The sequence below is a fragment of the Terriglobus sp. RCC_193 genome, from assembly GCF_041355105.1.
Classification (GTDB): domain Bacteria; phylum Acidobacteriota; class Terriglobia; order Terriglobales; family Acidobacteriaceae; genus Terriglobus.
In genome coordinates this window covers 1,151,291-2,052,489 of record NZ_JBFUPK010000001.1, presented here as the reverse complement: position 1 = coordinate 2,052,489, position 901,199 = coordinate 1,151,291, and the positions used below count along the sequence as shown (strand labels likewise).

737 protein-coding genes, 12 tRNA genes and 9 pseudogenes (1 of these 758 cut by a window edge) are annotated in these 901,199 nt (G+C 56.6%); 388 read left to right on the top strand and 370 right to left on the bottom strand.

Annotated features, from left to right (window positions below; all coding sequences use genetic code 11):
* On the top strand, positions 1–207 hold a 207-nt coding region (locus AB6729_RS08600; protein WP_371081163.1), incomplete at its 5' end, for a hypothetical protein.
* Positions 204–413: a hypothetical protein gene (locus AB6729_RS08595; RefSeq protein WP_371081162.1), complete on the top strand. Its 210-nt coding sequence runs from the start codon at positions 204–206 to the stop codon at positions 411–413. The genes AB6729_RS08600 and AB6729_RS08595, both read left to right, overlap by 4 nt.
* Positions 414–415: 2 nt before the next feature.
* Here AB6729_RS08595 and AB6729_RS08590 read toward each other — a convergent pair whose 3' ends face one another.
* Both AB6729_RS08590 and ychF read right to left on the bottom strand, forming a co-directional pair.
* Positions 416–676, bottom strand: a complete 261-nt coding sequence (locus tag AB6729_RS08590) for a hypothetical protein (protein WP_371081161.1) — start codon at positions 674–676, stop codon at positions 416–418.
* Positions 677–1,470: 794 nt separating this feature from the next.
* Positions 1,471–2,568, bottom strand: coding sequence for a redox-regulated ATPase YchF (gene ychF, locus AB6729_RS08585; RefSeq protein ID WP_371081160.1), 1,098 nt, complete (start codon positions 2,566–2,568; stop codon positions 1,471–1,473).
* 208 nt (positions 2,569–2,776) lie between these two features.
* On the opposite strand from ychF, the gene AB6729_RS08580 reads away from it, so the two are divergent.
* The 7 genes from AB6729_RS08580 (at position 2,777) to AB6729_RS08550 (ending at position 7,989) form a co-directional block, all read left to right on the top strand.
* Positions 2,777–4,039, top strand: coding sequence for an FAD-dependent oxidoreductase (locus AB6729_RS08580; RefSeq protein WP_371081159.1), 1,263 nt, complete (start codon positions 2,777–2,779; stop codon positions 4,037–4,039).
* Between the two features lie 59 nt (positions 4,040–4,098).
* The gene (locus tag AB6729_RS08575; protein WP_371081158.1) at positions 4,099–4,581 is read left to right on the top strand and encodes a hypothetical protein; all 483 of its coding nucleotides are present in this window, start codon (positions 4,099–4,101) and stop codon (positions 4,579–4,581) included.
* Positions 4,582–4,626: 45 nt separating this feature from the next.
* Positions 4,627–5,493 (top strand): subclass B3 metallo-beta-lactamase, encoded by an 867-nt coding sequence (bla, locus tag AB6729_RS08570; RefSeq protein WP_371081157.1) that lies wholly within the window; start codon positions 4,627–4,629, stop codon positions 5,491–5,493.
* 67 nt (positions 5,494–5,560) lie between these two features.
* Positions 5,561–6,124: a DUF2911 domain-containing protein gene (locus AB6729_RS08565; RefSeq protein ID WP_371081156.1), complete on the top strand. Its 564-nt coding sequence runs from the start codon at positions 5,561–5,563 to the stop codon at positions 6,122–6,124.
* A gap of 79 nt (positions 6,125–6,203) precedes the next feature.
* Positions 6,204–7,385 carry a M24 family metallopeptidase gene (locus AB6729_RS08560; protein ID WP_371081209.1) on the top strand — a complete coding sequence of 394 codons (1,182 nt, stop codon included), beginning with the start codon at positions 6,204–6,206 and terminating at the stop codon, positions 7,383–7,385.
* Positions 7,386–7,450: 65 nt separating this feature from the next.
* A complete protein-coding gene (locus AB6729_RS08555; RefSeq protein ID WP_371081155.1) occupies positions 7,451–7,819 on the top strand; it encodes a DUF6677 family protein in 369 nt (122 codons plus the stop codon).
* Positions 7,819–7,989, top strand: a complete 171-nt coding sequence (locus AB6729_RS08550) for a hypothetical protein (protein ID WP_371081154.1) — start codon at positions 7,819–7,821, stop codon at positions 7,987–7,989. The genes AB6729_RS08555 and AB6729_RS08550 overlap by 1 nt, the downstream gene beginning before the upstream one ends.
* Before the next feature lie 386 nt (positions 7,990–8,375).
* Here the strand turns inward: AB6729_RS08550 and AB6729_RS08545 are convergent, their stop codons facing one another.
* The 7 genes from AB6729_RS08545 to AB6729_RS08515 form a co-directional block, all read right to left on the bottom strand.
* Complete coding sequence (locus tag AB6729_RS08545) at positions 8,376–9,158, bottom strand: hypothetical protein (protein ID WP_371081153.1); 783 nt, start codon at positions 9,156–9,158, stop codon at positions 8,376–8,378.
* Positions 9,159–9,293: 135 nt separating this feature from the next.
* Positions 9,294–11,306, bottom strand: a complete 2,013-nt coding sequence (locus AB6729_RS08540) for a M56 family metallopeptidase (RefSeq protein ID WP_371081152.1) — start codon at positions 11,304–11,306, stop codon at positions 9,294–9,296.
* Positions 11,307–11,318: 12 nt separating this feature from the next.
* A complete protein-coding gene (locus AB6729_RS08535) occupies positions 11,319–11,702 on the bottom strand; it encodes a BlaI/MecI/CopY family transcriptional regulator (protein WP_371081151.1) in 384 nt (127 codons plus the stop codon).
* Between the two features lie 260 nt (positions 11,703–11,962).
* Complete coding sequence (locus AB6729_RS08530; RefSeq protein WP_371081150.1) at positions 11,963–12,811, bottom strand: formylglycine-generating enzyme family protein; 849 nt, start codon at positions 12,809–12,811, stop codon at positions 11,963–11,965.
* Positions 12,812–12,924: 113 nt separating this feature from the next.
* The gene (locus AB6729_RS08525) at positions 12,925–13,797 is read right to left on the bottom strand and encodes a peptidylprolyl isomerase (RefSeq protein ID WP_371081149.1); all 873 of its coding nucleotides are present in this window, start codon (positions 13,795–13,797) and stop codon (positions 12,925–12,927) included.
* Between the two features lie 95 nt (positions 13,798–13,892).
* The gene (locus AB6729_RS08520) at positions 13,893–17,174 is read right to left on the bottom strand and encodes a carboxypeptidase regulatory-like domain-containing protein (RefSeq protein ID WP_371081148.1); all 3,282 of its coding nucleotides are present in this window, start codon (positions 17,172–17,174) and stop codon (positions 13,893–13,895) included.
* 71 nt (positions 17,175–17,245) lie between these two features.
* Positions 17,246–18,751 (bottom strand): sulfatase-like hydrolase/transferase, encoded by a 1,506-nt coding sequence (locus AB6729_RS08515; protein WP_371081147.1) that lies wholly within the window; start codon positions 18,749–18,751, stop codon positions 17,246–17,248.
* A 293-nt stretch (positions 18,752–19,044) separates the two neighbouring features.
* Here AB6729_RS08515 and AB6729_RS08510 point away from each other — a divergent pair, with 293 nt between their 5' ends.
* The 4 genes from AB6729_RS08510 to AB6729_RS08495 all read left to right on the top strand — a co-directional run bounded on the left by AB6729_RS08510 (position 19,045) and on the right by AB6729_RS08495 (position 26,201).
* Complete coding sequence (locus tag AB6729_RS08510; protein ID WP_371081146.1) at positions 19,045–20,370, top strand: hypothetical protein; 1,326 nt, start codon at positions 19,045–19,047, stop codon at positions 20,368–20,370.
* Positions 20,371–20,537: 167 nt separating this feature from the next.
* A complete protein-coding gene (locus tag AB6729_RS08505; RefSeq protein WP_371081145.1) occupies positions 20,538–21,812 on the top strand; it encodes a TolC family protein in 1,275 nt (424 codons plus the stop codon).
* 4 nt (positions 21,813–21,816) lie between these two features.
* The gene (locus tag AB6729_RS08500) at positions 21,817–23,097 is read left to right on the top strand and encodes an efflux RND transporter periplasmic adaptor subunit (RefSeq protein ID WP_371081144.1); all 1,281 of its coding nucleotides are present in this window, start codon (positions 21,817–21,819) and stop codon (positions 23,095–23,097) included.
* The gene (locus AB6729_RS08495) at positions 23,097–26,201 is read left to right on the top strand and encodes an efflux RND transporter permease subunit (RefSeq protein WP_371081143.1); all 3,105 of its coding nucleotides are present in this window, start codon (positions 23,097–23,099) and stop codon (positions 26,199–26,201) included. The genes AB6729_RS08500 and AB6729_RS08495 overlap by 1 nt, the downstream gene beginning before the upstream one ends.
* A gap of 54 nt (positions 26,202–26,255) precedes the next feature.
* Here the strand turns inward: AB6729_RS08495 and AB6729_RS08490 are convergent, their stop codons facing one another.
* The 5 genes from AB6729_RS08490 to AB6729_RS08470 all read right to left on the bottom strand — a co-directional run bounded on the left by AB6729_RS08490 (position 26,256) and on the right by AB6729_RS08470 (position 31,799).
* A complete protein-coding gene (locus AB6729_RS08490) occupies positions 26,256–27,269 on the bottom strand; it encodes a YncE family protein (RefSeq protein ID WP_371081142.1) in 1,014 nt (337 codons plus the stop codon).
* A 78-nt stretch (positions 27,270–27,347) separates the two neighbouring features.
* Positions 27,348–28,343 (bottom strand): sensor histidine kinase, encoded by a 996-nt coding sequence (locus tag AB6729_RS08485; protein ID WP_371081141.1) that lies wholly within the window; start codon positions 28,341–28,343, stop codon positions 27,348–27,350.
* Between the two features lie 404 nt (positions 28,344–28,747).
* A complete protein-coding gene (locus tag AB6729_RS08480) occupies positions 28,748–29,428 on the bottom strand; it encodes a response regulator transcription factor (protein ID WP_371081140.1) in 681 nt (226 codons plus the stop codon).
* Between the two features lie 90 nt (positions 29,429–29,518).
* Positions 29,519–30,046: a cytochrome c gene (locus AB6729_RS08475; RefSeq protein ID WP_371081139.1), complete on the bottom strand. Its 528-nt coding sequence runs from the start codon at positions 30,044–30,046 to the stop codon at positions 29,519–29,521.
* Positions 30,047–30,326: 280 nt separating this feature from the next.
* Positions 30,327–31,799 carry a sulfatase gene (locus tag AB6729_RS08470; protein ID WP_371081138.1) on the bottom strand — a complete coding sequence of 491 codons (1,473 nt, stop codon included), beginning with the start codon at positions 31,797–31,799 and terminating at the stop codon, positions 30,327–30,329.
* Positions 31,800–32,279: 480 nt separating this feature from the next.
* Here AB6729_RS08470 and AB6729_RS08465 point away from each other — a divergent pair, with 480 nt between their 5' ends.
* Both AB6729_RS08465 and AB6729_RS08460 read left to right on the top strand, forming a co-directional pair.
* Complete coding sequence (locus AB6729_RS08465; RefSeq protein WP_371081137.1) at positions 32,280–32,453, top strand: hypothetical protein; 174 nt, start codon at positions 32,280–32,282, stop codon at positions 32,451–32,453.
* Between the two features lie 40 nt (positions 32,454–32,493).
* Positions 32,494–33,150, top strand: a complete 657-nt coding sequence (locus AB6729_RS08460) for a UdgX family uracil-DNA binding protein (RefSeq protein ID WP_371081136.1) — start codon at positions 32,494–32,496, stop codon at positions 33,148–33,150.
* Between the two features lie 179 nt (positions 33,151–33,329).
* On the opposite strand, the gene AB6729_RS08455 is transcribed toward AB6729_RS08460, so the two are convergent.
* A tRNA-Glu gene (locus tag AB6729_RS08455) sits at positions 33,330–33,405 on the bottom strand.
* Between the two features lie 123 nt (positions 33,406–33,528).
* Between AB6729_RS08455 and AB6729_RS08450 the strand changes: the two genes are divergently transcribed.
* From AB6729_RS08450 to AB6729_RS08435, 4 genes are read left to right on the top strand one after another with little or no spacing between them, the layout of a single operon-like run.
* Positions 33,529–34,245, top strand: a complete 717-nt coding sequence (locus AB6729_RS08450) for a queuosine precursor transporter (protein ID WP_371081135.1) — start codon at positions 33,529–33,531, stop codon at positions 34,243–34,245.
* Positions 34,246–34,271: 26 nt separating this feature from the next.
* Positions 34,272–35,204 (top strand): magnesium transporter CorA family protein, encoded by a 933-nt coding sequence (locus tag AB6729_RS08445; protein WP_371081134.1) that lies wholly within the window; start codon positions 34,272–34,274, stop codon positions 35,202–35,204.
* Positions 35,205–35,253: 49 nt separating this feature from the next.
* Positions 35,254–35,697, top strand: coding sequence for a MarR family transcriptional regulator (locus AB6729_RS08440; RefSeq protein ID WP_371081133.1), 444 nt, complete (start codon positions 35,254–35,256; stop codon positions 35,695–35,697).
* Positions 35,698–35,723: 26 nt separating this feature from the next.
* Positions 35,724–37,034, top strand: coding sequence for a chloride channel protein (locus tag AB6729_RS08435; RefSeq protein WP_371081132.1), 1,311 nt, complete (start codon positions 35,724–35,726; stop codon positions 37,032–37,034).
* A 418-nt stretch (positions 37,035–37,452) separates the two neighbouring features.
* Here AB6729_RS08435 and AB6729_RS08430 read toward each other — a convergent pair whose 3' ends face one another.
* Positions 37,453–38,646: a Fic family protein gene (locus AB6729_RS08430; RefSeq protein ID WP_371081131.1), complete on the bottom strand. Its 1,194-nt coding sequence runs from the start codon at positions 38,644–38,646 to the stop codon at positions 37,453–37,455.
* Between the two features lie 213 nt (positions 38,647–38,859).
* On the opposite strand from AB6729_RS08430, the gene AB6729_RS08425 reads away from it, so the two are divergent.
* A complete protein-coding gene (locus AB6729_RS08425; protein WP_371081130.1) occupies positions 38,860–40,368 on the top strand; it encodes a hypothetical protein in 1,509 nt (502 codons plus the stop codon).
* Positions 40,358–42,901 carry a phospholipase D-like domain-containing protein gene (locus AB6729_RS08420; RefSeq protein ID WP_371081129.1) on the top strand — a complete coding sequence of 848 codons (2,544 nt, stop codon included), beginning with the start codon at positions 40,358–40,360 and terminating at the stop codon, positions 42,899–42,901. The genes AB6729_RS08425 and AB6729_RS08420 overlap by 11 nt, the downstream gene beginning before the upstream one ends.
* 197 nt (positions 42,902–43,098) lie before the next feature.
* On the opposite strand, the gene AB6729_RS08415 is transcribed toward AB6729_RS08420, so the two are convergent.
* From AB6729_RS08415 to AB6729_RS08370, 10 genes are all read right to left on the bottom strand, one after another.
* The gene (locus AB6729_RS08415) at positions 43,099–44,316 is read right to left on the bottom strand and encodes a chromosome partitioning protein ParB (protein ID WP_371081128.1); all 1,218 of its coding nucleotides are present in this window, start codon (positions 44,314–44,316) and stop codon (positions 43,099–43,101) included.
* Positions 44,240–44,773, bottom strand: a complete 534-nt coding sequence (locus AB6729_RS08410; protein WP_371081127.1) for a ParB/RepB/Spo0J family partition protein — start codon at positions 44,771–44,773, stop codon at positions 44,240–44,242. Before AB6729_RS08410 ends, AB6729_RS08415 begins: the two co-directional genes overlap by 77 nt.
* A gap of 79 nt (positions 44,774–44,852) precedes the next feature.
* The gene (locus AB6729_RS08405) at positions 44,853–45,266 is read right to left on the bottom strand and encodes a hypothetical protein (protein ID WP_371081126.1); all 414 of its coding nucleotides are present in this window, start codon (positions 45,264–45,266) and stop codon (positions 44,853–44,855) included.
* Positions 45,263–46,171 carry an ArdC family protein gene (locus AB6729_RS08400; protein WP_371081125.1) on the bottom strand — a complete coding sequence of 303 codons (909 nt, stop codon included), beginning with the start codon at positions 46,169–46,171 and terminating at the stop codon, positions 45,263–45,265. The genes AB6729_RS08405 and AB6729_RS08400 overlap by 4 nt, the downstream gene beginning before the upstream one ends.
* 395 nt (positions 46,172–46,566) lie before the next feature.
* On the bottom strand, positions 46,567–47,613 hold the full coding sequence (locus AB6729_RS08395) for a hypothetical protein (protein WP_371081124.1): 1,047 nt from the start codon (positions 47,611–47,613) through the stop codon (positions 46,567–46,569).
* Positions 47,614–47,673: 60 nt separating this feature from the next.
* Positions 47,674–48,207, bottom strand: coding sequence for a 3'-5' exoribonuclease domain-containing protein (locus tag AB6729_RS08390; RefSeq protein ID WP_371081123.1), 534 nt, complete (start codon positions 48,205–48,207; stop codon positions 47,674–47,676).
* A complete protein-coding gene (locus AB6729_RS08385; RefSeq protein WP_371081122.1) occupies positions 48,207–49,373 on the bottom strand; it encodes a hypothetical protein in 1,167 nt (388 codons plus the stop codon). The genes AB6729_RS08390 and AB6729_RS08385 overlap by 1 nt, the downstream gene beginning before the upstream one ends.
* Positions 49,370–50,266: an AAA family ATPase gene (locus tag AB6729_RS08380; RefSeq protein WP_371081121.1), complete on the bottom strand. Its 897-nt coding sequence runs from the start codon at positions 50,264–50,266 to the stop codon at positions 49,370–49,372. The genes AB6729_RS08385 and AB6729_RS08380 overlap by 4 nt, the downstream gene beginning before the upstream one ends.
* A complete protein-coding gene (locus AB6729_RS08375) occupies positions 50,263–50,769 on the bottom strand; it encodes a hypothetical protein (protein ID WP_371081120.1) in 507 nt (168 codons plus the stop codon). The genes AB6729_RS08380 and AB6729_RS08375 overlap by 4 nt, the downstream gene beginning before the upstream one ends.
* Complete coding sequence (locus tag AB6729_RS08370) at positions 50,769–51,719, bottom strand: CBASS oligonucleotide cyclase (protein WP_371081119.1); 951 nt, start codon at positions 51,717–51,719, stop codon at positions 50,769–50,771. The genes AB6729_RS08375 and AB6729_RS08370 overlap by 1 nt, the downstream gene beginning before the upstream one ends.
* Positions 51,720–51,836: 117 nt before the next feature.
* Here AB6729_RS08370 and AB6729_RS08365 point away from each other — a divergent pair, with 117 nt between their 5' ends.
* From AB6729_RS08365 to AB6729_RS08345, 5 genes are all read left to right on the top strand, one after another.
* Positions 51,837–52,715, top strand: coding sequence for a WYL domain-containing protein (locus AB6729_RS08365; protein WP_371081118.1), 879 nt, complete (start codon positions 51,837–51,839; stop codon positions 52,713–52,715).
* A 110-nt stretch (positions 52,716–52,825) separates the two neighbouring features.
* Positions 52,826–55,897 carry a BPTD_3080 family restriction endonuclease gene (locus tag AB6729_RS08360; RefSeq protein ID WP_371081117.1) on the top strand — a complete coding sequence of 1,024 codons (3,072 nt, stop codon included), beginning with the start codon at positions 52,826–52,828 and terminating at the stop codon, positions 55,895–55,897.
* 5 nt (positions 55,898–55,902) lie between these two features.
* Positions 55,903–58,770, top strand: coding sequence for a site-specific DNA-methyltransferase (locus tag AB6729_RS08355; protein WP_371081116.1), 2,868 nt, complete (start codon positions 55,903–55,905; stop codon positions 58,768–58,770).
* Between the two features lie 31 nt (positions 58,771–58,801).
* A complete protein-coding gene (locus AB6729_RS08350) occupies positions 58,802–59,257 on the top strand; it encodes a hypothetical protein (RefSeq protein WP_371081115.1) in 456 nt (151 codons plus the stop codon).
* Positions 59,257–61,371 carry a 3'-5' exonuclease gene (locus AB6729_RS08345; protein WP_371081114.1) on the top strand — a complete coding sequence of 705 codons (2,115 nt, stop codon included), beginning with the start codon at positions 59,257–59,259 and terminating at the stop codon, positions 61,369–61,371. Before AB6729_RS08350 ends, AB6729_RS08345 begins: the two co-directional genes overlap by 1 nt.
* 6 nt (positions 61,372–61,377) lie before the next feature.
* On the opposite strand, the gene AB6729_RS08340 is transcribed toward AB6729_RS08345, so the two are convergent.
* Positions 61,378–62,202: an SOS response-associated peptidase family protein gene (locus AB6729_RS08340; RefSeq protein WP_371081113.1), complete on the bottom strand. Its 825-nt coding sequence runs from the start codon at positions 62,200–62,202 to the stop codon at positions 61,378–61,380.
* Between the two features lie 295 nt (positions 62,203–62,497).
* On the opposite strand from AB6729_RS08340, the pseudogene AB6729_RS08335 reads away from it, so the two are divergent.
* The 9 genes and pseudogenes from AB6729_RS08335 to AB6729_RS08295 form a co-directional block, all read left to right on the top strand.
* Positions 62,498–62,833, top strand: a pseudogene (locus AB6729_RS08335) (recombinase RecA); the annotation flags it as partial.
* Positions 62,834–63,073: 240 nt separating this feature from the next.
* On the top strand, positions 63,074–63,529 hold the full coding sequence (locus tag AB6729_RS08330; RefSeq protein ID WP_371081212.1) for a hypothetical protein: 456 nt from the start codon (positions 63,074–63,076) through the stop codon (positions 63,527–63,529).
* Complete coding sequence (locus AB6729_RS08325; RefSeq protein WP_371081112.1) at positions 63,526–65,037, top strand: DNA polymerase Y family protein; 1,512 nt, start codon at positions 63,526–63,528, stop codon at positions 65,035–65,037. The genes AB6729_RS08330 and AB6729_RS08325 overlap by 4 nt, the downstream gene beginning before the upstream one ends.
* Positions 65,030–68,257 (top strand): DNA polymerase III subunit alpha, encoded by a 3,228-nt coding sequence (locus tag AB6729_RS08320; RefSeq protein ID WP_371081111.1) that lies wholly within the window; start codon positions 65,030–65,032, stop codon positions 68,255–68,257. Before AB6729_RS08325 ends, AB6729_RS08320 begins: the two co-directional genes overlap by 8 nt.
* Positions 68,244–68,537 carry a hypothetical protein gene (locus tag AB6729_RS08315; RefSeq protein WP_371081110.1) on the top strand — a complete coding sequence of 98 codons (294 nt, stop codon included), beginning with the start codon at positions 68,244–68,246 and terminating at the stop codon, positions 68,535–68,537. Before AB6729_RS08320 ends, AB6729_RS08315 begins: the two co-directional genes overlap by 14 nt.
* Positions 68,506–68,838: a hypothetical protein gene (locus AB6729_RS08310; RefSeq protein WP_371081109.1), complete on the top strand. Its 333-nt coding sequence runs from the start codon at positions 68,506–68,508 to the stop codon at positions 68,836–68,838. The genes AB6729_RS08315 and AB6729_RS08310 overlap by 32 nt, the downstream gene beginning before the upstream one ends.
* Positions 68,831–69,973, top strand: coding sequence for a DNA polymerase IV (dinB, locus tag AB6729_RS08305; protein ID WP_371081108.1), 1,143 nt, complete (start codon positions 68,831–68,833; stop codon positions 69,971–69,973). The genes AB6729_RS08310 and dinB overlap by 8 nt, the downstream gene beginning before the upstream one ends.
* 225 nt (positions 69,974–70,198) lie before the next feature.
* Positions 70,199–71,146: a restriction endonuclease gene (locus AB6729_RS08300; RefSeq protein WP_371081107.1), complete on the top strand. Its 948-nt coding sequence runs from the start codon at positions 70,199–70,201 to the stop codon at positions 71,144–71,146.
* A 44-nt stretch (positions 71,147–71,190) separates the two neighbouring features.
* Positions 71,191–72,297 (top strand): hypothetical protein, encoded by a 1,107-nt coding sequence (locus tag AB6729_RS08295; protein WP_371081106.1) that lies wholly within the window; start codon positions 71,191–71,193, stop codon positions 72,295–72,297.
* Positions 72,298–72,319: 22 nt separating this feature from the next.
* Here AB6729_RS08295 and mobF (AB6729_RS08290) read toward each other — a convergent pair whose 3' ends face one another.
* From mobF (AB6729_RS08290) to AB6729_RS08215, 16 genes are all read right to left on the bottom strand, one after another.
* Complete coding sequence (mobF, locus tag AB6729_RS08290; RefSeq protein ID WP_371081105.1) at positions 72,320–75,649, bottom strand: MobF family relaxase; 3,330 nt, start codon at positions 75,647–75,649, stop codon at positions 72,320–72,322.
* 3 nt (positions 75,650–75,652) lie between these two features.
* Complete coding sequence (locus AB6729_RS08285) at positions 75,653–77,611, bottom strand: type IV secretion system DNA-binding domain-containing protein (RefSeq protein ID WP_371081104.1); 1,959 nt, start codon at positions 77,609–77,611, stop codon at positions 75,653–75,655.
* Positions 77,611–77,988: a ribbon-helix-helix protein, CopG family gene (locus AB6729_RS08280; RefSeq protein ID WP_371081103.1), complete on the bottom strand. Its 378-nt coding sequence runs from the start codon at positions 77,986–77,988 to the stop codon at positions 77,611–77,613. Before AB6729_RS08280 ends, AB6729_RS08285 begins: the two co-directional genes overlap by 1 nt.
* 177 nt (positions 77,989–78,165) lie before the next feature.
* Entirely contained in the window at positions 78,166–78,480 is a 315-nt protein-coding gene (locus tag AB6729_RS08275) for a hypothetical protein (protein WP_371081102.1), read from the bottom strand.
* Between the two features lie 24 nt (positions 78,481–78,504).
* The gene (locus tag AB6729_RS08270; protein WP_371081101.1) at positions 78,505–79,455 is read right to left on the bottom strand and encodes a CpaF family protein; all 951 of its coding nucleotides are present in this window, start codon (positions 79,453–79,455) and stop codon (positions 78,505–78,507) included.
* Between the two features lie 65 nt (positions 79,456–79,520).
* Positions 79,521–79,916, bottom strand: a complete 396-nt coding sequence (locus tag AB6729_RS08265; protein ID WP_371081100.1) for a single-stranded DNA-binding protein — start codon at positions 79,914–79,916, stop codon at positions 79,521–79,523.
* Positions 79,917–80,428: 512 nt separating this feature from the next.
* Complete coding sequence (locus tag AB6729_RS08260; RefSeq protein WP_371081099.1) at positions 80,429–81,115, bottom strand: VirB8/TrbF family protein; 687 nt, start codon at positions 81,113–81,115, stop codon at positions 80,429–80,431.
* Positions 81,116–81,124: 9 nt separating this feature from the next.
* Positions 81,125–81,874: a type IV secretion system protein gene (locus AB6729_RS08255; RefSeq protein ID WP_371081208.1), complete on the bottom strand. Its 750-nt coding sequence runs from the start codon at positions 81,872–81,874 to the stop codon at positions 81,125–81,127.
* A 132-nt stretch (positions 81,875–82,006) separates the two neighbouring features.
* A complete protein-coding gene (locus AB6729_RS08250) occupies positions 82,007–82,810 on the bottom strand; it encodes a hypothetical protein (protein WP_371081098.1) in 804 nt (267 codons plus the stop codon).
* Positions 82,811–82,856: 46 nt separating this feature from the next.
* Positions 82,857–83,147, bottom strand: coding sequence for a hypothetical protein (locus AB6729_RS08245; RefSeq protein WP_371081097.1), 291 nt, complete (start codon positions 83,145–83,147; stop codon positions 82,857–82,859).
* A gap of 7 nt (positions 83,148–83,154) precedes the next feature.
* On the bottom strand, positions 83,155–84,423 hold the full coding sequence (locus AB6729_RS08240; RefSeq protein ID WP_371081096.1) for a TrbI/VirB10 family protein: 1,269 nt from the start codon (positions 84,421–84,423) through the stop codon (positions 83,155–83,157).
* 34 nt (positions 84,424–84,457) lie between these two features.
* On the bottom strand, positions 84,458–85,219 hold the full coding sequence (locus AB6729_RS08235; protein WP_371081095.1) for a TrbG/VirB9 family P-type conjugative transfer protein: 762 nt from the start codon (positions 85,217–85,219) through the stop codon (positions 84,458–84,460).
* Between the two features lie 14 nt (positions 85,220–85,233).
* Positions 85,234–87,219: a VirB4 family type IV secretion system protein gene (locus AB6729_RS08230; RefSeq protein WP_371081207.1), complete on the bottom strand. Its 1,986-nt coding sequence runs from the start codon at positions 87,217–87,219 to the stop codon at positions 85,234–85,236.
* A 503-nt stretch (positions 87,220–87,722) separates the two neighbouring features.
* The gene (locus AB6729_RS08225; RefSeq protein WP_371081094.1) at positions 87,723–88,025 is read right to left on the bottom strand and encodes a VirB3 family type IV secretion system protein; all 303 of its coding nucleotides are present in this window, start codon (positions 88,023–88,025) and stop codon (positions 87,723–87,725) included.
* 57 nt (positions 88,026–88,082) lie between these two features.
* A complete protein-coding gene (locus AB6729_RS08220; RefSeq protein ID WP_371081093.1) occupies positions 88,083–88,418 on the bottom strand; it encodes a TrbC/VirB2 family protein in 336 nt (111 codons plus the stop codon).
* A gap of 121 nt (positions 88,419–88,539) precedes the next feature.
* Positions 88,540–89,556, bottom strand: coding sequence for a LysR family transcriptional regulator (locus AB6729_RS08215; RefSeq protein WP_371081092.1), 1,017 nt, complete (start codon positions 89,554–89,556; stop codon positions 88,540–88,542).
* A gap of 743 nt (positions 89,557–90,299) precedes the next feature.
* Here AB6729_RS08215 and AB6729_RS08210 point away from each other — a divergent pair.
* Positions 90,300–91,091, top strand: a complete 792-nt coding sequence (locus AB6729_RS08210; protein ID WP_371081091.1) for a tyrosine-type recombinase/integrase — start codon at positions 90,300–90,302, stop codon at positions 91,089–91,091.
* 7 nt (positions 91,092–91,098) lie between these two features.
* Here the strand turns inward: AB6729_RS08210 and AB6729_RS08205 are convergent, their stop codons facing one another.
* The 5 genes from AB6729_RS08205 to AB6729_RS08185 form a co-directional block, all read right to left on the bottom strand.
* Positions 91,099–91,560, bottom strand: coding sequence for a hypothetical protein (locus AB6729_RS08205; protein WP_371081090.1), 462 nt, complete (start codon positions 91,558–91,560; stop codon positions 91,099–91,101).
* A 67-nt stretch (positions 91,561–91,627) separates the two neighbouring features.
* Positions 91,628–92,581, bottom strand: coding sequence for a hypothetical protein (locus tag AB6729_RS08200; RefSeq protein ID WP_371081089.1), 954 nt, complete (start codon positions 92,579–92,581; stop codon positions 91,628–91,630).
* 136 nt (positions 92,582–92,717) lie between these two features.
* A tRNA-Leu gene (locus AB6729_RS08195) sits at positions 92,718–92,804 on the bottom strand.
* Positions 92,805–92,963: 159 nt separating this feature from the next.
* A complete protein-coding gene (locus AB6729_RS08190) occupies positions 92,964–93,647 on the bottom strand; it encodes a lipid-binding SYLF domain-containing protein (protein WP_371081088.1) in 684 nt (227 codons plus the stop codon).
* 233 nt (positions 93,648–93,880) lie between these two features.
* A complete protein-coding gene (locus tag AB6729_RS08185; protein WP_371081087.1) occupies positions 93,881–94,531 on the bottom strand; it encodes a response regulator in 651 nt (216 codons plus the stop codon).
* 321 nt (positions 94,532–94,852) lie between these two features.
* Here AB6729_RS08185 and AB6729_RS08180 point away from each other — a divergent pair, with 321 nt between their 5' ends.
* The 4 genes from AB6729_RS08180 (at position 94,853) to AB6729_RS08165 (ending at position 99,991) form a co-directional block, all read left to right on the top strand.
* A complete protein-coding gene (locus tag AB6729_RS08180) occupies positions 94,853–95,971 on the top strand; it encodes a DUF481 domain-containing protein (protein ID WP_371081086.1) in 1,119 nt (372 codons plus the stop codon).
* A gap of 151 nt (positions 95,972–96,122) precedes the next feature.
* Positions 96,123–97,346 carry a BamA/TamA family outer membrane protein gene (locus tag AB6729_RS08175; RefSeq protein WP_371081085.1) on the top strand — a complete coding sequence of 408 codons (1,224 nt, stop codon included), beginning with the start codon at positions 96,123–96,125 and terminating at the stop codon, positions 97,344–97,346.
* Between the two features lie 355 nt (positions 97,347–97,701).
* Entirely contained in the window at positions 97,702–98,094 is a 393-nt protein-coding gene (locus AB6729_RS08170; RefSeq protein WP_371081084.1) for a response regulator transcription factor, read from the top strand.
* A 148-nt stretch (positions 98,095–98,242) separates the two neighbouring features.
* A complete protein-coding gene (locus AB6729_RS08165; RefSeq protein ID WP_371081083.1) occupies positions 98,243–99,991 on the top strand; it encodes an ATP-binding protein in 1,749 nt (582 codons plus the stop codon).
* Positions 99,992–100,218: 227 nt separating this feature from the next.
* Here AB6729_RS08165 and AB6729_RS08160 read toward each other — a convergent pair whose 3' ends face one another.
* The 4 genes from AB6729_RS08160 to AB6729_RS08145 form a co-directional block, all read right to left on the bottom strand.
* Positions 100,219–100,728 carry a DUF4136 domain-containing protein gene (locus tag AB6729_RS08160; protein ID WP_371081082.1) on the bottom strand — a complete coding sequence of 170 codons (510 nt, stop codon included), beginning with the start codon at positions 100,726–100,728 and terminating at the stop codon, positions 100,219–100,221.
* Positions 100,729–100,757: 29 nt separating this feature from the next.
* Positions 100,758–101,705 carry a DUF2950 domain-containing protein gene (locus AB6729_RS08155; protein ID WP_371081081.1) on the bottom strand — a complete coding sequence of 316 codons (948 nt, stop codon included), beginning with the start codon at positions 101,703–101,705 and terminating at the stop codon, positions 100,758–100,760.
* Positions 101,702–102,808: a DUF3300 domain-containing protein gene (locus AB6729_RS08150; protein ID WP_371081080.1), complete on the bottom strand. Its 1,107-nt coding sequence runs from the start codon at positions 102,806–102,808 to the stop codon at positions 101,702–101,704. Before AB6729_RS08150 ends, AB6729_RS08155 begins: the two co-directional genes overlap by 4 nt.
* Positions 102,809–103,162: 354 nt before the next feature.
* Positions 103,163–105,361, bottom strand: a complete 2,199-nt coding sequence (locus tag AB6729_RS08145; RefSeq protein WP_371081079.1) for a TIM-barrel domain-containing protein — start codon at positions 105,359–105,361, stop codon at positions 103,163–103,165.
* A gap of 138 nt (positions 105,362–105,499) precedes the next feature.
* Between AB6729_RS08145 and AB6729_RS08140 the strand changes: the two genes are divergently transcribed.
* Together AB6729_RS08140 and AB6729_RS08135 are read left to right on the top strand one after the other, a co-directional pair.
* Positions 105,500–107,803: an FAD-dependent oxidoreductase gene (locus AB6729_RS08140; RefSeq protein WP_371081078.1), complete on the top strand. Its 2,304-nt coding sequence runs from the start codon at positions 105,500–105,502 to the stop codon at positions 107,801–107,803.
* Positions 107,804–107,823: 20 nt separating this feature from the next.
* Positions 107,824–109,074, top strand: a complete 1,251-nt coding sequence (locus tag AB6729_RS08135) for an MFS transporter (RefSeq protein WP_371081077.1) — start codon at positions 107,824–107,826, stop codon at positions 109,072–109,074.
* Here the strand turns inward: AB6729_RS08135 and AB6729_RS08130 are convergent.
* The 7 genes from AB6729_RS08130 to katG all read right to left on the bottom strand — a co-directional run bounded on the left by AB6729_RS08130 (position 109,055) and on the right by katG (position 123,134).
* On the bottom strand, positions 109,055–110,761 hold the full coding sequence (locus AB6729_RS08130) for a glycoside hydrolase family 2 protein (RefSeq protein WP_371081076.1): 1,707 nt from the start codon (positions 110,759–110,761) through the stop codon (positions 109,055–109,057). The two genes, AB6729_RS08135 and AB6729_RS08130, sit on opposite strands and share 20 nt — an antisense overlap.
* Positions 110,762–110,852: 91 nt before the next feature.
* Complete coding sequence (locus tag AB6729_RS08125) at positions 110,853–114,383, bottom strand: carboxypeptidase regulatory-like domain-containing protein (RefSeq protein WP_371081075.1); 3,531 nt, start codon at positions 114,381–114,383, stop codon at positions 110,853–110,855.
* A gap of 40 nt (positions 114,384–114,423) precedes the next feature.
* The gene (locus AB6729_RS08120; RefSeq protein ID WP_371081074.1) at positions 114,424–115,881 is read right to left on the bottom strand and encodes a hypothetical protein; all 1,458 of its coding nucleotides are present in this window, start codon (positions 115,879–115,881) and stop codon (positions 114,424–114,426) included.
* 156 nt (positions 115,882–116,037) lie between these two features.
* Complete coding sequence (locus AB6729_RS08115; RefSeq protein WP_371081073.1) at positions 116,038–118,332, bottom strand: FAD-dependent oxidoreductase; 2,295 nt, start codon at positions 118,330–118,332, stop codon at positions 116,038–116,040.
* A complete protein-coding gene (locus AB6729_RS08110; RefSeq protein ID WP_371081072.1) occupies positions 118,329–119,627 on the bottom strand; it encodes an MFS transporter in 1,299 nt (432 codons plus the stop codon). The genes AB6729_RS08115 and AB6729_RS08110 overlap by 4 nt, the downstream gene beginning before the upstream one ends.
* 79 nt (positions 119,628–119,706) lie before the next feature.
* Complete coding sequence (locus tag AB6729_RS08105) at positions 119,707–120,735, bottom strand: LacI family DNA-binding transcriptional regulator (RefSeq protein ID WP_371081071.1); 1,029 nt, start codon at positions 120,733–120,735, stop codon at positions 119,707–119,709.
* Between the two features lie 113 nt (positions 120,736–120,848).
* Positions 120,849–123,134 carry a catalase/peroxidase HPI gene (katG, locus tag AB6729_RS08100; protein WP_371081070.1) on the bottom strand — a complete coding sequence of 762 codons (2,286 nt, stop codon included), beginning with the start codon at positions 123,132–123,134 and terminating at the stop codon, positions 120,849–120,851.
* A 182-nt stretch (positions 123,135–123,316) separates the two neighbouring features.
* Here katG and AB6729_RS08095 point away from each other — a divergent pair, with 182 nt between their 5' ends.
* Positions 123,317–124,243: a LysR family transcriptional regulator gene (locus tag AB6729_RS08095; protein ID WP_371081069.1), complete on the top strand. Its 927-nt coding sequence runs from the start codon at positions 123,317–123,319 to the stop codon at positions 124,241–124,243.
* On the opposite strand, the gene AB6729_RS08090 is transcribed toward AB6729_RS08095, so the two are convergent.
* The 5 genes from AB6729_RS08090 to AB6729_RS08070 all read right to left on the bottom strand — a co-directional run bounded on the left by AB6729_RS08090 (position 124,237) and on the right by AB6729_RS08070 (position 129,463).
* Entirely contained in the window at positions 124,237–125,037 is an 801-nt protein-coding gene (locus AB6729_RS08090) for an SDR family oxidoreductase (RefSeq protein ID WP_371081068.1), read from the bottom strand. The genes AB6729_RS08095 and AB6729_RS08090 overlap by 7 nt on opposite strands.
* Before the next feature lie 27 nt (positions 125,038–125,064).
* Positions 125,065–125,826 (bottom strand): SDR family NAD(P)-dependent oxidoreductase, encoded by a 762-nt coding sequence (locus tag AB6729_RS08085; RefSeq protein ID WP_371081067.1) that lies wholly within the window; start codon positions 125,824–125,826, stop codon positions 125,065–125,067.
* A gap of 19 nt (positions 125,827–125,845) precedes the next feature.
* Positions 125,846–127,159, bottom strand: coding sequence for an enolase C-terminal domain-like protein (locus AB6729_RS08080; RefSeq protein WP_371081066.1), 1,314 nt, complete (start codon positions 127,157–127,159; stop codon positions 125,846–125,848).
* Positions 127,160–127,222: 63 nt separating this feature from the next.
* Complete coding sequence (gene fucP / locus AB6729_RS08075) at positions 127,223–128,554, bottom strand: L-fucose:H+ symporter permease (protein WP_371081065.1); 1,332 nt, start codon at positions 128,552–128,554, stop codon at positions 127,223–127,225.
* A 54-nt stretch (positions 128,555–128,608) separates the two neighbouring features.
* On the bottom strand, positions 128,609–129,463 hold the full coding sequence (locus tag AB6729_RS08070; protein ID WP_371081064.1) for an amidohydrolase: 855 nt from the start codon (positions 129,461–129,463) through the stop codon (positions 128,609–128,611).
* A gap of 93 nt (positions 129,464–129,556) precedes the next feature.
* On the opposite strand from AB6729_RS08070, the gene AB6729_RS08065 reads away from it, so the two are divergent.
* From AB6729_RS08065 to AB6729_RS08055, 3 genes are all read left to right on the top strand, one after another.
* A complete protein-coding gene (locus tag AB6729_RS08065; protein ID WP_371081063.1) occupies positions 129,557–129,895 on the top strand; it encodes an L-rhamnose mutarotase in 339 nt (112 codons plus the stop codon).
* Between the two features lie 63 nt (positions 129,896–129,958).
* A complete protein-coding gene (locus tag AB6729_RS08060; RefSeq protein WP_371081062.1) occupies positions 129,959–131,248 on the top strand; it encodes an ectonucleotide pyrophosphatase/phosphodiesterase in 1,290 nt (429 codons plus the stop codon).
* 99 nt (positions 131,249–131,347) lie between these two features.
* Positions 131,348–131,773 (top strand): DNA-binding protein, encoded by a 426-nt coding sequence (locus AB6729_RS08055; protein ID WP_371081061.1) that lies wholly within the window; start codon positions 131,348–131,350, stop codon positions 131,771–131,773.
* Between the two features lie 66 nt (positions 131,774–131,839).
* On the opposite strand, the gene AB6729_RS08050 is transcribed toward AB6729_RS08055, so the two are convergent.
* Positions 131,840–132,289 (bottom strand): sulfur reduction protein DsrE, encoded by a 450-nt coding sequence (locus AB6729_RS08050; protein WP_371081060.1) that lies wholly within the window; start codon positions 132,287–132,289, stop codon positions 131,840–131,842.
* A 378-nt stretch (positions 132,290–132,667) separates the two neighbouring features.
* Here AB6729_RS08050 and AB6729_RS08045 point away from each other — a divergent pair, with 378 nt between their 5' ends.
* Both AB6729_RS08045 and AB6729_RS08040 read left to right on the top strand, forming a co-directional pair.
* Positions 132,668–133,108, top strand: coding sequence for a nuclear transport factor 2 family protein (locus AB6729_RS08045; RefSeq protein WP_371081059.1), 441 nt, complete (start codon positions 132,668–132,670; stop codon positions 133,106–133,108).
* 4 nt (positions 133,109–133,112) lie between these two features.
* Entirely contained in the window at positions 133,113–133,508 is a 396-nt protein-coding gene (locus tag AB6729_RS08040) for a nuclear transport factor 2 family protein (protein WP_371081058.1), read from the top strand.
* Positions 133,509–133,565: 57 nt separating this feature from the next.
* Here AB6729_RS08040 and moeB read toward each other — a convergent pair whose 3' ends face one another.
* The 3 genes from moeB to AB6729_RS08025 form a co-directional block, all read right to left on the bottom strand.
* The gene (gene moeB, locus AB6729_RS08035; protein WP_371081057.1) at positions 133,566–135,059 is read right to left on the bottom strand and encodes a molybdopterin-synthase adenylyltransferase MoeB; all 1,494 of its coding nucleotides are present in this window, start codon (positions 135,057–135,059) and stop codon (positions 133,566–133,568) included.
* 62 nt (positions 135,060–135,121) lie between these two features.
* Positions 135,122–135,550, bottom strand: a complete 429-nt coding sequence (locus tag AB6729_RS08030) for a Mov34/MPN/PAD-1 family protein (protein WP_371081056.1) — start codon at positions 135,548–135,550, stop codon at positions 135,122–135,124.
* A 237-nt stretch (positions 135,551–135,787) separates the two neighbouring features.
* Entirely contained in the window at positions 135,788–137,440 is a 1,653-nt protein-coding gene (locus AB6729_RS08025; RefSeq protein WP_371081055.1) for a CTP synthase, read from the bottom strand.
* 171 nt (positions 137,441–137,611) lie between these two features.
* Between AB6729_RS08025 and AB6729_RS08020 the strand changes: the two genes are divergently transcribed.
* Both AB6729_RS08020 and AB6729_RS08015 read left to right on the top strand, forming a co-directional pair.
* On the top strand, positions 137,612–137,956 hold the full coding sequence (locus AB6729_RS08020) for a PadR family transcriptional regulator (RefSeq protein WP_371081054.1): 345 nt from the start codon (positions 137,612–137,614) through the stop codon (positions 137,954–137,956).
* A 9-nt stretch (positions 137,957–137,965) separates the two neighbouring features.
* Positions 137,966–140,590, top strand: coding sequence for an ADOP family duplicated permease (locus AB6729_RS08015; RefSeq protein ID WP_371081053.1), 2,625 nt, complete (start codon positions 137,966–137,968; stop codon positions 140,588–140,590).
* A 9-nt stretch (positions 140,591–140,599) separates the two neighbouring features.
* On the opposite strand, the gene AB6729_RS08010 is transcribed toward AB6729_RS08015, so the two are convergent.
* Positions 140,600–140,827, bottom strand: a complete 228-nt coding sequence (locus AB6729_RS08010) for a hypothetical protein (protein ID WP_371081052.1) — start codon at positions 140,825–140,827, stop codon at positions 140,600–140,602.
* A 48-nt stretch (positions 140,828–140,875) separates the two neighbouring features.
* On the opposite strand from AB6729_RS08010, the gene AB6729_RS08005 reads away from it, so the two are divergent.
* On the top strand, positions 140,876–141,772 hold the full coding sequence (locus AB6729_RS08005) for a helix-turn-helix domain-containing protein (protein WP_371081051.1): 897 nt from the start codon (positions 140,876–140,878) through the stop codon (positions 141,770–141,772).
* Positions 141,773–141,823: 51 nt separating this feature from the next.
* Here the strand turns inward: AB6729_RS08005 and AB6729_RS08000 are convergent, their stop codons facing one another.
* Together AB6729_RS08000 and AB6729_RS07995 are read right to left on the bottom strand one after the other, a co-directional pair.
* Positions 141,824–142,672: an aldo/keto reductase gene (locus tag AB6729_RS08000; RefSeq protein WP_371081050.1), complete on the bottom strand. Its 849-nt coding sequence runs from the start codon at positions 142,670–142,672 to the stop codon at positions 141,824–141,826.
* 139 nt (positions 142,673–142,811) lie between these two features.
* Positions 142,812–143,762, bottom strand: coding sequence for a pseudouridine synthase (locus AB6729_RS07995; protein WP_371081049.1), 951 nt, complete (start codon positions 143,760–143,762; stop codon positions 142,812–142,814).
* 101 nt (positions 143,763–143,863) lie between these two features.
* Between AB6729_RS07995 and adhP the strand changes: the two genes are divergently transcribed.
* The gene (gene adhP / locus AB6729_RS07990; RefSeq protein WP_371081048.1) at positions 143,864–144,898 is read left to right on the top strand and encodes an alcohol dehydrogenase AdhP; all 1,035 of its coding nucleotides are present in this window, start codon (positions 143,864–143,866) and stop codon (positions 144,896–144,898) included.
* A 9-nt stretch (positions 144,899–144,907) separates the two neighbouring features.
* Here adhP and scpB read toward each other — a convergent pair whose 3' ends face one another.
* Positions 144,908–146,098 (bottom strand): SMC-Scp complex subunit ScpB, encoded by a 1,191-nt coding sequence (scpB, locus tag AB6729_RS07985; RefSeq protein WP_371081047.1) that lies wholly within the window; start codon positions 146,096–146,098, stop codon positions 144,908–144,910.
* 95 nt (positions 146,099–146,193) lie between these two features.
* Between scpB and AB6729_RS07980 the strand changes: the two genes are divergently transcribed.
* Both AB6729_RS07980 and AB6729_RS07975 read left to right on the top strand, forming a co-directional pair.
* Positions 146,194–146,715: an O-acetyl-ADP-ribose deacetylase gene (locus AB6729_RS07980; protein WP_371081046.1), complete on the top strand. Its 522-nt coding sequence runs from the start codon at positions 146,194–146,196 to the stop codon at positions 146,713–146,715.
* Positions 146,716–146,780: 65 nt separating this feature from the next.
* Positions 146,781–147,284, top strand: a complete 504-nt coding sequence (locus AB6729_RS07975; RefSeq protein ID WP_371081045.1) for a cytochrome P460 family protein — start codon at positions 146,781–146,783, stop codon at positions 147,282–147,284.
* An 18-nt stretch (positions 147,285–147,302) separates the two neighbouring features.
* Here AB6729_RS07975 and AB6729_RS07970 read toward each other — a convergent pair whose 3' ends face one another.
* Both AB6729_RS07970 and AB6729_RS07965 read right to left on the bottom strand, forming a co-directional pair.
* Positions 147,303–148,238 (bottom strand): ScpA family protein, encoded by a 936-nt coding sequence (locus tag AB6729_RS07970; protein WP_371081044.1) that lies wholly within the window; start codon positions 148,236–148,238, stop codon positions 147,303–147,305.
* A gap of 178 nt (positions 148,239–148,416) precedes the next feature.
* Complete coding sequence (locus tag AB6729_RS07965; RefSeq protein ID WP_371081043.1) at positions 148,417–148,881, bottom strand: MarR family winged helix-turn-helix transcriptional regulator; 465 nt, start codon at positions 148,879–148,881, stop codon at positions 148,417–148,419.
* Positions 148,882–149,089: 208 nt separating this feature from the next.
* On the opposite strand from AB6729_RS07965, the gene AB6729_RS07960 reads away from it, so the two are divergent.
* Positions 149,090–149,560 carry a flavin reductase family protein gene (locus AB6729_RS07960; protein ID WP_371081042.1) on the top strand — a complete coding sequence of 157 codons (471 nt, stop codon included), beginning with the start codon at positions 149,090–149,092 and terminating at the stop codon, positions 149,558–149,560.
* 1 nt (position 149,561) lies between these two features.
* On the opposite strand, the gene AB6729_RS07955 is transcribed toward AB6729_RS07960, so the two are convergent.
* From AB6729_RS07955 to AB6729_RS07940, 4 genes are all read right to left on the bottom strand, one after another.
* Complete coding sequence (locus tag AB6729_RS07955; protein ID WP_371081041.1) at positions 149,562–150,854, bottom strand: TlpA disulfide reductase family protein; 1,293 nt, start codon at positions 150,852–150,854, stop codon at positions 149,562–149,564.
* 249 nt (positions 150,855–151,103) lie between these two features.
* Positions 151,104–151,910: a DUF3106 domain-containing protein gene (locus tag AB6729_RS07950; protein WP_371081040.1), complete on the bottom strand. Its 807-nt coding sequence runs from the start codon at positions 151,908–151,910 to the stop codon at positions 151,104–151,106.
* Between the two features lie 54 nt (positions 151,911–151,964).
* Positions 151,965–152,345 (bottom strand): hypothetical protein, encoded by a 381-nt coding sequence (locus AB6729_RS07945; RefSeq protein ID WP_371081039.1) that lies wholly within the window; start codon positions 152,343–152,345, stop codon positions 151,965–151,967.
* A 51-nt stretch (positions 152,346–152,396) separates the two neighbouring features.
* Complete coding sequence (locus AB6729_RS07940; protein ID WP_371081038.1) at positions 152,397–153,251, bottom strand: RNA polymerase sigma factor; 855 nt, start codon at positions 153,249–153,251, stop codon at positions 152,397–152,399.
* A 230-nt stretch (positions 153,252–153,481) separates the two neighbouring features.
* Here AB6729_RS07940 and rfbF point away from each other — a divergent pair, with 230 nt between their 5' ends.
* The 3 genes from rfbF to AB6729_RS07925 all read left to right on the top strand — a co-directional run bounded on the left by rfbF (position 153,482) and on the right by AB6729_RS07925 (position 156,781).
* Complete coding sequence (gene rfbF, locus AB6729_RS07935; RefSeq protein WP_371081037.1) at positions 153,482–154,252, top strand: glucose-1-phosphate cytidylyltransferase; 771 nt, start codon at positions 153,482–153,484, stop codon at positions 154,250–154,252.
* 28 nt (positions 154,253–154,280) lie between these two features.
* Complete coding sequence (rfbG, locus tag AB6729_RS07930) at positions 154,281–155,369, top strand: CDP-glucose 4,6-dehydratase (protein WP_371081036.1); 1,089 nt, start codon at positions 154,281–154,283, stop codon at positions 155,367–155,369.
* Between the two features lie 230 nt (positions 155,370–155,599).
* The gene (locus AB6729_RS07925) at positions 155,600–156,781 is read left to right on the top strand and encodes a diphosphate--fructose-6-phosphate 1-phosphotransferase (protein ID WP_371081035.1); all 1,182 of its coding nucleotides are present in this window, start codon (positions 155,600–155,602) and stop codon (positions 156,779–156,781) included.
* Here the strand turns inward: AB6729_RS07925 and AB6729_RS07920 are convergent, their stop codons facing one another.
* Entirely contained in the window at positions 156,782–157,831 is a 1,050-nt protein-coding gene (locus AB6729_RS07920; protein ID WP_371081034.1) for an amidohydrolase family protein, read from the bottom strand.
* A gap of 141 nt (positions 157,832–157,972) precedes the next feature.
* On the opposite strand from AB6729_RS07920, the gene AB6729_RS07915 reads away from it, so the two are divergent.
* Together AB6729_RS07915 and AB6729_RS07910 are read left to right on the top strand one after the other, a co-directional pair.
* Positions 157,973–159,178 carry an SIS domain-containing protein gene (locus tag AB6729_RS07915; RefSeq protein ID WP_371081033.1) on the top strand — a complete coding sequence of 402 codons (1,206 nt, stop codon included), beginning with the start codon at positions 157,973–157,975 and terminating at the stop codon, positions 159,176–159,178.
* Entirely contained in the window at positions 159,178–160,128 is a 951-nt protein-coding gene (locus tag AB6729_RS07910; protein WP_371081032.1) for a carbohydrate kinase family protein, read from the top strand. The genes AB6729_RS07915 and AB6729_RS07910 overlap by 1 nt, the downstream gene beginning before the upstream one ends.
* Here the strand turns inward: AB6729_RS07910 and AB6729_RS07905 are convergent.
* Genes AB6729_RS07905 through AB6729_RS07890 form a run of 4 tightly spaced genes read right to left on the bottom strand, consistent with a single transcriptional unit; the run spans position 160,125 to position 164,758 of the window.
* Entirely contained in the window at positions 160,125–161,888 is a 1,764-nt protein-coding gene (locus AB6729_RS07905; protein WP_371081031.1) for an FUSC family protein, read from the bottom strand. The genes AB6729_RS07910 and AB6729_RS07905 overlap by 4 nt on opposite strands.
* Before the next feature lie 7 nt (positions 161,889–161,895).
* Positions 161,896–163,077: a biotin/lipoyl-binding protein gene (locus AB6729_RS07900; protein ID WP_371081030.1), complete on the bottom strand. Its 1,182-nt coding sequence runs from the start codon at positions 163,075–163,077 to the stop codon at positions 161,896–161,898.
* Between the two features lie 11 nt (positions 163,078–163,088).
* Positions 163,089–163,337 (bottom strand): YtcA family lipoprotein, encoded by a 249-nt coding sequence (locus tag AB6729_RS07895; protein WP_371081029.1) that lies wholly within the window; start codon positions 163,335–163,337, stop codon positions 163,089–163,091.
* Positions 163,334–164,758, bottom strand: coding sequence for a TolC family protein (locus AB6729_RS07890; protein ID WP_371081028.1), 1,425 nt, complete (start codon positions 164,756–164,758; stop codon positions 163,334–163,336). Before AB6729_RS07890 ends, AB6729_RS07895 begins: the two co-directional genes overlap by 4 nt.
* A gap of 71 nt (positions 164,759–164,829) precedes the next feature.
* Between AB6729_RS07890 and AB6729_RS07885 the strand changes: the two genes are divergently transcribed.
* Positions 164,830–165,432: a TetR/AcrR family transcriptional regulator gene (locus AB6729_RS07885; protein WP_371081027.1), complete on the top strand. Its 603-nt coding sequence runs from the start codon at positions 164,830–164,832 to the stop codon at positions 165,430–165,432.
* Positions 165,433–165,439: 7 nt separating this feature from the next.
* On the opposite strand, the gene AB6729_RS07880 is transcribed toward AB6729_RS07885, so the two are convergent.
* Both AB6729_RS07880 and AB6729_RS07875 read right to left on the bottom strand, forming a co-directional pair.
* Complete coding sequence (locus tag AB6729_RS07880) at positions 165,440–166,612, bottom strand: PLP-dependent aspartate aminotransferase family protein (protein WP_371081026.1); 1,173 nt, start codon at positions 166,610–166,612, stop codon at positions 165,440–165,442.
* A 134-nt stretch (positions 166,613–166,746) separates the two neighbouring features.
* Positions 166,747–167,529, bottom strand: a complete 783-nt coding sequence (locus AB6729_RS07875; protein WP_371081025.1) for a trans-aconitate 2-methyltransferase — start codon at positions 167,527–167,529, stop codon at positions 166,747–166,749.
* 69 nt (positions 167,530–167,598) lie between these two features.
* On the opposite strand from AB6729_RS07875, the gene AB6729_RS07870 reads away from it, so the two are divergent.
* The 6 genes from AB6729_RS07870 to pcaD all read left to right on the top strand — a co-directional run bounded on the left by AB6729_RS07870 (position 167,599) and on the right by pcaD (position 174,590).
* Positions 167,599–168,966 (top strand): dipeptidase, encoded by a 1,368-nt coding sequence (locus AB6729_RS07870; RefSeq protein WP_371081024.1) that lies wholly within the window; start codon positions 167,599–167,601, stop codon positions 168,964–168,966.
* The gene (locus AB6729_RS07865) at positions 168,963–169,622 is read left to right on the top strand and encodes a molybdenum cofactor guanylyltransferase (protein WP_371081023.1); all 660 of its coding nucleotides are present in this window, start codon (positions 168,963–168,965) and stop codon (positions 169,620–169,622) included. The genes AB6729_RS07870 and AB6729_RS07865 overlap by 4 nt, the downstream gene beginning before the upstream one ends.
* 3 nt (positions 169,623–169,625) lie before the next feature.
* On the top strand, positions 169,626–170,597 hold the full coding sequence (locus AB6729_RS07860) for an ABC transporter ATP-binding protein (protein ID WP_371081022.1): 972 nt from the start codon (positions 169,626–169,628) through the stop codon (positions 170,595–170,597).
* Positions 170,598–170,840: 243 nt separating this feature from the next.
* Positions 170,841–172,886: a CocE/NonD family hydrolase gene (locus tag AB6729_RS07855; protein ID WP_371081021.1), complete on the top strand. Its 2,046-nt coding sequence runs from the start codon at positions 170,841–170,843 to the stop codon at positions 172,884–172,886.
* 245 nt (positions 172,887–173,131) lie between these two features.
* The gene (locus tag AB6729_RS07850) at positions 173,132–173,548 is read left to right on the top strand and encodes an energy transducer TonB (RefSeq protein ID WP_371081020.1); all 417 of its coding nucleotides are present in this window, start codon (positions 173,132–173,134) and stop codon (positions 173,546–173,548) included.
* 289 nt (positions 173,549–173,837) lie between these two features.
* Positions 173,838–174,590: a 3-oxoadipate enol-lactonase gene (pcaD, locus tag AB6729_RS07845; RefSeq protein WP_371081019.1), complete on the top strand. Its 753-nt coding sequence runs from the start codon at positions 173,838–173,840 to the stop codon at positions 174,588–174,590.
* Positions 174,591–175,341: 751 nt separating this feature from the next.
* On the opposite strand, the gene AB6729_RS07840 is transcribed toward pcaD, so the two are convergent.
* Together AB6729_RS07840 and AB6729_RS07835 are read right to left on the bottom strand one after the other, a co-directional pair.
* Entirely contained in the window at positions 175,342–176,163 is an 822-nt protein-coding gene (locus tag AB6729_RS07840) for a fumarylacetoacetate hydrolase family protein (RefSeq protein WP_371081018.1), read from the bottom strand.
* Between the two features lie 4 nt (positions 176,164–176,167).
* Positions 176,168–178,135, bottom strand: a complete 1,968-nt coding sequence (locus AB6729_RS07835; RefSeq protein WP_371081017.1) for a YjhG/YagF family D-xylonate dehydratase — start codon at positions 178,133–178,135, stop codon at positions 176,168–176,170.
* Positions 178,136–178,401: 266 nt separating this feature from the next.
* Between AB6729_RS07835 and AB6729_RS07830 the strand changes: the two are divergent.
* Positions 178,402–178,611: pseudogene (locus tag AB6729_RS07830) on the top strand (GntR family transcriptional regulator); the annotation flags it as partial.
* A 51-nt stretch (positions 178,612–178,662) separates the two neighbouring features.
* The gene (locus AB6729_RS07825; protein WP_371081206.1) at positions 178,663–179,052 is read left to right on the top strand and encodes an FCD domain-containing protein; all 390 of its coding nucleotides are present in this window, start codon (positions 178,663–178,665) and stop codon (positions 179,050–179,052) included.
* Here AB6729_RS07825 and trpS read toward each other — a convergent pair whose 3' ends face one another.
* From trpS to AB6729_RS07810, 3 genes are read right to left on the bottom strand one after another with little or no spacing between them, the layout of a single operon-like run.
* Positions 179,053–180,132, bottom strand: a complete 1,080-nt coding sequence (gene trpS, locus AB6729_RS07820) for a tryptophan--tRNA ligase (protein ID WP_371081016.1) — start codon at positions 180,130–180,132, stop codon at positions 179,053–179,055. It lies immediately after the preceding gene.
* Between the two features lie 44 nt (positions 180,133–180,176).
* Positions 180,177–180,881: a site-2 protease family protein gene (locus tag AB6729_RS07815; protein ID WP_371081015.1), complete on the bottom strand. Its 705-nt coding sequence runs from the start codon at positions 180,879–180,881 to the stop codon at positions 180,177–180,179.
* Positions 180,882–180,934: 53 nt separating this feature from the next.
* Positions 180,935–181,567, bottom strand: coding sequence for a lysophospholipid acyltransferase family protein (locus AB6729_RS07810; protein WP_371081014.1), 633 nt, complete (start codon positions 181,565–181,567; stop codon positions 180,935–180,937).
* A 111-nt stretch (positions 181,568–181,678) separates the two neighbouring features.
* Between AB6729_RS07810 and AB6729_RS07805 the strand changes: the two genes are divergently transcribed.
* Together AB6729_RS07805 and AB6729_RS07800 are read left to right on the top strand one after the other, a co-directional pair.
* Entirely contained in the window at positions 181,679–183,571 is a 1,893-nt protein-coding gene (locus tag AB6729_RS07805; protein ID WP_371081013.1) for a PAS domain-containing protein, read from the top strand.
* 48 nt (positions 183,572–183,619) lie between these two features.
* Positions 183,620–184,384 (top strand): glycosyltransferase, encoded by a 765-nt coding sequence (locus AB6729_RS07800; protein WP_371081012.1) that lies wholly within the window; start codon positions 183,620–183,622, stop codon positions 184,382–184,384.
* Here AB6729_RS07800 and AB6729_RS07795 read toward each other — a convergent pair.
* Together AB6729_RS07795 and AB6729_RS07790 are read right to left on the bottom strand one after the other, a co-directional pair.
* On the bottom strand, positions 184,381–185,130 hold the full coding sequence (locus tag AB6729_RS07795) for an ABC transporter ATP-binding protein (RefSeq protein ID WP_371081011.1): 750 nt from the start codon (positions 185,128–185,130) through the stop codon (positions 184,381–184,383). The genes AB6729_RS07800 and AB6729_RS07795 overlap by 4 nt on opposite strands.
* 20 nt (positions 185,131–185,150) lie before the next feature.
* Positions 185,151–186,557, bottom strand: coding sequence for an efflux RND transporter periplasmic adaptor subunit (locus AB6729_RS07790; RefSeq protein ID WP_371081010.1), 1,407 nt, complete (start codon positions 186,555–186,557; stop codon positions 185,151–185,153).
* A 263-nt stretch (positions 186,558–186,820) separates the two neighbouring features.
* Between AB6729_RS07790 and AB6729_RS07785 the strand changes: the two genes are divergently transcribed.
* From AB6729_RS07785 to AB6729_RS07775, 3 genes are all read left to right on the top strand, one after another.
* Positions 186,821–188,587, top strand: a complete 1,767-nt coding sequence (locus AB6729_RS07785; RefSeq protein WP_371081009.1) for a GWxTD domain-containing protein — start codon at positions 186,821–186,823, stop codon at positions 188,585–188,587.
* A 203-nt stretch (positions 188,588–188,790) separates the two neighbouring features.
* Positions 188,791–190,551, top strand: coding sequence for a carboxypeptidase-like regulatory domain-containing protein (locus tag AB6729_RS07780; protein ID WP_371081008.1), 1,761 nt, complete (start codon positions 188,791–188,793; stop codon positions 190,549–190,551).
* Positions 190,552–190,693: 142 nt separating this feature from the next.
* Positions 190,694–190,769 (top strand) — tRNA-Lys (locus AB6729_RS07775).
* A 350-nt stretch (positions 190,770–191,119) separates the two neighbouring features.
* On the opposite strand, the gene AB6729_RS07770 is transcribed toward AB6729_RS07775, so the two are convergent.
* Positions 191,120–191,758 carry a TetR/AcrR family transcriptional regulator gene (locus tag AB6729_RS07770; RefSeq protein ID WP_371081007.1) on the bottom strand — a complete coding sequence of 213 codons (639 nt, stop codon included), beginning with the start codon at positions 191,756–191,758 and terminating at the stop codon, positions 191,120–191,122.
* A 313-nt stretch (positions 191,759–192,071) separates the two neighbouring features.
* Between AB6729_RS07770 and AB6729_RS07765 the strand changes: the two genes are divergently transcribed.
* The 3 genes from AB6729_RS07765 (at position 192,072) to AB6729_RS07755 (ending at position 194,217) form a co-directional block, all read left to right on the top strand.
* Positions 192,072–192,815, top strand: coding sequence for a glucose 1-dehydrogenase (locus AB6729_RS07765; protein ID WP_371081006.1), 744 nt, complete (start codon positions 192,072–192,074; stop codon positions 192,813–192,815).
* A gap of 113 nt (positions 192,816–192,928) precedes the next feature.
* Entirely contained in the window at positions 192,929–193,300 is a 372-nt protein-coding gene (locus AB6729_RS07760) for a DoxX family protein (RefSeq protein WP_371081005.1), read from the top strand.
* Positions 193,285–194,217, top strand: coding sequence for an alpha/beta fold hydrolase (locus AB6729_RS07755; RefSeq protein ID WP_371081004.1), 933 nt, complete (start codon positions 193,285–193,287; stop codon positions 194,215–194,217). Before AB6729_RS07760 ends, AB6729_RS07755 begins: the two co-directional genes overlap by 16 nt.
* A 64-nt stretch (positions 194,218–194,281) precedes the next feature.
* On the opposite strand, the gene AB6729_RS07750 is transcribed toward AB6729_RS07755, so the two are convergent.
* Positions 194,282–194,707, bottom strand: a complete 426-nt coding sequence (locus AB6729_RS07750) for a recombinase family protein (RefSeq protein ID WP_371081003.1) — start codon at positions 194,705–194,707, stop codon at positions 194,282–194,284.
* 732 nt (positions 194,708–195,439) lie between these two features.
* On the opposite strand from AB6729_RS07750, the gene AB6729_RS07745 reads away from it, so the two are divergent.
* From AB6729_RS07745 to AB6729_RS07720, 6 genes are all read left to right on the top strand, one after another.
* Positions 195,440–197,491 (top strand): right-handed parallel beta-helix repeat-containing protein, encoded by a 2,052-nt coding sequence (locus tag AB6729_RS07745; RefSeq protein WP_371081002.1) that lies wholly within the window; start codon positions 195,440–195,442, stop codon positions 197,489–197,491.
* 12 nt (positions 197,492–197,503) lie between these two features.
* Positions 197,504–199,714 (top strand): PQQ-binding-like beta-propeller repeat protein, encoded by a 2,211-nt coding sequence (locus AB6729_RS07740; RefSeq protein ID WP_371081001.1) that lies wholly within the window; start codon positions 197,504–197,506, stop codon positions 199,712–199,714.
* Between the two features lie 63 nt (positions 199,715–199,777).
* On the top strand, positions 199,778–200,203 hold the full coding sequence (locus AB6729_RS07735) for a hypothetical protein (protein WP_371081000.1): 426 nt from the start codon (positions 199,778–199,780) through the stop codon (positions 200,201–200,203).
* Positions 200,204–200,249: 46 nt separating this feature from the next.
* Positions 200,250–201,257: an SMP-30/gluconolactonase/LRE family protein gene (locus AB6729_RS07730; protein ID WP_371080999.1), complete on the top strand. Its 1,008-nt coding sequence runs from the start codon at positions 200,250–200,252 to the stop codon at positions 201,255–201,257.
* A 20-nt stretch (positions 201,258–201,277) separates the two neighbouring features.
* Positions 201,278–202,603 carry an MFS transporter gene (locus AB6729_RS07725; RefSeq protein WP_371080998.1) on the top strand — a complete coding sequence of 442 codons (1,326 nt, stop codon included), beginning with the start codon at positions 201,278–201,280 and terminating at the stop codon, positions 202,601–202,603.
* Between the two features lie 23 nt (positions 202,604–202,626).
* Positions 202,627–203,538: a cupin domain-containing protein gene (locus AB6729_RS07720; protein ID WP_371080997.1), complete on the top strand. Its 912-nt coding sequence runs from the start codon at positions 202,627–202,629 to the stop codon at positions 203,536–203,538.
* A gap of 21 nt (positions 203,539–203,559) precedes the next feature.
* On the opposite strand, the gene AB6729_RS07715 is transcribed toward AB6729_RS07720, so the two are convergent.
* The 6 genes from AB6729_RS07715 to AB6729_RS07690 all read right to left on the bottom strand — a co-directional run bounded on the left by AB6729_RS07715 (position 203,560) and on the right by AB6729_RS07690 (position 213,821).
* On the bottom strand, positions 203,560–206,472 hold the full coding sequence (locus AB6729_RS07715; RefSeq protein ID WP_371080996.1) for a glycosyl hydrolase family 28-related protein: 2,913 nt from the start codon (positions 206,470–206,472) through the stop codon (positions 203,560–203,562).
* Between the two features lie 113 nt (positions 206,473–206,585).
* Positions 206,586–207,671: a LacI family DNA-binding transcriptional regulator gene (locus tag AB6729_RS07710; RefSeq protein ID WP_371080995.1), complete on the bottom strand. Its 1,086-nt coding sequence runs from the start codon at positions 207,669–207,671 to the stop codon at positions 206,586–206,588.
* A 225-nt stretch (positions 207,672–207,896) separates the two neighbouring features.
* Positions 207,897–208,721, bottom strand: coding sequence for a fumarylacetoacetate hydrolase family protein (locus AB6729_RS07705; protein WP_371080994.1), 825 nt, complete (start codon positions 208,719–208,721; stop codon positions 207,897–207,899).
* Between the two features lie 48 nt (positions 208,722–208,769).
* Complete coding sequence (locus tag AB6729_RS07700; RefSeq protein ID WP_371080993.1) at positions 208,770–210,056, bottom strand: MFS transporter; 1,287 nt, start codon at positions 210,054–210,056, stop codon at positions 208,770–208,772.
* Between the two features lie 134 nt (positions 210,057–210,190).
* Entirely contained in the window at positions 210,191–211,882 is a 1,692-nt protein-coding gene (locus tag AB6729_RS07695; protein ID WP_371080992.1) for a carboxylesterase/lipase family protein, read from the bottom strand.
* Positions 211,883–211,925: 43 nt separating this feature from the next.
* Positions 211,926–213,821, bottom strand: coding sequence for an alpha-L-arabinofuranosidase C-terminal domain-containing protein (locus AB6729_RS07690; protein ID WP_371080991.1), 1,896 nt, complete (start codon positions 213,819–213,821; stop codon positions 211,926–211,928).
* A gap of 321 nt (positions 213,822–214,142) precedes the next feature.
* On the opposite strand from AB6729_RS07690, the gene AB6729_RS07685 reads away from it, so the two are divergent.
* Genes AB6729_RS07685 through AB6729_RS07675 form a run of 3 tightly spaced genes read left to right on the top strand, consistent with a single transcriptional unit; the run spans position 214,143 to position 218,343 of the window.
* Positions 214,143–215,657: a family 43 glycosylhydrolase gene (locus AB6729_RS07685; protein WP_371080990.1), complete on the top strand. Its 1,515-nt coding sequence runs from the start codon at positions 214,143–214,145 to the stop codon at positions 215,655–215,657.
* Between the two features lie 40 nt (positions 215,658–215,697).
* Positions 215,698–216,423 (top strand): hypothetical protein, encoded by a 726-nt coding sequence (locus AB6729_RS07680; RefSeq protein WP_371080989.1) that lies wholly within the window; start codon positions 215,698–215,700, stop codon positions 216,421–216,423.
* 60 nt (positions 216,424–216,483) lie between these two features.
* Positions 216,484–218,343 carry a beta-L-arabinofuranosidase domain-containing protein gene (locus AB6729_RS07675; protein ID WP_371080988.1) on the top strand — a complete coding sequence of 620 codons (1,860 nt, stop codon included), beginning with the start codon at positions 216,484–216,486 and terminating at the stop codon, positions 218,341–218,343.
* Positions 218,344–218,440: 97 nt separating this feature from the next.
* Here AB6729_RS07675 and AB6729_RS07670 read toward each other — a convergent pair whose 3' ends face one another.
* Both AB6729_RS07670 and AB6729_RS07665 read right to left on the bottom strand, forming a co-directional pair.
* Positions 218,441–219,649 (bottom strand): alpha/beta hydrolase-fold protein, encoded by a 1,209-nt coding sequence (locus tag AB6729_RS07670; protein WP_371080987.1) that lies wholly within the window; start codon positions 219,647–219,649, stop codon positions 218,441–218,443.
* Positions 219,650–219,733: 84 nt separating this feature from the next.
* Positions 219,734–223,363: a carboxypeptidase regulatory-like domain-containing protein gene (locus AB6729_RS07665; RefSeq protein ID WP_371080986.1), complete on the bottom strand. Its 3,630-nt coding sequence runs from the start codon at positions 223,361–223,363 to the stop codon at positions 219,734–219,736.
* A 403-nt stretch (positions 223,364–223,766) separates the two neighbouring features.
* Here AB6729_RS07665 and AB6729_RS07660 point away from each other — a divergent pair, with 403 nt between their 5' ends.
* The 3 genes from AB6729_RS07660 (at position 223,767) to AB6729_RS07650 (ending at position 230,736) form a co-directional block, all read left to right on the top strand.
* The gene (locus AB6729_RS07660; RefSeq protein WP_371080985.1) at positions 223,767–224,345 is read left to right on the top strand and encodes a hypothetical protein; all 579 of its coding nucleotides are present in this window, start codon (positions 223,767–223,769) and stop codon (positions 224,343–224,345) included.
* Positions 224,346–224,553: 208 nt separating this feature from the next.
* Complete coding sequence (locus tag AB6729_RS07655; RefSeq protein WP_371080984.1) at positions 224,554–227,526, top strand: carboxypeptidase regulatory-like domain-containing protein; 2,973 nt, start codon at positions 224,554–224,556, stop codon at positions 227,524–227,526.
* Positions 227,527–227,613: 87 nt separating this feature from the next.
* Positions 227,614–230,736: an amidohydrolase family protein gene (locus tag AB6729_RS07650; protein WP_371080983.1), complete on the top strand. Its 3,123-nt coding sequence runs from the start codon at positions 227,614–227,616 to the stop codon at positions 230,734–230,736.
* 183 nt (positions 230,737–230,919) lie between these two features.
* Here the strand turns inward: AB6729_RS07650 and AB6729_RS07645 are convergent, their stop codons facing one another.
* Positions 230,920–231,255 carry a hypothetical protein gene (locus tag AB6729_RS07645; protein WP_371080982.1) on the bottom strand — a complete coding sequence of 112 codons (336 nt, stop codon included), beginning with the start codon at positions 231,253–231,255 and terminating at the stop codon, positions 230,920–230,922.
* Positions 231,256–231,326: 71 nt separating this feature from the next.
* Between AB6729_RS07645 and AB6729_RS07640 the strand changes: the two genes are divergently transcribed.
* Positions 231,327–231,791 carry a recombinase family protein gene (locus AB6729_RS07640; protein WP_371080981.1) on the top strand — a complete coding sequence of 155 codons (465 nt, stop codon included), beginning with the start codon at positions 231,327–231,329 and terminating at the stop codon, positions 231,789–231,791.
* A gap of 165 nt (positions 231,792–231,956) precedes the next feature.
* On the opposite strand, the gene AB6729_RS07635 is transcribed toward AB6729_RS07640, so the two are convergent.
* Positions 231,957–232,406, bottom strand: coding sequence for a hypothetical protein (locus AB6729_RS07635; RefSeq protein ID WP_371080980.1), 450 nt, complete (start codon positions 232,404–232,406; stop codon positions 231,957–231,959).
* An 898-nt stretch (positions 232,407–233,304) separates the two neighbouring features.
* Between AB6729_RS07635 and AB6729_RS07630 the strand changes: the two genes are divergently transcribed.
* Positions 233,305–233,673: a hypothetical protein gene (locus tag AB6729_RS07630; protein ID WP_371080979.1), complete on the top strand. Its 369-nt coding sequence runs from the start codon at positions 233,305–233,307 to the stop codon at positions 233,671–233,673.
* Positions 233,674–233,692: 19 nt separating this feature from the next.
* Here the strand turns inward: AB6729_RS07630 and AB6729_RS07625 are convergent, their stop codons facing one another.
* The 3 genes from AB6729_RS07625 to AB6729_RS07615 form a co-directional block, all read right to left on the bottom strand.
* On the bottom strand, positions 233,693–234,607 hold the full coding sequence (locus AB6729_RS07625) for a hypothetical protein (protein ID WP_371080978.1): 915 nt from the start codon (positions 234,605–234,607) through the stop codon (positions 233,693–233,695).
* Between the two features lie 1,316 nt (positions 234,608–235,923).
* Positions 235,924–236,670: a CoA transferase gene (locus AB6729_RS07620; protein ID WP_371080977.1), complete on the bottom strand. Its 747-nt coding sequence runs from the start codon at positions 236,668–236,670 to the stop codon at positions 235,924–235,926.
* 39 nt (positions 236,671–236,709) lie between these two features.
* Positions 236,710–236,937 carry a hypothetical protein gene (locus AB6729_RS07615; RefSeq protein ID WP_371080976.1) on the bottom strand — a complete coding sequence of 76 codons (228 nt, stop codon included), beginning with the start codon at positions 236,935–236,937 and terminating at the stop codon, positions 236,710–236,712.
* Positions 236,938–237,043: 106 nt separating this feature from the next.
* Here AB6729_RS07615 and AB6729_RS07610 point away from each other — a divergent pair, with 106 nt between their 5' ends.
* A complete protein-coding gene (locus tag AB6729_RS07610; protein WP_371080975.1) occupies positions 237,044–237,529 on the top strand; it encodes a hypothetical protein in 486 nt (161 codons plus the stop codon).
* 76 nt (positions 237,530–237,605) lie between these two features.
* Here the strand turns inward: AB6729_RS07610 and AB6729_RS07605 are convergent, their stop codons facing one another.
* Complete coding sequence (locus AB6729_RS07605; RefSeq protein WP_371080974.1) at positions 237,606–238,325, bottom strand: hypothetical protein; 720 nt, start codon at positions 238,323–238,325, stop codon at positions 237,606–237,608.
* A gap of 64 nt (positions 238,326–238,389) precedes the next feature.
* Between AB6729_RS07605 and AB6729_RS07600 the strand changes: the two genes are divergently transcribed.
* Positions 238,390–238,617 (top strand): helix-turn-helix domain-containing protein, encoded by a 228-nt coding sequence (locus AB6729_RS07600; protein WP_371080973.1) that lies wholly within the window; start codon positions 238,390–238,392, stop codon positions 238,615–238,617.
* Between the two features lie 52 nt (positions 238,618–238,669).
* On the opposite strand, the gene AB6729_RS07595 is transcribed toward AB6729_RS07600, so the two are convergent.
* The 7 genes from AB6729_RS07595 to AB6729_RS07565 form a co-directional block, all read right to left on the bottom strand.
* Complete coding sequence (locus AB6729_RS07595; RefSeq protein WP_371081205.1) at positions 238,670–238,834, bottom strand: HGGxSTG domain-containing protein; 165 nt, start codon at positions 238,832–238,834, stop codon at positions 238,670–238,672.
* Positions 238,835–239,190: 356 nt separating this feature from the next.
* A complete protein-coding gene (locus AB6729_RS07590; protein ID WP_371080972.1) occupies positions 239,191–241,410 on the bottom strand; it encodes a phage/plasmid primase, P4 family in 2,220 nt (739 codons plus the stop codon).
* A 231-nt stretch (positions 241,411–241,641) separates the two neighbouring features.
* Positions 241,642–241,854: a helix-turn-helix transcriptional regulator gene (locus AB6729_RS07585; protein ID WP_371080971.1), complete on the bottom strand. Its 213-nt coding sequence runs from the start codon at positions 241,852–241,854 to the stop codon at positions 241,642–241,644.
* Between the two features lie 75 nt (positions 241,855–241,929).
* Positions 241,930–242,565 (bottom strand): hypothetical protein, encoded by a 636-nt coding sequence (locus tag AB6729_RS07580; RefSeq protein WP_371080970.1) that lies wholly within the window; start codon positions 242,563–242,565, stop codon positions 241,930–241,932.
* 105 nt (positions 242,566–242,670) lie between these two features.
* On the bottom strand, positions 242,671–243,075 hold the full coding sequence (locus tag AB6729_RS07575) for a tyrosine-type recombinase/integrase (protein WP_371080969.1): 405 nt from the start codon (positions 243,073–243,075) through the stop codon (positions 242,671–242,673).
* Positions 243,076–243,085: 10 nt separating this feature from the next.
* The gene (locus tag AB6729_RS07570; protein ID WP_371080968.1) at positions 243,086–243,973 is read right to left on the bottom strand and encodes a tyrosine-type recombinase/integrase; all 888 of its coding nucleotides are present in this window, start codon (positions 243,971–243,973) and stop codon (positions 243,086–243,088) included.
* Positions 243,974–244,072: 99 nt separating this feature from the next.
* Positions 244,073–244,162: transfer RNA gene (locus tag AB6729_RS07565), tRNA-Ser, on the bottom strand.
* A 97-nt stretch (positions 244,163–244,259) separates the two neighbouring features.
* Between AB6729_RS07565 and AB6729_RS07560 the strand changes: the two genes are divergently transcribed.
* Positions 244,260–245,528 (top strand): ABC transporter permease, encoded by a 1,269-nt coding sequence (locus AB6729_RS07560; protein ID WP_371080967.1) that lies wholly within the window; start codon positions 244,260–244,262, stop codon positions 245,526–245,528.
* 28 nt (positions 245,529–245,556) lie between these two features.
* Here AB6729_RS07560 and AB6729_RS07555 read toward each other — a convergent pair whose 3' ends face one another.
* Entirely contained in the window at positions 245,557–245,799 is a 243-nt protein-coding gene (locus AB6729_RS07555; protein ID WP_371080966.1) for a hypothetical protein, read from the bottom strand.
* 165 nt (positions 245,800–245,964) lie between these two features.
* On the opposite strand from AB6729_RS07555, the gene AB6729_RS07550 reads away from it, so the two are divergent.
* The 3 genes from AB6729_RS07550 to AB6729_RS07540 are packed head-to-tail and all read left to right on the top strand — an operon-like array spanning position 245,965 to position 248,804.
* Positions 245,965–246,876, top strand: coding sequence for a bifunctional 5,10-methylenetetrahydrofolate dehydrogenase/5,10-methenyltetrahydrofolate cyclohydrolase (locus AB6729_RS07550; RefSeq protein WP_371080965.1), 912 nt, complete (start codon positions 245,965–245,967; stop codon positions 246,874–246,876).
* Positions 246,877–246,881: 5 nt separating this feature from the next.
* The gene (coaE, locus tag AB6729_RS07545; protein WP_371080964.1) at positions 246,882–247,550 is read left to right on the top strand and encodes a dephospho-CoA kinase; all 669 of its coding nucleotides are present in this window, start codon (positions 246,882–246,884) and stop codon (positions 247,548–247,550) included.
* Positions 247,551–247,604: 54 nt separating this feature from the next.
* Positions 247,605–248,804 carry a S1C family serine protease gene (locus tag AB6729_RS07540; RefSeq protein ID WP_371080963.1) on the top strand — a complete coding sequence of 400 codons (1,200 nt, stop codon included), beginning with the start codon at positions 247,605–247,607 and terminating at the stop codon, positions 248,802–248,804.
* Positions 248,805–249,075: 271 nt separating this feature from the next.
* Here the strand turns inward: AB6729_RS07540 and purN are convergent, their stop codons facing one another.
* Together purN and purM are read right to left on the bottom strand one after the other, a co-directional pair.
* Positions 249,076–249,693 carry a phosphoribosylglycinamide formyltransferase gene (gene purN, locus AB6729_RS07535; RefSeq protein ID WP_371080962.1) on the bottom strand — a complete coding sequence of 206 codons (618 nt, stop codon included), beginning with the start codon at positions 249,691–249,693 and terminating at the stop codon, positions 249,076–249,078.
* On the bottom strand, positions 249,690–250,772 hold the full coding sequence (gene purM / locus AB6729_RS07530) for a phosphoribosylformylglycinamidine cyclo-ligase (RefSeq protein ID WP_371080961.1): 1,083 nt from the start codon (positions 250,770–250,772) through the stop codon (positions 249,690–249,692). The genes purN and purM overlap by 4 nt, the downstream gene beginning before the upstream one ends.
* Before the next feature lie 150 nt (positions 250,773–250,922).
* On the opposite strand from purM, the gene hemL reads away from it, so the two are divergent.
* Complete coding sequence (gene hemL, locus AB6729_RS07525; RefSeq protein WP_371080960.1) at positions 250,923–252,218, top strand: glutamate-1-semialdehyde 2,1-aminomutase; 1,296 nt, start codon at positions 250,923–250,925, stop codon at positions 252,216–252,218.
* Here the strand turns inward: hemL and AB6729_RS07520 are convergent.
* Complete coding sequence (locus tag AB6729_RS07520; protein ID WP_371080959.1) at positions 252,215–252,907, bottom strand: GNAT family N-acetyltransferase; 693 nt, start codon at positions 252,905–252,907, stop codon at positions 252,215–252,217. The two genes, hemL and AB6729_RS07520, sit on opposite strands and share 4 nt — an antisense overlap.
* A gap of 174 nt (positions 252,908–253,081) precedes the next feature.
* On the bottom strand, positions 253,082–253,696 hold the full coding sequence (locus AB6729_RS07515; protein WP_371080958.1) for a superoxide dismutase: 615 nt from the start codon (positions 253,694–253,696) through the stop codon (positions 253,082–253,084).
* 243 nt (positions 253,697–253,939) lie between these two features.
* Between AB6729_RS07515 and AB6729_RS07510 the strand changes: the two genes are divergently transcribed.
* The 6 genes from AB6729_RS07510 to glk all read left to right on the top strand — a co-directional run bounded on the left by AB6729_RS07510 (position 253,940) and on the right by glk (position 263,185).
* Positions 253,940–256,369 carry a glycoside hydrolase family 15 protein gene (locus AB6729_RS07510; protein WP_371080957.1) on the top strand — a complete coding sequence of 810 codons (2,430 nt, stop codon included), beginning with the start codon at positions 253,940–253,942 and terminating at the stop codon, positions 256,367–256,369.
* A gap of 160 nt (positions 256,370–256,529) precedes the next feature.
* A complete protein-coding gene (tkt, locus tag AB6729_RS07505; protein WP_371080956.1) occupies positions 256,530–258,515 on the top strand; it encodes a transketolase in 1,986 nt (661 codons plus the stop codon).
* 84 nt (positions 258,516–258,599) lie between these two features.
* Positions 258,600–259,505, top strand: coding sequence for a phosphogluconate dehydrogenase (NAD(+)-dependent, decarboxylating) (gene gnd / locus AB6729_RS07500; protein ID WP_371080955.1), 906 nt, complete (start codon positions 258,600–258,602; stop codon positions 259,503–259,505).
* A gap of 128 nt (positions 259,506–259,633) precedes the next feature.
* Positions 259,634–261,166: a glucose-6-phosphate dehydrogenase gene (zwf, locus tag AB6729_RS07495; RefSeq protein WP_371080954.1), complete on the top strand. Its 1,533-nt coding sequence runs from the start codon at positions 259,634–259,636 to the stop codon at positions 261,164–261,166.
* Between the two features lie 175 nt (positions 261,167–261,341).
* Positions 261,342–262,142, top strand: a complete 801-nt coding sequence (gene pgl / locus AB6729_RS07490) for a 6-phosphogluconolactonase (protein ID WP_371080953.1) — start codon at positions 261,342–261,344, stop codon at positions 262,140–262,142.
* The gene (glk, locus tag AB6729_RS07485; RefSeq protein ID WP_371080952.1) at positions 262,139–263,185 is read left to right on the top strand and encodes a glucokinase; all 1,047 of its coding nucleotides are present in this window, start codon (positions 262,139–262,141) and stop codon (positions 263,183–263,185) included. The genes pgl and glk overlap by 4 nt, the downstream gene beginning before the upstream one ends.
* 99 nt (positions 263,186–263,284) lie before the next feature.
* On the opposite strand, the gene AB6729_RS07480 is transcribed toward glk, so the two are convergent.
* The 4 genes from AB6729_RS07480 to AB6729_RS07465 all read right to left on the bottom strand — a co-directional run bounded on the left by AB6729_RS07480 (position 263,285) and on the right by AB6729_RS07465 (position 266,046).
* Positions 263,285–263,635, bottom strand: a complete 351-nt coding sequence (locus tag AB6729_RS07480) for a hypothetical protein (RefSeq protein ID WP_371080951.1) — start codon at positions 263,633–263,635, stop codon at positions 263,285–263,287.
* A gap of 138 nt (positions 263,636–263,773) precedes the next feature.
* Positions 263,774–265,219 carry an Asp-tRNA(Asn)/Glu-tRNA(Gln) amidotransferase subunit GatA gene (gatA, locus tag AB6729_RS07475; RefSeq protein WP_371080950.1) on the bottom strand — a complete coding sequence of 482 codons (1,446 nt, stop codon included), beginning with the start codon at positions 265,217–265,219 and terminating at the stop codon, positions 263,774–263,776.
* A 126-nt stretch (positions 265,220–265,345) separates the two neighbouring features.
* Positions 265,346–265,717: an Asp-tRNA(Asn)/Glu-tRNA(Gln) amidotransferase subunit GatC gene (gatC, locus tag AB6729_RS07470; RefSeq protein ID WP_371080949.1), complete on the bottom strand. Its 372-nt coding sequence runs from the start codon at positions 265,715–265,717 to the stop codon at positions 265,346–265,348.
* The gene (locus tag AB6729_RS07465; RefSeq protein WP_371080948.1) at positions 265,714–266,046 is read right to left on the bottom strand and encodes a DciA family protein; all 333 of its coding nucleotides are present in this window, start codon (positions 266,044–266,046) and stop codon (positions 265,714–265,716) included. The genes gatC and AB6729_RS07465 overlap by 4 nt, the downstream gene beginning before the upstream one ends.
* A gap of 42 nt (positions 266,047–266,088) precedes the next feature.
* Between AB6729_RS07465 and tilS the strand changes: the two genes are divergently transcribed.
* Positions 266,089–267,171, top strand: a complete 1,083-nt coding sequence (tilS, locus tag AB6729_RS07460) for a tRNA lysidine(34) synthetase TilS (RefSeq protein WP_371080947.1) — start codon at positions 266,089–266,091, stop codon at positions 267,169–267,171.
* Positions 267,172–267,392: 221 nt separating this feature from the next.
* On the top strand, positions 267,393–269,312 hold the full coding sequence (gene ftsH / locus AB6729_RS07455) for an ATP-dependent zinc metalloprotease FtsH (RefSeq protein WP_371080946.1): 1,920 nt from the start codon (positions 267,393–267,395) through the stop codon (positions 269,310–269,312).
* A gap of 280 nt (positions 269,313–269,592) precedes the next feature.
* Here the strand turns inward: ftsH and AB6729_RS07450 are convergent, their stop codons facing one another.
* Together AB6729_RS07450 and AB6729_RS07445 are read right to left on the bottom strand one after the other, a co-directional pair.
* A complete protein-coding gene (locus AB6729_RS07450; RefSeq protein ID WP_371080945.1) occupies positions 269,593–270,825 on the bottom strand; it encodes an acyltransferase family protein in 1,233 nt (410 codons plus the stop codon).
* Positions 270,826–270,847: 22 nt separating this feature from the next.
* Positions 270,848–272,140: an MFS transporter gene (locus AB6729_RS07445; protein WP_371080944.1), complete on the bottom strand. Its 1,293-nt coding sequence runs from the start codon at positions 272,138–272,140 to the stop codon at positions 270,848–270,850.
* Positions 272,141–272,271: 131 nt separating this feature from the next.
* Between AB6729_RS07445 and AB6729_RS07440 the strand changes: the two genes are divergently transcribed.
* Positions 272,272–273,159 (top strand): alpha/beta hydrolase family protein, encoded by an 888-nt coding sequence (locus AB6729_RS07440; protein ID WP_371080943.1) that lies wholly within the window; start codon positions 272,272–272,274, stop codon positions 273,157–273,159.
* A 1-nt stretch (position 273,160) separates the two neighbouring features.
* Here AB6729_RS07440 and AB6729_RS07435 read toward each other — a convergent pair whose 3' ends face one another.
* Together AB6729_RS07435 and AB6729_RS07430 are read right to left on the bottom strand one after the other, a co-directional pair.
* Entirely contained in the window at positions 273,161–273,682 is a 522-nt protein-coding gene (locus AB6729_RS07435; RefSeq protein WP_371081204.1) for a protein-disulfide reductase DsbD N-terminal domain-containing protein, read from the bottom strand.
* 10 nt (positions 273,683–273,692) lie between these two features.
* Positions 273,693–274,310: a TlpA family protein disulfide reductase gene (locus AB6729_RS07430; RefSeq protein WP_371080942.1), complete on the bottom strand. Its 618-nt coding sequence runs from the start codon at positions 274,308–274,310 to the stop codon at positions 273,693–273,695.
* A gap of 152 nt (positions 274,311–274,462) precedes the next feature.
* On the opposite strand from AB6729_RS07430, the gene AB6729_RS07425 reads away from it, so the two are divergent.
* Positions 274,463–276,259 carry a proline--tRNA ligase gene (locus AB6729_RS07425; protein WP_371080941.1) on the top strand — a complete coding sequence of 599 codons (1,797 nt, stop codon included), beginning with the start codon at positions 274,463–274,465 and terminating at the stop codon, positions 276,257–276,259.
* A 47-nt stretch (positions 276,260–276,306) separates the two neighbouring features.
* Positions 276,307–278,910, top strand: coding sequence for a transglycosylase domain-containing protein (locus tag AB6729_RS07420; protein ID WP_371080940.1), 2,604 nt, complete (start codon positions 276,307–276,309; stop codon positions 278,908–278,910).
* A gap of 32 nt (positions 278,911–278,942) precedes the next feature.
* Here AB6729_RS07420 and AB6729_RS07415 read toward each other — a convergent pair whose 3' ends face one another.
* The 10 genes and pseudogenes from AB6729_RS07415 to AB6729_RS07370 all read right to left on the bottom strand — a co-directional run bounded on the left by AB6729_RS07415 (position 278,943) and on the right by AB6729_RS07370 (position 288,600).
* Positions 278,943–280,061: an acyltransferase family protein gene (locus AB6729_RS07415; protein ID WP_371080939.1), complete on the bottom strand. Its 1,119-nt coding sequence runs from the start codon at positions 280,059–280,061 to the stop codon at positions 278,943–278,945.
* 73 nt (positions 280,062–280,134) lie between these two features.
* Positions 280,135–281,118 (bottom strand): 3'-5' exoribonuclease YhaM family protein, encoded by a 984-nt coding sequence (locus AB6729_RS07410; RefSeq protein WP_371080938.1) that lies wholly within the window; start codon positions 281,116–281,118, stop codon positions 280,135–280,137.
* Positions 281,119–281,202: 84 nt separating this feature from the next.
* The gene (locus tag AB6729_RS07405; protein ID WP_371080937.1) at positions 281,203–281,661 is read right to left on the bottom strand and encodes a hypothetical protein; all 459 of its coding nucleotides are present in this window, start codon (positions 281,659–281,661) and stop codon (positions 281,203–281,205) included.
* 2 nt (positions 281,662–281,663) lie between these two features.
* Positions 281,664–282,029 carry a response regulator gene (locus AB6729_RS07400; RefSeq protein WP_371080936.1) on the bottom strand — a complete coding sequence of 122 codons (366 nt, stop codon included), beginning with the start codon at positions 282,027–282,029 and terminating at the stop codon, positions 281,664–281,666.
* A 57-nt stretch (positions 282,030–282,086) separates the two neighbouring features.
* Positions 282,087–282,932 (bottom strand): protein-glutamate O-methyltransferase CheR, encoded by an 846-nt coding sequence (locus AB6729_RS07395; RefSeq protein ID WP_371080935.1) that lies wholly within the window; start codon positions 282,930–282,932, stop codon positions 282,087–282,089.
* Positions 282,932–284,025, bottom strand: a pseudogene (cheB, locus tag AB6729_RS07390) (chemotaxis-specific protein-glutamate methyltransferase CheB). The gene AB6729_RS07395 and the pseudogene cheB overlap by 1 nt, the downstream one beginning before the upstream one ends.
* A 76-nt stretch (positions 284,026–284,101) precedes the next feature.
* Positions 284,102–285,343, bottom strand: coding sequence for a PAS domain-containing methyl-accepting chemotaxis protein (locus tag AB6729_RS07385; protein ID WP_371081203.1), 1,242 nt, complete (start codon positions 285,341–285,343; stop codon positions 284,102–284,104).
* A 140-nt stretch (positions 285,344–285,483) separates the two neighbouring features.
* Positions 285,484–285,915 (bottom strand): annotated as a pseudogene (locus AB6729_RS07380) (PAS domain-containing protein); the annotation flags it as partial.
* 16 nt (positions 285,916–285,931) lie between these two features.
* The gene (locus AB6729_RS07375) at positions 285,932–286,405 is read right to left on the bottom strand and encodes a chemotaxis protein CheW (protein WP_371080934.1); all 474 of its coding nucleotides are present in this window, start codon (positions 286,403–286,405) and stop codon (positions 285,932–285,934) included.
* Positions 286,405–288,600, bottom strand: coding sequence for a chemotaxis protein CheW (locus tag AB6729_RS07370; RefSeq protein WP_371080933.1), 2,196 nt, complete (start codon positions 288,598–288,600; stop codon positions 286,405–286,407). The genes AB6729_RS07375 and AB6729_RS07370 overlap by 1 nt, the downstream gene beginning before the upstream one ends.
* 408 nt (positions 288,601–289,008) lie before the next feature.
* Between AB6729_RS07370 and AB6729_RS07365 the strand changes: the two genes are divergently transcribed.
* Together AB6729_RS07365 and AB6729_RS07360 are read left to right on the top strand one after the other, a co-directional pair.
* The gene (locus AB6729_RS07365; protein ID WP_371080932.1) at positions 289,009–292,596 is read left to right on the top strand and encodes a carboxypeptidase regulatory-like domain-containing protein; all 3,588 of its coding nucleotides are present in this window, start codon (positions 289,009–289,011) and stop codon (positions 292,594–292,596) included.
* A 131-nt stretch (positions 292,597–292,727) separates the two neighbouring features.
* Positions 292,728–294,731 (top strand): glycoside hydrolase family 97 protein, encoded by a 2,004-nt coding sequence (locus AB6729_RS07360; protein ID WP_371080931.1) that lies wholly within the window; start codon positions 292,728–292,730, stop codon positions 294,729–294,731.
* On the opposite strand, the gene AB6729_RS07355 is transcribed toward AB6729_RS07360, so the two are convergent.
* The 6 genes from AB6729_RS07355 to AB6729_RS07330 form a co-directional block, all read right to left on the bottom strand.
* Positions 294,666–297,131, bottom strand: a complete 2,466-nt coding sequence (locus tag AB6729_RS07355; protein WP_371080930.1) for a glycoside hydrolase N-terminal domain-containing protein — start codon at positions 297,129–297,131, stop codon at positions 294,666–294,668. The two genes, AB6729_RS07360 and AB6729_RS07355, sit on opposite strands and share 66 nt — an antisense overlap.
* Entirely contained in the window at positions 297,128–299,356 is a 2,229-nt protein-coding gene (locus tag AB6729_RS07350; protein ID WP_371080929.1) for an alpha-galactosidase, read from the bottom strand. Before AB6729_RS07350 ends, AB6729_RS07355 begins: the two co-directional genes overlap by 4 nt.
* Positions 299,357–299,946: 590 nt before the next feature.
* On the bottom strand, positions 299,947–300,897 hold the full coding sequence (locus AB6729_RS07345; protein WP_371080928.1) for an aldose epimerase: 951 nt from the start codon (positions 300,895–300,897) through the stop codon (positions 299,947–299,949).
* A gap of 73 nt (positions 300,898–300,970) precedes the next feature.
* Positions 300,971–302,059: a LacI family DNA-binding transcriptional regulator gene (locus AB6729_RS07340; RefSeq protein WP_371080927.1), complete on the bottom strand. Its 1,089-nt coding sequence runs from the start codon at positions 302,057–302,059 to the stop codon at positions 300,971–300,973.
* A 150-nt stretch (positions 302,060–302,209) separates the two neighbouring features.
* Positions 302,210–303,643, bottom strand: a complete 1,434-nt coding sequence (locus AB6729_RS07335; RefSeq protein ID WP_371080926.1) for a sugar porter family MFS transporter — start codon at positions 303,641–303,643, stop codon at positions 302,210–302,212.
* Between the two features lie 2 nt (positions 303,644–303,645).
* A complete protein-coding gene (locus tag AB6729_RS07330) occupies positions 303,646–307,059 on the bottom strand; it encodes a DUF5107 domain-containing protein (protein WP_371080925.1) in 3,414 nt (1,137 codons plus the stop codon).
* Positions 307,060–307,298: 239 nt separating this feature from the next.
* Between AB6729_RS07330 and AB6729_RS07325 the strand changes: the two genes are divergently transcribed.
* Together AB6729_RS07325 and AB6729_RS07320 are read left to right on the top strand one after the other, a co-directional pair.
* Positions 307,299–307,373: transfer RNA gene (locus AB6729_RS07325), tRNA-Gly, on the top strand.
* A 51-nt stretch (positions 307,374–307,424) separates the two neighbouring features.
* The gene (locus AB6729_RS07320) at positions 307,425–308,570 is read left to right on the top strand and encodes a peptidylprolyl isomerase (protein WP_371080923.1); all 1,146 of its coding nucleotides are present in this window, start codon (positions 307,425–307,427) and stop codon (positions 308,568–308,570) included.
* Between the two features lie 59 nt (positions 308,571–308,629).
* On the opposite strand, the gene AB6729_RS07315 is transcribed toward AB6729_RS07320, so the two are convergent.
* Complete coding sequence (locus AB6729_RS07315) at positions 308,630–310,249, bottom strand: S41 family peptidase (protein WP_371080922.1); 1,620 nt, start codon at positions 310,247–310,249, stop codon at positions 308,630–308,632.
* Between the two features lie 271 nt (positions 310,250–310,520).
* Between AB6729_RS07315 and AB6729_RS07310 the strand changes: the two genes are divergently transcribed.
* Positions 310,521–312,404, top strand: a complete 1,884-nt coding sequence (locus AB6729_RS07310) for a peptidyl-prolyl cis-trans isomerase (protein ID WP_371080921.1) — start codon at positions 310,521–310,523, stop codon at positions 312,402–312,404.
* Positions 312,405–312,478: 74 nt separating this feature from the next.
* Here the strand turns inward: AB6729_RS07310 and AB6729_RS07305 are convergent, their stop codons facing one another.
* The 9 genes from AB6729_RS07305 to AB6729_RS07265 form a co-directional block, all read right to left on the bottom strand.
* Positions 312,479–312,628 (bottom strand): hypothetical protein, encoded by a 150-nt coding sequence (locus AB6729_RS07305; protein WP_371080920.1) that lies wholly within the window; start codon positions 312,626–312,628, stop codon positions 312,479–312,481.
* A gap of 88 nt (positions 312,629–312,716) precedes the next feature.
* Complete coding sequence (locus AB6729_RS07300; RefSeq protein ID WP_371080919.1) at positions 312,717–313,727, bottom strand: HEAT repeat domain-containing protein; 1,011 nt, start codon at positions 313,725–313,727, stop codon at positions 312,717–312,719.
* 71 nt (positions 313,728–313,798) lie between these two features.
* A complete protein-coding gene (locus AB6729_RS07295; protein ID WP_371080918.1) occupies positions 313,799–314,665 on the bottom strand; it encodes a HEAT repeat domain-containing protein in 867 nt (288 codons plus the stop codon).
* Positions 314,662–315,393 carry a hypothetical protein gene (locus AB6729_RS07290; RefSeq protein ID WP_371080917.1) on the bottom strand — a complete coding sequence of 244 codons (732 nt, stop codon included), beginning with the start codon at positions 315,391–315,393 and terminating at the stop codon, positions 314,662–314,664. The genes AB6729_RS07295 and AB6729_RS07290 overlap by 4 nt, the downstream gene beginning before the upstream one ends.
* Entirely contained in the window at positions 315,390–315,974 is a 585-nt protein-coding gene (locus AB6729_RS07285) for an RNA polymerase sigma factor (RefSeq protein ID WP_371080916.1), read from the bottom strand. Before AB6729_RS07285 ends, AB6729_RS07290 begins: the two co-directional genes overlap by 4 nt.
* A 127-nt stretch (positions 315,975–316,101) precedes the next feature.
* Positions 316,102–316,177, bottom strand: a tRNA-Ala gene (locus tag AB6729_RS07280).
* Between the two features lie 150 nt (positions 316,178–316,327).
* A complete protein-coding gene (locus tag AB6729_RS07275) occupies positions 316,328–317,575 on the bottom strand; it encodes a DHHA1 domain-containing protein (RefSeq protein ID WP_371080915.1) in 1,248 nt (415 codons plus the stop codon).
* 1 nt (position 317,576) lies between these two features.
* A complete protein-coding gene (fbp, locus tag AB6729_RS07270; protein WP_371080914.1) occupies positions 317,577–318,545 on the bottom strand; it encodes a class 1 fructose-bisphosphatase in 969 nt (322 codons plus the stop codon).
* A gap of 71 nt (positions 318,546–318,616) precedes the next feature.
* Positions 318,617–319,900 carry a diguanylate cyclase domain-containing protein gene (locus tag AB6729_RS07265; RefSeq protein WP_371080913.1) on the bottom strand — a complete coding sequence of 428 codons (1,284 nt, stop codon included), beginning with the start codon at positions 319,898–319,900 and terminating at the stop codon, positions 318,617–318,619.
* A 197-nt stretch (positions 319,901–320,097) separates the two neighbouring features.
* Here AB6729_RS07265 and aroC point away from each other — a divergent pair, with 197 nt between their 5' ends.
* The 5 genes from aroC (at position 320,098) to AB6729_RS07240 (ending at position 325,676) form a co-directional block, all read left to right on the top strand.
* Complete coding sequence (gene aroC / locus AB6729_RS07260) at positions 320,098–321,282, top strand: chorismate synthase (RefSeq protein WP_371080912.1); 1,185 nt, start codon at positions 320,098–320,100, stop codon at positions 321,280–321,282.
* Positions 321,283–321,286: 4 nt separating this feature from the next.
* Positions 321,287–321,796, top strand: a complete 510-nt coding sequence (gene def, locus AB6729_RS07255; RefSeq protein WP_371080911.1) for a peptide deformylase — start codon at positions 321,287–321,289, stop codon at positions 321,794–321,796.
* 4 nt (positions 321,797–321,800) lie between these two features.
* Complete coding sequence (gene fmt / locus AB6729_RS07250; RefSeq protein WP_371080910.1) at positions 321,801–322,748, top strand: methionyl-tRNA formyltransferase; 948 nt, start codon at positions 321,801–321,803, stop codon at positions 322,746–322,748.
* Between the two features lie 1,158 nt (positions 322,749–323,906).
* Positions 323,907–324,890, top strand: a complete 984-nt coding sequence (locus tag AB6729_RS07245; RefSeq protein WP_371080909.1) for a hypothetical protein — start codon at positions 323,907–323,909, stop codon at positions 324,888–324,890.
* 162 nt (positions 324,891–325,052) lie between these two features.
* The gene (locus tag AB6729_RS07240) at positions 325,053–325,676 is read left to right on the top strand and encodes a TetR family transcriptional regulator (protein ID WP_371080908.1); all 624 of its coding nucleotides are present in this window, start codon (positions 325,053–325,055) and stop codon (positions 325,674–325,676) included.
* A 51-nt stretch (positions 325,677–325,727) separates the two neighbouring features.
* Here the strand turns inward: AB6729_RS07240 and AB6729_RS07235 are convergent, their stop codons facing one another.
* The 3 genes from AB6729_RS07235 to AB6729_RS07225 form a co-directional block, all read right to left on the bottom strand.
* Positions 325,728–326,519, bottom strand: a complete 792-nt coding sequence (locus AB6729_RS07235) for a DoxX family protein (RefSeq protein WP_371080907.1) — start codon at positions 326,517–326,519, stop codon at positions 325,728–325,730.
* A gap of 261 nt (positions 326,520–326,780) precedes the next feature.
* Positions 326,781–327,710: a TIGR03435 family protein gene (locus tag AB6729_RS07230; RefSeq protein ID WP_371080906.1), complete on the bottom strand. Its 930-nt coding sequence runs from the start codon at positions 327,708–327,710 to the stop codon at positions 326,781–326,783.
* Positions 327,711–327,998: 288 nt separating this feature from the next.
* On the bottom strand, positions 327,999–330,458 hold the full coding sequence (locus AB6729_RS07225) for an ADOP family duplicated permease (RefSeq protein ID WP_371080905.1): 2,460 nt from the start codon (positions 330,456–330,458) through the stop codon (positions 327,999–328,001).
* 282 nt (positions 330,459–330,740) lie between these two features.
* Here AB6729_RS07225 and AB6729_RS07220 point away from each other — a divergent pair, with 282 nt between their 5' ends.
* Positions 330,741–332,900: a right-handed parallel beta-helix repeat-containing protein gene (locus AB6729_RS07220; protein WP_371080904.1), complete on the top strand. Its 2,160-nt coding sequence runs from the start codon at positions 330,741–330,743 to the stop codon at positions 332,898–332,900.
* A 247-nt stretch (positions 332,901–333,147) separates the two neighbouring features.
* Here AB6729_RS07220 and AB6729_RS07215 read toward each other — a convergent pair whose 3' ends face one another.
* A complete protein-coding gene (locus tag AB6729_RS07215; RefSeq protein ID WP_371080903.1) occupies positions 333,148–334,377 on the bottom strand; it encodes an RsmB/NOP family class I SAM-dependent RNA methyltransferase in 1,230 nt (409 codons plus the stop codon).
* Between the two features lie 378 nt (positions 334,378–334,755).
* Complete coding sequence (locus AB6729_RS07210; RefSeq protein ID WP_371080902.1) at positions 334,756–335,613, bottom strand: PASTA domain-containing protein; 858 nt, start codon at positions 335,611–335,613, stop codon at positions 334,756–334,758.
* Between the two features lie 181 nt (positions 335,614–335,794).
* On the opposite strand from AB6729_RS07210, the gene AB6729_RS07205 reads away from it, so the two are divergent.
* Positions 335,795–337,696 carry a heavy metal translocating P-type ATPase gene (locus AB6729_RS07205; RefSeq protein WP_371080901.1) on the top strand — a complete coding sequence of 634 codons (1,902 nt, stop codon included), beginning with the start codon at positions 335,795–335,797 and terminating at the stop codon, positions 337,694–337,696.
* A gap of 13 nt (positions 337,697–337,709) precedes the next feature.
* On the opposite strand, the gene AB6729_RS07200 is transcribed toward AB6729_RS07205, so the two are convergent.
* A complete protein-coding gene (locus AB6729_RS07200) occupies positions 337,710–339,164 on the bottom strand; it encodes a cation-efflux pump (protein WP_371080900.1) in 1,455 nt (484 codons plus the stop codon).
* Positions 339,165–339,476: 312 nt separating this feature from the next.
* Positions 339,477–340,943, bottom strand: coding sequence for a D-alanyl-D-alanine-carboxypeptidase/endopeptidase AmpH (ampH, locus tag AB6729_RS07195; protein ID WP_371080899.1), 1,467 nt, complete (start codon positions 340,941–340,943; stop codon positions 339,477–339,479).
* Between the two features lie 187 nt (positions 340,944–341,130).
* Between ampH and AB6729_RS07190 the strand changes: the two genes are divergently transcribed.
* Positions 341,131–341,424, top strand: a complete 294-nt coding sequence (locus tag AB6729_RS07190; RefSeq protein WP_371080898.1) for a hypothetical protein — start codon at positions 341,131–341,133, stop codon at positions 341,422–341,424.
* A gap of 2 nt (positions 341,425–341,426) precedes the next feature.
* Positions 341,427–341,756 carry a BrnA antitoxin family protein gene (locus AB6729_RS07185; RefSeq protein ID WP_371080897.1) on the top strand — a complete coding sequence of 110 codons (330 nt, stop codon included), beginning with the start codon at positions 341,427–341,429 and terminating at the stop codon, positions 341,754–341,756.
* A gap of 88 nt (positions 341,757–341,844) precedes the next feature.
* On the opposite strand, the gene AB6729_RS07180 is transcribed toward AB6729_RS07185, so the two are convergent.
* From AB6729_RS07180 to aroE, 6 genes are all read right to left on the bottom strand, one after another.
* A complete protein-coding gene (locus AB6729_RS07180) occupies positions 341,845–342,825 on the bottom strand; it encodes a hypothetical protein (protein ID WP_371080896.1) in 981 nt (326 codons plus the stop codon).
* A 282-nt stretch (positions 342,826–343,107) separates the two neighbouring features.
* A complete protein-coding gene (gene mqnC / locus AB6729_RS07175) occupies positions 343,108–344,154 on the bottom strand; it encodes a cyclic dehypoxanthinyl futalosine synthase (RefSeq protein WP_371080895.1) in 1,047 nt (348 codons plus the stop codon).
* Between the two features lie 9 nt (positions 344,155–344,163).
* A complete protein-coding gene (locus tag AB6729_RS07170) occupies positions 344,164–344,358 on the bottom strand; it encodes a DUF3565 domain-containing protein (RefSeq protein ID WP_371080894.1) in 195 nt (64 codons plus the stop codon).
* On the bottom strand, positions 344,355–344,753 hold the full coding sequence (locus AB6729_RS07165; protein ID WP_371080893.1) for a hypothetical protein: 399 nt from the start codon (positions 344,751–344,753) through the stop codon (positions 344,355–344,357). Before AB6729_RS07165 ends, AB6729_RS07170 begins: the two co-directional genes overlap by 4 nt.
* A 19-nt stretch (positions 344,754–344,772) precedes the next feature.
* Positions 344,773–345,252: a vitamin K epoxide reductase family protein gene (locus AB6729_RS07160; RefSeq protein WP_371080892.1), complete on the bottom strand. Its 480-nt coding sequence runs from the start codon at positions 345,250–345,252 to the stop codon at positions 344,773–344,775.
* 368 nt (positions 345,253–345,620) lie between these two features.
* Positions 345,621–347,138 (bottom strand): shikimate dehydrogenase, encoded by a 1,518-nt coding sequence (aroE, locus tag AB6729_RS07155; RefSeq protein ID WP_371080891.1) that lies wholly within the window; start codon positions 347,136–347,138, stop codon positions 345,621–345,623.
* A gap of 81 nt (positions 347,139–347,219) precedes the next feature.
* Between aroE and AB6729_RS07150 the strand changes: the two genes are divergently transcribed.
* Together AB6729_RS07150 and cyaY are read left to right on the top strand one after the other, a co-directional pair.
* Positions 347,220–347,693 carry a single-stranded DNA-binding protein gene (locus AB6729_RS07150; protein WP_371080890.1) on the top strand — a complete coding sequence of 158 codons (474 nt, stop codon included), beginning with the start codon at positions 347,220–347,222 and terminating at the stop codon, positions 347,691–347,693.
* Positions 347,694–347,778: 85 nt separating this feature from the next.
* The gene (gene cyaY, locus AB6729_RS07145; RefSeq protein ID WP_371080889.1) at positions 347,779–348,105 is read left to right on the top strand and encodes an iron donor protein CyaY; all 327 of its coding nucleotides are present in this window, start codon (positions 347,779–347,781) and stop codon (positions 348,103–348,105) included.
* A gap of 165 nt (positions 348,106–348,270) precedes the next feature.
* On the opposite strand, the gene pgeF is transcribed toward cyaY, so the two are convergent.
* From pgeF to AB6729_RS07100, 9 genes are all read right to left on the bottom strand, one after another.
* A complete protein-coding gene (gene pgeF, locus AB6729_RS07140) occupies positions 348,271–349,374 on the bottom strand; it encodes a peptidoglycan editing factor PgeF (RefSeq protein ID WP_371080888.1) in 1,104 nt (367 codons plus the stop codon).
* A 212-nt stretch (positions 349,375–349,586) separates the two neighbouring features.
* Positions 349,587–349,841, bottom strand: coding sequence for a hypothetical protein (locus tag AB6729_RS07135; protein WP_371080887.1), 255 nt, complete (start codon positions 349,839–349,841; stop codon positions 349,587–349,589).
* On the bottom strand, positions 349,838–350,410 hold the full coding sequence (locus AB6729_RS07130) for a DUF420 domain-containing protein (RefSeq protein WP_371080886.1): 573 nt from the start codon (positions 350,408–350,410) through the stop codon (positions 349,838–349,840). The genes AB6729_RS07135 and AB6729_RS07130 overlap by 4 nt, the downstream gene beginning before the upstream one ends.
* Before the next feature lie 9 nt (positions 350,411–350,419).
* Positions 350,420–351,364 carry a heme o synthase gene (gene cyoE / locus AB6729_RS07125; protein ID WP_371080885.1) on the bottom strand — a complete coding sequence of 315 codons (945 nt, stop codon included), beginning with the start codon at positions 351,362–351,364 and terminating at the stop codon, positions 350,420–350,422.
* A gap of 455 nt (positions 351,365–351,819) precedes the next feature.
* Positions 351,820–352,806, bottom strand: coding sequence for an AI-2E family transporter (locus tag AB6729_RS07120; RefSeq protein ID WP_371080884.1), 987 nt, complete (start codon positions 352,804–352,806; stop codon positions 351,820–351,822).
* Between the two features lie 204 nt (positions 352,807–353,010).
* Positions 353,011–353,574, bottom strand: a complete 564-nt coding sequence (locus tag AB6729_RS07115) for a shikimate kinase (protein WP_371080883.1) — start codon at positions 353,572–353,574, stop codon at positions 353,011–353,013.
* A gap of 509 nt (positions 353,575–354,083) precedes the next feature.
* Positions 354,084–354,356: a hypothetical protein gene (locus AB6729_RS07110; RefSeq protein ID WP_371080882.1), complete on the bottom strand. Its 273-nt coding sequence runs from the start codon at positions 354,354–354,356 to the stop codon at positions 354,084–354,086.
* Positions 354,356–355,012 (bottom strand): RNA polymerase sigma factor, encoded by a 657-nt coding sequence (locus AB6729_RS07105; protein ID WP_371080881.1) that lies wholly within the window; start codon positions 355,010–355,012, stop codon positions 354,356–354,358. Before AB6729_RS07105 ends, AB6729_RS07110 begins: the two co-directional genes overlap by 1 nt.
* Positions 355,013–355,207: 195 nt before the next feature.
* The gene (locus AB6729_RS07100; protein ID WP_371080880.1) at positions 355,208–356,257 is read right to left on the bottom strand and encodes a ThiF family adenylyltransferase; all 1,050 of its coding nucleotides are present in this window, start codon (positions 356,255–356,257) and stop codon (positions 355,208–355,210) included.
* Positions 356,258–356,469: 212 nt separating this feature from the next.
* Here AB6729_RS07100 and AB6729_RS07095 point away from each other — a divergent pair, with 212 nt between their 5' ends.
* From AB6729_RS07095 to AB6729_RS07070, 6 genes are all read left to right on the top strand, one after another.
* Complete coding sequence (locus AB6729_RS07095; RefSeq protein ID WP_371080879.1) at positions 356,470–359,883, top strand: POTRA domain-containing protein; 3,414 nt, start codon at positions 356,470–356,472, stop codon at positions 359,881–359,883.
* A complete protein-coding gene (locus AB6729_RS07090) occupies positions 359,883–360,677 on the top strand; it encodes a peptidylprolyl isomerase (protein ID WP_371080878.1) in 795 nt (264 codons plus the stop codon). The genes AB6729_RS07095 and AB6729_RS07090 overlap by 1 nt, the downstream gene beginning before the upstream one ends.
* Positions 360,677–365,050, top strand: coding sequence for a translocation/assembly module TamB domain-containing protein (locus AB6729_RS07085; RefSeq protein WP_371080876.1), 4,374 nt, complete (start codon positions 360,677–360,679; stop codon positions 365,048–365,050). The genes AB6729_RS07090 and AB6729_RS07085 overlap by 1 nt, the downstream gene beginning before the upstream one ends.
* Before the next feature lie 46 nt (positions 365,051–365,096).
* Positions 365,097–365,867 (top strand): BON domain-containing protein, encoded by a 771-nt coding sequence (locus tag AB6729_RS07080; protein ID WP_371080874.1) that lies wholly within the window; start codon positions 365,097–365,099, stop codon positions 365,865–365,867.
* A 44-nt stretch (positions 365,868–365,911) separates the two neighbouring features.
* Positions 365,912–366,802, top strand: a complete 891-nt coding sequence (locus tag AB6729_RS07075; protein ID WP_371080873.1) for a UbiA-like polyprenyltransferase — start codon at positions 365,912–365,914, stop codon at positions 366,800–366,802.
* 67 nt (positions 366,803–366,869) lie between these two features.
* Positions 366,870–367,547 carry a GDSL-type esterase/lipase family protein gene (locus AB6729_RS07070; protein ID WP_371080872.1) on the top strand — a complete coding sequence of 226 codons (678 nt, stop codon included), beginning with the start codon at positions 366,870–366,872 and terminating at the stop codon, positions 367,545–367,547.
* Positions 367,548–367,614: 67 nt separating this feature from the next.
* On the opposite strand, the gene AB6729_RS07065 is transcribed toward AB6729_RS07070, so the two are convergent.
* On the bottom strand, positions 367,615–367,953 hold the full coding sequence (locus AB6729_RS07065) for a CsbD family protein (protein WP_371080871.1): 339 nt from the start codon (positions 367,951–367,953) through the stop codon (positions 367,615–367,617).
* Positions 367,954–368,091: 138 nt separating this feature from the next.
* A complete protein-coding gene (locus AB6729_RS07060; RefSeq protein WP_156784997.1) occupies positions 368,092–368,241 on the bottom strand; it encodes a lmo0937 family membrane protein in 150 nt (49 codons plus the stop codon).
* A gap of 185 nt (positions 368,242–368,426) precedes the next feature.
* Here AB6729_RS07060 and AB6729_RS07055 point away from each other — a divergent pair, with 185 nt between their 5' ends.
* The 8 genes from AB6729_RS07055 (at position 368,427) to AB6729_RS07020 (ending at position 377,352) form a co-directional block, all read left to right on the top strand.
* Positions 368,427–369,272, top strand: a complete 846-nt coding sequence (locus AB6729_RS07055) for a prephenate dehydratase (protein WP_371080870.1) — start codon at positions 368,427–368,429, stop codon at positions 369,270–369,272.
* 225 nt (positions 369,273–369,497) lie between these two features.
* On the top strand, positions 369,498–372,098 hold the full coding sequence (lon, locus tag AB6729_RS07050) for an endopeptidase La (protein WP_371080869.1): 2,601 nt from the start codon (positions 369,498–369,500) through the stop codon (positions 372,096–372,098).
* 305 nt (positions 372,099–372,403) lie between these two features.
* Positions 372,404–373,084, top strand: coding sequence for a molybdenum cofactor biosynthesis protein MoaE (locus AB6729_RS07045; protein ID WP_371080868.1), 681 nt, complete (start codon positions 372,404–372,406; stop codon positions 373,082–373,084).
* Positions 373,085–373,513: 429 nt separating this feature from the next.
* Positions 373,514–374,440 carry a VWA domain-containing protein gene (locus tag AB6729_RS07040; protein WP_371080867.1) on the top strand — a complete coding sequence of 309 codons (927 nt, stop codon included), beginning with the start codon at positions 373,514–373,516 and terminating at the stop codon, positions 374,438–374,440.
* 17 nt (positions 374,441–374,457) lie between these two features.
* Complete coding sequence (locus tag AB6729_RS07035; protein WP_371080866.1) at positions 374,458–375,357, top strand: inositol monophosphatase family protein; 900 nt, start codon at positions 374,458–374,460, stop codon at positions 375,355–375,357.
* A gap of 128 nt (positions 375,358–375,485) precedes the next feature.
* Positions 375,486–375,746, top strand: a complete 261-nt coding sequence (locus AB6729_RS07030; protein ID WP_371080865.1) for a ferredoxin family protein — start codon at positions 375,486–375,488, stop codon at positions 375,744–375,746.
* Positions 375,747–375,816: 70 nt separating this feature from the next.
* Complete coding sequence (recO, locus tag AB6729_RS07025; protein WP_371080864.1) at positions 375,817–376,560, top strand: DNA repair protein RecO; 744 nt, start codon at positions 375,817–375,819, stop codon at positions 376,558–376,560.
* 114 nt (positions 376,561–376,674) lie between these two features.
* Complete coding sequence (locus AB6729_RS07020) at positions 376,675–377,352, top strand: MarC family protein (RefSeq protein WP_371080863.1); 678 nt, start codon at positions 376,675–376,677, stop codon at positions 377,350–377,352.
* A gap of 74 nt (positions 377,353–377,426) precedes the next feature.
* Here AB6729_RS07020 and AB6729_RS07015 read toward each other — a convergent pair whose 3' ends face one another.
* The 3 genes from AB6729_RS07015 to AB6729_RS07005 all read right to left on the bottom strand — a co-directional run bounded on the left by AB6729_RS07015 (position 377,427) and on the right by AB6729_RS07005 (position 380,018).
* Positions 377,427–379,229 (bottom strand): DUF885 family protein, encoded by a 1,803-nt coding sequence (locus AB6729_RS07015; RefSeq protein ID WP_371080862.1) that lies wholly within the window; start codon positions 379,227–379,229, stop codon positions 377,427–377,429.
* A gap of 51 nt (positions 379,230–379,280) precedes the next feature.
* The gene (locus AB6729_RS07010) at positions 379,281–379,484 is read right to left on the bottom strand and encodes a helix-turn-helix domain-containing protein (RefSeq protein WP_371080861.1); all 204 of its coding nucleotides are present in this window, start codon (positions 379,482–379,484) and stop codon (positions 379,281–379,283) included.
* Positions 379,485–379,592: 108 nt separating this feature from the next.
* Positions 379,593–380,018, bottom strand: coding sequence for a BrxA/BrxB family bacilliredoxin (locus AB6729_RS07005; protein ID WP_371080860.1), 426 nt, complete (start codon positions 380,016–380,018; stop codon positions 379,593–379,595).
* 41 nt (positions 380,019–380,059) lie between these two features.
* Between AB6729_RS07005 and AB6729_RS07000 the strand changes: the two genes are divergently transcribed.
* Positions 380,060–381,157, top strand: a complete 1,098-nt coding sequence (locus AB6729_RS07000) for a UDP-N-acetylmuramate dehydrogenase (RefSeq protein WP_371080859.1) — start codon at positions 380,060–380,062, stop codon at positions 381,155–381,157.
* Here AB6729_RS07000 and AB6729_RS06995 read toward each other — a convergent pair.
* Together AB6729_RS06995 and modB are read right to left on the bottom strand one after the other, a co-directional pair.
* Entirely contained in the window at positions 381,144–381,806 is a 663-nt protein-coding gene (locus AB6729_RS06995) for an ATP-binding cassette domain-containing protein (protein WP_371081202.1), read from the bottom strand. The two genes, AB6729_RS07000 and AB6729_RS06995, sit on opposite strands and share 14 nt — an antisense overlap.
* Before the next feature lie 16 nt (positions 381,807–381,822).
* Complete coding sequence (gene modB / locus AB6729_RS06990; RefSeq protein ID WP_371080858.1) at positions 381,823–382,488, bottom strand: molybdate ABC transporter permease subunit; 666 nt, start codon at positions 382,486–382,488, stop codon at positions 381,823–381,825.
* A 59-nt stretch (positions 382,489–382,547) separates the two neighbouring features.
* Here modB and AB6729_RS06985 point away from each other — a divergent pair, with 59 nt between their 5' ends.
* Positions 382,548–383,276, top strand: coding sequence for a TIGR03435 family protein (locus AB6729_RS06985; RefSeq protein ID WP_371080857.1), 729 nt, complete (start codon positions 382,548–382,550; stop codon positions 383,274–383,276).
* A gap of 93 nt (positions 383,277–383,369) precedes the next feature.
* On the opposite strand, the gene modA is transcribed toward AB6729_RS06985, so the two are convergent.
* On the bottom strand, positions 383,370–384,155 hold the full coding sequence (modA, locus tag AB6729_RS06980) for a molybdate ABC transporter substrate-binding protein (RefSeq protein ID WP_371080856.1): 786 nt from the start codon (positions 384,153–384,155) through the stop codon (positions 383,370–383,372).
* A gap of 23 nt (positions 384,156–384,178) precedes the next feature.
* On the opposite strand from modA, the gene thrC reads away from it, so the two are divergent.
* On the top strand, positions 384,179–385,528 hold the full coding sequence (gene thrC, locus AB6729_RS06975; RefSeq protein ID WP_371080855.1) for a threonine synthase: 1,350 nt from the start codon (positions 384,179–384,181) through the stop codon (positions 385,526–385,528).
* Between the two features lie 2 nt (positions 385,529–385,530).
* A complete protein-coding gene (gene thrB, locus AB6729_RS06970) occupies positions 385,531–386,421 on the top strand; it encodes a homoserine kinase (RefSeq protein ID WP_371080854.1) in 891 nt (296 codons plus the stop codon).
* 171 nt (positions 386,422–386,592) lie between these two features.
* Here thrB and AB6729_RS06965 read toward each other — a convergent pair whose 3' ends face one another.
* The gene (locus tag AB6729_RS06965) at positions 386,593–387,399 is read right to left on the bottom strand and encodes an ABC transporter permease (protein ID WP_371080853.1); all 807 of its coding nucleotides are present in this window, start codon (positions 387,397–387,399) and stop codon (positions 386,593–386,595) included.
* Positions 387,400–387,573: 174 nt separating this feature from the next.
* On the opposite strand from AB6729_RS06965, the gene AB6729_RS06960 reads away from it, so the two are divergent.
* The 7 genes from AB6729_RS06960 (at position 387,574) to AB6729_RS06930 (ending at position 394,625) form a co-directional block, all read left to right on the top strand.
* Complete coding sequence (locus tag AB6729_RS06960; protein WP_371081201.1) at positions 387,574–388,977, top strand: glycosyltransferase WbuB; 1,404 nt, start codon at positions 387,574–387,576, stop codon at positions 388,975–388,977.
* A 62-nt stretch (positions 388,978–389,039) separates the two neighbouring features.
* A complete protein-coding gene (gene gmd / locus AB6729_RS06955; RefSeq protein WP_371081200.1) occupies positions 389,040–390,128 on the top strand; it encodes a GDP-mannose 4,6-dehydratase in 1,089 nt (362 codons plus the stop codon).
* Between the two features lie 11 nt (positions 390,129–390,139).
* On the top strand, positions 390,140–391,102 hold the full coding sequence (locus tag AB6729_RS06950) for a GDP-L-fucose synthase family protein (protein WP_371081199.1): 963 nt from the start codon (positions 390,140–390,142) through the stop codon (positions 391,100–391,102).
* 25 nt (positions 391,103–391,127) lie between these two features.
* Entirely contained in the window at positions 391,128–391,835 is a 708-nt protein-coding gene (locus AB6729_RS06945) for a CAP domain-containing protein (RefSeq protein ID WP_371080852.1), read from the top strand.
* A gap of 106 nt (positions 391,836–391,941) precedes the next feature.
* A tRNA-Asn gene (locus AB6729_RS06940) sits at positions 391,942–392,016 on the top strand.
* A 249-nt stretch (positions 392,017–392,265) separates the two neighbouring features.
* A complete protein-coding gene (locus AB6729_RS06935) occupies positions 392,266–393,423 on the top strand; it encodes a hypothetical protein (protein ID WP_371080851.1) in 1,158 nt (385 codons plus the stop codon).
* Positions 393,420–394,625 (top strand): hypothetical protein, encoded by a 1,206-nt coding sequence (locus AB6729_RS06930; RefSeq protein ID WP_371080850.1) that lies wholly within the window; start codon positions 393,420–393,422, stop codon positions 394,623–394,625. The genes AB6729_RS06935 and AB6729_RS06930 overlap by 4 nt, the downstream gene beginning before the upstream one ends.
* Positions 394,626–394,658: 33 nt before the next feature.
* Here the strand turns inward: AB6729_RS06930 and AB6729_RS06925 are convergent, their stop codons facing one another.
* The 6 genes from AB6729_RS06925 to AB6729_RS06900 all read right to left on the bottom strand — a co-directional run bounded on the left by AB6729_RS06925 (position 394,659) and on the right by AB6729_RS06900 (position 406,204).
* A complete protein-coding gene (locus tag AB6729_RS06925) occupies positions 394,659–396,287 on the bottom strand; it encodes a DUF5597 domain-containing protein (RefSeq protein WP_371080848.1) in 1,629 nt (542 codons plus the stop codon).
* A gap of 24 nt (positions 396,288–396,311) precedes the next feature.
* Positions 396,312–397,766: a tetratricopeptide repeat protein gene (locus tag AB6729_RS06920; RefSeq protein ID WP_371080847.1), complete on the bottom strand. Its 1,455-nt coding sequence runs from the start codon at positions 397,764–397,766 to the stop codon at positions 396,312–396,314.
* Between the two features lie 88 nt (positions 397,767–397,854).
* Positions 397,855–401,403 carry a carboxypeptidase regulatory-like domain-containing protein gene (locus AB6729_RS06915; protein WP_371080845.1) on the bottom strand — a complete coding sequence of 1,183 codons (3,549 nt, stop codon included), beginning with the start codon at positions 401,401–401,403 and terminating at the stop codon, positions 397,855–397,857.
* Between the two features lie 247 nt (positions 401,404–401,650).
* Positions 401,651–403,510, bottom strand: a complete 1,860-nt coding sequence (locus AB6729_RS06910; RefSeq protein WP_371080844.1) for a beta-galactosidase family protein — start codon at positions 403,508–403,510, stop codon at positions 401,651–401,653.
* Between the two features lie 97 nt (positions 403,511–403,607).
* Positions 403,608–405,179, bottom strand: coding sequence for a sodium/solute symporter (locus AB6729_RS06905; protein WP_371080843.1), 1,572 nt, complete (start codon positions 405,177–405,179; stop codon positions 403,608–403,610).
* The gene (locus AB6729_RS06900) at positions 405,176–406,204 is read right to left on the bottom strand and encodes a LacI family DNA-binding transcriptional regulator (protein WP_371080842.1); all 1,029 of its coding nucleotides are present in this window, start codon (positions 406,202–406,204) and stop codon (positions 405,176–405,178) included. Before AB6729_RS06900 ends, AB6729_RS06905 begins: the two co-directional genes overlap by 4 nt.
* A 164-nt stretch (positions 406,205–406,368) precedes the next feature.
* On the opposite strand from AB6729_RS06900, the gene AB6729_RS06895 reads away from it, so the two are divergent.
* The 3 genes from AB6729_RS06895 (at position 406,369) to AB6729_RS06885 (ending at position 411,083) form a co-directional block, all read left to right on the top strand.
* Entirely contained in the window at positions 406,369–408,171 is a 1,803-nt protein-coding gene (locus tag AB6729_RS06895) for a CRTAC1 family protein (protein ID WP_371080841.1), read from the top strand.
* 249 nt (positions 408,172–408,420) lie between these two features.
* Entirely contained in the window at positions 408,421–410,535 is a 2,115-nt protein-coding gene (locus tag AB6729_RS06890; protein WP_371080840.1) for a tetratricopeptide repeat protein, read from the top strand.
* The gene (locus tag AB6729_RS06885) at positions 410,535–411,083 is read left to right on the top strand and encodes a hypothetical protein (protein ID WP_371080839.1); all 549 of its coding nucleotides are present in this window, start codon (positions 410,535–410,537) and stop codon (positions 411,081–411,083) included. Before AB6729_RS06890 ends, AB6729_RS06885 begins: the two co-directional genes overlap by 1 nt.
* A gap of 31 nt (positions 411,084–411,114) precedes the next feature.
* Here AB6729_RS06885 and panD read toward each other — a convergent pair whose 3' ends face one another.
* Positions 411,115–411,459 (bottom strand): aspartate 1-decarboxylase, encoded by a 345-nt coding sequence (panD, locus tag AB6729_RS06880; protein ID WP_371080838.1) that lies wholly within the window; start codon positions 411,457–411,459, stop codon positions 411,115–411,117.
* 190 nt (positions 411,460–411,649) lie between these two features.
* On the opposite strand from panD, the gene panB reads away from it, so the two are divergent.
* From panB to AB6729_RS06835, 9 genes are all read left to right on the top strand, one after another.
* On the top strand, positions 411,650–412,564 hold the full coding sequence (gene panB / locus AB6729_RS06875) for a 3-methyl-2-oxobutanoate hydroxymethyltransferase (RefSeq protein ID WP_371080837.1): 915 nt from the start codon (positions 411,650–411,652) through the stop codon (positions 412,562–412,564).
* Entirely contained in the window at positions 412,555–413,427 is an 873-nt protein-coding gene (gene panC / locus AB6729_RS06870; RefSeq protein WP_371080836.1) for a pantoate--beta-alanine ligase, read from the top strand. Before panB ends, panC begins: the two co-directional genes overlap by 10 nt.
* Positions 413,424–414,635, top strand: a complete 1,212-nt coding sequence (gene coaBC, locus AB6729_RS06865; RefSeq protein ID WP_371080835.1) for a bifunctional phosphopantothenoylcysteine decarboxylase/phosphopantothenate--cysteine ligase CoaBC — start codon at positions 413,424–413,426, stop codon at positions 414,633–414,635. Before panC ends, coaBC begins: the two co-directional genes overlap by 4 nt.
* 221 nt (positions 414,636–414,856) lie before the next feature.
* Positions 414,857–415,762, top strand: a complete 906-nt coding sequence (locus AB6729_RS06860) for a sugar phosphate isomerase/epimerase family protein (protein WP_371080834.1) — start codon at positions 414,857–414,859, stop codon at positions 415,760–415,762.
* Positions 415,759–416,943, top strand: a complete 1,185-nt coding sequence (locus tag AB6729_RS06855) for a Gfo/Idh/MocA family protein (protein ID WP_371080833.1) — start codon at positions 415,759–415,761, stop codon at positions 416,941–416,943. The genes AB6729_RS06860 and AB6729_RS06855 overlap by 4 nt, the downstream gene beginning before the upstream one ends.
* Entirely contained in the window at positions 416,930–418,081 is a 1,152-nt protein-coding gene (gene ssuD / locus AB6729_RS06850; RefSeq protein ID WP_371080832.1) for an FMNH2-dependent alkanesulfonate monooxygenase, read from the top strand. Before AB6729_RS06855 ends, ssuD begins: the two co-directional genes overlap by 14 nt.
* A complete protein-coding gene (locus tag AB6729_RS06845; protein WP_371080831.1) occupies positions 418,078–419,328 on the top strand; it encodes an MFS transporter in 1,251 nt (416 codons plus the stop codon). Before ssuD ends, AB6729_RS06845 begins: the two co-directional genes overlap by 4 nt.
* A 408-nt stretch (positions 419,329–419,736) precedes the next feature.
* A complete protein-coding gene (locus AB6729_RS06840) occupies positions 419,737–422,994 on the top strand; it encodes a carboxypeptidase regulatory-like domain-containing protein (RefSeq protein ID WP_371080830.1) in 3,258 nt (1,085 codons plus the stop codon).
* A gap of 52 nt (positions 422,995–423,046) precedes the next feature.
* A complete protein-coding gene (locus AB6729_RS06835; RefSeq protein ID WP_371080829.1) occupies positions 423,047–425,377 on the top strand; it encodes a glycoside hydrolase family 2 TIM barrel-domain containing protein in 2,331 nt (776 codons plus the stop codon).
* A 93-nt stretch (positions 425,378–425,470) separates the two neighbouring features.
* Here the strand turns inward: AB6729_RS06835 and AB6729_RS06830 are convergent, their stop codons facing one another.
* Positions 425,471–426,304 (bottom strand): glycerophosphodiester phosphodiesterase family protein, encoded by an 834-nt coding sequence (locus tag AB6729_RS06830; protein WP_371080828.1) that lies wholly within the window; start codon positions 426,302–426,304, stop codon positions 425,471–425,473.
* Positions 426,305–426,516: 212 nt separating this feature from the next.
* Between AB6729_RS06830 and AB6729_RS06825 the strand changes: the two genes are divergently transcribed.
* Positions 426,517–427,710, top strand: coding sequence for an exo-alpha-sialidase (locus AB6729_RS06825; RefSeq protein WP_371080827.1), 1,194 nt, complete (start codon positions 426,517–426,519; stop codon positions 427,708–427,710).
* Between the two features lie 32 nt (positions 427,711–427,742).
* Entirely contained in the window at positions 427,743–428,195 is a 453-nt protein-coding gene (locus AB6729_RS06820) for a carboxymuconolactone decarboxylase family protein (RefSeq protein ID WP_371080826.1), read from the top strand.
* Between the two features lie 90 nt (positions 428,196–428,285).
* On the opposite strand, the gene AB6729_RS06815 is transcribed toward AB6729_RS06820, so the two are convergent.
* A complete protein-coding gene (locus AB6729_RS06815; RefSeq protein ID WP_371080825.1) occupies positions 428,286–429,599 on the bottom strand; it encodes a TlpA disulfide reductase family protein in 1,314 nt (437 codons plus the stop codon).
* A gap of 535 nt (positions 429,600–430,134) precedes the next feature.
* Between AB6729_RS06815 and AB6729_RS06810 the strand changes: the two genes are divergently transcribed.
* The 6 genes from AB6729_RS06810 (at position 430,135) to AB6729_RS06785 (ending at position 435,060) form a co-directional block, all read left to right on the top strand.
* Positions 430,135–430,626, top strand: a complete 492-nt coding sequence (locus AB6729_RS06810) for a CHRD domain-containing protein (protein ID WP_371080824.1) — start codon at positions 430,135–430,137, stop codon at positions 430,624–430,626.
* A gap of 14 nt (positions 430,627–430,640) precedes the next feature.
* Entirely contained in the window at positions 430,641–431,069 is a 429-nt protein-coding gene (locus tag AB6729_RS06805; RefSeq protein WP_371080823.1) for a CHRD domain-containing protein, read from the top strand.
* Positions 431,066–431,503 (top strand): c-type cytochrome, encoded by a 438-nt coding sequence (locus tag AB6729_RS06800; protein WP_371080822.1) that lies wholly within the window; start codon positions 431,066–431,068, stop codon positions 431,501–431,503. Before AB6729_RS06805 ends, AB6729_RS06800 begins: the two co-directional genes overlap by 4 nt.
* 5 nt (positions 431,504–431,508) lie before the next feature.
* Entirely contained in the window at positions 431,509–431,970 is a 462-nt protein-coding gene (locus AB6729_RS06795; RefSeq protein WP_371080821.1) for a protein-disulfide reductase DsbD N-terminal domain-containing protein, read from the top strand.
* A 269-nt stretch (positions 431,971–432,239) separates the two neighbouring features.
* A complete protein-coding gene (locus AB6729_RS06790; RefSeq protein WP_371080820.1) occupies positions 432,240–433,643 on the top strand; it encodes a hypothetical protein in 1,404 nt (467 codons plus the stop codon).
* A complete protein-coding gene (locus AB6729_RS06785) occupies positions 433,636–435,060 on the top strand; it encodes a TlpA family protein disulfide reductase (RefSeq protein WP_371080819.1) in 1,425 nt (474 codons plus the stop codon). Before AB6729_RS06790 ends, AB6729_RS06785 begins: the two co-directional genes overlap by 8 nt.
* A gap of 480 nt (positions 435,061–435,540) precedes the next feature.
* Here AB6729_RS06785 and AB6729_RS06780 read toward each other — a convergent pair whose 3' ends face one another.
* The 3 genes from AB6729_RS06780 to AB6729_RS06770 are packed head-to-tail and all read right to left on the bottom strand — an operon-like array spanning position 435,541 to position 438,762.
* Positions 435,541–436,893 (bottom strand): gluconate:H+ symporter, encoded by a 1,353-nt coding sequence (locus AB6729_RS06780; RefSeq protein WP_371080818.1) that lies wholly within the window; start codon positions 436,891–436,893, stop codon positions 435,541–435,543.
* Positions 436,894–436,895: 2 nt separating this feature from the next.
* Positions 436,896–437,288 carry a RidA family protein gene (locus tag AB6729_RS06775; RefSeq protein ID WP_371080817.1) on the bottom strand — a complete coding sequence of 131 codons (393 nt, stop codon included), beginning with the start codon at positions 437,286–437,288 and terminating at the stop codon, positions 436,896–436,898.
* A gap of 22 nt (positions 437,289–437,310) precedes the next feature.
* Complete coding sequence (locus tag AB6729_RS06770) at positions 437,311–438,762, bottom strand: amidohydrolase family protein (RefSeq protein WP_371080816.1); 1,452 nt, start codon at positions 438,760–438,762, stop codon at positions 437,311–437,313.
* 84 nt (positions 438,763–438,846) lie between these two features.
* Between AB6729_RS06770 and AB6729_RS06765 the strand changes: the two genes are divergently transcribed.
* Positions 438,847–440,103: an amino acid deaminase gene (locus tag AB6729_RS06765; protein ID WP_371080815.1), complete on the top strand. Its 1,257-nt coding sequence runs from the start codon at positions 438,847–438,849 to the stop codon at positions 440,101–440,103.
* A 47-nt stretch (positions 440,104–440,150) separates the two neighbouring features.
* On the opposite strand, the gene kdpC is transcribed toward AB6729_RS06765, so the two are convergent.
* The 6 genes from kdpC to AB6729_RS06735 form a co-directional block, all read right to left on the bottom strand.
* Entirely contained in the window at positions 440,151–440,717 is a 567-nt protein-coding gene (kdpC, locus tag AB6729_RS06760) for a potassium-transporting ATPase subunit KdpC (RefSeq protein WP_371080814.1), read from the bottom strand.
* Positions 440,718–440,738: 21 nt separating this feature from the next.
* Entirely contained in the window at positions 440,739–442,781 is a 2,043-nt protein-coding gene (gene kdpB, locus AB6729_RS06755) for a potassium-transporting ATPase subunit KdpB (protein ID WP_371080813.1), read from the bottom strand.
* A gap of 20 nt (positions 442,782–442,801) precedes the next feature.
* Positions 442,802–444,565 (bottom strand): potassium-transporting ATPase subunit KdpA, encoded by a 1,764-nt coding sequence (kdpA, locus tag AB6729_RS06750; RefSeq protein ID WP_371080812.1) that lies wholly within the window; start codon positions 444,563–444,565, stop codon positions 442,802–442,804.
* Positions 444,566–444,567: 2 nt separating this feature from the next.
* A complete protein-coding gene (kdpF, locus tag AB6729_RS06745) occupies positions 444,568–444,654 on the bottom strand; it encodes a K(+)-transporting ATPase subunit F (RefSeq protein ID WP_371081198.1) in 87 nt (28 codons plus the stop codon).
* 484 nt (positions 444,655–445,138) lie between these two features.
* Complete coding sequence (locus tag AB6729_RS06740; protein WP_371080811.1) at positions 445,139–445,834, bottom strand: response regulator transcription factor; 696 nt, start codon at positions 445,832–445,834, stop codon at positions 445,139–445,141.
* Entirely contained in the window at positions 445,831–446,973 is a 1,143-nt protein-coding gene (locus tag AB6729_RS06735) for a histidine kinase (protein WP_371080810.1), read from the bottom strand. Before AB6729_RS06735 ends, AB6729_RS06740 begins: the two co-directional genes overlap by 4 nt.
* Before the next feature lie 17 nt (positions 446,974–446,990).
* Between AB6729_RS06735 and AB6729_RS06730 the strand changes: the two genes are divergently transcribed.
* Positions 446,991–448,433: a DUF4118 domain-containing protein gene (locus tag AB6729_RS06730; protein WP_371080809.1), complete on the top strand. Its 1,443-nt coding sequence runs from the start codon at positions 446,991–446,993 to the stop codon at positions 448,431–448,433.
* Between the two features lie 153 nt (positions 448,434–448,586).
* Positions 448,587–448,661 (top strand) — tRNA-Val (locus AB6729_RS06725).
* On the opposite strand, the gene AB6729_RS06720 is transcribed toward AB6729_RS06725, so the two are convergent.
* A complete protein-coding gene (locus AB6729_RS06720) occupies positions 448,618–449,250 on the bottom strand; it encodes a tyrosine-type recombinase/integrase (RefSeq protein ID WP_371081197.1) in 633 nt (210 codons plus the stop codon). The genes AB6729_RS06725 and AB6729_RS06720 overlap by 44 nt on opposite strands.
* A gap of 48 nt (positions 449,251–449,298) precedes the next feature.
* Between AB6729_RS06720 and AB6729_RS06715 the strand changes: the two genes are divergently transcribed.
* A complete protein-coding gene (locus AB6729_RS06715) occupies positions 449,299–449,655 on the top strand; it encodes a hypothetical protein (RefSeq protein ID WP_371080808.1) in 357 nt (118 codons plus the stop codon).
* Positions 449,656–449,925: 270 nt separating this feature from the next.
* Here AB6729_RS06715 and AB6729_RS06710 read toward each other — a convergent pair whose 3' ends face one another.
* From AB6729_RS06710 to AB6729_RS06690, 5 genes are all read right to left on the bottom strand, one after another.
* The gene (locus tag AB6729_RS06710; protein ID WP_371080807.1) at positions 449,926–450,270 is read right to left on the bottom strand and encodes a helix-turn-helix transcriptional regulator; all 345 of its coding nucleotides are present in this window, start codon (positions 450,268–450,270) and stop codon (positions 449,926–449,928) included.
* Between the two features lie 140 nt (positions 450,271–450,410).
* Positions 450,411–451,352, bottom strand: a complete 942-nt coding sequence (locus AB6729_RS06705) for a LysR family transcriptional regulator (protein ID WP_371080806.1) — start codon at positions 451,350–451,352, stop codon at positions 450,411–450,413.
* Between the two features lie 239 nt (positions 451,353–451,591).
* Entirely contained in the window at positions 451,592–452,638 is a 1,047-nt protein-coding gene (locus AB6729_RS06700) for an aldo/keto reductase (RefSeq protein WP_371080805.1), read from the bottom strand.
* Between the two features lie 99 nt (positions 452,639–452,737).
* The gene (locus AB6729_RS06695; RefSeq protein ID WP_371080804.1) at positions 452,738–453,487 is read right to left on the bottom strand and encodes a glucose 1-dehydrogenase; all 750 of its coding nucleotides are present in this window, start codon (positions 453,485–453,487) and stop codon (positions 452,738–452,740) included.
* 79 nt (positions 453,488–453,566) lie between these two features.
* The gene (locus AB6729_RS06690; RefSeq protein WP_371080803.1) at positions 453,567–454,313 is read right to left on the bottom strand and encodes an SDR family NAD(P)-dependent oxidoreductase; all 747 of its coding nucleotides are present in this window, start codon (positions 454,311–454,313) and stop codon (positions 453,567–453,569) included.
* Positions 454,314–454,545: 232 nt separating this feature from the next.
* Between AB6729_RS06690 and AB6729_RS06685 the strand changes: the two genes are divergently transcribed.
* Complete coding sequence (locus AB6729_RS06685) at positions 454,546–455,223, top strand: TetR/AcrR family transcriptional regulator (protein WP_371080802.1); 678 nt, start codon at positions 454,546–454,548, stop codon at positions 455,221–455,223.
* A gap of 55 nt (positions 455,224–455,278) precedes the next feature.
* Entirely contained in the window at positions 455,279–456,070 is a 792-nt protein-coding gene (locus AB6729_RS06680; RefSeq protein ID WP_371080801.1) for a VOC family protein, read from the top strand.
* Between the two features lie 332 nt (positions 456,071–456,402).
* Here the strand turns inward: AB6729_RS06680 and AB6729_RS06675 are convergent, their stop codons facing one another.
* A complete protein-coding gene (locus AB6729_RS06675; protein WP_371080800.1) occupies positions 456,403–456,618 on the bottom strand; it encodes a hypothetical protein in 216 nt (71 codons plus the stop codon).
* 71 nt (positions 456,619–456,689) lie between these two features.
* Between AB6729_RS06675 and AB6729_RS06670 the strand changes: the two genes are divergently transcribed.
* A complete protein-coding gene (locus tag AB6729_RS06670; RefSeq protein WP_371080798.1) occupies positions 456,690–456,956 on the top strand; it encodes a helix-turn-helix domain-containing protein in 267 nt (88 codons plus the stop codon).
* Here the strand turns inward: AB6729_RS06670 and AB6729_RS06665 are convergent.
* Positions 456,953–458,155 carry an ATP-binding protein gene (locus AB6729_RS06665; RefSeq protein ID WP_371080797.1) on the bottom strand — a complete coding sequence of 401 codons (1,203 nt, stop codon included), beginning with the start codon at positions 458,153–458,155 and terminating at the stop codon, positions 456,953–456,955. The two genes, AB6729_RS06670 and AB6729_RS06665, sit on opposite strands and share 4 nt — an antisense overlap.
* An 885-nt stretch (positions 458,156–459,040) precedes the next feature.
* Between AB6729_RS06665 and AB6729_RS06660 the strand changes: the two genes are divergently transcribed.
* On the top strand, positions 459,041–459,547 hold the full coding sequence (locus tag AB6729_RS06660; protein ID WP_371080796.1) for a hypothetical protein: 507 nt from the start codon (positions 459,041–459,043) through the stop codon (positions 459,545–459,547).
* Positions 459,548–459,935: 388 nt separating this feature from the next.
* Here the strand turns inward: AB6729_RS06660 and AB6729_RS06655 are convergent, their stop codons facing one another.
* From AB6729_RS06655 to AB6729_RS06630, 6 genes are all read right to left on the bottom strand, one after another.
* Complete coding sequence (locus AB6729_RS06655; protein WP_371080795.1) at positions 459,936–460,217, bottom strand: hypothetical protein; 282 nt, start codon at positions 460,215–460,217, stop codon at positions 459,936–459,938.
* Positions 460,218–460,481: 264 nt separating this feature from the next.
* Complete coding sequence (locus tag AB6729_RS06650; protein WP_371080794.1) at positions 460,482–461,708, bottom strand: hypothetical protein; 1,227 nt, start codon at positions 461,706–461,708, stop codon at positions 460,482–460,484.
* Positions 461,709–461,733: 25 nt separating this feature from the next.
* A complete protein-coding gene (locus AB6729_RS06645; RefSeq protein WP_371080793.1) occupies positions 461,734–463,203 on the bottom strand; it encodes a DUF2252 domain-containing protein in 1,470 nt (489 codons plus the stop codon).
* A 501-nt stretch (positions 463,204–463,704) separates the two neighbouring features.
* Positions 463,705–466,875 carry an efflux RND transporter permease subunit gene (locus tag AB6729_RS06640; protein ID WP_371080792.1) on the bottom strand — a complete coding sequence of 1,057 codons (3,171 nt, stop codon included), beginning with the start codon at positions 466,873–466,875 and terminating at the stop codon, positions 463,705–463,707.
* Positions 466,876–466,896: 21 nt separating this feature from the next.
* A complete protein-coding gene (locus AB6729_RS06635) occupies positions 466,897–468,075 on the bottom strand; it encodes an efflux RND transporter periplasmic adaptor subunit (RefSeq protein ID WP_371080791.1) in 1,179 nt (392 codons plus the stop codon).
* A gap of 37 nt (positions 468,076–468,112) precedes the next feature.
* On the bottom strand, positions 468,113–469,324 hold the full coding sequence (locus tag AB6729_RS06630) for a TolC family protein (protein ID WP_371080790.1): 1,212 nt from the start codon (positions 469,322–469,324) through the stop codon (positions 468,113–468,115).
* A 330-nt stretch (positions 469,325–469,654) separates the two neighbouring features.
* On the opposite strand from AB6729_RS06630, the gene AB6729_RS06625 reads away from it, so the two are divergent.
* From AB6729_RS06625 to AB6729_RS06615, 3 genes are read left to right on the top strand one after another with little or no spacing between them, the layout of a single operon-like run.
* The gene (locus AB6729_RS06625; protein ID WP_371080789.1) at positions 469,655–470,356 is read left to right on the top strand and encodes a response regulator transcription factor; all 702 of its coding nucleotides are present in this window, start codon (positions 469,655–469,657) and stop codon (positions 470,354–470,356) included.
* Positions 470,356–471,780, top strand: a complete 1,425-nt coding sequence (locus AB6729_RS06620; protein WP_371080788.1) for a sensor histidine kinase — start codon at positions 470,356–470,358, stop codon at positions 471,778–471,780. The genes AB6729_RS06625 and AB6729_RS06620 overlap by 1 nt, the downstream gene beginning before the upstream one ends.
* 48 nt (positions 471,781–471,828) lie before the next feature.
* Positions 471,829–472,128, top strand: a complete 300-nt coding sequence (locus AB6729_RS06615) for a PqqD family protein (protein ID WP_371080787.1) — start codon at positions 471,829–471,831, stop codon at positions 472,126–472,128.
* Between the two features lie 55 nt (positions 472,129–472,183).
* Here AB6729_RS06615 and AB6729_RS06610 read toward each other — a convergent pair whose 3' ends face one another.
* The 3 genes from AB6729_RS06610 to AB6729_RS06600 form a co-directional block, all read right to left on the bottom strand.
* Positions 472,184–475,066 (bottom strand): TonB-dependent receptor domain-containing protein, encoded by a 2,883-nt coding sequence (locus AB6729_RS06610; RefSeq protein WP_371080786.1) that lies wholly within the window; start codon positions 475,064–475,066, stop codon positions 472,184–472,186.
* A gap of 520 nt (positions 475,067–475,586) precedes the next feature.
* A complete protein-coding gene (locus AB6729_RS06605; RefSeq protein ID WP_371080785.1) occupies positions 475,587–476,984 on the bottom strand; it encodes a sigma-54-dependent transcriptional regulator in 1,398 nt (465 codons plus the stop codon).
* Positions 476,984–478,087 carry a nitrogen regulation protein NR(II) gene (locus tag AB6729_RS06600; protein ID WP_371080784.1) on the bottom strand — a complete coding sequence of 368 codons (1,104 nt, stop codon included), beginning with the start codon at positions 478,085–478,087 and terminating at the stop codon, positions 476,984–476,986. The genes AB6729_RS06605 and AB6729_RS06600 overlap by 1 nt, the downstream gene beginning before the upstream one ends.
* Before the next feature lie 408 nt (positions 478,088–478,495).
* Here AB6729_RS06600 and AB6729_RS06595 point away from each other — a divergent pair, with 408 nt between their 5' ends.
* The 4 genes from AB6729_RS06595 to AB6729_RS06580 all read left to right on the top strand — a co-directional run bounded on the left by AB6729_RS06595 (position 478,496) and on the right by AB6729_RS06580 (position 485,575).
* Complete coding sequence (locus AB6729_RS06595; protein WP_371080783.1) at positions 478,496–479,701, top strand: TolC family protein; 1,206 nt, start codon at positions 478,496–478,498, stop codon at positions 479,699–479,701.
* 119 nt (positions 479,702–479,820) lie between these two features.
* Entirely contained in the window at positions 479,821–480,855 is a 1,035-nt protein-coding gene (locus tag AB6729_RS06590) for an efflux RND transporter periplasmic adaptor subunit (protein WP_371080782.1), read from the top strand.
* Positions 480,856–480,857: 2 nt separating this feature from the next.
* The gene (locus AB6729_RS06585) at positions 480,858–484,028 is read left to right on the top strand and encodes an efflux RND transporter permease subunit (RefSeq protein WP_371080781.1); all 3,171 of its coding nucleotides are present in this window, start codon (positions 480,858–480,860) and stop codon (positions 484,026–484,028) included.
* An 80-nt stretch (positions 484,029–484,108) separates the two neighbouring features.
* Positions 484,109–485,575 (top strand): NAD-dependent succinate-semialdehyde dehydrogenase, encoded by a 1,467-nt coding sequence (locus tag AB6729_RS06580; RefSeq protein ID WP_371080780.1) that lies wholly within the window; start codon positions 484,109–484,111, stop codon positions 485,573–485,575.
* A 62-nt stretch (positions 485,576–485,637) separates the two neighbouring features.
* On the opposite strand, the gene xylA is transcribed toward AB6729_RS06580, so the two are convergent.
* From xylA to AB6729_RS06535, 9 genes are all read right to left on the bottom strand, one after another.
* Positions 485,638–486,960, bottom strand: a complete 1,323-nt coding sequence (xylA, locus tag AB6729_RS06575) for a xylose isomerase (RefSeq protein ID WP_371080779.1) — start codon at positions 486,958–486,960, stop codon at positions 485,638–485,640.
* A 23-nt stretch (positions 486,961–486,983) separates the two neighbouring features.
* Positions 486,984–488,483 (bottom strand): xylulokinase, encoded by a 1,500-nt coding sequence (gene xylB / locus AB6729_RS06570; protein WP_371080778.1) that lies wholly within the window; start codon positions 488,481–488,483, stop codon positions 486,984–486,986.
* A 199-nt stretch (positions 488,484–488,682) separates the two neighbouring features.
* Positions 488,683–489,930 (bottom strand): ROK family protein, encoded by a 1,248-nt coding sequence (locus tag AB6729_RS06565; RefSeq protein ID WP_371080777.1) that lies wholly within the window; start codon positions 489,928–489,930, stop codon positions 488,683–488,685.
* Between the two features lie 49 nt (positions 489,931–489,979).
* On the bottom strand, positions 489,980–491,131 hold the full coding sequence (locus AB6729_RS06560; RefSeq protein ID WP_371080776.1) for a Gfo/Idh/MocA family protein: 1,152 nt from the start codon (positions 491,129–491,131) through the stop codon (positions 489,980–489,982).
* An 18-nt stretch (positions 491,132–491,149) separates the two neighbouring features.
* Positions 491,150–492,202 carry a sugar phosphate isomerase/epimerase family protein gene (locus AB6729_RS06555; protein WP_371080775.1) on the bottom strand — a complete coding sequence of 351 codons (1,053 nt, stop codon included), beginning with the start codon at positions 492,200–492,202 and terminating at the stop codon, positions 491,150–491,152.
* Positions 492,203–492,230: 28 nt separating this feature from the next.
* Positions 492,231–493,256: a ThuA domain-containing protein gene (locus tag AB6729_RS06550; protein ID WP_371080774.1), complete on the bottom strand. Its 1,026-nt coding sequence runs from the start codon at positions 493,254–493,256 to the stop codon at positions 492,231–492,233.
* 16 nt (positions 493,257–493,272) lie between these two features.
* Complete coding sequence (locus AB6729_RS06545) at positions 493,273–494,856, bottom strand: acido-empty-quinoprotein group A (protein WP_371080773.1); 1,584 nt, start codon at positions 494,854–494,856, stop codon at positions 493,273–493,275.
* Between the two features lie 13 nt (positions 494,857–494,869).
* Positions 494,870–495,718: a cytochrome c gene (locus AB6729_RS06540; protein ID WP_371080772.1), complete on the bottom strand. Its 849-nt coding sequence runs from the start codon at positions 495,716–495,718 to the stop codon at positions 494,870–494,872.
* A gap of 260 nt (positions 495,719–495,978) precedes the next feature.
* Positions 495,979–499,272, bottom strand: a complete 3,294-nt coding sequence (locus tag AB6729_RS06535; RefSeq protein WP_371080771.1) for a carboxypeptidase regulatory-like domain-containing protein — start codon at positions 499,270–499,272, stop codon at positions 495,979–495,981.
* 487 nt (positions 499,273–499,759) lie between these two features.
* Between AB6729_RS06535 and AB6729_RS06530 the strand changes: the two genes are divergently transcribed.
* From AB6729_RS06530 to AB6729_RS06515, 4 genes are all read left to right on the top strand, one after another.
* Complete coding sequence (locus AB6729_RS06530; RefSeq protein ID WP_371080770.1) at positions 499,760–501,496, top strand: sodium:solute symporter family protein; 1,737 nt, start codon at positions 499,760–499,762, stop codon at positions 501,494–501,496.
* A gap of 15 nt (positions 501,497–501,511) precedes the next feature.
* The gene (locus tag AB6729_RS06525) at positions 501,512–501,781 is read left to right on the top strand and encodes a hypothetical protein (protein ID WP_371080768.1); all 270 of its coding nucleotides are present in this window, start codon (positions 501,512–501,514) and stop codon (positions 501,779–501,781) included.
* Between the two features lie 753 nt (positions 501,782–502,534).
* A complete protein-coding gene (locus AB6729_RS06520; RefSeq protein ID WP_371080767.1) occupies positions 502,535–503,134 on the top strand; it encodes a TonB family protein in 600 nt (199 codons plus the stop codon).
* Positions 503,135–503,200: 66 nt separating this feature from the next.
* A complete protein-coding gene (locus tag AB6729_RS06515) occupies positions 503,201–503,710 on the top strand; it encodes an ExbD/TolR family protein (RefSeq protein WP_371080765.1) in 510 nt (169 codons plus the stop codon).
* A 101-nt stretch (positions 503,711–503,811) separates the two neighbouring features.
* On the opposite strand, the gene tnpA is transcribed toward AB6729_RS06515, so the two are convergent.
* The 6 genes from tnpA to queA form a co-directional block, all read right to left on the bottom strand.
* A complete protein-coding gene (gene tnpA / locus AB6729_RS06510) occupies positions 503,812–504,252 on the bottom strand; it encodes an IS200/IS605 family transposase (protein WP_371080764.1) in 441 nt (146 codons plus the stop codon).
* Positions 504,253–504,682: 430 nt separating this feature from the next.
* Positions 504,683–507,733 carry a DNA polymerase I gene (gene polA / locus AB6729_RS06505; RefSeq protein ID WP_371080763.1) on the bottom strand — a complete coding sequence of 1,017 codons (3,051 nt, stop codon included), beginning with the start codon at positions 507,731–507,733 and terminating at the stop codon, positions 504,683–504,685.
* 112 nt (positions 507,734–507,845) lie between these two features.
* Entirely contained in the window at positions 507,846–509,762 is a 1,917-nt protein-coding gene (locus AB6729_RS06500) for an LVIVD repeat-containing protein (RefSeq protein ID WP_371080762.1), read from the bottom strand.
* Positions 509,763–510,395, bottom strand: a complete 633-nt coding sequence (locus tag AB6729_RS06495; RefSeq protein ID WP_371080761.1) for a DUF305 domain-containing protein — start codon at positions 510,393–510,395, stop codon at positions 509,763–509,765.
* A gap of 283 nt (positions 510,396–510,678) precedes the next feature.
* Positions 510,679–512,250, bottom strand: a complete 1,572-nt coding sequence (locus AB6729_RS06490; RefSeq protein ID WP_371080760.1) for a protease pro-enzyme activation domain-containing protein — start codon at positions 512,248–512,250, stop codon at positions 510,679–510,681.
* Between the two features lie 328 nt (positions 512,251–512,578).
* Positions 512,579–513,751, bottom strand: coding sequence for a tRNA preQ1(34) S-adenosylmethionine ribosyltransferase-isomerase QueA (gene queA, locus AB6729_RS06485; protein WP_371080759.1), 1,173 nt, complete (start codon positions 513,749–513,751; stop codon positions 512,579–512,581).
* 71 nt (positions 513,752–513,822) lie between these two features.
* On the opposite strand from queA, the gene AB6729_RS06480 reads away from it, so the two are divergent.
* The gene (locus AB6729_RS06480) at positions 513,823–514,641 is read left to right on the top strand and encodes a TIGR03435 family protein (RefSeq protein WP_371080758.1); all 819 of its coding nucleotides are present in this window, start codon (positions 513,823–513,825) and stop codon (positions 514,639–514,641) included.
* Between the two features lie 44 nt (positions 514,642–514,685).
* On the opposite strand, the gene AB6729_RS06475 is transcribed toward AB6729_RS06480, so the two are convergent.
* On the bottom strand, positions 514,686–515,333 hold the full coding sequence (locus tag AB6729_RS06475) for a response regulator transcription factor (RefSeq protein ID WP_371080757.1): 648 nt from the start codon (positions 515,331–515,333) through the stop codon (positions 514,686–514,688).
* A gap of 196 nt (positions 515,334–515,529) precedes the next feature.
* On the opposite strand from AB6729_RS06475, the gene AB6729_RS06470 reads away from it, so the two are divergent.
* The 5 genes from AB6729_RS06470 (at position 515,530) to AB6729_RS06450 (ending at position 520,856) form a co-directional block, all read left to right on the top strand.
* Positions 515,530–517,173, top strand: a complete 1,644-nt coding sequence (locus AB6729_RS06470; protein ID WP_371080756.1) for an FAD-dependent oxidoreductase — start codon at positions 515,530–515,532, stop codon at positions 517,171–517,173.
* 5 nt (positions 517,174–517,178) lie between these two features.
* Complete coding sequence (locus AB6729_RS06465) at positions 517,179–518,624, top strand: ATP-binding protein (RefSeq protein WP_371080755.1); 1,446 nt, start codon at positions 517,179–517,181, stop codon at positions 518,622–518,624.
* Positions 518,625–518,678: 54 nt separating this feature from the next.
* Positions 518,679–519,344, top strand: a complete 666-nt coding sequence (locus tag AB6729_RS06460; RefSeq protein WP_371080754.1) for an HAD family hydrolase — start codon at positions 518,679–518,681, stop codon at positions 519,342–519,344.
* A 62-nt stretch (positions 519,345–519,406) separates the two neighbouring features.
* The gene (locus tag AB6729_RS06455) at positions 519,407–519,892 is read left to right on the top strand and encodes a lasso peptide biosynthesis B2 protein (RefSeq protein WP_371080753.1); all 486 of its coding nucleotides are present in this window, start codon (positions 519,407–519,409) and stop codon (positions 519,890–519,892) included.
* Entirely contained in the window at positions 519,858–520,856 is a 999-nt protein-coding gene (locus tag AB6729_RS06450) for an HPr kinase/phosphorylase (RefSeq protein ID WP_371080752.1), read from the top strand. Before AB6729_RS06455 ends, AB6729_RS06450 begins: the two co-directional genes overlap by 35 nt.
* A gap of 43 nt (positions 520,857–520,899) precedes the next feature.
* Here the strand turns inward: AB6729_RS06450 and AB6729_RS06445 are convergent, their stop codons facing one another.
* The 6 genes from AB6729_RS06445 to AB6729_RS06420 form a co-directional block, all read right to left on the bottom strand.
* The gene (locus tag AB6729_RS06445) at positions 520,900–521,139 is read right to left on the bottom strand and encodes a type II toxin-antitoxin system HicA family toxin (RefSeq protein ID WP_371080751.1); all 240 of its coding nucleotides are present in this window, start codon (positions 521,137–521,139) and stop codon (positions 520,900–520,902) included.
* Positions 521,136–521,348 carry a type II toxin-antitoxin system HicB family antitoxin gene (locus AB6729_RS06440; RefSeq protein ID WP_371080750.1) on the bottom strand — a complete coding sequence of 71 codons (213 nt, stop codon included), beginning with the start codon at positions 521,346–521,348 and terminating at the stop codon, positions 521,136–521,138. Before AB6729_RS06440 ends, AB6729_RS06445 begins: the two co-directional genes overlap by 4 nt.
* Positions 521,349–521,404: 56 nt before the next feature.
* A complete protein-coding gene (gene sdhB, locus AB6729_RS06435) occupies positions 521,405–522,208 on the bottom strand; it encodes a succinate dehydrogenase iron-sulfur subunit (RefSeq protein ID WP_371080749.1) in 804 nt (267 codons plus the stop codon).
* 145 nt (positions 522,209–522,353) lie between these two features.
* Positions 522,354–524,132 carry a succinate dehydrogenase flavoprotein subunit gene (gene sdhA, locus AB6729_RS06430; protein WP_371080748.1) on the bottom strand — a complete coding sequence of 593 codons (1,779 nt, stop codon included), beginning with the start codon at positions 524,130–524,132 and terminating at the stop codon, positions 522,354–522,356.
* Between the two features lie 87 nt (positions 524,133–524,219).
* Positions 524,220–525,062, bottom strand: a complete 843-nt coding sequence (locus AB6729_RS06425) for a succinate dehydrogenase (RefSeq protein ID WP_371080747.1) — start codon at positions 525,060–525,062, stop codon at positions 524,220–524,222.
* A 205-nt stretch (positions 525,063–525,267) separates the two neighbouring features.
* Positions 525,268–525,876 carry a non-canonical purine NTP pyrophosphatase gene (locus AB6729_RS06420; RefSeq protein WP_371080746.1) on the bottom strand — a complete coding sequence of 203 codons (609 nt, stop codon included), beginning with the start codon at positions 525,874–525,876 and terminating at the stop codon, positions 525,268–525,270.
* Positions 525,877–526,118: 242 nt separating this feature from the next.
* Between AB6729_RS06420 and AB6729_RS06415 the strand changes: the two genes are divergently transcribed.
* A complete protein-coding gene (locus tag AB6729_RS06415) occupies positions 526,119–527,456 on the top strand; it encodes an inositol-3-phosphate synthase (protein ID WP_371081196.1) in 1,338 nt (445 codons plus the stop codon).
* Between the two features lie 296 nt (positions 527,457–527,752).
* Here the strand turns inward: AB6729_RS06415 and AB6729_RS06410 are convergent, their stop codons facing one another.
* A complete protein-coding gene (locus AB6729_RS06410; RefSeq protein ID WP_371080745.1) occupies positions 527,753–528,553 on the bottom strand; it encodes a DUF1080 domain-containing protein in 801 nt (266 codons plus the stop codon).
* A 146-nt stretch (positions 528,554–528,699) separates the two neighbouring features.
* Between AB6729_RS06410 and glgX the strand changes: the two genes are divergently transcribed.
* Together glgX and AB6729_RS06400 are read left to right on the top strand one after the other, a co-directional pair.
* Positions 528,700–530,829, top strand: coding sequence for a glycogen debranching protein GlgX (glgX, locus tag AB6729_RS06405; protein WP_371080744.1), 2,130 nt, complete (start codon positions 528,700–528,702; stop codon positions 530,827–530,829).
* A gap of 91 nt (positions 530,830–530,920) precedes the next feature.
* Entirely contained in the window at positions 530,921–531,922 is a 1,002-nt protein-coding gene (locus AB6729_RS06400) for a ThuA domain-containing protein (protein WP_371080743.1), read from the top strand.
* Between the two features lie 61 nt (positions 531,923–531,983).
* Here the strand turns inward: AB6729_RS06400 and AB6729_RS06395 are convergent, their stop codons facing one another.
* Complete coding sequence (locus AB6729_RS06395; RefSeq protein WP_371080742.1) at positions 531,984–532,487, bottom strand: TlpA family protein disulfide reductase; 504 nt, start codon at positions 532,485–532,487, stop codon at positions 531,984–531,986.
* Positions 532,488–532,509: 22 nt separating this feature from the next.
* On the opposite strand from AB6729_RS06395, the gene AB6729_RS06390 reads away from it, so the two are divergent.
* The 5 genes from AB6729_RS06390 to folE are packed head-to-tail and all read left to right on the top strand — an operon-like array spanning position 532,510 to position 535,824.
* A complete protein-coding gene (locus AB6729_RS06390) occupies positions 532,510–533,691 on the top strand; it encodes a glycosyltransferase family 2 protein (RefSeq protein WP_371080741.1) in 1,182 nt (393 codons plus the stop codon).
* Positions 533,688–534,311 carry a hypothetical protein gene (locus AB6729_RS06385; RefSeq protein ID WP_371080740.1) on the top strand — a complete coding sequence of 208 codons (624 nt, stop codon included), beginning with the start codon at positions 533,688–533,690 and terminating at the stop codon, positions 534,309–534,311. The genes AB6729_RS06390 and AB6729_RS06385 overlap by 4 nt, the downstream gene beginning before the upstream one ends.
* Positions 534,308–534,721 carry a 6-pyruvoyl tetrahydropterin synthase family protein gene (locus AB6729_RS06380; protein ID WP_371080739.1) on the top strand — a complete coding sequence of 138 codons (414 nt, stop codon included), beginning with the start codon at positions 534,308–534,310 and terminating at the stop codon, positions 534,719–534,721. The genes AB6729_RS06385 and AB6729_RS06380 overlap by 4 nt, the downstream gene beginning before the upstream one ends.
* The gene (locus tag AB6729_RS06375; protein WP_371080738.1) at positions 534,721–535,179 is read left to right on the top strand and encodes a 6-carboxytetrahydropterin synthase; all 459 of its coding nucleotides are present in this window, start codon (positions 534,721–534,723) and stop codon (positions 535,177–535,179) included. Before AB6729_RS06380 ends, AB6729_RS06375 begins: the two co-directional genes overlap by 1 nt.
* Positions 535,180–535,203: 24 nt before the next feature.
* On the top strand, positions 535,204–535,824 hold the full coding sequence (gene folE, locus AB6729_RS06370) for a GTP cyclohydrolase I FolE (protein ID WP_371080737.1): 621 nt from the start codon (positions 535,204–535,206) through the stop codon (positions 535,822–535,824).
* A 73-nt stretch (positions 535,825–535,897) separates the two neighbouring features.
* Here folE and AB6729_RS06365 read toward each other — a convergent pair whose 3' ends face one another.
* Positions 535,898–539,320, bottom strand: a complete 3,423-nt coding sequence (locus AB6729_RS06365) for a carboxypeptidase regulatory-like domain-containing protein (RefSeq protein WP_371080736.1) — start codon at positions 539,318–539,320, stop codon at positions 535,898–535,900.
* Positions 539,321–539,405: 85 nt separating this feature from the next.
* Between AB6729_RS06365 and AB6729_RS06360 the strand changes: the two genes are divergently transcribed.
* On the top strand, positions 539,406–539,546 hold the full coding sequence (locus tag AB6729_RS06360; protein WP_371080735.1) for a hypothetical protein: 141 nt from the start codon (positions 539,406–539,408) through the stop codon (positions 539,544–539,546).
* Positions 539,547–539,708: 162 nt separating this feature from the next.
* Here AB6729_RS06360 and AB6729_RS06355 read toward each other — a convergent pair whose 3' ends face one another.
* Positions 539,709–540,383, bottom strand: coding sequence for a PadR family transcriptional regulator (locus AB6729_RS06355; protein ID WP_371080734.1), 675 nt, complete (start codon positions 540,381–540,383; stop codon positions 539,709–539,711).
* Positions 540,384–540,528: 145 nt separating this feature from the next.
* Here AB6729_RS06355 and AB6729_RS06350 point away from each other — a divergent pair, with 145 nt between their 5' ends.
* Genes AB6729_RS06350 through AB6729_RS06335 form a run of 4 tightly spaced genes read left to right on the top strand, consistent with a single transcriptional unit; the run spans position 540,529 to position 542,992 of the window.
* Positions 540,529–541,521, top strand: coding sequence for an intradiol ring-cleavage dioxygenase (locus AB6729_RS06350; RefSeq protein WP_371080733.1), 993 nt, complete (start codon positions 540,529–540,531; stop codon positions 541,519–541,521).
* Between the two features lie 38 nt (positions 541,522–541,559).
* Positions 541,560–542,435: a tRNA pseudouridine(55) synthase TruB gene (gene truB / locus AB6729_RS06345; RefSeq protein WP_371080732.1), complete on the top strand. Its 876-nt coding sequence runs from the start codon at positions 541,560–541,562 to the stop codon at positions 542,433–542,435.
* 27 nt (positions 542,436–542,462) lie between these two features.
* Entirely contained in the window at positions 542,463–542,705 is a 243-nt protein-coding gene (locus tag AB6729_RS06340; RefSeq protein ID WP_371080731.1) for a CopG family ribbon-helix-helix protein, read from the top strand.
* Positions 542,702–542,992: a type II toxin-antitoxin system RelE/ParE family toxin gene (locus tag AB6729_RS06335; RefSeq protein WP_371080730.1), complete on the top strand. Its 291-nt coding sequence runs from the start codon at positions 542,702–542,704 to the stop codon at positions 542,990–542,992. The genes AB6729_RS06340 and AB6729_RS06335 overlap by 4 nt, the downstream gene beginning before the upstream one ends.
* A gap of 5 nt (positions 542,993–542,997) precedes the next feature.
* Here AB6729_RS06335 and AB6729_RS06330 read toward each other — a convergent pair whose 3' ends face one another.
* Positions 542,998–543,735 carry an arylesterase gene (locus AB6729_RS06330; protein ID WP_371080729.1) on the bottom strand — a complete coding sequence of 246 codons (738 nt, stop codon included), beginning with the start codon at positions 543,733–543,735 and terminating at the stop codon, positions 542,998–543,000.
* A 99-nt stretch (positions 543,736–543,834) separates the two neighbouring features.
* Here AB6729_RS06330 and AB6729_RS06325 point away from each other — a divergent pair, with 99 nt between their 5' ends.
* Together AB6729_RS06325 and AB6729_RS06320 are read left to right on the top strand one after the other, a co-directional pair.
* The gene (locus tag AB6729_RS06325; protein WP_371080728.1) at positions 543,835–544,524 is read left to right on the top strand and encodes an ABC transporter ATP-binding protein; all 690 of its coding nucleotides are present in this window, start codon (positions 543,835–543,837) and stop codon (positions 544,522–544,524) included.
* 3 nt (positions 544,525–544,527) lie between these two features.
* Positions 544,528–547,104 (top strand): ABC transporter permease, encoded by a 2,577-nt coding sequence (locus AB6729_RS06320; RefSeq protein WP_371080727.1) that lies wholly within the window; start codon positions 544,528–544,530, stop codon positions 547,102–547,104.
* A gap of 3 nt (positions 547,105–547,107) precedes the next feature.
* Here AB6729_RS06320 and AB6729_RS06315 read toward each other — a convergent pair whose 3' ends face one another.
* The 12 genes from AB6729_RS06315 to AB6729_RS06260 all read right to left on the bottom strand — a co-directional run bounded on the left by AB6729_RS06315 (position 547,108) and on the right by AB6729_RS06260 (position 560,403).
* Positions 547,108–548,130, bottom strand: a complete 1,023-nt coding sequence (locus AB6729_RS06315) for an LLM class flavin-dependent oxidoreductase (protein WP_371080726.1) — start codon at positions 548,128–548,130, stop codon at positions 547,108–547,110.
* Positions 548,131–548,413: 283 nt separating this feature from the next.
* Positions 548,414–549,010 carry a cysteine hydrolase family protein gene (locus AB6729_RS06310; RefSeq protein WP_371080725.1) on the bottom strand — a complete coding sequence of 199 codons (597 nt, stop codon included), beginning with the start codon at positions 549,008–549,010 and terminating at the stop codon, positions 548,414–548,416.
* A gap of 34 nt (positions 549,011–549,044) precedes the next feature.
* On the bottom strand, positions 549,045–549,446 hold the full coding sequence (locus tag AB6729_RS06305; protein WP_371080724.1) for a heme-binding protein: 402 nt from the start codon (positions 549,444–549,446) through the stop codon (positions 549,045–549,047).
* Between the two features lie 17 nt (positions 549,447–549,463).
* Entirely contained in the window at positions 549,464–549,814 is a 351-nt protein-coding gene (locus tag AB6729_RS06300) for a cytochrome c family protein (protein ID WP_371080723.1), read from the bottom strand.
* Positions 549,811–550,731: a cytochrome c oxidase assembly protein gene (locus AB6729_RS06295; protein WP_371080722.1), complete on the bottom strand. Its 921-nt coding sequence runs from the start codon at positions 550,729–550,731 to the stop codon at positions 549,811–549,813. The genes AB6729_RS06300 and AB6729_RS06295 overlap by 4 nt, the downstream gene beginning before the upstream one ends.
* Positions 550,728–551,066 carry a hypothetical protein gene (locus AB6729_RS06290; RefSeq protein ID WP_371080721.1) on the bottom strand — a complete coding sequence of 113 codons (339 nt, stop codon included), beginning with the start codon at positions 551,064–551,066 and terminating at the stop codon, positions 550,728–550,730. The genes AB6729_RS06295 and AB6729_RS06290 overlap by 4 nt, the downstream gene beginning before the upstream one ends.
* Before the next feature lie 47 nt (positions 551,067–551,113).
* Positions 551,114–551,737, bottom strand: coding sequence for a cytochrome c oxidase subunit 3 (locus tag AB6729_RS06285; RefSeq protein ID WP_371080720.1), 624 nt, complete (start codon positions 551,735–551,737; stop codon positions 551,114–551,116).
* Positions 551,722–553,668 carry a cytochrome c oxidase subunit I gene (gene ctaD, locus AB6729_RS06280; protein ID WP_371080719.1) on the bottom strand — a complete coding sequence of 649 codons (1,947 nt, stop codon included), beginning with the start codon at positions 553,666–553,668 and terminating at the stop codon, positions 551,722–551,724. The genes AB6729_RS06285 and ctaD overlap by 16 nt, the downstream gene beginning before the upstream one ends.
* Positions 553,665–554,663: a cytochrome c oxidase subunit II gene (coxB, locus tag AB6729_RS06275; RefSeq protein WP_371080718.1), complete on the bottom strand. Its 999-nt coding sequence runs from the start codon at positions 554,661–554,663 to the stop codon at positions 553,665–553,667. Before coxB ends, ctaD begins: the two co-directional genes overlap by 4 nt.
* The gene (locus AB6729_RS06270; RefSeq protein ID WP_371080717.1) at positions 554,660–555,220 is read right to left on the bottom strand and encodes a cytochrome c; all 561 of its coding nucleotides are present in this window, start codon (positions 555,218–555,220) and stop codon (positions 554,660–554,662) included. The genes coxB and AB6729_RS06270 overlap by 4 nt, the downstream gene beginning before the upstream one ends.
* On the bottom strand, positions 555,201–557,030 hold the full coding sequence (locus tag AB6729_RS06265) for a PQQ-dependent dehydrogenase, methanol/ethanol family (RefSeq protein WP_371081195.1): 1,830 nt from the start codon (positions 557,028–557,030) through the stop codon (positions 555,201–555,203). The genes AB6729_RS06270 and AB6729_RS06265 overlap by 20 nt, the downstream gene beginning before the upstream one ends.
* Positions 557,031–557,259: 229 nt before the next feature.
* Positions 557,260–560,403: a carboxypeptidase regulatory-like domain-containing protein gene (locus AB6729_RS06260; RefSeq protein ID WP_371080716.1), complete on the bottom strand. Its 3,144-nt coding sequence runs from the start codon at positions 560,401–560,403 to the stop codon at positions 557,260–557,262.
* A gap of 399 nt (positions 560,404–560,802) precedes the next feature.
* On the opposite strand from AB6729_RS06260, the gene AB6729_RS06255 reads away from it, so the two are divergent.
* The 5 genes from AB6729_RS06255 to AB6729_RS06235 all read left to right on the top strand — a co-directional run bounded on the left by AB6729_RS06255 (position 560,803) and on the right by AB6729_RS06235 (position 566,072).
* The gene (locus tag AB6729_RS06255) at positions 560,803–561,705 is read left to right on the top strand and encodes a sugar phosphate isomerase/epimerase family protein (RefSeq protein WP_371080715.1); all 903 of its coding nucleotides are present in this window, start codon (positions 560,803–560,805) and stop codon (positions 561,703–561,705) included.
* A gap of 45 nt (positions 561,706–561,750) precedes the next feature.
* Positions 561,751–562,920 carry a c-type cytochrome gene (locus tag AB6729_RS06250; RefSeq protein WP_371080714.1) on the top strand — a complete coding sequence of 390 codons (1,170 nt, stop codon included), beginning with the start codon at positions 561,751–561,753 and terminating at the stop codon, positions 562,918–562,920.
* The gene (locus tag AB6729_RS06245; protein ID WP_371080713.1) at positions 562,917–564,515 is read left to right on the top strand and encodes an acido-empty-quinoprotein group A; all 1,599 of its coding nucleotides are present in this window, start codon (positions 562,917–562,919) and stop codon (positions 564,513–564,515) included. Before AB6729_RS06250 ends, AB6729_RS06245 begins: the two co-directional genes overlap by 4 nt.
* A 570-nt stretch (positions 564,516–565,085) precedes the next feature.
* A complete protein-coding gene (locus tag AB6729_RS06240; protein ID WP_371080712.1) occupies positions 565,086–565,340 on the top strand; it encodes a hypothetical protein in 255 nt (84 codons plus the stop codon).
* A 546-nt stretch (positions 565,341–565,886) separates the two neighbouring features.
* Positions 565,887–566,072 (top strand): hypothetical protein, encoded by a 186-nt coding sequence (locus AB6729_RS06235; protein WP_371080711.1) that lies wholly within the window; start codon positions 565,887–565,889, stop codon positions 566,070–566,072.
* 442 nt (positions 566,073–566,514) lie between these two features.
* On the opposite strand, the gene AB6729_RS06230 is transcribed toward AB6729_RS06235, so the two are convergent.
* Together AB6729_RS06230 and AB6729_RS06225 are read right to left on the bottom strand one after the other, a co-directional pair.
* A complete protein-coding gene (locus tag AB6729_RS06230) occupies positions 566,515–566,748 on the bottom strand; it encodes a hypothetical protein (RefSeq protein WP_371080710.1) in 234 nt (77 codons plus the stop codon).
* Positions 566,745–567,416, bottom strand: coding sequence for a recombinase family protein (locus tag AB6729_RS06225; protein ID WP_371080709.1), 672 nt, complete (start codon positions 567,414–567,416; stop codon positions 566,745–566,747). The genes AB6729_RS06230 and AB6729_RS06225 overlap by 4 nt, the downstream gene beginning before the upstream one ends.
* A gap of 450 nt (positions 567,417–567,866) precedes the next feature.
* On the opposite strand from AB6729_RS06225, the gene AB6729_RS06220 reads away from it, so the two are divergent.
* From AB6729_RS06220 to AB6729_RS06190, 7 genes and pseudogenes are all read left to right on the top strand, one after another.
* Entirely contained in the window at positions 567,867–568,064 is a 198-nt protein-coding gene (locus AB6729_RS06220) for a helix-turn-helix domain-containing protein (RefSeq protein WP_371080707.1), read from the top strand.
* Complete coding sequence (locus AB6729_RS06215) at positions 568,054–568,245, top strand: hypothetical protein (RefSeq protein WP_371080706.1); 192 nt, start codon at positions 568,054–568,056, stop codon at positions 568,243–568,245. Before AB6729_RS06220 ends, AB6729_RS06215 begins: the two co-directional genes overlap by 11 nt.
* 127 nt (positions 568,246–568,372) lie before the next feature.
* Positions 568,373–568,915 carry a hypothetical protein gene (locus AB6729_RS06210; protein ID WP_371080705.1) on the top strand — a complete coding sequence of 181 codons (543 nt, stop codon included), beginning with the start codon at positions 568,373–568,375 and terminating at the stop codon, positions 568,913–568,915.
* Positions 568,916–569,280: 365 nt separating this feature from the next.
* A complete protein-coding gene (locus tag AB6729_RS06205; RefSeq protein ID WP_371080704.1) occupies positions 569,281–569,541 on the top strand; it encodes a hypothetical protein in 261 nt (86 codons plus the stop codon).
* 119 nt (positions 569,542–569,660) lie between these two features.
* Positions 569,661–570,266: a DUF1376 domain-containing protein gene (locus AB6729_RS06200; protein ID WP_371080703.1), complete on the top strand. Its 606-nt coding sequence runs from the start codon at positions 569,661–569,663 to the stop codon at positions 570,264–570,266.
* 470 nt (positions 570,267–570,736) lie between these two features.
* Positions 570,737–571,342, top strand: coding sequence for a hypothetical protein (locus AB6729_RS06195; protein ID WP_371080702.1), 606 nt, complete (start codon positions 570,737–570,739; stop codon positions 571,340–571,342).
* 381 nt (positions 571,343–571,723) lie between these two features.
* Positions 571,724–572,506, top strand: a pseudogene (locus AB6729_RS06190) (recombinase family protein); the annotation flags it as partial.
* 369 nt (positions 572,507–572,875) lie between these two features.
* Here the strand turns inward: AB6729_RS06190 and AB6729_RS06185 are convergent.
* The 5 genes from AB6729_RS06185 to mutS form a co-directional block, all read right to left on the bottom strand.
* Positions 572,876–572,998, bottom strand: a complete 123-nt coding sequence (locus tag AB6729_RS06185) for a hypothetical protein (RefSeq protein ID WP_371080701.1) — start codon at positions 572,996–572,998, stop codon at positions 572,876–572,878.
* Between the two features lie 223 nt (positions 572,999–573,221).
* Positions 573,222–573,295 (bottom strand) — tRNA-Gln (locus tag AB6729_RS06180).
* A 108-nt stretch (positions 573,296–573,403) separates the two neighbouring features.
* Positions 573,404–574,933 (bottom strand): ABC transporter substrate-binding protein, encoded by a 1,530-nt coding sequence (locus tag AB6729_RS06175; protein WP_371080700.1) that lies wholly within the window; start codon positions 574,931–574,933, stop codon positions 573,404–573,406.
* Positions 574,930–576,117: an anhydro-N-acetylmuramic acid kinase gene (locus AB6729_RS06170; protein WP_371080699.1), complete on the bottom strand. Its 1,188-nt coding sequence runs from the start codon at positions 576,115–576,117 to the stop codon at positions 574,930–574,932. The genes AB6729_RS06175 and AB6729_RS06170 overlap by 4 nt, the downstream gene beginning before the upstream one ends.
* On the bottom strand, positions 576,114–578,789 hold the full coding sequence (mutS, locus tag AB6729_RS06165) for a DNA mismatch repair protein MutS (protein WP_371080698.1): 2,676 nt from the start codon (positions 578,787–578,789) through the stop codon (positions 576,114–576,116). Before mutS ends, AB6729_RS06170 begins: the two co-directional genes overlap by 4 nt.
* Before the next feature lie 101 nt (positions 578,790–578,890).
* On the opposite strand from mutS, the gene AB6729_RS06160 reads away from it, so the two are divergent.
* The 3 genes from AB6729_RS06160 (at position 578,891) to AB6729_RS06150 (ending at position 581,301) form a co-directional block, all read left to right on the top strand.
* Positions 578,891–579,709 carry an inner membrane protein YpjD gene (locus tag AB6729_RS06160; RefSeq protein WP_371080697.1) on the top strand — a complete coding sequence of 273 codons (819 nt, stop codon included), beginning with the start codon at positions 578,891–578,893 and terminating at the stop codon, positions 579,707–579,709.
* Entirely contained in the window at positions 579,706–580,956 is a 1,251-nt protein-coding gene (gene hemA, locus AB6729_RS06155) for a glutamyl-tRNA reductase (RefSeq protein WP_371080696.1), read from the top strand. Before AB6729_RS06160 ends, hemA begins: the two co-directional genes overlap by 4 nt.
* A gap of 87 nt (positions 580,957–581,043) precedes the next feature.
* Positions 581,044–581,301 carry a hypothetical protein gene (locus tag AB6729_RS06150; RefSeq protein ID WP_371080695.1) on the top strand — a complete coding sequence of 86 codons (258 nt, stop codon included), beginning with the start codon at positions 581,044–581,046 and terminating at the stop codon, positions 581,299–581,301.
* A 302-nt stretch (positions 581,302–581,603) separates the two neighbouring features.
* On the opposite strand, the gene AB6729_RS06145 is transcribed toward AB6729_RS06150, so the two are convergent.
* The gene (locus tag AB6729_RS06145) at positions 581,604–583,250 is read right to left on the bottom strand and encodes a hypothetical protein (RefSeq protein ID WP_371080694.1); all 1,647 of its coding nucleotides are present in this window, start codon (positions 583,248–583,250) and stop codon (positions 581,604–581,606) included.
* Between the two features lie 137 nt (positions 583,251–583,387).
* Here AB6729_RS06145 and hemC point away from each other — a divergent pair, with 137 nt between their 5' ends.
* The 3 genes from hemC to AB6729_RS06130 all read left to right on the top strand — a co-directional run bounded on the left by hemC (position 583,388) and on the right by AB6729_RS06130 (position 585,977).
* On the top strand, positions 583,388–584,485 hold the full coding sequence (gene hemC / locus AB6729_RS06140) for a hydroxymethylbilane synthase (RefSeq protein WP_371080693.1): 1,098 nt from the start codon (positions 583,388–583,390) through the stop codon (positions 584,483–584,485).
* Between the two features lie 3 nt (positions 584,486–584,488).
* Positions 584,489–585,238: a uroporphyrinogen-III synthase gene (locus AB6729_RS06135; RefSeq protein WP_371080691.1), complete on the top strand. Its 750-nt coding sequence runs from the start codon at positions 584,489–584,491 to the stop codon at positions 585,236–585,238.
* Between the two features lie 148 nt (positions 585,239–585,386).
* Positions 585,387–585,977 (top strand): sigma-70 family RNA polymerase sigma factor, encoded by a 591-nt coding sequence (locus AB6729_RS06130; RefSeq protein WP_371080690.1) that lies wholly within the window; start codon positions 585,387–585,389, stop codon positions 585,975–585,977.
* A gap of 52 nt (positions 585,978–586,029) precedes the next feature.
* Here the strand turns inward: AB6729_RS06130 and AB6729_RS06125 are convergent, their stop codons facing one another.
* Genes AB6729_RS06125 through AB6729_RS06115 form a run of 3 tightly spaced genes read right to left on the bottom strand, consistent with a single transcriptional unit; the run spans position 586,030 to position 587,960 of the window.
* Positions 586,030–586,887, bottom strand: a complete 858-nt coding sequence (locus tag AB6729_RS06125) for a menaquinone biosynthesis family protein (RefSeq protein WP_371080689.1) — start codon at positions 586,885–586,887, stop codon at positions 586,030–586,032.
* A 54-nt stretch (positions 586,888–586,941) separates the two neighbouring features.
* Positions 586,942–587,520 carry a biotin transporter BioY gene (locus tag AB6729_RS06120; protein WP_371080688.1) on the bottom strand — a complete coding sequence of 193 codons (579 nt, stop codon included), beginning with the start codon at positions 587,518–587,520 and terminating at the stop codon, positions 586,942–586,944.
* A 53-nt stretch (positions 587,521–587,573) separates the two neighbouring features.
* Positions 587,574–587,960: a hypothetical protein gene (locus AB6729_RS06115; protein WP_371080687.1), complete on the bottom strand. Its 387-nt coding sequence runs from the start codon at positions 587,958–587,960 to the stop codon at positions 587,574–587,576.
* A gap of 163 nt (positions 587,961–588,123) precedes the next feature.
* Here AB6729_RS06115 and AB6729_RS06110 point away from each other — a divergent pair, with 163 nt between their 5' ends.
* The gene (locus AB6729_RS06110; protein ID WP_371080686.1) at positions 588,124–588,495 is read left to right on the top strand and encodes a septum formation initiator family protein; all 372 of its coding nucleotides are present in this window, start codon (positions 588,124–588,126) and stop codon (positions 588,493–588,495) included.
* A gap of 6 nt (positions 588,496–588,501) precedes the next feature.
* Here AB6729_RS06110 and AB6729_RS06105 read toward each other — a convergent pair whose 3' ends face one another.
* The 4 genes from AB6729_RS06105 to AB6729_RS06090 all read right to left on the bottom strand — a co-directional run bounded on the left by AB6729_RS06105 (position 588,502) and on the right by AB6729_RS06090 (position 590,672).
* Positions 588,502–589,092, bottom strand: a complete 591-nt coding sequence (locus AB6729_RS06105; protein WP_371080685.1) for a hypothetical protein — start codon at positions 589,090–589,092, stop codon at positions 588,502–588,504.
* Positions 589,093–589,165: 73 nt separating this feature from the next.
* Positions 589,166–589,579 (bottom strand): peptidoglycan-binding protein, encoded by a 414-nt coding sequence (locus AB6729_RS06100; protein ID WP_371080684.1) that lies wholly within the window; start codon positions 589,577–589,579, stop codon positions 589,166–589,168.
* Between the two features lie 233 nt (positions 589,580–589,812).
* Entirely contained in the window at positions 589,813–590,160 is a 348-nt protein-coding gene (locus AB6729_RS06095; protein ID WP_047486594.1) for an STAS domain-containing protein, read from the bottom strand.
* Positions 590,161–590,231: 71 nt separating this feature from the next.
* Positions 590,232–590,672: an ATP-binding protein gene (locus AB6729_RS06090; RefSeq protein ID WP_371080683.1), complete on the bottom strand. Its 441-nt coding sequence runs from the start codon at positions 590,670–590,672 to the stop codon at positions 590,232–590,234.
* A 181-nt stretch (positions 590,673–590,853) separates the two neighbouring features.
* Between AB6729_RS06090 and AB6729_RS06085 the strand changes: the two genes are divergently transcribed.
* Genes AB6729_RS06085 through AB6729_RS06065 form a run of 5 tightly spaced genes read left to right on the top strand, consistent with a single transcriptional unit; the run spans position 590,854 to position 597,008 of the window.
* Complete coding sequence (locus AB6729_RS06085; protein WP_371080682.1) at positions 590,854–592,125, top strand: magnesium transporter MgtE N-terminal domain-containing protein; 1,272 nt, start codon at positions 590,854–590,856, stop codon at positions 592,123–592,125.
* A 3-nt stretch (positions 592,126–592,128) separates the two neighbouring features.
* Positions 592,129–593,181: a glycosyltransferase gene (locus tag AB6729_RS06080; RefSeq protein ID WP_371080681.1), complete on the top strand. Its 1,053-nt coding sequence runs from the start codon at positions 592,129–592,131 to the stop codon at positions 593,179–593,181.
* Positions 593,178–594,740 (top strand): GMC oxidoreductase, encoded by a 1,563-nt coding sequence (locus tag AB6729_RS06075; protein ID WP_371080680.1) that lies wholly within the window; start codon positions 593,178–593,180, stop codon positions 594,738–594,740. The genes AB6729_RS06080 and AB6729_RS06075 overlap by 4 nt, the downstream gene beginning before the upstream one ends.
* Positions 594,741–594,777: 37 nt before the next feature.
* Entirely contained in the window at positions 594,778–595,761 is a 984-nt protein-coding gene (locus tag AB6729_RS06070; protein WP_371080679.1) for an aldo/keto reductase, read from the top strand.
* Positions 595,758–597,008, top strand: a complete 1,251-nt coding sequence (locus tag AB6729_RS06065; protein WP_371080678.1) for an Nramp family divalent metal transporter — start codon at positions 595,758–595,760, stop codon at positions 597,006–597,008. The genes AB6729_RS06070 and AB6729_RS06065 overlap by 4 nt, the downstream gene beginning before the upstream one ends.
* A 242-nt stretch (positions 597,009–597,250) precedes the next feature.
* On the opposite strand, the gene AB6729_RS06060 is transcribed toward AB6729_RS06065, so the two are convergent.
* Positions 597,251–598,579 carry a M48 family metallopeptidase gene (locus AB6729_RS06060; RefSeq protein ID WP_371080677.1) on the bottom strand — a complete coding sequence of 443 codons (1,329 nt, stop codon included), beginning with the start codon at positions 598,577–598,579 and terminating at the stop codon, positions 597,251–597,253.
* A gap of 157 nt (positions 598,580–598,736) precedes the next feature.
* Here AB6729_RS06060 and AB6729_RS06055 point away from each other — a divergent pair, with 157 nt between their 5' ends.
* Positions 598,737–599,282: a type 1 glutamine amidotransferase domain-containing protein gene (locus tag AB6729_RS06055; RefSeq protein ID WP_371080676.1), complete on the top strand. Its 546-nt coding sequence runs from the start codon at positions 598,737–598,739 to the stop codon at positions 599,280–599,282.
* A 64-nt stretch (positions 599,283–599,346) separates the two neighbouring features.
* On the opposite strand, the gene AB6729_RS06050 is transcribed toward AB6729_RS06055, so the two are convergent.
* Entirely contained in the window at positions 599,347–599,826 is a 480-nt protein-coding gene (locus tag AB6729_RS06050) for a (deoxy)nucleoside triphosphate pyrophosphohydrolase (RefSeq protein WP_371080675.1), read from the bottom strand.
* Between the two features lie 69 nt (positions 599,827–599,895).
* On the bottom strand, positions 599,896–600,558 hold the full coding sequence (locus AB6729_RS06045) for an HAD family hydrolase (RefSeq protein WP_371080674.1): 663 nt from the start codon (positions 600,556–600,558) through the stop codon (positions 599,896–599,898).
* 225 nt (positions 600,559–600,783) lie between these two features.
* Here AB6729_RS06045 and trxA point away from each other — a divergent pair, with 225 nt between their 5' ends.
* On the top strand, positions 600,784–601,116 hold the full coding sequence (gene trxA, locus AB6729_RS06040) for a thioredoxin (protein ID WP_047486616.1): 333 nt from the start codon (positions 600,784–600,786) through the stop codon (positions 601,114–601,116).
* A gap of 78 nt (positions 601,117–601,194) precedes the next feature.
* Here the strand turns inward: trxA and AB6729_RS06035 are convergent, their stop codons facing one another.
* Positions 601,195–601,809 carry a nitroreductase family protein gene (locus tag AB6729_RS06035; RefSeq protein WP_371080673.1) on the bottom strand — a complete coding sequence of 205 codons (615 nt, stop codon included), beginning with the start codon at positions 601,807–601,809 and terminating at the stop codon, positions 601,195–601,197.
* Between the two features lie 139 nt (positions 601,810–601,948).
* Between AB6729_RS06035 and AB6729_RS06030 the strand changes: the two genes are divergently transcribed.
* Both AB6729_RS06030 and AB6729_RS06025 read left to right on the top strand, forming a co-directional pair.
* Complete coding sequence (locus AB6729_RS06030) at positions 601,949–602,947, top strand: YpdA family putative bacillithiol disulfide reductase (RefSeq protein ID WP_371080672.1); 999 nt, start codon at positions 601,949–601,951, stop codon at positions 602,945–602,947.
* Between the two features lie 21 nt (positions 602,948–602,968).
* A complete protein-coding gene (locus AB6729_RS06025) occupies positions 602,969–604,876 on the top strand; it encodes a PAS domain-containing sensor histidine kinase (RefSeq protein WP_371080671.1) in 1,908 nt (635 codons plus the stop codon).
* A 68-nt stretch (positions 604,877–604,944) separates the two neighbouring features.
* Here AB6729_RS06025 and AB6729_RS06020 read toward each other — a convergent pair whose 3' ends face one another.
* Positions 604,945–606,192 (bottom strand): efflux RND transporter periplasmic adaptor subunit, encoded by a 1,248-nt coding sequence (locus AB6729_RS06020; protein ID WP_371080670.1) that lies wholly within the window; start codon positions 606,190–606,192, stop codon positions 604,945–604,947.
* 63 nt (positions 606,193–606,255) lie between these two features.
* A complete protein-coding gene (locus tag AB6729_RS06015; RefSeq protein ID WP_371080669.1) occupies positions 606,256–609,561 on the bottom strand; it encodes an efflux RND transporter permease subunit in 3,306 nt (1,101 codons plus the stop codon).
* 180 nt (positions 609,562–609,741) lie between these two features.
* Between AB6729_RS06015 and AB6729_RS06010 the strand changes: the two genes are divergently transcribed.
* The 3 genes from AB6729_RS06010 to glyS all read left to right on the top strand — a co-directional run bounded on the left by AB6729_RS06010 (position 609,742) and on the right by glyS (position 613,167).
* Complete coding sequence (locus AB6729_RS06010; RefSeq protein ID WP_371080668.1) at positions 609,742–609,990, top strand: hypothetical protein; 249 nt, start codon at positions 609,742–609,744, stop codon at positions 609,988–609,990.
* Positions 609,991–610,054: 64 nt separating this feature from the next.
* Entirely contained in the window at positions 610,055–611,041 is a 987-nt protein-coding gene (locus AB6729_RS06005; RefSeq protein ID WP_371080667.1) for a glycine--tRNA ligase subunit alpha, read from the top strand.
* Entirely contained in the window at positions 611,041–613,167 is a 2,127-nt protein-coding gene (glyS, locus tag AB6729_RS06000) for a glycine--tRNA ligase subunit beta (RefSeq protein ID WP_371080666.1), read from the top strand. The genes AB6729_RS06005 and glyS overlap by 1 nt, the downstream gene beginning before the upstream one ends.
* 198 nt (positions 613,168–613,365) lie before the next feature.
* On the opposite strand, the gene AB6729_RS05995 is transcribed toward glyS, so the two are convergent.
* Positions 613,366–613,998 (bottom strand): hypothetical protein, encoded by a 633-nt coding sequence (locus tag AB6729_RS05995; protein ID WP_371080665.1) that lies wholly within the window; start codon positions 613,996–613,998, stop codon positions 613,366–613,368.
* A 93-nt stretch (positions 613,999–614,091) separates the two neighbouring features.
* Between AB6729_RS05995 and lptC the strand changes: the two genes are divergently transcribed.
* From lptC to AB6729_RS05945, 10 genes are all read left to right on the top strand, one after another.
* Complete coding sequence (gene lptC / locus AB6729_RS05990; protein WP_371080664.1) at positions 614,092–616,386, top strand: LPS export ABC transporter periplasmic protein LptC; 2,295 nt, start codon at positions 614,092–614,094, stop codon at positions 616,384–616,386.
* A 53-nt stretch (positions 616,387–616,439) separates the two neighbouring features.
* A complete protein-coding gene (lptB, locus tag AB6729_RS05985) occupies positions 616,440–617,258 on the top strand; it encodes an LPS export ABC transporter ATP-binding protein (RefSeq protein WP_371080663.1) in 819 nt (272 codons plus the stop codon).
* A gap of 293 nt (positions 617,259–617,551) precedes the next feature.
* Positions 617,552–619,060, top strand: coding sequence for an RNA polymerase factor sigma-54 (gene rpoN, locus AB6729_RS05980; RefSeq protein WP_371080662.1), 1,509 nt, complete (start codon positions 617,552–617,554; stop codon positions 619,058–619,060).
* A 162-nt stretch (positions 619,061–619,222) separates the two neighbouring features.
* Entirely contained in the window at positions 619,223–619,678 is a 456-nt protein-coding gene (hpf, locus tag AB6729_RS05975) for a ribosome hibernation-promoting factor, HPF/YfiA family (RefSeq protein WP_371080661.1), read from the top strand.
* A gap of 103 nt (positions 619,679–619,781) precedes the next feature.
* Positions 619,782–620,681 carry an RNase adapter RapZ gene (rapZ, locus tag AB6729_RS05970; RefSeq protein ID WP_371080660.1) on the top strand — a complete coding sequence of 300 codons (900 nt, stop codon included), beginning with the start codon at positions 619,782–619,784 and terminating at the stop codon, positions 620,679–620,681.
* Positions 620,682–620,976: 295 nt separating this feature from the next.
* Positions 620,977–622,839, top strand: coding sequence for an ABC transporter ATP-binding protein (locus tag AB6729_RS05965; RefSeq protein WP_371080659.1), 1,863 nt, complete (start codon positions 620,977–620,979; stop codon positions 622,837–622,839).
* Positions 622,840–622,866: 27 nt separating this feature from the next.
* Positions 622,867–623,550: a guanylate kinase gene (gene gmk / locus AB6729_RS05960; RefSeq protein WP_371080658.1), complete on the top strand. Its 684-nt coding sequence runs from the start codon at positions 622,867–622,869 to the stop codon at positions 623,548–623,550.
* Positions 623,551–623,638: 88 nt separating this feature from the next.
* Positions 623,639–623,869, top strand: coding sequence for a DNA-directed RNA polymerase subunit omega (rpoZ, locus tag AB6729_RS05955; RefSeq protein WP_371080657.1), 231 nt, complete (start codon positions 623,639–623,641; stop codon positions 623,867–623,869).
* Positions 623,870–623,964: 95 nt separating this feature from the next.
* The gene (locus AB6729_RS05950) at positions 623,965–624,957 is read left to right on the top strand and encodes a uracil-DNA glycosylase (RefSeq protein ID WP_371080656.1); all 993 of its coding nucleotides are present in this window, start codon (positions 623,965–623,967) and stop codon (positions 624,955–624,957) included.
* A gap of 114 nt (positions 624,958–625,071) precedes the next feature.
* Positions 625,072–627,636: a TonB-dependent receptor gene (locus AB6729_RS05945; protein WP_371080655.1), complete on the top strand. Its 2,565-nt coding sequence runs from the start codon at positions 625,072–625,074 to the stop codon at positions 627,634–627,636.
* On the opposite strand, the gene AB6729_RS05940 is transcribed toward AB6729_RS05945, so the two are convergent.
* Positions 627,633–628,535 carry a LysR substrate-binding domain-containing protein gene (locus tag AB6729_RS05940; RefSeq protein WP_371080653.1) on the bottom strand — a complete coding sequence of 301 codons (903 nt, stop codon included), beginning with the start codon at positions 628,533–628,535 and terminating at the stop codon, positions 627,633–627,635. The genes AB6729_RS05945 and AB6729_RS05940 overlap by 4 nt on opposite strands.
* Positions 628,536–628,574: 39 nt before the next feature.
* Here AB6729_RS05940 and AB6729_RS05935 point away from each other — a divergent pair, with 39 nt between their 5' ends.
* Positions 628,575–629,111, top strand: coding sequence for a GNAT family N-acetyltransferase (locus AB6729_RS05935; protein WP_371080652.1), 537 nt, complete (start codon positions 628,575–628,577; stop codon positions 629,109–629,111).
* On the opposite strand, the gene AB6729_RS05930 is transcribed toward AB6729_RS05935, so the two are convergent.
* Complete coding sequence (locus AB6729_RS05930) at positions 629,074–629,355, bottom strand: hypothetical protein (RefSeq protein ID WP_371080651.1); 282 nt, start codon at positions 629,353–629,355, stop codon at positions 629,074–629,076. The genes AB6729_RS05935 and AB6729_RS05930 overlap by 38 nt on opposite strands.
* 66 nt (positions 629,356–629,421) lie before the next feature.
* Between AB6729_RS05930 and priA the strand changes: the two genes are divergently transcribed.
* A complete protein-coding gene (gene priA / locus AB6729_RS05925; protein WP_371080650.1) occupies positions 629,422–631,902 on the top strand; it encodes a primosomal protein N' in 2,481 nt (826 codons plus the stop codon).
* 7 nt (positions 631,903–631,909) lie between these two features.
* Here priA and AB6729_RS05920 read toward each other — a convergent pair whose 3' ends face one another.
* Entirely contained in the window at positions 631,910–632,203 is a 294-nt protein-coding gene (locus tag AB6729_RS05920) for an HU family DNA-binding protein (RefSeq protein WP_334238885.1), read from the bottom strand.
* A 191-nt stretch (positions 632,204–632,394) separates the two neighbouring features.
* On the opposite strand from AB6729_RS05920, the gene dcd reads away from it, so the two are divergent.
* The 5 genes from dcd to AB6729_RS05895 all read left to right on the top strand — a co-directional run bounded on the left by dcd (position 632,395) and on the right by AB6729_RS05895 (position 638,255).
* Positions 632,395–632,949, top strand: a complete 555-nt coding sequence (dcd, locus tag AB6729_RS05915; protein WP_371080649.1) for a dCTP deaminase — start codon at positions 632,395–632,397, stop codon at positions 632,947–632,949.
* Positions 632,946–633,587 (top strand): DNA-binding response regulator, encoded by a 642-nt coding sequence (locus AB6729_RS05910; RefSeq protein ID WP_371080648.1) that lies wholly within the window; start codon positions 632,946–632,948, stop codon positions 633,585–633,587. The genes dcd and AB6729_RS05910 overlap by 4 nt, the downstream gene beginning before the upstream one ends.
* A gap of 354 nt (positions 633,588–633,941) precedes the next feature.
* Positions 633,942–634,601: a lipid-binding SYLF domain-containing protein gene (locus tag AB6729_RS05905; protein WP_371081194.1), complete on the top strand. Its 660-nt coding sequence runs from the start codon at positions 633,942–633,944 to the stop codon at positions 634,599–634,601.
* Positions 634,602–634,713: 112 nt separating this feature from the next.
* A complete protein-coding gene (locus tag AB6729_RS05900; RefSeq protein WP_371080647.1) occupies positions 634,714–635,718 on the top strand; it encodes a VTT domain-containing protein in 1,005 nt (334 codons plus the stop codon).
* Between the two features lie 494 nt (positions 635,719–636,212).
* Positions 636,213–638,255 (top strand): M1 family metallopeptidase, encoded by a 2,043-nt coding sequence (locus AB6729_RS05895; RefSeq protein WP_371080646.1) that lies wholly within the window; start codon positions 636,213–636,215, stop codon positions 638,253–638,255.
* 453 nt (positions 638,256–638,708) lie between these two features.
* On the opposite strand, the gene AB6729_RS05890 is transcribed toward AB6729_RS05895, so the two are convergent.
* A complete protein-coding gene (locus AB6729_RS05890) occupies positions 638,709–639,488 on the bottom strand; it encodes a TIGR03435 family protein (protein ID WP_371080645.1) in 780 nt (259 codons plus the stop codon).
* Between the two features lie 132 nt (positions 639,489–639,620).
* Here AB6729_RS05890 and AB6729_RS05885 point away from each other — a divergent pair, with 132 nt between their 5' ends.
* The 6 genes from AB6729_RS05885 to AB6729_RS05860 all read left to right on the top strand — a co-directional run bounded on the left by AB6729_RS05885 (position 639,621) and on the right by AB6729_RS05860 (position 648,267).
* Positions 639,621–640,910 (top strand): anthrax toxin-like adenylyl cyclase domain-containing protein, encoded by a 1,290-nt coding sequence (locus AB6729_RS05885; RefSeq protein WP_371080644.1) that lies wholly within the window; start codon positions 639,621–639,623, stop codon positions 640,908–640,910.
* Between the two features lie 44 nt (positions 640,911–640,954).
* Positions 640,955–642,349 carry a trypsin-like peptidase domain-containing protein gene (locus AB6729_RS05880; protein ID WP_371080643.1) on the top strand — a complete coding sequence of 465 codons (1,395 nt, stop codon included), beginning with the start codon at positions 640,955–640,957 and terminating at the stop codon, positions 642,347–642,349.
* A 127-nt stretch (positions 642,350–642,476) separates the two neighbouring features.
* Positions 642,477–643,490, top strand: coding sequence for a metallophosphoesterase (locus AB6729_RS05875; protein WP_371080642.1), 1,014 nt, complete (start codon positions 642,477–642,479; stop codon positions 643,488–643,490).
* Between the two features lie 533 nt (positions 643,491–644,023).
* Positions 644,024–645,058 carry an ankyrin repeat domain-containing protein gene (locus AB6729_RS05870; protein WP_371080641.1) on the top strand — a complete coding sequence of 345 codons (1,035 nt, stop codon included), beginning with the start codon at positions 644,024–644,026 and terminating at the stop codon, positions 645,056–645,058.
* 330 nt (positions 645,059–645,388) lie between these two features.
* On the top strand, positions 645,389–647,629 hold the full coding sequence (locus tag AB6729_RS05865) for a transferrin receptor-like dimerization domain-containing protein (RefSeq protein WP_371080640.1): 2,241 nt from the start codon (positions 645,389–645,391) through the stop codon (positions 647,627–647,629).
* Between the two features lie 131 nt (positions 647,630–647,760).
* The gene (locus AB6729_RS05860; protein WP_371080639.1) at positions 647,761–648,267 is read left to right on the top strand and encodes a superoxide dismutase family protein; all 507 of its coding nucleotides are present in this window, start codon (positions 647,761–647,763) and stop codon (positions 648,265–648,267) included.
* Positions 648,268–648,322: 55 nt separating this feature from the next.
* Here the strand turns inward: AB6729_RS05860 and AB6729_RS05855 are convergent, their stop codons facing one another.
* Positions 648,323–649,762: a phytoene desaturase family protein gene (locus AB6729_RS05855; protein WP_371080638.1), complete on the bottom strand. Its 1,440-nt coding sequence runs from the start codon at positions 649,760–649,762 to the stop codon at positions 648,323–648,325.
* Between the two features lie 42 nt (positions 649,763–649,804).
* On the opposite strand from AB6729_RS05855, the gene AB6729_RS05850 reads away from it, so the two are divergent.
* Entirely contained in the window at positions 649,805–650,611 is an 807-nt protein-coding gene (locus AB6729_RS05850) for an ABC transporter ATP-binding protein (protein WP_371080637.1), read from the top strand.
* 48 nt (positions 650,612–650,659) lie between these two features.
* Here the strand turns inward: AB6729_RS05850 and AB6729_RS05845 are convergent, their stop codons facing one another.
* The 8 genes from AB6729_RS05845 to AB6729_RS05810 form a co-directional block, all read right to left on the bottom strand.
* Complete coding sequence (locus AB6729_RS05845) at positions 650,660–651,214, bottom strand: GNAT family N-acetyltransferase (RefSeq protein ID WP_371080636.1); 555 nt, start codon at positions 651,212–651,214, stop codon at positions 650,660–650,662.
* Entirely contained in the window at positions 651,201–652,628 is a 1,428-nt protein-coding gene (gene argH, locus AB6729_RS05840; RefSeq protein ID WP_371080635.1) for an argininosuccinate lyase, read from the bottom strand. Before argH ends, AB6729_RS05845 begins: the two co-directional genes overlap by 14 nt.
* Positions 652,628–653,965, bottom strand: a complete 1,338-nt coding sequence (gene argG, locus AB6729_RS05835; RefSeq protein ID WP_371080634.1) for an argininosuccinate synthase — start codon at positions 653,963–653,965, stop codon at positions 652,628–652,630. The genes argH and argG overlap by 1 nt, the downstream gene beginning before the upstream one ends.
* Before the next feature lie 135 nt (positions 653,966–654,100).
* Positions 654,101–655,201, bottom strand: coding sequence for an ornithine carbamoyltransferase (argF, locus tag AB6729_RS05830; RefSeq protein WP_371080633.1), 1,101 nt, complete (start codon positions 655,199–655,201; stop codon positions 654,101–654,103).
* Positions 655,194–656,498 (bottom strand): aspartate aminotransferase family protein, encoded by a 1,305-nt coding sequence (locus AB6729_RS05825; protein WP_371080632.1) that lies wholly within the window; start codon positions 656,496–656,498, stop codon positions 655,194–655,196. Before AB6729_RS05825 ends, argF begins: the two co-directional genes overlap by 8 nt.
* Positions 656,495–657,277: an acetylglutamate kinase gene (gene argB, locus AB6729_RS05820; RefSeq protein ID WP_371080631.1), complete on the bottom strand. Its 783-nt coding sequence runs from the start codon at positions 657,275–657,277 to the stop codon at positions 656,495–656,497. Before argB ends, AB6729_RS05825 begins: the two co-directional genes overlap by 4 nt.
* The gene (gene argC, locus AB6729_RS05815; protein WP_371080630.1) at positions 657,274–658,383 is read right to left on the bottom strand and encodes an N-acetyl-gamma-glutamyl-phosphate reductase; all 1,110 of its coding nucleotides are present in this window, start codon (positions 658,381–658,383) and stop codon (positions 657,274–657,276) included. The genes argB and argC overlap by 4 nt, the downstream gene beginning before the upstream one ends.
* Complete coding sequence (locus AB6729_RS05810) at positions 658,380–658,817, bottom strand: arginine repressor (RefSeq protein WP_371080628.1); 438 nt, start codon at positions 658,815–658,817, stop codon at positions 658,380–658,382. Before AB6729_RS05810 ends, argC begins: the two co-directional genes overlap by 4 nt.
* A 273-nt stretch (positions 658,818–659,090) precedes the next feature.
* Between AB6729_RS05810 and AB6729_RS05805 the strand changes: the two genes are divergently transcribed.
* The 3 genes from AB6729_RS05805 (at position 659,091) to AB6729_RS05795 (ending at position 665,979) form a co-directional block, all read left to right on the top strand.
* Positions 659,091–663,620, top strand: coding sequence for a glutamate synthase-related protein (locus AB6729_RS05805; protein WP_371080627.1), 4,530 nt, complete (start codon positions 659,091–659,093; stop codon positions 663,618–663,620).
* 192 nt (positions 663,621–663,812) lie between these two features.
* Positions 663,813–665,573, top strand: a complete 1,761-nt coding sequence (locus AB6729_RS05800; protein ID WP_371080626.1) for a long-chain fatty acid--CoA ligase — start codon at positions 663,813–663,815, stop codon at positions 665,571–665,573.
* 151 nt (positions 665,574–665,724) lie between these two features.
* Positions 665,725–665,979, top strand: a complete 255-nt coding sequence (locus tag AB6729_RS05795; RefSeq protein WP_371080625.1) for a helix-turn-helix domain-containing protein — start codon at positions 665,725–665,727, stop codon at positions 665,977–665,979.
* 2 nt (positions 665,980–665,981) lie between these two features.
* On the opposite strand, the gene AB6729_RS05790 is transcribed toward AB6729_RS05795, so the two are convergent.
* The gene (locus AB6729_RS05790) at positions 665,982–666,743 is read right to left on the bottom strand and encodes a metallophosphoesterase (RefSeq protein WP_371080624.1); all 762 of its coding nucleotides are present in this window, start codon (positions 666,741–666,743) and stop codon (positions 665,982–665,984) included.
* Positions 666,744–666,915: 172 nt separating this feature from the next.
* Here AB6729_RS05790 and AB6729_RS05785 point away from each other — a divergent pair, with 172 nt between their 5' ends.
* From AB6729_RS05785 to thiE, 6 genes are all read left to right on the top strand, one after another.
* Complete coding sequence (locus AB6729_RS05785) at positions 666,916–668,031, top strand: M24 family metallopeptidase (RefSeq protein WP_371080623.1); 1,116 nt, start codon at positions 666,916–666,918, stop codon at positions 668,029–668,031.
* A gap of 42 nt (positions 668,032–668,073) precedes the next feature.
* Positions 668,074–668,568 (top strand): acetyl-CoA carboxylase biotin carboxyl carrier protein, encoded by a 495-nt coding sequence (gene accB, locus AB6729_RS05780; protein WP_371080622.1) that lies wholly within the window; start codon positions 668,074–668,076, stop codon positions 668,566–668,568.
* 10 nt (positions 668,569–668,578) lie between these two features.
* Positions 668,579–669,970, top strand: coding sequence for an acetyl-CoA carboxylase biotin carboxylase subunit (gene accC, locus AB6729_RS05775; protein WP_371080621.1), 1,392 nt, complete (start codon positions 668,579–668,581; stop codon positions 669,968–669,970).
* A 415-nt stretch (positions 669,971–670,385) separates the two neighbouring features.
* Positions 670,386–671,315 carry a GNAT family N-acetyltransferase gene (locus AB6729_RS05770; protein WP_371080620.1) on the top strand — a complete coding sequence of 310 codons (930 nt, stop codon included), beginning with the start codon at positions 670,386–670,388 and terminating at the stop codon, positions 671,313–671,315.
* Positions 671,316–671,513: 198 nt separating this feature from the next.
* Entirely contained in the window at positions 671,514–672,998 is a 1,485-nt protein-coding gene (locus AB6729_RS05765; RefSeq protein ID WP_371080619.1) for an outer membrane beta-barrel protein, read from the top strand.
* A 50-nt stretch (positions 672,999–673,048) separates the two neighbouring features.
* Positions 673,049–673,654: a thiamine phosphate synthase gene (gene thiE, locus AB6729_RS05760; RefSeq protein WP_371080618.1), complete on the top strand. Its 606-nt coding sequence runs from the start codon at positions 673,049–673,051 to the stop codon at positions 673,652–673,654.
* Positions 673,655–673,885: 231 nt separating this feature from the next.
* Here thiE and AB6729_RS05755 read toward each other — a convergent pair whose 3' ends face one another.
* Positions 673,886–675,244 (bottom strand): acetamidase/formamidase family protein, encoded by a 1,359-nt coding sequence (locus AB6729_RS05755; protein WP_371080617.1) that lies wholly within the window; start codon positions 675,242–675,244, stop codon positions 673,886–673,888.
* 22 nt (positions 675,245–675,266) lie between these two features.
* On the opposite strand from AB6729_RS05755, the gene AB6729_RS05750 reads away from it, so the two are divergent.
* Together AB6729_RS05750 and AB6729_RS05745 are read left to right on the top strand one after the other, a co-directional pair.
* Positions 675,267–675,449 (top strand): hypothetical protein, encoded by a 183-nt coding sequence (locus AB6729_RS05750; RefSeq protein ID WP_371080616.1) that lies wholly within the window; start codon positions 675,267–675,269, stop codon positions 675,447–675,449.
* A 54-nt stretch (positions 675,450–675,503) separates the two neighbouring features.
* A tRNA-Met gene (locus AB6729_RS05745) sits at positions 675,504–675,580 on the top strand.
* Positions 675,581–675,654: 74 nt separating this feature from the next.
* Here the strand turns inward: AB6729_RS05745 and AB6729_RS05740 are convergent.
* Positions 675,655–676,908: a tyrosine-type recombinase/integrase gene (locus AB6729_RS05740; RefSeq protein ID WP_371080615.1), complete on the bottom strand. Its 1,254-nt coding sequence runs from the start codon at positions 676,906–676,908 to the stop codon at positions 675,655–675,657.
* A gap of 106 nt (positions 676,909–677,014) precedes the next feature.
* On the bottom strand, positions 677,015–677,242 hold the full coding sequence (locus tag AB6729_RS05735) for a helix-turn-helix domain-containing protein (protein WP_371080614.1): 228 nt from the start codon (positions 677,240–677,242) through the stop codon (positions 677,015–677,017).
* 248 nt (positions 677,243–677,490) lie between these two features.
* On the opposite strand from AB6729_RS05735, the gene AB6729_RS05730 reads away from it, so the two are divergent.
* Both AB6729_RS05730 and AB6729_RS05725 read left to right on the top strand, forming a co-directional pair.
* Entirely contained in the window at positions 677,491–678,426 is a 936-nt protein-coding gene (locus AB6729_RS05730; RefSeq protein ID WP_371080613.1) for a LysR family transcriptional regulator, read from the top strand.
* 723 nt (positions 678,427–679,149) lie between these two features.
* Positions 679,150–679,689, top strand: coding sequence for a carboxypeptidase-like regulatory domain-containing protein (locus AB6729_RS05725; RefSeq protein WP_371080612.1), 540 nt, complete (start codon positions 679,150–679,152; stop codon positions 679,687–679,689).
* Between the two features lie 51 nt (positions 679,690–679,740).
* On the opposite strand, the gene AB6729_RS05720 is transcribed toward AB6729_RS05725, so the two are convergent.
* A complete protein-coding gene (locus tag AB6729_RS05720; protein ID WP_371080611.1) occupies positions 679,741–681,144 on the bottom strand; it encodes a sensor histidine kinase in 1,404 nt (467 codons plus the stop codon).
* Between the two features lie 8 nt (positions 681,145–681,152).
* Entirely contained in the window at positions 681,153–681,890 is a 738-nt protein-coding gene (locus AB6729_RS05715) for a response regulator transcription factor (protein WP_371080610.1), read from the bottom strand.
* Between the two features lie 299 nt (positions 681,891–682,189).
* On the opposite strand from AB6729_RS05715, the gene AB6729_RS05710 reads away from it, so the two are divergent.
* From AB6729_RS05710 to AB6729_RS05685, 6 genes are all read left to right on the top strand, one after another.
* Complete coding sequence (locus AB6729_RS05710) at positions 682,190–683,347, top strand: efflux RND transporter periplasmic adaptor subunit (protein ID WP_371080609.1); 1,158 nt, start codon at positions 682,190–682,192, stop codon at positions 683,345–683,347.
* The gene (locus AB6729_RS05705) at positions 683,347–686,838 is read left to right on the top strand and encodes an efflux RND transporter permease subunit (RefSeq protein WP_371080608.1); all 3,492 of its coding nucleotides are present in this window, start codon (positions 683,347–683,349) and stop codon (positions 686,836–686,838) included. Before AB6729_RS05710 ends, AB6729_RS05705 begins: the two co-directional genes overlap by 1 nt.
* On the top strand, positions 686,835–689,945 hold the full coding sequence (locus AB6729_RS05700; protein ID WP_371080607.1) for an efflux RND transporter permease subunit: 3,111 nt from the start codon (positions 686,835–686,837) through the stop codon (positions 689,943–689,945). The genes AB6729_RS05705 and AB6729_RS05700 overlap by 4 nt, the downstream gene beginning before the upstream one ends.
* Positions 689,942–691,471, top strand: a complete 1,530-nt coding sequence (locus AB6729_RS05695) for an efflux transporter outer membrane subunit (protein WP_371080606.1) — start codon at positions 689,942–689,944, stop codon at positions 691,469–691,471. Before AB6729_RS05700 ends, AB6729_RS05695 begins: the two co-directional genes overlap by 4 nt.
* Before the next feature lie 97 nt (positions 691,472–691,568).
* Positions 691,569–692,588, top strand: coding sequence for a hypothetical protein (locus AB6729_RS05690; RefSeq protein WP_371080605.1), 1,020 nt, complete (start codon positions 691,569–691,571; stop codon positions 692,586–692,588).
* Between the two features lie 434 nt (positions 692,589–693,022).
* The gene (locus AB6729_RS05685; RefSeq protein ID WP_371080604.1) at positions 693,023–694,357 is read left to right on the top strand and encodes a TolC family protein; all 1,335 of its coding nucleotides are present in this window, start codon (positions 693,023–693,025) and stop codon (positions 694,355–694,357) included.
* A gap of 94 nt (positions 694,358–694,451) precedes the next feature.
* On the opposite strand, the gene AB6729_RS05680 is transcribed toward AB6729_RS05685, so the two are convergent.
* A complete protein-coding gene (locus AB6729_RS05680; protein WP_371080603.1) occupies positions 694,452–694,853 on the bottom strand; it encodes a glyoxalase superfamily protein in 402 nt (133 codons plus the stop codon).
* Between the two features lie 49 nt (positions 694,854–694,902).
* Positions 694,903–697,947: a protease pro-enzyme activation domain-containing protein gene (locus tag AB6729_RS05675; protein WP_371080602.1), complete on the bottom strand. Its 3,045-nt coding sequence runs from the start codon at positions 697,945–697,947 to the stop codon at positions 694,903–694,905.
* A gap of 127 nt (positions 697,948–698,074) precedes the next feature.
* Here AB6729_RS05675 and AB6729_RS05670 point away from each other — a divergent pair, with 127 nt between their 5' ends.
* Positions 698,075–698,842: a response regulator transcription factor gene (locus AB6729_RS05670; RefSeq protein WP_371081193.1), complete on the top strand. Its 768-nt coding sequence runs from the start codon at positions 698,075–698,077 to the stop codon at positions 698,840–698,842.
* A 179-nt stretch (positions 698,843–699,021) separates the two neighbouring features.
* The gene (locus tag AB6729_RS05665) at positions 699,022–699,462 is read left to right on the top strand and encodes a hypothetical protein (protein ID WP_371080601.1); all 441 of its coding nucleotides are present in this window, start codon (positions 699,022–699,024) and stop codon (positions 699,460–699,462) included.
* Positions 699,463–700,456: 994 nt separating this feature from the next.
* Here AB6729_RS05665 and AB6729_RS05660 read toward each other — a convergent pair.
* Positions 700,457–702,370: a type II secretory protein PulD gene (locus AB6729_RS05660; protein WP_371080600.1), complete on the bottom strand. Its 1,914-nt coding sequence runs from the start codon at positions 702,368–702,370 to the stop codon at positions 700,457–700,459.
* Positions 702,371–702,386: 16 nt separating this feature from the next.
* The gene (locus AB6729_RS05655; RefSeq protein WP_371080599.1) at positions 702,387–704,756 is read right to left on the bottom strand and encodes a cohesin domain-containing protein; all 2,370 of its coding nucleotides are present in this window, start codon (positions 704,754–704,756) and stop codon (positions 702,387–702,389) included.
* Positions 704,757–705,439: 683 nt separating this feature from the next.
* Here AB6729_RS05655 and AB6729_RS05650 point away from each other — a divergent pair.
* The 14 genes and pseudogenes from AB6729_RS05650 to AB6729_RS05585 all read left to right on the top strand — a co-directional run bounded on the left by AB6729_RS05650 (position 705,440) and on the right by AB6729_RS05585 (position 722,402).
* Positions 705,440–705,544, top strand: coding sequence for a class III lanthipeptide (locus tag AB6729_RS05650; RefSeq protein ID WP_371080598.1), 105 nt, complete (start codon positions 705,440–705,442; stop codon positions 705,542–705,544).
* 621 nt (positions 705,545–706,165) lie between these two features.
* On the top strand, positions 706,166–708,826 hold the full coding sequence (gene lanKC / locus AB6729_RS05645; protein WP_371080597.1) for a class III lanthionine synthetase LanKC: 2,661 nt from the start codon (positions 706,166–706,168) through the stop codon (positions 708,824–708,826).
* Positions 708,827–709,057: 231 nt separating this feature from the next.
* Positions 709,058–710,203: a TIGR03435 family protein gene (locus tag AB6729_RS05640; protein ID WP_371080596.1), complete on the top strand. Its 1,146-nt coding sequence runs from the start codon at positions 709,058–709,060 to the stop codon at positions 710,201–710,203.
* A 235-nt stretch (positions 710,204–710,438) separates the two neighbouring features.
* Positions 710,439–710,612: pseudogene (locus AB6729_RS05635) on the top strand (DUF5694 domain-containing protein); the annotation flags it as partial.
* Positions 710,613–710,984: 372 nt separating this feature from the next.
* On the top strand, positions 710,985–711,680 hold the full coding sequence (locus AB6729_RS05630) for an HD-GYP domain-containing protein (protein ID WP_371080595.1): 696 nt from the start codon (positions 710,985–710,987) through the stop codon (positions 711,678–711,680).
* A gap of 121 nt (positions 711,681–711,801) precedes the next feature.
* Complete coding sequence (locus AB6729_RS05625) at positions 711,802–712,818, top strand: ketopantoate reductase family protein (RefSeq protein ID WP_371080594.1); 1,017 nt, start codon at positions 711,802–711,804, stop codon at positions 712,816–712,818.
* Between the two features lie 420 nt (positions 712,819–713,238).
* On the top strand, positions 713,239–713,850 hold the full coding sequence (locus AB6729_RS05620; protein ID WP_371080593.1) for a carboxypeptidase-like regulatory domain-containing protein: 612 nt from the start codon (positions 713,239–713,241) through the stop codon (positions 713,848–713,850).
* Positions 713,851–714,004: 154 nt separating this feature from the next.
* Positions 714,005–714,235: a TIGR02391 family protein gene (locus AB6729_RS05615; RefSeq protein WP_371080592.1), complete on the top strand. Its 231-nt coding sequence runs from the start codon at positions 714,005–714,007 to the stop codon at positions 714,233–714,235.
* Positions 714,236–714,310: 75 nt separating this feature from the next.
* Positions 714,311–715,162 (top strand): hypothetical protein, encoded by an 852-nt coding sequence (locus AB6729_RS05610; RefSeq protein WP_371080591.1) that lies wholly within the window; start codon positions 714,311–714,313, stop codon positions 715,160–715,162.
* A 353-nt stretch (positions 715,163–715,515) separates the two neighbouring features.
* Positions 715,516–716,589 carry a serine hydrolase domain-containing protein gene (locus AB6729_RS05605; RefSeq protein WP_371080590.1) on the top strand — a complete coding sequence of 358 codons (1,074 nt, stop codon included), beginning with the start codon at positions 715,516–715,518 and terminating at the stop codon, positions 716,587–716,589.
* 171 nt (positions 716,590–716,760) lie between these two features.
* Complete coding sequence (locus AB6729_RS05600) at positions 716,761–717,495, top strand: metallophosphoesterase (RefSeq protein ID WP_371080589.1); 735 nt, start codon at positions 716,761–716,763, stop codon at positions 717,493–717,495.
* A 221-nt stretch (positions 717,496–717,716) separates the two neighbouring features.
* The gene (locus AB6729_RS05595; RefSeq protein ID WP_371080588.1) at positions 717,717–720,458 is read left to right on the top strand and encodes a carboxypeptidase regulatory-like domain-containing protein; all 2,742 of its coding nucleotides are present in this window, start codon (positions 717,717–717,719) and stop codon (positions 720,456–720,458) included.
* 13 nt (positions 720,459–720,471) lie between these two features.
* The gene (locus AB6729_RS05590) at positions 720,472–721,632 is read left to right on the top strand and encodes a sensor histidine kinase (RefSeq protein WP_371080587.1); all 1,161 of its coding nucleotides are present in this window, start codon (positions 720,472–720,474) and stop codon (positions 721,630–721,632) included.
* Positions 721,629–722,402, top strand: a complete 774-nt coding sequence (locus AB6729_RS05585; protein ID WP_371080586.1) for a LytR/AlgR family response regulator transcription factor — start codon at positions 721,629–721,631, stop codon at positions 722,400–722,402. The genes AB6729_RS05590 and AB6729_RS05585 overlap by 4 nt, the downstream gene beginning before the upstream one ends.
* Positions 722,403–722,834: 432 nt before the next feature.
* Here AB6729_RS05585 and AB6729_RS05580 read toward each other — a convergent pair whose 3' ends face one another.
* Both AB6729_RS05580 and AB6729_RS05575 read right to left on the bottom strand, forming a co-directional pair.
* Positions 722,835–723,605, bottom strand: a complete 771-nt coding sequence (locus tag AB6729_RS05580) for a LytR/AlgR family response regulator transcription factor (RefSeq protein WP_371080585.1) — start codon at positions 723,603–723,605, stop codon at positions 722,835–722,837.
* Complete coding sequence (locus AB6729_RS05575; protein ID WP_371080584.1) at positions 723,602–724,753, bottom strand: sensor histidine kinase; 1,152 nt, start codon at positions 724,751–724,753, stop codon at positions 723,602–723,604. Before AB6729_RS05575 ends, AB6729_RS05580 begins: the two co-directional genes overlap by 4 nt.
* A 165-nt stretch (positions 724,754–724,918) precedes the next feature.
* Between AB6729_RS05575 and AB6729_RS05570 the strand changes: the two genes are divergently transcribed.
* Positions 724,919–726,451 carry a carboxypeptidase regulatory-like domain-containing protein gene (locus AB6729_RS05570; RefSeq protein ID WP_371080583.1) on the top strand — a complete coding sequence of 511 codons (1,533 nt, stop codon included), beginning with the start codon at positions 724,919–724,921 and terminating at the stop codon, positions 726,449–726,451.
* Positions 726,451–727,689, top strand: a complete 1,239-nt coding sequence (locus AB6729_RS05565) for a TonB-dependent receptor domain-containing protein (RefSeq protein ID WP_371080582.1) — start codon at positions 726,451–726,453, stop codon at positions 727,687–727,689. The genes AB6729_RS05570 and AB6729_RS05565 overlap by 1 nt, the downstream gene beginning before the upstream one ends.
* Before the next feature lie 306 nt (positions 727,690–727,995).
* Here the strand turns inward: AB6729_RS05565 and AB6729_RS05560 are convergent, their stop codons facing one another.
* The 3 genes from AB6729_RS05560 to AB6729_RS05550 form a co-directional block, all read right to left on the bottom strand.
* Positions 727,996–729,672 carry a ParB/RepB/Spo0J family partition protein gene (locus tag AB6729_RS05560; RefSeq protein ID WP_371080580.1) on the bottom strand — a complete coding sequence of 559 codons (1,677 nt, stop codon included), beginning with the start codon at positions 729,670–729,672 and terminating at the stop codon, positions 727,996–727,998.
* A gap of 86 nt (positions 729,673–729,758) precedes the next feature.
* Positions 729,759–730,175: a hypothetical protein gene (locus tag AB6729_RS05555; protein WP_371080579.1), complete on the bottom strand. Its 417-nt coding sequence runs from the start codon at positions 730,173–730,175 to the stop codon at positions 729,759–729,761.
* Complete coding sequence (locus tag AB6729_RS05550; protein ID WP_371080577.1) at positions 730,172–731,077, bottom strand: ArdC family protein; 906 nt, start codon at positions 731,075–731,077, stop codon at positions 730,172–730,174. The genes AB6729_RS05555 and AB6729_RS05550 overlap by 4 nt, the downstream gene beginning before the upstream one ends.
* Before the next feature lie 386 nt (positions 731,078–731,463).
* On the opposite strand from AB6729_RS05550, the gene AB6729_RS05545 reads away from it, so the two are divergent.
* The 9 genes and pseudogenes from AB6729_RS05545 to AB6729_RS05505 form a co-directional block, all read left to right on the top strand.
* Positions 731,464–732,543 carry an IS110 family transposase gene (locus AB6729_RS05545; RefSeq protein WP_371080575.1) on the top strand — a complete coding sequence of 360 codons (1,080 nt, stop codon included), beginning with the start codon at positions 731,464–731,466 and terminating at the stop codon, positions 732,541–732,543.
* Positions 732,544–732,877: 334 nt separating this feature from the next.
* Positions 732,878–733,258: a glyoxalase superfamily protein gene (locus AB6729_RS05540; RefSeq protein ID WP_371080573.1), complete on the top strand. Its 381-nt coding sequence runs from the start codon at positions 732,878–732,880 to the stop codon at positions 733,256–733,258.
* 1,039 nt (positions 733,259–734,297) lie between these two features.
* Entirely contained in the window at positions 734,298–739,553 is a 5,256-nt protein-coding gene (locus tag AB6729_RS05535; RefSeq protein WP_371080572.1) for an RHS repeat-associated core domain-containing protein, read from the top strand.
* On the top strand, positions 739,550–740,071 hold the full coding sequence (locus tag AB6729_RS05530; protein WP_371080571.1) for a hypothetical protein: 522 nt from the start codon (positions 739,550–739,552) through the stop codon (positions 740,069–740,071). The genes AB6729_RS05535 and AB6729_RS05530 overlap by 4 nt, the downstream gene beginning before the upstream one ends.
* A 189-nt stretch (positions 740,072–740,260) precedes the next feature.
* Positions 740,261–740,926: a hypothetical protein gene (locus AB6729_RS05525; protein ID WP_371080570.1), complete on the top strand. Its 666-nt coding sequence runs from the start codon at positions 740,261–740,263 to the stop codon at positions 740,924–740,926.
* Positions 740,923–741,369 (top strand): hypothetical protein, encoded by a 447-nt coding sequence (locus tag AB6729_RS05520; RefSeq protein WP_371080569.1) that lies wholly within the window; start codon positions 740,923–740,925, stop codon positions 741,367–741,369. Before AB6729_RS05525 ends, AB6729_RS05520 begins: the two co-directional genes overlap by 4 nt.
* The gene (locus AB6729_RS05515; protein ID WP_371080567.1) at positions 741,308–742,306 is read left to right on the top strand and encodes an RHS repeat-associated core domain-containing protein; all 999 of its coding nucleotides are present in this window, start codon (positions 741,308–741,310) and stop codon (positions 742,304–742,306) included. The genes AB6729_RS05520 and AB6729_RS05515 overlap by 62 nt, the downstream gene beginning before the upstream one ends.
* Before the next feature lie 11 nt (positions 742,307–742,317).
* Positions 742,318–742,737: a DUF6334 family protein gene (locus tag AB6729_RS05510; RefSeq protein ID WP_371080566.1), complete on the top strand. Its 420-nt coding sequence runs from the start codon at positions 742,318–742,320 to the stop codon at positions 742,735–742,737.
* A gap of 95 nt (positions 742,738–742,832) precedes the next feature.
* Positions 742,833–743,021: pseudogene (locus tag AB6729_RS05505) on the top strand (RHS repeat-associated core domain-containing protein); the annotation flags it as partial.
* A 12-nt stretch (positions 743,022–743,033) separates the two neighbouring features.
* Here AB6729_RS05505 and AB6729_RS05500 read toward each other — a convergent pair.
* Positions 743,034–743,312 carry a hypothetical protein gene (locus AB6729_RS05500; protein WP_371081211.1) on the bottom strand — a complete coding sequence of 93 codons (279 nt, stop codon included), beginning with the start codon at positions 743,310–743,312 and terminating at the stop codon, positions 743,034–743,036.
* Positions 743,313–743,388: 76 nt separating this feature from the next.
* Between AB6729_RS05500 and AB6729_RS05495 the strand changes: the two genes are divergently transcribed.
* Both AB6729_RS05495 and AB6729_RS05490 read left to right on the top strand, forming a co-directional pair.
* Complete coding sequence (locus AB6729_RS05495) at positions 743,389–744,744, top strand: hypothetical protein (protein ID WP_371080565.1); 1,356 nt, start codon at positions 743,389–743,391, stop codon at positions 744,742–744,744.
* Positions 744,735–745,667, top strand: a complete 933-nt coding sequence (locus AB6729_RS05490; protein WP_371080564.1) for a DNA adenine methylase — start codon at positions 744,735–744,737, stop codon at positions 745,665–745,667. The genes AB6729_RS05495 and AB6729_RS05490 overlap by 10 nt, the downstream gene beginning before the upstream one ends.
* A 49-nt stretch (positions 745,668–745,716) precedes the next feature.
* Here the strand turns inward: AB6729_RS05490 and mobF (AB6729_RS05485) are convergent, their stop codons facing one another.
* The 16 genes and pseudogenes from mobF (AB6729_RS05485) to AB6729_RS05410 all read right to left on the bottom strand — a co-directional run.
* A complete protein-coding gene (gene mobF, locus AB6729_RS05485; protein ID WP_371080563.1) occupies positions 745,717–748,464 on the bottom strand; it encodes a MobF family relaxase in 2,748 nt (915 codons plus the stop codon).
* Between the two features lie 8 nt (positions 748,465–748,472).
* Entirely contained in the window at positions 748,473–750,479 is a 2,007-nt protein-coding gene (locus AB6729_RS05480) for a type IV secretion system DNA-binding domain-containing protein (protein WP_371080561.1), read from the bottom strand.
* A gap of 4 nt (positions 750,480–750,483) precedes the next feature.
* A complete protein-coding gene (locus AB6729_RS05475) occupies positions 750,484–750,849 on the bottom strand; it encodes a hypothetical protein (RefSeq protein WP_371080560.1) in 366 nt (121 codons plus the stop codon).
* A 167-nt stretch (positions 750,850–751,016) separates the two neighbouring features.
* Complete coding sequence (locus AB6729_RS05470) at positions 751,017–751,343, bottom strand: hypothetical protein (RefSeq protein WP_371080559.1); 327 nt, start codon at positions 751,341–751,343, stop codon at positions 751,017–751,019.
* A gap of 24 nt (positions 751,344–751,367) precedes the next feature.
* Complete coding sequence (locus AB6729_RS05465; protein WP_371080558.1) at positions 751,368–752,315, bottom strand: RepB family DNA primase; 948 nt, start codon at positions 752,313–752,315, stop codon at positions 751,368–751,370.
* A 104-nt stretch (positions 752,316–752,419) separates the two neighbouring features.
* Positions 752,420–752,794 carry a single-stranded DNA-binding protein gene (locus tag AB6729_RS05460; protein ID WP_371080557.1) on the bottom strand — a complete coding sequence of 125 codons (375 nt, stop codon included), beginning with the start codon at positions 752,792–752,794 and terminating at the stop codon, positions 752,420–752,422.
* A 544-nt stretch (positions 752,795–753,338) separates the two neighbouring features.
* On the bottom strand, positions 753,339–754,307 hold the full coding sequence (locus tag AB6729_RS05455) for a CpaF family protein (protein WP_371080556.1): 969 nt from the start codon (positions 754,305–754,307) through the stop codon (positions 753,339–753,341).
* Positions 754,304–755,110 carry a VirB8/TrbF family protein gene (locus AB6729_RS05450; RefSeq protein WP_371080555.1) on the bottom strand — a complete coding sequence of 269 codons (807 nt, stop codon included), beginning with the start codon at positions 755,108–755,110 and terminating at the stop codon, positions 754,304–754,306. Before AB6729_RS05450 ends, AB6729_RS05455 begins: the two co-directional genes overlap by 4 nt.
* Positions 755,111–755,284: 174 nt before the next feature.
* Positions 755,285–756,202 (bottom strand): type IV secretion system protein, encoded by a 918-nt coding sequence (locus AB6729_RS05445; RefSeq protein ID WP_371080554.1) that lies wholly within the window; start codon positions 756,200–756,202, stop codon positions 755,285–755,287.
* A gap of 17 nt (positions 756,203–756,219) precedes the next feature.
* Complete coding sequence (locus tag AB6729_RS05440) at positions 756,220–756,468, bottom strand: hypothetical protein (protein ID WP_371080553.1); 249 nt, start codon at positions 756,466–756,468, stop codon at positions 756,220–756,222.
* A gap of 9 nt (positions 756,469–756,477) precedes the next feature.
* The gene (locus AB6729_RS05435) at positions 756,478–757,263 is read right to left on the bottom strand and encodes a hypothetical protein (RefSeq protein WP_371080552.1); all 786 of its coding nucleotides are present in this window, start codon (positions 757,261–757,263) and stop codon (positions 756,478–756,480) included.
* A gap of 243 nt (positions 757,264–757,506) precedes the next feature.
* A pseudogene (locus AB6729_RS05430) lies at positions 757,507–758,738 on the bottom strand (TrbI/VirB10 family protein).
* 2 nt (positions 758,739–758,740) lie between these two features.
* Positions 758,741–759,574 carry a TrbG/VirB9 family P-type conjugative transfer protein gene (locus AB6729_RS05425; RefSeq protein ID WP_371080551.1) on the bottom strand — a complete coding sequence of 278 codons (834 nt, stop codon included), beginning with the start codon at positions 759,572–759,574 and terminating at the stop codon, positions 758,741–758,743.
* 20 nt (positions 759,575–759,594) lie between these two features.
* Positions 759,595–761,964, bottom strand: coding sequence for a VirB4 family type IV secretion system protein (locus AB6729_RS05420; RefSeq protein WP_371080550.1), 2,370 nt, complete (start codon positions 761,962–761,964; stop codon positions 759,595–759,597).
* On the bottom strand, positions 761,945–762,208 hold the full coding sequence (locus AB6729_RS05415) for a VirB3 family type IV secretion system protein (protein ID WP_371080549.1): 264 nt from the start codon (positions 762,206–762,208) through the stop codon (positions 761,945–761,947). Before AB6729_RS05415 ends, AB6729_RS05420 begins: the two co-directional genes overlap by 20 nt.
* 14 nt (positions 762,209–762,222) lie before the next feature.
* Positions 762,223–762,402: pseudogene (locus AB6729_RS05410) on the bottom strand (hypothetical protein); the annotation flags it as partial.
* On the opposite strand from AB6729_RS05410, the gene AB6729_RS05405 reads away from it, so the two are divergent.
* Entirely contained in the window at positions 762,338–765,733 is a 3,396-nt protein-coding gene (locus AB6729_RS05405) for an Ig-like domain repeat protein (protein WP_371081192.1), read from the top strand. The pseudogene AB6729_RS05410 and the gene AB6729_RS05405 sit on opposite strands and share 65 nt — an antisense overlap.
* A gap of 39 nt (positions 765,734–765,772) precedes the next feature.
* Positions 765,773–766,342 (top strand): hypothetical protein, encoded by a 570-nt coding sequence (locus AB6729_RS05400; protein WP_371080548.1) that lies wholly within the window; start codon positions 765,773–765,775, stop codon positions 766,340–766,342.
* A gap of 798 nt (positions 766,343–767,140) precedes the next feature.
* Here the strand turns inward: AB6729_RS05400 and AB6729_RS05395 are convergent.
* A tRNA-Glu gene (locus tag AB6729_RS05395) sits at positions 767,141–767,206 on the bottom strand.
* A 210-nt stretch (positions 767,207–767,416) separates the two neighbouring features.
* On the opposite strand from AB6729_RS05395, the gene AB6729_RS05390 reads away from it, so the two are divergent.
* From AB6729_RS05390 to AB6729_RS05365, 6 genes are all read left to right on the top strand, one after another.
* The gene (locus AB6729_RS05390) at positions 767,417–767,611 is read left to right on the top strand and encodes a hypothetical protein (RefSeq protein WP_371080547.1); all 195 of its coding nucleotides are present in this window, start codon (positions 767,417–767,419) and stop codon (positions 767,609–767,611) included.
* Positions 767,612–767,625: 14 nt separating this feature from the next.
* Positions 767,626–768,234, top strand: coding sequence for a hypothetical protein (locus AB6729_RS05385; protein ID WP_371080546.1), 609 nt, complete (start codon positions 767,626–767,628; stop codon positions 768,232–768,234).
* Positions 768,235–768,715: 481 nt separating this feature from the next.
* A complete protein-coding gene (locus AB6729_RS05380; RefSeq protein WP_371080545.1) occupies positions 768,716–768,922 on the top strand; it encodes a hypothetical protein in 207 nt (68 codons plus the stop codon).
* 1 nt (position 768,923) lies between these two features.
* Positions 768,924–769,745 (top strand): IS110 family transposase, encoded by an 822-nt coding sequence (locus tag AB6729_RS05375; protein ID WP_371080544.1) that lies wholly within the window; start codon positions 768,924–768,926, stop codon positions 769,743–769,745.
* A 475-nt stretch (positions 769,746–770,220) separates the two neighbouring features.
* Entirely contained in the window at positions 770,221–771,744 is a 1,524-nt protein-coding gene (locus AB6729_RS05370) for an alpha/beta fold hydrolase (protein ID WP_371080543.1), read from the top strand.
* Positions 771,741–773,138, top strand: a complete 1,398-nt coding sequence (locus tag AB6729_RS05365; RefSeq protein WP_371080542.1) for an amidohydrolase family protein — start codon at positions 771,741–771,743, stop codon at positions 773,136–773,138. The genes AB6729_RS05370 and AB6729_RS05365 overlap by 4 nt, the downstream gene beginning before the upstream one ends.
* Before the next feature lie 695 nt (positions 773,139–773,833).
* Here AB6729_RS05365 and AB6729_RS05360 read toward each other — a convergent pair.
* Positions 773,834–775,150, bottom strand: a complete 1,317-nt coding sequence (locus tag AB6729_RS05360) for a tyrosine-type recombinase/integrase (RefSeq protein ID WP_371080541.1) — start codon at positions 775,148–775,150, stop codon at positions 773,834–773,836.
* Positions 775,147–775,407 carry a helix-turn-helix domain-containing protein gene (locus AB6729_RS05355; protein WP_371080540.1) on the bottom strand — a complete coding sequence of 87 codons (261 nt, stop codon included), beginning with the start codon at positions 775,405–775,407 and terminating at the stop codon, positions 775,147–775,149. The genes AB6729_RS05360 and AB6729_RS05355 overlap by 4 nt, the downstream gene beginning before the upstream one ends.
* Positions 775,408–775,670: 263 nt before the next feature.
* Here AB6729_RS05355 and AB6729_RS05350 point away from each other — a divergent pair, with 263 nt between their 5' ends.
* On the top strand, positions 775,671–776,606 hold the full coding sequence (locus AB6729_RS05350; RefSeq protein WP_371080539.1) for a LysR substrate-binding domain-containing protein: 936 nt from the start codon (positions 775,671–775,673) through the stop codon (positions 776,604–776,606).
* A 406-nt stretch (positions 776,607–777,012) separates the two neighbouring features.
* Here AB6729_RS05350 and AB6729_RS05345 read toward each other — a convergent pair whose 3' ends face one another.
* From AB6729_RS05345 to AB6729_RS05335, 3 genes are all read right to left on the bottom strand, one after another.
* The gene (locus tag AB6729_RS05345) at positions 777,013–778,839 is read right to left on the bottom strand and encodes a CocE/NonD family hydrolase (protein WP_371080538.1); all 1,827 of its coding nucleotides are present in this window, start codon (positions 778,837–778,839) and stop codon (positions 777,013–777,015) included.
* Between the two features lie 115 nt (positions 778,840–778,954).
* Positions 778,955–780,487, bottom strand: a complete 1,533-nt coding sequence (locus tag AB6729_RS05340) for an FAD-dependent monooxygenase (RefSeq protein ID WP_371080536.1) — start codon at positions 780,485–780,487, stop codon at positions 778,955–778,957.
* On the bottom strand, positions 780,487–781,173 hold the full coding sequence (locus AB6729_RS05335; protein ID WP_371080535.1) for a TetR/AcrR family transcriptional regulator: 687 nt from the start codon (positions 781,171–781,173) through the stop codon (positions 780,487–780,489). The genes AB6729_RS05340 and AB6729_RS05335 overlap by 1 nt, the downstream gene beginning before the upstream one ends.
* Before the next feature lie 134 nt (positions 781,174–781,307).
* Between AB6729_RS05335 and AB6729_RS05330 the strand changes: the two genes are divergently transcribed.
* The 6 genes from AB6729_RS05330 to AB6729_RS05305 all read left to right on the top strand — a co-directional run bounded on the left by AB6729_RS05330 (position 781,308) and on the right by AB6729_RS05305 (position 788,613).
* On the top strand, positions 781,308–782,828 hold the full coding sequence (locus tag AB6729_RS05330) for an alpha/beta hydrolase-fold protein (RefSeq protein WP_371080534.1): 1,521 nt from the start codon (positions 781,308–781,310) through the stop codon (positions 782,826–782,828).
* A gap of 108 nt (positions 782,829–782,936) precedes the next feature.
* Complete coding sequence (locus tag AB6729_RS05325; protein ID WP_371080533.1) at positions 782,937–784,634, top strand: FAD-dependent oxidoreductase; 1,698 nt, start codon at positions 782,937–782,939, stop codon at positions 784,632–784,634.
* Between the two features lie 104 nt (positions 784,635–784,738).
* Positions 784,739–785,350 carry an outer membrane protein gene (locus AB6729_RS05320; protein WP_371080532.1) on the top strand — a complete coding sequence of 204 codons (612 nt, stop codon included), beginning with the start codon at positions 784,739–784,741 and terminating at the stop codon, positions 785,348–785,350.
* A 271-nt stretch (positions 785,351–785,621) separates the two neighbouring features.
* Complete coding sequence (locus AB6729_RS05315) at positions 785,622–786,500, top strand: hypothetical protein (RefSeq protein ID WP_371080531.1); 879 nt, start codon at positions 785,622–785,624, stop codon at positions 786,498–786,500.
* Between the two features lie 43 nt (positions 786,501–786,543).
* A complete protein-coding gene (locus AB6729_RS05310) occupies positions 786,544–787,263 on the top strand; it encodes a TetR/AcrR family transcriptional regulator (RefSeq protein WP_371080530.1) in 720 nt (239 codons plus the stop codon).
* Positions 787,264–787,773: 510 nt separating this feature from the next.
* The gene (locus AB6729_RS05305) at positions 787,774–788,613 is read left to right on the top strand and encodes a hypothetical protein (RefSeq protein WP_371080529.1); all 840 of its coding nucleotides are present in this window, start codon (positions 787,774–787,776) and stop codon (positions 788,611–788,613) included.
* 251 nt (positions 788,614–788,864) lie between these two features.
* Here AB6729_RS05305 and AB6729_RS05300 read toward each other — a convergent pair whose 3' ends face one another.
* The gene (locus tag AB6729_RS05300; RefSeq protein ID WP_371080528.1) at positions 788,865–789,362 is read right to left on the bottom strand and encodes a hypothetical protein; all 498 of its coding nucleotides are present in this window, start codon (positions 789,360–789,362) and stop codon (positions 788,865–788,867) included.
* Positions 789,363–789,959: 597 nt separating this feature from the next.
* Between AB6729_RS05300 and AB6729_RS05295 the strand changes: the two genes are divergently transcribed.
* Complete coding sequence (locus AB6729_RS05295) at positions 789,960–790,313, top strand: hypothetical protein (RefSeq protein WP_371080526.1); 354 nt, start codon at positions 789,960–789,962, stop codon at positions 790,311–790,313.
* A 103-nt stretch (positions 790,314–790,416) separates the two neighbouring features.
* Positions 790,417–790,719, top strand: a complete 303-nt coding sequence (locus AB6729_RS05290; RefSeq protein ID WP_371080525.1) for a low molecular weight phosphatase family protein — start codon at positions 790,417–790,419, stop codon at positions 790,717–790,719.
* A 204-nt stretch (positions 790,720–790,923) separates the two neighbouring features.
* Here the strand turns inward: AB6729_RS05290 and AB6729_RS05285 are convergent, their stop codons facing one another.
* The 4 genes from AB6729_RS05285 to AB6729_RS05270 are packed head-to-tail and all read right to left on the bottom strand — an operon-like array spanning position 790,924 to position 792,934.
* A complete protein-coding gene (locus AB6729_RS05285; protein ID WP_371080524.1) occupies positions 790,924–791,430 on the bottom strand; it encodes a TlpA disulfide reductase family protein in 507 nt (168 codons plus the stop codon).
* A complete protein-coding gene (locus AB6729_RS05280) occupies positions 791,430–791,846 on the bottom strand; it encodes a hypothetical protein (protein ID WP_371080523.1) in 417 nt (138 codons plus the stop codon). Before AB6729_RS05280 ends, AB6729_RS05285 begins: the two co-directional genes overlap by 1 nt.
* Positions 791,847–791,888: 42 nt before the next feature.
* Entirely contained in the window at positions 791,889–792,344 is a 456-nt protein-coding gene (locus AB6729_RS05275; RefSeq protein ID WP_371080522.1) for a TlpA family protein disulfide reductase, read from the bottom strand.
* A gap of 2 nt (positions 792,345–792,346) precedes the next feature.
* On the bottom strand, positions 792,347–792,934 hold the full coding sequence (locus tag AB6729_RS05270; RefSeq protein WP_371080521.1) for a redoxin domain-containing protein: 588 nt from the start codon (positions 792,932–792,934) through the stop codon (positions 792,347–792,349).
* A gap of 93 nt (positions 792,935–793,027) precedes the next feature.
* Between AB6729_RS05270 and AB6729_RS05265 the strand changes: the two genes are divergently transcribed.
* The 3 genes from AB6729_RS05265 (at position 793,028) to avs2 (ending at position 798,646) form a co-directional block, all read left to right on the top strand.
* A complete protein-coding gene (locus AB6729_RS05265) occupies positions 793,028–793,477 on the top strand; it encodes a MerR family transcriptional regulator (protein ID WP_371080519.1) in 450 nt (149 codons plus the stop codon).
* 1 nt (position 793,478) lies between these two features.
* On the top strand, positions 793,479–793,811 hold the full coding sequence (locus tag AB6729_RS05260) for a YnfA family protein (RefSeq protein WP_371080518.1): 333 nt from the start codon (positions 793,479–793,481) through the stop codon (positions 793,809–793,811).
* A gap of 281 nt (positions 793,812–794,092) precedes the next feature.
* Positions 794,093–798,646: an AVAST type 2 anti-phage system protein Avs2 gene (avs2, locus tag AB6729_RS05255; protein WP_371080517.1), complete on the top strand. Its 4,554-nt coding sequence runs from the start codon at positions 794,093–794,095 to the stop codon at positions 798,644–798,646.
* Between the two features lie 90 nt (positions 798,647–798,736).
* On the opposite strand, the gene AB6729_RS05250 is transcribed toward avs2, so the two are convergent.
* The 4 genes from AB6729_RS05250 to AB6729_RS05235 all read right to left on the bottom strand — a co-directional run bounded on the left by AB6729_RS05250 (position 798,737) and on the right by AB6729_RS05235 (position 806,102).
* Entirely contained in the window at positions 798,737–802,960 is a 4,224-nt protein-coding gene (locus AB6729_RS05250) for an ATP-binding protein (protein WP_371080516.1), read from the bottom strand.
* Between the two features lie 22 nt (positions 802,961–802,982).
* On the bottom strand, positions 802,983–803,600 hold the full coding sequence (locus tag AB6729_RS05245) for an RES family NAD+ phosphorylase (RefSeq protein WP_371080515.1): 618 nt from the start codon (positions 803,598–803,600) through the stop codon (positions 802,983–802,985).
* Positions 803,601–803,611: 11 nt separating this feature from the next.
* Positions 803,612–803,965: a hypothetical protein gene (locus AB6729_RS05240; RefSeq protein WP_371080514.1), complete on the bottom strand. Its 354-nt coding sequence runs from the start codon at positions 803,963–803,965 to the stop codon at positions 803,612–803,614.
* Between the two features lie 493 nt (positions 803,966–804,458).
* The gene (locus AB6729_RS05235; protein WP_371080513.1) at positions 804,459–806,102 is read right to left on the bottom strand and encodes a uroporphyrinogen-III synthase; all 1,644 of its coding nucleotides are present in this window, start codon (positions 806,100–806,102) and stop codon (positions 804,459–804,461) included.
* Positions 806,103–806,500: 398 nt separating this feature from the next.
* Here AB6729_RS05235 and AB6729_RS05230 point away from each other — a divergent pair, with 398 nt between their 5' ends.
* The 7 genes from AB6729_RS05230 (at position 806,501) to AB6729_RS05200 (ending at position 817,052) form a co-directional block, all read left to right on the top strand.
* Positions 806,501–808,288 (top strand): NirA family protein, encoded by a 1,788-nt coding sequence (locus AB6729_RS05230; RefSeq protein ID WP_371080512.1) that lies wholly within the window; start codon positions 806,501–806,503, stop codon positions 808,286–808,288.
* On the top strand, positions 808,285–810,027 hold the full coding sequence (locus AB6729_RS05225) for a sulfite reductase flavoprotein subunit alpha (RefSeq protein ID WP_371080511.1): 1,743 nt from the start codon (positions 808,285–808,287) through the stop codon (positions 810,025–810,027). Before AB6729_RS05230 ends, AB6729_RS05225 begins: the two co-directional genes overlap by 4 nt.
* The gene (locus AB6729_RS05220; RefSeq protein WP_371080510.1) at positions 809,909–811,546 is read left to right on the top strand and encodes a DmsC/YnfH family molybdoenzyme membrane anchor subunit; all 1,638 of its coding nucleotides are present in this window, start codon (positions 809,909–809,911) and stop codon (positions 811,544–811,546) included. The genes AB6729_RS05225 and AB6729_RS05220 overlap by 119 nt, the downstream gene beginning before the upstream one ends.
* On the top strand, positions 811,543–813,711 hold the full coding sequence (locus AB6729_RS05215; RefSeq protein WP_371080509.1) for a molybdopterin oxidoreductase family protein: 2,169 nt from the start codon (positions 811,543–811,545) through the stop codon (positions 813,709–813,711). The genes AB6729_RS05220 and AB6729_RS05215 overlap by 4 nt, the downstream gene beginning before the upstream one ends.
* 126 nt (positions 813,712–813,837) lie before the next feature.
* A complete protein-coding gene (locus tag AB6729_RS05210) occupies positions 813,838–815,097 on the top strand; it encodes an MFS transporter (RefSeq protein WP_371080508.1) in 1,260 nt (419 codons plus the stop codon).
* A 100-nt stretch (positions 815,098–815,197) separates the two neighbouring features.
* The gene (locus AB6729_RS05205; RefSeq protein WP_371080507.1) at positions 815,198–816,649 is read left to right on the top strand and encodes an alginate export family protein; all 1,452 of its coding nucleotides are present in this window, start codon (positions 815,198–815,200) and stop codon (positions 816,647–816,649) included.
* Between the two features lie 16 nt (positions 816,650–816,665).
* Positions 816,666–817,052, top strand: coding sequence for a hypothetical protein (locus AB6729_RS05200; protein ID WP_371080506.1), 387 nt, complete (start codon positions 816,666–816,668; stop codon positions 817,050–817,052).
* Between the two features lie 95 nt (positions 817,053–817,147).
* On the opposite strand, the gene AB6729_RS05195 is transcribed toward AB6729_RS05200, so the two are convergent.
* Positions 817,148–819,649, bottom strand: coding sequence for a glycoside hydrolase family 38 C-terminal domain-containing protein (locus tag AB6729_RS05195; RefSeq protein WP_371080505.1), 2,502 nt, complete (start codon positions 819,647–819,649; stop codon positions 817,148–817,150).
* Positions 819,650–820,208: 559 nt separating this feature from the next.
* Here AB6729_RS05195 and AB6729_RS05190 point away from each other — a divergent pair.
* Positions 820,209–820,454: a glycosyl hydrolase-related protein gene (locus AB6729_RS05190; protein ID WP_371081191.1), complete on the top strand. Its 246-nt coding sequence runs from the start codon at positions 820,209–820,211 to the stop codon at positions 820,452–820,454.
* 65 nt (positions 820,455–820,519) lie between these two features.
* On the opposite strand, the gene AB6729_RS05185 is transcribed toward AB6729_RS05190, so the two are convergent.
* The 3 genes from AB6729_RS05185 to AB6729_RS05175 all read right to left on the bottom strand — a co-directional run bounded on the left by AB6729_RS05185 (position 820,520) and on the right by AB6729_RS05175 (position 824,097).
* Entirely contained in the window at positions 820,520–821,113 is a 594-nt protein-coding gene (locus AB6729_RS05185) for a Dps family protein (RefSeq protein WP_371080504.1), read from the bottom strand.
* Positions 821,114–821,242: 129 nt separating this feature from the next.
* Entirely contained in the window at positions 821,243–822,481 is a 1,239-nt protein-coding gene (locus AB6729_RS05180) for an HlyD family secretion protein (RefSeq protein ID WP_371080503.1), read from the bottom strand.
* A 2-nt stretch (positions 822,482–822,483) separates the two neighbouring features.
* On the bottom strand, positions 822,484–824,097 hold the full coding sequence (locus AB6729_RS05175) for a TolC family protein (protein ID WP_371080502.1): 1,614 nt from the start codon (positions 824,095–824,097) through the stop codon (positions 822,484–822,486).
* 166 nt (positions 824,098–824,263) lie between these two features.
* Here AB6729_RS05175 and AB6729_RS05170 point away from each other — a divergent pair, with 166 nt between their 5' ends.
* The 4 genes from AB6729_RS05170 to AB6729_RS05155 all read left to right on the top strand — a co-directional run bounded on the left by AB6729_RS05170 (position 824,264) and on the right by AB6729_RS05155 (position 829,716).
* Positions 824,264–825,361 carry a Gfo/Idh/MocA family oxidoreductase gene (locus AB6729_RS05170; protein ID WP_371080501.1) on the top strand — a complete coding sequence of 366 codons (1,098 nt, stop codon included), beginning with the start codon at positions 824,264–824,266 and terminating at the stop codon, positions 825,359–825,361.
* Positions 825,362–825,398: 37 nt separating this feature from the next.
* The gene (gene argJ, locus AB6729_RS05165) at positions 825,399–826,622 is read left to right on the top strand and encodes a bifunctional glutamate N-acetyltransferase/amino-acid acetyltransferase ArgJ (protein ID WP_371080499.1); all 1,224 of its coding nucleotides are present in this window, start codon (positions 825,399–825,401) and stop codon (positions 826,620–826,622) included.
* Positions 826,623–826,750: 128 nt separating this feature from the next.
* Positions 826,751–829,450, top strand: coding sequence for a pyruvate dehydrogenase (acetyl-transferring), homodimeric type (gene aceE / locus AB6729_RS05160; protein ID WP_371080498.1), 2,700 nt, complete (start codon positions 826,751–826,753; stop codon positions 829,448–829,450).
* An 8-nt stretch (positions 829,451–829,458) separates the two neighbouring features.
* On the top strand, positions 829,459–829,716 hold the full coding sequence (locus AB6729_RS05155; RefSeq protein ID WP_371080497.1) for a hypothetical protein: 258 nt from the start codon (positions 829,459–829,461) through the stop codon (positions 829,714–829,716).
* A 3-nt stretch (positions 829,717–829,719) separates the two neighbouring features.
* Here the strand turns inward: AB6729_RS05155 and AB6729_RS05150 are convergent, their stop codons facing one another.
* From AB6729_RS05150 to metG, 4 genes are all read right to left on the bottom strand, one after another.
* Complete coding sequence (locus tag AB6729_RS05150) at positions 829,720–830,724, bottom strand: polyprenyl synthetase family protein (RefSeq protein ID WP_371080496.1); 1,005 nt, start codon at positions 830,722–830,724, stop codon at positions 829,720–829,722.
* 112 nt (positions 830,725–830,836) lie between these two features.
* Complete coding sequence (locus AB6729_RS05145) at positions 830,837–831,337, bottom strand: YajQ family cyclic di-GMP-binding protein (RefSeq protein WP_371080495.1); 501 nt, start codon at positions 831,335–831,337, stop codon at positions 830,837–830,839.
* An 80-nt stretch (positions 831,338–831,417) separates the two neighbouring features.
* A complete protein-coding gene (locus AB6729_RS05140; RefSeq protein ID WP_371080494.1) occupies positions 831,418–832,317 on the bottom strand; it encodes a TatD family hydrolase in 900 nt (299 codons plus the stop codon).
* 12 nt (positions 832,318–832,329) lie between these two features.
* Complete coding sequence (gene metG / locus AB6729_RS05135) at positions 832,330–834,465, bottom strand: methionine--tRNA ligase (protein ID WP_371080493.1); 2,136 nt, start codon at positions 834,463–834,465, stop codon at positions 832,330–832,332.
* A 92-nt stretch (positions 834,466–834,557) separates the two neighbouring features.
* On the opposite strand from metG, the gene rfaD reads away from it, so the two are divergent.
* Genes rfaD through AB6729_RS05120 form a run of 3 tightly spaced genes read left to right on the top strand, consistent with a single transcriptional unit; the run spans position 834,558 to position 837,130 of the window.
* Positions 834,558–835,613 carry an ADP-glyceromanno-heptose 6-epimerase gene (gene rfaD, locus AB6729_RS05130; protein WP_371080492.1) on the top strand — a complete coding sequence of 352 codons (1,056 nt, stop codon included), beginning with the start codon at positions 834,558–834,560 and terminating at the stop codon, positions 835,611–835,613.
* Complete coding sequence (locus AB6729_RS05125) at positions 835,610–836,212, top strand: SIS domain-containing protein (protein WP_371080491.1); 603 nt, start codon at positions 835,610–835,612, stop codon at positions 836,210–836,212. The genes rfaD and AB6729_RS05125 overlap by 4 nt, the downstream gene beginning before the upstream one ends.
* Positions 836,213–836,224: 12 nt before the next feature.
* Positions 836,225–837,130, top strand: coding sequence for an ROK family protein (locus AB6729_RS05120; RefSeq protein ID WP_371080490.1), 906 nt, complete (start codon positions 836,225–836,227; stop codon positions 837,128–837,130).
* Between the two features lie 92 nt (positions 837,131–837,222).
* Here the strand turns inward: AB6729_RS05120 and AB6729_RS05115 are convergent, their stop codons facing one another.
* From AB6729_RS05115 to AB6729_RS05095, 5 genes are all read right to left on the bottom strand, one after another.
* Positions 837,223–837,660: a CYCXC family (seleno)protein gene (locus AB6729_RS05115; RefSeq protein WP_371080489.1), complete on the bottom strand. Its 438-nt coding sequence runs from the start codon at positions 837,658–837,660 to the stop codon at positions 837,223–837,225.
* Positions 837,661–837,941: 281 nt separating this feature from the next.
* Positions 837,942–838,394 (bottom strand): large conductance mechanosensitive channel protein MscL, encoded by a 453-nt coding sequence (gene mscL / locus AB6729_RS05110; RefSeq protein WP_371080488.1) that lies wholly within the window; start codon positions 838,392–838,394, stop codon positions 837,942–837,944.
* Between the two features lie 96 nt (positions 838,395–838,490).
* Positions 838,491–838,799 (bottom strand): permease, encoded by a 309-nt coding sequence (locus tag AB6729_RS05105; protein ID WP_371080487.1) that lies wholly within the window; start codon positions 838,797–838,799, stop codon positions 838,491–838,493.
* Positions 838,783–839,877, bottom strand: coding sequence for an S-methyl-5-thioribose-1-phosphate isomerase (gene mtnA, locus AB6729_RS05100; protein ID WP_371080486.1), 1,095 nt, complete (start codon positions 839,875–839,877; stop codon positions 838,783–838,785). The genes AB6729_RS05105 and mtnA overlap by 17 nt, the downstream gene beginning before the upstream one ends.
* The gene (locus AB6729_RS05095; RefSeq protein WP_371080485.1) at positions 839,861–840,775 is read right to left on the bottom strand and encodes a hypothetical protein; all 915 of its coding nucleotides are present in this window, start codon (positions 840,773–840,775) and stop codon (positions 839,861–839,863) included. The genes mtnA and AB6729_RS05095 overlap by 17 nt, the downstream gene beginning before the upstream one ends.
* Before the next feature lie 76 nt (positions 840,776–840,851).
* Between AB6729_RS05095 and AB6729_RS05090 the strand changes: the two genes are divergently transcribed.
* The 4 genes from AB6729_RS05090 (at position 840,852) to AB6729_RS05075 (ending at position 843,350) form a co-directional block, all read left to right on the top strand.
* Positions 840,852–841,226, top strand: a complete 375-nt coding sequence (locus tag AB6729_RS05090) for a Fur family transcriptional regulator (RefSeq protein WP_371080484.1) — start codon at positions 840,852–840,854, stop codon at positions 841,224–841,226.
* Positions 841,227–841,346: 120 nt separating this feature from the next.
* Positions 841,347–842,549 carry a GTP-binding protein gene (locus AB6729_RS05085; RefSeq protein WP_371080482.1) on the top strand — a complete coding sequence of 401 codons (1,203 nt, stop codon included), beginning with the start codon at positions 841,347–841,349 and terminating at the stop codon, positions 842,547–842,549.
* A 50-nt stretch (positions 842,550–842,599) separates the two neighbouring features.
* Entirely contained in the window at positions 842,600–843,115 is a 516-nt protein-coding gene (locus AB6729_RS05080) for a hypothetical protein (RefSeq protein WP_371080481.1), read from the top strand.
* A 28-nt stretch (positions 843,116–843,143) separates the two neighbouring features.
* Positions 843,144–843,350: a hypothetical protein gene (locus tag AB6729_RS05075; RefSeq protein ID WP_371080480.1), complete on the top strand. Its 207-nt coding sequence runs from the start codon at positions 843,144–843,146 to the stop codon at positions 843,348–843,350.
* Here AB6729_RS05075 and pyrE read toward each other — a convergent pair.
* Positions 843,347–843,955 (bottom strand): orotate phosphoribosyltransferase, encoded by a 609-nt coding sequence (pyrE, locus tag AB6729_RS05070; protein WP_371080479.1) that lies wholly within the window; start codon positions 843,953–843,955, stop codon positions 843,347–843,349. The genes AB6729_RS05075 and pyrE overlap by 4 nt on opposite strands.
* Before the next feature lie 117 nt (positions 843,956–844,072).
* Between pyrE and AB6729_RS05065 the strand changes: the two genes are divergently transcribed.
* A complete protein-coding gene (locus AB6729_RS05065; RefSeq protein ID WP_371080478.1) occupies positions 844,073–844,588 on the top strand; it encodes a DinB family protein in 516 nt (171 codons plus the stop codon).
* Between the two features lie 356 nt (positions 844,589–844,944).
* Here AB6729_RS05065 and gap read toward each other — a convergent pair whose 3' ends face one another.
* Complete coding sequence (gene gap / locus AB6729_RS05060) at positions 844,945–845,955, bottom strand: type I glyceraldehyde-3-phosphate dehydrogenase (RefSeq protein ID WP_371080477.1); 1,011 nt, start codon at positions 845,953–845,955, stop codon at positions 844,945–844,947.
* A 196-nt stretch (positions 845,956–846,151) separates the two neighbouring features.
* On the opposite strand from gap, the gene AB6729_RS05055 reads away from it, so the two are divergent.
* From AB6729_RS05055 to AB6729_RS05005, 11 genes are all read left to right on the top strand, one after another.
* Complete coding sequence (locus tag AB6729_RS05055; RefSeq protein ID WP_371080476.1) at positions 846,152–846,988, top strand: AAA family ATPase; 837 nt, start codon at positions 846,152–846,154, stop codon at positions 846,986–846,988.
* A 6-nt stretch (positions 846,989–846,994) separates the two neighbouring features.
* The gene (locus AB6729_RS05050) at positions 846,995–847,771 is read left to right on the top strand and encodes an ATP-binding cassette domain-containing protein (protein WP_371080475.1); all 777 of its coding nucleotides are present in this window, start codon (positions 846,995–846,997) and stop codon (positions 847,769–847,771) included.
* Entirely contained in the window at positions 847,768–848,400 is a 633-nt protein-coding gene (locus tag AB6729_RS05045) for an ABC transporter permease (RefSeq protein ID WP_371080474.1), read from the top strand. The genes AB6729_RS05050 and AB6729_RS05045 overlap by 4 nt, the downstream gene beginning before the upstream one ends.
* Positions 848,397–849,275, top strand: coding sequence for a glycine betaine ABC transporter substrate-binding protein (locus tag AB6729_RS05040; RefSeq protein WP_371080473.1), 879 nt, complete (start codon positions 848,397–848,399; stop codon positions 849,273–849,275). Before AB6729_RS05045 ends, AB6729_RS05040 begins: the two co-directional genes overlap by 4 nt.
* A gap of 58 nt (positions 849,276–849,333) precedes the next feature.
* The gene (locus AB6729_RS05035) at positions 849,334–849,702 is read left to right on the top strand and encodes a hypothetical protein (RefSeq protein WP_371080472.1); all 369 of its coding nucleotides are present in this window, start codon (positions 849,334–849,336) and stop codon (positions 849,700–849,702) included.
* Positions 849,703–849,715: 13 nt separating this feature from the next.
* On the top strand, positions 849,716–850,114 hold the full coding sequence (locus AB6729_RS05030; protein ID WP_371080471.1) for a DUF3224 domain-containing protein: 399 nt from the start codon (positions 849,716–849,718) through the stop codon (positions 850,112–850,114).
* Positions 850,115–850,231: 117 nt separating this feature from the next.
* Entirely contained in the window at positions 850,232–850,744 is a 513-nt protein-coding gene (locus tag AB6729_RS05025) for a type IV pilin protein (protein WP_371080470.1), read from the top strand.
* 92 nt (positions 850,745–850,836) lie between these two features.
* On the top strand, positions 850,837–851,484 hold the full coding sequence (locus tag AB6729_RS05020; RefSeq protein ID WP_371080469.1) for an outer membrane lipoprotein carrier protein LolA: 648 nt from the start codon (positions 850,837–850,839) through the stop codon (positions 851,482–851,484).
* 137 nt (positions 851,485–851,621) lie between these two features.
* A complete protein-coding gene (locus tag AB6729_RS05015) occupies positions 851,622–852,464 on the top strand; it encodes a hypothetical protein (protein WP_371080468.1) in 843 nt (280 codons plus the stop codon).
* A 130-nt stretch (positions 852,465–852,594) separates the two neighbouring features.
* The gene (locus tag AB6729_RS05010) at positions 852,595–854,121 is read left to right on the top strand and encodes a DUF2271 domain-containing protein (protein ID WP_371080467.1); all 1,527 of its coding nucleotides are present in this window, start codon (positions 852,595–852,597) and stop codon (positions 854,119–854,121) included.
* Between the two features lie 61 nt (positions 854,122–854,182).
* Positions 854,183–854,776: a PepSY-associated TM helix domain-containing protein gene (locus AB6729_RS05005; RefSeq protein WP_371080466.1), complete on the top strand. Its 594-nt coding sequence runs from the start codon at positions 854,183–854,185 to the stop codon at positions 854,774–854,776.
* Positions 854,777–854,839: 63 nt separating this feature from the next.
* Here the strand turns inward: AB6729_RS05005 and AB6729_RS05000 are convergent, their stop codons facing one another.
* From AB6729_RS05000 to AB6729_RS04975, 6 genes are all read right to left on the bottom strand, one after another.
* The gene (locus AB6729_RS05000; protein ID WP_371080465.1) at positions 854,840–856,162 is read right to left on the bottom strand and encodes a M16 family metallopeptidase; all 1,323 of its coding nucleotides are present in this window, start codon (positions 856,160–856,162) and stop codon (positions 854,840–854,842) included.
* Positions 856,163–856,190: 28 nt separating this feature from the next.
* Positions 856,191–856,787, bottom strand: a complete 597-nt coding sequence (locus tag AB6729_RS04995) for a GNAT family N-acetyltransferase (RefSeq protein WP_371080464.1) — start codon at positions 856,785–856,787, stop codon at positions 856,191–856,193.
* A complete protein-coding gene (gene yvcK, locus AB6729_RS04990) occupies positions 856,787–857,833 on the bottom strand; it encodes a uridine diphosphate-N-acetylglucosamine-binding protein YvcK (RefSeq protein WP_371080463.1) in 1,047 nt (348 codons plus the stop codon). The genes AB6729_RS04995 and yvcK overlap by 1 nt, the downstream gene beginning before the upstream one ends.
* Positions 857,834–857,881: 48 nt before the next feature.
* Positions 857,882–858,841 (bottom strand): 2-hydroxyacid dehydrogenase, encoded by a 960-nt coding sequence (locus AB6729_RS04985; RefSeq protein WP_371080462.1) that lies wholly within the window; start codon positions 858,839–858,841, stop codon positions 857,882–857,884.
* A gap of 86 nt (positions 858,842–858,927) precedes the next feature.
* Positions 858,928–859,518: a tetratricopeptide repeat protein gene (locus AB6729_RS04980; RefSeq protein ID WP_371080461.1), complete on the bottom strand. Its 591-nt coding sequence runs from the start codon at positions 859,516–859,518 to the stop codon at positions 858,928–858,930.
* A 102-nt stretch (positions 859,519–859,620) separates the two neighbouring features.
* The gene (locus AB6729_RS04975; protein ID WP_371080460.1) at positions 859,621–860,271 is read right to left on the bottom strand and encodes a DUF4254 domain-containing protein; all 651 of its coding nucleotides are present in this window, start codon (positions 860,269–860,271) and stop codon (positions 859,621–859,623) included.
* An 80-nt stretch (positions 860,272–860,351) separates the two neighbouring features.
* On the opposite strand from AB6729_RS04975, the gene AB6729_RS04970 reads away from it, so the two are divergent.
* The 7 genes from AB6729_RS04970 to AB6729_RS04940 all read left to right on the top strand — a co-directional run bounded on the left by AB6729_RS04970 (position 860,352) and on the right by AB6729_RS04940 (position 877,288).
* Complete coding sequence (locus AB6729_RS04970) at positions 860,352–861,407, top strand: glycosyltransferase family 9 protein (RefSeq protein ID WP_371080459.1); 1,056 nt, start codon at positions 860,352–860,354, stop codon at positions 861,405–861,407.
* 9 nt (positions 861,408–861,416) lie between these two features.
* Positions 861,417–862,901 (top strand): D-glycero-beta-D-manno-heptose-7-phosphate kinase, encoded by a 1,485-nt coding sequence (rfaE1, locus tag AB6729_RS04965; RefSeq protein ID WP_371080458.1) that lies wholly within the window; start codon positions 861,417–861,419, stop codon positions 862,899–862,901.
* A gap of 134 nt (positions 862,902–863,035) precedes the next feature.
* Positions 863,036–863,111 (top strand) — tRNA-Lys (locus tag AB6729_RS04960).
* Between the two features lie 268 nt (positions 863,112–863,379).
* Positions 863,380–866,013 (top strand): cellulose synthase operon protein YhjQ/BcsQ, encoded by a 2,634-nt coding sequence (locus tag AB6729_RS04955; protein ID WP_371080457.1) that lies wholly within the window; start codon positions 863,380–863,382, stop codon positions 866,011–866,013.
* Positions 866,010–870,581, top strand: coding sequence for a UDP-forming cellulose synthase catalytic subunit (gene bcsA, locus AB6729_RS04950; RefSeq protein WP_371080456.1), 4,572 nt, complete (start codon positions 866,010–866,012; stop codon positions 870,579–870,581). The genes AB6729_RS04955 and bcsA overlap by 4 nt, the downstream gene beginning before the upstream one ends.
* Positions 870,582–871,769 carry a cellulose synthase complex periplasmic endoglucanase BcsZ gene (gene bcsZ / locus AB6729_RS04945; RefSeq protein WP_371080455.1) on the top strand — a complete coding sequence of 396 codons (1,188 nt, stop codon included), beginning with the start codon at positions 870,582–870,584 and terminating at the stop codon, positions 871,767–871,769.
* 158 nt (positions 871,770–871,927) lie between these two features.
* Positions 871,928–877,288, top strand: a complete 5,361-nt coding sequence (locus AB6729_RS04940) for a cellulose synthase subunit BcsC-related outer membrane protein (protein WP_371080454.1) — start codon at positions 871,928–871,930, stop codon at positions 877,286–877,288.
* 63 nt (positions 877,289–877,351) lie between these two features.
* Here AB6729_RS04940 and AB6729_RS04935 read toward each other — a convergent pair whose 3' ends face one another.
* A complete protein-coding gene (locus AB6729_RS04935; RefSeq protein ID WP_371080453.1) occupies positions 877,352–878,893 on the bottom strand; it encodes a hypothetical protein in 1,542 nt (513 codons plus the stop codon).
* A gap of 137 nt (positions 878,894–879,030) precedes the next feature.
* Between AB6729_RS04935 and AB6729_RS04930 the strand changes: the two genes are divergently transcribed.
* Both AB6729_RS04930 and AB6729_RS04925 read left to right on the top strand, forming a co-directional pair.
* A complete protein-coding gene (locus AB6729_RS04930) occupies positions 879,031–880,071 on the top strand; it encodes a lysylphosphatidylglycerol synthase transmembrane domain-containing protein (protein WP_371080452.1) in 1,041 nt (346 codons plus the stop codon).
* Positions 880,072–880,123: 52 nt separating this feature from the next.
* Positions 880,124–882,109: an arginine--tRNA ligase gene (locus AB6729_RS04925; protein ID WP_371080451.1), complete on the top strand. Its 1,986-nt coding sequence runs from the start codon at positions 880,124–880,126 to the stop codon at positions 882,107–882,109.
* A 91-nt stretch (positions 882,110–882,200) separates the two neighbouring features.
* Here the strand turns inward: AB6729_RS04925 and AB6729_RS04920 are convergent, their stop codons facing one another.
* The 3 genes from AB6729_RS04920 to smpB are packed head-to-tail and all read right to left on the bottom strand — an operon-like array spanning position 882,201 to position 884,668.
* Positions 882,201–882,587 (bottom strand): response regulator, encoded by a 387-nt coding sequence (locus AB6729_RS04920; protein WP_371080449.1) that lies wholly within the window; start codon positions 882,585–882,587, stop codon positions 882,201–882,203.
* Entirely contained in the window at positions 882,584–884,089 is a 1,506-nt protein-coding gene (locus AB6729_RS04915) for a leucyl aminopeptidase (protein ID WP_371080448.1), read from the bottom strand. Before AB6729_RS04915 ends, AB6729_RS04920 begins: the two co-directional genes overlap by 4 nt.
* A 51-nt stretch (positions 884,090–884,140) precedes the next feature.
* A complete protein-coding gene (gene smpB / locus AB6729_RS04910; RefSeq protein ID WP_371080447.1) occupies positions 884,141–884,668 on the bottom strand; it encodes an SsrA-binding protein SmpB in 528 nt (175 codons plus the stop codon).
* 179 nt (positions 884,669–884,847) lie between these two features.
* Here smpB and AB6729_RS04905 point away from each other — a divergent pair, with 179 nt between their 5' ends.
* From AB6729_RS04905 to AB6729_RS04890, 4 genes are read left to right on the top strand one after another with little or no spacing between them, the layout of a single operon-like run.
* Positions 884,848–887,289: a cohesin domain-containing protein gene (locus AB6729_RS04905; protein WP_371080446.1), complete on the top strand. Its 2,442-nt coding sequence runs from the start codon at positions 884,848–884,850 to the stop codon at positions 887,287–887,289.
* Positions 887,290–887,304: 15 nt separating this feature from the next.
* Complete coding sequence (locus AB6729_RS04900; protein WP_371080445.1) at positions 887,305–887,769, top strand: type II secretion system protein; 465 nt, start codon at positions 887,305–887,307, stop codon at positions 887,767–887,769.
* A gap of 2 nt (positions 887,770–887,771) precedes the next feature.
* The gene (locus tag AB6729_RS04895; RefSeq protein WP_371080444.1) at positions 887,772–888,173 is read left to right on the top strand and encodes a type II secretion system protein; all 402 of its coding nucleotides are present in this window, start codon (positions 887,772–887,774) and stop codon (positions 888,171–888,173) included.
* 10 nt (positions 888,174–888,183) lie between these two features.
* Positions 888,184–888,816, top strand: coding sequence for a hypothetical protein (locus tag AB6729_RS04890; RefSeq protein ID WP_371080443.1), 633 nt, complete (start codon positions 888,184–888,186; stop codon positions 888,814–888,816).
* On the opposite strand, the gene yihA is transcribed toward AB6729_RS04890, so the two are convergent.
* Positions 888,813–889,439 carry a ribosome biogenesis GTP-binding protein YihA/YsxC gene (yihA, locus tag AB6729_RS04885; RefSeq protein WP_371080442.1) on the bottom strand — a complete coding sequence of 209 codons (627 nt, stop codon included), beginning with the start codon at positions 889,437–889,439 and terminating at the stop codon, positions 888,813–888,815. The genes AB6729_RS04890 and yihA overlap by 4 nt on opposite strands.
* A 201-nt stretch (positions 889,440–889,640) precedes the next feature.
* On the opposite strand from yihA, the gene AB6729_RS04880 reads away from it, so the two are divergent.
* The 7 genes from AB6729_RS04880 (at position 889,641) to cobA (ending at position 896,399) form a co-directional block, all read left to right on the top strand.
* A complete protein-coding gene (locus AB6729_RS04880) occupies positions 889,641–889,943 on the top strand; it encodes a PilZ domain-containing protein (RefSeq protein WP_371080441.1) in 303 nt (100 codons plus the stop codon).
* Positions 889,940–890,662, top strand: coding sequence for a response regulator transcription factor (locus AB6729_RS04875; RefSeq protein WP_371080440.1), 723 nt, complete (start codon positions 889,940–889,942; stop codon positions 890,660–890,662). Before AB6729_RS04880 ends, AB6729_RS04875 begins: the two co-directional genes overlap by 4 nt.
* A 48-nt stretch (positions 890,663–890,710) precedes the next feature.
* Positions 890,711–891,979: an MFS transporter gene (locus AB6729_RS04870; RefSeq protein ID WP_371080439.1), complete on the top strand. Its 1,269-nt coding sequence runs from the start codon at positions 890,711–890,713 to the stop codon at positions 891,977–891,979.
* A gap of 150 nt (positions 891,980–892,129) precedes the next feature.
* A complete protein-coding gene (gene phoU, locus AB6729_RS04865; protein WP_371080438.1) occupies positions 892,130–892,819 on the top strand; it encodes a phosphate signaling complex protein PhoU in 690 nt (229 codons plus the stop codon).
* Positions 892,820–892,828: 9 nt separating this feature from the next.
* A complete protein-coding gene (locus AB6729_RS04860) occupies positions 892,829–894,580 on the top strand; it encodes a nitrite/sulfite reductase (RefSeq protein ID WP_371080437.1) in 1,752 nt (583 codons plus the stop codon).
* Positions 894,581–894,960: 380 nt separating this feature from the next.
* A complete protein-coding gene (locus AB6729_RS04855) occupies positions 894,961–895,602 on the top strand; it encodes a bifunctional precorrin-2 dehydrogenase/sirohydrochlorin ferrochelatase (RefSeq protein ID WP_371080436.1) in 642 nt (213 codons plus the stop codon).
* Positions 895,599–896,399: a uroporphyrinogen-III C-methyltransferase gene (gene cobA, locus AB6729_RS04850; RefSeq protein ID WP_371080435.1), complete on the top strand. Its 801-nt coding sequence runs from the start codon at positions 895,599–895,601 to the stop codon at positions 896,397–896,399. The genes AB6729_RS04855 and cobA overlap by 4 nt, the downstream gene beginning before the upstream one ends.
* A 133-nt stretch (positions 896,400–896,532) precedes the next feature.
* Here the strand turns inward: cobA and AB6729_RS04845 are convergent, their stop codons facing one another.
* On the bottom strand, positions 896,533–898,515 hold the full coding sequence (locus tag AB6729_RS04845) for a lysine--tRNA ligase (protein ID WP_371081190.1): 1,983 nt from the start codon (positions 898,513–898,515) through the stop codon (positions 896,533–896,535).
* 186 nt (positions 898,516–898,701) lie between these two features.
* Positions 898,702–898,905 carry a hypothetical protein gene (locus AB6729_RS04840; protein WP_371080434.1) on the bottom strand — a complete coding sequence of 68 codons (204 nt, stop codon included), beginning with the start codon at positions 898,903–898,905 and terminating at the stop codon, positions 898,702–898,704.
* A 144-nt stretch (positions 898,906–899,049) separates the two neighbouring features.
* On the opposite strand from AB6729_RS04840, the gene AB6729_RS04835 reads away from it, so the two are divergent.
* The 4 genes from AB6729_RS04835 (at position 899,050) to AB6729_RS04820 (ending at position 901,004) form a co-directional block, all read left to right on the top strand.
* Complete coding sequence (locus tag AB6729_RS04835) at positions 899,050–899,298, top strand: ATPase (protein WP_371080433.1); 249 nt, start codon at positions 899,050–899,052, stop codon at positions 899,296–899,298.
* Positions 899,299–899,739 carry a hypothetical protein gene (locus AB6729_RS04830; protein WP_371080432.1) on the top strand — a complete coding sequence of 147 codons (441 nt, stop codon included), beginning with the start codon at positions 899,299–899,301 and terminating at the stop codon, positions 899,737–899,739.
* Between the two features lie 49 nt (positions 899,740–899,788).
* The gene (atpB, locus tag AB6729_RS04825) at positions 899,789–900,520 is read left to right on the top strand and encodes a F0F1 ATP synthase subunit A (RefSeq protein ID WP_047487841.1); all 732 of its coding nucleotides are present in this window, start codon (positions 899,789–899,791) and stop codon (positions 900,518–900,520) included.
* Positions 900,521–900,698: 178 nt separating this feature from the next.
* Positions 900,699–901,004, top strand: a complete 306-nt coding sequence (locus AB6729_RS04820) for an ATP synthase F0 subunit C (RefSeq protein WP_371080431.1) — start codon at positions 900,699–900,701, stop codon at positions 901,002–901,004.
* 70 nt (positions 901,005–901,074) lie between these two features.
* On the opposite strand, the gene AB6729_RS04815 is transcribed toward AB6729_RS04820, so the two are convergent.
* A protein-coding gene (locus tag AB6729_RS04815) for a phosphatase PAP2 family protein (protein ID WP_371080430.1) crosses the window boundary here: on the bottom strand, positions 901,075–901,199 show its 3' end. It continues 508 nt past the right edge of the window; the window shows 125 of its 633 coding nt (coding positions 509–633); the start codon falls outside the window, past its right edge — the gene reads right to left on this strand; it ends in the stop codon at positions 901,075–901,077.

The following is a 901,199-nucleotide window of genomic DNA, read 5'->3' as shown; positions in this document are numbered from 1 at the left end:
CTGCCACGCTACGTCGCGGCAGTCAGCAAGGCGTTAGAACGCGGCCAGCTTACAGCACAGGACGCCAGAGCCATGCTTTACGGAGCACAGATGCTGCTGGCCGCGTGGAATGCGTTGGGTGATGCACTGCCAGACGACGATCCAAAAACCCGCATCGGCTTCATACAGGCTGCTGCGGAAGCGGTCATGCGGGTGTCCATCCGATGACGAAGCGCCGCAAGCCACACGTCCACCGCAACCCGGAACCTCCACCAGCAGCGCGCAGCGAAGCAGAACAGCAGTGGACGGCACAGGCCCGGAACGTCTGCCGCAATCTCGAATCCAGCGGCCTTGCCGATGAGTGGACACGCGAGAGCATCCGCCTGCTGATGGATTGCTGGCACGTGATGCGACGCGCCGAACTACAACCCTAAAGTCATGACCGGAACCACGCGTACGGCTCCGCAACCTCACCGCTCCGTGGCTCGCACCGCCAGCCTGTGCCGTGCCGTTCCGGCGACGGCACCGGACTGCCGCTGCGTTCCCCTCCACTGCATCCCTGTTGCCCGTGGAAATGTGCATGGCGACGCCACGTCACATTCCCACCGACAACGACGACGGCGGCGGCGGCAGCGCCGAAGAGCACAGCCCTCCATCCCGGCGTGTCTTGGTCGTGCGAAGCAACGCCCTGCGCCACACCTGCTCTTTCCCATCTTGCGCCGCCTGTAGTCCGTCGGCATGGTTGGTTCGACTGCGGCGCGCTGCCGCTCGCTTCGCGTCGCGGACATGCAAAAGCACTCTGAGTGTGCTCCATCCGTTGCGCGTGCTTCTGCCCGCTCCACTCCTTCCGCACAGGCTGCGGGGCGTCGCATCTCCGGGCTACGGGCCTTGCCCTTCGCACCGCGCATGTTGCCGCGCGGTCTGCGCTCTGCTTGCCTGCGTGCGCTCCTGCGCGTTGCTCCGTCGTGCCAGTTGGCACCGCCCCGGCCCTCGCCCTTCGGGTGCTGCGAGGTGACTCGCACCCTTCAGGCCCTTGCCGCTGAGGCGTCCCGGGCAGCCACGCTGGTTGCGCTCCGGGCGTCCGATGCGCTCCTCGCCGTGCTTCCGCACGGCTCCGGTGCTCCTCCCGTCCGGTGCTCATACGCGTGTCTGGCTCCCGCTTTCGCGGGTGCTTCGCTCCCTCCCGCTGCGGCGCTCTGCTTGCCTTGCTCCCCTCGCTCGGTGCTGGCGCACGCTTTCCGCGCCTGCGGCGCTCCTGTGCCACCCGCGTTCTTTCTCTCTCACGTGTGTGCTGCTGCGGTTGGTTCGGCCTTGCCTTCGGCCCTGTCCCACAAACCTCATCACATTCCGCGCGGGCCTGCATCCTTACCCTCGTAGCACCCGCGGCCGCGCGGGAAAACAACAGGTGTCAGAGAGAGGTGTCGGAGAGGTGTCAAGAAATCTTTTGACACCTCTGCTGACACCTGTAAAAATGCGGGTGCGGACGAAGATTCAGACGTTGAACTTGAAGAAGAGAATATCGCCGTCTTTAACGATGTATTCCTTGCCTTCACTGCGCAGCAGTCCCTTTTCCTTCACAGCCTGTTCGCTGCCAAGTTTGAAAAGGTCTTCGCAGTTATAAGCGTCGGCGCGGATAAAACCACGTTCAAAATCAGAGTGAATAACGCCAGCTGCTCCGGGTGCTTTCGTACCCTTACGGATGGTCCATGCGCGTACTTCCTGCACACCTGCGGTGAAGTATGTGATCAGGCCGAGCAGGCGATAGGCAGCGTGAATGAGGCGGTCCAGTCCGGGTTCTTCCATCCCCATGCTGGCAAGAAATTCGTTGCGTTCTTCGGGGTCGAGCTGCGAGATTTCCGCTTCCATCGAGCCACAGATGCGGACAACGTCGCTGCCTTCACTGGCTGCGCGTGCTTCCACGGCCCGTGTATGTTCGTTGCCCACTGCGAGAGATGCTTCGTCCACGTTGGCTACGTAGAGTGTCGGCTTCATCGTGATGAGGAAGAGATCACGAACCAGTGGCTTTTCTTCGTCGGTCAATTCCACGGCACGCGCGGGCGTGCCTGCGTTCATAGCCTCGCGTAGTTTGCCCAGTGCGCTGAACTCGTTTTTGATCTTGCTGTCCTGCGAGGTGCGTGCCAGCTTTTGCGCCTTCTCGTAACGGCGTTCCACGGTGTCCAGGTCGGCAAGGAGCAGTTCCGTATTGATGACGTCGATGTCGGCCAGCGGATCAACCTTGCCTGCGACGTGAATCACTTCGGGATCTTCAAAGCAGCGCACGATGTGCAGGGTGGCATCGGTGGAGCGAATGTTCGCCAGAAACTGGTTACCCAGGCCTTCGCCTTTGCTGGCGCCTGCTACCAGGCCGGCAATGTCCACGAACTCAATGGTTGTGGGCACGATGCTCTTCGGCTTCACCAGTTCCACGATGCGGTTCTGCCGTGTATCCGGGACCGTGACGATGCCTACGTTGGGGTCGATGGTGCAGAAGGGATAATTCGCAGCGACGGCCTCAATTGCTGTGAGTGCGCTGAAGATGGTGCTCTTGCCCACGTTGGGAAGACCGACGATGCCTACGTTCAATGCCATGACTGCTTCTATTGTCTCGCGATGCGGGGAATATGCGCTACTCTGACCGGAGATTCCGGACAAAATGAGGATTTCCACCTATGAAAACGGTGCATGTCGGTTATAAGTGAGGAAGTACGCCTCATTCATCCGCAGACATTTCATGGTTGTGCGTCCGCACGGCTTTTTGCATGGTTTTCTTTCAACCACGAGGGGGAGAGAGATTTCGATGGACCGTCGTTCATTTCTTCATGGATCGGCAGCGCTTACAGGATTGAGCCTGTTGCAAGGCTGCGCGAAACATGTCGCAGCGCCTGCTATGGCAACCGCTCCCGCACTTCCTTTTTATGATGTGCCAGGAAACATCCTTCCCATTCGTGCGGATGTGGATCGCATCTTCCGCATCACGGTATGTCTGCGGCCGTTTCGCGCGGTAGGGCCGCGCATGGACGTGCTGAAGGTAGGCGATAAGACCGTGGTGACCAATTACGGTCATGGTGGCAGCGGATGGTCGCTCTCATGGGGTTCGGCCGATGTGGTCGTGCGCAAGGCGATGGAAGCTGCACCCGGCGTGAAGGAATGCGCTGTGATCGGTGCGGGCGCGCTCGGTCTGACGACTGCGTTGACAGCACAACGCATGGGCTACAAGGTAACCATCTATGCGAAGCAGACCGCGCCCTACATCCGTAGCGTGCGCGCCACCGGCTCGTGGACACCGGATTCCCGAGTGGCGCTCAGCACGGATGCGCCAGCGGATTTCGCAGCGTTGTGGGAACGCATGGCGCGCACTTCGTGGATCATGTACAACAGCTATCTTGGTGCGTCCGGTTCGCCCATCGAATGGACCGATCGCTATCAGCTTTCTGATGCGCCGCCGCGCGATCGAAACCGTCCCGTCGATCCGAATACGGCAGGGGATCCTGCCGCAAAGAGTCAAGAAGTGCATCACTTCGCACGCTATAGCCAAAGCATTGCGGACATTACACCAACGTCTAAAGATATGCCGCCTGGCTCAACACCATTCCCCACGAAATATGTGCGCCGTAACTCGTCCTTGACGTTTAACGTTGCGGGTTACGCGAAGCTGCTAATGCAGGAGTTTTATCTTGCTGGCGGACGCATTGAAATGCGCGAGTTTCATACACCGAATGAGTTTGCATCACTAAAGGAAAACGTTGTGTTCTGCTGCACGGGCTATGACTCGAAGGCATTGTGGAGCGATCAAAGCATCGTTCCGGTGCGCGGACAGATTGCGTGGCTCATTCCGCAAGAGGGTGTGAACTATGGCATCGGATATAAGGGCCTGAACCTGCTTGCGCGGCGTGATGGCATTGTGATCCAGCCGAATGTAGGTGGCGAAGAAGAGGGCTGGAATGACTCCAATGAAACGCCGGATCATGCCGCGGCCGAAGCAGGCGTGAAGATATTGCAGGAGCTGTACAGCCGCATGGAACCCATCATTGCAAAACGTGGCACGCGGGTGACGGCGTAAGGTAACGGGTTTCCATTTAACGACGCCAGCGCGTCTAATGCTGTTGAGTGAGGACAAGGATGCGCTGGAGTCGATTACTTATCGCTATGCTGTTTGCTTCTGCTATGTCGCCTTTGTGTGCGCAGAAGGCGCCACAACCTGGATGCACGCAACAGAAGACGGACTACTACCAGTGCAATGGTGATGCGTTTCAACACCTGCTTGCCGTGTCAAAGAATGTTCGCGTGGATACGGGCCGCATGGATTCTTTCGGACGCAGGCAGATGGTGAAGCTGGTGGGGGATCTCGGCAAGAAACTTGTGACGCCGGAACAGCGGCCTGACCTTGTCTTTGAACTGACGTGGATTGATCGCAGCGGGCGCATCGATTTTGGGCCGGGAGATGTAGCCGTGGCTCGCTTGAATATCTACGATCCGTCGCGTGGTCGAGGCGAACAGAGCCTTGTGTGGGTGGAGACGCTTACTGGCCAACAAGATATTCCATGGCCGTCCATGGTTACGCAGCTTCGTCAGCAATTCCAGCATCATGTTGCCGGAGCGTAAACGTTTTTGTTTTGCGGATGTATCGGTGGCCATTAAGCTTGGCGCATGACTCTTCGTGTTCTCTATTCCGCGCTGGTGATAGCCGCGCTGCAACTACCTGCAGTAGCTCAGAACAAAGCAGATTGGATTGCGCCCACTGCGCCGTTTCGTATCTCGGGCAATCTGTATTATGTCGGATCGCGCGATCTTGCGGCTTACCTGATCACAACGCCGAAAGGCAACATCCTGATCAACGCGAACCTGGCTATGTCGCCTCCGCAGATACACGCCAGTATTGAAAAGCTGGGCTTCAAGTGGAGTGATACCAGGATTCTTCTCAGCAGCCAGTCACACTATGATCATGCCGCGGGTTCCGCCGAGGTGGTGAAGGAGACAGGCGCAAAGCTGATGGTGATGGATGGCGATGTGAAGGTCATGGAAGACGGTGGCGCATCTGACTATGATCACTCGCTGGATCATTTTCCGCCGGTTCACGTGGATCGTGTTCTGCATGACATGGACAAGGTGCAGTTGGGCGGCACGACCATCGTTGCGCATAAGACGGCGGGCCATACGCAGGGATGCACCACGTGGACCATGGAGACACACGAGAGTGGACGCACGCTGCGAGTGGTGATTGTGGGCGGCATGTCGTGGAACCCGGCAGTGCGGCTGGTTTCCACGCCGGGCAGACCTGCTTCGTATCCGGGAATTGAGCAGGATTTTCAAAAGACATTTGCCACCTTGAACGCGCTTCCCGTGGATATCTTTCTTGGCGCGCATGGTGTGTATTTTGACCTTCTGGGGAAGATGGCACGCTGGCCACAGCAAGGTGATGCAGTATGGATTGATCCTGCTGGATACCACCAGGCTGTGAATGAGAAGAAGACTGCCTTTGAGGCAGAGGTGGCAAAGGAAAAGTCTGAAAAATAGCGCGACGGTTGCTGTCTTCCCATGCTTCGTTTCGTATAACGTGAGAGGCGCGAAAAGGAGTTTGTTTATGAAGATCAAGAAGCTGGTAGTAGCCGCTGCACTGCTGTGTTGTGGCTTGAGTCTTTCGGCGATGGCGCAGGGTGGAATGGAGATGGCTCCGCACAAGCCGGGTGCTCCTCTGGCCAGTCCGCGGAAGCAGGCAGAGGCCAGCATCAATGGCCACACGGTAAAGGTGGACTATGGCGCACCCAGCATGCGCGGGCGAAAGATTATGGGCGATCTGGTGCCGTACACCACCTGGTGGCGCACCGGCGCAAATGAAGCCACGCTCTTTGAGACCAATACCGATCTGATGGTGGGTTCGCTGCATGTTCCCGCAGGCAAGTACACGTTGGTCACGCTGCCTTCTGCGGGTGAATGGCAGTTGGTGTTCTGCAAGCATCTTGGACAGTGGGGAACGGAGCGCTTTGAGGCTGATGATCTTGGCAAGGCACCGATGAAGAAGGCATCGTTGACCGCACCGCAGGAGATGATGTCCATCGAGTTCCGCAATACCACCGCGAAGGGCACAGAGATGCACGTGAAGTGGGAGACCACGGATGTGTGGGTTCCCGTTACCTTTATGAAGTAATCCGTACGAGCGAGCGCAGCACCCGGCGTGGGTGCTGCGTTTTTGTTTTTACGCGTAGCATAAAAATGCGAGGTGGATGATGGACGTTCCGAAGGTGCAGGAGGCTCTTAAGCAGGCGGGAGTGGATGGATGGTTGTTCTATGACCACCACGTGCGCGATCCGCTGGCGTATCGCATCCTGGGGCTTGATCCGTCCATGCACGTTACACGTCGGTGGTTTTACTTCATCCCCGCGAAAGGGGAGCCTCGTAAGCTGAACCACCGCATTGAGGCGGGTAAGCTGGATACGTTGCCGGGCGAGCGTGTGCTGTATTCCACGTGGCAGGAGATGGAATCGGCGCTGGAACAGATGCTCCAGGGCTCGACGCGCATCGCCATGCAGTATTCGCCGCGGAACGCTGTGATGTATGTGGCGATGGTGGATGCCGGCACCATTGAAGTGCTGAACGGTATGGGCAAGGAGATTGTTTCTTCCGCGAACCTGGTCAGCCGGTTTGAGGCAGTGCTGACAGAGCACCAGGTGGAGACACACTACATCGCACAGAGGAAGATCGATCGCATCCTGGAAGATGCGTGGCGCGAGATGGGGTCGCGTGTGCGCGGTGTAGGCACGGATGAGTTCGCCATGGTGGAGTATCTGCAGGCCGAGTTGGCGAAGGAGGGTCTGGTCTGGGAGCATGGGCCAAACGTCAGTGTGGGGCCAAATGCGGCCGACTCGCACTACGAGCCGGTGGCAGGGAAGTCGTCACGCATTGAACGTGGCTCATTCGTCCTGATCGACATATGGGGCAAGCTGAAGGACGATCCTTCGGCGGTCTGGTATGACATTACGTGGACCGGGGTTGTGGACCGCGATCCTACGGAGCATGAGGGGCGCGTCTTCCGCACGGTTGTGGAGGCTCGCGATGCGGGCATTCGCCTGGTAGAGCAGCGGTTTGCCAAGGGAAAGCCGATTGCGGGGTGGGAGCCGGATGCTGCAGCTCGCGAGGTGATTGTCAACGCTGGTTTTGGCCAGTGGTTTACGCATCGCACAGGCCACAACATCGGCACGGAGTTGCATGGCGCGGGTGCGCACCTGGACAACTTCGAGACGCATGACGAGCGCTTGATCCTGCCGATGACCTGCTTTTCCGTGGAGCCGGGTATCTATCTCCCACCCGGGCCGGAGTGTTTCGGGGTGCGGAGCGAGATTGACATGATGACCAAGCCGGGAAGCGCGGTTGTTACTGGGAAGATTCAGCGCGAACTGGTGCGAATCTAGCTGATATGATCGACAACGGAATGGCAGTGATACAAACAACGAAGGTTCCGGTAAGACAGAGTGCAATGTCTCCTACGCTGGTGCTGGTGGCCGGCTGGCTGGTGCCGGGGCTTGGGCACGTGTTGGTGAAGAAGCCTATTCGCGCAGCGTTGCTGTTTGTGTCCATCGTCAGCATGTTTTTCCTGGGCATGATGATGCACGGCAAAGTTTATTCCGCCACGAATGGCGACGTGCTGGATCTGCTGGGTTTTGTGGGACAGATGGGTTCGCCGCTGCTGTATGTGATTGCCCATGCGGCCAGCCTTGGTGGCCAGGTTCTGACGGATACGGTTTCCGATTACGGAAGCAAGTTTGCCGTGGTTGCTGGGCTGCTGAATGTAATGGCCGCGGTGGATGCGCAGTCGTTGGCCAATGGCCGCAAGGAGGGTCTGTAATGTCTCACTTCGCAGCCCTTGTGGTGTATGCCTTCTTTGCTTCGATTGTGTTCGGAATCACCCAGCGTACGGAACCCAAAAACATGATCCGGTTCGGAGCGTTTTGCTTCGGTGGATTTGTGCTGGCTGCAATCGTAGTGAGCTGGGGCATGTTTCTTCTGAAGCACTAATGTCCGCTTGAAACCATAGCTGACTGCAGTGGTGATCTCGGACGCTCCAGGCATTCTGTCGAGCATGTCAGACTGACAGACAAGTCAATGTATTCCGGCTGTTGCGCATGATGTGATGCGTGAATATGGTGGAACTCGCAGTGAGCGTCTCTGCACACAAATTGGAAGGCCCATTGTGCCGTTCCACCGCGAATCATCAGGTGCAATCCCTGGATATTCTGAATGGTCTTTTGCCCTGATCTGGTAGTAAGGTCTGAGGGCCTTACATTGTGCGCCACGGAATCCATCGGCGCTGCTATAGCCAGCAAGCAAGCTCCCTGACTTAGAAGTATCGCAAACAGCATCTTGTGTGTCATCGGTGTGCTCCTTCCAGATGGTTCTTAGGTTTAGTTATCCAGCTTGAAAATTTTGATCTGAATCAGTTTCTTTAGCGTGAGGTCTGTCAGGCCGCGAGCACGCATGCGTTCCACGAAGGGCCGATCAATTTTGAAGATGGCCATCTGAATCAGGTCTTGTTCTGAAGGTTGAAAGCCGAGTGACTTCGCTTCCTGAACCTTTTCCGGAGTGACGCCGACTGCCTTCATTTCTGTCAGCTTGCCCGCACGTAATTCGGGATAACCTGCCGCAGCCATCGCATGAACGTAGTCTGCATCGACATGCAGGGCGCGCAACCCTTGCAGCCGGTTTGTGGTGAGTTCTGTAATGCCGAGCGATTGCATCTGTTTTGCCCAGGCTGGAGTGATGTCCAACATGAGCATGCCCAACTGCTTGCGCGGCTGGATGCCGTCAAAGCCGAGCGCGGCCATGTTCGTGACGAATGTTGGATTGGCATCAAATTGAAAGCGTCCGGAAAGAACGCCATCATGCACGATGCCATTGCATACGAGCGAACCTGCATCGCCGACGAGCTTCGCATCTGTCGCAGAACTATCGTGGTGCAATACCTCTGGGGAAATGCCGCTCCATTGCCGCCATTCCGTGGATGTATTCGACATCTCCATGCAGTTGCGGCCATTGGTCGCGCAGTCGTTTTCCGACAGCATGACTCGGGCTACCGGCGTTCCATCTTTATGTTGACCTTCTGAGATCATGCAGACTCCCGAGATGGTTTGCGCAACGCACGGCGCTGCGGCAACGATCAGCACGAGTGCAATCCATGTACGTTTCATTAGGTTGTCTCCTTCGTTTTCAGCGCGTGTTCTGTCATGCACGCCGACAAGGGCGTGGCTCTGTCGTTGCGGCGGATGCGCCGCAACGACACTGTTTGCAATGTGTAAGGAGTTTGTTCGGTGCTGCTGAACTTTTTAGTTCAACAAGCCCGACATCTTCAGCTTGGTCAGCTTATCCAGATCGGTTCCGTTGAAGCCGTGCGCCTTGGCGTCGGCAATGAACTTGTCGTCAATGTGGAAGTTAATTGCCTGTCGCATCGCATGCATATCCGCATTGGGGAAGTTTGCCTTCAACCACTTCGCATACTCCGGCGTCATGCCTTGTGCCTTCATGCTGACCAGGTCATGTGCAGAGTTTGCGGAGAAGCCTGCAGCGGCCATAGCACGGGCGTATTCCGGTGTAACACCCACAGCGCGCATGCTTACCAGTTCGTGCAGGTCCTTTGGTGTGAAGCCCGCGCTCTTCAATTCGGTCGCGTATTCCGGCGTAACGCCAACAGCCTTCATGCTGGTGAGATCATGCATGGTGGGCTTGCCGAGTCCTAACGACTCAATCTGCTGCGCATATTCCGGCGTGACACCCAACGTTTTAAACGAGATCACATCGTGAAAGTTTGTTGGCGCGGAAGAGGAAGACTTCAGTGACTTCACATACTCCGGCGTTACACCTACGGCCTTCAGTGTACCCAGTTCTTTCAGCGTGGGTTTGCCCATGCCAGCTTGTGTCATGGCATTTGCATACTCCGGCGTTACACCCACAGATCGCAGCCGGATGATTTCGTTGAGATCGTTGTTGAGATCCAGCGGATAGCCTGCAACCTTCATGGCATCCAGATACTGCATGCCATCTTGCTTCACTTCCTGCGAAGCACCGTCATGGATAACACGTGGAGCGGGTGCGGGATTTGGCATGGGGGCCGTATCCGCGATGTTCACATCCGCTTGCTGGACAGTTGCGATGTCGATCTTTGGTTTTACCGCGACAGAAACTGCCGGTGTTGTTTGCGCAGCCACGCGCGGAGCGACTTCTGCTATCGGGGCAACTGCAGCTTTTGGTTTTGTTTCCATCTTCATGCTGTGCGCTACGTGCGGAACCGCATACAGTCCAACCAGCGCCAGCCCTGCCGTCATCATTCGAATTCCGCTCATCTGTTTCTGCTCCATTGCTTTCTCTCCCATGACTCGCCGTACTCGTTGCAAAAGCGTTCCACCATTACCGTTCAGCGCCATCGCCAGTTGTGGCTGTCGAAAACGTTGTTCCTCCATCTGCAGCAGGGCGGCCGCATAGATCGCTGGATCCGCGCAGGTTTGCGCTGCGGTTTCGTCACAACATATTTCACGAAAATCTCTGACACGATGGCTGATCCACCATACTGCCGGATGGAAGAAGAACAGACATTCAGTTACCGTCTGCATCAGGTTGACCAGGTAATCCCACCGGCGCACGTGAGCCAGTTCATGCGCGAGTACTGCCTCCATCTGCTCGGGCGTTAACTGTGCGACGGCGCTCAGAGGCACCAATACGACCGTGCGCCACACGCCAAACACCATAGGCGATATCACTTCGTCCGACATGCGCAGCATAACGCCGCGACTTAACTCATACCTGCGTCTCAGCCGCTCAAACGCAACACGGACTTCCGGGGGCACAGCGGCGCTCGCTCGCAACTTCAACCCGCGCAACTGCCACCATCCGCCAGCGGCACGTACCGCCAGCAACAGCACACCGAAGAGCCATACAGCATCCATACATGGCAACAACAATCCGGCGTGTTCAGCGATCCAAAGTTCGCCTCCGCTGACTGCGGGTGCGGCAGCGGGTAGCTCCTCCAGAATTGCGGTGTGCATGCTGCCCAGGCGAGACGCGATCAGTAATGGCTGCTGTTCGTCTTGCAGGTTCGGCATTGCGGTACTTTGCATTGGAACGACGAGCCGCTCCTGCTCCACAAAGGTTGCGATGGCGGAAAGCGGCATCAGCGCCAGCGTAACTATCGCAATGCCGTATCGGATTGATGCAGACGCGCCGCGCGTGCAGCGATCCACCAACACATACAGCATCGCTATTATCGCGCTCTGCCAACAGAAGTGCAGAAGCGTCCAACCCAGTGCAACTACTTCGCCCGTATGTACCCCAAGGTAAGCGCTCATCCCCTGCTCCTTTCAGGACAGCTTCTTTGCAATGAGTGTGCGGATCTCTCGAAGATCCTCTTCGCTGGCAGGTTCCATCTCCAACGCACGCAGCGCCAACTGCGCCGCTGAACCTGCGAAGAAGCGGTCGCTCAATTCACGCATGAAGCGGCGCTCCGTATCTTCCTTTGCAACGGCGGCGCGATAGACGTGTGCGCGTTCCGTGGCATCGCGTTCCACCAGACCTTTGTCCAGCATGATCTGCATGAGTTTTTGCACACCTGTGTAGACCACCGCGCGTCTTTCATTCACGGCTTCAAACACGTCGCGAACGGTAGCTTCGCCGCGCTCCCATAGGATTGTCAGCAGTTCGAGCTCACCTTCTGTCGGCTTTGGAATTTGCCTGGTCATCTTCATAAGCAGGACAATATCCGAAGGTCTTCGTAGATGTCAACGAAAATCTTCGTACGATGTTCGTCGGAACCATAAGTGTCTGATTTTATAGGGGAAAATGGCGAGAGGTTCTGCGGGCTGTCGGTGAGATTGTGCGGTAAGAAGAGATTCAATACTAAGATTCAGACAACACAGCAACGTCGAAATCCAAGTGCGCACGGAGATGCTTTATGTTTCCCCCGGCGCCTTTGTTTTTGCAGACAATGATGCGGGGAACGTTCGCGTTAAGCTATGTCGCGGACGCAGCGGAAGCCGATGTTTGTTGTCGCACTATCCGGTGTGTTGGAACTGCGAGCTGCGACACGATAGCGGTTGCAATACGAGCGATGGCAGAGATAGGAACCGCCCTTCAACATGCGTGCTGTCCCCTGCGGTGGTCCAATCGGATTGTGGCGAGTTGCAAGCTGGTGGTAGGTGGGGTGAAACCAGTCTGCGATCCATTCCCATGTATTGCCTGTGATGCCGAATAGGCCGTATCCATTGGGAGGGAATGTGTCTACGGGGCAGGTCGAAGCGTAACCGTCTTCTGCTGTGTTTGAGACAGGGAAGACTCCCTGCCAGATGTTGCAGAGATGTTTTCCGTCCGGTGTAAGTTCGTTACCCCAGGGATAAGCCTGTTGTTCCAGGCCGCCGCGCGCAGCGAACTCCCATTCGGCTTCGGTCGGCAGGCGTTTGCCTGCCCAGGCGGCATATGCTGCGGCATCGTTCCATGAGACCTGGACGACCGGATGATCTGTACGGCTGGCCAGGTTCGATCCCGGGCCATCGGGATGCAGCCAGGTGGCTCCTTCGATGACGCGCCACCATTCCGTGCCGTGGACCGCTTTCGTATCAGCAGAAGATGACTCTTCCGGTAAATCACCTGCGAAGACAAACGACCATCCGATGCGTTCTGCCTCGGTCACGTACTGCGTCTCCTGCACAAACTTCATGAAGTCGCGATTGCGGACGGCGTACTGATCCATCCAGAAAGAATCCACCGTGACCTGTCGCACCGGCCCTTCTCCATCATCTGGAAACGAATCTGCGGATTCAGAGCCCATCAGGAATGCGCCGCCAGGGAGGAGAATCATTTCCTCAGTGCTACCACTGATGGCGCGGACACGCGTGGATGAATTCTGCTGCGATGCTTGCCATACATCAGCGTGTTGTTTGCTGGGAACGCAGCAGGGAGACGGGTTCTTCTTCATTGCACTTTCTCACCGGCAGCAACGCTGCGTTCGGGGTCCGGCAGCATTGCAATTTCTGCGCGGCGCATCAAGTCTTCCGTGATCTGGTTTAGCAGTACCTGTTTGCGTTCTTCGAAAATGTGTCGGGCGAGATCGGCTCTGACTTCGTCCAACGGCTGCAGGCCGGCGGGTTTCCAATCATGCAGTATCGCCAGATGCAGACCGAATGTTGTTTCAAAGATGTCGCTGAGTTTGCGTCGTTCCAGTGTGAAGACTTTCGCTTCAAATTCGGGAACCATCGTGCCGCGGTTGATCCAGCCGAGCGAACCTCCATTGCCTTTGCAATCGGAGTAGCGGTCAGCAACCGCAGCGAATGACTTGCTGCGCTTGAGTTCGCTCTGCGCTTGTTTCAAAACATTGATAGCCTTCGCGTGCTCTGCTTCTGTCTCGGCAATCTGAACGATATGGGATACCAGCCAGCGCTCTTGAATCGTGAACGCAGCAGAGTTATTGCGATAGATGGCTTCCACTTCACGTCGATCCGGGCGTTGCACATGCCGCGTCAGATGTTGCTGCACTTTCTTCACCATCAGGCGCGAAATCATATCGCTGGTAATCCCAATGCCACAGGATTGATTTGCAGCGCTGCCCCATGTGGAGCGGCGTTCTTCCTCAGCTTCTTCCGCTGTAGCAGTGATGCCTTCTGCAACTGCAACCTGATGGAGCAGGACGGAGCGTAGTGTGTTGCGTTCCGCTGTCTGCAGCAGCCGGTGGTACTCCATGGGAGCTTGTTCCTGCACCTGTTGCGGTGTGCGGCCACCAGAGAGCTCAACGAATTCGCGATGAAATCGTTCGTCGTGGATGACCTCTCCATTTACGCGAACTGCCATGCGACCAGTGTACTTTCTAGCGTTGTGCTTCGTTGTAAGTCGTGTGGAAAGGAAAGGGCACAGCACGAGGCTGTGCCCTTTCGAGGTAAATGGATTTAGAAGGTGAGGCGTGCCGCCACCTGAACCTGCCGCATGGTCTGCGCAGAACTGATGGTGCCGAAGGCTGTGTTGCCCACCGTTACGTTCGGGTTGCCATACTGTACATGATTCAGTACGTTGAAACCTTCAATGCGGAAGTTCAGGTTGGCAGCTTCCCAACGCGGGACTCCGAAGTTACGTTGCAGACTCAGATCGAGACGGTTCTGTCCCGGTCCACGAATGGAACCCTTGGAGGCGTTGCCATAGGTGTACTGCGTCTGCGCTGCGAAGCAGGATGTATTGAACCAACGGGAGATGGTGTGCGGAGCACCCTGGCCTGAGGGGCAAAGCTGGTTAGGACGATTGGTGGCTCCGGAGTTTGCCAGATCCGTGCTTGTTGCTGGCGTGAGTGGCTGACCCATCTGCCAGACATAGACCGGCGAAACTGCCCATCCACCCAGCACCGCAGATGCGATGCGATTGTTGAAGACCGCGTGGCTTCCCGTGGGCGCGGAGAAGATGCCGTTGAGCACGTAGCGGAAGGGGATGTCGAAGTCGGCCGGCCCCCAGTTCGCGGCATGGTCATACGGGTTCTGCAACGTATCGCCGTTGGTGGCGCTATCGCTTACGTCCAGTGCCTGGCTCAGCAGGCTGAAGGTACGACCGTACGTGATGGAGTTGCGAAACTGGATGCCCTTGGAGAACCGCTTCTCTACGCGTGCAGAGAGACCCTGATATTGCGATGCGTTCCAGTCTCCAATCTGGTTGACCGCACCCTGCGTGACGCTGAACAGAGGACGGCGTGATTGAACTGTTGTGCCGTTCAACACTTTGGGCTGGTTCACGTTTGAGCGGCCCAGGAGGTGCACGCCGTGGTTGCCCACGTAGTTCAGTTCCGTCAGGATGCCCCAGGGCATCTGCTTCTGGGCAGACAGGCTCCACTGCTCCACGTACCCATACTGCATGTGTTCCACCCAGCTGGTGACGCCGCCCGTGTAGGTGGGTGCCAGCGTGAATGTTGCGGGGTCCACCGGAGCTGGCCGCGGGACGGACTGGTTCGCGCTCAACTGGAATGATGTGCTGGTGTTGATCTGATCGCTGGACTGCGAAATGGCGCCGTAATTGTTGTACGGCGGGTTGGTGGAGAGACGACTGGTGATGCCAAGGCCCTGGTCCTGCGAGTAGAACATGCCGAACGAACCGCGGATCGTCATGTCTTTCACGTTGGGGACACGATAGGCAAAGCCGACGCGTGGTGCGATGTTGTTTTTGTCTGTGTACACAAGAGCGCGAGGCAGTCGCGTGTCGATACCGGCCTTGATGTACTGCAGATAGAGCGGGCTGTCGGGATCGGTGATGAAGTTGGCTTCCCGATTGTCCACATCGTAGAAGGGTGTGAAGATTTCGTAGCGAGCACCATAATTGATGGTCAGGTTCGGTGTGATATTCCATTGGTCGTTCGCGTATCCGCCGTAGTACCAGCCGCGTTCTTCGCTGCTCAGAATGGTGCCCGTGGTGACGGAGTTTGCATAGCCCAGCAGAAGGTCTCCCACAGCGTTGCCACTGTTGGAGCGCGAGGACGGGAGCTGCGTGAAGGCACCGGTAAAGCCAAGACTGCCGCGCCCGTTGGACGCCGACTGCGTGTTCGGGCGGATCCACATCATTTCACCGCCGAACTTGCTGAGGTGTTTGCCATGCGACCAGGAAACGTTGTCCGCCCAGTCCCATACGCCGGAGGTCTTGTGCAGCGGCGTGTTCCCGACTGCTTCCGATCCGAGGGTTCCGAAGCTTGTAACGGCGAAGGTTGGCCATCCTTCGCTCAGGTTTGGATCCAGCAGTCCGGGGATGTACTCGTTGCGGGCGAACGTACCCAGGCCATCGTCGGCAATGGATGTCCAGGAGAAGCGCAGTTCGTTCAACAGCGATTGCGTGATGATGCGCGTATACCCAGCGCCAATGCCCTTGGAATCGACGCGGCTGTTACCGGGATCCTGTGCCCCGGGCAGACCCACGCCAGTGTATGCGTTGCTTAATGTTTCGCCATAACGGGCAAAGATACTGTCTTTGCTGCTGATGGTGTAATCCACGCGCCCAATGCCATTCTTCACATCTGTTTTGCTGGGGATGAACGAGGTGTAGTAGTGCGTGTACGGGTCTGTGGGGCTAACCGCGTTGGGCAGTGGGTAAAGGTTGGCAAGCTGCTGGCCCAGCGTGTTGATGCGACCGCTTGGAATCTTATTTCCTGAGAACGCAGTGCGTGTGGCGGTGCTGCCGCTGCCGGCGGTGGTGGCAGGATCATAGACCGTGTACTTCGATTGCGAGAAGTCACCCGAACGTTCCAGCGCGGTTGGTACAGCACCCTGGTTGAACGAGGATGATTTGGTGTGACGGCCTTCGTAGGCTCCGAAGAAGAACAGCTTGTCTTTAAGGATGTGGCCGCCGAGGCTGCCGCCATACTGGTTCTGCACCAGTTGTTGCTTCGCCGCAGTCGAACTGGAGAAGTATGGCTTTGCATCCAGCACCTTGTTGCGGATGAAGTCATACGCGGAACCGTGCCACTTGTTCGTGCCGCTTCGGGTGATAGCGTTCAGAATGGCACCCGCGCCCGCACCAAACTCCGCAGAATAATTCGACGTCTGGACAGTGAACTCCTGCAGCGCATCCAGCGGTGGCCGCACCATGTCGCGCTGGCCGTTGTCCAGGCCGCGCAGGTAATTCACGTTGCGCGCGCCATCCAACAAGAAACTGTTCTGTAGACCGTCGTTGCCGTATGCAACGAATGAGTTATCGCGGCCTGCGTTCTGCGGCACCACACCGGGGATGAAATTCGCGGCCTGGATGTAATTGCGGCCGTTCAGCGGGATGTCTGTGAGCTCTTTGTTTTCGATGACCTGCTGGATGGTTTGTGACTTGTCTTCAATCAGCGGAGCCTGGCTGGTGACTGTGACGGCATCGCTGGCCGAACCAAGTTCCAGTGCAGGACGCAGGGTGACAGTGGCGCCCACCTGCACGTTAATTGATTGCTGCTGATACGTCCTGAAGCCAGATGCAGTGATGCTGACGTTGTAGTTGCCGGGCGGCACCAGCGGCACTTCTGCAATGCCGTGGTCGTTGGTGGTGAGTGAACGTAGCTGCACGCCCGTGTCCGTCCCGATAACGACAACCTGTGCGTTCGGTACAGCAGCGCCGCCCGCGTCGAAGACGGTGATGCTGATAGCGCCGGTCGAGTTCTGCGCGTGCAGCATCGTGGCAGAGAGGAAGAGGGCTGGGAGTGGCGCATAGGCAAGTAGGTGTCTCAATCGGTGTGTCATTTTTTATTCACGGTGAGGGCCGTGCCTCCTGAAATGGTGTTGCTGTCGTTCGTTCCTATTCAGTACGAGTTGCCGGCTTTCACGGCTGGTGGTGCATCAATGTCCAGGGGATCGCCCAGGCGTTGCTGTTCAGCCTTGAGCTTTGCGATCATGTCCGACTTCACCGACGCGTACTGCGGGTTATCGATGAGGTCGTGCATCTCCCAGGGATCGTTCTCAAGGTCGAAGAGTTGATAGCGCTTAATGGGCACATAGAAAATCAACTTGTGCTTCTTCGTGCGGATGGAGCGCTGGATGACGTTCAGCCACCCGAACATCGCATCGTGGAGCGGCGCGGTGGATTGGCCCAGCACCATCGGCTTCAGGCTGGGGAACTCCACATGCTTCGGAACTGGGACGCCCGCCAGTTCGCAAGTGGTGGCGTACATGCTGTGCTGGTAGACCATCTCGTCTACGTGGGTTCCGGCCTTGATGCCGGGGCCGCGCATGATCAAGGGCATACGCATGGAGCACTCGTACTGATTCTGCTTGCCCATCAGTCCGTGCTCGCCCACGGCGAGACCGTGATCCGCAGTGAGGATGACATAGGTGTTCTTCGCCTGTCCGCTCCTGTCCAGTGCATCCAGCACGCGGCCAATCTGCGCATCCATGTGCGTGATGATGGCGTAGTACTCCTTGCGATGCGTCTTCACGTCGAGTTCGGTCCGCGGGAAGGGAGCAAGCTGCTCGTCGCGTGTGTGGAAGTCGCCCTGATCGAAAGGGTGCTCTGGCAGATAGTTCGGCGGAAGCGCGATCTTATCCACCGGATACATCGCCTGATATTCCTCGGGTGCCTGCCGGGGATCATGCGGCGCGTTGAAGCCCACGTACATAAAGAACGGCTTGTCCTGCTTTCCACGCTGACCATTGAGGAAGCCGATGGCAGAGTCGGCGTACACCTCGGACGAATGTTTGGTCTGCCCTTCGGGCCCGTCCAGCCAAAGGTGCTCGTCCAGCCAGTGACCCTTCAGGGTGCGATCGGTCGGGCTCCAGACATTGCCGGGCGCCGGACGCAGATACATGTTGTGCGCCGGGTCTTTCGGATCATGCGTGGAATCCAGATAACCGGGACCGGTTGTCTTCAGGTCAGAGAACGACCGCTGCAGCGACACCGCATCCAGGTGCCACTTGCCGGTCTGAAAGGTACGATAGCCCGCATTGCGCAGTGTCTGTCCCCACACAGGCACCATGCCGGACTGGTTATCCACCAGGGCCTTCTGCGCTTTGAAAGGGGACAGTCCGGTGTTCAACATGGTCCGGCTGGCAATACAGACCGCGCCCGTCCACGAACCGGAGTGGAAGCAGTGGGTGAAGTGGACGCCATCGCGAACCAGGCGGTCAATGTTCGGGGTTTTGACCTCAGGGTTATTGATGGAGTTGATGGTGCGGAACATGAGGTCGTCCGCAATGAAGAAGAGGAAGTTGGGCCGGTTGTCGGCAGGTTGCGGAACGGATGCCTTTGCGGCCTGCACCTGTGTGGCGGCAAGAGCGGCAGAGGAGAGACCAACAAATTCACGTCTGTTCATAGTCATTCTCGAAAAGGGAAGGCCTTCGCCATGAATGGGAAGGCAGTTAAAGGGACATGGAGGTATAGAACAGGTGCAACCCTGAAGGGCAGCACGTAGCGCTGGCAAGGGTTAGCAGGAGATTCACGGTGTCTCACGTGTGAAACCACACGTTAAAACCGCGTTATTCCTTGTTTTTTAGAGGATTATCGACAACAACAACAGGGCGGAATGCGCTTCGAAATTGCGCTCACGGCCCTACAAGGCGGGGGCTGCACTTGTGAATGGAAAGAGGAAGGTGATAGAAGCATGACGTGTCTATAACGCCTGAGACTGTGGCAAATACCGAAAGTTCGGCAGAACATCTGGAACTGGAACGTGTCCTCACCAGTCATTCTTTCGCCAAGTCTCCGCGCCTCTGTTCCCTCCTTGGGTTCATAGTAACGCACTCACTCCGGGGCTCTCATGTGGACCTGACGGAGCAGCAGATCGGTATCCAGGTTTTCGGACGCACTCCCGGTTACAACTCGTCAGAGGACACCATCGTCCGCGTGACGGTGCGGCAACTGCGTCAGCGACTGGATATTTACTACTCGTCGGAGGGGGCAGGGAATAAGTTTCGGATCGATATTCCGAAGGGCGGCTACATTGCCACGGTGGAAAGGCGGATTGGGCCCAACGCTTCCGCGGCGTCGGCAGCAGCGATGCCTCCCATAGCATCTCCGGATTCGTTTTCTGTTCCGCTTGTGCCTCCAGTCGTGCCCCGGGAACGCTTGCGCTATCGTGTTGCGACGGTCCTTTTGAGCATTGTCGTTCTGGTGCTCGCCGTAGTGTGCATCCAGCAGCGCCGCGCGTCGGTGGTGCCGCCTGTGCAGAAAGGACCGCTTCCGCTCTGGAAAGCGCTGTTTACTCCTGATCGAAAAACGCTGATTGTTCCAGGCGACGCAGCGCTGGACATGTTTACAGTCTGGGAGCAAAGGTCGCTCAGCCTGGAACAATATGCCACGCATAACTATGACCGCGACTCTAAAGCGAGCGTCCCGCCGACACATACGGATGTACCGCTTTCCATCCGTTCGGTGACCCCAATGGCTGACCTGGTTCTGGTCGCCAATCTGGTGAAGGTGCCAGAGCATATGGGAATGCCCGAACTAGACCGGAATATCGAAGTCCGATACGCCAGGGATGTTGCCGTGGCAGACACGCACGACAATAACCTTATTTTGATTGGCTCGGAGACATTCAACCCGTGGGTGATGCTGTACCAGCCTGAGATGGATTTTGTTGCGCATTACGACTATGTTGCCGATGTCTACTCCGTGCAAAACAAATCGCCGAAACAGGGCGAAGAGGTCAGCTATATCTATCGGCGCACCAGGCCTGTTCTGAAGGCCATCACGCATATCGCCCTACTGAATAACTCGCAGGGGCAGGGACGCGTGTTGATTGTGGAAGGCACTTCCATGGGAACGACCTATGGTGCACTGAACTTCCTCACCAGTGACTGGCTTTATGGTCCTGTTCTTCGTCAGGCAACGGATAGTTCCGGTCGTCTTCATGACTTTGAGGTGCTGTTAAGCGGCGACTTCATCCACGGAGGCGTGGGTAACACCAAGGTGATTGCTCTCCACGTGCACTGATCTTTGCGGAGCACATTCGGCTATTTTCAAGGCGATGTGATTTTCGAATTGCGTTCAGTGTTGCTTAATGTTGACCCCATAAGCTGAAGGCCATGGATTTTCGGTCCCGGCTGTGCCAAACAATCTGTTTCGCCGTTCTGCTTCCTATGGGATGGCAGTCCTTGAGCATGGCTCAACAAGTGCAGCCAGACTCATCGCGTCATCTTACGTTGAACGAGGCCATCCATCAGGCGCAGGCGAATGAGCCAGCCTTCGCTGCGGCTGCAGCAGCGGAAAAATCCGCAAGGATCGATGGGTATTTGGCAAAGACAGCGATGCTGCCGTCTGTCGTTTATCACAATCAGATGCTCTATACGCAACCCAACGGTCAGTCGAACCAGGGGGGGCAGGTAGGGGCGCAGGCCTCGCCAGTCTTCATTGCGAATAATGCCGTGCACGAATACACCAGCCAGGGTGTTGTGAATGAAACGATTGGCCTGAAGCAGTTTGCCGATGCCCAGGTTGCCACAGCGAATGCTGCAAGAGCTACAGCGGAACTCGAAATTGCTCGTCGCGGTCTGGTTGCTACGGTGGTTGCGCTGTATTACACCGTTACGGCAGCAAGAGACAAAGCAAAGGCACAGGCCGATGCATTTGCGGAAGCGAAGGCATTCACTGTTGTGACGCAGCAACGAGAGGCCGCGCGTGAAGTGGCCCATGCCGATGTGGTGAAGGCGCAACTTCAAATGCAGCAGAAGCAGCGCGATCTAACCGATGCGAACGTGGCTGCGGACAAGGTTCGATTAGAGCTTGGCGTTCTGCTGTTTCCTGATCCGCGGACCCCTTACAGTACCGATGCATCGACATCGCAACGCAATCTTCCAACGCGGGAAGAAGTGAATCTACTGGCTACGAAGAATAATCCGGAGATGCGTAGCGCGCTCGCCGCCATGAATGCTGCAAACGCCAGTGTGAAATCAGCAAAGGCCGCATATCTGCCGGATCTTGGCCTGAACTTCACCTACGGTATTGACGCACCGCAATTTGCGAAACGTGGCCCTGACGATGTTCGCAATCTGGGTTATTCCATCAGTGGCACCGTCGATATTCCTGTGTGGGACTGGTTCTCCACGCAAAAGCGGGTTAAACAAAGTGAGATTCAACGTGACGCCGCAAAGGTGGGCCTGACGGCAGCACAGCGGCGTTTGATCGCCACGCTGGAAGAGAGCTATGCAGAAGCCGCTGCCGCGAGAGACCAGCTTGATCTGCTGGATCAAAGCGTACACACCGCTGAAGAAAGCCTGCGTCTCACCAAGCTTCGCTATGCGGCCGGAGAATCTACCGCACTTGAAGTGGTGGATGCGCAGAACTCTTATCTTGCAGCCGTAACCGCACAGTCCGACGGATCGGTTCGCTTTGAATCGGCACTTGCTGCACTTCAAGTACTTACAGGAAACCTCTAAATCCATGACGAAAAAATTGGTTTCACATATGACACCGCTGAAGGCTTCGTTACTTACACTTTCGCTTCTATGCGTTACGACTATAGCTGGCTGCAAAAAAGCAGAAGAGGGTACAGCGCAATCGCTTGTGACGGTGGAAGCAGAACATGTCGAACGCGGCGATGTCTCTGAACGCATCATGGCGGACGCAACACTTTCTCCGTTGGCTCAGGCTGCAATCTCACCGAAGATCACCGCCCCTGTCCGCACCTTCTATGTGCAACGTGGATCGCAGGTGAAAGCGGGCCAACTGTTGGCGGTGTTGGAAAATCGCGACCTCTCGGCGCAAGCGCTGGACAACAAAGGTCAGTACACAGCTGCTCAGGCGTCGTACAACATGCAAACGAAGGCACAGGTTCCGGAGGACTATGCGAAGGCAGAATTGGATGTGGCGCAGGCTCAGGCGCAACTTCATCTGCAAGGCGAAATCGTTGCTGCGCGGAAGAAGTTATTAGAGCAAGGTGCCATTGCAGGCCGTGATTACGATACGGCGGTAGCGGCTCTGGCCCAGGCGCAGGCTGCATACGATGTGGCGCGCAACCATCTCACATCTCTCAGGAACGTCAGTAAAGAAGCATCGCTGCAGCAGGCCCAGGGGCAGTTATCTTCAGCAAAAGGCAAGCTCGAGACTTCTGAAGCCCAGGTGTCGTATTCGCAAATTCATAGTCCGATCTCCGGCGTGGTGACAGATCGTCCACTCTTTCAGGGTGAAACAGCGAATGTTGGAACAACGCTGATTACTGTCATGGATACATCATCGCTGTTAGCGAAGGTCCATCTGTCGCAGATCGTTGCGCAGCGGTTGAGTCTCGGTGATGAAGCTTCAGTCACCATTCCCGGCGTGGATGAAGCGATTAAAGGAAAGGTAACGCTGATCAGTCCTGCGCTTGATCCTGGCAGTACAACGGTTGAAGTCTGGCTGAAGATTCGGAACGACGCAAACAAGTTCAAAGCGGGCACACCGGTTCGCGTATCCATCATGGGAAGAACAGCGCCAAACGCCGTTAAAGTCCCGTTAGAAGCGGTAATCACTGCGGAAGATGCCGGAAAGTCTGTCTTTACGGTGGGCTCCGATGGAACCGCTCATAAGGTGGCCGTTCAGCTTGGCATCAACGATGGTGAAGATGTGCAGGTTACACAAGGACTAAGCGGCTCAGAGACAGTTATTACGAAAGGTGCTTACGGGCTCAGTGATGGAGCGAAAGTAAAGGTTGGTAAGCCGGGAACAGAGGGAGACGATAAGTAATGGAGCAGCCTCTTATGCCGCGCCAGGATCGTTATTGGCTCGTTCGCTTTCGCGGACCTATATTTTTCTTTCTGACTGTTCTTTCTCTTGCTGGTATTTATGCCGCGCAGAAAGTTCCCATCTCGGTCTTCCCGGAAACGAACTTTCCCCGTGTGGTGATTGGCATTGATAACGGGGTGATGCCTGTAGATCAAATGCAGGTCACTGTTACAAAACCCATTGAAGACGCGGTGAATTCGGTTCCTGGATTGACCACGGTTCGTTCCACTACCAGCCGTGGCTCCGCAGAAGTTAGTCTGTTTTTCGATTGGAACATCAATATGTTCCAAACGCTGCAGCTCGTGGATGCGGCACTTAGTAAAGCGCGTCAAAACCTTCCACAAACAGCCACCATTACCACGAATCGGCTGACTTTTGCGACATTCCCGATTCTTGGCTATAGCCTTACCTCAGACAAGCTTTCGCAGACACAACTATGGGAACTGGCGACCTATCAACTGAAGCCGCCGATCAATCGCGTGGAGGGTGTAAGCACCGTAACCGTGCAAGGCGGTAAGGTTCCGGAGTTTCATATCGTTCCCAACATGGCGCGCATGCAGACGGCGGGCGCAACCATCATGGACCTTGTCAATGCTGTGCAGGCATCGAACATCATCGATTCGCCCGGTCTTTACGAGGCGAATCATCAGTTGGTGCTTGGTCTTGTGGGTGCTCAGGCACACGATGCGTCTGAGCTTGGACGTCTTGTTGTTAAGACAACAGCCGGTGGTGCTGCCATCCGTGTCTCCGATGTAGCAACCGTTCAGAATGGAGTGCTTCCTGTTTACACGGCGGTAACGGCTGAAGGAAAACCTGCGGTTCTCCTGAATATCACACGACAGCCGGCTAGCAATACAGTAGCTGTTGCGGATGCAGTCGCTGCGAAGGTTGAGCAACTACGGAAAACTCTGCCAGCGGGTGTCGAGTTAAAGCCTTACTACGATCAGTCAGAGTTGGTGCGGGAAAGCATACGCAGTGTGCGTGACGCCATTCTTATTGGTTTGTTGCTTGCGTGTGTCATCCTCTTCCTCTTCCTCGGCGACTGGAGCTCGTCTCTGGTAGCGGCACTTGTCATCCCTGTCACAGTGGCACTTACTGTACTTGTACTTTGGGCCCTGGGTGAGAGCTTTAACCTGATGACGCTTGGAGGTCTGGCGGCTGCGGTTGGACTTGTAATTGACGATGCCATCGTTGTTGTGGAGAACATTGTTCTGCATCGTGATCATGGTGAATCACGCGCAGAAGCCGCACGGCTCGCACTGAAAGAAATCGCGGTCCCTCTGGTGGGCTCCACGATTACGCCTGTGGTGGTCTTCCTTCCTCTTGTTATGGTGACGGGCGTTACGGGCAGCTTCTTTCGCGCGCTTGCCATTACGATGACGGTCGCGTTGTTAACGTCACTGCTTCTCGCGGTTACCTGGACACCTGCGCTCAGCCTGGTCCTATTGAAAGAAACACGAAGCACGCCAAACGAACACGAGAAGCACGGGCGTGTCATGCAAAAGATTCTGTCCTGGCATGAACATGGGCTTACCTGGGCACTTTCTCGCCCTTTCCTGTTGCTCGGACTCTGCGGCCTTCTAGTGGTGGGAACATTCTTTGGATATCGTTCGCTTGGTTCTGATCTTTTACCGGGGATGGATGAAGGCGGCTTCATCCTTGACTACATCATGCCCGCAGGAAGTTCACTCACGGAGACGAACCGCGTCATGGAACATCTTGACCGCATTCTTCATGCGATTCCTGAAGTGGAAAGTACCTCGCGCAGAACGGGGCTTCAGATGGGCCTTGCCGCAGTTACCGAGGCGAACTATGGTGACTTCACCATCAAGTTAAAGAACAAGCGCAGTCGTGGCATTGATGAGGTTATTGCAGACGCACGAGCGGAGATTAAGAAGACAGAGCCGCAACTCGATGTGGAGTTCACGCAGGTTCTGCAGGACATGATCAACGATCTTTCGAATGCGCCAGAGCCGATCCAGATCAAGCTCTTCGCCAGCGATCCGGCACTCCTGTCCGTTGTAGCACCGCGTGTAGCTGACGCCATTGAAAAGATCCCGGGCGTTGTGAGTGTGGAGAATGGAATCGAAAACACACTCAGCAGCCCTGCAACAAATTTTCAGATTGATCCCACTGTTGCAGGGAAGATGGGATTCACGCCACAGGAGATTGCTGAGGATGCCACCTCGATTCTTGATGGCGTTACGACGACCGATCCTTTGATTGCGAACGGTCGTCCTTACACCGTCCGTGTCCGACTGGGAGAAGAGACAAGGCAGTCTCTCGATACCATCGAAAATACCGTATTCAATAGTGCAAGCGGCAAACTGGCGACGCTTGGATCGCTTGCACAGATCACACAGCTCCCACCGCAGAATGAGATCCGGCGAGAAAATCTGCAGCGCCTTGTTGTTGTCACGGCGCAGTTACAGGGATCCGATCTTGGCACTGCTATCGCAAAAGTGCAGGGGACAGTTCATGCGCTGCACCTGCCACCGACAGTCTCAGTTGTTTACGGTGGAACCTATCAGGAACAGCAGAAATCCTTCGGCGAACTCTTGAAGGTGCTGATGATTTCCCTGGCGTTGGTCTTTGGAGTGTTGTTGGTGGAGTTCCGCAATTTCTCCGCACCCATTGCGATTCTTACTTCTTCGGTGTTGTCTGTCGCGGGTGTTGTGCTCGCATTGTTTCTGACGGGAACCACTTTTAATGTGGCTTCATTCATGGGAATCATCATGGTGATCGGCATCGTGGCTAAGAACGGCATTCTGTTGCTGGATGCGGACGAACGCTATCGTGGTGATGGGACATCAGCCAAAGACGCGATGTTGCATGCAGCGCAACGACGTCTTCGTCCTATTCTGATGACGGCGACGGCTGCCATCTGCGGCATGTTACCGCTGGCGTTTGCCCTTGGAGCTGGGTCACAAATGCTACAACCACTTGCTATCGCTGTCATTGGTGGTTTGGTGATCTCTATGCTCCTTAGTCTCATCGTTACGCCCGTTGTGTATTACCTGCTAACAGTTCGAAGACATGATCCATTGCCAGAAGCTGCTGTCTGATGTGCAAATAGAGATGGCCCGCTAAGCGGGCCATTTCTATTTATCTCCACCTCGTTAGCGTGAGACGACAATAATCTCAAAGCTATCCTGAAGTACAGTTGGGCGTGGACGTGGCGTTGCAGCAGTGGGGGTAGGAGTTGGCCCATACTGAGCCGCTGAAAGAAATACCTTGCCCGTATTCGCATCGTAGGCCATAGTACGTGCGCCCTTTACCGTGGTTACTGTTTGTACAGTCGGAAAGCCTGGCTTGCTTGTATCCACAACGGAAAGTGTGCCTTCTCCATTAGAGGAGAAGGCGAGGCGTGTTTTAGGATCATAGCCGGCCGCATCGGGAGAATCTCCGATCGACGCTAATCCAACCAGCTTGCCTGCGGCGAAGTCTGAGACGGCCATCTTCTTCCCATCACATACAGAGAAAAGACGATGTCCTGCGTGGTCGATTGCCATGCCCGACGGAGAATCGCAGCCGGTCAGTGTCCAGCTTGTTACAGCCTTATTGGTTTTGGCATCGAGTTTTACGATGACATTTTTGTCTTCAATGTTGACGAAGACATTGCCCTTTCCATCGGCCTGAGGGAATTCCGGTTTACCTGGCAAGGGAATGGTTGCCACGATGCGATGGCTCGCTGCATCCATCACGGACACATCCTTGCTCCGTCCATTGAAAGCCCATACTGTTCGAGTAACTGGTTCGTAGGTGATGCCGTCAGGGTTTGTTCCAGCGGGTACGGTGGCCGTTATGGCAAGAGTTGCACGATCGAAAACGATGATCGCATTCCCGGCACCGTCGCTGATGTATCCCGTCTTCCCATCGGGGTCTAGCGCCACGCCATGCGTACTCTTCATGCCCGTGACTGCGCCAATAGGTTTCCCGGTTGTTGTATCCACCACTTCCACGCGGGGTCCGTGCGTGATGTAGAGGCGATGCGCGGCATCATCACTCAGGAGATAGTCCCAGCCGCCTGCGCCTCCAATCTTCCAGTGGTCGGAAACATGGTAGGTTTGCGCCTGTGATACCACCGCAAACGAGAGAAAGAGCAATTTCACGCCCTGATTGAATGAACGCACGACCACACTCCAGCGTTGAATTCGGCGCAGAAAATGCACCGTTGACGATGAGTGTCATCCCGCTGCCTTAAGTAGGGCTTAATTTATCTCTGACTTTGTAACAAGAATCGGTAAAAGAATTACGACTTCTGCTCCACCCGAGGGGTGATTGGCAATGGAGATGTTTCCACCTGCCCGACTGCAGATCGCTTTGCAGATGGAAAGTCCCAGGCCCGTGCCGCCCGTGTTGCGGCTCCGAGACGCATCGCCCCGGTAAAATGCGTCGAACAGATGCGGCTGATTTTTATCTGCAATGCCATTGCCATGATCTCGAATTTTCAACTCGGTCCATCCGTTACGCATGGTCAGCGATATTGCAATCGGCGCCTGTTCCGGAGAATGCTGAATTGCATTGACCAGGACATTCGAGCAAAGAAGAAGAGCGTCTTCCGCGTTGAGCTTGACCTTTGTGCTCGGTGGGAAATCCAGAAGATCGAAGGTGAGTCCATGAAGATTGGCATACGATTGGCATTGCGTAATCGCATCTTGTAATGCTTGCGCGAAATCGCTTTCGTGTGAGGGATCTTTCGGGCTTTGTTCCAGACGGGCCAGTGCCAGCATCTTCTGTACTGTGGCTTCCAGGCGGCCGATATCTTCCATTCCCACGTCCAGTCCGCGTTCGTATTCTTCGACGGTTCTGCGTTTCATCGCGAGTAGTTGCAGGGACGATTTCGCAATGGCAAGATCGGTTTTCAGTTCATGTGCGGCATCGCTTGTGAATTGGCGCTGTTGTTCAAATGACCGCTGCAGACGTGCGAGCGTTTTCTCAATCGCAGCTGCAAGAGGGCGCAGTTCGCGGAACTGTTCGCTGCTTGCAGGGGCTTGAAAGGCCCATCGTTCGGCATCTACTTTTTCTGCTTCCTGTGCCAGTTCGCGTATGGGATGAAGAGAGCGGCGAATGAGCCACGACAAAATGGCTGCGGTTATGCCAAGAAGAATGACTGTTGCATATGCGAAGAAGCGCGTCGCTTCGAAAATCGAATGCCATGTGCGCCCTTCCGGAAGGCCGTAGACTACGGTGACCTTGTGATCCACCGCGTGTGGACTGTTGGGATCAATGATGCGATCACCCTTCAAGACGTAGAAGCGGAAACGGTGATTCTGCACGCGAGTTTGGGATACTGTGCCGGAATCAAGCGGCAGGGAAGGCACTTGTCCATGTTCCGCCAGCACCTGTCCGTTATCGGCAGTTACATGATAGACCGCACGCGGAGGCAGACTCACGCCTTGTGCATCTAACGCAATACTTCCATCCTTGCTGTCCGCTTCCTGTACTGCGCCAAGAAGTGCGTTGGAAGTGGCACGAAGATTCGCATCGAAGGCTTCGAATTGCACGCGTCGCTCGTGAATCGTAACGGTTGCAATCAGTACAAGTGCTGCCAGAAACTCCAGCAGCAGCACAGCAAGTGTGAGCCTGCGCGTAATGGATATACCCGATTTCACGTTAGGTCACCCGACCGTAGCCGGTAGCCGCGATGACGCAATGTCTCGATAATCGGTTCGCCGTCTGGAAGAGAAATCTTCCGTCTTAGATTTGAGATATGCGCTTCAATTACGTTCGAATGATGTTCCCAGTTGTAATCGTAAAGATGTTCCAGAAGCTCTTTCTTTGAAACGACAGCACGGGGGCGGTAAGCCAGATACTCCAGAATGCGGTACTCAGTGGGCGACACATCGATGGTTTCGCTTCCACGATTGACTGTTTGCAACACCGTATCAATCTGAAGGTCCGCCACCTGCAATTTGGGTGATGCCGCTCCATTGGAGCGACGAATCAATGCCTTGATCCGCGCAATAAGTTCTCCCAGATCAAATGGCTTCGCCAGGTAGTCATCGGCGCCACTGTTCAGCATGTCGATGATAGTGGTCTTGCCCTCCTGCGCGGTCAGGATCAAAACCGGTGTCAGGTTCTTTCTCTTACGGAGAATGCGCAGAACTTCCTGCCCGGAGAGGGCCGGCAACATGAGATCCAGAACAATCAGGTCAAAGAGATTTTGCTCCGCATAGTCGAGACCTTCCTTGCCATCCGCAGCATGGTCCACAGCGAAACCCGCTTCTCGCATACCGTTGACAATGTTTGTGGCCAACCGGATTTCGTCTTCCACCAGGAGGATTCTCATGGCCCTCTATTATCTGCTAACCAAACTTAAGTTTCACTGAATACGGAGCGATGGCGGGAACCGAAACAAGTACGAGAAACACAGCCTCTGCTATGGCTGCGACAGGGCAGCCTGAACAGAAGGAGAAAGAGGCTTGTCTGCTGATGCGAGCAGCAGGCTTACCTGCCACATCTGCGTCGGCGAAAGTATTTTCTGATATGAGGGCATACCAGTAAGCCGGATACCGTTCTTGATGCGCCAGTAAGTTTCTCCTGCCGGATCATCGCTTACACCGACGACGCCATTTTTGTGCTTCTGCCATAGCTGAGGCACGCTGGGATACATGTTCTGACCCACTTCAGCCGGTTGGCTCGGTATCCCGTGGCAAAACGAACACTCTCTCTTATAAATCTGCGCGCCTGCCAGGAGATTGTTCTCATCCGGCTGAATGGGAGCCTGTTCGATTTCACTCTCCATCCGGCGATGTAAAGGAACGCGAACGATCTGCTTTTCGAATGGAAAGGCGGAATCGGTAACCGCAACGGGTGGTCTGCCATAGCTAAGATAGCTCCACGCAAATAGCGGAACAATCAGCACTCCAACAACGAAACAAATTACTCCTGCGATTCCTGTTTTCATGCTCTCCCATCCTTATTCCAAAATGAACCTGAAGGACTTATATAGAAAACAGAGAAATTATCCAATGATGAAATTCAGATCACTGTGATTCAAGAACGATTCATTGCTGAGTTACAAGGGCTCATCTTCTCCATGGATGGGAGTCTCTGATTAAGTGCACGCCATGCAGAGAACAGCGTACGGCTCAGTTGAATACGCCGGTGAACGCTTCGATTGCGGAATTGTTCATGATTGTGCAAGAGAAACAGCCCTCTTCTGGAGAGGGCTGTTTCTAGTATTGCTAGGCTTGTCGTTCCGGGATGGCTACCAGCAGGTCTGCAAGACGTTTCTCCAGATTATTTTGGATGGTCGCATATTTCGGATTGCCGTACAGGTTGTGTGCTTCGTTGGGATCGAGCTGAAGATCGTATAACTCGAACTCCTCTGGCGATTGCGTGTACCAATGGATGAACTTGTGTGTGTCAGTACGTACACCGCGGTGCGGCGCTACGTTTTCAGCGCCGGGGAATTCGTAGTAGTCATACAGCCATTCCTTGCGCCATGCCGTCCCTTTGTTATCGACAAGCTCCAGCATGGAGCGACCCTGGAACTGCTTGGGAATGGGCAGGCCTACTAAATCCATCACGGTGGGGGCAATGTCTACGTCCAGCACCATTTCTTTCTTTACTCCACCGGCTTTCACGCGGTTGGGGTAACGGATGGCCATGGGAACACGGATGGATGGCTCGTGCATCAGGCGCTTGTCGAAGAGGCGCCATTCGCCCAGGAGATATCCATGATCAGAGCTGTGGATGATGGCAGTGTCATCCATGGTCTTGGTGTCATCGAGGTGTTTGAAGATGCGGCCCACGTTTTCGTCGATTGCGACAAGCCCTGAGTAGTAGTCCTTGCAGAGCTCTTCAATGGAACGGACGGCATCGCCAGTGTCGGTGGTGCCTATCTTGTTGTCCGCAGTCTTGAACGGTGTCGGCTTGCCGGGGTATCCCTTGAGGTCGTCGTCGAAGGACGCAGGCTTGGGGATCTTCACACCGTTGTACAGATCAAGATGGCGCCGAGGGCGGAAATAAGGCGCGTGCGGTGTCATGTACCAGAGCAACAGGGCAAAGGGTTTCTCACGCGGCTGCTTGAGCCAATCCAATACGCGGTCGGTGACGAAGTCGTCACAGTAGCCTTCGTCCCATGTTTGAACTTCACCGATCTTGCCGTTCTTTCCTTCGGCCATCTTCGGCTTGTAGTAGTTGGTGGCCGGCGCATTGACGCCAAGGTAATAATCCCAGTGCTTTTCCTTCAGACCGTTACGCACATGCACTTTGCCAACGATGCAGGTTTCATAGCCTTCCTGCAACAGGTAGTCCGTGAAGACAGGGATGTCGGAGGGAAACGGTGTGTGCACCGTCTTGTTGTCCAGCGCGCCGGTGGAACGGGACCACATGCCGGTCATGGCGGATGCGCGTGCAGGAGCGCAAAGTGCATTCGTGCAGAAGGCATTTTCAAACTTCACACCTTCGTGCGCAATACGATCCATATTCGGCGTCTTCAGCAGGGGATGACCCGCACTACTGAGGCAGTCCCAGCGCTGCCCTTCGGTGTAAAGGAAGATCAGGTTTGGCTTCTTGCCTGCGGCGGCGGCATTCTCCTCCGCAGGGACAGGCAGCGCGTGTGCCATGTTTGAGTTCACCGCAGCGCCCAATGCTGTTGCCGCACCTGCCTGTAGAAATTGCCGCCGGTCGAGCTGTTTCCCAAATGATTCCATGTGTGTTCCTTCCAAAGCCAATGTTTCGCCAGAATAGTTTCGCGGCGAATTCCATGTGTGTTGCTGCAGAGATAGCGTTATCGCATATGGCTCTAAATCAATGCAATGGACATCGTAAGGAGTGGGGAATCATAAGTCCTTTGGAATAATTATTTCGCACGGTGCTGTCACCGTATTGTGGCGCATGTCACGATGAAAACCAAACTGTATCGGTACTTTTATCTTTGCGCGAAGAGAAGAACAGCGACCTTTGCATCCGGCCTTACTTTGGATCGACTAAACCGACGCCTAATGCACGTGGTATGCGATGACGTGTGTGTTGCTGACTTCGTCTTTCACGAAATCGCTTTTTAATACGACCTCAAAATTGTGTGTGGGCTTCTCGCTGTTCAAAGAATTTCACCCTCAAGAACGATCTAAAACTGCAGATTCGTGGCGAGGCATTCAATGCCCTGAACCAGGTGGGTTTTCGGGTCACCCGTGACGAACTTCTCCAACGCCCAGTTTGGCCAGATCAGTTCGCTGAACAATACTCCACGGCAGTTGCAGTTTGCAGCCAAGCTGCTGACCGAAGCTGGTGTCCTGGCGGAGCCGTCCCGGTTCCTTGAAAAGATTGTCCACAAAATTTTGGATGATCAGGAAATTCTGAAATAGCTCTTTCAAGCATCCAAGCGCAGCAGAAGGAGTTCCTCCCATGCCTGTAGGTGCGGAACAAAGCGCAGCCCCATTTGTACCCGATGATCGAACACTGCCTGTTTTGCAGGAGGCCGTTCAGCATTGTCAGGGTTGCGACCTCTATAAAAATGCAACGCAGGCTGTGTTTGGAGAGCTGGAGACGGGAGCCAAGGCAAAGAAGCCGAAGGTGTCGATCATGATGATCGGCGAACAACCAGGCGACCAGGAAGATAAGCAGGGGAGGCCATTCGTTGGTCCCGCGGGGAAGTTCCTCGATAAGTGTCTCGAAGCAGCTGATATCAATCGACGAAAAGTCTATGTCACCAACACGGTGAAGCACTTCGGTTGGCAGCCGCGTGGCAAACTCCGCATCCACAAGAAACCGAGTATGAAAGAGATTCATGCCTGTAGGCCGTGGCTGGAAGCGGAACTTGAGGCCGTTCATCCAGAGATAATTGTTTGCCTCGGAGCCACGGCAGCGCAATCCTTGCTCGGCTCAGGCTTCAAGATCACCCAGTCGCATGGGAAAATCCATGAGGTTGAAGGTTTCCCCCCAATCATTGCCACCCTGCATCCGTCCGCTATTCTCCGGGCCAGGACAGACGAAGACCGCCAGCGGGACACCAAAATTTTCATGGATGACTTGCGGAGGGTCACAGAATTTCTGAAGAAATAACCTCTTCCGCGGGACGCGCAGAACTACAGCGCAAACGGCCCATAAAGGAAAGCATCTGTAAGCAAGATGGATGGATCATGAAAGGGATGCTGTCGCTGGAAGCATAGAGCACTTAGTCACCACTGAGTCACCGGGCTTCAGGATCAGTGTGAGGTTCGCTCTAAGTTATTGATTGGAAATGGCGTCCCCGACGGGATTCGAACCCGTGTTACCGCCGTGAAAGGGCGGTGTCCTGGGCCACTGGACGACGGGGACGCACCTGCACTCAAGCGTGGGATCACGCTGTGCCATTTCCAAGATTAGTCGTATCTGCACTCGATGTCAAAATTTGAAAAACGTTCTTCTGGAGAACGGTGCTAGTCTCCAGTGGAACGCAAAATGACCAACACGCATCGTCAGCCCGCTCGCCGTTTATTGGATGTATTGCAGGTGGCATTCGTCGTCATTCTGCTGGTGTCGAATCTGTTAGCGCAGAAGATATGCCGGATCGGCGGCTTGCCGGTTTCCGGTGCGATCTTGCTTTTCCCCATCACATATATTTTTGGAGACGTCTTCACGGAAGTGTATGGATACGCTGCGTCGCGGCGTGCCATCTGGCTTGGCTTCTTTGCTACGGCGTTGCTTTATGTTGCAGCAGCGCTGACGATCAAACTACCAGCCGATCCCAGTTGGCATAATCAGGAAGCCTTCTCAACGGTCTTCGGATTCATCCCACGCATTCTTGCCGCAAGCCTTGCGGCGTTCTGGTTCGGGGAGTTCGCTAACAGCTATGTCATGGCCAGACTGAAGCTGCTTACAAATGGGCGTTGGCTGTGGACGCGCACCGTTGGGTCCACCATCGTTGGTCAGGCGATTGATACAAGCCTGGTGGTCGTGCTGACGTTTGGTGGCATCGTTCCCGCAAGAACAATGTTCTTCATGATTCTTAGCAGCTATGTGTTGAAGGTCAGCTATGAAGTGTTGGCAACACCGCTGACCTATGCCGTCATCTATGCTTTGAAGCGAATCGAAGGCGGAGAAAGTTTCGATCACCATACTTCCTTCAATCCGTTTCGATTTTCAGAAAGAAAGGCTGCTTCCTCCACAGAATGTTAACGACATACTATGATCGCGCTGGTCAGTTGGAAATTGGTGCAGAAGGTGATCTGAAGGATGCAGCATGGATTGATCTCTATGCGCCGTCCGCGGAAGAAGAGCAGCGTGTAGAAGCGGAATTAAAGATCACCATTCCGACGCGGGAAGAGATGCGTGAGGTAGAGAGCAGCAGCGCGCTCTATCATGAGGGAGACGCTACTTATATCACCGTACGCGCGGTGGAACGGGGAAGTAGGGGAGAACCAGGGCTGACAAGCTTCACGCTCGTCCTGGTGCGGCAGCAATTCATCACGCTGCGTTATGCAGAGCCAAGGTCGTTTGCCCAGTTCCTCGCGCGGACACGTAAACCGGAACAGGCATTTCCATCATCGCTGTCCTTACTGCTCTGTCTATTGGAGACCATCGTAGACCGTGACGCTGACATCCTGGAAGAGATTGGTGATGCACTGGATCCCATCTCACTTGAGATCTTCTCGCGCGATACGTCGAGTTCCATGGAAAGCATTGCGGCAAAGGACCTGAGCCAGCTCTTGAAACGCATTGGCAATGCAGGAGAGCTTGCAGCACGCGTGCGTCAGAGCCTGCATAGTATTGGTCGCGCACTTCCTTTTCTGAAGCTTCAGATAGAGAACGACTCGGGGCTGGACGTTAGGTTGAAGACGCTCACGCTGGATGTGCAGTCGCTGTTGGAGCACGACAACTTTTTGCAGACGCAGATTCAATTCCTGCTTGATTCGAATATTGGCCTCATCTCCATTCAGCAGAATGCAATTATGAAGACGCTCAGCGTGGCAGCCGTAATCTTCTTACCTCCCACGCTGATCGGCTCCATCTATGGAATGAATTTTGAGCATATGCCGGAATTGCAGTGGGCGCACGGCTACCCTTATGCCTTGGGTTTAATGCTCTTGTCCGTTGTTCTACCACTCGCATTTTTTCGGACGCGCCGCTGGTTTTAGCAGAAGCAGCGGTACGGCTTTCACGAATACATCGTGATACGATATATGTGTGAAGCCGACTTCCGGAGATAAGCAACTGACGGTAGCACTGGCAGCCTTTCGGGCGGATCTCCGCCGTTTTCTGCATTACAGTGAACTGGCCGCTGAAAAAGCAGGGCTTCTTCCGCAACAGCATCAGCTTTTGCTGCAGATTGCCGGAGCGCCACCCGATACGCTTGTTACCGTTGCCTATATCGCTGATCGACTGCAGTTACACCACAACAGTGCAGTGGAACTCTGTAAGCGATGCGAAGTTGCCGGCTTTCTTGTGCGCGACAAGCTGAAAGTGAATCGGCGCTATGTGATCCTGCAGCTGACGCCCGCCGGTAAAAAAATGTTGGCTCGACTCTCCAGAGATCATGCTCGCGAACTGCGCCTCTGGGCGCCTGAACTGATCGCCTCGCTGAACAAGATTGTCTTGCTCGATGGCGAAGCTGAAGGAGCTACCGAGTGACTATCGAGAAACCCAGAAGAGGCTGGTTGAGTCGTTCTCTTCCGTTAGTGCGTGAAGATCTTTCCAGCACTTACGAACGGAATCTCCATCGTTGGTTAATCGTAGCTCCCATCGTTGGCATTACTGCAGGCCTGGGAATTACTGTGGTCGCAACCGTCTTGTTGCGCTACATCTGGCCTGGCGTGCTTGCTCTATATCTTGCGCATCATTGGATCATCATCCCGGGACTGACTATCGGCGGTATCGTTACTGGACTTCTGATGCAGTTTGGTACGCCCGATCCCAATCTGCATTCCACAGAAGAAGTGATCGAGATGTATCACGAGAATGACGGGAAGATCGATCTGCGTTCGACACCTGTGAAGTTGATCGCTGCAATTACTACCGTCGGTTCTGGTGGAAGCGCCGCACTCGAAGGCCCTGCAATTTATGGCGGAGCGGCCATCGGAACATGGGTTTGGTCGCGACTCTCCAAAATTTCGGCGTTGGGACTTACCCCGCGCCATCGCCGCATCCTGTTGCTTTGTGGCGCAGCAGCGGGCATGTCCGCTGTTTTTCGCGCACCTCTTACGGGTATCGTGTTTGCGCTGGAGATGCCATACAAAGACGACATGGCACACGAAGCACTTGTGCCCTCTCTGATCGCCTCTGTTGTTTCTTACATGACACTCGGCGTTTTTTTCGGTAGCGAACCCCTGTTCGCATTCGCGGCTTCATCTTCGTATACGCCGAAAGATCTTGTCTGGTGCGCGCTGTTGGGCATGGTGATTGGCCTTATCGCTATGACCTTTGTCATCACATTCCGTAGACTTCGTCGTTCCATCATTCAATGCCCGGTCCCACATTGGATCAAGATGGGAATCGGTGGACTGGGTACAGCACTATGCGGCCTGGCATTCCTGCATTTCTATCCTGGACTTCTTATCCCGCTTGGCCCAAATTACGAAGCGGTACGACTGATTATTGGCCAGAATCACTCGACGCCGGAACTGTTGTTCTTCACTTTAATGAAGCTCGCAGCAACTGCCTGCACACTGGGCGTGGGCGGTGTCAGCGCAATGTTTGTTCCGTTGTTTCTGAGTGGTGGAAGCCTCGGTGCCGCATTTGGCCAAAGCGTTGTTCATACGCAGGCTTTAGGGCTGTATGAGGCTGTGGGGATGACATCCTTCATCTCTGCCGCGTACAAGGCTCCGCTGGCAGCTGTCGTGTTCATGGCCGAGACTACGGGAGGTCACGGATTCCTGATTCCGGCCCTTGTAGGTGCAGCGATTGCATATGTAATCTCTGGCGATGCATCTGTATCACCAGCACAACATGTGCACTCCCGCGTCGAATAGCGATCTACCAGATGTCACTCCCTGGTTCGCGCCCCAAAGGCCTCTGATCGGCTCCCGTTTCCTCGGCATGGCGACCTCCAAAACAATGTAGCAAAGTATCACCAGAAGTTTCCCCGGCACTTTTGAGCACGAAAAAGCCTCTCGGGAGTGAGAGACTCTGGTCTTTGCAACCTATTCATTTTGTATATCTTATCTTGGTGCCGGGAGGGGGGGTCGAACCCCCACGAGGTTGCCCTCGGCGGATTTTGAGTCCCATTGGCGCTCTTACGCACAGTATCGCACGGGCACGCACATTTGCGTAACACGCCTTTGTTTATAGGGTTTTCGTTGCGATAGGTCTAGCGCAACGTTGCGCATAGCTACGCACAGAACTCGACAAGCAACAGCCACCAAAACAGCCACCAAAACAGCCACCAAACTACTCGCTTTCTGAAGCCGTTTTCGCCTCTTCGGAGATGGCGTGATACACCCTCCCCGCTTCGTCGATTGTGATCGCCGGGATGTTGGACTGGGGGATGTTGAGCACGTATCGGGTGTGCTTCAGTTCGCCCGAGCGAACGAGGGCTCCCGCCTCAACCAGACCGGCGAGGTCGCGGGTCGTAGTCGCTGGAGGCGTCTCCGCGATCGTGCTGTACTTCTTTGCGCTCATCCCTCCTTCGAAACCTTCTGGGCCTTCGCGGAACATCCTCAAGAGGACTTTCTCCTGTCGAGCGTTGATCCGACCTTTCAGACTGTCCAGCATCTTCGTCTTGTGAATGACGAAGTCAATTTGAGCGAAGGTTCGGTATTGAGCTTCGAGCGCGATGGCCGAGAACCAGCGAAGCCATCGGGTCACATCATTGGTCTTGTTCGCCTCTTCGAGGGAACGATAGTAGTCGCCGTGATGAGCCAAAATCGAACGCGCTAGCGCAACGATGACCGGTTGCCCGAAACCCTGGACTAGTGCCTTTTCTGCTATCGCTCTGCCTATGCGTCCATTGCCGTCTTCAAATGGATGAATGGATTCGAAATAGAGATGCGCGACACCAGCCCGTGTCAGAGCCGGTAGTGCCGAATCCGTACCAGGAGCGGTCCGGTTGAACCATTCGACGAATCCAGCCATCTCCTTACGAACACGATTCGAAGGCGGAGCTTCGAAGTGGACCTTCGGTGCGTAGCTTGCGCCGGAGACAACCTGCATCGGCTCGTCGCTTGTTCGATAACGTCCAACATCCCTCAAGTCGCCTCGACCGGCAACGATCATCCGATGCCATGAAAATAGATGGTCTTCCGTCAAGACCTCGTCAACGCCTCGATAGAGTGTGACCATCAGTTCCGAAATGCCCTGCTCCGCAGGCTGGACCTTTCTGCGGTCAGAGAGTAAGCCCAACTGTCGCTGAATCGAAGATTGGACGCTGGCTCGATTGAGCATCTCCCCTTCAATCTCTGAAGTAGTCAAGGCTTCTACGCTCATAGCGTCAACGAGGAGTTGTTGTCGGGTGTCATCATCAAGATGCTTCGCCGATCCGACCAAGACACCGACACCTCGCAGGAAAGCCGCCTCGGCCTTCGCCAAAGTTCTGTCGTTCCACCGGAATTCCGGCCAATCAGGTTGTTGCCAATTCCAACGCATGATCTATAGGAGCGCTCCCTATCACTCATAATATAGTCTTATATTGATTGATAGGAGTTGACCTGCTCCCCCCGGTAAGATTGTCGAAAGCCTGAAATCTTCGTCGAACGTAGGGACGGGCCTCTATGGGCCGGATTGGCGTTCCGCACTTTCATAGAGAGCTGCGGGCAAGACTTGATATCGCATTTGAAGCCGGACCGTAGAGATGAACTCATGGAAATCTTCTGGGGAAACCCGCTCACAATCGAGATCAAAGGCTTAGACATTCTTGGCGTGCGAGGGATCGACCAGGCCATTGAAGAAAAGTTAGTCAATGGGATCACCACCATATCCCTGCGCGCCCGGTATTACTCGATTTTGACTTGGGCAATCGGTTCGTTTTTACAAGCAGGTATCACACCAACTGGTACCGGAACATTCACCGATTCTGCGTTTCGCGCGTTTCTTCGAAGAGTCGAGTTCCTCTGTTTAGCCTGCACCGCGCTTGATGATTTGAATTCGGGCCGCCTCAATGGAGTGCTGGGTCGCGATCTCTTTGACGCAGAACTGAAGGAACTCTGGGCGAATGAAGTTGTCGAGTTTCCGGACAATGCTCGAACCGCAATGTTTCTCACCTATTACGGCCCATGTCGTGCGGTAGGCCTACTGAAAGATGCGCCAGGATCTGTTGTACCAGGCCAACTGACTCCATTAGGGCGTGAACTCATGGAATTGAGGGAACGTGCAATGCCCGCCGGGATTCTGGTACTCCTATCGGGTAAAGCATCCCTTGATCTCAAATCTGTGAAAGATGCCAAGGCTTCGTTCTCGCTCCACTCTTCTTCCATTCCTTCAGATGAGCGAGAGCTCTTACTCAAAGCATTAGGGACGCCCCGCTCCGGGCGGACGGCGGACGATCATAGAAGGTTTGTCTCATCGGTCGAATGGATCATCGCTGAACTAAAACGAGAACCGACGAGTGCCGAGTGGCTTCTGTCGAGGAACTACGCGGCCAGAGTGAGCCAAGGGGCAACTGACGATGTCGCCGACTCTTGGGCAGAATATGAATGGCAACGCCGCTGTCATTTTGCCTTCGAATGGCTGTTGGCAAGCTTCTGCGATGCGTTGAATCGTCAAGGCGATCTCAGCTTGGCGGAAGCCGTCGAATGGCTCATCCGAAGCGCAAGCGACTCACTTGACCAAATGGCGGAGATTGTCGGGCTGAGCGAGCTCGCTCCAGCAACTCCTTCAACGACGCTGCTTCGGGCCATTCCCGATGACTACCAGCTAGCCGCCCCCTTACCGACACGAAGCATGTCCTCGCAGCGAGGCGGAGTTGGCGCCCTCGGAGCCGTGTGTCTGCTTGCTGCGCTTTACCGTCAGAGCAAGGAATTGCGGAGACGCAAGATTTTCAAGTCACCCGATCCTGTCGCTCATCGAGCGATGGCAGCGTTCGAACGGTGCGCTGATCTTTCTTCAGCGCAACTCCTCGAAGCCTTGGTTCTGCAATGCGCGATCGTGCCTCATCTGACGACTACCTTAAGAAAGATGGGAGGGGGTCAACAATGTTCGCTAAGATTTTTTCCGGATGGTGAACTCTTTCGTTCTACAGCGGTCCAGGTCGCTGCAGGACGGAGCGGCACTCGATTGGCAAATGTCTTAGGGGTTCTTTCCGATCTTTCAGTGTTGGAATTAACCGAAGACGCATACCTCCCCGGCAAGGTGACCTTCCATGAGGCATAACATCCTCGCTTGGTTGGAATCGACTGGTCCGTCGGCAGACCAGGTAATCGTGTTGACCCACAACATCGACTTCCTTTTTTTAGAAGCCGTCCTTCTCCCGAAGCTTCGAGCTATCGGTGACCCCTCCCTGACAATCTTTGCCGACTCCGCAAGCGCCGCCGCGACATTCAAGACGCAAGCCCCGCTGATCTGGGAACTCGGAAAACGCTATCGTGTGATCCCCGTCGATCTCGGCCCTTGGCGTCGATTCCATCCGAAAGCAATTCTTGTGAGTTCAAGAGATGGAGCGCAACTCGCGATTGGAAGTGGCAATCTCACGGCCGGAGGATGGAGCGGTAACTTTGAGGCTTGGGCAACCTACTCTTCCGACGCTGAGGGCTTACCTGTCCTCGCAAGTTTCGCGGATGTATTGAATGGGCTCCCTCAACTCGTCGCAATGCCAGAGAGGACAGACGCGAGCCTAACGTCTGTCACATCCTCGTCTTGGTTTTCGGGCCTACCCGCACCTGATGGCTTGCTGTATTCCCTTCGTCGTCCCTTACTCGATCAAATTGCCGAAGTTCTACCTGAACCTGCATCAGAGGTTTGGGTAATCAGCCCGTATTTTGACCCAACGCTTACTGCACTTAGAGAGTTCGCCGATAGGGTCGGCGCTGCAATCAAAGTCTTAGCGCAACCTCTACGCGCAGGCATAACGAGCGACATGGCAGACTCTCTGCCCAGCACCATACGAGTCGTATCCGCTACGCCCCGCGCCGAGCAAGATCGTACTCGTTTCATGCACGCGAAGGTGTACTTGATCCGCACGGCCAACCATCGTGTGATTTTTATCGGTAGCGCGAACTGTTCCCAAGCGGCTCTTACGAAAGGTGTCACGAGCGCGAATGCCGAATTGTTGGCTTTCAAGTCAATCAGTGAGAAAGATTGGAACGACTTCATCGAAGAGCTGGAGATTCTCGAAGAGCAACCCCTTCTACCCGAGGCTGTCTCTATTGACGACGATCCAAGAGATGCCCCCTCGCTCCGAATCAATGGGGCACGATTGGAAGACGGCTTACTTCAAATTACATTCTCGTGCTCACTCCCTTTGGCCGACTGGCGACTCAGCAATGGCGAGCGACCGCGTAACAATCCTGGCTCAGTCATTGGAGATGGCTCTCTCAGCTTCGCCCAAACGGGCGAAGTCCGTTTCGTCGCATTGATCGGATCGTCTGCTGACGGCTACGAGGTGCGTTCTCCTGAGATGTGGGTGGACGATGAAGGCTTGTTGAGCCTCCCAACTCCGGCTCGACGAATGCAAAGAAAATTACGCGACGCTGCGAGCAAGGCGGTGTGGAGCGCCACCGAGTATTCCGAGATATTCGAAATTTTCAGCGACAACCTTACTGATACAACTCCGTATTCCGGTTCGTCGGGCCGAGAGCAAACAACTGACGAACAGTCCACCGAGTACACACTTGATGACATCTTCGCCGAAGGTTTTGCCTCGTCGGTTTCTCAAAGCGCTGCCAACCAACAGAGCGGATTCGGCGATGATGACTTCCTGAAAACCTTGTTTTCGTTGTTTGGCTGGGACATTGGCAGCGATGGAGAGGACGGTTCGACAAGCGATGTGACTGACCGAGAAGAGGCATCCGATGCCGACCTCAGGGACGAAGAGTTGCCGACAAATCCTTCCCCGGTCCTTGAACAAACAACCGCCAAAGCGATGGAACGCCATCGCAAACGTTTACTGAAGGTCGTCACTTCGATCACAAGTGTTCTGGATGATGACGGGTTCATCGCGCAGCGACCAGTAAAGCGTCTGTCGTGCGATATCGGCGCTCTAGGTTTGCTCCTGCGGAAAGCTCACCTCGATCACGCATTGACCGACGAAGACCTTGCAAACACGACGGCCAACATCTGGCGTGCCCTCTTTGCGGGTAACGGTGGTGCAGATGGGTCACTCCTTCGCTATTGGAGCAGTCTGAATGGAGAACAGAAAGAGCGTTTCCAGACGGACATGCAAGACCCCCGCCTTGTAGCAGCGTTAACCGTTTGGTTCTATCCAGACTGGACGCGCGGAGAAGAACGTCGATGGTTCAACCTCTCTATTGCACTGATTGCCGCCAAACTACCGTGGCTGCTCCGAGGCATGGCGCTCGCTGACACCGTGCGAGAGCTTACGAGGCTGTCTCGCAGGCTGCTCCCGACGGTGAAGATTGAGAAGCCGATAGATATCTGGATTCAATGGTTACGCGATGGTGCTGCCTTGATGCACATCGCTGACCTGTTCAAGGACGTAAGCCAGCGCGAGTTGGCACAAAATCGAGCAGGCGGTCGGGTGAGTCCCGGAGATCTTCTTTGGCAAGGTGGCCTGTGTGTGGCCCTGAACATTGCTGAGTTGCAGAAAGGAAATTATGGCCGCGTTCGGTTCCTTGCCAGCGGTGAAGAAAAGACGATAAGTGGCGACTACCTGTATCCAGTGATGGACTTATTGGCTGACGAGAATAGAGCCCTCGCAAATCAAATCAAGACCCTGACTTCGATCTGAAGCTGGGAGACTCTCTCGAATACGAAGGGGCAGGTGCAGGAGGAGGAACTAGACTCCTGCCGCGCAGCCGGCGAGCGGAGGCCGGAGCCAAAGCGGGATGAGGGTGCAGGGAGAAACCGAAGCGGGTTCTCCCTGCCGCTTTTTGGAGATGTAAGAGAAAAGCCCCGGACGAGCCGGGGCTGAATGACGCAATCGAACTAAGCGGCTTTTTTGATCGTTGCCGTTTTCTTCGTCGTAGCTTTTGCGGCTGTGTGTTTGGCTTTCCTGTCATCCTTCGGCTTCACGACTTTGGGTTTCTTCGGGGCGAAGACGTTTTCTGCTTCGGCCAGCAAGTCGGGTTGATTGTCTTGCGGGATGCCGATGTGATCAGCGAGGACGAGGCGCAGGGCGAAGCCGGTTAGCTTTTCATCTGCGGTGTTGCTGAGACCGGCCAACACAACCTCATCATCGGAACGCTGTTCGTTCTCGTCGGTGCTGAAGTATGCGGCTGGTTCCTCAAGGAAGTCGTAGGCGTTGATGTTGACGAGCAAGCGAAGGAAGACACGCATCTGTTCTGGATTGAAGGACGCCGGAGCCTGTTCGATGACGCGCTCGAAGGTGGAGACACGCGCCTTGCGCTGTTTCTCGCGTCGGGTTTGCTCTGCCTCGTACTCTTTCTGCTGCCGCTCAAACTCGGCCTTGCGTTCATCGTCTTTCCGCTGCTGTTCGGCCTGGTACTCGGCCAACCGCTGCTCGTGCTCGGCCTCACGTTGTGCGGCTTGCTCCTCTGTCTCTTCGTCTGCGGGTTCGGGCATTACGGGCGGCGGTTCGACTGCCTCCTCTGCCTCATGTTGGGCGTGGTTGGTATGGACGGAACACTTTGGTTCCAAGCAGACCGTGACAGTTCGGCCAACGTGCTTACCGAAGACGATGATTGCAGCCTTCGCACTTGGGCAAGGCGGCTCGGCATCGGGATTGTCCGGCTCCGCAAGTTCACGGTACTGGTTCCTGTTGAGAACGCCGGGACGCTCTTCGGTGGCGGGGCGCCACGCTGTTTGGATTTGTACGAGCTCTGGCCGCGCGGCAAGTTCGCGGTCAATGTGCGCTTCGATCTTGGCTTGGTAGCAAGCCGAGTCTAGGCATTGGTCGCCTTGCACGTCGTCAAACAAGCTCGTGTTGTAGCCGCTGCGACGCGGACAGTTGGTGCAAGCTCCCGCCTCGGGTTTGAGGGCGGTGTCCTCCCGATCGAACGGCGCTTCGGCAAGATTCAGGTAGAGATTGGCCTGAATCCACGCGCTTAGGTGCTTAGCCGGAAGCAGGTGCGCTTCCTTGTCCTGCCAATCCTTCCGCCAGCAATTCTCAAACGCATCGGCTTGGTGCTGTTGCGGTAGGCGGGCGATGAGGTTGGCATGGCTGGCCGTAATGCGCTCCTGCACGAACGCCTCGGCCACGGTCGGGATGAGTTGTAAGGCTGAGTCGAGCGTAGATGTGGCTGGTGCTCTTGCCTGACTTCTCGACCAATGCCGCCACGTCGTAGCCGGGAACGTCGAGTAAGCGTTGGAAACCCTGCGCCTCCTCATATGGATGAACGTCCACACGCTGCGAGTTCTCAACAAGCTGCCATTCGATGGCCTCGGCATCGTTCAGTTCCTTGATGTGCGCAGGAATGGAAAACTCCTCTGCCAGTTGCGAGGCGCGGAACCGACGCGCTCCGGCGACGATCTCGAAACCGTTATCCTTTGGCCTCACAACGACAGGCTGAATCAGGCCATGATGCCGGATGGAGTTCGCAAGCTCGTCTAGCTTGGCTTGGTCGAAGGTCTGACGGGGGTTGGTCTTGGACTCAAAAAGCTGGTCGATAGCGATGTATTGAAATGGGCTGCTGTCTTGCATGATGCCCTCCTTTGGGCTGTTGAGAGTGGCGGTTACAGAGCGGCACACGTCGAGCATTGTTCCGCTCCAACGGAGCGGACTAGCCGAGAATGCACTTGTCCGTGAAGGCCTCTTCGTACTGCTGCAAGCGCAGGTTGTTATCCCACGTCTCGGCGAACTTCTCGTGCTGCTTCTGCAAGGCTGTTAGCGCGACGTAGTGGTCGCGGATGATGGCACGTGAAACCTGCTCGACGGCAACGTAATCGTTCCGCCAGTAGTACGGAATCAGGTGTGCGCCCCCAGCGTAGCCAAGCTCGAAACACATCTCTGGGTCGCGCATGGCATCGCCGTTCTGTTCCCCGTAGTGGCAAACAGAGATGGCAGGAAGTCCCAACGGCCCGGATTCATCCGTCGCTTCGATCACAAGCGAAAGATAGGGCGGATTCTCGATCTTGACATAGAGGCTTGGCCTCCATCCCCCGGCCTTTTTGAGAATGGCAAGTATGGTTTTCATGCCGCCACCCCCGCAAGCTCTGGTTCGGCGTCTGCTTCCTCGGAAGCCTCTTGCGCGGGCGGCTCCAAGGCCGCAAGGATGACACTTGCGGTTTGCTGAATGACTTCCAAACTCTCGGCCAAGAGCGAAGCGTTGCCGTGGTACAGGTGGATGTAGTCCGCCGATGCCGTACCCGTCACTAAGCCAACCGCTTTGCCGACAACAAAGGCGACGGCTTCGGCTTCGGTTTCTCGAACGGTCTTGGTGGTTGCGGTGCGACGTTCTGCCTTGTGGAGGAGTTCGTGCGCCGTCTCATGAACGAGGGTTGAGAACTCTTCCGCTTTGGACTGTCCGGGGAGGATGGCAATGCGTCCGCCATAGCTCATCCCAAGGGCTGGCGCGATGTTCTGGTTATAGACAAGCTGGATTCCCTTGTTCTTCACGAATGAAGCCAACCGCTCTACGTTCTCGCCTGGGTCACCGCTCACCTGATGGAGTTCGGGGAGTTCCACGCCGTCCGTCTGCGTGATGTCGAAGACGTAGGCATTACGAAAGCCGAGAAGCATTCGTTCGTTCTGCTTGGTGATGTCTTTTTGTGCTTCCGGTTCCTTCTTGCGGCGAACGCCGACGATGGGGGCAAGAATGCGGATGCCTTTCTGTCCGGCTTTCACACTTCGCCCCAAGTTTTTCCACGTCCAGAATCCGGCGACACGCGTTGCGGTGGGCATCTGTCGCGCGATCTCCAGCACGTTCCCAAAGGAATAGTTGTGAAAACGGCTCATGGCGGTGAGGTAGTCGGTAAGGGCTTCGGAATGTCCGGCCTCCAACTGCTCAATCAAGAGCTTCACGTTGGCGGCGATTAGCTCCTGCTTTGTGGTGGGTTTCTTGCTGTCGATGGCGGTTACGTTGGTGGCTTGGCTGCTCATGGTGTTGGCTCCTTGGTCGGCTTTTGCTTTTGCACTTCCGCGTTGAAACGCGGCATGTACATGCCGAACGCCACCTGGCGAAGGCGGGGGTAGCAAGGTGCAGGGGGAGGGGTCTCCCCACCCTTGGAGAGGAGCCGAAGGCGGAACGGAAAGGGCGTAGCAAAGCGTAGGTCTGCACAAGCCCGCAGGGCGCGGAAGATTGGGGAAACCCCTTGCGCCGCGCGATCGGGGCAGAGCCCCTTAGCGAGGTTTGGCTTCCTTATTTGTGCGCGTCAGCGCACATGATTCTTGAGGGTGGGCGTTGCGGGCAGGAAAGGCCTGCTGAGGTGGGTAGCGGAAGACGCGGAGCGGCTGCAGCAAGGGAGGAGCTTTGCGCCTCCCTTCTCGACAAGCTCCTAAATGAACAGAGGAATGAAGACAGCGTCCTGAGGGTTCGTAGGAGCGAATGTCACAGTGCCACGTTCTATTTCACCGTTCGCTCCCGGACGCAGGAAGGTGCAAATCTTTTTGAGCGCTATGCCATCTCGCGTGAGCCACAGAAGAATGTCACCAACTGCATCTTTGACGAGAATGTCTTCCGGTTTGAGAATGTCTCGTTTTGTTAGATAGTCCCCAAGTACCCCGGCTACGAGATCTGGCAGACTCAGGCGATCATTCATTTCGACACTTCGTTCAGTGAACGGAATTGCCCCACCCATAACGCCGAACTTCGTCTCGGGCTTCAGGTAAAACGGCAATACGCGCCCGAAGCACAACTCCATCAGCAGTTGATGTTGCTCCAGTGAAGGCCCAATTTCGTCATGATCGGTCATCCAAAATACGTTCTGTCCGCCATGCCCGAGCAGAGCAATGAAGTACGCGACGAGGTGCGCTACGCGCATCATCTTTTCCGCAGTTTTTGGCGGTCGTGTCCCCAGCCCTATCGACTCAAGAATGCCGGCGATCTTGCGGGTTGTGTCAGGCTCTCGCCCGAAGACGCTCTTGATTCCTTTCTCGACTGCAACTGTATACAGCAACCCCGGAAGATGGTCCGCAGCCTCTAAAAAACCGGGCATCGAACGTCTGATCTGGCCCATGTTCAGATCTTTGTACGCTATCTCCTTATCGCCCAAGTGGAAGTCTGTTCTGACTTTGGCAACTCGGTCGTGGAAACCCGAGGCCATGTTCATTCCACAAATCAAAATCGAATAGACGTTGTATCGGCCTGAGCCTTCGCCAGAGTAATCGGTGAATACCCCTATCGATTTGTTATTGAAGGCCGAAAGCTCGGGCAAGACAAGTGTCTCTTGCCGAAAACTTTCGGTCAACAGATGATCGATCGAGTCAATGAGAACGGAAAACTTATCGTCGGGTTTCGGCGGCCTGAGAGACGGCAATACGACATCCTTCTTGACCACTTGGTTCGCAAACCAAGTTAACTTCCGCTTGTACTCTTCTTCCATAAACCGACCGACTCACGAAAGTGCGAAGATTGCTTCCGGAAACTGTGAATTAACTACGACTCAGCGTTGGAGCATCGCCGAAAAGAGCCTCGCTTGATATTGAGCATCGTGTAACGGATTGTGATCTCCCGCCTCCGAGATGTTCAGCGTTGAGGCGATTTTGCTAGATTTCGTTTCAGACCATGTGGACCCAAATTTACCCATGTAGAAGGACTTGATATCGAGGCCTGCAAAGCCAAAGGGATTGTCATGCGAAAAACGATGGAAGTAGTAGTTGACGAATGACCAATCGAACGGCGCGTTGAACCCCACGAATATAGGAGTTTCATCCTGCTCGATAGTCTCTTCAATCCAATTCCGAAATGCGTTCATAGCTTCATGAGGATCAAGACCACGCCTAGCGAGATCATCCAACGTATTGCCTGTAACTTTCATGGCGTCGGGATCAGCGTTTTGGTTTATGGGCTTGAACTCAAGAAGCAAACCGCTCTCGACGTCTTGAAGAGAGCACGCACCAAGTGACAGCATGCTGAACTCGCCGGGGATCGGGCCAGCAGCTTCAATGTCAACCGAAATGAAATGTTCTTTCTTCATCACCACACCAACGGGTCCGCGGAAACCAGAGGAGGCCGGTCTTTGATTGCCTTCCAATGAACGCGGAATGCGTCCTTTCGTTCTTCAACAGTACCTGTTGTCTTCCAGTGCAAACCAGCTAGTGAGACGATGTCGAACGGATGAGTTGCCCCCTCCTTGACCGTCAGCATAGTCGGCAGGCAACGGCCGAGCGCATAACCAAGTTCGATGAAGCAGTTGGGACGAGCTCCGGTGATGTCTGCGAGAATCATGGAACTGCGATGGAGCTTGTCGAAAATCTCCTGATCCATCCGCGCACGATCGAACGGTTGAGCTCCATCAACCACTAACAATTTGTATCCAAACTCCCCTTCCATCACCGGTTGCGCAACTTCGGTGAAGAAGCTCTCCACATCGGAAAAATCCGGATGACTCGGATTTAGCAAGCGCACGGCGAAAGCGTGCGGAGGTTCGAGCGCTCGAAGCAGGTCCAGCATCGTAGATGCACGCTGGCTCGCCGTTTTCGATTTGGACCAGTTGATGCGATTGATCCAGGTGTGAGGGCTAGAATCGGTCACGCCGAAAAAGCGCCCGGACTGAGGACTTGCAAGGGCCATGTTAAAGAGGCGCAGCGATCCTTCTTTCGGTTCCGAAAGCTCGAAGTTCAGGGGAATAACCGGTTTTCCCGCTTCGTGATACAGATTTGCTAGGAAGAGAACACCCTCGGACCCACCCAGAGTTATCAAGATGTCGCCATGACGGGCCTGAACTTCCATTCTCTTACTGTTCATATTCCAGTGTGAGACGTTCTCTATCGCGATGGCATCGGAATCTCTCATCTCGTCCCAGAGACTTGCGAATTCGGCAGGTATTTGCTGTTCTGTCTTGTGATGAAGGATCGCGATTGCGAGCGGACTCGCAGCCCCACTGGGACGCTTCGGGAGGTTATCGCTCAAGGTTTGCCATACCAGCCAGTCAAAGCAGATCGGCTTGCCATCACAGGGACGTAGCTTTTCAGCGTCAACGGGGACAACGAACGTTGCGCCCAAGGCAATCAGTTGCGGCACAAGTGCGGCGACGAAGTCTCTTGCAAGCTCAACTTCGGTAGTTGAAGCCACTTGAGAGTTCGTGGCGATACTGCCGGCAATTTGAATGCGGCGCCCTGCCAAGTTAGAGATGGACATCATTTGTCCTCCAGTACTGGAGAGGCTGGCACATCTTGTGCTGCTTTTTGAAGATCTGCAAACTGCAGCTCACGATCGGGAAATGCCCGGGAGAGTGCTTCCGGATATAAACGAGTGCGAATGTCTGAATAAGTAAAGCCGGGATGTTTCCCATGAGCTCCCGTCAACTGAACCAATTCCTCAAGTTGACTATCGGTCATCTTGAGGCCCTTCAAATCCATCTTGAGGAGGGCCTTCCTCTTATGGGCGTCAGGCCTCGTAAACTCTTCCACCAGCGCTGCACGCCTATAAAGCGCCGGGTCTAACGTGCTTAACCGATTTGTGCAAAGGATCGTGACAATACGCCCTCCGTGTCTACGCAACCCGTCGATGCTTTGGATTAGTGTGTTGACCGCGACTTTGTCTTCGTGATGGCTGTGTTCTTGAGAGCGAGCCGCACCAAGGGAGTCGCCTTCATCAATGATCAATACAGCTCTGCGCGTTTTTCCTGCCGACGCAGTGATCTTCTGAAAGGCTTCAGCAATCAGGGAGCTCATCTCGCCGACTTTGCCGGTTCCGCGTACGCTGTTGCTCAACTTGAAAAGCACTGAATCTTCAGTCTTAGCCTCAGTAACGATCCGATTTGCGATGCATTCCGCAGTCTCGGTTTTCCCCGTGCCAACGTCGCCGTAGAAAATGACCAACGGGTATTGCTCTTTGATCAGGTTAGCGAGCTGGAGATCTCCCGCATGAAACTTCTTATTCCAAGACGCGATCTCCGACTCACTAAGCAGCAAGCGAATACGGTCTCGCACTTTGGTGTATCGCTCTTCGAACCCCAGGAGGGTCTTCTCCTTGATAGCCAGTGCGGAATTAGGCAGAGCCAGTTGAAGCTCGAAAATGTTGTGATCGCTCATGCTCCGAAGTCCTTTCTCTGCATACCCCAGCCGTTGCTCGCGTAGTCTCGGCCACCCGATTGCGGAAGGCCAACATGGCTTGTGCTAACGGAAGTCGGTTGCCAGGCGACATTCAAACGGGAGCTCATAGTGTTACGCGCAGCCGAGTCATAGGACGATGTGTACGTCAGAATGATCCGCAGGTAAGGATTCGCGACGCGGGGCCACAAGACGCCTCCAGGGCGGCTGGATGTCAAATCCCCCGCGGCGGTGTTTACGATGTACTTGGTCGCTTTGACTTCTGTACCATTTTCACCGCCGGTGAGCAACGTCAGGTCAACTGATTCGAGGTAGCCATTCTTGGCAAGCAACTCGATGTCCTCTCCGTATGTTTGCGCCAAGGTTTCGGTAATCGCGCTTGTGCTCTGCGCGATCATCTTGAGATCGGTGGTCACCTTCCGGACGACCTTCTCGATATCGACGGTGCTGTAGGTAAGGCTGCCAGTGGTCGATGCGGTTCCCATTATTCTTCCTCCGTCTTAAAGCCAGGCCCGAAGACTTCCTTCCAGATGTCTTCATCGTCTTCGGTCGAAGCGAAGTGTGCAGCCTCCCATGCGCTTTGAGCGCCAGCAACGATAGTCTTCCGTTCCTCCTCGGTGATTCGAGCTGCGACATTGTTGAGGCTGTAAACGGGATCAATGATCACGACCGGATCGCTAAATGTGCCCAGCGGCGTTTGGTTTTCGGGAAAACTAATAACTTCTTTGAGTTGAGACTGAGCGATGTACACGAGAAAGCGCCGAAACTTTTGTTCAATCGACCCTTCGGAACCGTTCTTATCGAGGACATACGCCATGATCAGTTCAATCGTGAACGATTTGAGAGGCTTCAGCTCGGCGTAGTTCCGCCAGCGCTTTGCGAGGCGAACAAGAGTCCGAAAATCCTTATCTTTTGCTTTTCGTGCGCGGACAAATTGAATCTGACAAGGGGCGCAAGTTTCGAGATGAGTACCGGGGCTCTCGAGATCAAACTGCCAGCCATAGCCCGGGCGAGATGGATCTTCAATGACGGGCACCACGTCTACGTTCAGCCCACTAGCAACGAACTCGACAGTGAGAGCCTTTCGCTGAATCTCAAAGTCTCCAACTGCCTTGTTCGGATAAACCTTGAGCAGCAGATCGTAGATGGTGTCGTTAAGACCCTTGAGTGTTTCGTGATCGATGTTCCGCCCAGAGATGTAGAAGACGACATCTACATCCACTGGATTCAGGTTTGTCTTTCGGAGAATCGTAAACTTCGCAAACGAGCCAGCCTTCACAACTTTCGTGATCTTGATCTCGGCCTTATCCTTCAGGCTCTTCGAGAGTTCGGCGATCAGCCGGTCAACTTGAGCGTGGTACTCGGTTCGTTTGTCCGCAGGCAGCCGCAAGACGTTCGAATCGTAGTAGCAGAGTTTGGTGTTCGATAGCGGCATAAAGCCTCCTGTGAGATTCAGCTTGGATCGTACGGTAAAGAAACCTTATGAGTCAAGTTTCTTTACGAGTTGCTAAACTTTACGTGTTATCTTGGTCATACGGAAGGTTTTCGACCAATGGACATCGGTCAGCGCAAAATCCGCTGGGGCGTCGAGCAAAGGCTCGAATTCATAGAATTTCGGCTCTTCTGGGTTGGCTCTATCAATCGCTCGGATTTAACCGAGCAGTTCGGAGTCTCCACTCCCCAGGCGTCAGCCGATCTGGGTAGGTATGAAGAAAAATTTCCCGGAAGTCTGATCTACGACAAGAGCGCCAAACGCTACGTCCCGTCGGCCTCATTTGCTCCACAGCTCACCAAACCAGATGGGGACGATTATCTGAATCGCCTCAAAGCCGTTACGGACCATTCCGTCGAGGCAGCCGATCTTTGGCTCTCGGGAATGCCGCCCGCAGAGTCTATGCCTCTTCCGCAAAGACGGGTCGATGTGATTGTCTTACGAAAAGTCTTGGACGCTGTACGCTCCCAGCGAGCAGTTCGCGTTCTCTATCAGTCGATGAACATAGAACGTACCGAGCCGGTTTGGAGATGGATCAGTCCTCATGCATTTGCTAACGACGGCCTCAGATGGCATGTCAGGGCCTTCTGCCACTTGGACAAAAGGTTCAAGGATTTTCTTCTTTCTCGATGTCTGGGTATCGACGGGGACGACGTTCAGCTTAAACCGGGTTCTCTCGATTTGAGCTGGCACCAGTATTTCGATGTGGTTCTGGTCCCCAATCCCCTATTGAGTGAAAGTCAGAGAGACGTCGTCGCTCAGGACTACTGCATGAGCGATCAGAAGATCGTCATTCCTATTCGAAAGTCATTCCTCTACTACTTTCGCAAACGGCTTCGTCTCGACGTAGCGCATGTTCTCGACAACGTCCGTGAAACTCCGGTCATTGTGCAAAACAAAGAGGCGTTCGAAAAAGTGCTTCTCGAAGTCGACAAATAGCTAATTTGTCGATACTTAGCGTTTTGCTACGGATACGCGTCTATGGATTGATTCATAGTCTGATGTGGCAAAATTGGTGCATCTGAAATATGCGATTGTGAAGGATTTCCGTGGCCGCTGAGCACCCTTTTTTCGAGCATCCGATTCTCAACAGTCCCTATCAGGAGCCTCGGAAGCATTGGGAGCTCGACAAGGACGGTCAGCCGACCCAACTGATTGCCGACTCCCGCCGTCGCGCTGAATTCATCTCGCCTATACCCAAACCACGAATGCGGAAGGGCCAAGCGACTCAGACATCCCTTCAGTTGCAATCCGATGACGGCCTCTCCACAAAACAGCAGCAATACGCCTCCGCGATCATCAACGATCTCCGCGCGGAAGTGGACGCTTGGCGAAAACTACCCAGTTCCTCAGACTGGAATGTTTCACCAGAGACCGCACGCCTCTTGGAACATTGGCGCAACTATGAGTTCACTGGTGTTCGTCCGTTTTTCTGTCAGGTAGAGGCGGTAGAGACTGCGATCTGGCTGACTGAGGTCGCTCCGAAACGTGACACCTGGAAGCGGAAATACCTGCAGCATCTAGTTGACGCGAACAAAGAAGCCAATCCTGAACTCCTTCGGCTGGCGCTCAAACTTGCGACGGGAGCCGGCAAGACGACTGTCATGGCGATGTTGATCGCTTGGCAGACGGTCAATGCAGTTCGCCGACCAAACAGTCATTTCACCAAAGGGTTTCTTGTTGTGGCTCCGGGCTTAACGATCCGAGACCGCCTCAATGTCATCAAGCCTAACGACCCCTACAACTATTACTCGACTCGGGAACTTGTGCCTCAAGACATGCTTCAAGATATTCAGCGTGCTGTTGTGGTCGTTGAAAACTACCACAAGTTCAAGCCACGCGAACGCATGGAGTTGTCCAAAGGCACACGAGGGTTATTGCAAGGTCGTGGTGAAGAATTGAACACGCTTGAGACAGAGGGACAGATGTTACAACGCGTCATGCCCGAGCTTCTTGGCATGAAGAACATCCTGGTCATCAATGATGAAGCGCATCACTGCTATCGCCACAAGGACGGCGAATCGGACGAAACAGACATTGCGTCTGACGAAAAGCAGGAAGCGAAGGAAAACGAAGAAGCGGCGCGAATGTGGATCACGGGTTTAGAGGCGGTGAAGCGGAAGATAGGTGTTTCCCGCGTCATTGATCTCTCGGCAACACCATTTTTCCTCCGCGGTTCGGGCTATGCCGAGGGGACTCTCTTCCCCTGGACTATGAGCGACTTTTCGCTGATGGATGCGATCGAGTGCGGCATCGTCAAACTACCGCGCGTTCCAGTAGCGGACAACATACCCGGCGCCGATATGCCAAAGTTCCGCAACTTGTGGGAGAACATCCGGCAGAAGATGCCCAAGAAGGGCAAAGGCAAGGGAGATAAACTCGACCCCCTTTCGCTACCCGTTGAGCTTCAGACGGCACTTGAGGCCCTGTACGGCCATTATGAGAAGACTTACGAAAGTTGGAAGGACGCTGGAATTTCCATCCCCCCTTGCTTCATCGTGGTCTGCAACAACACCTCCACATCGAAGCTGGTCTATGACTACATCTCTGGGTTCGTCCGCGACACTCCCGAAGGCGAACAGACGATCCCCGGTCGGCTAAAGCTATTCAGCAATTTCGATGAAAGCGGAAACACTACCTCTCGCCCTCGGACGCTCTTGATCGACAGCGCCCAGCTTGAATCTGGCGGGGATTTAGACGACAGCTTTCGCAAAGCCGCAGGGCCTGAGATCGAGCAATTCCGGCGCGAACTTGTCGCTCGAAGCGGGCAGCAGCAAAGCGCCGAAGAGATCGACGATGTTCAGATTCTTCGTGAGGTGATGAACACCGTAGGCAAGAAGGATCGTCTTGGAGAGTCGATTCGCTGTGTCGTTTCGGTGTCTATGCTCACCGAAGGTTGGGACGCCAATACGGTCACGCACGTTCTGGGCGTTCGTGCCTTTGGAACGCAACTTCTTTGCGAGCAAGTCATCGGTCGCGCATTGCGTCGCCAGTCCTACGAACTGCTCACTGAAGGAGAGGACGCAGGCCTGTTCCCCGTTGAGTATGCGGATATCCTCGGCATACCATTCGACTTCACGGCCAAACCAGTGATTGCTCCGCCACAAGCTCCGCGCGAGGTTATTCACGTAAAGGCACTTTCGGAACGCGAGCGTTTGGAGATTCGTTTCCCACGGGTCCAAGGCTATCGGGTGGAGCTTCCTGCTGAGCGATTGGAGGCCGAGTTCAATGACGATTCGACCCTCGTGCTGAATCCAGATGTTGTAGGCCCTTCCGTAACGCACAATCAAGGCATCATCGGCGAAGGCGTCGACTTAAATCTCCGACATCTCGGAGACCTCCGACACTCGACGCTTGTGATGAACCTCACCAAAAGGTTGCTTTATACCAAGTGGCGTGACGAGGGAGAGGAGCCAAAACTTTACTTGTTCCCGCAACTGAGCCGCATCGTCAAGCAATGGCTCGATAAGCACCTGATCTGCGTTGGAGGGACATTCCCAGCACAGCTCATGTACCAAGAACTTCAAGACATCGCATGTGACCGCATCACGACAGCAATTACTCGGAAGATGGAAAAAGAGACGCCCATTAGGGCAATTCTCGATCCGTACACACCCGAAGGTTCAAGCCGCAATATCAACTTCACGACCACTAAGACTGAGCGATATCAAACAGCCCCTGACAAGTCGCACGTGAACTGGGTGATCCTCGATAGCGACTGGGAAGGCGAGTTCTGTCGTGTGGCTGAAGCGCATCCCCGTGTTCGGAGCTACGTCAAGAATCATTCGATGGGCTTCGAGGTTCCTTACCGAGTAGGTGCCGTAAACAGAATCTACCGTCCAGACTTTATCGTTCGGATTGACGACGGAAGCGGTGAGGAAGATCTTCTGAACCTCATTGTCGAGATCAAGGGCTACCGTGGAGAAGACGCGAAAGACAAGAAATCAACGATGAACACGTACTGGGTCCCGGCAATTAATCACAGCGGAACACACGGTCGCTGGGCCTTTGCGGAGTTCACCTCGGTCTACGCGATCGAGACTGAGTTCGCGAAAGAAGTCGAAGCGAAATTCAATCAGATGATCGCCGAGATTCCGGCAGCATACGAGACAAAGGGTTAACTGTCATGGCGAAAAAAGCACAGACCACCGCGACCAAGAAGATCGAAACCCTCGTCCATGACGAAGCCTCGCGTAAGAACATACCGACTGCTGAATTTCAATCAGTGATGCGCGAGGAGGACCAGAGGCCCGTTCGAGTGGCATATCAACGACGGAATCCCGACCTTGATCCACAGTTGATTTGGCGTGGGAAATACCCGGAGACAGGCGAAGCAGTCGATGAGCTACTCAAGGTACCTGCCCCTCCTCTCTACATTCAGGAGAAAGTTCACCCGAAGGTTCTAATCGACGACCTCAAGCATGAAACAGAAAAGGCTCGTGCAGGCAGTGTCACAGATAAAACTCAAATAGATCTGTTCGCAGACTTCAACGGTTTGCCCAACGACGACGCTAGGACTGAATTTTACCAACACGAGCAGCATTGGTCGAATCGCATGATTCTTGGTGACAGCCTGCAAGTGATGGCTTCGCTTGCAGAGAGAGAAGGTCTTCGAGGTAAGGTGCAATGCGTCTACTTCGATCCTCCATACGGAATTAAGTTCAACTCCAATTTTCAGTGGTCCACGACCGATAGAAACGACAAGAACGACAAGGCTCAGTTCATCACACGCGAACCTGAACAGGTAAAGGCCTTTCGGGATACGTGGCGTGATGGCGTTCATTCGTACCTGAACTATGTCCGAGACAGGCTGATACTGGCACGAGATTTGCTCTCTCCTTCGGGTGCAGTCTTTGTGCAGATTGGCGATGAAAACGTCCACCGAGTGCGATGTGTTCTTGATGAAGTCTTCGGTGATGAAAACTTCATCACCGAAATCGTCGTGAAAAAGAAAGGCAGTCAAATTAGCGGGACGATGGACCCCGTGAATGACTTCATTCTTTGCTACGGACGTTCGCCTAAAGAGTCCGGCGCTTTGAAATTTCGCCCGCTCTACGAGACCAGAAGTGATGCCGAAGTCGTCGAAGATTTTAGCTCAGTCGAACTCTCTACCGGTGAACGGCTCACAATGGCTGCACTCGAACAGCGAGACGACGTCCCCTACAGAGAAGATCTTCCCGCCTTTCGGAGCAGATACAGAGACGCCCGCTCATTCGCACCTAACCCTCTCAAGAGTGGTGGCTTCCGAAAGAATCAGTCACGCGATTTTGAGTTTCAGGGGCGAACGTTTCCGATAGGCGAGGGCCAGTGCTGGAAGCACACCGTGATCGAAGAAGATGGGACGACTCCAGGTATGGAACGGCTCGCTCGAGCTGACCGACTTCTGCCGCTCAATCGAGATGTCCGTTTTATCAAATATGCTTCTCAGCCATCTGCTAAGCAGATTTCGAACTGGTGGGACGGGCTAGGAGGCGCGTCATCTCCCATCTACGTTGTCCAAACCAACGCCGAGATTGTAAAGCGGTGCATTCTGATGGTTACCGATCCCGGCGACCTAGTGATCGATCCGACTTGTGGCTCGGGTACAACCGCGTATGTGGCTGAGCAATGGGGGCGACGCTGGATCACAATCGACACGTCACGGGTGGCACTCGCCCTCGCCCGAGCACGCATCATGGGGGCACGATACCCTTTCTACCTTCTCTCTGATTCCCGTGAAGGCCAAGTCAAAGAAGCGGAGTTGCAAGGGCGCGTGCCGGCCGACGCACCAATCAGAGCGGACGTTCGTCATGGTTTTGTGTATCGCAAGATAAAAGACAGTACTTCCGGCTCCATTGCTAACAACGCTGAAATCGACATCATTTGGGAGAACTACAAGAGATCTCTTGAACCGCTCCTTCAGCAGCTGAATTCTTCGGTCAAAACGAACTTCCAAGAGTGGGAAGTTCCTCGCGAACCAACTGCTTCTTGGAGCGGGATTGCGAAGAATCTTCATACTGAATGGTGGAACCAGCGGAACGCCAGACAGAGCGCGATTGATGCTTCTATCTCAGGCAAAGCTGAATTCGTTAACCTCTACGACAGGCCCTATGAGGACAGTGCTAAGGTCCGCGTCGCCGGGCCTTTTACGGTAGAAAGCCTCTCGCCTCATCGCGTACTGGAGATGATGGATGACGAATTAGCGCCATCTGCTCGAACCAATTATGACGATCCTCGCGATGCTGGCAATTTCGTGCAAGTAATCCTGAACACCTTGAAGGAAAGCGGAGTTCAACAGGCTGATAAACACGCGAAGATCACTTTTAGTTCGGTGACCGCGTGGCCCGGCGAAATGGTCTGCGCAGAAGGTCGATACCAGGAGCTTGATGGCAAGGAACGTCGCGCAGCCATAATGGTCGGACCAGAATTTGGAACAGTTTCTAGACCTGACTTGGTTTCAGCGGCGCGCGAAGCAGGAGACGCCGCTTTTGACGTATTGATCGCGTGCGCATTCAACTTCGACGCCCAGTCTTCTGAGTTTTCAAAACTGGGCCGGATCCCTGTTCTGAAGGCGCGAATGAATGCTGACCTTCACATGGCGCAAGACTTTAAAGACACAGGCAAGGGCAATCTCTTTGTGATCTTCGGTGAACCCGAGATCGACATCATCCCAGTCGATGAGACAGGTGTCCAAGTAAAGTTGAAAGGTATAGACATCTTCCATCCGGGAACAGGAGAGGTGACGAGCTCAGAGCCGGATGAGATCGCTTGCTGGTTTGTCGATACGGACTACAACGCCGAAAGTTTCTTTGTCCGCCAAGCTTACTTCTTAGGCGCCAATGATCCGTATAAAGCTCTCAAGACCACGTTGAAAGCCGATATCGACGAAGACGCGTGGAAATCTCTACACAGTGACACTTCGCGAACATTCCCGAAACCCAGTACGGGACGGATTGCAGTTAAGGTCATCAATCATCTTGGTGACGAGGTGATGAAGGTGTTTTCAGTTAGCTAAGGAACGCGAGATGGTCTTAGAAGTGCGAGGAATGGCATCAGCTAGCCAGACGTTCGTTCAACTCTGGGGCGTCTACGTGTCTGGATTCAAGCCAGACAAGCATTGCATCTACTGCCTGAAGGGCAAGAAGGAACTCCAGCTCCATCGGGAGATGCAAGACGGAAACTACACGCTTAAGACGGACTCGCCGTATTTCTACCTGTTCGCAATGGGACGGGTGCCCAAGCATGAGACAAATGTCCACCTCGCGGTTCGTCCCCAGGCAGGCTCGGTTGCCAGTATCGGTTCCGTCTACGGAGTGACGTTTACCATCCGCGATGCTTTCGCTCTCCGTGTCGATCGGCTTCCCGACGGATGGATGGGGCTTGGGACGGATTACACACGTTGCCGCAATTTTCAGTTCGGAGTTCAGCAGTTTGGTTATCGCCCTATGGGAAGCCCTCAACATCCTGGCGACCACTCCCTCATCCCGGAGAAGCTCGGCTAATGCAATTCGTGATCGCCAACACGTTTCAAGAGAGCCTTACGAAACTTCAAGGTTCAGAGCAGAATGCTGCGAAGTTGGCGGCGATGGAACTGCAGATGAACCCCTCCCACCCGAGTCTGAAGATGCACAGACTAGAGAAGGTCAAGGACAAGAATTTCTGGTCTGCACGAGCGAATGACGATGTACGGCTGATCGTCCATCGGACTGAGAATAGCTGCCTTCTCTGCTATGTCGATCATCACGACGCGGCCTACGCCTGGGCTGAACGTCGCAAGCTCTCTGTCCATCCAGCCACCGGCGCTGCTCAGATGGTGGTTCTCAAAGAGACAATACAAGAGGTGGTCGTCCGCAAATACGTGGAGGACGCGACCCCACAACAACCCAAGCCGCTCCCATTATTGGCGACTGCGAGCGACTCTGATTTGCTCGGGTATGGCGTTCCCCAAGAATGGATTGATGTCGTTCGCAACGCTAACGAAGACAGCATCCTTGATATCGCGGGGAGTCTTCCAGAGGAAGCCCGTGAGGCCGTCCTTACATTAGCAACGGGACTCCGGCCCTCCAAGTCCGAAGAAACAACTCTTGTACCGAATGCTTCGGCTGCGGTTGTTGAGCAAGCTGCTTTCTCACACCCTGACGCACAACGTCGCTTCCGTACGGTTAGCAATCGTGAAGAGCTTGAACGAGCCCTCGATGCTCCGTGGGAGAAATGGGCGGTCTTTCTCCATCCAGCACAACGGGTTTTGGTTGAGCGGGACTTCAATGGCCCCGCCAGAGTCACTGGGCCTGCTGGAACGGGAAAGACAGTGGTTGCGCTGCATCGCGCAGCTTATCTTGCCGAAAACAATCCTTCCTCGCGAGTCTTGCTGACGACGTTCTCCGACGTTCTTGCAAACGCGCTTCAATCCAAACTTCGCTTGCTGCTTGGAAATCGTCCGCGTCTCGCAGAGCAGATTGAAGTTTTACCTATTTCCGCGATGGCACGACGCCTCTATGAAAGCAACCTCGCTGCTACTTATGGCCCAGCAACGATAGCTTCGGAAGAGTCGATACGCGAACTGCTGAAAGAGGCCGCCGACGTTGAGGGACTCTCACAATTCACTTCTGGATTCCTGTTTGCAGAGTGGGACCAGATTGTCGACGCGTGGCAGCTCAAGACTTGGAGTGAGTATAGAGACGTTCCTCGGCTCGGCCGCCGAACCCGTCTCCGCGAGCCCCAACGGGAGGCACTATGGCGACTGTTCGCACGAGTGATTGAACGTCTCTCATCAGCTCAACTCATGACTGAAGCGGAGATGTTCGTGCGGCTTTCACGTCACTATGATGAGGGCGGCGCCCCACCTTTCGATTTCGCAGTTGTTGACGAGGCACAAGACATTAGCCAAGCAGAATTGCGCTGCTTGGCCGCATTGGGAGGAAGTCGTCCCAATGCACTTTTCTTCGCGGGTGATAGCGGTCAACGCATCTTCCAAGCCCCCTTCTCTTGGAAGTCGGTAGGCGTGGATGTCAGAGGGCGTTCCACAAATCTAAAAGTGAACTATCGTACTTCTCACCAGATTCGGGAGCATGCTGATCGGCTTTTGGATCGCGAGGTGACAGATTCAGATGGCAATGTTGAAGACCGCCGCGGAACAGTATCGGTATTCAATGGTCCAAACCCAGATGTCCAAGTGGCCGCAACTCGGGAAGCGGAGGAGCAGCTCGTTGCTCAGTGGCTTAAAAAGCTTTCCAGTGAAGGTTTCCGCCAAGAAGACATCGCGATTTTCGTACGATCTGCCGCTCAACTTAGCCGTGCAGAAAATGCCGCGAAGATGGCTGGTATGCATTGCAAAAGACTTGAGAAGCGAATGGAAATCACTCCAGGAATTTTGCCGATCGCGACGATGCATCTTGCCAAAGGGCTGGAATTCCGCGCAGTGGCAGTGATGGCCTGTGATGAATCGGTATTGCCAGATGCACAACGTCTCGAAACGGCTAGCGACCCATCGGAACTCGAAGATATCTACAATTCCGAGAGGCAAATTCTTTACGTCGCATGCACTAGGGCGCGTGACAGGTTGCTCATTTCGAGCGGCGGAGAAGCGTCAGAGTTCCTAGATGATTTCTATCGTTAGCAGCGATTAGGCCGCAATTTGGTGGACGTAGTAAGGAGTTTCTTTGTCCGAGAGGATGTATTCAAGTCGTTCCTTTGATGTCGCTCCCGGCGTTAGCCACTCCGTTAGATATTGTTCCTGAATCGTAATGATCGTCCGTTGGTGGCCCGTGGCCGCGACTTCCGGTAGAGGCTCATCCGTTATCGCGGCGAATGAGCAGAGTCCTGATTCATTGGGTTTGGTCCAACGATCCCATACGCAGGCGACAAGCATGTCGCTAGATGGCTGAGGATCAAACTCAAGAACGAGGTTTTTAGGTTTCTCGTCTGGCGCTAGCTCACGATGCTCATACAAGTGGAGAGGCACGTTCTCGTAAAAGCCTGAGATGACCAGCACGGCATGATGCTGGCCGTAGACCTTGCTCCAATAGTCATCGAGACTGTCGTGTCGCGCGTTGTAGGTGCCTGGAAAACGCTTGTCGTAATCGGCAGGCTTTCCGGCCAGACGGCAGGCATAGCGCATGGGACGAATGAGGGTCTTATCGTTCTCTCGAATGAGTACCGGCGCGTACATCATTGGGAAGATGCGTGCGTCTTCGTTGTTGGGTTCGGCTCTTCTGAGGTCTGCCAACCGTTCTAGTAGCGTCTGAGACTTGGCTGTTCCGATGCGAACGTCTTCCCGAGCCTTCTTCGTTTCCTTCTTTGCGAGGGATTCTTCAGCAGCCGCGATACGGCGCTTCTGAACGAAGACTTCGCTCTCCCACTCCGTTCGCTTCTCTTTGAGATATTGAGCGATGTAGCCAGCAGTGCGCTTCTGAACCTCCGTCTCCGGGTTCACGAAGTTGCGCTGCAAATCTCGCGACATCTTGATGTCTTCGCCTTCGGCTCGGCGGCGGTACGCATCTTCGAACGCCTCCCAATCAACTTCCGCGTCGTAGCGGCGCGAGAGGTGTTTGAGGTTCTGTCGAACTCGTGCGGAGTAACACATGGGCTTCCATTATAAGATTTTGCGGCCCGATTCACAGCTCGAAGCAACGTAAGCCATTCCCTATGAGTTAGATAGGAAGACATGCACCTGTTCTTATGCAAGTTGGTGACTTGACCTTCCTCCCCACCGATAGGCGAATATAAGGCGAAGGTGTTTCGCCATGGCCACTGCCGCAACAATCCGGGTCCAAGTCGAGTCGGCGCTGGCACGTAAGTACCCTTCTGCACTGACGCCCCCTCCACGAATGGTGCGCCCTGTCGTTTCGTCGGGCATAGGCGCTCTTGATGAACTGATACAGGGAGGCTTGCCTGTCGGGGCACTTACGGAGCTTGTAGGAGAGGAATGCTCTGGGCGCATGTCACTAGCCCTATCGTTCCTGTCGCAGGTTACGGCCATGGGCAAGGTGTGTGCCTGGATCGACGCCTCCAATACCTTTGACCCCTCATCGGCGGCTTCGGTCGGCGTAGACCTCAAGCGGCTCTTGTGGGTGCGTTGCGGTGTCAGCGAGGCAACCGTCGAACGCGAGACTCGGAAGTTTGCTCTTCCCGCCGCGTGCTTCGCTCCCAAGCCTGGATTGAAGGGACTTCATGGGGGCGGACATGGAACGCACCCACGTTCAGAGGTGAAAGGGCTTTCAGCCGCTGTCGACAGGTTCTTGAGCAACGAGACTGTGGCTGCCAGATGCGCGGAACCCATCTCAAAACCTCGGCCTGCTCCACAGCACTTTGAGTCCAGCTTGAAATCATCCACTGCGCCTGTGCGCGCACCTCGACGCGCGAAGGTCTACAGCGCGGTCGAACAAGCATTGAGGACGACCGACCTGTTGATTCAGACCGGCGGCTTCAGCGCGATCGTACTTGACTTCGGAGAGATCGCCAGCGAAGTTGTCTCCAAAATCGAATTGTCCACTTGGCATCGGTATCGGGTCGCGTCTGAACAGACCCAATCAAGCATCGTGCTTCTCTCGCAATACGCCTGTGCCAAGAGCGGCTCCGAATTGCAGTTGCGGCTCTCCGCGCTGGAGAACTTGAGAGAAGAGCGCACGGTATTCACCGGCCTCAAAGCCCGCGCTGAAGTGCTTCGACAGCGTTTCGCGCAAGCGCCCTCGAACGTCGTGCCAATGCGAAAGCCACCTCAACGAGTCTGTGAAGCTCGCTGGGATCATCGTGCGAATTGGGCAGGTCCGCGATGAAGCATATGCCTGAACTGTATGCCTGTATCTATGTGCGCGAACTTCCCGCTCAAGCATTGCTGCGCTTGCGGCCTGAGTTGATTGACAAGCCGTGCATCGTTCTGGAGGGCGAGGCTCCTGGTCAGATCGTGTGTTCCTTGAACACGCGTGCGCGTCTTCTCGGACTCCGGCAAGGCATGACGAAGGTTGAAGTCGAGACCTTCGAAGAAGTGATCGTGTTGCAGCGGAGCGTGAAAACCGAGAGTGCCGTCCGCTCCGTTTTGCTGGAATGCGCGGGAGCCTTCTCACCACGGCTTGAAGATCGAAGTGTCAATGGGATTTTCATCTGCGCCGTGGACGTGGCAGGCACGGAAGGTTTGTTTGGGCCTCCACAACTCCTATCGAAACTCGTTCGCCAACGCATTCGCTCTGTCGGCGTCGTTGCCTCGGTGACTGTGAGTTCAAACCTGAACGCGGCCATATGTCTCGCGCGAGGGCTCAAACATGGAGTGGCGATTCAAGTTGTAACTCGTGGAGACGAGGCGAAAGCGTTAGCCGCGCTACCTGTCTTGGTGCTGGGTATCACTCCGTCGCAGGTGGAGACCTTCAGCGTATGGGGTATTCGTAACGTCGCTGCGCTCGCCGCACTGCCTGAGAAGTCCTTGATTGCTCGCTTGGGGCAAGATGCCAAGCGATTGCTGCAGCTCGCGAATGGTACGCGACCACACCTGTTCCAGCCGATTGATATTCCCTTCGTGTTGGAAGAGCAGATTGAACTCGACTTTCCGTTGGACGATCTTGAATCCCTGCTCTTCGGCGTTTCAACGATGCTGGAACAACTCATCGTTCGCGCCAAGTCCCGTGTGCTCGCCTTGGCTTCGGTGACGATTACGCTACGTTTGGACGGTGGAGGCTTGCACGAACGCAAGGTGAATCCGCGCGTGCCGACGAACGAAAAACAGCTATGGGTCAAGCTGCTGCACCTCGACCTCGAAGGTCATCCTCCACCAGCGTCCATCCTCGGCGTCCATCTCTTCGCGGAGCCAGGAGCAACAAGCAAAGTTCAACTTGGGTTGTTCTCTCCACAACTGCCTGAACCCGGAAAGCTCGATGTGACCTTGGCCCGTATTACGGCCATCGTCGGCGAGAACAACGTCGGACAAGCGGTGCTTGACGACACACTGCGAGCGAGCGATTTCCATGTGGAGCCGTTCTCGATCGCCACTGCGGAGCCCACGCCTATTCAGAAGTCTTCAACATTGTGTTTACGTGTACTCCGTCCTGCTGAACGGACAAGGGTTGATATTCAGCGCGGGCTTCCGCAACAAGTTCACTTTCGTTCGCGTTGCTACTTGATTCAGGAAGCCTACGGGCCTTGGCTGAGCGGCGGCGATTGGTGGAACGAAGCGGTCTGGGGGAACGAGCAATGGGATTTCGTCGGCAAGGCCAGCGATAACGCCATGCTTGTTTGCAGGCTGGCACGAGACTTCATCGCGAACGAGTGGCGAGTGGCGGGTCTATATGACTAACCGCTACGTCGAACTCCACGCAAACAGTGCCTTCTCGTTTTTGGAAGGCGGTTCCCAACCCGAAGCCCTGGCGGAGCGGGCGTTCGCCCTAGAGATGCCGGCGATGGCGCTTATGGATCGCAACGGTTTCTATGGGTCTGCGCGCTTTCACAAGATCGCCGAAGAAAACGGCATCAAGGCACACGTCGGCGCTGAAGTCTCCGTCTCAGGTTTCGGCAACCGGTTAGCGCCTCCCATTTGGACGCCGCATCAACACCTCGCCGAACCCTCACGCCTTGCTCTGTTGTGCGAGACCAGAGAGGGATACCAAAACCTTTGCCAACTCATCACGCGCTTCAAGATGCGTGAGAGCACCAAGCAGGAAGGAGCGGCAAATCTGGCTGACGTAGAGGAGTACTGCAAAGGTGTCATTTGTTTGACCGGAGGCGATGAAGGGCCGCTGGCTGCGGCGCTCATGGCTGGAGGCGAAGCTGCTGGCCGCGAGGTAGTGGAGAAACTGGTTCGTATATTCGGACGAAGCAACGTCTACGTCGAAGTACAGCGGCACCGCGAACGAACGCAGGAATGGAGAAACCAAGCTGCATTGCGGATTGCCGAATCCCTTCGCTTGCCCGTGCTGGCGACGAATGGTGTGCGCTATGCCACCAAGTACGACCGTGAGATAGCGGATCTCTTTACGGCAATACGGCACCATACACCTCTTGACCATGCCGGGCGATTGTTGGCACTCAACAATCAAAGACACCTTCGACCTGCAGAGCGAATGGTCTCGCTCTTCCGAGACATTCCGGGCGCCGTCGAGAACACCGTTGAACTCTCGTCGCGCTTGGACTTTCACCTTTCAAAGCTTGGCTATGAATTCCCGCGCTATCCAGTTCCGGATGGTGAGTCGATGGATAGTTTTCTTGCGAAACGCGTGGCTGAGGGTGTAGCCCGGCGCTACGGTCCAAAGCGCGATGCCGGTCTTCTCGAACGCGCGAAGAAGCAAGTGGCACACGAACTGGCGCTGATCGAAAAGCTTGGTTTCGCCGGTTACTTCCTGATTGTTTGGGACATCGTTGAATACTGCAAGAAACACGGAATCCTGATTCAAGGCAGAGGCAGTGCGGCAAACTCGGCCGTTTGCTATGCGCTGGAGATCACGGCGATTGATCCGGTCGGCATGGAACTGCTCTTTGAGCGTTTCCTATCCGAAAGCCGCGGCGAGTGGCCCGACATCGACCTCGATCTCCCTTCGGAAGAAAGGCGCGAGCAAGCAATCCAGTATGTCTACGAGCGTTACGGTCGGCTCGGTGCGGCTTTGACTGCAAACGTCATCACGTATCGCGGCAAATCGGCTGCACGCGAAGTCGGCAAAGCGCTGGGTTTCGATCCTGAATCACTGCAACGCTTGTCTGGGCTAGTGGCAAATTACGAGTGGAAGGGGCCGAACGACACGATGGCGCGTTCGTTTCAGAACGCGGGCTTCGACGTGGAACATCCACGTATCGCGAAGTACCTCGAACTCTGTATGCGGGTGCAAGACTTTCCACGTCATCTCGGTCAGCACTCCGGCGGTATGGTTATCTGCCAAGGCCAGCTCGATAAGGTTGTCCCGCTCGAAAGAGCTTCCATGCCTGGAAGAACTGTCGTGCAGTGGGACAAGGAAGACTGCGCCAACCTAGGAATCATCAAAGTTGATTTGCTGGGCCTCGGGATGATGGCCGTATTGAAGGATTGCCTGTCGCTTGTGCCCGAGCATCACGGTGAACAACTCGATCTCGCACAACTGCCGGAAGACGAGGGAGTCTATCGAACTCTCCAGCGTGCAGACACGATTGGGATGTTCCAAGTGGAGAGTCGGGCGCAGATGTCGTCGCTGCCTCGCAACCGGCCTGAGAAATTTTACGATCTCGTCGTTCAGGTCGCCATCATCCGCCCCGGCCCTATCGTCGGCAAGATGATGCACCCTTACATGCGGCGTCGGCAGAAGCAAGAGGAAGTGACGTATCCGCACCCTTCCCTCGAATCGACACTCAAACGGACGCTTGGCGTTCCGCTGTTTCAAGAACAGCTCTTGCGCATGGCTATGGTCGTTGCCAATTTCACCGGTTCGGAAGCTGAAGAGCTCCGCCGCGCTGTCGGGATGCGCCGTTCGTGGGAGCGGATGAAGAATCTTGAAGGTCGTCTGCGGGATGGCATGACCGCCAACGGGCTCGATATTGAAACGCAAGAGACCATCATTCAGAACATCAGTTCGTTCGCCCTCTACGGCTTTCCAGAGAGTCATGCTGCCAGTTTCGCGCTCATCGCGTACGCCTCTGCTTACATCAAAGTGAAGTACCTTGCTGCCTTCACCTGCGCGATGATGAACAACCAACCAATGGGCTTTTACAGCCCATCCGTCATCATCGAAGATGCACGACGGCACGGGTTACGAGTAAAGCCCATAGACATCCAAGTTTCGGATTGGCCCTGCACTATTGAGCACGAAGACGACGAATCTTTGTCATTGCGGCTTGGACTTGGTTACGTGCGAGGCCTGAGAAGCCAATGCGCAGAGACGGTTGTTAGAGCACGGTCTATGGGCCGCTTCAAGTCTGTCGATGATCTGGTGATTCGGGCTCCTCAGCTGAACCGAAAAGAACTGTCACTCTTGGCTAACGTGGGAGCTTTGAATAGTCTCGACGGTGTCGAGCATCGGCGGGATGCGCTTTGGCAGATAGAACGCGCTGGAAAGCCGGAAGGCCCGCTGCTGATGCAGCAGAGCGAATTGCTCCGTGAAGAGGCTTCAGAGATACCGCTTCAACCGATGTCAGCCGAAGAGAGACTTGTGGCGGATTACGCGGTGAGCAGCGTCACAACGGGGCCTCATCCTATGTCTTTCCGTCGTGCGGAGCTAAGTCGTCGCGGTTATCTGCGGGCTGTTGACCTTACGCGGCGGCCTCACGGCTTCTACGTCAAAACTGCCGGACTCGCGATAGTCAAGCAACGTCCCGGCACCGCCTCCGGTGTTGTCTTCCTCTCAGTGGCGGATGAAACGGGCGTCTTCAATGTCTTCGTGGCTCCGAATTTCTTCGAAAAGAACAGACGGCTCATCACGACTGCGAAGTTCTTGGCGGTAGAAGGGCCGTTGCAAAAAGAAGGCCCAATCATTCATGTGATGGCGAAGTCATTCAAGGAACTTTCCGTAGAGAGCCAAGCTGGCCGCTTACAGGTGACATCGCATGACTTCCACTAATAAAGGCTCTCAGGTAGGCGGGCATCGCAATGAAGTCGATCAGCAGAAGCTCGGACCAGCGATGGTCATCACGGCAGGCCTCATCCTAGGGATGCGGACGATCAGTTGGGACGCCACCCACAGCGACGGTCTTTCGAGCATCGAATGGGAAAAAGAAGTGGAGCATAGCGTGCGAGTCGCGAAGCGTGTCCTGACCTTCTTGACCACTCGATATCCAGATCTGTTTCAGTCGAAGAAAGTGCCTTGGTATGTCGCAAATGACGATGATTCGCCGCGCTGAAGTGGTCCATATGGAATTTCAGGAAACAAGGCGCGATATGCCAGACTTAACGGCGAAGGAGACACGAATGCAGGGTCGCCTTTCGGACGCGTCTATCGGCTATCTCTTCCCGAAGGGTAAAGGCGCTCCTTGCGCTTATGGCATCGAATTGCTGTTCTCGTTCATGCTTGAACGTCCAACTGATTTCACGTTCTTAGAGCCAAGTGACTTCGCACATCTGGACTCATCGGGCTTTATCGGGATTCCTGAGTGGGATGAGTTCGTTCGACACTACACCACCTGCAGGCTTTGTCATGGATGATCTGACGGACGCAATCCTGGCGATAGGCACTCGCAAGATCGTTCATGTCGATATGGACGCCTTCTATGCGTCCGTCGAGCAACGCGATGACCCATCTCTCAAGGGTCGGCCTGTTGTCGTGGCTTGGAAGGGTAAGCGTTCGGTAGTCTGTGCAGCGTCCTACGAGGCTCGGCGGTTCGGCGTACGCTCCGCTATGCCGGCGATCACGGCAGAGCGCATGTGTCCCGATGCAGTGTTTCTCCCACCTGATTTCGTACGTTACAAAGCCGTATCAAAAGCTGTTCGTGAAATCTTCGAACGGCACACGGACGACATTGAGCCGCTATCGCTTGATGAAGCCTACCTCGATGTCACGGTGAACAAGACTGGCTTGAAGACCGCAACGCTAGTCGCGAAGACCATCCGACTACAGATTTGGGATGAACTGAACCTTACTGCGTCTGCCGGGATCGCACCGAACAAATTCATTGCGAAGATTGCTTCTGACTGGAGGAAACCGAACGGCCAGTTCGTTGTCCAACCGCACGAGGTTCAATCGTTCCTGATGCCGCTACCTGTCGGGAAGATTCCTGGTGTCGGCAAAGTCACCGAAGCGCGGATGTCGGACGTTGGTATAAAAACCGTTAGCGACATCTACGCAATGGATCTCCCGACGCTCGAAGGCCACTTTGGAAGTTGGGGCACACGGTTGTTCCAACTGGCGCGTGGCATTGACAACAATCCAGTGATCTCAAATCGGGTTCGCAAGCAAATTTCCGCTGAAGACACATTCCTTGACGACATCCCACTATCCGAGTGCGAACAACACATTCGGCGGCTAGCAGAGAAAGTCTGGAATGCCTCGCAAGCAAACGCGCGTCGGGGCCGGACGGTAGTGCTCAAACTGAAGACAAAAGAGTTCAATTCGCTCACTCGCAGCTTGACGCCGCCCACTGTCCCGATGACGTGTGAGGATTTCACAAATTTAGGTCTGCATCTCTGTACTCGTGTCGATTTCGACGCGCGGCAACTTTACCGATTGGTTGGGATTGGCTTAAGCAACTTTGAAGTCGAGGGAGGTGTCATACCCGAGGCAGACCTGATTGACCGATCAAGTGCTGCTCCGATCACGTCGGGAACGAGGGTTCTGGACTGAAGAGAAGGGCGCTTATGAGGACAATTCTGGCTCGATGAGTGCATCAGCCTGTTCTCGTCAGTTGAAAACTCCTGAAGGATTGCTCCTGCTCGGCATCCGAACCGAACGCTGCGCAAATGCAGGCAATCTAGTACTCAGCGCAGCCTCAACAGCTTGCGCGCCAAGAACATGCGCTTACGAGCTTCGCTCTTGCCCAAGCAACACACATCTTGAGACGATGACGACATGGCAGAAGCGAAGTGGAAGCGGTTCGAAAAAGTCATCCATGAGATCCATTCCCAGTTGGCGCCGCAGGGCGCTGTCGTTGCCCACAACGAAAAGATCGTAGGCCATGAATCTGGCGTTGAGCGCCAGCTCGACATCACGATACGTATCACTGTCGCAAATTATCCTCTTTTGATCGTTGTCGAATGCAAGGATGAAGCGCGCCCGATTGATGTCAGCGTCATTGGTGAGTTCGCCAGCTCACTCACAGATGTCAAAGCAAATAAGGGCGTACTAATCTCCAGCGCTGGATTCACGCCCGGCGCAATAAACATGGCCCGCAATCGCGGCATAGAGACACGCACATATCTCGACACAGAAAGCATCGATTGGAGTTCCGAGGTCGCCATCCCGGTCTTGGTACGTTCGACCATCCTTGAAGCATGGAACGTAACTTTTGAATCTCTGCCTGGACATCACTGTCCGGGTCTGCCCGGTGAAGACCTCCACTTCCTGGAGGTCTTCGATACCAAAGACGAACATCTCGGATGGGTCATCACCCTTTTCGGTCAGAAATGGATGCATGACATCTCTCTACAGGAATCCGGGATTCATTCTGTCGTGGTCGCGGAACACGCAATTGTGCATTTCAGAGATGCTCAGAGTCATGTTCGCATCACCGCAAGATTGAGAGTTGCTCATCGAGCACACCTCGGTCCGCTGCCGATTAGCGTCAAGGGGTTGCTCAACGACCAGGATGGAAGTTTCACGACCAACCAGTTCAAAACAGCACCGATCGACACCGGAGCAATCTCTCGCGGCAAGGTGGCGGGCTGGCGTGAGGTAACAGACCCAGCGGTCGAGGCAATTATCACGATGGATGTAATGGATGCACTACCCGAGACTGCCGAGGAGTTTCATCGCTATCGGCTTGAACCATTGACTCTGGTGGACGACGCGCTACTCTGAACTAGTTCGTAAACTAACCAGTCAGCAGATCCTGCAGGCGGAGAATGGAAGATGCAATGGAGAGTCCCAACACCCATTTTTCCTTGTATGCCATCGAGCGAATCTCCTCCGGATTGCTTCGAGGTGGCGGAGATGATGAGGATTTCGATCCAGCCATTCTTCCTTTTGAAGTTTTGCCTGGATTGACGATAGAGGATGTTTCACCGCTCATCCGAGATGATGAGTTTGATGTTTTCGAAAATTTCATCGGTCAGCATACATACGAGAGTTTGTCGCGCCTGAAATATGCCATCATCCACCGCTTTCCTGAGTTGGAGTTTGACGAGTCAGGGAAAATCACAGCGTTCAGCACTGACCTTATATTCCGTTCCCGCACGCTCGTTCGGGAAGCGGCTGCATGTCTTCGATTACTACGCCCGACCACGCAACATCTTCATTTTTTCGAGGGTCGCATAGACCATGAGGGCTTCCTCACGCGGATTGCTTTCGATACGCCATTGGACAATGTCATAAATCCGATCAGCCATCGAACTTTGGCATTTCGCTCCGCCGATGCGCATTCGCTGCGGATTTACCTTCCGAGATTTCGGGAAGCGATGGCCGGAGAATTTTGGAAATATCGCATGTGCATTGCCATGCACGAATCAGGTCATTTCCAAAATGACGACTGGCGAGCGAAATTTTTCTTGTGGACAACAGCCGTTGAGTCACTGTTCACAACGCAATCGCGGGATGCGCAACATTCTGGGAGTTTAGTGGCGCGCGAGCGTATTAAGTCATTCTTGGGAGGCGCGACCCCGATTTACCCGCCAGAGGAGCTGTCGTCTGTCTACACGAATCCCAATCTTACTGTGGCGGACATCATTGGCGACCTCTATTGCTTGCGGAATCACATCGCCCATGGAGATCGAATCCCGGCGTACTACTTCGAAACGGGACGCTCCAATATCTACGGCGACGATATAAGCCGGTATGACATGCTTTTGGAAGCGATCAGTTTCATCATCCGGCACAGCCTGCTCAAGATTCTCCGTGACGGATTGCTGAACGATTTTGCAGATGCCCGGTCATCGCAAGCCTACTTCGGTGCATTGGGACTCACTAAGAACCTTCTAAAGAAGAGCGCGGCGCATTATCCCTGCGCGACATAGCCAGGAGGGTGTGAAGTGATTTTTAGAGTGACATCCCTACTCCGGCCTGTTTGCCGATGTCCTGCGCTTGGCCGCGTTCCTGCGCGAGAGTTCCCGCAGCCGTCAATCCAAAGGGAGTCAAGGCCTGGTCGCTCGTGATTGCTTGCGCGCTCCGGTTGAAGAATTGTCCTGCACTATCGATATGGAGCCAGCCTCGGGGCTCTGCGGCCTGCTGATAGCTCTGGATGTCCCCGTGTTCTCTCCTCCACAAGAGTGAATCGGATTGAGCAGCTCCGAGAGCATTGAGTGCAGGTTCCCAGTGGACAACGTCATTCAGCGACGGTTGAAGGAATTCCAAGACCTTTTCGGCCGGCTGCTCAGGAAGATGGCGCACCAAGTCCGTGATGTGAGTTGTATAGCGCTCGGCCAAGGATAGTGCCGATGGCTCCGCCTCTGTTCGGCGGACGTGGTCACTAGTCAGGTTCCTCACTGATTCAGGTCGCGAGAGCCCTTGCTCTAGCTGCCGCTCCGCGAAGCGAATGTCCTCTTTAACGACTTCCGGAGTCAGCGAAGACGCATAGATTTCGATGGGCATTCTTTGGGGTTCTTTGCTCGGCTCCCTCTTGTCAGCGTGCTCATTTTGGAAGTTCATCGTATTCTCCTTTTGGGGTCTTGTTTCAATGGCTGCCGACTTGCTCACATCCCGCGCGAGATCCTTTTCGAGCCGGTTTCCGTCGTCGGTGAAGAGCCGCACATCGTAAGCTGCGCGGGACACCGCAACGTAAGCGAATCGCTGATTGATAAGGTCGCGATGCGCCGAAACCTCTACATTGATGAGGACACGGTCGGCGGTGAGTCCTTGTGAGCTGTGCGACGTGACGGCATAGCCGTGATCGAAGTGACGCATCTGCTCCGGTCGGAGGTTGATCGTTCGTCCTTCCTCACCATCAAGGCGAACACTCATTTCGGACGGTGACGATTTCTCGACTGTGGCGAGCTGGCGATTGGAGATGCCAAGTTCACGGTCGTTCGTGGTGAACTGTAGCCGGTCCCCCTGAGCGAACGGTCGCGTTACTTCTCTGTAGGCCGTAATCCCGCTGAGCCGTTTCGGGTCGTAACTGACTTGCTGGCCGTCCTGTCTCTCTACCGTGAGACGATTGGCTTGCTCGTCAATCGCTCGAACAGTGGCATATCCCAAAGGCCCAATACCTATCTCTTTGCTGCCACGGGTGTACTGCAGCACATCTGCGACCTGGTACTGCGCAGCCCACTTGCGGTCTTCGCTGTTTAGCTCCGAACGGGCAACAAGCACCGTAAATTCCATATCCGGCCCTCTGACGTCACCACGCTCCCGAAGCTCCGCGCGGATGGCTTGGTTCAGCTCCACTCGGCTTGCGTTGTCCGGAGAAATGACCAGTGTTCCGTTTGGCTTCGCTGCGTACTCCTTGGCTATGCTCACGATTCGCTCGGCACGCTCGGGCGCTTCCGACACACGGCCTTGCTCCCGCAAGAGGCGTACTCCGTCTGCCGTCTGACCCTGCGAAAGATGTTCTACGGCACGATGGAGTCCTTCGTCTTTTTGTCGGATAATCTCGTCGAGTTTGGACGTTCTCATACCGGCATCCTGCAACTGCTCGAACGGCTTTCCTGCGTCTACGCCTTGGTGCTGTCGGACATCGCCGATCAGCAAAACTCTGTCATTTGATCCGATCTTCTCGAAGAAGCTTTGCATCTGCTTAGTGCTGGTGAGGCTCGACTCGTCCACCATGTAAAGCCGCCTTGCGGCTGGATCCGACGCAGCTTCGGCAGACCCGCCACGCGCGAGAAATCTCTGAAGAGTTTCAGCGCTCACGCCGGCCTCTTTGAGCTGGTTAGCAGCTCGATTGGTTGGCGCGAACCCCTCCACGGCGTACCCTCGACTCTCGGCTGCCTCGCGGATACTTCTAAGCGTTGTGGTTTTCCCACTGCCTGCGTATCCCTGAAGGCCGTGAACCCGGTCAGTAGTGGATAGCACTTCCTCGGTCGTCCGCCGCTGCGCGGGGTTCAACATCTCTACAGAACCGGCGAACTTCGAAGCGGCCTCCGCCGACATGATTGGTGCGACCGTATTCTTTGCGGCCAGAATGTAGTCAATATTCGAGCGCTCGGCGTGGAGCATGTCTCGGGTGGTGAACCGGCTGGCAGAATGCTGGCCCGGTACTTCGACTTTGAGGAATTCGCCTGCCGCTTCGCGCTTCTGAAAGTTGGCTAGGACCTCGCTATAGGTGACTTCGCCCATCCCTCGACGTAACGCGTCGCGCATGATGGTTCGCTCGTCGATCACAGCATCTCTTTCGAAGTTTCTCGCCTTGGAGAAGCTCACACTCTCCCGCGCCTTCTGGTGCGGGTCGTTCTCTTTCTGGCCGTTGGAGTGATGCCGACCTTGTGCCCGATCCTGGGCCTCTTTGACGACTCGGTCGGCCTGATTCCCAAACTCATCTGCAATCTGCCTGTGCGCGGCCAGCACCTTTTCCGGCGTCATGATCTGCTTGCGATCTCGGGTCGTATGGGCCGCAATCTGAGCGGCTTCGGGACTGGAAAAACCGCTTCGCGCCAAAGCTTCTTCGATCTGCTGGCGGCGCGGGCTGGAAGCGGCCAAGTATTCGGGCGAATAGCCCTTGATCTCTGGCGCACCGCTCCTACCTGGCTGGATCTCGTAGCCGAGCTTCTTCAGCCGGAACATTAACTCGGATTGGTAAACAGCGGTCGCGAACTGCTGGGATGCAAAGAGGCTTTGCGGCTGAAGGGCACGGAAGGAACCATCCTGCCGTTCGGTCATGTTGAAGACGACGGCGTGAGTATGGAGTTGAGGGGCGGCGTAGCCATTCACTGGACGGGCGGTGTCATGTTCAAACTTTCCCGCGATAAATCTGCCCGTCGATTCGGGCGGATGATTGCCGCCAATTCGAGCCTGAGTGTAACGCTCCAACTGTTCCAGAGCGAAAGTGACAGCCTCTCGATGTGCCACTCTTACGCGGTCATCGCCACCTACCAACGCGGTCAGGGAGACTGATTTCGGCGCTGAAAAGGTGGCGTCCCACCCCGCACGATGTTCAACGGGTTTGACCGTTTCGCCTTGGGCGTTTGAATACTCTTGCGCTTTACGATGCTGGACGAGTTGCTTCTCAGTTTGTGGATGCTGGCCGCTGCTGAGACGAGCAAAGTCTTCGGCTGCTACGCCGCCTGAGAGACCAAAGCCTGCCGCCATCCGGCCTTGCCACTCCCCGATGATTTCATTGCCTTGCTTCCAATAATTCTGCTCCGCAGCCGTGAACTCCTTGGCGTGATAGGTCTGAGCCTGACCTGCGCTCAACGGTTTCGAAATCGTCAGCATGACCTAGGCTCCCGCCTCGAATTGACTTTCAAGGTCGTAGGGTTCAGCTTGGGAGGTTGAAGCGTCGGTTGGTTCAACGTCATCCGCCTCAAGATCCTCTGGAGTCGGTGTACCGCTTAGACTCCGAGGGTCATAATCGAGCGCGTCGTCCTCGACCGCACGAGGAATGAAGTCGGTCGCGATGATCGGCATCTCCATGTACTCGAAGGCGAAGCGCGAGACATTGTTTCCGAGCTTGAGGAACGCCCTGCGCTCCTCAAGTCCGCTCACCTCGGAATCCAGTACAAGAGGTTCAACCTGGCGGTCCACGGTGAAGTTCCTGCCAGCCCGACTCCCGTCAAAATGTGTTTCCTTTACTCGTTCCACTTCGACCTTACCGATGGCGTTCGACACCCACTCGGCTGCTTTTGGCTCCGTGGTTTTCAGGAAGATTTTGGTAGCAGGCTGAGAGAGCATCACCTCGGCGATATGCCCGTAGATGTTCTCCAACTGGGCCTTGCCTTGAAAGCCAAGAACGAGAGGATTCTTGCTCTTTCGGTTCTCTGTAATGGCCGTGTGAAGCTGAGGAAGCCGCTGTAAGCTTGCGAGTTCGTCGAGCACAAACCACACAGGTGTCTGGTGCTCCTTGGGCGCACTGAGGAGCCGCAAGACGAGCCAGTCGATCCATAGGCTGTGAAGCGGTTGGAGAGCGTCCCGCTCCGTCGGACGGGAGGTGATGAAGATCCAGCCCCGACGAGTTTCTGCCCATTCTGTCGCGCACCAACGGTGCCCCTTGGCATCCTCCAAGGTTGGAAGCATACGGAGGCTGTCAGCCACTAGACCGAGCGAAGAAAGAACGCCGTTACGCTGCGGCGGAGAGTCCTTGGCGATCATCGTCGCCATCTCTGTGCCGCGAACCTGCTTGTCTATCTCGGCAGGATTCGCCATCCAGTCGGCGAGCTGGCGCGGTGTCGGGCCTGTACGAAGGAGATGAGCAAAGATCTTCTGCGGAGTCTTGGTAAAGAACTCATCGCGCTGCGTATCGGTTGGTTGATACAGGGACTTCGCCAGAGTTTTTGCCTCGGCCTTGCTCCGCAACTCCTCCGCCGGTCCCCAGTATGGGCAGCGGTCATCCAGCGGATTCAGAACAATGTCGCAACGATCCGGGCGGTAAAAGCGCTGGATGAACTCGCAGGCCGGGTCGTAGACGATAGCTGTGTGCCCGCGTTCCTCGATCTGCCGAAGCACCTGCATGATGAGCGTGGTTTTTCCGGCTCCTGTATCGCCCATTAGCTCGATATGCTGCGCCTCCGAGCGAGCCGGAATACGCATCAGATCCTTCGATTCTGTGGTCCTGAAACCGATGCCGTCGCCGCCGATCTCTTGGTTGAACTGAGTCGGCGTCAGCATGACTGGACCTTTCAGCAGCCGTCCGTACTTCATCTGCCGGCGACGTTTGATGTCTTTGCGGATGGAGAACGGGAGCTGGATCGCCAGGGCGAGGAAACCGAATAAGAGCTGTTCGCTGTAGATGGAACTCAAGGCATCGCCGCTAAAGACTGAGCGCTTCAGATAGTCACGCAATGCCGCATCGGAAAAGCTAGTTTCCGGCCCGCGAAAGAGAACATCAAAGCCACTACGAAGAGCTGTCTGGCTCGGTATTAAAGGGATGGGCTTCTCCGCGTGCGCCGTCGTCAAACCGTCCTGAACATCCGCTTCGACGGGCATCTTCGGCGTTACTTCTACGCCGGTCAAGAAGAGGAGCCGATACTTATCTTGCCTCTTCGCTCCAAATTCTGACGCTACACTCGCCCGCAGATAAATCGGCGTGTAGAAACGCTGCAGTGGCGTGTTCCCGAGAGCAAAGCGCATGTAGAGAAATAGCCCGGTCAGAACCAGAGCGATAAAGGCCGCACCGTAAGTGTAGATCGGTGAGTGCGGCGGCCAGATGACTGTCTCTTTGCGTCCCCATTGTGTCGGCATCAGCGACCTCCATTCGGTATCAAGAGTTCGATTGCGGCTTGTACTTTTTCGCGCCTGACGTGTTGCGCGAGCGCGTCAAATGTCTCGGGCGTCATCTTCTGACCGCTGATGAGAGGCTTCAGCACGTTATGCAAAAGCATCCTTAGACCAACGATCTCGGACAGCTCTGGAGTTGGAGTTGCGGAGGCGTGAGCCCGAGCAATCTCAGCTCTGAGAATTTGCCGGATGCAATCCCCGCGCTGAAGGCCGCGCGACCGAGCGAGAGCGTCTAGGTTTTCCGTCTCAGTTTTAGTGAGGCGGGCGGAGACATTGCAGGCTCGAAGCGTTGCTTGTTTCTCCGCTGCTTTCATGACTGCTTCATCGCTCAGAATCGCCATTATTGAGCTCCAGACCTTGAATCCATCTGGATTCAAGGATCGGCTATGTAGTTGATTCTTTGCCTTGGCCTGAGGGAATCCATTTGGATTCACTGCACGACCCTCGGAGGGGTGGAGTGTCAACTTTTACCCGGTGCGCAGCACCGCTCACGTACCGGGCAAGATTCCGATGGAGGTTCATGCCTGCCGAACCGCCGCGGACTCTGTTGGCTTCGCTACGGAAACAGGCTTCTTCGGAGCGGTCGAAGGCTCAGGTACAACCGGAGACTTACGAACACGCAGAAGAGACGGAACTGAGCGAGCAGCATCCGTGCGAAGAAAGTCCTGGAAGTCGCGGTCTTTCGAGAAGACATAGCCAAGGGCTTTGTCAACGACATCATCAGGCGAAGCCTTGATGAAAGCAGCGTATTGATCGACCTGGGTTGCAGTGACTTCTTCCAGCCGGATAGAAGCGCTGATCTGACGGTTGGTGGAAACTTCGATAAGTGGCATTGGTGTTCTCCTTTGATTGGTGATTCAAGCTGCGAAAACGGATTCGATCTGGAAGCGTTTGGCGTCACGGTCATAGCCGGATAGCGCGAGAGCCTCGCGCACAACCCGGCGTCCTGGTTCACGCTCGATGTGGACGACAAAGTCGACCGCATCGGCGATCTCTGCTTCAATGTCGGCAAAGGTCGATTGGGCATGGCTTCGCATGACGAGATTGGCGAAGCGATGCAGAGCTTTCTCGGCAGTGTTCGCGTGGATTGTAGCGAGCGAACCGGAATGCCCAGTGTTCAAAGAATCGAGTAGCGTTCGCGCTTCTACGCCACGCACCTCGCCCAGAATGATCCGGTCTGGACGCCACCGCAGAGCAGACTTCAAAAGGTCGTCAAACGTGACGGCCGATTTGAAGGTGTCGGTCTGACATTCAACAGCCAGAATGTTCGGCTTCTGGATGGCGAGTTCGGCAGTGTCTTCAATCACAACGATCCGCTGGTGCTCTGGGATCGCATCCGCAAGGATGCGGAGCAGGGTTGTCTTCCCGGTTCCTGTTCCGCCGCTGATGAGGAGGGTCTTACCCTCAACGATCCGTGCGGATAGAAAGTCCGCAAGCGGGCGCGATAGCGTTCCGCGAGCGATAAGGTCTTCTACGGTGAAGCGTCGACTCGTGAACTTACGAATGGTGATGGCCGGAGCTGGTCGCGACACCGGAGGGAGAACCGCCGCAAGGCGGCTCCCGTCTGGAAGTTGAACGTGAAGCAGAGGCGAATCGGCATCGAGCCGCTTCTCCATCTTGTTTGCGATCACTTCCAAGCCGACGCGGAGGCTGTTCGCATCCATCTGGATGCTCGCCTCCCGCTGCAATATGCCTGCACGTTCGGACCACCACGAACCATCGGGATTCCCCATGATTTCGCTCACGCTCTCGTCTAGGAGTAGCGGCTCAATGGGGCGAAGGAATGGAAGGATCAATTCGAAACTCATAGCGGGTGCCTCAGTAAAGATGGAAGGCCGGCGTCAGCCGACCTTCCCGGTTGTAAGGAAGCGGCCTAAGCGGCCACTTCCTCGGCGGGGACGTCCTCCGCGACATCCCCGGTCTCGTTGTCTTCTGCGCTGGCCTTGGCTGCCCGATCAAGCTTCAGAATCGAGTCCACCCGAATCTCGGTGACGGACTCTTTCTGGCCGGTCTTGGTGCTGTCATACTCCCGGCTGCGGATCTCGCCCTCTACGAGGATGTGAGCGCCTTTCTTGAGGGCTCCGGCGAACTCTCCGAGCTTCCCGAAGACGACGCATTTGTGCCATTCGGTGTGCTCAATCCACTTGCCATGCTTTTTGTAGGAGGACTTGGTTGCGAGGGACAAACGAGTAAGGCTGCGGTTGTCGTTGGTGCGAACCTCTGCGTCGTTGCCGAGGAAGCCGATGAGCTGAACGTTGTTCTTGTACATGGTGGTGATCTCCGTTTCGTTGATTTCCCGTATCCTGCTCGGGTCACACTAGGCGAAGCCAAGCGAGTGGGCCCGGCTCCCAAGTGCCAAGGAGTGCTTTCTTGGTGGGGCCCGAAAGAAGTTTGAGCAGCGTTCATTGCTGCGGTCTTCAAACTTCTTTTGGGAGGAACCGAGACCCCGCAGGGGCGACGCAGTCGAAGCAGAACGACGCCGAGCCGCAGGGCGCCGGTTTGGCCCCGAAGCGTGATCCCGAGTAGAGGACGGGAAACGGGACGGCAGAGTGCAATATGGACTACGTATAACCATCTCTCCTCGGCTGCAGAGGTCCGCACCTTTCGCAGCCCATTCACCCCGCCTGTTGAGGCACCGATGGGATGGCTTTGAGCAAGGGAATGCGTGCGTCTGGAAGCTCGTTGCCGCCCGGTTTGGCGCGTCTGAAGACGAGTTGGGCTTTGCAGCCGGATTGGCAGCGTGGAAGGACATAAAGTGACCTCAGGTTTGGCTTCGGTTCTTTAGCTGAATGCCTGGTCGGCGCGGAAGCGAACGATGGTCAGTCCGAGAGGATCAACCGCGAGTTCGTTGTTCTTCACCAGATCGCGGAATACATAGGTGACGCTGGCCGTCCATCGCTCCCGCTTGAGCTCGGTGTGATCCGCCGGGTTCGTATACACCTTCTCGAACTCAATCCTTGCCGAATAGGGCGACTGTCGAAGGTCGTCGAGCACGACGTTCTTTACTTCGACATCCACGTACGGGAGTGTGCTGTCCCCCCGGTAGTTCACGATAATGTTGTCTTTGCGTTCCTGCTCAATTACGGCACGCTGTACATCGCTATTCAGGAAGTAGAGTGCGCTAGTTTGGTCGCGCTCGATGGTGTAGCGGTTACGGCTGAAGTAAAGCTCCGCCCAGCGCGTCAAATAATACTTGTTCTCGGCCTCCTGAGGCCGGTAGGCGAAGTTCCGATAGTCCACCGCTTCCGCATGTCCAACGTCGTTGATTCGGACAATCATCGGTTTCGCAGACGCAAGAGCTTTCTGGCTCTTGAAGACGGCGGCGGCCAGCGCCATGCAGACCACCACCAGGCAGAGAATCGTGATCTTCAGGTAGGTGTTGAGGACCAACGGCTCCGCGTTCGATTCGAGATAGCGTTCGGCGGCCCGTGTGAGTTCGGAAGACGGCGACATCGTTGTGCTGGACATGATCCCTCCTTAGCCCATCATTGCGGTGGTTGCGAGACTGGTGAGGATGCCGGTGCCGGCGTCGTGTCCGCCAGTGCTACCGGAGAAGAGAGATGCTGTCATTGCCGGGACTTTGAGCAGGATGAAGCCGCAAACAACCACCAACAGAATCAGCACTGGAAACTGTTTGATCATCGTGCCTGGATCGACGAAGCCACCCATCATTGCGTAGTAGTGGGTAAGCAGCTGAGAAAGGATGCTGAGCGCGGCGGCGGCAACGACCTTGTAGAACGAGAAGCCCAAGAAAGCTCGTAGCCAGCCCCAGAAGAGAAACTCCAGCTTGTCGAACACAAGGAATGGGATGAAGATGGGGCCAAGCAATCCGACTATGGAACTCGCCACTGCGCCGTAGGCGACGATCACGCTCACGAGAGCTGCCAGCACAGAGATAAGAACCTGAATGATGGCGAAGATGATCGCGTTGTAGGGATTCATCGCAGCGGACATCATCCCCGGCCCTGAACTTGCTTCGGCCTGCTGAAGCTGATTCAGAATGTTCGCCGCACTGTCGGTTCCAATCTGGCTTACAAGGTACTGCGCGCCGCCGTTAATGAAGCCCTTGAGGGAGTTTCCAATCCCAGGAATGCTGGAATCGTAGAACTTCACCATCACGTAGGCGAACGTGATGAGCATGAAAAAGTTTAAGAACTTCCCAACACTGAATCCCGGCCCCCCTTGGGCGGAGGCCAATGCTTCTTGGACTCCGAACCATACCAGCATGATGGTTGCGAGAGCGATGCAGATATGCACCCCCATCGAATCGATCGAAGGGCTGATCGTATTCGTCAGCGTAGTGCAGGCTTGCGTAATCCATGCAAAGAGATCCATATACCACCTCGCTCTCAGGTTGAATTAGTAGCGCATAGCCGCTGCGGCTCCGGACGAAGACGGAGCAACGGCGGTGTAGCCGGTTTGAAACTGTGAAGCCTGCTGAAACCCGATCTTCATCACGTCCTGCTGCTGCTTCTGCACGACGATCTGTTGAAGGGTGTAGGCCTGCGCGATTTGGTTAGCTTCCTGCTGTTGTTGCAGTTGGAGAATCAACGCCTGATTGATGCGCTGAAGGGTTGCCAACTCCGTGTGCTGCGCAGGGTCACTCGACTGTGTCTGCGACTGCAAAGCGGTGATTGCCGTCTGCCGTTGCTGCGCGTTTGCCCGGATTGTGCCAAGAGTTTGCAGGTTGCTGGCGCTAACCGAATCGTTTAGATCCACTGTTGCGCCGTGCGCAGCAATTTGCTGCTGTCCTGCAAGGCTCAAGTTCCCGTAACCAGCGACCTGTCCAGTACGGGGCACGGAAGCCTGTTGATAGGCAGCCGAGGCGTTTGAACCCGTGTTTGCGGAGTTCATCCATGACTGTGAGTTCCCATAAGTGTTGGCAGCCTGGTTGAGCTTTGCCCAATACGACCACGGGGAGAGGTATGGCTGATAGAGACTGCTTGGAGCCATCGACATCTGATGGACCACGTTGTACGTTGCGATGGCGTTATCGGCCAGCTTGACGGAGTTTGTAAAGATGTTCTGCCCTTGCTCAATCTGTTGAAGAGCGTGGGCTGCTTGAGTAGGGTCGTAGACGATGCCAGAGCCGAACTGTGCCTTTGCGGCAACAGGTACGGTAACTGACAGTAGAAGGATCGTTATAAGAAAACGAGTTCTCATGCTCTGCCTCCTGAGGCTGAGTTGGTGGACATCGGTTGCGTTGGAGTTACTTCTGCTGCAGCGCCGAGATTTGTTGCTCTAGGGCTGTGACGTTCTTCGACTCCTCAGCGCACTTCTTGTTGTGTGCCGCTTCGGCTTCTGGAGTCGGAGGTTTGGACGGAGCACCACCCATCATGGCAGTCGCTCCCGATCCGTTGATTGCTAAGCAATCATTCGAGTACTGCTTGTAAGCAGGACCGTACTGAGCCTTCAATGCGTCAAGCTTGGCTTGGTTGTTGTTGCAGCCGACGCAGAATGCAACAGACAGCAGCACGGGTATCAAGATAATTCTCTTCATATGCACCTCAGAACGACTGCGGAATCGTGTGATTCTCCACCGCAGGCAAAAGCATGTCCTGGGTGATGTAGAGCTTCACGCGATGCCCCTCGCGGATCGTGATGGTCGGGGGAATCTGCATGAAGCGATCAAGGATCGTCGTGGCAGACTGAGAGACGGAACCAGAGGCTCCACTAGCGAAGACTGCCGGACCGTTTGCTGTCAGTACAGCGCCGCCTTGGCTTATCTCCGAAGCGCCGGCAATTACTCCAAGCGCGATGGACGCACCGAAGATCTGAAGGTAATGGTTATTGACCTTGTCTTTCAGACCCTCTTCTCCAATTTGATCCAGACCGTGGAACTGGTCAAGGTCGACCGAATACCCGTCCGGCATGATGAGCCGGTGAAAGACAACGGCCAGGCGCCGTTGTTGGCCGAATCCGCTTGAACCAATCTTTTTGGCCTCACCAAGCGCGATGGCCCCTTCAGGGATAAGAACGTGCTGGTGGTCGTGCGAGTAGATGGGATTCGACACCAGTACCTTCACTGGCCCAGCCGCGTCCCCATCAAGCCTGTTCATGAGCACGGTGTCTACCGTTGTGCCTTCATAGATCACGTAGGGCTGCCCAGAAGCCGAGTCGATATTCACTTCAGGTGCTCGCTTAGGAGTTGCGCCCTCCGAACCTACAGTCCTCGCGGAAACCGCAGACTCGGGTCCAGCCTGAGGATTTGCTGCCGGAGGGACAGGAACCTGCGACCGCACGGTTTCCTGCGTAGCAGGCTGGACGTAGGCGAGGTTGGAAGAGAATCTCCCATCAAACGCCTTGTCGCTCTCCTTGGCCGCAAGCAGCAATCGTTCTTGCTGTGCTGGCGATGGTTGACCGCCGCCTTGCGAGGCATAGGGACACAGCTGACCGGGCGCGCAAGAGGAGCCTTGGCCGTTTGCGCCATAACCTGCTGCGACTGTCCTTTGGGCGGCAGTGGCGTTAGCTAGCGTGGGGTCGAGCGCGGCTTGCGCTGCGGCCTCTTGCGCTTGCTTCTGTCGCGCGGCGTCTACCTGGTCTTTCAGGTCTTGAACGTTGTTCTCCGTGTTGTCCTGCACTAGGGGCTGCGGCGCAGCATTCTTCGACGCTGCTGAGGTAGTGGTCTTTTTACCGTAGGAGCTGAAGATCGCTGCCATGATGACGAGGGCGGCTGCCCCAAGATAGAGAAGCGGTTTCGTGTTCTTTCGGAAAACGCCCTTCGGATCGAACACCTTGGACTGAAGAGACGGTTGCGACTTAATTGGGTCAGACATGGCTCACTCCTTCCTGCGGGTTGTTGATGAATGGTTAGCTTTTGCGAGTGAAGCTCATCTTCTTCTTGCCGAGTTGCACGTAACCGTTGTCCATCACGATGGGAATCACATACGTCCCGTTGCGAAGGTCATAACTGACCAGATTGGGCTTGCCATCTTTCATGTCGTAGACAGCAAACTTCTCGGAGGCCTTCGTGGTTATGTAGGTGAACTTGTCGTCGTGATAGATCGACTCGATATCAAACGGCGCTTTCATGGCGTTGAACTTGTAATCGAACCGCAGCTTGGTTTGGTAGTCGCTCTTGAACTCATCCACGGCTTGCGTGACGTGCGACTGCAGAGCGGCGTACTGAGCCTTCGACTGCTCAAGCTGCGCAGCCGGGACGAACTCTGCCGGGCCACTCGAAGCGACGAGCGAAGAGTGATCGGCTGGCTCTACCAGAACTTTCAAGTCTGGAAGAACAGAAGAGCCGGAGATGTCCTGGAGTGTGAAGGTGTAGTCGTTGCCTTTGTCCGTCTTCAGATGAAGGTCGGTGCTGATGCCGGCCTTTGCAGGATGGATGAAGCAATCGTTGTTCACCACGTCTACAGCCCAGAATTCTTTGTCGCCCGTAGCTGCGAGGATGATCTTCTCGCTGGAAGGCACCTCGATCAGGGTGCTGTACTTCATCTTGGCCCGGATAGGAATGATGTCCTGGGAGTGGTAGGAGACCCTACGGGCTCCTGTGTTCTCCTGCGCAAACACGGAGACGCTGGCTGTGAGAGCGAGGACGAAAGAGATGAGGACGCGCTTCATAGGACACTCCTTGACTACCGGGTTGAGGTTGAGGTGACGGCCAGCGAACGCGGCCGGAACGGATGGTCTTTGGCAAGTTGACGCAAGCCTTCGGCAATGCCGAAGCGAGCGAAGTAATCGCGCTTCACAAGGTTGTCGCGGGCGTTATTGGTCGCAGTCCAATGGCTGACTGAATCGACATTGAGGTGAACCTTCTTGGAGCTCTGGGCCTTGCGGACGAGCATCTGTCCGGGCGGGACCAGACCGGCGATCAACTCAAGCTCGGTATCGTTCAAGTGGAAGGCTTCTCGATACAGGTCACGATTCATTTCAGGGTTGGCGAGGAATATCTTTGTGGGGCAGCTCTCCGATACGATCTGCAGCATCCCGGACTCCTCCAGTTCCTTGAGTGACTGGGTAGCCAGCACCATAGCGGCGTTGTGTTTCCGCCACGTCTTCTGCGCTTGAACGATGTAATTGCGAATGGTTTCGTTCTTGACGAAAAGCCAAGCCTCATCAAGCAGGAAGATTTTGAAGGTCGCGAGCTTCTCGGGGTTCGCGATCTCGTTCGAAGCCCGATGGAGGATGTAGAAGAGCAGCGGCTCCAGGACTTCCGGCGCATCTCCCCAACCACCAAAGTTGAAGGTCTGGAACTGATTGAAGGTGAGAGTGTCTTCGACGTTGTCGAAGACAAACCCGTATTGGCCCTTGGCTGTCCAGCGGTGCAACCGCTCCTTCAACTCGCCAACTATGTTGGCGAAGTTGGAGAAAGTCCGCTGTTCGGGTTCAAGAACGTAGGTGCGTTCGATTGCGTCCCACAGCTTCCGCTCTTCCTTGAAGTCCAGCCTATAGCGGCCCTCTGAGCCCTCGATCAATACACGAAACAGGCTGAAGAGAAACTGGAGGTTCTCTTTCGTCGGCTTTAGGGAGAAAGGGTTGATCGTGAAGTCCCTCGACTCACGCCCTACGTTCAGATAGCTGCCACCGAAGATCGTCGTCAAGGACTGGAAGCTGCCACCGATGTCGAAGATGTAGGTCTGCGGCTGATACTTCTGCGCGTTCTGCAATAGGAAGTTGGCGAAGTATGATTTCCCGGAACCGGTCATGCCAAGGACGAGGGAGTGCGCGACCTCTCCGTTATGAAGGTTCAAGAAATAGGGCGTGCTGTTGTCGGTTTCCAAGACAGCCAGGTATTCGGCCCCGAGATGGGCATTGTGCTTCTCTCCCGGCAGAATCGAAAACAAGAAAGATAGGTCAGCATAGTTACTGTTGAGCAGGTACATGCGGCGCATGTTCAGCGCGTAGTTGCCCGGAACAATGGCAAAGTAAGCATTGAGCTGGTTGTAGGTCTCGGCGTAGAGATTGCCGTCAGCCGTGGTGAAGATACCGGCGAACTCGCCCGCAAGCCCATCAAGTTCCTGCTGTGTCTTCCCGTAAAGCAGGATGGTCAGGGAGAAGTCACCCAGCGACTGTCCCTCGCCCAGCACGCGAAGGCAATCTCCTAGATTCTCGATGTCAGCCTGCTTCGATTCATCCACCAACACATCACGGGGATTGGTCTGCGTCGCGTCGTTGCCCATTTGAGACACGAATCCAGTTTTGGAGACATTGAAGTGGCGACGCCTCTTCGTCACTTCTTTGCGAGCCTTGTCGGCAGACAAGGGAGCCCATTCGGTGCAGACGATGAAGCTGGTTGGAATCTTGAGCAGAGCGTCGAGCACCAGCGGCTTCGTCTCCGTGATGGCTTCTTTCATCGTAAGGAGGCGTACGAAGTGGTCGGCGACTCGCAGATGATCCCGTTCCGCTTCGATGGAAGAATTGACGACCTGATAGTCGAGAAACTGGCTGCTTTGCGGTGCACCCGCGATGCGCCAGTCATCGAAGTTGAGCAAACGGCGGAAAAAAGTGAATTGGTCCTGCTGTCCGAGGGCAGCGATCTGGACGAAGTCCTGGAGCTGACGAACGAAAACTTGAACACGCTGTTCGAGACGAGCGACGGAAGATGCAACCTGCGAACGCATCAAGGTCTTCATGCTTCCGCTGCTGAACTGACTTCTCAGTTCTGCGACGCCGGCTGCGGGATCGCGGAACAGCATCGCGAGTCCGGCCCCAATGCCACGCTTCGCTCTCTGGCCTTCGAATAGGACGACGTAGAAAATCTCCACTTGAAAGAGCTGGTCGCGCTTGCCGTCGAAGAATGTCCTACGCTGGTCGATCGCTGCATCCACAACAGCATCGTCATAATGGGCGAACGGGATATCCGGGCGGTTGGTCTTGAAGAGGTATTGATAGATGCGGATGCCGGGCCCAAATGCCTTCATCGCCGCTTCCAGACGTTTGACGGCATATTCCTGTTCGGATTGGTCCAGGCTCTCGTAGTCCACACCCTCGACCTTCAGCACCATTCCAACGTCACCGGCCTTGGTGACGAACACGCTTTCGTTCCAAAAGCCGTACAGGCTGATGTGGTCGTTTAGTTCGGCTGTCTCTCGCCACGGCTTGATTGCTTTGTTTATGTTGAACATCAGCGCACCTCCACCATCGGTACACGCTGCTTGGCAGCGTCGTAGCGGGTCTTGAACTTCTCGGACTTCGCGAGGATCCGCAGGTAGGCCGGGTCGGTGTTTGTAACCCAATGGCCGAAGGCAAAGCCTCCGATAAAGACTCCGAGACCTGCGAGGAGAGAGTTGAAGAGATTGAACGCGCCGACTGCGGAGACGCAGACGAAGAAAAACAAGGTGCGTTCGACCCCGAGATAAGTGAGGGGCTTGTGCAGGCTCTTGAACACCCGATTTCGGCGACGTGTGTTTCGGGATTGGTCTGACATAAGCCCCTCGATTTGTAGTGGCGTGAACGGTTGAATGCAGGCTGGGAGAGTTCTGGCTTAGGAGCCCCAGAGCCACGACAGAACGTTGGTCGCCATGACAGCGATCCCCGTGCCGGCGGCCACGCCAGCAAGTGCCTTCTTCGCACCGGGCTCGCCGTGTGCGAATTGGTAGCCACCGATCACGATTGCAATCAGCGAGGCGACCTTCGCCACGGTTCCCGTGAAGAGGGTTTGCATATTGGAGAATCCGGTATCGAAGGGCGATCCGGACTGAGCTTGTGCTGTGAGAGGGACGAGGATTACCAGAAGCAACAAACCACCCATGGAGCGAATCCATTGGTGTACCTGTGCAACTGTTCTGGCAGGAATGCGGACACGAATACGGCTGGACATTGGCACCTCCTTCGACTGGAACCAGTCGGGTATGCCGAGACCTTAGGCCGGAGTTATCTCGTCGTCCAATTCTTCTTTTTGATACCGCCATCTCTGTTAGAGATGGCGTCCTTGTCGGTCCTCAACTAGCCTCAAACAGCGGCAGGACCCCAGTGCCTTTAGCGCGCACCGACTTCGGACCTTTCCGCTTGGTAACAGCGTCTGCGGATTCAGGTTTCTTGGGTGCCCAGAGAGAGCCGATTTCCCGCGCTCTCTTTCGCAGTTCGCGAAGGAGCAACGCGAGAGCGGGATGTTGCGATGAAGGCTTCAGAACTAGCGCCGTGTCCATCGTCCAATCCGCACCGTGAACGGGCTTCAGAATTAGACCTGGCAACAGGCGAGTTCCGCTTCTGAAGAAAGCTAGACATTGGCCTTGCTGAACCATCCATTGAATGTGCTCAACATTTGTCGTTGGCTTGTTGTCTTTGGGAGTGATGCCCACAGCACTCAATAACTCAAGCATCTTGCGGTACGCGGGACGATGAACCATTGGGAACTGAAAGATGCTGACGCGATTGTTCAGGAGATGTGTGGGGATTGCTTCATGCTCCGCCAATGGGTCGTCCGAACGCATACAGACGAGGAGCTTTTCTCTGGCAACTATGCAAGTCGTTAGGTCGGAATTGTGCTCTATCGGAAGCGTGACTAGAGCGCCGTCGAGCTCATCGGAACCGACTCTCTGCTCAAGGTTTTGAATCTCATCGCCCTCTGAGAATATCTCGCAGTGCGGGAAGAGATTGTGTGTAGTTTCGATCAGCGTGTGCAGGGTTTCTTTCCCTACAAGAGATGAGTAGCCGAGCTTGAGAGGAGTGATCTCGCCCGTGCGCAGGGCCCTCAACATGTCGATGACATCTTGACGAACCTGCAGCAGGTCTCGCGCGCAAGCGACGAGAACTTCGCCGTAGGGAGTAGGCGTCGCGCCATCGCGATGTCGAGTAAAAATCTCGATGTCGAAGAGGCCTTCGAGATGGGCTATTTGTGTGCTGATGTTCGATTGGGTCGTGTTGGCGACCGTAGCTGCCGCGCTGAACGACCGCGTTTCCGCGACTGCCTGGATGTACTTCAGATGGCGAAACTCAAGCTGATCGTAATCACTCATGGGGCCCTCCTCGATGCTCACTAGGGTGCGAGGCGAAACTGAGAGACAAATCGGACAAGCTGTCAAGACTGCGTTAACAATTTTCCACGAAGGGGACATAAGTCGTCAACCTTTAGTCATCTCTCCCAGCGATGGCGGTATTCCCAAAATGAATTGGACTTGGTCAGTTCCTTGCCGCAAGATTTGTCTGAGGTGCAACCCTATGCGTGATGAGTTTCAGCCTGGAAAAAAGCCACCTGCCCGTGCAGAAGCCCGTAAAGTCGATCCGCTTCTTGTGGGAAAACGAGAAGCTGCTGGCCTTCTCTCGATCAGTCCCCGCGCTCTCGATTACCTTGTCTCCACCAAGCAGCTGTTGACGCGAAGGATCGGTGCGCGGGTACTGATACCGATGATTGAACTTCAGAAGTTTTCCCGCTCGGATCACCCGCAGCGCCTAGCTGGTTAGGGCTCTACTTCGACTTTGGCTGTAAAATAGGACTAGCAAATTTGTGCTATCCGCACAAACAGCCATCGGAGGGCTTATGCCGAGAGGTGTTTACGAACATCCCGTAGGAAGTGGGATTTGGTGGATCAATTACTACGTTGAGGGGAAGCGGCATCGTGAAAAGGTAGGACGGAAGTCCGATGCGAACAAGCTGTACGTTAGTCGCAAGGCCGACGCGATTGCGGGCAGAAAGCTACCTGAACTCCGAGACAGCAAGGTTCTCCACTTCTCTGAATTGATCGATGATGCTCTTGAGTATGTGGCCGATCACAAGGACCGCCGCAGCTACATCAGCAAAGCCAAGATTGTTCGCAAGGATCTCGGCTCGCGCCCAGCAGCCGAGATCACTCCACAAGAGTTGGAGCGGTGGCTGCGGTCGCACTGTAAGACGGCTGCAACGACCAACCGCTACAAAGCATTCATCTCGCTCTGTTATCGGGAGGGGCTTCACAACGGCAAGGTAACGGTCAATCCCGCTCGCCAAGTCCGTCACCGTCGCGAGAGCGCTGGTCGCCTCAGATTCCTCAGTCGCGACGAGTACGAGACGCTTCATGAAGTAATCAAGAAGCGGTTTCCTGAACATGTGGCGGAGTTCGAAGTTTCCGTGAACACGGGTATGAGGTTGTCGGAGCAGTATTCGCTGACATGGGGTCAGGTCCATCTCGAACGCCGGACCATTGATCTAACGAAGACAAAGAACGGTTCCGCCCGCACCGTTCATCTGAATGCGGATGCGGTCGCCGCTTTGAAGACAATGCAGAAAAAGCAGTCGAAGCCCTCGGACATGGTCTTCCCTAGGCAAGGACCAAGGTTTGATACGAGATCTTGGTTCGTGCCATGCCTGGAAGACGCAAAGATTTCTGGCTACGTGTGGCATTCCAACCGTCACACATTCTGCTCTTGGCTAGCAATGGCTGGGGCATCCATCAAAGAAATTCAGGAATTAGCCGGACACAAGACGATCACGATGTCTGCGCGCTACAGCCATCTCTCTCCCGAGCATCGGCTGTCAGTCATCGATCGGATCTCGTCTGCATCAACGGGACCATGATGTCCGATCAGACAAAATCGCGACTGATCATGATCGGAGCGCCATTGACTAAACGAACCGCTATGCTAACGGTCTGATCTTGTATATCTGGTGGGCACTGCTCGCGGTGGTCAACCTCTGAATCGAGATTTATAAAGATCGTTAGAGGGTAGGCCAGTTTGCGAGCCAACAAACGCAGACTCTCGTAATCTGCCACCGCGTCGGCGGTGGAAGCTCTTCTCTTGAGTTCGAAGGCCACGAAGTTGCCTTGAGTTCGATGTTCCGGGTGACCAGGGACTACGGGAACGTGAATGATGACATCTGGCCGGATCGTGATCCCGTGCTTAGGTAGTGTCTTTTGATATTCCTGCTCCACAATTGGAGTGCCGCTGAACTGAGCCCAATCGAGGTGGGCCGTGAGCTGCGCGACTAGGGCTCCTTGGTAACCTCGCTCGGTTTCATAAAAGCGTGGATCGACGATTTTCATCATCGACTTTCTCAGTGCATCGATTACTAGTTCTCGCATCTCTGAATTGTCGCAGCGTAGTGGTGCCTTGTCAGATACCGACCGTCGGAACGAAGCCGACACTCATCTGATCTGCATGCCTTTTGATCCCAACTCCAGTGGAGACAAAGATGAATCTGCAGATCTTCTCCAGCAGCGGGTTCAACGCTTCGAACCCGGGCCATTCACCATACGCTGCCCAGAGGGCATCAAGTTCATTGGCGATGTTTTGAAGCGCTGTGGAGCAGTTGGGATTTGCCTGAAGCAACACGAAGTTCTCGGGAAGGCTTTCGTTCAGAGATATGCCCAAACCTCTGCAGTGACCCAGCGCGTACGAAAAGGCCTGCAGAAAAGCGACGCTACTATCCAGGGCTATAGACAGCGCTGCTTGGCGGCCTTCCTGCGTCGGGGCGAACGACTGAGCAGCAACTTTAGAGACCCCTCTAAGGCCTTGAACTGCTTGGCGTAATCCCTCTTTCATAGTTTCGACCATTGTCGGCATCTTGAATGCCGAAAGACGGCAGGCCGCATACTCATTCCAACTGACTTGTAGACAAATCGAAAGCGGATTTGCTATCGGGTATTTCCGGACATCTGCTGGCATGACTTCCAGTCGTTTCAAAAGATCATGGCAATGGGCATTTTCATGTGCGAGTACGTACTGAGCCGTCTGTCTAGACCCAGAATCGCCACTGCAAAGATCAGTGGCCGATGACAGAGGGAAGAAGACATGAGCTCCAAGTTGTCCGTTCCTCATCGTCGTCACCATCTTCGCGTTGACGGTATCTCTCATGCCTGAGTTGTGCTCGTCACCAAGTCCAGAGTTGAAGGCAAGCAAACCTTGTCTGAGGTCGGTCGGTACAGAAACTCCTTCAAGTAGAGAGAGATCGAATCCCGCCACGGAGATCAGTTCGGAGAGTTGCTCTCGAATCGCTGTACCAACTTCGTCGGCCAAGTCTTTCGAAAGTGAGTCTGGAAGATTGATTGGTAGGGTCTCGATGTCCACGTCTCGGCTCCTGGCTCTTAGTTCTATGATGTTCGGAACCGCGTGCTTTACACAACAGCCACCAAAACAGCCACCAAACAATTTTGGCCTCCCGATTTTCGAGGGGCCAAAGTCGCGTAAGTCCTTTGTTGTCAGTTGGTGCCGGGAGGGGGGGTCGAACCCCCACGACCTTGCGGTCGGCGGATTTTGAGTCCGCTGCGTCTGCCAGTTCCGCCATCCCGGCGCTCGCTCTTTGGGTTGTGGGCGAGAACACAAGTATCGCATCAAAGGGAGCGGTGCTGCAAACATGGCTTAAGCCCAAGTTTCGTATTCGTCGGGCGATAAGAAAAGCGCGAGTAGGCCGGGTATCGACTCGGCCTACTCGCGCTCCAATGCGTTGTGGTTAACGGCCGCGGGGGGAAGCGGTTGTCAGGACTTTGATGATGGGCTTGCCAGCTGGGGTGACTGTCACGCCGCCTTCGCGGACGATTTCCGTTGCTGTGATGTCCTTGCCATACACTGCCTTATTCGCGTCGTCGTCGGTGGCCATCGATGCGCTACCGAGAGAAGCGCCGGCGAAGAGACCACCCTTTGCGCGAGAGTATGTCAGCACATCAAAGTTTGTGTCGTTGGCACCCACGGCCTTAGCACCGCTCGGGCCGGCAACTGCGGTCGCATCGGCACCCAATTTCAGTTTGCCGGTAAGCAGTTTGAGAGCACTCTTCTTGTTTTCAAGAAGGATGACGTAGTCCGTCTCCGTGCGGCCAAGCTGTAGGCCCAAGCTGCCCACGTCGATCTTGTACATGGCAGGAGCAGACCAAGGGCCGTTCATCTCCGTTCCTGTCCGGCAGACGAGTACGCCACGACCGTAAGTAACGCCAAGACCCACACCTACTTTCTTAACGGCCGGGAAGACAAGTACACACACGGAACGATCCAGATACGTCTTCGGGATGGCATTCTCGCGGGAAAGCATCTGGCGCAGTACTTCGGCTGAGTTACCGAGACGATCATCCATTTTGTTTTGGGCAAGCGCGGGAAGCGCCGTGCCAAGAATAAGTAGCAGAAGTGCGCGATATGTTTTCATGTACAGGCCTCTCTCCATTTGCTTCCTCAGAAGCGAACTCTTCATTTGCACACACTATCGGGATAGTTCTTGCCAGCAATACTGGCAAAACATGCAGGATAACGTTTGAAACGTATCAATGAACTAAACGAAAACTCTAATAGCTATTGATAGGTCCAGCCTCGAAATCAAAGGGAGACAAGGCAGGCAACAGCAGGCTGCGACCACGTTCGCCACCCCATTTCTTAAGTGATTCAGGAGAACCGTGGATCTTCTGCGACCAGGCGTTCGCTAAGAGCAAAGCGCACCAGTTCCGCGTTACTCTTCAGGCCAAATTCTTCCATGATTTTGTATTTGTGAAATGCAATCGTGCGTACCGCAACATCAAGAATGGCTGCGGCTTCTTTCATGGAGCGTCCTTCAGCCAGAAGTTGTAGCACCTCGCGCTGGCGTGGTGTCAGCTCCTTATTCTTGATTGGTTTCGGATTGCGAATAAATTCATCCATGAGGGGCTGTGCGATGGAAGGTGTGACGTACGTTCTTCCGCGCAGGATAGAGTCGAGTGCGAGCTTTAATTCTGTGCCAGCGGATTTCTTCAGAAGATAGCCCGAGGCCCAGTTGTGGAGCGCGACGGAAGCTACATCCGGATCTTCATTCATGGTGACGACAACGAACTTTGTCCGTGGCAGCATTTTTTTCAATTGTTGACCAGCATCAATACCATTCAGCAGTGGCATGCCAAGGTCAAGAATCACAATTTCCGGCTTCAGCTCTACGGCACGTGACAGTAGTTTTTTGCCGTCATGGACAAGGTCCAGAACTTGGAAATCCGGTTCGAGAAGCGCTCGCAACGCTTCTGCGATGAGGATATGGTCGTCCGCAATCAGAACACCAGGCCGATTCACGGTGTACCCCTTTCTCCCACCTCGAAATCATTCCGCATTCGCTCTTGCCTGCATGACCGCGTCAGGGGAAACCGGGCGGACTGTTAATCCCATACAGTCGACATGAATAGGTGAAAGAAACGAAAACGCCCACGCGAGCCACGTTCACGTTCATCATCCATCTTTGAACTGCCTGTTACTTGACCACTGAGCATAGCACTCATGGAGCGAGTTGCACCTGTAAGAACTGGCAGTAGTGACTGAAGCAGAATTGCAATGTGATATTGCTGCACCCGCATGGCATGTGCACTCCATAGTCGCCGTATCCAGCAGGAGGGAGCAGTGGTTATCAATGTTCTCGGGAACGGCAGACTGATGCGTTGTGCTGCACTGAGCGGTGATAAGCGATTGCACGCGGTCTGTCGTTCGTTTCGCATTTGGTCAGTCATCTTCATCATCGTGGTGTTCGCAACGCCCGCCTTTGCTTCGAACAGGCAGAAAAACGACACCATTACGCTGAAGAATGGCGACATGATCACCTGTGAGATCCGCTCTCTTGAAAAGGGGGAGCTTACCATCAAGCAGCCTAACGCAACTTCGACGGTGGTCCTTGATTGGAAGAGCATTGCGACGCTTCAATCAAAGCAATCGTTCGTTGTGATTGATAACCACGGCAGAACGTTCAGCGGGACGATACATCAAGACTCAATCGATTCCATGCTCGTGGTGGAAGGGGTTGCATCTGCATCTGTTCCTCATGGCCTGGTGGTAAGCATTCAAGAAACCGATGCGAGATTTTTTCGCAGTTGGCGTGGCGATATTGATTTAGGCATGAACTTTGCCCAATCGAACTCTCAGAAGCAGGCAACACTGCAGGGAAACCTGTTTTCACAAACAGTGAAACGGGTCATCGGCGTGACTGTGAGCACACAGTTTACGAGTCAGTTGGAAACCAGCAATACACGCCAAACGGATATCAAAACGGAATACTTCGCGCAGCTTCGACGAACGCGATGGGCAGCAGGTGGAATCGCCAACTTCCTTTCCAGTTCAGCGCAGAAGATCAATCTGCGGACATCTCTTGGAGCGGCGCTTGCGATGCGTCCAATTATCAGCAACAAAACGGACCTTACCTTTATTGGCGGTGTCGCCTACACCATTGAAAATGATTCCTCAGCCGCGGCGTCACCGCGATCCAACAGTTTGGATTCAGCATGGGCTATGCAGTATTCCACTTTTCGTTTCGATTCGACAGATTTTGATACCACGGTGTGGGTATACCCCAGTCTTACGCAGGGGGGGCGAGTGAGAATGACGCTGAACCAGGACGTCTACGTGAAGTTCTACAAAGACTTCTATGTTCGCGGCAGCTTTTATGACAACTATGACAACCGCCCTACGGTGTCGGCGCCCACGAACAATCTGGGAACTTCGCTGACAGTGGGTTGGTCGTTCCGCTAAAGGCGGAAGGCGGTGGATACATATCTGGCAAATCTGCCAGTGGTACGCGAAGGTGTGCGCCGATAGCTTGATAGGGCGCAGTGGCAGAAGCGGCCCTGTCTTATCGCTCGTGTAACAACTTCCGCGATTCATGAGAAGGGGGACGATTGCTATGACAGGAATTCGTTGCGGCCTGATCCTGGCAGTGGTTCTACTTTCGCGCTTGTTGAGTGCCCAGAAAGCCACGCCTGCAAACTCTCCGCGATCCGAGAGTGATAGTGCCCCGATTCTGTTTGGAACGAATGTGGATGTCGATCAGGGTGGCAAGAGCAAAGGGACGAATCTCGGGTTGGGTGCCTACGAATCCAAGAAGAAGGATCAGAAGAAGAAAAAGCATCGCGGTGAATTCGCGATTGCCCCAATTCCTATGGTGAACCCTTCTATTGGGAACGGCGGCGGACTGGGGATCATCTACGCGGTCCGTCTTGATGGAGGCCCGGAGTCAGAACCGTCTGCATTAGGTGCGGCTGGTTTCATTACTGCAAAGGGAAGTTGGTCAGCAGGCTTGGGTGGGCAGATTCACCTGCGCGACGAGAAATACCGAATCACGGTTGCTGTCGGTGGTGGCAAATTTAACTATAACTACTTTGGCGTCGGGACTGGCAGCGGGGGTAAAAGCATTCCGCTCTCCCAGACCTCAAAGGCTTTCCTCATAGAACCGAAGATTCGTGTCTATCGTGATTGGTATCTGGGACCGCGTTATCACATCATCGGCAGTACCGCCGGCTTGAACTCGACTACTCTGGATCCCAGCAAGCTTCTCATACCGCTGCCGTCCACGGTAGATCTTCGTACGGCGGCGTTGGGAATCCGGCTGCAGCGAGACACCAGTGATAGCTCATTTTATCCCACCAGCGGATCGCTCTTCGATGCACTTGCAGATTTCTATGCACCGCAATTTGGCGGCAAGCGAACCTATCAGAATCTGACGCTCACGTATAACAAGTATCTTCCGCTGGGTAAGAAGAACATCCTCGCAATTCATGCCTCCTCCTGCATGGTGACGGATGGCGCACCTTTCTATGACGTATGTGAACTCGGCTTGTCCAAAGACCTTCGCGGCTACCAGGTGGGACAGTTTCGTGATGATCGCATGCTGGTCGGGCAGATGGAATTCCGCAGGGAGTTGTTCTGGAGAATTGGCGCCACAGCGTTTGCGGGAGCAGGAGCGGTCGCACATGACTGGGGCGGGTTCAGCAATTCACAAGCAGAACCGGGCGGAGGGCTGGGCCTTCGGTTCATTCTCGCCAAGCGGAATCACATCAACCTCCGCATGGATTACGCATGGGGTGACAGCAGTCACGCCGCCTATGTCAGTCTGGGCGAAGCGTTTTGATGGCGGTCACGCCCTCTTCGTTATCCATCTTCCTGATTTTTCAGGCTTCCGGTACTTCGTAACGCGCAGCCGGGCGTGCCTGCTGTTGGAGCTCTGCTGGCCTGAATTCTCAAGGTTTCTCAACAGCACGAAGGCAGGAAGGGTTCAACCAGCGCCCCAGGCTTCTTGTGCCGGTCGAGAACGGCGAGTAGAAATCGCTTTCCCATCGAAGACGAAGTGCAGTATGCTTTATTTCATCCAGAAAATTCCTGTGTCAGCAATGTGCTGTGCGATTCGCAGTCCGCAGACTGTCTTTGTGCACAGTTGTGCATGGAAGTTCGTCTAAGCAGGATGGGATGTGGAGGCAGGGGACAGCGTGCAAGAAATTTTGCATCGAGCGACGTTGCTGTGTGCGGATGATGACGCAAGCGTGATCATCCGCCTGCGCGCCATGCTGTCGGACACATACAACATCGTGGCAACGGCCAGTGACGGAGAAGACGCGTTGAAACAGGCGCTTCAGCTTCGTCCCGACGTTGCCATCCTGGATATCTCCATGCCTCGGATGGACGGCATGACAGTAGCGCGATATATGCGAAAAGCAGAATGTCCTACAAAAATTATCTTTCTGACGCTCATTCAGGATGAGGACTACGTAGCCATCGCCAGGACGATCGGCAATGGATATGTTCTGAAGAAAAAACTGGCCAGCGATTTAGTTCCAGCGCTACAGTCGGCTGTCCGTGGTGAATTTTATTGTTCTCTATAAAACAATAAAAACCCCCTCTTAGATTTCACGGATTCCTGTAGACATTCTGATATATCAAAGCGGCCTGTCAGAACTTGACAGCCGTGTCACTCTAATTTCATGCACAACGAGAAGTGCTTTCATGTAGGCTATTCGCGAACGCATATGCATGGAAGAAGTGGCACGACCGCAAGCGTCCTACTCCAGCAATGCTATCCGACAGCCCCACATTCCTGTCGGATACGGACCTTTTGATGAACTGATGCCCTCTAACTATCCCCTGGGTTATATGCCCGCATTGACTTGTGCTCGAATCGAGGATTGTATGGGGTCTGCAAAGGTATATTCCAGTCATCAATCGTTTGTTCCATGGTCACTGAAGCAAACAAGCCCTGGATTTCATAAGTTAGCTAACCGCTCATCGATTTACAGTCAGAATGCGCATGACCCGGTTCGAAAAGGCGTCGACGCATTCGCTCGTCTTCACAACTGCGAGCACGTAGCGTGGTTGTATCTTCTGGATGGCGGTCGCCTTGCACCGGTGTACCCGTCCTCGCCGAAGTCTGTTTTATTACGTTTTTTGAATGACAGCTTCGACGATCTGCGTGGCCTTCTGGAAAAGGCCAGCTTGAGAATTCCAGCGTTTTGGCAGCGTAAGGAGGCAGCATCATCCGTTGCCACTTCTAAGACTGCGGCTATCAACTCGCTGATGATGTTCCCACACAGCCAGGACGGCTTTGGTCAGACAGTTCTGATCCTCGCCAGTCGTCGCCATGAGATCGCGCGGTCGGCTGACTGTGTTGCGCAGGCCAACCTATTGCTTGACCTTATGGTTCATGCGGAACAGGAGCGCCGATCGGCGGAGATGGTGCGTTCCTCGACCTATGTCGCGGAATTGCTACTCTCGTCTGTTCCATTTCCAATGGCGATGCTGGAGTCCTCCGGACGATTTCTTTCTGTAAATGCGCATTTTCAAAATGCCCTGGGGTATTCGCAGCAGGAATTCGATGCCATGCAGTACAACGACCTCACCGCATGGCATCCAGGGGCTGCCTTGCATAAGAAGGGAAGCTATCGTTCCGCAGGTGGTCCTCAGGACCAGATGCTGACTCGGAAAGATGGCTCTACCCTGTTAGCAAATGTCGTTGTTACGACTATGGAAGGACTTGGAAGCCGACAGCTTATTGCGCTGAAAACAATGTCCGGGCCAGAGCGTGGGGAAAGGGAATTGGAGCAGCGTAAGCGTGAGATACGTGTCCTTACGGCCCAGTTGCTTCGTTCGCAGGAAGATGAGCGGAAACGTCTGTCGCGTGAACTGCATGATGATATCGGGCAGCGGCTTTCATTGGTGACCAGCCAGATCGCCCTGCTGTCAGACGATCCGTTGCAGCCGCTTCCAGGTACGTACTCAGGACAGTTAAAGCATATTCGCGACGAACTGGATACTCTCTGCACGGACCTGCATGAGATGTCGCATAATCTTCATTCCTGTAAATTGCAGCATCTTGGCTTAGGGCCAGCGATAAAGGCAATGTGCAGAGATTTTGAGCGCCCTGCCTTTCATGTAGATCTGCATATTGATGAGTTCGCCGATCCGGTAGCAGAGGATATTGCTCTCTGCATCTACCGCGTAGCGCAGGAGGCACTGAATAATGCACTCCATCACGCCAACGCGGAAAAAGTCTGTGTCATTGTCACCAGGCTGGGGGCAACGTATTACATGTCCATCCAGGATACGGGGAGCGGATTTGACACGGGAGTCGCTAAGACCGGACTCGGATTGATCAGTATGACGGAAAGGGTCAAGCTGCTGAACGGAGAGTTTCGAATCCATTCCTTAAAAGGACGTGGCACCGAAATATGGGCCTCCATTCCCGACGGATCTCATACGAAAACCGATTTCGGACGGATGGTGTAGATGCAGCAGAGAACTTTTCTTCAAGCGTTCCCAGTGCTTCCCGTGTGGGGAGGACTGCAGCGCAGTAGTTGCCGGATCGTGCAGTAAATACTGCGCTCACTAAGGCGGCAGGGCCCTGGCGTCTCAGGGCCTATGCCAGGAGCGGCTTTCCGGTACTCGCTTCTTCAGAGGCTGCCAAAGCTCTGCCATGCTGCACGCGAATGCAGGTAACGAGTGAATAGGAATATCTACTTAGCTGGTGGAAACGTCTTGAAGAACTTCGCCACTGATTTATTCATCTTGTCGATGTTTTTCTCGGGTTTTCCTGAAAGATCTCCGTCGCTTACACCGCGCCAGATGAGTTTCTTCGTCTTCGTATCAAACATTGCGACAACAAGCGTACCTTGCCGAGTGTTGTAGGTGGATGTAGTGGCAATGCCCGAGCCCCAACGCCATCCGCCGCCAGAATAAAACGTCTGCTCTTCCTGTTGATTGCGCACCTGGCCTAGTGCTGCAACGGCAATGTCGCCACCGTCAGCAACCTTTGTCCACCCCTTTGCCTGGAGCTGTTGATCGACGGAGGTCTTGATCCGATCGGCCCAGATAGAGTCAACCGTTTTGACCTGTCCCCAGCTATAGGTGTGGTAGCCACTGAAGTTTGCTGAGTGGTCGTAGTCCACGCTGGTTTTCTGAGCAGAAATCGCAATAGTGGATGTGAGGGCGAAAAGCAGCATGGCAGATGTGCGCAGGGGTTTCATGGAATAGTCCTTGAAATTGACGGTTCAGTTTACGGTTCCACCAGGTTCCACGATGGATCTGGATCGAAGCTTGTTATGTTGGGAGCAATCTTAGAGGTATCTGCGCCAAGATCCTTCTCGTAGGTACGACCGTGAGAGTCGGTCATGAATGTCATCACACCGCTGGACTTATATCCTGCCGGATAAGCCAGAATGGCAAACCCTTTCGTAAGTGCGCCATTGGTGAAGTAATTGCGCGCACCTCCCGGAGCATGGGGCCCTTGGGCGGTGAGAATTTTGTAGTAGTAGCCTCCATAGGGCACCAGTTTGGAGCCCTTTGGGTGAACAATGCCGTAACCTTGATCGGAAGCAGCAGCCAGTAGTGGCCCTGCCGGGCTTTCGGCATCATTGCCCTGCGCGTCCCAGTAGAGGCCGTCATGGAAGCCCGGGCGACTCCAGAAGTGGGCTGCATAGGCGCCGGCCGGTACTCCATCATGCGCCGTCAAGGCGTAGGAACGCTGCAGTTTTACCAGTTGCAGAGAAGCCTGCATCGCGTCGAACTCATTGCGCCCCACGCGGCGGTATAGCAGGTTCTGCTTTCCGGCCGCGGAATCGAAATACCACCCCGAAGCGGCTTTTCGAAGAGGGATGGGAGCGGGCCAGCGGGTAGGGCCAACTGTGAGAATCCGAATACCTCCCGGCCCCTCCATCAGTTCATGATGGTTGTCATAGGCCTCCAAAAAGGCTTGTAAGTCAGCCTTGTCCGATCCGGCATCGCCCGAGTTCAGTAGGTCACGCCCTTCGGGGCCCAGCACTTCCGTGAGCGCTTTCGTGTCGTTTGCCCTGAGAGCGAGCACGACCGCATCGGTTGCAGCCTGCGGTGATGGGAACGTCTTTTCATGATCCTGCGCCATCATGGAGAAGGGGATAGCCAAAGCAGCCGTGATGGCAACTTTGGCGGCTCGTGAGGCCAGGGAAGTGTTGTGATACATGTTCATCTGCGACCTCCGCCGCGCCGTCCGCCGCCACCACTGAATCCTCCGAAACTGCGGGTTCCACGTGACTGGGCCTGACGTGTTGATGCGCCGTTGCCGGGGTGGAATGCCCCACCCATATTGTTGTGAGGCTGCTGATAGCCAGAATGTGACATCCCCTGAGGGGTGTTGCCGCCCCCGCGCTGGGGACTCTGCACGCCACCGTAGCGATTCTGTGCCCCACCACCGTTCGGGGGACGACCACCGCCGCCATTCGGTGGATACCTACCGCCACCACCGTTGGGAGGGCCATATGGACGGGGCCCTGGACCAGGTCCCGGAGGCCCCCAGTGCGGAGGGGGCATCGGCCGAGGCGGTGGAGGGTGTCCCCACGACCAGCCCCATCCGCCCCATCCCCAGGGATAGCTATTGTTCATCCATGCGCCGAGGGCGATGCCTGCTCCGAAGCTAATGACCGCTGTAGCGACCACCGCTCCCGTGCTGGGTCCCGGAGGAGGTGCCGCGTAAACAACGGTCGGATTGTATTGCGGCACATACACAACCTGAGGATTGGCCGGTTCGATGACGATCGTCTGCTGTCCAGAGGTGCTTTCCACCACCACTTTCTGCTGCGCATTCGTCTTCAGGTTGCCGGCCTTCTGTGCCTGTTTGCGGAGGGACTGGATGGTGTCCTGCACCATCTTCTGATTTGCCTGGTAGGCGTACCCAATCTGCGCATAGTCATTGACATGCTGCGCCATTTGATCGAGCACCTGCGGAAAATTCACCAGGGCAATGAATGCGGGATCGAAGTTCTGCTGCTGCGCCGCGTTGCTCAGCGCTTCCCCTGTCAAACCCTTCTGTTGATGGATCCAATTGTCCACGTTGACGATCTGCTGCGGATCGCTGGCGGCATTGCAGATCTGCGAAAGCAACTGATCCGGATACAGCGCTATCGGCGACAGCAGTGTACGCAGTTGATCCTGCGTCGGCATTGTTGTTGTCTGCGTTTGTGCCGGGGCGGTTGCTGTCTGCGCATAAGAAAGAGTCGGCGCGAGGGCGCTCATCGTCTGAAGCGTGCAAAGGGACACGATCAGTGGCGGGACCACGAAGGCGGGGTGTCGCATGACTCATCCTCCACGCGGATTTATCCGAACATCCGCGCCCTGTAGAAGGTGACAATAAAGCCGTAACGCGGGAGCAAACACTGTCATAACGTACAGGTCTTGTGACTTTCTTCGAGTTCAGTCTTTGTCTTGAGAAATTCCAGCCGAGAGGATCAATGCGTGGGGATGAAATTGGTTTGGAAAGTATCTACGGATTAGTTCGACCCAGGGCATCGCCACGTTTGCGCCGGTGAGAAACATCGGACTGTCATTGAGATGAAGTCCGATTGGAAGACAATCTTCCGCGGAAAATTATGGGGGGCGAACGACTAAATAGATGGGGAATCTACTTACTCATTCCGCGCTTTGTTCTCATCAGTGAAGAGTAACCGTGTAGGACTCGCCCGCAGCAGGGTGGAATCGATACGCGAATCCTACTTTTCTCACCGGAGTTTCTTTTCCTGTGTGATCCTTCACCACAACGTTGCGCGCTCCCTTAAGCGAGGCAGCGATCGTTACGTGAATCGGACGACGGTCATCTGGTAATGACAGCGTGACCGAGCCTTTGGGGGCGACAGGATAGATACATGCGACGACGTTCTGGTTCTCTTTTTCCAGCGTGATTCCGGTGCCTCCGACGAATAGGGGGATCTTCTCTACCGGCAGTGCGAAGCCGCGCAATACCTGATTGCCTTGATAGATGGTTCCCGTTTCAAAATCCATCCACTCACCGACCGGCAGGTAAATATCCCGTGTGGTTGCGGTTGCGTAGTCGTTGCCATACAGCGGTGCTGCCAGAAGTGCTTCGCCAATCAACCACTCGTAGCGTCGATCAGTCGCATTCTCGTGTCCGTACACAGCGCTGTCCTTCGGATAGGCAATGGGCAAAGGAGTCATCGTCCACGGATAGCCATCGATTGCAAACTGCCGTCCGTACTGGAATAAATATGGCGAGATACGATCATGCAGTTGTGCAGCCTTGCGCATCACATTGGCCACTTCGGGGCGAAAGCTCCACGGTGGTTCGCCCATGCCCATGCTGCTGTGCAGGGCGGCCCACATGGCATTGCGCATCATGTAGGTTTCCATCTGTGGCGTTCGTTGCGTATTGAAGTGGCTTTCCCCAAATGTTCCGCCAACGATATCCGGATAGACCAGCGGAAAGCCTGCGTAGGCAAGCGCAAGTGCATTGACCGGACCACGATCCTGATCCTGGTTGTAATTGAAGTCATTGATACGGTGTAGATCACCGTTCGAAGAAAGATAACCATTGCGTTCAATGATGAGCTGGCCCTGAGCCATCAGGCGATCGTTTGTCGGATCCACCTTGTCATCACGCAGGGGATATTTTCCGTAACCGTAAAAATCTTCTTTCCACCCGCTCACGCCATAGTTTTGCCACTTCTTTACCAGAGCCATGTACCAGTCCAGCGCAGCGGGATTGTGCGCATCCAGAAGGTAGTAAGGCATCTTAGGCCACCCGCCAGTAAAGGACTCAACCTTGCCGCCGGCATCTTTCAGGAAGTAGCCGTGCTTTACGCCTTCTTCTGCGTAGGGACCGGTCGTGATGAAGGTAATACGAAGGCCAAGCATAGAGACAAGGCCCTCGTCTTTGAAGTGCTGAAACATGCCGCGCGGGTCGGGATACTTTTCCTTGTCCCAGTAACCGAAGGATGTTGTTTCATGCATCGATTCAGGCTGTGCTGGCCAGAAGCCGGAACCCACCACAATCCAGCGAAGAGGAAATCCATCCTTTAAGTAGCGGTCGATGCTCTCCGTGTCGGTCTTCTGGTTCGTATCCCAGCCAAGTGCGCCAAACGCTTCCCATCCCACGCCGAACGCTGCATACTTTGGAGTCACTACACGGTATCCGGCAGCATTCCGGGAAGCCAGATACTCCGCATAAATTGCATGCGGATCGCCGAAGAAATAATGCATGCGAACATCGCCATGGGAGTGTTCCACGCCCTGCACAATTTCGTTGCTATTAGTGTGAACAATCTTCCGATACGGATCGATCAATACTTCCGCAAATCCCTGCTTCGGATAGATGATGAAGTTACTGACGAGCCGCGTAAGGCCCTGACCAGACAGGAAGATATCGTCCTTAAATCCCGTCACATCGGTATTGAACTGCTTGTTTTCCAGCGTGGAGAACTGTTTCTGCTCCACGGCATGATCCGCCAAACCGTATGCGGGAGATGCGCCAAACGTAACAAATCGTACTTCCGCTCCATCATGTGCAGGATGCAGGGTAAGTGCAATGTGATGTGGCTCAACGCGGATGGTGAGAGCCGCTTCTTCGCCTGCAGCAGTCTTGCCATGCAGGATGCATGGCGATGCTTTGCACGTGTCCGTCAGTGTCAACGGACTCCCGTTGATCAAAATACCTGCGGTGGGCGAAGCAAGGATTGTTGTGCTGCCATTGCTGTCTATAGAAAAGCGAGCGCCGGGTCTCTCTGCATGAAAAACAATGCCGGATGAAGAAAGCTGAATACTGTTCTGGCCAACGGCGCCGAATGGGAGCAGAGCGGTGACAGTCATGATGACAGTCGAGAGGCGAAGAGAAAGCAAGATCATCCTCCAGCAAATGGTGTGAATCGGCGTTCAAATTTGCCTGGTTCTTTACAGGTTTAACGTTTAACATGTACTCTCTTCGACGTTAGCTTGACAAGTTCTTTTTCCTCCTCGAACGGACTGGATCACAACAGTATGCATGAACTGAAAGACACGATTGGCTCGACTGGAGCCAGCACGATGGCTGGACCGAGGACATTGCGCCAGCAGAGCATGGACGCTGATTTCGTCGTGGTTGGCGGGGGACTCTCCGGCGTCTGCGCTGCCATTACCGCAGCGCGGCAGGGTGTGCGGACGATCCTGGTACAGGATCGCCCGGTGCTTGGCGGGAACGCATCCAGCGAAGTTCGGCTGTGGGTTCTGGGAGCAACTTCCCACATGGGCAATAACAATCGCTGGGCACGCGAAGGCGGCGTGATTGATGAGTTGTTGGTGGAAAACATGTGGCGCAACCCGGAAGGGAATGCCATTGTGCTTGACTCCATTCTGCTGGAATGGACGCTGCGCGAATCCAACATCACACTGCTGCTCAATACGGCAGTGGATTCCGCAGAGACCAGGCACGAAGACGGTCGCATTCTTGGTGTGAGCGCATTCTGTAGTCAGAATCAGATTCGTTACAACATCACAGCGCCGCTGTTCTGCGATGCATCAGGTGATGGCATCCTTGGATTTCTTGCAGGTGCAGCGTTCCGCGTGGGTGCGGAATCACGCGCGGAGTTTGGTGAATTGCTGGCTCCTGAAACAGAGGATCACTCTCTGCTTGGGCATTCGCTTTATTTCTACACACGTGACACTGGTAGGCCAGTGAAGTACGTGCCCCCGGCCTTCGCGTTGAAAGACATCACAGCGATACCGCGTTTCCGTGAGCTGCGCGTGACGGATTCCGGATGCCGTCTGTGGTGGCTGGAATATGGTGGCGCTCGCGACACCGTGTATGAAACGGAAGAGATTAAGTACGAGCTATGGAAGGTGGCCTATGGCGTCTGGAATTACATCAAGAATTCCGGTGAATTTCCGGAAGCAGAGACGCTAACGCTGGAGTGGATGGGAACGATTCCCGGTAAGCGTGAAAGCCGCCGCTTTGAAGGCGATTACATGCTGACGCAGCAGGATGTGATTGAACAGCGTCATCATGACGATGCTGTCAGTTTCGGCGGATGGGCCGTTGATCTGCATCCTCCGGATGGTGTCTATAGTTCGCAACCCGGTTGCACGCAGTGGCACAGCAAAGGCGTCTACACGATTCCGTATCGCACAATGTATAGCCGCAATGTGCCAAATCTATTTCTCACAGGCAGAATCCTTTCGGCATCGCACATCGCGTTCGGTTCCACACGGGTGATGGCCACGTGCGCTCACAATGCGCAAGCAGTGGGCATGGCGGCGGCATTGTGCAAGAAAGAACAACTTCTGCCGCGCGATCTGATAGAACCAGCGCATATGCAATGCCTGCAGCAGGCTCTGCTTGCGCATGGGCAACACATTCCCGGCCTGCGATTGCAGGACCCAAACGATAAAGTGCGAAGCGCAAACATCACCGCCAGTTCCACACTGCGGCTTGCCGAATTGGCGCCTTCTGGAGAATGGGAGATACTTTCGCAATCGGTGGCTCTACTGATGCCATTGACTGTTGGGGTGGTGCCACGATTTACGTTATCTGTGCGCGCAAAGGTGACGACACAGTTGCATTGTGAGTTGTGGATCGGCAGCCGCGAAGGCAACACGACTCCTGATGTGAAGCTGGATGCAATGATCCTCGCATTAAACCAGGGCGAGCAGGATGGAGTGATTGCATTCTCCGCAACCATGCCGCAAGCGGCTCATGTGTTTGTTGTGCTGCATGGCAATGAAGATGTATCTGTTGCTTTGAGCACCGAACAGGTGACGGGCATTCTGACACTTGCGCAGAAGATGAACAAGGCCGTTGCGAAGAGCACGGTGCAGTCACCACCGGAAGGCGTCGGGGTCGATACTTTTGCGTTCTGGCTTCCCACACGCAGACCGCACGCACGCAATCTGGCAATGCGATTTGAACCAGCGCTTAACCTCTTTGACCCGGAGAATGTGCGCAACGGAATTGCGCGTCCATGGAGCAGCGTGAATGCGTGGCTGCCCGCGAAGAACGACAGCAAGTCCACGTTGAAACTAACCTGGGATAAACCTCAAAGCATCTGTGAAATTGTGATCGGGTTCGATACGGACTTTGATCATCCCATGGAGTCAGTTCTGATGGGGCATCCGGAACGTGTGATGCCAGCATGTGTCACCGCATTTGAAGTTCGTGCGGGAGATATCGTGCTGACACATGTGGAAGAGAATCATCAAACACGCTACACGTTGAACCTTGCAGAGCTAATCACAACCGACGAACTTACGTTAACGATTCTTGGCCATGGCGATGCAATACCAGCGATCTTTGAAATACGTTGCTACTGATCGAAAAACAGGAGAGCGCCGTGGACAAGCAGAATAGCCGGATGAGCGCGCGGCAGTGGCAGTTGGTAGTATGGCTTTTTCTGATTGCCCTGGTGAACTACTTTGATCGTCAGAGCCTCTCGGTGGTGGCGCCACGCATGCAGGCGCTGTTGCATCTAAATGACCAGGGCTACGCTCACATCGTCAGCCTTTTCCTCTTCGCCTCTGCCATAGCCTATGGCATCTCTGGATTTATCTCTGATCGTCTTGGCACTCGCCGTTCCATGGCGCTCTTCGTTGGGTGGTGGTCGCTGGCGGAAGCTGCGACTGCGTTTGTGAGCACAGCATGGCTGCTCGGTCTCACTCGCTTCTGTCTGGGGCTCGGCGAACCCGGATTATGGGTTGCCGCGCCAAAAGCCGTGGGCGAAACCTTCGACGAGAAACGCCGCCCACTGGTAATTTCCATTTACACCATGGGCGCAACGGTGGGTGCAATCGTGGCACTGCCCATCATCACAGCGGTCACAACGCATCTGCCGTGGCGCTCCATCTTCCTTCTGGATGGCGTTGCAGGTTTACTTCTCGTTCCGGTGTGGTTCTGGATCTATCGCAGTAGCGACAGCGCTGCATCGCAACAGCCCGCAAAGGCCAACACCATGGCCGTGCTGCGACGTTCGGCAACATGGAAGCTGCTGGTCGCGCGCAGCATCACTGATCCTGTGTGGTACTTCCTGCTGTTCTGGTTTCCAAAGTATCTGCTCAGTGCGCGCCATCTACCGTTGGATTCCGTGGCAAAGGTGGGATGGATTGTCTACGCGGGTGGTGGACTTGGCACGCTGATGGGCGGTTTGATTTCCGGATATATGATCCGCTCTGGACTGCGCCCCGGCCTGGCGTATCGCCGCATCATGCTTGTTGCAGCCTGCATTGTCCCCTTGAGCCCACTTGCAGCATTCATCCCCGGAACGCTTTCCTCCATTTTCGTCGCCGCGCTCATCGCATTCGCGCACATGGGATGGCTTGCAACACTTACTGCTGTGCTGGTTGATCTGTATTCACAGCAACAACTGGGTAAAGCTGCGGGGTTGATCGCTATGGGCAGTGGCTTTGGCGGCATGCTTTCCAGTGAAGCAGTTGGTTATCTCGTCATGCATGGTGGCTACACGCCTGTGTTTTGTTTAATGGCTGTGTTGCATCCCATTGCCATTACGCTGCTGTGGCCGGTGTATACCAGCAGGGAAGAAGGCCACCCGCCACAGCAGCTTGAAGTGGCTACGGAAGTTCCGTCTTAAACAACTGCTGCACCACGGGGTAGCTGTCGCGCTTCTGACGAAGGAAGTCCACCACACCCCAACTGCGGATACCGTTGTCTGGCGTGCCATTGATGAATGAGCGATAATCCGCCCATGTCCACAGCGAACCGCCAATCACCCACGGACGTCCCTTCATCGCGGTTACGGCATCTGTAATGTCCGCGATGCGTTTGGGATCGTGCAACCCGGGCTCTCCCATCTTGCCAAATTCTGTTACGAAGATGGGCTTATCCGGATAAAGCTGGTGTGCGTAGTCAAGGCGCTTTGCATAATCGCCATAGATGTTGATGGAGACGAAGTCGCAATACTGACCGGCATCATCGGATCCCTTCTTTACTATAGGATCGCCCGTGTAACGGTCGGCAAAGGTGATCAGGCGCGTGGGATCCAGCTTCAACGAGAACGCGCGCATGTCCCGTGTCCAGTCCTTGCCTTCCTGCGTATAAGACTCGTACTCGTTGCCCACACTCCATGCAATGACGGATGGATGATTCCATTCCTGCTCGATCATCTCCTGCTGCTGCTTCTGAAAGCGCTGGCGAATGTCGGGGTCAGCCATCTGCCATGAACTCATGTTCCAGTTGCCAGCTTCGGGAATGATCAACATGCCGTGCTTATCTGCATAGTCCAATAGCGCAGGAGGCTGTGGATAGTGCGCAATACGCATCATGCGCATGTTCAGCGCAAGCATGTCACTCATGTCGCGCTCGATGGTGGCGTCAGATTCAATCAGGCCTTCGATCGGATCTTCGCCGACGCGATTCGCACCATACAAATGCACTGTTTTGCCGTTGAGTTGCAGTTCCGTTCCAACTACACGAATGTCGCGCACGCCAACTTTTGCGTCGAGCGCATCGCCGGCTGTCTGAAGATGTGCGTCATAGAGGAAAGGATCGGCAACACTCCACAGATGTGCGTGCGACAGCTTGCCTGTCCAGGTAAGTTCCTCATCGCTGTTGGCAGCAATTCGTTTGTGAGGGAACGATACTGCAAGTCCAGCGACGGTGCCTGTAATGTCCGATGTGCGATCCGTATTGCTGCCGTTGTGGGCCCATGCATGTACGGTGATCGTGGCATCGCCGGTCTTCAGGTCAGGCTTCGCATCCACTTTCATGTTGCGCAGATACACTGCATCCGTGACCAGCAGGCTCACCGGCCGCACAATGCCGCCGTAAGGAAGCCAGCCCACAATCGTGATGCGGCCATTGTTATTTGCAGAGGAAGGATTACCCGTTGCCAATGCGGGAATCGAACTGATTGTGGGTGTGTTGTTTACTTCCACCAGGATACGGTTCTTGCCCGTCTTCAATAGCGAAGTTACGTCGTATTCAAATGCTGTATAGCCGCCTTCGTGCGTGCCCAGACGCTTGCCATTCACCCACACGGTCGCCACGTCATATACCGCATCAAAGTGAAGACGAACCACCTGCCCCGGCTTGAGTGTGGGCGCATCGAAATCATGCTGATAGAGTGCCGAACCAATGTAATGGCGCCAGCGTTCGGTGCCCGTCCAGCAATGAGGAACTTCTACCGGTACCGGATTATCCAGTGTTGTTTTGAAGGTCCATCCGCTGCCATTCAGTGAGATGCGTTCTGCGGCAAAGGCCGTGCTGGTAAGTGTCATCAGGGCAAATGCGGCAGCAGCGGTGGTGCGAAGGAAGTTCATTTGTTGTGTCTCCAGTTCATTTCTACTGAAATAAAGCAGGACGGAGAAGGGAATCTCCATCCTGCAAAGTGAGGAGGCGACGTTCCGATCCTTAGAAGATGATCTTGCCTGCAAGCTGCAGTGAACGTCCATCTGCGGCACTGCTGATCACGCCGAAGGAAGAGCTGGTATTGCAGCCGCCCGCTCCTGCCGTAGCGCAACCTGGGCTGACGCCATTGCCATTCACCACAGGATTCGTCGAAGCGCCAAATGCAGTTCCGGGCATACCGAAGTTCGGATGATTCAGGAAGTTAAATGCTTCTGCTCGCAGTTGCAGTTTGAAGCGACCATAGAGTTCCGTCGTTTTAAAGATGGAGAGATCGAAGTTTTGTGTTCCCGGTCCACGTACGTGAGGCAGTGTGCGCGGAACGTTGCCGAAGGTATAGTCATTCGGATTCTGGAAGGCCAGCGTGTTGAACCATGCATTAATGTTCTGGTTCTTGTTCACCACATCTACACCTGGGACGTAGTTCGGACGGGTTGCGGTGCTCTGTGAATTTGCACCTGTAATAGTGAGCGGTGTGCCCGTCTGGAAGACACCGATCAGGTTGAGTTGGAAGCCGCCCACCACGCGGTTCAGGAAGCCGCTGTGCAGGTCAAAGCGCTGCCCTTTTCCAATGGGAAGGTTATACAGCGCGCTGATCGTGGCACGCTGCGATACGTCCGACGGATCCAATGAGTATTCCGCCGCGCGGTTGTATGGGTTCTGATAGCCATTGTTCGATGCGAGGCCATTCAGATATGCCAGCGGTGAGTTGACACTGTCGGTAAGCAGCTTGCCCATGGTGTATCCGAAGAGAACGGTGAGACCGTTCTTTGCCTGCCGCTGTGCAGACAGTTCCAGATAATCTGCGTGCAGGTTGCCCACATGTGCGTTGTACGTGGAGATCGTGGAGTAGTACGGGTATGGGTTAAGCAGCGTCTGTCGCGATACCGTTGCTGCGCCGAGTGAACCGGCAAACTTACCGGCATAGGGGTTAGCAACCTGCGTTTGTAGATACGTCTTGCCAAGAGAAAAGTAGCTCGGGTTTAGCGCATTGATATTCCATCCGCCTGCGGGAAGATGGACGCCGTGGTTGCCCACATAGGTAATCTGCAACACCGTATCGTAAGGGATCTGACGTTGAATGCTGAGTGTATATTGCTGCGATTGAGGCGACTTCCAGGCGCCGGGAGTCTGATAGCCCACGGACTGACCCAGGAAGCCGAGTGGGCCATACGATGCGCCGCCAGGCTGCAACGGATCATACGGGAAACCGTTTTTAAACTGGAAGGCAGGCTGATTGGTGGTCGCGCTGTAGTTGGTACTGGTGGATGAGAAGCCATTCGTCTGGCCGGTATAAATGGAGTTGAAAAACAGCGGATAGTAGATACCGAAACCACCGCGCAGGACAGTCTTGCCATCGCCGGTTAATTGGTATGCGAAGCCTAGCCGCGGGCCGAAATCGCGATAGCTTTCCGGAACGAAGTTACGACCTACACCCGGCGTATTCGCATACTGCATGATGCCGGTGTAACCGCCGGAGCTAAGTGCCGGGTTGAAGTTGCTATAGCCGTTGTTCTGCTCGAAGGGCTGTTGCTGAAAGTCATAACGCAGGCCAAGGTTTAGTGTCAGTCGATCCGATACGGACCAATCATCCTGAATGAAACCAGACACGCTGAACGCGCGATCCAATTCCCCCTGGTTTGTGGTGATGCCTGCCGAGCTGACGGCACCCGAAAGGAAAGTAGCGTAAGTGTTTCCGCTATTCGTCGTATTAGGAGCCGCGGCACCGCCGGATGGATCCTGGGTAAGACTTGCAGCAAAGCTGAAAGTGCCAGACGGCGCATTGCGTTGCAGGTTCGCACCGGCGTTGTAACGCCAGTCAAAGCCGAAACTGAGCGCGTGACGCTGGATGACCTTGCTGACGGTGTCTGTAACTTCCGGTAGCGTGTAGGCGCGATAGCCGATGGTCTGATTGGAACTCGGCAGCCCGTTGCTCACCGTGGGAATTGCAAAGCTGGGAACGTTTGAGGGAAGCCCAAGCTTCTGCGGCCAGTTCTGCCCTGCACTTGCTGCCTGGAAGGGGAACTCCTGACGCTCAATCGAAAGCCGAAGGTCATTGATCAAAGAGGACGAGAAGACGTGTGTGTCACCGATGAGTAGTTCTTCCGCCGTGTAAGTGTCATAGCGGTTGGCCACGACTGGATTTGGATAATAAGTGCCACCACCCGTGCCACCATTGGTGTAGTTCTGATAGTAGGCAAAGCGTGCAAAGAGCGTGTCCTTCTCGCCCAGGTGATAGTCCACACGTCCCAGTGCGTTGTACATATGGGACAGGCCCTGCGCATTGAACAAGTAGTTGTTCGTGTTGGTGCGCTGCTGTGCAACGGTTGCAGGCGTGTTATTCGGCAGCGGGTAGAAATTATTTTGGTAAGCAACAGCAACCGGATCAAGATTGGTTATCTGGTTGTTTGCATAACGCTGACGGGTATAGACCGTATTGCCGCCTGTGGTTGTAGCAGTAGTGGTGTACGGGTTGTAAAGCGGAATGAAGTTTCCATTGGCGTCGATTAGCTGGCTGAAGTCGCCCGTACGCTGCGCAGCCGTAGGTACGCTGAGAAACTGTGGCGATGCTTGCTTGAACTGGTAGGTTTCAAAGTTCCCGAAAACGTATGCCTTGTTTTTTATAATCGGCGCGCCCATGGCCCCGCCGAACTGGTTGTAACGCAGCACCGGCTTTGCGACAACGCCGGTACGGGCGAAGTAGTTTCGCGCATTGAATACATCGTTCCGCAAGAATTCATAGGCCGAGCCATGAATGCTATTGGTACCGCTGCGACTAACCAGGTTCACCACGCCGCCCAGCGTGAAACCATACTGTGCAGAGAAAACACCGCTCTGCACTTTGAATTCCTGAATGGCATCCACGGTCGGATTCACAGCGATTTCGCCGGTCGTGGTGGAGAGGTTGCTCTGGCCATCGAGGATGTACGAGTTCGATCCTGTAGGCGAGCCGTTGATCGAAATGGCTGAAAGATTTGTGCCGCGGTTTGCGAAGCCAGACTGTGCCACCGTCGTGTTGATCCGAACACCTGGTGTCAGCGTGGTTAGTGCAATGACGTTGCGGCCATTCAGCGGCAGTTCTTCAATCGACTTCTCGCCGATGACCGCACCCAGCGTTGCAGAAGTGGTATCAAGTGCCGTGGCTTGCGTTGCTTCTACCACTACCGTGTCATTAACACCACCAACGGTCAGCGTGGCGTCTTCACCGACTCGTTGACCAACAGTTACGATAATGTTGCTGATGACCGACTTGCCGAAGCCCTGCCGCGTAATGGTCACGCGATAGTTGCTGCCGGGAGTCAATGGCGGCGAGTTATAGAAACCCGCGTCGTTTGTTGTCAGATGGATGGCATCGTTACGGTCGATATTTTCAATATCGACGGTCGCGTTGGGAACCACCGCACCGCTGGAATCGTGCACCGTTCCAGAGATATTGCCCGTCCCCTGCTGCGCGTACATCGGAAGCGCACACAGGAAAATGGGCGTTGCCAGCACGGCTGTTCGTGCCAGTTGCGTTTGCCTCAAGGACTTCAACATACCTTCACCCCAGGATAGGTCTGCGTTCTTTTATGTAGTGCTACTTACCAATCCAGAACTCGAAGCTCTGCGGCGGCACCGTAATCACGAGGTCCGCGGTTGCTTTCTTGCTGGAAAGAGAAACGTCACGTGACTGCACGGTGTAACGATGCCCGATAAGCTGGTCGGAACGAACTCCATGCAGATGGAACTGGAACGGCGTCGTGCCGCGATTGGAAAGAGCAACACCCAGGCGACCGTCCTTCGAACGCCAGACGAGAATGCGCTGGTCATTTCGGACCTCACTCTCATCAACGGCAAGACGCGTGGAATCCCACGGCAGGTATTTCAAAAAGCCCGCGACTGCGTTGTAGTTGCGCGGGTTGTAATCCCAGTGCCCGGGCTGGATGGCCGGTGCGAGGTTATCTTTCAATTCGCCCTGTGGACGCCAGAAGCCAAGTGCATATCCCGTCGCCTCCATATTGGTGACTGGCTTCAACGCATGAATCCAGTACCAGACGGGAGAATCTTCAAAGGCCATCCAGTTCATCAGTGCCTGCCCGGTGTTCATGAAGTAGCCGTCAACGGGCATATTCTTGTCCCAGGGCTGATACTCGTACTCGTTTTGGTAAACCGCTTTACCTCCAGCACCTGCGAGGTATTTCTCGCGCAGCGCGATCTGGTCGTTTGAGTTGTGTCCGATCTGGTGCCACGTCCAGGAGTCAACTTCCTTCAGCAAAGCGGGGTCTTTGCGAATCTCCGCGGCATAAAGGCCTGCGGGACCATCCCAGCTATTTGCATGAATTTCGACCGATGGCATCAATGCGCGAACCTTTGGCACGGTAACCTTCAACACCGCTGCGTAGTCCTCCGGTGAGTAGTAGCAATGTGCATAGGACTGCTTTGCGTCCAGCGTTTGTGACGTCTCTTTCTTCGGCTTGCCCAACGCTGGTTCATTCTGCAGACCCCACTGCGCGATACGGAGACCATGCTGCTGCAGGTAGCGCACATCTTGTACCAGGGCATCGCTGAAGCTGTTCAAAAAAACCTTGTCGTTCGACGCGATGCTGCCGCTGTAATAGGTCTTTCCCTCTTTCCAATACGGTGCGGGAGACCAGTACTCCACATCGAAACCCTGGATACCGGAGAGGTCCTGCATCTGCTTCAAGTCGGCCATTTGCCCCGGATAGCGCTCCACAATGTGCTTCTGGTCAGCGTCCAGGCCGCGCAGATACAGGCCCATGGCCAACCGCGCGTAACGAAAGCCATGCAGCATCTCTTTCGCGAACCGCACTTTCTCTGCAGGTGTTAGATCGTGTGGAACAGCAATCACATCGTCGGGCATGCCTGCATTTCCTGAACCAATGGAATCGCTCTGAATTTCAAACCCGAGTCCGCGGATCACCTGGTGTGGCTGGTCATAGCGGATCGTGTAATCGCCTTTAGTTTGTGCGACAGAACAGCCGGGCACCGCCGCAAACAGTAGGAGTATTGCGATAGATCGGCGTTGCCGCTGCACGATTCGAGATGTAATCCAGGAAATTTGAAGTGACATGGTTAACCGATTAACTTAACGGCGGCGAGATTAGAAAAACTGTGAATGCATTGTCAAGAGCTTTTCTCGGGCTAAATTCGTTTTCCCGGAAAAGACCCATGTACAGGGTCTAAAGAGCTGTCAGTACAGGCGAACTTCGTAGATGGCTGCAGACGGATCGCCATGTGTAGCCCGCACCACAACGCGTATCCGATCCGTGTGAACCGGTTCTGCGAATGGAACGACATTCCGTCGTTGATAGTTACCGCGCACTTGAGCTACGGTGCGCCACTCTGTGTCGTCGTGAATCTGTATGTCATAGTCGCGAACGCACTGCGGGTCACGATACATCGGCGCATAGGCGTGGTATTCGCGGAGCAGATGGCCGGGGAAAATCAGGATGATTTCCGAAACGTCTTGCGGTGCTGCCCAGGTCAGTTCCAGCCACTGTGGCAGCGATTGTTGTGGATCAGACCGCCACAAGTTCGTGGTGGCATGAGGACGCGTCACACCGCTCAAAACATTCGCAGCAGCGTACGACGTCTGTGGCGGCTCCACCTGCATCGATAGCGTGACACCGCTTGAATAACGGCGCATCTTGCCTGGCGACATCTCAAATGCAGACACATGGCCGGGTTCCACGGCACCGGCAACATGCCATTGCACTTGGGGATTCGGCAACAGATCGACACGGATGTAACCGGCTTTCGGAAGCTCGACAGTAGCTGGAATCTGCCACGCAATCCATTGCTTGGCCCCTGGGGGTACGCTGATTTCACCAGCACTAATCTCCATGGCATCGTCCACGCGATAGTCCCAGATGTGCTGCACCTGCATGAGCCTTATTAAAAGTGACTGCGGCTGGTCGCTCACATTGGAGAGACAGAAACGAAGTGTTTCCAACCTGTCTCCCCCCAGTGCCAGCCACTGTCCACGTCGTTGCAGCAGCTCTTCCCGCAGCGGTACAGCCTGATCGCGCCAGAAGGCGAGCCCTTCGTGTGCACCGACGCTCTCCGGGCCAACGCCCATGAAGCTTGCTTCACTGGACGCAGACACGTTGGCGCTTTGAGCCAAGTCGTTCGCATCTTCATTGCGGATATTTGGCAGGAAGCAGCCATCGCGCAGCAGTTGTTGTTGCACGCGCTTGTATTCAACCGTAGCGATATGTGCTGGTGAGGTCTTCTGCCGCGTTGCCAACGCAGCTGTTACACCTGCTGCCTGTCCCGTCAACGCTGTTGTGGCCATCACGCGCACAGTTGCCAGCGCACAATGCGTAGCGCTGACGTTGCGGCCCGCCATCATCAGGTTGTCAACATCTTTCGATACAAGGCAGCGCAAGGGAATGCCGTAAGGACCTGCATAAGAGCGTGCGGCATACTCGCTTGTCTCGGAATAGCCTTCCGCGCTGGCTGGTTCGCTGGTGGGCGCCAGTAATCCACCTGGCGTATGGATATCAATGAACCACCCACCGAAGGCGATCTCATCATCGTGAACGGTACAGCGGATCGCGTCCCATTCGTTCATCAGATAGAGGCCCATGATGCGGCGGCTTTCACGTTTGCCAGGTACCTGCCCAATCCAGTCCAGTGCCCAGTTCTCCGCCAGTTTCATCGTCTTCGGATCGCGGTTCTTGATCCAGTCCCACACACCCAGCGTGTGGCGCGTCAGTTCATGACGAATTTCTTCCGCCTGGTGGATCGTGTCATATGGCACTCCGATCTCAATCCACCAATAGCCGCCGCGAATCTCTTTGGGAAGACGTCCCTGGTCGTAGAAGAAGCGTGCGTCGTCATAATGCATCGCCCATTCGGGACACTTGAATGGAACAGGTCGCCCCATATTGCGTGCGCGAAAGTGGATGGAGTTACCCATGATGTCGCCATTGGCCACGGCAGGCGCGTGCGGTTCGTTAAACTCCGCTTTCCCTTCGCTGCCCATGCGCCACTCGCAACCCGCCTCTGCCGCGACCATGCCATCGCCTGTGCAATCGATGAAGACCTTTGCGTGAAGCGTGAGGTCTACCTCCGCATTGCCAATGCGGCATCGCACGGCCTTTAGCGTGCGACCGTCCATCTCAACACTCAGAACCGCGGTGTTCAAGTGCAGCGTCAGATTGTCTGTGCGCTGCACCAGGTCGTACTGCACCATGTCCCATACGGAGTTGGTCCAGCCATTCTCGAAAATCTCTTCGTGATTCTGTGCTCGTTCTTCAATCAGGAGTTCCGAGAGAATACCCGTTTCACGGGCATAGGCATGAAATGCAGCCGCGCCATGCGGTGTAACGCGGACCTCAGACGAACTGTTGCCGCCGAGCACCGGTCTGTCCTGCACCAGACACGTTGCTGCGCCTCCACGTGCTGCAGCAATGGCCGCACACACGCCCGCCAGGCCGCCACCACACACCACCACATCGTATTGTTCCGTCTGCTGCTTCATCCCTGTCCTCCTGCAACTGCACGCGATCCAATGCGCCACCACAACAGCAACGCAGCAAGAGGATGCAGCATGCACAACCCATAAAAAACAGGCGCGTATCCATGCGCCTGAATGCTGGAACCAATGGCCGCCGCTGTGATCAATCCACCGGCCGCACTTGCGGAGCCAATCATGCCTTGCACGGTCGTTGCCATGGAACGCGGGAATAAATCCAGCGTCATCACGGTGGCATTGGTCATCCACGCCATGTGGCACAGCGCCAGCGCACTTAGGACTGCGATCGCGGAGGTCGTGCTACGCAGATGCGGCACCGTGCAAAGCGCGAACATGCCTGCTGCCACCGGCAGCATGACCGCGAAGCGAGCACGCAATACACCCAAACGCGGCACGAGTCTTCCTGATAGAAATCCGCCAAGTAACGAGCCTGCGTCGGCTGCCACGTAAAGAACCCACAGAGTGGTGCCAACGGTTTTCAGCGTGAGGCCATGCGCATCCTGCATGTACTTCACGGACCAGAACAGGAAGAAGTACCAGACGCTGTCCGTCATCGTACGTGTGATCAAAAGCACCGCGATATGGGGCTGACGCAATACCATGCGCCATGGCACAGATGCGGCGCGTTCGTGCTGCACTCCGGGATCGCGATACAGCAGCACCCACACCACTGCCAGCAACGTGCCAATGGCGCCAGTGAAGAAGAATGCGGAGCGCCATCCGAAGACCGTTGCGAGGCCTGCCGCGATTGGCACAGCAATGGCTGCCCCTAATGTTCCGCCCATGCTGTAAATACCGACTGCAATGGAGCGTTCACGTTCGTTGAACCAGTCGCCGGAGGCGCGCAGAGAAGCGGTGTAATTGCCCGGCTCCGCCGCGCCCAGCGCGAAGCGGCTTGTGGCCAGCGAAAAAAGACCCCGCGCCAATCCGGTACACGCGTCGGCAATGGACCAGACCAGCAGAAACGCCCCTTGTGTCCAGCGCGCACCAAAGCGGTCCACCAGTCGTCCGGAAAGCGTATACATCACCATGTAGGCCAGCAGAAACGCCTGCACCACATGGCTGTAATCCACGTCAGTCAGATGCAGATCGCGTTGCATCGTCACCGCAAGCACAGACAGCGTTTGCCGGTCGATGTAATTCACCACAGAAGCCAGCAGCAGCAGTCCGGCATAAAGCCATCGCCGTGGGCTGGCGTGTGCAGCGTGCAACGTCGTCTCATCGGCGTTTCCATCTGGTTCCGCGCCTGTGTCAGGCGGTGGGATGGATACAACCGGATCGGCCGAGGTTTGCGAGTTCATATTAAGTTAATCGTTTAACGTAAATTAACCTAACAAGCCGTTTCCTCTTGTGTCAAACACTTTTCTCGCGAGTTTTTGGCTAGGTGGTGTTTCCGGCGGAAAAGGTGAAGGGCAGCAGGACACGCTGCGACGGACGCTCGGGCTTTTCAATGGCGTCAATGACCATATCTGCTGCAAGCTGACCCATTTCGAAGACGGGAATGAAAAACGCGGTGGGACGTGGTCGTAAGCCACCCGCATTTGCGGAGTTGGCACGAGCGAGAATGGCTACATCGCCGGGTGCGGACAGACGGCGAGCCTCTATGTAGTCGTACACGTGTACCAGTAGCGTATCGTCTGCGGCAAAGATGGCAGTCGGGCGGTCCTTCTTGCGGGCGAACCAACTGTCCATAATGCTGAACGCCTGTGTCTGGTCATAATGCGTGCAGCCAATGTGTTCCGGCTTTAGCTCCAAACCGAAATCCATCATGGCCCTGCGCAATCCCTGCAGCAGATGGATGTGCGTCGGCAGCGTGCTTTCGCCGCTCAGGAATGCGATGCGTTTGTGACCCCGCTGTACCAGGTAGCGAATAGCAGCTTCACCAATCGCAGCATCGTCCACACCCACGTAGTTGACTGGTGCGCGGCCATAATAACTGTTCATCATGGCAAAGCGAATCTTCGCTTCGTTCAGTTCATGGATGGTTTCGTTGATATCGCGCGCAGAGCAGGAACGTGTGTTGATGAACAGCAAGCCATCGGTAAAACGGCTTTCCAGTATCTGGTCACGCGTGGTACGACCGGGCCGCCCTGAGGGCGAAAAGATCAGCAGGTTATAGCCGCGCCGCATCAGCGTGGATTGAATCCCGGAAAGTGCCTGCGCAATGAATTGATTAAAGAAGATGGGGTCGCGCATGGGAACCACAAGCCCCAGCAGGCGGCTGCGTTTTTCAGCCAGGGCCTTTGCCAATTCATTTGGAGAATAGGAAAGTTCCTCTGCAATTTTGTAAATCAGGTCTCGTTTGGCGGCACTTACACGCGTGGTATTGCGGTCGTTCAGCGCAATGGAGACTGCTGCGATGGATACACCAGCGCGTTTGGCGATATCACTTAGCCGGGAAGCTGCCATTGAGGCAATCCTATCGTACTCACAGACGCAATGAACAAGACAAACGCCCGATCCTCAACCTAAGCAACTGGCGGAGTATCGGGCGTTCGCGTTGTTACGTTGTCAGACTTGTTTTATGCAAGGTCGAAGCGGTCCAGGTTCATCACTTTGGTCCAGGCCGCGACGAAGTCCTTCACGAACTTCTCCTGCGCGTCGGAGGAACCGTATAGCTCTGCCAACGCGCGAAGCTGCGAGTTGGAACCGAAGATTAGATCTGCGCGTGTCGCAGTCCACTTTGGCTGGCCGGTCTTACGATCACGAATCTCAAACAATTCGCCATCGTTCGATGCTGATTTCCACTCGTTGTTCATATCCAACAGATTTACAAAGAAGTCGTTTGTCAACGATTCGGTTCGTGATGTGAACACACCATGCTTTGTGCCGCCATAGTTCGCATTCAACGCACGCATGCCTCCAACAAGCACCGTCATCTCTGGAGCCGTCAGAGTCAGCAACTGCGTCTTATCCAGGAACAGAGCCTCAGAAGGAATGCTGTACTTGCCCTTCACGTAGTTGCGGAAACCATCGGCAACAGGCTCCAGCACGCGGAAAGCCTCTACATCCGTCTTTTCCTGCGTGGTATCCATGCGGCCAGGAGCAAAGGGAACGGTGATGTCGAAACCTGCGTTCTTCGCACCTTTTTCCACGCCCACGCTTCCGGCAAGAATGATCAGGTCGGCAAGCGAAATCTTTTTGCCGTCTGTCAGTTTGCCGTTGAAGTCTTTCTGGATACCTTCCAGCACACCAAGCACCTTGGCGAGTTGTGCAGGTTGATTTACTTCCCAGTTCTTCTGCGGTTCCAGGCGAATGCGTGCGCCGTTTGCGCCGCCTCGCTTATCGGAACCACGGAAGGACGAAGCGGATGACCACGCGGTGTATACCAGTTCTGGAATTGTGAGACCCGAAGCGGCAATCGCCTTCTTAATCTCGGCAATGTCGTTCTCGTCCACGGTTTTGTGATCCAGAGCGGGAATCGGATCTTGCCAAAGCAATTCTTCTGCAGGCACTTCCGGTCCAAGGTAGCGCGACTTCGGACCCATGTCGCGATGCGTCAGCTTGAACCATGCACGTGCAAACGCATCCGCAAACTTGTCAGGGTTCGCGTAGTAATCGCGCGAAATTTTCTCGTAGATGGGGTCCAAACGCAGTGCCAGGTCTGACGTCAGCATCCGCGGCTCAATCTTCTTCGATGCATCATGCGCATGTGGCACCGTACCTGCGCCGCCATTGTTCTTGGGCTTCCACTGGTGTGCGCCTGCGGGACTCTTTGTAAGCTCCCACTCATACTCAAACAGGTGCGTGAAGAAGTCATTGCTCCACTGCGTCGGTTTGGTGGTCCAGGTCACTTCCAGTCCACTGGTGATAGCGTCTGCACCCTTGCCGGAGCCAAACTTGTTGTGCCAGCCAAGGCCCTGCATTTCCAGCGGAGCAGCCTCTGGTTCCGGGCCAACGTTGTCTGCCGGTCCTGCGCCATGCGTTTTGCCGAAGGTGTGTCCACCGGCAATCAGAGCAACGGTTTCCTCATCGTTCATGTGCATACGGCCAAAGGTTTCGCGGATGTCATGTGCAGAGGCGATCGGGTCCGGGTTTCCATCCGGGCCTTCCGGGTTCACGTAGATCAGGCCCATCTGCACGGCCGCTAGCGGATTTTCCAGCAGGCGCTGGTTCGTTCCCTCGGCCGTGCGGCCTGTCTCAGTCTCGTGAATGGGTGCATCCGCAGGCAGCGTCGCGGTGCCGCCCTTGGCATAGCGATGATCGCCACCCAACCACGTGGTTTCGGTGCCCCAGTAAACATCCTGCGCAGGCTCCCAAACATCTTCACGTCCGCCGGCAAAGCCAAAGGTCTTAAAGCCCATCGACTCCAATGCAACGTTGCCGGTAAGAATGAGCAGGTCTGCCCACGAAAGTTTGTTGCCATACTTCTGCTTCACCGGCCAAAGAAGGCGGCGTGCCTTGTCCAGGCTCACGTTGTCCGGCCAGCTGTTCAGCGGAGCAAAACGCTGCAGACCCTGTCCGGCTCCGCCACGCCCATCGCCCATGCGATAGGTTCCAGCACTGTGCCAAGCCATGCGGATAAACAGCGGGCCATAGTGGCCGAAATCGGCAGGCCACCAGTCCTGCGATGTGGTCATGACCGCGCGCAGGTCTTGCTTTACGGCTTCCAGGTCGAGGCTGTTGAAAGCATCTTTGTAATTGAAATCCGTGCCCATGGGGTTGGACAGGTCCGAGTGTTGATAGAGGATGCCGAGCTTCAGCGCGTTGGGCCACCAATCCTGATTGGATGTGCCTTCACCTGCGGCATGATGGCTGGGGGCGCCTGCGCCTGGCTGATGAAACGGGCACTTCGATTCGCTGGACATATGTTTCTCCTCTTCTTACCTTTGAAAATTGCATGCCTTGCAAGGGGCTGGCTGCACCATCGCACGGCATCGTGAATTGTCTGTAACGGCGGAGACTCACACCGCTTGGCGAACTTGAATGTAGCACCGTGCCGATAGATAGGGGAAATATATAATTGCCATGCGAGGCATAGAATAAAACTATGGAAATTCAGCAGCTTCGATACGCCTGTGCGGTTGCCGAAACAGGCAGTTTCAGCCGCGCTGCGGAGACGTGCCATATTGCGCAACCATCCCTCTCGCAGCAGATTCAGAAGTTGGAAGAAGACCTGGGGGCCAGACTATTCGATCGACTTGGCCGTCGCGTGCGGCTGACCGAAGCGGGGCAAGCATTTCTACCGCATGCACGGACAATCCTGTCGCAATTGGACGCAGCACGTAATAGTGTTGCGGAGACGTCCGCAGATACGCAGGGCAGGATTACGGTCGGCGTTATTCCCACCATTGCTCCGTATCGAATGCCGGGATACACGGCAAACTTCACGCGAAAGTTTCCTGCAGCAAAGCTGCGTATCGTAGAAGAAACGACACCCGTATTGATTGATGGATTGCGTGATCTCTCGATTGATATTGCGATCCTCGCGCTACCGCTGCGCCATAAGGACCTGGAGACATTCACGCTCCATACCGAGCCGCTCTTTGCTGCGCTGCCGAAGACACATCCCCTTGCGCGGAAAAAGGGGCTCATCATGAAAGAACTTCGCGGTGAGTCGTTTGTCATGCTGCGTGACGGACACTGTTTCCGCGATCTGACTATCGCCGCCTGCACACATGCACGAATCACGCCAAACATTGCATTTGAAAGTGGCCAGTTCAGCAGCCTGCTGGGCATGGTTGCAGCAGGCATAGGCGTATCCATCGTGCCGGAGATGGCTGTCGATACAGGTGCTGCGTGTCACTACGCCAGGATCATGGATCCGCGAGCCTCTCGCACCATCGTGGCTGCGGTGTTGCGTGGGCGCAGCTTCAGCCATGTGCAGCGGGCATTTCTCTCCGGCATGGCAAGACAATCATCGCAAGGGAAGAAGGCCGCAAAAACCGACTTGCTACCAGCTGTTATTTCTCAGTGAAGCGCCTTCACCGTGAGCATTCTGTCCAGATGCACATAGCCGCCATCCACGTGAATATGTTGTCCCGTGGTGTGGCTGGACTGCGTTGGTGATAGCAGAAAAACCGCAGTCGATGCGATCTCTTCCACGCGTGTCATGCGGTGTTCCAGCGGAACCTGTGCTGCAATGTGCGCTATGGTTCCATCGGGATCGGCAAGTGTGCGCAACCACTTCGTATATTGCGGCGTCATGACTTCCGCCGGAATGATGCAGTTCACACGCACGCTGAAGGGAAGCAGTTCCGCTGCCCACTCACGTGTCAACGCCAGCAACGCGCCCTTCGATGCGGCGTAGCCTGAAGTACCACCTTGTCCAGTCAAAGCCACTTTGCTTGCGACATTCAGAATGGAACCACGGCTTGCCTTCAACAGCGGTACAGCATGGTGAGCAAGCGCATAACAGTGCAGCAGGTTCAACGACAAACTGCGTTGGAAACCGTCAATCGAGCCGTGCTCTAATCCCACGCCATCATTGAAACCTGCATTGTTTACCAACGCATCCAAACGCCCATAGCGTTCTCGCAAATAGTTCACCGCGCCGCGACAGTGTTCTGGATCATCCAGCTCGGTCATGCGAAGTTCGCAGGGAAGATGGCGTTCCTTCATCTCCTGCATGAACTCTTCCACGCCTTCAGAGATGCGGCTGAGTACAAGCACGCGCGCACCTTCAGCAAGGCACGTGCGTGTAATGGCCTGGCCAATGCCGCTGGCGCCGCCCGTGACAAGAATGACGTGATCTTTCAGTCCAAGGTCCATTGCGTGTACTCGTAGTACTTCCGTTATCTATCGCAGGTTCGTGAAACCGCCGTCAATCAGAACATCGGTTCCGGTGATGAAGCTGGATGCATCCGAGCAGAGAAACAGAGCGAGTTGCGCAATCTCTGCTGGCGTTCCCATGCGGCCAATAGGTTGTGCCGCGGAGAGTGTCTTCATCATCTCCTCTTCGCGGCCGGGATAGTTCTTTGCCACAAAGCCATCGACAAACGGTGTGTGCACACGTGCCGGTGAAATGCAGTTGATGCGCAATCCAAGTGACAGGCAATCCTTCGCGGCAGAAAGCGTCATGGAAAGCACAGCACCCTTCGTCATGGAATACGCAAAGCGATCCTTGATGCCGGAAGTTGCGGCAATAGATGCCATGTTCAGTATGACGCCTGTGCGGCGCGGTTCCATGTTGCGAACAGCAGCCTGTATGCACAGATAAGTGCCGCGCACATTCACACGAAACAGACGATCAAAATCGTCTGATGATGTATCGACAACCGTACCAATGTGGGCAATGCCTGCACTGTTCACCACGATATCCAGCGCGCCTGCCTGTGCGAACGCAGCGGTGACGCTCGCATCATCGGAAACATCACATGCAATTGCGTGGCATGTTGCCTTTGTCTCTTTCGTAATGCTGTCGGAGGTCGCTGTGACTGCATCGTGATTCAAGTCCAGCAGGATGACCTCTGCACCTGCCGATGCAAGTGTCTCCGCAATTGCCCTGCCGATGCCGCTTGCTGCGCCTGTAACCAGCGCACGCTTTCCCTGCAATGTCATGTATCTCTCTCCTTGCGTCTTAGGCGGTGGTGGAGGCAGAAGCCCAATACGTTCCCTGAGGGAAGGCATATTCCTGCAGCGATTCCTTGCGAATCTCGATGCTGTATCCCGCCTCTTCCGGAAGCATGTAGCGGCCACGTTCGATGCGTGTCGGAACAACGAAGTGCTCATGCAGATGGTCGACAAATTCCACCACCCGATCCTGCAGCGACGCAGATGCGCAGATGTAGTCAAACGCGGCCAGATGCTGCACGTATTCGCAAAGGCCAACGCCACCGGCATGCGGACACACCGGGATGTCAAACTTCGCTGCCATCAGGATGATCGCCAGGTTCTCATTCACACCCGCCACACGACAGCTATCAATCTGGCACACATCAATAGACCCAGCCTGCATCAGTTGCTTGAACATCACCTTGCTGTGGCAGTGTTCGCCGGTGGCAATGCGGACGCCTGTCTCGCGGCGAATGCGAGCATGGCCCAGGATGTCATCGGGACTGGTCGGCTCTTCCATCCACCACGGCTGCAGCGGCTTTAGCGCAGTGGTGCGGTCAATGGCTTCCGGCACGCCCCACTTCTGGTTGGCGTCTACCATCAGCTTGTTGTCCCAGCCAATTTCTTCACGCACCAGCAGGCCGCGGCGAAGATCATCCGCAGGGTCGCCACCCACCTTCAGCTTGAAGTGTGTCCATCCTTCGGCAAGCGCTTCCTTGCATAGCCTGCGAATCTTCTCATCGCTAAAGCCAAACCAGCCGACACTGGTCGTGTAAGCAGGCAGGCCCTTTTCGCGAAGGAAAGCGATACGTTCCGCACGTGTCGATTCGTTGCGATGAAGAATGGCGAGCGCTTCCTCGGGCGACAGCGCATCGTCGATGTAGCGGAAGTCAATGCACTGCACAATCTGTTCCGGCGTCATCTCCGCCAGCAGAAGCCACACCGGCTTGTTCTCCACGCGAGCCCACAGGTCCCACACCGCATTCACCAGCGCGGCAGCAGCCAGATGGATAACGCCTTTTTCGGGCCCCAGCCAGCGGAACTGTGTGTCGCCAGTCAGTTCGCGCGCGAAGGCTCCCATGTTGCTTGTGATTTCTTCCAACGTGCGTCCTACGACAAAGCGCGAAAGAAACTCAATCGCCATCACACAGAGTTCAGTTCCACGTCCCAGCGTGAAGGTAAGGCCATGGCCTTCCACGCCACTGTCTGTCTCCAAAACGCAGTAGGCGGCGGAGTAATCGGGGTCTTTGTTGACGGCATCGGACCCGATGCTGAAACGTGACGTGGGGAATCGCAGATCCACTGTGCGACAACGTGTAATCCTGGGTGATGCGGCCATTGCTGAGTTCTCTCCGGCGGAAGCTTTGATTGAAAGTATATGCAACACGCACCGTGAAGCAGCTCACACCTCAAAGGTGGAGAGGGCTTCACGGTGGCGATGGTAACGAGTCATAAAAAGTGCAAAGGCAAGCACGACAACGTAGCCCGCAAGTGGAACCAGGTAGCTGAGCGCCGTGGAATGCAGATGTTCTGCAAGTAAACCCATGATGGGCGGCATCACGGCACCGCCCACAATCATCATCACCAACAGCGATGCGGCAACGTTCGTGTTGGGGCCAAGGTCCTTTAATCCAAGACTGAAGATGGTGGGGAACATCAGCGACATGAAGAAACTGGTAGCCAGCACGGCAGCCAAACCTGCCCAACCCGGAACGAAAATTGCGGTAATCAAAAGTGCGATGTTGCAACCGGCATAGATCGCCATCAAGCGGCTGGGAAGAATACTGCGCATCAGGTACGACGACAGAACGCGTCCCAGCGCGAAAGCAATTAAGGTTCCCGTCAGCATCCATCCTGCGGTGCGTTCGGCAGCGTGAACATAGTCATGCGCATATTGGATGACATAGCTCCACGATCCAACCTGCGCGCCGACATACATAAACTGCGCCAGCAGCGAAAACAGGAAATGTTTTTCCCGCAGCAGCTCAGAAGGCTTTCCGGCTACCTCCGCGGTGTGTTCGCGCTGCGTAATGAACGCGGGAAATTTGTTGATCGCGATTAACACTGCCCACACCAGTGCAAATATGCCGAGCACAACATAAGGCGCGGCAATGCGCAGCGTTTCCTTGTGCAGATACTCCGCATACGTACCCGCCGCCTGCATGGCGGCGCGTTGTTGTGGAGTCAGCTCCACGCCTGAAAAGATGAACAGATTGCCTGCGACCACACCAAGAATAGAGCCAAGCGAATTGCACGTCTGTGCAATGTTCAATCGCCGTTCCGATGTTGCTGTTGGCCCCAGTTGCACCATGAACGGATTCGCTGCTGTTTCCAGGAACGAAAGCCCCATCGCAATCACGAACAACGCAGCAAGAAAATAACTGTATTGCCCGGAGTTTGCGGCGAAAGGAAAGCTGAGACATCCAGCAGCGAATAGACAAAGTCCCGTTAGAAAACCAGCCTTGTAACCCTTGCGGCGCATGAGCATCCCGGCAGGCAGTGCAAGCAGGAAGTAACCCAGATAGAACGCAAACTGCACCAGCCCAGCCTGAAACCGATTCAGTTCAAAACTCTTCATGAACTGGCGAATCAGAACATCATTCAGGTTGTTGGGAATGCCCCACAGCAGAAAGACAAACGCTACCAGCAGGAACGTACGCAAAACACCCGCCGGCAGCAGCGGTGCGCCGGAGTTATCCTGCCGGGATTCGGGAAGCTGACTTGCAAATGCCATGGTTTCTCCCTGGAAATGATCAAAGGTGCAACATATTTGTTCTTACGAGGGCGTTCAAGATCGTAATTCGTAAACGCGTGTAGCAGTTCCGCCCAGAATCATGTTGCGCTCCTGCGAACTCAGAGCAGCGATCCAATCTTCTACCGTCTTCCACCAACCGGAATAGGTGCAGCCAACGGTAAGCACAGGCCAGTCCGTACCCATCATGAGTCGATTCGGGCTGAATGCTTCCACCGCAGTTTCGAAATAAGGATGCAGTTCCGCAGACGACCAATGGTTCCAGTCGGTTTCTGTAACCATGCCGGAGAGTTTGCAGGAAACGTTGTCACGTCGCGCAAGTTCGCGAAAAGCCTTTGCCCATGCGGCAAAACCATGATTGCGGATATCCGGCTTGGCGATATGATCCAGCACAAACGACTGCGCCGGATGACGGTCTACGAAACGCGTGGCTTCTTCCAGTTGGCGTGCGTAGATGAGGATGTCATAGACCAGCCCCGTGTCCCGCAGATGAGCGATGCCCTGGTTGAAGGCATCGCCATCCAGAAATCCCGGACGTTCCGCCTGCACAATGTGTCGCAATCCGCATAAGTGTTTAGAGTCACGAAAGGACTCCAGGACAGCGGGGAAGCGAGTGCTCGCAATGGGAAGCCATCCCACAACACCGCGAACAGGCGAGTTATCACCCTCTGCAAGTTCCAGCAGCCACTGTGTCTCTTCCAAGGTCTGTCGTGCCTGCACAGCAACGGTGCCATCCACGCCCGTATCAGCCAGCTCTCGTCGCAGATCATCCAACAGAAAATCGCGGCGCAGTGGCGCCATGTCATCGCCAATCCAGCCGTATTCCTCTGGCGTGTAGTGCCAGAGGTGGTGGTGGCTATCAATTCGCTGCGAGTAGTCGGTCTCCGTCATGCGGAGGATGAGGATAGCAATTCAGTAGGCCGATTGTCCCGCAGGCCCGCAGAATGTTAAACACTGAGACGTACAAGAAAGACGAGGGTACAGATGCAGCGCTTTTGTCTGACGTTGAAGATGCGGCCCGATCCCGTGTTGATGGAAGAGTATGTGCAGCGTCATGCGGCCGTGTGGCCAGAGATTCTGGAGTCCATCCGTGCTGCCGGAGTGACCGGTATGCAGATCTTCCGTGATGGCTACCGCATGGTCATGATCATGGAGACCACCGATGATTTCACCATGGAGCGCAAGGCAGAGATGGACCGCGCCAACCCTGTGGTTATGCGGTGGGAGTCGGAGATGGCGAAGTATCAGCAGAGCGATCCCGGAGCCGACGCCAGCGCAAAGTGGCTTCCCATGGAAAAGATTTTCGATCTGCAAACGAGCTAGCCCCGTCAAAGACGTCACAGAGAACGGCTGAACCCGACACTGTCGCTACACTGCTAATAACCCATGTTTTCCGTCTTTCGCACACTTGTCGCAGCTTCCGCTTTTATTCTGGCCACCGCGAATCTTGCCGCGCAGGCAAAGCACCCGGCGTACGGTTCGGCCCATCCCATGCCGAATCTTATCGTGGACACGGGCGGTGCACCGAACAATGCCCATGCCATGAAGCAGCATTATGTGGTGCTGGTGTCGCTCGATGGTTTCCGTTACGACTACCCGAAGCTGCACGGCGCACCGCATCTGGATGATCTTGTGAAGGCGGGAGCCACCGCTCCCAATGGCATGTTGCCCTCCTATCCATCGCTGACGTTTCCCAACCACTGGACGCTTGTGACAGGATTGCTGCCGGAGCACCACGGCATTGTGCGTAACAGCTTTTACGATCCCGTGCGCGATGAGACCTATCAGTACAAGGACCCGAAGACGAGCTCGGACGGTACATGGTACGGTGGGGTGCCGCTATGGTCGCTGGCGCGGCAACAGGGCATGCGTGCGGCAACATTCATGTGGCCGGGGTCTGAGGCGGAGGTCGCAGGTCACCGCCCGAACAACTATGCGAAATTTGAAGATCAGTTGGACGGCCACGTCGGTATCGAGCAGGTCCTGGTATGGTTGAAATTACCCGCTGCGCAACGACCGCACCTGATCACGTTTTATATGCCCACTACCGATCACGCTGGCCATTGGTACGGTCCGGACTCCATGCAGGAACATGAAGCCGTTCATATTGTGGACGCCCTCATGGGCGAACTGCGTGCGCGTCTGAACGCCACAGGCTTGCCAATTGACCTCATCATCGTGTCGGACCACGGCATGATCCTGAACGATAACAACTGGATTCAGTGGGACCAGTACGTCGATCTGAAAGATACAAAGGTCGTCGAGTGGTCCTTCTATCCGAAGACGGATGCAGAAGCACAATCGCTGTACGAGCAGTTCCGCGCACATCCTGATCCACGTTTCACGGTCTACCGCCGCAAAGATACTCCTGCCTATTTGCACCTGCGCGACAACCCGCGCAACGGCGATCCCGTAGTGATTCCCAACGGGCCCTACATTGCGCATCCCCATGCCACAAGCCCGCGTGAAGACCTGGCGGATCACGGTTACGACGTGACGCGTATGCCGCAGATGAAAGCCTTCTTCCTGGCCACCGGGCCGGACATTCGTAAGGGCGTAAAGCTGCCTTCTTTCAGTAACCTGGATATATACGACTTCGTGGCAAAGCTGCTGGATCTGAAACCTGCGCCGAATGACGGAACGCTGAAGCCGCTGTTGCCCGCATTGAAAAAGTAGCTGTGTGACGCACTTCGTCGCATGGCTGCCATCCTTCTTCAGCGCACGCGATAGCTTCTATGCCGCATCCCAATGTATGCGAGGAGAGGAGGTATCGTAATGCCGGAAAAAGCCACAATGCAAGCCGCAAACGAGGATTTGAAGGAAGGGAAGTCGCCTTCCACCGCTGCGGGTGAATTTGTTCATGAGGAAGTGGATCACATCCGCGAAGGCAAGCACGGAGCGCGCAACACCAAGCAGGCCATTGCCATTGGTCTCAGCAAGGCTCGGCGCGCAGGGATTCCGTTAAGTCCGCCTTCTGCGGGAACCACTTCAGCCGAGACACGCCACAAGGCGGAACAGGATACGGAAAAGGGTCAAACGCATCCGCAGACAGGCGAGGAAGGCCACACGAAGCGCGGGCGCGCAAGATTGACCGCACTGAAGAAAGAGTCGAAGTCAGCCGCCAGCCACGCATCCTTGTCAAAACAGGCCAAGAGTTCCGCAAGGAAACGCGGCCTGCATGTTCACAAATCAGCGGCATAATTCTTTCGTGTTTTAAATGAAAAATGCCCGGCGAACAGCCGGGCATTTCTCCATTCATAGGGAAATTTACTTGGCTTCCGTTTCGTCCAGCACGGTCCAGCCTTCTGCCTTCTTCATGACCTTCTCGCGGCCACCGGAGGGTACTGTGCCAACGCCGGAGTGAAGCTGGCTGATCTCCATGTGGTTGGCCTTCATGGATGCATGGCAGGCCACGAAGCTGACATCTTTATCGAGCGAACCCGTGACAATGCTCTGGCCCTGCAAGTCCTTGTTCACAAGCTTCAAACCGTCACCCGTGGCCAGAATCTCCACCACGGCGGTGCCTTTCGGTGCGGTGGACATGATGCTGTTCGCCTTATCCAGCGAAGCCTGCCACACCTTGGGATCGTTGGAGTGAACGTGGATCAGCACCTTTTCCGTAGGCGGCACAGGAGCGGCGGCAGGCGCCTGCTGAGCGAGAACGGCAGCGGGCATCAGGAGCATGGAAGCGGTAAGTGCTGCGAGTCTGCGTGTCATGCTGATATTTCCCTTCACATTGAGAATCCACTGCCAGCATATCGGAAGCCAGAACCAACGGCGATTCTGAAGTTCACGTACGGAGCATCCTTAGCAGGATTCATACGCCAGGATCATCCCTGTACGCAGGCGGAGTTCGTACGTGAATAGACCGTCGTCGGTTGTATCCACAAGAAGTTCATATGCGCATAGAGCGTTTCCTTGCGTTGAAGCAAAGCTCGTACGGCCGAAGGCCGTCATCCTGAGCGAAACGAAGTGAAAGTCGAAGGACCTGCATTTCTTTGTGCCATTGGGAATGCTCCGGGAAGCCGATCTTTGCAACGATAAGGAATCCGAGCCACCACCGGCGCTACAATCGTCCGCATGATGCGGAATAGAATGCAAATCTCCTCGGCGGCAGCGCTGTTCTGCCTGACGGCCTCTCCCTCACACGCGCAGTCTGCTGAGCAGGCGGTATTGGCGCCCATCCAGGCGATGTTTGACGGCATGGCGAAGCGCGATGCCGCCGCCATTGCGGCCCCGACACTACCCGGTGGAACCATGGTCCTGATGCGCGATGGCAAAGCCGCGCAGATGACCTTTACGGACTTTGCAACGCGTGTTGGCAAACCCGGCACAACGAAGATCGAAGAACGGATTCATGACCCGCTGGTTCGCATCGACAACGATCTCGCAGTCGTCTGGGCCCCGTTTGATTTCCTTGTGGATGGCAAAGTGGATCACTGCGGCACGGATCTCTTCAACATGGTGCGAGTCGACGGCACATGGAAGATCGCCAGCGTGGCCGACACGGGTACAAAGACGTGCGGCGGAAAGTGAATTCATGACGGAGACGGATGCAGTTCTGCGGCAGGCATATGCCGCATTCAACCGCCGCGACGTTGATAGCGCGTTGGATCTGATGACGGAGGACGTGCGCTGGCCCAAGGCTTCCGAGGGTGGCAGTGTCGTCGGCAAGGATGAGATTCGTGCCTATTGGACGCGGCAGTGGCAGGAGTTTGATCCCTGCGTGGAACCGCTCGCGATAACGGAACAGGAGGATGGCAGCTTCCGTGTTTGCGTGCATCAGGTTGTTAAGAGCCTGCAAGGCGATCTGCTATCGGAGAGTCAGGTAGTCCACATCTTTGCCATGCGCGATGGGCAGATTGCCTCTATGGAATTAGGGGAACGGGATGGTGTGTCCTCCGGACCATCCACTGCCTTCGTGCATTCATCGTGAACAGCAAAAGAGAAGGGCATCCGTGAGGACGCCCTTCTTGCTTGAAATGGAAGCGGATTAGTACTTCGGCAGACTCGGGTCAATGCGATCCGCCCATGCCAGAATGCCGCCCGCAACGTTCTTCACGTTGGTGAAACCGGCGTTCTTCAGGATGAGCGAAGCCTTCTGCGAACGCGCACCGCTCTTGCAATGCACGAGCACTTCATCGTTCTTGTGCGAAGCAATCTCGCCAATGCGCTGCTCCAGCTCTCCCACAGGAATCAGTTGAGCGCCAATGGAGACAATCTGCACCTCATGCGGCTCGCGTACGTCCAGGATGAACGCCTTGCCTTCCTCGCGCTTTGCCTTCAGCTCTTCCACGCTGATCTGCGGAATGCCGTCCTTGTCTTCCAGTCCGGTCACCACGCCATGCGAAGCCACTTCCAGCGGCCCGACTTCGGTGGGAGCAGTGATGCCGCAGAACTGGTTGTAATCAATCAATTCCTTGATCTCATGCGTGCCGCAGGCGGGGCAGTTCGGGTTCTTACGCAGCTTCAGCGTGCGGAAAGTCATGCCCAGCGAGTCCACCAGCAGCAGACGACCGATCAGTGGTTCACCAATGCCAAGGATCAGCTTGATCACTTCCGTTGCCTGAATCACACCCACAAGACCCGGCAGAATGCCAAGTACGCCACCCTCCGCGCACGAGGGAACCAGCCCCGGCGGCGGCGGTTCGGGGTACAGGCAGCGGTAGCAGGGACCTTCTTCCGTGGCAAAGACAGAAGCCTGTCCTTCAAAGCGGAAGATGGAGCCGTAGGCATTCGGCTTGCCCGTCAGAACGCAGGCATCGTTCACCAGGTAGCGCGTCTGGAAGTTGTCCGTGCCGTCTGCAATGACGTCGTAATCCTTGAAGATTTCCAGGGCATTCGCAGAGGTCAGCATCGTGTTGTGTTTCACGACGTTGACGTTCTTGTTCAGCCCCTTCAGCATCTGCTCGGCGCTGTCCACCTTCAGCATGCCCACAGTGGACTGCGAGTGGATGATCTGGCGCTGCAGATTGCTCTCATCGACCACGTCAAAATCAACAAGTCCGATGGTGCCCACGCCTGCTGCTGCAAGATAGAGAGCCAGCGGCGCGCCCAGTCCACCCGTGCCAACGCAGAGCACCTTCGCTGCTTTCAGCTTGCGCTGGCCGTCCATGCCCACTTCCGGCAGGATCAGGTGGCGCGAGTAGCGGGCAATTTCTTCGTTCGTCAGCGTCGGCAGTTCTTCGGCGATGGCCTCTTCCGCAATGGCGGGTGCGCCACCGGCAATCGACGGAATGATCGAGATTTCGTCGCCAGCGTTCAGCGCCGTCTCGTCCTTGCCGGGCAGATCGCGGATATCGTCGTCGTTTACATAAACGTTCACGAACGAGCGCAGCTTGCCTTCGGCGGTGAACAGGTGGCCCTTAATGGCGGGATGCGCTTCTGTCAGCGCAGCAAGAGCTTCTTTGACGTTTGCTGCGGTTACATCAACGGTGGACTTGTTGTCCGTAAAACCACGCAGCGGGGTTGGAATCAGAATCGTCATAACTTCCTTTGGATGACTGCTGCACATTGTGAGATGCAGCGGGGTGTTCCGGGTGAAGTGAACTAGCCGACGACAACTTCCTCGTCTTCAAACCGCTTGTCCTCTTCGCTGGTGCCGCGCAGAAGAAATGCATTCGTCACCTCGGCCTTGCCCTGCGCTACGGCCGTGATGACGTAGCTACAACCGAACCAGTGGGCTTCGGCAAAGTCCGTAACGGACCACTGTGCCGGATGATCGGGATGCGAATGATAGAAACCGACAATGTCCAGCCCCTTCTTCCGTCCCTCACGCTGCGCCTTGATCAGTTCCTGCGGCGCAATGTGGTAGCGGTTGTGGGCGGAGTCGGTGCGGGTGTTGCCTGCACGCATAATCTCGACCACCTGGTTCACCTCGCCCGCGTGGCCCAGGAGAATGCCGCAACACTCATGCGGATACGTCTCCTCGCCATGCATGCGCAGTGCTTCGTAGTCGGATTGGCTCAGCTTCAACATCTGTATCTCTCTTTTGATCGTACAACGTGCCCGGAGGATGCGGCTTTTTGGGCCTTGTCATTCTGAGCGCAGCGAAGAATCCCGACAATGCATCGGCCACCGGAGAAGCGGGTGGCTTTCTCGTAAAAAGCGGGGTGTGTCCCGCTGCGTGAGAATGCCTCGGGATTCTTCGCTACGCTCAGAATGACGGCAGCTTTGGACTTGTCTTAAACCGAGTCCAAAGCTGGCTTGTCCTGGCTATTGCGCGATGCCGGTCAGCGATTCCTGCGACAAAGCGCGTCCGCGACCCATGCGGTTCTTGTAGCTTGCGGCAACAAATTCGCGGAACAGCGGATGCGGCTCCAGCGGCTTCGACTTGAATTCCGGATGGAACTGGCAGGCCACAAAGTACGGATGCGAAGGGATTTCCACGATCTCAACATACGTGGCATCCGGCGTCGTTCCGGTCAGCCGCAAACCCGCTCCGGTCAGGATGGGTTCATACTCGCGGTTGAACTCGTAACGATGGCGATGACGCTCGTTGATCTCCGTGGTGCCATAGGCCAGTGCAGCCTTGGAATCCGGCTCCATCACGCACGTCCATGCGCCCAGACGCATGGTGCCGCCCATCTCTTCCACGCCGGTCAATTCACGCAGTTTGTAGATGACACGGTGCGGCGTTGCAGGATCGAACTCGGAGGAGTTTGCGTCCTTCAGCCCGGCCACATTGCGCGCGTACTCAATGCAAGCCGTCTGCATGCCAAGGCAGATGCCGAAGTACGGTGTTTCGCTCTCACGCGCATAGCGGATGGCATTCAACATGCCTTCAATGCCGCGCTTGCCGAAGCCGCCGGGAACCAGGATGCCGTCGAACGTATCAAGCTGCTGCTCGTAGCTCTTGTCTTCGGTCTCCAGCCCTTCGGCTTCAAGCCACGTCACCTTCAGCTTCAGGTTGGCATCCAGCGCGCCGTGAACCAGCGCCTCCTTCAACGACTTGTAGCTGTCCTCGTACTCTACATACTTGCCGACAATGCCAATGTGGACTTCGTCCTTCGGGTTGTAGGCTTTGTGAACCAGCTCGCGCCATTTCGTCAGGTCTGCTTCGCCAGCATCGATGCGCAGATAGCTCAGCACAAGCTGATCCACATGCTCTGCTTCAAAAGCCAGCGGCAGTTCATAAATGCTGGCCACATCGCGAGCAGCAATGACGGCGCGCTCTTCCACGTTGCAGAAAGCAGCAATCTTGCCACGCATTTCGCGGGGCAGGTTGCGTTCCGAACGGCACAGCAGAATGTCCGGCTGGATACCGATGGACAGCATCTCCTTCACGGAGTGCTGCGTCGGCTTGGTCTTCAGCTCCTGTGCAGCGGCAATCCATGGCACCAGCGTCACGTGGACGAAGAGCGTGTTGTCGCGGCCCAGGTCCTGGCGCATCTGGCGAATGGCCTCCAGGAAGGGAAGCGATTCGATATCGCCAACCGTGCCGCCGATTTCGACGATGGTCACGTCGCAGTCGGTGGCCACCTTGCGCATGGCGTTTTTGATTTCGTTGGTGACGTGCGGAATCACCTGCACGGTCTTGCCCAGGTAGTCGCCTCGGCGCTCCTTGGTGATGACCTGTTCGTAGATGCGTCCGCTGGTCAGATTGTTATCGCGCGATAGTTTCGCGTGGGTAAAGCGCTCGTAGTGACCCATGTCCAGGTCGGTTTCCGCGCCGTCGTCGGTCACAAAGACCTCGCCGTGCTGGAAGGGAGACATCGTACCCGGATCCACATTCAGATACGGGTCAAACTTCATCAGGTTTACGCGTAGACCGCGCGCTTCCAGCAGGCACCCGATAGAAGCTGCTGCCAGCCCCTTGCCGAGTGAAGACACAACGCCGCCGGTTACAAAGATGTATTTCGCAGACATCTCCGCCTCGTTCTTTTTGAATTGTCGTGATTGGCCGTGCGTGGGGTGCACGATCAAGTATAGCAATCTTTCGGGCGACGTAACAGCCTCACCCTTCACGAAGATGCAGAAACAATTTCTCCGTGTATACCTATTTTCAAAATAGGTATACGCGGTATAGACTTCCGGCCAATGGGGAAAGCCGCACAACATCGTGATCTCTTCGCCGGTGCGTTGGAGCTGATGGTCCTGCATTCGCTGCGCATCAAGCCGATGCATGGCTACGCACTGGTCAAACACATTCAGCAGGTTTCCGATGACCTTCTTCAGATCGAAGAAGGTTCGCTGTACCCCGCATTACAGCGGATGCTTCGCGAAGGCTGGCTGGAAGCAGAAGAAGGCGTCTCCGCGAAGGGCCGACCCACGCGCATTTATCGACTGACAAAATCGGGTGTAAAGCGGCTGGAGCAGGAGAAGTCCAGCTTCGAAAAGATGTTTGCAGGCATCACTCGCGTACTTGCGGTCGCAAAGGCTTAGGAGTTCACCATGCGTTGGCTCAGGCAGCTCTTTTCGCGTCGTCGCCGTTATGACGATCTCTCCTTCTCCGTGCAGGAACATCTGGAAGAGAAGGTCGACGAACTGATGGAAGACGGCATGTCGCGCAAAGATGCGGAGCACGCTGCGCGCAAACAATTCGGCAACGTATTGCTGACGGAGCAGCGCGGCCGCGAAGCATGGCAATGGCAAACGGTGGAATCGCTCTGGGCGGATGTTGCGTTCGCTCTGCGGCAACTCTGGAAGTCACGTGGCGTCACGGCCATCGTCGTACTTACGCTTGCGTTGGGTGTCGGAGCAGCCACGGCAGTATTCAGCGTTGCCTATGGCGTACTGGTGGACCCGTTTCCGTATAAGGATGTCCACACGCTGGCCACTCCGAAGTTATGCTCTCCACGCCTTGGCCGTTGCTACTGGGATTCCTATACGCCTTCGCAATTTCTGGAACTGGAACAGAAGACCAGCATCTTCAGTGGAGTCACAGCATCCACAGTCGGCAGCGTCACCCTGACGGGCGCTGGAGAAGCGCAGCAGATACGTGGGAATTACCTCACTACCAACACGTTTGATGTTCTCGGCGTGCAACCTATGCTGGGCCGTGCCTCCACGCAGCAGGATGTTTCCCCGGGGCATGAAGAGGTAGCCATCCTCAGCAACCGCTATTGGAAATCGCACTTCGGCGCAAGCGAATCGGTGCTGGGCCAGGTCATCAATGTCGACGGTCATGCACGCACCATCATCGGTGTCATGCCGCAACGATTTCTGTGGCGCGGGGCAGACGTGTACCTTCCTGTGGCGATCATTCCGCAGCCCATGATTGCAGGCCACTCCCACTTCACACTGGTCGGCCGACTGAAGCCCGGTGTTACGGAGGCGCAGGCCTCGTCGCAATTCACACCCGTTTTCCAGGACTTCATTCAGTCCGATCCGCGGCGTTATGACAAGGGGATTCGGTTCGGCATCATGCGCTTCAATGAGATGTTCCAGTCCGGTCTTGCCGGGACACTCTATCTGCTGCTGGGTGCGGTGTTTGTTCTGCTGCTGATTGCCTGCGTGAATGTGTCCAGTCTGTTGCTCGCACGCGCTGTCAAACGGGAACATGAATTTGTTCTTCGTGCGGCCATTGGTGCATCACGCCTCCGTCTGGTGCGACAGGTCATGGTGGAGTCGCTATTGCTGGCATTGTTCTCTGTGCCGGTGGCTCTGCTCTTTGCATACGGTGGTCTGCAGGCCATGTTGCGGCTTGTCCCGCCCGATACCATTCCCGACGAAGCGCTTATCTCGTTGAACGTGCCTGTGCTGCTGACTTCCATTGGCATAGCTGTCTTTGCGGTCATTCTCTTTGGCGCATCGCCGGCGTGGCACAGTGCAAACCCGCGTCTTTCCGGCGTTCTCACCAGCATGCGCAGTACCGGCAGTCGCGGTCATCGTCGTCTTCTCAGCGGCTTTGTCGTTGCGGAGATTGCGTTGTCGCTTGCGCTGCTCACGGTTGCCGGACTGATGATGCGTTCCATGATCGCTGTCGAAAAAGTGCCTGTCGTCTTTCCTCCCGAACATACCCTCATGATGCGTGTGCCGCTTGTGAGCCATCGCTATTCCAAACCGGAAGACAAACTTCGCTTCTTTCGTGAGGCGTTGGAGCGGGTGAACCATGTTCCCGGCGTGCGCGCTGTCACGCTCGATTCTGAACTACCCTTTCTCTCGGGCTACGGAAGCCAGATTCAAACGGGTAACTTGCCGGTGGATTCAAGCCACGTCAGCAACCTGCATCTGGTTACACCAAGCTATCTTTCCATCTCCGGCCTGCCGTTATTGCAGGGGCATTTTATTGACGAGCGCGAAATCTCCGTGGGTGCGCATGACGCTGTGGTGACGGACGATTTTGCAAAGAAGTATCTCCCCGGCAAAGACCCGCTCGGACAGACAGTACGACTGGTACGGTCTGAGCTATTCGAAAATGAAGACGCGGAGACCACAACGTTCACCATTGTCGGAGTCGTAGGCAATCTGCCAGCGTATCCCGGCTACCAGCAAACATTCCCGCATCTCTTCATGCCGTACACCGTATCTCCGGTCATGGACACGTTCGTGATCTCCACCGCGGTTCCTGCGGAAAGCCTTGTGCAAACGGTGCGGCAGATCATCACCTCCATGGACAAGGATCAGCCCATCAGCGACATTCTCTCGCTGCGCCAGTTGCTGGATCGTTATGGCTATGCAGGACCGCGATTCGCATTGACGCTGTTCGGCACGTTTGCAGCCGCGGCGCTGCTTCTTTGCGTCATCGGCATCTATGGCGTGTTCTCGTTCGCAACGTCCCGCAGGACGCAGGAGATCGGCGTTCGTATGGCGCTGGGCGCAGACCGCGGCGATGTCATCTGGATGGTGTTGCGGCAGGCATGTGCGTTGGCGGCGCTGGGCATCGGTGTGGGACTGCCATTGGCCTTTGGAGCAGCAAGACTCGCCAGGAGCCAGTTGTTCTACACGTCCCAGTACGACCCCATCACGTTCGCGCTGGTCTTGTGTACGCTGCCGTTGCTGGCAGTGGCTGGAACCTGGATACCCGCACGTCGTGCTGCTGCTGTGGACCCGATGGTGGCCCTGCGTACAGAGTAGGAACGCGATCTACAACACACGCGACAGGATAAACGCGAACATCGCGGCAGCACTCGCTACCGTAAGCGCCAGCATACCGGTGATGTAGCGTGCCGCGGTGCGTTCGCGGTTCTTTTTCGGCGGCGTAATGCCAACGGGTGAGAATGAAGCCTTCGCTGAATTGTTTCGTAATGTCTGCCATGGTGAATTCACCTCGCTGTATCCGGTATAGCTGTGCGGCAGCTTGGCAATATGCAAATCTTGCGGCGAACTGCATCCGCTGCACGTTTGGCGCATAGTAGAAGCATGGCTGCATCCGCCACAGAACGCGTGATTGTGGTGCGCAACAGCAGAGAAGAACCTCTGCTGGCAGGACGACCACGTCTTACGTCTTCTGACTCGCCGTGGAAGGGCATCGTACTGGAGCGGCACACGGTAGGTTCCGTAGAAGTGCCCGAGCACGACCACGGCAGCCTGTGCATGCATCTGCAATTGCGCGGCGACGTCGAGATGGAGTGGTGGTGCGAGGGCCGCAATGCAGTCGAGCAGCCACACGCTGGTTCGCTGATCCTTCTGCCGGAGGGCACGCGGGATCGTCTGCGTTGGGAAGGCACGTCGGAGCGATTGATTGTTTCTGTAACACCCGCAGTTATGCAACGCGCCGCGGAAGAGGCCTGCCTCAGCCGTTCACCGCACATCGCCATGCAATGGCATCTGCATGACGAAGGCCTGCGAGCCTTATTGACGGAGATGGGCAGGGAAGCAGAGGCAGGCTGGCCTGCGGGATCGCTCTACGGAGAACTGCTCGGCATGTCGCTGGCGCAAACGTTGCTGCGCCGTCATGCTGCTTCGCCTGTCCCGCTGAAAGATATGCGTGGAGGCATCCCACTGGCGCGGCTACGTCGCGTCCTAGAGTTCATTGAGACGCATCTGCATACAGACGTGCGGCTGGAACAACTCGCCGCAGAAGCAGAACTGAGTCCGTTTCACTTTGCACGGCTCTTCCGCGAAACCACCGGCATCACGCCGCACCAGTACCTTCTGGAGCGGCGTATGGAACGAGCAAAAGCTTTGCTGCAGTTAGGAAAATTAACCATTGCGGAAATCGCCCGTGAAACGGGATTCACTTCCGCAACAAACTTTATACGCGCCTTTCGCCAACGTGTAGGCGCTACCCCCGGCGAATGGATGCGACGACACTAAAAGCAAGTCCTGCCTCCGGGTAAGCAGGACTTGTTTTGTATGCGAATGAGGTTACTTCGCGGCGGCTTCCAACTCTTTCCATTCCGCGTCACTCAGCTCCACATCCTGTGCCTTCACATTTTCTTCCAGGTGTTGGATCGACGTTGTTCCCGGAATCGGCAGGATCACCGGGCTGCGATGCAGCAGCCACGCCAGTGAAAGCTGCGATACGGTCGCATTGTGCTTCTTGGCCGCGGTCTCCAGTGGGCCGCCTTCTTTTGCCAGTTTGCCGGATGCCACAGGGAACCACGGGATAAAGGCGATGTTGTTCTTCTCGCAATAATTCAGAGAGTCTTCGCTCTTGCGTTCGCTCAGGTTGTATTCGTTCTGCACGGAGACAATGTTGGCCACCTTGCGCGCCTGATCAATCTCCTTCGGCTTCACTTCTGACAGGCCAATGTGTTTGATCTTGCCCTGCTTCTGCAACTCCACAATGGGCGCCAGCGATTCTTCTACCGGCACCTTCGGATCAATGCGGTGAAGCTGCCACAGGTCAATCACATCGGTCTTCAGGCGGCGCAGGCTCATCAGCACTTCCTGCTCAAGATATTCGGGGCGTCCCAGGGGCAGCCACTTGTTCGGGCCGGTGCGTGCCAGCCCGCCTTTGGTGGCAATGACCAAACCCTTCTTGTACGGCGCCAGCGCTTCGCCGATCAGGTCTTCACTCACATACGGGCCATAGCTGTCGGCCGTATCAATGAAGTTCACGCCCAGTTCCACGGCCTTCTTCAGCACCTTGATGGCGCCGTCGTGATCCTTGGGTGGCCCCCAGATGCCCTCGCCGGTGATTCGCATTGCGCCATAACCAAGGCGATTGATTTCAAGATCGCCACCGAGGAGGAATGTCTTCTGGATGCTCATGCGCGTTTGGATGGTGGTTCTCAGGAAGAGGGTGCAGCGTTGCGCTTTGTGGCACGACTTTTTGCAGAGTAGAAATCAAAACCCACCCTCATAGACTGCTGTGGGTGGGTTTGATACATACCGTTAAGCGGGGCAGTGTTTAGAAACGCGGACGCGCGCCGCGACTGCCGGTCTTCTGTCCCGGCTGTTTCAGGCGGGCAGCTTCCGGCAGCTTGTGTTTCCGTTCTACCTTCTTGCCAGCGGCAGCACGACCCAGCGCCTGCACTTCGCCCGGCGTCAGTTCGCGGAACTCGCCGGTAGGAATATCCAGCACCAGGGCGCCGTAACCGATGCGGCGAATCTTCTCCACATGGTGCCCAATCTCTTCAAACATCTTGCGAAGCTGGCGATTGCGGCCTTCCGTCAGGGTCACTTCGTACCACGGATTTTCGCCACCGCGCGCCAGCGTCACCTTTGCCGGTGCCGTCAGAACACGGTCACGGCGATTGCCACGCGTCTCTGCCAGGCGTCCGCGATCAATCATCACGCCGCTGCGAAGCTGCTCTAACGCCTCTCCTGTGGGACGTCCGGCAACCTTCACCAGGTACGTCTTTTCGACGGAGTTCGCAGCTTTGGAGAGCGAATTGGCAAGGTCTCCATCGTTCGTCATCAGCAGCAGACCTTCGGAGTTGTAATCCAGCCTGCCCACCGGATACAGACGCGTATCCAGCTTCTTACCGGAAAGTCGGGCAGACTCTTTCAGCAGATCGACAACCGTCTCGCGGCGTTCCGGATCGCTCATGGTGGTCACATAGCCGCGCGGCTTGTTCACCATGAAATAGCGGTGTTCCTGCGGCCCTTGCAGCAGCTTCCCATCCACGCGGATGTGGTCTTTGGCGGCGTCGGCGCGGGTGCCAAGTTCGGTGATGGTCTCGCCATTCACCTGAACGCGGCCTTCCAGGATCAGTTCTTCGGCTTTGCGGCGCGATGCTATGCCGGCATCGGCAAGGATCTTTTGCAGTCGAGTCCCTACCGGTTCCTCTTTTGCGGGAACGGTGGACTTCTTGGCGGGTCTGGCTGCCTTCACGGCGGTCTTACGTACGTTATTCATCACGTTCTATTATCGCCCGTTTTTCTGACAGTTTCGTGCTTCCCGTCACAGTCTTATCGTTCATGTGGGCGTAAGTTGGGTCGTAAGGAGGGAAATGGGCAATGGCAAAGACGATGAAAGCGGCAGTGGTGCGGCAGTTCGGCAGTCCGCTCAGCGTGGAGGAGGTTCCCGTACCGGAGGTCGGTCCCGGACAGGCTTTGTTGAAGGTCATGTCCACCGGCGTTTGCCATACTGACCTGCACGCCGCACATGGCGACTGGCCGGTGAAGCCTGCCGTCCCCTTCATTCCCGGTCATGAGGGCGCGGGATACGTGGCTGCTGTGGGCGCAGGCGTGAAAGGCCTCCGCGAAGGCGACCGCGTCGGCGTTCCCTGGCTGCATAGCGCCTGCGGTGTCTGCGAATACTGCCTCAAAGGCTGGGAGACGCTCTGCCCGTACCAGAAAAACAGCGGCTACTCCGTCAACGGCAGCTTTGCGGAATACGTTCTGGTGAACCCGAATTATGTAGCGCATCTGCCGCAGAGCATCGGTTTTTCACCCATCGCTCCCGTTCTGTGCGCGGGCGTCACGGTTTACAAGGGGTTGAAGGAAGCCGATGTTCAACCCGGCCAGTGGGTCGCCATCTCCGGTATTGGCGGGCTGGGACATCTGGCGGTGCAATATGCCAGGGCGATGGGAATGCATGTCGTAGCCGTGGATGTGGCGCAGGACAAGCTCGATTTGGCGAAGCGGCTGGGAGCGGAGATTGTCGTGGATGCCAACGAACCCGAAGTTGCCGGAAAGGTGATCGCCGCAACCGGCGGCGGAGTCCACGGCGCGCTGGTCACGGCGGTTTCTCCTGCGGCATTCACACTTGGCGTTAACCTGCTGCGTCGCATGGGAACCATGTCATTGGTGGGCCTGCCGCCGGGAGAATTCCCCGTCTCCATCTTTGACCTCGTGCTGCAACGCAAGACGCTGCGCGGCTCCATCGTCGGCACGCGCATGGACATGGCGGAATGCCTCGACTTTGCCGCTCGGGGGCTGGTGAAATCCACCTATTCCACGGAGAAGCTGGAAGACATCAACAGCATCTTCGACCGCATGATTGCAGGCAAAATCGACGGCCGCATCGTCATGGAAATTGCAGCCGAATAAACCGGTGGATCAGGACGGCTGTGTTTCGCCGTCCTGATCTACTTCGGCCGCTTCTGCTTCTTCAACCACGACTACTGTTTCTTCCACTGCGATTTCTACTGAGGCAGCTACAGGAACTTCCGATTCCTCTGGCGAAGCAGCATCCTCTTCAACCGAAACTTCTTCTACCTGCGCTTCGTCTGGTTCGGCGGCAGAAGTTTCCTCTTCACCCGTAGCAACATCGGTATCAGCTTCCGCAGCTTCACGCAGCATCTCCGCATCGCCGCGTGCATTGGCCTCTTCGATGATGGCGTCTGGCGATTCCATCGGCAGGTCTTCCTGCTCAACCAGTTCGCCTGCCATGCGCTCGAACTCTTCCATGGACGGCAGTTCGTTCACATCCTTCAGGCCAAAGCGCAGCAGGAAGTCGCGCGTGGTCTTGTACAGCATCGGTCGACCGATGACCTGCTTGCGGCCCGCAGTGGCAATCAGCTTGCGTGTCATCAATCCGCCCAGCACGCCGGCAGAATCCACACCACGAATCTCTGAGATTTCCGCTGCCGTTACCGGCTGCTTGTACGCCACAACAGCAAGTGTTTCCAGCGCGGGCAGCGTCAGCTTCAACGGCGGTTTCAGGCTCTTCACAAAGCCGCGCACCGCATCGTGATATTCCGGCTTGGTGCCCATGCGGAAACCGCTGGCCACTTCGCGAATCTCAATGCCGCGATCACTCTCGGCATACTCGCGGATCAGCGCGTCCACCACGCGACGAATGTGCTCGCGCACGGCCTTTTCGCGGTCACGCTGAATCCGCTTGTCTTCCTCGGGATCGACGTCGCTCGGTTCCGCTGCCTGATCTTCTGAGGACGCGGCTTCTTCCGTCGCTTCTGACGCCTGCTCGTCTGCGGGAGCAGCTTCGGTTGATTCTTCCGCTTGCAAGGCCGGGGCTTCTTCTGCAACGACGTTTTCGTCGCCTGGGGCAGCTTCGCTCTCAGCGGCGCTTTCTACCGCTTCTGCAACCTCTGGCGCGGCGTCCTCACCCGTCTCTTCGGATGGCGTGAACTCAGCGTAGCCCTCGTCCAGCGGCAGCATTGCCTGGTCAGCGGCAAGTGTGTCCAGTTCGTCCTGTGCTTCACCGGCCAGCAGGCCAACAAGCTGGGCAAGAGTAACAGGCTCTTCCGAGGCGTAAATGACGGCTTCGATCTTCGACTTAAGACTCATTCGTTCTCAGGGCTTAAAGGGTTCGGCGGCTGCGCACAGCGGCCTCAGAGCAGTGTACCTGTATTGCCGCATCCAAGGGGGAGGGAGGGCGACCCGTGGGCAGGTTAGACAGCATTCTGGCGGACATTACCACCCTGCAGGTGGACGCGATCGTGAACGCCGCCAACCAGCAATTGAAGGGTGGCGGAGGCGTCGACGGAGCCATCCACCGCGCTGCTGGCGAACAGCAACTGCTGGCCGCAACGGCAAAATTTGGCGGTTGCGCCACCGGCGACGCCGTCCCCACACCCGGCTTCCGCCTGCCCGCCAAGTGGATCTTTCACACCGTCGGCCCGGTCTGGAGCGTCGCTCGCGGTGGAACAGCCGCAGAGGAACGCGCCGATGCTCTGCTGGCAAGCTGCTATCGCCGCTGCATGGAGCTCGCCCGCGAATACGACGTCCGCTCCATCGCCTTTCCCGCCATCAGCACCGGCATCTATCACTTCCCACCCGATCGCGCCGCACGCATCGCCGTGGCAACGGTAAACCAAGCGCTCCAGGGCAGCGGTGTGGAACAGGTCATCTTCTGCGCTTACAACGAAGAGACGCACGCCCTGTACTGCAATCTCCTTCGCTGAACCCGAACCTGCAAAATAAGAGCAGCACATAGAAAGGCGGATCGATGAAGGAAATCAACACACGTATGACTGCAGTCGTATCCGGCTTGATCTTGATAGGTGGCGCCTGTTTCTCATCTGCTGTCTACGCGCGAAACGCAGACATACCTGCCATCAGCCTTCCCGGCGACTACCGCGACTGGAAACTAATCTCCGTTGCGCATGAAGCAGGCGCGCTGAACGACATCCGTGCCATCCTGGGCAACGATGTGGCAGTAGCTGCGTATCGCAACGGTGCGCAAACATTTCCCGATGGCGCCATGATCGTGCGCGTGGCCTGGGCCTATACGCCTTCTGAGGAAAACAACCGCACCTTCGGTCGCGAGCAGTCTTTCATCGCAGGAGAGCCAACCAACATCCAGTTAATGATCAAAGACGCGGAGAAGTTCAAGGCAACCGGCGGCTGGGGCTATGCACAGTTTGCCAGCGCGAACACACCGAACTCCGTCAAGGACCCGGCGAACCAGTGCTTCCACTGCCATCAGGCGGTGCAGTCGCGCGATTACCTCTTCACACGTTACGCGCGATAAAGGCCAGCAGGAACCGCGTTAGCGCCAGTCGTCGCGCATGCGTTCCTGGTGCGCAAGCACCTCGTCAAACTCATCTGTCTTCTTGATCAGGATGTCGCCGAACTTATCGCTCTGCCGCAGCATGATCGCCTGCAGGCGCACCAGCTCCAGCATTGCCAGGAACATGCAGATCAGCGCCTGTTGCGAATGTGTGTTCGCCAGCAGTCGACGCAGGCTGGTGGGCTTGTCTTCCAGCATCAGGCGACGCTTCGTGTATTCAATCATCTGCGCCACCGTGACCGTCTCTTCGTTCACGTTCAGCACAGGACGCGTGCGCAGCCGCTCCAGAATCTCCTGGAACACACGTGCCAGATCGTCGGTATCCGCGGCAATCTCGCGTTCCGCGCTGGCCTGTTCCTTGAACTCGCGGATACCGGGCTGCGTCCACGTGGCATCTTCAATCTGCTGCTTCTGCATCAGCATCTGCGCAGCGGCCTTGAAGCGTTCGTGCTCCAGCAGGCGTTCCACCAGCTCGCGACGTGGATCTTCAATTTCGCCAGCCGCAATGCCGGAAGCCTCGCGCGGCAGCAGCATCTTGCTCTTGATATGGATCAGCAGCGCGGCGGTGTAGATGAAGTCGCCCGCGGAGTCCACATCCGTCTGCTTGATCTGTTCCGTGTACATCAGAAACTGCGCGGTGATCTTTGCAATCGGAATGTCGTAGATGTCAATGGACTGCTTGCGGATCAGGTCCAGCAACAGATCCAGAGGACCTTCATACACCTTGCCTACGGTCAGCAGAAAAGGGGACTGCGAAACCTCTTCTTTCGAGGGCGCGGGCTCTTTCTTCTTCACCGGTTTAGGCGGCTCGGGCACGGGCGGCGATTGCAGAACCAGCGGCTCTGCTGCGGGTGCAGCCTGTTCCTCAGCCGTCACGGACTGTTCCTGTTCCAGTTCTGCGGTCGTGTCGCTCACGACATCAGTATCGCCCACCGGGCCTTGTGCGATCTTTCAGGGGCTGAGGAAAGTGCGGTACGAAATTCAGAGAAATTCGCTACGAGGGGGGAAACCAGGGGCCTTGCCATGCCGCTGCGCCGGGATGCAGTTTTGCTGCAAGAATGCAAAGTGCATCCTCGGCGGCGGCAGGTACTTCTTAAACGGGTTCGCCCGCGGATTCCAGGATCAGCCGCAGCGACTTTGTGGCCCGATCCAGCGCGCTGCGTTCCTCAGCCCCCAGTTCAGAGAGGCGTTCTGCCAACCAGTCTGCGCGGCGTTCACTCACCGCGCGAAGATATTGTGTTCCGGTTCGGGTGATGGAAAGCCCCACACGGCGGCGGTCCACCTCTCCCTTTGCTATTTCCCGCTGAACATAACCCAACTGCATCAGTCGCTTGATATGGGCGCTCATGGCCGGACGGCTCATCTGCTCCATGTCTGCCAGTTCTGATACACCCAGGCCGGGTTCTTCTCGAAGTGTGCCCAGCAGTTGCATATCCACGGAGGAGCTTCCACCGCGGAGAGCCTCCCGGCGAAGATGACGGCTAAGGCGAAGAATGGAGGGGCGAAGTTCGGCGGCCAGTTTGACCGTCTTTTGTACCGAAGGCGTGATGTTACGCATGTGCTGCAAAACTCCCTACAGGTTCGAGGAAAAGGGAACTACACTCGAACCCACAACACACTACATCGCTTCTCGTTACAATGGCAATCGTTAGGCGGTAAATACGTGCAATTGCCGGTTCCCACCCTTTGAAATGACTGAGATTGACGCAAACCGAAGCTCCGACCTCCCCGCATCCCCAGAGCTGATCGAAGGCTTTCGGCAGGCAATGCGCCGTCTGGTGGCCACTGTCACCATTGTGGCTGCGGGTGACCACGAGAGCCGCGCAGGCATGGTGGCAACCGCCGTCATGAGCGTCGCTGCCAACCCGCCATCACTCGCCGTCGGTGTCAATCGTGAGGCGGGCGTCTGGCAGGCCATCCAGCGCAGCGGTCGCTTCAGCGTCAACCTGCTCTCCAACACCCATACCAGTCTGGTGCTGCCCTTCAGCGGCCAGCTTCAGGGTGAGGAGCGCTTCAGCCTCGGCGAATGGGAGACGCACCACACCTGCGTGCCCTACCTGGCCGACGCCGTGGTCACCCTCTTCTGCAAATCAGAAGCTTCCGTGGACTACGGCACCCACACCGTCTTCATCGGCGCCGTGGAGGACATCCGCTTCTCCCCAAACGCTGACGAGCCGCTGCTGTGGCGCAACGGCTCGTTCGCAAATGCGGTTTCTCTGGAAGACCTGATCGACTGAATCAGCGGGCCGCAGGCTCTGCCAGCAGCTTCTCCACCAGCGCAAACGTTTCTTTGCGCAGATCGACATAGGCCTGTCCCGTCGCGGGTCCGCTGAATCCGGCATGAATCTGTTTCACCAGGCCATCGCGGCCAATGAAGAACGATGTCGGCCACGCGTTCAGATTTTTACCCTGCGGCAGTCTGTCGTTCAGATCATCCGGCGTGCCCATCAGCAGCACCGTGTAGGGAATCTTGTACTTAGTCACGAACGCGCGCAGCCGTTCCGGGTTCTTCAGTTGGTCGCCTTCTTCAAACGAAAGTTCCACAACTTCCAATCCGCGCTGGTGGTACTTGTTGTACAACTCCACCAGCATGGGCGCTTCGTCGTGGCAGTTCGGGCACCAGCTACCGCCAATGGCCACGATCACCACCTTGCCCTTGAACTCCGCATCGGTGCTGCTGATGGTTTGCCCGGTCAGATTCGGTCCCTGAAAACGCAGCGGCTCCGCGGGGTTCACCAGCGTGGTCTGTTCCGTCGCTTCCGTTGGAGGCGCCAGCTTTTCCTTGCGTGCGTCCTCCGGTCGACGAGCTACGTTGTTCTCTTTCGGATCACGCTGATTCGTCACCTGCAGCGTGCCATCCGCATTTGGACGAATGGTGTAACCCGTAGCGCCAAAATCGCCAAAACGGCTCACGTGGTATTCACCCGCGGCCTCATCAAACCGGCCGAACAGCGCGCCACTATCGCCGTCAATACGCTGGATCACCACGCGGATCTCGCCATCGCCGCGGAAAGGCGCCACGGTCATCGTCCATGCATCTTCGCCCTTTTCGCTCTTGTTGGGCAGCGCAATCTCCCATGTGCCATTAATGGCAGCACCCTTGCGCGATCCAGTGGCCTTCGACGCTGCGGCAAACACCGTCGCGGGCCTTCCGTTCGCATCACGATGCAGGGTCACAGCATAGGGCTTCTTGATGCGTGCGCCGCCAAACGTACCGGTAAACGTGTCGCCATGAATATCTCCCTCCAGCGTGCGTGCAAAGGAGTGGAACTGCAGCTTCAGGTGCGATCCGGTAAGGGTGCCCCGGCTGGAAGGCGAGCGCAGGTCGCCATTCAGAAACGTGCCGGTGATCGAGCCATTTTTCGCAGGCGCGGACAGGTCCAGTTCCACCGGGATCTTCGTCGTAATGTCGTCGCCGTTATTGGTTACTACGGCGGTACCGGCCCAGTGTCGTGCAGGACGCTGCGCCGTGGCAATGGAGGCCGTGAGGGCTACGGCGATCAGGGCGGTCGTGAATGTCTTGGTGGTCATGGTTGTCGTGCTCTCCAGAAGCGTGTGGATGCGCGAGAAGCGTGTCCCGATGCAACGGAGGGAATGAGCGACCAGCGCGCATACTCCGCATGTGCGGGGCGTAGCGTCGGCGCAGAGAAATGAAAGAAGGGAAAGGGTGACCCGGCGCGCTCGGCTACGAACAGCGGCAGCAACAACAGGTCTGGACAGGAATTGTCACGTTTCCCATTCTACCTGTCAAAAAGCGTCATGGTCAACCGCTGGCAGACCCTACTGGTTCTGCGGCAACATGGGGCTCACCGACAGCAGATTACCCAGCGTGCCACGCTCCTGATCGCTGAACTGCTGGCGATACTGGGGTGAATTCAACATCTGGTTCTGCTGCTCCGGCGGCATCGAGCGCAGTTCGCGGAAGCTGCGAGCCACCGCCCGGCGACGGTCCTCCGGCAGAGCGCCCAACTGTCCCATGGCGCCACGTACCTGCACGCGCTGCTGCGGCGACAGTCGTTCGATGGCTTCGCCACGCTGGATGACCTTCTCCCGCTGCTGTGCCGGCATACTGTTCAACCGGTTCAGGCGCTCCTGCATCCTCTGCTGCGTCTGCTGAGGAAGCTGGTTAAATCCCGGCTCCTTCTGCAGGGCCCGCTGCTGCTGCTGCGGGCTCATGTTCTGGTGCTGCTGCATCCACTGGTCCAGATGTTCACCACGCGGCCGCTGCGGTCCAATCGTCGCTCCCTGACCAGGCTGCCCACCCTGTTGAGGCATTCCGCCCGGGCGTCCACCGTACATGCCGTTCGAGCCGCCGCCATTGTTCGGAGAGCGAGGAGCGCCACCGTAATTGGGCGCATGAGGAACATTGCCGCCGCCGTAACTCTGTGGATGAGGAACTCCGCCACCGCCATAATTCGGCGCATGAGGAGCTCCTCCCCCATAACTTTGTGGATGAGGTGCACCACCGCCAGAAGATGCCTGACCCCGCTTTCCCTGGGCTACGCAGGTCATCCCCAACGCCACAAACAGGGCCGCGACAGCAGTCTGCCGCAGCTTGGAAGTAGCAATGGAGTAAAGCGGTATCATTTCTTGCAACACCCGTTATTACAGCTATATACAGAGAATAGTGAAAATAGTGGTTTATCCCTGTGGCGAGTCATCATCCAGCAGTTGGCTCATCCCCTGGATCGCCTGATCGTTGTTATCCAGTATTTGCAGATCCTGTACAGTCGCTGAAATGGAAGCGGGATATGCGGGTGCGGAGAGGTGTGTCATCTCAAGATATCCGCCGCCTACGCCCACCAGCAGCAGGGCAAGCGACCCCACCATCACTGGCTTCATGAAGTTGCTGTTACCAAAGAGCCAGCGATCGCGCAGCCGCGCAAACAGGCTCTCCGGCGGTCGCTGCGTCTCCTCTCGGAACCGCGCCATCATCTTGCCGTCAAACCACGGCGACGGCTCCGGAGCCTTCCAGTCGTCCAGCAGGGCCATCATCTCCTTCATGGCCTGCTCATCGCTCACCGAATTTTTCTTGGCAGAAAACATCGCAATATCCCTCAAATCTTACTTACGTTACACAAACTCTTTAAGTCGCTCGCGCAGCGTCTGGTAGGCGCGAAACAGCAGTGACTTCGTCGCAGACTCGCTCAACTTCAGTACGGCGCCAATCTGCTTGTAATCCATCTCCTGGTACTTGTGCATCAGCACGGCCATGCGCTGGCGTTCCGGCAAGGCCATCACATGGGCCTTGATCGCCTTCATCCGTTCCTCACGCAGCAGGTCGGCTTCCACGTTGGGCGTTCCATCCGCCACGTCATGCATGCTGCCGGTTTCCGGATCCGGCTCATCCAGATGGATGGTCGGAGCGGTCCGCTCGTTCTTCGTGTCGCGGGCGTAGTTCACCGCCAGGTTCGTGGCAATGCGATACAGCCACGTCGTGAACCGAGCCTCAGCGCGATAGGTCTCGCGGGCACGATACACCCGCAGAAACACCTCCTGTGCCATCTCCTCCGCCACCGCTTGGTTATGCACCATGCGGAACATGAAGTGAACAATCGGGCGGCGATACTTGTTCATCAGGTACTCAAAGCAGTCCAGTTCGCCTGCCTTCAGCCGGAGCATCACATCCGCATCGCCCGTCTCCGCAGCTTTGCCGGCCGTGGCCACTGCATTCAGATCAGCCGCCAGTCCCTTACCGCGAACGTCCTGATCGACGATCGCACCGCCCAGCATCCCCGGATTCAGTGCCAGCGTACCCATATCCTCTCCGACACCGTCGGGGTCAGATTGTTGCGCTTCCGGGGAATTTTCTATCTCTTCCGCAGCCTCTTCCATGTCTGTTGAGCCCAGTTCGTCCTCCGACCCACTGACATCGTGATCGTGGGGCGGCTCGTCTTCTTCGGGATGGTGGCTCGGTCGGCGATTCATGCGGTGCTGCAGCTCCCCGCGGGGAGCATTCATCTCCTGTGTTTGTACCTGTTTGCGGCTCTCTGCGAAAGTGCAAAACCCAGGCACGGGCCAATTCCAGAGGTAAGATGCGCCGGAAACGCGAAACTATCCTCTTCTAAAGCTTAACCGTGATTGTTTGTGTAGATTCCGCCTGGTCTTAGGGGCAAAGCTCCGGGCGTACAATCAGATTTCGAGGGAATCGAGACCACATGAAGGCAGTCATTCTTGCGGGTGGATTAGGCACCCGTCTCGCAGAGGAAACTTCCGTGCGGCCCAAGCCCATGGTGGAGATCGGCGGTCGCCCCATCCTCTGGCACATCATGAAGATGTATTCGCAGCACGGCATCCACGACTTCATCATCTGCTGTGGCTACAAGGGTTACGTCATCAAGGAGTACTTCGCCAACTACTACCTGCATACCTCTGATGTCACCTTCGACCTGCCGCAGAACAAGACGACGGTCCACGCCTCCGTCGCAGAACCCTGGACGGTCACGCTGGTCGATACCGGCGACGACACCGGCACCGGCGGCCGCCTGAAACGCATCCGCAAATACCTGAACCCCGATGAGCCGTTCTGCATGACCTACGGCGACGGTGTCTCCAACGTCGACATCACGGCTGAGATAGTGTTTCACCGGCAACATGGCAAATTGGCAACGCTCACCAGCGTGCAGCCCGTGGCGCGGTTCGGCGCACTTCAGTTGAACGGAACGCAGGTCACCGGCTTCCATGAAAAGCCTTCGGGCGAAGGTGGGTGGATCAACGGCGGCTTCTTCGTGCTGGAACCATCCGCGCTGGATACCGTGACCGACGACGCGCAGATGTTTGAACGCGAGCCGATTGAAACGCTCGTCTCACAGGGCGACCTGCACACCTACCAGCATCACGGTTTCTGGTACGCCGTGGATACGCTGCGCGACAAGCAGCATCTGGAAGAGCTCTGGCAATCAGGCAAGGCTCCCTGGAAGACCTGGTAAGCAAGCCCCCGAACGCGAAAGGGAATCTGTGACAGCAAGCAGCAAATGGGCAGGACGCCGCGTTTTCTTAACCGGCCACACCGGATTCAAGGGCGGATGGCTTGTGCTCTGGCTCACATCGCTTGGTGCAGAGGTGCGCGGTTATGCGCTTGATCCCTGGACGAATCCCAGCCTGATGGAAGCGGCGCGCATTCCTTCACGAGTAGAAGACGTGCGCGGCGACCTTCGCAACGGCGCACAACTCGAAAAAGCCATCACGGAATTTCAGCCAGAAGTCGTCTTCCATCTCGCGGCACAGCCGCTGGTGCGGGCTTCGTACATTGATCCCATTGGCACCTATGAAACCAATGTGATTGGCACCGCCCGTCTATTGGATTCCGTGCGCCGCACGCCTTCCGTACGCGCCGTCGTCTCCGTGACCACGGACAAGTGCTACGAAAACAAGGAGTGGCTCTGGGGCTATCGCGAAACCGACCCGCTCGGTGGTTACGACCCCTACTCCAGTTCCAAGGCATGCGCAGAACTCGTGTCTGCCGCTTATCGCCAGTCGTACTTTCCAGTTGAAAAATGGAATGAACATCATGTCGCAATCGCAACCGCACGTGCAGGGAATGTGATTGGTGGCGGAGACTGGTCCGACGATCGTTTGATCCCCGATTTAGTTCGAGGTTTTCTCAAAGGCGAGCCCGTTCTCATCCGCCGTCCCCATGCCATTCGCCCGTGGCAACATGTGATGGAACCACTGGCCGGATACATCCGCCTAGCCGAACATCTTCTGCAATCAGACGCCACGCGCTACGCCACCGCGTATAACTTCGGCCCCAGCGACGACGACGCGCGTCCGGTGTCATGGATCGCCGATCATCTCGCAAAGACTTGGTCCACCGGAGCAACGTGGGTGTTGGACAAAGACGCTGGCGTGCACGAAGCCGGTTATCTCAAACTCGATTCCAGCCGCGCGCGCGCCGAACTCGGTTGGCGTCCGCGTCTGCATCTTGCCGATGCTCTGGACTGGACGCTGGATTGGTTCCGTGCCCACGCATCCGGCGAAGACATGCAGCGCTACACGCTGCAGCAGATCGAAGCGTATGAAGCTCTCGCCGTGAACGAATCGTAAGCCGTGGCCGACGGAAGATGCGCATCAGCGCTTTCTGAAGCCCTGGCTGTGATGTACGACTCGTAAGGGCACGGCTTCAGCCGTGCCGATAAAGGTGCTTTGATAAGCGGCTTTAGCCGCTGAGGTGAGTCAGATCGAGTCCACTTCTATCGTGATAAGTAGATACATCGAGTCCGCGTTTCCATGTGTAGCCCTGTTCGCTTCGCATTCCGCGTCGTAGCATGGAAGCCATGCATTCCGATGGCCTGATGATCGTGCAGGGCGGCGGCCCCACTGCCGTATTCAACGCCAGCCTTGCAGGCATTGTGCGCGAAGCGCAGCAGCTTCGCTTCAGCAGCATCTACGGCGCACGCTTCGGCATGAAAGGGCTGTCCTCCGGCGATGTGATCAGCCTCACTTCTCTTACACCCGATGCATTGGAAGGCATCCGTCTCAGCCCCGGCGCAGCACTCGGCACATCGCGCTTCAAACCAACCGAGGAAGATCTCGACCACTGCATCCACGTGCTGCAATCGCATGGCATTAGCCGCATGATCTTTCTCGGCGGCAACGGCACCATGGGCGGCGCGCATCGCTTCCTTGAGTTCTGCGCCTCACGCGGCTTCTCTCTGCAGGTGATGGGCGCGCCAAAAACCATAGACAATGACATCCGTGCAACGGATCGTTGCCCGGGCTTTGGCAGCGCCGCGCGTTATGTAGCTCAGTCGCTGCTGGACCTTTCCATGGACCTGCAATCCCTGCCGCAGCCTGTCTCCATCATGGAAACGCTGGGTCGCGATGTGGGCTGGCTGGCCGCTGCGTCCATGCTTGCCAAACAACATCCTGACGAAGCGCCACACGTCGTCTGCATCCCGGAAATCCCCTTCGTGCTGGACAACTTCCTGCAACGCATCGATGCAACAGTGAAGCGCATCGGCTGGGCCGTTGCCGTCGTCTCCGAGGGAACATCGTATGCGGACGGCACACCGGTCTTTGAACAAGTGCCATCCTCCGGCGGCAAGATACCGATGCGCCCACTGATCGGCGGAGTCGCCCAACACCTGTCAGGTCTGGTGGCAGAGCATCTCGGCCTTCGCTGCCGCAGTGAAAAGCCCGGCCTCATCGCTCGGTCTGCCTCGCCGTATGTCTCCGCGCAGGATCGTGCCGATGCGGAACTCACAGGTCGCGAATGTGTTCGCGCTCTGGCCGCAGGCACCAGCGGATTCATGGTGTCTCTGCGCGCCATCGGCAGTAATCCCGCTTTTGAATTGCTCCCACTCACAGAAGCCGCAGGCCCACGCCGAGCCATACCGCAGGAGTGGCTGCGTCACGATGGCCTCGCGGTCAACGATGCATTCCTGCAGTACGCGCGTCCCATCGTCGGGCCGCTGCAGCGACATCCCGCATCGCTCAGCGGCCATCCCGTGCAGTAACTACCGCAGCTTCGGCAACAGCTTCAGCGCATTCTCGCGATACACCTTGCGCAGAACATCATCCGGCAGCGAAAGCCCATAGATATTCCATCGTCCCTGTCGCGAAGCGTGCGAAGGATACGGGAAATACTCATCCGCTGTTTCCAACATGCGGTAATACAGCCGATACATCTCTGTCTCCGGCAGCAGATCGCTGCCAAACAGAATGCGGTCCGCATACTTCAGGAAGAACTCACGCGCACGGAATGGCTGTCGTCCCAACTCAGAAGCACGCGCGCTGATGTCCACCATCAGGTTCGGCAGCGCATCCATCTGTTCGTACAGATACGCTAAGTCTTCACTACTCTCCGCACAGTGCGCGCCCACAAACGTAATGCCAGGGTGCCGTGCAATCACACGATTGCGCTGTTCCAGCAACGCGCGCTTCGATACTGGCGAATCGCTGAATCCCCAGTCCGGGTGCGCCGCCAGTTCTTCATACCGTTCGTTGAAACGATCAATCGGATCAAAGAATGCCGTCGGGTCAGCCGTATGAAACATCACCGGTAATTGCAGCTTTTCGCATTCTTCAAAGATCGGAATCCACCGCTCGTCATCAATGCGCAGCAGCTTGCCATCCGTGCCACGAATCGTAAGCCCCATGTCCTTCCAGAACTTGATGCCGACAATGCCATGATCCACAAGCCGCCGCAGACGATCCTTCGTGACCTTCACAAAGTCATCACGTTCCACACCAGACCAGTCCATCCATCCAATGCTGGAGAAGCGCGGCGACGCCGCATGGTAACGATCAAGAATGGCAATGGCCTCATCGCCCACCTTCATCGTGATGTTGATCACGTGTTCCACGCCGCAGCTATCCATAATGCGCAACACATCCTCGGGCTGCATGGAGTCCAGGTGGTTGTGATAATCAATCACGGGAAAGCGCGGCATCAACGGCGTATTGTCCGGTGTCACCAGTGCCGACTTCGGCTGAAACTCGCCCAACGGAAGCGAAACCTCTGCAGTAGCACTCACCAATGCAACAAACTTATCCTGCTCCGTCATGGATGCGCTCGTCCTCCAGCCTGCTGTCGCGGCAAGAGTAAGTAAACCAGATACATCAACACATGCGCTACGCTGCGTTATCCTTGCTCCTGAGCGGCTCATTGGTTTCAACGAGTCCATCCCGCACTTGGAGTCACTGCATTGTCTTTCGGCAGCAACGCATCTTCGTGGTCGCAGTCAACCGCCATCACAGAGCTACTTCAGCAGGCAGAACAGAAAGACGGCCTGCGCGACACGTTGCGAGAGATACTGCAACAGCCCGATACATGGCGTGAAACTGCAAGCAGAGTGAAGGCAGCACTACCGCAATACACCGCTATGCTCGACGGATTGCAGGCTGTCATCCTCACCGGCTCCGGCAGTTCAGAGTACGCAGCAGAATGCGCTCGCACAGCCTTTCAGCGATTGTTTCCGGTAACCGCACAATCCATCGGTTCGGGCGCGCTGTTGACGGATGGTACATCCTTGTTGCCGCAGTCGCGGCCCGCGTTGATGATTCACTTCGCGCGTTCCGGTGACAGCCCGGAGAGCGTCGGTGCGCTACAGGCAATGCTGCACGATGATGCACGGATCCGCCAGCTCGCCATCACCTGCAATGCGGAAGGAAAACTCGCGAAGGCCGCCGCACACGATGGACGCCTGAAAGCTCTCACGCTGGATGCGCGCACCAACGACCGCAGCCTGGTCATGACCAGCAGCTTTACCAACATGGTGCTCGCAGCCATCGGCATGGCGTCGCACGCAGACACGGAAGCCTACGTGTCCTCAGCGGAAAGACTCGCTATTGCGGCAGAGGCCATCCTCACCACAGCCTTTGAACAATTCCGTGCCCCATTGTTGCAAACGTGTTCACGCGTCTTTTATCTCGCAGACCTCGCCACCTTCGGCGCCGCACGCGAAGCTGCATTGAAGATGACAGAGATGACCGCAGGCCGTGTCATGACCGTAGCGGAAACATACCTCGGTCTGCGCCACGGCCCCATGAGCGCCATTCACAAAGATGCATTGATCGTGTGCTTCCTCTCAGCAGACCCGCTCGTTCGCGCTTATGAAGAAGACCTGATTCGTGAACTGAATGCGAAGGAACTCGGCGCTGCGAAAATCTTCATTGGCTCCACTGTGCCGCATGATTTGGTTCACAAGGAAGACATCGTGATTGAGAGCGAAGTCTTCTCCCAAACATCCGTTGCGTTTCACTCGTTGCTCCATGTCGTCGCAGGACAGGTACTCGCGTTCTATCGCTGCCTGCACGAAGGGTTGAAACCAGATGCACCGTCTGAAAGCGGAGTCATCAATCGCGTAGTACAGAAATTTCAGCTTCACGGCGCAGCAGCGGAGCAGGCCTGATGAGCACCAAACGTTTCGATGTAGCCATCGCCGGTGAAATCAATCTCGACCTCGTGCTCTACGGCTTGCCAAAAGAGATGCCGTGCGAAAGGGAACTGCTTGCGGACAACTTCGCCATGACACTCGGCAGTTCGTCCGCCATCCTCGCGCACAATCTCTCCACGCTCGGCGTCTCCGTCACCATGACCACGCTCGTTGGCCCGGACGCACTTGGCGAAATCGCTCTGCAACGCCTGCGCGAAGCACATGTCGATCTTGGTGGTACTCGCCACACCGATGCATGCAGTACCGGCGTGACGCTGATGCTGCCGCATGGCAAAGAGCGCCACACGCTCACTTATCCCGGCACCATGGCGAAGATGTCGCTGGCCGATCTCGATCTGGACTACCTCTCCAACGCGCGCCACTTCCATCTCTCATCGCTCTATCTGCAAACCGCGCTGCGTCCTGATGTACCGGAACTCTTTCGCCGCATGAAGTCCGCGGGACTGACCATCTCTCTCGACACGAACGATGATCCCGATGGCCGCTGGGAAGGCCTTCTGGATACCGTGCTTCCTCTCGTGGATATCTTCATGCCCAACGAAGATGAAGCCTGCCGCATGACACGCACCACATCAGCAGAAGCAGCCATTGAAGTGCTTGGAAACATCGTGCCACTCGTCGCGGTGAAGTGCGGCAGTCGCGGAGCACTCATACGTTCGGCTGGCGTTGTGCAGGAAATCGCTCCAGTGCCAGTCACGCCGGTTGATACGGTGGGCGCGGGCGACAGCTTCAACACAGGATTCCTCTTCGGCTATCTTCGTGGCATGTCACCCGCTGCCGCCGCTCGTTGCGGCAACATCTGCGGTGCTTTATCAACGCAGCGTTCCGGTGGCACAGAAGCCTTCCGCGACAAAGCATTGCTCGATGCTTTCCTCGCAGCCCATGGAGGCCTCACGCAGGCTTAACGCGGGTGACTTTCCAGCGCCTGCTGCATGTTGCTGTAGAAGCGTGCAGCGGCCGCCTCCGTCTCGCGTCCCAACCGGCTACTGCGCAACAGTTCCTCGCGATAGTCTTTTCCAAAATCAAACCATGCAGACTGCAACAGCGTCTGCATGGTCGCAAGATCAGCAGATACCTCAGCACGCATCGCTGCCATTGCAGAAGCTTTTGCCGAAGCGGTTATCGCATCCGCATTGTGAACCACACGATTACGTATCGCCTCCAGCGCGTGTGACGTGCGCACAGGCCATATCTGGTCAAACACAAACCACATCACCAGGATGCCCAGCGCAATGCCGAAAACACGATCGCGCGCCGGTGCAATCTGGCTTGCAGCGCCAAAGCCTGCAAGATCGGTAATGAAAAACGCAAACGCAATCTGCACGCCAGTGTAGCCAATGCGAGGACTACGCGACACCCATGCCGACAGAAGACAAACGGAACCCGTAACCAACACCATCGACGTGATCGAATCCATGTTCGGAAACAGCAACGACTCCACAACAATCGCCAGCGCTCCACCGATGGCCGCGCCAGCCAGCCGATACAGTTGCTTCTGCTTCATCGCGCCTGTCGAAGTCAGGCCCGTAAAAAGCACAGTCACAACGCACGTCAAAATGCCCGGCCATGCAACCGCGTTGTACAGCACATAGCAGATACTCGCGCTCAAAGTCAGCTTCAATGCATACAGCGCCGCATCGGGTGAAGTGAAGGCATCGGAATGAAAGAATCGAAAACTTCTCGCAGGAGCCGGAGCATCATGGCGAATGGTCACGCCCTCCTGGGCCACATCACAGTAGAGGTTCAGTTCGGTAAAGATGCGGCGCAATCGTTCCGGCGCATCGGCAGAAGGTGAATGTGGTTTGTTGAGACTTTGGTCAAGAATGAAGTCGCACTGTTCCGCAATGCGTAGATGCGCTTCGGCGGCGTTGGCATCCGTGTCAAAGCCCGCAAGATTGCTCTCCTCCATCACACGGGCCAGCACACCAATGCGGAAGTGAACACCCGGCGGCATCCGCCTTGGAAATCTGCTGCGAACTTCCTCATACAGTTGGTTTAGCTTCAGGTCACCCGCATGGCTGTATTGCACCAGTTGATGATGCAGCGCAGACATACCAGCCTTTCGCGGCATCTCTGCCTGTTCACGATGGAAACGCGCCAGCAACTGAATTCTCTTCGTTAATTCCTCGGCAAGCGCATCCACCGGATGCCGTGTACGTAACAGGAAATTGATCAGGCTTGCAGCCCCCAGCGCTAGCGCGAGTGATGCAAGGTTGTAGAGCGTCGCGGTCACAATCGCATTCGCTGGCCGATGCGTATCCCACGCAGACAGAGCTACAAATCCATAGAAGCCAAAGATGGTGAAGAACAGCGGAATACGTGTCGCTGTCATGCAAAAGCCAGAGAAAGATACCAGCAGCAGGAAGCCAAGAAAACGGAAAACCTCCGTTCCATCCGTCATCTGAACCCACACAAAGCACGCCAGCGACGAAGCAGCCGCGCCGCCCCAGATCTGGAGCGTATTGCGCAAGGTCACGCCGGGGCTTTCGCGCTGCAACATCAGAATCAGAGCCAGCGCAAGCCCAATGCCCGGAACACGCAAAGTATCGGCGAGTACCAGCGCCGACACCATGCAAAGTGTGTCCTGCAACGACCCCGACATGCGGCCCGGATAAGACTGCAGTTCCGATCGGATGGTGCTGAAGATTCGCTCGAAGCGGCTCATAGTTTTCTTAACGAACTACCGTGATAGCGGTTGCGCCAATGCGGAATGTCTCAGGATCGGGATTCAGCACGCGAATGCGAACAGGGAAGCGCGCCGACAGATGCACCCAGTTCAACGTGCGATCCACATTCGGTAGCCCATTGATCGTGCCACCATCTTCCGGAAACACGCCGCGCCCCACGCTATCCACCACACCGTCATAACGGCGACTCGGCTGGTCCATCAGATACACGTCCACATGTTGTCCCTGGCGAATATGTTTCAGTTTCGATTCGCGATAGTTCGCCAACACCCACCAGTGACCCGTGTCGATAAGTGTGAAGATCGGCGTTCCCACATGGGCATACGCACCCTGCGAGATATTCATGTTCGTCACATAACCATCGAACGGCGCGCGAACACTGGTCCATGTCAGGTTCAATTCCGCCTGATGCACCTTTGCCTCGCGCGCTGGCCGTTGCGCAATCAACGTATCCAGCGTGTCCACCGCGTGCTGCGCCTCACCCACCTTTGATTGCGCTGCCTGCAGATTGGCACCTGCGGCCTGCTTCGCCGCCACAGCCATCTTTTCCTGCGCCTGTGCCTGCAACAGTTGCGACGCGGCCTGATGACTCGCTTCCTGCGCCACGCGAACCGCGGTCTGCGCCTGGTCCACCTGCTGCGTGGTGACGTAGTGCTTCTCCAGCAGCGGAGCAATGCGGTTCAGGTCATTCTGCGCATACTTCAACTGCGCGTCTGCAGACAACTGCGCCGCGCGTGCGTGTTCCACCGCAGCCTTTGCGGCCAGCACGGAACCTTCTGCTGCGGAGATGTTGCTCTGCGAACCAGCCACACCCGCCTGCGCCGTGCCCACAGCAGATTTCTCCGTGGCAATGCGTCTGCGCTCATCGTCAATCTGGCCTTCCAGCGAAGCCTGTTCCGAGCGGGCCTGCTGCAGCGCGTATTCATACGGGCGCGGATCAATCTGAAACAGCAGGTCGCCTTTGCGAACGGCCTGGTTGTCCTGAACATTCAGAGCCACAAGTCGCCCCTCCACTTCAGGAGCAAAGGCAATGGCGTTAGCACGCACCGTAGCGTCATCGGTGCGTGGATTGCGGTCCACAGACCAGATGGCAACCAGCAGCACAACAACAGCAGCAGCGGCAATGAAGTATCCAATGCGTCGAACGGGAAACGTTGATTCCGGCATGGCGTGTGTCCTTATGCGAAGAGCAAGAGCCAGAGAAGGCATGTGAAAAGTGTCAGCAGCGCGGGATACAGCAGGGCAGGATGTCCAAAGTCCTGCGAGGGATAGCGTCTGCGAATCAACAGATGTGTCAGCATGGTCAGCACCACGCCAATCACCAGCGAAATCATCCAGCCGGGAAAGTACGAACCCACAATTTCTACATTCGGGTTGCGGTTGCAGCCGGTGAGAAAAATGGCTGCAAAGAAAGTAAGTCGCTTCATGGCCGGGCCCCCACGGCAAAGTTAAGTGCAGCAGCGCTCAGCGCCACCTGTGCATTCGCATCCACAACGGCCAGTCGCGCCTGTGCCAGTTGTTTTTCCGCCTGCACCACATCCACCAGCGAACGCACGCCATAACGAAATGCATCCAGAGAAGAGTCATATGAGATTTGCGAGGAAGCAAGAAAACTCTGCGCGGCCTTCTGTTGCTCTTCCGCTGTCTGATAGTCCACGTAAGACTGCCATACCTCGCGCGTCACACGATCCTTCGTCGCGCGCTGTTCTTCAGCAGCGGCGCGTTGTTCTGCCAGCGTCGCAGCAACCTCATGTTTGCGCGCGCCGTTGAATATCTCCCACTTCAACGACAGTGCAGCAGACCACGTCGTCACGTTGGCATAACCAAGCTGGCCAAAGTCCGCGGTGGGCCACGTTGCAGTCTGTCCACCCGTACCCGCAAGCCGCGCAGAAGGAAGATAAGCCGCATGGGCCACGCGAGTATTCTGTTGCGCACGCTTCAACGCCTGCGCACGCGCCAGCAGATCGGGGCGCGAACTCCACGCGGCCTGAATCAATTCCTCTACCTTTGAATCCACAACGTCGGAAGAGACATCATCCGCTTGCACTGGCAATTCAATTTCGACAGACGGCTCCACCCCCACAGCTTCCGTAAGCGCAATCTTCGCCTTCTTCACAGCACCCTCAGCCGCGGCAAGTGAGAATCGAGCTTCCGCCACGCCCGCCTGCGCATTTTGAAGATCAGGAAGCGTGGTGCGTCCATTGTCAAACTGCGACTGCGCGTTATCGCGCAGCGTCTCCGCGTCCTGCAGAATCGTCTTGGCTGCGGCCAGCCGTCCTGCTTCCAGTTGTTCGCGGTAATACAGCGCGGCCACGTTATAAGCAATCTGTTGCTGCGTGCGACTCAGCGTTAAAGCACCCGCCAACTCCGTGGCCTTTGCCGCCTCCAGCTTCGGGCCTCTCGCAAAATTCAGCAGCGTATATTCCAGCTCCATCTGCGCTGCTGCAACGGGCTGTTCCACCGTCACATAACCGCGTGGCGCCAGTGGCTTGGGGAAGGGAACAATCGCACGCACATCGCTGCCCTGCGCAGCAAACGCAAGCACCGGAAGATATGATGCGCGCGCAATCCCCGCCTGCTCCAGGCTCATCTTGGCCCGCGTCCACGCAATTCTTCCCTCAGGACTATTGCTCTCGGCCAGGTCGATCAGTTCGGGAAGCGTGTAGATATGGTCATGTTTCAGCTCCTGTACCGGCAGTGCGGGCGTGCTACCAATGCACTGTGCCGCATCGCGCACATTCGTCACCGCTGCGCAGGAGACACGTTGCGCCGCAGCAGCAGGCCCCGGACACCACAGCAGCGCCCCCACTGTAATCAGAAGGCATGTAATGGAAACATCAGGCTTCATTGTGTACACCGTAAACTTAATTTGAGTATACGCCGTATACAATGATTGTGTACAGCGTATACTGGATCAGCATGAAAAAAGCATCCGACCAGGACTACTCCACCGACACGCTAAAGCAGAAGATCGTTCAGGCTGCGTCTCATCTCTTTACCTCGGGTGGTTACGATGCGCTTTCCATGCGCCGCGTGGCGCAGGAGGCAGGATGTTCCCAGATGGCAATGTATCGTCATTTCGAGAACAAGGAAGCGCTGGTGCAACACATTTGTGCGGACCTATATACAAAATTCGCAACACGCATCAACGCCGAAATCGCCGCGGAGCCGGACGCCACTCGAAAGCTGCGACGTTTTATTGCGGCAGTCCTGCAGTTCGCGGAACAGTATCCTGACCACTACTCACTGATTTTTCTTGTGCGGCATGCTGACCCGGAGGTGGTAGCCACGCGCGAACGCCTGGGCCAGCAGTTCCTGGAGGGCATTGCGGGAATTGTACGGGAGGCGCTGCCGCCGGATACTCCGCTTGCGCACGTCAGGACCATACTGCGTCGCATGATGGAGTCTCTTCACGGCGCAGCCGCGCTATGGATTGCGCACCCCACGGTCTACAGGTTGACGCGTCAGCGCGCCATCGAAGACGTGGAGGCCATCTGGCACTGCCTTCTACAGGATCAGTAATACGGTATTAGCCAAAAATAACCTGAAACGCCTGCTCAAGATCGGCAATCAGGTCCTTCGGTGATTCCAGTCCAACGGAAAGACGGATCAGGCGGTCGGTAACACCAAGCCGGTCGCGTTCTTCCAGTGGCATATCGCAGTGCGACGCAGTAGCAGGATGCGTCACCAGCGTCTCCACGCTGCCCAGACTCTCAGCGCATGTGCATAGCTTCAGCGCTTCAATAAAGTGCAGCGTCTGTTCGGTTGTGGCCTGAAGTTCGAACGACATCATTCCGCCAAAGTCCTTTTGCTGCTTTGCCGCCAGTGCATGTTGTGGGAACGATTCCAGCCCGGGATAATTCACCTTTGCCACGTGAGCATGTTTCTCCAGCCACTGTGCAATCTGCATGGCATGGCTGCAATGCATGGCAAGCCGCGCGGGCAATGTCTTGATGCCCTGCAGCGCCAGCCACGAATCAAACGGTGCCTGGATGCTGCCAATGATCTTGCGCACAAAGCGCAGCCGCTCCGTGTTGGCTTCATCATGCGTCGCCAGCGATCCACCCAGCGTCGCGTTATGCCCGTCAATGTACTTCGTCGTGGACATCATGGAGATGTCAGCGCCCAGGTCCAGGCAGTTCTGCAGCAGCGGTGTCAGGAACGTGTTGTCCACGGCGACGAGTATGTTTTCGTGCCGGTGCGCCATGTCAGAAAGCACGCGCACATCGCTGATCTTCAACGTGGGATTCGCGGGTGTTTCCAGAAACAACAGGCGCGTCTCCGGCCGAATCGCCTGTTCCGTTGCCTCCACTGAGGAGGTGTCCACAAAGTCATACGCCACGCCAAAGTGGCCCAGCACCTGGTGAAACAGTCGCGCGGTGCCGCCATAGATCACGTCGGACAGCAGCACATGGTCGCCCGACTTCAACAATCCAAAACACAGCGTTGTAATGGCTGACATACCCGAGCGGAAGCAAAGCGCGGAAGCGGTACCTTCCACGGCGGCAATGGCCTGCTCCAGCGCATTCACGGTCGGGTTTGCGCCACGCGTGTAGCCATAGCCTTTCGTTACACCCACACTCTCGTGGATATACGTCGCCGTCTGGTGAATCGGAAACAGGATCGAGTTCGATTGTTTCTCGTAACTACGATTCGAGTGGATGACGAGTGTGGATGGATCGAAATCTGGCCGGTCGGACACGATGAGGCTCTCCTTGAAGGAACGAAGGGCACAGATTCAGCGCGTGTGCAATTCGCCTGAGCCAGCCGTTTCATGCAAGATGCGGAAAGTTGTTAAGAAGATTCCGCTTTCTTTGTTATTCAATCACATGGCAGCTATCCGCGAACGGCATAGAAGCGCAAACGAACATAGTCGCCCCACCAGACGCCATCCGCATCACACAGCGCAGGACGAAGCAGTGCAACGGCCTGGTCCACCGCAGACTGCCTGTCCGTCTCCGACAGCTTGCACAGAATGCCATTGCGGAAGGTCTTCAGCCACTCTTCCATGCCGCTTTTGAGCAGCGTGGGGCGGGGAATCAGTTCGATGCTCGTGACGCTGAATCCAGCCTCTTTCAGGATGCCGCGCATCTCATCGCGCGACGGATAGCGCGAGGCCGCATCCCTCTCCGCATCAATAGCGAAGTTGGCCATCACGGCTTGCAGTGCCACACGAATGGCCGCAATGTTGCCCAGCCCACCCATCTCCGCAACGAAACGTCCGCCCGGCTTTAGCGCCCGATGCACACTCTGCGCTACGGCTGGCAGATCGGTCACCCAGTGCAGAGCTGCGTTAGAAAATACCGCGTCAAACTCACCCTGAAACGGCAGCGAACGCATATCCGCGGCCACCGTGTTCAGCCCGCGTTCCTTCGCCGATTCCAGCATCGACACCGAAGCATCACAGCCGATAACGACCGCTCCCATGGCCGCAATCTGCTCGGTCAGTGCGCCGTCACCGCAGCCCAGATCCAGGATGTGTTCCCCGGATCGCGGTGCCAGCAATGCGACTACATCCTTTGCAAGATCAGCCACAAAACGGCCATTGGCGGCGTACTGGTTGGCATTCCAAGTCTGTCCTGTTTGCGTTTGTTGCTCGGTCTGTGATGTGCTTTCCATGCATCTGATTGTTCGCCTGCACACCGTTTCTCTGCAACGAACATAAGAAATTTGGAAGGACGTAGAAGCATGTTGGATACCGCGCTGCAATTTACCGAAGCAAATAAGGCCAACGCGCTGGACGAGTTGAAGCAGTTTCTGCGCATCCCCTCCATCAGCACATTGCCGGAAAACGCAGGCGATGTGCGCCGCGCGGCACAGTTCCTCGCTGCAGAATTAAAGCGCATCGGCATGGAAAACGTGCGGCTGATTGAAACCGCTGGTCACCCGCTGGTCTACGCGGATCACATGCACGCCGCAGGCAAACCAACCGTGCTTTGCTACGGCCATTACGATGTGCAGCCGCCGGACCCGCTCGATGAATGGCTGTCGCCTCCGTTTGAGCCTGTGGAGCGCAACGGCAACATCTATGCTCGCGGCGCAGTCGATGACAAAGGTCAGCTCTGGATGCAGGTGAAGGCGCTCGAAGCCCTCTTGAAGAGTGGTTCGTTGCCGGTGAATGTCCGCGTACTCGCTGAAGGTGAAGAAGAAGTTGGAGGCGAAGGCATCGCCGAATATCTGCGTGTACACCCGGAAGAAGTAAAGTGCGACGTTGCGCTCGTATGCGATACGGAACTGTTCGCACCCGACTTGCCAACATTGTGCGTCGGCCTTCGCGGCATGATCTACACCGAGATTGAAGTGCGTGGCGCAAAGACTGACCTGCACAGCGGCATGTACGGCGGCGCTGCCCCCAATCCGTTCGTGGCGCTCTCGCAGATCATCGCAAAGCTGAAGGATGCAGACGGACGCATCCTCATCCCCGGCATCTACGACGGCCTTCAGAAGCCAACGGAAGCGGAACTCGCCGCATGGAAGTCGTTGCCGTTCGATGAGGAGCACTATCGCGAAACCGAAGTGGGCAGCAGCGAACTCACCGGCGAACCCGGCTACTCGGTGCTGGAGCGTACCTGGGCGCGTCCCACACTGGACGTGCACGGTATGCCCGGCGGCTTCACCGGCGCAGGCGCAAAGACAGTGATCCCCGCAAAGGCATTGGCTAAAGTTTCACTGCGTCTCGTCCCCGGCATGACCCCTGCCGACACCTTTCGCAAGCTGCACGATTACGTGGCCACCATCGTCCCACGCGGCGTATCTGCAGAAGTGCGTCTGATTCATTCCGGCGATCCCATCGTCGTCGGCACAGATAACCCCTTTATTCATGCGGCCACGGAAGCCATGCGCGAAGTCTTTGGCAAGGAGACAGTCTTCGTGCGTGGCGGCGGTTCTATCCCCGTCGTGGGCGACTTCGCACGACAGCTACGCGTGCCCACGGTGATGATGGGCTTCGGCCTGCCCGACGATAATCTGCACGCGCCCAATGAGAAGTTCAACATCAGCAACTTCTATCGCGGTACCGAATCCATCGTGCGCTTCCTGGTCCACGCAGGCCAATGAAATCCAACGTCAGCGGCTACGTGCTGTCCGGTGGCCAAAGCTCGCGCATGGGCCGCGATAAATCGCTCCTGCGTGTCAACGACTACACGTTACTGGAGATCACGCTGCGCAAACTGGAACAGGTGTGCAGCGATGTTTCCATCCTCTGCGGCAGCGAAGCACACGGCGAATATCTCGCTCCCTATGGCCGCGTGGTCGTCGATCGCATCGCGGACAGCGGCCCCCTCAGCGGTCTGGATGCGGCACTGCACGATGCGCGTGAAGAGTGGCTGCTGATCGCGCCCGTTGATGTCCCTCTTCTGCCGGCATTCGCCATGCAGGAACTGGTGGATCAGGCCACCGGCAATGGCAAACCGAACGTCGCCTGTTTCGACGGGCCGGGAAAGCGGCAACCTCTTCCTGTGGTGCTGCACCGCTCCACGCGCCAGGTCATGGCACAAGCGCTGCATCAGGGCCGACGTACACTGTTGCCAGTGCTACGCGATGCTGCGGACGCAATCTGTCCGTTAGGCATGTATGTTCTTCCCGCAGAAGAAATCACAGATGAGATAACGGCATCCATCTGGTTCACCAACGTCAATACGCCGGACGATTTTCAATCTGCGAAGGAGTTGCTGCGCGCGGAGAACACTTTCCCGCAACGCGCATCTGAATAAGGAATGGCAGACGGCAAACAGGCAAATGGCTCGCAGACAGGGCCCGCGGAACACATCGAGCAGTTGCAGCCGAATCACGAAAGCATGCATGCAACTGCTGAGAACACCAGCGAAGAAGAGTTGAACAAACCGCTGGTCGATACCGTCTCGCAGGATGTTGCCGAAGAAGTCAGCGAGTTCTTTGAGCAGGCCGCCGAGCAGAACGAAACCAACATCGAAGAGGGCGACAAGCCTTACATCTCCTTCGAGCACGTCTACAAATCCTTCGGCAGCTTCAAGGTGCTGGAGGATGTCAGCTTCTTCGTTCGCCCTGGTGAAACGCTCTGCATCCTTGGCCGCTCCGGCGTGGGCAAATCCGTTTCTTTGCAGATGTTGATGGGCTTTCTGAAGCCGGACAAAGGAACCATTCGCGTTGCAGGAGAAAACATCTGCGGCTTCAACGAGCGTGAAATGCTCGAGGTTCGCCGCAAGGTAACCATGGTCTTTCAGAACGGCGCGCTGTTTGACTCGTTCTCCGTGGGCGAAAACGTAGCCTTCCCCCTGCGCGAAAAAAACGAACTCGACGAAGAGCAGATCCGCCAGATCGTGAAAGGCCTGCTGGAGATGGTTGGCGTGGCCGGTATGGATGACCTGCTGCCCAGCGACCTCTCCACCGGCATGAAACGTTCCGTCGCCATCGCACGCGCACTCGCATCGCAGCCGGAAGCCATCCTCTACGACGAGCCCACCACCATGGTCGATCCATTGATCGCCCACCTCCTCGGCGACCTCATCGAACGCCTCAAGCGCCAGCTTCACCTCACCAGCATCGTCGTCACGCATGACATGCGCTTCGCAAAGAAACTGGCGGACCGTCTGCTGTTTCTGCATGAAGGCAAAGCCCGTTTCTTCGGCACGCTGGAAGAACTGGAGCATAGTCAGGACCCGGTATTACAGGAATTTATGGCGATGGATGAACTCGTATTGCCGCAGTAACGTAGTGCAGCAAGTTGTTTCACCCGGTCGCAAAAGCAGCTGTCATTCTGAGCAAAGCGAAGAATCCCGGCGAACTTTCGGCGACCAGGGCAGTGTCCGGCTTTCGTGCAGAAAATTTTCAAGTGCATTGCCACACTGCGATTCAAGAATTGCCATCACGCAAACGTATAAAGACGCTATCGCCAGGTCTATTCACCTGCGATAATTCCGGCATATTTAAAACATTCGCAGAGGACGTCTCCAATGCATGTAACACGCCGTCTTGCCATGGCGACACTGGCCGTTCTGGTCAGTGCTTCAGCCGCTACGCTTCATGCCCAGGAGCCGCTCGGTACGCGGCCCACAGACAAGAACATGATCCCGCCTACGTTCACGCCGCCCAGGCATGAAGCGCCCCTGCAGCAGCCGCCCCTGCCGCTGGATTATGAAAAGCGCGTGGTCATGATCCCCATGCGCGACGGCACCAAACTCTACACCGTCATCGTGATTCCCAAAGGCGTGAAGAATGCGCCCATGCTGATGACGCGTACCTGTTACAATGCCGCAGCCCGCGCCCATGCCGCTCGCACACCGGAGCCAGCCGCACCGGCAGGCCCTGTACGTCGTCCCGGCGCAGGTGCTCCCGCCGGTCCACCAGCAGTGAAGCCGCCCGCCTCGCACATGGTGGATGAACTCAACCTCAGCGATGAGGTCTTCGTGCGCGACGGCTACATCCGCATCTATCAGGACGTCCGCGGCAAGTACGGCTCAGAGGGCGTGTACCTCATGACGCCGCCGCCCGTCGGCCCCTGGAACCCCACCGGTGCAGACGACACCACGGACGCTTACGACACCATCGACTGGCTCGTGAAGAACGTTCCCGAATCCAACGGACGCGTCGGCATGATCGGTTCGTCCTATGAAGGATTCACCGTCGTCATGGCGCTGCTCCATCCGCATCCCGCGCTGAAGGCGGCCATCCCGGAAAGCCCCATGGTCGACGGCTGGATGGGCGACGACTGGTTCCAGTACGGCGCCTTCCGTCAGCGCATGCTCGATTACTTCATCGGGCAAACGTCCGCGCGCGGAGCCGGTGCACGCACCGCACACGAGGGCAGTGACGACTACGAAAACTTCCGCAAGCTCGGCTCCGCCGGCGACTTCGCTCGCTGGCAGGGGCAGGAGCAGTTGCCCTTCTGGAAGATGGTCGAAAACCATCCCGCATACGACGCCTACTGGCAGTCGCAGGCGTTGGACAAGCTCATCGCCAAGGCTGACCTGACCGTCCCCACCATGTGGCTGCAGGGCCTCTGGGACCAGGAAGACATGTACGGCGCCAACCACTCCTACGCCGCATGGGAGCCCAAAGACAAAACCAACACCATGAACATCCTCGCAATGGGTCCCTGGTTCCACTCGCAGATCAATCGCGAAGGCAAGCAGACCGGCCCGCTCACCTGGGATGGCGATACCACCGCGTGGTTCCGCGACAACGTGCAGCTTCCGTTCTTCAACACCTATCTGCGCGAGAACGCCACCAAGGCCGACATCAAACCGGTGTACATCTACAACACAGGCGAGAACCGCTGGGATACACCCACCAAGTGGCCGCTCTCCTGCGAATCCGGCTGCGACTGGAAGCCCAAACCGCTCTACCTGGGCGCCAACGGCAAACTGAGCTTTGACGCGCCCACCGGCACAGGCAAGGCCGACGAGTACGTCTCCGACCCAGCAAACCCCGTCCCGTTCCTTCCGCGCCCCATTGAAAACAGCGGATGGCAGACCTGGCTGATGCACGATCAGCGCTTCATTGACGGTCGCCCGGACGTGCTCGTCTACACCAGCGATGTACTGAAGGAACCCCTCCGCGTCAGCGGCGTTCCCAAGGTCAACCTCGTCGCCAGCACCAGCGGCACCGACAGCGACTGGGTCGTAAAACTCATCGACGTCTTCCCGGACGGCCACACCAGCGAGATGAACGGCTATGAGCTGCCTATCTCCATGGACATCTTCCGCGGACGCTATCGCACCAGCTTTGAAAAGCCGGAACCGCTCAAGTCCGGCGAAGCGCTCACCTACAAGTGGGACATGCCCAACGTGAACCATGTCTTCCAGCCGGGCCACCGCATCATGGTGCAGATCCAGAGCTCCCTCTTCCCGCTCTACGATCGCAACCCGCAGAAGTACGTGCCCAACATCTTCAACGCAAAACCCTCCGATTATGAGAAGGCCACGCAGAAGGTCTATCGCGAAGCAGGGAAGGCCACCTTCATCAGCCTGCCCGTCGTCCCGGTCGATCTGAAGAACTAGTCAGCAATACCGAAGCAACCCCATCACAGAGGCCGCCTTTTCGCAAGGCGGCCTCTCTGTTTGCATATCGGTAACCGAACCGCTACAGATAAATCAAAGAAAAATAAGGCATTAACAAAACTTATAAAATAAATTCAGAAATCATTTGACAGCGATTATTCGCTCGGTTTATTTTGGTGTTGAGAACACCGAGGGACGCCTCGATCAACAGTATCCGTACGACGACCCAATAAGGAGATCACCCAATGCGCTCAGTCCTCGCCGCCGCTCTTCTCGCAGTTGCCCCCGTTGCCGTTCCCGCCCAGGCCCTGCACTCTGGTATCTCGCACCTGGTCGCTTCTGTTGACGCTCCGGCCTTCGCATTCCAGGCCAGTGCTATCAACGCTGCCAAGCCGCGCATCTTCAGCGGCATCGTGGCTCCCATCCGTCTCACGGAAGTAAAGCTGGCTGGCTCGCTGGCTCCCACTCATGCCTCTGACGTCACCGTGCAGTACACCGTGAACGAAGCAGGCGTACCGGAGAATGTGAAGGTTGTTTCCCCGATCGATGCGTTGACCGCTTCTAAGGTAACTGACGCAGTCAGCAAGGTTCGTTACAAGGCAGGTACGCTCGACGGTCAGCCGGTTGCTGTTCCGGTCACCCTGCACGTTGCACTCCGCTAAATTGCACTTTCTTTAGGGGCGGGCCTCAAAACCTGCCACACAATTTCAGGTCACCCATCCGTGGGTGGCCTTGTTGCTTTTGCACGCTCCCAGCCGTGCCAATTGCATTCGGCTCAGGGCGGGATATAGTGGCATTCATCATGCCCGGAATGTTCTCTCGTGCAAGGACCGCCATCTTTTTCAGTGCAGGTTGTGTGGCTTCTCTCACCGCGCGCCCAGACACATCTGCAGCGCCGTCGCCTTCCGGCGAAACCATTCAGTCGTTAGCCGGACAGGTTATGCAATCCAGATGATCCTTCACCACGAACTCACGGGACAGCACGATGCCCCATGCGTCGTACTCTCCACATCGCTTGGCGCAACCATGCAGATGTGGCAACCGCAGATGCAGGCGCTCACGCAGTGCTTCCGCGTCCTCCGATACGACATGCGAGGACACGGCAACAGCCCATCCCCCGCAGGCTCCTACTCCGTCGCTGATCTCGGCAACGACGTGCTGCGGCTGCTCGATCACCACGGCATCCGCAGTGCACACTTCTGCGGCATCTCTCTCGGCGGCGTCATCGGCCAGTGGCTTGGCATCCACGCACCGGAACGCATCCAGAAGCTGATCCTCTGCAACACTGCAGCAAAAGTCGGCACAGACGAAGGCTGGCAGAAGCGCATCGCAGAGGTCCGCGCCAACGGCATGGCCTCCATCGCTGACGCAGTCATCGCCCGCTGGTTCACCGCACCCTTCGCTGCGTCACATCCGGAAGTCATCGCCTCCATCCGTGAAGGCATGCTGGCCAGCAACGTGGAAGGCTACGCCGCCTGCTGCGAAGCCCTCCGCACCTGCAATCTGCGCAGTGAAATCGCCACCATCACCGCACCCACCCTCGTCATCGCAGGCGATCAGGATATGGTCTGCACCATCGCAGACGCACAGTTTCTGCAAAGCCAAATCCCCGGCAGCCAGATGCTGAATCTACCAGCCGCCCACCTCTCCAACGTGGAAGCAGCAGAACTCTTCAACACATCCCTGCTCGACTTCCTGCCATAACCGGCATCACTCGCAGCAACAATTCAGGTGCCCACACGATAAGAAGCGGAAGCAGCCAAAACCGGGTGCCCAGGTTCGCGAAGCTAACCTGCTCCATCGCGCTAAAGCGCGACCAGCGAAGCTCAAACGGTCAAAGACCTCCCCCCTGAACCCAGCGAAGCTCCCACGCCCCAAAGACCGTCATCCTGAACGAAGCGAAGCGTAGCTGAAGGACCTGCATTCCTCCACACCATCTACAACGCACCAGGAAACCCAAAACAAACCAGCATCAAAAAGCCGGGTGCCCCAGGTTCGCGAAGCTAACCTGGGCAGAGCGGCAAAGACCGCTCTCCAACGCGCAAAGCGCGTCTTCTTTGAAGGGCACGGCTTCAGCCGTGCCATAAGAAACCCAAACCAAAGAAAACCGCGCGGCCAAAAAGACAAACAGGAGCATGAATCAAACCCCGCGCGCCCTCAGAAGACCATGGCTGGCACCGCGCCGAAGGCGTCGAGAACCGCACGAAGTGCCGAAGTGCTGTCAAGCCCCCAACCCACCCAACCCCAACAAACCAAAAGAAATAGAGTTGGCATGGTATTTCCACCAAACCACTAAAATAGAAACAGGACAGAAAAGGGCCGCGCCAAGCGCGGCCCTAACCCTTTTAGAAAGACGATTTTGCCCCTAACTCCAATAACAAGACGATTTTACAGCCACTAAACCCCTAACCCCAATCAAAAGAGGATTTTAGAAAAACAGGGGGGAGGGGAACCCCTACCGTCTTGCCACTCTGTTTTCCAAAGTCCCAATCCCATCGATCGACACGCGGATCACATCTCCATGCGACAGGGTGAACTCCGTAGGAGGCACAATTCCTGTGCCCGTCAACAGAAATGCTCCGGTCGGAAAATCCAGTTCGCGATAAAGGTATTGCAGCAACTCTTCCGGATCGCGCTTCAGCTCCGCCAGCGTTGTGCTGCCGCTGACAACCGTCTCATTGCCACGCAGAATCTGCAGAGCAATCTTCGTTGCGCGATCAATCGGTCCATTCCACAGCAGGATGCAGGGCCCAATCGCACAACTGCCGTTGTAAACCTTTGCCTGTGGCAGATACAGCGGATTCTCGCCCTCAATATCACGCGAGCTCATATCGTTGCCAATGGTCAGGCCAATGAGCTTGCCCTTATTGTTCGCCACCAGCGTCAACTCCGGCTCAGGAATCGACCATGTAGCATCGCGGCGGATACGCACTTCGCCGCCCGGATGAATCACGCGCCACGGCGACGACTTGTAGAACAGCTCGGGCCGTTCCGCAATGTAGACACGGTCATAGAAGTCGCCGCCGCCCGCAGCCTGACTCTCTTCCATGCGCGCATTACGGCTGCGATAGTACGTCACGCCGGAAGCCCACACTTCCTGCGACGTCACTGGCGTAAGCACGTCACCAGAGATAGCCTCAGCGTTCCCTTTGGCCGCGTTTACCTGCGCAGGTAGATCGTCACTGTTCAGCAGAGCATCCCAATCGGTCGTGTTCAGGCGGTACGTGCTTCCATTGTCGTCCACGAAGATGCCTGTGGTGGTTCGGTAGAGCTTCACGGTGTTACTCCTTCAGTGCGACGTTCGCGCCGCGTGCAAGCTGGGTTATGACGGCATCCGCATCATAGACGCATCCACCCCACACGCCGCCACTGGCCTGCACCAGCGCGGCCCAAAGCCGTGTGTCATTGGTCATGGCCGGATGCGGATGCAGGTCGTCACGCAGACTGCGCATCGCCAGTCGACGCGCACCTTCTTCGACGGAGAACGTCTCATCGCCTTCGCCCATCAGATCGACGGACGCGCTCAAAGTGGTGCGATTCACGGTAATGGAGATGGTGTCTCCCTCACGCACCTTGCCGATAGGTCCGCCGGCAAGCGCCTCCGGTGAGATATGCCCAATGCACGCTCCTGTCGAGACACCGGAGAAGCGAGCATCCGTCAGCACGGCAACGTGCTTGCAGAAGGGCAGGCTCTTCAGGGCAGACGTCACCTGATACACCTCCTGCATCCCCGCGCCCATCGGCCCGCCGCAGATCATCACCATCACATCGCCATGGGACACTTCGCCAGCCTTGATAGCGCGGATCGCATCCTCTTCGGTCAGGAAGACACGCGCCGGTCCAGTGTGGCGATAGACTCCATCGCCGTCGATCAGGCTCGGATCGATGGAAGTACTCTTGATCACCGATCCTTCCGGTGCAAGGTTGCCGACGGGAAAGCTGACAGTGGACGTAAGTCCGCGTACGCGTGCTTCGTCTGGGGAGAAGATGACGTCATCCGCATCAATGCCATCCAGGTTACGTAGTCGCTGCCGCATCCCGCGTCGACGTTCGCTCTGCTCCCACCAATCCAGGTTAGTCTCCAGCGTCTCACCCGTAACAGTGCGGACGGAAGTATCCAGCAATCCGGCACGGCGCAGATGCAGCATCACCTCAGGAACAGCCCCGGCAAGGAAGACCTGCACCGTCGCATAACCCATCGGCCCATTCGGCAGAGCATCCACCAGCCGCGGAACCGCCCGGTTCACGGCGATCCAGTCCTGGCTGGACGGACGCTTAAGGCCCGCTGCATGGGCAACAGCCGGAATGTGCAGCAGCAGGTTGGTCGATCCACCAAATGCCGCATGCACCACCATGGCATTGCGGATAGCAGCATCGGTAAGTACGTCGCGTGTGCCGATACCAAGCTGTGTCATGCGCAGGATAGCTTCCGCCGACTGCGCCGCAGCGCGCAGCCACACCTGCTGACCGGAAGGAGCAAGCGCGCTATGCGGCAGTGATAGTCCCAACGCCTCGCCGACGACCTGTGACGTAGCCGCAGTACCCAGGAACTGGCACCCGCCGCCCGGCGACGCGCACGCACGACAACCCATCTCCGCGGCATCCTCCAGGCTGATCTGTCCCTGTGCATACCGGGCACCAATGGTCTGCACCTTGCCTGCATCCTCACCACTCTCCGGCAGCAGCGTAACGCCGCCGGGAACAAGCACGCTGGGATAGTCACCGGACGAGGCCAACGCCATCATCATGGCAGGCAGACCCTTGTCACAGGTAGCAATGCCAATCACACCACGCCGCGTAGGCAGAGACCGCATCAGGCGGCGCAGCACCATCGCAGCGTCGTTCCGGTAGGGCAGGGAGTCGAGCATCCCAGCGGTGCCTTGAGTCCGTCCGTCACACGGGTCGGTACACGCTCCGGCAAATGGGATAGCATGGCGATCACGCAGAGTGCGTGCGGCCTCCGCCACCAGCAGCCCCACCTCCCAATGCCCGGTATGGAAGCCAAGCGCAATGGGCGTACCATCCGCCGCACGGAGGCCACCATGGGTACTCAGGATGAGATACTCCGGATCCCGCAGACGGGCGGGGTCCCACCCCATACCGGCATTTTGCGAAAGCCCAAACAAATTCCCCGAAGGCTGCTGGAGCAGCATCTCCGGAGTGATGGGAAGTGTGCCCTGCGGCCCGGCGTCGTGGGTGCGAAGAGTTTCCCAATAGCTTTCGCCGTCCAGCAACTGCTGCAACGTCATTGCGTCTCCCTGTGTAAATTCAGACGGGATTATGGTACCTGCGGAGAAGTGTCATTGGCGAAATTCAGGACAGTTGCTTCGTGGGTACGGGGCATAAAGTACCGGGGGAAATGCGAGCGATCGGCTGTAGTTATGTGGATGTGTGGAGTGTACTGCCCAAATCGGGAATGGGATGTAGGATTCGGCAATTGACACGGATAGAAGGCATGATCTGCGTGTAAGCTTTTTGGCACTACACGACTTAGAAGGGTGGAAACGAAGGTTCCATGACAGCCCCCAAGCCAAAGACCGCATCCAGCCTTACGGAACACGCACATCAGAGCATTAAGCGCCACATCCTGAGCAGCGATATAACGCGAGGAGAAAGGCTTACAGAGGAATTCTTTGCGCGTGAACTCGGGATTAGTAAGAGCCCGGTACGAGAAGCAATGAATTCTCTCGAACGCGAGGGTTTACTCAGGATTGAACCGCGGCGAGGAGCATATGTCAGAACTTTTTCTGAGCGAGAGATTGCAGACTTGTACGCCGTGCGCGAAATTCTTGAGGTTTATGCTGCGACGCATGCCGAGCTAACGGAAGAGTTTATTGTGGGGCTGCGTGCCAGCGTGGAGCGGACAAAGGAAATTCTGCTGCGTGATGACAAAGCAGCACACATCGAGGAAGATATTGGATTTCATGCGCAGATTGTGCAGTCAGCAGGGAATGCAGAATTGACCCGTGTCCATGCCAACATTCAGGACAAGCTGTGGCTGTGCCGCTGCCAGACGTATCAGATCACATCGACGGATACACCCAAGGCGCATAGTGAAATCGCGGAACACTTTGCCGCAGGTGACCGAGCAGGAGCCGTGGAGGCTGTGCGCGGTCACATACGGTTTGTGTCGCAGGCCCTGCGGCGGGCGCAGTCGCAGTTGTAACTAGAGGCCGATGGCTTTGCGGACTTCCACCATGGTGGATTCCGCGAAGTTACGTGCTTTCTGCGCGCCTGCTGCGAGGATTTCCGTCACGAGTTGTGGCTGCGCTTCGTAGTGCGCGCGACGTTCGCGGATGGGTTCAATCTCGCGCAGGACGCTGTCAGCGACCCAGCCTTTGCACTCAATACAACCGATGGAGGCGCTGCGGCAACCCTCGTACACCTTCGCCATTGTCTCGGGTGTTGAGAAGACTTTGTGCAGATCGCCCACAGGGCAGACATCGGGATCGCCAGGGTCTGTGCGGCGAACGCGTGCTGGATCGGTGACCATGGTGCGGAGCTTCTTACGCACATCATCCGCGGGTTCCGTCAGGCCAAGCGTGTTGCCATAGCTCTTGCTCATCTTGCGGCCATCAAGACCGGGGAGCTTGGGCGAAGGCGTGAGCAAAACTTTCGGCTCGGGAAGTATCTGGCGTTCGAGCACGTTTTCGCTGATCTCTGCCTTCATCAGCTCTTTGTCGGATTCTGCTGCTGCGACTTCTGGCGTGACTGCTGAGCCATAGAGCTGGTTGAAGCGGCGTGCGACTTCGCGCGTGAGTTCGACGTGCGAAACCTGATCCTGGCCAACGGGAACAAAATCCGGCTTGTAAAGCAGAATGTCTGCTGATTGCAGCAGAGGATAGCCGAGGAAGCCAAATGTTGCGAGATCCTTTTCGCGAAGCTGCTCCTGCTGGTCCTTGTACGTGGGCACACGCTCAAGCCAGCCAAGCGGTGTGAACATACCGAAGAGCGTGTTCAGTTCGCTGTGCTGCGGAACGTCGCTCTGTTTGAAGATGGTGCAACGCTCAGGATCAAGGCCCGCTCCGAGGAAGTCGAGCGCGACTTCACGTGACTTGGCCCCGACGTTGCCGGGGTTGGCGTAGTCGGTGGTCAGCGCGTGGATATCTGCAATGAAGAAGTAGCAGTCGTACTGCTCCTGCAGGCGCACCCAGTTATACAGGGCACCCATGTAGTTGCCCAGATGAAGACGCCCGGTGGGGCGCATGCCGCTAAGGACGCGACGCTTGCTCAGTTGTTCGGTCATTCCTCTTTGAGAATAGCTGAAACTGCGCCGTTTTCAGAGAAGCATCAGGCAAGCACGATCAGATGATCAAAGATGGCGAGCACCGGCATGTAGAACCAGCCGAGAATGGGCGTACGGATGAGCACCAGGAAAACGACCAGGCTGATGAAGCCGGTCATGTTGTCGTATTTCTGCTGGATGTTGTACGGCAGAAAGTGACGCAGGATGCGTGATCCGTCCAGCGGAGGAATGGGAACCAGGTTGAAGATGGCCAACACCACGTTGATCACGATGGAGCAATAAAGCAGCAGCGCCAGCGGGTAAATCACCGAGGTTCCGGAGAGCGAAGCATCCACCAGCCCATGACGGAAATCGACTGCGTTGAATACGGCGTCGGTGCCGCTCCGGAAGATGTGCTTGATCGCCAACAGCAGGATGAGCGAGAGGATAGCCAGCAGCAGGTTGGAAGCAGGGCCAGCGAGGGTGACGAGCATGTCGTCGCGCTTGATGTTGCGGAGATTGCGCGTGGTGACGGGCGTCGGCTTGGCCCACCCCAGCAGGGGCATGTGGGTAAAGGCAGCGAGCAGTGGAAGCACCACGGAGCCCAGCGGATCAAGATGCTTGACCGGGTTGAGCGTGACGCGACCCATCATGCGCGCTGTCTGGTCGCCAAAGTAGGAGGCCGTCCATGCATGTGCAAATTCATGGAAGGTGAAGGCGAAGATCAGCGCCACAAATTCAAAGAGGACGAGTGCGGTTTCCTGGCTCATGCTGCTTTGGCGAGTGTAGCAAGTTACAAGCAGTTGGGTTGAGGGTGTGGCTCTTAAATGGGCATTTCGGCTTTGTTTACCGCGTCATCCAGCAACTCCTGGAGCTGCAGAGTCGTGGGGGAGGCAACCGGCGCTTCCCAGACGATACAGACGCGGCTGAAGGGCTTGGGAATGAGGAAGCGGTCCCAGCTTTTTAGCGTCCAGGCATTTACCGGGTGCAGATAAAAGCAGGAGGCGGTGCTGCCGCTGCGATTGGCAATGGCGGCGGCGCCTTCCTTGGCGACGTAGTTAGGACCACGTGGGCCATCGGCAGTGATGGCAACCTTGTGGCCTTCTGTGCGGGCGCGCGTGGCCGCCAGAAGTGCCGCTGCGCCTCCGCGTGAGGATGATCCGCGAACAGGCACGAAGCCAAGTCGTTGGACCAGCCGCGCGATCAACTCGCCGTCAAAGGAGTCTGAGATCAGAATGCGGATGCCAAGGTTGCGATACCGCCACGCTGCCAACAGAAGACAACGGTGCCAGAAGACGTAGACTTCGGGTTCGGTGGGATACACATCGGCAGGCCGCGCCAGTGGCGCATAAGCGGGCTGCCAGCGCAACGTTGCACCCAGCAGGTGCAACAGGCCACTGGCCACGCGAGGAATGACGGCCAGGAGGATTCGTTGTTTTGGGGTGAAGTCCGCCACCACGATTCATTGTATGTTGCCGTGGCATTGTCTATTTTTTGTTTGACAGGTGACTTCGTTCTGCAGCAGGTGTGACATAGACTGTGTGCAGTTATCCCCCGGAAACCATTCATGAAACCTGGCGTTGAGGACAAACAGAAGTCTGAGGCGAGACCGTCTGCGTTGGAGCTGGCGGTGATGGCTGCGGATGTGACTGCAGACCTTCGCTGGGTGTTGGATAAGTTGCCAGATGGTGTGCTGTTCATGGACCGCGAATGGCGGATTACCTACGCCAATGAAACGGGAAGGGCGATCAGCCGTCTGAAGCCGGAAGAACTGAACGGTCCCACACACTGGGAGCTGTTTCCAGCAGCGATTGGGACCGAGCAGGAGCAGAGATACCGGCGCGTGATGGAGCAGCGCGTGATGGAGGAGCTGGAGTTCTTCTATCCGCCATTCCAGATATGGGTTCATCTGCGGGCTGTGCCCATCTCCAGCGGTATAGCTGTGATCTTCAGCGATGTAACGGAGCTGCACCAGGCGCAGGATGAAGCTGTAAAGCTGACCACGGAGCTGCAGCAGGTATTTGAAGCGACCTCCGATGGGGTTGCCGTGCTGAACCGGGAATGGCGCTACACGTATCTGAATCGCCGCGCGAAGGAGATCCTGGAAGGGGATGGTAGGAAACTGCTGGACCAGAGCCTGTGGAACATGTTTCCAGAGACGATCTATGATGGGTCACCTTTCGTCGAAAACTTCTATCGCACGATGAATGATCGCGTTGCCACAACGTTCGAGGCGTATTACCCAGAACCGTTCTGTAGGTGGTTCCGGTTGGAGGCGCAGCCTTCGCTGGATGGTCTGGTGTTGTTCTTCCGCGATATCACACGTTCGAAACAGTACGAAGCGGAACTACTGGCGGAGAAAGCGGAGACGGAACGGCAGAAGGCGGAACTGGAAGCGGTGTATCGTACTGCGCCCGTCGGTCTGGCGCTTTTTGATGCAAAGGAGTTCCGCTATCTGCGGGTGAATGATCGACAGAGCGAGGTCGTAGGGATACGTCCGGAAGAGCTGCTGGGTATGCGGATTGAAGACGTTGTAATGGCACCCGCAGTCCCCAATCTGTTTCGAGAGCGAGTGGCTAAAGGCGAGGCGATTCGCGACATGCTTTACGAGACGGAGTTGCGGACCAGACCCGGCGAGGTTCGATCTTTCAACGTGAACTACTCGCCGATTCTGGACGAAGCAGGGGAAGTGCGCGCGATCAGTGCAGCCGTCCTTGAAGTGACACAGTTGCGCAAGGCAGAGAGGGCACTGGTGCAGAGTGAGAAGCTGGCAGCCGTAGGACGGCTGGCCTCGTCCATCTCGCATGAAATTAATAACCCTCTGGAGGCGATAACGAATTTGTTGTACCTCGCGCAGGGAGTGGACCGACTGCCAGAAGAGGCACGCTCATACCTATCCCTGGCGCAGGACGAGTTGGCAAGGGTTTCGCAGATTGCCACGCAGACACTGCGATTTCATCGGCAGGCGAATAAACCATCGCGTGTGACGGCAGCGCAGCTGGTAGATGCTGTACTGAACCTGTTCGCCGGACGGCTGCTGAATAGTGGCATTCATGTGGAAGCCGGATATGGTACGGCGGTATCCATCCTGTGCTTTGAAAACGATATCCGGCAGGTATTGAACAACCTGATTTCGAATGCAATGGATGCGATGCGAACCGGCGGGCGCCTGTTCGTACGTGCTCATGATGCAGTGAATTCTGAGACAGGAGAGGCCGGGGTGAAAATCATCGTGGCTGATACAGGAACAGGTATGTCGTCGTGTACGCAGCGGCGATTGTTCGAACCGTTCTTCACCACGAAGGAGCTGAATGGCAACGGACTGGGGCTCTGGATCTCGCGACAGATCGTGGAGCGCCACTGCGGAAGGCTGACATTTCGATCCGCGCAGGGCACCCTGTTGCACGGTACGGTATTTGCGTTGTTCCTGCCCTGCGAATCGTCTGAGCTTCAAGCCTAGTGCTGCGTTAGCATGATGCTTGTGCTGCATGAGGAGGCGGCGGCCACTATGGATCTGACGCCGGTTCCATGCTGCACACTGGTAGTGCCCTGTTATAACGAAGAGCTCCGTTTTCATGCGGATGCATTCACTGCGTTTCTTGCGGCGCAGCCGGATGTGCATCTGTTGTTTGTGAATGATGGCAGTCGCGATGGTACATTGACGCGTCTGCGAGCCTTCTGCGAAGCGCATCCGGGGCAGACATCTTTACTGGATATTCAGCCGAATGGTGGTAAGGCCGAAGCCGTTCGCAAAGGCATGCTGCAGGCTATGGCGACTTTGCCGGGAAGCACTGTGGGCTTCTGGGATGCGGATCTGGCAACACCGCTGGATGCATATCCTGAGTTTCGCGAGGTGCTGGAAGCGCGTCCCGAAGTGGAGATGGTGTTCGGCGCGCGCATTCGACTGTTGGGCCGGCATGTGTCACGCAATCCCATGCGGCATTATGCAGGGCGCGTCTTCGCCACGACCGTGTCGCTCATGTTGAAACTGGCTATCTACGATTCGCAGTGCGGGGCGAAGGTGTTTCGCGTCACACCGCGATTGGAACAGGTGCTGCGTCAACCTTTTGTGTCGCGATGGATCTTCGATGTAGAGATTCTTGCGCGCTTTTTGAGTTCGTGGCGTGCGGAAGGGTTAAACCCGGACGGACCTATCTACGAACTGCCGCTGCAGACGTGGATCGATGTACCGGGCTCGAAGATAAAGTTGGGTGACTTCGTTCGTTCCTTTACCGACCTGCTCCGTATTCGTCAGAACTTTCCTGGCCGTTAGAGATCAGCTGTAACAGACATGAGTTTTTGGGATAGCTTGTCACTTGCAATGACGCCGTCTCGAATGGTGACGACGCGGTTCGCGTGATCAGCGATCTCCGGTTCATGCGTAACCAGCACGATGGTGTTGCCCTGGCGATGCAATTCTTCAAAGAGATTCATGATCTCAATGGAGGTCTTTGAATCCAGGTTGCCGGTCGGTTCGTCGGCAAGAATGATGGAGGGACTGTTGACCAGAGCGCGTGCAATCGCCACACGTTGACGTTGACCGCCCGACATTTCATTGGGCTTATGGTCCATGCGGGAACCAAGGCCGACAGATTCCAGAACAAACTTCGCGCGTTCGATGCGCTCGGCAGCGGGTGTGCCGTTATAGATCAGCGGCAGTTCCACATTATGCAGAGCGGATGCGCGTGCCAACAGGTTGAACGTCTGAAAGACGAAGCCGATCTCCTTGTTACGAATGCGGGCCAGTTCGTCGTCCGTAAGACGCGAGACATCGTGGCCGTTCAGGCAATAGGAGCCTTTGCTTGGCGAATCAAGGCAACCGATGAGATTCATCAGAGTGCTCTTGCCTGAGCCGGACGGACCCATGATGGCGGTATATTCGTTGCGCTGGATTCGCAGGTTGACGCCGCGAAGTGCGTGCACCTCCTGCTCTCCCATGATGTAAGTCTTCCAAAGGTCGTTGGTGACGATCACATCGTTGGGATCGCACGATACGCTGGAATTTGCTGCTGAACCCATAGTGTCCTTCAGTGTAATGCTCAGGAGCTCTTGCTATCGCCCTTGTCGGAGTTGTTATCACGCTTGACGGCAGTACCGCTGGTAAGTTCGCGAAGAACCTTGTAGCGGCCGGTGATGACTTCATCGCCCGGCTTGAGACCGCTCAGCACTTCAATGTCTGTCAGAGCGGTAATGCCGGTCTTGATAGGGGTGAAGTAAGCGCGAAGCTTGCCATCCTGATTGCGCAGAACGTAGACACCCTGCACCTTTGGCGCGGACTTGGAGCTTCCTGCCGGTGCGGCATCGGCAGCGCTTTCCACAGGCTTCCCGTTATTCCTGGCCAGCACGGCTTCTGCAGCCGTATCGCGTGACACGAGCGCCTGCAGTGGCAGAACGACAGCCTGCGTAACTGTAGCGGTGCTGATCTTTGCCGTGGCAGAGAGGCCGGGGCGGAGTGACTCGTTGTTCTGGCCGTCAATGTTGTCCAGGGTGACAACGATCTTGAAGTCCTTGGCCTCTTCCGTGCCGGTGGTCGATTGCGAAGTGGCAATACCAGTGGTTCGCAGCAACGCCTGATCGCCCACTTCTGTGACATGGCCTTTAAAGACCTTGCCGGGCAGGGCATCGACGGTGACATCCACGGCCTGACCGTTCTTTACGAAGACGACGTCGGTTTCATCGACCTTAACCTCGGCCGTGACGACGGACATATCGGCGACGGTCATCAGCGTAGAGCCGAGTGCGTTCTGGATACCGGTGACCATGGTTTCGCCCTCGCGGACAGGGACGTTGGTGACCAGGCCGTCAAAGGGTGCGCGGGAGATGGTGCGGTCTAACTGGTCGTAGTTCACGCGCTGCGATGCGACCTGTTGCGAAACGTGACTGACGGCAGAGGTGGTTTGTGCCTTGGCCTGAGCCAGAGCCGCCCGACGCTGTTGCTCGGTCGCGGCGCTGACGTCGTAAGCAGCCTTCTTGGCGTCGTAGTCCTGCTTGGCAATCAGTTTTGCGTCATAGAGCTGTTGGGCGCGCTCTATGTCGAACTTCTTCTGCACGAGATCTGCCTGCGCCTGGACAAGGTTGGCTTCGGCAGTCTTTTCCGCGGCAACGTAACTGTTGACGTCCGTCTTCATCGACGCGATGTTCGCCTCTTGAGCAGCCACTGTGGCGGCCGGCTGGACGCTTTCAATGGTCGCGAGCGTCTGGCCTTTCTTAATATGATCGCCCTCCTGCACATAGAGGTGGGTGATGCGGCCAAAAGCGGTGGCGCCAATGTTCACGTAATTCTTCGGCTTGATCTGGCCAGTGCCGGTGACTACGGACGTTAGATCCTGCCGTGTGATCTTTGCAGTGGTGACGGCAGTAACGCCGGATCGGCTGTGGTAGATGGTTCCTCCGACTATGGCAGCGAGGAGGATGACGCCAAGAACAATCAACAGGACTTTTTTCATAGAGATTCGTCTATCCGTCAGCAAACGGTTTCAGCACGGATACGGATGGATTCGCGGGAAGGTTCCCTGAATTACACCCTGGAATTGCGCTGGGATGCGGTTCGAACCGGTCGCGGAACCATCATAGCAGTCGTAAATTGACGTGACAGCACCGATTTCGAGAGCGGCGCCGGGCGCATCCAAGGCATCGCTTGCCCGGCTGGTGTGAGGTCTTTACAATACAGTTACCCGAAATATGGTTGGGTTGGCGGAGCAGCAACAGCATGAGCAAGGCAGTCTGGCAGGGAAAGATCGGTGCAGTGGCGCTGATCTGTGGATGGATGGTAATGACCGGGAGCGCTCACGCGCAGACCTCGCCCCAGCCTGATTCGCAGCAACAGCAGCAGGAAGCTGTTCCCTCCGTGAACAAGAGCACGCCGCCGGAAGAGCGGCCGGATCCAATGAAGCGTCGCCTGTCTGATCGCGAGCGCGTGCAGCAGCAGAAATATCTAAAGAACGAGTTGAAGCCGGACGGCACCTGGAAGAAGTGGCTGGAGCAGGACGTGGTGTGGATCATCACGGACCAGGAGATGCAGGCGTTCAAGCAGTTGAAGAACGACGAAGAACGCGAAAACTTTGTCGAAAATTTCTGGCTGCGCCGTAACCCGAATCCGGATTCGCCGGAAAACGAGTACAAGGACGAGCACTATCGCCGTATCGCCTACGCGAATGAACACTTCGCTGCGGGTAAACCAGGATGGAAGACCGACCGCGGCCATATCTACATTGCGTTTGGCAAGGCAGATTCAATTGATTCGCATCCGTCCGGCGGAACCTACCAGCGCCCGATTGAAGAAGGTGGCGGCACCACATCGACCTTCCCGTTTGAAACGTGGCACTACCGCTACCTGGAAGGTATCGGTGACAACATCGACCTGGAATTTGTCGATACCTGCCAGTGCAACGATTACCACCTGACCATCGACCGTTCTGAAAAGGACGCGCTGAAGTACGTGGCTGGCGCAGGCGCCACGCTGTATGAGCAGATGGGTATCGCCAAGCGCGAAGACCGTATGAACAATGGTCTGGAGCAGCTTGGCAACGGCCCGATGTCGACCTCGCAGCAGTCCAAGCAGTTTGATCGCATCAACCTGTACGCGAAGATCATGGCGGCGCCGCCCATCAAGTTCAAGGACATGGAGCATTACCTGACCTCGTCAGAAATTCTGAAGGGGCCGCCGTTCCTGTTCGACGTCCGCACGGATTATGTGAAGGTGACGAACGATACCGTTCTGGTGCCGGTGACGCTGCAAATCCGCAATCAGGACATCACATTCAATACCAAGGAAGGTATTTCTACCGGTACCGTGAACATCCTGGGGCAGATATCGAACATCAACCACCGCGTGGTGCAGACGTTTGAAGACACTGTAAATGTTACGGTTCCCAGTGAGTTTCTGGCACGCACGCAGGCTCAGCGCAACCTGTATTGGAAGGCGTTACCGCTGCGTCCTGGCATGTACAAGGTCGACATCGTCATCAAGGACGTAAATAACCCGGACCACGTGGGTACGTGGAAGCGGTCGGTGAACGTTCCGAAGTACGACGATGACCATCTCTCGGCATCGTCCCTGATTCTGGCTTCCAGCATGACGCGCGTGCCGTCAAAGGAAATTGGTGCAGGCTCCTTTGTGATCGGCAATACCAAGGTGATGCCGAGCGTGACCACGGGTCCCGGTGTTCCGGCTACATTCAAGAAGGCTGGCAACCTGAACTTCTGGATGCAGGTTTACAACCTGGGCATTGACGATAAGAGCAAGCAGAACAACGCGGAAATTCAGTACCAGGTGACCAATCTGGATACGAACAAGCAGGTGCTGGACACAACGGAGTCCACCACAAAGACAAATCCGAACGCCGATCAGGTGACCCTGGAAAAGAGCCTCCCGCTGGGAAGCCTGGCACCTGGAAAGTATCAATTGGCCATCAAGGTGAACGATGGCATTTCCAAGCAGCAGATTTCGCAGACAGCGAACTTTGTTGTGGAGTAAACTGCTGGGCAGGCTGGTTCGTCAGGGCAGGGCTTCGGCTGGTACGTGCATCAGGCGGATTCCGTAGATCGGAATCCCGTTCTTAGGGACGAGAAAAGGCAAGATACGACATCGCCGCTCGCCCGCAAGTATTTCGTTTTCCCGGGTTCGCAAGATGAGAACTTCCGGGTGAGGCTGATACGCAGAGAAGGCACACCTACGCAGTGAAGCAGTCGACGTTGCAATCCGGAATGCTCCTTACGCTGGCAGCGCTAGCCTGTTCGCCCTGGGCGGATGCGCAGTCGAGGCGCGTGGTGGACGCAGCGGGAAGCGGCCTGCTCACTGGCGTGATCCGCGACGCGGAGGGTGTTCCACAGATGGGCGCGCTCGTGGAAGCAATCCTCCCTGACACGGGCTTGGTGGCCTCTGCCGTGACCGATGCGCGTGGGCGTTACCGGTTGAACCTGCGTCCCGGACAATACAACATCAAAGCGACCGCTGCCTTGCTGATGCCCAGTGTTCGTCAGCACCTGGTGCTGGCACGTGGCGGACGTACCGTTGTGGACATGACATTGTCCACTTTGCTGGCCCCCAGCGGATGGATTCCCGCGTCTCGCCGCACGGTGAATGAGCCGAGCGATGACTGGATGTGGACGCTGCGTTCGTCTGCCAGCCGTCCCATGCTGCGGTATGCAGACCAGAAAACCTACACCGTCGACACCGATAATGATGGTCAGTTAAGCATCTCTTCGAGTCGCCAGGAAAGCCGCCGTGGCGCAACGGGTGGCAGTCTCTCTTTGAAGAGCAGCGACGGCGGATTTGGGCGTGGTGGCACGCACCAGGTGCTGGTGCTGACGCGGGTGGACGAACATGGCAGTGGTTCCGTGCTGCGTGCGGACCTGGCTGGGCCCAGGACGCCCTATCCTGTTGCACCCTCTGCCGATGTGAGTGTCGGGTTCCAGCGACGCACCATGCTGAACGGATATGCACGCACGGTCCTGAGTTACAGCGGTCATCCGGAACTGACTTCCGGCCTGGGACAGACAGGGCTGCAGGGAGCCGTCCTTCGTTCCGCAGAACGGATGGAGCTGGGAGACATGATTCGCGTGGACGTGGGCTCTGTTCTGCGTGAAGTGAATTTTAGTGGGAATGCGGTGGCTATGGAACCGTTCCTGCGCGTGCAGGCGCATGGTCCCGGCGGTCTCATACTGGCCTATGGAGTGACCCGATCGCGCGGCACCGAATCCATTGAAGACCTGGATCGCGTACAGGCACCACTTCCGGCCGCAGTAATGCGCAAAGGGCATCTCCGCATGGAGACAGGAAGCCACCATGCGCTGTCTGCCGCGAAGAAGATTCGAGGCGAGGGTGTTATTGAAGTTGCGCTGTATCAGGATTCACTGCAGACGCCCTTGATCAGCGGCACAGGCACGCTGGCAGTGGCGGAAATCCCTGCAGAGGGTTTTATCGCAGACCCGACGACGGGAACCTATCGTGTGGCGGGCAGGGACTACTCCAGCGGTGGCATACGTGTTTCGTTCCGTCAGCCGGTGACGCACAGCATGAGTTTCGGTGCGGAGATGGCTACGGGGCGCGCTTTGCGTGCGGCCTTCGTGCAGCAGGGAAGTCTGAGTGAAGTGCTCGCAGGGCTATCGCCGGATCGTGTGTACGCTGGAACGGCATTTGTTGATGGCAAAATTCTGCGCACAGGAACCACCTTGCGCGCGTCGTACCGCTGGCAGCCAGGACGCACGCTGACGGCGGTGGATGCCTTCCGCGTCAGTGATGATGGAGCGTATCTTTCGTGCTCTGTGCGCCAGTCACTGGGACGCCTGCCGGGTGTGCCACAGGGATTGGAAGCAGTAGTCGATCTGCAGAATCTATTGGCGGAAGGGTATCAGCCGTATCTTTCGACCGATGGGCAGACGCTGTATCTGGCGCAGACGCCGCGTGCATTGCAGGCAGGGCTGACGTTCACCTTCTAAGAGGGTTTTCCTCATATGCACATCCTTTGAGGCATGCCCCTATGTGTGCTATAGTTACGAAGTAACGCAGCTGTGACGGAGCTCCCGCTCCCTGCCGTGTTGGCCTCTGGTCTTCGGTACGATCTCAGCGTGTTCCCAACCTGGACGCGTAGCTCAACTGGCAGAGCATTCGACTCTTAATCGACAGGTTGTAGGTTCGATTCCTACCGCGTCCACCATTCAAAATAACAGCTTAGAAAGTAATCACGAAGCCCTCAAAAAGGTGACTGTGACGCAGCTTTTTCGTCGCTCCTCTCCGTCTGCATCGGGCGCGCTACGTTGCGTGCTTCGATTCGACTTGAGATGGTCCTCGCCTCGCCGCCATTTAGAGCGCACTAAGTGCCACTGCGAGGTTCAGCTCAAGCTTAGAACCAATTCCTGCTGCACGAAATTATCCAGCGAGTTCCCGAAGGCTCGTTGAGGGAACCGATGAAATGTCATGGCGGCTGAATAGCTCGGTACCGCGCTGCAGAGATGGATCACTCTGCTACGACCTCCTCTGACCTTCGGGGCCTCGTGAGTTTTGAAATCAACGCTTCTTTCTCTTATGAACAGCCTGTTCTGCCGTCGGCCAGGCTTGCATTGCTTCGTCTACAACTAATTTCAGTTCACCACGGGAACTTCCCATGACGCCTCGGATCGTGATGCCGAGTGCAACGGTCGTTACGAAGCGTGCGAGAGCGGCGCAATCGACGTGTTGTGGAAGCTCTCCATTTTGCTGTGCTTTGCGAAAGCGCGCTTCAAGCATTCGTTCTCCTTTGCGGGTGTTTGCTGCTGCTGCATCCCGGATCTCGCCATCGTGCGCCATGGTCGCCTGCGTGTACAGGCACCCTCGCGGGCCGGTTGCACAGGTCGAAACGTTGACCGTTCCATCGAGGAGCGCTTTCACTACTTCACGAGCGGTTGGTAATGAGTGTGCACGGACCGCGAAGGAGTATGGACCATCTGCATACCGCGTTAGCGCTGCTTCGAAAAGCGTTTGTTTGTCAGTAAATGCAGCGTAAAGACTGGGCTTCGTGATACCCATCGTTGCCGCAAGCTCTGCGAGCGACGTCCCGTCGTAGCCCTTCTCCCAAAAAAGAACCATGGCTTTGTCGAGCGCCTCGTCGATGTCAAACTCCCGAGGCCGCCCAAGCGTTCTTGCTTCTGTTGTCTTTGTTCTGCTCATTTTTATCCCGCCCGGAATATATTGTGAAACTTTTCCAGCCGCCCGCGTATCCTATGCGTAATTGTATTCCATGCCGAACAGAATAGAAAGAGATGGCCATGCGATAGGAAACGACTACGCTCATTCTTCTCCGCTCCGCCTATTGCCGACTATTGGGCTTCCAACAACCAATCTTCTTCAGGCAAAGCCAGACGAATTCTCGGCTGGTTACCAGTACATCTCGACATGCTTCACGAAGTCGAAATCAATCCAACACCCGCGAAGACCTGGTTAGGGAGGCGCGGATAACCAAGTACCAATCAGGAGAAACGCAGTGAGCAAACTCGCCGGAAAAGTAGCAGTCGTCACAGGCGCATCGCAGGGCATCGGAGCTGGAATTGCAATTTCGTTGGCCGCAGAGGGTGCGGCTGTCGTCGTCAACTATTTCAAAAACAAGGAAGCCGCAGATTCAGTCGTCGCTTCGATCACGAACGCAGGCGGGAGAGCCGTTGCTGTTGCAGCAGATGTTTCGGGCGCGGCCGGCGCGGAGGCCATTATTGACGCGGCTATACAGACTTACGGAAGACTCGACATTCTGGTGAACAATTCGGGAATTTATGAATTCTCGCCGCTCGAAGCGATTACTGCGGAATCGTTCGAGAAGACATTCCACCTCAATGTGCTCGGAGTTCTCCTCACGACGCAGGCCGCAGTCAAGCACTTCAGCGATGGTGGCAGCGTGATCAATATCGGCTCGAACATCACCACCATGACGATGCCAACATCAGCCGTGTATGCAGGAAGCAAGGCTGCTGTGGAGACCATCACCCGTGTGCTTAGTAAAGAACTCGGGCCGAAGAAGATTCGTGTCAATTGTGTGATCCCGGGACCGGTAGATACCGAGAACTCTCGATCGAAGCTGGTCGGATTCGAGGAACAGATGAAGATGATCATCGGCATGACCCCGCTTGGACGAATTGGCCAGCCCAGCGACGTCGCATCCGTCGTGACATTCCTTGCGTCGGACGATGCAGCCTGGGTCACAGGAGCATTGATTCTCAACAGTGGCGGGTTGTAATTCCAAAACCTTCAATTAGGCAAATCGAGTTTGCGGGGCACTCCCGATTGGTCGGGGTGCCCTATTTGAGATTCGCACCTAACAAATCCATTCAAGGAATCGAGGCTATAAAGATGACAACAAAATCGCGGAATATCACAGGGTGGGTCCTCGCTGGTTTCACCTTTCTTATGCTCGCTGCTTCAGCTGCAGACAAGATCATTGGTAGCCAGCACGCTCTAACAATGGGTGCTTCGTTCGGCTTGACGGCTTCCACCTACCGCCTGCTCGGCATCATTGAAGTGGTGTCGGTGTTCTTGTTCCTGCTTCCGAGAACAGGCGTGTTGGGAACATTGTTATTAGCTTCCTACATGGGTGGCGCAATCGCTACTCATCTTCAGCATCAAGAACCGATTGGCTTTCCAGTCGGAATCGAGATCCTGATCTGGATCACTGCTATCGTTCGGCTGCCGGAATTGACGGACCGTCTATGGAGCAACAAGTAAAGAGGCCCGTTGCTGAATATACGGGTCGGGTGCGGCTTACTTCCGCTAACAGCGTTTATGAAGAGTTATCTTCCGATGACTTCGGGCTCCGTTTACCCAGGATCAATGCCAGATTCATCCAGATGTCTCGTCTGGAGGCCACTCGTATCGAAACTAGGGCGCGTCGGGTTCTTGATAGTATGCTCCTGATCATGTCCACAACCTATCTGCTGATTCATGGCGCCTGGCACGGAGGTTGGTGCTGGCGAAAGGTCGTACCCCTGCTCGAAGCAGCAGGACACAGGGTCTTCGCGCCGGACCTGCCGGGGCATGGAGACGACAAGACGGCTACGGCGACGGTCACGCTTGAGAGTTATACCGGCCGCATTTGCGAAATCGTGTGCGCGCAGACCGGGCCGGTGATTTTGGTGGGCCACAGTATGGGCGGCATCGCCATTACGCAGGCCGCTGAAAACTGCTACGGACGAATTGCAGCGCTTGTATATTTGTCCGCGTTCCTGCCGTGTAACGGCGAATCGCTGCTGACCTGGGCCTCGCAGGACCAGGACAGCATGGTCAATCCCTCAACCATTGATCCGCGGGCTGACGGGGCCATCGGGTTCAAGCCGGAATATAGCCGCGAGGCGTTCTACGGAAATTGTGCGGATGAAGACGTAGCGTTTGCCCAGTCGCGCCTCGTCGCCCAGTCTGGCGCGCCTTTTGGAACGCCGGTCCAAACATCGGCAGAGCGCTGGGGTAGCACTCCGCGGTATTACATTGAGTGCGACCGCGACCGCGCTGTAACGCTCAGGCTGCAGCGGGAGATGCAAAAGCATTTGCCATGCCGGCAAACGTTTTCCATCGACACCGACCATTCGCCATTCTTTTCCGCGCCAACGCAGCTGGCGGACATACTTTCGCGGATTGCAAGCCCGTAATCGTCGGTCCCGCGAAGTCCGCTTATCGTCAGTGACGCACGTGAACTAGTGCCAAATCGTCTACTCATCGAGAGAGCGAGCGCTTCCTCTTGTCTCCCGCAAAAAGCCTGGGACCGACCTCTATGAGCCTTGGCATCATTTTATGTAAGCTCACACGATCCCACGGAGAATTGGTCCGGGTTCGCAGTCCTTTCTCGTTGAGGTCACTGACAATCTGGGAATAGGAAAAATCCTGGCTCAGCAGATCCATCATCTGTATCAAGACCGAATTCTCATAGGGGTCGATCTCCAGACGCAGGCAGTCGTCGGAAAGCCGAAGACCGTAAGGAATCTCTTCAGCGTGTTCTGGTTCATGAGGTGTTTCCGATTCCGGAAGTTCTCGACGCCACTCGATCGAAACCAACTGCCATCCAGCCTTCTGGCGTTCGGTGATTAGAGTCGGGCTGAAGGGGCCGGAGAACCTGTCCTTCACTCGTTCAAAGTAAGGCATGTGTTCCCTCCTGCCTTTGGACGTGCACTCGCCATGCCAAAGTATTTTTCTTCATAATCAAGCGGTTGACCCGCAATGTCTTTCGCAAGGTGTACATCTTCGGACGGAGCTGTTCGCATCCGGACAAATTTCCGAAAATTCCGCAAGCCCGAAGGTTGGCGTCCCAACTTCCATCTCCACATCGATCACCCACTACTGAGGAACGGCTGGAGTTAGAGGCAGGCGTGCCTGCATTCTTCACACGCAACACAACTGAGTGGGACATAAGCTTCCTCTTCACTTCGCCGTAACGATCGTCAATGGCGATAGATATCAAAATTCCTCATGACAAAGTGCACTCGAGCGACAGTAGGGATGTCCTGAGGTGGATTCCGTTGATTGCGAGGGAATCGACATAGAAGCCGGGTTTAGCTCTCCTATCTGGTGTCCAGCACATTCTTCGCGGCGTCTTCTCGCCTGAAGCTGGCAGCGGGGATGAGCTTGTTGGGGCATGTTGAGTACATGCAGTAACGGGTTGTGGTGCGTTTGCTCAGACGAACGTTTTCCCAGAAGATGCATCCGGCGCTTGCCCAACTTGAGGCTCTGGACGTATGATTCGCTCGCGTTCAAATGCTCTCTTACAGTAAACGTTTACCCAAATAGCGCGCGCGACCGATTTCATCGGGGGCATGCTCGTTGTAAACGGAGGTCTGCGCGCTAAAAGGAGTTGTCTCGGACATGAAGCATGGGAAGATGAGTCCGTTTTCTCCGCCAATCAATCGGCGGCGGTTCCTGCAGTTTGCGGCATGCACGGGGACGGCGCTGAGTCTCGGCAAAGGCATGTTCGCGCAGACCGCGTCCGCTGCTGCGGACAACAGGCTTCCAGATGGCACGGAGCATGTGTCGTGGGAGCAGCCGCTGAAGTTTACGAAGACTTACTTTGTCGACAACAAGTCTGCGAAGGCGAGCGACACAGGACCAGGGACGGCCGCGAGACCGTTCCGCACTATCGGCCGGGCAGCACAGATACTGCAGCCTGGCGAGCGTGTTGTTATTGCGTCCGGGACCTACCGCGAGTGTGTTCGTCCGGCGCGCGGCGGGTCCGGACCAACGCAGATGATCAGCTACGAGGCCGCGCCGGGGGCAAAAGTCATCGTCAAGGGGTCGGAAATCCTGAAGGAAGGTTGGCAGGCGGAGACGCTGCCGGTTTTTCGCCGTCCTGGCGACAGCACACCGCCGCCTGCGCTGATTCAGTTATGGCAGCATGACCTATCGGGCAGCCTCTTCCCGGATGCCTACAACCCGTTCGCCCTGGCCAGCGCGCCGGGGGATCGCTCGTGGCTCGATACGAAGAGTGTGGATATGGGACCGTATTTCCGTCGTCGCGGTCTGGTGTTTGTGGACGGCAAGCCGCTGGAGCCGGTGGAACAGACGCGTGAACTGGTGCAACCAAACCTGCCCGGACCGCCGCCGCCCAGCGCTCCGAAGATGCTGAACGGCCTGCCAGCGCGTATCCGTACCGCGCCCATGATGCAGGAGGTGGGCGGTACAAAGAACGGCCGCTTCTCCGTGGACAATTCGGGACAGGGCATCCACATCCGGCTGGAATCCGGCACACCCGCTGACCACGTCATTGAAGTCACCACGCGCGAACAGGTCTTCGCGCCCGCCGTGAAAGGCCTGGCATTCATCCGTGTGAGGGGCATCACGTTCCAGCACGCGGGCAACGTGATCCCGGTGCCACAGCGCGGCCTGGTGTCCACAGGCGGCGGCAATCACTGGATCATCGAGGACAACACTATCGAGTGGGCGAACGGGACGGGACTCGACATTGGCAACGGAGACTGGGGTGGCCCCGGCGCACCGCAGGCAGGGCTGAACCAGATCATCCGTCGCAACACGATTCGCTACTGCGGCGTGGAAGCCATCGGTGGCATGGGAACGAAGGGCACCGTCATTGAAGACAATTTAATCGAGTGGTGTGGCTGGGCCGACGCGGAGCGTGCGTGGGAGGCAGGGGCGGTGAAATTCCATCGCGCCCAGAACATGCTTTTCCGCCGCAACGTGGTGCGGCACATCCGTCATGCCAACGCGGTTTGGTTTGACAGTGGCAACGTGAACAATCGCATCACCGGCAACATCATGGCGGATGTTGTGACCGTGGCGGCCGCACTGCATATTGAAGTGAACATGGGCGAGAACCAGATTGACAACAACATCATCTGGGACGTCCACAACGCAGAGCCTGGCACGCCGGGGCAGCGCGGATGCGCGGGTTCCGGCATCTTCATCAACGCCAGCGAGAAGACGATCATCGCGCAGAACCTCATAGGGCGTTGCGACAACTCCGGCGTCTTCATGATTGTTCGCGACGACCGCGCAGGTACCGGCAGGGCCATCGACAACAAGATTTACAACAACATCTTTGCGCGCTGCGACAAGTCAGCCATCGTCTTCCTGAACGCGAAGAACGAAGCGGACGGAAATGTCTACGCGGCCATGCCGAAGGGCTTCCTGGGCTTCACCACGCCGGACCAGAAGGAGTGGCTTGATCTGCCGGAATGGCGTGAGAAGCACGGCTGGGACAAGAACGGAAGCATCGCCGATCTGCAGATGGACTTCAACCCCGACACGCTCGAGCTATCGCTTAAGAGCACGAAGCCGTTGCCGAAGGTCGCCGCCTTCCGGCAGATTGACACTGACCTTTTTGCAAAACCTGCTGGCTCCACGCGCTGCGCCGGGCCGCTTGCCGATCCGGAATCCAGGCCGCTTTGGAAAATCGACCCGCGCGTGGCCGTGGCGTAGCAGGCTGAACTGATGATGCAGAAGAGACATATCGCAAGTGTTGCCGCACTGGGTCTGACAACGGCCTGTGTCGTGTTAGCAGCAGTCCAGAAGACGGTCGCTCTCAAGACGTCGCCGATTGATGCGGGACACACACGCTATTCGCCGCTGACGGAGATCAACCCCGCGAACGTGAACAACCTCAAGCCGGTCTGGGTCTACGACACGGGCACCAAGGGGCGCGGATGGGAAGAGACACCCATCGTTGTGGACGGCGTCATGTACCTGTCCATTCCCGGCGGTGCGTCCGCCATTGATCCAGAGACAGGCAAAGAGTTGTGGAGGTTCGCTCCCAAGGACCTGGCGCGTCCAGGGCGAGACCGCGGTGTGGCGTACTGGCCGGGTGACGGAATGCTGAAGCCACGCATCATCTACGCCATCTCTGACAGGCTGTACGCGCTGGATGCGGCGACGGGAGTGCCGGTGCCCAGCTTCGGCAATGGTGGCATGGTGAACCTGCGAGACAGTGTCGCGGACAAGTATCCGAACGCGCTGTACAGCATCGTTTCGCCTGCGGTCATCTACAAGAACCTTGCCATCATCTCACCAGCCACGCAGGAGTTTGGCAGCCACGGTCCCAGCGGTGATCCGCGTGCGTTCGACATCGTAACGGGCAAGCAGGTGTGGCGCTTCCACACGGTGCCTCAGCCCGGTGAACCCGGAGATGGATCATGGGGGCCAGACGGCTGGAAGGAGCGCGCGGGGCCCAGCGCGTGGGCGGGAGCGACGCTTGATCCCACGACGGGTCTTGTTTACATCCCGATCGGCAATCCAGATGACAGCTACAACGGCGTGGACCGGCCCGGTAACAACCTTTACGCGAACTGCATCATTGCGCTTGATGCGGCAACAGGCAAGTTGAAGTGGTTCTATCAATTCACCCACCATGACATCAATGACCTGGACGCGCCCGCAGCGCCCAGTCTGATCGACATCCATCGCAACGATAAGGTGATTCCCGCCCTGGTTGAGATTCCGAAGTCAGGGCTGGTCTTCATTCTTGATCGCCGCACGGGTAAGCCTGTGTTCGGTGATGAGGAGCGTCCCATCCCGCAGAGTGACGTTCCGGGAGAGCATAGCTCACCCACACAGCCTTTCCCGCTAAAGCCGCAGCCGCTGGTGAAAATGAGCGTCACGAAAGACGACATCACCACCTTGTCGCCGGAAGCGCATGCGTACTGTCTTGCCCAGTGGGACAAGCTGCAGATTCAGAACCACGGACCATACACGCCTGTCAGTATCAAAGGCACGACGCTCTTTGCGCCGGGCACATCTGGCGGCGGCAACTGGGGTGGGGTTTCCACGGACCCGAAGCAAGGCTACTTTTTTGCGAATGTGTCGAATAACCTGACCACCAGCCGCGTGGTGCCGGATGGCAATGGCGGTTACAAGCTGGAGGGTGCATACGGACGCTTCGTCGATGCAAAGGGCTGGTCCTGCATTAACCCTCCGTGGGGTGAACTGATCGCCGTGAATGCGAACACGGGCGACATTGCATGGCGCTCGCCGCTTGGCTCCGCGGACGCGTTTGGGGAAGCGGGCAAGAAGACGGGTGTGGTCAACATTGGCGGCTCGGTTGCCACGGCTGGTGGACTGGTCTTCATTGGCGCCACCGTGGATTCACGCTTTCGTGCGTTTGACACGCATACCGGCAGGGAAGTGTGGACGGTCACGCTGCCAGCTCCTGCGTCGTCCACGCCAATCACTTATCGAGGCAAAAGCGGGCGGCAATATGTTGTGGTGCCGGACGGCGGCCCGGGCACGCTGGGTGTTCCTGGCAAGTTCGCCAGCTATCGCGGCATCCTGATCGCATACGCGCTGCCCCGGTCGGGTGAAGCCGCGGTAGACCTAGCGCAGTTCGCTCCCATACCCATGCAGATACCAGTGCGTCCAACGGGGGCTGGCGGACCAGGTGTGGCTGCGGCACAGGGGCCTCCAGCGCCGGGTGCGCCCACCGTGTTGCCGGATGGCCCGGGCAAGGACGACTTTACCTCCATGTGCGGGCAGTGCCACGGCGTGAGCACCGCCATCTCCGTGCGGCGATCTCCAGACGCATGGCACGACCTGATCCAGGACATGCGCGCACGTGGAGCGCAGGGTGACAACGCTAAGGCGGCACGCGTGCAGGACTACCTGTCGCGTTTCTTTGGAGTGCTGCCGATGCCGGCTGATCCGAGCAAGTAAGGGGTATCACCAGTACGGCAGTTTTGATCGTAACCGCAAACTTACGCAAGGGAAGAGGGAATCATGAATCGGCGTTCGTTACTGAAGTTCTCCGCACTACTGGGTGTCACAGGTACACTGCCTGCACTTGCCGCAGCAGCAGAACAGAAGTCGGCTGCGTCAGGCGGCAAAGGCATCGTGCTGTATTGCGATCTGGCCATCGACCCGGCCCGTGAGCAGGAGATGCTGCGGCACTTCCACAATGAGTTTCGTCCGGCGGCAGAAAAATTTGAAGGTTACATTGACGTCAAGATTCTGAAGCTCCGCAAGGTCATTCAGGGCAAGCCGGAACCCACGCCCAACATCAACTACCGCTTTCAGTTGACGTACAAGAGCGAGGAACTGCGGCAGAAGTGGATTGCGTCTGACGTGCACAAACGCGTGTGGCCACTCATTGAAAACACCGTGACCAACAAGGACTATCTTGTGCTGCTTACGGACAATGCCTAACTCTCTCTCAGGAAGGAACGCGCGGATGAATCTCGGATCGACGCTAATGGCAACTGTTGTGATGACCGTGGCTCTTGTGACGAGCGCCGTGGCGCAAGGCCCTCCGCCCTCGGCACCGCCTCCCGCGAAGGTCACTACACCGGAGATCGTCCGCATGGATCCTTCCCTGGACGCCATCATCGCGCCCGGCACACAGCTTGAACGGGTGGCGGACGGTTTCGCCTTCACTGAAGGTCCCATGTGGCGCGAAGGCCACCTTTGGTTTTCAGATGTGGTGGGCAACAAGATGTACAGCGTGACGCCGGACGGTAAGTACACCGTGTTGATTGACCATGCGGGTGGACTGGAAAGTTATCCGGCTGGCATGTCCAAGGGGTCGAACGGTATGGTCACTGCAAAGGATGGCAGCGTGCTGATGACGCAGCACGGTATCCGGCGAATCGCCCATCTTGACGCGACCCTGAAGCAGACAACGTTTCTGGACAACTTCGAAGGCAAAAAGTTCAACAGCCCCAATGACCTGGTCTTTGCGCCCGATGGTTCGCTGTGGTTCACGGACCCGCCGTACGGACTGACGATGCAGGATCGCGATCCGGCAAAAGAGGCGCCGTTCAACGGCGTCTATCGCTTCGCGAACGGTAAGCTTACAGCCGTCATCAAGGACCTGCGTCGCCCCAACGGCATTGGCTTCACACGCGACGGTAAGACGCTGTACGTCTCCAACTCCGGGCCGGAGATGTACGTGGAGAAATACTCCGTCAACGCGGACGGTACGGTGTCGCAGGGCACTATCTTCATCGACTATCCCGGCCGTGCGCCGGATGTTCCGGACGGCCTCAAGCTGGACTCCGCGGACAATCTCTGGAGCACTGGCCCTGGTGGCATACGCATCATTTCTCCGGCCGGAAAGGTGTTGGGGCAGATCAAACTACCAGAAACTGCAGCCAATCTTGCATGGGCAGACGGTGGCAGGACGCTCTACATCACCGCTTCCACCAGCATCTACCGCCTGAAGGTGGCGACACCGGGCAAGATGCCACTGTACGTGAAGTAAGTGATGAAGGAGCAGGCAGCATGAGTGCAAGAGGCGGTATGAAGATGCGTTGGGCGCTTGCGTCATGGCTGTTCGTGCTGAGCGCTGTCGCGTTCCTTGACCGCACCAACGTATCCATCGCCGGGCTGCAGATGAGCAAGGAATACGCACTTGGCAACCAGCGGCTCGGCTGGATGGCGAGCGCATTTCTCATTGCCTATGCGGCCTTCCAGGTGCCGGCGGGATGGGTCTCTGCGAAGTTCGGCCCTCGTCGCGTGCTGGCTCTCGGCGTGGTGTGGTGGGGCGTGGCAACTGCGCTGACGGCATTGCTTCCGCCATCCGTGTCGCATGCTGCTGCCATCCTGGTTGCACTTCGCTTCGGCCTGGGCATCGGCGAATCTGTCATGTACCCTGCGGCGAACCAGTTTGTCATGCGATGGTTTCCTGCTCAGGAACGAGGCTTCGTAAACGGGCTCATCTTCGCTGGCGTGGGGGCGGGCAGCGGACTTACGCCGCCGTTGTTGACGTGGTTCATCCTTCACCATGGCTGGCGCTCCGCGTTCTGGTTGAGTGCAATCGTTGGTATGGTGGCCGGGGCTATCTGGTGGTGGATTGCACGTGACCGGCCGGATCAGCATCCGTGGGTGGCGGTGGCTGAGGTTGATGAGATTGTCGGCAGTAGTACCGATGCGCACGAGGAGAAGATTCCGTGGCGATTGATGCTGAGGCGCTTCGATCTTCTGGCCATGATGGGCGCTTACTTCGGTTTTCTGTACGTGGCGTGGATCTACTTCAGTTGGTTCTTCATTTACATGGCGCAGGTGCGCGGGTTCGACATGAAGGCCAGCGCCCGCTACACCATGTTGCCGTTCCTCTCCATGACGCTCTTCTGCCTGCTCGGTGGCAAGTGCAGTGACGTGCTTGCACGCAGCTTCGGTGTGCGCGTGGGGCGTTGCTTTATCGCGGCTGGAGCATCTCTGCTGACGGCGGTGTTCTTGTTGCTTGGATCGCAAATCCACAACCCGCAGTTGGCAGGATTGACCCTGGCGTTGGGCGCGGGCTCTCTTTACTTCTCACAAAGCTCGTACTGGGCTGCGTCTATCGATATTGCGGGTATCAGCTCCGGCGTGTTCTCCAGTGCGGTGAATATGGGTGGCCAGATTGGCGGCGCGGTGACAGCTTCGTTGACGCCCTGGATCGCTCATCGTTTTGGCTGGACAACGTCGTTCGGCGTTGCAGCCGCCTTTGCTGTTCTGTCCGCATTGTTGTGGCTCACTGTTCATCCAGAGCATCCGCTTGGTGTCGAAAGGTCAACCCAGCCACGGAACCATCTCGCAGAGCAAACCCTGGCAACGCAAGAGTTGTAACAACGGTTTTGAAGGAGAAGAACATGCACGCACTGGTGAAGGCCGCACTGCTAATACCGATGAGTTCTATGGCATTTGCGCAGATGGGGCCGCCATCAACTGGTCCCCAGACGCTTGCCCAGCGCATCGGTCATACGGATCCTGCGAAGGCCATGCATCAGACCGCGGTGCATGATGGTGCCGGTGCTGTGGACTTTCGCCCACTGCTTGGGTTTAACTCTGTCGACACGAACCTCATCTTCTTCCACCGCGGCGTCATTGAGCCGAAGAGCGGGATCGGGCAGCACTTCCATAACAAGTGTGAAGAGATGTTTGTCATTCTGGATGGCGAGGCGCAGTTCACCGTCGACGGGCACACATCACTGCTGAAGGGGCCGGTTGCCGTGCCTGATGTGATGGGCCACGCCCACGCCATCTACAACGCGACCGACAAGCCTGTACAGTGGCTGAACATCAACGTGGGCATGAGCAAGGCATACGATGCCTTCAATCTCGGTGACTCACGTGTGGGAGCAACACTGGATCCCATTCCGCAGTTTATGTCGGTTCACTTTGATCGCGCGTTGCTGAGGCCGGTGGAGAAGATGGGCGGAGGGACGGGCACGGTGCAGTATCGTCGTGCGCTGGCACCAAGCGTCTTCACCACTACATGGTCGTACGTGGACCACCTGCTGCTGCCCCCGGGTAGTTCTGTTGGGCCAGCCACAAAGGCTACGATCAGCGAAGTCTATTACGTCATGAGCGGCAGCGGCGAGGCACACATTGGTGCGGAGACTGCGGCGATTCACACCGGCGATGCGATCCCGGTACACACCAATGAAGCGCAAGGCTTCACGAACAACGGCACAGAGCCGCTGGAGCTTCTGGTGGTTGGCGTGGCGAAAGACTTCGCCGCAAAGGATGCGTTGTTGAATGCTCCACGCGGACGCCAGTAACCGGCGACCGCATTCATTGAATTACTTCGCGGCTGAAGACTTCAGCGTGATGCTGTAGAGCGAAGATCGCGCCCCAATGTAAAGCGTGTTGCCGCTGATGGCCAGCGAGGAAGGACGCTCCGGCACTTCCACCGTGCCCAGCGGCTTGCCTGCGCGGTCATAGACGAAGAGTTGCGCGCCCGCCACGTACACGTTTCCATCCGCGTCCTGCACCACAGATGTGCCACTGCGCGGGATGAACGTCGTTGCGGTGAGATGCGTCAATGCATCCAGTGAAACGCGGTATACCTTGTCATCTTCTTCGCTGACTGCAAGCGCGCTGTCGCCCACACGGAATGCTTTCAGTTGCACTGACTGTTGCAGGCCCTTCCAGCTTCCGCCAGCAATTACGGCCGTGTCTGTGCCCGGCGCGTAGAAGTAGCTGCGTGGCTCGTTTTCCGTTGCGCTGACCAACGCCATGTTGCTGCGCCCGGCGTACACAAAGCCCTGGTGCGCCACCAGGCGCTGGATGCTGCTTATGTCGTTGTGGAAGCCGACCGGAATCAGCAACTGAACGTCTTGCTTCAGGCCACCGTCCGTCAGCTTTTCTGCTGCTCCGGTCTTTGTGTTCACGCTATAGACAGCCTTGTCGCGATCCACTGCAAGCAGCGTGTCACCACTGCCGGGCCATGCCAGTGCCATAGGTTCCGGCACAGTCTTGGTCAGCACCTTTGCGGTCCCGGTGGGTTCATCCCACTGTGCGACAGTCGCCAGCGTTGCATCCGCAAAGTAGAGCGTGCCATGACCATCGACGGTGAGACCCGATACGTCGCGATACCCCGAGATGAGCTTCTTCAACTCGGACGCGAAGACCGGCAAACGCATCTCTTTCACAGGAGGGTGAGTGCCGAGATGAAGCAGGAAGCTGGTGAAATCATGTGTTCGAATCTTTGTATCGTTGTCCTCGTCGATCAGGCTATTGTCAAAAGCCAGACGCGTCATGCTGAACACGTGGACATTGGCAAAGTGGATGTTGTCTGAGCCTTTTGCCGTGGTGGCTGCAAGCTTCGGGATGACATTGCGCGAGACGCGGTAGTTGAACAGGTTCGCGAAGGTAATATTCTTTGCATTCACCAGCTCTAAAGCGGTAGCGTCTGCCCCATTGGGTTTTTCTTCCTCTGTCTGCAGGGCGTATACCGTCCAGTTCGCCGCGTCATGAAACTGCACCTCGTTCTGCATGTGGTGCTCGCATGAAATCTGGTAAGCAACGGAAGGTGTTTGCGTGTGTTCCACCAGCAGACCGGAACGAGCTGTCGTGTCCGCCGTCCACACATCACGGAATAGTCCACCTCCACCATCGCGTACCCACAAGCTGGGGTATTGCGAGGCCCGCATATCTGGCCGCTGCGCGAAGGGTACGGTCGAACGCACAAGCTTTGGAGCGATGGCCGGACGCACTCGCATTCCGGCGGGGAAGTTCACGTCATGCATCAATGAGTGAGATCCGCTCCGCCACACCACGCCCGCGGCACGGGGCGCAATATCTCCGGTGAACACACCAATACCGCTGACGATCTCGTGCCCGTTCGGTGCGGTCTCCAGCAATGGCACCGCTGCGCCAGTGCCTGTGAAGTTGGCATCGTTATCCTGCACCATCAGCACAGCCGTTGCGGGATTCAGTCCCACCAGCACTGTGTCAGGCTTGGTGTGCAGCGTGCCGCGCAAACGGTACATGCCTGTTGGGAAATACAACACGCGATGCGAGTCGATGGCGCGCTGCAGTGCTGCGGTATCGTCTGTGCCGCCATCGCCCGTTGCCCCCAGTGTGCGCACATTCGTCCATTTGCTTACTGGTGGCATGTCTCGGATGTCACTCGGTGGAAGCGTTGGCGCAGACGGCAGACGCTTCTTGCCAGACAGGATCAACCTTAGTGCACCTTCGCGACCGTCTGGCAGAATCTGCTGTCCCGCAGTCATGTTCGCAACGGTGTAGTACCGATCCGTGCTGCGCGGCATAGCCGCAGACTTCAATCCTCCAACCGGATCGTCGACGAAGGCTGCGACGTGGTCGCAAAGAATGTTATCGAGCGTGACCTGGTTGTGCTGGCTTGTGGTGTCACCCAGAACGAACGCAGTTTTACTGATGTTCTTCAGCAGCAGGTCCTTTGCATAGAATTGCTCTGGCATGTTCTGCGGCGTCTCGATAGCAACGGGCACGTCGGTGATCTCATCGCGCACCAGCGTCATTCCCACTTCCTGGGTGTGGATAGCGGCACGACGCTGGCCGTGGATGCGCGAGTCCATCAGCAGAAACTGCCAGGCCGGCGCGGTGCGAACACTCACAATGCCATATTCGCCACCATCGATGTCCAGATTTTCCGCCTGATTGCCGACGTCTTCCAACGCCGCGCGGCCCTCACCTACGCTGAAGTGCATGTGGTCCAGAAACGAGTGCTGTGCCACATGAAACCGCACTACAATCGCAGCGGGATTGCCTGCGCCAATTTCGAAGTCAATGTTGCTCAGTCCGCTGTAGAACGTGAACTCGTTCGCGTCCATGATGGCTGCACCTGCGACGGGTTTGTTTGCAGCAAACTGCAGCATATACCGTCCGGTTCCCAGAAAGTCATGGCCGCTTTGAAAGCCCGGCGTGTTCGGCGCCAGCACCAGCACCGGCCGCTGCGCACCATACCCGAAGATGCGAATGCCCGACCACAGGTATACCGTCTTCGTAACGCGATAACGCCCCTGTGGCAGGAAGACGACGCCGCTGCCTGTGGTATCCGCAACCTTGTCGATGGCCGCCTGCAGCGCCGCAGTGTCATCGGCAACGCCGTCGCCGCGCAGTCCACTCGCCGTCACGGCCAGGGCATCGTCTGGCTTTGTAAGGTAAATGGATTGTGCCTGGGACATCGCAGTGACGATCAACAGAAGAAGCAGAAATAAAACGCGCATGTACGCTCTCAGAACCCGAAGTTCGCAACAGCATACGGGTGCGATGAGAGAAGGGTAAAGTTTTATTTTCGGTGCGAAGTAAATACGCTGTCACACCAGTGCGGCATGGAACATCAGCGATGACGTTTGGGTGATGATGAGCGAGAAGAAGACGTCTTAGCCAAGGCAGCCTTGGGGGGAACACCGGTCGTCTGCCGAACGATCAGGCTCGTCTCCACCTGCTTTGGAGCAGTGCCCGGGTTCAGCAACGCATACACGGCACTTGCTGCAATGTCCCGGCCTGACATGCGGATGGTGGTCAGCGGCGGCAGGACGTACTCCGTCAGCTTGATATCGTCGAAGCCAATGAGGGAGATGTCGTCCGGAATGGACAGTCCCGCTCGCGAGATGGCGTGCATGGCACCCAGAGCGCTCACGTCGTTCGAACACATAATGGCGGTCGGCGGCTGCTTGATACTTAGCAGGTGCTCCACGCCGCGAGAACCGCCTTCTGATGTGTGATCGCCGTGGAAGATGCAACTCTCCGGCACACGGATGCCGACACGCTCGGCTGCGGATAGAAAGGCATCCAGCCGAGCATTTGCAGAGTGCAACAGATGTGGCCCGGTGATGTACCCAATGCGCCTGTGGCCCAGCGCAGCCAGGTGCTGCACCGCCTCGCGAATGCCCTGGTCATAATTCACATGGATGATGGAGATGTTCTTCTTCCGTGGCGCCACATCAATGAAGACCATCGGGATGCCTTCCGAGGAAAGCCGCTCCAGGATGGGCTGCTCAATGCCAAAGGTCATCACGGCAACACCTTCGACCTGGCGCTCCAGCATTCTCTGGACGCATTGCTCCATGCGCTGCAGATCGTAATTGGTAGACCCAATGAGGGCCTCGTAGCCCACATCAATTGCTTTGTCCTCGAAGCCTTGAATCAGCTCCGGGAAGAAGGGGTTGGTGATGTCGGAGATGATGACGCCCAGCAGTCTGCTGCGGCCGGATACCAGTGCGCGCGCCTGCGTGTTGGGTACGTAGCCCAGCCGCTGCACCGCTTCCCAAACCTTCTTGCTCAGCTGCGCATCGACGGTCGGGACCTTGTTCATTACGCGGGAAACAGTAGCCACGGAAACGCCGGCCGCCGTGGCTACCGTGCGAATGTCCAGTTTTGCCTTCGACTTCTTCGCCGTGGCTGCGCGTTTCCGTATGGCCAAAGTGTGCCTCGCTCAACTCAGGATGATAGCAGCCTGAGTTGACCCAAAGGGGATGCACTTAGGGAGTACAGAAGCTGCTGGCGCAGCGCGCGCAGATCCGCAGGCGCGGCAACTGGTCAACCAACAGTCTTTCATGTCGCGCTGGACGTCTTTGCTGTAGATCCTTCGCTGCGCGCGCCATCTACCGCTTCGCCCGGCCGGTCTGCTACCAATCTGAATGGCAGCTTACGCGATGACGTTTTCCAGTGTCCCGATGCCGTCAATGGTAATCAGTACCTTATCGCCCTGGTCCAGAGTGAAGTCGTCGCCCGGCACAATGCCGGTGCCCGTAAACAACATGGCGCCCTCTGCGAACGTCATCTCGCGATACAGGTAGCTGACCAGTTCCTTCGGATCGCGCTTCAGTTCCCGCAGCGTGGTGCTGCCTTCAAAGGCCGCGACACCGTTGCGCTGAATCTCCAGCCATATGGCTGAGTTCTTGTCGATCGGCCCTTCCAGGATGAGGATGCACGGGCCGATGGCGCAGCTACCGTCGTACACCTTTGCCTGCGGCAGGTAGAGCGGGTTCTCGCCTTCGATGTCTCGCGAACTCATGTCGTTGCCCACGGTCAGCCCCACAATTTCGCCGTCGCTGTTGATCACCAGCACCAGCTCCGGCTCCGGCACATTCCACTTGGAATCCTTGCGAATGCGAACGGAGCCACCGGGTCTAACCACGCGTGAACCGACCGACTTGAAGAACAGTTCCGGACGCTCTGCCGTGTAGACACGATCGTAGAAATCACCGCCGCCGGAATCCTTTGACTCCTCAATGCGCGCGTTGCGGCTGCGATAGTAGGTGACGCCGGAGGCCCAGACTTCCTGGTTCTGTACCGGTGCCAGTAGTTCCTCGGAGGAAGGCGTATCCACCGGTGATCCCTTCACCGCCTCTCGTGCGATGGCGAGGATGTCCCCGCCACCCAGGATTTCATCCAGCCTGGCTGTAGCGGCGTTGTAGAACTTACCTTCTGACTCGATCAAAAGACCACGCTTTGTGTTGTAGAGCTTCATCCGTTTCTATCCTTAAGTGTTGGAGTGCAGGTGAGAGAAGTCATTGTCTTACGCTGAGAGAGTTCGTTGACGAGGTAGCAGCAAGATCAAGAGCGACGACACGATGACAGCAATCGACATGAGCAGAAAACCCGCCTTGGGGCCGCCTGTGGCTGCTTGCAGCCAGCCTACAAAGTAGCTGCCCACAAAGCCGCCCAGCGCGCCGGCAGAGTTGATCATGGCCATAACTTCGCCGGTGATGTTCTTCGGAACACGCTCAGGAATAATGGCGAAATATGGCCCGTACGGCGCATACATGCCCGCTCCCGCCAGCACCAGGCAGACAAACGCAACTGGAAAGCTCTTGCCGGATGCAAAGTAGGACCCAAGCATGGCGAAGCCAGCCATCATCAGGAATGGCCACACCACTGGCGCCCGCTTCATCGTCTTGTCGGAGATGGAGGAGGCAACCAGCATGAAGACGGCAGCGACGGCATAGGGGATCGCCGTCAACAGGCCTGTGGTGCCCATGTCAGCGCCCGAACCCTGCCGAACGATCGTCGGCAGCCACAGCACGAAACCATAAATGCCCAGGCTCCAGCAGAAATACTGCACCGCCAGCAGTAGTACATCGGGCCGGAACAGCGCCTCACGCACTGCCTTTACCTCGGCAACCTCCGCCTGCTCGGCCAGCAGAACAGCGTCCAGTGTGGCCACGGATTCACGCTTAAGCCATCCTGTTTGCGAGGGGAAATCCTTAATGAAGATGATCCATACGAAGGCCCAGATGATGGAGGGTAGCCCTTCCACAATGAACGTCTTCTGCCAGCCAAGCGAGTCAATCAGCTTGCCGGTCAGGGCAGACATCCAGAGGACGGTCACCGGATTGCCCAGGATCAGGAAGGTGTTAGCACGCGACCGTTCGCCCTTGGTGAACCACCGCGTCAACAGCAGAAGGATAACCGGAAAGATAATGCTTTCCGCGACGCCGATGAAGAAGCGGTCGACGACCAGCAGCCAGAAGTTCCGTATCACGCCGGTTAACGAGGCGAGCACGCCCCAGGTGAGCAGCGCCGTGAAGACCAGCTTCGCGGCGCCATGTTTGCGCGCAAAGGCCGCACCCGGAATTTGAAACAAAAAGTATCCCAGGAAGAACGACGCACTGATCAGCGATGTCTGCGCGCCCGTGATGTGTAGCGTCTCCGACAGGCCCGCGGCTGCCCCCAGGCCAAAGTTCGCGCGGTCAAGATAGGCAAGGCTGTATGTCACGAACACCGCAGGCAGCATGAACAGAAAGCGCCGGCGTAGATCACTGTGTTGCATCAAGGAGAGATCGGCTGTTTGGGTCTTCGTCACTCCATGGGCTCCAGCGTTCGTTGCGCTTACTATGTTGTCCCCGCGCCAACCCTTTGACGAGGCTGGTGCTGGTGATTGTCGAAACTACTGCAAGAAGGAAGGTGAGCCGGCCACGATATGGGCGCGGCCAGTTTTTATGCCAGGATGATCTTTCGCGCTGCGCCGTCAGGATCGTTGACCATGTGGCACTGATTGTCGAAGATCATGGTTTGATTGTTTGTGGGGTCGCTGGGTGACCACTTCAGCGTGGCAGTACTCGGCTTGCCTGTCGCGGCAAACGTGGCCCAACATGATGCCATCTTCTTTGCTAACGCCTGCGCTTCCGGCGTGTTGCCCGTGCCTTGCTCGCAGCGCTTTGCGTTGTCGAAGCAGAACTGCAGTTCTGCCGTGTGCCACGCTCCCGGCAGACCATCCAGGATGGGCGTCTGCCATGTGAAGTAGTAGGCGTATGCGGGCGCAGCGTTCAGGTCATGCTTCTGCTTTGCCATCTTCACCACGTTGTTGCGCATGGCGAGGCCATTCAAACCAGGTGCTCCGCTGCACATGTATGACAGTGTCTGGATCGCCTTATGCGGGTATGCCTGCTTCAGTGTCGACACCAGTGCTGTTGCTTTTTCCTCGCCGTAGGCCTTTGCCAGGTTGGCGTGCCACTGTTCCTCGGTGGGATGTTGCGACATGCGGTTGCCCTCTTCGCTGACCGAACCCACCAGCATGGGTACGTTTTTTGAGATATCGGGCGCGCCGTCATAGAACGAACGCATGGTGATGTTTTTGCCGTCAATGCTGGGCGACCAACCGGCGCGCGGCGGACTGCCCATCGGACCACTCATCGGAGCTCCGGCCGGATTCACCTTCATGACAGCGGCATTGCCAGCCGCATTCAGCCTGGCCCATTCCATCTTCTGCAGTGCGCCGATGTCGTTCTTATGGAGCCCCAGGTCTTTCATCAACTGCCGGCTCACCTCACGCTGCTGCTCCCGCGTGGGGATGTTGCCGCCGCCACCGGACTGCGCGGCTGCGCGGCTGAACAGGCCATTCGCGTTGGGCATGCCCATCAGCGTCGTGACCTTTGATCCGCCGCCTGACTGGCCATAGATCATCACCCGATCCGGGTCGCCGCCAAAGTTTGCGATATTCTCGTGCACCCATTTCAGCGCGACGACAAGATCGGTCATGCCCACATTGACTGAGTCTTCATAGGCCGATCCACCAATCTCCGCAACATCCAGGAAGCCCAGGATATTAAGCCGGTGGTTCACGGAGACCTGCACCACATCGTGGAAGCGAGCCATGTTCGCGCCCTCGTGCGAAGGCAGTTCGTACGACGATCCAAACGAGAAGCCGCCACCGTGAATGTAGAACATTACCGGGCGCTTCCCCGTCAGGCTCGGTGTCCAGATGTTCAGCTTCAGCATGTCTTCGCTGATCCAGCCGTCGTCCCAGTCCTGGATGAAGGTTTGCGCGCCGGTCCAGCTATGCAGATTCTGTGGACAGTTGCCGCCATAGGTCAGCGTCAACATTTCATCGGTCCATGCCGCAGGGGCCTTCGCAGGCAGCCAGCGATTCTCGCCCGCCGTCGTCGCGCCGTAGGGCACTCCTTTGAAGGTGAAGACACCTCCATCCAGGAAGCCACGCACCTTGCCGTACTGCGTCTTCGCAATGGCGGATCGCGGCGTGGAAAGCGTTCCCGGGCCGCTGTGTGCCGCGGTCTTTACGCTGTCCGATGCCACGACTGCCAGCGGCATGGACAACCCCAGCCCAGCTGTTGCTGACAGCTTCAGCGCATCACGTCGGCTGATGGTTCCGTTTCCTGTGATTCTGCCCATGTTCCTCATCTCCGAAGTGCGTGATTGTTAACCGCAGGAGGTCCTACTTCAACGGGATATCAATGACCTGAATTGTGTTTCCTGGAACGGAGTAGGGAAGGCTTGCCTTCCAGTCCGCAGACGACACCACCGTCTTCACCGCCTCTGGCCGCTCGATCGTGTTGGTTTCCCAACGGCTGGCTGCGTGCAGTGTGGAGGTGGTTGCCTTTCTTGCTGAGGCTGTGGGAATGTTCAGAGTTAGTTGCTGCGTCTCGCTGGATCCGTTGACCAGCTTCAGGTGCAGCACTTTGTCTGCGGTCGACACTGTGGCAGACCAGAAGAAGCGGCTGTTCAGGCCTGTCGCATCGGTCTTCACCGTGTGATCGCCAAGATGGTTTGCAAACAGCGCCTGCGCGTAGTACGAAGGCGATCCGTATGCGCGCGCAGCGTCATAGCCGATGAGATCAGAAGGCCACTGCATGCCTCCGGGGTTCACGTTCACGAACAGCGGCGCATAGCAGGACATGATGATGATGTCACTGTTGCGCTCCATGCCTGTCATCCAGGCCGCGTCGCCCAGTGCGGCGCCGAAGTCAGGCGTGGGGGAACCGGTGCGCGTCGCCCACTCACCTACAAAGATCTTTGGTCCTTTGCGGTCGGTCTTGTCGTACATGTGCGCCATGGCAAACATCTCTTCGGGTGAACGATAGTAGTGATCGTCCTGCACATCTGGGTTGCCACGCGTGATGGGCATGGTGGTGATCAACTGCAGCTTGGGATACTTCGCTCGGATGGCCTTGGCAAAGTCATCGAAGCGGTCTTCGTAGGTCTTCGCCTTGTCGAAGAAATCCTCATTGCCAATTTCCACATAGTGAAGCGGGAAGGGCGCCGGATGCCCATTCTTCGCGCGCTCCGCACCCCACTTCGTCGTGATGTCGCCGGTCACGTATTCAATCTCGTCCAGGGCTTCCTGAATGAAGGGTTTCAGCTCCGCTCCGGTCACGTGTTCGCCCTTCAACGAATATCCCGCATACACCGCCAGTACCGGTTCGATCTTCAGATCTTCTGTCCATTCCAGGAACTCGAGCAATCCCATGCCGTCAGACGACGTGTAGTTCCACGGGCTGCGATGAGTGGGACGGTCCACCAGCGGGCCGATGGTTTCCTTCCAGTTGAAGCGCTCCTTAATGGTGTCGCCTTCGAGATAGTTGCCGCCGGGAAGACGCAGGAAGTGCGGCTTCATGTCGGCCATCATTCCCATTAGGTCGGCGCGGTTGCCGTTTGCGCGGTCCTTGTACGTCGGGCCCATCAGCGACACAAGCTGCAACCCCACCGTTCCCGGCTGGTCGAACAAGATTTCAAGATGAAACGTGCTGGATGCAACCGTTTTTGCACTCGATTTCATCGTGAACGTGTATTGCTTCCAGGCGGTTCCCTCAAGCGCTACATCTGCCGTTGCCACCGCTTCGCCACTCGTATCTGCAATCAGCAGGATGTGCGCATTTCGAGCACCGTCCGGCCTGGCATACAGCGATCCGGTATACGTGGTGGAAGGCTTTACGCCCATGCCCCAATACCCGGTGTTGGCGACGCCTGCCTGCTCGCCAGCGGCGGCCTTGATGGTCAACTTCATGGATGTGGGCAGTGCGGTGCTTGGCCCGTCCGTACCGCCTTCGATCTCCACTGAGCCATTCCCGCGCGAGGCCGGAAGCCATGAAGCGAAGTTCTTGCCGCGGTGCTGGAACGAGCGATTGCGGACCATCTCCGCGTACAGGCCACCGTCGTAGGAGTAGTTAATCTCCTCTGTCATCAGGCCATAGAGCATGGGACTCACGGGCGCAATGGATGCGGACGTATCCACCGTCAGGCTCGCTCGCTGTGCCGGAAGTACGGCCGCACACAGGACCAGCGAGGACAGCGCGATGCTCCTCTTCAAAGTTGCACCAGAGACATGTTTCATGGACTACCCTTTCGTGGCGCGCGGAACGCGTTGAGCAATTGCAGCTCGACCATCCATACGCCGATCGCAGAATTTATGAGAAAACGTTTACGTCGAAACGATAAGGAGCAGGCGTAGGTGTGTCAAGGATGGAACGTATGCAGCATGAGAAGACACCTCAAGGCCAACCGAGGGATGTTCCCGGGATTCCTGGAGAACGCCAGGCCCGAAGAGTTCAGTTGACGCCTGGGCTGGCCATCGCTAGGATTCTTGCGACCGAGAAATCGTTTACTGAAGCGTCGTCCGCCTGCTTGTTACACCGCAGCAAAGGATAGATCCGTCATGTCAAATCGCCTCCAATCTCTCCCGCTGGTGCTGTTTGCCGCAGCTGTCGCCGCCGCACCCATCGCATTCGCGCTGGACGGTCTGGTCAACATTCATGACCCATCCACGGTCGTGCAGTGCAATGGCAGGTTCTACGTCTATGGCACCGGCGGAACATCACTGGTTTCAGACGATGGATGGACTTGGCGCGCCGACACGCGGCCCACACGCACAGGGCTTGCGCCGGATGTCATCCATATCGGCGATCGCTATTACATGTACGTCGCGCGGAACACCGGCGTTACAAAGGGCGACGTCAACATGATCTGGAGCAAGACACTCGACCCCGCCTCGCCCGATTACAAATGGGAAGAGGGCGGAGTCGTGGCAAGTTCAGACGGCGTGGAAGACTCCAATGCCATTGACCCCGGCGTTTTTCTTGACCCGACGACGGGCCGACTCTGGCTCGTCTACGGATCGTACTTCGGTTACATCCGCCAGGTGGAGCTTGATCCAAAAAACGGCAAGCGTCTTCATCCCGGCGACAAGCCGCGCGACCTGGCCGTCAACTGCGAAGCCTCTGACATGATCTTCCATGACGGCTGGTACTACCTGCTGGCAACGCACGGAAGCTGCTGCCGTGGCGCGGACTCCGGTTACAACATTCGCGTTGGTCGGTCGCGCAAAGTCACCGGACCGTTTGTGGACAACATGGGGATTGACATGATGGAGGGCGGGGGCAAGCTTTTGCTTGGCTCCGAGGCGCGCGTCATCGGCCCTGGCCACTTCGGTTTGCTGGACCTGGGTGACGGTGTGCAGAAGTTCTCGCTCCACTATGAAGCTGATCTGGAACGCGGTGGTGCCAGCGTCCTGGATATTCGTCCGCTCCTGTGGAGTGATGGCTGGCCCGTCGCCGGCAACAACCTGAAGGAAGGCACCTTCGAGATTGAGTCTGCACGCGCTGGCACCGCGTTGGAACTGGCCGTGGAAGGCATGCCGGTCGGCGGACGTCCGGTTCGACGTCCACCACCGCCGCGCCCTGCAGGGGCAACGCCCTCAGGGCCACCCGCGGGCGGTGGTCCGGGCATGGGGGGCGGCATGTTTGCCGGTGTGGGCCACGTGATTGAGCCGCAACTGGCATCGCAGGTCTCGTCCAACTGGCCTTCTGGGAATGTCGATGTTCGCCTTTCCGGCTTCATGTCGCAGGCGCAGCAGAAGTGGGCCATAACCCCGGCAAAGGGTGCCGGCGGGTATCTCGGCTCACCGTATTTCCGCATCACCATCGCTGGAACGGAGCGTGCTCTGACCGCAACAGAGAACGGGGAATTGACCGTTGCCCCATCCTTCACCTCTGCCCCGGAACAACTCTGGCGCATTGATCAGCTCGCCGACGGCACGTGGCGCATCATGCGAAAGTCGGTACCGAACTCTGCGCAGCCCATGGTGCTCTCGTCCATCGGCAGCGGCGGCGTCAGCCTTGCAAAGTTTGATCCGAGCAGCGACAAGCAGCACTGGCAGCTTCATCTGCAGTAGCCGTAAACAGGAAAGCATCACGGGAAGAGGCCTGGATTCGATGAAAACGTATCGTGCACACACACCGGCAGGGTTGGCGATCCTTGCGCTTCTCGGTTGTCTCCCCGGCGCGGCCGCCCTCGCTGTTGCGCAGGCCACCGGCGGTTCGCCTGCAGCCGGTCCGCCTCAGATCGTCCCTGCCGCAACGCTGACGGCTCCCACTACCCCCTCAGCCATGCCTGACGCCGAAGGCTTTATCCGGCGTTGGCTGATCCTGGAGCCCGTTACCGTGGAGGGGCAGACGCAGAACATTGTGCGCGACGCGGTGAAGAAGTACGCTTTTCCCGGTTCCGAAACAGCCATTCCACGCAATGGCGAATCGGTCTCACTGGGTGGCAAGGACCTGGCCTGGCACGCGCTGGACACAAAGTATTACAACATCAACCTCTTCCACTTTGCACGTTCATTAGGTAAGCCGACATCAAACGTTCTCTTCTGGGCGGAGGTCGTCGTGAATTCTCCGGTGGAGAGGAAGGATGTTCGCCTGGCCGTCGGGTCGAACGCAGCCTCTGTATGGTTCGTGAACGGCGAAGAACTCGTGGGGATTTACGGAGATCGCCAGACGGTCATTGACGATGGTGTGTCGAAGCGCGTCACGTTGAAGAAGGGGCAGAACATTCTTCGTGCCGCCGTGGTGAACGGCAGCGGTGCCACCGACTTTTGCGCACGCTTTCTTGACGAAAATGACAAGCCGTTGAAGGGCTATACTCTCACCGTCAGCAAATAAACCCCAACATCACGCTTTCCCTGAGACGTCATCATGTGTGGTTCCCTATCCAGAAGACAGATGTTGAGGCTGGGCGCTATGGCCGTGGCCGCACATGCGCTCCCAGACCTGCGTGCGCAGAGGCGTCCTGTGGAGACAACGCGGAGCGGCCATCTTTCGGCCTTTCCTCTCAGCGCCGTGCGGCTCCTGGATGGGCCCTTCAAGCAGTCGGCAGACGTGAATGAGAAATACCTGGACAGCCTCCAGACCGACCGTCTCCTGCACAGCTTCCGCCTGACATCCGGCATCACCTCCACTGCCACGCCGTATGGCGGTTGGGAGATACCCACCGGCGAACTTCGTGGTCATTTCTCCGGCGGCCACTTCCTCTCGGCGGTAGCGTTTGCCTCGTCCGGTTCCGGCAACACAGACCTGCGACGCAAGGGCGAGGCAATGGTCGCGGGTCTGGTTGCATGTCAGAAGGCCAACGGCAACGGGTATCTTAGCGCATACTCGACGGACCTCTTCGAGCGGCTTGCTATTGGCAAACCAGTCTGGGCGCCGTTTTACACGTACCACAAGATCATGGCCGGCCTGGTCGACATGTACGTGCAGACGGGCAATGAAGACGCATTGAAAGCTGCGGAAGGCATGTCCGACTGGGTTGTAACCTACTTTGCTGACATGGGTGACGAGCAGCGTCAGCGCATCCTTCGGACGGAGTACGGCGGCATGAATGAAGTGCTGGTGAACCTCTATAGCTTGACGGGCAAGGAGCGACACCTGCGTTTCGCTTGCAAGTTTGAGCAGCCAACATTTCTTGACCCGCTGGCCGCCCGGCGCGACGAACTGCAGGGCCTGCACGCAAACACAAGCATCCCGAAAATCATCGGCGCGGCGCGCATGTATGAGGTGACAGGCGACCGCCGTTATCGCGACATTGCTGAGTACTTCCTGGACGACGTGTTGACCGCCAGGACGTACGTCATTGGCAACACCAGCGACGACGAACACTGGAAGACACCAGCTGGCTCATTGAAGGGTTCGCTTTCTCTCAAGAATGCCGAATGTTGCGTGGCCTACAACCTTATGAAGCTGGAACGTCACCTGTACCAGTGGACGGGCGAAGCCCGCTGGATGGACGCGTACGAACGCACCCTCTTCAACGCGCGCCTCGGTACGCAGAATGCCCAGGGTCTAAAGCAATACTTCTTTCCGCTGGCCGCAGGCTATTGGCGCAGCTACGGCTCTGCGGAGGATTCCTTCTGGTGCTGCACCGGCACTGGAGCGGAGGACTTTGCGAAGTTCGGTGACAGCATCTACTTCCACTCTGCGGACACCGTGTATGTGAATCAGTTCATCGCGTCCGAACTAACCTGGCAGGAAAAGGGCCTTAGCCTCCGACAGGACACACGCTTCCCAGAGTCACCAGAGGTCCGCCTCACAGTCGGCGTGAAAGTGCCGCAGGAGCACTCCATTGCCATCCGCATACCGTCCTGGGCGGGTGCCGACGGCTCCGTTGCCGTGAACGGCAAGCGCCTGGAGGCGTTTGCGGAGCCGGGCTCCTATCTGGTGCTGCGTCGCACCTGGCACCCGGATGACACCATCACGCTGCAACTGCCCATGACCCTGCGTGAAGAGACGCTGCCCGGCACCACCGACACGGTCGCTGCGCTGTATGGTCCGCTGGTTCTTGCAGCCACTATGGGCGATGGCCCCGTCGCCGGTCCCACAAAGATCATCACTGGCCGGGCTACCGCTCCGGAAGGTCTTGCAGCACCCGCGGCTTTGCCTGCGGTGAAGGGCGGCCCTCCGGGGGACTGGCTGCGTCCCGTGCAGGGAAGCGCCGCACACTTTCAGTCCGCTGCAGATGGCGCGGCGGTTATGCCTCTTTACCAGATTCGTGATCAGAAATACTCCGTCTACTGGCAGCACACCTAACGGTCCGTACCGCAGATCGAAGTAGCAATGCAGCCTGCAAAGAAACGAGCCCGGCTTGTCCGGGCTCATTTCTGGATTGCAGGTGAAGGGCCTTCTCTTAGCGGAAGAGCCGAGGTGCAAAGTCGTTGAACGATCGACGCCACGTCAGCCATTCATGCGCCGTACCGGGCGATTCAAAGTACACGACATTGACACCCGCAGCCCGCAGCGTGTCACTGAACTGCTTCACACGCGGTCCTTCCACCGATCCAGTCGACAGGTACAGCAGCTTCACCTTTTTGTTGAAGTCCGCAGCATTGGTGAAGGCACCGCTGCAACTTGTCTTCGGATCAAATGTGCCGATGCTGCCGCAGTTGCCGCTGAACCCAGCCAGGTAGGCGAACTTATCCAGGTTGGTCAGGCCCGTGTTGAAGGTTTGAAAGCCGCCCATCGACAAACCTGCCATGGCGCGATTGTCGCGGCCCGGCAGTGTGCGATAGTTCTTCTCCACCGTAGGCACCAGGTCGGCGAACATCATCTCGGTGAACGTGTTGCTCATCCGCGGCATGCCTCCGCGCGGCGGCGCCGGTGCCGCGCCCGGTGCAGGCGGAGGCGTAGGCACCGCCTGTGTCAGCACAGAGCGCGCGTTGTAAATGGACGCATCCTCACCCGGCTTCGCAGCGTTCAGGTTGTCCATGACGATGATCATGGGCTTCGCCTTCTTCTCGGCGATCAGGTTGTCCATGATCAGGTTCACGTGGCCCTGGTCTGTCCATCCCACTTCGTTCTCGCCCCAGCCGTGCAGCAGGTACAACACGGGATATTGCATCTTCCCGCTCGTGTCGTAGCCGGGCGGCGTGTAGATCAGTGCACGTCGCCACTGCTGTGTCACCGTGGAGTAGTACGTCTGCTGCCGCACCACGCCATGCGGCACATCCTTCCGCGCATAGAAGTCAGCATCAGCCGCAGGGACTTCTATGGCGCTGCTCCACAGCCCGCCGCCGAAGTACGTTCGCGTCGCAGGATCAGAAACAGACGAACCATCGATGTTGATGGTGTAGTAGTGGAAGCCTTCCACCAGCGGCGGCGTGGTGGCGTACCACAGCCCGTCATCCTTCTTCGTCATCTCCACACGGCCACCTGCACTTACTGTGACCTTCTGTGCGTTTGGTGCGTTGACCCGAAACATCGCTGTGCGGTCCGGCATGATGCAGGGATACGGAGCGCCAGGAATGTTCAAGGTATTGGGCTTGCAAGTGGCCAGTGGCTGTGACCAGACATTGGTTGCGGTGAGCAAAGCAGTCGCAATCATCAAGGTGCGTTTCATGGTGTCCTCATTTCGGAACGTGGTGTTGCCAAAACACCCGGGACACTTTGAACGGTGTCCGGGGGATTGCCGTAAACAGGGCGGTTAGAAGTTGTATTTTGCGGCAAGCTGGAGCTGGCGCATGTTGCCGGCGGTCACCTGCCCGAAGGTCGATGAGTTGATGGTCAGGTTCGGGTTTGACCAGTTGGGATGGTTCAGCGCGTTGAATGCTTCAAAGCGGATCGATAGCAGGTGATGCTCGCTGTAGGGCATTGCAAAGTCTTTATGAATGGAAGCGTCCAGGTTCGTCATGCCCGGCCCGGTAAAGCTTCCGCGGCTTACATTACCGAAGGTTCCGGCAGGCGACTTGACGTAAGCAGCGAGGTTAGCCCAGTGATCGACCGACCGTGTCGCCCCGGTAAGGTACATGCTCGCGCCAGTGGCGTTGGGACGATCGAAGTTGCCAAACGGGCTGGCAATACCGGCATTGTCTGACCCCACCAAAGGCGTGCCAGGCTGGCCCGTCTGGTGCGTAAAGATCCCACCCACCTGCCAACCGCCCAGGATGGAGATCAGCGCCCTGTTGTTCAGGGCGATCAGTTTGCCTCGTCCAATCGGCAGTTCGTACAAGCCTGCTACCACAATGCGGTTACGGGTATCAAAGGCGGAAGGGCCATACTCGCACGCCAGGCAGTAGCTGTTCTGCGGATACAACTGATCGTTGCCCTGGTTACGAATACCGCTCGTGTTGTCCAGCGATTTGGAATAGGTGTAGGAGCTGGTAAGGCTTATGCCGTTGCTGAAACGTCGGTTCACCTTGAAGGTTGCCGAGTTGTAGTTTGCGCTGCCGCCGTCATGTACGTACTGCAGTCCACCCGCAACGTTCGGGAAGGGTTGGCGCGACGCAACGGGAGTCGCAGACGTGGATCCGTAATAGCCCCACGGAGTTGCGGCATTCGCGTTTATGAAGCCATACAGATGGCGGCTCAGGGCACCCTGGTAGCCAGCTTCAACTGACCAGCTCTTACCAAGTTGCCGCTGCACATTCAGCAGGAATTGCTGCGTGTAACTGGTTTTGTGACTGACGGCGTTCGAATATGCCACGGTGGTCGCCGGCAGATTCACAATGCTGCTCCCGCTGGCTCCTGGTGCTGCGTTTGCCCATGTCAGGTTGGAGGGCGCACCGATCTGGCTGGCATTCTGGTTGGTTACTGTGACGCGTCCTGCGATATTGCGGGAGATGTCAAAGACTGCGTTCGCTACATCCTGTGTATAGAAGATGCCGTACCCCACACGGAGCACCATCTTATCCGTGGGCGCCCATGAGAGGCCGAGGCGCGGCGCGATGTCGGTATATCGCGTGTTCATCAACTGGTCATTCGGAACCTGACCGTTGCTGCACTCCGCCCGGCTCGCTGTCCAGCGAACAGACACACCGTTGTACACATCGCCTGGGGCGCAGTTACCCTGCCGCACATAGTAGGGCAGCTGGGCCGTGCTGTACGTTGTGTTGGTATCGCCCTGCTTCGGCATCTGCGGCAAACGCACGTTGAAGTTGTTGCCATACGTGTCCGTCCACGGTGGCGTCACTTCGTAGCGCAGACCAATGGACGCAGTGAACGTCGGGCTCACCTTGTACGTGTCATCTACGAAGCCGGCCTGCACGTTGCGCACGTCATTTGCGTTTGCAACAGCCACGGCGACTACTGACTGCTGCAGATTGCCCAGCAGCAGATCTGCCAGCGCATCTCCACCAGTCAGTGCTGTGCCGGTGTAGAACGAGGTGTTCAGCGGCTGCACGAAGAACTGGCCGCGGGAGAACTGGTTGCCAAGCTGGTTGAAGGTCTGGCGGTTGAACTCATAGCCAAGGCGAAGGGAATGTTTGCCATGGATCAGCGTCACGTTGTCCACGATCTGCCAGGAGGGATCGCGCAACACATAGGGCCCGTCGCCGCCCTGGTCGCCAAAGCCGGTCCAAATGGCCGGTGCCGTGCCGAAGGCGCCTGAACTCGTGACACCTGAGACGGAGTAATTCGAAAAGCTCATGGAGGGGATACCCCATGTCGATGGGTCGCCACCCGAGAGGCCAGGAATGCCAAGTCCACTCACAACGTCGGTGGTGTAGGCGGAGAGCAGTCCCAGCGAGTTGAAGAAGTTGCTGTAGCCAAAGCGTGTTTCATTCACCACAATGGGCGAGAAGGTGTGCGTTACCGAACCCATGTACTGCTGGTATTGCGTAATGGTTTTGCTGCCGGCTCCCAGAAGGCCCGTGGAGATTGAGTCGCCATCGCCCAGGCCGTAGCGGAAGGTTAGCTGCGTCCGCTCCGACACGTTGTAATCACCGCGGATATAAAGACTCTGACGGTTGGAAGGACTTCTGGTGGAATACCTGTAATTGGGAATGGCGGCACAGGTCGTGTAAGTGGTGACTTTGGTCGGGCAGTTATATGCAGGCAGTGTTGACGCCGTGCCCAGGTATTTCAGCAGTGCCGTTGTTTGCGGCGCAATGCGGGATGAGGGGATGGTGTTGTTCGCAAACGGCTGTCTGCCTGTGCCGTTGGCTGTACCCGTAGCCGGATCGTAAATTGTCACAGGCTGTGTGTGAACGCCGCCTCCTGGATCCACGTACTGATAGGCGTAGCCGCTGAAGTTACCGGCGGCCATGGCTGCAATTGGGACCGTCGCAGTTGCATTGTTATTGCTCGACCGGCTTCGATACCACTCTTTCGAAACCATGAAGAAGAACTTGTCTTTGCCGTTGTACAGCTTTGGGACGCGGACAGGACCGTCCAGCTCGAAACCAAAGTCGTTGTACTTGAACGGGGTAATCGACTGAACAGCTCCCGCAGGCTGACGTGTTGGGAACCAGTACGGTCGTGCGTCCACGTAATTGTTGCGGATGAATTCGTAGGCTGTCCCGTGATATTTGTTGGTGCCGCCCTTCGTCACCACGTTCACCTGGGACGCTTCGTGACCGAACTCCGCCGAGTACACACCGGTCTGGACCTTCATCTCCTGGATGGAGTCTGGAGAGGGCAGGCCAATGTACGTATTGAAGTCCGGATCCGTGTTGTTAACGCCGTCCAGCGTGTAGTAGTTGAACATGATGCGCTGGCCGCCAACTGCGATGGACTGGTTGGCACGGTCGCCACCTAAACGGCTGCCCGCCTGGCCAGATGCAGGCGAAAGGGTGTTGACGTTTGACGAGAGTGCGACAAGACCTAAGTAGTTCCGGTTGTTCAGCGGCAGTTGCTCAATCTCGTCGTTGCCGATCACTGTGCCGGTCGCCGCGTTCTCTGACTGCAGGAGCGCACCCGCGGTGGAGACCTCCACCGTATCACTGATAGCACCTATTTCCAGGTGAAGATCCTGACGGACCGCCTGTCCAATCTGCACCTCAATCTCGCTCGTGGAACTGGTCTTAAAGCCATCGTGCGTTGCGGACACCACGTACTTGCCAATTGGCACTTCCGTAAAGGAGTAGACGCCGGAAGACGTTGTGACGGTGGTGCGTTCACCACCCGTAGCAACGTTCTTTAACGTAACGGTCGTGGCCGGGACCGATGCTCCTGTAGGATCGCCAACTTGTCCAGAGATGCTGCCCGAAGTCTGAGCGTATGCGCCTGCCGACAGAACAAGGGCGAATCCGGCAGCAAGTGCCTGGTGAAGATGCCGTCCCTCCCAATGAGTAAACGTTTTCTTACAGTACGCTACGCAGACCAGGGAAAGTTTCATTGCAGCTCCTTCAGGAAGGTCGTGGGAAAATCGAACGAAACTATACATTCGACCTTGGCTGGAAAGTCAAGGACAATTTCATCCGAAATTCACTCCAGAGAGGGAAAACGTTTTCCATCTTGCACCGACACATGTATGCGTTTGCAGCCGGGAAGGGTAAGTTCCGAACGCCGTTTGCAATGCATGACCAACAGCGGCTCTATTGCTTCTTTGAGCCAGCGGCATCTTCGGCTGAGGCACGTATGGAACTCGACTACGGCGAATACTTCGGCGTGAAGCCGCAAGACGCACTCGCATTTGGTATAGCCGTCGTGGAGGGCGGGAAATCGTTTACTTACAATCGACTGCGAATAAAAACAACGTCAGCAGTGTTGATCGTTTCCCTCCTTCATGGAGCGTTTACATGCATCCACGCACGATTGCGGTTGCCGTCGGCCTGTTCTTCTCAACAGCGATAATTTTTGCTCAAGCACCGCAGGCGTCAACACCCGTCGCTTCCACGCGACCACCGGCACGCCCCGCTCCGCTTGTGTCACCGCAACTGGGCAGTGACGGACGGGTAACGTTTCGCATCTTCGCACCCCAGGCCACAGCAGTGGCGCTGGCAGGAGACATCGGTCAGGGCATTACGCGCGACTCCGCAACTCCACTCAGAGGCGCGCAGGCAAACGCCGCCGGAATTCCCATGACGAAAGATGTTTCCGGCGTCTGGACTGGAACGTCACTCCTGCCATTGAAACCCGGTGCATGGCGTTATCACTTTCAAGTAGATGGCATGTCTGTCGTGGACACCCGGAATGTGAACGTTTCACCTTACCAGTCGCAGATGGAAAGCCTGCTGATCAGTTCCGCGTGTCCGAGAAATCGCCGGAACGCGATGCGTTCACTTGTTCGCCCACATGAAGCCCGCCTCTCGTGTATTCCGATGGAGTATAGCCAGCCTGGCTTTTGCTTGCATTTTTGTCCATTTGCATGTAGTTAATTAAGAAACCTATCTACAAGTCTGAAAAGTGGATGCATGAAAACCATGCAGCGCCACCAAAGCACAGTTGCGGCTGTTGTGATCTGCCGCGCCAGATAACGACAGGTCATCGCGTTCGCACCCCAGCGTTGCCAAAGACAAGTTCTCCCGTCGCACCGCAGTTCCACCCAAGCATTGCACTGAGCTGTTTGAGGAGGTTCACCGCACGATGAAGTTGTATCCTCGCTATGTTCCCGCCGCCCTGCTTTTAATCGCTGGTCCTGCTATGGCCCAGCAAACCGGCCTGTCTGGAAAGGTGACGGACTCCTCTGGTGCAGTCGTCGCCGGTGCCTCCGTGAACGTTAAGCAAGTGGGCGCATCTGCGTTCCAGACGAAAAGTAACCGTGAAGGTATATGGGTGCTCCCTTCGCTGCCTGCCGGCGACTACGTCGTCTCGGTGACTGCACCCGGCTTCTCCACGATGGAGACCAGGATCAGTATGCTGGTCGGCCAAACACCAACGGTCGACAGTGTGCTACCTGCATCTGCCGGGAACACCGAGGTGGTCGTGACGGCTGAAGCGGTTGCGGTGGATACGACGACTTCCGCAGTCGCTGGTAACGTGACACCGTCCGAAGTTCAGGGCACGCCAATCAACGGCCGTAACTACATGTCGCTGGCAACGCTGGTCCCCGGTGTGAAGATCAACGCAGTCACTTCGGATGTGCCGGTGGGCTCTGCATCCGAGTCGGGGAAGTTTCAGATCACGATGGACGGTCTGCAGGTTTCGCAGGATACGGCGGGCTCTTCGTTTGGTCAGCCGCGGTTCTCGCAGGATGCGATCTCGCAGTTCCAAATCATTACCAATCGTTTCGACGCAACACTTGGACGGTCTGCGGGTGTATACGTCAACGCGCAGTCGAAATCGGGCACCGACATGTTCCACGGCGGCGTGTTTGGATTCTTCCGGAATTCTTCGCTGAACGCTCCGGATCCTGTTACGAAGACGGTGCTTCCGTTCAGCGATCAGCAGTATGGCGGCACGCTTGGCGGCCCGATCCTCAAGCAGAAGCTGTGGTTCTTCGGGGCCTACGAAGGTGAACGCAAACCCGATACGGCAACGACTCAGTCTCCCGCCGCCAACTACGCCAACTACACCCATGCGGTGAACTTCAAGGTAAACGAGTACCTTGGCCGCGCCGACTATCAATTGAATGCGAACAATCACATCCTCTTGCGTGGTGATGGATTTACCTACAACAACGACTACAACGGCGTCAGCGGCAACACGGATCCGTCGCGTGCCTACCAAGCCACACGTACGAGCTACGGCTTTGTGGCGGACTGGAATTCCGCCCCGAGTACGCATCTGGTAAACGACGTTCGCGCGGGCTATCACCACTTTGGCTGGCAGAATGTGCCGTACACATCGTCCATTCAGATCACGCTGCCCACGGTGACGGTTGGAGGCCCGTACAACTATCCACAGATCTTCTCTCAGGATACGCAGCAGTATCGCGATGACCTGTTTTGGTTGAAGGGAAAGCACACGATCCGCGCTGGCGGAGAGTATCTCTACACAAAGCATGGTGGCTTCTTTCAGCAGAACGTGCGCGGAGCGTCCACCTGTACAGTCGGCAGTGGTTTCAACTTCGCAACTGCATTTCCGAATGGCACGCTTGATCCAACGACATGGAACCTGGCCTATATCTCTTCGCAGTGCACTTCGAACACATTCGTGCAGGGCTTTGGTGACTTCACGGTGAACGTGCCCCGCTCGATCCTTGGTCTATGGGCGCAGGACGATTGGAAGCTCTTCTCGCACTTCACTCTGAATCTCGGCATTCGTTGGGACGATGATTTGGGCGCGTTCACGGGTGGGCCGAAGCTGACGAATGGGCTCATGGTTCCCAGCGGCAACGACAATAACAACTTCTCACCTCGGCTCGGATTCGCCTGGGACATCATGGGTGACGGCAAGACGAGCCTTCGCGGAGGCACAGGACTTTATTTCGCTGACATCTCTGCCAATCAGATCATCGATCAGCAGATCTTCAACGGAGTATCGACCATTCAGGCATCGGTCTCTGGAACTGGGGGCAGTGTGAATCTGGCGAACCCCTTCAATGGCGGGAATCCTGCTGCAAATCCAGGTGCCTACCTGCAGGCTGTGCAGCCGCTGGCCAAAGATTCCAAGGTGCCGTACGCATTGCAGGCCTCATTTGGTTTGCAGCGGCAATTGCCCTGGAACACATTGCTTACTGCGGACTTCGTCCACACACGTGCTTATCACGACTGGATTCGGTTGCAAGGAAATTACCTGGTCGATCCCACGAACCCGCAGCGCAACCTGAATTCAACTGCAGCGCTGAGTGCGTCAACTGCCATCAGTTGTGGCAATGGATCAGTGGCAGTATCAACGCCCGCAAACTATGCGTCTGCAAAACAGGTATGCAACCAGAGCTTTACGACGGTAAACCAGTTCTTTACACCACCGGGGTCGGGCTCCATCTTCGACGCGCTGCAGGTAGGCATGCGCCACACATCGCAGCGCTTCACAGCTGCCCTGGCATACACGTGGGGACGCACGAAGAACTCCACCGAAGGTCCGTTCTACTATCCGAACAAACCTTTCGCTTACAACATCAAGGATGAATGGGCGAACGGCACGGATGATCAGCGTCACTCGCTGACAGTGAATGGCGAGTACAAGTTTAAGTACGGCTTGTCTTTGTCATCGCTGTATCGCTTTGGCTCCGGCCAGGCATATGCGGTCACCACGGGAACATCAGGGCCAAACGGCTACTCCCCAAGCTACAACCGCACGCTGGGTGCGGGAGTGATACCCGTTGCGCCCGGCACCACACCGTGTCCTGCAGCGAGTTGCCTGGTCGTGTATGCACCACTGAATCACTTTCACTACGATTCAGGGTTCGGTTACTACGTGATGGATCGCAATAGTTTCCGCGGACGTGCCTACGAGCGCCTGGACGCGCGACTGCAGGAGACGTTCCCGATCCACGAGCGCTTCAAGGCAAGTGTCGGTGTTGAGGTGTTCAACATGATGAACCATTTCAACCCTGCGGCCTACAGCTTGAATGCGAATGCCGCGACCTTCGGCAGGCCCTCCTCTGCACAAGGTTCGGGCTATCTGGAATATGCTGCACGACAGCTGCAGTTTCTGGCGCGGTTCTCCTTTTAGCAGGCAGTTCGGCATGCAGCATCATGGTGTGCCGAACTGCTTTCCGTGATTCTTCCTTATCCGATTCCCAGCAGGAGCGTGTCTCTAATGTTCGCCGTCTCTGTTCGCAAAGCTCTGCCGCTCATCATTTCCAGCCTCGCCGCCTCTGCAATCTCCGCCCCTGCCATTGCTGCTCCGATGACACCAGCGAAGCCCGCGGTCAAGAAGGCTGCTTCAGTAATTACCGTGGATGAGGTCACCAATGGGCAGGTTGCCGTGTCGCCTGACGGTAAGCGTCTGTTGCTTGATCTGCAAGGTTTGATCTACGTCATGCCGATGGCTGGTGGTAAGGCGAAACGTGTGACACAGCCGTTTCAAGAGGCGTCGCACCCGGATTGGTCGAAGTCCGGCGAGACGATTGCGCTGCAATGCTACGCCGGAGGTACCTTTCACATCTGGACGATGAAGCCGGACGGCACTGGCCTGAAGCAGGTTACGTTTGGCCACGGGGATGATCGCGAACCGCGTATCAGCCCGGATGGTAAGACGATTGTGTTTGCCAGTGATCGCGCATTCAAAACTGCTGCGAACGGAGCGTCTGTTGGATCGTATGACATCTGGACGGTGCCGATTACGGGTGGTGAGCCGAAACAGCTAACGAATGGTGACGAAGATGAGTTCGGACCATCGTGGTCTCCTGACGGCGCAAAGGTTGCATTCGTTGCAGGTACGGGCATCAGCGCAACTTCCATCAAGTCGCTGGATCTCGCCACGGGTAAGGAGATGGTGCTGCGCAAGGCGACCGGTAACAATCGCTTTGAGGCTCCATCGTGGTCGCCGGATGGAAAGCACCTTGCCTTTGTGGAGTTTGAAGCTGCAGATGCTCGTACGGTAAATACGGGGGTGATGAAGGTCGTCGCTGCGGACGGTAATGGCGACGCAATCGTGACACGTTCGACGGATGCATTTCCATTTCCTGCGATCTGGCTGTCGAACACAGATTTCCTATACACGGGGAGTGGCCACATCCTCCACGCCGGTCTTGCGGGCGGAGCTGAAACATCGGTTGCATTTACTGCTGACATCCCGTATCAGCCGCATGGCTTTCGTCACAAGGTTCGTGATTTTGATTCCACTGCGTCGAAGCCAGTGAAAGGCATCTACGCGCCTGCGATTTCACCTGATGGTAAGTCCGTTGCGTTTGTCGCGCTCAACGAGCTTTATGTCATGCCGATCGGCGGAGAACCAAAGGCCATCACGCACGACACGTTTTACAAGCAGGGACCAGCATGGTCGCCCGATGGCTCAAAGCTTGCATACATTAGCGACAAAGATGGAATCGAGAACATATACGTTCACTCATTGAGCGACGCAAGCGACGAGCAGGATAAGCGCATCGCTCCGCAGCAGACAGCGCAGATCATGCCCGCGTGGTCGCCCGATGGAAAATGGATGGCATTCCAGGACCAGACCGGCGCTACCTTGCTTGCGGATGTGTCTTCCGGCAAGGTGAAGCCACTGGCGCCTTCGACGTTCTTTCCCGGTCGGGCAGCTTTCTCGCCGAACGGAAAAACAATTGCCATCGCAACGATTCGTCCGTACACGAAACGCTTCCGCGAGGGCACCAGCGCCATCCTCACGGTAGATATTGCTTCTGGTAAACAGCAGTGGTTTGAGCCTGCGCCGTTCGAGTCCGTAACCACGCGTACAGAGGATGGTCCGGTCTACACTGCCGATGGCAAGAACATGCTTTTTGTCATGCATGATCTGCTGTACCGCATGCCGGTCGATGCGAATGGGCATCCCAGTGGCGCTGCCCAGAAGTTGAATGACGAAACGACTGACGCACCCTCCATTGCCGCGGATTCCTTGCATGTGCTGTATCTGAACAATGGCAAATTGCGCATGATGGATACTGCAACAAAAGCTATCCAACCCGTTGCGATGAACCTGACCTGGACGCTGGCCAAACCGAAGCAGAAACTGCTGATCCATGCAGGTGCTGTGTGGCAGGGCATCGGTCCCGCCGTGCTGCATGACGCGGACATTATCATCACAGACAATCGCATCACCAGCGTTGGACCTCACTCAGCAATTGCACCTGCGGGCGTCACGCGTACCATCGAAGCGCCAAACTCGACGGTGTTGCCAGGACTGTGGGAAAACCATGCGCATCCCGATAGTGACAATGGTATTTACTACGGTGCGCGCATGGGGCGGCTGTGGCTGTCTTATGGCGTGACCACAATGCGAGGCATCGCCGATAACGCCTACCGTAGCGTAGAGCACAACGAGAGCTATCGGTCCGGTGCCGCCGTGGGTCCACGCACCTTCTCTACGGGTGAGGCCGTAGACGGAGAGCGTGTGTACTATCCCATGATGATTGCGACGACCAGCGAGGCGCAGCTTCAACGTGAGCTTGAGCGCCTGAAAGCACTCGACTTCGACATGGTCAAGCTTTACGTGCGTTTGCCGTTTGCGTGGGCTGCCAAAGGCATCGACTTCGCCCATAACCAAATGGGCGTGGATACGGCGAGCCACTACCTGATGCCCGCAGTTTCGCTTGGCGAAGATGGCATGTCGCACATATCAGCGACCTCGAGATTCGGCTGGGCCTACTCCCGTTCGTTGACGTATCACTCGTACGGAGACGTGCAGAAGCTGATGTCGAAGAGCGGTATGTGGACGATCTCTACCACATTCGCGCAGGCACAGTATGCCGAGGATTCAGGAGTAATGAATGATCCGCGTCAGGGTGTGGCTCCGCCGTGGGAGCATGGACGCGTGGTCACTGCGACACAAACAGCCCAGAAGGCAAATCAGAAGGACGCGTACACACACCTGAAAGACGAGGAGGCGGTGGTTGCGAATACGATCCATAACGGCGGCATAATCCTGGCAGGAACGGATTCGCCACTCGACATACCTGCAACAAGTCTCCACCTTAACCTGCGTGCGCAAGTAAAGTATGGCGGTCTGGAGCCGTGGCAGGCGCTGACCACCGCGACATCCATGGCAGCAAAGGCTTACGGATACGACAGGGATCTGGGTACGCTGACGCCAGGTAAGCTGGCCGATCTGATCATCGTGGGCGGTACGCCACTAACGAACATCGATGATGTCGTGAAGGTGCAGTGCGTTGCCGTCAACGGCAAGCTGCGGAGTGTCGATGAAATTGCTGAGCCGTTTACAAAAGCGGTGCCGAAGAACAATGTGTGCTCAGCACCCTGAGCACATCGAGATGACTACGAGCACATAACCGTGATGCCAATACGAAACTGCGCACTATCGGGTATGCTGCGTGAATCTTCACCAAAGGACTAGACGGTACCGATTCACTGGTCTCCTCCTGCCGAAGCCTTCGCCAAGGCTTGTGTATTCACAGGCTCTCTGAAAAAGGGAAGTAGTCGTGGATTACTGCGTCTTCTTGAACAAATCCTGAAAGATAAGAGGACCCCAGGTCTGGCCGCGTGCGTGCACCAGCACGCCTCCCTCGTTTAGCTTTCCCAGCTTGACGGGTGCGAATCCGAGTTGTTTCGCCAGATCCACTACGGGAGCGAACGCGTCCTCGTCGTCGCTCGAAAGAAAGACGACGCGGTGCCCGCCCTCTACGATCGGGTCGGTAGCCAGCTTGGCCGCACCCAGGTGGTTAAAGCCCTTCACCAACTTGGCGCCGGTGAACGACTTCGCGACGAAGGCGGAAGAAGGCAGGCCGTCCAACTCTTCCGGTGGGGCAGGAAACGAGTTCATCGCATCGATGATCGTCTTGCCATTCCAACTCGGCAGGACTTTCGCAATCTCGCGATGTTCCCCGAACGCTAGTGATCGCCAAACTAGACCGCCTAGCCCGCAATGTGGCCTTTATTGCTGGCCTCATGGAATCTGGTGTGGAGTTCGTGGCCGCCGATATGCCGCAAGCGAACAAGTTCACCATTCACATCATGGCAGCTGTCGCAGAGCAAGAGGCAGAGGCCATCAGCAAACGTACAAAGGCTGCCCTACAGGCCGCTAAGAGCCGAGGAACGGCACTAGGTGGCCGTAGGGTATCAGCCCGTAAGTGGGCAGGCATTGCAGCAACGGGACGTGAAGCTGCTGCCCAGGTACGCTCTGCGAATGCTGAAGATTTTCGGAACGAGATTTTGCCAGTCATCCGAGAGATAGAAGCAGATGGGGTCACATCGCTGCATGGAATCGCTGCCGAACTTAATAGCCGTGGGGAAACGACACGCAGGGGTGGTGAATGGTCTGCCGTACAGGTTCAACGCGTACTCTCTGCCGAAGAATGAATCTGGTACGACTCGTACCCCATTTTCATCCCAAAACGGTACGGATAAGTACGACCTCTATCAACGAAAATGCCTGTAAACACTGATGAAGAGTGAAATACGGGCCTGAAATCGACAGGTTTAGGATGTGCAGAACTTTTGCGGGATATTGGCCCCTCAACCCATTCAATACGCTGGCCGTCGAATTACAGGCGTCCCTTCTCGCTCTTGATTGAAGTAGCCACAGACCGCGCACTTTCGACTGACATACCCGTTTCCGCTTACGGGCTTTTCGAGGTAGACGGCTTTGGAATCCCGCTGGTAGCAAACCGGACAAAGCGGATCGGTCTCGTCGCCTTGAAAGAAGTAACCGAATTCTCCGCGCCTACCGATATTGCTTTTTAGTTCCAAAGCCTTACGCAGGGATTCGTTTTCCGTTTGTAGATCATGCAGGGCCTCCCTCAATTCCAAGACGCTGTTGTACACATCGCTTAGCTGGTCTTTCAGGCCAGTATCTTTGGACTCCTTCGTCATCTCCCTCACGGTCTTCAGGGAGGAAAGCGTGGAACTCACGATACCGGGGATTTTCGCAGCTGTACCCAGGACTGTCATGGCGGTTATAGGGTCGGCGCTCATGCTCGTCATCGTGGCACAGCCATGAGTGCAAAGTCACCGCTTCTTTGCAAGGAACAACGCATGGGCAGACCAACCCGAAGTCGGCAAAGGCGCATCCTCTGATAAAGGCTCCCCACCTAAACTTGCAGACCAAGGATGGCTTTAATGAGCCGGAAACGTGTATCGCCAAGTGAAGCAAAAGAGACCTGTGGCAGGCAAAGAAGTTCTATCGCAATGCCACGTCAAATCTCGAAGATCGTGCTTTACGCCTTGTCCCGCCTGAGTCGCCCTCAGTACCAGTGATACGTCCGCTGTCTTCGAGAACCGAGGTTATTGCTATCCGTGCAGGGAGAAGCAAGCGCCGATTGACACCTGCCGAAGTGGAAAGCCTACCGCGGAAGGTCGCTGTTAAGTCATCCACTCCATCTACACGTAAGAAGAAATCGACCGAGCCAAAGAGGATCGCCTTAGACGGCCCCCTTCGCTTCATGGGGAACATTCGCGTGATGCAGGGTGGTCTACCTGAGTTGGGGAAACGACGATAGGTAAAAACAGAATGGCCGGGGCTGCTATGTGCAGTGTCCCGGCCTTGTGGTTGCAGAGTATGCAGAGCGGTCTATGCTGCTGCGGTTTCTGCGGCCCGCAATGATTCAACGGTGGGAATGCGTCTGATAGCGGCAGCTCTGTGTTCGGCCACTCTGCCGGGAATATCCACTCTGAGCGCGTCATGTGGCATACGCTGTCTCGCTGACCTTACCGATGCTATTGCCGCCTCGCTGCCAAGACTTCCACATAAGGGCGACATCCTCCGGGAAAAGCATCCTCGCAAGTTCCAGACAAGCACAACCGTTGCGAAAATAGTGTAGGTAAGGGCCAGGGTTGCTAAAGACTGCGCAATTGGAATTAGCGTTGTATACCAGTGCGTTGTCTGACCCGAGACAAACTGAACTTCGACGGAAGTGCCCAACAATCAATTGCCTCAACGAAAGAGCGGATCCGGATCGGTCAACGCTCGCCGGATCCCTTCTTCTATGGTCTTATGATGCACCGGTTTCACGTCAAACGTGAACGTTCTGCGGAATTCATCTTCGCCGTGCTTCCGCACACTTGGGCCAAAAAGGCCAAGGAAGAACGAAAGATTCACGGCAAGCGCATCTTCTGGAACGCGCACTGTGAAATGCTCTCCCTGTTTTTCCAGACGATCCAATTGAAACCGTCCACGCGCAGCTTCACCCGCATCGCGGCCGGAAAAAACCCGTGCTTCGCGCGAGGAGCGGACTTCCTCTAAATCCAATATTGACATAGTGTTACACCTTTTGTGGCTGCGGTCCAATGAAAATCTGCTCTAGGAAAACTGCATCCAACACCAATCTGATGCTTACTATCGTCCCTGGGAACCGTTTCTTTAGCGTTCTGACGTACTTAACGTCTGGACGCTTCACCAGGCTGTTGCTGCTATTGAAAGCAATCTTCTGCAAACCTTTGTCGGCAGTCTGGAGGCTGTACGTTCCATCTAGAAGAATATACGCACCGCCGGACACAATACACATTTTCTTCCGATCTTTAGCCGCCAAACCGTTGAAGAAATCGATCATCTTGATCGTGCCATTCCCGCGGTTAGTCCCTCTCGGTGAGCCTGTGTAACGGGAGACCTGATCCTGCAAAGCGTACAAGGTCCAGCACGTCTCCTCATCCCAAAGCCCGTTTGACGCCGCATACGCCCGTTCGTGGATCCGCGAGAGCGTCTTCAGGCGGATGTTCATCTCTGATGACAGGTCTTTGTGCTGCAGCGCCTCGTATATTGTCCGTCCATCGTTGTAGATGAGGAGATGCACTTCGCCAGCGAAGCCGCGCTCAGTCTGCATCTTCGCACCGTTCCAGAAGCCCGTCGCATGCCAGGGACCACCATGCTCTTCGGCATTTCCAATCACCTCGGTTAACAGACAAGCCACTTGATACTTCCCGTCATCGGAAAGGTTGAAGCCTTGCTTCTGGAGGCACTCATCGATGTATTCAGTCAGTTCTGTGCCGCATCGGTCACGCTGCTTCGCTGATTCAGGATGACTCCCTGTTCCATTCCGCATCTCGAATGTTGTGTAAGTCTCCCGCAATTCCTCTGGCACTTCCGTTGACTGTACCCCGAGTCGATGCGGTAGGCCCGCGGCGCACAGCATGACGTTAACATCCATACTTTTGCGAGATAGGGTGCCTGCTAAATTCATGGGGCGGCCGTTCCGTCTCGCACGCTTTCTGGCATCCATTAAGTGTTCATCGAGGATCGCGGAAGCGCACAAATCCATATGGCCACATCGCCGGTGATCGATCCGAAAAAAAGTCTTTCTGGTATCCCTCAGCTGCGCACTCAGTTCCTCCAGAAGCTCTATGGCGGCCTCAGGGTCTTCGATGAAAGAGAAGGTTCGCGGGACTGTGATTACGGCGGTGTTTCCCGTCGTTTGCCCACCGATCGTCTCGTCAGACGGGCGTCGTCTCGTTGATTTCTTCTGCGGAAGTGCGCGGCTGGAGCGTCTCGCTCGTATTTCCGCTCTTGCAGCACGCTTTTCACGCTTCGCCTGTCGAATAGCGAAGGCGTTTCGATCTGAATTCATAAGGACGTCTGCCAGTTTAGGACACCCGCGGCCCTAGCGTGCAGGAATTCAGAAGTATTTTGTGGCGGGAGCCAAAAAGGGAAAGAGCCAAGCGACATGATAACCGTGAGTTCGCCGCGATATGGCCTAGAGTACTCGTTGAACATACATAGCGGACCGTTGTCCGCCGTGTGATGCATTGATGTTACGCATATTCAGTTCAGCGGCGTTTCTTGCGACGTGGTATCCCCATGCTGCTAAGTTTCATGTCGTAGCAGTGAGAGCAAAGGTCGTCATCGTCAGTCATGCGTTTGTGTGATCCGCACATGTCGTTCCCACAGCGCTCACACTTTTCAGTTGAAGGTAAATTGCAGTTTGGTATCCAACACATTCGATAGGATGGCGGTTCGTTCATGCCGTCTATGCTATCGCGATTTTGTGCCTCCGCTCGGAGTGAAGCGCTTCGAAGCTTATGCGGTATTCCAGGTAAGCCATGTCTCTCCTCCGCTCAGACGAACTGAAGTTTGAGAGGACTACGACTATGCACTCTTTAGTGGAGTCCCATTTATCCGATAGAAGAGGGCAATATGCTAATCAACCCCTACACCACCCGCGTAAACAATCTGAGCATCCAGTTCGATAGGGCTCGCTGTGAACGGCTTCGCCAGCACATCATCAACAAACTAGAAAAGGCTCTCATCGAGGAGGCGATTTGGGATGCAAGGCACAAGCCGTAACAGTGACCGTTAACCCCGTAAATGACAGCATGAAGGTCGCCCCTTTGGAGCGCGAAGGGAGTGATCAGACTGCACAGGGAGAAATACGCTTTCGCAGTTCGGTCAATGGGCCATGTGAACTGGAGAAGAGCCCACTCTGCTCCTGAGAGTCCGTCACCATGGGATCGTTCGATCAACTCGATTAGCGCAGTATGCAGTTCTGAAGTCATTTACCGCCTACCATTTCCAATTGACTACAACTGAGGGGACTTGTTTCCCACGTCTATTAGTGTTGGTCCAAACGATTCGATTAAGGTGCCTCATTGCTGGAGGCCCGAACCATGCCTCCTCCGCATCGGTCGAACGGAGATCGAGCAGAAACCTCATCCCGCAGAACAGAAAATGTGCGGCCGCTATATTGTCCTCATTGTGTGTGTCGTGGAGGCGAACGAAACGCAGGCGTTCCTCTATCATCACGTTTTCGCCTGCCTCGGCCACCACGTATAGACCACCCACGCCTTCTAAACGGGTTTCGCCAAAAGCCACACGTACTAGGTGATCAGTGGGCCAGCCGGTCCGATCACCTCCGGGGCCGATCCCAGCTGAACCTTTGAAGCACAAATTGATGAGGGTCTTGACGAACCAACGTTCTAACAGAAGACCATCGAATGTGCGACGTATCGGGAAATAGTGGCGCCTGCGGAACTCTTCACGATCTTGTGCAAGCGAAAGACTCTCAGCAAGCATGTTCAGCATGCCGCTCGCGATTTCATCTACGTCTTCACCTAAGCGATTGTTATGCCTCTCACAGAGCATGGCTCTACTTAGGCCTTCGAGTGGCATCTCGACGGGCTTGTCCATGCATTGAGGCAAACCTTGCACCATAACGGTCTTCGTGCCAAAGAAGTTCTTGGAGACATAGTGCTCCTTGGTGATCTTGTCGTCACAATCGCCAAGGCATCTTGCCCAACATTCTTTAGCCATTTCAATAACCTGACGTCCGCTTTGGTCGATTGTTCTTGCTTAACGCTTTTGGGGCTTTTGTGGATACATGCGTCGGAACTCATCCGGCACCCCTTCGGCCGTATGCTTTACGCGCTGGGCGATGATGGCTGCGTCGGGTTTCTTGATGTGAGCTTTCCAACCCGCCTCATTCTGAGTGTCACCCGTAGCAACGCCACGGCCGTTCTGTGTCGCCTTAAAGGTTCCATCCTTCTGCCTTGCCACAATCACGTCTACAGTGCTCGCCATTTGTTTTCTCCTGAGCAGGGTTTACCAGTATGCCGGATGCGTTTCAAGCACTATCAAATGCAGAATCTGGTTCATGCGCTAACACGCGCTTCGTATATCGTTTGGTATGGCTTTTGAGGCGAAGGACGGCATTACTTTGGCGCTTGGAACTCTCGGTGCCGTGCTGGGAGTAATCAATACATGGAACGCGATCAATCAGCGCCGTGTGAAGCTCCGTGTCGTACCAAAGACGGCTTACTTTGCGAGAGACCGCAACGCCTACCTCGTTCATCGTGATGGCATGGATAGCGGTGAGATGGGATGCATCGAGGTCATCAATCTGAGCAGCTTTCCAGTTCCCATTCAAGAGATCGGATTCACCATCAACGGCAAGATCGGGAAGAATCCAAGACAAGCTGTCCTCCAGCCAATTACCATCGATCACCAGCCGTTTGCTCGCATTCTGCAACCGCATCAGAGCGTAACGGGCTATTTTGACTGCGCGAGGCTCAGTGCCGACATCGGTAGGGCCTATGCACGCACCGACAGCGATGAGGTAGCTTACGGCAGCAGTCCCGCTCTCCGCTATCTACGTCAGAGGGCAAGAGGTTGATCCACCAGAAGAGTTTAGACTTCGTGGGCCTTTCTGTGCTCGCTTTATCACTACAGTCGTGGTGGTGAACTCAAAGCTACTGGGAAGAGGGGGTTCCTATCGCGTCGGGAGTTGCGCCGAGCTTCTCTTGAAGCGCCGAACACTCCTCCACTGTGGGAGACGTCCATCCCGACGGCTTTTCTTTCCACGGATTCACTCCGATGCACTCCATCAGGCGAACTTTATCGGGGTCTTGTAAGGCTGTTGATACCTGTTTCTCGGCATCCTGCAACTGCTTCATCTTGGTTTCGTCTTCGCTAGCATTCCGCAGATCGCACGAAAAAATGTATCCGCGTGCGAAGTTAACCATTCCGCACAGCTTCTGATTCTCAAAGTCAACAGCCTGTGTGCGTCCCTCATCGCTCAAAGCTATTGGCAGGCCTTCACGCCATTCCGCACAACCTACCTTCTCAACGGCTTCTTGGCGACCGAAAAGCGAGAGATGTGCGTCGATCGCTCCCTTTAAGCCGTAACCTTCGCGGGCGTCGAGACTGACTACCAAGGGACAAACAAGTGCGGCATTTTTTGTGTAGAGCGGCGCTGCAAAGTTCACTGGGGTTTCTGCGGGAGCGGGGTGAGTGCCACTCTCAGCGGAGTGTGGCTCACCGTGGCTCGCTGAATTGTTTTTTGGACTGAAGATGATGAGTGCCACGATGAGGAGGAGTGCGATAACTACTAGTTTTGCCAATCGTTTCAGCCCTGACGCCATCTCACGCTCCGAATGATTTAGCAGTGAACGCAACTGCATAGAATCCATGCTGCATTAGGTTCAGTGTCGCATAAGACACTGTGTCTCCGAACTATTTCTTCAAACTTGGGGCATGGAAGTCCCAAACGCCGAGCCGAGTACTATTTGCGTTCGCGTGGGAAATCGCATCCGAGAATTGAGACAGGCTAAGGGATGGTCTCAACAGCTTCTTGCTGACCATGCTCAGATTGAACGGTCACATTTGGCCCGCTTGGAACTGGGCGAGCGGGAGGCCGGACTGTTTATGCTGGAGAAAATTGCCAATGCGCTCAGTGTTAAAGTCGGCGCGTTGATCCCATAATTTTGCGGTGAGCGCCTCACAGATGCTCTTCGAGGTCAGCATTTATCAGGCCCTATGACTTCGGGCCGCGCATGAGATTGCTAAGGCTCCGAGCTCTTCCTTCCGCAGTCTTCGGACCTGTTGATAGGCCGCCGTGCCATTTACAGCGCCCGTTAAAGTACAGCACGCTGCTTTGGCATGGTCGCCCTGATCTCCTGCCTAGTCCTCCACAGATCATTCCGTGACACGCTGGAGGATATTTGGGGCACGCCGGAAATATCAGCTTCTGAGATGGCAGGAAGCATCCTCCTCCATAACGCTGTGAGTTCGATTGGGCTTGCATCTCAGCTTCTCGCAAAATCTGACGATGTATTGCATCCACACGCCAGTATTCGGCCCAGAAGGCTTTGAGCAGTCGCCGCAACTCTGGTGTGCTCATCTTAATTTCCACCGATCATTCAAATGGGCTGGAACCCTTGGAACGCTTCAACAGTCTTCATATGAAATGTCGCTTCATCTAGCGATAGTTGAAATCGTGTTCCAAAGGTTCCAGAGGGGTTAGTTCGTGGATGTGCTGTCGAAACTTGCTGGGGCCTATGAGAACGGTTGCCCAACAATGAAAGACGCTTTCAAAGCCAGACCGCGATAGCGAAAACCGTCACTTCGCTCTTTCTTAAATTCACGTTGCAAGAACTCTGAGAACCTTTGCTGAGACACTGGGCTCTCCCCTCGCGCTCGTTTCCAGGCAGAGTAATCAGCATAGAGATCGCTCGCTTTTGGAAGTGTATTGGCGGCACGTGTGTCTCTTTCAATGCGTTGTGCTCGATCTTCCAACCACATATCCGGTGTTGATTGGGATGCAAAGTAGTCTGCGCTTTCATCTTCCACTGCACGGCATTGCGGTAGTCGCTTACCTGACACGAGCCATTTCCTGTGGCCGTCAATAAGCCATGACAGAACATATGCCATGCTGTCCCTTAGTTGCCGGGGAAGGTTAGCGTTTTTTCGTCCGATGAAGGATGCACGGAACGGAACGATCCTTATGCGGCTTCTGACTCCATCTCCAACGCTGCGCAGTTGCGGACGGTGATTGCCATAGATGAGGTGCTTATGAGTGCGGTTAAATTCAAAGAGGTCTCCACGCATAAAACGGGCAGACAGACGTGCGTCACCTGTTATTTCGTTGATGCGAGCCTCATCCCAATGCTCTCCATCGTTGATCTCTGAGGAAACAGCGAGCCGGACGCCGCAGAGGTTGGCAATATCAGTCGGATGGCTTTCTCCGCGCTTCGCCATCAGAGTAGCCGTGGGTACTTTACGTGCGTAGTCGCCCATTACATCCATCACGAGATCGCCAAGCGTATTCTTCCCATTACGCCCTGCGCCGATCCAGAACAGCATCCAGTGAGATTCCACCGCGCCGGAGAGACAAGAGCCTAATGCGACCTGTAGGAATTCGATCAGTTCGGCATCATTCAATGTGATCTCAGATAGAAAATTGTGGAAGATTGAACCACCTCCTGATGCCGGAGCCACGGCCGTACACATTGTCAGAAGTTCGCTGGAATCGTGCTTGTGGATATCGCCCGTTCGAAGGTCGATTGTTCCGGTTGGAGTGTTTAATGTGTAATTGTCGCGGTCAAAGTCAGTCGACTTTTGCGCGAATGTTCTGCTGGTGCGAGCGAGTTTCTCTACACCTGAACAGAACGACTCTGAGCCCATTGCAGCTTTACCATCTCGATTCGTTTCTCTGGACAGGAGCCGTGCGAAGTCAAAGGCTTTGCCGGTCTGTTCTATCTGCCAGCGCGTTCCGATCCATTCAAGCCACTTCGACCGTGTGTGGTCGAACACCAGACTGCCTTCATATTTGCGAGCGAAGATCTCAGCTACGCTGTCCTGTGTTTTCACTTGAAGCATCACTTGGTCTACCGCGTCCAGAGACTGTAAGGGAGCCTTGTGATAAACCTCCATTGTGCGCTCGACGGCACGTAAGATCGTCTGGGGTAGGTAGTCCTTGCGCTCCCACTTTTCTCGGAGTAAGCGGCTCTGCCGCATCAAGCGTTCGATTCGTTCACAATTGCCACCTGTCCAGAACGACAGGTGCTGAGCTAGCGCAGCATCTGCCGCGGAAGCGTCATAGCCATTTTGATTTGGCTTCGGATATGCAACTTCCAAAGCTCCCGCGTTTGCTGTCCATAGATCGGAGAAGCTCGCTTTGCTTCCAAACGTGCTCCCCAGGCTCTGAGAGCGTGAAGCACGCCGGATCAGTTCAGAATCATCACTCGGCCCTCTCCACTCCGGTGATGCTTCGGTCGTCCAGTCATGCCGCTCTTCCGCAGTAGATGCCGGAAAATACTTGGCGATTAACGCGGGAAGTAATGCACTCGCGTCATACGCAGCGTCTCCCACAGAGTTTGTTCCGGTCAATGCTACGTACCGGCCACTGCTATAAAACTCCATGCCAAAGACCGCATTCCGACAGCTATGCGCGGAAGGGCGCCCAGAGCCAATGATGTGCAGCCCACCACCGGATTGACTTACTTCGATGTAGCAACCAGAAAAAAAGCGACATAGCTCTTGTGCAAGAGGCGACCATGCTCCATCAACGAGACAAGAATCTATATCGAGCAACCAGAAGGGATCATTCTCAGTGAGGACGAATCCTAGATCATGCCCGGATGCACGAATAGTCTCATGCGAAGCCCACGCGATGGGATCGAGAGGGTTTGCCACCACACCAGTTAAGTAGTTGCAGGGGAGTTTCCCTTTGCGTGCGATGAATTGATTCCATTTTTCGAGTGCAGAAAAACTCATGCGCTAGCCTCCGATATGGTAAGCATCGCCATTCGCATGCAAGCCATGCACACTGCGTGAAAGGCATAGCTGCCTTTCGCCGCGCCCGGTAAAGGTAAACCTACGATGACTTTGGGTGCTCTATGGCCTTCGGCGATTTTCTTGCAGTTACCGCATGGGGAAGATTCGCAGAGGTGGACGGACAGCCATTCGAGTAGTTCAGGGGAAAGCTCGTGTCTCATCTTCAGACCCTTATCTCCCAACCGATTCGATAAGAGCGCGGACAGACTCCACTGTCCAGGCGGTAGTGCGAGGTCCGAGATGAACGCCTTTCGGGTACCGCCCGTCCTTGATGCCTGCCCACCAAGCGGATTTGCTAACGGGAATTAGCGCGGGAATCCCCTTCTTTGGATTGCCGATAATCTGTGGGAGACGCAATAAACCGGTCTCAGGAAGTTGGATCATTTGGACTGCTCCTGTGTTGAAAAGATCAACGCAAGCCCATAATCTCCAAAGCCGTCCGGCAGTTATATCTGGTTTTTAGCCGCTCGAATCTTTGCGCCTTCGCCCAGTGTTTCTTAATTCATTCCTCAAGCCCTTTGCTACTCGCCGCTCAATAAAAGATTGGCCGCTTGGGCTTTCATCAGACATGGAGCAGTAGAGGAGTGGTTTGGTTTTTGTTGCATCATCTCTATGCAGGTAGCAACGGAGCCAACTCCGATAGTCACACTGGCCTCTGCTGGTCTCTTGTTGCTGCTGCGCTTCAGCAAGGATCAAATCGAGTTCGTTCGGTCTGACAAACAGAGTGTCTTCAGTCACCTCAACAAAAATCAACCTGCTATCCACAGCTCTCTCACGATATTCGAGCAGGTTCAGGCTTCTCTTTTCAATGCACGCCGCGTGGTAGAGCCACCACTTCTTTTCACGTGCGGTCGCCCAGTCGTGATATTGCCGCATACCGTCCGGCGCATCTCGCTGCTTTTGAGCATTTCTGACGTGATATTCGACAGTATGCTCAGAAAGGTTCAGTTCCTTCCCCACGGTTCGGTACCCACCGCCCTCAGCTTTATGTTGTGGTAGAAAATCATCGTATTCATCCACCATGCACACAAGTTCATAACACAACCACATCGTGTAGGGATTAGGTTTGCGGCCGCGCTTCTTCGGGGGATTCATACTATCTTCCATGCAACTTCAGAGGAATATCATTGAGACCCCGACAAGTTGGTAGTACTTATCGGGCAATTGCGTTTTTTATAGAGATCAGCCCGCAGGGATCGTTCAGGCAACTTCTGTTCGCATCTTCAGCACTTTGCCGCGCTGTTGTGTTTCGAGGTAGTTGCTCCACCACTGCATCATCTTGGTGCGTGGTGAAAGGTAGAGCGCATGGTTGTACGCGGCACTGACAGCATTCCGCGGCGAGTGCGCAAGCTGAAGTTCAATGTGAGCATGCTCAAAGCCCTGCTCGTGAAGCACTGTAGATGCTAGCCCCCGGAACCCGTGCCCGGTCATGATGCCTTGATAGCCCATTCTTCTCAGAGCGACTAGGATCGTGCCGTTCGACATAGACTTCTTTGGACTGCGATCCCCAGGGAAGAGAAGCGAGCCTTTTCCCGTTAAGGTCTTCAGCAATTCCAGAATTTCGATGGACTGCGTGGACAGCGGAATGATGTGAGGTGTTCGCATCTTCATGCGTTCAGCCGGGGATATTCCACCGCTTCTCTTCGAAGTCGATTTCACTCCAGCGAGCGCCAATTAACTCGCCCGTACGCACAAAGGTGTGTGCCAGCAGTTTGATTGCAAGACGAGTGATGGGCGTGCCTTGGTAAAGTTCCACGGCTCGCAGCAGGGCAGGAAGATCCTTTGCGTCAATTCGGGCGTAATTTGTCTTCTGAACCGATTTGAGGACATCGGCTGGTTTGAAATCAGCAGTAGGGTTACGAGTGACGTAACCATGTGCGATGGCATATCGGAAGACCTGGCCTGTTGTCTCCAACGCACGCTTGGCGATATCGTGGGCGCCGCGCTCTTCGATTGCTTTAACCATCGCGACAATGGCCGGAGCTTCGATCTCTGCAATGACCTTGGCCCCGATGGCAGGGAAAACGTCAGCTTTCAAGCGGCGAGACACTGCGTCAGCGTGTCTTTCACTCTTACCAACCTTCCAGTGCCTATGCCATTGCTCAGCGATCTTCTGGAACGAATGTAGATCTGCGGCGATCTCTGCCATACGAGCCGCCTTGCGTTGGGCCATGGGATCAATCCCATCGTGCAACAACTTTCGGGCAGCGCTGTGCTTCTCCCGTGCAGCAGCGAGAGACATCTCCGGGTAGCTACCGAAGCTCATCAGCTTTTCTTTGCCATCGAAGCGGTATTTCCAGCGCCACAGCTTCCCGCCAGCAACAGTCACCAGCAGATAGAGGCCACCACCATCGGCAAGACGAGTGTTCTTCGAGGTAGCCTTTGCATTCTTGATCCGCGTGTCTGTGAGCTTCACCAATACCCCAAAGTTGACGAGTACCCCCGTCTTCAAATTTGATACCCCCACATGTACACCCATCTGACACAGGACGTCAACGGACATGCAGAGACGCCTTGGGACTGTTTGAGCTTGATTTTATCGGGTAATTTGAGTTGAGCGCGGACTGTATGGGACTTGCGCGGACAATCCTGGACGGGTGGATGGCGGAGAGGGAGGGATTCGAACCCCCGTTCGGCTTTCACCGAAAGCTGTTTTCAAGACAGCCTGTTTCAACCACTCACACACCTCTCCGCGGGCGGGGTTGTTCCTGCTTCAATCGTAGCAGGAACATGGGTTTGCATCGTGTTTTGTGGCGCATGCGTCCAATGTTAGGGGGTAGCATGGAAGTATGCCGGTGACTACCAGCAAGACTTCGTTTGAGAGTACGCTTCGTTCCGCGAAGACTTCGCTGGTATTTCGCGAGACGATGCATCTTGCCTTGGACAGTTTCCGCGCCAGCAAGGTGCGTTTCCTGCTGACCATGCTGGGCATGATTATTGGATCCGCTTCGATTGTGCTGGTGGTGACGGTGGGGATGACGGGGCGGCAGTATGCCCTGGAGACGTTGTCGAGCATTGGCCCCAACATGGTGGAGATGCAGTACAACGGTGGCGCTACGGTGGGCGCGGATGGCGCCTCCACGCCGGATTACATGACCAAGGAAGATGAGGCGGCGGTGCTGGCGCAGGTGCCGGGCATTGCGCAGAGCTCGCCCATGCTGGAAGTGCATGCGCCGATTTCGATTGGCGAAGGTAAGACACGCGATGTGATGCTGCTGGGCGTGTCGCCGCGGTACAAGGACGTGCGCAACCTGGGCGTGTTGAGTGGACGCTTCTTCGACGATCAGGACACCATCGTGCATGAGAAGGTCGGCATGATTGTGGAGCCGCTGGCGAAGGTCCTCTTCGGTTCAGACGATGCGGCCGTCGGCAAGGTGCTGAACCTGAGCGGCATCCCCATCACCATTGTGGGCGTTTTCAAGCAGCGTGTGGACACTTTTGGCCAGTCCGAGATCAGCGATGATACGGTGCTGCTGCCGTATCCGGTGGCGCGCTACATGACGGGAACGGATACGGTGAAGGAAATCTTCTTCACCATGAAGGACCCGGCGGATGTGCCGCGTGGTGCGGAGAGGATCCTGGAGCTGATTCAGTCGCGGCATCGCAAAGGCAGCAAGTACACGGCGTTTACGATGGTGGCGATTCTGGACACCATGAAGAAGGTTGCCGACTCCCTGACGTATGTGTTGACGGCGGCTGCATTCATTACGCTGGTGGTTTCGGGCGTGGGCATCATGAACAGCATGCTGGCGAATGTGACGGCGCGTTATCGCGAGATTGGTATTCGCAAGGCGTTGGGCGCGACGCGACGCGAGATCCGTCTGCAGTTTCTGACGGAGGCGGTTTTTCTGTCATTAAGCGGCGGCGTGGTGGGTACGCTGCTGGGGCTTGCGCTGCCGATTACGGTGAACCTGCTGACGCCGGTGCATATTCCGATGTCGGGATTATCGGCCGTGGTGGCACTGTTGACCAGCGTGCTGGTGGGTGTGGTTTTTGGTACGGTGCCGGCGAACCGGGCAGCGGCACTGGATCCGGTGGACATGCTCAAATACGAGTAGCGGCCTCTACTACATTTCGGACCCAAAATTACATGTGTCGTGCGAGCTGTTCCAGTTCGCGTTGCATGTTTTCAAGGGAAAGATTCGTCGCGTCTAAATGGCTGGCGATGTGGCGTGCCCCTTCGGTAGAGACGCCATAGCCGCGTGCGGCGAGAAAGCTGGCGATCAGCTCCGCGGCCTGCCAGTTATCCAGACCGGAGCTGAGTAGTTCATTGCGCAGATCGGCAACGTCGTCCTGCGAGAACTTGCCATCGTTGGGGGATATTTCCATCCAGATGCTCCTTCCGCGTTGGTTCTCCCGAGAATTTGAAGGTTTAGACGTGATGTGCGCGTCGGGGTTGCGCCTACCTGCGGATTCTTATAGGTTTTGCGCCTGTCGGTTTGCGAAGTTGCGGAAGAGCATGGCGAGGCGTGTTCACGATATCCTCAAAGAGACATGAGTACACGCATTCTGGACGGAACCGCCATTGCTGCGGAGATTAAGACCGAGTTGAAGTCGCAGGTGGAAGCGTTGGGATACACGCCGGGATTGACGGTGATTCTGATTGGCGAAGATCCCGCCTCTGCCATTTATGTTCGTAACAAGGTAAAAGCCTGTGAGGAGCTGGGCATTCGGAGCGTGGAACTGCGCCCGGAACCGACCATCACCACGGAAGAGCTGCTGGCCATGATTGGCGAGCTGAACGAGGATGACAGCGTGGACGGCATCTTGGTGCAGTTGCCGCTGCCGAAACACGTGGATACCAAGAAGGTGCTGGACGCCGTTACTCCTGAAAAGGATGTGGATGGTTTTCATCCCGTCAATGTGGGCCGTCTGAGCACGGGGCAGGATTGCCTGACGCCCTGCACGCCGACGGGCGTGATTGAGATCCTGAAACGCAGTGGCATCTCCGCGGAAGGCGCGGAAGCGGTTGTCATTGGCCGTAGCGACATTGTGGGTAAGCCAGTGGCGATGATGTTGACGGCGGCAAATGCCACCGTGACTATCTGCCACGGACGGACGAAGAATCTGGCGGAGCATACGCGGCGCGCGGACATTCTGGTGGTTGCCATTGGCAAGGCGGGGTTTGTCACCGCGGATATGGTGAAGCCGGGCGCTGTTCTGATCGACGTAGGTATCAACCGGGTCAGCGATGCGGCTGAGGTAACCCGTTTCTTTGGCGATGATGCGAAGCGCATGGAGACCTTTGGGAAGCGCGGCTCGGTGGTGATGGGCGATATTGCGCCGCAGGCATTTGCAGTTTCATCCGCGTACACGCCGGTCCCGGGGGGTGTGGGTGCGCTGACAATTGCCATGCTGATGCACAACACGGTGAAGGCTGCGAAGCTGCGGCGGGTTGTGAAGTAAACGCGATGCTGCGCGTCGCGCTGACGGGTGGAGTGGGCAGCGGTAAGAGTACCGCTGCGGTCATGCTGCGCGAGTGCGGTGCGTATCTTTCTCAGTCGGATGAGGTGGGCCGCGCGCTGATGCAGCCGGGCGGCGCCGCATTTACGGCGATTGTGCAGCAGTTTGGTGCAGGCGTGGTGCGGGCGGATGGAGCGCTGGATCGTGCGGCGCTGGCGCGGATTGCATTTGATGAAGGCCGTGTTGAGGAACTGAACAGCATCGTGCATCCGCTGGTGATTGCAGAGCAGGCACGGTGGGCCGCGGAGATCGCAGCGAAGGATCCGCTGGCGGTGGCGGTGGTGGAATCGGCGCTGGTGTTTGAGACAAAACATGCGGCCAGTGCGGAGGAGACTGCTCCGTGGCGCACGCGCTTTGATCGCATTGTGGTGGTGACTGCGCCGGAGGAAGTGCGGCGGTGGCGCTATATTCAGCGTGTTTCCGGTGCGGAGGAAGCAGCGGCTGCGGCGGATTTCGATCGTCGTAACGCAGCGCAGTGGAGCGATGAACGCAAGGCTGCAATGGCGGACTTCGTGATTGAGAACGACGATTCCCTGCAAGAGCTTCGCGAGGAAGTGCAAACGCTTTGGGAAGAGTTGCAGAAGGAATCGGCCGAGCGCGCCGAGAAAGCGATGTAGCGGCGCGGATACACTGGAAGGGCCTGTCTTTGGTGCGCTCTGGAGGGCGCCTGGATGAAGTTGCGTAGAATTCTGCTGGTTGTTTTGTTGTTGGTGGGTTTTTATCTCCTGACGCAGCATTTGTGGCCCACGGGCACGGTCGCTGCGCTGATGCAGCGTTATGTGCCATCGATGAGCGATAGCCGGATGGAACATGTGAGCGGGCCGCTAGGGGCGTTTGATCTGAACGTGGCCAATGCGCAGCCTGCGTATGACACGGAAGAGCAGAACAACATTGCCGTGTACAAGCGCGTGACGCCGAGCGTGGTGAACATTACCAGCACCACCATTGCAATTGATTTTTTCTATGGCGCGGTGCCGCAGCAGGGGCAGGGCTCGGGCTTCATCCTGGATAAGCAGGGCCACATCCTGACGAACAACCATGTGATTGGTGAGAACTATCAGCGTGTGGAAGTACAGCTTGCGGACAAGCACAAGTACAAGGCGCAGGTGGTGACGGTGGACAAAGCGCATGACCTTGCGCTGCTGCAGATCAACGCGCCGAACCTGCAGCCTGTGGAGCTTGCGGATTCACGCAATCTGCAGGTGGGGCAGAAGGTGTTTGCCATTGGCAATCCGTTTGGTCTGTCCGGCACCATGACACGCGGCATCATCTCTGCCATTCGCAGTGTGCGTGGCCCCAACGGCAATGCGATTGATAACGCCATCCAGACCGATGCGGCCATTAATCCCGGCAACAGCGGCGGTCCGCTGATGAATTCGCATGGGCAAGTCATCGGTATCAACACGATGATCGCCAGCAACAACGGGGCGGATCAGAGCGCGGGGATTGGTTTTGCCATCCCGATCAACACGGCGCGCGCGGTGCTGGATGATTTCTCAAAGTACGGGCACGTACGTCGACCGTCCCTGGCGATTACACCGTTGGAGATTGGGCCGGATCTCGCCGACCAGATCGGATTGCCCGCGGATTACGGTGTGCTGATTCAGCGTGTGCTGCCGGGTGGCGCTGCAGAGCGCGCAGGCCTGAAGGGCGGAACACAGCGTGCCGCGCTGGGCAATACTCCGGTGATGCTGGGTGGCGATTTTATCGTGGCGATTGATGGGGAAGAGATCACAAATGTGCAGGACATTTCGAGCGTGATGAACTCGCATAAGACCGGCGATGTGGTCACTGTGACAGCTTTCCGCGGACGTCGCAGGATGGATGTGAAGGTGACGCTGGGCGAAGCGGGGAATGATCGGCAGATTTGAGCCGGATGATTCGGTAACAGGGAACGTTCCGAAGCGATGATGACAACCCACATCTCAAAGCCGAGATGTGGGGCACCCGTTTTCCCCCGGCATCGTAGTGTGTGAAAGGAATGCAGGTCCCCTTCGCTTCACTCGAGGGCATGCTTCAGCTCCGCTTCGCTTCGTTCAGGATGACGGTCTTCGACCGTACGAGCTTCGCTGGTAGACGAACTTCGTCATAGGAGCTTCGCTGGTGGCGAGCTTTGCTTCCGATACAGGGATGACGGCGTGACTACCGTTTGAGAAAACGTCGTTCCCGAGTTGCATACTTTCCGCTGAGCACGCGGGCGATGGCCTCTGGGTAGGCCTGATGTTCCTGCTCGAGGATGCGCGCGGAGAGCACGGCTTCATCATCGGTGTCTTCCACCGGCACAACGCGCTGCAGGATGATCACGCCGTGGTCCACGGCTTCGTCCACAAAGTGGACGGTGCAGCCTGCGACCTTTGCGCCGTAGTCCAGCGCCTGTTGCTGCGCGTGCAGGCCGGGGAAGGACGGCAGCAGCGACGGATGGATGTTGAGGATGCGATTCGGGAAGGCGCGGATGAACTCCGGTGAAAGCACACGCATGTAACCGGCGAGGATAACCAGGTCAATCTCATGCGAGTTCAGCGCGGCGATCATCTTTGCGTCGTGTTCAGCGCGTGGCACGCCTTTGGAGACATGGACCTCAGTGGCCAGGCCGCGTTGCTGCGCTGCGGAGAGGCCGGGTGCATCTGCAATGTTCGATAGCACCACGGCAATTTCGCAGCCGGTCAGGGAGCCGTTGGAGATGGCGTCGGCGATGGCGATGAAGTTCGATCCGCGGCCGCTGAGCAGAACTCCGAGCCGCGCCTTGCGAGCCTCACTCATACGTAGTTCACGCGGCGTTCGCCACGTGCAATGCGACCGATGACGTGGAAGCGTTCGTTGGCGCGGTTCAGGATGGCTTTGGCCTTCTTCGCTGCTTCCGCAGGGACAACGACGATCATGCCGATACCCATGTTGAAGGTGCGCATCATCTCATCCTGATCCACCTGGCCGAGTGTCTGCAGGTGCTGGAAGAGAGGCGGAACCTCCCACGAACTGAGTTCCACCTGCGCCGCAAGGCCCTTGGGCAGGATGCGCGGCAGATTTTCCGTGATGCCGCCGCCGGTGATGTGAGCCATGCCGGTGACGACGCCTGCGGAGGTGAGTTTCTTCAGGATGCTGAGGTAGCTGCGGTGCTGGCGCATCAGGGCCGCGCCGGTCTTGTCCTTCAGCTCATTGACGTAATGGTCTGCACTGTACTTTGCTACTTCGAAGAGCAGCTTGCGGGCCAGGGAATAGCCGTTGGTGTGCAGGCCGTTGGAGGGCAGACCAAAGAGCACGTCGCCCGCCTGAATCTTGTCACCGGTGATGATCTGGTCGCGATTGACCACGCCCACGATGAAACCAGCGAGGTCGTATTCGCCTTCAGAGTAGAAGCCGGGCATCTGCGCGGTTTCGCCGCCGATCAGCGCGCAACCGTTGGCGCGGCAGGCTTCGCTGAGGCCCTCGACGACCTTCTCCAGAACGCCGCCTTCGAGCTTGCCGGTGGCGAGGTAATCCAGGAAAAAGAGGGGGGTGGCGCCCTGCACGGCGATGTCGTTGACGCAGTGGTTGACCAGGTCGCAGCCCACGGTGTGGTGAATGCCGAGCTCGAAGGCAACCTTCAGCTTGGTGCCCACACCGTCCGCGCTGGAGACCAGAACGGGGTCGGGATACTTGGCTATATCGAGGCCAAAGAGGCCGCCGAAGCCGCCAATTTCGCTGAGGACGTTCTTGTTGAACGTCTTGCGCGCAAGCATCTTGATGCGCTGCTTGGTGCGGTCGCCTTCAGAGATGTCTACGCCGGCGTCAGCATACGTGACGGGCTTCGTTTTGATGGCGGTTTTAGTTGCGGCCTTGGTTGTCTTGGTGCCTGCGTTCACGTTCGATCCCTTGCGTCTTTGTCGCGGAGTGGTTGGCTGCGGTGTAAGGCGGTCGGCGGCGCTCTTTGCTGCGTGAGCTTTGAGGATATCAGGCGCGGCGTGTGGTACAGGGCCTGGGACTGTTCTCAGGGGAACTTTATACTTTTTCTGATGCCACTTTCTCTGAATCGCTCCCGTGAACTGCAGCAGCGCGCTGAGGCGCTCATCCCCGGAGGCGTGGATTCGCCGGTGCGGGCTTTTCGTTCCGTTGGCGGTGATCCGCCGTTTGTGGAACGCGCAGAGGGCGCGTACCTGTTCGACGCGGACGGCAACCGCTACATCGACTACTTCGGCTCGTGGGGTCCGATGATCCTGGGCCATGCCGAAACCACGGTGACCGCTGCGGTGCAGGCCGCTGCGACGAAAGGCACGAGCTTTGGCGCATCGACCGCGGCGGAAGCGGAACTGGCTGCGATGGTGATGCAGTGCGTGCCGTCCATTGAGAAGCTGCGCTTTGTTTCCAGCGGCACGGAGGCGGTGATGAGCGCCATCCGCGTGGCGCGTGCGTTTACGCATCGCAATCGGATACTGAAGTTTGAGGGCTGCTATCACGGCCATTCCGACGCTCTGCTGGTGAAGGCCGGCAGCGGCGTGGCGACGCTTGGCATTCCGGGTTCCGCCGGCATTCCCATGGAGACGACGCAGTTCACCACGGCGATTCGTTACAACGATCTGGCTGAGGTGAAGGCGGTGTTTGCGAAGCATCCCGGCGAGATTGCATGCGTGATCCTGGAGCCGGTGGTGGGCAACGCGGGAACGATTCTGCCGCAGCCGGAGTTTCTGGAAGGTCTGCGCGAGATATGCACACGCGAAGGCACGCTGCTGATCTTTGACGAGGTGATGACGGGCTTCCGAGTGTCATTGGGCGGCGCGCAATCGCTTTATGGCATTACGCCGGACCTGACGACGCTGGGCAAGATTATTGGTGGTGGGTTGCCGGTGGGCGCGTTCGGTGGTCGTGCGGAGATTATGAATCTGCTTGCGCCGCTGGGGCCGGTGTATCAGGCGGGAACGCTCAGCGGCAATCCGTTGGCTATGGCTGCGGGCATTGCGACACTGCGGCAGTTACTGGATGGTGGCGATGCGCTGTATGACCAACTCGCGGAGACGACCAGCCTGATTGCGCATGGGGTGGCGCGGGAAGCGAAGAAGGCTGGCGTCGATCTTTGGGTTGCGGGAACAGGTTCGATGTTTACGTGGTTCTTCCAGCAGGGGCCGGTGCGGAACTTTGAGGATGCTTTGAAGAGTGATACGGAGCGCTTTGGAAAATTTCACCGTGGCATGCTGGAGCGCGGTGTGTGGCTACCGCCCTCGCAGTTTGAGGCTGCGTTCGTATCGCTGCAGCATGGCGAAGCGGAAGTCGAAGCGACCATTGCCGCTGCGCGTGACGTGTTTGCTTCGTTTTAAGACTGCTGCGAGAGTTTGAGGAAATCGACCTCGCCCGTTGTGACGAAGCCGAGTGCTTTGTAGATTGCGATGGCGCGTGCGTTGGTGCTGACACTGTGCAGGTAAGGGATATCGCTCGAACCATCTGCTAACAAGCGCTGGATGAGATGCTGCGCGTAGCCCTTGCCGGTGTGGCCTGGGCGTGTGCAGACGCCGCTGATCTCACGCAGCCCCGGCATACGTGTGCGATGGCCTGCCATAGCGACTAGCTGCCCGCTTTCACGTATGCCAATGTAACGGCCCAGACGATAGGTCTCTGCGCGGAAATAGCCGGGGAAGGCTGCCTGTGTCAGCTCCACCATCTCATGCGCTTCCGCAGCGCTTAATTCGCATTCATTTGGTAGTGGGGCGGGTGGGGTGAAGTGCGTGCGCGGCTGCCATGCCATTTGCACGCAGGTGGCGTGTATTGCATCCGGCATTTCTGCCGCTATGTGTGGGATTACGCCGATGAAGTTGGTATCGGTGTCGCGGCGCAGTCGCACGGGATCGATGTTCGTTTCCGGTGTTGCGACTGCTGTGAAGGGAAGTATTTCGGGACGATAGCGCAACGCTCCGCCAACGTGCTCTCCGAAGGCGCTTTGGGCTGTGGTGAGCGCGCTGTAAAACGGGTTTGCGAGGAATGCCTTTTGCGCTTCGTTGAGAAGGGGCATGGAATTATTTTGCGCCTTATTTGATGGTTTTGATTCCCTTCGACATCTTTGGCCAGGCGAGGAAACCAGGTCCTTCGGCTTCGCTCAGGATGACGACCTGCGGTCGTATGAGCTTCGCCGTGATTGAAAAGGCCGCGATTGCTCGCGGCCTTTCATGTTTGTTAAGTAAATGAACTAATAGTTCTTTGCCTTTTCGAAGCGCTTGTTGATTTCTTCCCAGTTCACGGTGTTCCACCATGCGGCCAGGTAGTCAGGGCGACGGTTCTGGTAGTTCAGGTAGTAGGCGTGCTCCCAAACGTCGTTGCCCAGGATGGGATAGCTGCCGGTGGAGATGGGGCTGTCCTGGTTGGGCGTGGTGACGATGGTGAGCTTGCCGCCCTTGAAGATGAGCCATCCCCAGCCGCTGCCGAACTGCTTTGCGGTGGTTTCGTTGAAGGTCTTCTTGAAGGCTTCGAAGTCGCCGAAATCGGCCTTGATCTGGTCAGCGATCGCGCCCGTGGGAGCGCCTCCGCCGTTGGGCGTCATGATCTCCCAGAACATGGTGTGGTTGGAGTGGCCGCCGCCGTTGTTGCGGACGACGCCGCGCACATCTTCCGGGATGGCATTCAGGTCCTTCAGCAGATCGTCGACGGACTTGGTTCCGAGTTCGGGATGCTTCTCCACCGCGCCGTTCAGATTGTTCACATAGGTGGCGTGGTGCTTGTCGTGGTGAAGCTTCATGGTCGCTTCGTCAATGTGCGGCTCCAGGCCGTTATACGCGTAGGGAAGTGGCGGAAGTTCGAAAGGCACGGTGTTCTTCTCCTTGGGTGTTGCTCTGTCTCGGGGAAACTTGTTGGTGCGTCCATTATGAAACACCCGGGTTCATAATGGGCAACACACGGCTTGCGCGCTAAGGTTGGATGCCGGTGTGCTCGGAGTGGATGCGCGGTTGTGTTGTGGATTACGGAAAGCGGCGCAACTGTCGATATTTCCCATGTCAGAGCGGGTTCAGCCGTGTACATGCCGCGCCGGGTAGGGTGTAATGGGAGCAGCATGAACGCATTGACCGCTGCATACCGGTGGCTGAACGATCAAGGCCCTGCTTTTGGCGCACCCGGGCTGGAGGCGCGCTGGACTTCCAGTAAGAAAGATGCCGTGTGTACCGCGTACGCTGCATCCAGTCGTGTCTGGTACACCATCTCGCACGGCATTCTGAACGAAATTTACTATCCGACTATTGATCGCCCGCAGACACGGGACATGGAGCTGATCTTCACGGACGGCGAGACGTTCGTGCATGAAGAAAAGCGCGATTTCGAGTTTGATTTTCATTACATTGACCCGGATGCGCTGGCGGTACGCGTGGTGGCCAGCGACCTGGGCGGACGCTACACGGTGACGAAGGAATTCGTCTGCGATCCGCATCATCCCGTGGTGCTGATGCACGTGAAGATTGAAGGTGAAGAGAGCGTTCTGTCACGCCTGAAGTGCTATGCGCTGCTGGCTCCGCATTTGAACGGTGGCGGCGCAGGGAACAGCGCACGATCCATTGAAGTGGCAGGACGGCGCGCGATCCTGGCGTGGAAAGAAAGCACGTCGCTGGCGATGGGGGTGGATTGCGGATTCACACGCACCTCCTGCGGTTATGTGGGTGCGAGCGACGGCTATCAGGACCTGTCCGGCAACATGCGGATGGACTGGGAGTTTGGGCAGGCGCTGGATGGCAACATTGCCGTGACAGGCGAAATTGATGTAGCTCGTAACCGCGAATTCACACTGGCGATCGCGTTTGGCGATGGCTATCACGCGGCGCTGGCAGGCATGATGCAGTCGCTTTCGGTGCCATATGAACTGCATGTGAAGCGATTTGTGGAACAGTGGCATCGCGCGGCTTCGCCGGAACGGTTGGCTGCGGCATCGCATGACAACGGTCGCCTGATGCGCATCAGCCACAACACGATCCTGGCGCATGAGGACAAGACGTACTCCGGCGCGTTCATCGCATCGGCCTCGATTCCGTGGGGCAATGCGAAGGGCGATGACGATCTGGGCGGCTACCACCTGGTGTGGACACGTGACATGATCCAGTCCGCCACGGCTCTGCTGGCGTGTGGACGCATTGATACGGCGCGTCGTGCGCTGGTGTATCTGGCCTGTACACAGCGGCCGGATGGGTCGTTTGCGCAGAATTTCTGGATTGACGGAACACCGTACTGGACTGGCATTCAGCTGGATGAAGTGGCGTTTCCCATCATGCTGGCGTGGCGTTTGTGGAAGCTGGATGGGCTGGGAAATTTTGATGTGTTCCCGTTCATCGAACATGCCGCGGCGTTTCTTGTGCGCTATGCGCCCATTACGCAGCAGGAGCGATGGGAAGAGGCGTCGGGTTATTCGCCTTCGACGCTGGCTACGGTCATTTCCGCGCTGGTGTGTGCAGCGGACGTGGCGCGTGCGCATCATTCGCCGGAACTGGCAAACTTTCTGGAAAGCTATGCCGACTGGATTGAAGACCATCTGGATGAATGGACCGTTACAAATGACGGTGTACTTCATCCCGATATAAAGCGGCACTATGTGCGTATTCAGCCGCCAAAGCCGGGCGAGAGTTTTTACAATCCCGACTTCGGCGAAGGCCGCTACAACATTGCCAACCGCGCGCCGGGCGAGCGCTACAACTTTGCGGCGAACGAGATCGTGGATGGGGGCTTCCTGGAGCTGGTTCGTTATGGCGTGCGGCGCGCGGATGACCCGCTGATCGTCGATTCGCTGAAGGTCATCGACAAGATGTTGAAGATCGACACGCCCTATGGTGCGTGCTGGCGGCGATACAACCACGATGGCTATGGCCAGCAGAAGGATGGCGAGCCGTTCATCCACTATGGGCAGGGGCGTGCGTGGCCCATTCTGACCGGCGAGCGAGCGCACTATGAACTGGCTGGTGGCGGCGATTACGCACAGTACGTGAAGGCGATTGAGCGGTTCAGCTCCTTTGGCGGCATGTTGCCGGAGCAGGTGTGGGACTACGCGGACATGCCGGAACAGGGACTGTACTTCGGCCGCAGCGCTGGTTCGGCGCAACCACTGGTATGGGCACATGCGGAGTACATCAAGCTATTGCGTTCGGTGGTGGATGGGCGCGTGTTTGACCGCATCAGCGTGGTGGAAGAGCGCTACGGCGTGCGGCGTGAGGAGCGTACCTTCCGCAGCGAAGTGGAATTTTTCCAGATCACACGACCCATTACTGAGTTACCCGCGGGGAAGCGTTTGCAGGTGCTGGACCCGGCGCGTTTTCGCGTGGTGTGGACGGTGGATGGATGGGCGAACACCCACAATACCGATGCAAAGCTGATCGGCTATCCGGGGTTTGCGGCAGAACTGCCTATTCCTGCGGAAACAAATGGAACACTGGAGATGACGCTGTTCTGGCCGCTGGAAAACCGGTGGCTGGGCCATAACTTCTCAGTGAATCTGGAAGGGGCGTGAGGCGGTTTCTTCACGTCGCCTGTACACTGAAAGCTAAGCCCTGTTTACGTAAATGCACGGTTACGCGGGGCAGAAGCGTTTTGAAACATAAGGATGCGGTGTGCTGCCGCAAACGTTGATCCGGCGCCTGTGAGAGGCGACCACCAACCCAGAGGAACGAATGACCGATCTCGAAAAGCTGTCAATTGACACACTCCGCCTGCTCGCCGTAGATGCGATTGAAAAGGCGGCCAATGGGCACCCCGGAGCGCCGATTGCGCTGTCGCCGCTGACGTACCTGCTCTTTGCGCGCAATATGAAGCACAATCCCACGGACCCGTTGTGGATTGACCGCGACCGCTTTGTGCTGTCGAACGGCCACGCGTCGATGCTGCAGTATGGCGCACTGCACCTGTCCGGCTACGACCTTTCGCTGGACGATCTGAAGCTGTTTCGCCAGTGGCATTCAAAAGCTCCGGGACATCCGGAGTATGGCTTTACGCCCGGCGTGGAAGTAACCACCGGACCTCTCGGTCAGGGCCTTGCAATGGCCGTTGGCCTGGCGATTGCAGAGAAGCACCAGGCTGCTGTGTATAACCAGCCGGGCATGAAGATCGTCGATCACTACACCTACTGCATTGTGGGCGATGGCTGCCTGATGGAAGGCATCTCACACGAGTCCTCCTCGCTGGCCGGGACGCTGAAGCTGGGCAAGCTGATCGTGTTCTATGACGACAACCTGATCTCGCTGGATGGTCCTACGGAACTGAGCTACACGGAGAATGTGGACGAGCGCTTCAATGCGTACCACTGGCACGTGCAGTATGTTGACGACGGCAATGATCTCGCGAAGATTCAGCAGGCCATCAACATCGCCAAGCTGGAGACCGAGAAGCCCTCGCTCATTCGCATCCGCACCATCATTGGTTACGGTTCGCCGAAGGCTGGCACCAAGCATGTGCATGGTGAGGCTCTGGGCAAAGAAGCCACGCGCAAGACGAAGGAATTCTTCGGATTCGATCCTGATGTGGACTTTGCTGAGCCGCAGGCTGCACTGGATGACTGGCGCTCGGCTGTTCCCAAGGGACAGAAAGAGCAGTCGGAGTGGAACGAACTGTTTGCCAAGTACAAGGCTGCTCACCCGGAACTGGCGTCGCAGTTTACGCGCACGGCGAAGGCAGAACTGCCCGCCGACTACAACAAGAACATCAAGCCTTTCCCCACGGAAAAGGCGATTGCTACCCGTACTGCTGGACAGGTGGTTCTGCAGGCGTTGGGCGACGCTCTGCCGGAACTGATTGGCGGCGCGGCCGACCTTACCTCGTCGACGAAGACCATCTTCAACAACTCGCCTTCGTTCCACGACGACCCGAAGGGCCGCAACATTTTCTTCGGCGTGCGCGAGTTCGGCATGTGCGCAGCGGTGAACGGTATGGCGGCTCATGGTGGCCTGATTCCGTTTGGCTCCACTTTCTTCGTGTTCAGCGACTATGCGCGTAACGCCATGCGCCTCGCCGCTCTGATGAGCACGCACTCGCTGTTCGTATTCACGCACGATTCGATCGCGCTGGGTGCAGATGGTCCGACGCATCAGCCGGTAGAGCACCTGATGAGCCTCCGCGCGATTCCGCAGCTCACGGACTTCCGTCCGGCGGACGCGAACGAGACCGCGGTCTGCTACCAGTTGATGGTGGAGCGCAAGTCGGCTTCGTTCATGGCGCTGTCGCGTCAGGATCTGCCGGTGCTGGACGTTGCGAAGTACCCCACGCTGTGGGACGGAGTTCGCAAGGGCGCTTATGTGCTGGTCGACGTGGCGAACCCGGATGTCATCATTGCAGCCACTGGTTCGGAAGTATCGCTGGTGCTGAAGACTCTGCCGGAACTGGAGAAGGCTGGCATCAAGGCTCGCGTGGTCTCCATGCCCAGCTTCCACCTCTTCGAAGAGCAGACGGAAGAGTACAAGGCAAGCATCTTCCCGCACGGTGTGGCGAAGGTGGCTGTGGAAGCCGGCGCAACGCAGGGCTGGTGGAAGTACGTGGGCCGCGACGGTTCCGTTGTCGGACTGGACCACTTCGGCGGTTCGGCACCTGGACCGGAAGTGCTGGCGCACTTCGGATTCACGCCGGAAAACATCGTCAAGGCTGCGCAGGCAGCCATCGCGAAGTAACGTTTCGCGGAGAGCTACAGGAAGGGCCGGAGCAATCCGGCTCTTCCGCTTACCAAGCAGGATCTGTACGAGAGGAAAAGTCACATGGAAATTGGTCTGATTGGCCTGGGAAAAATGGGCGGCAACATGGCGGAGCGTCTTCGCCAGGGTGGCCACAAAGTGGTGGGCTTTGACTTCAACAAGGAAGCCACGGCAAAGCTGACCGCAGCCGGTTCGGTGGGCGTGGATTCGCTGGAAGACCTGGTTAAGAATCTGCAGACGCCCCGCGCCATCTGGATCATGGTGCCGGAAGGCAAGCCCGTCGACACCACCGTTGAGAGGCTGAAGCCCCTCATGCAGAAGGGCGACATCTTCATTGACGGCGGCAATTCGAACTACAAGGACTCCATTCGTCGTCACGGTGAGTTGAAGGCGGAAGGTTTTGAGTTTGTCGACGTGGGTACGTCCGGCGGCGTCTGGGGCCTGAAGGAAGGCTATTCGATGATGATTGGCGGCGACGAGGAAATCGTTGAGAAGCTTCGCCCCATCTTCGAGACGCTTGCTCCCGCACCCGACAAGGGCTGGGGACGCACCGGACCGAGCGGCGCAGGCCACTTCGTCAAGATGGTGCACAACGGCATTGAGTACGGCATGATGCAGGCATTCGCAGAAGGCTTTGCCATCTTCGAAGCGAAGAAGGAACTGAACCTGGACAATGCGCAGATCGCAGAGATCTGGCAGCACGGTTCGGTGGTTCGTTCGTGGCTGCTGGACCTGACTGCTGAAGCGTTGAAGGCCAACCCTGAACTGAAGGGCATTGCGCCGTTCGTTCCGGATTCCGGTGAAGGCCGCTGGACGGTGTTTGAGGCAATCGACCTGAACGTTTCCGCGCCGATTATCACGGAGTCGCTGATTCGCCGCATCCGTTCGCGTGAAACGGACAATCTGACGGACAAGATGCTGTCCGTGATGCGCAATGCCTTTGGCGGTCACGCCATGAAGAAGGAGTAGTTTTTCTTCCTCCGGAGCAGTGTTCCGGGCGCATTCCCATGAATCCTGCGGGGCCGCCGTGCGCTCTAACAATGAAGTTAAGACTGCGGCGGCCTTTCGCAGCAAGAATTGAAGAAGGATTGAAACCCATGGCAACAACCGGTATCAATGTTTCCCCGGAGCAGGTGGAAGCGAACAAGTGCAAGGAAAGCATTCCGGAGCCTTGCATCGTTGTGATTTTTGGCGCTTCGGGCGACCTGACGAAGCGTAAGCTGCTGCCCGCTCTCTATCACCTGGAGCAGGCGAATCTGCTGCCTGAAAATTTCGCGGTTGTCGGCGTTGCCCGCCGCGACCTTTCTGCCACCTTTGCGCCGGACATGAAGGACGGCATCCTGAAGGGCGGCGGCGTCGATGAGAAGGAAGAGAAGCTCGGCAAGTTCATTGACCGTGTGAAGTACTTTGCCACCGAGTTCGACAACGATGAAGGTTTTGAGAAGCTGAAGGCGTATCTCGCCGACCTCGACAAACAGTTCGGCACCAAGGGCAACCGCCTCTTCTATCTGGCTGTTGCTCCTGAGTTCTTTGCGGACATCACGCATCGCCTGGGCGATCATGGCATGACCGGCGAAGACGGCGACCACTGGGTCCGCGTCATCATCGAGAAGCCCTTTGGCACCGATCTGGAGAGCGCGAAGAAGCTCAACTCTGAGATCAACGAAGTGCTCAAGGAAGACCAGATCTTCCGCATTGACCATTACCTGGGCAAGGAGACGGTACAGAACATCCTCGTCTTCCGCTTCGGCAATGGCATTTTTGAGCCCATCTGGAACCGCAATTACATTGACAGCGTGCAGATCACCGCTGCGGAATCCATCGGCATTGAAGGCCGCGGACCGTTCTACGAGGCCGCTGGCGCTCTGCGTGACGTTCTGCAGAACCATGTGATGGAAGTGCTCAGCTTCGTCGCTATGGAACCGCCAGACGTCTTTGAGTCGGCTCCTGTGCGCATCGAGAAGCTGAAGGTCTGGAAGGCGATCAGCCCCATCCCTGTAGAGAACACGGCGCGTGGTCAGTATGGCCCGGGCACAGTCGATGGCCAGGAAGTGAAGGGTTATCGCCAGGAAGACCGCGTGAATCCGGAATCGCAGACCGAGACATTTGCCGCGATGAAGCTGGAGATCGACAACTGGCGCTGGGCCGGTGTGCCCTTCTACATTCGCGCTGGCAAGCGCCTGAAGACGCGTGTGACGGAAGTGGTCATCACCTTCAAGCGTCCTCCGCTGCACATCTTCCAGGGTTCTGGCGCTGGCGCGGAACAGCTTGAGCCGAACGTGCTGACGCTGCGCATTCAGCCGGATGACGGCATCAAGCTGAAGTTTGGTGCCAAGATCCCGGGACCGACGACGAACATCGCACAGGTGAACATGAATTTCTCCTATGCCGATGCTTTCGGTAAGTCGTCCGCCAACGGCTATGAGCGTCTGCTGCTGGATGCCATGCTGGGTGATGGAACGCTCTTTGCTGAGCGTGAAGGTGTGGAAACCACCTGGGCCCTGATGACGCCGATCCTCGAAGCGTGGAAGGCGCAGAAGAAGAACTTCCCGAACTACGATGCTGGTTCGTGGGGACCGAAGGAAGCGGATGAACTGCTGGAGCGCGATGGCCGCGCCTGGCAGGCTTAAGCCGGAACGAAGTAAGAAAGGGCGCCGATTCATTCGGCGCCCTTTCGTTTGTACCGTTGCACCGCTATAGAGCATCGTAGAGAAGACAAACAGGGGGAGCAGTAGCGTTCAGCTCCTGAAATCCTGCAACATCACGACGGGCTTTCGCCCGGGCATCGCAGAAGAAGGAAACACCATGCCACGAAAAACCATCGCCGACTATCTCGTCTACGACTCCCCAGAACGCCTGGCCCAGGCCGCAGCGGAGGTTTTCACAAAATACGCTGCGGACGGCGTTGCTGCGCGTGGGATTGCACGCATCGCTATCAGCGGTGGCAGCACGCCGAAGCGCATGTTTTCGATGCTGGCAGAGGAACCGTTTCGATCACAGATTGACTGGGGAAAGCTGCGTCTTTACTGGGTGGATGAGCGCTGTGTGCCGGCAGATCACGCGGATTCCAACTATCGCATGACGCGCGAACAGTTGCTGAGCAAGGTGCCGTTGGCCGAAGAGAATGTCTTCCGCATGGAAGGCGAACTGAATCCTGAAGATGCTGCTTCGCGTTACGAAGCGACGTTGCGCAACACCTTCCGGCTGGAAGGCGCAGAGGCTCCTGCATTTGATCTTGTGCTGCTGGGGATGGGCGACGATGGGCATACCGCGTCAATCTTCCCGCATACCTCGGCCATTGATGCCATGGGGACTTTAGTCGCTGCGAACCATGTGCCGCAGAAGGATTCCTGGCGCATCACGCTGACATGGCCGGTGATCAATCATGGCCGCCGCGTGGTGTTTCTGATCGAGGGCGCGGCGAAGGCGGAGGTGCTGCGCGAGGTTCTTCTGGGCAGTTATGATCCGGATCGACTTCCCGCGCAACTGATTCGGCCTGAGAATGGACAGATTGGACTCTTGCTGGATGCCGAGGCCGCAAGGCGGCTGCCGAAGTCAGGCACACACGGCGATGCGGAGACAGGAACTCTGGAGTTGACACGATGATTCTTGCAGGCGATGTAGGTGGCACTAAGGTTGATCTTGCCTTGTATAACTTCACGGGCGGTAAGTTGCAGATGGTCTGCAATAAGAAATATCCTGCCGCGGGTTATGCCGGTCTGCAGGATGTGGTGAAGGAGTTTCTTGACGATCCGGCAATTGCTCCGGATGTGGAGAAGCAGGTGGTGGCCGCGTGCTTCGGCGTTCCTGGACCGGTGAAGGATGGTCACCTGAAACTGACCAATCTGCCGTGGGAATTGGATGCTCGTGAGTTGGCCAAGGGGCTGGGCATTGAGCACATCTTTCTGATCAACGATCTGGAAGCCAATGGCTATGGTGTTGCGGAGCTTGGACCGGATCAGATTTTTGAATTGGAAGAAGGCGATAAATCCGCGCTTGGACATCGTGCTCTGGTTTCTCCTGGCACTGGTCTTGGAGAAGCTCTGCTTATCTGGAACCCCCTTGCACGGCGGCATGTTCCGTTGCCATCGGAGGGTGGTCATGTGGATTGGGCGCCTCGCAATGCGCTGGAGATTGAACTGCTGCAATACCTGCTGGAGACGATGCAAGGGCGTATCTCCACGGAGCGTGTGGTCAGCGGTCTGGGGCTGAAGAACATCTACGGATTTTTGCGCGACGCGAAAAAGATGGAAGAGCCGAAGTGGTTGCGCGAGCGCATGGAGACGGAAGATCCGAACTTCGTCATTGGCACCACGGGCGAGGATGGTTCGTGCGAATTGACCGCGAAGGTGCTGGAGATGTTCAGTGCATCGCTGGGCGCGGAGTGCGGCAACATGGGTTTGAAGCTGCTGGCGGCGGGAGGTATCTATCTGGGCGGCGGTATTCCGCCGAAGATCCTGAAGACGCTGCAATCCGGGCCGTTCCGCAATGCGTTGCTGGATAAGGGACGTCTGTCACCGCTGCTGCACACCATGCCGGTGCGGGTCATCCTGGAAGACAAGTGCGCGTTGATTGGCGCTGCGGCGTTTGCGGAAGCTCGCGCTGCGGAGATCAGCGGACACAGCGAGCGTGCGGCTTCACAGCCGTAGCTTTGCAGGAATTAAATCTATTTCGCTGCAATAACAAGGCCGGTGCGTTTCCGCACCGGCCTGAACATTTCTCTCAGTTGAGATAGTTAATTTAGCGAATTACCGGCGATAGCCACCGCGTCCGCCGCCATAGTATCCGCGTCCACCGCCATAGTAGCCACGGCGACCACCATAGTACCCACCGCGATAGTACGGATACGGACGTGGGCCGTAGTATCCGCGACCATAATAAGCCGGACCGTAGTATCCAGCGTAGTAGGGATAGCCATAGGCGTAAGGATAGGGACGCACATAGCCTGGGCCATAATAGCCGCCACCGTACACCGGTCCGCCGATGCTGATGCCAAAGCCGACACGCTGCGCCTCAGCCTTTTGCGGTGCCGCAAACAACAGCGCACCGGCAAGGGCCGCGCCTGTAATCATTTTCGCAATCGTCGTCTTCAAGCTCATCACATCACCTCTCTCGCGTCATCGTCACGCTGTTCGCGTGTTCTCTGCGCACGTTGGTAGGAACACGGGTGCTGCAAAAGTGTTGCGCCCGCGATGTGGAAATCGCGAGCGCAGGATGTTGATGAGGTTGTAAATGTTTTATTTGCGGTTCTTCTGCGTATCTTCCACGGCCTGGGCAACCCGCAGGAGTTTTCCTTCCTGGAAGTGTCCTGCAAGTAGTTGCACGCCGATAGGCAACCCATCCTTCGTTTCACCGCAGGGAACACTGATGCCGCAGATGCCCGCCAGCGATGCAGCCACCGTGTAGATGTCCGCAAGATACATGCTGATGGGATCGTCTGCCATTTCGCCCAGCTTCCATGCGGGTGTGGGCGTCATGGGAGCAACGATGGCGTCCACATCGGCGAATGCTTTTACAAAATCCTGCGCGATGAGCGTGCGTACCTGCTGCGCTTTGCGGTAGTACGCATCGTAATAACCCGCCGAAAGCGAATACGTGCCGAGCAGGATGCGGCGCTTGACCTCTGCGCCGAAGCCTTCTTCGCGGCTCTCGCGGTACAGCGTGGAGAGGTTCCTGGGGTTGTCCGTGCGATGCCCGTAACGCACACCGTCAAAGCGCGAAAGATTGCTGCTGGCTTCCGCTGTGGCCAACACGTAGTACGTGGGCACGGCGTATTCCGTATGCGGCAGGCTGATTGGTTTGATGGTGCAGCCCTGTGACTTCAGGTCTTCGATGACCTTTTCCACCGCGGCGCGGATCTCTGCATCCAGACCCTCTGCGAAGTATTCCTTCGGAACACCAATAGTCATACCTGCGACAGGCTTCTTCGATTCCGCAACGTAGTCGCTCAGCGGTTCCTGCGAACTGGTGGAGTCCATGGTGTCCGGGCCTGCAAGAATGCCCAGCACGGTGGCGATGTCCTGCACGGAATGCGCCATGGGGCCAACGCGATCCAGTGAACTGGCGAAGGCGATCAGACCATAGCGTGAGATGCGTCCGTAGGTCGGCAGCAGGCCAACGACTCCACAGAAAGCTGCTGGCTGACGCACCGAGCCGCCCGTGTCCGTACCGAGCGAGATGGAACAGAAATCCGCAGCCACTGCCGCCGCGGAACCGCCTGATGAGCCGCCGGGAACGCGATCCAGAGCACGCGGATTGCGTACAGGACCATAGGCGCTGTTCTCATTGCTGCCGCCCATGGCGAACTCGTCGCAGTTCAGTTTGCCCAGCAGCAGCGCGCCTGCAGTGTCGAGTTTGGCAACAGCGGTGGCGTCGTACGGCGGGTGATAGTTCTTCAGGATGGCAGAACCAGCGGTAGCCGGTGCGCCCACCATCGTCAGCACGTCCTTGATGCCGATAGGAATGCCGGCGAGTGGTGGCAGTTTCGCGCCCGTCTTCACCAGTTCGTCAATGTGTTCGGCCTGGCGCAGTGCGCGTTCTTCCGCCAGCGAAAGGAAACTGTTGATTTCCTGCCCGGCTATCTGGTCGCCGGTACGAATGCGCGAGAGGTAGTCCGCTGCAATGGCGGAGGCCGTGGTGTCGCCGTTGAGAATGGCGGCGCGAATCTCTGGGATGGTCTTCATGTAGCTTTTAGCCTCTAGCTTTTAGCTCTTAGCTTGTTGGTCGCAAGGCGACCTCGATTTGGATCGTGTATTGCAAGCGGCGACAGGGAACCAGCTAAAAGCCAAAGCTGATAGCCGAGGGCTGCTTTACCGTTCAATTACCTTGGGCACTTTGAAGAAGCGGCCATCGGTGTCCGGTGCTTCTTCCATCACCACGGTGCGGTCCACGGAGGGTTTCACTGCATCCGGGCGCAGCGAACTGCCGCCCAGCGCCGGGGCCTTCTGCAGCAGTTGTCCTACCTGCGCCATGGGTTCCACGCCGTCTGTGTTCAGCTTCTGCAACTGGGCTACGTGCTCCAGGATGGCATTCAGGTCGTGCTGCATGCGTGGCTCTTCTTCGGCGGTGAGTTGCAGGTTGGCCAGCGCGGCCACGTGGCGCACGTCGTCCAGCGTAACGGCTGCGGTTTCAGGGTGTGGCACGGCTGCGGGCGCTTCGTTCGGATCGAATGTCTCGGTCATCGTTTCTTTCTGGCGGGCCTTGGTACTGCCGGACGCGGTGGCGCGACGGCGTTTTCAGGCAACACAAAAAGTATATCGGTCACAGGGATGCGGCTGATGCTGGCCAGGTCGCCGCGCAGTTGTCCGTGGATCATTTCAAGCTGACGTTGCCATACTGTATCGGGCACGGTGACGGTGACGGTGCCCTCATGAAAGGCGGTGACGGTGGTGCGGCTGGCTGTGCCGTGGCCTGCAGCGACAGCCCATGCGGCTCCCAGACGATCAAGAGGTGTCAGGGCATCCAGCGACTTTGCCAGGGAAGTTCGCAGAATGTCGCGCATGGCCTGCATGGTGTGTCTCCTCTCTGCAGCTTACCCCTTAGGATGAAGAGGATGGCTGCTTCCTCTCGCGTTGCTCTTCCACTCAACCGTTCGCTGCTGAAGATGGGCGAGCGCATTGCCGTTGCCGTCAGCGGTGGCGCCGACTCCACCGCGCTGTTGTTGGCATTGCAGGAAGAGGCGGCAGAATTGGGCATTGGGGTGTCCGCGGCGCATCTGCATCATGGCATTCGCAGTGAAGAAGCGGATGCTGACCTGGAATTTCTGCGCGGTCTTTGCGCGCGGCTGGATATTCCGCTGCATGTGGATCACATTGACGTTCCGGCGCGTGCTGCGGCGGAGGGGGAGACGGTCGAAGAGGCAGCACGCCATGCGCGTCTGGCATTTTTCGACCAATTGATGCAGCAGGGAACCGTTCATTCCGTTGCCACGGCGCACACGCAGGACGATCAGGCCGAAACCGTGATGATGAAACTGATTCGCGGTGCATGGACAGAGGGGCTGGGTGGAATTTCGCCGATGATGGAGCGCGCTTCCGGCAGGCTTATTCGGCCCTTGCTGCCTGCGTCGAGACAGGATGTGCTGGCGTTTCTGAAAAACCGCGACCAGAAGTGGTGCGAGGATTCCACCAATGCCTCTACGGTGTATACGCGGAACCGTGTTCGCGGGGTGCTGATGCCTTTGTTGCGAGAGTTTAACCCGTCCATCGGTGCGACACTTTCGGCCATAGCCGAACTGGCTCGCGAGGAGCACGCGCGCTGGCAGCCGGAGATTGCGCGGTTACTCCAGCAGCTTGCAATGCCTGGGAAACCAGTACGTGGTGGTGGGCGTGCCGTGGCGACATTGCCGGAGGAGCAGGGTGTGGCCTTTGAACTGGAACGGCTGCGGGTTCTGGATTTGCCGACGCGGCGGCGGTTGATTCGAGCAGCCGTTGAGCGAATGGGCGTACGTTTAGGGGCTGCGGAGACTCTGCGCATCCTTTTGCTGGCGGGGCTGGCACCGCCGGAGACGCCGCCGGACCCCACGGTTCCGACGAAGCCGAACAGCCGGTTGCAACTGGCGCATGGACTGCGTGCCGAGCGGTCAGTCCGGGAGCTTCGGCTGGTCCGGGTGAGCGATGGCAGCCCAAAGCGGTAAAGGCTGTCCCGAGTTGTCACAAAATCTATGCTTTCCTTCCACGTACGTTACGGGGCGGGAGTAGAATCGTAGCCATTACGGTGTTATCGTCGCCGAAGCTATCCGAACCCTGGCGGCACTCCATGCGTCTAATCCATGGGCCACGTTTCAGGGCGAGGAAGCCGACCGCGACCGAGATTTGAACCCGATCGCGCCGTGGCCGAAAAGAAGGGAACCTAACGTTGAATTCCACTGTAAAGACCGTCCTGATCTGGGTGCTGATGATTGCTTGTGTCATCTCCGTCTGGCAGTTCGTCATGCACAGCGCCACCGGCGGTCACGATTCGGCCATTAGCCTCACGCAGTTGCAGGACTACGCCGATAAAGGCCGCGTCGCCGAGGTTACGGTCAACGGAACTGACGTCACCGGCAAGTTCAAGGACTCGAAGGAGTCCTTCCACACGACCATCCCGGCAAACTACCCGGACCTCTACACCAACCTGCACGACAAGGGCGTGAATGTCACCATCAAGGACCAGTCGAACTCATTCTGGTTTGCGGCGCTGGTGCAGTTCCTGCCCATGATGCTGATTCTTGGTGTTTTCCTGTTCTTCCTGCGGCAGATGCAGTCGGGCGGAAACAAGGCTCTCAGCTTTGGCAAAAGCCGCGCACGCCTGCTTTCGTTGCAGCAGAAGAAGGTCACGTTCAAGGACGTGGCTGGCGTGGATGAAGCCAAGGAAGAGCTGAAGGAAATCATTGAATTCCTGCGTGAAGCGCAGAAGTTCCAGAAGCTGGGCGGCCGCATCCCCAAGGGCGTGCTGCTCGTCGGACCTCCCGGAACCGGTAAAACCCTGCTGGCTCGCGCGGTTGCAGGCGAGGCGAACGTGCCGTTCTTCTCCATCTCCGGTTCGGACTTTGTGGAGATGTTCGTCGGCGTGGGTGCATCGCGTGTGCGCGACCTGTTTGAGCAGGGCAAGAAGAACGCTCCGTGCATCATCTTCATCGATGAAATCGACGCAGTCGGTCGTCACCGTGGCGCTGGCCTCGGCGGCGGACACGACGAGCGCGAGCAGACGTTGAACCAACTCCTTGTTGAGATGGATGGCTTCGAATCGAACGAAGGCGTCATCCTGATTGCCGCGACGAACCGTCCTGATGTTCTGGATCCTGCGCTGCTGCGTCCCGGTCGTTTCGACCGCCGCGTCATCGTGGATCGCCCGGACATCCGTGGCCGCGAGGAAGTCCTCAAGGTCCACGCGAAGAAGGTTCCCATGGCCGACGACGTGAACCTGAACATCCTCGCTCGTGGCACACCAGGCTTCAGCGGTGCTGACCTGGCGAACATGGTGAATGAGGCTGCTCTTACGGCGGCGCGTCACAATCGCAAGGCCGTGCACATGTTCGACTTTGAAGTCGCCAAGGACAAGGTCCTGATGGGTGCGGAGCGCAAGAGCATGTTGCTTTCCGACCAGGAGAAGAAGGTGACGGCGTACCACGAAGCCGGCCATACCCTCGTCTCTGCGCTGACGGAGAACAGTGATCCGCTGCACAAGGTCACCATCATTCCGCGCGGTATGGCGCTGGGTGTCACGGTGTACCTGCCGGAAGAGGATCAGCACACTGTCACCAAGGGCTATCTGCAGGCTCGCCTGGCCATGATGATGGGCGGGCGCTGCGCCGAGGAAATCTTCCTGAAGGAGATGACCACGGGGGCGGGCAACGACATTGAGCGCGCCACGGAACTGGCACGCAAGATGGTCTGCGAGTACGGCATGTCCAAGATGGGCCCCATGACCTACGGCAAGAAGGAAGGCGGCGAAATTTTCCTGGGTCGCGAGATCCAGCAGCACCGCGACTTCTCCGATTCGACGGCGCAGGCCATCGACGCCGAGGTGAGGCGGTTCATGGATGAGGCTTACAGCCACGCCTATAACGTGCTGGATACCAACCACGACATCATGCATCGCATGAGCCAGCTTCTGCTGGAGCGTGAGACGCTGGATGCCGAGGAGATCAAGCTGATCATCGCGGGCAAAGATCTGCCGCCGATGAAGTCTGCTCTTGCCTATGCCGAACCCGGTGGTGGCGATACGCAGAAGGTCATCAAACCGGAATCAGGCCGCGCGCCGGGCTTCGGTGAAGGCCGTCCTTCTCCGGCGTAATCTGCAAGTATCACGAACACGAAAGCCCACTCCTCGGAGTGGGCTTTCTACTTCTATTCGACATATTGGCTTGGGAAGGATGGACTGCGTTGTCATTCTGAGCGTAGCGAAGAATCCCCACGATGCCTCGCTTCAGCAGGCAAGGCTCAAAGATTTCTAGCAAGAAACTCTGATGCTGCTGTGCGGGATGAAACAGCATCGGGATTCTTCGCTTCGCTCAGAATGACCGTGGACGAGTGTTTTGCATTTCTCTGCAGATCAGATACATAGGAAGAATGTGTCAGATTCGCAGGAAAAGTTTTCGCTGGAACATCCAGTAGAGAATCAGCCAGTACACCACCATTACAGCAATGCCCATCATCAGTGGTTCGAGCACGGCGCCAAAGATCAGAAACGGCCGCAGGCCAAGGTGGATCTGGAAGCTGCTGCTGATGAACTTCTCCCACAGGTGTGCCATCAGGTAAGCGGCGATGGAGTTCATGCCGACCACCGTAAGTGGGAAGGCCCATCGGCGAAACTGTTTCACTTCAATGAGCCATGTGAGTGCAGCGAGGAAGAGGAAGCAGACGCCTCCGCTGAACAGCGTCCATGCCGGTGTCCAGATGCGTTTGACGATGGGGCAGATGTGGCTGAAGTGAAGCAGTAGTCCAGCGGCAATGAGAATGGCTGCTGCCTGCAACATGCGTCGCATGGGGACACCCGGTTCAGCAGCCTTAATCCAGCGCCCGCAGGCAAGACCCAGCAGCATGGTTCCGAGTGTGGGAATGAAGCTGAGGGTCAAGTAACCGCCGCTGTTAAAGAGGAACGGATGTTCTCGTGGGAATAGGTTCAGGAACCAGACATCGAAGGCTTGCCCCAGGTTGCTGTTCTTATTCCAGTGAGCAAGGAAGCCTGTGAAGTTGTGATGCCAGTCTGCGGGGATGCCGACGGATGCGTAATTGAAGTCTGCGCCCGGAAGCGGATACAGCGCCCATGCCGCCCAATAGCCGAGAAGAATCACACCCAGTGCTGTCCATTGCCAACGGGGGCGTGCGAAGGCAAGCAGGAAGGCGATTGGATATCCCAGGCCGATCTGTGTGAGCGTGTCCTCAAAGGTAAAGTTCGTCATCGCGCTGTGCGTGGAGCGAAGAAAGATGCCAAGCGCTATGAGAAGAATTGCGCGCCACAGTGTGTGCAGCATCATGCGCGGAAAGCTTTCGCTTCTACGGACACGACTAGCAATCGAATAGGGAAGTGCGACACCGACAAGGAATGTGAAGCCCGGCTGGATGGTGTCGTGCAGCGACATGCCTGCCCACTCCACGTGGCTCTGGTTGTAAGCGAGGATCTGCCAGAATCGGCTGCCGGGATAGGCTCGGGAGACGGCGTTGAAGCGCAACACTTCACCCATCATCAACAGCATTACAAGGCCACGGTAGGCATCCACGGCAATGTTTCGTCGCGGTGGGTTGACCTTTGCAGGTTCTGCGTTCGTTGGCTGTTGCTGTGTCGTTTCCAATGTCAGAGAAGCCATCGGGTTCCTTCGTACTATGTATTTATGAAAGCGTTGATGCATTGGTGTTTTTGCGAAACGCCAGCAAAACCAGCACGGTGCCAATGAACAATGCTGCTGCGGTGCAGGTAAGTCCCACGGCATAGCTGTGTGTGCGGTCGAGAAGCCAGCCAGTGGCATACGGGCCAAGGAAGCCGCCGATATTGCCGATGGAATTGATCAGGGCAATCGCAAAGGCCACGACGGCAGGTGATACACGCTGGCTGACTCCCGCCCAGAAGACGGGCATGGAGACGTACACGCCGAACGCTGCGATGGAGATGGCGACCAGCAGGACTGGCAGCGATGGTGCAAGTGCAGTCAACACAAAGCCTGCACAGCCGGAGAGAAACGACGCTGCGAGTATCCACTGGCGACCACCACCGCGCGAGGCGATGCGGTCAGACCAACGGCACCACGGCAGCAGTGTGACCGCTCCCACGGCATAGGGCAGTGCGTTCAGCCAGCCCAGCCACCGCAGGCTGACACCGTGGCTTGCAATCAATCGCGGTGTCCAGAAGCCGAGTTCGTAGAGGCCGATCATCAGCATGAAGTAGGTGGCGGCCAGCAACGCCAGCAGGCCCATCGGCGCTCGTTCCGAACCTGTCGCGTGAAGGGTGACAGAGGCCTCTTCTTCTATGCTCTGACGGAGCATCTGCTTATCTTCGTCACTGAGCCATGTGGCCGTATGCGGCCCGTCATCGAGCAGCCAGGGCACCGCACATCCCAGAACGATGGCGGGTATTGCTTCCAGCAGAAAGAGCCACTGCCATCCATGCAGGCCACCCATGCCGTTCATGCGCAGCAGCGCCGCAGAGATCGGCGAACCGATGACACTGGACAGCGGAATGGCCAGATACAGCAGGGCAAGTATCCCGGCGCGAGCCTTCCCGGGGAGCCATCGCGTCAGGTAATAGACCAGGCCGGGCAGGAAGCCGGATTCTGCTGCGCCAAGCAGGAAACGCAGTGTGATGTATGCCGGTGCGCCATGAACAAAGGCGGTGGCGCAGCCGACAATGCCCCACGTGATCATCAGTAGCGCGACCCAGCGCGGTGCTCCGACTTTTACGATCATGTAGTTGCTGGGGATGGCCAGCACCATGTAGCCCAGGAAGAAGACGCCCGCAGCAAGACCGTAGGTGGTCTCGGAGATGCCGAGGTCGTGGTTCATGGTGAGCGCGGCGAAGCTGACGTTTACGCGATCAAGAAATGCGACCAGGTACAGCAGCAGCGCCAGCGGCGCCACGCGCAAAGAGATGCGGCGATAGAGCGCAAGTTGTTCGGTGGAATAGGCCACGGCGGAAGCCTACAGGAACAAACATACGAAAAGCACATGGCAACCGGGCCCGTGCTTACAGGATTTTCTTGACCGGAAGACCGCGGGGCGAGAGGCTGGTGGAAGTGCATATTCCACCCAGGAAAACGACTATGAGCATGTTTCTTTCGCGCAGCGCTGCTGTCGCTATGATGTTTTGCGGTGTATCCCTTGTGGCGTTGTCTCAATCGGCGGCACCGCATCAGAATCGCGCCGCGATGGAAACCATTCAGATTCCCAGCCACGGCTCCCTGATGAATGGACTCGTGTATGTTGCGGAGGGCGCTGGCCCGCATCCGGTGGTCGTGCTGTTGCACGGCTTTCCGGGCAACGAACAGAATCTTGATCTGGCCCAGGATATGCGCCGCGCCGGATGGGATGTGGTGTTCTTCCACTACCGCGGTGCGTGGGGCTCACCGGGAGATTATTCGTTTACGCATGTGGTGGAAGACGTTGCTTCTGCTGTGACCTATGTGCGCGACCCTGCCAATGCTCGAAAGCTGCGTGCGGACAGCAAACATATCGTGTTACTCGGACACAGTGCGGGAGGCTTTGCCGCGGTGCAGGCTGGTGCAGCGGACCCCAACATCATTGCAGTGGGCCTGATTTCGGCAGCGGATCTTGGAGGGAGAGTCCCGGAACATCTTCCGAAGCAGGCAGAAGCCGTCGCGCATAAGCGGATCAGCGAAAGCCTTGCTGCGGAGGGGATGGCGCCGCTGAGTGGCACATCGCCGGATGCGCTGGCGCAGGAGACGCTGGATCACGCGGCGCAGTGGCGCTTTCTTGCCAATGCCAAGGCACTCTCCACGCGGCCCCTGCTGAATGTCACATCAGACGATGGTCTGGCCGGAATGGATGATGCGCTGGCTGAGGCCGCGCGCAAGGATGGCGATGCGGCGGTGACCTCAGTGCATTTTGCGACGGATCATGCCTACTCTGACAAGCGTATCGAGTTATCCGCAGCCGTGCTTCAGTGGTTGAAAGGCCTGCCGCTAAAGTAGATTACTTCGCGGTGTACGGCTGTTCGATGGACAACTTCTTCGGCGGATAGCAGGCGGCATGATCGCAGGCCTGGTAGTACAGCTCGGCTTTGAGCGTGTGCGGACCGGGCTTTGCCTTCAGGTGCGCCGTCAGAACGACGTCGCCCTGATACACGTCCAGCTTCTGCTTGGGTTCAAAGGCGAAGGAGAATGGCTCGCCAGCAGGGAAGTCGACGTTGGTGACTTCTGGATCACCGGGCAGCATGGCAACGGTGAGCCGCGTGGGGATCAGGACATCGCTCTTTGGGCTATGCGAGTTGATGTGAAACCCAGGGTCCACGCGAAAGTGCAGCTTCACGGTTGCAGGCTGATTCGCTGCGATGGATTGGCCGTCTGCGATGAAATCGACATGGCCTTTCTTTACTGCGGTGGGCTGGCCCACGTTCATTCTCTGTGCATACGAGGTTTTCAGACCAACAAGCAAAAGCCCGATCAGCGCTGCTGCCAAGCGGAGTGCATTCAATCCGGTTGTGATGGAACGCATCTTCACGGTCTTAGCTCCCTCCCAGAATCTTCTGGATATTGGCTTCGGCCTCTTCCTTGGGAGCGAGACCGATGGCTTGCGCGACGATCTTGCCGTTGCGGTCGATGAAGAAGGTTGCGGGCAGAACATCCAGGCCGCCGTAGGCCTCGCCCACCTTGCTGTCGCTCATCAGGATGGTGTAGTCGACGCCGGTGTTTTCCAGCACCTTCTTGATCTGCGCCTGAATCTCGGGGCTCTTGGCGTCTTCATCTTCGTTGATGCCGACCACCTGCAGACCCTGCGCGGCGTACTTCTTCTGGAATTCCTCAAACCACGGCATCTCCACCTTGCAGGGGGTGCACCAGGTGGCCCAGAAGTTCAACAGAACGGGCTTGCCCTTGTAGTCATTCAGAGAAATGCGCTTGCCGGTGTTGCTGGTCAGGGTGAAAATGGCTGCGGGCTTGCCGCGGAGGTCCGCGATGGGCGAATCCATCGACGCCGAAGCACCGGGCTTGTCCACGGTGATGTTCATTTGGTGATTCTTTGCGTCGGCTTCCGCAGCGTGGCGCGCCTTTACGTTGTGAATGCCGGCCCAGACCAGCACAACGACGACCACGACAATGATTCCACCCACCAGGGCATTTCGCATTTCGACAGAGACCTCAGCAAATACAGATGATCTGTACCAGTGTACCGATGCAGAGGATTCTTGGGGTGGCGCGAATCGGGCAGGGTGAGCCGGTAGAATGGAAGGACACTTTGCCGCGCTCTTTTTGCGGCGCAGAAAGCACACAAAACGCAATGCAACGCTGGTCCAGACTGTTTATTCCCACACTCCGCGAAGCTCCCGCGGACGCCGAGGTGGCAAGCCACCAGATTCTGCTTCGTGCAGGTTACGTTCGCCAGCTTGGCGCTGGCATCTACAGCTACCTGCCGCTGGCTACGCGCTCCATCAACAAGATCAACGCCATTGTGCGCGAAGAAATGGACAAGATTGCGCAGGAGTTCTTCCTGCCGGCGCTGAACCCGCGTGAAATCTGGGAAGAGAGCGGTCGCTGGACGGGCATGGGCGACAATATGTTCCGCCTGAAAGATCGCAAGGGTGCGGATCTGTGCCTAGGCATGACGCACGAGGAGATTATGACCTCCATCGCGCGCAACGAGATCCGCAGCTACAAGCAGTTGCCGCAGATCTGGTATCAGATTCAGACGAAGTTCCGCGACGAGCCGCGCCCGAAATCGGGCCTTCTGCGCGTGCGTCAGTTCACCATGAAGGACGCGTATTCGTTCGACATTGATCAGGCTGGGCTGGATCACAGCTATGACCTGCACGACGCAGCGTATCGCCGCATCTTTACGCGCTGCGGTCTGGAGTTCGTCGGAGTTGAGGCGGATTCGGGCGCGATGGGAGGATCGCAGTCGCAGGAGTTCATGGTCTACACCGAGGCCGGTGAAGACTGGATTGCTTCGGCTCGTAACAAAGCTGGCGAAGTTGTTTACGCCGCGAACATTGAAAAGGCAACGTCGAAGCTGGAAGCTGTTGCCGATCTGGAAGCTACGGCAGGCGCGCCCGAGCTGGTGCATACGCCGGGCCAGCGCACCATCGATGAAGTGGGCGCGTTCCTGAAGGTGGAGAAGATTCACCAGATCAAGACCATGGCCTATATGGCCACATGGCCTGCGGACGCCAGGGGCAACGTGAAGACGCGTTCGCTTGTGGTCTTCCTGCGTGGCGATCATCAGTTGAACGAGGCCAAGCTGGGCGCATTGGTGGCTGGCGCCGAGTTGCGTCCCATGGTTCCTGAGGAGATTGAGGCTACCTTTAACGCTCCTGCGGGCTACCTTGGACCGATCGGCGTGGTTGCGGCAAAGGCAGGCGACGACAAGGGCATCATGGTGGTGCTGGACGTCGCCCTGGAAGGCCGTGCGAATCTGATCGCGGGTGCGAACAAGGAGGAATACCACCTCCGCAACGTGACGCCGGGGCGAGACTTCACTGCAACGGTCATCGCCGACGTGCGCAACATCAACGAGGGTGAAGCTGATCCGGTTGCAGGCATTGCGCTGCGTCTGGGCAAGGCTGTGGAGATTGGCCACATCTTCAAGCTGGGTTACAGGTACAGCGAGAGCATGGGCGCGCGCGTTCTGGATCGCAACGGCAAGGAAACCACACCCATCATGGGCTCATATGGCATTGGCATTGAGCGCATTCTGACCGCTGCGATTGAGCAGTCTGCCGCGAAGCTGGGTAAGAATGACAAGGGCGAATGGAGCTACGTTCTGCCTGCGTCGATTGCGCCGTTTGAAGTGGTGGTGACGGTGACGAAGCAGACGGATGCGGCGCTGGCAGAGGCGGGCGAGAAGATTGCTTCTGATCTGGAAGCTGCGGGATTTGATGTTCTGCTGGATGATCGTGACGGTTCCGCGGGTGTGAAGTTCAAGGATGCGGACCTGATCGGTGTGCCGTATCGCGTGACCATCGGCAAGCGTCTTGCAGAGGGTTTTGTGGAGCTGGTGGACCGCCTTCAGGGACGGACCGAAGATGTCGCGGTTGCCGATGTCGTTACTGCGTTGAAGGCAGCGCGCAAGCAAGCCTAAGCGGGACGAAATACGTCCAAAAGCAAGGAAGTAGCAGGGGAGGACGATTGGCGGTCAAGCTTAAGCTCGGTGGCAAGCGCTACGATCACGAGGGCATTCCTGTGCATCATGGCACGAATCATCCTTTGTGGAAGCGCGCCGTAATGGCGCTTCTGATCGTGGCGCTGGCGTGCCTTCTGCTTGGCGCCATGATTTTCGGCTATTACTACAACCACTATCAGAAGGTTGTGGACGACCGGCTGAACAATGGGCCGCTCTTCTCTTCCACGGCGCAGATTTATGCTGCGCCGCGTGAGATTCGACCGGGCCAGGGTATGACCGCGACATCCATTGCGCAGGACCTGCATCGCGCCGGTTATAACTCGAATACACAACTGGGCACCTTCAAGGTTTTCGGCGACAGCATCTCCATCAAGCCGGGGCCAGCTTCGTTCCACAACACGGACGGCGCCACCATCAACACCAGCGGCGGCACGGTGCAGAGCATTACCGCTGAGAATGGTGTGGCGCTGCGTGCGTATGAATTGGAGCCGCAACTCATCACCGGCCTGAGCGAAGATAAGAACCGCATCAAGCGCAGGCTGGTGACGTACAACCAGATTCCGAAACAGCTGGTGCAGGCTGTTACTGCGATTGAAGACCGCAAGTTTTTCGAGCACAACGGCCTGAACTTTGGACGTCTCATAAAATGCGGTGTGCAGGATGCTCTGAGTCAGCATTTTTCCTGTGGTGGTTCCACACTGACACAGCAGTTGGCGCGTGGCTTCTTCCTGTCGCCTGAGAAACACCTGAAGCGCAAGCTGATCGAAATCATGATCACGTTGCAGTTGGAGTCGCGCTTTAACAAGCAGCAGATTTTTGAGATGTATGCGAACCAGATCAACCTGGGCCAGCGCGGATCGTTTGCGGTCAACGGATTTGGTGAGGCTTCGCAGGCATACTTCGGCAAGGACCTGCGGCAGTTGGATGTGGCTGAATGCGCGCTGCTGGCTGGCATTATTCAGCGGCCCAATTACTTCAATCCGTTCCGTCATCCGGAACGCGCGCTGGAACGCCGCAACATTGTGTTGCGTTCGATGATTGAAACAGGAGCGCTAACCCCTTCACAGGAAGAGCGCGCCGAAGCAGAACCGATTCGTCTTGCGACACAGAATGTGGATGCCAGCGAAGCGCCATACTTTGTCGATCTGGTGCATGACCAGTTGCAGCAGCGTCTTGGCGATCAGACGAACAGTGGAACACTTCGCATCTACACATCGCTCGATCCTGAGTTGCAGAAGGCCGCAGCGGAAGCCGTGGCGGAGATGATGCCACGCATTGACGAGATGATCCGCAAGCGCCACAAAGGCGATGCACCGATCAAGTATCCGCAGGTGTCTCTTGTTGCACTGGATCCGCACACAGGCCAGGTGTTGGCGTTGGTGGGCGGACGCAACTATGGTCTCTCGCAGCTGAACCATGCGCAGTCAAGCCGACCGACCGGATCCATCTTCAAGCCGCTGGTCTATGCAACAGCGTTTTCGCAGAGCGTAAGTGGGCAGCCGCTGGGTGATAGTGGAACCTTTACGGCACTTACGCCGCTGAATGATGATCCGCAGGATTTTGGCATGGGCGGGCGCTCCTATACACCCGGCAACTTTGAGCGCGGCGAATATCCCGGCATGGTGACCGCTGCGACTGCGTTGGAGCACTCGCTAAACATTGCAACGATCTCCCTGGCGCAGCGCGCGGGCTATGAGAATGTTGCTGCGATGGCGCGCTCCGCCGGTATCGCTTCTGCGCGACCTACGCCTTCGGTGGCGATCGGAACGTATAGTGCCACGCCGATGGATATGGCGGGTGTTTATACAGTGTTTGCCAATGGTGGCGTGCATCTGAATCCGTGGCTGCTGGCCAGCGTGCGTAATGACAAGGGCGATATTGTGGCCGACTTCACACCGGAAGCGCGGCAGGTGCTGGATCCGAAGGCTGCCTACCTTACGCAATCACTCATGGAAGGTGTGATGACACGCGGCACTGCAGCAGGCGTTCGCGGATTGGGCTTTACGGCACCGGCTGCTGGAAAGACAGGTACATCGCACGATGTGTGGTTCGCTGGTTATTCATCAAACCTGCTTTGCATCGTGTGGATTGGCAATGATGACTACACCGATATCTCAGACAACCTGACCAAGAAGGTGCAGGGTGCGGATACGGCTGCGCCCATCTGGGCGGAGTTTATGAAGCGCGCGATCAAGCTGCCGCAGTACAGCGATATGAAACCCTTCGCTGCACCGCCCGCGGGCGTAACCAATTACCCCATTGATCTCAGCACGAATCAGATTGCGGACGGAACCTGCTCCGGAAAGACTGCGACGATGGCCTTTCTCGACGGTACGCAGCCGCACAACTCCTGCAGTCACATGGGCGATGGTTCGGGTCTGATGGACAGCCTCTTTGGCACAAACAGCGATACCGCGGGAACCAGTGTGAATGGCGGTGGCATCAACAACGGATCGCAACCCGCGAATGGATCGCAGCCTGCGGTGGGGCCGGACGGACAGCCACAGCACCGCAACTTCTTCCAGAAGATGTTCGGTCTCGGCAAACACAACGACGACAACACGCCGCAGCAACCTGCGACGCAGCCTTCGCCAGCAAATCCTCACTGAGGTGTGATGTGACCGGCAAGGGCTAGAGCGACTTATATGGAAGGTTCAGCGTGTTTCCATGTATCCGCGATGCGTCGTACTTGTTGTCGCCACCAGTATTTCCTGTGCTCGCTGATGTAAGAGAGCGCCCAGCATCCGATCAGCGTTGCGGACAGCGCGCCCGCCTGTGCTGTCACGGAGCTGCGATTGTAGTGCGTCAGTACATAGACGGCGACGAGCAGAGGAAAGTGAAACAGGTAGAGAGAAAATGTAAGGTCCGCACACCAGCGGATAGCCTTCTCTGCCGGAGTAAGTATGCGAGCAAGCAGTGGTTCCAGTGCGGCAGCTGCATAAATAGCCAGTGCTGTCATGATGCCCCAGTAATAAAACAGGTAAGCCATTTGAGCCCGGTCCTTGCCATGCATGACCGCGTCAACCCAATATCCATGCGGCTGCTGTTCCCACAAGAAGACCCAGTGCCAGCAGACTATCGAAATCGCTAGTAGAACCAGGCATGCTATGCCTGCATTTTGGTCCCGTTTCGTGGAACGCATTCGGTTAACCAGGTAAAAGAGGCCCACGCCAAGCAGCCATACTGGCAGCAGACGGATAATTCCATCTCCCATCAACAGGCACCAGGCAACGATCAGTCCAATGCGTTTCCACCCGCGGCTGAACAGGGCAATTCCAAACACGGCATAGTAGGCCGCTTCATAACCAAGGGACCACACCGGGCTGTTCATCGCCGGAAATGCCTCGTGATTGTGGATGCTGTTCAGAAATAAAAGTGACAGCAAACTTTGCGCTGCGAATCGCAGCAGCGGGTGGGGTGCTAAAAAACCAAGACTTGCCCCGGCCCCAGTCCACGTAGCCATATAGCCAGGATCAAGACGCACACCTATCAGCAACACCAGCCCGCTCAGTACAATCGCCGGCACCAGAACCGAGTAGAGGCGTGAGATACGAGCAATGGCATAATCACGCGGACGGCGTTCTTTGGTCTTCACCACAAAGGCGATGACAAATCCAGACAGAACAAAAAAGACTGAGACTGCGCATAGCGCATAGACCGTAAGGTCAGGCCATCCCTGGCTGAAGTAATACTGCGTGAAGTGTCCCAGCACGACGATAAGTGCCGCGGAGAACCGCAGGACATCCAGGAAGATTGACAAGCCTCGCTGCAACGGTCTGTTCCTCGAATCTTCGGAATCGATCTATCCTACCAACGATATTGCAGGAGACAGATTAAGTCCGTTCCAGGTATGCCTTTGAGTTAAGCAGAGGGCGTTCCATGGAGCGCGAGAAGTCGGTGACTTCGTCGGGCTGCTTGCCGCTTTCCACCGCTCTGGAAAATTCGGCGCGCATGTTTTGCATTTTCGCTTCCAGATCGTCGATGGCACTGAAGACAAGAGCTTCTGGTGTCATGGGAAGCTTCGGCGAACCGAACTCAAACTTGCCATGATGCGACAGGATCATGTGCTCCACCAGAATGCGCAGACGGTCCGGGAAGCCAGGAATGGCAGCGATCTTTTCCTGCAACATGCGGATGGCGATGGTGATGTGACCCAGCAGCTGGCCTTCTGTGGTGTATGAAAAGCTGGACTTCCATGCCAGTTCACGGACCTTGCCAAAGTCATGCAGGATGGCGCCCGTCATCAGCAGATCCGGGTCGACTTCATCGGCATATTGCGGCGCTACACGTGCGCAGAGGCGCAGCAGAAAGACCACGTGTTCCAGCAGACCACCGATCCAGGCATGATGCAGCACCTTTGCGGCAGGTGCGGAGCGGAAGGCCGGGCCAAGTTCAGGGTCATCCAGAAAGCTGCGCACCAGTTGCTGCAGCCACGGATTGCGGAAGGCCTCCACATAGCCATTTAACTCTGTCCACAACGCATCTACGTCGTATTGCGTGGCGGGCTGAAAGTCGGTGATGTCGATCTCTTCTTCGGTGGCCAGACGCATTTTTTGAAGGTTGATCTGGAACCGGCTGTTGTAGCGTTCGATGCGGCCCTGGGCCTTCACATAGCAGCCTGCGGTGCAGGTGGCGAGCGCTTCTGCGAACTCCTCCCACATGCGCGCGTCGAAGCTGCCGGTTCGATCGCTCAGCGTTAGCGCAAGATATTGGCCGCCACCTTTCTTATCGCGCGCAGACATCTGCGACAGCAGGAAGTAAGAGGTCACCACGGCATTTTCATGCGATGCCGCGTCGGCAATATAGAAGTCCTTCATGCATTCAGAATACTTGTGCCTGGCAATAACGCCAGCATCTCTGCCGAGGAAACCGGCTAGTCGAGGGAAAGCTGCGAATGCGCTCTAGCCGAAGGCGTACAGGGCGATGCTGCCGCCGGGATAGCCGCTGATCGTTGCGCTGTAATAGACGCGTGTGTGCGAACGGCCGAAAGCTTCGCGCGAGGCAGCGTCCACCTGTGGTTTTTCGGTCATCATGCTCTTCAGCACGGCACGGCCCTCCGTCGTGAGCGCCGAGGAGGTGACGTTGAGGATCTCATGCATCGCATCGCGCAGCATCTCGTCAATGCCACTCGACACCTGCTGTTTGACGAGCGCTTCCGGTAGCCCGGCGAGCGCACCTCCGAGAGAGCCCAGCAGAAGGGTGTCGATCTTCATCACGATGGTCGACCCTTCCGGCTGCACGGCGTACGTACCAACGCTGGATGCCTTGGTGTCGCCTTCGAAATCGGCCTCGACGACCTGGACCTTACGTCCGACGAGATCCGAAAGCAGGTGTGAAAGAGCAAAGGCAGAAACATCCATGGTCAGGCTCCTACGAATGGGCTAAGCGAGGCCTGGACATCGTCTGACGTGAAGGGTTTGGTGATGAGGAAGTTCGCGCCGGCAGCCGTGGCCGTGTCGAGGATCTCTTTGGAGCCTTCTGAGGTGATGAATCCGAAGGGGATATTGATGCCGGAGGCGCGTACATTCTGGAGGAACTGGATGCCGGTCATCTCCGGCATGTTCCAGTCGGAAAGGATGAGGCTGGGCTTGCTGGAGGAAAGCGCCTCCAGCGCGCGCGCTCCATTTTCGGCTTCGATGAAGGTGAGGCCACTGAACCCTGCCTGGCGGATGGCGCGCTGCACGAGCATGCGCATGGTCTTGCTGTCGTCGACGACGAGGACTTCCATGAGGAAGATCTCCTTGGTATCTGATTGTTTTATCGGCAAGTGGTGATGTGCCTTGAGTTACTTGCTGACATAGGCGATCGCATCATCCATGTGCACCCGTTGAAAGCCTTCGACGGATCCTATGGTCTCTGCAGCGCCGAGCAGCAGGAAGCTGCCGCGGGACATCACGCTGCGCATTTCGCGCAGGATATCTTCCTTGGTTTTTGTGTCGAAGTAGATGAGCACATTGCGGCAGAAGATGATGTCGAATGGCCCGCGTCCTCGAAAATTAGCACGGAGGTCGAGCGGCTCAAAGCGGACCATTTGTCGGATGATGTCGCGCAGTTGATATTCGGGGAGTCCGTTGGCATCGTGATGAAGCTGGAAGTAGCGTGCGAGATAGTCGGCGGGAAGGCCGCGGCTTACTTCGAATTTCCCATAGGTCGCAAGCCGAGCACGTTCCAGAACCTTTTCGCTGAGGTCTGTGCCGAGGATGGAGACTTCGCCAGGCGCGACGCCACATTCGATCAGGATCATGGCCAGCGAATAGGCTTCCTGCCCGGAGGAGGCAGCGGCCGACCAGATATTGATTTTGTGTCCGCGGGGTCGGGTGACAAGAAGCTGCGGCACGATTGTCTTACGCAGAATCTCAAACGGTGTTGTGTCGCGAAAGAAGAGCGTCTCATGCGTTGTCATGGCTTCGACCACTTTGCGCGAGAGACCGGGTGTGCCTTGGCGTAGATGCATGCAGAGATCGTCGATAGAACGCATGCCTTCACGCTCGATGACGGGTGCGAGGCGCGATTCCAACAGGTAACTCTTGTGCGCATCGAGCACGATACCTGAGGAGATATGGATCCAGCGCTGCAGAAAGGCATAGCTGTCGGGCGAGATGGAGGATGGCATGGTACTGGCCTGTGGCATTAGCGGTTTCTCACCTGTTGTGCGATAGCGGCAGCGATGTTGTCGAGCGGGAGGACTTCGCTGGTGATGCCGGCGTTGGCGACAGCGCCAGGCATACCCCATACGACGGAGGTGGCTTCATCCTGGGCAATGAGGTGCGCGCCCAGGCGTGTTAGTTCGGTGGCGCCGCGCAGACCGTCCTGTCCCATGCCGGTAAGGATGGTAGCGATGACATTGCCTCCGTAGAGTTCGGCAACGGAGCGAAAAGAACGTCTACTGCGGGGCGGCAGGAACATTCCTGCGGTCCCTGATCGAGCTTGATGCGCGTGCTACCGTCGGCTGTACGCGCCACGCGCATGTGGAAGTCGCCGGGAGCGAGGATGGCTTTGCCCGGTTCCAGCATCATGCCATCAACGCCTTCGACGATGTTGAATCCCGTGGTGGCACGGATGCGATCTGCAAGCAGCCTGGTGAAAACGGGCGGCATGTGTTGCACGATGACGATAGGCAACGCGAAGTTGGGAGGAAGCGTTTCGATGACGCGAGCGAGTGCAGTTGGCCCACCTGTTGAGACGCCGATGGCAAGAATGTCGCGGCGTTGGCTGGCTGTGTTTCGGACGAGTTCCGGGCGAGGGGGTTTCGGTACTGGAGGGGAAGAACGCATTGGTGTGCGCCGAAAGAGCTGCTTGATGTTGGCACTCAGTTCTTCTTGCAGTCGATCCACGGAGTCATCGAGTGATGTGTCTCCGAACGGCTTGAGCAGGAAGCCGGTGGCACCGCGAAATAGGGCGTCCATGGTGACTGCGGCACTGCCTTCGCTGGAGCTGGAGAGGATAAGCACATGCAATCGAGGAAAACGCTCGCGGAGAATGGGAAGAAGTTCGAGGCCGGTCATGCCGGCCATGTGTATGTCGAGCGTGATGACATCCGGTTGCAGATGGGGAAGGCGCTCCAGTGCGGATTCTGCGCTGGATGCCGTACCAACAACCTCGAACTCCTCATCCAGGGCCAGAGCCTTTGCGACCAGGCGGCGCACCACTACGGAGTCATCGATTACGAGGACGCGGATTTTATTACGTGCGTATGAAGTGGTTGCATGCGCGTGTGCAGACACTGAACATTTCCTTTCCGGGAAGCAACAGCTGGGTGCGTGTCCTTGTCGAATGAAGACAGGGACACGCACCCAGCGATTACACGGTGAAGCGGGAGACGAGTCCCTGAAGCTCGCTGGCCATGCCGTGGAGCTGGCGCGCGGCACCTTGTGTTCCCGAAGCGCCGGTGGTTGTGGATTGTGCCGCTGCTGCCACGCCAGCGATGTTGACGGCAATCTCACTCACGCCGCGTGAGGCGTCCGATACGTTGCGGCCAATCTCATTGGTGGTTGCAGTCTGCTCTTCAACAGCCGAGGCGATCGTGTTGGAGACATCGTTGATCTGATTGATGATCTGTGTGATCTCTTCAATCGCCTGCACCGCGCTTGAAGTATCTCCCTGGATCGCCTCGATCTTCTGGCCGATTTCTTCGGTTGCCTTCGCAGTTTCTTTTGCCAGCTCTTTCACTTCGTTGGCCACAACGGCAAAGCCCTTGCCAGCTTCACCGGCACGCGCTGCTTCAATCGTTGCGTTGAGAGCCAGCAGGTTGGTCTGCTGGGCGATGGACGTGATGACCTTTACGACTTTGCCGATTTCAAGCGAAGATTGCCCAAGTTTGGCGATGGTCTGGTTGGTTGCGTTGGCAGCCGTTACGGCGTTGTGTGCAACGCGGGCGCTTTCATTGGCGGACTTCGAGATTTCGCGGATGGAGGCCTGCATCTCTTCGGAGCCTGCGGCAACTACCGTGACATTGCGCGATACTTCATCTGAAGCCGTGGAGACGACCGAAGCCTGTGTTGCAGTTTCTTCCGCATTGGAGGCCATCTGTTCACTGATAACGGAGAGCTCCTGCGACGATGAACTGAGCGAATCCGCAGCACGGGTGATGGCAGTGATGCGCTGGCGAAGGTCACCGAAGAAGTCGCGCAACGCAATGCCCATCTGGCTGATCGTGTCGTCACCTTCAACATCGATGGTGCGTGTCAGGTCGCCATCGCGGGCAGAGCGAACGACTTCGAGAATGCCTTCGACCTTCTGCCGAAGTTCGACGGCGCGCTGGCGCTCTGTCTCCTGGTGAGCTTCATGCGCGAGTCGCGCCTGTACGGTTGCCGTAATCTCAGTAGCGAACTTGATGACTTTGACGGGCTTCCCATTGGCATCGAAGATGGGGTTGTACGAGCCATAGATCCAGACTTCGCGGTTGCCCTTGCCGAAGCGCTTGTATTCGCCGCTCTGATATTCACCGCGAGCCAGCGCCGCCCAGAACTCACGATAGGCAGGCAACTGCACTTCGTCCTTATCCATGAACGTGCGGTGATGCTTGCCTTTGAGCTCGGCCAGCGTGTACCCATTGCTCCCAGGAAGTTGTCGTTAGCGGTCACGATCGTGCCGTCCAGTTCGAACTCGATGACGGCCTGTGTGCGGCTGACCGCTTCCACCTGGGATCGATAGCTTGTGTTCCGGAGTGCTGCTTCGGTCACATCGAGTGCGACCTTGATGACTTTGAATGGATTTCCATTGGTGTCGAAAATGGGCATGTAGCAGCCCTGCATCCAGAACTCCTGCCCATGTTTGCCGAAACGGCGAAAGACAGAGGTTTGTGTTTCGCCACGATTCAAGCCGGCCCACAGACTCGTGTACTCGGCGCTCTTGACCTCGCTGGGATCGACAAACATGCTGTGATGCTTGCCAACAATTTCATCAAGACGATAGCCGGTCCACAGCAGGAAGTTCGCGTTGGCATGTGTGATGGTGCCGTCCATCTCGAACTCCACAACAGCCTGCGAGCGGCCGATGGCATCAAAAGCGGCTTGCAGCTCGCCGTTCTTTGTGGAGGGCTCTTTGACGGTACGCGTTGTAACGACCACAGGCGTCCGGCCGTTGAGATTGGGAATGCGGGTTGTAGAAGCCATGATCGTTTCTCCGTGATTAATTGGTCTCGTGACAGGCGGTTTCGAGAATCTTGTCGATGTTGAGCAACAGCATCAGCCGATCAGCCAGTTTGTAGATGCCAGCGATCTTGTCGCGCTGCCGGGGTGGAACGTTGTCGGGAATGGGCGCGTAGCTAGCCAGCGGTACTTCAAGGACATCGCCGATCGCATCCACCAGAAGACTGATGGCGCCGTCTTCGGCGCTGATGATGATGTTCATCTGCGGTTCGGCAGAGCTTGCTGCGGGCAGGCCCAGCGTTGAGCGCGTGTCGATGGCCGTTACAATTTGGCCGCGCAGATTGATAAGGCCACGAATGGCTGGGGGAGCCAGCGGAATAGGAGTCATTTCCTGCCGGCGAATCACCTCCTGTACCCGAATGGCCTCAATGCCAAAGAAGAGATCGCCTACGTGAAATGTTGCGTACTGCAGGGAGTCGCCGCGAGTAACGCGGCATTCTTGCATCAGTTTCATCAGGCGATCCTCTTCAGCGTGGTGTCGTCGTTTTCATTGGCCGCATCCATACAAAGTGGCTGGTTTGCCTGCGCGAGGAGGCCTTCCGCATCGAGTAGATCGGTGACGGTGGTGCCAAGAATCACGGAGCCGCGAAGACCTTTACGGATCGTGGATGTGCGGAAGGTGATCGCTTCTTCCACGATGTCGACGATCTGGTCGACGAGGATGCCAAGGCGTTTCTCGCCCTGTCCGAGCACAATCACTTGCGTGGTGACGGATGGAGGACGCTCGACGCGGAATGCCGTGGGGTCAAGCAGGGAACTGAGCTCGACCAGCGTAAGGATCTGTCCGCGATAGTGCAGCACGGGATGACCAGCAGCGTGCTCGATGCTGCGCGCTTCGATTTGCTCCAGGCGCGAGACCATCGTGAGCGGAACGGCAACACGGCTGAAGGTGCCAGCGCGGAAGATGAGGAAGCTTTCCCGTGTCTCCGCGGATGTCTGGCTGGTTGTGTCGAGCTTGCGTACTTCGCGTGCTTGCGAAGCCATGCCAGCAAGGTGCGCGAGACCAGGGATATCGAGGATCAGCGCAACGTGACCGTCACCCATGATGGTGGCGCCTAAATAGGAACTGAGGCCTTTCAGACGTTTGCCCAACGGCTTTACCACGATCTCCTGCGTGTCAAAAATGCCATCGACGATCAGCCCGAAGGGACGACCTTCCGCCTGCAACACGACAATGTTGATCACCGGATCGCGAGGGAAGGTGCGATCCTCCATGCCAAGTACGCGATTGAGATACGTGAGTGGCAGAAGGTGTCCGCGACGGCGGTATACAGGCGTTCCATTGACGTACTCAATGGCAGCGCATTCGCCTTCACGGGTTTCGTTCAGATCAAGCCGCACGAGTTCCAGAAGATTCGCCTGCGGGATGATGAAACGGTGCTGGATGTCCTGTGCGCTTGCCCGGATAACAAGGCCGGGAATGATGGCGAGCGTAAGAGGGATGGTGATTTTTACGCGCGATCCCGGAGAGCCGGGACGATTGCCGATGTCGACAATGCCGCCAATCTTCTGGATATTGGTCTTGACGACGTCCATGCCGACACCGCGTCCGGAGATGTTGGTGATCTGTTCAGCAGTAGAGAAGCCGGGAGCAAAGACAAGGTTGATGGCTTCGCGTTCGCTCATGGGGGCGGCTTGTTCCGCCGTGAGCAGACCCTTGGCGATAGCGCGGGACTTGATCTTTTCGGGATCGAGGCCTTTGCCATCGTCTGAGATTTCGATGTTGACGTGACCGCCCTCATGGTAGGCACGAAGTGTTACTAGCCCTTCTTCAGGTTTGCCGGAGGTGGCGCGTTGCGTGGGCTGTTCGATGCCGTGGTCGCAGGCGTTGCGCACGATGTGTGTGAGTGGGTCCTTGATGGCCTCGATGATGGTTTTGTCGAGTTCGGTTTCGGCACCTTCCATCTCGATGCGGATGCGCTTGGAGCACTCTGCTGAGAGGTCGCGTACCAGGCGGGGCAGCTTGTTCCAGATGACGCCGATGGGCTGCATGCGAGTCTTTAGTACGCCCTCTTGCAACTCGCTGGTGATCGCATTCAGGCGCTGCACGGTACGCAGCAGGGTCACGTCGTGACGCGTGGCGCTTTGCAGAAGTTGGTTGCGCGCCAATACAAGCTCGCCAACAAGATTCATCAACTTGTCGAGCAGGCCGACATCGACGCGAATGGTGGAATCCTGCACGACCGCTGTCTTGCCAGGCAAGGGTTCGCTTGCAGCCTGTGGCGGTACAGGCTCGGCAGTCTCCTGCCGGGCGGGTGGAAGCATCTTGTTTTCGAGTGCCGCGATGAGACGGGTACGCAGCGCTTCGTGCGCCTCGGCACCTTCTTCGCCCGTGGTTTCGATCAGAGCAATGATTTTCTTGATGGCGTCGACGGATTCCAGCAGCAGCGCCGCAAGCTCCGGCGTCAGGATGCGTTGGCCAGCGCGCATCTGGTCGATGAGGTTTTCAGCCACATGGGTCAGGCCTCCCAGGGTTGTGAACCCAAAGAAACCGCATGTTCCTTTAATGGTGTGGAAAGTGCGAAAGACGCTGTCGATCAATTTCGTTTCGGTGGGGTTCTGCTCGAGAAGCACGATCTCCTGATCCAGATTGACCAGGTTTTCGTTGCATTCGATAAGAAATTCGCGGACTTCATCATCCAGTTGCACAGGCTCTCCGGGTGCGGTTCTTGCGCCGTACAAACGGGCTTATCGGCATCGGTCTGCGGGGCATGAGAGCTTTTGCGACAAGGCAGGGATAATTGCCTTCACTGAGCGGGAGGAGTTAGGCGACGGAACGTCCGCATCTATCGCCCAAGGGAATCGTCCAGCGTGGTGCCGGGTGCGAGCACGCACACCTGTGAGTTGTATGCTGCAGGGCCGTGCGGGACATGGATGCCCGGAGAGATTTTAAGAAATAGCTACAAAATCGTGTTCGTACACGTTAGCGGAATAGTCTATTTCCTAGGAATTTAAAGATAGATGGATTTTTATTGACATAAAAGTTCGTTAACGTATACGGTTTGCCACTGTGAATGGTTGTCCAGACGCGGCAGGCGTTCACTTTGAGAGGCCACCATGCAGACACTGACAACTCAGAGGTGCGGTGCGGCGCATAGCAAGTATTGGGGATTGCTGCTTGCGTTCATTGTTCTTCTCTTTCCTGCGGGAAGGCTCCTGGCGCAGGTAGACCAGGGAGCCGTTACGGGAATCGTGTTCGACTCTTCGGGGAAAGTCATCCCGGGGGCGACGGTTACTCTGACCGCAGTTGATACCGGACTTGCACTTACGCAAACAACCAATTCGTCAGGGCTTTACACGTTCCAGCCGGTGAAGATCGGCAGCTATACGGTCAGCGCGACTGCTGCCGGATTTGCGACGACCACGCAACAAAACATCAAGGTAGACATCCAGGCTCGTGTGGGAGTCAACCTGTCGCTGAAGGTGGGCGGAGCGTCGGAAACGGTGACCGTCTCGACGGCTCCTCCTCTTCTTGAGACGCAAACCGGTGCCGTCGGCCAGGTTGTGGAAGCGAAGACGATCAATGAAACTCCGCTCAACGGCCGCAACTGGGTGTTCATTGCACAGCTAACCAATGGCGTTACTCCTTCCCTTGGCAACACACGCGGATCGGGTAAGGGAGATTTCATTGCCAACGGTCAGCGCGCTACGCAGAACAACTTCATCCTTGACGGTGTTGATAACAACACGAACCTGGTGGACTTTCTGAATGGCTCCACGTTCGTGCAGCGTCCACCACCGGATGCGCTGGCGGAGTTCAACATCCAGACGAGCAATTACTCCGCAGAGTTTGGTCACTCTGCCGGCGCTGTGATGAATGCCAGCATCAAGTCCGGAACGAACCAGATTCACGGCAATTTCTGGGAATACTTTCGTAGCGACAAGATGAATGCGAAGGACTGGAATGCCCTTACCGTTCCACGCTTTCATCAGAACCAGTTCGGTGCAACCATCGGGTTCCCGCTGATCAAAAACAAGCTGTTCTACTTCGGTGACGTTGAGGCAAACCGTATTACCAACGCACAGGTGAACCGCCTGAACGTGCCATCTGCGTTGGAGCGGCAGGGTAACTTTACGGAGTTGCTGAATCCAACCGTCAGCGGCTTCAACCAGCCAATCCACCTGAAGCAGCCGAATACCAATGGGACAGTGGCTTTGGGTGCTCCGTGCGGAAACGCAGAAAATGTAATGTGCACCGCAGATATCGATCAGAACGCGCTGCGCATTTTGAATATGTATCCGACTCCGAATAACGGAACGGGGCTACAGCAGAACTACGTTCAGAATGTGCCGCGCCTGGACAGTACCACGCAGTTCGATCAGCGTGTGGACTGGAACGCTAGTCCCAAGGACCTGGTGTACGGGCGCTTCAGCTATGTCCATCAGATCGTGAAGAGCGCACTTCCTCTTGGACCTGTTCTTGACGGTAGCGGCTATGGTGGATACATCCAGAGTAACCTTGCTGAGAACGGTATGGGCTCTTACACACATACCTTTACGCCATCGTTGATTAACGAATTCCGCTTTGGCTATAACTGGGGTGTCTTTAACTTCGACACACCGAATGGTTTCAATGGAACCATTGCCAGCTCGCTCGGGTTTGGAAATGTTCCGTGCGTTCCTGGATTCTGCGGTCTCCCGCTGGTGCAGATCGGGGGTGCTGTCGGCCTGTCGCAATTCGGTTCCACGGGCACATCGCGCGAGTCGCAGAATGTGTATCAGATTCTGGATAACCTGACGTACATCAAAGGAAAGCACTCCATGAAGTTTGGTGTGGCGTTCCAGAATGTTCGTTTCTATTACACCTATGCGGACAGTCCGCGTGGAAACTTCACTTTCAACGGCCACTACACGAAAATTCCAGGAACTTCGCTGAGTTCCGGCGTCGCGGATTTCCTCTCAGGACGTGTAGCAAGTGCTTACATCACGAATGCCCCAGGCATTCATGATCAGCAGTGGTACAACTCAGGCTATGCGCAGGACGACTGGCGCCTTACACCAAACCTAACGCTTAACATTGGCTTGCGCTGGGACTTTTACCAGCCACTGGCAGAGTCGCGTGACCGTCAGGCGAATTTCATTCCCACGGCAGTTGGAGCGGGAACTGGAGCTGGTGTATTCCAGTTGCCAACGTCGCAGCAGAGCGTGGCGCTTGCGCCGGAATTCATCAACACGCTGGCTGCAAACAATGTCCAGATTCAGTATGTAGGAAACAACCGCCTGGTCACTTCGCAGAAGACGAACTTCGCTCCTCGTTTTGGATTCTCATACAAAGCAAATGAGAGAACTGTCCTTCGCGGCGGTGTCGGTATCTTCTACGGTGGCCTGGAGAGCAACGGCAACGGAAACCTGGGAGCGAACTATCCATATAGCCTTTCCCAGAGCTTCCCTGAGCAAAGCTGTACTGTAGGAAACTGCTCGACACCATTCCCCTACACATTGGAATCAGGACTGCCGACACTGACACCTGTTACTGCTGCAACAGGGTTTCCGGGGTTCCATTCGACATCTGCAAACCTGCAGACGCCATATACCCAGAACTACAGCCTGTCAGTGCAGTATGCACTGTCCAATAACCTGGTCAGCTCGATTGCTTATGTTGGCAACGAATCGCGGCATCTTACAACCTACTTTGCGCAAAATTCGAACGTTGCGCTTTATCAGGCGGGATTGAATACTCAACCGTATCAGCCCTTCCCGACGTTAGGTGGTATTGGCGCGACGGTGTACACGGGCTACAGCAGTTACAACTCGCTGCAGGCCAAACTGGAAAAGCGCTTTTCCAATGGGTTGAACTTCCTGGCTACCTATACCTGGGGCCATGCGATGGACAACACCAGTTCTTCGGGCGGTTTATCCACTGCTGTTGGCACCCGTACGTATTACCTGCTTGGTGGGCCTAAGTTCGAATACACCAACTCGTCGTACGACGTGCGCAATCGCGTCACACTGAATGGTTACTATGAGCTGCCATTTGGACGTGGACGGAAGTACATGAAGGGCAATCGCGCAATGGATCTTGTGCTGGGAGGATGGGAGATCAGCGACACCTTTACTGCACAGGGAGGAACACCCTTCGGTATGGGAACAACCACATCGAATGTCGCTGGTGCTGGTTCTCGTCCGGTACTCGTGACCGATCCCTTCCGCACAGGAGATACAGGGATTCCGGGAACACTGGGGAGCAGCACTACACCTTGTCCCACACAGGTGAAGACCAAGGCGCACTGGTATAACCCGTGTTCGCTGGCGGAGCCGATGGGAATGGTGAACGCGGGCAACCTGATCTGCGCTCCGGGATCGCCTGTTGGTACGGTGCAGAACGGCGTGGCCTGTCGTTATGCATCGGGTGTGACTGATCCGAACCTGGTGGCACAGTTCCTTGGCGGTAAGCAGAACATCGTTTATGGCCCTGGCTACTGGCGCAACGACGTATCGCTGTTCAAGAACTTCACCATCTGGCGGGAGCAGAGTCTCCAGTTGCGCGCCGATATCTTCAACGTATTCAACCACCCGACCTGGGGTAATCCAGGCGTCCAGAATGATGATCCGGTATCAGGCGGACGTATCGACGGGCCGAAGAACTTCGGCGCAAACACACCGGATGCTCGCTTTATTCAGCTTGCGGCGAAGTATTACTTCTAAGCAGGAGTACCTCCAACTTGGGACAAGACGTATCGGGTCTGCGTCCTGCCGTTCTTTATGGTGGGATGCAGTCCGTTTCTGTAACTGCACTTACTTCACATATGCGATAACTGCACGTGAGAGGACATGTAATGAGGAAACACTGGATTCTGATTGGATTGATTGCCTTGAGTGCATTGCAGCAAACACGTGCCCAGGACAAGCGTTTGCAGTCACCCGATGGGCGATTGGTTATGACGTTTTCTGTGAACACATCGAAGCCACTCGCAACGCAGGGAAGCGGACAATTGCAGTATGCAGTTACGTTTAAGGGAAAGCCGATCATTGATGCTTCCGCAATGGGACTTGCATTGGATGATCAGCTTCCATTGGGAGAGAACGTAACGATCGCGGATACAAAATCGTCGAGCGCGATCGATGACTATCCGCTGATGTTTTCGAAGGTAAGCCATGTTCACGATGCCTATAACGCGCTTTCGCTGACGGTACGAGAACATGATGGGAACGGGCGCAGTCTGGTTGTGGAAGCGCGGGCATATAACAGTGGTATCGCTTTTCGTTATGTGTTGCCTGCTCCGCCACGTGGCAATACCGAACTTCGTTTGCGGAATGAAGAGACGGAGTTTCGCTTCAGCCAGGACGATACAGCATGGGTGCTGGCGCTGCCGAATTATCGTTCCAGTTATGAGAGCGAATATGTGCGCTATAACCTTTCTGCATTGAGTAATCAGGGTGGCGTTGCCAGCCATTTCCTTATCGGCATGCCTACATTGCTGCACCAACCGGGCGATGCATGGATTTCCTTAATGGAAGCTGACCTGGAAGGGAATAGCTCGGCCTACGTCACGAATCCAACCGGCAGCTGGGCAGGACATATGCTTCGCGTAAAACTGTCGCCGCGGTGGGATGATCCATCCTTTGCGGTTACCGGAACGCTACCGCATCATTCAGCGTGGCGCGTGCTGGGCATTGCCGATACGCCGGGAGAACTGCTGGAGAGCAATCTGCAAACAGACCTGAATCCACCCAGCCGGGTGAAGGATACAAGCTGGATCCAACCGGGAAAGGCTTCGTGGAACTGGTGGGTTGATAACGTGAACGCAAAGGGCGAATCTGGCAATGCGCAATTCACTACAGAGACGATGAAGTATTACGTGGACTTTGCGGCTAAGTCAGGCTTCCCCTATTTCTTCCTCGACGCTGGCTGGTCCGGTGGCGACATCACAAAGATGAATGGGAAAGTCGACATTCCGGAACTGGTGAAGTATGCCGCCACGAAGCATGTAAAGGTATGGATCTGGCTTTATTCCGCTGCAGTAATGGAACAGATGAAGGAAGCCTTTCCGCTGTATGAGAAGTGGGGCGTGGCGGGTATGAAAATTGACTTTGTAAACCGTGACGATCAAGAAGGCATTCAGTTCTTTTACGATGTGGCACGCGAAGCTGCTGCTCATCATCTGATGGTGGATTTTCATGGATGCCATACGCCGTGGGGCATCATGCGCACTTATCCCAATGTGATGAGCTATGAGGCTGTGCTGGGGCTTGAGAACAACAAGGTGGGCCGTCGCGACAGCCCAGTGGATCGATCTGTCTTCGCATGGACACGCGCTCTTGCAGGCCCGATGGACTACACCGCGGGCGCATTCGACAGTCAGACAGAAGATAGCTTCGTTGCCCGTAATGCCTCGCCACAGGTGATGGGGACCCGAGCGCAACAGCTTGCTCTGTATGTTGTGTATGAAAACCCAGTCCCGATGGTGTCCGACAGCCCGCAGAACTATGAGGGAGAAGCCGCTGCCGCTTTCCAGTTTCTGAAGGATGTTCCCACGGCATGGGATGAAACACATGTCGTGGGGGGAGACGTTAGTGAGTACTCCATCGTTGCGCGTCGTCACGGCAATGAGTGGTACCTGGGCAGCATGACGAACTGGACACCCCGAGAACTGAAGGTACCGCTGAAGTTTTTAGGCACCGGCAACTATATCGCTGAGGTGTATGAGGATGGGACGGACGCGGCAACGCAACCGAAGCAAGTCAACATTCGCAAGGTTTCCGTCACGTCTGCTTCAATACTCAACCTGAACCTTGCGCCTGGTGGCGGAGCCGCAATCCGTTTCCTTCCTGCAAAGTAAGAGGGCGGCTTTAGCCGTGCTCTTCTCTTTATCGAACATTGCTGGGCGGATCCGCAGTGTGGAGCCAGCGGTCATACGGAACGTTTTCACTGATTCACGATAGCGAATGGGAATCGCTCCAGAAAAGCGGCTACGAATGCTTGCGCTGACAAGCACACTGTTACGCCATGCAATGTCGACGATATAACCTCCTCGTCCGCAGAGACCGCGTACTTCGCCGCTGGGCCATGCTGCTGGCAGTGCAGGTAGCAATTCAATCTCACCTCGTTGCGATTGAAGCAGCATCTCTGCAATCGCTGCTGTTCCGGCAGTATTACCATCGATCGCAAAGATGTTCTGCTCGGCTCCGGCGACGCCTCCTTGAGAAAATGTGAGCAAATTATCGGCGGTGGCGTGGGAGAGCAAATCGTTAAGATAGTGAACCGATTCGTCACCCTTCAACAGGCGCGCATAGAAGGCCATGAAATTGGCGCGGCCCCATTCCGTCTGCTCCCAATCCGGTGCTGCGACACGGCGCTGAATTGTTACCTCCGCGGCATGCGCTAACGAGGGGGTTGCTCGTACATCCACTTGCGACTCCGGGTAGAGAGACGTCAGATGCGATGTGTGGCGATGATTCGGATAGGCGTCCTCAAAGTCGTGCAGCCATTCCTGTAATTGTCCGTGGCTTCCTATCTGGAGTGGAGGCAACTTAGCTTTTGCCACCTTGACTCGTTCGACGAGTGACATGTCGGAATTGAGAACCTTGCAAGCCTGCTCGCAGATATCGAAGAGCGCAAAGGTCATCACACGATCCATTGTGGGCATCATGCTCTCGCTGGCGTTACCGCCATGCGGATCTTTGAACGCATTTTCTGGTGATTCAGATGGTCCTGTCACCAGCCATCCATGCGCAGGTTCTGTAGTCATGTATGCCAGGAAGAATTCGGCTGCATCACGAAGGATAGGAAAAGCTGTCTGTCGTAGGAATACTGTGTCGTTGGTGAAACGGTAGTGCTCCCACAGTTGTAGCGAAAGCCAGACACCTGCAACTGGAACGTTACCCCATCCCACATCCCCCGGCGCGGTGTAGCCCCACGGGTTGGTGACAGTGTGTGCAATCCAGCCGGGAGCGTCGTACATCTCCCTGGCCGGCTTTTGACCTGCAATTCGCAGGAACTCAAGAAAGCGAAACAGCGGCATCTGGCATTCGGATAAGTTGCAGACTTCCGCGGCCCAGTAATTCTGCTGTGTATTGATGTCCAAATGGAAGTCATCAGTCCATCCCATGGCTGCAGCAAGCCCGTCATTCCAAATGCCCTGCAGTGCCAGTGGAAGCTGCGAGTCAGCACGTGATCCGGCGATTGTAAGATAGCGCCCAAACTGAAAAAAGAGCGTATGCAATGCGGGATCGCTGGCACCTTTCTTCACTGCGTTCCTGCGCAAGTCAGTCGGACTGTCTGCGTTTGTATCGTCACCGAGATGGAAGGACATCCTTCGGAAGAGCGGCGCGTAATCTGCGATGTGTGCTTCTTTCAGCTTGTCGTATGACACATCGCGCGCGGCTGCCAACGTTTGTTGACAGACAGCATTCGGATCGTTGCCGTGGAAGGATGTCGCGATTGCGATGAGGACTGTGGCAGTGTGTACTTCCTTTATCTCAATACCATTGGGGTTTGGCTCGACATGCCCACCTTGCGGGATGACTTCAACATGAATTTCGAAATTGACACCAGACTTGCCATCGCTGTGCTTCGTTTCCACGGCACGGCTGCGCAACACCATTCGATTGTCTTCGGTGTGTACCGTGGTGGGAAGTTGTGATGCGGCAAAGTGAATGTGGAACGATGCAGGATGCGCAATGCGATAAACGATAAGTCGATGTGCATGTGATGCGAAAGCTTCGCGAGCGTATTGCTGTCCTGTGGATTGGAAGGATACTCCTGCCACTGCATCGTCCAGAGTGAGAGCGCGGCGGTATTCCGTAATGGGATGAGATGGCGTTTCGAAGTCGATGAGTAAATCGGGCAGGGGCAGGTTCGTTCCGAAATTCGTAGCGTTGCCTGCGATGTATTTGCGGCTAAGTTGCGTCGCTTCAATGTATTTGCCATCAAACAGTAGCTGACGAATCTCAGCAACATGCGCCTTTGCTTCTGGATTAACAGAGTGTTCGTTCGGCGCACCGGACCAGGCGGTGGAGTCCGATAGCGCAAGTCGCTCTGTTGTTACGCCACCGAAAATCATGACGCCTTGATTGCCATTGCCTAGTGGAAGTGCCTCCAGCCAATTCTTCGCTTCCTGGCGATACCAGAGCGTAGTCGTCGGGTTTGCGGTAGAAGATACCGATGCATGGAGAGGCCTTCCGGCTGTTACGGCTGCTACTGCAGCTGCCCCTGCGAGGAATTCACGACGGGTACTCAATGGCTTGCTCCTTGCAATACAAATGCGGTGGCTTGAAAGTCGCCCCGCAGATCGACATCGATTCCGCGATGCATCCAATATGATCCGGTTGCTGATGTGGGCGTGTCACTATTGGCTTTGCCCTCGATTGCGCGGAGGGTATAAACGCGGTCTGGATCGAGGCCACGGAGGAAGATGCGCGGATAGGAATACAGTTCCGTGCTCGAATGCAGAAACGCAAAGAGGACCGCCTGCTGTCTATCGCGCGAAACGGATTCTGTTACGGACGCTTCGCTGCCATCGGTTGGAGATATAAGACGATACAGGTCACCTCGCTGCACAGTTTCGCGGAGGTTCTTATACTCTGCAATCATCTTGCGCGATGTCTCGAGTTCTTCCGAAGTAAACTTCGTCAGGTTCGCTCCAACGCCAAGTGAACCCTGCATCGAAGATAGGAAGCGATAGGGAAGCGACAGTGTGCGCTGGTTTACCCATGTGGGTGAATCCGTAACCCAGGCCATCATGATGCCCGGAGCATAGGCCTGCGTAAACCCGTACTGAATCCGCAGGCGGTCGAAGGCGTCCGTGTTATCGGAGGGCCAAACTTCGTCGGTCAAGTGGATTACTCCAAGATCAACGCGACTACCACCACCGGAGCAGGATTCAATCTCGATATTAGGATGCTTCTTCCGCAATTCCTCGAGGATGCTGTAGAAGTTGCGGATGAAGTCCACATAGACATTCTTCTGTTCGTCTGGAGCGACTGCGGGCCAGCCGGGCTCGGACCAATTGCGGTTGTAGTCCCACTTAAAGAAGGCAATGTCATTCTCTGTAAGTAGCTTGTCGAGGGACGAGTAGACGTACTGCCGCACGTCTTCGCGCGCAAGATTCAACACAAGCTGATTGCGGCCTTCCGTACGTGGACGTCCGGCAAAGTTCAACACCCAGTCTGGGTGTTTGCGATACAAATCGCTGTCCGGATTCACCATCTCCGGTTCAACCCATAGGCCAAAGTCCATGTGCAGAGAATGAACCTTGTCGATCAATGGCTTCAGTCCGTTTGGAAATTTCTGCGGGTTCACTGTCCAATCGCCCAGCCCGGCGTGATCGTTGTTACGCATGCCGAACCAGCCATCATCCATGACAAAGCGTTCTGCTCCAATGGCGGCAGCCTTCTCCGCCAATGCTTCCTGCCCGGCTTCGTTCACCTTGAACTCGGTTGCCTCCCACGAGTTGTACAACACCGGCCTCGGCCTCTCGTGTGGAGCACGGGGGACCAATGTGTCCATCTCAAGGTGGTGCATCCTGCGTGACGCGTCGCCCAAGCCATGTGAGGTATGGCCTGCATAAAACCAGGGTGTTTCCAGCATTCCGCCTGCCTTCAGGTGATAGCCGAAGTCGAAGGGGTTGTAACCGCCGGTGATGCGCACCTGTTGCACGGCATCCTGTTCAATGGCGATCTGCCATGAACCGCTCCATGCCAATCCACCGAACCATACGTCGCCGTTCTCTTCCGTCGTATCGTTTTTGCGGATGGAAAACCACGGGTTGTTCTGCGATCCTGTGGTTCCACGGCGACTCTCCAGAATCGTCTTCCCCGGCTTCACAGTTTGATCGTTCACTGTCCATTCGCCAGCCCAGCGACCGGAAAGGTATCGCAGGATGTAGTTTGTTCCGCGTGGCAGGTTCCACGTGGCGGAGCTTGCTGATTCAGCGACGAAGGGTTTGGCAGTCTCATTTTTAATAAGAGCGCGGCGGCCTACGATACCCGTTGCTTCATCGACCTTGTACTGCAGCGTGACGGCAACCGGGAGAGAGATGTCTTTCATCTGCACGGACAACACGCCATCGCGCGTACTGTAGCCGATATACCGCAGGTCAAGATCGCGATTCCCGTCCGGGAAGGTGACCTTCAAATTCGGTTCCACGTAGAGTCCACCACCCCAGGCGTCAAATTCCAGAGGCGTGGTGTTCCGTGTTGAATCGAAGGACGCCACGCCGGGTGCGGCTTTCGGAGGCTGCGGATGATCCTTCTCCGAAAGGCGTTCTCCCCAGTAGATCGTCTGCAGTCGCTTATCTTCGTTCACGCCGAATTCATACGTGGTATCAGCCGCGTCAATACGGAAGATATGACTCACATCGTCTACATGAATGGCTTCTGTCGAGTGCTGCGCCAATGCAGTTGCTGCGGAAAGAATGGCAAGGCAGGCCGAATAGCGAAACGAGGCGGTGAGTCTACAGTGCATGAATGCTCCTGGACGATAGCCCTTCATGTTGCGCGAGAGACTTTCGGTAACGTACACAATAATACGGTCGCATAACAGTTGACAATCGTTTCGACTAAAGGCAGCCTGGTCGTTCCGTGAAGACATGCATGTTTCGGGAAATTCACCAATTCTAAGGATAAATAAAAGGGAAGATGGTTGCGGATTTCAGATCACTTGGACTTGTGAGCAACGATGTACCATCCTTTGCTGGCATGTCGTGTTCGTACACGATATGCGGAAACCGCTTCTGATCGCAGAGTTTATGCGAACCGAAAGAATTGATTCCAGACCTATCTAATCCTGGGGACGCCGTATCACATGCAGGATATCGTGGTGCGCACCCTTGGCCAAGGGCAATGCCTTTGCGGGCAACCTACCCTCCTCGTATCACGACAAGGTCGATTTCTCGAAGCCCGGCGCGCAGGAGCACATCGATTCGGTTGTCGCTCTGTTCTCGTCTGCGGCGTCGATTTCATCAAGCTGGATGCAGTTACTCCGGGCTCGTACTCACGGAGACGCACTAATCTTCACTCTGAAGAAGCAAGAGAAGTCACCCGAAGGGAGGCTTCTTAGTCCGTGGCCAGGAGTGCAGAGGGAGCTTGGCGCACACGAAAGGCGATAGCAAAACGGAATACTTTTCCTGGCTGGAGGGACATCGCTGCTTGTGCCTGCTGCGCGGTATTCAGGCTGTTGTGAGGCGACGTGGTGGGTTCCAGGGCGACAGCGTATTGGAGCTGCTCTGTTGCATCATCCGGCCATCCACCATAGCAAAGCCAGATTCCAAGATAGGGAAGCCTGGCTGGATCGAAGAGAACTTCAAGTATTTGCCCCGTGGAGTAGCGAAGGATACCGCATACTCCTCTGTTTACGCGTTCCGTGTAGAACATATCGGCGTGTCCGACGTCTGCGCGGCCAGCCTGGTCCAGCTTGATTCCCGATGCCGTAACGGGCCATGAAATCACATCGCCGCGCTTTCCTAATCTATTGCCGCGCGAATAATCAAGCCGCAACGAACGGATGTCGCTTGGCAGCATGATGAGATCCCCTTCGTCCACAGCAAACAGTGGATGGCACGCGTAGAGAAACGATTGCGAAGTGGTGCGGATGTTCGTCACAGAATATTCCACGCGGAGCGTATCGCCGGTGACTAGCAGATGCTTTGTGAAACGCAGCGTGCGGCTGAAGCCGTCTGCGGAAAGAATGGCACTGCAGTCGTCCATGTGTTCCACATGCCATGGCAACTGCCAGAAATCGCCATGATCGGGTGCGGGCCCTCCCTCGGTAGAAGCATCGCAACGGGCTACGGTGGGGAGGCACTCCTCAATGCCCGCGCACGGGCCATTGCGAAAATCCGCATTCAGGTTGGGAGTTGGTATCGTTTCGTTTCGTGGCGATTGCATGAGAAATTCCAGCCCGGAGTCGAGGCTGCGTAACGACGCAATGCGGCCACCTTCGCGAGGCCGCACTTCGATTACGAGTTGATCCGATTGCAGGATGCAGCGATGGACCTGAGATGGCATGGAGAGCTTTCACCTACGCATGGCTTGCAGAATGCTAGACACAACGAGAGCTCGGCAGGACGCAAGCTGAACGTTATGGCAATTCGCTTTCGATCTCTTCATCGGTATCGACGATGTGACTGGAGAACAGCGGAAGATTGCTGCGAAAGATGACGTGCGGTGCGAGTCGCACGTAGGGGTGCGATTTATCATCACCGCGCAGATAGCGGAGCAGTGCTTCGAACGCCACCTTACCCTGGGTATAGGGTCGCTGGTAGAGGGTGGCCATCACCTTGCCGAACTCGATAAGAGGGATCAGCTCCTGAAAAAGATCCGTTGTGACGATCTGCACCTTGCCAAGCAATTTCAATTCGTCAAGCGCCTTGAGTACGGGCATGCTGTTTGCTGTGCTTAGGTAGATCCCCTGCGGATGGTCTTTGCTGCGCATCAGCGTAAGCGCCTGCTGGTACGCCTGCCTGGGTTGTTCATGACTTTCCAATGCTGGCAGCAGCATCAGGTGCGGAGCCTGTACCGCAAGCGTAGCTGCAAAACCACGTAGTTTTTCCGCGTGGTCCATGGTGTATAGATCGCCACTGAAGACGGCCACGTTCGACCGCTGTGGCAGCTTCATTGCCAACAACTCTGCTGCGATGGAGCCGCTGACGTAGGCGTGCGCTGCCACGGATCCCATGCGGTCGGTGTTTGGCGCATCGCTTCCCACGCACATCATGGCAGTGCCATTGCGTGAGAGCGTACGGATCAGCGAGTCAAACTTGCGCGTGTCGCCTGGCAGAAAGATGATGCCGTCATAGTGTCGCTTCAGGGCCCGTTCAAACGCTTCCACATCTCCCACGCCCAGCCGCGGATATTCGTGAAACTCCAGGGAAACCTGAACGCCAACCGTTGCGGCTGCTGCGGCACGAATGCCGGCACGTACAGGATCGAAGAAATGTGAGATGTGCTTCGGGAGAATTGCTGCAATGGAAAGTTTGCGATTCAGTTTCAGAGCTTGTGCCGCAAGGTTGGGTGTGTATCCCATCCGCTCTGCCATCTGCAGCACGCGCGTCTTCGTCTTTTCGCTAACGCCGGTTCTGCCATGCAATGCGCGGTCCACCGTGCCGATGGACACATTCAGTGCTCGCGCAATCTCTTTGATTCCGGCTGTTCCCTTTGATTCAGACATGCTCTTCCTTGCTTCACCCTGGCGATTGACGGGATGGGACACATTGTCTCACTCCGTTAGAGGAGATATCCCGAAATTTCTGCAGAGCGATAGGGACGTGTAGAAATCCGTTTTCTTTCAGATGTGGTCTGGTTCGCCACAGGATAGTTCTCACTGTCGTGCCAGTGCCCGCTCGATCTGTTCCAGGCTGCGTCCCTTGGTTTCAGGTACAAAGAAGAACACCAGTGCCCAACCCAAGAGGCAGATCACGCCATAGGTACGGAAGATTCCGCCCGTTCCCAATGCCTTGTTCAACAATGGAAAGGTATACGTCAGGGCGAATGAAGCAAGCCACAGAGCGCTGACTGCTATCGAGACAGCTTGGGAACGAACGCGATTCGGGAAAATTTCTGCGATCAAGACCCACGTTACCGGTGCAAGTGTCAGAGCATAACAACCGATAGCACTCAGCGTCAGAATCAGGATTGTTAGGGCGGGCCAGTGGTTTGCATAGGCAAATGAACATGCCAGGTGTGAGGTGCTGATACCGATACACCCCAGCAGCATCAACCCTCGGCGTCCTACGCGATCCACCAGAAGCATCGCAATGATAGTGAATACCAAATTGATTGTGCCTGTGATGACGATGTTCAGCAGGATGTCATTCGCACCATAGCCTGCGCTCCGGTAAACGTCTGCTGCGTAGTTGAAGAGGACGTTGATACCCGTCCACTGTTGCAATACGGCCAACGCAATACCAATGAGGACGATGCGGCGCACAGGTCTTCGCAGAAGTTCGCCCCAGGTGGAACGTCCCGCGGCACTCTCTGCGTTGATGACTGTCTGGATATTGAAACATTCGGCATCTGCATAGGAGTTGCCACCGATTTTCGTCAGCGTTTCCAGTGCTTCTTTGCTTCGTCCGCGAGTCAACAGCCAACGCGGACTCTCCGGTATGACGAGCGATGCCACAGTGAAGACCAGTGATGGGATTACCACTGCTGTAAACATCCATCGCCAGCCATACTGAACATTCCATGAGGCCATCAGCTGAGCTGCACTCAAGCCCGAAGGAACAGGACGAGCGATGCGCCAGTTCACAATCTGTGCCAGCAGAATGCCGATGACAATTGCAAACTGGTTGAGACTTACCAACCTGCCGCGAAGGTCCGCCGGGCTGATCTCCGCGATGTAAAGCGGCGAAACATTGGAGGCGAGGCCGATAGCAATACCGCCAACGATGCGCCATGCGATGAAAGCGGATAGAACGTAAGACCATCCGGTGAGTGCAGAAGAAATTGCGAACAGCACGGCCGCAACAAGTAGAACGGGCTTGCGTCCGAGTCGTTCCGCAAGGGAACCAGCGGCAAGCGAGCCTGCGAGGCACCCGACAAGAGCGCAACTGTTCACCCAGCCGATCAGCGAGGGGGACACGAGATGGAAGTACATCTCATAGAACTCTCGCGCGCCTCCGATGACAACCCAGTCATAACCGAAAAGAAGTCCACCAAGCGCCGCCACTACCGCAATGATCCACACGTAGAAGCTGCGTTCCGCCGGCACAAGGATCGAAGATTCTGTCGTGTGGATGGCCGGTCCTTGCATGCTCAACCTTCTTTCGCTGAAAGTGTCGTGAGAAGATCAATCGCGCCAGTGTGGCTGCGATCCTTTGCGATCACTTCTTCCAGAAGATGCTTTGCCTGCTGCTTGTTGCGCAATCCAAGCTGTGCCTGCGCGTGTAGAAAGCGTGCCGTGATGTTCTGGCGTTCCGTCAGGTCTTCCTCAAAGAGCAGCATTGCCGGAAGCGATGTCGCGAAGTAATCGATCTTCGGTGTTTCCGACTCGAGCTTCGATGCATAAGCGTCTATCGCGCGGAAAAGATTGCTCGCCTCTTGTTCGCGTCCCAGTGTGCGCAAAGCCATGGCGGTCCAGTATGTGGTTTCAGAGATGGATTGCACCTGCATCTGCTGAAAGTCACCCTTCTGATTGGCCGCTCGTTCGAGAGCGCTTATGGAGCGTGCCGTATTTCCTGCAGCAGCCAGTGCAACGCCCATCCAGTAATCAATCATGCTCAGATTCATTAACAGGTGCTTGGCTTCACTCAGGTTCTGCGGTGGGTTTGCCGCCAGTTCCAGTAGAGCAACTGCAGCGGAAGCATTCCCGTCATGGAGGGCTCGTTGTGCCAGCAGCAGGTTGGAACGGACATACTGCGTCAGCACCTGGCCTTCGCCGCCTTCCCAGGGACCGAAGCTGCGACTGAGTAACAGGTCGTGCGCACGCGCAGGTTGACCAGTGCTGTTCAACAAGGTGGCTAACTCGTTGGAAAGGTCATCGCGCTGCTCTACCAGATATGTGTGATCGAGAAGATTCTTCAGGCGCTCTTCCAGAGGGAAACCAATGCGCTTCCACAACTGATCCTGCTCATATGCGATACGTGCATCGTGCGGCGCAAGCGCACGGGCGCGTGCAAATGCGGCGGCGGCCCCTTCTGCATCGTGTTTCACATTGAAGCGTGCGAAGCCAAGATTGCGCCACGGAGTTGGGAACTCGGGAGCCAGTTCTGTGGCGCGGTCCCAGTGTGCCATCGCTTCGTTGTAACGGCGGCGGTCATACAGAAGATTGCCAAGATAGTAGTGTGCATGTGCGTCCGCAGGATTTTCTGCGATGGCACGTTCCAATAGCAGCAGCTCTTCCAGACGACTGGGAAAGACATAAGAAGGATCGGCTGCAGCAGCCTGCTGTCGCATCGCTGCGGACTCGTCTATGCGACCAAGCTGACGGAGAATCTCAGCACGCAGATAGAGGCGAAGCGTGGCGCCGCCATCAAAGTGATCCGGAACATCTTCGTTGATTGCCTGAAGAGCTTCTTCCAGCAGACCTGCGCGCATCCAGTCGAACGCCATATCAATCTGGTTTTGTGCGTTGGCTGGTCCATGTCCGGATTCCAGAAAACGGCTCATCCCATCCAATGGATCCAGCGAGCGCACCTGCGCAATGAGCGCCGCAGCCTCGCCGGAACGGTTCAACCGCTGCAGCACAACAGCCTTCAGATTAAGCGCATTCAAATTGTCGCCGTCGGCAAGCAACGAACGGTCAAGGTGATCCAGCGCCTTTGTCCATTCCTTGTGTGTACAGTCAGTTTCGGCAAGCCGATGATAGCCAGCTCCGCGCCACGCCGCATTCCATGTGCTCTTGTAAAAGGCGTCATAGGCTTCGTCGAATCGGCCCTGGTATCGCAGCGTAAGCCCGAGATTGTAGTAAGGCTCACCATCACTCGGGTTTGGATTGCGCCTGGTTAAACGGGCAATAGTGGTGCGCAAATACCTCTCTGCGATGTCGAATTCGCCTCGTCGCATGTAGGAGCGACCAAGCGCATGGTTTGAACGGCTGTCACCGGGATCGCGACGAATGGCTTCAAGCCAATATGGTTCCGCAGTACGCGTGGGATGACGATATTGCTCCAGATGGAGGCCATTCAGAAAAAGTTCGTCACTGCTGGTTACGTCCTGCGGCAGCGGTGGTTCCGTGGCCTCATCAGGCTGCTCGACAGGACCGATTTCTGTGGGGGCATACCGCATGAACACGTGGCCTGCCTGCGAGACACGAATCTCAAGTGCATCGATGGCACAGTCGATGGCAGTGTGGAAATGATGAGGTTCCTGTGTCAAAAGGTCAGCATCCCAGGTTGCCAGTTCTATCCCTTCACGCAGCAGAGAAATTCTGCTTGAAGGACGATCTGATGTGACCTGCAGGTGAACAGTAACGTCGTGTGCATTGGTTTCCAGACGCAGTGCTCCATCCAGATTCGCGAGATCCGGTGTGCCGATGGCACTGACCGGATACCAGAACTGGCTGAAGGTTTTCGTTTCCCCTGGAGCAAGAAAGCTGAAGTCCGGCTGGTTGTCGGTGTAGACGCCCGACATGAGTTCGATGTACGGACCATCGCTATCTGTCAGGCTGCGATCCCACGCATACCCGAATTCGTGATTGCCCCATGTCCACTGCTTTTTCCCAGGAGAAATATGATGGTCCGCATAGGCTACGGTACCGGCGTCTGCGGCATGATCGTAGCCCCCGAAGAAGTCTTCGCGCGAACCGACGATCATGTAACTGGTGGGAACCGGGATGTTCGCATACCAGCCAAGGTCGTTCGGCGGATACGAACCATCGGGGACAAAGTGTGAAGGGCGTTCGTCCGTGGGGACGCCCGTGCGAGCGCGTTCGCCGTAATCCACGCCATAGTAATGGCCTTTGCTCAGCGGATATTCCGTGACGGCGCGCTTGGCATGGTCCGCTGCAAATCGCACGTCATGCGGAAAGAATGATTGGTATTTCTCGTGCACATGCGTGGCTACGTTTGCCCACCACAAGAACGTTTGGGTGTCCTGCGTGCGGTTATAAAGACGGACCTTCACCTCAACATAGGCCTTGCCCGGATGAAGGCAGATACCATGCATGCCCTTCATGCGAGCCATGGGATCGTGGTCGCTGCACCAGATGGTGATCGAACCATCGTCAGATCGTTCGATAGAGACTTCCACCGGCATAAAGGTGGCAGGACGATGGTGCTGCGGCCAGTTGAACTCGACGCCGCCGGAAATCCACGGTCCTGCAAGCCCTACGAGCGCAGGCTTAATCACGTTCTGGCGATAGAAGAAATCGTAGCCTGTGCGCTTATCCAGACCAATGTGGATACGTCCGCCAATCTCCGGCATGACCATCAGGCGGAGAAACTCGTTCTCTATGTGAACGGCTTGCCAAGGGCGCATCTCTGGCTTCGTTGAGATAGAGTCAATGACCGGCAGGGGATACACGCGGCCGCTGCTGCCCTGATACACGCGCTTTTCCAGGAACAGTGGGTTCTTGTCTGGCGGAGCTGGCAGATAGGTGAGCATGTCCACCGGCTCGCTCCATGCCTTCACCTCGCCTTGCTCCGATGATGGCGCAGTGGGCAATTGAAGCTTTCCCGGAGTGACAGAGACGGGCGACGTCTCTTGAGTGGAGGAGATCCGATACGTCATGAATTCAGAGACCTTCCCAAGAGACAAAATCGATTGAGCCAATTCGACAGAATCTATTGGAACGTACATTATTCTATGACCGTGTACGTTACCGTTAGCTGACTATAGGGGGTGCCCGCTGAACGTGTCAAGAAAAAAGCAGGATCGCTACTATCAATGGCAAATGGCTTTGGGCCCCGCGACGAGTCCGTTTCCCAAAGACGCTTACGGATCAGTCGCGCTATAATCGCCTTCACTGAGCGGGAGTAGTTCAGTGGCAGAACGTCAGCTTCCCAAGCTGAATGTCGCCGGTTCGATCCCGGTCTCCCGCTCCAGTTCCTTCTTTGTCCAGGTCATTTAGAGCCCGCTTGCGATATACCTGCTTCATGCGTATTCCGCTTGCTCTTATTGCCGTTGTGGCAGTAGCCGTGTCTCCCTGTCTTTCAGCGCAGCTCGCTGTCATGGATACCTCGATGGGACGCGTGACCTGTCATCTGTTCGCGGACCGGAAGCCTGCAACTACCGCTATGTTTGTCGGATTGGCCAAAGGCAACGTCGCATGGAGCAGTGATGCGGGAAAACCCTTCTATGACGGCACGGTGCTTCGTGGCAGCTCGGGAGCAATCTCCGGAGGGCTGCGGACTGGCGTTACGGTGAAAGCGCTTGCAGATTCTCCCCTGGAAGACCCGGGTGATCGCAACTTCGATGCACCGGGACTGCTGGCGATGGTTGGTGAGAAGGGGAAGATGACGCCCCGATTCACGATTCTGGATCACGCCAATGCGGAATCCGATTCGCCGAATCGATCTATCTTTGGGCTGTGTGATGCTGCTTCTGTGAAAGTGGTGCAGGAGATTTCGCATCGTCTTACTTCTGCAGATAATGATCCCTCTGCAGCCGTGAAGTTGCTTCGTGTGGCGATCGTGGACGATGATTCATCCGCACCGCCACCATTGAGTTCGACACCTCTGTCTCCTGTTGCACAAGCGAAGTTGCAGGGGCCGGAACCAACAGGTCGCGTGGCGGTCTTTCATACCTCGATGGGTAATCTGAGCTGCCGTTTATTTGAAAAGGAATCGCCTATTGCGGTGCAGACCTTTCTTGGATTGGCGGATGGAACGAAGGACTGGACGAATCCTAAAACGCATGCCGTGGAGCATGGTGTGCGCTTTTACGATGGGATGATTTTCGACCGTGTTCTACCGGATTTCGTTATCCAGACAGGCGACATCACCAACGACCCCAGCGGCGCAACGGACATTGGATTTCGCTTTAAGAATGAAGACACGCCGGGGCTTACTTACGATCGTCCGGGACGCCTTGCCTTTGGCAACAACGGTAAAGACACGAACAACAGCGAACTCTTTTTCTCAGAGCATCCAATGCATCGCCTGGATGGCGGGTTCACCATTATCGGGCAGTGTGATGAGGCATCTGTGAAACGCATCGAGGCAATCGCATGTGTGCCGCGTGATGAACACAACCGCCCTCTAACACCGGTTGTCATTCGCAGCGTGACGATTCATAACTAAGCGCACAACAGAAAAGCCGCCAGTCGTGGCGGCCTTTCTGTTCATGGCGTTGCAGTGAATTACTGGATGCTTGCTGTCTTGGTCTCGCGAGACTTGTCGCTGCGCTCTTCCAGTGCCAGGGCTTCCGGCATGAAGGTGAGAGCTTTGGCAAGAGCCGGGTCTTCGTCACGAGCGACCTTGAAACCGGCGTTTGCACCGAACTGCGAGATGAAAAGCTGGCTGCGGATGTTGGTCTTCAGCCACGTCTGATTCGTGTTGAAGTCCGCATCTGTGTAGTCGATCTTTTCGGCCTTCAGATAGCTCTTGAAGTCGGCCAACGCCGCATCATCCACGACGAAGTCCTTCGATACGGTGTGATGTCCAAGGTAGCGCTTCATGTAATCGAAGAAGACACCGTGCGAAAGCATCGTGCCCTGGAAGGAATTTGCACGAGGCGATTGAATCGCCTCGTCGGGCGTAATGCCGCCACCACCGTAGACCGTACGACCACTGTCTGTCTGCTTTACCTCAAGGTTGGACTTGTCGGCCGGCTTGGCGTCGTTGCGGACGTAATAGTAGTCGTACAGTGAAACACCGTTGTAATCACGCTGGATGAGGCGTCCGCTTGGCGTGTAGTAGTGATAGGTCGTCAGGGCGAGGCCGGTGTTTTCGGCGATCTGGAAGACGGTCTGCACCAGTCCCTTGCCGAAGGTGGTTTCGCCCACAATCAGCGCACGATCATGATCCTGCAACGCACCAGAGACGATCTCTGCCGCAGATGCCGTGTTGCGGTTCACCAGAACGATGATGGGATAACGCTTGCCCTGCTCGCCGTGGTTGGCGCGATAGACGACATCCTGGAAGCTGCGTCCCTTTTGGCTGACGACGATGTCGCCCTTGGTCAGGAACTTGTCGCTCATGGCTACGGCTTCATTCAGCAGACCGCCGGGGTTGCCGCGCAGATCGATAATCAGACCCTGAAGATCGGGGCCAAACTTAGCCAGTGCATCGCCCACTTCATGCGAGGTGGTTTCCATGAATTGCGTGACGTGAATATAACCAATGCCGGGACGGACGAAATCGGCCAGATCGACTGAGGGACGGGGAATCTCGTCGCGCACCAGATCAAAGCTGATGGGCTTGTCCTGTCCTTCGCGCAGCATCTGCACGGTAACGTGGGTTCCCTTGGCGCCTTTCAGCAGGTTGCTGACTGCGAGGGAATCCATGCCGTCGGCATTCTTGCCGTCGATGGTCAAGATGGCGTCACCGGGGCGGATGCCGGATTTGAAGGCGGGCGAGCCGTCAAAGGTGTCCATGACGATCACGCGCTGCACGCCGTCCTTATTAAGCTGCGGCTGGATGTGCATACCCACGCCATAGTAGCGGCCGTGCTGGTCCTCGCGCATCTGCGCGTAAGCCTTTGGATCGTAGAAGTTGGAGTGGGGGTCCAGCACGTGCAGCATGCTCGGGATTGCGCCGTCATAGATGATCTTGTCGACATGGTCCTTGTCCAGCTTATCCGCGTAATTCTGCTCCACCAGGGAATATACGTCCGTAAACTGATGCAGGCTGTCGCGAACGGCACTCTCGTCCGTGGTGGACTGGGCGTTCACGCTGTTGTTCACCAGCGAGCCGCCGACCGCGCACGTGGCGAAGAACAGCGAGAGAGAAACTACGGCGCGGCGGGTGCGTGTGGACATGCGGTATCGGAACCTCAGCTTGCTGCTTCGACCACTCCTCCAGATCGCGAGGAGCGCTCCAGAGTATGACGGAGTATAGCACCGGTATGTCACCCGGTGCGGGGAGGGAGCCACGTCGATTTCTATCCTGCGAAACACGGCAGCGTCCCCTTTATCCGCTCCGGGACTTGTAGAATGGGAAGATGGTTTGGACGATGACGATGGTTTGCCTTCGCTCGTCTAACACCGTGCGGGTCAGTGTGCCCGTTTCCAAGTCTCTCCGCAGGTACGCATGACCGAATTGAACAGGCTGTTCCGCGCCGGCATCTATGCCGGAGTTCTTCTCTCCACCGCTGCCGTGGCCGTAGCTCAGACCGCGCCGCAGAACATGCCGCGTCCGCGTTACCAGTCGCCGGGCGTGCCGCAGGCGCAGCAGATTGCAGAGCCGACGCCGCAGTTCTCACTGCCGGTTACGCCCTCCATCACGCCGAATGCGACAGTGGTGGAAGACATTGTGGTCCGCGTAAATGACCAGATCATTTCGCGCTCGGACGTCCAACGCGCCGAGGACCAGTTGCAGCAGGAATTGGCATCCAGCCGCGGCAACGGTGGCGACCCTGCTGAGCGGCAAAAGAATCTGCTGCGTGATCTCATCGATCAGCAGCTTCTGTTGTCGAAGGGCAAGGAACTCGGCCTGAATCCGGATACCGAAGTTGTCCGCCGCATGGACGAAATCCGCAAGCAGAACAACTTCCCGTCCATGGAAGCTCTGGAAGCCGCGGTTCGCCAGCAGGGCCTGTCGGTGGAAGATTTCAAGGCGAATATCCGCAACAACATCATCACCAGCGAAGTGATTCGCGATGAAGTGGGTCGCAGCCTGAGCGGCAAGATCTCTGGCCCGGCTCTGCGCGAATATTACGAGCAGCACAAGGCGGACTTTGCTCAGCCGGAGCAGGTGCGACTGTCGGAAATCCTGGTACCGACCGCAGCAAATGCAGACGATACGCAGATTGAAGCAGCGCAGAAGTCGTCGCAGGGTATTTACGACAAGCTGAAGGGTGGCGCGGATTTTGCGGCTACCGCCAAGTCTTCGTCGGGCGGTCCCACGGCGGCGCAGGGCGGCGATCTGGGCCAGTTCAAGCATGGAGCATTGGCGCAGGTACTGGAAGATAAGACATTTCCACTGCCGGTTGGCGGTTTTACGGAACCCATCCGTACCCGTCAGGGTTACGTCATCCTAAAGGTGACGGAGCATCAGCAGGCAGGCTCGCCGCCGCTGGAGCAGATTGAAGGCGACGTGCAGAACGCAATGTATCAGGAAGCAATTCAGCCTGCTCTGCGCGCCTATCTGACAAAACTTCGTGAAGAAGCGTACCTGGACGTTCGCCCGGGATTCGTGGACAGCGGCGCCAGCGCAAAGGAGACGAAGCCCGTCTTCTCCGCGTACGTGCCGCCAGCTCCGAAGAAGAAGCAGGTTGAAAAGCAGCGCATGGATGAGCGTAAGCGTGTGCAAGCCGTCGCGGCCGCGACACCAGCCACACAGGAGTTGGACAAGAACGGTAAGGCGAAGAAGATTAAGCGCGAGAAGATTCGTTATGGTCAGGCTCCGCGCACAGCGTTGCCGGAAGGCGCCGCCGATGGTGATGCCGCAAACGCTGCCACCAGCGCGGCCGCTCCGGGACAGGCCATCAGCCCCCTGCAGGAATCGACGAACACTGTCGCTGCAAATGCTCCGGATGAGACCGATCCAATGGCTCCCAAGCAGGAAAAGCATGCGAAGTCGCGTTATGCCAGCCGCGCAGTGGAAGTAAAGCAGAAGAAGGCAAACGTACAGAAGGCCAAGGTCATCGAAAAGGCCAAGGCGACGCCGATTGCTGCGACCTCTGTTGAGAAGCAGGATAAGTCTGTGCAGTCTGGCGCGCTTGGTTTGAATGGCAGCACGGCCGACAAGAAGAAAAAGCCGAAGCGTCAGAAGGGCGAAACCAAGGAACGCCTGCAGGAGAAGACAGTTGAGAAGCCGGCGCCGCTGGATGACAACGGCCTTCCTGATCGTTTGCACCAGGTTGACGGTCCGAGCCAGCCTGCGACTGGCGGCGGCGCCGCCGCGGGGACTTCCACCAAGCCTGCAGGCGATACGACACCGCCACCAGCTCCAACGGACAAGCCACAGCAGTAGTCTTGGCAGAAGAACAAAAGGGACAGACGAATCGTCTGTCCCTTTTGCTTTGCCTGACGAACCAGTCAGTTGTATTACGGTTCGTTGCGTGTCATGCTGGCCGCCGGTTGGTAACTGTTGAGGTGAAAAGATTTTAGGGAAAGGATGCGCGATGCAACGACAGCATTCGCTGTCGCCTCACCCGCCAGTTTGCTGGTACGGAGCAGCACCTCAAAGTGAGGCATGCGATTGCTCTTTGCGTAGGGCTGACCGAGCAGGCGCGACCTTATCCGTATTCCTACCCAGTTATTGATTCGTATGAGGACCACGCACTTATTGTTTTACGAGTTGCGTCAGATACTCCAGTGCGCGTGGATCGTTGGACTGTCCCAGCCAGAAGACCGCCTGTTTGCGAACGGCAGCATCTTTATTGTTCTGTGCCAGTTCAATAAGGCGTGGAGTACCTTCTTCATTCGGCAGTCTCGACAGAGCGAACACAGCGGATTTACGCACGCTTTCATCAGGATCGTTTTTCGCCGAATCGCTCAGACTGCCGGCAACACGCTTGCCAGCAATGTTTGCCATCCAGAACTGGGCTTGTTTGCGCACCTTCGACGATGTGTCCTGATGCGCCGTGCGGATCAGGATATCTGCCGCGGAGGGCTCGCGAGTCAACGTAAGATCGAAGGTCAGCTTCTCACGAAAACGATCATCCTTATCGTCGCGCAGCCAGTTATCGAGGGTCGGAAGTGCCGCTTTGCCATGCTGTGTGCTGAGCCAGAAAGCAGCCTTCTCACGAACCTGCAAATCATGATTTGCAGAACCGAGCGCTACCAGCGCAGGTACAGTTGCGTTTGCATTGTGAAGGCTGATGGCAAAGATGGAACTGTCGCGCAGTTTATTTGATGCGGCTTCTTCTGCCAGAGACTGAAGCAATGCAATGCTTTGAGTAGGATCAACCGTTGGCAGAAACTCGACCTTGGTTCCACCTGCATCCAGTTTGCGTTCCGGGTCTTCCACGCGGATGGCCTGCACTGCATGGTCAGCGACGCGCAGTAGAAGGAGTGCACGATACGACTCATGCGTATTGTCGTTCTGATCGTTTCTATCGCGATCATGATCGCTCTCAAGGTATGCCACGCTGTCGGGGTTCCAGCCGTTCTGGATTTTGCGTGAAGTAGGAATGGTGTAGGTCAACCACGAAACGGTGTTGGCGGATTTGAGTGCGTTGATTTCACTCGTCAGATTTGACGTGGATGCGACGCTGAACTGCCCATTCTGAATCTTCGGCTGCTGTGCCGCGAGCGGAAGAGCGAGTAACGAAAGCAGGATTATTTTGCGCATGGCGCCTCCTTCAAAGCATGGAATGTCCAGGACATGTCGAGACATGTTTGGAGTGTTATCGCTGTGGTGACTTACTTCAGAAGTTCCATCATGTAATCGGTTGCCGCTTTGTCCTGCATCAGGGCAAGCTGGGAAACGATATCGTGTTTCAGGCTCAGGTCTTTTTCATTACGTGCAAGCTCGACCATTCGCGGAGCATCGCCAGCAATGAACAGCGACGAGATTACCGTTCGCTTGATGGCATGATCGTTCGAGGTGCGATAGATCTCTGCAAGTGTGTCATCGGCACGTTTGCCTTGAAAGACACCCATCATGCGTATGGCATGTTTCTGTTCTTCCGGCGCAATCTTTCCTGCCGCTACATCGCGTACCAATGCCTGAGCGTCCGGTGAAGCATTCTGCGCCAGCATGGTGAGCGCTCGCTGCTTCAATTCCACGGGATTGCTTCCGGTGAGAATGTTGCGAATGAGCGGCAACGCCTGTGCAGGATCACGGTTCAGCAGCGAGTTCAAAGCGAGAGCTTTCAAGTCTGCGTCAGATCCAGCGCTACTGTGTCGGGGACCGTGGTCCGACGAAACATTGCCATCTGAAGAAGCGCCTGCAACGGTAAGTGCAGCGCAGTCCTTGTTCCAGGTGCTGCTGGCGAAGCTTGTATGTAATTGTGCGCAGGTGCTGCTTACTAACTCATTGCGACCAAGCTTGTTCAATGCATACGCCTTCCAATACAGTGCGGCGTCTGCCTTCTTACCCTTGGTTTCCACCACACGATCGAAGCTGGCAATGGCGTCCTGCCACCGCTGTTGATCCAGCGCCTGTGTGCCGCGCGCGTAATCATCTTCGGCAGAGACTGCTGCAGGTAGTTCGAATGTGGCGGCATGCATCAGCGGGGAAGTGCAGCACGCAGCAAAAAGACATGCTGTGCGAAGTGTCAGTTTCATTGGGGTTCTCCAGTCAGATGGCTGTGGTTCTGGCGCAGGATGCGCAGGTCAAACAAAAGGCCGTCGGTATTCATCTCCACCCGCAGATGCATTCCACCTTCATCCGGATTGTGTGCTGACGTCAGCACACGCCCCAGTCGCTCCAGTGCAAATGCATCCGGCAGATCGCCACGGTTACGCGCCTCACGTAAATACACCGCATTGCTGGTAAGCAATCGCTCACCTTCTGCCTGTGTCTGCTCGTCCAAGGGTGCGGTTGCATGATTCACGACGGTGAGCCACCGTTCAGCGCGGTCCAGATGATCCGAGACGCCCCGGGGTCCAATGCTCGCGGCAGGTACCCGAAGCTGGATCACTCCTGCTTCATTTGTCTCTGCGTGTTTGCGCAGAAGATGTGGCACGAAAAAAGCTGCGATCAGCAACAGTAAGGCGATGGCGCCAGCAGGTACGAGGGCGAATCGTTGCCAGAAGTACGTCTGCTTTTTAGGTTCAAGGACGGGAAGACTGTTTCGCAGATGTAGCCATGCAGCCTGGGTATCCGGTGCAGGTACGGGCTCTGCAGAAAAGATGCGAAGTGTGCGTTGTATGGATTCTGAAAGCGCAGCGTATGCCTCATCCGTTTGCAGGCGTGCGCGGATAGCCTTTTCATCGCATGTTTCGCCCAGGTGGAAAGCGATCAGTTCCTGTTCATCGTTTTGCAAGTTGTCGGGCCAATGTTGATGGCTCATCGCATTCCTCCTGCAAGCGAAGCTAATGAAACTCGTAATTTGCTTACGGCGCGAAAGACCGCTTGCTTTGCGGAATTGTTTGGAACGCGCAGAGCTTCTGCAATCTCGGCAATGGAGAGATCTTCCATGTGTCGCATGGTGAATGCCGTACGCTCCATCGGCGTGAGCGCTTCCATCGCTTTGAGGCGCAACCGCGCCGACTCCGCATTCAGAAGCTGCCTCTCCGGTCCCGCGTGGCCATCAGCCACCTGCAGTGGGAGCGTTCCGGGAGATGCGGGTTCGTCCAGCTTCTGCGCTCCATGGCTTATGTCCCGCATCCGGCGTTCCACGAGATTGAGTGCAGAATTCATTGCGATGCGGTTCACCCAGGTTGAGAAGTTGCTGTCATGCCGAAAGCTTTCCAGCTTGCGGTAGGCGCGAAGGAATGCGTCCTGTGTGGCTTCTTCCGCATCTTCGGCATTGCCGGTGATACGAAAAGCCATGCGATACGCAACCGGGTAATGCCGCTCCATGAGCAGGCGATAGCTATCGCGATCACCGCGAAGCACACGCTGGATGGCTGCTGACTCGTCCCGTTCCATTCGCTCGATTAGACAATGAGTTTGGAAAGCGGTTAGGAAAGAATTTTTCTGCGTGCGATGGGGACCGCACCACAGCGATCAGAATGTCTGCAAGTATGGCTGTGGATAGAAGACTTTGGGGAAGGATTGGTGGACCTGAGCGGGATCGAACCGCTGACCTCCTCGTTGCGAACGAGGCGCTCTCCCAGCTGAGCTACAGGCCCTTGAGGGGTTGGCAGGCGTTTCCGCTGCCCATTTGTTGCTCCAGCGTCACATCCTGCGGCGCGAACAACATCCTGAGTGTAACAGGAAGCCTCTCTGTGCTCAAAGTCTTAGGGAGACGTTTCCACGGTGTGTTGAAACCACGGAGGGGCTTAGGGAAGAGAGGTGCGCAGTGCATTGAGCAGTGATTTGGCTTGTTCTGCCGGGACCGCTCCCTGCGCCATTTCCGCACTGCCACCGCCGCGTGCTTCCAGCGTATTCAGAGCGGTTCGCAGCACTGTTCCGCAGTCGAGTACGCCCGGCTTTGCGGCGAGCACTGCGCTGGCTCGTTCTCCGTCAGTGGCGACGATGTATGCGACCGGCGTGGTGGTTTCGCGGACTAGCTTGGACGCCAGCAATTTTGCATACGCAGCATCGCGATCCGGTGGGAGGGAATGGATGACACTTCCATGTGCAGCCGAGGCCAGTTTGCCTGCTTCCAACGATGCGATTTCGTCCAGAAGATTGGCGCGTTCCTTTTGCAGTGAGCGGTTTTCTGTGCGGATGCGTTCGATGCTGGCGACGATTTCAGATGGCGCTGTCGTAAGTATGGATGCCGCCTCCCGCAATCGACAGAAGTCTGCATTGACCGTGGCAAGCGCGCGATTCCCGCAGACAAAAGAGAGTCTCAGATTGCCACGTACTTTTTCTGTCCCACGCAGCATGAGCGGACCAATCTCTGCCGTCGTGGTAACGTGCGTTCCGCCGCAGGCATTCGTGTCGATGCCTGGAATTTCGATGATGCGGATATTGCCGGAGCGAGGAGGCAGCTTGCGCAGCAGGCCCTGTTCTTTCATCACAGCGGCTTCTGCGCTGGTGACATAGCGGATACCAAGCGGCAGCGCTGCAGCGACGATGCGATTCGCTTCGTCTGCGGCGGATTGCAGTTGCGCGTCGGTGAGTGTCGGGCCTTCCAGATCAATGGTGGAGACATCGTCTCCCAGGTGGAAGGAGACAGTGCGTGCAGCGAAGTCGCGGTCGAGAATTGCGGAAAGCAGATGCTGGCCGCTGTGCTGCTGCATGTGGTCGTGACGGCGCGCCGCTTCAATACGACCGAAGACGGTTGTGCCTTCCTGTAACGGCTTGGCGGTGGTGTGCCACACCTCACCGGCTTCATCTTCTTCGACGTTCGTAATGGGTACTTCCAGCGAAGCGCCGGAGCGTGCTGTTGCTACAAGCACACCCGTGTCATAGGGCTGGCCTCCGCTGGTGGGATAAAAGGCGGTACGGTCCAGCGCAATCTGCCACACCTGCTGGCCATCCACTCTTGCCAGTTCACGGATAGCAGTGACTTCGGCTGTAAACTCCAGCGTTGCAGGCTCGTCGTAATAGATGCGATTGGCTGACTGAACTTCCGTCACACTACTCCCTTGGTGAGATGGAAATCAGTCCGCCGATCGCAGCCACTTCCGACTGGCTGCCGATAATCAGGGGCGTGCGTACGTGCGGTTCCGTAGGCACGATCTCCAGGATGCGATAGCGTCCATTGCTGGCGGCGCCTCCAGCCTGCTCTGCAATAAAGCTCAATGGATTGGCCTCATACAGCAGGCGCAGTTTGCCATTGGGAGCTTTCTTGGTCGCCGGATAGAGGAACACGCCGCCCTTCAGCAGGGTGCGATGAAAGTCTGCAATGAACGATCCCACATAGCGCGAACTGTACTTCTTGCCACCGACCAGGGTGCCATCACGAAAGCGCGAAATGGCTTTGCTGTACACCTGCTGCGATTCGCCGATGTTGCCCTCGTTCATCGAGTAATACGGTCCCTGCTCGGGCATCTTCATGCCTTCGCTGCTTAGCAGAAACTCACCCTCGGCGAGTGTGAAGGCATGCACGCCATCACCTGCTGTGTAGACCAGAATCGTGGATGGGCCGTAATTCACATACAGCGCGGCAATCTGCTCTGAACCGGGCTGCAGAATGGCTTCCTTCACGGAGACGCCGGGCTTCAATGCCTGGATGGAAACAATGGTTCCCACGTTGACATTGACGTCGATGTTGGAGGAACCATCGAGCGGATCAAAGATAGCAATGAACTTCGCGTCGGGCCGGTTCTCAAAGATCACAGGCTCTTCATCTTCTTCACTGACTACGGCAGCCACGGATGGCAACGCCTTCATGACTTCGATGAGCGTGTTGTCTGCAAGAACGTCCAGCTTCTGTTGCGCTTCGCCCTGCACGTTTTCGCTGCCAGCCGCGCCCAGAATATCGTCCAGACCAGCGGTACGGATCCTGCGTTCAATGGTTGTCGCGCCATCGGCAATCGCGGTAATCAGCGCCGCCAGTTCAGGCGTGTGGCGCTGGCGCAGGTGTTGAAAAAGGGTCATCGCCATGGCATTAAGCGTAGCACTCGCGAAAGATTTTCGCGTGGCGGAACCGTTTTATACGCAGCAAAGCACAGGCGCTAAGCGCGTTGTGCACCACCCGGGAAGATGGTCAGTCGTGCGGGCGACGGCGGGATAGGCGCGCAGCACACGCGGTTTCTTCCTTCCTGTTTTGCCCGGTACATGGCCGCGTCCGCATCCGCAATCAGTTGCGCCGGATCACTGCCTGCATGGGAGGGCAACTGAGTGGCTACGCCACAACTGACTGTGGTCCAGACCTCATGATGTAGTGTTGTATCTCGCTGCAGTGCGGGTGAACCGGCTACCTGCACCAGGGTACGGATACGTTCCGCCACTTTGACTGCGGAAATGGAGTCGGTATGGGGCAGCAGCACCACGAATTCCTCGCCTCCTATGCGCGCCACAAAGTCGTCCTCCTCACGCAGCGCCTGCTGCAGCAGCGACGCGACACGTTGCAGAACGCGGTCGCCATAGGGATGGCCATAGGTGTCGTTCACAAGCTTGAAATGGTCGACATCCACCATCACTACGCTGAGCGGCGTACGGCTTTCCCTGGTCATATTCCATATGAGTGTCAGTCGTGAGTCATAGGCCAGCCGGTTTGGCAATCCAGTGAGGCGGTCCGTGGAGGAAAGCGCCACGAGTTCTGCATTTGCATCGGCCAGCATGCCTCTCTGCAGTCTTCCATGTAGTTGCAGAAGATAGGAGAAACGGCGATCACGCGAGATGGCATAGTTGGCAGCAAGCGTCAGCAGCACAGACCACACCATCATGCCGCCAACCACTAACTTATGCGTCACAGGGAGAAAGTCATCGTTCTTTAGCCACAGCACGTCTGCCACTGCCATCAGTAACGTTGTCGCAGTGGCATAAACCAGCTCAAGGCGGATCAGGCAATTCATGCCTAACAGCATCAGGATCAGTCCCAGCTGCGCCTCGATGGAGACCGTGCTATTGATCCCGTGATGCAGATAAAGGATGCCCAGGGTTCCCGTCAGGCAGGCGATCGCTACGCTGATTTCGCGTAACGCTACATTCTGCTGGTATCGAACAATGGTTGCGGCCAGGAGCATGATGGGCGTGAAGATTAAGAGGCGTACAAATGCGGCGCGGAGGATATGGTCTGGCGCCATGAAGTAGTCACTGAGAAGGAAGAAGTCGTACACAATGCCCGCGAACAGGCCGTGGGTCAGCAGCGTGTTCGCACGCGATGCTGCGGTATCGCGCAGGTATCGGTTCTCCACTTCGGGTGTGAAATGCAGCCACGCCACACGACCCGTCTCAAAGCGACGGATCTCCTCATTCAGCAGGGGCGTGATATCACTTTGATTCTGAATTTCCATAGGTTTACAAAAGACAGCCTAGTCCTCACCCTTCGGGTCAGCTATGCCACAGCGGAGCCAAACCGACCCACCTTTCGGGTGAGACGTTGCCCTGTTTTCGTACAGATTTTGCACTCGTTGTCAGCGGACGCCTCCATGATCCGCACTGAAAACCCCTCTCGCTACTTGTTACAATCGAGTTTTGATCAGGGTGGAAGATGCTTCAATTCTCTACAGCCGGTGAAAGCCACGGAGAGGCTCTTGTGGCCATGCTCAGCGGCCTCCCCGCCGGGGTTCCGGTGGACAGCGCATTCCTTGCACGTGAACTGTGGCGGCGCCAGCAGGGCTTCGGCCGCGGCGGTCGCATGCGTATCGAGACGGATACCGCGCATATCCTCTCCGGTGTTCGTCACGGTAAGACCATTGGTTCGCCCATTGCGATGACCATTGCCAACCGCGACTGGAAGAACTGGGAAGAGATTCTCCCAGTGGAAGAAGGCGATCCCTCGCGGCATAAGGCTGTGGCATCGCCGCGCCCGGGCCATGCAGATCTGGCAGGCGCTCTGAAGTACAACTTCGCGGATGCCCGTTACATCCTGGAACGCGCGTCCGCACGCGAATCCACGGCACGCGTGGCCGCTGGCGCCATTGCCAAGATGCTCCTGCGCTCATTGGGGATTGAGGTGCTTTCGCACGTGGTTCGTGTCGGCGCTGTGGAACTGCAGCGGCCTTACCAGTGGGACGAGATTGTTGCCAGCACCGCGCGTGAGGCCGTCCTGCTGAACTGCATTGATCCTGAAGTCGAGCAGCAGATGAAGGGCGAAGTGGATAAGGCGCTGCGTACCGGGGATACCGTGGGTGGGGTCTTTGAGGTGGTAGCGCATGGCGTGCCTGCCGGCATCGGAAGCCACGTGACCTGGGAAGGCCGCCTGGATGGATTGCTGGCGCAGGCGGTGATGAGTCTGCAGGCGGTCAAGGCGGTTGAGATTGGCCGCGGTGTGACGGCTGCGGAGTCCATGGGATCGACCGTGCACGACGCCATTCACTACGCCACGGAAGAGGAAGCTGCCGCAGCGCACACGCGCTTCACCCGTGAGAGCAATAATGCGGGTGGCATTGAAGGTGGCATCTCCAACGGTCAGGACGTGACCGTGCGCGGCTATCTGAAGCCCATCAGCACGCTGCGCCGTCCGCTGGCGTCGGTGAACTTCGACACCCGCGAACCGGTTAAGGCGGCGTATGAACGCAGCGATGTCTGCGTGGTCCCTGCTGCTGGTGTGGCGGCTGAGGCGATGGTCGCCATTACGCTGGCACGGTTGGCGCTGGAGAAGTTCGGTGGCGACAGCCTGGTGGAAACGCAGCGCAACCTCAATGGTTATCTTGAGCAGATCCGGAAGTTCTAAGGCAATGATCTATCCCATCGTGAAGTATCCGGAGCCGGTGCTGCAGAAGAAGGCAGAGCCTGTTACCGAGTTCAACGCCGACCTGAAGAAGCTGGCGGACGACATGTTCGAGAGCATGTACGCCGCTGAAGGCATCGGTCTGGCTGCGCCGCAGATCGGTATCAGCAAGCGCATGTATATCGTCGATCTCTCCGTGGGTAAGAACCCGGAAGATCGCCTTGTCCTGATCAATCCGGAGATCATTGAGAAGGAAGGGAAGCAGACCGAGGAAGAGGGCTGTCTCTCGCTGCCGGATATCCGTGACAAGGTGAGCCGCCACTTCCGCGTGCGTATGCGTGCACAGGATGTGAACGGCAAGTGGTTTGAGATTGATGGTGAGGAACTGCTGTCGCGCGCCTTCCAGCATGAGCTGGACCACCTCGACGGCATCCTGTTCATCGACCGGCTTTCACGGCTGAAGAAGGACCTGATTCTGCGGCGCATCCGCAAGCTCATCAAGAACGGCGAGTGGTAATCGCATGAAGCTGGTCTTCTGCGGCACACCAAATTTCGCTGTTCCTACTCTGGAGGCACTCCTTACCGCCGGGCATGGGGTGGCGCTGGTGGTGTCGCAGCCGGACAAGCCGGTGGGCCGCAGTGGCGAGGTGAATCCTACGCCCGTTAAGGTGGCTGCAACGGCGCACGGTATCCCCGTGCTGCAGCCGGAGAAGCTCAAGACCAACCAGGAGCTTCGCTCCACGCTGGAAGCCATTGCGCCCGATGCCATCATCGTGGTCGCGTATGGCCGCATCATTCCGCAATGGATGCTGGACCTGCCGAAGCATGGCTGCATCAATGGGCATGGTTCGCTGTTGCCTCGCTGGCGTGGCGCTGCACCCATTCAGTGGGCGATTGCGGCGGGCGATGCGGAAACGGGCGTGACCACGATGCGGTTGAATGCCGGGCTCGATACCGGGCCGATGCTGTTGAAGCGGTCTGTTCCCATTACAGATACGACCACTTCGCCGGAGCTGTTTGTGTCCCTCGCGCAGATTGGTGCGGAGTTGATGGTAGAGACGCTTGCGGGGCTTGAAGCTGGAAGCATCGTGCCGGAAGAGCAGGATGATTCGCTGGCGACCCTTGCGCCGATCCTGACTCGTGATGATGCACGCATCGACTTCACGCAGCCTGCTCGCGTGATTGACCAGCGTTTCCGGGGGTTTCAGCCCTGGCCCGGAGCCTTCACTTCGTTGCGAGGAAAGAAGCTGATCGTGCATGCGATGCATGTTGCTCCTGCAAACGAGGGAACAGGGAACGGCCAGCAGTCTGGAACGCTCACCGTACGCGATAGAGCGATGGAAGTGGGTTGCGGGTTCGGCTCGGCCATCGTCTTCGATGAGGTGCAGCTTGAGGGTAAGAAGCGGATGCCCGCTGCGGATTTTCTGCGGGGCTTTCAGTTGAAGAGCGGCGAACTTCTCGGTTCCTGACCAGGGGGCCCCCCTCCCCCTCTGTTTTCTAAAATCGTCTTTTCATTGGGGTTATGGTTTTGGTGTCTGTAAAATCGTCTTCCTGTTGGGGTTAGGGGCAAAATCGTCTTTCTCAAAGGGTTAGGGCCGCGCTTTGTGCGGCCCTTTTCTGTCCTGTTTCTATTTTAGTGGTTTGGGGGAAATACCATGCCAACTCTATTTGGTTTGATTTGTTGGGGTTGGGTGGTTTAGGGGCTTGACAGCACTTCTCGATGCCCTTCGGCGGTACTTCGTGCGGTTCTTGAAGAAGCGGCCAGCCATGATCGTCCCTTGGGCCGTCATTCTGAGCAAAGCGAAGAATCCCGACGAACCTCATCCTGCCAAGGCCCTGGAAGCTTCCAGCCACAAACCCAAACCAGCTTCGCAAGGCGAAGCTCGTACGGTCGCAGACCGTCATCCTGAGCGAAGCGCAGCGGAGTCGAAGGACCTGCATTCCTCTCAACCCACTACAACGCACTAGGAAACCCAAAACAAACCAGCAGCCCAAAACTGGGTGCCCAGGTTCGCGAAACTAACCTCGGCAGAGCGGTAAAGGAGCGATCCAATGCGCAAAGCGCGTCTTCTTTCGAAGGGCAGGCTTCAGCCCTGCCGTAAAAATCCGCAATCAAGAACCGCGCGGCCCAAAAAACAAACAGGAGTATGAATCAAAACCCGCGCGGCCTTTCGACATTGGAGCTTTGTTGGGGCACTTCGTGTGTTTTGAGCTTCGCTGGTTCGTGCTTCGCACGAATACCCAGGTTAGCTTCGCGAACCTGGGGCACCCGGTCTTGTGGCTGGTGGTTGGTATGGGGGGCCTGGTGCGTTGTAGAGGGTGTGTAGGAATGCAGGTCCTTCAGCTCCGCTTCGCTTCGTTCAGGATGACGGTCTACGACCGTATGAGTTTTGCTGGGTGACGGTCTTTTGGACCGTTGGAGCTTCGCTGATACGAAGCTGGTTTGGGTTTTGGTTGGAAAGGTTGCAAGGATCCTGGCAGGACTAGAGTTCCTCGGGATTCTTCGCTGTGCTCAGAATGACGGGCACTCGAGGAGGTCAGCTTGTCAAATAGATACTTATTGGTATATACCTATTAGTACGCATTGAGGGCGACTTATGACTTGGGAATTGAGAAATGGCACAGCTTTGAAAGTTCTTCTGTTAGCGGTGATTCACCTGGGCTTTATGCCCGTCACGCAGGGGCAGGCAACGACGGATGCAAGCAGTGCAGTTGCTACATGGTCAACAGTAGACGCCAAACACGTGTACGGATTTCCCGATACCAAGGCAAACAAGAAAGGGAAGCTCGTGCTGAGCGCCGATTCTCTGGTCTTTACCGCCAAGTCATCGAACACGAGTATCCCGCGCAGTTCCATTGTTGCGGTGAGCAATGGTTCTGATCGGGTGGAGATATGGGGAATGACCGGACAGATCGTCCGGATGGTCATCCCTGACGGTGGAGGCCTGGCAGCCGCTGCGGTGATGCACCATCGTGTTGGGATGCTGACGGTTGATTTTGTGGACGGTCGAGGAGGGAAGCATTCGGCTGTCTTCAACATGTCGCCCGTCCAGGCCGAGGCAGGTTTGGCGACATTCCAGAAAGTACCTGTAGCTATACAGCGGTCGGCAGTTCCAAAGAACTGTGCCGGTGTCAGCGCCAATCCCGGCAGCGTATCGGTCATGGCTCCAAACTGGGAAGGATCACAGGTTCCAGCAGCTTACCGGGCTTTGGTTTATGAGCATGTGATCTCCCGTCTCCAGGGCGTTAAGACCGTTAGCCACGTTTACCGTGACGGCGAAGTGCCACCCGATGGATCCTGCCCGGCCTACACGATCAAGATCCGCGTTCAGGCATTCAAGCAGGGAAACCAGGTCTACCGCGCCGCGCTTGGACCGGTGGGCATGTTCGTTGGTACGACACAGGTAACCTTCGACGTGAATTTGACCGATGCGACCGGACATCTGGATCAGAGGGAGCAGGTCAAGGCCTCAATCCGTATGCAATCCGAGAGCACGGAAGTGGCAGACAAGTTCGCGAAGGCGCTGGCAAAGCACTATGTGGCCTCTCTGAAACGTGAGGAATCTACCGTGCGCCCTGTTGCGGCGGTGGGTCAGAACGCATTTCGGTAAGGTCAACGTCTGCTGCAACTGATGCTAAGAAGAACTGCTGTACAGGAAGGGCCCACAATGTCACACAAAGCGATCATTCCAACTCCGGGTGTTCCCATTGCAGACACGTCTACCGCAGCGTGGGTTCCCTTCACTGTGACGATCCGCACTAAAGTAGAAGACATGCCTGCTTCCACACTCAACAAACACGAACAGAAGACCCAGGAGACTCGAAGACTTCTTTTAGCAGCAGCTGAGAAAATTTTCATTCGAGACGGGTATGAAAAGGCCGATCTCGGTGTCATTGCCAGTGAAGCCGGGCGTACCAAGGGCGCGATCTATGGGCAATTCAAGAGCAAAGAAGAAGTCTTTCTGGCTCTCTATGAGGCACAGGCGCTTCGGTACAGGGCGAAGATGCAGGAGTTGCTGTCCTTTTCGAAAAGCATCGAAGGCAATCTCACTGCCATGCGGAAGTATGTTCTGGAGTTCGCTACGAATGACACCTGGGGGCTGTTGCTTTTAGAGTACCGGCTGTTTGTCGTCCGTCATCCCGAAGCGAAAGAGCGGTTGAATCAAACCTACACTTCCGTTGTTTCAGCGGACGAGGAGAAGAGGTATGTGGAATTGCTGGGGCCGGCGCCAAAGGGTAAGGGATCGATCAGTCGCTCCGCAGCCGTTCATGCGATGTTCGCAACGCTTTCCGCACTGCAGCTCGAATCCAAGTTTGCTCCGAAGGCGATTGGAGCAACCGAGATCCGAGACATCGCGGCTAAGGTTTTCGATGCGCTCTTTGGCTATTCGAAGTGAAACATGGAAGCCCGCTGGCGATGCCAATCCAGGGTCATGAAGAGGGGAACGTCACTTTTTCGTAGCGACATCGGGTGTGCGCAGGTCAGAAGATATGCCGCGCGACACGACCCAGGCGCTGGAAGCGAAGAACCAAGTGATGAAGAACGCTGTCCAGGGAAGCCTGGCCTTGGGTGAGGCGAGGATTGCAGGAAGCCAAACGAGGATGGCAAACAGGCTGACCATTGCGGCCTCGACCGCTGCGGCAATGCGCGGAAAGATTGACAACAAAACGGCCACGCCACAGATGATCTGTCCGGCACCGGTGAGGTAGGCCAACGCGGTTCTGAAGGGGAGCCACGTTGGAATGAGAGCAACGGTCTGGCTGGTATAGACGATGTGTGAGAGACCGATGGGGATCAAGGCGATACCGAAAAGCATGGTCGCCAGGCGGATGCCCCATTGACCCGAGACGAGTGTGAGGATCGGGGCTGAACTGGGTTCGGCGAGCGTGGCGAAGACGACCCATCCTGCTGCGAAGAGGACGGCGATCTCACCGAAGCCCAGCCAGACGGCTTCCATTTTGGGAGCCACGACGAGTGCGGGTACTTTGAGCAGCAGCCAAACGAAAAGATAGGGGAAGAGGAGGCGGGCCGACCACGCAGCGGAGGCGCGGAAGAGCAGGCCGATACCGCCAAAGAACATCAGCAAACCGGAAGCGTAAGCGAGGACGGACCGGCCCGGGAGCGAAACCGGTACAGGCTGCCAGACGAGCGCAAAGTCGCCGTGAATGAGGGCGAGAACACCAAGGCCAATCAGTCCGACGGCAAAGGCGGTAAGGGCAGGCTGCAACTGTCGATTCATCGCATTCCTCTATGTGGGAGCCATTGAAGACTCTGCAGAAGAGAAACGCAAGATATCTTCTCCTGGAAGTTTTCTACTCTTCAAAAAACTCATCCACGTTGGGGATGTAGGACTACTTAGGAAGATGAGTGTCGCCAGGTTTTGCCTTCTCACAGGAGTGTTTCCCGGTAGTAATTCTTGCGCTGCCACGGCAACCAGCGCAGCCTCGTGTGATTAAAGACCACCTGGTTTCCGCAGGAAGAAAGAGACGGATGCCAAGGATCAGTCTGGAGTCGGCTCAGAGATGTGATCGATGATTACGATCCTGACTGGTCCCGTTCCACTTTCCAACCGCATCCCGAGTTGCTGCGCCAGCGCCTGAATCAGTGTTGGTGCGTCACCGTCGTCCGCTCCTGGATTGATGCGAGGGCTGCCGCTGTCGGGGCGAAACTCCAGCGTTAGATCGTACTTCCCGGTCAGCCCTGTCCCGTCCAGGAGCGGCTTGGTCTCTATGCCTCCGACACCGATGCTGGTCAAAGCCCGCCCCGCGTCGGCAATCGTCGTGTCGGTTAAGGCAACATGTAGTACTCCTCCGGGCAGGTAGTAGTAACTAAAGCCACAGTTCGTCACGGGAGGTGTGGAAGCGTCAGGCGCTTTGCCCACTGACGCATCCTCTTGGGTCGAGCAGTTCGCCCCTGCCGGATGTGGCTTAATCTTTGATCCCAGCACGCCGGGTTTGCTCATCACAAGCCTGTTCACCACTCCTTCCTTGGTGAATTCATGAATCTGCAGGCTGAATCGATCGGCCAGCATAGTCCGGAGCATTTCACGCACCTGGTCGTGTGTTGCCTCGCCCTCAATCCGAAAGGTCTGTGTGTAGATCCGGTGCTTCACCCAACTGGGCTGTTTGTCGAATGTGGCTTTGGCCTCGCTCATCTGCATGTGATAGGCATAGGCAATTGTCATCTGCACCGGAACCACCATCGTTTGCAGACCGTAAATCGGTGCTGTCTTGTTTCGAACGAATGCCGACACGAATGGGAACGAGCCAGGAGGAGAGGGCTTCACCGACACGGTCTCAAAGGCCAGCGGAGTTGCGGTTGCAGCCGTTGGGTCTTGTTTCGGCTGAGCGGATTGAGGCACCTGTCCCTTCAGGCTGCCTATGGCACATGCTGCGATCAGCAGCGTTCCCACCGCTTCTTTTCCTGTCATAGCATTCGTCCCGTTTGCAGATCGATTTACTCAAGTGCCGGTACTACAAGACTGACGAGCGAAGTCAGGGTTTGTAAACACAAGGAAATGAATCACACTCCATTGGTTTCCTGTCAGATCGTTCGTCACGGAAGAGCTCGTTTCAAAGGAGCGAAACGCTAAGCCGGCTTCCTCAAACTCGTAGAAGGTGTCGAGGAAAGCAGGTCCTTCGACTTCACTTCGTTTCGCTCAGGATGACGGTCTTCGACCGTTGGAACTGCGCTGGATGACGCGCCTGGCGTGCACGGGTTATTCGGAACGTAGTGCTTCCACCGCGTCTACTCTTGCGGCACGCACCGCGGGAACGGCTGCAGCAATGACGGCCGCACCGAGGATGGCCACGGCGGAGGCGACAAACGCAAGCGTTCCCGGCTGATGGATCTCCGTGACGTAGCTGGCGACGATGCGTGAGATCGCAAAACCTATTGCTACACCTGCGCCCACTCCGATGCCGGCCATCGCCACGCCTTCTACCAGAACGATGGCGAGAATGTTGCGCGGCAGAGCGCCCATCGCCATGCGGATGCCGAACTCGCGTGTGCGCGCGCTGACAGAGAAAGCGAGAACGCCCGCCACACCGACCACGGAGATTAAGAGGGCCACGGTGGCGAATCCGCCGAAGACAATCGCGTTGAGGCGGTCTGGGGTGAGCACCTCCGCGCGGACGTCGCCGAGCGTGCTGGCCTTTTCGACGGGCTGGTCCGCGGATAGGTCGTGAACGATTTTTGTGATGGCCGGGACGAGCGAGTAGGCGTCCTGATTGGAGCGGACGAAGAGGCGGCCGGTCCATCCCTGTTCCTGTTCGACGGGCTCGTAGATCGTCATGGCGGGTGCGGGGATGATGTTTTCGTCGTCGAAGTCGGGGACCACGGCGATGATGCGTCTTGGCTCGGGGCTGATACCGACAAACTTGATGACGCCGTCTGTCCACTGCACTTTACGGTTGAGCGCATCCTGTCCTGGGTACAGAAGCTTCGCAAGACTTTGACTGATGATGACGACTCGTTCGGAACCGTCGCGGTCGCTGTCTTTAAAGTCGCGACCCTCCTGAAGCGGGACACCGAAGGTATCGAAGAATCCGGGCGATACGACCCGGAACTTTGCGCGGAAATCCTGGCCGTTTTCGCGTTTGGCGCCTTCCGCGGCAAATTGAAAGCTGATACCCAGGCCACGATCATCGCGCCAGGGAGTACCGAACCCTGAGGACACGCGTTCTACTCCGGGCAGCGCGCTGACACGACGTTGCACTTCGCGATAGAACTCATCCACCTGCAGGGGTGTTTTGCCGTAGGACATGAGTGGAAGATTCACTGCCAGAACGTTGGCTGAGGCGAATGGCGGCCGCGTCTGCTCCAGCACAAAGAGAGTCTTCATGAGCACGCATGCTCCGGCGAGCAGCACGAACGAAGCTGCGATCTGCGTGACCGCAAAGATGCGAAGACGCCGGCTGCTGCCGCCGGCTACGCGCGCTCCACGGCCGGTGAGGCCACCCTGGGGTGAGTCTGCCGAGGGGAGCCGCGGAATGAATGCCAGAAAGACGGACGCCACCAACGCCAGCCCAATCCCAAACCACACCATGCTGAAATCGAGCGTGAGGTCGTTGGCGCGCACGGAAAAGCGTGATGCATAACGCCCGAGCACGGCCACCATCGGTATGGCGAGGGCTATTGCGGCGACTGCTCCGCTGCCGCACAGGACGAGACTCTCAGCCAACAGAGAACGGCGCAGGACAGCATTGCTTGCGCCCAGTGCCGAGCGTATGGCCAGCTCCGATTCGCGGCGCACGGTTCGCGCCAACACCAGATTGGCAACGTTCGAACTGGCAATGACGAAGAGCAGGCCCGAAGCCGCGAACAGGATCCACAAGATGGTATTGGCTCGTGAGTTGATCTGTTCGTGCATGCGCGTTACGTCGATTCGGAAGTGGTTCTCCGGCTTGTAGACCTCTGGATGCGCGGCCACCATCGCGCCGTACACGGTTCGCAGTTCCGCACGCGCATTGTCCACGGTGGCGTTGGGAGACAGCCGTGCGAAGACTTCTGTCATGCGATGCTCGCGCCCCGTCACCATGGTGGCGGAGAGGTGATGCGGGCTGGTGACGAGGTTCGCGATGATCTCAGTCGCCACGGGATAAGGAACGGATGGCTCCAGAACACCGACCACCGTCGCCGAGCGTGCACCGGTGGGACCCTCAAGCCGCACCGTCTTTCCGATCACGGCTGGATCGGAGTGCAGCGATGTCCTCCAGAAGTGATAGGTCAGCACGACAGCTCCGGCGGCATTCTGACCGTCATCGGCTGGAGTCAGCAGGCGTCCGAGCACGGGGTGCAGGCCCATGACCTCGAAGTAGTTTCCGTCCACCACGCCCGCTGGAATTTCGCGTGGCGTGCCCAGGCCGACTACCGTGAAATCGACCTCGGAAAATGTGCCGAGTTTCGTAATGGATTTGAGTCTGGTGCCAATGTCCTTAATCTCAGGGACAGAGAACGTTGCGTTCTCCTGACCGATACCCGGGGCGCTCTGGCGCAGATAAAGCAGCCGATTCTCGTCGGCATTTGCCAACGGACGAAGCAGCACGGCACGCACTACGCTGAAGATGGCGGCGTTGGCACCGATACCCAAGGCCAACGTAAGAGCGACGGTAATCCACAGCGCGGGAACTCGCGCCAGGGAACGCACGGCAATTCTCAAATCGCGGAAAAACAACATCTGGCACCTTGTTCAGGCGGGTCGGAGTTGGCCGCCTTCACTCTGTCGACGAACGGACGGACTCTGATTCGACAAATCGTCGAAGAAATTCTTGCATAAACCGCTTTTGAGTGTCCGTCATAAAAGCGGGTTTCAGAAATTGGAACGATTTTGCCGTGGTGTTTGTCGGTACTGACTGGGATATGGACAGCGTGACAGAATTGCTGGGTCATTCGCGACTGTTTGCACGCGGGCAGGAATGTTGCGTGGCGACGGCAGGGGATGCGTATCCGGGGGCTTCCTTTGATCTTGACGTATGTGCGGCGTTTTGCGGTTGTTGTTCTTTTGGCGCTTTGTTCTGCGGTGCAGGTTTGTGGTGAGGAGTTTTATGTTTCGCCGAAAGGGGCGGACACAAATCCTGGTACGAAGGCTCGGCCGTTTGCGTCACTGGAACGGGCACGGGATGCAGCGCGTGCGGCGAAGCATGATGTGTCCATCACGATCTGGCTGCGGGGTGGTGACTACCGCAGAACCACGACGTTTGCGCTTACGGCAGCGGATAGCGGGACTGCGGCAGCGCCGGTGGTCTATCGCGCTGTGGCGGAAGAGAAGGTGCGGATGGTTGGTGGCGCGCCGATAAGCAGGTTCAAGAAGTGGCGGGGAGAGATTTTGCGCGCCGACCTGCGCGCGCAGGGGATCACCAACTACGGAGAGATGGTTTCGCGTGGCATGGGGCGACCGCACATTGCCGCGCTGGAGTTGTTTTTCAATGGCCAGCCGATGACGCTGGCGCGCTGGCCGAACGTTGGCTGGGCTTACACGGATGCAGCCACGAAAGATAAAGCGCAGAACCAGTTTGTGTATGAGGGCGAACGTGCGGCGCGCTGGACGAAGGCCGCTGATGCGTGGGTACACGGCTATTGGTATTACGACTGGGCCGATCATTACGAGCGCATCGCCTCCATTGATGCGACACATCATGTCATCGAAACCGCAGCACCCAATCCGAATTACAACTACCGGGCCGGGCAACGCTGGCAGGTGGTGAATGTGCTGGAGGAACTGGACGAACCGGGTGAGTGGTATCTGGATCGCGCGGCGGGTGTGTTGTACTTCTGGCCGCCGTCTGCGATTGCTGCCGGAACGGCGGAGGTTTCACTGCTGGATACGCCGCTGGTGAGTATGGAAGGCGCGTCGTATGTGGAGTTCCGCGATATTGCATTTGAGCTGACGCGCGCGGATGGAATTGTGATACATGACGGCAGTCATGACCGCATGGAACATTGCAGCATTGCCAACGTCGGCAACACAGGCGTGGTGATTCGCGGTGGAGTTGAAGATGCAGTGGAAGACTCGGAGATTCGTACAACGGGCGATGGCGGCATTGTTCTGGATGGCGGTGATCGCAAGACCCTTACGGCTGCCGGGCATGTTGCGGCACGCAATCATATTCACGACTATGCTCGCTGGTCGCGGACGTATACGCCGGGAGTCAATGTGTGGGGCGTGGGGAACCGCGTGATCGGCAACACGATTGACCATGCGCCGCACTTCGCCATCTGGGTACATGGCAATGAACATTTGATTGAGGGGAACGAGCTGCATACGGTGGCGATGGAGACGGCCGATGCGAGCGCCTACTACATTGGTGCGGATACGACGGAGCGCGGCAACACGGTGCGCGGCAATTACTTTCACAACCTGGGGCTGGGGGATATCAACGCGATTTATCTGGACGACGAATCCAGTGGGTCGTTTGTGGTTGGAAATGTGATTCGGGGAGCTGCTCGCGGTGTGAAGATTGGCGGCGGCAACGACAACATTCTGGAGAAGAACAGGTTTGTGGACGACGACATTGGCGTCCACTTTGACGCGCGTGGCATGGGGTGGCAAAAGGCCTATTTTGATGGCACCAATCCGGCACTGTTGAACCGGTTGAAGGCCATGCCGTACAAGGAAGAACCGTGGCGCAGCCGTTATCCGCAACTGGTGGGATTTCTGAACCAGACGCCGGGACTGCCCACGGGCAATGCGATTCACGATAACGAATGCTGGTGCAGAGTGTGGGTTGCGTACTACGACAAGTTAACGGAGAAGGACAACATGGATTCATCCGGTAACCAGGTTCACCCGGAGAAGGCGGTGTGGAATCCGGAATGGGTGAAGGGCATGGGGCTGGACATCGATACGCCGTTGGTGGCGCGTCGGCTGACGGCGGTGAGTCCGACGCAGGCGACACTGACCATTGAAAACCAGGGGCGGAGCGCGCAGGCCGGAGTGTTTGAGGTGTGGATGGAGCCGGGAGTGGATGGCAGGATGGTGACGCCACCGGAGATTCCGTTTTCCCTCAAGCCGGGGGAAAGGATGGAACGGACGATCACGATTGAGCACGGCAGCCCGGTTCGCCTGGGGGCGTATCTGAAGGGGGAGAGCTTTATTCCGGCGGGGATCAAGATGAAGTAACGGGTGGGGCGGCACGGTGTGGGTTGCCGCGAAGCTTCGTAGAGAGGTGAGGGAATGCAGGTCCTTCAGCTCCGCTTCGCTTCGTTCAGGATGACGGTCTTTCGACCGTAGGAGCTTCGCTTTGCGCGAAGCTGGTTTGGGTTGTGGCTGGAAACTTCCAGAGGCCTTGGCAGGATGAGAGTTCGTCGGGATTCTTCGCTTCGCTCAGAATGACACGGGCCTTAGGTGCTTTTTCTCCGGGAGAGCCTTAGGTGCTTTTCTTCAGCAGGGCTGCGAAGAAGCCATCGCAGGGGTGGGTGCCGGGGAGCGTTCGGAGCGTGCCGTCGACTGCTGCGGATGAAGCGGACTCTGGAAGCAGGGGAGCGACGTCGATTGTGCGAAAGGTTCCGGCAGAGGTTACGGCCTGTACGACTGCCAGATTTTCCTCTGGCTCCAATGAGCAGGTGGAGTAGACCAGACGTCCGGTGGGTGCGAGAAGCTGCAGGGCTTGTGTCAGGATCGCTTTTTGCCGGTCGGCCTGGCGGGGTAGATCGCTTGCTCGTAACCTATGGCGAATCTCGGGGTTGCGGGAAAGAGTTCCAGTTCCACTGCAGGGTGCATCGCACAGGATGAGGTCGAAGTTTCCGGTTTGCAGTTCGGCTGGCGGGTCGGTCATGTCGGCCAGAAGCGTCTTGACGTGCTTTGTAGATTCGGAGCGGTCCATCCGTTTCCGCATGGCTTCCAGGCGCTTCGGGTTGATGTCGCAGGCGATGATCTCTGCCTGGGGGTGACGCATGGCCAGCACCGCCGTTTTGCCGCCGGGAGCGGCGCAGCAGTCGAGAATTCGTTTCGGGCTGGAGACGGCAGCGGCTGTGATTTCAGCAATGAGGCGTGAGCCGTCGTCGATCTGGGGAAGGCCTTCTTCCGGCGGGAAGAGCATGCCGGAGGGCGGCTCCTGCTGGTCGTAGGCGGCGATGCGGCGGGTGGCGGCGGCGCCAAAGTTCTTGCGCCAGCGTGCCAGCAGCCACTCGGGGTGCGCCTGCTCTTCGGGTGTCATGGTGACGATCAGCGGTGTGCGTTTGGGCGCATCCTTTTCTCGCTGGACGCGGCGAAGGATGGCGTTGACCATGTCGGCGGCGTGAGCGGCTCCGTTGGCGCGCGCCATCTCGACGCTTTCGTTGATGGCGGCGTGGGGCGGGATGCGGTCCATGTGCAGCAACTGAAAGATACCGAGGCGGAGGGCGAGCAGCGCGGCTTCGTGCAGTTCCGCGTCCGGGCGCTGGAGCATGGGGCGCATCACGGTGTCGAGCTGCAACTGCCAGCGGAGGACTCCGAGGACGAGGGCGGTGGTCAGGTTGCGGTCTTCAGGGGATAGGCGACTGACGGCGGGGGAGTGCAACTGATCGTCGGAATGTGCTGCGCTGGACATGACGCGGTAGAGGATCTGGATCGCGGCGTCGCGCGCGGGGGAGATGGCGGGTTGGGTCTTTGAGTTCACGCTGGTTTCAGGATACGGCTACGAGCATAATTTCCACTAAACCAGATAGGGCGGGCCTTTGGCCCTTTGCTCTTCGATGGCGGCCTACCTGGGCCTTCGGCCCAGGCTAATATCTCGGCGCGCCTTTGGCGCTTGTTGCTGTGGTTGTGGAATGGTCCGGCTTCTTTTTGACAGCATCGAGAACAGAGTCTGTACCTCGGATTGGTCCGGCTTCCTTTTGACAGCATCGAGAACACAGTCTTTACCGTTGAGCTTCGCTGGGTACACACTCTGCGCGGGATCACTCTGTGCGCTGGATCGCTTCGCGATAACCCAGGTTAGCTTCGCGAACCTGGGGCACCCGACTTCGTGCCTGGTCCAGGTTTGTTGGTGGTCGGGTTAATGCGCGGGAGTTGGCGTGATCAGGGTTGTCGGGTCGGAGAGGGCGGCTGCGGCACTCATCTTGACCTTGGCTATCTCTGCGGCGGTGACGCGGGCGCCTGCGGCTGGAGTTTGTGAGAGGACATAGCCTGCCGGGACCATGGGAACGGGCGGTGGTGCCGGGATGCCGGGGTCTGTGGTGGGGGTGGCGGGCTGCGGCACGATGGCGTAGACGCGGAGGTCCATGTCGCGCATGCGGGCGGAGGTGGCGGAGTAGCTGAGGCCGACGAGGTTGGGCATGACCCATGCCTTGGGTTGTGCCGTGTAGGGTTCGGTGAGCAGGAGGCTGACTTCGGGCTTATCGACACCCTCGGCGTTGGCGGGTGGCGTCTGCGCCAGCACGATGTCCGACGGGCCGGGTGAGGGCAGGTGGGCCGTGGTTCCGGGGTCCAGTGAGGCACGGCGGATGGCCATGCCTGCGTCACGCTCATACATGCCCACGGTGTCAGGGATGGTGGCGCGCTGGGGACCGAGGCTTTCCGTGATGCGCATGTGCCAGCCCTTGCGGACGGTGGCCCCTGCGGCGGGCGATTGCGAGAGGACACGTCCGGCGGGGACGGTGGTGGAGTAGAAGCGGTTCTCCACGGTGAGATTGAGTTTGCGATTGTTGGAGGCATTCGCGGCCTCTTCAAGCGTCATGCCGGTGAGGCTTGGCGTTTCCACTTCGCCCGTGTGGATTGCGAGGCGCATGGTGATGAGCGCAGAGAACAGGGCCACGGTGGACATGGCGAGGACCGTGGTGCCGATGCGAAAGGCGCGAGCGGCTCCGGCGGAGAGTTCGCCTGAGTTGTCGTGGTAACGGATGCGGATCTTCACTGTGGGTATCTTATCGGGCCGTGAGGAAGTTAGAGCGGGCCCTTGGTCCTCTGGTTGTTCTTCCCGGGAGCGCCGTTTTCTCACGGGCTTGATCTGAACTCTGAGAGGCTGCACGTGGGTTGTAGATGGCTGGGTGTGAATCCGTGCCGGGCCAGGTCGCTGCAAGGTTATGATTTCCGTCATGAAATGGTTAGAGGACGTGGCGACCCGTATCTCTTCGGTGGCGGTTGCCATCCTCATCGGCAGTGTCATGGCACTTGCCGCATTGCTGATCTGGCCTCTTCACCAGGCGACGGCAGGGCGAGCCGCGCTTTTGGCTGGCGTTGTGGCAACTGGAGTGCCGATTGTCCTTCGCCCCCTGCTGGCGATTCTGCGGGGCAATTTCAGTGTGGACGTGTTGGCGGTGCTATCGATCACGGTAGCGGCTGCGCTGGGGCAGTACTGGGTTGCGGCGATTGTGATCCTGATGCTGTCAGGTGGCGAGGCTCTGGAGGACTACGCGACGCGGCGGGCATCGTCCGTACTGTCGGCGTTGGCCAGACGCATGCCGCAAGTGGCTCATAAGCTGCAGGACGATGGCGTGATGGTCGATGTCGAAATCGACACCATTGTGCCTGGGCAGCGGCTGCGCATCTTTCCACATGAGATCTGCCCGGTGGACGGCACGGTGGTCGAGGGCGATGGCAGCATGGACGAGTCGTACCTGACGGGGGAGCCGTACCAGATCGAGAAGACAGTGGGTGCGTCTGTGCTTTCAGGCGCGATTAATGGCAATGCTGTGCTGACGATTCGGTCAGACAGGCCGGCTGCGGACTCGCGCTATGCGCGGATTGTGGCGGTGCTACGTGATTCGGAGCAGCAGCGGCCGAAGATTCGTCGGCTGGGTGACCGGCTGGGGAGCTGGTATACGCCACTGGCGGTTGGGATTGCGCTGGTGAGCGGGTTGGTGTCGCATTCGGTGGAGCGGTTTCTTGCAGTGCTGGTGATTGCAACGCCATGCCCGCTGCTGCTGGCGATTCCGGTGGCGGTGATTGGGGCGATCTCGGTGGCGGCGAGTCGTGGGATATTGGTGAAAGATCCGTCGATCCTGGAGAAGCTGGATGGCTGCCGCATTCTGGTCGTCGACAAGACCGGGACGCTGACGTATGGCAAGCCTCTGCTGCACGAGATCGTTGCGCTTGGCGGGTGGAGCCGCGAACGGCTGCTGGGAATGACGGCGGCGGTGGAGCGCTACTCGAAGCATCCACTGGCCGATGCCGTCCGCGAACGGGCGGCGGACGACGGCGTTGTTCTGCCCGCGGTGAGCGAGGTGTCGGAGCTGCCGGGTAGAGGGCTATCGGGCGTGATCGCGGGACATCGGTTGACGGTGACAGGGCGCGGGAAGTTGCCGCCCGCGATGCGCGAGCAGCTGCCGCCGATTGTGCCAGGGTTGGAGTGCATTGTGCTTGTGGATGAGTTGCTGGCTGGAGTGTTTCGCTTTCACGACCAGCCGCGGCCCGACTCGAAGTCGTTTCTGCGCCACGTGGGAATGCGGCATGGGATTGAGCGGATTGTGCTGCTGTCGGGTGATCGTCCGCAGGAGGTCGTGGCCTTTGCAGAGGCGATGGGCATTACCGAGGTGTACGGCGGCATGAGCCCGGAGCAAAAGGTGGAGGTTGTTCGAAAACTGACGGCGGAGGCGCCGACGCTGTATCTGGGGGACGGCATCAACGATGCGCCTGCGATGATGACAGCGACGGTGGGCGTGGCGCTGGGGGTGAACAGCGATATCACGGCGGAGGCGGCAGGGGCGGTGATTCTGCAGTCTTCGCTCGAAGCCGTGGATGAGTTGATTCATATCGGGCATCGCATGCGGCGGATTGCGCTGGAGAGCGCTGTGGGCGGCATGGCGCTCAGTCTTGGCGGCATGATCGCGGCAGCCTTTGGCTTGTTGCCGCCTCTGCAGGGTGCGCTGGCGCAGGAGGGGATCGATCTGCTGTCGATTATGAATTCGCTGCGCATGATTCTTCCGCTGGGCCCATTGGCGGACTTCAAGCCCCAGAATGTGCAGCCAGCGAACATTGCCGGCGAGGTTGCACCTTAGCGGCAATCGTCTTTCAGCGGTCGTTGTCGGTGGCTGGTTCGGGGTGGATGAGGAGGCGGTCGACCTCGGGGCGTTCGCGGAGGAAGGCGGCTTCCATCTGGGTGATGACGCGGTGGACGACGCCCATCGACAGGTCGTCGTGCATGGTGCAGTGGCAGCTCATCTGCAGGTGATCGCCGCTGCGTGTGGTGACGATGTTGTGGACGTCCAATACTTCCGGAAAGCCTGCGGCGGCGCGGCGTACGGCGTCTTCCAGGTCGCGGTCGTGCTGCAGTAGGACCGCCGCCTCGATCGTGCTTTCTTCCGACTCGATGTGCGTGATGATGGAGCGGATTTCCGGGACTTCCTGCTTCATCTCCGACTCGATGCGGGTGACGGTGTCGTGGGCTTCGCGGAGCTGCATGTGCTCGGGGAGTTCGAGGTGGAGTTCCACGGCCAGGCCACCTTCGACGTCCTGCACGGAGACGTCGTGGATGGAGAGGTTGTTGCGCAGGGCGACGGCGCGGACACGGTCGAAGACACTTTCACTGCGGCCCGCGTAGGGGATGGTGCGGATGACGACGTCGGTGCCGGGCATGGTCTGCTGCACGGCTTCAGTGGCGGCGGCGACGATCTGCTGCGAGCGCTGGAGGGTGGTGTTGCGGCGGATGCCGATGGCGACATCAGCGAAGTAACGCGTGCCAGCGCGGCGCATGCGGAGGTCGTTGACAGAGGCGACACCTTCGACGGCGCGGATGGCGTCGACGAGTTGCTTGCGCATCTCCGGGGTGGTGGCGTCGAGCAGGGCGTCGACGGTTTCGCGCGCGAGTGTGTAGGTGACCTTCAGGATGATGAGCGAGACGATCAGGGCGGCGATGGGATCGGCGAGTTCGAGCGCGGCGATGCCGAGGCGTTTGCCGAGAAAGGCTGCGAGGAGGCCGGTGAGAACCGCTGCGCTGGACCAGATGTCCGTGCCGAAGTGGAGGGCTTCGGCTTCGAGCGCCTGCGAGTGGGATTCGCGTGCGACTTTGGCGAGGACACGAGAGCGTGTGTAATCCACGGCGATGGAGAGCAGGAGGACCAACACGGGCCAGATGGAGGTCTGCAGGTCGAGGCTCTGGCCGTGGGCGTAGCGCAGGATGCGGTGGACCGCCTCATAAATGATCCAGATGGACGAGGCCAGCATGAATCCGGTTTCGATGAAAGCCGAGAGGCTTTCCACGCGGCCGTGGCCGTAGGTGTGGTCTTCGTCGGCGGGAAGGTCGGAGAGGCGAAGGCTGAACAGCGTGAGGCAGGAGGCGATGAGATCGATGCCGGAGTGCGCCGCCTCGCTGAGCATGCCGAGGGAACCGGTGGAGAGCCCCGTGATGATTTTGAGCAGCGTGATGCCGCTGGCCGCGAGGACGCTGCGGAGGGCCGTGTTGCGCTTCAGCTCGGAGGCTTCGGCCAGGCTTGGTTCCACTTCGGGGTTGGGCTGGCCGGTGCGCATGGAGTATCAGTATCGCTTATGGGGTTTCCACAGTACTTCGTACCGTTCTCGACGCTACGCGTGGACGAACTTCGTTCGTATGAGCTTCGCGTTGCGAAGCTGGTTTGGTTTTGTACAGCGGAAGGAATGGGCGGTTGTGCTGCGGGACGGGTCGTCGGGATTCTTCGCTCTGCTCAGAATGACGGTCTTTCGACCGTAAGATCGCGCTGAAGCGCGATGGCCCAGGTGAGCTTCGCGCACCTGGGCCACCCGGTTTGGCCTTCCAATTACCTGGGGTTGCCCGGTTTTGGTTTTCCATACCTGGGGATTTGGTTATCGCTGTTTGCGGCGGACGGTGTGTGGCTTCGGTTTGGCTGTGCGCTGGCGGGCCGTGGTGGTTCGCCTTGCCTGTTTTGCGGGAGCTGCGGACGGCTTCGCTGCTGTTGTGGCATGGGCTGGTTTCGCAGCCTTGGTTTTTGCTGCGGCCTTGCCATGACGGATGCCGCGGAGTTTGGCGTTGGCGGCGCGGAGTTCCTCGGCGGTGAGTTCGCGCTCGGGGTCGTTCATGTCCTCGGGGACAGGCGGCAGGCCGACCAGGGCGAGGAGCATGTCGTTGGCTTCGCGGAACATGTTGCCGCCGGGGCGTCGACCGTCGGTGCGGGCGAAGAAGATGCCAGTGTGGCGGGCGGGATTGAGGGCGATGTAGGTCTGGAAGCCAGCGCCGCCGCCGGTTTTCTGCACGATGCGCGAAGGGCCGTAGTCCTTGTTGATTTCGATCCAGCCGAGGCCGAGGCCGTCGGGCAGGCCGGCGTGGCCCAGGCCCTGGATGCTGCGGAGGCTGGTAGGGTCGATGACGGTCTGGGTGGCGAGTTCGTTCGCGTGGACGGGGACGCCGGGAAGGTTGAGGAAGTAGCGCAGCACCTTTGCCATGTCGTTGGCGGTGGAGTACATGCCTCCGGAGCCAGCGGCGGCCTGGGTGTCGGTGCATTCGATGGGTTCATGCATGCCACCCATCAGGCGGCTGCACTCGTCCGGTGTGGGCGTGAGGGTGGTGTCTTTCAGGCCGAGCGGCTGCGCCGTCTGCTGCTGGAAGAACTGGTGGTAGCTCATGCCGCTGGCGGAGGCGATGGCGTCGCCGAGGAGGTCAAAGCCGATGTTGGAATAATGCGCTGCCGTGCCGGGTTGTGAGCGGAGCCGGAAGGCTGGCAGCCACTGCCAGCGGTAGTCGGAGTCCGGGAAGGTAAAGTGCGCTGCGCCTTGCGGCGGGTAGGCGATTTCACGCGGCATCCCTGCGGTGTGTGTGGCCAGGTCAATCAATTCGACCGGGCGATCCGCAGGGCCGCGCACCGTCATGGTGGGGACTGTCATGTTTTGCGGCGCGTATTTCTGCAGCGGGTCGTCGAGTGAAACCTTCTTCATGGCGACGAGCTTCGAGAGCAGGTCGGTGGCGAGAATTTTGGAGATGGAGCAGAGACGGAAGAGAGTGTCAGCCTGCGGCGTGTCGTGGTTTGCGGGGGAGACGTGGCCGTAACCGGCCATCCATGTTTCATTGCCACGGACGACGACGGCGATCATGCCGGTGGAGGCGGTGCGCTGAAAGATGCGGTAGGCGTAGTCGTTTGCCGTGTCGATGGGAGGGCCGAGCGGTTCGGGGGCTGGCTTTTTCTGTGCTTTGGCTACGGCAGCGGTCTGCGCTTTTTTCTGCGCTTCTTCCTGGCGGCGAAAATGCTTGCAGCCCTGAAGGCTGACGGTGACGGCGGCAAGGGCAAGGCAAAGGGATGCAGAACGGCGCAGCGACAACAGAGCTCCAGAAAAGTTGAACTGATTTCAGGCTAACGGATGGATGCGGTGGAAAGCGGATGTTGGATGCGATGAGGAATCTGGCGGGGAACATCCTGGGACGAATGTTTGAATATTCCTTTCACGAAAATCGCTAAGTCATCGCCGTCTCTTTTCTAGCTGCATTTATTGGGTGTACATTTAATCTATGCACACGGTCGTGGAAACTGCGGAGTTTCAAAAGCAGGCCAAGGCTGTGTGGAACGATTCCGAGCGGGAGGCATTCATCGATTGGATTGCCGAAAACCCGGACGCCGGTGATGTAATCTCTGGTGCGGATGGTGCTCGCAAGGTCCGCTGGGCTCGCAGGGGGACCGGTAAGCGGGGCGGTGTGCGGGTGATTTACTTCCATCTTGCAGACAATGAAATTGTGCTCCTGGTGATGGTGTATTCCAAGACGGTTCGCTCGAGCGTAAAAGCCCAAGAGATCAAGCGGAGTTGAATATGAAGACACTGAAGAAGATGAATGTGAGCAAGGTTGCCCGCGCGATCGAAAAGGACGCCGGCCAGTCTTTGCCCGGATTGCGTGAATCCTTAGCCGAAGCCAAGGCAGTCAGATTCGCCCAGGTCCATACACCGGAGCGTATTGTTGCTCGGCGTCGTCCAGGTAGACCGGTGGGAAGCGTACAAGAGGATACGAAAGAGGCCATTAAGATTCGACTGGATGCTGATGTGCTGGCCGCACTGCGTGCCAGTGGTGATGGTTGGCAGACGCGCATCAACGATGCTTTGCGAGCTTCACTTGCTTTGAGCGGTAAGCTGGCTTCCGCATAGGCCAAGATATGAATTGCAGACATAAGAAACCCTGCCCGGTGGATTCCGGGCAGGGTTTTCTCATGTAGCGGTTTAGAAATGTAGTGGTTTAGAAGCGGATGCCGAAGGTGACCGGGATGTAGCCCGTGTGGCGACGGTTGAAAGGGAAGAACGGGTCCTGGCTGAAACCGTCATCCTTGATGGGCACCCAGTGGTAGCGGGCGTCTACGAAGAGGCGTTCGCTGGAGAACTCACTGAGCTTATAGGTGAGACCGAAGCCTACGTTCCACCCGAAGGCATTGGCACTGTACGAGTCCAGGTTGTAGGTGGTGTAGAAGGTCTGGCAGTAGTAGTAATTGCAGCCTGTCTGTGCTGCGGGCAGGGTGAAGTTGGTGCTCTTGCGATACCAGCCGCCGCCGCCGGTGACGTATGCGCCCATCTTGCTGCGCGGGTCAGAGAAGTTGATGATCGGGTTCACCGTCAGCGAGAGAACGTGTGCATTGGCATCGAAACCGGCAAGGTCAGCCGCGGTGTAGCCGTACTGCTGAAGGTAGTTGAGTACGTTGTTGTACTCGTAATTGATGGCTCCGCCGGTGACGCCCATACGGTCGTAGTGGAACTCGCCGAGGATGCCGAACATGCGGTTGAAGTTCCAACCGCCGCCGAATGCGACTGTCCAGCTTGGCGTGTAGAACTTGGCCGTGTTGCCGGTGGGGATGGTCATGCCGGCACCCGCCATGAAGGCGATCTTGGTGGAGCCGTCGGCGTTGTGCAGGTGGTCCTGGTAGCGCGAACGGCCATAGGAACGGCGCCCCGGAGGCGGCTGCGTGCCGGTGTCGTAATGCAACGACGCTGCGGGATCGGCTGCGGCAATCGCGTCATCCGCGCTGCTGCTGATACCTGAGGGCTGATAACGGAAGTCGTTGGAGGAGACGCTGACCGCGCTGGGATTGAAGAGCGGTGCCGTTGCGATGGGCCTGGGGGTGTCCGTCGTGGATGAGCCCGCAGCCAAGGCGGTTGGAGCAAGCGAAATTGCTGACAGAACCACTGCTGCAGCACAGAGGCCATGAAGATGGAAAGACCGTTTCATAGGGATCACTGAACTCCTGTAAGTAAAGCCGTGCGTATGTCAGAGACACGCTTCATCTGTTTTAGTTGTGGGACGCTTCGTGCGTCATTTTGGCTTACTGGAAACTTGGATGCGTTTGAGGGGGATCGTGGAAGTGGCTGCTTTCCCGATACATGTTTCGTAAGAAAGAAATGCAGGTTTCTTCTGCTTCGTTCTGTTCAGGATGACGACCTTCCGGTCGTGTGATCACGCTAACGCGCGATGCCCAGGTGAGCTTTGCGCATCTGGGGCACCCATTTGCGCTTAGTTGAGGAAGCAGGTGGTGTAGAGGGTGTCGCGCTGCACGGGCTTGAAGCCTGCTCCGCGGATGATGCGGCGCAGCTCTTCTTCCGTGGTGCAGTTGGCCGTGCCTGCTGCCTTGACCACGTTCTCTTCCAGCATGACGGAACCCACATCGTTGCCGCCGAAACGGAGGCCCATCTGCAGCACCTTCAGGCCCTGTGTGACCCACGAGCTTTGCACGTTATGGATGTTGTCCAGGTACATGCGCGAAATGGCGAGGGTCTTCAGGTATTCGACACTGGTGGCTTCGTCCCATCCGCGACCACCGAGTGCGGTGTTGTGCGGTTGGAAGCTCCAGGGGATGAATGCGGTGAAGCCGCCGGTTTCTTCCTGAAGCTGGCGCACCACTTCAAAGTGGTTCACGCGCTGCTCCATGGTTTCGCCTACGCCGAACATCATGGTTGCGGTGGTGCGCATGCCGAGCGAATGCGCAGTGCGATGGACGCTGACCCAGTCTTCCGTGCGGCACTTGAGGCGAGCGATGCGCTTGCGGACGTCGTCGTCAAGAATCTCAGCGCCGCCGCCGGGGATGGACTGCAGCCCGGCATCGCGCAGACGCATGATGGTATCGCGCAGGCTGAGTTCGCTGTACTCCGCAATCGCGAGGATCTCGCTGGCGGAGAGGCAGTGCAGCCAGATGTTGGGGAAGCGCTGCTTGATGCCGGTGAAGAGTTTCTCAAACCAGTCGATCTTCAGGTCCGGGTGAATGCCACCCTGCATCAGCACGCCGGTGCCGCCCATCTCTTCGGTTTCGCGAATCTTGTCGTAGATCGTTTCGAAATCGAGGATGTAGCCTTCGCTGGCCAGCTTGCCCTTCAGGGGGCGATAGAAGGCGCAGAAGGTGCAGTATTCGGTGCAGAAGTTGGTGTAGTTGATGTTGCGGTCGATGATGTAGCTGACCACACCTTCGGGATGCAGGCGGCGGCGCACCGCGTCGGCTTCCATGCCGATGCCGATGAGGTCGTCTGAAGCGAAGCAGTCGAGGGCCTGTTGCCGCGTAATTCCCATACAACGATTTTACGCTGACTGTTCACAGAGGGAACAGCGGAGGGTATGACCCAGCATGGTGGCGCGGCCTTCTTCGGTCTGTGTCCAGGGGCGGGATTGCCACGGCGGATCGTGGCGGACATGTTGCGTATGGCCGCAGGCGAGTTCGGCGATCCAGTGACCTGCTTCGTCCTGATGAAAGCCCGTGATGGGTTGCTGGATCATGCGCGATGTGTGACGAGCAGCACCAGAAGCACGATGCAGATGAGAAGAAGCACGCCGGTGAGGATGAGCAGTGTGCGTAGCGAGCCTGCCATCGCGGCGATCTTCTGTTCTGAAGCGGCGATGCGTGCGGATTGCTCTTCTGTGACGGAGCGCAGGCGTGCCACGTCCGATGAGAGATGGCCGAGGCGTTCGGTGTTGGCAGCGAGAGCATCGGATAGCGCGGCGTGATGCGATGTGAGTTCGCCTTGTACCTGCGTGCTGAACTGGTCGAAGGTGGCGCGCATCTCTTCGCGTGCGTTGCCGCGGGAGCTGACGAAGACCTCAAGCATGGGCACGCCGCGTGCCAGCAATGGCACGACTTTTTGCAGCAGCGGAATGATGTCGAACCAGCCCATGTTCTCTTTCGATGCGCGTTTAGACGGCGCGGATGTGGAGGCCCTGGCGGGCCTTGTCACGATTGGCAATCCACCAGTTGATGGCCGAGAGGACGACGATGGCGGCGATGATGCTCTGCGACCAGACGCAGTAGATGCACCACTTCTCAATGACGAATTTTTCAAGATAGGTGAGGATCAGCGCGCAGAAGCAGCCGAGCTGTGCGGCTTCAAAGGTGAGGAAGTCGCGACCGAGGAGCGCGAGGACGGCGATCAGAAGATAGCCGATGATACCGATGGTGGCGACGGGGATGTGGCCTTTGCTGTTGGGGTCTTCATCAAAGCCGCGCGCGGGGAAGACGGCGAAACGGGAGTGGTTGACGGTGCCGCAGTCCCACTGCTCTGTGATGGCGCATGGTGGTGCGGCGTTGGGGTCCATGTTGTGGACGCGCAGGGCGAGGATGGAGACGACCGTTCCGGCAACGGCGAGCAGGGCAATCAACACGCGAAGAAGACGCATACGCGTTTGACTCTAGTTGTTGGAGAGCGGTGGGGCAAGAGGTGGGATTCCTTCAGGGCCTAAAGCTCCTTTGCCCGGCGTGAGCTTTACGGCAGGCTGAAGCCCTTCCCTTCCGAAAAGAAGACGCACTTTGTGGGTTTGAGCGGCTTTGCCGCTGGCCCACATCTCAGAATCGAGATGTGGGGCACCCGGGTCTTGGCAGGAAGCTCCCAGAGGTCTTGGCAGGATGCGAGTTCGTCGGGATTCTTCACTCGCTCAGAATGACGGTCTTTCGACCGTAAGATCGCGCTGAAGCGCGATGCCCAGGTGAGCTTCGCGCACCTGGGGCACCCGATTTACTGGATGCTAGAGATGGTGGCCGGCCGTACTTATGCGAGGGCTTCGAGGACGGATTGTTGCATGGCTTCGCGTGGGGCGGATTGGCCGGTCCAGTGTATGAACTGGCGGACGCCCTGTTCTACGAACATCTCCACGCCTGGGATGACGTGCAGGCCGTTCTGTCGCGCGAGTTGGAGCAGCGGCGTTTCGACGGGGTTGTAGACGAGGTCGAAGAAGACTTTGGCGCGCATCTCTTCTGCGGCGATGGGGGCTTCCATCGTTTGATTGCGCATGCCGTAGGGGGTGCTGTTGATGATGGCGTCGAAGGTGTGTGCGCTGAGGTCTTCGCGGCGAATGGCGTGCACACCGGCCTCGGCTGCGAGTGCTTCTGCGCGTGCGTATGTGCGGTTGAGCAGGTAGATGTGTGCGCCTGCATCGCGCAGGCCGAAGACGGCGGCACGTGCTGCTCCACCTGCGCCGAGGATGAGGATCTTTGTGTTGGCGAGGGGCAGTGCGCGTTGCAATGGGCCGACGATGCCGGGGACGTCGGTGTTGTATCCGGCGAAGCCTTCGGCAGTCTTTACGAGGGTGTTGCAGGTCTGCATCTGTTGCACTGCGGCGTCGCTGACGGCGAGGTGCGGCAGGATGGTTTCCTTGAGCGGCATGGTGATGCTCAGGCCGCGCACGTTGAGGCGAGCGACTACTGCGAGGAGTTCCGCGAGTGCGTCGGTCTCGAGCGGTAGATAGACGGCGTCGAGTTTTGCCGCACGGAAGGCGGTGTTGTGCATACGCGGCGAGAGCGAGCCGGTGATGGGCAGGCCTGCTACGGCGTAGATGGAGGTTTCTGCTGTGATGGCTTCGGCGCGGTAGAGATGTTGCAGCGTGGAGAGGCTGACCTGGCCGGGCGCGGTGCCTGCGTTGCCCTCGGGTGAGGCGAAGGTGAAGAGCGAGCCGAAGCGCGGGCCGAGGACGCGGGTGAGGGTGCCGCGGAAGCCCATGCTCATGGCGATGAGTCGACCGTTGCCGCCGTGGGTTTTGAGCATGTCGATGAGTTGCAACGCTTCAGTGAGCGTGGTGGCCGTGGGGACGATCTTGCGGAAGTCTGGCGCGAACGGGGTCATGCGATCAAGTTCGGGTTCGAGCGCGGGCGTGCCCTGGAAGTCGTGCCATGAGAGGATGACGGCGGCGCCGTTGGCTCGGAGCTGCTCAAGCGCGGCGGTGCCTAGTTCTTCGGCGGTTTCTGTCTCGATGTCGACGAGCTGGCAGCCTGCGCTGGCGGCTTCTGCGAGGATTTCGATCTCTTGCTGCGCAGTGCCGTGGAAGCCTCCGCCGTAAGGCTGGCGGCGGCAGGTGGCCACGGCGGTCGCTTCCGGATGTTCTGCAAGAAACTGGCGCAGATGCGGGAGTTGCGAGGCGGGATCAGGTACGGAATCGAGACGGAATTCAATGAAACGGCAGTCTGGGAGGGTTGCCGCGGCGAGCGAAAACATTTCCGGGCCGGAGACGGCGACGCAGATGCGTCCGGCGCGCTGATGCAGGGATTCCGGTGTGATGAGAGGCGCAGGCATTCCTCTGACATGGTACCGGCAGCGGCGGGGCGCGAGTTTCCTTTATACTCGGTCGATAGCAAAAGGGAACGGAGCGGTGCAATGGCTAAGGGCGTAAATAAAGTAATTCTGCTGGGCAATGTGGGTAAGGACCCCGAAATCCGGGCGACTCCCAGCGGCATGGTGATTGCGCAACTTACGTTGGCCACTGCCGATCGCCAGAAGGACCAGGCCGGCAACTGGGTGGACAAGACAGAGTGGCACAACCTGGTGGCGTTTGGCCGTACGGCGGAGATTGTCCGCGACTACGTGAAGAAGGGCAAGCAGCTCTACATTGAAGGCAAGCTGCAGACACGTTCGTGGGATGACAAGGAAACGAATCAGAAGAAGTACCGCACGGAGATCATTGTGAACGACCTGTCGCTGCTGGGCGGCGGCGAAGGTGGTGGCGGCGGTCGCAGCAGCGGTGGCGGTTACAGCCAGAGCAGTGGCAGCAATACGGCCAGCTTCGATCAGCGCACGCCACAGAATGACTATGCCAATGAAGGCATCACGGACGACGATATTCCGTTCTAAACGCAGTGAGTCAGTTTGTCAGAAACGGGGCCTTCGGGCTCCGTTTACTGTTTGTGGAAAGTGTTCGTCGTAGACTGATTGCACCATGGTGGATGAACAGACTTTTCGACGTGATTCCGATGCAGCTCTCGAACAGCTCAAGCAGCGCCTGATTGATGGCGAAGACCTGGGCGGCTATGAGACGGAAGAAAACAACGGCGTGCTGAACGTGGTGTTCGATGCACCGAAGGCGAAGTTTGTCTTTACGCCGAACACACCGGTGCGGCAGATCTGGATTTCCGCGTTGTCGACCAGTTTCAAGCTGGATTGGGTGGATGGGAAGTTTGTGTTGCCCAAGACAGGCGAGGACCTGGATGTGCTGACGGAACGGTTGATCCGCGAGCATACGGACGACGATACGTTTGAACTGTAATTCCCTCAGGGGCTAAAGCCCCTTCTTCCTATCGGTTTTACGGCAGGGCTGAAGCCCTGCCCTTCCGAAAGAAGACGACCTATGGTCGTTTGATCACGCTGGAGCGTGATGCCCAGGTGAGCTTCGCGCACCTGGGGCACCCGGTTCCTACCACTTGGGTCTTTCCTACTTCGTCATGCCGATGGAGGCCATCATGCGACCGGTGAAGCCGTCTTCTGCGCGATGGGAGAAGAAGCGGCTGGTGTCTGCTGCAGTGTCTTCTTCCAGTACGCTGATGTTCTTTTCCTGCAGGCCTGCGTCCATGAGTTGACGGCGGTTGGCTTCCCACAGGTTCAGGTGAAGCAGGGGGCCCAGCGGCGAGTGGCCGGGGGCGCGTGCCGTGAGGAAGAGGTTGGGGTACTTCTCGCGGATGGGGCCGAGGTCGTAAACGTCTTTGAAGAGCGTGTCGGAGTAGGCGAACTGCGATGAGAATTCGTAACGGATGTCTTCGCTGACGGAATAGCTTGCAGGGCCGATGGATGGGCCGATGGCCGCGATGAGGTCGGCGGGGTCGCTGCCGTACTGGCGACGCATGGTGCCGATGCCGCGTTCGACGATGCGTGCGAGGGTGCCTCGCCAGCCTGCGTGGAAGGCGCCGATGGCGCGGCGCTTCGGGTCGAAGATGAGGACGGGGACGCAGTCGGCGATCTGCACGGTGAGCAGGACGCCGGGGACGTCGGTGAGCAGAGCGTCGGCCTTGTGGTGCGCGGGGGCGAGGAAGTCGTTCGTTGCTTCCGTCGATGTTGCAATGGTGCGCACGATGGGCGAATGAATCTGGTGCAGCATGCCGAAGCTGTGGAAGCGGTCGGCCTTGATGCTCTTGAGGAAGCGCGTGCGATTGGTGCGGACGTCTTCGGGCTCATCGTGCTTGGTGAAGCCGAGGTTGAGGTCACCGAGGTTCTTGGGGAGGTGTGGACGGTAGACACGGGTCACGCCGCCGGTGCGCGTGGAGAAGCCGTGCACGAGAGCTTCGGCACTCTTCAGGTTGTCGGCGAAGAGGGGCTTGGGATTTTCCTTCGAGGTGACGGCGGCTTTCTTCGCAGCGTCTGCCTTTTTGCCCACAGGGCGGCGTGCGCCTTCGGCCCAGGTGTTGCGGCGCGTGGCGCGGGTGCCGTGTGTGAGGCCGATGGCGCCGAGGATGTCATCGACTGCGGCGATGGCTTCGGGAGATTCGAGGTACTCGGCGGTGGGCTTCTTCGTTGCTGCGGGTTTCTTGCGTGCTGCGGTCACGGTTTGATTTTACCGGGCTAACGTGTGATTCCGGACGAATCGGGTAATTAGACGGTTCTCGAAAGGTCTCGAGATAGAGTTCGTTTCGGAGACTGGTTTGTGACTGGCCGGACGATAGGGCGGGCCTTTGGCCCTCGGCTTTGAAGGTTAGCCTACCCAAGCCTTCGGCCTAGGCTAATATCTCGTCGCGCCTTTGGCGCTTATGACGTGCATCAGTCGGTGCGGTTGCGGTCGCCGAACCATTTGGCGATGCCCAGCAGCAGGAAGAAGGTGCCGGTGGGGATGCAGCCGAGGGCGATGATCAGCATCAGCCAGCCGAAGTTGTTCCTTGGGCCGTGGGCTGACATGCCGCCACTGAGCCATACGCCGAGTGCGCAAAGGATGCCGACGCTTTCAATGATGGTGGAGACGCGGAGGATGGCGCGGGTGTCGGGACGTGTGCGGCCTTTGGTTGCAGGGGTACTCATCCGTGAACGACCGCCTGAATGACAGCGACCAGAACTCCGGTGACCGAAACATAGAGCCAGATCGGGAAGGTCCAGCGCGCCAGTTTACGGTGCTGCGGAAAGCGCTGCGTGAGCGACAGGAAAAACGTGATCAGGATCATGGGCAGTGCTACGACGCTGAGCACGATATGCGACAGCAGCATGGGCCAGTAGGTGTTCCAGAGCAGGCCGGTGTGTGCGATGGGCAGGCGGTATTCGCCGTGCAGCGCGTGGTTCAGGATGTAGCTGACCAGGAACAGCGTGGAGAAAATGAACGCCGTGAACATGGCTGCGCGGTGCTGCCTGATCTTGCGCTGCTTGACGTACACAAAGCCGATGACCAGGGCGATGGCGCTCAGGCCGTTGAAGACGGCGTTCAGTGATGGCAGGAAGAGCAGCTTCGTGTGGTCGGTGTCGGCGGGGGCGTGATAGTAGACCAGCCAGAAGAGGAAGAGGCTTGCCGCGGCGGAGACGCCAAGGATGGCCGCGATGATGGAGGGCGGCGTCTTGAGGCGTTCGGGCTCGGGGATGGTCTGGGAGTTTGCGGTCATGGAGCCTCGTTAAAAGAAGATGCGACCGTGCGCATTGAGCATCATGGCGGCCAGCAGGAGCGGCAGGTAGATGACGCTGATCTTGAGCAGGTCGCGGGCGATCTTGCGGGATTCCGCTGGTGGCAGATCGCGCGTGATGCGAACGAACTTCAGCGTGTACCAGAGATAGGCAAGGCCGAGCACGATGGCCACGATGCCGTAGATCCAGCCAGCAGTGCCGAGATAGACGGGCCACAGGCTTACCGGGATCATTACGACCGCATAGAACAGTGCCTGCGCGGCAGTGGCTACACCACCGGGCTTGGCGACGGCGGTGACGCGGATGCCTGCCTTGGCGTAGTCGACGCGGTAGAGCCAGCCGATGGCTTCAAAGTGGGGGAACTGCCAGACGAAGAGGATGGCGAAGAGCGCGACGGCGGGCCACTCAATGAATCCGCGCGCGGCGGTCCAGCCGATGAGTGGCGGCAATGCACCGGGAAATGCGCCGACGAAGGTGGCGATCATGCTGATGCGCTTCAACGGCGTATAGATGGCAACGTAGCCGATGGCCGTGAGCAGCGTGAGCATGCTGGTGATGAGGTTGGTGGTGACGGCCAGAAATGCCGAGCCGACCACGATGCACAGCATCCCCAGGATGAGGCCGTGCATGTACGAGATACGCTGTGCAGCGAGGGGGCGGCTGGCGGTGCGCGGCATCAGGGCGTCGGTGCGGCGTTCGATGACCTGGTTCAGCGTACCGGAACCTGCGGTGACGACGGCCATACCGATCATGGCTTCGAGGAATTGCAGGTTGAAAGGGCTGATGCCGGAACGCAGGGAGCCGAGGTAGAAGCCTGCCGCCGCTGTGATCATCACCATCAGGGTGACGCGCGGTTTTACCAGTTCCGCGTAGTCGGCGAAGAGGGTGCTGCGACGAGCACTCTGCGTGGCCGATATGGATGCTGCGGTGACCATCTGGGTTCCACTGTTAAGGATATCGCAGTGGTGGCCGCGGATCGTCGCTAATCGGGCAGGATGCGTTTGCGGCGCTTTCGTGCCACATCGTAGTGGCGCGAGGAGAATGCAGGTCCCCTTCGCTTCGCTCGAGGGCATGCTTCGGCTTCACTTCGTTTCGCTCAGGATGACGGTCTTTGACCGTATGAGCTTCGCTGGAGATGAACTTCGACCGTTTGAGTTTCGCTGCTTCGCGCCTTCAGCGCGAATGGAGCGGCTTGGCCGCTCGGCCCAGGTTAGCTTCGCGAACCTGGGGCACCCGGATTTTGGAGCTGGAAAGTTGGAGCGGTTGTGGCGCTGAGGATGTGTTGGGATTCTTCCCCTTCGACAAGCTCAGGGTCAGAATGACGGTCTTCGACCGTTTGAGCTTCACTGGAGGAACTTCGTTCGTATGAAGCTTTGCTGGGTTGGATTCCTTAATCGAGCACGGAGAGGCGATTGGGGTCCTGGTGCTGGACGAGGTATTCGTTGGAGAAGACCACGATGATGGCGGCGGTTGGTACGGCGACCAGAGCGCCGGGGATGCCGCTGATCGCGGTGCCCATGAGCAGGGCAATGAGGACCGTGACCCCCATGAGGTCAACGCTGGACCGCATAATGCGCGGTATCAGGAAGGCATTTTCAAGCTGGATATAGATGAGGTAGGCAAGGATGACGAGTCCGGCCTTGGTGAAGGAGTCGGCCGCGGCAATAAGGGCTATCAGGATGATGGTGACGAGATTGCCCGCGACGGGAATGATGTTGGTCAATCCCATGAGGACGCCCAGCAGGAGAAAGTAGCGGACGTTAAGAATACGGAAGGCGATGATGCTGTAGATCGCCACCAGAAGCATGAGCATGAGCTGGCCGATCAGCCAGCGGGAGACGCGCTCCTCTGCGACGAGCAGTGTGTTGGCCAGCCGCGCACGCGATTTGGGGACGACGAGCGAGAGGAAATAGTCGTAGACCTCCTGCCCTTCGAGGATGAAGTACACGCACAGGATGGTTGTGGTGAGGATGTCGAGCAGATGTTCGGCCCATTGCGGCAAGGAATTGAAGATGTAACCCGCAAAGGTCTCCATGGTGGAGGCAAGGCGATCATTTACGTGGGTGAGGCCGATCTTGTCGGCCATGGGGATGCTCTGCAGGCGCGCCAGCAGAGCGGGCAGGCGTCCGGGTGCGTCGGTCAGGAAATTGCGGAAGTCATTGAGAATCGGCGGCAGACCAAACCAGCAGAGAAGAAACAGGCCGAGCACGATCCCCACCACCAGAGTCACCACGGCGAAGGGTTTGGGCATACTGCGCCCCCGGATCCGAACGCGACCGATCCTCATCACAACCGGATTCAGGACGACGGCCAGCAGGCCTGAAACATACACAATGCCCAGGACGTGGCGGATCTTCCAGAACAGGCCCAACAGCACCAGCAGACCGACGGTGAAGACGATGTGGCGACGCGTTTCGCGGAAATCGCGGGAGGGGAAGCCGGTGTCTGCATTGGCCCTTTGGACGTCGGCGGGTTGTTGCGAGGGCTGAAACTGAGCGCTCAGAGGGGAATCTCCCGGGTGAACAACAAATGTACTGCTTGCAGTGAGATGCAGGGTATCCCTCTGGCGTTGGTGGAAGTTTTACAGTAGCTGTGCGCGGATGGCGGCTACTGTCTGCTCGATGGACAAATTCTCAGTGATGATGCGGTGCGATGAGCAACGGATGTAGTGAGGGATGCGCCGCTGAAAGCGGGCCGCGGCTGCATCCGGGTCCTGCAGATTCGGGCGGACTGCTGCGCCTTCCTGCAATACACAGCGGTCAAAGAGGATGGCGAAGGGCGCATCGAGAAATACGACGGTGGTGTTCGGTGTCTGTTCCAGCAGCAGGCGGTTGGTGATCTCTTCCGGGGCTCCTCCACCGAGGGCGATGACGGTGTTGCGGGTTCCAAGGCTGCGGGCGATGGCGGCGGATTCGCGGCGTCGGAACTCCGCTTCGCCATGCGCTGCGAAGATTTCCTCGATGGTGGTGCCCCCGAGGCGCTCGATCTCGGTGTCGACATCAAGGAAATCCCAGCGGAGATCTGCGGCGAGGAGGCGGCCAACGGTGCTTTTGCCCGCTCCCATGAAGCCGGTGAGGACGATGCGTTCGGTGAGCAGGGTGGCGGGCGGTGGGGTCACGGCGGATTCGACGACGAGCGTTGTCATGATGGTCTCAGGTTTGTGTCTGGTTGTGTTCCGGAAAAGCGAAAGCCGCGACCTTTTGGGTCGCGGCTCAGGAGGATCGAGATTGGTCTTTGGGTGTTCCTAGTGTTTCAAGACCGCAGAATCCGCCGGGGCCGCGCCTGTAAAGCAGTAGCGGTACCAAAAGGAAACGGGCTGGGTAAACTGCGTCATCTCTGGTGAGGAGCATACACCCGGGGCGGAGGATGGGCAAGCGGAAATGAAAGTTGAAAGATCAGTTTCGAGTTATAGAGCGACAGTGGAATGTAACAAGCGGGAGCTTTACGATTTGTGGCTTACCCGAAGCATTTTAGTGCGGGATAGGAATGCAGGTCCCCTTCGCTTCGCTCGAGGGCATGCTTCGGCTTCACTTCGTTTCGCTCAGGATGACGACCTTCCGGTCGTATGAGCTTCGCTGACATACCCGATTCGTTGGCTGAAAGAAAAACGGCGTCCCGGTTGGGCCGCCGCTCTTGTTCGTTTGTGAGATGGATTTACTGAATGCTGTCTTTGGATGTGATCTCCCGCTCAATCTTGCCCCAGAGGTCGGATGATGGACCTTCGCCTTCCGGTTCCAACAGCATTCGTGCGGTTTCTGCGATGTACTCCAAATCGCGGACCAGTTCGGCAGCCTGGGGACAGTCCCGCAGGATTGCCGCGAAACGCGGATCTGCGCTCAGCTTTCCGCCTTCTGCGCGCTCGAACAGATCGGGAAGAGCCTTTTCAAACTCTTCGCAGGTCCAGCGCTTTTCATCATTCTCCGGCATTATTTTGACTCCTGCACCAAGGCGGCTTGTTCGTTCTGCCGCAGAATTTCCCGCAGTTTCAGCCGCGCTTTGTGAAGCTGCGACTTGCTGTTGCCGGTGGAGCATTCGAGCATCCCGGCAATCTCGTTATGTTCATATCCCTCGACGTCGTGCAGCACAAAGACCAGGCGATATCCCGGCGGCAGTGTGGCTACGGCGCGCTCCAGAGCAACCCGGTCGACGGACCCGGAAAGACGCGGGTCGCGCGATCCGAAGTCGCGCTTGGGCGCGTCCTCTTCTGAGGGGTTGATGGTCTCTTCCAGAGAGACGAGTTGAAGACCTTTCTTGCGGAGGTGCATCAGCACCAGGTTCACCGTGAGACGGTGCAGCCAGGTGGAGAATGCGCTTTCGCCGCGGAAAGAGCCGAGTTTGCGGTAGAGGTGCAGGAAAGCCTCCTGCGTCATATCCTCTGCTTCAGAAACATTGCCCAACATGCGCAGGCACAGGGTGTACACACGCCGCTTGTGCATGGCATACAACTTCGAGAAAGCATCCGGGTCACCGTTTTTTGCGCGCTCCAGAGCGTCTGCCTCACCAGCGATGGGGGGATTCCGCTTGAAGTGCCCGGTGACCGGGGTCGTATTGTTTTGTGTCATTCCGTAGCCTTGAACTTCCATTGCAACCCCGGTCTGGCCCACCGATATGGTGAGCCGTCGATCCTTGAGAGACCCGCAGGTTTGTACTCCACCATACAGGAGGGACCACTGCCAAAATATGCATTGATTCCGATGCGCACCCTGTAAGGACTGTGTTTCAGGGGAGGAAGGTTGTATGCGCGACCAGGCAAAGTATTGTCGGGTTGCAAACAAAAATTAACTGCCGATGAAGCGTGCGTAGAGCGCGCGTGCCCTTGGTACTTCGCTGGTGCCCTGGATCACGGTGCGTCCGTCTGCAAAGACACTCAGGGTGTATTCGCCGTGTTGAAAACGCAGCATCATGCTGTTGAACCGTACGCTGCCGAGCGGGCCAAGGCGCTGCGCGAGCAAGGCGAAGTCCACGGGGCGGTGATGTTCGTGAATCTGCACGGAATTACGGCCGCAGAGGGTGATGTGGGGGCGACCCTCCCCTGCGAGGTGGCGGAAGTTGTGCTGGCCGCAGACATCGCATGTGGGGCGCGGCTTGCCTGCCTGTACCTCAGACCGCTCGCCGGTCCAAAGATCGAATGAGAGCAGTGTGCGGCGCAATGCGGCAGGCTGGCGGGTGAGGAGCTTGAGCGTTTCTGTTACCTGCAACGATGCGGTGAAGTTGACCGCTGTGTTGAGGATGCCTGCGGTATCGCAGGTTTCCACGGTGCCTCCGGGAGGCTCCGGGAAGATGCAGGCGAGGCAGGCGGTGCGGAAATCGCCTGTGGGGACGATGTTCATCGTTGCAGCGTATGAGCCGATGGCGGCAGCGTAAATCCACGGTGTGCCGGTCTGGATGGCGAAGTCGTTGATCAGGTAACGCGTTTCGAAGTTGTCCGTGGCATCGAGGATGACATGCGCATCTGCCAGCAAGGTGGCAGCGTTGGCGGGGGTCAGGTCGGCGATGTGGGCGCGGACCGTTACGTCTGCGTTGATGTCGGCGATGCGGCGGCGCGCGGCTTCGGCTTTGGGAAGGGCGTCGGCTGCGTCGGCTTCTGTGAAGAGCATCTGCCGTTGCAGGTTGGAGGGTTCCACGAAGTCGCGGTCGATGATGGTGAGTGTGCCGACACCGGCACGAGCCAGCAATCCGGCAGAGGCTGCGCCGGTGGCTCCGCAACCGACCAGGACGACATGCGATGCGGCGAGTTTTCTCTGGCCGTCGGCGCCAATCGCAGGGAAGAGGCGCTGGCGCGAATAGCGATCATCTGCCGAGAATATCTCGCTGGAAACCACGGTCACGCTAACGTAACTCCTTGCTGTTTCAGTGTACGAGGTATGAGGTGAGGATGCAGCGAACCCGGTACCGTGAACCTGCATCCAACCGCTCCATATCCGGGCTTTTGGGTGTAAAGCATTTGTTTACGCCTTCATGCCAAGCGCTGCCGCCTGAAAACAGGCATCATGGGAATAGGGCTAAGAGTCTTCTTGGGGGAGCAGGAACGCTGGTGCTGGTGAAGCTGTGGACAGGTGGGATTGCGTTGCGACGGAAGGCATTGTGTACGGCGGGCTTGATGATCCTGTCGGGCACTGCCCTGACAATGTACGCGCAGGCGCCAAGCGGCCAGCCATCCAGCGCCGCCACACCGGGTAATGCACAACAGCAGCCAGCGCCGGCAGCGCCGCAGCCTGTTCCCGGCGGTGGCAAGACGGTGCAGGTAATTCCCGGAAAGAATGCTGGGGGAGATGTAACCAGCGGCGCCAGTACGGCTGCTACTACCGCAGGCGCTGCGGCGCAGGATGCGGCCCAGGATCAAAGTGCACAGGCAGGCAGGGTAGCTGATAATGCCGTTGCGGGTGTGTGGGCGCTGCGTGGCAGGACGCTGCGTTCCATTGCGTTTGAAGGCGTTGAGTTTGGCGAGAATGATCCACTGCCGCAGAAAGACCTGGGGCTGAAGCCGGGGGACATCATTGTTCCCGATAAGATTCGTACGGCGACTCGCAGATTATTTCTTACCGGCTTGTATCGCAACATTGAAGTGCGCAGCGTGGTGAACAGCGACGGCAGCGTGACGCTGCTGTATGTGGGCACGCCGCGCTACTTTGTGGGGCGCGTTCATATCCAGGGCGTGCGTTCCGAACGAGTAACTTCGATGCTGGAATCGGCCTCAGAATTGCAGCCCGGGCTGCCATTTACAAATTCACAGGTGCGCGCAGGCGAAGAAGCGATTCGAAGGACATTGGCGCAGAACGGCTATTACGCTCCGGTGGTCCACTCTGCAACAGAACATCTGCCAGATGGCAAGCAGGTGGATGTCTTTTATCTGATTGATCTGGGTAAGCAGGCGTTGGTTGGGAACGTGATCGTGAATGGCGATCCCGGGCTGACTGTTGACGAGTTCCGCAAACGTAGCAAGTTGCGAGAAAAGAACAAAACCCTATTCGTCTTCAAAACGAAGAACAAAGTGGGGCGCGATACGGTGGGCAATGGATTGTCGCGTTTGCGCAAGTACTACCAGAAGAACGATCGGTTAGAGGCTGCGATTGCCCTGGAAAAAAGTCAGTATGCATCCGATCGTCAGCAGGTGGATTACAGTTTCCGCGCCTACCAGGGGCCACAGGTCAAGGTGACCGTTGACGGGGCGAAGGTGTCGAAGTCGCGACAGAAGAAGCTGTTGCCGATTTATGAAGAGAGCGCAGTCGATAATGATCTGCTGAACGAAGGCGCGCACAACATTCGCGAGTTCCTGCAACGGCAGGGCTATTTCGACGCGGAGGTGACGCCGGATGTACGCGGTGTGCCGGACATGCCGACCTATGCGGACGACGGCACGCCGCTGCCGCCGCCCAGCAACTTGACGGAAACCGTTATGTTCCATGCTGTTCCTGGAAAGAAATACAAGGTAGTTGCCGTGAATGTGAGTGGCAACAAGTATTTCGAGACGGACAACATCAAGGAACGTATGCAGGTGATTAAGGCGGATGCCTATGTGCGCTCCGGACGCTTTTCGCCTGTGTTGCTTTCCAACGACATTGATTCCATTACATCGTTGTACATGGCGAACGGCTTCACGCAGGTGAAGATCACGACGGATGAAAAGAAGGGTGACGAAGATAAGAAGATCGGCACGATCACTGTGAATCTTCATATCGACGAAGGTTTGCAGCAGAAATTCGGCAATGTCACGCTAACCGGCGTGGATGGTGAACGTGCGGAACAGATGAAGGCTCTCATTACCGCGGAGACAAATCAGCCATTAGCACTTGCCAACGTTTCCAATGACCGCGACAACATCCTGCAGGCGTATCTCTCGAAGGGCTTTGACCAGGCGAGGGTGGAGGTGCGGCAGGCAGTACGTAAAGATGATCCAACACGCACAGACGTCACCTATCTGGTTACAGAAGGCGAGCAGGTGAATGTGGATCGCGTGCTGATCTCCGGCGTGCACCATGTGCGGCAGAAGCTGGTGAGTGATCAGTTGCGGTTGAAGCCCGGCGATCCATTGAACGAAAGCGCCATCGTGGAGATGCAGCGTCGTTATTACGATCTTGCAGTGTTTAACGAGGCGAATGTTGCGGTACAGAATCCGGAAGGTCTCGCCGACCGCAAGAATGTGCTGGTGCAGTTGACCGAAGCAAAGCGTTGGGATGTGACATATGGCGCGGGCTTTGAAGCGCAGCTTTCCACGCCGCAACCGAACTGCCGCGCGCAGCAGTCAATTGGCAATACGACATGCTCACCGGAAGGCAAGGCTGGCGCATCATTCCGTGTTTCCGCGGATGTGACACGGATCAATCTATTTGGTACGGATCAGTCGCTGGCATTCCACGTGACGTATGGTTTGCTGGAACGCGTTGCTACTGCCACATGGAACACGCCGAAGTTTCTTGGTCGTCCGAATTTCTCCACGCAGGTGAGCGGTGGTTACTCCAACGTGCAGAATATCTCCACGTTTAAAGCCAGCACGCTGCAGGGGCTGTTCCGCCTGACGCAAAAGGTCCCCAAGGCAGACACATTCATCTATGACTTCACCTATCGTCGTGTGTCTGTGGATCAGAACAGCCTGCAGGTCACGGCAAACCTGATCCCGTTGTTGTCGCAGCCTGTGCGCGTTGGCGGCCCTGCATTTACGTGGTACCACGACACACGTGCGCCTCTGCAACTGGATGCGCAGAAGGGCATGTATCTTTCCTTTACGGACTTCCTGGCAAGCGGTATCTTCGGCTCGCAGACGGACTTTAACAAGGTAGATGTGACTTACTCCACGTATTACACGTGGGGTAAAAAGCGGAAATATACGTTTGCGCGGAATACACGCTTTGGCGTGGAGACCACATCGGGCGCGAATCCCAATGCAGGCATTGAAGGTTGCGAAGGTAATTTGCTGAATACGAATGCGTCGTGCAATTCCGTGCCGCTGCCGGAACGGCTCTATGCAGGTGGCGCGACATCGCATCGTGGCTTTGGTATTAATCAGGCCGGACCGCGCGATTTGACGACGGGCTATCCGGTTGGTGGATCGGCCGTGCTCATTAATACGTTGGAGTTGCGGCTTCCACCGCCGGTGTTGCCGCTGGTGGGGGAGAGTGTTTCGTTTGTGCTCTTCCATGACATGGGCAATGCGTTTCTGCATGTGGGCGATGTGTTTCCGTCCATTGCGCGCTTCCACCAGCCGAATCGCGATACCTGCCGCCAGGTATCGGGCTTTGTGACGGTGGGTACCTGCGACTTTGCTTATTTCTCTCATGCGGTGGGGCTGGGGGCGCGTTACAACACGCCCATAGGACCTATTCGTCTGGATGCGGCTTATAACCTGAATCCACCGATTTATCCCGTGATTGATGACTACACGCAGTCTGTGCCCACGCATCATGTGGGGCAGTCAAGCCACTTCCAGTTCTTCTTCTCGATCGGCCAAAGCTTCTGATGATGCGCGTTTCTCCATTCCGTTTCGAAATCGCGACCTGCCTGCTGGCCGTCGGAATCGCGTCTTCTTCTGCTTTGCTGACAGCTCAAAAGCCTGCGCCGAAATCAGTGGAGGAAGGCAAGCCGCAGACAAAAGAACAGGCACGCGCGGATGAGCATAAGCTGCCAGCTGAACGTGGCAATGTGATTGACCGCATTGTTGCCATCGTGAATGGCGATCTTGTGCTGGAAAGCGATGTAGAGGAAGAAGAGCGCTTTTCGAAACTGTATCCGTACGAGGAAGATGAAACGAAGCCGGCGCGTGAGCAAGCCATTACACGTTTGATTGATCGCACACTTGTCCTGCAGCAGTTGGGAGGGTTTCCTCCGGTTGCCATTTCCGATGACGAAGTGGACAAGGAAGAGGCGGATCTGCGTAAGGATCTTCCCGCATGTGCTCATGCGGATTGCACGAGCGATGCGGGATGGAAGAAGTTTCTGGAGAAGTCCGGATTCACGGAAGAGGAGCTGCATGATCGCCTGAAACTGCGGGCGCAGGTGGTGCACTTTATTGAACAACGCTTCCGTAGCGGTATCCGCATTGGAGATCAGCAGATTGAGGACTACTACAACAACACACTGTTGCCACAGTATGCGAAGCAGAAGGCAACAGCGCCTCCGCTGGATTCCATTCGTGATCGGATTAAAGAGATTCTTTTGCAGGAGCAGGTAAGTGCGCTGCTGGATGCGTGGTTGAAGACATTGCGCGACTCCGGACACGTTCGCATGATGCAACCAAACGAGGAGGCGCCCTGATGACATTGCTGGACGCAAACACTCCTCCGCCCGACGAGAACGCAGCCACGCCGAAGAAATCGCGCGGCTGGCGTATCACCGCATGGATTGTGGGTTCGTTGATGCTGTTCCTGATCCTGCTGGTTGCAGGACTCAGTATCTACACTACGACGGATGACTTTCAGAATCGTGTTCGCGCGCAACTGATCGCCACACTGGAAGATGCCACGGGCGGCAAGGTGGACCTGGCAAAGGTGCAGTTCAGCCTGATGCATCTGGCGGTGGAAGCCGATGGGCTGGTGATTCATGGGCTTGAGGGGCCGGGTGAGGCTCCGTATCTTTCTGCAGATCGCATCCTTGTTCGCATTACATTGAAGAGTCTGTTTTCCCATGCGACGGACTCCAAGGGCGCGATGAAATACATCACGCTTTCACTGTTGCATGTGGATAAGCCGCAGATTCACCTGATCGTGAATAAGGACGGCACCACAAACCAGCCCGTTCCCAAGACGAAGAGCACCAGCAATGAGCCGGTGATGGATACGCTGCTGGACCTGCAGGCCTCGAAGGTGGAACTGGCGAACGGTGTTGCGTTGCTGAATGATCGTGCGATTCCGTTTGATCTGGCAGCGCGCGATCTTGGTGTGAACGTGCGTTACATCAGGCGCACCGATCGCTATGGCATTGATATCAATGTGAGCGACATTCGCACGCGGATGGATCAGATGCCGGAGGCGCAATCACGGCTGAAAGTAAAGGCGGAGATCGGGCGCAAGCTCATCAGCATTCAGCAGCTGAGTTTTGACACGGGTAAAACATCGCATCTGGATGCGACGGCGCGCGTCGAGAACTTTGACAATCCTGTGTGGAATGTCACGGTGAAGGGCAATGTGGAGGTTTCGCAGGTCTCCGTGTTGAGCGGTTTCCCGGGACTTGTGGCGGGTACGGTTGACCTGAATCTCGCGGGACATTCCTGCGCTGTTGCACCGCAGGAGGCGCAGAAGAGGGCACGCTTCTGGCAGCGTCGCAACCCGAATACGAACCCCTCGAATACAAAAACATTGCCACCCGCACCCGAATGCGAAAAGGGATACCTGCTGGTGGGTGATGCGAAGCTGCACTCTGTTGGGTATCGCGATGAGCATGTGATTGTGACCGGCGTGAATGGCAGCGCGTCGCTGAAGGTAACGCCTGCGGAGCTTTTGTTTAACGCAATTGTGCTGAATCTTCCCGGCGGCGGAACGATTGCTGGTGATATGCGCATTCATAACTGGCTGGGAGAGGTGCCGCCGGAGACGCCGGCGCAATCCCCTACGGTTGTGGCAGGGCAGAAGACGGCGAATGCAACCGCGAAGGTAGCGAACGCCAAACCACCTGCGACTGGTCCCCTTGCGATTACGCCGGTGGAACATGCACATGCTTACATTGATGTGAAGCTGGCGGGAATTTCTCTGCGAACGATCAATGAAATTACCGAACCCCGTCACTATTCCGACCTGGGCATTGATACTGCGGTGAATGGTCCTGTGCATGTGGAATGGGGAGGCACGACGAAGGATCTGCCGAGCTCTGTGATTGTGAGCGCTGATTTGAAACTGGCGCCGCAGAATCTTCACCGTCGCGGTGCAACGCAGAACATTCCCTTGAGTGGCATTGTGAAGGCCACCTACCGTGGTTCCAATGAAACCGTTGCGATTCAGCAAGTGGATGCGCACACCCCCGCATCTACCATCCAGGCGACGGGAACGCTGGGTGTGGCGAACGGCGATCCACTCACGAGCCTGAATCTCATCGCCGATTTCCGCGATCTTTCCGAGTTTGATTCTGTGCTGAACACCGTTGGCTTTGAGAGCAATGGCAAGAAGGGAAGCGCTGCGCTCCCTGTGGCATTGCATGGTGACGCGCATTTCCAGGGTGTCGCGTCCGGTCCCATTACCGGATTGGATATCAAGGGACACCTGCAGGCCAATGAACTCACGGCACATCTGGGCAGTGCGGGTGATGTTGCGATTGATTCGCTGATTGCGGACGCGGAATATGCGCCGTCTGGTCTGACCGTAGTGAGTTCGACGATTCATCGCGGCACGGCGGTATTGAATGCTTCGGGAGTGGTGAAGCCGCATCGTGTGGTGAAGCGTCGCGTGGTGTCGTATGAGTTTGACGATGATACGCAGGTGCAGGCGAAGGTGCAGCTTGCTGATGCTCAGATTCATGACGTGCTGGAGATTGCAGGGCAGGGCGCGCTTCCGATTACTGGTGTTGTTGCTGTGAATGCCAATGTGGACGGTACGTTTGGCAATCTCGTAGGCGATGGAACGTTGTCGCTGCGCAATGGCGTGGCGTATGACCAGCCTTACGATTCGGTGACTACAAAGGTTGCGGTGCGTGGGCAGGAGATATCCGCTTCGACGCTGGATGTGAAGGCGCAGGGAGCTGAGGCGACCGGCAACGGCAGCTATAACCTGACGTCGAAGCATGTTCGTGCGCATCTGCAGGCGAACGATGTCCGGTTGTCGAATCTGCTGGGTGTACGCAAAGCGGGAACGCCGGTGGATGGTGTGTTGACCTTTCGCGCTGATGCGGATGGGACGCTGGAAGCGCCTGGATTAAACGCGCATCTGCAACTGGCAAATGCGACGTATCAGAAACAGGCGCTGGGGCAGTTGACCGCGGATGTCAACAGCAGCGGCAACATGATCTATCTGAAGGCACACAGCGATGTGTTGACCGCGAAGCTGGATGCGAATGGTCAGTTGCAGTTGGTGGGTGACTATCCCATGCAGGCACATGCCACCTTCAGCAACCTGGATGTGGCGCCGGTGCTGAAGCTGACAGGGACGTCGTTTGAAGCGAGTTCTTTGATTAACGGCGAGCTGAATGTGAGTGGTCCGGCAAAGAAGCCAGAGTTGTTGAGCGGAACGCTGACCGTGAATCCACTGCAGGTCACTACGCAGGGACTTACGTTTGCTTCAGCGGCTCCGATGCACGCTTCGTTGACGAATGGAACTGTGCGGCTCGACGAGCTTCACGTCACCGGTCCTGAGACGGATGTGCATGCTTCCGGCAGTGTGCAGCTGTTTTCTGCGGATGGTAAGCCGTTGCCTGCTCAGGGAGGTGCGATCAATGCGCAGGCGAATGGCAGCCTGAATGTTGCACTGGCGCATCGTTTGAAGCCGCAGGTGATTGCCTCTGGCATGATCAGCTTTAATGTGACGGCCAGCGGAACCACATCGAAACCGAATCTTGGCGGCAAGATGACGTTCAGCAATACGAACATTGCGTACGACACGATTCCGAATGGGTTGTCGAACATCACTGGAACCGCGACGTTTACGGATGATCGGCTGGTGATGGACAACGTGACTGCGACGAGCGGTGGCGGTCGTATCAAGCTGACAGGCTTCCTGCAATTCCGTGGTGGTTTGTTCGCAGACATGACCGCCACGGCAACGGCTGTCCGTGTGCGTTACTACGGCGTGTCTGCAACGATGAATGCGTCGTTGCGGTTGCAGGGATCGGGCGATGGGGCTTCGCTTTCGGGCAACATTCTCATCACGCGCTTCGGACTTGCGGAGACATTTGACTTTGCTTCTGTCGCAGGTGGCACGGGCGATGTGTCCGCGCCTCCTGATCCGGATTCGCTGCTAAACAAGATCGTTCTGAATGTTCATGTGCAGTCGTCACCGGCGCTGGATTTCCAGAACAGCTATGCGCGTATTGCCGGTACGGTGGACCTGTCGCTGCGCGGTACGGCGGCGGTTCCTGCCGTGCTGGGTAAGGTGATCATCAACGACGGTTCGGCGACATTCTCAGGAACGAAGTATCAGTTGCAGCGTGGTCAGATCTACTTCAATAATCCGATCCGTATCGATCCTTTGATTGACCTGGATGCGACGGCACGCGTGGAGAACTATGACGTAACCATTGGCGTACATGGCACGTCAAAGAACTTCAAGCTGACGTACCGGTCGGAACCACCGTTGTCGCAGGCGGATATCTTCAACCTGCTGGCGCTGGGACGCACGCAGGAAGAAGCGGCCATCAATACACAGCAACTGCAGCAGCAGGGCCAGGACCCGACGACGAATGCGCTGCTGGGCGGTGCATTGAATGCGACGGTTTCCAATCGCGTGAACAAGCTTTTCGGCGGCAGCGGCAAGGTGAAGATTGATCCGGCGTATGTGGGAACGATTGGTGCATCTTCCGCGCGCATTACGGTGGAGCAGCAGGTAACGCGGCAGATCACGGTGACCTTTGCGACCAGCATCAACACGTCCGCACAGCAGTTGATTCAGTTGCAGTACCAACTGAGCGATAACAAAGCCATCGTGGTCACACGTGACGAAAACGGCGTATTCTCCATGGTCTACAAGATTCGCAAGCGGTATCGTTAGAGCAACTTTGCAGGGGAATCCGGGTTTGTTGTCTTTGGTGAACAACATGAAGATCAGAACGAATGCAGGAATGATATTGGCGTTGGCGGTGATGATGACGCCGACGCTGTCGCTGCGTGCCCAGGCGAAGGTGCCGGATGCGCAGATTCAGACTGATGTGCAGAAGTCCCTGGATAACAAGCGTTTCAGCGATGTGCATAGCAGCGTAAAGAATGGCATGGTGACGTTGACCGGCCATGTGGACTTGTACGCCACCAAAGAAGATGCGGAACACAAGATCCATCACAAGAAGGGTGTGGTTGCTGTACAGAACCTGATCCAGGTGCAGGGCGACAGCGAATTGTCTGATGTGCAATTGCGAGACAAGCTGGCAGAAAAGCTGGCATATGACCGTGTAGGGTATGGCACGACAGCGTTCAATAGCTTCACCATTGGTGTGCAGGGTGGCGTGGTGACACTGGGCGGAGTTGCGTATGGTCCTTCGGATAAGGATTCGGCGATTTCGCTGGTGTCGCACTATCCCGGTGTGAAGGATGTGGTGGACGACATTGAGGTGGCGCCGCTTTCGCCGAACGACGATCGTATCCGACTGGCTGCGGCCAGGGCGATCTACGGATTTCCGTCGTTGCAGCGCTATGCCATGGACCCGGCCAAGCCGATCCGCATTACGGTGGTGAATGGTGATATCACGCTGACGGGCGTGGTGGATCGGCAGTCGGATAAGGACGCCGCGGGCATTCGTGCCAACGGTGTGCCGGGAGCCTTCAAGGTGACGAATAACCTGCAGGTGGCGGGTGAACCCATCGGCGAAAAGTAACCCAGTAGATTGCAGCAGGCATGCGGCCATACACTAAGAGGTGTATGGCCGTTTCGCTTGCACACACATGGCGCAGTACGCGCATTACGCTGGAGATGATCAAGTGGGAACACTCGATCTTCGCGCTTCCTTTTGCCCTGACCGGCGCGGTGCTTGCCGCAGGCGGATGGCCACATGCGGTGACACTGCTTTGGATTGTGGTGTGCATGGTGTCGCTGCGTACTGCGGCGATGGCGTTCAATCGCTGGGCCGATGCAGAGATTGACAGTCTGAATCCACGCACCAAGATGCGCGCTATCCCGGCAGGCCTGTTATCCAGGGGATTCGTGGCGATGTTCACCCTCGTTTCGCTGGCAATCTTTTTGTTTGCCGCGGCGATGTTGAACCACCTGACGCTGCTGCTAAGCCCCATTGCGATTGTGGTGGTGCTTTCGTACAGCTACATGAAACGGCTCACGCGCTGGTCGCATCTGGTGCTGGGGCTGGCGCTGGGTATCGCGCCTTCGGCTGCATGGATTGCGGTGCGTGGCACGCTTGATCCCCGCATCATTGTGCTTACGGCGGCGGTGCTGCTGTGGGTTGCCGGTTTTGATGTGCTGTATGCGTGCCAGGACTTTGAGCATGATCGTGCGCATGGGTTGAACAGCGTGCCGCAGGCGTTTGGCATGCAGGGCGCATTCCTGCTGGCTCGGGTGATGCACATTCTCATGTTGGGATTACTGGCGTGGCTGGTGGTGCTGTTTCACCTGGGGGCGATTGCAATTGTTGGCGTCGTCCTGGTGGCGGGATTGCTGCTGTATGAGCACAGCCTGGTTTCACCCAGGGACATCAGCCGCATGAATGCCGCGTTTTTCACGCTGAACGGGATTATCTCCGTGGTGTTCTTCCTCTCTGTGGCTGCGGATATCGCCGTGCGGAATCTAAAGGGTCGATAACAGATATCGCTTTTGGGAAGGTAAATCGTTTAACCTGCCTGTGTAATGAAGGCCAGGAGGAGACGCGATGCGTGCAGCCGTGTGGGTGATGATGTTTCTGCTGTCTGCCAGTGGATTCGCGCAGACGGCGCTTCCTGCCAACTCTGCTGAAGCGGACTTCTCTCAAAGCCGCCGCTATCACGATGCCAATGCAAGCGTGAAGGCACGCGTGGTCTTTCTGGGTGATTCAATCACCGACTACTGGGGCAGCCATAATGGCAAGTGGTTCGCTTATGCAGGTTGGATCAACCGCGGTATTGGCGGACAGACTACGCAGCAGCTTCTACTGCGTGAACGACAGGATGTGTTGAATCTGCATCCGGAGGCCGTGGTGCTGGAAGGTGGCAGCAACGATATGCGGCTGGGATTTTCGCCAGAAGAGATCCGCGACAACATCCTCTCCATGGGCGAGCTTGCGCAGGCGAATGGATTGAAGGTGTATGTGGCTGAGATGACGCCTGTGTGCGATTGTGTGCGTCCGTTGACGGGGCTGCGCACGGTGGAACACATCCATCATCTGAATGAACTCCTGTTGGCAATGGCGCAGAGGAAACACTGGCAGATTCTGGATTTCTACTCGCCGCTGGCCGATGCGGAAGGGAAGATGCGTGCAGAACTGACCGTGGATGGCGTGCATCCGAACGATCATGGGTATGAGTTGCTTGCTCCTGTTGTGGAGCATGCGCTAAGTCGTTACACGAAATAATTCGCAGGAACGAATAGGAAACGGCGGGAAGATACCTTCCCGCCGTTTCTGTTGTCTGCATGTTGGTTTATGCCGTGCGGCGAAGCTGTTCACGCTTGCCCTGTTCGTAGGTCTTAATCTCTTCCATCCTGGTATTGGATGAGTCCTTGATGTGCTCGGCACCAGCGGCAAACTTGTCGCGTGCTGTGATGGGTTGGCCAGTGGTTACGTCTGCGCGGGTGCGTGCCGTTTCGTTCATTTCATGCACCGCTTCCTTGGCATTGCCCCATGTTTCCTTTGCGGCTCCCTTCACGCGGTCTTCCGCGCCTGCGTTGGACAGGTTCCTGCTGCCCACAGCTTCGCCCACGGCTTCTTCCGTCTTGCCGAATGCATTCTGCATCTTGCCTTTGATCTGATCGCTGTTCATCGTTTTGTTCTCCTTCGCAGCCAGGCTGCGTTCTTACGCGAACGAGAGATAGGATGCAGGGTGCAACGGAAAAGGCCAGCGCAGAGATGCGATGGCCTTTCATGAGTTTTCAAAATATCGCGTTGATTGTGTGAGTCTCTAAAGTGATCGGCGTCCCGCCAGAAGATTGAAGATGAGCGAGATGATCGCGAGCACGATCAGAATGTGGATCCAGCCACCGACGGTATAGCCGCTGACCAGGCCCAATAGCCACAGCACAAGCAGGATAACGGTAATTGTCCAAAGCATCGTCGACTCTCCAGATGCCCTGCCCTGCGGGGCCGGGGCGGGAATTTGGTGCGTGCTGCCGTCGCCATGCCAGGCATGACGTTTGCAGCCACACCCAACATAGTTGCCGGGTAAACTTGGCGAGTTGTCCCTTGCGCGAAAACAATGTCAGTTTCGTGCGGGGCATGCGTCAGGAGAAGAGTGAGTTGAAAAAGATTGCTATTCAGGGAGAGCCGGGATCGAACAGCCACCTGGCCACACGCCAACTGCTGGGTGAAGTGGAATTAGTGCCGTGTGCGCTGTCTGTGGAAGTGCTTGAAAAGCTGGCGCGTTCCCGCGAAGCCGATGCCGCCGTGCTGCCGGTGGAAAACAGCCTGCATGGCGCCGTGGCGGATCATTCGGACCTGTTATTGCGTTACGGCGTGCAGATTGTCGCGGAGTGCTCGCTGCGTATCCGGCACACGCTGATGGCCATACCTGGCGTAGCCGAGGGGCAGGTGAAGCGTGTGTTGTCGCATCCGGTGGCACTGTCGCAATGCCGGAAATTCTTCATGGAGCATCCGGCGCTGGAGGCGGTGCCGTTTTATGACACGGCGGGCGCGGTGAAACACCTGATGGCAAACCACGTAACGGATGCAGCGGCGATTGCCGCCCCGTTTGCGGCAAAGGTGTACGGCGCTGCGACCCTGCGTAGTGGACTTGAAGACGATCCGAAGAACTTTACGCGCTTTTTCCTGCTGGCGCGGGCGGAGGATGCGGAGAGGCTTCGGCCCGAGGCGGCGGTCATCAACAAGATTTCGCTGGCGTTTGACCTGCCGCATCGTCCGGGGTCGCTGCTGGAGGCGCTGAAGGAGCTGGTAACGGCTGGCGCGGACTTGACCCGGATTGATTCGCGGCCAGTCCCGGGACGGCCGTGGGAGTACACGTTTTTTGTGGACCTAAGGATTCCGTCGGCGGACGCGGCGGATGCGCTTGTGGCCGGATTGCGCCAATCGTGCCGGGAGGTGGTGGAATTGGGCCGTTATGAGGCAGCGGGGCTTCCCCTGGAGTAGACTTCCGCTGCGCTCGATGCGGCCCGTAGTTTGCGACGAAATGTGGGGTATCGAGCGGCGAAGAATTGTGCTGCGGCATCCATTCTGAAGATGGTGATTCTGCCGATAGGCAGTTGAGACCCTTACAGACGTTCCGGCAGTTTTCTCGATTTGTGAGACCGGGATGAATCCGTGCGTGACTTGATGCATCAGATGTGTGAATATCTGATGGAAGGACACTCAACTATGTCAAATGATTTTGTCAGCGTGATCCAGCCGACGGCCTCGGACCCGGACCGCAAGCGCAATGCGCGCGCTCTCCCCGTCCTTCCCGTTCGCGATACCGTGTTGTTCCCACATGCGGTGCTGCCTTTGACCGTGGGGCGTGACAGCTCCATCCAGCTCATCCAGTCCCTGGGTGACGAAAAGACCATCCTGGTGGTGGCGCAGCGCGACGCCCGGCAGGACACACCAGATGCCAGTGAACTGCACCAGACGGGCACCCTGGCGACCATTCATAAGGTAGTGAAGATGCCGAACCAGAGCCTTTTTGTGTTTACAGAAGGCACGGAACGCATCCGGCTGGGTGAATTTGAGCAGCGTACGCCGTTCCTGACGGCGAGCTACGAGATGATTCCCGACAATGATGCGGAAAAGACGCCGGAACTGGAGGCGCTGCAGCGCAATGTGGTTTCGCAGTTTCAGCAGATTGTGGCGGCATCGCCCACGCTGTCAGACGACCTGCAGACGATTGCGTTGAATATCGAGGAGCCGGGCCGGCTGGCGGACTTCATCGGTTCGTCGTTGCCGTTTCTGACTACGGCGGATAAGCAGGAGTTGCTGGAAACCACGGATGTGGAAGCGCGCATGGAGCGCCTGAACAAGCACCTGGTGAAGGAGCTTGAGGTGCAGCAGCTTCGTTCAAAGATTCAGAACGAGGTTCAGGATGCCGTGCAGCAGTCGCAGCGCGAGTATTACCTGCGCGAGCAGCAGAAGGCCATCAGCAAAGAGCTGGGCGAGACGGACGAGACCAACAAGGCCATTGAAGAACTGCGCGCGAAGATTGAAGGCGCAGGCATGCCGGAGGATACGAAGAAGGAGGCTCTGAAGGAGCTGAATCGTCTTCAGCGGATGAATCCCGCGCAGCCGGATTACAGCATGACGCGCAGCTACATTGAGTGGCTGGCGGTGCTGCCGTGGGCGAAGTCCAGCGGTAAGCGAGTGGATATTTCCCAGGCTGCGGCGTTCCTGGATGAAGATCACTATGGTCTGCAGAAGGTGAAGGATCGCATTCTGGATTACCTGAGTGTGCGGCGCTTGAAGCCGGACATGAAGGGACCAATCCTGTGCTTTGTTGGACCTCCGGGCGTGGGTAAGACTTCGCTGGGCAAGAGTATTGCACGTGCGCTGGGACGCAAGTTTGCACGCATCTCGCTGGGTGGTATGCACGACGAGGCGGAGATCCGTGGACATCGGCGTACGTACATTGGCGCGATGCCGGGGCAGATCATCCAGAACCTGAAGCGTGTGGAGACGAACGATCCGGTCTTCATGCTGGACGAAATTGACAAGCTGGGCCGCGATTTCCGTGGCGATCCCGCGAGTGCGCTGCTGGAAACGCTGGACCCCGCGCAGAATGGCACGTTCCGCGATAACTACCTGGATCAGCCGTTCGATCTGAGCAAGGTGTTGTTCATCTGCACGGCGAACCAGCTTGATCCGATTCCGGCGCCGTTGCTGGATCGCATGGAGATCATTGAACTCACGGGTTATACCGAGGAAGAGAAGATCAGCATTGCGGAACGGTATCTGGCTCCGCGGCAGATCAAGGAAAACGGCATCGACGGCAGCGAGCCTGAAGCAAAGGGACACGAAGTGGGGAACGGCACGCCAATAGCTGCAGTTTCCGATGATCGTGGCGACCTGTTGAGTGGCGATGCGGCGGTTGCGCATTCCACTGCGGAGAGCAGCCCGGAGGTTCCTGAATCGCAGTTACCGAAGCAGGCGAGCGAGCCGAAGATCATCTTCCCGCGTGAGTCGCTGGGTATCATTGCGCGGCACTACACGCGTGAGGCTGGCGTGCGCCGGTTGGAGCAGTTGATTGGCACGGTCTGCCGCAAGCAGGCGCGCCGCATTGCCGAGGGCAAGACGGAGACGTTGACCGTGACGCCAGAGGTGATTCGCGAGTTCCTTGGTGGTTACAAGGTGCGCGTGGATACGGAGATTGCGGAGCGGACGAAGCGTGCAGGTGTCGCGGTGGGGCTTGCGTGGACTCCAGTGGGCGGCGATGTATTGTTCATCGAAGCCAACAAGATGAAGGGCAAGGGCAGCTTCCAGATCACGGGCCAGATTGGCGATGTGATGAAGGAGAGTATGCAGGCGGCGCTGACGTGGGTGCGTTCCAATGCAACTACGCTGGGGCTGGATGAGGATGTGTTGAAGGACATTGATCTTCATCTGCATGTGCCTGCGGGAGCGATCCCGAAGGACGGCCCAAGCGCAGGTGTGACGATGGCGACGGCAATCGTTAGCTTGCTTACCGATATGCCGGTGCGTCCTCTGCTGGCCATGACCGGCGAGATTACGCTTAGCGGCAATGTGCTGCCGGTGGGTGGCATCAAGGAGAAGTTCCTGGCGGCGAAGCGTGCGGGTGTGAAGGACGTGATTCTTCCCATCGACGTGAAGCCAAATGTGGAAGAGGATCTGTCAGACGATCAGATTGACGGCATCACGATCCACTACGCGTCGCGCATTGAAGATGTGCTGGCAGTCGCTCTGCCGCACACCATGACCGAGCTGAAGAAGGACAAAGAGGTGCGCGAGGAGCTGGTGCACCAGGCAGCGTAACACTGCATTGAACTGCAAAATGGATAACGCGCGATCTCAAGGGATTGCGCGTTTTTCTTTTGTGGCAATGTGTTCTTCCTGGAATTAACCCAAATGCGTCATGGAAATCCTGCGTGTGAGTTTTTGCTTTCGCAGAATGAGGAGCGTTCTCGAAACATCGCAGTGGCACAGAAGAAAGCAGGTCCCCTTCGCTTTGCTCGAGGGCATGACTTCGTTTCGCTCAGGATGACGGGCTTTGCGTGTGAACAGAAAACTCCATAGCGGTGATACAGCACGTTCCATTCGTGAAGCACTATGCTGAAAACATGCAGTTGCGTGTTTTGTTTTTCGGCGTGCTTCGCGATCACTTCGGGCCGGAGGAAGTGCTGGAGCAGTTTCCCGGCGCGAATGTTGGTGACCTGGTGCGTTACTATCGCGTGCTGTCGCCGGAGTTTGGCGGGCTGTGGGAGAAGATTGCGGTTGCGGTGAATCAGCAGTATGCGTCGGCTTCGCAGGAATTATCGGAACATGATGAAGTGGCGCTGTTGCCACCGGTGAGTGGTGGTTCTCCTTCGCGGATTGAACTGACGTATGACGTGATTGATGCGAAGAAGATCACCGATGCGCTGAAGACCGATGAGGATGGCGCAGTCACGGTCTTCGATGGCATTGTGCGGAACAACTCGCGCGGACGGAAGACGTTGTTTCTGGAGTATTCCGCGTACGATGCGATGGCGCTGACTCAGATGCAGCAGCTTGCAGCAGAGGCGATTGCGAAGTTTGGTGTGCGCAATGTGGCTGTGGTGCATCGGCTGGGGCGGCTTGAAGTGGGTGAGACGAGCATCCTGATTGCTGTGGCTTCTGCGCATCGTGGTGCTACGTTTGAGGCTTGCCGATGGCTGATTGACACCATCAAGAAACAGGTGCCCATCTGGAAGAAAGAGCATTTTGTGGATGGGGCGGTGTGGGTGGATGGTGAGCCGTTTCCTGCGGGGTTGGGTACATAGTTCGCCCGGGTATAAGTGTGGTTTCCCGAAGCGTTGTAGAGGACAGAGAAGAATGCAGGTCCTTCAGCTCCGCTTCGCTTCGTTCAGGATGACGGCCTTCGACCGTAGGAGGCTTCGCTGGGGACGCGCTTTGCGCGTAGGAGCTTCGCTTTCGCGAAGCTGGTTCGGGTTCTTTGGCTGGAAGGGGTTTGACTGTGTCGTTGGGTGTGGATGCGTCGGGATTCCCGTTCGCTCCGCTAGGGCATGCTTCGCTTCGCTCAGAATGATGGTCTTCAACCGTGCCAGTTTCGCTCGGGATGACGGTCTTTGGCCTACGAGCTTTGCCGAGATGCAAGGATGATCTGCAGGACGTGTTATCGCTCACTGTGTAAAGCTCGTCTCAGTCCAAATAGGGGCAGGGTGTATGGTTGCCCTTGGAGTTTGCCTGTCGTGAAGTGTCTTCGCTATTGCCTGCCTGCTTTGTTTCTGCTGGGATTGCCTGTGTTTGCGCAGGATGCTGCGCCGGTGATCCGTGTGGAGACGCGGCTGGTGAATGTGCCTGTGAATGTGGCGGATGCGCATGGCGCGCCTGTCTCCGGGCTGACACAGGATGATTTCACCGTGAAGGAAGACGGGCGCACGCAGAAGATTGCCATCTTTGAGCGCGAGGCGAGTACGCCGCTTTCGATTGTGATGGCGGTGGATACGTCTGGTTCTGTCATCTCGCAGTTTCGTACGGAGCGTGATGCGGCGAAGAAGTTTGCGCAGCAACTGCTTCGCCCGGAAGACGAGATGGACCTGATCTCGTTCGCGTATGAGGCGACGGAAGTGGTGTCGTATACGAACGACTGGCGACGCATTGACGATGGCCTGAAGCGGCTCAACAAGGGCGAGGATACAGCGCTTTACGACGCCATCTATGTTGCAAGTGAGCGACTGACCGAGGCGAAGCCGGATGCGACGCGCCGTCGCGTGTTGGTGCTGATTACGGATGGCGGTGACAACTCCATTCGCAAGGAGATCGGTTATCAGAAGGCTGTTGCGGAGGCGCAGCGGGCAGGTGCGGCGATTTATCCCATCATCATCATGCCCATTCTGTCGGATGCAGGCCGGAATGTGGCCGGGGAACATGCGCTGATCCAGATGGCCGAAGATACCGGCGGCAAGTACTTCTACGTGACAGAGAAAGAAGACCTGAAGACGGCCTTCGCTCATCTGTCGGACGATCTGCGAAATCAATACCTGATTGGCTATTACTCGCCGAAGCGCGGTAATGATTCCAGTCTTCGCAAGATCAGTGTGATGCTGAATGACCCGACCGCCGCGCAGACGCTGAGCGTGCGGAGCAAGACCGGCTACTACGCAGACGCTCGCTGACGCGTAGACTGGTGGCGATGCCAGAACTAGATGCCAGCCAGTTTCCATTTGCCGTTCCCGCTGCCGCCATTGCCCGCGAAGCCGGAGCATTGCTGAAGAGCTATTACGAACGCGGTGTTACCGCTGAGTTCAAGGGCGATGTGGACATTGTCACAGAGGCGGATCGTGCCAGTGAAAAGCTGATTGGCGAGCGGCTGCGTGAGGTCTTCCCGCAGCATGGTGTGTTTGGCGAAGAGGGCACGCGGCAGCAGTTGGACAGCGAGTATCGCTGGTACATTGACCCGCTGGATGGCACCACGAATTTCGCGCATGGCTTCCCGTACTTCTGTGTGTCGATGGGGTTGGAGCATCGGCCTGCGGGAACGCCCGCGGATGCAGATGGCGTGATGGTGGCAGGCGTGATCTACGAGCCGCTGCGCGATGAGTTGTTTGTTGCCGAGAAGGGCAAGGGCGCGTATCTGAATGGCCGCAGGATTCATGTGGCGCGGACGGCGCTGTTGCAGGAATCGCTGATTGCGACCGGCTTTCCCTCAGTCAAGCGGCACGAGAGTCCGAATGTTCATTTCTATCAGGAGTTCACGCTACGGTCGCATGGTGTGCGGCGTGCTGGCGCCGCGGCGGTGGACCTGGCCTATGTGGCGTGCGGACGGCTGGAAGGCTTCTGGGAGTTCAACCTGAATCCCTGGGATACGGCGGCGGGGTCGTTGCTGGTGACAGAGGCGGGCGGCGAGATTACGCGGTTTGATGGATCGCCCTTTCTGCTGGATTCGCACGAGGTGCTGGCGACGAATGGCCGCATTGCCGGGGAGATACGTACGTTATTTGCGGACATGTTCGCGGGGCGGAATGTGTCGCCAATTCCTACACCGGGAGAATTCAAGGAACGCAGGGAAGCGGCTGAGGCAGCGGAGCGGTAGTGGTCGGATATCCGTCCGCAAAAGTCCGATTTCCACAACTGATATTATCGTTTCGAAGCCTAAAAATACTGTTTGAGGGAACAGTTGCAGGGCCACATTTTTAGTTGTTTGGAAAGGATTCACCCACCATGGCATATGTCATCGCAGAACCCTGTATCGGCACGAAGGACACGGCCTGCGCCGATGCCTGCCCGGTTGATTGCATTCACCCCAAGAAGGGCGAGGATGGCTACGACAGCAATGAGCAGCTTTTCATCGATCCGGTTGAGTGCATCGATTGCGGCGCGTGCGTTCCGGTTTGCCCGGTGAGCGCGATTTATGCAGCGGACGATCTGCCGGACAAGTGGGTGGACTTCGCGCAGAAGGCCTCTGACCACTTCGGTCGCTAAACTTTTCGGAATGGTTTCAAGACGCGCAGCTTCGGCTGCGCGTCTTTGCATTTGCGGCACAATGAGATAGGTGCCTACCGCACATCAATCCGAGGCGATTGTTCTTCGCACATGGCCGTTTGCAGAGGCGGACCTGATGGTTGCGTTCTTTACGCGCGAGCAGGGTGTGGTGCGTGGCGTGGCGCGTCATGCGATGAAGTCACGGCGTCGGTTTGGCGGAGCGCTGGAGCCTATGACGCAGGTGCAGGCCGCGTGGGTGGACCGGCCAAAGCAGGACGTGGTGCGGCTGGAACGGCTGGAGATTGTGTGGTCGCCCCTGAGGGAGCCGGTGGATTACACGCGTGCGGCGGGGCTGGCATTTCTGGCAGAGATTCTGGAGGGCGCGTTGCCGGACCATGCGCCGGAGGATGATGTGTTTCGCCTGGCGACATCGGTCGCGCCGATGTTGCGGCGAGGGACGACGGCAGTATCCGCGACGTATTTTGCGCTTTGGATCACACGGCTGCTGGGGTGGATGCCGGACCTGGGACGCTGCTCTGTCAGTGAGGAAGTGCTGCGAAATCGTGTGGTGTATTATTCGCCGCTGCGGGATGGTGTGTTCAGCGAAGGCAAGCGACCGCAGGGTTCTATGGTGTTGCCTGCTGAGGCGATTGCGGCGGCGGCGCGTATTTTTCGCGAACCCTTGCCGCAGTTGATAGAGGAAGGCGGGTTGTCACGCGCTGCGTTACAGCAGTTGCGCCGGTTCGCTGTGAGCACCCTGGAGCGGCATTTGGAAGAGCGGTTGAAGAGCGCCCGGGTGCTGGCGACGCTGTGAAGTACACTCATTCCGCGAAGTGATTGCGGATCGTGGCGTGACACGCAATGGATGGACAACCGGCCAGAGCGGTATCGGTACGATTCGAAAACGGAAGACTTTTGAGGGGGCTGCTTGATCGTTTGGGACTCGTTTCTGATTGCGTTCAGCGCGTTGTTGCCGCTCGTCAATCCGCTTAGCTCCGCCCTTGTCTTTCTTGGACTTGTCGGAGATGCACCACCGTCTGTCTACCGTTCGCTCGCCCGTAGGATCGCAATCAATACCGTCGTGTTCCTCGGTATCTTCGAACTGCTCGGTTCAGCCATTCTCAACTTCTTTGGTATCTCTCTGCCAATCGTTCAGGTAGCAGGCGGCATTGTCATTGCTGCCATTGGATGGTCGGTTCTGAATGCCAAGGATTCTGAAGCGGCGGCGAATGACAAGCGGGAAGAAGCGCAGTTGAGTGCAGATCGCGGGTTCAACAACCTCCAGGACAAGGCCTTCTATCCCTTCACATTTCCCGTCACGGCTGGTCCTGGCACGCTTGTTGTTTTGCTGACCTTGAGCGCCCGTTTCTCTGATGGAGCGCGGAGCGCCATCGTGTTCGGACATTTAGGGCTTTTCATCGCGATCGTGGTGCTGAGCGCGGCTGTCTATTACTGCTATGCCCATGCTCCTATCATTACCAAGGCGATTTCTCCATCCACGGCGCATGGCATTCTGCGAGTGGTCGCATTTATTCTGCTTTGCATCGGTGTGCAGATTCTTTGGAATGGACTCGCGACACTTCTTCAGACTTTGTGGAAGCACTGACACGCACGCGATACAGATTTGAATCGAACAGGCAAGATCGTAACGTCAGCCTCTGAAGATTTGCAGTAACAGCACTACGACTTGGGCTGCGGTGGGCCGCCTGCTGCAATCCATGCATCTACGCGCTTTTCCAGGATGTCGAGCGGTAGCGCGCCGGAGTCGAGGACTTCGTCGTGGAAGTTGCGGATGTCGAACTTTGCTCCCAGCTTCTGCTTGGCGCGTTCGCGGAGTTCGAGAATCTTCAACTGGCCGCTCTTGTAGGCGAGTGCCTGTGCGGGCCATGCGATGTAGCGATCCACTTCGGCCTGTACGGAGGGTTCATCTACAGCGGAGTGCTCGTGGAAGTAATCGACCATCTGCTGGCGCGTCCAGCCTTTGCTGTGTACACCGGTGTCCACGACGAGACGGATGGCGCGCCATATATCGGCTTGCAGGCGTCCGTAGTCGCTGAGCGGGTCCTGGTAGAAGCCTGCGTCCTTGCCGAGATGTTCGGCGTAAAGGCCCCATCCTTCCACGTATGCGGTGTAGCCACCTTCTTTACGGAATTCGGGGATGCCGGTCAGTTCCTGTGCGATGGAAATCTGCAGGTGATGGCCGGGGATGCCTTCGTGATACGCGATGGCTTCCGTGGTGAAGAAGGTCCGGTTGGCGAAGTTGTAGGTGTTGGCGTTGAAGACGCCGGGACGTTTGCCGTCGGGGGTTCCCTGTTCGTAGTCGGCTGGGGCGGAGTTGGCAGCGCGGAAGTCGGGAGTGGGCTTTACTTCGAGCGGCGCTTTGGGAAGACGGCCGAAGAGTTCGGGCAGCTTCGCCTGCATGGCGGCAAGTGGCTTCTTGTAGGCATCGAGCAACTGCTGTGCGGAAGTGGGATGCTGCTTGGGATCGTTCTTCAGGTGGTCGTTGAAGCTCTTTAGATCGTTGAAGCCGAACTTCTTCGCAATGGTGAGCATTTCGGTTTCATCGCGCTTGACCTCGTCGAGTCCGAGCTGGTGAATCTGGTCGGCGGTGCGGCTGGTGGTGGTGAGGGTGCGGATCTGGAATTCGTAATAGGCCTTGCCGTCAGGCAGTGCGGATGCGCCCAGTGTGGTGCGCGCCCTGGGGATGTACTGTGCCTTCAGATAGCGGCCGAAGCGGTCGTAGCTGGGCAGCACCTTCTGCGTGATTGCGTCTATCGCGTCCTTGCGGATGCGCTTTTGTTCCGCGGCAGAGATGGAGGCTGGCAGTTTGGCCAGAGGGCCGGCGAAGGGACTCTCTTCCGGCTTGGCTGCGGCAATCTTCTGGATCTGGGCCTGTGCCTTTTCCATCAGCATCTGCGGCACGGTGCGGCTGTCCTGCACGCCGGCGTCCATGGATTGCTGCACCTGCATAAAGACGCCGGGGATGGCGTTTAGCCGGGCGATGTAGTCGTCGTAGTCCTTCACGGTGGTGAAGGGCATCATGTTGATGATCTGCAGGAAAGTGAGCTGCGGGCCGCCGAACTGGTTTACAGGCGTCTCCCAGGGCTTGAAGCGCGCGCCTTCCTGGTCGTCGACGAACTGCTTCATCAGCAGAGTGGCGGAGAGCTGGTCCTGTTCGGGAAGGCCAGTGGTGTCGATGGCGCCAAGCTGTGCGATGAGTTCCGCTTCGTGCTGCAGATTGGAATTGAAGACGGCGGCGCTGTAGTCGCTCCACCGGTCGTTGTAGCGGGCGTCGCCGACGGAGGTGGCGGTCTCCGGCGACTGCTTCAGTGTCCACTGCCAGTAGTCATCAAACAGTCGGTTCAACGCGCGGGAACGGTCCGCCACGCTGGTGGTGGCTGCGGTGCGCGGAGCCTGTGCGGGGGACTGCATCGGCAGGGTTACGGAGAGGGCCACGACTGTGAGGGGAAGAAGAAAGCGCATGAGCCGCAGTGTAGCGGATTCTGCGCTGTCACTGCGGCCCTGATTTTACCCTCAGGTGGACATCATTACGGAGAATGAGTCCAACATGCGGTAAAGCGTGGAGCGGCTGATGCCGAGGACCTCGGCCGCTCGCAGCTTGTTTCCGTCGCAGCGTTGCAGCACGGCAAGCACGTGCCCGCGTACGACCTGGTCGAGCCGCCAGGAACGCAGGTCGATGCGGTCCGCGACGGCAGATGTGGGCACGGGGTGAAACATCGGCGGGCTCACACTTGCCTTATCGTCCGCTGCGGCAGAAAGGTGAGGCAAAAGAAAAAGGGGAAGACCGGAGCCTTCCCCTTTTCGAACTTCTTGCTGTTGTGGAACTTACGCGGTGGCCTTGGCGCAGTGCACGTCAAACGCGCGTGCCAGCTCCTGGGCAATGGCAGGTGCGTTGGCCGATTCAATCGCGGAACGCTGCATCAGGTACACCAGCTGACCGTCGCGCAGGATGGCGATGGCAGGTGAGGTGGGCGGGTGGCCGCCGAAATAGCCGCGTGCCTTATCCGTGGCGTCGCGGTCCTGTCCGGCGAATACGGTGATGCTTTGGTCGGGGGTGTTGGCGTGCTGCATGGCCATGCGAACGCCGGGGCGCATCTTGCCTGCGGCGCATCCGCAGATGCTGTTGACCACAACCATGGTGGTTCCGGGCTGTGCCAGCGCCTGATCGACTTCCGCGCTGGTACGCGCTTCCTGAATACCGGCGCGGGTCAGTTCCTCGCGCATCGGGATCACCATAATCTCTGGGTACATGTGTATTCCTCCGGGCCAAGGCGGGGTGAAGGTCCGCGGCCGTGTCTGTATTGATTCTAACTGGATGCGCGGGAGTGTTGCAGGATTCGCAGGCTGGTAGCCTCAAAGGCATGTTGCTGGAAGAAAAGGTTGGTCTGGCGGGGTATACCACGCTTGGCGTGGGCGGCGCGGCTCGATGGTTTGCCGAGGCTGCGACGGAGGCGGAAGTGGTGGAGGCAGTGGCCTTTGCCCGTGAACTTGAAGTTCCGTTGTTTGTGTTGGGTGGCGGCAGCAACCTGCTGGTTTCTGACGACGGTTTTTGGGGGGTTGTGCTGCACATGGCGATCCGCGGTGTGGAGCACAAAGGCGATCTGCTGCGTGTGGGCGCGGGCGAGTTTTGGGACGGTTTCGTGCAGCAGACGGTGGATGCGGGACTGCAGGGGTTGGAGTGTCTGGCGGGTATCCCTGGTACCGTTGGCGGCACGCCGGTGCAGAATGTGGGCGCGTACGGACAGGAAGTCAGCGAGACGATCATGTCCGTTCGCTGCTTCGATACCGCTACGGAGCAGTTTGTTGAGTTAAGCAATGAAGCGTGTGGGTTTGCGTATCGCACCAGCCTGTTCAATACAACGGAGCGTGGCCGCTACATTGTGACGCGAGTGGATTTTCGGTTGCGTGAGGGTGGCGCGCCTTGTCTGAAGTATGCCGATCTTCGCAGGCACTTTGAGGACAAGCCGCAGCCGTCGCTGGCAGAGATCGCAGATGCTGTGCGGACCATTCGACGTGGCAAGGGCATGGTGGTGGATGCGGGTGATCCGAACTCGCGTTCAGCGGGGTCATTTTTTCGCAATCCGATTGTGGGAAAAGAAATCCTCCTGAAGGTTTCGGAGGCTGCGGGCGTTGGTGTGGATGCGGTGCCGCACTGGCCTGCGGGTGAGGAGCTGATCAAGCTGCCTGCGGCATGGCTACTGGAGCAGGCTGGCTTTGTGCGTGGGTATGCGATGGGGCGTGTGGGCATTTCATCGCGGCACACGCTGGCGGTGATTAACCGTGGTGGAGCGACGGCTGCGGACATCATCGCTTTGCGCGAGCAGATTATAGCGACAGTGCAGTTGAAGTTTGGGATTGCGCTGGAGCAGGAACCGGTCAGTGTTGGTTAAGGTTGGCGAGCATCGCAGCTTTCTCTTCTGAGAGCACGATGCTCGGAGGACCTTGTGCAACGATGCGGCCATAGTCGATGCGGAGGACTTCATCGGCTTCCAGAGCTTCGGGAAGATCGTGGGTTACGGCAAGTACGGCGATGTTGCGTGCAGCGCAGAGTGTGCGTACCTGCTGCATCAGCGTGTCGCGTTGCGTGCGATGCATCCCTGTGAAGACTTCATCCAGCAGTAAAAGACGCGGCGTGGAAGCCAATGCGCGTGCGATGGCGACTCGTTGGCGTTCGCCTCCTGAGAGGGTTGCGGGTTTTGCATCCGCAAGAGGGTTGAGCGCGAACAGGGCGAGCGTTTGTGCGATGGATTCTGCGCTGCCGTTGTCGTTTCCGAAGGCGATGTTCTGGCGCACGGTCCTGTGCGGGAACAGCGCCGGTTGTTGTGCCACGAGCGCGATCTTTCGCTTGTACGCGGGTGTTGCAGTGATGTCGTTTGCATCAAGCAGGACGCGACTTTCCTGCGGCTGCCACAGGCCTGCAACCAGGCGTAACAGGGACGATTTACCAGAACCGGATGGGCCGAAGAGAACGGTCCATGGATGCGTTGTGGCGAAGTCGGCATCGATGCGCAGCGACCCGATGGCGGCATTGCATTGCACCTGGAGTTGTAGTGTGTCAGGCACGCTGCCTCCTGAATAAAGGCAATGCGTAGAGCAGCAGCAGCGCCAGCGTGGAGAAGCTGAGCAACAAAAGCGCAAGTGTATTGGCGGTGTGGAAGTCGCCGTTTTCTACGAGGTTGTAGAGCGCGATGGAGAGCGTGCGTGTGCGTCCGGGGATGCTGCCGCCCAGCATCAGCACTACGCCGAATTCGCCGACGGTATGGGTGAAGGTGAGGACTGCGGCAGTCAGCAGCGAACTCTTTGCCAGCGGCAGTGCAATGCGTGTGAAGGCACGTTGTGGCGATGCGCCGAGTGTTGCGGCGGCTTCAAGATAGGCGGGGTCGACCGAGCGCAAACCGGCAACGATGGGTTGCACCGCGAAGGGAAGGCTATACAGGATGGAACCCACGACAAGGCCGCTGAACGAAAACGCGAGTGTGTGGCCGAGGATGCTGGTGATGGTGCGTCCTATGGAAGTTGTTGGGCCGAGACCCACGAGCAGATAGAAGCCGATTACGGTGGGCGGGAGCACCAGAGGAAGTGCAACCAGGGCTTCTGTGAAGTAACGCAGGCGGGTGTGGGCGAAGGCGATCCAGCCAGCCAGCGGAATGGCGAGAAGCAGTAGCACCGCCGTTGTTACGGCTGCCAGTTCCAGCGTCAGGAGCAGGTCGGCGGTATCCACGCGTTTGAGTGTACCGTTCTCACGGAACCGGACTGCGGCGGCGTGCGTATGAGGATAGTATGCGCCGAATCCTTCTAGCAGCGGTCTTCCTCTACAGTTCCTGCGCGGTGGCGCAGGAGAGCTTTGATGTGGCCACGGTCCGGCCCAGCAACCAGAGTGTGAAGTTTGAGCGGGACGGGGAAACCGAAATCTCGCACGGCACACTGCGCATGCATGACGTCACGCTGATCACCTGCATTAAGTGGGCGTATCACGTGCAGCGGCCGCAGATTGTCGAGATGGACGGCATGGACAAGCAGCACTACGACATCACCGCTAAAACGGATCCTTCCGCAAACGATGAGCGGATGCGGCAGTTGATGCAGGAGCTGCTTGTAGAACGCTTCGGGCTGAAGTTTCATCCGGGAACGAAGGAGGCTTCGGCATACGTCGTTACAGTAGATCCTCAGGGATTGAAGAAGATGAAGCCTGCCGCACAGGATGGCGATGCGTGGCATCAGAACTCCGCGATGGGCATGGTGGTAAAGGATTGGACGATGCAGGATTTTGTGACGTATGTTTCCGATCCGCTGGGTGCACCGATGGTGGATGAAACGCATCTGCCCGGAAAGTACGATTTTTCGCTCGACTTCCATCCGTATGTGGATCAGGCAGCGGATATTCATGCCGATCCGCAAGCTGTGCTGCGCATGACCTTTGAGGGTGAACTGGGATTGAAATTGACGCGTCGGCACGTCACGATCCAGACGATGGTGATTGATTCTGTGACAGCGCCAACGGAGAATTGACGGTGATGTGGTTGTCTGTTTCTTAGTGATGTGTTTCGCGGCCCGGCTGAAGCCGAGCCCCTTCAAATCTCTATCGCCGGATAGCGGAATGCCTTACTTCACGCGCTGCAGCCCTTTGGCTTCCAAGTCCGATTGCACTTTGTCGCTGAGAATGAAGTTCAGCAGCAGGTGAGCGCCTTCATGGTTGGCGCCGTTCTTCAGGATGACGGCGGTCTGGATGATTTCGGGATACTGACCCTGTGGCATAAGTACGAATTGCCCGGCATCTTTGTACTTTGGCGATACGGCCATGGTGCGGGAGATGAGGGCCACTTCCGCATTGCCGCTGAGAGCGAACTGTCCGGCCTGCGCCACGCTGTCTGCCTGCACGATGTGCGGGGCTACGTTCGCATACAGGTTCATGTGTTTCAACGCAGCCACGGCGGCGCGTCCATAGGGTGCCCGGTCGGGGTTGGCGATGGCCACGGGACCAAGGTCCTGGCGTGAGAGAACGTCGATGGTAAGTGGTTTGAAGCGCGAATCATTGCGCGTCCACAGGCCCAGTATGCCTTTGGCATAGGGAGACGGGGTCTTTTGCAGTGTCAGGCCCGAGGCCACAGCTTGTTCCGCGAAATAAAAATCGGCGGAGAAGAATATGTCCGCCGGGGAACCGTTCTGAATCTGCTGCAACAACGCGGCTGACGCGGCGTAGCTGATTTTGAGCTTTAGTCCTGTCTGATTTTCAAATAGCGGTGCATACGCAGTAAGAACAGGTTCCATGTCGGCTGCGGCCGCCACAATAATTTCCTTTGGCGGAGCGGCGTTTTGCGCTGGCAGGGAGGCGGCGCAGCAGAGCGTGACAGCGAAGATGCCTACGGCAAAAAGGCGAAGTCGATGCATGGTGCGATACCCTAGAGTCATCCATGTCATTTGTCTCACATCAGCTTCGATGCATTGGAAGTGGCGAGCGGATTGCTCCCGATGCGGTTAGCAGCGATTTCCGCGACCCGGCTACCGGTGAACTCTACGAGGTGGAGTATCCGTGGAGCGAAACGCGTGGCGATGCCGCTTCACCTCGGCCGAACGCGCAGGCGCTGCGCCACCTGTGGGCAGAGCGGCGTGATTCCACGTTGCCCATTGATGCCAGCGGCGTATGGCGCTATCGCGATCTGTTGCCCATTTTGCAGGACGAAAACAATGCGGTGACGCTGCGTGAAGGCAATACGCCCCTGTATGACCTGCCGCGCACGGCAAAGTTGCTGGGATTGGATTTTCTGCTGGCCAAACACCAGGGTATGAATCCGACAGGTTCGTTCAAAGACACAGGCATGACCACCGCGCTGTCGGTTGCGGCGGAACGCGGCTACAAGTGGGTGGCGTGCGCTTCCACGGGCAACACATCGGCTGCGATGGCTGCGTATGCTGCCCGTGCCGGACTGCGTGCGATTGTGTTCATTCCCGAAGGCAAGATTGCGTGGGGCAAGCTGTCGCAGTCTATGGATTACGGCGCGTTGACCGTGCAGTTGAAGACCGATTTCGACGGCTGCGTAAAACTGCTGACAGAGATTGTCCGCAAGAACCCCATCTACCTGCTGAACTCCGTGAATCCGTATCGCCTGGAAGGGCAGAAGACGCCCGCGATTGAGATTTGCGAACAGTTGGATTGGCAGGTGCCGGACCATGTGATCGTTCCGGGTGGCAACCTGGCGAATGGTTCGGCGTTGGGCAAGGGCTTTGCGGAGTTGAAACAGCTTGGCTTCATTGACCGCGTTCCGAAGATCAGCGTGATTCAGGCGGCTGGTGCGAATCCGCTGTTCCAGTGGTTCACGAATGAAGAGAAGCAACTGCATCCTGTGACGGCTGATACGCGCGCTACGGCGATTCGCATTGGTAATCCCGCCAGCTGGCGTAAGGCGGCTCGCGTGATCGAGGCGACCGGCGGATGGTGCGAACAGGCTGACGAGAACGAGATTGCCATTGCCAAGGCGCAGATCGGGGCCGAAGGCATTGGCTGCGAGCCCGCTTCGGCGGTCACGCTGGCTGGTTTGAAGAAGTTGCTGAAGTCGGGTCATGTGCAGACGGGCGAACGCGTGGTGCTGTTGTTGACCGGTCATACGCTGAAGGACCCGGAGTACACCATCGACTTCCACAAGGACCTGCTGGCTACGGATGTAGCGGAAGCAGCGCCGTATCGCAGGCCGCCTTTGGCGCTGGATGCGGATGAGTCGTCCGTAATGCGCGCGCTGGAAACTGAGATGGCAGGTTCTCTGTAGTCATGGCCGATGGGTTGAAACTGCGGCTGCCTGCGACCTCAGCCAACCTGGGGCCGGGGTTCGATGCACTGGGTCTGGCGATGGATTTTGCGCTCGAAATTGAGGCGCGGGAATCCGACCTTTTTTCCATCACATCAACAGGCCGTAACGTCGCACAGACCGGCGATGTGGATGATTCGTTGGTGCTGGAGACCTACCGGAGCGTCCTGGATGGGCAGGGAATCGATCCTGTTCCGCTGCATCTGGACCTGCATAACGAGATACCGCTCGGGATGGGTTGCGGGTCGTCGGCAGCGGCGCTGGTGGCGGGAGTGATGCTTGCCTCGCACTTTGGAAATCTCGGCTGGTCGAAGCACAAAGTGCTGACCGAAGCTTCTCTCCGCGAGGGGCATCCAGACAATGTTGCTGCCTGTGTGTTGGGCGGTCTTACGGTGTCGCTGATGACGGCTGAGGGCGAGGTGGATGCATTATCCATCCATCCCCCGGTGGATTGGCCATTGCTGGTGGTGATGCCGGATAGCTCACTTTCCACGAAAAAAGCCCGTGCGATGCTGCCCGAGAGCTATTCCAAGGCAGATACGATCGCGAATGTGCAACGAGTGGCCATGCTGACTGCAGCGTTTGCGCAAGGACGCGGAGATTTGCTGTCGCGTGCTATGGAAGACAGGATGCACCAGCCTTACCGTGCGCCGGTATGCCCTCTGCTCCCGTTTTTACTGCCTTTAGCCGGCAGCCGTGGAGTGCTGGGTGTTGCGCTTTCTGGTGCCGGGCCATCGGTCCTGTTGATTCTCGAATCGGGGCATCAGGAAGCCGCAAAAGACGCTGTCGGCATGATTCTCCGTGAAAGCGGAATAAATGCCGAAGTCATCGTGACAACTATTTTCGCGGTTTGATGTAACCAAAAATATCAGGTTACTTTTTTGTTACTTTAGTTTGCCGCATAAGCCGGGTTCAAGTGCTACTTTTGATTTCGTGGACAACCCTGGGGGAGGGTTAGTCTGCGGACGCCCGTTGATCTCGCATGAGGTCCGGGCGTTCTTCATTGTGTGGAAACTGTGATGAGATCAACGCGTACGGGGATCGGACCAGTCGCGCAAAGCGTCCCCCAGAAATGAAAAAGCCAGCACACATAGCATCACGGTCACGGCCGGGGCAATGACCATGTGTGGCGCATCAAAAAGGTGCGCTCGGGCGTCGTTGAGCATGGAACCCCAGCTTGCGGCTGGAGGTGGCACGCCGAGGCCCAGAAAGCTGAGTGTGGCTTCCGCCAGCACTGCCCCAGCCATACCAATAGCGGCCTGCACGATGACCGGCTGCACGATATTGGGCAGGATATGCCGGAGCAGGATACGGAGATCGCCTGCGCCAAGGGAACGCGCTGCTTCTACAAACTCTCGTTCGCGCGCGGACATGACCTGTGCACGCACAAGTCGGGCGTAGTTCACCCAACCGGAAAGGGTGAGGGCAAGAATTACATTGCGCAGGCCCGGCCCCAGGAAAGCGACGAAGGCGATGGCCAGAAGAATGCCAGGCATGGCCATGAAGGCATTCATCACGTAGACATTCAAAATGGTGTCGCGCCAACCGCCGTAATAGCCCGCGATGGAACCGATGACAAGGCCCAGCAGAAGCGACAGGCTGACCACGGTGACGGCGACTGCGAGAGACAGGCGTGCACCAAAAAGAATGCGGGAGAAGATGTCGCGCCCCAGTTCATCCGTGCCCAGCAGAAAGTGGTGGTCTGGGGATAACAGGCGCTGCTGTAGATGCAATCCGGCAGGATCGTAGGGGGCGGCCCATGGCGCCAGCAGTGCTGCGATCGCGAAGAGAAGCAGCAACGCGAGAGCTGTCAGGGCGATGGGAGAACGCATGTCGTTATCGTACGTGCGCGAAGCTGTCCCGGTCATCCTGAGGTTGAAATGCCTTGATGGAAAACGGCTTAGCGTAAATTTTCCTGAAGGTGTGAGGAAGATTTTTCCCGATACTGTGACGAAGAAAGGCGTGCCCGGACGCTATGATGGGAGGCGACATCTCCATCTGACAGGCTGCGAAGGAGCCCCTATCTGGACATCCTGATTTACGGGCTGAACTATGCCCCGGAACTGACAGGCATCGGAAAATACACTGGCGAAATGGCGGCCTGGCTTGCTGCGCGTGGCCACAGGGTGCGTGTGGTAACAGCGCCTCCGTACTATCCTGCCTGGAAAATTGCAGATGACTATCGCGGACGTGGCTATGTCCGTGAGGGGGGCGGACCGGCTGGTGATGGCCGAGGTGAGCCACTGGTGTTTCGCTGCCCGCTGTATGTTCCTGAGAAAGTTACGGGCCTCAAACGGGTGCGTCACCTGTTTTCCTTTGCTGTGAGTTCTCTGCCAGTGCTGATGCGCGAGGTGATGGGATCGCGTGCAGGGGCGCCAGACATCATCTGGACTGTGGAGCCGACATTTTTCTGCGCCCCTTTTGCATTACTGGCGGCACGGTTGTCGCATACACCCGGATGGCTGCATGTACAGGACTTCGAAGTAGACGCGGCGTTCGATCTTGGTATGCTGCCGCGTAAGGGGCCGATTCACACCTTCGCCATGCTGCTGGAGGAGACGTTTTCACAGGCATTTCAGCGTGTGTCCAGCATCTCTGTGCGTATGGTGGAACGCTCTCTTACGAAAGGTGTGCGGCCCGAACGGATTGTTTTGTTTCCTAACTGGGTGGATGTCGATCTGGTGAAGCCGCAGGCTCCGGATGCACCGAATCGTTTTCGCTCTGAGCTGGGCCTTGAAGGGAAGACGGTGTTTCTCTACAGCGGCAACATGGGCAACAAGCAAGGGCTTGAGTTGTTGCCGAAGGCTGCTGCGGCTCTGCGCGATGACGGGACGATTCACTTCCTTCTGTGCGGTGAAGGGGCATTTCGCGCGCAGTTGGAGGAGATGGTGCAAGGGTTGCCAAATGTGACGCTTTTGCCCCTGCAGCCGTTGGAATCATTAAATGAACTGTTGAACTGCGCAGACGTGCATTTGCTGCCGCAGCGCGCGGGCGCAGCGGACCTGGTAATGCCGTCGAAGCTGACGGGAATGCTGTCCAGCGGGCGCGCGACGATCGCGTCTTCTCCGGCGGATACGCAGCTTGGAACCGTGATCGCGGGCGGAGTGGACGGCAGCTCGCCTTGTGGTGCGGTGATTCCGCCAGAAGACGTGGATGCGATGGTGGATGCGGTGAGGATGCTGGCCGCGAACCCGACGCAGCGGATGCGTATGGGGTTGAATGCGCGTGAGTATGCCATACGCAATCTGGGCCGCGAACAGGTTCTGGAACAGTTTGAACGCGACCTGCGTTCTACCGTTGCGGAATATCGTGGACTCCCGTTTGAACGACCGCAGACACCGTTCCGCTTTGCACTGGTGAACCGTCGTCGTCGCAGGCGGCCACCGGCTCCTCCCGTTCCGACAGAGTAGACTGAACAACAAATGGTCCATGCAGAGACCACAAAAAACTATTGCAACCTTAAGGGATGACGTTGAAAAAAGCTCTTATCACTGGTGTAACTGGACAGGATGGCGCCTATCTTGCAGAGTTTCTGCTGAAGAAGGGCTATGAAGTGCACGGCATCAAGCGGCGCACATCACTTTTCAACACGGCGCGTATCGATCACATTTACGAGGATCCGCACCAGCAGCATCGTAACTTCATCCTGCACTACGGCGATATGACGGATTCGTCGTCGCTGATCCACATTGTGCAGAAGGTACAGCCGGATGAGATTTATAACCTGGCTGCGCAGTCGCACGTAGCGGTTTCGTTTGAGGAGCCGGAGTACACGGCAAACTCCGACGCGCTGGGCGTGCTGCGTCTGCTGGAAGCTATCCGCATCCTGGGACTCGAGAAGAAGACGAAGTTCTACCAGGCCAGTACCAGCGAGCTGTACGGCCTGGTGCAGGAGATTCCGCAGAAGGAAACAACGCCGTTTTATCCGCGTTCGCCCTACGCGGTGGCCAAGATGTATGGCTACTGGATTGTGGTGAATTATCGCGAAGCCTACGGCATTTATGCGTGCAACGGCATCCTGTTCAATCACGAATCACCGATGCGTGGTGAGACTTTCGTGACCCGCAAAATCACGCGCGGCATGGCCCGTATCAAGGTGGGTCTGCAGGATGAGTTGTACATGGGCAACCTGGACGCGAAACGCGACTGGGGCCACGCACGCGACTACATCGAGATGCAGTGGCTGATGCTGCAGCAGGAGAAGCCGCAGGATTTTGTGATCGCCACAGGTATCCAGTACAGCGTGCGCGACTTCATCAAGCGTTGCGCTGAACTGCTGGAGATGGACCTGGAATGGTCTGGCACGGGGGTGGATGAGAAGGCTGTCGATAAGGCCACCGGCAAGACGATTGTGGCTGTCGATCCTCGCTACTTCCGCCCGACCGAAGTGGAGACGCTTCTCGGTGATCCGTCCAAGGCAAAGAATGAACTTGGATGGGTGCCGCGCACCAGTTTCGACGAACTGGTACGCGAGATGATCGAGTCTGACTACTCTGCGGCCAAACGTGATGCGCTGGTGATGGAGCACGGCTACAAGCCCTTCAACGTACGGGAGACCTAGTCATGTCCTACATGCCGAAGGATGCGCCCATCTTTGTTGCCGGGCATGGTGGCCTGGTGGGTTCGGCGATTGTGCGCGAACTGAAGCGGCTTGGCTATACGCAGGTTCTAACGCGTTCGCGTACGGAACTGGATCTGCAGGATGCGGAAGCAGTGCTGCATTTCTTTCAGGAGACGAAGCCGCAATTTGTGGTGCTGGCGGCGGCGAAGGTGGGTGGCATTCTGGCCAACAACACCTATCCCGCCGACTTTATTCACGACAACCTGAAGATTCAGAACAGCGTGATTGAAGCTTGTTATGCGACGGATGTGGACCGTCTGCTGTTCCTGGGATCGAGCTGCATTTATCCCAAGATGGCGCCGCAGCCCATGCCGGAAAGCTGCCTGCTGACGGGACCGCTGGAACCGACGAATCGTCCGTATGCGTTGGCGAAGATCGCTGGCATTGAGATGTGCTGGTCGTACAACCGGCAGTTTGGCACAAAGTATCTGGCGGCCATGCCGACGAATCTCTACGGACCGAATGACAACTTCGATCTGAAGAACTCGCATGTGCTGCCGGCATTGATTCGCAAGACGGCGCAGGCCATCCGGGACGGCGCGGAAGCAGTGGAAGTGTGGGGCAGCGGTACGCCGAAGCGCGAACTGCTGTATTCCGACGATCTGGCCGAAGCGTGCGTGTATCTGCTGAATCTGCCCGCAGAGGAATATGCAAAGCTGCTGCGCGAAGACACGCCGCCGTTGATCAATATCGGCACGGGCGAGGATGTGACAATCCGCGAACTGGCCGAAACTGTTGCGCGTGTTTTGGGGTTCAAGGGAGTGTTGCGCTTCGACCTTACGAAGCCAGACGGCACACCGCGCAAGTTGATGGATGTTTCACTGATTCACAGCCTGGGATGGAAACACCGTGTCGAACTGGAAGAGGGGATTCGACGCACGTGGGAGGCTGTACGGGGTGAATTGGCGGGTTAGAACGGTTCTTCTGGGGATGTTTGTGATGTTGTGCCGTTTGACTGTGGCACAACATACGGTCGCAGAACAGTACTTGTTTCAGGCTATCAACGCAGAACGTGCCGCTGCGGGTCTGCATGCGGTTGCGTGGAATCCAACACTGACGCATGCAGCACAGGAGCACGCGTTGCGTATGCGGTCTGCACAGTCGATCTCGCACCAGTTTCAGGGGGAATCGGGACTGGCAGAGCGTGCGGCTGCCAGTGGATCGCGATTCTCGCGTGTTGCAGAAAATGTGGCTACAAGCACCTCGATTCTGGAGATGCATACGGCGCTGATGAACTCACCACGTCATCGTGACAACATTCTTGATCCGGCAGTGAATTCCATTGGTATTTCCGTTGTAGTTTCCGGGCGGCAGATGTGGGGTGTGGAAGACTTTGCGCGCGATGTGCAGCCACTGTCCTATCGTCAGCAGGAGACGCAGGTGGCACAACTTATATCGGCTGCAGGAGTTTCCAGTGTGGCTGCCAGTGAAGCTGCACGTGCCACATGCAGGCAGTCTTCCGGCTATCAGGGTGACAGGCCAGCATTTGTCATGCGCTTCAGTTCGACCGATCTGAATCGCTTACCGGCTCAGTTGACCACGCGCATTGCACAGGGTGGATTTTCCAGCGCAGCAGTCGGCGCATGTGACATGCAAAGTAAGTCCAGCTTTGCCACGTACAACATTGCTGTTGTGTTGTATCCCTGAACAGGCTGGAAGAGAGAGGCGAGCCTTTGACCTCAGCGCGCTTGTTTGTTATAAAGGGAATGCGAGTTGAGCCGGAGCCCGCCCTCCGGCACCTCGTTCATCCTGATCCGCAGTAGCTCAATGGCAGAGCATTCGGCTGTTAACCGAAGGGTTGTAGGTTCGAGTCCTACCTGCGGAGCCAATCTTCTTCAATCGCTAATGAGAATGACTGGTTGCACCTTGAGGCCGCCTTGGGCCTTTTGTGTCCTTACTTTCCATAAGCTTACCGAATAATTTCTGCACCTCATTGAAGCTGTCCCGGGAGCCAAAGTTCATCAGCTTCCATTTTGGCCTCATGTGCTTGTAAGCCTGTCGTTAGGTCCGCGTGCATATTGAAACTCAGCGGGAAAGGGCTTCGCAAAGCTGCTGTCCGCGGAGCATACTATCTGCGATGTTTCAGCGACCAATTCTGCCACAGCAAATTGCTGCTTCTCGAAGAGAGTTTCTGCGCGGCGCCATCGGTGCGCTTTCTGCGAGTACGGTGCGCAGTGGTTTTGCCGCTCCGTTGTCAGCCGCAGTGCAGCCGTCGCAGAAGACCATCGTAGTGACCTTTGGCGGTGGTGCACGCGATGAAGAAACATTTGCGGAAGAGGGGCAGGAGAATATCCCTAACCTTCTACACACGCTGCTTCCGCAGGGCACATTCTTTACGCAGGTGCGTAACGGTGGCATCCTTGGCCACTATGTTGCCACGGCGAGCATTGTCACGGGTGTGTACGAACGCTTCAATAACTTCATCGCACAGCCGCCTCCGAATCCCACTTTGTTTGAGTATTACCGCCGCGCGTTGAAGCGACCGGTGACGGATACATGGGTGATTGCGCCCAGCAATGGCTTTCAGAAGATTGGCGGCAGCAGCCATGCACGCTTTGGTCCGCAGTATGGTGCGGGAGTGATCCTTCCCAAGCGGCTTCTTAGCACGGCCATGCAGAAGGCGTCGTCAGGAGCGGACCTGCAGCATCTGCTGCAGGATAACTACGAGATGCCGGAGTACCAGGTGTTGTCGACATCGCAGGACCGTGAACTGCACCTGGAAGCGCTGGAGTCTACGCTGCGACTCTCGGTGGCAGATTTTGTGAAGCATGCGCAGACACTGGATAGCGCTGATGAACTTTCGTTGTTCATTACACGGCGGCTGATGGACCAGCAGGCTCCGTCGTTGATGATGCTGACCCTGCATGACATGGACGTGGCGCACTCCGGGGCGTATTCGCTTTATATCGACGCCATTCGCCGCGCGGATCGGCTGTGCGCGGAGTTGTGGCAGTCGGTGCAGGCGCACCCTGAATATCGTGACCGCACGACGGTGTACATCATGCCAGATTTCGGGCGCGATGCCGATGACGATCCATCCGGCAACGGATTTCAGCATCACCGCACAGGCAGCGACATGGCGCGGACCACATGGCTATTGGCAATGGGGCCTCATGTTCGGCAGAACGTAGTCGTGGAGCGGCCCATTGAGTCGATTGACCTGGTGCCAACGGTGGGTTGCCGCCTTGGATTCAGCACAGATACACCGGGCCGTTGCATTGAGGAACTGCGATGACGCCTGCGGATCTACAGACTGCAAGCTTTGCAACGTATCCTCCTCTTGCGCGGGCGTTCGCCATTCGGCATCTGGGGTTATTGCGTGAGTTGCCGATGAGTGTGTGCCCGTCGTTCCTGGTGCAGATCATCGCGCTGGATATTCGCTTTCCTGTGGAACGGGAGACGCTGGAGTGGCAGTGTACGGTGCTTGAATCGATGGAGGCGCAGCGTCGCACTTCTTTGCTGGCCCCACTGCGTGTCATTACTTTGCCGTCGGAACTTGAGCGGACGAACTGGGTCCAATCTCCGGGAGCGTATGTGGAGCAGCTCACGGCATCGCTTTGGTCCACGGGGCAGATCAACACTTTTCATGCTGCATCGAAGGCTCTCTTTGAAGCCATTCCAGAACAGGCCGACACGACGGACAGGTTGTTGTTGATTGTGCTGGGGCATGGAGCAGACGTCTCGCGGCCATCGCTGATGCGCAAGCTTGCTCGGCAGGGCATTCGGCTGGAGGGAATCGACGCGGCCAGCGCGAAGGCGCAAATGCTGGCGGAAGTGGCCGAACGAGCGAAACGAATGCCTGCACCATACACACACTGGTATGTGGATGGCGGTACTGCGTGGGATGTTCCCGCTTCGTTTGATCCTGTTGTGAGCACGAGTTATACGCAGCTTGCACCGCTGCGCAGCCACGTGCTGACACAGATGAAGTCGATCCTGCAGAGCGGCCAGTCTGGCGCAGAGCAGATGCGCACGCAACTGTCTAAGATGTCAGCGCAAAGCTCCGGTAGTTCACGCGTTACACCTGATCCAGTTCTGCAGCGCTTCTATACGGAGCTGTTCACAGAGGGCTCAGGGACGCAGATATTCAGCACGTCGTTCGTTCAGTGGGCTGGCAGAGAGCTGGCCCGCCGTGCGCAACCAGCCACGCTGCTGTTACGTTATGGCCCACGTCAGCGCCACCGTGGACTGAACGAGATGGTAGAAGAACCGGATTCGATAACGCCCGATCCGGAAGGTGCGCTGGTGGATGCGGAGATGAATGCGTTTTATAACTGGATCGCGATGAAGCGGATCGCTGCACCGGGACGACTCACCACGCTGGCGTGGGCAGAGGGGAGTTCGCGTGCGGTGTTGATCAGTCCGGACACGAAACCGAACACGATCTCCAACCGCCCGCTTACCATCTCGCAGGCGCTTCGTGCAAAGTACGTCTGACACCAGCACGTACTTCGCACAAGCGGAATCACGCTAGAAGGTCCCGAGCCGGATCTTCACAACGGTGTCGGCTCCACGATGAAAGTTCAAACCACGGTCGGTCTGATCGCCATTCCACAGGCGCGTCGGTTTCCATGTGCCGTTTTCATAACGGCCTTCTTCAGCAGAAAGAATCTGCATGCGGATGCCCGGCAACTTACCCTCCGTATGAAAAGCGACGCTGCTTTCAATCCCGGTAACGAGGAATTCGTCAGGCCCAAGCTGCGCAACAAGCGCGCGTCCTTCATGGTTCGGCGTACCGGGAACACGCTGCCCATCGCGCTGCGGGAAACCAAAGCGGACAGAGGCTTTCCACTTGCCGAAGTCAAGTTCCTGTTCCGGCTGTCCCGGCAGTTCCATCGCTGTCTTCAGGGCGCCCTGAAAGTTCAACAACGCAAGCTCGCGTGCCATGGGATTCAGCAGCGCATAGTTCCGCGTATGTGCCACTGGGCCTTCGCCGTCTTTGAAGGTCCATCCCGTGTCGTCCACGCCAAAGGGTGAGAAGCCAATGGTGCCGTGACCAAGTGCGAGGAAGAGGTACGGTGCATAGTCGTCGCCGTTGCCGGTTTCCGGAATCCACAGCGCATTGTCCGGTCTTGCATAAGTCTCAAGCACCTTTGTGTAGAACGCGGGATCAGAGGAGTAGATGTCCGGACCAATTGCATCGATGGATGGTGCAAGAGCCTTCCACAACGGAAGCATCCACTGGGTTGGTCCACCCGATGGATATTGAATGCCAGGATTGCGGACCTGCCGTTCGGGAAGCTCAGCAATGGGATACGAGAGCCACACGTTGCAATACATGGGGATGTTGAACTTCGCCTTACCTGCCGCGGCGATTTCATTGAGGTACTTCGCCTGATGATAGGCCTGGAAGGTTTCATCGGCGTCTCCACCGAAGACTTCGCTCCAACTACCAGACTTCGTATGAAGCGCATGCGTAAGATCGGCTGGCACAGCGCCGGCGAATTCGCGGTTCGACGCGGTGGAGAAATCGCGTGGCGATCCAATGTTGCCGGATTCATTTTCTACTTGCACAAGGATGACGGTGTGATCCTGTGCGTCGATCTCGGCGAGATGGCTCATCAGGGCTTCGAAAGCATGCTTGTCCGCATCGAGATTTGTCTGCGACTGCGCGGAGAGCACGTCGATGGGATCGCCATCGCGGTTGAGCACGCGCGGATACTTCTGCGGATTCGTTTTCACCCACTCCGGAACGTAGTGCATGTTGCCGTTTTTCCATGTTCCAAACCAAAGCACGACGAGACGGAGGTTGTGTTCGCGGCTGCCCTTTACAAGCTGGTCGACAGAGGAGAAGTCGAACTGGCCGGGATGTGGTTCCAACTGCTCCCAATAGATAGGCGCTTCGATGGTATTGGCATGCATGCGTTGCAGAGCTGGCCACACTTTGGGAAGCGTGGAAGGCCACGTGCTGGAGTTGTTGATCTGAGCTCCCAGGACAAGGTATGGAGCGCCGTCAACGAATAATGCATGATGACCGTCGTGTTCCACCATGCGCGGTGACTGCGATGTCTGAGCGTGGCTTGCTGAAGTGATTGCGCAACCTATGGCCGCGACCATGAACCGCAGAGTCAAGCGTTGCAGGGCAGAGAACGGAATCATCGAAAGTTATCCTTCCATCGGCGGTTACGGCTGTTTATCCACGGTAAGAATGCGGACGATCTTCTGCATCCTCAGGCTGTTTGCGTCCTTGTTTTCCTGGCGAAACTTCATCTCAAGCTGTACTTCCGCTATAGCTTCTTCGCGGCGCCCCATGCGGCTATACGCGCGCGACAGCCGATAGTGCGCATCGGCAAAATCCGGCTGCAGAGCGATGGCATGTTCCAGCGATGCTGCGCTCTCATTCCACTGATTGCGCGATTGCTGCAGGATGCCCATCTGATACCAGGTGTCTGCAAGCTTCGGGTCTGCGCGCAGTGCGTTTTGCAGCAGATGCTCGGCCGTCTGTGAATCGCGCGCTTCCGTCGGGCGCTGAAGGATGGCCGTGGCTGCGTATGTTGCCGCGACAGCGTTTTCGGGATGCTCCTTTGCGAAGCCTTCCAGTGCAGTGCACTCCTGCAACGACGCAGCCGTTGCATCGGCACAACTGCGGCCCAACATGTCCGCAGCCAATGTGTCGTTGGGCGAACGTAGCAGCATGGTGTAGAACTCCGGAGCGGCCAACGGATACATCGCGTTGTTGAAGTACGCCGCGCCCAGGGCCAGATGCATGCGTTGGCTCTCAGGGAATTTTTCCGTGCCGTACTTGAGGATTTCGATTGCAGGACCAAAGGTGCGATGCTGCAGCAACTCGTTCCCATACGCGACAATCATCGGTTCGGAGGGATCAAGACGCGCGGCACTTTCAAAGGAGCGTGCGGCTTCTTCGTAATCGCCAGTTGCTTCAGCCGTTTCAGCGAGCAATGCCAGAGCAGGGGCGGATTGTTGCAGACCGTCTGCAGAGCGCAGCACGTCACGGGCCTCGGATGGACGATGACTTTGCAGAAGCGCCGATGCCCAGTCCATGCGCAGTTCCAGAGGCACGGCCTGTCCACCGGCAGTGAGATCCATGCTCGCTTTTTTGAAGGCGGCGGCTGCGTCCGAGGGACGTTTGCTCTGCATGAATGCTGCAGCAAGGGCCAACTGCGTATCGGCCCTGTTTGGATTTCGGGATGCGACCTTTTGAAGCAGCGGTAACGCGGAATCCACGTTCCCCGTTTTCAATTCCGCCAGTGCAAGATTGAACGCGATGGCATCATCGGTGGGACGACGTGCGTGAGCCTGGCGAAGAAACGGAACGGCTGCGTTGACGTTTTCAGCTTCAGCAAGGGCCATGCCTGCGGCTGCCTGAAGTTCGAATCGACAAGGGTATTTCTTTGCAAGAGCGACGAGATCGGGTTGTGCGGATGCAACGTCATTGGCATCCAGGCTGGCAAGCGCCTTGCGTTCTTTTGCTGCATCTTCCGGTGTCATGGTCCTGGCTGCGCATGACGCTGTGCTGGAATGAGCGACGTTGTTCTTTGGGGAGGAACTCTGCGCAGTAGTAGCCTGCACGCCGATGAGCGTGAGTGCAACCGAAGGAATGAGTAGGATGCGACGCACGAACCTTCCGAGCAAAAATGGAGTATTTCCTAAGCAGGAAATGCAGCCGGTCTCCCGGCTGCATTCCAGTGTAAGCAGAGCAGACGCGTTAGAAGTTGACCTTCGCGGCGAACTGCCAGAATCGCGAGTCGGGATAGAACTGTCCCAGACTGCGGGCTGAGGTGATCTGTCCACCACCGGTTCCAATGTTGGCATTGGGGTTGCCGTAAGCGGGCGTATTCAGCAGGTTGAAGTAGTCGGCACGCAGTTGCAGAGAAGCTTCACGCCAGATGGTGAAGTTCTTGAACAGCGAGCCATTGATGCGCTCGTAGCCGGGACCGTAGATCGAGTTGCGAGGCGACCCGAGATAGCGCAGGGCAGCAAGTCCACTGATCTGTGCCCCTGAAGGGACGGCCGGAGGATTGACGAAGGCACAGGGGTTGTACCAGTGAGTTGGGGTTCGTGTCTGCGTCGGGCAGGAATATCCCGCCAGATCGGTACGGCTCGCGTCAGGTGATCCGCCTCCCTTGAACGGATCGCTAATGAGGTACGGGTGCGTGGTAGCACCGGATTGCGTGGTGACGCTGCTGTTCATGCTGAAGGGATTTCCCGTCTGCGCGATGAACGTCAGGCTGTTGGTCCAGCCGCCGAACACCAGGTTCATGAAGCCGGGATGGTTACCGAACTGGCGTCCAACACCATACGGAAGAGCATAAGAACCATTGATGGTGAAGCGGTGACGAACGTCGATCGGCGAGTTGCTGTAATCGGAGCCGATGCCGATCAGGTTTGGATTGCGATACCCCGCATCGCCCGTGCTGCCTAGCGGTGTCGGAGAATTATCGAGTGCATGTGCATAGGTGTAGCTGGCCAGGAAGCTGAGGCCGTTGTTCATGCGCTTATCCAGCTTTGCCTGGAGCGAGTTGTAATTGGATGCTCCTGCATACGAACTGTATGCCGTGCCACCGATCGTCGGGAACGGACGGTAAGGCGTGACGTCCACACCCGGCGCCAGGAGGGAGACAGGGCCGTTCTTGTCAGGGAACACGATGAGGTGACGTGAGTTCGATCCAACGTACGCCACGCTGGCAGCAAGCGTACGCGACAGCGAGTATTCGAACGCCAGATTGAACTGCTGGCTGTATGGCGTCTTCACCTGTGCATCCGATCCGCGAAGACTTGGATTGGATACAGAGTTCTGCAATCCGGCTGCAATTGCAGTTGAGAAGCCATTTTCCAGCGTGATGCCATTGTTCTGGCAGTTTGTGGTGGTGCAGGCTCCATGCAGGGTTGTGGAGTTATATCCAGACTCGAATTGGAACGGATAGTTCAAGCCCAGGTTTGGGTAGTAGCCAGCGCTTTCCAGTCCGCCAAAGAAGATGCCGTAACCGGCGCGCATCACGAGGCGGTCCGTAACTTTGTAGGCGAAACCGACGCGTGGTGCAAAGTTTGTCTTCTGTGGCTGCACCAGGAAGCGGTTGCTGGTGTATTGGATGTTGATACGGTTCGCCGTCATCGTATTCGTGAAGCTGGGCGCTAACGTCACTCCGGCTTGTGAAGTGGGTAAGAGATAAGTGCCCGTACCGGAGCTGGCTCCGATGCTGTTCACAATGAAGGCTGCCTGGTGATCGTGGCGTTCCTTATAGGGTTGCGCATATTCGTAACGCAGACCCACGTTGAGTGTGAATTTGGGTGTGATCTTCCAATCGTCCTGGAAGTACCCGGCGCGAATCCAGCGCACATCGTCCGTGGTGGAGATGTTGGTGACGTACGCGGTGTCCATGTTGTTGGTGAGGAAGTCAGCAACGCCAGAGCCGCTGTATGCGACACCACCCACGGTGGGAGAACCTTGTGCTGCCGTGAACTTGCCGGTGAAGTTGTAAGCACCGCGAGGTTCAATCGGCTGCAGAGTGGAGAAACGGATGCGCTGAAAGCTGACGCCCATACGGATGCTGTGGCTCCGAACGATCTTGGTCACGTTGTCCAGAATCTGGTAGACGTTCTGATACTCGTTCGTGGGAGCCCATGTGGGAGAGCCGAAGGAGGAGATACCCGTAACGGCGACGTTTGGCAGGCCGCCGTTGTTTGCTCCGCCAGGGATGCCGCCAAGGCCAATGCTGGCTGCAACGCCGCTCTTATCGGTGTTCGGAGGATTGAAACCGAAGTTGCCATAGTTGTAGCCGAACCGGATTTCGTTTACGAAGTTCGGATTGAAGACGTGCGTTTCACTTGCTGCCAGAGCTTCTGACAGATTGACGATCGTGCCCGTGTCGCCGAAGCCGCCGCCATCAAGCACATTGCCGAACACCGGGGTGCGCGTGCCTGGCGTGTTGGAGTAGCTTGCGCGAACGAACGCCTGATCCTTCTGCGTGGCGTTGTAGTCCACGCGCACGTCGAACTGCGTGGTGTTATCCACGGCATTTCGGTTGCTGAAGTAGTTGTTGGTGATCAGGCCATTCACGCTCTGGTTGGGGGCCGGATACATCTTGAGGATGTTCAGAGCGGTCTGGTTGATCTGGCTGGGGCAGAGGACGTTCAGCTTGCCATTGCATGAGAGCGGGGTGGCCTGATTGCCGGAGTTGGGTTGCACGAGCTGCACCGGTGTGGCGCCGGTCAAGTTCGTGTTCAGCAGTTCAGAGAAATCGCCCTGCCGCATCAGCGCCGTGGGTACGCTGTAGTTTCCGCTCTCGCCAAAGATAATGCGGTTTGCTTCTGCATCGCCGAAGAAGAAGAGCTTGTCCTTGATGATGGGGAAACCAATCGTTCCGCCGAACTGGTTCTGACGATACTTCGGCACAACGCGATTGCCGAACGATGCCCATTCGTGAATATCAAACGCATCGTTACGGATGTATTCCCATGCAGAACCGTGAATGCTGTTGGTGCCGGACTTCACAGACACGTTCACGACTGCGCCAGCGGAGTGGCCGTATTCTGCGCTGTAGGAGCCGGTCTGGACCTTGAACTCTGCCAGTGCCTCCGGTGGTGGCTTCACGTTGTAGGACGCACCGTTGAAGAAGTCCACCACGTTGACGTTGTTGTCGACACCGTCCAGCAGGAAGTTGTTTTGCTCGGAACGCATGCCGTTGGCAGAGAAGTCGCCCTTGCCGGCACCACGTGAACCATTGCCCGGTGCGATGCCAGCGGAAAGTTGCGCGATGAAGACGTAGTTGCGGCCATTCAGCGGCGTGTCCACGATGGTCTGCGCATCCACCACCTGCCCGGTCGAACCGTCTTCGGTCTGTAGCAGCGGCGGTTCGGTGGTTACCTGGACGGTTTCCTCTGAACCGATGGCAAGGCCAATGTTGATGCCGGTGCGTTCACCCACGTGAAGCTGCACGTTGTCCTGCTGCTTGGTAGCGAAGCCGGGGGCGGCCACCTTCACGCTGTAACGTCCGATCTTCAGCGGCGAGAAAGTGTAGAGGCCTCTTGAGTCAGTCTTATCGGACTGTGTGAATCCGGTGTCCACGTTCGTTACCGTAACCGAGGCATTGGGCACCACGGCGCCCGACGGGTCGGTCACTGTTCCAGTGATTGTGCCCTGATCTACCTGGGCGTGAAGGGGGGAAAGCGTGAGGAGGAGTGCCGCCAGGAGTGCGGCCCATATCCATTGCCTGCTTCTGCGTCGTGTTTCTGAGTAATCCCTGATTGCTTTCATGCGAAATAGGCCTCAAAGGGTAAAGTGGAACGGGAAGTGATTCAGCGCTCGTGAATCCGTATACATTCACGTGGCCACAGAAGCTACTGAGTCGAAAGATTAGGTGTCAAGCATATTTTTTTGAGTCGTTTCAAAGCCCGCGTGCAGAGAGGCAGTGCCGGGAGGGTGCGTAGGTTTTCCAGGGAGCGATAAGTCTCGAGCACGCCGAAAAGAACGGGCGTGTGCTGCAGTCGCATGGCGGTGAGCGCTACTGCGACTCGCGACTGTGCGTTACGGCTCCGTAGACGGGATCGTGCACTGCGGTGAGGTTTTCGTGTCGGCTATTGCCCTCAAGGTCGAACCATGTGATGCGATTCGCTCCGGCGTGGAGCCATGGTGCCGGCGTATACAGCGTGAATTGCGGCCCAATTGACCAGAAACGGCCCAGGTTGTGCGCACCCAGCCAGAGCTGTCCTTTGTGAAGTCCGCGCGTGTCGAGGAACGTATCGGCGGGACGGTCGACGGTCATGGTGGTTCGGAAGAAGCAGGGACCAGTGCAGGCGCCAGAACGGAACCGTAGGCGGGAGAGGTCCTGCATGGGAAGCGAAAACATCTCCCATCCGCTTACTTCCGCATCGCCCAGCATGACCTTTTCCGTGATTCCGGTGCGTTCTGTCAGGATGGCGTGGGAGTAATTGACGCGGCCGGTGTTCTCCACCAGAATGTCGAGCACTGCGCCGTCACGAAGACCCGAAGGCAGTGTCACAGTGGATTGATCCAGTCGGCGGTCGAGTGTGCCGATCTGCTTTCGATCCACATACACCACTGCGTAGTCATGCAGACCGTTGACGGTGAGCGTGTTTCCTGCGTGTGCAGGCAAGGTGGTGCGGTAGAGTACGTAGCCGAAGTTCTGATCCAGGTCTTCGAAGGTGAGCGGTGTTTCAGAATGGACTGGCCTGGGCAGATTGTCCCAGAGTGAGGCCGATTCCTTAACTGCGCCAACAGGGAAAACGCGACGTTCCGAGGCCTTTGGCACTGGCATTGGGCTGGTGTGCGTTGCGGTGGCAATAGCCTGTTGCAACAACGCATATTTGTAGCGCGGCGAGCCGGATTCATCCAGTGGAGCGTCGTAATCGTAGCTGGTGGTGTCTGGATGGTAGTCCTTGCCTGTGTGAGAGTCAGCGCCGTTCATCCATCCAAAACTACTGCCGCCATGGAACATGTACATGGAGACTGAGTAGCCGTGCTCCAGCATCCATTGAAACTCCTGCGCTTCTTTACGGCCGTCGGTTTCGTGATGTTCTTCGCCCCATTTGTCGAACCATCCGGCCCAGTATTCACCCACTATGCGCGGACCGCTGGGCCGAAACTTCTCGAGCATGGCAGTGGAGGTGGCGGCATTGCCCGCGCCGAAGTTCACTGCAGCCGGAAGATCCGGAAGCGAGCCTTTGGCCAGGTCCGAGGCCTGGTTGGACGTGAACATCAGATCGTCGCCGAGTCCCGCGTGCACCATGTCATCCTTCACCTGCTGCAGATAGTTCAGATCGTCGCCGAAGGCCCCATATTCGTTCTCGACCTGGACGGCGATGATGGGGCCACCGTTCTTCAGCAGCAGTGGTTTCACCTCGACGGCCAGCCTCTGAAACCAACGCTGGACGGCCGCATGGTATGCGGGATTGGTTGATCGCAAGGTAAGCGTGCGATCTTTCAGCAGCCAGGAAGGATAGCCTCCAAGCTCCCACTCCGCACAGACGTACGGGCCGGGACGCAGGATCACATTCAACCCCTGGGCCTGCGCATCATGGAGAAACGCAGCAAGGTCATTCTGTCCGCTGAAATCGTAGACTCCTGGGCGTGGTTCATGCAGGTTCCAGAAGGCGTAAGTGGTGATGGTATTCAGTCCCATTGCTTTTGCTTTTCGTAGCCGGTCACGCCAGTATTCACGCGGGATACGCGGATAATGCATTTCGCCGGAGATGACCTGGTAGGGCTTGCCATCCATGAGGAAGTCTCGCCCTGAGACGGTGAAGCTATGAACCGGCGCGCTCTGCGCCTGAGCGTGTTGTGAACCAACTGGAAAGAAGGCGAGTACGCATGTAGCGAAGGCAGAAGCACGGAGAACAGGCAAAGTCATAGGAATCCCGGAATTGGGGAGAATTGTATACGGATTCATGATTTGTGGTTGAACCAGAACCTTTTTAGGCACGCCCGGCATAGTCAGATCGTTAGAACCACCAGATGTTGAACCAGACGCACGCAATGAGCATCAACAGTGCCAGCAGTAGAAGGTAAGCGTTTGTGCTGGAAACTGCGACGAGGCTCCATTGCAGACGGCCTGCCGCAGCAACATTTCCCCGCGGGCTGAGGAGCCACGCTGCAATTGCCGCGATGGTGAAGGCATAGATTGCGGAATGGAAATTGGCCGTCATGGTGCTGCCGTAGTGCAACCATTCGCGTGACACGGCCACGGAATGTGCAAATGAAAAGCTGGAACCCAGGAGAAAGCCAAGGATGGCTCCCCGCTCATTTGTCCTTCGTGTCAACATTCCCAGCAGAAACACTGCCCAGAACGGCGCTGCGAACACGGAGAAGATTAACTGGATATGTTCCATGAGATCGCGGAAAAGGAAATTCAGATAGGAGGCAGACAGGCTCAATAGCATTGCGGCAAGTACCGCAAAGTGCCCCATGCGGAGATAGTGGCGATCGTCACGGTCTTTGCAGATGGTGGTGCGATAGATATCTTCCGTCCAGAGTGCAGCGAAGGCAGAGACGTTGGAGGCAAGGCTGGACATGAGACTTGCCGCAAGCGCGGTTAAGCCTAAGCCTTGCAGCCAGGGTGAATACAAGATCGTCATCATCCGTGGCAGAGTGCGGTCGTAGTGCTCGGAGGTCTGTGGCAAAACATGTATTGCTGCAAGCCCAGGAACAACGACCAGCAGAGAAAACAGCAGTTTGCCGAACCCAGCCCACAGTGGAACCTGTCGTGCGTCATTCTCTTTGCGAGCGGCAAAGGCGCGCTGCATCATGACAAAGTCCGTGCACCAGTATCCAAAACCCAGGACGAAACCCAGACCTGCCACCACACCGAAACCGTCCATGCGTGCCTGGGGTGCAAAGCTGTGCATGCCGTGCCACAGATGCAGATTCTGTGACATGTCTGATCGCCCATGAAGTTGCAGCAACCGGAAGCTGCGCAGTGCTAACGGCAGCAATCCTGCCACAATCACAAAGAACTGGAAGAGTTCGTTGTAGATGGTGGCGCGAATGCCCCCGAGGAAAACATAGACGATCACGATGAATGCGCAGCAGAGAATCCCCCACTCGAACGTCATGCCGATGGTGACGGTAAGCACCTGGGCCATGGCGTACAGGCTGATGCCAGACAGCAGGAGCATGATGCATGCGGTAACACATGCGTTTAACAGCCGCATGCGTGGACCGTAGCGCACCATCAGGTATTCCGGGACACTGGTAATGCCGTTGTGCAGATAGACCGGCATCATCCACAACGCAAGAAAGATCATGCCGGGGATGGCGCCAATCAGGTAGAAGTGAAACGCGAGTGCGCCGTAATGCGCTGCCATGGCACTGAGGCCGACAATTTCCAGTGCGCCGCAGTTGGAAGCAAGATACGCAATGATGACAATCGGCAAGGGCAGAGTGTGTGAGGCGTTCAGGTAATCGCCAGCCGTGGCGAATCGTCTGCGCGATTTCCAGCCGATCAGCATGGTGATGAGGCCGTATGCAGGAAAAAACCAGACGCCGAAACCGAAGCGGGAAACTCCGGTGGTCATGATTTCCGGCGCGATGTTTTGCTGGTCCGTTCTCTGCGCCGCGGCGGGGCCGTTGTCTCGCGCACGATCAGTTCTGTCGGCACGGAAAGCTGTATGCCCAGGCTTTCGATATTCGCTTTTGAAAAATCGAGCGCCTCAAGGCAGACTTTCGCAAGCCGTTTGCGTGGTGTACGGATGGTCGACAACGGAGGCTGGCAAACCTCGCTGAGAAGAATGTCATCCAGGCCGATGATGGAGAGATCGTGTGGTGCTGACAGGCCGAGCCGGTGCAATCCCTGTGCGGCTCCCAGTGCTGTCAGATCGTTTGCCGTAAGTATCGCGGTGGGAGGCTCTGCTGCTTTCATCAACGCGGTCACCTCACGTTCTCCGCCAGAGACGCGATAGTTTCCATGACGCATCAACTCAGGATGCAGAGTCACTCCGGCGCCGCGAATGGCCAGCTTGAAAGCGTTCGCACGAACCTCTGTTGTGTGCGGTCCTTTCATACCACCGATATAGCCGATGCGAGTGTGACCCAGCGACACGAGGTGGCGCACCGCTTCCGCGAAGCCGCGTTCGTAGTCGATGGAGACATCGCTGCAGCCCACATGAACTGTTCTGCGATCCACGGTGGTTAGGGGAACACGCCGGCGCAACAGGGGTTCGACAGACTTCGTATCGAACTCCGATGCCATCAGCACTGCGCCATCCACCTGCCGCATCAGCATCCGTCGGATGGACTTCAGCAGTTTCTCCGCCGTCTGCGCGCTGGTCAGAAGAACTTCATGATCGATCTCAACCAGCAGATCCTCAAATGCTCCAAAGAACTCCGCGAAAAAAGGGTTCAGCATATCGGGGACGATGAGGCCGTAGGTTTTGCTGCGTCCGTATTTCAGTGTGGTGGCGCTGGGGTTAGGGATGAACTGAACTTCTTCCAGGACTTTGCGGACGCGCTGCGCTGTGTCTTCACGGACGATCGTCGACCCGTTGATGACGCGCGAAACCGTGGCACTGGAAACTCCTGCCCGCCGTGCGATCTCACGCATGTTCATATCGCATCCACTATACCCGGACACATTTTGAATTGCTGTTCCGGTTGTGGCCATGATAGGTTCTATGCTCGTCTGCATGTCGCCGCTGCAATTCTTGATCGGCAGGCATTTTCAGGACCGGGTGTGTTCCTTTGAGACTGCGCTTTTTGTGTTGCCTGATGTTGTCGACCCTGCTCGTGGCCAGGTGTTACGCGCAGGGAGGATCGTCGAGCGGACCACCCGCTGCGCCTGTCTATGGCGAAGATCACAAACCCATTACCGAAAGCGGCTTCGTTAAGTCTGGTCTCATTGTTTTTAAAGAAGATGCAGCGGCTGCGGGGCTAACGAGCTGGCACCACACCATGGGAACGCCAGAGAAGTCGCTGATCCTGGAAACAACCGGTTCCGGTGTGGCGATGATCGATTACGACCGCGACGGTTGGATGGACCTTTATTTCGTAAACGGTTCCACGTGGGATGCGGAGAAGGGTAAGACACGCGCGCCGCATGCTGCGCTGTTCCATAACAATCATGACGGGACCTTCACGGATGTGACGACAAAAGCTGGCGTTGTCAATGATCGTTGGGGCTTCGGTGTGGCCGTCGGAGACTACGACAATGACGGCTGGCCCGACCTTTACGTTTCGAACTACGGCAAGAATCGGCTATTCCACAACAACCATGACGGCACCTTCACGGATGTTGCAGAGAAGGCGGGTGTGACGCTTGGCAACTGGTCCACCGGCGCCACTTTCGGCGATTACGATGGCGACGGGCGCCTGGATCTTTTTGTGCCCGGTTATGTTCATTTCGATATCAACCATCTGCCGCTGTCGGGCTCTGCGGAAGTGGGATATCTGAACTGCTCGTTCCGTGGGACGCATACCATGTGCGGCCCCAAAGGGCTTCGCGGTGAGCCGGACCATCTGTTTCATAACAATGGTGATGGAAGGTTTACCGACGTTAGTGAAAAAGCCGGCGTCGCGGATAAGAAAGGAAATTACGGCTTCAGTTCCACCTTTGTGGACATGGATGGCGACGGTAAACAGGACTTACTTGTTACGGATGACTCTTCGCCGAACTACCTGTATCGCAATCAAGGGGACGGCACATTTGAGGATGTCAGCCTTATCTCCGGCTTCGCGTTGAATCAACAGGGACGCGACCAGGCAAACATGGGACTTGCGATTGGCGACTACCGCAATAACGGGTTGCTTGACCTGTACACGGGCACCTTCTCTGACGACTACAAACCGCTCTTCCGCAATGAAGGCGATTTGAACTTCTCCGAAATCACACCGGAGATGGGCATTGCTGCGCCTACCTATCCGTTCCTGACGTGGGCCACCGGGTTTATCGATTTCGATAACGATGGATGGAAGGACATTTTCCTGGTGAATGGACACGTGTATCCGCAGGCTGATCATTCTGATTGGGGAACATCGTTTCGGCAAAGGCCACTGCTGTTCCACAACATGAATCAGGGGGCGAAGTTCATTATGATGCCGCCGGTTGTGGGATCAGGGCTTGCCGAAGTGATTCCAGGGCGTGGTGCTGCGTTTGGCGATCTGTTCAACGACGGCAGGATCGATGTGGTGATTAACAATCTGGATCAGTCGCCGTCGCTGTTGCGGAATGTGGATGCCAATACGAATCACTGGGTGGGGCTGCAGCTTGTGGGTGCAGGGAAAACGCCGAAAGACGCTACGGGAACGACGGTCTACCTGACGGCCGGAGGCTTGCGGCAGCGTGGCGATGTGCTCAGCGGCGGAAGCTACGAATCGAATAATGATCCACGCGTTCACTTTGGACTTGGCAGCGCGAACAGCATCGATGGCGTGGAGATTCACTGGACTGACGGCAGCGTCGAAAAACTGAAACTGCCCGCAACAGATCGCTTTTACACCATTGAACAAGGACGCGGAGTAATTGCAGGGGTGTACCATGCTCCTGCGCCGGTGCATGCCGTTTCGAAAAAGTAAGCGGAAGTACAAACAACTATGTCTATGAGACTTCGTCTCCATCCGCAAATCGCAGGCCGACTCCTTATAGGATTCGGAATACCTGCTCTGCTTGTGTTCGCACTTTTGCCTTCCGGAAAAACGTATGCGGGGCAACAGAGCGGGGGCGGAAACTCAGCGGCGACGCCACAGTACACGGCTCCAATTTATGCTCCCGCTACGATTCCTGCTCATGCGGAACTTGATCCAGAGCGGAAGAAGTGGGCGGATATGATCCGCCACAGTTATGACTTCGGCGTGATGTTGGACAACATCTCGCTACCAGGCAACGCGCAGGTGGAAGGCGGCGATTTTATTCAGCCCGGCGCTTTTCCCACTGCGCAGTATTGCGGATATTGCCACAAGGAAGCTTTTGCGGAGTGGCGTCAGTCTTTACATTCAAATTCTTTCCGCACGCCGTTCTATCGCACCAGCGTCAACATCGTGATCAACACGAAAGGCATTCAGTTTTCACGCCATTGCGATAGCTGCCACAATCCCATTGCCGTGCTTTCCGGTGCGTTGACGAAGAACTCGATGGTGGATCGTCGCTTTGATCAGGATGGCGTCACCTGCATGACATGCCACTCCATTGGGAAGGTGCAGTCCACCCTGGGCAATGGTGGTTATGTGATGAATGTGCCCTCAGTTATGACAGATGCCCAGGGCGCTCGCATACCCGGCCAGGTGCCATACAAGGAGATTCTGGCGTATCCTGATCGTCACGCTGCTGCTGTGATGCGTTCGCTGATGAAGCAACCGGAGTTCTGCGCCGCATGTCATAAAGCAAATTTGCCTGACTCGTTGAATGAGTACAAATGGATTCGTGCTTTCACGACATACGACGAGTGGCAGAACTCCAAGTTCTCAGAGCAGAATCCGCTTACGTTTTACAAAGGGAGCTACCTGCCCTGTCAGGGCTGCCACATGGAGCGCTTCGATGCTTCTCTTCCTGAGCCGGGAGCCAAGCATGGAAGCTTTGCATCGCACCGCTGGGCTGCGGGAAACACGGCTGTGCCAATGTATTACGGCTTTGATGAACAGATCGACAAAACAATTGCGTTTCTGAAACGTGGCACCTTCCTCAATGTCGATCTATTTGGTGTGAAGATTAACGGCAGCAAGAACCTTGTGGCGCCGTTAGGTGAACAAAGCTTCAACATAAAACCGAATGATGTTGTGGAAGCTTACGTTGTTGTACAGAACAAGAACATTGGCCACTCGCTTATCCCCGAGGTGCGTGATCTTTTTGAAGCATGGATGGAGTTTGAAGCCAAAGATGTCACAACTGGTAAGGTGATCTATCACAGCGGCTATCTCAAAGCCGATGGGTCGCTGGACGAATCAGCGCACAGCTTTACGAATCGTCCTGTGAACACAGGCGGGACCTTTGTCGACAACCATAAAGTGTGGACGATTCATTCTGTTGCCTATGACAACACCGTGTCTGCTGGCCGTTCTGTTCTTGTGCGTTACGAGTTCCGTGTGCCTGGCGATGTGAAGCAGGGCGTTTCCATCACAGCACGTGTCAACTATCGGCATCTCCGGCATAGCTATACGGACAACATCTTTGGCAAGGGGACCGGCTACAAAGAATTGCCTGTCGTGGAAATCGCTTCGCGCACACGCCTTCTCGCGATGGGAGCCAATCCTCCGGAGCGTGCTGTTGCAGGCGATAATCCCACGTGGATGCGGTGGAACAATCTCGGCATCGCGTTGCTGGATCAACTGCAGTACGGTGATTCGCTTAACGCCTTCCGTGAAGCGTTGAAGCTGCACCCGAACGATGCAGACGGCTATACCAACATGGCGCTCACAAACATTCAATGGGAGAAGTTTGCACCGGCGCGTACTGCGCTGGAAAAAGCGTTGACACTGAGTCCCGGCAATGCGCGTGCACTCTATTACCTTGCGCTTGTGGAGCGGCGTGACGGCAATACCTCGCAGGAGGTTGCCGATCTCAAGCAGGTAGTCGCTCAGTATCCGCGGTCGATCGACGCGAGAAGGGAGCTGGGTGTTTCGTACTATCAGTCCGGCGACCAGAAGGCCGCCATGGAACAGTTCCAGGCTCTACAGAACATCGATCCTGACGATGTGGCAGCACACTACAACCTGTCGTTGCTATATCGCCGCAACGGAATGAAAGACAGTGCGAAACAACAGGGAGCACTGTTCGCCCTTAAGAAGACCGATCCCGGCGCCCCAACGTACTCACAGGATTTTCTTCGGATGCATCCGGAGATTTCTACCGAGAGCATCCCGTGGCACGTCCACTCCAGCCTGCACCATGCTCATCTTGCAGATGGTAGTGCTGTAACGGAAACACCATTGGGGAGTTCGCACTGATGCGTGCTTCATTGCGTTGGTTCACACTGATGATCTTTACGCTGCTTCCGCATGTTGCGGGTGCGCAATCCTTGTGTCCCTGGCTGAACCAGGCAACCGCCAGCGGTGCTCTGGGAGTGGATGTGACCATGCACGTTACGTTATTGCCTCAGTCGCCACATCTGGCAAGGTTGCCACAGTCGTCCTATCCGGTAAGCGATCCACGACCGAACGGCATGTGCGAGTTCACAACGCATGACCAGCGGTCGACTCTGCGAATCAAGGTCGCGACGATGACCCATCCGAAGAAGGAGTACGCCGCTGCCATTCGATCGTCCTGCCCAGGTACATCACGTTCACTGATCGGAGTAGGGAATCAGGCGATCGCATGTTCTTCACCGAGTAATGGCGGAACCGAAGACCGAGTTGTGGCGTACGTTCGCAACCGACTCATGGTGCTACGATGCAGCCATCCGCCGATGGAAAGTGTTCATTGGCAAGGAAGCGACGTCACCTCAGATGCCGTGGTGCAGGCTATTGCTGAGCAAATTGCCGGTTCCATGTATTGAACAAAGACCGCATGCGAATGAATGCCGGTTCTTATGCGCCAGGGAGAGGCTTGTTGCTCTCATCCAAAAGAACGACACGAGGAGTGTGTTCCCTGGCAGCACTTTCTGTCATCCATGAGAATGCTGCAATGATGATGACATCGCCTACCTGTGCGAGCCTTGCGGCAGCACCGTTCACCTGAATTTCCCCCGTGCCTGCTGGCTGAGGGATGGCATATGTTTCCCAACGTTGGCCGGTGTTTACGTTCCACACATGTACCGCTTCGTTTACCAGAATGCCTGATTGACCCAGAAGATCCGTATCGATGCCGATGCTGCCTTCGTAATGAAGATCCGATTGTGTCACCGTTGCACGGTGCAGCTTGGACTTCATCATCTTCACACTTGCTTCCATAACCCTCCGGCTTGTCGCCGCATGGTGAGCGGTCGCCTGCCAAGGTTAAGTGTAAGGCGCGCAGGCAAAAGACTCTAGCCGCAAGGGAGCTTTTGAGCCTTCCTGGTGCCAGCGACTATACTTGCTGTACGGGCTGCATCCGCACATGGGACGGAGTGGCACTGGAGTAGAGATGAGTCAGACAGAGACCAAGGACGCTCTGCGTCCTGCGGCAGCGACAAAAGTCACGCCGCAAACGCTGCTGCAAAGCAAACGCGCTTTCACACCCCTTACAGCACTTACCGCTTACGACTATCCGACCGCTCGACTTGCGGATGAAGCAGGAATCGACATGCTTCTTGTGGGCGATTCCCTGGGCACAGCTGTTCTCGGATACGACAATACGCTCCGCGTCACGATGGACGACATGTTGCATCATGCACGTGCTGTGCGGCGGGGAACGAAGCGCGCGCTGCTGGTGGTGGACATGCCTTACGGCAGTTATCAAGTCTCAATTGAAGATGCAGTGCGAAACGGATTGCGCTTCTTCAAAGAGTGCGGGAGTGAAGCAGTCAAACTGGAAGGTGGAATTGCTTACGCACCGCACGTGAAAGCGTTAACGCAGGCGGAAATGCCAGTAGTAGGACATATTGGCTTGACTCCGCAATCAGTCCATCGCATGGGTGGCTATCGCGTGCAAGGACTTTCAGAGATGGATGCAATGCGTCTGCGCGATGATGCGCTGGCGCTCGAAGAGGCTGGCGCAATTGCGATAGTGCTTGAGGGCATACCCAGGGAGCTTGCTGCGGAAATTACAGCTTTTCTTTCCATTCCAACAATCGGAATTGGAGCCGGTCCTGATTGTGACGGCCAAATTCTGGTGTTCCATGACTTGTTCTCTCTGTCGTTCACACGGAAGCCGAAGTTCGTGCGTTCGTTTGGAGATGGACGGTTGTTAATGGAGCGGGGGATCAGGGACTTTCGTGATGCCGTTATGGCAAAAACCTTCCCCGACGATCATGAGAGCTATCACATGCCTAAGGCTGAGATAGTCGCAGAACGTGATGTTGCTTCCACGAAACAAAGGGAAGTATCCGTATGCAAATAATCTCATCCCCACTGGCAATGCGTGCCGCCTGCAAAGCTTACCAGCGTGGTTCTGCACAGCAGACGATTGGCCTGGTGCCTACTATGGGCGCGTTGCACGAGGGGCATCTTTCATTGGTTCGAGCCTCACGGAAAAGCTGTGACCGCACCGTAGTCAGTATCTTCGTCAACCCGTTGCAATTTGGTCCTGCGGAAGATCTGGCACGCTATCCACGCACCTTCCAGCAGGATTGTCTGTTGTTGGAACAGGAAGGCGTTGATCTGCTCTTTGCGCCTTCCCCGGAGGAGATGTATCCGCCGGGGACGGAGACCATTGTGGATGTTCCTGTGATTGGCGCGCGGTTGGATGGCGCATCTCGACCGGGGCATTTCCGTGGCGTTGCCACAGTAGTCGCGAAGCTTTTCAACATTGTGCAGCCAGGCTGTGCTTTCTTTGGAGAGAAGGATGCGGCGCAGGTTGCGGTGCTTCGCAAGATGGTGCGCGATCTGAATTTTGATCTGAATCTGGTAGTGTGTCCAACGGTCCGTGAATCAAGCGAGTTGGCGATGAGTTCCAGAAATCGCTATCTCAGCGAAACAGAACGCATTGAAGCCGAGACTCTCTCGCGGTCACTCCGTGCCGTGATGGATATTGTGAGGCAAGGGGAGCGTCGTACATCGGTAATACGTGAGACTCTGAGCAAAGAGCTTATGCATTCGAATGTATTGAAAATCGACTACGCAGATTTAGTCGACCCAGACACGCTTGAAACTCTCGACGAAGATACATTGCCTGCTGAAACTCTCGTTGCTGTAGCAGCATGGATCGGCACGACGCGATTGATCGACAACTGTACGTTGCGGATCGATGGAGCAAACGCATGAAGGTTATTCTTGGTGTGTGTGGGGGAATTGCGGCTTACAAAGCGGCTGAACTTCTCCGTGAACTTCAGCGTCGCGGAGCGACAGTCCAGGTCGTGATGACTGCAAATGCGGAGCGGTTCGTCACGCCACTGACCTTCGCGGCACTGAGCGGTTCGCAGGTAATGACATCTCTGTGGCAGACCACACACAGCGAAGCTTCTATAGCCGACGGGGAAGATTTCGATATTGAGCACATCCAGATAACTCAGAATGCTGATGTGTTGGTTGTGGCTCCGGCTACAGCAAACATGCTCGCCAAGATGGCTCATGGGTTTGCGGATGACTTCTTATCCGCAACCGTTTTGGCCGCTACGATCCCGATTATCGTCGCACCTGCGATGAACCTTCATATGTGGGAGCACCCGGCAACGCAGGCAAATCTGAAGACGTTGCAACAGCGCGGCGTCCAAATTGTTTCACCAGAAAGTGGTGAACTCGCTTGCGGAATGGTGGGTGCGGGGCGGCTCGCAGAACCCGGCGCGATCGCGGATCGCGTCTTCGCCACGTCAGGGCGAACGAAGGACCTGGTTGGCGAAACAATCCTCATTACTGCTGGAGGAACCCGTGAACTCATTGATCCGGTTCGATTCATCGGAAACCGTTCCAGCGGAAAGATGGGAGTAGCGCTGGCCCATGCCGCGTTGGAACGTGGTGCAAGAGTCATACTTGTGGGTGCGTCCCTGGCTGTGCCAACACCTCCGGGATGTGAATCGATCCGAGTGACGACAGCGGAAGAGATGGAGTCCATTGTGCTCGGACGTTTGACCGAAGCATCGATGGTTATCATGGCTGCTGCGGTTTCGGACTACCGGGTTGCATGTCCTGCACCGGAGAAACTCAAGAAGAAAAACTCACTGACGCTGGAACTGTTACCAACTCGAGATATTCTTCGTCAGGTTGTAGAGCAGCGGCATGCAGGCACAATCGTGATTGGGTTTGCGGCTGAGACAGAGAATGTTCTTGAAGAAGGAAGGCGGAAGCTTCGTGCAAAAGGCGCGGATCTGATTGTCGCGAACGATGTTTCCTATGCAGACAGTGGGTTTGAAGCTGATGTAAACGAAGGCATTCTCATCTCCCAGGATGTTGAGTTACCGCTGCCGCGTGGTTCGAAACGAGAGATGGCAGACCGCATCCTGGATTGGACTCGCCTTCGTCAATCTCGAACGTGAAAAGGATGTAAGCCCATTTGACAGTTGGAGCAATGCTCCATAGCATGAGTTCATGCTCACGGTTGAACAAATCGGCCTCCCGTGTTGTCCAGTTGCCCCCAGCAGCTGTTGTTGCCGCTAACCCCTGCGCGCAATTTTTTAGTTTCCAATTTTCATCCCTACATTTTATCGACACGAGGCGTGAGCTCTTCCCCGAGGCTCTGTTCTTTGGTGAGGTTTTCATGGCATCTTCCTTTACACGGAGACACGTCATCGGCTCAGCTCTTGCGAGTGTTGCCGGACTATCTCTGCAACGTACTTTTGGTCAAGGCATTGCACGTGCACTGGATCCCGCGTCTTCGTCGACGCGGACCTTCTACGGTGCGCAGACCAATGCGTTTGCAATCCAGCCTGCGCGTTTCGAGACGTTTGTGGATGCCCTCACGCAGATTCGCAGTCTTGGATACGACGGATTTGAGACAGGCTTCATTAACCTCCGTGGTCAGTCAAAGGATTTGCCGTCGGCGCGAAAGCAGATCGAGACGACAGGACTTACCTTTCTAGGCATCCACATCTTTTTGCCGGAATACGATTCACTGACGAACGTACCGCCTAAGGCTTTCTACGAAACAGTTGCGCACCAAGGTGCTGAGACCGGGGCGCAGCGCTTGATTTTCAGCGGTGCTCCCGCAGCGACAGCTGATGAGTTAAAGCGAAAAGCAGAAGCGCTGAATACAGCAGGTGAGTTTGCCTCCACGCTGGGTCTGAAGCTGGCGTATCACAATCATTGGTGGGAGGCGAAGTATGGAGCGCTCGAGTTGGAAACGCTCTATGCGGAGACTGATCCCGCGAAGGTCAGTTTCCTTATGGATATTGGCCACGCCTCGCGCACGAATTTAGATCTTCCAGCGTTTGTGCAGAAACATGCGGCGCGACTAACGGGATTGCACTTCCGCGATTTTGTAGATGGCAAACAGGTCGCTCTCGGCCAAGGAAAGTTCCCACTGAGGCAGGTTGCGAATGCTCTGAAGCAGGCGAACTGGCACGGCTGGGTGATCAATGAAGAAGAACGCGAAGATGGCACGAAACTAGGGCGCGCCGTTCTGGAAACTTCGCTGCAATCGTTGAAGGGAGCGTTCTCTGCATGAATCGCCGCGAATTTATTGGCGTAACGGCTGCAACTGCAGTCTCCATGAGCGCGAAGTCGTATGCGCACGTGATTGGTGCGAACAACCGTGTTGGGCTGGGCATCATCGGTGTTGGACGCCGGGGACGCATCGTGGGAGCGGGCTTCCTTCAGGATGGCCGCACACAACTGGTGGCCATCGCGGACACGTATGAGGCAACGCGTAAGCGCGTCCTTGCACAACTTGCACCGGAACTACCGGAGCCTGCGTCGTTCAATGCGCACGAAGATCTGCTGGCGCACAAGGACGTGGATGCTGTCTTGATTGCAACACCGGATCATCTTCACGTCACTGTAGCGAAGGCTGCGCTGGGGGCAGGAAAGCATGTCTACCTGGAGAAGCCGACGCTGCATCGCTGGCACGAACGGCAAACACTTGTCGATGCGGCTCAGCAGAGCAAGCACGTTCTGCAATGCGGCACACAGCAGCGTAGTGGTGCGACCTATCTGCGTGCGAAACAGGAATACATCGACAGCGGAAAGTTGGGCCAGATTGTGTTGGTGCGTGCCGTTTGGCATGACTTTGCCTGGCAGCGCCGCAAGATTGTGGATGCGCCGAAGCCTGCTGGTCTGGACTGGGAACGCTTCCTTGGGCCGGCGCCACATGTTCCGTATCAGACAGCGCGTTACGATTCGTGGCGTTACTTCCACGATTACGGCAACGGTCTGCTTGCGGATATCCTGACGCATTGGGTTGATGTGGCGCAGTGGTTTCTGAATGACGCAGCACCGCAGTCAGCATTTGCAACTGGCGGGATTTATAAGCTGCACGATGGCCGTGACAACCCCGACACGGTAAGTGCGGTTGTCCGTTACAAGGACTGGAATCTGAACTTCGAGAGTTCCGTGTTGTCGTTGCGAAATGAACGTCCTTCCGTTTTGTTTGAAGGAACGGAAGGGTTGCTCGAAGTTGCTCGCGATGGGTATGTGTATACACCGTTGCAAGGAACGCCAGTGCGTGTCGATACCAAGGAGAATCTGGAACGTTCGCACACCAGGAATTTTCTGGATGCAATTACCAATGGGGCTGTGCCGAATGCTCCATTGGATGCAGGTCTTGCCGCTTCCGTGCCGGTACTGCTCGCGTTGAAGTCTTACTGGAGCCAGGGTGTTCCGCAATCAAAGCTTGATGAAAGGGACTAAGAACGTGGAGATCTCATGGTTCATTCCCACTACTGGTGACGGCCGGTATCTTGGCAGCGAAGTTGGTTCACGTGTCACAGACCTTGCGTATCTCACGCAGATTGCCCAAGCTGTCGATAACCTCGGTTATCATTCTGTTCTTCTACCGACAGGAAATTCGTGCGAAGACTCATGGGTGATCGCTTCTGCTTTGTTACCAGCTACGAAGCGGCTGCGCTTTCTGGTTGCGATTCGTCCCGGGATCATGTCGCCAACCGTAGCGGCGCGCATGGCTTCCACGTTTGATCGCCTCTCCGGCGGGAGGCTGCTGATTAATGTGGTTACCGGTGGTGATCCGCATGAAGCTGCTGCGGATGGTGTGTTTCTGCCGCATGATGAACGATATGCCGTGACAGACGAATTCCTCTCAATCTGGCGCAGCATCATGGCAGGTGAGACATCGAGCTTTGAAGGCAAGTACCTGCATGTGAAGGATGCGCGGGTATATTACCCGGCACTGCAGCAACCGCATCCGACGCTATATTTTGGAGGCTCTTCCAATGCGGGTATCGAGCTTGCAGCACGCCAGGTAGATGTGTATTTGACATGGGGTGAACCGCCAGCACTTGTAGCGGAGAAAATTGCGCGAGTTCGTGAAGCTGCTGCGAAGCAGGGTCGTACGCTGCGCTTTGGCATTCGCCTACATGTGATTGTGCGCGAGACAAACGAGGCTGCATGGCGCGATGCAAACGACCTCATCCGTTACGTCAACAAGGACGTCGTTGAGCGCGCGCGGCAAGGTCTGGCAAAGTTTGACTCGGAAGGGCAGCGTCGCATGGCGGAATTGGTGCGGGGAAGCGCGGAGAATCTTGAAGTGAGTCCGAATCTCTGGTCAGGTATTGGACTGGTTCGGAGTGGTGCAGGCACTGCGCTTGTGGGCGACGCAGAGACAGTAGCGCAACGCATGCTGGAATACGCAGACCTGGGCATCGACAGTTTCATTCTGTCTGGCTACCCGCATCTTGAAGAGGCGTATCGCGTGAAGGAACTGCTGTTCCCGCTGCTGCCTATTCATCACAGCGATCCTGCTGCGTCGATTCATGATCGTCATCCAGCAGATTTTGTCGGCAATGAGTTCCGGCCGGTTCGAAACGGATGAGTGCAGTGTTGGGCACCGTGCCACAAAGACACGGCTATAGCGAGCGCAGACGCTGGCTGATTCTTGCACTGCTGTTTGCGATTACGGTGGTGAACTTCGTCGACCGCCAGACACTATCGGTTCTGGCGCCGGTGGTGCGACAGAACTTGCATCTGAGCAACGAAGCGTATGGCCGCATTGTGTCTGCGTTTCAGTTCGGCATGATGACAGGCGAATTGCCGATGGGTGCGCTGATGGACCGGTTTGGTGCGCGCATTGTGCTGGCTGGTGCCGTGCTGTGGTGGTCTGGGGCGACCAGCGCGCAGGCATTTACAAAGAGCGGATTTCAACTTGGTTTGGCGCGCCTCTGGATGGGCACAGGGGAGTGCGGCAATTACTCTGGTGGCATCAAGGTGCTAACTCAACTGTTCCGCAAGGAGAACCGAACACTCGCGATTGGAATATTCAATAGCGGCAGCATGATTGGTTCGACAATTGCACCACCGATCATTGTGTGGCTACTGCAACGTCATGGATACCGTTCGGCGTTCCTGGTGGCTGCTTCGTTGGGACTGTTGTGGGTACCGTTGTGGTTGTTGCTGTATCGGAATCCCCCGGCGAAGGAAGAACACCGCGATACGAAGCCGGAGCGCAGCGTGTGGGAGTTGTTTGCGCAGCGGTCGGTGTGGGCCGTCATGATGTGCCGCTTCTTCATTGGGCCAGTCATGCAGTTCTATTGGTACTGGATTCCGAACTACCTGTTCCATGAGCGTCATGTTTCGATGAGTGGAATCGGCTATGTGGCATGGATCCCTTTTGTGTTGGGAGATATTGGCGGAGTTGCCGGCGGGTGGAGTGCCGGTGCGCTTGAGAAGCGCGGGCTACGGGTCTATTCCGTGCGCAGGATCACGATGTACCTTAGCGCTTTGCTCTGCATTGTGAGTCTGTTTGTGCCGTTTGCCAAGGGGCTGCTGCTCGCCTACTTGTTGATTGGTGTGTCGATGTTGGCAGACAACTTTTTATCCGCAAACATGTTTGGAGCGATCACCGATCTGTTTCCGGAGAGTGAGGTCGGTCGTGTGACCGGCTTTACCGGCCTGGCTGCAGGGCTGAGTGGGTTGCTGTTTCCTCTGCTTACCGGTTACCTGGTCGATCACGTTTCGTACACGCCGGTCTTCTTTCTGATTGGCATTATGCCCATGATGGGTGCGGCAGCACTGTTCTTACTCGGTTCACCCGCATATCGCCAGCTACAGGAGACCCGATGACACTCTCTCGACGCAAAATGATATCGCTACTGGGTGCAATGACTATGGCTCCTTCTGCAGCCTGGATACAGGTTCAGCGGAGTCTGCGTTTTAGCGCACAGACGAATGCATGGCCTACTGGTGCGAAGATTGAGGGCTCATTGGTGGATGTGCCTGTGTACCGAAGCTTGTATAAGGCGGTAGCCTCGTGATGCTGCACTCTGTTCTTTCGCTCTCCGAAAATCCATACGTACATTTTTGCGGCGCCTGCCTCGATGGCGCGGCGGCTCTATGCCGCTATCGCTGTTGTTGTTGTCTCTAGTTTTCCACTCTTCCTACACAACTGATATCGCAGGAGCGCCGCATTGACGGCGTCTTCGCACATCTGTCTTGACGCAAGACAGGCTTATGAACCAATTGGAGGTTCCAATGATGACACGTCGTATTCCCTTGTCTGTTCTCGCTGTTCTTTCACTTGCTCCCGCTGCACACATGTATGCGCAGGCGGTTGGTGTTCTTCGTGGCACGGTGCTGGATAGCACTGGAGCGTTAGTCCCGGATGCGGGCGTGGTTGTTACGAACACAGGCACAGGTGTTTCCCGTTCGGTGAAGTCAAATTCGTTAGGTATCTTTGTCTTTCCAGATCTGCCGATCGGTTCCTACTCTGTGCAGATCACCAAGGAAGGATTCCGTACACAGCAACGTACCGGCGTCGTATTGCTGACGGGACAGGTAATCGATGCGCCGTTCACCTTACTTAACGGCGAAGCATCACAGACGGTTGAAGTAACGGCTGAAGCAGCTCAATTGCAGACTGCGAACTCTGCGGTGCAGACAACGATTGATGCAAAACAGATATCGGAGTTGCCATTAAATGGTCGCAACGCCCTTCAGTTGACGACGCTAACGCCAGGAACCACGCTCACCAGCGTTGGTACGGAAGCAGGACAGCAGGACAATGTTGGCCTGGCGGTGAATGGTTTGCGTCCCACGCAGAGCACTTATCTGCTCGATAATGCCATCTATAACAATCGTTTTTTCGATTCTGTTCCGACCTTGCCCAATCCTGACGCACTCCAGGAATTTACGATTCAGTCATCAAACTATAGCGCGGAGTTTCCCGGTGCAGGTGCGTTGGTGCAGCTCTCGACACGGTCGGGTACCAATCAGATTCACGGCACGGCATATGAGTATCTGCGCAACACTGTGTTGAATGCGTATAACCGTTTTCCGGCACGCGATTCCGCAGGGCGTCCAATCAAGCCACCCTTCAAGCTGAACCAGTTTGGTGGAACGGTGGGTGGCCCGATCATTCATGACAAGACGTTCTTCTTCTTTGCCGCAGAAGATCAGGAGCAGCGTGCTTCTGTAAATCCCGTTTCGTTTGTTATTCCCACTGTCGCGCAGATGAATGGTAACTTCAGCGCGCTTACATCCGCAGGCACGCAACTCTATAACCCGACGACCGGCCAACCGTATGCTGGCAATATCATCACCACCGGTGCTAGCGCTCTTTCGCAGGCCGTATATAAAAACTATCTCGCTGGCCTGAATCCTGATTCCACCGGTCGTGTCACGCTGAGTCCGAATCAGAACATCAGCAACACGCAGTACACGGTTAAGGTGGATCACCAGCTTTTGGCGAATAACCATCTGAGCGGTCGCTATTTTTATAACCAGAACAATTTCCAACGGTCCTTCACCGCGCCGACTGGATTTTTTGCGGCGAACGCATTTCGAAATCAGTCGCTGGTCATTAGCGACACGCATGTCTTCAGCCCGAGTTTTACGGGAACATTTTCCGCTGCAGCAGGACGCTTCGCACGCACCCAGGTGCCGCAGGCTCCCGGGTTGAAATCGCTGCAAGACCTTGGACAGCAGGTTCCATTAGGTACGCCGCTCGCACTCTTCCCTGGTATCCGTGCCAACATCTCCGGCTTCGTCAACATCTTTTCTGGCGGAACGTTGCAGCAGGCAGCAACGACGTTTGAGTACAAGGCTACGTTTGTAAAGATTGTGGGTTCGCACACCATTAACTTTGGTGGAGGCTGGGAACGTTCGCGCATCAACGCAAACGACTATTCCTATGTTCCAGGTGACAACGCATTCAGTGGTGCGCGGACAGCGGCACCCAGCGGAGTAACATTGCCAACCGGATTCCGCAGCAGTGGCAACGCCGTAGCCGATTTTTATCTGGGATATGAGTCATCGTTCTCGCAGGACAATGGACGAACCATGTACCTGAGGGAGAACCGGCCCGATCTGTATGTGCAAGATGATTGGAAAGTTAATCGTGACCTGACGATCAACGCAGGGCTTCGTTGGGACCCGTGGCTTCCTCCTACCGATCTGAACACTGCATTGGTAGGTTTTCAGGCAGGTGCGCAGTCGATCATTGCGCCCAATGCGCCACTTGGACTGTTGTTTCTCGGCGATAAGGGAGTACAGGATTCGATCTTTCGGAAGAACTGGAAGGACTTTGGACCACGCGTGGGCTTTGCATACAACGTGGGCGGAAAAGGGAAGTTAATTTTCCGCGGAGCCTATGGCCTCTTCTATGGCTTCCCAGAAGGTTTGCTGTACCAACGAACTAATCAGACGCAGCCTCGCAGCTTTGGGGTGACCACACCGAACCCTGCCAATGCATGGGACAACATCTGGGGCAGCAGCAGCCCGTTCCCGCGTGCGAAGACTCCGTTAAGTAACTTCGGATCGTATGTGTTTACGTTGCCGGTATCAGGCGGTGTGCTTGACCCGAACTCAAAGGTGGCGACTATCCAGGATCGTAACTTCACAGTGGAAACTCAGCTGACAAATTCACTTGCGCTATCGATTGCGTATGTTGGAAACCACGTGCAACATGTGATGGGATCGCGGCAATTGAATCCTGCTGTGTACGGTCCGGGAGCCACGCTGGCGAATACACAATCGCGCCGAATCTATCAGGGGGTGGGCGCGATGGAAGTCGCCAGTTCCTATGAATACTCCGATTACAACGGCCTGCAAGTGAATGTGACACGACGTGTTTCAAATGGTCTGCATGTGCTGACGAATCTGACGTGGGCGAAGATCATCGACAACACATCGAGCGCGATTGAAGGCAATGCCGGACCAGCCAATCCTTTCGACCTTAACAGTTCACGCGGACCTGCTGATTACGATGTAACGGTTCGTTACAACCTGGCGCTGGTCTATGACATTCCGAAGGTACATGTTGCTCCTTGGGCTGGCCAGATTATCAACGGATGGCAAGTGAACACGATTCTGAATGCAGCGACGGGTACTCCGTTCACCGTGCTGAGTGGAACGGACCGTTCGTTGTCAGGAGTCGGTGGCGACTACGCCGATCGCGTCGGCGATCCTGCCCGGCCAGCGGGTGTGAGCAGCATCACGCAGTACTTCAATACGGCTGCTTATCAGGCCGCAGCGACGGGAACCTTTGGCAACAGTGGACGTAACAGTCTGCGTGGACCGGGGTCGTTGAATCTGGATGCGTCTGCGGCCAAGACGTTTCATCTGACGGATCGTTTGGGGTTGCAATTCCACGCGCAGGCTTTCAACGCGTTGAACCGCGCAAACCTGAACAATCCAAACGCGACCGTATCTGCTGGAACGGCAAGCTTCGGTAAGATCACGGGTGCTGGATCACCACGAGTCCTGCAGTTCGCTTTGCGACTAAGCTTCTAACAGCCATAGGGTGCTGCCGATGGCAGTACCCTGCGTTTCAGAAGGAGGCTGGATGATTCTTAGCCGGAGAAAATTTGCTGCAAGTGGCATCGCGGTGTTCGCCGCTACTGCATTGCCGAAAGCATTTCCTTTGCCGCTGAGTGCTAAGACGCACACGGAAGTTGTGTTGATAGATGCGTGGGAAGTTTCGGTGGATGGCAAGGTCATTGAGCATGATGCGACGCTGCCCCACACGCCTGTACCCTTGTCATGGCACCAGTGGGAGCCTGCATCGTGGGAGAAAGTGTGGACCTATCGGCGCGAATTGCGAGTGCCCTCCACATCGCCCGATGTAAGACATTTCCTGCATGTGGAGCGTGCTCTGGCCAACACGGTCGTAAAGATAAATGGGCAAACCATTGCATCGCATCAGGGAGGTTTCACACCATTCGCGTGTGAGATCACGGATGCTGTCCACGCAGGATCGAATGAACTGGTGCTCGAGGTGGATTCCCGCTGGGTAAATGTGCCGCCTTCCGGTTCCCCTAAAGGGTTCGCATCGGTAGACTACTTTCTTCCTGGAGGACTGAATGGGCTGGTTACTTTGCACACCGTTCCAGCCACAACCATCGTTGATTTCTGGAGTACGACACGCAACGTCCTGAGTGGTCACCCTTCCGTGGATGTGGTTGTGGAACTGGACGCAAAGCAAGTCGGCAAGGGAATAATCACGGCGCAACTGATACACGGTACGTCTGTTCTTGCGAAAGAAACCCACGAGGCGGAGTTGAAGCCTGGCAAGAACAAAGCGTCGTTGACATTGGATTCGTTATCTGAAATTGAGCTGTGGAGCCCGGAAAATCCACATCTCTATCAGCTCCAGGTATCGTTTCGTTCCAGTAACCGCGAGAGCGAAACACAATCGAAGACCATCGGCTTTCGCGAAGCAAAGTTTGAACTCGATGGCTTCTACCTGAATGGTAAGAAGACACGGCTCTTTGGGCTGAATCGCCACGAACTGTTTCCGTATGTTGGCTTTGGAGCATCACCGAGAGCGATGCGGCGCGACGCGGAGTATCTTCGTCACACGCTGAACTGCAACGTGGTGCGCTGCTCACACTATCCTCAGTCCACCGCATTTCTGGATGCGTGCGATGAACTTGGCCTGCTGGTGTGGGAGGAGATTCCCGGCTGGCAATACCTGGGAGACTCTTCCTGGAAAGAAGTCGCGGTGCAGAATGTCGAAGAAATGATCCGCCGCGACCGTCATCACCCCTCAATCATCGTTTGGGGAACAAGGATTAATGAATCTGCAAATGATCCAGCGCTGTATCAGCGTACGCGTACTTTGGCGCAGCAGCTTGATCCAACGAGGCCTACTTCGGGGAGCATGACTCCTTCCTCGCGCAAGGACTGGAAAGAGAATTGGCATGAAGACATTTTTGCATTCGATGACTATCACGCGGCGCCTGACGGAAGCGTTGGTATTGATCCCGCGCAGCCCGGTGTGCCGTATATGAACGCAGAAGCCGTTGGGCAGTTCTCTTACGGCACGGCCAAAAACTTTCTACGACGCTATCGGAGAGCAGGTATACCGCAAGAGCAAAACGTACAGGCGGTTCTCCATGCGCAAGCACATGATCGAGCCGCGCGAGATCCACGGAACGCAGGTGTTATTGCCTGGTGCGGTTTTGATTATGCCAGTCCCATGAACGCCTACGAAGGTGTTAAGTGCCCCGGTGTAGTTGATACATTCCGTATTCCCAAGTTGGGGGCGTCGTTCTACCGGTCGCAAGTCTCGCCATCAATCCGAGTGGTGATTGAACCAAGCTTCTATTGGGACGCAGAGTTGCATGCATCCAGTGGCGGCGCCGCGATCTTTTCGAACTGCGAAGAGTTGCGCGTGTACCTCGATGATGTCTTGCTCCAAACGCTTCATCCTGATCGAGAGAGTTATGCGATGCTCGCTTACGCTCCGTTCTTCTGCAACCTTCCCTGGGAAAAAGTAGATCACTCTGTTCTGCGCATCGATGGCTATGTGAACGGAAAACTCTTGCTCTCACGCTCCTTTGAAGGGAGCCATGAGCAGGACCGCCTGTGGCTGGAGGGGGATGATGCGGCCATCGCCGCAGACGGCGTGGACAGCACGCGAATCTCCTTTGGAGTGGCTGATCGCTTTGGGAATAGCAGGCCTTCCGCGAAAGGAAGTCTCCGCGTCCAGCACACTGGAACCGGAAAACTGGTTGGCGATACTGAGTTCAACCTTGCCGATTCAGGTGCGGTCGGTGCTGTATGGTTGCGCTCTGTCTCAAATCAGCAGGGCAAAGCACAGGTAACCATTTCTCATGCTGACTTAGGATCAAGAACGATCTCAGTTTCGATTCAACGCAGGAAAGAAGCTTAGCGATGGAGATGAATCTTGCCAGCCAAGATTGCCATTGTTACAGGTGCCAATAGCGGTCTAGGTCGTGCCGTGGCAGCGGTGTTTGCAAAGACATTAATGTGTTGCCAGACCGTGTTGGCGAAGGTAGTTGGCCAGCGCCTCTGGACGGTTTGTCTGGATGCCATCGGCTCCTTCGTCGATGGCTTTTTGCCAGAACTCGGGTGTGTCGGCTTCATTCAGACGGTCAACAAATACCTGTGCATGCGCTTCCTTTGCAACCTGAATAATCGGTTTTTGAAAATCGGATGCGTCGAATGCGAGGACGGAAAGCGGCATGGAATGCAAAAGGAAACGGGCGACATCGGCATTCTGAGCCTCGGGCATCAAACGTAAGGCGGGCAGAATTTTATGGACCTCAAACAGCAGGAATGGATTGCCATAGATGATCACGTGATCCTGCATGCTGTGTCGAACGATCGTGTCCACAACCTGTTGCGGGTCGGCATCTTTCGTGTCGACATAGACGTTGATTCTGTTGCGTGCGAGATCAAGAGCTTCGTCGAAAGTGGGCACTTTGGTCCCAGTAAATGCTGGCGAAAACTTAGCGCCAGCGTCCAATGAGCGAATTTCATTGAAGGTATGGTTCCTTACGTCGCCTGTGCCATTGGTTGTTCTGTCGACCGTTTTGTCGTGCATGAGAATCAGTTTGCCGTCAGAGGTGGTGCGCACGTCCAGCTCAATGTAGTCTGCGCCAGCGTCAGCAGCGGCAAGAAATGCGACGAGTGTATTTTCAGGATGGTGGAGGTGTTCCCCGCGATGGGAAATAATCACGATCTTGCCCGGAACTGTGGCTAAGGCAGGAGCTGGCTGATACGCAGCTTGAGGCGATTGGGAAAAGAGCCTGCCGGTGGTCAGGGCCAGAAGACAAATGACACTTGCTTTCAACACGAAGACAAACCCTCAGAAATTCGATTGAACCTGCCGAATGACATGCTAATGGCGCGCTACATTACGGATGCTTTCACGCAGCGGCGAGTTTATCTACTGCTTCATTCTCAAGAGCGGAGATTACAGGTTAATGAGTCTCCATGTTTTCGTGAGCTAGATCGGATGGATACGATGTTCCGGTCTAAAGAATGATGAATCGAGGAGTGCTGAAAATGAGGATGCATCGGGTTGCTACAGGCATGCTGCTGGCTTCATTGAGTGTTGCAGGGAACAGTCAGAAAAAATACGTATCGCCGACAGCGAATATCGAAGCTCCTGACGGTCTTTCGGCGAAACTGTCTCCTGATAAGAATTTACCGGGGGCCAAATCGGCTTTCCTTCCGAAACTGTTTGCGTCTTCGCACGCGTCGAATCTGCTGCAACTGAAGAACGGCGATCTTCTCTGTGTATGGTTTTCAGGAACCGCCGAAGGGCAATCGGATGTGGCCATTGTTGCGTCGATTCTTCCCAAAGGGTCAATGACTTGGGGTAAGCCTGTCCGTGTCGACCATGATCTGGCCAAGTCTTATCAGAACCCTGTTGCGTATCAGGCTTCCAACGGAGAGATCTGGATCCTGCACACAGCACAAACTGCAGGCAAAGGACAGGCAGATGCACAGGTGCTTAAGTCTGTTTCTAAAGACGGTGGAAAAACATGGAGTGCGCCGGTGGTTCTTTTTCCAGAAGCTGGGGCATTCACGCGTCAACCATTTGTTCAGGGCGAGCACAACGAGCTTCTGCTTCCTATCTACTACTCAACCAGCGCAGGCATTACGAAGGGTGCGGAAACAAACTATTCCGTCGTCAAATTAAGTGCGGATGGAGGGCAGACATGGAAGGAGTGCAGGGTTCCAAAGTCTGAGGGCATGGTGCAGATGAGTATTGTGAAGCAGGCACCCGGACGTTATGTAGCGTTCTACCGCAGCCGCTTTGCGGACTTCATTCATCGTTCAACATCCACCGATGGCTGCAACTGGACGGCTCCGGAGCCGACGCCATTACCGAATAACAATGCCTCCATCCAGGCAGCGAAGCTCCGCGATGGGAACATCGCCATGGTATTTAACAATACCTCTGGACATAAACCCGGCCATGTTACCCAGTCCGGCGAACGTGTTCCTGTGTCGATTGCGCTCTCCAGCGATGGCGGTGTTACATGGAAATATGTCCGCGATATGGAGACGCGCGATAGTTATGGGCCACTGCCCAAAGGGGAACGTATGGAATATAGCTACCCAGCAGTTCTGCAACTTGCGAATGGAAAGATCATGGCAAGCTATACGTATCGTCGTCTCGGGATAAAAACCGTTTTGATAGAGGAGAGCTGGATCAAGCAAGGCACGACAACGGGTGAGTACAAGCCATAAACCTGCCAAGTCTTTCTTGGGGGTAATACAAGATGCGATGGAGATGTGGCATCCTGCATACGCAGATTGGAGACTGGAAGATGGCTACGGTACGACTATGGACAGACGATGATGTGGCAGCGGACGCTAGGTGCAACGCTGTATTTGATGACATCCGGGCGACCCGCAAATCAGATTTTGTAAATAATTTCTGGCGAGCGCTTGCCAATCAACCGGATCTGTTGGAACAGACATGGGCGCGAGTGAAGAAGGTAATGATTGAGCCTGGGGCGCTCGATCCGCTCACGAAAGAACTGATCTACATTGCAGTCTCTACCGTGAATAGCTGCATCTATTGCACGCATTCACACACCGCTGCAGCGCGTGCCAAGGGACTTACTGAGGAACAGTACGGTGAGTTTCTTGCAGTTGTCAGTACGGCGGCCCATACCAATTCGCTTGCCAATGCGCTTCAGATTCCAGTGGATCCGGAATTCCTTTCCTGAGCAGAGCGTAAACATCTCGTGGATCCGGGTTCACATGCAGTAAGACGGCGATCAGGAAATCCTGATCGCCGTCTTTACGTTTCATTCGTCTTAGTTCAGCTTTGCGCTTTGGCTGGGAGCAGGTTGTGCAAGCAGCTTCTCTACCAGGGCTGTAACTTCGTGTTCGAGTGCAATGTGGCCGGCGGTGTTGCCGGGGCCTGCAAAGCCTGCATGGGTTTCTTTCACCAGACCATCGCGGCCAACGAAGAACGAAGTAGGCCAGCAGTTAAGATTGACACCCTGTGGGATTTTCTCGTTGAGTTGATCGGTTGTTCCAGCAAGAAGCACGGGATAGGTGATGCCATAGTGCTGGACGAAGGCCTTCAGACGAGACGTATCGGTTTCCGGATCGCCCTGTTCGAAGTCAAGGTTCACGATCTCAAGCCCTTTGGAATGGAAGCGCTTATACAGGCTCACGAGAAGGCCAGCTTCGTCGTGGCAGTTGGGGCACCATGAGCCGCCTATCGCAACGATGACCACTTTGCCACGGAACTGCGCATCGGTATTAGAAAGCACCTTGCCATTCAGATCAGGAAAGCTGAAGGTGAGTGGCGCATTGGGGTCTTTGATGGAGGTTTGTTGCGTTGTGTCGGTAGGGGTGGGTAGATTGAGCTTCCGCGCTTCGTCTGGCCGATGTGCGGTGAATTCAGGCGATGAGCCATGAACTCCGCCAAGAAGGCTCTTCACTATGAGCGTTCCGTCTGCCTGAGGCGTTATGGAATAGGCTGCGCCACCCGCTGCGGTGAAATGTCCCAGCGTATAGCTGTTTCCATTCCATGTGCCCCATAGGCCGCCAGTATCGCCGTCAATACGCTGAATGGCTGCTTTGATTACAGGAGATTTCCCAGTAGGCGGATCAATTCGTAATTCCCATGCGCCTTCACCCTTGTTGCTCTTCGTGGCAATCTCCCAGGAGCCGGAGATGTTAGGAGCATTCGGCGATGAAGTTGGATCCGACAGTTTCGCGACGCGCTTTGCGGTGAATGGCGTGGGAGGCGCGGGGCGCTTGCCCGGATGCGTTGCGCCATAGGTTCCTGTCAGCGAATCACCGTCTACAGTAGCGTCAAGCGTGCGCGCGAAGTAATCGAATGACGCTACGAGATGATTGCCATCGAGCGTTACTGAACTGGCAGGAGAGATATCAGGATTGGTCGCAGGGCCATTGAGAAACGCTGCTTCTAACTTAGATCCATTACGCGAAATACGGATGGTAATGGGAATTTCGGTATCACGCACCTTTGCCACGCCTTGCCATACACCTGTTGTCAGTTTCGCGGATGAGGTTTGTGCAAATAGCGCAGGCGTGAACTGCAGAAGAGACACAGCAGCCAAGGAGGATGCGAGTACGCGTCCAGAAAGCTTCATGACGAAGACTCCGTTCAAATCAGGTTGTGGGTGTGATCAGAAAATTTGGTCGGAAGACGAACCCGTTCTGTCCGGGCTGCACAAACGACTGTGTGGTGCCTGCGTTAGCGGCAACAACAACACAGTCTGGATGCAATGTGCATAAGGTTAAAAGTAAACACCCGCTTGCGGGGCGTCAAGTAGATGTTTTCTTGAAAGAGACGTTTGCTATTGGATGACCGCTTCGCTGAGGCTTTATTTTTCTTTCAGTTACGATCTGAAATAGAACAACAAAAACTTAATCCTTGCCTCTTCAGGAGGCTTTGCGATAATCCGTAGACTTGACATCTGTGACGCATGTGTTAACGTTTCTCTCATGCGTACTCTGTCGCAGCTTTGTTGTTGCTCCCGATAGGTCTTCACCTATAGGTAGAGCGCCGTGCGCCTACGAGTTTCGCTTCCTTTACATCCATGAATGCCAACTGCTTCCGTATTTGAGCGGCTGCAGGCTTCATCGCAATTCACCGCTTTGGCATTGCAATGCGCAGGTGATTTCATGTCATCGACTCAGCGATTTCCCATATTCACCGTGGCCCTGGCACTTGTGCTGGCTGCGAATCCGATATCGGCAAGTGGAAGAAAGAGTGGCCTTGCCTCGTCTTCCACGCCACTCGTAAAAGTGTATGCATTGAAGGCTGATCTTGATGGCGCGATCGCGTTGCCAAGCAACAGCGAACCCGCCAGTGGAGATGTAACTGGAACGTACGATTCTGAAACCCATGTATTGCGATTTAACGCACGCTTTCTCAATCTTTCCGGACCGGCCACGAATGCGAAGTTCTTTTCTGCGGCTGCGATTGATCGGGCTGGCTGGGCCACAGTGGCAGCGCCGCGGCCAGATGCAAGGCTAGTCACGGGAACAGCGTGGCTCGACCAAGAGGAAGAGCAGGAGTTGTTGGCGGGCCGCTGGTATTTCAATGTGACAACCGAGAAACACCCAGAAGGCGAAATCCGCGGTGTCGTGCGGTTAGTAAGCAAAACAAACTAGTAAGGAGAGAAAGAATGAGAAAAATTCAGGTACTGGCAGCAACGGTTGCACTCGGTTTTGCGTCACTTTCACTGCACGCAGAATCCATCAAGCTGAGGGCTGCCCTTACCGGTGGCGAAGAAGTTCCTGCGAAACAGGTTTCGGGGACGGGAACGTTGACGGCAACGTTGGATACGGATACGAATACATTGAAGTATCACGTGGAGTACCAGGGATTAACGGGACCTGTCGTCGCCGCACATTTTCATGGCCCTGCGGCACCCGGCACGAATGCAAAGCCTCAGGTCCCAGTGAAGGCGCCGTTCGATAGTCCTGTTGACGGGACTGCCAGTGTGACCGCGGATCAGGCAAAGGATCTGCTGGATGGCAAGTGGTACTTCAACCTGCATACGTCAGCGAACCCAGGTGGTGAGATCCGCGGTCAGGTTGTGAAGGCGCAATGATGCAATTGCGCAGCGGGCCGTGGTTTGCGGCAGGCGTGCTCGGTATTTTGTTTTTGGCGAAGGGGGCGGTTGGCTATCTCCATGCAGAAGGTGGACCGTACGCTCAAACTGCGGCGCTCCCAAAGCCAACAAACCTGAAAGTATTGCCAAAGGGCTCATCACTGCCGGATGTCTATACACGTATGGCGCAGATGCAGAAGGATCTCGGTGTGGATTGCAGCTTTTGCCATGACCAGGATCCGGATTCGAAACAGGTGAACTATGCGTCGGATGAGAATCCAAGGAAAGAGACAGCCCGCGCGATGATGCGTATGACCCAGGACATTAATGAAAAATATCTGGGCACCCTGGGGGATCGGCAGTATTCGCCGCCTATTACATGCGGAAATTGCCATCTTGGACAAATGCATCCCCCACAATTTGAAGGGAAGTAATTGAGATGAACAAAGTACTTTCAGCACTGACACTACTTCTGATCTCTGCGGTTGGCGCTGCTGCGCAGAGGCCGGGGAATGTGCAGTGGAGCGCTTCTGCGAAACCGGCGGCGCACGCAGGAGACTATGTCGTCGTTTTGCATGCAGAGGTGGAGAATGGATGGCACGTGTATTCAGCGAAGCAGTCACCCGGTGGACCGTTGCCGTTGGTGATTCGCGTGGAGCAAGGAACACCTTTCTCACTGGACGGAGCGATTACAGGCAGCAACCCGGTCCAGCATCACGACGCAAGTTTCAATCTTGATACGGAATACTTCATGGGAACTTTCCTGTTGAACGTTCCGGTGAAATCCACGACGCAGGGATCGGGCGAGATTCCGTTGGCGGTTCGGTTTCAGATGTGCAGCGATACAACGTGCATGCCACCGCGAACCATTCATTTAGTGGCAAAGGTAAACGCTTCTTAAGTTGCTTTCAGTTGGTAATACAGGGATCGCTATGAGCAAAGGTTGTTGTTCTATCTACAACACGTATGACGAGAGAGTGAAGCGTATGCGCGCGCCATAAGGTTGCGTACAGATAACGCCGCCGCCCGCTCGTCAGCTCATGCTGGAGCGGGCTTTCTGCTGGCTGCAATTCATTGCACCTTGCAGTCTAAAATCCACCCGGCATTGGCCAGGGGTGGATTTTCTTTTGCTGGATAAGAGTCTGCGAGATGAAAGGCAGGAACGGGGACATGAAGAACAAACGATCAGTTGGTAAGCGCCTGCAGAGCATTGTGATGCCACTTGTGATTGCGGGCGCAGCATTGTTGTTATCGAAAGCGCAGATCGCAGTGAAGAACCAGGGGTACGTTCCTTTCAGCGATGCGCCCATCAACTATCGTTCCGACAATGTTAACGATCCCGTCGCAAAGCTGCAGCAGCGTCTGGACAGCGGCGAAGCGAAATTGAGCTATGAGCCTGAACATGGCTATCTTCGTTCCGTTTTGAAGGAGTTGAGCATCCCCCTCGACTCGCAGACGCTGGTGTTTTCCAAGACGAGTTTTCAATATAAGAAAATTTCTCCGGAAAATCCGCGAGCGCTGTATTTCAACGACGATGTCTACATTGGTCAGGTGCATGAAGGAAAGGCGATTGAAGTTGTTTCTTTTGATCCAATGCAGGGAGCGATCTTCTACCTTCTGGATGAACACCAGGTGGAGAAGCCGAAATTTGAACGCGCAGAACTTGATTGCACGCAATGCCACATTGCCGCTGGAACACGCGGCGTGCCGGGTGTGCTGCTGCGGTCCATCTATCCAACGTCGACAGGGACCCAGGCGACCAGTACAAGGTCCTTCATCACAGATCAGGAAAGCGAGATCAAGAACCGCTGGGGCGGATGGTATGTGACAGGAAAGTTCAGTTCCGCGCCTGATCTGTCGATTGGCAATGCTGTTGTGCCAGATGGTGACAATGCCGGTGACGAAAGGCTGACACCGATCGCAGCGAAGTTCGACAAGAAGAGTTATCTCACCGCGGACAGCGATGTTGTTGCACATCTGGTCCTGGCGCATCAGACGCAGGCGCATAACTTGATCACGCTTACGAACTACCGCGTGCGTATTGCAGAGTTTCAGGCTGCGAAAACAAACGGCGGTAAGTCCGTAGATGCGGCTTCTCTCACAGAAAGTACTCGCCAACAGTATGAGCGTCCTGCGGAGCAATTGGTGCGCTATCTCGTATTCGCAAACGAGGCATCGCTTGCAGGTTTTGGCTTTGATGCAGATGCAAAGTCTGACTTCGCGCGTGATTTTGCAGCGCACGGGCCGCGAGATTCGAAAGGGCGTTCGCTGCGCGACTTTGACTTGAAGGTGCATACCTTCCGCTATCCGTGCAGCTATCTCATCTACACGGAATCATTTGACAACATTCCGGAGCCGGCAAAGGGATATGTGTATCACCGGCTATTTCAAGTGTTAACCGGCGAAGACCAGAGCCAGGACTTTGCGGGCATAAGCCCGGAAGCAAAGCGTGCGGCCTTGGAAATTCTGCTGGCTACAAAGCGTGGGCTGCCAGAGGAATGGCGGAGCTACGCACAATCCAGGCGCCTGCGAATTGCGACTCAGCCAGTTGGCTCGAGTCATATTCATGGCTAAGACACACCACGTTGTATCAACCACTCGCGAGGTCACTATGAAGACGATGCTGAAATACACAGGTGTTGCGATTGCCTTGGCAGGACTGGGCACAACCGCAGCGTTGGCACAAAGCGCACCAAAATCCATTGACGGCCGATGGGACGCTGCACTGGTCCGGCCGAATGGAGAAACAGTTCCATTCCGGCTGGATATCTCCGGAGACGGAAACGGTGTGAAAGGTACGTTTTATAACGGATTTGAACCGTTCGACAGCACGACTGGCGGATCCTTTGCAAACAATGAATTGACACTTAATATCGATCACTACCTCACGGCCATTCACGCTAAGTTGAACGGTGATCAGCTTGCGGGCGATGTCTCCACACAGAATCGCGCATCGACTGCGGCTTATCAGTTCAAGGCCACACGTCATGTGGATGCGAAGGTGAATGTCTCGAACGTGCCGCAGGTTGGTGGCTCCTATATTCTGCCGCTGGAGACACCTTCTTCAAAGGGTGAAAAGGCTTTTCACTTCATCGTGGAGCAGCGAGGTGCTGAGATTGCAGCAACGATCCTTCGTGTCGACGGAGATACAGGCGCGTATACCGGTACATTTCATGATGGTAAGTGGCGCTTAAGCCATTTTGACGGTTCGCGTCCGGGCGTCATTGAAGTTACGCCGCAGGCCGACGGCACGCTTGTTGTGGAGCAGAACCCTGGTTCGAAGCTCTCAGCGCAAAAGCCTGCTGCTCTAAAGACCACGAGCGCCAAAGCGTATGGCGAAGAAGCACCTGTTGATAGCCGTTACACGCCGCAGCTTGTGGCCTATCGGGAGGACGTTGCACGAGCAAAGGGCCTGCCGCAGCCCGAGAATTACAGCACGCATACAACTGTTCGCGATCCAAACGAAAAATTTGTATTTAACTTTCCAGACGTGAATGGAAAGCTGATTTCCGAAGACGATCCGCGCTTTAAGGACAAGGTAGTTGTTGCGGTTGTTACTGGTACGTGGTGCCCGAACTGCCATGATGAGGCGCAGTATCTTGTTCAGCTGGACAAGAAGTACAGGGACAAGGGACTGGCGATTGTCGCATTGGATTTCGAAGAGCCGGAGCAGCAGGGCGGTCTGGAACGTGAGAAGGCTTTCGTAAAACAGTACGGTGTGGATTACACGTATCTCATCGCTGGAGCGCCCGCTGAGATGTGGGAAAAGGTGCCGCAGGCGGTCAATCTGAACACATGGCCCGCAACGCTGTTCATTGGGCGTGATGGCCGCGTGAAGTCGGTGCACTCAGGCTTCGCATCGCCTGCGAGTGGGCGTTTCAACGATGAGTTGAAAGCGGAATTCACTTCTACGATCGAAAAGCTGCTGGCCGAAAAGCCCACGCAGCAAACTGCCTCTGTTGGGATTCAGGTAACACACGAAGGCGAGTAACGCGCGTGAAACACTACAAGCATAAAGGCCGCCGGATCACAATGATCTGGCGGCCCAACTTTTCTAAAGCTGGTGTTTCGAGGAAATCCGCTTGAGATTCAAGAGTTGTTGAAGAGGCAGCGTTATCGCATGGAACTCATGGAACGCAATCAACGTCGAATCGACGGAAGGATCATGGACTTCTCTAGAGCCAGTTATGTCTTTTGTGAGTGCTTCCGCTGGGATTCGGCGTTTTCGAGGCCAAGGAGCGAGTCGCGCGGGATACCGGGTGTATCTTAGCGAGGAGTAACGCCGGCATCGGAAACGCAGGACCCAGCCCGGAGGGTTGCGTGTGGAGCGCGCTCCGGCTTTGTTGTCGTCCTTGCCTTGGAATTACCAATGTCTGCGTCCTCCGTCGCGCCGGAACACGCTCCACCCGCAACGGAAGCTCTCACAAAAGGCATAACTGGCTCTGGCATCTCGCGTGCAATGATGCGTTGGCTAAAGTACCCATTGCAGCAGGCAGACCGCGCCAAAGGCGACCAGTGACAGGATCGTTTCTACGACTGTCCATGACTTCAACGTATCTGCAACGGACATGCCGCTATATTCCTTGACCAGCCAGAAGCCTCCGTCGTTTACATGCGAGAACCCTGTGGCTCCTGCACCGGTTGCAATGGCCAGGAACTCAGGGCGAACGCCTGTTATGGCAAGCGCCATGGGAGCCACTATGCTGCTGGCAGTGGCCATGGCAACCGTCGTCGATCCAGTTGCAAGGCGGATGAAGGTTGCGAGTAACCACGCCAGGAGGAGCAAAGGGACATGTGTTTTCAATGCATAACCAAGCAGCACGCTGCTGACGCCACTATCGATGAGAACGCGCCCAAAGCCGCCGCCCGCGCCGACCAGCAATGTCACTGTGGCTGTAGGCGCGAGACACTCATTCGTAAAGCAAAGTAACTGGTCGCGTGCGAATCCGCGGCGGAGACCAAGCTGATACAGGCTTAAGAGTGTTGCGATCAGAAGGGCTACATCGGCGTTGCCGAGGAAATGCAAAATGAGATTTGGGCGGCTTCCAGTAGCCGTGAATTTATCTGCCCAACTGCCAACCAGCATCAGCGCTACGGGCAGAAGGATCATCGAGACACTGGTGAGAAATGATGGAAGCTCGCGTTCCTGGTTGGAATGTACAAATGCATCGCTCAGTGCTGTGTGTTGCGGTGCGGCGATGTGTTTCGAGATGAAGCTGGACCAGACGGGGCCTGCAAGAATTGCAGCCGGGATGCCTGCGAGCAGGGCCCATCCGATAGTCTTGCCGAGGTCTGCATGAAATGCGGTTGCTGCCATCAATGCCGCAGGATGGGGCGGCAGGAGACCGTGCACCATCGCAACGCCTGCGGCCATGGGAAGCAACGTGGTGACAAGCGAGCGGCCCGTCTTTTGCGCCACGTTGTAAGCGAGCGGCATCAGCAGGACGAGTGCGACCTCAAAGAATACGGGGATACCAACAAGAATACCGGCGCACAGCATGGCCCACGGAACGTGGCGTGGCCCGAATGCATCCACCAAACTCTGAGCAATGCGTTCTGCAGCACCCGACTCTGCAAGCATCTTTCCGAGCATGGTGCCAAGCGCCACCACAATGGCAACGTGACCGAGTGTGTTGCCCAGGCCAGTTTCAAAAGAAGAGACGACTTTAGGCAGGGGCATGCCTGAGGCGATAGCAAGCCCAATAGAACATAGGACAAGCGTAAGAAACGGATTTAACCGCACCCACACGATGAGCACGATCAACACAACGACCGAAATAGCTGCGGCGCTGAGCAGGAGAATCGAGTGGGTGTCGGTCATCATCCTTACTTGGCAGGAGCCTTATAAGCGACGCAGTCGATCTCGACCTTGCAATCCACTACCATCTTTGTTTCCACGCATGCGCGTGCCGGAGGATTTTCGCCGAAGTACTGGCGGAAGACGCCGTTGAATGCGGCGAAGTCGCGCGCATCGTCAAGCCATACACCGCAGCGGACAATGTGCTCCGGGCCGTAGCCTGCTTCTTCCACAATGGCCATCATGTTCTTGATAGCCTGATGCGACTGTGCAACGATGTTGCCCACAATCACTTCTCCGTTCACCATGGGGACCTGGCCACTGACGAACAGCCAGCCGTTTGCCTCTACTGCTCGTGCAAAGGGCATGTGCGAACCGCCCTGTCCTTTGCCGCCTTCCACTCCGTAACGCTTGATGCTCATACCTTCTCCTGTTGCAAATGGTTCATGCTGTATGCGATTGTCGCGGCAGGAACTTGCCGCCGCGTTGTGTTGTCACTGTAGCGTTTGTGATGGAAGGTATCCCGTTGACCCACACATGATGAATGCCGATGCTGGGCTGCGTAGAATCCGTCCATGTTGCCGCATCGCGCACAATTGCAGGATCGAAGAGAACAAGATCCGCAGCAAAACCTTTACGAATCATTCCTCGATCACGCAGCCCGAGCGTCTGCGCTGAGAGCCCTGTCATCTTATGAACGGCGGTGGGAAGGTCAAAGAGTTGTTCCTCGCGACTATAGTATCCAAGAACTCGCGGAAACGTTCCCCACAAACGTGGATGCGGCCGCGGATCATGCGGAAGCCCATCACTTCCGACCATGACCGCGGGATGCCGAAGAACGCGCTTTACATCCTCCGGCGACATGTTGTGGTAAATAGCACCTGCGGGCATCAATGCTTTCGCCGTTTCCAGTTGCGTTTTGTTCCATTCTGCTGCAATCTCTGCAAGAGATTTACCGGAAACCTGCGGGTGTGGCTCGCTCCACGTAATGCGAATCTCAATGCGCTCATCCACCTGGCGAAGATCAAGCATACTGCTGCTGGCGGTGTAGGGATAACAATCACAATGGACTATCTGTCTTGCGCGTGCCTTGTCCAGCAGTGCGAGAACATCACTTGTGCGACCCCAATTGTCAGGACCTGCGCACTTCAGATGCGAGATCAATACAGGCACGGACTGTGAAGCGCGTCCAACGGCAAAGCTTTCTTCCATTGCATCCAGAATGGCAGCGGTCTCGCTACGCATGTGTGTTGCGTACATAGCGCCTGCATTGCCCAGTGGTTCGGCTACGCCAAGCACTTCGTCCAACGTGGCAGAATATGCAGAAAGATACGCAAGGCCTGTACTTAGCCCGAGCGCGCCGTGTTCAAGAGCGTCCTGCAACTGTGCGCGCATTGCGTTGACTTCGTTCTCTGTAGCCGCTCGATCCAGTCGGTCAAGATGATTTGCGCGCAATGTGGTGTGGCCTACCAATGCCATGACATTAACGGACGGGTTGGCTGCGTTGACCGCATGAACATAGTCCGCGAAGCTGCGATACTGCATCATCGCCGGCTTACCCAGTAATTCCATCGGGTCAGGCAGGGGATTTGCTGGTAGCACGGGCGACGCGCTGATGCCACAATTGCCGACGACAACCGTGGTGACTCCCTGTGTCAGCTTTGGTAGCATGGCGGGCGTCTCAATGACGCTGGTGTCGTCGTGAGTGTGCGTATCGATGAAGCCGGGCGACAACACGAGTCCTTTCGCATCGACCGTGTTTTCGGAGCGCCATGTACTATCTGCGTCGATGCACGCGATGCGTCCTGCGTGTACTGCAATGTCGCTTTCGCGGGCAGCGTCGCAGCTGCCGTCGATCAGAAGTGCGCCACGAATCAACAGATCACATTCTGGCATGGTGGCCTCTGCTGGTCTGGATCTGGTCGTCGACGATATGCTCAAAGTTAGTCACAGATAAAGCATCGCAAATGTGGAGGCAGCTTGGCCAGCGAACAGATTTTCCCTAAAGGGTTTGGTGGTCTAAGGACCACGGAAGAGATTGAAGCGGTGGGGGCGCGCGGATGGAACGTTCTGCGCGAGGATCTGAGCCTGCCTGCCGCGGTTTTGGTGAAGCCTCGGATGGAGCACAACCTCCGCTGGATGGTGGAATTTGTGCAGAAATACGGCGTATCTCTGGCGCCGCATGGCAAAACGACCATGGCTGCCAAGCTGTTCGGCCGCCAGATGGATGCCGGCGCATGGGGCATTACGCTGGCCACGGCGCAGCAGTGTGTGGTTGCTCATGCTCATGGCGTGCGGCGCATTCTGATGGCGAATGAGCTGGTGGGGCGCGCCAATTTCGAATTTGTAAGCGACATCATAGCCGAGGGGGCGATCTTCTATACGTTGGTGGATTCACCGGATCTGGTCCATCAACTCGGCTTGTTTTTTCAGGGCAAAGGGCAGCAGCTTCGTGTGCTAGTGGAACTGGGTGTCAATGGTGGCCGAACCGGTACTCGAACGGACGAACAGACGCAGGCTGTGGTGGATGCTATTGCGCAATGGCAGGGGAGCCTGCTGCTTTGCGGTGTTGAGGTCTACGAAGGTGTGTTGAAGGACGAAGCTGGTATCCGGGAATATCTTGGCCGGGCTGTGGACACTGTGAAGCAATTGCAGAAGCAGGAAGCCTTTGCGCAGGGGGAACGAGTAATCCTGAGCGGCGCAGGGTCTGCCTGGTATGACGTGGTTGCGGATGTCTTTGCACCTGTGCGAGACGAGGTCGATGTCGTTCTGCGGCCCGGATGTTATCTGACCTCAGACGCGGGTATTTATCGCGTTGCGCAGCAGGAGATCGGGCAGCGAAATAGCATTGCGAGAGAGGTGGATGCTGAGCGCGGTGCGACGCTGCAATCCGCACTTGAAGTATGGGCCTATGTGCAGTCGGTGCCGGAGCCGGGGCTTGCCATTGTAGGGATGGGGAAACGCGATGTTGCGTTTGACGCGGGATTACCTGTAGCCGTTTGGCATTTCCGTCCTGGTACGCATCAGGATCCGGTACGCGCTTCTTCCGCATGGGAGACCATCAAGCTAATGGATCAGCATGCGTATCTTCAAATACCGGAGGATGCCGATATCAAGGTAGGAGACATGCTTGGGTTTGAGATATCGCATCCCTGTCTTACTTTTGATAAGTGGCGCTATGTCGCGATGGTGGACGAAAGTTATAACGTCCTGGAAGCCGTGCCTACTTACTTCTAATCTTCTGTGCGTGGCCCTGGAAACAGGGCCACGCACCTGTAACACGATTACCGAGCGGCATTTCCAGGGATCTGCGAAAGAGCCAAATTCAATGCAAGAACATTGACTCGTGGTTCTCCCAGAATGCCAAGCTGCCGTGGCTGAATCTGTCGCGCGATCAGGGCGCTGATCATGTCCTGTGAGATGTGACGTTGTTGCGCAATACGCGGAGCCTGATAATACGCGGCGGCGGGAGTGATATCGGGATCCAGGCCCGACGCCGAAGCTGTCACCAGATCCACTGGTATGGGATAGCCCGCGGACTCAGTCTTGACACTTGCTGCGACTCGATCCGTTAATGACTTATTGGTAGGGCCATAGTTTGATCCGGAGGAAGCAGTCGCATCATAGCCGGTACCCGCTGCAGAAGGGCGGCTGTGAAAGTAGTTATCGCCAGTGAAGGGTTGTCCAATGATTGCCGAGCCGATGGTTTCACCATTCCGTGTCACCATCTGCCCGTTCGCTTTTCCCTTCATTATGAGTTGAGCGATGGCGGTGATGGCAAGGGGGTATGCAATGCCAAGAAGAAATGCCGTAACCACGGTGTAGATACATGCGATGCGTACGAGTTTCATGAGCGATTCCAGTCTCTGGCACTACGCCAGGTGCAGTGCAACGATGACCATATCCAGCAGCTTGATTCCGATGAACGGAACGATGATTCCGCCCAGGCCATAGACGATGAGATTGCGCTGAAGAAGAGCCGCTGCCGACATGGGACGATACTTCACACCACGCAAGGCGAGCGGGATCAATCCGACAATGACCAGCGCATTGAAAATCACGGCAGATAGAACAGCCGATTCCGCATTGTGCAGATGCATAATGTTGAGTGCATTCAATACAGGGAACACGCCAGCAAACATCGCCGGAATAATCGCGAAGTATTTTGCCACATCGTTCGAGATAGAGAAGGTGGTAAGTGCGCCACGCGTCATGAGTAACTGCTTTCCGATACCGACGATTTCGATGAGCTTCGTTGGGTTGGAATCCAGATCGACCATGTTGCCAGCTTCTTTTGCAGCCTGCGTTCCGGTGTTCATGGCAACACCTACGTCTGCCTGAGCGAGTGCAGGTGCGTCGTTTGTCCCATCACCAGTCATTGCAACGAGCTTGCCTTCAGATTGCTCGCGCTTGATCAGGTCCATTTTGTCTTTTGGCTTTGCCTCGGCAAGAAAGTCATCGACACCAGCTTCCCGCGCAATCGCGGCTGCTGTTAGAGGATTGTCACCGGTAATCATGATGGTGCGAATACCCATGGCTCGCAGGTGATCAAAGCGCTCCTTCATGCCGCCTTTGACCACATCCTTCAGATGAATGACGCCAAGTGCGCGGCCGTTTTCAGCCACGACAAGTGGAGTTCCACCCTTTCGCGCGATCTCTTCCACCGCAACACGAACGGGCTCCGGCATGGAGGAATTGTGTTCGGAGAGATAGCGGGTAATCGCATCCACAGCACCCTTGCGAATGGAGCGGCCTTCCACTTCGATGCCGCTCATACGCGTCATTGCGGAGAAGGGAACGAACTCTGCGTGCAGTTCACTTAGTTCACGGCCGCGAAGGTTGTACTGCTCTTTCGCAAGTACAATGATAGAACGTCCTTCCGGAGTTTCGTCGGAGAGAGAAGAAAGCTGGGACGCATCTGCAAGTTGTTCCGCAGTAACGCCGGGTGCCGGTACAAATTCGGACGCCTGCCGGTTGCCTATGGTGATCGTGCCGGTCTTATCCAACAGCAGGGTGTTCACGTCGCCAGCCGCTTCCACCGCCCGGCCTGATGTTGCCAGTACGTTGTGTTGTACCAGACGATCCATACCGGCAATGCCAATCGCGGAAAGCAGGCCGCCAATCGTGGTGGGAATAAGGCAGACCAGAAGTGAAATAAGCACGAAAGCCGTCTGCGGCGCACTGGAATAGATCGCGAATGGTTGCAGAGTAACGACCGCAAGCAGGAAGGTGATGGTGAGTCCTGCAAGTAGAATGTTCAATGCGATTTCATTCGGTGTCTTCTGACGTTCCGCACCTTCTACGAGCGCAATCATGCGATCGATAAACGTCTCGCCTGGGTTGGATGTAATGCGGACGGTGAGGATGTCTGACAGTACACGGGTGCCTCCGGTTACGGCGGATCGGTCTCCGCCAGCTTCTCGAATCACCGGTGCGGATTCGCCCGTGATAGCAGATTCGTCGACGGAGGCTGCACCTTCTGTGACTTCGCCATCGCCAGGAATCATCTGTCCCGCTTTAACTCGGACGACATCACCTGACCGTAGATGAGAGCTGGGAACTTCTTCGAGAACGCCTGATTTTGAAATTCGATGAGCCGTTGTCTCTGACTTAGCCTGACGCAAAGCGTCTGCTTGTGCTTTGCCGCGACCTTCCGCCATAGCTTCTGCAAAATTCGCGAATAGCACGGTGAACCACAGCCAAAGCGTGATTTGTAAGTTGAAACGAAAGTGGCCATCATGTGTGGACATACTGACGAAGAGCAGTACGGTGGTGAGGATGCTACCCAGTTCCACAACGAACATGACCGGGTTTTTCATCATAACGCGCGGATGGAGCTTCGCAAGCGCATCCCGTACCGCACGACGCATGATATGTGGGTCGAACAAGGAGCGACGTTTTGCTTGACTAGGCATACTTCGTATCTCTTTCTCAGCTAGAAGAGTTGGCCGGCACGCATCAACAAATGTTCAAGGATGGGGCCAAGCGAAAGGACAGGGAAGAAGGTGAGTGCGCCCACGATCAGGATCACGCCAATAAGAAGAATGGTGAACAGCGGTGTGGTCACTGGAAACGTTCCTGAAGATGCAGGGACGATCTTCTTATTCGCAAGATTCCCGGCAAGGGCCAACATCGGAATGATCATCATGAAGCGGCCGAAGAACATCGCGATGCCGAGCGTGTAGTTGTACCAGTGGGTATTGGCGCTCAAGCCCGCAAAGGCAGATCCGTTATTGCCGGTTGCGGATGCGTAGGCATAGAGGATTTCGCTCAGGCCATGCGGCCCGTGATTTGCCAGGCTGCTCAGGCCCAGATTGGGCGTCAGGACGGAGACTGCGGCAAATCCCAGAATGATCAGCGGAAAGATCAGCAGATAGAGCATGGCCATCTGCACATCGAAGGCTGCGATTTTTTTCCCGAGATACTCCGGCGTTCTGCCCACCATGAGTCCTGCTATGAAGACCGCTAGAACGACAAACACCAACATGCCATATAGGCCCGCTCCCACACCTCCGAAGACAACTTCACCTAACAGGATGTTTGTCATCGGTACCAAACCACCAAGCGGTGTGAAGCTGTCATGCATGCTGTTCACGGCGCCGCAGCTTGCATCGGTTGTGACAGCAGCAAACAGAGCGGAATTTGTGATGCCGAAACGTACTTCTTTGCCCTCCATGTTGCCACCGGATTGCAGTTGCGAGACTTTGGCATCGACATTGTGAATAAGCGGATTGCCGTGGGACTCGGCCCAATAGGTAGTAAATGTTCCGGCAAACCATAGCACTGTCATCGCGCCCAGGATCGCCCATCCATGCTTCGGAGCTTTGACCATCTGGCCCAGCGTGACACAAAGCCCGGCAGGCAATAAGAAGATTGCCAACATCTCTAAGAAGTTTGAGAGAGGGGTTGGGTTTTCAAATGGATGGGCGCTGTTGGCATTGAAGAAGCCGCCGCCATTTGTGCCAAGCATCTTAATGGCTTCCTGCGAAGCAACTGGTCCCTGCGCGATATTCTGTGTCGTGACCGTGAATGTTTTGCCATCGCTGCCGGTGATTGTTTGCGATTCCACAAGTTTCACCGTGTCATACGGCTTCAGGTTCTGGACGACGCCCTGAGAGACGAGCAGAAGTGAAAGAACAAGGGAAAGAGGAAGCAGAATCCACAACGTGCCGCGTGTGAGATCAAACCAGAAGTTGCCAATGGTCTTGCTTTCCTTACGTGCGATGCTGCGAACGAATGCCAGGGCAAGTGCGAGACCCACAGCAGCAGACCAGAAGTTATGAGTCGCCAGTGCGAGCATCTGCGTGAGGTAGCTCATGGTCGTTTCTGGTGTATAGGACTGCCAGTTGGTATTGGTTGTGAACGAGATTGCGGTGTTCCAGGCGAGTGATGATTCGACACCATGCAGATGTTGCGGGTTCCATGGAAGGAACGCTTGCACTCTCTGGATAACGTAAGTAAGAAGCAGGGTCGCGGCGCTGAAGATCAGCATGGCCAGACCATACCTTGTCCAGTGCATCTCTTCTTCCGGATTGATCCCTGAAACCCGGTAAAGAATGCGTTCGCACGGTGCCAGTATGGGGTCAAGAAAAGTTTTGCGACGTTCAAAAACTGCTGTCATATAACTGCCCACTGGCTTTGCCAGCAACAGTACTGCTGCGATGAAGATCACGATTTGTAGCCAGCCGTTCAGAGTCATGACTAGAACTTCTCCGGGCGAAGTAAAGCGTAGACAAGGTAAACCATCAGCAATGCTGACAGGGCAAGCAGAATCACATTGAGAATCATGAGCGCACTCCTTTGAGGCGGTTACAGCCGTGGATATAGGCCACAGCAAGACTGAAGACGAATGTGAGTGAAACTATTGCAACGAGATCGAGCATCAGTGTCTCCTTACCAACTTCCTTGCTTTGTGCCCCAGCAGCATATCCGCCACCGATGAGGCGGTTACCAGTGCATGGGGCACAGAGTCTGCGGTATCACCGAGAAGGTGGAGTTGATTGAACCAGGTGTGGCGAGATTCTGCGCATGTGATGAAGCAGAGGGCGCAGGTGTGATTCAGTAAGCGAGTCCGCTTTTTTGAATGCGTGCATAGCGGCGCGGGACGGGCGTCCACGATCGTCGTCTGTGCTGAAAGCACGGTAGTCGATGCCAGCACCATCGGACGTATCGACTCTTTCATGCGGAACTTCATACCTGCCTCCCTGACTATTGAAGGCGACAGGTGCGTAGAAAGTCCGTAGGGAAGTCGTAAAGAAGTTGTAAAGCCGGTTTAATCGGAGGCAGTAGTGCCTTCGGCTACCAGTCGATAGCCAATCCAGGGCTCACTTTGGATATAGCGTATTCCCAAACCTCGGTCCAGCTTCTTTCTTAACTGGCCAATCAGGACACGAATGTATTCCGGTTGCGACTCTCCGGCTGGGCCCCAGATATGCCGGAGCAGGGCTTTATGTGTCATCACGCGGCCGGCATTTTGAAGGAGGACAACGAGCAGTTCAAACTCTTTGGGCGTGAGATGAAGCTCGACTCCCTTCAGCATGACTCGGTGTGCCGCAAGATCGACTTCAAAATCACCTTCGTGTAGAGCGTTTTCCGCAGGCGAGGGAGGAGTATTACGCCTAAGTAAAGCCCGAACGCGAGCAAGCAGTTCGTTCATGCTGAAAGGCTTGGTGAGATAGTCATCCGCTCCTTCATCCAGTGCCTTCACTTTCATGCTGTCGCTGTCGCGCACACTCAGCACCAGAATAGGTGTTGTGGCTAAACGACGAACAGCCTGAGTTAATTCCAGACCGCTCATCTCTGGCATGGAAAGGTCCGTGATGATAAGGTCTGGCGCGTGTGCCTCGAATTTTTCAAAAGCTTCTAATCCGTTGCTTGCAGTTTCAACGAGGTATCCGCTGCTTTGTAGCGAGGTGCGAAGGATCAGAGTGATTTGCCGTTCGTCGTCCACTACGAGAATTCGTTTCATTGTGCCTCTCGCGTGATGATGTGGAGATCAACATTAGGAGCTTCTGCCATAAATTTCTGCAATGCGTAATAGTAGAGATAAGAACGTAAACCATGTGTTGCCGAACGGCCGACGATGACTTGGGTTATTCGCTGATCTCGAATGTATGCCCCTGTGACTTTCGCTGTATCCCCGGCTGGAAGACTGACGATTTGCGCCCCGAGATGACGCGCGAAAGAAAGGCTGCTTTCGAGCATCCGTTGCCGCTCCTCTTCTGCGTCTCCATCATTGCCGACATGAAGCACATAAAACTCCGCATCGAGAGCATCTGCCAATCGCGCTCCGCGAGCAATGAGATCACGAGCCTGTGGTCCAGCACTGATGCAGACGGCAACCTTTTCCGCCACCAGCCAATGCGATCCCAGTTTTTTCCGTTTGACGTACTCGTCGAGTGTGCGATCCACTGCGCGCGTAACGCGTTGCAGCGCCATCTCTCGAAGTGCAATCAGATTTCCCCGCCGAAAGAAATTCGCAAGCGATCGTTCAATGCGGTCCTGCGGATAGATGTCGCCTCGCTGCATACGCGTAACGAGAGCCTCTGGTGTAACGTCGCTGATGACAATCTCGTCGGCTCGATCCAAAACCCAATCCGGCACCTGTTCACGAACGGTGACGCCCGTAAGAGCCTGCACGCGAGGCGTCAAACTTTCTACATGCTGGATATTTACGGTCGATAGGACATCGATTTTGTTTTCCAGTAGGAAGAGAACATCTTCATATCGTTTGGCAAAACGGCTGCCTTCAATGTTCGTATGCGCCAGCTCATCAACCAGAACAACCTGGGGAAGTCTGGCGAGAATGGCATCGACATCCATTTCGCCAAATATGGTGCCTTTATATTCCATCAGGCGGCGAGGAATTTGCTCAAGCTTGTCTGTCAGTTCGGCAGTACCGACACGACCGTGTGTTTCTACAATGCCTATGACAACATCTTCGCCGCGGCTGCGCCGCCGGATTCCTTCGCTCAACATGCTGAACGTTTTGCCGACACCGGGCGCATAGCCCAGGAAGATTTTGAGTCGGCCACGCTCCTTTTCTGTCTCGCTGGAGTGGAGCCAGTCTTCAGGAGACTTCCTTCCGGGTTCATCCGTCTCAGGCACGCTGTACAATTCCCCGCATGAACTCACGACGCTTGGTGACGATAACATACTGGCTATCGACGTTTGGCGCTCTGGCCGTCATTCTACTCATATACGGCTTATGGCTTCACGTAAATCCGACTACCGTGGCTCTCACGCTGGTGCTGTATGTGCTGATTGTGGCAGCCCAGTTGAGGTTGCGATATGCCGTCGTCGCGTCTGTGGTTGCAACCGCTTGTTATAACTTTTTCTTTCTCCCACCGGTTGGAACGTTTACCATTGCGGATCCCCAAAACTGGCTGACTCTGCTTACATTTCTTTCCACCAGCGTGATTGGGAGCCGTCTCTCGCAGACAGCGCGAGACGAAGCGGATCAGGCAAAGGCAAGTCAGCGAGAACTGGAAGTGTTGTTCTCACTCAGTCGCGAATTCCTGAGGACGGACAAACTGGCTGACATTACGGAAGCTCTTCCGTCGCTCATTAACATCGCTGCCCACGCACAAGGTTCAACGCTCTACCTGCTGGATGGAGATCGGGTATTTCAAGCAGGAGAGCAGCAAATATCAGGAATTGAGATTCCACATTTCAGGCAACTCGCGTTGAGTCTGTCCGAGCCAGAAGTGTTATCTGACGGAACGGTTCATGTTCCGATACGAGCCGGCGTTCGGCCACGGGGTCTGCTGGAAATGGTGGGCCTGAAACTTTCACAAGAGACTTTACGAGCGATTGGAGGACTTGCCGCGATCGCATTGGATCGCGTTCAGGCACTGGAAGAGATTGCTCGAAGCGAAGCTAATAAGGAAAGCGAACGCCTACGCAATCTAATTCTTGATTCGATTACCCACGAATTGAGGACACCGTTAACTTCGATCAAAGGGGCAGCGGGAACGTTGCTGATGGGGCAAGTGAGTGCAGAGGATCAGGGATCGCTACTCAAAATCATTGATGAAGAAGCTGACAGAATCAATCAGTTGATAGGCCAGGCTGTGGAGATGGCTCAGCTTGAAGCGAAAGAAGTGCACATGGACTTTCAGCCTGTCGATTTCAAAGATATTGTGGCTGAAGCAAAGGAAAATAGTGCCTGGGTTTGGATGAGCCATCCTGTGGAGATATCCATTCCTCCATTGCCGAAAGTGGATGCAGATCCGAACATGATTGCAAAAGTGTTGTGCAATCTCCTGGAGAATGCGGCGAAGTATTCAGAGCTTCAATCGCCCATACGTATTTCAGCGGAGCAGAAGGGGGGAATGATTGTGGCAACGGTTGCGGATCGTGGTATCGGTATCGATCCGTTGGAACAGGGGCTTGTCTTCGACCGCCTGTACCGCTCACGTGAACACAGCCAGAAAAAGCCAGGTACCGGGATGGGGCTCCCTATCAGTCGTGCCATCATCGAATCGCATCAAGGGAACCTCACCGTCACGAGCCAAAGAGGTTATGGATCAGTGTTCAGCTTCACGTTGCCGATTCATAAAAACTGATTTCGAGACAGATCGACCGCTCATCTGGTCTGTACACCACAAGAGTAAGACTGTGGTATAAAGTTAATATCCCAATTCGGGTTGGCGATGGAACAAATCCAACCCATGTATCTGCAATCAAAGCAGTTGCGGATTTATAGGGATCCCGAAATGGGGCGCATAACTCAGCGGTAGAGTGCCACCTTCACACGGTGGAAGTCGTAGGTTCGAATCCTGCTGTGCCCACCAATCCTTTCAACAACTTAGCGTTGCTCCGGCGGACGGGCTTTGTTGCGTTTTGTTGCATTTCGTCAGGACTACGTTTTTGCCGCGTTCCCTTATCTAGCATGAGGTAGACGGAACCAACCATCGCCTGCACGCTCTCTGGTAATTCCTGCATGTACTCGTTGGCGGTGGTGTCTGCCTTCGCGTGCCGCAGGTGCGCCTGAATGTCCTTGACCGACCCCATGTTCTGAGCCTGCGTGGCCATCGTCCGGCGCAGGATCTGGAAGTTCAGTCGCGGGATACCAAGCCGCAGAGCGAGGGGCTTCATAACCCTCTCCCGGTAGTTATCGACGCGCATCACGCCTCCGTCTGAGTTCTGGAAGATGAAAGCGTCGGGCGATGAATCTGGGCATTCTGTCTTCCAAAGGAGGAGCTCGTGAGCCAGCCCGTCTGGAAGGTGCATCTTCCCCAAACTCTTCTTGGTCTTGCCAAAGGGACGGATGACCCCTCGGTAGACGGTTTCGGTGATCGACAGCGTATTGCGGCTGTCGAAGGACTTCCAGCGTAGCGCGAAGAGCTCGCTTGGCCGGAGAGCGGCGGTCATATCCAACATCAACAGGAGTCGATCACGCCTGTTCGTGCTGGCAAGGATGAGCCAGAGTTGATCCCAGTTCAGAACCTGCTTGTCCTTGGGCCGGAGATTCTTGGGAATCTTCAGCTTCCGGCTCGGGTCCTTCATCAGGAACTCTTGCTCGATGGCCTCATCGAAGATCGATCTCAAGTAAGAGCGGGCCTGTTTTACCCGGTCCTGGTTGTAGCGATCCGCGAGCTGATTGACATGCGTTTGCAGCATGAATCTGTCGATGGATTCGAGAGAGAAAATCCCGAACTTGTCGATCAGATCGATCTCAATCTGAGCCATCTTTTCCTTGGCTGTCTCGGGTCGCCAGTCTCCCTGTCGAAGCGGAAAATAACGGTTCCGAACGAACCACTCGAAGGTGGTGGCACTGTCTTTTAGGAGCCGGCCGCCTGCGAGATTTTGACCTGTCTGTTTGGCTACTTCCATTCGCAACGCTTCACGCGCGGCGGACTTCGTAACCTGGGTTTTGAGGCCAAGAGGGACACAAACAATGTCCACCTTGGGCTGTTCGGTTGTTGGGTCTAGGACCGTCCGGCGGAAGTATCCGTACCACTTTTTTCCGCGCAGGCCGACCCAGCCTGCCTGATTTGTTTTACCCATCGAGCGCTCGTTTTCTGTGAGGGAAAAGAGTGGTGGGCAGCCTCAATTTTACGCTTTGCGTCGGCCACCTGTATGCATTGCTGAGAGTCGTTCGCGCTCGTTGATGAATGCTTCGATTGCGCTGGCGCGGAATCGCAATGCTCCGTCTCCCATCCGAATGAATGGCAGTCTTGGTTTCTTGCGGGAGCAGTGATCCCAAACCCAATCCCTACTGACATTCAACCGCCGTCCTACATCCTCGACGGTCAGCAACGGATCGGACATGGCGGGGTTCGGAGTGAGCGCGCGGTGTGGCCCCTTGCGGCGAGTTGGGGGCACGATGCTGAGCTGTGCTTTCGGCAGCTCAGAGATGACATCTGGGTCTTGCTCTGGAATCGATCCAATGGCTGACATGTCCTCTCCTGCGGCGGCACACCGTTTTTAGTACCGCTGTGCGGAAGAGGATTGACTAGCTCGATGCCCCGAGTCCAATTCCAATTGGTATGTGAGTTATTCCTGCGAGGAATGACCCACCAATTGCGCGGAGTGTCGATTCAGAGTTTCAGCAGAAGCTGCCCTGAGATTTCTGCCTGCTGGCCTTGGGGAATGACCCGCTTTAGGAAGGCCCGACCGAACTCGTTGACGAGGCGCGAGGATTGGTCGGCACGAAGCACAAGGCGGATGTTCACTTGAAGCCCTGCCGCTGTAAGCGGACGCGCCACCAAATCGTTCCGCTCAAGCTGTTGGGCAATTCCCTTGAACATGATTGCGACGCCGAAGTTTTCGGAGATGAGTTGAATGACTTCATGCGGCGTCACATAGTGATGCACTTCGACTGGCACGGCACCGGCCCGCTTGCCCGCCTCCATCACCTTTTCATAGAGGGTTGGGTTCGCACGTTTCGGAAACATCATCCATCCAACCTTGCCAAAATCTTCGAACGAAACGGATGCAAGATGAGCCGCAGAATGATCGGTGGATAGAAGCACGTACAAGGGCTCCGTCACCAATGGAACGAGTGTGAGAAGTGGACTGTCCGCGGGCTCTTCGATGATCGCCATATCGACCTCTGCGGAGAGCACACTGTGTACGAGATCCTGCGCGAACATACTCTCAACTCGAAGGCGAAGGTTGGCATAGAGAGGCAGATGAACCCCCAACAAAGCGGATACGAGGACCGGGTCCACATAAGGGCTGTGCCCGATGGTGACAAGTGGCTGAATCTCCTCCTGCGTGGCACGGCCCGTGCGGACCGCCTTCTCCAGCAAAGCAAGCGCATCCTTGCAGCCGCGTACAAAGACATGGCCTGCTTCGGTTAGTTCGACCCTCTTCTGGTCACGCACGAATACGGCGAATCCTATGCGGCTCTCAAGCTCCGCAATTTGTTTGCTGAGGCCGGGTTGCGTGATGTTCAACCTTTCGGCAGCCCTGGTGAAGCTCAATTCTTCCGCGAGGGTAACGGCAGCGATTTGTAATCGAACCTCTGGCAGAGACAAATTCAGTGGCCCCCTGAGACATGTATTGGTGCTCCACTTTGAATGACCGGGGAATGCTAGATTGGTTCAGCTCGGCTCGATTTTGAAGGCCAGAGCTTGATTCGAAAAACTACATTTTGCGACTGCCACGATTTGGCTCCTAATCGATGTGCATGGAACATATACCCACTAGGATCAATGTCGTGGCAGTCTTGTGTTTGGTGTGATAGGTGATCGATGTCCGAGAGTGCCCTCAGAGGTTAGCGAGCCAATTCCGATGGCTGAATGAACGAATCGAGCTTGCCGCCCGTCATACGATTTCGCATCGATGGAGTGGACAGCAGATCGTGAGGAAAGCCCAAGGTGATGGCGCTGGCTTCATCGAGCTTCTGGATGTGCTCAGGTGAAAGCGTCAGCTCCAATGCACCGAGGTTGTCATCCAGTTGTTCACGTGTGCGGGGCCCGATGATTGGCCAGACTCCCTTGGTGTTGACCCAAGCGATCGCAATGCGGCCGGGATTGGAACCGATCTCCGCCGCGATAGCTTCCAAGGCGTCGATGATGGCGGTACGCTGCGGAGTGTTTTCCGGCTGGAACACGCGGCCGCCCATACCTTCGTTGCGGCCCTTCTCGCCCTTCCGATACTTGCCAGTTAGCACACCGCCGCCGAGTGGCGACCAGCCAACGGTAGCGAGGCCGTGTGCCGCAGCCATCGGGAGTAGATCGCGCTCCGGGGTGCGCTCGATGAGGCTGTACTCGATCTGTTGAGCGGCGACGGGCGTCCAGCCGCGCAACTCGGCCAAGACGGACGCTGCGGAGACGCGCCATGCTGGGAAATCCGAAAGACCGATATAGAGAATCTTTCCCGCACGGACGAGGTCGTCGAGCCCGCGCATGATTTCATCGATGGGCGTCAGCGCGTCTGGGAAGTGAACCCAGTAGAGGTCGAGCCGATCCGTCTTGAGACGCTTGAGGCTTTGTTCGAGCGAGTGAACCATCGCCTTACGGCTGTTGCCGGTGGCGAGAATGCCGCCCTTCGGGTCAACGCTCATCGTGAACTTGGTCGTTACGAAGAGCTCTTCGCGGCGGGGCTTGATGAACTCGCCAAGAAACTCTTCTGACTCGCCGAACTGATAGGTGTCGGACGTGTCAATGAAGTTTCCGCCCGCTTCGACATATCCGTCGAAGATCTTCCGTGATTCCTCGATGTCAGCACCGTGGCCCCACTTCAGGCCAAACATGCCCGCGCCGAGAATGATTTCCGAAAGCCGTATGCCAGTGTGTTGGCCTAACAGTTTGTAGCGCATTGCTGCTCCTTGGATTTACCGGTTAGGACTTCCGCGGCTGCGGATGAGCCACAGTCCGGAAGGCAAATTGAGAGTTGGAGCGGGGAGAAAACGTTGAAATCAACGCACTCCGCCGCTGGCTATCAGGACTTCGCCGGTCAGCCAGCCGGACTCATCAGAGGCCAGAAAGACCGCGAGTGGGGCTATGTCGCTAACCTTGCCAGTACGGCCAAGAGGAGCCTGATTAGCGATGAATGTCTCGTGCTCTGAACCAATGAAGCCACCCGCATGTGTGCCCTCCGTCTCGACGAGGCCGGGATTGATGGAATTGACGCGAATCTGACGTGGGCCCAGCTCGCGCGCCCAGACTCCGGTATGGGCATCAATCGCGGCTTTGGTGCCGGTGTACACCGTCGAATGCGGCGGCGTGATGCGGCTCACGCCGGAGCCGATGTTGATGATGCTTCCGCCTGCGGGCAAGTGCTTGATCGCAGCTTGCGTCACAAGGATCGGTCCCAGGACGTTGATATCGTAGTGGCGGTGGAAGTGCTCTTCGCTGATGGAACCCAGTGGAGCGAAGGCATAGACACCGGAGTTGTTGACGAGAATGTCCAGCCTGCCGAACTGCACGATTGCCGTATTGACCAGAGTCTGTGCCTCGGCCGCTTTGGAGATGTCTGCGCGGGCGGCGACAGCGTTCCCTCCAGCAGCTTTGATCTCGGTGACCAAGGCTTCGGCCTTTTCCTTGTCTGAGGCGTAGTTGACGACGACAGATGCACCTGCAAGCGCGAGCGCACGCGCGATGCCAGCGCCGATTCCTTTCGAAGCCCCGGTAACAATCGCTACTCTTCCATCTAGTCTGTTTCCCACGCCGGTCGCCCTCCAAGCAGGCCCATGAACTGCAACAAAAGAAATCTCCCGTGGCGCACGAACGCCACGGGAGAGATGGTTAGACCAGGTTCGCTCCACCATCAACGACGATGTCCACGCCGTTGACGTATTCAGCATCATCGGAACCGAGGAAGAGAGCGACGGATGCGATGTCATTCGGGCTCGCAATGCGGCCAAGGGGGTTCAGAGAACCCACGTGGGCCTTCATGCCAGCCGCCTGCTCACCAGCAAGGCCGTCGATGGCGGGGGTATCGACCATGCCGGGGCTCACGACGTTGACACGGATCTTCTGTTCCTTCAGTTCAAGGAGCCATACACGAGCCAACTGAGCTACCGCAGCCTTGGTCGCGCTGTAGATACCGAATGCTGCCATCGGCTTGAAAGCTGCAGTTGAGGAGTTGATGATGATCGAGGCTCCGGGAGCGAGGACGGAAAGCGCCTGCTTCACGGTGAACACAACACCCTTGAGGTTGGTGTTGACGATGCTGTCGAAATGCTCGTCAGTCACGCCGGGAAGCGGAGCGAAAGCCGCGATTCCGGCGTTGACAAAGAGAACGTCCAGATGGCCGCTCTTGTTCTTGATCGTCGAGTACACGCGATCCAGGTCAGCAACATTGCTGGAATCTGCCTTCACTGCGGTGATGTTGCCGCCAATCGAGCGAACCGCCGCGTCCAAAGCTTCCTGCTTGCGACCCGTGATGTAGACGGTTGCGCCTTCCGCGATAAAGCGCTTCGCGGTTGCCAAGCCAATACCCGAGCTTCCGCCCGTTACCAGCGCTACCTTGCCATTAAGTCTTCCTGCCATGTTTCCTCCATTGCCTTTCTCTTGCGTACGGGATTTATTGCGCCCGAACAGACCGAACAAGCTGAAGCGCATTTCATCTCCTTGGTTTGAAATATCGAATTTCCGAGGACATGAAACACCTCTTCCATTCCCGTTGTTGACCGATCGGTAAACTACCCCGCTAGCCAATTATGTGGGGTAGACTCTCTGGTGTCAATGGCGTACTATACCGATAGGTCAACTATTCATCTGATTGGAAGGGATTACGGCGATCGGCAGGCCAAGAGAATTCGATACAGAGAAGGCTTTGGACCAAGCGCTTAACCTTTTCTGGAGCAAGGGCTATGAAGGCACAACATTGATGGACTTGATTGAGTCCATCGGAGTGTTGAAGCCGAGCCTCTATGCTGCCTTTGGCAGCAAGGAAGAATTGTTTCTAAAAGCCCTTGATCGCTACAAGGAACGCTTGGGCGCAGCGGTGTCTCCTGCGTTCGCTTTGCCTTCGGCACGGGGAAGCCTGGAGCATTATCTTCGTGGACTGGCCACGTTCCAGAGCGCTGCTGGGACACCACAAGGTTGTCTCCTTGTGCAAGGCGCGCTTGTCGGCAGTGAAGAATCGAACCGCGTGTCGAAAGCCCTCTGCGATAGCCGCGAGCAAGGGTTCGGAATCATCCGTAGTTTGCTGGAACGCGCGATCAAGCAACGTGAACTGCCCCGCAACACAGACATCGATCAGCTTGCGCTCTACTTCAACGCCGTGTCTCACGGCATCTCTGTACAAGCTGTCAGCGGGATCTCCACGGAACAGCTCCACAACTCCATCACAATCGCTATGCGTAGCTGGCCAGAGGTTCGCTCTTCCAGTACCGCAAAAAAGCTCGCTCGACGTCGAATCGGTTCCATACGGAAGCCGATCAAACGGAAAAAATGAACCTGACGCCCTGGCCTTCGCCTCGCGGAGGCCAGAGCTTTTTGGAGATTGCTTCATGTCTACTGCTACTCACTCTTATGTCGCTGCTGCCACGGTTGGCATTCAACCTCCGTCGTACCGTCTGCCGGACGAGATTCATGTTGGACGTGTGACCCTTGCTGTATCCGATCTCGAACGTTCCTTGAGTTTTTATCAGGATGTGATCGGCCTGGCACCGATCAACGCTGGAAGCGAAGTGGCGGAGTTGGGTGTAGACGGGAAGGTTCTGCTCGAACTGCGACAACTTCCCGGCATCCTTCCTTTGGTTCCTCGCAGTCGTCTCGGTCTCTATCACGCGGCATTCCTTCTGCCAGATCGTGGAGCGTTAGGTAGTTTCGTGAACCATCTGCATTCCATGAAGATCCGCTACGGATCGAGCGACCACTTTTTCAGTGAAGCTCTCTATCTGGTCGACCCAGATGGTTTGAACATCGAGGTCTATGCAGATCGACCGCGCAACACTTGGCGGGTCGAAGGCAATGAGTTGATCGGCGGCGGAGTCCAGCTCGATCTCGCGGGGTTGTCGGCAGCGAGTTCCGGGCCGTGGTCGGGGGCGCCTACAGGTACCACCGTTGGACACGTGCATCTCTACATTGGTGATCTGCGTGAGGCCGCTCGCTTCTACCACGAAGTGCTGGGCTTCACGATCATGACGTGGAGCCTGCAGAGCGCTTTGTTCATCGCGGCTGGCGGATATCACCATTACGTTGGGCTCAACGTGTGGGCAGCAGGTTCCCCTATTGCCTCGGCACAAGACGCCCGACTCCTTCACTGGGAGCTTGTCTTGAACGTCCCCATCAGGGTCTGAGCCCCGGAGAAGTCCATCGTCCCTTGCGCGTGCGCTACGGCGGTGAGAGAGAGAGCGAAAAGGCTGGGGAAGAGGATTCGAACGACACGGAGAATCCGCTCCTTGACGATCGCACGATTGGCAGTACGCACCGCGCGAACACGCTGGGGGGAACCGAGACGAACAGGCAGCCGAAGCGAGCCTTCATCTGATCGGAGTATGGGGTAGGGACGAGTCACGTTTGCACCTCCGCCGACTTGAGCAAGTCAGCATGGCGCAAAAACTAAGTCCGTCAGCGAGCGAAGTCCAATAACTTCGGGTATGAGAGCTATTTCTGACAGGAATAACGGCAGTTATTCGGCGTACGTCTTTAGGACTTCCGGCTCTCCAACGCCGGTCTGAATCAGGGCCGCTTTGACGGCCTGACGGCTCTCACAAGAAGCCGAGAAGGTGGTGCCATCGGCGAATTCAAGCTGGATTTCGCTAGAGACCGACCCGGTCATAAAGAGCTTGAGAGACTTCACTGTCTTACCGACGACTTCAGGGCAGTCCAAGATTTCCGTCGACATGTCGCGTCTCCTTCAGTCTCTATCTTGTTTCCTATTAGGAAACAGCGCAAGGGCCTCCCCACACTAGTTTGATGGCCCAGCCTGCGGATGGTGAAACTCGGAGATCACGCAAGGCGAGAACGGTCCCGTATCAGCCACGTTACGACAAATTCCTCTCAAAACTGATTAAAGCTCGTGAAGAAGCTGGCCTCACGCAGAGGGATGTGGCCGAACAACTGGGCATGTTTCATTCATGGATATCCAAGACGGAGTCTGGAGACAGGCGGCTCGATGTGATGGAGCTGATGCTGTTGGCGGAACTCTACGGGAAACCTCCCAGCTATCTTTTGGAAGACTAAGCTTGAATCAGCCCGGCAGCTCTCGCCGGAAATGCGCGAATCCATTGTGAGAAGAACGGGTCTTCAAAGCGAAGTCTCGTGGCACCCTCGTGTTCTTCTTCGCGCAAGATGTCCTTCTCGATCAGCGACCCCACCGACCTTTGGACAGTGGATGCCCCTCGCCCGACGAATTGGGAGACTTTGCGGGACTGTAGACCCGCCCCGGCCTCGCTGATGACGGCGAGCAAAGTCTTCTGCTGGATGGCCGTCAGAGCCGACCAGATCTGGGTGTAAAAGGGGTCATATTGTCGGGCGATGAGGAGCATCGCAGCATCGACAATTTCGGGTGTCAGAGAGGCTGGATTCGTGGCCGATTGGTTCCGTAATTCGTACCAGCAAGTGTGTGCCAAAAGCTGCACGTTGTAGGGGACATCTTCAGCCAATTGCAGGATGCGGGTGATCGCGTCTGGATCGTCGACTCGGAAGCCCCCGGCGCGAAACTTTCCCTTGAGAAAGACCTCGAAGTCTTCGCTGGGAACCGGGCCGATGAAACGGATTTGGCCGAGCCGGTAGAAGGGCCTCGTCGCGTCCATTGTCATGTCGGTAAGCATCCGAGTCTTGGAGCCGGCAAAGACATAACCCACGCGCTTATGTCTTTGGATTGCAGCGCGAATCTGCGATTCGGCTTGCAAGCCACCAATCTCAATGACCTTCTGGAATTCGTCGATGATCAGGCCCACAGTGCGACCTTCGGGCTGGTCGGCGGCGAGTGCTTCTAGGCCGTTGAGAGCCTCGACCAAAAGGCCGACATGAGCCTCCTGGCTTGAGGCGACATTCACGCCCAACTTCGCGTTCCATGCGTCCTGGGTGATGCTGAAGCTCAGCTCCGGTCGGAGCTTGGAAAAGAATTTCGTGATCTGGTCTCCGACCCGCTCGACCTTCCCCTTGAGGCTCTTCGCCGCTGCTGCAATGAGAGCGGAGACCAGAAGATCGAGCGAGGGAAAGCTCTCCGCATCGAAGCGGAGGACGACGGAATTCTTGCCCACAAGACGGTCTTCAGCCGTCTTAAGAATCGATGTCTTGCCGAAGCGGCGGGGGCCGATGAGGAAGAGCTTGGTTCCTTGGCGGAGAGTTTCGATGACGGCGGTCACCTCGGCCTGGCGGTCCACCAGCTCGTCGGTGCCAAGCTCTCTGCCGAACTCAAAAGGATTATCCATCACGCAAAGTTGTATCACGCAAAACTGTGTGACGCAATCCTGTGTGAGCAGCGGTACAGGAGAAAAAGAGATGGGGCTGATCCCTCACGGTCAGCCCTTGCCCACATCGGATTCTTGTTGCATTCTTGTTGCAATGGGGGCCTTTTAGGCCGGTTTTTGACCACTCCACCGGCTTATGAAGCCTTTAGAATGAACGTCCGGCCATATTTCGGACACCTTCACACGGTGGAAGTCGTAGGTTCGAATCCTGCTGTGCCCACCAAATAAATCAATAAAATCAGCAATTTAGCAATCGCGCATTGCGTGACATGCGCATGACGTGACACTGGCGTGACATAGAGCTTGTCTGACACGTGTGAATCAACCGGCGTAGGTAGCACGTGGCGCTATCCTTATGCACGTGGAAACGTATGTCGGTCGAGCCATCAAGAAGGTCGCACTCGGCTTCTCAAGCGCCGTTCTTGGAGTAGTTGTCATAGCGTGCGCACAGGACTTCCACTCATGGCGGAGTAAGCCCTGGGAACCGCTCGTCGCGGTCGCCGCAGCCTTGCTTTGTCTGCTCGCATTTCGAGCGCTAATCTACTATCGCTCTCCTGCATTGGAGTCTGAGGCGGCGCGGGCTTGTAGAGCGCCACTTCTCCTGAGATTGGATTGAGTCAGACCCGGGTTTCTGCTGGGATTGCCAGAGTCGAGCGGGAAATCAAGCTCTTTTTAAGTCCGACACAAGCCCGGTTTGAATGGATTTCCGCAAAGACAATATCTCCTCTACTCCTCTGTTACACGTTGCCTTCGGTCGTCTTGTCGTCACAATCCCGACCATAGACTCCCATAGATATCCAAAGGCAACACATATATGTAATGGTGTCTTTAGAGGCGTGAGGAAACCACATGATTTTCGACGCAGCTGCGAATCCCAGCAATTTCGTCTTGACTTATGTCACACCATTCGCAAGCCCGCTCGTCGCCTTGGCGGTTGGCGTAGTGGCTTACCAGCAGTGGAAGACCGCGCGCGACAAGCTAAGACTTGACCTCTACGATAGGCGGTTTGCCATCTTCAAAACTGCCCTCGACTTCTACATGAAGGTCGTTTTGGGTGATTGGAAGAATGATCCTGAAACTGAGGCGTCGAGCCAGCGCTTCACCGTGGCATTGCAGGAATCGCAATTTCTCTTCGATGAGAAGTCCGGCATCTATGCCTTCCTCAGAGAGTTCAGCGATAAAGCGTTTCACATCATTCAGATGAAGAAGGGCAATCTCAGCAGCGACAAGATCGGGCCGGAGCTTTATATGCGGGAGTTCGACAAGTTCAGCAACGGGCTAGCTTGGATCAATGAGAACCTTCCTTTGTTGACGAACAAGATGGCTCCCTATCTGAACTTCCATCGGGCTAATTGATTGCTCGTTCGCCTGGGAGACGGGACTGATTAGGTAGCTCCATACCCACGCGCCTTGAAAGCCCGTCTTCGTTGCTTCGATTCCCAGCCGCTCGCGTGCTCGTTGCAAGCTCCGTTCATTGACGCCTAAATCACGCTTGGCACGTTCTATCAATTCACGCGCTGGCACTGGCCCGTTGGCCAGCTCCGCGGGTAGGAATTGGGCTGCTTCCTCTACGCGGTTGAGCGGCTTTCTACCTTCGGCGTCGCCTTCGATGCTTGATAGGATCTCACGTGCATTGCCACGGATCGAATCTCCCACACAACGCGGGTTGTTTGCATCTCACCCTTCCCGGTTGGAATGTTCAGTGGCTCGATTGTGTAGTGCAAGCCGCCTTCACCCGCCGCAATCAGGCGCGGCTTCCTACCATTTGCTGCACGCTCTCCGGCAGCTCCTGCATGTACTCGTTGGCCGTCGTGTCGGCCCGCGAGTGCCCCAGGTGTGACTGAATATCCTTCACTGATCCCAGCTTCTGTGCTCGCGTGGCGATGGTCCGCCGGAGGATCTGGAAGTTAAGCTTGGGAATCTTCAAGTCGTCCGCAATCGGTTGGAGGACGCGGGTGCGGTAGTTCGCCGTGTCCATGAATCCACCATCGGCGTTCGGGAAGATAAAGTCATCGGGAGAAGACATCTTGTGTGCCGGTTTCTGGCACGAAGGGGTCTTGCGCGATGCCTTTATAAGACTGCGGCAGTCGGCGTTGGCGCTGAAGGGTTGGAAAGCATTTAGCGCCACTGACAAATTGATCTCTCGCTAACCTAACCTCAGTTACCGAAGCCAAATGTTCCAGCTCATCCGCGGACGATAGCCTGATGACAAACTGACGATTGTCGCCTGTCGCGTTACCAACCGTTGACAACGGGATATGCGCAGTAAGACAAGACTATGCAAGCGAAATCACACCATGACCTTCATGAGTAGTTGAATAATCTCCTTGGGTGACATGATGGAAAGAAGAAGAGATGCCATGGGGAGTAGAGCCATGAGGATTAGCTTGATGAGATCCTTAGGGGCAATCGGCAGTGGCTTCATGTTCTCGATAAAGTTGAAACTGTTGCCTAAGTCTGCGAGGGATTGGATGTCGGAGCTGCCAAGTAATACTTCTTTTCCCGGGTTAATACCCTGAATCCACCGCCGATGAAAGGAGCCCGTGTAGAGGGTGGCGAGTGCGCCATATTGATGAAGGCTCTGTCGTTTCGTCACGAGCAGCTTGGGAGTAAAAACGATAAGCGGGAGAGCAGCGAATAGAAGACAGAAGATCGCATAGGCGGCGATGGCAGGTCCATAGTGTTGGAGCTTTATGCCGCCGTAAAGGATCTCGTTGGCCACTACCCCGGTGACTGCGCAGGAATAGGTGAAGAAGAGTAGTCCAAAGAAGCGTTGGGCTTCACCCACGAAGCCAAGTCCTCCAGCGGCATCCGGATGGGGGCCGAAAAGTTGAAGATCAAATTTGCTGACATGTCCCAGGAAGCGAAACCAAAGAAAGATTCGCCATAACCAACGCAAAAGTAGGAACTGTAGCAGGGGAACGCAGACTATGAGTTCCCACCATCCAGCTCCTGTAAGTCCGTAACTCCCATCCGGTTTTGCTGTGGAGTACCAGGTGGAAGTGTGGACAGCCAATGTGCGGTAGGTCGTGAAAGTGAAACCGTAGGCGAGGATAGCGATTACGATTTCGGCGAGGACAGAGTCGCGCAGTCGAAGACCATCTTCGACTGCTGTGTCGAACCGTTTGTAATCTTTGGGTGTGACGATTCCGGAGAGGAGGAACTGCTCGGCAGCCTCGGCAATTCGGGGTGCCAGGATGAGTTCAACGATCAGTAGCAATGGAATACTGAGGAGAAAGCGGCCGTAGGCGCTGAAGTCCTGCAGGAAAGGAATTCGTACCCCACTGAATGCCGTGCCTCGCAAAAGGGTAAAGATGAGTAACGGCAGCCAGGTCAGGCAGATCGCCACAAAAGCGCGACGTATTGTCAGTGGAGCATTGGCACGCACTAACCCGACACGGGTCTCGATTCGATAGAGTGGACCGCCTTCCATCAAAAGGAAAGGGCGTGACCTGGGCATCTGATTCGGGTCGGGTATGGTGTTCAGGTCTGGAATCATGTTGGTCTGTGGTTCCACGGCTTCCCCCTATTTGTTCTGTGCTTTATTTGCCCATCATCTGCTGTACTGCCCGATCGTTTTTGACTGCCTGGACGAGGGCAGCATGATCGCGCACCGTCTGATCGCCATAGGATTCGGCGAAAGTGGCAAGCGCATCATCGAGAACGCCAGAATTACCGCAATAGCCAGCAAGTAAAGCAGAGTCCGTGGTACGTGCGTGTGCACGGGCAAGGATTGCACCGCAGGCCCATACATAGAAGTAAAAGGCATCCCCAGAAAGCCACTCGATGGGGATAGAGCCCTTCATGTTCTTCATTTGACGAACAAAGAACGGGCGACCGTTAATTTGGGTCCAGCCGAGCATCACGTCAGTCGATGCTTGCAGAGCCCGCTGCCCGGTGACGATGCGTTTTCCTTCGTGAGAAAATTGCCCGTCTGCGCGGCGTTCGATAAAAGGCGCAAGGGCTGGAACAATGGCTTCCTTTACCTGCAAGAAGAGCGGATCATTATCCCCATTTCCGAAGAGTAGAGCCAGATAAGCTCTGGTTCCAACGCTGCCGACTCCTACTATCCGATGCGCGACGTCGGCAATTCTGTAGCGTGAGAGCATAAACTTTCGTTCGCGGTGCAACGTGTCAGCGTATTCGACAAGTGCCTTCTCAACGGCGTTGCGGGTGGATGAGTCGACCCGGGTCAATATGGGGGGATCCTCTCGGAATCGCCAGTGTCCATTAACCTTTTCAGCAACTTTGCCGAGCAACGTTTGATTCGTCTGACGTTCCGCTTTGCCTACGGCCTTGGCCCAGATCGCTTTTGATTTCGGATCGACCTTACCCAGAGGATTCTCGCGGCCCGGATAAGCGTGAAGGTACCAGGTCTCCAAAACACCAAGTTTCTCCAGGCGATTGAGATTGGCGCGATAGCCTCGCACGGTGCGGCGGACGGCCGTGGCGCGTTCCCGGGCGTTGAGACCGTTTTCACGCCCGGCCAGGTTGACACTGGCGACAAGGCGTTTCAGATCCCATTCCCACGGGCCGATCACGGCCTCATCGAAATCGTTGAGATCGAAGATGATGTCCCGTTGCGGTGTGCCATAAAGGCCAAAGTTATTGATGTGTGCATCGCCATCAATAACGGCCATGACTCCCGTGATCTGCGTTGATGCGAGATCAGTGGCCATTACAGCCGCCGCCCCGCGATAGAACGAGAAAGGGGATGCGGCCATCCGAGCCAGACGCAAGGGAACATACTTCTCAAGGCGCCCCTTGTTGCCCTCCATTACGATTTCAACTGCACCGGGGAAGTCCGATTGGCGAACCCAGTTGGCGTGCGTCTCACGCGGCAGTTTGATACGGAAAGCCTTGCCGGTGGATCGGCGTTCGTTAAGGGGGCGGTCTCCTGCAAAGGGGATAAGAGGTTCAGGGACAGTTACTTTGGTCTTCCTTGGTGAACCTGCCGACTTCGGGAGAGGCCGTGAGGATTTCTTCGCGGGAACTTCCTTCGATTTTGCCATTCCTACCTCAGCATGACGTGAATTACCCATCCAATACGTATTGAGCCAATCACTCTACTCGGTTCTTATCAGAGCGTCTACGCAGATTTCTAACAGTATGTGCGTATGTCAGGGGGACGTGACGACTTGTACCGGACATCAAGCTCCAGCATGATTCGATCAATACGTTATGCATCGATTTGTGGGTGTAGACAGAGGGGCGACAGGATTGGCATCAGTGATCTTGTGTCGGTGAACGATCACGTGGATGGCTCCATCGAACATCGTTTACAGCTCAGCACAAAGTGCGACGCACTTAAATGGAACAGCGTGGGTGGTAGCTTCACATACGCGCCTGGAACTGGTTCAGTAAATAGCCACTGATAGCGACGGCGAAGGCGGGTGCTTTGCAGCACGGCCATCTTCGCATTGCAAAACGCTGATGCAAGGGCTGGCTTCTGCTTTTATGCGAAGCCAGCCCGGCTATGTCTGCGTGCGACAACATTAAGCGCGCCAGAGAATTTATGCGTGCTTCGTTGAGTCCTGTCGTCCATAGGCAAGATAAAAACCAGCAGGCACCAGGAAGATCGTTAGCAGTACGGACAGCGTTAATCCTCCGATGAGTGCCTGGGCCAGCGGTGCATACGACTCACTGCCTTCACCCAATTTCAGCGCCATGGGAAGAAGTCCAATGAGTGTGGCAAGGGAAGTCATCAAAATGGGGCGAAGACGCACGCGGCAGGAGAGTGTAATCGCTTCTTTCACCTGCATCCCCTGTGCACGCAGATGATGTGCAAATTCCACAATCAGAATGCTGTTGGAGAGTGCAATGCCGGCAAGCATGACGACACCCATCAGGGACATGACATTGAGCGTGGTGCCCCATAGCAACAGGGCAAGAATGACGCCCGTAATTCCCGGAGGCAATGCCAGCAGGATGATGAACGGATCCAGGAATGAACGGAACTGCGCAACGAGAATCAGATAAAGAAGAACCACGGAAAGCGTTAGGCCGATGGCAAAGCTGTGAAAGGAAGCGTTCATAGAAGTCACACTGCCTGCAAGCGTCACGTTGATGCCGCGCGGGGGATTGGCTCCGTCCACGATCTTCTGAATTGCTGCCGTGATCTTGCCCAAATCTTCTTCCTGTGGCCGCACGTAGATATCCAGATTGCGACGAATCTGTGTGTGATCCATCTCCGTGGGAGCATTGAACTGTTCGATCTTCGCCACCATGTCGAGTCGCGTGGGTTGCGAGATGTTTGTGCCATGAAGGGGAATCGCTTTCAGATCTTCAAGTGATCTGATCTGACCTTCCTTGTACATGACGGTAAGGAAATAATTATTCCCGCTGTTGGGATCGATCCAGATGGAAGGGGCAATCATCTGGTTCGATGTCAGCGCGGTGATGATGTTGGAGACAACCTCCTTTTCTGTTAAACCAAGCTGGCTGGCGCGTGTGCGATCTACGGAGATGCGGAGCGAAGGATAGTCGATGTCTTGTGGGATATATACGTCAGCAATGCCATGGATCTGACGGATCTGTGATGCGAGTTTCTGCGCCAATCCAAAGTCAGCAGTTACATCGTTACCAGTAATGCGGACATCAATGGGCGCAGGAGACCCCATATTTAGAACGCCGTCCACCAGGCTTCCGGAAGAGTAGAACGTTTGAACTTCAGGAATTTCCTTTGCAATAGCCGCCTTTACTTCATCGATATAGCGGAAACTGCTGATCGTGTGATTGTCCGCAAGAGCGACCTGTGTGAATCCCGTATGCATTGCCGCGTTGGGAGAGAAGAGGGCAGAGAAGCCAGGGTCAACACCAATGTTTGTGACGACCATTCCGAGGTCATGCTTGGAAACAATGCGACGAACAATCGCTTCAATGCGTTCTGCTTCACCTTCAGTTGCTTCCAGTTTTGTTCCGGAAGGAGCCTTGAAGCTGATGACAAACTGGCCTGCATCTATGCGTGGGAAGAAGGAAAGTCCAAGGAGCGGAAAGAGGCAGAGCGAGACAACCAGCAGTAGTCCGGCCGCCGCCAGCGTCCGCCATGGACGCCCAAGGACTCGTTCGACAAGCCGATCATAACGATGCAGGAGTGCGTTAAATCCGTGTGCAAAAGCCATATTGAAGCGCGCCCAGGGACCATGATGCGTGCTCTTGGCATAGGCATTAATTTCCGCTTCGAACTCTGATGATTCATGGACAACCTCACCATGCGGACTCTTGATGAATCGTGCGCAGAAGAGAGGAACTACGGTCAACGCTACAAAGTATGAAGCAAAGAGTGAGATGACAACCGCAAGAGCCAGAGCGGAGAAGAGGAACTTGCTGACACCGTACAGCATGGTGACGGGGAAGAAGACCACCACTGTGGTGAGCGTTCCGGCCAATACGGGGAGGGCGACTTCTTTGCCACCGTTTTCTGCGGCGACTTCGGGTGATTCCCCCTCTTCAAGATGCCGGAAGATATTTTCAAGAACGACGACCGAGTTATCAATCAGGCGCGAGAGCGCAAGCGCTAATCCTCCGAGGACCATGCTGTTGATAGAACTTCCAGTCATCTTCAAAACAAAGAAGGTTGTCAGCAACGACAACGGAATAGAGAAAAATACAGCCACCGTTGCACGGAGGCTTCCCAGGAAGATGAGAATCATCAAGCAGGTGAGGAATAGACCAACACCACCTTCGTGAACAAGTGTTTCAATCGCGGTTTTTACAAAACGGGATTGGTCGAACTCGACATCTGTTTTGAGAGAAGCCGGAACATCCACGAGCTTCTTCAGAGTGTCAGTTACGCCGTTGACGATGGCGATGGTGTTGGAATCACCACCTTGCTTGAAGATGGGGAGATAAACACCACGTTGGCCATTCACGCGCACGATGTTGTATTGCAGACCGAAGGAGTCTTGTGGTGTTGCCACATCACCTACGCGGACAGGGGCCTGGCCTACCATCTTCAGCGGCACCTGAGCGATGTCTTCGGCGCCCTTCAGCATGGAGTTGGTATAGATGTTGTAGTCATATCGGCCAATCTGAACATCACCCGCAGGAAGGATGACATTGGCTTCGTTCACAGACCGAACCATATCCATGGGGCTGAGTTGATTGGCCTCTAGCTTGTACGGATCGGCATAGAGCATGATCTGCCGCCACCGTCCGCCAAACGGCTGCGTTACCGACGCACCCGCGACGCTTGCCAATTGGTTACGTACGAAGTTCTGGCCTATGTCTTTAAGTTTGCTTTCGTTTAACCCGGAGCCACTGAGTGTAACCAGTGCAACCGGTGTGCTGGCAGCATCCTGTTTCAGAACGATGGGAGGATATGTGCCTGGCGGCATGTCGCGAAGATCGCTGCTTGCAAGCGAGGAGATGCTGGCGGCATCCGCGTCCGGGTCCGTACCCGCACGGAAGTACACCTTTATGAGAGACACGCCGGGAAGCGAACGCGACTCCATGTGATCAATACCAGACGCGAGTGTGAACTGGCGTTCCAGATGATAGGTGATGTTGGCCTCAATCTGCTGCGGTGGCATGCCGGAATAAAACGTTGCAACAGCCACAACAGGAAGATTCACCGCGGGAAACATGTCCACGGGCATGTCGCCAATGCTGACGGCACCAAGGAGCATCATCACAAGGCACAGCACTACGATGAGGTAAGGATTGCGGATGGAAAAGGATGACATCGGCTTTCGCTCGCCTCTCTGTTAGTTGCCTTTGGTTTCGTAAGCAGCAGGTTGTGCATCCACGCGCTGACCATCTGAAATTCCCGTATGTCGTCCTACGATGACCTTGTCACCTTTATCGAGTCCGGAAAGAATCTCTACGCGATTCGCTGTCTGCAATCCAACCTGCACTGTGACAAGATGCACAATGCCATCGCGTACTACATAAGCCTGCTGCACGCTTGTTCCTAATCCATCTACTGCATCAAGTGGCACGCTCAATGCAGCGGGATGGTTCGCGAGATGAAGATGGACTTCTGCATACATACCCGGAACCAAGGCGCCATCAGGGTTGGGCACATCGACTTCGGTATCCATGGTTCGTGTGGCTGTTTGTACAGAGTCGGCATAGCGAGTGACTTTTCCCTGCAGCTTACGGCCCGTGCTGGTGACTTCTACATCTACCGTTTGCCCATTCCGAATCTCTGCGACTGCATTGACTGGAACAGGAAGAACAAGTCGTAATAGATTGTTCTGCGCAAGTCGCACAACAGGCATCGCCTGCGTTTGCGATGAGATGCCTGCCTGGATCATTGAGCCGGTGTTGGCATAACGCTTGGTCACAACGCCGGTAAACGGAGCGCGAATGGTTGCGTACTGCAACATAGCTTGTGCACGTGAATATTCTGACTGCGCTTGTGCCTTACCCTGTTTTGCTGCTTGCAGGGACGAGTTTGCGCTGGCCAGCTGCGCTACTGCTTCCAGCTGTTTCGCTTGGGCGACATCAATTTCCTGCCGTGGCACCAGGCCCTGATCGCGCTTGGCAACGTCGCTGATGCGTTTGAAAGATAGCGTTGCGATGTTGGAGTTTGCCTCAGCCCGTTGTACGGCGGCCTGGGCCGTAGCGATGTTTGCATCCGCAGCAGATACGCCTGCTTTTGCCTTCGCGACGTCATCCTGAATTTCAGGTACGTCAAGCATCGCGAGGACGGCATTCTGTCCGACGTGACTTCCTATGTCGACGTTGATAGATCGCACATAGCCTGCGATCTTTGCCATCACGTCCACTTCCTGAAACGGACGAAACTCCGCGGAGAGTACGAGGTTGTTTTCCAGGCTGGCTGGCGCAGCGATGGCTACGGGAACCGTCGGTGTTACTGCTGTAGGTGCAGTTGTCGATTTGCAGCCCTGTGTCGTTGCCAGTGTGGCCAAGGCGGCCATAATCAAGCCACTTTTGTTTCTCACGATAGTCGCCCTCTTAGTTCAGGAGTCCTGCTGCGAAATCAAGCTCGGCGTGCCGCGACAAATACGTGTAGGTCGCATCGGCAGCACTGATTTCAGCCGAAGTTTCGTTCAGTTGTGCTTCGTTTAGTTCAACAATGCTGCCCAGACCTGCGTCATAGCGGTTCTGTGCCAATCTCAGCGCTTCCTTGCTTTGTTGCACAAGGCGCGCCGTCACGTCGAGGCTGCGATAGGCTTCATCGGCGCGATACCATGCATTGCGTACCTGTTCGTTCACCTGTAGTTGCACTACTTCTGTGTCGTGCGCGCGCGCTGTGGCTTCCAGTTGTGCTTCTGCACGCCGCGCTGCAAACAGGCCACCATTGAAGACAGGGATGTTGAGGTTGAAGCCCGCTGCGGCATAGCTGTCGTGCAGTGTGTGATCGTGATAGGGAACCTGCCCCGCTGCCGCCAAAACATTCAGTGTGGGATAGCTGAGTCGCTTTTCCGATTGTGCGAACTGCTCTGCTGCCAATTGCTGTGCGTGCATGGCACTAAGGTCCGCGCGTTGAGTGTCCGCTTGTTGCAGCAGGTCTTCCGGTGTTGTGGGGAGCGCATCTGGAGTTGTCGGTTCAGCCAGCGAGGCGTGAATCGTTTGTGACTCTCCCATGGCTGTCGCGAGGCGGGAACGTTGTTGTGAAACGGTGCTCTGTGCGCGAACGACAGCTAGTTCCGCTTCACTCTCCAATACTTTCGCAAAGTTCACGTCCAGCGTGGAGCGAAGTTCGCTCTGTGCCAATGCTTCTAACTGATGAGAAATAAGCTGCCGGTTCTGTTGTGCCGCCTGCGCGGCTCGAAGGACAGCCTCTGCACCAAGCACGCCAAAATAAGCTTCTCGAACATTGAGCCGAACTTGTGCACGCGTTAGAGTCGCCAGGTCACTTTGGGCCGCGGATTGATAACGTGTCGAACGTATTAATGCGCTGGTGCGGCCAAAATCTGTAACCAACTGTGAAAGATTTCCGCCGTACGCAAAGCGATCAGATACTGCCGATGTGGTGATATTGCCGGCGGCGGTGGAACTGCCGGTATCGGCGACGACCGCTCCGGTTGCATTGAATGCAATGATGGGTAGAAGTCCAGAGCGAGTCTCACGTATGCGCTGTGCGGAAGCCCGTGCGCGAAGTTGCGCGGCAAGCAGGCGAGGTTGATTCGCTACGGCAATGCTTTCCGCCTGAGATAAGCTCAACGGACCCTGTGGCGATGGCGCTGCTGTAATTTGAGTCCATATGGGAGCGGGTAAAAAGAGGAGGCAGCTTGCTGCAAGTAAATTTCGGAAGAACATCTGTCGTTACCAGCCTCCGCGGAATGCAAATAGGGTGGCGGTGGCAACTCCAGGCGGCTGGACGACCAAAGTCGTGGAGATTTGGCGCATGGACGCGTACGCTCCGGAGCAGATGTGCTCAACCGGAGTGGACCACTATCTTCCCTTACAAAGCCTGACAACTTTCTGACATTTCTAAATGGGCACTTGTGTCCCTGTTCCACGTTGCGAAATGATGTGAACTGAGGGTAGGGAATGGCGCAGCCATCTTCGAAAATTCTGATTATTGAAGACGATCGAAAGATGTCAGATGCCCTTGTATCGGGTATTCAGGCGGCTGGCTATGAGGTGATTGCCGCAGGTTCCGCAGAGGAAGGCTTTTTCCTGGTCCACAGCGAACACCCGGATTTGCTTCTGTTAGACCTGACGCTTCCACAGCGTAACGGTCTGGATATTCTGCGCCAACTACGCAAAGACGGAATAGACCTGCGGGTACTAATCCTTACCTCGCACAATTCTGTCGAAGATCGCGTGGCGGGTTTGAATACCGGGGCGGACGATTATCTTGGCAAGCCGTTTTCATTTCCTGAATTGCTTGCCCGTATCGATGCCTTACTGCGACGCTTTCTTCCATCGAAAGAGATTTCTGCTCTATCCATCGGTGATCTTTGCGTGGATCGAAAAGCAAGAACCGCATCCCGTGGCGGAGATATCCTTGATCTTACGGCACGCGAGTTCGATCTCCTGCTGTACCTTGCAGAGAATCGAGGACGCACAGTGTCGCGAGAAATGCTGGCTCGGGATGTGTGGAGAGAAATGTCGCGGTTTACGCCAATTGACAATGTGATCGACGTGCAGATTGCACGTTTGCGCCGCAAGGTGGACGATCCCTTTTCGGTGAAGCTGCTACAAACCATTCGCGGATTAGGCTTTAGTCTTCGGGAGCCTCTGCCCTGATGCGATGGCTTCCATCCAACCTCCGAACCAGGCTGACGTTCTGGTATGTCGGTGTTTTGGCAGTGCTTCTCGTTGTATACGCGGCGCTTGTCTTTGCGTTTCAATATGCAGTCCTGACCAAGCAGATTGTCCATGATGAAATCCAGGATGTTGTAACTGCCGAAGGGCTTCTTTACTTCGATCATGCTGGAGTATTGCAGCTTCGTCAGGATTACTATTCGCGCCCTCAATCGCGGCTATTAGTCGACAGATTGATGGAGGTGCGCGATAGCAATGGAAAGGTGCTGTATCGCAGTCCCACACTTGGAAATATGAGCCTGGGAGGGCCTACTCGTCCGGGTGAGGGCGATGCCGATTTCAATGAACGTCTGATCCGTCTTGAAAACGGAACACATGTGCTTTTGATTAGCCATATTCACGGTATGAATGGTCAGCAGGTTCTTATCCGCCTTGCTTACAGTCTGGCACCCCTCCGAGCGCGCATGATCCAGTTCCTTGTGGTGTTGGTGATTGCGATTCCGATTGCTTTATTAATCGCGGGAGCAGCGGGGCAGGCTATCGCAAGGCGTGCTCTGCGACCAGTGGAAGAAATGGCGGCGCGTGCAGAGGGAATTACGGCGAAGAACCTGCATGATCGACTGGAGGTCGCGAATCCAGAGGATGAATTGGGACAGCTCGCCCTTGTTTTTAATCATCTGCTGGATCGATTAGAGCAATCGTTTGAACAGTTGCAGCGCTTTACCGCAGATGCAGCCCACGAATTGCGGACTCCTATCGCGGCACTGAGAACAATTGGTGAAGTAGCGCTTGAAGATGAGACAGGAGACGCAGATTGCAAGGAGGCACTCAGCAGCATTCTGGAAGAGACCTCCAGGCTAAGTGAGACTATCGATGCCCTGCTTCTTCTTGCGCGAGCCGAGACTACACAGAGAGGACAAGAGTCTGAAGCGTGGCCATTGAAAGCTTTAGTGGATGAAGTTCTGAACCTGCTTGAAGTTCTAGTAGAAGAAAAAGGGCTTCTCGTTCATCAGGACGGTGAATCAATTGGTAACAAGAGAGTGAGAGCCGATCGAGGTTTGCTTCGGATTGCTCTGATGAATGTGATTCACAATGCAGTTAAGTTTTCTCCACGCGATGGAACTCTGAGCATTTGCTATTCCCTATGCGATGCCAACGCTCAAACCATTCAAGTTTCCGTAGAGGATGCGGGACCAGGGATTGCAAATGGAGAACACGAACGTGTATTTGATCGCTTCTTCACCAGTAGTGCACGGGATAGTGTTGCGCACACAGGAACCGGGTTGGGGCTCTCGGTTTCGAAGCTGGTGATTGAACGCATGGGGGGAACAATTCACTTTGACGACCACGTAGAGGCTGGCGCCAGATGTGTGATCCGGCTCCCAAAAGCGCCATCAGCGGTATGAAGTCGCCAGATTGCGTCGTGCTGACGGCGCTGCGTTATGCTGAAGGCTATGGCGACGGAAATTCGCGGTGACAGTGTGATTGGTCGTGCTGAGGGATGGCTCAGTGCGTGGGTAGGAGAAGAGCTTGTGATGATGAGTGCGGATACAGGAACGTGTATCAGCCTTTCACCTACTGGCGGTCGCACATGGGAGTTGTTGGAAGAGCCGCGAAAGCTGGATGCTCTAGTCAATGAGTTGGCAGAGGAATATGGTGCCTCAGATGATGAGGTTCGGGCCGATGTCCTGACGTTTCTCGAGCGGCTACTAAAAGAGGGTGGCGTTACCGTTCAGGCATCAACCACAGCTTAGTCGTAATTAGAGAAGGCCGATGGCGAGTAGTGCGCCATCGGCCTTCTCGTTTCTGTTAAAAGCTGATGCGCAGCGCAAGCTGCACACTGCGTGGATCGCCTACGGCCGTTGCTTGCCCGAAGGAAGCGTTTGCAGTTGTAGGATAGGGATTTGTTCCCCAGGTTGCGTTGGGGATCATGTCATTGCGATGGTTCAGTGCATTAAAAGCTTCGGCGATTGTCTCTAACCGCCACCGGTCTGTCAGTGCAAAGGTGCGGCTAAGCCGTGTATTCAGGTTAAAGAAATCAAAGCCAACACCCGCATTGCGCCCAATCATGGCTCCCTTAAGGGCCTCGGTACAAGGATTAGTGCCAGCATTGGCCGTTAGGCTGTACCCCAATGCGCAAGGGCGCTGCGTTGTTTGTTGTTTTGTCTGCCCTCCGGTCACAATGTTGAACGGCAAACGTGAGTAGTACTGCAGGATGCCACCTAACTTCCAGCCATGCGTCACATGATCCCATGTGCCGTGTGCAGGGGAGGTTGGCGAATTTAGCGTTGCGTCGAAAACAACTCGATGGCGCTGATCATCGTCTGAGCGACCGCGATCTACGTTGAAGTCGAAGTTGTTGCTGGGAGAACTGAAGAAGAACTCGCCGACATTGTTCGTCGCTTTCGACCATGTATACGAAACGCGTAAGCTGCCCCACGCAACGGGACGCTCGACAAACGATACGGCAAGTCCGTCGTAAGTGGAGTCGAAGCGTCCATCATAGGGTTTGATATTGCCGCGCGTGCTGTCAGGGCGGCTTCCATCGAGGTTAATGTTCGTGTTGTACGACGATAGAAGATGCAATCCCCGCACATGTTGATAGCTGATACCAAACGATCCTGTGCGTGATAGTTGTTGCTCAACTCCGAGGCTTTCCTGTTCGGAATAAGCGTTGGAAATACTACGGTTCATCAGGGCATAGCTGATTTTCGAACCCGGGTTAGGCGTGGTGGAAACATTGGGAAATGCCGGCGCACCCGTGTCAGTGGGAACGTAGCTATATTGCAGAAGCCGTCCTTGCGAGGGGTCGGTCGTATTATTTGCAGAGAGCAGTGCATTCGCAAGTGCGCGCAGTGGAACGCGGTCGTAAAACAAGCCGTAGCTTCCGCGGATCACTGTAGTGCGGCTGCGAAAGGGAGACCATGCAAAACCCACTCGAGGAGATACGTTGTTTGTGTCCGTCTGAATGGTTCTCAGAAACTGTAGATCATAGCGAATGCCTAGATTCACTGTGAGCGCCGGCGTTGCCTTCCATTCATCCTGCGCATAAAAGCCGGTATTGGGATTGTTCTGCCGTACGAAGGGCGTTCCGAAATTCTGTGCGTACGACGAATATGTGGTGACGCCAGATTGAAATGCGCTCAGAGATGCGAAGGTATAAGAGCCCGCGATCGACATGGGAAATGTAATCGTGTCATCGTTAAACAGAAAATCAATTCCTGTCTTGAAGGTATGTTCTCCTCGTTGCAGTACAAGGTTGTCCACTACTTCGTAAAGAAGATTCTTCCTCGCTGTTGGTGAAGAAGAGAAGCGGCCAAATGTTGCCACACCACTGATGACAACCGCAGGGCTGTTCTGAGTATTTGATGGAGCATTCAAACTATCCCATGTGAACTGGCCACGCGTCTCGTTGAACGTACGCGGCGAAAGCATAGCCACATTGCTGATGGCGACAGTATGGTTGGTATCCATTACGGCCGTGCCGTAACTCACATCGGCAAGCGCACCCACCCCGCGAGCATTGATTGCATTCAAACGATAGTAGCTATAGCGTGCGATGAACTGGTCTGCATCGCTAAATCGATGATCAAACCGAACAAACGCGTTATCAGTGTGGCCTGTTGTTGGGTACAGCGTTGTTGGCCCGGTGCCCACGGTAAGCCGCGGGCCAGTGAAGCCAATGGCATCCAAACGAGCATTCACGGCTGCAGCCTGTGCCGGGTTAATCGTAACTACTCCATTGGTATTCAGTCGTCGCCCCTCATAGTTGCCAAAGAAAAAGCTATGATCTTTTTTGAGCGGACCCGAAAGGCTTGCACCGTATTGGCCTTGTGTCAGCGGAAGCTTGCTTCGTGAGAGTGCATTGGAAGCGTTGAGGCGCTGATTGCGGAGGAAGCCGTATACCGTTCCATGCAGGTCATTGTCTCCGCTGCGAGTGACAATGTTGAAATAGCCGCCCATAGCACGGCCAAACTCGGCTTGTCCGCCAGATGTAACCACCTGGAACTCGTGCACAACGTCCATGCTGTAGGAATTGCCTGCAAGGCCAGCAGCGTCGTCGTTCGCAGATAGACCATCAACAACAAAGCTGTTGGAAAAATTCCGTTGACTATTGATGGAATAGCCTTGTCCGATCACTGGGGATGTTTCGGCGAAGGTTTGCACGCTGGCCGTGTTTGTGGGACTTACGCCCGGTGTCAGTAACGCAAGGTCCAGATAATTTCGTCCACTAAAGGGAAGTTGTGTTATTTCGGCCTGGCTTACGGTCTCTGAAATCTGGCTGCGATTCTGTTCGAGAATCGGAGATTCCGCGATGACGGACAAGGTCGTGGTTTCGGTTCCTACCGTCATTTGCAAGGTGACGTCGAAGGAGCCACCAATGGTCAATTGTGTTGAAGTAGATGCCGTATTGAATCCCGAAGCTTGCGAGGTGATGACGTAGTTTCCGGGGGCGAGATAAGGGATTCGAAAACGACCACGGTTATCTGTAGTTGCGTTAAATCGAAGTCGTGTTGAGGAAGCGACAACAGACACTTGGGCCGACGGAATAAGTGCGCCGGTACTATCGACGACGCGGCCAGTGAGGGAGCTGCTGGTAAGACTCTCCTGGCAAAATACAGGATATGAGATAGCCACTGCGGCTAAAGGAAGAAGCGCAGCGAGCACGGATGTGCGTGCGGACTGAAGCATGAAAATCTCCATGGAAAAGGAAACGTGTCTTACACACGCCCCTTCTGATGAAGTCAAAACGTGTGTGAATCAGGCCTGGAGATGGGAAGGGGGACCACGTTTACCATGGCTATAGACCGGATCTGCGAGAGAGTAGATCGAGATCTGCGGGAATAAACCCGAGCGCGTAGAGCGCGGCGTGACGTTGCCGGAAAATGTAGTGGAAGCAAAGGCATCCACATGGACAGCGGTTGACCCCAGCACACCGCAGCATGGGCAATGATCCATGCGTGAACGTAACTCTGTATGTGAAGCATGTGCCGTGGGATCGGAATCATCCTGCATTGCCATGCAATGATGCTTCGCAGTTTTGCGGCAGCAGGCAGGCAACGTCGATTCGCTACCGGTCGCAGCCAGGAGCGGCGGAACAAAGCTGAATCCAAAAATGATCAGCAACGCCAATGCAAGAAGCTTACGCAATGGCCACAGTAGAGCATGATCCAGAACGAGATGCAATTATCCAGTTTTGCTTACATGGCGCTCAGGCACGAATATCGCGCACAGCATCCGCATCCTGTCCCGAAGTCAAACCATGCTTCTCCATGCGATAAATCAGTGTGCGACGGCTGATATCGAGGTATCGTGCAGCGTGTGTCTGGTTCCCATGAAATTTCTCGAGGGCACGGCTGATTAGGTCTTTCTCCACCGCTTCCAGGCTGATCCCTTCTTCTGGCAGATCGGGCCACAGTGGTGGCGCATGTTGCGATGGCCGCGCAATCTCTTCTGGTAAATCACCTTCTGTGATCAGACTATGGGTTGCCAGCACGATCAAACGCTCCAGAACATTTTCCATCTCACGTACATTTCCTGGCCACCGATACGCAACGAGCCGTTTGAGTGTCCCTTGCGAAAGGCTGATGTCGTAAAGTCCGTGGCGTTGGCGAGAACGTTCAAACAGTTCCGCCAGCAATAACGGGATATCCTCGCGACGCTCTCGAAGGGGCGGAATGAAAAGCGGCACGACAGCGAGGCGATAGTAAAGATCTTCGCGAAAGGCCCCATCCTCCACCATGGCCTGCAGATTTCGATGTGTGGCAGCAATCACGCGCACATTCACGTGCGTGGGTTTATTTGCGCCGATTTTAGAGATTTCACCTTCCTGTAGTAAGCGCAAAAGCTTTACCTGTGCATCCAGTGGAAGTTCCCCGATTTCATCCAGGAACAGCGTTCCACCATCGGCTGCTTCCACGCGTCCAAGGCGATCACTGACGGCGCCTGTAAAGGCGCCACGACGGTAGCCAAAGAGTTCTGACTCCACAAGATCGCGGGGAATCGCCCCGCAGTTGATGGCGACAAACGGACGGCTATGTCTACGACTGTTGTGATGAATCGCGCGCGCAATCAGCTCTTTGCCTGTTCCTGTCTCACCCTGAATCAGGACCGTGGCATCTCGTTCTGCGACACGTGCTGCCTGATCAAGTACGCGGAGAAAGCTCTTTGACTGGGCGATGATACCGCTGAACTCGTAACGCTGGTCTAATGCAGAGCGCAGCGTTCGAACCTCTTCCAGAAGGTTCTGCCGTTCCATAGCGCGATGTACGACCAGCAGTAGTGCATCAAAATCCAGAGGCTTGGTCACATAGTCGTACGCACCACTTCGCATTGCCTCGACAGCGCTTTCCACAGTTCCAAAGGCGGTTACGACAATGACCGTGGTCATCAGATTTTCGCGTTGAATGAAACTGAGAAGCTCCATTCCACTTGTAGGCATTCGGAGATCAGTGATGACGAGCGGAGGTTTTTCTGACGCCAATAACTTGCAGGCTTCGCCACCATCACTTGCCAGTGTGACTTCATAGCCAGCTTCTTCAAGCTGTATCTGCATGACACGACGAAGACTGCTGTCATCATCTACCACGAGAATATGATTCGGCTTCATTATGCGGCTCCCACAAGATTGGACGGGATATGCGTCGCGGTCAACGGAAGTTGAAGAAGAAAGCAGGCGCCTTGTGGCAGATTAGATTTGTACGTGAGAGCTCCAGCATGCTGCGATGCGATTGTCGCTGCAATCGCCAGACCTAGACCCGTACCATTTGCCTTTGTTGTGAAGAATGGATCGAAGATCCGTTCCGCAACCTGTCCAGTGATTCCTTCACCTTCGTCGCTTACTTCAATCACAAGATCGGTTGCGGTGAGAGATGTTGTCATGTTCACGATGCCATCCTCTGGTGATGCCTGGATCGCATTCAAAAGTAGATTCAGCAACAATTGCCGAATCTGCTCTGGATCACAGGTAATCTTCTGCGGGATCGCAATCAAATTCAGTTGTAGCTTGATATTACGTTCCGCAGTCGCATGTTGCGCAAGGGTAGCCACAGATCGCAACAGGTCATTCGCTTCCACCTGTTGAAGCCGTGGAAGCCGCGGTCTTGCAAAGATAAGAAAATTTGTCAGTAACTTATTCAGCCTCTGAGACTCTTTCGTAAGAATTTCCAGACACTCTCTCTGGCTGCTTTCGGAGGCATGTCCGCGGGACAGAATTCCGGCGGCACCACTTATGCTCGCCAGCGGGTTGCGAATCTCGTGGGCCAGACTTGCCGAAAGCTGCCCAGCGGCGGTTAATCTCTCAGTCTTTCGAAGATGCTCAATATTCTGCTGCAATTCGGAGTGCACTGTTTCCAACTCGCGCTTAGTCGCTTCCACACGCATGCGGAGTGTTCGTTCACGATCTGACAAAACACCAGCGATGATACCTGCGGCTCCGAATGTACTCAGTTCGACAATCTGGTCCTGCGCATCGGTCGGTGCGGCGCGCCAGTGGCGGTAAATGGAAGGTGTTTGTAGGACGATTGCAAACAGGATTGTCTTCAGTGTTCCACGCCAGCCGAAGAACAATCCAGCAAGCATAAAAGGAAGAATATTCAGGTGATGGAGAATGTTATGAAGCCACTCTGCACGGGGCGGGATAAACCATGTGAAAACGGCCAGCAAGATAACGAGGCAGACGATCAGTGCTGCTTTCATCTTGCTGGTGCGCATACTCTCCATGGGCTTCATAGGCCTATTGTCCCACGCATTGTCCAGGCGCCCCGCTCCTATCCCAGCGAGCCGTGCCGATGGCAGAGATGCGTGATATGCGAAGTGGTTTGAGTAAAACACCGGCCTGGTAAGTGCAATTCAATAGCCAAGGCTGCAACGCTTAATTTCCCAAGGTTTGAGTGATGTGACCGTGATCAGCCGCTGCGCTTTACGGGACACTGCTGTCCCAAATGGAACAGCCGGCGTATTCGGAATGGGTTTAAACGTTGCTGTTTCCGGCGATATCGATTTGGCAATGGAATTGCCATCACTTCAAATGTGAAGCGTTTTTGCATAGCTATAACTGGAACATTGTTCTCCGTCTGTTCTCTGCTGTCAGCACAATCTCTATCGTCTGGCGGAGGCACTGTGAGTTCGGATTCCAAGGCTAGTCTCTCACTTACTCTGGATCAGGCTCTTGCCATGTCACATGCGAACAGTCCTCACCTCAAGGAGGCAGAGGCAGATGTGGCGGCAGCAAAGGCTGGAATCAAGACGGCGCGCGCTTACAGTAATCCCAGCGTAGAGATATTTGCAGGACGACAGTATGCGCGACCCATTGCAACGCCAGGCGTCCCGGGGCTGCTGCAGCACTATGCCGGATCACAGACTATTGAAATTCCATCGGAACGTAGTGCGCGCAAACGTGTTGCGGAGCATGCAAGTGAGGCGAGCCATTGGGCTGGACAGGGTGTCCTTCGGTCCGTGGATGCAGATACACGGCATGCGTTTTATGAAGCCCTCCATCGAAGAGAGGGGGCCGCCAATGCCATGGAGAGCCTTCAGTTGGTGAATGATCTGCATCGGCGCGTCACGGTCGAGGTAAACGCAGGGGAAAAGGGCAAGCTGGAGTTGACGCGTGCAACTGCGGAACTGGCACGCGCGCAGTTTGCGGTAACCAGTGCGCAGTTGGAATACGCGCAGGCAATCGCGAATCTCAGGGCGGTAATTGCTGCGCCCGCGGAAGTGAATCTGAATCCGCAGGGGAGCCTGGAACCGAGACTGGCATTGCCATCGTTTGCTGATCTTCGGCGCGACATTTTCCGGAGTCATCCTGCACTTTTGCAATCTGCAGAGGAGCGACAGGCAGCAAAGGCTTCGTTGGAGCGGGAGCGCGCGCTTCGTATCCCGCAGCCTACGGCATTTGCGGAGTTCGAAAATCAACCAGACCTTCGTTATTGGCGAGCCGGCATCACCGTGCCGCTGCCACTTTTTGACCGTAGAAGAGGCACGATTGAAGAAGCGAAGGCGACCATTGCGCGGACGGATGCGGTTCAGGAGCAACGTCAGATTGAAATTACGGCGGCATTGGAACGTTCCTATGAGCAATATCAATTGGCCGATGAGCAGGTCTCAAGCCTTGAAGCGGGCCCACTGCATGCTGCAGAAAGTGCCGTGCAGGCTGCGCAATCGGCGTATCGATTTGGCGAGCGAGGCATCGTGGAGGTGCTGGACGCACAGCGCGTTCTCCAGAGTGTTCGAGGTGATTTGTTGGACGCCCGATACGCACGCCAATCAGCGCTGGTCGACTTAGAAGAACTCGGTGCGGTAGCGCCGTCTGGAGTTACGCCGTGAAAGTAAGCTTTTCAAAATTTCAGTTGATGTGTCTGTGTTCTCTTGCGTTCATCGCGGGATGCAAACAAAAGATCCAAGAAAAAAATGTAGCGCAGCCACAGGACCCTAACATCGTCACGGTGAGCGCGGAACTGGCAAACAACCTGAAGGTGGGTACGGCGCAAATCACAGACTCAACTGGAACACTTCAAGTGGCAGCGCATGTGGAAACAGATGCGCGGCGCATTGCGCGTGTTGGGTCGCCGGTTGCCGGAAGAATTCTTCGGCTGATTGTCTTTGAGGGGCAGAAGGTCAATGCCGGCGCAGTTCTAGCCACACTTCACAGCACAGACCTTTCCGATGCACAGATGCAACTGATCAAGGCGGAATCGCAGCAAGGACTGGCAGCAGCCGGAGTTTTGCGTGCGGAACAACTTGTTGCAGCGGATGTCATCGGTCGTGCAGAACTGGAACGTAGGCGTGCAGAACAGTTGCAGGCTGCGACCGAAGTTGCTGCATATCGAACACAGTTGCGTGGTTTTGGAATGACCGAGGCACAAATTCATCAAGTGGAGACGAATCGCAGACTGAGTGCTGATTATCCGATCGTGTCTCCGCGTTCAGGCACGGTGTTGAAACGCGACGTGACGGTAGGACAGGTAGTGCAGCCTGCTGACCCAGCCTTTACGATTGCCGATCTTTCCAGTGTCTGGATCGTAGCCAATGTTCCTGAAGAAGAGGGTGCTGTGCTGCAGCAGGGGATGGAAGTGGTCGTTCGTATCCCTGCGCTGCAGACGGAAGATATCCACGGCCAGCTTAGTTTCGTATCGCCGATTGTGGATCCCAATACCAGGACCATTGCCGTGCGGATGGACGTTGCAAATACTGCGGGAATCCTGAAGCCCGATCAGCTTGCCAGCATGGCTTTTACTGGCAAGAGTCAAAAGCAATTGACAATACCCAACACTGCGGTGGTGCGTGAAGAAGACAAAGATCATGTCTTCGTGCGCATCGGGAAGGGACGCTACATCCTTCGCGAAGTGGTGCTTGGTGCGGAGGAAAATGACCGTCGCGCTGTTGTCAGTGGCATTACCGCAGCAGATTCTCTGGTTCTGGATGGAGCCTTCCATCTCAACAATCAGCGCAAGCAGGCGGCCATTAAAGGGGGCGAATAAGTATGCTGCAACGCCTTATCGCAGGCGCTCTGCGGCAGCGTCTCATCCTGGTTGTCGTCACATGCGTTCTGCTTGGCTTTGGCCTGAATGCGGCAAAGCATCTTTCTGTGGATGCTTTTCCGGATGTTGCAAATGTACAGGTTCAGATTGCGACTGAGGCTACTGGGAAAAGTCCTGAGGAAGTAGAACGCTTTGTTACGGTACCTATCGAAATCGCCATGACTGGGTTGCCAGGTATGACGGACATGCGTTCGCTGAATAAGCCGGGACTCTCGCTGATTACGCTGGTCTTCAGTGATGAGAGTGATCTCTTTCGTGAACGCCAGATGATCTCTGAGCGCCTCGCGGAATTGCGAGATCGTATGCCGGAGGGTGTAACTCCGGTGCTCGGCCCCATTACAAATGCATTGGGTGAGGTGTATCAATACACGTTGGAAGTTCCAGGTGAAGCGGAAGCCAAGCATGTGCTGACACAAGAGGAACTCATCCAGCGGCGTACTCTCCAGGATTGGATTGTTCGACCGTTGCTGCGCTCCATATCCGGTGTTGCAGAAATTAACTCCACCGGAGGATTCGTCAAGCAGTATGAAACTCTTGTCGATCCTCAGAAATTGCATTATTACAACCTGACGATTCATGATGTGAGTTCCGCTCTATCGCACAACAATGCGAATGAAGGCGGGGGCGTTCTGCCGCAACACGCAGAACAATATCTGATCCGTAGTGTGGGACTAATTCGCGATCTCGATGACATCCGCAATATCGTTCTGAAAGAGACAGGCGGAACGCCGGTTTATATCCGTGATGTGGCAGATGTCCGTATCGGAACAGAAGTTCGATATGGCGCCATGATGAAAAACGGATATTCAGAGGCGGTAGGTGGCGTCGTTCTGATGACCAGTGGTGGTAACGCAAAGGAAATTGTCAGTCGAGTCAAAGAGCGTGTGGCAGAAATCAATACGCGGCATATGATTCCTGACGGCCTCCAGATTGTTCCGTACTACGACCGTTCGCAACTTGTGGATGCGGCGATACATACCGTGACTGAAGTGCTGGGAGAGGGAATTGTTCTGGTCGTTGTTATTCTCTTCCTCTTCCTTGGCGATTTACGTTCCAGTCTCATCGTCAGTGCCAATCTTGTGTTGACGCCACTGCTGACGTTTATGGCTATGAACTATCTCCATATCTCAGCGAATCTGATGTCGCTTGGTGGTCTGGCAATTGCCATTGGTCTTATGGTGGATGGTTCTGTCGTGGTGGTGGAGAATGTGTTTGCAACATTGAGCCATGCATCACATGGTGGTCGTCCAATGAGCCGTCGCGGGAAGTGCGACATAGTTCTGCAGGCGGTTGGAGATGTTGCGACTCCCACAGTATTCGGCGTTACCATCATCATCCTCGTCTTTCTCCCACTGATGACTCTGGAGGGGATGGAAGGAAAAATGTTTGCGCCATTGGCGTATACCATCGCCATCGCGCTTGCCATTTCTCTGGTGCTTTCGCTTACACTTTCGCCCGTACTGTGTTCCTATCTGTTGAAAGGCGGAACAGAAAACGACACATGGCTAGTGCGCATCCTGCGTCGCCCCTACCAGTCTTTACTTCATTGGGCCACTCGCCACCGCAGGTGGATGATCGCCGGTGTCGTTGCGTTGTTCGTGGCGTCATTGTGCCTGTTCCCATTCCTGGGCACATCGTTCATCCCGGAGATGCAGGAAGGGACACTCTCACCCAACGCGGATCGTGTTCCCAATATCTCGTTGGATGAATCGCTGCGAATGGAAAAGCAGATGCAGGCCCTCATGCTCAAGGTTCCGGGGGTGGAGAATGTTGTCAGCCGTGTGGGACGTGGTGAATCTCCGGCCGATCCTGCAGGCCCCAATGAAGCAGACGTACTTGCATCCCTGACGCCGTTTGATGAAAGACCACGCGGGATGACGCAGGATCGGATTGCAGAGCAGATACGGGAAAAGCTTGCCACACTCCCCGGCATTAACTTGGTAATGTCGCAACCCATTAGTGATCGTGTGGATGAAATGGTTTCCGGTGTCCGTGCAGATGTAGCGGTAATGTTGTATGGCGACGATCTCAATTTGTTGGTGAAAAAAGCCGGCGATATCGCGCGTGTGGCGAGCAGCATTACGGGCACGCAGGATACGCGTGTGGATCGTGTCGGTGGCCAGCAGTACTTAACGATCCAGATCAATCGTGGTGCGATCGCACGTTACGGCCTTAACGCATCGGACGTAAATGAAGTGATTGAAACAGCAATTGCAGGAAAGTCCGCTACGCAGATCTACGAAGGTGAGCGGCGATTTTCTGGAGTGGTACGACTTCCTGCGCGGCTGCGCGACAGCGTGGAAGACGTACGAGAGCTACTTATCAGTTCGCCGGATGGGCCTCACCTCCCCTTGAAGGAACTCGCAGATGTAAAGGTGATGGAAGGCCCTGCTCTGATTAACCGCAGCATGGGCAAACGCCGCATCGTCGTGGGTGTGAACGTACAGGGACGTGACCTTGGCGGATATGTGAAGGAGTTGCAGCAGAAGGTGGATCAGCAGGTGCCGCTGCCTTCCGGTTATTTCATTGAGTGGGGAGGACAGTTCCATAACATGGAACGTGCCCTGCATCACTTGATGATTATTGTCCCCATCACGATTGCAGCCATTTTCTTTCTACTCTTCGTGCTCTTTAAGTCCGTGCGATACGCGGCGCTGATCATTACCGTCCTGCCTCTGGCGTCCATCGGTGGCATTATCGGTCTGTTCGTCACGGGTGAATACCTTTCCGTTCCGGCATCCGTAGGCTTCATTGCGCTTTGGGGCATCGCAGTATTGAACGGAGTCGTTCTTGTTAGCTACATCAAGAAGCTCCGTTACGAAGGGCGATCCCAGGCTGAGGCAATTCGCGAAGGCACTGCTTTGCGTTTTCGCCCCGTCATGATGACGGCCACTGTGGCGGCGCTGGGACTTGTGCCATTCCTGTTTGCGACAGGCCCGGGATCGGAGATTCAGCGGCCCCTCGCAATCGTTGTTATCGGTGGACTGGTTACTTCTACAGCTCTAACGCTTCTGCTGGTGCCCGTTGTGTACCCCCTGTTCGAGGGAAAGGACGTGCCTTTGTCATCAGAAGATGAGGATCACGTGCAGGGAGCAGCACCCTGCGTTTCATAAGCTGACCTCATCTTGTGCAGACTCACGCGTCGCGTCTTGCATCACAATGGTGAAGCGGACCATTGGAGGCGCGGGTACATATGGTGATCGGCACTGGTGGGCTGAAGGAAGCTTCACTCTTTCGGACGAAGGCATTTATCGCCGGCGTATGGGCAGATGCTGACAGCGGTGAAACGTTTGATGTGCACAATCCCGCAGACGGCACACTGCTGGCCAGCGTGCCGAAGATGGCTGAAGCGGAGACACGTCGTGCCATTGATGCTGCTCGCGCTGCATGGCCAATGTGGCGAAACAAAACTGCGAAAGAACGCGGGCTGATTCTTCGTCGCTGGTACGATCTGATGCTTGTGCACGCAGATGATCTTGCGTGGATTCTCACCGCGGAACAAGGCAAGCCGCTTGCCGAAGCAAAGGGCGAGATTCAATACGCCGCTTCTTTTCTGGATTGGTTTGCCGAAGAAGGAAAACGTGTCTACGGTGAGGTGGTTCCCAGTCCATGGCCACGAAGCCGCGTGGTGGTGTTGAAGGAATCGGTAGGTGTATGTGCGGCCATCACACCCTGGAACTTTCCTGCGGCCATGATCACGCGCAAAGTGGCTCCTGCCTTGGCGGCCGGCTGTCCCATCATCGTGAAGCCTGCGGAAGCGACACCACTCACGGCTCTGGCGATGGCAGAACTGGCTGCTCGCGCAGGCGTTCCCGTAGGTGTCCTTTCCGTCATTACTGGCGATCCTGTTGCCATCGGTAAAGAACTTACCAGCAACACAACGGTACGCAAGTTGTCGTTTACTGGGTCAACTGCTACAGGCCGATTGCTGATGGCCCAGTGTGCTCCGTCCATCAAGAAACTATCGCTCGAATTAGGAGGAAATGCCCCGTTTCTGGTGTTTGAAGATGCGGATCTTGATGCCGCTGTGGAAGGCGCAATGCAATCGAAGTATCGAAATTCCGGCCAGACCTGCGTTTGCGCGAATCGCCTCTATGTTCAGGAATCTATCTATAAGCAGTTTGCAGAGAAGCTTTGCGACGCGGTCCGGAAGCTCAAAGTAGGCGTTGGAACAGAAGCTGATGTGATGCAGGGTCCGCTCATTAACGAGTCTGCAGTTCGCAAGGTGGAATCGCATATCGCAGATGCAGTTGCGAAAGGAGCTTCAGTCCTTGTCGGTGGTGATCGTCATGAACTTGGCGGGCGGTTCTTTCAGCCAACTGTTATTGGGGATGTGCGATTCGATATGAAGATTGCAAAAGAAGAAGTGTTCGGTCCGGTCGCGCCGCTTTTCCGCTTCAGCAATGAAGAAGATGCCATCCACCAGGCCAATGACACGGAGTTCGGGCTGGCTGCGTATATCTATACGCGAGATATCGGACGCGTATGGCGCGTGTCAGAAGCCTTGGAGTACGGCATGGTCGCAGTGAATTCCGGCATCCTATCCACTGAAGCTGCACCATTTGGCGGCATGAAACAGTCGGGCCTGGGGAGGGAAGGATCGCACCTCGGTATCGACGAATATCTGGAGGTGAAATACGTTCTCCACTCCGGTCTTTGAGTGGTGGAAATAGAAAGAGGCACAGCTTCCGCTATGCCTCTTTCTGTTAGCTCCGAAAGGGATTATGAGTAGATACGCCGTGCCAGCAGGTTTTCAACCTGCTCCTGGCGTCCGGAACGCGGCTGCGGTTGGATGCTGTTCTTCAAGGCATCCTCTGCAATCTCATCCAGTGTCTTCTTACCGGTAAGCATGGCCTGAGCTTCCGGTGTCTGCCAGCCTGCGTAACGATCGGTAATCACCTTATCGTACGTGCCTTCTTCAATGATGCTGGCTGCCTTCAGGAAAGCGCGTGCGCACAGATCCACCCCGCCAACATGCGCATAGACCAGGTCTTCCGGCGTAAAGCTCTGGCGGCGCACCTTTGCATCAAAATTCATGCCACCCACGCCCAGACCGCCGGCCTTGATGACCTGATACATGGCCATCGTCATGGTCCACAGGTCGTTGGGGAACTGGTCGGTGTCCCAGCCCAGCAGGGCATCGCCGCGGTTGATGTCGAGTGAGCCTAGAATGCCGAGCGCACCCGCCGTCGCAATCTCATGCTCAAAGGTGTGGCCAGCCAACGTGGCATGGTTTGCTTCCAGGTTTACGCGAACTTCGTTTTCCAGACCGAACTTCTTCAGGAAGCCGTATACCGTTGCCGCATCGAAGTCGTACTGGTGCGAGGTTGGTTCCTTCGGCTTTGGTTCAATGAGAATCTGTCCTTTGAAACCGATCTTGTGCTTGTAATCCACCACCAGCGACAGAAAGCGGCCCATCTGTTCCAGTTCCTGCTTCATGTCGGTGTTCAGCAGCGTTTCATAACCTTCGCGGCCACCCCACAGAACATAGTTGGAGCCACCCAGCTGCTGCGTAACATCCATGCAGTTCTTCACCGTGGCTGCGCACCATGCAAAGACGTCCGGATCAGGATTGGTGGAAGCGCCGGCCATGAAGCGCGGATGCGAGAAAAGGTTCGCTGTGCCCCACAACAACTTCGTGTTCGACTTGCTGATCTTTTCGCCCAGATAGTCCGCAATGGTGTGCAGATTCTTCAGCGTTCCCGCAAGCGTCTCTTCTGCTGGCGCAATGTCTGCATCATGGAAGCAGAAAAAGGGGAGATCCAGCACGCGGAAGAGCTCGAATGCGGCATCAGCCTTAACTTTTGCCTGCGCAATTGGATCGCCTGCTTCCATCCAGGGCCGATGAATGGTTGAACCGCCGAACGGATCAGTGCCGGTCATGGCAAAGGAGTGCCAGTAAGCGACCGCAAAGCGCAGATGATCCTTCAGTGGCTTGCCCAGAACGACGCGCTCTGCGTCATAGAACTGATAAGCAAGCTCGTTAGTGCTGGTGGGACCTTCATACTTCACGGTGGGCAGATCATGAAACAACGTGTCAGACAAGGAATTCTCCAATCGTGAAGGGGTTAATGGGATGCGCCGGATTGCAATTCAGGATAGGCCGCAAAAAGGCACATGTTGTAGCGATATCTTGCGGCACGGTACAGAGAAAGATGTCTTTCGCGGGCTTCCGCGGTCTTGGACTCATCAACTTTGACCATGCGCTCGCACAGTTCAACGAACGAAACAGGCGTGCCGTTCTGAATAGATTTTGCGAACACAGCCTGGATCGCAGCACCAAGGCATCCTGCTTCATCTTCCAGCGGAACCTGAATTGTGGCACCTGTGGCATCGGCCAGCATCTGGCGCCATTGCCTGGATCGTGCGCCGCCGCCAATCACCAGAATCTTCGTTGCAGGCTTACCGTCCAGGATCAGATCAAGACCGTTAAGAATGCCAAAGGTAACGCCTTCAATCGCGCTGCGCAGCAGGTTGGCAGGTGAGTAGTTCACCGCGGAGATGCCATGCAAACTGCCTTGCGCGTTGGGAAGATCGGGTGTGCGTTCGCCATTAAGAAAGGGAAGGAACGTTAGTCCACCTGCGCCGGGTTGCGTGTCCGCAAGGATGGGGTCAATGTCTTCTACGGTGAGACCCAGCAGGTGCAAGGTTTGCGTGACCACGTTCGTGGCGTTCATGGTGCAAACCAGTGGCAACCAGCCACCAGAAGACGAACAGAACGGAGCTACGCTGCCGTTGGTGGCAGCCAGTGGAGTATCGCGATAGGAATATACCGTGGATGAGGTGCCCAGGCTTAACGTAACCACGCCTTCACGCACATTACCCGTGCCAATGGCGCCCATCATGTTGTCGCCGCCACCACTTGCCACAACACACTGAGGAGAAATTCCAAGTTCCGCGGCAACATCAGGACGAACTATTCCGACAATAGCGTCCGCTCCTACCAAGGGGGGCAGTGCTGCACGCAGCAGGCCCGAGCCATCGTCGATCGCGTCGAGAATTTCCCCGATCCATGTGCGTGTTCGCACGTCGAAGAATGCTGTGCCGGAAGCGTCACCGTATTCTGCGACGATGTTTCCTGTCAGCCAGAAGTTTAAGTATTCATGCGGCAGAAGAATATGACGAATCCGCGCGAAGTTCCCCGGCTCGTTTTCTTTGATCCAAAGTAGTTTGGATACGGTGTAACCGGTGAGTGGAAGAATGCCGTAGCGTTCCAGAACAGCCGATGCACCGCCGAGCTTCTCAATCAACGCAGCATTCTGAGCGGCAGTTTCCGTGTCGTTCCAAAGCTTCGCAGGACGAATTACATTCTTCTGTTCGTCCAGGATAACGAGCCCATGCTGCTGGCCAGAAACGGAGAGCGCAACAACGTCTTTGCCGTTGGCCGAAACTGCCTGCTGTACCGAGGCGATAAGAGCATCCACCCACCAGCGCGGTTCCTGTTCGCGTGCCCCGTTGTCGCGCTCGATCAACGCGTGTTTTGCATAGCCGCGGCCATGCGCTTTGCCGTGTAGGTCGATGAGGAGAGCTTTTGTGCCCTGGGTACCGCAATCAATTCCAAGGTACATTTGTGTGCTTCCTCTCATGCGTCGTGCTGGCTGTTCGCGGATTTCCCGTCAAGTTGGAACTTCAGCGAAAGCCGATTTTGTTTATACCAGAAAATATATGTTCCGGCCTAGGCCATGTCAACGCGCAACGCCGCATTCTGCCGCGAGAGAGATTACTCCCGGAGAAGAAGTAATGCCAGCGTTTATTGTTCCAGTTGGATCATGCAGGTATGGTCTGGGCGCGTTCGTGTGTAGAACGGTGATAACCCGCGTGACGCTGCATCAGCATGGCTGCGCCTCCGCTCAGGCGTGCCAGTTCTGCATCACCCGCTGCACGGAGTTGTGGTGCATCTCCGGCAAGCATGGACGAGGAAAGTTCATGTTCAATGATGGGCCCGCAGAGATCCCATGCCGCGGTAATGTCACCGACAACAAGAATCAGCTCTGGCGAGAGAGTGGCTGTGACCATGCGAAGGCCACGCCCAAGAGCGCGGGCCTGTTCTGTGATGGCTTCTCTTGCCAGTGCATCGCCATCTTCCATCAGGCGCAGCAACTCATAAATGTTCTGTACCTTCTTGCGGCTGCCTGCGTTGTAATAGCGGATCGCCGCACGAGAAGACGACACCATCTCCCAGCATCCGTTTTGTCCGCATTGGCACTGCGGGCCGGCGGGATCAACCGATACGTGGCCAAATTCACCGGCAAGTCCGTTGTATCCGGATTGCATGTGACCGCCGGCGAGAATCGCGGCTCCCACGCCTTCCGCAACGGCAACCAGTACCACGTTCGTGACGCCTTCCAGCCGCCCGTACCAGAGCTCGGAGATCAGGCAGACATTCGCATCGTTGTCGATTTCCACCTGCAGGCCGGATTCTTTTTCGAGTGCGGATTTCAGATCGAAGTCGTGCCACTTCATGTTCGGTGCCAGCAACACGCGTTGCGTAACGGGATGCATACGGCCGGGCAGGCTCACACCGACCCCCTCGAACGACTTGGTGGAATGTTCTTCGCGCAGGGCACGCATGCGTTTGCCTATCTGTGCAACTGTGCGAGCCAGATCGGAATATATGGGAATCGTTTCGCGTGAAAGAAAACGCCCGCTGAGATCCACCACTGCAAGAATGGCGCGATCTGGTCGCAGGTCCAGTGCGAATGTAACCATGGCGCTGTTGACGGCGAGCATGGTGGATGGGCGCCCGCGCGCTGCCTTGATGACGGCGCCTTCCTGTACCCAGTTTTCCTGCACAAGCTGTTCCACGATCTTGGAGACCGTGCTGGGACGTAACCCGGACAGACGCGACAGGTCTGCCCGGGCCAGGGGTTGTTTGAAGCGGATCAGTTCCAGGATGATGTCGCGATTAATATCGCGTGCTATCTCGCTCGAAGCTGGCTGTACCGAGGCAAGGTCGATCCTGCGAACACCGCGCATGGGACGAGTACCGTTTTGCCTGGGTGCAGATGGCTTCATGAGTGTATTTCCAACATGCTACGCCATTTCGCCGGTTTTCTCGGTGTCATCACGATAGCTTTGTCCATACTGAACCGTTTTCCGCGGAGGCAAGCACGGCATCGATGAAACGCATGCCACGAACACCGTCCTGCACGTCTGGCAATAGCTTCGATATCAGATTCGGTTCACGGTTCTCCAGTTTGGCTTCCAGCAGTTCTGCCAGGTCCTTGTAGAGCTGACCGAATGCCTCCAGATAGCCTTCCGGATGGCCAGAGGGAACACGTGTGCTGTACGCCGCCCAGGGACCCGCTGCCGGGCCGCCGCGCGTAATGGTGCGGGGTGCTTCGTTCAGGGGCGAGTGGATAAGATAGTTCGGGTTTTCCTGATGCCACTCAAAGCTGCCGAGCTCGCCGTGGATATGAAGCGTGAGGTCATTCTCAATGCCTGCGGCGATCTGCGAGGCGACCAGAGAAGCCTTGGCTCCCCCTTCAAAACGGATCATGGCTTGTACGTTGTCGTCGAGGCGGCGGCCCGGGACGAAGGTGGTCACATCAGCAGCGATGGATTCCGCCTTCAGGCCGGTGGTGAAAAGAGCGAGGTGATAAGCATGTGTGGCAATATCGCCCAGCGCTCCGCCCTTACCGCTCTTCGTTGGGTCTGTGCGCCATGCGGCTTGCTTTGCGCCAGTCTGTTCCACCGGAGTGGAGAGCCAGCCCTGCACGTAGGCCACGTTGATCATGCGGATCTTACCCAGCGCACCGTCCAGAATCATCTCGCGCATCTGGCGCACCATGGGATAGCCGGAGTACGTATGCGTCAGACCGAAGGTGAGACCGGTCTTCTGTATGATCGCCGCCAGATCCTCCGCTTCTTCCACGGTCATCGTCATGGGCTTGTCGCACATAACGGGAATACCCGCGTTGAGAAATGCTTTTGCAACGGGGTAATGCGTGCTGTTCGGCGTAACGATGGCGACTACGTCGATGGGCTCCGGATGCTTCGCTTCGGCCTCTGCCATCTCCTGATAGCTTCCGTAAGCACGCGGAACGTGGATTTCTTTTGCGAAACTCTTTGACTTTTCCGGATCGGAGGAGAGGGCCGCAGCCACCAGTTCAAAGCGGTCGTCCAGGCGTGCGGCCATGCGGTGCACCGCGCCGATGAAGGCTCCCGGGCCACCGCCCACCATACCCAGACGAAGACGTCGTTGCAGCTTTGCCATGATTCTTTCGATCTCCTCTTACAGACCCAGCAGTTTGCGCAGCATGGCGGGGTCCGTTTCCGCTCCTGCAAAATCGTCGAACGCTCTATCGACCGCCTGGATGATGTGCTTCGCAATGAACGGAGCGCCTTCGCGAGCACCCTGCGCGGAATCCTTGATGCAGCATTCCCATTCCAGCACAGCCCAACCATCGAAGCCGTACTGTGTCAGCTTGGAGAAGATGGCGCCGAAATCCACCTGACCATCACCGAGCGAACGGAAGCGTCCTGCGCGGTTCGCCCACGACTGGAATCCACCGTAAACGCCCTGTCGTCCTGATGGACGGAACTCCGCATCCTTTACATGGAACATGCGGATGCGCTCGTGATACAGGTCGATGTATTCCAGATAATCCAATTGCTGCAGAACGAAGTGGCTTGGATCAAAGAGCAGGTTGCAGCGCGGATGATTTTTGACTGCTTCCAGGAACATCTCGAACGAAGCGCCATCATGCAGGTCTTCGCCGGGATGAATCTCGTAGCAGAGGTCGATACCGTTTTCATCGAAGGTGTTCAGGATCGGCGTCCAGCGCTTGGCCAGTTCGCCAAAAGCAGTTTCTACCAGTCCCGCAGGGCGCTGCGGCCAGGGATAGAGATACGGCCATGCCAGTGCACCGGAGAAAGTCGCGTGTGCCTTTAATCCCAGGTTTGCCGAGGCCTTTGCTGCGTACGTGAGCTGCTGCACGGCCCATTCCGCGCGTGCTTTCGGATTGTTATGAACTTCCTCAGGGGCGAAGCTGTCAAAGAGGGCATCGTACGCAGGATGCACGGCAACAAGCTGGCCCTGCAGGTGCGTGGAAAGCTCGGTTAGCGCAACTCCGTGTGATGCAAGTGTTCCAAGCACCTCATCGCAGTAGGTCTTGCTCTCCGCCGCCTTCTTCAGGTCAAACAGGCGTCCATCCCAACTGGGAATCTGGACGCCCTTATAGCCGAGTGATGCGGCCCACTGTGCAATCTCGTTCAGGTTGTTGAAGGGCGCTTCATCGCCCGCAAACTGAGCCAGAAAGATGGCCGGCCCCTTGATCGTCTTCATGAAATCTCCTGCGGCGTTCCCGACAATATTACCGTTGCGGAGGTGCCTGTGTCGGCGTACCGGGCGCTGCAGCACCGGGAGCACCTACCGGACGAGGTCCCATGGGACGCGCAGGCAGGGTCATATCCAGCGGATTGGCACCTTTTGCCGCGTTCGGATCCATCGCAGCCAGATCGGCACGGAAGCTCACGGTGTTCGCCGTGGGGAAGCTGGCTGGCACAGCCTGTGTGACTTTGCCGGTAGCCGCCCACTCCACACCGCGCTGAAACAACACGACGGAGTCGGTGGAGCTTTGTGCATAGACATCATGTCCCCATGCCGTGTGGAAGGTGCGTCCCTTGCCAAAGGTCGAGGTCATCACCATTGGTTCGTCGTAGCCGGTGCCGTGATTCTTGGGATCGGAATAGGCTGTGGCTAGAACCGTCATACCGCCGGGACCGCGGAGGTTCGCATACAGTTCATCGCCAATGTGCATCCACGTTTTCGGAAGACCACGCATAACCGGATTCGATGTGTCTCGTACGGTCACCACAAAGGGGATGCGCTGGCCGTGAGTTGCATAATGGCCGGGGTCTTCGAGAGGAGTCATCTTGCCATCCTTCCAGACCCAATGCGGACCAGCATCTTCTTTGCGTCCACGCCAGCCCCCTACGCCGATCATCTGGTTGAAAGCCTTCCACTGCGGAAACGCGTTATCCGCTGCGTGAATGGTGACGAGGCCACCACCATTTTTCATGTACTGTTCGAAGCTGGTCTTGACGTCATCTGGCCAGCGCTCGTCCGGTGCGTCATAGTTCAGCACAATGACGCCATACTTGCTCCAGTCCGGATGGAAGCTGCTGAAGTCAGCACCCTTTGGCGGGGCCGTGAGCACTTCCGTATCGAAGATGCCGACCTCATCCAGCTCCTTCTTCAGAACAGGCGTAATGGCGGCCCAGTTGTGATACGGAGCGGCGCTTTCACCATCCACAATCAGAACGCGGATGTGCTGTGCTGCCCATGCCTGTCCAGCGCACAATACGCTGGCCATGATTGCCATTCCGAACTTCTTCATGGAACTGCTCCCGCGGCTATTTCGCCGCTTTCTTCGTGCCCGTACCTTTGGCTGCTGCCGGAGAACCGGGCAGTGTCCATGCATACATCACGCTGCCGCTGCTCATCAGCACCACCTGCTTGCCATCCAGCTCGTAGGTGATGGGTGTGGACGAGATGTTGCCGCCAGTGCCTGCATGCCACAGTGTTTTGCCGGTGGCTGTATCCAGGCCAAGGAAATTGCCGTCCGCATCGCCGCTGAAGGTCAGGCCACCCTCGGTCGTGAGTACGCCAGAACCAGCGCGGCGGCCAAGCTCATGCGACCAGCGAATCTTGCCGGTGCGATAGTCGATGGCTTCGAGGACGCCCTTGCTCCACACGCTGTAATCCGCGCCTGCCCAACCGTAGGCTCCGTCTGCCGGTTTGCTGAAATACACGCTGTAGCTGGGTGACGCGCTCACAATGAACAGTCCAGTTTTTGGATCGAAGCTGGGAGAACGGAAGTTCGTTAAACCGCCCTCGTCCGGTGCGATCAGACGTCCATCCGGAGCCGGCTCCTTCTCGGGATCAGGAATCGGTTCGCCGCGTTCATCCACACCCTTGGACCAGTTCACCGGGCCAAACGGAGCAGTCACCAGGGACTTGCCATTTGTGCGATCAATCACAAAGAAGTAGCCATTGCGCGATGCCTGCATCAGCACTTTGCGCTTTTGTCCTTTGAAGTCCACATCGGCCAGAACCGGAATTTCAACTGCATCCCAGTCATGCGTGTCATGCGGCGAAGGCTGGAAAGCCCACTTCAGCGTCCCCGTATCTGGGTCAAGCGCCACGATGCTGCATGTGTACAGGTTGTCGCCGGGACGCGGCTTGCCATTGAGTACCGGCGTCGGATTACCGGTCCCCCAATACATCAAATGCAGATCAGGATCGTACGTGCCCGTCATCCAAACGTTGCCGCCGGTCGTCTTGCCCTTGGTGCCAACCGGATCGGTGGCCACCCAGTTCCACTGCGTTGCGCCCGTGTCTGGATCAAGCGAACGAATGAAACCCTGCAGGTTATCGAAGTCACCCGAAGCCCCCACGATGACATGGTTGCCGATAATCAGTGGTGACATGGTGGACCACTGTCCTTTATTCGAGTCGGCTACCACGACATCCCACAGCACTTTTCCGGTCTTCGCATCAAGCGCCATCGCATGCGCGTCGCTGGACATGTAGTAGAGCTTGTCCTTCAGGATGCTGACGCCACGCTGGCCAATGTGGAATGCTTTGTTTGGCGGTGCAGAGAAGTGCCAGATGGTATGGCCGGTGCGCGCATCAATCGCCCAGATGTTGTCCGGCAGTGTGAAATACAGGATGCCGTCCACAAGAATGGGGGTGGCCTTGAGGGGCTGTGTCTGGCCTGTCTGAAAGGTCCACGCCAGCGTCATGTTCTGCACGTTGCTGGTGTGAATCTGCGTCAGCGGGCTGTGACGGCGACCGCTGTAATCGCCGTGAAAGCCGGGCCAGCTATCCTTCGGCGGATTCTTCAGCATGTTGAAATCAACGGACTGTGCGGATGCTCCCAATGCACACACCGCAACCAGCGATAGGACTCGAACGCTCTTAAACCAATGCTTCACGGGAACCCCTGAATTACTTCAATGTCTGGATGTAGGCGAGGACGTCATGCATGTCCTTATCGGTGTACTTGCTCATGATCTCCACATGCTGCTCTGCGGGATTGCTGATCTTGAGCGTCACCGCGGAGACAGGCCAGGAGTGATACACGCCGAAGCTGTCCTTCATGCCGATATGAAATTCATCCTTGTACTCCAGCGGACCATCGTAGGTCTGGCCACTGGCTGTCTTCACGGATACGGTGGCCTTCGCCTGCCGCGGATACAGCATCTGCTGCAGCAATTGCAGGCCGCTGTAGCGCGATGCCACCTTGGCGAGATCGCCGGTGGTGGAGTGACACTTCACGCAGCCGCCAGTCGTTTCGAAATACTTCTTGCCAGCGCCAGCGTTGCCCGTGTGCAGATCGCTCTCTTCCACACCTTTGCGGTTACCGGTCTCCGACATGGCTTTATCCTGCTGCGAGTGGATGAAGGCAACAAGGCTCAGAATCTCGGAGTCGCCAAGGTTGAAGCGCGGCATACCCTTGTCGAGCCGCCCATTGCGCACCACCTGGCCAATGCCTTCGCCTTCTTTGTCGCCTGAGACGACTTTCGATCGCGTCAGATCAGGTCCGCTCTCGCCGCCACTGGCATCCTTGCCGTGGCAGAAAGCGCAGTTCTGCAGGAACAGCGTTCCACCGTTTTCAATCTGCTGCTCGGTGAATTTCGCATGTACCGGCAGTGGCCCCTGCGATCCGACGGAGACCTGTGGCCGTGCCCCCTGTGGGCGTAGAGCATTGGCGTTTTGCGCGGTGAGGTTTGGAAGGGAAGCAAATGCCATCGTCAGCAGTCCGGCTGAAACAGCACATTTCGTCAACAGATTCATCACAAGGTTTCCGTTCTTGCGTATCCCGTACAGCAGTGACAGTGATCGCCGGCATGTCTCCAGACAATCGCAGATGGAAAGAGGATAGAAAAGATTTATTTCTCGTCTGAGAATATAGGTTCGTATTGTTGCACGTGTCAAGCGGAATCGATGTCTGAATTGCCTGTAAACAGAGGGTAATAGCAAGCCTTCGGTTTATTGCGTTCGAAGAAAAGAAAAGGCCCCGAGATGTCCCGGGGCCTCCTGGAGAAATAAGCGTTTTAGAAGTTGATGCGAAGGACAAACTCAACCGTACGTGGATCAGCCGCGCCTGTGATCTGTCCAAAGGAGTTCTGGAAGGCACCGGTCGATGGACTGTAGTTCGGCTGGTACGTGCCACCGGCGAAGGTGCCCAATGTTCCACCCACACTGAAGGGCGAGAGGTGGTTTGGTGCATTGAACATTTCAGCACGGAATTCCGCACCAATGGATTCATGAATCGGAATGTTCTTTTGCAGAGCTACGTCCCAATTGTTAAATAACGGTCCTTTGATTGCTGCATAACCAAGGTTCCCATAGGTCCCGGGTGCTGGCTGTGTGAAGGCTGCGTAGTTGAGATATTGCTTACCATTGTGTGCATACGGACTAACTCCAGGAACGAGATTAGGACGCTGTGCGACGTTGGATGTCGTGACGAGGTTACCCGCCACGGAAATGCCTGAGGGTTGGACTATGTTGATGGGTAGCCCGTTCGCAATACGAGTAATGCCGGATACCTGCCAACCACCCAAAGCCGCTTTGTACCATTCGTGTTCATGCTGCCAGAAAGGCAGTGGATACACGTAGCTCGCCACAAAGATCTTCGGTTGATTGAAGGTGCACGGACCATAGTCTGCTGCAAGGCTGTTACTGTCTTGTGGCTGATAGTCAAAGCTGGAACCCATTGCTAAGCACTTCGACCACGTAAAGGCCAAACTGACCAGGCCTCCATGAGTAAAGCGGGTCTGTAGGCGAGTCTGGAACGAGTTGTAGTTGGAATGAGAACCGTTTGTATATTGGTAAATTTCTCCGTAACCCGTGTAGGGACGGCATACGTTGCGTTGCGAGGCGCAGGTAGGGTTCGCTTGTTCAGTTCCCGGCGCTCCTTGGTTCAGGTTTTTGCGATAGGTCAAGTTGGTAGAACGAGATCCCACGTAGTTCATTTCTAGGGAGGTATTGTTGAATAGTTTGTGTTGCACTCCCAAGCTGTAGTTGCTGATGCGAGGAGGGTTGAGGTTTCGAGCGCCTGAATTACCGATGTTCTGGGGGGCCGTTAGTGTCCCATTGGAACCGAGCGAGTCGGCATTGCCTGCGCTGAGGCTGGCGACCGCAACAAAGGGAAGCTGGGAAGAAGCACCATAGATGTAATTTCCTTCGACGCGCTCGTAGGACATTCCGTAGCCACCGCGGATAACCGTGTCCTGCTTCCCGGTAAGGTCATAGGCAAAGCCAACACGTGGTGCGAAAGTGTTGTAGACGGTGTTGATAAGCCCAGCGGGCAGGCCGTGGAATAGAGCGGTCACCTGCGGATTGTTGTAGACGCTGGGAGCGACCACTTGCTTTGCTTTATCCGAGAAGCCCGAACCGGGAAGGATAAGTCCGTTATAAGGGGCTGGGTTCGAGGTGATAAAGCCAGTGGTTGGGCTAACTGTGGCCGCCTTTGTAGGATCAAAAAAGTTGGGATCGAAGAAGGCGGTGTTATTTGGCCAGCTGCTGATAGGTGGCATGTATTGCCACCGCAGCCCCATATTCAGCGTTAAACGCCGACTAAGGGTCCAGTCATCCTGGAAATAGGTTTCAAATTGTGTAAAACGTGCCTGAATCTGAGGGATGCTGCTACCTTCGCTGTAAGCGGTGTAGTTACCCGCCACAAGTCCTGCTAGGTTCGCAAAGGTGAATGCACCATTCAATTGTGGCGGAGCGGTCTGATTTTTACGTGCACGCCAGAAGTAAGCACCTGTCTTCATCGAGTGATTCCCAACGACGATCGATAGGTCATCCTTCAGTGCGTAAATGCGCTGATAGTTGTCAAACTGGCGCGGTGTCGTTCCCGGGTTGCCATATCCGGTGATGCTGGTCTGAGGCATGTAAGTGGATGCGTTATAGAGCGTCGCGTATGTCATTCCGTAAGCGGCGCGCGTGACAGCTTTCCCTAGTTGCGGATTGGGGCGGATATTAACACCTTCGTTAATGACGTTCCCAGAAAAAGATCCCACTGCAGTGTTTACTGCCTTCGAACTGATCGTATGAATCCAGCGCGCATTCGAGGTCAAACCTGGAATGAGGCGATCATAAATAACAAAGTTTGTGGGATTACCGACGACCTTCACATTGTCATGAACGTAGGAACCACTGAACTGATTTTTTTCGTTCATGTGGTAGTCAACCTTGATCAGCCATTCCGATTGATCGTTGTTCCCAAGACTCAGGTAACGGAAGTTGCCACTTGGGTCCTGCAGAACGCTTGCTGCAATTGCGCGTCCCGTTGCGGTGCTTGGCCCGGTAGCGATTGCCGCAGCAATTGCTGCAGGTGTTGGGACTGTTGCGTTCTGGACCGAAGAGGTGCGCAACCGCTTGTACTCTTGTCCGGCGAAGAAGAACAGCTTTTCCTTGCTGGCGTTGAAGTGCCCAGGGATATAAATGGGTCCGCCCAGGGTCCATCCGAAATCGTTATAGCGAAGCGGCGCTTTTACCGGAGCAACACTGTACGAACTCAGAGCCCGGAAGGGATAGGCTTGAATGGCATCGTTACGGATGTACTCGTAGACGTTGCCATGAAAGCTCTGACCGCCACTCTTAATGGCCACCGAGACAGTCGCACCTGACGAGCCGCCATAACTGGCATCGTATGCGGATGCCACGTTACGGAACTGCTGCAACGAATCCGGCGAGATGTTGACGAAGTTGTTGCCGCCGCCGCCGTTGTCCTTGTTGTCCACGCCGTCGATGAAGAAGTTCATCGAGTCTGTACGGATACCGTTTACGGATTGCGAGTTGCCGTTGACGCCATACGTGCCGGAGATGGCAAAGCCGCTGGCCACCGTCTGCGAAACGCCAGGCTGCAGGGTGATCAACTGGATGTAGTTACGTCCGTTGAGCTGAATCTGCGTAGCTTCCGTGCTGGTGACGACGCCGCCGATTTCCGCGGTGGTCGTCTGGATCATTACGCTTTCGGCCTTTACCTCGACGGATTCGCCCACGCCGCCGACTTGAAGTTGCACTGGCACTGCAGGCTTCCCACCCACGTCCAGAGCCACACCGGTAACAACAGACTTCTTGAATCCGTCCATCGTGGTGGAAATGGTGTATGTGCCCACGGGAAGGTTCAGGGCGTTATACAAGCCGTCCCCGTTCGTCTTCACCGTGACAGAGATTTTTGTTGCTTCGTTCGTGACTGTGACGGACGCGCCAGGAACGGACGCGCCGGTTGCATCCGTCACGGTTCCGGAGATGGATTGGCTATCGGTTACCTGGCCTCTTGCCACGCCTGCAGAAACGCAGGCGAGAACAATTGGAATGATGATTCCACGCTTCATGTGACCCCCTCGAAATCTTTCCGCGTATTGCATGCGCACCGCGAAAAGTGAAACTAGCGTTGCTAATAGAGCTCCAGCTTTCTGGAGCAAGACAATCACTGGTTTTGTACGCGGCGCAAACTATATAGGAACCATGAATGCGACTGTCAAGACGAAAATGAGGAATTTACTATTTCCACAGTGGGAAAATCGGGTGGAATGACGGTAAATGCGACTGATTGGTCAGCGATGGCACCCATCTCGGGCTGGGATAAATGGGCTCCGGGGAGCGAAGAATAGTCCCGTGGTATGACCTTCAAAAGTATTTTTTGCAGCGAAGCGAATTATTGCCGGGGATGCGTCTGAAACGACTTTTGAAGGCGATTCAAGCACAGAGAAGCGGAAAACCTGACGGTCCAGGGACAAATCGGAGGGGTGGCTTGCTCTCTGTCTCTGGCGCAGAGAGTCGTTTATGGGGCACACTGTCTGTCTCAAGGAGAAACAGGGAATGCCCTTCGCTCACCCTGTGACGGCGGCACTGCTGGCGTCACAGCTTACGAACCTTTCCGGGATCGACATTGTGATCCTCGCGCTGTACTTCGTCATGGTGCTGTTCATCGGCTTCTATGTGAAGGGCGGCACCAACACGAGCGAAGAGTTCTTCCTCGCCGGCCGTGAGATGACCGCCTGGATTGCCGGTCTCAGTTTTGTTTCGGCGAATCTGGGGTCGCTGGAGCTGATGGGGTGGGCGGGGTCCGCTTACCAGTACGGCATCCTGGCGACGCACTGGTACTGGATCGGCGCCATCCCTGCCATGCTGTTCCTGGGCATTGTGATGATGCCGTTCTACTACATCTCCAAGACGCACTCGGTGCCGGGCTACCTGCAGTTGCGGTTCGGTGAGGGCGCGCGTGGACTGGCCGCTATCAGCTTCGGCTTCATGACCATCCTGATGAGTGGCGTGAACATGTATGCCATGGCCGTGGTCATGCAGACCGTGCTGGGATGGAACATCACCTTTTCCATCTGGATTGGCGCGATCACTGTGGCGATCTACGTCATGTTAGGCGGACTGCGGTCGGCCATCATCAATGAGGTGCTGCAGTTCGTCCTGATCTGGGCCGGTGCGGCGCTGATCCCGATCCTTGGCCTGATCGAGGCTGGTGGCTGGACCAACCTGAAGGCACAGATTGCTCATAACGTGGGTAGCAACGACTACACGCATCTGTGGTCCACGCTGGGCACCTTCAAGGGCAACCCGATGGGGATTCACTGGACCGGTATCGTCTTCGGTCTGGGCGCGATCATCTCCTTCGGTTACTGGACGACTGACTTCCTCGTCGTGCAACGTGTGCTGAGCGCCAAGGACCTGCGCGCGGCCAAGATGGCGCCCGTGATTGGTGCGGCGTTCAAGATGGCGGTGCCACTGATCGTCATCGTGCCGGGACTGCTGGCGTTGGCGGTACTCAAGAACCCGGATGGATCGCTGATGCACCTTGTTCCGGGTGATATTGCCCGCGCTACCGGTCAGCACTCGTATGACGAGGTGTTGCCGCTGATGCTGATCCGCTACTGTGGGCCGGGTTTGCTGGGGTTGGGCATTACGGCGTTGGTTGCGGGGTTCATGAGTGGTATGGCGGGCAACGTGTCGGCGTTCTCCACGGTCTGGACGTATGACATCTACGGCGCATACATCAAGCGGAATGCACCGGACAAGCACTATGTGTCGATGGGTCGCTGGTCGACGGTTGTGGGTATGCTGGTGTCGATTGGCACGGCGTACCTTGTGGCGCGTGCGGGTTCCATCATGGATTACGTGCAGGCGCTGTTCTCCTTCTTCATTGCCCCGCTGTTCGGCACGGTGATTCTGGGCATGCTGTGGAAGCGGGCTACGAAGCAGGGCGGTTTCTGGGGCCTGCTGGCGGGAACGCTCAGTTCCATTGCCATGTTCACGTATGTGCAGCTTGGCGGCGCGAAGGCGCTGGCGCGCATCGCGCTCTCTGCCGATGCGCAGCCGATGGCGGAGAACATGTACCGCGCGATGTGGAGCTGGATCATCTGCGTGATTGTGACCGTTGCGGTGAGCCTGATGACCAAGCCCAAATCGGACGAGGAGTTGAATGGCCTTGTCTATGGTGCGACGGTGATTCCGCATGATGGTGCGCGGACGCTGTGGCAGAAGCCGATCTTCTGGGCGGGCGTTGTATCGCTCGTGTTTATTGGCCTGAACATTCTCTTCTGGTAAAGGAGCGGGGAAACGATGGAACACAATACTGCTGAGATTCATCAAGTACACGCTTCGATCGGTGATCGGGTTGTGAAGCCGAAGGAACCACTGTCGCTTTGGCTTTTTGTCGGCGTGCTTTGCCTGGGGTATGGGTTGGTGCTGACGCCGGTGGGGATCTATGAGTTCTCCCATCCGCCTGCGGTGGTGCTGGCGAACCTGCATGCGACATTCTGGTGGGGACTGCTGATGACGATCTTCGGAGCGTTCTATACCATCCGGTTTCGACCGGGAAGCGGACGGTGAAGGAGGGGGGTACCCCCTTCCCCCTTGTTTTCCTAAAGTACTCTTTTTATGTGGGTTACGGTTTTGGTGGTCGCTAAAATCGTCTGCCCATTGGGGTTAGGGGCAAAATCTTCTTTCTAAATGGGTTAGGGCCGCGCTTTGCGCGGCCCTTTTTCTCTCTGTTTCTATTTTAGTGGTTTGGGGGAAATAGCCCGCCAAGTGTATTTCCTTTGGTTTGTTGTGGTTGGGTGGCTTGGGGGCTTGACAGTGTTCTCGATGCCTTCGGCTTGGTGCCAGCCATGATCTTCTGTGGACGCGCGGGGTTGAAGATGATGCTCCTGTTTGTCTTTTTGGCTGCGCGGTTTTCTTGGTTTGGGTTTCTTATGGCACGGCTGAAGCCGTGCCCTTTCAAAGAAGACGCGCTCTTGCGCGTTGGATCGCTCCTTTGGAGCGATACCCAGGTTAGCTTCGCGAACCTGGGGCACCCGGTTCTTTGGCTGGTGGTTTGTTTTGGGTTTCCTGGTGCGTTGTAGAGGGGGTGGAGGAAAGCAGGTCCTTCAGCTACGCTTCGCTTCGTTCAGGATGACGGTCTTTGACCGTAGGAGCTTCGCTGGGGGATGGTCTTTGACCGTAGGAGCTTCGCTCGGGGTGGTCTTTGCCGTACGAGCTTCGCTGCGGATGACGGTCTTTGACCGGTGGAGCTTTGCGGTGTTTTTGGGGACGTTAGAGGCACTTTTCGCACGTTTTGGACGGGTTCGGCATACACTTGCAGCCATGCATCGAAATCGGCGTGACCTTTGGGGTGTGTGGCTTTCGGCGGGGACGCATGCGCTGGTGATTGTGGCGGTGGTGCTGCTGGCGGTGAAGGCTCCGCACGCAGTGCGCGTGAAGTTGCCGGGCAGTGCGAATGGCAAGCATACGCTGTTGACGTACAGCATTGGCGGGCAGAAGAGTGCGGCGGCGAGTGCTGCTCCGAAGAAGGCCGCTGAGGCGAAGGTGAAGATACCAACGATTGCCAAGGTGGCTCCTGCGCCGGTGCCAGAGGCGAAGCCGGAGACGGAAAAGGGAAGCGGCTCGTCCGGCGTGAGTGCGCTGGGCAGCGGCAATGTGCGGATTGCGATTGTGAAGGTGTTTCCGCGTCCTGCGCCGGACCTGAGCAGCCTGCCGAAGGGTAAGGGCGGTAACGTGATCATGGACGCCGTGATTGATGCGCATGGCGTGATTACGAAGCTGACACTGGAGCAGGGACTGGGTGATCCGATTGACCAGCAGGTGATGGCGACAGTGCGGGGATGGAGTTTTGATCCGGCTACTCGGGATGGTCAGCCCATCGCGAGTGAGCAGGAGATCGTGCTGCATTATGAGCGTGGTTAAAGTAGCGCCTTATGCGGAGAGCATTATTTAGGGAACAGAAGTGCTGGTTGAGGTGTCTGTTTTTCCATGCAGGTTTTACCGTTGATTGCTGCGTTCGCATGTGTTGTCGGATTGGTCGCATCTGACCGGGAATCGATGCAGTCTTTCCCTGCGAAAGGGCTGTACGTAGCTCTTGCGACCGATTGTCCAGCAAACATGAGAGGCGAGCGTAGGATCGAAGTTGTTGCGCTGGGAAGCGATGGCCGTACCTATCTCAACGATGAGCCTATGAGTAAGCCGGCGTTGCGTGCAGAAATTGCGGGTCGCATGGCGACGAGACTCGAACCGATTATTTTTGTGCGGGGAGATGAACAGAGCACCTATGGACAAGTGCTTTCATTTGCGTCTGAGTTTGTCTTCGATACGCCAACGTTAACGGTTGCTTTTGCTACCAGAACTCAGGCAGGGCCAGTGAATCCGGAAGTGCGAAAGACGCTTCGGTTTCCGTATCGCATTGGCGATGAAGAGATGATGTTTGGGTACTGCCTATCGCAGAATTCCGGAACCCTGACGGCAAGAGGAATTCGAACAAGATAGCGGACAGTGGCGATTGAGCGCCAACGGTGCGACGCGATATTAGCCTAGGCCGCAGGCCTAGGTTTTGTTGTGTTGTGAGTGATGAGGGCCAACGGCCCGGTCTAATCCCACAGGTATTGTTCATCGTGTTCGACGCCGTAGCGTTTTAGGATGGCGCGGAGCTCGTCGCGGAAGTCGATCTTGCGGTGATGTTCTTCCTGGTTGTCGATGTATCTCACGAGCGCGTCGAGGTCGGACTTGCCGAGCGTGAATGCGCCGTAGCCTCGTTGCCATGCGAAGTTAATCGCACCCTGTGTTTTCATCCATTGCGATGAGGATGTTTTCAATTCAGAGATGAGGTCGGCGATGGTGATGGTGCGTGAGAGACCGATGGCGAGATGTACGTGGTCTGCTGTGCCGCCGACACGGAAGCATTCGCAGCCGAGGTTACGGGCTACTGTGGCGAGATAGGCGTGGAGATCGCGTGGGTTGCGGATCGTTGGCATGCGGTCTTTGGTGCTGAAGATGATGTGGATCAGCAGGAAGGTCAGAGATTGTGGCACGTGAGGATTATAGAGCGGGCCTTTGGCCCTTCCGAATTTTATGTGCGGTCTTACCTAGGCCTTCGGCCTAGGCTAATATATCGGCGCGCCTTTGGCGCTTGTTTCTGTGCGCGAGGCTTGCCTAGGCCTTTGGCCTAGGCTAAGAAATCGGCGCGCCTTTGGCGCTTGTTTCTGTGCGCGAGGCTTGCCTAGGCCTTTGGCCTAGGCTAAGAAATCGGCGCGCCCTTGGTGCTTGTTCGGTGGCTATGTTTGCATTGTGAGTCATTGACACGTCGTCGTTATGTTGACAACTTTGTGTTGTTCCAGTGACGCTTTGAACGTGCGATCAAGAGTTGTTTACATCGCTCGGTGTATCGAGCGATGTAAACCCTTGTGTATTGACGTAGTAGTGTTGTATGGCATTTGCCGTAACTATGGCAGAAGTTGATTGTTATTTCGCATCGCGCCAGTTGGGGCCTTGGCCTACTTCGGCGACTATGGGGATGGAGAGTTGGATGACGCTCTCCATTTCTTTTTTGACTAAGGCGGCGACTGCTTCTGCTTCTTCCTTTGGGGCGTCGAAGAGGAGTTCGTCGTGGACTTGGAGGGTCATGCGGGTGCGGTAGTTGCCTGCGGTGAGTGCCTTATCGATGTGGAGCATGGCTACCTTGATCATGTCGGCGGCGGTGCCTTGCAGCGGGGTGTTGACGGCGGTGCGTTCGGCGAAGCCTCGCATGTTGGGGTTGCGCGACTGGATATCAGGGATGGGGCGGGTGCGGCCGAAGAGGGTGGTGACTTTGCCCGTTTCGCGCGTCTTTTCCAGCGTTTCCGTGATGAAGTTCTGCACGCCCTTGTAGCGGTCGAAGTAGGTTTCGATGTAGGTGCGTGCTTCTTTTTGATCGATGCCTAACTGCGCTGCGAGGCCGAAGGGGCTGATGCCGTAGACGATGCCGAAGTTGACTGCTTTGGCGCGGTTGCGGGTTTCCTTGCTCATGGTGGCGGGGTCGACGCCGAAGACTTCGGATGCGGTGAGCGTGTGGATGTCGATGTTGGTGCGGTAGGCGTTGAGCAGGAGCGGGTCCTGCGAGAAGTGGGCCATGAGGCGGAGTTCAATCTGCGAGTAATCGGCGGAGAGGATGACGTTGCCGGGCGCGGCGGTGAAGGCTGCGCGGATCTCTCGGCCTAACTCGGTTCTTACGGGAATGTTTTGTAAGTTGGGGTTAGTGGAACTTAGTCGGCCTGTGGCTGTGCCTACCTGATTGAAGGTGGTGTGGACACGCGAGCTGGCGTCGACTAACAAGGGAAGCTGCTCGGTGTAGTTACTGCGTAACTTGGCTAACTGGCGGTACTCGAGGACGAGGCGCGGAGCTTCGTGGTGTTCGGCGAGTTCTTCGAGAACGTCCTGCGCGGTGGAGACAACTTTTCCCTTCCCGTACTTGAGCGGCCTGGGCAGGTTCATCTCGTTGAAGAGGACTTCTCCTAATTGTTTAGGAGAGTTGATGTTGAAGGTGCGGCCTGCGAGGGTGTGGATGCGGGCGGCGAGGTCGTCCATGGCTACGGCGAGGCGCGTGTTCTGCGCGCGGAGGAGATCGGTGTCGATGCGGCAGCCGGCTTGCTCCATGTGCAGAAGGACCGGGACCAGCGGCAGGTCGATTGCTTCGTAGGTCTTGTTTAGCTCTGCCTCTTCGATTTGCGGGCGCAGTAGTTGCGCCAGCTGGAAGACGGCGCTGGCGGCTTCGGGCAGGATGTGTGCCGGTGGCTGCTGCTTCTTTTCGACCTGCGTCAGAGCGCGGTCGTTGAAGCGTGCGGCTACGTCGCTGAGCTTGTGGCTGCCGTGCGTGGGGTTGATGAGATAGCTGTAGAGCATGACGTCGTCGCGGACGTTTTGGATTTCGAGCCTGGCGCGTTCGCAGGTGCGGAGGACGGCTTTCAGGTCGTGGACGGCTTTGGGGATTTTGTTGTTCTTTAGCGCTGCGCGGATGGGTTCGGCCAGGTCGCTGTTGAGGTCGAGGAGGATGGCTTTGTTGGCGGTGGTGGCGAGGCCTACCGGGAGCGTTGTAGAAGGCAGAGAGGAAAGCAGGTCCCCTTCGCTTCGCTCGAGGGCATGCTTCAGCTCCGCTGCGCTGCGCTCAGGATGACGAACCTCGTTCGTATGAGCTTCGCTGGTTTTCTCGCTTGAATTGGCTGCGATGTTTTCGCTTGAATTTGCTGCGATGTTTTCGCTTGCTGCGAATGCTCCGAAGAAGGAGAGATTTTCTGCTACTGGTTCGGGTTCTTCTGCGGCGGCATCGGGGTTGGTTTCGGCTTCTGCGCCTGATTCTTCGGCGATGGCTTGTGCGTCTTCGGGGAAGAAGATAGCTAGGACGTTTGTGGAATCCCACATCTCAGAATCGAGATGTGGGGCACCCGCACCCTTCGGGGCATCCGCACTCTCCGGGGATGAAGCTCCTGTCTTAACGGATGGGCTGAAGCCCGTCCCCTTCAAAGCTTCGAGTGGTGCGAGGAGGTCGGTGATGTCCTGCGGGGTGGGGTTGAGGATGTACTCGACCTTTTGTGCTTCGGGGGAGGGGAGGTCCTTGAGCAGCGTGGTGAATTCGAGTTCGGTGTAGAGGCTGCGGAGTTCGGCGAGGTTGGGCTCGGTGCCGGTGCTCATGGCTTCGAGCGAGTAGTCGACCGGCAGATTGCAGTGGATGGTGACGAGCTCCTTGGAGAGCATGACGGTGTCGCGATTGTTTTGCAGGGATTCGCGGTACGTCTTCTTTTTGATTTCGTCTGCGTGGTCGAGCGCGTTTTCGACGGAGCCCCACTGTTGGATGAGTTCTACGGAGCCCTTGTCGCCGATGCCGGGTGCTCCGGGGACGTTGTCGACGGAATCGCCGCGGAGGGCCATGACGTCGATCACGCGCTGCGGGGGGACGCCGAGGACTTCTTCGACTTTCGCGGGGTCGAGGATGAGGTTGTCTTTCGTGGGGTTGAGGATGTGCACGTGCTCGGTGACGAGCTGCATCATGTCCTTGTCGGAGGAGACGATGTAGACGGGGTGGCCCTGTTCGCTGAGGCGGTGGGAGAGGGTGCCGATGACGTCGTCGGCTTCGAATCCTTCGTGCGCGAGGATGGGGATGCCGAAGGCCTCGAGAGCGCGGCGGATGTAGGGTTGCTGCTGGGTGAGGTCGGGTGGGGTTTCGGTGCGGGTGGCCTTGTAGCCGCCGTAGTCGATCTCGTCGAACTGCTGGGTTTTGATGTTGAACTTGCGGATGGTCTTCATGGCCGCTGCTGCTTCGTTGCGGTGGACGGGCGCGCCGCCCTCGTAGATGGCTGCGAGGTAATGCGGATGGAAGTCCTGGCGCAGCTTGTTGATCATGTTGATGAAGACATACGTGGCCGCGGTGGGGACGCCGGTGCGCGTGGACATGGGCCGCGACCGCTGCATGGCGTGGTAGGCGCGGAAGATGAAGGCCATGGTGTCGAGCAGGTAGACGGGCGGCTTGGTTTCGTTCGGCATCGTCTATCAGTATCGCGCTTCTGGCCAGAGAGCGTTTGGGGGCCTTGCAGATTGCAGAAATGAAAAGGGGCGCGGCTGATTGGCCGCGCCCCTCTTGTTGTTGATGGTGCGTTTACTGAGCGAGGATCTCCGCCAGCGCTGTCATGCGTGTTGCATCGCCTGGCGATGCCTTGGCGGAGTTCTTCTTGAAGGTGGCTGCGTATGTCCTCAGCACCCTGGTGTTCTTCTTGTCCATTGCTGCGTCGAGCGCGGTGGCCTTGTCCTGCGTGAGCGCATTGCTGCGCACAAGCTGGTCAACGTATGCCTTGGCGGTGATGAAGGTCCTGGGATAGATGGTCTTCGATGCCAACTGAGCGTTGTAGAGGCTCAGGTGGATCTGCTCGGCTGCGGCGATTTCGTTGGCCGTGACGAACTTCGTGGGAGTCAGCTTGTACACGTCAAGACCACGGGCGATTTCGGCACCGTAGACATAGCCGTTGTACCAGTAGGACGACCATGTGCCGCCGTCGATGAACTTCTCGCCGTCGAGCGGCCCACGGTCGAAGTAGGCAATTTCAAACGGGTGGGTTGCATCGGTGAAGTCCATGATGGAGATGCCACCCTGGTACCAGCTCTTCACTTCGATATCGCGGCCCGGGATGGGAACGAGGTTGCCGTTGTGGGCGGTGCAGTTCTCCAACTCGGTCTGCGGTGCAGGCATCTTGTAGTAGCTGCCGAGGGTAAGTTCCGCGTCCTTGCGGGTGAAGATGGAATCCGCGCCCCAGGTCATGGGATCGGTTGCGCGGCAACGCGGCTGCGAACCGCCGCCCCACTCGTCATCGAAGATGAGCTTGGAACCGTCGTTGTTCCAGAGTGCGGAGTGCCAGAACGAGAAGTTGGGATCAGAGATGGCGGCGATGCGCGTGGGGTGAGCCGGGTTCTTGATGTCGAGCAGGATGCCCACACGGGTGCATGCGCCGGCAGCGAGACCGATTTCCGGGAAGGCGGTGATGTCATGGCAACCGCTGACAGGCTGTGCCGCAGCGCCTTCGCCATGCAGGTTACCGACCGCCAGGCCGTTCATGGCGCCGGTGTTGGGATCGGAGAAGATGCGCGGGCTTTCGATGACCTTTGCCGTATCAGGATGTGCGAGCGGTACCTGGATGACGACGATAGTGTAAAGCGCGGTGTTGGGATCGTCGACGCCGCCAGCGGAGCAGCCGGGCAGTTCTTCCGACGAGCGGATGGGAGCGTAGCCAGCGACGTAGATGTAGACGTTGTCCTTGTCGTTGGGGTCCGTTACGAGGGTGTTGGTGTGCGAGCCGCGGCAGGTCTGCACGCCGGGAAGCTGTTTGGGGTTGGCGATGTCGCTGATGTCAAAGATGCGGACACCGCGGAAGCGGTCCTGGCTGGGCGGCTCAGGAGCGCGGGGCGAACGACCACCGCCGGGAGCGCCTGCGGGACGCGGCGCTGGTGTGGGAGCGACGTAGCCAGCGGGTAGAGGAATGCCCTGCGTGCCGCAGTCAACGCGGGCGCTGGTGGATTCCACAGAGATGAAGAGCAGGTTGCCGTAGATGGTCGGGTCGCCCTGAGAACCAGGGCACATCACGGAAGTCTTCAGCGTGGTTTTGGTGGGATCGGCAATGTCATAGATGTTGAAGCCGTTGTAATTGCCGACGACGACGTAGTGATCCTTGAACGCAAGGTCAGAGTTGGTGGAGCCAAGCTGGAGCGCGCGTTGGCGTGGCTTGCCGTCCGGGCCAAGGGGCGCCGGAGCTGCCGGTACCGGCGCGGGAGCCTTTTCCTGCGGTGTGGTGCCAGCGGCAAAGCCCGGAGGCTTGGGCAGGTTGAGAACCAGTTCCATACCCTGGGCGGCGACGCCCGCGTCCGTAACACCGCCCTTGAGGCCGACGCGGGGATCGTTGGGAAGCTGCGGGTTGTTGTAGACCGTGGGCTTTGCGGGCATGGCTACCTGAGCGATGGCCGCAGCCGTACCGGTGAGCAGTGCCAGCGTCAGTGCGGCGGTGTTCCAGAGGATGCGTGTCTTCACTTACTTACTCTCCTTGGCCAACATACTTTTCATCGTTTCAATTTCGGCGCGCTGGGTTACATCTACATCTGCGGTGAAATCAAACAGCTGCGGTTCGCGCCCCGCGTCCCTGGTGTCATACAGGTCCTTCACCATGTCCAGAGCGCCAGTGTGGTGCTGGATCATGCCGGTGAGGAAGAGGCGATCAAACTCGGGGCCACTGGCGTTGTGCAGAGCCTGCATCTGGCGCGGGGTAAGCATGCCGGGCATCACAGCGGTATCCATGTCCTGCTTGCCGTGGTCCATGTGAGACATGTCCATACCGGGCATATCCATGTCCATGCCAGCCATGCTGTTGGGTTCCTGCACAGGCTTGCCGTAGAAGGCAAGCCAGCGCTTCATGAAAGCGATTTCATCGCCCTGCGAGATGCTGATGCGCTTGCCGAGTTCGAGCATCTGCGGGTTAGTGGTGCGGCCGTTCATGAGGCCCACCATCTCCACCGCCTGGCTGTGATGGATGACCATGCCCTGCATAAAGCCGAAGTCGGCGGACGTGGGGTCGTGCACCGCAGTTCCTACGGGGTTGGTGATCACCTTATTGGGCTGGCCGGGGGCACCGGGCTGCACCAGAGGAACCTGTTGTGCTGCTGCCATGCCCACGCATGCGGACAGTACGAAGGCGCAGGCACACGAACATTGAAACGCCATGACGGCTACTCCCTACGCGTTGGCCTTCGGATGTGGCCGGGGCAAACGAGTGTATTGCGCTGACAACGCCACGATGAGCGCTGTCAGCCGAATGTGTCCAGTGAAAGGAATTGTATGGGGTGACGGTGGGGCGCACGCGATTGTTTCAGGAGAAATACAATCGCGCGAAAATGTCACGGCAGGAACGGTTTGAGATTCATGGAGAGGCAAAGGCTATCAGGCTAAAAACTCATGCTGCTTTCTTTGTTTTCTTCTTTGCTGGTTGTGTGGCGAGCGAGGCGATGATGGATGCGCCTATGGGAGAGCCGAGGCCGGTGCATGCGTCCCATCCGATGGCCGCTTTGTAGGCTCCGTTGTTGCCCGTGGTGATATCGCGGAAGGCCTTTTGGCCGGTTGCGCTGTAGAGCTTTGGTTGCGGTAGTCCGGCTGCGTTCTTGTTCTGAGCATTGCTGAGCGCGATGAGGCCCGCCCAGAGTGGCGCGACTGCGCTGGTGCCGCCGATGACCATGTTCTGGCCATCGACACGGATCTGGTAACCGGTGCTGGGGTCCGCGTCGCCCGCGACATCGGGAACGCCTCGGCCGGATTTGGTGGCGGCGATAGCAGACTGCCATGACGGCTGAGGGAAGGCGGTGCTGATGCCGCCGCCGGTAGCGCCCTCGTTGTTTGTGGTTTCGTTCCAGACCACTTCGTTGGCGATGGCTCCATTTGCGGCGGTGAGTTTGGTGCCTCCACAGGCGAGTACGTTGGGGCTGCTGGCAGGGAAGTCGACGTGATTGCCGCCGTCGCCTACGCCGTCGTCGGAACCGTTGTCGCCTGCGGCTACGGTCACGGTGATGCCGATGGCTGCTGCGGCTTTGCAGGCTGTATCGAGCGCGGTGAGAGCCTGCGTCGTCCAACTGCTCTCAGGGCCGCCCCAACTGATGGAGATCACGGTTGGCTTGTTCTTCGTGTCATGCACGGCAGTGGTGATGGCGTCGACGAAACCCTGATCGGTATTGGGTGCGAAGTACACTGCGATCTTCGCGCCGGGTGCAACGGCGGCGGCGACTTCGATATCGAGCATGACTTCGCCGTCCGCTCCATTGGCATCGCCGGGGGAGTTTTTGCCGCCGTCCACGGAGACGGCAGTGACGGTAGGTGTGGTCATATTGAGCGATTGGAAGTAGGTCTTGATGTCGGCGGTGCGGAAGCCGCCCCCGAGTTCAATGAGGGCGATGGTCTGGCCTTTGGCCTGAGCGTTGGCGGGGAAGCCGTAGAGTTGCGCAAGTTGAGGCGGCGTGTACGAGGTGCTTACCGCGCGTGCGTGGGCGATGCGAAATTTCGGCGTGGCCTGCGGACGGTCGTCAAGGCCAAGTACCGCCTGCACGTGCGGCAGAAGCGATTTAGGCAGGAGGATGGCGCCTTCGCGCGCGCGATAGGTGGTGTCGCCGTCGGTGTGCTGATGCAGCTTGACACCGAAGGCTTGCTGGATGTCATTCACTGTACCGGTGAGCTGGATGGTGCGACGTGCTGCGTCTGATTTAGTGGTCAGGTTGAATGCTTTGGCGAAGGCGGTGACGGCCTTTATGGCGGTTGGGTCAGCTCCGTGTGCAGACTTGAACTGTGCTCGGGTGAGGTGTTTGCCCACGACGGCCGCAGTCGGAATGGGCCGTGCGCAATGGACGATGACAGAGACTGTGATGCGCTTGCGGCTGGGGATCGCAGTGTGTGCGGTGATGGCGCCGATTGCGGGTTTTTCGCTGCCGGGGAGTGGGCCGCGCGGTTCGTTGCGGAAGTCGGATTTTGCGGTTCGGGGCATGGAAAGGCCTCCTGCTCAGGTGAGATGCAGGAGGGCTGATCGCGCTTTGCGCGATAACCCAGGTTAGCTTCGCGAACCTGGGGCACCCGGTTTTGTGGCTGCTGGTTTTTTGGGGGTTCCTGGTGCGTTGTAGAGGGTGTGGAGGAATGCGGGTCCTTCAGCTTCGCTTCGTTCAGGATGACGGTCTTCGACCTATGAGCTTCGCTTTTGCGAAGCTGGTTTGGTTCGTGGCTGGAAGGGGTTGAAGGCATTTATCACGGTTGGAATCGTCGGGATTCTTCGCTGCGCTCAGAATGACGGCCCTTGAACTTTTCTGATTCTGAATTGCTTAGCTTAGGAACATGCAGTCGCCGTAGGAGAAGAAGCGGTAGTGCTGCTCGATGGCGTGGGTATAGGCGCGGAGGATTTTTTCGCGACCTGTCGTGGTTTGATTTTCTGTTTCGGCTAAGGCGCTGACCAGCATCAGAAGCGTGGATTTGGGCAGGTGGAAGTTGGTCAGCAGCGCGTTGACTAACTGGAAGCGGTGGCCCGGTTGCAGGAAGATGCTGGTCGTGCCGCTGTGGGGTTCGATGCGATTGATCGCGGCGATGTGTTCGAGCGTGCGTGTGGTGGTGGTGCCCACGGCGATGATGCGTTGGCCTTCGGATTTTGCTTTGTGAATGGCTTCCGCGGTGGTTGCGGGGAGGGTGTAGGGCTCTTCGTGGAGGCGGATGTCGGCGAGGTCTTCCACGCGGACGGGCTGGAAGGTGCCGAGGCCTACGTGCAGGGTGAGGTATTCGATCTGCACGCCTCTTGCTTTGATTTGTTCGAGGACTTGTGGTGTGAAGTGCAGGCCTGCCGTTGGGGCTGCGGCGGAGCCGTGGGTGTTGGCTCCAGCGTAGACGGTCTGGTAGCGGGTGCGGTCTTCCTCTTCGTCTTCTTCGCTGCGGTGGATGTAGGGCGGCAGCGGCATGTGGCCTAACTGCTCTAATGCGCCGAAGAAATCCTGTGTTGGGGAGAACTGGAGGGTGCGTTCGCCGAAGTCGCCGGATTCGATGACTTTGGCTTCGAGGAGGGTTCGCGCTTGCGCGCGAATACCCAGGTTAGCTTCGCGAACCTGGGGCACCCGGTTCACTGGCGCTTCCACCCGGTTCTCCGGTGCTTCGAAGATCAGATGTTCGCCTGTGGGGACTTTGCGGCCGGGTTTGACGAGGGCTCGCCAGCGGTCGTTGCCGAGAGGTTGGGTGAGGAGGACTTCGACCTGGCCGGTGGGCGCGGGGCTGTTGTGCTGTGTGCGGAGGCCGGCGCGGCGGGCGAAGAGGCGCGCGGGGATGACGCGGCTGTTGTTGAGGATGAGCAGGTCGCCGGGGCGGAGTTGCGCGGGGAAGTCGCGGAAGTGGGCGTCGGTGGAGTTGCCGGTGTGTCGGTCGACGAGGAGCATGCGGCTGTCGCCGCGTTCGGCTGGCGGATGCTGCGCGATGAGATCAGAGGGAAGAAAAAAGTCGAAATCGGAGACGCGCACGGCTTTGATTGTACGTATTTAGAAGGTGAGCATGATGATGGTGCGGGGAGCTATGGATGCGTAAGTTGGGGATGCTTAAGTTGGCAGCGGCTGTATTGTTTTGTTTGCTTGCGGAGGGATTTGCAATTGGCCAGACACAGGCTTCTCCTTCATTCGACGTGACGGTGATCAAGCCTGCGAAGCCGGACGAGAATGGCAAGGGCTGGGATTCCGATGAGAACCTGACTTCGATCTCCAATTACACGCTGGACGACCTGATCCTGCACGCCTATAACCTGAAGTCCCTGACACAGTTGCTGGATGCTCCGGAGTGGGCGAACAAGGAGCATTATGACGTGACGGCGAAGATCTCGCCGGAGGAGTACCGGCGGCTGGACGCACTTCCGCGAGACGAGAACCGTGCCGAATGGTCCTCGCTTCTGCGGTCGATGCTTGCAGAGCGATTCGGACTGATCGTGGAAGAGTCGACTCGGCGTATGCCGCGGTTTGCGCTGGAATGTGTGTCTGCCGCCACGCTGGGACCTGCGTTGAAGGTGACGCCGGCAGGGCCGAAGGGCGATCCGGTGGGTGGCAGCAACAGTTCGCGCAACGGCGGCCACACGAAGGTGGACTTTTCGGTTTCGGGCCTGACGATGGATGACATTGCCGACCGGATCTCCGGCAGCAACGAGACCGGACGGCGCGTCGTCGTCAACAGGACTGGCCTGCCCGGCTATTACAACTTCAAGATGGAGTATGCGCCGGACAATGGCATGGGCGTGTCTGCCGATGCAACGCTGCCGGGATTGATCGACGCTCTGCGGCAGGAGTTGGGGTTGAAGCTGGTTAAGGACGAGGGCGAAGTGCCAGTGGTGATTGTGAAAGCAGCAAAGAAGCCGGAACTGGATTGAAGATGCACTTTCCTGCTGCCGGCTGAAAGCGGATGCAACCTGTTTCAGAGGGGGAGCGCGGGGACGGGGGCGGCTGCTTTTGCGGCTGCCTCTGCCAGCGGTCGATGGTGCAGGGTGAAGAGCGCCAGTTCCAGGCGGTCGCTTGCTCCCGTTTTGTCGTAGATGGAACGGAGATAGTTCTTTACGACCTGCTCCTTGGTTCCGATCTCATCGGCAATCTGGCGATTCTTCCAGCCCTGCACAATGTAGCCGACGATCTGCAGCTCGCGCGTGGTGAGAGCGTCGCGGATGCGCCGTCCGGCGCTGTCGTCCAGCTCGGCGGTGGGCGCTTTGACGGCACGCTCGCCGTTGAAGACGCGGCGTACGGAATGCAGCAGGTCATCTGTGGAGACGTGGCGTGAGAGCAGGCCGTCCATTTTCCGGACGATGGCTGCTTCGGGTTCGTTGCCGTTGTCATGCAGCAGGATGATGCGGACGCCGTTGGCGGAAGCGGCTGCGAACGTCCTGTCAAAGTCGGCTTCGAGCGAAGCCGCAAGCAGCAGGATGGCGTTGCGCGCGGGAGCGATGAGGGGCAGGAGTTCGTCCGGGGCGCCACATTGGCCCAGGACGGTCATGTCGTTCTGAGAGGAGAGGACACGTGCCATTCCCGAGCGGAAGATGGCTTGATTATCGGCGAGCAGAAGGCGAATCATGGCGTAGGCGCGGTGTTTCGAACAGCAGAACAGCGTGGGGGAATTTTTCGTGTCCAGAGAGCTAAAAACTGTGTTGCCATGAGTATGCAACACGTTGTGCCATTCAGCGCGAAATAATTGCATCAGGGCACAGTATTCGGGAATCTAAAGCACGGCAGGCGGGGGAGAGTCCGCAGGCCGTGGAACAGGAAGGCACATGGCACGACCGATTTTGTTTGCGGTGGATGACGACGTCAGCGTTCTGGAAGCCGTCGTCGGCGATCTGCGCCGCAAGTATGCGCAGGAATATCGCATTGTGCGCGCCGCTTCCGGGCAGGCTGCGCTGGATACATGCGATCAGTTGAAGAATCGCGGTGACGCGGTGGCGCTGTTCCTGAGCGATCAGCGTATGCCGGGGATGACCGGCGTGGACTTTCTGAGCCAGGCGATGGGTCTTTATCCCGACGCGAAGCGTGTTCTGCTGACCGCGTATGCCGATACGGAGGCTGCGATTCGCGCGATCAATACCGCTCGGATCCACTACTACCTGAACAAGCCGTGGGACCCGCCGGAGGACAAGCTGTACCCGGTGCTGGATGACCTGCTGTTCAGTTGGCACCAGGGGTACAAGCCGCCTTACGAAGGATTGCAGGTGGTGGGGACGCGCTGGGGATCAAAGGACCATGCGGTGCGCGATTTTCTTTCACGCAATCATGTTTCTTTTCGCTGGCTGAATCCGGATTCGCAGCCGGAGGCGCTGGAGTTGCTGAAGTCGCGCGGTCTGGATGATGCGAAGCTGCCGGTGGTGGTGTTCTCCGACGGCACTTCGACCGTGCAGCCGACGCAGATGGAGCTGGCGGAGAAGATTGGCCTGCGCGTGCAGGCGGAGAAAGAGCACTACGACCTGGTGGTGGTGGGCGCTGGGCCTGCAGGGTTGGCTGGCGCGGTGTATGGCGCTTCAGAAGGTTTGCGCACGCTGGTGGTGGAGCCGGATGCGGTAGGCGGGCAGGCTGGATCGAGTTCGCGGATTGAGAATTACCTGGGCTTCCCGGATGGCGTGAGCGGCGATGAGCTGGCGCGTCGTGGATTTGTGCAGGCGCAGCGGCTGGGTGCGGAGTTTCTGACGCAACGTGTGACCAGCATTCGCGTGGACGACCAGTACCGCTTTGTGACGATGGGTGACGGGCGTGATGTGAGTTGCTCGGCCGTGTTGCTGGCGACCGGTGTGAGCTGGTGCAAGCTGGATGTGCCGGGTGCCGATGAGCTGGTGGGCGCGGGGGTGTACTACGGCGCCGCGCAGAGTGAAGCACAGTCGTGCAAGGACGAAGAGGTCTTTGTGGTGGGCGGTGCGAACTCGGCCGGGCAGGCAGCGATGAACTTTGCCCGTTACGCGCGGAAGGTGACGATGCTGGTGCGGGGCAAGGGATTGGCGCAGAGCATGTCGCAGTACCTGATAGACCAGATTGCGGGGACTCCGAACATTACGGTCGAGACGGGAACTGAGATCACCCGCTTCTGCGGGACGGACCATCTGCAGGGCATTGAACTGCGCACGCCCAATGGTACGGAGGATCGTGCGGCGACTTCCGTGTTTATCTTCATTGGTGCTGCGCCGAAGACGGAGTGGCTGCCGACGGAAGTGGCGCGTGACGATCATGGCTTTGTATTGGCTGGACCCGATTTGAAGCGTGTGGGGGTAGATCGCATGGGAGATCGCAATCCTTATCTGCTGGAGACGAGTGTCCCCGGCATATTTGTGGCGGGTGATGTGCGGCATGGTTCGGTAAAACGTGCGGCCTCCGCGGTTGGCGAAGGCTCCATTGCAATTCAGTTTGTGCATCAGTATCTGGCGGGGTTCTAAGGGTTATGGCAACGACAACGGATTGCCTTGCAAACAATGTCGAGTGGCAGCGCAAAGCTTTGGATGAGCTGCAGCGCGTGAAGCCATTTGGCGACGACATACCGGAAGAAGAGCTGGCCTGCCTGGTGGCGGTGGCGCAGGAGATGTTTGTCTCTGCGGGCACCAAAATCGTTGACCAGGAAGATGATCTTCACTACTTCACGATCTTTACGGAAGGCAAGGCCCACGTCTCCCGCAAGGATGTACAGGGCAATTACTTCTTCAGCAAGATCATGGAAGCGCCTGCCTTCATGGGCGAGGTTCCGCTGCTGAGCGGTATGCATTCCAACGTTACCGTCATTGCGCAGACAGATATCCGTGGACTGCGTCTGGATGAGGAATCGTTCTGGTCCGGTATGTCGCATTGCCCCCGTCTGCGCGCGGTCATTCTTGGCGAAATGCGTATGCGGCTGATGGGCATGCAGACACAGCAGACGCAGCAGGCAAAGCTGGCCATGCTGGGCACCATGACTGCGGGCCTGATGCATGAGTTGAATAATCCGGGTGCTGCCGCGCGCCGTGCCGCAGCGCAACTGCGGGATAACCTTCGCCACATGCATGAGATTGCACGCGCATTCTCAGAACATGGACACACTGATGAGCAACGCGCCTGCCTGACCACGTTGCAGGAGCGTGCGCTTTCCGTGAAGACGGATCGCTGCCTGAGTTCGCTGGAACAGACGGATGCGGAAGAAGAGATGGGCGAATGGCTGGAGTCGCACAACATTGCAAAGGCATGGGATATTGCGCCGGTGATGGTGGCCAGCGACATTGGCACACGGGAACTGGATTGCCTGGCGGATGTGTTCCAGAGCAGCGATCTTGCCGCTCCGCTGGAGTGGCTGGAAGCCACTGCGTCGTCCATGCAGATGGTCACGCTGGTGGAGGAATCGGTAGCGCGCGTCACGGAGCTGGCGCAGTCCGTGAAGAGCTACGCGCATGAAGGCCAGACAGGCGAACAGGATGTGGATGTGAACGAAAGCATCCATGCCACCGCTGTGATGATGAAGCACAAGCTGCGCGAGAAGAACATCAGCATGCACAAGGAGTTCGGCGCGAAGATGCCGAAGGTGCACTGTGTTTGCAGTGGCCTGAACCAGGTGTGGACCAACCTTCTGGATAACGCGATTGATGCTGTGCCAGAAGTGGGTGGATTGATTACGATCCGCACGCAGCGTGTGGACGACGAGATCCAGGTGACGATTGGCGATAACGGCTCCGGAATTTCCGCGGAAGACCGTGATCGTATCTTCGATCCATTCTTCACCACGAAGGCAGCGGGTGTTGGTACGGGACTTGGCCTGGGGATTGTGCGTCGCGTGCTGGAAGGCTATGGCGGCCGTCTGACACTGGAATCGGTGCCCGGGAAAACAGAGTTCACCGTACATCTGCCTGCGGAGCAGCAGAAGTAAACCTCAGGCAATCCGGCTTGTCCGCAGCGCATCCCAAGGTTCAGGGAGGCGGGTATGGCACTCAGGGCCGTTCTGCTGGACATGGATGGGACGCTGCTGGACAGCAATAGCTTCCATGCTGAGTCGTGGGTGCGCACGCTGAACCACTTCGGCTTTGCTGCATCGTTTGAAGCGGTGGTGAAGCAGATTGGCAAAGGCGGCGAATACCTGCCGCCAGTGTTTGTTCCCGAAGATAAGTTGAAGACGATGGAGAAAGAGATCAACGCGTATCGCAAGCGTCTCTTTCATCGCGAATATATCGATCGCATTGTGCCGTTTGCCGATGCCCGACGACTGCTGGAGCAGATGCATGCGCAGGGATTACGTATCGTCGTAGCCACGTCCGGCGAGAAGGACGATCTGGAAGCCTTCAAGACTCTCTTGAAAATTCATGACCTGGTGGAAGAGGACGTGACTGCAGACGATGCGGAGCATCCGAAGCCTGAGCCCGATATTTTTCAGGCTGCGCTGAAGACGCTGCAGATGGATGGCTCCGAAGCCTTGGCGCTGGGCGATACACCATGGGATGTGGAAGCTGCGAAGAAGGCCGGTGTCCGCACCGTTGCAGTCCAGTCCGGCGGATGGCGCAAAGAGGAACTGGAAGAGGCCGGGGCGATTGCGGTGTATGTCGATGTTGCCGATCTGGTGCGGAACTTTGATGCTTCGCCGTTCGCGCGTTGACGCTGCATGTTGTCAACATCCGCTTTGTGTTGGGAAGATAGGGATGAACGCTTTTCCTGCTGATGAATCCTGTTGTTCTTTTTCGTAAGGTTGCCGCCGTGCCGTTTCACAGCCAGTTATTGCTGGTTGAGGCCATGTTCTGGCTTACGGTGGCACGGATTGCGCTGAAGGCAGTTCCATTTCCCAGGATTGGGCGGTATCTGGGGACGCTGGAGTCGCCCTCGTCAGAGATGCCGTTTGCTTCTGAAGACATTCAGCAACGGGCTCGCACGATTGGATGGGCCGTGAATACCGCGGGGGCGCATCTGCCGGTGGAGATGGTTTGCCTGCCGCGGGCGCTGGCGGGGTGGCAGATGCTGTATCGCAGGGGGATTGCTTCGCGGCTGCACTTTGGCGCAATGCGAGAGCGTCATCCGAAGACCGGTGAGTTGCAGACGCATGCATGGCTGACCGCGCCGGGCGCGCGCGTGACGGGATATCCGGTGGCTCATGAATGTGTGGAGCTGGGATATTTTGCGCGATCAACGCAGCCGCATGACGAACGCTGACCCGGTAAGCGATACTGACTCCGTGCCGGAATCACAGAATTTAATTGAATACCATTACGTTATTTCCGGATTGCAAGTCCGGTCGACGATTGAACTGCCTTCTGCCATTCGCTCGGAAGCGCCTCCGCAAACCCCGGAGGTGGTGATTGTGGAGGGTGATGTTCCCGACAAGCTGGAACAACCAGAGCGCTCCGACAAGTTGTGGGCAATTGAGGGGCAGCGTTTCCTGTTTCGCATTCCGCAGGTGATGCATGTGCTGGTGGAAGATGGGCAGCGGATTACGCTGCAGCGTTTTCCGGAGGCGCAGCAGGGCGATGTGGTGCTGTTCCTGCTGGGAACGTCGTTCGCTGTCCTGCTGCAACAGCGTGGGCGCGTGGTGTTGCATGCCAGCGCGGTGGCCGTGGGTGATGTGGCGATGCTGTTCTGCGGGCCTTCCGGGGCAGGGAAGTCAACATTGGCGGCGATGCTGAGTCGCAGGGGATTTCCGCTGCTCAACGACGATGTGTGCAACCTGAGCCGGACAGGCGATGGACAGTACGAGGTGTATCCCGATGGCCGCATGCTGAAGCTGTGGGCTGAGTCGATGGAGCATCTGCAGGTGGAGGCGACGGAAGAACATCGCATCCGCGAGAGCATGGAGAAGTTTTACCTGACGCCGGAGACGGTGGACCTGACGCCGCGGCGCGTAGGCGGTGTGTACATGATCTATCCGCTGGATGACGGCGGGGCACCGCAGTTGGAGCCGCTCTCCGCAGTGGAAGGTATGGTGGAGCTGATGCGGAATGCGTATCGACCCATGCTGGTGCATGCCATGGAGATGCAGCCTTCGTACTTTGAAGCGTGCGTGAGTCTGATCCGGAATGGCGGACTGTATCGATTGAAACGCGCGAAGGATTTCAGCCGTGCGGATGAGGTGCTGACATTGCTGGAAGAGAATTGGAATCTGAAGGCGATTGAGATTTGACTTCGGAGTGAGAAAGCTTCAGGAATACGGGACTGCGAATAGCTCAAAGTCCGAGCAATATCTCTCCTCGCGTAACCTGCTTCTGGTCCGCAGCGATGGTCAGAATCGCGGAAAGCGTACCCACTTTCAATGGTTTGTGCGCCGGGATAGGGATCGCACCGTGCATTGGGCTGTCTGTGGCCACTAGAATATGGCTGCCACTTTGCCGGGATTCACGATAACCCCAATGTCTTATCAGGTGATCTGCCAGGTGGCGACCATTGATATTTCTTGGAAGTTTCACGCAGTTGCCAGCACTTGTTCCAGATGGAGGTGCAGGCGAATGCGCTGGGGTGCCACGGAGTCCTCAAAATAGAGTTTCGTCGCGTCCATCACCATATCGCGGAGCTCGTCCCAGGTATCGCCCTGCGTCACGATGCTCTCACCAACGGCGACTGCAACGAAACCGCCGTCGAATTCATCCGGAGTGACATTGAAGACTAGCTCTTCCATGAGAAAAGAGTATGCCGCCACACCCCACGGAAGCAAGTATGTGGCGGCAATAAGGCCTAGCGGGTGAAGAAGTCCTTCACCTCTTGCAGCATCACGTCGCGGCCAATGTCGCTGATGGCTTCGGTGAGCGGTAGCTGCTTGGGGCAGGCCTGCACGCAGTTCTGTGCGTAGCCACATTCCTGTACGCCGCCGTCGCCTGCGAGCGCGCGGAGACGTTCTTCCTTCAGAACTGAACCTGATGGATCGAGGTTGAAGAGACGCGCCTGCGCGATGGTGGCTGCGCCGACGAAGTTTGTGGAGTCATTGAACTGCGGGCAGACCTCCATGCAGATGGTGCAGGAGATGCAGTTGGAGAGCGGGTAACGCTCTTCCTGGATCTGCGGGAACTGCTTGGGGCCAGCGCCGAGGTCGTAGGTGCCGTCGATGGGCACCCATGCCTTGACGGCCTTCAGGTTCTCAAAGAGAACGCTGCGGTCAACGGCGAGATCGCGCACGACGGGGAACTTGCTCAACGGTGCGAGAGTGATTTCGCCCTTGCCGTTTTCATGCAGCAGTGCATCGACCAGTGCGGAGCAGGCCATGCGCGCCTTGCCGTTGATGAGCATGGCGCACGAGCCGCAGATCTCTTCCAGGCAGTTGCTGTCGTAGGCGATGGCGGTGGTCGTTGCGCCGGTGGCGTTGATGGGGTTCGCCGCGATATCGACCAAGATGCTGGTGATGTTCAGGCCCGAGCGATAGGGAAGCGTGAACTCTTCCGTGTGGGCCGGAGCGTTTGGCGACGCCTGCCGCTTGATGGACACCTTGAAGGTCGAGCCCGTGTAGGGCTTTGGCTTTTCGACATGTGCTGACTTCTTTGCCATGTTTCCTCTCGCTTCGAGTGGATCGCCGTTGCGTTCCCTCAGGGGCTAAAGCCCCGTCAATTCTTGCGATTCTTACGGCACGGCTAAAGCCGTGCCCTTCCGAAAGCTCGCTCAAAGTGAATTTGTCTTTGAGCATAAGACGGTTCTAGGAACTTGTGTAGACGCGTGGTCTTGGTTTGATCCACTGCGTGTCGACTTCTTCGTAGGTGATGACCGGTGTGTCTGCCTTTGCGTCGTAGGCGGCCATGGTGGTCTTCAGGAACTGTTCGTCGTTGCGATCCGGGAAGTCCGGCTTGTAGTGTGCGCCGCGGCTTTCGTCGCGCTTCTCTGCGCCCTGCACGATGACTCGTGCAAGCTGCAACATGTTGAACAACTGGCGCGCGAAGGCGAAGCTGGTGTTGGCCCACTGGCTCTTGTCCGTCAGGTTGATGTTGCGATAACGGTCGAGCAATTCCACGATCTTGGCGTCGGCTTCTTTCAAGCCTGCGTTGTAACGGACGATGGTAGCGTGCCGCGTCATAGTGTCGCCGAGTTCGCGCCATAACTTGAACGGGTTTTCCGTGCCCTGGTTGCTCAGAAGGATGTTGTTGTACTCCATCTGGCGAACCTTCTCGGCAGCGTGGCCGCCGTCGCCGGTTTGCGCGGGCAGGTTCTTCGCGTAGGTCATGGCCTGTGGGCCTGCGACGAAGCCACCGTAGATGCAGGAGAGCAGCGAGTTTGCACCGAGACGATTCGCACCGTGGATGGAGTAGTCCGCTTCACCCGCGGCATAGACGCCGGGAATGTTGGTCTGCTGGTTGAAGTCCACCCAGAGGCCGCCCATGGTGTAGTGGACGCCGGGGAAGATCTTCATGGGAACTTCGTGCGGGTCTTCGCCGACGAACTTCTCGTAGATTTCGAGGATGCCTTCGATCTTCTTCTCGAGGACTTCGCGCGGGATGTGCGAGACGTCGAGGTAGACCATTGGCTGGCCGTCAATGCCCAGGTCCTGCTCGTAGACAATCTTGTGAATCTCACGCGTTGCAATGTCGCGCGGCACAAGGTTGCCGTACTTGGGATACTTCTCTTCGAGGAAGTAGAAGCGGTCGGCCTCGGGGATGGTCTTCGCCGGGCGCGGATCGCCCTTCTTGCGCGGCACCCAGACGCGGCCGCCTTCGCCGCGAGCGGACTCGGACATGAGGCGCAGCTTGTCTTCACCGGGGATGGCGGTGGGGTGCACCTGGATGAATTCGCCGTTGGAGTAGTAGGCGCCCTGCTGATACAGCGCGGACTGCGCGGAGCCGGTGCAGACGACGGAGTTGGTGGACTTGCCGAAGATGGCGCCGTTGCCGCCGGTGGCAATGATGATGGCGTCGGCAGGGAAGGTGCGGACTTCCATCGAACGCAGATCCATGGCACAGATTCCACGGCATACGCCAGTGCTGTCGATGACGGCGGAGAGGAACTCCCAGCCTTCGTACTTGGTGACCTTGCCTTCGGACTCGTAACGCCGCACCTGTTCGTCCAGCGCGTAGAGAAGCTGCTGGCCGGTGGTGGCTCCGGCGAAGGCGGTGCGGTGATACAGCGTGCCACCGAAGCGACGGAAGTCCAGCAGGCCTTCGGGCGTGCGGTTGAACGGCACGCCCATGCGGTCGAGCAGGTCGATGATGGCCGGGCCCTGCGCCGTCATGTTCTTGACGGGTGTCTGGTTGGCGAGGAAGTCGCCACCGTAGACGGTGTCGTCAAAGTGCTTGTCGACGTTGTCGCCTTCGCCCTTGAGGTTCTTGGCAGCGTTGATGCCGCCCTGCGCGCAGACGGAGTGCGAGCGCTTGACCGGAACGATGGAGAAGAGGTCGACCTTGCCGCCGGCTTCGGCGATCTTCATGACCGCGGAGAGTCCGGCGAGACCGCCGCCTACGACGATGATGCGTGGTGTTGTTGCCATTGCGAACTTTCCCTCAGGGGCTAAAGCCCCATGGTCTCGCGTGATGTGACGGCAGGGCTGAAGTCCTGCCCTTCCGAAAACATTGCTTTACTGTTGTGGCGCGTACTGCTGCGGTGCCGCGTTCTGCGGGATTGGCTGGCCGTTGCTGTCGTACTGCTGCACGGTCGGCAACTGATAGGTGGGGACTGCTGGTACCACTCCGTCTTCCGCAGGTGCAGGGATCGCTTCGACTGCCGGAACCATGGGCGCGGCGACGATGGCAGCGATGCTCCACAGACCCAGGCCGCATAGGACGATGCCGAAGGCGGTGGTGGCATAGCCAAGCTTGCGGCGTGCGTCGTCGCCGGGGGTGATGCCCCACTTGGCGCAGAAGAGCCAGATGCCGTATGCGAAGTGGGAGCAGGTGGCGATCATGCCGATGACGTAGACCGCGACCATCCACGGATTAGAAAGTTCGTACTGCACCTTCCAGTAGGCGAGGCCCGGATGCTCCGGCAGACTGACGCCTGCGAAGCGCTGGAAGTACACGTGCTGCGCGATGTACAGCAGGGCAATGATGCCCGTGACGCGCTGCATCAGGTACATCCAGTTGCCAGCCCACGGATAGACATTCACGTTGGAGCGGCCGCGGATAGCGATGAAGACGCCGTATCCCGCATGGAAGAGCAATGGGATAAAGATGAAGGCCCACTCCAGCACGCGGACCAGCGGCAGGCTGTTCAGGAAGAGCACCTGCTTGGCATAGGCCACGGGGCCATGCACGATCTCAAGGTTCGAGATGATGTGCTCGATCAGGAATGCGCCGATGGGAATGATGCCGGTGAGCGAATGCAACCGGCGCAGCAGGAACGTGTGTCCCTGACCGGCGCGCAGCGGCTGCACGCCCTTGCGGTGTGCGTTATCGGGTGGTGCTCCTGCGATTGCGCCCATGTACTTGCGCTCCCTGCTCGTATACGAATATTGCTTTCCACAGTGCCCAGAAACCGGAGCATTGCGGAAAGCAAGGCACGCACAGTATCCGGCGTGGCGAAAAGGCGCGTCAATGATTCGTTCCGAGCGTGTTCGGTTATCGAATCAGACGGGCGGTAAACGAAATTGGACTCATTTAGTCGCTATTGGTGCGGATACGAGAAATTCAGCAGGCTCGCCACTGACGCAGAAGGGCACGCAGGGCGCGACCGCGATGACTGACGCGGAGGCGGTCTTCGTCGCTGGCTTCGGCCATTGTGCCGTTGAGTTCCGGTGCGAAGAAGAGGGGGTCGTAGCCGAAGCCGCGTTCGCCCTGCGGTGCGGTGAGGATGTTGCCTTCAAGTTTGCCGAAGGCGACGGTCTCTACTGCGCCATCCATCGCAAGTGCGAGTGCGCAACGGTAGCAGCCGGAGCGGTTCTGCGCATCTTGCAGGTTGTGCATTAAGGCAGCGTTGTTGTCTGCGTCGATGCCGAGGCCGGTGGATGGGAAGTTGAGGTCGGCTGCGTAACGAGCGGAGCGGACGCCGGGGAGGCCGTTGAGCGCATCGACTTCAAGGCCGGAGTCGTCGGCGATGACCCAGTGGCCCGGTGCGAACTTCGAATAGTACGCAGCCTTGATGCGGGCGTTGCCTTCGAAGGTGGGTTCATCTTCGGGCGGCGCTGGGATGTCCGCGAGGCCGGGCAGGGGCTGAATGTCGAAGCCCGGTGTGTCGGTTGCGGCGGTGCGGAAGTCGCGAAGCTTGCCTGCGTTGGATGTGGCTACGTACAGAATCATGGGTTGTGCTGCCGTCCAGTTAGGAAACTTACATGATCTTCTCATGCGAGTTTTGCGGGCTGGCTCAAAAGAAATTTCAACAAAATGAGACACCGATAACTTAACGGGACGTTAACGATAACCCTTGTGTTTATTGGGCGAAATCGGGATGGGGAGATGTTGCGGAATGCGGAAAGATGCTTCAGGTTGGTGTTGAAGGCACGCGGTTTGCGCGTTGCCCAAAGAGCATTGAGGAGAAGCAGATGGAGCAGGCAGCGACGCAGCCGATGGCGAAGGATATTGCACCCGCGAAGGGAAAACTGGGCGTAATGATGCCGGGTATGGGCGCGGTAGCCACCACGATGATTGCTGGTGTGGAAGCTGTGCGGCGCGGTATGGCGAAGCCCGTGGGATCGATGGCGGAGATGGGCACCATCCGGCTGGGCAAACGCACGGAAGATCACTCGCCGCTGATCAAGGATTTTGTGCCACTGGCCAAGCTGGATGATCTGGTGTTTACGGGATGGGACATCTTCGGCGGCAACCTGTTCGATGCGGCGAAGACTGCGTCGGTGCTGGATCGCGAGCAGTTGGAAGAGATGCGTCCGTTTCTGGAAGGTATTGAACCGATGCCCGCAGCGTTTGATCAGCGTTATGTGAAGCGACTGGACCCGAAGAAGATCAAGACAGGTAAGAACAAGTGCGATCTGGCGAATCAGATTCGCAACGACATTGCGGAGTTCAAGAGCAAGACCGATCGTCAGGTGATGATCTGGACTGGGTCGACCGAAATCTTTCTCAAGGAGAAGGCGGTGCATCAGACGCTTGCCGCGTTTGAGAAGGGACTGGTGGAAGATGACGAGGACATTGCACCGTCGATGCTGTATGCATGGGCGTGTTTGAAGGAGGGTGTGCCGTTTATCAATGGTGCGCCGAACCTGACGTGCGATATTCCTGCGTTGCGTGACCTGTCGAAGCAGGCGGGAGCGCCGATTGCGGGTAAGGATTTCAAGACAGGGCAGACCTTCATCAAAACCGTGCTGGCGCCTGCGTTAAAGGTTCGTTACCTGGGATTGAATGGATGGTATTCGACGAACATCCTGGGCAATCGCGATGGTGAAGTGCTGGATGACCCGGATAACTTCAAGACGAAGGAAGAATCGAAGCTGGGCGTGCTGGAATATATTCTGCAGCCGGACAAACACCCTGACTTATACGGCGATATCTTCCACAAGGTAAGGATTAATTACTATCCTCCGCGCGGCGATAACAAGGAAGGCTGGGATAACATCGACCTCTTTGGATGGATGGGATATCCCATGCAGTTGAAGGTGGATTTCCTTTGCCGCGATTCCATTCTTGCAGCTCCGCTGGCGCTGGATCTGTGCCTGTTCATGGATCTGGCCGCGCGCACGCCGAGTTTGAAGCACCTTGGTATTCAGGAGTGGTTGAGCTTTTACTTCAAGGCTCCAGATGCTGCTCCGGGGATTCATCCTGAACATGATCTGTTCATTCAGAGCATGAAGCTGAAGAATACGCTGCGCCACATTATGGGCGAGGACCTGATTACGCATCTTGGGCTGGAGTATTACTCGGAGTAAGTCGTCCAGCGAACCATATGTTGATATTCCTCGGACGAGGAGCATAACATCTGACCGAAGTGGGGAGCGAGCGATGTTGAGGCTTCTGGACTCTGTGATTTTAATCGCGTGGTATAGCTTCATTCTGGGTGGATCGGTCATCGCGCTAGTCCGGCTGTGCCGGGGGCAGGTTCATAACGGTGGGCAAGCGGCTGGACTCCCTGAAGGGTGGAGACGCTGGATGCTTGGTGAACGGCCGGAGAAGAAGTAAGTTCCAAGTTGAGCGAAGAGGCTGCCGGCCCGGCAGCCTCTTTTTTTTATTGCAACTCTTTCAGCCACAGGTTGCGGAAGGAAATTTTGACGGTCCCGGAGCCTGCAGTTTGCAATGCGATGAGGCCTTTCTCGCGAAGTTTTGTGGTGTCATCGTCGATGAAGACTGCCATGACGTGACCATTGAGAATGTGTGTGAGGACGTGGCCGCGTGCGACGATCTCCATCTGGTTCCACTCGTTCGGATGCCAGTAGCCACCGAGTTCTTCCTTGGTGCCGACAACGGCGATGCGTTCCATCGGTTTGCCTGTTTCTGCATGAATGACTTCGCTGCGTGATGCGACGATGATGCGACCGTGGCCATCGACCACCTGGCCGGTGTAGTTGCCGATGAAGTTTGCATCGCATTGATAACCGCCGACGCTGTAACGCGGATCGGCCTGCGGCATGGCGGGTGCGCCGGGACGCGGTGGTGTTGGTGGTGCGATGTAGCTGCGGTACTGAATGCCACTGTCGGCGGTGACACCCTGCAATCGGATTTCAAGACGAAGGTCGAAGTCCGCAGGTTCTTTGCCCTGCAGGATGAGGAATGTTTCCGGATTGCGTGCACCTTCGGGTGACCGGTATTGGCCGATGATGGCGTTGTCTTCGACGCTCCATACTTTTGCATCGCCTGCCCAGCCGTTGAGTGTGGCGCTGTCGAAGAGTGACGTGTAGCCGTCGTGATTGTTCCAGTCGGTTGGAATGGCCTGCGGTTTTGGCCCTCCTGCGGGACGAGTTGTCGCGGGCGATTGCGCCAGGAGAGATATCGAAGAAAGCACGAGGAGAGACGCGTAAATACAACGCATTGCCAGAGATTCCTTGCAGTGAAGGTTCAGGAAACGAACACCACTGTACGCGCGGCCGGTGTGTTGTGGAAAGCGTGTGCCCATCCCCTCAGCGCAAAGATGCATCCCATAGGGAATTCGCAGACACAAAGGAATTGGAACGCTAGATGAGCCGAACAGTATTACCCGGTGCCCCTTATCCGCTGGGGGCAACACCATCGTTACGGGGCACAAATTTTGCGTTGTATTCAGAGAATGCAACAGCCGTATCCGTTTGTTTTTTTGACGAGGAAGGCAATCAGACTGACTGTGTTGCGCTGAAGGAACGCACAGCGTTTGTGTGGCATGGGCTGGTGAAAGGCATCAAGCCGGGGCAGCGGTATGGCTATCGTGTGGAAGGCCCGTGGGAGCCGGAGAAGGGCCTGCGCTTCAACTCCGCAAAGCTGTTATGCGATCCATATGCCAAGGCACTTACGGGTGAGGTGGATTGGAAGGCGCCCATCTTTCCGTATGACGTAATAAGCGGAGACGATCTTAAAAAGGATGAGCAGGATTCCGCGGCAGGTGTGCCGAAGTCAGTAGTGGTTGATCCGAAGTTCGATTGGGGCGATGATTGTCCGCCGCAGACATTGCTTGCAGATTCTGTGATCTATGAAGTGAATGTCCGCGGATTTTCCAAGCAGAATCCGATGGTGGAAGAGAAGCTTCGCGGAACGTATGCGGCGCTGGCGACAGAGGCGAGCATTCGCTACTTCCAGATGCTGGGTATCACCGCGGTGGAACTGCTGCCGGTGCATCACTTCATTGACGAAGGCGAGTTAATCGATCGTGGGTTGCGCGATTACTGGGGATACAACACGTTAAGTTACTTCGCGCCGATGAGTCGTTATAGCTCGTCTGGCAATGCAGGGCAGCAGGTAACTGAATTCAAGCAGATGGTGAAGGCGCTTCATGCTGCGGGCATTGAAGTGATTCTGGATGTGGTCTACAACCACACATGCGAGGGCAATGAGAAAGGTCCGTTGCTAAGCATGAAGGGCATTGATAACACCACGTATTACCGGCAGGTGGCGGATAATCCGCGGTACTACATGGACTACACCGGTACGGGTAACACGCTGAATGTGATGCATCCGCAGGTGTTGATGCTGGTAATGGATTCGCTGCGTTATTGGGTGACGGAGATGCATGTAGATGGTTTCCGTTTTGATCTTGCGGCGACACTGGCACGTGAGTTGGACAGCGTTTCAAAGCTGTCGAGTTTCTTCAACGTGATTCATCAGGACCCGGTGTTGCAAAGTGTGAAGCTGATTGCGGAACCGTGGGACGTTGGCGAAGGCGGCTACCAGGTTGGCAACTTCCCCGTGCTGTGGGCCGAGTGGAATGGTCGCTATCGCGATACGGTGCGCAGGTTCTGGAAGGGTGATGAGGGGTTGCTGTCAGACTTTGCCTACCGCATTACCGGGTCGAGCGATTTGTATCAACAGGACGGTCGTCGACCGTATGCGTCGATCAACTTTATAACGGCGCATGACGGCTTCACAATGACGGACCTTGTCAGTTTCAACAGCAAACATAACGAAGCGAATGGCGATAATAACGCCGACGGGGCAGACAACAACGATAGCTGGAACATGGGCGCGGAAGGGCCAACGGACGATGCAGGCATCAACGAACTGCGTGAACGGCAGGTGCGCAATTTTCTGACGACGCTGGTGCTGTCGCAGGGCGTGCCGATGCTCTGTGGCGGCGACGAGGTGGGACGCTCGCAGCGCGGCAATAACAACGGCTATTGCCAGGATAACGAGATTACCTGGTACGACTGGAAGCTGGATGTTCCACGGAAACGACTGATGGAGTTCACTGCGAAGCTGATTCAGTTGCGCAAGAACCATCCGAATCTTCGGCGCAGAAAGTTCTTTCAGGACCGCACGATTCGCGGCTCCGTTATCCGTGACATCGCGTGGTTTAACTCGAACGGCGAGGAGTTTCACGAAGAAGACTGGGGCGCTGGGTGGCAGCGTTCGCTGGCCTTCATGCTGAATGGCAAGACGCTCGGTGTTACCGATGAAGATGGTGTTCCTATCATGGACAACAGCTTCTTGTTCATGGTGAATGCAGCGGCGGATGGTGTGGAGTTTACGTTGCCGCCTCCTCCCGGAGATACGCCGTGGCACCAGGTGCTGGACACGCAGAATGTGGATGATCCGTTTGCGGAGTCGGATATGAGTGACAAGGTGATCCTGGGAGGGCGTTCGTTCCGTGTATTCTGCGATGGTCGACCGAAGCTGCAATAGCGCCATCTTGCGGTGAAATAGAGAAGCGGCGTTGACGCGCCGCTTTTCACATTGATACGGTTCAGAACGTTACCGAATCTTTGGAGGAACCGTGATCCGTCCGCTTGCTGCTGTCGCCTGCCTGTTGTTTGCCACCTGTGCCGTTGCACAGGATTCCACCGCGCTGTTGAAAGAGAAGACGGTGCCCAGCCCGGGGCGTCCGCAATCGATCAAGGATGGCGTGCAGATTCAGAAGGCGCAGTTGGAAGACTATGTGGCCATGCTGGATAACCTGCCGCTGACGGCTCCCGCAAAGCCGAAACAGCCGCGCAAGTTGCTGATCCTGTGCAAGGCTGCAGGATTTTTCCATTCCTCGATTCCGCTGGCTGCGGAGACGGTGAAGGCGATGGGCGAGAAGACGGGCGCGTATGCCGCGACCATTACGTATGACTCCGCTGATATCAACGCCGCAAACCTGGCCAAGTATGACGGCATTTTTCTGGATAGCACCACGCTGGAATTCCTGGGTGATCCCAAGGACCCGGCGACGGATGCGCGGAAGAAAGCGCTGATGGATTTTGTGCGCAGTGGTCATGGCATTGCCGGGATTCATGCTGCGGGTGACACCTATCACACCGTTCCGGCGCGTAATTCCGGTGAAAAACCGCAGGGAACATGGCCAGAGTTCAACAAGATGATCGGCGGTTTCTTCAAATTTCACTGGGTGTATCCGCAACCGGTGTGGGTGAAGATCGACGATCCCAAGAGCCCGCTGACGGCGATGTTCCATGGCCGCGAGTTTGAGGTGCATGACGAGATCTACACCTTCCTGCAGGAGTCGTTCAGCAGGAAGAATGTGCACGTGCTGACGAGCGTGGATTATTCAAAGATGTCCGCGGAGGACAAGGCGAAGGAGCCCGCCGCGACGAAGCGTACGGATGGCGACTATGCGTTGAGCTGGATTCATCGCGAGGGCAAGGGGCGCGTCTTTTATGAGGCGCTGGGGCATAGCGAACACATCTATGCCATGACGCCGATCATGACGCATGTGCTGGCGGGGATTCAGTACACGCTGGGCGATTTGCCTGCGAACGATGCGCCGAGCGTGAAGTAGAAGTGGTAGTGGAGTCCCACGTCTCAAAAGCGAGACGTGGGGCACCCACCTTCTCGGGACGTTAGATTTTGTCGAGATAGCTCATGATCTCGGAGTTCGTCCACTCCTGCGGGCCGATGAATTTGCGGCGGATGTTGCCCTGGCGGTCGATCAGGAAGGTTTCCGGTACGCGGACGGAGCCGTACTTCAGGTTCGCGCCCTGTGTGCCGTCGCGGACGCTCAGCAGGTTGATGCTGTATTGCGCGAGGAATTTGCTGTAGGCGTCGGGATCGTCGTCGATGGAGACGGCGACTACCTGGATGTCCGGTCGCAGGGCTTGCAGACGCTGCAGGCTGGGCAGCTCGTCAATGCAGGGAGCGCACCACGTGGCCCAGAAGTTGAGCAGGACGACCTTACCCCGGAACTTGCTCAGTTGGATGGTCTGTGCGCCGTTGTGGACGGTGAAATCGGGCGCCACTTCTGCGATTTGCTGCGGGTGATCGCCGCGGTTGCAGCCCGCGAAAAGGGCAGGGGCCAGCAGACTGGCGGACAGAAGCAGGGAGCGGGAGGCGACGCGGAATCTCACGCTTCCTATAATACGAAGGCACATGAGTGACGATCAGAACAACACGCCGGATTTGACCAAACCGGCCCCGGATTTTGAGTTTCACTTTGACGGTACCCCCTCCGCCGCTTCGGTGCGTCGGGAGGCTGCAGTGTCTTCAAAGATTGTGGAAGAGGAGCCTTCCACCCACGCCCTGACGGTGTTGATTCCGGCGCGGAATGAGGCGCACAACATCGGTGGATGCCTGGAATCGCTGCTGCGGCAGAGCGAACCGGGGTTTGAGCTGGGGCGGCATTGGCACCTGCTGGTGATCGACGACAGTTCCACGGATGAGACGTTTGCCATTGCGTCGAAGCTGGCTGAGGGACGCGACGGTGTGCAGGTGCTCCGCGCCGAACCGCTGAAGTCGCAGAGAAAAGGGTTTACCGGCAAGAATGCGGCGTTGTGGTTCGGAGCGCAGCAGCCGGTGGCGCAGACGGCGAAGTGGCTGCTGTTTACGGATGCGGACACGCTGCATGAGCCGAACTCGCTGCATCGGGCCATTGTGGAGGCGGAGCGGCATGATGTGGCCCTGCTGAGCTATTCGCCGAAGCAGATCAACGCGAACCTGGCGCAGCGGGCGGTGATGCCACTGATCTTTTCGGAGCTTGCCAGCACGTATCCGCCGAAGAAGGTGAGCGATCCTTCCAGCCCGATTGCGGCGGCGAATGGGCAGTTTCTGCTGGTGCGGCGGCAGGTTTATTTCGATGTGGGCGGACATAAGGCTGTTGCTGCCGAAGTGCTGGAGGACGTCGCGCTGGCGCAGAAGGTGAAGCGGCGGTACGCGATTCGTTTCCGCTATGCGCCGGAGGCTGTATCGGCAAGGATGTATCGCACGACGGCGGAGATGGTGGAGGGCTGGACGAAGAACCTGGCACTGCTATTTCGCAATCCACTGTTCATGGCGCTGATTGCGCTGCTGAATTTTGTGCAGTTGCTGGGACTGCCGCTGCTGCCGTTTGTGTGGCCGAACCTGGTGTACTGGCAGGTACTGGCTATTGCGATTTTGTGGCTGCGGGTGCTGGTGCGGTACTTCGGGCGGGTAGGGCGGTCGAATGCGCCGTTTGTGGATCGCGTGTTGAGTATTGTGGCGCTGCCGCTGTTTGCATTATTGCTGTTCCGGTCGTGGCAGAAGGTGAAGATTGCCCGGGCTGTGGTTTGGAAGGGGCGGGAGTACACAACGTGAGTGCTAAGCAATTGCGTATTCGAGCGACACCAAATCACGTCATGGTTGAGAGACGTTCGCCATGGACTCCAGTGATAACTTTCATAGGCACGTTCGTCTTCAGCGGTGCCTTCATGCTCATCATGCCTGGCAAGCATAATAATCCTAGTCTGCTTCAGATCATGCTGCGATCCGGGCATATAGCAGATTTATCCATTTTCGTATTTATTGCGATATTTTCAGCTTTTATGTCCTATGGATCGCTGAAACTATCGCGGGCTGAATTTGTTCATTGTGACGACACGAAGTTTCATCATGCGCGCAAAGGGATCGGACGTGCGTGGATTCGAACGTCTTACCCGCGAGAGGCAATCAAGCGTTTGCGTTGGGATATATTCGCCTTCGACAGAAACACAAAGGTGAGCAGTCTGATGTTCGAAGCGAATGGTGTAACAGGGCACGCTCTGGAAGGGCTGACTCTGATCGAGGCAGATCGTATCCTCGCATCGTGCCAGGGATTTGGATACGACGTATTTCGGGATGAGACTGTACCGATGCTGCTGGATATTGAGAAGCGGGGTTGGTTTGTAAATCCGTGGCGACCAGATGAGGTCGAAACTCATCCAAAGGAACAGCAATGATTTACTTGACGCGCAAAGCCGACTTTTCTTCCGCGCACTTCTATCGCAACCCGGATTGGAGCGAGGAGAAGAACCGCGCTGTTTTTGGCAAGTGTGCCAACGCGAATGGGCATGGCCATAACTACACGCTGGAAGTGACAGTTGGTGGTGAGGTGGATCCGGTGACCGGGTTTGTGGTGGACCTGAAGCTGCTGAAGGACATCCTGGAAGAGCAGGTGGTCAGCGTGTATGACCATCGGCATCTGAATCATGAAGTGCCGGAGTTTGCTTCGACGGTGCCCACTACCGAGAACATTGCGGTGGCTATCTGGCGTCGGCTGGATGGGAAGATTCCCAATGCGAAGCTGCATCGCGTGCGTGTGTATGAGATGGACGACCTGTTTGCCGATTACTACGGCGAGGAGGCCTGATGGCTCCGCTGGCCTATTTCTCGCGGCGATATCGGTTTTCGGCGATGCATCGTCTGCATGCGCCCTCGCTTTCGGTGGAAGAGAATCGCGAGACGTATGGGAAGTGCAACAATCCGTTTGGGCATGGCCACAACTACTTTGTGGAAGTGACCGTCGCGGGGCCGATTGATCCGGTGACGGGCTTTGTGGTGGATATGTCGAAGCTGGATGCGCTGGCGAAACGAGAGTTGATCGACAGGTTCGATCAGGTTTCGATGAATGCTGATCCGGTATTTGCCGGGGAGATTGTGCCTTCCACGGAGAACCTGACGATTGAGGTGGAACGCATCTTCCGCAGCGAAGTGCCGAAGCTGGATGCAGCGGGGAAGCTGCGGCTTCATGCGATACGGATTGAGGAGACGGCGAATAACAGTTTCGATCTGCCGTCAGATAACAGGACGCAGCCGGTGCTTTCGTAGCTGCGCGTGAAAGAGTTTTGAACGATGGAAGATAGCCGTTTGGAGACACATACTGCCCTTGCTGATCCCACGCTGGAATTGCATGCGGCGAGCACCGAAGATATTCACCGCGAGTTGCTGCGTCGGCTTGGGGAAGACCCTGCACGCGATGGATTGCTGAAGACACCGGAGCGCATCACGAAGGCGATGACGTATCTGACACAGGGATACGAGCAGAGCGCAACGGAGATTTTGCGTGGTGCGTTGTTCGATGTGGACTATGACGAGATGGTCATTGTCCGCAACATTGAATTTTATTCGTTGTGCGAGCACCATGTGCTGCCGTTCTTCGGTAAGGCGCATGTTGCGTACATTCCAAAGGGCAAGGTGATTGGCCTGAGCAAAGTGGCTCGGCTGGTGGATGTGTATGCGCGACGTTTGCAGGTGCAGGAACGCATGACGCGCGAGATTGCGGATGCGATTGTGGATGCCATCAATCCGCAGGGTGTGGCTGTGATCCTGGAAGCGCAGCACCTGTGCATGATGATGCGCGGCGTGGAGAAACAGGGGAGTATGACGTCGACCTCGACGATGCTGGGATGCTTCCGTGAAAGCGCGCAGACGCGGAATGAGTTTCTTTCGCTGATCCGGCGGTCGGCGGTCTAAGCTGAGTTTCGCCGGATTATCTGAAAATAAATGCCCCGATCCTGTGAAGGACCGGGGCATAGTCTTTTGTGGCTTAGAACTCGATCTTCGCCTTCAACTGAAGAATACGAGGTGAGTCATCACCGCCTACACCGCTGAAGATGCCCGATGGATTCACTGTGGTGGTGACGGTTGCGAACGAGGCCGAAGAGAAGGAGCCGGTGGGGCGCGAGAAGTTAAGGTGATTCAGGACGTTGAACGCCTGAGCTGAGACTGAGAACACGCCGCCTTCCCAGTGCAACGGGAAAGACTTTGTGACCGCAAGATCTGTGCTGATGTACTTGGGCCCGCGGAACGCATTGCGTACATAAGCTGCATTGACGGAAGCCACGTTACTCTGTCCCGGAAGAGAACTGGAGAACTGCGACTTCTGCAAGCAGATCTGTTTGCCGTAGTTGCACGTGGCCTGGCCGCCGCCGAGATAGGTGGGCAGAATGCTTCCGCCATAGGCACCGTTTGAATAGGTGGAGATGGTGGAAGACAGCGCCGTATCTACGGGAGTAAAGGGAAGGCCGGAGTATGCGAACGCCGCACCGGAGATCTGCCACCCACCGTAGAAGAAGTTCTTAAACGGTAGACGGTAGACATAGTTCACGACAAAGTTATGACGCTCGTCTGTTGAGGATGGTCCATAGCTCAGGTTCGGATGGTAGGGATCGACGGGTGAGCCAATGTCCGTTGTGCCTGTTGCTGTGGAGGTAGAGAAGCCATTCGCGCCGGTATCAAGCTGTTTGCCCAGCGTGTATCCAGCGGTGATGAGGCTGCCGCTCAAACCAAACTTATGCGTCGCCGTAATGATGACGCCGTTGTAGTTTGAGGAGCCACCGGAAGAGTAGTAGTACACCGTACCAAAGCGTGAGTCAGGCTGCGCGGTGGGCAGACCGACAATGTACGGTTTGGCTGAAGTGGCTTTGTCTGCACTCGCTGCCGGAGAGTATGCATTCAAACCCGCATTGGTGTATGGCTGATGAAGTGCGTGGTTCCCGAGGTAGTTGACGGAAACCACATCCCACCGTCCGAACTGCTTCTGTACTTCAAGGTTCCACTTTTCGATATACGTCATGCGGAAATTCGGCTGCGACGTATACACCGAAGGTGGTGTGAAGAACTTCTGCAGGCTGGTCGGAAGACTTGCCTTGATGCTGGCAACTGTGCCGCCGCTGGTGATTCCAGAGGTGAAGGCTGAGTTCAACGCCTGGGCATCATTGAACAGATTGCTGGTTTCGGTGTTGGCAAGGTTGTCGCCGCTGATGGATGAGAAGGTATTCTTCGTTGGCGGGTTCTTGGCTAAGCCTTCGAGAATGCTTCCGGCCAGGCCGTCGTAGAAGAGCCCGAAACCGCCACGGATAACCATGGTGTCATGCATGATGGGTGGGTTGAAGGCGAAGCCGACGCGTGGTTGCCATTCCAGCTTCTGCAGTCCATACAGTGTTTCCTTGTTGTTGAAGCTGTATGCCTGGTTGTATGGGATCGAGGTATCGTGAGTCAGTTGGAACCACGGCGAGGCCAGGCGGGTGATGCAACCGCTTAAGCAACTGATGTTGCCCTGGTGCTCCAATCGCAGCGCGAAGGAGAGGCTCAAGGTGCGGTGTGCCTTCCAGTTGTCTTCTGCATAGGCAGCCCATTGGTTATAGCCAACGGGGTAGTTGGGACGCAGTGGAAAGGCCTGTGTGAAGGTCGTGACTTTGCCTCCGGGTGTGTCCACACCACCGTTGATGAAGGCTCCCATAGTTTGCGCCGAGATGTTCGGTACGGTGTTCGCGGTGAAGTAGTGGTCGTTCTCCTTGATGTAATAGAACTTGCCGCCAAACTTCAGCGTGTGGGCTCCGGCATCCAGAGCAAAGTCGTCCTGCACCTGAACCGTGGTGATGTTACGGCCGGTGGGGAAGCTGGCATTGCTGCCACCCAGGCCCGTCAATGAACTGTCTGCAAAGCCCAACTGTGCAGGGAAGACTGCAAGCGAGGCGTTCAGGTCTGCCGGACCAAACAAGGCTCCGTACCAAAGGCCGGCGAGGATAACGCTGTTGGTGGCCTTCGTTCCGAAGATGTGTGTTTCATTCAACTGGCCGCTGTGCTGGGGCTGAATGCTGATGGCGTTAAAGGCGGCGCTGACAGGGTCTGTGGTGGTGGGCTGCGTGCCGGAATCGTGCTCGTAACGAACGAACATCTTGTCGTGCGGACTGAGTACAGCATCCGTGCGGAAGATCATCAGGGCTTCATTCGCGTAGGTGGTGGCGGTGGATGAGTAGTAGTTGGTGCAGGCACCGGCTGTGGTTCCAAGTGCTGCCATGTCCGTGGCGTTCAACGTGCCGCAGCCCGTCGATAGCGCGTAGGCAGAGCTCGCATTGGGATTACCGGTGGATGTGCCGGGGCCGGTCACGGGCACACCATGCGCAGCGCCAGCAGCGTTATAGATGTTGAACATGTTCTGGTAGAACGGGATCGATTTAGACAATCCGTTTGCCGCCAGCTTTTTCAGCGTGTATGTCTGCAGGTTTTGCGATGGCAGAAGTACAGTAACCGGCGTCGCGGGAATGATGGCACGCAAACCTTCCGCATCGGCCAGGAAGAAAAGCTTGTCATGGCCATCGAACACATGGGGAATCACGACCGGACCACTGATCAACGCGGACCACTGATTTGCATTCACAAATGAACGCGGCGTGATGTTGCCAGGCCCAGCCTGCTTATGCGCATAGGTGTTCGCAACCAGCGAGCGTCCAGTCCAGTACCAACTTGCATTGCCATGCAGACGGTTGGAGCCGCTCTTGGTCACAAAGCTGGCTGTCGCGCCTGCAAGACCGCCGTACTGGCCGGAGTAGCCGTTGGCAATGATCGACGCTTCCTGTACATCGTTCAGGCCCAGCGTAAGGTTCGATGCGCCGGAGTTGTTGGCATTGTTGTAGGGGTCGTTGAAGTTCTGTCCGTCAATCTGGTAAAGGGTACGGGAACTGGTGCCGAAGCCTGTATTGAAGCCGGGTGTGATCCTGGTTTCAAAGAGAAGGTTGTTGCCAGAGTTTGGTACCTCTTCCACCTGGATCTGGCTGACGGTTGTGGCAACGTTGCCGTTCTCCGCGTTGATCAGTCCGGCAACAGCCTGCACTTCGATCGTTTGTGATTCGCTGCCAACAGCGAGCTTCAAGTCCGCAGAAGCAACCTGAGACGAGTTCACGTTGATGGAGGAATCCAACTGGGCGAATCCCGACTGTTCAACATGAATGTCATACAGCCCTGGAGCGAGCAGATCGAAGCGATAAGAACCGGACGACGAGCTTTTTACTGTCCGAGACGTATGCGTCTTCTGGTCGGTAAGACGGATTGTGGCACCGGAAATCACTGCTCCCGATTGATCGCTGACCAGACCGCCGATCGCACCTGTTGTTGTAGTTTGCGCAAACGCCAGGTTTGCGCCCAAGGATAACGCCGTAACGGCAAAAAGTGCCGGGATACGACTCATTGCACTACCTCCTTCAATACGTTCAAAGTGAAGCGTGTCCGAGTGTCAGGAACTGCTCAGGTAATGACCTGAACGGCGATTTTTGATGAAGCAACAGCATGAAAAAACCTTCCCGCAGATACGCGGCAAGGAAGCACATCGCAGCATGGCCGATGTACATAAACAATCACGGCCATCCAGAACGGCGGCGCATGATGTGGCACTGAGTTTTGGGATTGCTGATTAGTTACTTATCACGAATGTTGGGTGAAATTCCCAAAAATGATTTCAGTATTCGAAATATCTGTGAGGACAGGCCGGTAAGAATTCGTTACACGGATGCGTGCATGGCGGAAGAGGTGTCAGGGCTCCCATCCTGATGATGGGAACCCTGTGTATGGGAAAGCGTTCAGATTTCGCGGATGGCTTTGGCTGCGTTTTGCAGCACTTCCGCTACCTTGCGGATCTGTTCCGGTGTGCTGTCTTCGTGGCGGATGCGGTCGCCGATGGCTTCGCGCAGCGCGCCCATGGCTTCCATTATTTCCGGCGAGCGGTCGCGGGCAAATCCGCGTCCGGCAGCCTTCATCAGGTGTTCCAACTCATTCAGGCGCTCCTGATTTTCAACCAGGAATGCCTTACCTTCGTCGGTGACGGAGTAGACTTTTTTGCCTGCTTCGTTGACGGTGGCGACGGTGAAGCCCTGCTCCTCCAACATGGTGAGCGTGGGATAGATCACGCCAGCGCTGGGGCGATAACCACCGGCCATACGTTCTTCCAGCCGCTTGATGAGCTGGTAGCCGTAAGCCGGTTCCTGGGCCAGTTCGCGCAGGATGACCAGACGCATTACGCCACTGTCAAACAGGCGTTCGCGTCCGCCGCCAAAACCTCCGCGGCCTTTGCCGAAGGGGCCAAAGCCTTCTCCGAAAGGGCCTCGCGGTCCACCGAAGCGTCCGTGGTGGCCTCCGGGGAAGCATCCTTCGCGACCTTCTGCGTACTCTCCGGCAAAGCGGTCATCGCGCCGTCCACGACGATCTCCACGATGGAATCCCCGAGGATCGGGGCAGTGCATGGAAAACTTAAACATTTCGTACCTCCTTCTCGCGATATATCGTGAGATATATCTTAGATACTCCTTTCAGTGTCAAGATGCAAGATATATCTTGTCCATTTCTTCTGTGCTCCTTTTGGCTTCGACTCCGTCTTACACAGGCACAGGGGTTCATGGAGTAATGGCTTTGAATTCAGTGTCATTAAGGTTTCTTACACGAAGGAAAGTGTTGCTGGGCGGCGCTGCCGCCAGTGGTGCCTTGTTACTGGCGAAGGGCGCTGCGGTTGCGGAATCATTGACCGCTCCATTGCCTTGTTCCCTGACGCGCGAGTTGGAAGAGGGGCCGTACTACGTTGATAGCGAACTACTGCGCCGCGATATCCGCGATGGCAAACCGGGTCTGCCGCTGCATCTGCGCATTACGATTCTGGACAAAAACACCTGCAAGCCGCTGCCGCATGCGGCGGTAGACATCTGGCATTGCGATGCCATGGGAATTTATTCCGGCTATGAGAAGCAGAGCCTGATGCCAATGGGGCCTCCGGGAGAGGCAGGGCCAAACGGCGGTCCTCCACGTGGTTCGGGTGGCCGTCCAGCGGGACCGCCGTTGGACAAGAATGGGCGGCCTTTTCCGCCTCCGGGAGATTTCGGTGGACCGGGTAGCCCCGGTGGTCCGCCGCATAGTGAGATCACGGACAACGATCGATTCTTCCGCGGTGTGCAGATTACGGGTGGGGATGGTATTGCGGATTTTCTGACGGTGTATCCGGGCTGGTATCAGGGGCGCGACACGCACATCCATGTGAAGGTGCATGTCGGGGGCAAGGATGTGCTCGGCCATGACAAGACGTTGAAGCAAGCTGCAAGCGATCCAGAGCGGCATGTGTACAGCGGCGGCCATGTTTGTTTTACCGGGCAGATGGCGTTTGCCGATGCCTTTAGCGATCGCGTCGCCAAGCTAGAGCCATATCGCTCGCACAACCTGCAACGCACGCGGCTGAATGAGGATGGTGTGTTTGAAAGCCACGCAGGCGATGTGTTTGTGCAACTGACGCAGATGGACATGCGACGGCTGGAGGCTGGTGTAAGCGGTAGCATGGTCTGTGTGATTGATCCTGCCGAGATATGGAAGGAACAACATGGGCCAGGTAGTGGACCACCGCAACGACGTTAGGTTTCCTGGCGGAAGGATGATCTAATTGGAGGGTTGCAATGAACGGCCTTCTGATTTTCGATAAACCCTCCGGACTTACCTCTCACGATGTTGTTTCGCTGGTGCGGCGCGCCAGCGGCGAACGCTCTGTTGGCCATCTGGGCACGCTGGATCCCATGGCGACCGGCGTATTGCCGTTGCTGCTGGGCAAATGGACGCGGCTGGCTCAGTTTTTTAATGCCGCGGACAAGCAGTACACCGGCACAATTCGTTTTGGCTTTGCCACGGACACGTACGACGCCGAAGGCCAACCCGCAGGCGAGGCGCAATCCTTGCGCTGTTCGCTGGAGGAACTGCGTGCTTTAAGCGCACGTTTTCATGGAACCATCGACCAGGTGCCACCAGTGTTTTCCGCGAAGAAGATTGGCGGTGTGCCGGCGCATAAGCTGGCTCGGCAGGGTAAGGAAGTTGCCGTAAAACCCGCACGCATTACGATTCATGATTTTTCGTTGACGGGTTTAGAAGGTGATACCGCGAGCTTTGCCATGCATGTTTCCTCAGGCGGCTATGTGCGGTCGGTGGCGCATGAACTGGGGCAGCTTGCCGGTTGCGGCGCGCATTTATCTTCGCTGCGCAGGACGCAGGCGGGCGTGTTTACGCTGGCGGATGCGGTGACGCGCGAACAGTTAATTGAAGCGGCAAATGCAGGCACGGTGCAGCAACTGATGCGGCATCCTCGTACGGTATTGCCGGAAATGCCTGCAGTAACTGCGGACGAAGGTTCACAGACGAAGCTGCGCAATGGCATGGCGGTGAATCTGCCGGAGTTTTCGGATGCGCCGCTGGTGCGGATTTTCAACGGCAGCAAAGAGTTGCTGGGCATTGGAAAACGCGTGGCCGGGACGCTGATCCAGCCCTACGTAAACATTGCATAGTTTGCCCATTGGTGCTGGAATATTGCCATGAGCACTGCAGGCGTTTTTGTGGAACTCGACTCTTCTTTAATTGCGCGGCTGGATCAGTTGGCGATGGATGAAGAACGCAATCGTAGTTCACTGATTTCAGATGCTCTTACGCAGTTCCTAAACGTCAGGGAATATCACCTGGCGTGTGTGCAGGAGGGGATTCGTCAGGCTGACGCAGGCATGCTGACGCCTATGGACGATGCACTGGAACAGGTAAGAAAGCGTATTGCGCAACGGTGAGTGTCACTTTAACGGAGTTTGCGCAAGACACACTTGTTGCCGCCTACAATTTTGTTTATGACAGCAATCCGCAAAATGCGGAACTGGTTCTTGATCGTATCTATGGGATCCTGAGACTTTTGAGAGACAGGAAGTTCATGGGCGAGAGAGGCCCCATTCCCGGGACAAGAAGATACCTCGTCCCTAAGACTTCAATCTTTGTGGTTTACAGGGATGTGGGCGACGACGTACAGATACTCGCGTTTCTCCATAAGTCTCAGCGCTGGCCGCATATTCCTGTGCCGTAAGTTGCTCATTTCTTCAGCATCGGATGGATCAAGTTGAAGATGTTCTTTGCCACCTGCTTGCAGCCCTGTGCTGTGGGGTGGATACCGTCTGCCTGAATACTGCCGGGAACGCCGTAGACATCCTGCAGAACGAACGGTAACAGCGGCACAGAATACTTCTTTGCGAGGACTGTGTAGGTCTCGTTGAAATCCTTGATGTACGGCGCGCTGTACTGTGGCGGCAGTGTGATGCCGGCAAGTGCAATCTGCGTGCCCGTGTGGGTGAGGCGGCCAAGAATATCGTCGAGGTTCTGACGTGAATTGGTTACGGGAATGCCACGAAGGCCGTCGTTGCCTCCAAACTCCACCACCGTGATTGCGGGCTTCATCGCGAGAACACGGTCGATCCGCGCCAGTGCGTCTTTGGTGGTGTCGCCGCTGATGCCCATGTTGACCACACGATAGCGATAGCCGGCCTTATCCAGCTCACGCTGAAGGTCTGCGGGATAGCTGCTATCCACGTCAACGCCCAGGCCTGCTGTGAGGCTGTCGCCAAAGCAGGCGATCACAGGGCGGCCATCGTCCACATCGTTCGAGGAATCTACAACCGCGTCAGATTTCAATTCCATGGAAGCTGTTGGTGTCGCGCCGCCGTCTTTGCTGCCGCTGGCCAGATCGTGATGTTTGGGTTCGCAACCTGCCAGCAGGAACATTGCAGCTACGGCAAACGTACACATTAGTGTGAAGGGGGAACGCTGTATCATCGACCTCAACTCCGGCTCTCCGTTGTTGCAAACCATAGCAGATTACGCCCGAAAGCGAGTAACCACCTGACTCCGACGACTGTAGCCTCCAGTATCCGCGTGGACGATCTTCGCAAATCCATTCGCAACGGATCTCGTACGGTTGAGATTCTTCGCGGCATTTCGTTCGATGTTGCCGCAGGCGAGTTCGTCGCCATTGTGGGTTCGTCCGGTTCGGGAAAAAGCACATTGCTCGGGTTGCTCGCTGGGTTGGACACGCCAACCTCAGGCAACGTGATCCTGAATGGCACGGCGATCAGTTATCTGCCGGAAGACAAACTTGCAGAGGTGCGCGGGAAGTTGATTGGTTTCGTCTTTCAGAGCTATCAACTGATTCCTACGCTTACGGCTCTTGAGAACGTGTTGCTGCCGCACGAGTTGAATGCACCGGCGAACGAGCAGAAGGCTGGCCGTGAACGTGCGATGGAATTACTGCGTGCCGTTGGACTTGGTGAGCGTGCGGAGCATTATCCTGTTCAGCTTTCCGGTGGAGAGCAGCAACGTGTGGCGTTGGCGCGTGCGTTTATCCTGCGACCACCCATTGTGCTGGCCGACGAACCAACGGGGAACCTCGATTCAAAGAATGGAGCCCATGTGATGGACCTGCTGCTGGATCTGAACCAGCGCGAAGGGACAACGCTGGTGCTGGTGACGCATGATCCTGCCGTGGCTGCACATGCCACGCGTGTGTTGACGGTGCGCGATGGGGAAGTGATTGCGGATGAACGCAAGTCCGCGGAGCAGGTGTAACCGGTGGCCGCGCTCTCCTGGACGACGGCAGCACGCATTGCATCGCGCGAACTGCGTGCTTCACGCGGCAAATTTCTGTTTGTCATTTTGTCGGTAGCGATTGGTGTTGCGGCGTTGACGGGCGTTCGTGGATTCTCCACGGCGTTTCGCCAGACGCTGATGGTGCGTGCGCGTTCCATCCTGGCGGGCGATCTTGCAGCACGCACATTTCAGCAGCCGAGCGATACGCAACAGAAGCAACTGGATGCGTTGACCGCAAGCGGCACACAGATGACATCGGTCACGGAGATGGCCGCCATGGCCACTGCCGAACATTCGCTGGATCCATTGCTGGTGGCGCTGAAGGCCATTGATCCTGCGAAGTATCCGTTCTATGGCACTGTCGATCTGCAGCCAGCCATGCCGTTGCGGCAGGCGATTGGTGGGGAGAACGTTGCAGTCGGCGATGACCTGTTGATTCGTTTGAAGCTGCATGTGGGCGACCGCATTCAGCTTGGCGATGCCACGTTGCGCATTGCTGCAGTTGTTCTCGGTGAGCCGGACAGACTCTCCGGATCGTTTGCCGCGGGGCCGCGCATCCTGTTATCGCAGAATCAACTGGAACAGACACATCTGCTGGCGGCGGGATCGCGTGCGGGCCAGCGCTATCTTTTTATGTTGCCGAAGCGTGATGACCGCGCTGTAGCAAAGTTAAAGACGACATTGGAAGGCATTCTGCCCGAGGCTCAGATTACGGATTATCGTGAGACGAATCCGGCCATCACGATGGCGCTGGATCGTGCAACGGGTGTGTTGTCGCTGGTTTCGCTGGTGGCGCTGGTGCTGGGCGCTGTCGGAGTCGCCATGGCCATGCGCACGCATCTGCTGGAGCGTATGGACTCCATCGCCATCATGAAGTCGCTCGGTGCGCGGTCTGCGCATGTGCTTCGCATTTACCTGGTGCAGACGGTGCTGCTGGGGTTGATTGGTGGCGCGGTTGGTGTGGCGTTGGGTGTTGGCGTGCAACTTGTGTTGCCGTTGCTACTGGCGAAGCTGCTGGGGATCACACCGGAACTACACATCGCGGCTTCCGCAATCGTCGCAGGACTGGCCACAGGTCTGCTCACTACACTGCTATTTACGATGCCGCCGTTGCTGGATATTCGCGGCGTTCGGCCCATTCTGATTTTGCGGCGCAACGTGGACGATGTGCAGGAGAAGGGAACAGCGGCAAACCTTTTCGCCAAAATCAAAGCGTCTTTTGCGCAGGTGGTTGCGGGTGCTTTGATTCTGCTTGGCATTACGCTCATTGCGACGACGTTGTCAGATTCAAAAGTGGTGGGGCAGGTCTTTACGATAGGGCTGGCCGGTGTGCTCGTGGTGCTGCTGATCGCATCGTCGGTAGTGCTGGCATTGCTGCGGCGATTCCTGAAGAGCACGCGTGCTTCTTTGCAGCCTGTGGTGCGACATGGTTTGGCGAACCTCTATCGTCCGGGCAATCCTTCCGCGGCTTTGCTGGCAGCTGTGGGACTGGGAGTGATGCAGATTGCCAGCGTGTTTTTTCTTTCGCAGGCACTGGTGAAGGAACTGAAGCTATCCACGCGGCCCACGTTGCCGAATGTCTTTCTCATTGATGTTGCGCCGACCGAAGTGCAAGGTGTGACGGCGCTGCTGAAGTCACAGCCCGGTGTTCATGGCGAGCCGGAGATGTTACCCGTGGTGGCCTCGCGCATTATTGCAGTGGATGGAGTGAAGGCTTCGGAGTTGAAGCTGGAGAACTTTCCCAAGCGGATGTTGCAATCCATCTCGTTGACGTGGGTGGACGAAATGCCGCCGGGGACGAAGGTGGTACGCGGAACCTTCTGGCATAGTGGCGACCCGCATTCGCAGGTGGCGATTGGACAACGGATGTCAGAGCGTTTGCATGTGCAGCTTGGGTCGCACATCCTCTTTGGTGCACCGGGCGATCCCGATCATCCCATCAACGCGGAGGTCACGGCCATCATCAAGTCCGATGGTCAACATGCATGGTCGCGCTCGGAGTTTCTGCTGCCAAAGTCTGCGCTGGCTGGGCTGCCGGTGGTGTATTACGGCGGTGCACATGCCGATCCCGATCGTGTTGGCGAACTCCAACGCGCGTTGTTTGCGAAGTATCCCACGGTTACAGTGATCAACGTAGCGCAGGCAATGGAGACGCTGCGAGGCGTGCTGTTGCAGGTGTCGCTGGTGGTGCAGTTTCTTGCAGGATTTTCCATCTTCGCAGGGCTCGTCATTCTTGCGAGCGCCATTGCGGGAACGCGCTATCGGCGCATCCGTGAAGTGGTGGTGTTGAAGACGCTTGGCGCAACGCGGTCGCGCATTGCCGCAATCTTCTCCATTGAATTTGCAACGCTTGGCCTGATCGCCGGGTTGGTGGGACTGGTGTTCGCAAACCTCACCGTTCGCGTGGTGCTGTCACGGCTTGATCTGGACTATCACTTCCTGGGATGGATCAACGCGCTTGCGCTCATCGCCGTGATGGCGCTGACCGTACTGACGGGATGGCTCGCAAGTTATCGTGTCCTTGGCCAGAAACCGCTTGAGGTTCTTCGCGAGGAGTAGCGTCTATCTCCAGCCGAGTGCGGGTGCCACGTGGGTCAGAATCGATTCCATAACGTGTACGTTGTACTCCACGCCAAGTTGGTTTGGCACGGTGAGCAGCAACGTATCTGCTTCCGCAATCGCTTCATCCTGACGCAGTTGCTCTACTAATTTTTGTGGCTCGGCGGCGTAGCTGCGGCCAAATACTGCGCGGGTGGATGCGTCCAGAAAGCCGATTTTGTCCTGCGAGTTGCTGTCGTGCCCGAAGTAGGCGCGATCCAGATCGTTGGTCAAGGCAAAGATGCTACGGCTGACGGAGACGCGCGGCGTGCGAGTATGCCCGGCCTGCTTCCATGCCTCGCGATAAGCACGAATCTGCTTTGCCTGTTGGATGTGAAATGGCTCGCCTGTCTCATCGAACTTGAGGGTTGAGCTTTGCAGATTCATTCCCAGCTTCGCGGCCCATATGGCGGTGGCGTTGGTCGCAGCGCCCCACCAGATGCGTTCACCCAAGGTTTCCGAGAAGGGCTCCAGCCGCAGCAGTCCTGGCGGGTTGGGGAACATGGGCCGAGGGTTGGGCTGGGCAAAACCTTCTCCGCGCAAAAGCTCCAGAAGGACTTCGGTGTGGCGACGTCCCATGGCTGCGTCGTCTTCGCCTTCCTTCGGCTGATAACCGAAGTGGCGCCATCCGTCGATGACCTGTTCCGGCGATCCACGGCTGATGCCTAGCTGTAATCGCGAACCGGAAATGAGATCGGCTGCGCTTGCATCCTCCAGCATGTAGTGCGGATTTTCATAGCGCATGTCGATAACGGCGGTGCCGATTTCGATGTTGCGCGTGCGTGCTCCAACCGCAGCCAGAAGAGGGAAGGGCGACGAGAGCTGCCGCGCAAAATGATGCACGCGGAAGTAAGCGCCATCCATGCCGATGCGTTCGGCTTCCACCGCCAGATCGATGGATTGCAACAGAACATCCGCAGCAGAGCGCGTTTGGGATTGAGGCGAAGGCGTCCAGTGGCCAAAGGAAAGAAAGCCAATCTTTTTCATGCTGACTCCGCATGTGAGTCTACTAGGAAGAAGAGATGTTTGATTGCCCCAGAGATTCATGAACCCGAAAAAAGCAGATTTTATAAGAGACTTGCAAGCAGTACCAAAGGCTCTTGCGATCAATGATGGTGCACTATCGACGTCAGCAGCACGGAGAGGCCGTTCCAGACAATGTGGACTCAACACAACAATGGTGGTGAACAGACCAGGGTGTCTTAACACGGTGGCTGTCCTGTCGCCGCCTGAGAATCGGGCACTGAGGTCAACAGGACGACGAGGGTGATTATTTTTGTATAGAGATCAACTTCTGCAACCTAAGCGACTTCGATGAGGTAAGACGTGCATCGGCCATTGCTCCCAATAACTCGAGGGCAGCGGTGTGCTCCTCCGAGCTTCGACTGCAGGAGCAGTCGGAAGGAATGTAAATATCGAAACCGCGCATGTTTGCATCATGAGCCGTGGCACTAATGCAACTGCTCGACGTGAGGCCGGTGAGTATCAGCGTCTCCACCTGCAGGTGTTGCAGGAGGACCTCCAGCGGCGTCATGTAGAACGCAGAATGCATGGGCTTAAGGACGAAGTAATCTTCGCTGTCCGGCAATAGAGGACGAACGAAGTCTTTACCCTTGCCTTCCAGGCATCTCCCCATCAACACTTCTTTCTCGCTGCGCCAATCACCGAAGTTGTCGTTGACGTACAACACGGGAATGCCAAGTGATCGGGCACGTCCTTTGAGTCTCACCAAAGCGTCACGGATGGTAAGAGCATTCTGCAGGGTTGCATCTCCATCCGGAAAATTGAATGTCGTGAGCACATCAATGATGAGGAGCGCCACAGGCACGGGCGAAGGGCGTGTCTGAGCGTGCTTTCGAGATTTCATGCCAGTCCTTCTTCAAACTCCTGAGCGATAGCCACTAAGAGAATGATTTCGCGCCTTCTTCGGCTACTGCCTGATCCTGCTTGCCCATGCCGCCACTGACGCCGATGGCACCCACGATTTTCTCATCCCTCTTCAGAGGAATACCGCCTGCAAAGATCATGACTCGACCGTGATTTGACGTGTGAATCCCGAAGAACTGATCGTCTGGCTGAGAGAGTTCGCTGAGTGCTTTGGTTTCGATGTCAAATGCACGAGCAGTCCAGGCTTTGTTGATCGCGATGTCGATGGACCCCAACCACGCGTTTTCCATTCGTTGAAAGAGGAGAAGGTTTCCACCAGCATCGACGATGGCGATGTTCATCGGCATGCCAATCTCATGGGCTTTGCTCTCAGCAGCGGCAACAACGGTTTTAGCTTCAGCGAGTGTGATGCTCATCGTGTGTCTCTCCTTATTCAATGCAGCGTTTCGAGGTAGAGGGCAATCGTTCTTGCATCGTCGGATGTCACATGCATCTCCGGCATGGCGCTCCTGGGATGTATCTGCTGTGGATGTTGAATCCAGAGCATGAGGTTTTCCGGTGTGTTCGAAGTGACTCCGGCTATGGTGGTTCTGTTCCCCATGCGGTTTAGCGGTGGGCTTACCGCTGCCGCCGCCCCTGCAACACCGGGAATCACGTGGCAGGAGGTGCATCCGTAGTCGCGCATTTTCGGAGCCGCCACTGCGCGTTCTATAGGCGAAGTTGTATAGGCTTCACATCCCATAAGCAATGTGAGGATCGGAAGCGCGAAGAGGGAATTTCTCATTGCGTCCCTCCTATCGTGATCTCACTCATACTCGTATGTTTGTGCCGCTCTTCGGCGCTCTCAATCCAACGAGCAAACAATGCGACTCCGATCACAATGAATACGATGCCGGACGGGACCCACATGAGCAGCCCGCCGAGCTGCTGATCCTGCAATGGCGTCAGATGCCACGCGGTGGTCCGGTCGGCATAGATGGGATACCAGATCACGGTGGAGAACGTTAATAGCGATCCGAGGGCACTGCAGTGAATCGCAGTCCCGAAGGTGTAAAGCGTGGCCGCACCATAGCTCATTGATGAACGCCCAGCGCCGAAGAGAGCGGACCAGAAGATCAGTCCTGTAAAGAAAAAGCAGAGGTGCTGCAGCGCGTGCACAACGTCCGAGGTGACACTTGCCTGGTAGAGAAATGGAATGTGCCATCCCCAAAGTGCAACAGCATGGAGCAACCATGAGGCTAATGGTCCAGTGGCTAACGCCAAAATTGGATGCCGTTCCATGCCAGACACAAGGCCACCTATTGTTCGTCGAGCCGCGGAAGGCAGCGCATAGAGGAGAGTCACCGAAGGGTGCGATGCTGCGATGAGTGGTGCGGCGACAAGGATGAGAATCTCATGTTGCAGCATGTGTGCACTGAAGAGAGAGTCTCCAAGCTGATGCAGCGGAGATACCAGCGCCGCGATAAGCGAAAGCCATCCTGCCCAGAAGGCTGCATGACGCCACCGGAGCATAGTATGGCGCCCTCTTCGCACACTTCCTGCCAGGTACCATGCCGCGCATAGGACCAACGGAATTGTGATGTTAAGCTCCCAGGTCCAATGCCTGAGAGTCCACAGATCGCTTGGACTGGGCAGCGCTTCTCCACCTTCTACGGGATGAAAGAAGAATGCAGCAACATGGATGTGGTGAGGCAGGATCATAGATCACACGCCCCCATCAGCATCGTTGCGAAGGAACCTGCGACCACCAGCAGGGCGAATCCCGCAGCGAACCAGAGTGAAAGTTTACGAAGGAAGAGTCGCGTGATGCGGAGGTCTTTGGATGAATCGTCAAACTCCGTTTCAATCCGTTGTTTCAATTTCAAAACCAGAAGCGCACTGATGCCACAGAGCATCAGGCAGAAGAGATTCACCAGAAGGACAAGGTGACGATTGTGCACGTTGCAGTCGTAGTTACTGACCATGTAGCCGACAACCGTATTGATGCCTCCAGCAAACGGCGGTAGAAGCAAGGCCGCCCACAAGCGAAGGTTCAAACCTTCATCTTTGTTGGATGGGAGTATTCCCAATAGGCCGGGCATGGTTAGCTCCTCAACCATCGGGGCGCCCAGTAGAGCACCAGGTAGATGGGTATCCACGTGAGTATGACGAAGTACCAGTAACTTGCATTTTCTTCGGCGTCGACAAAGCGCTTTCCTTCAATGTGTGGCGAGAAAAAGAGTGTCGTGAGCACAATCGTCTCGACCCAATCTGTAAGCAGATGCGCGATATGCAGGCCCATCAATAGCCACACCACAGAGCCGTATGCGCTCTGCGACCAGTCGCAGTTAAGATGCCGCAGCTCAAAGTAACGAATGATAAGGTTAAGCGCTCCAAATCCAATCGCTAGACCGAGACCGATTCTCACTGCCCGCAGATCACCTTGATGGGCGTGACGGCGATACCACTCCGTTGGCAATGCGCTCAACAGAAACACACCTGTGTTCAGGCTTCCCCACAACAGATCCGGAGGAGGAACGCCCGGTGGCCAGTTCTGCGACCTGGAGTGCAGATAGAAGTAGCTGGCAATGACAAGAGCAAACACGCCCCCCTCAATTGCCATCATCCCAATCGTTCCCCACCACGTCATGCTCCTGGCTGCAAACGTGACATCAGGGAGCGAGGCAACATTGAGAGAGCGCCGGTGTTGCATTAGCTCTGTTCCCATATATTCCTCCTCGCGCGTCGTTGCGATTCTTCACGCGTGGGCCAGAACCAGCCAATGAGGGCAATCGCCAGCGGGATCGCACCAATGGAAACAGCGATCGGCCTGAAGATACTGCCGATGAAGAGTGCCGTCGTAACGACTGCAGCTATGAATGGCCAAGCTGTCGGGCCGGGCATCTCATCACGGCCCTCTGGTTCGGCATCCAGTATGCGTGTGGTGACAATTTCGCGAACATCTTCGTGCATGCCACTGACCACAGGTTGATCCGGCAGCGCGTCCCACAGTGGCTCGCTTCCATTGACTGTCGGCATGTTCAGGAAGTTGTAGGTTGCAGGCGGAGATGCGGTGGCCCACTCCAATCCGCCTGCCTGCCACGGGTTTGCGGGCGCCATCTCACCGCGTCGTAACGAATGCCATACGTTGTACAGGAACACGGCGACACCGAGAAACAGGAAGATGTATCCCACGGATTCAATCTGATTCAACGCAGTCCAACCGGCGTCAGCAGGGTAGGTATAGACGCGACGCGGCATGCCGCGAAGGCCCAGGATATGCATGGGAAAGAACGTGATGTTGAAACCGATGGTGAAGAGCCAGAAGCTCCAAAGCCCGAGCATTTCACTGAGCATGCGGCCCGTCAACTTGGGGAACCAATACGCGAATGCGCCAAACATAGGGAATACGGCGCCGCCAATCAGCACGTAGTGGAAGTGCGCGACAACGAAGTAGGTGTCATGCACCTGCAGATCTACGGGAACGGAGGCGACGAAGATTCCCGTCATGCCACCAATGATGAAAACGAAGAAAAAGCCGAGTACCCACCACATGGGTGTTTTCAAAACAACTTTTCCCGTAAGGATGGTGGCAAGCCAACAGAATATCTGTGTTCCCGCCGGAATGGCGATCATCATGCTGGCTGCGGTGAAGAAACCTTCACTCATCTGCGGGATGCCCGTGGCAAACATGTGATGAACCCACAGGCCAAAAGCGATGAATCCAGTGGCAATGAGCGAAAGAACGAGCGCCATGTAACCGAAGACGTGTCGGCGTGAGAATGTTGCGGCAATCGTAGAGACAATGGCCGTGCCGGGGATGAAGATGATGTAGACCTCTGGATGGCCAAACCACCAAAAGAGATGTTGGAACAGAAGCACGTCTCCACCCACGGCAGGATTGAAGAATTGTGTCGAGGCTGTCCTATCCAGCAAAAGCATGGTGCTTGCTACGACTACTCCTGGCATAGCGAAGATGACCATGAATGATGTCACAACCTCTCCCCACACGAATATGGGTATCCGGTTAAGAGACATGCCCGGAGCGCGCAGTTTGAAAACGGTAACGATGACCTCTACGGCAACACAAAGGCCGGAAATTTCTGTAAAGGTGATGAGTTGTGCCCATATGTCGGCTCGCTTACCGGGAGCATAGTCAGGGCCAGAGAGTGGAACGTATGAGAACCATCCGCGGTCTGGTCCGGAGTTAACAAAGAAAAATGCGAACAGCATCAACCCCGCGAAGAGGAAAAGGTAGTAGCTGAAGGCGTTGAGGCGCGGGAAGGCGATGTTTCGCGTGCCGACCATCAGTGGCACAAAATATACGGAAAGGGCTTCGAACATCATAGGCACGGCAAACAGGAACATCATCACGCTGCCATGCATGGTGAAGACCTGGTTGTAGAGATCGGGGCTCATGATGTGTGCTTCTGGAAACGCAAGCTGGAGCCTCATAGCGCCAGCAAGCAAACCTGCGGCCAGAAAGAAACCAAAGGCCGTGACCATGTAGCGCTTCCCGATTGTGGTGTGATGTACGGCTTTGAACCACCCTAAAAATCCGGATGGCTCTGCCCAGACCTTCGCTAACTGCGCTGCGCGTTCCGCATCACTTGTGGTGGTGTAGGACTCTTCTGCGATAACCACATGCTGTTCGTTCATCGCAGTGTCTCCAGATACGCAAGCAAATCGTTGAGGTCCTGGCCGGGCATGGGATTCGGAGGCATGCGAACTCCAGGCTTAATGCTTTGCGCGTTCAGTATCCATCCGGCCATGTTGCCGGGCGTGTTCTTCAATGTTCCTGCCGCGATCATGGAGCGGCTGGCAACGTGCGTAAGATCGGGCCCGACCGTTGAGCCTGCAGTAGTCCCTCGGATGGTGTGACACATCATGCAAGGATGATTGAGAAACACATCACGTCCATGTATGGTTTGCGGAGTTGTGGGTTCGGGTGCAGCGCTAAGTTGTTGCACGTACCAACGATCGAAATCCGCTCGGCTTTGGGCAACGATATCGAAAGCCATATGCGCATGTTGCAGGCCACAAAACTCCGCGCATTGGCCTCGCCACGTGCCCGGCTGATCCACTTCGAGCGTCAAGTCGTTCTCATAGCCAGGGATCAGATCCTTTTTGCCGTGAATGTTGGGGGCCCAAAAACTATGGATCACATCCCGCGAGGTTGCGTGGATTGTGACAACTGAACCAACCGGTACGTGAATTTCATTTGCTGTGCGGACCATACGGAAAGGCTGCTCATCCATGGGGTATTCCACTTCCCACCACCATTGATGGCCGTAAACGTCAATCTTCAGCGATTGAGCATTCGCCAGCACGGCAGTGCGATGACTTGTGATGAAGCTGGAAATCATCATCACAAAAAGAAGAACGACCGTTGCGCCGATTGCGCCGCCAACAATATACGTAGCCTTGCGATCTACATCCGGATCTTCAACCAGCGTATGCGGAACGAAGCCTTCTCGAGCGTGGTTGCGAAGGACCCCAAAGAAGAGAACAGCGATGACGATCAGGTACACGGCTGACGTGATGCCAAAGATCAGTACAAGATTGTGCTCAATGTGGCGTGCTTGTATCCCGGCGGGATTCAGTGGAGATTGATGGCTCGAAAAGAAGAGGAGCGCTGTTGCCCGAAGGTTCATCGCTGCGGCTCCGTGATAACGGGCTGTGGATGCTCTGCTCCGGGGTGCTCCTTTGGACGAGATTGTTCAGGAACCACCATTGGCATGTGATCTGAGCGTGAAGGTGCAACGTCGGACGGAAGCTGCCCGCTCATGGAACGCACATAGGCGGCAATTTCCCACACTTGATAGTCGGGTATCTTGCCCGCGAAACTCGGCATTCCGTTGGGTCTGCCTTGCACAATGGTGGAGTGGATCTGTTCCAGGGAGCTGCCGTAGATCCATTCCGAATCCATCAGAGCGGGACCGATTGCGCCTCCGCCGTTTGCGTGGCAACCCACGCAGTTATAAGCCTGGTACAGGCGCTTGCCTTCGCCAACGGCATACGCACTTTCTGCAATTGCATTGGGACGATTACCCGGAGGCGGTGAAGTACCGGCGCCTACCTCTGTCAGCGGTGTCGCCCCTGCTGGCTGCGATGCAGCGCTGCCCGGATCGAAGATACGCTGCTCACGTTTGCAGGCACACAACGAAACCAGTAGAGCAAAGGCAAAGAACTCACGGGAGCGAAAAGACATATAACGTCCCTCCCGCTGTGACTTCATTGCGGATGTTCGGCAATGCCTTACCCCATCCATTGCCTGCTGTGCCGTCACGGGTATCGAGCTTCGCCGCTACGATGGACCCTGGCCATCCGCCAATCCCGGAGAGCACGGCAATGTATTGTTTTCCATCCGGCCCACGATAGGTGATGGGCTGTCCGATGACGCCTGAGTCCGTTTTGAATTGCCACAGGATAGTGCCGGTCTTTGCGTCTGCGGCCTTGAACCACCCATCCATGGTCCCAAAGAAGACAAGGCCTCCTGCGGTGGAAACAGTACCGCTCCAGATGGGATATTTATCCTTGATAACCCATGCCGGTTTTCCTGCAATGGGGTCCCACGCCGTCAATTCGCCCATGTGCCCACCTGGTCCGGAGTAATACTGTACTGACGCTCCGATGTAGGGTGTCCCCGGAATGTAGTTCGCTGCCATAAGCTCCTCATCCATGCACATGTTCTGGTGTGGGATGTAAAGCAGTCCGGTTTGGGGTGAAAAGGACGAGGGTTGCCAATCCTTTGCGCCCGGCGCTACCGGGCAGATGTTACGCACTACCTGTCCAACTCTTGGAGCCTTGTCAGGAATATGTTGCAGAGCGCCCGTTTTTAGATCCACTCCACTTGTGGTGTTGATGAACGCATATGGGTTCGCGGACAGCACCTGTCCTGAGGCGCGATCAATCGTGTAGAGATACCCATTGCGGTCCGGTCGCAGTAAGACCTTTCTCGTGGTGCCATTCAATGGGAGATCCACCAGGACGTCTTCATTCACGCCATCCCAGTCGTAAAGATCATGAGGAGACATCTGGTAAAACCACACTGCTTCGCCGGTGTCGGCATCGCGAGCAAACATACCAGCAGTCCACTTGTTGTCGCCGGGACGCTGCACATAGTTCCAGGGTCCAGGATTCGCCGTACCGTAATAGATGAGATTCAGAGTGGGATCATAGGAAAGGAATCCCCATACCGTACCTCCGCCTGTCTTCCATGCATCGGGCGGCCATGTCTTAACTCCCAGGTCGGAACCTTTGTCGTTTGCGTAGAAAGGCTTGAACCGCGGCCCGATGCGGACCTCGCTATCAGGCCCGGTACTGTAGGCCTTCCACAAGAGCTTGCCATCTTTCGCATCCAGCGATGCAAGCCATCCACGCACACCAAACTCGCCGCCTGAGTTGCCGATATAAACGTGGTCATGGACGACCATAGGAGCCATGGTGATGGTCTCGCCCTTCGTGAAGTCAGCGAGTCGGGTCTTCCATAGCTCCTTCCCGGATTCTGCGTCGAGGGCAATGGTGTACCCATCCAGCGTGCTGAAAATGATCTTGCCGTTATCAAACACAGCGCCGCGTGTTACGGAATCACAACACGCCTCGCCCTTGGAAGAAGGGGATGGATGTGGTTCGTATTTCCATTTGATAGGCGCACCCGGCTTTGTTAGATCCAGGGCATACAGGATGTTTGGCCAAGGTGTCGCGAGATACATCGTTTTGTTCGCAACAATAGGCGCGGCTTCCTGTCCGTGCGCTACCCCGGTAGAAAACGTGAATGCTACACGTAGCCGCGAGACGTTATTGGAATTGATCTGATCGAGCTGGCTATAGCGGCGATTGGCAAAGTCCTTCGTCGCGCGGTGCCACTCGCCATCGTCGGAATCATTGATTTGTGCGATGGGCCTTACCTGTCCAGCCGCTAGATTTTGAACAGGGGAAGGTTTCGTATGGCAGCCACACGAGAGAAGACATACCCCAGTCAGGTATGTCGCACAGCGAATACGAAAAGACAACGTCATCATTCCAGTAACGCCCCGCGCTGTAGAAGCACCTGCGAACTGCATAGACGGAGCGATAAAACAAAAACGTTGTGTTGAAAGTAGTAAGAACGCGAATTGACGCTTTTGTTTGCTGCACCTGCACCTGCACCTGCGAGGCACATGGCAACCACATCAACAGTAAGGGCCTCACAATGGAATGCGAGGCCCTGTCGAGCTTTCAAACTACTGCTGAAGTTTTGCTTCTGGATTAAAAGACGAAGGCCCCCTGGAAGGTGATGTTTCGCGGTGTGGCCACTTCATACCCGCCGAAGGTTCCAATTTGGCTGGTGAATTGATTGCCGGTGGCAGAACTGATGCTTCCGGTGGGGTTGACGAACTGCGCGTGGTTAAACAAGTTGGAGATCTGCGTGACGAAGTTAAACTTCACACGCTCGGTGATCAGAGTGCTCTTGATGATCGAGACGTGTGTCTGATACAGGTTCTGGCCTGCCAGGCTGAACGGTAATGCATTGCCGAAGGTTCCAGGCTTCGGAATAGCAAAGGCGGCCTGGTTGAACCAATTCGTCTTCGACTTGCCTCCGGGGATATTGTTCGGATCGCCCACCAGGTCTGGCAGGCCACTCAGTGTGTTGGTGCCTGAGGGGTCGGAACCAGTGAACCCTGGCGAAAACCACGTGCCGGACGCTAAATATGTCATCACATTGGTCGACCAGCCGCCCACGACACGGTCCGTCATTCCTCCGGCTCCGTTCAGATACCGTTTCCCGTGACCGAACGGAAGTGCATAGGTAAGCGTGCTTGCGCTGTAATGCCGACGTGTCAGACCATCGTTCGCATAACGCCCCAGCACGTTATAGGGGTTCTCCGTGTCCAGAAAGTTTGCCTGGCTGCTCGACAGGGAATAGTTGGCGGTGAAGGTGAACGAGCCAACACGTCGGCGCACATCGAATTGCAGGCCGTTATAGTTGGCGTTGCCGTCGTAGCGGACCATCGTTGCCGATACGAACTGAGGATAAGGATTGCGCGCTGACGTCCAGGTTGTTGTGCTCGGCGCGGGTTTGTTGATGTTTACCGAATAGTTCAGTCCTGTGCTTCTGGAGCCGACATACGAAACACGGAAGCCGGTGTTGTGCAGTTCGATCTCGTAGGTTGCGCTGAACTGATGGATATGACCATGCTCAGTCTGGCGTGGATAGCCCAGAATGCTCTGGCTTGGCGGTGTCGCGCCGGCACAGGAGGGATAGGGGTTCGGGAAAGAAAACAAGCAGCCATTTGTGTTGTTGTTGTAGACCTCGCTGATCGAGAATGGGCCGGTCGATCCGAGCTGAGGATTGATTGGAAGGAAGTTGTTGAATGCATTGGCAGCACCCAGACGCGAGATGTAGAGACCGTAGCCTCCACGTAGGACGGAATGGCTCGTTACCTGGTAGGCCACCCCAACTCGCGGAGTGATGTTGCTCTTATCAACCAGAGCGCGCACATCGCCAGGCTTGATCGTGATGGTAGAGGGATAGAACGGGCTTACTTTTGCGATTCCGCCTGGATCAACGATGACGTTACCGGTCGTTGGGTCGAAGTTATACATCAGGTGGTCAGCTGCTGACGGCGTGCCATAGATGTCCCAGCGCACGCCGTAGTCGATGTTCAGCTTCGGCGAAATTTTGAACGAGTCCTGCGCGAACAGGCCGTACTCGTTCAGAGTCTGTGTACGACCGCCGAGTGGATTCGTTCGCTGGCTTTGTTGCGGAAGTCCAAGCAGAAAGTCAGCGTAGACCGATGCGGGGGTGGCTGCAGTGCCTGATTTTGTAATAGAGCCGTTGAAGCTGAACGTGCCATAGTCATTGACGAAGCCGTAGTAATTGCTGAAGTGGACTGCCGAGCCTCCAAACTTCAGTACATGGCGTCCCCTCTGCCAGGTGAGTGTGTCCGCGAATGTTGTTATATGGTTGTTCGCTTTGATGCCTCCGGCTACGTTTGTCAAAGCGGTGAAACCTGAACCGCCAAAGGAGATGCTGGGAAATCCCTGTCCCTTGCTATTACTGGGATTCGATCCTTGCAGTCCGGTGGTTGCCAACACCTGAGCGCCGTCGGGAGGTGTTTTCCCAGCGTTGGTCTGGCCGTCGACCATGTAGTCAGTCGAATAGCCGAAGCGGAACTCATTGACCATCTGTGGCGTGAACAGGTGGGTGTCGCCAGCTGCCCACTGCTGATGCCGTCGGTTGCGGGTCCACACCAGGATGGGAAGGCCGTTGTTCAGCACGTACGGCGTTTGACGCATGAGCCAGCGCACAAAGAAGGAATTCTTCTTGGTCAACTGATGATCGATGCGGGCCATCGGCCAGTCGCCGCGATAGAGGTCGGTGTTGAAGGGAAACTGGAAGACATAATTATTGGCCTGGCTTGTTGCCGGACCGTTGTTCGGGGCTGGAATGTAATTGTCTTGAAAGGCCTTGGCTACCGAGTTGATGCGCGATGCCGGAATGGTGTTATTGGGAAAGGGCTGACCGGTCTGCGGATCGATGATGGGCGTTGAAAAGACACCAGAGCGCATCGCCATCGTGGGAACGTTCGCCAGGGCCTGGTAACCCAGTGGAATCTTCTGGGCGAACCACTGGCCGTAGAAGAAGGTGCGGTCACGCCAGATGTAGCCTCCACCCTCAAGGTTCCATTCGTGCTGCAGGTACGGGGATTTAGCGGTGGTGAAGTAGCCGCGCGCGTTGAAGACCGAATCGTAAATGCGATAGCTGGCGCTGCCGTGAAACTTGTTGGTGCCGCGCTTGGTCACCATGTTGATCTGTACGGGAACGGGGCTTTCGGCCGGAGCATTGAAGAGCGATGCCGAGACTTGCTCAAAGAAATTAGCGTTGTTGCTCTGGTTGCCCTGCAGGTCGTTGGCGATGCCGTCGAACGTCTGCGACTGCTGCTGCTGTGTCTGACCATTTGCAATGGGAGAACCCGTGCCGCCCTGCACGCCAGAGAGCGTCGTCAACATCGAGTAGGTCGATGGATAGATTGTGACCTGCGGAGACTCATCGTGCTGCTTCGCCGAAAATAGACCGCCGAGCGTTGATGATTCGGTATTGATGACCGCTGCACCTGCTGAGACGGTGACCTCTTCGCTGGCTTCACCAAGGGCAAGCGTCGGATTGATGCGGCGTATCTGGCCGCTATCGAGGATGATGTTCTGTGCGACAAACTGCTTGAAACCAGACGAACTGCAACGAAGCTGATAGGTGCCTGGCTTCAATTCGTTGACCTCGAAGTCACCTGTGTCAGCTGAGATGGTTTCGCGAACCTTCTGACCGGTCAACGGCTCGTAGAGCTCTACCTTGGCTTTAGCCACCACGCTACCGCTGGAGTCCATGACGGTGCCGCGCAACGTCGCATTCACAGTCTGGGCGCTTCCTGATACATCCCATGCAAAGAAAAATAGGGCTAAAAGTAAAAATCGGAAAGCAGACCATCTGCCCGAGCAGCAAAAGGAGCTGGAACGATGAGAACGATTGAGAAAGAACATGCGTGACCTCTCTAAAGCAAAAGTTCCTGGTGAAATGCTGCGATGTGATGAGGAACATCTAATACGGGTCGGCCATAAATATCAATGTATTTTTTTGGTTTGTTAAATAAATCGCTATGCCAAATAAAAAAGTGCACCGTTTTTAGTGCAATAAATCCTTCTATAAGCATTTTGAGGGGCAGAAACGCCATATCTGCAGGCGGGGAGTTTTTAAAGTATCTAAAGAATTGTGTTTACCGGAAGTGCCTGTAAATGCGAATATCGTAGCCACTCATGATGACTCGCCGAAATTTTCTGCAGACCGCCGCCGCAGTGACCGTGATGTCTTCCGTGCCCGCCCGGGCGAATACTCGGCTGCCCATTCACATGGCAGTGGAGTACAACATGCTGCCCGAAAATCTATCGATTCTGCAGCGCTTTCAGCTTGCGAAGGACTGCGGCTTCGAGCAGATCGAATGCCCCACATCGAACGATGCGGATGCACGGGCAATGAAGGACGCCTCAGAGAAGGTCGGCTTGCCGATTCATTCGGTGATGAATATCGACCACTGGAAGTATCCTTTCTCTTCCGCTGATCCGGCCGTGGTGGAGAAGAGCCTTGAAGGAGCGCGCACTTCGATGCGCAACGCGCACCTCTGGGGAGCAACAACGGTACTGCTTGTGCCAGGCGTGGTGAATTCACAGACTTCATACAAGGATGCATACACGCGTTCACAGATCGCGCTTCGCAAGCTGATTCCGCTGGCAGAGCAGTTGAACGTGACGATTGCAGTGGAAGAAGTGTGGAACAAGTTCCTGCTGAGTCCACTGGAGTTTGCTCGTTATGTGGACGAATTCAATTCGCCGCATGTACGCGCCTACTTTGACGTGGGCAATGTCGTGCTCTACGGCTATCCGCAGGATTGGATTCGCACGCTGGGCAAACGCATTGCCAAGCTGCACATTAAGGACTTTACGTTTCATCACGATAAGGCTGCGGGTGGCAACGTGGCTCGCTGGGTATCTCCAGGAGAGGGCGATATTGACTGGACGGCGATTTATTCCGCGCTGCAGGACGTTGGCTATCAGGGAACGGCAACACTCGAACTTGCCTCAGGCGATGGGGATTACCTGAAAGATATGCGCCGGCGTTTCGGCCTTATTCTTTCCGGAGATATGCCTGCAAAGGCCAAGTGAGCCACTGATTTCATCACACTATTTATGTTCTACAGTTGGGGTCGTATGTCGTCACGTACAACACACGCATTGGGCCAGTTTGATTGCTTGAGGGACGCATATAGGATTGCGGCCAGGCAATCAATCCGTCTTGCACTTCTGCTGGCATCTGGCCTGCTGCCGATGGCGGCGAAGGGGCAGGCAGCAAACTCACCATTGCCGAATGGACCGCATCGCGATACGGTGCAACGCATCTGCTCAAGCTGCCATGCAGTTCAGATGTTTACCGGTCGGAAGATGAGCAAAGAGGCATGGGGAACAACCGTATCGAACATGATCGCGCGTGGAGCAAAGATCAATGATGATGAGTTTGATCAGATTGTTACCTATCTCTCGGCGACGTTTCCTGCAGATGGGGCCGAAGTCGTTACAGGCATCACGCGATCTGTGCCAACGGGGCAGGCTAAACCACCACGTAGACGCAGCTTGATCGATCAGGCTGGGTCTGACGATAAGCAGGTTGTGGATGAAGATCTCGCTGCGTTGGGCAAGAAGGTTTACATTGCGCAATGCATTACCTGCCACGGGACCAATGCACGCGGCAGCGAACGCGGACCGGATCTGGTGCGCTCGGTGTTGGTGCTGCACGATCGCTATGGCAGTACCATTGCGCCGTTTCTTGATCAGGGACACTCAAAGGTGAAACCGGTGCAGTTGACCAGGGAAGAAGTCGTTAACTTGTCTCACTATTTACATCAGCAGATTGGCGATACGTTGCGCACAGGGCCTTACAACCACACATTGAATATTCTTGTGGGCGATCCGAAGGCAGGTAAGACCTACTTTGAAGGCGCTGGAGGCTGCACGAAGTGTCACTCCGTTACGGGCGACCTGGCACACATTGCTTCAAAGTATGCACCGTTTGCCCTGCAGCAAAAGGTGGTGTTCCCGGATAATCGGGCGATCACCAGGCAGGGATCGGTTTCGCGGCAGGCCAAGACGCTTACAGTTACCGTGACAACTCCCAAGGGAACGAAGGTGACCGGCGTGCCAACAAACATGGATGATTACAACGTTTCATTGCGCGACGCCGCAGGGCAGTACTACAGCTTTACACGCAGTCCAGATCTCAAGGTAGAGAAGAATGATCCGTACGCCGCGCATGTGGCGCTTCTCGATGTCTACACCGACAAGGATATTCATGACGTGGTGTCGTACCTGGAGACCTTGCAATGAAGTTTTTTACGACACTCTTGCTTACCCTGTTTGCTTTGACCTCTCTTCATGCCACCGCGCAGGAAGGGAAGGTGGGAGCTGGGCTTGATCCGGCATCGATCGTTCATCCAGCACCGGATTCATGGCCCACGTACAACGGAGATTACTCCGGCCGCCGCTTCAGCACGCTGACACAGATCAACGATAAGAATGTGAAGTCGTTGAGTCTTGCATGGCTGTACCAGATGCCGAACCTTGGCGAAGGTATGGTTCGGCGACTTGCCGGTACCCCCATCGTGGTGAATGGCGTGATCTACATCACCACAGCCGACCATGTCTGGGCGCTGGATGCGCGCACCGCCAAGGAGTTGTGGCATTTCATGTGGACAACCAAGGGTGGCATTCACCTTGGCAATCGCGGGGCTGCAATCTCCGGGAACACGCTGTATTTTGAAACGCCGGATTGCAACCTTGTTGCTTTGAATATTGCCGATGGCACGAAGCGGTGGAGCCAGTCGATCTGCGATCTTGATCAGATGTATTATGCGTCGGTGGCTCCCGTGGTGGTGAAGAACCATGTCATCACTGGCGTGAGCGGTGACGATCTGGATCGGCCTGGATATCTGGAAGCGCACGATCCTGAGACGGGCGCGCTGCAATGGCACTGGTCTGTGGTGCCGAAACCGGGCGAGCCGGGATCAGAGACATGGCCGAGTGCGGACGCAATGGCGCATGGCGGCGGTATGACATGGATTCCTCCAACCTATGACCCTGAGTTGAATCTTCTTTACATCGGTACAGGGAATCCGCAACCGGTGTTGAATGCAAGCTCACGCGCAGGCGCCAACCTTTTCACGGAATCGATTGTGGCCCTGCATGCCGATACAGGCAAGATGGCCTGGTACTTTCAACCTTCACCGCACGACACGCATGATTGGGATGCGATTCAAACGCCTGTTTTGTTTGATGGAGTGATGGATGGCAAACATCACAAACTGCTGGCGCAGGCGAGCCGAAACGGATGGTTCTTTGTATTGGACCGCGAGACCGGCAAGAACTTTGTGAGCACAGAGTTTGTGAAGACGAACTGGGTGAAGGGGCTGGATGCAAAGGGGCAACCGATTCCTGATACCGCAAAAGAACCGCAGATTCCGGGTGTTCTGGTTGCACCGGACGCTTCGGGCGGTGTGAACTGGGAGCCGCCATCATTCAGCCCTGCAACGGGATTGTTTTATGTGAACGCAACACACTCGTATTCGATGTTCTACATCTATGACGACACCAACAGACCTGAAGGCTGGGGCGGTCAACAGAATGGACATTGGTCAGAGGCGATTCTTGAAGCGCTGGACTACCGCACGGGCAAGATCAAGTGGAGTCACACGTGGGAGACTCCGGGAAGTAAAGGCGGCTTGCTGAGCACTGCGGGCAACTTGCTGTTTACGGGCGATCCGAACAATAACTTTATTGCGATGGATGCCACAACAGGCAAATCGCTATGGCATGTGAACCTGGGTACGGGCGTGTCGAACGGCGCGATCACCTATATGTTGGATGGCCATCAATATGTGCTCGTTGGCGCAGGCGATAAGCTGTTTGCCTTCGTCATGAACTAAAAACATAGAACAAAGCTACAAAACGCCAGCAACATACTAAAAGCAGTGAGGTGCAATCCCTGCAAATTGCGCGCCCGCGGCCGTGACCATGATCCAAGTAGAAGGTCCCACCTTCAACCGGTGTGATCTTTCCCTTGTGCATCACATGAGATGGATCCGGTTTGCCCTTCGATAAGGGTACGGGTGCAAGGACCCACTTCCCCTCGATCTTCACCTTCCGCATAACGCGTAGTGCATGCTCGCTCATCGTTCCTCGATACTTGGTGTCACCTACATAGCTTGGTGTCACAAATCCGCTTGTTTCAGTGGTATTCAGTTGGTTCCGTTGACTGCATTGAAAATATCCCACAAACAATAAAACCCGCGCTGGGCGCGGGTGAAACACGAAACCCGCACGAATCGCGGGTCGAAGGTAAAGTTGTTGGTTGCCCTTTTCCGGCATTATTGGAACGAACTTGCCCACGATATTCGTTCAGGAATCTGAAAACAGTCTATTGTTTGCATGGTCTGCAACGATGCTCCCGGCTCGCTGTCCACCGGGAATTTACGGAACCCTGAACCAAGGATGATTTGATTTATATGGCGCAATGCTTGTTTTGCTCTAGCCTTACACCCTCTGCTACCTCAAATGAACTTGACGAAGCCGTGTCACATGCCCAATTTGATTTGATATCAGATTTCGACAATGCTGTTATCGACCTGATAGACGCCCTCGACAAGATCGCCAACCACTCCGGGCTGTTGGAACACGCTTTGAAATTCTCCACCGAATCTCGCAAGGAAGCTCTAGGTCTGCTGCGGAGTATGGAAGCCGTAGCCGTCTAGCTGCATACTCTGCAAACGATCCAAGGCCGGGACCTGCCCACACAGCAGCCCCGGCCATTCTCGTATTAGCTATCGGCGTTTACCCAGTTCTGGCAGACCGCCTTGCAGGACGCGCACGTTGCCCTCGAAGCGAATCGTTCCCTCATACTGTGTCCTCTTCGGCTTAGTCGTTTTCCTCTTGCGTGCAGGCAGTACGGGCAACTTCGCGGCCTTCTTTTTCGGTAAGCTCTCCACTTCATCAGGCGTCAGTGGTGCTCGCTTGCCTCTGCCTGCACCGATAGCAACAACTCCAGTTCGAGAGGACAATGGGCGTGTTGCTCGCCTCGAAGGCTCGTCAGGTGGAACGAGGTGCAATGCCCGGCTCTTAAGATTTGATGTGGCGTTCCGATAAGACTTCTTCGCACGTCGCATAGCATTAGCTTCCGCTGGTGTCAGAGATTTCCGTTTACGGCCCATAATGAGAGCCATACTACTGCCAAACGATGGCAGCTTTTCGCCGGTTCTCCACAGGCCCATTCGTTTTATGCTTCCGGTGGAGAAAGAAACATGACGATCGATATTCAAATAAGCGATAGGCAGCGCAAGGCTGTTGAGAAGATTGCACGGCTCCGAAAGTACTTTGGTAAAGAACGTCCGGAAATCTACGAATGGACAACTGCCGACGAGAGCATAGACTTCGCCGGCATGACCGACGAACAAGTAGCAAGTTATCTCGAAGCGAACAGGGACTAACTCTGGTGGCGATCTACTGTGTTTCTCTTGCGTCCGCTAAACCGACGTTCGAGGATGATCCAGTGAGTCCATTCTTCACTCTTCATTTCACATTGAAGTTGGAGTCTGCTGACCGTGGTTCAACATTTTCAGCCGTCAGCCAAGGCGCGATTGTGAACCAAACAATCGAGTATTTCCGAACCAATGAGTCCGTAGCTGTCGAAATCCCCGATTATTGGCTCACGAGTTTCACCGTCTATTGGCAAGAGGAAGTTGTCCGCAAAGCAATAGAGTACATAGTGGCTACTCCCAACATCCCACAAAAGTCCTGCACATCCTAAACCCAGTCAATTTTAGCCCGTTATTCGCTTTTGTCTAGCAATGACGGGCCTTTTCGTTGATAGAGGTCGTAGTTATCCGTACCGTTTTGGGGTGAAAATGAGGTACGAGTCGTACCAAGTGACTACTCACTGGCATTGAACCGAAGATCTACCGATGCGGCCTGCTTATAAGCGGTGAGGAACTTCTTTCCCGGTTCTGCCGCAAGGATCGCAGCACGCACAATCAGGCTTTCACTGACTCTCTCCCCCTGCAAGGCGATATCGGCCATGAGCTGCCGAACCTTCTCCCTGTCCTCATCGCGCAGATACATGGTGACTCGCTTGCCCCTTTGGGGACTGGCTTTCTTTGCTGTCATGCCGCCACCGCCTTCCCTTGCTCACGCAGCAGGACATTCCGAACGGAGCTTCCATACCACCGTCCACCGTTCTTTGAGGGCAGACCTTCTGAGTTGATCGTCTCTGCAATCTTATCGACGGCCATCCCCGCGTCCCTAAGGCTCAAAATGCGGTCGATGGTGACACGATGATGGCCAGATGTGCCGAAAGCTTTTGCGCCTTCACAGCGACCCGTTTTCGCCTTCATACGCTGCCTTGCACCACGTAGTTTGAGGACGATCATCGCCTTGTCATACTCTGCGATGGCACCGAATATCTGCCTCATCAACTTCCGTGAAGGATCATCGCTGCACAAGTCCGGCTCTGCGACTGAGATGACCGTGATTCCCCTCTTACGCAGATCGCCAAGAATCGTTTCCTGAATCATCAAGTCTCTCGCGAGCCTGTCCAGTCGCTCAATGAGAACGACCTGGGCATCGCCTTCATTGATTGCCAGTAACAGATTTTGCAGAGCAGGCCGGTTTTCAAGGTCTTTGGTTCCTGAAACACCTTCTTCTCTAAAGACCTCGATGACATTCAAGCCGTGCGCACTCGCATAACGCTCAATCGCCTCCTGTTGTCTTATGAAGCCGTCACGGTCTACCTGTCCAGCTCCGCTCACTCTCAGATACGCAACTGCCTCTGTCATATCTATACTGTACGTATACTACCGTTAATACGTCAACAACATTCTGTAGAAATTTGTAAGTTGTTGATTCTGCGTACTGGCTGCATAGTATGCCTAGCACCGTCGGGAACGGTTCCATCTACACATCTGCTCCCGGCTATGGCCTACGCCACGGCGCTAGGCTAGTGCTTCATGGTAGGGGTAAGAAACGGCGAAAGTACGCGGTGGTATCACGCAATTTTTCAGCGACTTCGAAACCTTGGCCAAATTTATTTTCTCCCTTGGAATGAGTAGCTTAGGTACTCCCTTTTATGGAGAGGGCTTGACAAACTGCATAAATGTGATATCCTATAAGCATAGGTAGAGGTCAGGCGTCAAGCACGCTGAGGCTTCCCTAGAAAGCATAGAAGGCCCACACCATAGCCGGTGTTGGGCCTTTTTCTTTCCCCGATAAAGGACAACACATACACAATGGACAAACCATTTCTCACCGTTGCGGAAGCGGCGGAACACCTAAGCGTGTCTCCGTTTACGATCCGCGACTGGCTTCGCGCTGGCACCCTACGCAGCGTCCGACTTGGCACAAAGCGATGCATCCGAATCCAGCGAGGCGACCTCAGTCGCTTCATCAGTTGCCGCAGTCGCGGAGGCGAAGACGATGCCCTCTAACACCGCCGAATATCCGCAACCTCGCCTCTCTGCCGCAGAAGCCGCCGCCATTCTCGCGGTCAAATCTGAAGCTCTTCAGGCTGCCGTTGATGCAGGCACGCTTCGCCAGTTCCGAGATGGACAAGGAACGGTGGAGTACACGATCCAGGACTTGCGAGATCACGCGGAGCGTTTGCAGTGACTCGACGTTTGAAGCATCCCGGTAGGTCATGCGATCAGACGAACGTGTTCGCGCAACAAATCCAAAGCTGGACCAATAGGCAGCCCACCACCACCACCGCAGACAAAACAAAGGAAGAAGACAAGAAGTGACAGAACAAGAAGCCAAGGAAATCAATGCCGTGCGCGAATTTGCTCGCGCCCCTGAACGAGTGGAACCCAACGGTATCCCCTCTGCCGTGGATAGTATCCGTGACGAAAACCTTAAGCCGGATTGGGACGACTTCATGCGCCGCCGTGAGTCGAACCCAGAACAGTTCGCGAGTGCAGAACAGGGTGTTGTCGACTACGCGGCCCTCTTAGATGATGCGAAGGCTGAAAATCATCGCCTTCGCGGTTTGCTTGATGCCGTGCAGGCAGGGCAGTCTCGCCCTACGTCACAGCAGGGCAGTGGCACCGCCGCCAAGCTGACCGCAGAACAACTTTCAAGAAAGATGAAGCCCTATCAACTGGACCGGCTCTCCGATAACGAACTCGCTGTTTCCTTGGGTATGACCGCCGTACCAACGCGAGAAGACGTCGCCCGATTCTTCGGGCCGGGTACCCACGTGGAAGCAAATCGACTGATGAACACGGATCGCCAAAAGTATTACCAGCTTCGCGGCTTCGGCCAGCTACGCCGCTGGATTTAATGGTCGGCAAACCGCCGCCCACAACGGGCGGCACACTTTTTGCTCGTCTGCCTGATTGGGCAGACTGCGCTGCGAAGTAGGACGCGCAGCAGAGCGACGGACGAGTGCGTAGCCATGCGCGTCCTTCCTCGTCTGTCGCTTCAAATTTCGCTCCGCGTAGCACCGGCTACCCCTACGTGTTGAGCGGCCCCGCGCCTAACCGGCATGGGGAAACGGGCCGTCCTTGCGTTCACTTCCTTCTCGCATCGACGGCCCTTAGTTTCGTCCCGGCAAATGTACCCCCGACGTGGTGCGTAGTGAAAACAGCCGGAACGACCAATGGCGACGGGAGAACCTGCCCGTCGCTGTTTCTATTCAGGAGATACATGGACAGCTACCAATGGGCGCACGCCATCGGCGTGGAGTTGTGGCAATTCCTCACTAACGAGGAACGCGAAGCTGCATTGAGCACCGACATTGAACAACTGAATCGCGCGACCTTTCGAGACGCGAAAAACCTCGTCAGGAAAGGCAATCCCGCAGCCGCCGTCTATGTTGAGCGAAGACTCCTCGCTGAGCGGCTGAATATGGGCGATGTTCGCCGCGTCGTGAACCGTATCGCCGCCACGCAACGCACTGGCTATTAGCTCTGCACACAATTTCAAAAGTTCACGTACCCCAAGTGCGTGCATGGGCCATCTTCGGCGCTGGGGATGGCCCACTTTGCCTACTTGGAGGGAATAACTAAAACCACTTGGGAAAGTACATGCCAGAAAAACTATTTCTGCCTTGGGTCAAATTCTGGGCAGCCGACTTCTTAAACCAAACCGATCACCTCGATGACGCAGCATTCAGGGCGTATACGCGGCTCTACATCGCGTACTGGTACAGGCAGGGCCTTCCGTCAGACATGAAACAACTTCAGCGTCTCGCGCAACTCGGCAAGGACTCCGAAGGGATCACCGAATCAGTCATCGGCGAGTTCTTCGAAATGTCGAACGGCAGTCTGCGCCACGATCAACTTGATGCTTCTCTCGCAGAAGTCTCGAAGACTGTGGAAGCAAACCAACGACGCGGCCTGAAGGCAAGACAGGGAAAAGCAAAGTCTCAGCTTGTCACAGACCCTGTGACAGCGTCTTTGACAGACCCCTATGAAGATGACAGAGGAAAGATGACAGATGAAAGAAGAGAGAGGGAGAAGAAAGAAGATCAGATGACAGAAGCAGATGGAGAAGAAACCATCGCTGCGTCTATCGGATGCACTCCCAAACAACTCTTTGAGAAATCACCCTTGACTCTCTCGCCTGACGAGAGGAAAGCCAGATCACAGATTGCTCGCTTACGTGCGCAGAAGATCCAGAAGGCAGCATGACACTCCACCCATCCGCAGACTTTGCAGCCCCGGCCACACGCCGGGGTTTCTCTCTTGTCGCAGAACCCATGAAGGAAGGTAAATGCCTTTTGAACAAGATTGGCTCGATTACACAGCCAACCGCCTTGCCACTCTCGCCCATACGCGCGTAGCGCGTCCCCGTAAACCACCGCTCGATCTACCTTCAGTTGGCTTGTTGGAGTTGTACCCAGACCTACCAGCAGACGCCACCGAAATGTTACGTGGTCACTTGGCATCTGTCAAAGGGCCGCATATTGCTTAGATGCCCACGAGCTTTTCGCAGACTTGCAACAGAACCTTCCAGCAGGGTTTCCGAGGCTTATCGGGATCGGTTCCACGAGGATCGTCTGGGAGTTGCCGTTAGGTCTTGTGGCTAAGGTCGAGCGCGATAACCCTGACGTTGATCCTTGCCAGACTGGGAGTTGGAAGAACGTGGTGGGCAAGGATATTTGCCTCACCTCTGGAAACGCAGACGGCTCGCGAATTATTCAGAGTTAACGACGGCGACGATCTTTCCTCGCGTCGTTGTACCCATCTATGGTGCCGCACTCAGCTTCGGCCCCAAGCGCGTAAATCCCGGTGTGCTCGTTGCTCTGAAGCTCACGACATTAGACCAACTCACCAGTCCAGACGACAAGGTGGACGTGTTCTATAGGGATCTTGCCGTGGATGATATTACAGGTCATCTTCATGTCCACGACTCAAGGTTCTCTAGCAAGCCACGGCCTGTATCGGGAGTTACATGGCTTTGTGACACACGCCTATGTGAAGGTGGAGACCCCGATTCTCCTATCTGGCGAGGCAATCTCGGCAAGGACGACACGGGCCGCTTCTACCTGGCTGACCGGGGAAACTCCGCAGTCTTCGGACTCATGCCGGACTCCATCCACTTCACACCAAAAGCATTTGAGCACATGCACCCCGGTTCGGCAGAGCACCGTGACCTAACGGTAAGAGTTAGCCGGATGATGATGAACGCATGTCGAGAAGAGACCTTTGCCCGGTCGACCAAAGAATTTCTCACGCAGAAGAGAGAGGAGGTGAACGAAGCATGAAAGGCGGAATGATTAGTGGCCATTCGAGTGGTGGCTCCATTTTGAACTATGCCAACAACAACGGCAGCAGTTCAGGCGGCACCAGTTTCACGATCTAGTTAAACTCACCTGCCCCTCGTGTCGCAAAATCACGAGTCCACCCCAACGCAACATCAACCCGCTATACCCCGACTCGGGTTTTATGTTTTGGGAACCCCTCGTCCTTCACCGGGCGAGGGGCTTTTTTGTTTTAGGAGTGACTTTGGAAGACCCCACAGAAGATATGCAAGATCCCTACATCGAGCTTGCCCATGTAATCTACGATCTATTCACAGCACACGCGCAGCGAGATTCCGAATCTCTGAGATGGGCGCTGTATGCACACGAGACGGGGGAATGTGAATGAGTGGTAAAGCCGTTTTGTACATCCGCGTGTCGTCGAGCAGACAGGTTGACAACACCAGCTTGGACGCTCAGGAGAAAGTCTGCCGGGATTGGTGTGCAGCTAATGGCATAGCGGTCGATACCTGCTACATCGAGCGCGGTGAATCTGCAAAGTCCGCAGACCGTACACAGTTCCAAGCCATGTTCCGGCATCTCGAAGCCAATGCACGCAAGAAGGGCATCACGCACGTTGTCGTTTACAAGTTTGATCGTTTCTCACGGTCTGTTGACGATGGGGCGGTGTATCGCCTTGCGCTGAAGAAGTTGTGCATCGCCCTGGTGAGTGCCACGGAGCGAACCGATAACTCTCCGTCGGGTAAGTTTCTCACCACACTTTTGTCTGCTGTCTCTGAGTTAGACAACGACGTAAGAGCAGAACGTACAGTATCGGGGATGCGTACTCGCTTGGCTAGTGGCAGATGGCAGTGGCCCGCGCCTCTTGGATACCTCAACGGCTCATCAGGCGGGCCATCGCTGGTAATTGATCCAGAACGTGGCCCTTTAGTTCGCCAGATATTTGAACTGGTAGCGAAGGGGCATCAGAAAGCGGTTGCCTTGAAGACGGTCACGGAGCGCGGCCTTCGTTCAAAGCGAGGTCTGCGAATCAATCAGGAAACCCTCGCTGGCCTTCTAGTGAACCCCATGTACACCGGGCAGATCGTGAATGCGAAGTGGGGTATGTCAGTACAAGGGGATTTTGAACCACTTGTGTCTGAGCAACTATTCAATCAGGTGCAGGTAATCCTGTCAGGAAAGTCGCCCGTAGCCGTGCCTCACGCTCGTGACCGCGAGGACTTTCCTCTCCGAGGTCTGATCCTCTGTGGTCAGTGTATGAAGCCCGTGACGGCTTCAATAAGCACTGGCAAACTGGGAAACAAATTCGGCTATTACAGGTGCCACCGTGCAGCTGGACACCTGAACGTAAAGCGCGAAGTAGTTGAGGCCAGCTTTACATCGCTGCTGGATAGCATGATCCCTTCGCACGAAGCAATGTCGCGAATGCGTGAAGCCTTCCGTTCCGTCTGGCAAGAGCGCAATGAGAACGCTGGCGAAGAGGCGGAGGCATTGCGTAGGGAGCTAGGAAGACTCAAGGCACGCAAAGAACGCCTACTATCTCAACTCGCCGATGGCGTGATTGAGGCAGAGGATTACAAGGCCGCCAGCAAGTCCATCAGCAACGCCATCGCAGTCGCACAGAACCACCTCTACACCGTAGAGGCCAACAGCTTCCATTCGGACGATGCTTTCCGCTATCTCGAACACACGCTTTGGAACACCAGAAGCACATGGGAGGCCGCGGATTTACAGGGAAAACAAAGGATTCAGCAGAAACTTTTCCCCAAGGGGTTGCCACTCACAATTCAGGGCTTTGGAACACCACCGAACCCTTCAATTTATTCGGAATTAGCAGGCTTTGCGCTCCGCAATGAGGCCTCGAATAGCCAAGAGCTTGCTTTGGTTGCCCCCCAGGGATTCGAACCCCGATTAGACGAGTCAGAGTCGTCGGTCCTACCATTGAACGAGAGGGCAACACAGACGCGGAAGAGCTTCCGCTTGGTTGTGTAAGCGAGTCGCCTGCGCGTCTCAACTGACTTTTTAAGTGTACGAAACACTCGCGATAGAGTCAAACGCCGGGCACTAGTTCAGCGTGGCCGTGCGAAGCCAGCCGAAGCTGCCTGCCGATGCGGGGACCACACCCTGCAAACGCCTGGTGTGGACCACAATGTTATCCGGCGACCACAGCACCAGTGTTGGCTCATCCTCCGACAGAATGCGCTGCAACTCCAGGTAAATCGCATGGCGTTTTGCGATGTCTATCTCTGCCGCGCCCTGTGCAATCAATGCATCCACGCGCGGATTGCTGTAGTGGCCACGGTTGGAACCTTTAGGCGGCATCATGGCGGAACTGTAGGCGTAGCGGAAGATATCCGGATCTTCATTGGAGCCAACCCAGCGCAACACGTACATCTGGAAGGCGCCTTTGGTCACGTCAGAGTAGAACGTGCCAAACTCGTTTTGTCGCAGCGATAGGTCAATGCCTGCATCGCGCACCTGTTGCTGCACCACGGCAGCCAGCAATCGCATGGTGTCGTCAGTGGAACTTTTCAGTGTCAGATGAATGCGCGTGCCGTTCTTGTCCGCGTGATAGCCGGCTTCTTCCAGAAGCTGTTTCGCCTTTGCAATGTTGTGCGAGTAGCGGGTAATGGAATCGTTCGTTGTGGGTGCGGCCCAGTGGCCGTTGGGCAGCAGAGTGTCCTGCAACTCTGCCTGTCCGTGATACAGCGCCTGGATGATCGCAGGACGATCGACTGCATAGGCAAACGCCTGCCGCACACGCGGATCGCGTAGCTGCGGATCGGTTGCGTTGAAAGTGATGTAGAGAACGATGGAGCCAGGTTTCGCTTCTACGACGAGTCGAGGGTCCTTCTGCATCACGGCAACCATGTCGCCTGTGAGCGCGTTGGAAGCCGCGTCGGCAGAGCCTTTCTGCAACTCCAGCGCGCGTGTGATGGCATCGGGAACAATCGCGAAACGCACACGCGGAATCGTTGGGGCGCCGCCCCAGTAGTTTGGATTGCGTTCCAGAACAACTTCCTTGTCCTGCTCTTCACTGACAAAGCGAAACGGCCCGGTCCCAATAGGATGGTCGCCCATGTTTTGGCCTGCGCCCTTCTCCACCACGGCGCTGAGTTCATCGCTCATGTTGAAGAGCAGGCTGGCGTCCGGTTTTTTCAGATGGACGATGCAGGTGTGCGCATCAGGGACTTCTACATGATCGACGCTGGCATAGTTGCCGCTCTTGGCCGTGGTGATGGCACCGTTGTGCATCGAGTCGATGGACCATGCGACATCACTCGCATCCAGTAGTTTGCCATCGTGAAAGCGCACGCCATCGCGGATGTGCAGCACCAGTGTCAGTGGATCGCGCCACTCCCACGCGGTGGCAATCGCGGGTTGCAAATTGTAGTGCTGATCCTTGCGAACGATGGAATCGAAGAGAAGTGCTCCGATGTGTTCCGCCTGCGCGTCAGAACCAATTCGAATGTCAAGGTTAGTGGGTGAGCTTTCAATGTCGATGACGACGGTGTCGCGGTCAGGACGTTCGTGGCACGCAGCCAGCGGGAGAAGGCAAAGCAGAAGCGCCGTGGAACAGACACGCTTCCTCATGGCAGCGTAATCCTTCCCAGAATTGCGGGCCTCGTGGCTCCGGTGGCGGAAGGGACATTGCCAGGAAGTTCATGCCAGCGCAGCCATGCCAGCAGTGCAAAGGCCATGGCTTCCTTTGCCTGTGAGGGCACTCCGAAGTCGTCTGTTGTGCTGACGGCGACGCCGAGCGATTCCAGCCCGTTGCGCAGCAGCTTCATCAGCGTTAAGTTTTTTGCACCACCGCCCGCAACGATGTAATCCGTGGATTGTGCCAACGGTGCGTTTTGCCCCAGAAAAGGCCACACGATAGTGCGATACGCCGCGAGGATGCTTTCCGCTGTGAGTGCCGTTGCGGTCGCGATGATGTCTTCGTTTTTGGCATCGTGTTGACGGCACGCAGCAAGGAAGCGTTCCACGTAAGCTTTGCCAAACTCTTCGCGTCCACAGCTCTTCGGTGCCGGCAGATGGAAGTAGGGAAGTCTCAATGCGTCGGCAATTACTTCGTTGATGACGCTGCCGCGTTTTGCTGTTGCTCCATTGCGGTCATAACTTTTGCCAAAGAGTTGCTGCATGCAGGCGTCGATGATCATGGAGGCGGGGCCGCTGTCGAAGGCGAGCAGTTTGTCTGTGCCAGCGGGCATGGCCGTCATGTTTGCGATACCGCCAAGGTTCTGCAAAACACGATTGCGTTTCGTATGTGCAAAGAAGACGCGATCAAACATGGGTACCAGCGGTGCTGCCTGTCCACCTGCGACCATGTCTGCCGGGCGGAAGTCGCTGACCACCGGAAGTCCGGTGCGCGCGGTGACTTCGCTGGCTTCACCAATCTGCAACGTGCAGCGCAGCGGCTCTCCTAAGAATTTTGTGGGCGCGCCCTGATGGTAGATTGTTTGTCCGTGAAGACCGGCAAGCTTTGCACGGATGCCACTTTGCTCCTGTGCCTGCGCAATGCAATCACCATAGAACTCGCCAAGTCGCCAGTGCACGCGTGCAAAGTCCGCGGTGCTCATTGCAGGTGCATCCATCGAGGCGAGTACGGCATCACGAAGTTTTTTCGGATAAGCGAATGCTGTGTGCGAAAGCATTTTCAGTCGTGGCTTTACAGCATCTTTTGTCGGCGTAATGCGGACCAGTGCAACGTCCACGCCATCGGCAGAAGTGCCACTCATGACACCAGCCACAATCATCGCTTTCTGTGTCTTCATTCGGCAATCTCCCGCTTCAGTTCGGCCAGCAGCTGTAGTGCTTCCATGGGCGTCATACGGTCTACATCGAGTTCGCGCACACGATCCACAACGCGCTGTGAGAGTGGGGTAAAGATGGTCATCTGCATGGACGGCGCTGCTGGCTGCACCGCTTGTCCGGCTGCTGCAATGGATGCAGATTCTGCCTTCTCATGCATCTTCAACACGGCACGTGCACGTGCAATGACTTCGCGCGGCAGACCAGCAAGTTTAGCAACTTCAATGCCGTAGCTGCGGTCGGCAGCACCGCTCTCCACATGATGCAGGAAGACGATGCCCTGCGGAGTTTCGCGGCAGGCCACGCGCAGATTCTTCAGCCGCACCAGTTTCTCTTCCAGCAGTGTGAGCTCGTGGTAATGCGTGGCGAACAGCGTGCGTGCGCCAATGCGTTCGTGCAGATGTTCGACTGTGGCCCACGCCAGCGATAAGCCGTCATACGTGGCCGTTCCTCGTCCCATCTCATCCAGAAGAACAAGGCTGCGGCGCGTTGCGGAATTCAGGATTGCGGCGGTCTCCGTCATCTCCACCATGAAGGTGGAGCGGCCACGCGCCACGTTGTCGCTGGCTCCAATGCGTGTGAAGATGCGGTCGACAAGGCCCAGCTTCATGGACGCGGCAGGAACGAAGGAGCCGCTCTGCGCAAGAATGACCAGCAGCGCGGCCATGCGCAGATAGGTTGATTTACCACCCATGTTGGGGCCGGTGATAAGCGCGAGCGATGGGCCGTTGTCGCTGTCGAGATAACCGGAGTTGGGAATGAAGCGACCCGTGCCATTTTCTTCCAGTCGAAGTTCGACGACAGGATGGCGAGCTTCAGCAAACTCAAGTACGGTGCTGTCCGCGATCACTTCTGGCTGCGTCCACCCGCGCAATGCGGCGACATGTGCGAAGTTTGCCAGTAGATCAATCTCCGCAAGCCGACGGGCTGTGTCGCGCATGCGTGGTGCAGTGTCGAGCACTTCACGACGCAGTGCGGCGAAGATGCGACGCTCAATTTCTCCCAGGCGTTCCTGCGCCGTCAGAATTTTGCGTTCGTAATCCTTCAGCTCCGGTGTGGTGAATCGCTCTGCATTTACCAGTGTCTGCTTGCGTTCGTAATCCGCAGGCACGTTGCTGAGGTTCGCCTTGGTGATCTCAAGGTAATAGCCGAAGACGTTGTTGAAACGAACCTTCAGGCTGCCGATGCCGGTACGTGCACGTTCGCGTTCTTCAATAGCGGCGATGGCTTCGCGTCCACTGCGAGACAGGCCGCGCAGTTCGTCCAGCTCTGCATCTACGCCAGGTTGGATCGCATCGCCTTCGCCCAATCGCAAAGGCGGCTCTTCCACAATCACCTGTGCAATGCGAGAGCAGACGTCGATGAGCGTATCGAAGTTGGTTTTAAGTGCAGACCAGCGGCCGTTGTTCAAGTCCTGCAGAGCTTCGTGAATAGCAGGGAGTGTGGCAAGCGTTCGACCCAGCGCAACGACCTCGCGCGGGCCTGCGGAATCCAGCGCAAGACGCGCCAGCAGGCGCTCCAGATCGAGCACGCCTTCCAATGCACGACGTAAACGTTCGCGTGCTGCAAGATCATTCTTCGCTTGTGCCACAGCGCTGTGTCTTGCTTCAATCTCTTCCGCATGGATAGATGGTCGCAAGATAACCGAACGCAACAGGCGCTTGCCCATCGGCGTGCGACAGGCGTCGAGCGCATAGCAGAGCGTGGTCTGCTGGTTCTCTCCACTGAACAAAGGTTCGACGAGTTCAAGATTGCGCACGCTGACCGCATCCAGCTCAAGGCATGTAGTGCGTTCGTAGAAGCGTGGCACATCAAGGTGTTCCAGCTCATCATGCTTCGTTGAGCGCAGGTAATGCAGCAACGCACCGGCTGCAATAGCAGCAAAGGTTTTACCTGCGAGCCCGAAGCCTTCCAGCGAGTGTGCGCGATAGTGGTTCTGCAGCAGCGGCAGCGCGTATTCGCTGGTGAAGACCCAGTCCTCAACTGGCGTGCGCGTACGAACGCCGGAAAGCAGGTCGGCGTCGGTATCGACTTCGCCGTTCAGGTCGGTTTGTCCATTGCCCAGGTGCAGGCCAGCAGGCAAAAGAATTTCCCGAGGGCGATTGCGTGCCACTTCTTCCAACGCAAGGTTGACTGCGTTCGTACCGCGAAACTCCGTGGTGCGGAATTCGCCGGTGGAAAGATCCAGCATGGCAATGCCAGAGGACTTGCGATCTGCGCTTACCGTGAGGGCGGCAAGGAAAGTGTTCTCACTGGCGGATGCTGTCGGGTCCAACGCTGTGCCGGGCGTGACGACACGCGTAACTTCGCGTTTGACAATGCCCTTGGCCAGCTTGGGGTCTTCCATCTGCTCGCAGATGGCAATGCGATAGCCCTTGCGAAGCAGGCGTTGCAGGTAAGCTTCGGCCGCGTGGTAGGGAACGCCGCACATGGGCTGTTGCCGTTCGCGGTCGCGTGCGGTGAGGGTCAGTTGCAGCTCGCGCGAGGCCACAATGGCATCGTCGTAGAAGAGCTCGTAGAAGTCGCCCATGCGGAAGAACAGCAACGCATCGGGGTGCGCAGCCTTGGCGGCGGCAAACTGCTGCATCATGGGCGAAAGCTTGTTGCCTTCGACGGTGGTCTTTTCCGGGGGCATCGCTTCCGTCAGGATACCGTTTTATGGCGATGCAGCCTGTGGAGGACTAGGCCCAAATCCGGCACCCGCTATACTGGATAGTGGTTGCAAGCCCTTCTGCCGTGTCTATTTTCTGGCTCAAAGTCGCTGTTGTACTGTATGGCGTTGCCTCGCTGGCGGTGCTGCCTGCCGTGCTGTATGACCGTCCCCGATGGAGGGTAGTGGCCATTCCGGCCACCGTGGCGGCGCTGCTGTTCCATTTCGTCTCCGTGGCGGAGATGCTGCGCTCGGCCCATCACCTGGTTCCGGTCAACGCAAGCGAGATCCAGGCGGCCCTCGGCTTACTGCTGGCTGCGGCATTTCTGCTGGTTTATGCGGCCTATCGGACGCTGACCGTGGGCGTGGTTCTGTTGCCTGCGGTGTTCCTGCTGGGGCTGATGCCGGCGTTTGCGCCCGGAACGCACGACATCACCGTACCGTTCATGAATTCGGCGTGGCTGTGGCTGCACATCGGGCTATTACTGACGGCGTATGCGGCGTTGTTTGTCAGCGTGCTGGCATCGGTGCTCTATCTCATTCAGGAACGCAGGCTGAAATCGCGTTCGTCGCGCGGCATTCTCAGCAAGCTGCCGCCGTTGGAGACGACGGATCAGATTGCGCTGAAGTCGCTGCTGGTGGGCCTGCCCTGCATGACGGCGGGGCTGCTGATTGGTACGGCGCTGGCTCAGATGACCTATGGCGCGTCCTATTTCCGCGACCCGAAGGTGTTGCTCAGCTTTGCCATGTGGATTGCCTACGTGGCGATGATTGCCATTCGTAGATCCAGTGGCCTGCGTGGACGCCGCGCCGTGTGGCTGTCGTCGTTTGTGTTCTTCATCATGCTGGCCGTGTGGTCAGCAGACCAGGTCAGCAGTGTGCATCAGTTTGCGGGGCGCCCGTGAGCCTGAGCCTGCTGGGAGTGAACCACAAGAGCGCGCCGATTGATATACGGGAACGTCTTGCCATTGCGCCGGACCAGCTTGCTGATGCGATTCGTTCGCTGGTGCAGCATCCGGGCGTGCATGAAGGGTTGATTCTCTCCACCTGTAACCGCGTGGAACTGCTCACGGAGCATGAATCGGCCAGCGATGTGCGGGCCTTCCTCTCAGATTACTTTGCCGTGCCGGAATCCACGCTGGCGCCGCATCTGTATGAGTTCCGCGAGGATGAGGCGGTGCGCCACCTGTTCCGTGTGGCGTCGTCGCTGGACAGCCTCGTCGTGGGCGAGCCGCAGATTCTTGGGCAGGTGAAGGAAAGCTATTCCGTGGCGCGTGAAGTAGGGGCTGTCTCCTCCACGCTGGAGCGCTTGCTGCAATCGGCCTTTACGGTGGCGAAGAAAGTTCGTACAGAGACAGAGATTGGTTCTTCATCGGTATCCATTGCGTCGGTTGCTGCGGACCTTGCGAAACAGATTTTTGGCTCCCTGAAAGGGAAGCAGGTGTTGCTGGTGGGCGCGGGCAAGATGAGCGAACTTGCTGCGCGCCATCTCATTGCGCAGGGAGCCACCGGCATCCTCGTTGCCAATCGCACGCCGGAGCGCGCGCAAAAGCTTGCCGAACAGTTTCACGGGCTTGCCGTGCCCTTTGCCGATCTGCAACAGCACGCGCCAAAGGCTGACATTATTGTGACCGGTACCGGTTCACACGAACACCTGTTCAACGTGCGCGACGCGCAGGAGATTCTGCACAAGCGTCGCGGACGGCCTGTGTTTTTCATCGACATTGCTGTACCGCGCGATGTGGAACCTGCGGTGAACGGCGTGGATGGAGCGTTCGTTTATTCCGTGGACGATCTGCAGCAGGTGGCCGCAGAGAATCTGACAGCGCGATCCGAAGAAGCAGCGGCTGCGGAACGCATTGTCTCAGACGAAGTTAGTCGCTATCAGCAGCGGTTGCAGACACTGGACGCTGTCCCCGGCATCCTCGCTTTGCAGCAACATGCGGAACAGTTGCGCCTCGCGGAATTGGATCGCGCACGCACAAAACTTGCCGGTTTGACCGCGGAGCAACAGGACGCCGTGGAGGCCATGACGCGTTCCATGATGAGTAAATTTCTGCACGCTCCCATGACTGGTCTGCGCAAGAGTGCGAATGACGGCGACGCTGTCGCAGTGGACGTTATCCGCCGCATGTTTTCGCGCGACCGCTAGTTTCCCCGCCACTGGCGCATTTTGCGCTTCTCTTCAGGGCTACCTTGCCACTCCATCGTCCATCCCACATGTTGGTGAGGTGATGAGATGAACGCTTCGCAGCATCGTGAACCAAGGGGCTTTGGCGAACACGCACGAGGTCCTGCAGCCGAGAAAGCGCATGCCCTGGGATGGGACCTGGACCAGGAACAACGTACCGCTCTACGACCAGGAAAACAGAATACCTACGGCGGCGCCGACTACGATTATGGCGCGCAGGACTTTGGCGATGAACCGCTCAGCATGGGCGCCACCCGTACGGAAGAGGTCAGGAAGGCGCTGGACACGCTCACGAAGGAGGACTGATACATGGCATTTCTGAACGAACCAACGAAGATGCGCACAGGTCGGCGAGATGCGGTGCCGGGGAGTGACAAAGGTCATGCTCATTCCCACGCAGCACACCTTGGAACAGAGGGTAACGTGAGACCGTCGTCAGTGAATATCGGCAAGCAGGGCCGTGAGGCAGGTTCCATTCAACAGCCTCCACAGGACCCCGCGCGAAATGGTAAATCGCATCACCGCCAATAGGTGCGGATAGCCAGTAGATCAACAGAAAGAGCGGCCCATGCGACCGCTCTTCTGTCGTATGGAATGCTGCCGGGAGATTATTTCACCACGCCGCTGTCCTTCATTACTTCCTGCTTTTGTTTCTTCTGTTCTTCGGGCGATTTGTGATGCAGGTCCAGGCCGAAGTGCGGTTCGTCTTCTGTGCCTGTGATCTTCACCGGGATTTCCGCGCCCGCGCCGTTGTGATGGAAGAACGGATCGACAGGCTTCAGCAGAAGGCTCTTCCACTTTGATGCAATCATCTCTGACACCTTCGCTTCAGTGCGGACCTTGCCGAAGAAATCAAACTGCTTGCCGTCCATGCTGTATGTGCCTTCCAGATTTACTTCACCACCGGGAAGTGTGTAGTGCAACATGGGGAAATTCAGTCTGCCATTGCGACTCACAAGCCTGCCCTGCATGTTGGAAGACACGTCGGGCGCACCGGGCTTTGCCTCTTTTGGATTACCCTGTGCACGCAGACTCAGCATATCCACCTTGTCCTGTACCTTTGGGTTGGTGAAATGGATATTGCGCAGGGTAAATGCGCCGTTCATTTCCAGCTTCTTCGTCACGCTTTCCTTGCCATAGGGAATGCGCAGATGCATCTTCATCCCAATGTTGCTCTGCATGATGGGCGGTTTCGTTTTCACAGCCAGCATCAGGAAGTCGCGCAGATGGCCGTTGGGGATATTCACATCCAGTTCGGTGATGTGGCCTTTGCCCTTTACGTTGACCACGGCGCCGGAGCAGGTGAACTCTGAATCGCCAAGCTTTGCCTGTACAGGTTGCAGATAGGTATCGCCACTGGTGCCGTCAATAATGGCGTGAAATGTGGTCTCCAGCGGCATGGGATGGTTTGCGGTATCCAGCGTGAAATCCGGTGTATGAGTCTTGCCGTCCGCAACGATGCGGTCGAGCTGTCCATCGAAGCTTCCGGTGGAAGAGAGCGTTCCACCAATGCCTTTGATTGTCCCCAGGTCAGCGTGGTCGAAGGTGTAATTGCCATTCACCAGCGAATCGCCGGGCTCTTCGTTGTTCCACGGACCGAAGTCTCCCGTGGCGTGAATATCGCCTTTCGGAATGGCGTTCACCAGCACAGCCTCATATTTCCACGGTCGTTCCGGCCCCACATCGCGCAGGCGGATATGTTGCAGATCAAAGTGTTTCGGGTCCTTATCCGGTTTGAAGGTGCCAATGATCAGGTGTGAGTTCTCCACCTCAATCTGGTCGACGAGAATTTCAATCTTGCCCTTTTTCTTATGCGGATTCGGGGGAGCAGCCGCGCGCGCTTCCCTTGGCGGAATATGAATTTCCATGCCGCTAACGTAGACCGTGTCAACATGCGTGGGCTTCACAAATAAACCGCGTAAAGGAGTGTGGAAACGGAAGTGTTGCATGGCAAGCAGAGGTTCCGTTGCGCCAGCAGCAACGACATCGTCTGGTGCGTAAATGCGCAGTCCTGTACCGGAAACTTCCAGCCCTTTGATGAGAGAGACATCCAGCGTATCCAGTTCCACGCGACTGTTGAATCGCGTGCTCAACGTATCAATCACGCGGCCCTTCAGGATGGGGCCAGCGCGATGTACCATTACGTTGCCAATGACGATCAAGACAGCGAGGACGATCAGTGCGCCAATTGCGATCCACCGCCACACCCCGCGACGTTTTGCAGGCGGCTGCGGTGCAGTTTGCTCTGTAACCACGAACTTCCCTCCAACCGCGTGTTTGCCATGATCGACAAAAGGCGCAGCTTGTTTGCTTGTGATGCAAAGGATGGCTCTGGGGTATAGCCGCCGCCGGGGGAGTGGGCAGGCGTTCCGGGCCGCAGTATGATCACTCCATGCATCTGCGAATTGGTTCCCGCGGCTCGCGGCTCGCGTTATGGCAAAGCAATCACATCGCAGCGCATCTGCGTGCGCTGGGACATACAACAGAGATTCTCATCATCCGCACCACGGGCGACCGTATGCAGGACCCTGCCATCGCTGCGAAGATGATTGGTCCCGATGGCAAGACGCCAGCCAACGTGGACGGCAAAGGCATCTTCATCAAGGAAATTGAAGAGGCGCTTGCGGCTGGGACGATTGACCTTGCGGTGCATTCACTGAAGGACCTTCCCACGGAACTGGATGCGCAGTTCACACTGGCTGCTATCCCGGAACGCGCTGATCCGCGCGATGTTCTGCTGGTGCCGGACTGGCTGCAGATCCACACGCTGCCTGCGAATGCACGTATTGGCACCACATCGCCGCGCCGCATGGCGCAGTTACGCGCGCTCAATCCGGAGTTTCAGTTTGTTGCCATCCGCGGCAACATCGACACGCGTATTCGCAAGCTGGGCCGCGGTGATTGCGATGCCCTGGTGCTGGCTGCCGCGGGGATTGATCGCCTTGGAACGAAGCTGCTGAAGCCGGTGGAGCTTGATCCGCAGCACCCGGAGTTTGGCCGTCCGCCGCACATCGAATGCATCACGCATCCGGACCACGATCATCTTGCCGATCACGATCATGGTGAGGAGCTTCCCGGGCAGGCCGACTGGATTCGTCAGCGTTTCGATCCGGAGATGTTATGTCCTTCGCCGGGACAGGGCGCGCTGGCCATTGAAACGCGCGCTGGCGATGTAAAGACGATTGCCGCTATCAAAGTGCTGGACGACGCAACGACTCGTTATGCCGTGGAAAGCGAACGCTGGCTGCTACACGCTCTCGGCGGAGGATGCGCGCTGCCCGTTGGAGCGCTGTGTATCCAGGAACACGGCCGCGTGAAATTGCATGCGGTGGTTGCAGCACCGGATGGCGAGTGTGTGGTCACCGCGATGCTGTTTGCCGAGGAAGGCGAATCCGCACAGAGCTTCGGTTCGCGTGGTGCGCAGTTGCTCGTCGATCAGGGCGCGCGTGAGTTGCTGGTGGAAGGCTTTGCCGGGGTGGAGGCCGAGTAGCGCTTGGCTCCTCGTGTTCTGGTTACACGTGCCCCGCACCAGGCTTCGGCTCTGGGCGATGCGCTGGCGGCTCATGGCCTGCGTGTTGCTTCTGTCCCCACCATTGCGCTTGCACCGCCCGGCGATGACTACGCCACGCTGGACCGTGTGCTGATGCGGCTGGATGAGTTCGATTGGATCCTGTTTACTTCGGCAAATGCAGTCGCTGTCTTCGCTGAGAGGCTTGAGGATGAGGCTGTGCCGCTGACCTGCGGCATTGCCAGCATTGGCGCGGCTACCAGCAAGGCGCTGCGCGATGCGGGCTTCCCCGTGCGTCTGCAGGCGCAGACGGCTGTTGCGGAGTCTCTTGCGAAGTCATTGTTGCCGCACGCACGTGGCGCATCCATGCTGCTGGTGCGCGCAGAACAGGGAAGAGATGTCCTGATTGAAATACTGGAGGAAGCAGGTGCCGAAGTGACTCTGGCTCCTGCTTATCGCACGGTGATTCCCACAGAATCCGTGGAGCGCCTGAAACGTGAACTGCCTACGGTGGACGCCATCACCTTCACCAGTTCGTCGTCGGTGCAGAATTTGTTTGCGCTGTTGGATGCTGCTGGACTGACCCTCCCGAAGGAGATGGTGCTGGCATCCATCGGACCCATCACCACGGCATCGTTGAAGGAGCAGGGACGCATGCCGACGGTCGAAGCTCGAGAAGCCACCGTAATATCGCTGGCTTCTGCCGTGGCAACGGCGCTTCGGCATCGTGGCTGAAAAGTTTTGGCGGCCGGTGTAATGTTTCCCCACCCGCTGCGTGTTTCCCAGTGAGCCTCAATACGGCTCAGAGGGAGAACGTCAATGAAGTGCAATTCATGTGAGTGTGGTGAAGTCTGCGTCTGCGTTGTGTGTGGATGCAAACGGAATGCTTAGTTCCTCAGGCGGCTACGGAACATCTCATTCTGTAGCCGCTATGCCTGTTACGACAAAACTCGACACGCTTCTGGAGCACCGCGGGCAGTTTCTCGCATTCCTGGAGCGTCGCGTTCATGACCGCAACAAGGCAGAAGATATCCTGCAGGCGGCTTACATCCGCGCGCTGGAACACGAAGGGAATGTGCAGGAGCACGAGTCCGTTGTGGGCTGGTTTTATCGCGTTCTGCGCAATGCGGTGATCGATTCCTATCGCAGACACAGCGTGGAGAACGAAGGCTTGGCCTTGCTGGCGCGTGAGATGGAAGATGCCGTTACGTCGCCGGTCGACCTGCGCGATGAAGTGTGCCTCTGCCTGCAGTCAGCAGTAGATTCTCTTTCGCCGGACTACGCGGAGCTGTTGCGCGAGGTAGACCTGGCGGACGAACCGCTTACTGCCTATGCGCAGAAGCGAAGCCTGACCAGCAACAACGCTGCGGTGCGAGCGCATCGTGCGCGTGCGGCTCTGCGCAAGGAGCTTCTTCGTTCCTGCGGAGCCTGTGCGGAACATCATTGTGAAGTCTGCACCTGCAAACGGTGCTAAAGCAAAAGGCATGGCTTGCGCCATGCCTTTTCTTATTGCTTAAGAACTGCGATTAGTCGATGAAATCGACCTTTGCCTTGTGCGGAATCACGCCGCGTTCATAGCCCATGTCCAGCAGCTTCTTGATGGCTTCGCGGCCATCGTCGCCGTAGTTCAGGGTGCGCTCGTTCACGTACATGCCCACAAACTTGTTAGCCAGGTTCGGGTCCAGGTCACGGGCAAACTGCATGGCGTATTCCAGTGCCTGCGGACGATGATCCAGTGCGTGCTGAATGGAGTCGCGCAGCGCCTGCGTGGCAATGCGCATGGAGTCCGGCCCCAGCGAGCGGCGGATAGCATTGCCACCCAGCGGCAGCGGCAGTCCGTCGGTCTGTTCGCGCCACCACTGACCCATGTCCAGCACCTTGTGCAGGCCGTTGTCGCCGTAGGTGAGCTGGCCTTCGTGGATGATCAGGCCGGCTTCGAACTCGCCCGCAACCACCCGCGGAATGATCTGGTCGAATGGAACAACCTCATATGCCACTTCGGGATGGAAGAGACGCAGCGTCAGGAACGCCGTGGTCAGTTCGCCCGGAACGGCAATCTTCAGCTTCTTTACTTCGTCCGTGGTGTACTTGCGCGGAGCGACGATCATGGGACCGTAACCCTCGCCCACAGAGCCGCCGCACGCCATCAGGGCATACTCGTCCTGCAGGTAGGGATAGGCGTGGAAGCTGATGGCGGTCACGTCGTAGTACGGATCGTGAATCGCACGCTGGTTCAGCGTTTCAATGTCCGTGAGGACGTGCGTGAATTTGTAGCCGGGGACGCGGACCTTGTTCGTTGCAAGACCGTAAAACATGAATGCGTCGTCGGAGTCGGGGCTGTGGGCCACCTTGATCTCCTGTACGCCTGTCGGGGTGGTGCTCATGAAATTTGTTTGCCCTTCGGGTTATTCAGGTAATTGGGGGAAAGAAGTTACGGCTTAGCGACGAGCCACGGCTGTGGCCATGCCTGCCGCAGCAAGGACCTTGACGGTATCTGCAAGAGCAAACGGAGCCACAGCGCCACTGAGCGCCATGGAGAACGGAACATGCAGCGACACGCTAAACCATGCAGAGCCGCTGGCGTATACCAGCAGCATGGCTGCAGCGCCTGCCGCAGCAAAGCTGACGTAATGGCGCGACCGCAGCGCGGCAGGAATACCGGCAATCGCTGCTGCCAGCGGATAGGCGAAGAGATAGCCGCCCGTGGGTCCCAGCAGGCGCGCCACGCCGGGCAGTCCGGCGGTGGTGAATACCGGCATGCCTGCCGCGCCTTCCGCCAGATACAGTGCCAGTGCGGCGAATCCCGCAGTCGGGCCCATCAGCATGCCCACCAGGATCACCGCAAAGGGCTGCAGCGTGAAGGGAACCGGCGTGAACGGCAGTGGCACGGAGATGTGTGCGCACAGCGCGATGAACAGGCTCGCAGCCACAACAGCCGCTGCCTGCAGCACAAACGAAACTGAACGCGACTCGCCCGCGATGGCGGGACGCAGAGAAGACAGAGAGATACGTGACATGGGCCAGGTGCCTTTCATGTTTGATTGTACCGGCTGTTAAGGATGATGCGAGATCAACGGTATTCGGGTTTTGACAGAGTTCCCGTGGGACGAAGCACGCCACCCGCAGGCGCTCTGCTCATATCCGGGTCCCGCAGGTCGCCCATGTCCTCGTTGAAATAGGCGCGATCCGGTCTCTTGCGTAATGGAGAATCCTGCGCGTTGGAGGCAGACGCGTCTTTCTGCAACCCTTGTCCGCGACTGCGCACGCGTACCGACTGTGAAGAAGATACAACGCCGGCCGCCAGATCCATGCGCGGATGCTGCCGTCTCTCACGCATGGTGGGCTTGCGTTGCGGTGAGGCAGCCGGTCGTGTCTTGCGCATGCTGCGCCACAGCGCAACAACGCTCAGCAACAAAACGATGCAACACACGGCAGCGATCTGGGCAAGCATTTGCATGGAAAGATGAACCCGAGAATACAACCACCGGACCCGTTCTGAAAGGAGAATCACGTTTACACCGGTTTTCGTGCCGTGGATAGATTTTCACCGCAAAAAAGGAGGTATCGAACAGGGTGCCACCTCTTGCATCGTGTTGCATCCACGCATCTACTGAAAGGAAGTGGAAACGCAGCAAAAGACGACGCAACTCCGCGGATTCGCCGCCACCATCGGCCGCATCTGTGAGGCGTTTTACGGCAACCGGCGCCGCCTGGCGACGGGAGCAGCGGCATTGCTGGCGATCATGGTTGGTTACCACGTGGTCTTTGGAAAGAATGGGCTGACGGCGTATCAGAACAAGCGCCACGACCTGCGCGATCTGCAGACGCAAGGTCAGCAACTGGAGCAGGAAAACGAACGGCTGCGCAGCCATGTGGAACGCCTGACGAACAACCCGGATGCCATTGAGCATGAAGCGCGTGAGGCCCTGCACTATGCGCGTCCCGGTGAGGTCATCTACACGCTGCCTTCGGACCAAAAGGCTGCAAAGTAATCTTCTTTAGTCGACGTGCAGCGAGCCGTCCAGATCGACCGTAAGGCGATCCTTCGTCACCAGCATGGAATGCACCTTCAGCGAATCCAGCGCCACGTCGTAGCCGGTGCTGTCCTTTGACTTTGCCAGCGCCGCGCGTAGCAGTTCTGCCGCATTCAGCTTCATGCTGGCGGGCAGTTTGCGTTGGAGAAAGGGAACCAGCAGGAAGTCCAGTTCCTTGTTGCCGGTAAAGCGGTCGACGCGTGCATCGCGGAAGCCGATGGATTCACCCTCTGCCACGGGAATCACGGAAACGTCGGCCATGGTGTTGAATCCCACACCGACGCATTTGCCAAAGACACCCGCGCCCATCCGCGAATGGGTGCTCACATGCACCACCACGCGGTCATCCTGAAAGGTGACTGTGGCCTGATCGATGTAGACATAACAGGCAGAATTACGGTCGCCGCGCAGGTAATAACGGGCATCGGGAGCGCTCAGGAGTTGTTCTTTGAGGGTGCGTTCCAGTGCCGCGGCGGAGACCTTCAATTCAATCGCGCGCGCATTCAGGGTAAGCAGAGACATGAGCAGCAGAACCGGGAGCAGGAGGCGCTTCACGCTTCTTAGCATAGCGCCTTCGCGGGCCGCTGCTGACCGTGAAGATTGTCCAGCAGGGGAGCCAGAATGCGGCTTACTTGCCGCCGAAGGTGTCAACGTCCGTTTGTGCTGCTGCGGAACCGCCTTTTGACAGTGCAACCGGAACACTGGTCGGCGTAGCCTGCGAGTTCGGGCCAAGGCCCAGCTTGATCAAAGCGCGGGAATCCGGTACCAGCTTGGTCTGCCAGCCATTATCTCCCTGCAGTTTCTGCATGGCGGCCTGGCTTTCCGAATCCCAGTGACCACTGGCTTCCTTCAGGTAGCCGGCCTTCACCAGCGCCGTCTGAATCTGCGTGGCGCGGCTGTTATCGATCGCACGCTGATGCGGTGCGGCGGTCTGGGTCTTTTTATGTTTCGCCGTAGGTCCGCGCTTCACGCGGGATGCCTGCAACGGGAGGATGGAGGAGAAGAGGAGCAGAGTCGCAGCGGACGCCATGTAAAAGCGCATGAAAACCTCAAACAGCCGAATTTCTTATCCCGCAAATGTGGACTGATTCACCCACACTACACACTGAAAGAACACCGATGCAAGCCGAATGTGACGGGAAAGTGAACGTTTCCCCGAGACGGATTGCGCCATCTGCGTAAATCGGCGGAAGTTGGCGTTTGGATAGAAAACTACGAGAAAAAGGCCGCTCCTGGTCGGGGGCGGCCTTTTCAGGATGAAGATTTCTGCGGAAATTAGCGGGTGAACGAACCCACGGCGTGCGTTTCGTCGTCGCGGACGTCGAATACGGTGTATAGCTTGGTGATCTGGAGCAGGTCCTGCACCTTCTTGGTCAGGTTCAGCAGCTTCAGCTCGCCGCCTGCGTTCTTCACGGAGGTGTAAGCGGAAACCAGTTCACCAATACCCGAGGAGTCGATGTAGGAGACATCGCCCAGGTTGAGGAGGATATTCTTGTCGCCCTTGGCGACGAGATCGCGGATGGTGTCACGCAGGGTGACAGAGCCTTCGCCCAGGGTGATCCGGCCGCTCAAGTCGAGAATCGTAACGCCGTCCACTTGGCGCGTGCTTACCTTGATACTCATCGTCTGTGTGCTCTCCTGCCGAAGGAATCGGCGAAATTAAAACTTGGAAAATCTGCGGTCGTTAAAGTGGTTCAGGCTGCGTCCTGCGCGGGAATGCGATGCTTGATGAGAGTCAGCTCAGTTCCCGGGGACAGTTGGCGAAAGTGTACCTCATCCATGAAGGCGCGCATAAGGAACACCCCGCGTCCCGAGCCGCGGAGGATATTCTCCGGCGAAAGGGGATCGGGAATGACTTCCTCATTGAAGCCTGGCCCCTCGTCGCTGATGCGGATGACAAGGTCATCGTCATTCGCTTCAAAGCTGGCGGTCACTTCCTTGTCGCGGCTGTAGCTATTGCCGTGGATGACGGCATTCACGGCAGCCTCGCGGACGGCCATGGCGATGTTGGAGATGTCGTCTTCGTGGAACCCGGCGCGGTTGGCGAAGGATTCCGCCTCCTGCTCCACACGGTCCACGGTATCCAGCGTGGACGGCAGGGTGAAGGTTGTCCGTGTTGTGGGTGTATTGGGCAACGTGTCTCGGTCCCTGGCCGCTTGGTCTTGCTGGCAGTGTGCTTTCCCAGCGCGGGAATGTCAAGGAGCATTGCGAATGCAATTGTGACGAACCGGTGATTTCGCCGGAAGGCAGTAGCTTCGGTAGACTGCCGGAAGGGCAGTAAAAACACCCAGATTCGGACAGAGGGGGCGGTGACGCATGAACGAACAGCCGGTTCGCCGCACGAGTCTCTCCTCACTGCTGGGCTATCCTGTGCGGGCGCACGACGGCGTCCTGATGGGACGCATTGCGGAGCTTGTTGTGGCCACGGAAGATGGCGGAACACACATCAGCAGCCTGCTCCTGACGGCTTCCGGCCAGCTGCGCGGGGGACAAGTGCAATCCGTTCCGCTGCACGCGTTGCATTTCAGTCATACCGGTGAACTGCATCTGAAGCAGGAAGCGGAGTGGCCACAGCCCGTCGACATCCCGCATGCCTCCGTGCTGCTGGAGCGTGACCTTCTCGACCAGCAGATCATCGACGTACACGGCCACAAGGTGGTGCGTGTAAACGACGTCGACCTGGTCTGGGAGACGCACGAGGAACTCCACCGTTTGCGCATTGCAGAAGTGGAAGTGGGCATGCGTGGCGCGGTCCGGCGACTGCTTCGTGGCCTGCCTGTAAATGCAGTGGATGCCATGGCGCACCGCTTTCAGCCCCGCGTCATCCCCTGGGAATTTGTTGATCTCATCGATCGCGATCCAGCGCGCCGCGTGCGTTTGAAGATTGAAGGCGACCGCCTCTCCACCATGCATCCCTCGGACATTGCGGACATCCTGGAGGAGCTTGCGCCTGCGGAGCGCGAGGCCGTGTTTGGCTCGCTGAATGAAGAAATCGCAGCAGAAGCGTTGGAAGAAGTTGATCCGAAGCTGCAGCGTTCCCTGCTGGAAGGCATGGAATCCAGCCGTGTTGCGGACATTGTGGAAGAGATGGATCCCGGCGCCGCTGCGGATCTTCTGGCAGAGCTTCCCGAGGAGCGCTCCGAGGAAATCCTTCTTGAGATGGAACCGGAAGAACGTGCCGAGGTGAAAGAGCTGCTGGAGTTTCCGGAAGATTGGGCCGCAGGTCGCATGACCACGGAATATGTTGCCGTTCCCGAAGACGCAGATGTGTACCAGGCTATTGAGGCGTTGCGTAATTTTGAAGGCGATCTGGATACGGTGAATGAGGTCTTTCTTCTGGACACGGAGGGTCGCTTGAAAGGCGCTGTGACCTTGGCAAAACTTGCACTTTCGAACGGTGAAACGAAGTTGGTGGACGTGAAGGACGCGCACCTGCACATATGTTCCATTGACGCCGGAAGCCGCGCCATTGCGGAACAATTCGATAAGTACAACCTGCGTTCATTGGCCGTCCTGGACCATGATCGTCAGCTTGCAGGGGTCATCTACCCTGAACACGTCATTGCTCTGTTAAGGGCGGGTCACTGACGCATGAGGATTCTTTACGCCGGGCAGATCACTTCCTATGACTCCGCGTGGTATCGCATTCTTGCGTTGCGCCGGGAAGGGCATGAAGTCTTTGAACTGAACACGCTGGACTACCGCCAGCAAAATCCTCTGCTGCAGAAGGTTGAATTTCGTCTGGTCCTGGGGCCTCAGGTCGAACGGCTGAATCGCGACATCCTGTCGATGGCGGAAACTCTGCGAGCAGATGTGGTGTGGGCGGACAAGGTCCTCTTCATGAAGCCCTCCACGCTGAAGCGCCTGCGGAAGAAGGGCATCGTCACTGTCTCGTACATGATCGACAACTTCTTCGGCCCGCGCCGCGATCCGGGCTGGAGGCTGTATGCCAGGACTATTCCGTTCTATGACCTGCACTGCACCCAGCGCGATGTGAATGTAACCGACTACAGGAATGCCGGTGCACGTGACGTCATCAAAATTCAGACGGCGTTTGAGCCCACCATCCACTTTGCTCCTCCGGAAGGCTGGACCGATCGTGACCGTGATCGTGATGTTTCGTTTGTGGGCACACCGTACGATCAGCGTCCGGAGTTTCTTACACGTCTGGCAAAGGAAGGGGGCTTTTCCGTCGCAGTGAATGGCGGGTTGGTATGGAAGCCTGCTCTGGAGCGCGTGGGAGGTGCTGCGCTGTATCGCGGTAACGGCGAACTGCGGAACGATGACTATCGCGAGGCCATCTGGCGTTCGCGTATCAACCTGTCTTTCCTGACGCATTCCAACCAGGACGAGTTCGTTCACAAGAGCTTTGAAATTACAGCGTGCGGCGGCTTTCTGCTGGCCGAACGTTCTGCCGGGCACGCGGCGCGATTTGTGGAAGACGAAGAAGCTGTGTTTTTCACCGGGCTGGAAGAGTGCATTGCAAAGGTGCGGAAGTATCTGCATGACGAACCGGCGCGTACACGCATTGCGTATGCGGGATGGCAGCGCGCTCTAAGTTCCGGTTATGACAACGACACGCAGGTGCGTCACATTGTGGAGCGGTTGGAACCACTGGTGAGAAAGAGGCTCGGTACGGCATGACGTTTGATCTGGAGAAGCAGCCATTCACAAACGAAGCTGCCTATGACGTCTGCGTCGTTGGGGCAGGTGCCGTCGGCATCGTGCTTACGGTGCGCCTGCTGCGCGCCGGGAAACGCGTTCTGCTGGTGGAAAGCGGTGGCGCTGTATTGGAAGAAGCTTCGCAGCAGCTTTACCGCACGGATGTGACGGAGCAGCCACACACCGGCGTTCACACCGGTCGCTTTCGTACATGGGGCGGCACCACCACGCGATGGGGTGGCCAGATACTGCCGCTGGAGCCTATTGACTTTGCGCATCGCGAATGGGTTCCGCACAGCGGATGGGATGTGTCACGCGAAGAACTGATGCCGTTTTATGCAGAAGCGATTCAATACGAAAGCCTGGGCGCTATCGGCGAAGATGCCGCGGTGTGGAAGGCTCTGGGTATGTCCGCGCCGCAGCTTGGGCCGGATCTGCAACCGTATTTCACACGCTGGCTTAAGCAGCCAAACTTTGCGAAAGTCCACGGCGCGGAGATGGCGTCGTCGCCACACCTTACGGTGCTGGTACACGCGAACCTGGTGGACTTGGAGCGTGCAGACGATGACGCACACATCCGCGCGGCAATCCTTCGCAGCCTGAATGGCAACACCGCGCGTGTGACCGCAAACGAGTTTGTGCTGGCCACCGGAGCCATTGAAACGTCGCGGCTGTTGCTGCACCTGGAAGAGAAGCATGGAGTCGCATGGAATCCCAATGGCCTGGTAGGACGAGGCTTTCAGGACCACGTGGATTGCGATGTGATGGATGTGGAACCGCTGGACCGCGGTCGATTCTTTGCTGCATTCACTAACGTGCTTCTGAACGGCTACAAATTCCACCCGAAGTTTCGATTGAGTGCACGGCAGCAGGAGCAACGCAGGATTCTGAACGTGGCGGCGACTATGGCGTTCCACGACGATACGGAAGAGCGTGGCGCGGCGGTGAAAGCAATCGGCAAGCGCCTGCTTTATCGCCAATGGAAAGACGTGGATAGTACACAGATTTCCGCGCTGATGCAGAACCTGCCTCTATTGCTGAAACAGACGTGGGCTTATGCAGCACGTCATCGCGTGTACGTGGCGCCGAGTGCGCGCATCACCATGCGTGTGCACTGTGAACAGCAGCCTGATTCAGAGAGCCGCATCACACTTACAGACGATCGAGACGCACTGGGTATGCGTCGCTCCAGTCTGCGCTGGGTTATTTCGAAGTTGGAACTGGCCACCATCCGCACCTTTCTGCAATTGACCGGTGACGAGCTGATACAGCAGGGCATTGCGCGTTTGAAGCCGCGCATTGATCTCGCGTCGGATGATGCGATCCGTGCGCACTGTGACGATGGCCTGCATCACATTGGCGGTACGCGCATGTCTGCCGATCCTGCAAAGGGCGTGGTGGATACCAACCTGCTCCTATGGGGAACGAAGAACCTGCACCTATGCAGTGCCGGAGTCTTCCCGACCGGCGGCTATTCCAACCCCACACATACCGCGCTGGCACTGGCATTGCGCCTGGGCGCAACACTGGCGCAATCCTGAACGGCACACGTAACGCTTAGGTGATACTGCAATAAACATGGTGGATACAGTTCAACTCGCGGACACGGCAAGACGCACAACGCGGCTTGGCTTCGGCGGCTCCAGCCTGATGGGCAGCATGGATCGCCGACAGTCGTTGCGGACGCTGGAGTGGGCATTTGAAGCGGGCATTCGCCACTTTGATGTCGCGCCGATGTACGGTTATGGCGAAGCAGAGGCCTGCCTCGGCGAGTTCCTCTCCCGGCATCCGGGCGAGGTAACCGTCGCAACAAAGTTCGGCATCCCGCCTGCAAAACATCCCGGCATGATCGCCACGGCACGTCGTTTTGTCGCGCCGCTGGTGAAGGCTGTTCCTGGCTTGAAGCAACGTGCGCAACGCGTGGCAAAGAGTGTTGCAGGGCCGCGCGCACCACGTGATCTGTCGCCGGAAAAGGCTTCCGCATCATTGGAAAAGAGCCTGCGCGATCTGCGTGTGGAACGCATTGACCTGTTCCTGCTGCATGACGCAACGGCTGAAGAAGTACGCAACGCGGCTCTGTTGGAGTTCCTGCAAGCAGCGAAGTCCGCAGGCAAGATTGGCGCATTCGGGATTGGTACCGATCCCGCGCATGTTGAGGCCATTCAGCAGGAAAGCCCCGCCTATGCGCAGGTCATTCAGTGTGAGTGGTCCGTCTTTGATGCGGCTCGTTCGGACGCTGCGTTTCGCATCCATCACCGTTCGCTTGGCGATAACTTCCGACGTTTGCGGCAGTGGTTGTCTGCATCGCCGCCTCGGATGAGGGAGTGGTCCGCGGCAGTGAATCAGGATCTTGCCGATGGCGGAGTCCTGAGTGAATTGATGATGCGCGCCGCCTTGCAGATGAATCCTTCTGGCGTACTGTTGTTCTCGTCGAAGAACCGGAAACATATTGCGGAGAATGCCGCGTTTGCTGTGCCCTCCGCAAGAGACGAGGCCGCGCGCAAACTTTACGAAAAGGTGCAGGAATCAGCCGCCTCCATCCATGCGGAGTGTGACGCGTGAAGTGGCTGAAGGTCTGGCGTTACCGCATCCTCTTCTTTCTTGCAGCACTTGGCCCTGGCTTCATCACGGCCAACGTGGACAACGATGCGGGCGGCATCTTCACGTATTCGCAGGCGGGCGCGCAGTATGGCTACGCGCTGCTGTGGACGATGATTCCCATCACCATCGCGCTCATCGTGGTGCAGGAGATGTGCGCGCGCATGGGCGCGGTTACCGGCAAAGGGCTTAGCGATCTCATCCGCGAAGAGTTTGGCCTGCGCCTGACCTTCATCATCATGTTGTTGCTGGTGGTGGTGAATTTTGGCAATGTTATTGCGGAGTTCACCGGTATTGCTGGCGCACTCGGTCTCTTTCATGTCAGCAAATACATCGCCGTGCCTATCTGTGCGTTCCTGGTGTGGGCACTCGTTGTGAAAGGCGATTACAAAAGCGTCGAGAAGATTTTTCTCTTCGCCAGCGTGGTCTATCTCGCTTACATCGCAGCAGGCGTGCTCGGCAGACCCGACTGGCATACGGCGTTGGTCGAAACCGTAAAACTGCCCGACCGTTCTCTATGGCACGACCGCAATTACGTCTACATGACCATCGGTGTTATCGGTACGACGATCACGCCGTGGATGCAGTTTTACCTGCAGTCTTCCATCGTGGAGAAGGGTGTGACGGTGAAGCATTACCGTGCCACCCGCCTTGATGTGACTATCGGTTCCATCTTCACAGACGTGGTGGCGTGGTTCATCGTGGTGGTCTGCGCAGCCACGTTGTGGATTCACGGCGTGCGCAACATCAACGTTGCAGCCGATGCGGCAGAGGCCATGCGACCCATCGCGGGCGATTACGCCTTCCTGTTGTTCGCCGCAGGGTTGTTTAACGCATCGTTATTTGCGGCATCCATCCTTCCGCTTTCCACGGCATACACGGTCTGCGAAGGCCTTGGTTTTGAAAGCGGTCTGGATCGCACGTGGAAACAGGCGCCAGTCTTCTACTGGCTGTACACGATCCTGATTGCAGCGGGCGCGGCTGTTGTACTCATTCCTAACTTCCCGCTGGTGAAGATGGCCGTGTTGTCGCAGGTGTTGAACGGCCTGCTGCTGCCCGTGGTGATGTATTTCATGTTGAAGCTGATCAACAAACCAGAGTTGATGGGCGAGTACCGCAATCGCACATGGTTTAACGCAATCGCGTGGATCACCGCCGTTCTGGTCACGGGGCTATCGCTGGTTCTGGTGTGGCAATCAATTCGCGGATAACCGCAGTTCATCCATTTACCAAATGCGTTCTTCGAAGTCCGTCATCCTGAGCGAAGTGCAGAGTGCGAAGCCGAAGGGACCTGCATCCTTCTGTGCTCTCTACATGCTTCATGGAAAGCACAGAAGCAGCAGGCTTCTGTGAAACATTCCCGTGGTGCGAGAAGAAAGCGGGTCTTTCGACTTCGCTCAGGATGACGAACCTAGTTCGTACGAGCTTCGCTCAAATGATGAATGGTAGCGCCTTACTGCTTCGGGAAATACTTCGGAGCGTAGCCACCGGCCCACGGATCGTAATGCGTGGAGAAAGCCGCACGGCGTCCAATGCTGGGATGTCCATACGTCCAGAACTCCAGGAACTGGTTTGGATTCGGCACGTCGTAGCTTGTCTCTCCCAACACCTGAAACGCTCCGCGTGCAGTCTCCTGTGGGTTGGCTACGATGCCGTGAATCGCCTCCATGCCGTAGACATCCGCAGCATGTTCCTGCTGGCGTGACAGTGTGGAAGTAACCGGCTCCAGAAAGAAGCTGAACAGAGAAAACGCCAGCAACAACACGGCAAGCGCGCCCCAGTCATCCTGCGAAGGGATACCCCACGCAATGCCGAAGCGACGGATGGCCCACTGCACAAACAGGTATCCCAGGTAGAGCGTGATGAACGTGATCACAGTGCTGACCAGGATGCCGCGCACAATGTGATGCAGCACGTAATGCCCGCTCTCATGCCCGAAGATGAACAGGATCTCGTCGGGTGTGCCCTTGGCAATCGACGTATCCCAAACCACCACGCGCTTCGATGCGCCAAAGCCGGTGACGTATGCGTTCAGCGTGGTCACCTTTGCCGACGCCTTCATCAGGAACATGCGATCCGGCGGAATGTTCATGTGTCCGCGGTTCGCCACCTCTTCCAGTCGCTGCACCAGTTCCGGATGCGATTGCTGTAGCGGCTCAAACTTGTTGAACAGTGGATCGATCACATAGGGCGTAACGAAGATGGCGGCCAGCGTGATGGGGATGGAGACAATCCAGAACCCAAACCACCAGCGTCGTGGGAATTTGCGGATGAACCAGAACAGCAGCATCACCAGCAGCGTTCCAATCACCCAGCCAATACCCGCACTCTTCGCCTGATCTCCCAGCCAGCTTCCCCAGCCCTGCACGCTCAACCCGTACTTCAAACGTAGCCAATGGCCATAGATGCCAAAGGGCGCGTCCAACAAACCTGTAATGACAAGAAACAGAAGTAGAAAGGTGGCACCCTGCAGCCAGCGATTCTTGAAGCGCGAGGTCGCCGTCCGTTGCATCCATCCCACAGACCCCAGCGCCAGCAGGGCTATGGTGTACACCAGCGACCAGATGGACGTGGCGAAGTGCAGCACCGTATCCACCTTGTCCAAATGCTGTGCCTTGGCCAGATCCGCCGGCTTCAGCGAATACGACGGGATGTTGCCACCTTCGGGCGAAGTATCCAGTTCATGTTGGGCCGCATCGTTGGCCAGCTTTTCAGCGGGCGTGGCGGCGGCGTGGATCGGAACCGCCACAAGAAATAACAGGAACAGCAGCAATCGGCGCATTGACGGTTTATAGCAGACTTGCGCCACGGGCAAACCGCTGATTTTCATAACAAGACATGGACCCCGCGCCAGAAAGGCATCTGCAGGCCTCGCGCGGCACTATCCGGCCATCTCAGAACCTGTCGGCGGCAAGGTGTCCGACGGAAGGAGATTCACGATGAACGGTAAGCTGACAGGAAAAAAGATTGCAATTCTGGCGACCGATGGCTTTGAGCAGGCGGAACTGATGGAGCCAAAGAAGAACCTGGAGAGGGAAGGCGCCACCATCACCGTGCTGAGCGTGAAAACCACACCGAAGGAAATCAAGGGTTGGGATAAGACCGACTGGGGCAACAAGGTCAAAGTCGATGCTCTCGTGGGAAGCGCAAAGGCAGACGAGTTCGATGCGCTGGTACTGCCCGGCGGCCAGATCAACCCCGATAGGTTGCGCATAGACAAGGATGCGGTGCACTTCATAAAGGAGTTTGTGGAAACCGGCAAGCCGACAGCAGCCATTTGTCATGGCCCGTGGACGTTGATTGAAGCGGGCGTGGTGAAGGGAAAGACCATGACTTCATGGCCCAGTGTCCACACCGATCTGCTGAACGCCGGGGCAAAGTGGGTAGACAAGGACGTGGTGGTCGACGGTCAGTTCATCACAAGCCGGAACCCGGGAGACATTCCAGCCTTCTCGCGAGAAATTGTGAACGCGCTCGCGGCCTAGGACGGGATGCTGAAGTCCCGCCTTCGATAGTTTCTTTAAGTATCAGAAAGTATGCCACTTGCTGTTATACGCGCAGCTTGCCTTCGGCCAGATCATGGATCATGCCCAGGTCTGCCGCCAGAAAGTCATATTCCGGCAGCGCCTCAAAACCAGACCAGCAAATCTGCTGAAAGATCCGATTCTGTAGCTCGCCGGTGAAACTGCGTACACGGAAAAACTGAATATCTACCGCGCCGCCATTGCGATAGTTGTGGCGGACGCGTGTCAGCAACGGCCCAATCTCCGCATGGATGCCCAGCTCTTCATCCAGTTCGCGACGCAGGGCCTCTTCCGGGCCTTCACCGGCTTCAATCTTGCCGCCGGGAAACTCCCATTTCAGGCTCATGGGTTGATCCGGCTTTCGCTGGCAGATCAGCACTTCCTCCGCGCCATCGGGGCCGGGGCGAAGAATCAGGGCGGCCACCACCAGGCGAACGGTGCGGGGCAATCGCGCAGCGTTGTCTCGCTTTCCGTCGAGCTTTCGAATGGCCGCTTTCTTCTTCAAAGCTCCCGCATCCTCTGGCGGTAATTGCACCACCGTCACAGCAGTGTAGATGCTGAAGGGCCACTGGCCCTAGCCTTCGGTCGCCGGATAGTAAACGTTCCAGCCGAGTTCCGCCGCTTTTTCCGCCAGTGCCACGGTTGGATTCACCGGATAGGGATGTTTTGCCATCTCCAGCATGTGCAGGTCGTGCACGCTGTTGCCAAAGACGGCATCAGGATGCGTCAGCCCCACGCGGCGCAGCGCCTCGGCCTTGCCTTCGTCCGAGGGGACATCCAGGATCGTTTCGCCTGCAATGCCGTCTTCTACAGCTACGCAGGCCGCCAGCACGTGATCCGGCGCAATGCCCAGGTCGCGTACACCCTCTTCGATCATCCAGTTATTCGTGGACGACACGGCCCAGATGTCCGTTCCGCTGGCCTGCAGTTCGCGCAGCAGGACGATCATTTCCGGGAAGAAATGCGGCTGCACATGGTCCACGAAATACTTCGCGGCAGAGTCACGCAGGGCTTTCTCAGGGATGCCGGCATAGATGGAGGTCATCTCGCCGCAGATGGCAATTTCGCCCACTTCGCCACGGTGGTAGAGGGCATGGCGATCCAGAATGTGGCGTGTTGCGTCGCTGGGCAACAGGCGTGTGGCGATGGTCCAGTGCATAAATCCGGAACCGGCATCGCCGGGCCAGAGCGTGCCGTCGAAGTCGAAAACGGCGGTGCGTGGACGTGCATCACGCACATTCTGCAGGAATTCGGAACGGGAGAAACGACGTGGACTAGCGCTTGTAGCCTGATTCATGCTTCTATTGTCGCAAGGCTGGATGAACCCCGCATGGACCTACATGGACCCTCCTGAAACATTTTCGGGCACGGAGCATCTATTCTTAAGCAGGAACGATCGCGAGACCCCCGCCAAGGCGGGCAATCCGGTCGAGCGAACATTCCCGGGAGAAGAGGCAAATCGATGGCAGGACAGTTTGTAACCGAAGTGAACGACGTGGACTTTGAACAGCAGGTGCTGAAGAGTGAGACGCCCGTCCTGGTGGACTTTTGGGCCACCTGGTGCGGACCATGTCGAGCGCTCGCCCCTGTCGTGGATCAGGTTGCCGGTGAGTACGAGGGCAAGATCAAGGTCATGAAGATGGACGTGGACCGCAACGCCGCCACGCCGGGCCGTTATGGCATCCGCGGTATCCCCGCGCTGCTGCTTTTCAAGGACGGCAAGGTCGCAGAGCAGATCGTTGGCTACGTGCCCAAGGACACCATCGACAAGACCATCGGTAAGGTACTGGCATAAGCTGATCGCCTGAGAGGTTGCAGGAAAAAGGCCCGGAGCAGATGCGCCGGGCCTTTCTGCGTTTGCGGTGGCGAAGGGTTAGAACGAAGCGGGCTTCTCCCATTCGCTGAACACGTATTCCGGCAGGCCTTTGCGCGAACGCGGCGCTGTTTCCATGGCGCGGAAATTTTCGGGGGCATCTTCTGGCTGACCCAGATAGCCGATAGCCCAGCATGCGCCTGCCTCAAATTCGCTGGGCACGCCGAACGATGCGCGGAGCGTTTCCTTATCGAACCCGCCCATGCCGTGCGTGTGGATCCCGAGAGAAATGGCCTGAAGCGCGATCAACGTGGAAGCGGCGCCGGTGTCGTGCAGGCAATAGGGATTGGGCTGCCCATTTGCGGAGAAGGTTTTCTTCCCAAAGCTGCAGTAGAGAACCGGCGCGGACTTTGCCCAGGATTGGTTCGGCGCTACCAGTGCGTTGAAAATCTTGGTGTAGGTTTCATCGCCTTTTCGACCCACCAGGAAACGCCAAGGCTGTTCGTTGTAGCTGTTGGGAGCCCACGCGGCTGCGGCAAAGATGCTTTTCAGGTCGGCATCGGACACGGGCTTATCGGAGAACGAGCGCGGGCTCCAGCGATGCAGCAGCAGTTCATGGACAGCGGCTTCCGGGGTTCCGTGTTTTAGCTTTTCCAGTGCGGCGAGGTCGGACATGGGCATTCCTTTTTGAGCGTGAAGTGATTCTGGTTTGATGTTGCGGACGGTCGTTACGATGTGCGTCCGCTTATGGCGTGTGCGATGACCGGTGAATGTTGCTTGCCTTCTGCGCACAGCATGATTCAATGGTCAATATATGTCCAACATGTTGTTCGATGTGCTGGTGATAGGGGCTGGACCCACCGGGCTGGCGTGCGCTATTGATGCGCAGAAGGAAGGCCTGCGCGTGGTCCTGGTGGATAAAGGATGCGTGTGCAACAGCCTCTTCCATTACCCGGCGCATATGACGTTTTTTACCACGCCGGAACTGCTGGAGATTGGCAACATGCCGTTCAGCAGCCCCAACCAGAAGCCCACACGCAGTGAGGCGCTGGAGTATTACCGCAAAGTGGCGGAGCACTACGCGTTGGACGTGCGGCAATATCATCACGTGGACCGGGTCAGCGGCTCGGACGGCGATTTCACCGTACACACCACGGATCGCTTTGGCCGTGCGCAGGATTTCCGCGCGAAGAAGCTCATCGTCTCCACGGGCTATTACGATCTGCCGAACTATCTCGGCATCCCGGGCGAAGACCTCAACAAGGTTCATCACTACTACGACGAGCCGCACCCATACTTCGGGCTGAACGTGCTGGTGATCGGCGGCAAGAATTCCGCAGCGATTGCGGCGCTGGATCTGTGGCGTCATGGTGCGAAGGTGACATTGGTGCATCGTGGTGAAACCATGCATCGGCACGTAAAGTACTGGATTCTGCCGGACATTAACAATCGCATTGCAAATGGCGAAATTGCGGCGTATTTTGCGTCAACTGTGAAACAGATTGCGGAGGACACCGTTACGCTGAACACACCGCAGGGTGAAATCACCCTGGCGAATGATTTCGTGTTTGCGTTGACGGGATATCATCCTGACTTCGACTTCCTGGAACGTATGGGTGTTGCGCTTGATTCGGACAACAGTCGTTGCCCGGTCTGCACCCCGGAGACCCTGGAGTCGAACGTGAAGGGTATCTACATGGCAGGTGTGGTGGTGGCGGGCGAACGCACCAACGAAATCTTTATCGAAAATGGCCGCTTTCATGGCGCTCTCATCGCGCGTGACCTGGCCGTCAAACTGCTTGGCAAGTCTTAACAGGAAAGGGAACTGAGAACGATGATGCGCTGGGGGCCGAAGACGATCATGGGGCAGTTGATCGCTGGTACGCTGCTGGTGCAGATCATCGTGTTCGCTGCTTTCCTGAGCTTCAGTGTGCGCGACCAGTTCCGCGAAAGCCGTGAACGCGACCGTATCCGTTTGCAGCGGCAGAGTTCCATCATCGCAGCATCGCTGGCGCAGCCAATGGAGCAGCACAACGACGAGATGATCGACGATGTGATGCATGAGCTTCCCATCGCTGCTTCGTTGAAGGGGGCGCGTGTCACAGATGTGCATGGCACGGTTCTGCGGAACACCAGCGACGAACTGCCCATGCAGCTTTCGGACCGCGAACAGAAGCTGTTGCCCAAACTGGTTTCCGGGCGCAAGTATCTTCGTGTACTTTCCGACGAAGGCAACGAGGAAGGCGCGCAGCCGATCATCTCTGATGGATTGATACGCGGCATCTTGTGGGTGACCCAGGACTCCGCGCTGACCATGAACACGCCCAAGCGCGTGCTGAAAAATCTGCTGATTTACTTCCCGTTTGCTTTGCTGGGTAATGTGTTGCTGGTATGGGCGTTGAGCGCCACGCTGGCACAGCCTCTGCGTCAGCTACGGCGCGCAACACTGCAGGTAGGCAAGGACCCCAACGATCTGTCAGCATTCCCGTTGACGGTTCCAGTGGTTGCCGCGCAAAACGAGGCGGGCGCCTTGTTGAGCAGCTTCAACGGCATGGTGAGCGAAATTGCGCGCCAGCGTCGCGGCACGCAGGAGACGTTGAATCTGCTCGACGCCATGCTGCGCACCGCTCCGATTGGCTTTGCGTTTTACGACCGCGACTATCGCTACATCCGTATCAATGACCGCCTGGCGAAGATGCACGGTGTGCCGCTGGAACACCACCTGGGTCGCCGTTTGCGTGATCTGGCTCCTACCACTGATGGTGATGTGAACTCATTGGCGCTGGAGTCGGAACGCCTGCTGGAGCAGGTCTTCCGTACGGGTGAAGGCATTGCCGAACACGAACTCAGCGGCGAGATGGTCGGTGACATTCATCCGCGTATCTGGCTCGCCAGTTACTTCCCCGTGTTCATCGGTGACGAAGTGCGTTGGGTGGGTGTCATTGTCACGGAGGTGACAGAGCGTCGTCACGCGGAAGAAGCCATGCGCCGCAGTGAAAAGCTTGCAATTGCAGGGCGTCTTGCGTCTTCCATTGCGCATGAAATCAATACGCCGCTGGAAGCTGTTACCAATGCCCTGTATCTGCTGCGCAATAACCCATCGCTGGATATACAGGCGCAGGACTGGGTGGCATTGGCGCAGACAGAACTGGGACGCGTGGGTGAGATCACGCAACAGACGCTGCGCTTTCATCGTCAGTCCTCAACCGCCACGGATGTGGAGGTGACCGAGATGCTGCGCAGTGTGCTGCTGCTGCACAATGCCAAGCTGCGGTCCGCAAAAGTGGAGGTGGAGTTGCGTCTGGAGGATCCAGCGCTGCTCTTTGGCTACGCGGGAGAACTGCGCCAGCTTTTTGCAAACCTTGTGGGTAATGCGATTGATGCGATGCCTCAGGGAGGACGCCTCTTCATTCGCGCACGCACCATGCGGCACAACGACAGAAGGGGAGTGCGCGTTACTGTTGCGGATGAAGGCATGGGGATGTCGAATGCTGTGCGACGCCGCATCTTTGAACCGTTCTTTACCACCAAGGATGCCAGCGGCACCGGCCTTGGCTTGTGGGTGAGCGCGGAGATTCTGGAGAAGCATCACGGCGCCATGCTGGTGCGCAGCCGCCAGGCAAAGTATCGCGGCGATTGTTCCGGTACCGTGTTCTCACTGTTCTTCCCGTGGGAGGGCGTACCACGGGGGCCGCGCATTGTGCATAGCTCGGCAGAGGTGCTTGCAGATCATCTGGTCTGAACACTTACAACGCAGCACTTATGGAAAAAGCCCGCCAATGGCGGGCTTTTCTATGTGCCTGGAAGAGACTACGGCTTCTGCGCCTTCTCTAATTCCGGAGCCACTTTCGTTCCTTCCTGTACCGCATCGGATGGTGACAGGATCACATGATCGCCCTGCTGCAACCCGCTGAGGATCTCAACGCTGGTGCCATAGTCGCGTCCCAGGACGACGCTGTGCAGATGCACAATGTTGTTGGCGTCCACGGTATAGGCCTGTGGCCCTGCGGTGCGTACCACCAGGGCATTTCCCGGTAGCAGCACCGGCGGACGCGAATTCTTCACCGCGAAGGTCACCGTCGCAAACATGCCGGGAAGGATCTTGCCATCGGCGTTTGGCAGGTCGATTTCGGTCAGCAGCGTGCGCGATGCCGGATCAATTGACGTGGAAGAGCGTGTGATGGAACCAGAGTAGATGTGCCCCGGGAGTTCGCGGAAGGTCACCTGCGCTGTGGATGCGCTCAGTGCATCCGGTGCGTTGCTCTGTGGCACATTGGCAAAGACTCGAACCACGCCGGACTGCGCAATCGTGAAGAGCTGCGTCACGCTGTTGGCCGAGCCGGACGTGATCAGCGATCCATTATCGATGGAACGCGACAGGATCACACCGGTGAAAGGTGCCAGCACGCGTGAGAAGGACGCCTGTTCTTCCAGCGACCTCACGTTCGCTTCGCCGGCAGCAATGTTGGCCTTGGCCGCTTCCACGGTTGCATCGTTCGCGCCAGACTGCGCGGTGTAATTGTCCGCCGCCTCCTGCGAAATAACGCCTTGCTTATAAAGCTGCTGACCACGCGTATTGTTCAGCGTGGATAGCTTCGCATTGGCCTGTGCCTGCAGTAGCTGCGCTTTCAACTGCAACAGGTTTGCGCGCGCCTGCCGCAGTGATTGCTCCGTCTGCGGATCTTCAATGATGGCGAGCAACTGTCCGGCCTTTACGTGGTCGCCAATGTCCACGTAACGCTTTGAGATGTAGCCCGAAGTACGCGCATAGATGGGAGTCTGTGCAAATGCCTGCACGGTGCCGGGCAGTTCCAGTCTGCTGCTGGGTTGCCCCAGGCCGACGGCCACAACCGCAACCGGCGGGGGACCGGAAACATCGTGTGCGCGGTCTTCCAGGTCGTTTTGGTGATGCAGTTTCGGAATCAGAAAGGCGACACCGACAATTGCAAGCAGAAGAAAGCCACCTGCTGCGGCAACGAATGGACCTTTGCCTGCGGGCTGTTGAGTGGTTGCGGAATGGCCGGTCGTTGCCGGATCCTGTGCGACGTTCTGGGCCATGCTCAGCAAGCTCCTTCAGACGTGTTGCGGTGGCAGTTCAAAAAAGTGGAAAGCTGTTCAGCATTACGCATGGGAGAACTCCTCCTCGGGTTCCGGAAGCTCTTCTGTTTGAAGATGGCTCGGAACCTTCTTGCGTAGCAGTGAATAGAAGATGGGAACAATTACGAGGGTTGTTGCGGTGGCCACCAGCAGGCCACCGATAACAGCGCGTCCCAGCGGTGCATTCTGTTCGCCGCCTTCACCCATGCCCAGCGACATGGGAAGCATGCCCAGGATCATGGCCAGCGCCGTCATCATGACAGGACGTAAACGCGTAAAGCCCGCGGCCGACGCGGCCTGAATACTGTTCAGGCCCAGCGAGCGCTGATCGTTGGCGAAGGTCACCATCAGGATGGAGTTTGCCGTGGCCACACCAATGGTCATGATGGTGCCCATCAGTGAGGGGACTGAGAAGGTGGTGCCGCTCAGGAACAGCATCCACAGAATGCCGCAGGCCGCGCCCGGCAGCGCCATCAGGATAATGAACGGATCAAGCCAGCTCTGGAAGTTCACCACCATCAGCAGGTACACCAGCAGAACCGCGAAGATCATGCCCAGCCCAAGTCCTGTGAAGCTGTCCTGCATACTCTTCACCTGGCCACGCACCGTGATGGTCGCGCCCTTGGACAGCTTGCCGCTCTGCACGGTGTAGTTCTTCAGCACCTTCTGGATGTCGCGGTTCACGCCACCCAGATCGCGGCTCTGCACGCTGGCATAGACGTCATACACCGGCTGCACGTTGTAGTGGTTCGTGATGGCGGGGCTTGACCCGTGCTGTACCTGCGCCAGGTTAGAAAGGAACTGCGATGCACCCACCGGTGGTGCGCCAGCATTGGTCGCTCCTGCTGTTGTGGTCGTGCCGTTGGAGATCGGCAGGTTGTTCAATTGATCCACAGAATCCAGCGTCGTGGGCGGCACCTGCACCACCACGGAATAGTTCACGCCGGTCTTGGGGCTGAGCCAGTAGTTCGGCGAAGCGATACCCGATCCCGAGAGCGCCGTCAGCATACTGCCCGCCACGTTCTGCTCGGTCATGTTGAGTAACTGTGCGCGTGAGCGGTCCACGTTTACCCGCAACTCCGGCGCATACAGCACCTGGTGTACATGTGCATCCACCACGCCCGGAATCTTTGCAATGTCTGCGCGAATGGCCTGTGCCGTCGCATAGTTGGCATCGGCCAGACGCCCGCTCACCTGAATGTCAATCGGAGCAGGCAAACCAAAGTTCAGGATCTGGTTCACAATGTCCGAAGCCTGGAAATAAAACGTGGTCTGCGGGAATTGTTTGCGCAGTGTTTCGCGCAACTTCTCGCGATAGATCGCGGTGGGCTTGTGCTTTTCCTGATTCAGCGAGACAAGAATTTCGCCGTCCTGCACGTCGGTAAGTGCACCGTCACCAAAGGCAAGATTGAAGGCGCCATTCGGCGTTCCGATGTTGTCCAGAATGCCGTCCAGTTCGTTTGCTGGAATGGTCTGGCGGATGACATTCTCCACCTGCGCAAAGACGGCTTCCGTGGCTTCCAAACGAGTGCCGGGAGCGGTGCGAACGTGCAGCCGGAAGCTGCCCGCATCCACGTCTGGAAAGAAGTCCTGACCGATGAACGGCAACAGGCAAGCGGACATGGCAATGAAAAGACCGAAGCAGCCAAGCGCAAATGCAGGATGGCCCAATGCCCAATCCAGCACACGCTGATACCGCGAGCGCAACGCCTCAAAAACACGGTTAAAGGCGAAATGCGTGCGCCAGATCGCTCCCAGACCGCGCATCTTCTGGTCCACCTCTGCCTGCTCTTCTGCGGACAAGGGATGGTCACCGTGGGACGCTTCGGCCAGCGAGTACACATCCACTTCCTTCGCCAGCAGGAACTTCACCATGGTGGGCACCAGCGTTCGCGACAGGAAGTACGAAGCCATCATGGCGAAGACCACCGCCAGGCCCAGCGGCACAAACAGGCTCTTTGCTGCACCGGTCAGGAACACCACCGGGACGAACACAATGCAGATGGCCAGCGTGGAGACGAATGCCGGAACAGCAATCTGCGCAGCGCCATCCAGGATGGCGGGTTCAATCTCCTTGCCCAGCCCCAGGTTGCGGTGAATGTTTTCAATCTCCACCGTGGCATCGTCGACGAGAATACCCACCGCAAGGCCGAGTCCGCCCAGCGTCATCGTATTCAGCGTCTGCCCCAGGAACTTCATGCAGATGACAGACACCAGGATTGACAGCGGAATGGACACGGCAATGATCACCGTCGAGCGCCATGACCCAAGGAAGAGCAGGATCATGATGGCGGTCAGACCGGCAGCAATAGCGGCTTCTTTCACCACTCCCTGCAGCGCCGCACGCACAAAGATCGACTGGTCAAACAGGATGCGGATGTCAGGAGCAGGTGGCGGCACATTGGCCAGAATGTGCGGCAGCACATCCTTCACACGCTTCACAATGTCCAGTGTGGACGAAGAGGAGGCCTTCAGAATCGTCATCAGCACGGCGCGCTGGCCGTTATAGCGGACGATGGATTGCTGCGGCGCGGAGCCCTCGTGAACGGTGGCCACATCGCGCATGTACACCGTGGCGCCATTCACCTGCTTGATGGGAATGTCGTTCAGTTGCGCTGCAATCAGTGGTGAAGCATTGGTGCGCACCACGTAGTCGCGGTCCTGTACCTTCAGGTCACCAGCAGGCAGGATAAGGTTCTGCGCCGTTAATGCATTCACCACGTCCTGCGGCGAGAGTCCTTTCGCATACAGCGCGGCGGGATCAAGATCGACAGCAACCTGGCGAATACGTCCGCCATACGGCTGCGGCACCTGTGCGCCCTGCACCGTAGCCAACTGCGTACGGATGAACTGCGAACCTACATCAAACAGTTCGCTCTCAGACAACTTGTTCGAAGAAGCCACCGCCTGCAGGATCGGCACATTCGACGCAGAGAACTGCAGAATGAACGGCGGTGTGGTGCCCGGCGGCAGAATACGCAGAATGGTCTGGTTGACGGCCGTTACCTGCGCAACTGCGGCTTCTATTTTCACGCCCGGCTGAAAGAAGATTTTGATGATGGAGATGCCGTTGACTGACTGCGACTCAAGGTGCTCAATGTCGTTTACGGTCGTCGTCATGGCGCGCTCACTGATAGTGGTGAAGCGCTTTTCCATCTCATCCGGGCTGGTGCCGTTGTAGCTCCACACCACCGTGACTACGGGAATGTCGATGGTGGGGAAGATGTCCGTGGACATGGTCTCAATCGAGACAATGCCAAGCACAAGGATCAGCACACTCATCACCACGAAGGTGTAAGGGCGCCGAAGGGCAAGGCGGACAATCCACATCTGGACAGCTCCGAAAAGGAAAAAGGTGCGTTAGCAGTTTGCGGAGAAGTCCGCAGACTTTCATTGTGCCAAATTGCAGCGACAAAGGGATACTTTCCGTGTGACCTGTTGACGTTTTAGAAGGCATGGATGATTCAAGTCGTTTTACGACATTGGCAATAAGGGGCATAGAATACTTCTATGGCTCGTGGATGGGGGAAAGAAGACGTGGACGCACCAGAACCAACGCCAGCGGCAAAGCTGGTGACTGCAGCAGAACAGCAGCGCACAGACCGCGAGAAGAAGCGTCGTTTGCAGGAGCTTGAGCTACAGCGCGAACGCGTCCTGAGCGAGCGCACCTCCAGCCCGCATCGCCGTTCCGCCCTGGAAGCCGCCCTGCTTGAGATTGAGCGCGAACTCGCGGAACTCGGCTGGGCCATTCATATCTGATCGGGGCTTCCTGCGCTTCTCGCGATAAACTTACGGGAACGCATCAAGGAGTACGCACCCACACATGTCTGCCGTAGCAGAAACAGCCGCGTCCGCGCCGCGCCGTAGCGTGATGACTTTTCAGGAAACATTGTTTGCCCTGCAGCGCTTCTGGGCAGAGCAGGGCTGTGTCCTCCAGCAGCCGTATGACACGGAGATGGGCGCTGGCACCATGTCGCCGGATACCTTCCTGCGCGTTCTGGGGCCAACACCTGTCCGCATCGCCTACGCGCAGCCCTCGCGTCGCCCGGCAGACGGTCGTTACGGCGACAACCCCAATCGCCTGTACAAGCACACGCAGTTTCAGGTCATCCTGAAACCGCCACCGGCAAACATCCAGGAGCTGTACCTCAAGAGCCTGGAAGCCATCGGCATTGTGCTGGCCGAGCACGACATCAAGTTCGAAGAAGATAACTGGGAATGGCCCGTGGGCGGCGCCTGGGGCGTTGGCTGGCAGGTCATGATGGACGGCCAGGAGATCACACAGTTCACCTACTTCCAGCAGTGCGGCGGCATGGACCTGGACCCCATCAGTGGTGAGATCACCTACGGCATGGAGCGCCTGACGCAGTTCCTGCAGGACAAGGAATCCATTTACGACATTGAGTGGGCGAAGGAGCCGGACACCGGCAAGATCACCACTTATGGCGACATCCGCCTCTACGAAGAACAACAGCTTTCTGCATTCGCCTTCGATCACGCAGATGTGGCAAAGCTGTGGCTGCACCTTGAAAACTACGAGGCGGAATGCCTTGGCCTTCTTGCAGCCGCAAAAGCGCTGCCGGAAGATGCGGATGAGGTAACGGTCAAGCGTTTCCCCGTGCTGGGCGCGTATGAACTGGCATTGAAGTGTTCGCAGTTGTTCAACCTGCTGGACGCGCGCGGAGCCATCTCCGTAACGGAGCGCGTGGGTGTAATGGCGCGCATCCGCACGCTGATCGTGGGGGTGGCGAAGATCTACGCGGAGCAGGTGGAACGCCTTGCTGCCTTGAAAGAAAAGGCTGGTGCATAGTGGCAGAGTTTCTGTTTGAAATTGGATTGGAAGAAGTTCCCGCACGCATGTTGCCGGGAGCTGAAGCGGAACTGACCAAGCGTGTCAGCGACCTGCTCACGCGTGAGCGTCTGGTAGAAGAAGGCTTTTCCGTGGAAAGCTACTCCACGCCGCGTCGTCTGGCCGTGTGGGTAAAGGGTGTCATCGCGCAGCAGAGCGATGCCGAGGAAGAACTTGTTGGACCACCCGTGAAGGCTGCCTACAAAGACGGTAAGCCTACCAAGGCTGCCGAAGCCTTCGCGGAGAAGGCGGGCATTCCCGTCGATCAGCTTCGCACCATCACCAACGCCAGGGGCGAGTACCTTGCTGCCACCGCAAAGCGCGAAGGCAAGTCGTTCTCTGAGGTTGTTCTAGCGGAACTGCCAAAGGAAATCGCCGCCATGTACTGGGCCAAGAACATGCGCTGGCGACCGTTCCTGCCAGAGCGTTTCGTACGTCCCATCAAGTGGATGCTCGCTCTCCTCGACAGCGAAGTCCTTCCCGTCGAATGGGCGGGTGTCACGGCATCGAATGTCACCTACGGCCACCGCGTTCTGCACGGCTACGAGCCCATCACCATCGCCGCACCCGCGGAATATGCAGACAAGCTGTACCAGGCGAAGGTCATGGTCAACGTGGAGCATCGCCGTGAACGCATCCGCAAAGACCTGGACAAAGCCACGCGCACCGTCGAAGGCGCACGCTGGCGCGAAGACCATCCGCTGGTCGACAAGGTAACGCATCTCACCGAATGGCCAAGTGTCCTCCTCGGCAAGTTTGAGGATGAGTTCCTTCCTCTGCCGGAAGAAGTCCTCGTGACCGTTATGCGCGATCACCAGAACTACTTCGCGCTGGAAAACGGCGAGCACAAACTGCAGCCATACTTCCTCGCCGTACTCAACACAGAGCCTGCGGGTGCTGGCGTTGAGATCATCCGTCACGGTAACGAGCGCGTTCTGCGCGCCCGCTTCAACGACGCGCGTTTCTTCTACGAGTTCGATCAGCGCGTCTCACTGCTGGAGCGCGTGGAACTGCTGAAGAACGTCACCTTCCAGAAGGAACTTGGCTCGTACTACGCAAAAATGGAGCGCACCGGCGCACTTGTTCTCGCGCTGGGCCAGTTCGTGCGCGAACGCATGTACACGCAGCCCGGCACACGCGGTCAGGGAGTCAGCCTGAAGCTGGATGCGCTCACCGCAGCCGCAACGCTCGCCAAGGCCGACCTCACCACCGAACTGGTGAAGGAATTCACCGAACTGCAGGGCATCATCGGTGGTCTTTACGCCAGGGCGCAGGGCGTGGATGAAGCCGCAGCCATCGCCATCTACGAGCACTACCAGCCCGCAGGCATGGAAGACGCCATCCCATCCACCATCGAAGGCCAGTTGCTTTCGATCGCGGATAAGGTGGACACCATCGCCGGTATGTTTGGTCTGGGGATGCAGCCCACTGGATCGAAGGATCCCTTCGGTCTGCGCCGCGCGGCCAACGGTATCGTGAAGATCCTAGCCGAAAGCGATTTGCCGCTGACACTCAGTGAAATCGCAGATGCTGCCACGGATAACAACGAAGCACTCAACGCAAACGTGAAGGGCTTCCTCAGCGAGCGTCTGGAATGGTATCTGCGCGATATTCGCGGCGGAGCCTACGACGTGGTGAAGGCCGTTATGACCACGGATCCGGACGATGTGCGCGATGCCATGAAGCGCGTCGATGCCGTCTCCGCCGCACGCACCGGGGCGGATTTCGCGGCCATTGCTGCGGCCTTCAAACGCATGAAGAACCTCGTTGAACAGGCGAAGGCCAAGGGCGAAGTCTTCTCACCCGGTTCAAAGCATGAGTTCCTTACCGAACCCGTGGAACGCAGTCTGTCAGAAGAGGCCGGACGCCGCGCCGCATGGGTAGAAGGTCTGCGCAAGGACGGCGACTACACGCTCGCCCTGGCAACCATCGCAGAGCTTCGTCCCTTCGTGGACGCGTTCTTTGACAAGGTGATGGTCATGGCACCCGAACCGCAACAGCGCGCCGCACGCCTGGGCCTGCTGCTGCGTATTCTTCTGGACTACAGCAAGGTCGCTGACTTCTCGGAAATCGTAATCGCGGGATAGCTTTACAGGGAACAGGGAACAGGGAACAGGGAACAGCGTCCGTCATTCTGAGCGCAGCGAAGAATCCCGACGAGTTCTGTGCCACCTAAGAAGCTAAACGCCTTCCAGCCGAAGATGTACAGGCTGGAAGGCGTTTAGCTTTGTGGTGAGTCAGTATGCGGGGATTCTTCGCGGTGCTCAGAATGACAGCGAGAGACTTCAGTTCACACGCTGCAACCGGGCGATCAGCTTTTCCGCCAGCGGTTCACCGCTCTCCGTCCAAAGCAGCCGCGATGAAATCCCACAGTGTTTCTCAACCGACAAGACAAACGCCAGCAGCTTCTCCACATTCTGCTGCAGGCGCTTCTGCCCGTCTTCATCCAGATCGTTTTCGTCCTGCACCCACGGCGTGTCGAGTCCGAAGTCCACGCGGATGTGGCCATTCTGCTCGTAGCTGGCGTCGTCAAACTCCGGCCCAAAGCCGATGACTTTTACGGTCGCCGGTTCCAGTCGCCAGGTGCTGTCGAAACCTTCGGCGCCTTCTTCCGGCTGCCATAGCTGCCACTTCGCTTCGAACTCATAGGACATGTCGTCATGAAGCTGTTCGGTGGCTTCGGCGACGGCATTTTTTGCGAGCGAGTCGTCCGAATCTTCGGAGCGGTCATCGTTCACAAAGATGCGCTGAAACACGGGCGACTCATTCCATCCCAGCGGGATGGCGGACGCCACGGCAATGCGTCCCTGGTTGTTCGCCACTTTCGCGAACTGGTCCAGGACAGCGGTGAGCTTCTCCGGCAGGGAAGCGAGGCGGAAGTTGGGAAACCAGAGGCTGAGATAAAGCTGATCGGCCATAACCAATATTGGATGCTACCGCACGGAATGCGTTTCATAACGTAGAAAACGGACACGCACCCCCGTTCCCTGAGAAGATAGTCAGCAATGGCAATGGGCAGCAGACGGGGCAGGGCAGGCGGCATTTCGGTGACGCGTCTTCGCCGTTGGCTTCTTGTCGGCGTCATCGTCCTGTTGACCGCCCTTGTGGGACTGCTCGGCATTGCCCGCTGGAAGGCGCGCAGGTTCCTGCATGACCTGCCTGCGAAACTCGGCATCGACATCAAATCGCAGGCCAACGGCTTCACCTATTCGCAATCGGTAAAGGGCCACACACTGTTCACGCTGCACGCAGCGAAGGCCATTCAGCGGCAGAACGGCAAGACCACGCTTCACGACGTTGCCATTACCCTCTACGGCCCGGAAGGTTCGCACGAAACAGACAGCATCCGCGGCGCGGAGTTTGAATATGACCAGAACAACGGCATTGTGAAAGCGATGGGCGAAGTGCATCTCGACCTGGCGTCACCTTCCAGTGCGCAGCAAAACCCCAGTGCCAAACGCATCGCCGTAACCACCAGCGGTCTGGTTTTCATGCAAAAACAGGGCATCGCCACAACAGACCAGCCGCTGCACATTGAGTATGGCGATCTGCACGGCACAGCCACGGGCGCCGATTACACCACAGCCACGGGCCTTCTGAATCTGCATTCCGCCGTGATCATGGATGGCACACAGGACCGCCAGCCAGTGCATCTGACGGCGGCCTCCGCGCAACTGGATCGTAACCAGCGTCTTGCCACGCTGCACACGGCTTTCGTGCGTACTGGTGAGATGAAGGCGCAGGGAGACACGGTGGTTCTGGATGCCGGCCCATCCGGTGGGATCGACGAGATTCGCGCTGACGGCCACACGTCACTGCAGAGCGGCGACGGCATTCGCGCCCAGGCTCCGAAGCTTGTCGCCAAAATCTCTGAGCAAAACAAGCCCACGCTGGCCACCATGTCCGGTGGCGTCATCTTGTCTCATCCCGACGGCAGTGGTTCCGGGCAGACTGCGGTGGTGCACTTCGACGGGCTAGGCAACGCAACAACGGCGGAACTCACCGGTGGCGTCACGTTCGACCACCACTCGGCCACCTCGCTGGATCACCTGACGGCAGCTAATCTCGTAGCAGCACTCGCGCAGGACGCCACCCGCCACACCATCCTGAAGGACGCCACCGCCACCGGCCGCGCGCAGCTTCGTTCCGTCACCACAGGCAAGCCAGCCAAGACGACCGTGATTTCTGGCGATACGCTCCACGCCATCATGGCCGCCTCTGGCAGGAAGCATTACGTATCCCTGCTGACCGGCAATGGCTCCACGCGGCTGGATGAGGATGACGGCGCAGGCACCACGCGCACCAGTACGGGCGACACCCTGCAGATCAAACTGCTGCCACCCGGCGCAACCAAAGCTGCCTCGACCGTGCAATCGGCCATGCAGGATGGACACGTCACCGTCATGGCGAAATCGCCTGCGAAAAGCGGCAAGACCGCGTCTGAGACACATGCCACGGCCTCGCACGCCGACTTTGAAGGCTCCACCGGCAAGCTGCTGCTCACCGGCGCGCCCAGCGTCACCGGCGACGGCATGCAGATTGCCGCGGACCGCATCACGCTCACACAGGGAAACGGCGATGCGGACGCCACCGGCAGCGTCCGCGGTGTCTATCAGTCGCAGAAGGACTCCGACCCCGTACATGTGACGGCGGAACATGCCACCGTCGCCGGTTCCGTGGCGAAGTTCTTCGCCGGAGCTAACGCCGCGCGCATGTGGACGTCCTCTTCGCAGATGGAAGCGCCGGTGATCGAAGTGGATCGCAACACAAACCGCCTGATGGCCCATGCCCCCTCCGGTTCTGCCGCCACAGGCACGGTCCATCTGTTGCTGCCTGCTTCCGCCACCGGCAAGCAAAAAAACAGCGGTGTGGTGCGCATCGTCGGAACTACGCTGCTCTACGTGCCCGTGGAAGGCACGCGTCCCGCTCATGCCGATGTGACTGGCGGCGTGCGCATGGATACTTCAGGTGCCTCGCTTACCGCGCGTCAGGCCGTGGCCACGTTGTCTGGCAGCACTCCGGGCGTTCTCTCGGGCAGCGTGCAGCAGATCGTGGCCAGCGGCGCGGTCAACATCGCGCAGCCGGGCCGCACTGGCCAGGGCGAACGCCTTGTCTACACCTCTGCGGATGAGCGCTACGTTCTCACCGGAACGCCGCAAAGCCAGCCGAAGGTCATCGACACTCAAAAGGGAACCATCACGGGCGCAACGCTCATCCTGCATGGCGCGGACAACAACGTGGAGGTCGAGGGCACAGGTACACATCGCGTCCATACGGAAGTGGAAGCCAACCCGCAGAAGCGATAGTTTGTACTCAAATACTGAGTCCTCAGTCTTTTAGATAGCGTCTAACAGGTTGCATGACAACGGCTGCGGGTACATTGGAGATGGAGGGACGGGGCGAGTCTTCGTCATCTGGCTTGGAACTTTTTGAATCCAGCGCGGCGCAGACGCGGCACACGCTTTCCACGGACGGCATTGCCAAGAGCTATGGCGGTCGTGAAGTCGTTCGCGGCGTCAGCATCAGCATCACTCAGGGCGAAGTCGTCGGCCTCCTCGGCCCCAATGGCGCTGGCAAGACCACCAGCTTTTACATGATCGTGGGCCTTGTGCGCCCGGACTCCGGTCGCGTCACCGTTGCGGAAGAAGACATCACCCGCACACCCATGTATCTTCGCGCGCGTAACTTTGGCATCAGCTATCTGCCGCAGGAGCCCAGCGTCTTCCGCAAGCTCACAGTGGAAGAGAACATCCTCGCCATCCTGGAAACGCAGCGCCTCAGTTGGGAACAGCGTCGCAACCGCACCGCGCAGCTCATCGAACAGTTGAATCTGGGCCATGTGCGCCGCACACAGGGCTATGCGCTCTCCGGTGGCGAACGCCGCCGTGTTGAGATTGCACGTTGTCTCTGCATTGATCCCAGCTTCATCCTGCTGGACGAACCTTTCAGCGGCATCGACCCCATCGCCGTGCTCGACCTCCAGCAGATCATCTTCAACTTGAAGAAGAGCGGCATCGGTGTACTCATCACCGACCATAACGTCCGCGAAACACTCAGCGTCACAGATCGTGCCTACATCATTGCGGAAGGCCGCATCTTCCGCCACGGAACGCCCGGCGAACTGGGCCGCGACGCGGAAGTGAAGCGTGTCTACCTGGGCGAAAGCTTCCGTCTCTAAGTTCCGCTACAAAGGAACCCTGGCCAGTTAAAGGCTTTCGTCAAAGCGGGCTGCTGTTGGAAGAAGCGATCCCCGGCCCTATAACGGCCTCCGTGACCGGAAATCCCAACAAACTGATCATCCGAATCTGACTTTTTCGCCTCAGAAGACGACCCGAAGAAGCTTTGTAAGCACGTTGCTTGCCATTTGGCCGTTCGTGGCGCATCGTATCGGAGTAGACTGCGAAAAGAAGCGGTTGCCCCGACCTCCTTCGGCCCAGGGCTGCCGACTTTTTTGCTACGGGAGAATTGTCTTTGCTGCTTCAGCCCAAGTTGAACCTTCGAGTCGCCCAGCGCCAGGTGCTGACACCGGGACTGGTCCAGATGGTGAGCGTACTCGCGCTCAACAAGCTGGAACTGAAGGAGATGATCAATGCCGAAGTGGTGGAGAACCCGGTGTTGGAGGAGATTGACGATTCCTCCGCCAGTTTTGAGGAGCTTGCCGGACGCGAGGGCGACCGCGAGCTTTCCGCGGAACAGCAGAAGGCAGAAGCGGATCGCCAAGAGAAAGACCCGTTCGATGAAATCGACATGGGCGAATACTTTCAGGAGTATCTTGACCCCGGCTTCCGCGCCTCTGGCCCATCGTTTGAAGAACTCGATTCGCCTTCCTTTGAAAATTTCCTGTCCAAGCCTTCGACGCTGTCCGACCACCTGCAGTGGCAACTGGGCGCCATGACACTGCGGCCGGAGTTGCGCGCTGCCTGCGAAGTGATCATCGGCAATCTGGAAGACAACGGCTATCTCACCGTGGACGACGCAGAGCTTGCCTCGCTGGACGAGACGGGCCAGGCCACGCCAGCCCTCATGGCAGAGGCAAGGGCAACCGTGCATACGCTTGATCCCATTGGCGTGGGAGCAGCGGATCTGCGAGAGTGCCTCCTGCTGCAGATCCACGCCGCCCTTCGCGATACAGATGACGCCATTCTGGATGAAGACGACTACGCGGCCCGGCACAGCGAACTGACACTCGCCTGCAGGATCATCAGCGACCATCTGCCGTTGTTGCAGAAACGCGATCTGCGCGAACTCACCCGCCTTCTTGCAGCCACGCCGGAGCAGGTGCAGGCTGCCCTCGACGCCATCCGTTCCCTCGATCCGCGCCCCGGCCAGCGTTACAACCAGCAGGAGACGCGGCTGATTGAGCCGGATGTGGCCTTCGTCAAACGCAATGACGAGTGGCAGGTCATTATGAATGAGGATGACCTGCCCACCCTGCGTCTCAACGCCGGCTATCGCAGGATGCTGCGCCAGAAGGACACCGAGCGCGAGGTGAAGGAGTACGTCAAGGAGCGCTATCGCTCCGCCATCCAGCTCCTGCGCAACATCGAGCAGCGTAAGAACACCATCGTCCGCACCTGCGAATCCATCGTCCGCCGTCAGCCGGAGTTTCTGGAGCACGGCGTGGATTCTCTTCGCCCCATGATGATCAAAGAGGTGGCGGAAGAGATTGGCGTGCATCCTTCCACCGTGTCACGAGCGGTCGCGAATAAATATGTGCACACCCCGCAGGGCGTGTTCGAGCTGCGTTTCTTCTTCAGCGAGGCCGTCAATGGCCCAGAAGGCGGCGATCTTCCGCTCATGCTGTTGAAGAAAAAGGTTCGCAGGCTGATTGAGGAAGAAGATCCGAAGAAACCTTTGACGGACGACGCGCTGGCCAGTGAGCTTCAGCGGCAGGGAATTCAGGTCACACGGCGCACAGTGGCGAAGTACCGTGAGGACATGAATATCCCCAGTACACATCAGCGCCGCAAGCGCGACTAGCCGAATCTGTGCGATCCACAGGTGTGTCCACATTGCATGTTGACGCGACGCCTTTCAGGGACTACAAAGACACTTCAAGGCGCCGGGATTCACGTGGCGTTCACAGGCTTCGTGACCTAACCAGCCCGGCATCTTACCCAAGAGGTGAAGGAGGTAAGCAGCATGGATCTTGAGATCACCGGCAGAGGCACACAGGTAACAGCAAAGTTGCGTGCGCAGGCAGAAGAGGGCCTGGCGCGTATTCAAAAAATCCTTGGACCCAAATGCATGGCCAAGGTGGTGCTCAGCTGCGAGAAAAACCGCTGCGAGGTTGAAGTTACGGTACGCAATACCATCAGTAATTTCTCCTCACATACCTCGGCAAAGGATGTCGAGATTGCCTTGAAAGATGCTTTGGACAAGGTGGAGCTGCAGGCCGTAAAGGCGCGCAAGAGGGTTGTTACAACGCGCCATCATCCGGATCACGATGCCACGGGAACCATTCGCCGCCAGACTACGGAAGCGGGCGAAGTCACCTCAGTCAGAAAATCCCCGGGCAAGAACAAAACCGGTGTAGGAAAGGCCATTGCGGCCATTGATGACGGCGAAGTCGAGATGGAGGAAGTCGAAGCCGCCTGACAGGTTTGAGAGCATTCCAGAAAAAAAGAGGCATCCCATTCGCGGATGCCTCTTTTTCATTCCGGGCCACTCGAATGTTGCCGGGCGATGCTAGCATTTCCGCATGGTCGAACCTCCGTCAGTCAGGAACCAGGAGGGAGCGCCGCGCACCCCCGGATGCGAACTGGTCGTACTGACCGGTCTTTCCGGCGCAGGCAAACTCTCCGCGCTGAAAGCATTTGAAGACCTTGGCTACTATGCCGTTGATAATCTGCCCCTGGAATTGATTCCGCAGTTCGCTGAACTTCTGCGTGGCTCCAGCGAGTTCAGTCGCGCGGTTCTTGGCGTGGATGTGCGCGAGGGTTCCATTGAGAACTTTCCCGGCATCCTGCATAACGTGCGTGGCCTGTTGCCCACCACGGTCGTTTACCTTGAGGCGTCGGACGACGTTCTGGTGCGTCGCTACTCCGAGACGCGCCGCCCGCATCCCTTGCGCCGCGATGAGCTGGTGTCGGAGAGCATTGCCTCCGAACGCAAGCGCATGGAGCCCATCCGCAACGTTGCGGATGTCCTGCTGGACACCTCGCATTTCAACGTGCACCAGTTGCGCGCGCACATCATCACGCAGTTCAGCCGTCGTGAAGGCGAACAAAGACTCCTTGTCTCCACCATGAGCTTTGGCTTTAAGAACGGCGTACCTGCGGAGGCAGACCTCGTCTTTGACGTGCGCTTTCTGCCGAACCCTCACTTTGTGCCGGAGTTCCGTCCGCTCACCGGCCGCGACGAGCGTGTGGCGAAGTATGTGATGGACTTTCCGCAGACAAAGGAGTTCCTGGACCGTACCGCGGACATGTTGATGTTTCTTCTGCCGTATTACGTTACGGAAGGGAAGAGCTATCTGACCATTGCCTTCGGCTGCACGGGCGGACAGCATCGCTCCGTGGCCATTGCAGAAGAGATGAAAAAGCGTCTCAGCGATGCGGGTTATCAGGTAAGGGTCTCGCACCGCGACATGCCCCGATAGCTCCGTAAGGCGACATGCCGCGATGGCTCTGTAAGCAGGAAGGCCGTCATCCTGAGCGAAACGAAGTGAAGCCGAAGGACCTGCATTCTTTTCTGCCCACTCCAATGCTTAGGAAAGCCACGTTTGTATCCGAACATACGTACGAAGACGGTCGCTGAGGGAAGCGCAGCGAAGTCGAAGGACCTGCTTCTTACCTGTGCCCTCGGCGATGTTTCGGGCCAGCCTGAATACTTGGGCGAACGAGTAAGATAAAACCCGTGCTGTACAAGACACTTCTGATGACCCGGCCCACGCAATGAAACGCATCCTGCGCCTGCTGTGGTATCTGCGTCCATATCTGCCCTTCGCCCTGATGTCGGTGGTACTCATGGCCATTGTCGGCGCCATGGCCGCTCTCCGCATCCTGCTGGTCAAGCCCATTCTCGACAATGTGCTCAGCGCAGAGTCTCAGCCTGCGAACATCCTCGTCTTCACCATTCCGCACACGCACTGGGTCATCAACCTGCAGCGGTTTGTGCCGCATCATTTCCACAACGCATGGACGGTGGTGGCCTACGCGTTGTTCGTCTCCGCGGTACTGAAGTCCATCTGCGATTACATTGGAACGTATCTGGTCAACTACGCCGGCTTTGGCATGATCACGGACCTGCGCAATGACCTGTATGGCGCGGTGCTCAAGCGGTCCAGCACCTTCTTCCAGCGTTACACCACCGGCGCGTTGCTCTCCACGCTCATCAATGACATTGAGCGCGTGCAGATCGCCATGTCCACGGTGCTCAGCGATTTCCTGCAGCAGTTCTTCACGCTCCTCTTCACCGCGTTCGTCGTGGTTATCGCGGGCGGCAAACTCGCGTGGATTCTGCTTGGCTTCGTCGTGGTCATCTTTTATTCCGCAAAGAAGATTGGCCGTGGCGTTCGCCGCACCACGCGCGGCGGCCAGGACCGCCTCTCGGACATTCAGAATCTCCTGCATGAAACGCTCACCGGCAACCGCATCGTCAAGGCTTTCGGCATGGAGATGTGGGAGATGGCCCGCTTCCGTCGTGCTGCACGTAAGCTGCTTCGTGCCAACATGCGCGCCATCGGCTTTAGCGCCATCTCCTCACCGCTCATGGATGCGCTTGGCTCCATCGCTATCGCGCTGCTGCTCTTGATCGGTCGTAACCGCATCGTGCATCACCAGATGACGGCGGGTTCGTTCATCACCTTCCTCATAGCGGTCTTTGCGCTGTACGATCCCGTCCGCAAATTCGCCGTGTATTACAACAGCTTTCAGCAGGCGCTGGGAGCCAGCGATAAGATATTCCAGTTCCTTGACGAGCGTGACGAACTTCCCGAAAAACGTGACGCCATCCGTCTGGACGGATTCCAGGAAGGCGTCCGCTTCAACGACGTGCGCTTCGGTTATCGCGATGAAGAAGACGAAGAGAACTTCCACGAAGTCCTCCGTGGCATCAACCTGTACGTGCAGCGTGGCGAAGTAATTGCGCTCGTTGGCCCCAGTGGCGGCGGCAAATCCACGCTGGTGAATCTCATCCCTCGTTTCTTTGACCCCACGGACGGCAGCATCACCATCGACGGTAACGACCTGCGCGACGTGCAACTCAGCAGCCTGCGCAAGCTCGTGGGCACGGTCACGCAGGAGACAGTGCTGTTCAACGATACCGTGCGCAACAACATCGCCTATGGCCAGCCTGACGTGCCCGTGGAGCGCGTTCTCGCCGCAGCGAAAGCAGCATTGGCACACGACTTCATCGAACGCATGCCCGACGGCTACAACACCGTCATTGGCGAAAAGGGTTTCCGGCTCTCCGGTGGCGAACGTCAGCGTCTCGCCATCGCCCGCGCCATCCTGAAGGACGCTCCCATCCTCATCCTCGACGAAGCCACCTCCGCACTCGACGCGGAGAGTGAGTCGCTGGTGCAGGCGGCGCTTTCCAACCTCATGGTCGATCGCACCGTGCTGGTCATTGCGCATCGGCTGTCCACTGTGCGCCGGGCGGATCGCATCCTGGTGGTGGAACGCGGGCAGATCGTGGAAACCGGCACGCATGCCGAACTACTGGTGCATGGCGGCACGTACAACAAGCTCTACAGGATGCAGTTTGCCGGAGACGATGCAGCACCAGATGCTCCGCCGCAACCGCAGGACGTATAAACTCACTTCAAAAACGGACGAACGACAATGGCAGGTATTCTCTTCATCATCTCTGCGCCCAGCGGCTCCGGTAAGAGCACACTCGTCGGCGAACTGCGAAAGTATGTGGAGGGGCTGGAATTCTCCGTCTCATACACCACCCGCGCACCTCGCGGCAGTGAAGAGGATGGGCGCGAATACCACTTCACCACGCGCGAAAATTTTGAACGCATGATTCAGGAAGACGCGTTCCTTGAGTGGGCAGACGTCTTCGGCAATTACTACGGAACCGCGCGTGCCGCACTGGCCCACGCCGCAGAGAATAACCACGATCTTCTTCTGGATATCGATGTGCAGGGTGCGCTGCAGGTGATAGAACGCATGCCGGACGCCATCTCCATCTTCATCCTTCCGCCCAGTCCCGGTGTGCTGGAAACACGCCTTCGCAATCGCAGCGCCGCCGAACGCATGACGGACGAAGCAGTAATTGAACTTCGTCTCCGCCAGGCACACGGCGAACTGGAACATGTGTCGAAGTATCGCTTCGCCATCGTGAACAACGTGCTGGATACCGCAGCTGCGGAACTTCGCGCTATCGTGTTGCAAGCACGCGGTGTAGCTTCGCCGGCAGATATTGCATTGGCCGACGGATGCCGCACACAGATATCACCAGAAGGTGTCCATCAGGTGCTGGAACAGTTTGCCGCTGCACCGCTACCACCGGCGAAGTAACCGTTTCATCTACTTCTGATAAAAATCTTCGCGCCGTTTCTTGCCAGTCTGGGTTACAGTTGCCTCATGCGGTACGGAGGCAAAGGGAATGAATGAATCATCGCAAGCCCTGAACGGTATCGACGACGCTCTGCTCAATAAGTACAGCCTGGTCAAGGGAGCCGCACGCCGCGCGCGTCAGCTTCAGTCCGGTGCTGCTCCGCTGGTCCACACCAACAGTATGAAAGCCTGCCGCGTGGCGCAGGACGAAATCCGCGACGGATACGTGCGGTATTTCGTAAAGCCTTCACCGAAGGCCATTCTGCCGTCTGCACTGTAAGTTCCCGTGTGGCGCTGGTCCGTTGTACGGGCGTCCACAGGGCGATAACTCTTGCTGCGCTCTAAAATGGACACATGGACGGAAGCGCGGAATCATTGCGTGGGTACCTTGAGTACCTTCGCGACCTGGGAATTTACGACGTGTATCGCACCAGCGATCCGTCAGACGATCCTGCGCTTGCCGCATGGTGGAAGTCGGTTGCCTCGCCCGTAGCGGCTTCTGCACCTGCAAATCCTCAGCGTCCCGCAACCTCCAGCGCGTCCGCTCCACCGCGACCCGCCGCGCCGGTACAGCGTCCCTCTCCATCCTCTGCACCACCGCGTCCGCCCATGCCATCGAGCAATCGCGCACCGGACATTGTCATCACACCGCCCACAGCCGCGGCTGTACCGCCTCTCGCATATGACTTCGACCAGGCGCCAGCGCCCACAGGACAGTACGCACCCCCTGCCATGCCACTTGTCAGCTTTAACAAACTCGCACCCCTGCCCACGGAGCGCGTCGCGCCTGCGGACAAAGCCGTCGCGCTGCAGCGCGTCCGCAACATCATCGGCGATTGCACGCGTTGCCCCCTGGCCTACGCCGGACGTCGCAACATTGTCTTCGCCGACGGCGACCCCAACGCCGAACTTATGTTCGTCGGCGAAGGCCCCGGAGCCGACGAGGACGCCAGCGGTATCCCCTTCGTAGGCAAGGCAGGGCAGTTGCTCAACAACATGATTACCGCTATGGGCCTCAAGCGCGAACAGGTCTACATTGCCAACGTGGTCAAGTGCCGTCCACCGCAGAACCGCACACCAGAACCGAAAGAAGCCAACACCTGCTCACCCTTCCTTCTGCAACAGGTGGACATCGTGCAGCCAAAGGTCATCGTGGCACTCGGTGCCACGGCGGCAACCTACCTGCTCGGTGTAAAGCAATCCCTCGCCAATCTGCGGGGCCAGTGGCATGACGTGCGCGGAGCCAAATGCGCTGTCACCTACCATCCTGCCTTCCTTCTGCGCGACCCACGCCAGAAAGGCGAGGCATGGAAGGATCTCCAACGCGTCATGGTGGAACTCGGCCTGAAGCCACCAGCCCGCAGCTAACCCCCGGAAAACATGCTTTAGCTGCGAACTTTTGCTTCCTCGGAAGCAAAAGCAGTGGCGCTCACCCCGTCTATGATTTAGGCTAACCTAAATATCTTTAGGTGAACCTAAATCATGCGACGCCCTCGAAGTCTTCTTGCTATTGTTTCTGTTGCTTTTTCGCTGACTGCTGTTGCGCAGAATGCCACGGTGGTCCATGTGCAGGACCTCGCAGGCGCAGCTTTGCCCCACGCTACCGTGCTGCTCCACTGCAATGGAAGCGCGGATCGAACATTGCCAGTGGATGCGGAGGGAATCGCTCGTTTCACCGCCACGGAAGCAACCTGTACGCTGCGCATCACGGCAAACGGTTTTGCCTCCCGGCGCTACGCCTTGCAGCGAGGCGAAAGCGAGATTGCGCTGCGGCTGCAACCTGTTACGCAGGCAGAGGTGACAGTTTCCGCAGACGAGTCGCTGCCACTTGCCAACAGCCCGACAGCGCAACACACTCTGAACGCGAAGCAGCTTGCGGCTGTGCCTGTCTTCAACGCCTCCACGGGATTTACAGACATCCTGACGCGCACCACACCGGGTGTGGCTGCAGATGCCAATGGCTTTGCCCATCCTCTCGGCGAGCACGCCGACACTTCCATCTCGCTCGACGGCCAGCCCATCACGGACCAGCAGGCCAAGGTCTTCTCCAACCAGATCGACCCGAATATCATTCACACGCTCACCGCTACGACCGGTGCGCCTCCCGCAGAATTTGGCGACAAGACCAGCCTCGTCATCACCGTGAACACAAAGTCGGGTCTTGCCCACAAGCCCTTCGGTACGTTCTCCAGCAGCTATGGCAGTTTCGGTACCTGGTCACAGAATCTGGCTCTCGGCACAGGCGGCCAACGCTGGGGCGAGTTTCTGGCAATCGGCGCCAACGGCTCCGAGCGTTTTCTCGACACGCCGGAATTCGTCCCCATGCACGCAAACGGCAATGGTCAGGGTGCATTCAATCGGCTGGATTTCCAACCAAACGCAGCGAACCAGCTTCATCTGAATCTGGGGGCAGGACGCTCCTGGTTTCAAACACCCAACAGCTACGACACCGCTGCGACAGGGCAGGACCAGCGCAGCCAGATCCGCAATGCAAACATCGCCCTGGGCTGGACGCACATCTTTACGCCTCACCTTCTGACCAGCTTCACACCCTTCTACCGTCATGATGAAGCGCAATACTTTCCCACGGAAAATCATCTCGCCGACGCCACTGCAACACTCGCGCAGAATCGAACACTCACCAACACCGGCTTTCGTCTGGAAGGCGAATACATCCACGGCCCGCACACAGCCAAGATCGGCGGCACCTATTGGCACACACTGCTGCATGAGCGCTTTGCCGTCGCTCTTACCGATCCGCTTTACAACGCGCTCTGCGTCGATGCCGCGGGCGATCCTGTGGCCGCACAGGGTGTTACTTCCACCAGCGGATGCGCAACCGCCGGATACAGCATCAACCCAGACTTCCTGCCCAACCTCCTGCCCTACGACCTCACGCGGGGCGGCTCGCTCTTCCGTTTCAACCAGTCAGTCGATGTGGTGCAATCCGCGTTCTACGCGCAGGACGAAATCAAACTGGGCAACTGGGTGCTGAGCCCCGGTCTTCGCTACGACATCTACAACGGTCTGAGCCGTGGCCGCCAGGTGCAGCCACGCTTCGCAATGAGTTGGCGCGCGCCGTGGACGCATACGGTATTGCGCGGCTCGTATGCGCGACTCTATGAAACGCCGTACAACGAGAACCTCATCTTCGCCAACGAAAGCTCTGCAAACGGCACCGGCACCAATCCATTCGCCAGCTACCGTTCTGAGCCGGTCCGTCCCGCAACACGCAACCAGTTCAACACCGGCTTCGAGCAGGCATTCGGCAATCATCTCAGCGTCAACGCCGACTACTACTGGAAGTTCACGCGTAACGACTTCGACTTTGACACGCTCTTCAATACGCCCATCACGTTCAGCGTAGCGTGGCGCAAATCGAAGATCGACGGACTTGCCCTCAGCGTCAATCTGCACGACTGGCACGGCCTCACCGTATTCAGCGTCATGGGCCATGTCCGCTCACGGTTCTTCACACCGCAGACGGGCGGTCTTATCTTCAACAGCGTGCCGTCAGCTCCGGTCTTTCGCATCGACCACGGCGAAGAGTTCGAACAAACCACGGACATACGCTATGAGCTTCCCACTCGCCTGATCGGATCGCACAAACCTTACGTCTCTGGCACATGGCGTTACAACAGTGGTCTCGCGCTGCCGAGTACAGTTCCCACGTATCTGGACGCCCTCCAGCTCACAGCGGACGAGCAATCGCAGATGGGCCTGCACTGCGGCAACGATTACGCCACACCAACGCGAGCCATACGCGAGTGCAGCGCCTCAGCCTTTGGCGCAACACGCATCCGCATCCCGGCCTATGGCACGGAAGATGACGACAGAAATCCCGTACGCGTCACGCCGCGAACGCTGTTCGATCTCACCGCAGGCGACGACCGTCTCTTCCGCTTCGAACATATGACAGTAGGAGCGCGCGTAGCCGTATTGAATGTGACCAACAGGGTTGCCCTGTACAACTTCCTCTCCACCTTCAGCGGAACGCATTTCGTTCCGCCAAGAACTTTGCAGGGAAGCCTTCAGTTTTCTTTCTAGGGCCTGGTTCTGCCAATGGTGCGAGCCATGCGTGCAAAACCCTGCACAATGGGCCGCTGTTCACCCCTGCGGAAAGCCAGTTCCACATGGCTGACCTCTGTGGCGCCGCGCAGCGGAACATACACCACGCCTTTCTCTGCAATGGTTGCAACGCACGCCGGTGCAATGGAGACACCGAAGCCTGCTGCCACCAGCCGCACAATGCTGAGCCAGTGTGAAGCCTCCTGCACCACGCGCGGACGAAACCCCGCACCACCACAAAGTGACAGCGGCTTATCGAAAGCAACGCTGCCCGCCACACGCGAGTAAAACACGAAAGGCTCATCGCGCAGTACGGACGCATGGATTGTCTGCTGATTCGCGCGTGGATGTTGACTCGGAAGCACGGCAAGATAGCGCTCCGTGAACAGCGTTTCAACTTCCAGATCCGGCTGCGGATCGCTGTCGCGCAGAATGCCGGCATCCAGCGTGCCGTCCAGCAGTCCGCTCACCACGCGCGATGTGAAGGATTCATGCAGGTGAATCTGCACGCGGGGAAAGGCAGAGCGATATTGTCGAAACACGGCGGGCAGCGTCGCCAACATGCTGGAACCAACGAACCCAACATTCAGTCTTCCGCTTTCACCGCGAGCAATGCTGCGCGTCTCTTCCAGGTCAAGTCGTACATTGCGCAGGGTGCGGTGCGCACGCTCCAGCAGAACCTTACCGGCGGAAGTCAAAGCAACAGAGCGCGAAGTGCGCGTAAACAGAGGCGATCCAACGATCTCTTCCATGCGCCGGATCTGCTGTGAAAGCGCCGGCTGCGCCAGGTAGAGCTTTTGGGCCGCACGGCCAAAATGTAACTCCTCCGCAACCGCAACGAACGACCGCAGGTGTTTCAGCTCCAGATCGGAATCCATGCATCCAGCTTATCAATCACGCTGATTATGCAATTGGACATGCCTGATCGACATGATTACGGTGGAGGTGTGGGAGAAGAAGCAATGACGGAGCTAACCATGCGCCCCATGCAATCTCAGGCGGATGCCGATGCATTTCGTACTTTGAACGAGGCATGGATCACGAAACTATTTCGCCTGGAAGAGAAGGACCGCACCACGCTCAACGATCCACACACCACGATCCTCGCAACCGGAGGCCAGGTGTATGTGGCAGAAATGGACGGGCGTATTGTCGGAACAGCCGCGTGGGTTCGCTATGCCGAGGGCATCTACGAACTCTCAAAGATGGCTGTGGACAGCACGGTGCGTGGGCAGGGCATCGGAAGAAAACTACTGCTTTACATGATCGATCAGGCACGCTCTCTGGGCGCGCACACGGTGTTTCTCGGCAGCAGCAAGAAACTTCAGAACGCCGTGCACTTGTATGAAGCTGTGGGCTTTCATCATGTCCCTCCCTCCGAACTTCCAGAGATGAAATACGACCGCGCGGACGTCTTCATGAAGATGGAGATGGTGCCACCTTCCGGCGTTTGACGGTTGCTGCCTGCGCTGCTGCAGGAGCCGCGTCCTCAGATTCCTCCAGCACCTCGCGTTTGTACTTCAAGGAATACCGGTCTCGAATCTGGCGGCTGATGTACGTGCTCAACCCTGCCCCTGCGCGCGCAAGCTGCCTCATCACCTTTAAATGCAGGCGACCGGTGGCAGCGGGCGTGTACACGTACACGTCGCCGTTCTGAAACTGGATGTGCATCGCGTCGTCCACAATTGCGTACGCCACAACGCCACTGGCGCCACGTACCTTTCGGTACGGCTGAAACTTTGGTTGGCTCATACACTAGAAGATGTGTCTTTCTTTGTAGACGTCGCCTTGCCTGTTCCGTTAGACCGATCTTTTACATATCGGGTCGACGGCGAGGCGCCCGCCATCGGCGCGCGTGTGCTCGTACCCTTCAGCGGACAACGGCTGATGGGCGTGATCCTGCGCGTGCATTCGCGGGAACCGGAGGGCGAATTTGAGGTGAAACCGGTGCAGCAGGTGCTGGACGACGCCTCACTCCTGCCGGAAGAGCTCCTGCGCCTCGCGGAGTGGATCGCGCAGTATTACGTGGCGCCGCTGGGCGAGGTCCTGCGCGGCATGTTGCCGCTCACCGCGGAAATCCGTCGCGTGTTTCTCTATCGGATTGCGGAACAGGGCCGCCGGGTTTTGTATGAGGGCGCAGAAAAGGGTTCATCGCGCCGCTCAAAACTCTCGCCCGAAGAGCAAAACCGCGAATACGCCGTGCTGAACGCGCTGGAAAGCGGCAATGCACTGAAACTAGCTCAACTGCGCTCCGCCACAGGAGCAGGGAAAGCTCTGCTGGAAGGCATGGTGCGCAAACGCTGGCTCACCCGCGAAGTTGAGGCGGACGAGCGTGACGCGCGCCGCACCGAACGCGTTGCCGTGTTGGTGGAAGACGTGCGCCTGCCCAAACTGAACGACAACCAGATGCGCATCCTCGCGGAACTCACAGCCGTGGGCGGACGTATGCCGGTGCGCCACCTGCGCGATCTTCCCGTGCCGGATTCCACGCTGACCACGCTCGTACGCCGTGGCCTGGTCATCGTTGAAGACGCACCACTCGCATTCCATCTCGGCGGCGTGCACGCAGAAGGCAAGAAACACGCGCACGAACATGCATTGAATGAAACGCAGATGGAAGCCCTCGCCTCCATCGCAGCATCGCTGGTGGAATCCAGCTTCAAGCCACATCTGCTCTACGGCGTTACCGGCAGCGGCAAAACAGCGGTGTATTTCGCAGCCATGCAACGAGTCCTTGCCGCTGGCAAAGCCGCATTATTGCTGGTGCCTGAAATTGGACTCACGCCTGCGATGGCCGGGCAAATGTACGCAGCCTTCGGCGATGAAGTGGCCCTGCTGCACTCGCAGCTTTCACCGGACGAGCGCGCCGAACAGTGGCACCGCATCCGCCGTGGCCAGGCGCGCGTCGTTGTCGGCACGCGGTCGGCAGTCTTTGCGCCTGTGCCATCGCTCGGCGTCATCATCGTCGACGAAGAGCACGACTCCAGCTACAAGCAGGAAGAAACACCGCGCTATCACGGTCGCGACGTCGCCGTGATGCGCGCCAAGCTGCTCGACATCCCCGTCATTCTCGGCTCAGCAACACCCTCACTCGAAAGCTGGAACAACGCGCAGACAGGCCGTTACACCCTGCTGAAGATGGAGCAGCGCGTAGCTAACCGCCCCTTGCCAGAGGTCGAACTCGTCGACATGCGCGCGGAGTTCCAGCAAACCGGAGCGGAACATCTCTTCAGCCGCCGCCTCATCGAAGAGACACAGGCCACGCTCGACCGTGGCGAACAGGCCATCATCCTGCTCAATCGCCGAGGCTACAGTTACGTGGTCCTCTGCCGTTCCTGCGGCGAAAAGATCGAGTGCGAAAACTGCGCCATCGCCATGACGTTTCACAAGCCGGTGCATGGCAGCGACCTGCACGCAGAACCGGGTGAACGCCTCGAATGCCACTACTGCGGCTACCGTCGCAACGTGCCGAAGACCTGCCCCAAGTGCTCCAGCGAACACCTCTACTACATGGGCGCAGGGTCGCAGCAGGGCGAAGAACGCCTGCAGGAAATCTTTCCCTCCGCACGCATCGGCCGCATGGACCGCGACACGGTGCGCGGACGCGGCGACATGGAGCGCCTCCTCCAGCGCCTCCACTCCGGCGAGATCAATCTCCTCGTCGGCACCCAGATGATCGCCAAGGGGCACGACATTCACGGCGTCACCACGGTCGGCGTCGTCGGCTGCGACCACGCGCTCGGCATGCCGGACTTCCGCGCAGCAGAACGTGTCTTCCAGTTGCTCACGCAGGTCAGCGGACGCGCCGGTCGAGGCGAAAAACCAGGCCGCGTCCTGGTGCAGAGCTACCACGTGGATCACTACGCTGTCCGTTGCGCCGCCGCCCACGACTATGAAGGCTTCGTGCGCCGCGAAATGCAGTTCCGCCGCCCGTTCTTCTACCCACCCTTCGGCGTGTTGACCAACGTGCTGATCCAGTCGCAGGACATGGGCGAAGCCATGCGGTGGAGTGGGGAACTGGGCCGCTGGTTCCATACGGCATCCGTGCCGGGCGTACGTATGCTTGGCCCTGCGGCAGCGCCGGTTTCACGCCTGAAGCGGATCTACCGTTACCATCTGCTGCTGAAGGCGCAAAAGCGCAGCGACCTGCAGGCAGGTCTACGCAATATGTTGCGTCACGCGGAACGCAAGGGTATCCCGCGCAACGCCATCATTGTGGATGTCGATGCGATTAGCTTGATGTGAAGGGGAGCTATTCGGCCTTGCTCGCCAGTGGCTTATCCAATTCCTGCAGGTCCTTGCCAGGCTTGAAGCGCACGGCGCGTCCGGGCTCAATATCCACTTCGGTTCCGGTGCGTGGATTACGACCAATGCCGGTCTTCCGTGGTTTCACCGTGAAGACGCCGAAGCCGCGCAGCTCAATGCGGTCTCCTGCGGTAAGCGCCTTTTTCACGCCCTTCAAAATGTCTTCCACGGCCTGCTCGGCACGTGTTCTCGGCAGACCAGTACGGTCCACGACTCGCTGAATCAGGTCCTGCTTGATCACGGATTTATTTTCCTTCCAGTGTCGGAGCGGCCATGGGCAACGGGCGCATTGTCATGATGTTAGGAACGCCACGGACACCTGTCAACATTCTCCTGAATCATTGGTCGACAAAAAAGATCAAAGCGTCCAATTGTCGTAAGATGACACAAATAGCAGAGTTACGCGCAGCGTACCCTCGCAGCAGGAGTGCAATGTCGATCAAGAGCGATAAGTGGATCCGGGAGCAGGCAACGAAGCATGGCATGATCGAGCCCTTCAGCGAGAAGCAGGTGAGCCAGGGCTGCATCTCCTATGGGCTTTCGTCTTATGGCTATGATCTGCGAGTGTCCGACGAGTTCAAAATCTTCACCAACGTGAACAGCGCCATCATTGACCCCAAGGCCTTCGATGAGCGCTCTTTCGTCACGGTGGAAGCAGAGAGCGTTATCGTTCCGCCCAATTCTTTTGCGCTTGCCCGGTCCATCGAATACTTCCGCATCCCCCGCGATGTCCTCACGATCTGCGTTGGCAAATCCACATACGCGCGCTGCGGCATCATCGTGAACGTCACGCCGTTTGAACCGGAATGGGAGGGCTACGTTACCCTCGAAATCTCCAATACCACGCCGCTGCCGGCAAAGGTCTACGCGAATGAAGGCCTCTGCCAGATCCTCTTCTTCCAGTCAGACGAGGTATGCGAAACCAGCTATGCGGACCGTTCCGGAAAGTACCAAGGGCAGCAGGGAATCGTGCTGCCGAAATTGTGAGCGTCTCTGGGCAATCGACGGGTGGGCGACTGCGGATTGGTGTCGTCAGTAGCGACGCTCTCCGCATTGAGGGCCTCCGCGCCATCCTGGAGGAGACCTGCGACATCATCCCCATGACGGCGCCGGAGACCCTCCGCGACGACGACCTGACGATGGTGCTGATCGACATGCCGGAGGATGACCTTCCGGCTCTTATGGCCACCCTGCGTCGTGCACGCCCCGGTCTGCGCCTCATCGTTCTCGGCACACGCAGCGATCCTGGATTCATCCAGAAGGTCGTAGCCAGCGGCGCCAAGGGATATCTTCTCCACACCGCCAACCATCGGGAGATCACCATGGCCGTTGAGGTCGTGGCCGACGGTTCTATCTGGGCGCCACGCAAAGTCCTCGCCAGCCTGATTGACACCATTGCTCCAACGGAAGGCAGAGCGCCGGAGATTCGACTTACTGCTCGGGAACGCGAAGTCATTGATCTGCTCATCGCAGGCCGCGCCAATCGCGAGATCGCCGCGACACTTGGTGTCGAGACCAAAACGGTCAAGAGTCATGTCGGACGTCTCCTGCAGAAGTTCGGTGTACCCAACCGTGTTGCCCTGACGGTGCGTGCTCTCGAAATGCAGATCGGCAGAGAACTCTAACGCCTCTAAAAACAGCGGTAGAACAAAGGTTTTCTGGGCTTTTACCCACGTACCTTCGATTAACGTATGGGGCTTAAGTCCTCCGTAACTTGAACATTACTTCCGCGCACCTCATCCTAGCTTTACGTAACACAGACCTGGGAGAAGAGGGGCTGGCGGCACGGGTGAGAACCTGATCGACAGCCCCCATTTTTTACCTCCCGCGGCTTGATCCCCCATCGCCGCCGTTCTGGACAACGTTCCTGCGCACTTGTTCATCCCACTACATGAATTGACAGTAGCGTCTCGTTTAACAATGCTACGGATAGGGTGAACATTTTGATCAATCGATGGAAAGCTGCACTGTGTTCGGCAATGGTAGTTGTCGTCACGATCCCTGCTCTGGCTGCCGACAAGGCAAAGCTCAATGAGCGTCTGACCGACTCCCAGAACATCATCAACGAAATTATGGCAACACCGGATAAATCCATTCCGGTATCCATCCTTGGTGGCGCCGAGTGTGTGGTGGTGATTCCTGCTTACAAGAAGGGTGCATTCATCGTGGGCGCGCAATACGGCCAGGGTGTGGCCACCTGCCGAACCGGCCACGGCTGGAGCGCTCCGGTCTTCGTCCAGCTTACGGGCGGCAGCGTCGGCTTCCAGATTGGCGGCCAGTCCACGGATCTGGTGCTGATCGCCATGAATCAGAATGGCTTGCAGGAGATGCTGAAGAATAAGTTCAAGATTGGCGCGGATGCCGCTGCCTCTGCCGGTCCGGTGGGTCGCAACGCGCAGGCGGGGACTGACTGGAAGCTCAACGCGGAGTTCCTCACCTACTCGCGTTCCAAGGGCCTTTTCGCCGGCATCAACCTGGATGGAACGGTGCTCTCGCAGAACGTGGATGACACGCGCACATATTACGGCACGGCGACGCCGTTCAGCACCATCCTGAATGGCAACATTGCCACCCCGCCCGATGCCCGTCCGTTCGTCGGCACCGTCGCGAAATACTTTGTAGCCACCCGTAAGAAGTAAGCTTTTCGTCTCACGGCTGACGCTCCCCGGCGTCAGCCGTTTTTTATTGTTCCGGGGCTGTGCGAAACCAAAGGCGATCCTGCATCATCTACAAGTGTAGGTTCCCCTGGTTATGCCGATCGCAGTTGCATTTTTCGAACACTATGCCTACAGCATCCTCTTCTTGTGGGTGCTGGTGGAGCAGCTTGGCATTCCCGTGCCGTCGGTGCCATTGCTTGTGGCTGCGGGAACCCTCACGGCAACGCACCGTATTCATGCTGTGCCGGTCATGGCATCCATTCTGCTTGCCTGTCTGATTTCTGATTCCCTCTGGTATTTCCTTGGTGTCCGCTACGGCAGCCGCGTGGTCAAACTCGTGTGCCGCATGTCCCTGGAAGCGTCCACGTGTGTGAAGAAGACTGAGGGCTCCTTCAATCGCCACGGAGCCACCACCCTGCTCTTCGCCAAGTTCATCCCCGGCCTTTCCACGGTAGCGCCGCCCATCGCCGGGCAAACGGGTATGCCCTTTGTTCGGTTCGTAGCTTATGACCTTATGGGATCGGCCATCTGGGCAGCGGCATATGTCTTCGGTGGACGCTTCATCGGCGACTTTGCGGAAAGGCATACGATGCTCATCCATCTGCTCACGCGTTTTGGTGTGCTGCTGTTTGTGCTGGTGGTCCTTGGGTTCGTGGCGCGTCGCATCTGGTCGCAGCGGCAGTTCCTGCGCGACCTGCAGAACTCCGCCATCACCGTAACTGAGCTGAAAAACCTCATGAACATGGCGGAAGCCGGAGATGCAAAGCAGCCGTTCATCGTGGACCTGCGCCATCCGCTCGATTACCTTCCAGACCCGCGTGTGCTACCCGGCGCTCTGCGCATCAGCCCCACGGAGTTGGAGAAGCACTGCCACCTGTTGCCACGCGACACGGACGTGGTTCTGTACTGCACCTGCCCGAACGACGAGACGTCCGCCACACTGGCCAAGCGCCTCCAGCGTCTCGGTGTACACCGCGTGCGTCCGCTGCGCGGCGGTTTTGAAGGCTGGCGCGACGCCGACCTTCCACTGGTGCCATACGACGAGCAGAAACCCCGCGAAGCCGCCCCGGAACTCATCGAAGCCACCGTCGCTGCGTAAAGGTTGTTGCTGCCTGAAATTCCGGTTGCCACTTCTTCACGCGTAGTTAGCAAACCTATCTTTCTGAACCACCAGCGCCTTGAGGGAACACCAGCGTCTTAAGAGAACATCAGCGTTCTTTAGCGAACACCAACGTCCTTAGGGGGATACCAGCGTCCTTAGGGGACACCAGCGAAGCTCATACGTGCAGAGCACGTCATTCTGAGCGCAGCGAAGAATCCCAACGATTCCTCCCAAGCCCATTCCCTCAGACCCTTCCAGCCACAAATCCAAACAGCCAGCTTCGCAAAGCGAAGCTCATACGCACGAAGTGCGTCTTTCGGAAGGGCAGGGTTTCAGCCCTGCCGTAAATCCCGGTGAAAAACAAGCGGCTGCAGCCGCTGAGGGAATGTCACGTAATCCCACGACACCCCATGAAAACCGCAACATCCTTCTTGCCGCACGTGCTGCAAGCTGTTCTGATAGAGCCACACTTGTTCAGGAGCAGTCCAGTCATGCAGCACACCCGTGCCATGCGTCGCAGCTTTGTTGCTGCCGCCGTCGCCCTCACTGCCACATTTGCCCTTGCCCAACCGCCCGAAGGCCAGCAGCGTCGTCCGCAACTGCCTGACACCGGCGGCCCATCCGCTACCTACGATCCGCTGAAGACCTTCGCGCCCTTCACCATGCCGCAGACGGCCAACATCTACCGCAGCGGCAACGGCGCACCCGGTCCCAACTACTGGCAGAACCAGGCGGACTACGAGATGCACGCCAGCATCGACACGGCCACGCAGACCCTCACGAACGACGAGACCATCACCTACACCAACAACTCGCCGGACACGCTGAACAGCCTGTGGCTGCAGGTGGAACAGAACACCTATCGCCTCGACGCACGCGCACGCAGCTTCGCGGGTGGCAGCCGCCGCGCACCTGCTGATCAGTTCACCGAAGGTACTGTCTTTGAGTCGGTAGAACTCATCGCCACCACCAAGGGCGCAAAGCCTGAGAAGGCAACCTACATCGTCAGCGACACCCGCGCGCGCATTGATCTGCCCAAGCCGCTCGCTCACAGTGGTCAGATCAAAATCCACATCAAGTACCACTACAAGGTGCCGGGCCGCTGGGGTGGCCGCACCTCCGTCGACAAGTCGCGCGATGGCTACGAAATCTACGACATCGCGCAGTGGTATCCGCGCATGTGCGTCTATGACGATGTTCGCGGATGGGACACGCAGCCCTACCTCGGCAACGAGTTCTACACCGAGTTCGGCAACTATGACTACTACGTCACCGTGCCCTCGAACATGCTCGTCGCAGGCAGCGGCCTCCTCGTCAACGAGAAAGACGTACTGACAAAGAAGCAGCAGGACCTTCTCGCTAAAGCGCGCACCTCGGATGCAACAGTCATCATCCGCTCTGTCGATGAGGTCAAGGACCCCAACAGCCGACCGAAGCAGGACGGCACGTTGACATGGCACTACCACATGGACCACACCCGCGATGCTGTCTTCTCGGCCTCTGCGGGCTTCGTGTGGGACGCCGCAAAGATCAACCTGCCCGCAGGCAAGACGGCCCTCTCGCAAAGCTTCTATCCCGCGGAATCCGCCGATCCTGACGCATGGCCCATGGTCACGGAATACACCAAGGACACTGTCGAAAACTTCTCGCGCGACTGGTATCCCTACCCATGGCCCGTCATGACCAACGTCGCCGGATTCTCTTCCGGCATGGAGTACCCGTCGATGGTCTTCGACGGCATCCGCGACAAGGGCAAGGGCAGCTTCGTCGTCACCGCGCATGAAGTGGGCCACACCTGGTTCCCCATGATCGTGCAGAGCAACGAACGCCGCGATGCATGGATGGACGAGGGCTTCAACACCTTCATCGACATCTATGAGTCGGATTACTACAGGAAGGGTAAGTACGCGCCCAAGCGTGACGGCGAGTACGCTCCCGGCTCCGACTCACCCGCGGATCAGATTGCCAGGGTCATCGCAGACCCTCAGGCGCCCACCATCCTCTCTCGTGCAGACGCCATCCGCGAAAAGTATCGCCACCCCGTCACCTACTTCAAGTCGGCAGAGGGGCTGTGGCTGTTGCGCGAAGACATCCTGGGCCACAACGTCTTCGATCGTGCTTTCCGCAAATACATCAGCGACTGGGCCTTCAAACACCCCACACCCTCAGACTTCTTCCGCGAGATGGAATCAGAGGGCGGGGAAGACCTCAGCTACTTCTGGCACGGCTGGTATGAGAACAACTGGTCGCTCGACCTTGCCGCGAAGGACGTGAAGTACGTCGACGCAGCCGACCCATCCAAGGGCGCAAAGGTCACCATCGAACAGAACGGCCAGCTTGTTCTGCCCGTATGGATACAGGTCAAATACGAAGACGGCACAGACCTGAAGATCAAACTGCCAGCGGAAACCTGGATGCAGAAGGCGAAGTACGACCTCGCTCTTCCCACCACAAAGAAGATCGCCTCTGTCACCGTCGACCCGGACCAGCGCATCCCGGACGCCAACCGCACGAACAACACAGCAAAGCCGTAAGCAGCAAGCAACATAAAGGCACCACGCGACACAACCAACACGCCTCGTCCGCAACAAATCCTGCGGATGAGGCGTGTCTCATAGGAACAGGAAAACCAGCGAAGCTCATACGCCCAAGGCCGTCATTCTGAGCGAAGCGAAGAATCCCTACGCATTCACATGCGCCACGACTGCCCAAAAGTTTCAACCGCCAACCGGGTGCCCCAGGTTCGCGAAGCTAACCTGGGTATTCGTGCAAAGCACGAACCAGCGAAGCTCCATCGCGCCGAGGGCGCGACTTCTTTGAAAGGGCAGGGCTTCAACCGGGTGCCCCAGGTTCGCAAAGCTAACCTGGGCCGAGCGGCGAAGGCGCTCCATTCGCGCAAGAGCGCGAACTTCTTTCGGAAGGGCAGGGCTTCAGCCCTGCCGTAACCATCGCAGCGACGCAGGGGCTTTAGCCCCTGAGGGAATCCCTCAATTCGCCGAAGGCTTCTCCGCGCTCTCAATCACCAGCACATTCGCCGGAGCCTTCACGGGCAATATCTTCAACCCAAGCTGTTCCTGAATCGCCGTAAACATCCCCGGCGGCGCATCGGCATCGCCTGCCGCAACACCATCTGGCGTCCATCGTAACGAGAAGTCGTAGTGCCCATCCAGCCCCGTCTGGTCCACCAGAGGCCGATCGAACTCACTCTGCATGCCCAGCAGGAAGACCGTCATCGTCGTGTTCTGAAACTGCATCCTGCCTTTGCCGTTCCCATGCTGATCGGGCAAAGCATTCGGATCGGACTTACTCTTTTCCAGCTTCGGCCCACCCTTGGCCACGGTCAATGCATACACCGGAATCTCGCGCTGCTCACGCTTGAACTTCAGCCCAAATCGATCCGCCAGTAATTTCTGCAGCATCAACTGGACATCAGGCACACTCAGCTTGCCCTCTTTGTCTGCAACACCGTCAATCTCCCATCGCGCCGTATTGAACCAGTCCGGAGCATTCACAATCTGTTTCGGATGGATCGAGTAGGCCACACTGATCAGCGTCGTCACATCCTGGTTCTCAACGTTCACGCGGTTGCCGTTCACATGAAATCCGCGATTCCGCTTCATCGGATCGCTTGGCTTGATCGTCGCCACTTCAAACGCAGGTGCAGTTATCTGTGGCGCGGCTGCGGCAGCCTGTCCGCGCACCGGAACAGAACAAAGCGCGGTGAAAAGTATGCATGCGGCAACAAGGGCAGAGCGTCCAGCATTCATGGCGAAATCCATTCGGAAGGGGTTATATCTCCTCTTACGCAAAACTTCCTCTTCTGGTTCAGGGAAAAACAATTCTGGTGAAAGAAAGTATTGCCACGATACTCTTAGTCCGCCCTTCCACCGGAGATATCCTTGCTTCCAGCCGCATTCCACGCGCTCAAGCGCGACCGTGACGCCGCTAACCTTGTCGGCATGCCGTGGGATCACGCGCAGATTTTCATGCAGATCGCCAGACAGGAACGCTGCATCATCAGCAGCCGTCAACTGGGACGCGTGTGCATGGGCCTGATGTCCGGCGGCTATGACACCAAGGGCTTCCGCATGAAGAGCAAGAGCTGCGACTTCGGTCCCATGGCCGGCTTCATCTGCGTCGATGAACGCCTGCACAAGAAAGGCGCGGGCTACAACAAGAAGCAGAAGGAAGACGTGGACCACGCTCTCCACGGCGACAAATGGGACCGCACTGGCCGCTGGCGTGCGTCCACAGAACAGATTTGCCTCACCCAGGCGCGCTTCGACGAACTCCGCACCTGGAACGACCCGGAAAATGCCGGTGCACGCATCGACGCGGTAGAAGTGGTTCCCGGCACCTGGATCGGGACAGTCCTCACGCCCGTACGTTTTGACTACGTGCTGCGCAAGGAAGAGCGTTTCGGCGACACGGTCTTCGCCCTCTACTACACCAACGAAACGCTCTCTCGGCAGACCGTTTCATGGAAGTTCGGCAACTGGAGCACACTGCTTCAGGGCAACGAACTCAAGCCGCTACTCTCCCTCGTCAATCCCTATCCGCCCTACCCCCTCGGCCATTACAAAAACTGCTGCACGGGTGACTACGATCTCTTCGGTGTCTGGCCCGCCAAACAGCTTCACGGCATCCACGCGCTTCCGCAGGTGTATCGCTCACGCCTCGGCCTCGGCCCTGTCTCTGCGTATGACCCGCTCGGCGAAGATCGCCGCATCGCAGGCATGTCCCGCACCGCCGCTGCCATGAACGATCAGACCGTCGCTTTTGAAGATATGCGTCTGGGCAACATCAGCAACCGTGTCCACACCATTGGCCAACTCATCAACTCGCTCGTCCAGTCGCAACTCAATGGTGGCAGCCGTTACTGTCGTGATGTTATCCACCACAGCGACGAAGCCGGACGCCCCTTCATCAGCGGTATCGACGATCACATCATCGCCTTCATCCCTGGCTTTGATCGCGACCACATCGTCGGCGTCGAATCACCCGGCGGTGTCCCCAACGCCGTGCAGTGGACGGCATTCATCACCGCCTGCGACATGCTGGGTTTCAAAGTCATCGCAAACGCGCATTGGATCACACAACTCACTGCATGGGGCGTCATGGATCGCTGCACACTCGGCGACGAACACGGCTGGCGTACACCGCACACCAGCCCTGTACGCAGCACCTGAAAGTCTCTTCGTCTTCTGCCTCACTGCTGCTACGGTGATCACATATGCTCCCCCGTGCCATTCCGGCCATCATGCTTCTCGCCTGCTCCGTTGCCGCCTGCGCGCAACAGCAGCCACCCGCCTCGCCGCTGCTTCAGTTCTCTGACGATCTTGAGGCGCTCTCCACCCGCATCATGCCTGCAGTCGCACGCATCTCCGGGCGCGTGTACATCGGCGACAAGGACTCCGACAACAGTTCGCAATCGGAAACGGGCCTGCTGACGGGTGGCACCGTGCAGGGTTCAGGCGTTCTCGTCTCTGCCGACGGTTACATCATCACCAATGCGCACGTCATCGCCGGAACGCAGAACCTGCGCGTGGAAATCCGAGACACCAAAGGTCACGTGCACAACCTTGCCGCCACACGCGTCGGCGACGACGCAGAGATGGACCTCGCCGTCCTGAAGGTAAACCCACCACCGGAAGAAACCTTCACCTTCCTGGACATCTCACACGTCACACAGGCTCACCAGGGCCAGGTTGCCATCGCCTTTGGCAGTCCCTTCGGCTTTGAGCGCACCGTTACTATGGGCATTGTCTCTGCTGTGCGTCGCCAGTCCACACCAGATGATCCGCGCCTCTGGATCCAGACCGACGCCGCTGTGAACCCCGGCAATTCCGGTGGCCCGCTCGTCGACGTGCGCGGCAATCTCATCGGTATCAACACGCTCATCTATTCCGGCACCGGTGGCAATGAAGGTATCGCGCTCGCCATCCCCGCGGACATCGTGCATTCAACATTTGAAACCATCAAGCGCGACGGCCGCGTCACACGTTCCACGCTCTCTGTCACCACCCACACCCTCTCTCGCGACCTCACACGCGGCCTCGGCCTCACCGGCACGCAGGGCGTCCTTGTCGAGGATGTGTGGCCCTCCGGCAGCGGCGAACGTGCCGGCATCAAGCCGGGTGACATCATTCAAAGCGTCAACGGCAAGCGCGTCACCAACATCGTCAACTACGCGCAGACAGTTGCTGCACTCAAGCCGCAGGCGTCCATTCCAGTCGTACTCATGCGCGGAGAAAAAACACTTACGCTCAACGTGGAACCCGACCGCGCCACCAACCGTTCACGCAACCTCACAGACGACATCACCTACGGCCGCAATCTCATCCAGCGGCTTGAGATATTCGCCGTCACAGTCGATCCGCAAACATCTTCGGAATGGAATCCCGTTCGCAGCCCTGAGGGTGTCCTCGTTGCGGCACGCTCCAGCGCGCTTCGTGTCGCGGAGCAGTTACTCCGTCCGCATGACGTCATCCACGCCATCAACGGTCATCAGGTCAACTCCGTGGAAGACCTCCGTAAACAACTGGCGCAGATCCCCGGCCGCGACACGCTCGTCCTCCAGATCGAACGCGACGGTGCACTCTCCTACGTCGTCCTGCCTCCGGGCTAGCAGGCAAACAGAGGCGAAAAAGAGGACTGGAAATCAGCAACCGGAGATGACTGCTTTTCTCTCGGAATTCGCGACATCTTCACCAACGGTTGGTATAAGGGATTCGCAGAGGGAGAACCCCGAAACAATGGATTTGCAGATCACCCGTCGTCGCTTCCTGCGGCAGACCATCGGCTTCAGCGCCGCCGTCCTGGCCTCGCAGGCAATCCCTGCCATCGCTGCCCAGCCGCACGGCGAAGCCGACCTCCTCATGATCGGCGATTGGGGAAATGCACATCCTGCCGCACAGGAACTGGTCGCTGCAGGCATGGTGAAGTACACGCGGTCGCAGCGCCTTCATCCAAACGCGCTCCTCATGCTCGGCGATAACTGGTACGACGAATTGCCCGGCGGTGTTGATTCACCGCGATGGAAGACGCACTTTGAAGACCTCTATCCCGCCAGTGTCTTCCCCGGCCCTGCCTACGCCATCCTCGGAAACCACGACTACCAGATGTACCCAGCCAGCAAGGTCGAAGCAGAGCTTGCTTACTCCCATCGCGGACACAGCCGCTGGACCATGCCAGCCAAGTGGTACAGCTTCGATTTCCCCGCAAAGAAGCCGCTCATCCACTTCATCGCGCTCGACAGCAACATGCCTCACGAGATCAAACCCAACGCCGACGGCATACCCAACCGCAACTTCACCCTCACCGAAGAGGAACGCATTACGCAGCTCGCATGGCTTGAGAAAGAACTGGCCACGCCACGCCTCACGCCGTTCACCATCGTCATGGCGCATCATCCGGTGTACACGGACGGCCCGCACGGCGACCACCCCATGCTCATCCGCGATTGGGACCCGTTGCTGCAGCGTTACGGCGTGCACGCGTATCTAGGCGGACACGATCACGACCTGCAGCATCTGGAGTTTGCCGGACATCCCACCAGCTTCTTCCTCTCCGGTGGCGGCGGCGCAGAGCTTTACGACCTGAAGATCACCCCGGACCAGCGTGGCCCCTGGGCGCAGAAGGTCAACGGCTTCAGCCATCTTTCTGTCACGGAAAAACTGCTCACGCTGCGCCATGTTGACGCCGCAGGCAACACACTCCACGCCTTTACGAAAACACCCGACGGCAAAGTCACGGTACTCTCCGCCTGAATATGGTCCATGCTCTCGCAGGAATCTGGCATCAAATTCGAGTCCGCCAAGATAGACACCAGGTGTCATTGTGGTGGGCAGCGTGTCAAAGCCAACGTCGAATCAACCGCTCGATTGTGGGACGGAGATTGTCTGCTGGAAATCCAGCAAGGCTATCGCAGGTCGATTAGACTTGCGTTAGCGCACAGGGCGCTTCCCGTCCGCGGACAGGACCGAGTCCACCTGCCGAAGTTCGACAACTTGGTTTCAACGAATCTCCTTTCGCCTGGTAGCGGACCCATGGCACGACCTAGAGGAGGTCCGTTATGGCAAGCCGTCACTTTCCCGTTCGCCCCAACCTTGAACAATTGAGGCATCAAGCAAAAGAGCTGTTGCGGGCATTTCGCCGCAACGAACCTGAAGCCGTCGCGGAATTTCGGGAGTACATCCCATCTATAACTAATTCGCTAAACGCTAAGCTTGCGGACGCTCAGTTTGTCCTTGCTCGAAGCTACGGCCTGCCCAACTGGCCGCGTCTCGTGATCGCATGCCGCATGACCGATGCGATCTGGCGCGGCGATGTGGAAGTAGTCAAGGCGATGGTGCTGCGTGATCCCAGGTTGCTGGTTGAGGATGCACGTGGCGTCAATGGAAATTGGGGACCGCCGATGTCCTACGCTGCCAACCTTGGCCAGGATGCCATCATCGAGATGTTATCTTCCCTGGGAGCCAGGGATTGGCAGTATGCATTCGGACGCGCTTGTCTTCAGGGGCAGGTGGGAACTGCGCGACGTCTGCACGCTCTCATGGACGATCCACGACCATTGCATGAATCGCTTAGTGGCGCTGCGTACACGCTGAATGTGGCGGGCACAGAGTTGTTATTTCAGCTCGGAGCGCGTGCCGCTGATGAAGCTGGAAACTGCCTTGCGCCTGTCGCCATGGTTCTTGAGACCGATAGTCGCAATCCGGCAGCAAAGCATCGCATTCTCGAACTCTATGCTGACCACGGAATCACACTTCCAGACACACCCACCATGGCCCTACATCGTGGGCGTATCGATCTGTTGGAACGTCATCTCCAACTGGATCCCGGCTTGCTTACCCGCACATTTTCTTTTGCTGAAATGTATCCTCCGGCATTACGCTGCTCCAGCGAAGTTGAAGCCACTTACGGAACGCCGCTGGCCGGTGCGACGTTATTGCATATGTGTGCAGACTATGGCGAGATCGAAATTGCGGAGTGGTTGTTGGCTCAGGGGATGAGTGCCGATGCGCTGGCAGACGTGGACGCCGAGGGATTTGGAGGACACACGCCGTTGTTTTCTACAGTGGTATCTCAAACAAACTTCTGGATGAATCACAACGGAGAGATTCCTGAGGCTCCGTTCACGAAACTTCTTTTGGAACATGGAGCAAATCCGAATGCGGTTGCCTCGTTACGAAAACAACTTCATCCTGGCTACGGAATCAATGGAGTTCATCTCTATCAAAACGTCACTCCTATTGAGTGGGGAGAACGATTCGTATTTCAGAAACTAGTGAATCGGGAAAGTATGCGCCTCATCGCTGAATATGGAGGGCATTGAGATTGGTCCCGGAACGCACGCTCCTTAAGGAAGGCATTAAGAACCACACAAAAATCCTGTCAAGCTCCTGTCTGCATAACCCCATTCCCATCAGCCATCTACGGCTGCCGGTAATTTCCTTCAAACTTGCTACACTGGAAACGCACCCAAAAATTAAGCCGGCTTGGCTTTGCCACCGCGAGCTAAGTCTTTTGTTAAGACGATTTTGCCTCTAAGTCCTTGCGGAAGACGATTTTGCGGTAACCCCGCAGCTATCTCCCGTAGAATGACGATTTTGCAAAAAACAGGGGGGAGGGGGACCCCCTCCATTCCGGGAGTGCCACAAAGAAAATGCGCCAACTCGCTGCTGCCTCGCTCGCCCTTCTGCTTCCCATTGCTGCCGTAACGCAGGAAGCTCCAAAGCCCATCCTCGGCTTCACCCCGCAGAGCGCGCAGACCGAGCGACAGCTCGAGTCGAAGTTCCTCGCGCTGCCGGATGCAAAGCGCATCTCCGCCAACATGCACAAGCTGGCCGCGCATCCGCACAACGTAGGTTCGGCAGCGCAGCGTGCCAATGCGGAATGGCTCGTCGAGCAGTACAAGTCGTGGGGCTGGGATGCGAAGATCGAGTCCTTTGATGTGCTCTATCCCACGCCAAAGGTGCGCGTGCTGGAACTCCTGGGAGCAAAGCCCTACAAGGCGAAGCTGGAAGAGCCGCCTGTTCCCGAAGATCCGTACACGCAGGACAAGAGCCCTGCAATGCCGCCGTACAACATCTATGCGGTTGACGGTGATGTAACCGCGCCGCTGGTCTACGTGAACTACGGCATGAAGGCCGACTATGAGGAACTGGAGCGCAACGGCGTCTCCGTGAAGGGCGCCATCGTCATCTCCCGCTACGGCGGCGGCTGGCGCGGCCTCAAGCCCAAGCTGGCCTACGAGCACGGCGCTGTCGGCTGCATCATCTACTCCGATCCCGCGGATGACGGCTTCGCTGCCGGTGAAGCCATTCCTGCTGGTCCCATGCGTCCCGAATGGGGCGTGCAGCGCGGCTCCGTGGCAGACACCACGCTCTATGCCGGTGACCCGCTCACTCCCGGCGAACCCTCTGTCCCCGGCGTGAAGCGCCTCGCCATCAAGGACAGCAAGGTCATCATGCAGATCCCCACACTTCCCATCTCGTGGGGCGACGCCAAACCGCTGCTGGCGCAACTGGATGGCCGCACCGTACCCGCATCGTGGCGCGGAGCCTTGCCCTTCACCTACAAGTTCGGCCCCAGCAAGGAGAAGGTCCACCTGAAGGTGGAATCCGACTGGGGAACCAAGCCCGTGCTCGACGTCATCGCCACGCTGAAGGGCAGTGAAGAGCCCGACACATGGATCGTGCGCGGCAACCACTACGACGGCTGGGTCAACGGCGCAGATGACCCCATCAGTGGTGAGTCTGCCCTCATGGAAGAGGCACGCGCACTGGGCGATCTGCACAAGCAGGGCTGGAGCCCGAAGCGCACCCTCGTCTACGCCGCATGGGACGGTGAGGAACCCGGCCTGCTCGGCTCCACAGAGTGGGCAGAACGTCACGCCGACGAACTGACGAAGCACGGTGCGGTATACATCAACTCCGACGAGAACGGTCGCGGCTACTTCGGTGGCAGCGGCTCCCAGAGCTTCGAGCTCATGGTGAACAACGTCACCCGCGAACTGACCGATCCCGAGACCGGCAAGAGCGTATGGGATCGCCAGAAGGCCGCCACGCAGACCGGTCGCGGTCGCCGCTCCGGCGGTGACGGCGCCAACCGTAAGACCATCCCCTTCGGCCCCGCAGGCTCTGGCTCGGACTACGCCGGCTTCATCGACCACCTCGGTGTAGCCTCCATCAACATCGGCTACGGCGGCGAGGATCGTGGCGGTACCTACCACTCCGCCTACGACACCCCGTGGCATTGGGACACCTTCGCCGACAAGGACCAGGTCTACGGCAAGCTGTTCGCCCAGACTGCGGGAACCATCGTCCTGCGCATCGCCAACGCGGACGTCATGCCGTACAACTTCACGGAGTTGGCGCTCACAGTGAAGGACTACGCAGACAACCTCAAGGGCGAGGTGAAGACCATGCAGACGGAGTCCACCCAGCGGGACCGCGCCCTGAAGTCCGGCGCATTCACCCTGGCCAACGACCCGAAGAACTCCCTCGCGCCGCCGCCCGCGCTGCCGCTGCCTCCCACGTACGACTGGACTATGCTGGACGCCGCCATCGGCAAGCTGTCCACCGCATCCACGCGCTACGAGGGATTGGCGGCGAAGGCTGTCGCACTCTCCCCGGAGAAGCGCAAGGCCCTGAATGACGGCCTGGCGGTGAGCGAGCGCAAGCTCCTGTCCGACGCAGGTCTCCCCGGACGCCCGTGGGTAAAGCACCTCATCTACGCCCCCGGTACCTACACCGGCTACGGCGCCAGCACCCTGCCCGGGGTACGTGAGGCCATCGAAGCAGGCCGCTTCGACGAAGCAAAGCAGCAGTTGGATGTTCTGGTAAAGAGCTTGAACGATGAAGCAGATTTCATCGATTCACTTTCCAGCCAGATCGGTCAATAAACGCAGTCAGGCATCATCCAGCGCGGAGAGCGAATCCAAGTCACCAAGCGGTATTGTGTGATGAGGGTTAGCTCTCCGCGTTACCATGAGCGGAGACTCAAAGGGAGAGCAGGAATATGCAGAAGTCGTGGATGGCAACAGTGGTTTTGGGCGCATGTAGCTTGACTGCATTCGCAGTGGCACAGAAGCCCGTCAAGGTTGAGCTGAAGGATGCTGCTGGCAAGGATGTAGGTACCGTGGAGTTCGCCAAGAAGGGCAAGGTTGTGGACATGAAGGTGTCACTGCATGATCTGCCCGCGGGCGAGCATGGCATCCACGTGCATGCGGGCGATGCCTGCACCGCACCTGACTTCGCCAGCGCCAAGGGCCATCTGAACCCTGACAACAAGCACCACGGTTACGAGAATCCGGAAGGACACCACGCTGGCGACTTTCCCTCCAGTGTGAAGGTCGGTTCCGATGGCAAGGGTAAGGCCACACTGACCAACCCCGATATCTCGCTGGATACCGCATCCATGTCCTCCATCTACGGCAAGACCGTAGTGGTGCATGAGTTGGTGGATGACCAGAAGACCGACCCGGCAGGCGCGTCGGGCAAGCGCATTGCCTGCGGTGTGATTCCCGCAGCAGCGATGTAGTCTTACTGCTCCTGAATGGAATGCTCAACTGCGGACTTCGGTCCGCAGTTGCCATTTATGCCAGCCGCAGACGCGGCAGTTGCATGTCTGCTGCAGCAGCACAAGCTGCATGCCATCCACACATGCCATGGACGCCTCCGCCCGGAGCGGTAGACGACGAGCATAGATACACCCCCGGCAGTGCCGTTCGATGCCGCGTGCGCAACACGATCTGCTTCAGCGTCATGGCGCCGCCGGAGATATCGCCACCCAGAAGGTTGGGGTTCCATTGCTCCATGTCTGTGGCTGTGCGCACATGCCGCGCAAGTATGGTGTTGTGAAAACCCGGAGCGAACCGCTCGATCTGGTCCTCGATGCGTTGTGTGTAGTCTTCTGTCGATCCGTTGGGGACATGGCAGTATCCCCATGCCGTATGCATACCCGCGGGCGCACGCGTCGTATCGAAGAGGCTTGGCTGCGAGAGAAGAACGTACGGATGATGGTTCGCCTTGCCGTTCCACGCATCACGCTCCGACGCGGCGATCTCCTCATGGCTGCTGCCAAGATGCACGGTGCCAGCACGACGCGGTAGCTCAGACTGCCACGGAATCGGCGAAGAGAGCGCCCAGTCCAACTTGCATACACCCGGACTGAGCCGGACATCCAACAGTGATTGTGCCTCCGATTCAGAAAGCGCATGGTTAGCTAAGGAAACGAACTGGCGCGGTGTGACATCAAGCAACAGTGCATCGGCCTTGGGTAGATCACGTAACGACGCAACAGGATGACATAGAACAATCTCTGCACCAAGTTCCTGCAGTAGAGAAAGCATGGCGTTCGCAATACTCTGTGATCCACCGCGTGCAATGGGCCAACCTGTACTGTGTGCTGCGGCTGCCAGCACCAGACCTTCACCTGCACTGGCTGCCATCTCCAGCGGGACGTTGGCATGCGCCGCAAGACCTGCAAAGAGTGCTCGCGCTCTTGCTGTCTTCAACTGAGTGGAGAGACTGTGAGCAGACTGTAAAGCCTGCATTCCGAAACGTGCCATGCGCAGCGGATGGCGCGGCACGCGCAACAGCGGCGATAATGCATCCTGAAGCAACGATGGCCATGCAACCAAAAGTGGACGCATCCACTGCTTCCATCGTTGCCCGTCTTCGCCCAGTAGCGATGCAGTCGCGTTGATGTCATGCAGTAGTGCCACAGCATCGTCATTCTCCAGCGGATGAGCTACAGCAATATCTGGTTCGATCCACGTAAGCCCATGCTGTTCCAGCGGCAATGTGCGGAAGAAGGGCGATGCCTTCCCCAGCGGAAAGACAGCGGCTCCCGCATCGTGAATACAGCCTGGTAGTGTCAGAGCTTCCGAGCGGAGACAGCCTCCTGCCCGCGGTGCTGCCTCAAAGAGGGTGACACGCACACCGGCACGTGCAAGCGCGATGGCTGCCGCCAGACCATTCGGTCCGCTGCCTACAATCACCGCACTCTTGCTGTTGTTCACGCCTCTGATCATTACACTGAATCTGTGAGCGCTGTTGCGCCTATGGAGTGACTGTTGTCTGCTGAAGAGTTGAAGCCTTTCCTTTCGTTCCGTAATGTGAACGTGATGCGTGGCGAACGCACCATCCTGCACGATATCCATCTGGAGATGCGGCGCGGCGAACGCATTGCTATCCTGGGCCCCAACGGATGCGGTAAGAGTACGCTCATCAAGGCCATGACCTCAGAAATTTACCCATTGGTGCAGCCAGGGATGCACGTGGAGATCTTTGGCCGTCAGCGCTGGGACCTTACAGAGCTCAAGCGAAAGCTGGGTGTTGTGACTTCGGAACCTCCGAGCAAGTCCGCACGTCACACCACATCGTTTGATGCTGTGTTGACGGGCTTCTTCTCATCCGCAACGCTATGGCCGAATCTCACTGTGACAGATCACATGCGTGAACTTGCAGCCGCTGCAATGAAGCATGTAGGCGCAGAACAGTTTGCACAGCAGGAGTTAGGAACGCTTTCAGCTGGCCAGCAGAAGCGAGTGATGATTGCACGTGCACTGGTAGGCAGCGGTGATACACCGGAAGAGCGGATGCTGCTGATGGATGAACCGTCGAACGCGCTGGACATTGCGGCACAGGCCGAGTTGCGCAACACCATGCGCGGTCTGGTGCAACAGGGAACTGGACTAATCCTGGTGACACATCATATTGCAGACATCATCCCGGAGATTGATCGCGTGCTGATGATGCGCGATGGACGCATCGTTGCGGATGGATCGCGCGAGGAGATGATCACGGAAGACAAGCTCTATGATCTGTTCGGTGTGCGCGTGAACATCACGGAGAAAGATGGTTATCTGCACGCGTGGTAGTTGCGCGCGGCAAAGAAGTAAGGCGGCCTTGGCGGGCCGCCTTTGCTGTTAGTGATCGGTGCCGGTGAAGGCAATCTGTAAGGGAACCAGTTCGGGTTGCTTGATCTTGGCAGGTCCCAGCACGGCAACGCGAGGCACCGGGCCACGCAGCATTGCCACTTCGTCGCAGGCATGCAGGCGTGGGCACTTCTGGCAGTCCTTGTAGATCTTATCCGGCAACGCAGTGCGATCCATGGTGGTGCGAAAGCCATAGCGGAAGAAGAAGTCCGGGATGCGAGTGAACAGGCAGACGGTCTGCACGCCGTGGTCTTCCGCTTCCTGAAGCAGAGCCTTCAGCAGCATGCCGCCTGCGCCCTGTCCTTTGGCTTCCGGCTTCATTACGATAGAGCGTATTTCGGCCAGATGCGGGCCGTAGAGATGCAGTGCGCCGCAGCCAAGGAAGACTCCACCTTCGCTTTCGGCAACATGGAAATCGCGCACGTTTTCGCAGATTTCTGCATACTGGCGACGCAGCAGCGTGCCGTCACCGGAGAGCGAGTTGACCAGTTCGAAGATATTAGCTGCGTCCTGCAGACGCGCCTTTCGAACACTAGCCGAGGGCATGTTTTATCTCCATCTGGCGCTTGAGTTCTTCAAGTCTCTTCTGCGCCGAAGCGAGTGATTCCTTTACCTGCTGGATGGCCGTGCCGCCGATGACGTCGTGGCAATCCAATGTTGCTTTCAGTGTGATGGCATCATGGAAGTCGCTGCCGAATTCTTCACCGAACTGTTTCAATTCTTCCACGTTCAGATCGTTCAGTTCGCGGTTCGTGTCGAGCGCGAAACGAACTGCATTGCCGACCTTCTCATGCGCCGTGCGAAAGGGAACACCCTTGTATACGAGATACGTTGCCGCCGCCATTGCATTCAAATAGCCATGCGTTGCAGCGTTTTCCATGCGGTCAAAACGGAACTGAAGTGCGACCGTGAAAGGAGCAAGCAGCGGCAGCATCCCATCCAGCGTTTCCGCGACTTCAAAGGTCGCTTCCTGCGTCTCCTGCATGTCCTTGTTGTAGGCCAGGGGAAGTCCTTTGAGGATGGTGGCGAAGGTGGTGGCTGCGCCAAGCAAACGTCCGCTCTTGCCACGCACAAGCTCTGTCAGATCGGGGTTCTTCTTCTGCGGCATGGCGGAAGAACCTGTACTGAAGGCTTCGGGTAGTTCGATGAACCCGAACTCGGCGGTTGCATGCAGGGTGATCTCTTCTGCGAAGCGCGAAAGATGAAGACCGATGGTTGCTGCCGTCTGCGCGAACTCCAGTGCAAAGTCACGGTCGCTGGTGGCGTCCATACTGTTCGCAGTTGGAGCGGTGAAGCCAAGCTCCTTTGCAGCAATGGTGCGGTCCAGCTTCAGCGTAGCGCCCGCGATAGGGCCTGAGCCCAGTGGGCAGAAGTTCATGCGTGCGCGTGCGTCCTGCAAACGCGTAATGTCACGCATGGCCATCTCAAAGTACGCCATGAGCCAATGGGCGACAAGAACAGGTTCTGCACGTTGTAGATGCGTGTAACTTGGCATCGCATGTTCGCCCGTGGATTGCGCCAGTGAGAGCAGGGAAGCAGCCCATGCTGCAAGATTCACAATGGCACGGTCGATGGCATTGCGAACATACAGGCGCAGATCGGTGGCGATCTGTTCGTTGCGGCTGCGGCCGGTGTGCAGTTTTAGCGCAACCGTACCGATGCGTTCCTTCAGTTCCAGTTCCACGAAGTGATGGATGTCTTCGGGAACATCACTCTTCAGATTGAGACGCGCATTTACAAAGTCATCCGCAAGCGAATCAAGGCCGCTCAGAATGGACTGTAACTCGGCATCCGTGAGAATGCCTGCTGCGGCAATGGTCTTCGCATGTGCTTTGCTGGCTGCGGCTTCCTGCGGTAGCAAACGCCAATCGAAAGGGAATGAGCGCTGCCACTGCTCGAATGCCTTATTCAGCGGCTCGCGGAAGCGGCCTGACCACATCTTGTTTGCTTCGTTTGCCATTATGCTTCTTCTGCGCCCTTCAGTTGGGGCATTTCAGAACCCTTGCCGAGTTTGATGAGTCCGGATTCTGCATAGATCTGCAATTTGGCGCGCGTGTCCGTGATATCGAGATTGCGCATGGTGAGTTGGCCGATGCGATCACGCGGCGAGAACGTAGACTCCGTCTTCTCCATCGACAGACGCTCTGCAGCAAACGTCAGGTTCGGGCTTTCGGTGTTCAGGATGGAGTAGTCATTGCCGCGGCGCAGTTCCAGCGTGACTTCGCCGGTGACAGGACGCGCAACCCAGCGCTGCGAAGCCTCACGCAGCATGATGGCCTGCGGATCGAACCAACGGCCCTGATACAGCAGTCGCCCCAGCTTGCGACCGTTTTCACGGTACTGCTCGATGGTGTCTTCGTTATGGATGCCGGTGATCAGGCGCTCATACGCGATGAAGAGGAGCGCAAGGCCGGGAGCTTCGTAGATACCGCGGCTCTTCGCCTCGATGATGCGGTTTTCGATCTGATCGGACATGCCAAGGCCGTGGCGTCCACCGATGCGGTTTGCTACCAGCATCAGTTCCACGGGGTCTGTGTATTCCTTGCCGTTAAGAGCAACCGGGGTGCCTTCTTCAAAACGTACGCTTACCTGTTCGCGCTTTACGTCCACATCATCGCGCCAGAATGCCGCACCCATGATGGGCGCAACGATCTTCATGGAGCTGTTCAGAAACTCCAGATCCTTGGCTTCGTGCGTTGCACCAAGAATGTTGGAGTCGGTGGAGTATGCCTTCTCCGTTGACATCTTGTAATCGAAACCGGAGCGAATAAGGAACTCGCTCATCTCTTTGCGGCCACCCAGCTCATCGATGAACGCGGCATCCAGCCACGGCTTGTACACCTTTAGATCCGGGTTCACGAGCAGGCCGTAGCGATAGAAGCGCTCAATGTCGTTGCCCTTATAGGTGGAACCGTCACCCCAGATGTTGACGTCGTCTTCCTTCATGGCCGTGACCAGCATGGTGCCGGTCACAGCGCGGCCAATGGGCGTGGTGTTGAAGTAGGTGACGCCTGCTGTCGTGACGTGGAATGCTCCGGACTGCAATGCGGCGATGCCTTCACGTACAAGCTGGGAGCGGCAATCGATGAGGCGGGCTTTCTCTGCACCATATTCCAACGCTTTGCGCGGAATGGCATCGTAATCGGATTCATCCGGCTGGCCCAGATTCGCTGTGTAGGCATAAGGGATGGCACCCTTCTGCTTCATCCAGTGCAGCGCGGCGGAGGTATCCAGACCACCGGAGAAAGCAATGCCGACCTTCTGGCCGGTGGGAAGCGATTCGAGAATGACGGACATCAGTGGGGCCTTTCGTGCAGTGTTGCCAGCGTGTGACAGCCTGGCAACGCTTTGTGCAACGTGCCAGGCCTGAATCTTTCCGGGGAACTTTAGTGTAAGTCAGCGGCTGCAAATATGTTTGCAGCCGCTGTGAGGTTATGCGAGCGTGCGGCGGCGCTTGCCATTCACGCCACGATCGCGAGGGATACGTTTCGCTCCGCCCAGCAGCATCAGCAGCAGCGACTTCTGCGCGTGCATGCGGTTTTCTGCCTGGTCGAAGACGACCGACTGTTCGCTGTCAATGACGACATCCGTCACTTCCTGTCCGCGGTGCGCAGGCAGGCAGTGCATGAAGATGGTGTGATCGGTAGCGTGCGCCATCAGTGCTTCGTTCACCTGGTAAGGCTTGAAGATGGGGGTGCGCTTGGTGGTTTCGTTCTCCTGCCCCATGGAGATGCAGACATCGGTGTAGATCGCGTCAGCGCCTTCCACGGCTTTGATGGGATCATGCGTCAACGTGATGGTCGCGCCGGTGTCTTCGGCAATCGCCATCGTCTTGTGAATGATCTCCAACTTCGGTTCGTAGCCTTTGGGAGTTGCGATGGTCATGTGAGCACCCAGCAGAGCGCCGCAGAGCATCAGCGAATTGCACACATTGTTGCCGTCGCCAACGTATGTGAACTTCACGCCTTCTGCTGTGCCGAAGCGTTCTTCAATGGTCATGAAGTCGGTGATCGCCTGGCAGGGATGCTCGTAATCACTGAGTGCATTGATGACGGGGACTTTGCTGACTTCGGCAATCTCGGTGACTGTCTCATGCGCATAAGTGCGCAGCACAATCACATTCATCCACCGCTCAATGTTATGAGCCACGTCCGAGAGCGATTCACGCTCGCCGAGCGGCGACTGTGTCTGGTCGACAAAGACGGCATTGCCGCCAAGTGTATTAATGGCTGCTTCAAACGTGAGACGTGTACGCAGCGATGCCTTTTCAAAGATCAGCACCATCTGCTTACCATCCAACGCATGCTTGAAGTCTTCCGGATGTGCCTTCACTGCATGTGCCAGCTCCATGATGGCGGCCAGTTCCTGTACGGAAAGGTCGCTCATGGAACAAAGATCGCGACCGCGCAGACTCTTCGCTGCTTCGGTGAACCCGGCGTCCGATTGAATGCCAAGCGCCACCTTCGGCTTTGGCATATCGATTACATCGGAAGCGCCTGAAGTGCTTCCCATAACAACTGTCTTGCTACCCATGGACCTGTTCCTCTGCGAGAGCGGCCTGCGCCGTCTCAGCATCTGCAATGAGGCTGCTCAATGCAGCAATTGTTTCGTCAACATCCGCCTTCGTGATGAGATAGGGTGGAAGGAAGCGCAGCACGGTTTCGCTGGTGCGGTTGATCAGGATGTGCCGTTCAAACAGCATCTTGTCTGCAACCTCTTTCGCGATTTCTGCAGACTTCATGTCAACACCGATCATGAAGCCGGCACCTCGCACTTCGACGATGCTGTCGTGTTCCGCAGCAAGCTTGCGAAGCTGAACGATGAAATAGTCGCCCAATTCCGTTACATGCTTGAGAAGATTCGATTGCTGAATCTCATCAATGACAGCAATGGCAACAGCGCAGGCCAGTGGTCCACCACCGAAGGTGGTGCCGTGCATGCCCGGTGTGATGGCGTGTGCAGCTTCTTCCGTGCACAGCATCGCGCCCATCGGCAGACCACCTGCAATGGGCTTCGCCAGCGTGGTCACGTCCGGCTGGATGCCGTAATGCTGATACATCGTCCACTTGCCGGTGCGTCCCATGCCGCTTTGGATTTCGTCGCAAAGCAGAAGGGCGCCGGTGGTATCGCACAGCTCGCGAGCGGCTGCAAGAAATTCCTTCGAGACGGGATGAATGCCACCCTCGCCCTGCAGGCATTCCAGTGCAATCGCGCACACGTTCTCATCGAAGGCTGCGCGCAGTGCATCCACGTCGTTAAACGGCACGAAGATGACATCCGGCATCACCGGGTTGAACGGCTCGCGATACTTCTGCTTGTGCGTCGTTGCAACGGAACCCATGGTGCGGCCGTGGAAGCTGTGCTCCATGGCGATAAAGCGCGTACCAATGGTCTTGCCTTCCGCACGCAGAACACCTGCATGCGCGCGCGCCAGCTTCAGCGCAGCTTCCCATGCTTCCGTGCCGCTATTGCAGAAGAAGACGCGGTCCATGCCGGTAATCTCAGTCAGCTTCACGGCAAGCGTAGCCGTACCCTGGTGGTAGAAGAGATTCGACGTATGCAGCAGCGTTGCAGCTTGCTCATGGATGGCTTTGGTGATTGCAGGATGGCCGTAGCCAAGCGCAGACACACCGATGCCACTCAGCAGATCCAGATATCGGTTTCCAGCATCATCAAACAGGTGCACGCCTTCGCCGCGCGTGAGGAGAATCGGGTGGCGGTCATAGGTCTGAAGCAGGAGCTTCTTCTCCGCGGCCTGGGTAGCAACAAGGTTCATGTCTGCTGCGCCTCCGTTAAGGATGATGTCGTCGTGCTGGTTGAAATTGTTCATGCGACCATAACCTCCGTTCCGTCGTTCACGCGCGAACTGATCAGGTCCGGCAATACCTTCGCAGCTTCTGCGGGTAAGATGCGAACGCGCTTCACGCCGGCCAGAAGGGCATCGCGGCATGCATTCAATTTGGGTAGCATGCCGCCTGAAATGACGGCTTGTTTCTCAAGTTGCGGAATTTCCTTGAGCGATAGCCAACGCATCACCTGTCCGTCCGCACCCTTCACACCGGGAACGTCGGTAAGGAAAATCAGTGCGTCGGCTTTCGTCGCGGCAGCCGTTGCAGACGCCATCTCGTCGGCGTTGATGTTGTAGTACTCGCCGTCAAAACCGAGTGCGATGGAGCTAATCACAGGCACTGCGCCCATCTTCCAGATGGCATCAAGCCAGCGCGGATCGGTCGCGGCGATTTCGCCTACGAACCCCAGGTCCGGCGTCGTTTTCTTCTTGCGAGCGCGGAAGACATGTCCGTCGCCACCGCAGATGCCCACCGCAGCCTGTCCCTGTTGCCCCAGCGAGGCCACCAGTGATTTGTTGACTCGGCCCGCCAGCACCATCAGTGCGGCGTCTCGCGTCTCCGCATCGGTCACACGCAGACCGCTGATGAATTCACTCTTCTTGCCCAGTGCTTGCAGTGTCTTCGTCAACTGAATACCGCCACCGTGCACAATTGCCACCTGATGCCCGTCCGCAACCAATTCCGCGATGGCCTTGCCAATCGCATGCAGCAGTTCCGGCTTCTCCAGAGCGGCACCCCCAAGCTTCACGACATACTTCACAGGAGTCCCTCCGATTCCTTCCAACCACACATCACATTCAAGTTCTGTACAGCCTGTCCGGATGCACCTTTCAGCAGATTGTCCAGGCAGGAAACAACAACGAGCCGCTTGCCATCCGGCGCAAGCTCAAATCCAATGTCGCAATAATTCGTACGGGCCACATGCTGAATCTGCGGCAGATCGCCTGCACGATGCACACGCACCATCGGGCTACCTGCATAGAAGTTGCGCAATACAGCCTCTACTTCCGCGGCAGATTTCTTCTCATTCAGCCGCAGATAGATGGTCGACAAAATGCCGCGTGGAATGGGCAGCAGATGCGGTGTGAATTGAATCTGATCGCTGCTCAAGCCAAGTTGTTCCAGCAATTCTCCGGTGTGCCGATGTCCGAAGACTGCATACGCAGAAAGATTGTCCGCGGCATACATGAAGTGCGTCTTTGCCGTCGGTGCTTTGCCTGCTCCGCTGACGCCACTCTTCGCATCGCAAACAATGCCGTGTTCCACGTCGACAATCCCGGCACGGATAAACGGTGCAAGTGCCAGGATGATGCTGGTGGAATAGCAGCCGGGATTCGCGACGAGGCGCGCCTCGCGAATCTCGTTCCGATGCAGTTCCGGATTGCCGTAAACAGCTTCTTCCTGCAGCTTCGCAGCGAGTGCGGGATCGGCATCGTGCAGTTTGTACACGGCAGCATTCGCTGCGTCATGCAGACGCCATGCACCGGAAAGATCGATGACACGAATGCCTGCTTCCAGAGCGAAGGGAACCCACTCGCGCGACTGTTCATGCGGTGTTGCAAGAAACAGAATCTCTGTGCCGCTATCGCGCAGCGTCTCCCATGTGAAGGGGACAACCACGGGTGCGCCAATTTCATTCTGCGCAATGTGCGGATGCAGGTCGTAAACGGTGGTGCCATCTGCCTCAGAACTCATGCGGCCAAGGAAGATGGGCGGCGTTTCGCGCAGACGCGGATGATTCAGCAGCAAACGTGCAAGTTCGCCACCGGCATAACCAGTGACGCCTGCCACAGCGGTGCGAACGGTAGGACGGGGGAGTTTCGCCAGCGTAGCCAGCGGCTCCGTTTCATACAGTGCTGTGCTCATCCGATCAACTCTTCCATGCGCGTTTTCAGCGCGGCAGCGCCTTTGCTGTCGGCGCAGATGACAAGGACCGTGTCGTCGCCGGCAATCGTGCCCAGCATTTCCGGCCAATCTTCGTAATCCAGGGCGGCGGCCACAGGCTGCGCTCCACTGGTGCGTGTAATGAGAACGAGAAGATTTTGAGCCTGCTTCACTTCCAGGCCAAAGTTGAACAGTGTTTCCTTGATGCCGGGATCGTCATCCTCTTCATCCAGATCGCCGGGTAACGCATAACCATTCGGTCCCTTGTAGACGCGAAGCTCATGGAAATCGCGCGACAGCGTGGCCTGGGTCACGGTGAATCCGCGCTTCTGCAGCTTCTTGCGCAGCTCGTCCTGGCTGACGATTGCCGTCATCACCAGAAGCTCGCGAATTGCTGATTGGCGCTGCTGTTTCATGAAGATGCCTCACACCTAAAAAAGATAGCTGCCGTTGACCTGTGAGGGGCGGTAGCGAGAGAATTTAAGAGCCGTCTCCCGGCTATGCATTGGATGCATGGCGTAAATTCGCCGATGCATAAGTATGCATAAACATGTATAAATATACAGAGCCCTACCAGTCAAGACTTCCCGTTGTGCATTTCCGCTGCTTTTGTGGGAAATGGTTAGGCACCCTTACAGAAAGACTGCGTTTCCGCTATTCGGCGGTGTTTTTGCGCAGTAGAATGAGCTATGGCTACCCAGATTTTGCCGACCCGTTCTGAGGTCACGAGTGCCTGTCGTCCTGTGCGCTCGCTTGTCGACCCCCGCTTTGACCACGACTCCTGTGGTGTTGGATTTGTTGCGGATTCCGGAAATAAACCGTCGCACAAGGTGCTTACAGACGCCCTGACAGCTCTTGCGCGCCTGGCTCATCGTGGTGCTGTTGCTGCGGATGGCAAGAGCTCGGACGGTGTGGGTATTCTGACGGCGGTCCCGCGCGCGCTTTTGCTGACTGCAACCAGCGTGACGCTTGCAGAAGAGAAGAAGCTGGGTGTTGGCGTGGTCTTCGTCAACGAAAAGGGTGCCAATACCTGCGATGTGCTGGAGGCATGCCTGGTAGAGCAGGGCCTTACGGTGCTGGCATGGCGTGATGTGCCGGTGAAGCCGGAAGTGCTGGGCGAGATTGCCCTGGGAACCATGCCGGAGATCCGTCACGTTCTGGTGACTGCGGATGTCGAAGACCTGGAGCGCAGCCTGTATCTGGCGCGCAAGAGCTTTGAGCGGAAGTTTGAGGCAGGCGAGACGTCCGGCTACATCGCTTCGCTTTCCACAAACAAGATTGTCTACAAGTCCATGTGCAGCGGTCGTCTGCTGCCAGAGTTTTTTCCTGACCTGCAGGATGCTGCGTATGTCACACCCTACGCGCTTTTCCATCAGCGCTATGCCACGAACACCACCCCTGCATGGCATCGTGCGCAGCCGGGTCGTATGCTGGCGCACAACGGTGAAATCAACACGGTATGGGGCAACCGCGCCCGTATGGAAGCCCGCTATTCCACGCTGCCTGAAGAGTTCCGGCCCATTCTGACGAAGGACGGCACGGACTCCACGTCGCTGGACGAAACCATTGAACTGTTGACGCGTAATGGTTACAGCATTGCCGAGGCGATTCGTGTGCTGCTGCCGCCCGCGGTGACAAGCCGTGAATCGGCGTTCCTGAAGTATCACCGCGACACGATGGAGCCGTGGGACGGCCCTGCTGCGCTTGGATTTGCTGATGGCCGCTATGTAGGCGCCGCGCTTGACCGTAATGGTCTGCGTCCCTGCCGTTATGCCATTACCACGGACGGCCTTGTTGTTGCCGGTTCGGAAGCGGGTCTGGTTGATATCGATCCTGAAACGGTGCTTCACAGCGGTCGCCTTGGCCCCGGCCAGATGCTGGTGGTCGATCTTGAGGCGAAAAAGATTTACGAGAACGACCAGTTACTGGACCTGTTCGACGAGGATGGTTCCTACGCTGCGCTGATCGACGACCTGACAATTTCAGCAGAGTGGGTCGACCTGTCCCCGACAGACTTCGATGCCATTGCCCGTGCACAGAAGAACTTCGGTTATACGAAGGAAGATGTGCGCATGATCCTGACGCCGATGGCGGCAGATGGCAAAGACGCGGTCTGGTCCATGGGCGACGACACGCCGCTGGCTCCGCTGGCACGCACGCCACGGCCCATCTATGCGTACTTCCGTCAGCGCTTTGCGCAGGTGACGAATCCCGCGATCGACCCTCTGCGCGAAGCCATTGTTGTTTCCCTGCACACGCGCCTGGGACCGTGGTCGCACATGCTGGACAAGCACGCCACGTTGCCCGGCATGTCATTGATTTCACCATTCCTTTCGGTGGGCAAGCTGGAGGCGCTTCGTCACGGCAAGTATCCGCATAGCGACACGCTCCGGCTGCGCGAATTGAAATGCGTCTTCAACAAGGATTTTTCCCTGCAGATCGGAATTGAGGCGCTGTGCGCCAACGCGGTTGAGTTGGTAAGCGAAGGCGTGGAGATTCTGCTGTTGAGCGACCGTCATGCCGATGCGGACAGTCTGCCTATTCCCATGGCCATTGCCGTCAGTGTGGTGCATCACGCGCTGGTGAAGGCGGGGCTCCGCACAGCCACTGGCATTGCCGTAGAAGCAGGCGATGTGCGCGACGTGCATCATGCTGCCGTGCTGATCGGTTATGGCGCGGGTGCTGTGTGCCCGTGGCTGGCGCTGGAGACGGCACGTGCAACTGCTGGTGCGGACGGCGATCCGAAGGTGCCGGAAGTGAAGATGCTGAAGGCCTTCGATGCTGGTCTTGCAAAGATCATGTCGAAGATGGGCGTCAGCGTGGTGGACAGCTACCGTGGCGCGTACCCTTTTGACATTCTCGGTTTGGGGAACGAGGTCGTGGAGCGTTGCTTCCCGAACACTCCTGCACCGCTTGGCGGCGCTGGGTTTGCCCAGATTGAGCACAGCATCCGCCAGAGTTGGGGAGCGCCCGTATCCGACGAGCTTCAGGCGAAGATTGACCTGCCGGATTACGGCTGGGTGAAATTCCGCAAAGCAGACCTTGCGGAGCCGCACGCATGGGCGCCGTCGCATGTGAAGGCACTGCAGTCCGTGGTGGGATCGGCTCGTAATGTAGCTCTTCCAGAAGACCCGGCGAAGGCCTTCCAGATTTACTCCTCCACTGTGGATTCCAGCAATGAACCCACGGTGCTGCGTGAGTTGCTGGAGATCTCTCCCGCAGGTGCAGAACTGTCGTTGGATAAGGTGGAGCAACCTTCCTCGATGTACAAGCGTTTCATCGCTTCGGCCATGTCGCTTGGTTCTCTGAGCCCGGAAGCCCACACTACCATCACCATTGCGATGAATAGGCTCGGCGGTAAGAGCAATACGGGCGAAGGCGGCGAGGATTCCGACGTTTATCGTCCGCATCCTGGAAATCGCCGCGTGCCGCAGCCCGGTGAAGCCGCTGCGTTCGTGAATAAGCCTGCGCAGGGCGGTGTAGCGGTTGCTGAGCCGATGGTAGAAGCTCCGGCGATTCACTCGCTGCTGAACAACCGCATCAAGCAGGTAGCCAGCGGACGTTTCGGCGTAACCGCGGAGTACCTGGCTCATGCCGAGGAGATTGAAATCAAGGTGGCGCAGGGAGCCAAGCCCGGTGAGGGCGGTCAGCTTCCCGGTCACAAGGTTTCCGGCCTCATCGCACGTCTGCGTCATGCGCAGCCGGGTGTGCCGTTGATCTCGCCACCGCCGCATCACGATATCTATTCCATTGAAGATCTGGCGGAGCTGATTCATGATCTGAAGCGCGTCAACAAACGCGCGGCTGTAGGCGTGAAGCTGGTTTCAAGCTGTGGTGTGGGTACGGTTGCAGCAGGTGTCGCAAAGGCTTATGCCGATTACGTAGTCATCGCCGGAAACGTCGGTGGCACGGGCGCTGCGGCACTGTCATCCATCAAGTACGCGGGCAATCCGTGGGAGCTTGGACTTGCGGAAGCACAGCAGACGCTGATGGCCAACGGTATGCGCGGACGGGTACGTTTGCGTACGGATGGCGGCCTGTCCACGGCGCGCGATGTGTTGATTGCGGCACTGCTTGGTGCGGACGAATACGCCTTCGGCACGGCCGTTCTGGTTGTGATGGGCTGTGACATGGCACGCCAGTGCCACCTGAACACCTGCCCCACGGGCATTGCAACACAGAAGCCGGAGCTTCGTGCGCGCTTCCGCGGCAAGCCGGAGCATGTAGAGCGTTTCTTCCAGCAGCTTGCGGGCGATCTGCAGCAGTTACTGGCGCGCTACGGTCTTGCATCCATTGAGGACGCCATCGGACGTGTCGATCTGCTGCAGCAGGTCCGTGCGGACGGCGGTCTGGATCTGTCGCCGATGCTGGCGCAGGTGGGCGACGGTCCACGCAAGTGGGCTGGCATCCGCAATGATCGTCCGGAGAGCCGTCCGGCCCTCGACGAACCGTGGGTGGAACCGGCACTGACGGCAGTTGTGGAAGGAAAGCCGTACGAGGTCACCGATACCATCGCGAATCGCGACCGTGCTGTCGGCGCGCGTATCGCTGGTGAGATTTCTGTGCTGCGCGCAAAGGCGGAATTGCCGATGCCGGTGCCGGAGATCAACATCAACCTGACGGGCACAGCGGGGCAGAGCTTCGGTGCGTTCGCAGTAGAGGGCATGCATCTGAAGCTGATCGGCGAAGCGAATGACTTCGTTGGTAAAGGGTTGAGTGGAGGCGAAATCGTCATCCGTGCACGCGGTATGGCTGTCGGTAGCGGCGGTCATCACGTGGTACTGGGCAACGTTGCTTTGTACGGCGCAACTGCAGGCAAGCTGTTTGCTGCGGGTTATGCAGGTGAGCGCTTCGCCGTACGTAACTCCGGCGCTACGGCAGTGGTTGCAGGCGTGGGCGACCACGGCTGCGAATACATGACCGGCGGTACCGTAGTGGTGATCGGTGAGATCGGCATGAACTTCGGTGCGGGTATGACCGGTGGCATCGCGTGGATTTATGACGTGGATGGCACCGTTCTTTCGCAGACGCGTTACCACGCAGAGTTCCTGCAGGCGGTTCCGTTTACAGAAGCCGATACGGAAGCGCAGGCACAACTGAAGGCTCTGCTGGAAGAGCACGCTGCCAAGGCAGGCAGCACACGTGCAGCGCGTATGCTGGCAGACTGGCCGGCTTACTCTGCGAAGTTCCTGCGGATGGTGCCCCTGCCGCAGGCCTGAGTCACTGGATAAAATAATGAAATGGGTCCGGTTTTCCGGATCCATTTTCGTTTTAGGAAACACTTTCACAGGGTGGAAGAGATCATGACATTCGCGCTGTCATGATGAGAATTGTCATCCAACGCAACCGATGGTTTTCGGCTTCCATGTAGGATGACCGTTGGGTTGCTACATGCCCTGTTGGGGAGTTGCATGGACTTGCGTACGCTGAACGACGTCTTTCTGAAGGCCACTTCGCGCGGTGGTGAGCGCGCTATCCTTACACCCGTTGGCGAGGAGTGGGAGGCCATCTCCTGCGACGCTCTGTATTGGCGCACGCGGCGCCTGGCTGCGTGGATGCAGTCGCAGGGCATTGCGAAGGGTGATCGCGTTGGCCTTATCGCGGAAAACCGGTGGGAATGGGCCGTGACGGATTTCGCATCGCTCGCAATCGGTGCCATCGATGTTCCCATGTTCCCCACGCTGACGCCAGATCAGACGAAGGCACAGCTTGCCGATAGTGGTGCGAAGATTGTTTTCGTCTCCACACAGGATGTTGCGAAGAAGGTTGTTGGCACAGGGTTCGCAGGGACGATTGTCACGATGGACAGCGGCGAAGTGGGTGTTTCTTTTGCCGATCTTGTTGCGGGGGAGGAGTCTTCTGCTCGCGATGCAGCCTTCGATCAGGTGCTGACATCTGTGCAGCCGGAAGATATTGCCACCATCATTTACACCTCCGGTACCACGGGCGATGCGAAGGGCGTGGTGTTGTCCCACGGCAACATCGCTTCGAATCTGTCAATGACCACAGAGTTGTTCCGCTTTGGATCGGATGACCTGATGGTGTCGTTCCTTCCGCTGTCGCATGTAACGGCGCGGCACATTGACTACCTGTTCTATGCGGAGAACGTCACGCTGGCCTATGTCAACCGCCCGGAGCGAGTGCTGCCCGCGATGGCTGTCGTGAAACCCACAATTTTTGTCGCGGTGCCACGCGTGTATGAGCGTGTGCGTCAATCCGCAGAAGGAAAAGCGCTGAAGGCTGGTGGCCTGAAGGCGAAGATTTTCCAGTGGGCCATCAAGACTGGTGCGGAGCATCGTGACGAAGTGGCGCAGATGCAGGGCGACCCCTCTTCGTTGGCATGGAAGATTGCGAACAAGCTGGTGTATAGCAAGCTGCGTGAGGCCTTCGGTGGGCGCGTGAAGGTGTTTGTGGCTGGTGGCGCTCCGCTCGGTATTGATCTGGCGCAGTGGTTCGCTTCGGCGGGTATTCCAATTCTCGAAGGTTACGGGCTTACGGAAACGTCTCCTGTTATCGCTGTCAATCTACCGGGACACAATAAGCTTGGCACAATCGGACCGAAGTTGAAGAACGTCGATGTGCGCTTCGCAGAGGACGGAGAACTGGAAGTTCGAGGCCCCAGCATCTTCCAGGGCTATTGGCAGAAGCCAGAGCAAACGGCCGATGTGATGGATGGCGAATGGTTCCGGACCGGCGACATCGGTAACATCGACCCCGAAGGGTTCCTGTCCATTACCGACCGCAAGAAAGAACTCATCAAAACCGTTGGCGGCAAATTCATCGCACCCCAACCCATCGAAAACAAGCTGAAGGTCTCGTCCCTGATTGGCTTTGTGGCGCTGCAGGGCGATAAGCGAAAGTACGTTGCCGCGGTTGTCTCTCCAAACTTTCCTGCATTGGAAGAATGGGCTAAGGAGCAGGGAATTACGGCCCCTGATCGCAAAACTCTTGTTCACGATGCAAAGGTGCTTGAGCGGTATCAGAAGGAATTTGATCGCGTGAATCAGGAAGCTTCGCCCTGGGAGAAGGTGAAGCGTTTCCGGCTGGTATCCGATGAATGGACGGTGGACGGCGGCGAGGTAACGCCCAGCTTAAAGTTAAAGCGGCGCGTGGTGGCTGCCAATTACGCAAAGGAAATTGAAGCGATGTATAGCGGGGCAGACGCGGAATAGAGCCGTTGTCCGCTTCCGAACACTTTTATTAGATCCCCGATAACTGACACAACCTGAAGAATTTGCTTGTACAGAACAGGCAAAGGGGGTACAAGTATGTGGCCGGGAAGCTGTGACTTCCCGCGAATCCTAAATCCCCTGGGAAGAAACCATGCCGAACGCCGCAGAAACAGCCATCCGCGAAGTCATGGATATCCGCCAGGCTGCTGGATATCTGGGAATCAGCAGCGACACGCTGTACCGCTACGCCTCGGAAGGATTTGTGCCAGCGTTTAAGCTTGGAAATCGCTGGCGGTTTAAGAAGACCCTGCTGGACACGTGGATGGATCGCCAGTCGGGGGTCGTTGTGCCGGAACCGGTGATGGTGAAGTCTGAATCCAAGAAGCCAGCACGTTCTGCGAAATAGCTTCAGGCGGGTTGCAGCGTAAGCAGCGTGAGTTCCGGCGGGCAATTAAACCGGAACGGCAGGTGCATGCAGCCAAGTCCGCGGTTTACATAAAGTTGCATTCCCGATGATCCTACCGTGTGAAGGTCTTCCACATATTTCTCACCCATAGCGGGCAGGAGGAGAGCTGGTAGAAAAGGAAGCCGTACCTGGCCTCCATGTGTGTGTCCCGCCAGCATCAGGTCAACATCATTGTTCTGCGCGGCGACATCGGCAAAATCCGGTTCGTGTCCCAGTAGGATGATGGGTTCGTTGGGTTTCCTTTGCGGCATCGCTCGTGAGAGATCCGGGACATCGAAATAGGCATCCGCAATGCCGGAAATCCAAATCCTCTCACCTCGCCGCTCCAGCGCGGTGAACTGATTCATCAAGAGCTTGAGGCCATTGCGCTGCAATGCATCGCTTACCGTACGCTTAATGACCGCATCATGATTACCGAGTGAGCAGAGACGTGTCGGGCACTTAAGGCCACTTAATATTTCTGCGCATGCATAAGCATTCGGGACAGCCTGATTTTGGCTGTAGTCGCTGCTTGCGGTGACGAAATCGCCTGTGAGTGCCACCATGTCCGGCGCAAGCTCGTTCACGCGCTGAACGGCATGGCGGACGAAGAATGATTCGTCATAGTTATGAAAGTGGAAGTCGCTGAGTTGCGCGATACGGAAGCCATGAAATGGTGCAGGCAGATTGCGGATGCGGACCGTACGTTCCACGGTCATGAGCATGTGTCGCTCAATCTCGCCGGAGTAGAGAGCCAGTCCACCTACAGTAAGGGCGGCCCCTGCTAGAAAACGCCGTCGCGTTAAGTTTCCTGTTGCGCTCTTCCGCGAAGACATATGCCATGATACCGGCTCTGCCATACGACAGAGAAACGCTCGACGTCGTATCCTGAAGAAGATGATGCATCGCGGACGTATCCGCCAGCTTGTGCAGGAGTTGCGACTCCGTTCCATCCCGTCGCTGCTGGTGACACACCTTCCAGACGTCCGTTATCTGACGGGCTTTACCGGATCGAATGCCGCACTGGTGGTGGTGGCAGAGCCACGTGTGTCCGCGCGACTGTTTACCGATGGTCGTTACACTGTGCAGGCGAAGCGGGAAGTGCAGGGCGCGACCGTTCGCATCGCCCCAAAATCTGCACTTGTAGAGGCATGTAGTTGGGCGGAACAGCACGCAGCCAGGTGCGGTTTTGACCGCACCCAAACCACAGTAGCCTCTTTGGGCGTCATGAAGAAGGCCTCAGGAAAGAGAAGCTTCTTCGTTCCTGCCGATGGCCTGATTGTCGCGTTGCGAGTGGTCAAGGATGCTGCCGAGGTGGAAGCTATGCGCCATGCGGCCTCTTTGACCTGTTCGCTCTATGAGGGCCTGCTTGGCTGGGTTGAACCGGGGATGCGAGAACGGGATATCGCTGCAGAGCTTGAGCATCGTGCACGGATGGCAGGTGCGGAAGCGATGAGCTTTGAGACGATTGTGACGGCCGGAGAACGCAGCAGCCAACCTCATGCGCGTGCAACCGAAGCCCGCATCGCACCAGGAGACCTGGTCACACTGGACTTTGGCATTCTCTTGGACGGCTACTGTTCGGACATGACGCGCACCTTCTCCATTGGATTCGGTGAAAAACCTGTTCCATCTCGCTGGAAACAGCGCTGGGCGGAACAGCGGGTGGTCTTTGAAGCGGTTATGGCGGCGCAGCAGGCGGCAGTGAATGCTGTCCGCGCAGGCGTCACCTGCGGCGAGGTGGACCGTGCTGCGCGGTCGGTTCTGGAGGGGGCTGGGTATGGAAAATACTTCACCCACTCCACCGGACACGGCATTGGATTGGAGATTCATGAGGTTCCTCGGGTGGGGAAAGATAGTAAAGACGTTCTGAAGGCCGGAACCGTGATTACAATCGAACCCGGGGTGTATCTGCCCGGACGCTTCGGCGTGCGCATCGAAGATTCTGTGCTGGTCACGGAAGATGGCGCCGAGGTGCTGACCCCGGTGCACAAAGGCTGGATGGAACTGTAGCGCGGCAGTGAGTGCCGCGAGCGCAAGGCAGGCATAAGGAAGATGATGGAACAGAACGATTTGCAGGAACTCCGCGAGCTTGTCTCCTTCTTGAAGGACAATGGCATCGCCGAATTTGATCTCCACCGCGGCGAGCAGCATGTCCGCATCAAGTTTTCGCAGCCCGCTGCTCCGATCGCGTTTGATCCGGCGCAGTTTGCGCACTTTGCGGCGGCTCCGCACGTAGCCCCGGCACCCGTTGCTGCTGCTCCGCTTGCGGCTCCCGCGCCTGTAGCGGCTGCTGCCCCGGCAGAGGTGCTGCACGAGGTGAAGTCGCCTATCGTGGGGACGTTCTATGAGAGCTCGGCTCCTGGGGCTGCGGCGTTTGTGAAGGTGGGTGACACCATCTCCGTCGGCCAGGTGGTTTGCATTGTGGAAGCCATGAAGCTGATGAACGAGATCGAGAGCGACGTTGCGGGTGAAGTGGTGAAGTTGCTGATCGAGAATGGCAAGCCCGTGGAATACGGTCAGCCGCTGTTCGCGGTACGGCCGCGGTAAGGACATGGGTATGTTCAAGAAGGTCCTGATCGCAAACCGTGGCGAGATTGCGCTGCGGGTTATCTCGGCTTGCCGGGAGCTTGGTATCCGTACGGTGGCCGTGTACTCCGAAGCCGACCGCAACAGTCTCCACGTCCGCTTTGCGGATGAGGCTATCTGCATTGGGCCGCCGCGCTCGGCGGAGAGCTACCTCAATGTTCCTGCGGTCATCTCCGCGGCGGAGATTGCCGATGTGGACGCCATTCATCCCGGCTACGGACTGCTGAGCGAGAACGCCAACTTCGCCGAGGTATGCCGCGCCAGCAACATCAAGTTCATCGGACCGCGTCCTGAAGTGACGCGCATGATGGGTGAGAAGTCCACCGCGCGGCAGACGATGAAGGCGGCTAACGTGCCTATCCTGCCGGGGTCCGATGGGGTTATCGGATCGGTGGAAGAGGCTCTGCAGTGGGCTGCTGACGTGCGTTATCCGGTGATCCTGAAGGCTGTGGCTGGCGGCGGTGGACGCGGTATGCGTATCGTGCGCACGGCCGAGGAGCTTCCCGGTTTGTACAACCAGGCATCGACCGAGGCGTTGAACGCCTTTGGCAATGGCGACCTGTACATGGAGAAGTTCATCGAGCGTCCGCGCCACATTGAGTTCCAGGTGCTGGCGGACGAACACGGCAATGTGATGTCGCTGGGTGAACGTGAGTGCTCCATTCAGCGTCGTCACCAGAAGCTGATCGAGGAAGCTCCGTCGCTGCAGATTACGCCGGAGATTCGTGCGCGTCTTGGTGGCGTCATTGAGCGGTCGCTGCGCGAGATTGGCTACTGGAACGCTGGCACTATCGAGTTCCTGATGGATGAAGATGGCGAGATCTACTTCATCGAGATGAACACGCGTATTCAGGTGGAGCATCCGGTGACGGAACTGATCACGGGGATCGACCTGGTGAAGGCGCAGTTGCGCATTGCATCGGGCGAGAAGCTGCCGGACATTGTGCCTGCGCGTCCGACGATCAACGGTCATGCCATCGAATGCCGCATCAATGCCGAGCATCCGGAGAAGTTCACCCCTTCTGCAGGCAAGATCACGGCGTGGAATGTGCCCGGCGGAAACGGTGTTCGCGTGGATACGAACCAGTATCAGGAAGGTGTTGTTCCGCCTTACTACGACAGCATGATCGCCAAGGTTATCTGCCACGGCAAGGACCGCGAAGAGGCCATGAACCGCATGCAGCGGGCTCTGAGCCAGTTTGTGGTGGAAGGCATTCACACGACGATTCCGCTGCAGCAGAAGATCTTTGCCGATCCTGACTTCCGCAAAGGTGACTTCGATACGAAGTTCATGGAGCGCTTCTTTGAAAAGGAAGCTGCGCGCAAGAAGGTCGAGGCGGAGAACGAGCCTACTGGAGTGTAATCCGGGGGGAGGGTACCCCTCCCCCCCTGTTTTTCTAAAATCGTCTTTCTATTGGGGTTACGGTTTAGTGCCGCTAAAATCGTCTGCCCGTTGGGGTTAGAGGCAAAATTGTCTTTCTAAAGGGGTTAGGGCCGCGCTTTGCGCGGCCCTTTTCGTCTCTAGTTCTATTTTACTGATTCGATGGAAATACCATGCCAACTCTATTTCTTTTGATTTGTTGGGGTTGAATGGGGGAGGTACTTGACAGGATTTCGGACTGGGCCTGAACGGGATCTGCAGGATAGAACCATACCCTGTGCCGTGCCTGCTGACTTAGTCAAATCTGCTTTGCGTGGTGCGTTGTTTTTCAATGCCTGATGATTGCGTGTGGTGTGAGTCCTTTTGTATGTTGTATGTGACAACACTGGAGCAGAGAATGCCATCTTCACTCGTCGATCAGGTCAGAAGCTTCAATCGGTTTTATACGCGCGAGATCGGGCTTCTGGCAGAGCACCTGTCTGGAAGCGAGTTCACTTTGGCCGAGGCAAGGGTGCTGTATGAGTTGGCTCAAACCCAGGAACAGACAGCCGCCGATATTGTTCGCGGCCTGGGGATGGATAAGGCACATATCAGCCGCATCGTTGCGCGGTTTCAGAATGGTGGGCTTGTAAAAAGTCGTATCAGTCCAGAGCATGGCAAGCACAAACTGATTTCGCTGACAGCGGCGGGTAAAAAAGTATTTCGTCGGCTGAATGACAGGACTGAGGAGCAGATAGCAACTCTTGTTGCGCCTATTGCGACGGAGCAACGTCAGCGGCTTGCCAAAGGCATGCGGGACGTCCAGAGAGTGTTGAAGGCGGAAGCTACGTCACCGAAGGATGTGAAGTTCAGAGCATTGAAAGTGGGTGATCTGGGATGGATCGCTCATCGGCAGGCCGTTCTTTATCAGAAGGAATACGGTTGGGATTGGACGTATGAAGGACTTGTTTCCCGTATTCTTGGAGACTTCGTGTTGCACTTCGATCCAACTCGCGAAGATGCCTGGATTGCTGAACTTCATGGAGAGATGGTGGGGTCGATCTTCCTGATGAAGTCCGATGATGCGGAGATGGCGAAGCTGCGCCTGCTTTTTGTTGAGTCATCTGCCCGCGGACTTGGAGTTGGTTCGCGTTTGGTGAAGAAATGCATTGAGCGTGCGCGCGCGCTTGGATATAGAAAGCTCACGCTTTGGACGAACGACATCCTGGTATCTGCTCGAAAGATCTATCAGGCTGCAGGCTTCACGCTGATTGAGGAGAGCCAACATCATTCGTTTGGGAAAGACCTTGTTGGGCAGACGTGGATGCTGAACCTGGAAGTTGAATAGCGATCTGTGCGGACGCATACATTATGTTCCTGCGTCGTTGAATGGAGTAAGTAATCGCTAACGTCTGCATTGTGTTTTGCAGGCAGCACATCGCTCTGCAGAAACATGACATGACACGCTTCCTTATCGCTGCGGTCGCAGTGTAAGCTTGTCCCCTCTTCACATAGCCATTGTTTTTTGTAGTAAGGATTCATAAGCATGATGTCTGGCAGGACCCGGACGCTGCATGCCGGGGTTTTTGCCTTTGCCAGCGTCGTGATGGGCGGAGCGTACGCTCAACAACCAGTATCCCAACCGCCTTTGCAGAAGTCTGAGGCGATCCCTGGTGCAAACGATCTCAAGAGCAATCCACCGGATGTGCAAGCGGTGATTCGTGGGAATTTTCTGCAACGCCTTGGTCGTTTTTATTGGGCGGACTGGCGCGGAAAACTGCCTGCCGGGCGGACTCCTGCACGACGCGCCTTCGATGCGCCGTTGGACAGTCCGCCCTATCCCGCAGGGGATTGGAGCTATGGTGGGTCGCCCACGATTGGCGTGCCGGATACAGGTGTGTATCCGTTGATGACCGCGCTGAAGATGGAGAACCATCGCACCAAGATCTATGGGTGGGCGAAGGGAACTTATAACCAGAGCACCAGTCATGACAGCAACTATCCGCTGACCTTTGCTTCGTCACCCAACTCTGCGCGGTTGCACCAGGTGGTGACGTTTATTGAGCGCTTGCCGGACACGGTGCAGAGTATGCACTTTGACTGGGGATATCACATTACTGCGCTGTACTACGGTGTGGACTATCGCTTCACGACGACCAAGGGATACCTGAGTGGGCAGCTATTGGAGAATGGCCGCACGTATGGCTATGACCCTTTAATGGAGTATGCGGACCTGTATTTCCCGGTGAAGGATGGGCTGAACATTCGTGTGGGGCGCTTTCTTTCGCTGCCCGGACTGGATTCGCCGCTGGCCCCGAATAACTACACGATGACGCGTTCGCTGGTGTACACGGCCGGGCCGGTGACGGAGACGGGTGCAGTGGCTACGTTGAAGTTGAACAAGCAGTGGCTGGTGCAGTTGGGTATGTCCGCAGGGCATGATGTTGCGCCGTGGTCGAGCGACCACAAGCCTTCACTGATTGCGTGCGTGAATTATTCGACCACAACGAATCATGACAACGTGTATGTCTGCGCGAATGGCATTAACGATGGCAAGTATGCGTATGACAACGTGCAGCAGTATGACGCGATGTGGGCGCACAAGTTCAATGCGAAATGGCATATGGCGACCGAAGCGTGGGTGATGTATGAACGCGATGTGCCGAATGTGGCGAATGATGTTGCGAATCCTGTGCCTCCGGAAAGCGGCACGCTTGGCGCCGTGTGCGCGCCGGGGATGCTGCGTTGTTTTGCACCGGAGTATGCAGTTGTTAACTATCTGAACCGTGAGATCAGCCCGTCGTTAACGGTTGGATTTCGCTCGGACCTGTTGAATGACAAGAAGGGCCAGCGCACGGGCACTGCTACGAAATACACCGAGAACACGCTGTATGTGAATCGCTATTTTGGCAGCACGTTCCTGGTGCAGTCGGATCTGCGGTTCGATCACTCGTGGGATAAGCGCGGGTACAACAATGGCAAGGCGCGGAACCAGTTGGTGTGGGGCATCAGCCTGGTGTATCGGTATTGATGCGCGCGTGGCTATAAGCTTTTCTTGTGGGCTTATCAACGGATTTTCGGTTGCCGCGTTTGTACGCGATTCTGGATGCGGAGAGTTGTGCGCGTCGTGGAGTTTCCTTGCTGGAGACGGCGAAGGCATGGCGCGATGCGGGTGTGACGCTGGTGCAGTATCGCGATAAGGTGGCGTCCGATGCTTCGGTGTTGGAGAACGCTGCTTTGCTTCGGCGTGTGTTTGAGGGTACTGACGCGACGCTGATCCTGAATGATCGTGTACATCTGTTTGCCGCATCGGGGTTCGATGGTGTGCATGTGGGGCAGGGGGATGACGCGGTCGCTCCTGTTCGTGCGGTGATTGGGCCGGATGCGGTGTTGGGTGTTTCCACGCATAATCCAGCGCAGGTTTCTATCGCGGATGGTTTGGCGGTTTCTTATGTGGCAGTGGGGCCAGTGTTTGCGACCCTGACGAAGCTGGATGCGGAGCCGGTGGTGGGGCTGGATGGTGTTGCGCTGGCTCGTTCATTGACGCGGAAACCGCTGGTGGCGATTGGTGGGATTGCCGCTGTGAATGCTTCTTCGGTGCTTGAGGCCGGAGCGGATTCTGTGGCGGTGATTTCCGGGTTGCTGGATGGGGATGTGGCGGCGTTTCTGCGGATAGTTCAGGAATAGGTTTCAGCATTCCCTCAGCGGCTGAAGCCGCTTTCTTTGTGTGGTCTTTTTACGGCAGGGCTGAAGCCCTGCCCTTCCGAAAGAGGACAACCTACGGTTGTTTGGATTCGTGCTTTGCACGACTGACCAGGTTAGCTTCGCGAACCCACCGACGTGTTGGATGTGCAGCGTGGGAATGGTATCGCGCTGACCATGTGACACTCGGCGTTGATTTCTTCCGCGGTTCGTCTTTTAATGCGCGATGGTGGGGATGCTGGGGTCGGGTTGGCCTGGTGTTTCTGGTTTGGTGAGTGTTGCGAGTTTGCTCTTGGCCATCTTCAGGACGACACCCGCATTGCGATCGGCGACTTCGCTGATCTTGTATTCGGCTGCGGTGCCGAGGACCATGGCGAACTCCTGTGGCGTGAGTTTGTATTCCTGCTCGAGGTAGGCGGACATGGTTTCTGTGGCGTCGGCGAAGGCTGCGTCGATGGAGCCTTCGAGGCCTACGGCCATGATGTGGGTGGCGGTTTCGACGAAGACGCCGGGGAGGCGCTTGCCTTTGAGGACTTCTACCTGGACGGTGACGTCGAGCGAGGTTTCGAGGGCGTCGCCGGTGGTTTCGCCATCGCCCTGAACGGCGTGGCCGTCGCCGAAGAAGAGCAGGGCACCGGGAACGCGGATGGGGAGAAATACGGTTGCGCCTTCGGTGACTTCGTTGAAATCCATGTTGCCGCCGAAACCGCCGCTGTCGCCAGTGCGGATGCCGGGGCCTGATGCATCACCGGGAGCGACGGCAACGCAGCCGAGCATGGGCCGTACCGGGACGCTGTAATGCTGCATGTGCGGGCCGGGCTTTTCCGGTGTGGCGATGTTGTTGGCGAGGTCGAGATGCCAGCGAACCTGGTCCCCCTTGTTTTGCGATTTGGCTGCGAGCTGCGGCGTGTTCGCGCGGGGAACGATGCTGTTTGTGCTCATGGCCCAGTCGCGGTTCAGCCGGAGTTTGCGGATGTGGACGACGAGCGTGTCGCCGGGCATGGCGCCGTTCACGTAGAACGGGCCGGTCTGCGGATTGCCGCCGACCGAGCGCGGTGTGCCTGTGGAATCGTTGCCACCGGCATCGACTGTCCATGTGTGAATCGTATCGCCGGGGTTGATCTTGAGGACGGGTTCATAGGCGCTGGAGTATTGGCGACGGAAGATGGTGGGTGTGAACTCGCGTGTCTGTGGTGCGGCGGAGGATACGCTGGGTGGGACGTCGCGAACGGCTTTGAAGGTGTGCGTGGTGGGGTGGTCGGCGGTCATATTCTGCGCCCAGACCATGGTGCCGGTCATGGTGTCGCCTGCGATTGTGCCGATCACATCTTCATAGCCAACGCCGCCCGGGTCCTTGGCGTGAAAGGTGAGTCTGCCATCCTTGATGGTGCCTTCGAGTTTGTCGCCTGCGTAGTTGCCGGTGATGTGGTCGCCCTTTTGCTCCAGCGTGAGACCCCAGGTGGTGGGTGTGCCGAACGTATCAAGAGTGAGAGTCCACTTGCCGGCCAGGGTGGGTTGCTGGGCAAGGGCAGGGAGGGTGATAACCGCGAGGACGAGGAGGCTGGCGACTTTCATAAGTACTCCGTTGGGATTCGTTATGGATAGCTACGGAAAGAACAGTGATTTTGCCCATGATTTTCTTCGTGATTCTTACGCTTCGTTGTTGATGGAGGCAAAGCGTCAACTGATTCGGGCGTTGATCGGTATCTTCGGCTTAGCCCTTCCTGATGAATGGGATGCGCATATCCGAAATTTCATGAAAGTAAGACCACGCCAGTAAATGTCCGATGAACGCGACCTTGACCTAACTGCCCAATCGGACTATATTCGTAAGTGCGGGGTGGAGCAGCCCGGTAGCTCGTTGGGCTCATAACCCAAAGGTCGTAGGTTCAAATCCTACCCCCGCAACCAAAGAATCAATAAGTTAGAGGAATCGGGTAATAACGACCGACTCCCAATATCTCCCAATAAGAAAATTCATGGTTTTAGGCACTCGCTTTCATTGGCTTGAGTACCATCTCCACGACCTTCCCATTCGCTTCTCTCTTCGATGACGACATGGCCTGTCCATAGACGTTCATCGTCGTCTGGATCGAAGCATGACGCATGAGTTCCTGTTGCACCTTCATGGGCGCTCCGGTCTCGTCAAGCCACGAACGGTATGTGTGGCGGAACGTATGCCAGCCGATGGAACTGTACTTCCCGGCTGAGGCCCGCCGCTCCTTGTGGATCGGCAGCCGAGCGCCGTTCGGCGTGGGCTTGTCCTGGTTACACCACACACCAGTACCAGCACCGCACTTCGGGCACTCCACCAGACACCATCCGGCAGGCCGGATGTGACGCCTCTGAATCTCCGTCGGAAAATAAGGCTTTTCGGTAATGGGATTGGCAAAGACCCAGCCTTCTTTCGTCGGCACGGCTTCTTTGCTCCACTCCGAAACCACCTCAGTTAGCGACGGATGCAACGGAACATAATCCTGGGAGTATTCGGTTTTGACATCGTCCACGTTCCCGTTCACGATGCTCCGCTGAACAAGAAGCTGATTCTTCTCAAAATCGAAGTCGTCCCATTGAAGCGCCGCGATCTCGCTCACGCGAAGACCGAGGCATTGGGCGATATAGGCCATCGTGCGATACGGCTCTTTCAGTAGCGCGATGATGGCTTCGAACTGGTCCACAGTGAGAATGGCTGGACGCTGACGACGCTTGGAACCGTCCTTGATACGAACCAACGCAATAGGGTTCCTCTTCTCGGTGAACAACTCCCAGCGCGTGGCGCACTCGAACATCAGGTGCATCACGCTTCGGATATGGGTCTTCGATTTCGGAGCCATAGGGAGTTTCTTCAACCAATCCTCGACCGCCATCGGTCGAATCTTGTCGAGCAAGTAATCACCCCAACGCGGCTTCAGGTGGTTCTTGATATTCGACCGATACGACTTCGAGGTTGAGTACCGTTCCGGCATCTCTTCCTTGAGGTAGCGGTCGCATATTGCGCCGAACGTCACCACGGCCAAACGTTGCTGTGGAGTTTCAGAGTTGAGTTTTAGGAGAAGAGCTTCGACTGCTTTCTGTGCCTGGGCTTTGGTTGGATACTGGGCGGCGTTGCCGACGATGCAAGACTTGCGCCTTCGCTCGCCCTGCTCTGTCGCTTCGTAGAACCGAAATTCCCAAGTGTCCGGACCCTTCGCCCGCTTCTTTCTGGTTAAACTTCCGAATTGATAACATGCTCGTTCCATCAAGGTGCCTTTCCTTGATTTCCCGGCACGGATAGCTGCTTTCAGGGTACTGCTAGCATGGCGGAAAATCACGAAAAACCGCAGGGCTCGCTCTCGCCCAAGGGCATCAACTCGCTATGTCCCGATCAATCCACGCAGTCAAAGCAGATGCCTTGAAACGCCAGAGCTTGCCCACATGCACGGCAGCAATTTCGCCACGATGCACGAGACGCTGGAGTGTCCTCGGGTGGACCTTGAGAATCGCTGCTGCTTGGTTGCTGTCCAGCAAGGGTTCCCGGTCGATCCTGCCATTTGGGTGCCCTACACTTACGGGTGGTTTCTTCTCGTCGGACATGAGGACTCCTTTGCGAGCGATCCTTAGTTTCGTGTTCACAAGCGAGGGTCGCTCGGGGAAAACGGTTCGTCCAATGAAATGTGGGACCGTCATCATGCCCCAGAGGCATGATGACCATGCGTGGTGGCGTACTAGACCTGGAATTCCCGGTCAGCATCCGATGTAGAATTCTTCACAATCGGGATTGATTACCCGATCATGCTTATTTTGTTGTCCATCCAAGAATTCCAGGTCTTCGGAGGATACGCATGGTCTTACCTGATATTGGGCTGCTTCAGGCTGCGATTGTCTTGGCAGAAGAATTGCACTTCGGACGAGCGGCGGACAGGTTGAACATGAGTCAACCCACGCTCAGCAAACAAATATTTCGGCTGGAACGGTCAATCGGGCTGCATCTGTTTGAGCACAATCACCAGGCTGCCGAACTTACACCCGCAGGGCAGGTCTTTATTGCGGAAGCACGCGAGGTCGTGTTTCATGCGGAACGTGCCGTACTCTCGGCACGCGCCGTTGTGGATGGTTCCACAGAGATCCTGAATTTGGGCAAGTCTTCCTACATGGATCCGTTCCTAGTCTCCCTAGTCACATCTGTACATCTCCCTCTGTTCCCAGCCTTGAAAATTAAGGTCTGGAGCAACTACTCCAACGTACTTGCACAGCAAGTTATTGCAGGAACGCTTGACGTTGCCCTCATCACTGGAGTGCCGCCGAAGAGCAAACTGAGCACAATGGAGATCACGAGGAACCCCTACTATGTGGCGATGCTCAAGGGAGATGAACTTGCAGCGTACCAACAACTCCATCTAAGCCATGCGCAGGGACGCATCTGGATGCTTCTCGGGCCTCATGTCAATAGCTACCTCTATGACCAGCTTCAGTCCGTGGCTGCGGAGAAAGAAATTCATCCTTCGGACATCTACCACTTCACAAGTCCCGAAGAGGCATCGGAGCTGGTGCGCGAACATCGCGGCGTAGCATTTCTCCCGAAGACGGCTGCATGGCGGATTGCACGAGACGGCCTCACCATTCGCCCCTTAGCCGAAGATCGGCTGCGCCTCATTACCAGTCTTGCGGTTCGCGCCGACAGCAAATCAAAGCTGGTGGGTGAATTTGTCAAGGCTGCTGGTAGGAAGCTGAACGAGGTTATGCAAAGAGGACAAAGCAAATTGCCGTTGACCGGATGATTCACTCCATCTTCTCGGAATCCGTCGTAAGCGCATCCACAGCACGTATTTGGACGTTGAGAGGCCCCTCCTTGCCGCATCTCGGGCAAGGATATATGCCGCTCGTCTGAGCTCGGTCCTCAAACTCTTCTCTCTGAAATGCACCTCCACAATGAACACATACATGAACATGAACCAACGGGTCGGGGGATTTCTGAAACTCTGCGGACATTTGATTATTCTCCCGATTGCATAGAACCGTCCGTAAAGGCTAGAAGCGGGTACCAAAAGCTGCGACCTCCGCCCTGTTGGTATTCAGCGCGGTCGGAGAAAGAAGCCAGCGATTGAAGAGCTTCGGCGTGAGGGCTGACAATTCGGCGCGAACCGCATACACAACCTCGAAAACGTATGCCGAGGCCCGGAACAGAGCAAGCGGCCTCGGCATACAGAGTGCCTACTGAATGCAGTAAAGCGGATCAGAGAGCAAACAGCGGTAACGATTGGTAACGATTAGTCACTCAACGGATTCAATTCCTTCCGAATCGCATGTTCTTTAACGATTGCCCGACCCGCAACCAACGTTTGTTAGGTTCGTTTGCTTCCAAGTCTTGGTGTCATCTCGTCATCTATTCCTCGTGACGAGACGTGACCAATCGTGACCTTCGGACGACTCCATATGGTCTTTACTGGGACATGTGATTATGCGAGCCGTCGGTGCCCCACGGCTCCAGGAGGTGCCAGACGATGTTCTTTTCCGCTTCACATCCCAGTGAATCCACGTATTCCTTCATACTCACAATCACGGTATCGATGTTTTTTCCAGGAATGATCTCTGCCGCAGCTCAGGGCTACGGGCCACCCCCGCCTTTCAAGCCAGTGGTGACGATTCGTTATGGAGGTGCTTACAACGGTCCTCGATATGCGCCACATCGGACGATCCTTGGCTTGGTCAAGGACGGAGACGGTCAAGTGGTGTCCGGCGCAATGGTCTATCTCAAGGATGTACAAGGAAAATCAATCCTTGTCGCTACAGTTGACTCCGCCGGAGCATTTCATTTTGGTTCTTTGTCTTTGGAGCATGATTACGAGATCTGGGCCGAGGCAGGCGAATTGAAGTCCTCAATCAGATCAGTGACGACTTTCATGACTCAAAACGAGATTTCCATGCCTTTGCTTGTGCGAACGGAGCGAAATCATGGCACACCGACGTTGATACGACGGTCTCCCGAAACGGCGGGTGCAGCGTCAGAGACCAGGACCCGCGGCAATTCACCCGCGCATTGAACAGCTACAGCTGCGTAATGATCTGTACTGCTGCCGTTGTCCAGTGGGCCCTTAGCTGGCCTGAATCTCCAAGAGAACATCGTCAGAGGAAGGCTGTGTGCGCGGAATTAGCATTTCGACACTGAGCCCTCCCGTAGGACGATTGCTCGCGGCAATTTTGCCTCCGTGCAGATGAATCGCGCGCTCCGCGATTGCCAATCCCACACCGAATCCACCGGAACTCTCTGACCGTGCCATATCGACTCGATAGAAGGGCCGGAAAATGTGGGATATATGGTCGAGCGGAATTCCGGGCCCTGTGTCCCTGATTGCGATCTTTAGACCTGCTGACTCGATCTCGACAGCCGCCGCTTCCGTCGAACTGAAATCGCTAAGGACCACTTCGATCAGACCGCCCGGCGGCGTATAACGGACGGCATTACGCAAGATGTTTTCCACCGCACGGCTCAGCATTTCTGGCTGTCCCGTCATGTGAGTGTCTGTGGCATTACTGAGGAAGTGAATCTCGCAGCCCCGTGCATGTGCCTCGAAATTCGCGTTGTCAAGTAGCTCCTCGATCAATACACGCATGTCCATGCTGTCGGGGCGAGGGGCTTGCCGAGTACTCTCCAGCAACGAGAGCGTAAGCATCTCCCCGATAAGCGCGTTGACCTTCTCGGCTTCCTGTTCCATCTGATCGAAGAGGGATTGATCAACATGGCTATCTTCACGGGCAAGTTCAATCGCCATGCAGAGGCGTGCCAGGGGAGAGCGCAGTTCGTGAGAAACGTCACGCACAAGCATCTTCTGAGCCTCGATCAGTTCCGTGACACGATCCGCCATGCTGTTGAAATCTGACATCAACGTCCGCATGTCTGCGCTATCGAATTGTCCTAATCGCGAGGGTCCGGTCACAGGCAGTCGTGTATCGAGATCTCCCGCAGTGAATGTGCGGAAAGCCTTTGACAATGAGCGAAGCGGACGTGTCAGCAGATATGCAAAAAGGAACGTCACCAAAATAGAGACCGGTAGGGCACTTTTAGGGAACGGTGGAAACCACAAGGGACGACTCACAGGAGATCGCAGAACAAGGAACCAGTGTCGGTCGGGTCCGGTAGTCATGGGCAGCGCGTGAATCCATTGCCCACCGTCCTTCACGCCGGTCAATGCGCGTTTGGCGATTGATTGACGAAGTACATTTTGTTCGAGGGGAGATAAAGATCGACCACAGAGCGGGGTTCCCTGATCGTTAGCAACAAGCGTTAGGGGATCAGCAAGCGAAGCGGCAGCACACCCGTGTGAACGGTAGTCCTCTAGGGCCACCGCAAGAGAATGCTGGGCCGAATTCATGAAGAGAGCCTGCATCGCACCGGGAGATTGTGGTGCATCTCCCGGGAAGAAGATCGTGGCGCCCACAAAGACCGCAATGGTGGCGAGCCAGAAAGAGAGGAAGAGTTGGAGGAAGAAGGTCCGCATAGGTAGGGCTAGATGTCTTCAGGTCGCGCTTCAGGCATGGAGGGAGAGAAGAGATAACCATTACTGCGTATGGCTATTAGGCCGCCCCGAAAGCTTGGGAGAGCTTCTAGCTTCTTGCGGAGTCGCGAGACATGCATATCGAGACTTCGGTCGTAAGCGCGGTGTGGGCGCTGAAGGGCTTCCATACAAAGCATGTCGCGATTCAATACTTCACCAGGATGCGCCAGAAAGATGCGCAGCAGAAGGTACTCCACGTCGGTGAGGTCAATGGGACGGTCATAAAACAGAATGTGACGGTTGGTAGCGTCAATCGAAAAACCAGGGGTCGCTTCACCTGAGGGAAGGTTGGCTCGCGGCACAACGTGCGCCCTGCGAATGACCGCTCGCATCCGGGCAAGCAATTCACGTGCGTTGAACGGCTTTGGAAGATAGTCGTCTGCCCCCATTTCAAGTCCGACAATCCGATCAATCTCTTCGCCCCTTGCGGTTAATAGGAGGACATGGGGGGTCATCTCTCGCTGCAACCGGCGCAAGACTTCGAAGCCGTCAAAGTCGGGAAGCATGACATCGAGGATGACAAGCTCAGCGCGCACCATTCTCGCGGCCTCCATTCCGGATGCACCAGTATGCGCGGTCGTAACTTCCCAGCCGTGGCGGGTTAGGTAATCATCGAGCATTTTGCAGAGTTTGACGTCGTCATCAATGACGAGCACTCGATCTCGGTTAACACTTTGCACCTCTGCCATTGGCTCCCCCTCTCTTATAGTTTGCGCTTGAAAGTACGAAGAGGAAATAGCCGGTGACACTTCGTTACAGTTGGTGACCCATCGTTACCACCGCACGCCTACAGTCCGATATCTCTTAGTAGAGGGATAAAGAGCTCCCCTACGAGAGGCCCATGCAGCAACAAATATCTCAAGTGCCAAATGATGACGATCCACACCCCAAGTCGACCAGGCGGAGGTGGATGGCGTGGGGTCTCGCGTTGCTGGTTTGCGGCCTATTGATGATTCCTCTGTTCCTTCCGACAATGCCGCCCGGAGGCATGCCTCCGGGAATGGGCCCGGGTGGGGGTGGCCCAGGTGGACCGTCCGGACCGGGTGGTAGTTCGCCCAAAGGAATGTCTGCCAAGGGCGGGCCGGCTGCGGTTATGGCGGCTACGAATAACAGTACATCCGTCACAGCGACAAAGGTCCAGTCGGGACAGATGGACATCTTCCTCGATGCTCTCGGAACGGTGACACCTGTCGCGACCGTGAACGTGTATAGCCAGGTGAGTGGCCGTGTGCTCGCTGTGAAGTATCGCGAAGGTCAGATTGTCCTGAAGGGACAAGTCCTTGCAGAGATCGATCCGCGTCCAACGGAAGCTCAGCTACAGCAAGCGCAAGGCAGCCTCGCACGTGACAGCGCGGTGCTGGATCAGGCACGCACGAACTTGCGGCGCTATCAGGAAGCCCTCAAGGATCATGCGATTGCCGAACAGACCGTGTTCGATCAATCCGCCACGGTAAAGCAGTATGAGGGCACTGTAGCAAATGACGAAGGACAGGTGAAGTACTACCAAGTTCAGTTAAGCTACTGCCACATCATCGCACCCATCACTGGCCGGATCGGTCTACGCCTCGTAGATATGGGCAGCACGATCTTTTCCGGCAGTTCTACGACGATTGCGACAATTACGCAGCTCGATCCGATCACCGTCGTATTTTCCGTGGCCGAAGATCATCTTCCCAAGATTCAAGAGAAAACTAGGTCGGGTCACGGGGCGTTGCCGGTGTCTTTGTTAGACCGGTCCCAGACAACAAAGCTCGCATCAGGTAAGTTGCTCACGCTCGACAACCAAGTGGATACAAGCACTGGTACGGTTCGACTGCGTGCCCAATTCGACAATCGTTCGGAATCGCTCTATCCCAATCAGTTCGTCAATGCGCGATTGCTGATCGATACGCTCCAAAACGCAAAACTCGTTCCGACGGGTGCAGTGCAGTACAACGGCCAGCAGGCGTTTGTATACCTGGTGAAGGCCGATTCAACTGTCGCGTTGCACAACATCACCGTCATCAACACCGAAGCTGGACAGAGCGCGGTTGAAGGAGTCAACGCCGGCGACACAGTAGTCACCAGCAACTTTGATCGACTGACGGATGGCGCAAAGGTCACTGTCGGCGCTGGCGGTGCTGCTGGGATGATGGGGCCCGCTTGATGAACATTTCGCGGCCTTTCATCACACGGCCGGTAGCCACAATTCTTCTCATGGTGGCGATCCTCCTAGTCGGTATCGTGGCATACCGGCAATTGCCGATCTCCGCGCTGCCAGAAGTCAACTATCCCACCATCCAAGTTCAGACTCTTTATCCGGGTGCCAGTCCGGACGTGATGAGTTCGACCGTTACTGGTCCTTTAGAAAAGCAGTTCGGTCAGATGCAGGGCCTTTCGCAGATGGCATCCACCTCGTCGGGCGGTGCTTCGGTCATTGTGCTGCAGTTCGACCTGACCGAAGACATCGATGTTGCAGAACAGGAGGTGCAGGCTGCAATCAACGCCGCAAACTCCTATTTGCCGACAGACTTGCCCATCCCGCCGACCTACAGCAAAACCAACCCCGCCGACGCGCCCGTGTTGACACTCGCGCTGACCTCAAAGTCGATGCCGTTGAGCCAAGTGCAAGATCTCGCGGATTCGCGTTTAGCACCCAAGATCTCCCAGCTCGCCGGCGTCGGTCTGGTCACGATCCAAGGCGGACAAAAGCCTGCGGTCCGCATTCAAGCAAATCCTGTGGCACTTTCCTCTTATGGTCTAACCCTGGAAGACGTGCGCACAGCGATTACCGGCACGAGTGTTAACACAGCCAAAGGCAGCCTGAACGGGGCGCAGCAGGCGTACACGATCGACGCCAACGATCAGTTGACCTCCGCCGACCAGTACAACCAAGTTGTAGTCGCATACCGCAATGGGGCAGCCGTCATGCTGCCTGATGTGGCAAAGATCACGAATGGGGTTGAGAACGCGAACCTGGCAGCGTGGATGAATACGACGCCAGCGATTATCGTGAACATCCAGCGACAGTCCAATGCCAACACAATCAAGGTCGTAGATTCCATCAAAGCGTTGCTGCCGCAACTTCAAGCAAGTCTCCCTGCGGCGGTGGAAGTCCACACGCTCACCGATCGCACAACGACCGTCCGCGCTTCGGTCGACGATGTGGAGTTTGAACTGTTCCTGACCATTGGTCTTGTCGTCGCGGTGATCTATGTATTTCTGCGATCCTGGCGGGCAACAATCATTCCGGCAGTTGCAGTGCCATTGTCGCTGATTGGTGCTTTCGCCGCGATGTACGCGCTGGGATACAGCCTCAACAACCTCACCTTGATGGCCTTGACCATTTCCACCGGCTTCGTTGTGGATGATGCCATCGTCATGATTGAAAACGTCAGCCGATACCTCGAAGAAGGGTTGAGCCCGATTGAAGCTGCACTCAAGGGGGCAGAGGAGATTGGGTTCACTATCCTCTCGCTCACGGTCTCACTTATCGCGGTCTTGATCCCACTGTTGTTCATGGGAGATATCACGGGCCGCCTGTTCCGAGAATTCGCTGTCACCCTAGCCGTTACCATCATCATCTCCGCAGTCGTATCTCTGACGTTAACGCCGATGATGTCGTCGATGCTCCTGAAGCACACCGATCCGAAAGAACAAACTCGCTTCTACAAATGGTCGGAGCGGCAGTTCGACCGGATCATCGGTTTTTATGGACGGACCCTGCGTTGGGTGCTTGGCCGTCAAACTGTGGTGCTGGTGATCGCCTTCAGCATGATCGTTGTGGCCGGCCTGTTGTATTACTTCATCCCTAAAGGGTTCTTCCCGACGCAGGACACCGGCATCATTCAGGTAATCACACAGGCCCCTGAGACGACCAGCTTCGACGCTATGCGGGACCGTGAACAATCAGTGGCCCGAGTCATCCTCGATGACCCTGCCGTCGCATCGATCTCATCGTTCATCGGCGTGGACGCCTCGAACACAACGCCCAATACAGGCCGCATGCAAATCAACCTGAAAGATCTTTCGACGAGAGGTGCTTCGGCCACAGACATCATCCAGAGGCTCCGTCCAAAGCTCAACCGGCTTACCGGGATACAGACTTTCCTGCAACCGGTGCAGGATCTTACGGTAGAAGACCGTGTCAGTCGTACGCAGTACCAGTACACGATTGAAGATTCTGACGGCGCTGAATTGACGAAGTGGTCTGCACAGCTTGTCGCCAAGCTGCGCACACTGTCGCAATTGCAGGATGTGGCTACGGACGAACTGCCGAATGGGAATGCAGTTTCCATCAATGTCGACAGAGTCACCGCATCCCGTCTCGGCATTAATCCCCAGACGCTGGACAACACGCTCTATGACGCGTTTGGGCAACGGCAGATCACAACGCTGTACACGCAAACAAATCAGTATCACGTCATTTTGGAAGCCGATCCCAAGTTTCAGTCCAGTGTGGACCGACTCAATGACATCTATCTCCAGTCTTCGAGCAGTTCCGGCAATTCTTCTGGTGGAAATGCAGGTGGTTCTGGACAGGGCGGAACGTCTTCATCGTCTTCGACGAATTCACAGCTCTCCGCGAGCAGTATGAGCGGTGTGAGTTCTACAACGTCGAGCACCTCTACACTGACGACCACAACAGCGAACAGCCAACTGAGCAGCTCCGTGCAGACCGGAGCGATCTCGGGGGCAACGTCGAGCAGTACCGTCTTGCAGACCACGGCTACCAGCGGAAGTACATCCTCGCTCAACACGTCTTCGACTGGCGGGAGCTCATCAACTGCAGGTACCTCTCAAGGTGGCGGCTCGGGTTCGGCGAGCGGAGGCGCAAACACTTCGAGCAGCAGCACCTCGCAGACAGCACGCCCTGTGCCGCTGGCTTCGTTCACATCCATAAAGAAGTCACTGACACCGCTAACCGTCAACCGGCAGTCGCAGTTTCCAGTTATCACGATCTCCTTTAATCTCGCGCCTGGTGTGCATCTGAGCCAAGCGGTAAGCGCTGTCAATAAAGCGGCAGCGGACTTGAAGATGCCAGTGAACATGCAAACAAAGTTTCAAGGAACGGCAGCCAGCTACGAAAACTCGCTGACCAACGAAGGTCTTCTCGTCTTGTCGGCGCTGGTTACGGTCTACATCGTGCTGGGGGTGTTATATGAGAGCTTCATCCATCCCCTGACTATTCTTTCCACCCTTCCTTCGGCAGGCGTAGGCGCACTGCTAGCCCTCATGCTGTTTCGCATGGACCTGGGAATTGTGGGCATCATCGGCATCGTTCTTCTCATCGGCATTGTGAAGAAGAATGGGATCATGATGGTCGACTTCGCTCTTCATGCTGAGCGCGTAGACGGGAAGGCGCCAGAAGACGCAATCTATAACGCAAGCCTTCTTCGGTTTCGACCCATTATGATGACGACCCTCGCAGCGCTCTTCGGGGGGCTTCCCTTGGCGCTCGGTCGAGGTATCGGTGCGGAACTACGCAGACCTCTTGGCGTCGCCATGGTCGGCGGTCTACTACTAAGTCAAGCGCTGACGCTCTACACGACACCCGTTATCTATCTTTGGTTTGACCGGATCAGCCAGAAGCTACAAGGCAACAAGAAGAACCAACCAGCTGCTCAGGGCGACCTTCCACTCACGGGGGAAGCATGAACCTGTCCGCTCCCGCGATTCGCAGACCGATTGCCACGATTTTGCTGACGGCAGCTATTGGAATGGCTGGAGTCCTGGCGTTCTATGCCCTTCCGGTATCGCCATTGCCGCAGATCGATTCGCCAACCATCAGCGTCAACGCTTCTCTGCCGGGCGCTAGTCCGGATGTAATGGCGGCTGCGGTGGCAACGCCGCTCGAGCGTCAGTTCGGCCATATCGCCGGCATCACGGAAATGACTTCACAGAGTTCCACTGGTTCGAGCACCATTTCGCTCCAGTTCGAGCTGGATAAGAACATCAATGCGGCGGCCCGCGAAGTGCAGGCTGCGATCAGCGCGGCTCGGACGTACCTGCCAACGAACCTTCCATCCAACCCCACGTATCGGAAGGTAAACTCTGCTGATTCTCCGATCGCAATCCTAGGGATCGAATCAGACACCTATTCGGTCGGAGCGCTCTACGACTCGGCTTCCACGATCCTGCAGCAAAAGATTGCGGAGATTCAAGGTGTCGGACAAATCACCATCGGGGGTTCGACTCTTCCGGCAGTGAGGGTGGAGATCAACCCCTTGCAACTGGAGCATTACGGTCTCAGCCTGTCCGAGGTCGCTTCGTTCCTGAAGAATCAGAATGCTCACACACCGACAGGTTCGGTCGCTGACGGACAGACGACGAGCTACATCACAGTGAACGACCAGCTCTCGAAGGCGGGCGACTATAAGAAGCTAGTCGTGAGTACCAAAAATGGAGCTGCTGTCCGTCTGGAGGACGTTGCAGATGTGGTCGACTCAACGGAGAATCTGCACTCGAGCGGCTACGTGAATGGGCGACCCTCAGTTGATCTCATTATTTTCAAACAGCCCGGTGCCAACGTTATCGAAACGGTAGATCGGATCAAGGCTCAGCTCCCTGCCTTGCGAAGTGCAATTCCTGCGGGGCAATCCATTACGCAGATTATGGACGCTACGACCACGATCCGTGCTTCCTTGCACGATACCGAGTTCACGCTCGTCCTGTCGATTGTGTTGGTCATCCTGGTGGTGTTTGTCTTCCTTCGCGATTGGAGATCCACCATCATCCCGGGCATCGCCGTTCCGATCTCGCTGGTGGGCACGTTTGGAGCGATGTACCTGCTGCACTACTCACTCGACAACCTCAGTCTGATGGCTCTGACGATCTCGACCGGCTTCGTGATTGATGATGCGATCGTTGTCATGGAGAACATCACGCGCTACCTCGAAGAGGGGCTCGTGCCGCTTGAAGCCGCCTACAAGGGCGCTCAGGAGGTCGGATTCACGGTGGTCTCGATCACGCTGTCTCTGCTCGCGGTCTTCATCCCGATCCTGATGATGGGCGGCATCATCGGTCGTCTGTTTCGCGAGTTTGCCGTTACGCTCTCTATCGCGATTCTCATTTCTATGCTGCTCTCGCTGACTACCACACCGATGCTGTGCTCCTTGTTGCTAAAACGTCGCGAGGAGTCGGAGCACGGCAGGCTGTATCGAATCGTGGAGGGCTGGTTCGACTGGCTGCGCGGCCTTTACGAGCGCAGCCTGCGCTGGGTTCTGCGGGAACATGTGGCACTGGTTTTGTTTGTGTTCATTTTTTCGATGGGACTCAACGTGGTGTATCTGCTGCGAATTACGAAGGGGCTCTTTCCGCAACAGGATACCGGCCTATTGATGGGTGCCGTCATGGGACCTCAAGATGCATCGTTCACGATGATGAATGATGCGTTGAAGAAATCCGTACAAATTGTCCGCGCAGACCCGGCGGTGCAGAACGTGGTGGGCTTCACTGGAGGCGGCGTTGGTGGTACATCGAACAACGCGTTCATGTTCGTGGTGTTGAAGCCTCTGGATCAACGCAAGCTCAGCGCCACAGAAGTATTGAACCGCCTACGTCCCAATCTGATGGGAGTCAAGGAAGCGCAGACCTTTCTGATGGCGGCGCAGGAGATCAACCTTGGGGCCCGCCAATCAAATGCGCAATACCAATACACGCTCCAGGCGGACACTTCCAGTGATTTGAAGAAATTCGTTCCTCTGCTAACGCGCGAAATGAAGAAACTGTCTGTAGTTGCAGATGTGAATTCTGACCTGCAGAGTGGCGGGCTAGAGGCCTATCTCACCTATGACCGACTGTCAGCCGCTCGTCTCGGTGTATCGGCTGCAAACATCAACGACGTCCTGAACTACTCGTTCTCTCAGGCACAGGCGTCGACGATCTACAAACCCCTGAATCAATATCACGTCGTGTTGGAAGCCCAATCGCAGTTTAGTCAGACTCCCGAGACATTCCGGAGTACCTATATTCAGACTGCGAACGGTTCCGTACCACTGGGCGCAATCAGCTCTTACCGGGCTTTGACCGGACCACTTTCGGTGAATCACTCCGGGCTGTACCCCTCATCGACAATCTCCTTCAACTTAGCGTCTGGAACATCTCTTCAGCAGGCAACGAACGAGGTCCATGGGCTAGAGGATCGATTGCATATTCCAAAGAGCGTGCATGGGGCTTTTTCTGGCACGGCGCAGCTGTATCAGGCGTCTCTTGATTCGGAGCCAATTCTGATTGCGACGGCGATCTTCGCTGTGTACATCGTGCTTGGCATTCTTTACGAGAGCTTCATGCATCCCATCACGATCCTAACGACGCTGCCTTCAGCGTCCCTGGGCGCGGTCATCACTCTCATGTTGTTTCATGCGGAACTGGATGTCATCTCGTTGATTGGGATTATTCTCCTCATCGGCATCGTAAAAAAGAATGCCATCATGATGATCGACTTTGCGCTTCAACTGGAGCGCGAGCAAAGTTTGCCGACCGAGAGCGCAATCTTCCAAGCTTGCATTCTGCGATTCCGCCCCATCCTGATGACCACAGCGGCTGCTTTCTTCGGTGCCGTCCCCCTCGCGTTCGGCAGTGGTATCGGCTCTGAGTTTCGGCATCCCCTCGGCCTGACGATTTTGGGCGGTCTCGCCGTGAGCCAAGTGCTTACGCTCTACACCACTCCGGTCGTCTACCTGATGCTGGATCGGCTGCGTCTCCGCTTTGGACGCGGCAGGTCGAACAATTCCCAAGCCGCCACGCCCCAGGAGGCACTATGACATTGTCTCGTGTTGGTTCATTGACTCGCCGCGCCGCGTCCACGCTGGCTTTCTTGATCGTTCTTTCGGGATGCCGGGTAGGCCCCAAGTACGTTCGTCCGAATCTTCCAGCGGCGCCGCCCATTACGTACAAAGAGAATCAGCCCGGAAGTGACCTAGCCCGTGCCAATGGGTGGCGTGCCGCAAACCCAAAGGATGCGATGCTGCGGGGTAAATGGTGGGAGGTGTTCAACGATGGTGAGTTGAATGCGCTCGAGGAACAGCTCAATGTCAACAATCAGAACCTCAAACTGTATTTCGAGAACTATATGGCGGCGCGGGCCGTGGTGCGGAACGCGCGTGCTTCCTTGTTTCCCTCTATCTCGTTCGCGCCCAGCGTCACAGTGCAGGGGCAAGGAAGTCAGAGCTCCGCGTCAGCGACGACGTCGACTACGGGGGGATCGGGAACATCGATAGGGAGTACTACCAGTCAGAGCTACTCTCTCCCATTCAGCGCATCGTGGGAACCTGATCTTTTCGGAAAAGTTCGCAACACGATCCGCGAACAAGCGAACGCGGCCCAGGTAAGTGCCGCTAACCTAGCCAACGAAACGCTCAGTGAACAGGCGAGTCTTGCGGAATATTACTTTCAACTCCGCGGTCAAGACGGACTGCAGGAGCTTTACGATAAGACGGTTGTAGCTTACCGCGAAACCCTACAGCTGACCCAGATCCGTTATCGCACTGGTCTTGACTCCGAACAAGACGTCGCCCAGGCAGAAACCAACCTTCGCAGCGCGGAGGCGAATGCGGCAGCGGTGGCGACAACACGGGGTCAGTATGAGCACGCAATCGCTCTCCTGATCGGCCAGGCTGCGGGAAACTTTTCGATTCCAGTGCGCTCCCTGGACAGTAAACCGCCGTACATTCCGACCGGAGTTCCCTCCGAGCTTCTGGAACGCCGCCCAGACATCGCCGCAGCAGAACGGACCATGGCGGAAGCGAACGCTCTGATTGGCGTGGGACAAGCTGCCTACTTCCCGGATGTCTCGCTGTCCGCTAGCGCAGGCACGCAAAGCTCTGACATCACGAAGCTGCTTAATCTGTCGGCCGGCTTTTGGTCATTAGGAACGAGTGCCTCGGAAACCGTCTTCGATGCCGGAGCACGGCGCGCCACGGTCCAACAGTACAAGGCCCAGTACAACGCCGATGTCGCAGCGTATCGGCAAACTGTCTTGAACGCCTTCAAAGAGGTTGAAGATTACCTTGTCGCGAGCCGTCAACTAGCTGAGCAACAACAGCGCCAACAGTCAGCGATCATCTCCGCTCAACGGTATCAGCAACTCGCGTTAACGCGGTACCGGACCGGCGTAGATACCTATCTGAATGTACTGACCGCGCAGAACAGCGTCTTCAGTAGCCAGCAAACAGATGTCACGTTGCGAACGAACCGCATGGTCGCAGCGGTGCAATTGGTTGCCGCGCTAGGTGGTGGCTGGAACGCGTCCGATCTGCCCTCAGAACACGAGGTCAGCCGCAAGCCGTAGTGCCTATAGAAGCATGCAGTCATCACCTACATAGACGCTAACCGAGATCCACCAGTACGAGCAGATCACGTTGGCATTACGAAATTGGAGAATTCTTATGCAGCTTTTATTTGGTCGACGTGTCCTGAGGCTCTTGTGGTGGAAAGTTATTCCAACCACTCTGCTGCTTCCGGTGCAATTGATGTATTCGCAGGAGCTAAAGCAAAGTCCCGGGTCTGCATCTTCAAATTTGCCTGCATGGAAATCTGAACACGCAAGCCATCTGCTTGGCCTTCTGGAGGCGGCTCCTAACACCAAGGGCTCACTAAGCCTGTCGCCAAATGGCCTAGTCTTCACTTCCGCCGCAGGCGAAACCGCAATCGAAAGCGGACACATCCTCGCGGTTTCAGCTGGCGATGTTCGTATGGAGAAGGGGGGAAGGGCAGGCAGGCTTGGCAGAATGCTTATCCCGTTTGGAGGCGGTGCAGTGCTCGCAGCTGTCGCCCAGGGGCAAGTTGACTTGCTAACGGTGGAATTTCGCGACTCGCACGACGCGTATCACGGAGCCGTTTTCCTATTGCCGAAGTCAGAAGCCCTGGCTGCCGCGAAGGCATTCGGTCCGCCCGTAGTTGAAGGCCCTGTGAATGACGAAGGCCCCCCATGTGGACAGGTGCCAGCAGTACCGGCTTCGATAAAACTAAGGAATGTCGCAGTTGAAGGTCCGCCCATTCCTGCCGAATATAGAGTGCTGCTATACGAACAGATGATCCGAGGAATCCATGCGGACGCGCACTTTGGTCAGATCTATCGTGATGGCGATCGCCTGCCTGCCGCGCATTGCCCGGAGTTTCAGCTCATGTTGACCTTGACCACGTTCGCTAAGGGCAATGCGGCAGTACGTTCTACGGTCGGGCCCTTGGGGATGTTTCTGGGCCTTACCAGTCTCAAGGTTCATGCCCAGTTGATTGATCACACAGGCGCGGTAATTCTGAACCGTGACTTCAAAGAATCGCAGCGCGGCGATACGGACAGCTTGGACGTTGCCAATAAGATCGCGAAGTCCGTCACCAAGAAACTGAAAAAGACAGCGGCCCACCAAGCAGCGCTAAGTGGGAAAACCGTGCCTCCGCCATCTTGAATTGTTCTGCATGAAACACACGTTGATGATGCGGATGGTAGATCGTTGCCGGTCTTTCAAACCTGAATTCTTGTCTCCTCTACGGAGTCTGAGTAGCTTGCATTTGAGGTCGAGCTTTGGGCTTTCTGCAAGTGGCTAACTAAGCCGACGTAGAGCGGTCTTTCGTCCAAATCGGTGGACGAAAGACTGTCTTCGGTGCCCAATTTGAACGATTGCTGGAGAATGACTTGGTGTCACCGACCAGAGCCGCTACAGCATGCATCAATGTGTCTCATAGGCCGCACGGATCGTGGAGTCCGTTGGCCTCGCTATGCGCCCCTTCAAGTAATGCACGGCCTTCACGTGTTCCGTTATCTGGTGACCAATCGTTACAGATCGATTGTGTTGCGGCAGTGGGGTAGCGGACGTCTATTAACAAAGAAACGCAGGCCACGATGAACTTGAACAATTGCCGATGCTTGGGACGTCATGTTCTACGTACCGTTCCGATAGTGCTGTATACCGTGATCGCCACCGGTAAGGTCAATGGCCAGGGCACACTCCAGAGTGTGACTCAGGCAGCAACGCGCAACAGCGAGCGAATCAAGATTGCTGAGAGCGAGCTTGAGAAAGCGAAGGCAAGTTTATCTGGCACACGCGATGTGTACATTCCGTCCGTATCGCTCTCCAGCGGACTCGGGGCTTCATCTGGAATCACATTGAATGTTCCGACAGTTTTCACCGCGAGTGCGCAATCACTGGTCTTCAACTATTCCCAACGAAATTATGTCCGCGCTGCACGTTATGGGGTGGAGGCCGCCATGCATTCGCTTACGGACGTTCGGCAGCAAGTTGAAGGGGACACGGTCGTGACCTACATGTCCCTTGCAAATGCTTCTACGAGGCTGAACGTCCTGAGAGCACAACATGTACGTGCTTTCCGCTTCCTCGAAGTTGTGACCGAGCGGCTTGCCGCGGGGTACGAAACGGAACTGGAGATGATGAGGGTTCAGAAGGAAGCCGCCGCTATCAATCTTCAGGAGGTCCAGACCGAACACAAAGTCGAATCATTGCGCCAACATTTGGCGACGCTTACAGGGACTGTGGATAGCGTGATGGACCTGCCGGACCCTCGTATGATGCCGGATGAGATTGCTGAGAAGGTTACGATTCCCGAGCTCACTTGCAAAACTCCTGCCGATGTCCTTTCAGCCCAGGCCGATGCGCAGTCTAAGCTTCAGACCAGCTTTGGGGACGCACGGTACACCTTGCGTCCGCAGATCTCTCTGCAGGCGCAATACGGCAGGATTAGCCCGTTGAACAGTGTTTCTACTTACTACAACTTGCATGGAAACTACAACACGCTCGCCGTCGGTGTGCAGATTCAACTCCCCATTCTCGATTTTGGCCGACGCGCACACGCACGAGAGGCTGCTGCCGATGCACTCAAGGCACAACATCAAGTCGTCTCGCTTCGCCAGCAAGAGCGGGAGTCTTGCAGCGAACTTCAGAGCTCACTCATCGAATTGACTGTACAGCTGAGGCTGGCACAGCTTGAATACAAGATCGCTGCTGCCGAACTTGCAGCTCTCGAAATTCAGGCCAATAGCGGTGCGCCATCATCCCTCAATGCCACGACTCCGAAGGAGACCTATCGAGCGCAAATGCAAGTAGGTCAAAAGCTCCTCGACACCCTCGCCGTCGACGCTCAGCTCAAAGAGGTTTACATTCGCTTTTTACGTCAAAATGGAAGACTACATGACTGGATCGCGGCTGGGGCCCAGTTCTAGCAGAATGAGACATTCGATGCTCTTCTCCGGAAACATGTGCTTCATGAAGTCGTCTTGTCTGAAGCGGAGCATCTCGTGTGTGTCAGGAGATGTTTCACCGCGCAGGGTGCGAGCCCAGGCGAAGAATATTGCCGGCGAGATCCTCGACCTGCATCTCAAGTCCCCATCCGACATCCGTGGGAGGACTCGCAATTTTGGCACCTGCCACCAGATACTGATCGAATAGTGCTGGTACGTCACTCACAGCCACCCGGACCCACATGCCAGGTTCGATCGGGGCATCTACGGTGAGCAGGATCGTGCAGGCTCCTCGAGAGATACACGCGCATCGGTCCTTATGGTTCCATTGAATCTGAAACCCGAGAACGTCACAGTAATAATCGACACTTTCATCCAGGTCTCGAACACGAAAAGCTGGTGTCGCCTGATTAAAGTGCACTTCGAGAGGTTCAACATTTTCTTCGGATGGGATGCTCATGACATTCGTCCATTTCACAGTTTTTACAGCTCTTGGTTCTCAAGCACTCGCGATGAAGTATCACCGGTTAGTTCACGGTCAGGGTCAAATTTGCCGACGAAGACAACGTTGAAGAACTGCCACTCACCGTGATGCTGTAGGTACCCGTGGGTACGTTCGACGTCCCGGCAGAAATCGTCATTGTGGATGGAGAGATGGAGATTGCAAAGTTCTTCGACGAAGAAGTTGCGTCGCTTCCGCAACCGACCAACAAGAAGCTGTAGAAGACACCGAACAGAACAACAAGGATGCCGCCGATACGACGCCGTCGTAATCCGAAAAGTCCCATTGCGAGAAATCCGGCAAGAATCATTGTGCTGCCCGAAGAACTATAAGTTGGGCTGGATGAGTGCGCCGAACCGAAAGCCGCAGTCTTAAATTTGTGAATATGGCTCTTCAATTGTGCGTTCTCGCAATAGGTCGTTCCCAAGTAGATCGTCAATGTCTGACTAACCGGACTTGTGCTGGTAATATTCGCGTTCGACAGATCGTAGCAAGCGTATTGCTGTAAATAAGAGCTCGTTGTCGAGAGTGATAGGTCGACTGTGCCCGTGAATCCTCCGGACGGTGTCACGGTGACTGTGCTGGAACCTGATCCTCCATTGCCAGAAGTCGTTCCGGTCGTCGAACCGATGGTAAGGGTAATGGTTCCCGTCGAGCTTGCAAAAGTGGTGTCCCCCGAATAAGTTGCAGTCACGACATGCGTTCCGGAAACAGTCGAGGAAAAGGTATAGCTTGCCGATCCATTCGACATCGCAAGAGAAGAATTCACCGTGGTGCCGTCCACGGCGATCGAGAGCGTCCCCGTCGGTGTGGACGAGACGCTACTTGAGTTCGACGCAACCGTGATGCTCACCACGTCATTCGCCCCAGAGGTAGGCGCGGTAGTTGCGGCGCTGAGAGTAGTCTTCGAGGATGCCTGCGAAGACGTAGTCGAGGGCGTTGGCCAGGCCGACAGCAGATTGTAAAAATCGACGGAGCCGAGGCCCGTCGCTAAGTCGTATCCGGTAGTCGCGGAATACTGGCTTGTAGCGCTCCCAGAACAATAACTTGAACCCGCCGTGCAGGCATTACTTCCGCTGGTGATGTCGTGGAACGCTGAGGCATAGGTGCTGGAGTTCGACGCCAGTTGATAAAGGACTGAGTTGATAACGCCCTGTCCCGAGGAATTGAGCTTCTGATTGATGAGCGCTATCATTCCGGCGAAGATCGGCGAGGCGAAGCTTGTGCCACCGGCGACGGTGAGATAGGTGTTGTTGCTGTCTCGGAAGCCATTAGAACAGCTTCCACTGACACCGGTCGCGTCAGCATCGCTTGAACAGAATAGATAACCTGCGTTCTCCGGGGAGGAATCAAGGGAAACGTCAGGGATGAGGCGGTAGCTTCCCGAGGAGATCCCCGAGACGCCGGTCTGCCAGCTCGGTCGCGCAGTCAGGCTGCTGGTTCCTCCACCTCCGGACGAGAGCCCGTTGCTCGATGAATCATCGTTCCAGACCTGCTCGGGTATATAGGACTTGGCCGATGAGACCACATCGCTTCCGCTGGCAGATGTCCAGTAGGTAGTGTTGGAGGACGACACGTCGGAAGACGGGAACTCGGTGCCGCCCATGCCGGTGACATATTGACTGCTCGCCGGGAAATCGACGGCGAGGGCTTGTCTCTGCGCCATTGTGAGAGTCGTCTGCTCATAGCAGTCTGTCGATCCGGAATCTCCACTCGCAGCGATGACCGTTTGTCCCTGTGCAGCCGCCTGCGCCAAGATCCCGTTGTAAGTTGCGTAATCGCTGGAGCCGAGCGCGGTTTCGCAAGCCCCGTAACTAACGCTGATGATAGGCGCGAGCTTTGTGTCGATTGCGTATTCCAGGGAGTCAAACACGCCATAATTCTGATTGTTGCCGGTGTAAACGAAGTAGATCGTGGCTCCCTTTGCAATGGTGCTCGTGTACTCCAAGTCCAGGTCGGATTCCGCTTCGTCACCCCCGGTGTAATAAGTCGAACTTCCAGAGTTGGGAACAAGCACGAGCGAAGGATCTTTCACTGAGAACCCGGCGGCTTTCTGGAAGTTCTCGATGTCTGACATCTGGATCGCAGATTGCCCTACGACAGCGATGGCTTGGCCGGACCCTGTGTAGCCAGCGTTATAGGCAGGAGTTACGTTATAGATCGTTGTGACATCTGCGGGGCTTAGGTAGTGGCTTCCAGATTGGCTAGAGGTGAAGTTCGGAGATGCTGACGAAGCGCGCTGTCCAGTCTTAAACTTCACATGAGGTTTCGGTCGAAACGTCGATAGGTTTGAAACCGCCTGAACGACAGAAGAAAGAGCGGACGGTATCGAGATATCCGTTGCTGGCGCAAAGTTGGTGGTCGAGTCCGATTTGTAATAGTGGATCTCGGTTCGAAACGCTGATTCGACTTGGTTCACGGTGCCGGAGAACGTGATTCGGCTCTTGTTGTGAGCCACCCCCTTCACCACAAATCCCTGCTGTTGTAGCCACGACTCGATTTTGCCAAGATCAGAATCGGATATTCCGAATCGCGTAGCAAACGCGTCCGGGGTCAACCACTGATGATATTGGGACGACATGGGATCATGTTGGGCGGCGATCAGGGACTGAAGCTCCGACTCCTGTTCCGAGGTTCTGCTTAGAACGAGCGTCAATCCATCAAGCTGTTTGCCGGAAGGCACGTGACCGGAATCTTGCTCTGCACGCGCCATCGGCGGGTGCGAACCGGTGAGTGTGATCCGCTCCGCTGTGTTGATGTCTTGGGTAATCCGCGGACGAACGGTCTGCCCATAGAGGTTGCCGCAAAAGGCGACGGGGAAGGACACAAGAAAGAGAATCGCAAAACGGAGGGCCTCTCCCAGCAGTGAACTGTTTAAGATGTCCGTTCTCTGCTTTCTGTAGAACCGAACGAATGCGGTTGCGTCAAAACATACAGAGAACAGCGCGTGGAGAACCCCGCCCAAACAGAACTGTGCCAGGAGGGATGGAAGCAGATGCCGTATGAGAAGCAGCGACAGTTTGATCAGGCGCTCGCTGGCTCGAAATAGTTCAGTGATATGCGTCTTCATGGTTCCCCTCAATCGATCCTTTGCAGGGTATAGACGGGCAATCTTGAGCGGGGTTCGGTAACGGATGGTCACCTGTTGTAACGATTAGTCACAGAAGAACCTGTGGTAAACCAAGCGGAGGACATCGATCGCAATCGCTGCCAATACGCCAATCGACAAGACGTCGGACGGTCCGATCAGGACGCATGACGTTCTGATCGTCGATGATGACGCAAACCTATGTCGGATGCTTACAAGCTTTCTCTCGCGGCATGGATGGAATGTGCATTCGGTGCATACCGGGAGGAGGGGACTTGAGATCTCTCGCAGCAATCTGGTCGCTATGATCCTTCTCGATATTGGACTTCCGGATTGCAGCGGATTCGAAATATTACGTGAGATTCAGCGTTCGGTGGACACACCGGTGATTGTCATTAGCGCACGGGGCGAGGAGACCGACAGGATCGTGGGGTTGGAGCTAGGAGCGGACGACTACTTAGTGAAGCCCTTCAGTCCGCGCGAGCTTCTTGCCAGAATGAGTGCCGTGGCCCGGCGGGCTGGCTATCAATCTCACCCCAAGGGCTCGGATGGACCTTGCATCATCAATCAATTCACGATATCCGTGGAGACGCACGAGATCTTCTACAAGAAGATAAAGATTTCGCTGAGCACAGCAGAGTTTCAGCTTCTTCGTTTCCTGTTGCAGCGCGCGTATGAAGTTTGCAGTCGGGAGCTTCTCGTCCGCGCAGTGTTATATCGTCCGTTCGAACCGTTGGATAGAAGTCTCGACATGCATATCCTACGGATACGGCGAAAGCTTGAGGTATTACCAGGCTTCATGGGCGGCATCTGCACTGTACGTAATGGTGGCTATATGTTCACTTTCAGTCGCAGAAGCCAAAAGACAAGTGATTGAAAACATCCTGAACGCGGGTCCTCTTCCGTGCACGTCCACACCCAAGTAGGCGTGTTTGCGTGGAAGCGGAGACAGACAGAGGTGCATTCCGTAACGGTGACCAATCGTTACATTGTCGGTTGATTCCGTTACAAATCGCCGCCCTCCGTCACGCTACCATTCGGTTTGGAGCGTGCATCATGTCGAAAGTAACGACGTTCAACCTCATCCTCGGCACATGTCTCATATTGCCAGTGGGAACGAAGACCATATCAGCGCAGGTGCCAACGGACAGCTCCGCTACCCACGCAGACTGGAGCACGCCAGAACGGGAGCTTCAACGCCTGACTAAAACATTAAAGCTGACGGATCAACAGAGGGCACAAATTCTGCCCGTGTTGCGGGATCGTTCCGATTCAATAAAGAGAATATTCGGTGATAGAGACGCCCCAATGCACGATAGATACCCCAAGATTGTCGAGATCATAGACCGCTCGAATGCACAGATTCGCGCGATGTTAATCGAGCCCCAGCAAAAGAAATTCGACAAGATGATTGCTGAGGAGAAGAAGCAACAGGAGTCGGGGCCGGATGACGGGCCGCCGCCAGGCGATATGCCGCCACCGCCACCCAATAGCTAGATCGTGTTCATGATCGAGTCAACTGATGGGCCCGTGTGCTGCATGGATTTTGATGACGCAGACTGCTCTCTTGGCGATTTTCATTATTTGGCACGATATCAGAGTGACTTTGTCAGTCGTCCCTGTGTTGGTCGCATATGAGACCGTTGCCTCTTGCGAGGCGGTGCCAAGGGATCCTTAGAATCGCTTGGAGATTCCAGCACGAAAGCTCCTCCAATCCTGCTGGTTAGAACTTCGCCGATATTCAACCGCACCGCCATCCGTCACAATTCGTTGATCGTTCGTGACCAATTGTTACACCCTGCGTGGTCCGATCGATTTTCAATAGGCTCATGTGGTTTCGCAACAGATGTTGCCCAGATTGTAATAGCGACGAGATCCGCTTCTCCAAGCGGCGGAGTTTTGATTGGTTTGTTGGGCTTCTCTTACTGCGTCCATGCCGTTGCATGGTGTGCTATCGGCGGTTCTACCGGTGTCGTCACTCTGGTTAGAGATGTCGTGGTATCTGCTGGCTCAAGGTCGACTTCGCAAGGATGACGCTCCTGCCAGGAAAGCAGGTGTACGCAGATTTAGGAGAGTTCTGGCGTGGGTTTCTGCGGAGAGTACCAGCGGCTAACAGAGGAACTGAGACTGGCCATGCGTCATGGACGGTTGGCAGTTTCGCAAACACCTAAATCCGGAGCGAGCAGGGCAAGTGCACGTAGAGAGATCGCTAGGCAACGCAAGAAGAAAGTCGATGAGGCTTTCGGGAGGTTAGCCGTCCACGTACGCGAGTGCTCTCTCTGTAGTTGCTGAGATGCTTCTCTTTGGGAGTGAAGATCGGACTCCAACAATGGTTGATTCCGCCTGAATCCAACAAGAAGTAATAGAGCATTGCAGGCAGAGATGTAATAACCCTTTTCTTAATTCTGGCTGTATAGGTCAGTGTGTTGGGGTGCGGTTGTCTGGCCCAGATTTCGACTTTCCCGAAGGCTCTGACGGCATGAGAAGAGATTCACTGTGCATGCAACTCGCGCATCTCGACCCTCATGGAGAGGCCGCTCACAATATGTGGCGTTACAGTGATGAGCAGTTGATCCTTAGTTCCATCCGAATTCTTATCCGTACTTTGGAATCCGGGAAGCTGGTCTAGCCCAGGGATCCCGTCCAAGGCTTTTATCTCATTGGTGGTAACTAGAGCCGTGAGCATCGTGGTCTCACCTGCGGCCACAGTGACCGTCGACTTCAGTGCGCGATTGTTCAGAATCGGAATGTCATTGACGCCGGTCCCTCCCAACGATTCGAGTTTTAGATCCATGGAGAGCTGTACGTTTGCATTCCGTAAGACCCTCGGCGTGACTTTAAGTGTGAGGCCGATATCCTCGAACTGGATCTGCGGCGTGGAGGTTCCGCTACTACTACTGCTGGAGCCGACGATCTGCGAGATTACCGAACTGCTGACACCTGCTGCTGCAAGCTCACTGGCAACGGAACTACTCGAGGCGTATGTGGTAACTGCGGTCAAGATGGGATATCGCGAGCCGACCCGAAACGTGACCTCCTCCTGATTCTTAGAGCGAATCTGTACAGCATTCAGAATGCGAGCGTCGGTGGCGCTCAGAAGCATATTGAAGCTCGTCGAACTCATTGAGATCCCGAGCAAAGGAATGCCATCATAGCTGCCCAATGTCCCCAGGATGCTGGTGAAGGTGCTACTCCCTGACACCCCGGCGGCGACGAGAAAGGCTACCTCTTGCAGTTCTTGTTCATAGGTGGTCCCCGACAGTGAAAGCGCCCCGCTTGAGATTGATTCGTTCAGCAGAGTTTGATTGTCTGAAATGAGCTTCTGGGCGGCGCTCGAAATATTCGTCGCGGATGCAGACGTGGGTGGTACAAAGCCAATCTTGCGGGTGGTCGTTTTGTCCATCTCGTAGATGTTGATGTCGAGCACTACATCCGATTCGTGGTTCGTCAGCTGTTCCAGGACTTCATCGACACGCCGTACTACAGGTTGCGGTCCACGGACGACGATGGCCCCGTTTTTTGTGGAAACACCAACCTGAGTCAATTCGAAGACTCCTCGCGCCACATTTGCAAGATCGAGCATTTGCTGTTGCGGCAGACTGGGGAGGTAGATCGTCTCCTCCACCAGCGGCGTGAGCGCTTCGCGGTTATCCTTTGTGTCTGCTGCAATAAGAGCGGTGGTGGAATCAAGAGGAACGATGAGGAGATGAGCGGCCTTTCTTAGAATGCGAGACACGTTTAAAAAATCGACGTTGTCCACGTCGATCCGAAGAGGCTTACCGCTCACAACGGAAGGGTCAAAGACTGTTGCAATTCCGAAAGCCCCGTAGATCTGACGAATGACCTCACGGGGCTCGTCGTGCAGGTGAAAACTTCCGATATTGCCGAACGGAGCAAATTGGATGGGGCCCTCGATATCGTCGGACTGTGATTTCGAAAGGTGACTGGCAGGAGTATGTGCGGCGACTTCTTTGGCTGCGTACTGCATGACCAGAGGGTTGGTCGGGTCAATGCTTCTGGTAGACGCGAGTATTCGTTCAGCGCTTTCAGAATCTCCTTGAAGGCGGGCTTTGAGGGCGGACTGAATCAACCCGTTCACGTTTGTCTCACGGGCGTAGAGGAGGGCAAGCGCATACGTTCGATTGTCAGGATCAAGCTGAACGGCTCGCTCAAAACAGTGCTCCGCCTTTTCGAAGTGTTTGTGGTCAAATTCTCTGGCCCCCTCGAGGTAGGCATCGTCTGCCTCACGCTTTTCGCTCGTAGAGGCGTGATGCACCGTCTTAGGCGGTTCCTTCAATTGAAGTGGCTGCGTCGGTCTCAAAGGGGTGACTCTTTGAGACTCTTCTCGAATAGGTTGATCCAATCCTTTGTTCTGGCTTACACCAAGACACGGGATCAGCAGCATCGTCGCCGCCACCAACCTACTGAACATGTACTGCTGCCTGCGTTCCGACAACGGGCAGGCTGACTTGTTTGCTGTCACTGGCGCCCAATCTCGTCAAGGTTAACGTCGAATCTCCTGGAGCAATGGCCTTGAGAGTCAGTATGACGACGCTTCCGTCGCCTGTGATCCCGGGAGTATTCGGGGGCCGGGTCAGAGAGATCGAGATGCCGCCTTTCCCGTCATCACGTTGCATCAAGGCTGCAGGTTGGCCATCTCGGCCCAACAACTCTCCCGCATTCACGCTGACGAGCGAAAGAACCTTGGGATCCAGATTCAATTGAAATGGAGCACTGGATAGATCCACGGCGTGGGAAGCTATCACGGCTACTTGAAAGGTCGAACCAATAGATTGAGTCACGGCGGAAGGAACAACACTGAACGCGATGGGAACTCCGCTGGACTTTGGGTTTGCTGCAGCCATCTCATCAGACCGCGGCTTGAGTGGACGAGCTTGCGCAGCGAGTTGGCCGATCATCGCGGATGCAGCATTCGCTGCCGATGTTGATTGCGCGCCTGCAAGCTCGGTGGGTCCCTCCTCGTCAAGGTCCTCGTTGGTGGCGATCTTCTCGTTAGGGTTCTTGCGTCGGAGCTCGATGCCTTGGCTGGTACCGCTATCGATCACTCTTGTGTTCGCATCCGTGAGCAGGGATTCCCGAACAATGTGCGGGATCAGAAGAAAGACGATCTCATCACTCGATTGTTTTTTGTCTTGGCTGCTGAAGAAATACTTCAGAAATGGAATTTCGCCAAGACCCGGCGTACCGCTGACACTCTTCGTGTCCGACTGCGATAGAAGCCCGGCTAATATCGACGGCTCGCCGTCCTTGAGTTGGATAACCTGCTGCACCACGCGCTGCGAGATGATGGGCTCGGCGACACCATCAATGGTGCTCGTGCCTGTCTGCGATGATACCTCGATTTTCATCTTCAGCGACACCTCGCGGTCAAGGTGCACTGTCGGTGTCATGTCGATGTTGACGCCTACGTCTACATAAGTGAACTGCGTCGTAGAGGTTGCGGTTGATGTGAGCGTCGATGTGGTTGAACCAGTCGCGACAGGTATCTTAGAACCGATCTTGAGGGTTGCCTGCTGACCGTCCGTTGCGCGGACGCGTGGGTTCTGGAGCACTCGCGTGTCGGAGTCCGAAAGCAGGGCATTCACCGTGGCACTGCTTAGGGTAACCGCGAAATTGGTTCCATTCATGTTCGCGAGCGTATTCAGGGTGATACCGGATGTTGAGCTGCTGCTGCTGGACGAACTGGATGAGGAGGAGGAGCTGGACTGATTCGCATTGCTTGTCTGCGCGGATACGCTGAAACTCGTAGGCAAAGTGATGCCAAGATTACGCTCAAGATCGCGGCTTACCTCAAGAACAGCGACGTCCACGACCACTTCCGAGCGCGTGCGGTCGAAGTCTTCGATTAACTTTTCAACTAAGATGAGCTCGGCTGGCGTCGCACGAACAACGATAGCGTTCTGTGATGCTAAGAGGTAAAGCTTGGTACTTGGGTCCAGCAGATTTCTCAGGGCAGTGAGCACTTCGTTTGCATCATTCTGCTGCGACATATTCGTGAGATAGAAGGTCTCGACGGCCAGATCGTCGATGTCGGTATGTTTCGCACGATTGTTTTGCGCAACAAAGATCGTGTTGTCCGTCAGCGGAGACCAGAATGTTCCGGCTATCTTGCCGACGATACGCAACGCGCTAGGAAGAGACACGTTGCTGAGGTCGATGGGGATCCGTTTTGAGTTGTAGTCGGAGTCGAAGATGACATTGAGCCCCGCGATCTTGCCAATCGCCTGATAGATGATTTTGGTGTCCTCGACCATGTGCAGCGTAATGGGCTCGTTCGAGATGGGCTTGAGATCTACCGGACTATCCAACGAGTCTATCTCCCGCCGCACTCGCTTCTGGTGCGTGGTCAGAGATGCTAATCCAGTCAGTCCCTCTGCTTTCGATCCGTGGATACCGCCCGCAGGATTTTGCGATGCAAGAAGTTCTTGCGCCGCCGATTGGTTTCCCCTATCGATTTGTAGCGCCCGAGAGAACTCGGTCATAGCCCCTCCCAGGTCTCCAGATTGACGCAATACTCGTCCACGATCCAGATGCGCATTCGCCGCCTGAAAGCGCATCCTCTCATAGCGAGTTTGATAGCGAAGATCCTTCGGCTTCAAGAGGTGGGCCTGACGATAGGCCTCAAATGATGCGTCAAAATCAGCACGCAGTTCTGCCTCGCGGCCACGCTTGTCCCATTTTGCTGCCGATTGAGCGTGGGAACATAAGGAGAGGCACATCGCGGCACCTAGCATCCAGTAGAGAAGTAATCGTGTTGTCTTGAAGGTCATATCGCGTTGAATCGAATGTGTGCCAGAGGTGCAGCAGCTCAATGCGATAGACGTTCTAAAAATAGGCTGGCGCGGTCCGCTTTGTAACGATTGGTCATCGAGCTCGTTACATACACACGGAGCCGGGCTATTGGATGCGAGAAAGGCGACCTCGTGCCCGGCTTCGGCGAAGAGGACGGATGGCAAAGATCAACTCGATGGGCACTGTATTCATTGCTCCATTCGGCCATAACCACCGAGCGATGTGTTGACCAGGGCCGACGTTACCAGTCGAAAGTCCTCCGGCGGGCTGCCGAGATGCTGCGGGCTCACCTAATCTGCTTTCTGGAAACCCAAAGTGACCAATCGTTACAAATTGTGACTGTGGTGACATGAGGGCTGCTGTCTTCTTGAACTAGTTGCTGTGTTTCCCCTTGTCTCACTGGTTCGTCGAACTGAAACACTGATCTCGTGCTCTCAACATCCTGATGCCTGGCATGTCTCTGGTTTTAGAGAGTGATCACTCATCTGCGAATACAAGTTATTCGAAGCTTAAAGCACATGTAGTTCGAATCACTAAAAGACATTAGTGCATTGAGGAACCAACTCATCCACCGCTTCTTGCGGTCATAGTCGCCTTCTCTATAGAGACGGTCCCCTGGGTTCCCAAGCGTCTTTGCGCCATTTTCAGAAAGGAGGTCCATATGCAGAATGTTCTCTCACTACAGAAGCTCCCACTCAAAACGAAGAATGAAGATGATCCCGGCAATAGCTGCAGCAGCAGCTGGTTCGTTTGCTGCGCAGGCTAATCCCCCACGAAGCGATCTTGACGATCGTTGTGTCCACAGCCGAAACATCAAATCCGAACATTGAAAGAGGAGGTCATATGCAGAACGTTCTCTTACTTCAGAAGCTCCCAGTCAAAACGAAGAACGAAGACGATCCGGGCAACAGCTGTAGTAGTAGCTGGTTTGTTTGCTGCACCTAGGTCCGTCGTGCCAACCGGTCCATTCGGACATTCCTTGGTGACAAACCCAACGATCAAAGGAGCTCAAATGCAAAAGGTTCTCTCCCTTCAGAAACTTGGTTTATCCAAGAACGAAGACGATAGCGGCAGTAGCTGCAGCAGCAGTTGGTTCTTCTGCTGTACTGGTTAGTTCTCAATATCGTTCCGGAGTCGGGTAGTCAGTTTTGTCTATCGGCTCCGGAATGACAATAAGATACTTAGCCCGTGTAACTCCCATTCATACACCGCTCTCGCGCTTAGGAGTTCCATCCATCTCAACCTATGAGACGTCCGATCGGTCCGCCCACACAATGGGTGCTCCGAGACGCCATCTTAGTAAAATGCCACTCCAGAGCTGACTGCGCACCCATATTGTCAGCAATCAGCGACCGCCGGTCTGACAGCAAACCAATGGAAAGAAATAATGGGCAATGTTACGTTCTTGCGCGACATCCGGCACGATAACAAGATTACTTACACCTTAACGAGTCCCACATTTTATGAGGCCCTAGAAGAGAAGTATCGGCCGAGTGAAATTTACACTTCGCTGGTTGCGGCAAAACAAAGGGAGTTCGATAAGGCCGCCACGCTCGTTCGTGACGGCCTTTGGTGCCACAACGCCCTGCAAGAAGTTCAACTGCCGCAGAGTGGCTGGAAGGTTCACGTTTCAGCAAGTGTCTGGAACGACCAACGTATCCTCGGAAACGTTTGCGACGTCCTTCTTCCGCGCGATATACCCTTCAAATTTGCCTTGGATCGCCAAGTTCTCACGATGATGACCCATAAACTATGGGCGCGCGGCGGATCAGGGAAGTTCATGACCGTGTATCCACAGAATGTTGATGAATGTTTCGAGATCCTCGAAGCTCTCTACTCTGTACTTCGAAAAGAGAAAGGTCCCTTCATCCTTTCGGATCGTCGCTATAAGGACTGTAGGGTGCTCTACTATCGTTTTGGTGGCATCTGGCCAACGAGTAGGCTTGAGTATACGGGGCTTCGCACTCCTGTAATTCCGACACCGGGTGGGGAGCTTGTGGCAGACATTAGGCAGCCATACTTCAGCCTTCCTCCTTGGGTGGATGATCCTTTTGCTCAAGAAGAGAGCGACGAAGCTGAGGATGTACTGCTGAATGACCGCTATCGAGTTATAGAGGCCCTCGCGTTTTCCAATTCGGGCGGCGTGTATCTCGCGGATGATTGTCAAAGCTCACGAACCGTGATCATCAAGGAGGCCCGCCCGTACACACTCATGTATGGGACGGAAACGGATGCGCCTGCACTTCTAAGAAGAGAAATGGAACTACTGGAGGTGCTGAGGCCGGCCCGGATCGCGCCCGAACCTTACGACTTCTTTCAAAGTTGGGAGAACTCATTTCTCGTTGAAGAATATCTCGGAGGAGTCGATCTCCGTTCAATCATGCTTAGTAGGAGCCCCCTGCTGCAGGTATACCCAACCCGGAATTCGAGCAGCCGGTATTTCGATGACTATAGAACGATAGCAATGAGCCTCATTGATGCATTGAGCTCAGTTCACGCTGCCGGCATCATCTTTGGCGATCTCTCGGCTAATAACATCAAGGTCAACCCGTCCACGTTCCAGGTAAGTCTATTGGACTTTGATGGTGCCTACAGGCCGGGCACCGACACGCCTATCGAACTTTACACGCCGGGCTTTCGAAGATCTGCGCCGGAACTCATGGCTGCAGAGATGTACGACGATCTTTATAGCGTCGCGGCAATCATGCTTTATCTAATGTTCCCAATCGCCGCCGCGGCTAGCCTGCGTGAGGATCTATTCTCCGGGTGTCTCTCTGTGATGTTGCGCGACATCGGGTGGGAGAACACCAATCTCTACCCGATCATAAGCGGGTTGGCAGCGAATTCGATGACACTCCAGGAGGCACGAATTCTTCTTGAAGAGTCCTCCACGCCGGTCAGCTGTCCTCTCTCCGCACAACCTGCTGAGTTCGACATTGACGAGGCGATCAAGGGGCTCGGTGACTTCCTCCTTGCGCACCTAAACACGAATGAGGCGAGTCTTTTCCCGGCAGACCCCTTTGCATATCGGACAAATAGTCTCGGACTCGGATTTGGTGCCGCTGGTGTGCTTTACGCCTTGACGAGTTGTGATGTGGACATCCCATCGGCGGGAATTGATTGGTTAAGGGATAAGTGCGACACACTATCGGTATCGAACATTGCCCCAGGATTGCTCACCGGGGCAGCGGGTATTGCGTGGTGCCTTGCAACACTCGGCGAGCACGATGCAGCGATCCAGTTAATGGAGGTCGCAAACAATAGCCCAATGAGATCAGCGCACCATAGCCTTTTGTACGGTATGGCTGGAATTGGAATGGCCAATCTCTACATGCATCAGAGGTACGAACGGGATGACTATCTCCGTAGCGCAGTTGCGATAGCCGATCAGCTAATCGACACGGCGATCATTGATCGGGAGGGCGTCTTCTGGCAAAACGGGTCCAATATCCATGTTGGGTTAGGGTACGGTCAGAGTGGGGTGGCCTTGTTCCTGTTACGTGCTTACGAAAGGACAGGGGAATCCAAGTATCGGTCAGCCGGCGAGAAGGCATTAGCCTATGATCTCGCCCAGGCCGTGGAACGCGAGACAGGCATTGTGACCTTCCCCCGGGGAACCGGGGAGCATACCGCTGTACCGTATATAGAAGAAGGCAGCGCCGGAATCGTCAAGGTCGCTATGCGCTATGGCATGTGGGATATATCCGATCGAATTCTCAAGGACGTCCATCGCAAATATGCAGTCTCAAGCGGTCTCTTCTTTGGCCTCGGCAGCTTTGTAGACGCGCTCACAGATGCATATCTCCTTTCTAAGGATCGGAAGTATCTGGAGATGGCGCGCCGCCCGCTTTGCGGTCTTAACGACCTCTACCTGATACCTAGATCCGGCATGAGGACCGTACCGGGGGAGGGATTGTTCCGGGTATCCTGTGATTACGCGACAGGAGTGGCTGGGGTAATGCGCACGTTATACAGGTACAAATGGTTCCAGCCAGCAGACTTCTTCTCAGACCCAGAAGTGTTGGTTGATATGAAGAGGGACGTCTAGGCTTCTACCGCGGAACTTCGAGAAACGCTTTCGCGTGTACAAGTCTATTTAGCCACGTCAGGGAAAACGTATTCTCTTGAACTCCAAGGGGTCATAACTCCGACGAAATCTATTAAGGGATTGCATGTAACTAGTGCTTTGGGCTCATCTCCGCCTGCGGTTCAACTAAAAATTAGGATGTTATCCAATAGCGAGGTCGGTATGCCATTCAGATCCGTAGGCGGGAAGTTAGTGATTGCATTCCTGTTAAGTGCGCGGACGATTACTTTCGTCCAGGCCCAGTCCGTAACTTCAAAAGCCGTCGCGGTGATAGCCAATATCGAAGGGACATGGCAGGGGACTTTACACGGGGACAGGGATCGTAGGGCTGTAGTAAAGATCACGAAAATGCCAGATGGCACACTCCGTTCGGTAATTTTTATGATCGATCAGGGGGACCAACCTATCACCATCAAGAAAACCACGTTCCAGTCCGGAGCACTCTGGCTTGAGGTGGATGCAATTGATAGCACTTTTAGGGGAAGGATTTCCGAAGATGGAAGCAGTTTCATCGGCGATTGGAAGCAGGGCGACCAGACGACGCCACTGATTCTGCTAAAAACTACGCCCGACACCGCTTGGTCGATTCCGAAGCCGCGAGCATCCCAAGCGTCGATGGATCCCAATGCCGACCCAAATTTCGAGGTTGCCACCGTTAAGCTGAGTGACCCAAACGTACAGGGCAAGTGGTTGAGTGGCAACGGGGGGAAGCTGCGTACGCAAAACACGACGTTGAGCGATCTGATGATGTTTGCTTACAACGTCCACAGCAAACAGATTGTTGGGGCACCCTCGTGGGCGGAGTCCGATCGCTTTGATGTTGCCGCTACGCCAGATCTCCCCGGCACACCCAGCGAGGCTCAGTTGCGAGGAATCATGCGCAAACTATTGGAAAGTCGCTTTGCGTTGAAGTACCACACAGACAAAAAGGAAATGTCGGCATACGTTTTGACTGTAGCCAAGGGTGGTCCGAAAATGGTGGAGAGCAGCGCTGATAACAAAACGATAAGCAGCTTCAACTTCACGAAGCTCGGTCATCTCACCTTTCGAAACATCACCATGGACGGTTTCGCGCATTGGATGCAGGCAGGCGTCTTTGATCGGCCGGTCGTGGATCGCACCCATCTACAGGGGCGGTTTGATGGTCTTTTGAAATGGACGCCGGATGAGACTCAGTTTACTGCCTTCGGCGTAAAGATCATCCCCGATGATTCACCGGACGCTCCTCCCCCTATCTATACGGCGATTCAAGAGCAAATCGGCCTGAAGCTGGATGCGGCGAGGGCCACCGTCGACGTCATGGTCATCGACCATGTCGAAAAGCCGAGTGACAACTAGACGAACGCATCTAGTCCCTTTGTCCAAACGAAAACGATAGCCCCTCTGGCACACGGTGCGGCGAACTGCGTTGTCTCTGGGGAACTCTGATCTAACAAGCGAACGCCACGCCATGTGAAACCCGAGAACTCCTTTTCGGATCGGGAACCGGCCCTCGGAAGGCTGTTCAGCAAAACTGCTGTTGAGCTGACAGAGTGTTCAGCCCTTCTAAAAAACGAAATAGGAAGGCGCCAACTGGGTAGGTAGCTGGTATACGGGAAATCTGAACATCATAGAAAACCTGCGACGTATTGCAGAGCCGGGCGATCGCATCTTCACGCTATTCGGCGTTGGCCACGCCTACTTATTGCATGAGTTTGCCGAAGAATCAGCGGAATTCAATGTGGTTGATGGACACGATTACTTGTAGTAGCTCTGTCTTGGCGCCGAGGTGCTGCGGGCTCACCTAATCTGCTTGCTAAAAATCCAAAGTGACCAATCGTTACAAATTGTGACCGTGGTGACATGAGGGCTGCTGTCTTCTTGATGTAGTTGCTCGTGCTGACCCTTGCCTCACTGGTTCGTCGTACTGAAACACTGATTTCGTGGTCTCAGAAAAGGCGATACGCGGCACCGAGAATCCCGTATGGAACAGAGCCAACTTGGTAAATGTTTCCTGTACATCCCCCTTTTCTCTCAGAGTAAAAGCGGCAAAAAGACCAACCAGCCGTTCGCTCTCGAGATCATCAAACATACCCGTTGATGATCTCGATCTAAGAAATGCAACCGAAGTGTGGGAGGTATGAAGCGACTAGATCATGGGGATGAGTCCTCGCAAGATATGTTCTGCCTTGTAGTGGAGGATGCGAGTGTGTCCCCTCTTAGCGTCGTGGAGTCTCTTCCCAACAATTATTGGATGCGACGTTTGGCTTCATATGACCCCGCACTGCTTCGTCACAGCCTCTTTGTGTCCGGATTAAGCGCGTCGTTCTCTGCATTCCTCGGGCAGCACGTAATCGAACAACGCACGCTGGCACTGGCCGGTTTGTTGCACGATATCGGAAAGATAGAAATCCCTCTCCCCATTCTCAACAAGCCTTCTTTACTGACTCCTTCTGAGATTGAAATGATGCAATCTCACCCGCGACTCGGCTACGAAATGCTACGAAAAGATGGGGAAACTAATCGAACGGTTTTGGCAGTCGTGCGAGATCATCACGAGCGGCTCGACGGAAGCGGATATCCGCGGAGTCTTAGGGCAACAGAGATCCCTGTATCGGTACGCCTTGTTACCATCTGCGATGTTTTTGCCGCGATGACCGAGGTGCGGCCATATGCTGAGCCGATGCGAAGGGATGATGCCCTCGAGCGAATGGCCGGGAAACGAACACGCCTCGACATGGAATTGGTGTCTGCCTTCACAGCCATGGTGAAACGAACGACAAGCATTTTGGATGGCCGACTGATCCCATTCCGAGACCGCAACAAGGGAGGATGAGCCGTGGCGGGCGCAATTGCGCTGTTCCTTCACATTCCTCACCATCGATTTGTTGCAAGTGGGCTCGATAAGATTGCGGTTCCAGAAGTTGGGCTTTACGACGAGCCGTAAGGAGGTTGAAATGAAGATATTGATCGTGGGCATCGGAGCGTTGGGTGGGACGATTGCAGCGCGTGCAATCGATCGGGGAATCGATGTTTGCCTGGCGACTCGTAGTGCCGAATCCGCAGAAGCACTGCGAGAATCAGGGCTGCGCGTCTCCGGGATCGGAGGAGACGTACAGGTGGCCGCGGTAGACGTTGCCCCGATTACGAACTATCGAAAAGGGAGTAAATTTCATCTGATCGTGCTCGCCACGAAAGCACAGGATGCCTTGAATATCGCCCCAGTCTTGATGCCCTTGCTCGTGCCCAGTGGAGTTTTGTTGCCGATACAGAACGGTGGGGTCGCGCGGATGCTTGCGGATCGCTTCGGCGTAAATAAGGTACTTGGCGGCATCTCAAATCTCGGCGCGACGATGGTCGAACCTGGTGTCTATGAACAAAGGAATGCCGGACATCTGTTGATTGGCGAACTTGCCGGTGGCAGAAGCGAGCGTACCGAAAGGGTTGGTGAAGAGCTCGGTCGAGCAATCGAGGTGCGTACATCTCCGAATCTGACAGGTTCCATCTGGTCAAAGCTCCTTTTGAACTGCTCCGTAACTACAATCGGTGCGATTACAGGCAGGCCGATGCGAGAGTACATTAGCTCGTCAGTCGGCCGCGAACTCTTTGACCGGATATACGATGAGGCCCTGTCCGTGGCTCTTGCGAACGGCGCACAACCGGAACGGATGATCGTGGATCCGATACCACCTGCATGGCGCGGTCGCAGTGTCCCTAGCGAAGCGCATAACCGCTGGCTTGATCAAATAGTCCAAGGATACGGCGACGCGAAACCATCGATGTCACAGGACATTGAGCGTGGGCATGTCACCGAAATCGACTTCATCAATGGGTACGTTGTAGATGTCGCCAGGCAATGCGGCGTCCGCACCCCCGCGAACGCCGCCATCGTTGGAACGGTCCATGCGATCACGTGCGGTCAGGTCGCTCCGGGAGACGTGCTTCTAGGACAAGTTCTGCGAACAAGCGATTAAGTATAAGGAACAAATCTCAGCAATCTCGGCGCGCTGGGGACGGGTATCGCGTAAGGACATCCAATACGATTGTGGCCTGCGTAATGTCGGTGTCATCACGGGATACACCGAACTTGGATGTGCGAGCGCATCGTTATAAAGATTGGTCAGGTACAGAAGCTCCAGCAACTAAGAGTACCGGCCGACACGGACCAGAGCCTACCCGGTAAATGTAGCCATAGCTGCTCGTGGATATCCCCGAGCGGGTTGTTGCAGACGGGCCTGTCATGGTGACTCGATCACGCTCGTGATATCCCATCGCTGCCAACCCATCAGTGACTAATCGTTACAAAACGTGACCGCACCCAATTCTGTTTTCGACTCTTCTTGTATCAGCGCTATGGACGAGAAGTTCTCTTCTCGTGTGATGGAGGGAACAGGATGGGAAAGGTTGTCAGACTGGGGATGCGGAATCTTCTGAAGAGCGGCTTAGAGGTTGCCGGTCTCGTCTTGCTTGTGGCTTCGACCAACAATTGCGCGGCTCAAGGAATGCCGCTAGGGCCGCCTCCCCCCTTTAAGCCAGTAGTTACGGTCCGCGGAGGCGGGATTGACCACTATGCGCCGTATCGTGTGCCGCAACGTGTCGTGCAAGGCTATGTCCGGGATAAGAACAGCGCGGGCATTGGCCGGGCTCTCGTTTTCCTTCGCGATGAGAGAACCACACAGGTGCGGCAGATGCTTGCCGACGATAACGGGAACTATCTTTTCGGTGGGCTCCCGCTTGGCCACGATTATCACGTTTGGGTCACGATCGGTACTGTCGAAACGGAAAAGAAGTTTGTGAGTGCAGCCTATGGGAGCCATGACGTAACTATGAATTTCAAGCTAGAAGGCGAGTCTGTTAGGCCGATCGTTGCGCCAGCGACGTCCGTCTTGCTGAAGACGCCACAGGTGGGTACGCCAACGCCGCCGACAGCAGCCTCTTCCGAATCAACCCCGGCTGAACTGCACTTATCGTCACTGCAGCGAGGGATGGTTCATCCTCGGTTTTAGAGAACAGCCGATGCACTCATTGAATGGGGAATCGCGCTTGGGTGGATACTTAGCCGCAGGAAACGCGCTTCCTCCCTATAAGGGCGTTTATCGAGAGTAGTCTCCGCCTGAATGATAATGATCCGTATGGCGAAAATCTCTGAGCTCGTTCCCAATGCGGCAAGCATTCAAGGAGCAAACTAGGCCTCTGACCGATTCCAGCGATGTCATCAGCGAGCAACAAGCGATTCAACACTTGTTTCCTGGAGCAATCGGGACTTTCAAGAACCCCTCAAGCCATCGAAGTGGAGTAATCAACACGCCAGATCGAGCAGTTTCTTTGGTGCAATTTGCAGATCTGCTCTTACGTATCGTTGACGAAAGAGATCCCACTAGGAACCCATGAATTTCCCTATCGAACACGCCAAGGCTCAAACTCTCAAGATGTTAGCCTGAGAAACAAGCGTTCTCCGGAGGAAATGTGTTTAATCTTCTCGTCAAGTACGGTTCGTGGGGAGATGGTCGTGATTCGTTGCCAGCCGGCAGGGTTTTGCAATACACAGAAGAATCGCTCGAACAGCGCTTTGCGCCAAATTCGAAAGCCGATTTAGACGCTTTGATTAAGCTTCCAGCTCTTTTTGTCGAGGAGACGGATAGACAGAGAACCCAGATAGCACGGGTCGGAATAATCACCGATGCAAGGCTCGACGGTAGGCAGATAACGCTTGAGTACAACTATGAACCGAATGTTCCGCCTGTAGCTCAGGGAGTTCTACAGGAGTTTGCAAGAGATCTCGATATCAAAGATTTCGAGTTTTCAACCACGCATTGGGCAGTCAAGAGAGTTGATCTGTATCGCTTTCTTCTCAAGAGGGCCAATCGCCGCAGACAACTACCCAAGGTGTTCCCTCTGCCTGAGGTGGAAACAATTGATCCGAATCTGATGTCTGCCATGATGCCTTTCGATATGAAGTTCGATAGGGTTTACGAAGCGCTTAAAAGAGCGGGAGAGGCGGTCGGTTTCCGATGCCGCCGAGCAGATGACATATGGGAAAACGCATCAATCATCCAAGATGTTGTTTCCCTGATCGACCGTTCCAAGGTAGTTGTGTGCGATTGCAGTGGCCGAAACGCCAATGTGTTTTATGAAATAGGCGTTGCCCATACATTAGGACGAGACGTCATCTTGATCACACAGTCCGAATCGGACATTCCATTTGATCTACGCCATCTGCGTTTCTTGAAGTATCTGAACAATAGCGAGGGCCTGGACAACCTTGAAACTCAGTTGAAGACTAAACTGGCGGATATCGCAGGCATCACACAGACATAGCAAATTAAGGCCATACCTACGCTTGTTGAGTGCAAAGCGCTAGAGTCGTTTATCAACGGCGGATCAGTACCGAGAAGTCAGTTTATCGTCAGTGACGCAGTCCCGCAGGATACATTCGGCGATTTTCGTAATGGGCCCGAAACAGAAAGATTCGATGAACAGCAGGATGGCGACGCAGCAGAGCTGTTGCTACAGCCAAGCTCCTCATAGACCCCCTTCCGTCGGGTAAGGAAGCGGTGATCGTGAATGTGATCGCTGCTCGTTGAGAAGAGTAGTGCGCGCACGATGGTAGCCGCGAGAACTCATACGAGGAATATTGCAACCAAAGCGGCCACCTGAACGTAAGGGTGGATATGACAACACGACGGAAGTTTTTGGCAGAGGCTTGTCTGGCATCGGCGGCTGTGGCTTTGCGGGCGCAAGGTAAAGATTCGTTTGACGCGATGATGCAGTCGTATGTCGAGAAGGTAAAGTTTGAAGGCGTGCTGTTGCTCAGTCGTGGGTCCAAGGTTGTGACGCAGAGGGCATTTGGCGTGGCAAACCGCCAGACGAAGACGCAAATCACGGTTGATACGGTATTTGAAGGTGGATCGATTTCGAAGTGGATCGCTTCGATCGTCGTGTTGAAGCAGGTAGATGAGGGCAGGCTGTCGCTGGATGTTCCGATTGCGACGTATCTACCGGCGTTCCGCAAAGACAATGGTGCAAAGCTTACCCTGGCGCACTTGATGAGCCACCAAAGCGGCGTCCCGAACCAGGTGATTCCGGCGCTGCGTGAAGACCGCGGTCTCATCCAATCCACGTTGACGTCTGATGAGGCGGTGACGAGGTGGGCAAGTGGCGATCTGCAGTTTGAGCCTGGCAGCAAATGGGACTATTCGCATTCGAATTGGCTGCTGGTGCGTGCCGCGCTGGAGCACGCGACCGGAAAGACCTACGAAGAGCTTGCGGCAGAGACGCTGTGGAAGCCATTGACCCTGAACCATAGCGGGATATTCTATGGGGCTTCGCTGAATGTCCCGGGGATGGCAGAGAGCAGGAAGCCAGATGGCACTGCCGATCCCTCGGGGATTCCGCGATTCTTAGGAATGGCGGGTGGCTTCTATACTTCTGCCGCGGAAATGATGCGAATTCTGGATGCTGTGGATTCAGGCAAGGTGTTGAGTAAGGCATCGACGGAGAGGCTGTTTACGACGCGCATGCCGGAGCAACACTATGCACTGGGTGGGCGCATCCGGAAGAAGACGTTGGGTGGACGCGAGCGCACGGTGATCTGGGAGGACGGATCGAACCGCAGCTTCCGCATGCTGGCGGTGCGAGTGCGCGGAAGCGGTGAGACGGTTGTGATTGCGAATAACAATGGAACGGATTTCTTTGCGGAAGGTGATTTTGCAGACGCTGGGTTGAAGTGGCTGGTTGAGGGTTAAGCGGAACAATGGATTGTTTGCACCCTTTGATTAGCGGCCCCTTTGTCGCCTGCGGCGCTCTCAATTCACAAGACCGTTTCTGAGTACTAGTCCCGTAGAATCGTAGTCGCTAATTGGCTTGTTCTCGAGTGCCAGGATCTCTTTTTATTATTTCTATTCTTTCGAGGGACGATGAAGATTGCTGCGATTGCTGACATCCATGGGAACTTGGCGGCCTTGGAAGCGGTGCTCGCTGAGATACAGCGTCACGCTCCAGACCTCATCGTCAATCTCGGGGATTCGCTTTCGGGTCCGCTCTTTCCTGCCGAATGTGCAGATCTCCTTTTGTCTTGCAACATCTCGGCAATTAAGGGAAATCACGAACGGCAGCTCTTGACTCTTCCCGTTGGAGCCATGGGGGAGTCCGACCAGTATGCTGCGTCTTGCCTGCAGCCGCATCACCTTAGGTGGATCGAGAAGACGCCAGAGACACTCCTGATCGAAGGCGAGATTCTATTGGTTCACGGAACTCCGCGAAGCGATCTCGAATACTACTTGGAGACTGTAGAACAAGGAGCAGTCCGAGCAGCGACACCACAGGAAGTAGAAGAACGGACAAGGGGTGCGCACGCGTCGTTGATCTTCTGTGGGCACACGCACATCCCGCGCAGGTTTACTTTTGCTGATCAAAGAGTCGTTGTGAACCCTGGATCAGTAGGACTGCCAGCCTACGAAGACGATCGGCCCTTTCCCCACAAGATGCAGAGCGCGTCTCCGCACGCGCGCTATGCTCTCGTCGAAAAACGAGGGAAGACCTGGTCAGCAACATTGCGTTCGACTGTATATGACTGGGAGCTTGCCGCTAGGGTAGCTGAAAGTCGAGGGCGAAGGGATTGGGCAGCAGCCTTACGCACTGGGCTCATTTAACGGGGCTTCGGAACATGTTTTGGCCCTCTGACTCCTCCAGTAAATGGTCTTGATAAATGGGAAGTTGCGGCGTTGGCAATTAGCTTCTGCTATCTCAGCCTGCAGCATGTTGCGTTACCTGCATGTTTCGCCGCTCTTCCTGCAAGCAACTAGCGCTTTGGGAGGTTCTCAAAGACTCTTGCCTCATTGGAGGCAAGAGTCTCATGAGGGTTTTGTGGAGGTTGCCGATTGCAACAATTGCGATCCTGCTTGCTACTGCGGCTTCAGCACAAAAAACCTGCGCAGATGGTGTGCGGGTGGACGGTACTGTCAGTGATCAATCTGGAGCGAGCGTTGTCGGTGCTGTCATTACCGGAGCCGGAGGTGACAAATCGGTCACGGATGCTTCCGGGCACTATGTACTTCCATGCCAGCCCAAGTCTTTCGTACTGCATGTTCAGGCAGAGGGTTTCGCGGAAGCAACGGTTCGGCGCGCAGTCTCGCAGGCCGGACCGGTGCGTCTTGACATAAAGCTCTCCATCGCCTCGGTGTCGGCGGATGTTCAGGTGACAGCGAACGATCGGGTGGCACTCGATCCGGACAGGGGCTCAGGCACGGTCGTGCTCGACTCGCAACTGATCAAACAGCTAGCGGATGATCCTGATGATTTCCTGCGGCAGCTTCAAGCGTTGGCCTCCGAGTCAGGTGGCAATCCGACTACGGCAGTGATCACCGTCGACGGATTCCAGAGCGCGACCGTGCTTCCGCCAAAGGGATCGATCGCCTCGATTCACGTGAATCCTGACCTCTTTTCCACGGAGTACCGGTGGCCACCGTATGGCCGTGGATTGATTGAGATCGTTACGAAGCCGGGAGCTTCCTCGTTGCACGGAGCCACCTTTTTCACCGGAAGCTCGGGCAGTTGGAATGCGACGACGGCGTTCGCTCCCACGTCAACGCCCGCGAGCAAACGTCGTTATGGATTTGAGTTAAGCGGAACCCTTGTGCCAAACAAGGGAGATTTCTCCATGGCGCTGGAGAAGCGTGACATTGACGAATTCAAGGTAGTAAATGCACAGATACTGCAGCCGGACTACACGATTGCACCTTTCCGGCAGACAGTTGCGACACCTCAGAGGCTATGGATGGGATCTCTCCGCAGCGGTTGGCAACTCGGCAAATCCGACACACTAACCACAACCTTTGCGGCGAATGTGAACAGCCTTGGCAATCAGGGAGTCAGTGCACTTGTGCTGCCCGAAGCAGGCTATTCCAACTTTACAAGTCAGTATGACCTACGCTTTGCCAATGCATTGACGGTCGGCCCCAATCAACTGCATCAGACGAGGGTGGGACTTACCTGGTGGAGGACACAGAACACGCCGAACTCCACGACGCCTTCACTGCAGGTATCGGGCTACTTCACCGGCGGCGGCGCAACAAGCCAAAACCTGAATAACCATGGCTTCAACCTTGAAGTGGATCACGATGTACTGCTGACCAGGGGCAAAAGCAGTCTCAAGATGGGTGTACAGGCACTTGCTACCTTTACGCAAAACTACACCCCTGACACGTTCAATGGAGCATGGCTCTTTGGTGGAGGTGGAGCTCCAGTTCTTGACAGCAACAATTTGCCTACAAGCCAGACAATCACGATTGATGGAATGGAGCAGTATCGTCGCACGTTGCTTGGTTTGGCGGGAGGCGTACCCACCCGGTATCAAATCAGCACCGGCAACCCGGTAGTTCCATTTACGAGATGGAACGAAGCGCTTTATGTGGAGGAGACGCTGCAGGCTTCGCCTCGGCTCACGATAGCCGGCGGTCTTCGTTACCAGATGCAAACTGCCCCGAGCAGCTTTGCAAATTTTGAGCCTCGGATCAGCTTGGCCTGGTCGGCAGACAAACGATCGAGGTGGGTCTTCCACACGCGTGCGGGCATCTTTCAGGATGTTAACGAGGCAAGCGCTCTGACGAATGCCTTCCGCCTGAATGGAGTTCGTCAACAGCAGACGACCGTGTATTCCCCAAACTATACCGCGCCTTTAGTGCCAACCGCAGATTCGATCGCTGTTTCCAGCATGTACGAGTTTGCGCCAGGGCTCTCACAGAAAGTTACAGTTTCATCCGACAGCAACGTCGAATATAGTTTTGGCCACCAATGGCTCGCCCGTGCCAGCTTCTACTGGGGTGAGGATTGGAACACCGTTCGCATGCGCAACATCAATGCGCCGATGGTGGCCGCAAGCGTTGGCACTCCAGTGGATCCCACTGCGGCACTGCATGCACCACGGCCCTATGGTGGTAATGAAGATATTCTGCGCTTTGAAAACTCCGGCCACCTTGCAGGGCACGTTGCTGCAATTGCGCTGGAACAAAATAGCTACAAGCGGTTTCAAATACACGCACGCTATCGGCACATGATCTTCAAGGCAGATGGCGGCGACGGTATTGTGAGCCCTCAATCGTCCTACAGTGAACAGGGCGAATCGTCTCGCGTCGACTGGTTGAACATCAATGGAGCGACTCTATTCGCAAATGTCGTTCTCCCGGAGAAGCTGGAGCTATCGGGACAATTCAGCACATATTCGGGAAGTTCCTACAACATTACGACTGGAACGGATGGCAACGGAGACGGAATTCTCAACGACCGGCCATCCTATGCATCGGCACCCGGCTCGGGGGTATATAGCACTCGCTATGGACTGATGACAGCGAACACTGTGAACGGTAACGTGCCACGAAATGTAGGAACGATGCCGCCGATGGTGCACCTGGACATGAACCTTAGCCGGGCTTTTGTACTGAATCCAAAGGACACAGATCATTTGCGGACGTTCACGTTCAATGTACGAAGCGCCAACATCCTGAACCACACGAATGTAAATGGCGTAGGAACGGTTATCTCGTCTCCAAGCGTGGACAAGCCATATCAAGCGGAGCCTGCGCGACGTATTGAGATGGGCGCTCGCTTCTCATTTTGAGGAAATTCGTACAATGAACTCACACGCTTACGGAGGCTCATCGATGGAGCATTTCAGCGTTACTCCAGAAGTAAAGACGGCAGCGGCACATACCTTGGGCGATGTTGCAATGCTTCGCAAGCCGCTTCCCATCCGCGCATGGCACATCATCCTTTTCGCAACGGTTGTGATTGCGTTGGCAACGGCAGCGGAGTGTCACTCGGTCACCGACCTTAGTTCGGTGCGTTATGGATTCACTCTGTCTGGCTGGTGGGGTTTGACGGCGTTTGCGATATGGCACATTGGGAAGCGTTGGCCTGCATCGCTTCGGATGAACACTGTCTCTTTGTTGCTACACACCGTTGCAGCCACGATTCTTGGCGTAGGGCACCTTCTATGGATGGCGGCAGCGGACGATCTCTTCAGCCATGCCGTGTGGATCCAAAAGCGACTTACCTGGCATCACTATTTGGACCTGAATCGCTGGGGACTTGAGATGTTGGTTTACGGCTTCATCTTCGGTGTTGCGGCTGTAACACGTCTCCAACTGCAAGCGCAGCAGAATGCCTTTCAGTCGATTGAATTACAGCGAGCACTCACAGCAGCGCAACTGCATGCGCTACAGGCTCAGGTAGAACCGCACTTCCTCTTCAATACATTGAACTCCATCACGGAACTGGTTGAAAGCGGACATAAACAACAGGCCACCGATATGTTGCGGCATCTGAATACGATCTTGAAGATGACGCTCAGACAATCAGCATCGCAGAAGATCTCCTTGGCACAGGAGCTGGACGTTGTCGAAAACTACCTCGCCATTGAGCAGGTTCGTTTTGCGGATCGATTGCGGGTCGAGTTCCGCATCGATCCATCCGCTCTCAATGCACTTGTGCCCAGTTTCCTGTTGCAACCGTTGATGGAAAATGCCATCCGTCACGGTATTGGCCAATCGGAGACGGGCGGCATGATCCGAACGTTTGTCGAGCGCAAGGATGACATGCTGTACCTGCGCATTCAGGACAATGGCTCCGGCTCAACCGTCGAAAAGGTCAAAGGTCACGGCATCGGCTTGAGTAATACTGCGACGCGGCTTCAACACTTTTATCCAGACCGTCATTCTTTCCACGCGAAACCGGAAGAGCGCGGAGGCTTCCTGGTCCGCATCGCCATTCCATTCGAGACGGTGGCGGCGTGACGGTCAGGTCTCTAATCATCGATGATGAGGCACTTGCGCGAGCACGTATGGCGAGGCTGCTCTCCATGGATCCGGAGATTGCCGTTAGCGGTGAGTGCAGGAACAGCAGAGAAGCCGCACATTTTCTCGACACAAATGTCGTGGATGTGGTCTTCCTCGATATCCAGATGCCAGGCGAGGGCGGCTTCGATCTGATCCATAAAGTTGGCGTGCGAAACATGCCCCTCACTGTCTTTGTAACCGCGCACGATAGCTATGCACTGAAAGCTTTTGAGGTGCACGCTCTCGATTACCTGACGAAGCCTGTCGAAGAGGATCGGCTGAGGATCTGGCTAGAGCGTATTAAAGAGCGGCTCGCATTGAAGTCCAATGGCTTCTCCGAGGAGACCCTACGTTCGCTGCTGACGAATCTAGCACCACAGGCCGAACCCGCCGGATATCGCAACCGTCTGCTATTACCGGACGGCGCCAAGACATTGCTCCTCGACGTCGATCAAATCATGTGCATTGAAGCGGCCGATTACTACGTGTCCATCTATACCGGTAACAAGGAATATCTGCTGCGGGAAAGCATGAAGGAGCTCGCGTCCACTCTCGACCCAAAGAAGTTTCTGAGGATTCACCGCTCCGTCATCGTGAACATTAGCTGCATTCGTGAGGTCATCCGCGAAGGGCGAGGTGAGGGCACTGCAATTCTTACCAATGGCAGGCGACTCCGCATGAGCGATTCAGGATGGAAGGCGGTTTTGGCATCTGGGGGCCACGTATAAAGGTGGCGCGTAGGTTAGGAGCAGGCTGTGTGCCAGTAGTGAAAGTGGCTCAGAATTGCTTCTGGGATAAAGGACGAGCCACAGTCTTCCGTGAGGAGATCCCCGTTCTGCTTGCTGGAGCATGACTCCCAGTTAAGGCCAGGGAATGCTACTTCGAGATGGGACGATAAACTTCGGCAGCTTGGCCTGTTCGAGCGAAGAAAGGTGTTCGATTAACGCCTCTGACCCGGTCAGGTTATACGAAGTAGATCGTAGATACAGCCCAGATCAGCAGAATCGAAAGTGTCCAGAACCCGAGCGCGCTGTAGAACAGGTACCTGGGAAAACGATGGCCGAAGAACTCCGTTGCAGAAGAAGGTTTAACCATCGATGTTCTGACCGGTATCTGACCGTCGCGGCACAGGAAATTGCCGTTGACTGTGCTAACGAGACTCACTGATTAAGTCCCCCAAGAAGCATCCGGGCACTTTCACTCTGATGTCGGCTCATACTTAGCTCCTGCCCGCTGCGCATTATCACTTTGTGGTATCCGTTGAACCAAGGATGTATTTCTCTGATCTTCGAGACATTCACGAGCGTCGAGCGATGAATCCGCGTGAACTGCTTCGGGTTCAGTTTGGATTCAATGTTGGTAAGAGTATTGCGAAGCTCATACACGAGTGTTCCCAAGTGCAAACGAACACTATTCCTGTCCGCTTCGATCCATTCAATGTCTTTAGTGTCGATAAGGAGGATTCGTCCATTTACAGGTACCGCTATCCGCTCTTGGTATTGCTGTTGTTTCTGAACGGAGGCTAACGCTTGTATCAATTGAACCGCATAGTTGCTGTCCAGAGAGCTGGCGAAACGCATCTTTGCACGAGCAATGGCTCGCTCCAGCCGATCCTTTCCAAAGGGTTTCAGAATGTAGTCCACCGCATTGGTCTCGAATGCTTCAATCGCGTAGTCCTTATGCGCTGTTACGAATACAGTGATGGGAACCTTAGCTCCCTCCAACGATTCCATAACTTGCAGACCGGTCAATCCGGGCATTTGGACATCCAAAAAAATCAAGTCCGGGCTTTCACGATTGATTACTTCGAGTGCTGATATACCGTCCTCACATTCATGAATCACCTCAATGTCCTTATCGTCGCGAAGGACTTTTAGAATGCTGCTCCGCACGAGTGGTTCGTCATCGATGACAAGTGCCCTGATCGTCATAATGCAAGGAGCTCCTCTTCGGTTGAACGTACGGAGGTGCTACTTGTGAAGGGGAGGGCAATTCTACAAACCACTCCGCTAGGAGAACGCGCCTGAATGGAGAGCGCTGCAGCGCCGTTATAAATCTGTTCCAATCTTTGCTCAGTATTCGACAATCCGATTCCCCAGCCAACTCCGTCCTGGCGCACATCATCGCGAAGAAAACTGTTTGAGTTACTGACCTCGATTACTAGTGAGTTCTGCTGTCTTGAGCTTCTGATCTCAATCACATCACTGCCCGGATTCTTCGCTATGCCATGCACAATGGCATTCTCAACAATTGGTTGAAGGATCAAGCTTGGGATCGCTCCTTGCAGAGTGTCAGGGGCAATAAACGTATGTACCGTCAAGCGGTCCCTGAATCTGATCCGTTGAATGCTCAGATACAAATCCACCAGATGCAATTCGCGCTGAAGAGATATTTGATGCAAAGACTCCTGCTCCAGAAATACTCGTAAGAGTGCTCCCAGATTGAGCAATATCTGCTCCGCAGATACAGGGTCTTCATGGATGAGGGTTCCGATTGCATGAAGGGTGTTGAACAGGAAATGCGGATGCAACTGCATCTGTAAGACCTGCAATTGAGTTTGCACTAACTGTGTTTGCAGTTGTGTTTCACGCAATCGCCTCTCGTTGTTTTCTCGATAGAAACGCAACGCCTGTGTCAGCCCTAGAAGAGCCCAATAGGTAAGGATGTTCAGCGCCATGCCTTTGCCAAGCGCCAGCATGAGGCGCTTTCGCAGCGGCTGTACCCCAGGTTCTACGTAATGTGAGATAAAAGCCAAGACAGCCACAGCAAGGAACGCAACGGCCACGCTTGCAACGAGATGTCGAGAGATGAACCGACGGGGATGCTTAGCATCGAGGGGATATTTGGCTGCCAGCCAAAAGACAAGGGGAGAGATTGCAGCCCACGTGTACCAACCCTCCATCGACCAGCGAAAGTATTGCAATACTGGCCACGGATGTCCATACAAAGCATCGTAGGTGTAGTTCTGAAGTGCGAATAGAACGACTACGACAGTCCATAGGGCGCAGTGCTGTCCCGCGCGCAACGCCGCTCTCTTCATATGATTCGCCCGCCATCTCGTCATGTAGCCCGTAAGCATGTGCGACTCTCAAATGTTATGCCCCTGATGTGACGCTGAGAAGCGCATTTCGTAATGCGACTACCATTCAGCAGCCCATACGCACCATTCGTCCCGATTGTTTTTCTAGTGCCTCCACGTCGCGTCTATGGTCAAGGCGTCGATTCGTAGAACGGAGGAACGGGTGTGAAAGTTGTCATCAGGATTGATTGGAAACTCGCAGTGGCATCTGCGGCATTGCTGTATGCGATCCAGGTGCCCGCACAACAACACTGCACATCTGGCATCCATATCGAAGGCACAGTCATGGATCCGACTGGCGCAGTGATTTCTGGCGCCCAAGTGGAAGCAGCGGACGGACAAAAGACCGTTACAGATACCTCAGGCGCTTTTTTGTTTCCTTGTGTTCCCATAACGGCAGCCACTATCACTGTGGAAGCGGACGGGTTCACCCAAGGAGTCACTAAAGTCGACGAGCGAGTCGGAGGAAATGCGCACGTTCGAGTCCAGCTTGCAGTTGCGGCAGTTCAAACAGATGTACAGGCTGTAGACGATGCCACAGCGATGGATGCAGATCATGGTGTAGGCACACGCACTATGACGGCTCAGGAAGTCCAGCAACTTGCGGACGATCCTGACGATTTTCTGAGGCAGCTACAGGCCCTCGCGGCCAGCGGGGGCGGTTTGCCTGGATCGGCCACCATTGTGGTTGATGGCTTTCAGAATGCAAGCGCACTGCCGCCCAAGAATTCGATCACTTCGATACGCATCAATCCGGATATGTTTTCACCTGAATATGAGCGAGCGCCTTATCTCGGAGGACGTGTCGAGATACTTACAAAACCCGGTGCTGACTTGTTCCATGGAGCATTATTCTTCACCGATAGCGATGGAAATTTTAACTCAACCAATCCATTCTCCACCACGGCAACTCCGGCGGGTAAGCGTCGCTACGGTTTTGAGCTCAATGGTCCCGTCGTTCGGAAGAAGAGTGGTTTTGCACTTGCTCTCGAGAAACGAGATATCGACGAATTCAGCGTCGTCAATGCAAAGGGCCTGGACACCGCCAACAACCAAATAGCGTTACAACAGACTGTTGCTGCCCCACAAAGACTCTGGATCGCATCCGCTCGCAATGACTGGCAGATCACGCCGAATGACGTTGGAACACTTTCGTTCTCCGCAAATAACAATAGCCTCGGCAATCAGGGTGTTGGTGGCCTCACACTTGCAGAGGCTGGCTATTCAAGCAGCGTAAGCGAATACAATTTGCGACTGAGCAATGTGCTGACATTGAGTCCCAATCTTCTGCATGAGACTCGAATTGGCTATACCTGGAAGCGCACAACGCAAACGCCGAATTCATTGGACCCATCGCTACAGGTTCTTGGTTACTTTTCCGGAGGGGGATCCACCAGCCAGAATTTGAACAATCGAGAGCGAGACCTTGAAATAGACGACGATGTGATGCTTACTCGTGGAACGCACTCGTTTAAAATCGGCGCTCAGTCGCTTGGTATTTTTGTACACGATTATGATCCGGATACGTTCAATGGCGTTTACATATTCGGTGGTGGTAGCGCGCCGATGCTTGACTCAGGTGGCAATCCAACCGGTCAAACGACAACCATCAGTCCAATAGAGCAGTACCGTCGTGCCCTATTAAATCTCGCTGAGGATCTCCAACAACATATCAGCTCACAAGTGGCACTCCATTAGTGCCTCTTACGCAATGGCGGCTCTCGCTGTATGCGCAGGATGCCATCAAGCTCGCATCCCGTTTATCCTTATCAACCGGATTGCGCTATCAGCTTCAGACGACTCCCGGCAGCTTCGCCAATTTCTCGCCCCGCCTGGGCATTGCGTGGTCACCGGACAAGAAATCAACTTGGGTCGTTCACTTGAGGGCTGGAATCTTTCATGACCCTAACGTTCAAAGTGCCGCAACGGAAGTCTATCGGCTCAATGGGGCCCGTCAACAATCACTCACTATTTACTCTCCAAGTTTCGCCAGTCCTCTGACGCCCGTTTCCGGGTCGATTCAAGTCAGCACGGTAAAGCAGTTCCCCCGAGCCCTTAATCAATTTTCTTCTCTCCAGACCCATGTCAGTGTTGAGCACACTTTTCCTCACGGTTGGCACGCAGCAACCACTCTTTTTTGGGCAAACAACTGGGGAAGTCTTCGCATCAAGAACATCAATGCTCCTCTTGTTGGTAGCAGCATCGGTACACCCCCAGATCCAACCACCGCTCTTCTCGCACCCCGTCCCATCGCACCAAATGAAAATATTCTGCAATATCAAAACTCAGGTCATCTTTCAGGCACAATCTTCGTTGCTGGCGTAGACCATAACAACGGGAAACTCTTCGGTATCTCCGCGTATTACGTTCACGTAAACCTGAAAACCAATACGAGTAATTCGATTTCCATTCCCCAATCGAGCTACAGCGAAACGGGAGAATCATCGAGGTCGGATGGAACAAGCCTGAACTCGATTTATGCATCAGGAAGCCTTCATCTGCCCTACAAATTAGATTTATCGGCGATACTCGATGCTTTGAGCGGTCAGCCCTACAACATCACCACCGGCACAGACGCGAACGGCGATGGCAACTTCAATGACCGTCCTTCCTATGCTTCAGCTCCCGGATCAGGCGTCTACTCCACCCGCTTCGGCCTTCTCACCACGAACGCAGTCAACGGGGATGTCTCTCGCAATTTGGGGACGATGCCTGCCAGGGTGCATCTCGATATGAATCTGACCCGCGTTTTCAGGCTCAATCCGAAAGATAAGGAACATCCACGTACGCTTACATTCAATGCACGGAGTGCCAATGTACTAAATCACACAAATGTCACTGCAGTTGGAACGGTGGTCTCGTCATCGACGTTCTCTCAACCACTATCGGCAGAGACAGCCCGACGTATCGAGCTTGGGGCACGCTTTGCTTTTTGAACATCCGACCTCGGATATCAAGGTGTAATAAACCCGAGATCTGATTCAGATAGCCTGGCTTACCGGTATCGGCTGGTTGTAACAGTTCGCAGCCGGAAAGTGCGCCTCGGCATGCAATCAAGAGGTAGGTACTCTGAACACTGCTGCTCCAGAAATCGACCAAATTTCGAGATCTCCATAAACATCAATATAAATAAAGAGATAGCCGGATGAGGGTCTGGGAGAAACCGAAGGGGTGTCTCCCAGCGCATTTTTGCTAATGCAGACAAAGTGGCCCCGGACGAATCCGGGGCCGAAGACGAACAATTAGGCAGCTTTCTTTTTTGCGGTCTCCTTCTTTCCCGAAGCTTTGACTGCGGTGGGCTTGGGCTTGCCGGAAGAGTGAGCCTTCGCCTTGATCGCTTTGGGCTTCTTCGGGGCGAAGACCTGCTCGGCTTCGGCGAGCAAATCGGGCTGGCTTTCGTGGGGAATGCCAACGTGATCCGAAAGGACGAGGCGCAGGGCGAGGCCGGTTAGCTTTTCGTCTGCGGTGCTTTCCAATGCGGCCAGCACGATTTCATCGTCCGACTGTTGCATGTTTTCATCACCGTTGGCATAGTGAGTCGCAACCTCCTCCAGAAAGCTGTAGTCCAGATGGATAAGCAGCCGTAGGAAGAGGCGCATCTGTGCCAAGCTGAATGACGCAGGGGCTTCTGCGATGATGCGTTCGAAAGTGGCACGCCGTGCCTTGCGCTGTTTTTCGCGGCGGGCTTGCTCGGCTTCATACTCCTTCTGCTGGCGTTCGAACTCGGCCTCGCGCTCCTCCTCTTTGCGCTCCTGTTCGGCCCTGTACTCGGCCATACGTTGCGCATACTCGGCTTCGCGCTGCGCTGCTTCCTCCTCTGTCTCCTCTGCCACAGCGGGAGCCATGACCGGCGGCGGGTCGCTGGCAACTCGCGCAGCTTCGCGCGGGTTGTGCACCGGGCAATCAGGATCAACGCAGACAGTCAGAGTGTGTCCGGCATGTTTGCCGAACACGATAATTGCGGATTTGGTGTGACTGCATGGGGGCTCGGCGTCGGGGTTGTCGGGGACGTCGAGTTCGCGGTATTGGTGTTTTTGCAAAGCTCCGGGATGTTGCTCCTTCGGTGCTCTCCATGCGGTTTCGATGGTGACAAGCTCGGGCCGCGCGGCAATCTCGCGCTCGATATGCGCCGTCACTTTGGCTTGGAAGCAGGGCGCGTCAAGGCACTGGTCGCCCTGCACGTCGGCAAACAGGCTGGTATTGAAACCGCTGCGACGAGGGCAGGTGACACAGGCTCCTGCCTCTGGTTTGAGGGTCGTATCTTCGCGGTCAAATGGCGCCTCGGCAAGGTTCAGGTAGAGGTTAGCCTGTATCCATGCGCTGAGATGTTTCGCGGGAAGCAGATGCGCTTCCTTGTCCTGCCAGTCCTTACGCCAGCAGTTCTCGAAGGCGTCGGCTTGATGCTCTTGGGGTAGCCGCGCAATCAAATTGGCATGACTGGCGGTGATGCGCTCCTCGACGAATGCCTGGGCGACATCGGGGATGAGTTGCAACAGGGACAGACGGGCGTAGATATGGCTTGCGCTCTTGCCGGACTTGGCGACAAGCGCGGCGACATCATTGCCGGGGAGGTCTAAGAGGCGCTGAAAGCCCTGCGCCTCCTCATACGGGTGAACGTCCACGCGCTGCGAGTTTTCGACCAATTGCCACTCCATCGCGGCGGCATCGTCAAGATCAACGATACGGGCGGGGAGAGAGAACAGTTCGGCAAGCTGTGCGGCTCGGAAACGTCTTGCCCCGGCAACGATTTCGAATCCGCTGGCATTGGGCCGAATGGTGATGGGTTGAATGAGACCGTGCTGCCGGATGGACTCGGCAAGCTCTTCCAGCTTGCTTTGCTCGAAAGTCTGGCGCGGGTTGGTGGTGGACTCATGTATCTGGTCGATAGCGATGTACTGGAATGCGCTGCTGTCCTGCATGGTGCCCTCCTTGTGGGCTGTGGATGGTTGCGGTTGTGGAGCGCACACGCTGCCCTGTATCCGCTCCGTAGGCGGAGAAACTTGGGTTAGGAGCGTTGCGGTCGCTGCCGCTCAAAGGCTTCAGCAAAGCCCTGCCGTTGGAGGTTCTTGTCCCACAGCTTGGCGAAGTTCTCGTGCTGTTCGTGTAGTTGCGGTTGATAGCAGTAGTTGCCATCCCGGATGAAGCGGCTCCACTGCTCGATGCCCACGTAATCGTTCCGCCAATAGAACGGGTTCAGGTGTGCATCACCCGCGAAGCCCAACTCGAAACACATCTCCGGGTCGCGCATGAGATCGCCGTTCTTCTCCCCGTGGTGGGCAACAGAGAGGGCGGGGAGACCACACGGGCCGGATTCATCGGTCGCCTCGATGACAAGCTTCATGTAGGGCGGGTTCTCGATCTTGAGGTAGAGGCTGGGCCGCCAGCCTCCGGCCTTCTGCAAGATGGCAAGGACGGTTTTCATGCCGCCACCCCTTCCGGTTGAGCGTCGGTGGCGAGTACGCCGTCTTCGGTCTCGATGGATGGCTCCAACGCGGCAAGAATCACGCTGGCGGTGTGCTGGATGACTTCCAAGCTCTCGGCCAGCAAGGAAGCATTGCCCTGATAAAGCTGGATGTAATCGGCGGATGTGTTTTCGTTTTTCAGTCCAACGGCTTTGCCCACCACGAAGGCCACGGCTTCGGCTTCTAATTCCCGCATGGTCTTGGTGGTTGCGGTGCGCCGCTCGGCCTTGTGCAGCATCTCGTGCGCCGTTTCATGTACGAGCGTGGCGAAGGTTTCGGCCTTCGACTGTCCCGGCAAGATGGCGATGCGTCCGCCGTAGCTCATGCCGAGGGCGGGGGCGATGTTGGGGTTATAGACAAGCTGAATGCCTTTGTCTTTGAGGAACCCGGCCAGACGTTCGATACCGTCGCCGGGATCGCCGCTGACTTCGTGCAGGTTGGGCAGGTCCACGCCGTTGGTCTGCGAGACGTCGAACACGTAGGCATTGCGGAAGCCAAGTAACACACGCTCGTTCTGCTTCGTGATGTCCTTCTCGGCTTCTTCCTTCTTCTTGCGGCGAACGCCGACGATGGGAGCAAGAATGCGGATGCCTTTGGCTCCTGCATTCACGCTGCGCCCCATGTTCTTCCACGTCCAGAAACCAGCGACGCGCGTGGCGGTGGGCATCTGCCGGGCGATCTCCAGCACATTCCCAAAGCTGTACTGGTGAAAGCGGCTCATAGCCGTGAGGTAGTGGGTAAGGGCGTCGGACTGTCCCGCTTCCAACTGCTCAATCAGGAGCTTGATGTTGGCGGTGATGAGTTCCTGTTTGGAGAGGGGCTTCTTGCTATCGATGGCGGTGACGTTGGCGTTGCTGCTCATGGTGTCTTCTCCTTGGGGTTTGGCTTTTGCACGTCCGCGTTGAAACGCGGCATGTACATGCCGAACGCCACCTGGCGAAGGCGGGGGTAGCAAGGTGCAAGGGGAGGGGTATCTCCCATCCTTGGAGAGCAGCGAAGCGCAACGGAAAGGACGAGCGGAGCGAAGGTCTGCACAAGCGCAGCGCGGAAGACTGCGGGAAACCCCTTGCGCCGCGCGATCGGGGCAGCGCCCCTTAGCGAGGCTTGGCTTCCGCATTTGTGCGCGTCAGCGCACAGGATTTCCAGGGTCGCGTTGCGGCAGGAACAGATGGGATGAGAAGGCCGGATCGGGGCCGACTTGGATTACGGTTTTCCCAGAGCCGTATTCAGGAAGGAAGGAGTACACCGATGAAGACACGCATTCCAGAGGTTCCCAAGAAGACGTTCACGATCGGATTGGATTTGGGTGACAAGTCCAGCGCGTACTGTGTGCTGGACGCAGAGGGCACGGTCATCAGCGAACAGAAGGTGCGGACCACACCGAAGGCGCTTTCGGACTGTTTCGGAGCCATGGCTATAGGCCGTATCGCACTTGAGACGGGGACACATTCGCCTTGGGTGAGCCGCCTGCTGAGTGGCATTGGTCACGAAGTCATCGTTGCCAACGCACGGCACGTGCGTCTGATTGCTCAGAGCAGGCAGAAGGACGACCGTTTAGACGCACGGACGTTGGCACGCCTGGCAAGAGTTGATCCGAAGCTCTTATCTCCAGTGACTCATCGCAGCGCACAGGCTCAGGCGGACTTGTCTCTGATACGAGCACGTGCCGGTCTCGTTCGATCGAGAGCCACTCTGATCAACATGGCACGCGGTCTTGTGAAGACGAACGGGGAGCGGCTGCAAGGCTCAAGTAGCCGGATCATCAAGTCTGATGTCAGCATGGACCTCAGCCCAGCGCTGCGCGTTTCCATGGAGCCTGTGCTCGCAAGCATCAAGGCGCTTACGATCCAGATTCGCGAGTACAACCGCAAGATCATTGAACTCGGTAAAACGTCTTACCCCGAAGTTGCGCTCTTGACCCAGGTCCATGGCGTAGGGCCTCTCGTAGCACTGACCTACATCCTCACTCTCGAAGACCCTCACCGGTTCGAGAAGAGCCGCGATGCCGGATGCTACATCGGACTGCAGCCGGCACGCCGTAACTCTGGAACTTGCCAGCCTCAGCTTCACATCACGAAGCAAGGAGATCCCTATCTAAGATCGCTGCTCATTGAAAGCGCTCATCATATCCTCGGTCCCTTCGGTGTCGACAGTGATCTGAGACGCTGGGGCCTGACGCTCGCCTCGCGCGGAGCTGCGCTCGGCAAGAAGCGAGCCCTTGTTGGTGTTGCACGGAAGCTGGCGGTGGTTCTACATCACCTCTGGGTCACCGGCGAGGTATACCAGCCATTGCACCAGACAACTACAGCGGCCAAGCTAGCCGCATAGATCGAAGTTTTTAACGCCGGGTTCGGTGACTGCGTCTTGCGGGTTTGGCGACTCCCATACACATAGTGGTGGCGAGCGAGGCCGCGGAACAGGTGGCAGCACCGGCTGAATCGAGTAACACCCAGCTTGCACCGGGCATACATACGCCCATCACAGAGTGCGGATGGAAGGGTGGCGACAGAGACTTGGCGTGCTTCTTCAAGTAAAGGAGGTCTACAGCGCAGCTTCTGACAAGGGCTTTTGGGTGGGCGGTACATAGTATTCTGCTGTGGGACACCGCTCCTATTCTGAGCATGCGCGCACCGCCGCTTTCGGCTCCTTAAAGGACACCGCTATGGATAAAAAGCCGGTCAACGAAATCGTTTTCGGTCGTATGGCCCCAGGAATAAGCGTGCGTGACATCCAAGTTTCATACGAGTTTTACTCGAAGGTGCTTGGGTTTCGGAAGGTCTTCGAGAACGGCAGCCCCGTCGGTTTCATGGTGCTAAAGAAAGACGGAGCGGAATTGCACCTAAGCCAGAAGCGCGATCATCAGGCGTCCATCACTAATGTGGCGCACATGTTCGTGGACGATGCCACGTCTCTCTATCAAGCATGCGAATCCGCAGGAGTGCGGATTATTAAGGCGCTTGCAGATAAAGAGTATGGACAGCGCGCATTTGTGTTCGCAGATCCGGACGGAAATCGTATCGACGTGGGCGAACAGGCAAAGTGATATTCAAAACAGCGGGATACGCCGATGAACGAGGTCCATCGGCGTATCCCGTCATGTCTCGAAAGCCCTCGGGTCACGTAAATCGCTCTTGACACAGCGGGGCCTTCTCATGGAAGGCCGCTGTGGTGGGTGGCGGAAGACGCGGTACGCGGCTGAAGACAGGCGAGGAGCATAGCTCCTCCCTCTAGTCTCGAAGCGAGAGAAATCTATGCTGAACGAAGCCTTTAGAGGGACCTCTAACAACTGCTTCACGCTGGTGATTTAATCCCGTAGCTGTCGTTGTGGCGCTCCGGTGTAATACCTGTCCCATAGTGCCTCCTTCTCACCCTCAGAAAAATATGCACCAGCAAATACCGGGACTAAACACCTAACTCCAGTCGATTTCCTATTCGATCATCTCTTCACTTACTTCTACGCATTCACCGTCTGGTAACCGGACAGTATGTATTTGCGGGAGTCCCGTCTTTGCCTGTGTGCTGAGGGGTGTCCACCACTCATCACGTGACATTGGCAGAAAACCACACAGGCTTCGCGACTCAGGACGCAAGTCTCTATCGGTGCCGAATCGATACAAAATTGCGGATGAGTTCTTGAAATTCCTTGCCTTGCGTCCTGCGCTGTCGTAAATTGACCGAACTCCTTGGTTTGCCGCGAAAGCGGAAAGCAGCAAAACGGATGCCGGATAGGTATGGCATTTTGACGAATGCCTGTGACTGTTGCGTGTCACTTCCTTTGTAGGATTTGCACGATGCTTAAGCTGCGCCTTGTTCTTCTATGTCTCTTTCTGCTTGTTACGTTCAAAACGTACGCTCAGAACGGCCCTCAATTTCCTGATACCCGGCCATTTGTGCCAATGCAGGGGTCTTCGATTGAGTCAGTGAGTCAAACAAACGGCTCTTTGAATGTGCATATCCCTCTGTGGTCCCAGCCGCAGTTAGGCAAGCTCAAGCTCGATTTTTGGCTCGGTTATACGCCTCCAACATATCAACTGAATTTTGACTGTAGCGACGACGTAGGGCATCCAGGAATCGAGCCATGTATGGCTGAATACCCTCAATGTCCACAGTACAGTCCCTATCAGCTCTGCACTGCAAACTGGACACAGACAGGGGGTGGAGTATATGGCCAGCAACTTGGCATCTACTTCACCTCTTCAGTGAACTACGCGGTATCCCTTGAGTATCAGCGCAGCCGCACGGATAACTCCGTCGTTGCACAGTATTGGATGGTCACCGACCCAAGCGGCGGCGGTCATCGAATGCTAAATACGACCGGTACACAGTGGCGCTCAGTCGATGGCTCAGGCTTGGTTTACGATACCGCCATGTGCACGTTACGTGATTCAGATGGAATCGCTTATGCCTTTGGATGCAATGGCAATGGGACCTCTCTTCAGACTGTCACCGATCCCAATGGCAATCAGATCCATTGGTCTGCCGGAACGGATAGCCGAGGTATTCCTATTCCAAGCCTCACCTCCATCACTCCAGAGGGACACTGCAATAGTGGAACTCCTACTGAACAACAAGTCACACCGCCAGGAGTCTCTTCTCCCATATATCTCTGCTGGGGAACCGTTAACTACCGGACCTATCTGTTCAATGGGGCCGGATACCCGGATCAGAACAATGGTATTGGTAACCAGAATGAATATGTGAGTAGCGGGATTCAGATTGTCCGGGCGGTACTTCCGACTTCAGACGCACAGAAATATGAGTTTGACTACACCAACGCGGCAACCGCTCCGTACAACTATGGAGAACTCACCAAGCTAACCCTTCCCACGGGCGGCTATATCCGATATGCCTGGGGACAGAGCACGACGATCTGCGGTGTGTTCCCGGTTGGTGGCAGTGAAATGACCTCCGTGGGATACCGAGAGGTGCATGAGTCCGCGTCCGCTACCGCTGCGCTCTGGCAATATGGAGCAAGAGAGCCAGATTCTGGTTCTCAATCCGGGTATGCCGACACGGGCTACAAAGACCCGTACGGAAATATTACCGATTTCACATTCGATACTTCTGTACAAGGGCAAGCGTGCAGCTATTACCCTGCTCATACGAGATGGTTCGACAGTAACCACAACTTGTTAAAGTCTCGGAGCACCAGCTATCAGTGGTTTCCGTCTTCGATCGCGAATACCTCTGCGTTAGCCCAAGATAAGCTGAGCCTCGCGGCGTTGCCTATCTCGGAAACCACTGCATGGGCTAGTGGGGCCAGTAAGAAAACAACGTACTCCTACGACTCAGGATTTACCGTTCACGCTTTGGGCGGTGAAACACCGACCGTTCCGTTTGGAAAAAAGACATCTCAAACGGAGTACGCGTATGGAGCTTCGAGTCCCGGTTCCGCACTTGCCTCAAACGATGAATTTTTCGTAGCGTTTTCTGGGCCAAGTGCTGCTGGGTATCTGGCTTCCAACCTATTGAATCTCCCGTACACCACGACTGCCACGGATAACGCTACAACTCAAACTCGCTCAACTGTATGGGGCTACAACAATACGACACAGGGGAACCCCACTTCTGCCAAGCATCATCTGGACACTGCCAACGCTGACCTGGAAACGTCATACGACAACACGGCATTTGGAATGCTGAAGAGCGTCACGTTGCCACACGACTCCGGTACTCCAGATACAACTACGTCATACGACTATTCTTCAACGTATCAGGGAGCAGTTCCAACCACGATTACAGACTCCCTTTCGCATGCGACCACAGCAACCTATGATTCTGCATCGTTGCGACTTCTGACTTCAAAAGATGCCAGCAACCAAACGATCACCTATGACTACTATGGTGATGGACGTCTCAACCACATCTACCGGCCCGACGGAGGCGTAACGACCTATGACTATCCCTCTGCCAATGAAGTAGACGAAACGGTTAAGCAGAACAACTCCACGAACGTTGTCACCAAGACGTTCTATGACGGACTCGGTCGCAAGATTCGGACGGTGACGCAGGGAGGATGTGCAGGCGGAAACGACATCTCAGTCGAGATCAGCTACGACCTGATGGATCGCGTACGCAGCGTGACGAACCCGCACTGCGGATCAGGGAGCGATGGCACAACGTACTACGGTAGCTCGAATCTTAGCGCGAACGATGGATACGACGCGCTGGGACGCCCCATCCTTGTGACAAATCCCGACGGGACCACCAGGACGTGGACATACAACAACCGGTCCATCGACGCTATCAACGATTCGGTGACGATTACGGATGAGGCCGGCCATACAACGACACAGATTACGGATGCGCTCGGTCATCTGGTTGGCGTAGTCGATGCAAACGGTGCCAAGACCATATACATCATGAACGCATTTGGCGATCTGACGGACGTCAACCAGGCCGGTGCCTCGGGCGAAACTGCGAGGACTCGCCACTTCACGTATGACTCGCTCGGACGCTTGCTCACTGCACAGAATCCTGAAACGGGATCAATCGCCTATACCTATGATAATCACAGCAATGTGAAGACTAAGACGGATGCGCGTGGCGTCACGATCTCTTATAGCTACGATGCGCTGAATCGTCTGCTTCACAAGACGTATTCGAATGGACAAGCAAATCAGTGGTACGCCTATGATGGCAAGGACGAGGGAGGAAACACACTTCCTGCGCCGATATCGACAAATGCCATTGGGCGTCTTTCGCATACAAGTAATGGGGTAAACGTTGCTTCGAATTATGCGTATGACGTCATGGGGAGATTGACCTATAAGGCTGACTGTCTACCGTCCGATTGCTCATACAACGTAAAGACATTGGCGGCATATGATCTCGCCGGAAATATGACTGGAATCGGGTATCCGGACGGAACGGCAGTTACCAACGTTTACGATTCCGCAGGGCGCTTGAGTGGTGTCTACGCAGGAACGTCAGCTGCACTTGGGACGCAATATGTCGGGCTCCAATACTACCCCGATGGATCTCCAGCAATGACAACGTATGGAAATGGTGTCGTCGAGACACGATCAGAGAACTCTCGGCTTCTAACATGCCGTTTACAGGTTTCGCGTTCCGGCACGAACTATCTGGACCGGTCCTATGCTTTTACTCAAACGGGTGGCGGCAGTTGCGGGGCAGAATCGAACAACAACGGCAATATCTGGCAGATTACCGATAACCTCCCAAATGCACCTTATTCGCAGGCGATGCAGTATGACTCCCTGAATCGGCTTATATCATGGGATGCACCGAATTTCGCGAATTCTGTCCGCCACATGAACTATAGCTACGATTCGTTCGGCAATATGGTCTCAGACCGGGGATATGCACCAGCCGCAAACCAAGTAGGCACAGTCAACGCTCGTCCGTTCCCGAATGCGAGCTATGACACGTCGACATGGCCCTACGATACCAACAACCGATTGCTGGCAGGAACGTTTGACTGTATTCCTGCCGGGGGCGGGTCATCGTTCTACGACCTGTCTGGAAATGTCCTCTGCGATGGCAGCAACACCAATCTCAACGCGCGGCAATATCGTTGGGATGGTGATTCCCGTATCGCCGAAATCGATGGACAACCGGGTAGCGCCAATACCTATTACAAGACGGCTGTGTACGCCTACGATCCAGAAGGACAGCGGGTGCGGGCCGATCAATTTACCGGATCAAACACAGCAGCAAGCAGTTGGAGAGAATATGCGTATCTCAACGGCCAGGTACTCGCCGAGCATGATCAAAGTGGAGCCTGGACGGATTACATCATCGCCAATGGAAAGCGTATCGCGAGGATTGCTCTTGGCAACACAACATCCACTACAGGATTCCATTTTCAGGGTAACTCTACGAGCCTTGGATACCAGCGGCTGAGTGCTTTTCAGTATCAACTCGGCTACTATCCGAATGGCATCGGCAACTACGTGATTCAAGCTGGCGATACCTTGGAATGGCAACAGTATTCCAATAACGTCGATGGCGGTTTTAAAAGCATGGCCTTCTGGCAGTGTGGAGGAACCTACTCGCTGACCGATACGAACGGCTTTAGATTTGACCATAGTCCTGCCCAGAACACATGGACTACTCGTGTCGTTGATCTCTCCAGTTATGTAGGATGCCCTTTCCAGATTTCGTCAGTCCAAGGTTCTCTGCTTCAGGCAGGACACTGGGATCTATGGATTTCCGGCCTGAAGGTTCGTCATGCCAATGGCACAACGATCATGGCCAACTCCACCACTCTGCCAACGCTTTACTATCCCGATTCGGGAGAGACTGGCGCTTCGGTGACCGTTGACACGATGACAATTCAGGGACCAATGGTTCCCACAACCACGTACACCATCACGGATCATCTGAATACTGCTTCACTCGAATTCTCGGATGCGGGAACGCTGGTCTGGCAAGGAGCCTTTGCCCCGTTTGGACAAGAGCTGGATAACAATCCCAATTTCAACCGATACAAGTTCACCGGCAAAGAAAGAGATACCGAGAGCGGCTTAGACTTGATGGGAGCGAGGTATTACGCCTCTACGATGGGCCGCTTCATGTCGCCGGACCCGTCCGGGCTTACATTCGCCAATCTTCCAGATCCACAGAGCTTCAATCTCTACGCCTATGCTCGGAATAATCCTCTCATCAACACTGACCCCTCCGGTCTCGATTGCGTCTACATGAACGACAATAATGATGGTGTTGAATCCATCGATCACAAGAGCAATTCTGGCGAATGTGGTGACAATGGTGGAACCTGGCGAGATGGGTGGGTCGGAAGCAGGCAAGTCTCCGTCGGGAATAACGGCAATGTGAATATCGCTCCCGTCGGGAGAGGCTGTATGCAGGCCGCCATGCGTGGAATGATCGCCCAAACTGAGGGGACCGACAGCTTGCCCAATGGCGGTTACGGAAGCTTCGCGGGCGGAGGAACGATAACCTCGGCACCGAGCTATCTTGCTGGCTTGGTAGGGGGCAACTCAAGTGCCGATTGGATCGCTAATCCTGAAGCCCTTCAGGGCCATCCCAATGTCATGGTTCACCTTCCGCGAAGCGACGGTTCTTACATCCCAACTACAGCCTTCGGTCGATATCAGATCATGGCTAGGACAGCAGCTGGAAATGGCTTCACCGACTTCTCTCCGGCTGGTCAGGATTCGGCGGCAAACACTCTGATGGACCAGCGACACATGATCACGCCTGCAATGAATGGAGACCTCTCAACAGCAATCTCTCGGGGTGCCAACGAATGGGCCAGTCTCCCCGGTAATAACTACGGACAAGGTGGGAAGAGCATGGCTGCTGCTCAAGCCGCCTACAATCAATCGATGCAATCTGCACCGGAGTGCCAATGACAGTCCTTCGACCTCTAATCGTCCTTATCATGCTGGCTGTAGCAGGTGCCGCTTCTTACGGGCAAGCGAAAGAGGAGCAGCGAATCTTCGATGCAGAATCCTCTGCCGTTACCAAGCCCGTACCCGTTCCCCCTGAGATGCTGAAACTCCTCTCTATGGACAAAGACGTGAAAGAGGCAGTGGAGAATCAAGGAGTGCAGGGTAAGGTGATTCCACAGGAATGGTTTTCAGCCAGCCTTGTGTCAACGGCTAGGCCGACTGAGAAGATGTATCTGTTGGTCGGCAACGGTCCTCTAGTAGGTGCTCACGTAACGACTTTTTGGTTGGCAAAAAATGGCCGTTCGGGAGCAGGGCCTTCAGTTCTGCTGAAAGCAACAGCGGATCGGCTAGAAATTGGGAAAGTCGATTCATCGGGCTATCCCAAGATAACTATCGTCCGGCTAACAGCAACTTCGATGAGTGATGCCATATATCACTTCATAGCCGGAAAATATGTGCCGCTTCACGCGACCAAGTGAAGAAAAGCACTCGCCTACCCCGGATACGAACCAATAGCGGTACAACGCGGTCACGATGCAGACAGGGTTTATCTACGACTGCACTCCAAGTTATATGCAATCGTGCGCCTTAAACCCATCACTTTCTACCGGCAAAGAAAGAGACGCCGAATCGGGGCTTGACTACTTCGGGGCCAGGTACTTCGCTTCATGAGTCCGGACTGGGCGGCGAAAGCCGAGCCGGTCCCTTACGCAAAACTCGACAACCCTCAGACCCTTAACCTGTATGCATATGTTGGCAATAATCCCCTCTCAAGAGTTGATAAAGACGGTCATTACGAATGCGCTGGAACTAAAGAACAATGCGGTGCGATTCGAGACGCCTTAGCCGCCATCAGAGCCGCGGACGCAAATCTTAAGGCTGGTACCTCGGGGGAGGCGATGCTGGATAAGGCACTTGCATTCTATGGCGATGAAGGCAAGAAGAACGGGGTACAGATTGACTTCAATCAAAAGGACCCCGGAGCGCTCGGTTCTACTTCAACGAAAAACGGGATCACGACCATCAGCTTTGGTAAGGATGCCCTCAGCAACATGCAGCAAGCCGGCAAGGGTGAGACCGTGGCCCATGAAGGTACGCATGGTGTGGATCAACGCAAGCAAGGCATGCCGCAGACATTTTGGCAGTTCTATGGCACGGAGTATCACGCGTATCAAGCCGAGTCTGCCGTAGACAAGGGGTTGGGAGTACGCAACGAAACGGACGAACATCCAGCGTGGTTTCCTGGCATCAGCCCCCAGCAGCGAACAACCAACATTACTAGAGACGCATACTCGAACGCCTGTTACGACGTTTACGGAGGTTCCTGCCCATGATTCGAAATCTTTTCATTCTCGCAATCACTTCTGTCTTTGTCTTCTTGTCACAGTGTTTGGCTGCGCCAATGCAAGCAAAGGAACCGGCGGCTTCCGTCTCCCTGTGTCAGATACTTTCCCAGCCAGAACACTATCTCGACAGTTCGGTGACCGTTAGGGTGAGGGTGAAGACATACAGGCACGGAACTTCAATATCGGACAGAGCTTGCCCGAAACAAGCATTGTCTCTTATCGCAGATGATTCAGCGCTCAAAAATGATGACGTAGCTCACTTTTACCGGTTCCTTGCAGAACGCAGGCAATCGACCGCTGTGATCTATGCAATACTGACCGGTCGTACGACGAGAGGTTCCGAGGGGGGCTTCGTGGTTAAGCGAGATTTTGTCTTCAAACTCGAATCAGTTGCTGAGATTGCTGAAGCCAATCAACAGAAGAAACCGTAATCCCTATACGTATGACACAGGATGCTTCATCTACGCTTGTGCATTTGCCTACAAGTTCACCGGCAAAGAAAGAGACACAGAATCAGGACTCGACTACTTCGGGGCCAGGTACATGGCAAGTTCGATGGGCCGTTTCTTGACCCCAGATTGGAGCAGCGATCCGGACCCAGTTCCATATGCTGACTTCGAAGACCCTCAGAGCCTCAATCTCTACTCGTACGTTCAAAACAATCCTCTGTCGAATAGAGATTCTGAGGGGCACGAGAAGTGTAAGGACGGGACTGAAGCCGACGTATGTGTAACAGCTGACCCTGATCCGCCGCTACCAACGATCAATTGGAATGCTGTTGGCCAGATTGCACAGAGAGCGACTAGCGCGCTTTCTAATGCTGCTCAAACAGTGTCAAATTTCATAAGTACCAATCAGACGTTGTGCCAAGTAGCGGCGACGGCGGGCGGAGCGGCAGGGGGTGCGCTGGCGGGCGGAGAGAGCGGCGGTGCATTAGGAGCGGTGATCGGCGGCACAGGCGGAACGTTCGTTGCTCCCGGAGTTGGAACGGTAGGCGGTGGGGCAGGAGGAGCTGCTATTGGCGCTACTATCGGGTCTGTGGGTGGCGGAATCGCGGGCGGAGTTGCTGGCTATGCAGCCAGCAACGTAATGTGTAGAGCCGGAGGAGGAAACGGCGGTGGTGGTGGAGGCGGGGGCCTCAGCGGCAAAGCAAGGAGCAAGCTGGGTAACTTGGCAAATCGTGCGGGCGAGAAAGTACGCGATGTCATTCGGAGTCGCGGCGGTTCCGGCTCAAACGTAAACCAAGCAGGTCCATGGGCGGATCGGACGCTGGGAGAGGCTGCCGAAGCGGCAGCGCGAGGCGATTCGAGCGCAGAAACGGCAGTCAAGATAGCTAAGCAAGCCGGACGGTTAGGGCAACAGTACTGAGGAATGTAGATATGACAACAACAAAGGTGAAAGCAGCCGAAGCTCTGTATCCCCTTCTTTCGGCTTTTCATGAAGTTAACGGGCTCCTTCTCAAGGCTGTGCGGAGGGAGGTTGTCGATGACCTATTTGTGGGCCTAGTGCTCGATTTTGAGTCGAAGGCCCTCATGATCAAGGCAGACCCAGATGACGACACCCTGGACTTTTGGGTAACAAATTCTTCGGCGCAGGACTGGAAAGAAGCCACCGAGGTTAGTTCGACCCATCCATGGCGAGAGTTTATCGGCACAGAGTTCGGTTGGGGATGGGTGTCGGTGAACCAGCAAGGCTACCTTGATGGGCTAGTGTGGAGCTTCGGAGGAATTCTGCCGCAACTCCTCGTTACGGTAGTGGCGTCGTCCCTTAAAGTGCTCGATGTGACAGCTACTGCATAATACGGCAGATTCGGTCGCAGCTTAAATGGTATGCCGGAGCCAACCTGCCCAAAAGAGCACGGTGCTCTGTACCGGCTGAAGAGTGACACTCCACTATGATGCAGGCCCCCTTTATCTACGACTGCACTCCATGCTTTGTGCATTTCGCATCCCGGTTCACCGGCAAAGAAAGGGACACAGAATCAGGACTCGACTACTTCGGGGCCAGGTACATGGCAAGTTCGATGGGCCGTTTCATGTCGCCCGATGACGGCAGCGATCAAAGTCCTTCTAATCCGCAGAGTTGGAACCTTTACTCATACGGTCGGAACAATCCTCTTATCGGCAGAGATGACGATGGGCATACGTACCGCGTTTGCACTGCTGATGGCAAGGATTGCAGCAATATCGATGACAAAACATTCGAGGCAAACCAGAAAGCCGATCAGCAGAACGGTGTGCAGTACTCGAAGGAAACAATCTCTCAGAAGGACGACAACGGGAATCTGGTCAAGGCTGGAACGTACTCTCACGATCCAGATATAGCCGGTGATCCAGCTACGAACATTGCTGCGATGGGTCGGATCGGTAATCAAGGTATGGGTGCCATCCGAGACTTCGCAATCGGCTCAGTTGTGCCGTCATGTATACTCGGGCGGAACTCCAGAGCACATGCCCGCAAAGTCGCTAAAAATTGATAGCCTCGAACTCGACCTCGAGAATCCGCGCATTACGCTCGCGACCGACCAGCGCGACGCGATGCAGAAAATCATTGCTGAGCAAAAGGTTAAGCTGATTAACCTTGCAGAGAGCATAGCAGTCCGGGGATTTAGCCCTATGGATCGCTGCCTCGTGCTACGTACTGATCGAGCGGGAAAGTTTACTGTTCTTGAAGGAAACCGGCGTGTCCTTTGCGTGAAGCTACTAAAGAACCCTTCTCTGATCCATACCTTTACGATGCCAGACGCGTTTAGGAAGCGATTGGAGAAAGCTGCCCAGAAGTTCGACCCGAAGCGGGTTGAACCTGTCGATTGCTTTGAAGTTGCCGACCGAGCGGAAGGCAACGATTGGATTCGGCAAAGGCACAGCGGCGAGGATAATGGTCGAGGAATAGTGGACTGGTCAGCTGTGGCTAGTTCTCGCTTTGCCGGACGCGATCCAGCTTTGCAGGCACTGGAATTTGTCTTACAGCATGGTGATCTTTCGGAGGAGCAGGTCGAGCGGATCAATACATCCAAGTTCCTTTCGACACTCGATCGTCTGCTTTCCACTCCTACCGTGCGTTCTGCTCTTGGCTTTGACATTGAGAAGGGCAAACTACTCACGAAGCTTCCCGCTGACGAGGCGATCAAACCGCTGAAGAAGATCGTTCTCGACTTGGCGGAAAAAGAGATCAACGTCAACGATGTCAAGACGAAGGACCAGCAAAACGCCTATATAGCGACGCTAAAGAAGCCCGACCGCCCAGACTTCTCGAAAGCTACCGCTACCAATATTGCGGTTGACAAGATAACCGACAAGGATTTTTCCGCTAAACATGCGCCCGCACCGCGGCAGGCGCGCGCGAGCCGACCGTCTCCCCGAACCAGCGTTGTGCCAAAGGGTTGCAAGCTGAAGGTGACGACACCAAAGATCGCGGACATGCTTGAAGAGCTTAAATCCCTACAGCTTGGGAAACACAAGCATGCGATTGCCGTACTACTTAGGGTGTTCCTCGAACTATCGGTTGACGAATATTTGACCAAGACAGCGAAGGTGAAGCTCACCTTCACCAACCCCAAGAGTGGACATACCTCCGACAAGAACCTAAAAACCAAAGTCAAAGAAGCTATTGCTGATCTCGTCAGCAAGGGATCGGTCGAGAAGGATTTTCTGGGTGTAACGCGTGGACTAAGCGATACGAATCATCCCTTCTCTATAGATACCCTTCACGCATACATTCACAATAGGTACTTCACTCCGGTTGAGAGCCATTTGACTGCCGCATGGGACAATGCCCAGCCTTTTTTTGAGAAACTATGGCCCTAGAAGATTCCGACCTACCGAAACCATATCGTCTTCTGCACTTCACGCCTTTGCGTTATCCGGGCGGTAAGGCAAAACTTGCAGCCTATGTCAAAGCCCTAATGAAAGAGAATGGACTCCTCGATGGCGAATACGTCGAGCCCTATGCCGGTGGGGCTGCAATTGCCCTCGAACTTCTTTTTCACGAGTACGTTTCCCGCGTCCATATCAATGATGTCAGCGTGCCGGTGCATTCCTTCTGGAAGAGTGTTCTTGAGCATACCGACGACTTTTGCAGCTTGATTTTGAAGACACCCTTGACCGTGAAGGCATGGGATAAGCAGAAGCAGATACTGTCTCATCTTGATAATCACACCGAACTTGAAATTGGGTTTGCGACATTCTTTCTAAACCGGACTAATCGTTCTGGCATTCTGAATGGGGGCATTATCGGAGGGCGTGACCAGACCGGACCCTGGAAAATCGATGCGCGTTTTAACGCTAAAGAGTTAGTCAAACGCGTTGAAGCGATCGCAGCTATGAAAGATCGAATCAAGCTCACGCGCCAGGATGCCCTCAGATTCTTGAAGAGCGGAATGGCCAAATGGCCCGCGAAGACGCTCGTGTATCTTGATCCTCCTTATTATGTAAAAGGCCGTGCGCTTTATCACGACTTCTACGAGCATCAGGATCATGAGAAGGTTGCCAAATTTATGATGTCCGCGACGCATCAGCAGCGTTGGATAGTGTCATACGACAACGTCCCTGCGATCCGCGATCTGTACCGAGGAACCAGTCATGTTGTTTATGACATCGGATACAGCGCGAGATCTGCATCCCGTGGTTCTGAGGTCATGTTCTTCTGTGATGGACTAAAGGTTCCGGCACTCATCGGACCGATTAAGATTACTGAGGATCACACCGGCATTTTCCGTCGAATGGCCTGACCTTAGATCTGTGTTAGGAACCGCCTACCTCGCTGCGACGGACTTGAATTTAGCGCACGCTCAGAGTCAGTCCCTGCTGCATAGAATTGATCTGCGCATTGCCGAAGGTGACAGCGGATGCCTTGCTCACATCATGGCTAAGACTCGCTGTGAGCGAAGCAGCGTTGTTGGTATAAATCTGCGCATCATGAGAAGCTCGCGAGACGGATACATATGCAAACCTGTTGTTCATCAATTCGGGATGAACCTCTGTGTCCATATTCACCAACACGCGCTCAGACGTGAGTCCTTGGGAGCTATGTGACGTCACGGCGTAGCCATGATCGAGGTGCCGCATCTTGTGGGCATCAAAGCGCACGATGCGGTCTCTACCTCCATCCATGCGGGCGCTGATCTTGCCATCTTCTCCGATGTGCTCGATGGTGGCGAGGTCGCGGTTGGCAACCTGCAAGTCTCTGTTCGGAGCCGTAAATTGAATTTTCTCGCCAACAGCAAACTCGCGCTCGATCTCGTGGTACGCGGCGATGCCGCGCAGACGTGATGGATCGTACGTTACCTGCTGACCGTCATCTTTTCGCACCGTAACGAGGTTTTTAGCCGGGTTGGTGGTGACAACCTGGGCGTAACTTCTTGGCTCGATTCCATGCTCCTTGCTACCTCTCGTGTAATGCAGGACATCTCCCGTCTCATAGCAGTTAGCCCACTCTCGATCCGCTCCGGTCATATCGTTGCGAGGCGCAAGCACGCGCATGGAATGGTCGGCTTTGTCCACGACGCCAAGCGCCTGCAATTCTTCCCGCACGGCCTGATTGATGGCGCGGCGCGAGGCATTATCCGCCGAGACGACGAGCGTGTTCTCAGGATGGGCGGCATACTCCTTGGCGATTGCCGCGACTCGTTGTTGCGGGTCAACAATCTCGGTAATACGGCCCTGCTGGGAAAGCATTTCGACGCCGATAGCGGTTTCATTGTTCGAAAGATGCTCGACTGCTTTCAGCAGTTCGGGATCTTTCTGGCGCATGATCTGGTCAAGCTGCGCGGTCCTCATGCCAGAATCCTGCAACTGCTCGAAGGGTTTTCCAGCATCGACGCCCTGATGTTGGCGCGTGTCGCCGATCAACAAAATTTTGTCCTGCGGGCCGATCTTCTGGAGGAAGTCACGCATCTGTTGCGTCGATGCCAGGGAGGATTCATCGATCATGTAGAGATGCTTGTTCGCGGGATCGCCGGCGGCCTGCAGGCCGCCGCCCGCGATGAAGCGTTGCAGAGTGTCCGCCTTAATCCCGACATCGCGGAGCTGCTTCGCGGCCCGCGAAGTTGGGGCAAAACCTTCCACGGCGTAGCCGTTCTGTTCGGCTCCCTCGCGTATCAGAGAAAGCACCGAAGTTTTGCCTGAGCCAGCTCGTCCCTGTAGTCCCTGTACGCGGTCATTGGACGTTAAAACCTCTTCGACAACTCGCTTCTGCGCGGCATTGAAATGAGGGCGCGAGTCCACAAGCGGGACTGCGCTCTCAATTGCCATGATCTGCGGTGCGCGGCTCTGTCCGTCCTGTACCTTCTGAACAATTTCCGCCTCGGCTTTGATGGTCGCCGCGGTGGTGAACCTGCGCCCAGCTCTGGAGCCATCGTCGGTGATCTGCTTGAACTCGCCAGAGGCGATACGCGCCTCGAAGCTGGCGCGGACCTCCGGATACGTCATCTCGCCCATGCCACGGCGCAGCGCATCCACATAGAGAGCACGTTCGTCTACCACGGCCTCGCGCTCGAAACCCTTATCGCGGGCAAAGGTCACAGCTTCGCGCACTTGCTGTTGACGCTCCTTGGCGGGACGTTCATGCTTCTGTTGCTGTCTACGCGCCTGCGCCTCGGCCACAACCCGGTCGGCCTGGTTGCCGAACTCATCGGCGATCTGTTTGTGTGCCGCGAGGATCTGATCGGGAGACAAAATCACCTTTTTATCGCGTGTGTTATGTGCGGCGATCTGCGCGGCCTCCGGCCCGCTGAAACCGCTACGTCCTAGCGCCTCTTCGATCTGCTGGCGGCGTGGGCTGGATGCCTCAAGATAGGCCGCTGTGAAACCCTTTACGTCAGGTGCTCCACTCTTGCCCGCCTCGATTTCATAGCCAAGATCGCGCAACTTGTACGTGAGGTGGGATTGATAGACAGCGGTGGCAAACTGCTGGCTTTCAAATAGGGAGTGCGGCTGCAAGGCTCGCATCTTGCCGTTGCCACGTTCGGTCATATTGAAGACGACGACATGCGTGTGGAGCTGTGGCGCGGCGTAGCCGTCTACCGGGCGAGCGGTGTCATGCTCGAACTTTGCCGCCACAAACTTTCCAGTCGTCTCGGCAGGGTTGTTGCCACCAATTCGAGCCTGCGTGTATCTCTCCAATTCGTTTAAGGCGACGTTGACGGCCTCACGATGCGCTTCGCGCACGCGGTCATCACCGCCGACAAGCGCGGTAAGAGAGACGGACTTCGGCGCGGAGAAAGTAGCGTCCCATCCGGCACGGTGCTCGACCGGAGACACCGTTTTCCCGTCCGCGTTCTTGTATTCATGGACGGCGCGATGAGAGACCAACTGCTTGCCAGTCTCCGGGTGCTGGCCCTCGGATAAACGGGCGAACTCTTCTGCTCCCACAGCGCCCGAAAGGCCGAAGCGTTCGGCCAGCTTGCCATGCCACTCTCCCTGAATGGTGTCCCGTTGCTTCCAATAATTTTGCTCGGCGGCGGTGAACTCTTTCGCGTGATACGTCTGCGCCTGGCTGGCAGAGAGCGGCTTCGAGATATTCAGCATGGCGGCTTCTAACCGTGCGTGATGACGTTCTGTTCTTCATGGACATCAGTAGTGAGTGGAAGCTCCGGCTGAACCGCTTGGGATGTTGCAGGCTCGTTAGGCGTGGGCGTCGGGGCTGAGGGCTCCGGCTCCCGCTTCAGTTCCGCAGAAGACGGCTCCGGCTTGCTGTTCCGTATGTTCTTCGGGTCATACGGGAGCTTGTCGTCAGGCCGCTCTCGCAACTCAAAGGGCTTGGCAATTTCCGGCATATCGAAGTACGGAAACGAAAAGTAGGTGACGTAGTTTTGGTATTTCATGAAGGCGTGGAGGTCGGGAAGACCGGAGATTTCGGATTCCAGAACCAGAGGCTCGACCTGCCTATCCATCGTGAAATTGCGACCTGCCCTTGTACCGTCGAAATGTGTCTCACGCAGCCGCTCGATCTCTACTTTGCCGATGAACTTCGATACCCACTCCCCGGCGTTTGGTTCTTTGGTGGTGAGCCAAACACTCGTCGCAGGCTGGGAGAGCATTACCTCGGCCAGATGCCCGTACAGGTACTCAACCTGCGCCTTGCCCTGGAAGCCAAGCACGACTGGGTTCTGGCCCTTGCGTCCCTCAGTGATTGCCGTATGAAGCTGCGGCAACTTCTGCAAGCTCGCCAACTCATCGATCAAGAACCAGACACGCTTTTGTCCCTTGGTCGGCTCATTAAGCAGACGCAAAACCAGCCAGTCAATCCATAGACTCTGCAATGGCCGTAGCGCCTCACGCTCGGCTGCTCGCGAGGTAAGGAAGATCCATCCCTGCCGTTTCTCTGCCCAATCGGATGCGGTCCATGTGCCGTTGCCCTCTGCCTTTTTCGGCAACAGGCGAAGACTGTCGGCGACCAATCCCAGGGAGCCCAGAACACCGGCCCTCTGCTGGTGGGCCTGTGGGTCGATCAGGTGTGCGTGCTCGGTGCCTTTGAGCCTGCGGTCGATCTCATACGGGTTCGACATCCACTGCACCAGTTCATCCGGCGTCGGTCCATAGGCCATCAGGAACGCGAAGATTTTCTGCGGCGACTCGATGAAGAACTCGCCCTTGCGATCCTGCGGCGGCTGGAATAGGGAGACGGCCAACGCCTTCGCTTCGGAGCGGCTGCGAAGTTCCTCGGCTGGCCCCCAATAGGGGCAGCGCCTGTCCAACGGATTCAGGATCACATCGCCTCGCTTCGGGTCATAGAACCGCTTCACGAACTCGCGGGCCGGGTCGTACACGATGGCCGAATCGCCCCGGCTTTGTACCTGCCGCAGTACCTGGAACATCAGGGCGGACTTACCCGCGCCCGTGTCTCCGATGAACTGCATGTGCTGGGCTTCTGCCCGCGCCGGTATGCGAATCATCTCTTTCATGTCATCGGTTTTGAAGCCGACGCCATCACCTTTGACTACCTCGTTGAACTCCTGCGGTGTGAGCTTTTCAGGGCCTTTCAGCCGACGTCCATACTTCAAAGCCTTCTGTCGCTTCACATCCTTGGTGACGGCGAGTGGCAACAGGATCAGAAACACTCCGGCCCCACAGAGCAGCGGTGTTTTCACGATGGCGGACAGCTCATCCTTATAAACAGTAACTTTGAGATAGTCGCCCAGGCGGGCGTCCACGTAACTCCGTAGCGGGCCGCGAAAGAGCAAGTCGTCGCCACGCTGAAGCGCACTCGGAGAGAGCGCCAGGGGAATGATTCGGCCTCCCGGCTCCATCGTTTGTCCATGCACTACGTCGTCATCCATGACGGGGCTTGGCTTGTTGCCTCGCCCGGTCAGAAAGAGCATCCGGTACTCACTGCGATGCGTCTTGCTGAACGACCCAAAGATGGAAATACGCACATAGACCGGCATATAAAACCGCTGCAATGGAGTTCCGATCAAGCGAAGGCGTCCATAGATAAACAGGAGCGTCAGAACGATGGCGGCGAAGATCGCGCCATAGGTATAGATGGGCCGGTGCTGCGGCCAGATGATCGTCTCTTTGCGACCCCACGTTGTCTTTGCCATTGTCTTATCGCCTTCCTTCGGCCATGACTTTCCCGGCCATCTCGTGCTTCAAGGTGCTGATCTGGTCAAGCAGTTTGTCGAATGCTTCGAGCGAGAGATTCTGTCCTGCGGCAAGCGGACGTAGGACATTGACCAACAGCAGGCGAACGCCAAGAATCTCGGCCAACGAAACATCGGGTGCAGGTTCGCAGCGCAGCTCACGCAGGATCACGTCACGCATCCATTCACTACGGGGAACGCCCTTCGCCGTGGCGACTTCATCGACCAATCGCGCCTCTTCTTCGGTCAACTTGAGGCATAGTGTGGTGTTGCGAAACACGGTCTTGTTGACCGGTTTCTTTGCGCCGTTTTGTGAACTCAGAAGAGACATCTGGATAGCTCCGGGCCGGTATACCTGCGTATACCGGCCTTAGCGTATGTGCTGTTGTTTGTGCAGGTTTACGTTGGTATACCTGCACGACCCTTTGAGGGGTGGAGTGTCGAAATTGTTCCGGTGCGCAGCACCGTTGTGGCTTTGCCACAGATATTGCAGCGGGATCATGCCTTCGATCCCGCCACGATTGCTGGTGCTTGTGCTGGTGAAGATGCCGACGAAACCGGCTTGCGCGCAGGCCGGTCCGACGCATCTTTTCCGTTACCGCGACGAACACGCAGTGTCGGCGTAATCCGCTGCGCTTCCGGAGTCCGAAGGAACTCCTGAAACTCGCGGTCTTTGCTGAAGACGTAAGCCAAAGCTTGCTCGACAACATCGTTAGCAGAAGCCTCGATGAAAGCGGCGTACTGATCGACCTGCATAGCGGTGGAATCAGTCAACCGAATGGAGGCGCTGAGGTGTTTGGTTTGGACTACTTCCAGTAGTGGCATATCGTTCTCCTTTTCGTGACAGGTTCAAGCAAATTTCTTACGTGCAACCATGCGTTGTGCGGTGGCCGCGATCTCCCGCGCACGGGCGAAGCACAGTGCAGCAGGCAGCTCGAAGCGGCGGCGATCTTCGAGCGTGGTGATTACGTCGTCAATCAGTGCACCTTCGAGGAACCAATGACGAGCGGAAGCAATGTCAATGGTTCGCTGCGCGTAATAGAGAGGGTTGGGTTTGTCGGAGCGCCGCGAAGCCAGCTTATGGGTCAGTTTGTCGGCATCTTTACCCTGGGCAAGCTGGTGGCAAGCCCACGCCCAATCGAGTTCCGAATGGGTGCCTTTATGAGGTGTGCTCAGTTGCGTGTCGCCGCTTCTCAGGATCGCGGCGACCGCAGGAACATCCGGTAAGCGAAAGTCCGCGGGACTGTAGGTTGCGTCAGAGAGGTATTCGACCGCGACGCAGTGAGCGGGAGAATACTTGCGATTGAAGAAACCGGGGACGCGAAGCACCCGGTTGCAATCGGTGCAAGCAGGGTCGCCGCCGAAGGCGCACGCGAGCCGCTTGAGAGCGATTTCCTGCATCGCGAAGTCGAAGCCCTCGACCCGCCAAAGAACCTGATACTTGCCGTGGGACGTGGAAAGGAGGGCGCTCGGAACAGGCAGGCCATCCGATGCCCGGAGCGCAGCGAGCCGGGCATCGCCATCCTCGTCGATGTCCAGGTAGAGATGCCGGACGTTGTCGATGCACTCTTTCGTGCGCTTGCGGCTGCCAGAGCGAAGCGGATTGGCAGCAACATAGATATTCGCTCCTGCATGGTTCTCATGCGCGAGCCAGCCGAGGTAACGAGGCGCAAGCGCCTGCTCCAGAGTGACGATACGCTGCTGCGTTTTTTCTGGACTCTCCGTTCGCAGCAGGAGAGCAATCGTCGAGCAAGGAGCGAAGCTCCGAGCGAGAAAGTCTTTGGCTGTTTGAATCATCGAACCACCTCCTCTGCGTTTATTGCGAGCGTGAATCTCACGGGCCTTTAGCGGCCGAAGAAGTCCGGCTCGAAGCCGGACCTCTCGGTCAGGAAGGAGGAGGCCTATGCGACCTCTTCCTCGATGAGTTCGTCATCGTCTTCTGCCGCCGATTTGGCTGCGCGATCCAGCTTGAGAATCGAGTTCACCCGAATCTCCCAGATGGTCTGTTCCGAGTTGGTCTTCTTGCTCTCGTACTTGCGGCTGCGCAGCGCACCCTCGACCTGGATGTGAGCGCCCTTGGTCAGCTTGGCGGCGAACTCTCCGAGCTTGCCGAAGACGACGCAGCGGTGCCATTCCGTGTGCTCGATGTACTTGCCGTCCTTCTTGTACGAGGATTTGGTTGCGAGGGAGAGAGTGGTGAGGCTGCGATCGCCGTTGGTGCGAACTTCTGCGTCGTTGCCGAGGAAGCCGATAAGGGTGACTTTGTTTGAGTACATGGTGGTAATCTCCGTTTCGTTGTATTTCCCGTATCCTGCTCGGGTCACCCTTCGCGAAGCGAGCGAGTGGGCCCGGCTCCCAAGTGCCAAGGAGTGCTTTCTTGGCGGGGCCCGGAAAAAGTTTGAGCGGCGCTCTCTGCCGCGGCTGTCAAACTTTTTCTGGGAGGAACCGAAACCCCGCAGGGGCGACGTAGTCGAAGCAGAACGACGCCGAGCCGCAGGGCGCCGGTTTGGCCCCGAAGCGTGAACCCGAAGCAGAGGACGGTATACGAACGGTGAGTGCCCAAATGCACCAAAGTCACCCGGACGATTCCTACGACGGAAAGTTCCACCTATCGCAGACCCATGGAATCCCGCAATGCCCTCGGTCTTGGACGGCATCGAGCACACGGAATGCCACCCGTACCACTGCGTCTCGCCGACTGGAATCGACATGTTGGGCGCTTTCAGAGACGAGTTGGGTTGCGCAGCTGTAAGAGCCGCTTGGATGACCATCGGAGTGACCTCGGATTCGGGTTGGATTCTTTAGCGGAACGCCTGCGCGTCAGGCGTCGGAAGCACGATAGACCTCCTCCGTCTGGAAGCATTGCTCCGCATGACTGTATCCGGAGACCGTAATCAGTTCGCGGATGCGGCGGCGGCCCGTGACATCGCGCTCGCAATGCAACACGAAGTCCACGGCTTTGCCGGTCTGCGATCGGACAAATGCCTGATCCAAATTGGTTCTTGCACTGAGGGCCATGTCGGCCAGACGATCCAAGGCATCCACAGCAGAATCGGCGTGCAATGTGGAGAGCGTCCCGCCGTGGCCGGTGTTCATGGCCTGCAGTAAGTCGTATCCGCATTCGTCACGGATTTCGCCCATGATGATGCGGTCGGGACGGTGGCGGAGAGCTGCCGCCACCAACTGGCTCGGCGTGATGGCAACCTGGCCGGGAATGGCATCGACCGCCTCCCAACGAACAGCGTTCGGATGGGCAATCTTCAACTCCGCCGGCTGCTCGATCACGACGAGCCTTTCATGGAGCGGAACATGGTCGAGGAGCGCTTTCATCAAAGTCGACTTACCCGAGCCAGTTCCGCCGCTGATGATGCCGTTCTTGCGCTTCTGTAAGAGAGTGAGAACAGTGTCTCGAACGTGTGCGGGAAAGTCCCCTGCATGGACCAACTCATCGGAGGTGTACCAGCGGTTGAACTTGCGCACCGTGAGCGTTGGTCCATTGATAGAGGATGGCGGCCCTACGACGGCCACTCGTGAGCCGTCCGGCAAGCGCGTATTCAGGATAGGATTCTGGGCGGTCAAGTCTTGCCCGAGGATGCGGGCGACGCGCTCAATAGCCGCCGTCAGGCGGTCATTGGTGTACGGCGTGGAGAGCGGAATATGCTCGACCACGCCGCAACGATCCGCGAATACTCCTGTCGTACCGTTGATCATCAAATCCGAGATTGACGGGTCCAAGAGAAGCGCACGAAGCTCCTCCGGAAAGAACGGGAGTATGAGCTGGAAGCTCATCGCGCAGCTCCATGAGCAGGCTGGGCAATGCCGTTGGGATTTGTAACAGTGCCTCCAGGTGTCATGGGGTCCACCGACACGCGGTTTTCGTGGAACTCCGTGATCGTCAATCCCAGCGGATTGATGAACTCGTATTGCGGGTAGATCTTCGCCTGGTCATTAACCTGCTTCGGATTCAGGTAGTACGTCACAGACAACAACCAGTGCTCGGTGCGGGGCTGATGGGAATGCTCTTCGGAGAAGATCTTGTCGAAGGTCACAAGCGCCGTTCCACGCGCGATGCGAACGCTCTGCACCATCTCTTCGGACATGGACGTGATGGTCACGTTGCGCACCTCAACATCACTCGATTCGACCTGGCCTGCAGCGACCTGCGAGACGAGATGATTCTGGTTATCCGTGCCCATGAGTTGCGAGGCGAGCGGCCCCGAGAGGAAGTAGTAGTTGAGCGGATACTTTTTGGCGACGACCTCCCGATTAATGGTGTAGCGATAGTTGGCCCAGTCGGTCAGGTACGTCCTCACTTCGCCCTCACGGGGACTGTAGTCTAGGTCCTTATATTGGATCGCCTGGGCACGGCCCATTTCGTCGATGCGGATGTAGCGGTTGGCAATCGGGCGGTGCGCCAGAGAGAAGTTCAGCCACATGGAACCGCATATCAATACGGTTCCGCAGCTGATGACAAGGCGGTAGGCTTTCCGCTCGGCATAGTGCGAGGCATAGACCTCATTGCCGATCTGGTCTGTGAGGAGCGATTGCTCAGGCGTTAGCGCGCGCTCAATGGGTGCTGTGTGCGTGGACATGAGGCTTATTGCTCCTTTCCGAGACTGCTTTAAAAACAACGTAGGCGTAGATCAGCCCCGCAATCAGGACGCCGATTAGGAACAGTTTGAGGAGAGGTTTGACGAATCCACGGCCCAACCCCAACGCTCCCAATGCATCGCCTATTGAGCTTCCGTTTCCGTAATTCCACATAGCTATACGCCTCCAGTGATTGCGAGCGTCCTGACGATGTTCCCGACCGTCTGTTGGCCTGATGATGCGAGTCCCGCCGCACCGCCAAAGATGGCCTGCGTCATGCTCGGAATGAACAGCATGTTAATGATGAATGCGACGAAAACCATTAAGCAAGGGATCAAATTTGCGATCCACATGTCCATCGAATAGTTGCCATTGAAGGTTTGCTGGAGGAATCCATTCATGAATCCTGCCCACACATAAATGAATGCGGCCGCTACCGCCCGAATCATCGCAAACGAGATGAGCACATCGAGGAAGTGGAAGAACTTCGCTTTAAAGGTTTGTGTCATGAGCAACGGCACAAAGACAGGGCCAAAGAGTGCGGTTACCCCGTAGAGGATGAAGGCACTGCAATTGATGACGAAGAGGATGGCAGAAGCAAGCCCAAGCATAATCTGGACGACCACGTAGCAGAGGATTTGCACTGGTGCCGTCAAAGAAGGCATAGACGTACCATTGCCAGCGTTCTTAAGAAGCTGTAGCAACTGATCCAGCGAATGTTGGTCGAACGCGGCAACCATCGCTTGAGCGATGTACGAGAAGAAGTGATTGATGCCGAAGCTCGCGCCTGGGAACGGGTTAACCCAATAGTTCAGCAGCAGACTGCACACGATGAGTTTGAGCAGGAAGTGAGTAAGGTCGCCGGCACGTACAAGATGGTGATGCAACCGGAACGTCATCGTACTCGTGTTCCAGTTGATGACCATGTTCACGAGGGTGAAGAGAGAGATGGCACTAAGCTCGGTCCAACCGAGTTGGGTCAATGCGCCGCCGTTCTGCGTTGTTAGATTGGTCAGGTTATTGGTGAACTGGTAGAGCCAGTCCATGCCCGAGCTTGCGGACGGTAATGCTTGTGCGAGAACGGCGATGCTCATAGGGGTCTCCCGTGGGATTAGGGGATATAGCTCTTCCAGGTCTTGCCTTCGTTGCCAGCAACGGAGTTGTGACGCTTTTTGTCTTCTTCGACCTTCTTGCGGAAGGCCTCGTCTTCCTGCCTGCGGCGCTCAGTGTCACGCTGCTGCTGTTCCAGGATGGCTGCGGCTTTTGCCGCCTCGTGGCCTTGATAGATCGCGGCGCTGGCAAGTGCGGCCAGCACCGCAAGGATTGCAAGCAACAGTTTCGTGTTGAGCAGCTTCGTCATGGGTCTCCGTTACGGCAAGTATGTTTGCCAGGTGTTGCCTTCACTTGCAGCACTCATGTCATGCGTGCTGTGCTGGGACTGGACGAAGACTGCGGTGTTGAGGGCGGTCGCGGCGGCATTCCGTTGCTGCATATTCGTCACAGTCATTTGGGACGCTAGACAAGCTTGCAGAGCACCCTGATTTTGGGTTTCGGACATCTTCTGGGCCTCAGCAGCATTGAGCAGGTTGAGTTGTTGGACTTCACTGTTCGTTGTGCTGGAGCCATCGAGCTGGTTGGCCGTCAGGCTCGTAGTCGCGGATGTGTTCTGTGAACGGGCTGCCCGGTATTGACCCACCGCCGTGATGCAGTCTGGTGAAACCGAATCCGACATCTCGATCATGGCGAGCTGGGAAAGCTGCGTGCTTCCCGGTGTTTGAGTGCCGACGTAGGTCGATAGATCGGAACTGACCGGAACGGTCGCGGCCGTCCATCCGGTGCTCGAAGCCGTCGGCGAGTTGCTGTTCAGCGCCGTCGTCATCCCATTCGTCTCGCCGAACATGTTCTTGACGTTTGCGTTCTTGAGAGCAGTCAGTGTGGTTTGCCACTGCTGCTTGATGGAGAAATGCTCGATGTTGTTCTTGAGCATGGTGTACTGCGTCTGTAGGGTCGTGAGCTGTGAGACCAGACTGGCATAGCTCGTTGGATCAAAGACAATGTCTCCAATGCCAAATATTGCGAAGCTAGGAGTGGCGGTCAGCAGCAACAAGCTGCCTCCCAGAATCCACTTGCGACGTTTTGTGAGATCGAGTTTCATGGGCTCTCCGATGTGGGGCAAATCAGAAGCAACGTGAGTAGGTCGGATCGGGCCGGTCCAAGGGGAAATCATGGAGCTCGGTGATGAGGTGGCCGACAAATTCAAGCGATGCATCGCCGGCTCGCGCGAGTGCCGAGAACCCTCCTAACCATCCGCTTGCAGCGATCACGAGAGCGAGTGGCAGGACAAAAATCCAAGGACGACGGGAACAGGAGATGCTGGGATACATGGTTCCTCCTTTCGTTACAGCGTGGGATCGACGCGATGCTCTGCGTAAGACGGGACGAGGATGTCCCGCCCAATGTAGACGCGAGCGCGAGACCCCTCCTTCAGCGTGATAACTGGAAGCCGGTTGAGGAAGTGATTGAGCACCTGTTCTCCTTCTGCGGCGGACTCCTGGGAGATGCCATTCCGAATCTGCGTTGAGGAAGACAGGACCGAACCGCTGTTGCCGATCTGGGCTAAGCCACCCAGGCCGCCGATGGCGGCGGCGGCGCCGAAGGCCATCAGATAACCTGGTCGAGACCTAGATACTTGTCAAAATCCAAGGAAAAACCATCAGAGCAGACGGCTCGGTGGAAGGTGACAAACATCTTCCGCTGCTGGGCATTACCCACACTTTGCACGGTGCCGATGAGCCGGGTACCTTGTGGCATCAGTAGTTGCTGATGGTCGTGGGAGTAATAGTCGGTCGTCAGCATGACAAGGATCGGACCCGACAATCCGCCGTCAACATGGTTGGTAACGACCCCCTCCAGCACCGTCCCTTCGAAGATTCGATAGAGCTGCCCTTGGTAACGGTCGAAATCATACGAGGACATCGGATCTGCCCTGGTCGGCCTAGCTGAAGCAGCCTTCGGGAGTGCTTTGTTCGGGAATTCTTCCGCAGATGCGCGATCATCACCTTCTGTCTTGGCGCTGAGGATTCCGGTGGGTGCTGCCGATCCGGCGGGGGAGAAGTCGATTGCCACCGTATCGCTATTAAGCGCATCCTGCTGCCGCTTCTCGAGCGCAAGACGCTTCTGCTTTGCTTCTGCCTGCGCTTCTGAGACGTTGGAGGTACGTTGCGTGGCATTGCTGCTCCCGCCATAGATGGCGTCCCGCTGCGCGGGAGTCATCGGTGCAGCGGTCGCACTCTCCGGTCCGGGTACGCTTTGTTCCTGCTGGAGTTGCTGCATGGCGGTCGCAAGTGCCTGTTGCCGCTGTAGCTCTTCGGCATCATGCCGTGCCTGTGTCTGTTGTTGTGTCTGGAAGCTCGAAATCTGTTGGGCGCTAGGTGTCGTCGGGCTCATGGTCAACGCACTGGCCGGGGCATTCTTTTTATTCCCGGTCAGCAGACTGGAGAGGTTGGCTATGCCAATGAGGCCCACGATTACGACCAGGGCGATCACGACGGGCATACTCTTCCGGAACGGCGGCTTCGACTCTGGCTGCTCCGGGACGGTTGCAGGGATGCTTTCGTTCGAGTCCGGCACGGCTACCTCCCCTCGGTGCTGCGATGGAAATCCACGCGCTGTTTGCCAATGGCGAGATAGCCCGCGTCCAAGTGCTTGGGCACGACGTACAGACCGTTCGAGAAATCAAAGTTAATGAGTGAAGGCTTCTTGTCTTTGACTTCATACAGCGCGGGTGTCTCCTGAAACTGCCCGCGCAGGTAGGTGAACTTGTCATCACGCCATATCTGTTGGAGACCAAGCTCTTTGCCTTTCTTTTCATCCCAGACGAAATCGAAGTGAAGCGAGCCGGGATACTGGTTGCGATAGCTCTCCTCCTTCGTCTGCTCGGCCTTTAGCGTGGCGGCCTGCGCCGCCTGTGCCGCAGCCGCTTCCTGTTTTGCTTTATCGAGGTCCGCCGCCGGCACGAACACGGGTAACTGCGCGAGTCGATCTTTCGCAGTCTTGTCACCGGGCTCGATCAGCACTTTCGAGTCATAGTGGGCGTCGGCGTCGTCGGAGATCTCTCGCAACTGAAGCGTGTACTCGTTGCCGTGATCGGAGACAATATGGATGTCTGTCGACCCATTGGCCGTCTTCGGCTTCACACTGATGAAGCGCGAAGCCACATGGCCACCGTCGAAGACCCAATCGACCGTATCCCCAGCGAAGACGTTTGCGACCTTTTCCTCGGCAGGTAAAACGATCAGGGTTGATTGCAGCAGACCTGCGCGGATCACAGGAGGAGTCTGCGACTCTGAGACGGTCACCGTTCGGGGGGCGCTTGGCTGAAGCGGGTGCACAGGCACTGCCGCGTGCAACGATGCGGTAGTCAGCGCAAGATGGAAAGCAACAGCGATGGGGATGGGCGGCTTCATGGTTGTCCTTTCTGAGCTAGCTATTCCGTCTCACCCTGGGCAAAGCGGGAGATGCCTTCGGTGAGTCCATACTTCGCAATCAACTTCGACCTGCGCACACGGTCTTTCGGCTTGGTGGAGAACGCCGCGTAACTGCGGCTGTCGAGATTCAAACGAATAACCTTGGTCAAACCGTCGCGGCGCATGTAGAGCGCTTCGCGGTCCTGCAAGCTCTCGAAAAGAGCGAGTTGCTGTTCGTTCATCTTGAACAGCTCTGCATACCGTTTGCGGTTGAACGTCGCGTCGCGCAGGAACAGGAATGAGGTGCAGGAGTTAACGATGGAGTCGGCGTTCGCTCCGAGGTCTTCTGTAGACTGGCCGATCATGGTCACACCGCCGAGGTTTTTGCGGACAGTCTTGATGGAGGCCAACGCCGCCTCAAGTAGCTGGCGGTTCTTCATCGAAGAGAAGATCTCTTCAATGAGAATGTGCTTCGGCACACCCAGATTGGAGGGATTGAACAGCACGTCGTTGATGCGCCTCAATAGCCACACCATCAACGGCTCGATTAGGTCCGCATACTGAGCGTTGTTCACGCCTTGGAAGTCGAAGCATTGCAGCCGGGAGAGGGAAAGACTGTCTTCGACGTTGTCGAAGATGGCGCTGTAGACGCCTCTGCCAACCCACTTTGACAGATACCGATCAAGCTTCTTCGGCAGGTAGAGATTAGACAGTCGGCGATTCGCAGGATCGAGCAGGTACATGTCTTGCACAGCCTTATGAATCACGTCGTCATCTTCTGGCTCAAGCTCTGCGCCGCCGTTGCTCAGCAGGAGTTTGATGAAGCTATAGAGAAATTGGACATTGCTCTCGGTCGGCTCCAAGGTGAACGGATTGACTCGCGGGCCGTTCTTACCGATGCGATCGACACGTCCTCCGTACAATTCGACAACGCTTTCATAGCTGCCGCCGATGTCGAAGATGTAAGTGAACCCGCCATACTTCTGTTCATGCGCAATGGTGACATTCCCCGTCACCGACTCCCCCGACCCCGTAGGACCGAGGATGAGCATGACCCGCACGCCATCCACATATGCGTCCTGGAAGAACGGCGTCCCTGTGCGGGTTTCGAAGACATTCAGGTATTCGTGGTCGAGGTCTTCTGATTCAGGATGTCCGAGATGCGGAGCGAAGATTGAGGAAAGTCGTGCATGATGGTCCTCACCCAGCCACATCGGGAACACATTGAACTTCGCATTGCCGGGAAACATCGTATAGAACGCAGAGAGATTTCCCAGTGTCTCTTCCATGACCTGAGCGCGCGCTTCGACGAAAACGCGATGCACAGCGGGGGCTATGCCATGCAGATCGGCCACGTTCCGGGCGGCGATCAGGAGGCGAAGCGAATATTCGCCCTGTGCCTTTTTATCGAGGGCCCGAATGACATCGCTGAGGTCATCGACGGCATTATTCGCAGCCTTCGCTCCCGCTCCAGTGTCGAGCGATGCGGTGTCTCTGCAGGCCATTACACGCGAGAGCACGCCGACCTTGAAGAACGAGATGAACTTTTCCTGCTGATCGATTTCACGCCGGGCGGTGGCACTGGACTTCGGTCGCCACGTGGAGCAGAGGATGCTATCGCAGTCGAGGGTGAGCAAATCCGCGAAGAGACTCGGGCGGGATGCTTCCGGTGTCGTCTTGAGGGAATACATTTGGACGTATCGCTTGCCGACGCGGAGATGATCAGTCTCCCACGACACAGGGTTCTGTACGATCAGGCGGTCCACGCCAGTATCGCTGCAGAGTTGTCCCTGTTCGGCCCAATCCTCAAGATTGAAGAGGTAGCTGAAGAATCGGAACGTGTCCTGCTTTTCCAGCATCCGGAGTCCGATGGAACTGCCCAAATTTCCGGCCAGGAGCGTGGCTGTTTTCTGCAATTCCGACAGCAACCGCGATGTGCCAGAGGCATTCTCCTCCGGTGTCCGTTCGAAACATTTGACCTTTGAGGGCTCCAGCGTCAAGCACCAATGAAGATCAATACGGCGAAAGCCCGCCGTCTGGTCCAAGAAACGGAGACGTTCTTCAACGAATACCTGCGTCACGGGATTTGCGTAGCTCTTCTGACGAGGCAGCGAGAAACCGGAGCGGACGCGCGTGTACTGATAGAGGCAGCTTCCTTCCGGCATGCCCCGCAACGCACCTTCGATCGTGCGGAGCTGGGACTCAAGCTCCTGGTCCGTCAGGCCCTCTTCATCGACACCCGATAGCGCAAAGAGGCATCCATAGCCACCGCCTTTCAGCGCAAAGGTATGACTGTTCACGAAGCGGGCAATCGGCACGATGCTGCACGCGGCGCCTGCCTTGGCGAACCACGGGACGAATTTCGCTTGCTCAGTGTTTGCGCGGGTCATAGTAGCTCTTCTGGTTGAGGCTCAAGCCCCAGAGCTGGAACATCTTCGGGTGTTTGCGAATGATGAGCCACGCGCCCACGGCAAGGGTGGGAAATGCCATCATCGCCAGGAGACGAAACCCAACGAGGAAAACCGCAATGCAGACGAATACGATCGCCATCCATGCTGTGAGGTCCAGGCCAAGTTTGGCCCTTGGACGATTCAGCGCCTGATTGATTGCCTGCGGCTCTCCTCGCCGAGTCATAACCGATGCACCTCCTACATCGACTGCCCGGTGAGTGAGCCGATCCAGCCGGCTCCCCAGCCGAGAACTCCAGCACCGAACAGAGCGCCGAAGAGTCCGGGAATGGCGTCTTGGAATCGGCCACTCATCATGCGGATCCCCGCGAAGATGAGCCCGCCAAGACAGATGACAGCTCCGGCATACATCGCAAAAGTTTACATCGCCGATACCAATAACAGTGCCATCCATAAATACGCGCCCAGTGGCAGCGGATATATCCAGCTATCAGATGTCGCCAATGGACTGAACAATCCCCGGGGCGTAGCGGTGGATGGCAACGGCAACGTCTACATCGCCGATACCAATAACAATCGTGTGCTGAAAGAGACGCTCTCCAGCGGCGCCTACACCCAAAGCACAATCGCCAATGGACTGAACAATCCCCAGAGTGTAGCGGTGGATGGCAACGGCAACGTCTACATCCCCGATCCCAATAACAATCGTGTGCTGAAAGAGACGCTCTCCAGCGGCACCTACACCCAAAGCACGATCGCGAGTGGACTGAACAGTCCCGGGGGCGTAGCGGTGGATGGCAACGGGAATGTCTATTTTTCGAATTATGACACCCAGCGGATCGTAAAGATCGACATCGCCGACCCACCGAGCCTGAGCTTTGCAACAGCACCTGTCGGTACGACCAGCAGCGACAGCCCGAAGACGGTGACGTTGATCAACAACGGCAACGCAGACCTGAGCTTCCCGTCGCCAAGTCCTTCAGGAAATAATCCCAGCATCTCGACGAACTTCATCCTGAGCAGCAGCAGTGGAACCGCTTGCCCGCTGGTGAACAGCAGCTCGTCGGCACCGGGGACGCTGGCTGCCAACACGAGCTGCGATCTTCCCATCAGCTTCTCTCCCACCGCAGCAGGAAGCATCAGCGGCTCGCTAATACTGACCGACAACCATCTCAACGCTACTGCTCCCTATGCAACACAGACAATCGCTCTCAGCGGCACCGCGATCCAGCCTGTGACAGCTACTCTGGCGGTCGTGTCGTCGACGCTGACGGCGAACCATGTGGCGACACCGTTTACACCGGTGACCGGATCGGGGGGCACGGCGCCGCTGAGCTACACAGCCTCTCCCGGACTGCCTGCGGGCCTTAGCTTCAACACGGCCACCGGCACGGTCTCAGGAACACCGACGGTGACGAGCGCAGCGACAACCTATACGGTGACGGTGACGGACACGAACGGTGCCACAGCGACGGCGAACTTCAGCCTTACCGTGGTGGGCGACACGCCGACGGTCAGCTTTACGGTGCCACAACATACCTATGGCGATGCACCGTTTACGGTGACCGCAACCTCGAACTCGACCGGAGCGTTTACCTACTCGGTAGTGAGCGGGCCAGCAACCATTTCGGGTAACACCGTGACGATCACCGGAGCTGGCACAGTGACGCTGCAGGTGGACATGGCCGCAACTGCACTCTACCTCTCCGGTACAGCGACAACGAGCTTCAACGTTGCACCTGCCATCCCGACATTGAACTTTGCCGCGGTCGGCGCGAAGACGTATGGCGACGCTCCGTTCGCGGTAAGTGCAACGTCAGCGTCGAATGGCACGGTTACGTACACCGTAGTAAGTGGGCCGGCGACGATAGCAGGCAGCACAGTAACGATCACCGGCGCGGGTGCGGTAACGCTGCAGGCAAGCCAGGCTACGGCGGGCAACTATGCAACAGCTACAGCGACAACAAGCTTCAACGTTGCGCCTGCCATCCCGACATTGAGTTTTGCCGTCGTCGGCACGAAGACGTATGGCGACGCTCCCTTCCCAGTAAGTGCAACGTCAGCATCCAATGGCGCGGTTACGTACTCAGTAGTAAATGGACCGGCGACGATAGCAGGCAGCACAGTAACGATCACCGGTGCAGGAACGGTAGCACTGAAAGCAGACCAGGCTGCGGCAGGCAACTATGCAACAGCTACAGCGACAACAAGCTTCAACGTTGCACCTGCCATCCCCAGATTGAGTTTTGCCGTCGTCGGCACGAAGACGTATGGCGACGCTCCCTTCTCGGTAACTGCAACGTCGAACTCCACCGGCGCGTTTACCTACTCAGTGATGTCGGGCCCTGCAACCATCTCTGGCTCGACAGTGACAATCATCGGTGCAGGAACGGTGACGTTACAAGCAAGCCAGGCTGCGGCGGGCAATTATGCAGCGGCTACAGCAACAACAAGCTTCAACGTTGCACCTGCAGTTGCAACGGTCAACTTTGCGGTACCGGCACACACCTATGGCGACGCTCCGTTCGGGGTGGGTGCAACGTCGAATTCCACTGGCGCGTTCACGTACTCCGTGGTGTCGGGTCCGGCAACCATCGCCGGTTCGACAGTGACAATCATCGGAGCTGGAGCGGTGATACTGCAGGCGAACCAAGCTGAAGACAGCAACTACCAGGCAGGTGCGCAGCATGCGACCTTCCTCGTTACGCAGGCGCCACTGACTGTTTCTGCAAACAATACCAGCCGCATCTACGGCACCGCGAACTCAACGTTCACCGGCTCGATTGCGGGAGCAAAGTACAACGATAGCTTTATGGAAAGCTTCAGTACATCGGCAACGCAAACGACGCCGGTTGGCAGCTACGCAATCGTACCGGCAGCTTCAGGCCCGAACCTGAATAACTACACGGTGTCAGCCACGAACGGTACGCTGATCATCACTCAGGCAGGAACGGCAACCAGCCTGACAACGAGCAACGTGTCTGCCGCTGCCAACCAGAGCGTCACGCTGACAGCAACCGTTACTTCATTGACCAGCGGCACACCAACAGGGACAGTGACGATCCTTGATAACGGCACAGCATTGCAGACCGTTCCGCTGGCAAACGGCGCAGCGTCATTCACCACGACGCTTGCCCCTGGAGTAACGCACACACTTACAGCCAGATATGTGGGCGACATCAACTTCCTTGCAAGCGTCAGCGCAGGAGCAGGAACAGTTGTAACGGTTGCGCCGCAGGACTTCACCTTCTCCGGCAGCGGTAGCCCGGCCAGCCAGACAGTGATACCGGGGAGTGCAGTCAGCTTCACCTTCAATCTGGCACCGAGTAGCGGGAACAATAGCTATCCGGCAGCGGTATCGCTGGCTGTCTCCGGCTGCCCGCAGGGTGCGACCTGCACGCTCTCTCCTATCGGCTTCGCTGCGAACGCCGGCCCACAGACGGTGACGCTGACCGTGCAGACTGCTGCAGTAACGGCTCGTAGAAGTGAGAACCATACACCTTGGTCACTGGCTCTGTTACTGCTACCGCTAGCAGGTGCACGCCGCGTGCGGCGCTCGTCGCAACGTCTGCAGCGGTTGCTGTTTCTCTTTGTAGTCGTGATCGTCGGAGGAGCAACTCTCGTCGGCCTAAGTGGATGTGGCAGTGGGAATGGCTTCCTGGCGCAGCAGCCGCAGGACTACACCATCACCGTGACAGCCACCAGTGGCGGAGCACAACACGTGTCCACCGTCATCCTGAACCTGCAGTAGCTCAGAAGAGAAGAGATGAGAATGAACAGAATATTTTGCATGCTGCTGCTTACAGGAGTTGTAACCACAACCTCGGTTCTGAGCGGACAAACGGCAAGTAGCACTCGTGGCTCTTCGCACGAAGTGGATCTGGCGCTGACCTACACCGCGATAAACAACAGCCTGAGCAGAGGTGGCAGCTTCTGGCAGCAGGGTGGAGGAGTGGAACTCTCAGGCGAAGTATGGCGAGGCCTTGGCGTAACAGCAAGCGTCACCGGTGCCCGAGCCAGCAATATTACCAGCGGGGTCAATTTAACAACGATCACAACTGTGTTTGGGCCTCGCTATGCTTGGACCACGTCATCAGGCAAGATCGCTCTCTTCGGACAGGGATTAATCGGTGAAGCTCATGGGCTTGACAGCGTCTTTCCGTCGCCACAGGGAGCGCTGTCTGATTACATCAGCTTCGCGCTGCAAGCTGGTGGAGGTGTCGATCTTCGTCTCTCCAGGCACTTCGCCGTACGTGCCGTTCAAGCCGACTGGCTACGCACCCAGTTTCCCAACGCAGGTACTAACGTACAGAACAATCTCCGCATCAGCGGAGGACTTGTCCTCAGGCTTCAACGTTGATGCGAAACCGAATGAACGCTGTCAGCAACAGAAATCTTGCGTGAGACCGCTAAGGGGTCAATAACCGGTGCCAGCATTGCGTCGTGCAGGATCATGAAAGAGGTCGCATGGCACACCTTCCGGTCTTATGCCTCAATGCTCTCAGCATCCATATCTGATTTAAAAGTCATTCAGGGACATGCGCCACGCGAACATTGCAACGACAATGGAGCTACACGCTCAAGCTTCCGAGTGGAGTATTCCCGGCACTTGGTGCACGGTTTACTGCTGCGCGTTTTCCAATAGCCAGAGTGCCTATTCGCGAAGTTGCGAATGGCGATCCTCTTGCACAATTTGTGGGCTCAGTTCGCAGTGATGGGCTCACCGTATCCGACAGAAGAACATCCGCCTCTGACAAACTCCAAGCTGTCATCATCTCCAAGCTGTCATCATTATGAAGAGAAGAATCTTACTGAAGCTAGCGGCCCAGGCCACCCTCGTCGAAAACGCCCGATCAGCGCTCGCGATCGTGCAAAGCATGGAGTCGGGCATTTCCGATTACGGGCCGTTGGCAATGGCCGTATCCGACACCGCCGCGATCCAAAAGCCATTGATGTCTGCGCCAAGCGCGGCGCGGGACTGTGCGGCTTGAGCGAGGTACATACCTGTCGGGGTCGATCTTCCTCCGTAGTCATGTCACGCTGGACGTCGCAAAGGGTGCAACGCTCCCTTGGAACTGCGAGGTCGAATTGTACGGAGCTGACCCTGACGCCACAAAAGGGTCCGAGCCGGAGTGGAGGGCCAAATTGTTGATTTGATTGGCGTCCCCGACGGGATTCGAACCCGTGTTACCGCCGTGAAAGGGACCCGGGCTGCCGTAACCCATTGATTTCATTGGGCACGGTTGGCGCTAAAAGGCAGTTTTGGAGCCCTGAGAAGTGTTTATCGAACCCTTATTGAACCCACGTTTGAACCCTCTCAAGGCTCAGACGTGGGCTTTCTGAGGCGCATATGATACGTCTCTCGATGGCTCATATAGGAACGTCAAGCCGAAAGATCTGGAAGCCGTTTCGCGTATCGAATAAGATGAAAGTCATGGCACGCTCCGTAACCATCTCGACGCCGGTTCCCACGCTCGAAGAGTTTGGGAAGAGCCTTGGCCTCAGCAAGACCCGACAGAATTCTCTTCTGAAGTTGGTCCGCCGCGACAGCGTCAGTGGAGCATTTGTCACGCGCCGCCGTGACACGTCCAGCTCGCAGACGAGCAAACCGACGGTGGCTAAGAAGTAGCTGAGGAAGCCGAAGTGGCCACACCTCCAGTCGTCCCCAACGCGGTCTTCCTGAACATCCCATACGACCAGCGTTTCCGGAGCCTCTACATCGCTTATATCGTCGGCCTCGCCCACTTGGGTCTGCAGCCTCGTGCGACCCTTGGCATCCCAGGCGGCAAGCGCAGGCTGGATCGTATCCTCGCTTTGATTCAGAGTTGCCGGTACTCCATCCACGATCTCTCAAGGGTCGAGATGGACAGAACACATCCTCCGACGCCCCGCTTCAACATGCCCTGTGAACTGGGCCTGACTATCACTTGGGAAATTCTGAATCCCGACCGGCACACATGGTTCGTCTTTGAATCGCGTCATCGTCGCCTTCAGAAGTCTCTGAGCGACTTGGATGGAACCGATCCGAACATCCACGGTGGAACCGTTGAGGGCGTGATGCGTGAACTCTGCAACGCCTTCGTTCGACCACGTGGTCCCCGGCCGACGGTTCCTCAAATGATGAAGACCTATCGCAAGACCTCGCAGCAAGTGGAAGATGTTCTTCGGAATGCCGGCACACAGAACGTCTTTGAGGCTCGGGTCTTCGAAGACTTGTGCTTCGTGGCAAAGGCAAACTCGATCCTTCCCTAGGTGCCCTTGGCCTTCACTTCTTTCCGAACTGAAATTGGACGCCAGCGTACGCGATCAAGCAGGTCCGCGGAGCACATATCATGGTGGGCCATCTTCTTATGATGCGGCCTCCAAATCAGCAGATTACGCTATAGAAAAGGCTCATCGTCTGAGAAGCCTCCGACGAGGATCGGGTTTCGCATGTGTATGTGGAAGTGGCCCCGGAGGCTCTTGCTGCCCGTCGCGCGTCGCCGACGTCACGGCCCGTTGCCATTGCGATGCACCGCCGAGTTGCAGCCAATCTTGCGGGAGATGTTTGCCTTGGACTCTATTGATCGAGTCCAGACGAACTATAGGCGCATATGCCACGGGTACGTTGATCCCGCAGCTATGCTTCATGTCTACGGATCCCTTCCCGAAGCCGACTAATGAGATGGTCCGCCGCTGTAGCTCTCCGCCGAGGCGGAGTATGGAAGCAGCGGTTTACAGGAGGATCATCGACATGCAGATTCGTTCGGTAGGCATCGACCTGGGCAAGACGACGTTTCACCTTGTTGCACTGGGGGCATCGGGCAAGGTGCTAGTGAAGAAGAAGTTCTCACAGAAGCAGCTGCTGGCGTTCACGGCGAACATGCAGACTTCGCTGATCGGTCTGGAAGCCTGCAGGAGCACACCTTCTCGGTCGAGCGTTGCGTCAGCAAGGCCATGACGTGCGGTTGATTGCGGCGCAGTTCGTGAAGCCGTTTGTGAAGTCGAACAAGAACGACTTCGTTGACGCGGAGGCCATCGCCGAGGCGGTCGAGCGCAAGAACATGCGCTTCGTCCCGATCAAGACCGACGACCAGCTCGACCTGCAGGCGATCCACCGCGTTCGAGATCGGCTCGTCTCCCGCCGCACCGCGGTCATCAACCAGATACGCGCGTTTCTGCTGGAACGCGGCATGGTCTTTTCGCAGAGACCAGCCAGTCTCAAGGCCGCCATGCCAGATGTTCTCGAGAACGCAGAGAACGATTTAACTCCCATGATGCGCAAGCTGATCGATAGGCTGTGGGACGAGTGGAAGCTTGTTGAAGAGCAGCTTTCAGAACTCGGCGATGAGCTGGAACGGATTTCTGTTGCCGATGCCGGCTGCACTCGGATACGCCGGATCCCAGGCATCGGTCCTGTCGTAGCTACGGCGATCGTCGCAGCCATCGGTAACGGAGCTGCCTTCCGTAAGGGGCGGGAGTTCTCAGCGTGGCTCGGCATCGTGCCTCGTCAGTACTCAACGGGAGGCAAGGCCAAGTTGCTGGGCATCAGCAAGCGAGGCAACGTCTACCTCCGAAAAATCCTCATTCATGGCGCTCGAGCTGCCGTGCTGCGCATCAAGCGGGATAGAGCGCCGATCGGAGCCTGGTTAGATCGACTCGACAGTAGGGCTCCCAAGAACGTCGTCGTGGTAGCCATGGCGAACAAGCTGGCACGGATCGCATGGGCAGTTCTGTCGAGTGGCGAAGAGTACAAGCCAGCTGACGTTGTCCTCGCAGCATAACCGCGCGGAGGCACCAGCACGACGCATCAAGTTCCCACCGAAGTCTGCACAGGAACAGCAAGGACGAAAGAACAGTCACAACGGCGTGTCCGCAGCCTGGTACCGAGAATGGTCTACAACGACCGACCGACTTAGAAGGACAGACACGCGCGCAACTCATCATGGCCAGGAGAGAAGATCTCCGCCCAAAGGCCGAATACATTTGCGCAGACTTGTCTTCTCGCTCGAACTAATCCTTGCAGTCACGCGGCGGACCATACATTTTCGTTACTAGGCAGGATCAATGAGTGCATTGGCGATAATGCGCTCGTCGAGGTCTTTCAGTTACTAGGAGTTGCGGATTTCAAGACCATTTCGGCGTGATAAATCTGCATGGTACGCGGTGGTCTCACGGAACTGTCGGTAGAGGAATATCGTATTCCAAAACGACATGCAACAGCATGTCAGGGAAGCTCAGGTGTAGTGGAGGGGCCCGATGCCGAAGTTAGCCCGCGTGCTACCTTTTGTTCAATTTGCGGCCGGTGCCACGCGAGGGCTGAGGACACCACCAATGTTGATTTGCTTCGCAGCCTATGCGAGCTTTTGGGGTGCACAATCGCTGGCTCATTCTGAGCCTGGATCGATGGTTCGGTATCAACCTTATTTTTACGAATATGCGGGACAACGCGTCGTTGGCGAACTGGGTCGCTTCGAGGTTCCGGAAAGGTACGATCATCCCGATGGTGCGAAAGTCACGTTGGCCTTCCTCCGTCTGAAGAGTACATCTTCCACTCCCGGACCGCCGATTGTGTATCTGGCAGGGGGGCCAGGTGGATCGGCGATTCATCTGGCGAAGGGCGCCCGCGGTGCCGTCTTCCTGAAAATGCGGGCGGCTGGCGATGTCATCGCTTTGGAGCAGCGCGGTGTCGGCCTCTCTGAGCCAAAACTCGATTGCGAAGAGCATCTTGGCTTCCCGCTCGATCAGTCAGCTTCACTGGCGACGCTCCGCGACGCCTTTGAGGTAAAAGTTCGAGATTGCGCAGCGCTGTGGAGGTCTCGCGGCCGCGATCTTTCGGCATATACGGTGGTTGAAAGCGCGCACGATATGGAATCGCTGCGGCGGGCATTGCATGTGCCAAAGATACGTCTTTGGGGGAGCAGCTACGGAACCACGCTGGGGCTCACCGTACTTCGCTATCACGGGGAACATGTCGATAGAGCGATTTTCGCTGGTGTGGAAGGTCCGGACAGCACGCTCAAGTTTCCAGACACCACCAAGCATCAACTCGAAACTCTGGCAACGCTGATCGCTGCTGACCCTCGACTTGAGCAAGAGATTCCGGACTTTAAAGCGCTGCTGCAAAAAGTACTGCAATCAGCTGCATCACAAGTCTATCGGGTTCCGCTTGCTGCAAATGGGGACCAAGCCGTTGTGGTGACGCTCGGCCGCTTCGACTTGGAGCAGATTGTGATCGGAAGCCTGGGCGACAGGGAAGGACTTGCCAGTCTTCCAAGACTGCTGCTGGATTTCGATCATCGCAACCTCTCTTCGAGTCGTGTTCAAGAGGCCGCGAAAGAGATCGCGGGGCAACGATCGGGGCCGGTGGATTCCATGATGTCTCTTGCTACGGACTGCTCGTCGGGCGCGAGTGCGGAGAGACTTGCCGAAATAGATAGACAGACGAAGATAGACCTCCTGACCCATATAGACTTTCCTATCCCAGACATTTGTCCAGCGGTCGGCGTACCGACCCTTCCGGCAAAGGATCGCATGCCGGTTCATTCCGCTGTTCCCACTCTGTTCATGAGCGGAACGCTCGATGGACGTACACCTCGCCGCAATGAAGAAGAGGTACGCCGGTATTTCACGCATGCTCAAAGCATCCTCATCGAAGGTGCCGGACATGGCGACGATCTCTTTGTTTCCTCTCCCGCGATTGGCGATGCGATGGTCGAATATATGTTGACTGGGAATGTAAAGGCAAAAGTAATTCAGGATCCACCGTTGAGGTTTCGATGATGTTGCGTCAATGGGCTTTTGTGGTTGCCTGCGCATCGTTCATCGTTGCGACGCCGGCTTCAGCGCAAATCAGTGCCATCACTGATGTCACCGTCATCAACCCGCGGAACGCGACCGTATCCGATCACCAAACCGTCATTGTATCCAGACGTCGGATTGTAAAGATTCAGTCGCGTGCAGACCACTTGCCGAAAGGGTCAGCTCTTATCGATGGAAGTGGAAAGTATCTGATTCCCGGCCTATGGGACGCACATGTCCACCTCAGCAAGGCCGGTGCAATATCGCTCCCGCTCTTTGTCGCTAATGGGATAACCGGCGTGCGGGACATGGGCAGCGATCTGGAACAGGTAAAGCAATGGCGTTTGGAGATCGATCGCGGTGCGCGGGTAGGACCAGAGATCAAAACGTCAGGGCAGATGCTGGAATCGCAGGCAAATATCGCTCGGATGAAACGGGAGAAGACAATCGAGCCGGTGGATAAACTGCGCATCGGCCTGAGCAATCCCGATGATGGCAGGGCGGCTGTAGATAAGCTGGCCTCGGAAGGTGTCGATCACATCAAGATGCGGACGACACCCGATCTGCCGACTTTTCGGGCCGTGAGCGACGAGGCCAAGAAGAAAGGATTACCCTTTGCCGCTCATCCTGTAGCGCCGGCTGAGCAATTGATGGATGGCCGCCTGCAAAGCGTGGAGCACTTGCTCGAGTTTCCATTGGTAGACAGGACACCCGAGGCACAAAAAGCTCTCTATACCAGAATGGCCCACTCCGGACTCTTTATGTCGGATACTTCCGCCAATCTGAATGCGTTTACCGCTCTTTCCTATGACGAGGTAGTGAGACGGATTAACGATAGGGCAGGCGTCCTCGATAGTCGCAACAAGTACGTCTGCGGTTACCTGCTGGCCGATTGGCAAGAGCAAACTCAGGACTTGAGGGGACCGGAGGGGCGTGCTGCATACGACAAGTTGAAGGCTCAACTGCCCACGATTTATAGAAATGATCGAGAGATGAGCCAGGATGGCGTGCAGTTCCTTGCGGGCACGGACACGGCCGTTATGTTGATGTACCCGGGATTCAGTTTGCATGACGAACTCTGGAGCCTGGTCCACAGTATCGGCTTCACGCCAATGGAAGTCTTGAGGATCGCTACGTCGAATGTGGCGTCATTCTACAAACAGGAGAGTCGTTACGGTGCGATAACGCGTGGCCAGGAAGCTAACTTGGTGCTGCTGGATCGCAATCCACTCGAGGACATACGGAACACCACTGCAATTCGTGGCGTCATGCTCAAGGGCCAATGGTTCGATAGGCACGCGCTCGACCTCCTATTGGACCAAGCTGCAAAGAGTGCACGAACCGATTGCCCGTCGCTTTCGCGATCAACGAATTAAGTTCGCGTGGTTTCAGCAAACTAGGAGTTTCCAACCACTTTGCTGTTACAGATCTAGCACGTAGATCGTATTGGCGGATTGGTAGATCATCGACATGACGGAAGTGATTTGCAGTTCTACCTCGGTGTAGGCGAGTCGCCTTGGACCACGAACACACCAAGAACTCGAATCTCAACTGTTGATAACAGGCCAATGCGCTCATTCACCTGGGTGAGGCAACCGTTGGAGGTGTCGGCATTATTGTGTGATCGTCTGCATTAATCATCTTGAGACTCTTCTGCACCCTTCCAAGCACCTCAACATTGAATAAAGCCTGCATAATTGGGCAAAAACCTCTGCCGTCAGCGGGCAGGGGTCAGAAGCAGAAAAACATCCTTTCGGGGTCTACTTGTCGCAACAAGATTACGCAGGCGTTGAGCGAAAAGCCCCTCAGAACGGACTTCAAAACGCGCTCCCAATAAGCTCCCACCAGGGTGTCTGGTGGGTACTTTTCGCTACTTCCGTGTGGCTATCCGTACCAAAGAAATCAGTTAGATACGCGAGTGCACGGCCACTCATAACCCAAAGGTCGTAGGTTCAAATCCTACCCCCGCAACCATTTAGCAAAAACGTCAACCCCAGATAACCCCAAATAAGAGCGGTCGTAGTTATCGCCTTGGGAGTTATCGAGTGTGGTTGGCGTTTTTTGCATGGGCCTAAGCGCTCCTCAATGCCATCTTTACGACCTTGCTGTTGGCCTCACGCTTAGCCGTCATCAAGGCGTTTCCGTACACGTTCATCGTGGTCGATACCTGAGCATGTCGCATCAGTTTCTGCTGCACTCCGATGGGCGCTGAAGTGCTGTCCAGCCAGGAACGATAGGTATGGCGGAAGGTGTGCCAACCCACGCTGCCGTACTTTCCGGCAGTCTCCCATCGTTCGTCGTGCAGCGGCAGTCGCTTTCCGTTTGGCGTTTTGGCATCCTGAAGACACCAGACGCCGACACCCGCACCGCACTTTGGACACGCCACAAGGCAGCAGCCAGCCGGACGGATGTAATCCTGCTGGGCCGGCGCCGCATGGAAGTGTCGTCCGGTGGAGGTGCTGGGAAACACCAAGTCCAACCCCATGAGTGGGGTTGAAATCCCGTTTTGCTTACCACGTTCGGCTCCTAACCTGCGTTTCCAAGTCAGGAGAACCTCCGCGAAGCCGGGATCAAGAGGCAATTCGTCCTCGGAGTAATCGGTCTTCACGGTTTTGACTCGGCCATGTACGACCGCCCGGACGATCTTCATACTGAGGTTCTCGAAGTCGATGTCCTCCCATTCGAGCGCCAGGATCTCTTCGGCACGGAGGCCGGTGCATTGGGCGACCACCACCATCGTTTGGTAGGGTTCCGGCAGCAACGCGAGAATCTGGAAATACTGCTCGACGGTCAGGATGATCGGCTTCTTCTGCCGCTTGCTAACGCCTTTAATTTCGACCAACTCCATTGGATTCCGCTGCCAATCGACCATCTCCCACAGCATGGCCTTCTCGTACAGGCGGTACATGACTGCCTTGATGTGGCCCTTGGTCTTGGGTGCAGCTTCCAGTTCTCTGAGCCATGCTTGAATCAGCATCGGCTTCATCCGCGTGATGCGGGTTGTTCCCCACTTCGCGCGGACTCGCTTGATGACGCTGAGGTAGGAGATGACTGTCGAATAGCTCAGTTCACCGTCCTTGAGATGTTCACCCGGGCGACTCTGCTTGATTTCCATCATGCGTTCGTCCTCGATAAACCGGTCAAGAATGGCGTCGAAGGTCGGCTCCATCACGGCCAGGGTTGGATTCTCTTGATTGAGTTTGAGCACGAAAGCTTCGAGATGCCGTTCTGCGGCGGTCTGCGTGGGAAACTTATCGAGGCCCAGGAACAAGGATTTTCTCTTATTGGTTACGGGGTCTTGGTAGCGGTACTCCCAAGCCCATTGATTGTTGGCCCGCGCAACCTTGCGCAGGGTGCCGCGTTGAAAACGCTGCCGAGTGAACTTCAAGGATTTTGCTCCTGTCTAGTCACGACGGCCTGATCGGTTGTATTCGATTTTATGCCGTTTTCCAGCCACTTATTGAGAGAACTGAGCCGGAAGCGCCATCTTTTCCCGACCTTGAATGCAGGTACTTCGTGCTGTCGAGCTTTGCCCTCCAGCGTCTTCCAATGCATTCCCAAAACAGAGGCCGCTTCCTGGAGATCAAGGAGCGGTTCGAAGGTCGGCGTTAACGTCCGTGAATGTGTTTTCGCGACAGAGAGCATACAACCTCACTTGAGAGACCCCGTGAGGGGCGGAGATAACGTACGTACTCTGAAAATGGCTCACTGTCTCGCTCGTGTCCAATTCTCTGAGAGGGCGCACTTATCAACGACATTGATAAGTGTGAGATGGCTACCTTTTCTTCAGCCCTCTCATCTAAGCATTATTAGCTTCACGATGGGACGAGCCCGCGCGCCGATACGTTGAAGTACCGAACGCCAGTGATGTCCTATCCCCATCTTTGCGGAGACCATGGGGGCGCGGCATGTTCAAGAACGACACAAAGCTGCTGGAATCAGTGATCGCGCTAGCCGAGGAGTTACATTACGGGCGGGCCGCCCGTCGATTGCGGATCAGTCAGCCGATGCTGACGAAAAACATCCAGGACGTTGAAACGCTGGTCGGCACACCTCTATTCGACCGTGACCGCAAGCACGTTGTCCTCAGCGATGCTGGCCGAGCCTATGTGCAACAGGCGAGACTTTCCCTCCTGTATGGCGAGAGGGCCGTCCAGTCGGCCCGAGCGGTGATGCAAAACATGGACGGATGTTTTCACGTCGGACGTACCCCGTACGCCGATCCGTTTTTGGTGTCCACACTTCTTTCCATCCAACTCCCTCTATATCCGCGAATGAAAGTCGAACTGGTGAGCAAGTTCTCGATGGATCTGATCGACGATCTCCTTGCGGGTCTGATCGATTTGGCGATCGCAAACGAGCCGCCCGAATCACCTGCGCTAACTTCCGTGCAAATCGCCGAACTGCCCTTCTACATTGCAATGGCGAAAAGAGAGGAGTTGGCGCGTTATCCGTCGGTAACGCTGGAGCAGATGGCGGGCCGCCATTGGATAATGTTTGATCGCAAGATGCATCCCCCGCTGTACGAAGCGATCACACGAGCGACCGCACAGCGTGGCATACGCCCCCTAAGCATTCAACATGTGACAGCTCCAGAGGAAGCGTTTCCGTTTGTTGCGGATGGTTCTGCAATAGCCATCGTGCTGAAAACTGGTGCGCTGCTCCTTGCCCGCAACGGTGTCACGGTTCGTCCACTGAACGAGACAGGACTCAGAGTGAAGACATGCCTAGTATGCCGAGCAGACGACGATTCGAAGATTGCCAGCGAATTTGTGCGCGCGTACATGCGCAGGATTCCCGATAGGAAGAAGCACCAACAGCTGCCTCTTCTTATTTCAGCTTAGTGCCGCTATTCAGCGGAGCGCGGTCGCTTCCGAGGCACTTGGTTAACGACTCCGATTTCGATTTGTCCAGACCACTCGCAAACCGGACAGGTCACGATTCCTGTCGTAATTGCTCTTAGGTCCAATTCGGCGAGATTGATAATGTGTCCACAGTTCGGACAAACGTGAACGCTCTCCCAGGCTTGTCCGTCTTGCTCATCTGCGGAACTTGCACCCATCGCTGTTTCAACCTCCTTGGATCAAGCACTCGTCCTAAAAGGCCATCCCGAAAATTTGTGATTATGGAAGGCGGCGTCTAGGAGCGTCATACTTGCTCCTAAGATTTCGCTGAGAAACGCACCTCAATGGAGGAGCCGAACCAACGTGCGAGGTGCACTCGATCCACAGTGATTAACCTCGATACGGGTCACCGAGCATCGGCGGAGGGAATGGGTATCTGAAGATAACTGTTGTGCTCCGAACCAGCGTGAATCGTGTGGACTCCTGTTGTTCTGAGTCCGGAAGCTGTGCCGAACGAGGTTTCCGCTAGAGCTCTGCCGCCGATTGTTAGGCGCAGCTGTTCACCGCTACGGAACATCATGGCGTGGGATTGAAGCCAAACCTCAACCGCCACCACTTCGTCTGGGGCGAGAAGTTGACTTTTTCGGAAGCTCTGTACAGGACGAAAATCCGTCGATAACGCAGGATCAAGCTCCCGCAGAGACACTCGAAGACGGGCATTATTGATAGTGAGAGGGATAACTGCGTCTCCTTTGACTTTCTCAACCCTCACGAAAAGGTCCATATCATTGGCCCCGTTCGTCTGGACCCAAAACTTTCCTTTCATGAAGCCAGCGACTGTTGTGTCTTGCTCGAACGTATGCATGAAGACTCGTTTGCCTGTCATCGCATCGTAAGGCGCAACCGATACCTCTGTGGGGACGGTCGTATTGATGGAGTTGGTCGCGGCATCGAGATAGAGTTTTCGGTATTCCGTGTCTTGCAGGGGCCACTCGTTACCGATTAGGGTCAGGGCTACGCCCGTCTCAACGCCAGGCTCCAAGACCTCAACCACCACCTTCGGCGTATCGCGTTCCCAACCATTATCGGCACCCTTTAAGTAATGGTCGAAGAATGCTTTCTCTTGTGCGAGAGCAGCTTCCGAATAGTAATCGGCAAGATGATAGTTTCTCGCGTATCGAAGCCATTTCTTGCCGTCGGGGATGCCAAGGATTGCGTCGCTCGTAGACCCGAAGCCGCCGTAGCCAGCGACCGCATACACAGCCGGGCCATGAATATGTTCAACTTTGGCCCGCTTGTCCTCCCAGTAGGCATTCATGAGTGGCTGTTCGACCGCCATTGCATCGAAGCGTTCCGTCAAAGAGCCGTCGCCCATGATCCCATCGATGAGCTCCTTGAAGAAAGGCGTGACGGAGGGTATTCCGCCTGTCATCACGTAGAACTGACGATAGATGTCAGCCGTGTGAGCTCGCGGGGCGATCGCCGCTAAGTGTGGCGGATTCGTCGACGCTACGTAGTACTGACTGAGGCCGAGCCAGGACACTCCTGACATACCAACTTTGCCGCTGCTCCAAGACTGTTCTGCAATCCATTCAACAACGTCATAGCCATCGTGCGCATTAACGCTCCCCCACCAGTGCACATGACCTTCGGAACTGTTGACGCCGCGAGGATCGATGTGGACAACGTTGTATCCGTTGGGCACCCAGAAATTCGGGTCTGGACCTTCCGTGACAGCCAAACCACTCACTCGATCCACTGGTAACTGCGCAATCCAATGCTGAAAGGCGTGATTTTTGGGCGTTGTTTTCCCATACGGAGACCATGCAATGATCGTTGGCAGTTTCATATCAGCCGGTGCGTCCGCAGCCCGCAAGATGTCCGCATAGATCGTCACGCCGTCGCGGAGCTTGATAGGAACATCCTGGAGTTTGCGGATGGCTACTTTGAGGGCCGGGGCTCCAATGTGGGTCACAAGGCCGGCTGGGTAGACGACCTCCTGCGGGTTGAAACCTGTGTAGCGTTCGGTCCACAACGGGAATCGATAGTTGCCATCATCCTCGACACCAAAGGGTGCTGGAGGGGCAATCTGCAACGGAGCCGTAGGGCCGAAGGCTACGTTCCACTCGGTCGGATAAGCCGATGGCCGAGTTTCTTCGGATGCGGAATCGGTGACACCGATCACTGCTGTGGCTTGCAGTGCTGACGTGGCGGACTTCGGTTGTTGTTGCATCTTCTTCTCCTAAAAACGAAAGCGCGTTGAGGACCAAGCGAACGTGTGTGGCGGTTTGCTTATGGGGAAGAGCGGAAGGTCAACAAGCGCCTTCCACTCTTCCCGCACACCCTCATCAGCTTTTCAGCGAGCCGCCTGGCATCAAGCCTTTGCTTTCAAGGAACTGATCCAATTTCTCTACAGCCTGATCCTTGGAGGCGAAAGCGACGTACGTGTCGGGGCGCAGCAGGTACACAGCATCTTTCTTGAAGCCTGCGTCGTCATATTCTTGACCCCACGGGAACGTCGCAAGTGGCAGACTCTTCCGCTTGCACCAATCAGTAAGAGCGGGGCTGGCCGATCCATACACCTGCACGTTCCATGTCATGGGCAGATAGTCGAAGTTGCTGCGGCCATCAATAGACACCCAGGGCAAACGCTCGCCACCCTTAACTTTGCCAGCGCTTCCGGCGCTTATCGGGCTCTCGCGGTAGTTCAAATCAATTTGAGAGATCGCGTGAAAGAGAAAAGACTTCGTGAAATCCACTCCCATCGCCAACGGAATGATCGCGGGAAAGAGATCGGCACGAAAGAAGTTGGCAAAGCCACCTTCCGCCGTCGCCAAGGTGAAGAGCTTATCTGTCGTGTGAACCAGTTTTGTTGCGAACGTTTGGCGTTCGGGATCGTAGGTGTCAAGCAGAGCTTCGGTAGCTTCGCCGTGAAGTACTGCAGCTAGTTTCCAAGCAAGATTGATGGAGTCACCGATGCCGGTGTTCATACCCTGACCACCAGCCGGACTATGAATATGCCCCGCATCGCCTGCAATAAACGCGCGGCCCTTGTGGAAGGTCGACGCCACCCGGTGATGAACACGGTATACAGAAAACCAATTCACCTTGTGCACGTCGATCTTGAGCGATTTCATCGCGCCTTGCGAGACATCTTCAAAACGCATCGCTTTCAGGTCTGCATCGTCGGCTGCCTTTACGGTGCCGATCAGCCGGGCCAATCCAGGTTCGGCATAGTTCATCACCATCATGAAGTCGGACTTCTCAAAGTCGATGTGCATGTTTCCATCGATTACGGGCCCGCTTGCCTCAACGTCCGCAACGTAGAAGACCTTGTCGTAGGTGCCGCCAGGAAAGTCCACCCCCAAGCCTTTGCGGACAAGCGAGTGCGCGCCATCGCATCCAACAATGTACTGTGCATCGATCGTTTTTTGCTCGCCGCTCACCTCCCGATAGACGGCACTGATGTGTGTGCCTAGGTCTTGGTATGAAAGCACCTCGACGTTGCGTTCGATCGTGACTCCGGCAGCCGCTAGGCGGTCGGCCAGTAACTTCTCGTGGCGATCTTGCGGGAAAACGAGCATATAGGGGTAGGGCGTTAAGCCCTTACCGAGCTCGCCAAGTTCCACTGTGGCTTTCTTCACGCCGCCTGCCCAGAAGTTATTCGCCATCCCGAGCTTGCCCTGTTTTACAACAGTCTCGGAAAGATCCAATTGCTGGTAAAGCTCCAGCGTGCGTGCTTGAACGGCCATGGCACGCGACGTGGTGCCGGGGCCGGGGGCCCTGTCCAAGATGCGGAACTTCACGCCGAGCTTATTCAACCAGAGCGCTAACACCATGCCGGTGGGGCCCGCTCCTACGATCAATACTTGTTCGCTCATTAAACTGCTCCTTTATTCGGTGACACTTTTCGAATCCTGCTTGGTTGCGCTGCTTTTTTACCCGGTCGCTTCGGTGCAGCGCCGGAAAGTCCTTGAGAGAGGACGCGAGAGTGGATGCCTGGCAGTTGAGCGAGCAGTTCCGGTGGCATAAGCGTGCCTCCGAACGCTTCACGGAGCAGTAACGAGATGACCATGGGTGACATCATGCAGATCGCATAGAGTTCAGGTGGACCTGCAGCGATTTGTCCTGAGCTCTGCTCCCGCCGTATCCGTTCACGGAACGCAGCAAGCATCGGTGCAATGACTTGGCTCTGCCATAGCCGGGCAAGCTCAGGAAAATTTCCAGCTTCCGAGATCACCATCTTTGCGACAGCAGGGATGCGGCTGGTTCCGATCTTCTCTAAAGCCGCTGCGAAAAGCCTGGGCAAGAAATCGACGATGCTTCCTTCCGCATTTGCGATGAGGTCCTGCATATCGCTCAGCGTCGACGATGCGTAGGACTTCACCACCGCTTCAAACAGCGCTTCCTTCGTCGGGTAGTACAGGTACAGTGTGCCTTTGGAGATTCCGGCACGCTTGCCGATGTCTTCAAGTTTGCTCGCAGCGAACCCCTTCTCCGCGAATACATCCGCTGCTGCGTCAACGATCTCCTGTGGCCGAGCCGCTTTGCGCCGTCGAAATTTCAAATCATCCTGCATACAACTAGTATGATGCAAATTACTGACTGGCCGGTTATCTATTTTTTGGCCGTAGCGGCTTTCACATCAGGACGTAGTCTCGCCACGTCTGGCGTCGTCTATGAATTCAAGGAGATAGCGAAATGAATGATTTAACGCGTAGAGCTTTCATGAAGGTGAGTTCGATGGCGGGTGCGCTTCTCGCCGGTTCGGCTCTTCCTCAACTCGAAGCCCAGCAAGCTCCTGACGGGAATGCACGAGACTTTCAGGCGGCGGGAGGACCGGGCGGGCCCGGACGCGGAGCGAAGAAGGCTCCGGGCATTCAAACGATCTACGCCCTCTGTGAGGTGACGGGCGGTGGCAAAAAGGTTTACGGCATCGCGATCCAGTACGACGCCGTGATTGATCCCTCAAGCCTAGCGTTGGATACATACACTGCCAACGTTTTCCCTGCCGTCCGAGGTGCCGGCGGCGGAATGATGGGTGCTCCCGGTGGCCCGGGCGGTGGGGGCCTGCCAGGCGGTCCAGTCATGGCACAAAATGCAACCGTATCGGTGTCCAAGCCCCGCACAGTCGCGGCTGTCTACACCAACGCAGAACCTGGACTACTGAACAGTCGGAAAGACATCTCCGGCAAGTACGTCATCGCTGAATTCGCGCATGATCCGGACTTGAGCGCCCAAAGCGCCGACAGCGATAGGGTCTCCATCGCGCAGGACAAAGGGATCAAGACCATTGACGGCAGGGTCTACGCCGCAACTACAACTGGCATGGACAACGTAGCTGGACGCGGCAATAACGTCATGGTTCGGGGGATCAGTGCCTGGGAGCAAAGCCACTGGTGGTGGGATGACACGCGTTCTGCCATGTTGGAGTACAGCATCTACCTCCCAAAGTCCTTCCTGAAGAACGGTGGGGAGAACAAGGAATACCCGCTGGTCATTGCCATCACGCATTCGGGAACAAGCTATACCGGGACGTCTGCGGAGACACTCACTGATGGCGTGATCGCCAGCATCTGGGGGTTGCCGGAGGAACAGGCACAGCGTGAGTGTGTGGTGATCACGCCGCGCTATGAGCGCACCACCATGAACGATTATTGGGAGCACACCTACGACGTCGAGAACACGTACAGACTCGTCGAGTCCTTCCTCAAGAACACCTGGAACTACGGCAACCCGAATCTGGAAGACAGAGTGGACAAGGTCTTAAAGATCGATCCGAAAAGGGTCTACACCACCGGCTGGTCTATGGGAGCCATGACATCCCTCTGGATGATGGCGAAGCACCCGCAGACATTCGCTGCCGGTCTGATCATTGCCGGCCAGCAACGGCCTGGTGATGTCGTTAATCTCACCAAGCAGAATGTCCTCATCCTCACTGGAGAGAACGACGCCAAATCGACCACATGGAATGAAAAGTGCGTTCCCATCTGGGAGCAAGCAGGAGCCAAGGTCACGCGACCTCAAGAGCGACTCGATCCCGCGTTGATCTTCCCGATTAGCGACCAGAAGAAACTTACCGCACAAATTGACGATTACCTAGGGAAAGGCGGCAACATCACTTTCCTTACGTTTGCGGATGTCGATCACATGGGGGCAGCTCGAAAGTTCTTTTACATCGAAGCCGCGAAGAGGTGGCTCTTAAGGCAACAAAAAGTTTGACTCGTCACGAAGGCCCGCCCCCGATTCGGCGCCGCACACGTTTTTGCTACGATGTGGGATTACGTAGGATAGAATACGTACTGGTACGTATTAGATGAGGACTGACCCATGATCCACCCCGATGTATTGAAAGAGTTGAGTCTCTTCTCCGATCTCGATGAGGAGAGTCTTCGAGAACTATCCGAATGTGTTGCCGATGTGATTCTCGACGGCGGCGAGTGGCTGGTCCGGGAAGGTGAGACGCTGGAGTTCTTTGTTGTGCTTGCGGGCGAGCTTGAGCTGACGAAGGAGGTGCTTGGCCAGAAGGTTCGCGTGGCGCGCTTTGGCCCAGGAGAATTCTTCGGCGAGGCGGGAGCATTGTTTCAAATCCCCTCCCTCTCCTCGATTCGGGCCGTTGGCCCCTCCCGCGTCGTGCAATTTTCTTCCCAACAGCTTCAGACACTCGTTCAGGGACCATCCCAGTGTGGCGTGACGATCCTGACCACGTTACGAGAGCGACTCCTCACAAGTGAGCGATACGCGAGAGATCTTCCTTCCGCACGCGTCGTGTTGGTTGGGGCAGGCCGCATCACCGACTTGGCGGAGCTCCGGACCTTCCTCAAACTGAACCGCGTACCTTACGCGTGGGTCGACCGAACGCGACATCCGGACGCAGTCCCATCGTGCGTCCCTGCCGACTACATCAACCCGTGTGTTGTTGTGGACGGACAACAGTGGATGGCTTGCACCGTTTCGCCAAGAGAACTCGCAGAAGCCCTTGCCATAAGGACTGTCCCTTCCCAACGGGTCTATGACCTGGTGGTGATCGGCGGAGGACCTGCGGGCCTTGCAGCCGCTGTCTATGGTGGTTCGGAGGGACTCTCCGTTGCCCTGATCGAACGGCATGCCGTGGGAGGCCAGGCCGGAACCTCTTCGCGGATCGAGAACTATCTGGGATTCTCCAGTGGCATTTCGGGGGACGATCTGAGCGGGCGCGCTGAGAAGCAAGCGCAGCGCTTTGGAGCCGAGATCGTCCTGACCCGCGAAGTTCAGCAAGTTCGAAAGAACGACGACGGTTCTTTCTGCCTCATTCTTGATGGCGGAGATGTCATTCAAGCTCGGACTGTATTACTGACTACGGGAGTGGAGTGGCGCCGCTTAGAAGCCGCAGGGCTGGACCGCTTAGTCGGAAGAGGTTGCTATTACGGAAGTGGCTCGATCGAACCGCCGCACGTGACCGGTAAGACGGTCTTCATCGTTGGTGGAGGCAATTCCGCAGGGCAGGCCGCACTCTATGTCTCCCGGTATGCCAAGAAAGTAACGATCGTAGTTCGAGGGACGCGCTTGGAAACAAGCATGTCGGAATACCTCGTGCGCCAGATCACTAGCCGAAGCAACATCGATGTCGAGTGCGAAACAACCGTCTATGCCGTGAACGGGATGGGGCGCTTGCACTCTGTTCAGACGCGCAATAGCACCACTGCTGATGAACTCGAACATCCCGTTGACACGATGTACATCATGATTGGAGCAGAGGCCAAAACAGATTGGCTGTCCATGTCCATCGAGCGGGACGAGGACGGATTCGTCCTAACCGGTCGGGATCTGAGGGAGGCTGGGCATCGCAGCAAAGGCGCTCCGCCCTTCCACCTTGAAACAAGTCTCCCCGGTTTTTTTTGCGCAGGAGACGTGCGTCATGGATCGGTGAAACGCGTGGCTAGCGCCGTTGGCGAAGGCAGCATTGCCATTTCGTTGATCCATCAATACCTAGCGGATCAACCGAACTCACCGAACGGGACGACAGAGTTACTGCGGAGCCCCGATTAAACAATTTCCAAATTGCTGAATCAAACTGCCGCCCATCGCTTCTAATACCTACCAGTACGTATTATGGCGACTGAAAATTCTATTCCTTTCAAAAGGGGACACTGATGCAGAACAAGCTCTTAGCCTCCATCGCAATCTTTCTTTTTTCTTCCGCCTTGCACGGCCAGGCCACCTATACGGCCGAACGCGCCGCACGGCAGCAGATTGCCGTCAGCGTCGGCGGCAGTATCACGCGCAAGATCACGAGCAATGGTTTGACCTATGACCCCACATCGGCGGGGTTGGCGGAGGGCAGCTATCGATTCAACTTCAACCATTGGTTAGGCGTCGAGGCGGACTACGACTACTTCAGGAACTCGCAAAAGTTCCTGACTTCCACGAGTACGTTCCGGCTCAAGTCCGACGTCCATACCCTGACGGGTGGTGCCGTCATCAACCTTCCGAACCCCCTGACAAGACGGTTCAATTCATTTCTGTATGTCGGCGGCGGGGAGATGTTCTTTGTTCAACCGAACGCAACGTCCTTTGAATCGCAGATGGCTCCCGTGATCGCATTCGGAGGCGGCATAGACGTCCCAATGAGCAGGCATCTCGCGCTTCGTCTGCAAGGAAAGAACTACCTGTACAAGGCCCCAGCCTTTGGCTCCGGGTCTCCAAAGCTCGATAAGTATGCCCAGACCCTCGTTCCAACGGCGGGCGTTGTCTTCAACTTCTAGCGGATTCGTCGACTACAACCCAACATCGCTCTTCGGGTAAGAAACAACTGCGCCTTAAACATTCAGCGTGAACAAAACCGTCCACCAAAGTACCTACCAGTACGTATCATCGAGGTGTATCTTGAATATAATCCGTTTTCCGTCACTCCTTCTTGCGTTCACAACCACTATGGGCATCGCACAAAGCACGCAGACATCCGAACCGACGCAACCCGTGGCCCTCGTGTCTATTCCGTCGTGGACGGCTCCAAACGTTCAGCACGCATACGGTTTGCCTGAACTGAAGCCCAAAGCTAAAGGTTCCTTAACCGTCGACAATCACGGGATCGCGTTCAGCGCGAAGTCCGGGCGCTATGACGTGCCCTGGGCCGAAATCGCAGCGGTCAGCAGCGCAAACGAGCGCGTCGAGTTGTGGGGCACCACGGGACGGATCGTTCGCATGGTGATTCCAAATGGCGGTGGACTGGCAGCGGCAACGGTCATGCACCATAAGGTGAACGAGCTCACGGTGGAGTTTCATGACATCCGGGGCGCATATCATGGAGCCGTCTTCTTCCTCCCTGCCGCAGATGCTGCGCACGTGATGGAGAGTTCCACCCTTGCAGTGCCTTCGTTGAACGATCCGATTGCGATGGCCGTATCTGCTCCTAAGCCTTCGATCTCCTGCCAAGGTGCCAGCGGACTTGCAGGAGCGGTGCTCGTTTCCCCTCCCACATGGACCGAAGCAGACGTGCCAGCAGCCTATCGCGCCGCTGTCTATGAGCACATCATCGACCGACTCAAGAAGGTGCAAGGTGTCACTCATGTCTACCGTGCAGGAGAACCGGACACCCAGCCCGTCTGCCCGCAATTCACGATCTCTATTTCCGTCGTCAGCTTCAAGCCCGGCAACCAAGTAGCTCGTGCTTCCATGGGTCCTATCGGCTTCTTCGCGAAGACGACGCAACTCGTCTTCGATGCGACCATCACCGATGTGTCGGGGCATTTCAATAAAACGGAGCCGCTCAAAGCCACGGTGCGTGGCGAATCCGAAAGCCTAACCATCGCCGACAGCGTCGCAAAGAGACTGGCGAAGCTCTACGTCAACGATCTCAAGCAATTCAATCGGGGTGGTTCCTTAAACGCTCCCACTCCTCCCCATGCTCTTTAGTTGCCCAAGTTTTTCTTCTCCTGAAGGAGCACCACTAGGAACTATGCCTACTGCCAGACATACCGCAACCGATGTCAGTTTCAACTCACAGATGCGCTACCGTGCTTTGCCCGGCACCGTGAGCAAGCCAGAAGACTCGGGCAAGCCCACGAAGCATGGGATGAAAACACAAGAGACACGCGAACTGTTGCTACGAGCGGCGGAACGCATCTTCGTTCGCGACGGATACGAGAAAGCCGAATTGGGAGAGATCGCTCGGTTGGCCGGCCGCACCAAGGGCGCGATCTACGCACAGTTCAAGAGCAAGGAAGACGTTTTCCTTGCTCTTGTGCAAGATCATGCCTTGCGACGTCGAGCGATTATGAGGAAGTTCATGGAGCACTCTTCCACCATTGAGGGGAACCTTGACGCTTTCCGAAAATACTTCCTCGACTTCGCGACGGACGACACCTGGGGCTTTCTTCTCTTAGAGTTCCGCCTATACTCAGTGCGAAACCCGGAATCACAGGAGCGCTTTCGAAAGGTCTACGAAAGCATCGTTCCTGTTAACGAGGAAGAAGCATATTCCAACCTCTTGGGGCCGGCCTCCAGAAACAAAGAAGCAATCAGTCGTACCATCGCGGTACACACCGGCTTTTCGATGTTGACCGCATTGCAACTGGAGTGCAGATTCGATCCCAACATTGTCGACTCCGGTGCCGTGCGAAAAATTGCCGGCCAGCTTTTCGATATGCTTTTTCGGAATAGCGCGCTGGGGACCTAATGACAGCCTGCTGCAAGGAACAATGGCGCTGTCGGGACTGCGTTTCGCCTGATAGAGCCCGTCAACTTCCTTGTTACGCTTAGTGAACTGCAGCCGACGTGTTCCTTGGAGGCTTTTGCATAAACAGGGCCAGAGGAACCATGCAGCCACAGAACACAGCGAGCATCTGCAGGATATCTGAACGCACGCTTCCAGGAGCAGCAACAGCGTAAGGCTTGGAAGCCCTATGTAGTGACACCTCTTGTGAGCATGAGCATAGGGACACGTGAGCGTGGGCTGTCGTGGCTTCGAAAGATTGCTTGCGCGACATCCTGCAACAACGGATCGTGATGACAAGCAATTGAGTAAGCCGTTTGAGGCAGGCAGCTCCTATATCTCGCAAGGCACACGGCATACGCTGAAACACGTCGCTATGCTCGACCTACCCACCAAAGAGATGACGGACGAGTTTGGGATGGCGGACACTCAATCAGTAGGGCCTGAGGTAGCAAACGAGGGAGGTGCACTGACATGAAGAAGATCGGCGAAATGGAAGACGCAAGCCGTTTCATCGCATCGGACATCGTGACCGAGCGCGAGAGCGAGTTTGCGCTTCCCGATCTCTTGAAGTGCGATTACTTCCAACGGCAGAGGCACGGCTACTACCGAGCGCAAGAAGCGGGGTGCCTGAACCACTATCGAAACTACGTGCGATTGCTGGAAGACCTAAACGACATCCATGACTACAACGGGCAACACGCGAGGTCCTACGCCAAGCGGTTTCGCGAAGCTTCAAAGGAGTGGCGGAACTGCGAAGCCATCTTCTCAGAGGTCATCGTATATCGTGCCTACGTTCGTGCAGTCCATGAAGGCTTGATACGAGGTATTCATCTCGAAGAGGCGGAGGCAGACATCATCGTCGAGCGGCTGGACGGATCGAAGATGTTCTTGGAAGTGTTCTGCGTGATGCCTTTGTTCCCGCGCCCCAGCGAGGACGGGACACCGACCGTCTATAGCGTAACGACCCATACCCAGACTGCGATGGCTTCGATCCGCCAAAAGCTTCTGCGCAAAATCGCAAAACAGAATCAACTCTCAAAGCCGCGTGAGAACTTTGCCGTCATTGAACTCAATGATGTGACGATTGCGGGTGATTTCGCCGTGTTGTCCTCGCTATCCGGCGGCTATCAACTCAAAGTCGGGCACGAAAGCGGAAAGGTGCTGTCTAGTGGCTATGACTGGGACAACTCGGTGTTCAACGATCCCAGCACCCAATGGTTGAAAGGCATTTTCTATTTCAGTTTGGGGGACTATGCGTCACGAAAATACCTCTTCAATCCGAAGTTCGATTCGCAATTCAGCCAGTCCTGAGGCACTAATCCTAGACTCCACGAAGAGTAGTCCCGCATCGACAACCGTTTCTGAAAGGTAGCGGCAGCAGGCAGAAAAGGGGCAAAGTGCAGGAAGGGGGAACGTCGTCCTGCCGCGCAGCCGGCGAGCGGGGGCCGGATAAAAGCGGGATGAGGATGCAGGGAGAAACCGAAGGGGGTTCTCCCTGCTCGATTTTGAAACAGGTAGAAAATGTGAGGCGGCAGGTTCGCCGCCTCCTGAAGCGGTGACGTCTAGGCTGCTTTCTTGGCTTTGACTTCGGGCGTGGGGTCATTCTTCGCCCTAACCTTGGCTGCAAACTCCTGCTTCACCTTCTGGGTAATGGCATCGGTGTCCACCTTGTAGACCGTGGCCGCATCGCGAAGGACGGTCGTTCCGTTCTGACGAGCGGAGACAAGCAGGATGGTGGTTTCGACCATCATCCGGGAGAGCGTTCCCTCATCGGCACGACGGGTGAACGCGATCAGGGTCTTGCTCAGACCGCCATCATCGCGCTTCTGACGGATGCCGTGCTGCCGGGCAAGCGTTGCGATGCGGTTCTCGTCCATCAGGGCGATCAGTCGCTCCAGAACAAAGAACAGGTCACGCTTCAACAAGCGGACAGGCACGGCGTCGGCGATGGCACTGAGTACGCGCAACCCGGACGCGTTCGCGATGGCCTGCTCACGGCGCTGTTTTAAACGTTCCCATGAGCGTTTGTGCGCCGGAGAAGTCCATCGTCCCTTGCGCATGGGCGACGCCGGCGAATGTGAGGGCGACCAGAGTCGGCCCCACCACGCGCACAGCACGGGGTAGTGTCTGTTTGAGGAAGTGTCTTGCCCACCTCTGGATGGGCCTGGAAACGAGCCTGACTTTGATCTGCATTGGCACCTCGATCAACCGTGGAATCGGTTGCGATATGCGTCAACGTAGAATCGTTCGGCGCGATGAGTCCAATAAATGGGAAGGGTTTGCTTATCAGTAGCGCTGATAAGTGGCTTATTTCGGCTCAGCGCCGCAGGCAATCCGAGGGGAAAGGTGCAGGAAGGGGGAACGTCTTCCTGCCGCAATCCGGCGAGCGAAGGCCGCTGGCGGGACGTGGGTGCAGGGAGAAACCGAAGCGGTGTCTCCCTGCGAAATTTTGTGCGCGCACAAAGACGAGAGGCGGCACGAATGCCGCCCCTCAGACATGCAAAACGTCAGAGGTCTGGTCAGGGAGTCGGAATGGCCGAACCTGTGCGCCAGGCTGAGCTTTTACGGTCACTCCAGCAAGCAATCGCTCCTGTTCTTCCTTCGGCACTCCCTGCGCGGCCCAGGGGGCGCGGAGCGCTTGCTCTGGGTGTTTCTCCGTGGCTGATTCCGTTTCCAATGGCGAGGATTTCGGCCCGATAAAGAAGCCGGTTTTGTCCTGCGATTCGATCAGCTGGCCGGTGTCGCAAAGCCTACCGAGGCATCGACAAATGACACATGCCAGCGATGCGGATGGCCACTTGCTTTTGAAGTTCATTGTTCTCCTCGGTTTGGCATTCCGTTACACCATGTACAAAGCCTTTGCGTCTGATTGCGGCTCTTGTTCACTGAAAGCACGTTGCACACAGGCTCCAATCTTTGTGATTGGTGTGTTTTCGGAAGAGCCTCTTTTCGCCCGGACAGATGTACGTGTCGCTATCGGCGTCGTAGCGGAAGTCGTTCCGCCCATATAAACCGCCGCCTCCCTGATTGTTGACAGTACGCATGACAGGAACATAGGGCAGGATGCCCGCCACCTCACACTCCGCGAAATGCTCTCCGTTGGAGTAGCCAGCCATGGCAGGGGAGCAACATTCCGATGGAACGAATCTCGAAGGAAATGGAATGAAAAAGATAATCTTCGCCTGCCTCCACAACGCCGGTCGCGCCCAGATGGCGGCGGCTTTCTTCAACGAGTTCGCCGACCCCGCCAAAGCAGAAGCCATATCGGCAGGAACTGAACCGGGCTTGAGAGTGCATCCAGAGGTCCTTTCCGTCATGCAGGAAGTCGGGATTGACCTAAGCAACTCGACACCTCGAAAAGGTGACACAGGAACTTGCGGAAGACGCTTCAGTCCTGATCACGATGGGCTGCGGTGACAAATGCCCGTATGTCCCTGGCCTTCGCAGGGATGACTGGCCCCTGCGTGATCCGAAAGGTTTACCTACGGATGAGGTTAAAGCGATCCGAGATGACGTGAAGGCCAGAGTGTCGGAGTTGATTCAATCGGAGAGGCTAGGCAAGTAAAAGAGCACTAGAGACCAAGATCGCTGGGCTGGCGTTGATCCTTGCATCCTTCGAAGTCAATGCTCTTTAAGCAATTGGCTAATCGTTTGTTCAAATTCCTTCTTATCGCCAAAGCCAATTTTCACGGTCTGAATCTTGCCTGTCCGGTCGATCAAGAATGTGGCGGGCAGCTGCTCACCCATCCCGTACAGCTTCATCGTGCGCTTGTCTCCAAGCACGATCGGGTAGGAAATCCTCAACTTCGTCACCGTAGGTTGAACCTCCTTCCAGCCGCCATCGTCGAGCGATACCCCGAGAACCGCGAAGCCCTTACCGCCGTAACTTTTTGAGAACTCCTCGAACCACGGCATCTCGACCCGGCATGGAGCGCACCAGGTTGCCCAAAAGTTGAGGAGGATGACCTTGCCTTTGTAAGAAGACAGACTGACGGCTTTGCCGTCCGCCTGCCGTAAGACGAAGGGAGGAGCAACATGTCCCGCGGTGATGGGCGCGGCATGTGTCAGCCCGGGCGCAATCAGAAGAGAACAGGCTAGAGCAGCATCGCGAACGGACGTCAGACGCATTAGCCGACCAGCCCAGGAAGTTCAGCCCTAATGAATTGCTTGACGCCGTCCGGTCCGGTTATCTGCAGCCTCAACGGTTCGGTGCTGTCACCGACATGCACATCGAACTCGAAGAACGGGCAGCACAGCCGCTCATTTCCAATCCATTCCGAGACCGTGGCAAACGTCTTGGCATCGGATGGAAATTGGAACGCGTATCCATTGCTAATTTCACTACTCTGGCGCTTTGCCGTGACCAGAGCGGGGGAAAGTACTTCGGAGTGCCGCTTCCGTTGCGCTGGAGTCATGGCCTTCATGTTGCAGGCGAAGACAACAGTCTTCTTCTCGGCTGACGGTGTTTGCGCATCGACGGGAACGGTCATGAAGAAAACCCCTGCGGCAAATATGAGGCAAGTAGCGATTGAAAGACGTTTCATTGTTACTCCATAGTTCAGGAATTCACCGCGATTGCCTCGGCATCACAATGGCTTGATCACAGCTTCGAGTTGGTTCATATCAACGATGCCAAAGAATGACTTCACGAGCTTGCCCGAACGGTTATACACAAACGTCGCGGGTAGGGCGCCACTCCACTTCGGGTTCAACGAATCAATGAACTTTTGATCATCCTTCGTTTGCTTGATATAGGAGACTGCGCTGAAGCCGGAGGCTGCGAGAAACTTCGTCGCAGCTTTCTCCTCCTCCGGCTCATTGGCTGAAACGAGAATCAGCTTCACCTTCTGGCCAGCGTGTCGCTTCTCAAATGAAACAAGCGATGGCATCTCTGCTTTGCATGGAGCGCACCACGTCGCCCACATATTGACCACGACGACTTTGCCTCGTTCGGAAGCAACCGCCTTCTTGAGTCCAGCCTGATTCAGGGGCAGAAGCGACATCATCAACAACAAATGGGCGAACGGTGTAAGGAGATTCATGGCTAGCTCTTCACGCGAGAAATCGTGCAGCCAAACGCCTTGGTCTCGGCGACCGGTACGGGCTTTCCACTGAGCAGCGCATCGAGCGCCGTCCGTGTGTCGCGCGACGTGATCTTCGTACCCGGTCGCGAATCATCGACACGGCCGTGATAGCGGAGAGTGCCCGTCTTATCGAAAAGATAGACTTCGGGGGTCACATGAGCATCGAGCTTGTCGGCGAGACGGTTCGCCTCATCCTGGTAAACCCGAAACTTCCAGCCCCGAGCCCTGCTGTACGTATCGACATCCGCCGTCGTCTCATTCGCATTCGAATCGACAAAGACAAACTGTACTTTCTTACCGGAATAGTCAGCGAAGAGTTCTTCGAGCCGAGCGCTGTAGGCGGCGGTGACCTCGCACGTCGTCGAGACGAAAATCAGAGCGGTGACCGGAGCATCCGCCGAATGGATCGTGACGGGCTTTCCGTGATCGGTCAACGTCGTCTCTGGCAACTGTGTAATTCCGGCAGCGCGAGCGCCCACCAAAGGTGCTGCAGCGATGACGATAGCCGTCAACGTTAGGGCAGAGACTGCAAGCAGGATGCGTTTCATCGAACCTCCGTGATGTGTTCAGGGTGATCCTGAATAACAAGTCCAAGGCTATAACTTCAAGTTAACTTGAAGGCAAGCTGCGATAATCCAGAGATGGGTTCTCTAACGATTTCGCAGGTGGCGAAGCAGGTTGGTCTCAGAACCTCCGCCCTGAGGTACTACGAGCAGATTGGGCTTCTAGAGCCTGCCGAACGGGTCGGCGGCCAGCGCCGCTACGATACCAGCGTCTTCTACCGGCTATCGATCGTGCAGAGGGCCCAACAGGCGGGATTCACCTTGGAAGAGGTCCAGGAATTGATCACGGGCTTCGTTCCTGGGACTGCAGCACCGGAGCGTTGGAAGCAACTGTCAGCGCGAAAGATGAAAGAACTCGATGCCAAGATGGGCGAAATCCAGTTCATGCGGGGGCTGCTGAAAGACATGATGACCAATTGCCACTGTGACACTCTGGAAACCTGCGGTAAGGGAATCTTCCACCAAATCGGCGGTCTGAACGATCAGGCAGTCGCGAAGTGCTGCGGCCCCTCAGCAGAGAAAGACTGAAATGCAATCTTTGTTCTGGTTTGTTGTGGCATCGCTCCTCGAAATTGGCGGCTGCTTCGCTTTCTGGGTCTACTTCAGGCTTCATAAGAGTCCGGTATGGATGGCTCCGGGCGTCCTCTCGCTCATCCTTTTCGCAATGGCTTTGACCCGCGTGGATTCCAGTGAGGCGGGCCGCGCCTATGCGGCTTACGGAAGTATCTACATCTGTTCGGCCCTGGTGTGGATGTGGGTCGTTGAGAAGAACCGACCGGACCTTTGGGACCTGAGTGGAGCCGCAGTCTGTTTGCTTGGCTCTGCGGTCATTCTCTTTGGTCGCCACGCAGTCAGACCCTAGCCAGACGCACTTCCGCATTCCAGTCCTGCTCCTCATGACAATTCAGGCTGTGTCGCATCGCCGCGTTACCTCCTGTGGCGATCCGTTTCGATTGCGAGGATTCGCAATCAGAGTTTCGTAACAGCCTCGAACAGGCCCGCAGAGGTGGGAGCCAAGACGCGAAACGCGGCTGCAGCGCGGCGAGGAGACCTCCTCCCGAAGAACCCCGTGCATCCACACAGCGAAACGGAAGAGAATGATGGGAGCGTGTCTTCTGTTCGAGTTTCGATTGGAGAAGAGATTTGCAGATCAACTGGAAGCACATCTGGACCCTGAACGGTTCGCAGACGGAAGGTTTCGAGGAGTTCGCCAGCCAGTTGGCGCGCCGGGAAACAATGCCTCAGGGCACCAAGTTCACCCGGAAAGGCAAACCGGACGCCGGGATCGAGTGCTACTGGACATTGCCCTCGGGCGACGAGATCGCTTGGCAAGCGAAATACTTTCTGTCGCAGGAAGGCCTGGACTGGTCGCAAGTTGACGGTTCGATCAAGACAGCACTCGAAAAGCACCCAAGGCTCGTTCGGTATTACATATGCATTCCGGTTGACTTGCCGGACGCGCGGCTCCCGAAACAGAAGAGCGCCTTCGAGAAGTGGCAGGACCACGTCACGAAGTGGAAAGGTTGGGCTGCCAACAAAGGGATGTCGGTGGAGTTCGAGTGGTGGGGCGGCCACGAGATGCTCGAAAAGCTGTCCTCTCCCGCAAACGCCGGTCTGGCGCGATTCTGGTTCGATGCTGCGGTTCTCGACGCCGATTGGTTTGACAAGCGCCTTCAGGAAGCCATCGTCACAGCGGGGCCGCGGTATACCAAAGAAATCAACGTCGAATTGCCCCTCGTGGCAGACTTCGATGCTTTCGGCAGGACGGCAGAATGGGTGAGCCGTTTGAAACGATTTGCGAGCCAGATCAGCAAAGTTGCCCGCTTGGCGAGCTATGGACGCGACAAGCTCGGGGAGCAGCGTACTAATGTCGAAGACGTTCTCGCGTCGGTTGAGACAGTCATCGCAATGCTGCGGGAGATTTCCGTCGAACCGACCTCGCCTATTTCGTTCAAACCCATCCTCGACCAAATCGCAACCGCAGAGTCCGCGATTCACTCCGTGCTGGAGAAGCTGAGCGAAAGCGAACGACTCGAAGATGAGAAGCCGAGAGAAGGCGCGGACCGATCCTACCGGGAGAATCCCTTCCGCTCAACTCGATACAAGCTTTATGACGTTCAGCGCGATTTGGGCGAAGCCGCTGAGACATTGGGTCATACGGAGAGTCTGGCCCAGAGCGTTCTGCTTCTGTTGAACGGAACTGCGGGCATGGGCAAAACGCATCTCTTCTGCGACCTCGCGCTGAAACGTCAGAAGGCCGGTCTGCCCACAGTACTTCTCATGGGGCAACGGTTTGTAATGCCTGCGGAACCCTGGACGCAGGCATTACAGCAACTGGATCTCGCGCAATGGTCGGCGGGCGATTTTGTGGACGCATTGGAGTGTGTAGCGCAAGCGGCCAACGCACGAGTAATGGTCATGATCGACGCGCTTAATGAAGGCGCAGGAAGAGCGATCTGGCCGGACCACATGAGCGCGTTCCTCAAATTGATTGCGAGGTCGCCGTGGATCGCTGTCGCCGTAAGCGTTCGGAGCAGCTATGAAGAGCTCGTGCTGCCTGCCGGTGTCATCGCAACAGCAACGCGGGTGACCCACGAGGGCTTCGCCGACCACGAATACGACGCCTCGAAGACATTTTTCAAGCATTACGGCATCGAATTGCCGTCTACCCCCCTGCTCGCACCTGAGTATCGGAGCCCGCTCTTCCTGAAGAGCATCTGCCTGGGACTGCAAGCAGCAGGACACACCCGACTGCCACGCGGCTTCCATGGAATCACTCAGGTGTTCCAGTTGTATACAGGAGCGATCAACTCACGCCTTGCAAAGTCTCTGGACTTCGATGAGAAGGCACAGCTTGTGCAGAAGGCGTTGAAGCTGTTCGTTGCCGCTTTCCCGTCCCATCGCCAGCAGTGGCTCTCTCGCAGCGAAACGATCACTCTCGTGGACGAACTCCTGCCCGGTCGCAGCTTTCAGAGTTCGCTTTACCAGAACCTCGTTGGCGAAGGTTTGCTCGTCGAGAACCTGGTGCCGATGCAAGATGGAGTCGAGCAGGAGTTCGTCCATCTCGGATACGAACGGCTCACAGACCATTTCACGGCAGAACAGATTCTTGAGAAGGTCAGACAGGCCCCAAATCGCACCATCGAGGCTCCTCTCACCGACGATGACAAGCGCCTGACTTCAGGAGTGCTTGAATCGCTCTTCATCCAAGCACCTGAAACCCTGCAACAAGAGCTTTTGGACTTCGCCCCATCGGTGTCCTCGCATTGGCAGTGGCCCCATGCCTACATACAGAGTTTGATTTGGAGGTCGCCAAAGGCTTTCACTGACCGGACGATTGACTGGTTCAACCAGTCAATCGCTCGGGTTTCGGACCAGACCAAGGCGCTGGAGATCGTGCTAACCCTAGCAAGCGTTCCGGACCATCCGTGGAATGCGGACTTCCTGGATCGTCAACTCCGAAAGAGAAAGATGCCGGAGCGAGACGAGTGGTGGACCGTTAAGCTGCATTCTTTGTACGCAGATGAACGCTCGGCCGTCCATCGCATCATTGACTGGGCGCTCTCACTCAAGAGCGTCGATGTGGTGGAGGAAGAGTCAGTTCGACTTGCGTCGGTGACGCTTGCATGGCTTCTGTCCAGTTCGAATCGCTTCTTGCGTGATCGCGCGACGAAGGCGGCCGCGAATTTGCTTCGTGGTCGGGAGCCAGCTGCAGCGGATCTTGTCCGCGCATTTGCGACGGTCGATGATCTGTACATTCGGGAGCGCGTACTCGCCATCGCCTACGGTGTTGCGATGCGTTCGCGTGATGCAGCGCGGCTACAACCTCTGGCAGATGCCGTACTGGAAACAGTGTTCTCAACTCCTCCTGTCGTAGCTCACCATCTACTGCGCGATTATGCGCGAGGCGCTATCGAGAGACTGCACGTCTTGTCGCCTCAACCGGATCAAATTCTTGCGCGGGTACGACCGCCTTACGGAAGCAAGTGGCCGCGAATCCCCTCGAAGAAGGCAATTGAGAAGCTGGAAGAGTCGATCAAGGCGGGGGGCAAAGAGGCATTCGGAGCGTGGCGTATCACAGGCTCCGTTCTGCACGACGATTTCGGTCGTTATGTGATCGGCACGAATTCATGGTCAACCGATTGGCTCTCTCTCCGACTTGATCAACCGGAGTGGCGCTCTTACTCGGAACGGTTGCAACGTTTCCGTGATGAGTGCGATCCGACCTTGTCGGGTTTTTGGGAAAAGTACGAAGCGGCAGAATCGAAGCATTCGGAAGCATCTTCCAACAGGTTTCTTGCCGAACTGCGGTTTGGCATCCATGACGAAGGCGAACAAAGCGAAGACTTCGACGCGGCTATCAGCGACGCGGAGAAGCTGGTGAAGACAGCTCAGACGGCGTTGCTGAACCAGCTCAATCCGGAACGCGCTGACGAGCTTCGGAGTCTTTGGAAATCACGCCGGTCGCCGGAAGCGACCCGTGCGCCAAAGTTCGATCTTCACTTTACTCAGCGGTATATCGTCAAGCGCGTCTTCGATCTTGGCTGGACGACCAAGCGGTTTGAATACTTCGATCATCACGTCATCCGGTACAGCGGTCGAAGCGCGTCGAAGGCGGAACGAATCGGAAAGAAGTATCAATGGATTGCGTATCACGAAGCCTGCGCACTGATCGCCGACAACTTCCAGTATCGCGATGATCTTGGCCAGTCCGAGGTAAAGCACCACTATGAAGGGCCCTGGCAGGACAGTACGCGCGACATTGATACTTCCCATTCGTTTCTTTCCACCAAAGGCGATTCAGAATCGCAGGAGGGCTGGTGGGCACCGCAATTCCAACCCGATTGGGGCGAAGGACAGGATGGTCCAACATGGGCCCAGAACATCGCAGATTTTCCAGATATGGGTAGCCTGATCCAGAAGACGGATGCCTATGGCCGTACGTGGCTTGTCGCAGACCTCTCTTTTGACCGCGGCGGGCCCACTCCGGAAGGGATGGATCGAGACGAGGTCGAATCCAGACGATTCTGGTGCCACGTCAGAAGTTTTCTCGTGCGGAATGATGACGTGGATGCCTTTGTGAAGTGGACGGAAGGCGTTGACTTCTGGGGCCAGTGGATGCCAACCGTTCCGTCGTCCCACAATTTGTTTTTAGGCGAATATCTCTGGTCACCAGCGTGGAGACATTCGAACATTCCCTATTACGGCAACGATGGTTGGGTACAACCGGCTCACGGGTGTCCGGTGTCCGTTCGCACATCTTCCTTCGAATATCACCAGGGGTCGAAGGGCTTCGATTGCTCCGTGGATGATGGATTCACATTGCATCTTCCAGACGAAGCCATTGTGGGGGCCATGAATTTGGCTTGGTCAGGCGACGCTGCCGACTTCCACGGGCCAAGCGGCGAGTTGCTGACGCAAGACCCGAGCGCTTACCATGACGGACCGGCGGCTCTGCTGCTGCGAAGCGACATGACCGAAGAAATGCGTCAGAAGCAGGGTCTGAGCCTTTGCTGGATTGTTCTGGGAGAGCGGCAGGCCTATCTGCCCGGTCCAATGCAGCATCTTGGTTCCGTGCGCATCTCGGGAAGCTTCACAATCAAGAATGGCATCCTTAGCGGTTCGGTGAAGTTTCGGACCGATCCTTGGACCGACGAAAGCACGGCTGGAGAGCCGATTGGAGAGAAGCGCTTCTAAAACCGCATGAAAAGCTAGCTTTTGTATTCTTGTGCGTCAGCGCAAAGGCAGTGCGGCGTTATCGAGCATCTGAGCGAAGCTCACCGGTGCTCATTTACTGAGCCATTCCGCCATCTTGGGCGGCAATCCGACGCCGAGGCAAGACGCCATCGCCGCAAGAAGTTGGCGGGTACCCCTAGGACTTCCGTCGCTGAGTTGGAGCTGTCGTCTGGTATAAGCCTGGGGCGTTCTGAAGAGCGCCATCGACTGGCCTGTAGCCCGATCCCAGTAAACGCGAAACATGGGCGCAATCAGGTGGCGATAGAGCGACGGCGCAGCTCCGAAAAATCCCTCCAGATGTTCAGCCAATGTGATCTGGAGCCCCAGCGCGGCTTCAACCGGAGCGTTGTACATAGCACCGAGGACTAAAACATATCCGTGTATGAGGTTGTTCGCAGGTATCGCAACATATCCTTCCTGCTGCAGCGTGTGCCAGTCATCCCGAGCTATGAGCGCCCTCCGAAGATCATTCACAAATCCTGCTGGAGCACACGTAACCGGAACGTGGGTTTCAATTTGCGACAGATAGGTCGCTACCTGCCCGGGCGAAGCGCCTTCAAGACTCAGCGTCACAAGCTTCATGGCAAGCGGAATGAACGGATGCATGAGAAAGGCCTGATGGCGCGCTGCCGTAGGCACGCCTGTCATAACCGACTCGATGTCAGCAGCCTTCGCAACGAACTCCCTCTGCGCTTCAGCCGGCAGAGATCTGCCTAGGGCGATCAGCTTGTCCGCGTTTTGTTCGGAGGCCAATCTGGCCAATTCTGCGGCCTTGTCGAAGTCGTTTGTGAGCAACGCCTGAGGCAGCGCCAAGATGCACTGTAGTCGCAGGCCCGTCCATGCTTCCGGAAATTCCGACGCACGTTCGATAGCACGATAAACCCATTTGGAGGCGCCGGCGAGATCACCCAATCCATCGGCGTACATAGCGAGCCGCAAACAGATATAGCTTTGTTGTTCGTCTTTATAGGACGGGTGAGCATCGCGGCTTCCTAAAAATGAGGCCTGTTCCGGTTCCTGATGACCTTCTCGCGGCTTTCCATGCTGCATCACATCGCTGAAGTAGACGAGCGCAGCGAATAGCCGAAAGAAGGAACCTTTCCAGAGTTCGACTTGGGATGGAGCCTTTAGAAACCGATCAACAGCATTCTCAAAAGCCGCGAAAGCCGAACGCCGGTCTTCGGCCTTCCACAAAGCGATACCGTGTTCAGCGAACGCCTCAGCAACCCCAAGGTCATACGGATGCGGACCTTCCGCGACTACGATAGCTTGCGCAGTGAGCTCCACTGCGGCATGGCGCGATGTGGGGCCTTTCAACTCAGCCAGCGTGATTAGGACGTCGCGCCGCCAGAGACTATGGCGAAAGGCATCACACTTTAGGGCGCGTTCAAGCCACGGAATGGCCCGTTCGCCTTGCCCGGCGTAAGAAATCTGACGGCCAGAAACCTCTCGTATCAGAAATTGGCAGTCCGCCCTATCCAACCGTTTGAGTGCCGATTCGGCTAGCGAAACGGCGTCTTCGAGCCGATGTTCCCATTCGGCAAGAATAACGATCTGGGTACGAATTGCTGCGGCCGACAGCAAGGGGAATCCAATGTCGTCACCCGCCGCTTCCACCCGCTTGAGTCGATCAGAAGCGGCCTGCCAATTGCGTGCCGCCTCCGGCTTATCAAATTCTCGCCTCCAGATACCGTCGCAGAGAATCGTCACGTTGTCTTCCATCATTTCCGAAGACTCAAGCACAACGATTTGTTCACGAGAGAGCTTGGCAACCGTTGCGATCCAAGAGTCAGCATCCTCATCGGATTTACCGGTATAGCTCGACATCCAAAGGATCATCTCAAGGGGATACTCGGGCGTCGGAAACGATGATCCATCAGGCAATCGAGCGGCGGGCATCCGCCTGAGAGCCTCGACAAGATATTTGTTCGCGATGGAAGGAAATAGCCAAACTACGTAGATCGCGATGGTGGCCGCTGCCATCGCTGCGCCCCAGCTACCGCTTGGGGCGGCTGCCAACATTGTGTCGAGTTGAGAGAGACCGGCGCTGAGATCTCGTCCCTGTTTGGCTAGTACAGCGATTTGCATCGACTTCAGATAGAGAAGAAGATCGAGCGGAATCTCATTGTCAACGGTGAGGCCCGTCCACATTCTGGCGAACCCGAAATCATCCTCGATGGTGTCTTCCATCTCAAGGAGAGAGGAAAGCGCCTGCAGCAGAATCACCACTGCCGTCACGGTGGTTTTCGCCATCAAGAGATGGTTAAAGCAGGTGAAGACTTCGATGGGAGCCAATTCTTTGCGGTCGAGGATCAGCATCGCAAGAGCAAAATGAACACCCCGCTTTGTCTTTGGATCAAGCGCATCAGCCGATGCCGCAGTGATGAGCGGGGAGCGAGTGAAGCGGCCATCACTATTCTTTTGCAGCCACACGCCGGTTGCGCGCGCAATCTTCTCACCGACCAGAGGAATGCCTTGTGGGACGCGTGCGACTCTCGCGATGTCCTCGCTTGAAAAGTCTCCGATTGCCAAGCTCATCCTTGCTAGCAATTCGCGCTCCTCTTGATCTCTGACAATGAACTCCAACACGCTCACGGCGTCGCGGCGATGTGCCGTGGCAAACTCGCCTTTGAACAGGGCTTCCAGCTCTATATAGGTGAAATTCCATGTGTTGCTTCTCAGGTAGCGAACGGCTGCCATCGCCAGCATCGGAAGGCCTTCAGTCAGAGTGACCAGAAGATTGGCGACTTGTTCTGTGCGAATCGCCGTTGGCGCAGCATTAGCAGCGAGTAGCTCCAGTACGTCTTGGGCATCGAACCGTTTGACCTCGTAGCGGCCTAGACTAATCGAAGCTGTCAGCGTTTCAGGCAGCGGGAAATAACTGGACATCAGCAGTAAGCCGCCAACAGCACGTAGGCTGTTGGCAAAGGTCTCGATCCTTGTTGATAGTTGTCCGCGTGGAATGATGCGTGGCAGGTCATCAACGATCACAAGCGCAGCGTCAAGTTGCTTGCACGCTAGCTCACACATTTGCCGAAACGGAAGCCGCTCGGTGCCCGGAAGCAGAGAGCGAAGAAACCCTTCCAGCATGCCGTCAGCCTGAGCTTCCGAGGCCTCGCGAGGAATATTGAGCCAAAATGTGCGTCGCTGAAGGCGGTCAGAGGCGAACAGCGAGAGTTGCGTCTTTCCAGAACCGGGCTCACCCAAAATCAAGGCAGGCTGCTTGTTGTCGAGAAGATCGACGATCCCTTGCACCGCATTGTTCCTTGGCGCGCCACCGGAAAGGACTTCTGGCGGATCGGATAAAAACGCGGGAGCAATCAGTGCAAAATGAGCACCAACGCCAAACGGCTGGCTCAATGTTTCGACTTTCTTCGTGAGCTCGCCAAAGGCGTGCATCTGGCTCTGCACGGCAATCTTGATTTCCGAGATATCTTCCTTAATCGCGCTGAATTCATCTCGCAACAAACGCAGAATGCCACGGTCCGATTGGCTGATTGTGGGGCTTTCAAGCTCAGTCTTCAGAACGTGGGCCGTAAGCTCCTTTCCTCCGGGACGGCAAAGGACACGAAAGACATAGGCGAAGAGATGTTCAAAGACCGACTCGGGTGTGCCATCCTGCGCGAAACTGCTCGTAGAAAGCGCAGCGATGGCCTCTTGCTCGATCTGGAGATAGTTTCCGTACCCGGCGCCCCATTCGAAAGGCATGATGAGCTGTGACAGAAAAGAATCTTCATCCAAGGTGAGGGTGGCTTGTAATGCTTGCCACGCTTCGTCAGAAGTCTTATCAGGCTTGGTGCAGGAAACAAGGAAGGCGCGAATGGCTGCGATAGCATCAGCACGGTTGCTATCGTTGAACACACCACGACGAACAGACATCCAAGTGTCGATCGCGCCCTCAGTTCGTGGCCAGTCTTGCTCAACGGCGATTACGGCAGTCGTGACGTAACGCATCGCTAGCTCTATACCAGGGTTGTTTTGCCGATGGCGGCAAAAGTTCGCCACCGACTGTAGAGCCTCGGGCGTACGAAGGGTTAAAGACCTCGTGTCACGGACTTTGATCTGCTCCAGAAGTCTCTTTTCGGCGGTCAGGCCATCATCCGATGCATTCTCGACGGTGTCTATGTCTTCGCCGCACTCCAGCGCTAGGCGCCTATCAGCCGGGAGTTCAATCCAGCGGAGGATAGTCAGGTTCACCTGAAACACGAAACCCCGAATGACAGCCGAGGCGTCGCGGCCGGCGATTTCAGTAAAGTTCGTATTGGTCCCATTCATATCGTGCGACGCCCTCAGATGCTCAGCCCAACCGCTTCGGTGGAGGGATCACTCCATCAATCTGCGCTTTGATCCTTCCACTGTCGTCCAGAATCATAATCTGCTCTCCAGACAGCAACGAGTCTGGAAGAATGTTGAGGCAATGGCCGTGACCGTTGGCCGCGCTAGGGACTTTCAATGCAGAAATGCTCCCACTGAAAGAGCAAGCCGCTCCGAGAATCTGCGTGGGGGTCTCTTCGCCCCTGGCATTGAGTATGAATCGAGAGGGCGTGAGGCTCACGAGTTCTTCCTGGGAGGTACCCAGCTCTCCCAGAAAGGCGTCATCCGTTAGATCCAGCACGCGGACGAGATCGCAGCGCAGAGACAAGACAAGATCCGGGTCCCGCGGGCTACCCTTCAACTGCCCGTCGGAGGTGGTGAATAGGGCTTCAACCTCCAGCAAGGCTGTCATTTGGCTATCGGCGCAGTAAAGAACTGGGAAGGTGTTTGGGGGGTTGTAGCGACCGCCTGACCGGACAGAGCCAATCGCGGACAAAGGAGAATCGCGGTGCCGCTCTGCAATGATTCGATAGACGAATCCCGAGAACGGCCGAACCGGGGCGTGTTCTAGCGCTCGCAGGAGTCGGTCAGTGGAATGCAAGACTATCCTCGTTAGGCTGGCTGCCTCGTGGTCATGGCTTCTACCAGTGCTTCCAAGGGCTTCAGCTCACCGCTTTCGATGAATTCCACGGGAGCCTGATTTTCGAGATGCTTGTTTGGAGCGTTCAGAAAGATCCGTGCGCTTTTCTTGTTCCCGGCGTAAAGTTCCACGATTGCAACCCAGATGCGGTAAACGCGTCGTAGCTCTGGTTGCAGGCTGCTTGCGTCGGGATGCTTGCGAACGCTCGGAGCCTTCTTGCCGATGGCCTCAGCAATCGTTGAGACGGGCAGTTGGATTTCGCTCGCAATACGCGAGGCATCAAGTCGTCCAGACTGGGGATTGAAGAGAGCGGGATCAGCGCTCACGAATGTAGAAGTCGCCAACATTTGAGGTCACCTCTACATGCAGTATAGAATCCCGTTTCGGTATCGTCAATGTATCGTCAAAGAAATTGGGGCTGGGGTTGAAAAACCAGAGGTGGTGCGGTTTCAACCCCAAACCAACCCCAACTAGAAAAGTTCTATACTTATTTTCAACAACTTAGGGCTCCGTAAAACTCCCGATCAGGCCTCGTAAGTCGTTGAAACTACGTTTCTGTCGCCGCTCATAACCCAAAGGTCGCAGGTTCAAATCCTGCCCCCGCAACCAATCCTTTTCAAGCAGTTACAAGGATCGGATTTTTCGAACAAACTCCCTAACTCCCAATAAGAAAATCGCCGTTTTAGGCGCTCGCTGTAATTGGCTTGAGCACCATCTCGACGACCTTCACAGCAAGTTTCCTTTCCCTGACTTCCCGACACAAATGGCTGTCTCAATTCGTATGCCGAGGAGCCACTGCGGGTAGCGTGGAGGAAGCCGTTAAAGGTTTCTGTCGCGCTTCAAGCTGTCTGCCAGCAGGATTGCCTCTGCAATTTCGCGCATGGATTTTCTTCGTTGACGGCTTTCTCGCTGCATGTTGCGGTAGGCATCGTCTTCTGAAAAATTCAGATCGCGTTGCAGGATACCTTTTGCCCGATCGACAAGCTTGCGGGTCTCGAGCCTGTCGGTAAGAACGGAATTCTCTGTCTCCAGCCGAGCGCGTTCGATTTCAGCTCCTACAAGAATTCCCACTGTAGAAAGCATGCGCCGTTCCAGTTCGCTGTGTTGATACGGCTGCCTGTGCTGCAAATTGAGTACACCTACGACACGGTTTGCGCAGGTGACAGGGGCACACAACATCGCTTCGAAGCGATCTTCCGGGAGGCTTACAAACGCGCTGAAACGAGGATCCTCACTCGCGCGTTCTGAAATAGCCACGGTTTCACGGTGTTCTGCGACCCATCCTGTAACACCTTCGCCGACAGAGAGTTTGAGGTGATCCAGCTCGTCGCTGTGCGGATTGCGTGAAGCACGCAAAACCAGTTTGTCGTCCTCAAGCGTGTAGAGAAAGCAGGAATCGCACGGAATCACAATGGATACAAGGGTCACGATGCGCGAAAGGGTCACGTGAAGCGGATCCGTGGAGGCGATGTGACTGCTGATCTCCTGCAGTACGTCAAAGGGAGCAAGACCATCGCGGAAGCCAGCCATGGCAGATGTCGAAGGGGCGACCTGCTGTACGGTTCCTCTGTACGGAGCTCGCGCTTTTACACCTGGCCTGGGGCCGGATTCAATCGTAACGGAACGCTTTTCCGGAAGCAGCTTCTTTGCATACTGAGCAGCTTCGTTCACCATGAAACCCATACGAGGTCGCGACGGTTCAAAGTCTGGCTGAACGCCATAATGCTTCAACTCTTCGGTTGTCGTTGGACCAATTGAGACGACGACGGCTTGTTGCAGCGCAACTCCCATCGCCTCTCGCAGTCCCAACTCATCCGCAATCTGGAAGAGATGAATCACCTGCACGGCGGTCATGAATAAGACAACGTCAATTTCGCCATCGCAGAGCCGGCGCACAGCATCGCGCAAGGGTTCCAGATCAAGAGGCAGCCCCCACTGATAAACGGGCACCTTGGTTACGTCAGCACAGCGGGCGACAAGTTCTGTGATGAACTCCGGATTGGTCGCCCCATATTCCTGTACCGCAACCCGAAGTTCCGCAAGCCGCGGACCATACTGTGCATCAAGCAATGCCAGCACTTCATGCCATGTGCTTGGTTCTTCGGTGGAGGCGGAAACCGGAATCTGCAGCTCACGCAGTGCGGCAACGGGTTTCACTCCACGAGTCACGACCTCACGTTGACGTAGCTGCTGAAGCAGAACCTCTTGCGAGTATTTTGTCTCTAACGTCTGCATCAGTTTGGTGACGCCGATGCCTGTCAGAAAGATGATCAGGTCGAAGTCCCCATTGAGTAGACGTTCCCCAAATTCAAAGCAATCTGTATTTGATTCGAGTGGGATCTCGCGCATCGCAGGGACGACTATTGGATCACCGTTATAGGTGCGGATCAGCTTTTCGACCTCGCGGGCACGGCGGGACTCGAGCGATAACACTCGCAGACCGTCGAAGCTGGCGTGACGCATGCGTGACTCCCAATGCGAATGGGCAGTGGCTGTAACTGGAAACTGCCGAAGTTTCTTGAGTGTAACGTGTCCGGCGGCAATTCTGCGCAGGCCGCCCAAACCGGCCCGGAAGATGGTTAGGAATCTTTCCCATTGCAGTCCGGGCGAGCCCGTGTCATACTTCGCGTATTGAAGGTGTGTCCCGCCATGATTGCCGGACGACTTTCTTCCTGCTCATAAACTGGCCCCCAGGCGCGCCAGCTCCGGCTTTACGAAACAAGCTCCACGACGAGCCCAGATGTCACTCATTTTAGTATTTGAGTGTGCGTCCGCGCGTTCTCGAGGCTTGTGCCGCGCACACACACTCTGATCCGTGACCTTCTGGGCCCGCCCTCTACATCGCGTTGAGGACCAGGATTATGACAGAGTTGCAAGCATCTGAAATCGCTGCCTCCGGAGAATTTCTGCCGGAACAGAAGGCCTATCTGCAGGGATTCTTTACTGCTGTGGCCCAGAGTTATCCGTATCTCGGACAGCTTGCGTCCGGGCAGTTCACTTCCGATTCCAATGCTGGCGGTCCGAACCTGGCGGACGCTCCGACGTTCTTCAATACACCCGTGGAGGATTTGTGCGCGGAAGAACGCTGGAAGTACGAGTCCAATCCCCTTGATGTGTGGGATGAATTGCTTGTTCATGCGGTGGAGAACAAGGCGCCGAATGCGGAGCATCGTTTTCGGTTTAAGTTTCACGGCCTGTTTCATGTAGCTCCCGCGCAGGACAGCTTTATGATGCGTCTCCGTGCCCCGGGTGGGATTCTAAACACGCAGCAACTGAGAGGACTCGCAAACATTGCAGAGCAGTTTGGTTGCGGCAGGTTAGACATTACGACGCGCGCGGGAATTCAGATCCGTGAATTTGCGCCGCGAACGATCATTGACGTGTTGAACGCAGTACGCGCGCTCGGCATGACCTCGCAAGGATCAGGTGCCGATAATATTCGCAACATCACGGCGTCTCCGCTTGCGGGAATGGATGCCGCCGAGTTGATTGATGTTCGTCCGTATGCGAACGCGCTTCAGGCATACATTCTCAATTCGCGTGACCTGTTCGGATTGCCGCGTAAGTTCAATATCGCCTTCGATGGCGGTGGCACGATCAGCACACTTGCGGATACCAATGACATCGGCTTTCTTGCGGTCCGCATTCCTGAGAATAAGTCGGTCCCAGCCGGTATTTACTTTCGCGCATTGTTGTGCGGAATCACCGGGCATCGGCAGTTTGCTTCCGACTGTGGACTGCTGCTTCGCCCAGATCAACTCGTCGCAGTTGCCGCTGCGATGGTGCGTGTCTTTGCTGAACATGGCGACCGGACGGACCGCAAGAAAGCGCGGCTGAAATATCTCATCGATAAGTGGGGGATCGATCGTTTCCTTGAAGAGACAGAGAGGAAGCTGGCATTTCCAATTCTGCGCATTGCCGCAGAAGATGCTGAACCGAGGCATCCAATTGACCGTACCGCTCATTTGGGCGTGCATTCGCAGCCACAATCAGAACTGCACTATGTCGGTGTCTGCGTTCCTGTAGGCTGGCTTCCCGTGGCCCAGGCTCGAGCGTTGGCCCACATTGCAGATCATTACGGGTGCGGCGAAGTGCGGCTGACGGTATGGCAAAACCTTCTGCTGCCAAATATCAAGACGCAGGACCTGGACGCTGTATGTGAAGCCATTCGATCTGCCGGACTTGATTTTGAGGCCGGTCATGTCTTGAGCGGCACGGTCGCTTGTACCGGTAACCGCGGCTGTCGTTTTGCAGCGACAGATACGAAAGGACACGCACTCGAACTTGCGCGTTCACTCGATGCTGCATTCCCAATCCTGCAGCCTATCAACCTGCATGTGACGGGCTGCTCGCACTCATGCGCGCAACACTACATTGGCGATATCGGTTTGATGGGAATCAAGGTAGGTGGGGAACCTGGGTATCAGGTGAGCCTTGGTGGTGGCGCGGACAATCACCAGGCGCTGGCTCGTGAATTGTTTCCCGCGCTTCAGTATGACGAAGTTGGTCCCGCGCTGCATAGCTTCATGCAGCAGTACACACGACGAGCCGGTTCGGGCGAATCGTTTCTGGATTTCTGTGCGCGCCATTCGGTGGAGGAGCTTCGTTTCTATTGCAAAGTGGAGAGTGCTGACGAGGTTGCCGCATGACAAAGATGATGCCGCTGATCCCGGAAGATGCACCCTTCAGCGCTGAGCAACGTGCATGGTTGAACAGCTTGTTGGAAGGCTTATTTCCTGCACCTGTACAAACAGAATCGCGGAAGAACTATCGTGTGAGTCTTTTCTTTGCTTCTCAGGGCGGTACAGCAGAACGGCTTGCGAAGAAGATGGCTAAGTTGCTCAAGGAGAATGGTCATACTCCGACAGTGCAATCGGTTGAAGGTCTTGCGCTGCCTGTCCTGGCACAGGAGCAATACGCCCTGTTCTTTGCCAGCACCTATGGTGACGGTGAGCCGCCCGATTGCGCATGCGCATTTCGAGATGCACTTTTTGCCGATACCGCGCCCCGTATGGAGGGCCTTCGTTACAGCATTTTTTGTCTCGGCGACAAAACGTATGAGTATTTCTGCAGATTTGGTATCGAGTTGGATGATCGGCTGTTGGCTCTGGGCGGCTCACGGATCACCGGACGCATAGAAAGTGACGTGGATGTAGACGCGTCATTCAGCGGATGGAGCGGTCAGTTTCTACAGGGTTTATCGGAACCCACCAAGACCGTGAACGATATTGCCGCTGCAGTCGATTCGTCCACGGTGATGACTCAGACACATACCCGTGAAAATCCTTATCATGCGCGATTAGTCGACAAACTATTACTCACCCATCCTTCATCAAGTAAACAGACTGTGCATGTCAGTTTTGACCTGACAGATGCGGAACTGCAGTATGAAGCGGGTGATGCTTGTGGTGTCCTGGCGCAGAACGACCCTGTGCTGGTGGATGAGATTCTGACCCTTCTGCCATTTCCGGCTACCGATACTGCCAGCCTGCCTAAATCAGAACCACTCACCGTCGAGGAACTTCTTCGTCATCATCTCCAGATAACGAAGCTGACCCGCAAAGTCATACAGCGGTTTGCGGAGAAAGCAAAATGCCGAACGCTCTCTTCGCTTCTGGCATCGGAGGCGGGTGAGTTAGAAACATATCTGTATGGACGTGGTTTGATCGACCTTCTTCATACTTATCCGGGTGTGCTTTCCAATGCGACTGAGTTAGTAGAGCTTCTGCCTCGACTTGCACCAAGGCTCTACTCCATATCATCGAGCCCTAGCGCACATGGTCGTGAACTTCACTGCACGATTGGAGTTGTGAGTTACATCGCACATGGACGCGAACGCGGAGGGGTGGCTTCCACCATGCTGGGACAGAGGATGGAGGTTGGTGCGCGAGTACCAATCTATCTGCAGCCAAACAAGCGTTTCCGTTTACCCAAAAGTTCTACAACGCCCATCATCATGATTGGTCCTGGAACCGGCGTGGCGCCCTTCCGTGCGTTCCTTCATGAGCGTCGCGCACTGGGGCATACAGGCCGCAACTGGCTTTTCTTCGGAGAACGTAGTGCAAAGACAGACTTCCTTTATTGCCGCGAGATGAAATCGTTTGTCGAAGATGGTCATCTAACCCGATTCGATACTGCTTTTTCGCGTGACCAGGAACACAAAGTGTACGTTCAGGATCGCATGCTTGAATCTGGCGCCGAGTTGTTTCGCTGGCTGAATGATGGTGCATCGCTATACGTGTGCGGTGATGCCAGCCGTATGGCAAAGGATGTGGATATTGCACTGCATCGCATCGTGGAAAACCACGGTGGTCTCACGGCGGAGGCGGCGCAGGAATACGTCTCTGCTTTGCACGAACAGCATCGCTATCACCGGGACGTGTACTAACATGCCTCTACCTCTTCAGGAAATTGCGATGGAAGCAGACAGCGCCGAACTGGTGCGGATGACGCTCGTGGCAAACGGAGCTTCACCCACTCTGGCACAGGCGCTTATTCCGTCGCGTCCTCTGGAGGCTGATGAACAGTATCGCTTTCACTTCGACATGACGAAGTGCATTGGTTGTAGATCGTGTGAAATTGCGTGCAACGAGCAGAATGGGAACCCAGCACATATCCAGTGGCGGCGCGTTGGTGAACTGGAGGGTGGCGTGTATCCAAACACGCAGCGCACGTATCTTTCCATGGGCTGCAACCATTGCCTTAGTGCCGACTGTCTCCGCGGCTGTCCTGTGGATGCCTATACAAAGGACCCACTTACCGGCATCGTTCTGCATTCCGCGGATGCATGCATTGGTTGTCAATACTGCGTATGGAATTGTCCCTACAGCGTCCCCCAATTCAATGCTGAGCGCGGGGTGGTAGGCAAGTGCGATATGTGTCGCGATCGCTTGCTCGACGGACGTGAGCCTGCTTGTGTGAACGCTTGCCCGGAAAATGCAATTCAGATCGAGATTGTGAATAAGGAGGAATGGCAGAGAGATTTCCATACCGCGGAATCTCCTGGAATGCCGGCAGCAGGACAGACAATCTCGACCACGCGCATTACGCTTCCCGAGCGGTCATCCTCCTGGTTAGAGCGTGTGGACACGGGGGCTATCCATCTTGAGCATGCGCATCCTTCCTTGATTGCAATGACCACGGTGATGCAAGCCTCCTTTGGAGCGCTTGCTGTTACAACCATTGCACATCAATTAACGGCTACTGTTCTGGCACTGCTCTGGTTGCTTACAACGTTTGCTTTGAATGTGTCCGTGTTTCATCTCGGTCGTCCAGCCTACGCATGGCGTGCACTTCGCATGTGGCGGCGTTCATGGCTCAGTCGTGAAGTTTTATGCTTCGGCCTCTTCTACAGCACCGTCACGGCATGCGCGGCTTCTGCGTGGTTTCCAACCCTCCGCTGGTTGGTTGCACCACTTGCCTGCACTAGCATATTGCTTGGATTATGCGGGACGTTGGCGAGCGCCGCACTCTATCTTGTTAAAGCAAGACCCGCATGGAACACAGTCCATACACCCATTGATTTTCTGGCTTCAGCGGCCTTACTGGGAAGCCTCGTAGCAGATGTCATAACACAGGACCACTTTGCTCATCCCGGCGTAGTGCTGGTGTCTGCATCGGTCTGGAGCGTAAATCAACTTGTGAGGATCGCGCGGCTTCGCCACGCAATCGTGTTCGAGCAACGCGCCAGCTATAACCTGCTGCGCGGAGAGCAATTGTTCTATCGAGTGGCGCTCGCTTTTCTAAGTGCTGGTGCAGCGGTTCTGTTTGCATACGCCCCGCTGCCGTGGCTCGCACTTTTCGCAGGCGTCGTGACAGTGGTTACCGGACGATATCTTTTCTTTGTTTCCGTTGTGCCGTTGAGCATGGGCCTGGGCTTTATCGGTAGTCACGCGGAGGCTGCATGAGCATTACGCAACGACTGATGAGAGCTCTTGGCCTGGATATTGCAACGAGTAAGTACGCCTACGGACGAGATCCAATCTTCGGACATATATCGGAATCCAGGATTGCTGATAAGTGGACGAAGACAACGTGCGGCTATTGTTCCGTGGGCTGCGGCATGCTGGCTGGTACACGCGATGGTAAAGCAGTTGCGGTACGCGGCAATCCGGATCACCCTGTAAACCTCGGCAAACTTTGTCCGAAAGGACTAAGTGAACACCAGATGATCGATACTCCGGGCCGCGCGCGTACTCCATTGCTGCGTCGTGGCGGACGGAATTCACCTTTCGAGCCGATCACATGGGACGAGGCGCTGGATGTGATGGTCACGCGCATAACGGCACTTCAGCGGCAGCATGGCGCTGATACTCTCGGTGTGATCGGGACAGGACAGCTCCTCACAGAGGAGTTCTTCACGCTTGGCAAGCTTGTGCAACTCGGGTTCCGCAGTAGGAATTACGACGGCAACACTACGCTGTGTATGGCATCAGCCGTATCGGGTTACAAGATGAGCTTTGGCTCAGATGGTCCGCCCGGTTCGTATGCCGATATGGAGCATGCAGATGTCGTCCTGTTAGTCGGCTCGAATATTGCAGACAACCATCCGATTCTTTGCAATCGTCTGCGAAAGAAGCCAGGACAGGTTCTTATTGTTGCCGATCCTCGCGTTACTAAAACAGCAATGATGGCAGACATCCATCTTCCGGTTAAGCCTCGCTCTGATATCGCGTTGTTGAATGGTATCGCTCACATCCTCTTGCGTGACGGCATGATCGACGCGAGCTTCTTAAAAGAACACACGGAAGGACTCGAAGAATTCAGGAGTTTTGTTTCTGAGTTCACGCCAGATGCTGTATCTCTCACCACAGGCCTCTCGGTAGAAACGATTGAGAATGTAGCCTTCCTTTATGGGAAAGCATCGTCCGCTTTTATCGGGTGGACGATGGGCGTGAACCATTCGACACAGGGGGCCGTGACGGTTGCGGCGATCAACAATCTTGCATTGCTTACTGGCAAGATAGGGCAATTGGGTTCTGCTCCCTTCTCGATCACGGGACAATGCAATGCCATGGGGACGCGCGAGAGTGGCTTTACCTCTGGCATGCCTGGGTATCGCAAATTTGATAACCCAAAAGATCGTGAAGAATTAGCAGCGCTATGGGGTATTGACGAAGATGAGTTGCCGCAGTCACGCGGACTTGCGTACCCTGACATCATTGAGGGTGCTCTCGATAAACGCGTTCGTGCTCTTTGGTTCATAGCTACAAATCCGGTTGTGAGTTTTCCGAATGTGAAGCTGTTGACGCAGGCTTTGTCTACGGCCGAGTTTGTGGTGGTGCAGGATGGTTTCTTCCCAACGCCAACAATGGATTATGCCGATCTTGTGCTTCCTGCGGCGATCTGGGGTGAGAAAGAAGGAACTTATACAAATTCAGAGCGCCGCGTCAGTAAGGTAAATGCGTTTGTTACACCACCCGGAGAGGCACGTCCAGACTTCAATATCTTTCTCTCTATCGCAGAGCGGCTAGGGATTCGAGAAAAGCTGTTTCCTGGCTGGACCTCATCTCATGACGCATGGTTGGAGTGGCAGCGTGTGTCGGCAGGCAGGCTTTGCGACTATAGCCAATTTACGTGGGAGCAACTGGAAGAACAGGGCGGTGTGCAATGGGGTGGTGCAAGCCTCTATCGAGAGGGCGTCTTCCCCTATGAAGGTGGTCGGGCGAAATTACATTGTGTCCCGTGCCTGCCCTTCACAGAACAGCCAGACAAAGAGTTCGACTTCATTCTCAATACGGGCCGCACGGTTGAGCATTGGCATACAAGAACAAAGACAGGAGCTGTTCCGCAGCTGGATAGAATGGTCCCCAACGCGTGGTTAGAGATGAATCCTGTTGATGCGGAACGTCTCTCGTTGCGTCAGCATGATCGGATCACCCTCGTCTCTCGCCGTGCCAGTGTTGAGGGTATTGAGCTGCGCATTACCGGCATCGTTGCACCTGGCCAGGTCTTTATGCCATTCCATTTTGCCGAACAGAACTCCAATCTTGTCACACTGGGTGCATTCGATCCCATTAGTCGCGAACCCAATTTCAAACAGTGTGCTGTGCGCGTCGAGCGTAGCCGCTGAATCCTTGCGGCCATGACCGCCGCGAGAGTATCACCGTAGTAAAGAGCTGAACCATGACGTTCGCTCCGCACCACAAGCCGTAAGCGCAGTTTCACAACAAACTCACTTCGACTTAGGAGCCACAACATGGCAAGCGCAAAAGCGTTCTTACGTTCCGGACATCCACCCACACTCTTCGCCGCCTTCCTGTATTTCGACTTCAGTTTTGCTGTATGGGTACTGAACGGAGCCATGGGCCCATTCATTACTGAACAGTTTCATCTTTCACCAGCTCAGACAGGGCTGATGGTATCGATACCCACCATGGCTGGTGCGCTGATGCGCTTTCCACTGGGAGTTCTTAGTCAATACATCGGACGTAAGAGCGCGGCAATTATTGAGATGGTCATAATTATTGCCGCTTTGATGTATGGTTTTTTCTTTGTCCACACATTTTCAAATGTTCTTGCCATGGGTGTGTTGCTGGGAACTGCAGGCGCCAGCTTTGGCGTCGCTCTCTCTCTTGGCTCCGGTTGGTTTCCAAAGGAATACAAAGGCCTTGCGATGGGCATTGCCGGAGCAGGGAACAGCGGAACAGCTCTTGCCGCGTTCTTTGCACCGCGTCTTGCCAAGGCCTACGGATGGTCAGATGTTTATGGCGTTGCAGCACTATTCATGCTGTTGCCACTTTTGACTATGATCTTCTTTGCGAAGGAACCACCAGACAAAGAGCATCAGACACTGCGGCAGCATCTGAAATGCCTGGTGGAAGCTGATGGATGGTACTTCAACCTTATTTACATCATTACCTTCGGCGGCTTTCTGGGGCTCGCGACGTTCCTGCCCTCTCTGTATGTAGCGCAGTTCCACATTGCAAAGACCCAGGCCGGTACGCTGACCATGATGGCGACACTGCTGGGAAGTGGAACGCGTGTATTGGGCGGATGGCTCTCAGATAAGATCGGTGGGATCACGACTCTATCGGTTGTATTTCTCGTAGCCATTGCAGGCATCTTCGGTCTTACGACATCACCCTCGCTTGCTGTAACAACCTTTCTCTTTATGGTGTGTTTCGCGGCACTGGGTGCTGGTAATGGAGCAACATTTCAGCTTGTCCCATTGCGTTGGCCGCTAACCACAGCAATTGCAGGTGGCATGATCGGCGAGATCGGAGCTCTTGGCGGAAGCATTCTTCCGAATGCTCTTGGAATCTCGAAACAGAAGACCGGATCCTTTTCCGCGGGCTTCGTGGCTTATGCGATTTTTGCCGTTCTGGTACTAGTCGTCATGAGACTTGTTGCTCGCCGATGGACGAAGAGCTGGGTCGGAGCAGGGGGGAGAGCGATTGCTTCCGAGGCTGTTGACTCCGAAATTATTGGAGTAACGAATTCGGCTATCGCTGTCTAAGGTCTAACCGGCTGACTCAACCGCGAGATACATAACGTCCAGAGGCGCAAAGCATCAGCTAGCCGCGCTGGAATAACGCAAGACGCTTCAGGAGACATTCATGAAGAAGTCCCTCCTCTTGCTCGCTGTTGCGAGCATGGCTCCCTCTTTGTTTTCTCAGACCTCCCCATCGGCAACAACGGGGCCGCTTGTTACGGTTGCCATTCGTGAACGCACGAATGCCACTCAGTGGTTTGCTGCGACTCCAACTGCTGAAGTGTATGGGCATCAGGATTCGCTCTTACGCCTTTCGTTGACGCAACGAATACGCAAAGTCGACTACATGCTGGACCTGGGCCAGAGCGCTGAGCTGGCGCTTCCAACGGATGCAGTTTCGCCGATTGCAGCGCAGGGGCAACTTGGCCTGGGAGGCACGTACTATGCCGCGAACAATAGCAATGCGTACCCAGCGGCTGCGTCGTTCCGGCAGGGTTTTCTTCGCTATCACTTCCATGAGGATGGAGGCGCGGCACGCATCGGGCGCTTCGAGTTTTTCGAAGGGCAAGAGATGTCGGCCAAGGCCCCGTCACTTCGCTGGTTGCAAACGAATCGTGTTGCCCAGCGTCTGGTGGGTAACTTCGGGTTCTCCAATGGACAGCGATCATTCGACGGCATGGATGTGAAGCTTGGCGGGGCAGCCTGGGATGTTACTGCGATGGCGGGCCGTGTAACGCAAGGTGTCTTCAATACGAATGCCAATCCGGAGCTTAACGTTGATATTCAGTACCTTTCGTTTTCTCGGTACCTGAACCAGCACCTACTTGTTCGTGGCTTTGGGGTTGGATATCACGATGGGCGTACGGGGATTACAAAAACAGATAACCGGACAGCTACAGCAAGAGCACTGGACCACACGAATATTCGCATTGGCACATACGGCGGCGATATTGTTGCTGCAATTCCTACAGGCAAAACTACGGTGGATTTTGTACTGTGGGGTGCAGGGCAGAGCGGTCGCTGGGGCGTTCTGGATCACTCCGCCGGTGCGATCGCGGTAGAAGGCGGCATTAAGCTCAACACTGTGGCATCGATGCCATGGTTTCGTGGAGGACACTTTCGTTCGACTGGTGACGATAATCCCAATGACGGGAAACACAATACATTTTTCCAGATGTTGCCGACCCCGCGCGTTTATGCGCGTGATCCGTTTTACAACCTGATGAACTCCACAGATACATTTGTGCAAATGATCGATAATCCCAGTAAGAAGATAGAAATCCGGAGCGATCTACATTTTCTGCAACTCACATCGAAGCAGGATTTCTGGTATCAGGGTGGAGGAGCGTTTGATAACAAGGTGTTTGGGTACACCGGGCGCCCCTCAAACGGCAACGCCAGCTTCTCATCGCTCTTCGATATCAGCACGGATTATGCCATCACGCCACAAGTATCACTGACGGCCTATTATGCTCATGCTTATGGGAAGACGGTGATCGCGACGATCTATCCTCGCAATCGTGATTCTAACTATGGATACTTCGAGTTGAACTACAAGTTCCAAAAGCATCTTTAGGAGTGTGTCGCGTTTTATGAAATTGAGAATCAAGGATAACTCCATCCGCTTCCGTTTGCTCCGATCGGAAGTGCGTGCCCTGGCAGAGCAGGGAAGTATCGTGGCGCACACGCTGCTTAGTGCCTCCGATCCCGCCGGCCGGTTGTCTTACTCGATTGAACACGGGGCTATGTACACAGTGCTCAGGGCGGAACAGAAAGGATTTTCCATTCACATTACGGCGCCCACGGAAGAGATTGTCGGCTGGGCAAACGACGACGGGAAGGTAGGACTTTATGCGGAACAAACGGTATACGGAGACCAAATACTCCAGATCGCGATTGAAAAAGACTTTGCCTGTATCGATCGTGGCGATGCAGATAACGTGGATACCTTTGACTATCCTAGTGTGAAGACGTGTTGATGCTTCGGAACAACTGCGCGAAGGCATATAGTCCGCAAGTACATCGAGCACTCCGGCGTGATGTGACGGAGTGCTCAATGTATTGGTGTGATGGGTCAAACCTCGAGGATGGATACTTCTTTCACCTTTGCCGGGCCGGAGGTTGAGTGTTGGATGAGCAACGTCTTCAATTCCCATGGACCAAGTTTGACTTCATGATCAAGATTCATGAGAGCGCTTTTCAGGGATGTCTTTGTCGCCGTTCCGGAACGTTCTTGTATGCGAACGACATAGCCATCCTTGACGTTCTCTGCGGGTTTGAGTGCGAGTACCCAGACAGAGCTTGGAGACACATCAAAGAACGACTGCTCCCATTCCATATGCCCTGCATGAGCCGATGTCATGACATGTTCGGCTGGGCTTTGTAGCTCTTCTGCAAGGCGGTCCAGCGCTAATTGAGAATGTGTTCCTTTTTTGGCCACAAGCCAGAATCGGCGCTCCTGGCGCCCCTGGTCCTGCCATGCATTGGCATCGAAGTAGGTGGTGGGCGCGGGTCTGTGGCGAGCGAATGGTGCAGATCGGATGAGCACTGTCCGGAAGAGTCCGTCGAGGCAATCGTAGCTATAGGTCTGCTCGTTGATGAGCGCAAGAGTGTAGTCGTTGAAACCGATCTTGCCTTGCACTGCTGCCCAATCCTGATACGGCTCTTCTTCGCCATTGACGGAGCGTTCAATGATTGCTCCAGGAACCTTGGTGAAGATACGTGGCTGGACCAGTGCGGTTGGGATCTCGAGTTTCAGCATCTGCTCATGCTGATGCCAATTGATGACGAAGCGGAGTTCTACTGCTTCGATACCTGCATACTGAACAAGATCGAGAATGATTTCGGATTCCATCCACGTTGCGCGATGACGGGTAACTCGAGTAACGGGTCCATCTTCTACAACCCCGGCAGAAACAAGAGTGGGACAGCCCATTTCCTGACGGAATTGCTTCACGCCATGCGCCCAGGTGTCTGACGTATCGGACACAACCACCAGTCCGATGCTCCTGGCCAGAAGCTCGGTCCCGTCCTCGGCTTTCACAGAAGAGATGCCGAAGCCAGTTTCGGAAACTGCGATGGCATTCGAGAGTTTATCACCACCAGGTGCAGGACCGTGGGCAAGTTCGAATAACTTATATCCACAAGCAGGTAAGTCCACCCAGGCGGTAAGGCGCAGATGGTTTTGCGTCATGCTCTCAGAAGAAATCCATTGAATTGGATACTTCTTTTGATCTTTGTCAGTTAGGTGAGTAATAAGTTCCAGATTGTCGGGGCGTCGTCCTGTGTAGTACTCGACTAATGTTTTGCGTGGCCAAGGTAGGGGGTTCCACAAAAATACGGCGCCCTGTACCACCTTGCTGGTATCTACTTGACGAGCCATCGTCTGCAGCGCTTCTATCTTGGTCGTCTGAGCAACCTCGCATGCGAATCCAAGGCTGTCGCGCACATCCTGATAGTCGGTGTAAAGGGATGTTCCCGCTGCCATGTCATGGAACTGGCAGAAAAGAATCTTCCACCACGAATCGATGAATTCCTTGTGGGGATATTGATGCGTCGTCGTCAGGCTCGAGAACAGAGAGATGGATTCGGCTTCCACCATGGACCGTTCCGCGCGACGGTTGAGGGCTTTGCCTTCTCCGTAAGCGGAGTAACAGCCCCGCGAATGATGCTGCAATTCGTGGCGAACCACAGGCAGGGAGCCGAACGCCGGCGATTTCTTTACTGCCTCGAAGAACTCATGCAATGTGCTCCAGCGTAGCTCCGGAAGACTCCGGTCACCTTTCATCTTCAGGACTTCGCGTATCTGCGCGGCAGTTACTGCGCCTCCGTGGTCGCCGACGCCAAGGAAGAAGGCGGCATGATCCATACCAGGTGAGAAATCGTGAGTTACGGCAGATGCAATATCGGAAGGTTTGGCTTCATAGGTGTCATAAATCCTGAGCGCGAGTACACGTGAACCATCCGGACCCTCCCACCAGAACAGCAGTGGAAGATCCATCTCATGTTCTTGTGGCCGCATGAAAACGTAGTATTCATAGCCTGCGTTCTTAAGGATGGTTGGAAGTCCAGCAGCGTGTCCGAAGGAGTCAGGATTGAATCCGATTTTGACATCAACTCCAAGCTCGTTCTTGCAGAATTGTTTTCCGTAGAGACAGTGTCGAGCGAAACTTTCTGTTGAGGGGATATTGCAATCGGGCTCAACAGGCCAAGCCCCTACCACTTCCCAGCGGCCTTCGCGAATACGCTGTTTAATCTCTTCAAACATGCCGGGATCCGCGTTTTGGACCCAGCGATAATGCATCGAGGAAGAGTGGGTATAGCAGAATCCCGGCGTGTCTTTGATGCGATTCAACGCACTGCGGAATGTGTTCAATGCTTCATCGGCACCATCGCGCCACGGCCATAGCCACGCCGCATCAATATGCGAATGCCCCATGATATGCAATATGCGCTTGCTGTTTGCGCTATTGTGCACAACCTGAGCAAGGCAATTAGAAACGGCCACGGTGCCAACAGCTGCTGTGCCCTGAATTAAGAAGTCTCTTCTGGACAGGCTGCTTTCAATCGTTTTCATAAGAGCTTCCTCGTGGGTTGACTGCAATATTCATGATGCAGATGGCATCTAGGTGGAAGATGAATCAATAGGAAAGCACGCGTCTTCCATATCGGCACATCGTGCGAGCTATGATCGGATATTGTTCTGGCAATCCTGCCAGAATCACATATGAACTTATCTTTTCTGCGGTAAACACCTGTCAAGAATGTTGGTTGCAAAGCTGGCATGACAACTTAAATCAAAACGCTTTCGATTGAACGGAAGGCGCCGCCAGCCTGCGCGATAGAATTCGCGGGGCAGCATATCTAGCATTGTGTCTGGTACCTGCATCGGCGGGCGTGGCTCCGTTACGTCCTTACCATTTCCTAAGAAGTGTTTGTGTTTACAGGAAAATGTAGTAAGTCAAGTTACTATCGTCAGAGTGTAAATTCGCTCGCGATGGCGACCGCTCTGTGTGGAGGTCTTGTTTCATGCAACGTTGCGTATGCGCAATATACTCCGGAAACAAAGCAGTTCGATAATCCCGGACCACAGCAAATCGCCACTGCGGTGAAGGCTTTGACGAAGCAATCGCAAGATAATATCGACAAATTGTCTAAGTTGGACGAACTGCCTACATCGAATCTACGAATGGGTAGGGGAGAATGGCAGGGTCGTGTTCCGCATTCCTGCGGGGGCGAAGTCTGCTACGTTGACGAATCTGATGGAGAAGCCTGAAGGTAGCCCGATATCCGTTGTTGACACGAATAAGGTTGGGGTTCCTGTAAGTCCTTATTCAATTACGTCATTGCGTATCGATTACCCGGATGCTCAAAAGCAATAAGTGTCCCGAGATAAAACGAATGGCCTGCCATAAGGCAGGCCATTTGCATTCTGATGAACGAAGATCTACTTCGCGTGGATCAACGGCATATCTACCAGGTGCTGCATGATGAACCACGCCTGCAGTTCATTCACACGAAGTACGTCGGAGACAGCCAGATCATTGGTGCCGTCATCACCGTTATCGTCGGCCTGTTTGGCAATTTTGTGGCAGTCTTCAATGATGATTTTGTGCGCTTCGAGCAGGCGCGAGATCTGCACGGGAACCTCTTCCTTGCCACGTGGAGGCCGTGCGATGCGGCTTACTTCTGCTACGTCACCACCCATCGCAATGGAAACGCCACCCAGAATCTGAATGCGTTCTGCGATGGAGTCGACGATCTCTACCTGTTCGTCAAAGTGCTTATCAAACAACAGGTGGAGCTGATAGAAGGTGGGGCCGGCAACCTGCCAGTGGTGCTTTTTGTACATGTCGCGCAGGGTGATGGAATCTGCCAAAAGCTGGTTCAGTGCCTTGCACGATTTTGCCCGGACATCTGCATCCAGCCCCAGCGGCAGGTCCTGAACGACGGTGCCCCACTTCTGAATTTCCACGGCCTTCTCGTGCCAGTGCGGTGTAATTAGATCTTTTGACTCAGCTTTCTTCATTGCGACTGCCATGATGCGCTCTCCTTTGCGGCTTATTTCTTGGATGCCAGGGCGGGGGATACGGTGGCTTTTCTCATCGGCGCAGAAACACGAAGGGCGCGGCTAAAAGCCGCGCCCTTTTGTGCATAGATTGCAGTGAAGTTACTTAATGCCTACATCCGGAACCACGGAGTAGCCGGGACGCAGCAGGTGGTCGTCATTCTCACCCTTTTCCAGGTCGATGCGAACCGGGATGCGCTGCACTACCTTCACGTAGTTACCCGTGGCGTTCTCCGGCGGAAAGAGCGACAGGCGTGAACCTGTTGCACCACCAACCTGAGTTACGCGGCCCTTGTACTTGCGGCCACCCAGAGCATCTACCTTCACGGTAACTTCCTGGCCCACCTTCATGTGCTGGAGCTGGGTTTCCTTGAAGTTCGCGGTGATCCAGAGGTTATCCAGCGGGATGATGGTCAGCATGTTCTGGCCGGGCGAGATGTTTTGACCCACCGAAACATTCTTCTTGTTGATGATGCCGCCAATTGGCGCGACGATGTGGCAGTAGCTCAGGTTCAGCTTGGCCTGGTCCAGCTTTGCCTGTGCCGTCAGGATGTCCGCATCGGCGGCCTGTGCACGAGCCTGCTGCACTGCAATCTGCTTGGGGCCGTTCTCGCGAGCCTGTGCTGCATCGCTGCGGGCAGAGTTCAGCCTGGATTGCGTCTGCGCCACAGCTGCCTGTTGCGCAATCACATTCTGCTGTGCTTCCAGCAGGGCGCCGCTGGTGGCTGCTGCCTGTGCAACCGCCTGATCAAACTGCTGCTTGCTGATAACGTCCTTTTCGACGAGGGGCTTGTAGCGGTCCACGTCGAGCTGAGCCTTCAGAGCATTTGCCTTTGCCTGATCGACGCGAGCCTGCGCTGCAGCGACGTTCTTCTGTGCCTGTGCCACAGAAGCTTCGGCCGTCGCAACGTCCGATCCCGATGTCGCCACCTGCGTGCGCGTTTGAACGCTCACAATGGGTACATTTGAGTTGGCCTGTAAGTAGCTGGCCTTGGCATTGGCAAGCTGTGCTTCTGCCTGCTCAACTGCTACCTGGTAGTCGCGCGGATCAATTTCAGCGATAACATCGCCCTGCTTGATCTCCTGATTGTCTGTGACGCTGACCTTGATGACCTGGCCGGAGACACGTGCGGATACCTGGTACAGATCGCCATCCACCTGCGCATCGTCTGTGTCTTCCGTCAGCGTGGAGCGCCAGTAGAAGAAGCCGGCCACCAGAACGAGAAGGAGGACGACAAGAATAATGATGAACTTGCGGCGAGCCTTTGCCGGTGCCGTCTCAGACGGATCGGGTGCTGCTGCTTTGTTCTGCTGCTGTTGCTGCTGATCGGAATCTGCCACGATCACTTTCCTCCGAGTTGAAGAGCTTGTTTGTAATTCGTTCCGGCATAGCCGACGGCGCGCGCTAATGAAAGCTTTGCGATGTTGTGCTGATACAGCGCGCTGATGTACTGGTTGTTCGCCTGTTCGGTCTGCGACTGCGCATCGGAGACGGCCAGATTGTCTGCTACACCGGAGCGGAAGCGCTGCTGCGCTTCGCTAAGTGCTTCGTTTGCCAGATCCACGTTGGACTTGGTGGCTTCCACCAGCTTTTCCGCTGCTTCAATGTCCAGCAGGGCATCGCGAACGTCTGCGTTTACCTGCTGCACCTGGTCGGAATAACGAGCTTGTGTCGCCTTCAGGTTGGCGTCTGCCACCTGAATATCACCTTGCGTGCGTGCAATCTGCAGGATGGGTACGGAGACCTGTCCCGTTGCGGTATAGGTTCCATGCGAGTGAGCAGGCGTGGTACCCAGGTCGCCGAAGTCGCCGTTAAAGTCGACGGTCGGGTAGTACTCCGCTTTTGCCGCAGACCTTTGCGATGCCGCACCCTTTACCCGTTCTGCGGATGCCTGCAGGTCCTTGCGGTTCTTCTGCGCATCGGCAAACGCCTGTTCGGGTGTGGTGGGTGTTGCGGCAGTGAAGGGAGCTGCATCGGCAATGTGGAGCTTCTGGTCCAGTGGCAGGCCAATCGCTCGAGCGAGATTCAGCTTGTCCTTCTCCAGATTGTTCTGCGTCTGGATGACCTGCTGATCCGCATTCTGATAGTCCACGCGGGCGCGCAGCACGTCCAGCTTGGGGCTGGTGCCGGCTTCATGCGCTGCAGTGGCCTGATCGAGAGACACTTTCGCATTGGCACGTTCCGCGATGGCAGCATCAATGCGCGCCTGATCCGCAATGCAGAGAAGGTAAGCATTGCCGATGGTCAGCACCACCATGTTGCGTGCGTCTTCCGCGGTCAGCTTCGCGCCCTGAAAGTTATGCTTCGCAGCAATGTACTTCTGAATGCTGCTGACATTCACCAGTGACTGCGACAGATACGCGCGGAAGTCAAAGACCTGGAAAGGGCCGATGATGGGATTCAATCCGGGGAAGCTCAAGCCGTAGGCGGCAAGGTTCACCTGCTCTACCGTGTAGGAAGCAGATCCGGTGACCGAGGGCAGCAGAGCCTGCAATGCCTGCAGTTTCTGACCATTCACGGTTTGTGTCTGAGCGCCCTGCAGGATCAGGCCCAGGTTCGTGCGAAAGCCGCGCTGGATCGCATCGTCCAGCGTCAGTTCCAGCACGCCGTCTGTGGCCTTGCCATCAACGATGGATCCCTTGAAATCCTGCTGTGTTACCTGCGTGCTGCCCGCTGCTTGTGGGACAGAGCTGAAAATCTGCTCTGCACCCTGAACGGTGGTGACGCCGCTGGCGGTGTGGTCGTTGCTGCCCGGTTGTGTACTCGCTCCCACCTGGGCACCGGCTCCGAGTGGCAGCATCAGCGAAAGGACAGCCGCCGCGGACAGTGTCCAACGCCGTGGGCGGCAGTGAAAGCCTGAGGCTCGAACGTGTTGCGTCATACGCTCCATTGCGACCCAAGCGACTCGGTTCCACGTCTCCACTGACTGGCAAGTCAGTGGCCGGGCGTCGGCCATGCTTCGGTTTCCTTCTTCAGATGCAGGCAACCCCATGTCCCGATGCAGAAAATGTTGCCTGCGTGCCACAAATTCTGTGCAGATTCTTTTCTGCGCGATTCATCACTCCGTTCTATCCTGTTGATTCGCGCGTTGAAACAGGACGCGGACAGGGGGAACGGAAGAATTGCGTCGCATTCGCACGGGAGTTGTGGGATTTGGACTGGCAGGACGCGTTTTTCACGCGCCCTTTGTAGATGCTATTCCTGAACTGGAGCTGGCTTATATAGTCCAGCGTTCCGGCGACGAGGCACGACACGCCTTTCCGCAGGCGGAGCAGCTTCGCAGTTTCGAAGAACTTCTGCAGAGTGACGTGGAGCTGGTGGTGCTGGGAACGCCCACCATCAGCCACTACCCCATGACCAAACAGGCACTGCTGGCGGGCAAAAACGTGGTCTGCGACAAGCCCATGACCACCACCACGGCCCAGGCCGAGGAACTGGAGCGGATTGCCCATGAGAAGGGGCTGTTGCTGTTTCCGTTCCACAACCGCCGCTGGGATGGCGACTTTCAGACATTGCAGGGAATCATTCGCGATGGCCGCGTGGGCCGCGTTGTCATGTTGGAGTCGCGGTTTGACCGCTATCGCCCTGAACCGAAGCCAAATGCATGGCGTGAGGAAGAAACAGCGGGTGGCGGCCAGCTTTATGACATTGGGCCACACCTGATGGATCAGGCGCTGACGCTCTTTGGACGTCCGTCTACGCTGACGGCGAATCTTCGTTCCGACCGCAATGTGGGCAAGGTTCCGGATGGCTTTGACCTGACACTGGTGTTCGACACGGGCAGGGAAGACCGCAAGATTACGGTGAAGCTGGGCACCACGGTGCTGGCCGCCGATCCGGCGCCGCGCTATCGCCTGAATGGTACGGGTGGTAGCTATGTAAAGTACGGGTTGGACCCGCAGGAGCCTGCGATTCTGGCAGGGCATCTGCCGCCGCGGCAGGGTGCTGAGGAGGTCTGGCTGCAGGAGCCGGAGGATCGCTACGGCATTCTGACCTACTGCCCCAATACTCAGAAACCAAATGAGTTGGAGCGGGAGACAATTCCTACGCTGCGGGGCGATTATCGCGGTTTCTACCAGAACGTGGCGGACTCGCTGCTGGGATTGGCTGCGCCGGAGGTGACGGCGCGTTGCGCTGTCCGAACCGCGCGCATGATCGATCTGGCGTACGAAAGCGCTCGTATCGGAGCTACCGTCCGCGTGGACCATACCGGCTGGTAAATCAAAAGTGGTTGTTTCAGAGATGGGGTGTAAGTAGTTGGCATCATTAAGAAAAGAATTGCCGCGCGGGTTCCGTTGGGCGGCTGTAAAGGCTGGTATTAAGGCCAGCGGTCGTACCGATGTGGCGGTGGCTGTGGCGGATCGTGTGGCTTCAGCCGCGGTCATGTTTACGGACAATCAGGTGGTGGCTGCGCCGGTAACGGTAGGGCGGAAACACATGGCCGCCACGCAGGGCCGGGTGAAGGTCGTGGTGGTCAACGCTGGCAATGCAAACTGTGCCACGGGAGCGCCGGGTATCGCCGTTGCGGAAGAGACCTGCCACAAGGCTGCGGAACTGTTCGGCTGTACAGCGGAGGAGGTTATCCCGTCCTCCACCGGCATCATTGGCGTGCCATTGCCAGTAGAAAAGCTGACGAAGGCGCTGCCGCTGGCTGCGGAACGCCTGGCGAACAGCAACAAAGCAGCGGAAGATTTTGCTACCGCGATTATGACGACCGACACCAAGATGAAGGTGTCGCAGGCGACGGTGGAAGCGGCGGAAACCTCTGTGCGCATTTTTGGATGCTGCAAAGGTGCTGGCATGATCGGGCCGCAGCTTGGACCACCGCACGCGACCATGTTGGTCTATCTGTTTACGGATCTTGCCGTGGACCCTGCGGTTCTGCGCGAGTTGCTGCAGGGCCGTGTGGAGGCCAGCTTCAACTCCATCAGCGTGGACGGCGATACGTCAACGAATGACACGGTGCTTCTACTGGCCAGTGGTGCCAGTGGTGTGAAGTGGAGCGATGCACCGCGCAGCTTTCAGGACGATTTCTGCGATGCGCTGCAGCAGGTATGCAATGAACTTGCGCACGCCATCATTGATGATGGCGAAGGTGTGACGCACGTCGTTACGCTGGAGATCAGCGGTACCGCAAACGACGCGGATGCAAAGACCATCGCCAAATCCATCGCGCATTCGCCACTCTGCAAGACAGCGTGGTCCAGCGCCGACCCGAACTGGGGACGCATTATTGCCGCAGCAGGCTATGCGGGCGTGCCGTTCTCGCCGGAAGAGACGACCGTCACCATCGGTGGCGTGAAGGTCTTTGACCGCGGTGTGCGCGCCGCTGGATATGACGAAGCTGTTGTCCACGAGAAGATGAAGCAGCGCGAATACACCATTGCCGTGAGTGTTGGCACCGGGCCGGGGCGTGCTCGTTTCCTTACGTGCGACCTCACGGTGGAGTACGTGCATATCAACGCGGATTATTCGACCTAAGCGACCGATTCGCTTTGCTTATACCTTTTCCTCTCCGCACTTATAATGGCTGTGGTTGAAATGTGTGTGCTGAGTCGTTTCAGCACGCGCATCTTCTGTCACGTATCGACACAGAATCTGGAGCAGCGATGGCGACCAATGTAGCAGTGCCCCCGGCAAGCGCCCTGAACGATCGGCAGCAGGAAATTGCAGAGTGGATTGAAGCGTTTGACGAGATGATCGTCGCTGAAGGCGCAGAACAGGGTGCGGAGTTGATGACGGCTCTGCGTCAGCGTGCGCGCGAGGCAGGCGTCACGGCGGGCATTGAACTGACCACGCCGTATAAGAACACCATTCCCAAGCATGACGAGATTCCGTATCCCGGCGACCGTGATATGGAACGCCGCGTGGAAGCGCTGATCCGTTGGAACGCCATGGCCATGGTCCACGGCCAGAACAAGAAGGACGCGGGCATTGGCGGTCACATCTCCACGTATTCGTCGGTAGCCACGCTGTTTGAAGTTGGGTTCAACCATTTCTTCCATGCGAAATACACTGCTGCAGACGGCACGGAACAGCCGGGTGACTTCGTTTATTTTCAGGGTCACGCTTCGCCGGGCGTTTACGCTCGTGCGTTCCTGGAAGGCCGTTTGAAGGAAGAGCATCTGCTTAACTTCCGCCATGAACTGCGTGATCATCCCGGCCTGTCGAGCTATCCGCATCCGTGGCTGATGAAGGATTTCTGGCAGTTCCCGACAGTGTCTATGGGCATTGGCCCACTGAATGCGATCTATCAGGCGCGCTTCATGAAGTACCTGGAGAACCGTAACCTGATTCCGCACACGGACCGCAAGGTGTGGGCTTTTGTTGGCGATGGTGAATCGGACGAAGTGGATACGCTTGGTGCGATTTCGCTTGCGACGCGTGAGAATCTGGACAACCTGATCTTCGTCGTCAATTGCAACCTGCAGCGCCTCGATGGTCCGGTGCGTGGCAACAAGCGCATCATCGACGAGTTGGAAGGCCACTTCCGCGGCTGCGGTTGGAACGTCATTAAGGTGGTCTGGGGAACCGACTGGGATGCGCTGTTTGAGCGCGACCACACGGGCCTGCTGCTGAAGCGTATGGAAGAGTGCGTCGATGGCGACTTCCAGGCGTACAAGGCGAAGGGCGGCGCGTATCTCCGCGAGCACTTCTTCGGCAAGTATCCGCAGCTGGTGGAACTGGTGAAGGATTACACCGACGAACAGCTTTCCAAGCTGCACCGCGGGGGCCACGATGCACAGAAGGTCTACAACGCCTACAAGCGCGCCGTGGAGCACAAGGGCGGACCGACGGTCATCCTTGCAAAAACGGTGAAGGGCTATGGTTTTGCCAGTACCGAAGGCCGCAACGCCGCGCACAATGAGAAGAAACTGACCGACGAGGGCGTGATCGCGTTCAAGCAGCGCTTTGATATTCCTGTGCCAGACGAGCAGGCTGCTGCGGGTAAACCGTGGAAGCCATCGGACGATGCGCCGGAGCTGAAGTATCTGCAGGAGCGTCGTGCGAATCTGGGCGGTTATGTGCCCACACGCGGATGGAAACCGTTCAGCTTTACGAACCCTGAAGTTGACTTCTATAAGGAGTGGCTGGGTGGGTCGAAGGGACGCGCTGTTTCCACCACGATGGTGTTCGTTGCTATCCTGCGTGCGTTGATGAAAGACAAGAACATCGGCCGTCTGGTTGTACCTATTGTTCCGGATGAGGGCCGTACCTTCGGTATGGAATCTGCTGTGAAGCAGGTGGGTATCTACGCCAGCGAAGGCCAGAAGTACACGCCACACGACAGCGATATGCTGCTGTCGTACCGCGAAGAAAAAGATGGCCAGATTCTGGAAGAGGGCATTACGGAAGCCGGCTCCATGGCCAGCTTTACGGCTGCCGGAACGGCCTATGCCAACTACGGCGTGCCGTCGATCCCGTTCTACATGTACTACTCCATGTTTGGCTTCCAGCGCATTGGCGACATGGCGTGGGCGTTTGCGGATTCGCGCGGCAAGGGCTTTCTGATGGGTGGCACCGCGGGACGTACGACGATGCTGGGCGAAGGGTTGCAGCACCAGGACGGCCACTCGCACGTGATCAGCAGCACGATTCCAACCTGCCTCAGCTACGACCCGGCCTATGCCTACGAAATGGCGGTGATTCTACAGGACGGCATGAAGCGCATGTACGTGGACGACGAACAGATTTTCTACTACGTCACCATGTACAACGAGGACTATGTTCATCCGGAAATGCCGCAGGGCGACAACGTTCGTGCGGGCATTCTGAAGGGACTGTATCGCTTCAAGTCCGCTCTCAAGGGTAAGGCGACGGTGCAGCTCTTCGGTTCGGGCACCATTCTTAATGAAGTGCTGAAGGCGCAGGAGATTCTCTCCAGCAAGTTCGGCATTGAAGCCGATGTGTGGAGCGTGCCGAGCTACACCGAGGTTCGTCGTGACGCGCTTGCCATTGAGCGTTGGAACCGCCTGCATCCGTTTGAAGCGGAGAAGACGCCGTATCTTCTGGAAGCTCTTGGCGATGCACCGGGACCGGTCATTGCAGCCAGCGATTGGATGAAGGTGATGCCGGATGCGCTGTCGCCGTGGCTGGGCAAGCGCCTAGTCACGCTGGGCACAGACGGCTTCGGACGCAGCGATAATCGTGAACATCTGCGCGAGTTTTTTGAGGTGGATGCCAAGGCGATCGTCGCCGCAACTATCTCGAAGCTGGTGCGTGATGGTGCGTTGAAGGCCAAGGATGCGAAGAAGGCGTTCACGGAGATCGGTGTCAACACGGAAGCGCCGGAACCTTCGAAACAGTAAGCCCATACGTGAAGATAACGAGAGCGCCGATACCATTCGGCGCTCTCTTCTTTCGCGCATCGACTGCGGGATGTCAGGAGTTCACTATCGCCATGGAGTGGGATATCGACAAGCTCGGAGAATTCCTGGAGAAGAAGGCTCAGGAAGGCGTTGCCATCGAACGCAAGATCTATGAGTGGAAGCTTGCGGAGCAGAAGGTAAAAGTTGCTCACGAGAATTCTGCGAATGAATCTATGGAATCCGAGCCGATTGCAAAGGCTGGCTAAGGTCTAGCGGTCGCGGTCGGTGACGTAGCCGGGAACCCACTGCAATGCGCGTAACGCCTTGGCAGCTTCTGTGTTGGCGGCGGGTAGATCGACGATGGACTGGCGTGCCGCTTCCGCGTAGGCGCGGGCTGCATCCATGGCGTATTCCAGCGATCCGTGATGCGTCAGGATTTCCAGGATGGTGGCGTGCTTGACTCGGCTGAAGTTGCGATCGGCCAGTACGGTGCGGATGGCTTCGCGTTCGGCGCCTGTGCCGCGTTCCAGCGCGTGAATCACGGCGAGTGTCGCCTTGCCTTCGCGCAGGTCGCTGGCGGCAGGCTTGCCGATGGTGGCTTCTTCGCCGGTAATGTCGAGAACGTCATCGACAATCTGGAATGCGAGGCCGAGGTTGCGGCCGTATTCGCCAAGCTGCTGCTCGACCTCATCGCTGGCCCCAGCGAGGGCTGCACCAAGCTGCATGCTCACCTTGAAGAGCATGGCAGTCTTGCGGAAGATCAGATCGAAGTACTCTTCCTCGTTGATGAGGTGGCCCAGCTTTTGAATCTGGAGCAGTTCGCCTTCCACCATCTGCTGCGTCAGGCCGATGAGCAGGTCCAGCACGTGAAAGTTGCGTTCGTCCAGAGCGGTCTGGAACGACTGCATGTACAGCCAATCGCCTGCGAGGACGCATTTACTTTCGCCCCACACAGTGTTGGTGCTGGCCTTGCCGCGGCGTGTCTTCGCTTCGTCAATGATGTCGTCATGGACCAGCGTGGCGGTGTGCAGCATCTCCACCACGGCACCCATGCGGATGCGGCTTTCGCCCTGGAAGCCAAGCGCCTTGGCTGCAAGCAACAGCAGCAGTGGACGGATGCGTTTGCCGCCGCCTGCCAGCAGGTATTCTGCAATGTCCTGAATGACGGCCACTTCGGACTGCGACTGCTTGCCGAACTCGCGCTCTACGGCGGCAAGATCGTCACGTACAAGGTCGAAGACCTGTTTCGCAGTCGCACTGGGGAGAAGGCTCACGCTTTTCAAACTGTAACAGTTCTTTGACGCAAAAGCAGTGCAGTGGGACGCAGGAAAGAGAAACCCCATTCACGACTATTTTCATGAACGGGGTGTTGACTTTTAAGAAGGTTTAGTTGGAGCGGTAGTTGGTGAACTGTAGGTCCACGCCAAAGTCTTTGCCCTTGAGCAGGGCGATGATCTGCTGCAGAACATCGCGGTCCTTGCTGGTGACGCGAACGGTATCGCCCTGGATGGAGGCCTGCGCTTTCAGCTTGCTGTCCTTCACGGCGGCGGTGATTTTCATGGCTGCATCGCCCGTGATGCCTTGCTTCAGCTTGATCTTCTGGCGGACAGAGGAATTGGAGGCGGGCTCAATCTTCTCGTATTCCAGGTTCTTGAGCGAGACGCCGCGCTTGACAAGTTTTTGCTGCAGGATGTCCGTGACAGCCTTCAGGGTGTACTCGTCCTGCGATGCCAGTTGGATGGCGTCGTTGCCCTCCAGTGACATGGTGGACTTCGAATTCTTCAGGTCGAAGCGCGCGTTGACTTCCTTGCTGGCCTGGTCAATCGCGTTTTTTACTTCCTGTACTTCCACTTTGCTGACGACGTCAAAACTGTTATCGGCTGCCATTGTTCGTTCTCCTTGCCAGTACTGCAATCCTGCACATGCTGATGATTTAGAGCGGCAGAAAGATGCCGCACGTTGCCGGGCTATTCTACGCGGAAGAGGCGACGGAAGTTTGCGGTGGTCTCTTCCGCAAGCTGTTCCAGCGGGATCTTGCGCAAGTCGGCGACAAACTCCGCCGTCACGCGCGTGCGTCCGGGTTCGTTGCGTTCGCCGCGATAGGGGATCGGCGCCAGGAAAGGCGCATCTGTTTCCACCAGGTAGCGATCGGCGGGGACCAGCTCTGCCGCTTCGCGGATGGAAGGGAAGCGCGCATAGGTTACGTTGCCCGCGAACGAGAGATAGAAGCCAAGATCGAGTGCGCGTCGTGCTTCGTCCGCTGTTCCGGAGAAGCAGTGCATGACGCCAATGCCGCCCTTGTTCGCGAAGTTTTCTGCGATCAGGCGAAGCAGGTCGTCCTGCGCGTCGGCAGTGCCAAAGCGCTCTTTTGCCTGCGGTGTGGCCAGTTCGCTGGTGCGGCAGTGGATCAGGATGGGTTTCTTCGCCGCGAGTGCAATCTCCATCTGCGCCAGAAATGCCTGCTGCTGCACGTCGATATCGGGGTTTTCAATGTGGTAATAGTCCAGCCCGATTTCACCAATGGCGACAACGTTTTCATCCGTTGCCAGCGTGCGCAGTTTGCTTAGCGCGGCGTCATTTGCGTGATGCGCTTCCTGCGGATGAATGCCTGCTGACGCGACGATGCGTGGAACAGCGGAACTGTGCTTGTACTTCACGGCAAGATCGCGCGCACGATGCATCGTCTCCGGGCCATCGCCAATGCCCACAGACAGGATGGTGCGTACGTCTGCTTCCAATGAGCGCGCCAGTACCGCGTTGAGATCATCGGCGTAGGTGGGGAAGTCGAGATGTGCGTGTGAATCGACGATATGCATATGAGTGCAGCGAGTCAGCAGGTCAGCGAGTGAGCAAGTCAGCTTGCTCACTCGCTGCTGTGACTAGCGGAGGCGTGCTCCGATTTCAATGTCTTCGATGAAGCTGGCGAGTGCGGGTGTGCCGTCGCCGATAGAAGCAGCAACGACCATGCCCTGCGATTCGTAGCCACGCAGCTTGCGCGGCGCAAGATTTGCCACGATGACCACCTTGCGTCCGATCAACTTTTCCGGCTCGTAATACTGCGCGATGCCTGCAAGGATCTGGCGCTTCTCGTAGCCAAGGTCTACTTCAAGGCGAAGCAGCTTGTCGGCCTTGGGGACACGCTCAGCTACGAGGATCTGCGCGACACGAAGGTCGACCTTGGCGAAGTCGTCGATGGTGATCTCGGGGGTATCAGGCTTTACGGGAGTGGCTGCGGCTGCGGGGGAAGTGGTTGCATCGCTTACGGGTGTCAGCTTCTGTTCGCCTTCAGCGAGATTTTGTGGTGCGTTGGCATCGGTCGTAACGGGTTTCTGTTCTGCGTCGTTCATGCGGGTAATCAGTTCCTTTTCTGCGCGCGGGAAGATGGGCGCGAGTGTTCCAAGCTTTGTGTTTGCGGCGAATCCGCCCTGTGTCAGGTCGCGCAGTTCGCCGGTTTCGGCGGCGCGTTCAATGGAGCCAAGTCCAAGCTGCTCCCACACGCGCGCGGTGACATACGGCAGCACAGGATGCAGCAGCGCCGTCATGATGCGGATGCTCTTCGCAGCCGTACGCAGCACAGTGGCAAGGCGTTCGCGCTGCGCGGGATCCTTTGCCAGTTTCCACGGCGCATTCGCAGTCAGGTAACCGTCCGTGGCTGCAATCAATGCAGAGGTGGACTGCACGGCGGCGGTGAAGTCCTGGGTTTCCAGACCACGTCCGACAGCTTCGATCGCAGCTGTGATGTCCGCGGTGAGTTCTGTAGTCAGAGCGGCATCCGGGATTACGCCATCGAAGTTCTGCACGATCATGCTGAGCGTACGGCTGACGAGGTTGCCATAGCCGTTGGCAAGATCGCTGTTGTAACGAGCAACGAGAGCATCGAACGAGAACGAGCCATCCTGACCGAACGAGATTTCGCGCAGCAGGAAGTAGCGCAATACATCCGCGCCGAACAGGTCCTGTTCTTTCTTATCCAGCTCGGGCTTCAGCGAGCCGAAGGCATCAAGAATGGTTTCAGAGCGCACAATGTTGCCGCGGCTCTTGCTCATCTTGCTCTCTTCAAAGAGAAGCCATCCGTGCGCAACGATCTTCTTCGGCAGCGGCAGAGCTGCGGCCAGCAGGAACGCGGGCCAGTAGACGCAGTGGAAGCGAACAATCTCCTTGCCGACAAAGTGCAGATCGGCAGGCCAGTAGCGCGCAAACATCTCCACGCCTTCTTCGCTTTCATCGCCGTATCCCACCGCGGTCATGTAGTTGGCCAGCGCATCCAGCCACACGTAGATGACATGCTTTTGTGTCGTAGTGTTGGCAGCAGGCGAGGGAACAGGAATGCCCCAGTCAAAGCTGGTGCGCGAGACGCTAAGGTCCTTCACCGCCCCGGGGACGTAGGGGATGCCGGTATCGCTGAGCAGTGTTTCTACGCCGGAGTTCACCGGGCCACGCAGGAAGCTGAGAACTTCGTTCTTGCGCGCTTCTGGCGTGATGGTGAGCTGATTCGATTCGATGAGATCAATCAGCGGCTTCTGATAGGTCGACAGCCGGAAGAAGAAGTTTTCTTCCGTCACCTCTTCCGTCACACGACCGCACTCCGGGCAATGATCGCCGATGGGGACATCCACAAAGGCTTCGTCGGAAACGCAGTACGCACCGGTGTAGCGATCGAGATAAATCGCACCCTTCTCATACAGAACGCGGAACAGCTTCTGTACGCCGAGCTTGTGCTTCTCGTCGGTGGTGCGGATGTATTGGTCGTAACTGATGCCCATGCGCTGCCACAGCGTGCGGAAGGTGGCGGAAACCTCATCCGTGAACTGTTGCGGCGGAACGCCTGCGGACGCGGCGCTGCGACCAATCTTCTGGCCGTGTTCGTCCGTTCCTGTCAGGAAGTAGGTGTCGGCGCCATCGATTCGTTTACGGCGTGCCAGCGTGTCTGCGGCAATGGTCGTATACGCATGGCCAATGTGCGGCCGGGCGTTGACGTAATAAATCGGAGTCGTGAGATAGAACTTATTGGGCATCGCGCTAACGTTCAGTTTATCAGCGCCATTTGGAGGCTTCTGTGCAAGGCTGCATAGGCCGTCGATAAGTTTCGATGAAAAGCAGATATTACGTGTACTTCGCAGCCATTGCGCATGGTATCGGCACGTCTACAATCATCCTCATGGGAAAGATGACCGTGGTTACCGGCGCAGCCGGATTCATCGGACGCAACACAGTGGCAGAGTTGAACCGGCGGGGAAAGACCGATCTATTGCTGGTGGATGACCTGGGAACAGGTGAAAAGTGGCAGAACCTGAATGGCCTGCGGTACGAAGACCTCATCCCGGTCGATGAGTTTCTGGATCGCATTCAGGGTGTGGGCGCGGAGGAACTGCCGGAGATTGACGGCATTGTGCATCTGGGCGCATGTTCCGCCACCACCGAGAAGGATGCAGACTATCTGCTGACCAACAACTACGGCTACACGCGCACCCTGTGCCAGTGGGCGCAGCAGCATGGCGCACGATTTGTCTATGCCTCATCCGCTGCCACCTATGGAGATGGTTCGCTTGGCTATGACGATGATGACAGCGTAACGCCGAAGCTGGAGCCGTTGAACATGTACGGCTATTCCAAACACATGTTTGACCTGTGGGCTTTAAAGAATGGCTTCTTTGCTGACGGTCATCCCATTGCCGGTGTGAAGTACTTCAATGTGTACGGCCCGTATGAAGATCACAAGGACGATATGCGTTCCGTGGTGCACAAGAGCTTCGGCCAGATTCATGACGGTGACGGCAAGGTGAAGTTGTTCAAGAGCCATCGTCCGGAGTACAAGGACGGCGAGCAGATGCGGGACTTCGTGTATGTGAAGGACGCTGTCGATGTCACGCTGTGGCTGCTGGAGAACCCGCAGATTGCCGGTGTTTTCAATTGTGGCACCGGTATCTCGCGCACATGGAACGACCTGGTCACGGCGGTGTATTCGGCGGGCGGGAAGCAGCCAAACATTGAATATGTCGACATGCCGGAAACCCTGCGCGAGAAGTATCAGTATTACACCGAAGCCAAGCCGGACAAGCTGCGCGCCGCAGGTTATACCAAACCATTTACAACGCTGGAAGATGGCATTCACGATTACGTGAAGAGCTATCTGCAGCCCCGTGCGGAGAGGTTGAAGGGATGAAGGAATTGAGCATCTTTCAAAACAACGTAGCTGAGTCCAAGGTCGTGTTGGACGCGATTCTGGAGCTTGAGCCACAGGTGGAAGCAGCGGCAAACGTACTTGCCGACGCGCTGCTGCGCGGTAACAAGCTGCTGGCCTGTGGCAACGGCGGGTCGGCTGCGGATGCATCGCATCTCACCACGGAGTTTGTGGTTCGCTTCCACAAGGACCGCCGTCCTTATCCCGCCATCAGCCTCACTGCAAACGGTGGCGATCTGACGGCCTGCGGTAACGATTACAGCTTTGATGATGTGTTTTCGCGGCAGGTACGCGCCTTCGGGTTGAAGGGCGACGTTCTGTTTGCCTACACTACCAGCGGCAACAGCGAGAATGTACTGCGTGCGCTGAACACGGCGCGACAGTATGGTGTTGCCACGGTTGCCTTTCTTGGACGCGACGGTGGAGCGTGTGCGGGCATTGCAGATGTGGAGCTGATTGTGCGTCACAACGTGACGGCACGCATTCAGGAAGCACACAAGCTGCTGTTGCACACTATCTGCGAGCTGGTGGAGCTTCGGCTTCTTGCTGCCGCAGAGGCAGGGGAGCAGCCGCTAACTTAAGCGGAACGGGCGATGAGCATGCGTATTGGAGTTGACCTTGGCGGCACAAAGATTGAAGGCCGCGCTTTTGATAACAACGGACAAGAACTGGATCGCCTTCGCGTTCCCACACCGCGTGAAGACTACGACGGCACAGTTGCCACGATTATCGAGGTAGCGCGGTCGTTGGAGACGCGTCTCGGTCAGCAGGGAACGCTGGGCGTTGGCATCCCCGGATCGGTGGTGAAATCCACCGGACTGGTAAAGAATGCGAACTCCACGTGGCTGAATGGTCGCCCCCTGGAGAAGGATCTTTCCAAGACATGGGGCCGCGAAGTTCGCTGCGCCAACGATGCCAACTGTCTCGCCGTTTCAGAAGCAGTGGATGGAGCGGGCGCGGGATACAACGTTGTCTTCGGCGTCATCCTTGGCACTGGATGCGGTGGTGGTGTTGCCATTGCCGGCAGGGTACACAACGGTCCGAACGGCATTGGTGGCGAGTGGGGACATAACTCGTTGCCCATGCAGCGTGAAGGCGAATGGCCCGGCCCGGAGTGCTACTGCGGTCAGCGCGGATGCATGGAGACATGGGTCGCCGGATCAGGACTGGAACGCGACTTTCTTGCGGTTACTGGCAAGGCGCTGCGCGGACCTGAGATCGTGAAGCTGAGCGAGAGCGGCGATCCCGAGGCTGAAGCCGCACTGCAACGCCTGGAAGACCGTCTTGCACGCGGTCTGTCCAACGTCTGCAATCTGCTGGATCCGGATGCAATTGTCTTCGGTGGTGGTCTGTCGCAGCTTGATCGGTTGTATACGAATGTGCCGCCGCTCATCGCGAAGTACACCTTTGGCAAGGGGTTTGATACCCCGCTGCGGAAGGCTGTGCACGGCGACGCCAGTGGTGTGCGTGGCGCCGCGTGGCTGTGGCCGCAGGAATAGGAGTTGTTACCTCGTTGCTAACGTTGCTCTCGTTGTTCTTGTCTTAAACATCGCGAGAGCAACGTGAGAAACGAGGTAACGAGAGCAACGACCTACAGGCTGATGTGTTCCAGATCCAGATTCATCCAGTCGCCCTTTTCAATGGCGGCGCGAATCTGTGCGGGCGACTTGTGCAGCTTGGTCTGCTGGTAGGCGAAGGCAGCTTCTTTCATGCAGGTGGAGCATTCGGCTCCGTGCAGGCCTTCAAAGCAGGAGTGCAGGCTGTTGTGACCCATGCCCTGGTCGCAACGGCAGTAGCAGGGCATCTGGTGCAGCACCGGCGAAACCTTCGCGGCCATCTTGTATACCGTTACCTGGTACGGATGCGAGAAATACACGCCCGTTAGTTGCGCGTCATGCAGGATCGGCGGCAGGGGCTTGGTCGGCGCGGAGGTGTTGTAGGCCGGAATGTCCTTCGAGGGATTCGACCACTGCGCACAGGCGGCTACGGTGAGGACGGCAACGGCAACAAGAGCAATCACGCGCTTCATGCATACGATCATAGCGCGGTCTGCTTTCATGCGTTTTTTCAAAGCGAAGGAGCCGCATCTGCGGCCCCTTTTGCCTTACTTTCGACCGGGATGTTCTTCCCGATCAAATGCAACGATCGCTGGCGTAACCACCATGGCGAGAAAGACGAGTGCAATGAGAAAGTCGTGCATGCTGTCTCCTGTTTCAAATATCAGCATGGGACATAGCATCGTTCTGGTCATGGCTGTTCGCAGCAGTCACTAATAACTGCATTGGTTCGCCAGTTTCATAACCGGAAGGCTTACACCGGCTGCGTGCAGAACTTGCAGCGCGTGGCTTCCAGAGGGATATCTGAGAGGCACTGTGGGCAAGCCTTGGTGGTTGGTGCGGCAGCTTCTGCGGGTTTATTAAACCTTTCCATCACGTACTTCATTGGCATCACGATCATGAAGTAGATGGCAGCTGCGTTGATCAGAAAATTGATGACGGCATTCAGGAATTTGCCAATGTGAAGTTCGCCCGGCGGAATGTAGCCCGCAGGCAGTGGGCTGGGCGGTACGACGTGGCGCAGCGTGGGAACGTGGACAACCAGGTTGGAGAAGTCCGGTGCGCCAACAATGGCAGCAATGAACGGAGTGATGATGTCTGCCGTTACCGATGCGGTGATGGCAGCAAAGGCCGCACCGATGATGACAGCGACTGCCAGATCGACAACGTTGCCGCGCAGGATGAAATCGCGAAAGCCCTTCAGCATGTGGAGTGTTTCCCCCTTACTTTGTGGGGACAGCATACATGCCGGATCGAATTTATGGCAGCACGAAGCTTTTGATGTGTGGAAAATTTCGTAGTGCTACAGCCAGAACGGATACACAAGGAAGAACAGGATTACGCAGATACACATCAGGTCCATGTACGCGCACAGCACCACGCCACCGTGATACCAGTTCCATTTTGTACGCATGCAGCGCAATGTATCCGCAGTGCCAATGAAAGAAAACAGCAGCGGAATCACAAGCCACGGATTGGCTTTGTTATAGGGGAAGTTTGATAACCAGAACGAAACGGTCAGGCTCAAGAGCACCAGTAGATTGGCGCGCAGCAGCGAACGCTGGCGCCAATCCACGAATGCCATCCGGTGATGGTTATGCAGGTACGCCATCGGTTTCTGCTTGGACTGCGGCCGCCATGGCGCGCATGCTCTCATCGTATGGCGGATACAGCACGCCCCGCTCGGTGATGATGGCGGTGACGTACTTTGCCGGAGTGACGTCGAAGGCAGGGTTCTCAATGCCGCATCCGTCCGGCGTCATCTGCTTGCCGTTGGAGTGTGTCACTTCGTAGGCGCTGCGTTCTTCGATGGGGATGTCATCGCCATGTTTCGTCGCCATGTCCACGGTGGACCACGGTGCGGCCACGTAGAACGGAATGCCATGCTCCTTCGCCAGCACGCTAACGGAGTAGGTGCCGATCTTGTTGGCCACATCGCCGTTGGCAGCAATGCGGTCCGACCCGACGATCACGGCCTGGACACGACCCTTGCGCATCAGCGCGCCGCTCATGTTGTCGCACAGAACGGAGGTGGGAATGCCGTCGTGCAGCAGCTCCCATGCGGTCAGGCGAGCACCCTGCAGGTAGGGGCGCGTCTCATCGGCAAGTACGTTGATCTTGTGTCCGGCTTCGACGGCTGCGCGGATGACACCGAGTGCCGTGCCATAGCCACAGGTCGCCAATGCGCCGGCGTTGCAATGCGTCAGCACGGTACCTTCCTTCGGCAACAGTGCCGCGCCGTAACGGCCCATCGTCTTGCAGGCTGCAATGTCTTCGTCGTACATGCGTAACGCTTCGGCGCGAACTGCTTCACGGATGCGCTCAATCTTTTCGGCTTCCGACAGGTTCGCAGGCTGCTTGTCCACAAGCTGGTAATACAGCACGCGGATGCGTTCGATTGCCCAGAAGAGATTCACGGCTGTGGGGCGGGTAGCGGCCAGTACCTTGGCCATCTCGTCCACGTCTTTGCTCAGTGCGGCAACGGTGGTGGCGGGCGAGTTCTGAATGCCCAGGGCCATGCCCATAGCGGCAGAAACGCCAATGGCCGGAGCGCCGCGGACAATCATGTCGCGGATGACGGTGGCAACGTCCTGATAGCTGGTGGCGAGTACGTAGGTTTCTTCAAGCGGAAGCTTCGTCTGATCGAGGAAGCGAACGCCCTGGTCGGTCCATTCAAGAGTAGGAATCATCGCCTTTAAGTTTACGCTTTCGTGAGCTTGAAGGTGTGGCTGCTATCACCGCTTCAGCAGGTTCCGATGTGGCAATAATGCCGTACTTCATTTCCAAAAACTGCCGCAGGGAAGCGGGCAGCGTGGCCGCAATCTCCTGCCACGTCAGCATCAGAATGCGGCTGCGCAGATGGCTGTAACGGATGGCGGAGAGCACGGCGAAGTATTGCCTCTGCAGATCTGGTCTGCGCTCATCGAGAAATACGGCAAAACGCGCCTCGGCATGATGTGCCGCCAGCACGCCGCGCAGAAGCTGATAGCTGCGAAACAGATTGCGCGACCGGGGAAGCCGATCGGTTTCGAAGACCTCTTCGAACGCTTCGTAACGCCGCAGCAGGTCGGGTCGCGCTGTCTGAAAATCGGACTCGCTCAACTTCGCTTCCACCAGCAGATCGCCGATGCGCATATCCATCTCCGTGCGATCGTCATGGCCGTCGCGAAGTGATGTGCGCACGCGGAAACCAAATGCAGGTGCTGCGTCGGGATCGATGTTCAGCAGGGATTGCAGGCGTTTGGATCGCAGTGTCTGCGGATGGCAGAAGATGTTCATCAGCAACGCATCGGAACTTGCAGCGCAATCCAGTTCGCCGCGGCTGCGTTCGTTGCCGCGCATAATGCGGCTGGACGCGGTGTATGCCTTGCCGAGCCGCTCCGCCCAATCCGGATTGGCAAGAATGCGCTTGTAACTTGCGGGATGAAAGTTACCGTGCTGACCGTTTTCATCTTCACAAAACAAGACGGAAGGGATGCTGCCGTAGGTTGTTTCATGTGCGTCGGCCAGGTTGCGGGCGCTGATCTCGCGGCGAAGATTCGTCGCCGATCGTACGATGAGTTCAGGGGATTCCGTCCGCGCTGCCATAGGTTGATTGTAGGCGATGAAAGGGCGAAGATGGGCGCGGATGCCCCTGCAACGATAGACTTCGCTGAGAGCCCTGATGACGACCCAACGAAATACGCGCCAGAAACAGGCCATCCGCAGTGCCTTTGACAAGACCGACCGACCGCTTTCGCCGGAGGAGATATTGCAAAGCGCTCGCGGCGATGTGAAGGGGCTTAGCCTGGCTACGGTCTATCGCAACGTGAGCGCACTGCTGGAAGAAGAATGGTTGCAGGCCGTGGAGCTTCCCGGCATTCCGACGCGCTACGAGCGTGCGGGGAAGGAACATCACCACCATTTTCACTGCAACACCTGCGGCAAGGTATATGAGGTTGCGGGCTGTGCCATGCAGGTGAAACCCCGGTTGGCGCGCGGGTTTCGTGTAACCGGGCACGAGTTCACACTGTTTGGCGTGTGCCCCGATTGCCAGTAAAACGCGCAGTCCCCTAAACCAATCAATGCGTTCTTTAAATGCAAACGGAGTTGCATTAGCGATAGCCATCCTCTATAAATAGGAATTAGTTCGCAATAGTAGAGGGTGAGGGGATTTGAAATGCAACTGCCTGTGACCGTGTTGTCGGGATTTCTTGGTGCGGGAAAGACCACGCTGCTGAATCATGTGCTGGCCAACCGCGAGGGGTTGCGTGTGGCGGTGATCGTGAACGATATGAGTGAGATCAATATCGATTCGCAGTTGGTGGCCCAGGGCGCGGGGTTAAGCCGCACGGAAGAAAAGCTGGTGGAGATGACCAACGGCTGCATCTGCTGCACGCTGCGTGAGGACCTGTTGCAGGAGGTGTCGCGCCTTGCGCATGAAGGCCGCTTCGACTATCTGCTGATTGAATCCACGGGCATCTCGGAGCCATTGCCGGTGGCCGCTACCTTCACATTCATCGACGAGACAGGACGCTCGTTATCAAGCGCGGCGAAGCTGGACACGATGGTGACGGTGGTGGATGCCTCCAGTTTTCTGAGGGATCTGGATTCCGCAGACGATCTGCGCGATCGTGGCGAATCCATGGGAGAAGAGGACGAGCGCACACTGTCCGACTTGTTGATCGATCAGGTGGAGTTTGCGAATGTGCTGGTGTTGAACAAGACAGACCTTGTCTCTATCGCGGAGCTTGCGCGCGTGGAAGGTGTGCTGCACCATCTGAACCCGAAGGCGCACGTTGTGTATGCGGAGCGCGGTGCGGTGCCGTTGAAAACCATCCTCAACACCGGCCTGTTCAACATGGAAGAGGCGGAGAACTCTGCCGGATGGATTCAGGAGCTGAACAACGTCCACACGCCGGAGACGGAGGAGTATGGCATTACCAGCTTTGTCTATCGCGCACGCAGACCGTTTCATCCGCAGCGATTGGAAGAGTTGACGAACGATCCTCTGCCGAATGTGCTGCGCGCAAAGGGATTTCTGTGGCTCGCAACGGCGCAGGATGACCTGATCCTCTTCTCCATCGCAGGCAGAAACATGGCGATGGAACCGCAGGCGCGTTGGATGGCCGCGATGGAGACGGTGGACATCGATGATCCGGAGACGCTCGACTACTACCAGAGTGTGTGGCAGCAGCCCTATGGCGATCGTCGTCAGGAGATTGTCTTCATCGGGCAGGGAATGGATCGCGAAGCACTGGAGCTTCTCCTGAATGATGCGTTGTTGACGGATGAAGAATTTGCCGCGGGACCCAGGGCGTGGGGCAACTATGACTGCCCCTTTGCCATGATGTTCCCCGAACGCGGACAGCGCGCTGCCTAGTGTTGTCCGCGTCTTTTTTCTCTTTGAAACCTGGCCTGGGCGGACGGAGAATGCGGCGAGAACTGCCGCAAGTCCTCCGCCGCGGCTCGGCTTTGCTGCATCAGCAGTGTTGGCTCTGGGGCTGCGACATCCGCAGATCGGAAGGTAATCTGCTGCTGACGTATGGCTTCGCGCGGCAGGCCGATCTTGAGGGCAAGCGTTCCACGCAATACACGCTTCCTCTGGAACACTGCAGCATCGTCCGTCTATGGGGTTCCGGTTTCTATTTTGGAAGTGTGGAAGAAGGCGTCTTCCTGAATCGCTTTGCCTTTGAGCCGCGGCTGGTGCGGTTTACAGAGGACTGGCAGGACCCAGTGCGGTTAAAGGAAGCGCCGCGCTATATGGATTTTCAACGCCTCAGTGCTGCATGTGGCTGGATCGCGGAATACGAAATGTGGGCGTTACTGCAGTTTGGCAAAGCGTATCGACGTACCTGCCTGTTGAGCGGCCCTGATCCTGCGCAGGAAGTTGAAGGCATCGCTGCGACGTGGCGGCAACTGGCAAAGGAGTTGGCTGCGTTCTGCTAAACGCCTGCACACGGCATACGATGGATGTATGCGTTTGTTGAACAAGGATGACCTCGCGCTGGGCGAAGATTGGTATGGCAACAATGCCGCAGTGACCTGTTTCCACTGCGGCAAGGTATTTCTCACGTCACAGATTCTTCATCGCAAAGGGCGCGCATGCCCGAAGTGCGGTGTGTGCAAGGTGGCGTTTACGAAGCAGGGCGTGACGGTAAGCGAAGCGGGCGATCCGGTTTAGATCTGCGTCAGCTTTTCCGCGCGGACATCGCTTGCGGTGAAGACGCTGAGGAACGGCGCATTGCCAATGGCCGCTTCAATGTTCGCGCGTCCACCCTGTTCGCGGTCCACAAGGCAGAGCACGGCTGCAACGGTCATGCCCGCGGCCTTTACGGCTTCAATGGCGGTGATGGTGCTGCCGCCGGTGGTGCAGACGTCGTCCACCACGACCACGGAAGCGCCTTCGCGCACATAGCCCTCAATCTGGCGTCCGGTGCCGTGCTGCTTTAGCGCCTTGCGGACGAGGAAGCCGTGCACGGGTGTCGCTGCAGGATGTTCCAGCGCATACCAGGCTGTGGCAGACGCCGTATTGCTCACCAGCGGGTCTGCGCCCATCGTCAGGCCGCCCACGGCTACTGCGTGGGGAGCGTGCTGGCGAATCAGTTCCGCGAAGACGAGTCCGCTCAGACGGCCACCCTCTGCATCCAGTGTCGTAGTGCGGCAGTCGATGTAGTAATCGCTCTTGGCGCCTGAAGCCAGCGTGAAATCACCTAGTCGGAAGCTGAGCTTTGCAATCAGGCTGAGAAGTTTGGCGCGGTCGGCGTGCAGAGCGGTGGACAGGGTCATGTGTCTATGAAAACAGCCGCGCTGCAAGTGAGCAAGTCAGCGGGTTCGCGCCTGAGCGAGTACCCAGGTTAGCTTCGCGAACCTGGTGCACCCGGCGTATCGTTTTCACGTGAGGTGATGGCGATGGATGCGGTGTCGTTTTTTGCGGGCCAGTTGCAGAGGGAACATGCGTTGAACAAAAAAGTGCTGGCACAGGTGCCGGAAGGCAAAAACACCTGGAAGCCGCATGAGAAGTCGATGGAACTAGGTTATCTGGCGGCGTTGGTGGCGCAGATGCCGGCGTGGATTGCCCTGGTGCTCACGACAGACGAGATGGAATTGACGGACCCTCACGCCGGGAAGGACTTCCGTCCCGTGGCGCAGGATTCGCGCGAAGCGCTGCTGGTGTATGCGGATGCTGCGCTCGCCAAGGCAGACTCCGCGCTGTCCCATGTCAGCGAAGGCGCGTGGGAGGGAAGCTGGAACCTGAAGATTGGTGGTCGAGTGGTCAGCAGCGCTTCGCGGCTGCAGCAGGTGGCAGAGAACTTTACCCACTTGGCACACCATCGCGGCCAGTTGACGGTCTACCTGCGGCTGCTGGATGCGACCGTGCCTGCGACGTATGGGCCCAGCGCGGATGAAAAGGTGGGGTAACTCCGCTACAATTCACGGCCCGTCATCCTGAGCGAAACGAAGCGTAGCGGAGTGCAGTCGAAGGACCTGCTTGCTTTTCGCGCTACTGGAATTTTCAAGGAAATGGATAACTGACTCGCGTGATGCATCTCAGTTGCCTGAGAGGAAAGCAGGTCCTTCGGCTTCGCTCAGGATGACGAACTTCGTTCGTATGAGCTTCGCTGGTTTTGTGCATCCTTGCTTTATTCGAAGTTGTTAGCGTCCTTGCTTCTATTCGAAGCTGTTTGCATCCTTGCTTTTATTCGAAGCTATTCTCTGAAGAAAACGAAACGGGTGCGACGCATGTCGCACCCGTTTGCCTGTCGTGGTTATGAAACTTACAGGCCCTTGCTTACCAGGAACAGGATCAGGTCCTTCACGCGCGAGCTGTAGCCCCACTCGTTGTCGTACCAGGAGATGACCTTGCCCGTCTTATCGCCGATGACCTTGGTCAGCTTCGAGTCGAAGATGGAGGAGCGGTCGTCGCCCTTGAAGTCGCTGCTGACCAGTTCCTTGTCCGTGTAGCCAAGGATGCCTTTCAGAGCGCCTTCGCTGGCGGACTGGATAGCGTCGTTGATGCTGGCGACGGTCATCGGTTTTTCCGTGTTGAACGTCAGGTCGATCACGGAGACGTTCGGCGTGGGCACGCGCATGGAGAAGCCGTCCAGCTTGCCGTCCATCTCAGGAATGACCAGTTTCAGGGCCTTGGCAGCGCCTGTGGTCGACGGGATCATGTTCAGGGCTGCAGCGCGGGCGCGGCGCAGGTCCTTATGCGGGAAGTCCAGGATGACCTGATCGTTGGTGTAGCTGTGGATCGTGGTCATGATGCCGCTGGTGATGCCGAAGGTGTCATGCAGCACCTTGACGACCGGCGCAAGACAGTTGGTGGTGCAGCTGGCGTTGGAGATGACGTGATGCTTTGCGGCGTCGTACTTGTCGCCGTTCACGCCCAGCACCAGGGTTACGTCCTCGTTAGTGGCAGGAGCGGAGATGATGACCTTCTTCACGGTCTCGCCCAGGTGAGCCTTGGCCTTGGTGGCGTCGGTGAAGTGGCCGGTGGATTCCACCACGATCTGTGCGCCAACTTCTGCCCAGGGTAGCTTGGCGGGGTCACGCTCGGCAAAAACCTTGATCTTCTTGCCGTTGACGCTGATGTAGTCATCGCCCGCTTCGATCTCGTGCTTGTGCAGGTTGCCGAGGATGGAGTCGTACTTGAGCAGGTGCGCCAGCGTCGCAGGGCTGGTCAGGTCGTTGACGGCCACAAACTCGATTTCAGGGTTGTCGAGTGCGGTGCGGAAGACGTTGCGGCCGATACGGCCAAATCCGTTGATGCCTACCTTTACTGCCATGACGTGTCTTTAGCTTCCTCTCAGGGTTACGGCGAACGCCGTTTCGTCCGTCGCAACCAGTGTAGCGGGTGCGCTGTGGGGTGGCGCAATTCCGCTGTGTGAAACGTCAGGGGAGCCGTCGCAGATTCCTGTCGAGTTTGGCCTGAGGCGCGTGGTGTGTTACAAACCGGCTATGCGGGACTGGATCCGCAACAAGATGAAAAGACGTGGTAAGCGTGGCCCCAACAACAGCGAGGCCACCGGAAAGATTGGGCAGGAGATCCCACAGGATCAGCCTGCAGCGCTGCAGCCGAGTTACCCCGAATCGCCTGCAAAAACGGAAATAGCTGCTGAAGCCGAGCCGGAAACGGTTGAGGTGGAGCCAGTTGCTCCCGGCAAAATTGAAGTGGAAACACAGCCGGAATCGCTGGTGAGCGCTCCTGAGGAACCGCCGTCGGTTGCGGCGGGTGACAAGTCCGCTCCGCGTGGCTATGTTGTTCTGACCATTGGCCTTCCCGGCAGTGGCAAGACGACGTGGTTCAAGCGCCGTGGTGTGTCTCCCCTCAGCAGCGACATGCTGCGCAACATCCTCTTTGACGACATTACGGACCAGCGTTACAGCGGTCTGGTGTTCAGCACGTTGCGTTCATTGCTGCGTGCACGCCTGATTGCCAAGATGCCGTGGAACTACGTGGATGCCACCAACCTCAGCGCCCACGAGCGCCGCCAGTGGATCAAGATGGCACGCTCGTTCGGCTACGAGGTGCAGGCCGTGTACTTTGACGTGCCGCTGGCCGTTTGCGTGGACCGCAACAGCAAGCGCGAACGCCGCGTGGCCGATGACGTGATGCAGAAGATGGCAGAACGCCTGCGTCCGCCGTCGTTCAAGGAAGGCTTCACGAAGATCACGGTGGTTCGCGTCAAGGGGCAGGGCAGCGCCGCCCCGGTGTCTGCTGTCAACGATGATGCCTTTAACGCGCCTGTGCCCGCCGATGTGGATGCACCGGAGTTGGACGGACCGGAAGGTATCGAGCCGGACGAGTCGGTCGAGTAGATACCCATGAACGGCGCGGCCATTGAGTTCCGCGACGTGACAGTGGACGCAGCGCCCTCCCGGAAACATTCCGGCGAGGGCGTTGCTATTCTCAACAGCATTTCGCTGCGGCTGGAGGCGGGAACGACAACGGCCCTGCTTGGTCGTTCCGGCAGCGGCAAAACGACACTGCTGCGCACCATCAACGGACTGGTATCGCCAACTTCTGGAACAGTGCTGATCGATGGCGAAGTCGTTGGCGCGGGCGATCTGTTGGCGTTGCGGCGCCGCATTGGCTACGTCATTCAGGAGACGGGGCTCTATCCTCACCTGACCATCGAACGCAACGTGGCCATGCCTCTGGAGCTTGCGGGAACGCCACTGACGGAGCGGCAATTGCGCGTACGCGAACTGCTTGCCATGACGGGACTCGATCCGGCGAAGTTTGCGGAACGCATGCCGTGGCAAGTGTCTGGTGGGCAGCGTCAACGTGCAGGTGTGGCGCGTGCGCTGGCTGCCGATCCTTCCATCCTGCTGCTGGACGAGCCCTTCGGCGCGCTCGATCCGCTGACGCGCGCAGAGATGCAGACCATGCTGCGCGACCTGCTGACGAAACTGCAGGAGACCGCAGTGATCGTTACGCATGATTTACAGGAAGCGGTCTTTCTTGCGGATCGGATACTGCTGCTGGACAAGGGAAGCATCGTTGCTGATCTGCCTTCGCGGGAAGTCCTGCACTCTCAGATTCCCGCAGTGAAGGAATACGTGGCGGCGGTGCAGCGCTTCACGGAGGCAGAGTCATGAGCTTCCTTCGCCTGCATCTGCATGAGCTTCTGCAACTGACCTTTGAGCATCTGTGGCTTACGGCGTCTGCGATGTTGTTCGCATCGCTCATCGCCATTCCTGCGGGCATCTGGCTCACACGGCATGAGCGATGGGCAAAGCCTGTCATCGGATTTGCAAACGTGGTGCAGACTGTGCCAAGCCTTGCACTCTTTGGTCTGCTGCTGCCAGTACCGTGGCTCGGGGAAAACGCGGCAAGGCTCGCCATCCTTGCGCTTACCGGCTATGCGTTGCTGCCGATTCTCCGCAATACCTACGTGGGCATACAGGGCATTGACCCGGCACTGATCGACGTGAGCCATGCACTTGGCATGACGGGCTGGCAGCGGCTGACCAAAGTGGAATTGCCGCTTTCTGCCAGTGTTCTGCTCGCTGGACTTCGCACAGCGACTGTTACCTGCGTTGGTGTGGCAACGATTGCAGCAGCCATTGGCGCAGGCGGTCTGGGCGAATTTATCTTTCGCGGCGTGGCGTCCGTGGATAACCGTTTCGTTCTATTAGGTGCCATTCCCGCTGCGTTGCTCGCGCTCTTTGCGGATGCAATTCTTGGATGGATTGAACATCGGGTGGAAGTGCGGAGGCCGCAGTGAGACGCAAAGCGGCATTCGTGCTGCCGCTATTCCTTCTGTTGTTGACGGCATGTAATCCGCCGCATGGTTCACGCATTGTCATCGGTGCGAAGAACTTTACAGAGCAGGTTTTACTAGGGGAACTGCTGGCCCAGGAGATCGAAGCACAGGGGGAACCGGTCGACCGTCGCTTCTATCTTGGAGGGAGTTACATCGCTCACCAGGCGCTTGTCTCCGGTCGCATTGACGCTTATGTGGAGTACAGCGGAACGGCGTTGACCTCCATCCTGAAACAGCCGCTTGACCACGATCCACAGCGTGTCTTCGATACAGTCGCTCGCATCTATCGCGAACGATATGGCGTGCGTGTGATGCCATCGCTGGGCTTTGAAAATACCTTTGCTATGGTGATGCGGAGCGAAGATGCGGATCGACTTCATCTCACCCTATTGAGCGAACTCGCGAGTGCAGCGTCATCGCTGAAACTGGGTGTGGGATACGAGTTTGAGGAGCGTCCGGACGGCCTTCGTGGGCTGCAGGCTGCGTATGATCTGCACTTTCAGGGGTCACCGCGCGTGATGGATCTCGGACTGCTGTATCGCGCATTACAGAGCCACCAGGTGGACATCGTCAGTGGTAATTCCACAGACGGTGCGATTCCAGCGATGGGATTTCGCGTGCTCGCGGATGATCGTCATTACTTTCCGCCGTACCAGGCCGTTCCGTTGGTTCGTGAGGACATGCTGCGGACGCATCCTGCGGCCCTGAAGGCACTTCAAATGCTGACCGGAAAAATCTCCGAAGCCCAGATGCAGGCGATGAATCACGAAGTGGAAGGCGAGCACAGGGACCCTGCGGAAGTGGTGAAGACGTTCCGGTTGAAAAGCGGCCTGTGATATCAGTTTTAGAACTCCGAACACGACTTTCTTCGGAGCCACGCATCCAACGAAGAAGATGACGCAAGTAAACCTGAAGCGATTGATTTTGTCCTGCGCGGCAACTGTGATCTCTGTGTTTTTGTTCCTTGGGGAGGGATACGAACACATTGACGCAGCGCGTCCTGAGACGCTGCTGTCTTCGCTTTGGAATGTCTGCGGCATCCTGATGCTGATGTGTATCGCGTGGCTTTGGGTAGAAGTCGTTTTGCTGTTGCTTTCCCCGTCGCAATCAAATCCACAGGCCAGCGGTGACGATTTGCTAAGCTGGGCTGATGAACCGCATCTCCCTGTTTCGTATGGCCGCGTTCCTTATGCTGGTTCTTCCGAGTTGCGCTTTTTCGCAGGGCAGGAGAATCGCAAGCGGGACAACGAAACCAAGCTCTGAAAGGATCGCGAAGATGCATGCAACAGGAACATTCCAGGTGGCCGTAAAACCGGCAGAGGCCAGCGAAATCGGCAAAGCTGCGGGGCTTGGCCGCATGACCATTGACAAGGTGTGGAGCGGTGACATCGAAGGCACCAGCAAAGGCGAAATGACCACCACTGCGGTCGGAACGACGATGGCCTATGTGGCACTGGAAACGATGAACGTGAAGATTAATGGCAAGTCCGGGACATTCGTCTTTTCGCACAAGGCGACCATGGATTCCACCAATCCGAAGAGTGGCGTCATGGAGGTCAGCGTGCTTCCAAATACCGGGACCGGCGATTTAAAGGGGATTGAAGGTACCCTGCAGATCGCCATCGACAAATCCGGCCATAGTTATGACTTCACCTACACATTGCCCGCTCAGTAAATTTTCGCTTTACCCCATACACAACAGACCTGACTTCTTTTTGCTACAGTTTGTGTTGTCGATTCGCTTTCCGCTCCGTCTCTCAGAGCAGGGCTGACGAACTCGCTGAGGATCCGCATGACTTTCCCGAACCGCCACCGTACATCGCGCCAGGATGAGGGCTTTACACTCATTGAACTGCTGATCGTGATGTCCATCATCATCATCATCGCCACCTTCGCGATCCCCAACATTACGCGTATCAAGCGCCAGGGTAACGAGACATCAGCCATCCAGTCCATCCGCGCCATTGTGGCGGCGCAGTTGCAGTATCAGCAGACGTATCCCGCTAATGGTTACGCCTGTTCGCTGGCAGCGCTGGGTGGCGATAAGGGAGCAGCTCCTACTCCCGCAGCAGCAGGCCTGCTGCCTACCGATCTGGCAGGTGGCGAGAAGGCGGGTTACACCTTCGCGCTGGTGAACTGCAACAAGGTGACGATTAACAACCAGGATCAGTACACCTCGTACGAGATCACCGCTGTTCCGCAGAAGGTGGGCAACACCGGCGACCGCGGGTTTTGCTCAGACGATTCGCAGCAGATCAAGTACGACCCCAAAGGCGGCACTGCCTGCACCCAGCCCATTCAGTAGCGGGTTCTGGTGTTTGAAGAGGCGCAGCTTCGGCTGCGCCTTTCGTCTGTACGGGATGACTACCGGGAGAGTTTGTGCGTCTTAGCAAAACGATGAAGTTTCTTACAGGATTTGCCGCGGTGGCTGTGTTGACTGGGTCAGTGCATGCACAGGATGTCCATGCCATTGCATCGAAAATCGACGATCACTACAACCATCTGGCCACTCTGCGCTCGTCCTACACTGAGCATTACAGCGGCATGGGCCAGCAGCGGACTGAGAGCGGCACGCTGCTGTTGAAGAAGCCGGGGCGTATGCGCTGGCAGTACAGCAACGGGAAACTGTTCGTGCTGGACGGCAAATACGCCATCAGCTACACGCCGGGTGATCCGCAGGCGCAGCGAGTTCCGGCAAAACAACTGGATGACATGCGTTCGCCGCTGCGCTTTCTGCTGGGCCACACAAAGCTGGAAAAGGAGCTGGATAACCTGAAGGTAACGCCAGCAGGCAGTGGGGAAGTGACGCTGAGCGGAACGCCTCGCTATGAGATGTCGCCCGGCGACCAGCGCGTGCAGCGCATTGCGGTGACGGTGGTCGCAGCGACGGGAGTCATCACCGGCCTGCGCATCGAAGAGATTGACGGCACGGTGACGGAGTTTGCCTTCCGCGACATGAAAGAGAACGTCGCAGCCTCGGATGCGGACTTCCGTTTCACGCCTCCAGCGGGCGTGACGGTGGTGGATGGCCTGCCTCCGGCGTAGCCATCTTCCTCGGAAATGGGCGTTTATCGCATGGCGCATCTTGCGGCTTTGGAATTTTGTGCTTGATCTAGGACTAAATATGTCCTACAAAGAATAAGGACGTATTCAGTCCGCATTCTCCTCAGGATCGTTTCCCGATGAAGCCCTCGCACCTGTTGTTCGCCCTGCCCATTCTTCTTTCCACGGCCGCTGTTGCACAGGGACCTGGTGGTGGACCGCCGAAGCGCATTCTTCTGGAAGCGCTGGACACGGACGGTGACGGCCAGCTTTCCGCTGCGGAGATCGCTGCGGCATCGCAGTCGTTGCTGAAGCTGGATAAGAATGGCGATGGGCAGATCACATCAGCGGAATACAGTCCGCGCCTGGAAGACAAGACTGCCACCAGCGACCTGGAGCAGCGCCTGATGCTGCTGGACAAGAATGGCGACGGCGTTCTGACGGCGGACGAAGTGCCTGAGCGGATGAAGCCGCTCTTTGAGCGTGGCGATACCAATCACGACGGCAAGCTGACCAAAGAAGAGATCGCCGCCATGTCCGGCAAGCAGGCTGACCCTCAGGGGCGCCCTGTTGGTCGCGGCAACTTCAACAGCATGGACCCCATCATGATTGCGCTGGATGTGGACAAGGACGGCATTCTCTCCGCGGCGGAAATTGCGAATGCTCCTGCTGCGCTGAAGACGCTGGACAAGGACGGCGATGGCACACTGTCCACAGCGGAACTTCGCATGCGCCAGCAGACACCCCGTCAGCGCGCCGAGCACCTCTTTGACGAGTGGGATACGAACAAGGACGGTTTTCTGATCAAGGAAGAGATGCCGGATCGTATGCAGGCGCAGTTTGAGGCGATTGATACGAACCATGACGGCAAGGTCGACATGGATGAGGCCACCGCTTACATGGAGAAGCAGCCGCAGGGACGTGGACCGGGTGGACCCGCTGGCGGTCAGCGCCCTCAGGGAGAAGGCCAGCCTCGTCCTTAAATCGCAACAAATTCCTGCGTTTCAACGTCGATATCAATGAGCAGCAAGGTTTTCCCCTGTACGGATTTCACCTCCGGGAGATGTGTTTGTGAAAAAGACTGTTTCGATTATGAGAGGTAGCGTTACCTCTTTGGCTGCTATTACATTGGGTCTGCTGCCTGGTTTTGTGGCGGCACATGCGGCGGAACTCACGGTGACTCCGGCGAAGGATGCTGCGGGTACATGGGGTTTTTCGCATGAGAATGTGCTGGGAACATCGCTGGATGCGGCCATCAGCGCACCGTCGCAGCACGATGCGCGTGTGGCGGAGAAGGCGGCTCTTGCGGAGTTTGATCGTCTGTCGGTAAAGCTCAGCGCATGGAATGCTGACAGTGAATTTTCGCGCTGGCAGCGGACGCGTGGCGTTGCGGTGAAGGTATCGCCGGAGTTGATGGAAGTGCTGGCGCGCTTCGATGCATGGCAGGGCGAGACGGGCGGTGTTCTGAATGCGTCCAGCGAGACGGCTGCCAAGGTGTGGCGTAGCGCGGCGGTAAAGGGTGCAGCGCCTTCCACGGAACAGCTTGCTGCTGTGGTGCAGGCCATGAAGCAGCCGCACTGGTCACTGGATCGCGTCCATGGCACGGCGACACGTCTGGGCGGGGCGCCGCTGGTTCTTGCCACGTTCACGAAGAGCTGGATCACGGAGAAGGCTGCGGAAGCCGCTCTGCATGCGGGTGCGACAGGCGTCATGCTGAATGTTGGCGGCGACATTGTTACGCGTGGCGCGCTCACGCAGCGGGTGGATGTTGCCAATCCACAGGCGCACACCGAGAACGATGCCGCCATCGACACCGTGGTGCTGCGCGATCGCGCCATTGCCACCAGCGGTAGTTATCGCCGCGGGTTTGATGTTGCGGGCGAGCACATGTCGCATCTCATTGATCCGCGCACAGCCACGCCTGCATCGCAGGTGTTGTCCTCCAGCGTCATCGCGCAGGATGCAACCACCGCAGGCGCACTGGCCACAGCATTGTCCATTCTGTCGCCGCGTGAATCGCAGGCGCTGATGCAGCGTCACCCGGAGGCACAGTACCTCATCGTGACCGCTGCGGGTAAAGAGATTCGCAGCAACGGCTGGACGAACTACGCAGAGCCGAAGCTGGAGCGTGCTGCGTACATTGTGAAGGCGGGCGCTGCCGCACCGCAGGCTGGTACCAATTGGAATCAAGCCATGGAACTGCAGATCAAGCTGGAACTGCCGCGCATGGATAATCCGCGTTATCGTCGCCCGTATGTTGCGGTGTGGATCGAAGACAAGGACAAGTATCCGGTCCGCACCATTGCGCTGTGGTTCAAGAACCCGCGCTGGCTGAATGAATTGAAGGGGTGGTATCGCGATGACCAGCTGCGCAACCTGAGCGAAGGCACGGACATCTCCGCAACGGTCTCCAGCGCCACGCGCGTACCCGGTTCGTACACGCTGAAGTGGGACGGTAAGGACAACAACGGCAAGCTGGTGAAGGCAGGCACGTACACCGTGGTGATTGAGGCTGCGCGTGAGCACGGCGGACACTCGCTGCTGCGCCAGGAGATCAACTTCAACGGCACGCCCGCGGCAAAGACGTTGCCGGCGAGCGACGAACTGGGAGTGGTGCAGCTTGACTACCGCAAGCACTAATCCTTCCACTAAACCCGAAAGTCATCACAGCACACCCGGAAAGGCGCAGCAGCCTCTCCGGGTGCGTCTGCGTAAGCAGACCGCGATCGTCTCGCGCTGGCTGCATATCTACCTGTCCATGGTGAGCTTCGCCGTGGTGTTGTTCTTTGCCGTGACGGGACTCACGCTGAACCATGCGGAGTATTTCTCCCATGGCGAGGTGGTTAAGAACCTTAGCGGTTCACTGTCCGCGAAGGAGATGGGGCCGAAGGAACATCCCGACACGTTGGCCATCGTGGAGCATATCCGCAACACGGACCACGTACATGGCGCGGTGAATACCGAAGACCTGCGCGTGGATGATGACCAGATCACTTTCAGCTTTCGTGGCCCCGGCTACAGCGCAGACACCACCGTCGATCGCGCAACGGCGAAGTACCAGGTGGTGGAAACGAAGGCGGGCTTCGTCGCTGTCATCAACGACCTTCACAAAGGGCGTGATAGCGGCAAGGTGTGGTCGTGGGTGATTGACGGCTCCGCTATCCTGCTCACGCTGGTATCGCTTTCGGGACTGGTGCTGATCTTCTTCATCTACAAGCGTCGTACCAGCGGCCTGTTGCTGGCCGCGATCGCAACAGCCCTGTGCCTGCTGCTGTATCGCATCTGGGTGCCTTAAAAATATCTGGGTGCCGTACAAGAACGAACGCAGCGAATGCGGCGGATCCGCTGCGTTCGCTCGTTAGCACTGTAGATCGTCGCGTGTAACCTTCAGGTCGCCGAGGTTTCCCAGCAGCGTCAGCGAAATCTTCTCCGGCTGCAGCAATGCAACAGCAAGCCGCTGCACATCGGCGGCGGTAACACGATCCACGTCCGCGATAACTTCGTCCACGGTGTTGAATCGGCCATAGTACATCTGCTGACGCGCGAGGTTGCTCATGCGTGACGAGGAGCTTTCAAGACCGAGAACGATGTTGCCCTTGCTCTGGTTCTTCGCGCGCAGCAGTTCGTCGTCGCTGACAGGTTCAGCCTTGATGCGGCGGAACTCTTCCAGGATCAGGCGCAGCATCTCCTGCGTTTTTTCAATCGAGGTTCCCGCATAGATGCTCAACGCGCCGGTATCGCGGAAGGGCGACAGTTCTGAATAGATCGAGTAAGCCAGCCCAGCCTCTTCACGTACGGACTGGAACAGACGCGAACTCATGCCGCCGCCAAGGATGCTGCTGAGAAGATATAGCGCGTAACGATCGGGATGATCCACGCGCGGCGCAGGCACGCCGAGGCAAATCTGCACCTGCTCCAACGACTTCTTGTTGCGCAGCGTGATGTGCGGTGTTGCTGCCGGTTCGGGAAAGCGCGCTGGAGTGTCTGATGTCGCAGCCAGCGCACCAAAGTAGCGCGTTATCTCCGCGATCATCTCTTCATGTTCCAGATGACCGGCAGCAGAAAAAATCATGTTGGACGGGGAGAAGCGTTCGGAATGAAAACGGCGCACAGCGGCTTCATCAAAACTGGAAACGGTTTTCGCCGTGCCCAGGATGGAGCGCGCCAGCGGATCGTTCTTCCAGAAGTTTGCCGTATGGATTTCGTGGATCAGGTAGTCGGGGTTGTCCTCGTCCATCTTGATCTCTTCCAGCACCACGGACTGTTCGCGTGCAATGTCGTCCGGTGTGAACGTCGGGTTCAGGACCAGGTCGGCAAGGATATTCATGGCGGCGGGCACATTTGTATCCAGCACTTTGATGTTGAAACAGACGGTCTCTTTACCGGTGAATGCGTCCAGGTTGCCGCCGATGGCATCGGTTTCACGGGCAATGTCGCGGGCAGAGCGTGTCGTGGTGCCCTTGAACACCATGTGTTCTACAAAGTGCGAGAGGCCGTTCTCTTCCGCCTGTTCATCGCGCGATCCGGTGCTGATCCAGACGCCCAGGCTGACGGAGCGCACATGCGGCATACGTTCGGTCAGCACCATCATGCCGTTCGGCAGTGCGGTGCGGCGGATATTGCGTTCGTTGGAGGCGGTGGCGGATGCGGCATTCTCCGCAAAGGGAGTGGTTTCGACCATCCTTCCATTGTAGCGAGTCGGAGGGTGATCAGGCCCTGCGATGTATCGGTTCGCCTGCAATACGTTCCAGGAGCTGCGCTTTCACCCCGGGCCAGTCTTCCGCAATGATGCTGTACCACTTCGTGTGACGCGTCGATCCGTCAGGCAGGATCATGTGATTGCGAAAGGTGCCTTCGTATTGCGCGCCCAGCTTCAACATGGCGTTTTGTGAGTGCAGATTCTCGTGGTGCGTCTTAAGTGCGATGCGGCGCAGACCAAGCGTTTCAAATCCGTAGGTCATCTGCAGCAGCTTCACGCGTGGATTCACACCGCTGGAACGCCACGGTTTCGCCAGCCAGGTAAAGCCGATCTCGGCAGCGCGATGAGCCCTCTGGATATCCAGAAAACGAGTGGCGCCCACCGCTTCATCGCCCACAAAGGTCACCCACGGTTCCACCAGCCCTTGTTCCGCCTGCAGAAGAGAATCTTCGACAAGTGTCGTCACGTCCTCCGGCGTTCTAGGGCGCGGATTCATGTAGCGCCAGATGGATTCATCGAGAATGATGTCGGTCAGCGCAGGAATGTGTGTGGTGGACAGCGGCTCAAGGCGAACGCCGTAGCCTTGCAAAAGTGGCGTGTGGTTCATCACGATGGCTCGCGCTCCGTCAGATCCATCAGGGCGTCGGCAACGCGGTCGTAGTCATGGCGCAGCACCGTGTCTTCATGCACAAAGCTGCCGGTGACGGGCGTTACCCCCATAGCGCGAATGCGTTCGAGATCGGCCTCAATGGGCAACTGGCCGCTGCTGGCGTAGTGCTGTAGAAGGGCTGGCGAAATGGGTGCAGTGTTCAACAGTGCAATGTCGAACAGCCGTTGGCCGCCTGTATGCGACTGGATACGTTCCATGTGTTCTGAAGCGGTCAGGCCAATGGATTCATTCGCCTGTGTCATCAGGTTGCCGATGTACACACGCTTCGCTTTGGATGCTGCAATCGCCTCTGGAATGCCCTTCACCAGCAGGTTTGTGATGAGAGAAGTGAAGAGCGAACCGGGGCCCACTGTGATCATGTCTGCTTCACGAATCGCTTCCAGTGCCTCCTGCATCGGAGGTGCATCGGAGGGATGCATGCGCAGTTCAGCAATGCGTTGTTTCGACGCGGTGATGTTCGTTTCGCCATGAACCACGGAGCCGTCATCCATGATGGCAGACAGCGTCACAGGCGAGTTCGTAGCCGGATAGATGTTGCCGCGCGCGGCCAGAATATGCGACGAGGCCTGCACGGCTTTGGCGAAATCGCCTCCGTGAATGGCTGTCAGCGCGGCCAGAAAAAGATTGCCAAACGAATGACCGGAGAGGGCATGCGTTGTCCCGCCCTCAGGGAAGCGGTACTGGAACAGCTTGGTCAGCAGGCGTTCATCTTCGCTGAGGGCTGCGACGCAGTTGCGCACATCGCCCGGAGGGAGCATCTGCAGGTCTTCACGGAGACGTCCGGAAGAGCCGCCGTCATCCGTCACGGTGACCAGTGCGGACAGTTTGCGAATGCGGCATGGTGCGTTGAGACACGTGTCCTTGTTGTGACCATCTCCGTCCGCAGGGTCCACGTAGCGCTTCAGGCCGCGCAGCAGCGTGGAGAGGCCTGTGCCCCCACCAATGGCTACCACGCGAAGCTGCTTTGCTACAGGGTCAGGCATTTCTGGAGTGTACCCGTTCCGTTATACGAAGTTGTTTTCGGTTACGGTTCAATCCCGCAGCAGCGTGGGCGCGGGTTTCCCGCTCAGTACGGCCTGAATGTTGTCCAGCGCCAGCATTCCCATCGCCGTGCGTGTCTCCACCGTGGCACTGCCGATGTGTGGCAGCAGAAATGTGTTTGGCTGGTCGAGATAGCCGGGGTTCAGGTTTGGTTCGCCTTCGAAGACGTCCAGTCCCGCAGAGGCAATCCGTCCGGACTTCAGCGCTGCGATCAGGTCGTCGTCCTTTACCAGTGCGCCGCGTGCTGTGTTGATGACGATTGCGCCAGCAGGCAGTAGATCAATGTTTTCTGTCCGGAGGAAGTGGCGCGTCTGCTCCGAGGATGGCGCATTCAGCGAAAGAAACTGGCTTACACGCAGCAGGGAAGCGGCGTCCTCATGAAAAACAGCTCCCTGTTCTTCTTCCGGCGAGAGTCTGCGTCGATTGCTGTAGTGCACCTGCATGCCGAAAGCGCGCGCACGATGTGCCAACGCCTGACCGATGCGTCCCATCCCATAGATACCCAGCACCTTGCCCTGTAGAGACCATCCCAGCAGGTCCCCCTTTGCGGATGCCCATAGACCGCTGCGGAGCCGCTGTTGCGCCTCGTACGCGCGGCGCGAGGCCCCCAGAAGCAGCAGCATGGCCACATCTGCAGTCGCATCGGTCAGCACGCCCGGTGTGTGCGCGACAGGGATGCCTCTGGCGTGCGCCGCGGCCAGGTCCACGTGATCGTATCCCACGGAAAAAGTGGCAATCACTTTTACAGATTTGGAAAGCAGCGAGAAGAATCGCGCATCCAGCTTGTTCACTGGCGAGACGAGGATGGCATCGGCGCCATCGGCAGCCTGCAGTAGTTCGTCCTGCGTCCACGGCTGTTCGTTGGGATTCCAGCGCGGCTCAAAATCGCGGTTGATGCGCGCATCCACTTCAGGGGTGAAGCGGCGGGCCACGGCAAGGATAGGCTTCATGGATTCCATGTTAGCCGTAGCCGAATCGCACGAAAACCACAGGCCGACAAGATGCCGGCCTATGGTTCGATGCTTAGTTTGGTTTCCTACGCTTCCGGGTATAGCAGTTCCGTAAAGCGAGGATCATCTGCCATGTCCTGAAAGTCGGAGTCGGAGCGGGCCTGGATGCGGTTCTGGCCATTCAGCCGGATCGCCTCCGTAAGCCTCTCCAGGCAGTTGTGCGAGTCGCCGGTGACAGAGGCGAGCACCGCCAGGCCGTAGAACGCATAGTCGGCTTCGGAGTTGCCATTCAGAATCTCGTTCAGGTGGTCCCGCGCATCGTCAAACTGCCCATCGTTCAGCAGGGAGATCGCGTAGTCATACCTTTCTTCCGCGGAAGAGAAGCTCGCCGTCTTACGGTTTGCCTGGGCGACGCAGGCGGCAAGATACATGCGGATACGATCAATGAATTCCGTCGGAGCAATCAGCAGCAGTTTTTCCAGTGACGGATGCGCGGCGGCATAGTTGCCCTGCTGCATGGCGCGGACTGCTTCTTCGTATTGCCGCAGAATTTGCTGCCGCAGTTCGTCCTGCGGAGGTGCCACGGTGCCTGCGATGGTGCGTGAGGGCTTTCCGGCGGCATCATTCTTGCCGGATTTTGCAGAGGTCTTGGAAGTTGCGGTTTTTGCGGCTGGCATGAGTGTCCTGAAAGATTTCCGTATGCCGTTTGTTTAGGGGGAAAACGTATGAACTTGGCAACGGGTGTTCGCTATGCGTTATACGGGAGTGTTGCGACGCGGTCAAGAGCCTGGCATCGAGTTGCGTTTCGCCGCAGCGTACAGCACTGGATTCAGGGTGGGATCGTTATACATCTTCATCTGTCGGTAGAGCTGAAAACGGCGTTCTCCTCGCACCACCTGTTGCCATAGATCGGCCAGGCAGCCGGTGAGGGCTGCGCGTTGTTCCTTCAGAATGGACAGTCGCTGACGGCTGCGTGCCCGATGCTCCTCGGATGCGTCCTGCCGCTCCGTCTCTTCAGCCGTGTGAAAGATCTTCAGGGAGAGAATCGAAAGCCGATCCAGGATCATGCCCGGTGTCTCTGAATGCAACGGCGACTGGGGATTCGGCAACCCTGCGGCGATCAGCGCTGTCATCAACGCGTTGTCTACCTCCTCCACCAGATCATTGCGGCGCTGGTTGGTCTGGTCAATGGCGCGCTTCACATTGGCGATCACCGCATCAGTAGCGCTGGTATCGCGCGCACGATCCTCCAGGTGCCACAGATCAAAGTTACTGCGATGTAAACGGAGCGACAGATCACTTTCAGAAACTGCTGAGTCTGAGACGTGCCACCGTGCGGTGTGCTCCGCAAAACGTAGCGTCTCGGCTTGTGCGTCCAGCAGGTGTGTCGGTTCTGGCGTGGGGTCGTAAGCGGTGTCGGCATGTAGCATGGCAGGTGAGAATGAGTGTAACGGGAATAGGCAGGGGTGCCGCTATCAGTCGCAAAGCACGAAGGGTACTAATCTATCGCTTGGGTAGTCTGGGCGACACGTTGGTGGCGCTTCCATCGCTACATTTGGTGGAACGTGCCTTTCCCACGGCTGAGCGCAGGCTGCTGACCAACTTTCCTGTTTCTGGTAAAGCTCCGGCAGCTGCGGCCGTCCTGGGCGAGTCCGGCCTTGTCCACGGCTACGAGCGCTACACAGTAGGCATGCGTAGCCCACTGGAGCTGCTGAAGCTGGCACTGCGCATCCGCCGCTTCCGTCCGGATACGCTGGTCTACCTGATGTCGGCGCGTGGCACTGTGACAGCCGAGCGCGACCTCCGTTTCTTCCGTTCCATCTGTGGCATACGCAATATCATCGGCGTTCCAGTGACCGAAGACATGCAGCGCTGCCGGGTGGATGCGGCGGGCAGGCTGGAGCCGGAAGCGTCGCGGCTGTCCCGCAACATTGGTGCGCTGGGAGAGGCCTATTTGAATGAGCCTGCAAGCTGGGACATGCGGCTTGCAGAGGAAGAATTTGCCGCCGCCGACCGCCTGCTGCAACCCGTGGCGCATCTGCCATGTATCGCCGTCAGTGTAGGAACCAAGGTGCAGGCGAAGGATTGGGGGCGCGACAACTGGCGTGCTCTGCTATCTCGAGTGGCAGAGCTCTACCCGAACCACGGCCTGGTGCTTGCGGGCGCACCGGAAGAGTCAGAGGCGAGTGAGTTTGCGTCGGATGGCTGGTGTTCCGTTGCGGGCGCCGGTCCTGTCGTGAATCTCTGCGGCAAGCTATCGCCGCGGGAGAGCGCTGCCGCCTTCAGCAGATGCCGCGTGTTTCTGGGGCATGACAGTGGCCCCATGCATCTTGCGGCGTCGGTGCAGACGCCTTGTGTCGCGATCTTTGCAGCGCGCAACAAGCCCCGCATGTGGTTCCCCTTTGGTGAAGGGCATCGCGTGATCTATCACCATGTTGACTGTTGGGGATGCGCCCTGGAGACCTGCGTAGAACAAAAGCGCAAATGTCTGCTTTCTATCACCGTGGACGAAGTCCTGGCTGCACTAACGGCTACCATGAAGATGTCCGTCACAAAGACGTCTTGAAGGAGAGGCATGCTTCCCGAGTTGCACAAGGTACTTGACCTGCTGGAGGATGGCTTCGGCAGCCTCAGCGTGTTGGTGATTGGCGATGTCATGATTGACCGCTACATTGTGGGCGATGTGGAACGCATCTCGCCGGAAGCGCCTGTTCCCGTTCTGCGGCAGGTTCGTGAATATTCCCGGCCTGGCGGCGCAGCGAACGTTGCCATGAACCTTGCCGGGCTTGGCTTGAAGGCCACGCTTGCGGGGTTTGTTGCAGACGACGTTGCCGGAAGGGAACTGCGTTCTCTGCTCGTAGGCTCCGGCGTGGACGCCTCTGGACTGGTCGATTGTGGACTTCCCACGATTGCGAAGACGCGTGTCGTCAGTCGCACGCAACAGTTGATGCGCATTGACGTGGAAAGCCGCGATGAATACAGCGGTACCGACTGCCAGGCTCTGCGCGACTTTGCCACGAAGGCTGTTTCCGCGGTAAATGCGGTCATCATGTCGGATTACGCAAAAGGTGCATTGACGGACACGCTCTGTCATGCCGTTATCGACGCTGCGCGCTCCCGAGGCATTCCTGTCCTGGTAGATCCCAAGACGCGCGACCTGACGAAGTACAGCGGTGCCACCACCATCAGCCCCAATTTGCATGAGCTTAGCCTGGCCACCGGCATCCCGGTGCACCAGACGGACGCTCTGCTGCAGGCAGGGCGCGACCTGTTGAACTCGCTGCAGATGGATTACCTTACCGTCACCATGAGCGAGAAGGGCATCCGCGTGCTTCATGCAGATGGCAAAGGCGAAGAAATTCATTCTCCGGCGCGTGCGCGCGAAGTCTTTGACGTATCGGGTGCGGGCGATACCGTCATCGCAACACTGGCGGCCGGTCTGGCCGGCGGTCTGCAGGTGGGAACTGCGGTGGACCTGGCGAATGTAGCCGCAGGCATCGTCGTTGCCAAACTGGGAACAGTGCCGGTAGCGGCGCATGAGATTGTCGCCGAACTCACCGTCTCCGGCGCCATCATCTCTGGTGAAAAGGTACTGAATCGGGAACGGGCAGCGGCGCGCATCGCTGAATGGCAGGAGTCCGGCGAAACGGTCGTGTTCACCAACGGCTGTTTTGACCTGCTGCATATCGGCCACGTCACCCTGCTGGAAGATTGCCGCCGCTATGGTTCGAAGCTGGTGGTGGCGATGAACACAGATCGTTCCGTAAGCGAGCTGAAGGGGCCCACACGTCCTATCGTGGGCCAGAACGAACGCACACGTGTGATGGCTGCCCTGGGCTGTGTGGATATGGTGGTGCTCTTTGACGAGGAGACGCCGCTGGAATTGATTCGCGCTCTCAAACCGAATGTCCTGGTGAAGGGTGGCGATTATTCCGTGGAGACGGTTGTGGGGCATGAAGATGTTCTTGCTGCTGGTGGCCGCGTGGAGATCGTGCCCACTGTGGAGGGCTTCTCCACCACTAACATTGTGAAGAAGATGACGGCAGGCTGTGCAAAGTAAGCCGGGATCACGACGAATAGCGCGGAGACAGCCTCAGGGAGTATCGCGAACGGTTCGTGTCGCCTATCTGGGCCACTCTTCCACCGCAGGCCGGGCCGACATTCTGATCAGAATCAGGTATTCTTGAATTGTTCGAGAGGTTAGCTCAGTTGGTAGAGCATCGCCCTTTTAAGGCGCTGGTCCTGGGTTCGAGCCCCAGACCTCTCACCATTCCCACCTGATTATTTTCAAACTTTTTCCCGTTACGGTGCTGGGTGTTCCGCGCTGGGTACCCCTTGCAACTTTAGTGGCAGATACGTAGGTTGACTTGAGATGGTAAGGAACGTAGCCTCTCCTCAAGCAGACTGTATTTCGCACCACCTGATGTGCAAACCTCGTCCGATTGCCGGTCTGAAACTGGCGACGGCCCGTTGTGGCCGCTTTTGTTATTGTGCCGGTTTTGAGGATGCCCTTGAAGTAAGGCGGAGAGAACGGAAGCATGGACGATAGCAGCATGAATCCGGCAGAAGACGAACATCTCACGGGAGCTCCGGAGACGCCGGAAGATGTTGCCGTGCTGTACACCTGGGCGAATGTCCACGGTGGAAAGTACCGTGATTTTTCCGCGGAACGCCGCGAACACCGGGCGCAACAGCGTCACCGTGTGGTGGAGGCGCAACGTCAGGCAGAACTGGATGCCGCACGCTCCAGGGAAGAAGCTGCCGCACGTGAGCTGGAAGAAGCGCGCCTCAGGGAGCAGGACGCAGCCGGCGAAGTTGCCCGCAAGGAAGCAGAAGAGGCGCGCCATCTGGCTGAGGAGCGCGCCAGCCATGAACGCCAGGCCGCTCAGCGTCACGTGGAAACAGCCGAAAACCTGAAGCGCGCTCTTGAAGACGCACAGCGGGAGATGGAAGAAGCGCGGCGACGCGTGGAGGAACAGGCGGCCCGTTACGCAGAAGCTGACGCCCGCTACCGCGATTCCACTCGTGAAGAACTGCCCGGCGAAATCAACGATCCCTACTATTACGCAGGTCATTTGGAGCCCACGGCATTTGCTCCGGGCAAGGGTGTTCGCAGTTCCGTTCCGCAGCGCGTCTCCTCAGAACGCAGGATCACGGAAAATTACCACCGCTCGAAGGGGAGCGCCGAAATGCCCGCGGCCACGGCGCCGGAGCGCGATCCGCACGGCCTCTTTTCTTCCGGTATCCGTCCGCGTAGCTCTGGTTCGCGTTCTCCTTACACGGAGAGCTATGCCTATCCGGAACGCCGTACAGAAACCCCGGAAGACACACGGGAGCGCAATCGTCCGGATGAGCTGGATCGTCTGCATCGCTCTGGCGATTCGCACGAATACGAAATTGATGATGCCGGTTACTACGATCACCGGCTTGACCGCAGGAGCGCTTCTTCTGTAACTCCGGCTCCGGCGCGTACCGCTTCTGACCCGAATTCCGCTCCGCGTGATCTGCATATTCCACCGCGCGCTTCTGCTTCCCGGCCGTCCTCTGCATCGGACGAAGGGCCGGACCGCCGTGTGATGCGTTCTGTGGACCCGGAGCCGGGCAATACACACGTGTTGGACAACTCACGTGTGCGCCGTCGCGAGTCGGCAACGGACATTTCCGCGCGCACAACCCGTCGCTCGCGCCAGGAACCCATCGCCCAGCCTGTCAGCGAAGCCGCGGAATATAGTGCAGAGTCTCTGAAGGCTATGCGCCGCCTTCCCACGGATCGACGCTGGTCGGATGCCACATTGCCGCCGACGCATCGGGATGAGCCAGTGCGTTCTCCGGAGGGACGTCCGGAATGGTTCGGACGTGATGCGCGCGTGCCTGAGGCTTCTTCGCGTCAGGAACGGCACGCAACGGAACCGCAGGAGCGTGCCATTCCCAGCGAACGCATTTCCGCCCGGGAAGATCGCTCCTATGGCGAAGAGAGCGTTCGTGAAGAGCAACGGTCGCGTCCATCGGCGTATTCCGGGCAGTTTGTGCCTGCGTCGGATGGTGGATTCAACCTTCCTCCCTTGCCGGATCGGTTTCCTGCTTCCCGGACCGAGACGCGGAGAGACAGCGATCGTCACGAGTTGCCATCTGCACGGGTTTCAGAGACACGCGGTGTCGAACGTATTTCGGACATCCGTGCCATGCGCGATGTTCAGCCGACCACACTGCCTGCCGCTCAACGCGTGGCCGAAGTGCCGCAGGCGAGGCCGGGTTCCAGCGAGGCTTCGAGCCAGCCAGCCTCGCGTCCTTCGGGAGACACCCTGCAGCAATCGCGCGAACGGGTTGCCGCACGATGGTTCGCGCTGAAGGGACTGGTCGGCGGAAACACGGAAACATCCTCAGAGCCGGCACCTGCGCGAAATCAGGAAATTCCAGTACCGACGCTCTGTGTCATGTCGCTGTCCGGCGGCGTGGGCAAGACGAGTATGGTGGCTACCATTGGACGCACGCTGTCCTCCATGGGGGAACGTGTTCTTCTGGCAGACGCCACGCCCCACGGCCTGCTGCCGTATTACTTTGGCGCACGCGAATTGCGGCCGAATGTAGTGCGGACCTTCTCGCCTCCACCGGACAGCAGGGACGCACCGGTTTTCATGGTGAATTACGAGGCAGAGGGCATGCATAACGATGACGAAGGACAGGCGGCACTCCTGGAAGAGATCGCACAGCATGCGCGCGGCACGCAGCGTATTCTGCTGGATCTGAACAGCCCCAGCGCATGGCTGGGTCGCCGTCTTGCAGAAAAGCAGGCCAAGATTCTGGTGCCGATTTCACCGGACATGAACTCGGTTCTCGGCATTAAGAACATGGAGCGCTTCTTTGCGGGAACGCAGGATGCAGAGGGCCGTCCAGTCCGCCCTTACTATGTCTTGAACCAGTTTGATGCCTCCTTGCCGCTTCATCTGGATGTGCGCGAGGTGCTGCGTCAGCAACTCGGCGATCGTCTGTTGCCGGTGCTGATCCGGCGCTCGCCTGCCGTTGCAGAGGCGCTGGCCGAAGGTATGACCGTTATGGATTACGCACCGGAATCGCCGGTTGCGGAAGATTACACGCATCTGGCGGAGTGGGCTCGCAACCTTGCGGCACCAGCGCAGAACAGTATGCGAAGCATCCGCTGGAGTGAACGATGACCGAAACGCGACTCTGGCAGGAGTTTGAGAGCGGCGATAACTATCCCATGCTTCTCCTGCGCACCATAGTGGTCTTCTGCTGTGTGTGCCTTCTGGTATACGCCGGCTTGCTGGAACTCACGTGGCCCCAGCAGGCCATTCTGGGCGTGGTGACCGTTCTCATCGCAATATGGATGGACCGTTCCTCTTCGTCTTACCTCATCACGCTCACGCTGATGATGGCGTCCTGCTATTCCACGTATCGTTACGCTTACTGGCGTATCTCCACGGTCATCAAGTTCTTCATGGACCCCGGCTCTCAGTGGGGCGGGCTGGACGCGTTCTTCATCTTCCTGCTGGTTCTGGCGGAAGCGTATTCGTTCTCCATCCTTTACCTCGGTTATATTCAGACGCTCTGGCCTCTGCGGCGCACGCCTGTACCATTGCCGGATGATCCCGAAGAGTGGCCTGCGGTGGACGTGCTGATTCCCACGTATAACGAGCCTCTCAACGTGGTGCGTTACACCGCACTCGCAGCCACTCTGATTGACTGGCCCGCGGACAAGCTGAATGTGTACGTCCTCGACGACGGCAACCGCGAAGAGTTCCGCGTCTTTTGCGAAGAAGCCGGGATCGGCTACATGACGCGAGATGATAATGCGCATGCCAAGGCCGGTAACATCAACCGTGCGCTGAAGCGTTTGCATTCGCCGCTGGTGGCCATCTTCGATTCTGACCACGTCCCCACACGTTCGTTCCTGCAGATTACGGTGGGCTGGTTCCTGCGCGACCGGAAGCTGAGTATGCTGCAGACGCCGCATCACTTCTATTCTCCGGACCCGTTTGAACGTAATCTTGGCCAGTTCCGTGCCATTCCCAATGAAGGCGAACTCTTTTACGGCATCGTGCAGGACGGCAATGACCTGTGGAATGCCACCTTCTTCTGTGGCTCGTGCGCCGTACTTCGCCGCGAAGCTCTGGATGAGATCGGCGGCATTGCCGTTGAAACCGTCACGGAAGACGCCCACACCAGTCTGCGTATGCAGATCAATGGCTGGAATACGGCATACATCAACATTCCGCAGGCAGCGGGGCTGGCCACGGAACGCCTCAGTGGCCACGTAAAGCAGCGCATCCGCTGGGCGCGCGGCATGATCCAGATCATGCGTACGGACAACCCGCTGTTTGCTCCGGGCCTCAAGGCCATGCAGCGGCTCTGCTACTTCAACGCGATGACGCATTTCCTCTACGGCTTCCCGCGTCTGATCTTTCTTTTCGCCCCGTTGATCTACCTGATTCTGGGCCACACGAACGTGCCGGGTTACTGGGCGGCCATCCTTGCATACGCCTTCCCGCATCTGGTGTTGTCGTCCATGACGAACTCGCGTATTCAGGGTCAGCACCGGCATTCATTCTGGAACGAAATCTACGAGACGGTGCTGGCGCCATACATCTTCCTGCCCACGTTCATGGCCATCATCAACCCCAAGCTGGGTTCGTTCAACGTAACGGCAAAGGGCGGTGTCGTCAGCCGCAGATTCTTCGATTCGCGCATTGCTCTGCCGTTTCTGACGATGCTCGCGTTTAACTTCCTGGGCCTTCTGTGTGCTATCCCGCGCTACTTCCACTTTCCCGGAAGTGGTCTGGTCTGGCCGTTGAATGTTCTCGCGAACATGTATGACGGTACCCATCCCGGAACCATCTTCATGAACGTCCTGTGGACTCTCTTCAACACTCTCATCCTGGGTGTGGCCTGTGGCGTGGCGTGGGAGAGCCAGCAGCGCCGCCAGACGGTGCGCGTGACGATGCAGGTGCCGGTGAGGGTGGAGCTTCCTGATGGAACGATGCTTACCGGTGTGACGGCAGACGTCTCCAGCGGCGGAGTCATGATGGAAACCGACGAAGCCGCGATGGTCGAGGGCGGGGAGCCGGTGCGTATTCACTTCCCGGTGCTCGATGGCGAAGAGTCGCTTCCCGCCACCATTGTGCGCGTTAATGGAACGGAGCTTCGCGCACAGTTCGATCCGCTCTCCATCCCTGAAGAAGAAGCGCTGACGCAGGTGCTGTATTCGCGCGCCGACACATGGCTGGGATGGGGTGAAGCGCGTGAGGCCGACCGTCCACTGAAGAGCCTGGCGCGCATTTTAAGTCTTGCTGTAATTGGGTTGAAAGAAACCTTCCGAGGTCTGATGAACAAGAACGCGGGTAGTGAAAAAAGTGCGCTGAGTTCGGGGATTACCCCACTGGCACTGTTGCTCACGCTGGGGACGCTGTTGGGGCTGGGTGGCATTTCTCTGCGCGCGCAGACACCTGGCATGATGGTGCCGCCTGCGGCGCAAAGCGGAGCCGCAAACGACGCGGTTGGCGCATTGGGGCAGACGTCCGGTTCCGTGCCGCAGCAGCGAGTTATGCCGCCGGGACAGTTTGATAATGTCTTCACGCTGCAGGATGTGGGCGTCGCCGACACCATTGTTCTGCGTGGTGTGGATGCGTATCACTCGATCTACTTTGCCGTGCCACAGACGCAGGTAGTGAAAACCGCGACGCTGCATCTCCGCTTTCACTTTTCGCCGGGCCTGCTGCCTGCGCTGAGCCACCTGAAGGTCTCCGTCAACGGCACGCTCTTCGCCACGCTGCCAGTCACGCAGCAACCGATTCTGGCCACAACGGACCTGACACCGGAAGAGAAGATCGCGGAGAGCCAGAAACTTTCTGTCAAACGTGTCGGCGAGAACAACGCGCTACTGGAAGCCACGCTGGAAATGCCTGCGGACATGCTTGTTCGCGACAACCAGATTACCTTTGAGTTCATCGGCCATTACACGCTGCAGTGCGAAGACCCTTCGCACTCCACGCTGTGGTCTCACGTGGATAACAACAGTTCCATCGAACTCACAGGCAATCTGCTGCCTCTGCAGGACGATTTGAAGTTGTTGCCGCTGCCGTTTTATGACGCCGCGGTGAACCTGCATCCCGTAGTGCCCATCGTTTTCCTGAACCAGCCATCGACCAAGGCCATGCAGGCCGCGGGCATCGTCGCATCGTACTTCGGTATGCTCACCGACTATCGCAAGGTGCGCTTCCCGGTCTCCTTCGGACAGATTCCGCAGGGCAACGTCATCCTGATCAGCGAGAACGCAGGAGAACTTCCGGCATCGCTGAATGTGCAGTCCACAGGTGGCCCCACCATCGCCATGCGAACGAATCCATCCGATCCGTATTCCAAGGTGTTGGTGCTGACAGGCAATTCCGCAGTGGATACAGTCCTGGCGGCGCAGGCGCTGTCGCTGCAGAAGGACATGTGGCAGGGCAACCAGGTATCCGCATCCGTAAAGCATCCCGCTCCCAGCGAGCCAGACGATGCACCGCGCTGGATGCCCACGGATCGTCTGACAACGGTTGGTCAACTGATGCAGACCGGCGATCTTCAGGGCGACGGCTCTGTTCCGGTGGGCGTTTTCATGCGCCTGCCACCGGATCTGTACTACGGTTCACGTGCCAACCTCATCTTCCACATGGACTACCGGTATAACCCGGTGCCACTGGCGAACGAGAGCACGTTGCAGGTCTACATGAACACGGCGTACGTGTCGTCCACACCCATGCCGCATGCAGACCGTGCCTCGGCACGCCTTGAGACGGAGATTCCCGTACCCCGAGTGGACATGCGTCCGTTCTCACAGACCATGAGCCTGAAGTTCGTCTTCCAGATTGCGAAGAAGAACAAGTGCCAGGACACGGCGCCGCTCAACCTGCAGGGAGCCATCATCAAGGATTCCTACCTGGATATCCGTGGTATTCCGCATCTGGCTGTGCTGCCGGATCTGGAGCTGTTCTCCAACGCGGGTTTCCCATTCACGCGCTATAAGGACCTGTCGCAGACGACGTTCATTCTGCCGGACAATCCTGGCGCGGACGAGATTGAAGCCTATCTGACCCTCATGGGCCATTTCGGTGCCGCCACTGGCTATCCCGCCATTGACGTCACGGTGGAAGGCCCCGACGGCCTGAAGTCTGACGGCAAGAAGGACTACATCGTCCTGGGTACCGTGGAGGACCAGACGGCCTTTGCCAAGCTGAACGATCACCTGCCGGTGCAGCCTTCGACCGGAGGCCTGAAGATATCTGATACCCAGGGCTTCTTTGCTCCGCTGGAACACGCATGGTGGAAGGTTCGCTCTTCCGATCACGTGAAGACAGGGGAACTGGAAGTCTCCGGTGGTCTGCCGGACGCATTGATCGAAGGCGTGGAGTGGCCTGCGCGCTCCAATCGTTCGGTGGTTGTGATCGCCCTCCGCGATCATTCCGTCATCCCGGCGTTCCTTACCACCTTCCTCCGTGTCAACTCGTCATCGGACATTTCGCAGTCTGTTGCGGTTCTTCACGGCACACAGTTCGTCTCTTACCGCATTGGCAACGACGTGTATAAGGTCGGTTCGTTGTCGATCTGGACACGTCTCCAGTTGTTCTTTTCCGAATTCCCGGCATCCGTTGTCTTGCTGGTGATCGTGGCCTGCATTCTGCTGGCAGCGCTCATCCGCGTATCGCTCCGTCGTCGTGCACGGTTGCGGTTGCAGGGAGAGGACTAAATGCAGGGAGCACGAAAGGGATGGCGCGATTCCTTCCGTCGCACCGCGGCGGTCGCAATCGCATGTTTCACGTTGCTGTCGCAGACGGGATGCCGGGCGGAGGTTCCGTGGCCGTTCTGGCAGGCCTATCGTGCAAAGTTTGTTGACTCCTCCGGTCGCGTCATTGACCATGACCCGGGCTCCAACGACCGCACCACCAGCGAAGGCATGGCTTACGGCATGTTCTTCGCGCTGGTCAGTAACGACCGTCCTACATTCGAAAAGATGCTCCGCTGGACAGAGGACAACCTTGCCGGCGGTGACCTGACGGCAAGGCTTCCCGCATGGCATTGGGGCAAGTCGCCGGAAGGCCAGTGGAAGATGCTGGATGCGAACTCCGCAGCCGACGCCGATCTGTGGATCGCCTATGACCTGGTTGAGGCCGGACGTCTGTGGAAAGACGACCGTCTTGCGAAACTTGGGACCTTCATGGCCAGCCGCATCGCGCAGAGCGAGGTCGCTTTAGCCCCGGGCCTGGGAACGATTCTGCTCCCCGGTCCGCAGGGGTTCCATCCCGATCAGAACACCTTCATCCTGAACCCCTCGTACACGCCGCCCCAGGTGTTGGCTCGGCTGCGGCTGGATTCACTGCAGGGGCCGTGGGCATCGCTTCTGGAAAGCTATCCCATGTTGATCCAGGGAAGTTCTCCCGCGGGATACGCCATGGATTGGGTCACCGCAGGAACGGGCGTACGTCCCAGCGGCACTCCGGCACAACTTGCTTCCGGCAAGAACGATTTCACTCCGGTTGGCGGTTATGAAGCCATCCGCGTCTACCTCTGGCTGGGCATGTCCGACAAGAACACTGCGGGGATTTCCGAATCGCTGGGATATCTGCAGGGTATGGGGCGATACATGCAAACGGCCACAACGCCTCCTTTGCAGGTGGACCTGACGGGAAAAGTTTTAAATCCTGAGGGCACTGTTGGATTTTCCGCAGCGATGATTCCTTATCTGGCCGTGACAGGACACCAAAGTCAGGCGAAGGTGCAGAGCGACCGCCTTACGGCAAGTAAGGATGCCACCACTGGCCTTTATGGTCACTCCTCTCTGTACTACGATCAGAACCTTGCACTGTTTGCGACCGGTTGGCAGGAAGGGCGTTTTCGCTTCGATCGGGAGGGAAGGCTCAAGCTGAAATGGAAGTAGTGCAAGGCAAATGACTGTTGCATCAAGAGTAAACCCAAAAAAAGTGGGTGTTACACACAGGAAACGGGTAAGATTCTGAGGGGAATACCATAGGCCTGGTTCCCAGGTCGGTAGTGTTTAGCATGCGCGGGCAATGTACCAGCGCAGAGGCAGATTGAATGGCATACAAGGCTCCATCCCGGCGGACGCTTCTGTTCCTGAGTGCCGTTCTTCTCAGCACTCCAGCAGAGTCGTGCCTGCAGGCACAAACACAACCCGCTTCTAGCAGCGCAGCCACACAGGCTCTGTTGGATAAGGCTCGCTCGCTGGAATCACGCGGACGCATGGACATGGCCGCGCAGACCTGGCAACAGGTTCTGCTTGCCGATCCGAACAATACCGATGCACTTGCCGGTCTGGCGCGCGCCGCCAAAATGTCTGGCAACAACGCGCTGGCCAACACGTATCTGCAGCGCCTGCGTTCCATCAATCCGAACGATCCCGGCATTGCCCGCGCGGAAAGCGTGATGCAGCAGGGAGCGCAACTGGCTGAATTGCAGAAGGCGGGCAAGCTTGCCGCCGCTGGAAATTACGCGGAAGCCGTGCGTATCTATCGCTCCGTTTTCGGCAACAATCCGCCGCAGGGCGAATGGGCGCTGGCCTATTACGAGACAGAAGCCGCCACGGAAGACGGTCGTCCGCACGCCATTGCAGCGCTGCGGTCGCTGATGGATCGTTATCCGGCGGATTCGCGCTATCAGGTGGCCCTGGGCCGCATCCTTACGTACAACCCAAAGACGCGCGCAGAAGGCCGCAGGCTGCTGGAGCGTCACCCCAACGATCCGCAGGCGGCAGAGGCACTGAAGCAGTCGCTGGTGTGGGACGCGCAGAATCCGGCTTCCGCAGGTGATATCCGCAACTATCTCGCGAAACATCGTGATCCGCAGTTGCAGGATGCTCTACGTACTACGGAGGCGAACCAGCGCGCCGCGGCGAAGAGTCGCAAAACAGGATCATCCGCTGCGCCTTATGTCGAACCGCCAGAGAACGCTGCACTCCGCCAGTACAACGCGGAACAGGCCGCCGCTTATGCTGCTCTGAATGCGAAGCGGTTTACTGAGGCGGAAGAGCGCTTCAAGACATTGCTGGCCAAGAATCCCAATGATGCCCGCGCACTTGCCGGCATGGGATACGTCCGCATGAATCAGCAGAACTTTGGCGGTTCCATTTCCTTCCTGGAACAGGCGAAGCAGGAGGGCGCTACGGACAAGGGGCTGGACGCGAACCTGACCTCTGCGCGTTACTTTTACACCATTCAGGAGGGCGGCATCGCCCTCAATGAGAATGATCTGACCACGGCGGAGCAGCAGTACCGGCAGGCGCTTGCCATCCGGCCCAATGGCCCGGAAGCGCTGCTCGGACTCGCGGGAACGCTTGCGAAAGCGCAACAGCCGGAACCGGCCGTGTCCGCGTATCAGGAATATATCCGCCTGAAGCCGCAGGCCATCGAAGGCTGGCGCGGTCTGTTCATGGCGCAGTATCAGGCGGGCCATGCCGCGGCCGCACTCGACACAGAGCGCCGCACGCCGCAGTCTATCCGTACGCAACTTATGCGTGATCCGGATTACCTCCGCTCGCTGGCATCGGCTTATTCCGCCGTTGGCCGCGATGCGGATGCGCAGCGTGTTTTGCGTTCCGCGCTCGATCTGCCTTTTCCTGCGGGAGCGCAGGGTTTAAAGGCAGATACGCAGCTTCAGTACGCCAGCCTGCTGCTGCAGGCGAACCATCTTGATCAGGCTTCCGGCCTGTACCGGCAGGTACTTGCCGCGGACCCTACGAACGCGCTCGCATGGCAGGGATTAGTTAACACCCTGCACACCATGCATGACGATGCGGGCGCGATTCAGACCCTGGAGAGCATGCCGCCTGTGGTCTACGACCAGGCGCTCCGGGACCCCGGCTTCCTTGGAACTGCGGCGGCCATCTACCAGTCGCAGAATAAGTACGACATTGCGCAAAGCCTGTTGGAGCGCGCCATCGCGCAGCAGAACACCACCGGTCAGCGCATCCCCGTGCCACTGCAGGTGCAACTGGCGGGGCTCTATCTGCAGCGCAACGACGCGGCACATGCTTTTCCCATCTATCAGCGCATCCTGAGCGAAAATCCGGATCGCGTGGATGCGTGGAAAGGCCTGCTGACCGCGCTGCATACCGCAGGCCGCGACCGCGAGGCTCTGGCGCAGGTTCAGCAGATTCCAGTGTCCACGCGCAAGACGCTCGAAGGCGACGTCGAATATCTCCAGACGGTTGGCAACATCTACAACGGCCTCGGTCAGCCTTCGCAGGCCATGCTTTTCCTGAATCGCGTGCAGCAGCGTTATGCCAGCCAGCACACGGTCGCCCCGGCTGACATTGACATTCAGAATGCATGGCTGCTCTTCAATGGGCAGAACGATGTCGGCCTTTATCGCCAGTTGCTGGTGCTTGGCAGCCGTCAGGACCTTTCCGACGAACAGCGCCGCACGGTACAGGTCATCTGGGCCAACTGGGCCGTCCGCAAGGCGAACCAGTCTGCCGCTGCCAACAACGAGAAGCGGTCGCTCGCCATCCTGAATGCCACAGCAAGGGCTTTCCCGGATAACCCTGGAGTCATCAAGGCGCTGGCTGGCGGATACCTGCGCGCCGGATTGCCGAAGCAGGCTGTCGCCATCTTCAAGGCGCAGGACATGAGTACTGGCTCCGCTGCGGATTACAAGGCTGCCGTCGGTTCCGCGCTTGCCGCTAATGATCTCAAGGACGCCGAAAACTGGCTGCGTTATGCGCTGGATCAGTATCCCCGCGACGGTCAGATTCTCAATCTTGCCGCGCGTTTCGAGCAGGCCCGTGGCGACAGCACCCGTGCTGCCGATTACTACCGCGCATCACTCGCCGCACAGCCGCAGCCCGACCCCGGTTCGGAACTAGCGTACATCCTCAATCAGCCTTCGCCGCTGAACCCACGCCAGTTGCCCAGTCCCACGCAGGCAGAAGGCCTAGCGCAGCTTCTGGCTCCCGGACAGGAAGACCGCAACCCGGACGGCACGCCCATGACGCAGCCTCCGGCGCATCCGTACTTGCCCAATGCGTCGAATGCCTACGGGCAGGCTCCGGTGCAGATTGGCACGCAGGCACCGCTGCCGGGTTCCGGGTACGCGCTGCCGTACAACGGCAACGCCGCTCAGCCAGCGGTGCCGTCGTACATGGCAAACCCCAATTCCACGGTGCGCCAGCAGCCCTCCACGCAGCGTCTGCGAGACTATGTGCCGAATTCCGGCACACTTCCTGCTGCGGGGGCAATTGTGTATCCCGGTATCTCGGAAAATTACGCCGTGCCGGACGTAACGGGCCATTCGCAAGAGGCTCCGCTTACCGCGAGCGTGCAGCCACTTTCCTCGGCCATGGATCTTCCGGGAAGCGCGCCGGACGCCTCGCTGACGTATCAGCACGAGCAGGTTCGCCGTTCGACCGAGCAGGCCCAGTCAACGAACACTTCGACAGAACCGCTTTACCTCGCGGGATCGCATAGGGAAGGTGCGCAGACGGGCCAGTTCAATGGCGAAGTCTATGGCCCATATGTGCCTTACCTTCCGCCGACACAACAAAACGCGACGCCGATGGTGACGTACTCGCCCAGCGAAGTGCATGTTCCGACCCGCGCGGTCAGCAACAGCAAGCGCGGAGGAAAGACGGTGCATCCTGAAGTTGCGGCAGCGGAAGCAGCAGCACAGCGCCGCCGCCAATCTGATCCGCGCAGCATGATGGGACAGAGCAGCCCGCCGGATGAGATTGCCGATGGGACGCCGCGCAACACGCAGTACACGCTGACGCCAGCACCAGGACAGGCGGGCCAGCCATCGTCGTTGCCTGCAACAGCGCCCACCAATACGTTGCCCTATGACACGAGCACCACGGCTCAGTCTGGCCGTTCGTACAACACGTATGGGATTCAAAGCGGAGGCAACAGCTATGGCCAGCAATATCCGCAGCCCACACGCCCTGTAATCAGTGGATCCACGACGGCGCACCGCACCACGCGTTCGCGTTCTGCCACCTCGATTTCCGGCGTTGGGCAGGCCTCCGCGCCCATCTTCTATCCGGCGGCACCCAACGAGCTTTCCACGCAGCCGTACCCGGATCTGCCGCCATACAACGGGAACAATCGCATTCCCACGGATGGCGACCTGGTGGCGCGCAGCGTTCCTCCTCTGCGTGGTTATTACGATCCGAACGAGAAAGTCGCACCGCCGCTCAACGAGCGGCAGCAGACGGAACTGGATCTTGCCACGCTGGAATCCAGCTACTCCGGCTGGGTAGGTGGCAGCGGTTGGGTACGTTTCCGCAGCGGCACCCCGGGTGTCAACCGCCTCTTCGATTACGAAGCTCCGATGGAAGCCACCTTTGTGGTGGGGAACCGCGTGCGTTTCTCCGTTATTCCCAAGGCGGTCTTCCTGAACAGCGGAACACTCGATCTAGGGACGCTGGGCGCAACCACAGCGACACCGTTGCTGGGTACATTGCCCGCCACGGCCATTAACTCTCCTGCGCCGCAGTATGCTTCCGGCGTCGGTGGTGAACTACAGATGAGCACCACGAATTTTGGTCTGGCCGTGGGATACACGCCGTATCAGTTCCTGGTGAATAACATCACCGGTCGCGCACGTGCGCGTTTTTTCAATCACCTCACGCTCTTCGGCGAGCGTGATTCGGTAAAGGATACGCAGCTTTCCTACGCCGGCCTGCGCGACCCGGGATCCGTTACTCCGGTCTTCTCAGGCAATATCTGGGGCGGTGTCGTCTCCACCACGGTGGGTGCCCGTGTCGATTTCGGCGATGAGAAATCGGGCTTCTACGTCAGTGGTGACGGCGGTACCGTTAACGGTTACAAGGTGCTGGATAACCAGAAGTTCGAAGGCACTATGGGCGCGTACTTCCGTGTCTGGCAGGTGCCGCAATATGGTTCGCTGAATGTGGGCGGCAGCTTCTTCGGCATGCACTACGCCCATAATGAACTCCCGCTGACCTATGGCAATGGCGGCTACTTCAGCCCGGAGGTCTACTTCCTGGGTTCGTTGCCCATCACCTGGAACGGCCACTATCGCGATAAATGGCACTACACCATTGCGGGCGCCATCGGCGTGCAGACGTTTGTGCAGGACACGGCCAAGTACTACCCAATGTCCGATTCCGGCAGCATTGCGCTGTTTAACGGTTCGCTCTCCGGCTGCTCGTTGATTGAGATTGCCCAGAAGACCTGCGCCACGGCCTACGCCGCGCGCAGCACCTCCACCGGAGCCAACTTCAACATCGGCGGCGAATTCAGCTATCACGTAGCCGAACACTGGTACGTGGGTGGAGCGCTGGCTGCGAATAACACCAACAACTACACGATGGTGCAGCCCACTTTCTTCGCACGCTATCTCTTCAAGGCGCAGTACCCCACAGACGACTACCCGACGGGGCTGTTCCCTATGGAAGGGTTCCGTCCGCTACGCGTTCCATAGCCACCTGGAAATATCCATTGAAAGCAAAGACACAGCTTCGGCTGTGTCTTTTTCTGTAGCGCCTCAGGGCAGGCGACACACCTTTGCATCCGTATTGCGATAGGGGCAGGGAAATGCCGTTTCAGCAGCTGCGGGCAACAAGACCCACGCAGCGCCAAAGGGCTGTAATCGCTGGATACGCTGAGCATCTGGCAATACAGCTAGCCCTTCCTGCGCTTGACTCCCAGTCCACCACGTATCCGCCAGTGCTGGGACCACGGAGGCAATGCCACCATCTTTCGCGGCATCGGGAATGGTGCTTCTTTGCCCGATGGCCCGCACCATCTGCGCATCTTCGCCATGCATGGTCGTGTAATGCGCGTCGACAGCAATCAGCGCATCAACCGGAGTGTTCTGTCGAAGCCACAGGGCGGCCGCCTCATATTCATTGCCGCTTTGTCCCCAGGGTTTTTCCCAATGGGAAGAGTGGGGATAGGTCGATCGCTGTAGGAATAGCATTCCTGCAACAGCACCCAGTGTAAGCAGCAACAACACACCGCGCCGCCATGCTCTTCCATCCGGGGCAGCCAGCCATCCACCCAGCATCAGTACAAAAATGATGGACACCGGATGCAACAGTCGCAACGGTTGCAGGCGCGCCAGCAGAAAAGCTGTGTTGCTCGTGTGAATCAGCAGCAGTGCGCCTATTGTCACCGTCGCAATGGAAGTGGCCATCGCAGCAGCCATGGCCTGCGCCGCAGAAGACATCGCTTTGTTTTTGCCCGAAAGACTGGCGGTGGCCAGCAGCATCAATACAGGCGCCACGAGACCGATCCACTCGTACCACTGCCATTGCGACGGGAACCAGTAGCTGCGCGACAGCGAGGCTGCACGCACAGCATCGGAATCAGCAGAGGACACGATCTGTATCGTCACCATGACGCCAATGACGGCAAGCGACAGCAGAATGATGGCCCTTATGCGACGCGCCGATATTTGCCAGAGCAGCAGAAAAGCCGCAGGCAGCAACGCCCATAGCGTCATCAGCGGATGAACAGCAAACGCGATGCCTCCACACACGGCCGCGTAGCCATATTTTCGGCGCAGGATGGCAGTCAGCCCCAGTAGGATGAGCGGCGTGGAAAGCGAACGAGAAGTCAGATACGGATCCGCAATATAAAGCGATGTTCCGCCCACGGGCATGCCCATTGCCAAAGCGAACAGCAGCGTGGAGCAAAGCTGCTGCCGACGTTCAGGAAACAGCACGCATGCCATCCCGTACGCTGCGGCCAGGGAGCTGCCAATGGATAGCAGATATAGCCCGAGCAGGACGACTTCCTGCGACAGATGGCTCCGCTGCACCATTTCTGCCACCATGGGAATGAAGAGGCTCTTGCCGGTATGCGCCACGGCAAACGCTCGAAACGCAGGAAAGAGCGCCGGATTCAACCGCAGTGCTAATGCTGATGCATAAATGCCGCCGTCTTCTGCATAGGGGTGGTATCCCAGTAGTGCTGCGGCGATTAGCGACAGACCCGCCAGAAACAGCAGCGTTGTCCGCTTGCTGTCTGCAGTTGTATTCATCGAGCGCGAACGCGCTTCTGTAAGAATCGAAACCGTTGCCATGCAGTGGGTGTGAGCACCTAAGACTAACGCGCAGAGTACTCCGCGCGCAGCGGCGTCTTCTGCCAATCTTCGTATAATCGGTGAGGCATGTCCCAATTTCATTCCCGCCCGTATCCCCGCAAAGCAGGAGCCATTGTTTGAGCGAAAAGCCGTCCAGCAACGCAAGCCGCTACTGGAAACTCATCCCAGGACTTCTTATTTCTGCGTTTTTCCTTTGGCGGACACTGCGTGGATTCCACCTGGATGAGCTGCGCGATGTGCACTTCGGTCATCCCGTATGGATTCTGGGCGTCCTGGGCTTCATCTCCGTGGATTACGGCCTCCGCAGCTATCGCTGGTGGCTCATGTTGCGCCGGTATAACGCGCGCCTCACCTCATGCTTCCGCGTCCTGTTGACCAGCCTGGCTGCAAACAATATCCTGCCCTTCCGCATTGGTGATTTTCTACGCATTTTTGCCTATGCCCCGGATGTAAACGCATCCTCGTCCGCTGTGCTTAGCACCGTGGTGTTGGAACGCCTGCTGGATACAGTGATGCTTCTTGGTTTCTTTGCAGTGGCAGCCTCCGGTCTTGAGAACAGCTTCGGTGCGTTCTCGTTCCACGGCTATGGCATCGCACAGACGGTTCGCCTGGCGCTTGTGATTCTGGTGTTCTGCCTGTGCCTGCTTCTTTTCGGTACGCACATTCTGCACATCCTTGTACAGAAACTGGTGGCACGTTTCGGTAATCACCCACGCACACGCAAGTTCGGAGAGTGGGCTGAGCAGTTGTTTGATGCCATCGTGCATATCCCGTTTCCGGTGCGTTTTCTGCTGGTGCTGCTTACGGCTTTCGTCTGGCTCTGTGAAGGCATGGTCTTTTATTCCACCGCGCAGCTTCTGGGCCTCAACACCTTCCACGGCTCCATGCTCGCGTCCATTCTCAGCAACCTGAGCTTTATGCTGCCCAGCGCGCCTGGTGGCATCGGCCCCTTTGAAGCATTTGGCAAGCTTGCTATGGAGTCGCAGGGCGTGCCCACCTCGTTGGCCATCCTGTATGCGCTCTTTGTGCACTTCGTTATCTTTATGATCGTCAACATCGTCGGCGGTATCGGCTTCCTGATCAACCGCAAAGAGCATGGCGGTAAAACGCTCTCGCAGGAAATTGAATCACTCCCTCCTGAGGCCGATGTCCTGTAAGCAAGTCAGAAGAACTGCTGCGTACGTGCAGCCCAAGTAGAAAGAACGAACTATGTATCGCAAACTGAAACAGGCACTGCTGGAAACTACGGCACACGTGCTGCAAACAAAATACGAAGTTACTGGCGCAAATATCGCCACGGAACTGCCGCCGAACATTGCGCTGGGCGAAATCGCCACGCCTGTTGCCTTTGAACTGGCGAAGCGTCTGCGCAAAGCACCGAAGATGATCGCCGCAGAACTCGCCGGTGAACTCAATGGCATCGACGGTGTTGCCACGGTCGAGGTTGCCGGTGCCGGTTACCTCAACGTGAAACTTGATCGCTCTGCCATTACGAAGCGCATTGCCAAGGGCGAGCATTCCGACATTGGCGGCGAAGGCCTTCGTCTTGTCGAGCACACCAGCATCAACCCGAATAAGGCCGCGCACGTGGGTCATCTGCGCAATGCGATTCTGGGAGACAGCTTCGCGCGTCTTCTACGCAAGGATGCCTACAAGTCTGGCTATCCCACGGTGGTGCAGAACTACATCGACAACACCGGTGTGCAGGTGGCTGATGTCGTCGTGGGTCTGCTGCATCTGGAAGGGAAGTCGCCTGCGGATGTGGATGCACTCGTCGGTGATCTGATCGCGCGCGGCGAACGTGTCGACTATTACCTGTGGGATCTTTATGCGCGTGTCTCACAGTGGTACGACAGCGATGCCGATCAGAAAGAAGCACGCAAGAAGCTGCGCCTGGACACGCTCCATCACATTGAAGAAGGCAACAACGAAATCGCAAAGGTTGCCGACCTCGTCGCTACCGCGGTTCTGGAGCGTCACCTGGAAACCATGGAGCGTCTCAGCATTGAGTACGACTTTCTGCCGCGCGAAAGCGAAATCCTGCATCTGCATTTTTGGGAAGCAGCACGTCAGTTGATGGTGGAGCGCGGTGTTCTTTATCTGGAAACAGAAGGCAAGAACAAGGGCTGCTGGGTCATGCGTCGTCCAAGCGCAGAAGTTGTCGAAGGCCTGGTCGAAGATGCGAAGGTCATCATCCGTTCCAACGGTACCGTGACCTATGTGGGCAAAGATATTGCCTATCACCTATGGAAGTTTGGCCTTCTACCCGGTCGTGATTTCGGCTACAAAATTTTCCGCGAATACGAAACGCATCCCTGTTGGATCAGCACCATGCACGGCGAAACTCCGCATCCGCACTACGGCCAGGCTGCTGCCATCTACAACGTGATCGACTCACGCCAGAATGATCCGCAGGCCAACGTGGTGGAGAGTCTGCGCGCGCTGGGTTACACCGAAGCTGCAGCGAACTATACCCATATCAACTACGCCATGGTCACGCTTACACCGCGTTGCGCGATTGACCTTGGTTATGCGCTCAGTGATGCCGACAAGGAAAAGCCGCATCTCGAAGTCAGCGGTCGCAAAGGCTTCGGTGTGAAGGCCGACGATCTTCTCGATCGCCTGATCGCAGCAGCGAAGTCAGAAGTCGATGCACGCCATCCGGAAGACCCCGAGTCGCAGCGTCAGCGTTCTGCAGAACAGATCGCAGTGGGTGCTCTGCGTTACTTCATGCTGAAGTACACACGCAACACTATCATCGCGTTTGATTTTCGTGATGCGCTTTCCTTCGAAGGTGAAACCGGCCCCTACGTGCAGTATTCTGCCGTGCGTGCCGCGAACATCCTGAAGAAGGCGGGTGTCACGGAACACCACGCCATCAACGACCTTGCCGACGTTGATCTCGCGCCTTACTTTGAAGGCGAAACGGGCGACAGCCTGTGGGCCATGTGGTTGATCCTGTCGCGTGTGACAACGATTGTGGAGCAGGCGATTGCTGCGGCAGAACCCGCCATTGTTGCGCGATTCGCCTTCCAACTCGCGCAGGAGTTCAACAACTTCTACCACCGCAACCATGTGCTGAACGAAACCGATCCCGCCAGGAAGAAGCTGTTGCTTGCCACTGCCGCGGTTGCCTCGCGTGAACTCACACGCGTTCTCGGATGGCTCGGTATCGATGTGCCGTTGTCGATGTAACGGACGAGAGGTCAACGCAGCATCCAACAACTGCGTTGACCTCTCGCATCATCAATCTCGTCATCCTGAGTTTTGCGGGTGGGGGGCGTTCTTACCGCACAGACGCTATCGAAGCCAACACCTCATCCAGCATATGTACCAGATCCTGCGGATGGATCGGCTTGGTGACGGTTCGGGCCACACCCAGCCGCTCCATCTCCTTCGGATCATCCGGCTGCACGCTATTCACAAACACAATGGCAGGCGTAAGAATGCCGCGTTTGCGCAGTCTGTCCAACAGCGTCATCCCATCCATGTTCGGCATCTGCTTGTCGGTCAGGATCAGGTCAACGCGTTGTGAGTCCTGCATCTGCAATGCTTCAATACCATCGCAGGCTACGAGCACCCGCGCTCCCATGCGCTGCAGCAGAGCAGAGAAGGTCATTCGCAAAACGGGTTCGTCGTCCACCACAAGGACGGTGCTCTCCGCCAAGGTCATTGCGCCAGTACCCGTACCCATTCCACGATCGAGCGCACGGCAACGCCGCTCGGCCCCTTGGCAATATAGGAACGCGCATCGTCGATCCAGGCCTGTCCTGCAATGTCCAGGTGAACCCACGGCGTCTCGCCCACAAATTCCTTCAGGAACATTGCAGCGGTGATCGCACCACCCCAGCGATCCATGCCTGTATTTCTGATGTCGGCAATGTCGCTCTTGATCAGTTCACGATAGTCGTCGGTGCAGGGAAGTTGCCAGAAACTTTCGTTCGTCGTATTCGCAGCGTTGCGAAACAATGCAACCGCTGCATCATCGTTGGAGAACAGACCGCTGTTCAACTTGCCCAGCGCGACAACGCATGCACCTGTCAGCGTGGCCGCATTGATCAGGTGTGTTGCGCCCAGCGTCTTCGCATAGTGCAGACCGTCGGCCAAAACAAGACGGCCCTCAGCATCCGTGTTCATCACTTCAATGGTTTTGCCGCTCATCGCGGTCAATACATCGCCCGGCTTGTATGCAGAACCACTCGGCATGTTCTCCGCAGAGCAGATAACGCTAATCACCGCAACTGCAGGCTTCAACGCAGCAATCGCCTGCATCGCCCCAATCATGGCAGCGGCACCAGCCATGTCGTACTTCATCTTGTCCATGCCATCGGCGGGCTTAATGGAGATACCACCCGTGTCGAACGTGATGCCTTTACCCACTAGCGCTACAACGTTATTGTTCGCGACCTTTGCAGGTTTATAGCGCATGACGATGAGCGCGGGCGGTTGCACGGAACCCTGCGCCACGCCGAGGAACGCGCCCATACCCAGTTCCTTCAGCTTCTCCGTGCTGTGGACTTCGCAGGACAGGCCATTGGCTTCGCACATCGCGGCAGCGCGCTTTCCCAACTCCGCAGGAGTGAGCACATTGCCTGGCTCATTCACCAGCGACCGCGCGAAGTTCTGCGCAGCAGCAAAGACTTCACCTTCGTGGAATCCACTCTCGAGTTCGGCACGTAATGATGTATCGCCAAGCAGAGCAATGTTCTGCATACTGCGATCTTCACGCTCGCTGCGATAGGTATCCGCATCGTAATCCGCCAGCAGAATACCTTCCGTCAACGCACGCGATGCAGCGACTACGTCCAAATTTTCGTCCAGCTTCGGAAACACAATCGCAGCATCGAGAATGCTCTTCGTTTTTGCCGTACGGATGGCCGCTCCAGCAGCCTTGCGCAGTTCCGCTGTGGAGAGTTTTTCAGACTTGCCCACGCCCACAATCAACAACCGCTGTGCCTTTAATCCCGCAGGTGCGTGCAGCAGCAGTGTCCCACCCGCTTCCGCTTTGAACTCACCGGAGTTCAGGAAAGGTGCAGCGGCTGCAAGGATTGTTTCCTCTGTTGTCAGAAGAGAAAGGGAAGGAACATCAGGTTTACTGGCGGTATCGACAGCAAACACGGTCAGCAAGGGCGTTACGAATTCGGCGGCGTTTGAGAACTGAAGTGAGGCATTCATGCCCCAACAGTGTAGCTCCGCCAAGGGAAGAAAATCGCAGCGCGAAGAGAGCTATCGACGCTGACTGCGTGCAACAGCGGCGCGTGCTTCGCGATCGGCCTCGCGGTTGCGCTCCGTCTCGCGCTTGTCCCAGTCCTGCTTACCGCGTGCCAGCGCCAGTTCGCACTTCACGCGACCGTTCTTGAAATAGAAACGCGTTGGGATCAGCGTGAATCCCCTTTCCTTCGTCCGGGCTGTCAGCTTACGCAACTCTTCTTTGTGCAGCAGCAGTTTGCGGGTCCGCGTCTCTTCGTGGTTCATAACGTTCCCGTGCGAAAACGCGCCAATGTGTGCATTCAGCAAAAACGCCTCGCCGTTGTTGATCAGCCCATAGGCGTCTTTCAACTGCGCCTTACCTTCGCGGATGCTCTTTACTTCGGTGCCACGCAGCGCAATGCCGCACTCAAAACGGTCCGTCAGAAAGTAGTTATGGCTAGCTGACCGGTTTACGGCAGCATCCCGCTGGCCCATCGCAACCGGGTCGCGCTGCGCTGGCTTTTTGGAGGGGTTTTGCTGAAATACGGCGGGAGAATGCGGCATGGTTCTTTCTGATGCGTGGAGCTCCCATGGGGAAGCATCCAGCGTCCTTCTCACGATGTTACACTTCTCACACAAAACAGGCAGATTCTGCGTCTCCGTGCTGGGCTTTCTGTGAGCGGTTTTTGCTTACATTCGTCCAACTAGGAGGCAGATCATCACCTGAGAGGCGGAAGCGGAAGTTGACGATTCAGAAACCGGGCAGAGGCGCATGTACGACGTTGGGCCGCAGCCTATTCCACGCGGGCGCTGCCGCCGCATTGCTTATCAGTACCGCTGCTTTCACCGCACCGCCGGCACAGGCACAGTCAGCTTCGGCATGGTCCAAACGTGGCGCAGACGCCGAGTCTCGCGAAGACTGGGACGCAGCGTTTGAGGCGTATCGCCAGGCTCATCTGCTGAAACCGAACGACCTCCGCTATAAAACGCACTTTGAGCGCGCGCGATTTTCTGCTGCTGCCGCTCATGTCGACCGTGGTCGCGTCCTGCGCCAGAGCGGCGACATCCACGGCGCCCTGACGGAGTTTGAGCGCGCCCTCGCCATTGACGGCGGCAATCAGTCCGCGCAGCAGGAAATCACTGTCACCGAGCGGATACTCGCGAATACGCCGACCAGTAATCTGGATCTGCCTGCCTCCACGGCGCCCGCACCCGAGCTTGCCAGCCTGGGCGAGCCGCTGCGGCTGAAGCCCGTTTCGTCGGACCCATTGACGCTGCACATGGTGGAAGACACCAAGGTGCTCTATCAGGCCATCGGTAAAGCCGCAGGCCTGAACGTTATCTTTGATCCCGACTACACTTCTCGCCGCATCCAGCTCGATCTGAATAACGTTTCTCTGTCTGACGGGCTGCGCATCCTCGGCACGCAGTCCGGCACGTTTTATAAGCCAGTAACGTCAAACACGATCTTCATCGCGCAGAATACGCAGCAGAAGCGTCAGGATCTACAAACGCGTGCGGTACAGACCTTTTATCTCTCCAACGCTGCCACTCAGTCTGACCAGAACGAACTGCTGACTGCGCTGCGCAACGTGCTGGAGCAGGATGTCAAAATCTTCCTCGTGCCCAGCCAGAACGCCATCGTGGAACGCGGCACGCCCGACCAGCTCCTTCTGACGCAGGAGCTGCTTAATAACCTCGACCGTCCGCATAGCGAAGTCGTGGTGGATGTCGCCGTGCTCGAAGTCAATCGCGATCATTCGCGCAACCTAGGCCTTACGCTGCCGCAGAGCGTCACCATCACGCCGCAGGTTGCTAACAGCACCACATCATCCTCTTCGAGTTCGTCCAGCAGCACAACGAGCACCACAACGACACCCACGCTGAACACCTTCGCGAATCTGACTGCCAGCAACTTTGCCGTTAGCGTAGGCAATGCAACGGTGGCAGCACTGCTGTCAGATAGCGACACACGCATCCTGCAGAACCCGCGCATCCGCGCCACTGATGGCCAGCGTGCGCAATTGAAGATTGGTCAGAAGATCCCGGTAGCCACTGGCTCATACTCTTCCGGTGCGTCTACGGCCATCGTTTCATCGCTAGTGAACACTCAGTTCACCTACATGGATATCGGCGTCAACATCGACCTCACGCCGACCGTGCATCAGGACCGCGAAGTCACACTCAAGATGAAGCTGGAAATCTCCACGCACGCCAGCGATGTCACCATCTCTGGCGTGACGGAGCCGGTCATTGGTCAACGCACCGTAGAACAGGTCATCCAGCTCAAGGAAGGCGAGCCCAGCATTCTTGCTGGCATCCTCACGCGCCAGGAAACAGATTCGCTTTCCGGCACTCCCGGCCTGTCGGAAATCCCGATCCTTAAAAACATCTTCAGCACGCACAACCGTGATCGCTCACAGGATGAAGTTGTCTTCCTGCTGATCCCGCACATTGTGCGTGAGCCACTTATCACGCGGTTGAACACGCGTGCCATCGACACGGGCTCCGGCTCAGCGATTGAACTCCGGCGTGAAGTGGTAGCGGAAGCGCTTGCAGGCGATACCTCCGCCAGCATGACCACAGGCGCTTTCCAGCAGCAGCGCGCACAGAACCTGCCACCCTCGGCTCCCATTACGGCAGCGCAGGCCGCATCCGCCATGATTGGCCAGATTGGCAACGAAAACACGCCCGCCGCGCAGGCCGCTGCGGCAGCTCTGAAACAGAATTCGCAACCGATTACATCACCCGCTGCCCAGCCAGCGGCTGCGCAACCGGTAAGTTTCTCCGTCGCTCCGGGACAGGCAACGCAGGCAGTCGGCAGCACCTTCCAGATGGCGGTGATCGCCTCTGGCGCGAAGGACCTGTACTCTGTGCCGTTGCAGGTGCAGTTCAACCCCGCAGTGCTCTCGCTGGTCAACGTCGATTCGGGTGAGTTCCTCTCGCGTGACGGCCAGTCCGTCGCAGTGGTTCATCGCGACGAAGGCAATGGCACCACCACCATCTCCATTTCGCGTCCGCCCGCGGTACGCGGTGTCGATGGTCAGGGATCGGTGTGCGTCCTCACCTTCAAGGCGAACGCCGCAGGCGACTCGACCGTTTCGCTCAGCAAGGTTGGCGCGAAGAACAGCACCCAGGTCAACCTGCCCGCGGTTGGTTCGCAGGCTACGGTCCACGTGAAGTAACAGGGGGAGACCGCCATGCGCATGCGAACGGCGAAATCCGGCGACAACGGTTTCACCCTTGTTGAACTTATTGTGGTGGTTGGTATCCTCGCAATCCTTGCAGGAGCGGCGATCCCGGTTACTCGTTGGCAGGTGAAACGGACCAAGGAAAGGGAACTGCGGTCCGCACTGTGGCAAATGCGTGCCGCCATTGACAGGTACAAGGATGCTGCCGACCGCGGCGCCTTCCAGACCAAACTGGACAGTTTCAACTATCCGCCGGATCTGGAAACACTGGTCGATGGCGTGGACGTTCAAACCAAGAAGGTGAAGTTTTTACGGGGTATCCCGAAGGACCCCATGACCGGCGATACCGATTGGCAACTCCGCTCCATGCAGGACGAACCGGACACCACAGGCTGGGGCGGCCAGAACGTCTTCGATGTGCATTCCAAGAGCCAGGGCACCGCACTGGACGGGACAAAGTATTCAGAATGGTAGCCATGATGCAAAGACGAAACAACAACGAAGGCTTCACGCTACTGGAGCTTCTCTTCGTCATGGTCATCATCGGCGTGCTGGCTGCCATGGCCGTGCCTGCCTACACGCGCCATCTTCGCGCTGCAAAGGAAGCAGTCCTCAAGCAGGATCTGCACACCATGCGCGAAGCCATTGACAGCTATACGGTGGACAAGCAGAAAGCCCCGCAAACACTGGATGATCTCGTTACCGCGGGCTATCTGAAAGCCCTGCCCGTGGACCCCATCACCAGCCGCAAGGATTCCTGGATGGGCGATCGCACAGACAGCTACAACTCCGTGGACGAAACGCAGACCGGCATTAACGACGTCCACAGCGGAGCACAGGCTGCCTCTCTTGACGGCTCACTCTACTCCACCTGGTAAGGCAGCGGTCATGTTCTCGCAGACCGAAACCCTTCGCTTCTTCACTGCGCTGCAGCTCCACACTGCGGATTGGTCTGGGAAGCTTCTCCTCGGCCTTGGTCTGGATGAAACAGGCCGCACACGGGCACTGGCATCACTCGCAGCAGGGGCAGCCTCACTCTTTCTGGAAGCGGATGCAAAACAACTCCGTGAAGCCAATCATCAAGGCTGCCTTACCTTTGCTGTCACTACGCTCGATGAAGCTCTGCGTGCACTGAAAAACGAAATCCGGCAGGGTAGAGGCATCACCGTTGGCCTGGCAGGCGATCCCGCGCAATGGCTGCGTGAGATGGTCGAACGGGGTTTTCTGCCATACGCCGTCCTCGCGTCGGAGAAGCCTGCCGAAGAAGAAACGGCATGGCTGCAGACATTGCAGCAGTGGGGCAGCCTCCCGCTTCCTATAGCAACACTGCAGCTTGATTCCTTGCCGCTGCGCATCACGGAAGACACAGCCGCTACCTTGCAGGAACGCCGTGCCCGCGACTGCGAACTTCGCAATCATCTGTTGCGAGAGCTACCGCATCCGTTGCAGAAACGCTGGTTCGACACCGCACCAACGCTCTTTCCTCGCTCCCTGAGCCGGGCGTACTGGATCGCTCGTTAAGCAGGAATCACCGACTCCAGCCGCTCCCACAAAGCGCGCAGCCCCTTGTCGCTTTTCCCGCGCTCCACGGAAACTGCAATCACTTCATCCACACCATGCTCCTGCTTCAGCGCGGCAATGGACTTGGACAGCGTGTTATTGCTCAACCGATCACTCTTCGTCCCAATCACCACAAATGGCCGTTGTTCATGCCGTAGAAAATCCATCAACCGCGTATCGCTTGGCTGCGGTGGAATGTTCGTATCCACCAGGCAGCAGCACAGCGCCAGTTGTTCACGCTCCGTCAGATACGGATCAATAAATCCTGACCATTCCGCAGAGATAGACTTTGAAACCTTCGCGTAGCCATAGCCCGGCAGGTCGGCAAACACCAGTGCTGGTAGTGGCTTTTGCTGTCCGCCGGGACTCACCGGGTACAGCCCGAAGAAGTTGATCGACCGCGTCCGCCCTGGCGTGGACGATACCTTCGCCATCCCCGCCCCCAGCAACGCATTAATCAGGCTGGATTTACCCACGTTGGAGCGGCCGAGAAACGCTACCTCGGGTGCGCCACCCGTGCGTGTGTTGTTGGGGAAATGTTCCGGCGCAAACGCCGACAGCAGGAACTGTGCATTCAGCTTCATCGTTCCTGAGTGTAAAGCCATAGCTCCATGACGCAGCACATAGTTCCGTTTCGGAACCTACAATTGGGGCCACCGGAAATTGGTGTTTTTGTTACGCCATTGAGCGTCAGAAAAGGGTTTACACTACAGTAACTGGTGACGACAGTAACTTACATGGCTTCTGAAATACAGAAAGAACAATCTGGAAGCCCTGCTGATCCCATGCGGAACGGTGTACGTTTTCCTCTCAGGCTGAAGGTTCGCGTGGAGACAGAACAGGGAACCTTCGATGCGGAGACGGAAGACGTTTCGGCAAGCGGCGTGCTCTTTCGCACGCAGGCAGAAGCTCCTGCCATTAATGCGCAGCTTTCATGGACGATGGTGTTGCCGCGCGACACCATGGGAACTCCTACCGACACGGTGGTCCACTGTATCGGCCGTGTCATCTGGAGAAATTCGGGGCAAGGTGGTCAGCAGGTAGGTGCGGTCATTGATAGCTACCGCATCGCAGGGGGAGCCAAGTGAAAGATCGCTCTCTACAGGATGGTTTTGAAGAAGATCACATTCCTAACGAAGGAATCCGCGTCATCCTTGCCGATTCGCAGGCGATCTACCGCGTCGGCATTCGCAAAGTCTTCGCGCTTGAGGACGACATCCGCGTCGTGGCACAGGCAGAGACATTGTCCAACCTATACTCGGCGTTGCAGCGCTTTCCCGCCGATGTGGTCATCCTGGAAGGCAACCTGATTGCAGGCGTGGTTGACGCCATTCCGGAACTCATTCGTCGTGCTCCGCAGGCAAAAATTATCGTTCAGGTAACCGAGTCGAACGAGGCCACCACGGTGGAACTCTACCGCCGCGGTGTACGCGGCGTGGTGCCGCGTGCCATTTCGCCTGACCTTCTTGTAAAGTGCGTTCGTAAAATCTCCGCAGGCGAAACCTGGATCGACAATCAGTCTGTCTCCTGGGTCATTGAGGCTTATCGCGCGCAGGCCGCCGCCATCATGAGCCCGCGCAACAAGCCGCATCTGTCGCCGAAGGAAGTGCAGATCATCTCCTGCATCACACGCGGCATGCGCAACAAAGAGATCGCGTACCACGTTGGCACGACCGAACAGGTCATCAAAAATTACCTGCGCAAGATCTATGACAAGCTCGGCGTCAGCGACCGCCTGGAACTGGCGCTTTACTGCATGCACCACCAGTTGCTGAAGGATTATCCGCAGGAACAACAAGTTCCGTAGATTTCGCTGGCGACCTGTGTGCCCAAGCCGGTACCATTCCTTTCACACATGGCTTCCGGAATCGTGCAACAGTGGCGTGGGCTCACGTCGCCGCAGAAGAATGCTTTTATCGCCTGCTTCCTTGGGTGGGCGCTGGACGCGTTTGACTTTTTCATCCTCACCTACTGCATCACGGCCATCGCGGGTGACTTTCACACCACCGTCGAAACGGTGACGGAAGCCCTCTTCTGGACGCTGGTCATGCGTCCCGTCGGCGCGCTGATCTTCGGCGCCATGGCAGAGAAATTTGGACGACGGCCCACGCTGATGGTCAACATCATCAGTTTCTGCGTCTTTGAAGTGGCCTCAGGCCTGGCCCCCACCCTGGGCTGGCTGCTCGTCTTCCGCGCCCTCTTCGGCATTGCGATGGGCGGCGAATGGGGTGTGGGTGCAGCGCTTGCCTTTGAAACGTTGCCGGAAAAAGGCCGTGGCTTCTTCTCCGGTTTGCTGCAGGAAGGTTATGTTGTCGGTAACCTGCTCGCGGCAACAGTCTACGGCCTAGTGTTCCCGCATCTTCACGGCACTGGCCTGCTGGTCAACTGGCGCGTCATGTTCTTCATCGGCGCCCTGCCATCCATCCTCGTCTTTTATATCCGCAGCAAAGTCGAGGAATCACCGGCCTATCGGAGCGGGCAGGCCAAAGCCGTCAAGCCCACCATCAACCTGGGCGACATCGCACATTACCTGCCCACATTCCTCTTTCTTGTCATCCTCATGACGGCCTTCACTTCCTTCAGTCATGGCTCGCAGGATCTGTATCCCACCTTCCTGCAGAAGGCGAAGGGCTTTGCCCCGGCGCGGGTCGGCTGGGTCAGTGACGTCGGACATATCGGTGCACTCCTCGGCGGCATTACCTTTGGCACCTTGTCTGAGCGTTGGGGCCGACGCCGTTCCATCGTCATCGCAGCGCTGCTCGCCATCCCCATGATTTACCTTTGGGCCTTCACCCGCGAAGCTGTCCTCGTGGCCGCCGGTGGCTTCCTGATGCAGTTCATGGTGCAGGGTGCCTGGGGCATCGTTCCGGCGCATCTCAACGAACTGTCTCCCGCCGCTGTCCGCGCCACCTTTCCGGGACTGGCTTACCAGCTTGGCAATCTGCTCTCCTCGCGCAACGCGAAGTTCCAGACAACTCTCGCCCGCAAGTACTTTCACGGCGATCTGACCCCCGTCCTCGCTTGGACGGTCGCGATCGTCGCGGTTGCCGTGGCTCTCCTTGCGGGGCTGGGCAGGGAAGCCAAGGGGCAAAGTATGTCCTCCGTGGAGGACATACCCGCCTAAGCGCTACCGAAAGTCCTCTCGCGTCAGTATTTAAAATGAGAACTGGTCCTACCACTGCGAGTCGTAATCTCAAGTTTTAGCCCATTTTTTGTGAAAAGTTGGCACGGAAATCAATTTTCCGCGACAATAGAGCATAGGGAACCCCTAACCATGCCGCGTATTCATTTCCAGCAACAACTCGCTATGCTCAAGGACAAGCTGTTGGCTATGGCAGCGCTGTCACAGCAGGCGCTGGAGCTGTCCGTGGAGGCCTATCTGCAGCGTGACGCCGGTCTCTGCACTCACGTCGATGACATTGAGCAGGCCATCAACGCCGCCGAGCGTGGTGTGGACGAAATGGCGTATGAGCTTCTGGCCAAGGAGCAGCCCATGGCGATGGATCTCCGTTTCCTCATGGCCGTCATCAAAATTAATGGCGATTTGGAACGCGTAGGCGATCAGGCTGCCGCCATCGTCAAACGTTGTGCAGAGTTGCAGAAGACAAACCCCGACGCGGGTCCCGAAAATCTTCCCGGTCACCTTGCCGCAATGGGCGCGCTCTCCGTCAAAATGATCCGCCGCGCCATCCGTTCCTTGCTCGAAGGCGACCCGGTTCTCGCAGAAAAAGTCCTTGCCATGGATGACGAGATGGATCGCCTCAATCACGAAACGCAGGCTGCCCTCCGCGACGAGATGGCACGCCGCCCGGAGATCACGGAGAACGCACTTAACTCCATCATCGTGGCGCGCAACCTGGAACGCAGCGCCGACCACGCCACCAACATCGCCGAAGATGTCATCTTCTGGGTGCGAGGTTCTGACGTGCGCCACAACGACATTGCCGCAGCCGCGGCGCAGTAGAAGGGAATCATGGTAGACGAAGTCCAGAGCAACACCACGCAGACCGTAGCCCCAGCAAAGCCCGCCGTCGAAAAGAAAGAGACGAAGGCGCAGAAGATGGAGCGCCTCAAGGTTGAAAAGAACCCCTGGGAGCACTGGGATGAGGTTGTCGCCTTCGCGAAAGAAGGCCGTGAATCCGTCGTGCCCGACTGGGCTGGCGCTTACTTCAAGTGGTGGGGCATTTACACGCAGGGCGACGGCATTGGTGCCGTAGGCGGCGTGGGTGGCGAAGGCAAGGCCACGGAATTCTTCATGATGCGCGTTGGCATTCCTAACGGCATTCTCACCAGCGAACAGACTCGTGTCCTCGCCGACCTCGCGCGCGATCACGGTCGCGACCTTGCTGACATCACCACCCGCCAGAACATTCAGTATCACTGGCTCACCATCGAGTCGCTGCCCATCATCGTCGATGCGCTTGCCAAGGTCGGCCTCTCACCCAAGGGAGCCTGCGGCGACGTCGTCCGTAACGTCACTGGCTGCCCCCTCGCAGGCCTGCACAAGCACGAGCTCATTGACGCCGCACCGTTGGCAAAGAAGGTCGCTGCCTTCCTCACTGGCCACCCGGATTTCGTCAACCTGCCGCGCAAGTTCAAGATCACTGTCACGGGCTGCCCCGAATGGTGCTCTTACCCGGAGATCAACGACATTGGCCTCACCGGCGTCGAGCGCACCATCAACGGCGTCCGTGAAGTCGGTTACGCCGTGCGTGTTGGCGGTGGCCTCTCCAAGGAGCCGCATCTCGCCCTACGCCTCAACGCCTTCGTCAAGCCCGATCAGGCGGAAGACGTCTGCTACAAGATCGCCGAGATCTACCGCGACCAGCAGGGGACTCTGCGCGAAAACCGCATGACCGCCCGCCTGAAGTACATGTTCATGAAGGACGGCTGGACCGCCGAAACCTTCCTCGCGGAACTGGAGCGCAAACTCGGCTATAAGCTGGACCCGGCGCCCGCGGAAGTCGTCCCATCCGACATCTACCGCGATCACACCGGCGTCATCCCGCAACAGCAGCCGGGCCTCTCCTCTGTCGGCATCACAGTTCTTCGTGGCCGTATGGATGCTGCCCAGCTTCATGCCCTGGCTGACCTCGCTGATGCATACGGCGACGGCAAACTCAGCCTGACGATTCAGCAGAACGCCATTATTACCAGCGTTTCCAATGAAAAAATTCAAGCATTGGTTGAGAAAATCAATGCACTCGGACTGCATGTCGAAGCCACCAACTTCTGGCGTGGCACCGTCGCGTGCACCGGCACGGAGTTCTGCAAACTCGCCATTGCAGAAACCAAGAGCTTCTCCCGCTGGCTAGTCGACGAGATGGAGGAGCGTGTCCCCAACTTCGACCAGCAGCTCCGCATCAATGTCACCGGCTGCCCCAACAACTGCGGCCAGGCGTGGATCGCCGACATCGGTCTCGAAGGCAAGAAGGTCAAGCATGAAGGCCAGATGGTCGATGCATTCTACTTCTGCCTGGGGGGTGCCCTCGGCGAACACGCCGGCTTTGCGCGCGCCATCGGCTACCGTGCCCCGGCAACGGAGGTTCCGGTTGCTATGGAGCGTCTGCTGAAAACCTATCTTAGCCACCGGACGCCGAACGAAAACCTCCGCCAATACTTTGCCCGCTTCTCTGACGAAGAGCTGCGCGGCCAACTTGCAGGCGCAGTAGTCGCCGCCGCCGAACGCGACAAGCGCAGCGGTCGCCCACCTGCGAAGATGTAACGTTGTCTCAGGAAGTTGTGTTGCTTTGCTCAGGATGACTGGTTCAGGTGAGCCGTCATTCTGAGCAAAGCGAAGAACCCCGAAGAGCTCTGAAACCTACGACTGCTCTGGGGTCAGGAACGGAACCGGGGTGCCAAGGTTCGCGAAGCTAGCCTGGGCATTCGCGCAAAGCACGAACCATTTTCGAAGCGGTAGGCTCTGGCGAAGATGGAGCGCTCAGTAGATGGAACTCTAAAAGGAAAGGCAGGGCAGTAGCCTTGCCGAAAGCATTAAGCGCCAAAGGCGCGCCGACATCTTAGCCCAGGCCGAAGGCCCAGGTTCCGGTCCCAACAGCCACCAGAGGGCTGAAAGCCCGCTCGACAGGCCCAAGGAAACCACTCATGTCACTCTTCCCAATCTTCCTGAAACTCACCAACCGCCCATGCCTCGTCGTCGGCGCAGGATCGATTGCGGAATCCAAAATCCAATCCCTCCTCGACGCCGAGGCCCAAGTCACCGTCGTTGCCACCCGAGCCTCATCCAAGGTCCAGCAACAGGCCGAATCCGGAGAAATCACCCTCCACCTTCGCCCCTTCGAAGACAACGATCTCGAAGGCATGTACCTGGCCGTAGCCGGAACCGACGTCCCTGAGGTCAACCGCGCTGTCTTCGCCGGAGCACAAGCCCGCGGCATCCTCGTCAACGCGGTCGACGACCCACCCTACTGCGACTTCTTCTTTCCATCCATCGTGCGCCGAGGCGATCTCCAGATCGCCATCTCCACCGCGGGGGAAAGCCCCGCGTATGCCATGCAGCTTCGCAAAGCATTGAACGAAGCGCTGCCGCACGATATTGGCCCGTGGCTGGAAGAACTCGGACGCTTGCGCCGCGAAGTCCTGCAGATGGAGCCTCTCGGCGAACCGCGCAAACAACTTCTGCATCAGCTTGCACAGCGCGAAGTCTGCGGAGCCGAAGCCTGCCCCTCCCGCCAGATCGCAAGACAGCACGCCCGCGAACATTACCCTGCAGAGGCATCCCGATGAGCGCACAAAAGGGAACAGTCTATCTCGTAGGAGCAGGCCCGGGCGACCCCGATCTTCTCACGCTCAAAGCGGCACGCCTTCTCGCCACCGCGGATGTTGTCCTCCACGACGACCTCGTCCCCGAAGCCATCGTCGCCCTCGCCCACCCGAGCGCGCTCATCACCAGCGTTGGCAAGCGCTGCGGACGTCCCCGTATCACGCAGGCAGGCATTCACGAACTCATGATCGACTCCGCACGCCGCAACCTCAGCGTCGTGCGTCTCAAGAGTGGGGACCCGCTTGTCTTTGGTCGCGCCGCAGAAGAACTGAACGCGCTCCGCGAAGCGAACATCCCGGTAGAAGTCATCCCCGGAGTCTCCGCAGTCTTCGCTGCAGGAGCCACACTGCAACTCCCGCTGACAGACCGCCGCAGCGCCTCCAAACTGATCCTGATCAGCGGTTCGCACGCGGCAGACAAGACGAATCCGCCGCCCATGTGGCAAGGCCCATTGCCAGAGGACGCAACGCTGGCCATCTATATGCCGGGTCGCAATCTGAAAACCCTTGCTGAAGACCTGAGCAAGCACGGCGTCCCCGCGGACATGCCATGTGTGGCAATCTCTTCGGCCGCCACATCGCAGCAAACGGCCGTTGCGGCAACCCTCGGAGATTTCGGCAACCTGCAACCGGGCCACGCCCCGCTGCTTATCCTCATTGGTCGAGCTATGAGCCCGATGCTGCAAGGTAAACAGGACCCCGAGTCACGACGCCTACTCGACACGGCGGTATCGACACTCGCGCAAACGCCGTCGTCCTAAGTGAAGCTTTGGTCAAGTGAAGTGTTGAGATTCTTCCGCTTCGACGCTTCGCGAATAGAACGTGGCATGAGTTCCATCTGCGAATTGGAAACAGGAAACGGCCTCTTGTGAGGCCGTTTCGTTTTGGGGCTGGTTACTTGGCTTCTTCTTTGTCCTGCGTTTTTTTCGCGGGTCGCAGGAGGGGGAAGAGGATGACATCGCGGATGGAGCGCGAGCCGGTGAGGAGCATGGTGAGGCGGTCAATGCCGATGCCTTCGCCGCCGGTGGGCGGCAAGCCGTAGCGGAGGGCGCGAACGTAGTCCTCGTCCATGTCGTTGGCTTCGTCATCACCTGCGTTCTTCTGGGCCATCTGGTCTTCGAAACGCGCGAGCTGGTCTTCGGAATCGTTCAACTCGGAGAAGGCGTTGCCGATTTCGAAGCCGCCGATGTAGAACTCGAAGCGCTCGGTCCAGTCTGGTTCGTTGGGTTTCACCTTGCTCAACGGGCTGACGGCTAGGGGGAAGTCGTAGATGATCGTTGGCTGGATGAGGTGTTGCTCAGCCACTGCTTCGAAGACCTCGGATACACCTTTACCCCATGGAACGTCTTCGGATGCTGCGAGGACAATCTGGAACTTCTTCGTGTAACGAGCATGTTGATCAGATAGTTCAGATGCGGAAGGTTCCCAATCATTCTGCTCTTTTTGCGTCTCTTTGAGCTGTGCTAACGCTTGGAAGAGGAGATCGCGCGACTCTTTATCATTAGGAGTTGTTTCGTCTGACTTGAACCGTTCGTACCAAGCTCTGAAAGCCGATTCTGATGCAAAATCGGACAGCATTGGTGCTGGACCTAAAAGATCATCCCAAAAGCGCACAATGGCTTCCTTCATCGAGAGTCGGGTCCACTTGCCGAGGTCGATCTGGACTTCTTTGCCTGCATCGGGTCCCTTTGGCAAAGGGAAGTTGATGAGCGTTGTGCCGTTCACTTCGTTCGCGACGAAGGTGATGATCTCTTCGGTGAGGTCCATCAGGTCGTGGTAGTTGGCGTAGGCCTGGTAGAACTCCAGCATGGTGAATTCGGGGTTGTGCTGGGTGCTGATGCCTTCGTTGCGGAAGTTGCGATTGATCTCGTAGACGCGGTCCATGCCGCCGACGACGAGGCGCTTCAGATAAAGCTCTGGCGCAATGCGCAGGAAGAGGTCTAAGTCGAGCGCGTTGTGATGCGTGACGAAGGGACGTGCTGCTGCGCCGCCCGCTACAGGCTGCATCATGGGTGTTTCCACTTCGATGTAGCCGCGGCTATCGAAGAAGGTGCGCAGGGCCTTGAGGATCTGGGCGCGCTTGACGAAGACTTCGCGGGCGGGGAGGCGCTTCATGGGCGCTGTGGCTGCTGCGATGGCTTCGGGGTTGGTGGAATCCCATGTCTCAGAATCGAGACGTGGGGCACCCGCACCCGGCAGGTCGTTGACGGACGGGCTGAAGTTCGTCCCTTCCGAAAGCGGATCGCGCTGTGCGCGATTACCCAGGTTAGCTTGCGGCGAACCTGGGGCACCCGGTTCCGTGGTTTCGTTTGCGTTGATTGGAGGCTCGGCGGCGTCTTCGCCGGTGTCCATGAAGAGGTCGACGTAGCGCTGGCGGTAGCGGAGTTCGATGTCGGTGAGGCCGTGGAACTTGTCGGGGAGCGCGACCATTGCTTTCGACAGGAACGTCAGCGATTCGACATGCACAGTGAGTTCGCCGGTGCGCGTGCGGAAGAGGAAGCCGGTGACGCCGATGTGGTCGCCGAGATCGAGGAGCTTGTAGAGCTCGAAGGCGGGTTCGCCGACGTCGTCTTTGCGGACGTAGATCTGGATGCGAGCGCCGTTGTTCTGCAGCACGGCGAAGCCTGCCTTGCCCTGGCGGCGATGAGCCATGACGCGGCCTGCGACGGCGACGTGTGGTTTGTCGGCTTCGAGGAGTTCGCCGGTGGTGTCGGCGTAGGTGCCGATGATCTGCGGCGCGGTGTGGGTGAAGGCGAAGCTGTTGGGGTAGGTGGCTTCGAGCCTTGACAAGCCTGCCTGTGCGCCTAATTCGGCGATCTTGTCGAGTTTTTCCTGGCGCTCTTTGAACAGGCGCTCTTCAAAGTCGGATGCGAACAACAACGGTGAGCCTCTTTCTATCGAGGTTCAGTATAAAGTTTCGCGGGTACTTCGTACCGTTCTTGAAACGCTGCGCGTTTGAGGTTCGTTGGGGCTGTGGATGAAAGCGCGACGCACTCGTGGATGTTGAGAGTGCGTCGGGATTCTTCGCTTTGCTCAGAATGACAAGGTGCGGATGAGCAAAAGTTAAGTCGCTTTGCGCTGGAAGTTGGTCTTCTTGAAGCCAGCAGATGTGGACTTGCCGCCGCCCGTGGCGCCGAGGTTGAAGTTCTGCTTGCCGCCGCCGTTCTTCTGGGCTTCCAGCTTTTCGCGGAGGGCCTGCAGCTTCTGCGCCTTGGGGCCGAGGCCGGTGACGCGGGGTGCGGTGGGTTTTGGTGTGTCAGTACTCATGGAAAACATGGTAGCGGCGTACGAAGCGGTGTGCAACGCATGACGCCAGGACTTTTGGGATTTTAAGTACACGCCTTCTGCTCGGCAAAAGCCGCTGTTGAAGTCGTGGAGATAGCGCGATGGCGTGATGTAATGGAGGTCGCGATGAGCGGAGACGGCAACATTCCGGGCAAACCGAAGGGCGCGCTGGGCGATCTGGTGAAGGCTGAGACGATGATTCAGCTTGCGCTGGCGCTGCCGATTGGGTGCGTGGTGGGTTGGCTGCTGGGATCGCTGGTGGACCATCACTATGGCACGCGGTATGGCGGCATAATCGGCATTCTGATTGGAGCCGTTGGCGGGTTTATCAAGATTTTCCAGACCGCGCAGAAGTACATGAAGGACAACAACTAAGTGGAACCAACAGAGATTCCCGCGAGCTTTACGGACGCGGATGCGCGCGCGGTGATCGCGCGGAGTGTGAAGATCGTGGCCGTGCTGGCGGTCATTGGTGTGGTGCCGGCGTGGATCAAGGGCGGCTGGAAATCGGCGGTATTGTTACTGATTGGCGCAGCGATTGCGGGCAGCGGATTGTGGGAGTGGCGGCGGCTGATGGCCGCGTTGACGGCGAAGATGGAGCCGCTGCCGGGCGAGCATATTGTGGGTGCACGGAGGCCTTCGATCGGGTTCGCACTGGTGGGCTTCTTTCTCCGTTTATGCGCCGTTGTTGCCGTCCTATATGTTAGCCTTAAGTATCTGAATGGCTCTGCGCTGGCACTTGCAGCGGGTCTTGCGATGGGTGTGATTGCACTGACGATCGAAGGCTTGAGGTTGCTGCGAAGCGGCACGATCTAACGAGGTTTTCAGACAAGTTTTCAAAGGCCCAGGCCGACAAGAAAGAATCATGCCGGAACAGCTCGTTTTCACTCGATTTTTGAATGCGCATTTCGCCGGTCCGGTGGATGCGCTGCTGCGTGCTCTGCACGTGAAGGTGGTCTTCCCCGAGGCCCCGATTTCAAACGCAGTCGCGATGGAGATCATCGTTGGTCTGCTGCTGATTGCATACTTTGTGGCGGTTCGGGCAAGCCTGAGCGTGGACAAGCCGAATGGCATTGCTCATTCGGCTGAGATGGTGCACGAGTTTGTCTCCGGACAGGCTGAGAGCATTGTGGGCCACGGCTACGAAAAGTTTGTGGGCTACCTGTCGGTGCTGTTGCTGTTCATCCTGGTGATGAACCTGCTGGGACTGATTCCGGGGCTGATGTCGCCGACGTCGAACCCGGTGGTGCCGCTTGGCATTGCGCTGGTGACATTTATTTACTATCACTACCACGGCATCCGCTCGAACGGCGCTGGCTACATCAAGCAGTTCCTGGGACCGGTGTGGTGGCTGGCTCCGCTGATGTTCATCATCGAGATCGTTTCGCACTGCGCACGTGTGCTTTCGCTGACAGTTCGTCTCTACGCGAACATGTTTGCGGGTGACCTGGTGACGCTGGCGTTCTTCTCGCTGGTGCCGATCGGTGTGCCGCTGGTGTTCCTGGGACTTCACCTTGGCGTGTCGATCATTCAGGCGTATGTGTTCATGCTGCTGTCGACGATTTACCTGAGTCTGGCTGTCAGCCACGAGCACTAGGATTCTGTTCCCACATCTCAGAAGCGAGATGTGGGGCACCCGCTTCGGCGGGAAGTTTGACTTGGACAGCGATGCCTCTGCTGTTCAAGGCGCAGCAACCAGAAGAGTGTGAGGGGGTCAGCACGGTGAACCTCAACCACCTACTGTTCTGGCATTTTGGGGGCATTGGAGTACGACCATGAAGGTTATGAAGTATGTATTTATGACGCTGGCCACGTTGCTGATCGCATCGCCAGTGTTCGCGCAGACGGGTGCTGATGCATCGTCGAAGGGCCTGCTCTACATTGCTGCCGGTATCGGCATGGCTCTGGCTGCTGGTCTTTGCGGCCTGGCACAGGGCAAGGCGACCGCTTCGGCGGCTGAGGCTGTTGCACGCAATCCCGGCGCACGTCCGGCGATCTTCACGTTCCTCATCCTGGGCCTGGCCTTCATTGAATCGCTGGCTCTGTTCACGTTCGTGATCATCTTCCTCAAGGTTCAGTAAGCAGTCTGCGATGATCGCAGTTTTCAGAAAAGCCCTCGCTTCGGCGAGGGCTTTCTGTTTTGGAGGACGGTTACTTTGTGCGAGGAACATGGTGGTGAGCGCGATAGACGTAATGGCCGATCAGCCAACCCACACTGGAACCAATCAGAACGTCGGATGGGAAGTGTTGCTGGCCCAGCACGCGGGTGAGACTGA

Excerpts from the sequence above, each read along its gene's own strand:
- AB6729_RS06490 (WP_371080760.1), bottom strand. The coding sequence starts at position 512,250 with ATGCCCCGAACCGCAAAATCCGACTTCCGCAACGAACCGCGCGGCCCA.
- AB6729_RS05390 (WP_371080547.1), top strand. The coding sequence starts at position 767,417 with ATGGCACGCTCCGTAACCATCTCGACGCCGGTTCCCACGCTCGAAGAG.
- AB6729_RS06080 (WP_371080681.1), top strand. The coding sequence starts at position 592,129 with ATGAGGATTCTTTACGCCGGGCAGATCACTTCCTATGACTCCGCGTGG.
- AB6729_RS07430 (WP_371080942.1), bottom strand. The coding sequence starts at position 274,310 with ATGCGAAATGCCCTGGTGGGTGGAATCATTGTCGTGGTCGTCGTTGTG.
- AB6729_RS07330 (WP_371080925.1), bottom strand. The coding sequence starts at position 307,059 with ATGACGTATCGGATCTCCTCCACTCAAGAGACGTCGCCCGTCTCTGTC.
- AB6729_RS08205 (WP_371081090.1), bottom strand. The coding sequence starts at position 91,560 with ATGATGAAAATCGTCGATCCACGCTTTTATGAAACCGAGCGAGGTTAC.
- AB6729_RS06945 (WP_371080852.1), top strand. The coding sequence starts at position 391,128 with ATGTTGTGCCGTTTGACTGTGGCACAACATACGGTCGCAGAACAGTAC.
- AB6729_RS08245 (WP_371081097.1), bottom strand. The coding sequence starts at position 83,147 with ATGAAGAGAATTATCTTGATACCCGTGCTGCTGTCTGTTGCATTCTGC.
- argH (WP_371080635.1), bottom strand. The coding sequence starts at position 652,628 with ATGGCAAACGAAGCAAACAAGATGTGGTCAGGCCGCTTCCGCGAGCCG.
- AB6729_RS07440 (WP_371080943.1), top strand. The coding sequence starts at position 272,272 with ATGAGCATGTTTCTTTCGCGCAGCGCTGCTGTCGCTATGATGTTTTGC.
- AB6729_RS07865 (WP_371081023.1), top strand. The coding sequence starts at position 168,963 with ATGAAATCCAACGTCAGCGGCTACGTGCTGTCCGGTGGCCAAAGCTCG.
- AB6729_RS05145 (WP_371080495.1), bottom strand. The coding sequence starts at position 831,337 with ATGGCAGCCGATAACAGTTTTGACGTCGTCAGCAAAGTGGAAGTACAG.
- AB6729_RS06130 (WP_371080690.1), top strand. The coding sequence starts at position 585,387 with ATGCTTAGTTCCTCAGGCGGCTACGGAACATCTCATTCTGTAGCCGCT.
- AB6729_RS06095 (WP_047486594.1), bottom strand. The coding sequence starts at position 590,160 with ATGAGTATCAAGGTAAGCACGCGCCAAGTGGACGGCGTTACGATTCTC.
- AB6729_RS06935 (WP_371080851.1), top strand. The coding sequence starts at position 392,266 with ATGTTTCAGCGACCAATTCTGCCACAGCAAATTGCTGCTTCTCGAAGA.
- AB6729_RS08565 (WP_371081156.1), top strand. The coding sequence starts at position 5,561 with ATGAAGATCAAGAAGCTGGTAGTAGCCGCTGCACTGCTGTGTTGTGGC.
- AB6729_RS04955 (WP_371080457.1), top strand. The coding sequence starts at position 863,380 with ATGGACGATAGCAGCATGAATCCGGCAGAAGACGAACATCTCACGGGA.
- AB6729_RS06245 (WP_371080713.1), top strand. The coding sequence starts at position 562,917 with ATGAAGTTTTTTACGACACTCTTGCTTACCCTGTTTGCTTTGACCTCT.
- AB6729_RS08110 (WP_371081072.1), bottom strand. The coding sequence starts at position 119,627 with ATGAACTCGCAAACCTCGGCCGATCCGGTTGTATCCATCCCACCGCCT.
- AB6729_RS08395 (WP_371081124.1), bottom strand. The coding sequence starts at position 47,613 with ATGGAAGAAGAGTACAAGCGGAAGTTAACTTGGTTTGCGAACCAAGTG.
- AB6729_RS07790 (WP_371081010.1), bottom strand. The coding sequence starts at position 186,557 with ATGAAAAAAGTCCTGTTGATTGTTCTTGGCGTCATCCTCCTCGCTGCC.
- AB6729_RS05710 (WP_371080609.1), top strand. The coding sequence starts at position 682,190 with ATGCCTCCGGGAATGGGCCCGGGTGGGGGTGGCCCAGGTGGACCGTCC.
- AB6729_RS06610 (WP_371080786.1), bottom strand. The coding sequence starts at position 475,066 with ATGCTTCAGTCCGCACGCACATCCGTGCTCGCTGCGCTTCTTCCTTTA.
- coaBC (WP_371080835.1), top strand. The coding sequence starts at position 413,424 with ATGAAGGTTATTCTTGGTGTGTGTGGGGGAATTGCGGCTTACAAAGCG.
- AB6729_RS08575 (WP_371081158.1), top strand. The coding sequence starts at position 4,099 with ATGCGCTGGAGTCGATTACTTATCGCTATGCTGTTTGCTTCTGCTATG.
- AB6729_RS08175 (WP_371081085.1), top strand. The coding sequence starts at position 96,123 with ATGACAGGAATTCGTTGCGGCCTGATCCTGGCAGTGGTTCTACTTTCG.
- AB6729_RS07305 (WP_371080920.1), bottom strand. The coding sequence starts at position 312,628 with ATGCCTCACTTTGAGGTGCTGCTCCGTACCAGCAAACTGGCGGGTGAG.
- ychF (WP_371081160.1), bottom strand. The coding sequence starts at position 2,568 with ATGGCATTGAACGTAGGCATCGTCGGTCTTCCCAACGTGGGCAAGAGC.
- AB6729_RS05810 (WP_371080628.1), bottom strand. The coding sequence starts at position 658,817 with ATGAAACAGCAGCGCCAATCAGCAATTCGCGAGCTTCTGGTGATGACG.
- AB6729_RS08505 (WP_371081145.1), top strand. The coding sequence starts at position 20,538 with ATGGCTCAACAAGTGCAGCCAGACTCATCGCGTCATCTTACGTTGAAC.
- AB6729_RS06070 (WP_371080679.1), top strand. The coding sequence starts at position 594,778 with ATGGTGGATACAGTTCAACTCGCGGACACGGCAAGACGCACAACGCGG.
- AB6729_RS07875 (WP_371081025.1), bottom strand. The coding sequence starts at position 167,529 with ATGGAAAGCACATCACAGACCGAGCAACAAACGCAAACAGGACAGACT.
- AB6729_RS08285 (WP_371081104.1), bottom strand. The coding sequence starts at position 77,611 with ATGCCGACACAATGGGGACGCAAAGAGACAGTCATCTGGCCGCCGCAC.
- AB6729_RS04935 (WP_371080453.1), bottom strand. The coding sequence starts at position 878,893 with ATGGCAACGGTTTCGATTCTTACAGAAGCGCGTTCGCGCTCGATGAAT.
- kdpB (WP_371080813.1), bottom strand. The coding sequence starts at position 442,781 with ATGCCTAGTCAAGCAAAACGTCGCTCCTTGTTCGACCCACATATCATG.
- AB6729_RS05200 (WP_371080506.1), top strand. The coding sequence starts at position 816,666 with ATGAAATTGAGAATCAAGGATAACTCCATCCGCTTCCGTTTGCTCCGA.
- AB6729_RS05030 (WP_371080471.1), top strand. The coding sequence starts at position 849,716 with ATGCATGCAACAGGAACATTCCAGGTGGCCGTAAAACCGGCAGAGGCC.
- AB6729_RS07585 (WP_371080971.1), bottom strand. The coding sequence starts at position 241,854 with ATGATCCAACTTCCTGAGACCGGTTTATTGCGTCTCCCACAGATTATC.
- AB6729_RS07180 (WP_371080896.1), bottom strand. The coding sequence starts at position 342,825 with ATGAAACGGTCTTTCCATCTTCATGGCCTCTGTGCTGCAGCAGTGGTT.
- AB6729_RS06420 (WP_371080746.1), bottom strand. The coding sequence starts at position 525,876 with ATGATTCTGTACGTAGCCACATCCAACGCAGGCAAGCTTCGCGACTTC.
- AB6729_RS04860 (WP_371080437.1), top strand. The coding sequence starts at position 892,829 with ATGGTAGACGAAGTCCAGAGCAACACCACGCAGACCGTAGCCCCAGCA.
- AB6729_RS06835 (WP_371080829.1), top strand. The coding sequence starts at position 423,047 with ATGATTCTTAGCCGGAGAAAATTTGCTGCAAGTGGCATCGCGGTGTTC.
- lon (WP_371080869.1), top strand. The coding sequence starts at position 369,498 with ATGTCAAATGATTTTGTCAGCGTGATCCAGCCGACGGCCTCGGACCCG.
- AB6729_RS06515 (WP_371080765.1), top strand. The coding sequence starts at position 503,201 with ATGCAGGTTTTACCGTTGATTGCTGCGTTCGCATGTGTTGTCGGATTG.
- AB6729_RS07905 (WP_371081031.1), bottom strand. The coding sequence starts at position 161,888 with ATGAGCCGCTTCGAGCGAATCTTCAGCACCATCCGATCGGAACTGCAG.
- AB6729_RS06895 (WP_371080841.1), top strand. The coding sequence starts at position 406,369 with ATGTTGTCGACCCTGCTCGTGGCCAGGTGTTACGCGCAGGGAGGATCG.
- hpf (WP_371080661.1), top strand. The coding sequence starts at position 619,223 with ATGGATCTTGAGATCACCGGCAGAGGCACACAGGTAACAGCAAAGTTG.
- AB6729_RS07240 (WP_371080908.1), top strand. The coding sequence starts at position 325,053 with ATGCCTGCTTCCACACTCAACAAACACGAACAGAAGACCCAGGAGACT.
- AB6729_RS06890 (WP_371080840.1), top strand. The coding sequence starts at position 408,421 with ATGATCCGCCACAGTTATGACTTCGGCGTGATGTTGGACAACATCTCG.
- AB6729_RS08085 (WP_371081067.1), bottom strand. The coding sequence starts at position 125,826 with ATGACATTGCAGGGAAAGCGTGCGCTGGTTACAGGCGCAGCAAGCGGC.
- gap (WP_371080477.1), bottom strand. The coding sequence starts at position 845,955 with ATGGCAGTAAAGGTAGGCATCAACGGATTTGGCCGTATCGGCCGCAAC.
- AB6729_RS05590 (WP_371080587.1), top strand. The coding sequence starts at position 720,472 with ATGAACTCACACGCTTACGGAGGCTCATCGATGGAGCATTTCAGCGTT.
- AB6729_RS08020 (WP_371081054.1), top strand. The coding sequence starts at position 137,612 with ATGGGGAAAGCCGCACAACATCGTGATCTCTTCGCCGGTGCGTTGGAG.
- AB6729_RS05805 (WP_371080627.1), top strand. The coding sequence starts at position 659,091 with ATGGCTACCCAGATTTTGCCGACCCGTTCTGAGGTCACGAGTGCCTGT.
- rfaE1 (WP_371080458.1), top strand. The coding sequence starts at position 861,417 with ATGCTTCCCGAGTTGCACAAGGTACTTGACCTGCTGGAGGATGGCTTC.
- AB6729_RS05270 (WP_371080521.1), bottom strand. The coding sequence starts at position 792,934 with ATGAAACGCATCCTGCTTGCAGTCTCTGCCCTAACGTTGACGGCTATC.
- AB6729_RS05750 (WP_371080616.1), top strand. The coding sequence starts at position 675,267 with ATGGATAGCTACGGAAAGAACAGTGATTTTGCCCATGATTTTCTTCGT.
- AB6729_RS07615 (WP_371080976.1), bottom strand. The coding sequence starts at position 236,937 with ATGGCGAGCACTGTAGACGTGATTGTGGCAAGGCAGAAGGATGGAACC.
- mobF (WP_371080563.1), bottom strand. The coding sequence starts at position 748,464 with ATGCTGAATATCTCGAAGCCGCTCTCTGCCAGCCAGGCGCAGACGTAT.
- sdhB (WP_371080749.1), bottom strand. The coding sequence starts at position 522,208 with ATGGCAAAGAAGTCAGCACATGTCGAAAAGCCAAAGCCCTACACGGGC.
- trpS (WP_371081016.1), bottom strand. The coding sequence starts at position 180,132 with ATGACCGAACAACTGAGCAAGCGTCGCGTCCTTAGCGGCATGCGCCCC.
- AB6729_RS06150 (WP_371080695.1), top strand. The coding sequence starts at position 581,044 with ATGAACGCTTCGCAGCATCGTGAACCAAGGGGCTTTGGCGAACACGCA.
- AB6729_RS08375 (WP_371081120.1), bottom strand. The coding sequence starts at position 50,769 with ATGGGAACCGCATCGACCACTGGCAGCCTTACCTACAGCACCGTCGAT.
- AB6729_RS06950 (WP_371081199.1), top strand. The coding sequence starts at position 390,140 with ATGCCGAAGGATGCGCCCATCTTTGTTGCCGGGCATGGTGGCCTGGTG.
- cyaY (WP_371080889.1), top strand. The coding sequence starts at position 347,779 with ATGGTGGATGAACAGACTTTTCGACGTGATTCCGATGCAGCTCTCGAA.
- AB6729_RS05620 (WP_371080593.1), top strand. The coding sequence starts at position 713,239 with ATGGGAAAGGTTGTCAGACTGGGGATGCGGAATCTTCTGAAGAGCGGC.
- AB6729_RS05715 (WP_371080610.1), bottom strand. The coding sequence starts at position 681,890 with ATGGCAGAGGTGCAAAGTGTTAACCGAGATCGAGTGCTCGTCATTGAT.
- AB6729_RS07620 (WP_371080977.1), bottom strand. The coding sequence starts at position 236,670 with ATGGCTAAAGAATGTTGGGCAAGATGCCTTGGCGATTGTGACGACAAG.
- AB6729_RS07190 (WP_371080898.1), top strand. The coding sequence starts at position 341,131 with ATGCACACGGTCGTGGAAACTGCGGAGTTTCAAAAGCAGGCCAAGGCT.
- AB6729_RS05535 (WP_371080572.1), top strand. The coding sequence starts at position 734,298 with ATGGCTGAATACCCTCAATGTCCACAGTACAGTCCCTATCAGCTCTGC.
- AB6729_RS07690 (WP_371080991.1), bottom strand. The coding sequence starts at position 213,821 with ATGAAACATGTCTCTGGTGCAACTTTGAAGAGGAGCATCGCGCTGTCC.
- AB6729_RS05495 (WP_371080565.1), top strand. The coding sequence starts at position 743,389 with ATGCCCGCAAAGTCGCTAAAAATTGATAGCCTCGAACTCGACCTCGAG.
- AB6729_RS05215 (WP_371080509.1), top strand. The coding sequence starts at position 811,543 with ATGAGCATTACGCAACGACTGATGAGAGCTCTTGGCCTGGATATTGCA.
- AB6729_RS05265 (WP_371080519.1), top strand. The coding sequence starts at position 793,028 with ATGGGTTCTCTAACGATTTCGCAGGTGGCGAAGCAGGTTGGTCTCAGA.
- AB6729_RS05075 (WP_371080480.1), top strand. The coding sequence starts at position 843,144 with ATGCGTTTGTTGAACAAGGATGACCTCGCGCTGGGCGAAGATTGGTAT.
- AB6729_RS05545 (WP_371080575.1), top strand. The coding sequence starts at position 731,464 with ATGAAGACACGCATTCCAGAGGTTCCCAAGAAGACGTTCACGATCGGA.
- AB6729_RS06250 (WP_371080714.1), top strand. The coding sequence starts at position 561,751 with ATGTCGTCACGTACAACACACGCATTGGGCCAGTTTGATTGCTTGAGG.
- def (WP_371080911.1), top strand. The coding sequence starts at position 321,287 with ATGATCTATCCCATCGTGAAGTATCCGGAGCCGGTGCTGCAGAAGAAG.
- AB6729_RS05050 (WP_371080475.1), top strand. The coding sequence starts at position 846,995 with ATGAACGGCGCGGCCATTGAGTTCCGCGACGTGACAGTGGACGCAGCG.
- AB6729_RS05695 (WP_371080606.1), top strand. The coding sequence starts at position 689,942 with ATGACATTGTCTCGTGTTGGTTCATTGACTCGCCGCGCCGCGTCCACG.
- AB6729_RS06215 (WP_371080706.1), top strand. The coding sequence starts at position 568,054 with ATGCCCTCTAACACCGCCGAATATCCGCAACCTCGCCTCTCTGCCGCA.
- AB6729_RS06775 (WP_371080817.1), bottom strand. The coding sequence starts at position 437,288 with ATGAGCATCAAGCGTTACGGAGTGGAAGGCGGCAAAGGACAGGGCGGT.
- sdhA (WP_371080748.1), bottom strand. The coding sequence starts at position 524,132 with ATGGCAACAACACCACGCATCATCGTCGTAGGCGGCGGTCTCGCCGGA.
- AB6729_RS07555 (WP_371080966.1), bottom strand. The coding sequence starts at position 245,799 with ATGGAAATATCCCCCAACGATGGCAAGTTCTCGCAGGACGACGTTGCC.
- AB6729_RS05605 (WP_371080590.1), top strand. The coding sequence starts at position 715,516 with ATGACAACACGACGGAAGTTTTTGGCAGAGGCTTGTCTGGCATCGGCG.
- AB6729_RS05450 (WP_371080555.1), bottom strand. The coding sequence starts at position 755,110 with ATGTCCACGCACACAGCACCCATTGAGCGCGCGCTAACGCCTGAGCAA.
- AB6729_RS07745 (WP_371081002.1), top strand. The coding sequence starts at position 195,440 with ATGAGTCCGTTTTCTCCGCCAATCAATCGGCGGCGGTTCCTGCAGTTT.
- AB6729_RS06125 (WP_371080689.1), bottom strand. The coding sequence starts at position 586,887 with ATGAGCACCACCCCGACAGGCGTACAGGAGATCAAGGTGGCCCACAGC.
- AB6729_RS08155 (WP_371081081.1), bottom strand. The coding sequence starts at position 101,705 with ATGAACATGTATCACAACACTTCCCTGGCCTCACGAGCCGCCAAAGTT.
- AB6729_RS08070 (WP_371081064.1), bottom strand. The coding sequence starts at position 129,463 with ATGACGGAGACCGACTACTCGCAGCGAATTGATAGCCACCACCACCTC.
- AB6729_RS05370 (WP_371080543.1), top strand. The coding sequence starts at position 770,221 with ATGCCGAAGTTAGCCCGCGTGCTACCTTTTGTTCAATTTGCGGCCGGT.
- ssuD (WP_371080832.1), top strand. The coding sequence starts at position 416,930 with ATGAAAGGGACTAAGAACGTGGAGATCTCATGGTTCATTCCCACTACT.
- AB6729_RS08580 (WP_371081159.1), top strand. The coding sequence starts at position 2,777 with ATGGACCGTCGTTCATTTCTTCATGGATCGGCAGCGCTTACAGGATTG.
- AB6729_RS05080 (WP_371080481.1), top strand. The coding sequence starts at position 842,600 with ATGCGGCGAGAACTGCCGCAAGTCCTCCGCCGCGGCTCGGCTTTGCTG.
- AB6729_RS06585 (WP_371080781.1), top strand. The coding sequence starts at position 480,858 with ATGCTGCAACGCCTTATCGCAGGCGCTCTGCGGCAGCGTCTCATCCTG.
- AB6729_RS05345 (WP_371080538.1), bottom strand. The coding sequence starts at position 778,839 with ATGCAACAACAACCGAAGTCCGCCACGTCAGCACTGCAAGCCACAGCA.
- AB6729_RS07965 (WP_371081043.1), bottom strand. The coding sequence starts at position 148,881 with ATGCGTAACATCACGCCTTCGGTACAAAAGACGGTCAAACTGGCCGCC.
- AB6729_RS06530 (WP_371080770.1), top strand. The coding sequence starts at position 499,760 with ATGCCCTTCGCTCACCCTGTGACGGCGGCACTGCTGGCGTCACAGCTT.
- AB6729_RS08140 (WP_371081078.1), top strand. The coding sequence starts at position 105,500 with ATGCATGAACTGAAAGACACGATTGGCTCGACTGGAGCCAGCACGATG.
- tilS (WP_371080947.1), top strand. The coding sequence starts at position 266,089 with ATGGCTGCTTCCTCTCGCGTTGCTCTTCCACTCAACCGTTCGCTGCTG.
- AB6729_RS08220 (WP_371081093.1), bottom strand. The coding sequence starts at position 88,418 with ATGTCCAGCCGTATTCGTGTCCGCATTCCTGCCAGAACAGTTGCACAG.
- AB6729_RS07345 (WP_371080928.1), bottom strand. The coding sequence starts at position 300,897 with ATGCCATCTCAGGTCCATCGCTGCATCCTGCAATCGGATCAACTCGTA.
- AB6729_RS08040 (WP_371081058.1), top strand. The coding sequence starts at position 133,113 with ATGACGGAGACGGATGCAGTTCTGCGGCAGGCATATGCCGCATTCAAC.
- AB6729_RS05765 (WP_371080619.1), top strand. The coding sequence starts at position 671,514 with ATGATGTCTGGCAGGACCCGGACGCTGCATGCCGGGGTTTTTGCCTTT.
- AB6729_RS08405 (WP_371081126.1), bottom strand. The coding sequence starts at position 45,266 with ATGAAAACCATACTTGCCATTCTCAAAAAGGCCGGGGGATGGAGGCCA.
- truB (WP_371080732.1), top strand. The coding sequence starts at position 541,560 with ATGAACGGCCTTCTGATTTTCGATAAACCCTCCGGACTTACCTCTCAC.
- AB6729_RS08530 (WP_371081150.1), bottom strand. The coding sequence starts at position 12,811 with ATGATTCTCCTCCCTGGCGGCGCATTCCTGATGGGCTCTGAATCCGCA.
- AB6729_RS05875 (WP_371080642.1), top strand. The coding sequence starts at position 642,477 with ATGGATTTGCAGATCACCCGTCGTCGCTTCCTGCGGCAGACCATCGGC.
- AB6729_RS07160 (WP_371080892.1), bottom strand. The coding sequence starts at position 345,252 with ATGCGTCTTCTTCGCGTGTTGATTGCCCTGCTCGCCGTTGCCGGAACG.
- bcsZ (WP_371080455.1), top strand. The coding sequence starts at position 870,582 with ATGCAGGGAGCACGAAAGGGATGGCGCGATTCCTTCCGTCGCACCGCG.
- AB6729_RS07665 (WP_371080986.1), bottom strand. The coding sequence starts at position 223,363 with ATGAAACTTTCCCTGGTCTGCGTAGCGTACTGTAAGAAAACGTTTACT.
- AB6729_RS05210 (WP_371080508.1), top strand. The coding sequence starts at position 813,838 with ATGGCAAGCGCAAAAGCGTTCTTACGTTCCGGACATCCACCCACACTC.
- AB6729_RS05785 (WP_371080623.1), top strand. The coding sequence starts at position 666,916 with ATGATGCATCGCGGACGTATCCGCCAGCTTGTGCAGGAGTTGCGACTC.
- AB6729_RS07070 (WP_371080872.1), top strand. The coding sequence starts at position 366,870 with ATGCGTGCAGCCGTGTGGGTGATGATGTTTCTGCTGTCTGCCAGTGGA.
- cobA (WP_371080435.1), top strand. The coding sequence starts at position 895,599 with ATGAGCGCACAAAAGGGAACAGTCTATCTCGTAGGAGCAGGCCCGGGC.
- hemC (WP_371080693.1), top strand. The coding sequence starts at position 583,388 with ATGCATCTGCGAATTGGTTCCCGCGGCTCGCGGCTCGCGTTATGGCAA.
- AB6729_RS06375 (WP_371080738.1), top strand. The coding sequence starts at position 534,721 with ATGGCTCCGCTGGCCTATTTCTCGCGGCGATATCGGTTTTCGGCGATG.
- atpB (WP_047487841.1), top strand. The coding sequence starts at position 899,789 with ATGCCGGAACAGCTCGTTTTCACTCGATTTTTGAATGCGCATTTCGCC.
- gnd (WP_371080955.1), top strand. The coding sequence starts at position 258,600 with ATGGAAATTGGTCTGATTGGCCTGGGAAAAATGGGCGGCAACATGGCG.
- AB6729_RS07955 (WP_371081041.1), bottom strand. The coding sequence starts at position 150,854 with ATGACCACCAAGACATTCACGACCGCCCTGATCGCCGTAGCCCTCACG.
- AB6729_RS06520 (WP_371080767.1), top strand. The coding sequence starts at position 502,535 with ATGCATCGAAATCGGCGTGACCTTTGGGGTGTGTGGCTTTCGGCGGGG.
- moeB (WP_371081057.1), bottom strand. The coding sequence starts at position 135,059 with ATGACGATTCTGATTCCAACCCCGCTGCGTGGTTTTACGGACAACAAG.
- AB6729_RS08280 (WP_371081103.1), bottom strand. The coding sequence starts at position 77,988 with ATGGCGATTCTGAGCGATGAAGCAGTCATGAAAGCAGCGGAGAAACAA.
- AB6729_RS05325 (WP_371080533.1), top strand. The coding sequence starts at position 782,937 with ATGATCCACCCCGATGTATTGAAAGAGTTGAGTCTCTTCTCCGATCTC.
- AB6729_RS07785 (WP_371081009.1), top strand. The coding sequence starts at position 186,821 with ATGAGCAAGGCAGTCTGGCAGGGAAAGATCGGTGCAGTGGCGCTGATC.
- rfbF (WP_371081037.1), top strand. The coding sequence starts at position 153,482 with ATGAAGGCAGTCATTCTTGCGGGTGGATTAGGCACCCGTCTCGCAGAG.
- AB6729_RS07870 (WP_371081024.1), top strand. The coding sequence starts at position 167,599 with ATGTTGGATACCGCGCTGCAATTTACCGAAGCAAATAAGGCCAACGCG.
- AB6729_RS05095 (WP_371080485.1), bottom strand. The coding sequence starts at position 840,775 with ATGGCAGCGCGGACGGAATCCCCTGAACTCATCGTACGATCGGCGACG.
- AB6729_RS05125 (WP_371080491.1), top strand. The coding sequence starts at position 835,610 with ATGAAGGAATTGAGCATCTTTCAAAACAACGTAGCTGAGTCCAAGGTC.
- smpB (WP_371080447.1), bottom strand. The coding sequence starts at position 884,668 with ATGCCGCATTCTCCCGCCGTATTTCAGCAAAACCCCTCCAAAAAGCCA.
- AB6729_RS08065 (WP_371081063.1), top strand. The coding sequence starts at position 129,557 with ATGCAGCGCTTTTGTCTGACGTTGAAGATGCGGCCCGATCCCGTGTTG.
- AB6729_RS08355 (WP_371081116.1), top strand. The coding sequence starts at position 55,903 with ATGGCGAAAAAAGCACAGACCACCGCGACCAAGAAGATCGAAACCCTC.
- thrB (WP_371080854.1), top strand. The coding sequence starts at position 385,531 with ATGGCCGATGGGTTGAAACTGCGGCTGCCTGCGACCTCAGCCAACCTG.
- AB6729_RS06620 (WP_371080788.1), top strand. The coding sequence starts at position 470,356 with ATGCGATGGCTTCCATCCAACCTCCGAACCAGGCTGACGTTCTGGTAT.
- AB6729_RS06675 (WP_371080800.1), bottom strand. The coding sequence starts at position 456,618 with ATGTCGACGGAAATCTTGGACTGCCCTGAAGTCGTCGGTAAGACAGTG.
- AB6729_RS05225 (WP_371080511.1), top strand. The coding sequence starts at position 808,285 with ATGACAAAGATGATGCCGCTGATCCCGGAAGATGCACCCTTCAGCGCT.
- AB6729_RS05825 (WP_371080632.1), bottom strand. The coding sequence starts at position 656,498 with ATGAACAATTTCAACCAGCACGACGACATCATCCTTAACGGAGGCGCA.
- AB6729_RS07900 (WP_371081030.1), bottom strand. The coding sequence starts at position 163,077 with ATGCCGGAATCAACGTTTCCCGTTCGACGCATTGGATACTTCATTGCC.
- AB6729_RS06820 (WP_371080826.1), top strand. The coding sequence starts at position 427,743 with ATGCGATGGAGATGTGGCATCCTGCATACGCAGATTGGAGACTGGAAG.
- argG (WP_371080634.1), bottom strand. The coding sequence starts at position 653,965 with ATGTCCGTCATTCTCGAATCGCTTCCCACCGGCCAGAAGGTCGGCATT.
- AB6729_RS05425 (WP_371080551.1), bottom strand. The coding sequence starts at position 759,574 with ATGAAGCCGCCCATCCCCATCGCTGTTGCTTTCCATCTTGCGCTGACT.
- AB6729_RS06605 (WP_371080785.1), bottom strand. The coding sequence starts at position 476,984 with ATGAAGCCGAATCATATTCTCGTGGTAGATGATGACAGCAGTCTTCGT.
- AB6729_RS07480 (WP_371080951.1), bottom strand. The coding sequence starts at position 263,635 with ATGAGCTTGAAGACGACGATTGCGAAAATGATTACAGGCGCGGCCCTT.
- AB6729_RS08060 (WP_371081062.1), top strand. The coding sequence starts at position 129,959 with ATGTTTTCCGTCTTTCGCACACTTGTCGCAGCTTCCGCTTTTATTCTG.
- AB6729_RS05795 (WP_371080625.1), top strand. The coding sequence starts at position 665,725 with ATGCCGAACGCCGCAGAAACAGCCATCCGCGAAGTCATGGATATCCGC.
- AB6729_RS06265 (WP_371081195.1), bottom strand. The coding sequence starts at position 557,030 with ATGACGTTGTCTTTTCGTATTCGCTGTGCGACATACCTGACTGGGGTA.
- AB6729_RS07655 (WP_371080984.1), top strand. The coding sequence starts at position 224,554 with ATGAAGTTGTATCCTCGCTATGTTCCCGCCGCCCTGCTTTTAATCGCT.
- AB6729_RS08325 (WP_371081112.1), top strand. The coding sequence starts at position 63,526 with ATGAAGCATATGCCTGAACTGTATGCCTGTATCTATGTGCGCGAACTT.
- accB (WP_371080622.1), top strand. The coding sequence starts at position 668,074 with ATGATGGAACAGAACGATTTGCAGGAACTCCGCGAGCTTGTCTCCTTC.
- AB6729_RS07895 (WP_371081029.1), bottom strand. The coding sequence starts at position 163,337 with ATGAAGCGACTTACTTTCTTTGCAGCCATTTTTCTCACCGGCTGCAAC.
- AB6729_RS06800 (WP_371080822.1), top strand. The coding sequence starts at position 431,066 with ATGATGCAATTGCGCAGCGGGCCGTGGTTTGCGGCAGGCGTGCTCGGT.
- AB6729_RS05855 (WP_371080638.1), bottom strand. The coding sequence starts at position 649,762 with ATGATCAGAGGCGTGAACAACAGCAAGAGTGCGGTGATTGTAGGCAGC.
- AB6729_RS07110 (WP_371080882.1), bottom strand. The coding sequence starts at position 354,356 with ATGCCGGAGAATGATGAAAAGCGCTGGACCTGCGAAGAGTTTGAAAAG.
- AB6729_RS08370 (WP_371081119.1), bottom strand. The coding sequence starts at position 51,719 with ATGCCGCTATCGAACACCAAACTCTGCTACTACGATTCGAACGTCTTG.
- AB6729_RS06680 (WP_371080801.1), top strand. The coding sequence starts at position 455,279 with ATGTCTACTGCTACTCACTCTTATGTCGCTGCTGCCACGGTTGGCATT.
- AB6729_RS06565 (WP_371080777.1), bottom strand. The coding sequence starts at position 489,930 with ATGAAGCCATCTGCACCCAGGCAAAACGGTACTCGTCCCATGCGCGGT.
- AB6729_RS08255 (WP_371081208.1), bottom strand. The coding sequence starts at position 81,874 with ATGCTGGTATGGTTCGGAGTCCAAGAAGCATTGGCCTCCGCCCAAGGG.
- AB6729_RS07115 (WP_371080883.1), bottom strand. The coding sequence starts at position 353,574 with ATGACAACGCTCGTCGTCGAATCCGCCGTGACCCCACCGCCCGCCACC.
- AB6729_RS05275 (WP_371080522.1), bottom strand. The coding sequence starts at position 792,344 with ATGAATCTCCTTACACCGTTCGCCCATTTGTTGTTGATGATGTCGCTT.
- AB6729_RS08500 (WP_371081144.1), top strand. The coding sequence starts at position 21,817 with ATGACGAAAAAATTGGTTTCACATATGACACCGCTGAAGGCTTCGTTA.
- AB6729_RS07205 (WP_371080901.1), top strand. The coding sequence starts at position 335,795 with ATGAAATGGTTAGAGGACGTGGCGACCCGTATCTCTTCGGTGGCGGTT.
- zwf (WP_371080954.1), top strand. The coding sequence starts at position 259,634 with ATGGCAACAACCGGTATCAATGTTTCCCCGGAGCAGGTGGAAGCGAAC.
- AB6729_RS04995 (WP_371080464.1), bottom strand. The coding sequence starts at position 856,787 with ATGAACCACACGCCACTTTTGCAAGGCTACGGCGTTCGCCTTGAGCCG.
- AB6729_RS07645 (WP_371080982.1), bottom strand. The coding sequence starts at position 231,255 with ATGAACTCGTTTCCTGCCCCACCGGAAGAGTTGGACGGCCTGCCTTCT.
- AB6729_RS07200 (WP_371080900.1), bottom strand. The coding sequence starts at position 339,164 with ATGCGCACCGGCCAGCCCAACCCCGAAGTGGAACCAAGCCTGGCCGAA.
- fmt (WP_371080910.1), top strand. The coding sequence starts at position 321,801 with ATGAAGCTGGTCTTCTGCGGCACACCAAATTTCGCTGTTCCTACTCTG.
- AB6729_RS07030 (WP_371080865.1), top strand. The coding sequence starts at position 375,486 with ATGGCATATGTCATCGCAGAACCCTGTATCGGCACGAAGGACACGGCC.
- AB6729_RS07730 (WP_371080999.1), top strand. The coding sequence starts at position 200,250 with ATGGCAACTGTTGTGATGACCGTGGCTCTTGTGACGAGCGCCGTGGCG.
- dinB (WP_371081108.1), top strand. The coding sequence starts at position 68,831 with ATGGATGATCTGACGGACGCAATCCTGGCGATAGGCACTCGCAAGATC.
- AB6729_RS05400 (WP_371080548.1), top strand. The coding sequence starts at position 765,773 with ATGCTGCTGCTTACAGGAGTTGTAACCACAACCTCGGTTCTGAGCGGA.
- AB6729_RS05685 (WP_371080604.1), top strand. The coding sequence starts at position 693,023 with ATGAACTTGAACAATTGCCGATGCTTGGGACGTCATGTTCTACGTACC.
- AB6729_RS08400 (WP_371081125.1), bottom strand. The coding sequence starts at position 46,171 with ATGAGCAGCCAAGCCACCAACGTAACCGCCATCGACAGCAAGAAACCC.
- AB6729_RS08470 (WP_371081138.1), bottom strand. The coding sequence starts at position 31,799 with ATGGAATCATTTGGGAAACAGCTCGACCGGCGGCAATTTCTACAGGCA.
- AB6729_RS08080 (WP_371081066.1), bottom strand. The coding sequence starts at position 127,159 with ATGGCCGCATCACCCAGGATTACACGTTGTCGCACAGTGGATCTGCGA.
- coxB (WP_371080718.1), bottom strand. The coding sequence starts at position 554,663 with ATGAACCTTCGGGCAACAGCGCTCCTCTTCTTTTCGAGCCATCAATCT.
- AB6729_RS06175 (WP_371080700.1), bottom strand. The coding sequence starts at position 574,933 with ATGAGGAAGCGTGTCTGTTCCACGGCGCTTCTGCTTTGCCTTCTCCCG.
- hemL (WP_371080960.1), top strand. The coding sequence starts at position 250,923 with ATGCCACTTTCTCTGAATCGCTCCCGTGAACTGCAGCAGCGCGCTGAG.
- AB6729_RS06900 (WP_371080842.1), bottom strand. The coding sequence starts at position 406,204 with ATGCGTGAGATCGCACGGCGGGCAGGAGTTTCCAGTGCCACGGTTTCG.
- AB6729_RS05175 (WP_371080502.1), bottom strand. The coding sequence starts at position 824,097 with ATGGCCGACGCCCGGCCACTGACTTGCCAGTCAGTGGAGACGTGGAAC.
- AB6729_RS06475 (WP_371080757.1), bottom strand. The coding sequence starts at position 515,333 with ATGATTCGCCTTCTGCTCGCCGATAATCAAGCCATCTTCCGCTCGGGA.
- panD (WP_371080838.1), bottom strand. The coding sequence starts at position 411,459 with ATGATGAAGTCCAAGCTGCACCGTGCAACGGTGACACAATCGGATCTT.
- purN (WP_371080962.1), bottom strand. The coding sequence starts at position 249,693 with ATGAGTGAGGCTCGCAAGGCGCGGCTCGGAGTTCTGCTCAGCGGCCGC.
- rapZ (WP_371080660.1), top strand. The coding sequence starts at position 619,782 with ATGGTCGAACCTCCGTCAGTCAGGAACCAGGAGGGAGCGCCGCGCACC.
- AB6729_RS06205 (WP_371080704.1), top strand. The coding sequence starts at position 569,281 with ATGGACAGCTACCAATGGGCGCACGCCATCGGCGTGGAGTTGTGGCAA.
- AB6729_RS07235 (WP_371080907.1), bottom strand. The coding sequence starts at position 326,519 with ATGAATCGACAGTTGCAGCCTGCCCTTACCGCCTTTGCCGTCGGACTG.
- AB6729_RS07290 (WP_371080917.1), bottom strand. The coding sequence starts at position 315,393 with ATGAGCCATCAACATTGGCCCGACAACTTGCAAAACGATGAACAGGAA.
- AB6729_RS05525 (WP_371080570.1), top strand. The coding sequence starts at position 740,261 with ATGAGTCCGGACTGGGCGGCGAAAGCCGAGCCGGTCCCTTACGCAAAA.
- AB6729_RS08250 (WP_371081098.1), bottom strand. The coding sequence starts at position 82,810 with ATGAGAACTCGTTTTCTTATAACGATCCTTCTACTGTCAGTTACCGTA.
- AB6729_RS08030 (WP_371081056.1), bottom strand. The coding sequence starts at position 135,550 with ATGTTGAAGCTGAGCCAATCCGACTACGAAGCACTGCGCATGCATGGC.
- AB6729_RS05205 (WP_371080507.1), top strand. The coding sequence starts at position 815,198 with ATGAAGAAGTCCCTCCTCTTGCTCGCTGTTGCGAGCATGGCTCCCTCT.
- AB6729_RS06465 (WP_371080755.1), top strand. The coding sequence starts at position 517,179 with ATGGCAACGACAACGGATTGCCTTGCAAACAATGTCGAGTGGCAGCGC.
- AB6729_RS06720 (WP_371081197.1), bottom strand. The coding sequence starts at position 449,250 with ATGTTGGATATGACCGCCGCTCTCCGGCCAAGCGAGCTCTTCGCGCTA.
- AB6729_RS04895 (WP_371080444.1), top strand. The coding sequence starts at position 887,772 with ATGATGCAAAGACGAAACAACAACGAAGGCTTCACGCTACTGGAGCTT.
- AB6729_RS07185 (WP_371080897.1), top strand. The coding sequence starts at position 341,427 with ATGAAGACACTGAAGAAGATGAATGTGAGCAAGGTTGCCCGCGCGATC.
- AB6729_RS08265 (WP_371081100.1), bottom strand. The coding sequence starts at position 79,916 with ATGTACAAGAACAACGTTCAGCTCATCGGCTTCCTCGGCAACGACGCA.
- AB6729_RS07890 (WP_371081028.1), bottom strand. The coding sequence starts at position 164,758 with ATGAAGCCTGATGTTTCCATTACATGCCTTCTGATTACAGTGGGGGCG.
- AB6729_RS06085 (WP_371080682.1), top strand. The coding sequence starts at position 590,854 with ATGAACGAACAGCCGGTTCGCCGCACGAGTCTCTCCTCACTGCTGGGC.
- AB6729_RS06355 (WP_371080734.1), bottom strand. The coding sequence starts at position 540,383 with ATGTTTAAGTTTTCCATGCACTGCCCCGATCCTCGGGGATTCCATCGT.
- AB6729_RS07735 (WP_371081000.1), top strand. The coding sequence starts at position 199,778 with ATGAATCGGCGTTCGTTACTGAAGTTCTCCGCACTACTGGGTGTCACA.
- phoU (WP_371080438.1), top strand. The coding sequence starts at position 892,130 with ATGCCGCGTATTCATTTCCAGCAACAACTCGCTATGCTCAAGGACAAG.
- AB6729_RS07815 (WP_371081015.1), bottom strand. The coding sequence starts at position 180,881 with ATGAGCCAGGAAACCGCACTCGTCCTCTTTGAATTTGTGGCGCTGATC.
- AB6729_RS05445 (WP_371080554.1), bottom strand. The coding sequence starts at position 756,202 with ATGAGCATCGCCGTTCTCGCACAAGCATTACCGTCCGCAAGCTCGGGC.
- folE (WP_371080737.1), top strand. The coding sequence starts at position 535,204 with ATGGAAGATAGCCGTTTGGAGACACATACTGCCCTTGCTGATCCCACG.
- AB6729_RS06740 (WP_371080811.1), bottom strand. The coding sequence starts at position 445,834 with ATGAAACGAATTCTCGTAGTGGACGACGAACGGCAAATCACTCTGATC.
- AB6729_RS05475 (WP_371080560.1), bottom strand. The coding sequence starts at position 750,849 with ATGTCTCTTCTGAGTTCACAAAACGGCGCAAAGAAACCGGTCAACAAG.
- AB6729_RS06550 (WP_371080774.1), bottom strand. The coding sequence starts at position 493,256 with ATGAAGAAGTTCGGAATGGCAATCATGGCCAGCGTATTGTGCGCTGGA.
- AB6729_RS06925 (WP_371080848.1), bottom strand. The coding sequence starts at position 396,287 with ATGATTCCGTTCTCTGCCCTGCAACGCTTGACTCTGCGGTTCATGGTC.
- AB6729_RS05300 (WP_371080528.1), bottom strand. The coding sequence starts at position 789,362 with ATGCGCAAGGGACGATGGACTTCTCCGGCGCACAAACGCTCATGGGAA.
- AB6729_RS06415 (WP_371081196.1), top strand. The coding sequence starts at position 526,119 with ATGGAGCAGGCAGCGACGCAGCCGATGGCGAAGGATATTGCACCCGCG.
- AB6729_RS05195 (WP_371080505.1), bottom strand. The coding sequence starts at position 819,649 with ATGAAAACGATTGAAAGCAGCCTGTCCAGAAGAGACTTCTTAATTCAG.
- argF (WP_371080633.1), bottom strand. The coding sequence starts at position 655,201 with ATGGGTAGCAAGACAGTTGTTATGGGAAGCACTTCAGGCGCTTCCGAT.
- AB6729_RS06600 (WP_371080784.1), bottom strand. The coding sequence starts at position 478,087 with ATGCGCACCAGCAAGATGAAAGCAGCACTGATCGTCTGCCTCGTTATC.
- AB6729_RS05350 (WP_371080539.1), top strand. The coding sequence starts at position 775,671 with ATGTTCAAGAACGACACAAAGCTGCTGGAATCAGTGATCGCGCTAGCC.
- AB6729_RS05905 (WP_371081194.1), top strand. The coding sequence starts at position 633,942 with ATGGTAGTTGTCGTCACGATCCCTGCTCTGGCTGCCGACAAGGCAAAG.
- AB6729_RS06115 (WP_371080687.1), bottom strand. The coding sequence starts at position 587,960 with ATGCAAATGCTTGCCCAGATCGCTGCCGTGTGTTGCATCGTTTTGTTG.
- AB6729_RS06425 (WP_371080747.1), bottom strand. The coding sequence starts at position 525,062 with ATGGGCGCAATCGCAGGAGCACCACCCGATAACGCACACCGCAAGGGC.
- AB6729_RS07360 (WP_371080931.1), top strand. The coding sequence starts at position 292,728 with ATGAGGAAACACTGGATTCTGATTGGATTGATTGCCTTGAGTGCATTG.
- AB6729_RS07090 (WP_371080878.1), top strand. The coding sequence starts at position 359,883 with ATGATGCGCGTTTCTCCATTCCGTTTCGAAATCGCGACCTGCCTGCTG.
- AB6729_RS06845 (WP_371080831.1), top strand. The coding sequence starts at position 418,078 with ATGAGTGCAGTGTTGGGCACCGTGCCACAAAGACACGGCTATAGCGAG.
- AB6729_RS07350 (WP_371080929.1), bottom strand. The coding sequence starts at position 299,356 with ATGCACTGTAGACTCACCGCCTCGTTTCGCTATTCGGCCTGCCTTGCC.
- AB6729_RS06220 (WP_371080707.1), top strand. The coding sequence starts at position 567,867 with ATGGACAAACCATTTCTCACCGTTGCGGAAGCGGCGGAACACCTAAGC.
- AB6729_RS05700 (WP_371080607.1), top strand. The coding sequence starts at position 686,835 with ATGAACCTGTCCGCTCCCGCGATTCGCAGACCGATTGCCACGATTTTG.
- AB6729_RS06985 (WP_371080857.1), top strand. The coding sequence starts at position 382,548 with ATGCGCCGAATCCTTCTAGCAGCGGTCTTCCTCTACAGTTCCTGCGCG.
- AB6729_RS08390 (WP_371081123.1), bottom strand. The coding sequence starts at position 48,207 with ATGAAGAAAGAACATTTCATTTCGGTTGACATTGAAGCTGCTGGCCCG.
- gmk (WP_371080658.1), top strand. The coding sequence starts at position 622,867 with ATGGCAGGTATTCTCTTCATCATCTCTGCGCCCAGCGGCTCCGGTAAG.
- AB6729_RS07575 (WP_371080969.1), bottom strand. The coding sequence starts at position 243,075 with ATGCGAACACCTCACATCATTCCGCTGTCCACGCAGTCCATCGAAATT.
- AB6729_RS05290 (WP_371080525.1), top strand. The coding sequence starts at position 790,417 with ATGGCAGGGGAGCAACATTCCGATGGAACGAATCTCGAAGGAAATGGA.
- AB6729_RS05675 (WP_371080602.1), bottom strand. The coding sequence starts at position 697,947 with ATGAAGACGCATATCACTGAACTATTTCGAGCCAGCGAGCGCCTGATC.
- AB6729_RS05660 (WP_371080600.1), bottom strand. The coding sequence starts at position 702,370 with ATGCTGCTGATCCCGTGTCTTGGTGTAAGCCAGAACAAAGGATTGGAT.
- AB6729_RS05730 (WP_371080613.1), top strand. The coding sequence starts at position 677,491 with ATGGTCTTACCTGATATTGGGCTGCTTCAGGCTGCGATTGTCTTGGCA.
- AB6729_RS06350 (WP_371080733.1), top strand. The coding sequence starts at position 540,529 with ATGGCTTTGAATTCAGTGTCATTAAGGTTTCTTACACGAAGGAAAGTG.
- AB6729_RS05630 (WP_371080595.1), top strand. The coding sequence starts at position 710,985 with ATGAAGCGACTAGATCATGGGGATGAGTCCTCGCAAGATATGTTCTGC.
- scpB (WP_371081047.1), bottom strand. The coding sequence starts at position 146,098 with ATGAGTCTTAAGTCGAAGATCGAAGCCGTCATTTACGCCTCGGAAGAG.
- AB6729_RS04880 (WP_371080441.1), top strand. The coding sequence starts at position 889,641 with ATGCGGAACGGTGTACGTTTTCCTCTCAGGCTGAAGGTTCGCGTGGAG.
- AB6729_RS08235 (WP_371081095.1), bottom strand. The coding sequence starts at position 85,219 with ATGAAGCGCGTCCTCATCTCTTTCGTCCTCGCTCTCACAGCCAGCGTC.
- AB6729_RS05580 (WP_371080585.1), bottom strand. The coding sequence starts at position 723,605 with ATGACGATCAGGGCACTTGTCATCGATGACGAACCACTCGTGCGGAGC.
- AB6729_RS05490 (WP_371080564.1), top strand. The coding sequence starts at position 744,735 with ATGGCCCTAGAAGATTCCGACCTACCGAAACCATATCGTCTTCTGCAC.
- AB6729_RS05615 (WP_371080592.1), top strand. The coding sequence starts at position 714,005 with ATGCGGCAAGCATTCAAGGAGCAAACTAGGCCTCTGACCGATTCCAGC.
- AB6729_RS06025 (WP_371080671.1), top strand. The coding sequence starts at position 602,969 with ATGATGCGCTGGGGGCCGAAGACGATCATGGGGCAGTTGATCGCTGGT.
- lanKC (WP_371080597.1), top strand. The coding sequence starts at position 706,166 with ATGGGCAATGTTACGTTCTTGCGCGACATCCGGCACGATAACAAGATT.
- AB6729_RS06810 (WP_371080824.1), top strand. The coding sequence starts at position 430,135 with ATGTCATCGACTCAGCGATTTCCCATATTCACCGTGGCCCTGGCACTT.
- AB6729_RS07605 (WP_371080974.1), bottom strand. The coding sequence starts at position 238,325 with ATGGATTCTATGCAGTTGCGTTCACTGCTAAATCATTCGGAGCGTGAG.
- AB6729_RS08225 (WP_371081094.1), bottom strand. The coding sequence starts at position 88,025 with ATGTCAGACCAATCCCGAAACACACGTCGCCGAAATCGGGTGTTCAAG.
- AB6729_RS08555 (WP_371081155.1), top strand. The coding sequence starts at position 7,451 with ATGTCTCCTACGCTGGTGCTGGTGGCCGGCTGGCTGGTGCCGGGGCTT.
- AB6729_RS06480 (WP_371080758.1), top strand. The coding sequence starts at position 513,823 with ATGCTTAAGTTGGCAGCGGCTGTATTGTTTTGTTTGCTTGCGGAGGGA.
- AB6729_RS06315 (WP_371080726.1), bottom strand. The coding sequence starts at position 548,130 with ATGAAAAAGATTGGCTTTCTTTCCTTTGGCCACTGGACGCCTTCGCCT.
- AB6729_RS07285 (WP_371080916.1), bottom strand. The coding sequence starts at position 315,974 with ATGGAACGGGACGAGTCAGCAGCCATCCAGCGTGTGCTTCGCGGTGAT.
- AB6729_RS07850 (WP_371081020.1), top strand. The coding sequence starts at position 173,132 with ATGCGCTCAGTCCTCGCCGCCGCTCTTCTCGCAGTTGCCCCCGTTGCC.
- AB6729_RS07740 (WP_371081001.1), top strand. The coding sequence starts at position 197,504 with ATGATGCAGAAGAGACATATCGCAAGTGTTGCCGCACTGGGTCTGACA.
- mutS (WP_371080698.1), bottom strand. The coding sequence starts at position 578,789 with ATGCCCCCGGAAAAGACCACCGTCGAAGGCAACAAGCTTTCGCCCATG.
- AB6729_RS07560 (WP_371080967.1), top strand. The coding sequence starts at position 244,260 with ATGCCGGTGACTACCAGCAAGACTTCGTTTGAGAGTACGCTTCGTTCC.
- AB6729_RS08240 (WP_371081096.1), bottom strand. The coding sequence starts at position 84,423 with ATGTCTGACCCAATTAAGTCGCAACCGTCTCTTCAGTCCAAGGTGTTC.
- AB6729_RS08365 (WP_371081118.1), top strand. The coding sequence starts at position 51,837 with ATGGACATCGGTCAGCGCAAAATCCGCTGGGGCGTCGAGCAAAGGCTC.
- AB6729_RS05560 (WP_371080580.1), bottom strand. The coding sequence starts at position 729,672 with ATGCAGGACAGCAGCGCATTCCAGTACATCGCTATCGACCAGATACAT.
- AB6729_RS05340 (WP_371080536.1), bottom strand. The coding sequence starts at position 780,487 with ATGAGCGAACAAGTATTGATCGTAGGAGCGGGCCCCACCGGCATGGTG.
- AB6729_RS04820 (WP_371080431.1), top strand. The coding sequence starts at position 900,699 with ATGAAGGTTATGAAGTATGTATTTATGACGCTGGCCACGTTGCTGATC.
- AB6729_RS08150 (WP_371081080.1), bottom strand. The coding sequence starts at position 102,808 with ATGCGACACCCCGCCTTCGTGGTCCCGCCACTGATCGTGTCCCTTTGC.
- AB6729_RS05845 (WP_371080636.1), bottom strand. The coding sequence starts at position 651,214 with ATGCCCTCGGCTAGTGTTCGAAAGGCGCGTCTGCAGGACGCAGCTAAT.
- AB6729_RS05115 (WP_371080489.1), bottom strand. The coding sequence starts at position 837,660 with ATGAAGCGCGTGATTGCTCTTGTTGCCGTTGCCGTCCTCACCGTAGCC.
- AB6729_RS08025 (WP_371081055.1), bottom strand. The coding sequence starts at position 137,440 with ATGTCTGCGAAATACATCTTTGTAACCGGCGGCGTTGTGTCTTCACTC.
- AB6729_RS07550 (WP_371080965.1), top strand. The coding sequence starts at position 245,965 with ATGAGTACACGCATTCTGGACGGAACCGCCATTGCTGCGGAGATTAAG.
- AB6729_RS07920 (WP_371081034.1), bottom strand. The coding sequence starts at position 157,831 with ATGACGGAGCAGGATAAGTTTGTTGCATTGGTGAGTGCTACTGCAGAG.
- AB6729_RS05470 (WP_371080559.1), bottom strand. The coding sequence starts at position 751,343 with ATGCCACTACTGGAAGTAGTCCAAACCAAACACCTCAGCGCCTCCATT.
- AB6729_RS07725 (WP_371080998.1), top strand. The coding sequence starts at position 201,278 with ATGAGTGCAAGAGGCGGTATGAAGATGCGTTGGGCGCTTGCGTCATGG.
- mobF (WP_371081105.1), bottom strand. The coding sequence starts at position 75,649 with ATGCTGACGATTTCGAAACCGTTGAGCGCAGGTCAGGCTCAGACCTAT.
- AB6729_RS07335 (WP_371080926.1), bottom strand. The coding sequence starts at position 303,643 with ATGCAAGGACCGGCCATCCACACGACAGAATCTTCGATCCTTGTGCCG.
- AB6729_RS06230 (WP_371080710.1), bottom strand. The coding sequence starts at position 566,748 with ATGACAGCAAAGAAAGCCAGTCCCCAAAGGGGCAAGCGAGTCACCATG.
- AB6729_RS08000 (WP_371081050.1), bottom strand. The coding sequence starts at position 142,672 with ATGAGCATCCAGAAGACATTCCTCCTCGGTGGCGATCTTGAAATCAAT.
- AB6729_RS07680 (WP_371080989.1), top strand. The coding sequence starts at position 215,698 with ATGAAAACGTATCGTGCACACACACCGGCAGGGTTGGCGATCCTTGCG.
- glgX (WP_371080744.1), top strand. The coding sequence starts at position 528,700 with ATGAGCCGAACAGTATTACCCGGTGCCCCTTATCCGCTGGGGGCAACA.
- AB6729_RS08115 (WP_371081073.1), bottom strand. The coding sequence starts at position 118,332 with ATGAAGCAGCAGACGGAACAATACGATGTGGTGGTGTGTGGTGGCGGC.
- AB6729_RS04900 (WP_371080445.1), top strand. The coding sequence starts at position 887,305 with ATGCGCATGCGAACGGCGAAATCCGGCGACAACGGTTTCACCCTTGTT.
- AB6729_RS04920 (WP_371080449.1), bottom strand. The coding sequence starts at position 882,587 with ATGACCTTGGCGGAGAGCACCGTCCTTGTGGTGGACGACGAACCCGTT.
- AB6729_RS08050 (WP_371081060.1), bottom strand. The coding sequence starts at position 132,289 with ATGACACGCAGACTCGCAGCACTTACCGCTTCCATGCTCCTGATGCCC.
- AB6729_RS08215 (WP_371081092.1), bottom strand. The coding sequence starts at position 89,556 with ATGAGTGATTACGATCAGCTTGAGTTTCGCCATCTGAAGTACATCCAG.
- AB6729_RS05735 (WP_371080614.1), bottom strand. The coding sequence starts at position 677,242 with ATGTCCGACGAGAAGAAACCACCCGTAAGTGTAGGGCACCCAAATGGC.
- trxA (WP_047486616.1), top strand. The coding sequence starts at position 600,784 with ATGGCAGGACAGTTTGTAACCGAAGTGAACGACGTGGACTTTGAACAG.
- AB6729_RS07410 (WP_371080938.1), bottom strand. The coding sequence starts at position 281,118 with ATGAAGGACTTCTATATTGCCGACGCGGCATCGCATGAAAATGCCGTG.
- AB6729_RS07910 (WP_371081032.1), top strand. The coding sequence starts at position 159,178 with ATGAGCACCAAACGTTTCGATGTAGCCATCGCCGGTGAAATCAATCTC.
- AB6729_RS05945 (WP_371080655.1), top strand. The coding sequence starts at position 625,072 with ATGCGACGCCCTCGAAGTCTTCTTGCTATTGTTTCTGTTGCTTTTTCG.
- AB6729_RS08160 (WP_371081082.1), bottom strand. The coding sequence starts at position 100,728 with ATGAAACCCCTGCGCACATCTGCCATGCTGCTTTTCGCCCTCACATCC.
- AB6729_RS08385 (WP_371081122.1), bottom strand. The coding sequence starts at position 49,373 with ATGATGTCCATCTCTAACTTGGCAGGGCGCCGCATTCAAATTGCCGGC.
- AB6729_RS07995 (WP_371081049.1), bottom strand. The coding sequence starts at position 143,762 with ATGAATAACGTACGTAAGACCGCCGTGAAGGCAGCCAGACCCGCCAAG.
- AB6729_RS08480 (WP_371081140.1), bottom strand. The coding sequence starts at position 29,428 with ATGAGAATCCTCCTGGTGGAAGACGAAATCCGGTTGGCCACAAACATT.
- AB6729_RS06855 (WP_371080833.1), top strand. The coding sequence starts at position 415,759 with ATGAATCGCCGCGAATTTATTGGCGTAACGGCTGCAACTGCAGTCTCC.
- AB6729_RS07065 (WP_371080871.1), bottom strand. The coding sequence starts at position 367,953 with ATGAACAGCGATCAGATCAAAGGCAAGATGCAGAATGCATTCGGCAAG.
- AB6729_RS07755 (WP_371081004.1), top strand. The coding sequence starts at position 193,285 with ATGGAGCAACAAGTAAAGAGGCCCGTTGCTGAATATACGGGTCGGGTG.
- AB6729_RS05420 (WP_371080550.1), bottom strand. The coding sequence starts at position 761,964 with ATGACCCGCGCAAACACTGAGCAAGCGAAATTCGTCCCGTGGTTCGCC.
- AB6729_RS07635 (WP_371080980.1), bottom strand. The coding sequence starts at position 232,406 with ATGAGCGCCGACCCTATAACCGCCATGACAGTCCTGGGTACAGCTGCG.
- AB6729_RS05260 (WP_371080518.1), top strand. The coding sequence starts at position 793,479 with ATGCAATCTTTGTTCTGGTTTGTTGTGGCATCGCTCCTCGAAATTGGC.
- AB6729_RS07395 (WP_371080935.1), bottom strand. The coding sequence starts at position 282,932 with ATGCCACAGGCCAGTACCATGCCATCCTCCATCTCGCCCGACAGCTAT.
- AB6729_RS07400 (WP_371080936.1), bottom strand. The coding sequence starts at position 282,029 with ATGGAAGTCCTCGTCGTCGACGACAGCAAGACCATGCGCATGCTCGTG.
- AB6729_RS06100 (WP_371080684.1), bottom strand. The coding sequence starts at position 589,579 with ATGCGCTTTTACATGGCGTCCGCTGCGACTCTGCTCCTCTTCTCCTCC.
- AB6729_RS07435 (WP_371081204.1), bottom strand. The coding sequence starts at position 273,682 with ATGCGTTCCATCACAACCGGATTGAATGCACTCCGCTTGGCAGCAGCG.
- AB6729_RS05480 (WP_371080561.1), bottom strand. The coding sequence starts at position 750,479 with ATGGCAAAGACAACGTGGGGTCGCAAAGAGACGATCATCTGGCCGCAG.
- kdpA (WP_371080812.1), bottom strand. The coding sequence starts at position 444,565 with ATGACTCTGAACGGCTGGCTACAAATCGTGATCTTCATCGCAGCAGTA.
- AB6729_RS08270 (WP_371081101.1), bottom strand. The coding sequence starts at position 79,455 with ATGAGTTTCGAATTGATCCTTCCATTCCTTCGCCCCATTGAGCCGCTA.
- AB6729_RS06635 (WP_371080791.1), bottom strand. The coding sequence starts at position 468,075 with ATGGCCGCCTTGGCCACACTGGCAACGACACAGGGCTGCAAATCGACA.
- AB6729_RS06670 (WP_371080798.1), top strand. The coding sequence starts at position 456,690 with ATGGCCCAGCCTGCGGATGGTGAAACTCGGAGATCACGCAAGGCGAGA.
- AB6729_RS06075 (WP_371080680.1), top strand. The coding sequence starts at position 593,178 with ATGACGTTTGATCTGGAGAAGCAGCCATTCACAAACGAAGCTGCCTAT.
- AB6729_RS04840 (WP_371080434.1), bottom strand. The coding sequence starts at position 898,905 with ATGAGTACTGACACACCAAAACCCACCGCACCCCGCGTCACCGGCCTC.
- AB6729_RS06655 (WP_371080795.1), bottom strand. The coding sequence starts at position 460,217 with ATGTCTTCTCCCGATGACTTTATCTTCCCGAACGCCGATGGTGGATTC.
- AB6729_RS05415 (WP_371080549.1), bottom strand. The coding sequence starts at position 762,208 with ATGACTCGGCGAGGAGAGCCGCAGGCAATCAATCAGGCGCTGAATCGT.
- AB6729_RS05865 (WP_371080640.1), top strand. The coding sequence starts at position 645,389 with ATGCGCCAACTCGCTGCTGCCTCGCTCGCCCTTCTGCTTCCCATTGCT.
- kdpF (WP_371081198.1), bottom strand. The coding sequence starts at position 444,654 with ATGATTCTCAATGTGATTCTGCTTGCCCTGTCAGCATTGCTGATGGTT.
- AB6729_RS08425 (WP_371081130.1), top strand. The coding sequence starts at position 38,860 with ATGGAAATCTTCTGGGGAAACCCGCTCACAATCGAGATCAAAGGCTTA.
- AB6729_RS08275 (WP_371081102.1), bottom strand. The coding sequence starts at position 78,480 with ATGCCACTTATCGAAGTTTCCACCAACCGTCAGATCAGCGCTTCTATC.
- AB6729_RS06295 (WP_371080722.1), bottom strand. The coding sequence starts at position 550,731 with ATGATCCTGCCTCACCACATCCATGTTGCTGCATTCTTCTTTCATCCC.
- AB6729_RS07340 (WP_371080927.1), bottom strand. The coding sequence starts at position 302,059 with ATGTCTGAATCAAAGGGAACAGCCGGAATCAAAGAGATTGCGCGAGCA.
- AB6729_RS05015 (WP_371080468.1), top strand. The coding sequence starts at position 851,622 with ATGAAGCCCTCGCACCTGTTGTTCGCCCTGCCCATTCTTCTTTCCACG.
- AB6729_RS05105 (WP_371080487.1), bottom strand. The coding sequence starts at position 838,799 with ATGGCGTACCTGCATAACCATCACCGGATGGCATTCGTGGATTGGCGC.
- AB6729_RS05655 (WP_371080599.1), bottom strand. The coding sequence starts at position 704,756 with ATGACCTTCAAGACAACACGATTACTTCTCTACTGGATGCTAGGTGCC.
- dcd (WP_371080649.1), top strand. The coding sequence starts at position 632,395 with ATGTCGATCAAGAGCGATAAGTGGATCCGGGAGCAGGCAACGAAGCAT.
- AB6729_RS07520 (WP_371080959.1), bottom strand. The coding sequence starts at position 252,907 with ATGCCCCTTCTCAACGAAGCGCAAAAGGCATTCCTCGCAAACCCGTTT.
- AB6729_RS07610 (WP_371080975.1), top strand. The coding sequence starts at position 237,044 with ATGGCTTTTGAGGCGAAGGACGGCATTACTTTGGCGCTTGGAACTCTC.
- AB6729_RS06525 (WP_371080768.1), top strand. The coding sequence starts at position 501,512 with ATGGAACACAATACTGCTGAGATTCATCAAGTACACGCTTCGATCGGT.
- AB6729_RS08190 (WP_371081088.1), bottom strand. The coding sequence starts at position 93,647 with ATGAAAACATATCGCGCACTTCTGCTACTTATTCTTGGCACGGCGCTT.
- polA (WP_371080763.1), bottom strand. The coding sequence starts at position 507,733 with ATGCCGAACGAAACCAAGCCGCCCGTCTACCTGCTCGACACCATGGCC.
- AB6729_RS05650 (WP_371080598.1), top strand. The coding sequence starts at position 705,440 with ATGCAGAATGTTCTCTCACTACAGAAGCTCCCACTCAAAACGAAGAAT.
- AB6729_RS08045 (WP_371081059.1), top strand. The coding sequence starts at position 132,668 with ATGCAAATCTCCTCGGCGGCAGCGCTGTTCTGCCTGACGGCCTCTCCC.
- AB6729_RS05380 (WP_371080545.1), top strand. The coding sequence starts at position 768,716 with ATGCAGATTCGTTCGGTAGGCATCGACCTGGGCAAGACGACGTTTCAC.
- thrC (WP_371080855.1), top strand. The coding sequence starts at position 384,179 with ATGTCATTTGTCTCACATCAGCTTCGATGCATTGGAAGTGGCGAGCGG.
- pyrE (WP_371080479.1), bottom strand. The coding sequence starts at position 843,955 with ATGACCCTGTCCACCGCTCTGCACGCCGACCGCGCCAAACTTCTCAGC.
- gatA (WP_371080950.1), bottom strand. The coding sequence starts at position 265,219 with ATGAAGACCATCCCAGAGATTCGCGCCGCCATTCTCAACGGCGACACC.
- AB6729_RS06170 (WP_371080699.1), bottom strand. The coding sequence starts at position 576,117 with ATGAAGACACAGAAAGCGATGATTGTGGCTGGTGTCATGAGTGGCACT.
- AB6729_RS04940 (WP_371080454.1), top strand. The coding sequence starts at position 871,928 with ATGGCATACAAGGCTCCATCCCGGCGGACGCTTCTGTTCCTGAGTGCC.
- AB6729_RS05055 (WP_371080476.1), top strand. The coding sequence starts at position 846,152 with ATGAAAAGACGTGGTAAGCGTGGCCCCAACAACAGCGAGGCCACCGGA.
- AB6729_RS06020 (WP_371080670.1), bottom strand. The coding sequence starts at position 606,192 with ATGGCCCAGAACGTCGCACAGGATCCGGCAACGACCGGCCATTCCGCA.
- AB6729_RS07795 (WP_371081011.1), bottom strand. The coding sequence starts at position 185,130 with ATGGGTTCAGCAGCAAATTCCAGCGTATCGTGCGATCCCAACGATGTG.
- adhP (WP_371081048.1), top strand. The coding sequence starts at position 143,864 with ATGGCAAAGACGATGAAAGCGGCAGTGGTGCGGCAGTTCGGCAGTCCG.
- AB6729_RS07760 (WP_371081005.1), top strand. The coding sequence starts at position 192,929 with ATGACAACAAAATCGCGGAATATCACAGGGTGGGTCCTCGCTGGTTTC.
- AB6729_RS06330 (WP_371080729.1), bottom strand. The coding sequence starts at position 543,735 with ATGATACAGCGTTCCCCCTTCACACTAATGTGTACGTTTGCCGTAGCT.
- AB6729_RS06495 (WP_371080761.1), bottom strand. The coding sequence starts at position 510,395 with ATGGCAGCAGCACAACAGGTTCCTCTGGTGCAGCCCGGTGCCCCCGGC.
- AB6729_RS05330 (WP_371080534.1), top strand. The coding sequence starts at position 781,308 with ATGAATGATTTAACGCGTAGAGCTTTCATGAAGGTGAGTTCGATGGCG.
- AB6729_RS07130 (WP_371080886.1), bottom strand. The coding sequence starts at position 350,410 with ATGACCGCAAACTCCCAGACCATCCCCGAGCCCGAACGCCTCAAGACG.
- AB6729_RS07315 (WP_371080922.1), bottom strand. The coding sequence starts at position 310,249 with ATGTCCACACGCACCCGCCGCGCCGTAGTTTCTCTCTCGCTGTTCTTC.
- pcaD (WP_371081019.1), top strand. The coding sequence starts at position 173,838 with ATGATCCTTCACCACGAACTCACGGGACAGCACGATGCCCCATGCGTC.
- AB6729_RS06390 (WP_371080741.1), top strand. The coding sequence starts at position 532,510 with ATGAGTGACGATCAGAACAACACGCCGGATTTGACCAAACCGGCCCCG.
- AB6729_RS05035 (WP_371080472.1), top strand. The coding sequence starts at position 849,334 with ATGACGCAAGTAAACCTGAAGCGATTGATTTTGTCCTGCGCGGCAACT.
- AB6729_RS07855 (WP_371081021.1), top strand. The coding sequence starts at position 170,841 with ATGCATGTAACACGCCGTCTTGCCATGGCGACACTGGCCGTTCTGGTC.
- AB6729_RS04915 (WP_371080448.1), bottom strand. The coding sequence starts at position 884,089 with ATGAATGCCTCACTTCAGTTCTCAAACGCCGCCGAATTCGTAACGCCC.
- AB6729_RS05455 (WP_371080556.1), bottom strand. The coding sequence starts at position 754,307 with ATGAGCTTCCAGCTCATACTCCCGTTCTTTCCGGAGGAGCTTCGTGCG.
- pgl (WP_371080953.1), top strand. The coding sequence starts at position 261,342 with ATGCCACGAAAAACCATCGCCGACTATCTCGTCTACGACTCCCCAGAA.
- AB6729_RS08535 (WP_371081151.1), bottom strand. The coding sequence starts at position 11,702 with ATGAAGATGACCAGGCAAATTCCAAAGCCGACAGAAGGTGAGCTCGAA.
- lptB (WP_371080663.1), top strand. The coding sequence starts at position 616,440 with ATGACAACGGCTGCGGGTACATTGGAGATGGAGGGACGGGGCGAGTCT.
- AB6729_RS05740 (WP_371080615.1), bottom strand. The coding sequence starts at position 676,908 with ATGGAACGAGCATGTTATCAATTCGGAAGTTTAACCAGAAAGAAGCGG.
- AB6729_RS05800 (WP_371080626.1), top strand. The coding sequence starts at position 663,813 with ATGGACTTGCGTACGCTGAACGACGTCTTTCTGAAGGCCACTTCGCGC.
- AB6729_RS04835 (WP_371080433.1), top strand. The coding sequence starts at position 899,050 with ATGAGCGGAGACGGCAACATTCCGGGCAAACCGAAGGGCGCGCTGGGC.
- AB6729_RS07590 (WP_371080972.1), bottom strand. The coding sequence starts at position 241,410 with ATGAGTTTTTCTGCACTCGAAAAATGGAATCAATTCATCGCACGCAAA.
- AB6729_RS06710 (WP_371080807.1), bottom strand. The coding sequence starts at position 450,270 with ATGTCAGCCATTGGATCGATTCCAGAGCAAGACCCAGATGTCATCTCT.
- AB6729_RS07135 (WP_371080887.1), bottom strand. The coding sequence starts at position 349,841 with ATGAGTACCCCTGCAACCAAAGGCCGCACACGTCCCGACACCCGCGCC.
- AB6729_RS04925 (WP_371080451.1), top strand. The coding sequence starts at position 880,124 with ATGTATCGCAAACTGAAACAGGCACTGCTGGAAACTACGGCACACGTG.
- AB6729_RS04890 (WP_371080443.1), top strand. The coding sequence starts at position 888,184 with ATGTTCTCGCAGACCGAAACCCTTCGCTTCTTCACTGCGCTGCAGCTC.
- AB6729_RS06300 (WP_371080723.1), bottom strand. The coding sequence starts at position 549,814 with ATGAGAAATTCCCTCTTCGCGCTTCCGATCCTCACATTGCTTATGGGA.
- AB6729_RS04870 (WP_371080439.1), top strand. The coding sequence starts at position 890,711 with ATGGCTTCCGGAATCGTGCAACAGTGGCGTGGGCTCACGTCGCCGCAG.
- AB6729_RS06535 (WP_371080771.1), bottom strand. The coding sequence starts at position 499,272 with ATGAAGCGTGGAATCATCATTCCAATTGTTCTCGCCTGCGTTTCTGCA.
- AB6729_RS08515 (WP_371081147.1), bottom strand. The coding sequence starts at position 18,751 with ATGAACAGACGTGAATTTGTTGGTCTCTCCTCTGCCGCTCTTGCCGCC.
- tkt (WP_371080956.1), top strand. The coding sequence starts at position 256,530 with ATGACCGATCTCGAAAAGCTGTCAATTGACACACTCCGCCTGCTCGCC.
- AB6729_RS05220 (WP_371080510.1), top strand. The coding sequence starts at position 809,909 with ATGTGGATATTGCACTGCATCGCATCGTGGAAAACCACGGTGGTCTCA.
- AB6729_RS06255 (WP_371080715.1), top strand. The coding sequence starts at position 560,803 with ATGATGACTCGCCGAAATTTTCTGCAGACCGCCGCCGCAGTGACCGTG.
- AB6729_RS06815 (WP_371080825.1), bottom strand. The coding sequence starts at position 429,599 with ATGAAGCTTTCTGGACGCGTACTCGCATCCTCCTTGGCTGCTGTGTCT.
- AB6729_RS06015 (WP_371080669.1), bottom strand. The coding sequence starts at position 609,561 with ATGTGGATTGTCCGCCTTGCCCTTCGGCGCCCTTACACCTTCGTGGTG.
- AB6729_RS08095 (WP_371081069.1), top strand. The coding sequence starts at position 123,317 with ATGGAAATTCAGCAGCTTCGATACGCCTGTGCGGTTGCCGAAACAGGC.
- AB6729_RS05540 (WP_371080573.1), top strand. The coding sequence starts at position 732,878 with ATGGATAAAAAGCCGGTCAACGAAATCGTTTTCGGTCGTATGGCCCCA.
- AB6729_RS08550 (WP_371081154.1), top strand. The coding sequence starts at position 7,819 with ATGTCTCACTTCGCAGCCCTTGTGGTGTATGCCTTCTTTGCTTCGATT.
- cyoE (WP_371080885.1), bottom strand. The coding sequence starts at position 351,364 with ATGGTCACCGCAGCATCCATATCGGCCACGCAGAGTGCTCGTCGCAGC.
- AB6729_RS07265 (WP_371080913.1), bottom strand. The coding sequence starts at position 319,900 with ATGGAAATTCAGAATCAAAGTGATATCACGCCCCTGCTGAATGAGGAG.
- AB6729_RS07105 (WP_371080881.1), bottom strand. The coding sequence starts at position 355,012 with ATGGAAGTTCAAGGCTACGGAATGACACAAAACAATACGACCCCGGTC.
- AB6729_RS07005 (WP_371080860.1), bottom strand. The coding sequence starts at position 380,018 with ATGTACCCAGAGATTATGGTGATCCCGATGCGCGAGGAACTGACCCGC.
- ctaD (WP_371080719.1), bottom strand. The coding sequence starts at position 553,668 with ATGAACGAACAGCATGTGGTTATCGCAGAAGAGTCCTACACCACCACA.
- AB6729_RS08460 (WP_371081136.1), top strand. The coding sequence starts at position 32,494 with ATGCCTGTAGGTGCGGAACAAAGCGCAGCCCCATTTGTACCCGATGAT.
- AB6729_RS08310 (WP_371081109.1), top strand. The coding sequence starts at position 68,506 with ATGTCGCAAATGACGATGATTCGCCGCGCTGAAGTGGTCCATATGGAA.
- glk (WP_371080952.1), top strand. The coding sequence starts at position 262,139 with ATGATTCTTGCAGGCGATGTAGGTGGCACTAAGGTTGATCTTGCCTTG.
- AB6729_RS06365 (WP_371080736.1), bottom strand. The coding sequence starts at position 539,320 with ATGAGTCGTATCCCGGCACTTTTTGCCGTTACGGCGTTATCCTTGGGC.
- AB6729_RS06840 (WP_371080830.1), top strand. The coding sequence starts at position 419,737 with ATGATGACACGTCGTATTCCCTTGTCTGTTCTCGCTGTTCTTTCACTT.
- AB6729_RS07570 (WP_371080968.1), bottom strand. The coding sequence starts at position 243,973 with ATGTCCGTTGACGTCCTGTGTCAGATGGGTGTACATGTGGGGGTATCA.
- AB6729_RS06360 (WP_371080735.1), top strand. The coding sequence starts at position 539,406 with ATGAAGCAACAGCATGAAAAAACCTTCCCGCAGATACGCGGCAAGGAA.
- mqnC (WP_371080895.1), bottom strand. The coding sequence starts at position 344,154 with ATGGGAATTACGCGGCAACAGGCCCTCGACTGCTTCGCTTCAGACGAC.
- panB (WP_371080837.1), top strand. The coding sequence starts at position 411,650 with ATGAGTCAGACAGAGACCAAGGACGCTCTGCGTCCTGCGGCAGCGACA.
- AB6729_RS07035 (WP_371080866.1), top strand. The coding sequence starts at position 374,458 with ATGCCAGAACTAGATGCCAGCCAGTTTCCATTTGCCGTTCCCGCTGCC.
- AB6729_RS06455 (WP_371080753.1), top strand. The coding sequence starts at position 519,407 with ATGAATCCTGTTGTTCTTTTTCGTAAGGTTGCCGCCGTGCCGTTTCAC.
- AB6729_RS08595 (WP_371081162.1), top strand. The coding sequence starts at position 204 with ATGACGAAGCGCCGCAAGCCACACGTCCACCGCAACCCGGAACCTCCA.
- AB6729_RS05020 (WP_371080469.1), top strand. The coding sequence starts at position 850,837 with ATGAAGTTTCTTACAGGATTTGCCGCGGTGGCTGTGTTGACTGGGTCA.
- AB6729_RS07295 (WP_371080918.1), bottom strand. The coding sequence starts at position 314,665 with ATGAAACTGACACTTCGCACAGCATGTCTTTTTGCTGCGTGCTGCACT.
- AB6729_RS05790 (WP_371080624.1), bottom strand. The coding sequence starts at position 666,743 with ATGCTCATGACCGTGGAACGTACGGTCCGCATCCGCAATCTGCCTGCA.
- AB6729_RS05510 (WP_371080566.1), top strand. The coding sequence starts at position 742,318 with ATGACAACAACAAAGGTGAAAGCAGCCGAAGCTCTGTATCCCCTTCTT.
- AB6729_RS06770 (WP_371080816.1), bottom strand. The coding sequence starts at position 438,762 with ATGCCAGAATGTGATCTGTTGATTCGTGGCGCACTTCTGATCGACGGC.
- AB6729_RS05320 (WP_371080532.1), top strand. The coding sequence starts at position 784,739 with ATGCAGAACAAGCTCTTAGCCTCCATCGCAATCTTTCTTTTTTCTTCC.
- mscL (WP_371080488.1), bottom strand. The coding sequence starts at position 838,394 with ATGCTGAAGGGCTTTCGCGATTTCATCCTGCGCGGCAACGTTGTCGAT.
- AB6729_RS06930 (WP_371080850.1), top strand. The coding sequence starts at position 393,420 with ATGACGCCTGCGGATCTACAGACTGCAAGCTTTGCAACGTATCCTCCT.
- AB6729_RS07365 (WP_371080932.1), top strand. The coding sequence starts at position 289,009 with ATGCAGACACTGACAACTCAGAGGTGCGGTGCGGCGCATAGCAAGTAT.
- AB6729_RS07770 (WP_371081007.1), bottom strand. The coding sequence starts at position 191,758 with ATGAGCAGAACAAAGACAACAGAAGCAAGAACGCTTGGGCGGCCTCGG.
- gatC (WP_371080949.1), bottom strand. The coding sequence starts at position 265,717 with ATGACCGAGACATTCGATCCGAACGAAGCGCCCGCAGCCGTGCCACAC.
- AB6729_RS05025 (WP_371080470.1), top strand. The coding sequence starts at position 850,232 with ATGACTTTCCCGAACCGCCACCGTACATCGCGCCAGGATGAGGGCTTT.
- AB6729_RS06785 (WP_371080819.1), top strand. The coding sequence starts at position 433,636 with ATGGCTAAGACACACCACGTTGTATCAACCACTCGCGAGGTCACTATG.
- AB6729_RS07060 (WP_156784997.1), bottom strand. The coding sequence starts at position 368,241 with ATGCTTTGGACAATTACCGTTATCCTGCTTGTGCTGTGGCTATTGGGC.
- AB6729_RS05120 (WP_371080490.1), top strand. The coding sequence starts at position 836,225 with ATGAGCATGCGTATTGGAGTTGACCTTGGCGGCACAAAGATTGAAGGC.
- AB6729_RS06540 (WP_371080772.1), bottom strand. The coding sequence starts at position 495,718 with ATGAATCTGTTGACGAAATGTGCTGTTTCAGCCGGACTGCTGACGATG.
- bla (WP_371081157.1), top strand. The coding sequence starts at position 4,627 with ATGACTCTTCGTGTTCTCTATTCCGCGCTGGTGATAGCCGCGCTGCAA.
- AB6729_RS05770 (WP_371080620.1), top strand. The coding sequence starts at position 670,386 with ATGCCATCTTCACTCGTCGATCAGGTCAGAAGCTTCAATCGGTTTTAT.
- AB6729_RS06285 (WP_371080720.1), bottom strand. The coding sequence starts at position 551,737 with ATGGGAACAGAGCTAATGCAACACCGGCGCTCTCTCAATGTTGCCTCG.
- AB6729_RS05550 (WP_371080577.1), bottom strand. The coding sequence starts at position 731,077 with ATGAGCAGCAACGCCAACGTCACCGCCATCGATAGCAAGAAGCCCCTC.
- AB6729_RS05280 (WP_371080523.1), bottom strand. The coding sequence starts at position 791,846 with ATGAAACGTCTTTCAATCGCTACTTGCCTCATATTTGCCGCAGGGGTT.
- AB6729_RS07165 (WP_371080893.1), bottom strand. The coding sequence starts at position 344,753 with ATGGGCTGGTTCGACATCATTCCGCTGCTGCAAAAAGTCGTGCCATTG.
- AB6729_RS06860 (WP_371080834.1), top strand. The coding sequence starts at position 414,857 with ATGGCATCTTCCTTTACACGGAGACACGTCATCGGCTCAGCTCTTGCG.
- AB6729_RS08130 (WP_371081076.1), bottom strand. The coding sequence starts at position 110,761 with ATGAACTTCCTTCGCACCACCGCTGCTGCCGCATTTGCCCTGATGACA.
- AB6729_RS06805 (WP_371080823.1), top strand. The coding sequence starts at position 430,641 with ATGAGAAAAATTCAGGTACTGGCAGCAACGGTTGCACTCGGTTTTGCG.
- AB6729_RS06270 (WP_371080717.1), bottom strand. The coding sequence starts at position 555,220 with ATGTCTTTTCGCTCCCGTGAGTTCTTTGCCTTTGCTCTACTGGTTTCG.
- AB6729_RS07375 (WP_371080934.1), bottom strand. The coding sequence starts at position 286,405 with ATGAAACTGATGCAAGAATGCCGCGTTACTCGCGGCGACTCCCTGCAG.
- AB6729_RS07225 (WP_371080905.1), bottom strand. The coding sequence starts at position 330,458 with ATGTTGTTTTTCCGCGATTTGAGAATTGCCGTGCGTTCCCTGGCGCGA.
- AB6729_RS06555 (WP_371080775.1), bottom strand. The coding sequence starts at position 492,202 with ATGAAGACGATCAAGGGGCCGGCCATCTTTCTGGCTCAGTTTGCGGGC.
- AB6729_RS07835 (WP_371081017.1), bottom strand. The coding sequence starts at position 178,135 with ATGACGTTGCAGCAGTTGCTGGACGGCGAAAGCTATTGGGAAACTCTT.
- AB6729_RS06660 (WP_371080796.1), top strand. The coding sequence starts at position 459,041 with ATGATTTTCGACGCAGCTGCGAATCCCAGCAATTTCGTCTTGACTTAT.
- AB6729_RS06470 (WP_371080756.1), top strand. The coding sequence starts at position 515,530 with ATGGCACGACCGATTTTGTTTGCGGTGGATGACGACGTCAGCGTTCTG.
- AB6729_RS07465 (WP_371080948.1), bottom strand. The coding sequence starts at position 266,046 with ATGCAGGCCATGCGCGACATTCTGCGAACTTCCCTGGCAAAGTCGCTG.
- AB6729_RS07540 (WP_371080963.1), top strand. The coding sequence starts at position 247,605 with ATGAAGTTGCGTAGAATTCTGCTGGTTGTTTTGTTGTTGGTGGGTTTT.
- AB6729_RS07600 (WP_371080973.1), top strand. The coding sequence starts at position 238,390 with ATGGAAGTCCCAAACGCCGAGCCGAGTACTATTTGCGTTCGCGTGGGA.
- fbp (WP_371080914.1), bottom strand. The coding sequence starts at position 318,545 with ATGGCGATGACCCTTTTTCAACACCTGCGCCAGCGCCACACGCCTGAA.
- AB6729_RS08055 (WP_371081061.1), top strand. The coding sequence starts at position 131,348 with ATGCCGGAAAAAGCCACAATGCAAGCCGCAAACGAGGATTTGAAGGAA.
- AB6729_RS06310 (WP_371080725.1), bottom strand. The coding sequence starts at position 549,010 with ATGAAATCTCGAAAGCACGCTCAGACACGCCCTTCGCCCGTGCCTGTG.
- AB6729_RS05870 (WP_371080641.1), top strand. The coding sequence starts at position 644,024 with ATGACCGATGCGATCTGGCGCGGCGATGTGGAAGTAGTCAAGGCGATG.
- xylB (WP_371080778.1), bottom strand. The coding sequence starts at position 488,483 with ATGTACCTTGGAATTGATTGCGGTACCCAGGGCACAAAAGCTCTCCTC.
- AB6729_RS05230 (WP_371080512.1), top strand. The coding sequence starts at position 806,501 with ATGACAGAGTTGCAAGCATCTGAAATCGCTGCCTCCGGAGAATTTCTG.
- AB6729_RS05065 (WP_371080478.1), top strand. The coding sequence starts at position 844,073 with ATGGCGATGGATGCGGTGTCGTTTTTTGCGGGCCAGTTGCAGAGGGAA.
- AB6729_RS07595 (WP_371081205.1), bottom strand. The coding sequence starts at position 238,834 with ATGATCTGTGGAGGACTAGGCAGGAGATCAGGGCGACCATGCCAAAGC.
- AB6729_RS05995 (WP_371080665.1), bottom strand. The coding sequence starts at position 613,998 with ATGGCCGATCAGCTTTATCTCAGCCTCTGGTTTCCCAACTTCCGCCTC.
- AB6729_RS07750 (WP_371081003.1), bottom strand. The coding sequence starts at position 194,707 with ATGCCTTACTTTGAACGAGTGAAGGACAGGTTCTCCGGCCCCTTCAGC.
- lptC (WP_371080664.1), top strand. The coding sequence starts at position 614,092 with ATGGGCAGCAGACGGGGCAGGGCAGGCGGCATTTCGGTGACGCGTCTT.
- AB6729_RS08345 (WP_371081114.1), top strand. The coding sequence starts at position 59,257 with ATGCAATTCGTGATCGCCAACACGTTTCAAGAGAGCCTTACGAAACTT.
- AB6729_RS06410 (WP_371080745.1), bottom strand. The coding sequence starts at position 528,553 with ATGCGTTGTATTTACGCGTCTCTCCTCGTGCTTTCTTCGATATCTCTC.
- AB6729_RS07310 (WP_371080921.1), top strand. The coding sequence starts at position 310,521 with ATGACCGAATTGAACAGGCTGTTCCGCGCCGGCATCTATGCCGGAGTT.
- AB6729_RS06185 (WP_371080701.1), bottom strand. The coding sequence starts at position 572,998 with ATGGAAGCTGTTGGCCTCTACGGTGTAGAGGTGGTTCTGTGCGACTGC.
- AB6729_RS07860 (WP_371081022.1), top strand. The coding sequence starts at position 169,626 with ATGGCAGACGGCAAACAGGCAAATGGCTCGCAGACAGGGCCCGCGGAA.
- AB6729_RS06625 (WP_371080789.1), top strand. The coding sequence starts at position 469,655 with ATGGCGCAGCCATCTTCGAAAATTCTGATTATTGAAGACGATCGAAAG.
- AB6729_RS05355 (WP_371080540.1), bottom strand. The coding sequence starts at position 775,407 with ATGCTCTCTGTCGCGAAAACACATTCACGGACGTTAACGCCGACCTTC.
- AB6729_RS08320 (WP_371081111.1), top strand. The coding sequence starts at position 65,030 with ATGACTAACCGCTACGTCGAACTCCACGCAAACAGTGCCTTCTCGTTT.
- coaE (WP_371080964.1), top strand. The coding sequence starts at position 246,882 with ATGCTGCGCGTCGCGCTGACGGGTGGAGTGGGCAGCGGTAAGAGTACC.
- AB6729_RS06035 (WP_371080673.1), bottom strand. The coding sequence starts at position 601,809 with ATGTCCGACCTCGCCGCACTGGAAAAGCTAAAACACGGAACCCCGGAA.
- AB6729_RS05705 (WP_371080608.1), top strand. The coding sequence starts at position 683,347 with ATGAACATTTCGCGGCCTTTCATCACACGGCCGGTAGCCACAATTCTT.
- AB6729_RS05530 (WP_371080571.1), top strand. The coding sequence starts at position 739,550 with ATGACAGTCCTTCGACCTCTAATCGTCCTTATCATGCTGGCTGTAGCA.
- AB6729_RS06235 (WP_371080711.1), top strand. The coding sequence starts at position 565,887 with ATGACGATCGATATTCAAATAAGCGATAGGCAGCGCAAGGCTGTTGAG.
- AB6729_RS05625 (WP_371080594.1), top strand. The coding sequence starts at position 711,802 with ATGAAGATATTGATCGTGGGCATCGGAGCGTTGGGTGGGACGATTGCA.
- AB6729_RS07300 (WP_371080919.1), bottom strand. The coding sequence starts at position 313,727 with ATGCGCAAAATAATCCTGCTTTCGTTACTCGCTCTTCCGCTCGCGGCA.
- AB6729_RS07695 (WP_371080992.1), bottom strand. The coding sequence starts at position 211,882 with ATGGGCAGAATCACAGGAAACGGAACCATCAGCCGACGTGATGCGCTG.
- AB6729_RS08300 (WP_371081107.1), top strand. The coding sequence starts at position 70,199 with ATGGCAGAAGCGAAGTGGAAGCGGTTCGAAAAAGTCATCCATGAGATC.
- aroC (WP_371080912.1), top strand. The coding sequence starts at position 320,098 with ATGCTTCAATTCTCTACAGCCGGTGAAAGCCACGGAGAGGCTCTTGTG.
- AB6729_RS06965 (WP_371080853.1), bottom strand. The coding sequence starts at position 387,399 with ATGCGTTCTCCCATCGCCCTGACAGCTCTCGCGTTGCTGCTTCTCTTC.
- AB6729_RS07425 (WP_371080941.1), top strand. The coding sequence starts at position 274,463 with ATGCAACGCTGGTCCAGACTGTTTATTCCCACACTCCGCGAAGCTCCC.
- yvcK (WP_371080463.1), bottom strand. The coding sequence starts at position 857,833 with ATGCCTGACCCTGTAGCAAAGCAGCTTCGCGTGGTAGCCATTGGTGGG.
- argC (WP_371080630.1), bottom strand. The coding sequence starts at position 658,383 with ATGAGCACAGCACTGTATGAAACGGAGCCGCTGGCTACGCTGGCGAAA.
- AB6729_RS04985 (WP_371080462.1), bottom strand. The coding sequence starts at position 858,841 with ATGAAGCCTATCCTTGCCGTGGCCCGCCGCTTCACCCCTGAAGTGGAT.
- AB6729_RS05365 (WP_371080542.1), top strand. The coding sequence starts at position 771,741 with ATGATGTTGCGTCAATGGGCTTTTGTGGTTGCCTGCGCATCGTTCATC.
- AB6729_RS05250 (WP_371080516.1), bottom strand. The coding sequence starts at position 802,960 with ATGAATGGGACCAATACGAACTTTACTGAAATCGCCGGCCGCGACGCC.
- AB6729_RS07675 (WP_371080988.1), top strand. The coding sequence starts at position 216,484 with ATGTTGAGGCTGGGCGCTATGGCCGTGGCCGCACATGCGCTCCCAGAC.
- AB6729_RS05305 (WP_371080529.1), top strand. The coding sequence starts at position 787,774 with ATGAAGAAGATCGGCGAAATGGAAGACGCAAGCCGTTTCATCGCATCG.
- AB6729_RS07660 (WP_371080985.1), top strand. The coding sequence starts at position 223,767 with ATGCATCCACGCACGATTGCGGTTGCCGTCGGCCTGTTCTTCTCAACA.
- AB6729_RS06305 (WP_371080724.1), bottom strand. The coding sequence starts at position 549,446 with ATGAGCATCACACTCGCTGAAGCTAAAACCGTTGTTGCCGCTGCTGAG.
- AB6729_RS08105 (WP_371081071.1), bottom strand. The coding sequence starts at position 120,735 with ATGGCAGCTTCCCGGCTAAGTGATATCGCCAAACGCGCTGGTGTATCC.
- panC (WP_371080836.1), top strand. The coding sequence starts at position 412,555 with ATGCAAATAATCTCATCCCCACTGGCAATGCGTGCCGCCTGCAAAGCT.
- AB6729_RS08430 (WP_371081131.1), bottom strand. The coding sequence starts at position 38,646 with ATGCGTTGGAATTGGCAACAACCTGATTGGCCGGAATTCCGGTGGAAC.
- accC (WP_371080621.1), top strand. The coding sequence starts at position 668,579 with ATGTTCAAGAAGGTCCTGATCGCAAACCGTGGCGAGATTGCGCTGCGG.
- AB6729_RS05235 (WP_371080513.1), bottom strand. The coding sequence starts at position 806,102 with ATGCGTCACGCCAGCTTCGACGGTCTGCGAGTGTTATCGCTCGAGTCC.
- AB6729_RS07080 (WP_371080874.1), top strand. The coding sequence starts at position 365,097 with ATGAAGATCAGAACGAATGCAGGAATGATATTGGCGTTGGCGGTGATG.
- AB6729_RS05940 (WP_371080653.1), bottom strand. The coding sequence starts at position 628,535 with ATGGATTCCGATCTGGAGCTGAAACACCTGCGGTCGTTCGTTGCGGTT.
- AB6729_RS07405 (WP_371080937.1), bottom strand. The coding sequence starts at position 281,661 with ATGGATGTTTCTGCCTTTGCTCTTTCACACCTGCTTTCGGATCTCGTC.
- AB6729_RS08560 (WP_371081209.1), top strand. The coding sequence starts at position 6,204 with ATGGACGTTCCGAAGGTGCAGGAGGCTCTTAAGCAGGCGGGAGTGGAT.
- AB6729_RS04980 (WP_371080461.1), bottom strand. The coding sequence starts at position 859,518 with ATGCCAGCCGCAAAAACCGCAACTTCCAAGACCTCTGCAAAATCCGGC.
- AB6729_RS07960 (WP_371081042.1), top strand. The coding sequence starts at position 149,090 with ATGCGCCGTCTGGTGGCCACTGTCACCATTGTGGCTGCGGGTGACCAC.
- AB6729_RS06915 (WP_371080845.1), bottom strand. The coding sequence starts at position 401,403 with ATGAAAGCAATCAGGGATTACTCAGAAACACGACGCAGAAGCAGGCAA.
- AB6729_RS06460 (WP_371080754.1), top strand. The coding sequence starts at position 518,679 with ATGGCACTCAGGGCCGTTCTGCTGGACATGGATGGGACGCTGCTGGAC.
- AB6729_RS08005 (WP_371081051.1), top strand. The coding sequence starts at position 140,876 with ATGGCTGCATCCGCCACAGAACGCGTGATTGTGGTGCGCAACAGCAGA.
- AB6729_RS05405 (WP_371081192.1), top strand. The coding sequence starts at position 762,338 with ATGCGGATCCCCGCGAAGATGAGCCCGCCAAGACAGATGACAGCTCCG.
- AB6729_RS05895 (WP_371080646.1), top strand. The coding sequence starts at position 636,213 with ATGCAGCACACCCGTGCCATGCGTCGCAGCTTTGTTGCTGCCGCCGTC.
- AB6729_RS05755 (WP_371080617.1), bottom strand. The coding sequence starts at position 675,244 with ATGAAAGTCGCCAGCCTCCTCGTCCTCGCGGTTATCACCCTCCCTGCC.
- AB6729_RS05860 (WP_371080639.1), top strand. The coding sequence starts at position 647,761 with ATGGCAACAGTGGTTTTGGGCGCATGTAGCTTGACTGCATTCGCAGTG.
- AB6729_RS08260 (WP_371081099.1), bottom strand. The coding sequence starts at position 81,115 with ATGTCCAGCACAACGATGTCGCCGTCTTCCGAACTCACACGGGCCGCC.
- AB6729_RS07450 (WP_371080945.1), bottom strand. The coding sequence starts at position 270,825 with ATGGCTTCTCTGACATTGGAAACGACACAGCAACAGCCAACGAACGCA.
- AB6729_RS07580 (WP_371080970.1), bottom strand. The coding sequence starts at position 242,565 with ATGAATCCCCCGAAGAAGCGCGGCCGCAAACCTAATCCCTACACGATG.
- AB6729_RS08380 (WP_371081121.1), bottom strand. The coding sequence starts at position 50,266 with ATGAGCGATCACAACATTTTCGAGCTTCAACTGGCTCTGCCTAATTCC.
- AB6729_RS05575 (WP_371080584.1), bottom strand. The coding sequence starts at position 724,753 with ATGCTTACGGGCTACATGACGAGATGGCGGGCGAATCATATGAAGAGA.
- AB6729_RS07685 (WP_371080990.1), top strand. The coding sequence starts at position 214,143 with ATGTCAAATCGCCTCCAATCTCTCCCGCTGGTGCTGTTTGCCGCAGCT.
- mtnA (WP_371080486.1), bottom strand. The coding sequence starts at position 839,877 with ATGATTCCTACTCTTGAATGGACCGACCAGGGCGTTCGCTTCCTCGAT.
- AB6729_RS07150 (WP_371080890.1), top strand. The coding sequence starts at position 347,220 with ATGGCTAAGGGCGTAAATAAAGTAATTCTGCTGGGCAATGTGGGTAAG.
- aroE (WP_371080891.1), bottom strand. The coding sequence starts at position 347,138 with ATGCCTGCGCCTCTCATCACACCGGAATCCCTGCATCAGCGCGCCGGA.
- aceE (WP_371080498.1), top strand. The coding sequence starts at position 826,751 with ATGGCGACCAATGTAGCAGTGCCCCCGGCAAGCGCCCTGAACGATCGG.
- kdpC (WP_371080814.1), bottom strand. The coding sequence starts at position 440,717 with ATGAAACTCGTACGCATCGCATGTATCTACACCGTGGTTACGGCATTT.
- AB6729_RS08410 (WP_371081127.1), bottom strand. The coding sequence starts at position 44,773 with ATGCAAGACAGCAGCCCATTTCAATACATCGCTATCGACCAGCTTTTT.
- AB6729_RS07650 (WP_371080983.1), top strand. The coding sequence starts at position 227,614 with ATGTTCGCCGTCTCTGTTCGCAAAGCTCTGCCGCTCATCATTTCCAGC.
- AB6729_RS05085 (WP_371080482.1), top strand. The coding sequence starts at position 841,347 with ATGCAACTGCCTGTGACCGTGTTGTCGGGATTTCTTGGTGCGGGAAAG.
- AB6729_RS06580 (WP_371080780.1), top strand. The coding sequence starts at position 484,109 with ATGGTGATCGGCACTGGTGGGCTGAAGGAAGCTTCACTCTTTCGGACG.
- AB6729_RS05520 (WP_371080569.1), top strand. The coding sequence starts at position 740,923 with ATGATTCGAAATCTTTTCATTCTCGCAATCACTTCTGTCTTTGTCTTC.
- AB6729_RS06005 (WP_371080667.1), top strand. The coding sequence starts at position 610,055 with ATGTCTGCCGTAGCAGAAACAGCCGCGTCCGCGCCGCGCCGTAGCGTG.
- AB6729_RS08475 (WP_371081139.1), bottom strand. The coding sequence starts at position 30,046 with ATGAAAACAGGAATCGCAGGAGTAATTTGTTTCGTTGTTGGAGTGCTG.
- AB6729_RS06615 (WP_371080787.1), top strand. The coding sequence starts at position 471,829 with ATGGCGACGGAAATTCGCGGTGACAGTGTGATTGGTCGTGCTGAGGGA.
- AB6729_RS07720 (WP_371080997.1), top strand. The coding sequence starts at position 202,627 with ATGCACGCACTGGTGAAGGCCGCACTGCTAATACCGATGAGTTCTATG.
- AB6729_RS08420 (WP_371081129.1), top strand. The coding sequence starts at position 40,358 with ATGAGGCATAACATCCTCGCTTGGTTGGAATCGACTGGTCCGTCGGCA.
- AB6729_RS05460 (WP_371080557.1), bottom strand. The coding sequence starts at position 752,794 with ATGTACTCAAACAAAGTCACCCTTATCGGCTTCCTCGGCAACGACGCA.
- AB6729_RS06560 (WP_371080776.1), bottom strand. The coding sequence starts at position 491,131 with ATGGCAAAGCTGCAACGACGTCTTCGTCTGGGTATGGTGGGCGGTGGC.
- AB6729_RS06120 (WP_371080688.1), bottom strand. The coding sequence starts at position 587,520 with ATGTCACGTATCTCTCTGTCTTCTCTGCGTCCCGCCATCGCGGGCGAG.
- AB6729_RS05935 (WP_371080652.1), top strand. The coding sequence starts at position 628,575 with ATGCCTGATCGACATGATTACGGTGGAGGTGTGGGAGAAGAAGCAATG.
- AB6729_RS05185 (WP_371080504.1), bottom strand. The coding sequence starts at position 821,113 with ATGGCAGTCGCAATGAAGAAAGCTGAGTCAAAAGATCTAATTACACCG.
- AB6729_RS07230 (WP_371080906.1), bottom strand. The coding sequence starts at position 327,710 with ATGACAGGAAAAGAAGCGGTGGGAACGCTGCTGATCGCAGCATGTGCC.
- AB6729_RS05600 (WP_371080589.1), top strand. The coding sequence starts at position 716,761 with ATGAAGATTGCTGCGATTGCTGACATCCATGGGAACTTGGCGGCCTTG.
- AB6729_RS05555 (WP_371080579.1), bottom strand. The coding sequence starts at position 730,175 with ATGAAAACCGTCCTTGCCATCTTGCAGAAGGCCGGAGGCTGGCGGCCC.
- AB6729_RS05000 (WP_371080465.1), bottom strand. The coding sequence starts at position 856,162 with ATGGTCGAAACCACTCCCTTTGCGGAGAATGCCGCATCCGCCACCGCC.
- AB6729_RS07320 (WP_371080923.1), top strand. The coding sequence starts at position 307,425 with ATGCGTATTCCGCTTGCTCTTATTGCCGTTGTGGCAGTAGCCGTGTCT.
- AB6729_RS05435 (WP_371080552.1), bottom strand. The coding sequence starts at position 757,263 with ATGAAACTCGATCTCACAAAACGTCGCAAGTGGATTCTGGGAGGCAGC.
- AB6729_RS08230 (WP_371081207.1), bottom strand. The coding sequence starts at position 87,219 with ATGCGTTCGCAGGTTGCATCTTCCGTCGCTCGTCTCGAACAGCGTGTT.
- AB6729_RS07075 (WP_371080873.1), top strand. The coding sequence starts at position 365,912 with ATGGCCGTTTCGCTTGCACACACATGGCGCAGTACGCGCATTACGCTG.
- AB6729_RS07015 (WP_371080862.1), bottom strand. The coding sequence starts at position 379,229 with ATGCGCTTTCTTCTTCCCCTCACAGTCGTGGCCCTCTCCGTAACCCTG.
- AB6729_RS08545 (WP_371081153.1), bottom strand. The coding sequence starts at position 9,158 with ATGAAACGTACATGGATTGCACTCGTGCTGATCGTTGCCGCAGCGCCG.
- AB6729_RS08525 (WP_371081149.1), bottom strand. The coding sequence starts at position 13,797 with ATGGCAGTTCGCGTAAATGGAGAGGTCATCCACGACGAACGATTTCAT.
- AB6729_RS06060 (WP_371080677.1), bottom strand. The coding sequence starts at position 598,579 with ATGCGCCGATTGCTGCTGTTCCTGTTATTTCTTGTGGCGGTTCCGATC.
- AB6729_RS06645 (WP_371080793.1), bottom strand. The coding sequence starts at position 463,203 with ATGGCAAAATCGAAGGAAGTTCCCGCGAAGAAATCCTCACGGCCTCTC.
- AB6729_RS05900 (WP_371080647.1), top strand. The coding sequence starts at position 634,714 with ATGCCGATCGCAGTTGCATTTTTCGAACACTATGCCTACAGCATCCTC.
- AB6729_RS06700 (WP_371080805.1), bottom strand. The coding sequence starts at position 452,638 with ATGCGCTACAAACTGTTAGGCCAACACACTGGCATACGGCTTTCGGAA.
- AB6729_RS06640 (WP_371080792.1), bottom strand. The coding sequence starts at position 466,875 with ATGTCATCCTTTTCCATCCGCAATCCTTACCTCATCGTAGTGCTGTGC.
- AB6729_RS07800 (WP_371081012.1), top strand. The coding sequence starts at position 183,620 with ATGGATCTGACGCCGGTTCCATGCTGCACACTGGTAGTGCCCTGTTAT.
- AB6729_RS08125 (WP_371081075.1), bottom strand. The coding sequence starts at position 114,383 with ATGTTGAAGTCCTTGAGGCAAACGCAACTGGCACGAACAGCCGTGCTG.
- AB6729_RS07510 (WP_371080957.1), top strand. The coding sequence starts at position 253,940 with ATGAACGCATTGACCGCTGCATACCGGTGGCTGAACGATCAAGGCCCT.
- rpoZ (WP_371080657.1), top strand. The coding sequence starts at position 623,639 with ATGAATGAATCATCGCAAGCCCTGAACGGTATCGACGACGCTCTGCTC.
- AB6729_RS05725 (WP_371080612.1), top strand. The coding sequence starts at position 679,150 with ATGTTCTTTTCCGCTTCACATCCCAGTGAATCCACGTATTCCTTCATA.
- yihA (WP_371080442.1), bottom strand. The coding sequence starts at position 889,439 with ATGAAGCTGAATGCACAGTTCCTGCTGTCGGCGTTTGCGCCGGAACAT.
- AB6729_RS05440 (WP_371080553.1), bottom strand. The coding sequence starts at position 756,468 with ATGACGAAGCTGCTCAACACGAAACTGTTGCTTGCAATCCTTGCGGTG.
- AB6729_RS08350 (WP_371081115.1), top strand. The coding sequence starts at position 58,802 with ATGGCATCAGCTAGCCAGACGTTCGTTCAACTCTGGGGCGTCTACGTG.
- AB6729_RS06440 (WP_371080750.1), bottom strand. The coding sequence starts at position 521,348 with ATGGAAGAGCTAGTCTTCAATGTCACTCCGGATGAATTCGACGGCGGT.
- AB6729_RS07805 (WP_371081013.1), top strand. The coding sequence starts at position 181,679 with ATGAAACCTGGCGTTGAGGACAAACAGAAGTCTGAGGCGAGACCGTCT.
- AB6729_RS04855 (WP_371080436.1), top strand. The coding sequence starts at position 894,961 with ATGTCACTCTTCCCAATCTTCCTGAAACTCACCAACCGCCCATGCCTC.
- AB6729_RS05965 (WP_371080659.1), top strand. The coding sequence starts at position 620,977 with ATGAAACGCATCCTGCGCCTGCTGTGGTATCTGCGTCCATATCTGCCC.
- AB6729_RS05690 (WP_371080605.1), top strand. The coding sequence starts at position 691,569 with ATGCAGCTTTTATTTGGTCGACGTGTCCTGAGGCTCTTGTGGTGGAAA.
- AB6729_RS06825 (WP_371080827.1), top strand. The coding sequence starts at position 426,517 with ATGAGGATGCATCGGGTTGCTACAGGCATGCTGCTGGCTTCATTGAGT.
- AB6729_RS08090 (WP_371081068.1), bottom strand. The coding sequence starts at position 125,037 with ATGGACCTTGGACTGAAAGATCACGTCATTCTTGTCACGGGCGGCGCC.
- AB6729_RS05045 (WP_371080474.1), top strand. The coding sequence starts at position 847,768 with ATGAGCTTCCTTCGCCTGCATCTGCATGAGCTTCTGCAACTGACCTTT.
- katG (WP_371081070.1), bottom strand. The coding sequence starts at position 123,134 with ATGTCCAGCGAATCGAAGTGCCCGTTTCATCAGCCAGGCGCAGGCGCC.
- AB6729_RS08295 (WP_371081106.1), top strand. The coding sequence starts at position 71,191 with ATGGAAGATGCAATGGAGAGTCCCAACACCCATTTTTCCTTGTATGCC.
- AB6729_RS06905 (WP_371080843.1), bottom strand. The coding sequence starts at position 405,179 with ATGACCACCGGAGTTTCCCGCTTCGGTTTCGGCGTCTGGTTTTTTCCT.
- AB6729_RS08450 (WP_371081135.1), top strand. The coding sequence starts at position 33,529 with ATGACCAACACGCATCGTCAGCCCGCTCGCCGTTTATTGGATGTATTG.
- AB6729_RS07925 (WP_371081035.1), top strand. The coding sequence starts at position 155,600 with ATGCATTCCGATGGCCTGATGATCGTGCAGGGCGGCGGCCCCACTGCC.
- AB6729_RS06690 (WP_371080803.1), bottom strand. The coding sequence starts at position 454,313 with ATGGCAGGAAGACTTAATGGCAAGGTAGCGCTGGTAACGGGCGGAAGC.
- AB6729_RS05890 (WP_371080645.1), bottom strand. The coding sequence starts at position 639,488 with ATGAATGCTGGACGCTCTGCCCTTGTTGCCGCATGCATACTTTTCACC.
- metG (WP_371080493.1), bottom strand. The coding sequence starts at position 834,465 with ATGCCCAATAAGTTCTATCTCACGACTCCGATTTATTACGTCAACGCC.
- AB6729_RS06885 (WP_371080839.1), top strand. The coding sequence starts at position 410,535 with ATGCGTGCTTCATTGCGTTGGTTCACACTGATGATCTTTACGCTGCTT.
- AB6729_RS08015 (WP_371081053.1), top strand. The coding sequence starts at position 137,966 with ATGCGTTGGCTCAGGCAGCTCTTTTCGCGTCGTCGCCGTTATGACGAT.
- AB6729_RS08165 (WP_371081083.1), top strand. The coding sequence starts at position 98,243 with ATGGAAGAAGTGGCACGACCGCAAGCGTCCTACTCCAGCAATGCTATC.
- AB6729_RS07010 (WP_371080861.1), bottom strand. The coding sequence starts at position 379,484 with ATGTTTCACCCCGTGCCCACATCTGCCGTCGCGGACCGCATCGACCTG.
- AB6729_RS07085 (WP_371080876.1), top strand. The coding sequence starts at position 360,677 with ATGACATTGCTGGACGCAAACACTCCTCCGCCCGACGAGAACGCAGCC.
- AB6729_RS07170 (WP_371080894.1), bottom strand. The coding sequence starts at position 344,358 with ATGATCCAGCAACCCATCACGGGCTTTCATCAGGACGAAGCAGGTCAC.
- modA (WP_371080856.1), bottom strand. The coding sequence starts at position 384,155 with ATGCATCGACTTCGCCTTTTTGCCGTAGGCATCTTCGCTGTCACGCTC.
- AB6729_RS06055 (WP_371080676.1), top strand. The coding sequence starts at position 598,737 with ATGAACGGTAAGCTGACAGGAAAAAAGATTGCAATTCTGGCGACCGAT.
- bcsA (WP_371080456.1), top strand. The coding sequence starts at position 866,010 with ATGACCGAAACGCGACTCTGGCAGGAGTTTGAGAGCGGCGATAACTAT.
- AB6729_RS06200 (WP_371080703.1), top strand. The coding sequence starts at position 569,661 with ATGCCAGAAAAACTATTTCTGCCTTGGGTCAAATTCTGGGCAGCCGAC.
- AB6729_RS05090 (WP_371080484.1), top strand. The coding sequence starts at position 840,852 with ATGACGACCCAACGAAATACGCGCCAGAAACAGGCCATCCGCAGTGCC.
- AB6729_RS07670 (WP_371080987.1), bottom strand. The coding sequence starts at position 219,649 with ATGAAACGCACCTTGATGATTGCGACTGCTTTGCTCACCGCAACCAAT.
- AB6729_RS07045 (WP_371080868.1), top strand. The coding sequence starts at position 372,404 with ATGCAGTTGCGTGTTTTGTTTTTCGGCGTGCTTCGCGATCACTTCGGG.
- AB6729_RS05310 (WP_371080530.1), top strand. The coding sequence starts at position 786,544 with ATGCCTACTGCCAGACATACCGCAACCGATGTCAGTTTCAACTCACAG.
- AB6729_RS06730 (WP_371080809.1), top strand. The coding sequence starts at position 446,991 with ATGAACTCACGACGCTTGGTGACGATAACATACTGGCTATCGACGTTT.
- AB6729_RS05720 (WP_371080611.1), bottom strand. The coding sequence starts at position 681,144 with ATGCGGACCTTCTTCCTCCAACTCTTCCTCTCTTTCTGGCTCGCCACC.
- AB6729_RS08540 (WP_371081152.1), bottom strand. The coding sequence starts at position 11,306 with ATGAGCGCTTACCTTGGGGTACATACGGGCGAAGTAGTTGCACTGGGT.
- AB6729_RS04975 (WP_371080460.1), bottom strand. The coding sequence starts at position 860,271 with ATGCTACATGCCGACACCGCTTACGACCCCACGCCAGAACCGACACAC.
- fucP (WP_371081065.1), bottom strand. The coding sequence starts at position 128,554 with ATGGCATTTGCAAGTCAGCTTCCCGAATCCCGGCAGGATAACTCCGGC.
- AB6729_RS08315 (WP_371081110.1), top strand. The coding sequence starts at position 68,244 with ATGACTTCCACTAATAAAGGCTCTCAGGTAGGCGGGCATCGCAATGAA.
- AB6729_RS07715 (WP_371080996.1), bottom strand. The coding sequence starts at position 206,472 with ATGCGCGTTTTATTTCTGCTTCTTCTGTTGATCGTCACTGCGATGTCC.
- AB6729_RS07940 (WP_371081038.1), bottom strand. The coding sequence starts at position 153,251 with ATGAATCGCCGACCGAGCCACCATCCCGAAGAAGACGAGCCGCCCCAC.
- AB6729_RS06010 (WP_371080668.1), top strand. The coding sequence starts at position 609,742 with ATGGCTCGTGGATGGGGGAAAGAAGACGTGGACGCACCAGAACCAACG.
- AB6729_RS06225 (WP_371080709.1), bottom strand. The coding sequence starts at position 567,416 with ATGACAGAGGCAGTTGCGTATCTGAGAGTGAGCGGAGCTGGACAGGTA.
- AB6729_RS07885 (WP_371081027.1), top strand. The coding sequence starts at position 164,830 with ATGAAAAAAGCATCCGACCAGGACTACTCCACCGACACGCTAAAGCAG.
- AB6729_RS07975 (WP_371081045.1), top strand. The coding sequence starts at position 146,781 with ATGACTGCAGTCGTATCCGGCTTGATCTTGATAGGTGGCGCCTGTTTC.
- AB6729_RS08495 (WP_371081143.1), top strand. The coding sequence starts at position 23,097 with ATGGAGCAGCCTCTTATGCCGCGCCAGGATCGTTATTGGCTCGTTCGC.
- AB6729_RS06380 (WP_371080739.1), top strand. The coding sequence starts at position 534,308 with ATGATTTACTTGACGCGCAAAGCCGACTTTTCTTCCGCGCACTTCTAT.
- AB6729_RS07705 (WP_371080994.1), bottom strand. The coding sequence starts at position 208,721 with ATGAAGCTCTACAACACAAAGCGTGGTCTTTTGATCGAGTCAGAAGGT.
- AB6729_RS07625 (WP_371080978.1), bottom strand. The coding sequence starts at position 234,607 with ATGAATTTAGCAGGCACCCTATCTCGCAAAAGTATGGATGTTAACGTC.
- AB6729_RS07950 (WP_371081040.1), bottom strand. The coding sequence starts at position 151,910 with ATGATACCGCTTTACTCCATTGCTACTTCCAAGCTGCGGCAGACTGCT.
- AB6729_RS06790 (WP_371080820.1), top strand. The coding sequence starts at position 432,240 with ATGAAGAACAAACGATCAGTTGGTAAGCGCCTGCAGAGCATTGTGATG.
- AB6729_RS05880 (WP_371080643.1), top strand. The coding sequence starts at position 640,955 with ATGCTCCCCCGTGCCATTCCGGCCATCATGCTTCTCGCCTGCTCCGTT.
- AB6729_RS05665 (WP_371080601.1), top strand. The coding sequence starts at position 699,022 with ATGTCGAAAGTAACGACGTTCAACCTCATCCTCGGCACATGTCTCATA.
- AB6729_RS05285 (WP_371080524.1), bottom strand. The coding sequence starts at position 791,430 with ATGCGTCTGACGTCCGTTCGCGATGCTGCTCTAGCCTGTTCTCTTCTG.
- AB6729_RS06030 (WP_371080672.1), top strand. The coding sequence starts at position 601,949 with ATGTCCAACATGTTGTTCGATGTGCTGGTGATAGGGGCTGGACCCACC.
- AB6729_RS06340 (WP_371080731.1), top strand. The coding sequence starts at position 542,463 with ATGAGCACTGCAGGCGTTTTTGTGGAACTCGACTCTTCTTTAATTGCG.
- AB6729_RS06795 (WP_371080821.1), top strand. The coding sequence starts at position 431,509 with ATGAACAAAGTACTTTCAGCACTGACACTACTTCTGATCTCTGCGGTT.
- AB6729_RS06780 (WP_371080818.1), bottom strand. The coding sequence starts at position 436,893 with ATGATGACCGACACCCACTCGATTCTCCTGCTCAGCGCCGCAGCTATT.
- AB6729_RS05465 (WP_371080558.1), bottom strand. The coding sequence starts at position 752,315 with ATGATTCAAACAGCCAAAGACTTTCTCGCTCGGAGCTTCGCTCCTTGC.